This is a genomic window from Kurthia sp. YJT4 (assembly GCF_030219945.1).
Classification (GTDB): Bacteria; Bacillota; Bacilli; order Bacillales_A; family Planococcaceae; genus Kurthia; species Kurthia gibsonii.
The window spans coordinates 962,572-1,885,317 of sequence record NZ_CP126689.1; the positions used below are offsets into that span (position 1 = coordinate 962,572).

Below are 922,746 nucleotides of genomic sequence, written 5' to 3' on the forward strand. Positions count from 1 at the left end.
GTGCGCAAGTTAAATCTGCAGTGTTATTAGCAGGTCTAAATGCAGAAGGAACAACAATTGTTCGCGAAAAAGAAGCAACACGTGACCATACGGAATTAATGCTACGTCAATTCGGTGTAAATATTGATACAACAGATGGTGTGATTTCGTTAGCAGGTGGACAAAAATTAACAGCGAGTCATGTCGCTGTACCGGGCGATATTTCTTCAGCTGCCTTTTTCCTTGTAGCAGGTGCCATTACAAAGGGTAGTGAAATTACTCTTGAAAATGTAGGTCTTAATAAGACACGTACAGGTATCATCGAAGTGTTAGAAGCAATGGGTGCAAATCTAGAAATTCAACCGTATGACCATGAGCATGCTGAGCCAGCAGGTCGTGTCATTATTCGTACATCAGAGTTAAAGGGTACGACCATTGGTGGGAATTTAATTCCGCGGCTAATTGATGAAATTCCAATTATTGCTTTACTTGCGACACAAGCTGAAGGAACAACGATTATTCGTGATGCAGAGGAATTAAAAGTGAAAGAGACGAATCGTTTAGATGCAGTTGTTGCGGAATTATCAAAGCTGGGTGCGAATATTACAGCAACAGAAGAAGGCATGATTATTGAAGGTCCTACACAGTTACATGGTGCGGCATTAAAGACATATGGCGATCACCGCATGGGTATGATGAATGCCATCGCATCACTCATTACAGAAGGTGCTGTGACATTAGATGACGCTGATTGTATTGCGGTATCTTACCCAACATTCTTTGAAGATTTAGACAGTCTAATGAAATAGTTCATAAAACAAGCTATCATGATGCAGTTTTTATCAGGATAGTTTGTTTTTATTTTAAACAGAGAAATAAGAAGGGAATCAGTCATATTTTACCTGTAATTTTCTTCGATATTTCAAGCGTTTTTCCTTGTATATCCTACTTTCCTCATGTAGCATAAAGATGAAAATAATTTAGAAATAGGTGGATGACAGATGACAATCCAACAACAAATGGTTGAAGCAATGGAGCAAGGTGACCTTAATCAAATTCATGCACTAATGGAAGAATTCAAGTTACATGTCGATCCAGATATGCAATATGAAGTTGCTGGTTACTTGATGAATTTAGGTTTTATTCATGAAGCAGCAAGTGTGTTAGAGCATCTACAATTTTTATTCCCAGAAGAAAATCAAATTAAGGTTGATCGTGCCTCGTTATTGATGGAAACTAATCAAGAAGATGAAGCATTGGACTTATTCTTATCGATTCCACAAGATGCAGAAGAATATCCACAAGTATTATTGGCGCTTGCTGATTATTATCAAATGCAAGGTTTATATGAAGTAGCAGAAAAACATATGAATGAAGCGCTTGAGTTATTACCAGATGAACCACTTCTTCAGTTTGCAAAAGCAGAGTTATTAATGGAGATGGGACGTCTAAGTGAAGCGGCTCGTTTATATGAGAATTTATATAAAAATCAAAAAGAAATTGCAGGCGTTCGTCTAGTTGAACGTATTGCAGAAGTTCATCGTACGGGTGCAGCTTTTGAAGATGCCTACCATTATTATTTAGAGGCATTAAAAGAGAGTACATCGCCTGATTTATTATTTGGTGCGGCTTATAGTGCTTTTCAATTAGAGATGTACGAAGCGGCAGCACGTTATGGTGAAGATTTACGTGCGTTAGATCCAGATTACTTTGCCGGTTATCTATTATTGGCGCAAAGTTATGCCATGATGGAAGACAATGTCAAAGCTTTAGAAGTAATTAAAGAGGGTATTAAACGAGATGAGTATGACAAGGAATTATTCTTGTTTGCTGGTAAAATGGCAATCAAAAATAAATTGCCAGAGGAAGCAGAAGCATTTCTTCGTCAAGCGATTGCACTTGACCCAGAATATATGGAAGCAGTGCATACACTCGTATCAATCCTATCATCGGAAGAGCGCGATGAAGAAGTTGTTGAACTCATTGAAGGTCTATCGAAAGACGACTTTGAATGGACAGCACTTTCAATTTTTGCGGCGCTTGCCTATGATCGTTTAGAAATGTATGAAGAAGCTTACACACATTACCGTCAAGCATTCGAAGATTATAAAGAAGATGTAGACTTCTTAGAGAAATATGTTTATTTCTTAATCGAGGACGGGAAAAGACAAGAAGCCTTACAGATTGTAGCACTTTTACGTGACTTACAACCTGAAGAGCCGCAATGGATTGATTTACAAGCAAGCTTTGACGCTTAAGTTACACCCGGTTCAGCAAGTGATTGGAAAGAATTACTTACTAAAGGAGGGGTATTTATGAAGGCATCTGTGACAAATGTAGAGAAAAAGGCATTTATTAAATGGTTCTTAAAGCGTTACGATATGAAACGAAGAGAATGTGTTTGGATTCTTAATTATATTGTAGGGCATGATGACTTATTAGAAAGAATTCATTTCGTAGAAGAAGCGCATTTTTGTCCAAGAGCAATGGTCATGTCGACAATCGATTCATCTGGAATCCCATTCCGTTTTTATAAAGGAAATTTAATGACGGCTGATGCAGAAAAGTCATTTCATGATTTAAGATTGAATTCGGAAGAAGATATGTACATTCAGCTAAACTTCCCTAAAATACCACCTAATCCGGCTTACTTAGCTGTTTTAGAAGAGAATCCGTATATTCCGAAGTATTTACAATCGAATTACGGTGATCGTGAAGTTGCTGAAAAATTACTCGATGTAAGCATGAAAAATTTCCAAAAGAAAATGTTATTACAACAAATTGATGAAGCAATTGATAATCGCGATAAAGAACGTTTTTTACAATTGTCGGATCAGTTGAACCAATTACAGTAAATAGAAAAAAGGGCTTTGATTTTCGCAAATCAAAGCCCTTTTTCTGAGAAAAAGAAACGATAGTAGACCATTTAAAAACTTCTACTATATAATGGATAGAGATAGAGGTGGGGGGATTTCATGCGCTACATATGGGCGAGATTATGGACGATTTTAATATCAAAAACATTTTTAATCATGTTATTAATCGTCAATCTATTAGGTTCTATTTATGGATACATTTGGTACGGAGATCAGTTGGCTGAAGCAAAGCTAATCTTTTTAATATTTATACCAGATAGTCCAACAGCTACATTATTCTTTTCAATTGCGATTATTGGTTGGTTGTTAAAAAAACATTGGCGTTTATTTGAAGCGTTAGCACTCGTGACGCTTGTAAAATACGGTGTATGGGCTGTGGTCATGAATTTAATGGTCTTAAACGAGTTAGGGTCACTCGGGTTTGCTGGTTGGATGCTTGTAGTTAGTCATGGTTTAATGGCTGTCCAAGGCTTGCTTTATATGCCGATGTATGACTTTAAAAGTGTTCATATCATCATCACAGCAATTTGGACATTACATGATGTCGTGATTGACTATGTCTTTAACCAAATGCCTTGGTACCATATGTTAAATCAATATATGACAGGAATTGGATACTTTACATTTTGGTTGTCAATTGTGTGTCTAATCATTGCAATCTTTGCAATGAAAAAGAGGTTTTCAGTTGCCCCAAATTTTGTTTGACCTTAAAATAAAACTATGAACGAACTAGGAGGATGGTTAGATTGTCAATTATGATGTATATCATCTACTTTGCTGTTTTGATGTTATTACCACTGTATGCACAACGTAAAGTAAAGAAAACATATACACGCTATTCACAAGAATATTCAACATCAGGAATGACGGGTGCCGAAGTTGCTCGTAAAATTTTAGACCAAAATGGATTAGGAAATGTAAAAGTTGAGCCAGTCGATGGTTTTTTGTCAGATCATTATGATCCATCTACAAAAGTAGTGCGTTTATCAACGCATAACTTCTATGAAACATCGATTGCAGGTACAGCAGTTGCAGCCCATGAATGTGGCCACGCTATTCAAGATGCGGAAGCATATTCATTCTTAACATGGCGCTCAAAATTAGTTCCAGCAGCGAATATTTCATCAAACGCTTCATGGATTTTCATTATGATTGGTATGATTGCAACATTTAAACCATTAATGTTAGTAGGTATTATCTTATTAGCAATTGGTGTACTTTTCCAAGTAGTAACATTACCAGTTGAGTTTGATGCTTCTAAGCGTGCGATGCGCCAAATTGATCAATTGGGCATCATTAACAATGAAGAATATCCAAAAGCGAAAAAAGTATTAACAGCAGCAGCATTAACATATGTTGCAGCAGCAGCGACAGCGGTCATGGAACTTGCACGACTTGTATTAATTTATACAGGTATGGGGAATCGCGAAGATTAGTAACACAAAAACACCTTGTATTGTTACATTGACGTAACATACGAGGTGTTTTTTTATGTCATTTTTTTAAAAAAAAGAAGAAAAATAAGAGAATGAAATTATTTTACAAGAAAGAAGCGTTAAGAAATAAATGCTGAATCGTTGATTTAATAAGATTCTGCTAAATATAAGTCAAGCTCGTAATAATTTGTAATATATCTGTAACTTAGTTGACGCTAGACTGTAAGCTAACTCGTGTAAAGTTAGTCTCAGTTAAAAAAGTTCGTACATAATAACAAATGACATATAACAAACGACATATAAATCAATCAAATTAAAAAACGTGGGAGTGTTCATAAATTCATGAAGAAACATAAATTACTGACATCAATCTTAACAGGTGCATTAGCTTTAACAGTAGGTTTTACAGGGGTAGCTACTGAACAACAAGCATCTGCAGCTTCATCAAAAACAACAAAAGTTTCTAAAAATTACTATACAAAAGCCGCATTAAACATGCGTACAGGCCCTACTACAAAAGCAAAACGCGTTCTAACTATTCCAAAAGGTAAAAAAGTATATGCATACCAACGTAAAACTGTTTCAGGTACTTGGTATAAAGTAAAATACAATGGTAAAGTAGGCTGGGTGTCAGGTAAATATCTTTCTTCAAAAAAAGCAAAGAAAACGGTGAAAAAAGCATCTGCAGCTTCTGGTAATGCGATTATTAATGCAGGTCGTAAATATGTAGGTACACCATATGTATGGGGTGGATCACGTCCAGGTGGATTTGACTGCTCTGGTTTCACATCTTATGTATATAAACAAGCAGGTATGAAATCATTACCACGTACAAGTAGAGCACAAAAAGCTTCTGTTAAACGTGTAAGTTCACCAAAAGTAGGGGATTTAATCTTCTTCTCAGCAACTCCAGGTGGTTCATATGTATCACATGTAGGAATTTACGCAGGTAACAATCAAGTATTACACGCAGCTGGTAATAGTGTGAAGTTCCAATCATTAAGCGGTTACTGGAATCAACGTGTAGTAAGCTATGGTACAACACGTTAATTTAAATTAAATAGATGAATTACATATGTGAGAAACTATTTTCATATAAGTAAGGAGTTTCAATAAAAAAGGCTTGATTCGCTTTCATGTGAATCAAGTCTTTTTGTATGGTATATAAAAAGGCTGTAGTGTCTAAAATAGCACTACAGTCTCTTAATTTAATGATTATACAAAGCGTACTACATCTTCAACAGATAAACGAGAAGTACCACGTGCTGGGCCTGTTCCTTTACCAATTGCGATTAGAACGATTGGGAATTCATTTTCTGGTAAGTTATATGATTTTGCAAATTCATCTTTATTGAATCCACCCATTACAACTGTATCTAGTCCACGATCTTTTGCAGCTAATAAAAGTTGCATTGACACTAATCCAGCATCGTACATAGCTACTGAATGACGCGCAGCTACAGGAATACCGCTGTAAAGTGTTTCAGCATTTTCTGTTAGTTTTTCAGCCACTTCTGGATCCATAACGCCAGCATCTACACTTAGTTGGTGAATTTTACGTGCATTTTTATGGAAGTCAGTATCACCTAAAACCGCGATGATTGCTGGAGCTGTTTCAACTTGTTCTTGATTGAATGCCATTGTACGTAATTCTTTTTTCTTTTGTTCATCTGTAATAACGATGAAGCGCCAAGGTTGTTGGTTTGAAGAAGAAGGTGCAGTCATTGCATCTGTTAATAGCTCTGAAATTTCTTCTTTTGTTAATTTATATTCAGAATCGTATTTACGAATCGATTTACGTGCATACATGTTTTCAATTACAGCTGATTTTGTTGTTGTTGACATAATAAAAATTCCTTCTATATTTAACTAACTTAAAGTAAGTTAATGGGTATATAAAACATCTTACTTTAAGTTAGTTTTTATGTCAATCATTATTTCATTTGTGGTACAATAATAAATGTAAAGGAGCGATTCGATATGACACAGCCTATCTATTCAGAGCAAGTTTGTCAAAATTATCATCAAGCAATTGAATTTATCGGTAAGAAATGGATTGGGGCAATTTTATATAGTTTAGTTGATGGTCCATTACGCTACAATGAAATTCATGCGCGAATCGAAGGCATTTCGGATCGTTTATTAACACAACGTTTAAACGAATTAATCGATGCCGATATGATTGAAAAAGAATATATTAATGATTCTGTTAAAAAAACAAAATACCGTTTAACCGAAAATGGTCAAGCTTTTAAAGAAGTGATTCACTCGATTCAGAAGTGGGTTCATACATGCCAAAAAACAAATCAGTGTAAAGAACCGACATCACCTAACATATAGTCTCATTCATTACACACAAAAAAAGAGAACTCCGCTATAGTAGCAAGAGTTCTCTTTTTGTTTTTAATGATGAAGTGGATTGCGCTCGTCATCTAATGTGAAGCCCATTCCAGACACTTCATGCACTTCGGATATGGAGACAAATGCATAGGGATCAACCGAATTGACGAGACTTTTTAATTTGAATAATTCGTTTTTAGATACGACACAATATACAATTTTACGTTGCTCTTTCGTATAAAAACCTTCACCTTCTAAATACGTTACGCCACGTTCCATCTGTGTTGTAATTTTTGAAGCCACTTCTTCATAATGGTCTGAGATAATAAGCGCACCACGTGCTGCATACATCCCCTCTTGTACAAAGTCAATTACGCGTGCCGCAATGAAAACAGCTACTAATGTGTACATGGTTGTACGAATATCTAAGAATGTTAATGCAGAAATCGCAATAACGAGTGCATCAAGTAAGAACATCGTCTTACCCATCGGCCAACCGAAATATTTATCCGCAAGACGTGCAATGATATCAGAACCACCTGTTGTACCTCCGAAGCGGAAGATAATGCCAAGCCCTCCACCTAAAAATACACCAGCAAATAGAGCAGCAAGTAATAAATCGTCGTTTAGTGGGATATGAACATTGACGATTTGGAATACTTTAATGAAAACAGATACACTCACTGTACCAATAATCGTATAAGCGAATGCACGTTTACCAAGAATTTTCCAGCCGATAAAGAACATGGGAATGTTCAATACTAAGTTCATTAGTGCAGGGTCCCATTTAAAGAGGAAATAAAGAATCAATGTAATCCCTGTAAAACCACCTTCACCTAGCTTATTTTCTAATGTGAAATTCACAAGACCAAAACTGAAAATCGCTGCACCAAGTAAAATAAACAGCGTATTTTTCACTTTAACTAAACCCAAAAAAAGACCTCCAATCGAATGAAATATGCGAAAATGAAGTTTTCTGTCTTACTATTTTTTTCGCATATTGTATAATGTGTAATAGTGATGAAATCAATTCAAACAATAAATGGATGGATAGATTTACATTATCATGTATTTTAACTGTTTTTACAATAAAAAGATAATGTAGGGGTTACAAAATAGGGAGGAATGACACACATGATTACAGTAGCAATAGCAGGACCAAGAGGACGTATGGGACAAGAAGCGGTACATACCGTTATAAGCAGAGAAGATTTTCAATTAGTAGGAGTACTCGATCATAAAGAAATTGCAGAAAATCTACAACAATATCCACAATTTCCAGATACATATGATGTACCCGTATTTATGGATTTACAGACATTATTTAATGAAGTAAAACCAGATGTAATAATTGATTTAACAACACCAGAAGCTGTTTATGAACATACAAAATTAGCTTTAAAGCATGGTGTACGACCTGTAATTGGTACGACTGGATTTACAGATGAGCAATTACAAGAGTTAACGGATTATGCAAAACAGCATGGAATTGGAGCTATTATTGCACCAAACTTCGCAGTAGGTGCTGTATTGATGATGAAATTTGCAGCGATGGCAGCTCAGTATATGCCAGATGTTGAGATTATTGAATTACACCATGATCAAAAATTAGATGCACCATCAGGTACAGCGATTAAAACAGCGCAACTGATTCAAGAGAATCGTCCTTCACATAAGCAAGGACATCTAGACGAAAAAGAGACGATTCCAGGAGCTCGTGGTGCAGATTTTGATGGTATGCGTATTCATAGTGTTCGTTTACCGGGTCTTGTAGCGCATCAAGAAGTATTATTTGGTGGCGAGGGTCAAATGCTAACAATTCGTCATGATTCATATAATCGCGCATCATTTATGTCAGGTGTAAAGTTATGTGTTGAAAAAGTGATGACATTAGATCATCTTGTATATGGTTTAGAAAATATTTTGTAAGGAGAGATTGACATGAAAATCGCATTAATTGCACACGATCAAAAGAAAGAAGATATGGTAGAGTTTGCAATCGCATATAAGCCCATTTTAGAACAGCATGAATTATTCGCAACGGGTACAACAGGGCAACGTATTATCGATGCTACTTCCTTATCTGTTACGCGTTTTCGTTCGGGGCCACTCGGCGGAGATCAACAAATCGGCGCAATGATTGCGAATAATGATATGGATATGGTCATTTTTTTCCGCGATCCACTTACAGCTCAACCACATGAACCAGATATTTCAGCTTTGATGCGTTTAAGTGATGTATATCATGTACCACTTGCGACAAACATGGGGACAGCAGAAGTGCTATTAAAAGGATTAGAACATGGTTTTATTGATTTCCGATTATTAGCGGAAAGACGTTCTAAATAAAGAAAGTGATGTGCTCATTATGAAAAAGTTGAAAATCGGGATTACATGCTATCCAACAGTAGGTGGATCAGGCGTTATGGCCACGGAGTTAGGGAAGATGCTTGCAGAACGTGGTCATGAAATTCATTTTATTACGTCAAGCATGCCTTTTCGTTTAAATAAAGTGTATCCGAATATTTTTTTCCATGAAGTAGAAGTTAATAATTACTCTGTTTTTCAATATCCACCCTATGACATTGCACTAGCAAGTCGTATGGCAGATGTTATTCGTGAAGAGCAGTTAGATGTATTACATGTACATTATGCGATTCCACATGCTGTTTGTGCAGTTCTTGGACGCGATATGGCGGGACAAGCAGGGAAGCGTGTAGGAATTGTGACCACACTTCATGGAACGGATATTACAGTTCTAGGTGACGATGCACTACTAACAACGGCAATTCGTTATGGTATTGAAAAATCGGATGTTGTGACAGCTGTATCGACATCTTTAAAAGATCAAACAATGGAATTAATTCAGCCGAATCAAACGATTGAAACGGTTTATAATTTTGTGGATGAACGAGAATATTATCAACGAGACGGACGTGAATTACGTGAAGCATTTGGTATTGAGCCAGATGAAAAAGTGATGGTGCATGTATCGAATTTCCGTAAGGTGAAGCACGTGCCAGATGTGATTGAGACATTCATCAAAACACGTAAATATGTAAAATCTAAATTATTATTAATTGGTGATGGTCCTGAAAAACATGAAGCGATGCAACTTGCAAAACAAACACCATATAGTGAAGATATTTTATTTTTAGGGAAGCAAGAGAATTTAGCAGAGCTATATGCAATGGCTGACTTAAAACTACTTATGTCTGAAAAAGAAGCGTTTGGACTAGTGTTATTAGAAGCAATGGCTTGTGGTGTTCCAGGAATCGGTACACGCATTGGTGGAATTCCAGAAGTCATCTGTCATGAAAAAAATGGCTATATTGTTGAATTAGGTGATACAGATCAAGCTGCTCACCATGCGATTAGTTTATTATTAAATGATGAAAAATTACAGTTGTTTAGAAAACGAGCAATTCAAAGTGTACAAGATCGATTCCACTCGGAAAAAATTGTTGAGCAGTATGAAGCGCTATATGAAAAGGTGGTTCAAAAGTGATGAAGCATCTTGCATGGCAGTCGGCACATGACGTCATGGAAACATTAGAACAGCATGGTCATGAAGCGGTTATTGTAGGCGGTGCTGTAAGGGATTATTTATTAGATAAACCAGCGAATGATGTAGATGTAGCAACGAGTGCAATGCCGCTTGAAGTAAAGGCATTATTTGAAAAAACAGTAGATGTAGGAATTGCCCATGGTACGATTCTTGTGTTAGATTTTGAAGAACCTATTGAGGTAACGACGTTTCGTACAGAAGGAACTTATACAGACCGTCGTCGACCAGATGAAGTAACATTCGTTCGTTCATTAGCAGAAGATTTAAAAAGACGTGATTTTACGATTAATGCAATGGCACTTAGACGTTCTGGAGAGTTAGTAGACTTATACCGAGGTCAAGAAGATTTACAACAGCAAATTATTCGTGCAGTGGGTGAACCGTATGCACGTTTTTCAGAAGATGCATTACGCATTATTCGAGGTGTACGCTTTGTAGCTCAATTAGGATTTACATTGGAACAAGAGACACTTATCGCTATGCAAAAAACGTCGCATTATTTAGGTGAGATTGCTATTGAACGTGTGAAAGCTGAATGGGATAAGATTTTTGTGAGTCGTGCACCGGAAAAAGCGATGTATTATATGCAAGAATATAATCTTGGCGAAGCGATTCCGGGTGCTTTTGAAGCATATACTAAATGGCAGAACTATGCTGCGAAAGATGCAAAATGGGGCTGGACATATTGGTGTATTTTAACGAATGACTTGACTTTACTTCAACAGTATCGTTGCTCAAATGATGAAAAGTCATTTGTGAAGCAAGCGAAAGCTTGCTACGATATTTTGCTTCAGCATCAACCAACTAAGTTTGAGCTTTTTCAATATGATTTGAAGTATTGGAAATGTGCATATGAGCTTCTTGCGTTGCAAAATGTAACAAAAGTTATAAGTTATCCAGAATTAGTAAAAGAAAAGCAAGATTTACCGATTCAACATGTACAGGAGATTGCTGTTACAGGAAAACATCTCATGACCTGGACGAATCAAAAAGGCGGCCCATGGTTACGTGAAGTATTAGATGAGATTGTGAAGCGGGTTGTGAACGGTCAGTTAGAAAATAATGAACAAACAATAAAGGAATGGTTGCAAAATGAATGGTTCGTATAAATATAAAATTCTAAAAAAATTACAACAGTCCACTCCATCTCCTGTTTCAGGTCAACAACTTGCAGATGATTTCGGTTTATCGCGTACAGCCATTTGGAAGTACATTAAACAATTAGAAGAAGAGGGTTATACGTTTGAGACCATTCGAAAAAAAGGTTATATTTTGACGTCGCAACCGAATAGCATCGATCCAGCAAAAATTAAAGCGGCACTTGAAACAACTACGTTTGGTGAAACGATTATTTTTGAAGAAACACTTCCTTCTACACAGCCAGTAGCACATCAGTTGGCACAGGAAGGCGCTAAAGCAGGAACCGTTGTCATCTGTGAGGAACAAACACTCGGTCGTGGACGTATGCAAAGACCGTGGCAATCTCAAAAAGGAAAAGGAATTTGGATGAGTGTCATTTTACGTCCAGATGTGCCACCTTATGAGGCACCACAATTTACATTAGTAGCTGCTGTAGCAATCGCAAAAGGGATTGAAGATGTAGCAGGTATTCGTCCTCAAATTAAGTGGCCGAATGATTTATTAATCGATGGTTTTAAAATTACAGGGATTTTAACGGAGTTACAGGCAGACCCTGACCGTGTGAATGCATTAATCATGGGTATTGGTATTAATGTCAACCACACAATGGATGATTTCCCAGAAGAAATTCATGGTATTGCGACTTCTTTAAAATTACAAACAGGACGAGAAATCGACCGTGCTGTATTAATTGCACGTATTTTATATTATTTAGAGTATTATTCGAATCAATACGTTAAAGAAGGGTTCCTACCAATTAAAAAAGAATGGGAAAGCTATTCTTGTACCATTGGTCAAACGATTAAAGTAACAACATTGACAGAAGTCTTCTATGGTAAGGCTGTTGCAATTACGAATGATGGTGTATTAAAAGTACAATTACCAGACGGTGAAACGAAAAGTGTGTATTCAGCTGATATTGAATTAAAAAAAGATTAATGTAAGTTACAGTGTCATCGTTCAACACATTTAGGAGGGTAACAATGAAAAGCGTTGCAGATTTTCCAAAAATGAAAGAAAAACAGGATAAGATTGTGATGATTACAGCCTACGTATCCATCGGCTAAATTAGCCGAAGAGCAAGAAGTCGATATGATTTTAGTAGGTGATTCTTTAGGAATGGTTGTTTTAGGATATGACTCGACTGTTCAAGTGACAGTAGAAGATATGATTCATCATGGTAAAGCAGTTCGCCGAGGTGCTAAAGATACATTTATGGTTGTTGATTTACCATTTGGTAGCTATCATGGCGATCCGTACGAGGCATTAAAAGTAGCTGTACGTGTTTTCCAAGAAACAGGTGCGAACGCATTAAAAGTCGAGGGTGCAGGGAATCTACTGCCAACGATTCAGTTAATGATTGAAGCAGGGATTCCAGTTGTAGGACATTTAGGGCTGCAACCACAACAAGCAGCTGTATTGGGTGGTTATAAAGTACAGGGGAAAACACAAGAAGATGCAGAAAAAATTTTGCGTGATGCAAAAGCGCTCGAAGAAATAGGTGTCTGTGCGATTGTGTTTGAATGTATTCCGAAGCAAATGATGTTTGAAATTAATCAGCAGCTACATGTACCGACGATTGGAATCGGTGCAGGAAATGAAGCGGATGGTCAAGTGCTCGTATTCCATGATGCACTACATTATGGGCACCATCATATTCCTAAATTTGTACAACAATTTGCAGATGTCGGTGCTGAAATTGAGCTAGGTATTGCCAAGTATAAAAAAGCAGTAAAAACAGGTGTTTTTCCAAGTGATGAGCAAAGTTTTCATTTGAAAGAAAACCAATCGATTTCATTATATGGAGGCAAAAAAGGATGAAAATTATTGAAACCGTAGCGGAACTAAAAGAAGTACTTCAACCTTTTGCAATTCATTCCATTGGATTAGTACCAACGATGGGGGCTTTGCATGAAGGGCATGCTACGTTGATTCAACAAGCGCGACAAGAAAATGATGTCGTAGTCGTAAGTATTTTTGTAAACCCTACGCAATTTGGTCCAAATGAAGATTTCGATCGCTATCCACGTGATTTAGATGGAGACGCTAAGAAGTGTGAAGATTGGCAAGTAGATTTTATCTTTGCGCCTTCCGTCGAAGAAATTTATGGAAGTCATGGCGGCATTACATATGATGCAGGTCCTGCTTCACGTATTTTATGTGGTGCAAGTCGACCAGGTCACTTTAATGGTGTTCTACAAATTGTTTCAAAATTATTCATGCTCGTTCAACCGACACGTGCCTATTTTGGTCAAAAAGATGCGCAACAACTCGCATTGATTGAAACGCTCGTACGTGATTATTACTTCCCGCTCGAAATTGTACCTGTTCCAATTGTACGTGAAGAAGATGGGCTAGCTAAAAGCTCACGTAATGTTTTTTTAACGCCAGAAGAACGTCAAGAAGCGGTTGTCTTATCGCAAGCACTAACACTTGCAAAGGCACGCTTACAAGACGGTGAAGAAGCAGCGATTGTCTTAGAGCAAGCACGTAAAAAAATCGAAGAAACTTCTGCAAAAGTAGAGTATCTTGAATATCTTGCCTACCCAGATTTGCAACGAGCTCCTAAAGCTGATGAACGAAAAATTTTAATGGCAGCGATTCGCTTTTCAAATGTCCGTTTGATTGATAATGAATTATTTGACTAACAGAATAGACAAAGGGTTCTCGCAAATGAATGTGAGAGCCTTTTTCTATGAAGTTCGCAATAGAAAATAAAGGTTCTACTTACCCACAGCTATCTTAAGTATGATAAAATCGTCTGTATGAAATAAAGGACGTACTATTGAAAGATGTCTATAATAAAATGATTTGAAAGACGTGAAGAACATGGAGAGTCAAATGTATGCAGTTGTTGATTTAGAAACGACTGGGCATTCATCAAAGCAAGGCGATCGTATTATCCAAATCGCTATTGTATTTATGAGAGATTGGCAAATTGAAAAGACCTATACCTCTTTCGTCAATCCTAAACGAAAAATACCGCATTTCATTCAAGATTTAACGCATATAAAAGAAGAAGATGTTAAGCATGCACAACCTTTTGAAGCGATTGCCCATGAAGTATATGACATGCTCCAGGATTGTGTGTTTGTCGCACACAATATCGACTTTGATTTACCATTTTTACAAGAAGAATTTAAGCGCTGTGGTTTACCAAAATGGTTTGGTAAAAGTATGGATACAGTAGAGTTGGCAAAAATACTCTATCCAACGGCTTATAGTTATAAACTTTCAGAAATTGCTCTTGAATTAAATATTGGTTTAGAGAACGCGCATCGCGCAGATGATGATGCGATGGCAACAGCGCGATTATTGAAGAAGTGTTTTGAACAGTTAATGTCTTTGCCGCTTGAAACGATTCAGCATCTACATACGCGTTCGTTTAAATTGAAATCAGGTTTAGCACATTTATTTTTTGAGGCACTCCAAATAAAAAGAACGAAATCTTCTCAATTACAGCACCATTTTTTATATCGTGGGGTTCCGATTTTACAACCTCAACAACAAAAAATTGATGCGGAGCCTGTAATTTATCCAGCAAGTACAGAAGCAAAGACACAACTTTTCTCAAAAGTGATGACACACTTTGAGGTAAGAGAAGGTCAATTTAATATGATGGATACGGTGTGGAATAGCCTACAACATCGTACCGAAATTTTAACAGAAGCATCTACGGGTATTGGTAAGACATTAGCATATTTGATTCCAAGTATTGTTTTTGCAAAGCAGCAAAAACAACCAGTTGTTATTAGTACGTATACATCTCATTTACTCGACCAACTCATTCAAGAGGAACTACCAAAAGCGAAAGAATTATTGGGTTGTGATGTTGGAATTGCTGTTTTAAAAGGTATGGAACATTATATTGATCTCGACCGTTTTATTGAATCGCTTGTGATTACAGAAGATAGTTATGATGAGAATTTTGTGAAAATGCAAGTACTCGTTTGGCTCGCTATCTCTTCAACAGGTGATTTGAATGAAGTGAATGTTTCGGGTGGAGGACGTACTGTACTCGACCGAATTCGTCGTACAAGTACAACTGCAGAAACAAAGCAACAAAATGCATTTGATTTTTATTTGGAAGCGATGAAATCATGTGAAGAAGCTGAACTAATTATTACAAATCATGCGATGTTATTGGCTGATTTAGAACGTGAAACACCAATTGTGCAGCAAGTCGGCGGATTTATTTTGGATGAAGGACATCAGATGATTCAAGCAGCGACAATGCGAGAAGAAAAAGTATTTGCATATCGTCGTTTTAAATATTGCTTTGGTCAGATTGGTCATTTTGAAGATCGTGCGCTACACCATGCATTTTATCGTTTATTACAACAAGCAGATCGTGTGCCACTTCGCTATTTATCCAAGCTTGAAAATCAATTCTTTGACATGATTGATGTTTTCGAGCATGCGATGAATCATCTCGTAAGTCGTATGAATTTATCTGCGTCTCATGGTGGATCACAAAAAAAGACAATTCTTTTAAATACACTCACATTGAAGCAACCTTTATTAGAAGAAGTCGGTCATATGATGGAACAGTGGTTACAGTTAGCGCATGAGGTTACGCGTATTTTTAAAAGTTACCAAGATGATTTAGAACCTTCTAAACGTGTATGGCTGACAGATTGGGAATATTGGTTACGTGATTTACAACAATTACTTGAACAATGGCGCGCGATTTTCAATGTACATGAGCAAAATCGAACGTCTTGGATTGAAGCAGATCGTAGAAGTTTGCCAAATAGCATTCAAATTTACGACCGTCCGATTCAAATTGCCGACCATATTACGCAAGCATTTGATCAATTTAGAGGAAGAGACGGAATTATTTGGGCATCCGGTACACTAACTGTACCAGGAAATCCACGCTTTATTGCGGATCAGCTAGGATTATCAAGAGAAGTAGCTCTTTATCAATTCCAAGCACCAGCACATTATTATAAAGGTGCTAACATGTATATTGTGGACGATATGCCAGATATTCAACAAGTGCCACAATCTGCTTATATTGAGGCAGTAGCAGAAGCAGTGACACAAGCTGTACTTGCTACGGAAGGACGTTGTTTCGTTCTTTTCACATCGCAAGATATGCTACGTAAAACCGTCGATTTAATTCAAGAAATTGGTGCATTAGAGGATTACATGATTTTTGCACAGGGTATCTCAACAGGGAGTCGTATGCGTTTATTAAAGATGTTCCAGCGTTTTGAGCGCTCGGTTTTATTTGGAACAAATAGCTTTTGGGAAGGTGTCGACGTACCAGGAGACGCATTATCAGCTGTCATTGTCGTTCGTTTACCATTCTCAGCGCCAGAAGAACCACTCTTTAAAGCAAAAGCAGATAAAATGCAACAGCAAGGTTTAAATGCCTTTTATAAACTATCCCTACCCGAAGCAATCCTACGTTTTAAGCAAGGTTTCGGACGATTAATTCGATCCTCTCAAGATAAAGGTGCATTCATCGTATTAGATCGTCGAATCGAAACGAAATCATATGGACCCGATTTTTTACGTGCATTACCAAATGTGGAAGTTCGCCATGTATCACTAAGTGAACTAGTCTTCGATTTAGAAGATTGGTATAATAAATAAGCAAAAACAATTAAAGGTTTAGGTGATGGAATGAAAAGTTGGATTAAATTCTTCGCCATCTTCTTCGTCATGTTAGCAGTTGTATTAACAGTACTTGTAACAATTAAAGCGTATGCCCCTTACCATAGTGCTACACAAGAAGCGAAAGATGTTGTGTTGAAGGAACGATTATTAAAAACAGTTGATAAATCTTATGTATATAACAGTACAAACCACTATGTTACGGTTATTGGTAAAAATGATAAGAACCAATCAACAGCCGTGGTTTTGAATCAAGATCAATCAAAAGCTAAAAAAGAAGTCATTGAATTGTCAAAAGGTGTTACAGAAAAAGAAGCGATTAAGATAGCTACTGAAGGACAAAAAGTAAAAAAAGTGCTTCATGTCCATTTAGGTATTGAAAAGCCAGGTCCCGTTTGGGAAGTAGCATTCGAAAATAACCGAGATGAGCTCAATTATGTTTATGTGGTATTTGAAACAGGTCAATGGTGGAAAAAAATCACGAATTTATAATATTTCGAAAATAGAAATGCTCTCGTTTTTTGTATATAATAAAAGAGAATAAATCAAGAAGTAGATAGGCAACTATTTACTTAATCACAGATGTGATGGAGGATTCCCATGAAAAAAATTACAATTCAAGAAATGCCAAAATATGTTGGCGAAACAGTAAAAATTGGCGCTTGGCTTGCAAATAAGCGTTCAAGCGGTAAGATTGCTTTCTTACAATTACGTGATGGTACAGGATTTGTACAAGGCGTTGTTGTAAAAGCAGAAGTTTCTGAAGAAATGTTTGCAACAGCAAAAGGTCTTCATCAAGAAACTTCATTATATGTAATCGGTGAAGTAACAGAAGATACACGTTCATCATTCGGTTATGAATTACAAGTGAAGGACATCGAAGTGATTTCAGAATCACACGACTATCCAATCACACCAAAAGAGCATGGTACAGAGTTCTTAATGGACAACCGTCACTTATGGTTACGTTCAAAAAAACAACATGCAAAAATGAAAGTGCGTAACGAATTAATTCGTGCAACATACGAATTCTTTAATGACAATGGCTTCGTTAAAATGGATCCACCAATTTTAACAGCTTCAGCACCTGAAGGTACGTCAGAACTATTCCATACAAAATACTTTGATGAAGATGCATTCTTATCACAATCAGGTCAATTATATGCAGAAGCAGCAGCAATGGCATTAGGGAAAGTATTCTCATTCGGTCCAACATTCCGTGCTGAGAAATCAAAAACACGTCGTCACCTAATCGAGTTCTGGATGATTGAACCAGAAATGGCTTTTGTGGAACATGATGAGAGCTTAGAAGTACAAGAACAATTTGTATCGTATATCGTGCAATCTGTATTGAAAAACTGCAAACTAGAATTAGAAATTTTAGGTCGCGACCTTTCCAAATTAGAAAAAGTAAAAGCGCCATTCCCACGTATTTCATATGATGAAGCCATTGAATTCCTTCATAAAGAAGGTTTTGATGATATTAAATGGGGCGATGATTTCGGAGCGCCACATGAAACAGCGATTGCAAATCACTTTGATTTACCTGTGTTCATTACATGCTATCCAAAAGACATTAAACCATTCTACATGCAACCACATCCAGACCGCGATGATGTCGTGCTATGTGCAGACTTAATCGCGCCAGAAGGTTACGGTGAAATTATCGGTGGTTCTGAGCGTATTTGGGACTATGATTTATTAAAACAACGTATCCAAGAACATGGTTTAGATGAAGAAGCATACAACTGGTATTTAGAACTTCGTAAATACGGTTCTGTACCACACTCAGGTTTCGGTCTAGGTCTAGAACGTACAGTATCTTGGGTAACAGGTGCTGAACACGTGCGTGAAACCATTCCATTCCCACGTTTATTAAACCGTATTTACCCATAATAGAAGACGAAAGTTCATGTGATGTTAAGTCATATGAGCTTTTTCTTTTGAGAATTAAAGTATGCTATAAAAATAAAAAACAATTTAGTTGGAACACTGTACATTGTGCGTTAAAATAGAACAAAGATGAGTGAGCGTAATGAATACGCTTTAGAGTAGATGAGGAGGATTTTGTATTATGGAATTAAATGATTGGTTAAATACAAAGGTACCTGAAATTTCAAATGACTTGATTGAAATCAATCAAGACTATTTTGATTTAGAAAATTCAATTGGTTTTAAAGGACGCGACCGCATTTATCGTGTCATTGAAAGTTTCCGCATTGCGTTATTCCCAGGAATCTATGATCAAAAACCGATTGATGAAGTGCGTCTGAATGTCGCAATTAGTAATAATTTACGAAAAGCAGCGCTTGATTTACGTGATATTTTAGAAAAAGCGCTATTTTATAATAAAGAAGATGAAGATGTATGTGAAAACGTTGCACGTGAACGAGCAGATCAAATTGTTATTCAGTTGATGAACAAGTTTCCGGAAATTCGTCGTACATTACAGACAGATATTCAAGCAGCTTATAATGGCGACCCTGCTGCAACATCAACAGAAGAAATTCTACTGAGTTACCCATCTATTCAAGCGATTTGCATTCATCGTATTGCGCATGAACTATATAAATTAGATGTGAAAATTATTCCACGTATTATGTCAGAGTATGCACATGAATTAACAGGAATCGATATTCATCCAGGCGCATCCATTGGCGATTCATTCTTCATCGATCATGGTACAGGTGTTGTAATTGGTGAAACATGTACAATAGGTAACAATGTTAAAATCTATCAAGGTGTAACATTAGGTGCGCTTAGCTTCCCACTAGACGATGAAGGCAATCCAATTAAAGGAATTAAACGTCATCCTGACATCGAAGATAATGTCGTGATTTATGCGGGTGCAACGATTTTAGGTGGCAAAACAAAAATTGGTCATGATACCGTACTAGGTAGTAACATTTGGTTAACACATTCTGTTGTGCCACATTCGCGCGTATACCATTCACAACCTTCACCAAGTATTAACCAATCTGTAAATATTGAATATGAAATTTAAAAAAAGTAAGGAGGGGTAGTTCAGCTACCATACCTCCTTCTTTTTTATGAAAGGAAGTCAACGAATGAATTGGCAAGAAAAGCTATTACAATACCAACCTGTGAATGAACAAGAGGAGCGAGACTTAGCATCATTTCGCTATGCATTCACACATTTTCCAGATGTTTTAACGCGTCAAAACCCAATTGCACATATGACAGTTTCAGCTTTTGTCGTGAATCAAGCACGTACACATGTATTAATGGTCTATCATAATATTTATCAGTCATGGGCATGGACAGGAGGACATGCGGATGGTGAATCAGATTTTTTAGCTGTTGCATTAAGAGAAGTGCAAGAAGAAACAGGGGTAGAAGCAAAACCTGTTCAACAAGAGCCTATTTCGATTGAGCAACTAACGGTTTTAGGGCATGTGAAAAAAGGGCAATATGTATCAGAGCATTTACATATGAACGTCACGTATCTAGTTGAAGCAGATGACCAAGCGGCACTTGTTGTGTGTGAAGAGGAAAATAGTGATGTGGCGTGGATTCCATTTGATGAATTGAGTACATATTGTAAAGAAGAACATATGCTACCGATTTATAATAAAATCATTGCACAAATGAAGTAAAATAAGAAACAGACTAGGCATAAAAAAACTGGAACCGTGTTGTGGTGCGGTTCCAGTTTTTTCGTTGCGATAAAAAGGGAAGTGAAATGTTTGTCCCAGCCTGTTAAAAAAATTATTCAGCTGTAATGCGCATTTCTGTTGTTGCGTCAAAGAAGTGTGCTTTTTGTAATTGAATCGCAAGTGATAATGTTTGTCCGGATGACACCTGTTCATTTGCGTCAATACGTGCGATAAAGTTTTGTTCTTCTAGTTGCGCATAAATCATAAATTCCGCACCCATTAATTCAGCTACATCAATCTTCACTTGAACAGTATGTTCTGGTAGTTGTTCTAGCATATTTTCTTCGTTATGAAAATCTTCTGGACGAATTCCTAAAATAATTTCTTGCTCGTTATAACCTTTGTCGTGTAGCAAAGTACGCTGTTCTGCAGTCAATGGTAGCTGTAATATGCCCACTTGTACAAAATCACCTTGAATACGCGCTTTGAAAAAGTTCATAGCTGGTGAGCCAATAAAGCCAGCAACAAAGACATTCACAGGTTTTTCATATACTTCTTTTGGTGAACCTACTTGTTGAATGAGACCGTCTTTCATTACAACAAGACGTGTCGCCATCGTCATCGCTTCTGTTTGATCATGCGTTACATAAATTGTAGTGGTTTGTAAACGCTGATGTAACTTAATAATTTCTGCACGCATTTGTACACGTAATTTAGCATCTAAGTTCGATAAGGGTTCATCCATTAAAAATACTTTTGCATCGCGTACAATCGCACGACCAAGTGCCACACGTTGACGCTGACCTCCTGATAATGCTTTTGGTTTTCGTTCTAAATATTCTTCTAACCCTAAAATCTTCGCTGCTTCAGATACGCGACGTTTAATTTCTTCTTTTGGTAGTTTGCGCAGTTTTAAGCCAAATGCCATATTTTCATAAACCGTCATATGTGGATAGAGCGCATAGTTTTGGAACACCATCGCAATATCGCGATCTTTTGGTGGTAAATCATTTACACGTTCCCCATCAATGTAAAAGTCACCTTTTGAAATTTCTTCTAATCCTGCAATCATCCGAAGTGTTGTCGATTTTCCACAGCCAGATGGCCCAACAAAAACAATAAACTCCTTATCTTGAATTGCTAAATTGAAGTCCGTTACAGCCGTTACCTTCTTATCGTAAATTTTATAAATATTTTGTAATGTTAATTCAGCCATCATAGATCTCCTCTATGTTTAAATTCTATACATTTCGTATTCTATTATAGTCAAAGTACCTTTGAAATAGCAGTAATTTTAATTACGACATTTTTTTATTCTCAATTAAACGAGTAAAAGCTTTTAATTGAGATGGAAGTGGGCAAAAGTACATAAAATAGAGGTTACATTGGTTAGTGAATGAGAATGTGTAAAATACGTCTAAAATATGACAATTTATAAGGATATAGAAGATGTATATAAAACTTTGGAAAATGCGTAAAATCAAGTATGTTCACTATTTCACTAGTAGCTTACGTGAAAAGTCTCACAAAGTTGTTCAGAGTGGGAAATGACTGTAAACACTTGGTTTTACTATATTCTTGGACAATGAATGAATAAATTTGTTAAGATATATGTATAAGGGTTGACATTGAAAGCCTTTTGTATGATAATTTTAATGTAAACAATAATAATTCTAATTAAGGATTTATTATTAATAATTGATTATATATCTAGGAGGAATTGAATATGTCATTAGTAAATAAAGAAATCGCACCATTCACTGCACAAGCATTCCAAAACGGTGAATTCAAAACAGTATCAGAAGAAACTTTAAAAGGTAAATGGGCTGTAGTATGCTTCTACCCAGCTGACTTTACATTCGTTTGCCCAACTGAACTAGAAGATTTACAAGCTGTATACGGCGAATTAAAATCTCTAGGTGCTGAAGTATATTCTGTATCAACTGATACACACTTCACACATAAAGCTTGGCACGATCATTCAGAAGCGATTTCTAAAATCGAGTACACAATGATTGGTGACCCAACACACACAATTTCTCGCAACTTCGACGTATTAGACGAAGAAGCAGGTCTTGCACAACGCGCTACTTTCTTAATCGATCCAGACGGTGTAGTACAAACTATGGAAATCAACAATGATGGTATCGGTCGTAACGCTTCTCAATTAATCGACAAGATTAAAGCAGCTAACTACGTACGTAACCACCCAGGTGAAGTATGCCCAGCGAAATGGAAAGAAGGCGAAGAAACATTAACGCCTAGCCTAGACCTAGTAGGTAAAATCTAATTTAACGCCACTGTAGTCATATAGGGCACTAGACAAGCGACAAACATCAGTCTACAGATTGGTATTTGTCGCTCTGTTTTTAGCAAAATTGCATAAATGTACGGAAAAATGAATCGTTTTATGGTTTGGCATCACTCTCTTACCTACCTGAAACGAAATGAAGAGGTGAAAATACTGCTGTCAAAGAGGGCATTCAACGTATATAGTTCCATCACTTTTGTGCAAAAAAATGATGGAAACATATAATTAGAAGTGAAAAAAGCAGCAGTTTCAATTATGTTATTAGACGATCAAATTAAAACACAACTAAAGCAATACCTTGCCATGTTAGAAGGAGACTTAGTTTTAAAAGTACATGTGGGCGAAGATGAAACATCAAAAAATATGTTAGAACTTGTTCAAACATTAGATGATATGTCACCACGTATTACAATTGAACATGTAGAATTAGAACGTACACCGAGTTTCAGCGTTAATCGTGTAGGTGAAGATACAGGTGTTATTTTTGCAGGTTTACCACTTGGTCATGAGTTCACGTCGCTTGTACTGGCGTTATTACAAGTAAGTGGCCGTGCACCAAAAATTGATGAATCAACAGTAAAACGTATTCAAGCGATTAAAGAGCCAATGAACTTTGAAACATATGTTAGTTTAACATGTCATAACTGTCCAGACGTTGTTCAAGCGTTAAATATTATGTCTGTATTAAATCCAAATATTACACATACAATGATTGAAGGCGGCGCTTTCAAATCAGAAGTAGAAGAAAAAGAAATCATGGCTGTACCAGCAGTTTACCGTGATAAGGATTTCTTTGAAGGTGGTCGTATGACATTAGATGATATTCTAGATAAATTAGGTTCTACAGTTGATGCTGCCGAATTCAATGATAAAGAACCATTTGACGTGTTAGTAGTAGGTGGAGGTCCAGCAGGTGCAAGTGCAGCAGTTTATGCAGCACGTAAAGGTGTGCGTACGGGAATTGTTGCAGAACGCTTCGGTGGACAAGTAAATGATACAATGTCGATTGAAAATATTATCGGTATAAAAGCAACAGAAGGTCCAAAATTTGTTGCAAGTCTTGAAGCACATGTATTAGATTATCCAGTTGATGTGATGAAAGCACAACGTGTGAAAAATATTGAGAAGAAACAATTAATCGAAGTTGAATTAGAAAATGGTGCAGTTTTAAAAAGTAAAACTGTTATTCTATCAACAGGTGCTCGCTACCGTCAATTAGGCGTAAAGGGTGAGCAAGAATTTAAAAATAAAGGTGTAGCATATTGTCCACACTGTGATGGCCCATTATTCAAAGGTAAAGATGTAGCAGTAGTAGGCGGCGGTAACTCAGGCGTTGAAGCAGCAATCGATTTAGCTGGAATTGTGAACCATGTAACACTTCTACAAAACACAGGTGAGTTAATTGCAGATACAGTTCTACAAGAACGTTTACGTAGTTTACCAAATGTAACAATTATCACGAATGCTTTAACATCTGAAATTACAGGTGATCGTACAGTGAATGGTATTGAATATATCGATGCTGTAACGAAAGAAAAACATCATGTAGCACTTGATGGTGTATTCATTCAAATTGGTTTATTACCAAATACAGAATTCCTAGAAGGTTCTGTTCAATTGAATGAACGTGGAGAGATTGTTACAGATCGTAATGGAGCAACAGATATCGATGGTGTGTTTGCAGCAGGTGACTGTGCAAATAGTGCCTATAAACAAATCGTTATCTCAATTGGTGCAGGTGCAACAGCGGCATTGAGCGCATTTGATTACCTAATTCGTCATACAGAAGAGTTAGTAGAAGTATAATACTTTTCCATAGTTAAGCATTAGAAAATAGGCTGGACATAAGTGTAAAAAATACTATCCTATATGAGCATAAAAAAACTGGAATCGTGCTGTGGCGCGATTCCAGTTTTTTGGGCTCTACAATAAATAACGTTGGTGAAGAAAAAAGCACCGAGCTCACATGAGATCGGTGCTGGAACTTCACTAGCGTTATTTTTTATATAAAACCATAGAAAACAAGTGAGTTTCCCGATAGAATAAAAGTCGACTAAAACCCATACTAAAGGAGAGACTCACTTGCATACTACTCATGATATTAAAAATTTACTAGATATACAAGACCCAAACATCACTTTTTCCGATGCATGCGTGGAAATAAAGCAATATAGAGGAAAGGTATGTAAATTTATTTCCGCTACACTTACCTATACACCGACCCATTGCGCGGTTTGTGGTATGAAAAATGAACACTTTTCCGTGATTAAAAACGGGACACAAACCTCTCGCATCACGCTGCCACTCACGGGGGTGCATCGTACCTTCCTTTTACTGAAAAAGCAGCGTTTCTTTTGTAAAAGCTGGTCCTGTACTTTCGTGGCGCATTCGTCTATTGTCGATCGCCATTGTTTTATTTCCAATCAAACGAAAGCACGCGTTACGATGAAAGCGACCGAAGCGCAATCCATCACGTTGATTGCCCAAGATGCGATGATTTCGGTGTCTTCTGTACAACGCTTTATTCAAGCGTATGCGAACGAATGCTTGAAACCAACGAATCGACTCCCGGAAAACCTGTCGTTCGATGAATTTAAATACGCCAGAGGGCGCATGGCTTTTCAATACATTGATGCCCAAACCGGCACGATTTTGGATATTTTACCGAGTCGCTTCAGTTTTCATATTAAGAACCATTTCTACACGCGTTACAGCTATCGTGAACGCTGTTCGGTCAAAACCATTACGATTGATATGAATGCCGGATATGAAAAACGCATACAAGAACTGTTTCCAAAAGCGAAGTGAACTGCACCCCATTTGTTAGACACATACTAACAAGGAGGTGCGGTTTTTCTATGGGAAAAATGAGCCCTGAAGATAAATTAGCAGCGGTTGAACGCTATCTAAATGGCAAGGAAAGCTCTAGAACGGTCGCTGCGGATTTTGGTATTTCACATCGTTATTTATTAGGCTTAGTGAAACAATATCAGCACAATGGTGTAGAGGTTTTTGTCAGACGATATACAAACTATACAAAAGCGTTTAAACTAGACGTACTTAACTATATGACTGAAAATGGTACGTCCTTTAATGAAACAGCTGCGATCTTTAATATTGCAGGTGCTTCATCGATACAGAATTGGAAAAAACAATTCGAAACTTTAGGAGAGGATGCCCTTCAGCCAAAGAAAAAGGGGCGTCAATCCATGAAAAAAGAATCGACTAAACAACCTAAAAACGTACTAGCAGAAGGCTCTACTAAAGCTCTTCAAGCGCGTATTCAGCAGCTTGAAATGGAAAACGAGTATTTAAAAAAGTTGAATGCCTTAGTTCAAGCCAAGGAAAAATCACCAAAGAAGACAAAGTAAAGGTCATCTATGAATTAAGGCATAAATACTCGGTGAAGGCGCTTGTGGCATTCGCCAAAATCAAACGCAGTACGTACTACGCTATCGTGAAGAAGATGGATCAACCAGACCCAGACGCTGATTTAAAAGCTGACATTCAAGCCATTTACGATGAACATGAAGGTCGTTACGGTTACCGTCGCATTCGTGATGAGCTGGCGAATCGTGGGCAAAAAGTGAATCATAAAAAGGTTCAGCGCATCATGAAAGAGCTTGGCTTAAAGTGTATTGTCCGCATGAAAAAATATAAATCATATAAAGGCACAGTGGGCGAAATTGCCCCAAATATTTTAGACCGCCAATTTACAGCAGAAGCTCCAAATGAGAAGTGGGTAACGGATATTACAGAGTTTAAATTATTTGGCGAAAAGCTTTATTTATCGCCTGTTTTAGACCTATTTAACGGAGAAATCATCACGTACACGATTGGCTCTAGACCAACCTTTTCACTTGTTTCAGACATGTTAGATAAGGCTTTAGAACGTTTACCAGAAGACCACCAGCTATTAATGCATTCGGATCAAGGATGGCATTATCAAATGAAACAATATCGCCACACGCTTCAATCGAGAGGGATTGTGCAAAGTATGTCTCGAAAGGGTAACTGTTACGATAATTCAGTGATGGAGAATTTCTTTGGGATTATGAAGTCCGAATTCCTTTACCTAAAAGAATTTGAAAGTGTAGAGCAGTTTAAATTGGAACTTGAAAAATATATAAATTATTACAACACGAAACGCATGAAGGCAAAATTAAAGATGAGTCCAGTGCAATACCGAACTCAATTTACCCAAGCTGCCTAAAATAACCGTGTCTAACTTTTAGGGGTCACTTCAAAGATCATCATCGACCGATTCCATCTCGTTCAATTGATCAGTCGTTCGATGAATCAACTGCGAATCCAAGTCATGAATGGTTTTAGACGTGGGCACAACGAAGATCAGAAGAAATATCGTCGGCTGAAAAGATATTGGAAACTACTTTTAAAAAACGAAAAAGACCTGACCTATACCCTTTATAAACCGTTTGGGTTATTTGGGCAAACGACGGATAGGACCGTTGTCGATACATTATTGAACTATGATGAACGTTTACAAGTCAATTATACACTGTATCAATCCCTATTAAATGCCATGAAAGACAAAGATATAAACGTCTTACAAACGCTCTTAAAACAGCCTTTACACGAAGAAATTTCACTCGATTTTAGAAGAAGTATGCGCACATTAAAGCATCACTTAAGTTCCATTGAAAATAGTTTTATGTATCCATTCAATAACGGAAGAATTGAAGGCATCCACAATAAAATCAAAGTCTTAAATCGTGTTGCCTATGGGTATCGTAATTTCACGAACTACCGTCAGCGAATCTTCATTCATTTCAAATTGAAAAGAGCGAGTTGCGTTTCATAAATGAAACACAACTCGCTCGAAAAAACCGACTCTTTTATTCTATTAAATAATCTCACCAACGTCATTTGACAAAGAGCCAATAAAATGATTTTTTAGTTAAAAAAACACAAAAAAAGAACTTTCCTCTAATTAATGAGTCAAAGTTCTGTAAGTGAAAAATTAATATTTTAAGATAGTTGATTAGATATTTCAAAAAAGTTTTTATAAATCGCTGTATAAATTTTTTGAGAGAGTACTGGGTTATGAATAATTGCAATAATACCCTTGTATAGAATATCTTGGTTAGGTTTTTCTATATGAATCAATTCGGATAGAATTTCTTTTTCTGTAGTATTCATCCGTCCTCTTAAATTCATGCTATTTAACCATGTAGAGAGTGATAAAATCATATATGGATTAGCTAATTTAGCGATTTTTTGATGTTGTTCTTCTTTTAATAGTACTCGTCTAATATATGGGTTTAAATCTTTTTCGTTTTCTAAGAAAGAATGAATATCCATAGATAATAACATAGATTGTTTTGATAGTTGACCAAGGTTTGTTGGCTCCATACCATATAAATTTACAGGTTTTTTCTGTTGTTCGTCGAGTTGTGTTAATAAGATGTTTAGCTGTTTGGATAACTTGCCCAATTCATCTTCACTTTCCTTTAAACGAACAGAATAATCCCCTTTGTTCAAACGAGCGATTTTCTTTTGCATAATCGTAATCGGTCTAAATAGTCGATTCATAAAGATAAGCTGTATTAAACAAACAACAAGTAAAAGAACAACTAAAATAATAATCGTTGTTTTAATTTTATTATATTCGCCTAAAAGATATGCATTAGCATCAAAGTCTATTCCGTAATAGGCGAACATTTCACCATCTTTATTAAATAAAGGCTTTAAGACCGTAATCCATGTACCAAAACGATCGGTATAAATTTTAGAGTATGTTTGTTTTTTCGTTATTTTCATCTCAGCAATGGCATCGGCAATGACTTGTGGTTGTGTATAAAAGTCACCAATTAATAAGTCTGATTTTTCAAAGGCTTCCATGAGGAATGTTGGGCCTGAGATGACACTTGTTTGACTCCCATTACGCAACTCGACACCAAATAAATAGCCTTGAGCAACTTGCGGTTGGTAATTGGCTAATTTATCAAATTTTGCAATCATTTTTTTTTGTAGTTCTTCATCTTGTGTTGCAACAAGCTTTTCGACATCCGATGTTAATACTTCTTTTGACCATGCTTTCATCGTACGTTCTGAATCTGTAGAGAGACGACTCACTGTTGCATTCATATTCATGTAGTAGTTAATGGAAGTAATGATTAAAGAGACTAAAATCGTAATAATCGATGCAAATAAAATACTTTTAGATTTTAATGACAAATATTTCATTGAATCTCCCTTGTCTCGTGGAATAATAATATACATAACCATACCACTTTATACTAAAGAAGTTAATACTTTCGGTTCAATTTTCACTAATTAAAATAAAACAAAAAGTGTACAAATAAAATGATTAGCATGGTACATATTACTTTACGAAATTGATAGAATTTGATGCATACAAAAGATTTATAAGCATAAAAAGTAAAAACCCTTAGAATAATACATAATTCAATCATTCTAAGGGTTCTTTAGTTTTAAATTATTTTATATTAAAAAATTGAGGTGAGTTAAAATGAAATAGGTTGTTTTTTAATCTGGCTTCTTAATTGCTTTGCAGCACTTACCATATTTTTTAGTGCGTCAACGGTTTCTTTTTCGCGACGTGTTTTAAGTCCGCAGTCTGGATTAATCCAAAATCTTTCTTTTGGAATGATATTCAAACTATCTTCTAAAATCGTATACATTTCTTCTATACTCGGTACCCGTGGACTATGAATATCATATACACCTAAACCAATACCATATGGATAAGGTGTATGTTGCAATGAGTGAATTAATTCACCGTGACTACGTGAAGTTTCTAGTGAAATAACATCTGCATCTAGTGCAACAATCGGTTCAATAAAATCATTAAATTCACAATAGCACATGTGTGTATGAATTTGCGTACTTGGTTGAACGGCAGCTGTAGCTAATTTAAATGCATTAATTGACCAATCTAGGTAATCTTGTTGACGCGACTGTCGTAATGGTAAACCTTCTCGTAAGGCAGGTTCATCGACTTGAATGATTTGGATACCACTTTTTTCGAGTGCAAGAATCTCTTTTTTAAGTGCAAGTGCAATTTGGATAGCGACTTTACTACGTTCGATGTCATCACGTACAAATGACCAATTTAAAATGGTGACCGGTCCTGTTAACATTCCTTTGACTAAACGATCTGTTTGTTCTTGAGCATCTGTTGTTTCTTTAACAGTCATCGGTTCAAGCCATTCAATATCGCCATAAATAATAGGGGGTTTTACACAACGTGAACCGTAAGATACAACCCAAGCTTTTTTAGTAAATGCAAAACCAGCTAGTTTTTCTCCGAAATATTCCACCATATCTGTTCGTTCAAATTCACCATGAACTAATACATCTAAATCTAAATCTTCTTGAATTTTAATCCAGCGATTTGTTTCTGCACGTAATTGAGTTTCATAAAGCTCTGTTGAAATTTCTTTTTTACGCCATTGCGAACGTATTTTTTTGATTTTTTCTGATTGTGGAAAGCTTCCAATAGTTGTTGTTGGAAAATCAGGTAAGTGTAATCTGTTTTTTTGTGTAATAATACGTTCTTCGAAAAGCTGTGAACGATTAAAATCTTTCTTGTTAAGTTGTTTGATTTCTTGTGCAACAGTCGAGTTATTCCGAGATACATCGGTAGCAAGTTTTTCAATAACCATTAAATTTTCTTTTATTATAGATGGGGTTTCAAAAGATTGATTACGAATATAATAAGTGATATGACGCAATTCATCTAATTTTTCATCTGCAAATGCAAGTGCATTATATAAGACAGTTGGCAATGCTTTTTCAGCAGCGGTTGTGACAGGTGAATGTTGCAAATTACAAGAAGGTTGTAGCCACAATGCTTTTGGCGAAACTAATTGTAAGATAGCTTCAACTTTTTGTGTGACCTCTTTTAAAGGGCTGACCCAAATATCACGACCATTAATAATACCAGCAGCTAATACTTTATTTCCTGGGAAACTGTATTGCTTGATTGCTTGTAAATTATCTTTGTATCCATGAACAAAATCCAATCCAATACCTGCTACAGGTAGTTGTACAATTCTTTCGTATTGTGGAATTGCTTCAAAATAAGTGGAAATCATTAAATTCGCACCTGGTACATGATCAGCTAATTGTTGATAGATCACATCAATTAATTGTAGTTGTTCTTCGTCTAACTCTTGCGTGAACATTGGTTCTTCAAGTTGAATCCATTCAGCTCCTGCATCTACAAGTTGTTGAATTACTTGTTCGTAAAGTGGTAATAGTTGCAAAATAAAAGATGCGACTGTTTTTTCACAATAGCCTTTTGTTAGCTGAATAAAAGAGTATGGACCAATAAATGTTGGTTTTGGAGTTGTTGATAATACAGATTTTGCTTCATTGAATAAATCAAGTAAGTAGTTGTGTCCTAATGATAGTTTTTGTTGTTCGTATTCTGGAACGATGTAATGATAGTTCGTATTAAACCATTTCGTCATTTCGCACGCAATTGTTGTGTCTGAGCCACGTGCCATCGCATAATATGTTTTCAATGAAGGTTCTGATTCTAATGTATGATATCTCTCGGGAATTAGACGGAACATAAAAGCTAAATCTAACATACGATCATAATAAGTAAAGTCACCGACTGTTATTTGTTCAATTCCTTTATCTTGTTGTTTTAGTAAATTTGCTATGCGTTGATTTTTTAATTCTTTTTCAAATTGACTTTCTGAAAGTTGTTGATTCCAAAATTGTTCTACTGTTCTTTTCCATTCGCGGTTTTCACCAATATATGGATATCCAATCGTTGTACTTGATACAGTTGTCATTATAAAAAACCTCCTTTTGAATTTACATAAACCAAAATAAAAAGACTATTTCTTAAAGGAAATAGTCTGAAGCGTTATCTATGCATACTGAAAAAGAGGAATAATTTCCCCGTCTATGCGCACAGAACACCACCTATCTCCACGTAGGTATTTGGTGTGTACTAGAAGATGGCTGGTCTCCTGACTTATGCTCAACATTTTTCAAGCCTTCCCATTAAAGAACAGTGGCGTTGTTTGAAAAACTCCCAATTACAGTTGCGGGACAGTGGCGAATTTACATCGCTCTTCCCATTTAAACTTATTTTCATAAGTACCATTTCTTACACGTTATGTAATTAGAGATTACTATAACATAAAACTATTAGAATAAAAAGAAAAAGAGAAATATTCAGAAAAATATACAACTATTTCATCTGAGAGATTTAATTATTAGAAAGAAGTTAGGAAATAAAAAAGTAATGTATTTTAAACACGAAGAAGTGAACCAATAGGAACGTGTAGAAAACCACCTTCAGCAAAAATAGCTTGAGCTGAAAATTTTATAGGAAAGTAGTGATTAGAAGTTTGAATTTATATCCACATGCTACTGACTTAATGTAACGGAGAAAAAGAAGAATTCTGTACGGTTTTCAGGTAGTACTTCAGTTTGAAGAGGATGGATATAACTGTGAAAATATCATCTTATATGAGCATGAAAAATCGGAATCGCGCTATGGCGAGGTTCCGGTTTTTCGTTGCGAACTCTAAAAGAGAAAAATGAAATGTTTTTTCTCATCCTCTTTTCTTCTGATGAATATTTAGTCATTTAAAAACTACATCCCAATTTTTAGACATATCTAAAAATTGGAGATGTAGTTCAATCATACTTTTATAAGACTTCAGCTTCTTGAAACACCTTGCTTTGCAAATAGGTTAGTTTTTTTGCCATGACTTCCGGTTTCTCTTTGAAATCTTGATTCATCCAATAAATAAAAAAGCCAAGACTTGCATATGTTGAGTAGTAACTAAGAGCAGGTACCTCAATCGGTAAGTCATCTTTTAGTGCAATCTCTTTACCGGTTAGTTGTACGAGGCTGTCACAAAAACGATTTTGAGAACCAGGCAGCATCTCTCCTTTAATAATGAGAGAGAAAATGAATTGATTTTGATAAATATATTCAAAAATAGCTAAGTGGAGTCGCTCATCTGTAGATGAAATTTTCCCCAGTGCTTGGTAACTCTCTCTAAAGTAGGTTAGTAGTTCTGTAAGATAATCATCAAAGATTGTGCAAAGAAGGTCATCTAAATCTTTATAGTGAGAGTAGAATGTAACACGATTACATGTAGCTTGCTGTGCAACTTCCGTTACTGAAAGTGAACGTAAATCATGTCCTTCTTTTAAAAGATGGATGAGTGCAGCTTTTAATTTTTTCTGTGTGCGTAAAATTCTACGATCTTGTGAAGAAGACATCAAATCATTCCTTTCATAATGTCATTATGCCATTATTTCCATTTAACAGAAAGTTTATAATTACCTAAATTAAGCTATGTGTGAACAAGTTGTGTTATAATTAATTTAAAATTAAATAGTTTATTATTAAAATATTTAGCGCTTTTCTATTGACAGTATGCATGAAAGTTTGTTAATTTACAAGTGTAGTTTATTTCTGAAAGATTTTAAGGAGGAGTTTTATAATGGCTCGTTTAGAAGGTAAAGTAGCAATTATTACAGGTTCAGCTCAAGGTATGGGAGCTGCACACGCAAAAAAATTCATCGAAGAGGGCGCTAAAGTCGTTCTTACGGACTTAAATGAAGAAAAAGGTAACGCATTTGCTGCAGAACTTGGCGAAAACGCTATTTTCGTAAAACAAAACGTTGCAAACGAAGAAGATTGGAAAAACGTTGTAGCGAAAGCTGAAGAAGCATTCGGTCCAGTAAACGTACTAGTAAACAATGCTGGTATCACTATGGCTAAATCAATCACTGATACTTCAGTAGAAGATTACCGTAAAATCGTTGAAATCAACCAAGTTTCTGTATTCTTAGGTATCAAATCAGTTGTTTCTTCAATGGAAAAAGCTGGTCAAGGTACAATCGTAAACATTTCTTCACTTAACGGTTTAGTTGGTGGCGCTGTAGGTTACACTGATACTAAATTTGCTGTACGTGGTATTACAAAAGCAGCAGCTCTTGAGTTAGCTCCTAAAAACATCCGCGTAAACTCTGTACACCCAGGTGTAATTGCTACACCAATGGTTGTTCAAGAAGATACTAAAGCAGCAGTTGAAGCATTCTCTAAAATGATTCCTATGGGTCGCGTAGCTGAGCCAGAAGAAGTTTCTAACTTAGTTCTTTACTTAGCTTCTGAAGAATCAAGCTACTCAACTGGTTCAGAATTCATCGTTGATGGCGGTATGTCAGCACGTTAATTCGTTTTACCAAACATTTATAGCTTCTATTGATTTTCTCCTATTGTATCTTGGGGTATTAGCAGGTAGAGAATCTTTAAAAGGAAGGATTGCGCATTGGCGTAGTCCTTCTTTTTATATAAAAATAGGTGTTTGACATGAGGATAAGAAGTCGTTATATTTATGTGGAACCGGTACCATATGAGTTTCAGAGGAGATGAAAAGATGCCGACAATTCGAGATGTAGCAAAGGAAGCGGGTGTATCTTCATCTACTGTTTCACGTTATCTAAATAAAAACGGGTATGTGAGTGAAGAGGCAAAAAAGTCGATTCACGCAGCAATCGAATTACTGCGTTATCGACCTAATGAAATGGCACGTTCACTTGCGACGAAGAAAAGCCAAATGGTGGCTTTGCTTGTGCCAGATATTACGAATCCTTTTTTTACAGAGTTAGCAAAAGAAATTGAAGAACAAGCCTATCAATACGGCTTTACAATGATTCTTTGTAATATTGGAAATGAACATGAAAAAGAAAAACAAATCATTGAACAATTGCAACAGCAGTATATTGCAGGATTATTTATTGCGACAAAGCAAATAGAAGCGAGTTACTATGAAAAGTTGCAAATTCCCATGGTCGCTGTAGACCGCGTTTTATCAGAGAAGATTCCGACAATCAAAACGGATCACTTCCTCGGAGGTCAAATAGCTTGCCAACACTTGATGGCTTGTGGCGTAGAGAATGTACTATGTATTCGAGCATCGAGTGAAGAGGATGTTGCAAATGAACGAATAGCAGGCTTTTATTCTTGCGCACAAACATTACAAATTGAAGAAGTAATTAGTGCATATGAAGTGGAAGCGACAAAAATTTTGGTGCTTGAAAAACTACAAAATCGAACATATGAAGCAATCTTTGCAAGTAGCGATGCGATGGCAATTGGCACGTTAAAAGCGATTCAACAAATGAATTTACGTATTCCAGAAGATATTCAGTTGATTGGTTATGATGGTATTCGCATGACAGAATGGACGACACCTACGATTACAACGGTTGCACAACAAATTACGCAAATTGGACAAAGAGCTGTTCGCTGTTTATGGAAGCAAATGCAAAATGAAGATATTCTAGAACGTCACCAACTTGTAGCACCTATTTTAATAAAAAGAAATTCAACTAAAGGAGAATAAATATGATAACAGTCATTGGTAGTATTAATATGGATATTGTTGTAGAAACAAATCTATTTCCGAAACAAGGAGAAACCGTTTTAGGGGAGAGTTTTCACACTGTTCCAGGAGGTAAAGGAGCAAATCAAGCGGTTGCAGCGGCTCGATTAGGTGCGCATGTACATATGGTAGGTGCACTAGGTAATGATGCATTTGGACAAGTGTTACGAAACTTATTAAAAGTAGAAAGCGTACAAGATCAGTTTGTAGAGACGACATCCACTGCTACAGGAATTGCCAATATTATTTTATTCGAACAAGATAATCGAATTATTGTAGTACCTGGTGCAAATCACGATGTTACAAAGGAGTCAATTGATGCAGCGCGTGAGCAAATTGCCAAGAGTGAGCTAGTCATTATGCAATTAGAAATACCACAAGAAACGGTAGAATACGCACTTGATGTGTGCCAAGAATTAGGTGTAAAAGTACTGTTAAATCCAGCGCCAGCAGAGAATTTTAAAGAAGAGTGGATGGACCGTGTCGCATACTTCACGCCAAATGAAACAGAATGTGCAGATATTTTTAAAGACGATGTAGAAAATGCGCTTGAACGTTATCCAAATCGTCTAATTGTGACACTAGGAGCGGATGGTGCACGTTACTATGATGGTGAAAAACATGTGATTGTGAAAGGTTTTAAAACAGTACCAAAGGATACAACAGGTGCGGGGGATACATTTAATGGTGCTTTTGCTTATGCTCTAACTACAGGTGTAGGAATCACAGAAGCGGTTAAATTTGCGAATATCGCTGCTTCTTTATCTGTTGAAAAGTTTGGCGCACAAGGCGGTATGCCAAAGGTGGAAGCAGTGCAAGCCCGCTTAAAAGAAGCAAGATAGATGAGAAGTGATGAGGATTAAACCTCGTCACTTTTTTATATTAAAAAATAAAATCTATATTCTTATGATAATAAAGTTATAATATTTTGTTGAATCTTTTGTTATATAATAATTGTCAGAGGTGATTATAAATGGAATCCAAAAAAGTTTGTCTAAGTAAGAAAATTGTCCCATCTTTAATGTTAGGAGTATTAACGTTGTCAGCCTTCGCTACAACAGCAAGTGCAGAATTAAATGATGATTCAGCACATAACGCAAAATATAAGTGTACGTTAGTCATTGATAAGCAAACAAACGATACAACATATGCTAAATGGGGCGTGAATTATAAAAAAGGCAAAACATTTAAATATGCTCTTGGTAAAGGTGAGGCTTGTGTTCAAGGGAAACAAGGTGCTGTAAAGGGATATTATTATAAAGATAAATATGAACATTATGGAAATGTTGTAGCAATTTATAATAATTTTGTTAAGTATTCAGGTGAAAAAACGTACTTACCATCTTTGGGTTTAAAAATTAACGGGAAAAAAGTAGATGGTTTTATCTTAACCGCATACATTACGGATTCAGCTGCTAAGATCACAGGCAAGAAAATGCATGTAGTTTATACGCAAAGTTTGCGCTCTAAACCAGCAGTTTCAAGTAAGAAATTGAAAAAGGTTTATCAAGATAAAAGTGTTGTGAAGGTGAAGAAAGTAAGTGGTTCATGGGCTTATGTTTACTCTTACTCCACAAAATCATACGGTTGGATGCCACGTAAGTATTTAATCAGCAGTTTTACAGCTAATCGCATTGTTGAAAAAACAGTAAAGCCAAAAATTGATTATATTGAATCTGGCGAATTACCTATTGGTACAAAAAAGTTAATTAGTAAAGGAACACCAAGTAAATATACGTATATTTATAAAGATAAATATTCAAGTGGTAAGTTAATCAGTTCAAAGTTATATAAAAAATATTTAGACAAAAAAGGAAAAGATACTCTTTATGAATTGGGGGCTTAAAATGAATAAACTACTAACTACACTCGTATTATTCGGGTGTAGTTTTTTTCTGTGGTCACAAAGTGTTCTAGCTGTAATTCCAAAAGAAGAACGCGAAACACATTATGATATACAATGTAATATTACAATTGACGCAAATCGACATGATTATGCTCAAAAAAATAATTTGAGATGATTTATCGTTTGAGCTTATTAATACGAAAAAAACACAAACCATGCAATTTCATGTTCATGCCTTTTACTTCAGTGTTATAATGTACGTTGAAACTTTTGAAAAAGAGAGGAGTCAATAATCAAATGCAAAATGAACAAATGAGGCTCCAAGCGTGGGTTGAAAGTGGGCAAGTTGCTGTACCACAGTTATTTTTTAAGCATTATAAAAATCTTTCATTAACAGATGAAGAAGCATTGTTGTTACTACAACTTCATTCCTTTATAGAGCAAGGTGTTGATTTCCCGTCACATACTGATTTAGCACAACGAATGAATGTAAAAGAACAACAAATTATGTTTTGTCTACAAGGGCTTTTACAAAAAGGTTTGATTCAAATCGAACAAAAGACAAACCAGGATCATATTTTATATGAAAAAATAAATTTATTTCCACTTTGGATGCGTCTATTAGATTGCGAACAAAATACGCAACAGCAAATCGAAGTGAGTCAGGAACAAATGGAGGAAGGGCAGTTATTCCAAATGTTTGAGCAGGAGCTAGGTCGTCTATTATCACCGATTGAGATTGAAACGATTTCGATGTGGATTGATCAAGATGGACATACACCTGATTTAATTCGTCAAGCTTTAAAAGAAGCCGTACTAAGTGATAAAGTAAGTTTGAAATATATGGATCGTATTCTTTTTGAATGGAAAAAGAAAAATATTACAACGACGAAAGCGGCTTTGCGACACGCAAAAGAGTATCGTGAACATACAATTAAAACACCGACTAGAATCGATGAAGATGTACAGCCAGTCGTGAAAAAAGCGCCGTTTTATAATTGGTTAGAGGAGAGAGAATAGCGATGTTAACAAAAAAACAATGGCTTGAATGTTTGGATAAAATGGACGACATGTATCCAGATGCACATTGTGAATTAGTGCATGATAATCCATTTGAATTAACAATTGCGACGTTATTATCTGCACAATGTACGGATGTTTTAGTGAATAAAGTGACGAAAACATTATTTCAAAAATATAAAAAACCAGAAGATTATTTAGCTGTGCCTCTAGAAGAACTAGAACAAGATATTCGTTCTATTGGTTTATATCGTGCAAAAGCTAAAAATATTCAAAAGTTATGTCAGCGATTACTAGAGGTATATAATGGAGAAATTCCAGATCAGAGAGAAGAACTGGTGACATTGCCAGGTGTTGGACGAAAAACAGCGAATGTTGTATTGTCTGTTGCGTTTGGAGTTCCAGCAATGGCTGTAGATACACATGTAGAGCGTGTAACCAAACGACTTGGTTTATGTCGTTGGAAAGATAGTGTGTTACAAGTCGAAGAAACGATTATGAAAAAAACACCGATTGAACGTTGGAATAAAGCGCATCATCAACTTATATTCTTTGGACGTTATCATTGTAAATCGCAACGTCCAGGTTGTCATGCATGTCCATTATTTGATGTGTGTCGAGAAGGTCAAAAACGTTTTAAAAAGGGGTTAGTGGAACAATGATTCAATGCAATCAAGAAAAAATTCAAAAAGAACAAGTGGATGCATGGTTCAATGAATGGAAGTCACTAGCCGAAAAGATTCATGAGGCACATGATCGACGTGATCACTCAGCAGGAGATTATATGGAACAAGGCATTAACCTATATGAAATGTTCATTTTACAAGCTTCGAATCAAACACATTTTGATGAAAAAGAAGAATATGAAATTTTGCCAATTAATGCAGGAGAGCGATTAGCTTTTATTAAAAGGAGACCTGGACAATACGCATGTTATCGTCAATTAGATGAATTATTTCAGGAAACGAAAAAGCGCTGTGCACGTTTACGCTTAAAGAAATAGATGAGCGATTAAAACTTCGACAAATCATAATTTGTCGAAGTTTTTGTATATACAAAAAGAGAATGAGACAAAACATTTCATTTTCTTTTTTAGCGTTCGCAACGAAAAACCGGAACCGCGCCACAGCGCAATTCCGGTTTTTATTATGCTCATATGAGACGGTGTTTTTACACATATGTCTCATCCTTTTTTGTTTAGATATTAATTTCCGTTACCTTGATCATTTTCAGTGGCTGGTTCATCTGTTTCGGGTTGGTCAGGTTCAGTAGGTTTTTCAGGTTTAGTTGTATTTCCGTTATTGTTATCATTCTGATTTCCATTGCTGTTATTCCCATTGTTTCCATTATTATTCCCGTTATTATTGTCATTCTCATTGTCACCTTGGTTATCACCAGGTTGATTTGTTTCAGGCTGATCGGTTTCAGGTGTTTCACCAGGTTGGTCTGTTTCAGGTTGATCTGGCTCATCTACTGCTGGTTCTTCAGGCTCTTCAGCAATTTTTACAGTAGCAGAAGCACTAGCACTTTCTTTGCCATCCACAACTGCTACAACACTAAAGGTTAGAGAAGTAGCGCCTCCAGGAACACGATAAGAAGCTTTTGTATCGCCTGTTGTTGTAATGGTTTTGCCATCTACAGACACACGATATTTAGCACCATCTGTATCACTTTTATTCCAAGATAAAGATACCGTTTTTGAATCTGCATCATACGTTGCACTTAAACCTGTTGGAGCAGAAACTTTCTCATCTTTTTCTTCTTCTTTTTCCACAGGTGCTTGTGTGCCACGAACATATAACTCAGAACCTGAAGAGATCACAGAGCTTGGTTGTTTAAAGTTCGGTGTATTTTTACCTGCAGAAATTTGGCTCATAATGATACGGAATAAATTTTGAGCTAGTTGTCGTTCTTGAGGGGATACAATCCCTTGTTTACGACTAGAATAGCCTGTCCATACAGACATCGAGTAGCGCGTTGTGTAGCCAGAGAACCATGAATCTGGTACAGCATTACTTGGTAATCCGTATTCTTGTAACTGTTCACTTGTGTAGTTAGTTGTCCCTGTTTTACCCGCGATATCTAGTCCCGGTACAGCTGCAGCACCACCAGATGCACCAGATTTTGAACTTACAACGTCACGCATCATATCTGTTAGCATATAAGCTGTATAGTCACTCATTGCAGCTTGTGGTTCAGGTGTATATGTTTTCGCTGTGTTACCATCGCGGTAAACAATTTTTTTAATTGAATAGGCTTTTGTGTAAATTCCGTTATTTCCAAATGAAGCATAGATTGCTGACATATCGATTGGTGAAAGGTTTACTGAACCACCACCGATTGCATCAGATTCATATAAATCATCAGGTTTTAAGCCAAAACCACTAATGAATTCTTTTACTTTAGAAGTACCCACTTCTTTAAAGGCTTTAATCGCTGGGATATTCCGTGAGTTGTATAGTGCTTCACGCATCGTTAATGCACCTTTAAACTGGTTATCGTAGTTGTTGATTGCTTGTGATGTTCCAGAGTAGTTCATTGGTTCATCGACAAGTGTATGGCCTGTACTCCATTTTAAATATTCAATCGCTGGACCGTAATCCATGATTGGTTTCATTGTTGAACCAGGTTGACGTGTTTTCAGAGCTTGTGCATAGTTGAAGCCACGTTCTGGACCGTAATCACGAGAACCGCCAACTGCAGCGATAGCTCCTGTTTCCGTATCAACAACCGAAATCCCTGTTTGAATATCTTTTGTTGGGAAGTTTGCATCATTGTTAATTGTTTTCTCAACAACTTTTTGTGCCTCAGGATCAAGTGTTGTATAAATACTAATACCATCTTCTAGCGCTTTTTCATCGCCGTTTTCAGCTAATTCTTTTAATACGACATCGATGAAGGCATCATATTTTGAACTATTGTTCGCAATACGTTTGCTCTCTGGAAGTAGCCCTTGTTTTACACTAACTTTCATTGCAGCTTCCATTTCATCTTTTGTAATTTTTTTATTGTTATACATTAATTTTAAAACGGTATTACGACGTTTTTCAGCTAAGTCTGGATTTTTAAATGCATTATAGTTATTTGGTGATTGTGGCATACCAGCTAATAAAGCCATCTGTGGTAATGTTAATTGATCAATATCTTTACCGTAGAAATACTTAGCTGCTGTACCAAAACCATAAATACGTCCACTCATTAATACTTTATTAAAGTACATTTCAAAAATTTCATCTTTTGTATACTCACGTTCTAATTGAAGTGATAAATACGCTTCTTGTGCTTTACGTTTAATCGTTTTTCCGTTATTAAAGAATGAGTTTTTAATAACCTGTTGTGTAATTGTACTCGCACCTTGTGAACCAAAACCATCGCGGAAATTGGCTAGTACAGCTCCACCTAAACGGTAAAAGTCAATACCATGATGGTCGTAAAAACGCGCATCTTCTGTAGAAAGAATCGCATCTTGCATTTGTTTCGGGATATCTTCAAACTTTACATGTTCTCGTTCTTCCGTTCCCATTGTATAGAATTCTTTTCCGTTCTTATCGTAGAACTTCGAAGATACAGGATCTTTTAATGTTTCTTCATCTAATTTAGGTGCTGTTGCTGCATAATAAGCAAACAAGCCCCCGCCTAGTAGTAATCCAATTACACCTAAAGCCACAACAGCTAATACAATTCGTTTTAGCCATGACTTTTTAGGCTTTGCTGATTTCACTTTTTTAGAAGATGAACGACCTCTACTTTTTCTTTGTTCATTTTCTAATCGTTTTCGTTCTTCTCGTGAATTATATCGTCTATTATCCACAAAAATCTCCTCTCTTTCTCACTTCCTATTATAAAGGAAGTAAAACTGTTACAGCCTTTAAATAATCAAGCTGTGGACTGTAACTTTCTTTTATTTCAATTGCATCTTGTTCGAAAACATCGAATGGAATCGATTTACGCCCACCTTTTTCCATCTCTGCCCATGCAGCGTTCAAAATAGAAAATGGCAATACAAAAGATCGATTTAAAATGGAAAAGCGAATGAGTAAAAAACAAATCCCACCTTGAGCTGTTGCTGCACGCATATGTGTCACTTGGTGTAGATGCACATTTTTCAGCGGGAAAGATGTTTTATTTTTTGTTTCTTTCGCATCAAAATCGATATAATGACCTTTATATACACCATTATAATCCGTTGTAGAAGGGGTTCTGAAATAAGCTTCACGTATTACAGCAGCACTTCTCGACGGATATTCTACATTGACGATTTGAATAGGAACAGGTTTCTTATGGATGACTGCTTCTTTAACGGTTAAATAATAAGCATTTGCTTCATCAATCATATCTTCTAATGTTTTCCCACGATTACTAAAAGTTAGGTCTTTTTTGACTTGTTTTTTAGAAGATGCTTTCTTTTCTGTCGCAGGTACATATTTTTTGCCATTAGGATATCGAATCGCCAAAAGATTCACCTCGTTCTTTACAAACATTGAGAAGTTCACAATGCGTAAATTTAAAACACTACCCAAAGATAGTAGCAATAACAAGCATATTTTGCAAATGGTAAAGTGAGATAAATGAACGAAAAAGGAATGTTCGTTCGCCTACGTTAGTAGTGTAAAGCGTATGAATTTGTTAAAATAGAAAGAAGATGCGAGAAGGAGATAAAACAAATGCTAAAAGAATTAACAACAACACTTTATTTAGAGTGTGATCGAAGCTATGAACGTTTTATGAATATACGCGAACAACAGCAAGATGCTGATTTTTATACAGAAGTAAAGCCTTATGCAGATGAAGTTCATGCAAAGCTAAAAAAGTGGAAGGAGTTATCTAAACAATTTATAGAAACAAATCATCCAAAGTATTTACATATGTCGCAAGTTGAACATGCGAGTGATGCAATGGAACAATTTGTCGTTCAATCTTTTTATGTGAAAACGAGTAAAAAAAGATTCATTCAATCGATTCAATCGACGAAATTTACATTTGAAACGTATTTGCGCACATTGGAGGAGGTGCAACATGATTCGAGAAAGAAAGACAGTTAAAGAACTAATTGAACAATGGCAGTCTGATCCGAAGATGCAAAATCGTGTACAACATGTGCGTGTCTTACCAGAACGACCAGCAAGCTATGCGACATTTCCTAAACAATTACATCCATCTATAAAAAAAGCGCTGCAATCAAGAGGGATTGAACAGCTCTATACCCATCAACGTGAGGCTTTCGATTATGCAAAGGAAGGAAAGTCTTTTACAGCTGTCACACCAACAGCTTCAGGAAAGTCGCTTTGTTATCATTTACCTGTGTTACAACGAATCTTGGAAGACTCAAAAACACGCGCGCTTTACTTGTTTCCAACGAAAGCATTAGCACAAGACCAAAAGTCTGAAATGAATGCGATGATTGAAGCGATGGACGAGGAGATTTTGAGTTACACATATGATGGGGATACATCACCAGGTATTCGTCAAAAGGTGAGAAAAGCAGGGCAAATCGTCATGACGAATCCAGACATGTTGCATTCGGGGATTTTACCGCATCATACAAAATGGGTTTCGCTTTTTGAAAACCTTCAATTTATTGTCATTGATGAACTACACACGTATAAAGGGGTATTCGGTTCGCACGTTGCGCATGTACTAAGGCGATTAAAGCGAATTTGTGATTATTATGGAAGTAACCCAATCTTTATTTGCACTTCCGCAACAATTCAAAATCCAAAAGAATTAGCAGAGAATCTCACGAATACAAAACATCAGCTGATTGCGAATAATGGTGCACCAGCTGGAAAGAAAACATTCCTATTTTATAACCCACCAATTGTTAACGAGACATTCGGTGTTAGACGAAGTGCGATTTTAGAAGTAAAGGATTTAGCACGTAAATTATATGAATCTGAAATTCAAACAATTATTTTTGCAAAAAGTCGTGTACGTGTGGAGATGCTTGTAACGTATTTAAAATCATTAACAGCACAAAATATTCAAGATGAATCCGTGCGGGGTTATCGAGGTGGCTACTTACCTTCTGAGAGACGGAAGATTGAAAAAGGACTGCGAGACGGGACAATCCAAACGGTTATCTCGACGAATGCACTGGAACTAGGTGTTGATATTGGTCAATTACAGGCATGTATTATGACCGGGTATCCAGGGAATATTGCAAGTGCTTGGCAACAGGCAGGACGAGCTGGACGTAGGCAAGATGATGCACTCATTATTTATGTGGCACAGTCGACAGCGCTCGACCAATATATTATTCAACACCCAGATTATTTACTCGGTAATAAACCAGAAGAAGCGCGTGTGTATCCAGAGAATATGCTGATTTTAATGGATCATTTAAAATGTGCGGCATTTGAATTACCTTTTAAACAAGGGGAAAACTATGCAGAATTTGATGTAGATGATTTATTGGAATATTTAGCTGAGGAGAAAATTTTACTAAAGACAACCGATACATGGCACTGGATGACAGACAGATTCCCAGCGCATGATATTAGTTTACGCTCGGCATCACAAGAAAATGTTGTGATTATTGATCAAACGATAAAAGGGAATACAACAGTAATTGGTGAGATGGACCGCTATAGTGCGATGACATTATTACATGAAGAAGCCATCTATATACACCAAGGTACACAATATCAAGTTGAAAAGCTTGATTGGGAAGAAAAGAAAGCCTATGTAACAGAAGTGGATGTAAATTATTTTACAGATGCGAATTTAGCAGTAGAATTAAAAGTGATTTCAGAAGATCGCGTGCGTCAGCTAGGAAAAGCAAATGTAGCATTTGGTGATTTAATGACATTAGCGAATGCAACCATCTTTAAGAAAATTCGATTTAATACACATGATAATATTGGTTCAGGTCCAATTCATCTACCGCCAGAAGAACTGCATACATCAGGCACATGGCTGCACTTTAAACAGCCAGATGATTGGACAGACGATGATTTAAATAGTGCGATGCTAGGTGTTGCCTACGCAATGAACAGCTTTATTCCACTGTATATTCAGTCAGACCGTTCGGACGTACATGTTGTACCGCAAGTGAAAGCTATTCATAATGGTGAACCAACTTTCTTCATTTATGATCGTTATCCAGGCGGTATTGGACTGAGTGAGCGTATTTATGATTTATGGGAACAATTAATACGACATGTGTATGAACATGTCGAGGGATGTTCATGTCAAATTGGCTGTCCAGCATGTATTGGTGCTCAAGATCAAACGGGAAATACAAAAGATCAAGTACTTCATTTTTTACAATCATTTTTATTAGAGGAATTGATGGACGATGTCTTACGAGAAGAAGATTTTGCAAATGAAGCAAATGTTAAAAAAGGGTACGAAAACAGCGAAGACTGAAAAAACACCTTATCAAAAACCTCTTCCGCCTTTTTATACAGAAAAGTGGGAGAAAGCTGGTTTAAGTCGGATTGAAAATGATTTTGGAACGGTTTTTTTACGAGAAACACATTATGCGTTTAATCACCAGCATGGTAAGTATCGGCTTGGCCAATTTTATGAAGCACTTGAAGCGTGGGGAGTCTATGAACAAGAACATCCTTTAAAAATGACATCAGATGAAAAAATCATATTTTATGACACAGAAACAACCGGTTTGAAAGGTGTTGGAACACATATCTTTTTAAATGGGTTACTTGAAGAAACTTCTGATGGGTTTGTGCTGAAACAATATATACTTGCAGACCCAGCAAATGAAGTGGCTTTTTTATTCGAATCGAAGTTTTGGCAAGCAAATCAAACGATTGTGACATATAATGGAAAGAGTTTCGACTGGCCACAATTACAAACGCGTTGGACATTAAATCGAGAACATTTGCCACCATTACGTGAGCATCAGCAAATTGATTTGTTTCACAGTTCAAAACGTATTTGGAAAAACGATTTAAGTCGAATGAAATTGACAACGGTTGAACAACAAAAACTTGGTTTTCAGCGCATTGACGATTTACCAGGTCATTTAGCGCCAATGGTCTATTTAGATGCAGTTCGAAGTGGTGACCATGACATGCTTTTTCAAGTGTTACGTCATAACGAATACGATTTACTATCATTAATTACACTATTTATTCAAGCGACAGAACTCGTATTCTCAGAAGCAAATCAAGAGCACGCAATTGTGCATACGAATATTGGAAAATGGTATTATGACTTAAAACAACTTGATTCAAGTCAGAGCTTATTGGAAAATGTTACAGAAAATTATGCAACAAATGAAGCGGCAGAAGCGTACTATTTATTAGCCATTCAGCAAAAAAAGCAAAAAAAATACGCCGAAGCGGCTGAAAGTTATGAAAAAGCTTTGCCATATTTAGAAGAGCGTCAGTGGATTGAAGCGTCCCTTGGACTCGCAAAATTATATGAACACCAACTACATGATTTAGAAGAAGCCGAAAAACATACGCTCAACGCATTATTTCGAGTAAGACAGTCTTTATTATTTAAAAAAGATGTGCAACAACGAAAAAAAGAAGCGATTGAAAAGCGATTTTTGCGTATTCGAAAAAAACAAGGTATGAAATAGAGAAACCCCCTTATTTATCCATGACTTCAAAGAAGTATATGCTATAATGGAATTACTTATTACAAGTTGAAAGGATTATGATGATGGACATTAAATTATCAGCTAAAAAGATTTTAGATAAAGATTTTAAAACAGGTATTCGAGGATATAGTCAAGATGAGGTCGATCAATTTTTAGATGAAATCATTATGGACTATGAAAACTTTGAAAAAGTATTATTGAAAAAACAAGAAGAAATTAATTTATTAAAACAAGAGCTTGAACAAGCCGAAAGTACAAGAAGAAATTCACCTACAACAGTTGCACCATCTGGTATGGGCGCAACAAATTATGATATCTTAAAGCGCATTGCGAATCTTGAAAAACATGTATTCGGGGATAAATTATATGATTAATGCGTGATTTCCTTAAAAACATAGTTTAAATATTGAATTATGCTGTTTTTGCGCATATAATGTAAATAGCATCAATAAGCGAATGAGTAATCGCTGCAACGCTTTGACGTTGTTGAGGAAAGTCCATGCTCACACGATTCTGAGATGAACGTAGTGTTCGTGCTTCGCGAAATCATAAGCGGAGGTAGCAGCAATGCTAACGGCGAAAGGAAAACCTAAGTTTTCGGATATGGTTGAAACTTTCTGAAAGTGCCACAGTGACGAAGTCGTATAGGAAACTTTACGAGTGGAACGAGGTAAACCCCACGAGTGAGCAACCCAAATTATGGTAGGGGCGTTCTCCTGAAAGAAATGAATGGATGGAGAGATAGGTATGCTTGCATATCTATAGATAGATGATTACTACCCGAGTAGTACGAGGCTTTTAGCTGTTTGAGTACGAAGGGCACAAAACATGGCTTACAGTTCCTTATGATGTTCTTATAACATGATTAGTCAGGCTCTCCGATTTTATAGTTGGAGAGCCTTTCTTACTAAAATACATAGATAGATTTCATATATGGATGCGGGGATCAGGATGAAAAAAAAAGACTGTTTATATAGCGAAAAATTAGATGGGAATAGCCCAATCTGCCCTGAAACAATGTGGGCATTATTTGACCATTTATCAGAAGGTGTCATGATTACCGATGCAGATAAAGTGATACTTGCCATTAATCCAGCTTTTGAATTTGTAACAGGCTATAGTGCAGGGGAAGCATTAGGGAGCAAACCGCACTTGCTGCAGTCGGGAATACATGCAAAAAGTTTTTACGATAAGATGTGGAAAGAGATTTATGCAACAGGTAAATGGTCAGGAGAAATTTGGAATCGTCGCAAAACAGGTGATGTCTATCCCGAATGGTTGACAATTATTGCAATTAAAAATGATGATGGGGATACAACACATTATTGTGGTATTTTTGAAGACCTTTCGGAAAAGAAAATTGCAGAGCGTGAAATTCAAATTCAAATGAATACAGATACATTAACGGGTTCTGAAAATAGCTATTCATTTATGAACCGCATGAATGTGCTTTTAGAAGCTTCTGAGAAGAAAAATTTTGAACATGCATTGCTATTTTTAGACATGGACCGTTTTAGTCATATTAATGAGTTAGGTCATTCGATTGGTGATAAATTATTAACGGAAGTTGTACAGAGGTTGACGCCGTTTATTCGCAATAAGGATATGCTAGCGCGTTATGGCGGTGATGAATTTGTTATTACTTTGGCACACATTCACCATCCGAAAGAAGCAGTTCAACTAGCAAGTAAGATTATTGAAACATTTGAAGAACCGTTTTTAATTGATGAACATATACTCTACACAACGGCCACAATCGGGATTAGTTTGTATCCAGAAGATGGACATAATACTGAAATTCTGATTAACAAAGCAGTGAAGGCAATGGAATATGCGAAGAAGAATGGGCGTAATCAATTTGCTTTTTATTTTGACGAACTGAATATTGGAACGAATCGCGGTTTATTAATTGATCATGAATTACGTAGAGCAATTAAAAATAAAGAGTTTGTTTTACATTATCAACCGAAAATTGATTTAACGACAAATACAATCATTGGTTTTGAAGCATTGGTTCGCTGGTATAACGAGACCCTTGGCTTTGTACCGCCAAATGATTTTATTCCGTATGCAGAAGAAGTGGGACTTATTATTCCTTTAAGTGAGGTCATCATTGAAAAAGCGTGCCTAGATTGGTTAACCTTAGAACGTGCAGGTTACGGTCATATTCCAATCGCTATTAATATTTCAAGTATTCACTTCCATCAACCAAACTTTATTGAATCGATTCAAGAAATTTTACAACGCAATAATTGCTCTCCAAGAAATTTTGAAATTGAATTAACGGAAAGAACGGTGATGAATAATGAAAAAGAAACGATTCGTCGACTAATTCAGTTGAAGCAATTAGGTTTTAAATTGTCGATTGATGACTTCGGCACAGGGTATTCATCATTGTCATATTTAGTACAGTTCCCATTAAACCATTTGAAAATTGATCGTAGCTTTATTCAATTAATTGGTTCTGTTAATGAGAAGCAGGCAGTTGTTGATGCCATTATTCAAATGGCACATCGTTTGCATATGAAAGTCATTGCAGAAGGTGTGGAACAAAAAGAACAAGTGGAATTGCTAAGAAATATGGGCTGTGATATGATTCAAGGATATTATTATTCTAAACCGTTGCCATTAGAAGAGGCGATTGATTACGTAGAATTTTGGAAATTGGAGATAGAAGGGAAATAAGCATGACAAAATTTAATTTAGTAGCTACAGCAGCTATGGGACTTGAAGCCATTGTAGCAGATGAACTAAAAGCCTTAGGATATGAAACACGTACAGAAAACGGAAAAGTGTACTTTGAAGGAGAAGAGCGTGATATTGCACGTACTAATTTGTGGTTACGCGTAGCAGATCGTGTAAAAATCGTTGTAGGTTCTTTCCCAGCAAGAACATTTGATCAATTATTTGAAGGTGTTAAAGCATTACCTTGGGAAAAAATTATGCCAGTTGATGCAGAGTTCCCTGTAACAGGTAAGTCTGTAAAATCAAAATTATATAGTGTGCCAGATTGCCAATCAATTACGAAAAAAGCAATTGTTGAGCGCATGAAAAAAGTACATGGCCGTTTAGGTATGCTAGAAGAAACAGGACCGAAATTCAAAATTGAAGTATCAATCTTAAAAGATGTGGCGACACTAACAATTGATACATCAGGTGCTGGGCTTCATAAACGTGGGTACAGAACAGAACAAGGTGAAGCACCACTAAAAGAAACATTGGCTGCAGCACTTGTATATATTTCAAAATGGACACCAAATCGTCCGTTTGTAGATCCTTTCTGCGGTTCAGGTACTATTGCACTGGAAGCAGCGATGATTGGACAAAACATTGCACCAGGTTATAATCGTGAATTTATTAGCGAAGAATGGCCATTTATGAAACAAGAGATTTGGGATGAAGTACGTGATGAGGCAGACCAAGCTGCAAATTACGACCAACCACTTCAAATTTCAGGTTCAGATATTGATCACCGCATGGTTGAAATTGCAAAACGTAATGCACTTGAAGCAGGTTTTGGAGAATTGATTGACTTTAAACAAATGCAAGTGTTAGACTTTACAACATACGCTGAAGATGGAGTTATGATTGGAAATCCACCTTATGGTGAACGTATTGGTGAAGTGGAAGCAATCGAACAAATGATTAGTGATATTGGTCATATGATGAAAGCTTATCCCACATGGTCTGTTTATATGCTATCTTCGATGGAGAATTTTGAAGAGCTATATGGTCGACGTGCAACAAAAAAACGTAAATTGTTCAATGGTTTCATTCGAACAGATTATTATCAATTCTGGGGACGCAAATCACAGAAGAAATAAAAACAAGAGAGGTTGTCTATTTAGACAGCCTCCCTTTGTGTTGAAACATAGTAGATGAGAGGGGTAGATAGTATGCGACAATCACTACCATTTGAATTATCAAAAGAACAATCATTCTTTGATTCTTTAGGCGACTGGATGGGTGACGTATTATACGATGAACTTCCGGAAAAAGGATTGGAATGTCGTGATGAGCAGATTTTTATGGCTTATCAAATAGAAAAAGTATTACGTGAAAAGTCTATTTTATTCGCGGAAGCAGGTGTAGGTACAGGGAAAACCATTGCGTACTTATTACCAGCTATTACGTATGCTCGTTATACAGGTAAACCTGCATTAATTGCATGCGCAGATGAGACGCTAATTGACCAATTGGTTAAAGAAGGCGGAGATATTTATAAACTGCAAAAATTATTAGATTTAAATATTGATGTACGCTTGGCAAAATCGCGTGACCAATATTTATGTCTAAAACGTTATGAAGAAGCAGAGCAATTCATGGACGGGGAATATCTAGATGAGATTGCTGTGTCGATTCCAGAAGGCGTGTATGGTGCTGGTGGATTAGGACTTTATGGCGCACGCAGTGATTACCCGAATATTTCAGATGAAGAATGGCAGCATGTGAATTATAACTATATCCAACAATGTCAGGTTTGTGATGTCCGTAATCGTTGTGGTCAAACATTACATCGTGCACATTACCGTGAAGCGACGGATTTAATTATTTGCTCACAAGATTTCTTAATGGAACATACGGCAACGAAAGAGTCGCGTGAACGTGAAGGGCAATTACCGTTACTACCAGAAGTATCGATGATTGTATTAGATGAAGGACATCTTCTTGAATATGCCGCGCAAAAGGCAATGACGAACAAAATTCAAGATTACACAATCGTGAAATTATTAGATCGTTTAATGGTTGATGGACTACGTGAAAAAACATTATTACTGATGGAAAAATTACAAGATGGTCATGAACTATTCTTTGACCAATTACGTGATGATGTGATTGATACGGATGATGAGCGTAAACGAATTCAAAAAAGTCCAACGCTAATGAAATTAGGTCAAAAAGTGATTGAAACAATTGGCGAGTTAATGGAAGAATTCGTCTTTGAATCAGAAATGTATGTTATTCCGGAATATGAGCTACGCATGGCAGAAGAGTTCTTAGACCAATACGAAGCAGCAATGCGCATCTTTGTGTCGCAAAGTAATGCGATTGACTGGTTAGAAGAAACGGATGGCGAAGAAACATTAGTCATCATGCCACATTTAATTACAGAAGTATTAGAGAAAAAACTATTCTCTAAAAAAATTCCATATGTCTTTTCTTCAGCTACTCTATCCATTAATAAAGACTTTAGTTATATTGCGTATAGCTTAGGAATTAAAAAATACAACTCATTCTCTGTAGAATCACCATTTGATTATGAAGAAGTAATGAAGATTCATGTTCATGAACTTGAACAAGCTGAAAAAGCGACGCGCGTTGCCTCTTTATTAGAAGAATCAACAGAGCAAACTTTATTATTATTCAAATCAAAACAAGCGATGCAAGCATTTAAAGATGTTTTAACAGATGAACAAAAAGCAACAATTGGTTTTGAAGGTGATCGCGAGCTATCTTCATTAGTACGTGATTTCCAAGCAGGTAAATTACACACGCTAAGTTCATACCATTTATGGGAGGGACTCGACTTACCAGAAGAAGCATTAACACGTGTGATAATTGTGGACTTACCATTCCCACCAAGTGATCCATTATTTGATGCGAAGCGTTCATTCGCAGATGATCCATATGTTGAAGTGGAGTTACCATTCATGCTTCTTCGCTTACAACAAGGTATGGGCCGTTTAATTCGTACAACAAATGATCATGGTACAATTCATATTTTAATGAATGAAGAGGAATTGAAAAACCTACCTGAGATTGAACCGATTTTTGCAGTAAAACCGACTTTTGAAAAATAGAAAAAAGGCTTTGACATGTACTAACTTGTCAAAGCCTTTTTCTATGTGACAACATGTGTGAATGAATATGCATTTTAAAAGTGAAAAATATTTATTTTTAAATTTGTGTGATTTCTGTTTGCTTTTTAAGGTTTTATTACTTTATAATAGAAAACCCAAGTAGTTAAGAAAAGAGTGATGGGTATGGGAAATCGAAAAGTACGTCTTTTTATTGCGTCAAGTTTAGATGGCTATATCGCAACAAAAGAAGAGTCACTTGATTGGCTAGAACAGGTGGAAGGCAAAGGAGATAATGGGTACTCACAATTTTATGAAACAGTCGATACCGTTATTTTAGGCAAAAAGACATTTGACTGGTTAATCAGTCAACGATTATCTGAATGGCCTTATGCCGAAAAACAGTGTTATGTTTATACGCATCAACAGCTTCAAGATATGCAAGATATTCACTTTACAAAAGAGCCTGTAGCATCACTTATTCATACATTACGACAACAGCCAGGTCAAGATATTTGGGTTGTCGGTGGGGGAGAACTCATCTATTCTTTTTTAGAGCAACACTTAATCGATGAGGTTATTGTTACAATGGCGCCAATTTTATTAGGAGAAGGAATTCCTCTTTTTAAACCAGGTTTCTCACCCGTAGAATTAACATTGCAGCAAACAAAAACATATGGTCAGTTTGTAGAATTACATTACATTGTAAAAAAGTATAAAAAAAGAGCGCTATAAAGTGCGCTCAAACAAAGTAGAATAACTAAGTTACATATAGACTTCTTTATACGAATTAAGATCTTCCAATAAATTTGTTTCTTGGAAAACTTCAAGTGAGTATTGTGTCTTTTCTGTAATTGGTAATTCTACGAAAATATTCATATCAAAATAAATTGGTAGTTCTTTAGAAGAATGTAAAATCGATTGTGCAGCACATTCTAGGCAATTCCCCACTTCTAAATGGTCGTCAATAAATGTAGCCAAATCGATTGTTTCACGATTATTTTTTGCGTCAAATAGAATTTCTAAATCGCCATCAATCATAACGGATACCATTTCTGTTAATAAAAGAGCGTTCATAAAAGAGCTGCCCTTCTCAACACGATTGATATCGTGAATAATGTGGAAAGTTGGATGTTCGTAAATAGCTTTTAAAATTTCTGCAAGTACTTCATTTGAAAAATCTACCTTCTCGCTAAACTGAACGACTTCGTAAGGCTGTTCAATCATAAACCAGATATCTCTATATAAGGTAGGGTAGTATGCACTTGTTTCGGTCTTCTTTTTTAAAATTTCTTCTAATAATGGAACCTCAACAATATTCATATAAAAGAGTTCTTGATAATAATCGCTTACATAAAGAGAGCTATTATTCATCTTCTTATATTCATGGATCGTTGTTTGCATGTAAATCTCCCCTTTTAAAAAAATTGGTTAATACTCTGATGGTGATTCTCAAAAGATGATATTTTGAGGTGCAAAGTATTTCAACTTCACATTGTCCAAAAAAATAATGGACTCGTTTGGCTGGGCTATTTCGAAAAGTTTCTCACATGACAAAAGATGACGACAAAATAAATAAGTTATCTATATTTTGAGTTCCCTGTGAAATACATGCTATGTATGAGTTTGCTGTGCGTTTTCTGATGAAGAATCTGTGCCTATAAGTACATACTAGAAAAAAGCAATGCAATCAATAGAGAACTGCCATTATACAAATAACGTTAATATTTAGTGAATTATCTCTTTAAAATTTTACTAAAAAATTACCAAAAAATAGATATTATACCTATTTGAATTAGCATTTTTTGTCATAAAAACAGCGGAAATACAACAAATTCGCGCTTTTATATTCACTAAATCGTAACATAAGTCTAAAGGTAAATCATGAAAAAATCAAACTTATATTAGAATATCATTCGAACGAGCTAGAAAATTACCACAATTTATATCCCTTTGAACCAAGTGGTGCATTTGAAATAATATCGTAAATTGGGTATGAATAAGCAATTAATAATAGCGCAATTAAAATGATAATCCATAGTTTAAAGTTCTCTAAAATAGCCGGTGTTTTTTGTGCATGATCAGCAACTTCTGCTACTGGGAATGGCTCAAAACCTTTCGGTGCAAAGAAAAGCATTTGAACAAGTATATACATAAATAATAAAATGGCAATAAATAGAATAGTTCCACCAACAGCTTGTGCGATTTGGTAGCCAATCCATGTTTGTGCAATTTCAGCACCTCCATATTCTGAGAATGCAGAGCGTCTTGGTGCGCCAAGCAAACCAACAATATGCATCGAACCTGACATAATCAACATACCAATTGCCCATAAAACCGTTTGGATTAGACCAAGTCGGTTTATTTTTTTTGTTAATTGTCGACCTGTTAAATGTGGAATTAAGAAATAAGAGGCACCAAAGAATGTCAGTGTGACCGTTGTAGCAATTGTTAAATGAAAATGCCCTGTCACCCAAATGGTATTATGAATTAATTGGTTCATTTGATAAGATGCATTAACAATTCCTCCAGCACCGCCCGGAATAAAGGCAAGCATACCGATAAAAGGTGCTAAGAAACGAGCGTCCGACCAAGGTAACTTTTTTAACCATCCAAAGAGTCCTTTACTCCCTAACTCACGACCACGCAGTTCAAATGTAGCGAATAGTGAAAAAGCAGTAAGTAAAGAGGGAATGACAACCATCATCGTTAAAATAACTTGTAAAAACTTCCATGAACCACCGATACCAGGTTCAGTTAATTGATGGTGTAAGCCAACCGGTACAGAAAACAATACGAATAAGATGAACGAAAGTCTGGCAAGTGCATCCGAAAAAATCTTTCCACCGATGATTTTTGGCACGGCGATATACCAAACCATGTAGGCAGGTAAGAGCCAAAAATATACAAGTGCATGACCAAATGACCAGAAAAGTGTACGTGATAATAACACATCTACACGTTCCACCCAACCAAGTGACCATGGAAGTAATTGAACCAATAATTCAGTTGTGACACCAATTGTAGCAATAAACCACATTAAATTGTTACATACGACCATAAAGCTGAGTAGCGGTGTAATCTGTTTTGGATTTTCTTTTTTCCATTGTATGTAACGACGGGCTTGTGCAAATGCTGTAATCCAAGAGCCAATCATGACAAGTGAAAGTCCAGCATAAAAAATCCAATGTGCTTGTAGTGGCGCATAAAATGTATAAAGTACAGATGCCTCATTTAATAAAACCATTGTAGCAGCCATAACTGTCCCAGTAGACATTACCCCGAAACCAATCCAGCCTAAACATCTTTCTTTAAAAGAAAATGTTCCTGTTACACGACTCATAGCGGCTGTTTGAAAACCAAAAATGAAGAAGGTTGTAAAGACAAGTGCTAGAAGAACGCCATGTACAGTTAATACTTGATAATAGCCAATAGAGTAGGGAAGTTCGAGTGCGCCACTTCTCACGAATACTTGTATTAAACCGGCAATCCCACCAATTAATAAAGCAGTAAAAGCGAAAAGAAGGTAGGCGAGTGCTAGCTTACGATCGCGTAAATCGATTTTTAAAGATTTCATTTGGAATCCACCACCTTTAATGTTGCGTGCATTTCAGCATGTCCCATTCCACAGTATTCATTACAAACAACTAAAAATTCGCCCTTTTTATTGACGGTAGTTGTATATTCAGAAATATGTCCGGGCTCTAACATCATATTAATATTTGTTTTAGCAATTTCAAATCCATGCACAACATCTTTAGAGGTCGCAATAAACTTCACTTTAGAATTCACAGGAATTTTGATTTCCGATGGTTCATATAAAAAGGCAGATGCTACCACCACTACTTCATAATCCCAATCCTTTCCTGCTACTTTATGGACACCTGGCTTATTAAATGGTGCGATTTCACTCACTTTTTCAGGATTAATTGTTTTTTGTGAATTAGGTGTTTCATGACTATTATTTAATGCCATTAGACCAGTAATTAATAGAAAAACAATTAATGAGCCAATACCAAACACGAGCCAATATTTTTCATACTTATGCAAATGCATGGGTGTAAACCTCCTCTAGTTAGAAACGATTCATAAAAATAGCGAAGCATACAAACCAAATGATGATTATGATGATACCGACTGTCATAGAGAGATAAAAAGTTCCTTTTAATTTTGAATCGGATGTGTTTTTTTCTTTATGCATAAAAATCTCCTTTCTATGTATGCTTATCCATAGTTTAGTCAAAACGACATAATATAGATGTGATTTTTATCACATCAAAATAAGAGAATGTGAAGTAAATGTGAAATTGTTTTGAAAAACGTAATAATTCAGTATGTAAAAAATAGAGATATTTATTATAATTAATATTAAAATGTTAATTCGTTTATCGAAATAAAAGAATAGACCTACAAAATAAGACAAAAGGACTTGTACAAAATATGTACAAGCCCTTTTAAGGAAATGAAATTTCATTGCTCTCATGTATGTAGACTTAAGAAGCTTCAATAGATAAAAGCATTGTTACATGACCAATCTCTTCCATTGAGATTGGCAAAGTGAATGTTTGTGTAGATATTGGTAAATGTGTCTCACTTACCATGACAGTTGGGGTAGTAATGTCTAACTGAATATTATGTTCAGCACTATAAATACATAATTTACCAGCAACCATATTTCCAAATTCTCCAACGAACGATTCTAAAAGTTCGCCATCAATCTGAAACCCATATAATGACTCACATAGTTTTTGAAATGAATTGTGATTGCTGTCAATAATCATACGTGCTTTTACATCACCAATTACATTGATCAAAACACTATATTCTAGATGCATATTAGGTGCAGTAAATGAAGAGGGAGACTGAATTGTAACTTGCTTTGGTGAAATTTCTTTGAAAGCGTGAATGATGCCGTTAAATAGTACTTGGTATTGAGCCGAAATACTCATACATACTCCCCTTTCTTCATGACTTTTAATCTATGATACACCGTTAGTTTAAAGAATACAATAAGAGAATTAATTGAGAAACTATTTCAATTAGATTGACAAAATAAAAAAAACTCGTTATGATAATGATAATCAATGACAATTAGAATTTAAAAATAAAAAATTATATTATCAAAAAGGGAGCGGTCATCATGCTTTTCGCACTTGTTGGAATGACAATCGTCGCTTGTGGTGTCACAGTTAAATACGTTTTATCAGAAACAACCGCACATTTGAAATAAATAAAATGATACTTTTGTTGCCGAATAGCTCACTTAGAGTTATTCGGTTTTTATATTTTTAAATAAATTTAATTTTTTCACGTAAAAAAATAACATAGAAGAAACGTAAAAATAAATAACTAAAATCTTCTGATTTGGAGCAATTTTTGTTTTTCCTTTTACAGACACATGATAGAATGGGATGAGTAACTACATATAGAAAAAGGAGATCGAGCCTTTCATGACTGTTTTTGAAGAAAAAATCCAATTATTATTGAAGAAAACTGCGTTACAGTACATGGTCTATAAAAAAAACGAAGACCATGAACGACTAGCAAAAACACAACTTTTTGCTGAGAAGTTAATTAAGAAAGAATATGCAATTGGTTTTGCAGGTCATTTTTCTGCTGGTAAGTCGAGTATGATTAATGCGCTTACAGGTGACCAACTACTACCGTCTAGCCCAATTCCGACAAGTGCTAATGTAGTTAAAGTGCATAAGTCAGAAGAAGATTATGCAATTGCTTATTTAGTAGGAGAAGATCCTGTTCGCTTTAACTCAGATTATGATATTAAAACTGTAAAAGAATTTGCAAAGAATGGTGCGTTAGTATCACAAATCGAGATTGGACATAGCCAGTCTGTATTACCGATGGGTGTTACAGTGATGGATACACCTGGAGTCGATTCAACAGATGATGCACACCGTATGTCAACAGAATCAGCACTTCACTTAGCGGATATTGTTTTTTACGTGATGGATTATAATCATGTGCAATCAGAATTGAACTTCCAATTTACGAAAACATTAATGAAGCATAATCCGAATGTGTATTTAATCGTGAACCAAGTAGATAAACATAAAGAACAAGAATTATCATTTGAAGAATTCAAACAATCGGTTGCAGATTCATTTGCAAACTGGGGTGTTTATCCAAAAGGTATTTTCTTTACATCATTAAAAGCGAAAGATTTAGCTTATAACGATTTTGACCATGTAAAAGAAATTGTTATGAACAGTATGGATGGTTGGCAAGAGCAATTAATAGAAAATGCCGAAAATACATTAGCACAAATGCATGATGAACATGGACAATTCTTAGAACAAAATAAACAAAGTATTATGGAAAGCAATGAAGATTTACTATCTCAAAATGATTGGGCACGTAAGTTAGATATTTTAGATGAGTACCAATCTGTAGAACGTCAACTTGAGTTATATTCAGTTGAGAAATGGGAAATGTCTTTCAATAATCAACGTGATGAATTACTTGAAAACGCTGTCTTAATGCCATTTGAATTACGTGATCGTTTAGCAAGCTATGCGGAATGTATGCAAAAAGACTTTAAAGTAGGTATGTTCTTTGCGGCGAAAAAGACGGAAGCAGAGCGCGCTCGTAGACGTGAAGATCTATATGATCGCTATAAATCAGTTGTTCAAAACCAAATTACAGGTCATATGTTGAACTTAATGAAGAGCTCTTTAAGAGAAGTTGGTGCTTTAACAGATGAATTATCACTTGAAATTGATGAATTCAAATTAGATATCCCATTCTCTGTTATTGAAGATGAGATGCGCATTGATGCAGTAGCAGGAGATGCCTTATTGAACTTTGCAAATCGTGTTGTTTCGGCTACACGTATGTGGTTCAAACGTGCAACAGATGACTGGAAGCGCGAGAAAATGGCGTATATTCAAGAATTATCTCTTGTAAAAGTAGAACCTCTGAAAAAGAAAAAAGCAGCGATGACTGAAAAAGTAGCAATCATCAATGATGTACTTCATATTGAAGAACAACAAAAATACTTTGAAGTTCAGAAAAATGTCGATGTACGTACACTGAATAAAGAAGCAGATGGCTATATGGAGCGCTGGATTAAAGGGGAAAAAGAAGCGCGTGAACATATGCGTGTATTCGATCCATCTATGATTGCTGTGGAAGAAAAACAAGAAGAAGAACAAGTGGATGACGATATATCACAATCTACGTATAATGTTCAATTGGATCAAGCAATTCAAAAAGCATTAAAAACAGCACATGCAGTAGAACCGATTGCTGGTTTCCAAGAAGTATCAAACTACTTGAAAAATAAAGTCGCGCGTTTAGAAGAAAAAGACTTTACGATTGCTTTATTTGGTGCATTTAGTGCAGGGAAATCTTCTTTCTCAAATGCTTTAATGGGTCAAAAAGTGTTACCTGTATCACCGAACCCAACAACAGCAGCGATTAATAAGATTCGTCCAGTATCACCAGACCACCCACATGAAACAGCAGATGTAAAATTAAAAACAGTCGAACAAATGACTGAAGATATTGTCGCTTCTTACGGTGCAATTGGTGTTCATGTTACATCTTTAGATGATGCCTATGCAAAAGCACAAAAAGCGCTTGATGTGGAATTAACAGATGAGCGTTTGCATGTTCATAAATCATTTGTACGTGCATTTGCACAAAGTTATGAAGAATTTAAAGATGCATTAGGCACAACGATTCGTACAGAGCGTGAAGAATTTGAACGCTTCGTTGCACAAGAAAACCGTAGTTGTTTCGTAGATTCAATTGATTTCTACTTCGACTGTGAATTAACACGTCTAGGCGTTACATTAGTTGATACACCAGGAGCAGACTCAATTAACGCGCGTCATACAGGTGTTGCATTTGAATACATTCGTAATGCAGATGCGATTCTATTCATTACGTACTATAACCATGCTTTTGCAAAAGCAGACCGTGAATTCTTAATTCAATTAGGTCGTGTAAAAGATGCCTTCGAACTAGATAAGATGTTCTTCGTCGTAAATGCGATTGATTTAGCAGCAGATGAAGAAGAAGCAGAAGATGTAAAAGCGTATGTACGCAACGAATTATTACGTTTTGGTATCCGTAAACCACGTCTATTTGGTGTGAGTAGTCTACTTGCTTTACAAGAAAAAGTGGAACAGACAGAACTTGCTTCTGGTATGCCTGCTTTTGAGGAAAGTTTCCATCACTTCTTATCAGAAGAATTAATGGCTCTTGCAGTTCAAGCTTTAGTAGAGGAAACAGATAAGACGACAGAGCGTTTATCATCACTGATTCGTCAAACAGAGGAAAACTTATCACGTAAAGATGAGCGTCTAAAAGAATTAGACCAAATTGAACAATTTGTTCGCTCGTCTATGGAAAAAACGGCAGCTGCTGTAATTGAACGTGATGTGGCACAAGAGCAAAAAGAGTTACTATACTATGTATTACAACGTGTATATTTCCGTTATACAGATTTCTTTAAAGAATCGTATAACCCAACGGTATTTAATACAAAATCAACATCAGATGCACTTGAGTTTGCACTCACTGAATTAATGCAAAGCCTAGGATTCGACTTTGAACAAGAGATGCGTGTAACAAACTTCCGAATTTCAAAAATGATTGTGACAAAAATTTCAGAACGTTATACAGCAGATGTTCGTCGTTTACGTGATGTCAACGAAAGCTTCAGCTTTACACCATTCGAAGTGGAAGATCCTGCAATTTTAGATTATACAGGTCCATTTAAAGACCCATTCAAATATAAAGCGGTCAATAAATATTATAAAAATCAAAAAGCCTTCTTTGAGAATAATGATCGTATTTTATTACGTGATGCACTTGAAGAAATGTCAAAACCAGATGCACAAGCTTATTTAGATGAGCAGTCTGCACGTATGACTACTTGGGCAGAAGAACAAATTCAAGCAATTGCGGAGCAATTGAAACAACATATTGAAAATCAAGCACTTGAACAGCTTGATACAGAACGTTCGCTGCTTCAAGAAGATAGTAAACTAGCGGAATGGAAATCAATCTTTGAAGAGCTTGTAGAAGCAACAGTATAAATAAAAGAAGAACGCATGCGACTATAAAGCATCCATTGATTCCACAATTTCGTCTAATGATAATAGATTGAGGTGATCAAATGAGAAAATTATTCGCATGGGTTCTCTTTTTTGTCTTAATTTTAGGTTCCTATCAAGCCATTCAATATGCGCTTGATCGACCTGAATTGTCGAGAATGTTTTCAGAAGTAAAAGAAACAGTAGATCAATCTATTGATACTTTCTCAGATAAAAAAGAGGAAAAAGCGAAAGATATTGTGTTGAAGGATACAACAGGTAAACAAAAAGGAACATTTACCAATGAATACGGTGAACAATGGCAAATGACGCATAATGGCTATGAGCAATTCACACTTGAATCGTCGAATGGAAAGGGTGGTTATATTGCAGGGAAAGGGCGTACCTTGTTTAACACAACGATTGGCGAGACGACATATGGAGAAGTGCAAAAACAGTACGGTGCACCTTTAGAAGAAATTCGTAAAGGTAATAAGATCTTTAAAATGAATGATGATAATAAAAAAGAGATGTTATTGTATGAAATAGATGGATACTATGTGACGTTTTTCTTTGATGTTCATAACGCAAATCGCTTACGCGCCATTCAATATATTCCATATAATGTGGAACAGAAAAAAGAAGGATTCTATGGTCCTTCATCGAATGCTTTACGTACGGGGTTTGAACAGTTGATGATTGAACTGATGAACCAAGCACGTGTAGAACATGGATTAAAGCCACTTATTTATGACAAGGGATTAACAGCTCAAGCACGCGCACATAGTCAAGATATGATTGACCAAAACTATTTTTCACACACAGGAAGTAATGGAAGCACACCTGAATCACGTATGAAAAATGCGGGTTATTTGAACGAGCATTTCTATGCAGAGAATTTAGCTTATGGGCAGTACAGTAGTATTTTTGCTCATGAAGGTTTGATGAATAGTTTAGGGCATCGTAAAAATATCTTAAACAAAGATTTGACACATGCAGGTGTGGGTGTTGCATTTGATGCTGAAAATGTTCCGTACTACACGATTAATTTTTATACACCATTTTAAGGGGGACTCTGTATGGGACACGTATTTATTCAAGCAAAGGATATACCAACAAATGAACAAGCTGTATGGATTGACGTACGCTATGACTTAGCAGATAGCGCATATGGTCGCGCACAATATGATATAGCGCACATTGTTGGTGCAATACACTGGGATTTAACGAAAGATTTATCCGACATGACAAAAGAAAAAAGCGGACGTCATCCGATGCCAACTAAAGAACAATTACACGACCTATTTGAACGAACTGGTATCACATATGAAACACCTGTCTACATCTATGATGGTGGCGGTGAACCGTTTGCTACGAGAGCGTATTGGTTATTACAATATGGTGGTTTTACAAATGCGCGCGTCATTGCAGATGGTCTAGAAGGCTTAAAGCAAGTAGGTTTTGAGACAACAACCGTTGAACCGAATCCAGTGCGTTCTAATTTGAATATTGATTGGCAAGATCAAATTTATGTAGATCGTGCCTATGTTAAAGAAGTAACAGAAGGTAAGCACGATAAAGTATTAATTGATGCACGTGCTCATCGTCGCTATATTGGTGAAATCGAACCACTTGACCCTATTGCAGGACACATTCCAACTGCACGAAATTTTGATTGGGAACAGCTAAAAAAGGGGAATACGTTATTTATAAATGACGAAATAAAAAAAGTTGCTTCCAAAGATGAAAACATTATTGTGTATTGTGGTAGTGGTGTATCTGCGTCGCCGCTTTACGCGGTATTAAAAGAATTAGGATACGAACATGTTCAACTTTATACAGGAAGTTATAGTGATTGGGTGATGCATTATCCAATTGCGACAGGAGAGGAATAGTCGATTTTTTCCTTTTTAAAACGCTAAAATAGGCGTACAATAAAGGAAGTAACTGTAGAAAGAAGGAACAACATGGATATCGAATTTCTATCCAAAATTTTATCCATCATCTTACTTGATTTAGTATTAAGTGGGGATAATGCGGTTGTTATTGCGCTTGCAACACGAAAGTTGAAGCCTGAACAACGGAAAAAAGCAATATTGATTGGTACAGGTGGAGCAATTGCTTTACGTGTTATTTTAACAGTCATTGCTGTTCAATTATTAGCGATTCCATTTGTTAAAGTGGTCGGTGGTTTATTACTATTCTATATTGCATGGGATTTACTGAAGTCAAACGGAGAAGATGCAGATGTAGAAAGTGGAAGTACGTTATTCGCAGCTGTACGCACAATTATCGTAGCTGACTTCGTTATGAGTTTAGATAATGTTCTTGCAATTGCAGGTGTAGCAGATGGGCATGTTGGTTTAGCAGCACTTGGACTATTAATTAGTATTCCGATTATCATTTTTGGTAGCCAATTAATCATTAAGCTGATGAATAAATTCCCGCTACTTATTTGGCTAGGGGCGCTCTTAATTGCCTATACAGCAGGAAGCATGATTGTGAGCGACCGTTATGGTAAGTATCTAGTTGACTGGACATTCCCAGCGATGGCACAATTAATCCCAATTATTTTCTGTATTTTATTAGTGTTCATTGGGGTTTGGACAAAACGTGTACAAACAAGAAAATACCGTTCATAAAAAAACTTGAGTCACTTATACGTGGCTCAAGTTTTTTTGTGTAATTACTTATAAATGGTGAACTATCAACGAACGAATTCCGCGCATAGTTAATCATTTAACTGCAATTGATAAATTTTGCGTGGTCGTCCTGTTTGACGTGGACTTTCCTCTGCAACTACTTTAGCAAGCCCCGTCATTTCGAGTTCATTTAATATACGACGCGCACTACGCGGTGTCATTTGTAAATATTGAGCGAGTTCATTAGCAGAAAATTGTTCTGTACCACGTTTATGAATAATCGATGATAATTTTTGCAAAGTAACGGCACTCAATGAAGTTTTTTGACGGATTGCTTCAATTTGTTGTGATGAATAAGAATAGGTGAGTTGCTGAGCTTCTCCGAGAGGTCCTGTCATACTTCGATCATCAAAGCACACCATCCAAGAACCTTTTCCATTCGTTCGACTTTGCATGAGTGCATGCCACGCATTCACTTCTGCCTCCTGTGCAGAACGCCCGATACCAATACCGCATGTTAAATCTTCTAATTGTTGTACAGGTAGTGAGGACACTTCAGCTTTTTGTGAAAAGTTTTCTGTAGCATCTTGTAAAAAGCCACGTGTAGAAAAAATAGCATAACGTCCGAAACCAATCGTCAAAATCGATCCTTGTACTTGTTTGACGTAGGGCATTAATTGTTGCATAAATTGACGTTCAACATCATGTAAATGCTGTGTTGTAAGAGCGGTTGTATCTTGTTCGTGCATCACAACATCGTACTCGATAATTTGTACCGCAATTTGTGATTTTTTAAATTGTAATGTTTCATATACACGACGCATTTCAGAAACAGCTGATTCCATCGAGATTTCTGTAGGGAAAATACGATAAGCCGGAATGCCTTCTTCACGCAAAATTGCATCGATTGGATGACCTGTAATGGCTACTTTTGATAATCCTTGTTCAAAACAAGTACGATGGAATTGGATTAATGGTTCAAAATCGAATGTATCAGATTTTACACGTGGCGCATGTTCGGTCATACCTACTTGTTGAAGAGCGATGAGTACATCTTCCTTTGTAATCGCATCAAAACTAATTTGGTCAGCTGTAACACCATGGGTATACGCAATTTTTAAAAGTAAGCTGTAGAGCGCTGTTCCATGAATTTGAATATGTAAAATGGGTACTTCCAGTTTGCCCCATTCTTGAACGATTTTATATGTAATGGGTCCCGTACAAAGCCAAAGATCCATCTGTGATTTTTGTGGTAAGACGTATTTTTCTAAATCTTGTTCGTCAATACATGTGAATGTGGAACAGGTGAAGTCATTTATTTTGTGTAAATATTCACGAACAATTTGTAATGAATCGTGTGGACCGATTAATCCTACTTTTATAGACAAAATCGACACATCCTTTCTTTCTATTAGTATAACAAGTAAATGAATGGATATACAAAAAATAATTTATGATAGAATATTTATACACTTTTATGTACTTTTATGATATATTATGGACTAGACCTAAATAAGACCGTTTTAACTAAAAATTAAAAATGCTATGAAAACAGAAAAATAAGATTTAACAGAATATTTCTACACATACGAGAAGTTTTATGCTATATTATGGACGAGTCCTAAAGTTATCCGAAACTGATGGACAATTATTTGGGGAGAGAAATGCAACAAGAACAACATTGGGGGCTAGAGTATGAGCAACAGCAAAAGACATTTTATTTTTTCACTTTTATTTTTAGGATGGATTATTGACTCCTTAACACTGTTTGGAATGAACATTGCCATTATTCCAATTAGTAAAGAACTCGGTCTAACCGAAACACAGAGCGGTATGATTATTAGTAGTTTTTGGTTAAGTAGTGCCTGTATGACTTTAATTGCAGGTTGGGTATCTGACAAATTCGGCTCAAGAAAAGTCATTGTGATAGCATTAACGATTATTTCATTATTTTCACTATTAACAGGTATGGTTGGTTCATTCGCAAGTATTTTAATCATTCGTCTTGTACTTGGTTTAGGTGATGGTGGTTTACCAACAGGTAGTGGTGTAGCCATTGCAGAAATTTATAAAAAAGGCGTACGTGCGCGTGCAAAGTCATTTTTACTTGCAGCACAACTAGGCGGAAGTGTATTAGCACTTTACTTAACAGCACTCATCTCAGATGTGTATGGTTGGCGTGTGATGTTCTATATCATTGGTGGTGGAGGATTACTCGTTACGATTCTATTAGCGATTTTCTATCATCCGCCACAAATTCAAAGAGAATTAGCTCAAAAAGCAGCGACACCTAAATTGCCACTTCGTGAATTGTATAAACAAAAGATGCTATGGATTATTGTCGTGATGTATTTTGGTTCAAGTATCGCACAGTGGGGCTTTTCTTCTTGGATGCCATCTTATTTAGAAAGTGCGCGTCATCTGAATTTACAAGAAGTAGGTTCGATCTCAATGATTCCACAAGCGTTCGGTTTAGCTTCAGCGATGATTACAGGTTATTTAATTGATAAACAGTTAGCAGGAAAAGAGAAGTTTATTATTTTATTCGGTGCGATTATGGCAAGTGCTTGCTTAATTTTCATGTATAACGCACAAAGTATTCAAGCAGCTGTCGCATTCCAGTGTTTATATTCATTAGGCGGTTCAGCAATTAGTATGACGGTTTTATCGATTCCACTAAAATACGTATCGGAACGAATTGTCGGTTCGTTCATGGGGACGATGTATTTTGTAGGGGGATTAGCAGGCTTTATTGCACCAACAGTAATGGGTGCTTTAGTGGATGCTTTCCATACATTTGAGTATGCATTCTTCTTCTTAATTGGTGCATTACTTGTCACTGCATGTTGCTCATTATTCTTTACACTTCGTTCAAGTAATGAAGTATTTGAAGTTCAATCTAAAACAAAAGTTCAACAATCATAGAAAGAAGGTTTTTTCATGGGAATTCATGAATTTGTATCCGAAATTATTGAACAAAATAAAGATACACTTGTAGATGTCAGTAACCAAGTATGGCGTTTTGCTGAAACAGGCTTTCAAGAGAAAAAATCAGCACAACTACTTGTTCAAACATTAAAGAATGAAGGTTTTACAGTAGAAGAAGGCGTAGCAGAAATTGATACAGCTTTCATCGGAAGTTACGGTAGCGGTAAGCCGGTCATTGCATTTTTAGGAGAGTTTGATGCATTATCAGGGCTTAGTCAAGAAGGTGGTCAAGTGAATTATGCGCCTGTTGAAAAGAACGGGAATGGACATGGTTGTGGACATAACCTTCTTGGAACAGGTTCACTTGCAGCAGCTCTTGCAGTTCGTGATTATTTAAAAGAAAATGAGTTGTCAGGCACAGTACGTTACTATGGTTGCCCAGGTGAAGAAATTGGTGGCGGTAAGACATTTATGGTACGTGAGGGATTGTTTGATGATGTTGATTTTGCCCTAACATGGCATCCAGGATCACGTAACGAAATTATGTCGATGGCTTCGCTTGCTTGTTATGAAGTGTACTTCAAATTTAAAGGTGCGAGTGCTCACGCAGCAGGAAGTCCACATTTAGGACGTAGTGCGCTTGATGCAGTGGAACTGATGAATGTCGGCGTCAACTATTTACGTGAACATATTATTCCTGAAGCACGTGTTCATTATGCGATTACAAACACAGGTGGCTTTGCACCGAATGTTGTGCAATCGGAAGCAGAGGTATTATATTTTGTACGTGCACCGCGTGTATCTCAAACAGAGTCCATTTACCAACGTGTCTGTGATGTGGCGAGAGGTGCTGCATTAATGACAGGTACGGAAGTGGAGATTGATTTAGCTTCAGCATTATCAAATGTCATTCCGAATACGGTTTTAGAAGAAACGATGTATGCGCAGTTCGAACAACTAGGCGTGCCAACACATACAGAAGAAGAACAACAATTCGCACAGGCGATTCGTCAAACTTTAGCAGAAGCAGATAAAAAAGTAGAAGAAGAAGTAGACCGTCGTTTAGCAGGTAAAGATTTAGCAGATGTTATTAGTCCATACACACCAGCGAGTAATGTATTCCCAGGTTCAACAGATGTCGGTGATGTGAGCTGGATTGTTCCAACAGCGCAGTGTATGACAGCATGTGAAGTGTTAGGTACAACACTTCATACATGGCAAATTGTTGCGACAGGTACAACATCGATTGCACATAAAGGAATGATGCATGCGGGTAAAGTGATGGCAGCAACAGCACTCCAATTACTGCATAATCCAGAACTTGTGGAGCAAGCAAAAGCTGAGTTAGTGGAACGTAAAAATGGCGAGGAATATATGTGTCCATTACCAAAAGATGTGAAGCAGTATCAAGTAAGAGATTATATGTAAATTGAGAGAAGGGGATTGCTACTATGCAGTCCTCTTTATTTTGATATAAAATGAGACATTTTTAATCGTATGTCTCACTACGCGACATTAGAGAAAAATTACTTCTTTTCGCATGATTTGATTGTTGTTATAGTTTTTTCTTGCAACAAGTTCAGAAGAGAAGGAGTATACATATGAAAGGGATACAACATCTTTTTTAATGAATTAAGAAAGAGGTATAAAATGGCTGTTTATCATGATTTTGAATTTGTTGATGAAAGAAATGATTGTGTGATTGCCAAAATTAATATAGAAGATATTTTTTTAGATTATGTAATGGAACAACAAGCATATGAGGTTGATTGTCTTTATAATTTGATTCCATCAATTAATCCTGGCTATGTTAAAGAACCTTATAAGAGTAAAGTCCCGAGTGATAAGGGGCTCAATTATTGTGGGATATCTGTTATTAATCATTATAGTTTTGATTACTTGAAAAAAATATTTCTAGAATGGATAGATATATTAGAAAAACTAGATGATGAATATTATTATCCTTATTTAGTTGATTTGAATGAAGATCAATTAGCTGAGATTTCTTTTGAAGAAATGAAGGGATTAAAAGAAACGTTTTTTGTTAAGTCTGAAGTTCTGAAAAAACTAAATATATGTATGCATTATCTAGAAACAATGAATTCTCCTGATATTGTAATTTATTATTATGGGATTTAATGTGAATGTACTTTTGATTTAAAATTATTATCCAAAGAAGATTTTATTGAAGCGTTGATTGAAACAATTTAATAATCTAAAAAAATCGTGCTGCATTTTACCGCAGCGCGATTTTTTTATTCATGCATATGTAAGACACCAAAAACTTCTGAAACATAGGCTTTTTTAGTAGCTACGCATTTTTTCTGATGAAAGACGTAGGTATAGACCTCATCAAAAAAGTTTTTATCACTTTCTTGTGAATACGTTCTAAAAATCAACATCGCTTGCGGGACATTACACATCTTTTTGACATGTTGAAGTAATTCTTCGATGCGTTCGTAGTTTGGGACGTTTAAAATGCCGATTGCATGCATGGGTGAAAGTTCACGTTTACAAAATAATTTTTCCAATGTTTCCATATCTTTTTTAAAATAGTTTTCACGTTCTAAATGTAAAATAAAATCGTGCCAATATGTACCGTCAAAACCATCCCACCAAGTTAAATCCATCGGGCGATTTAAACCATTGCACGTATCTTCCGTATAGGCATGGTATCCGAGCATCGAACCAAGTCGTGAAAAATATTCTATTTCTGTCATTGTAAAAGAGTGTTTACCGTGGTCGACTGTTAAATGGAATGTATGATAATTTCTCACATACCCATCAAATAATTTCATTAAATCAAATTGCATTCATGTTCCTCATTTCATAAGAAAAAAATCGTGCGATGATTGCACGATTTTTTCTGTCTATTAATCACCAATTTGTTCAGTTAGTTCTTCTAATTGTGTAATTAAGTCACCAATAAAGGCGATTGTATCTTGTAGTGGTTGGTCTGTTGTTAAGTCAATACCAGCCATTTTTGCTAAATCAACAGGTGATTTTGTACCCCCTGCTTCTAATGTGCGAATCCAATCTTGCACCGCAGTATCGCCTTCTTTTAGAATACGTTGTGATACTTGTGTTGAGATTGTTAAGCCAGCGCTATATGTGTAAGGGTATAAGCCCATGTAATAGTGTGGTTGACGCATCCATGTAAGTTCGGCACCGTCATTAATATCAACCGCATCACCCCAGAATTCTTCTAAAACCGAGCGTTTTAAGTCATTTAAAATCGAAGCAGATAGCGATTGACCTGCATCAATTTTTTCATATACTTTACGCTGGAATGCAGCTTCTAGTAAATGCGTTACAAAATTATGATAGTATGTGCGTGCAACAATTGTTGAGATTACCCAGCGTTTGAAACGTGGATCTTCTGAGTTTTGTAGCAGGTGATTCGCCATTAACATTTCGTTCATAGTTGATGGTGCTTCGACAAAGTAAGTCGATGATTCACTATTTAATAGTGATTGTTCACGCTGTGCATATCGGAAGTGTCCAGCATGACCTAATTCATGTGCTAGAACGAATACTTCATTCATACGACTTGTCCAAGAGATTAAAATGTATGAATGTGAACCATATGGACTTGCACAGAATGCACCTGTTGATTTTCCTTCATTTTGCGCAAAGTCAATCCAGCGCTGCTCGAAAGAATCGTCAATCATTTGAAGATAATCTTCACCCATTACACCAAGTGCCTTCTTCAAGTATTCTTTTGATTCTGGAATCGTAATACTTGGTTCATAAGATGGATCTAATGAAATTTTCAGGTCAGCGAAGGTCATCTGATCTAAGCCATGTACTTTTTGAAGTAACTTGGCATAACGACGCATATGCGGTGCAAGCTCTTTCATCGTTACATCAATTTGACGGTTATAAAGCGTGCGGTCAACTTCTTGCTCATCAAGTAAATAATCAATAACTGAATCATAGCCACGTAAATCAGCCATTGTTTTTTCAGTTTGTACATGTGTTTGATATGTCTTGGCAGTTGTGTGTAAGTAGTGACGCAGTTGTTTTGAAAAAGCGTCAAATGCTGCACGACGAACAGCTGTATTACTTTCTAACTCCCAATCACCTTCAAATAAATTATAATTTAGCGGATAATTTTCACCCTCTACTGTGAAGTCAGGGAATTTTAAATCGACTAATTTCGTTGTGTTGTATAGACCATAAGCTGCTTGAAATGTACCTGACAGAGAAGCTAGAACACGTTCTGTTTCAGGGCTTAGTTGATGTGCTTTTTGGTCGATTAAACGTTTAATATAATGCGCATAAGTAGGCGCAAGTTGTTTTGCTTCTTCTAAAACTTCATTTGATAATGCGAGTAAATCACTCATTACAAATGATAATTTTGCATCGATTTTTGCCGCAATTGTTGAAAAGTCACTTGCACGAATTGCAGCTGCTTCATTTGTTTGATCTGTTTCAACATCTAGCTCGGCATAAGAGCCGATAATATATAAGTCAGTTAAAACTTTTTCATAATCAACAAATAATGTCGGTAAATCTTCTGCTTTTTGAATATGGTTTGTCCATTTTGCTACAAAAGCATCAACATCTTGTTGGATTTTTGTAATGGCAGCATCGTATGCAGCGTCATCTTGGATTAAATAACGTAAGTCCCATTTTTCTTGTTCTGGAACATCTTGACGAAGTGGAAAACTTTCGTACATAAAAAAACCCCCTTGATTCTTCGGTATTCGAAGTAATGACTTTAGTATATAATACTTCGAATAATTCGACAATTATTGTTCGAAAAAAAAAGACCCTATCTCTGAGGTGAGACAGGGCAATACGTATTATTCAGGAGCTAACATGATCTTTTCAAGTTCAAGAGGCTCGATATATTCAGTTCCGCGGAACGCACGCATGTTACCACCTGAAATTTCATCAATTAATAAAATTTCATTTGTTTTCGCATCGCGACCAAATTCAAGTTTAATATCATATAACTCAAGATCTTTTTTCGCTAGTTCGTCTTTAACGAAAGAAGCAATTTTTTGTGTTGCTTCTTTTAGCGTTGCATACTCATCATTTGTTAAGATACCAAGTTGTGCAAGTGCATCTTCTGAAATGGGTGGATCTAAACGGTCATCATCTTTAATCGTTACTTCTACGAAAGCATCAAGAGGTTGTCCTTCTTCCACATATGCACCGTAACGCTTTAAGAAACTGCCAACTGCACGGAAACGACAAATCACTTCAAGACCTTTACCAAAAACAGTTGCAGGTTTTACCGTCATTGTTGCCTCATCCATATTTGAAGAAACGAAGTGTGTTGGTACACCCATCTCATTTAATTTTTCATAGAAAAATGTTGTTAAACGTAACCCAGCAAGACCTGCACCATCAATTGTTAAACCAACTGTGTTAGCACCTGGATCGAATACACCGTTTTCACCTGTAACATCATCTTTGAATTTTAATAAAAAGTGACCATCTTCTAATTCGAAAACATTCTTTGTTTTACCTTCGTACTTCAAAATCATGATAAATCCTCCTAATGTTCGTTTATTATCTCTAAAAATCTTTTTAAAACGTATTAAGTTCGTTTTTAACGCTTTTAAAACGATTATTTATAGTTATATTATAATTTATAATTCGTATTTTGTGAAGAGTACATACCCATTTATTTCCGAATGTCTCGATTGGATGAGCGAGTGACCCAAATAGATGGGTGAATGACCCGATTGGTAGAGCGAATGCCCCAATCACTTCGACGAGTGACCCATTTCGCCACCCGAATGTTCGATTTCACCCAATCATAGTGAAATGAAGTCCTCTTGAATTACTCAAAAGCCTTGAAGAAAGTGCAGAAAGTGAGTAATTAAGGTTTTTTAGGCGAGTGACCCGTTTTCGCCCTCAAATGTCCCGTTTGAACGGGTGAATGACCCGAACCGAGGAACGAATGCCCCATTTGGAAATACGAATGCCCCGTTTTGCTACTCGAATGTTCGATTTCACCCTAGACAAGGTAACTTAAGACACCCAAAATCATAAAAAAAAACAGAAATCGTTCATGCCGATTTCTGTTTTTTTCTTTATAATTAGATAACACCTTGTGCGATCATCGCGTCAGCTACTTTTAAGAAACCAGCGATATTTGCGCCGATTAAAAGGTTGTTTTCGTGACCAAATTCTTTTGCAGCTTCACGACTATTTTTATAAATGTTACGCATAATTTCATGTAATTTTGCATCAACTTCTTCAAATGTCCAGAACATGCGCATGCTGTTTTGTGCCATTTCAAGAGCAGATACCGCTACACCACCAGCATTTGCAGCTTTTGCAGGAGCAAATAATATATTGTTTTCAAAATATAAATCAATTGCTTCCAATGTTGAAGGCATATTGGCACCTTCGCCGACAGCTTTAACACCGTTTGCGATTAATGTTTTCGCAGCATCTGCATCAATTTCATTTTGTGTTGCGCATGGAAGAGCGATATCACAAGGAATTGACCAAATGTTTTCGCATCCTTCTACATAAGTTGCTTCTGGATGTGCGTCGATATATTCTTTAATACGACCACCGCGAACTTCTTTAATATCTTTCACTGTATCTAACTTGATGCCAGAAGGGTCATGAATATAACCATCTGAATCTGAGCAGGCTACCACAAGTGCGCCGAGTTGTTGCGCTTTTTCAATTGCGTATGTTGATACATTACCTGAACCAGATACGACAACTGTTTGGTTTTCAAATGTTGCATTGATTTCTTTTAACATTTCTTGTACGAAGTAGACTGTACCATAACCTGTTGCTTCTTTGCGTGCAAGAGAACCGCCAAAACGAGGTAATTTGCCTGTAATTACGCCTGGTAAATAAGAAGCTTTAATACGATTGTATTGTCCGAATAAGAAACCAATTTCGCGTGCGCCAACACCAATATCGCCTGCAGGAACATCTTCGTGTGGTCCGATATATTTGTGTAATTCTGTCATAAACGCTTGGCAGAAGCGCATGATTTCTGAATCAGATTTTCCTTTTGGATCGAAGTCCGATCCACCTTTAGCACCGCCAATCGGTTGGCCTGTTAAAGAGTTTTTGAAAATTTGTTCGAAACCTAGGAATTTAATGATGCTTTCGTTTACAGAAGGATGGAAACGTAATCCACCTTTGTAAGGTCCAATCGCTGAACTGTATTGTACACGGAAACCACGATTTACTTGTACTTTACCATTATCATCTTCCCAAGCAACACGGAATTTTACAACACGTTCTGGCTCGATAATACGCTCAAGTAAACTTGCTTCCATATATTCTGGACGTTTTGCAAAAACAGGTGCTAAAGAATAGATGATTTCTTTCACTGCTTGTAAAAATTCTGGTTCATGTGCATGTGTTGCTTCTAAGTTTTTATAAACTTCATCGATATAATGCATTGCTACTTGTTCTGGATTCATTGTTACCATAAATTTAAAACCCCCATGTGTTATTCTTGTATTGGCATAACTATAACGAAATTTTTAAAATTTTTCAATTGTCCGATTTTTATAATTATGCAATATTAATGTATTTTTATTCATGTAAGCGTTACCGAATGAATATGCCAAAAAGAGATTGATTTCATCTCTTTTTGTAATTTAAAAGGAAAGGAAGGATTTTTTTGTTAAAAGTGCATATCGACGCAGATGGTTGTCCAGTTGTTTTATCGACGATCAACATCGCTCAAAATTCTCAAATAACCCCCATCATTTACTGTGATACATCGCATGAAATTCGTGTGGAAGGAGTGGAAACAAAAATCGTGTCAAAAGGCATGGATGCTGTAGATTTCGCTATTTTAAATGTCGTGTTAAAAGGCGATATTGTCGTGACGCAAGACTATGGACTAGCGGCAATGATACTGGCTAAAGGAGCTTATTGTATCGACCAAAACGGACGTGAATTCACGAACGAAAACATCGACCAACTATTATTTACACGTCATGTTGGACAAAAGATTCGACAAGCGGGAGGGCGCACGAAAGGACCGAAAAAACGTCAAAAGGATGCAAATGAAATATACGAAAAAAAATTTAAACAACTTTGTGAACGAGCAAAAATAGATGCTGAAAAAGCATAATTGATATCAAAAAGAGATAAGACTAATCGAAAGGGAATATATATTTATGCATTTTCACTTCTGAAAAATATATTCGGTCAAAAGACTAAGAGGTGTTGAATAGGAATCGCTGCCTTTGAAAGGGACAAAACCGCGCGTGAAAGGGAATTACTGCCGTTGAAAGGGACAAAACCGCGCGCGAAAGGGAATCGCTGCCTTTGAAAGGGACAAAACCGCGCGTGAAAGGGAATTACTGCCGTTGAAAGGGACAAAACCGTGCGTGAAAGGGAATCGCTGCCTTTGAAAGGGACAAAACGACGCGCGAAAGGGAATCGCTGCCGTTGAAAGGGACAAATCCACGCGCGAAAGGGAATCATCACCGTTGAAAGGGACAAAACCGTGCGTGAAAGGGAATCGCTGCCTTTGAAAGGGACAAATCCACGCGCGAAAGGGAATCTTCACAGTTGAAAGGAACAAATGGTCGCGCGAAAGGGAATCGCTGCCGTTGAAAGGGACAAATGGTCGCGCGAAAGGGAATCATCACCGTTGGAAGAGACAAAACCGTGCGTGAAAGGGAATCGCTGCCTTTGAAAGGGACAAATCCACGCGCGAAAGGGAATCATCACCGTTGAAAGGGACAAAACCGTGCGTGAAAGGGAATCGATGCCTTTGAAAGGGACAAATCCATGCGCGCGAAAGGGAATCATCACCATTAAAAGGGAGTCAAATCACACAAAAGCCCGATGCAAATATTTCGCATCAGGCTTTTAATTTTCTTTATTTAGTTGATTCATCAAGTGCGGCAACAGTTTGTTCTACTTCTTGACGGGACATTTTTACGTGTCCTTTTTTCATTGCATCGAGTGTTTTATGTGCAAGTGCTAATGGAATTTTACAGAACATGAGGATACTGCGTTTTTTGATTGAGCGATTGTATGCGTCACCTTTCGCTAAGTTTTCTTCTGCGTAAGCGAATAGGTCATCACGCGTCCAACCTTCTGGCATGAAGCTTACACCGCGCTCAGCATCTTCATCTTGATTGCGTAGAATGTTCACTGCTTGTAAGCCGCGACCATAGCCAATTGCTAAATCACGATCTGTTTCGATACCTGCTCCCCATAACCAAATGTCCGAAAGCATTGTGCCAACAAGACCAGCTACATAGTACGTGTAATCGTCTAAATCTTCTTTTGTTTTACAAATCCAGTTTTTACGAGCCCATTTCGCCATGCCAGAAGCCATCTCACTTGTTGAAGCAGCAACTTGTGGACGAATGCCTTCTGGTGTTAAAGCTAACCAGTCATTTAAACGTAATGATACTTCGGGTAATAGATGACGGTAATCTTGAATAACTGCTTCATATGCTTGTTCGTCGAAAGAAGGTTGTAGTAAAAGTGCCGCTGTTGCATCAAGCATTTGTGCTTTTGCTTCGTTCTCGATTTCTTCGTGATCTTCAATTTCATCAATTGCGCGCATACATAGGTAAGCCATCGCTACCGTTGTTTTTAAATCTTTCTCTAAAAAAGTAATTGGAATAAAAAAAGTACGGCTTGTTGCTTTTAAAATGGCCATTGCTTCTTTATACATTTTCTTTGTGTCAGTCAAAGTATAGACCTCCATTTAATATAAGTAGATAGTTTCTATTCTATCGTACTTCAAGTAGAAGGAAAATAAAAATTAAAAGTACATGGGAAAGCTTCTCAATTTTTTGTTTGTAATGTGTTTTTTTGTTGTGTATTCTATATGAGAACGGATTCATACTTTAAAATGAATCAAACTAGTTAAAAGATGTACATAATTTACGTACGCTAAGGAGATTATTATGGTAAGAGCAATCGGTATTGATGCGGGTGGTACATTAACAAAAATCGCCTACATAAACGAGGAACAACAATTAATCTTAAAACACGAACCATCGACAAATTTACAAGAAGTTGCGGCATTTATCAATGCACATCCAGAAGTTGAAAAAGTAGGTTTAACAGGTGGACGTGCAGAGCAGTTACGACAGCTCGTCACAGCAGAAAAAGAATTTGCTTATGTTGTGGAATTTGAAGCGACACTAAAAGGAGTTCGATTCTTATTAGAGCGTGAAAATATCGATTTAAAGCGAGCGATTATTACAAATATCGGTTCAGGAACGTCGGTTCATTATATGAACGATGATACGTATAAGCGAGTAAGCGGTACAGGAATTGGTGGTGGTACACTAATTGGCTTGAGTGCTTTATTAACAGGTATTTTTAACTATAATGAAATGAGTGAGTTGGCTCAGCAAGGGAGTCGAAAGTCGATTGATTTAATGGTAGCAGATATTTTTAAAGGACAAGAAATTCCAGCACCTCTTCATCCAGATTTAACTGCGAGTAACTTTGGGAAAGTTGGGATTGATTTACGTTCAGATTATAAACAAGAAGATGTGCTCGCAACTGTTGCCCGTTTAGTGGGAGAAGTGATTACAACATTAAGTATTCAATTAGCACAACAATATGAAGTAGACGATATTATTTATATCGGTACGACGCTAAAAGATCATCCGGTTTTACGCGAAGTAATTGCAGATTATACTGTAATTAAACAAAAGAATCCGATTTTCTTAGACGATCAAGGTTATAGTGGTGCAATTGGTGCTTTAAATAAAATGCGTACGTTAGAGCAGCAGTAACATACTGCTGTTTTTTTAAAACAATCAAACAATTATTTACATAGGTAAATAAATACCGTACAATAAAGTGGATGTTTACCTAAGTAAATTTATCTTTGGAGGTCAAAATGAATTTATTATTCCATGAACTATTACAAAAAACACGCGAATTTACAAATGGGATGAATGGTGTCTTAAAGCAACATGGTATCTACAGCAGTCAATGGACAGTACTTTTCATCGTAGAACAACGCGGTGAGATGTCACTCACATCGATTTGGAAATACTTAAATGTAGAAGCACCAACCATTACAAGAACAGTTGCACGTTTGGAACAACTAGGGCTTCTTCAACGAAAAAAAGGAGACGATTTACGTGAAAAAATCGTTTCACTAACAGAAGAAGGAAAGAAAAAATTCGAAGAAGTAAAAGTAACAGTTTCAGCATACGAAGATCAATTTGCGAAAGGTCTAACAGAAGAAGAGCAAGAACAATTGAAGGGATTGCTCAGAAAGATGAAAGGATGACCTTTTTTGAGCCAGAATCAGAAAATCTGGACTAAGCAATTTCTTAGTTTATTTTTTACAAATATGAGTGTATTTTTTGTTTTTTATGGGTTAGTCAATGTGCTACCGATTTATGTAACAAGTGAATTAAAGCGTGGGAGTGAAGATGCGGGGTTACTATTAACCATCTTTTTACTCTCTGCCATTGTTGCAAGACCGTTCATCGGTAAGATTTTAGATGTGGTCGGAAAACGAAAAATGCTCGTCATGAGCATGGTCGGTTACTTTGTAACGACGATTTTATACGTTTTTATTAAACCTTTTTTACTTTTATTAGTATTACGATTCATTCAAGGGATTTTCTTTAGTGTGTTAACCACTGCAAATAATGCGATTGCAGCTGACACAGTTCCGATGGAAAAACGAGGTCGAGGTCTAGGGTATTTTGCAATGTCACAAAATTTAGCCATTGTTTTAGGACCTTTTGTAGCGCTTCTACTCATTCAATATGTATCGTTTGATGCTTTATTTTGGGTGATGTCAGCTATTTTACTTATTGGAAGTACGCTTGTTCTTACACTTCGTATAACAGAGCATGAATTCCCAGAAGGAAAGCCAAAATTAACATTTAAAATGAGCGACTTAATTGAAAAAGGTGCTGTTCCATTTGCATTAATCGGTTTATTCGTGGCTTTTTCTTATTCAGGTGTTCTATCGTTTTTAGCTGTTTATGCTCAAGAAAAAGGTGTACTAGCAGTTGCAAGTTTCTTCTATGTCGTCTTTGCAGCAGCAATGCTCTTATCAAGACCATTTACAGGTAGAATGTTTGATACAAAAGGGCCGAACAGTATTATCATGCCTGGTTTTATCTTATTTGCAATCGGTCTACTATTCATGGCTTGGATGCCAAATGCGTTCGTCTTTTTACTAGCAGGCGCATTAATCGGATTAGGATACGGAGCGCTTGTCCCAAGTTTTCAAACACTTAGTGTCCAAAAGTCACCAGCTAGAAGAACGAGCTATGCAACAGCTACATTCTTTACATTTTTTGATATTGGGATTGCACTAGGTTCCTTTATTTTAGGTTCTGTAGCAGCACATAAAGGCTATGCGATGATTTATCTTGTAGCAGGTGTAGTGATTCTGATTGTAGGTATTTTCTATATTTTAAACACATTACGTAAAGGTAGAATAGCGACTAAACAGCAGCATGTATAACTGAAAAAAGAGAGGCTAGTATAGATGCTAGTCTCTCTTTTCGTTTGTGTTCATTAGTATAGCTTCACGCGCTAATCGGTCAGCTGCTTTGTTTTGATCGTCAGGAATCCATTTAATGAAAAATAAATCGAAGCTATCAATTAATGGGAGTGCTTCATCTATAAAGTGCGCATAATGTTTTGCATATCGCTTTTCAATAGAAGAAACGACGATTTTCGAATCAGAGCGAACAGATACGAGAGAAGAACCTAATTTTTGTGCTTCCTTCAATCCACGAATGAGTGCATGAAATTCAGCAGTATGATTATCCATCATACCGACTGGTTCACTAATTCGTATTTGATGTCCTTCTCCTTTAATGAAAATACCGATGCCACTCGAACCTGGATTACCAGCGCTTGCACCGTCAATATAGACTTCTAACATAGACGATTGCCTCCTCAATTTCTTTACTTGCAAGAAAGGTTCTATTAATAGTAGAATAGACGAATGCCTAAAAAAAAGCTAGATGGATGAGAAAAAGAGGTGACGTATTACATGATCGATTTCACAACCATTGTACAAGATATTGATGCGTTAAACGAAAAATATTGTGAAGGCTGTTTTGTAAAACAACAACTTCGTAAAGATCGTGGAAAAGCTGCAGCACATCGTTTTTGTATTGAATCATGTACAATTGGTGAGCAACTTCAGTTTTTGGGACAGGAATTATTAAAAACATCTAAGCGTGCTTAGAATAGTAACTCATATAAATAAAAAGTTCGGTTTGGAAAGAGAAATTGTGTTCATACGCAGTTTCTCTTTTTATATTTGTCTATTTTCTTTAAAAAATTTAGAATATTCTTCTATTTTTAAAAATTTCGTGATAAAGTACGTAATAATATTGACTTGAAAACAAATAATTTGTACACTGTGAAGAAACATTTGTTTTTCTTGTAAGTACAAAACAACTAAAATAGATTGGGATGGATAAAGATGAAAGTATGTAAATTTGGCGGCACATCTGTAGCAAGTGCAGAACAAATCAAAAAAGTAGCAAATATTATTCAAGCAGATCCAACACGTCGTATTGTGGTCGTTTCTGCACCAGGTAAACGTACATCGGAAGATATTAAAGTAACCGACTTATTAATCGATTTAGCGCATACGGTCATCGCTAAAAAGCCTTATGAAGAAAAAATTGCAGCAGTTGTATCACGTTATGAAGATAATGCGATTGGTTTAGGTTTGGATCACGAAATTTGTGACATTATTGAACTGGATTTAAAAGCACGCTGTGAACAAGCTATACATTTAACAGATGAAATGTTAATGGACTCCTTAAAAGCAAGTGGAGAAGATAATAATGCCAAAATGGTCGCTGCTTATTTTAACAGCATTGGCATCCCAACACGCTATGTAAGTCCAAAAGAAGGGCTAGTAGTGAATGATGTGCCAGAACGTACAATGGCAATTGCAGAAGCTTATGAACAATTAGCTTCATTAAAAGATAGTGATGAAATTATTCTATTCCCTGGTTTCTTCGGTTATACAAAGTCAGGTTTATTACGCACATTCGATCGTGGAGGCTCAGATATTACAGGTGCGATTCTTGCGGCAGCAGTTGGCGCTGATTTATACGAGAACTTTACAGATGTAGATTGTGTATTCAGTGCGAATCCGAAAGTAGTCAACAATCCAGCGGAAATTACAGAAATTACGTATCGCGAAATGCGTGAATTATCGTATGCTGGTTTCTCTGTATTCCATGACGAAGCATTGATGCCTGTCGTAAAACAAGGGATTCCTGTAAATATTAAAAATACAAATAATCCAAGTGCTCCTGGGACACGTATTGTAGCAAAGCGTGAAGAAAGTAAACGTCCTGTTACGGGTATTTCAGCTGATTCAGGCTTCTCGATTTTATATGTATCAAAATATTTAATGAACCGTGAAATTGGTTTCGGACGTAAATTACTGCAAATTTTAGAAGAAGAAGATATTTCATACGAACATACACCATCTGGCTTAGATGATATCTCTGTTATTATTCGCAGCTATCAATTAGACGATGAAAAAGAAGCGCGTATTTTAGATCGTGTTACGAATGAATTACATGCAGATGATGTGAATTTCCGTCATGGCTTCTCAATGATTGTGGTTGTAGGTGAAGGTATGAAGTATAAAACAGGTTTAGCTGCTAGTGCAGCAACAGCAATTGCACGTACAGGAGCGAATATCGAAATGATTAACCAGGGTTCTTCAGAAGTATCATTATCATTTGGTGTATTACGTCAATATGAAGATGTGATTTTAAAAGAGTTATACAATGAATTTTTCACAGCTGTAACTGCTTGAAAGAATCCACATATTCGCAATTAGTGATTAATTCCATAAAAGGATTTTAAAAAAATGAATGTAAAATTTATAAAATTCATACTTATAAATTGCTTTTTGGAGTAAAAATCGTATAAATTTAAAGTATATTAAATTTGGGAGGTGAATTCTTTACAATACCCGAAAGTACGAACCGTATTGTAAAGGACATATTTGGACGTCGAGATAGCCATAAAACTTGTGTTATTTATTTTATTAATCGCATTTACCGCATTCTTTGTAGCAACAGAGTTTGCGATTGTAAAAGTGCGTACAACACGAATTGATCAGTTAATAAGTGAAGGAAATCAAAAAGCGGTGCGCGCGAAAACAGTTATTACTCATTTAGATGAGTATCTGTCTGCGTGTCAGCTTGGGATTACAATTACAGCGCTTGGACTTGGTTGGGTAGGGGAGTCAACAGTGGCAACATTGTTACATCCACTATTTGAATTAGTAGGACTTGAAGGAAAAGCTATTACTGTTGTTTCTTTCGTGATTGCATTCTCTGTTGTGACATTTTTACACGTTGTTGTCGGTGAATTAGCACCGAAAACACTCGCTATTCAAAAAGCAGAAATGGTAACATTACGTTTTTCAGGACCGTTAATTCTGTTCTATAAAATCATGTATTTACCAATTCGATTATTAAATGGTTCAGCAAGATTACTTGCACGTTTATTTGGATTAAAAATGATGTCAGAAAATGAAGAAGTGCATAGCGAAGAAGAGTTACGTATGATTATGTCAGATAGTTTAAAGGGTGGCGAAATCAATACTTCAGAGTATCACTACATGAATCGTATCTTTGAGTTTGATGATCGAATCGCAAAAGAAGTCATGGTTCCGCGTACAGAGCTAAGTAGCTTTGAAAAATCAACGAAAATCCATGAAATTTTTGAGCGTATGAATATTGAACAATATACACGTTATCCAGTATATGATGGCGATAAAGACCATATTATTGGTGTAGTAAACATGAAACAGATTTTAACTGAGATGGTGAGAGACGAATCTGTTCGTGACGAAGAAGTAAGTAAATTCGTACAACCTGTTATTCAAGTCATTGAAACATTCCCAATTAGTAAGCTACTTATTAAGTTTCAGATGGAAAGAATTCATATGGCCATCTTATTAGATGAATATGGGGGCACTTCTGGCCTCGTCACAATTGAAGATATTATAGAAGAAATTGTTGGCGAAATTCGTGATGAATTTGATGCGGATGAATTACCGGAGCATCATAAATTAGGCGAAGGACACTACAATGTTAGCGGGAAACTTTTATTAGATGAAGTGAATCAATTGCTTGATTTAGACATGGAAGATGAAGATGTTGATACAATCGGTGGTTGGTTCATGGCGAATAACGATGATATTGAAGTTGGTTCACAAGTACGCTATGAGAATTGTGTATTTACAGCAACAGAAATTAATAATCATCAAATCGTTCGTTTAGATATTTTAAAAGAAGAACCGAAAGAAGAAACTTCTATGGATGAAAAAGAAATAGAATAATGAGAATGAGAGAAGTAGGGCGACCCTGCTTCTCTTTTTTATAACCAAAAATAAAAATCCAAACTCGTATCATATACAGAGCGTGGATTTTTATTTACATGATGCATCATCTATTTATGGGTGAATTACAACCACATGTGAGGCTTGTGGTCCTCGGTTGCCTTCTACAATTTCAAATTCAACGAGCTGATTGTCTTCTAAATTTTTAAATCCGTCTCCGACAATCCCTGTAAAATGAACAAAGACATCATCGCCATTTTCCGATTCGATAAAACCATATCCTTTTACCGTATCAAACCACTTAACTTTGCCTCTATGCATGAGAATCCCTCCAAGTATCATCTACCTATAAATGAAGCAATTTGTCTTTACAGGTGAATAAACTATAGCATGAATTTTAAAAAAATGTCAATTATTCAGATATTCTGAACTAAAAGTCACATATTTTGTAAAAAACTTCAAATGTTTTTAAAAAAAGTACTTTTTAGAATTGAAAGAGTATTTCATTTTGTAGTAATGTAAAGATAATCATCTGATAGATAGGAGACGGAATCATGTCACATACAACGAAGCCGAAAACCGATTTAGAAATTGCACTTGAATCACCAATGCAACATATTACAGCAATTGCTGAAAAAGCAGGCATTCCAGAAGATGCACTTGAGCTATACGGGAAGTACAAAGCAAAAATTGATACAACACAGTTGAATCATTTAACAGCTGATGCAAAGGTCGTACTTGTTACAGCGATTAATCCAACAGCAGCAGGAGAGGGAAAATCAACTGTAACAGTAGGTCTCTCTGACGCTCTAAACCAATTGAATGAGCGCGTAATGGTTGCATTACGTGAACCATCTTTAGGGCCTGTTATGGGTGTTAAGGGCGGTGCTACAGGTGGTGGCTATGCACAAGTATTACCGATGGACGATATTAACTTGCATTTTACAGGTGATTTACACGCAATCACAACAGCAAATAATGCACTAGCAGCTTTTATTGATAATCATATCCACCGAGGAAATGAATTAAACATTGATCCACGTCGTATTATTTGGAAACGTGTTCTTGATATGAATGACCGTTCGTTGCGTCATGTCATGATTGGTTTAGGCGGGCCAGCACAAGGTGTTCCACGTGAGGATGGTTTTGATATTACGGTCGCTTCGGAGATTATGGCCATTTTCTGTTTAGCAAAAGACTATCAAGATTTGAAAAAACGTCTATCTGAAATTGTGATTGGTTACACATATGATAAAGAACCAGTCTTCGTCAAAGATTTAGCAGTGGAAGGCGCGTTAACACTATTATTAAAAGATGCATTCAAGCCGAACCTTGTACAAACGATTGAAGGTACACCAACGATTATTCATGGTGGTCCATTCGCAAACATTGCACATGGTTGTAATTCGATTCAAGCGACACATACAGCGCGTAAATTAGCTGATATTGTTGTGACAGAAGCAGGTTTTGGTGCGGACTTGGGTGCCGAAAAATTCATGGATATTAAATCTGTACAAGGTGACCTTCATCCAGATGCGGTTGTTATTGTCGCAACGGTTCGTGCATTAAAAATGCATGGTGGTATGGATAAAAAATCACTTCAACAAGAGAATGTAGGAGCCTTAACAATAGGTATTCAAAACCTTGAAAAGCATATTCAAACAGTGCGCGAATTCGGAATTGAGCCTGTTGTGGCACTCAATCGTTTTATTACCGATACAGAAGCAGAACTTCAAACAGTCATTGCATGGTGTGAGGCACAAGGAGTCGAAGTAGCCTTAACGAATGTATGGGAACAGGGCGGTGCAGGTGGTTTAGAGCTTGCGAAAAAAGTATTAGAAGTATTAAACCGTCCAAACCAGTTCAGCCCATTATATGATGTAAAAGATTCGATTGAACAAAAAGTAACGACAATTGTTCAACGTGTATATGGTGGTAAAGGCGTTCAATTTACAGATCAAGCGAAAAAACAAATGAAAGAAATTGAAAAATATGGTTGGGATCAATTAGGGATTTGTATGGCAAAAACACAATATTCTTTAACAGATCAACCGAACCAATTAGGTCGTCCAACAGACTTTACCGTGACAATTCGTGAGATTATTCCGAAGTTAGGTGCGAAATTCTTAGTATGTTTAACAGGTGATGTTATGACGATGCCTGGACTACCAAAAGAACCAGCAGCCCTTCGTATGGATATTGATGAACAGGGTCGTCCTGTAGGATTATTTTAATTAAGTAAACTGCACTACTATTGCTAGTGATATTTAGCAACTGTGGTGCATTTTTTTGTTTATAGCTATTTCTACACCATTAAATTCCTTTTTTATAGGGGAATGACTTAAAATATATTAAGATAGAATAGTAAGGGCGTATATTAGAAGAAAAGAGGTTATATAGATGGGGGAAATATTAGGACAAAAAGTAGTCGAAATGCGAAAGCTAAGACACATCACACAACAAGATTTATGCAAAGGTATTTGCTCACAAGGGACAATCAGTTTGATTGAAAAAGGAAAGATGCTTCCAGGTATCGATATTTTAATTGCGCTTTCATTACGTTTAAATGTACCGATTACATATTTTGTAGAAGCAGTATACTTAGAAAACACGGCTATTGAGATGGAATTACTTGAAAAAGTAGAGGTTTTACTAAGAGAGAGCTTTTGAAGAAATTTATCAAATTGCGGAAAATGAATCAAATGCAGTATCTCAAAATGGTTGGTATCGTTATTATTTTAGATGGTTATTCCATTTGAGTAGTTATTTTACAAAAAGAATTTCTGTAGAAGAAGCAATTATGTATATTACAGAATTGGAAAGAGAAGCACCAAAACAAGAGTTAAATAAAAATTATTTATCAACGCGTATTCAAAATTCACTTGCAGTATTATACGCAGAAAAAAAGGACTATACGAAATCGATTTTTTATTATAAAAAGATTGACTTAGACCTTATTCAAACACAAGTATCTTTTGATTTTCATTCTTTTAAATTGAAGATTATTGTAAATAAGATGAAAACTTTTTATGATATGGAAGATTATGATGAAGCGTTGCGTCAGGCTAAATTAGGCATTGAAGAATCGATTAGAGTAGATCGTATGGTATATATGGGGAATTTTTATTATTATTTAGGGCAATGTTACGAAAAGTTAGGTTATGAAGATGTAGAGATTTCCAAACAGTATCATAAAGCGCAGTTCTTTTTTGAATTGTTGGGAAAAGAGTATTTATTATCTATTTTAAAAGAATTAAAAGGAAAATGGTGTTATTAATATATCAAAAAACGTCATCAGGTGAGAGGTTGATGACGTTTTTTGATAATGTCCTAAATGCTTTCTTATTGGTATGTATAAAAGCACTAAGTTCTAAAATTCGTATGGTAAATCAAGTGGTATTACTGAGAAGTCTACTGTGAATGTGAATACAGCTGCTAAGAAAAGTACAGAAACAATTGTACGTTTTACATTTTTCATATGTAATTCCTCCCTTGCTATTTTTTAATAGTATAGCGAATAAAAAGAAAAAAATGTGCGAATATTAAGATGCTAATATTTTTCGAGTTTATTAGCATCTTAATATTCATTTGTTGTCTTTAGCTTTATTATTTCCTGTATTTTGTTCATACTAATAAAGTAGTTAAGTAGAAAAAATAGTTAAATAAGTTAATATTCAGTTAATTAATATTCTTATTGTAGCAATATAAAATGATTTTTAGTATTCTATGAACCATATAAATATTTAAAAATCACATGGGGGTATTTCATGCAAATTCGAAAGATGGTGGAAACAGATATTGACATGGTTTGTCAAATCGCACAAAAAAACAATCAAATTGTAAATCAACATGTTATACCAGTAGCGATGCAGCAAGATTTTTTACAGCTGGTGTATCAGCCTACAAGAATTAAACAACGCATGAAAAATTCATTATTCTTTGTGTTGGAAGTGAATGGGCAAATAACAGGATTTGCTCATTTTTCATATGTGAATAAACAAGGGAATAGTGAACTACTTGCGATGTATGTTGAAAAAGAATATCAAAGACGAAGGTTGGGCACACAATTATTACAAATTGCTAAAGAAGAGTTACATGGAATCGAAAGCATGACGGTTCATGTAGAAGCTTCTCAAGTAGGTGCTATTTCTTTTTTACAAGCTAATAGCTTTCGATGTGAGGCCACTGTACTCGAACAGGTGGAAGGTATTTTACTTCGAACGAAAAGATTGAAGTGGTGTATAAATTAATGGAGGTATGTATGCGGCATCAGCGAATTTTGATTATCGGTTGTAGTGGTTCAGGCAAGTCCTATTTTAGTAGAGAATTACACAAAGTCACTCAGCTTCCACTTGTTCATTTAGATCAATTATATTGGAAAAAAGGTTGGGAAAAAAGAGGGAAAGCACTATTTTTAAAAGACTTACAATCTCATTTACAGCAGTCAAGTTGGATTATTGATGGGAATTTTGATTCGACATTGCCGCTTCGCATGCAATATGCAGACTTAGTAATTTGTTTAGATGTTCCAAGAATACAAAGTTTACAAGGAGTTACGACACGTTGGTTCAAACACTTTGGCCGAACGCGTGTAGACATGGCAGTAGGATGTCCCGAAAAAATTGATATGGAATTTTTACAGTTTGTATGGACGTATCAAGAGAAAATACGACCACATATTTTACAACAGTTACGCGAAAGTTCAGTGGATACGATCATCTTCAAAAGTCGTAAAAGTGCAAAGGCTTGGCTGAAAAATTTGACATAAAAAGGTTATCTTTTGCTTTTTAGGTGTATACTAATCATACGGATTGAAAAAGGAAGTGTGACGAATGAACGAGATACGCCCAACAGATGTTAGTTTACTTTTAGAAGGTGGTACATTTCGTACGATTTATACAGGCGGTATTTTAGATTATTTAATCGACCAAAATATTCAGATGCCTTATATTTTAGGAATTTCAGCAGGTGCGATTAATGCAGCTTCGTATGTTTCAAAACAAAAAGAAAGAACATTACGTATTTTTACGAATTATCGCCATGATAAACGATATATGGGTGTTCGTAATTTTTTTAAGGAGAAAAGTTTATTTGGTTTAGATTTTGCCTATAATATTTTACCGAATCAACTAGATTTATTTGATTGGGATACATTTTATGATTTTAATGGCACGATTAAATTTGGTGTAACAAATGCTTATACAGGTGAAGTAGAGTATATGAATGCACTTGATATGGATCGTGAGTGTACGATGTTACGTGCAACGTGTGCGATTCCCTTTATCTTTCCTGAAATTAAGATTAATGATGTACCTTATTTCGATGGTGGGCTTTCTGAACCTATTCCCATTCACCAAGCGATTGCGGATGGCTATGAGAGACATGTGATTATACTCACACGACCAAAAGGTTATCGGAAAACATTAGATCGAAAAACTAAATGGGCGATGCAATTTTTACGAAAAAAATATCCTAAGTTAGTGGATGCGATGGAACAACGTGTCAATCATTATAATGCAGATTTAGAGTTATGCGAACAATTAGAAGAAGAAGGAAAAGCTTTCATATTCCGACCCCCGTATCCATTGAATAGTTTTGAAAAGAATATTTCAACAATTAAAGATAGTTATCAAATGGGCTATGAATTAGCAGCAAAGCGCGCAATCGCACTAGAACATTTCTTAATACAAAATGGTACACCTTTTAACTAGTCATTAGGTGTACCATTTTATATATAAACGATTAATAGCGTCGGTCATTTCGTTACGTGTTAATTGTCCAAAACCTAAAATAAGAGTCGGAGTTTTGGGGTTTTGTCCTTCTAAGTAGTAGGGTGAAATAGGGTATACTTTTACGCCAATTTCTAAAGCACTTTGAATTAATTCTTCTTCAGACATGCCATTATTAGGTTGTAAAAGTAAGGATTGACCAGCTTCTTCACCAAAAATACGCGCTCTTTCTGGAAAAGTAGTTTGAATTTTTGCAGTGAGCACTTGCATCTTTTGATTATAGATTTGTTTCATATGTTCTACATGTTCTAAAAAGTATCCTTTATTAATAAAATGCTCTATAGCTGTTTGGAGAATAGGGGAGGAGTTTTGAGTGAGGTGTTTTGTGAACTGTGTATATTTCTCAACGAGTTTGTTAGGAAGAACCATATAAGCAACTTTAGCCGATGGTAAAAAAGAGTAAGCGAATGAGTTGATGTAAATAACATGTGTACTATCGACAGAAGCCATTGGATAAACATTGCGAACATCATACCGAAAGGCAGTTTCACGATCAGCCTCAATAAATAAACAATCATTTTTTTTAGCCCACTGATGTAGTTTTGCTCTTTTTTCAATAGGTAAATTATATCCTAGAGGTTGTTGATAAGAGAGTGTGACATAAAAAAGAGTGCGCTCATCTTTTAAACTATTCACATCATGACCATCTTCTAACGATACGGGACATGTAGAGAGATGATAATCTAATTCTTTAAAGATGGAAAAAGCTTCGTAATTTCCTGGATTTTCAATTTTAAAAGAGTTGTAATATCCACCTTTTTTTAAAAATGTTCCAAGTTGTAGCAAAAGAGCAGGCACATTACTACTAATAAAAATATTCGCTGGAGATGCCTCGATATTTCGATTCTTTTTTAAATGTGTACATATAGCTTCTCTTAAAAGATGTTCACCATCATGATGACTAAATTGAAATAAAGAAGATAGATTTGAGGATTCAAGTAAACATTCTTGCCAACGACTTAAAGGAAAGTACTGTTTATCAACAGTGGTAGGAGAAAAATCAAAAATGGCTACTTCTTCATTAATGACATAATCACTTTTATACCCACTACTATGCTCTTTATCTACACGTTCAAAATGAGGTACTATAAATATATCGTCCTGTTTTTTTAGATAACCTTCAACTTCTAATTGTCGATAGGCGCTCATTACATCGGAATAAGATTGTTTAATTTGAATAGCTAGATCTCGTGGTGTTGGGAAAATTTTTATGTCTTCAAATTCTTTGTTTCGAATAATATTTTTTAAGTGGATGTAGATTTGTTCATCAATTGGTGAAAAATTATTAATTGGAAATTTAAAAACATTCACGTAATCCCCCCTTTTTGCTTGAATCCATTATCTTCTACTCTATACCCATTTCACATGAAAACAATGAATGTTCGTTACGTTTTTTTATAAGTTCGTTATACTAGAGGTGAATTGAAAGTAGGTGGCAATAGATGAAAAAAATAATAGTGTTATTCTGTTTTTTGATGGCAACTTCTTTTGTATCCATTGCATGTGAGGCAAAAGAGGTCAAAACGATTTACGTAGCAACGAATGGACAAGATACATGGAGTGGTACGAAAGAGAAGCCTTTGAAAACATTAAAAAAAGCAGCTACAAAAGCGACAGCAGGAATGACGATTATCATTCGAAAAGGAACGTATAAAGAACCACTCATTATTCAACATAGTGGCACGAAACAAAAGCCAATTCGCTTCCAAGCAGCTCCACACGAAAAAGTAGTGATTAGTGGAGAAAATGTAAAGTCTGTGAACGGTGAAAAAGCTTTAATTCATATTAAAAGCAAACAATATATTACAGTTAAAGGATTAACCCTTCAAAATGTTACAACGAAAAAAACGAATGAAACACCAATGGGGATTTATGTGACAGGTTCAAGTAGAGCAATTCGTCTACAACAAAATCACATACACCATATTCAAACGAATGCTAAAAACGGCAATGCACATGGGATTGCTGTGTATGGTACAGGTGCGATGAAAGATATTCGAATCCAGCAAAATACAGTTGAAAATCTAAAATTAGGTGCAAGTGAAGCAGTTGTTTTGAACGGGAATATTGATGGTTTTGATATCTCGAAAAATATAGTACGTCGAAACGATAATATTGGAATTGATGTTATTGGATATGAAGATGTAGCGACGAATAAAAAATACGATTATGTTCGAAATGGTACGATTACAGCCAATACAGTCTCAAATATTTCATCTTATGGAAATCCAGCCTACGGTAAAAATTATGCGGCAGGTGGTATTTATATAGATGGTGCAAAAAATGTACGTATTGCAAACAACCGTGTTTATCAGAATGATTTAGGTATTGAGGCGACATCAGAACATCGCGGAAAATATGCAGAAAATATTACGATTGAGCATAACACGATATATTATAATCGTTATACAGGTATTTCGGTTGGTGGATATGATGTAAAAAGGGGCGGTACGAAAAATTCGATAATTCGTTTGAATACGCTTTATCAAAACGATACGAAAAACTTATATGGTGGTCAGTTGTTGCTACAACATTATGTAGAAAACAATCGAATCGAACGAAATGTTATGACGCCAAGTCGTTCACGCTTATTCATTGTGAATGATGCGAAGACAAATAAGAAAAATCTATTGAAACGAAATATTTATGACCAAACGGATCAAAAGAATGGATTATGGATGTGGAAAACAAAAGAGTATGATCGATTTTTAGATTTCCAAAAAGCAACGAAAAGTCAGGATTCACTTTATACGAAAGTGCAATATCGTAATGTGAAAAAGCAGGATTTTCAATTGGTAAAAGGCTCAAAAGCTGAAAAGTGGATTCAGTAAACAAAAGTAAAAGAGAGCTTTGGCATAGGTAAATGCCAAAGCTCTCTTTTTTAATTAACCTTGTTTTTCAACGTCTTTTACAGCGTCGTAAATTAAGTGGAACATTTCTTCGATATCTTCTTCTTCGATACAAGAGAAGGCAACGCGAAGATCTGTATCACTTAATGAGATTGTACCAACACCGTATTTTTCAAGTGCAACTTGTCGTACTTGTTCAGCGTTTGTTGTTTTTAATTTTAAGCACATGAAGTAACCAGAGTTGAATGGGTAGTAATCCCATGCATCTTCAAATTTAGATGAATCAAGCACTTCTTTTACTTTGTTCGCACGATTTTTCATAATGTCGAATTTTTCTTGTCGTTGAGTCACGAATTCAGGGCTCTTTAGTGCATCGAGTAAGAATGTTTGAGATGGGTGTGGACCTGAAGAAATTGTCGCACGAATGATGCCAATGGCTTTTTCTTCAAGTGCTTTTAATAACGCTTCTGATTTATTACCGAATGTAATGAAACCAACGCGGAATCCCCATACATATTCTTCTTTTGTTGCACCGTCTACTTTTACAGCAAGAACGCGCTCATGAATGTTTGATAACGCACCAAATAGTGACTCCGTTAAAGAATCTTCAAAGAATAGTGAGAAGTAAGCATCATCTGTAATCGCTACAACATTTACCCCTGCATTTGCACCATCAAGAATCGCTTGAACGATTGAAGCACCTTCTTGTGCATTTGGCGTATAACCTGTTGGGTTGTTCGGGAAGTTTAATAGTACGATTGCCTTACCATGACCTTTTTGTGCAAGAATCGCTTCACGTAAGCCGTCCGCATTGAAAAGACCGTTCTCATCGTATAGTGGATATGTTGTGATTGTTGTACCACGACGAATATTGAAGACCATATCGTAGTTTTCCCAGTTTTGATCTGGAATGATTAATGTATCGCCTTTGTCAGCAAATAAGTCAGCTGTGATACTTAAGCCATGCGTTAAGGCATTCGTAACGATTGGGTTACTGAATGTTTGACCTTCAAGCGCAGGGTTATCAACTAACATCTTCTTGCGCCATTCTTGACGAAGTTCAGGTTTACCAGCAGGTGGTGCATACGGATATAAATCAGACGGATTGTATGCAGAAAGCTTATCTTGAATAACTTTCAGATGCATCGGTTTACCTTTTTCAATCGCTGTACCAATGGTTGCGTTAAATTTGAACGCTTTATTTTTTGCCTCAGCTGATTGACTTAAAATCCCTTCAGTCGGGAAGTACATCTGTTTACCAAGATCCGATAACATCTCAAATACATGTGGGTTTTCGTTTTGAATGATCTGGTTTAATTCAGTTGCTAATTTGTGCATGTTTTTCGCCTCTTTTTATCATATTTTGAAGGAGAGTTGAACCCCTGTTAGAGAAAAAAATAACAATGAATGAAATCTCTAACTTCATTCTAGTAGATTATGAGAGTTTTGGAAATAGAGAATACAATGATTCTTTTCTATATTGTGTATTTATCGTTATAATAGATAGAGGTCAAGGAGGAATACAGATGAATCGTATTGAACAGTGTGAACAATTAGTCGAAAAAATTTACAATCAATTTGACGCAAGTCATGATTTTCAACATATCCAGCGCGTACAAATGAATGCGCGTGCCATTTTAGCAGAAGAACCAACTGCAAATCGTGATATTGTTGAATTAGCGGTATTACTACATGATGTAAGTGACCCAAAATATACAACAGATAAAGAAAATGAACGTGTCATTTTAGATGCGCTACAAGTAACAGAAGAAGAACGTCTACATATCCAAGATGTCATTGCTTCTGTATCGTTCCGTGGTGGGAATGAGCAACCGACGAAAACAATTGAAGCAAAAATTGTCCAAGATGCAGACCGTTTAGATGCATTAGGTGCGGTAGGAATTGCGCGTACATTCGCATTTGGCGGTGCAAAAGGACGCGCACTCTATGATGATGCAGAAGAAGTGCGCATGAATATGTCTGAAGAAACATATCGCTCGAAATCAACAGCCAGCGTCACACACTTTTATGAAAAATTATTCTTATTAAAAGATTTAATGAAAACAAACAAAGGGAAGGAACTAGCGCAAGCACGCCATGAATTTATGGAGCAGTTCATTCACCAATTACAGTTAGAAAGAGATGGGAAGTTATGAGTCATTTAATCGTTTCCAATTTAACGAAAACAGTCGGTGAAAAAACACTGTTTAAAAATATTGAATTTACGATTGTGGAGGGGGAGCGCGCTGGATTAATCGGTATTAATGGTACCGGGAAATCAACACTTCTTGCGATTTTAGCAGGTATTCAAGATGCCGATTCTATCCATTTAGATCATCCGAATAAATACCGAGTTGCCTATTTACCACAGGACCCTCAGTTTGAAAAAGGGCTAACCGTACTTGATGCAGTATTTGAGGGAGATTCACCAAGCATTACATTGAATCGTCAGTATGAAGAAGTCGTGCGCGCGCTATCAGCAGACCCAACTTCTGAAAGTCTACAACAGCAGATGTTCCAATTACAGCAACAGATGAATCAGATAGATGCTTGGGACGTCAATGCACTCGCTAAAACAGCTTTAACTAAACTAGGCATTGACCAATTTGATGCAGAAGTAGCTTCTCTTTCAGGTGGTCAGCAAAAGCGTGTAGCGCTAGCTCGCACATTAATTGAACCAGCCGACCTGTATTTACTTGATGAGCCAACGAACCATTTAGATGTCGAGTCGACAGAATGGTTAACTGACATGGTCAAACGTCTGAAAGGCTCTGTTATTGTGATTACCCATGATCGTTACTTCCTAGACGCTGTATCCACGCATATCTATGAAATTGCCGATCAAACTTTATATAAGCATAGTGGGAACTATGGTGATTTCTTAGAAGCAAAAGCGATGCGCCAAGAGATGCAACAAGCAACTGATGCGAAACAACAAAACCGTTACCGTTCGGAGTTGAAATGGATTCGACGTGGTGCAAAAGCACGTTCTACAAAACAAAAAGCACGTATTCAACGTTTTGAAGAATTATCAGATTCCCTTCAAAAAGATAATAGCCAAACATCACTTGAGATGGGACTAGCTACTTCACGACTAGGTAAAAAAGTTATCGAAGGTGAAGGCGTTTCGAAAGCATTCGACGAACGTGTTATTTTAGAAAACTTCTCCTTCTTATTACAACAAGGTGACCGTATCGGTATTATTGGACCGAATGGTGCTGGGAAGTCAACATTACTTAATTTATTAGCTGGTGTTTTACAACCAGATGCCGGACAGATTGAAGTCGGTTCAACAGTAAAAATCGCGCACTTTACACAGCACTTACCACAGATGAATACGAATGAACGTATGATTGAGTATGTACGTGAATCAGCAAATGATATTGTAGATGCAGCAGGTGAACATCATTCAGCAGCACAAATGTTAGAGCGCTTCTTATTCCCACTGCATACGCATGGTACACAGATCGGTAAACTTTCAGGCGGTGAGCGTAAGCGACTATACCTATTAAAGTTATTGATGGAGCAACCGAACGTTCTTTTACTAGATGAACCGACAAATGATTTAGATATTGATACATTGTCTGTACTTGAAGACTTTATCGAACATTTTGCAGGTGTCATCGTGACGATTTCCCATGACCGTTTCTTCTTAGATCGTATTGCGAAAAAGTTGTGGGTTTTAGATGGTGAGGGACATGTTGAGGAAAGTCTCGACATTTATACAGACTTTTTAGCAAAACAAGAAGAACAACAAAAGCTTGAAAAAGAAGTCAAAGTCGAAAAGCCAAAAGTCGAAAAAGTGCGTACAGAGAAAAAGAAACTATCTTTCAAAGAACAAAAAGAATGGGAAACGATTGAAGCAGATATTGAAAAAATTGAGCTGGCGATTATGGAACGAGAAGAAGGAATCGCAACAGCAGGTTCAGACTTTACGCGTCTACAGCAATTAACGAATGAATTAGACGAATTGAATGCACAATATGAGCATTTGATTGAACGTTTTGATTATCTAAGTGCTATTGTAGAAGGGAAAGCGTAACAAGGAGGAAATCGTATGCAAATTAAATCAATCGAACCAACACCGAGTCCAAATACGATGAAGGTGATTTTAGATCAAGAACTACCATTTGGTACGGCGCATAATTACCGACCAGATGCTGCTGAAGATGCACCAACAGAAATCCAACAAATTTTAGCGATTGAAGGTGTAAAAGGTGTATACCATGTTGCCGACTTTTTAGCAGTTGAACGAAATGCTAAATATGATTGGGTAACAATTCTGGGATCGGTTCGTCAAGTATTTGGTGAAGAAGCAGGAGAAGCAGCACAACAAGCGAAAGAACAAGATCATTACGGGGAAGCGTATGTACACATTCAAATGTTCAAAGGCATTCCACTTCAAGTGAAAGTATTTGATTCAACTGAGGAACAGCGCTTTGCACTTGATCAGCGCTATGTGAATGCGTTCCAAGAAGTTCTTGGTACTTCGGATGACGATGACTTTATTTTACAACGTAAATGGGTTGATTATGGTGTTCGCTATGGTCAACTTGATGAAATCGGTCAAAGTATTGTTGCGGAAATTGAAGCGACTTATCCAGCAGAGCGCTTGCAAGAACTTGTACAGGCAGCAACTGAACAGCGTGAACAAGTTCAATTAGATAAAAAACGCATTACAGTTGCCGATTTAGCACATGAAGATTGGGAAGTGCGTTTTAAATTACTCGATCAAATTCCTGACCCAACAGTAGAAGATCTACCGATGTTGGCGAAAGCATTAGATGATGAAAAGATGTCCATTCGCCGACTTGCGACAGTGTATCTTGGCATGATTGAAGATGTAGCGGTTGTACCCTACTTAAAACGTGCATTACAAGATAAAAGCGCCTCGGTTCGTCGAACTGCGGGAGATTGTATGAGCGATTTAAGCTTGATAGAATTCGAGCCTGCAATGATTGAATCATTATCGGATAAAAATAAATTAGTACGTTGGCGTGCAGCTATGTTCCTTTATGAAAGTGGGACGGAAAAAGCATTACCTGCATTAGAGGCAGCACAAGATGATTCAGAATTCGAAGTAAGTTTACAAGTGAAAATGGCAATCGAGCGTATTTCACAAGGAGAATCTGCTAAAGGTTCCATGTGGAGACAGATGACGGAAATGCGTAAGCAATCGAAAGATTAATTAGAAGGTCGAACACACTAAAAATTTACAGTGTTCGACTTTTATTTTTGGTGTATAGTGTTTAAATAAGTATTAAAAATGACGATAATAGTCATGATAGAGGTGATTAACGTGATTTGTGGAAAATGTCAGGCGAATAAAGAAGCGGTGCTTATTACACAACAATATCAACTACAACAGTCTCTTGTAACTATTCATTATATTCCAGCGACTCGTTGCAATTGCCAAACTTATATTTCAACTACAGTACAACAAGAAATTCAAGCGTATTTAACGGAAAATGCTAATTTAACTCAACCAAAAGTTTTAGCCTATTCTGAAGTGTAACAGTAATTTGAAACAATGAAGTTTGTTAAAAACGACAATAGCGTGTGTGAATAAGTTATATAGTTCATATGTACATCAAAAAAATTGGGACATACGTGTAAAAATACTATCCCACATGAGCATAAGAAAAACTGGAATCGCGTTGTTGTGCGGTTCCGGTTTTTCGTTGCGAACGCTAAAAAAGAAAGTGAAATGTTTTGTCCTAGACTATATTTCATATATTCCTTTAGTTTATTAAGAACGTTCCTTTAGTTTATTAAGAACGTTTTAAGGAAGAAGTAACAATTGCATGTTTTACTTGTGGTTTAATTGTATTTTGTTTTTCAGTAGCTTCACGATAAATCGTGAAAGCAGATTTTCTTTTTGTGCGCATTAAAAGTAAGATACCGCTAAATAATCCATAAGCGATATAAAGTCCACCAAGTGTATAAAGGGCGTAGGGGATGATTGCATTTGAAAATGGAGCGAAATAACTAACAACAATAATAGTTGCACCGACTAAGTAATAGAAGAGAATCGTATTTACATCTTTCATCATGTTTTTTCCCTCATTTCAATACGTGATTAGTATGTAGTATTCCTACTTTTAACATATTCAAAACATATCGAGTAAATAATGTTATTTTATTGGGAAAAGGGTATCATTCGAAGGTGTTTGTCTAAAATAGATGTCATCTTAAGTAAAGTATTTGCGTTCAGAATATAAAAAAGACTCTGTTGTAGATGACTTAACAATGAAAGTGATTTATATACAAACAAAAGTACAAACGAGATAAGGATACAACAAGATTTTTAGGACGTGACTAGAAGCGTGTGATTAGTTCAGTCGGTTCATTTATACACCAATCGGGGTGTTCTTGTAATAAAGCTTCTTTTGAATGGCTACCCCATGTAACAGCGCACGTATGAACCCCAGCAGCCTTCCCCATTTGTAAATCAAAAATAGCGTCACCAATCATAACCGTACTCTCCAATTGAATTGTATGCTCTTTTTGAATTTGAAAAATACCAGCGGGGTCTGGCTTGTAGTGCGTTACGCGGTCAGAACCAATTGCGTCTTCAAAAAAAGTATGGATTTTTAAAATTTCTAAGTTGCGCTTTAAAACAGCAGTTTTCTTACTCGATAAAACAAAACAGCGTTTCTTTTGCTCTTGTAATGTTTGCAGTACCTCTTCAATCTTCGGGAAAATACGTAATGTATCTTGTTCAATCTGTTGATAGATACTCCTAAATGTTGCTAATCATTCGTCTAAAGCAGTGGAATCAACTATTTTATCAATCATGAGTGGGAAAGACTTTTCAATCGGTACACCCATATAATATGTAATTTGTTCTGCAGTAGGCACCTTATACTTGTGATTTTGAAAAGCTTGTTGTGTGGCTATAATACTACATTGTTCTGAGTCAGCTAATGTTCCATCAAAATCGAAAATATAATTTTTCATTTCTAACATCTCCATTCCTATTTTTTCCATGTTAACAAAGTATATGAGTATAAAGTTTGAACATTTTGTGACAATTACGTATAATAGATATATCAAAGAAAAAAGGAGCTTGCAGATGAACAGAGATTTAGAAGACAGTATTTTACCATACAATTCCACGCAAGTTTTGAGGAGTGTATGGAGTATGTCATTCGAAAAGATAGATTCAATTAAAACGATGTAGTGTTTTACAAAAGAACGATTGAAAAAATTTTGTATAGAAAAATACATAAACATACCATTCGTGCATCTTTTGTAAATTCACATACCGCCAAATCATCAGCAAGCACATATTTTACGATTTGGAGGGATTAAGATGCAAAAAGTATACTTACAAAAATTAGACATTTTCTATGCAGAAAGAATGTCACAACTAATTAGCGAACCAGCAGTAAGAGAACCACTCGGCTTAACAGAAAATGAAACATCTGTTGCGTCAATGATGGATTTCATTCGTGAAATGCAGTTAGAAGAAATGATGGGAAATCATGTTGCACGTATGATTATGAATGAGGATTTTGAGTTGATTGGTGTCATTACATTACACAATATAGATGAAGAGATGCAAACAAGTCATATGAGTACTTGGATTGGTGAACCATACTGGGGAAAAGGGTACAATCGCTTAGCAAAAGAGAAGATGTTTTATCATGCTTTTATGGAACGTCATTTACGTACAGTATTTGCAGGTGCGCGTGTTGAGAATTTCCGATCACGTAAAGCACAGCGTAAACTACCTTATATGCGTTGTAATGTAGAGCGTATATATCCAGAAGAGTTACTGCGATTAGAACGTCGCGAACAAGCATATTGTATTCTTAATGCAGTTGAACGAACAGATTTTTTAAACTGGTACTATCAGCGTGTGGCAATCTAGTTGGAATGTCACACTTTTCAGATTCCCTTTACTTCAATGTAATTCCTATTATAAAATGGAGAGAGCGTTGCAATGAACAGGGAGGATTTTATGAAGATGAAAAAAATTGCAGCCATTATTGTAGGAAGTATTCTATTTCTATCAGTGGCTGTTTTTATAATGCTCAAGTTTATGAATCCAACAATTGGCAAAGAAACAAACGAAAAAGAATATGAAGGGCAACAATTTTTAAAAGAGCAAAAATTAGGATTTTATATTTCAAATGAAGCAAAATCATTAGAAGAGGATAAGACAAAGGGATATGTTTTATTCCTGGACAAAAATAATGATATAACAGAACATGAAATTCAACCAGTTGAATACGGTGGCATTACTTTTGCAAATAATCGTCTGATGATAGAAGAGTCGAATCAAATGACTTTGACCGAATATATTACGAAAAAGACAACATTTGAAAAGCCAGATTATCGCGGTATGCATAATGGTTATTTACCGAAAACAGAACAGTACTATAGTTTATGTAATAGTGGATTAAGTGAAAAGCATGATTATAAAATGACGGTTCGTTATGCAGGAGAAGATGGTCAATTTAAAAAGTTCATTATTCCCAAATTTGTATCGACAGCTGGTGAAGAGGGTGACCAAGTAATTGTCCTGACACAAGATTTAATCTCAGGTGCCTTTCAATTACAACAAACACCACTCGAAGAAAAAGCAAAACTACAAAAGATTACAGATTTAAATTTAAAAAGTCCAATGGATTTAGATGCGATTGCACCTATACTTGTTACAAAAAAAGCTTATTATCTTGTCATGTCTCGTTATGTTTCAGAATCATATGAGGACATTATAGTGTATGAAGTGAATCGCAAAACAAAGGATGTTAAAGCAACTGTCTTAGCGAAGTATCGCTCAGAAAAAGAGACAACATCAAGTCTACCACTTAGCTTTAATGATAGTGCGACCACGTACAAAGGTGGTTTATATTATTTAAATGGTATGGGACAAGTTTATCGCTATGATCTACAAACGAAACAAATAGAAAAAGTTCTAAAATTAAAAGATCAAGCAAAAGATGCAAATCATATGCAAGCTGTTTTCTATGAAGGTAAATTGCATATCGTATATGTGAAAAATGGTAACACGTATTATGATCAATATCATTTAAAAAAGAAAAAACGCGTGCAACATCAAGAAATTAAAAATATCGAACGCTACTTGAAAAATGGTACGATGATTTCAGATTTAACCATCATAAAATAGTGAGAATGAGAAATTGTAGAATAGGACAATTTCTCATTTTTCATATAGAAGGGTTTGAAGCAATTGTTTATTTGTATTCATGCACATCATTCAAATCAGAAGTGGATGGACGCCGCATTACCGGGAGAGTCATTACAACATATCGTGATTGAAAATTTACTAGCTTGCACAGAACGTCTGCAAGTAGAAAAAAAGGTATTTGAACAGTTAGAAAGTTTATGTGAGAATCAAAAACCAATTGCTATTTTTATTACATGTACGTATTTTGCTGCGCACCTACCAAAAGAATATAAAGTACCGCTCATTCCATTAGATGCTTTATTATTTGAACAATTAGCCACATTACCCGCTATTCAAATCGTCTTTACAAACCCTGCGACAGTTGAACCAACAATGGCTAGATACCAATTATGGCAACCAGAAAATCAGCAAGTAACTGTACATGTAATACCTAACGTATTTCAATATATTGAACAAGAAAAGTGGGAAGAATATACACGTGAAATTACGCAGTTTGTAGCTAATCTACCACAGGAAATTCCGACTGCTTTTGCACAGCTATCAATGGAATGTGCTATTCGTACAGGTGATTACAGTTGCTTGACAGCATTGCCTAAAACCGTTCAAAAATTGAAATCTTTTGCATAGAAACAGAACAAGGAATCATCTATACTAAGATGGATATAGAAGAATCATAAAGGAGGATGTTCTAATTGTCAGTAAACATCACGCTCTATGCATCATTAGAAAGTCCAACAACGATTTTTGAAAAAATAATGGAACAAAAACAAGATCGTTATATAGTAGAATTTGGGGAAGAAACACTCCAAATTTTTAAAAAAGGTCTATTTAAAAAGAAATTAATTGGACAATTTACACATCGAGTTCGCCAACAAGAAAATGCCAATCAATTTACACAAGGTTTAATCGGATATATTCATCAAGAAATACATGGTGATGAAGCAATTAAACAAAAGCTGCTTATTCAAGGCGAACATACGAATGTGATGCTCGGTTGCATGATTGAAGAAGATGAAGCAGAAGCATTTTTTCCTTCGTATTTTCAATTCATTCAACAGTTGAATGGCTTCATCTATGTACCATCAGGCGATATTATTTCGGTTGACGGACAAGAGATTGCAAATGGTGAAGGTCAAATAATTGCTGAAGATTTCACCGTACAAGTAGCAAAACGTGAATTGAAGTCATTATTTGACGTAACAGAAACAGTTGAAAATCAGGGAAGACGTGTAGCCTCGATTGCTAAAATGAAGGCACGACACATTCCTTATACGGAAAATCTCTCGCTATTACCAGACTCAAAACAGGTGTGCATGCGCTCAGTAGAAGAAATTGCGAGACGTGCTGCAGTCGTGTTAATTCTCATTCAATTTGTTCGTGAATTATTAGATGAAAAAGAAGAAACAAATTTAAAAACGTCAAAACGCATTGCAGAAGTCTTTTTAAATCGCTATGGTGTGAAGATGAATTTAACAGCTGAAGAAGAAGCTTTTTTAGCGCAAGAAGATTATACACAACAAGAATTAATTAATAAAATGTGGTTATATGAAGCAGTGTGGGTGATGTTATGGAGTATTCATTTAGTTGAAGAATTAGCTGAGCCAACACAGATCTGCGATGTAGAACACACATTAAATCTTTTAATGAATTACACAAATATTGGTGAGTTATTACAAGATGCCGAAGCACGTGACGTAACAGAAGTATTAAATCGTATGGATGAAAATTATCTATACCACTGGGCATGTACAGAAGCGCGTTTACAAGGTGAACCATCTCCAGCAGATTTAGATGATGGTGTTGTACTTGAACGTCAGCGTGCATTTAATTGGATGACACAATTACATGAAGAACAATGGGATGATGTAACTGTTCATTCTTAAGATAAAACAAGGTCTATTTTGTTAGCGAAATAGATCTTGTTTTTATTTTGTTTAAAAAGAAAATCAACAAAATAGATGACTTGTATTGTATAAGTAATCAAGGTTCATTAGTTTTCCTTTTATTTCAAAATAATGAATTTCACGATTTAAAGCGTTGAATTGAAGATAAAATAAAACATATATTGTATAAAAAGCTTTTTATACAATATATTTAAAAAGTTGTCTTTTTTTGTAAAGGTATTGTAAAATAAAAACAAGAATTTTCAGAAAATTAAATCGGGGGCTACTTACTATGAATAATGAACCGAATGAATTGCTTAGAGTCCACAATTTAGAAACGACTTTTTTCACAGATGATGGTGCAGTGCCAGCAGTAGACGGTATTTCATTTACATTGAGAGAAAGAGAGATTCTTGGGATTGTTGGAGAATCTGGCTCGGGAAAAAGTGTGACATCTCTTTCGATTATGGGATTAATTCCTTCACCACCTGGCAAAATTACAAATGGTGAAATTCAGTTTGGTGGTAGAGATTTAACAAAATTAAAAGAAAAAGAGATGCGCAAGATTCGAGGAAATGATATCGCGATGATTTTCCAAGAACCGATGACATCTCTCAACCCATTATTTACAATCGGTAAACAATTAAACGAAGCCATTTTATTACATAATAAAGGATGGTCAAAAAAACAAGCGACTGCACGTGCCATCGAAATGATGAAATTAGTTGGATTACCGCGTGCTGAACAATTAATCAAAGAATACCCACATCAACTTTCGGGTGGTATGCGTCAACGTGTCATGATTGCGATGGCGTTAGTTTGTGACCCGCAAATTTTGATTGCGGATGAACCGACAACCGCACTTGATGTAACGATTCAAGCGCAAATTCTCGCGTTAATGCGCGACTTAAATGAACGTCTAAACACAGCAGTTATGCTCATCACCCACGATTTAGGGGTTGTAGCAGAAACATGTGAGCGCGTCATTGTCATGTACGGGGGACAAATTGTTGAGGAAGGTCCTGTAAAAGAGATTTTTGAATCGCCACAGCATCCTTATACAAAAGGATTAATTCAATCTGTTCCGGATATGCGCTATAAAAAAGAGCGACTGTATTCGATACCAGGAAATGTACCAAAGCCAGGTTCAATTAAAAAGGGCTGTCGTTTTGCAGCACGTTGTGAATATGCATTTGACCGCTGTTTAAATGAAAATCCACAAATTTATCATACGAATGATCATCATATTTCAAGATGTTTCCTTGCAGAAGAAAAGGAGGTTGCACTGAATGACTGAACCATTATTAAAAGTTAAAGGATTAAAAAAATACTTTCCCATTAAAGCAGGTGTGATTGGTCGTCGTGTTGGAGATGTAAAAGCAGTCGATGATGTTTCTTTTGAAATTATGGAAGGTGAAACACTCGGTATTGTAGGAGAATCCGGGTGTGGAAAATCAACAACTGGTCGCTCCATTATGCGCCTCATTGAGCCAACTGCTGGTGAAGTTTATTTTGAAGGAAAAAATGTTTCGACAATGTCAAAAGAAGAATTACGAAAAGCAAGACGTGACATTCAGATGGTCTTTCAAGATCCGTATGCGTCGCTTAATCCTAGACATAATATTCAGAAAATTTTGGAAGAACCGCTTAAAGTGCATGGCATTGGTAACGACAAAGAGCGAAAAGAAAAGGTCGCAAAATTGCTCGAAATTGTTGGATTGAGTAGCTACCATGCAAGTCGTTATCCACACCAATTTAGTGGTGGACAGCGCCAACGTATTGGGATTGCACGCGCCTTAATGACAAATCCGAAATTGATTATTGCAGATGAACCTGTTTCAGCATTGGATGTATCGATTCAGGCACAAGTATTAAACCTAATGAAAGATTTACAACAAGAATTAAAGCTAACGTATATCTTCATTGCCCATGATTTAGGCGTCGTTCGCCACATAAGTGACCGAGTAGGTGTCATGTACTTGGGTAAAATGATTGAAATTTCTGAAAGTGAAGCGCTATATGAAAAGCCATTACACCCATATACACAAGCTTTACTAGCCGCAGTACCTGTACCTGATCCTGATTTTATGCGAGAAACGCAACTTTTAACAGGCGATATACCGAGCCCAGCGAATCCGCCAACAGGATGTGCGTTCCATACGCGGTGTCCTTTAAAAATGGAGCATTGTGACCAACGTGTTCCATTATTAATCGAAGTTGAACCTGGTCATTCTGTTGCATGCCATCTTTATACAGAGGCATTCAGCAATGATAATAAATAGAAAAGTTTTGGAGGGAATTGTATGAAGAAAAAGAGTTTTGTGTTCGTCCTACTCTTAATTCTCGTTTTATCAACTGCTTTAGCAGCATGTGGCGAGAAAAAAGATAGCGGTTCAGATGGCGACAAAAAAGAAAAAGAAAAAGTTCTTGTCTTTGGTCGTGGAGCTGACTCTGTAAAATTAGATCCAGCTGCTGTAACAGATGGTGAGTCACTGAATGTAACAAAAAATATTTTTGAAACATTAATCAATTTTGGTGAACAAAACACAGATTTAGTACCTGGACTTGCTTCAAAATGGGAAACATCAAAGAATGGCTTAGAATATACATTCGAGCTACAAAAAGGTGTTAAATTCCAAGATGGTACAGATTTTAATGCTGAAGCAGTTGTGAAAAACTTCGAGCGCTGGATGAATGGTAATGCTGAAAAGTTCCCATACTTCCAATCGATGTTCGGTGGTTTTAAAGGCGATAAAAATGCCGTTATTAAAGAAGTAAAAGCAGATGGTGAAGATAAAGTTATCATCACATTAAATTATCCGCAAGCACCATTTTTAAAGAACTTAGCGATGACGCCGTTTGCGATTGCATCGCCAACAGCACTTGAAAAAGAAGGTAAGAATTTCGAAAAGAAACCAGTTGGTACAGGTCCATTTACATTTGTTGAGTGGAAACGTAACGATTCCATTACATTGAAGAAGAATGAAGATTACTGGCAAAAAGGATTACCTAAACTAGATAAAGTCATCTTCCGTTCTATTCCAGATAACTCAGCACGTCTAAATGCTTTAACATCTGGTGAAATCGATTTAGCAGACGGTATTAACCCATCAGATGCAAAAATGATTGAAGATAATCCAAATTTACAATTATTCAAACGTCCATCTTTAAATGTTGGATACCTTGGTTTAACCGTAACACGTAAACCATTTGATGATAAAAAAGTACGTCAAGCTGTCAACTATGCAATTGATAAACAAGCGATTGTTGATACGTTCTATGAAGGACAAGCGGATGTAGCGAAAAATCCAATGCCACCAGTTATTAAAGGATTCAATGATTCGGTTGAAGACTATAAATATGATCCTGAAAAAGCGAAGAAATTATTAGCTGAATCAGATTATAAAGGTGAAACAATTGAACTTTGGGCAATGCCAGTGCCACGTCCATACATGCCAGACGGACAAAAAATTGCTGAAGCAATTCAAAAGAATTTAGAAGATGTTGGAATGAAATCTAAAATTGTCAACTACGAGTGGGGCACATATTTAGATAAAGCTTCAAAAGGTGAAGCAGATGCCTTCTTACTTGGTTGGACAGGTGATAATGGAGACGCTGATAACTTCCTATACACACTTTTAGATGAAGATAATATCGGTAGTAACAACTACACATTCTTCAAAAATGCTGAAACACACAAATTATTAAAAGAAGCACAAAAAGAAGTAGATGAAGAAAAACGTGCGAAATTATACGAAAAAGCACAAGAAATTATCCATGATGAAGCACCTTGGGTAGCGATTGCTTACTCAACACCTTTATTAGCAGGTAAAAAAGAAATTACTGGTTTCAAAGCTCATCCAACAGGCTCTGACCGCTTTGACACAATTGATTTTAAATAAGTAAACATGCGCTGTCATACAGAGTTGAACAGTGTGACAGCGCATATTATTTTAGGAGGTAACGTGTATGCTACGCTATACAGGAAAACGACTTTTACAATTAATCCCTGTCCTCTTTGGTATGACATTTATTGTGTTTATGATTGTACGAGCTATTCCCGGTGACCCAGCGAAAATCATCCTCGGTCAACAGGCAAGTAAAGAAGCTGTGGCTGCATTACGAGAAAGTTTAGGTCTCGATAATCCATGGTACATACAATACTTTAATTATCTAGGACAATTATTTACAGGTAACTTGGGAGAGTCGATTAAAACAGGTGAAGCTGTTAGTGCAGAAATCTACCCATATTTAGCCGCAACAATGGAATTAGGCTTTGTTGCAATGGTTATTGCTATTGTCATTGGCGTCAATGCAGGAATTGTGTCTGCATGGTTCCAAAATTCATGGTTTGATTATAGTGCGATGATTTTAGCACTAATTGGTGTATCGATTCCGATTTTTTGGTTAGGTTTATTAGGACAGTGGGCATTCAGTGTTGAACTTGGTTGGTTACCAACTTCCAATCGATTTGATCCACGAGATCCTGTTGAAGCCATTACGCATTTCTATTTAATTGATACATTATTTGAAGGGCGTTTTGATCAATTTTTAGATGTTGTGAAGCATTTAATTTTACCAGCGACTGCTTTGGCTACAATACCAATGGCAATAATTGCACGTATGACACGTTCAACAATGATTGAAGTGATGCGTTCGGACTTCATTCGTACAGCACGAGCGAAGGGACAAAAGATGTTTTGGGTTGTTTATAAACATAGTTTGAAAAATGCAGTCATTCCCGTATTAACAGTAATTGGTTTACAAACAGGGCTTTTACTTGGCGGGGCTATTCTAACGGAAACCATCTTTAGTTGGCCAGGTATTGGACGCTATATTTATGATGCGATTAGTTCCCGTGATTATCCAGTTATTCAATCAGGCATTCTAGTTGTAGCATTCTTATTCGTCATGATTAATTTACTCGTTGATTTACTTTATAGTGTGATTGATCCGCGTATTAAATACGATTAAGAGGAGGGAACAACATGACAGGTATTACACCCGAAATACAATTACCAGAAGAGAAAAGTAAGGCACGTAGTCCATTCCAAGATAGTCTACGAACTTTTCGGAAAAGTAAAGTAGCTGTAGTAGGCACAATCATTGTTGCTTTCTTCATCTTACTTGCTATTTTCGGTCCGTGGATTGCACCACAAGGGATTAATGAACAAAATTTAAAATTGCGACTCTTACCACCTTCTAGCGCACACTGGTTTGGGACGGACGTATTTGGACGCGATATTTTCTCACGTGTTATTTTAGGCGCAAGATTATCTTTACTAGTAGGTTTTGCGTCTGTTGCACTTTCCATTATCATTGGTAGTATATTAGGAATTTTAGCAGGTTATTACGGAAGATGGGTAGACACGATTATTTCACGTTTCTTTGATATCCTACTTGCCTTCCCAAGTATTCTACTAGCGATTGCAATTGTCACAGCACTCGGACCATCTTTATTCAATGCACTACTAGCGATTGCAATTGTCAATGTACCAAACTTTGGTCGCCTTATTCGTTCTAAAGTATTGAGTATTAAAGAAGAAGAATTTATTACAGCTGCTCGTGCGGTCGGAATGCGTGATACACGTATTTTATGGGGGCATGTATTACCTAATTCCATGACACCGATTATCGTACAAGGTACGCTGGCGATTGCTACAGCGATTATTGAAGCAGCCGCACTTGGTTTCTTAGGTCTTGGCGCACAAGCACCACAACCTGAATGGGGGAAAATGTTAGCAGATGCGCGTATTTATTTAATCAATGCACCTTGGACGATGATTTTCCCAGGTCTTGCGATTATGCTAACGGTACTCGGCTTCAATTTAATGGGTGATGGTTTACGCGATGCTTTTGATCCAAAAATGAAAAATTAATACGAAAAAAGGACTTCGGCATAATCCGAGTCCTTTTTATTTTTAGAAAAAGTATTTGAAATATAAAAAGATAATCGCTGCGTACACTGCTGTCGCAATAACCATATGTAATGGATCTTTTGAACGGAAGCCTACAATACGGTTATACCATTTACGGTCGACAACGATTAATTTTACTTTATCAGGTAATGCAGAGCGAAGTGTTGCAGAAGATACCCATGTTTTAACGATTAATTGTTCACCATTTGGACGTGTAAATGTGTAGCGTTGTGATAACGAAAACTGATCATATTTCACCGTCTCAAACTCGGAAAATTTATAAGATGCTAATTCTTCAATCGCTAAAATTTTATCCGTTGTCGGAGTGTCACGTGTTGGTTCGATTATGCGCACGAATAAAAAACGATCGACACCTGCTTTAAATAGTAAATGACTGGCACCCGGAACTTGTTTTGAATCCGTTTGTGCTACTTGATAACCTTTATATTGTTTATTTTTATTCATAAACTGTAAAATTTCATAGTTATTAATCATACATGCCGTCTCCTTTTCAATATACCTAGCGTAACATAGTTGAAAGCGAGTAAAAAACCCCTCTCCCTCAACTTTCTATAGCATTTTTGTGAAGGTTTGAATTTCCTCAAATAATGTAAGGACAGAACCTGGAAAACGACGATTTTTTAAATAGTATAAAAAGACAGGACGAGCTAAAATATTATCTTCAATCACACGATAGTCGAGTGTATCGGGAAAGGCATTTTTAATATAGTTTTCAGGCAAAATACTAATACCAAGTCCTTCATTCACAAGAAGTTTCGCCATTTCAAAGCGTTCAATTTGATAGTCAATTTTAGGTGTTAATTGTAATTTATCAAAAGCACTTAAAATCTGTTTACATGTTTCAAATTTCGGCATCCCTGTAATAAGAGAATCATCACATAAATCTTTCAATGTGATATGTTCTTTTTTAGCGAGTGGATGCTCCTTTTGGAAAATAACAACAAAGCGTTCTGTATAGAGCTGAATCCCTGTAATAGAAGGACTTTGAATGCGATGATTCGAAATCGCTGCGTGAATATGATATTTCTCAAGAGCTGTTACAACACGTGTGTTATACAGTGTATCAATCACTGAAAATTGAACAGCTGGATATTTCTTTGCGTAATCATACATAACCTTTGTAAACCAGCCATGTGCCGATTCAATCATGCCAAATACAATCTCGATTTCCTCTCCATGTACAATATCTTGAATTTCCTCATTCATAATTGAAAACTGTTCAAGTAAGGAAGTCGCACGTTCAAGTAGTAACTCACCTGTATCTGTTAATTTTAATTGTCTAGTCGTTCGTTCAAATAAAGAACTTCCAATCTCTTTTTCTAAATTCGCAATGGAATTACTAAGAGAAGGTTGTGAAATATGTAGCCCGAGCGCAGCTTTTGAGAAGCTAAGTGTTTTGGCTACTGTCACAAAATACGTTAATTGCTTTAAATCCAAGTGAACCATCCCTTTCATTTATAGTTTGAAACTATAAATATATACAAAATCAGTATTAGTAATTATATATAACAGAAATTATACTAAGAATACGCTTTCATGTAAAAGTTTTAAAGGGGGAGAGCCAATGTATGATTCGAAAGTATCAGCTTATTGGAATGGACGTGTTGATAGCGAAATAAATGAAGAGAGTTTTCGTTTACATCAAGTTGTCACACAGAAGAAAATCGATGAGCTTGAACATAATGCAGCAGACCTTGTTCTAATGGGTTTTGTTTGTGAAGAAGGAGTAAGACGTAATCAAGGAAGACTTGGCGCAGCAGAAGGGCCAAATGCTTTACGAAAAGGTCTTGCAAGCTTGCCGAAGAATGACCAACATATTCAGAATATTGTGGACGTTGGCAATATTGTGTGTGAAGGACAAAAACTTGAACAAGCACAACAACAATTAGGAGACGCTGTTCAGCAGGCACTAAAAACGAATGCGAAATGTATCGTTTTAGGCGGTGGACATGAAACATTATATGGACATTACTTAGGTGTACGTGCAGCATACGGTCAAGATGCTAAAATCGGTTTAGTGAATATTGATGCACACTTTGATTTAAGAAGTTACGATGAACAACCTTCATCTGGTACAATGTTCAAACAAATTTTAGATGAAGATGCAAATGCTTCTTACTTTGTTTGCGGTATTCAGCGCTATGGTAACACGAGAGAATTATTTAATCGTGCAGATAAGCTAGGCGTGACGTATTTATATGAAGATGAGATGACGTTAGCAGATGTTTCGGTAGAATTCGACCGTTTTGCAAATGAATGTGATATTGTATTACTTACGCTTTGTACAGATGTCATTGAATCGGCACATGCACCAGGGGTTAGCGCGCCGTCACCATTCGGGCTACATCCGAAAATGGTTCGCTCCATTATTCAACTCGTTACACAACACGAAAAAACAACAAGCTTCAACATTTGTGAGGTGAATCCAGCACTTGACTCAGAGGGGATTACAGTTAAGTTGGGAGCCTATTTAACAAATGAAGCGATGATCGGAATCACAAGGGGGAAATAATATGTTAGAAGTCAATCAAATTACAACATTATTCATTGCAGTAGCGATGTTTTTATTAGGTACATTTTTAGTTCGTAAAGTCGGCTTTTTAAGTCGCTTCTGTATTCCAGCACCGGTTGTTGGTGGTTTAATTTTCGCAATCATTGCGACAACTTTAAAAGCAACAGGCGTTGTCGAAATTGCATTAGATACATCGTTACAAAGTATCTTTATGATTACCTTCTTCACAACGATTGGTTTAGGCGCAAGTTTTAGACTGGTACGCTTAGGTGGCAAATTATTAATTATTTATTGGATTGCTTGTGGTTTCTTAGCACTTATGCAAAATGTCATCGGCGTTAGTTTCGCTAAATTATTCGGTTTAGAGCCATTATTAGGTGTAATGGCAGGCGCTGTGTCAATGGAAGGCGGACACGGAGCAGCTGCAGCTTACGGTGAAACATTACAAGGATTAGGCGTTGACTCAGCGATTTCAATCGGTTTAGCAGCCGCAACACTTGGTTTAGTTGCTGGTGGTTTAATCGGTGGTCCAGTTGTTCAATATTTAGTGAAAAAATTTGATTTAAAACCGGTAGAAGTACCAGAAGAAAAATATGTTGAGCAATACGAACATCCTGTAACTGAAAAGTCATTTATGAATCAAGTATTCTTAATTACATTCAGTATGGCAGTCGGTACGTATTTAGGTGAATTATTCTCAAATGCGACGGGCTTTGTGTTACCAGGTTATGTTGGTGCGATGTTTACAGCTGTCATCTTACGTAATGTAATGGACCGCGTAAAACCAGGCTTCATTAATATGAAAGAGATTAATTTGATTGGCGATATTTCATTAGGTATTTTCTTATCAATGGCTTTAATGAGTATCAAACTTTGGGAAGTAGCAGGTGTAGCACTTCCAATCGTCGGTATTGTATTCATTCAAGTCGTATTCATCACTGTTTTTGCGATTTTTGTGCTATTCAGAGCGCTTGGCAAAAACTACGATGCAGCTGTAATGGTTGCTGGTTTCTTAGGACATGGACTTGGTGCAACACCAAATGCGATGGCAAACATGTCAGCAGTTGTAAAGAAATTCGGCCCATCTCAAAAAGCATTTTTAATCGTTCCAATTGTAGGAGCATTCTTGATTGATGTATTTGGTATGCCAATCATCATTGCAACGATTAACTTATTCAAATAAAATGAAAAGGAATCGCATCGTGGTGCGGTTCCTTTTTTGATTACTGAATGAAAGGGACAAATCTGCGCGTGAAAGGGAATCCTGTTCGTTGAAAGGGACAAAAGTCGGCGCGCAAAAGGGAAAGTGACTCGTTGAAAGGGAATCTTAACCATGCATAATACAATACACAAAAAGGAGAGACACTATGATTCGATTATTCCAAGAAAAAGATCGTCAGTCGCTTCAACAATTATTTTTAGAAGTACGAACAAAGCATTTCTTTTGGGAAGATGGAGCATCTTTTGAGCTACAAGATTTTGATTTGCAAACACAGGATGAAATTATACTTGTTGCAGAAGATGAAAAAGGTATACTTCAAGGATTTTTGGCAATTTATGAACCAGATCAATTCATACATCATCTTTTTATCGCAAATGATGCGCAAGGAAAAGGAATTGGTAAACAACTTATTGATGAAGCGGTTAAGCGTTTTGGAACACCACTCACATTAAAGTGTGTGAGCAAAAATACAGCCGCCTTACAATTTTACTTAAAAAATAACTTTTATACAGTGGAAGAAGTTGATGCGAATCCACCGTATCATTTAATGCGCTTAGAATAAAGGAATTGAGCTGCTTTATGTAGAATACGAACAGTAATACGAATAGCGGTTGGGGGAATGTGGTTATGCTTCGTAAATTATTCGGGATGGTGCTCATTGTATTACTCATTTATTTAATTGTAAATTATTTACAAACAGGCGTGTAATCAAAAAAGACTTTAGCACGCAAGCCAAAGTCTTTTACATAATTATTCTTTTACTTCAAATTCCCAGTAAATATCTTTGGCATCTAATGCATCCGCAGGTAGATACTTCACTGTATATTTGCCAGCACCTTCTACATCATACTGAATTGCACCGTTTACATCGGCTCCTTTTTCATAGTCGCCACCTAACCGTTTTGCTCCACCATAAAAAGCGTCTAGTTCTTTACCGTCTTTGTATAAACGGAATGACATAGATGAAATATAAACTTTACGATCAGAGTTGTTTTTCACGTTAAAATCAAGTGTTAAGATTTTCCCTTTTTTCGGTTTACCATAAGGGTCGCTATCAGACAATTTCGCTGATTTTAATGTGTAGTCCACATCTTCAAATGTCACTTTCTCACCAAGTTTGTGATAGGTCACATCTTTTGTTTCATCATCTTTTTTTACTTCCGTTTTTGTACCTTCATCTTTTTTATCTGATGAATCACTACAAGCACCTAAAAATAGAGCAGCTAAAATGGGTAATGGAATTAATAATTTTTTCATGTACATGACCTCCTTTTAATTTATCCCTCATTTTCTGAATCTATAAACATTTCTTTTATTTTCAAGTAATTTTTTACTAAATATGATAAATTAATAATAATTAAATGTTAGGAGGAAGCGTATGAAGAAGTTATTATTAACACTATTTTGTATGACGGTGGTTTTTTCAGTGTATGGAACAAAAGCATTTGCAACGTCTGTAAAGTCGAGTGATTATTTACCAAGTACACAAAAAAGTCATTACAAAGAAGGTACAGGTTACTATTTAGATAATTATCGTTTTAAATATAAAACGGTATTTAAAAAAGGATATTGGCATACATATGAATATGATTATAAAAAGAAAAAATATAATACATATGTGTCTTCAAAATTAAAATATGTTGTGAAAAAAGATGGTATTCACACGATTGATTATCAAAATAATTATGGTGAGATTGATCGTATGGAGAGTAAGGTCTTACCAGCGACATTGAAAAAAGGAATGAAGTTTACAACGTATGCTAAACTGAAAGGTTATCCAACAGCTAAGTATCATAATGTAGTTGCTTCAACAAACGTAAATATGACGATAAAAGGCAAGAAATATAAAAATGTCGTAAAAATTGTTCAAGCCAATAAAAAAGAAAAATTAGTGCAGTATTGGGCAAAAGGCAAAGGAATCATCAAACACACGTATACGAATGGTGAAAATGGTGCATCGAAAATGCGCTCAACGTCTTATTTAATCAAATAAAATGATAAAAGTTCATAGAGTTTCTTCTATATAAATAGCATGCTATAATCATAGTGGAAACGATGTAAATAAATTCGTTTGATTTACAATGTAGAAATGAGGAAATCAATATGTCAAATGCTTATGAAGAATATATGCGCGGAATCGTTGCGCCAATGCGTCAAGAATTAGTAGATGCAGGTTTTACACAATTATTAACTGCTGATGAAGTAGCAGAACATATGCAAGAATCAAAAGGTACATCATTAATTATGATTAACTCAGTATGTGGTTGTGCAGCAGGTCTTGCGCGTCCAGCTGTTATTGAAGCAGTACAGCAAGTAGAGAACAAACCAGACCACTTAGTAACGGTGTTTGCAGGTCAAGAAAAAGAAGCAACAGAACAAATGCGTGCATTCTTTGAAGAAGTGCCACCAAGCTCACCATCGATTGCTGTTTGGAAAGATGGTAACCTTGCTTACTTCATTCCACGTGAACAAATCGAAGGACATATGATGGAAGAAGTTCGTGACCATTTAGCAGGTGCATTAGAACAAGTATGTGCAAAATAAGAACTGTTGCCACTACAGGTGGTAGACCAGACGCGCTTTCTATTGAGAAGGCGCGTTTTGTTGGTCATACGTTACAAATCGATGTTGTGCCACGCGATAAAAAATCGGTTCAAAAAATAGCAGAACGATACGAAGCAAATGTGATTGTAGCAGGGAAAAATCGCTATGAGTATTATGCTTATGGCGCAAAAGAGCCTTTCTTTTTCCATCCGAGTTCGGCTGCTTTTCGTGTGAAAAGACTTGCAAAGGGACAAGCAGATCCACTATTAGAACTTGCAGAATTAAAGCAAGGTGATTCATTTTTAGATTGTACATTAGGACTTGGAACCGACAGTATGATGGCGGCAGTAGTTGTTGGAGAAGAAGGACGTGTAGTGGGGTGTGAAGCGAATCCTAATGTGGCTTTTATCGTGAAACAAGGTTTACAACACTATGATTTCGAATCAGAGGGTTTATCACTTCTTCAAAATATGCGTCGTATTGAAGTCGTTTCGCAAAATGCAGTAGACTACTTAAAAACCTTACGAGACAATACCTTTGATGTGGTCTATTTAGATCCAATGTTTGAAGAAACAATCGAAGAATCAGTTCATTTTCAGCCACTTCGACAAGCAGGTGTACATGATGTGGTAACAGAAGAGTGGATGACGGAAGCAAAACGAGTGGCAAAAAGAAGTGTGGTTTTAAAGGCACATTACCGTTCTACTTTATTTGAAGATTTCCATTTCCAAAGAATTGAACGCAAAAATACAAAATTCCACTTCGGTATTTATAAAATAGGATGAAAAAGCATTATATATAATATATAATTACTATGTATTTGTATGAAATTATTCATTTGTTTAAGTCCTCAAGATTATTTATACTAAATATAATCATATGTAAAGGAAGGAAGTTTTGGCTTGGAGTACGTACAGCACCAAGTTCTTCGTAAAGGTTGTAATGGACAGAATGATGTAACGGTAATTTTATGTTCAAGCGAATTATCAAAAGAAGAACGTGAACAGATTGTAAAAGAAAATAAACAGAAAGAGATTGCTTTTCTTTTTCCATCTGACACAGCAGACTTTCGCGCAATTTTTTACATGCATAAAAAAGAACAGGATTTATGCTTTTTAGGGTTAACGGCCACTTTGCAAACACTACTTCAACAACATTCCTCTTATAAAGATTATTCGAAAATTACAATCGAAACAAATGTAGGACCTTTCGAAATGGATCTTGTCACGAAAGAATTTTCGTTAAAAGATTATCAACTATATGAAAAAATTAAAACAGCCGTAAACTCAGAACAAACGCCATATTGGACGAACGATGTTCCACACTTAAATGAGTATCCTAAAGAATGCTTTTTGTTAGATGTTCCTGAACCTTCGCTTGTATTAAGTGAACCGAATACAGAACACTATTTTTTGAAGTCGACACTCGTACGTCGAGAAGATATAGATGAAAGTTTTGCTAATCTATTTTCGATTTTTGATCAATTAAAATATCGACTACAGGTGAAATGGCATACACATCAGATAGAAGCCATTTTTGTTACGCTCTATATTCAAAATTTAGCAACAGGAAGTATGCTTCGACTGAACTCATTAAGTTTAGAAGCTTAAATAGAAGTAAATGAAACTGTAAGCAAACCGAATGAATCAGTTTGTTTACAGTTTTTTTATCGTAAGGAGGAAGCGATGCAGCAAGCGGTTATTGAATTATTTCAAACAAATCCCCAAGTAGCGATTATGATTAGTCTACTTTTAAGTGTAGCTATTAGTATATTAGGTGTAGTGCCGAGTGTATTTTTAACAGCAGCCAATTTAATTGTATTTGGTTTTTGGGGTGGTCTCTTGTTATCCTTCACAGGAGAAGTATTAGGTGCGACCGTATCATTCTTCTTATACCGCAAAGGTTTTAAACGATTGAACGATACACGTGCTTTTCAATATCCCAAAGTTCAAAAATTATTACAGGCCAATCAAAAAGAGGCTTTTGCTCTCATTATTTCTTTACGTATTTTACCGTTCATTCCATCTGGGCTTGTGACATTTGTAGCGGCAGTTGGACAAACCACATTTTTCACATTTTTTATTGCGAATATGATTGGGAAGATTCCTGCCATTGTGATTGAAAGCTTATCTGTTTATCAACTGCTTCACCTATCATTTGAATGGAAAATTGGTGTCACGATTCTAGGTTTAGGTGTTCTCATCTATATAATGAAAAAAGTAGGTGTAGTTGGGCGAAGTTCATAAAGTTTGCTAGAAAAATCGTCAGTAAATTGCAACTTTTCTGTAGAAAAGTGCGTTCTAAAAAGTATTGAGGGTTTTTCTTATAAATATTTTTCAGTCTATTGTACAATAGAGACAAATCAGGTGAACGACTAATAAAAAAGAGGGTGATTTTATGAAGAAATGGATTCAAAAGTTCCTTGTTTCAGCGGTAGCAGTAGTAACATTAGGTGTTATTACACCAAGTCATACCATTTGGAATAATATTTTAAGTGATGAACAGGCAAGTGCTAAGTCACAAAATATTGGCGAGGATACACAACACTCCACCTACATAGAATCAACTTTTGAAGAACCAACACAACCAGAAGTTGATTTGATTGTGGAAGCCAAAGAACAGGCTTATCAAAAATTCGGTTCTCGTATCGGACCGAAAATTCAGGAAGACTTTGATACACATATTTTTCCGAAAATCCAAGAAGCTATTGATCAAACTGTAACGAACGCAGAAGTACAGCAGCTAGCAATTACCGAAAATCCAAGTGGCAACTATGCTGAAAAGATGTTCAATATTTACGATGAACAAACCGGCAAAGACTTAATTCGATTCCACGTGCGAACAGAAAATCGCCCAGGAGAAGGGTATTACTACAACTTCCACTACCATACAGCTGAAGATCAATTTGCAACACATCATAATCTTGGGGATGTTTATTGGAGTAAAAATACGCCACCTAAATGGTTATCTTAATAATAGAAGAAAATACTGAGCGATTCATCGCTTGGTATTTTTTTATTGCTAATTTTAAGTTATTAATATATAGTAAGTTACATAAAGTAAGTTAATGAGAGAGGGATTTATATGCCAACAACATTTCATCAAAAACCAAATTTATTTATTCAAAACGTTACATTAAAAGTTTCAAATCTTTCGCGTTCGATTGATTTTTATACAGAGATTATTGGTTTTCGTGTTTTACAACAAGAAGAAGGACGAGTTACGTTAACAGCAGATGGTCAGCACGCACTGATTACATTAGTAGAAGTACCGAATGCTCAGTTTGTAAGAGGCGCAACTGGTTTGTATCATTTTGCATTATTATTGCCAAGTAGAAAAGATTTAGGAAACTTAATTCAACATTTTATTCAGAAGAATGTTCAGATTGGTGCGGGAGACCATGATGTGAGTGAGGCACTTTATTTATCAGATCCAGACGGTAATGGCATTGAGATGTATATTGATCGACCAGCTGATACGTGGAAGTGGGATTCGAACGGACAAGTTTACATGACAACAGACCCTGTACAGTTCCAATCTGTGTTACGTGAGGCAGATGGTACATGGAGTGGTTTACCAATAGATACAGTAATGGGACATATTCATCTATCTGTGCGCAATCTACAAGAGTCGGAAGATTTTTATACATCGTTATTAGATTATGCCGTTGTTTCACGTTACGGTGGACAAGCGTTATTCATTTCTACAGGTGGTTATCATCATCATATTGGTTTGAATACATGGCATAGTGAAGGAGCAGAGGCTTTACCAAAAGATGCGGTAGGTATTCAATCTTATACAGTTCAATTACCGGATCAAGACTATGCGGTAAACTTAAAAAAACGTTTTGTTGAGCAAAATATGGAAATAAAAGAACAAGAAAACATTTTTTCAATCATTGAACCAAATGGAATTGAAGTGAAATTTACAATATAAGGATAAAATAAAGGCTCTTTGTAACAATTGGGCATTTATAAACAACATATTTTCATTTTAAACGTGTATTTCGATAGAAAATACACGTTTTTTATTTATTTATTTTGTTGAAAAATGTCGAAAAAACAAATATAGATACCAAAAAATGGAACACTTAAAATATTGATATAACGCGATTTATGAAAAAAATCCATTAAAATTGCGAAACTACATCCATTTTATACCATGGTATGTAACATTGCTGTAACATGCGTGAAAATGAACTGACATCTGATTGAAATTTATGCTTGGTATAGTAGTGACAGTTAGAAAAACCGAGGAGGACATTTCACATTATGAAAAAACAAATTATCGCACTGACAGGTGCCATCGCATTATCAACAGCAGCATTCGCAGGTACAGCGTCAGCGAAGACAATTACAATCCAATCAGGTGACACACTATCGAAATTAGCAGCAGAGCACAACACAACAGTGCGTACGCTTCAAAATATGAATCATATTAAATCAGCAAACTTAATCTATGCAGGCGCTCAACTAGAAGTTGGTGACGGCAATGGCAACGCAACTTACCAAGCTCCTGTAAAACAACAAACAACACAATCAACATATAAAGCACCAGCGCAACAACAAACACAAGCAAAATCAACATATAAAGCGCCAGTACAACAAAAACAACAAGCACAAACACAAACAAAGTCATATCAATCAACACAAAAAGCAAGTAATGCATCATCATACCAAGGTTCATCATCTTCAGCGAAATCATGGATTGCCCAAAAAGAATCAAGCAACTCATATGAAGCAAGAAGTGCAACAGGTAAATATATTGGTAAATACCAATTAGATAAATCATATTTAAATGGTGATTATTCAGCAGCTAACCAAGAACGTGTAGCGGATAACTATGTGAAACAACGCTACGGTTCATGGGAAAAAGCAAAACAATTCTGGGTTTCAAACGGCTGGTACTAAGATTTTTTAAAACAGTGAACTAAAGAGGGGCTGCTACGCGCAGTTTCTCTTTTTTATTAGGTAAAAATCAGATTGAGACATGAGTGTAAAAATACCCTCCTATATGAGCATAAGAAAAACTGGAATCGCGCTGTGACGCGGTTCCAGTTTTTCTTTGTGAACGCTAAAAAAGAAAGTGACATATTTTATCCCAGTCTGATTTTCTATTTTGGCAGAATGATTTGCCAATCAGCTGCTTTTTGAATTTTTTTAGATTTTTCATCAAGAACATCTGTTGTCTTCACTTGGATTGTTCCTGCTGACTTTTCATGTAAAATAACGCCTAAATTACCACGCTTTATTTCACCAGGAAGATAAGTACCATTCAAATTATCTAAATAGACTTCTTGCTCATGTGTCCACATCTGTTTTCCTAAAGAAGCAACAGCAAATGGCGCAAACTGAATTTTTTTCTTTCCGGTATTTTCGATTGTCACAAATACTTTCGCAATCGGAAAAGTAGTACGGTCTGTTAATCCATGAAAATAATCAATCATACTGTGAGAAGGTGTCAGTTGTAAAATTTTTGTTTCGTGAACGGTCAATTTTATATTACCTACATTATACGTATCTACTTTGAATGAAGCATTCTCTAATGTAGCAACACCCAGGCGAGAACGAACGGTATCTTCTTGTTCTTTTAAATTCGTATCATCGGGTACTTGAGGGTTGACCGTATAATCTGTCCGATAATCTTCTTGTTGTTTTTCTGGTTTTGTTTCAGCTTGTGACGTACAACCTGCGAGTAATAAGCACAAAAATAAACTACTATACATCCATTTTTTCATATAAGCCTCCTATGTAAAACAGAGGCAATTCAGATAGAATTGCCCCCATATTCTTTAGCGGTCTTTAATAACCGTTTGTTTTTTCGCACCTTTTTCAATAATTTTAAAGATCTTTTTCGCTTGGTCAGTATTATCAAGTAATCCGCGGAATTGGTCTGATCCTGGTCCATATGCATAAACGTTTACGTCTTCACCTGTATGTCCACCTGTTGTCCAACCGGTATTAGAGCGCTGATTGACAATTTTTTCGATAGCGTTATCAATCGTTGTTACATCTTTTTCTTTTACAGCGACAACAGATTGAATTTCTTCTTCACTCAGAGGGAATTGAATGTATTTTTTTAATACTTTTTCAGGTGCGACACCGTCTGTAATTTGTTCTGCCATAAAGTCAGGCGTTCTTGTAATGGAACGAATCACTTCAGGATTCCAATTATAGTCGCCACCTTGTGCTACCGAGAATCCACCCGTTGAATGGTCAGCTGTTGCCACAACTAATGTATGTTTATCTTTTTTAGCGAACTCTACAGCTGCTTCGAAAGCATCTTCAAAATCTGCCATCTCACTCATAGCACCGACAATATCATTATCATGTCCAGCCCAGTCAATTTGACTGCCTTCTACCATTAAGAAGAAACCTTTTTTGTTTTTAGATAATTGTTTTAATGCTGCATTCGTCATATTACCGAGAGAAGGAGTCGAACTATTGCGGTCGATTTTTTTATCTAATCCACCATCTGCAAATAATCCAAGTAGTTTTTCATTTGTATTTTTTTGAAGTTGATCTTTTGATGTGACATAACGATAACCTGCTTTTTTAAATTCCTTTGTTAAATCACGGTCTGTTCGTACAAAGTTCGCTTTACCACCACCAAGTAGAACGTCTATCTTATGTTTACCTTTAATTTTTTCATCAAAATAATCATCTGCAATCCCATTCATATTCTTACGCGTTTCATCATGCGCGCCAAAAGCAGCTGGTGTTGCATGTGTAATTTCAGATGTTGCAACAAGCCCAGTTGATTTACCTTGTTCTTTTGCGGCTTCTAAAACGGTTTTCACATTTGAACGGTCATTGTCAACAGCGATTGCTGCATTGTATGTTTTAACACCGGCAGACATGGCAGTAGCTGCACTTGCAGAATCTGTTACATTTTGCGTTGGATCTTCAGGATACGTCATCTGTTGCCCAACTAAATAGCGATCAAAGATACTTTTATCGACAAATTTAGTCGATGAGCTATTTTGTAAGTAACGATAAGCAGATGTATAGGATGTTCCCATACCGTCACCTATTAAAAAAATGACATTTTTAATTTCAGGTGTAGTTGGTTTTTTCTTTGTTGCAGCAGAGACATCAGACGTTTGTACAGCTGCAATGGTAGAGAATGCTATTGCAGATGCAGCAAAAGTAGAAAGTAATTTTTTTGATATGATTTTCAAAGGTAAATCCTCCTTTAGTTTGATAATTTTACTATACAGAATAATTGTAAAGAAGGATTGTTCTAAATGTAAAAGTATGTAAAAATAATAAAATGATTGTCTTTTCCATAAAAATACTTTTTTAATATTTTAGTAAAAACTAGCAACCATGTTTAAAGTATTTATTTTTAGGATAAGATAATAAAAGAGTCTTGCTGTAAGGAGGAAGCTATATGTCAAAAATATCGTTTATTCTACCGGCATACAATGAAGAAGAGAATGTGCCACGAATTTACGAAGCGATTGATCGGGAGGTTCGAGAGTCCAAATACGACTACGAATTTATTTATGTCGATGATGGGAGTAAAGATCGAACGCTAGAACGTATCAGAGAACTACAGCAAAAAGATAATCACGTGAACTACGTATCTTTTTCAAGGAATTTTGGTAAGGAAGCGGCTATCTATGCAGGTTTACAACATGCTACGGGAGATGCAGTCATCTTAATGGATAGTGATTTACAACATCCGCCAAGTTTAATAATGGACATGGTGAAAGGTTTCGAAGAAGGGTATCACCAAGTCATTGCTTGCCGCGATCGTCGTGGAGAGAGTATGGTTTATCGTGGTATTACAAACACTTTTTATCGAATGATGAATAAATTAAGTACAGTAGAATTGCAAAATGGCGCAGGAGATTTCCGTCTATTAAGTCGCCAAGCAGTTGATGCACTTTTATCTTTAAGTGAAAATAATCGCTTTTCAAAAGGGCTTTTCGAATGGATTGGATTATCAAAAAAGAATATCTACTATGAAAATGTCGAGCGTCAATTTGGCGAAACGAAATGGTCCGTTAGTATGTTATTCTCATACGCAGTAGATGGTATTTTATCCTTTAATACAAAACCGCTTCGCATCTGTCTATATTTAGGGTTATTGACGATGCTTTCAGGGATTGCTTATATCGCAATTATGCTTGGAGGAATCTTTTTCAAAGGAATTGACGTACCTGGCTACTTTACAACGATTTCTGCCATTCTTGTGCTAGGAGGTTTACAGTTGATGAGTTTGAGCGTAATTGGCGAATATATCGGACGCATCTATTGTGAGGTGAAAAGAAGACCGCACTATATCGTAGGCGAAACGAATGTGAATCGTGCATTACGTGTTGTAAGTATGGAGAAGAGTAAGGTCAATTCAAAATAGAAAATGAGTCGTGTGTATGAATACTAGAAAAGAATATATCAAATTTATCATTGTAGGTGTTCTGAATACGGGCCATTATTATTTATGGTATCTGCTACTCTATACAGTATGTGAATGGCCTTATCTCCTCAGTCATATTGTGGCGACATTTAACAGTATGATTGGTTCGTATTTTATGAATGTATACTTTACGTATGAGGAAAAACCATCATGGAAATCATTTTTACTCTTTCCATTAACACAAGTAACGAATATCGTCATTCAAACGATTGGTATGTTTGTATTTGTGGAATGGCTGTTTGTATCACCTTATTTTGCACCGATTGCAACAGTATTAATTAGTATTCCGATTACTTTTGTTGTGACAAGGAGGATTATCCGTGTTTCAAAAGAAGCGTAGAAGGGTCAACGGAGTTGTGCTAATAAGCATGCTCATCATCTCTTTATTGGCACATCTTTTTTACATAATTACCTGGCAACAAGGTACTGTAATGAAGGGGATTAATGACGGCTTGTCACAAATGCTGCCTTTTAAACAATTTATTTATAATCAATATGCAGAAGGACGTTTTTTCTATTCTGCTGATTTCGGACTAGGTGGCGATTTTTTTAGTTCGCTCGCTTATTATTTCACAACGAATCTCTTTTTCTTACCATGGGTTGCAATCACATGGGGATTTGCAACTCTTTTTCAATTTACGCCAGATTTTGATTACTGGATGATGCTCGTCTTACCAATGAGCATATTTAAACAAACGGTCATCATGTTTGTTGCGTATATATTTTTAAAGCAAATCTTACAATCCATTCGCGGGGCATATGTTGGTGCCGTTTTTTATGCACTAAGTCCATTTTTCTTCCGACATGAGATGTACTGGGATATTTTAACGGATGCGATGTTCTGGTTACCGCTTATTTTAATTGGTGTCGAGCGAATTATACGTAAACAATCATTATTTGTATTTACACTATCAGCAGCACTCATGATGATTAGTAACTTTTATTTATCCTATGTTGTATTATTAACCGCAGTAATCTACATGATTGTACGTCAATTTATGCATCTAACAGATAATGAAAGAAGTACTTTTGAGCAGTTAAAGCGATATATCGCAAGTGGCATCATCAGCTTTGCTCTTGCTTGTTTTGCGTTTATACCAGCTGCTTATGGATTTATAAATAATGTGAGACCGCCATTTCAAGACACAATCAAAGGTTTTGAAATCAATGACGCCATCATCATGAGTCCGCGTGTTTTATGGTTACCGATTTTTATCTTTATTTTATTCTTTATCAAACCGTTATATCGTCATCGTACATTCCGCTTCTTTGCAATTTTTGCAGGGGTAGGAATCATTGCGCACTTTATTCCATATATCGGCAGTATCTTTAATGGTTTTTCAGCACCACAACAACGCTGGGAATCGATTGTTATCTTAAGTTTTGCAGGGATGCTTGGTGTAGCGATTAAGTATTTTGAAGAATGGCGTCGAGATCGTACGATTGTTTATGGAGTCATTGGCTTCATAGCACTATGGAGTCTCTTTATATGGCTCATACCACAATATGAATCATCTGTGCCATTACTGATTACCACAGCTATATGGCTTGTTATTTTCGCTATTACACAGTGGTATCGTGCACCACTCATTTGGTTTTCAGCAAGTATTCTCGTGTTTAGTATAATCGAAGCCAATATTTTTTCAGAAGATTTAACAAAAACAGGTGTTGCAACGAAGTCTTTTATCACATCAGAAGCGTATCATTCGAATGAGCAACAACAAGCAGTCGAATGGATGCAACAACGTAAAGTTTCAAAAGATGCACGCATTGATTGGATGGTACCTTATCGCAATAATACACCGATGGTTCAAAACTTCCGAGGAACGAGTATTTATTCCAGTATTCTAAATGGAGATTTACTATTATGGTATTTACGTGACTTGCAAATTGATATGGCACGTGAAAGTGTTAGTCGTTATGGAACGCTTGGTAATCGCACAAACTTAATGGCGATGCAGCAAGTTCAATTCTATATGCGTGAAAAGTCGAATGAAGCATTACCATATAATTACCGTCTCGTAAAGGTAAATGAAAATACGCAAATTTACGAAAATGACCAATATTTACCTGTATTTCGTATTGCGACAAAAACGTATCGTCAGTCTGATTTAGACGATGCACCGGTTCTTGCGAAAGAACACGCAATGCTAGATGGCGTTATTATGACAGATGGTAAGGAAAAAGCACCGAAAGTCAAAAAACGTAAGATTCTAAGCAATACGGTACAAGGTGGGCATTGGGATGGTGAAGAACTAATTATTAATCAAGATAAAGGTCGTGTAGCATTCAGTCTTGCACCAATTATGGGTGCTAAAACAATGTACGTTCAAATGTATATTGAGGGCATTCGAAATTATACTGGTCTTACGATTGAAGCGAATGAGTATCGTACAACGAGGAAAAAGTCAAATTCAATTTACCGTACTAACTATAATCATATTACATTAGCGATTGATGCCTCAAACCAATTACTCATTGAATTACCAAAGGGAACGTATCGTTTAAAAGATGTAGCGATTTATGATGAGGATTATACAGCATTAAATGCAGCTTATAATAAAAAGAATGAAGCAGATGTCTCGTGGAACCACGGCGAGGCGAAAGGTGAAGTAAATGTGAAAAAAGACGATGTACTCGTATCGTCGATTCCTTACGAAAAGGGATGGCATGCTAAAGTAGACGGAAAAAAAGTAGCAGTCGAAAAAGTGAACTATGCTTTTGTTGGTGTACCGATGAAGGTAGAAGGGAAGCACGAAGTAGAACTATACTATCGTCCACCGTACTGGCCATATGCTTTATGGATTTCGGTTATTACATGGGTTATATTCCTCATCTATTCATGGCGACAACGACAAAAAATACCGAAATGGCAGCGTCGTTAAAAGAAAACAAATTAAATAACCCCTATCAAATGAACTGCACCCCAATTGTTAGACACATCTAACAATTGGAGGTGCAGTTTTTTATGGCTAAATATACGGCAGCGGAAAAATTACAAGCGGCTTTACGCTACTTAGAAGGCAAAGAAAGTTCACGTGAAATTGCTAAATCGATCGGGACAGATCATAAGGCCATTCTTAATTGGACGAAACAATATAAGTATAACGGTGTAGAAGCGTTTACAAAATCGTATACAAACTATACAGCACAGTTTAAACTAGACGTACTAAACTTCATGATTGAACAAGGTACGTCCTTACTTGAAACAGCGGCTATCTTCGGTATAGCCGCACCATCCACGATTCTTCAATGGAGAAAAATATTCGAAACCAAAGGATTTGATGCCCTTCAATCAAAGAAAAAGGGGCGTCCATCCATGAAAAAAGAAACAAATAAACAACCAAAACAAGCACCAGTAGAAGGCTCACCAGAAGCACTACAAGCAGAAATCGACCGTCTACGTATGGAAAACGAGTATTTAAAAAAGTTGAATGCCTTAGTTCAAGCCAAGGAAAAATCACCAAAGAAGACAAAGTAAAGATCATCTATGAATTAAGGCAAAAATACTCGGTGAAAGCACTTGTAACATTCGCACAAATTCCACGCAGCACGTATTACAATGTAGTAAAAAAGATGAATCGTCCAGACCGCGATGCCGAACTGAAGGCAGAAATCAAAGCGATTTATGAAGAACATGAGGGTCGTTATGGCTATCGCCGTATTCGCGATGAGCTAGCGAATCGTGGGCAAAAGGTGAATCATAAGAAGGTGCAGCGCATCATGAAAGAGCTGGGTTTAAAGTGCTTAGTGCGTATGAAAAAGTATAAATCCTATAAAGGTACCGTCGGTAAAATTGCGCCAAATATTTTAGATCGTAACTTTACAGCAGAGGCACCGAATGAGAAATGGGTAACAGATATTACGGAGTTTAAGCTATTTGGTGAAAAGCTCTATTTATCACCTGTTTTAGACTTATTTAACGGAGAAATCATCACGTATACCATTGGCTCTAGACCAACGTATTCTTTAGTATCTGAGATGTTAGAGAAGGCTTTAGAGAGATTGCCGGAAGAACATCAACTATTGATGCATTCTGATCAAGGCTGGCATTATCAAATGAAGCAATATCGCCATGCCCTTGAATCAAAAGGGATTGTACAAAGTATGTCCCGTAAAGGGAACTGTTACGACAACTCCGTCATGGAGAATTTCTTCGGCATATTGAAATCGGAATTCCTTTACTTGAAGGAATTTGAAAGTGTGGAGCATTTTAAATTGGAACTTGAAAAGTATATAACGTATTACAACACAAAACGTATGAAGGCAAAATACAAAATGAGTCCGGTAGCGTACCGAACCCATTTCACTCAAGCTGCCTAAATGAAATAACTGTGTCTAACTTTTAGGGGTCACTTCAAAATCGTATATAAATTTGATAGGGGTTATTTTTATTTATAATTCTTACTTAAAAAAGCTTTTGTTCGTTCGTGTTGCGGGTTGTCGAAAATTTCTTCAGGTGTTCCTGCTTCTACAATCTCACCATCTGCCATAAAGACAACACGATCGGCAACTTCACGCGCAAATGCCATCTCATGCGTTACGACAATCATCGTCATATCTTCACGCGCTAAATCTTTCATTACTTTTAACACTTCACCTGTTAATTCAGGGTCTAGTGCAGAAGTCGGTTCATCGAATAATAGTAGTTCAGGGTTCATCATTAATGCGCGCGCAATGGCGACACGCTGCTTTTGACCACCTGATAGACTATTTGGCATGGCCTCAGCCTTATCTGATAAACCTACTTTTTGTAATAGTTCGCTACTCTTTTGGCGAAGCGCTTGTTTCTCTTGTTTTTTCACAAGACGAGGTGCCATTTCTAAGTTTTCTTGAACCGTTAAGTGTGGGAAGAGGTTAAAATGTTGGAACACCATACCCGTCTTCGCTGTAATCGCACGAATATCCTTTGCTTTCGGATAGTGACCATCTTTTGCAAGATATTCGCCGCCAATGGCAATCGAACCACCATCAATTTTCTCTAAATGTACAAGACTACGGAGCATTGTACTTTTACCTGAACCAGAAGGGCCAATCACTGCTACAACTTCATTCTTTTCAACAGAGAACGTAATACTTTTTAATACTTCATTTTGACCAAATGATTTTTTTAAACGATTAATTTCAATAATAGCCATGAAAATCCCTCCTATTCAAATGAAAATTTCTTTTCGAGTAGTTTAAAGATGAATGTTAAGACTGCAGTTAATAATAGATAGATGACACCCGCAATAACGAATGGGAAGAAGTTTAAATCACGATTTACAGCTGTCTGTGCATAATGTAGTAATTCAGGAACTGCCACTGCGTATAGAAGTGCTGTATCTTTCATTAATGTAATCGACTCATTTGCAAGTGCTGGTAGGGCAATACGGAACATTTGTGGAATGACAATACGTGTTAATGTTTGGAATTTATTAAATCCAAGTACCTGTGCTGCTTCGTATTGACCTTTATCAATTGATAATACGCCACCTCTAAAGATTTCAGCAAAGTAAGCTGCATAGTTTAAAACGAATGCAATTCCTGCCGCTGTGAAACGATCCAATACTAAATATTCGCCAATACCTGGAATGACAGGAAGACCAAAACACACAACAATCAGTTGTAATAATAGCGGTGTACCACGCATAACATAAACGAATGTATGCGCTAACCATGCAAGTGGCTTAAATGCACTTTTTTGTGCCAACATGACTAAGAAGCCAAGTGGAATTGACAAAACAATCGTAATAAAGAATAACAGTAGTGTCATTTGAGCGCCTGTCAGCATGGGTTTTAGTACAGACATAAAATAATCAAAGCTCATAAATAAATTGTCCTCCTCATTTCTTGTAAAAAGCTCCTTTGTAAGTGTATCGTGTTCACAAAAAGTCGACAAGTGTCAATTTCTCACACTTGTCGACGTGTTACGACCTTTTTACTTTAATACTTTACTTTCACCGAACCATTCTTTTGAAATCTTTTCAGCTTCGCCATTTGTATTCATTGTATCAAGTGCTTTTTGTAACTTGTTTAATAATTCTTCATTACCTTTTTTCACACCAATACCGTATTGTTCAGGTGCTAAAGATTCTTCAAGTAATGTGTATGTGCCTTTTTCTTTTTTCATGTAGTAATCAATAACGACTTCATCAATAACGACTGCATCTGTACGACCTGATTTTAAATCGTTTAGTGCAAGTACGTTATCTTTATATTCGCTCACGTTTTTCACGTCTTTTTTAATTGGGTTTGCGTTCAATGCTTCAGAAGCTGAAGATTGTGCTTGTAAACCGATGTTTTTACCTTTTAAATCAGCTAATTTTTTAATTGGTGAATCAGCTTTTGTTACGATTACTTGTGCATTTTCTAAGTAAGGTTTAGAGAATAATACTTTTTGTTTACGTTCATCTGTAATTGTATAACCGTTCCAAATTAAATCAATACGTCCACTTTGTAATTCAGCTTCTTTTGTTGACCAGTCGATTGGTTGGAATTTCGCTGTGTAACCCATTTCTTTTGCTGCAGCTTTTGCATAGTCGATATCGAAACCAACTAGTTCATTTTTGTCATCTCGGAATCCCATTGGTGCAAATTGATCATCAACACCAATTACCAATTCTTTTTTATCTGAGTTATCTGCTTTTGATGTACCACAACCTGCTAAAACAACTGACAAAGCAAGTAGTAGCGTAAAAATAAGGCCCATCTTTTTCATATTTATTCGCTCCCTTTTTTAAGTAAACACTTTAGTGTGCTAATGTATTAGTAAGTGAATATAGTATAACATTAAAAGACGAAATTAGACAATAGCTTTTTACGAAAAATAATAAGAACTTTTGGATTTACATTTACAACCAACTACCATTTTGTTACTGTAAACGTACAGTCAAAAAAGAGGAGGATTGTATGAAAAAAATCGTTACAGCTAGTTTATTGTGCGGTACTTTACTATTAACTGGTTGTACAGAATCGGCAGACAACAAAGAGTATACACGTACAGAACAACAAGCCAAAAATTATACATTAGCAAAAGATTTTATGATGTATCAGGTTAAATACAAGAGTTTTACCATATATATAGAAGAAAGTCAGAAACAAATTGAAAAGACCATTGCAAGTTATGTGAAAAAAGAAGGCTTTAATGAAGAAGGGTATGACAAAGAAGGGTATGATCGACGTGGTTATAACCGGAATGGTTTTGATCGAGAAGGGTATGATCCAGATGGTTTTAACCGTTTAGGTATAAATAAAGAAGGTACTACACATGAAGGTAAACCATCGCATTTTAGAGCGCCATACGACCGTTATGGTTATGATGCAGCAGGATATGATGAAGATGGTTATGACCGCTATGGTTATAATCGACAAGGCTTTAATGAAGATGGTTTTAATAAAGAGGGAGACTATAAAGACACGAGTGAGGAATCAATTCAAGCCTATAATAAACGTGAGTGGGATGAAATTTCAAAAGAAGAACAGTTCCAGCATGCACTCTATTTTCCATTAGTTCAAAATTGGATGAAAAAACAGCCGAAGCTTCAAGAACAATACTATGAACAGGGTGTGCATCCTTTCAGTGAATCAGCCTATCACTTAAATTTACTTTATAATACGCAGCCAGCACTGTTTGATGATTTACTACCATTTATTCGTATAGAAGCAGTTGCGCAGTTTCAACCAAATCATTTAAATAAGCATGATCAAAAGATTCGACTAGAAGCAGAAGATGGAACGATGATAACGCTAATACAAGATGATGCACTATTACCGAAATATTTAGAGCGTAAATGGTCGACCCTTGAATCTGTGAAAGAGGGACAAACCATCACATTAGATACTGAAGAAGGAGTCAGTGTCACTTACGAAGTAGTACAAGTGACAGATTTAGCACCAACTGAACAAATCTATATCGATGTAGCTCGCCAAGCCATTCAACAGTCAAAAGGCAAGTGGGCAGAAGCGCAGTACCTTTTTGATGAAGCTTTCTATAAAGCAGTAGATGCAGAAGAAAAAGAGATTGCTTTGAATCAAGCTGTTTTAAATGAATTAAAAAAAGAGCGCGAAAAATCATGGCCTAAAAACTATCTACGTGATTCTAATGAAGAAATTGAAGTATTTAATGAAGAAGCAAGAGAACAGCTGATTACACAACTCATGCATGATGTAAGTGGCTATGATTTGATGAAAAAAGAATTGAAGTAAATAAAAAATCGGAACCGTACTGTGGTGTGGTTCCGATTTTTTGTTGCGAAATGACATGTTTTGATGGTTTCATTGTTATTATTCAAATACAGTTTTATATGTAAGAGTTGTGTACCCACCAAGAATGCCAATCCCTTCAATAAGAAAAAGCCTTTTTCATCTTCTGTATTCGATACACATGCTTTGTCTTGGCAATCGAATTGATGTTGAACGGCTAACCAATCAGTGAAAGAAGCATTAGATGGTTTTACAAATGGTAATATGAACAGAAATATAATAAAAAGTGACCAGATAATGAGACTACTACGTTCACGTTTAACAACTGCTATCGCACCTATTACGAATGTAGCTATTAATAGAACAATTCCCAAAAACATTATGATGAAAGATTGTTTGATACCAAGAAAAATAATTATAATACCTAAAAAACTAAACAATAATGATAAACGTGAGTAGCTTTTCTTCATCGTGATTCTCCAATTTCGCTTGAATTCTGATTTATTGAGGTTAGCGAAGACTTCTTTGCTCAACATAAGAATAACTTATTTTTTAATAAAGGTAAATTTTAGTAAAAATAATAGGAGGCCTTGATTTAAATAGAGCAAGTATATATTTTAGATAAACACCTTCTACCTTACAATCCATTAAATTCGGCATGCCACACACAAGTTGCTTGCTATTTTATAAAAAAGTCATACAAAAAAGAGACTGCATAGGCAATCTCCTTTTTGTATGACTGAGAACAGTTTATGTCCTCGTCTTTTTTTATAAAAAACAACATGAGTAAAATGTGTTTCTACCTATTTAAACGAATTAAGCGTTTTTTGGTTCTGCTGCAACAGCTGCTTCTTTTGGAGCTTCTGGTGTAACAGCCACTTCTTCCCAAGCACCTTGAGCAAGTAATTTTTTCTTGCCAACGAATGCCCAGATAATTAAGAAGATGTTAATTACTAATAAAGCAAGTACTACGAATAGTACAGAGTTATAAGAACCTGTTAATTGGAACATGAAACCGTATGCTGGTAATGCTACGATCCCTGCTACTGCAAGACCAATTGCAGCTAGAGAGTAGATTTGAGCATAATCCTTCATACCGAATAATGAAGAAGTTAATAGCGGTCCTAATGTACCTAATGAAGTTGTCATAAAGCCGAAGATTGTTACACCTACGATGAACATAGCAGGGCTTTGTGGAACTAATAAGAAAATAATGATTGGTACAATACCTAAAATCATTGCAAAAATAGCTGTGTTACGAGCGCCAATTTTGTCAGCTAAAATACCGAATGAAAGCGCACCAACTACAATCCCAAGTTGCATAATACCAAGAGCAGTACCAGCAAATTTGATTGAGTAATCATTTGCCATAGCAAATGGTGCTAAATGCTGACTGAATGAAGCGATTGACGTAATAATGAAGAAGAACAAGAATAACGCGATGAACGCAGTTGATTTTTTCGCTTTTGCGAAAGATACGCCACTGATTACTTGTGGTTCACTGTTTCCTTGTGCATCTGTTACTTCTTCAGCACCTAATGGTTGTAAACCTTTATCTTTTGGTGCAAAACGAATTGTTAATAAGATAATTGGAATAACGATTGCTGCAACTCCACCAGCTAAGATGAAGTAAGTGTTACGCCATCCAGCGTCTGCGATTAAGTTACCAGCAGCAGGTTGTAAGATTGAACCGATAATACCACCAGTTGCTACCATGATCCCTAAAGCTAAACCATTATGTTTTTTAAACCAGTTGTTTAATAGAACAGGACCTGCGATTTGAGTTAAGAATACAGAACCGATTGACATTGGGATACAGAAGATGTACCAACCCCATACAGAGTTCATTAAACCGAATGCTGCAAAACCACCAGCTTGTAATAGCATAGCTACTACTAATACAACGCGAACATTATATTTCGCAATAATTTTACCTGCTAAAGGTAAGAAGAACATCGTTACAATTGAAGCGATTGAGAAGTATAGCGTTAAGCTACCCATACCAATACCTAAATCAGTTGTAATCGGTGTTAGGAATAAACCACCAATTGTCGATAAACCAGCTTTAGTTAAACCGACCATTAGAGCTACACCAATTAAAATTACCCAAGCGTAATGAAGTTTTTTCTTTGTTTTCATTTGATGGACCTCTTTCTATAGTCTCTGCCTAAATTTGTGAAATGTTAAAAAAATGATATTTTGATTTTTAGTATGAAAGCTAAAATATGATGTATGAATGAATCATTTTTAAAACTGAGAGACCTTTTTTATTTTTTTAAGTGCCGCAACAGCTGTTTGCTGTACAAATATTAACGGAAGGTTAGAAATGTGTCAACACTGTGAATTGGCTGTAAATCGCTATTTATAAAGAAAAAAGTAGTTGGGAAATAGGTCAAAAAAGTATTGTCATAATTTAGAATAAAATATTTTAGTGCTAAAATATTCAACCTTAATACAATGGGTTTTTTAGAGATGTGTTAGTAGAGTGTCGAAAAAGCTCGATAAATAGATGAAAAAGAATTATTATTAATTAAAAAAAGAATGATTGAAAATGAATAAAAATTCTTTTTATTGAATAATAATAAAAGATTGATTTTTGAGACTTTCTGGGAAAGAAAATAATAACGTGTAAAACTTTTAAAAAATCAACCCCTAAATTCGTGAAAAATTTTTTTATTTTTAGCGTTTTTCGCTCGTTTTTTTCCAAAAATTACAAGGTTTTTTATAAAAAAAAGGATATTTTTTGAAAAATATGCACAAAAAATTCATCTTAAAATTACTCTAATTTGAGTATTTTTTAAATAAATTCTCAATTAAACACGTTTAATTTATAAAATATTCCATATCAAAAATGTTATAAAACAGAAAAAAGGAATGTAACAGCTGTTACATTCCTTTTTGTAGTAAAGTAAGTTGTTTTCTAGTTCTCGATTTGGATATGAGTATTATTCAACGCCAAGTGTAACGCCCGTTTTTTTCAAGTATTGGCGATATGCAATACTTAATCTGTCGAATTTTAGCGATAATTCAGCTTGTAAATCAAGTGGTAGTTCTTCAGGTTTTTGATTTTCAACAATTGGCTTATCTTGTGCGAAGATCATATCTTGGAAAGCAACAATCTCCTCATCTGTTTGTCCTGTTTCATAATTGAACGACAAAATACCGTAAGCAACCGACTTTAATTCCTCAACTGGTTTGATTGTTAGAAGGATTGTCATCTTCGTCCCGTTATTTGGTTCTTCTTTTGTGAAACGAACGGTTAAAGGACGTAATACTTCATATGTATAGTACACGTTCTTCGATTGTCCAGAACCATCTGGATCAGGTTGGAAGACATCAATTGGTGTTGTGTAAATACGTTCGTCTTCTGTAATTACGCGATAATCACCAATAACAGGTTTGTCTTGTACACCTAAGTAGCCTTCATGTACGAACGCTAAGTGACCAACATCTAAGAAGTTCTCTACAATACGTGGTGGTTTTGCTTCCACAGATTGCGGTCCCCATAATACATTACGGAACTCGCCGCCTGTCACTTCTTCATATGGGAAAAAATCAGGATGATTATTATTTAAATTCACCCATACAAAACCATACGCCACTTTACAGCCATATTTGAATGCCTGTGCTTTTTGTGAAATTTGTTTGCCCTCAGGTAATTGTGGAATCTTCGTGCAATGACCTTCATCATCATATTGCCAACCATGATATGGACAAACTAATTGGTCGTCTTTTACACAACCAAGCGATAGTGCTGCTCCGCGGTGAATACACAAATCTTTGAATGCGTGAATTCCTTTACGATTACAGAATAATACGATACGTTCCCCAAGTACGATTTGTTGTAATGGCTGTTCTTTTACATCTTCCTCTTTGCAAACGACAATCCAATCGTTACGCAAAACTTCATCTTTCATCAATGTACATCTACTCCTTAACTAGCTAAATGGTATAGCTTTATTCTATAGGATAGAGAAAGGAGTCGTCAATATAAAATACGAACATTTTAAGTTTGAAATTTTAATAATGTATGTATTTTGGTGTTTACAATTCAAAAAAACGTTTGTATAATGCAAATATAGTTTTGAAAGGGAACAATCGAATCCCTTTATTTTAAAAGATGTACATACAACTTGTTAAGACGTAAATTGAAATTAAAGGAGCAGTTCAAGTGGAGAATCCAAAGGAAAACACGAACAATTTTATTGGGGTGAATGAAAAGATTGGATGGGGGAGAGCTTTTTTACTTGGCACACAGCATGTATTAGCCATGGATTTATACATAGCACCGATCATCATCGCGAGCTTACTTGCATTAGGCAGTGATACATCTTTCTTCGTACAAATGTGCTTTTTAGCAGCAGGGATTGCAACACTGATTCAAACGGTTGGGGGACTAAAACTACCTGTTGTTCAAGGACCATCATATATTCCAGTTGGTGCCCTTGCAGCCATTGGTGGTAAATTAGGTTTAGGAGCTGTATTCGGTGCATTATTACCTGGTGCATTGTTAATTGCATTACTTGGTTATCCATTAAAAGTATTTGCGAAAACCGTTAAGAAAATCATTCCACCATTAGTGGGTGGGACAGTGATTGTTATTGTCGGTATCTCATTAATGCCGACAGCTTTTACAAGTCTTTATGACGGCGATGTAAAAACAAACTTAATCGTATCGGCAGTAACAGCAATTGTCTTAGTCGTTATGATGTTATTAGGTAGAAAAACGAGTGGTTCAGGTACATTCTTCCGTTTAACGTCTGTTGTTATTGCGATTATTGTCGGAACGATTGTTGCATCATTCTTCGGTTCAGTTAGTTTTGCGAAAGTAGCAGAGGCGAAATGGTTCTCTTTACCGACAGCATTCCCATTCGGTAAACCAGAGTTTAATTTACAAGCTGTTTTAACGATGGTATTCATTTATTTCATTATCTTAATTGAGACAACAGGTACATGGTTCGTTGTATCAACCGTAACAGGCGAAAAGTTGAATGAAAAACGCTTAAATAAAGGAGCAGTTGGTGAAGGTCTTGGCTGTTTCGTTGGTGGAATCGCTGGTGGTACACCAATGACAGGTTATTCATCAAATGCAGGGATTATCGCAATTACAAAAGTAGCGAGTAAACGCGCAATCATTGCAGCAGGGATTATTTTAGTCTTACTAGGCTTAATGCCAAAATTAGCGACAATTATTACATGTGTACCACTGACAGTTATTAATGCTATTTTCGGTATTGTTTGTGTGGCGATTATCATGAACGGTTTAAAAGTTATTCAAAAAGTAACAATTAATGACCGTAATATGATGGTCATCGGGATTCCAATCCTTTTAACAATTGGTACAATGGGGATTCCAGCAGAAGTGATGAGTAGTGTACCTGACTTCGTGAATTACATCTTATCATCAGGAACAGCTGTTGGTGCAATCGCAGTACTAATTTTAAACTTAATTATTCCAGCTTCAAAAGAAGATCAAGCAGAGGCAGCAAAACACGCTATTACAGAATAAAGTAACGGAAGGAATCGTATGAAGGATGGTACGGTTCCTTTCGTTTTGTTATAATGAAACACAAACAGTTTTAAGGAGAATGACAATGAAGAATCACGTAGATGAGGCGTATTTAACGCTTTGCCAACATATATTAGAAGAAGGTCATGCAAAAGGAGACCGTACAGGTACAGGTACATGGAGTACATTCGGTTATCAAATGCGCTTTGACTTACAAAAGGGTTTTCCACTTTTAACAACAAAACGTACTGCTTTTCGCTTAATTGCGACAGAGTTATTATGGTTTTTAAAGGGCGATACGAATGTTCGTACATTAATCGCACAAAATAATCATATTTGGGATGAGTGGGCATTTGAAAAATGGGTGACAAGCGAGGAATACACAGGACCTGATATGACAGATTTCGGACGTCGTGCTGTAACAGACGAAGATTTTGCGCCAGTTTATGAGGAACAGATGCGTATATTCCAAGAACGTATTGTAGAAGATGCGGCATTTGCTGAAAAATATGGTGATTTAGGACCTGTTTATGGTAAACAGTGGCGCTCATGGCCATCAGCAGATGGGGGAACGATTGACCAAATTAAACAAGTCATTACGTCAATTAAAGAAAATCCGAACTCTCGTCGCCATATTGTGAGTGCATGGAATCCAGCCGAAGTAGATGACATGGCATTGCCACCTTGTCATACATTATTCCAGTTCTATGTAGCAGACGGAAAATTATCGTGCCAATTATATCAACGCTCAGCAGATGTTTTTTTAGGAGTACCATTCAACATCGCTTCATATGCACTATTAACGCATTTAATCGCAAAAGAATGTGGTTTAGAAGTAGGCGAGTTCATTCATACCTTAGGTGATGCACACATCTATAAAAACCACCTAGCACAAGTGGAAGAACAGATGTCACGTGAACACCGCGAATTGCCAACACTTGTATTAAATGAAGAGAAGTCATCTATTTTTGATTATGAAATGGAAGATTTAAAAATCGAGGGGTATAATCCGCACCCAAGTATTAAAGCACCAATTGCGGTGTAATACAAAAAGTCAGCTAGATGTTCTGCATACTAGCTGACTTTTTAGTTATGATTTGAAAATGAAAGTCCAGGGCATGCTTGTATAAGGGGGAATAGTTAGTTTAGGAATCGTAAAGATCCCCTCTAAATCACCAAAGCGGACAAAACGTTCTTGGAATGTAATGGTGTAATCTGTTGTATTATGAACAAGTAATGTGACAAGTTGTTCATTCTTGTGGTTCATCGCTGTTCGAATATGTGTATAGCACACATCCTTATTACAATATTCGAAAATTTGTTCAATTAATGTGCGATCTTGATGTGAAATGGTTCTGTCCCAAGTTTGTTCAAATAGTAGTTTCATTTACTCACTCCCTTTTTTTAACAGTAGCAAAAAAAATCGAAAAACAAAAGTTAAGATTGTGTGAAAAGTTGCTATTTTTAGTATGTATTACTCATTATAGAGAAAAAGATTGAAATCCAATGTTTCTTCTATTAGAATAGAGAGGATAGAAAGAGAGGTGTAAAGAGATGATTTCTTTAATTGTAGCACATGATAATAATCGTGTAATTGGTCTGAATAATGAAATGCCGTGGCACTTACCAGGCGATTTAGCGTATTTCAAAGAAAAAACAATGGGAAAACCAATTATTATGGGACGCAATACATTTGAGTCAATTGGTCGTCCACTCCCGGGTCGTCGTAATATTATTATTACACGTAACAAGGCATATGAAGCAGCAGGAGCAGAAATTGTACATAGTTTAGAAGAAGCACTTGAGCTGACAAAAGATGCAGAGGAACAGATGGTGCTTGGCGGCGAGCAAATCTTTAAAGAGGCATTGCCATTAGCAGACCGTCTATACATTACAAAAATCGACCATTCATTTGAAGGCGATACATTTTTCCCATCATATGAAGGTTGGGTAGAAAAGACTACAACGGAAAACCATGAAGCGAATGGTTTTACTTTCCGTTACACAATTTATGAAAAAAGGTAAACACTTTACTACTATTGTAGTATAGTGTTTTTTTAGTAGGAGGAAATAGGATGCGAAACACATTTAAGCAAGTTCTATATGTTGTACTATTTGCGATGTTGATGACATGTACAATTGGTACAGCTGCACAAGCGGCAACAAAGCCAGCAATTAAAGGGGCAACAACAAAAACAATTACACTTGGAAGTACATTTGATCCAAAAAAAAGTGTAACAGCTGTTGATGCAAAAGGTAAGAGCCTTACAAAGAAAATTAAAATAACAGGCAAAGCCAACACAAATAAAGTTGGGACATACACATATATGTATCAAGTTACTATTTCAAAAAAACAAACTTTGAAAGTAAAAAGAAAAGTAATCGTTAAAGCCAAAAGTTATAAACTAAAAGAAGATACAAGACCTTTCACGGTAAAAGGTGGTTATGGTCGCCATGCCCTGAAAAAAGCGGGTACGACTCTATCGTTGATTGAAAAATCAACAGGTGGCTGGTATAAAACATCAGCAAATCATTGGATTAAAACAGGTCTTGTCGGGGACTATGTATTTATTCATGAAACAAAGCCAGTCTATGCAACATCTTCTACCAAAACATCGAGTGGTAAAGCTACATATGGTATTTCAAAAGTAGAAGGTACGTCGATTAAAAATAAGCGTATTAAAATTGCGAGCGGTTGGATTACAGCACCACCGTATATCGATCCTTTTGTATCAAAGGGAATTCAGGCACAGCAAGACGAAATTTTAAAGATTATGAATGCAGAACGTGCTAAAGTTGGCGCACAACCATTAGTGAAAGATGAAACATTATCAAAAATCGCCGTACTTCGTGCATATGATATGGTGACACATCGCTACTTCTCACATTATGCAACAAGCACATATGGTCCTTATTATACACTCGTAAATCAGTGGAATTACTGGTACTGGGCAAGCGGTGAAAATATTGCAGCAGGTGCGAGTTCAGCAGCGCAATATATGAATATGTGGATGAACTCACCAGGACATAAAGCGAATATCCTCAATAAAAATTACAATCGCGTAGGTGTGGGCGTAGTGAAGAGTCCGACAACTGGTTGGTATAGCTCTGTCGCAACGCAAGTCTTTGCACAGCAATAATATAAGTAGAAAAGAGAAATCTCATTTGTATGGGATTTCTCTTTTTGATATGGATAGGGGCAGTGACCCATTTTCGCCCTCGAATAACCTGTTTGGACGGGCGAATGTCCCGAACCAAGGGGCGAGTGCTCTAATCCCTTCTCCGAATGCCCCGTTTCGCAGGTCGAATGTCCGATTTCACACGATTGTAGACAATTCAAGTCCCTTTCTATTACTCAAAAGCCTTGAAGAAAGTGCGGAAAGGAAGCAATTAAGGTTGTTTAGGCGAGTGACCCATTTTCGCCCTCGAATAACCTGTTTGGACGGTCGAATGTCCCGAACCAAGGGGCGAGTGCTCTAATCCCTTCTCCGAATGCCCCGTTTCGCTGGTCGAATGTTCGATTTCACACGATTGTAGACAATTCAAGTCCCTTTCTATTACTCAAAAGCCTTGAAAAAAGTGCTGAGAGGGAGTAATGAAAGCTGTTCGGTCGAGTGACCCATTTTCGCCCTCGAATAACCTGTTTGGACGGGCGAATGTCCCGAACCAAGGGGCGAGTGCTCTAATCCCTTCTCCGAATGCCCCGTTTCGCTGGTCGAATGTTCGATTTCACACGATTGTAGACAATTCAAGTCCCTTTCTATTACTCAAAAGCCTTGAAGAAAGTGCGGAAAGGAAGCAATTAAGGTTGTTTAGGCGAGTGACCCATTTTCGCTCTCGAATGTCCCTCTACACCTCTCTATCCCCAAATAAAAAAGATTGGATATTACTCCAACCTTCTTAATTAAACATATCCAATTATACAAATGAACATCATCGCACTACCGCCTAAAACGAATAGATGCCAAATCGCATGGTTATAAGGGATTTTTCTATTCGCATAGAAATAAGCGCCAACAGTATATAAAATACCGCCTGTTAATAGAATCCAAAATCCGTTCATCGTAATATGTGAGATGACGGGGTTGAATGCGAAAATAATGACCCAGCCCATCGCAATGTAAAAGATGAGCGATAATGCTTCAAAGCGATGAATGAAGAATACTTTGAATAAAATGCCGATGATTGTTAAACCCCATTCTAATGCGAAAATCGCCCAACCTAATTTCCCGCCGATTGCAAGTAGCGCAAATGGCGTATAAGTTCCTGCGATTAAAATATAAATGGACGAGTGATCAATGATCGAACAGATTTTTTTATAGCGCTCTGGTACGCTATGCAATAAAGTGGAAGCTAAAAAGAGAATCATCATTGAAATCCCGAAAATCGTGAAGCTCATCATGTAGAGGGGAGATTCCATCTTTTCTGCTTGCAAAATAAGAAGAATACAGGCAGGAATCGCGAGAATGAATCCAATACCATGTGTAATAGCATTCCAAAATTCTTCTCTCTTTGTTTTGTAATCATCTAGTGCACCATTCATGATGCATCCCTCCTTAAATTTGAACAACTTGTGATAATTCCATTATGAAACAATTTAACTTTAAAAAGAATTGACATTTGTCACATGTATAACATGACAAAAGAAAGTAAAATAGAAAATAAGAAAGCTCATTGTGCAAAAACACAACAAGATGCACGAAGGCAAATTTTAAAGGATGTGCTAGAAATGGGACGTATTCATATCGTAACCGATTCAACAAGTGGAATTACAAAAGAAGATATAGCAAAGTATGACATTCATATTGTACCGTTATCAATTCAATTTAATGGACAAACATATATAGACGGTGTTGATATTACACCTGAACAGTTTTTAGAGCGTATGGGAGAGTCAAAAGAGTTACCAAAAAGCTCACAGCCAGCAGTAGGTGTATTCGAAGAATTATTTAATGAGCTTGGTAAAGATGGCGATGAAGTATTAGTCATTACGATGACAGGTGGTATGAGTGGTACTGTAAAATCGGCAGAGGCAGCCGCAGCTATTTCAGATGCGCATGTAACGGTTGTTGATTCACGCTTTACATCTGGAGCGCTAGGATTCCAAGTATTAGAAGCAGCGAAAATGGCGCAAGAAGGTCAACATTTAGATGACATCTTAGCTCGTATTGAACATGTAAGACAAAATACACACCTTTACGTAGTAATTGATACATTAGAAAACATGGTAAAAGGTGGACGAATCGGTAAAGCGACGAGTCTAATCGGTTCTTTACTCAACATTAAACCAATTGCGAACTTAGAAGGTGGCGAATATAATCTTGTAACAAAAGTACGTAGCTACAAAGCCGTTACAAAGTATTTGTTTAAGCAATTTGAAGAAGATACAGCAGGCAAAAAAGTACTTGGTGTGACAATCGAGCACGCAAATGGTATGAAGATGGCTGAACCTCTTGCTGAACAAATTCAAAAAAGTGGATTCAATGATTTAAAGTACAGTTTTACCTCGCCAATTATTAGTACACATACAGGTCCTGGTGCAATTGGTTTTTGTTACTATACTGAATAATATCCCTTTTAAATAAAAGAAAACATTGTTACAATAAAAGGAAGTTAAGACGTTTTGTATGTGTTTTCAATCGACGAATCGTTTATTGAGAAATGAAAGAGATGAGAATCGCACAACAGGGCGATTCTCTTTTTCGGTTCAGAAAGGTGGAACGTGTTTGAAAAAGTATCATATACTCCTACTCACCTTCATGTTACTCGCGTTGACAGGCTGTAGCGCAACGGAAGCAATTCGTGATACAGGGGTATTTAGTCGAGAAAAAGTATTACCTAAAAAAGAGATTGAACTAGTTGCATTAGGTGACTCCTTAACTGTAGGTGTTGGAGATGAAAAAGATGCAGGTGGTTATGTGGGGCGTCTTGCAAAAGAGATGCCAGAAAAAATGAATGGCGTTGAGAAAGTAAACATTACGCAAACTGCTAAAAAGGGTAGACGTTCAGATCAATTACTCACGCAGTTAAAGAGTGGTGAAATCAATGATGCATTAAAAAAAGCAGACATCATTACGATGACTATAGGTGGAAATGATTTGATGAAAATTTTAAGAGAAAATTTCACCACTTTAGAAAGACAGCATTTTGATACAGAACGCCCGAATTATGAAAAACGTTACATAGAAATTTTTAAATTAATTCGTGCGCAAAATCAAACAGCACCGATTATTGCGGTGGGCGTATATAATCCTTTAACTGTATATGCAGAAGATACATCTGAGTTTGAAAAAATTCTAGATGAATGGAATCAAGATATGAAAAATATCGTAGAAAAAGATGCATATGCCATTTTTGTACCAACTGTAGATTTATTTCATACAAATAAAGCAGAAGTTTATAGCGATGACTATTTTCATCCGAATGCAAAAGGGTATACAAACATGAAGAATCGTATTTTTGAGACATTGGATACAGTAAGTGTCTATAAAAAATCAAACGGTCGCATGAAGATGAAGGGAGAAACAGTAAATGAATAAATGGAAAGTGGCATTCCTTACACTTTTAACATTGATTATACTTGGGTTTGCTGCACTTATTATTTTAATGTTAAGTGGTAAAGAAGACATGCCAAAACCAGAAGCGATTAATCGAACAGGTAGTAGTGTTAATATTTCAACAACACCAAAAGAATTTGAGGATTTAGCGAATACACTCATTCAGAATTCAAATGATACAAAGAATATTCAATTATGGTTAGAAGTAGATAAGGAATTGATTTTAAAAAGTAATGTAGAAGTATTAGGTGTTACAGTACCTGTTACACTTGCTTTTGAACCAAAAGTAGACGATAAAGGGAATTTAGAGTTATATCAAACAAATGTAAAAGTCGGAATGCTTGATTTACCATCTCGAACAGCTTTACAATTGGTAAGAGATAGTGGTGGCTTACCCGAATGGTTGACAATTCAGCCGAGCGAGAAAACAGCTTATATTGACCTATCTTCATTCAATTTACCAATTGATGGTGTAGGAACAGCGCATTTACGTGCGAAAACCTTTAATCTAGAAAAAAAAGAAATTACGCTACAAATCGTTATTCCTAAAAAATAATGAAAAGGAGTGAAATCGATGGCTACTGAAAAAGCAATTTTTGCAGGTGGATGTTTTTGGTGTTTAGTAAAGCCTTTTGATAAAGAAGAAGGGATTATTCGAGTCCTATCAGGTTATTCTGGAGGACATACAGAAAATCCAACATACGAAGAGGTATGCCTCGATTTAACAGGTCATTATGAAGTGGTGGAGATTGAATATGACCCAACAGTGTATCCCTATGAGAAATTAGTGGAAACATTTTGGACATTAATCGACCCAACGGATGAAGGCGGGCAATTCTATGATCGTGGCTCATCTTATCGAACAGCTATCTTCTATACAACAGAAGAACAAAAACGCATTGCAGAGAAGTCAAAAGCAAAGTTACAAGCCTCTGGGAAGTTCGGACATGAGATTGTCACACCGATTTTACCAGCGAAAAAATTCTATTTAGCAGAAGAATACCATCAATATTATTATCGTAAAAATCCAGAGCATTATGAACGCTATCATGTCGGTTCAGGACGCGCTGCTTTTCAAGAGAAACATTGGGGGACTCAACATGAAAAATAAAGAAGAACGTTTAAAAGAATTAACACCATTACAATATCACGTGACACAAGAAGAAGGAACAGAGCCACCTTATCAAAATGAATATGATAATCATTTTGAAGAGGGAATCTACGTGGATATCGTATCGGGTGAACCATTATTTTCTTCAACAGATAAGTACAATTCAGGTTGTGGTTGGCCTGCTTTTGCCAAACCAATTGATGAAACAGAATTGACAGAATTAGAAGATCGTCGCTTACTTAGTGTTCGTACAGAAGTGCGTAGTAAGGAAGCAGATTCACATTTAGGACATGTCTTCCCAGACGGTCCGAAAGAATTAGGCGGCCTACGCTACTGTATCAATTCAGCGGCACTTCGCTTTATTCCAGTTGCTGACTTAGAAAAAGAAGGTTACGGTAGATATCTAGTACTATTTAATAAATAAAATAATGAAGAGGACCTCAGCTCACGCTGAAGTCCTCTTTTTCTATTTATACAGTTACTTTTGCTTTTTCAAGTGCTTGTGAAATATCTGCAATTAAATCGTCAACATGTTCAAGTCCAACAGATAGACGAAGTAAACCATCTGTAATACCACGTTTTTCACGTTCTTCTTGTGGAATGGCGGCGTGACTCATCGTAACAGGATACGAGAGAATCGACTCGACACCACCTAAACTAACAGCGAAGATTGGGATTTGCATGCTTTCTACAAATACTTTTGTGAAGTCACGAGTTGGTAGTTTAAATGATAGAACGGCACCTCCAGAAGTACTTTGACGCTTATGAATGTCATAACCAGGATGTGTCGGTAATCCTGGGTAGTAAACATCGACTACATCTTCATGTTGTTGTAAAAATTCTGCGATTTTTTGTGCATTACGTGACGACATCTCAAGTCGTGCATGTAATGATTTAATTCCTTGAATGACAGAGAAGCAGTCATGTGGTCCAAGAATACCGCCCATCCCGTTTTGAATCGCGTAAATCGCTTGACCGAGTTCTTCGTCTTTTGTGACAGCGAGCCCTGCAATGACTTCACTATGACCACCTAAAAACTTTGTCGCACTATGCAGTACAACGTCTGCTCCTAAGTCGAGTGGTTTTTGATAAAGAGGTGTCATAAATGTGTTATCAACGAATGTTTTTAATTGGTGCTTCTTCGCAATTTTAACGACACCTTCTAAATCCGTAATCCCAAGCAGTGGATTTGCAGGTGTTTCAGCATAGAGTACAACTGTATTCGGCTGAATCGCTGCTTCAATCGCTTCTAAATCCGTGAAGTCAGCGAAGGTATGCGTAATCCCGTACTTCGGTAAAAGCGTTGTTACAAAGCGATAAGTACCACCATATACTTCGTTCGTTACAACAATATGGTCACCAGCATTTAATGTAAGTAAAGCTGCTGAAATGGCACCGATTCCTGAAGCAAAAGCAAAGCCACGTGAACCATTTTCAAGCTGTGCAATTGTTCGCTCAAGTGCATCGCGCGTTGGGTTACCAGAACGACTATAATCATATGGGCCAAAAGCATCGAAATGCTCTTGGTCGAAGGTAGAAGAAGCGTAAATCGGTACATTAACAGCTCCCGATTTTGCCTCGTAATCATGTTTTGTAGCACCTGTAATTAACGTTGTTTCAATTTGCTCTTTAGTCATGTACAACAGCCTCGCTTTCTAATACGTTAAATACGTTTTGTAAATCCGCAATTAAATCTTCTGCTTCCTCAATGCCAACTGAGAAACGAAGAAGTGAATCATCCACGCCACGCGCATTGCGAATTTCTTCCGGAATGTCTGCATGTGTTTGCGTTGTTGGGTACGTAATAAATGATTCCACACCGCCTAAACTTTCAGCGAAAGCAATCAGTTTTAAATTACGTAAGAATGGATCAATCTGTTTTCCAGATTGTAGACGGAAGGATACCATGCCACCGCGTCCAGCATATAAAACGTCACGTATATGTGGCGACTTCTCTAAAAATGCCACAATCGCCTGAGCGTTTGCTGTATGTTGTTTCATACGAAGGTGTAATGTTTTTAAACCGCGAAGTAGTAACCAGCTATCAAAAGGTGAGAGTGTCATACCAATCGCATTATGTTGTAAGAAAAGACGTTCACTTAGTTCAGTACCTTTTGACACAACCAGTCCTGCTAATACATCATTATGTCCACCAATATATTTTGTGCCACTATGCATAACAATATCTGCACCTAACTCAATTGGGCGTTGATAGTACGGTGTTAAAAATGTATTGTCGACAATCAATAAAATGCCATATTTTTTCGCAATTTTCACACATTCTTCGATAGAAATTTCCTGCATTAAAGGATTCGTCGGCGTTTCTAAGAAAATCGCCTTAACAGGATGTTCAATAACAAGTTGTTCCACCTCTTCAAGAGATGAAAAGTCGTTAAAGATTGCTTGAATACCATATTGTGCTTCATATTGTGTTGCCAGTCGGTATGTGCCACCATATAAATCCTCCGGGTAAATCACTGCATCACCTGTTTTAAATAGCGAGAGGATTAAATGAATTGCAGCCATACCGCTACTACAGGCGAAACAAGCATCTCCGCCTTCTAAACGTGCAAATTCCTCCTCTAATACCAATCGCGTTGGATTTTTTGTACGCGTGTAATCAAAGCCTGTTGATTCTCCAAGACCTGCATGGCGGTAAGCAGTTGAAAGGTAGATTGGGGCGTTGATTGCACCTGTTTTTTCATCTGAATGTGTTCCCACCTGAGTTAAAAGTGTTTCGATTTTTGTCATTGTCCTCATCCTTTTTTGTGTAATAAAAAAAGTTTTCTTCTAATAGTAAGAAGAAAACTCTATGTAAGAGTGATTCTTCTTATCTTCAAGAACTGCGTCTTACTGGATTTAGCACCTGTCCCTTTAAAGAGGGGGTTGCTGAGATTTCATCGGGCCATGTCCCTCCATCTCTCTCGATAAGAAAACCTATTTAATTAATCGATTATTAGTCAATTAATGGAATCTTACCATGCAAACAGCGAAATTTCAAGCTAAATTAAATAATTATTCAGAATTTAGAGAAGATAAAAAAAGAACCGTAGTCTAAACTACGATTCCCATTTGATTATTTTTTTGTCATTGTTACAAAGTCTTTGTAGACGTAATTTTTTTGACCGTTGAAGTCGAACTCAACCCAACCAAATTTACTTGTAGAATTCACATGAATTTTCGTACCTTTTTTCAAAATACCAAGTGATTTTCCTTTTGTTGAAGCTGTTTTATAGTAATATACATTCGATTTAATTGTCGCATTTCCAGCTTTTTTTGAAGGAACTTTTGATACAAGTGTGTCAGTTGTTGGTTTTTTAGTTGTTGTTGGTTTCTTTGTTGTTGGTTTTTTCTTTGTATTCAACTTCACGTGATCTTTTGAAATATAAGCCAATTTATTATTGAACTTCACTTGGTACCAATATGTTGTTTCTTTATAAATCGTAACATTTGTTCCTTTTGTTAATGTACCAAGATTTTTTGATTTTGGTGTAGATGCCGCACGTACGATTACGTCTTTTGACACAACACCTTCTTTTTTTGTGGCAGCAAAAGCTTCCGTAGCAGGTAAAGTATAAGGTAGAGTAGCACCTGTTAACATCCCAAATGCTAATACGTATTTTGTTAATTTCATTTTGAATCACTCCTCGATTGCTTATACTAGCACTTTTTATCATAAAAGAATAGGGAATATCCGTTTATGTTGCGAGAAAAATGTTATTTTATGAAAAATAGGGCATTTGATATGGAAATAAAAAACAAAGACTAGGACAGAAGCAAAGTAAATACTTAGCTAGCCTAGTCTTTGGTCAGATTAAATTTTAAATTGTTGAACTAAATCACGTAATGAATCTGCTTGACGTGACAATTCTTCAGAAGATGCATAAATTTCTTGAATAGATGCAGAGCCTTGTTCAGCCGCCGCTGCCGATTGATCCGCTTGATGTGCTGTATGTTCTGCCATCGAGTTTACTGCGATGAACGACTGCATAACATCTTGACTGACATTCTTCGTCTCAGCGATTCGCGTTACCATGTTTTCAATAATACGAATCGTTTTCTCTGTCTCGCGTGTAATGGCATCGAATGTTTGAATCGTTTCATTCGTAATTTCGACCCCTTGAATGACTTTCGACACGCCAGCCTCATTTTGCTTGACCATGACCGAAATCTCGTCTTGAATCGTGTGTACAATCGTTGCTACTTCACTTGCAGCGCGTTGTGATTGTTCTGCAAGCTTTCGGACTTCATCTGCTACTACCGCGAAGCCTTTACCATGTTCACCTGCACGTGCCGCTTCAATCGCCGCATTTAAGGCAAGTAAGTTCGTCTGTTCAGCAATACTCGTAATCGTTCCGATAATCGATGTGATTTCCTCAGAACTTTCACCAAGACCTGTGACAGTTTGGTTCGTATTCGCAATAACTTCTTCAATCTCCATCATCGATTTTGCAGACTGTTGGATTTTATTTTGTCCTTCTTTTGCTGCTTCACGCATTGTCGCTGAAGTTTGACGTAAATCCTGTGCATCATCATTCAGTTGCAGTGTTGTTTCTTCTAGATGTGACATTTTGTTAGATGATTGCTCCATTGAACGAATCGTCTGTTCGCTGCTCTCTGCGATTTCCGCAGTTGAGTTCGCAATCTGTTGAATTGTTGTCGCGTTTTCCTGTGCAGAAGCAGTCAGTTGTTGGCCACTTGCAGATACATTCTCTGTTAAAGCACTGACTTTTCGCACTAAATTCGCAATCGACTCAATTAATGTGTTTGTACTAGCAGAGATTTGACCAAATTCATCGTCATTTTTAATTTCAAGACGTTTTGTTAAGTCACCACCTGCACTTGCCATATCCAATAGTGAACGATTAATTTTGTGCGTATTCACTTTAATTGTACGGAAGATCGCTGTACCTGACATAAATACGAGAATAATCGACAATAATGTTAAAACGAAGAAAATAATCATCGAAACTTCCGTGCTTTTTTCTACTTTTTTAATTTGTGCATCCGTATTTTTAGCTAATACCTTATTCATCATGTCTATGTGGATATCTACATAGGACATAGCTTTAGCACCTGTTCCAATCTGAACAATTCGTTGTGCCGCATCTAAACCACTCTCTTTACGAACATCAATGACGCGTTTAGAATAGGTTAAATAGTTATTATAAAATTGATCAATCGAATCAATTCGGTCACGCGCATCACCTTTTTTATTAAAGGCTTTATGTAGATCTTGAAGTGTTTTATCAATTGTTTCTTTTTGTTCTTCATATTGTCCAAGATATACATCGCTACCTGTTATAATAAAGCTCTGTTCTAAGTTGGATAGTTGTGCAATTTCACCAGCGAGTAAATTGACGCGCATTTGCTGATCTACATTTTTACCCGTCAGTGTTTTGAGTTCATCTTTCAAGCGTTCTGTATTATTGTAAGATACAATAAGCATCGCTGCTAAAATAATGGTGAGGACTGCGAAAACAAGTACTACACGCCCACGAATTAATTTAAGAACCTTGAACGATTTTAAAAATTTTGGGGGAGTGGCATTGTTTTTAGAACTTTTCTTACTTCGTTTCGTAGCTTTTTTAGAAGTGGGTATTTTCTTTTTTGTCATAACCATCGTGTCACCTACTTTACGTAATTTGAAATTTTCTATCTATTCTATATATTACGGAAACAGAAGTAAAAAAGCCATACAAAAATTTCGAAAAACCAATTCTAATTTACTAGTTAAGGAGAATATATATGCGACATAGTTTCTATCAATTTGCATTAACTTACAGAGGAGGAGGTAAAAATGACGTTTTTGCACGATTTGCAGAAGCGATGTTTTTAGATCATACCTTTCCAAAACAATCGGAGGACTTTGATGAACTTTCACGTTACATTGAGGAAGCCGCAGACCCTGATATGACAGCGATTACGTTCGATGATTTTTGGGTATTATACGTAGAGCGTGAAAAATAAGTTTTTAGATTGTCAGATGTCAGACATTAAGTTACAATAGCATAGAATGAAGACTTCCAAGCGAGTTAAAAAGAGCATTTGTTTTCAAAAATATACAGGAATGGTGAGGGAAAAACATGAGCATTCACATTAACGCTGCACAAGGCGAAATCGCAGAAATCGTATTATTACCAGGAGATCCACTACGCGCTAAATTTATCGCAGAGACATTTTTAGAAGACGTAAAACAATATAATGACGTACGTAACATGTTCGGTTACACAGGTACATATAAAGGTAAACGTGTATCTGTACAAGGAACAGGCATGGGCGTTCCATCTATCTCAATCTACGCAACAGAATTAATGAAAGATTACGGCTGTAAAAAATTAATTCGTGTAGGTACAGCAGGCGCATTAAAACGCGACGTAAAAGTACGTGACGTTGTCATCGCACAAGGTGCTACAACAGACTCAAAAATGAACGAAATCCAATTCGGTGGCTTAGACTTCGCACCAATCGCAGACTTCGATTTATTATTAAAAGCATACAACGCAGGTAAAGAAGCAGGCTTAAACCTACGCGTAGGTAACGTATACACAGCGGACCTATTCTACGGCGACAAAAATCCAAACGAACTATTAGCAGACTACGGTGTACTAGCAGTTGAGATGGAAACAGCAGCACTTTACACACTAGCAGCAAAATACGACGTACAAGCATTATCAATCCTAACAATCTCTGACCACCTAATCACAGGTGAAGCAACATCATCAGAAGAACGCCAAACAACGTTCAAAGACATGATGGTTGTTGCACTTGAAGCAGCGATTCAAGACTAATTAGATATATGAATGAACCACACACGACTGAGGGTTGTGTGTGGTTTTTTTTGTGTATACTAATCATTAGGCTCATGTTTCTTTAGTGAACTTGAGCTATTTTTAGTTAAATTTTAATAAAGGGGTTACAAAAATGAATCAAATTGAATCTTTTTGGCAGCGTTATTGTGAGTTGGAGGGGCTAGAGGGTGTTCGTTATACGGAAGCTTTTCAGTTCGGAGAAAAAGCAGACTGGCTTGCAAGTTTAGTTGTAAATGGAACGAAAACAGCAACTTGTTCGAGCTATCCACTATATGAAATTGAAGGAGATCCACTTCCGAAAGTGGGCGATCATCAAATTGTATTAGATAGTCAAAATCAGCCAGTTGCAATTATTAAATCATACGCTATTGATATTTATCCATTTAACGAAGTACCTGTAGATTTTGCATTAGCTGAAGGAGAGGGGACTTATGATGAGTGGAAGAAGGCACATATTGCTTTCTTTGGTCGTACGTTACCTCAGTATGGTTTAGTATTTACAGAAGATATGTTGACGGTTTGTGACCGTTTTGAGAAGGTATATCCTGAAAAAATATAGAGATACAAATGAATAACCCCTATGATTTTGAGAAATCATAGGGGCTTTTTTTTATTCCTCACACTAAATACGCTCTAAAAACTCTAGGCGATTTCCGCAAGGGTCATTCACATAAAAGCGAATCGCGTTTTCAAGTGGTTCATCTTCAACTGTCTCGATGTTGTGTGCGTGTAATGTTTCTTTGAGCATTGCTAAGTCTTTCACGATAAAGGCTGGATGTGCTTTGGTTGCGGGGGTAAAGGGTTCTTGAATACCGATATGTACTTCATGCTGTCCGCACTTGAACCATACGCCGCCGCGTTTTTTTAGATTGTCTGGTTTTTCGATTTCAGGCATACCTAAGATGTCATGAAAGAAATGTCTATAAGCAGCTTCACTATTTTTCGGAGCAGCTAATTGGATATGATCGATGTCGATGAACATGGTTGGTTCCTCCTTATATACGTTTTCCACGTAAATTAATGAACATTGCAAAGAAAATAAGGCTAAGAATTAAGAAAATAATAATGAAGAAATTCGATAAGAACGGGTTATGATCGGGTTCGGTTGGATAACTGCCTGTGAATACTTGGGCGAACCAATAAATCATCGAAGCAATATGCTCTAAACTGAAGACAATGCCACTCGCTATTAAAAAGCTTGCGCTTAATACGATACTACTTTTTTCTGTCATACCGTCACCACCTTCCTAAATATTATTATAAAGTAAAAAAATGGAATTAAAATAGTTTTTGTGTAAGTTTTCAAAACAAGTGGTAAAGAGAAGGGAGTTGAAGGGAGAGAATGATGTGAAAGGAACGGTCTTTGCAATTATTTATGTCATACTAGGAATTTTAATCATTTTAGCACCGTCGATTATTTCAGGACGTGGTTATGATGAGGCGAATACATTGTCGTCCTTTTTGACAGCCGATTATATCGTGCGAATTATCTCGTTTATTGTGGGAATCTTAATTATTGTATTTGCGGTGCGCGCGTTCCAAAAGAAATAATAGCGTAACAAACATTGAAATAGAGAAAACCCCTAAAGTTCTTATTCTACACGAACAAATGTGATTTATGAATATTGAATATGTTCTGACAAAAGAAATTCACCTTTTTGTCAAATACCATAAGAGGTATTGTGCCTATCTCGTGAACATTTAAGAAGTAGGATTGATTTTACATGTCCATATGATAGGATAAAAGCGTAATCAATATTCATTACAAATTAACTAGAACTTATTATTTAGGAGATGTTTTCATTATGTCATGGGCATTACTTATTACGCTTGTACTTGGGACAGTAGTCAAATTACTTACAGCACCACCAAATATCGTGGTTGTTTGGTTGACAGAACGTTATGCGATGCATCAAAAGTTGAAGTCAGAAGAAGTGACAATTACATTTGATCAAAAAGAGTTAACAGGACAAGAGAAAGAAGATTTCATCCAATCATTTAATGAAGCAGCATTTTTAGTACGTAATCCAATTTTTAAAGGTTTCGAAGATGAAGTATTAAATCCAGATACAGACATTGTACCGTACGTAATCGATGTGAATAAAAAAGGTAAACATTCAACACTATCTGTTTATTATGCAGAAGATCGTGTAAATGTAGTAAAACAACGCAATAAAAAAGTAATCTCTTACAGCTTAAACTCAGAAGAACTATCAAATACAACATTAAAAGGTCAAGCAGCTTGCAGTAAACATATGCAACTTGTTTAATGTGATCAAACGAATGATTGAGCGAATCAATCATTCGTTTTTTTTATTACTTTTCGTTACGCTAAGAACCTGTTAAAATAGAAGCAGTGTATGTACACGTGACGAGAGTGAAAGTGGTGAAAGATATTGGACGAACAGAAAAAGCAAGAGGAACAGCCAGAAGTAGAACCGAAAGCCTCGGAAGAAACGAAGCCTGCTGGTAAATACATTCGCCTGAAGCCCTTTACACTAATTATGATGATTATTGTATTAATTCTTGCGACATCAGGTATCACAATTTTTGCTTTAACGGTTGGGGAGAAGAAGGTAGTCGAAGTACGCACACCAAACCATGAAGAATTCCAAAAAGTATTTGATACATATGATGAACTAAACAAATCGTACTATGAAAAAATAGATGAAGATGCACTTGTGAATGGTGCGTTAAAAGGGATGATTGAGTCATTAGGTGATCCTTATTCAGACTATTTAGGCAAGGAAGAAGCAACACAATTTAATGATAGTATCTCATCTAGTTTTGATGGGATTGGTGCAGAGATTCAAGAAAAAGATGGTCAGATTATGATTGTCTCGCCAATTAAAAACTCACCTGCAGAAAAGGCTGGCTTACGTCCAAATGATATTATTAAATCAGTTGATGGTAAATCGGTTGTAGGAAAAACAGCAACAGAGACCGTACAAAAAATTCGTGGTAAAAAAGGTACGAAAGTGACGTTAGAATATCAGCGTGGAAAAGATTCGAAACTGCATAAAGTGACAATCACACGCGATGCAATTCCAATCGAAACGGTTTATGCAAAAATGACAAAAGATAAAATTGCACATATTCAAATCACAACATTTGCGGACCAAACGTATCAAGAATTACTGAAGAAGCTGGATGAGATGGAGAAGAAGGGTATGAAAGGTCTTGTACTCGATGTGCGTCAAAATCCAGGTGGCATTTTAACAACTGCGGTTAATATTGCGAGTCTATTCGTAGATGCGGGTGAACCGATTATGCAAATTGAGCCGAAAGATGGTCAAAAAGAGATTATTCGCGCGCAAAATGGTCGTAAAGTAGATGTGCCAACTGCGTTATTAATTGATGGTGGTAGTGCTTCTGCTTCTGAAATTCTAGCGGCAGCGATGAATGAAGATGCACATATTCCATTAGTTGGTGAAAAAACATTCGGTAAAGGTACGATGCAAACAGCGAAAAGTTTAGAAGATGGTTCTACGTTAAAATATACAACAGGTAAATGGTTAACACCTGAAGGTAAATGGATTCATAAAAAAGGAATTCAACCAACTGTTAAAGTAGATTATCCAAGTTATGCTTCGTTACCATATTTAGATCCTTCTAAAACAATGAAATTAGGGGATGTATCAGAACAAGTGAAGGCAGCAGAAAAAATGCTGAAGGCACTTGGTTATAATCCAGGCAAAATTGATGGATTATATGATGAGTACACATCTTATGCGGTCAGTCGTTTCCAAGCGAATAATAAACTAACAGTAGATGGTATATTAAAAGGCAAAACGACGAATAAATTAATGGATGAATTACGTGAGAAAATCCGTAAAGATGATCCACAATTATTAAAAGCACGCAAAATTGTTTTAAAAGAATTGAATCAATAAGGAAGAAGGGGCAGCTGATGAGTTGTCCCTTTTTTCATAAAGGAGTGTTATATATGAAAGATGTGTATTTATTAAGTGGATTTTTAGGTAGTGGGAAAACAACATTACTCGCGAATATGATTGAATCATTAAAAGAACAGGGGTTAAAGCCTGCAGTTATTATGAATGAATTAGGGGAACTAAATTTTGATTCACAAGCAGTTGAAGAAGGCATTCCATTAAAAGAAATGTTGAATGGTTGTATTTGCTGTACGGGTTCTGAAAATACAGAAGCGCAAATTCAAGGGTTACTAGCAGAGAATGATTTTGATGTCTTATTAATTGAAACAACGGGTGCTGCACATCCTGTGGAAGCATTAGATGCAGTATATTCACCGCTTTTTGCAGATCAATTGAATATTAAAGGCATCGTAACCGTAGCAGATAGTAAACGTTGGTTGATGCGTCATGAGATGACACCACAAACACGTTCTTTATTTTTAGAGCAAATTCGTCATGCGCATTTATTATTAGTAAATAAAGCAGATTTATTAACAGAACAAGAGTTAGGGCAAGTCACATACGAATTACAAGCACTAAATCCGAATGCTTTAATCGTTCAAACAACGAATGCAAAAGTACCATATTCATTTTTAAATAAAATTCAAGCGACAGCGCGTCCTACAGATATTGAAAAAGCCGATATTGGACATCATTTGCACCTTAGTTCTCGCTTAGTTGATTTTACAGACCAAGCATTTACGCAAGAGGAGATTGAGGATTGGGTGCGCTCATTACCAGAGACAGTGTATCGTATGAAAGGGTATTTGCCGATTAAAGGAAATAGTAAGCCGATGTTATTCCAATACGCATACGGTTTAACGCAGTGGATGCCTGAATTCATAAAAATGCCGCCGAAGTTAGTGATTATCGGCGACGGAGTAGATGCGATTCCTTTACCCACTACTACTTTGTGATTTAGCACGCTTAAATTGAATATAGTAGATGAGGAATGTTACGACTAGAATGACAACAAAAGCGACGAATTCCCATATACCTAGATGAATCGTAGTGATATCGAGTGCAAGAAGTACATTTTTCAACATGATCCATGTGAGGAAGAGTAAGAGTTCATTTTTTAAAAGGCTAGTCATACGAGAGAGAATCATATGCTGTTCTTCTGATGCGAGCCGTTGATCGGGTTTTGGAAGGTGCATGAATTGTGGTTTTTGTTCCATATAACGTAGGAAACTCCAAAGAGCGATACCGAGTGCTGGAATGAAGAAAACAAACCAACGATTTGCATAGCGATCAGGTTCTCCTAAAATATTATAGTGACTTGGAACTTCTGCAGGTAGGCGATTGAAGAAAATGATGAGTAGCATAGTTGTGGCGAACCAGAGAATAAGTGTGATCCAATCGAGTACACGATACATAAAAATCCCCTCCTTCGTGCTTTTATTATAGCATGAGGAGGGGATTTTTAATAATTCACAACATCCTTTTTATGGAATTTATGAACGGAATTTATTTTGTACAATGCGTAGTCGAATACTGAGTGAGATGGCCCCAATTGCAAGACCTGTAATGAGACCAACCCAATAACCGTAAGGACCTAAATCGAAAAATGTAGCGAGTACATAACCGAATGGTAGCGCGATTACCCAATACGAGATGACAGCCATGATTGAAGTAATCGTGACATCTTTATACCCACGTAGTGCGCCTTGAATCGGTGCTTGAATGGCATCTGATAATTGGAAGAATGCCGCATAGATTAAGAAACTCGCAGCAAGAGATAGAACATCGACATCATCACTATAAATCATCGCGATTTCATGGCGGAAACCAATAAGAATAGCGAGTGTGACCATACAGATGGATACAGCGAGCAAGATGGCTTTTTTCGTATAGTCCCGTGCATCTTTTGCGCGTCCAGCGCCAATTTCATAGCCAATTAAAATGGTTGCACCCATAGAAATACTAAGTGGGATCATATAAGAGAGACTAGCGAAGTTCATAGCGATTTGATGTGCACCGATGACTTCTGTTGAGTATTGGCTCATAACAATTGTCACTACAGCGAAAATACCTGTTTCAGCAAAGAGCGCAAGTCCGATGGGAACGCCAATAAGTAAAATTTCTTTTGACTTTTTCCAGTTGGGTTTTGAAAACTGCTTGAACAACTGAAAATTGGAGAATGGTTTTGCTTTGATCGTAATCCCAATCGCGATAAAGCAAATAATCCAATATGTAATAGCAGAAGCAATACCAGCACCTACACCACCAAGTGCAGGGAACCCCCAGTTACCAAAAATAAAAAGATAACAGAAGAAGATGTTTACAGGTGTCGAAATTAAGGTGATGAACATCGACATCCTTGTTTGTCCGAGTGCATCAATGAAGCAACGAAGTACAGTGTAGATGAATAAAGGAACGAGTCCGAAACACATCGCGAGTAAGTAGCCATGTGCGACATCTTGAACATGAGGTTCTAGTGGCATCCAAGAGAGAATCGTATTCATGCTGAAGAACATGAAGGCGAAAACAATCATTGCTAAAATAATTGATACGATGATTCCTTGTTGGACGGTAAATGTTGCCTCTTTCATTTTTTTTGCGCCGACTGATTGTGCTACAATAGGGGTAACAGATAGTAAAATACCAGAAATCCCTACATAGATTGGCATCCAGATGGACGAACCGATGGAGACACCGGCTAAATCAGTTGTGCCGTATTTGCTTGAGAATAATACATCAAAAAAGGTAACTAAATATAGTGCAATTTGTGTAACTAAGATGGGTGAAACAATGACTAAAAGCAACTTCCACTTTTGTCCGTTCGTAGTCGTTTCGTACACAGAATCGCCTCCTTTCATAAAATTAAGTCCATTGTGCCTTTTCATGGATGGGTTGGTATAGTACAATAAGATATTATTTTTATACATGTAAAAATCGTATAAATAGAATGGAGTTTATTATACAAATGAATCAGAAAACAGTTGTATTAACTGGTGGCGGAACAGCAGGGCACGTCTCGCTCAATCAAGCTATCATACCATCATTTTTAGATAAAGGCTATGACGTTCATTATATCGGTTCTAAGGACGGTATTGAACAAGAAATTATTTCAGAAGCGTTTCCCAATTTACCGTTTCATTCAATTTCAAGTGGGAAGTTACGTCGCTACTTTTCGGTGAAGAATTTTACAGATCCGTTCAAAGTGCTGGCAGGTGTATTCCAAGCAGTCGGTCTACTACGTAAATTAAAGCCAATGATTGTCTTTTCAAAAGGTGGATTCGTATCGGTACCGGTCGTTATTGCAGCGAAAGTTTTAGGTATTCCTGTTGTCTCACATGAATCTGATGTTACACCAGGTCTTGCGAATAAGATTTCATTACCATTCGCATCACATATTTTCACTATTTTTAAACAAACATTAAAATACTTACCATCTGAAAAATCAAGTTGTACAGGTTCAATTATTCGTCCAGAATTATTTGAAGGTGACCGAACAAGAGGATTAGCGATGTGTCAATTTACAAATGGTAAGCCGACCATCTTAATTATGGGTGGTTCACTTGGCTCGAAGTTCATTAACCAAGCAGTACGCAACAACTTAACGGAATTACTTGTACAATACAATATCATTCATCTGTGTGGTAAAGGTAATATAGATGAGGCATTAAATGAAATGCCAGGTTATCAGCAGTATGAATATGTGACGACTGAATTACCTGACTTACTTCATGCGAGTGATTACATCGTATCGCGTGCTGGTTCCAATTCGATTTTCGAATTTTTAGCGCTAGAAAAGCCCATGTTATTAATTCCATTATCAATGGCGCAGTCGCGTGGTGATCAAATCGTCAATGCGAAAATTTTCAAACAACAAGGTTTAGCAGAAGTGTTGCAAGAAGAAGAATTGACACCTGAAAGCTTCATGCAGGCACTGCGTACATTAAAAGAGAACGAAACGGCTCTACGTCAAAATATGATAGAAGCAGAATCACCAAAAACACCAGACGAGATGGTGGCACTGATTATGCAATATGCGAAAAAATAATTAGTTAATCGGGAGAGTCTTAGGATTCTCTCGATTTTTTTACACACAAAACCCCTCCATTTAAAATGAAGGGGTTGTTTTATTACATCGCTTGTTCTGTCTCCTGTGCTTGGCGAGCAGTGTACAAGTAGAAGTTATCTCGTTCGATTTTGAACAATTCGAATTTTTGTTCACCTGCATTGATTTCTTCGTATAGTGCTGGGTGACTTTCTTTCGCATCACACGCATACTCTAATTTCGCAGCAGCACGTTGAGATTTAATGTTCTCTTTTTTAATTTTCATAAATACAGTTTGAAAGTCTAGTTCAAAAAACAGTTCATTGAAGAAGTCTAGTTTTGCTTGTTGGTTATAACCCTTACCTTGATAAGGTAAACCGATCCAAGTGCCTAAAAAACCAGCCTTATCTTCAATATCGTATAGTGTAATCGTCCCGATTGGGTGGCCCCACTCGTCAAGTATTGTACGAGAAACAACAAGTCCTTGCTCTTCTTCCTCCATAAGCTGGCGAGTCATAAACCATAATTCATCTGCTGTCTTAGCCTTTTGACGGACAAAAGGGAAGACAGATGGGTGGCTTAACAATTCAAATAATTCATTACTTTCGTAAAGATCACGTTGTTTAAGCATACCTAACGCCTCCTTTTGGGTGGACCTTCAAACATACATACCATGTTCGCTCCACCTTCGAAATTTTTCATAAGTGTTGCATAAAAAATTTCGGGGTGGGAATCGAACCCACTAGAACCAGAAAACTGGTGACGCACCATTTGCCTTCCCTAAAATCTACTATTACGAATAGAGATTCATTTATGAAATTATTTTGCAATTTAAATATACAAGGAATTACATCATTTGAAAAGATAAAAATGCGAAATTTTTATCTTTTTTTTTAAAATCCCTTACCTAATGACAAAAAATCTTAAAAATTGTCTAAATCGTGTCTATTCGTCTTAGTAAATTTTAAATAAGGTTTTACTATATACCCTCTTTTAAATAAAAATATGCCGTTTTAAAGCAAAAAAATATTTCAAATAAGAAAAAAATATTAGAACAAATGTATAGTATTTGATATAATTTATACAATTTTTCATTAAAAAAGCATAAAATTCTCAAAAAAATAAATTATGACTTCAAGTGAACAGGGTTGTAACCATAAAAAATAAGAATTATGATAGAGTAGACAGGAAATGTAGGGGGATTTAACGATGAAATATGATGTATTAAAAGTTCAAGGTTCAGGCAATACATTCTTTTTAATAGAAGGTAAAAATGACGAGTTGAATTGGTCAGAAATCGGTAAATGGTTATGCGACCCAGCGCAGTATGGTGGAGCAGATGGCCTACTTGTTGTGTTACCATCAGTACATGCAGATGCAAAAATGCGTGTCATTAATGCGGACGGATCAGAAGCGTCAATGTGTGGAAATGGATTACGCTGTGTGGCACGTTATGTATTAAATAAACTCGGTAAAGATCAGGGGATTATCGAAACAATGAAGGCAGACTTACATGTTGCACGTCAAGGTGAGTTAGTAGAAGGTATTCATGCTTTTGCAGTAGAGATTGCACCTGTATCATTCGATTTAGCTTCTTTACCAATGGTCTATAATGCACAGCACACATTAATTGATGAACAGATTGCCGATTTTTCAACAGAATTACGTTATACAGCAGTATCTGTACCAAATCCACATTTAATCTCAATTGTACCTAAAGCATATATTGAAGATTTTAAACATCAGGAGCAATTAGCGAAGCGCTTAAATGACGAAAATAATTATACGCCAGATGGTGTAAACGTTAGCTATGTCTATCCAATCTCATCATCAGAAATTTTTGTCCGTACATATGAACGAGGTGTTGGCTTTACGAATGCATGTGGTACAGCGATGACAGCCTCATCGTTAGTTGCTTCACTTTTACACATTGTGGACGAAAATATGGTTACAGTCTATAATCCAGGTGGTTTCGTTAAGTGTCACGTGCAGCAAAGCGGAACAGAAACAAAATTATCCTTAATCGGAAATGCAACATATATCGCATTATATGAATTGAACATTGATGACGAAAATCATCTTTATATAAAGGAAGAGTTAACGGAGCAAAGTGAATATCTACAAAAAATAAAAGAAGTGTGTATTGCTTTTTGAAACGTGAGAAAAACAAACTCGGGGGAGTGGAAGAAATTTGAGAAACGAAATAGAAGCATCAGTGAACCAATTGCATACTTTATTTGAACATTGTGCGGATTTCGTTTTTTACATGGAAAACGTAGATGGACAATTCATTTATCGTTATGTTAATCCCGTGGCACTTGAAAAAGTATTTCAACAACAATCGCCAATCAATCAAACATTACAACAACATGTTCTAGTTTTAGAAACGCTACATGTCATTGAACGCCACTATAGACAAGCGCTTGAGACAAAAGAACAAGTTGTATTCCGAGATTTTTACTTGTTTTCAAATACACCCACAACGAGCGAAACAACTGTTATTCCATTCGGGAATGGAGAAGCGGTCTTAGCTATTACAAAAGAAGTTGATATCTTAAAAACAATAGAGGAAGAAAATCACTTTTTAAGAACATTGTTTCAAGAACAGATGAATCCTATTTTGGTGTTAAATACAGAATATGAAGTTATTAAAGCAAATAAGCGTTTTTATGAAACATTTGGTTTCCAACCCAATATTCTTAGTAGAAACTTTTTTGATATAGCAAATTTAGATGAAGAAAAAAGAGTAGTATTTTTTAATGCTCTGGCGAATGCACGCCGAGGTCGCCGTACAATGGTTCGGCAAAAATTGATTAAGGTGCGACAAGAGACAGCAGAATTTATTTTGAGTTTCACACCTATTTTACTGCATGAACGTGTTGTCGCAATTTGCATTCAGGCACAGGAATATACACGTAATATTGCGCTTCAGGAATCTTTAGATGAAGCAAGTACGATTTTGAAAGCGTATCAATTCGCTCTAAATGAAGCTGCTAATCTATGTATGACGGATGCAGAAGGTGTCATTGAATATGTTAGTCCAGGATATGAAAAGATATCACAATATAAAAAAGAAGATTTAATTGGACAGACGAATGGTTTACTTAATTCAAGACAGCACCCGAAAAGCTTTTATAAAGAGATGTGGGATACGATTAAAGCGGGTCAGCCTTGGCGTGGTGAGATTTGTAATCGAACACGTCTCGGAACGCATTTTTGGGTGGATACAACCATTGTGCCAATGTACGGATCAGATGGCGAAATCGAACACTTCTTGTCGATTTGTTTAGATATTACAGATAAGCGTGTGATGATGACGAATTTACGCAATATTGAACGTACTTTCCGCTTAATTACAGAAAATACAAATGATTTTATCGTTATTACGAATGAAGATGGTATTGTACTATATGTTTCGCCTAATCATGAATCTCGTTTAGGTTATGAGAAAGAGGAGTTACTTGGTCAATTTTATTTAAGTGTTTTAACAGAAGAGAGTAAGATGGTATTAAGTACAGAACTTGATGTGCTTTTAGAAAATGAAGGCGAATCACAGTTAGAATTACAATTATGTACGAAGTCAGGCGAACGTGTCTGGATTGAAGCACATATTACAGCTGTAGAAGATACAGAACGCTCTGAAGTGTATCAATTCGTTATTATTGCCAGGGAAATAACGAAGCGTAAACAAAAAGAAGATGAGCTTCGATTCCTTGCGTATCACGATAGTTTAACGCTCTTACCGAATCGTCGTTACGTGACACTAGAGTTTCCGAAGTTAGTGAAGCAAGCGATTACATCGGGGACTGCACTGACGCTACTCTATTTAGATGGCGATAATTTTAAACGTATTAATGACTTATACGGACATGATATGGGGGATGACTTCATTCGAAACTTTGGGCAAGCTTTACTAGAAAGTGTACGCGATCATGATATTGTTGCGCGTATTGGTGGTGATGAGTTTATCGTCATTTTATCGAATATGTCATTAGATGATGACAAGCGAAATCGTCAAACGCTACAAACAATTGAACGTATTCAAAATACACTACGTCGTGGTTGGATGATTGGAAGTACACACTTCTCACCAACATCTTCAATCGGTGTAGCGAGCTATCCAAAAAATGGAGAATCTATTAATGAATTAATGGGTCATGCGGATGAAGCGTTATATGTGGCAAAGCGTATTAACGGAAAAGACTCATATCATATTTCAGAAAAGTATTTTCAGGAGGATGTGTAATGAAAAAAATCTTATTGGTGGAAGATGAAAAAAGCATTGCACGTTTTGTTGAATTAGAGCTACGTCACGAACAGTTCGATGTAACCGTTGCATACGATGGTCGCAGTGGATTGGACTATGCTCTTAACGAGTCGTTTGATTTAATATTACTCGATGTCATGCTACCTGAACTGAACGGTATAGAGGTGTGTAGACGCATTCGAAAGGAATCAGATATACCCATTTTACTCATTACAGCTAGAGATGCTGTTATGGACCGTGTAGCGGGATTAGATGCAGGAGCGGATGACTACATTGTAAAGCCTTTTGCGATTGAAGAATTATTAGCACGTATTCGAGCAGCACTTCGACGTACAACGACAATGAAGGAGGAAGAAACGCCTATTCTTCGTTTCCGTGATTTATTCATTGATGAGCAAGCGTATATAGTCACAGTTGAAGGACAGGCGCTTCAATTAACAAAAACTGAATATGATTTACTCGTGTTACTCGTTCAAAATCAAAATCGTGTCTGTACAAGAGAACAGATTCTTGTAGCAGTATGGGGGTATGACAGCGAAGTAGAGACGAATGTAATTGATGTATACATTCGTCATTTACGTGCGAAGTTGCCACCAGACTACAGTCATGCAATTGAAACAGTAAGAGGAGTGGGATATGTGATGCGTACATGAAAATCAAACAACAAATAATGCAGAAGTGGATGCACCAATCGTTAAAAACGAAGTGGGCGTTCATATCTGCTTTTGTCATTTTTATTAGTTATTTATTTATTTGTGTTGTGATGTATGTATCATTACAATCATGGCTACTCTCAGATGAAAAACAGTCTGTCACACGTTCGATGAATGACCTCACATCCTTCTTTGAAAGTCGTGGTCCTTACTTAACGCTTGAAGAAGTCCAGCGCAACGAGAATTTAATTAATGGCATTGTCGATAAGAATCAAACAGCACGTATTTTAAATGCAGATGGCGTCGAAATTCTTCGCATTAATAATACGACAAAAGAGATTCCAGCCATACCATCTGATGTACCGAGCCGAGGCTATGCACTTGAAACATTAAAAGTGGACGGGGAAAAAAGTTTTGTAGCAACTGCAAAACTACGTCTAGGCGCGTTTGAAGGATATATTCAATTAACGCATCCTTTGAGTTCCTATGTATCACTCATGCGCTATTTATTAACAGCGATGATTTTAATGGGTGTGATAGCGCTTGTATTATCATCAGCTGTTGGTTACACGTTGGCAACGAGGCTGTTGCGACCACTTGACCGTTTACGCTTTGAGATGAATCGTGTATCGAAAGAAGGTTTTGAAGCAAAAATCGAATTGCACGAACAAAGGCATGATGAGATTGGTGACTTACTTGATGTGTACCGTAAGATGATGGTGGAACTTGAAAATTCTTTTTTACAACAACAACGATTTATTTCCGATGCCTCTCACGAGTTGCGTACACCGATTCAAATTTTAGAAGGTCATTTAAACTTAATCAAACGATGGGGAAAAGATGATCCAGAAGTATTGGCGGAATCACTCGATACGTCTTTACAAGAGATTCATAGAATGCGCTCTTTAATCGAAGAATTATTAGACCTTGCAAGACGTGAGAAAAAAGATATTCAAAATGGAGTAAATTTAATAGAAGAAACTAAAAAAGTAATAAATGAAACAAAACAATTACATCCAGAGGCTGAAATCATACTTGTGAGTAATGAAAATGATACCTTGAATGCAGCAATATCAAGGGATGCTTATAACCAAATTGTACGAAACCTATTACAAAATGCTATTCGTTATACCGAAAAAATTCCAAATATACGAATAAGCTTGACAAATGCGGCTGAGTGCCACAAAATCGAAGTCGAAGACAATGGTATCGGCATTCAATCAGATGCCATTCCACGTATATTTGATCGTTTCTTCCGAGTGGATGAAGCACGTTCGAGAGAGCATGGAGGAACCGGTTTAGGCCTGGCAATCGTCAAGATGCTTGTTGAAAAGTATGATGGACAAATTTCAGTAACAAGTAAGGTAGGAAAAGGCACGAAATTCACTGTTAAAATTCCTAATTTTAACAATAAAGATGGAATAAATTAAGTAATTACGTGTTTCAAGTCCAAATTTGCTGAATTTGATAAAAAATATTGTATTTTTTGTGAAGAGTAGTAAGATTGAAGGGGAAAAAATATTATATCTAATTGCTAAAAGAATTCGCTTACATGCAAGCAGATATGATTGGTAAAATATACAGTGGATTTTCATATTATTATTATAACTATTGGAAAGATGCCACTAGGCAAAAAACTTGGAGGTTATTCTCATGTCAAACAACGTTTCACCATGGGCTGCTTTTTCAGGACCTAACCTTGGCTATGTGATGGATATGTATGACCTATACTTAACATCACCAGAGGAAGTAGATGCAGAATTAGTAGCATTATTTGAACAATACGGTGCGCCAGTTGCTCCAGCAGCACAAGGCGGCTCAGAAGTAGCAGCAGTTGCTTCATCAGGTAATATTACAACAATTCTTACAGCGGTTAAATACGCTGATGCAATTCGTAACTTTGGTCACTTAGCAGCAGACATTTACCCACTTCACAATCAAGCAAGAGATACGAAGCGTATTGAAGCAGCAACTTACGGTCTTACAGATCAAGATCTAATCGAAGTTCCAGCTTCTGCACTTATCAAAGAAGTACCTGCAGGTGTACGCAACGGTTTAGATGCAATCAACTACTTAAAAGAAATTTACACAGGTAAAATTGCATTTGAATACAACCAAGTTGTTGGACAAGAAGAAAAAGAGTGGATCCAATCTAAGATTGAAAGCGGTTCACTAAATGGCGCATTAACTGCGGATGAGAAAAAAGCTGTATTAAACATGTTAAACAATGTTGAAGGCTTTGAACAATTCATGCACAAAACTTTTGTCGGCGTAAAACGCTTCTCAATCGAGGGTGTTGACTCTTTAGTTGTATTAATTGATGAATTAATCAAACGTTTTGAAACAAAAGGTACAAACGATGTTCAAATCGGTATGGCACACCGTGGTCGTCTAAATGTGTTAACACATAACGTTCACAAACCATACAAAATGATGTTGGCAGACTTTGCACACGTACCAAGCGATTTATTCGTACCAGAAGACGGTTCACTTGTTGTAACAAAAGGCTGGTCTGGCGATGCGAAATATCACTTAGGTGCAACATATAAAGCAGACAATGGTAGTCGCGTATCATTAGCTTACAACCCATCACACTTAGAAGTTGTATCACCTGTTGTAAACGGTGCAACACGCGCTGTTCAAGAAGACACATCAAAACCAGGTTTACCTGTACAAGACACTTCTAAATCAGTATCAATCTTAGTGCATGGTGACGCAGCATTCGCTGGTCAAGGCGTTGTAACAGAAGGCTTCAACTATGCAGGAACAAAAGGATTCACAACAGGCGGTTCTGTACACATCATCGCTAACAACATGATTGGTTTCACAACGGAACGCTATGATTCTCGTTCAACTGTTTACTCTTCAGACTCTGCAAAAGGTTACGAAATCCCAGTATTACACGTAAACGCTGATGCACCTGAAGCTGTAATTCAAGTTGCACGTTTCGCAGTTGAATACCGCGCGAAATTTGGTAAAGACATCGTTGTTGACTTAATCGGTTACCGCCGTTATGGTCATAATGAAATGGATGAACCAATGATTACAAACCCAGAAATGTACAACATTGTTCATAACCACGATACAGTGCGTGCGTTATACGGTAAACAATTAGTATCTGAAGGTGTTGTAACAGATTCAGATGTACAACAACTACAAGCAGATATTAAAGCAACATTACAAGCAGAATTAGACGTTGTAAAATCAGCTGGACAAGGTGCAGAACCTGATCACTCAGTACCACAAGTTGTACTTGATGGATTCCCAGAAGTTGATACATCCGTTGAAAAAGAGCGCTTAACAAAAATGAATGCTGAATTACTTCAATTCCCTGAAGACTTCAACGTATTCAAAAAATTAGGTAAAATCTTAAACCGTCGCCAAGATCCATTTGAAGGCAAAGGTAAAATTGATTGGGGCCATGCAGAAACACTTGCATTCGGTACAATCATCCAAGACGGTCACCCAGTACGTATTTCAGGTCAAGACGTACAACGTGGTACGTTCGCACACCGTCACTTAGTATTACACGATGAGAAGAATGGTAACGAGTTAACAATGTTACACCACATCTCAGGTGCAAAAGCTTCATTCGATGCAATTAATAGCCCATTATCAGAAGGGTCAATTCTTTCATACGAATTTGGTTATAACATTCAAAATCCAAACGCTTTAGCAATTTGGGAAGCACAATATGGTGACTTCGCAAACATGGCACAAGTTATTTTCGATAACTTCATTTCAGCTTCACGTTCGAAATGGGGCGTTAAATCAGGTTTAGTGATGTTATTACCACACGCAGCTGAAGGACAAGGTTCTGAGCATACATCTGCTCGTTTAGAACGTTTCTTACAATTAGCAGCAGAGAATAACTGGACAGTCGCAAACCTTTCAAGCGCAGCGAACTACTTCCACTTATTACGTCGCCAAGCAGCAATGTTAAATACAGAAGCAATTCGTCCACTTGTATTAGTATCACCAAAATCACTACTACGTAACCAAATCGTAGCAGCTGATGTAGATGAACTAGCGAATGGTAAATTCGAAACTGTCATTGAGCATCCTGTAACAGGTAAAGATGCGAAAAAAGTAGAGAAACTTGTCTTTGCATCTGGTAAAATGGCAATTGATATTGCAGAAAAAGTAGGAGAAGGAAAAGGATATGAGCACTTACACTTAGTACGTGTTGAACAGTTATACCCATTCCCATCTGAAAAAATTCAAGCAATCATTGAAAAATATCCAAATGTAAAAACACTTGCATGGGCACAAGAAGAACCGAAAAACATGGGTTCTTGGTCATTCGCTGATCCTTACTTACGCGAGTTAGAAGGCGATCACGAAATTCGCTATGTAGGTCGTGGGGAACATTCTTCACCAGCTGAGGGAGATCCAGATTCATTCAAAGTAGCACAAACAAAAGTGATTGAAGAAGCAGTATCTAAATAATCGTTCATCATATTGAAGGAGGAAATTTAAAATGGCTGACATTATCGTACCAGAATTAGCAGAATCTATTACAGAAGGTGAGATCGTACGCTGGGTAAAACAAGTGGGCGACTCTGTAGAAAAAGGCGAATTCATCGTTGAACTTGAAACAGATAAAGTAAACGCTGAAATCATCTCAGAAGAAGCAGGTGTTTTAACTGAGATCCTTGCACAAGAAGGCGATGTTGTAGAAGTAGGCGCTGTTATCGCACGCGTTGACGCAAATGCAACAGGCGCTGCTCCAGCACCAAAAGAAGAAGCACCAAAAGAAGAAGCGAAACCAGAAGCACCAAAAGAAGAAGCTCCTAAAGCTGCTCCAGCACCAGCTGCACCAGTAGTAGAAGAAACATCTTCAAACGAACGCATTATCGCTTCACCAGCTGCTCGTAAATTAGCACGTGAAAAAGGAATCGATCTTGCTGCTGTATCACCAGTAGATCCACAAGGTCGCGTACGCGTACAAGACGTAGCTGCACATGGTACAGCTCCTGCAGCACAAGCTACACCAGCAGCTCCAGCTCCTAAAGCTGTAGATGATTCTCGCGTAGAAGCAGTGAAAATGACTCGTCGTCAACAAACAGCTGCTCGTAAATTATTAGAAGTATCACAAAACACTGCGATGCTTACAACATTCAACGAAATCGACATGACAGCAGTTATGGCACTTCGTAGCCGCAAGAAAGATGCTTTCATGGAAAACCATGACGGTACAAAACTTGGCTTCATGTCATTCTTTACAAAAGCTGTAACAGCAGCACTTAAAAAGTACCCAGCTGTTAACGCTAAAATTGTTGGTGACGAAATCCACTACAACAAGTTCTATGATGTAGGTGTAGCGGTATCAACTCCAGACGGTCTTGTAGTACCAAACGTACGTGACACAGATCGCAAAAACTTTGCTGAAATCGAAGCAGACATTGCTGAGTTAGCAGTAAAAGCACGCAACAAAAAATTAGCATTATCTGACCTTGAAGGTGGTTCATTCACAATCACAAACGGTGGTATCTTCGGTTCATTAATGTCTACACCAATCATCAATGGTGACCAAGCTGCAATCCTTGGTATGCACAACATCGTAAAACGCCCAATCGCTGTAGGCGACGAAATCGAATTACGCCCAATGATGTACGTAGCATTATCTTACGATCACCGTATCATCAACGGTAAAGAGTCTGTTGGTTTCTTAAAAATGGTTAAAGATTTAATCGAAAACCCAGAAGATTTATTATTAGAAGGTTAATAACTGCCGACGGATGAAGGTTGGTCAAGCCTTGCAAACAGGACGTTTGCGCACTTGGCTTGACTACCATTCCAAGGCTTTGAAGCACTTTTGAAAATAGAGAAAAAGAGAAAGCCTCTGAGAAATCGGGGGCTTTTTTTGTGTTGTTTTATTGCTTTTTTGGGCTCGTGACTATATTTTGACTATATGAGCTAAGTTTCGTTGGCTCGTTTAAGTAATTAATGAGTAAATCTGTCGTTTTCTCAACTTGCTCGGTAGTCACGTGAGTATAGACGTTCATCGTTGTTTCGATATGAGCATGGCCAAGTAATTTTTGAACGACCTTCACATCGACACCAGCTGCAAATAGTAGGGAAGCACAAGAGTGTCGTAAACCATGTACAGTAATCCGAGGTAAACCATAACGCTTACAAAGTTTCGTTAAGACTTCGTTCGTATAAGAATTACGAAACGGATCGAATGAAGTTTCCTTGATGAAGATGAACTTCTCTTTTGGCTGAACATTATACTGTAGACGAAGTTTTTTATTTTGTCGTATGAGGTCCTTTAATGTGTGATAGGTTTCATCATCTAAATATAATTCACGAATGGAAGTTTTCGTTTTTGGTTTTAAGATTTCAAATGAATTATCAGCGTTATAATAAAGTGTTTTATTGACGGTTAGATTTTGTGTTTGATCATCAATATCTTTTTCTTGCAGAGCGAGTAACTCACCTTTACGCAACCCAGTAAGTAGTAATGTTCGAAACATTGCATAGTATTTAAGACTTTCGTTTTCTTTTAAGACTTTTAAAAAGTAGAGTGACTGTTCTTTGTTCCAAAACTTATCGATTTTTTCTTCTTCCTCGAAGAAAGTATTTTTTGGATAGACTGTATTGTCAAAAGGGGAAGCTTCAATATAGTTATTACGAACAGCAAAGTCGAATACATTTCTCGCTTGAATAACGATTGGCTTATACGATTTTAATTGTGTACTCATAAACTGAATATACTTTTGGCAATCTTGCTTAGTAATATCTTTTAAACGCTTATTACCGAAAGTGGGTAATATCCATTTTTTAAAATCAACAGACTTTCTATAAATAGTAGATGCCTTTAAATATGTCGAATACTCGTGTTCAAATTCGGTAAAGATTTGTTGGAAGGTATAATGTGATTTAATATTTGATCTAACTTTTGAATCTTCCATTTCTAATTTTTTTGCTACAAGCTTTGCGTCATTTAGTTTTTTAAAACCACGTCTAGTAGTTAATTTTTTTTCTAATGTAACTGGATCTGTAAGGTAAAGACGAATCATCCAAAACTCCCCTTTAGAAGTTTTATATTTTGAAAATGAAGCCATAGTAGTACCTCCTTATTTATAATCACTTACATCCTAACACCAATAGTCAGTAGTGGTTGGTAGTCTTTTATCAGCTATATATGTGTTTTGTGAGCCATTATGTACATAATTGTCTAAAAAGTGATTAAGGCGCTTACACGCAAACGTCAGGCTTACCTTAAATATCTTTTGTAAGAGGGCGACTGCCTGGTAATAATCATTCGGTAAATTCATGTTCAGTAACATAAAAGTAGGAATAGCAGCGTGAAGTGCAAAGTTATTCGCTTTGTATTCTTGATACTGTATAAATTCCGTTGGCAACTTCATCTGATCCCCAGCGTGATAAAGTATATGAGCCAATTCATGACAAAAATCTTCCCACTCTGTATTAAGAATAGAGCGTTGTAAGAAGATACAAGGGCGTTCGTTATGAATTAACGCAAGACTTGAATCATCCCACCAGAACAAGCGTATATGCAGTTTATGGGCTATATCCTCGATGTTTAGATGTTCAGGCTTTTCTACTTTTAATGTACTGTATAAATGTTTTATATTGTCTTCTAAATAGTTCATAATAATTACCCCTTTACCAAACGTATGTTCTATTTGATTATAAAGGAAAACCCTACTTTTTGGAAGTAGGGTTTAGATTATTTGTGAATGGCTTAGAAAATCATTACACTCTTGAAGTGTCAAAATTTCGACCCCTTGATCAGATAAAAATTGTTTGGCTTCTTGTTCAATTTGTTTCTCGAAAGAAGTATTGTTTATAACAACAATGAAATTATTTATATCTATTTGATTTTGATCTAAATAATTTTTTAAATCAAAAACAAATAATTTTATTTGGTTTATAAGGTGAGAATCCTGTTTGTAATCAAAAGTAAGGGATTTTAAATATTTTTGTTCAGAATTAACATTAACTATGAAGTCATAAGGCTTATTTGACCATGAATTCTTTTTTAGTTTATCTATAGAATAAGCATCCTTAGATATTTGATTCCTGATAATTTGTTTTGTTAATATTCTAATTCTATCTTTATCCATTTCACGCACAGATTTTGGACGGTCGTAATAAAGGTAAATATCTTTCAAATCTTCCAATATCTCATTTAGACTTCTTTCACCTAATTCTATTTGTTCATGCTCTGTGAATTGAATTTGATTTATATAATTCATTGTTTTCATTTTTAAAATTTTATTACTATTGGAACTTAAAAGCTCTTCAATATATTCTTTATTATCATATTCAAGACCTTCAAGAGAAAAATCAAAGTTGAGCGAAGAACGTAAGTATTTTAGTTCTTCTAAATCCAATTCATCATCAAATGCTAATATACGACTATTGTTAGTTGAAGCTAGAAAACCTATTTTCTTTTCATCTGGTGAAAAATAAGCAAGTCCAAAGTTTACTTGTTCATTTCTCACAATATCATTAACATACTTTGCAATTGAATAATAAACAACACTCATATTAATTAATTCCTCCTTTCCAGTTTAAACAAAATGGTTTGATAGCTTGAATAATGTCATCAACATGATCGTTCCGATAACAGAGGAATTCAATTAAAGCATCTTTTTTAGAATCCTCAAATTCCCATTCTGCAGGTACTGAATTGACAATTTCAATTATTCGATTATGCGTTAATTGATTAGCTAATCGTATCGTTTCATTAAACGGGCTATTCCCATCTACATATAACCTTAGCATGTTATAATACTTTTCGTCAAAATTGTCAACTAGCCACTTGTCTTTAACTTGATTTAAAGATGAGACATTCCATACTTCCCCCAAATCAAATACATGAGAATGATCAATTACAACTAATTTATTTTGTTTTGAGTCGAATAATAAATTTCCATCATTCAATGCACGGTCCTGATTTAATATAAGTTGATCAAAATAAAGTAACATAGGAATAATATTTATGTTAGTGCACCTTTCGAATGCTGGTTGTCTGACATTAGCATTGGCTTTCTTATTCCATTTTAACGCGAATCCTAGGTTAGATTTTATATCTCTTGATTGCAGTTCACTAGAATTAGTCAGTACTTCATCTGTAATGTTTACTAAAATAGCTTCCTCTAATGGCAATTTAAATTCTTTGGCCAGTAAATAACATATGTATTCATTTATTATAGGTAAATTTCCAATCTCATCTGTATAAAGCTTACAAATATATGGATTTAAATCTACTCCTGTAGCAATAAACGGGCTAGTGGAAGGTTTTATGTCTTCTTCAGAACCTTTACCTTTCCAAAGAATAATATCATTTTGAAACTTCGATAAGTCAATCTTTTTTAGCAAAGTGGCCCGTCCTCTCTTTCTAATTATTTAGTTACGCTATCTCGCCAATCATATAAATTCGCTACATTCGGAATGTTTTCAAAGTCAAAATTCTCCCACTGAATTTTCTTCAATGTTTCTTGATTCATATTAATAAACATGCCTCTTTCAAATGAGGTTTTTCCATACTGGTCTGACATAGGAACCAAGAAGGTTAGTTGAACAACTTTTACACCCTTTAACTTACTTACAGGCTCAATAAGTTTCGCTGCATGTTTTAATAACTCGCGTTCAGATCCAGCGTTAGCATTTGTATTAATTTTCATATATGCAATACCAGAATCAACTTTTATAGAATCAATCGTTTTTTTGCCATCTACCTCTTTACCCATTTCATTCGTAATTATTTTTTCGATTTGTTGATCGATAGGCAAGTTCTTATCTACCTCTTTTTCAGCTTTTGAGGTAAGCGTGCTGCCAATAATTAATAAGATGAAACTAGCTATACATGCTAAAAATATTTTTTTCTTAGGTTTCTTTTTAATCACACTGACAATCAGCATGATAGCGCTAATGAATAGTGCAACAATACCTAAAAGTAATAAGGGAATACTCATGTTTTTTAAACTCCTTTAAATATTAAAATTTTATCAAAATAAACAAATGGTTACTAATAGAAGAAAAGTAATTACATTTACCTATTTAGATATCAAAAAAAAGCACTTGAATGTGCTGTTTTTTTATTTTAGATTGAACCTTTTAGCAAAGAGACTTACAAGTTTTCATTCTCTTTTAAAATCTCCCACATCTTGCGTAACCGTCTCAGATCTTCTTCTTTAGATTCTGGCAATTCTTTGTACCATTTCTGAAGTTCTGGATCATTAGCAAAAGCTTCGAATTCTTTATCTTCAAACCTTGGAGTTGTATCTTCTATTCCTAGTAAATAGTCTGCAGAACAGCCGAGAGCTATAGCAAGTTTAGAAAGTTCTTCATCTTTTACCGGTCTTTCACCAGATTCAATTCTATTCATTACACTTTGATTTATATTAATTCGTCGTGCTAGTTCTTTTTGGCTCCAATTTTTCTTCTCACGTAAGGAAATAATTCTTTTGTTGATACTCATGAATTCACCATCCTAACTACTTATGTATTTTATCATGTTTCTGAAATGGAAATAAAATAATTGCTAAAATAGAAATAAAACTATTGCATTTCTATTTTAGCAATGTTATATTTTGATTAAGGAGTTGCTGAAACAGAAATTACGGAGGTGTTGAAGTGAAAAATTTCAGCTTAACTTATATTAAAAATAGAAGAATTAAACTAGGAATGACACAACAAGAGCTTGCTAAATCTTTAGGTTACAAAGGTTCTTCAACATATTTAAAGTATGAAAATGGAACATATTCATTTAAGGCAGATCAATTACCAATGTTAGCTAATGAGTTAAATTGTGATATTTCAGATTTTTTTATCTAAATAATTGCTAAAATAGAAATTTTGGAGGTAATAAAATGCAACAATTACAAACATTTATGTACAACGAGCAAGCAGTTAGAACTTTATTTGATTCAAAAGGAGAAGTATTTTTTGTTGGAAATGATGTTGCTAAGTTATTAGGATATTCCAACTATCGCAATGCAGTTATAAATCATGTTGATACCGAAGATAAGCAGCGTACTCAAATCGAGGACGCAGGTCAAAGTCGAGAAATGACTATCATTAACGAATCTGGGCTATATAGTTTGATTCTTTCGTCCAAATTACCAACAGCAAAACAATTCAAGCGCTGGGTCACTAGCGAGGTCCTACCGAATATCAGAAAGCATGGAACTCACATGACAAGCGAAACAATTGAAAAAGTATTGGCTGATCCCGATACGATTATTCAAATCGCAACACAGTTAAAAGAAGAACGAGCGAAACGTATGCAGGCAGAAGTTGTTATTGAACAGCAAAAACCGCAAGTGTTATTCGCGAAAGCTGTTGAAACAAGTGAGACATCTATCCTAGTCGGTCAACTAGCGAAATTACTCACTCAAAATGGCATCAGCATAGGTCAAAATCGTTTATTCGCTTGGTTACGTGATAATGGCTACCTCGGCAAGAAGGGGGCGCATTATAACGAACCTACTCAATATGCAGTTGAGCGTGGTTGGTTTGAAGTAGTTGAGCGAACTATGCAAAATCCAGATGGCAGCGTTCGGATTACTAGAACAACCAAAGTGACAGGCAAGGGTCAGGTTTACTTTATTAATAAGCTACTTACAAAGGCGGTGTAAACCATGACACCTGAATCTTTAATGCAGCAACTCGATGAAACATATTTTGTTCAAAAGTTAGAGTTATTGGTCAAACAAGCTTATGAACAAGGAGTGATCGCTGGGCAAAAGCGATTTAACTATCCTCCTGTTCTTAAGCGTGATGATTTAGCTGAAATTTTAAACATTGCTTTACCAACGGTAGATAAATTACTGAAAAATCCTTCATTTCCACGATTGCGAGAAGTTCGCGGACGTTATCCACGCGATGCAGTTTTTAAGTGGATTGAAGATAATACAGAAGTTTTAAATTCCTTCTATTAATTATTTTAAACGAAAATTTAATTGATGATGGTAGGAATTGACATGAAAATATATATATTTGTGAGAAAAAGGAGAGATTTATATGAGAAAAAATGAAAAATCCTTAGTCGCTGTAACAACTAAGGAAAATGAAGAGTTAACGAAATGTAATAAGTGCAACAATCCTTGTAAAACAGGTTGGGTGTATTGTTCAAATTGTGGTAGCAAACTTAAAACAAATGTTTTAAAAGTTGATTAAAAAGGGAGAAAAACATGAAAAAAGTGGGCGAAGTCATGAAAGAAATCAGAGCTAACAAAACACAACAAAAACAGGCGCTAGAAATGTCTGTATCACGCGAGACAATATCGCGTTATGAAACAGGTAAAGACAAAGTTAACGCTGGTGTAGCGCGTCAGTATAGTGCTAAATACGATAATCCAATGTTTGCGATGGCAATCCAAACAGAATACACAGGTACAGGTCCTGTTTTGCTCGATGGTCCAAATGCAGATTTACATCGTTCAGCAGTGAAAGAAAAAACATTAGAAGAGCTAGGGGAAGCATTCAATCGACTAAAATCGACAAGTCTTGTAAAGCCTTTGGCTGCAATGGAACTATATGAAAAACAAGATTTACACGATGCACTAGAGGAATTAGTAGAAGCTACAACAGCTATTAGTAATTTAGTCGCGGTTGTCTGCATGGAAGCAAAAATTAGCTATAAAGATTTATGGATGGATCACTATCGTTATTTAGTGTCACAAGGGTTGTTAAAGGAGGACCTAACATGTTAGACCGTTTTCGAGTTCAAGATGTAGAGAAGGCAAAAAGTCTACTAGATAGCGCAGAGCAATCAATTGAAGAAGTAAAAGCATTCTTGGCAGGTGGTCACTGGGCAGCTGCAGACATCGCTACAGAAACATTGCACAAGGCAACAACAGAACTATGCTTGTTGGCTCACGCAAAAAGAGAGCATGATCGTCTACAAAACTTGGCACGTAAGCTACAACAAAAAAATATAGCAGCGGAGGTAATCAAATGTTATTCGACACTTTCGATTTAGTATTAGCGACTGTCTCATCGTCAGTTATTACAGCAGTAGCTGTAGCGACAATGTTTACTTACAAAATTCAAAAACAAAAATAAGGAGGAACCAATATGTTTGAAATACTTATGTATCCGTTATGCATGATTTATGGCATGGCAGTGATGTACTTATCATTTGATGGAGATACAAAGAAGAAAGGATGAGTTTTAGATGAGCAAAGAAGTAGAGAATTTAGCGATTAAATCTAAAGGTATAAATGTAACTTGTGGTGTTATCAAAGTTTTACATGAAAATAAATTAACATTTCAGGAGTCTTACGAAGTGTTATTCGGACAAGTAAAAGCTCTTGAAGAATTTATTCAAAAGAACCCTGAAATGAAGGATAAATTATTCCAAGTTCAATAGTTTTCGTAGAGTACTATTAGCTATTTCAGAAAGAATAGACAAGGGTACGCTAGAAACCTTGGAAGTAACATTTTTGGTTAAGGTCCAAACATTTGAGTCGCGAATAGTATCTAAAAATGTATGACCCTCATAAGTAAGTGTACTTATGTAATAGTAATCAAAATCAAAGTTTGGTTGTCCTTTTATAAAACCAGCTTCAATAAGACGGTCTGATACATACATTAATTCATCTTCTGTATAAGACTTTTCTTTTAGCGCACTGTTCTGCACGTAGTGAGCTAAGCTGTACGTTTTATTTACAATCGAAACTTCTTCGATTGATAGTAATAGGTCTCTCACACATTCTTGATTCAGTTTCATAACATTCACCTCCTTTATAGGTGAATTATACCAAATGAAAGTTTTATAGGAGGATTTATCATGGCAGAAATAAATGGTGTTAAATACGAGGGCATACTCGCTAAAGGATTTGGATTGATTCCACGCATGCTAACACGTGATAAGGATTTGAGCATTGAAGCAAAAGCAATCTATGCATACCTTGCAGCATTTGCTGGTAATAATAACGAAGCTTTTCCAAGCGTAGAACTGATTTGTTCAGAATTGAATATTTCTGAAAATCGATACCATAAACATCGTAAGGCACTATTAGAAAAACAATATATTCGTATCAGGAGAGAGCGACTTGAAACAGGGTTTTCTAAAAATCATTATGAGTTGGTACAAATGATTCCTGATACCGTATCCCTTCAAAACGTAGGCATAGGAAATGTAGGCATAAGAAACGTAGGCATACAAAATGAAGGTACTAATAGTAACAGTCTTAATAAAAACAATATTAATAGTAACAGTAATAAAGAGAATATTACGTCTTGCAAGCAAGACAGCGCATATTCAGCTGTTGTCGATTACTTAAATTTAAAAGCAAATACGAAATACAAAAGCACAGCTGGAGCAACTAAAAAATTAATTAAGGCTCGGTTAGATGAAGGCTTTACGATTGATGATTTTAAAACAGTTATCGATAAAAAAGTAGCCACTTGGTTGCATGATCCACAGTTTAGCCAATATCTAAGACCAAGTACATTATTCCAAGCATCTAAGTTCGAGGGATATCTAAATGAAAGGGTGAAAGGATATGAAAGCAATCGCACAAGCCATGCCAAAGAGTATAGCGACGGTATTAACTTCTAACGAATGTCAGTTACATGCGAAACCAGTACAGCTAATGATGATTGATGGTCATGAAGTATGTCCTAAATGCCAATTGCAGAAAGAAAATGAAGCTTTTGAGCAATCTTTGCAAAATGAAATTTTAGAACGTGAAGCGAAGAAAAAGAAAAACACTTTGTATATGCGATCAGTATTCGCAGATGAAACAATTCGAGGTGCATCATTTGGTGGTTTTTATGCAGAGTGTGAAGAAGAAGCTAAGAATAAAGAGTTAGCAATTCAAGCTTTTAAACATTATAAGAGTGGCAAGATATTTACAACGCTCTTACAAGGCGACACTGGCGTCGGTAAGTCGCACCTAGCAATGTCGATTCTAAGAAATTTAAATGAAAAACTAGACGTAGAGTGCGTGTTTGTGAGTGTACGAGAGATGATGTCAAAGATTCGTGATTCATTTGACAACAAGGAGAGCAAGTACACACAACTTTATTTTGTAGATTTATTGTCACGAGTGGATTATCTGTGCCTAGATGATTTAGGCGCAGAAACAGGAGCTATCACAACAAATAAGACGGCAACAAACTTTACGTTAGAGGTCCTGACAGCCATTTTGGAAGCTCGACAAACTAAGTCAACAATTATTACTTCCAACTTATCTCGGAACCAGATGGAAGCGATGTATGATAAGAAATTGATTTCGCGAAGTCTTAAAAACATTGCAGTTATTAAGTTTGAACAAACGCGCGATAAACGAGTAGTCGCATTTGATTTGAACCAGGAGGTGTAAATCATGGCTAATACATCATCAACGACAACGCAATTTGCTAGTGGTAATGGTGTGGGGCTTTTAAAATGCCCACATCCAGAGTGCGGGCATTACAACACGATTATTACTAAAGTACACTGTCGCATGCATCATCAAATGGAACGTGAAGAATTATTTGCTTTGTATGGTCAGCCAACGCGAATCCATTTGAATTATGGAAATTTGAAATGAATACAACGAGATCTACATACGTTGCGAGAAGAAATTATTAAAACATTGGAGGTTATTGAAAATGACAGAAAAAATGAAACCGGTACTAATCGGATTTGATGGTCCAGAGCCTTATGCGATTGTAATTATAAACAGAATCGGTGGCAGTCGTTTTAAGCAAGTTTGCTACGACCTGCAAGAGCTAAACAACGTGTTTGAGAGATTTCCACACCAAGAAGGTTATGTGTTAGAAGTGCTAATGGCAGAACCGTTAGAGGAGGTGGTCTAAATGGAAAAGATTTTCGCTTTGTACAAAGGCGAAACATGGATTTGGGATGGTACGATTCGAGAATTGTCTGATTACACAGGGAAATCTTTTGAGTCTGTACGTTGGCTACAATATGAGTCTGCTAAAAAGCGAGCATTGTCTAAAAAGAATTATCAAGGTTTTTGGTTAGAACCTATTGAGGAGGAATCGATATGAACCTGAAACATCAAGGTATTAACTCACGTGGTCGTAGAGAATGGCTAGATACAGATTTAAATCAAGTAATGGAGGAATGGCAAAAAGAACATTACGAAACGTGCGTAACTGAATTGGAGAAAATGCTTGATCGAAAGCTTTCGAAAACGGAATTACAACATATTTTATGGTTGAGTGGATTTGATGAAAGTACGATTGATACGTTCAGAGGACTGTTTAGGGATTTAAAGGAGGTTCTGTGAATGAAATACACTCTATATCAAAGAGACAACTTCGTACTGGAAGGAACGATTGAAGAAGTGAAAGCATTTGTACTTGAACATGAAGCAAATTGTCAGCATAGGCATGTGACATATATTGAATTGAACGGTGTACGTGGGACAGTCTGTGATGATTGTGGGGAATTACTGTAAAGAGGTGAAGGTATGAAAAGCGAAAAAAATATTACGATTGAGATTGACCGATTATGTGAAAAGTTTGAAGAATTGGCAAAGTTATTAGCCATTAAAGAAACTTATTTTGATGGCTTTAAAAAGACGATTAAGCATGATTTTAGCTCAATTTCTTTTGAAGGTGAATTATATAGAAAGTTAGAAACAGAAATTTATCACCTAGAACGTGAACAAGCCGCAGTTCATACGCAAATAAAAACTTTAGTGTGGGTGATAGATCGCACCAAGTAAACAAAGATTTAATAAGTAACTGTGTGGAGGGGTGCTAATGAAATTTTTAGATATTTTAACACTAAAGCGGAGACGTTGCGATCATACTTACGTTTATCTTAACAAAGAATCGGTCGGAGCAAGTTACGGATGCGATGTGCTTTTCCATGACGAGTATTATGTGAAGTGTTTAGAGTGTGGGAGAGAGGTTAGATGTTTTAGTGCTGAACAGGTACTACGTTTAGTTACTAAATTGGACAAAAAAGTTATTACACAAACGAAACAAAATGCGAAGGAGTAGAGAGAATGGAGAAGTCATTAGGCACATCGCAATACAGATTGAATTATGCAACTGATTTTGCAGAAGCAATTAATGAAAATATGAAGCGATTAGAGTTGATTTGGCAGTTAGCAAGAGAAGGTGTAATAACAAAAGAGCAAGCTACTTTAGGAATTAAAAACCATATTCAAATGATTGATGATAACATCGAGTATTTCAAAACATACTATTCTTGGCGTGAGGATATGGAATAGTAAATACACATCACGACCAAAATGCGAAAGGGGATGAAAAGATGACCAAAACAGATTTCAAGAAGTACACGAAAGATGAATTAATTTATTACTTGGAAAGTATTCAAATATATATTCCTAAACGGGAGACAACTTCAATAAAATATTCAATTTTGAACAAAAGATATGAGGATATATCGAACGAGATAAACGTGACCTTGGAAGATACTACACGCGCAATTAAGCGATTTAATGAAAAGAAAACTATTGAACATATGATTGCAGTGAAAGAGTTAAACGATAAATACATTCGCTTATCTAATAAACAACGAAAAATAGAAAAAGAATTGCGGGGGGTGTTTTAAGAAATATAATTTTAAATAGAAAAAGGAGTGAATACATTGCCGCACAACTTCAACAATCCAGTTCATAATTGTTGTACTTGCGGACATTATAACCGTAATGCAGGTACCTTTTCATTTTGTCTAGTACAAAACGCTGATGTTTGGGAAGGAGATCATTGCGATAAACACGCAAGTTATGCGGAAGCAAAAAAGCGGGAACAAAAAGAGTTGCAGTTTACCGATACGGTTTTTGATCGTGGAGATGGACGAGCAAACTTCCCGAGTAAAAATACGAAGGAGTGAATAATGTGAAAGAATTAGATTTTTCCGATTATGATGCAATTTGTGCCGAAATGAAAAAATATATGATTAGTGGTGATTATGATAAAAGAAATGAGCTTTTGCCATTAGCGAAGAAAGCTTTTAGAGCAATTAAACATCCTTACAAGGTAGGGGATGAGGTAGATGTTTTTGGTGGATCACGTTGGCAAAGAACCGTTATCACAAAAGTTGTAAGTAACGGAGAAATTCATACACCAACCGTAGTTGTACCTATAACGCTTATCAGATATCCAAAAGAAAAACATGAACAAATGAGTTTATTTTAGGAGTGATTAATATGCAGCAACAAATGGACCTGTTCGGGGTATTGATGGAAATGAGTGCCATCGATAAAATACGCAATGAAATTGATAGTTTGAAAGAATTTGACTACATTCAGACGAGCTTATGTACGGTAGAAAAAGCAAAAGAGTTGTATGTTGTAAAAACCAATGATTTCGAGGAATGTTTCAGAAGCAAATCAAATTTATTAGATTTTGTGGAACGTGGATCGCGCGAAGGTTGGGATTTTGTATATGAGTTACAACAGTAAAAAGACAAAAAAATAAAGCACTAGAGTTTCCTCCAATGCTCGATTTAACTTGGTAATTAAATTATAGCATAGGAGGAATAACTTATGACAAACGAAAAACAAATTGATTTAACAAAAAATGCGGTGTACATAGTCAGAGGTGGCAAGTTAATTCAGATTGATAATCCTCCTTTGGGATTTGGGAAACAAGAAATTAGCTGGCAAGATGGCAAACCAACGCATGTTGATTATAAATACAGTAAAAAATTATGATTAATGTAATTTAAAGGGTATAATTGAAGGTGTATAATAAAGGGGAACAAAAATGATATCAAATAAACATAATTTTTTATATGAATTTAAATTTGCAGTAATGGATTTGGGGTATGATTTGGAACATCATGGGTCTACTGAATTTTGTAGACAATTAGACATACTTTCTAATAAAATATTTCTTACACTTGCTGATTTTTATAGTTTAAGTAAACAGACATCAGATGTAATAACGAATGACTATGAGAAGAAAATGTCCTTTTTTTCTGAATTAGGAAATAAGATAAAATCAAATCAAAAAAATAATGATGAAGAAACAAATGAAATTATTAGTTCGAATTATTTAACCCAACAAAATATGGCTTATGAGTTCTTATTTTTTCAGGAGACGGTATTAAATTTTGGTATAGCAATTAAAATATATTCATTTTTTGAGGATATTCTAGAATTGTTGTGTGGCTTATATGAGAAATATTGTAATATCAAAATTGACAATGAGAATGCCAAAAGTAAACTCAGCAAACATGTGGAATATTTAGAAACAAATTTTAAAGTAAAGTTAACTAAAACTAATGAATGGTATCTATTAACTTCTTGGAATAAAGTCCGCAACAGATTTATGCATGGCTATGGAATATTGAATCGACATGAAAGTGATTTAAAAAAACGTATAGAAATGATAGGTTTGGATATAGTTGAAAAACCGTACATATATAATGTTGAGCAATATATATGTATTAAACCTATAAACATAAAGGAACTGATAATGTTAATAGATGTTATATTATCCAAATGTATAGTAGATATTGAGGTATTAAAGAAATTGGGAATTTAATATTTAATAAGCTTATCGGAAAAACCGAGAGCAACAGATTTACGCAATTACTGCGTTTATTTGTTGCTCTTTTTTTCGTCTAAAGGGAGGAAAAGTATATGAACGAGTTGTTGCTAGAATACAAAGAAACATTAAAAAATACAAAGGCATTACTAAATAGATTAAAAGAAAATGGAGCTTGTGAAGATGATTTGAAAAATGTTCGTTCATGGATTAGTAATTTGGAATATACGATTAAATGGATTCGGACAGGCAGACAGCCAGGAGCAACTCGTGGTATAGAAAGACGCGCAGCATATGACCGAGAGATTCCTGTTGAACCTTATTGGATTCAATTAAATAAAGATTCGAATGTAGAGGTTTTTGAATCAGAAATTACAGAAGAAGAAGTAGAAAAGGACGAAATGAAACAAGATTTAATAAAAGAAATAATGAAAGTTTTAGATAAAAAAGAAAAAGAAGTTTTTGAAATGTGTTCAAATAAATTTTCGCAATATAAAATAGCTGAAATGTTAGGGATTTCAAGAGATGAAGTGAAAGTTATTATTGCACGATGTAAAAGAAAAATTCATAACGAAGGGTGGATTCTTGTTTAATGAGATATGTACAGCCAATTCGAGATATGGATCAGGTACAAGAATTTATGGAATATCTGGACGAGAAAAACAAAAGGAATTTTATTATGTTCATGTTAGGAATTAATTTAGGACTAAGAATATCGGATGTTTTGCAATTAAGAGTACGAGACGTAAGAAATAAAACATCTATTAAAATTTATGAGAAGAAAACAGGAAAGTATAAACAGATGATTATAAGTGATGAATTAAGACGCGCAGTCAAAGAATATACAAAAAATATGAAGCCATATGATTATTTACTTCAAAGTAGAAAAAGAACAAAAACAGGTGCTCAAAAGCCGATTAGTCGAGTACAAGCTTACCGAATTATGAAAGATACAGCAGACGCTATTGGATATAAAGGAGATGTAGGTACACATACAATGCGCAAAACTTTTGCATATCATTTTTACCAGCAAACGAATGATGTAGCGACATTACAAACGATATTCGGTCATGAGCATCAATCAGATACATTACGCTATATAGGTGTAGAACAAGAGCGTGTTGATAATGTCGTGAACAACTTATTTAGAAGAAGAAAAAACAAACAAGAATAAAGTGTGAGTGGTTGTTGTTATATCAACAACTGTTATTATTTTTAACTCTATGAATGTTACATAACTTATATTCTTGTACATTCAAAATAAAAAAAAATAAAGATGTTGATATATCAGTATTTTGTAGCATGTTTCTGAATGTAACACTCACTAAGATATGTTACATTGGCAATCAAAAAAATCCCAAAAGCACACTTATAGTGTAAGGGTAATAACTTACGCCATGTTAAATCCTCCTTTTTTAACATATTTGATTTGGTGATTGGCAGATAATAGAGCGAGTTAGCACGTTTTATTATCTGCATATTACTATTTATTGGTGCAGGCATACGACTAATTGTTTCACTCCCTTTGAATTGTTGTATGTCTGCATGAATAAATAGCAAAGGGGAGATTGTATTGAGTACAAGAACAATTCATTTTAAGAATGGCAAGGCTATCACAGTAGTTGGAGACGTAGTTCTTTATAGTCCAACAATGGATAAGGTTCGTAAAACAGATAGCAATATTCATTACGTCAATCAGGAAGAAGTATTACTCGTGACGAGTGATGATAAGAATGCTTAAACATACTGTAGAAGCTAAGCGACTTTATAAGAGTGCTGCATGGCGACGTTGTAGAGAGTCTTATATTGCTAAGATACATGGGCTTTGTGAGCGATGTGGCGAGCCTGGTAAGATAGTTCATCACAAGACACACATTGATAGTGAGAACATTAATGACCCAATGATCACGCTGAACCACAACAACTTAGAATACTTATGTCAGACTTGCCATAACCGAGAACATCACGAGAAATATAGTCCGGTTAGATACGGAATGGCATTCGATAATGACGGTAATTTAATTAATTTAGAAGGGTAATACCCCCCTTAAAATAAAAAATATTTGAATCAATCGGGGACCGAGAGGGGAGCTTCAAAAAATGCGCAAGTCGCGCGCGAGACCCCCCCTCCACCAAAAACAACAAAAGTAGGTGATTTTAGTGGCAGTTAAAAAAGAGTTGACGAAAGCTGAAAGAATTACAAAAGAGGAACGCCGATTAAAAAGAAATTACAAAGACATCCAAAAAGACAAGTCAGCGGTTGTCGAAGGTCTTATTCGTCGCGCCGCATTTATGCGAGCAACTTTGGAAGATATGGAACTAGATCTAGATGAACGCGGGTTTGTGGAAATGTTTGCACAAGGTGAACAAGAACCTTACGAACGTGAACGACCTGTTGCAAGGCAGTACCAACAAATGAATAAAAACTATCAGTCGATTATCAAACAACTTTCTGACTTGCTACCAAAGGAGCCGATTAAGCAAAAAGAAGATGATGGCTTTGAAAGCTTTGTGATGGCTCGTGATTAAATATCCGATTGCTTATAATCCAATCGTTGAATATTTTGAGAAAATTGAATCGGGTGAAATTGTAGTCGGCTTTAAAGTTCTACGGATCTATAAAAAGTTAGTCGACGATATATTCGACCAATCAAGCGAATACGAATATAGCGCAGAAAGAGCAAATCATGCGATTGAGTTCATCGAAAATTTTTGTAAACACTCGAAGGGTAAGTGGGGCGGAAAGCCAATTGAATTAGAGCTATGGCAAAAAGCTTTCATTGCAGCATCTTTTGGTTTCATACATAAGATTGATGGCACTAGAAAGCATCGTGAAGTTTTATTAGTAGTTGCTCGTAAAAATGGGAAGTCGACTGTAGCTTCTGGAATTGGTTTGTATATGCAAGTTGCTGATGGCGAGCCAGGGGCAGAGATTTATGCAGTAGCGACTAAAAAAGACCAAGCAAAATTAGTTTGGATTGATGCCAAAAGAATGGTGACGAAATCGCCAGCGCTAAGAAAAAGAATCAAGCCACTGGTTTCAGAATTACGCGCCGATTTTAATGATTCAACTTTTAAGCCACTTGGTTCAGATTCCGAAACCTTAGATGGATTAAATGTTCATGGGGCGATGATGGATGAAATCCACGCTTGGAAAGACAAAAACCTCTATGACGTAATTGTTGATGGTACATCTTCAAGGGAACAACCACTTATATTTATGATTACGACTGCAGGAACGATTCGCGAATCTGTTTATGACATGAAGTATAAAGAAGCGGAAATGCTTTTAAATGGATTGGATGATGAAGATGGTTATAAAGATGACCGATTCTTGCCAATCGTTTATGAGTTGGATCATCGTGAAGAATGGGCAGATGAAACAAAGTGGATGAAAGCTAATCCAGGGTTAGGAACCATTAAACAATTAGACCAATTAAAAACCAAAGTGAATAAGGCTAAAAATAATCCTTTGCTAGTAAAGAACTTACTGACGAAGGATTTTAATATTCGCGAAACATCGAATGAGTCTTGGCTGAATTTTGAACAGCTGAATAATCCAGAAACATTTGATTTATTAACATTAAAACCTAAATATGGAATTGGTGGAACGGACTTATCAAAGACAACCGATTTAACTGCAGCAAAAGTTCTGTTTAAAATTCCAAATGACGATACGATTTATGTAAATCAAATGTATTGGTTGCCAGAGGACCTACTCGAAGCGCGAGCAAAAGAGGATAAAATTCCTTATGACTTGTGGCATGACAAAGGTCTTTTACGAACAACGCCAGGTAATAAAGTACATCCAAAGTTTGTGACACAATGGTTTTTAGAACAACGAGAAGAACATGGAATTTATCTACCTTGGATTGGTTACGATTCGTGGTCCGCCGATTACTGGGTGGAAGAAATGAAAGGACATTTCGGAGCAGAAGCAATGATTCCTGTTATTCAAGGAAAGAAAACTCTTTCTGGTCCAATGCACGCTTTAGGAGCAGATTTAGAGAAAAAGAAAATTAATTACAACAACAATCCAATCGATAAGTGGTGTCTTTCTAATACTTCTGTCGATATCGATAAAAATGCAAATATCCAACCAGCAAAAACAAGTAATCAGCGCCGACGTATTGACGGTACTGCAGCATTATTAAATGCATATACAATCTTACAAGATAAGTTGAACGAATATGAAAATATGATATAGAAGGGAGGTATTTCATGGGACTATTTGAGAAAATGTTTGGACGGAAAACAGAAACGTCTCAATCAAATAATCGATTCAAATTGATTAATGATAGTGATGGTGGATTTTTTAGTTGGGATGGTAAATTGTACAAATCCGATATTATTCGTGCAGCTATTCGTCCTAAAGCGAAGGCAATCGGAAAACTTACTGCCAAACATATTCGTGAAGGTACTGAATTTAAAGTGAATCCAGATGTAAATATACGATTTCTTTTAGAAGAACCGAATCCAATTATGTCAGGACAAGTTTTCCAAGAAAAGATGGCAGTGCAATTAGAATTGAACAATAATGCATTTGCTTATATTAAGCGTGATGATTTTGGAATGGCTACAGAAATTTATCCAGTTCCTGCATCATCTGTAGAGCTAATTGAAGGAGAGCATGGGGAAATCTATTTGAAATTTCTATTTGTTAATGGACAAAAAATGACTGTTCCATATGTTGATATTATTCATTTACGATCTGATTTTAACGATGATGATTTTTTTGGTTCACATCCTGGTGAGGCTTTAAAAAACTCGATGGATATTATTAATACAGCAGATCAAGGGATTGTTAAAGCAATTAAGAACAGTGCATCAATTAAGTGGCTATTAAAGTTTAAGACGGTTTTACAGCCAGCTGACATGAGACGAGAAATTGACAAATTCACAGAAGATTATTTATCTATTGATAAAAATAATGGCGGCGCAGCTGGAACAGATAGTCGCTACGATTTAGAACAAGTCAAAAACGACGCCTATGTGCCAAATGAAAAGCAATTAGCGAATACTACGCAACGTGTGTATTCGTTTTTTAATACGAATGAAAAGATTGTCCAATCGAAATACACAGAGGACGAATGGAACGCCTATTATGAAGCGCAAATTGAGCCTGTAGCCATGCAATTAGCCAATGAGTACACTCGTAAGCTATTCACGCGAAAACAACGTGGATATGGCAATAAAATCATTTTTGAAGCATCTAGTTTGCAGTACGCTTCAATGGCTACCAAGATGAATCTTGTCCAAATGGTTGACCGCGGTGCATTAACACCGAATGAATGGCGTTCTATCCTTTCATTAGGTCCTATTGATGGCGGAGACAAGCCTGTAAGAAGATTAGACACAGCTTTAGTACAAGATGGAAACGTAGTGAAGGAAAAAGGAGGTGAAAATAATGGCGACAGTGGAGAAAAGGAATCTGACGACGAATAGTGTTGAGATTCGTGAGGATGAGGCAGGAAATCGCACCTTAACAGGCTATGCAATTAAGTGGGAAATGAAATCTGTAACGATGGGATGGCGGAGATTTCGTGAGCAATTTAAACGTGGAGCCTTCACTGAATCCTTAACAAATGAGGACCAATTAGCTTTGTGGTCGCACGATACGTCTAAAGTGCTTGGTCGAACAAAGAATGGAACATTAAGATTATTCGAAGATGAAATCGGCTTGCGTTTCGAGCTAGATTTACTTGATACAACGCTTGGCGATGATGCTTATAAAACCATTAAGCGCGGAGATGTTGATGGTGTTTCATTTGGTTTTAGTATGTTGAAACAAGAGTGGGATGAAGCAGATCCTGATAATGTAATTCGAACAATCACGAAAGCAAAACTACTAGAAATTTCTCCTGTAGCGTTCCCAGCCTATCCCGATTCAGAAGTTTCAGCGCGTTCGAGCGATCCATACGAACAGCATGTATTAGAAAAAAGAAATGAACAGCGTCGTAAAAGACTATATTTAAAAACATTAATTTAATTAATCGGAGGAATATTTATATGAAAACAAAAGAAGAATTACTCGCTCGTAAGAAAGAAATCGCTGAATTATTAGCAGATGAAAAACGTTCGATTGATAACTTAGACGCAATCGAAAATGAGCTACGAGAAATTAATGAAGATATTGCTACAATTGAAAAACGTGAATTTTTAAAAGCGGAAGCGGAATCTATTAACAATGGCACCAATCCTGAAGCACGTTCAATTACTACTTTTAATGGTAATTATAATCCAGAAACACGTTCAAACGAGGAAAAAGAAACGTCTTATCGTAATGCATTTATGGATTATGTATTGCGTGGTACAAAAATTCCAAGTGAACTACGTGAAACAACAGGTACAAGTGATGTAGGTTCTGTTATTCCACAAACTGTACTGAATCGTATTGTTGAAAAATTAGAAGCTTCAGGCATGATTTTACCTTTAGTTACAACAACAGCTTTTAAGGGTGGGTTAACAATCCCAATCTCAACTGTAAAGCCTAAAGCGACATGGGTGGCAGAAGGTGCTACATCTACAAAACAAAAGAAAGCAACAGGTTCAATTACTTTTAACTATCATAAATTACGTTGTGCAGTTGCAGTTACATTAGAAGTCGACACAATGTCTTTAGCAGTATTTGAACAAACATTAGTAAATAACATTGTTGAAGCGATGACAATTGCTTTAGAGCAGTCAATTATCGATGGTGATGGTATTGGTAAACCAAAAGGTGTTCTCGCTGAAACACCAAAAGAAGGACAATCACTAAGTGTCGCAAAAGTTGAATATCAAACATTAATTGATGCAGAGGCAGCACTTCCTTTGGAATATGAAACAAATGCTGTTTATGTAATGACAAAAAAGACGTTTATGAAATTAGCAGGTATCAAAGACGAAACGGGCCAACCAATTGGACGTATTAATTATGGACTTGCAGGAGCTATCGAACGCTCTATTTTAGGACGTTCTGTTGTGCTATGTAACTATTTAGATTCATTCGATACTGCAGCTACTGGAAAGCCATTTGCCTTCTTATTCAATTTTAAAGACTACGTTTTGAATACAAATTATCAAATGGGTGTAAAAAAATATGAAGATAATGAAACAGATGATATGGTAACAAAAGCAATTTTAGTAGCAGATGGTAAAGCGATTGATACAGGCTCTTTAGTTGTATTAAATAAAGCAGCAGCAGTTTAATTGGAGGGATATAGATGAAACATAAGGTATTAAAATCATTTATTGATAAAACATCGTTGGTTGGGTATAACGAGGGCAATACGTATGAATCAACAGATTCAGAGCGGGTTGCTTTTTTAGTGGATCAAGGCTATATTGCAGGCGAAATTGCTGTTGAAAATTTAGATTATATCCAGCTAAAAGCGCAGGCGAAAAATCTTGGCATCAAAGGCTACAACAAAATGAAACAAGAAGAATTATTAGCTGCAATTGAAGCGGCAAAGGTGGCTGACACAGATGGTGAATCAGGAACTACTGGTGAAGATACGCAAGTCACTACGGATTAGTCATACAAAGTTAGACGATGAGATTTCCGAATTGATTGAAGCAGCTAAGCTAGATTTAAAAATCAGTGGCGTTGCAAAAATTGATGAAGCAGATCCACTAATCATTCGAGCAATTTCTCTTTATGCAAAATCAGCTAGTGGCTATTTTGAACAAATGGCAGAGCGTTACGATCAATCGTATAAAATGCTTAAAATTAGTTTGGCATTGGCGGGTGATTACAATCAAGAATCAATTAATTAATTTAGTGTCTATTGAAAACATCAAGGACGACTTAATGCAAGATATTGAAGTAGAAACACCGAGAGAAGTATTTGCTGAAAAGCGAAGTATTTCACAGCAAGAATTTTTCAATGCTGGTCAAACAGATATCAAACCAACAAAGTGCTTCGTTATTTACTCACATGAGTACAATGACGAGCGCTTTTTAATTTACGAAAATAAAAAATATAGTATCTATCGGACTTACGAGAAGGACGAGGATATTGAATTGTATTGCGAGGTGCGGACAAGTGGGAATTAACGTCAATCAGTTAGCAAATGCAATTGTGCGTGAGGTAGTTGCGTACGATAAAAAAGTCGCAAAAGCAGTTCAGCGCGAAACGCGAAGAGTCGCAAATGAAACAGCCGAAGAATTACGTCAAAACTCGCCGCGCAAAACAGGTCGTTATGCAAGTGGTTGGGCGGTCCGAAAAGAGGGCGATGGATATCGAGTTTATAACAAAGAAAGTCCACAATTAACGCATTTACTTGAATTCGGTCATGCAAAAGTAAATGGTGGACGAGTTCCACCAGCTAAAATTCATATTCGTCCTGCAGAACAAAATGCAATTGACAATCTCGAAGCGAGACTTAGAGAAGTGGTGAGTGAATGACCTTACAAGATTTCGCAAAGCTAATTCAAAATCTCGCTATACCAATTGCATACTATCAATTTAAAAGCGCTCAAACGCTACCATTTGCTGTGTATTACAATCCAAGCGACAACGTGTTACGAGCAGATAACAAAGTGCTATATAAGACGCGTAACGTCACTTTCGAGGTATATACAAATTCGAAAGATATTGCGCTTGAAGGAAGAATTGAACAGCTCTTTAATGAGCATGAAATTTATTATGATAATCCAACAGATGTGTTTATTGAATCAGAAAATGTATGGCAACGAACATACAATATTATTTTGTAGAGGAGAATGAAAATGTCAGAAAACAAAGTAGCATTTGGTCTTAAAAATGTCCATTATGCAGTAATTACAAAAGGTGAAGATGGTGCCGAAACATATGGCGTACCAAAACGCTATACAGGAGCAGTTGAGCTTACTTTAGAGCCAAAGGGCGAGTTAAGTGAGTTTTATGCAGATGATACGGTTTATTATTCAGCAAGCACTAACCAGGGTTATGAAGGTACATTTAACGCAGCAGAAGCACCAGAAGATTTCCGAATTAGTGTCTTAGGTGAGAAGTTAGTCGGTGGTTTATTAGTCGAGGATGCCAATATTAAGCCAAAACCTGTAGCACTTTTATTTGAATTTGACGGTGATGTAAAAGCAACTCGTCACGTTTTATATAATGTCACATTCAATCGTCCAGGATTAGCTTCTAAGACAAAAGAAGATGCGACAGAAGTTTCAACAAATGAATTGAGCTTTATGGCTGCACCACGTGCCAAAGATGGTCGAGTGAAAATTAAAACATCATCTACAACAACTGATGAAATCTATAACAAGTGGTACACAGCAGTTCCAGAAGCTGTTGAACCACCAATTGTCTAATAAGGGGGAAATATAAATGGAAATTCAAATTGGTGACAAGAGTGTACGCTTTGAAGCGAACGCTCTTTTTCCTGTTAAATACAAACAACTAACAAAGCGTGACATTTTCAAGGATATGAAAGAAATCGAAAAGCTAGCAAATATTACAGCTGAAACAATGGATCAATTTAATATCGATGTTTTATTTGATATCGCTTATACACTGGCTTGGTTTGCAGATCGTAGCATCGGAGAACGTGACGAGTGGTTACTGTCGTTTGACGAGTTTAATATTTACGAAGTCTTACCGCAAATCACAGGCTTATTAGCCGATTCACTTGCAACTAAAAAAAACATTCCAGTAGCATCGCCACAAAAAAAGAAGAAAAAGAAACAGAAGAATTAACAACAGAGCTTTATTTAGTGCTATGTCGCACAAATAAGCTCACACATGATGATATGGCGATGATGACGATTGGTATGTGTCTTGAATATATAGAGACGTATAACGAGGTTCATCATTCAAAATCAACAAAGAAAAATAAAGTCGTACAGGCTAAGCAAAGTGATTTCGATGCTTTTTAGATTTTAGAGAGTGCTTATGCATTCTCTTTTTTATTTGCCTGAAAAGGTGGTGGATATATGGCAGGTAATATTAAAGGAATTACGATTGAGTTAAATGGTGATAGCACCAAATTAACGAGTGCAATTGATGGCGTTAAAAGGCAATCCATAGGACTTCAAAGTGAATTAAAAGAAATTGATAAGCTTTTAAAATTTAGTCCAGGGAATGCCGATTTAATTGCACAAAAGCAACAAAATTTAGGTCGACAAATTGAAGCTACAGCGCAAAAGTTAGACGTACTGAAACAAGCTCAACAGCAAGTGGAAGCGCAGTTTGCTGCAGGTACATTAAGCGAAGAAAAGTACAATGCCTTTCAGCGAGAAGTCATAAACACTGAAATGGCACTCAAAAATTATAAAGTACAGCTAGAAACAGTTAATACATCGCAACAAGAGCTACAAAGTAAAACAAAGCAACTAGAAACATTGTTTCAAGCGACTGGCACATCTGTAGATCAGTATGCAAATGCAATAGGTGTGAATCTCTTACAAGCTATTAAAAGTGGTACTGCATCATCTGCACAACTAGACCAAGCGATTGCAAAGATTGGTAAAGCTGCATTAGGTAGTGAAATTGACGTTGAAAAAATGAAGCAAGCATTAGCGACAGTCGACGATGGCGCATCATTAGATTCTATTCGACAAGATTTGAGCAGAGTGGCGCAGGAAGCGAACCAAGCTGAAACAGAAGTTAATAGCTTTGGTGACACAATTAAAGACGTGATTGCAGGGCTTGCTACAGGTGGTGGTATTGCTGCAGTTGTATCACAAGCGCTTGACGTATCGTCTTTAAATACAAAAATTGATATTACGCTCGAAGTACCAGAGGAATCAAAGGCAAGTGTTCGCGATGCTATTAAAGGTGTAGAAGCTTATGGCGTAGATGCGGAAGCAGCATTACAAGGTGTACAACGTCAATGGGCGCTAAATAAAGACGCATCGGACGCAACGAATAGCGCAATTATTGATCAAGCTGGAACAATCGCAAGTGCATATGCAGGCATTGATTTTAATGAACTAATCCAAGAATCTTATGAGATGGGTAAAAGCATGGGAATCAGTCAGGAAGAAGCATTGGGACTTACAAATGCTTTACTAAAGACAGGCTTTCCTGCAGAGCAATTAGATATCATTTCTGAATATGGGACCCAATTAAAAAATGCAGGCTATAATGCAGAAGAAATTCAAGCAATTATGTCAGCAGGCGTTGATACAGGTACTTGGAATATCGATAACCTTCTTGACGGTTTAAAAGAAGGTCGCATCAAAATGGCTGAATTTGGTCAAGAAGTTCCAAAGGCTACCAAAGAATTATTATCTGGTACAGATATTAGTGCAAAACAGTTACAAAAATGGGGACAAGATGTTGCTAAGGGCGGTAAAACAGGCTCGAAAGCAATGACGGAAGTCGCCAAAGCATTAGTTGGTGTTGAAGATGAAACACAACGTAATGCACTTGGCGTAGCTTTATTTGGCACAATGTACGAGGACCAGGGAAAAAACATTACAGATACATTAATCAATGCTTCAAAAGAAACAGTAAATCTTAAAGATAACCAAGAAGATTTAAATAGTTCTGTTGAAAAAATGAAAGCAGATCCAGCTGTACAGATGAAACAGGCAATGGCAGATATCCAAACAGCTATTGCGCCATTACTCGTATCGATTGCAGAAATTGTTGGAAGTATCGCTACTTGGATATCTCAAAACAGCGCATTAGCAGGAGTAATTGCTGCAGTTGTTGCAGGTGTCGGTTTAGTAGTGGGAATATTTATGGCATTAGCGCCAATTGTCATGACTATATCCACCATAATCGGTGGTGTGGGTGCTGCATTCGGGGCAATGATTTTACCAGTTCTTGCGATTGTTGCAGCAGTAGCCGCCTTTGTCGCACTGGGTATAGCAGTCTATAAAAATTGGGATGGTATTTCCGAGTTTTTTGTGAACTTGTGGGAAGGTATCAAAACAATTTTTACGACTTCAATCACTGCAATTGGAGAGTTTTTATCTACTGTTTGGGATGGTATGGTAACGATTATTAAAACTGTTTGGGACGGTATAAAGCTATACTTTACGACAGTCTTAAACATTTATAAATTAATTTTCACGACCATCTGGACAGGTATTAAGGCAGCAGTAACTGTCGTATGGAATGCAATTAAAACTACAGCCACGACGGTTTTTAACGGAATTAAATTGTACTTTACAACGGTTTTAAATATTTATAAAACCATCTTCACGACCGTTTGGAACGCTATTAAAACAGTGGTTACGACCGTCTGGAATGGAATAAAATCAACAGCAACCACCGTATTCAACGCAATAAAGACGACGATTACGACCATATTCAACGCAATTAAAACCGTTTCAACTAGTGTATGGAATGGCATTAAATCTGTTATTTCAACAGTTGTGAATGGTATTAAGTCAGTGATTACAACAGTATTCAATGCAGTTAAAGCAACTTCAAGCAGTGTTTGGAATAGTATTAAGTCGATTGTAAGTGTTGCTGTAAATGGAATTAAAGCAGTTGTCACAATGGTTTTTAATGCAGTACGTTCTATTGTAAGTTCTGTGATGTCTACCGTTAAATCAGTTATTTCAAGCGCATGGAATGGTGCAAAGTCCATTGTAAGTAGCGCTGTTAATAGTATTAAGTCAGTGGTTACAACTGTATTCAATGCTTTAAAAGGTGTCGTATCAAATGCGATGAATGGTGTTAAATCAGCAATCGAAAGCGGATGGAATAAAGCAAAAGGATTTTTAGAAGGTATTAATCTATTTTCCATTGGTAAAAACATTATCGAGGGACTTATCAAAGGTATCAAAAACATGGCAGGTGCAGTTGGTGGAGCAATTAAAAGCGTTGCTGATGGCGCAGTTAACTCGGCTAAAAAAGCGCTTGGTATTCATTCGCCCTCACGTGTCATGAGAGACCAGGTAGGTTACTGGGTGAGTGAAGGTTTGGCAAAAGGTATCACAGCCAATACAAATGCTGAAAAGGCTGCAAAACAAAAGGCACAAGCCATCGTTAAGACTTACAAAGATAAGCTAAAAGAGCTTGATATAAAGTACGGTGCTGGCATGATTGACACCAAAGCATATACATCGTCATTACAAAAGTTAAAAAGTGCATACGGTACTGTAAATGGTGCGTCTACTACAATTGATGCAAAGATTGCTAAAGCTAATACAAAGGCGGCATTAGCCGAGCAAAAGAAACGCCAAGAAGCACAAGCAAAACTAGCCAAGTCATTTAACAATAAAATGACCTTGTACACGAATCAATACAACGCTGGAATACTGTCTGATACACAATACAACAAGAAATTAGAAAGCATGAAAAAGACGTATTCAAAAGTTACAAATGCAGTTTCCAAAATTGATGCAACCGTAGCAAAGACAAGGAAATCATCTTATCAATCAGAATTGAAAGAGCTAGATAACAAGTTGAAAGCAAATAAAGTTTCTAGCGATGAATATATTAAGCAACTCGAAAAAATGAAGAAAAAATATTCAGAGGTAGAAGGGGCAAAATCTTCTATCGATGTGAAAATTGCAGATCAGAAGAAAAAGAATTTAGCACAGCAATTTAAAGACGATAAAGCGTATTACACATCTAAAAGCAAAGACGCTAACACTTCGATGCAAGAAGAAGTAAATATTTTGACTACACTTGCTAAAAAGTACAAGAAAAATAGTGATGAACGTTTGTATTTTGAAAACTTGGCAAAAGAGCAAAAGCAAAAAATCACAGCTGAAAAGCTAAAAATTGACGAGGATTATATCGAGAAAGCGAAAAAGCTCGATGAAGAATACCTCGCAAAGTATCAAGAACTGACAGAAAAATATACAAAAGCAGTTGATGATCGCACAGCGGCCATTACAAATTTCGCGGGAATTTTTGACGAAGTGAAGTTAAGTGAAGAAGTGAGCGGAGAACAATTACTTGCTAATCTACAACAGCAAAACAATGTTTTAGTAGATTGGATGGCTAATTTAGGTACACTGGCCAACCGAGGACTTGATGAAGGTTTACTAGCAGAACTGCAACAAATGGGTCCAAAGAGTGCAGCAGAAATTGCAGCACTTACAACTTTATCTGATGAGCAGTTGGCGCAGTACACAGATTTATGGAAAAACAAATCGAATTTAGCGCGAACACAGGCTATTAGTGAACTAGAAGGTATGCGACTTGATACAGCTAATCAAATTATTCTTTTACAAGAAGAAACTGCAGCAAAGCTCGAAAGTTATAAAACGGAATGGACTAATTCAATGACAAAGGTTACTGGCAGTGTTAAAAATATGGCTAGTAAAATGCCAAGTTTAGGTGCTAATGCAGTACAAGGGTTAATCGATGGTATCAACTCTAAAAAAGCTGAATTAGAAAGAGTAGCTGCAGAATTAGCAGCAATTGTCGCTGGGACAACTCAAACAGAATTAGATATTCATAGTCCTAGTCGAGTGATGAAAAAATTGGGTGGCTACACTACAGAAGGCTTTGTGATTGGTATGCAACAAGCAGCCAAAAAGCTTGCCAATGCATCATCAAATGTGTTTAGTAGTTTATCTAAAAATGCAGCAGTTACAAGTGGTCAAGCTAGTAATATCTCTACAAGTAAATCCATTGATAATTCAAAATCACAAAATAATCACATTAATGTATACACCCAGGAAAGTCCCGAAAAAGCCATCGAGCGCACGCTAAATCGTATGGCTTTTAAATTTGGCTAGGAGGTGGCGACATGATAATTAAATCGTTAAAAATCACAAACAAAAGTGGCGATTCAATCGAATTTGGTCGCCACTTTAAACTTTATGAAGAAATCGATTTGTCGGGTTTAAGTGCAAGTGTAAATTATGCTGATAGTAGTAATGATGGTGCTAACTATCAAACTACAAATTTAGATACAAGAGAAATTGAAATACCTTTTTTCATTGATCGCTTAGTCGAAGGTTATGAATGGTTTGAGGAAAAACGGCAGGAAGCATATCGAGTATTTAATGCCAAGAAAAATCCAATGCGAATCGATTTAGAAACACAATCTGGTGCTGAATATTATTTAATCGCAGAATTAGCAGCACAACCAACATTTGCGACAGGTTTTGAGGACAGTAACTATCAATGGCAAAAAGGACTATTACAGTTTTCTTGTGCTGATCCATATCTGTATGAAAAAAATCAGAGCGTTGTGCAAATCGCTACATGGGTTCCAGCATTTGAATTTGAATTAGATATAACAAGTCCAGATGGCATTGAAATGGGTTATCGAAGTCCATCTTTGATTGCAAATGTATTAAACAATGGTCAAGACAGCACAGGCATGATTATTAAGTTTAAAGCGCTTGGTTCTTTATCTAATCCTTCTTTAATAAATATCAACTCATATGAATCTTTTAAGTTAAATATGGACTTATTGCCAGGCGATGTAGTCGAAGTTAGTACGTACAGTGGACGCAAATATGCAAGGCTAACACGTAATAATGTTGTGACGAGTGTGTTTGGGCGAATTGATTTAACAAGCACGTTTCTGCAATTGCAAACAGGCGATAACTTATTTAGATATGATGCATTAACTGGTATCGATAACCTTGAAGTATCAATGTACTTTTCGAACAAATTTGTGGGGGTGTAGCGCATGGAACTCAATATTTTTCACTTAGATACATTTGAACGTGTAGGAATCGTAGATGAGTTTCAATTGCTTGAAATTACTACAAATTATAAAAAACATAGCGATCTTGAATTATTAGTGTCAGCAACAGCTGAAAATATTGATTATTTCATTACTAAAAATGATGATATTTTTTTGACTGCAGGAATCGGTAAAGTAAGAGGATATTTAATCGAGTCAGTTAAATACACAGACGAAAAAAAGACGACGCTTGAAGTATATTGTAAGTCTTTGAGTGCAATGTTAGGGTGGCGACAAATTGACGTTCAGCAGACTTTTCGTGGTAACGTCGAAGAAGTAATTCGAAGCTTTGTGAATACAAATGCGATTGCGCCAACAAATATAAACCGAAAAATCGACAATCTATTTCTTGGTAGTTTATTCGGCATTACAGATACAACAGAAGAATCCTATTCAAATAAAGATTTAGACGAAAGCCTATGGGAAATTTGCGTGAAGTTTGATATTGCTTATGAAATTTTTGCAGACATTACTAATAAAAGATTTGAATTTGTTGTTTGGAAAGGCACAGACCGCAGCACGAACCAAACAATTCGTGATGCCGTAATCTTTTCTAAAGAGTTTGATAATGTGCTATCACAGCATTATACAGACGATAAAAGCGAGTATCGTAATACGGTCATTATTGCTGGCGAAGGCGATGGAGTAGCACGTACTTACTTAGTAGTCGGAAATGAAAATAAAGGTCGAAAACGTAGAGAAATGTTTGTTGATGCACGTGATTTACAATCCTCCGAAGCAGATCAAACAAAGATGTCGCAAACAGCTTATGAAGCTCTTTTAATTGAGCGAGCCAAAAATAAGCAAGCAGAATATGAACGAGTACAATCGTTCGAAACAGATATTGTTTACGATTCGCAATTTACATTTGGAAGTGATTATTTCATGGGTGATTTGATAACAATTCGTAATGATGAAATTAGTGTGGCTTTGCATACACGCATTGTGACCACTAAAGAAAAATATTCTCCAAAAGGATATGAACTTAGCACAGAGTTTGGAAGTAATGTTCCAACTCTATTAAATAAAATTAAGAAAGCGGTGAAATAGATGGCAGTAAGAAGTAGTTTTTTTAACTCGGTGAATGGAGATCGTCGCTATAAATCAAATCACTTTGCAGAGTATTTTGCGAGCTTTATTGCAAACGGAATTTTTCCTAATCCTTCTAACACTCTCCAAGTTTACGAAAAAACAAATATGACCGTCACTGTAAAGCCTGGTAAGGGATGGATTAACGGCTATTTTGCAATTAATGAATACGATTATGATTTAACGCTGGATAATGCAGACGGTATTTTAAATCGTATTGATCGCATTGTATTACGATTAGATTTTAATGCACGTTCTATCGATTTAGCAGTAAAAAAAGGCGCGTTTGCAAGTGCACCAGTAGCGCCAATTTTACAACGTGATGCAGATGCACACGAGTTAGCTTTAGCAGATATTTATGTAACAAAGGGTACTACATTTATCAGACAATCGAATATAGCAGACCAACGACTAGATAAAGCATTGTGTGGCGTTGTACATGGAACTGTAAGTCAAGTTGATACAACAACCATCTTTAACCAGTATTCTGCGTGGTTTAGCGAAACTACAGGCAAAACAGAATCAGAAATCAATCAATGGCAGCTCACAGTAAAAGCGGAATTCGATGAATGGTTTGCATCCATTCAAAATATTTTGGAGGGTGACGTAGCTGCAAATCTAGCAGCACGCATTACAACACTAGAGCAAAATTTAGCGACACATCAGGCAGATGAATTGAAACATTTAACCAATGGATTATTAAAAATAAATAATGGATCAACAAATTTCCTATTAAAAATGGACGTAGATGGTCTTTATTTAGAGGAGGTTTAGTAGATGGCTGTTGGAGATAAATTTTATTTAGGTGGTCAAAAAGCCTTTCAAAATTATTTTTCTTATAATTCAAGCGTCGGCACAACAGAAGTTAATGTACAGTTAAATTTCACCACAAGCTGTATTAAATTTATTTCAAATGATGATGAAACGAACGATTTAATAATTAGTTTTGGGACAGTTTCTACAACAGCTAGTGCTGGTTTAAACGGGGTCATTACATTAAAGCCGGGCGAGGTTATTAACGAGCTGAACATTGCGATTTCTAGAATTAATTTCAAACGTACTACAGGCTCCGGTAAAGTCCGTTTCTTGGGGGTGTGATAATTGGGATTAAAAAAAACATTAGATAACACATTAAAAAATGCCGTTCTAAAAGCAGGAGAAACCTTACTTCTATTTAGTGATAGAACAACTTATAGCGTTTCTTGTCCTACATCGGGCGTTTACATTTCTTTTGGTAAAACAATAGAAATTAAAAAAACAGGTACAGTTCGGTTTAAAACAAAGACAGCAACTTCTACTTTAAATAGACAAATGAATACTAAAGTTGTTATTACGAGTAACGGTGCCACTAGACGAGTTAATATCGCTGGAACAAATTCACCAATTTCTTCAGCAACTTATTTCTCCAAAGATTTAACTGTAGTTTCTGGTGATATTATTTCTTTTGAAGCTGGTTATGATCAATATAGTAATATGACAGCAACAATAATGGCGATAGATATTTATGGAGATATATTGTTAGACGAAAAAGAAACTAAAAAAATTATAAAGGAGTATTAGAATGATAAAAATACAGTTTTATACACCCTCTGAAAAAGAAGAGCTTATTTTAGAATATCAAAATAAAGGTTTGATATTAATTGAAGAAGCATATACATTCGATGGTAATTTTATATATTTTGACAAAGAATCTGTAGATAATAGGTTGAAAATTCAAGAAAGACGTTTGCAAGAACAAGAACAAGCTATTATGGAATTAACAGCACTTCTTTCAGGAGGTGGTGTAAATGTTTAATCAAAATAGCGGTCTAGTTAAGATTTGGGTACGAAATGTCGAAAATGGTACTGTAACGCGTGAACAAGTGCCGAAGTTAAGTAATTTACAAGAAGTGGTCTATGCTGTTTTAGATACACCACCACAGGAACATAACGCGTCGTAACAATACACTTATATATTAAAAATAGCTTAAAGCTGTTATGTAGATACTTCTCATTTTCATGTATGATTATATTATATAGAAAGGGGGAAATTACATGGAAGATACAGGAATATTAGAAAATCAGCATTTTAGCGATATTCAAAAAGTTATTAGCGAATGGCAAGTGAAAATAGGAGAACAAGTTGTAAGGATTAGAATTACATTGGATAACAATGGGTATTATCAATTCTATACAAGCCACCATTATCAAAGCCCAGAACTAGCTGGAAGGGTTACTAGCACAAATGGGAATTTAGGAACTGAAACAGAAGCATTACTAGCAGCAGAAAGGCAGATAGCAGGTATGTACAACCCGGATGATAAAAAATCAACATGGATTGTTAATACTTCATTTTAGAAAGAAACATCCTCATTTTTTATGAGGATGTTTTTCTATGCAAAAAATAAAGGGCGGTGGTGAGTCATGGATATTAAAACAATAGAGGGGATTGTAGGTAGCCAATTTGTATGGGCTATCTTATTTGTCATTCTTTCCATTGCGGTGCTTAGCTATTTGAAAAATGAGAATGCGAAGCGAGAAGAAATGTTAGAAAATGCGCAGAGGGAACAAAAGCAAGAAGCTGAGAAACGATTCAAAGAGTTAAAAAAAGAATCGCGTGATCGCGAGGACAAACTCATGCTCAATCAAGAAAAGTTTGTTGATTCATTAAGCCAAATATCTAAGTCTGTTGAGGGACTTAACCAGGCGTTCAATGGCTTACAAAACGACCATTCGTCTTTAGCACGCGAAGTAAGTCATCTACGCAATCAAATTAAAAATTAATTAGGAGTGATAGTATGTTAGACGTATTGATCTTAGCAACCATTCTTTTACCGATTATTGTAGCAGTAGTAGAATTAGCTAAAAAGGCAGTAAATATTAAAAAGAATTATGTACCACTAATTGCAGTCGTTTTAGCAGTTATGATTGCAGCTGCAGCTTATCCATTTACGGAGTTAAATTTAGTCATGCGGCTTTGGGCAGGTTTACTGGCTGGACTAGCTTCAACTGGATTGTTTGAAATCACAAAATATCGTGAAGGTTTCACGAAGGGGGATAAATAATATGGGGAAAATTTTAGATATTAGTAAATGGCAACCAACGGTCAATTATAAAGCGTTAGCAACAGAATGTGACTTAGCAATTTTACGTGTGCAAGATGGTTCACGAGTAATTGACCAAATTTACACGAAGCATGCGACAGGTTGTGAAAATAACAATATCCCATACGGAGTATATGCTTTTTGTCGTTTCACTAGTGTAGAGGATGCAAAAGTAGAAGCGCGTGACTTTTATAAACGAGCACATGTAGATGGACATAAACCACTATTTTTCGTTGCAGATGTAGAAGTAAAAACAATGTCGAATATGCGAGCTGGTACGAATGCTTTTATCGCAGAGCTACGTCGTTTAGGTGCTGAAAAAGTTGGTATTTATGTAGCGCACCATTTACACGATAGTTTTAACTTAGACTATTCAAAGTCAGATTTTAAATGGATCCCACGCTATGCAGCAGACGGAAAATCAATTATTGAACCTAAGTTTACTTGTGACTTACATCAGTGGACGGAAAAAGGTAAAATTGCAGGCATTAATGGACCTGTTGATCTCAATCGTTTAACAGGTACGAAATCATTGAAATGGTTTATCCAGGGACACACGCCAACTGTATCAAAACCAAGTGCATCGAAAGTTAAACGATATACCGTAACAGCAGATTTATTAAATATTCGTAAGTCACCATCAAATGATGGGAAAGTGCTTGGGCAGCTTGAAAAAGGTCAGACGGTACAAGTAGTTTCAATTAATAAAGATGGCTGGGCAAAAATTAAAAGTAATGATACATTTGTATATGTATTTTCAAAATATTTATCTCTGTAAACACTTGATACTAAAGCATTCTACAATTTGACCGCCTGAAATAACTTGACCACATTTTTGAACACATAAACGTATATTGAGGTATAAAAACATATAAAATATTTTGCGTTATAATCATGATTAAATAGAGTTTCTTCCTATTATATAGACGAGTATTTTAGTATAAGTCTATACAACAATGAACGGTAAAGAGTCTGTTGGTTTCTTAAAAATGGTTAAAGATTTAATCGAAAACCCAGAAGATTTATTATTAGAAGGTTAATAACTGCCGACGGATGAAGGTTGGTCAAGCCTTGCAAACAGGACGTTTGCGCACTTGGCTTGACTACCATTCCAAGCGTTTGAAGCACTTTTGAAAATAGAGAAAAAGAGAAAGCCTCCGAGAAATCGGGGGCTTTTTTTGTGTTGTTTTTCTAATTTGATCACATTTTTGACCACAAGAGCTATAAATAAAATTTATATAATTAGTATGTTATAAAAGAGGAACTTGGTTTTTCAATCTAGTCTAATTGAGACACTTGATTCATATTCTAAGAATGATGAGTCTGTTTTTATATATTATTGAACAGTAAAAAAGAACTGATTTTCTTAATTTGCTTACAATTTGATAATTAATTGTTTAATATAGTAAAAAATACTATATAATAGATAATTAAATGATAACGAATTTTATGTAAATATATCATTCGTCAAGTATGTTATATGGAAAAGAGTGAAGTGTATGCGAATGAGATTCGAAATTGAACCTTATGAAGATATGTTAGATGAACCATTTGAAGTACGTAGTTATTTTTTGGACCGAATCAATATGTACATAGAAAAAAATAATCGTATGGAAGAGTTTTGCACATCGACATTTCATTCGTCTATTTTATTAGATCTAGCAGAGGGCTTGATTAACATGTATGAGCAGAATCAACAACCATTTGTGATTGAAATGTTTGAAAGTACATATGAATATACGTTTACCTATTTCCAAAAGCTTGTAACGATTACTCGTTACGAAGGATACAACGGAGAGACGATTGAGATGATGAAGTGTCGCTTTGATGATTTTGTGGCAGCTTTTGTGACGGAATATGAGAGATACCATAAGGCAATTTTGAAGCAGGATCGCCAAGCCTTTGAAAATGAGCATTACTGTATGATGCGTGACCAGATTAATATTTTGAAAAACCATGTGAATGGTGTGATTTAGGGGGAGTTTCATGCGAATGAAATTTGAAATCGAATTATATGAGGATATGATGGGTAAACCATTTTGTTTGGATACGTATTTTAATTGTCGAATGAATATATTGATTTCTCAAAATGGTGTAGAGAAAGAGTTTTGCACATCGACTTTTCATGCTGCAATCTTAGTCGGAATCGCAAAAGGTTTAATCGAAATATATGCCGATGAAAAATCGAAATTTACAGTTGAAATGTATGAAAGTACACTTGAATATACGTTTACTTATTTCCAAAAGCTTTTGACGATTACTCGATACGAAGGATATAACGGAGAGACGATTAAGATGATGAAGTGTCGCTTTGACGATTTTGTGGGAGCTTTTGTGAAGGAATATGAGAGATACCATAAGGCAATTTTGAAGCAGGATCGCCATGCCTTTGAAAATAAGCATTATTGTATGATGCGTGACCAGATTAATATTTTGAAAAACCATGTGAATGGTGTGATTTAGGGGAGTTTCATGCGAATGAAATTTGAAATCGAATTATATGAGGATATGATGGGTAAACCATTTTGTTTGGATACGTATTTTAATTGTCGAATGAATATATTGATTTCTCAAAATGGTGTAGAGAAAGAGTTTTGCACATCGACTTTTCATGCTGCAATCTTAGTCGGAATCGCAAAAGGTTTAATCGAAATATATGCCGATGAAAAATCGAAATTTACAGTTGAAATGTATGAAAGTACACTTGAATATACGTTTACTTATTTCCAAAAGCTTTTGACGATTACTCGATACGAAGGATATAACGGAGAGACGATTAAGATGATGAAGTGTCGCTTTGACGATTTTGTGGGAGCTTTTGTGAAGGAATATGAGAGATACCATAAGGCAATTTTGAAGCAGGATCGCCATGCCTTTGAAAATAAGCATTATTGTATGATGCGTGACCAGATTAATATTTTGAAAAATCATATGAGTGGTGTGATCTAGGGGGAAGAAAGATATGCGAATGAAATTTGAAATCGAATTATATGAGGATATGATGGGTAAACCATTTTGTTTGGATACGTATTTTAATTGTCGAATGAATATATTGATTTCTCAAAATGGTGTAGAAAAAGAATTTTGTACATCAACATTTCATTCGTCTATTTTATTAGATTTCGCTGAGGGTTTGATTAACATATATGAGCAGAATCAACAACTATTTGTGATTGAAATGTATGAAAGTACATATAAATATACGTTTACCTATTTCCAAAAGCTTGTAACGATTACTCGTTACGAAGGATACAACGGAGAGACGATTGAGATGATGAAGTGTCGCTTTGACGACTTTGCGGAAGCCTTTGTGAAGGAATATGAGAGATACCATAAGGCAATCTTGAAGCAAGATAGCTGTGCTTTTAAAAATGAAGATTACTGTATAAAACGAGATCAAATCAATATTTTAAAAAATCATGTGAACGGTGTGATTTAGAGGGCGATAAGCATTAAATCTTAAAAAAATTCATTTCCTTTTATATTTATACGTTTCTGTAGTACAATAGAAGTGGAGGGGATTAAATGCTTACTAAAATTAGAAAAGTGAAATTCGAACCCGCAACAAAAAAACCCGTTTACCAAGTCATTATGGAATGTCCAGAAGGGCAGCAGTTATATATCAAATTTGATTATACACAAGCAACAGGAAACTTTTGGCCGCTACAAGTGATCTACAACAAAAAAGGCTATGGCTCTAAGTTAGCATGGTACACGCAAAAAGTTGAAAAAATGCCTGTTCAAGAATTTTTAGGCAACATCTCGGCAAAGATTAATCGCAAGTACGATTTTACATTTAAAGAACCTTTAACAAAATAATGAATTACCTATTATTCTAGGAAGGCGGGGCTTCATTCATCACGAGGCGACTTCGCTTGCCTTTTTAGTTTAGAGGGATTTTGAAGCAGATGTAAACAATGGAGGAGACTTCGTTGTTTTTTTATTTTTAATTTTATTTGTGCGAACCTTAGGCGAACATGAAAACCCAGGGAGGTTCGCACCGAAAAAACGAGATTTATCGAACAAATAACACCATTAAAAATAATATATGGTAAAATAAAGAGGCGATTTGATAAAAAAAGATGAATTATATTCTTTTTTAACATAAAATCGCAGTCTCACTCTTTATGAGTGAGTGGATTGAAATTTTATAGGTTGTATATCTACTCTATTAGCGTTTGTCTCACTCTTTATGAGTGAGTGGATTGAAATAATATGTCGAGTAACCTTATCAATACTGTTACGTACGTCTCACTCTTTATGAGTGAGTGGATTGAAATTTTATTATTATGTGTGAATGTATCACTAACCCAAGTCTCACTCTTTATGAGTGAGTGGATTGAAATAACCTCCACACCTTCACTTAATAATAAGTTTTCGTCTCACTCTTTATGAGTGAGTGGATTGAAATTAATGTCTTTACCTTAATATTAAACATTCCGGTCTCACTCTTTATGAGTGAGTGGATTGAAATAATTGTAACCTTAAATCCTTGTGATACGAGTTGTTGTCTCACTCTTTATGAGTGAGTGGATTGAAATATTGGATGAACTTATGACCGTCGAAGAAGTCGCAGGTCTCACTCTTTATGAGTGAGTGGATTGAAATAAAACAAGAATATATTCAACCGCATATCGCCGCGTCTCACTCTTTATGAGTGAGTGGATTGAAATAGAAGTAAATGTATAGTATGTCGATTTTAAACCTGTCTCACTCTTTATGAGTGAGTGGATTGAAATTCCGCATTTAACACAAACATCAACGTCGTTTTTCGTCTCACTCTTTATGAGTGAGTGGATTGAAATCACTTCTAAGACCACTTTTGATAAAAGTCGTGCTTGTCTCACTCTTTATGAGTGAGTGGATTGAAATATCTACCGCTAACATTTCACCGAAATTTAATTCGCGTCTCACTCTTTATGAGTGAGTGGATTGAAATTTTTCCGAGCAGGCATGGACTTTGGTTTTGAAGGTCTCACTCTTTATGAGTGAGTGGATTGAAATTCGGAAAAGAATGTTGTGGTTGTTGATATTGATAGTCTCACTCTTTATGAGTGAGTGGATTGAAATTTTTATATACCCAAGTTATCCACACGTAAAACATCGTCTCACTCTTTATGAGTGAGTGGATTGAAATGATATGAACCGTTTCTTAAAAGAGTTAGAATGGTTGTCTCACTCTTTATGAGTGAGTGGATTGAAATTTGACTGTCTACTAATGCCATTTGATCCTCTGCTGTCTCACTCTTTATGAGTGAGTGGATTGAAATATAATATTCACCTTTTGTATCCAACTTTATGACGGTCTCACTCTTTATGAGTGAGTGGATTGAAATCGGCGATATTGCGAAAATGCGGTATTGGGGGCAAGTCTCACTCTTTATGAGTGAGTGGATTGAAATAACTGGTGGAATATCAATGGTTACATCAGAAAGTCGTCTCACTCTTTATGAGTGAGTGGATTGAAATGCTTCTGCTGCTGTTAAAACAAAATCTTCTAACCGTCTCACTCTTTATGAGTGAGTGGATTGAAATACGCTAAAAATAAATATCTTACAATCCCGACAAAGTCTCACTCTTTATGAGTGAGTGGATTGAAATGCCTTTTTCGATGATTCCTTGTTGACCCGCTGTGTCTCACTCTTTATGAGTGAGTGGATTGAAATAATTGCATCCCAAATCATTGCATAAAAAAACGCCAGTCTCACTCTTTATGAGTGAGTGGATTGAAATTTGACACCACGAATAAGAGCCGTTGCCAGAACTACGTCTCACTCTTTATGAGTGAGTGGATTGAAATACCGCTGATAAAACAGGCGTTAGCGGACAACTAGTCTCACTCTTTATGAGTGAGTGGATTGAAATTCTATTAGAAGAAATCGTAATCGATTTAGGATTGTCTCACTCTTTATGAGTGAGTGGATTGAAATTCGCAGAGATTGACAAGTTAAATCGCTATGCGCTGTCTCACTCTTTATGAGTGAGTGGATTGAAATTTCATGTGGCTACCGGTGATTATGGGTTTAGCCACGTCTCACTCTTTATGAGTGAGTGGATTGAAATAGAACGATGCTTGAATACAAAGCGAAATGGTACGGCGTCTCACTCTTTATGAGTGAGTGGATTGAAATAAGTGTGATGATAGATGCTACAGAAATGCGATGTTGTCTCACTCTTTATGAGTGAGTGGATTGAAATATATTGAAATACCTAATATTTTTGATAATTGTATGTCTCACTCTTTATGAGTGAGTGGATTGAAATTACTTTCGTTATAATCGTCAATTGTTTCTTTACGTCTCACTCTTTATGAGTGAGTGGATTGAAATGCGCACGAAAGAAACTATTGAGCTAACGGGTGGAGGTCTCACTCTTTATGAGTGAGTGGATTGAAATGACGACTAGCAAACGAAGCTGTGGTAAGAATCGGGTCTCACTCTTTATGAGTGAGTGGATTGAAATGAATAACTATCGTTGTTGGCATGCTGGGGCAGGAAGTCTCACTCTATATGAGTGAGTGGATTGAAATTTTTCGAGATCTGCTCCTAAAGCATGCATAGGACCTGTCTCACTCTTTATGAGTGAATAGGTCAATAATTTAATCATGTACGTTCAAAAAATCTATTTCTAGTTCAGAGATAGGTTTTTCTTTATATAGAAAAAATGTTTTAATATGGTATATTTGTATTAGGAGGGGATCATATGAATGGTGTAGTTAAAGATCTATTTAGTAATTATCAAAATGAAGAACGTTCTTTAGTAGAGCAATTATTTTTTAAGGCAAAACATCATGTAACAATTGGTACTTATCGTGAGCAATTATGGCAAGAAATGTTTGAAAATATAATTCCTAAAAAGTTTGTTATTGAGCAATCTGTATTTATTTTAGATTCTAATGGTAAAATTTCACACGAAGTAGACTTAGCTATTTTAGATGTTATGTATACGCCTGTTTATTGCAAAATAAAAGTGCAGACTAGTGCAAAGAATTTGTACAGAGTCCTGCACTATTTTTGTGCATAAAAAAAGACTTGCCAGCCACCCCAAGTCCCTCTACTGTTTTAGGTGTCGAAGCCGAAACAGGGAGGTAAGAAAGGATGCTAGCAATGTCTGAAGTTAATTGTATCAAAACATTACGAAATGAAAAAGGATTATCGATTACTGAAATCGCAAAAACCATGCAGGTTAATTGGCGTACCGCCAAGAAATACGGGGATGAGGATCAGCTCCCTCAAGAGAAAACCCATTTGAAAAAAGGCATGATGTACGATGAAAAATGGGGAGAAATCGTAATTGATTGGTTAGAAGAAGATTTAAAGCTCAAGAAAAAGTTGCGCCGTAAAAACAAAAAAATATTTGAGGACCTAGTAAAAGAAGGATTCAAAGGTTCTTACAGAACGGTGTGTAATTTTATACAAGAATGGAAAGTAGCCCAAGAAGATGAAGCAGATAAAGGACATGAACGTTTAGAACATCCAGAAGGAGAAGCGCAGGTAGACTTCGGTATAATGGAGGCTGTTCAAGATGGAGAAATACTGGATGTACATGCATTAGTCATGTCGTTTCCAGCAAGTAATACAGCATTTGCGGTACCAATGCCGAGTGAAAATTTAGAATGCTTTTTAGGTGGACTTCAACTTTTATTTAAACAGGCTGGTGGTGTTCCTTTGAGCATTCGAATTGATAACTTAACACCTGCGGTGAAGAAAGTAAGAAAAGGCGATTCAGAAGCAGAATTAACGGAAGCCTTTCGACATTTCCAGCAATATTACGGGTTTAAAGTGCAAGTATGTAATCCACGCAAAGGGAATGAAAAAGGTCATGTAGAAGGTAAAGTCGGTTATGTTCGTTATAACTTTTTTAGCCTACCGCCGGTCATAAAGGACCTTGAGGATTTAACAGCTCAATTAGAACAACAATTAATCAATGATCGCCAACGAATTCATTATAAAAAAGAAGTGCTGATTGATGAGTTATGGCAGCACGAGCAAAAGCAATTAATCAAATTACCTGAAGAATCTTATCCGGTATTTAAGCAATTCCTCATCAAATTTAATAAATATAACGAGTTCAAGCTTGATGGGCATTTGATTCATGTGCCAAGAGCAAGGAACTACGTCCAACTCTCTTGTGTGACCTATTGGGATTCGTTTAAAGTCATTACAAATGACGGTGAAATTTTATTATCTGACGCACGTCCTTATATGAGAAAACGTCGTTTTATTCCATGGAAGGAAATCTTAAAAGATTGGTTGAAAAAGCCACGTGTTGTAGGGCATTCGCGTTATGCGAATTATTTACCAACGCGCATTAAGGAATATTTAACCGTCCCTTCACTTGCGTTAAGAAAGCAACGGATCAATGAATTACTGACACTTTTACTTACACATGATATGAATGACATCGACCAAAATTTCTATGAATATATTGGCCGTGAGGCTGAGGAAGTAGAACACCCTTACGGTGTAAATTGGACAGAATATGACGCCTTATCGCCAAAAGGAACGGAGGCGTTGAATCATGAATGAAGCGATTTTAACACTCTGTAAGCAATTGAGATTGGCACATGTGGCAGAAGCGATTAAAGAAGTACCTTTTACGGAGCCGGAAGAATATATTTATCAAATTTTATTAAAAGAACAGTTAGGCAGAGAGCAAGCCAAAATAGCACGTAATTTGAAACAGGCACGTTTTATTGATACGAAGACGCTTGAAAGCTATCAGTGGCATAAAGACATTTGTCTACCGAACCATTTAACAAAGGAAGAATTAGAGCAGCTAGATTTCATTCGGAGAAAAGAGAATGTCATTTTAGTTGGCGCACCTGGCACAGGTAAAACACATTTAGCTTCAGCACTTGGTAGAAAGGCTTGCGAGCATGGATTTGAAGTCCGTTTTTATCGCGTTTCACATTTAGTTGAGGAATTAGAGCAAGCCCTGCATGCGGGGAAAATGAAGCAGTTTAGAAGTAAATTAGAAAAAGTTGATTTAATGATTTTAGATGAAATGGGTTATTTGCCTTTTGGCAAAGAAGGAGCAGAATTACTGTTTCAAATTATTTCAGAGTTCTATGAACAAAAGAGCTTGATTATCACATCAAATTTAGAATTTAGTCAGTGGAACCGCATTTTCTCGGATTCGCGTTTAACGGCAGCTCTGGTGGATCGTTTGATTCACCATGCCCATATTATTTCGTACACGGGCCAGAGCTTCCGTTTAACAAACGCATTGTCGAGAAAATAGGGGGAATATTGGGTGGCAACACTCTGTATTTTTCGTTGCAATTCTCTGCACTTTTCTCTTGCAAAACACATACGCCTTATATTTTTAAAAAAGGAAGTCTAAAATTTATTCCAATTGAAGCTGTCGCAGTCGCTATTCAGTGTAAAAGCGTATCAACTCCAAGTTCATCTAAAATTGAGGAATGGGTAACTTCTATTAAACAATTAAAAACTAAACAAAGTGGAATTGCTCGCATGGCGACAACTCTAGTGCAAGGTAAAGGGAGTGAAACACAAAAAGCAACACGTCCGATTTTAATTTATTGTAACTTAAAAGGAAGTGAACAAGGGACAAATGAAAAGTACTTCGATATTACGATTACAGCAAGTGAGAAAGAAAAGAAATTAGAAATGAGACTCCATGAAGAAAGTTTTAAAAGTATTCATTCTGTTTATAAACATTTAAATTTTTCTGAAGTTGGAACAGATGACTATCGTATTAATGGGGATGATCGTGAGATGGAGCAATATCGTGTTCCAGGTTCTACCTTACTATCTTTAAATTTTATTTTAAATCAAGCACTTATGTTACTGAATAATCCTATGCTGTTTCCACATATTGACTATGTTAATTTATTTAAGGAGAAAGAGGGGAACGTTGATGGAAAAAGCGACATATAAATGCTCCGTCTTAAGTACGCTCATGAGTTATGGTAATACAAAACAACCAGAAATTCGTGCTAGTGAAATTAAGGCACTCATGCGCTATGTATTTAGAATTAGTTCAGTCAATTTAGGGAGCAAATGCCTTTTCAAAAAAGAAAGCGAGTGGTTTGGAGATGCGAATACACATGCTTCACCAATCCGCTTACAAATTACTGAAGAAAAAAAGAGACCAATAGAAGAAAAAAAGTTATTACATAAAGAATATAATTCTGCAAAGTGTTTATCAGATAAAACAACATTCGAGTTAATCGTTCGGAAGAGATCATACAAAACAGCTGAGAACGTATCATTAAAAGACTATACAGATTTACTCCGTTTTGCGACGTATATAGGTGGAATCGGTCAGCGAAATCGCAGAGGACGTGGCTCTATTATGTTAGATGAATGTCTTTGTGAAAATAAAGAAAAACTACTTGAATTTTGCTTAGGTATGTTAAATAAACTATCTGGAAATTGTTTTGAAAAGAAGGGTTGTGAGATTACATGTAAAGGGCAGAATGTTGATAAAAGCCGTCCAACGATTGAAAAAATTATAGTGGGAAAAGTGATTAAAAAAGATGAAATGAAAGATTTTTTAACGATGGTAGATGACGCTTCTCATAAAGCTGTTAAAGGTATTTCATACGGTACAATAGCAGCTACTGGCTATGGAGCAAGACGTTTGGCATCGAGTCTATTAATTAGTGTGGTTGAGACAAAAGATGGCTGTATCTATCCGGTTTATGTTTTTGTTACGCCTATTACAGCGGAAATAGATAACCGACAAGATTTTTTAGATTGGATTAATACATTTAGAGATAATCGAGAAGTATTTTTAAAATGCTTAAAGGAGAAAGGATATGCATAATTCATTTATCTTATTTACGATTGGCTCAGTGCAACAGTTTATAGAACCTTCTAGAAAATTAAAAGATTTATATGTAGGGAGTTATTTATTATCTCACCTCGCTATAAAAGCGAAAAGTTTTTTTGAAAATAATAATGCGACCATTATCATTCCTACATCACCTACAGATGCACCGAATCGTTTAATGGTTAGTTGTGCGAGTGAAAAGGCTCTTGTACTAGCTAAAGAAGCAGAAAATGTGATTCAACAAGAATTGATTACAATAGGAAAAGCAGTTATTGAATATACGCAAGAAAACTTCACAGTGGGAATGGAAGAGCAACTAAAAAATTTTCTAGATATTCATTGGGTAATTGAGCAAGAACAAGGTGACTTCCAAACAACTTATAAAAATCTATTACAACAGATGCACCGTATTAAGCATACACGTACATTTGTACAAATTAATGAAAAAGCAGCTAGAAAATGTGATTTGTATGAGCAGTATAACGGTCTATTCAAACAGCATTCTTCTTTGAAAGAGAATGAGACGCTTTCTGCTATTGCGTTTATCAAAAGAAACTTTGATCGATGGTTTAAATCTGAAAACGAAGAGCCTCTTTTAAATGTGAGTTCCGTTGCTTATATGTTGTTGAAAAGTTATTTACCGCAAAAAGCGGAGAGCTCATTACTAGAATTAAAAGATGAACATTCAGAACTTTTGTTCAATTTGAAATATCAAAAAACGGCACTATCAGTGGATGAAAATATACGCCAGTTATATGAAGAATACGGTGAGTATATAGGCAGTCCATATTACGCAATCGTTAAATTGGATGGTGATGGAATAGGGACAAAATATCAAGAAGTTAAAACGATGCAACAGGCGAAAGGATTAAGTCGTGCAATTAGTGATTTTTCTAAAAAAGCAAAAAAGATGATTGAAGAACAGGAAGGAATTTGTATTTTTGCAGGTGGTGAAGATATTTTAGCCTTCTTACCAATTCATCAAATATTCCAAGTACTTCCTGCATTAATTAAGGAATTTGGTCAGATTAAAGAATTAAATTCTAAGGGTACTTTATCAGCAGGAATTATCGTTTCGCACTTCATGACACCATTAAAACCACTTTTAAAAGAAGTAGAGCGTTTAGAATCTTACGCAAAAGCAATTGACGATGAAAAAGCAGCTTTTTCTATGAGTACTATCAAAAGAAGTGGGTTAACAACACCAATTCGAATGAAGTTTGGAGAAGATTGTCAAAATTTAAAGTCATTAAAAAGTTTAGTTGATGCATTACAACAACAACAAAATTCTAACTCATTCGTTCATAAATTAATTGCGACATTATCAGAAATTAAAGATGTTATAACGGAAGATATGTTAACGCTTCTCATTAGAAAACAGTTAAAAAATAGCGTAGTCGAAGAACAATTAGTCGAACAACAAGTAAGTACATTTATAAGCATCTATCAACAAGTAAATAAAGAAATGGATGTTTTTTTACAACTGTTAGAGCAAAGTACATTTTTAGCTCGAACGATGTGGGAAGAAAAACAAGAGGTGAATGTGAATGTATAAATTAGAAGCAGTTGATACGGTGATTTTTAGAGAAGCAAATTCCTTCGATGCAGGTGTTCATTTTCATAGTTCGAGTAAATTTCCACCATATCCTGCAACATATGCAGGTGTTTTTAAAGAGGGGACGAGTTTAAAAGATCGTGATATTAAAATAGGGTTTAACGGAGTCATGTTGGATGATGAGTACGCTTTTCCACAGCCACTAGATACAGTTATAACACAGCAAAATACATTACAAAAGATGAAGTTAGTGAAATCGGGAGAAAGCAGTCATGAATTGCCATATACACTTTCTTCAATTTCTAATGAAAATAAAAAAATACACATTTCAGAAGGTGCGTATTTAAAGGCAAATGATTTTAATCGTTATTTATTAGGTGATGAAACATATTCTTTTACGGTATTAGGAGACTATATCACCCGAGAGCTACATACAGGAATTAAGATGGACTATGAAAAGCATACGACAGTAGAAGGTATGTGGTATACAGAAGAGTCTATTCGTTTAAAGTCAAAAACGCATACATGTGCATTAGTAGCACAAGTAGAAGGTGTTAATTTACAAGAAAATAGCATAAAGAAAATAGGTGCGAATACACGCTTGGTTAAAATAAATAAAGCGAAAGAATTAAACATTGTGAAACCGAAAGCATCGCGTTATTTTAAATTGTATTTTGCAACACCAGCGATTTTTAAGCATGGTTGGTTGCCAAGGTGGATTAATCCAGATACAAAAGAAGGAACGTTTCGTCATAAGAGAAGAAAAGTGAGAGTAAAGTTGATTGCTGCAGCTATTGGGAAAGCAGTTCCGATTGGTGGATATTCCAAAAATGGACCAAGAGAAATGCATTTAGCGATACCAGCGGGGAGTGTTTATTACTTTGAGCTTTTAGAGGGAGAAGTGCAAAATATTGAAAAAATATTCCATCAGAAGTGTATAAGTGATTTTCGACATAAATTGGGTTTTGATTATAAATGGTGGGATCGATTAATTTACTGTGATCGCGGTTTTGGCTATACATTTGTAGGTGAAGTAAAAGAGGAGGAATTAAGATGATTAAAGGACAAGGAAAGTTTATACATGTTTTAACACCAATGCACGTAGGAGGAAATTACGAATTTAGTGTGGTCGACCAACCTATTCAACGTGAAGGACATACAGGATTTCCGAAGATTGAAGCATCTAGCTTTAAAGGAAGTGTTCGTCATCATCTTGAAAGACAAAATAAAAATGTAGAAGAATTATTTGGAAGTACTGAACAAGCGGGGAAATTAACTTTCACAGATGCACACATTTTATTTTTTCCAATTCGATCTGCTAAAGGTCTATATGCATTAATTACATGCCCAAGTATTTTAGCTCGTTATACTAAAGGCGAACCAATTAAATTAGATGGAGAAGCAGCTACCTATTCAAACGATCTTATAATTGAAGGAAAACTGTTATTAGATGAGTATGTATATACAGATATCAAAAGAAATGATGATTTCAATCAAATTATAAAATCTATTGAAGAGAAAATGGGGTCAGCTATTTGTTTAAAGCAACATGCATTATTATTATCAGACGATGATTTTGCTTACTTTGTTAAACATCATACAGAAGTTATTACGCGTGTAGCAATTGATTCTACAACAGGTACTGTAAATGAAGGCTTATTTGATGAAGAATATGTTCCAGCAGAAGCTATTTTCTATACAACAATTTATGGAGAAGGTATTGAAAATTTAGGTTTAGACGTACTACAAATTGGCGGTAATATGACGATTGGGAAGGGATTCGTTAAAATCTATAATGCGGAGGCTCAATATGAGAAACATTCAAAATGAACGTGCAAAATATGCATATGATAAAGTATGTGATATAGATGGAATAAGTGAACAAAAAGAGTTTACTACATTGGCTCGCTCAACACCTGCAAAAATTCAAATGGCTGGACTCGGTGTAACAATTGCATTTCTATATTCTAAACAAGGTGGCGTACATAAAAGGCTCTATGACATAATAGAAAAATGGCTACAAAAGCAAAAGATTATTGGTGATAAGGATGAATTAATGAGAGCCATTACAGAATCTTCTACAGGAAAATATCAAACGATGACAGTAGAGGCTCAGCAATTACTAATGTGGGTGAAGCGTTTTGCTGAAGGGATGAAAAAAGATGAATAAACCAAAGAATACTCAGAAAACATTTTTCTCTCGCGCACAACTTCAGAAAGAAGAAAGTAATCATTTGTATTCTAATTTTTTTCGATATGCTTATATTGAGGTGGAAATAAATAAAAAAACATTAAAACCAATTATGTATGAAAATAATATAAAAGAAAAAATTCCAGACAATGTAGTGAAATATCGTGATATTTTAAAAAAGAGTGTAAACACTTGTTATACAATTCGCTATAGAGCAGAAAAGCTACTTATCGGTAGTGCATTATCTCCTTATACTGGCGATGCCATGACAACTTTACATCCTATTTACGGCGTACCCTATATTCCAGGCTCAGCGATTAAAGGTGTAGTTAAACAATATATAATTCATGAAATTCCAGATGTGGAGCAGGAACATTGGTTTAAAAAAGTCTTTGGCATAAGTAGTGATAATACAGAAGAAGATAAATATGGACAGGGATGTGCTATTTTCTTTGATAGTTTTCCTGAAAAAAATTTTGAATTAGCAAAAGACGTTCAAACACCACATTTTTCTAAATATTATGGTAGTGAAGGGAAGATATCACCAACAGATGATTTATTTCCTATACCATTTAACTTTTATGTAGCTAAAAATACAACTTTTATCATTCAAATTGGTTTTAATGATAATATACAAGAAATTCCAGATGATTTTAAACAATATATTATGGAAGCTCTTACGGAGTATGGTTTAGGTGGAAAAACATCTGTAGGATATGGACTAGCTATTGAAACGAAATTAATATGTGATTAGTTTTATATTTCTTAGAATACGATAATTTGAATATTTAGTGCGAACCCTAGGTGAACATGAAAACCTAGGGAGGTTCGCACCAAAAAGTACGAGCTTTTACAAGTAAATAAAGTTAAATAAATTATAATATGGTAAAATAAATGTGCGATTTAATAAAAAAAGATGAATTTTTCATTTTTTTATCACAAAATCGCAGTCTCACTCTTTATGAGTGAGTGGATTGAAATATTTGAAATTACACGATGAATAGTAAGTCCATATGTCTCACTCTTTATGAGTGAGTGGATTGAAATATTATTAATAACCTCTTTCTATTTCTTTACAACGTCTCACTCTTTATGAGTGAGTGGATTGAAATCTGTATCATTTGTTCAGTCCAACCTGTAGAAATTGTCTCACTCTTTATGAGTGAGTGGATTGAAATGTTGATAAAACCAACTGCTCCACCGACAATTTTTCGTCTCACTCTTTATGAGTGAGTGGATTGAAATATTGTTCTTGTAAAAATCGCCTTTCGAGAACGCTGTCTCACTCTTTATGAGTGAGTGGATTGAAATATTTACTAACTCAAATTCATCTCGATGCAAGTAAGTCTCACTCTTTATGAGTGAGTGGATTGAAATAGCTTGAATGATATAATTCGGCGTACCAACAAATGTCTCACTCTTTATGAGTGAGTGGATTGAAATGCCACGTCGCCGGATATTTTATAACCAAGATCTTTGTCTCACTCTTTATGAGTGAGTGGATTGAAATAAGCTGCCCGTAGTCAATGTCGAACACATCTTCGTCTCACTCTTTATGAGTGAGTGGATTGAAATCTACTTATCCTCGCCAAAAGATAAGAGTAGGTTTCGTCTCACTCTTTATGAGTGAGTGGATTGAAATAAGGTTGGTGTTGTCGCTGTGTTGGCATTAGCAGTCTCACTCTTTATGAGTGAGTGGATTGAAATTGGAAGTTCTTCAAGGTTAGGTATAAAAGCTAATGTCTCACTCTTTATGAGTGAGTGGATTGAAATCAAATACAAATACAAAGATGTTTTAGGTGTTGGTGTCTCACTCTTTATGAGTGAGTGGATTGAAATAAGAATTAGGCGAAGAAATCTCACAGCTCATTTTTGTCTCACTCTTTATGAGTGAGTGGATTGAAATCAATCGTCATTGAAATATTTTTGCATCCCTTTTGTCTCACTCTTTATGAGTGAGTGGATTGAAATATTATTACTATTAATAAAATCAGCACCGAATTTTGTCTCACTCTTTATGAGTGAGTGGATTGAAATTCTCATATTCCAAATAAGTTGACCGTTAACACCGTCTCACTCTTTATGAGTGAGTGGATTGAAATTAATGTCATCAGTGGAGGTCAAACATTTAATGTAACGTCTCACTCTTTATGAGTGAGTGGATTGAAATACCAATAAGAATTTTTGTGGCTGATCTATTTTCTGTCTCACTCTTTATGAGTGAGTGGATTGAAATACGTAAACCTTGTTTAATTATTAAGTGAATCACGTCTCACTCTTTATGAGTGAGTGGATTGAAATATCATCTGCAGCGTATGTATTCCAATTAGAAATGGTCTCACTCTTTATGAGTGAGTGGATTGAAATATCATCAAATCTAAAGTTTAAAATTAACCCTGGGTCTCACTCTTTATGAGTGAGTGGATTGAAATATTTGAAATTACACGATGAATAGTAAGTCCATAGTCTCACTCTTTATGAGTGAGTGGATTGAAATATTTGAAATTACACGATGAATAGTAAGTCCATAGTCTCACTCTTTATGAGTGAGTGGATTGAAATTAAGCGACATCAAAAAAGAGAGCGGTGTGTATGAGTCTCACTCTTTATGAGTGAGTGGATTGAAATCATACGGTAAACCTATTATGTATAGTGGACAAAAAGTCTCACTCTTTATGAGTGAGTGGATTGAAATGCGGTGTAGATGAAGCAACCGTATTACAAGATATTGTCTCACTCTTTATGAGTGAGTGGATTGAAATTTTGATGTCGTTTGCTAAGAATACTGGTTTCATGTCTCACTCTTTATGAGTGAGTGGATTGAAATAAATATGGCATCAACTATCAAGTCAAACATGAAAGTCTCACTCTTTATGAGTGAGTGGATTGAAATAAGTAAGATAGCTGGCTTAGTTGTGTTACGAAGGAAGTCTCACTCTTTATGAGTGAGTGGATTGAAATAAAAATTAAAAAGAACGCAAACGTAACCATCAACGCGTCTCACTCTTTATGAGTGAGTGGATTGAAATACCTGGTTAAGCGCTGGTGATAAACGAGTACGCCCAGTCTCACTCTTTATGAGTGAGTGGATTGAAATAACTGCTGTCATAGTCGCTTTCCCATTTGATTCGTCTCACTCTTTATGAGTGAGTGGATTGAAATAAAGTAAAATCGGATATTCCAGCAGGTGCAGAAACGTCTCACTCTTTATGAGTGAGTGGATTGAAATAGTCCAAACATCACGATTAAAATTGAAGCAAGCGTCTCACTCTTTATGAGTGAGTGGATTGAAATTATCAGAAGTTTATTTGCATTTTCATTAATGATGTCTCACTCTTTATGAGTGAGTGGATTGAAATACAGCATTTTCAAACGTTTCAGACGGCAATGTAAACGTCTCACTCTTTATGAGTGAGTGGATTGAAATATGCGACCAACGTATTTTACAACTTTACCTTTGTGTCTCACTCTTTATGAGTGAGTGGATTGAAATGCTATAGCTTATCGTGGGATAGTATTAACGCGAGTCTCACTCTTTATGAGTGAGTGGATTGAAATGATGATGGATTGTTTAAATAAATTATCATCTTTGTCTCACTCTTTATGAGTGAGTGGATTGAAATACAGAGAAATAGATATCGCGCTAACAGAAATAAGTCTCACTCTTTATGAGTGAGTGGATTGAAATAACGTTTGATGAAAATGAGGATAGCTGGAGTGAAGTCTCACTCTTTATGAGTGAGTGGATTGAAATATCCGCTCTTTAATCAGTAAAAATGATTATGTTTGTCTCACTCTTTATGAGTGAGTGGATTGAAATAGCAAAAGCTACAGAATTTTTCGCAGAGTCTTTGAGTCTCACTCTTTATGAGTGAGTGGATTGAAATAAGTTATCTGATCCGTTAACCGACAAAGTGAAATGTCTCACTCTTTATGAGTGAGTGGATTGAAATCGTCTGCCGGTGTTACCTTATAAATGCGTTTATGGTCTCACTCTTTATGAGTGAGTGGATTGAAATGCCACTAAAAAATGGTTTGGTCGTGTATCTCTAGTCTCACTCTTTATGAGTGAGTGGATTGAAATACCCCATTTTCTAATGTGATAAGTTGCGCAATCTGCGTCTCACTCTTTACGAGTGAGTGGATTGAAATAGCATTTGCCACGATTAAAAACTCTAGTCCTATGTCTCACTCTTTACGAGTGAGTGGATTGAAATTTTAAGACATACACACGCTACTATGCTTGTAGAGTCTCACTCTTTATGAGTGAGTGGATTGAAATACGTACAAAACTCAAAAACAAAAATAAGGAGGTCTGTCTCACTCTATATGAGTAAGCATATCGAATATTGTCGAAGATTTTAAAACAGTCACTGATAAAAAATTACTTATGTGGCTCTTTTATAGGTATACTATTGTGGTAAGTTTTTTTATTACTAGATTTTTAAATTCAAAACAATAAAATAAAAAGTTATCAATTAACTAATTCATTGACATAATCGTAACTATCGTTGTCCTTATAGTGTTTTTTTATAATTTATTTAACATTAATGTTTAAAAAAGTAACTAAATAGGTATTATTTAACTGTCATGTTTTACATGCGGATTGAAATTAATTTTTATATTTTAAGCTCTTGTTTGACTCCCTTCTTAATTTAGAAGGGAGTTTTTAGTGTGTTTCATTTTCGAGTGAAAAGGTACTTAATAAAATATAGTGTTCTAATTATTATATTTTTTGTGAGGTGAAAGTATGAAAAAAATCAAAAAGTCAAAACGCTATGAGCAATTGATGTTACAAAATCAATATCTATGCAGCGCTAACTATATGTTATGCCTAGCGCACTATACGTTGATCATCCATCTTATGGTACAGCACTAAAAATAGTCGAATAAAATAATATATATTAAAAATACATTATTTATCATATAAAAAGAGTGGAGTTTTTCAAAATAGATTGAAATATAGTCAAAAAAATCATAAAAATACTTTATTTCCTTTTAAAAAATAAAATCCTTAATTTGTATATTTTGAATGTAATGGTATTATATTCTTAAAAAGAGGAGGGATTTCTACTGTGATTGCACATATAAATAGTCTTAATGGCAGAGAACAAACAATCGTAGAACACTTAACTAATGTTCAAAAGATGGCGGAACAATTCGGCTCAAAAATAGGATTACGTCACGCGGCTGGTTTAGCAGGTATGTTACATGATGTGGGAAAGTATGGAGATGCTTTTCAAAAATATATGCAAAAAATTAAACTAAATCCCTCAACCGTAGAAGGAACAGGCGGCGATCATTCAACTGCGGGAGCTCAGTTATTACAAGAATTTGTATCCGAACAAGAATTAAACATGTTAATCCCTATCGTAAATGCGATTTTAACGCATCACGGCACATTACTTGATTATGCTGATCCTCAAGTAGAAGAAATTAAGTTAAAAGTGCGTTTACAAAAAGAAATTCCTGATTATACGAAAATAAAAGAATGTTTTTTTCATGAATATATTTCAGAAAGTGCATTTAAAGAATACATTCAAAAAGCAGTGGCAGAAATTCAAGCTTTTTCAAGAAAATATGCAAAAATTATTTTACAAGAAATTAATCGGGAAGAATATCGAAACATTGCTTTAAAAGTATCAAATCATGTGAGTGTTTTTTTAACAAAGTATATTTATTCGTGTTTATTAGATGCAGATAAATTGGATGCTAAAGCTTTTGACGAAGGGAAATCAGTTGAACCTGTAGAAGCTAAGTGGTCTTTATGGGCAGAACGATTAGAAGAAAAACTAGCTTCTTTTGAACAAAAAAATCATATTTCAGTATTGCGAAAAGAAATGTCCGATCAGTGTCTGGAAGCTGCTTTAGGTGAAGTAGGCATCTATTCGTTATCTATCCCTACGGGTGGCGGCAAAACATTAGCTAGTCTACGTTTTGCACTTAAACATCTTCAACTGCATCAACAACAGCGAATTATTTATGTAGTTCCTTACACAACTATTATCGAGCAAAATGTAAAAGAGATGCGAAAAATTTTACAGCATGATGGAGAAGAAGAAGTTATCTTAGAACATCATAGTAATGTATTTGAAGAATCACCTGTGGAAGGTAATAAGCAAGAGCTACAGCAAATTAAAGCGATGAAAGACAATTGGGATGCGCCTATTATTGTGACGACAATGGTCCAATTCTTAAATGTTTTTTATGACGCAAAAAACCGAAATACAAGACGTCTACACAATTTAACGAACGCTGTGATTATCTTTGATGAAGTGCAAGCAGTACCGATGAAATCGTTAGCATTATTTAATGAAGCGATTAATTTTTTATCGAAAATGCAGCATACAACTGTCGTACTATGTACAGCGACACAACCAGCACTAGCGCATTTAGATAATAAATCTTCTGACGTGACAGAAATTATTCAAAATATTCCTGATGTGACAAACGCTTTTAAACGTACGCAAATTAAGTATTTACCATCTAATCAAGGTTGGACAACAGAAGAATTAGCAGATTTCACAACTGAAAAATTACAACAAGAAGGTAATGTATTAGTTATTTTAAATACAAAAACTGTTGTTAGAAAGTTATTACAAAAAATAGATTCGGAAAATTTCGACGTTTTCCATCTAAGTACCTCGATGTGTCCTAAACATCGCGAAGAACAGCTTGAAAAAATGAAAAAGTCTTTAGAAAATCCAAATACAAGAACACTTTGTATTAGTACGCAATTAATTGAAGCAGGTGTAGATGTTAGTTTTGATTGTGTCATTCGCTCACTCGCTGGACTAGATTCGATTGCGCAAGCAGCAGGAAGATGTAATCGACATGGAGAAGCAGATGTAAAGAATGTCTATGTATTTAAGCATCGAGAGGAAAGTTTAAAACATTTAAAGACCATCGAAGAAGGTGGGAAGATTTCCAATTTAATCTTACGAGATTGTCAAAAAGAGGATATTTCCCCTCTTAGCACGAATCCTATGACACATTATTTCAAACAACTTTACACACAGTTTGCAAATGAGACGAAATTTCCAATTAAAGAATATAAAAGTATTTACCATTTATTTTTCAATGGCATGGATCGTGAAGGGATATATCAATATTCGAACTCTATTCAACTAGCTTCAACACGATATGAAGTAATCGAAAGTGCCGCGATTTCGATATTAGTACCATTTAAAGACGGAAATGAATTAATTAATCAACTAGAAGGTTATGAGCAAATTGAAGATTTTACACGATTTATGCAAAGCGTTCAAAAATATTCGATTAATATTTTTCCATATGAGCGTAAATTACTTGAAGATCATGGCTTGGTAAAAGTGATTGAACTAGGAAAACAACAAATTTTAACATTAAAAGACGGTGCATATAATGAACAATATGGACTTGATATTGAGGGGAATAGTTTGGAACTTTTAATGTATTGAAAGGAGGAAAATGATGAGTAAAGTAAGAAATCAAATTGAATATATCGTATATGGAGATAGCGCGCTTTTCACCGATCCGACAACTAAAATTGGTGGAGAAAAAATGACTTATCAAATTCCGACAATCTCAGCATTGATTGGGATTACAGAGTCGATTTATTGGAAGCCTTCTATTAATTGGGTAATTGATGAGGTGAAAATTGTTAATAAAATCTCGATGAAAATGAAAGCTATTCGTCCAATTGAATATGGCGGAGGGAATACGCTCGCGCAGTATACATATTTAGATGATGTTTGCTATGCGGTTCGAGCGCATTTTGAATTTAACGAAAATCGTCCAGATTTAAAATCAGATTTCAACGAGCATAAACACCATCAAATCGCTTTACGTTGTGTAAAAAAAGGAGGACGTCGTGATATTTTCTTAGGAACGCGAGAATGTCAGGGATATGTAGAGCCATGTCAATTTGATGAAGTAACTAGTTATTATGAAGGAATTGACTTAGATTTTTCTACGATGCTACACAGTTTAAGTTATCCAAGTCAGAGTGGGCGACATCAATTAGAGGCATTGTTATGGGAGCCTCAAATGAAGAATGGTGTTATCTCTTGTATTCCACAGTCTGCTTGTACAAAGCGAAAACATGTAGCAGACTATGCACTAAAAGAATTTATCATTGGTCAAAACATGGAGTCGGTAGAAGATACATTTACAAAATTAGGAGGTGATTAAGATGTCGATCTTTCAAAGTTTAATCGATACGTATAATGCAAATGAACAGATGGCTGGAAAAGTAATGACGAAGGTTTTTTATAATGAAAAATCAGTTGAATATATGCTTTTACCGATTGCACATACGACACAAACGGCACATATTGAAGTAATTGTTGATTTAAATGGTGAATTGATTGATGCCTATGCCATTGATAAAAAATCAACGGTACTACCATTCACCGAAGAATCTGGCTCACGTGCTGGTAAAGTATTTCGACCACATGTACTACACGACAAATTAGTGTATACAGCAGGTGACTATGAAAAATATACAGGTGAGAAAGAAAAGGGAGAGGCTTTTTCTAAGTATCGTGAACAACTAAAGGAGTGGGTGGACTCCCCATATTCAGATCCTAAAATCGAGGCAATTTACCGTTACGTTACAAAAGGTCGTCTCATTGAAGATTTAGTTAGTCGCGAAGTATTGTTTGTTGATGAACAAGGGCAACTACTAAAAAAATGGGAAGAACATCGCGGTGATAAGCCACTCATTTTTAAAACATTGACGAATGACCAATCGAGTGCATTTGTTCGTTTTAATGTGCATGTACCAAATGAAGTGATACAAGATGTTTGGCAAGACCAATCTTTATTTGAAAAATATACGACGTATTATCTATCAAAAGCTCGTACAGAAGAAGTATGTTTTATATCGGGAGAAGTGCGCCCTACTGCACAGTCACATCCGAATAAATTACGTAATTCTGGAGACAAAGCTAAAATCATCTCTGCGAATGATAAATCAGGTTTTACGTATCGAGGACGTTTTGCAACACCAGGTGAAGCACTAACGATTAGTTATGAAGCATCTCAAAAGATGCATAATGCTTTGAAGTGGTTGATTGAAAAACAAGGCTACCAAGTAGATGGTCGTGTATTTTTACTATGGGGGAGTCATATTGATGAACCGATTCCATCACCCAATTCCAATGATTGGTATTACAGCATGCTTGGAGAAGATTTTGAAATCGAACAGAATAAAAAAGTTGGCGATTTTACGGAAGAAGATTTAGCGCATAATTATCAAAAATTACTGACAGGTTGTTTTACACATAAAACAATACGTGACGCTGAAAAAGAACAGATTCATATTGCAGAAATTGATGCGGCAACACCTGGTCGACTCGCTATTATCAATTATCGAAATATGGAATTAGGCGATTATCTGAAAAAATTATTACAATGGCAAGAACGTACGATGTGGTATAAAACAATTCCTGTAAAAGATTCAAAAGAAAAGCGTACCGTACTTAGTGGATTTAGTTTGCGTGAAATTGCGAATGCAGCATATAGTCCAAGACCTGATGCAAAGATGGTTAAAGAAGCAACGACACGTCTATATGAATGTGTTTTAAACGGTAGTAAAGTGCCGCGAGATTTGGTTCGCTTGCTGTTTAATCGTTGTAACCTACCGCAAGCCTATGAGCCAGCAGAATATGAACGCTTGTTGCAAGTAAGTTGTGGTGTATTCAAAGATTATTTTAGGGAGGAGCAATATACAGTGAAATTACAAACGAAAAATCAAAATCGTAGCTATCTATTTGGTCGATTATTAGCGATTGCTGATGTATTTGAAAGTGGCATGTTAAAAGATAGCGGGGTCAACCGTCCAACGAATGCACGTCGCTACACAACAACTTTTGTAAATAAACCCGCTTCTACATGGATGACTATTTTAAAACAATTAGATCCATATTTCAGTAAAGCAGCAGTTAGTAATAACTTTTCAGCAATGACGAAAAACGATATTGTACAAAAGCAAATCGGCGAAATTATCGCGTTGTTTGAAGAAGGGGATTTTGTAAATAAACCGCTAGATGAACAATACGTATTAGGTTATTACACACAACGTAATTATATGTATACAAAAAAGGAGGAAAAAGAAAATGTCATTAGTGAATAAAATTGATTTTACTGTAATTTTTACTGTTAAAGGTGCGAACCCGAATGGTGACCCACTGAACGGTAATCGTCCGCGTCAAGATTTAGAAGGTTTTGGAGAGGTATCAGATGTCGCAATCAAACGTAAATTACGTAATCGTTTACAAGATTTAGGTCAGGCTATTTTTGTACAGTCCAATGATCGCACAAACGATGGATTTAAAAGCTTACGAGAACGTGCAGAAGGAAATAGCGAATTAAAAGCAATCAAAAAAGATAGTGAAGAATATGCACGCATTGCGAGTCAAGCTTGGTTTGACGTCCGTGCCTTTGGACAAGTATTTGCATTTAAAAGTGGATTATCAGTTGGTGTACGTGGACCTGTTTCTATTCAAATGGCCAAAACATTAGAACCCATCGCAATTAACAGTATTCAAATTACTAAAAGTGTAAATTCAGAGCCTGGTGATAAAAAAGGTTCAGATACGATGGGTATGAAGCATGTTGTAGACTTTGGTGTTTATAAATTCTCAGGCAGTATCAATACACAATTAGCAGAAAAAACAGGCTTTACGTATGAAGATGCGCAATTAATCAAACAAGCGTTAGAAACATTGTTTGAGAATGATGCATCATCTGCGCGTCCAGAAGGTACAATGGAAGTACGTGCTGTATATTGGTGGGAACATGATAGTCAATTAGGTCAATTCTCATCTGCTCAAGTTCATCGTGCTTTAAAAGTAATCCCAACAACAGATGAAGATCAACCTTATACAGTTGAAAAAGGTGAAATTTTAAGTCAATTAAAAGAAAGTGTATATGAAGTTTAATCAGGAAGCTGAATACTTGATGCTATCAGGTATTCAGCATTTTCAATTTTGCAGACGTCAATGGGCCTTAATTCATATTGAACAACAATGGGTTGAAAATGTGAAGACAATCGAAGGACAAATTATTCACCAAAAAGTAGACCAACCAGAATTACGAGAAAAAAGAAAAAATCATTTAATTGTGCGAGCGATGCCGATTCAATCGCATACATTAAAAACAACCGGTATTTGCGATGTTGTTGAATTCATTGAAGATGAACAGGGTGTATTTTTACCAAAAGAACAGAAAAAGTATCGTATTATTCCTGTTGAGTACAAACGAGGCAAAGTGAAAAAAGGGAAAGAAGATCTTGTTCAATTGGTCGCACAGGCGATTTGTTTAGAAGAAATGTTTTTAATTGATGTTCCAACAGGTGTCTTTTTTTACAACGAAACAAAGCAGCGTGTTCAGGTGGAAATTACAGAAGACATGAAAAATGAGGTGCGCGATTTATTTAAAGAAATGTATGGGTATTATCAAAAGCAATACACGCCAAAGGTAAAGATGGGAAAACATTGTAAAAGTTGTTCGCTTGAATCTATTTGTTTACCAAATACAATGGCGCAAGAATCTGTGAAAAAATACATGGAGAAATACTTATAATGAGAAAACTATTAAATACATTATATATTACACAAGACCAAGCATATTTAACATTGCAAGGAGAAACAGTAGTTATCCAAGTAGAACAACAAAAAATAGGACAGGTGCCACTACTAAATTTAGAAGGAATTTGTACATTCGGATACGCAGGCGTAAGTCCATCTTTAATGGGATATTGTGCAGAAAATGATATACCTATTACTTTTTTAAAAAGGAATGGTCGATTTTTAGCGCGTGTAATTGGTAAAAGTAGAGGCAATGTATTATTGAGGAAAAAGCAATATGCACTTTCAGAAGATGAAACAGAGAGTGCGAAGATTGCGCGAAATATGATTTTTGCCAAAATCGCAAATCAGCGATGGCAATTAGAACGTGTCATACGAGATCATCCAATGCGCGTGGAAGTTGAAAAAATTCAGCAATCTATTCAGCGCATGAAAAATACACTTCCTTCAATTTTAACGTGTGAGGATTTAGAAAGTTTACGCGGTTTGGAGGGACAAGCAGCGAATGAATATTTTAAATGCTTTAATGAATTAATCTTAACGAATGAAGAAGGCTTTGAATTTAAAGGGCGTTCAAGAAGACCGCCATTAGATCGAACAAATGCATTGTTATCCTTTGTGTACACACTATTATCCAATGACGTGGCAGCAGCTCTTGAATCTAGTGGTTTAGATGCGTATGTGGGATTTTTACATCGTGACCGACCAGGTAGAGCTTCATTAGCGCTAGATATGATGGAAGAACTTCGCCCTATTTTAGCAGATCGTTTTGTTATTTCATTGATTAACCGAAAAGAATTAAAAGCGGATGACTTTTTAATAAAAGAAAATGGAGCAGTTATTTTAACGGATGATGCGAGAAAATTGTTACTTCAAAAATGGCAACAACGTAAAACAGAACAAATCATGCACCCAAGACTAAAAGAAAAAATTTCATGGGGATTAGTTCCTCATACCCAAGCATTATTATTAGCACGTTTTTTAAGAGGAGATACGGAAGAATACCCACCATTTTTATGGAAGTGAGGGACAACTAATATGCTAGTAGTTGTGACGTATGATGTAAAAACATCAGAGGTTGGGGGCGCTAAGAGACTAAGACAAGTTGCTAAAAAGTGTGAAGCTAGAGGAATACGTGTACAAAATTCAGTCTTTGAATGTCAATTAGATGCGACCCAATTAGTTCAATTAAAACATGATCTAACAAAAATTATTAATTTGAAAACAGATAGTTTACGATTCTATAGCATTGGTAATCAATATAAAAATAAAGTAGAACATATCGGAGCGAAAGAAGCAATTGATGTTCAGGATCCACTGATTTTCTAAGTGCGAACCTTAGGCGAACATGAAAACCCAGGGAGGTTCGCACTGAAATTACTAACATTTTTTAAGAAAATAAATCTAAATAAATCATAATATGGTAAAATGAATGTGCGATTTAATAAAAAAAGGTGAATTTTATCTTTTTTTATCACAAAATCGCTGTCTCACTCTATATGAGTGAGTGGATTGAAATAAAGTATAGACAATGATGTATTTTATACACGCTGTCTCACTCTATATGAGTGAGTGGATTGAAATACGTAAACCTTGTTTAATTATTAAGTGAATCACGTCTCACTCTATATGAGTGAGTGGATTGAAATTTAACTCCCGTAAACACCAACAGCGCAGCTACTGTCTCACTCTATATGAGTGAGTGGATTGAAATGCCACCATTGATAAAGAGATTTTTCGGCGAATCGCGTCTCACTCTATATGAGTGAGTGGATTGAAATATATTCACCATAAATTGTATTAACGTATAGTGAATGTCTCACTCTATATGAGTGAGTGGATTGAAATCCATATTTAAGTCTGTAGCTACAATCATTTTAATGTCTCACTCTATATGAGTGAGTGGATTGAAATATAATACAATAATACTTTACATAACGTAATACCTTGTCTCACTCTATATGAGTGAGTGGATTGAAATAATGTGTCTATCGTAAATATGGAAGTTATCAATTGTCTCACTCTATATGAGTGAGTGGATTGAAATCTTATCGTCGAAATGATGGAGCGGTTAGTTATGGTCTCACTCTATATGAGTGAGTGGATTGAAATAATGATGGATTGTTTAAACAAATTATCATCTTTGTCTCACTCTATATGAGTGAGTGGATTGAAATGGTATCACGTCTGACGAGGACGACGATGGCAATAGTCTCACTCTATATGAGTGAGTGGATTGAAATTAAAGTTGATGTAAACGTTGAGCCAACCATTGAAGTCTCACTCTATATGAGTGAGTGGATTGAAATACAACTTAGATTTTGATTTAGCAAAATTAGCAAGGTCTCACTCTATATGAGTGAGTGGATTGAAATAAGGGCGTACCAAAAAGACAATTAGATGAAATGGTCTCACTCTATATGAGTGAGTGGATTGAAATTGGATCATCAGCTGGCGTGATGATATGCAATCCAGTCTCACTCTATATGAGTGAGTGGATTGAAATTGCTTTTAACTCTGTTGCTTCTGCCATTTTTCTAGTCTCACTCTATATGAGTGAGTGGATTGAAATACCCAATAAGATAAAATTTGTACCATTGTAGCGGTCTCACTCTATATGAGTGAGTGGATTGAAATATGCGCGCGTATGATGTAATATACGCGGCGATAGTCTCACTCTATATGAGTGAGTGGATTGAAATAACAATCAAAGCAACAGATCGTGCGAGTAAAGTAAAGTCTCACTCTATATGAGTGAGTGGATTGAAATGGACTGCTGGTGTAAACACGTCAGAAATCGCAGTCTCACTCTATATGAGTGAGTGGATTGAAATAAGTTATTAACTTCACCAAGCTACTTCAACGAGGTCTCACTCTATATGAGTGAGTGGATTGAAATCAGACGTGTCACGTGGCAGGTGGTGCGCGATGATGTCTCACTCTATATGAGTGAGTGGATTGAAATAAAAACTGATGACTATGTAGATGCCTTTTACGAGTCTCACTCTATATGAGTGAGTGGATTGAAATGATTGTGCAAAACATTGTACTGATACCAGCCGAGGTCTCACTCTATATGAGTGAGTGGATTGAAATACCAACACCTAAAACATCTTTGTATTTGTATTTGGTCTCACTCTATATGAGTGAGTGGATTGAAATGAATTTATATCGCACTTTCATCCCCTCCATTTTTGTCTCACTCTATATGAGTGAGTGGATTGAAATATTTATTTTAAAAGGGAGTGTTACTAATCTCGCGTCTCACTCTATATGAGTGAGTGGATTGAAATAAGACTATACAGCGGACACGTACACACCAAAAGGTCTCACTCTATATGAGTGAGTGGATTGAAATTATTCCGGCAGCATTTCCATTTTTATAGACTCTCGTCTCACTCTATATGAGTGAGTGGATTGAAATGATTATCTGGCTCGAAGAATGTTCAGAGATTAAGTCTCACTCTATATGAGTGAGTGGATTGAAATGTAGTTTGTTACGCTGAAATCGCCGACTTTGATGTCTCACTCTATATGAGTGAGTGGATTGAAATAAAAAACAAGACGCGGAAGTAGACGATAAACGTGTCTCACTCTATATGAGTGAGTGGATTGAAATAAACGTCATACCCGACTTATTTACGTCGGGCACGGTCTCACTCTATATGAGTGAGTGGATTGAAATCCAATTACGCAATGCGACGAGTCAGCTTCAGAGGAGTCTCACTCTATATGAGTGAGTGGATTGAAATATCTTTAAGATACACAATAAATCCCACACTCTCGTCTCACTCTATATGAGTGAGTGGATTGAAATTTTTGTCTTTTTAGCTGATGCGATAATCGCGTCATGTCTCACTCTATATGAGTGAGTGGATTGAAATCGAAAACTGATTTAGATGCAACTGTACAAGCATCGGTCTCACTCTATATGAGTGAGTGGATTGAAATCTTGAGTTATCGGACGAATACGACGAACGCCGAATGTCTCACTCTATATGAGTGAGTGGATTGAAATTAAAAGACATCGCTAAAAAGCTAGGTAAATCTGAGTCTCACTCTATATGAGTGAGTGGATTGAAATTTATGACTTTACAGGTAAATCAGATCGTGCCGTTAGTCTCACTCTATATGAGTGAGTGGATTGAAATTATCATGGTCAAGACTTTGTTAAATCGGATGCAGTCTCACTCTATATGAGTGAGTGGATTGAAATTGAAACTGTTGAAGGAAAAGCGAACAGCGCTCGTTGTCTCACTCTATATGAGTGAGTGGATTGAAATTTTTTTACAATTGAGCGTTTCTGCCATCGTGTCGGTCTCACTCTATATGAGTGAGTGGATTGAAATTTCGTGAACCGCTAGCATTAATCTGTTCCATTCCGTCTCACTCTATATGAGTGAGTGGATTGAAATATACACGTTGTAGTTGTAACCAGCAAATTTGCCTGTCTCACTCTATATGAGTGAGTGGATTGAAATTAATATTATTATAGAAAGTGACACCATTAACACCTGTCTCACTCTATATGAGTGAGTGGATTGAAATTTAGTTATGAAAAAGAAGAAGAAAAATGACAATGTCTCACTCTATATGAGTGAGTGGATTGAAATCATTTTAGAATCTTTTAAAGCATCCTCTGTTTGCGTCTCACTCTATATGAGTGAGTGGATTGAAATCATAGAGGTTTAGATTTTGGTAATCCAATGGGTACGTCTCACTCTATATGAGTGAGTGGATTGAAATTTTGAGTGGACGTTTATGATTCGCCCAATCTTCCAGTCTCACTCTATATGAGTGAGTGGATTGAAATACCAACACCGAGGACGTCTTTGTATTTGTATTTGGTCTCACTCTATATGAGTGAGTGGATTGAAATAGACAATCCGCTGATGGATACAGGAGAACTTCGCGTCTCACTCTATATGAGTGAGTGGATTGAAATACAAACGCGTCAGATGATGAGTGGCGGATTGAATGTCTCACTCTATATGAGTGAGTGGATTGAAATAACTTCCACACGCAACTCTTTGTCCTGCTCTGAAGTCTCACTCTATATGAGTGAGTGGATTGAAATGCAGTAGTTACATTCCATCATGATGTAATCCACGTCTCACTCTATATGAGTGAGTGGATTGAAATGTCCGACATTATAAGCCTGTTCAGCAGTTAAAAGTCTCACTCTATATGAGTGAGTGGATTGAAATTATGTCATTACAGCGTGTGCGTATTGCAACAACACGTCTCACTCTATATGAGTGAGTGGATTGAAATTTCCCTTTTATCTAATTCATAAATAATCGGAAGAGTCTCACTCTATATGAGTGAGTGGATTGAAATCCATAAAAGTTACCTTCGCGTACATATTGCCTTAAGTCTCACTCTATATGAGTGAGTGGATTGAAATTTCAAGAACCTTCTATATGCAGTTGGTATTGTTGTCTCACTCTATATGAGTGAGTGGATTGAAATGCTTTTATTGTTGACTATCACGTTATAACGTGATATGTCTCACTCTATATGAGTGAGTGGATTGAAATCAAACAACAAATTCAAATCTTTTACTCAGGATATCGTCTCACTCTATATGAGTGAGTGGATTGAAATAAAAGTTTATATGATTTTTTGTTGGAAATCGCGTAGTCTCACTCTATATGAGTGAGTGGATTGAAATATCGTCAAGCTTATTATGACTAATCCGTAGTGACGTCTCACTCTATATGAGTGAGTGGATTGAAATTGCATCGATTTTATTTGTCATATTGATGCATCTTGTCTCACTCTATATGAGTGAGTGGATTGAAATAACATTTGATTGATCTAATTGTTGACGTAACATTGTCTCACTCTATATGAGTGAGTGGATTGAAATACATACACGTAATCCAATACCTTCAATATTAATCGTCTCACTCTATATGAGTGAGTGGATTGAAATTTACTTGAATAGGGATTAATCGCTCTAATACACCGTCTCACTCTATATGAGTGAGTGGATTGAAATGGTCGATGGTCGACCAGCTACAAAAGAAGAAATCGTCTCACTCTATATGAGTGAGTGGATTGAAATTACTGCTGGTGTTACGGGTTTAAATCAACCACTACCGTCTCACTCTATATGAGTGAGTGGATTGAAATTGTTCATTGATGATTTATATAAGCCGGTTGACAGGTCTCACTCTATATGAGTGAGTGGATTGAAATTATAGCAGTATTGAGCTATTTAAAGAACGAAAATGCGTCTCACTCTATATGAGTGAGTGGATTGAAATCAGAAGAAAATATCAAACTCCCTATTGTAGATGAGTCTCACTCTATATGAGTGAGTGGATTGAAATAAAATCGGTTTAGCGAATGTTATCAATGCGATCTCGGTCTCACTCTATATGAGTGAGTGGATTGAAATTTTTAGATAGTTTGTTAAATCGTCCAATTGTTCGTCTCACTCTATATGAGTGAGTGGATTGAAATTCAAAAAATACTCTGTACCTCAACACACAGGGAAGTCTCACTCTATATGAGTGAGTGGATTGAAATCCGAGCCATATAAAACGGAAATCATCGCCGCAACGTCTCACTCTATATGAGTGAGTGGATTGAAATGACGGTGGTATCCACAAAGAAAATTACATTAAGGTCTCACTCTATATGAGTGAGTGGATTGAAATAAGGGAATTATGAATCACAGAAGTTTTTTGCAAGTCTCACTCTATATGAGTGAGTGGATTGAAATCTTTTACGCCATTTGATGCAATGGAATTAATGATGTCTCACTCTATATGAGTGAGTGGATTGAAATATTTTAATTGCATTTACTACCTATTTTATTTGGTCTCACTCTATATGAGTGAGTGGATTGAAATAGCTTTTGTATAAACTTTTTTAACTGCCACTAAAATCGTCTCACTCTATATGAGTGAGTGGATTGAAATTTCTAAACAATGATTGTAGAATTCTTCTTCGCTCGTCTCACTCTATATGAGTGAGTGGATTGAAATACCTCGTAAAACAGGTCGTTATGCAAGCGGTTGGTGTCTCATTCTTTACGAGTAAGTGGATTGAAATATATCATTCATTCATGCTAACGTAATTCTTTCCGCTTCACCAAAACAAGCCGGTAAATCAATACGATTTACCGGCTTGTTTATTAAATACTCATATAAAGTTTTTCACCTCCACTACATCTCGTCATATAGTGGTTTTTTTGAGTTGTTCGAGTTGTGTATGGAGATTGCTTGCGATGGCGCTGTGCGTGTGTGTATTTAGCCAGTCGCACCAAGCGATACCTGCTTCATATAACGCCTCCATCCATACATTCATTTCTGCTTCCACTGTTTGTTCGTCGATCGTGCAGCGAATCATACGTGCACGTTGTTGTTCCATCTTGATCATAACCGGTGTATTTGGAAAATATCTTTCTGCTGTGCCGCGTTCTATACATTCAGCAAAACCATCTACGATATATTGCCAGAGTGTATGTAATTCATCGGGTGCATGTTCGGTTGAGAGGTGTTTGGTAGCTGTTTGAATGGTGAGAAAGCCTTCAGCATTTGAAAAGCCACCCTGTAAACGGACATGATGCGCCTGATGAAGCAGTTGTGGTTGATTTTCTTCATCATAGACATATGTTTGGATCTGCATTCTCTGTACCTCCTACACGAGCATGGTTTGTCGTTTCATCTTCTCCCATAATTGTACACGACTACGCGGGTAGTCGGCGAGGTTCTGAATGCCTAGTTCTTTCGCTACTTCAAAGAGTAACGGGCGTTCTAAGTGTGCAGCTTGTAAAATCGCCTGTTCTTCAAAGAGGGCGACAGGATCCCCCATATACGTCATCTGTCCGTCTTGCATAACGAGTACGAGGTCAGCCCATTCATATGCGAAGTCTACGTCGTGCGTCGATAAAATAATCGTCCGTTCTTCCGTATGAAAGTCATTCAAATGTTTCATAATTTGATTGGCATAGTAGCGGTCGAGTCCAGCAGATGGTTCATCTAAAATTAAAATATGTGGTTCCATTGCGAGAACACCTGCAATCGCCACGCGTTTTTTCTGTCCCAAACTTAAAAAGTGAATGGGCTTTTTTCGTAATGATTCGAGTTCAAGTTGCGTAATTACGTGTTCAACCTGTGCATGTATTTTGTCAGAAGACCAGCCGAGGTTGGTTGGGCCAAATGCGATGTCTTGTTCAACCGTTCCAGAGAAGAGCTGTGCGTCTGGATCTTGGAAGACGATACCAACTTGTCCACGTAATGCTTGAAGTCCTTTTCGGTTGTATTGATACGGCGTATCTTCCATGAAAATCGTACCTGTCGTTGGTTGAAATAAGCCATTCAGATGTTTAAATAGTGTCGATTTTCCCGCACCATTATTGCCAAGTAGTGCAATTTTTTTTCCTTGCGGTAACGTGAATGATAGGTCGTGTAATGCGATTGTACCGTCAGGATATTGGTACGATACATGGTCAAATGTAATCATAAATAAAAACCTCCTAGATAAACTGCGCCGAGTAGGCATAAACTAACGCCAATACCAAGCCAGTTTCTGCGTTCGGTTTGGTACGTTACATAATGGCTTGAAATATCTTCGTTGTAGCAACGAGAAGCCATCGCCTCATGAAGTTGTTTTGAACGTCGAAAAACATCTTTAAACATGGCCGTCACTAAATAACCGACAGATTGAAACCAGCGGCGCTTTTTTTGATAGCCAAGACGGGATTGCTGGGCTTCATAAATGGCCTGCATACTTTGTAAAAAGACAAAAATAAAGCGATATGTGAGTTCACATAGTTCAATAAAAATAATCGGTATTTTTAATTGACGCATCGCATATGTGATAGCACTAATCGGCGTTGTCAGTGCAATAAAATAAAGACAACTAATACTTGCGAGCACCGAGAAAAAAAGGTGAAACGCTGTATCGACACTCGCTTTTCCGATAAAAAGTTGAACACTTCCAAATGACATACTCCAATAGTGAGGGGGAAGTGTGGCCGTTGTAAATGAAATAAGAATCGAAAAAATACTTGTTAGCAAAAAGAAACCCGGCAAAAGAAGTAATTTACAATAGAGTGATAATGGTATTTTAGCGGCAAATAAAATAAAAGTACTCATTACGAAAAACGTAATGAGTGAAATAAGTACATCCTTTGTGATGACAGCGAATAGCAAAAAACTCAGTGCCAATACCATCTTCTCTAAAGGATGTACGTTGCTTAAACGATTCGTATAAGCATATTGATCAATTGGAATCATGCGAAACCTTTTCTTTTTTCGTACGACCACGCATTAAACCGAAGAAGTAGCCGATAAAACCTGCACCAATTGCCGCTTGTAGTGCAAATAATAAACTTTCGATTTCGCCACTTGGTGGTTCCCAAATGCTCGAGAACCATGGTTCATAGCTTTTGTCGATTTCGGTAATGGCTGCCTCTGCTTCACCATCCGCACCGCCAAATTCAGCACCCTTTTGAATAAATAAAGGGAAGATGGCAAGGGCGATGACGATGAAAAGGAAGAATAGATTCTTTTTCATTATTCAGCTGCCTCCTTTTTCTTCGTGAAAATATTTAACATACGTAACTCTGCCACATTGTATTTTCGTAAGAAGTTCATAACAATGACCGTTAATAAACCTTCACTAATCGCAAGTGGAATTTGTGTGAATGAGAAAATACTTGCGAATTTTGCGAATGAAGCAAGCATGCCACCCGCTTCAGATGGGAAGGCAAGTGCTAATTGGAATGATGTAATAGTATATGTACCGAGATCACCAAGCATTGCGGCTAAAAAGACAGCAACGGAGAATGACCAACCTGCTTTTTGAGCGCCTTTGAATACATACCATGCGATAATTGGACCAGCGACTGCCATCGAAAAAGCATTCGCACCAAGTGTTGTAAGACCGCCATGTGCAAGTAGTAATGCTTGGAATAGTAACACAATTGAACCGACAACACTCATCGCCAGTGGTCCGAATAATACAGTACCTAAGCCGACACCTGTTGGATGTGAACAACTACCTGTAACCGATGGGATTTTTAACGCGGATAAGACGAAAGCGAAAGCCCCAGATAATCCAAGCATCATCTTCGTTTCAGGATGTTCTTTTACAGTTTTTCGAATCGAACGAATCCCCATAATGATAAACGGTAGGGAGATGGCCCACCAGAAAATCGCCCACTCAATCGGTAAAAAGCCTTCCATAATGTGCATCGCATTCGCACGATTTGGTACGATTAAGAGAAAGGGTAAAAAATAAACTAGCTTTAATAATTTCTTCAACACGTTCAAACGTCCTCCTTTTTCTTTGAGAATGTGCACAAAAAAACCTATTCTACAATATAGAATAGGTTAAAAAAGACATAGCAAAGAAAGCTGTCTTTCATACGCCTATCCTCGTAGGGTGAAATCAATCTTCGGTGGCAGGTCTCCTGGCTTCGCCTCATCATGTATCAACACCTTCCCGTTCATTGAACAGTGGCATATCGTTTATACACTCCGCTTCACAGTTGCGGGACAGCATCGGATTTACACCGATTTCCCTTTTAAGTAAGTGCGACAAGCAACTTACACCATCGAATCGTTAAAATTATTTGATATTTCTAAAAAAGCTTATCATAAAACGCTAAATTTTGACAATACGTATTTTTTTTAACAAAAATTTTTTATGTAAGAATACTGGATAAATGCAGAGATTTCAGTGTTTTTTCAAGGTAAATAAACTTTAATAATATTCTATCAAAATGAATTTTCAGAAAAGTGTCTTGAAAGTTAGACAAATTATGGTTATGATTATAACCAAGATTTTGAAATTACATATAACGATTGTATTTTAGGAGTGCCTATTATTTTTTAGGTTAAAAGGGAAAATGGTGAGATGCCATTACAGCCCCCGCTACTGTATAAGTGTCGAAACAGTCAGATCCATTGGCGAATTGCTGAGAAGGGACTGCGTTCGGATACACTTGAGTCAGGAAACCTGCTTCTAAAATCGGACAAACTTTTCGGTGGGAAGAGATTTGGACAAACTAGTAGTTGGGCTACGCTTATTTCGCTATGCCAATTTTTAGGATGTTCAACCTCTATTCGCCTAGAATAGAGGTTTTTTGTTTGCGCAAAAGCGGATCGTTCGGATACATACGAGGGGGATGTTAGACATGACAACTTGGAATTTGAATGGTGTGCAATCACACGTATTAATTTGTAATGGTAGTAGCTGCATGCGTAAAGAGGGAGAAGAAATTACACAAAAAATTCGCGCAGAAATTACAGCGCGTAACTTGGATGAGCAAATTCATACATCACGTACACGTTGTAATGGACGTTGTAAAGATGCATGTGTCGTTGTGCATTATCCAAAGGGCGATTGGTATAGCATTACGTCGGAAGAAGAAGCGACACGCTTTGTAGCGCAACTTGCAGGCGAGCAAAAAACGGTTGTACCGCGTATTACATTTGAAAATGGCGCGTTCGTTCGTAATGAAGATACACCAGCGATTAAGGGGATTTCAAAAGTGAAGGAGGAAGTTTAATGACACAACAAGGAAAATTGTATGTCGTTGGCTTCGGTCCTGGAGACTTTCAGCATATTACGAATCGTGCAGTAGAAGTATTAAAATCATGTGACGTTGTCATCGGTTATAAAACCTATGTCGATTTGATTCAAGATTTAATTACAGCGACAGCCGTAATTAGTACAGGGATGACAGAAGAAGTGTCGCGTGCGCAAGAAGCAGTAAAACAAGCAGAGGCAGGTAAGTCTGTTGCCGTTATTTCAAGTGGCGATGCAGGTGTGTATGGTATGGCAGGACTTGTGTACGAAGTGTTAATTGAACAAGGTTGGACGGAGAAAACAGGTGTACCGATTGAGATTGTGCCAGGAATTTCAGCTATTAATTCATGTGCATCATTACTAGGCGCACCCGTCATGCATGATGCTTGTACGATTAGTTTGAGTGACCATTTAACACCATGGGATCTAATTGCAAAACGAATTGAAGCAGCTGCGATGGCAGACTTCGTTATTGCTTTTTATAACCCGAAAAGTGGTCGTCGTACACGTCAAATTGCGGAAGCACAGCGCATTTTACTGATGTATCGTCATCCAGATACGCCTGTAGGTCTAGTGAAAAGTGCTTATCGTGAGACGCAGCAAATTCAGATGACGACATTACAGGATATGTTGGAACACGATATTGGGATGTTGACGACCGTTGTCATTGGGAATTCGTCGACATTCATGTATGACGGGAAGATGATTACACCGCGTGGTTATCAGCGTAAATATACACTTGGTGAAGAAAAACAACCGTTAAAGCCACATCAGCGTTTGAAAAAAGAAGCAGAACCATGGGCGATGGATCAGGAAACAGGAAAGTCATACGAGCCACAAGCAATTGCTACAGTGGAGCCGAAAAAGCTTGAAGTAGATACGTTAGCACTTGCAGAGGAAGTGCTTGGCTATCTTGGTGGAACCGTTGTTGAACCGAAACAATATGTTCACCAGAAGATGGAGGCAATTTTCGAGTTTGCGGTCAGCCCAGGCGTAGCGAATAAGAAGATTACACCACAGCAAATGCTTGTATTGGCTGAAGTAGTTGGTGAAAAAGGTTCGATGGAATATACGCCAGACCATGAATTTATTCTTCGTATTCCAACCACATCACCTGAACGTATTACCGATCGTTTGCGAGAAGTCGGTCTCATAATCGCACCGGTTGGCGATGTTGTGAAAATGAAGGCATGTGATTTCTGTGACGGTGAAAAAGCCGATGCGATTCCATATGCAGATGCACTGCAAGAGGCATTTGGTGGAATGAGCTTACCGAAAACATTAAATATTGGTTTTAATGGCTGCGGAATGGCTTGTTATAAAGCAGTGATGGATGATATCGGAATTGTTTACCGAAAAGGTGCATTCGATGTCTTTATCGGCGCAAAACCTGTCGGACGGACAGCGCACCCGGGTCAACCTGTAGTTGAGGGACTAGACAAAGAACAGTTAGTACCTCTTGTAGAATCGATTATTCAAGAATACAAAGCAAATGCGCATCCGAATGAGCGCTTATTCAAATATTTTAAACGTGTGAAGAAGATTGGAAACTTTATTTATCAAGATCTCACACCAAAAATCAAAATTGCCCCTGCACCTTGTGGGGATTAGGAGTGTTGAAGATGAAAACAGCAGTATTAATCGTAGGTCATGGTAGTCGTCTACCAGCAGGAAATGAAGAAGTACGTCAATTTGCAAAGCGTATTGAAGCGCAATTACCAGAACAATTATTAGTGGAAACATGTTTTTTAGAATTTGAAAGTCCAAATATTGCACAGGGAATGAAGGCGTGTGTCGAGCGCGGCGCACAAAAAATTATTACGATTCCAATTATGCTTTTACAAGCAGGGCATTCAAAAATTCATATTCCAATGGCGATTGATGAAGCGAAAGAATTGTATCCACATGTATCGATTACATATGGTCGTCCATTAGGCATTCACCCAAGTTTAATTGATATTTTAGAGTACCGTTTAGCAGAGAGTGGTTTTGTAAAAGACGAACAAGATGAAGATACGACGGTCTTATTAGTAGCACGCGGCGGTAGTGATTTAGATTCAAATAGTGATGTTTATAAAATCGCGCGCTTATTGTCAGAGCAAATTGGTGTGCGTAATGTAGAGCCTGCATTTATGGGTGTGACCTATCCAACAGTGGATGAGGGGATTGCGCGTTGTGAAAAATTAGGTGCGAAAAAAGTATATATGCTACCGTACTTCTTATTTACAGGTATCTTAATGGAGCGCATGACTGATTGGAAAGCGCGCTATGATACGGAATACGATATGGATATTACATTATGCGAATACTTTGGCTACCATTCATTACTTGAAAAAGTAGTAATTGAGCGTATTGAAGAGGCATTAGCTGGCGATGTGAAAATGAACTGCGATACGTGTACATATCGTATTAATGCATCTGAATTTGTCGACCATCATCACCATCACGACCACGACCATGATCATGGGCATCACCACCATCATCACGATCATGACCACAACCACAGTCATGACCATGCGCACGACCATAAGGAAGTGCATCAATAATGTTTTTTCTAGCAGGAACGAGTGATGCGCGTGCGCTAGCTGTTCGATTGAATAACCATCACGATGTTTTAGCAACAGTAGTGACGGATTCAGCGGCTGCGAGTTTACAAGCAGAGGGAATTGCGACACATGTCGGGCGCTTAACAGCAGAAGAGATGGCTGAAAAAGTGACAGCACGCGGTGATCAAATCATTGTCGATGCAAGTCATCCCTATGCAGAAGAAGCATCAAAAAACGCACAACAAGCGGCACAGTTAGCAGGTGTCCCGTATTGTCGCTACGAACGGATGTCTGAAGATTATGAAAATGACTTGATTACAGTTGTTGAAACATATGAAGAAGCAGCGCTTGAAGCGAAAAAGCGTAAAGGGAATGTGATGTTGCTGACAGGGAGTAAGACGCTACAGATTTTCACGAAGCATTTACTTGGTGAAGAAGAGATTACATTAATCGCACGCATGTTACCGCGCATTGACAATATGGAAAAATGCGAAGCACTTGGTTTACCGCAAAAGCAGATTATTGCGATGCAAGGACCGTTTACAGCAGAGCTAAATACGGCGTTATACAAACAATACGATACGACATTGATGATTACGAAAGAGAGCGGGAAGGTTGGTTCGGTTGATGAAAAAATCACGACAGCTTTAGCACTTGGAATTGAAGTGATTTTGATTGCACGTCCGAAAATGGATTATCCGAATATGTTCCGTAACTTTGATGATATTGAGCAATTTATAGGAGGCATTTGATCATGACAAATGAGCAACAAGAAAAAGAATTATTTATTAATACCGACAACTTTAATACGGATTTCACACCTTTAACAGTAGAGCCGAACCGTATTTATGAATATAGTTTTGAAACGATTTTAGAAGAATATGGTCCGCATGATTATTCAGAAGATGAGTGGTCAATTATTCGTCGTATCGTGCATGCATCAGCCGATTTTGAATTAGGAAAAAGTGTCATTATTCATCCAGATGCGATTCGTGCAGGTATTGAATCGATTCGTGCTGGACGACCTGTGATTGCAGATGTACAGATGATTCAAAGTGGTTCAGGTCGTAAACGATTCCAAAAACATGGTGGCGACCTATATTGTCACATTGCAGACGAAGATGTATCGAAAATGGCGAAGGAACATAATACGACGCGTGCGATTATTTCGATGCAAAAAGCAGCGCGCTTACATGAAGGTGGTATTTATGCGATTGGGAACGCACCAACTGCACTACTAGAACTGATTCGTCTCATTCGTGAAGGAATTGCAAAGCCCGATTTAATCATTGGTATGCCGGTTGGTTTCGTGTCAGCAGCTGAATCAAAAGAGGAATTATCGAAAGTGACAGAAGTGCCTTTCATTACGAATTTAGGTCGTAAAGGCGGTAGTACGGTAACCGTTGCGGCACTAAATGCGATCTCGATTTTAGCTGATCGCCAAGACTAATGGAAAAGAAGAAGAAAAAAGACCCGAAAGATATGCGCCATGGCTATACGACAGGCGCATGTGCCACTGCAACAACGAAAGCAGCTCTAATTGCTTTACTTTCGGGTGAAGAACAAGAATCGGTGACGATTTTTTTACCGGTTGGAAAATATGCCACATTTACGATGGAGCATACCGTACGAGAAGGAGAGGCTGTTCGTTGTGGCACGATTAAAGATGCAGGAGATGATCCTGATGTGACGCATTTAGCACTGATTGAATCGACTGTATCTTTTATTGAAGGTGATGCCATCGTTTTAGATGGTGGTGTCGGTGTGGGACGTGTAACAAAACCAGGGCTTCCTGTGCCTGTTGGAGAAGCAGCGATTAATCCTGTACCGCGTAAAATGTTAGAGGAAGTTGTGAAAGAGACACTCGAACATTTCGGCGTGAAGCGAGGTGTGAAAGTCGTCATCTCGGTTCCAGCTGGTGAGGAGTTGGCGAAAAAGACATTGAATGGTCGCTTGGGAATTGTCGGTGGTATTTCCATCTTAGGAACGAGAGGAACCGTTGTACCGTTTTCAAGTGCAGCTTATATGGCGAGTATTGCTGAAGCTGTTAGTGTTGCACATGCAGCAGGACAAAAACATTTGATTTTAACGACAGGTGGACGGAGTGAGCGCTATGCGATGGCGCTTTTTCCTGATTTAGCTGAAGAATGTTTTATTGAGATGGGTGATTTTGTCGGTCATGCATTGAAGCACTGTAAAATACATGACATTCCGCAAGTGACATTGGTCGGTATGATGGGGAAATTCTCAAAAGTGGCACAAGGGGTCATGATGGTTCACTCGAAAAGCGCGCCAATTAACTTTGAGTTTTTAGCAGACCTTGCAGCAGAGAGTGGTGTACCGCCCGCATTACAAGAAGAAGTGAGGCATGCGAATACGGCTTCGCAAGTAGGCGAGATTATGCTAGAACATGGCTATCAAGCCTTTTTTGATCGTCTTTGCATGGCGTGTTGCCATGCGTCGATTCAACATGTGAAAGGAAACATCAATGTGAGTACCTACATTTATTCAATGAAGGGCGAGCAATTAGGAAGGGCTGAACAAATTGACAGCATCGATTAAATTAATCGGGATTGGTGATGGGGGAAAAGCTACCTTAAACCAACAAACAACCGAATGGATTGAACAAAGTGATGTATTAGTCGCAGGTGAGCGTGTTCTTGCCTTTTTCGATACATATGAAGGACAAAAAATCGTCATTAAAGGCGGTTTAAAACAAGTTGTGGAACAGATTCAAGCAGCTACAGGTAACATTGTCGTACTAGCTTCAGGCGACCCTCTTTTTTACGGAATTGGACAATATCTTTCGAACAAAATGCCATTAGAGATTTATCCGCATGTGAGTTCTGTTCAACTTGCATTTGCACGTTGTCAAACGAGCTGGCAAGATGCAAAAGTGATTAGCTTGCATGGGCGTTCAATAAAAGGTCTTGCTCAAAAGATGAATGGTGAAAAGAAAGTGGCGCTTTTAACAGATGAAGTGAATTCACCGAATGCCATTGCACAGTATTTACTTGATTTTGGCTTCCATGAATATCGTGCTTTTGTCGCTGAAAATTTAGAAGGTGTGGAGGAACGCTGTCGTCATTTCACATTAGAAGAGATGAAAGAAGCAGCGTTTTCGCCACTGAATGTGGTCATTTTAATCGCACAGGAAACACCGCATGTATGGCCGCTTGGTATTGAAGATGAGGAATTTTCACAGCGCAAGCCAGATAAAGGGCTGATTACGAAAAAAGAGATTCGTGTGTTATCCATTCAACAATTAAATGTGAAGCCAGATTCGATTATTTGGGATATTGGCACATGCACAGGTTCGATGGCGATTGAAGCAGGACGTATTGCAAAAGAAGGAGCAGTCTATGCGATTGAGAAGAATGAGCCTGATTTAGCAAACTGTCTTGAAAATCAGAAGAAATTTCGTGTAGATGTGACGGCGATTCATGGGAAAGCACCTGAGCGTTTAGACGAATTTCCGAATCCAGATGCGGTCTTTTTAGGCGGTACAGGCGGAAATATTCGTGATTTATTGACGATTTGTTCAGAACGCTTAAATGAAGGTGGGCGCATCGTTTTAAATGCGACAACAATTGAAAATTTAGCGAAGGCCGTTGAGATTTTTAAAGAATTGGGTCTACACGTACATATTATCCAAGCGCAAATCGCACGTAGTAAGCCGATTTTGGATATGACACGTTTTGTTCCACTCAATCCAATCTTTATTATTACAGCGAGCAAGGGGGAAAATTAAGATGGCAACATTGTTCGGCTTAGGGGTAGGTCCAGGAGATCCCGAATTAATTACAGTGAAAGCTTTTCGTGTGATGAAAGAGTCACCGGTCATTGCCTATCCAAAGAAAATGAAGGGCAAAAAAAGTTACGCACAGCGCATTGTTGATGTCTATGTGAATGGCATGGATAAGGAGATGCTTGGGCTTGTGTTCCCAATGACAAAGCATCAGGAAACATTAGACCGCGAATGGAATAAAGCAGTTGATGAAGTATATGCGCGTATTGCGGAAGGAAAAGACGTAGCATTCGTAACAGAGGGCGACCCAATGCTCTTTAGTACGTTCATTCACTTGATGACATTGATGCAAGAACGTCATCCAGATGTCGACATTCAAATGGTTCCAGGGATTTCATCATTTAATGCCTCTGCTTCAAGATTAGGTATTCCACTTGGTGAAGGAGACGACCATATCGCGATGATTCCAGCAGTCGACGATTATGACGCGATGCGTCGCGCGATTGAAAATCATGATGCCATCGTCTTTATTAAAGTGGCAAAAGTAATTGATTTAATGCTTCAAGTGTTACGTGATTTAGACTTATTAGACCGCGCACATGTGGTCACAAAAGTAACGTCCGATGAAGAAATCATTTGGAAAACATCTGAACTTGATGGTGTCGAGCTTGAATATCTTACATTAATGGTGGTGCGTAAATAATGAAAAAAATTTATATTGTTGGTGCAGGTCCAGGAGATCCTGATTTAGTAACAGTAAAAGGATTACATATTATTCAAACAGCTGATGTTGTGATGTATACAGATTCTTTAGTGAATCAAGAATTAATTGCGAAGGCTAAGCCAGAAGCGGAAGTTGTGAAAACAGCAGGTATGCATTTAGATGAGATGGTACAAGCGATTGTCGATCGTGTAAATGAAGGGAAAGTGGTGGCACGTGTTCACACAGGAGATCCAGCGATGTACGGTGCAACGATGGAACAGATGGCGATTTTACAGCAACATGATATTACATGCGAAATTATTCCGGGTGTGAGTTCTGTATTTGCGTCTGCTGCAGCAGTAGGAGCCGAGTTAACAATTCCTGATTTAACACAGACACTGATTTTAACGCGTGCAGAAGGTCGTACTCCTGTACCTGAATTTGAAAAATTACGTGATTTAGCAAGTCATCATTGTACGATTGCACTATTTTTAAGTGCGACATTAACGAAGAAAATCGTGCGTGAATTACAAGATGCAGGTTGGTCGGATGATACGCCAATCGCAGTAGTACAACGTGCAACATGGCCAGACCAAAAGATTGTACGTACGACATTAGTGAATTTAGATGAAGCGATGCGTACGAACGGAATTCGTAAACAAGCAATGATTTTAGCTGGTTGGGCATTAGATCCACATATTCATGAAAAAGATTATCGTTCGAAATTATATGATAAAACATTTACGCATGGTTTCCGTAAAGCGGTGACAGAGTAATGGTCATCGAGTTACGTGACGATGTATTAGCGCCAATTGAAGTGAAGCATCCGTATGCGATTGTCGCAATTACTAAGCATGGTGTGGAAATTAGTCGTAAACTACACGCGGCATTGCCAAACACAGATGTCTATTATATGAGTAAGTTTGAACGTGGTGATGAGCGCGCGCATAATGTTCAATTATTTAGCGGCAGCGTGCGCATGTTATTCCCAGCATTATTTAAGCATTATCAAGGTATTATCACCATTATCTCACTCGGTGCAGTCGTACGAATGATTGCACCTGTGTTAGTCGATAAAAAGGTCGACCCAGCTGTCGTTGTCATCGATGACCGCGGTGAGAATGTCATCAGCATGTTATCAGGGCATCTTGGCGGTGCAAATGCTTTAACGCATACGGTAGCAGAAGCTCTACAAGCGAATGCGATTATTACAACAGCATCCGATGTTCAAAAGACCATTCCAGTTGATTTATTCGGTGCGAAATTTGGCTGGCAGTGGGACTCTGATACACATTTGACACCTGTATCAGCTTCAGTTGTCAATGAGGAACATGTGGCGATTGTACAAGAGACAGGTGAAAAAGATTGGTGGATGCATGATACACCGATGCCGACGAATCTAAAACAATATGACACGATTGCAGAAGCGATGGATGCAAAACCACAAGCAGCACTTGTAATTACACATCGCCTCTTACAACCAGATGAACTGATTGAAAATGCGGTCGTCTACCGTCCGAAATCATTAGTCATTGGTATGGGGTGCAATCGTGGTACATCAACAGAAGAAGTAGAGCAAGTCATTCAAGAAACATTACAAGAACTCGGTTTATCCATCAAAAGCGTGAAGGCACTTGTGACATTTGAATTGAAAAAAGATGAGCCTTGCTTCCATGAGGTTACGTCAAAATATGACTGGGAATTTAAGTGGTATTCAAAAGACGAGTTGAATGCAGAACAAGTGACAGCACCTTCGGATACGGTCTTTAAATATACAGGTGTTTACGGAGTAAGTGAACCAGCTGTACGTCGTTATAGTGGGAACAGTGAACTATTATTAGTGAAGAAAAAATCAGGAAATACAACCATTTCGGTTGCGGAAATTGTTTATGAGGATGTGAGAGAATGAATCGTTTTGTCATCGCAGGGACGAATAGTGGTGTAGGAAAAACAACACTTACGATTGGTTTAATGGCAGCATTACAAAAAAAGGGTTTGACGGTACAGGGATTTAAATGTGGCCCCGACTATATTGACCCATCATTCCACCAAGCTGTAACAGGTAGAACATCGCGTAATATTGATAGTTTCATGTTTGAAGAAGACGTTGTAAAAGACATCGTCATGCGTGCAACTGCATCAAGTGATGTCGCGATTATTGAAGGTGTTATGGGATTTTATGATGGGAAAAATCCATTGTCAGACGTGGGTTCAACAGCGGACATTGCAGCGATTACAGAATCGCCTGTTATACTCGTTGTGAACTGTGCTGCGATGGCAAGAAGTGCAGCTGCGATTGTGAAAGGGTTCCAACTTCTATCGAACCGACCGAAGATTGTTGCGGTCATTGCGAACCAAGTGGGAAGTGTAAGTCATTTTCAAATTGTGAAAACAGCAATCGAAGCAGAATGTCGTATTCCGGTCATTGGCTATATGAAGAAACAGCCTGATTTACATATGCCAAGTCGCCATCTAGGGCTAATTCCTGCTTTAGAACGCGGTGAGATGCAAGATTATTTTGATCAATTAGCTACGCTTGTAGAAGAAACGATTGATCTCGATCAATTATTAGATGTAACGAAGGCCGCGCCATTAGCTGTAACATCTTCTGTTTTTACAAAACAAACTGAACAGACTTGTACCATCGCAGTCGCAAAAGATGCAGCATTTAACTTTTACTATGAAGAAAATTTAGAGCTTTTACAGGCAAATGGGGCCAATCTCGTTTATTTTTCACCTTTAGCAGATGAGGAAGTGCCAGTAGAAGCAGATGGTCTATATATTGGCGGGGGCTTCCCAGAAGAATTTGCGGAGAAACTTTCAAAGAATGAACGCGCAAAACAATCCATTCAATCATTCATTGCTTTAAAACGCCCAACCTTTGCTGAATGTGGAGGCTTTATGTATTTAACAGAAGCGATTGAAACATTGGACGGAGAACATTTTGACATGGTCGGTGCCATTCCAGGATGTACGAAGATGCAAGGAAAACGTGTGGCGCTCGGTTACCGAGAAATCTATGGCAAAAAAGATAACTTTTTAATTAAAGAAGGTATGGTTGCAAAAGGACATGAATTCCACTATTCAACATATGAAGGGGAAAGTGAAAACCATGCATATGATACGAAGGGGAAATTCAAAGCAAAAGGCGAAGGTTATTTACGTGACAATATCGTTGCGGGCTATACACATTTTCACTTCGCGTCAAATCCAGCAGTAGCAGCACGCTTTGTTAGCGCATGCTCGGAAAGGAAGGTCTTATGTACGGAAAAGTCTATTTAGTAGGTGCGGGGCCTGGCGATTTAAAGTTAATTACAGTAAAAGGACTGGAATGTGTACAGGAAGCAGATGTCATTGCATATGACCGATTAGTGAATAAAGAGTTATTGAAATATGCTAAACCAGGTGCTGAATTGATTTATTGTGGTAAAGAACCCGGTCGTCATCATTTTATTCAAGAAGAAATTCATGCATTACTCGTTGAAAAGGCGAAAGAGGGAAAAGTAGTGACCCGTTTAAAAGGCGGTGATCCATTCGTATTCGGACGTGGTGCAGAGGAAGCGCTCGTACTACGACAAGAGCAAATTCCATATGAAGTCGTTCCAGGTATTACAGCGGGAATTGCAGCGCCAGCTTATGCAGGAATCTCAGTGACACATCGTGAAATGGCATCAAGTTTTGCGATTATAACAGGGCATGGGCGTGATTCAAAAGGACAAGATACGATTCAGTGGGAACATATCGCAACAGGTATTGATACACTTGCTTTTTATATGGGTGTTGGGAATTTACGTTATATTTCCGAACAGTTAATAAAACATGGTCGACCTGCTACAACACCGGTTGCCATTATCGAAAAAGGTACAACAGCTGAACAGCGTACGATTGTATCCACATTGGAATGTATTGCAGATGAAGCAGTCGAACAAAATATTAAAAATCCAGCGATGGTGCTCATTGGTGAAGTAGCAAGCTTACATGAAACACTCGCATGGGTAGAGGAGGAACAACAATATGTCAGTCATTCAGTCTATTAAAGAAAGACGTGCGATTCGAAATTATACAACACAACCTGTAGAACGTGAAAAAATCGAACAATTAATTGAAGTGGGAACATATGCACCAACGGATCGTTTGCGCGAACCATGGCATTTTTATGTTTTTGGTGAAGAAAAGAAACAAGCATATGAACAACTAGCAACAACATACTTAGAAGAACGTTTTCCAACGAAGCCACATTTAGTTGAAAGCTCACTAAAAGTCGTGCGTACAACACCGGTTGTCATCGTTGTAACATCGAAGGCTGTTGAAGGCGATGCAGATGCGACAATGGACGACCTTTGTGCAACAAGCTGTGCCATCCAAAATATGTGGTTAGCGGCATCTGAACTCGGTCTTGGGTTTGTATGGCGTACACGTGGTGTCGGTCTTGTACATGATGAACGTTTACATACATTTATTGAAGCTTCGTCTGATGAACGAATCATCGGGACGATTTTTATTGGTTATCCAGAAGGCGATACACCAGAACCGACAAAACGCACACCAGCTGTAGAAAAGACGACGTGGTTATAATGGCAAGACAGGGATTATTCTTACTCTATACAGGTGATGGCAAAGGGAAGACAACTGCCTCTTTAGGTGTGACATTACGTGCGATTGGTCGTGGATTAAGCGTTACGTATTTACAATTCATTAAAAATCCAGACCGTACATATGGCGAAAAGCTCGCTTTAGCGAAGCTGGGTGTTGAGATGAAGCAGATGGGCATTGGTTTTACATGGACGAAAACACCAGAAGAACATCGCGAAGCACTGAAAAAAGCATGGGCTTTAACAAAAGAGAAGCTACAAGATGATACAATTGATGTACTCGTATTAGATGAATTAAATAATGCACTCGCAATTGATCGTTTTCCGATTGATGACGTACTACCACTTGAAGAAGTCGTCGAAGCCATTCGAAATCGTCCGAAAACGATGCACCTTGTCGTAACAGGTCGCAGTGCAAAGCAACCATTAATTGATTTAGCTGATCTTGTATCCACAATTGAACCAACAAAACATTATTATGATGAAGGTATTCCAGCAGTGAAAGGACTTGAATTTTAAAGGGGGAATGACGATGCCAGCAAAAGCAGTCATGATTCAAGGAACGTCATCGGATGTGGGAAAAAGTATGTTGGCGACAGCTCTCTGTCGTCATTTTTCAAATGCAGGTTATCGCGTCGCACCATTCAAATCACAAAACATGGCACTGAATTCCTATGTAACTGTGAGTGGTGGCGAGATTGGTCGTGCGCAAGGGGTGCAAGCAGAAGCAGCGCGCGTCGAAGCGACAACGGATATGAACCCAATTCTGTTAAAGCCAAAGCAAGATATGATGTCTGAAATTATCGTACATGGAAAACATCATCTCAATATGACAGCTAAGTCGTACCGCAATGATTTTGTTGATGAGGCATTACCCATTGCAGTAGAAGCAGTGCAACGTCTAAAAGAATCCTATGATGTTATTGTTTTAGAGGGTGCTGGAAGTCCAGCCGAAATTAATTTAAAAGCACGTGACATTGCCAACATGAAGATGGCACATGCGGCAGATGCAGCTGTCATCTTAGTGGCTGATATCGACCGCGGTGGTGTATTCGCTTCAATCGTCGGAACACTCGCATTACTTGATGAAGACGAACGTGCGCGTGTAAAAGGCATCATCATTAATAAGTTTCGTGGCATGAAAGAATTACTAGATGATGGTTTAGAATGGCTAGAGCAGTATACAGGTATTCCCGTTCTCGGTGTCGTTCCATATATGGATGTACAGATTGAAGCAGAAGACTCACTCGCCCTGTCAGCACTACGTTTAAAACGCCCGAAAGACAATGAATTCGACTTAGATGTTGCAGTCATTCAATTACCACGCATTTCGAATTTCACAGACATCGACCCGCTCATGGACGAACCAGGTGTTGGCGTACGTTTTGTGAAAACAGTCGCAGAATTGAAAAATCCCGATGTCATTATTATACCGGGAACAAAAAATACGATTGACGACCTCGCATGGCTGCGTGCGCAAGGTTTTGAAGAAGAACTGACGACGCGTGATGTCGCCATTGTCGGGATTTGTGGTGGTTATCAAATGTTAGGGCAGTCTTTATATGACCCTGATTTTGTGGAGGGGAATGTAGACTATACAGAAGGTCTTCGTTTATTACCGATTGAGACGACTTTTGTCGGTGAGAAGAAGACTGTTCAAAATAGCGGCATTCGTTTTGGCACAAATGAACGTCTAACAGGCTATGAAATTCATCTCGGACGTACAAAACATACACATCTCTGTGAGCCATTTCTTCTATTAGATGATGGACGAACAGATGGAGCAGTTGTTGGACGTATTCTTGGCACATATTTCCACGGAATCTTCCACAATCGCACATTTACACGCCAAATGGTCAATGAATGGCGAATTTATAAAGGACTTGCGCCACTCGATGCAGCTGTAAAATCAGAAAAAGAATTACGTGAACACGCCTATAATGTAGCAGCCGAACAATTTGAACAAGCAGTCGATTTAGAAAAATTGTATGAAATAATGGGGTTAGAACGTGTTGCTACAATAAGTGAATAAAGATGTAACCAGAACAAAGTTTAATATGTTCTGGTTTATTTTTGTTAGTATTTTGATTTATTTACGTATATTTAAATGAAAAATGGTATGATGTATGAGGTTTTAAAAGGAGGAAGAAATAAATGATTAAAAAAATAGGTTTATCGATGGTTTTATTCATCATGGCTACACTTATTTTTACACCAAAAATATTTGCTAATGAACAAGACTATACATATATTATTGAAGATGATGCTATTACAATTACAGGATATATAGGAAAAGAAAAAAATATTCAAATTCCATCAAAAATCAATGGTATGCCTGTAAGGAAAATAGGGGAATTAGCTTTTGCACATAAAAATATAGAAGCAGTTTCTTTTCCAAGTACAGTAGAAGTTATTGAACGTGCGGCGTTTTTTTCGAATGAACTTCAGACATTAACGCTACCGAATACTATAAAAGAAATAGGCGAAAGTAGTTTTGATTATAATCATATAGCGGAAGTGAAATTATCAAATCAATTAAAAGAAATCCCAAAAAGCGCATTTAGTTCGAATCGTTTAATAAAAGTTGATATTCCTAATTCAGTAAAAATAATTGGTTCGTCTGCATTTGAGCGTAATCGATTGACAACAGTGAAATTGTCTAATCAGTTAGAGATAATTGGTGATCGAGCTTTTAAATCAAATTATATGAAGCAAGTACAACTACCAAAGACTCTGTATAAGATTGGGAATTTTGCATTTGAATATAATCAACTAAAAAGTCTGATTATACCTAGTAAAGTCACAACAATTGGTCGTAATGCATTTAAATTAAATCAATTAGAAACAATCTCACTTTCAAACAGCGTTCAACAAATTGGAGAGTCTGCTTTTGCAAGTAATCGATTAAAAGAAATAACGCTTCCTCAATCACTTCAAGTAATTGAGAAAAGTGTGTTTCATAAGAATCAACTTACAAAAGTAGTTATAAATGAACATATTAAGACAATTCAGAGTGGTGCTTTCAGTGACAATCACCTTACGACATTTGATTTATCGCATGTTCAAGAAATAGGTGCAGGTGCATTTAGTAGTAATAAATTAAAAACAGTTAATTTAGCGCATATGACGTCTGTTGGTTCACATGCTTTTGAAAAGAATCAAATTGTTAATTTCATCTTACCAACTAATATGACGAAAATACCGGACTCTTTATTTGAAAATAATAAATTAAAAACCCTTCAATTGTCTGAGAAAATCACAGAAATAGGTGCAAGTGCATTTGCAGCGAATTATTTATCGCAAATTCAGTTAAGTAACGAAATGCATACGATTGGTTCTCGAGCATTTAAAGATAATCAACTTACAAATATAGACTTACCATTAAAGCTTAAAAAATTAGGTGAAAGCTCATTTAAAAATAATCATTTGACTACAGTTGTGGTACCAGAAGGGCTTCAAAAAATTGGATCTAACGCTTTTGAAGAGAATCAGTTAAAACATGTTACATTACCCGATAGTTTAGAAGTCATCGATTATGCTGCTTTTCAAGAAAATTTAATAGAAACCATACAATTGCCAGAAGGAATTAAACAAATTGATTCGTATGCTTTCTCAAATAATCAATTGAAAAAGCTAAAAATCCCATCTGCAATGATTAAAATTTCTTCAGATTCCTTCTCGAAGAATCAGCTTAAGACTTTAACAATTCCTAAAAATATTCAAGTCATAGATTTAAGAGCTTTTAAACAGAATCAACTACAGAATGTGACGATTGAAGAAGGCATAAAAGTATGGGGAGAAGAAGCACTTTCACAAAACCCTATTGAAAAAATCACATTTTCAGCAGACGAAATGCCTACATTTGAAAAAGCAATGTCGCAACAGAATCAGATGACAAAAATGGATGGGAACATGTTAAAAGGTCATATTGCTTGGATGACGGATGAACAGTTAACAACGAAGTGGGATGGCAAAACTGCGAATACAACTATTTATCGCAAATGGGGTTATTTACCAGAAATCAAAGGATTAGAAGATGCCTATGTGACAATAGGAGAAGATTTTGATTTCCTAAAGGATGTTGAAGCTTTTGATGTAGAGGATGGCAATCTTACGCAAAAAATCACGTGGGACGTAAACAGCCTATATAAAAGTAAAATCGGCAATTATACCATTCAATATGTTGTTAAAGATTCAGATGGTCTCGTTCGCTTTTATAATCGTAAATTGAATGTTGATACGAACACAAAACCAGTGATTACAGGTAAATCAAAAGAGATTATTCCATACAATAAGTATTTTGATCCGTTCGAAAATGTACAAGTAACTGACCAAGAAGATGGGAATTTACAAGAAAAAACGACTGTGACAGGGTGGGACTTTGACACAACGAAGCCGGGTATTTATAAACTCACATATCGTGTGAAAGACGCACGTGGAAACGAAGCTGTGTTTTATAAAACGGTTCATGTTAAGCCGTATAAAGTGTATTGGAATAAACAAACATCAGCAACAGCGAGGACGATTCCTGTAGCTTGGGATCAAGTAGTCGGCGCAAGTGGATATGAGGTGTTGTTATATAATCGTAATGGAAAGTATTTACGAAAATATGATACCAAAAAAACAGTTTATACATTTAAAGAATTAGAGCCATTAACTTACTATTCCTTCCGCGTGCGTGCATATAAACAAGTAGGATCACAGCGCATCTTAGGTGATTTATTTATAAAAGAGCGTATTGTCACAGCGCCAAGTGCACCAAAGATTCAATGGAAGAAGTTAAAAAATGATTATCGAATTACATGGCCCCGTAATGCAAATGTTTCATTATATAAAATACAATGTAGTACATCGAAAACATTTAATAAGAAGTATACAAGAACGTTAAATTCAAATAAACCGCTTGTGTATGTAGGTGATCCAAAGAATAAAAAAACGTATTATGTACGTGTTCAAGCTATCAAATATTATAAAAATCGACAATATACTAGTGCGTGGAGTCAAGTAAAGGTATTAAAATAGAATAAGTTTTCAAAAATTATCATAATGAATAGAATCCCGTATAAATCTAATCGTTATACGGGATTTTTATATATAAAAATATGATGTTAAGAACTTTTAAAGTCATAAAAATACTATATAAAAATAGGTGTAAGTTGAAAATGACTAAAAAAAGAAAAAGTTGTCAAAAATGAAACAAATAAAGGTTTAAAAACGTTATATAACAGGTATAAAAAAACAAAATAGTAAAAATATTAACTATATGAGTATAACAAAAAGTTCGTTTTCCAATACATAGTTGTAAAGAGAATGTAATATAAATGTAAAAATGTTCTACAGATTTTCAATTTAATAATGATATAATATGATGGATTAATTATAATCTTATATAATTATTAATTTTATATGTATGGAAAAATGACGTTTTGTTTGAAAACTAGGAGAGATTAGATGTTTATATTAGAGCAAAATAAAAACACCTTTCATATTACATTAGAAGAATTATCACAAGGTGCTTATCAATATATACTTTTAAAAAATCGTGAGTGTGTCATCACGATTCCAATCACTTCTTTACAAGTGACGATTGAAGAAAGATATTTTGAACAATGGTTTGAACAATATGGCACAACAGATGCTATTTTAACAATTGCATATTTATACCCTTTAGAAGACGAGGAACAGGCTTTACGTAAAGATCGTGTGGTTGAAGTAGATGGCGAATTATTTGAACAACGCTATCGTTTATTTAAACCTCATCGCATGCAATTGGAGTTAAAAGACTTACATACATTTCAGTTGAATGGACATACAATCGATCCGCACTTTACAAAAGAAGGTTACTTGGTCTTTTCTTTTGATGCAAATAAGCGTGCAACAGATTATTATGCAGCGCGTAAACTAACAAAAATTCACCCAACAAAAGATTATTTACATTTACAAGCTCAGCTCTCTGTTCGTAACTTACCACTGACTTCGATTGAATTAGAATTACAGTCGCGTAACACAGGTGAGAGTAGTTTTGTAGGTGTGGAAGCAAAGCTTGTAAAAATGCAAAAGAAAAAAAGTGGTTATGTCTATCACTATGAATTAAATGTGAAGGCACAAGAGAGTATTCGAACTCTTTTAAAAATAGTTAATGCGCAGTTTGATGAAGATGTATGGGATTTATGGTGGGTGTTACGCCAAAAAGATGTTCAAGATGTAGCACGCGTACGTTGTGGTATGCCACGAATTATTGTAGAACAGTTGATGAAAGGGCAAATCAATATTGCAGATAGTCAATATGTACATAATTTCGTCCCATATCTAACAGTAAAGGGACGCAATCTATCGTTCTTTTATAATCAATATACAAAAGAAGAATTTGAGATGTATCAAAAAGTATTGAAAAAAGGTCGCGTAAAAAAAGCGAATGAGCGTCCAATTTGGATTGTTGGGGAGCGTCCGTACAAAGCACAGGATAATGGTTTACGCTTCTTCGAGTATTTGCGAACACAGCATCCAGAGATTGATGCGTATTATATCATTCGAGAAGATTCGCCAGAACGCGTGAATGTAGAACCATATGGTAATTTACTTGACTATCGTTCAAAAGAACATTTTGATTTACTTGTAAAAGCAGATTATATTTGTGGAACACATCATCCAGATTTCTTGTATCCAAATCGTTCAAAAGAGTTTATGAAGTGTATTCGTGCAAAGCAAATCTTTTTACAACATGGTGTATTAGGTGTGAAAAATATTTCAGGATTTTACAGTAAAAAGATGAAAGATTTCCAAACCGATCTATTTATTACATCATCTGAACGTGAAAAAGATATTGTAGTACGCGATTTGAACTATGAAGAATACGAAGTAGCTGTAACAGGCTTACCTCGCTTTTCCCGTCTTTTTACAGATGATATTGAAGTGAAAAAACAAGTACTAATCATTCCAACTTGGCGCGATTGGCTGACGACGAATGATAAATTTTTAAAATCTGAGTATTTAGAGCGCTATACAGAACTACTTCATAATGATCGACTACTTGCACTGAAAAATCAGGGAGTAGAATTACTATTCTGTTTACATCCAAATATGCAACAATTCGTTGATTACTTTGATATACCAGAAGAAATTACAGTTATTCGTCAAGGAGACCGCTTAGTACAAGATTTATTAAAAGAGAGTGCGCTATTAATTACCGACTATTCGAGTGTAGCATTCGACTTTAGTTTCCTTCATAAACCTGTTATTTATTATCAATTTGATCGTGATCATTTCCTCGGAAAGTATCCATCACATCTAGATATTGATGCGACATTACCAGGGTTTATTACAGATGATGGTGAAGAAGTAGTAAATGAAACATTGCGTTCATATGAAGCTAATTTCCAAATGTCAGATCATTATAAGGAATTAGCTAATCAGTTTATTGCGAATCGTGATGTGTACTCGAATGATCGAATTTTTGAAGCAATTCAAAATATGCCGAAGAAAAAGCCAATCTATGATACATTAAAACACCATCAAGTATATGATGCGAGTATGAGAAAGTTTAGAAAAAGTAAGAAGTATTTCTCAGCAATGCGTAAAATGTATAAAGTGATGTCGAAAACACTGAAAAAAGATTCGAAGCTCATTTTATTTGAGAGTGGCGTAGGAAAACAAATTTCAGATAGCCCTAAAAATATTTATGATGAGTTGGTAAAGCGTAACTCAGATTATCGTTATATTTGGGTGTACAATGGTAAAGATGAATTTAAAAAATCACATACGAAAGTGATTAAGCGTTTAAGTCCTGAGTATTTTTATTACTTAGCGAAAGCGAAGTTTTGGATTAATAACCAGAACTTCCCAAGTTATTTAAAGAAAAGCTCAAAACAGACCTATATTCAGACATGGCATGGTACGCCACTGAAAAAAATGCAAAATGATGTAGAGGACTTTAAAGGCAAAGACCCTGGTTACTTAGCACGTGTAAACCAAGCGGTGAAGCAGTGGGACTATTTAGTTTCGCCAAGTCCATATGCGACGAAAGCTTTCCGCAGTGCTTTCCAATTTAAAAAAGAAGTTTTAGAGGTGGGTTATCCACGTAATGATATTTTTTATCATCCAGAAGAACAGCAGCAGTATATTGAACAAGTGCGTTTAAAATACAACATTCCAAAAGATAAAAAAGTATTACTATATGCCCCGACATTTAGAGATGATGATTTAGATGAGAATGGTAAACATATATTTAATATGCAATTAGATTTGCAAAAACTGTATGAACAGTTTGGTGATGAGTATGTTATTTTAATGCGTACACATGTTATTGTAGGGAATCGTTTACCAATCCCACTTGAATATCGTCATTTTGTTATAAATGTATCACGCTATCATGATATTCAGCATTTGTATTTAATTGCAGATGTATGTATGACAGATTATTCTTCTGTTATGTTTGATTTTGCGCATACACGCCGTCCACTACTATTCTTTACGTATGACTTTGATCATTATAAAGAGAATTTACGTGGTTTCTATATGGACTTTGAAAAAGAAGCACCAGGTCCTTTACTACGTAATACAGATGATTTAGTAGATGCACTATCGAATATGGAAGAAATGACGAAAACGTATGCAGAAAAATATGCAGCTTTCCATGAAAAATATTGTGGTCTAGAAGATGGACATGCAGCAGAGAAAATTGTAGATCGTTTTTTCCCAGATGCACGTAAATAATAAAAACGGAGATGAGCTTAATCGCTCACTCCGTTTTTTTCTGCTTCTAATGCGAGTAAATATTTTTTACGCTCGATGCCACCACCATATCCACCGAGATCACCATTTTGTTGAATAACGCGATGACAGGGAATGATGATGGCAATTTGATTTGCACCGTTTGCATTACCAATCGCTCGAACACTTGTGGGTCGATTAATGTTATGTGCAATTCCTGTGTAAGAAGTCGTCTCCCCGTAAGGAATTTGTTCAAGTGCATGCCAGACCTCTTGCTGAAAAGGTGTACCACTATACATGAGTGGAACAGAAAATTGTGTACGCTGTTCATTAAAATATTGCTCTAATTCTGTTGTGGTTTGTTTATGAATAGACGTGTTTCCTACTAAAATTCGTGCATCATATCGTATACGAAGACGTTCAATTTCTTTTTCTAAACCACGTCGGTCGATAAATTCTAGTAAATAGAGTGCTTCTTCTGTAGAAATGGCAATCATACGCCCAATTGGTGTTGCAATCATATTCATATAGAGAATGATTGAATTTGCTTTTTTAGGTGGGTTCCCCATAATTTTTGAGAACGCATCGTGGAATGCGCTTGAGGATTCATAGCCTGTTGCGAGTTGTTGATTTATAACTGTTTCACCTTGTGTAATTTCTTTGAACGCAATGCCCATACGGCGTGCGCGTGCATATTGTACAAAAGTCATGCCATACACTTCTTTGAATTTTCGTCTTGCAGTTGCCGAGTGGACACCAAGTGCTTGAAAATCAGCTTCCTTCCAGCGACGTGCAGGATCAGCTTCTACTGCTTCAACAAGCTCGCGTACTTCTGCTGGAATCTCTTGTGGATAAAAGAGCGGATGACATCTTTTACAAGGACGATAGCCAGATAGAAGTGCTTCTTCAGCTGTATGAAAAAATGTACAGTTTTCAAATTTCGGTTTTTTCGCTGTACATGTCGCATGACAGAAAATACCTGTTGTACGAATGCCTGCAAAGAAAATACCGTCATATGCAGGATTTTTATTTAATAAAGCTTCATAATACTCTCGTTGTAAAGTAGGATCTGTAATCATTTAACACGCCTCTTTTCGATAGAAGATACATTCATTATAAAGAAAATGAATAGAAAAAACGTCCGAAAAATGAACAACTAATTTTAAAATTTATATGGAATGGATAATAGAAGTGGATTTTTAGGGAATAAGAAAAATAAATTCAAGAGAAGAAAGGAGAAATGGCAGATGAATAAATATGGTGTTTTCTCGGTCGTTCTTTTTATTATCGCAACGCTTGTTTATCTTACGTCAATTTTCGTTTCAGATAAACTTTTCCCTGATCCTGTGCTGATTCTATTAACAATTATTGTCCCTTTCATTGGAATTTTGTGCGCATTAAAAGATACGAACAAGACACGAGCATTTGGTGTCGTAGCAAATTCACTTGTCCTTATATTTTCAGGTATTATCCCTGCGCTTGTCACATTGTTTAAAACATTATTTTAAAATGGGAAGGGGAGTGGGCTTCGTCCCAACCTTCTTTTTTTCTGTATAATAGATGTGAGGTGAGGAAGATGTACATAAGACAAGTAGAAGAAAAAGATTTACCCATGTTAGTAGAGATTGAACAACAAGGCTTTACACCAGAAGAAGCTGCAACAAAAGAAGCATTTATTCAGCGCATTCAACAAATTCCAGATACATTTTTAGTAGCAGAAAGTGCTGGAGAAATTGTTGGCTATGTGAATGGACCCGTCATTTCGAAACGGTATATTACAGATGATTTATTTACAGAAACGATGCATAATCCACATGAAGGCGGTTATGCGAGTATTTTGGGTTTAGCTGTTTCAAAAAAAGCACGAAAACAAGGGATTGCAGCAAAGCTATTGAAGGTATTTGAAGAACAAGCAAAGAAACATAAGCGACAAGGTGTTACACTGACCTGTAAAGAAGAGTTAATTCCATTTTATGAGCATCTTGGTTACACAAATGAAGGTATTGCAGAATCAGTGCATGGTGGTGTTGTTTGGTATAACATGGTGAAAGAATTTGTATAGTATGAAAAATTAATTTGAGTATAAGAAAAGCAGAAATCTCCTTTGTTGGACGATTTCTGCTTTTTGTTGCAAACTTTAAAAAGAGTGAAACACGGCTCTATTCACATATTATTAAAAACGCTTATAACCTACAAAGTGTGATTGCCAGTAGCTATTTGTAATATCATCAATTTGAACATGTGTACCAGAAGCGCTAACCATTTTGCCATCGCCAATGTAGAAACCTACATGTGAAATACCTGATTTATATGTTCCTTCGAAGAATACTAAATCACCGTATTGTGGAGTTGTTACTTTTGTGCCAAGTGTATAATAACCAGCAGCAGAAGTACGACCATAATTGAATCCAGCTTGTTTAAATGCATAATCAATTAAACCAGAACAATCAAAACCTTGACTTGGAGAAGAACCGCCAAATACATATGGAACACCAACTTGTGTTAATGCCGCTTTAGTTGCAGCAACAAGTGTACTTGATTGGCTTGGTGCTTGTTGTGTTTGTTGATTGTTTTGCTGTGTATTTTGTGTTGAAGTTGTTGGATTACTTGTTTGTACCACTTGGTTAGATGGTGCTTGTGATGTTGAAGCACCACGTACTTGTAATGTTTGACCTACATAAATCATTGTAGAAGAAAGATTATTTGTTTCCATTAATTGTGTGTAAGTTGTATTGTGTGCTTGCGCAATTTTAGATAATGTATCACCTTTTACAACTGTGTATGTACCAGAAGCTGTGTTTGCTGGTTTTGAAGCAGTTGCTTGATTATTCGTTGTAGTTTGTTGTTTTGAACCACTGACTTTTAACGTTTGACCAGGATAGATCGTCGTAGAAGAAAGATTGTTTAACGACATAATTTGTTGATACGATGTACCGTATTTTTGTGCAATTTTAGATAATGTGTCACCTGATACAACTTTATATGTATCTTGCGTTGTTGTTTTTTGAGCCGTTGTTTGAGCTTGCTTCGATGGAAGCGTTTTAGAAAGTTCGTATTGTAAGGCTTGTTTTTGAACTTGTTGTTGCTGCTCTTGTTTCATTTCTTGACCGCTATTTGCCATCGCATTTGCATCAGTTTGACCTGTTAGTGAAGATATAAATAAAGTTGAGCCTAATGTTAAAGAGGCCACAATTGTTTGCTTTTTCATTGAAAATAAACACTCCTACTTATTCATTTTTTGGAACAACTCTATCTTAACAGGTAAATATAACAAATAGATGATGTAAACATGTTATTTTCATAACTATTATATTAAAATAAGACGAAAATATAAAAAATATAACAAAAATATATCTTTGTTGACAAATAATACATGAAAAAAGCAATATAAAGTTATTTAAATAAAATAAAAAATCATCTGCATAAAGAGCCAGATGATTTTTTTAGTTATACAAGTGTTTGTTGTGCATCTTCTTCATCAATTGTTGTTTCAAATAGTTCCATGTCATCGTGAGAAAGTGCCACAGGTTCGTCGTCTAAACTCGCTTCTTTTTCGGTTTTACCGCCTAAATAATTACGTCCATATGAAGCGTTGGTTTCGAGTAAGTCTTTAATGTCGATCCCTGTTGTTTCTTTTAATGATTTTTGTACCATCGACATAACACCAACTGTATTTCCAGCAACGCCTTGTACACCGCCACCTTCACCGCCAAAGTCCATTACTTGTACATTTTTAATAGAAGCAAGTGGTTCTGCAACTGCGCGAGCAAAATCAGGAAGGGCTTTAATGAACATTTCAGCAATTGCCGCTTCACCGTATTCTTTCATGGCTTCAGCTTTCTTTTTAATAGCTTCAGCTTCCGCAATACCTTTATCACGAATCGCATCAATTTCAATTTGATTTTTACGTGCAATGGCGTCGTTTTCTACTTTTAATTGTAACTCTTTTGAACGAGATTCGGCTTCCGCTTGACGCTCTGCAATACGTGCTTTTGCATCATTAGCGATGACTTCTTTTTCAGAAGCGATTTGTGCGTCAATAATTGCTTGTTGCTTTGCTAATTCTTTTAATTCTAGTTGTGCTTTTTCACGTTCACGCTTCGCCTGTGTTTCTTTTTCAATTAAGTCCAGTTCTAGTTCAGCTTGTTTTTTCTCATAGGCTTGTTTTGCAATCGCTCGCTGTTCATTTAGTTCACGTTCACGTTTTGTTTTTTCTAATTCTAAGTCGTTTTGTGATTTCGTCTGTTCTAATTGTAAATCGGTGTGTTGACGCGTGATTTCAATGTTTGATTCACTTTTTGCACGTTCTGTTAACTGGGCATTTGTCGCCTTGTTTTCTTCAATTTGACGTTCTGCATCTGAGCGTGCGTTTTGTGCTTGTTTAGAAGACTCCGCCAGTTTTGTAATCCCTAAATTCTTTAAAAAACCGAGTTCAGAATCGTATTCGTCTGCATCGAGTACGCGGTCAAGAGAGAAATTGACCACATTAAAGCCCATAGATTGTAAGTCGGATTCTGACTTTTCTTGTACAACTTGAATAAAGTTTTCGCGTGCATTGTTTACTTCAAGTGCGCCTTGTTCTGCTACTGTTGTGCGCAATTTACCTTCTAAAATAACACGTAATTCTTTAGAAATTTCGTCAGGTGCTTTTCCCATGAACTGCTCTGCAAACTTAATGACAGCTTCTAGTTCATCGGCTACTTTAATCGTAGAAGTTGCATGAACGGTAATAGGTACTTCATCTTTTGTGAGAATACCTTCTGCTTTTAATGGAATTTGGAATGAATTGAGAGAAATCGTATGTGCAGATTGAAAAGGAGTAACGAGAACAGTGCCACCACGTACAACACGCAAGCGACGTCCATCTCTTATGTAGACACCAGGGTCGCCTTCTTTTCCGACGTTTTTCCCTGAAATAATGAGTGCTTCATTTGGTGCAACTTTTTTATAGCCAAATTTAAAAACCATACAAGAACCTCCATAAAAAGTTTTTTAAGGAAAAAATATCCTTACTATAAGGTTAGTGTAAGAAGAGGGAGGCGTCAACATGAAAAAAGGCACCTTTTTACAGAGTGCCTTGTATTGTTATGATTGTGTTTGATGATAAGCTTCTAAATCTGCGATTGCTTGTTTGTAAAGCTCTTTTGTAATGGGGTATGGTGAGCAATCGATATCAACCGTTGTCAGTGCTTTATCTAAAATACGCTCAACTTCTTCTTCATTTTTCACACCAATTTGTTCAAGTGATACAGATAAATCAACACGACGCATAAAGTCATATAGACGATTACGTGCTTCAATTTGTCCATCCATTGTTAAAAGAAGTAATACACCGTAACATACGATTTCACCATGTAAGTGTGATTCACAGCCTTCGACCACAGTAGAACCATAGTAGAATGAATGGGCTGCATTTGAATTGTAGTCGTTGTCGACTAATACCGATGTTAGAGCAGTTGTCATTAAGATATCCAAAGCCACTTGTTCTAAAGCGAAAGATGTTTTGTTTTCTGTACAAGAATCAAGTGCATCTTTGCCATATGTCATTAAGCGATCCGCACTATTTTGTGCCACTTGAACGCCAAGTGCATCGGTATAAGCAAGTGTTTTACCGCGCGAAGAAAAAGCAGATTCAAATTCCTTTGAAATGGCATCTGCAATTCCAGCCCACAAATAAACGCTAGGTGCTTCTGCAATAATCTCTGTATCAATGAAGCAATGTTTTGGCGGGGCATTTAAAAAGAATAGTCCATCCATTTCACCAGTTGCTTTATACATCACTGATACAGCAGTATTTGGCGCGCAATTTGAAGCAATCGTTGGGAATGTGAAAACAGGTTTTGCCATACGTTCAGCAAGCGTTTTTACAGTATCTACTGCACGCCCCCCACCAACTGCGAAGATCAAGTCTGCTTCTTGTACAGTCGGGATTGCTTGTAACCGCTCGACATGTTCATAGGTTGCATCGTCACCATAAACTTGTACATCCGTTAAAATAAAGTCAGTTTTTGCTAATGAAGCTTTGATTTTATCGATACTTTTTTCTAAAGCCGTTTGACCACCAATAATGGCGACCTTTGTTCCAAATGTGTGACAGATTGCACCAATTGCATCATATGCATCTGTTCCAATCGTATAGTTTGGTAAAAATACGCTATTTGCCATCTGAGTTGCACTTCCTTTTTTATTAAGTTATATCATCATAACATAAAAGCAATTGAATTTTCAGTATTTTTAAAAAATAAGATCTATATTTCAACTCATGGGTATAGTTTATTTTAGCTTTAAAAGACCGATATGAATTTTGTAATACCAATATTACACGAAAGAAAGAGGAGAGCATATGAAGAAATTTTTAGCAGTTGGACTTGCAACAACGTTATTATTATCAGCAGGTGCACAAGTAGATGCCAAACCAAAATTTATTGATAAAAATAAAAATGGCATCGAAGATAAGTGGGAAAAGAAGTACAAATTAAAAGGTAAAAATGTCGCAAAATTAGATACAGATAAAGATGGTCTAAACAACTTTGTTGAGTATAAGTTAAGTTTAAATCCAACGAAAAAAGATACGAATAAAAACGGTGTAGCAGATGCATTAGAAGATACAGACCGCGATGGAATCAGTAATGCGACTGAACTTGATTTAGGTTTAAAACCATATACTGCATATAGTAAAAGTAAAAAAGTAAAAGATGGTAACTTAAAAGATACAGACGGTGTGAAATGGTCTGAAAAAGTACGTGAACTTGAAATCTCTGTTGAGTCAGGCAAAAAAGAATTTGAGCTAGAGTACGAAAAGAAAAAAGGCAAAGCGAAAATCAAATTAAAACAAAAAGGTTATAATTTAGATCAAGCGACAGTTCGTGCACTTGTAACAGATTTACAAAAAGCAATTGACGATAACTTAACAGAAGATCAAATTTTAGATTTAATCCAATCACGTTTTGAGTTAACAGACACATACGAAATTGAAGTAGAACTTGAGTACATGAATGGCGATGAATTCGAAATCGAACGCGAAGTTGAAGTGGATGATGAAGACGACGCAGATGATGAAGAAATGATTGATGAAGATGACCAAGACGATGAAGATCAAGACGAAGACCAAGATGTAGTGGTAGAAGTACCGGCTGTTTAATAGAAGATAAAACAGGGGTTGCATATATTGCAGTTCCTGTTTTTTAAATTTTCGCAATAATTTTATTTGAAACGATAAAAGAGTGGTACAGAGATAGTAAGCGCTTTAAAGTAGTTAATAGTACATATTTGATTTTTTAGATGGATATTTTGAGCAATAAAATGTTTTTTTACTCAAAAATCCGATATACTATAGATATTAAATAAGTACAGTTGGAAAGAAGTGTTATAACAGATGACAAAAGAAATTTTGAACTTTGTTGATGAAATTCAAAGTCAATTGATGTATGACTTAGTAGACGGTGAATCGAATTTAGAACAGATTGCACAGCGTTTAATGGAGTGTCACCAAACGAGCACACGCGATATTTGCCAAGCTTATGAAGTCGTAAAACATGAGTTAGTCGGTACATTATAAGTACGTCGAAAAAGCAATTTCAAATGAGATTGCTTTTTTATTATGCTATGATTATAGTACGAATTGAAAATATACAATGAAGGTGAATTAAATGCCAGCACTCACGATGGAACAAGTTTTAACATTGGATGCACATCAAGTGTACACAGTAGAACCCAAAAGAACACTTTTTACATTAGAAAGAATTCGTAAAGAGTTTTTCCAAGAGGAACTGGGTGAGTTGATGCAAGGAATTACAGAAGCCTCTTCAAAAGCAGCAGCGATTTCGCATCTATCTAAAAAATATGCACAGTTTATCGCGATGCAATTTTATATGCTGACAGCGTATGATGAGATTTGGGACGGAAATGAACGAGATTTACAATTTGATGTAACAGAGGTGAACGGGGTCTTCACTGTCTGCATGTTCGCAAATCCTAATGATTGGCGCTATGTACAAGAGGGCGACCGAGCATCCGTAATGAAATGGATTTTGTGGAAACAATGCTATGAAATTATTCAGGCGCTACGTAATACGACAAGCATTTCACCGAAAGTATTGTGGGACAATCTGTTTGTCCAATTAACCATTACATATGCAAAATTACTGGAAGACCCGATGCTAGCTGATCGTGCAATGGACGATTTAGAAATGCTAGAAAGCGCAGAAGTATGGTCCATTTTCACAGACCACTCACTTTATTTGGATTATACCAAAGGACGAGCACCACAAGATTTAGTCGGACAACCGATTCGCAAAAGTTGTTGTCTGTCAAAAGATATACCGGGTGTAGGAGAATGTGGCTATTGCCCACTTGCCAATTAAAAGGAGCGTAACTACATGATTCGTAAAGAGAAAAAACAAGATGCAGAACAAATTAGTGTCTTATTGCAACGAGCATTTCAAACAGATCCACATAGTAATCAGAAAGAGCATGAACTCGTTGAAAAGTTGCGTGTAACAGATGCCTATATCGATGATTTAGCACTCGTGTATGTTGAACAAGACAAAATTATTGGATTTATTATGTACACAGAATGTTTTATTGGTGATTTTCCAGTACTCGCTTTAGGACCGCTCGCTGTTTTACCAGAGAAACAAGGACAGGGCATTGGTACACAGTTAATGGAAGCATCTATTGAACGTGCGAAATGGAGTGGGTTTGCAGCAGTTGTTGTATTGGGACATGCTGATTATTATGCGCGCTTTGGTTTTGAACGCGCCGATCAATACGGCATTCAAGCACCATTTGACGTACCACTTGAAAATTACCGTGTGCTGCCACTATATAAAGGCGCATTAACGGATATATCAGGTGTTGTAAATTACGCGCAACCATTTTATGAAGAATGAAGAGTTGGGGAAACCCAGCTCTTTTGTTTTGGAAAAAATGAAAATTAATATTGCTGAAAGGGACAAACTCACGCGCGAAAGGGAATCGTGTCCGTTGAAAGGGACAAACTCACGCGCGAAAGGGAATCGCCGCTGCTGAAAGGGACAAACTCACGCGCGAAAGGGAATCACCGCTGTTGAAAGGAACAAATTCGCGCACGAAAGGGAATCGCCGCTGTTGAAAGGGACAAACTCGCGCACGAAAGGGAATCGCCGCTGTTGAAAGGGACAAACTCACGCGCGAAAGGGAATCGTGCCCGTTGAAAGGGACAAACTGTCGTGTGAAAGGGAATCGCCGCTGTTGAAAGGGACAAACTCACGCGCGAAAGGGAATCGTGTCCGTTGAAAGGGACAAACTCACGCGTGAAAGGGAATCGCCGCTGTTGAAAGGGACAAACTCACGCGCGAAAGGGAATCGCCGCTGTTGAAAGGGACAAACTCACGCGCGAAAGGGAATCGTGCCCATTGAAAGGGAATCCCACCTGTTAAATGGGGTATCTTGCTCTAGTACTCGACATAATAAACAAAGAAAATTAAATATTTTCTGAAAATTGGTTGACTTTGCTTTTTTAATGGTATATTATTCTAAACAATCAGATAATTCAAACAAGCAAAGATTGAAAGTAGTAGAGAAGTGTTCCATCTTTAGAGAGCTAACGGTTGGTGAAAGTTAGTGATGTACATTCTTGAACTCGTTCATGAGCACATAACCTGAACAATCGAGTAAGGTTATACGGATTCCTCCGTTATCAGGATTAAGATGAAAATCTTAAATAAGTGGGATTGTGTGATGCAATCCAAGTAGAGTGGTACCGCGAGTAATGTCTCGTCTCTAGTAGCTAGCGATAGCTATATAGAGGCGGGACTTTTTTTATTATACAGAAAAGAGGGAAAAATTATGTCGAAAAAAATCTGGCTATTTGATACAACATTACGTGATGGAGAACAAGTTCCGGGAGCGAAATTGAACTTATATGAAAAATTAGAAGTGGCACATCAATTAAAAAAATTACAAGTAGATATCATCGAAGCAGGGTTCCCCGCTTCATCAGAAGGTGACTTCAATGCAGTAAAGCAAATCGCACAAAAAGTTGGTAACACAGACGATATTATGATCACAGCTTTAGCGCGTGCAGTGAAAGCGGATATTGATTCAGTTTACAATGCTGTAAAATACGCAGAAAATCCAATGATTCACATGGTACTTGGTACATCGGATATTCACGTAGAGAAAAAATTCTCAAAATCAAAAGATCAAATTCTACAAATTGGTGTAGATGCAGTAAAATACGCAAAAACACTTTTACCACAAGTACAATATTCAACAGAAGATGCATCGCGTTCTGATTTTGAATATCTATGGAAAACAATTGAAGCGGTCATGAAAGCTGGCGCAACGATGATTAATGTACCAGATACAGTTGGATATGCAGTACCAGAAGAATTCGGTGAAATGATTGGTAAATTAAATGACCGTATGAAAAACTTAGATGATTCTGTATTACTAAGTGTTCACTGTCATAACGACTTAGGTATGGCGACAGCGAATACACTTGCGGCAATTAAAAATGGTGCGGATAAAGTAGAGTGTACAATTAATGGAATCGGTGAGCGTGCGGGTAACGCAGCACTTGAAGAAGTCGTGATGGCACTATCAACACGTTCAAATTATTTCAATGCACATACCCGAGTCAACAAGAAAGAGATTATGAACACATCGCGCATCGTTTCGAGCTTAATGGGACTTGATGTACAAGTAAATAAAGCAATCACAGGCGACAATGCCTTTGCGCATTCATCTGGTATTCACCAAGATGGTCTATTAAAATCACGTGATGCTTATGAAATCGTGAGCCCAACAGAGGTTGGTTTAGACGATATGGAATTAGTATTAACAGCTCGTTCTGGTCGTCATGCGGTGAAAAATGCACTTGAAAACTTAGCGTTAGGCAACTTAACACCAGATCAATTTGAAGAGGTTTTTGCGGATTTCTTAAAGTTGGCTGATACGAAAAAAGAAGTGTATAACCACGACCTATTCATTTTAGTAGAAAATTATTTCAAACGTACAAATGAAGATGCAAAAGTTGCGCTTCATAGTGATGCTTTCTACCACTTAGAAGACATTCAAGTGATTTCGAATCAAATCTTCCCGTCTGCAAGTGTGAAGGTACGTCGCGGTGAGGAAGTACTGAAAGCAGCGACAGTTGGCTCAGGTTCAATTGATGCATTGTATTCAGCGCTACAAGAAGTAACAGCATTCGAAGTAAAGCTACTTGAATACAAAATTTCAAGTGTGACACGCGGTAAAGAAGCTATCGGTAAAGTGAAGTTACAAGTTGAATATGAAGGCGAAACATATATTGCAAAAGCTTCTGATACAGATGTCATTAAAGCGAGTGCACTTGCTTATATTAATGCGATTAATACGATTGTTGTCGATCAGTTCATCTCGATTCCAGAACCTGTTTAAAAAATCGCTTGACTTTCCAATTGTTGTCATAGATGATAGGTGTGTACTAACAATTAAATACACAAACAATCACTACTAGGGGTGCCATATAAAATTGGCTGAGAGAGCAGTAGCTTAACCCTCTAACTTGATACAGTTCGCACTGTCGTAAGGAAGAAGTGACATTTTTAGCATATTATTTGCAGGTCATTCTCCGTCTTTTACGATTTTCGTAATGCGGTGAGTGGCCTTTTTGTTTCCTTCGTGTTTGTGAAAAGGGAGAGAAAAAAGATGAAGTTTTCAGAGCAATTAATTGAGGAAATTCGACCGATTTGGCGTGCAAATCACGCACATCCATTCGTACAAGGAATTGGTCACGGAACATTAGAACCAGAGAAATTCCGTCACTACATGATTCAAGATTATTTATATTTAATTCAATATGCAAAAGTATTTGCGATTGGGATTCAAAAAGCACGCGATTTAGATGTTATGACACGCTTGTCAGCTTCAGTCCATCATACGTTATCAATTGAGATGGCCTTACATCGTAAATATGCAGAGCGTTTTGGGATTTCAGAGCAAGAGATGCGTGAAGCAAAAGAAGCGCCGACAACGATAGCTTATACTCGTTATATGTTATCAGAAGCGCAGAATGGCTCACTTGCGCATGTGATCGCAGCTATCTTACCATGTGCTTGGAGCTATTTAGAGATTGGACGTGAACTCGCACAAATTCCTGGAGCTGTCGATCATCCACTTTACGGTGACTGGGTGCGTATGTATAGTGAACCGACATTTGAACATAGCGCACAAGATATGATTGATTTGATGGATGAGTTAGCAGCTGATTTAACAGGTGATGAACTGGCACATGTTAAAGAAATTTTCTTACAAACAACTCGCTTTGAATATTTGTTCTGGGAGATGGGGAACACAATTTCTCACTGGCCTCAGGAACTTCAAGCTGACAAAATCAGTTCTATATAATAGAATGAACACCCACTGAAATTTATTCGGTGGGTGTTTTTTTATGAATAAGTAGTAATTTTATAAGAAAAAGGGAATAACTAACGGATGTAAAGGAGGGGCGTAAATGAAAAAATGGTTTGTATCACTTTTATCATTCTGTATACTTTTTATGACGTACGCTCCGATGAGTTTTGCTACCACAATGACAACACATGATTTTCGTCATTCAAATTACGATACTTTTTATGAAAATTTAAATGGAAACTGGAACTTTATACGTGGTGAATTGTTTGATCCACAAGATATGAAAGAAGAAATTAAGCTTGGAAACAGCGATATTGTCAAAGTACCTTATATGCTAAATCAGCGTTTAAATATTGACTCTGATCGTGCGACTTATAGTACAACGATTAAAGTTCCTGAATCTTTTGTTGGCCGCTATTTAAAATTTTATATACCTTTTCAATATAGTAGCTATAATTTATATGTAAATAATGTACTTATCAAAGAGAATGGAAGCCTCCTAAAAAGTAATAAGACAGCTGTACAACAAATGAAACCACAAATACCTAGTTTTCGCGTAGATCAAACGACGTTGCAAATTACGTTTCAAATGATTAGTTTTGAGAATGTAAGTGGTGGTTTGAGGAAAAGTATATCTATCGGTAATGAACAAATTATCGTGAAAAAGCAACAGCAACATGAGTTTTGGCAAGTCTTTTTAATTGGCTGTATTACATTAACTGCATGTATTTCATTACTTTTTTATGCATTTAGAAGAAAGCAAAAGGAATTTTTAGCTTATGGCATGTTTTGTGCAGCAACAAGTCTATGGGGTTTTTTCACGGACTATTATTTATATACAGCCTTTTTAAACCAACTAGATTGGAGCGTGGCTCTACGTCTAACATTTATTATGCCTCAAATTGTTATGTTGTTCTATGTAGGCTATGTATATAAAATGTTTAGCGAAGCGGTCCCGAAAAAATTTATTACTTTTTATAACTATATAATGATTGTAATTATTTTCTTTACGGCCTTTTCTTCTACGGTCATGTATCAAAAATTATTTAATATTATTTTGATTTTTATGTATGTTTTTTATATCTTTTTACTTGTAAGTGTTATTAGAAAAATAAATTGGCATGATTTGACACAAGTGATTACACTTGTGGGGATACTATTAGTATTTGTAGGGGCCATACATGACATGATTCGCGTTTCGGCAGCTGGAAATTCAATTCATCTTACTTTTATCATGCTAGGCATTTTTATTAGTATCCAGTGTATACTATTTTGTCGGAAATTTGCTCTACAATGGTTACAAGTTGAACAACTGAATAAAGAATTGATTTCTCTCAATGGATCTTTAGATGAAAAAATTCGCATCCGAACGAAACAATTGGAAGAAAGTAATGAAAAATTACGTGAACTAGCTTTATTAGATAGTCTTACAGGAGTTTTTAATCGTCATTATTTAAGTAGTAGTTTAGAAAAGTTATATAAACACTATAAAGACACGAAAGTACCTTTTGCTATTTTAATTTTAGATGTCGATGAGTTTAAAAAATATAATGACTATTATGGTCATATTTTAGGTGACCAACTATTAAAAAAACTTGTAAAAATTTTAACAGATGCGTTACCTGCTCGTGCGGAATTAACGCGTTATGGTGGAGAAGAGTTTGTTGTGTTGTTAGATGCTACGACTTATAGCGAAGCTTTCGATATTGCAGAGTATATGAGAAATGCAGTTGAAAAAGCAGAACTAGAACATTTAGGGCGTGAATGTAAAGTTGTAACAATTAGTGTAGGAGGAGTTGCGTTGACAGAAGCGCAATTTACTAATACAACTGAATTTTTAAAAATAGCAGACCAACAATTATATGAAGCAAAAAATGCAGGGCGCAACTGTGTTCGAGTAAAAAATTTACATTAGCAAACACAACTTATAGTGTGAGAATTCATGCTGTAAGTTGTGTCTTTTTTAATTGACAGTATTTTTAATCCATGTTATCTTTAATTCAAGATATTTTAATTCAAGATAAAAGGAGTGGATAAAATGTCAAAAGAATTATCGCTAAAAGCATTGACGGTTCTACTTCGGGCATCTCAGACAGTTGAAGAAGTATTGCGAAAAGACATGCAACGCTATCAGCTGAATTTAACAGAATTTGCGGTATTAGAACTACTTTATCATAAAGGAGATCAACCGATTCAACGCATTGGTGAGAAGATTTTAATTACGAGTGGCAGTATCACATATGTTGTTGATAAATTACAACAAAAAGGCTATGTCGAGCGCGTAGCCTGTCCAACCGATCGACGCGTCACGTTTGCAGCACTTACAGAAGAAGGACGCTCATTTATTGAACGTATTTTTCCACAACATGAAGCATTAGTTGAAAAGCTATTTAATGTTGTAGATGAACATGAAAAACAGCAACTCATTACAGCTTTAAAAACAGTAGGATTACACGCCAAAAATATGTAATTAACGGAGGAAATAATCATGAATCAACAATTAAAAGGTATCCATCACGTCACAGCTATTACAAGTAGCGCAGAAAAAAACTATGAATTTTTTACGAATGTATTAGGTATGCGTTTAGTGAAAAAAACAGTCAATCAAGATGATATTCAAACATACCATACATTCTTTGCGGATGACCGTGGTTCAGCTGGAACAGATATGACATTCTTCGACTTCCCAGGAATTCCAAAAGGAACACATGGTACAAACGAAATTTCACGTACAGGTTTCCGTGTACCAGATGACGCAGCACTTGAATATTGGGCAAAACGCTTTACACGTTTAGGTGTAAAACACGACGGTATTCAAACACAATTCGGTGTAAAAGTATTACCATTTACTGATTTTGATGATCAACGATACCAACTTGTATCAGATGAACATAATGAAGGGATTAAAAGTGGTACACCATGGCAAAACGGTCCAATCCCACTTGAATATGCGATTACTGGCTTAGGACCAATCGAAATTACCATTGCTGATTTTAAATATTTTAAAATGATGCTAGAACAAGCACTATTATTTAAAGAAGTCGCACAAGAAGAAGACTTTCATCTATTTGAAGTAGGAACAGGCGGAAATGGTGCGCGTGTTATTGTGAAACACGATGAAACATCACCAAATGGTCGACAAGGTTTTGGAACTGTTCACCATGCGGCGTTCCGAGTAGAGGACCGTGAAGTGTTAGACTACTGGACAAAACGAATGGAAGAAATCGGATTTAATACATCGGGTTATGTGAATCGTCACTTCTTTGAATCACTTTATGCACGTGTAGCACAAGGCATTCTATTTGAGTTCGCAACGGACGGTCCAGGATTTATGGGAGATGAACCTTATGAAACATTGGGTGAAAAATTATCACTTCCACCATTCTTAGAACCAAAACGTGATTATATCGAAAGTGTTGTTCGTCATTTTGATACAGTGCGCTCAACAAAAACATTTGAAAAAGAATACGAATAATGAACAAGCGAGAATCATCTTTATAGGTGATTCTCTTTTTTTATATTAAATTTCTTCTGAAAGGGTAAAGGTATAGCAGTTATAACCAAATAGCGTTTTAATCCCGAATCCAATCGGGTAAAAGGTTATAGATTAGAGTATTAAAAAAGAGATGGAGGGGGGATTCGATGATTTATACTGTTACATTTGCACCGTCAATTGACTACATTCCATATGTAGATGATTTTCAAGCGAATACGTTAAACCGTGCAAAAGAAGTAAGTTATTACCCTGGTGGTAAAGGCATTAATATTTCACGTGTACTCAAACGAATGGAAGTAGACGCTACAGCACTTGGTTTTGTCGGTGGATTTACAGGTGATTATATTCAACAGTTTTTACAAAGAGAACAAGTACCTTCTGCATTCATTCAAGTAGATAGTGTAACGCGGATTAATGTCAAAATTAAATCACAGCAAGAGACGGAACTGAATGGCCCAGCACCCACACTGCAAAGTCAAGAAATAGAGCAACTACTACATTTTCTACAATTACACGCAAAAGAAGATGATTGGATTGTAGTCTCAGGAAGTATTCCAGAAACGGTGACGGATGAGTTCTTTGAACAACTTCAAAAAAGTTGTGCATTAACCGGTGCAAAGTGGGTACTCGATACGTCAGGACCACGCTTAAAACAACTTTTACAATATCAACCGTACTTTATTAAACCGAATCAGCACGAGTTAGGTGAATTAGTAGGAGATACAATCGACACATTGGAACAAGCTGTAGCACATGCAAAAAAATTAACAGAACAAGATGTATCACTTGTAATTGTATCGCTTGGTGGTGAAGGTGCAGTATGTGTGAGTAGTGACACACAATTTCTGGCAAAAGCTCCTAAAGGACAAGTTGTCAATACAGTAGGAGCTGGCGATTCACTTGTGGCAGGTATGGTTGCTCAATTAGCACAACAGCAAAGTTTACAAGATGCATTCCGTTACGGCGTTGCTTCAGGTAGTGCTACAGCTTTTAAAGAAGATTTATGCCATAAAGAAGAAGTAGAAAAACTCGTTCCACAAGTCGAAATTCAAACAATTTAAGAGGTGAAACGCATGAAAATTACAGAATTGATGCCTCTCGATACGATACAATTATCGCTGTCAGGTGGCACAAAAGGAGAGGTACTTGCAGAATTAGCAGATGTACTCGATCATGCAGGAAGGCTAAATAATCGAGATGACTTTTTAGCCGCAATTTTAAAGCGTGAAGAAGAAAGTACAACTGGTGTTGGTGATGGTATTGCGATTCCACATGCGAAAACAGCCGCTGTAAAAACTCCGACAATTGCTTTTGGGCGTAGTGAAAAAGGTGTGGATTATGCTTCGTTAGATGGTAAAAATGCGGACTTATTCTTTATGATTGCAGCGACAGACGGTGCAGGACAATTTCATTTAGAAGCATTATCTCGCTTAGCAGGGTTTTTAATGGATTCTAACTTTACAACTCGTCTACGTGAAGCGAAAACGAAGGAAGAAGTTTTATCGATTATTGAAGAAAAAGAAACAAATGAAGAAAAGCCCAAGCAAGCGACTACTACTTCAAGTGAACAACAAACAACAGGGAAGAAGGTTAAAATTCTTGCTGTAACAGCTTGTCCAACAGGTATTGCGCATACCTATATGGCAGCTGAAAAATTAGAAAATGTCGCAAAAGAAAAAGGAATCGACATTAAAGTTGAAACAAACGGTTCAAGTGGTGCACAAAATGTACTTACAAAAGCTGAAATTGAAGAAGCAGATGCGATTATTGTAGCAGCGGATACAAAAGTCGAGATGGCTCGTTTTGACGGTAAAAAAGTAATTCAAGTACCTGTTTCAAAAGCGATTTATGAAACAGATCAATTATTAGAGCGTGCAGTAGAAGGAAATGCTTCTATCTTCCATTCTGACTCAGGAAAATCAACAGATGAACAAGACGGCGATGAGAAAAAAGGAATTGGATCTCAAATTTATAAACACTTAATGAATGGTGTATCGAACATGTTGCCATTCGTTGTCGGTGGTGGTATTTTAATTGCTTTATCTTTCTTCTGGGGTGTTAATTCTGCAGATAAAGATAGCTCACAATTTAACCAATTCGCCTATATGCTAAAAACTATTGGTGGCGATAATGCCTTCTATTTAATCGTTCCCGTATTAGCAGGATTTATTGCAATGAGTATTGCAGACAGGCCAGGTTTTGCACCAGGTATGGTAGCAGGTTTACTTGCTATCACAGTTCAAAATAGCGAAGGAGCCAACTCAGGTTTCTTAGGTGGTTTGATCGCAGGTTTCTTAGCTGGTTATGTAGTAGAAGGCTTGAAAATTGTATTCAAAAAATTACCGAAATCTTTTGATGGATTAAAGCCAATTTTGCTATATCCAGTGTTTGGTATAGCGATATCCGGTATTGTTATGATGTTACTAAATCCACAATTAACGAAATTATATACCGCATTCTCGTCATTGCTTAATTCGTTGAATGGTTCAAACGCGATTATTTTAGGAATGGTTTTAGGTGCGATGATGGCATTTGACTTGGGTGGTCCACTTAATAAGGCAGCCTATACATTTGGTATTGCTATGCTTGAGGCAGGGAACTATGAAATTATGGCAGCTGTAATGGCTGGTGGTATGGTTCCGCCACTTGGCGTCGCTTTAGCAACAACAATCTTTAAAAATAAATTTACAAAAGCGGAACGTGAAACAGGTAAAACAAGTTATATTTTAGGTGCTTGTTTCATATCAGAAGGTGCGATTCCTTTCGCAGCGAGTGACCCACTACGTATGATTCCATCGTTCGTTGTCGGTGCAGCGATTACAGGTGGTTTATCGATGGCATTTAATATTGGATTACCTGTACCACATGGTGGGATTTTCGTTATTCCACTCGTTGAAAATGGTGTCGGCCAAATGTTGTTATATGTAACAAGTATCATTATTGGTGCAGTTGTATCTGCAATGATGATTGGACTATTAAAGAAAAAAGCAAAAACAGTTTAATAAAAAAGAGTGGAATCATTAGGGTTACCCCTATCTGATTTCACTCTTTTTTTATTCTTGTCGCCACAGTGTCCCTGTTACCAGTGGTTGAAAACAAGCGATATTCCTATGAAAATCTTCTTCATTTTTTTCATGTAAACAATGAGCAAGTGTCTCTAAATAAGGGGTCGGCTGATCGACTAAAGAAGCCACTTCTAATAATTCATCAATCAAATAAGCATCTTGATTAGATGGTATTTTTTGATAGGGAAGTAATAACTTTTCAATAATTGGCATCATTTCGGTTTTTTTGGTATCAGAATCAATCATTAATGCGGCATAATCCAGTTCGGATGTCTTTGCTAACGTAATGTTGTATTTTTTAGCTATCCGTACAATTTCATCTACTAAATGAATGGAGGATTGTAAAGCGATAGGATGATGTAAAATATCGCCATATAAACAATTTAAAGCACTGGCTAATCGGTCGATTGCTCCAGAGAAGATAGCTTGTGTCCATTTAATATCAAAAGCAGTACGTACAATTTGTGTACAGCCTATGGTATCTAATACACTTTTTACTTCTTCTGCGTAATAAAAGTAAGATGGATGACTATCATATAAGTCAAAAGCAACTTGGTTGAGAGAAGTGTGCGGTGAAGTGACGACAACTTGGTGATGCTGTTTGACATAAGTTTCAAATTTACAAACAGCTGAAAGGACTGGAAAGTTTTGAAACGATTGAATTAACTCCCAATCCGAAAGATTTTCTTGAAATGATACGATAAAGCACCTTTCCTGTAGCGTAGACTTTAGAATAGGTAAAATATTTTTATTATAAAAGGGATGAGCAAATAAAAATACGAAATCATAATCAGAGGCACATGCTTCAATTGGTTTCACAACGAAATTTGTAAGAAAAGTTGTACTTGAGTAAATCGTAACTCCACGTGACTGAATTTGCTCAAGCGGTTCCATCGGCACATCGAGAATTGTCACGTCTGGATAAATTTTTTGTAAATAGGCTGCAACAGTTAAACCTTTTCCTGTAGCGCCAATGATCGCAATTTTCATCTAAAATCTCCTTTATCGCTTCATTAATTAGAGAAAAGAAAAACTGCCTGAGCAATCAGTGCTGCAGGCAGTTTTTTAGAGCGGTGGGTTATCATTGAGTACATCTTCACTAACGCCTTCGTATTCCGCTTCTACATTATCTTCCGAATCGTCGTCACTTACGACGTCATCTAGCACTGTATCATATAGTTCCGTATCTTTATCATATACGCGTTGTGGATTTTCTTTTAAAATCGGTTCGTCTGGTAAAATATCTTTATCTTTTTTCATGATGAAAACTCCCTTCATATAGAGTAATTCCCCAAAAATTTAAAGATAAGCCCTGTATTTGTTGTTTTCCTTTGATATAATATAAGAACAAATATTCGGAAAGGTTGGCGTATATGCAAGTAGAAGGATTATTAAATGATTTAACGATGCGCGCGATGAATAATCAACAGCAGCGTGTCTCCATTAAATGCCGTACATTTATGAAAAAGCTCGGCTACCAAACACGTTCGAAAAAGCGAGTGGAAGAAGTAGAACAGGCAATTCGTTCTTCTAAGTTGACATTACGTTTACCAGAAGAAGTAGAGAGTTGGTTAGCCATTTCTCCAGATGATTCACTTCATTTTTACATAGAAAAACAAGTACAGATGATTCGAAAAGCGCAGCACACACCACCACTTCCATATGCTTTTCAGGCAGAAGCTATTCACCGTTTACATCAAATGCGAAAAAAGACTTCTTTTAAAGGACTTGTTGTACTACCAACAGGTGGAGGGAAAACGACGACTGCGGTTCGCTGGCTATGGGAAGCAGCATTAGTGAGAGGGAAAAAGGTATTGTGGCTTGCGCATCGCCATGAATTATTAAATCAAGCCTATGCGACATTTTGTCAATACGCACAGTGCGATATAACCTATCGAATAGTGTCGGGTGTACATGATTCAGCTCGTTTAATTCAAGATGAACAATTACTCATTGCGAGTAAAGATAGTTTAGTACATCATGAAGCAATTTTAAGTAGTTGGTTAGCCGACGAACAAGAGGTCTATGTCGTAGTCGATGAGGCACATCATGCGACCTCTACAACATATAAAACATTACTCTCACATATAGAACGTCAAGGTGCTCGCATGTATCTACTTGGGCTTACAGCGACACCATTTCGAACAGCCGAAAGTGAACAAGGTGCATTACGTGCTTTATTTACAGATGGTATTTTTTACAAAAAAGATTTGAAACATTTAATTGCCAATGGTATTTTAGCAGCACCTCATTTTCATTCATTGCAAACAGATGTGACAGTTCAAACAGTATTGAACGAAGAACAGTGGCGAACGCTTCAACAACTAGATCAACTACCTGAATCAATTATGCAGCAACTTGTAGCGAATCAACCACGAAATCACATGATTGTACAACAATATGTTCAACGTCAAAAACAATACGGTAAAACCATTCTATTTGCGATGAATCGATTGCATGCTTTAACCCTTGCACAAGTTTTTAAACAATATGGTATAGATGCACGTGTCGTCATTTCAAATCATGAAACATCCGTAGAAAACCAACAGACCATTCAAGCATTTAGAGAAAACGTATTTCCGGTTTTAATTAATGTGGCGATTTTAACAGAAGGAGCAGATTTTCCAGATGTTCAGACTGTCTTTTTAACACGTCCTACTGTATCTGCAATTCTGATGACACAGATGGTTGGAAGAGCGTTACGAGGTGTTGCAGCAGGTGGAACAAAAGAAGCGTATATTGTTAGTTTTATTGATGAATGGGCTGAGAAAATTGCATGGTCTAATCCGCGCGTATTACTGGCTGGCGAAAATTTAGAGCCGATTCCATCTGAGCAGCTACCACTTCAAATGACACAAATGATTTCAGCAAAAATGGTAGAACAAGTGGCGCAGAGACTACAAGATCAAGCGCCAATTGAAGAACGAACATTTGAGCAAAGTGTGCCAAAAGGTATTTATTCATTACGTTATATTCATGAAGAGCGCGCGATTTCAGAAGATATTTTAGTTTATGAAAGTGATGTAGAAGACTACGAAGCGATGTTTCGATTTTTACCTACGTACTGTGTGCAGCAGGGGCTACATGCAAATTTAGAGCGCCGCGCATTACGTGCATATGCTGAAGAATTAGAAATGCAATTTTTCATTCAAGACCAATTAAGTCCGATGTATGATATTTGGGACCTTGTCACGCTCATCCATTACTATTTAGTAACAGGTGAATGTCCGAAACTATTAGCATTTAAAGAGCGACAACAAATTAATGTGACAGATTTAGCTAAAAAAATTATGAAACAAAACATGAGCTACCGCGAACAGCAGCAGTATGTTCTTGAAAATTGGGAGCAGCATCCATTCTTGCGCATTTTTTTCGATGATCAATTTTTATACTATAAAAAATGTATTCAAACCGAGCTTATTCTATTAGAACATACCCAACAAAGCTTAGATGAAGAAGCCTTTCGAGACACACCACTCAACCAATTGAAACGACAGCATCATGCCATTTGGCGTAAAATCGTCTATCGCGTTTTTGAAGAAAATCAAAAACAATATGGTCAATATACATGTGTGAAAACAGGTTATACAAGCAATGAAAAAATCGATTTTCATATTGCGTATAAAGTCTCATTAAAAAGAGGCGGCACAACAACCGTTGATAATTTAACGCTCGTTTATAAAAAATATATACAAGAAAAAAGTTCGAGACGCACGTGAAAACGTTGCTCGAACTTTTTTTATTTGGCGAATGTCCCGTTTGAGTGGACGAGTGAACCGTTTTCGCGCTCGAATGTCCTCTTTTGACGAGTGAATGTCCCGAATCGAGTAGCGAGTGACCCGACAACTTCATCGAATGACCCGTTTCGCCAGTCGAATGTTCGATTTCACACAGGAATAGTCAAATGAAGTTCTTAATTTCTCAAAGCCATGTGAAAAATTCTTTTTCCGAGATAATCTGAATGGGGAATCCTTGTTGTTGTAAGTGAATGGCTTTTGTCCATTTGGAACTTTGTTTTTGTGTGGCGTCATACTGTTGTTGGCTTCGTTCACTCACAACGAGTACATCCACTTTTTTTGTCATCGTATTACTAAAGAATCCACCTGCTTGCATGACTTTTCTAGCAGCTTCTGATCTTGTCATTTGTTCTAAAGCGCCTGTGAAAACGACTGTTTTTTGAACAAGAGATTTGGTTGCAACTGTTTCAAGGTGCGTGAGAGCTTGTTTGTTTTCGAGAGCCTGCGCAATTTGTACAATGCGTTCTGCATCATTTAGTGCCTCTTTCGTCTGTACTTTTACATGAACATCATAGAGGGTATAGGAAGAAAGGGTAGGCCACTGCGCTTTCATATCGCTCAATAAATTTTTATGTGTAAAGAGCGGCATTAATTTTCCGCAAGCCTCAAAACTTTCTTGTAAGCAGAGGTGATCGTACGGTGCGAAATAAGAGATGACAGTTTGATGTTGAAGCCATCGTTCAAGTATGGGAATCAGTGATTCAAATGTAGGAGCTAATTGTACATCATTTGCTTCAATTCCATGGATACTTGTATAAAAAGGGTCAAACGTTTGTAGCGTTTGGACATATGTACTAAAAGAATCAACGATTGTATTTTCTTCTATTCTTATTAATTCAATTGCACAAATACTATCAGGCCATTGATTAGCTGCTTTCACTGATAGTGTCACATAATTCATGTGAATCAACTCCTTGTTCTTTCATTAGTGTAAGGGAATAGAGAGAAAAAGTACAAACGTATAAATGGGTAAAATAGTCGTTATATGGTAAAATAAACAAATCAACCATTAGGAGGGTTTTTTATGATTTCAGAAAAACTTCATGCAGCATTAAATGATCAATTAAACTTTGAATTTTATTCAGCACATGCGTATTTAGCAATGGCAGCTTATTGCACAGATCAAGATTATGATGGATTTGCAAATTTCTTTTTAGTACAAGCAGAAGAAGAGCGTTTCCATGCGATGAAATTTTATAATTTCCTAAGTGACCTAGGTCAACGCGTTACAATTAGCGAATTCCCAAGTGTTAAAAATGATTTCACATCGCTATTAGATGCTTTTGAAACAGCATTAAAACACGAAAAAGAAGTGACACGCCGTATCTACGAATTAGCAGATATCGCATTAGATGAACGTGAACATGCGACAATGGCATTCTTAAAATGGTTCATTGATGAACAAATTGAAGAAGAATCAACATTTGATACATTAATCACAAAGATTGCACGTATCCAAAACGATGCAAATGCTATTTTCATGTTAGATGCAGAGCTTGCGACACGCTCTTTCAAAGTACCAGCAGAATAGTAAAGTAGTGATGTAGGGGTTGTTTTATAAACAATTCCTGCATCTTATTTTTATTTTAAAAAATATTTTAAAAAAGTAGTTGACCGTATTCAATATTCTATGATAATATATTTTTTGTCAGTAAGAGATGCGGAAGTAGTTCAGTGGTAGAACACCACCTTGCCAAGGTGGGGGTCGCGAGTTCGAACCTCGTCTTCCGCTCCAAAATGGAGATATACCCAAGTCTGGCTGAAGGGATCGGTCTTGAAAACCGACAGGCGGGTCAAACCGCGCGGGGGTTCGAATCCCTCTATCTCCTCCATTTTCAATTTTATACGTTTTTGCGGAAGTAGTTCAGTGGTAGAACACCACCTTGCCAAGGTGGGGGTCGCGAGTTCGAACCTCGTCTTCCGCTCCAAAAACGGAGGTATACCCAAGTCTGGCTGAAGGGATCGGTCTTGAAAACCGACAGGCGGGTCAAACCGCGCGGGGGTTCGAATCCCTCTACCTCCTCCATTTTTAATTTTATATTTTGCGGAAGTAGTTCAGTGGTAGAACACCACCTTGCCAAGGTGGGGGTCGCGAGTTCGAACCTCGTCTTCCGCTCCAAAAACGGAGATATACCCAAGTCTGGCTGAAGGGATCGGTCTTGAAAACCGACAGGCGGGTCAAACCGCGCGGGGGTTCGAATCCCTCTATCTCCTCCATGAAGGGTCGGTAGCTCAGTTGGTAGAGCATTAGATTGAAGCTCTAAGTGTCGGCGGTTCGATTCCGTCCCGACCCATATTAAGCTCGTAAGTAGTATGACTACTTATGAGCTTTTTTCTATGCCTATAAACAGAAAAGAGACTGGATGTATTTCCAAGTCTCTTTCTTTTTACATAAAATATAAAGTTTCTTCGACTAACTTTCGTGTTTCGAGTAATTGTTTAGTCAGCCATTCAGTTCGTTCTTCTGTTAGTGAAAAAGCTAGAACACTTAAACTAATCACATGTAACAACTCTTGATTCTTCGTAACAATCGGTGTCGCAAAAGAGACGGTCTCTTTTTGTGCATCGTCCATTAAAACAAATCCATCTACAATGATTTTCTGTAAAAATGAAGTATCCACATTAAATACATTTTCTTTTTTCTCTAAAATAATACGATGCGCCAAAATGATATGGTTAGCAGCACCTTCTGGCATAGCAGTTCGTAAACCAAGTCGATCAACAATATGTATACGACTATTCGGACTATCCAAACGCTCAACAATCATTGATTCGTCTTCCATTGGTTTATGCATATACACACTTTCTTGTGTGAGCTCGGCTAAGTCATCTAAAATCGGACGAATTTTCGATACATAATCAAATTGATCATATACTTGTAATCCGTATTGCATCCATGCATCACCTAATGTGTAACGCTTCGTTGTTGCATCGAATTGAATAAGACGATGTTCCACAAGTGAGTGTAAAATGCGATGTAATGTAGCAAGTGCGAGTTCGGTATGTTCTGTTAATTGGCTGATGGTAACGCCTGTCTGGTTGTGTTCAGAGATGGCCTTTGTGATCATCATCATGCGATCAATGGCTTGCATATGAAACACTCCTTTTAAAAAATAATAAAATACATCTATTGACATTATAAAGTATGGCGATTATATTTGGAATATAAATTTTTCATATAACGGAATTGTTTTCCGTCTATTGAAAAAAATAAAAGGGGTGTAGCAGTTGTTTACAGACACAATGTACAAAAAACTTGAAAAAGTGATTGTAAAACATCCGAAAGATGCTTTTATTAGTCAAGAACATCTACGAGAGAATTGGATGAAATATTTTTATTTATCTGAACCAAGCTACGATGAGGCATTAAAAGAGTATGAGAATTTTTTAACGCTTTTAAAACAGCATGTAGGGGAAGTTTTGTTTTTAGAACAAGATGAACGTGTCGGTTTAGATTCGATTTATGCACATGATCCGGTGAAATTTACACCGCAAGGCGCAATTATTTTAAAATCAGGTAAAGCATTACGTCAGCCAGAAGCAACAGTGTATCGTGAATTTTTAGAAAAGTATGACATTCCGGTTATCGGTCAATTGCAGGGGGATGCAGTATGTGATGGCGGCGATATTGTCTGGTTAAATGAGAAAACGGTTGCAATTGGTCGCGGCTATCGTACAAATGATGAAGCGATTCGCCAGTTAACAGAGATGTTAGAACCGATGGTAGATGAAATCAAAGTTATTCAATTACCACATGATCTAGGGGAAGAAGCATGCCTACACCTGATGTCCTTCATTAGTATCGTCGACAAAGATTTAGCTGTCGTTCATTCGCGTTTAATGCCTGTCGCACTTAGACAGTGGTTATTAGCACAAGGTTTTACACTTGTGGAAGTACCAGATGATGAATACGATGCACTGGGTTGTAATGTATTAGCATTAGCACCAAGAGTTTGTATGATTCCTGCTGGAAATCCTGTAACAACAGCGCGATTAAAAGAAGCAGGTGCAACAGTTTACACATATAAAGGTGATGAAATTACTGTAAAAGGTACGGGTGGACCAACTTGCTTAACATGTCCAGTCGTTCGTATATAAAAGGGGGGAAATAAAATGTTCAATCATGTCATCGTTAAAAAACCAGGTAAAAGTTATGTAGAAGGTCTTACAACATCTGATTTAGGTGTTCCAAACTATGATGAGCTATTAGTACAACACGAAAATTATGTTGGTGCATTAAAACAATGCGGTGTGGAAGTAGTTTATTTGGAAGCAGATGAGCAATTCCCAGATTCGACATTCGTAGAAGATACAGCCGTTTTAACAAAAGAATTTGCGGTCATTACAAATCCAGGTGCAGACAGTCGTAATGGGGAAGTTGAAGCGATTCGTCCAGCTGTATCAACATTCTATGACAAAATTTATACAATCGAATCGCCAGGCTATTTAGATGGCGGTGATGTATTACAAGCAGACAACACATTCTATATTGGTATTTCGGAGAGAACGAATGAAGAAGGCGCGAAACAACTACAAGCCATTTTAGAAAAAGAAGGCTATACAGCGCATATCGTACCATTAAAAGAGTTCTTCCATTTAAAAACAGGCATTGCGTACTTAGGTGATAATACGATGGTATTAGCAGGTGAATTTTTAGAAAATTCATTATTCGATGAATATAAAAAAATCATTATTCCGAAAGAAGACGAGTATTCAGCGAACTGTATCTTAATGAATGATTATGTCATCATCCCAGATGGTTATCCAAATACAAAAGAAAAATTAGAGAAAAATGGTTACCAAGTGATTGCGTTACCGATGAGCGAGTTCCAAAAGCAAGACGGGGGATTAAGCTGTTTATCATTACGATTTTAAAAAGGTTGTCCACTGCGTGAGTGCGCGGTGGACAACCTCATTCGCATAGAACAAAGGGGAGCGGATTACAATGCATAAACAAGACACAACACCGCAATTAAATCGGACGATGAAAAGTCGTCACTTAATGATGCTATCACTTGGTGGCGTTATTGGAACAGGGCTCTTTTTAAATGTTGGTTACACGATTAATCAGGCAGGACCTGGTGGAGCGATTATCGGTTATTTAATAGGAGGCTTTATTTTATACATGGTTATGACTTGTTTAGGGGAGCTGGCAGTTCATATGCCAGTGACAGGTTCATTCCAAACATATGCGACCAAGTTTATTCATCCAACAGCAGGATTCTCATTAGGATGGATGTACTTCGTTGGGTCAGCTGCAACTGCAGGGGTGGAGTTTACAGCTGCTGGTATTTTGATGAAGCATTGGTTTCCAGATATGCCAACATGGATTTGGTGTGCGATTTTCATCGTATTATTATTCTCGCTAAATGCTCTTTCAACAAGAGGTTTCGCAGAAGCAGAGTTTTGGTTTGCAGGCATTAAAGTATTAGCTGTCGTATTCTTCATCATCGTTGGCGCAGCAGCTATTTTCGGTATTGTACCAATGGCGGATCGTGTTGCACCACATTTGACTAATTTAGAACCGACCTTACTGTTTCCAGCAGGCATCATTATTATCTTTGTGACGATGATGAATGTTATTTTCTCGTATCAAGGTTCTGAATTGGTTGGGATTGCAGCAGGTGAGACAGAAAATCCACAAAAGACGATTCCAAAAGCGATTCGCACGATCTTAGTTCGAATCATTGTCTTTTATATTGCATCAATCGTCATTTTATCAGCGATTTTCCCATCATCTGAGCTTGGATTGTTAGAAAGCCCATTCGTAACATTACTTGAGTTAGTTGGGATTCCATATGCTGCAGATATTATGAATTTTATTATTTTAACAGCGATTTTATCCGTTGGGAATTCATGTTTATATGCGTCAACACGTTTACTTTGGGCGATGTCACTTGAAGATATGGCACCGAAAATTTTCAGTAAAACAAGTAAACGTAACATTCCGCTTAATGCTCTATTATTCACGATGGTCTTTTCATTACTTTCTCTATTAACAAGTGTTATGAAGGCAGATGCGGTATTTGTACTTCTTATGTCGATTGCAGGTATTTCCGTTACAATCTCATGGATGGGGATTGCACTATCACAGTTTATGTTTAGACGAAAATATGTAAAATCTGGTGGACGTTTAGAAGACTTACAATATCATGTGAAATGGTATCCATTCATTCCGCTATTTTGTATTACATTCTGTAGTGCTATTCTCATCTTCTTACTATGGGATGAAACACAACGGGCAGGTGTATTGTATGGAATTGGTTTCTTACTATTATGTATCTTCTTTTATTCAATTAAATTAAAAAGACAAAAGAGAGAAGCAGTTCAAGTACCTGAAGTGAATGAAGATTTATAAAAACTTTCCATAAGGGGATGGTGGATTTTATGACAAATAAGCAATTGATGGAACCACAAAAACAGCAACCAGAGTCAGAAGAACCGAATGTGAACGACACGAAAGTAAAAGGCTTAAATGCTTTTGTATTGATGTTTTTAATTATTATTGTAATGACGATTTTGACGTATATTGTACCAGCTGGACAATATGAACGCGTTGAAAAAGATGGTAGAACGATTGTGAATCCAGAGAGCTTTCAATTTGTAGACAATACACCAGTCAGTTTTCTTTCAATGTTTACCAGTGTCCATCTTGGATTAGTTGAAGGGGCGCAAATTATCCTCTTCGTTTTCCTATTTGGTGGTGCACTCGGTATAATGCAAAAAACGGGTGCGATTGATTCGTTCATTCGTGTGATGGCAGCGAAGTTTGGAGAGAAGCAGTATATTTTAATTCCATTACTCGTTCTGATTTTTGCATCACTCGGTACACTAATTGGTTCAGCGGAAGATACGCTCGTTTATATTGCGATTATTATTCCACTAACAATGGCACTTGGTCTAGATGCCATTACAGGTTTTGCGATTGTTATGCTCGGTACACTTGCGACGGGCTTTGTGTCAGGCATTACGAATCCATTTAATGTAGGCGTGGCACAGTCAATTGCAGAGTTACCAATCTATTCGGGTATGTGGCTGCGAATTATTGCATTTATCGCTTTCTATGCACTTACGGTTTTCTATATTTTTAGACATGCGAAAAAAGTTCGAAAAGATCCGTCAAAAGGAATTTACGGGAAGTTCAATCCAAAAGAAGCGATTCAAATTGATTTGAATTTTAAAATGAGTACACGTCATTTAATCGCACTACTTATTTTATTACTCAATTTTGTGGCACTTGTTGTCGGTGTAATTAAATATCAATGGTACATTAGTGAAATCGGAGGCATCTTCTTATTAAGCGCAATTTTAATGAGTCTGGTGTGTCAAATGCCTGTGAATGATATCGGCGCAGGATTTGTATCTGGTGCACGTGATATGACAGAAGGCGCATTAATTATCGGTTTTGCACAAACGATTTTAGTTATTACACAGAGTGGTGGATTAATTGATACGATTTTATATTACATCTCTAATTTAGTGAGTATTTTACCAGCATCTATTAATGCAATTGGTATGTTTATTTTACAACTCTGTTTGAATTTCCTCGTGCCATCAGGGAGTGGTCAGGCAGCTTTAACGATGCCAATTATGGCACCACTTGCAGATTTAATCGGCGTATCAAGACAAACAGCCGTACTAGCTTTCCAATTTGGTGACGGAATTTCAAATATGATTATTCCAACAAGTGGTGTACTATTAGCAGGTCTTGCAATTGCAGGTATTCCATTTACGAAATGGTTTAAATGGGTTCTACCTTACTTTGCACTTCAAACAACGATTGCGATTGTTCTTTTAATTATTGCGCACTTCACAAATTATGGACCATTTTAGGAGATGATGTATATGAAAACAGTAACAGAATCAAAAGCTAAAGTAGAAGAAAAAGTGATCGCGTGGCGTCGTCATATTCATGAGCATCCTGAATTATCGCGTCATGAGTTTGAAACATCACGCTATATAGAAGAACAATTAAAAAATATGCAGCATATCGAACTGAAAAAATTAACTGAAACAAGTATTTGCGGCATTTTAAAAGGGAATTAAGAAGGTAAAACGATCTTATTACGCGCCGATATTGATGCACTACCAATCCAAGAGGAAGCAGATATATCGTTTAAATCAAAACATGATGGCGTCATGCATGCGTGTGGTCATGATGCCCATGCAGCGATGCTACTTGGTGCAGCACAAATACTAAGTGAACAAGGAATAGACTTTGCAGGTGAAGTCCGTTTTGTCTTCCAACATGCAGAAGAAGTAACACCTGGAGGAGCGCTTGAGCTTGTTGAAAAAGGTATTACAGAAAATGTGGACTATGCATTTGCACTTCACGTATATCCGCATTATCAAACAGGGGAAATTGCCATTCGTGCAGGCAAGATGAATGCTGCAGGAGATGATTTTGAAATTACAGTGATTGGTAAAGGAGGACATGCTTCGACACCTGAATTCACAGTGGATCCGATTATTGTTGGGACGCAAATTGTTAGTGCTTTGCAAACAATTGTGTCGCGTAAAGTACCCGCTATCCATGCACCTGTTGTAACGGTTACACAATTCCACTGCGGCGATGCATTAAATATTATTGCGAATGAAGCCTACTTAGGTGGAACCATTCGTTCGCATAATGAAGAAGTACGTGTTCAAGCACGAGAAGAACTAGAACGCATTGTTCAATATACAGCTGAAATGAATGGGGCAGAAGCAAAAATCAAGTGGGATATTGGCTGTGCAGCGGTGATCAATGATGAATACGCGACGAGTCTATCTATTGAAGCGGCGAAAAAAGTAGTAGGAGAAGAAAAGGTTGTCGCGATTCCAGAGCCCATGTTTGGAGCAGAAGATTTTGCAGCTTATAGTGAAGTTGTGCCAGCATCTATGCAATTTATTGGTGTTCATAACGAAGCCTTTGGTGAAGCTTACCCACTTCATCATCCTAAATTTAAAATTGATGAAGCAGCTTTAGTAAAGGGTTCTGAGTACTTTGTAGAACTTGTCACAATGATTTGTAAAAACGAACAATAGAGGAGGAATAAGATATGAATTGGCAAACACCTGAGAAATTGCGCGCGTTATTATGTGAGGTGGTAAGCTTTGGGAGTGAGACATTTACAGAAGGTGAGCGTTTATTTTCGCGTAAACTAAAAGAAAAATTAGAAACATTAGCTTATTTTCAAACGAATCCGTCGCAATTGCAACTTGTCGATGTCGATTACGGACGCCAAGTCGTATCTGCTTTTTACCATGCACCACATTGTCGAGATACGGTTGTACTCATCAGTCATTTTGATACGGTCCAAACAGAAGAATACGGTGAAATTCGTCACTTAGCGACACAACCAGAAGAGCTGACAGCACTTTTAGAAAAACAGCCACATTATGTCAATGAAGTGGCACAGAAAGATTTACAAAAGGGCGAGTATCTATTTGGACGTGGTGTTATGGATATGAAAATGGGGCTATGTTTACACATGCAGTTAATCGAAAAAGCAATTGAGGAGCAGTGGCCGATTAATTTACTACTTATTACAGTACCTGATGAAGAAGTAAACTCAGCAGGTATGCGAAAAGCAGTGGAACATATTGCAGCTTTACGTGATAAACATGATTTACACATCGAGTTATTTTTAAATAGTGAGCCATCTTTTTCACAAGGTCCAGAAGATGTCAAAGAATATATTTATTCAGGTACAATTGGAAAAATTATGCCCGCAGCTTTATTTTACGGAAAAGAAACGCATGTCGGTGAACCATTAAAAGGCATTACAGCACCGTTTATGAGTGCCTTCTTAACAGCTGAGATGGAATTTAATGATCGCTTCGAAGAGACGGTTTACGGCGAGACAACACCACTCCCTGTATCACTTCAGCTAAAAGACTTAAAAGAGCAGTATTCAACTCAAACACCGTACCGAGCAGCAGCGCTTTATAACGTCTTTTTAATGAAGCGCAGTGCAAGTGAGATTTTTGACATTTTTGAACAAGTAACAATAGAAGCGATGGACAAATGTAATGCACAATACGAAAAAATTTGTGCGAAAAAGAATGTAAAGCCTGTTGGCACGATTCGTACGATTCGCTTTAGTGAATTGAAAAAGTATGCCCTTGAAAAATTAGGTGAAGTGAAAGTGTCAGAGTTAGAAGAGGGAATTTATACGAATGATGTATGGGATGACCGAACAAAATCATTAAAGATTGCGGATGAACTGATGATTCATTGTAAAGAATTAGCACCAGCGACGGTTATTTTATTTGCGCCACCTTATTATCCACCAGCGAATTCGTCAGAGCATCCGTTTATGAAACAAGCTGTATCATACTTATTAGATGCAGCAAAACCATATGATATTCCACTCGAACAAATTCATTACTTTAATGGTATTTGTGACTTGAGTTATTGTCAGTATGTTTTAGATGATGGTTGGCAAAGCTATGAAGAAAATACACCAGTATGGGGCAAGACATATGAAATTCCTTTCGAACAAATTGCGACATTCGATGCACCTGTTTTAAATGTAGGGCCTTTTGGAAAAGATGCACATCAAATTTCAGAACGTCTGCATACGAAGAGTGCATTTGAAGAAATGCCTGAATTAATTCAAGGGTTGATTCAGCAAATGATTGTGTGGAAACAACAAAACGAAGCTGTATAAGTAATGTTGAAAGAGGCTGGATTGTCAGTCTCTTTTTCGTTTATATTAAACAAGTGGGGAGATTTAGATGAATCATCAAACTTGTGTTATTATATTACATGAAATTTATGGTGTGAACAATCATATGGCGTATTATCGTCAAGTATTTGAACAACAAATGAATGTCTACATACCAAACTTATTAAATAGAACAACAGTTTTTATGTACAATGAGGAAGAAAAAGCCTATGAATATTTTATGGAAGCAGTCGGTTTTGAAAAAGCAAAGAAGATGGTTGAGGAGTTAATAGATGCACTGGCAAAACAATATGACTTTATTCAATTAGTCGGTTTTAGTGTCGGTGCAACAGTCGCATGGTTATGTAGTGAACATCCTGCTGTACAGAAAGTATTATGCTTTTACGGTTCACGTATTCGCTCCTATACGAATGTCATACCAAAAGTACCTGTGCAGATGGTCTTTGGAAAGAATGAAAAAGCATTTAGCCCCGAGAATGTAAGAATAGAATTAAATGAGCATCCTCTAGTAACTTTTGAAATAGTAGAAGGTACACATGGCTTTGCGAATCCGTATGATCAAATGGATTGTGAACAGACTACGAAGCGAGTATTACAACAATGGTTTGATTTGAAATAAAGAGTAAGAAAAAATTTCAGATAATAGTTGTCAACGTGTAGTAGTTATGATAATATAATTATTGTCAGTAACAATAAATCACTTAATAATAGCGTGATTTATACATCCATGCCGGGGTGGCGGAACTGGCAGACGCACAGGACTTAAAATCCTGCGATGAGTGATCATCGTACCGGTTCGATTCCGGTCCTCGGCATCTTTTTTATGCTTAATTTGCGGAAGTAGTTCAGTGGTAGAACACCACCTTGCCAAGGTGGGGGTCGCGAGTTCGAACCTCGTCTTCCGCTCCAAAATGGAGATATACCCAAGTCTGGCTGAAGGGATCGGTCTTGAAAACCGACAGGCGGGTCAAACCGCGCGGGGGTTCGAATCCCTCTATCTCCTCCATGAAGGGTCGGTAGCTCAGTTGGTAGAGCATTAGATTGAAGCTCTAAGTGTCGGCGGTTCGATTCCGTCCCGACCCATACTAATCGCGCAAGTAGTTATACTACTTGCGCGATTTTTTATGTTGATTGAGTGGCCCGTTTTCGCCCTCGAATGACCCGTTTTGACGGGTGAATGTCCCGAATCAATGTGCGAGTGACCCAACCACTTCAACGAATGCCCCGTTTTGCCACACGAATGGTCGAATTCACACATTATAGGCAACTCAAGTCCTTTTAGATTACTCAAAAGCCTTGAAGAAAGTATGAAGAGGGAGTAATTTAGTCTTTCAAGCGAGTGGCCCGTTTTCGCCCTCGAATGCCCCGTTTTGCCACACGAATAGTCGAAATCCACCTCACCAAACTAACTTAAGTCCTGAAAGTCTGATTAAAGTACTTGCAAATGGTTTCCAACAGATGTACAATGAAGTCAAGTTAATAATTGGTTTGAGTGAATGAGAGACCTTTAAAGAACACATGCGATAGCTATGTGCTTTTTAAAGGTCTCTTTTTCGCGTCTAAAAATAGGAGGAATTTACGTATGAGAGCAGCATCAGCATTCAATCGTCAACAAACAATCGAGGAATTACAACAAACATCATATGATTTATTAGTAATTGGTGGAGGAATCACAGGTGTCGGTATCGCATTAGATGCTGTTACACGTGGTTTGTCTGTGGCATTAGTTGAAATGCAAGATTTTGCGGCAGGTACGTCTAGTCGCTCAACAAAATTAGTGCATGGTGGCTTACGCTATTTAAAACAATTCGAAATTAAAGAGGTTGCAGAGTTAGGTAAAGAACGTGCAATTGTATATGAGAATGGACCGCACGTAACAACACCAGTTTGGATGTTATTACCATTCCATAAAGGTGGTACATTCGGCAAATTCTCAACAAATATTGGTTTACGTCTATATGACTTTTTAGCAGGCGTTAAAAAATCAGAACGTCGTTATATGTTAAATGCATCGCAAACATTAGCAAAAGAACCACTGGTAAAGAAAGCTGATTTAAAAGGTGGCGGTGTCTATGTAGAGTACCGTACAGATGATGCACGTCTAACAATTGAAGTTGCAAAAACAGCAGTTGAAAAAGGTGCGACATTAATCAATTACACAAAAGCAACAGGCTTTTTATATAATGAGCAAGGCAAAATTAACGGGATTGAAGCACAAGATGTATTAAATAATCAATCTTTCAATATTCGTGCAACTAAAGTAATCAATGCAGCGGGTCCATGGGTGGATGACGTGCGTTCAATCGAAGGTAAAACAACAGGAAAACATCTAATTCTTTCAAAAGGTGTTCACTTAGTATTTGATGAGTCTGTATTCCCATTAAAACAAGCGATTTATTTTGATACACCAGATGGTCGTATGGTATTCGCGATTCCACGTAATGGAAAAACATATGTGGGAACAACAGATACATTCTATAAAGGTGATCCAAAAGATATGGAAATCACAAAAGAAGATCGTAAGTACATTTTAGATGCGATTCACTACATGTTCCCAGATGTGAATATTACAGAGCATCAAATTGAATCAAGTTGGGCAGGGGTTCGACCATTAATCCATGAAGAAGGAAAAGACCCATCTGAAATTTCACGTCATGATGAAGTATGGGAATCTGAAACAGGATTAATTACGATTGCGGGCGGTAAACTAACAGGTTATCGTAAAATGGCAGAAGGCGTGATTAATCGTATTGCGTCAAGCTATAACCGTACACTAGCACCTTGTCAAACGAAGCAATTGAAAATTTCAGGTGGTGATATTGGTGGTTCACAAAATCTTGAAAAATTCATCGATATGAAAGTGGCTGAAGGTGTAAAACATGGCTTAACAGAAAAAGAAGCGCGCCATCTTGCGCATCACTACGGAGCGAATGTGAATCGAGTATTTGCTTACTTAGCAGAAGCACCAAGTAATTTACCAGCAGGATTGTATGCACAATTACAATATGGTTTAGCTTATGAGTTTGTACAACATCCAAATGACTTCTTCATTCGTCGTACAAGTGATTTATTCTTTAATATTCAAGAAGTAATTGAATACAAAGAAGTCATTTTACAATTGATGTCTCAACAATTACAGTGGACAGATAACCAAAAAGCGTTATATACTGAACAATTGGAGTTAGAGATTACACGCGCAACAACAGCCAAATAATTTGCTTGAGAGGAGAGAACGACATGAGTTTTCAAAATCAGCGCATTATTCCAGCTGCCAAAACAATTAGTCAAGTCGATCGTGCTTTTTCAAGTCCATTTGAATATGTTGTATTACTGGAAACGCATATTAGCCAATTACGTCCATTAAAAAGAGAAGCAGAACGTGTAGGAAAGAAGTTAATTATACATGCTGATTTAATTAATGGTTTAAAGACGGATAATTTTGCAGCTGACTTTTTATGTAATGAAATTCAGCCAGATGGTATCATTTCGACACGTTCGAATATGATTATGAAAGCGAAAGAGCGAGGAATTTTAGCAATTCAACGTGTCTTTTTAATTGATACCATTGCACTTGAGAAAAGTTATTCTTTAATTGAGAAGAATGCACCAGATTATATTGAGTTATTACCGGGTATAATTCCAGAGATGATCCAAGAAGTGTATGAACGAACAAAAATTCCTGTTATTACGGGTGGATTGATTCGTCATGCGGAAGAAATCGAACGCGCTTTGGATGCTGGAGCAGTAGCCGTGACAACATCAGATAAAAAACTTTGGCGAAAATTCCAAAATAATATTGACGATTCACGTGATCCTATCTAAAATGAAAAATAAGATAATATTACGTGGTTGAGATTAGGAGTCCGCATCTATAGCTATTTTTAGTAGCTTATTTAGATGTGGACTTTTTCTGTTTGCCATACAAAAAAAACCAAAGGAGTGAGTTTATGTCTACTTTTACAGCAGAATTAGTTGGTACAATGTTATTGATTTTATTCGGGGGTGGTGTAGTAGCAGGTGTCGTATTACACAAATCAAAAGCTTTCGGTGGTGGCTGGATTGTCATTACATTTGCATGGGGGCTTGCAGTAGCGATGGCTGCATATGCAGTAGGAGGAATTAGTGGTGCACACTTGAACCCGGCTCTAACGTTATCGCTTGCAACAATTGGTGATTTTCCGTGGAAAAATGTACCCGCTTACATTTTAGCGCAAATGATTGGTGCATTCATCGGTGCAGTGTTAGTCTATTTCATGTACTTACCACATTGGAAAGGAACAGAAGACAAAGAAGCAAAATTAGCTGTTTTCTCAACAATTCCTGCAATCAAGCATCCATTTTCAAACTTAATTGCGGAAATGATTGGTACATTTGCATTAGTACTTGGTATTCTAGCTTTAGGAACAAATACGATTACAGATGGTATGAGTCCATTCTTAGTGGGTATGTTAATTGTAGTAATTGGTATGGCTTTAGGTGGACCAACAGGTTACGCAATTAACCCAGCTCGTGATTTAGGGCCACGTATTGCACATGCATTACTACCGATTCCAGGAAAGGGTTCATCGAATTGGTCATATGCATGGATTCCAGTTGTTGGACCGATTATCGGCGGTGTATTCGGTGCATTATTCTTCCAAAAAGTATTTGAGGGAGAAAATAATCCGTTATTTTGGGTATTTGCAGTGATTATTATCCTTATTTTTGTAGCTGCTCAAATGACTGTAAAGCATGTAAAAGAAGATTAGGAGGAAATTGATATGACAGAAAAGTATATTTTAGCATTAGACCAAGGTACGACAAGTTCACGTGCCATCTTATTCGATCATGAGGGAGAAATTTTTTATTCACATCAAAAAGAGTTTCCACAGTATTTCCCAGAAGCAGGTTGGGTAGAGCATGATCCAGAGCAAATCTGGTCTTCTATTCTATCGTGTATTGCAACTGTTTTAGCAGATAAACATATAGAGGCTTCACAAATTGCAGGGATTGGTATTACAAACCAACGTGAAACAACTGTTGTTTGGGACCGTCACACAGGTGAACCAATCTATAACGCGATTGTTTGGCAATCACGACAAACAGCAGGTATTTGTGAAGAACTAAAAGGTGAAGGATACGATCAACTTTTCCGTGATAAAACAGGTCTTCTAATTGACGCTTACTTCTCAGGTACAAAAGTAAAATGGATTTTAGATCATGTAGAAGGCGCACGTGAAAAAGCTGAAAACGGTGATTTATTATTCGGTACAATTGATACATGGTTAATTTGGAAATTAACAGACGGCAAAGTACATGTAACAGATTACTCAAATGCTTCACGTACGTTAATGTATAATATTCATGAATTAAAATGGGATGAGGAGTTACTCGATATTTTAGGTGTCCCAGCATCTATGCTACCAGAAGTTAAACCATCGTCTGAAGTGTATGGTGTAACAGATGCAGCGAAATTCTTCGGTAGTGAAGTGCCAATCGCTGGTGCAGCTGGTGACCAGCAATCTGCTCTATTCGGTCAAACTTGTTTTGAACAAGGTATGGTAAAAAACACATACGGAACAGGTTGTTTCATGTTGATGAATACAGGTGAAAAAGCAGTCAAGTCAAATAATGGTTTATTAACAACGATTGCATGGGGCATTGATGGTAAAATTCACTATGCCCTTGAAGGAAGTATTTTCGTAGCAGGTTCTGCGATTCAATGGTTGCGCGATGGTTTACGTATGTTCCGTAATTCATCTGATTCAGAACAGTATGCAAAGCGTGTTGACTCAACAGAAGGCGTTTATGTTGTTCCAGCATTCGTTGGTTTAGGAACGCCTTATTGGGATTCAGATGTACGTGGTTCAGTATTTGGCTTAACGCGTGGTACGACAAAAGAACATTTCATTCGTGCAACGCTTGAATCGCTTTGCTATCAAACAAATGACGTATTAAGTGCAATGGAAGAAGATTCAGGTATTCCATTTAAAACATTACGTGTAGACGGTGGTGCGGTGGCGAATGACTTCTTAATGCAATTCCAAGCAGATCTATTAGATGTTCCAGTAGACCGTCCAGTTGTAAAAGAAACAACAGCATTAGGTGCAGCATATTTAGCTGGTTTAGCAGTTGGTTTCTGGTCTTCAATGGATGAAGTAGCGGCACATTGGAAGTTAGAGCATAAATTTACACCAGAGATGGAACAATCACGTCGTGAAGAATTATATACAGGATGGAAAAAAGCAGTAAAAGCAGCACAAGCTTTTAAATAATTTAAAAATCGGAATCGCGCGATGGTGTGGTTCCGATTTTTTGTTGCGTACGCTTTTTAAAATATAAAAAGTATATTTGCAGAGAGAAATTAAGTCTGAAAACAGAATAAGTAGTAAGGTTCTTTATCATTAAAATAAAAAATGTATAATTTTCTACTTATTGTTTGCTTTTCTCTCTTTCATTCGATTATGATAGTTTCAAGATTTGATTAAGGGAGGCTATTTAGATGACGAAAATTGAGACAAATGCAGTTCGAGAACTTTTTAATGCACAAGAAGAAAACCAGTGGAAGGTGCGTCAGACAACTGCAAAAGAGCGAATTGCACAGTTGAATGCGCTAAAAGATGCATTGATTGCGCGTACACCAGAAATTATTGAAGCGGCACAAAAAGATTTCGCACGTCCAGAAGCAGAAGAGAACAGTCAAATTCAAGCCGTTGTAGAAGTTATTCAATATACAACAGCGCACTTAGAAGAATGGATGAAACCAGAAGTTGTACCGAGTGGCGAAGATGCAGAAGTACGTATTGTATATGAACCAAAAGGTGTTATATGTATTATGGGGACGTGGAATTCACCGTTATCAACTTGTATTCACCCATTAGTGGAAGCGCTTGCATCTGGGAACTGTGTTGTGCTCAAACCATCTGAATTGTCTCCACATTATGCAGATATTATTCGCGTTATCATCGAAGATGTATTCAAGGCAAATTATGTAGCTGTTGTGACGGGTGATGCGACAGTAGCGAATGAATTATTACAAATTCCATTTAACCACTTTTTCTTCACAGGAAGTCCGCGCGTCGGTAAGCTTGTAATGGAAGGCGCTGCCAAGCATTTAGCAAGTGTTACACTTGAGCTAGGAGGCAAGTCACCAGTCATTTTAGATCGCGGATATGATATGCAGCGAGCAGCGCAACAACTCGTATTCGGTAAAATTCTAATGGGCGGTCAACTCTGCATTTCACCTGATTATATTTTTGTTCATGAAGATGACGTGACGAATTTTGTCGTAAATTATGAAGGAGTCACAAAATATATGCTCTATGATGAATCAGGAAAGATTCGTTATGATGAACGCACAACCATCGTCAATGAATCCCATTATAAGCGTCTAAAATCATTATTTACAGATGCGATTGAAAAGGGAGCTACTGTATTAGCTGGTGGAGATTTTAATGATGAAAAGCGTTTAATTGAACCAACTGTTTTAGGCAATGTAACAGAAGATATGCGCATTTCAGAAGAAGAGGTTTTCGGTCCGATTACATTTATAAAGCCTTATAAAACAGTAGATGAAGTCATTTATTATATTCAAAAACATCCAAAACCACTTGCTATGTATCCATTCAGTAAAAATCGTAACTTCCAAGAAGCTTTATTACAAGGCACATCATCTGGTGGTGTAACAATTAATGGAATCATTATGCATAATGTTCATCCAGGTTTACCATTCGGTGGTGTTAATAATTCAGGAATTGGCAGTTTCCATGGTATTCATGGTTTCAAAGGGTTATCACATGCACGCGCTGTATATCATATTTTATAAATAAAATTTTATCATAAAAATAAAGCGAGAGTATGAACATTACATATGTCATACTCTTTTTTAATGTTGAAAGGGTTTACGCATGAAAAAGCGAATAGTTTATATACATGAATATTTTTTGATTATATAAATAATGGGTTATGGATAAATAAGAGAGGGGTATAAGATTATAAAATAAATATAAAGGGGTGGCAGTGTGAGAAAAGCGTATGTCGGAATCATACTTCTTATAGGCACGCTTCTACTAGGTGCATGTAATGAAACAACAACGTCACACTCTATTCAATACGGAAAAATCATTCAAAATGACGAAGTAGAATTAACACATACATTACGCAACGAGCAAGTATACGAAAAAATTCACGAAATTTTAAAAGAAGCTACAAATGTTGGGATGTCTGAAGATGAGCTCAGTCATTTTTCATCACAATACATTCAATTTAAAAATACACGACAAAATATGCTGATTGCGAATTATTATCTCTGGGAAGACCGAAAAAATCAGCGTTATATTTGTCGCCCTTTTTATGAATCCAAGTATTTATTTTATGAAGTAACGGCTCACAATTATCGAGAACTAAAAAAACAAATAGAGAAAGTGAAAAAGAGTAAAGAGAAATTAGATAAAGATGAAACGGTCACTAAAAAACAACCTGAGCAAACACCTAATTTATTAGGAGATTGAAATAATAAAATGAACTCTCCATTACGTTAAATCGTATGGAAAGTTCGTTTTTTTATTATTTGTGTTTAAAATATAGTCTTTTAGGGGTATATAAAAAACATACCACCTTAGATGTAATAGGTGTAGTAATTTTTAAAGCCAACTCCTCTTGCTTTAAAAATGCTACAGTCTCTTATTACCTCATAACTTATTTTGACCCTTGCTCGTAGGGTCCTTTTTTATGATTTAGACTGCGGATAGAGTGCATCGACTAACACATAGATAATGGCTGTTATAATACTCACGATTAAAATAGGTGAACCGATAAAAGGTAGTGTGCCTGCAATTAAATAAAGTAGCACACGGATCAGAATTTTCACGACTTGATAATCGAAAATAGCAGCGATTCGTTCGATGATATACGATGCAAGCAAGCCATACGTCATTAATAAAATCATAATGAGACAAAAAATAAACCACACACGACTCGGCTCCATTGAATTCCAATAATAAATCTTCGTTGCAATGGTTGATAAAATACTAGTAATAATCGTAATGATTATTCGCTCACGTAAAGAATGCAAGAGCATCAACCTCCCATCTTCTATTATACGATAGAATCCCTTCAGAATCATCACAACTTTATCTTCCATATTGTACTTCGAATCGTAAAAGTGTAAACTTATTTATTGTATCAGTTTACATAAAAGGGGGATGCTTTTCATGATTCATTTAAGAGGACATCATTTACTTTGCTTAGTCGGCTACAGAGGAATGGGTTATTCAGAAGAATATGTAGAAAATATGACACGTATTCATCGACAACTGCGTGCAAGACCGACGACACTTGTTCGATTAGTAAAAGGTATTGATCATCTATGCGAAAAATATCCAAATAGCGGTGAATATCATTGTTTAAACGAAGAGATTTTCAATCAAGACGCTTACATTGCAGAAAAGTTGGGCATTCAAATTGGACAACTCGTACCATGGTTCGAAGTTGAAAGAAGATTGAAAAAGTATATTCAACCGACAGACATTGCAACAATTTGTGAAAATTGTTCTTGGCGTTCCTACGGGGTTTGTGAAGAAGGAATGGAGAGGATTCATAAGGGAATTTCATTATTTGATGTATAAATCATAAGGGAATTAGCACTTGAATTATGGATAAATATTGTAAAACAATAGATTTCGAACTAGTCAAAAGTACTCTATAGAATAAAGTGAGAATATGCGATAATAGAATGCGAACATACGTTCATTTTCATATTATATTGGAGGTTTAGTATGACAACTTTCCTTTTCAAACGCTTAAATCAATTATTTGGACTGAAAAAATATATTGTTGTTGCAGTAGAAAAAGCCAGTGGACAATCAAAACAATTCGTTGTGGTATCACGTAAGCAACACGCAGCAGTTTCAGAAGTGAGTAAACAACTTGATTTACAACAGTACGACGTAACAACTTATACAAAAGTGCAATATGCACATATGTTAAAGTTAAAATATTAAGAAAAAGAGAGATTCAGTTAAGTTGAATCTCTTTTTTTGTTACATATAAAAAAAGAAACAATAATAGATGGTTTTTAGTGAATAGTGTTATGATACAGTGGGGTGAGAGTTATGAAGTGGGTGAAACGCTTTTTAAAATGGTACATAGGTTTAAATATTATACTCATTGTAGGACTAATTGTCGCGACAGAAGTATCACCAAAACCGGGTACGGCGATGATTCGCTATGTTTTTAATCGAGAAGTACCGATTAAAGACGTCGGAAATTTTAAGAAAAGTGAAGAGGTAGTAAACGTACAAAAAAATATGCATTATGATTCGAAGTATCCGCGTAATACATTTGATTTATATACACCGAAAGATATGAAAAAGGGCGAGAAGTTACCTGTTTTAATTTGGTTACATGGTGGTGGTTACTTAGCAGGGGATAAGTCACTTGCAAAAGAGTTTGCGACATATGTTGTGACGAAAGAGCGAGTAGCTGTCATTTCAATGAACTATGAGTTAGCGCCTGAATTGCGTTATCCAGGGCAAGTGGAACAAGTGAATGATTTGTACAAAACACTGATTGCTTCACCTGAAAAATGGGCAAATTTAGATTTAACAAAACTTGCATTTGGTGGCGATTCTGCAGGTGCGCAGATTGTAGGGCAGTATGTTGCGATTCAAACGAATCCAACGTATGCAAAAGAGATGAACATGAAACAACTTGTACCGAAAGAACATTTAAAAGCTTTCATTTCTTATTGTGGTCCACTCGATTTGCAGCAAATGAAGGATTTACCGAAAAAAGAGGTACTAATGAAATTCTTTGCACGAACCGTTGCATGGGATTTAATTGGCGATAAAAATTGGAAAGATAGCCCGGTTGTGACACAAGCTTCATTGACTGAGCATGTGACATCTGACTTCCCACCAAGTTATGTAACCGATGTAAACGGTTTTTCTTTCTTACCGCAAGGGCAAGCGTTTGTAAAAGAGTTAGTGGAGCAAGATGTCCCTGTTCAGTCGTTATTTTATGCGAATGAAGAACAGCCGATTTATCATGAATATCAATTTAGCTATGATACAAAAGAGGCGCAGCGCTGTTTAGCAGAAACACTTGCATTTTTAAAAGTAACTTTAAAAGATTAAGAAAGAATAGAGACATAAGTGTATGAACACAAAAAACGGAATCACGCTATCGAGCGGTTCCGTTTTTTTTGAACTCTAAAAAGAGAAGTGAATAGCCTCTTTCATTTTATAATTCATCTGCATAGCCGAGTAAGACGATACCGACTAAGATAATGCTGATGACAAAATATTGACGCGTTGATAATTTTTCTTTTAAGAAAATGCGCGATAAGATAATAGAGAAAATACAGAATGACGAAATCAGTGGAGCAGCACCAATTGCATAAGCAGCAATAGCATAGACATAGAAGAATTGGCCAGCTGTTTCGAGTAATGCCGCAATTGTTCGATCTCCTTGTTTGAAGATGTTGACAACTTCATTTTTTACAGCTGCTAAGTAAGCCCAGTAAATAACTGCTACGATGAAGAATGTATATTCATAGGCGATTAACGCTGCATCTTCTGATAATAGTTTCGTCTTGTCTAAGACAACACCATCTGCAAATGTTCCTAAGCCATCTAGTACAGCATAAAGAAGTGGGAATAGTAAGGCAAAGAAACCAAACTTATATTTCTTCTCGATGACAACGCCAGATTGATGGCGAATTAAATCATCTTGTTGTTTTTCAAGTACAGCAATCCAAATAACACCGATACAAATAATCGAAATACTTACATAGTGTAACCAGTTATTATCACTTGGATAGAAAATAGATAGTAAAATGACGGTAATTGCACCTGAAGAATTTTGAAGTGGTGCGACAATTGATAATTCCAAATAACGTAAACCAACATATCCAAACACCATCGAAGAAATATAAAGTGCAGAAACAGGTAAATACGTAATCATATCATCAAGATTCAATGATAAACCTTTAACGAGCATATAGATGGTTGCATGCGCACCCATGACAAGACCAACCATGATTGTAATTTTAGCATGGCTATTGCGGTCGGCAGGATCTGACCCTTTTTTGTAGAACAAGTTGGCTGCGCCCCAACAAGCCCATGTTAACATTGCATATAAAAACCACATAAATAAAAAAGACTCCTCTATCTTAATAAAATAAACGAATGCATGAGGAAAGTTACGACATGAATTGTTTTTTTAGTTCGACTGTTAATTCATCAATTGTTGTACAAACACAGCCATTTTGCTTAATTAAGCCAACAACGAATAAGTTGCGATAGACGAATTGATTTTCAACAGCGTCTGTTCGTAGTGCTTCAATTTTCTTCATGTTGTCGCGCCCTTGTTGTCTTGAATCTGTAAATACAGCGAAAATAGGACGATTTAACATCGAAAAAGCACCGATTTCTGCTGCAACACCACTGTCGATTTCAACACCGTCGATGACTGCTATTAAAAAGTCACTCATTTTTAATGCTTCAATATCTGCGTATGCAATCTGCTCACTATTTGCAAATGCTGTTTTATCATTAATTGCATCATTTTCTTGTGGTACGTATAAGTCGACGTTTGGTAACGTGTGACGAACTGCTTTTGCAATCATTTCGTTCACTAAACGATCACCTAAACTAAATAATCCATTCGCTAAATAACCTTTCAACATCTTGCATAACCTCCGTTCTGTTCTATTGTATGTTATTGTGTAATAAAAAAACAAGCATCTATGCAAATTTTGAATTGAAAGAAAAAGAGAGACGCCAAAAAAGAAGTCTCTCTGTTTTACTATTTGCAATTTAATAAAATCAAACCTTTATCTTGTGTGTGTAATTGGGCGTGAATCGTCGCTGTTTTTAATTTGCTCATCACTTCAGGCGATACGCCAATTTCATAACCTTCTACTTCGATAATATGATCCGTATCAATTAGCGTATCAATATCTGCTCCAATCGTAAAATCACCCGACTGATAAATACCATAAAAACGTAATTTTAAGGTTTCTTCATTTGCGATGGCTTTTTGAATAAATGCTTTTCCTGCCTCTGTCAATTTCAACGATAAGTCACATTCCTTTCAAAGAAAAATTATTTTACACTCTTTTTCCACTGAAAAGATAGTAATAAACCTTATTTGCGTGTCAGCCATTCTGAAAAAATGAAAAATAGAATGATGAATGAAAAAGCGATAATGAAGAACCAAGTTGGAACACTACCGAACATTAATAACATATTGAACCTCCAAAACCATTGTTTTATCTAGCATAGCATGAAATGAAAAGGGCGTAAAAAAATTAACACATTTCTCTAAAAATGAGTTAGAATAAGAGAGTAAATGCGAGTAGAGAGGTTGTTTGAACATGATACATTTAAATTGGAAAGATGCACCAACAATTAAAACGGTCAAATGCGAACATACAAATGCAAAAAAATATTTAGTATCGAATATGCTAACAGTAGGTAAAGAGTATGAAGTGAAAAATGAAACAGACGAGTTTTATTTTGTAGTTGATAACTCAGGCCACGTCGGTGGTTACTACAAAGAATATTTCGCATAATTGAGCGATTTACAGAAAACAGCTCCTCCGTCTCATCGGGGGAGTTTTTCTTTTTTAGAATAGGGGGAAGCGACGATGCACGAACTGATTGAACAAGAAATTGTAAAGCGTACGAAAGACCATGAAAATAATGAGTGGCAATCACTTATTCCAGAAGGTGGTTATAAATCACCGGATGCTTATTTATACGAAGATATTCTATTAAGTGTCGTACTGAAAAAAGCGATTTTACTAAAGGGTCCTTCTGGTTCAGGGAAGACGAAATTAGCAGAATCGATTGCGGCATTATTTGAACAACCGATGCATAGTATTAACTGTTCGGTTGATTTAGATGCGGAAAGTTTACTTGGTTTTAAAACAGTTGTACAAAAGGAAGGACAGACATGGATTGATTTTGTGGAAGGTCCTGTTGTAAAAGCGATGAAAGAAGGACATTTCCTTTATATTGATGAAATTAATATGGCAAAACCTGAAACATTACCGATTTTGCATAGTGTATTGGATTATCGCCGTATGTTGACGAATCCATTTACAGGTGAGGTTATTCAAGCGCATCCAAACTTTGGCGTCATTGCCGCAATTAATGAAGGATACATCGGGACAACACCGATGAATGAAGCGCTAAAAAACCGTTTTGTTTCTTTTGCGATTCCATATATTACAGGTGAACAATTAGCGGGATTAGTGGATGAATACTTCCCGACGATTCAAGCAACTTTAAAAAATAGTATGCTGTCACTTGCAACAGATTTGAGAAAACAAGCAGAGAATGGTTTAGTGAGTGAGGAAGCAGCGTCGATTCGAAGTTTATTAGATGCGATTGAGTTAGCGCAATACATGTCACCCATTCGTGCAGTGCGATATGCCATTGCAGAAAAATTAGATGATGCATCAGAAAAGCAGTTAGTTATTGAATTAGCAAAAACATGGATGGAGTAGGTGATTCGATATGGCAGAGATGAGTAGATTTATTCAATTTAATAATGAACAAATCGATGCAAGACAGATGATTACCTATGAGAATTTAGCACAGGCACTTTCGGGAAATCCACATATTCATCTAACAGAACGACAATTAATGGAATTCAATCCGAAAGAACAAACGATATCCATGTCTGTATTTTGGCGTCATCGAACAGCTGAACAAACGCATTTAGGCCGTTTATCTGATATTTATTTACTAGCAGAGGGATTTTGGCGTCATTTTTCACAAAGAGCTTGGCATGAATTTCAAGAAGAAATAACAGAGCTGAACTATCCGAAGTTTTTCGAACAACAGCTTATTATGGCAGAAGAATTTCGTTTGATGGAGTCTGTCGCCAAAAAACGTCCAGGTACAAAAAAAGCTTTTCGATTGCGTGCACAAGCCTATTTAGCGACATACCAACATCAAATTCATGTGCATCATCAAAAAGGCTTTCTAGCAGAAGCATTATTAAATTATTTTTATATCGCTCTACATGAAGGTAGTTTGCGCTTACCGACAGGTGGAATATTCGACACATTTGGCGATTTACTATATAAATGGCAGCACGTATTCGATAGCCAATCGACAGAGGAAACGATTCGTATCATTTGGGCACTTGTACCGCAGATTGAAGAAATTCTAAAAAAAGATATTCAGTTGGATGTCTACGCTTTACTAGATCAGTTGGAAGCAGTACCTTTTATTCCAGATCATGAACATGATGGTGTTTGCGGGATGGAAGAAGGCAGTGATGAAGCTAAAGAAACAATCGAAGAAACTTTTAGAAGTTGGCATCGTGAATCACAAGATGATACAGGGACCCATTTACGCTTTGAGTTAGAGCGGGGAAACGAAGGGAAATCTTTATCAGATGAAGCAGTGGAAGGACAGGATGGTCAACCACCGACAGAAGTTGGAACGGGTGGCGACGTCGATGCGACTGCTAAACCACAAAAAGAAGAAAGCTTAGCAACAAAATCACTAAAAAAGAAATATACCAAGTCTGGTGAAGTATTTGGACGTGAACATGAACAAGTAATCTATCAAGAGAAGATGATTACTACACATGGAGAGGACATCACACCAAAATCGGTCATGGAAAAATGGCGATTACAACAAGAGCCGATGGTACGCGCACTTGTTCAAGAATTACGAAAACGCATGGCACAAAAGAAGATGAGTCGACGAACGCATCTTAGTTATGGTCGTTTAGATTCAAAACAACTTTTATCATTTGTTACAGAGAATCACCCACGTCCTTTTTATAAAAAAGATGCACCTTCTAAACCTCTAGATGCTGTATTTGGTTTATTAATTGATGGCTCGGCTTCTATGATGGATAAAATGGATGAAACAAAACAGGCCGTTCTATTATTCCATGATGTACTGCGTTCACTTGAGATTGCGCATGAGATGACTTTATTTTATGAAGATGCTTATGAAGCGACAAAAGAAGTGCAGCCGAATACATTTGAATGGATTCATCGTTTAGAGGACGGGGCAGTAGATGCTAGTGAAAAAATTGCAGCGATGACATCGCATGAAGATAATCGAGATGGCTTTGCGATTCGCTGGATGACAGAGCGTTTAAAGAAGCGACCTGAAAAACATCGCTTTTTACTTGTTTTTTCCGATGGGGAACCTTCTGCTTTTGAATATGCACAGAATGGTATATTAGATACTGCTGAAGCTGTTATTGAAGCAGAGAAGCAAGGGATTACCGTATTACATCTATTTTTAAATACATCAGAACCGAGTGAAGAGCAACTTCAATTATTTTCAACCATCTATGGTAGACAGTCTATTGTCGCAAGTGATGTAGCGCAATTTTCAGATATGACACTTCGCATGTTACGAAAAGTTTTATCACTCGTTGTACAAAGTATGTAAAAAAAAGGAGTCATTCCTCTATGACGGGGAATGACTCCTTTTCATTTTAATAGCCTTGTTGTTTCGTTTGAATCGAAAGTAAACGCTGTTTTAAATCTTCTTCCATACGACCAATTTCAATTTCAGCTTCACGACGTTTTTGACGTCCTTCTGCTTGAATTTGTAAAGTTTCTTCAATCGTCGAAATTAAGTTCTCTTGTGTTGCTTTTAATGTTTCGATTTCTACGATACCACGCTCATTTTCACGCGCTGTTTCAATCGTGTTCATCTTCAGCATTTCAGAGTTCTTTAATAATAAATCATTTGTTGTCGCAGTTACTTGTTTTTGCGCTTCAACTGCTTTACGTTGATTATTCAATGTAAGAGCGATGGCAATCTGATTGCGCCAAAGCGGAATTGCTGTCATAATCGAAGATTGAATTTTTTCAGCTAATGTTTGGTTCGTTTGCTGAATCATACGGATTTGCGGAGCAGATTGAATCGTAATCTGGCGCGATAGCTGTAGGTCGTAAATACGTTTTTCTAAACGATCGACGAACTGTGCTAAATCATTTACTTCTTGAATCGCCATTTGATCATTCGATTTTTCAGCTTCTGCACGTAATTTTGGCAAAATATCGTTCGTGATTTCATCGCGCTTTAATTCAGCTGCAGCGATATAGACATTTAATGCTTCAAAGTACGTTTTGTTTTGTTCATATAATTGGTCGAGCATTTGAACATCATCTACAAGACCGCGTTTTGAATGTTCAAGTTGCACACCAATACGGTCAATCTGTGTACTCAGTTTTTGATACTTCGACATCATTTCTTGAATCGATTTTTGCATTTTACCAAAAAGTTTACGTAAGCCTTTTGGTTTGTCTTGATGTAATTCTTCAGGATCAAGTTCATTTAATTTTGTCATTAAATCTTTCAAAATATCGCCGACAGGCCCAATATCTTTCGCCTGTACATGGTCGAGCATTTTATTTGAGAAGCTCGATAAAGCATTTTGTGCATTTGCACCATACGTTAAAATTGCTTCATAACTACCTGTTGGAATTTGAGAAGCTAATTGACGTGCTTTTTCTTGATCTTCAGGTGTTAAACGATCTAATTGGCGAACCGGTGCATCTTTTTGAATTTCTGGTTGAATCGTTTGTTGCTGTGGCAGAGGATTCATCGTAAATGGATCTGCCAGTAAATCATCGACTGATTTATTTGACTGATTTTCTTGCATAGATTAAGACTCCTCCTTCGAGCTGCGCTCACTTCGTCGCGTCACAAAATCAAGCTCGACTTTTAATTCTTCGATATCAGCTGCTAAAATTTGACGAAGATCTTTTTCTAATGACACAAAAAGATCTTCAAGTGCATCACGTGTGCGTTGGAGTGCAAGATGCATCTCCGTATCTTTAATCGGCTGTTTCGATAAATAAGCATATTTCTCCGTTAATTCAGCAGCAGAAGGTAGGTGAGAATAGAAAAAGATTTCTGCTTGATAGAATTTCGGAGGGTTTGCACGCACAATTGAAATAATGCGTTTTGATAAACGACTCATCTCAAATAAATGTTTAAAACCTGAAATTGAACGAACGCGTGTCGCCATTCGGTTAAAGTTGTAAAGTGATTCTCGCGCCTCTTGAATCTGCGCTTCGATGTGATTATATTCTGATTTGGTAAGACCAAATTGCTTTCTTTTCTTGTATCGTTGATAGACTTTTATAATAAAGTTGCTCGCCATGTAAACGAGCGCGGCGATTACAAGACTAATCCAAAAGCCCAAATGGAATCCTGACATCGCAATCATAAATGTAACAGGTATCGTTACAAATGAAATGAAGTAGCGTAATGCTGTATGTCCAGCGTGTAACATGTAATTCCCTCCTTACACTCTTTTGTTAATATACGTTTTAAAATGTAGAAGGTTTCAATTCAAAATATTTTCTTTTGAAATAATTTGTCGAATTATTGACCACGTTGTAGTTCAATCTTGTGAATGAGTTCGTCAATTAATTCTATCACATATGATGATGCTTCTTCTAGTTTAGACAAGCACTGTTCAGCTGTACGTAAGTCGTTGTGTGAATAAGCAGTTGCAGCTTGTTTTGCTAGTTCATGTACTTGTGCATGATACGTATCTAATTGTTGATATGCGGGCTCATTCGCAAAACAAGCACGTGCTTTTTCTGAGTTGTACCATTTACCTAAACGACAATCCATGTGCGAAGACACATCTTCAGGACGGATATGTTCTAAACCTAAGAACATATTATATACTCTCCATTTCCATAAAATATGATCGGCTTTTGATAATTGCAACAGCGCATAGCTTGAAAGCTGTACATTTGCATTATTGACAACACTTAGACGGAACGCATCAATTTCTTTGCTTAATTGATGTACACCAATAGAAGTCGATTGTCCAAGTTCACGAATATCTTGTTGTAAATCGGTAATCTGTACCATACGGTTAGAAACATCATCAATCGCAATAGACTGTTCTTCAGAAATCGAGGCAGTAGTTTTAACTGCATCGTTGATATCTGAAATCTCATCGACAATTCGATTTAGAAGTGGAAGTGACTCTTTTGCTTCAGTAGTAGCTTCTTTAATAATTTTTGTTGTACTTGTAATCGATTCTTGAACCGTATTTGAATATGATTTTAAATGCTTCACATTCGTAGATACTTCTGTTAAAGCAGATACCGTATTTTCTGCAAGCTTACGAACTTCTTGTGCAACAACTGCAAATCCTTTACCATGTTCACCTGCGCGCGCTGCTTCGATTGATGCGTTTAGTGCTAGTAAATTCGTTTGATCAGCGATTTCATTAATCAAAGTGACAACATGTTCAATGTCACCGACACGTTTTTGTAATTCGCTAAATGACTCAACAATTGTAGAGAATGTTTCACCTGTTTTCATAATTTCATTTAAAGCACCACCAATTTCATTTTGTGAATGAAGTGCATATTCAACTGATTGGTTTGTTTTTTCTGAAATTCGGGTAGAAGTACGTGCAATCTCTGCAATCGAAGCAGTAATCTCTTCAGTTGCAGCAGTAGAAGATTGAATCTCGTCTGTTTGGCGATCTAGACTATAAATTAAGTCTTTCATATACATGATTTTAGAGTTTGTCTCAATTAAACGGACAATTTCAGATATGGATCTTTCAAGTGTGCTCTCTGTAAAAGATTCAAATAATAATTGTTGATCGACATTCACTGCAGATTGAAATGAGCGCATTAAGTCGAATGCTTTGGAAGGTTTAAACCCAAAGTTGTATAATACGTGTGTTGTCACATAGAATGCGAATTGATTGAAAATCACAATCGTTTTTCCAGGTTCAAATTGATGTTTTCGGAACTGATCAAAGAATTGTAACGTCTCATTTACATAGTGTCCATCGCGATTAGCTGTAAAAAAGTTTACAAGATAATGTTCAATCGTCTCTTCAGCAATTTTATGGTGGTTATCAGGAGATAATTCTGTTAAATATTGTGTGAAAATTTCTTTCATAGATGGAGTTGAACTAGCTAATGTTTCATATAAATAACGTAAATTTTTTTCGTCGTTTGATGTAAAATGATTGAATGCGAGCGTTTTTTGAAAACGTTCAATTGTTTGAATATCAGTACCACGTTCTAATAATTGATTCATTTTAAGTTTTGGGCGAAGTGAAGAAAACATGTATAAACCTCCATTTTTTGGTTAAAGTTTTTTTAGTTATTTTAGCATATTTTAAGAGGATAGTATAGTAAAAAAGATATATTGTCACATAAGTAATTTTTTTAGAAAGTAGGTATACTATGTATAAAGTAATTTACATGAAAGCAGACTATGAGCCATGGTGGCAGTTTGAAGGTTGGGAAGAACATATCGTGACAGAAGTCACATATGATAATGAACAAGAAGCAAGTCAATATTTACAACAATTAATTGAAGAGTTTTCAAAAAAATATATGAATATGATGCATAAAAAAGAGCGTTTTTGGGCTTTTTGGTCCGATGATGAAAGAGAATACTGTGAAAACTGTGCAGATTGTTTACCTGTTTACCATGGGGTAATATGGGAAGTAGTAGAAGAAAATGTCAAAAAATGAAAGAAATTATTGTCAAATATATTCAAATTTATTGACAACATAAAGTGGTATGTTATAATAAATTTAACAAATGAAACTTGTATTACCGGTACTTCTATTCACATATTACAAAAAGTGATCGGGTTTATGTCGGTACTTATTGTAATATGTGAATTTTTGCAAAGGTATAATTAGATTCATATGTTCACTTTTTATTTTGGAGGTTTTTACACATGAAACAAGGTACAGTAAAATGGTTTAACGCAGAAAAAGGTTTTGGCTTTATCGAAGTTGAAGGAGAAAACGATGTATTCGTACACTTCTCTGCAATCCAAGGCGAAGGATTCAAAACTTTAGATGAAGGTCAAGCAGTTGAGTTCGAAGTTACTGAAGGTAACCGTGGACCACAAGCAGAAAACGTTGTAAAACTTTAATTTACAATTACAGAGGCTAGCTTCGGCTAGCCTCTTTTCTATTTCATTTTTTATTTTCTGAATTATTTGTTATTATGGATATAATGAATAGTATGGAGGTTAGATAAATGGAACAAGGTATAGTAAAATGGTTTAACGCGGAAAAAGGTTTTGGTTTTATTGAATCAGAAGAAGGAGCAGATATTTTTGTTCATTTTTCAGCGATTCAAGGTGATGGGTTTAAAACATTGGATGAGGGACAAGCTGTAGAATTTCAAATTATCGAAGGTGAGCGTGGACCACAAGCAGCAAATGTCATGAAAAAATAGTGTACAAGAGAAAATCTTTAAATTAAAAAGAAAACACATAAAAGCAATGTTGTTTTCTTTTTTTAATGTAAAAAAGAGAATTGAATATTATATCATCATAGTGATTAAAGGTATATTTTTATGACAATTAATAGTAGTTTATGATACAATTGGTTTTAGGATAGAAGTTATATGGGGGAATATACATGGGTGCAAAAACAAGAACGTCCAAACGACGTCGAAAGAGGCTGCTGCATGGTTCTTTATGGTTGTTAGTCCTTTGTTTAGCTGTTGTTAGTAGCTACCTGATTTATTCAGTGATATCTGTTAAAGGGGCATTGAACGATTCCAAAGTATCACTACAACGTGAAGCAAATAAGTCAGATTTGAGAGAAAAGGAAGTTTCATATAGTGATGATCCCTTCTCCATTCTATTGCTAGGCATTGAAGATTATGCGAAAAATACAGAAACTGCACGTGCAGATACACAATTAGTCGCAACATTCAATCCAAAAGAAAGTAAAGTGATTTTAACGACTGTACCACGTGATACACGTGTTCAAATTGACAATGCGGGCGAATATACGGGTGTACATAAAATTAACGCAGCAATGACATATGGACAGATTAATTCGTATGGTGGAGAGAAATTACAGTTGGAAACAACCGAAAAATTATTGAATATTCCGATTGATGCTTTTGTAACAGTTAATTTTGATGGATTTCGTGATGTAGTGGATGCACTAGGTGGTATTAATATAGACATCAAATATCCTTTCTGGGAAACAAATGTCTATAATAAACAGCGCATTGATTTCAAAGCTGGCGAGACTCGTTTAACAGGAGAGGAAGCACTTGCCTTTGTGCGTATGCGTAAGCGTGATGTCAATGATGTTTATTCACGTGAACAGCGCCAACAACAGTTTATTCAAGCAACTGTTGAACAGTTAAAATCTGCGAATACATTATTAAAAGTAGGGGAATTAACAAAAATCTTCGGCAAAAATGTGAAAACAAGTTTATCGATTTCAGATTTATTTGCTATCCAAAATCAATATTTAAAGATGGAGAATCTAAAAATCGAATCAAAAGAAATTGAAGGTTATGAAACGCGAATTAATGGCGTTTCGTATTTTGTAGCAGATCAACAGAAGTTACAAAACTTAAGCAAAGAATTGCGTACAGAGTTAAACTTGAATCCAAATGAACCATTCAAGACAAATGCGTCATTTGGTGCTTATTAAATCAAATTTTAGAGTGCATACTTTCGGGTATGTGCTTTTTTTGTATAAAAAAGAAGAAACCACATCATTGTGATTTCTTCTGTATTTTAAATTAATCTAATTTATTTGTTGCTTTCCACTCTAGGAATTCATCATATGTTAATTGCTTATCTAAAATTGAACCGTCTTCGCGGATTTCAATTACACGATTTGCGATTGTTTGGATGAACTGATGGTCATGAGATGTGAAAATCATCGCGCCTTTAAAGCTTGTTAAGCCTTCATTTAATGCTTGAATTGATTCAAGATCTAAGTGGTTTGTTGGTTCATCTAAAAGTAATACGTTTGAATGTGATAACATCATACGAGATAACATACAACGTACTTTTTCGCCACCTGATAAAACAGCAGGTGATTTTTTCACTTCTTCACCAGAGAATAGCATACGACCTAAGAAACCACGTAAGAATGTTTCTGTTTCGTCTTCTGGAGAGAACTGGCGTAACCAATCAACTAATGTTTTTTCAGAACCTTGGAAGAATTCTTCGTTATCTAATGGGAAGTAACTTTGAGAAGTTGTAACGCCCCATTTGTAAGAACCTTCAAAATCTTCATCTTCACCAGCGATGATTTTTAATAAAGCTGTTTTAGCGATTGGATTACCAAGTAAAACAATTTTATCTTCACGATTCATTGAGAAGCGCATATCTTTAAATTGTTGTTCGCCATCTACAGTTTTACCTAAACCTTCAACTGTTAATACGTCATTACCGATTTCGCGTTCCATCGTAAAGTTGATGAATGGATATTTACGGCTAGATGGACGAATGTCATCTAACTCGATTTTTTCTAACATCTTTTTACGAGAAGTCGCTTGTTTTGATTTTGAAGCGTTCGCAGAGAAACGAGCAACGAATGCTTGTAATTCTTTGATTTTCTCTTCTTTTTTCTTGTTTTGATCTGATAACATACGTTGTGCTAATTTACTTGATTCATACCAGAAGTCGTAGTTACCTACATAAACTTGGATTTTAGAGAAGTCAAGGTCAGCGATATGTGTACATACTTTATTTAAGAAGTGACGGTCATGCGATACAACGATGACAGTGTTCTCGAAGTTGATTAAGAATTCTTCTAACCATTGGATTGCTTTTAAGTCTAAGTGGTTGGTAGGCTCATCTAGTAATAGAACGTCTGGCTTACCGAATAAAGCTTGCGCTAATAATACTTTGACTTTTTCAGAACCTGTTAGTTCAGACATTGTCATATAGTGCATTGAATCAGGAATTCCTAAACCTTGTAGAAGGATTGCTGCATCTGATTCAGCTTCCCAACCATTCATATCTGCGAATTCACCTTCTAATTCAGCAGCACGAATACCGTCTTCATCTGTAAATGGATCTTTTGCATAGATGGCATTTTTCTCTTGCATAACTTCATACAATTTTTTATGACCCATCATAACTGTTTCAAGCACTTGGAATTCTTCATATTCGAAGTGATTTTGTTTTAAGACAGCTAAACGTTCATCTGTCCCCATGCTTACATGGCCTTCTTGTGGCTCGATTTCACCAGAAAGAATTTTTAAAAATGTTGATTTACCAGCACCGTTTGCACCGATTAGGCCATAACAGTTACCAGGTGTAAATTTAATATTAACGTCTTCAAATAGCTTACGATCGCCGAAACGAAGAGCTACATTACTTACTTGAATCATGTAAGTACCTCCTTTTTCACAATACCTCCATTATAACACGTCTACATAGGTACGACTATAGGCTAGATGGAACTAAACAGGAAACTGACATAGTTTCTTAGAAAATATCGAAAGAAACGCGAAAATAAAACAAAAGGGGGAGGGCATAAAAAATACGAGCATCCAAAAGGATACTCGTATTTGAAGTGACTCTTATTCTACAGGTTGATTTTGTTTTTTCATTGAACCTGTTTTTTCAAGATTGTCGTACATTTCGAATGCACGGTTTAATAAGTGTGGAGTTTGTACATTGCCGTGTTTTTCAACTGCAGCATTGTAGTATTCCCATAATTGTTCACGGAAATCAGGGTGTGCACAGTTTTCGATGATTAATGGAACACGTTCTTTTGGTGCAAGACCACGTAAATCAGCAACACCTTGTTCTGTAACGATTACATCTACATCATGCTCTGTATGGTCAACATGTGTAACCATAGGTACGATTGAAGATACAGCCCCACCTTTAGCATATGATTTTGTAACGAAGATGCCAAGACGTGCGTTACGTGCGAAGTCACCTGAACCACCAATACCGTTCATCATTTTTGAACCTGAAACGTGCGTTGAGTTTACGTTGCCGTAAATATCTGCTTCAAGTGCAGTGTTGATTGAGATTAATCCTAAACGACGAATTAATTCTGGGTGGTTAGAGATTTCTTGTGGACGTAATGTAATCTTGTCTGCATATTTCTCTAAGTTACCATATACCTTTTGTTGTAATTCTTCAGTTAATGTAATTGAAGTAGCAGCTGCGAAGCGTACTTTACCTGCATCAATTAGATTGAATACAGCATCTTGTAATACTTCTGAAGCAACAACTAAGTTTTCAAATTCTGCGTCTGCGAAACCATCTAATACAGCATTTGCTACTGAACCAACACCTGATTGTAGAGGCATTAATTCATTTGTTAAGCGACCTTCTTTAATTTCGTTACGGAAGAAGTCAAGTAGGTAGTTCGCCATTGTTTGTGTTTCTTCATCAGGAGGCACGATTAATGAAGGTGCATCAGGTTCTTCAGAAACAACGATTGCTTTAATTTTTGCTGGATCAACTTTAATTCCTTTTTCACCGATGCGTTGTGTTGCATCTGTCATAGGGATTGCTTCACGCTTACCTTGCTCACCAGGAATATAAATATCATGAATACCGATTAAAGTTTCAGGATGTGTAATATTTAATTCAATGATAATGTTTTCAGCTACTTCACAAATGATTGGTGAGTTACCAACTGAAGTTGTTGGAATGATATAACCATCTTCTGTAACTGCTACGGCTTCAATAATCGCATAGTTTACTTTACCGAAGATATTTTGACGGTATTGTTCAGCGTTGTGCGATAAGTGCATATCTGCATATAATACATCGCCCGAGTTGATTAGTGTACGGATTCCGCGGTCACCAATGAATGGTCCACGTTTACGAATACCACCAGCAGTTGCTAAGTAGTTATCAACTTCAGGACCTAATGAAGCACCTGTGTAAACATCAATTTTGAATGTTTCGTTTTTCGCGCGTTCTACAAGAGCCATTGGTACAACTTTTGCATCTCCAGCACGTGTAAAGCCTGACATACCCACTACGTCGCCATTTGAAATTAATTTTGCAGCCTCTTCAGCAGATACAACTTTACTTGCTAGTTCTTTTAACCCTAAACGTTTTTCGATTGTTGATTCCATTCATAATTCCCCCTAAAAATAATAATCATGTAAATAATTGTTTTGTAAGCGTTTAACAAAATAGGCACATGACGAGTGAAAAAATCGGTCGGTCATATAATTATACTAAATCACATTTCGCTGTACTATTACAGGGAAATGACAGCGCTTTATTATATTCCCATTTGAAATAGAATTTGGTTTCGATTTCTAACTATATTTTTACACGAAGTAGATAAATTAATCTAGTCTTTTCTCTTAAATTTTTTATTTTTTTTATTCTATGGAAATTTAAGGCTTGGAAAATGATAATTTTTTGATTGTAACTTATGCATAGTTTAAACTGAAAAATGAATGAAATCAAATGTTATGTGTTAATGAGGGTAAAAATACACATCAAAAAAGTATTTAATAAAAAAATAAAGACATAACTCGCTTATTCGCGAATTATGTCCAATATGTTCAAGTTATGCTTTTTTTTTGTGCCTCGAAAATAACCGAGATGAAGTCCATACCAAGTGCAGATAAGTCACATCCAGATGCATTTGGATGACCACCACCATTATATTCTTTCGCAATTTTTGATAAATCAAGTTTTTGCCCAATTGAACGTAGTGAGACTTTGTCTTTTACTAAAGAGATAATGAAGACACAGTCGATTTCTTCTTCAAACTTCTCAGCTAAATGATTGCCAAGTTCGCTAAAGAATGAATCTGTTTCAACAACACCAATATTAATCGGTTCATCATGTCCTTTTAATGTGTAATTTTCAACGATAATCATTTGTTTTGATTTTTTCTTTAAAATTTTACGTAATTCATCTTTTGAAAAATCAAGATACTGTTGGTCAGCCTCTGTAAATAATGACCCATTTAAAATATAATTCATACGATCTTTTGCGAATTCGTGGCGACGACGTGCGTAGAAAATCGTATTCAAATCGGCAGCTTCCTGAATCGAAAGGGCGTGCCAATCCCATGTATCATATAGACGAACATTTTCAACAAAATGCGTAACACGTGTTAACATCGTGTCTTTTTCTTTTTGTGTATATTCAGGGATGGCGATCGATTCTTCACCATCTTCTTGTTCGATTCGTTGAAGAGGTGTCACTTCAAAACCAGCATCGAATAAATTTTTGAACATTAAAGTAGTCGCACTCATTTTAATGCCATTTTTTTCTGGAATAACTTCTGCCCAACCATAATCATTTAAATAGAGTGCAGAAGCATGGTGGTCAATTAAAATAATATGACGGCCATTCGGTTCTTTATTAACAGCAGAAATCGCTTCAGCTGTTTCTTCGTTTACAGATAAGTCTGTAATGATTAATAGTTCTTGATCTTGCAGCTCAGCGATTTTTTCAATCACAGCCTCATCAATTTTACGCGTCTCTACATAATAAGGAATATGCGGGATACCAAAAGCATCTAATACAATTGAAGGACCGATTCCGTCCAAGTCTGTATGTGTAATTAAATGAATTTGAGCATATTGCGTTAGTTTTTTCGGTAATTTTTTAAAATTCATATCGTCAACGCCTTTCTAAAACATCGAACCTCATTATAGCACTGAGTGGTTTCATAAAAGAAGGGGAAAGCACGAATTTCTACATTTTACTTGGCTGAAAGGGAATCATATTGTGTTGAAAGGGACAAACTCACGCGCAAAAGGGAATTGGTGTCGTTGAAAGGGACAAACTCGCGCGCGAAAGGGAAACGTCGCCATTGAAAGGGACAAACCCACGCGCGAAAGGGAATCATCGCCATTGAAAGGGACAAACTCACGCGCAAAAGGGAATCATCGCCATTGAAAGGGACAAACCCACGCGCGAAAGGGAATTGGTGTCGTTGAAAGGGACAAACTCGCGCGCGAAAGGGAAACGTCGCCATTGAAAGGGACAAACCCATGCGCGAAAGGAAAACGTCGCCGTTGAAAGGGACAAACTCACGCGCAAAAGGGAATCATCGCCATTGAAAGGGACAAACCCACGCGCGAAAGGGAATCATCGCTATTGAAAGGGACAAACCCACGCGCAAAAGGGAATCATCGCTATTGAAAGGGACAAACTCACGCGCAAAAGGGAATCATCGCCATTGAAAGGGACAAACCCACGCGCGAAAGGGAATCATCGCTATTGAAAGGGACAAACCCACGCGCAAAAGGGAATCATCGCTATTGAAAGGGACAAATCCACGCGCGAAAGGGAATCATCGCCATTGAAAGGGACAAATCCACCTGATAAAAAAACAAGGAAGCCTTAAAGGGCTTCCTTGTTTTGCTTTTATTTTGTTAATTGAATAAACGTTTTACCTCGGTCTTTTGTTTGGATTAGTCCTTTATTCGGTGCGTAGTAGTACGTCATTTTGCCATTTTGTGTCACAATGACATTTTTAAATGTGCCAGCTTTTGTTTTAACAGTTGCTTTTGTTTGCGTAATTTTTGTTTTTTGACCAAATTCGCCAGACCAGATTAAATTCTTTTTAATTGGGTATTTGATAGAAAGGGATAAATATCCATCTTCTATATCACCTGTATAAAGTCCTTTGCTTGTATCGTATTCTGTAATACCGAATTGTGTTGGTGAAGATTTATAGAACCAGAAGTTTGTAACTGCTGGACTCGGTTTGTACGTTTTTAAGAAAGAAGCGGTAAATGTACGCGCATAAATCGAACCTGCATTCATTGGTACGTCGTAGCGATATTTTTTAGAAATATCTCGCGCGTAATGTGTGCCTGTTTTAGCAGAAACTTTTTTCAACGCAGATGTTTTTACATAGGCATATTGGAATTGATAACGAATTTTTGAGAATCCGTTCTTCGTTTGTCCTGTAACAACGACACCACTATTCTTCGGTAGTTTCACATATTTCTTTGAATTAGCAGAAGGTTTACTGAAAATATGAACGGTTTTATTCGGTTGAACTTCTCTGAATTGTTCAACGGAAGCCGTTTTATAGGTGCTTTTGGCTTGAGAAAAGGTAGGTGTTAACGTCAAAATACTAAATGCGACAGCAGTAATTGTGATGAATGTACCTGTTTTTTTGAATGAATAAGACATGATGAAGACCTCCTCTTTTCCACCTACAAGGATGAAACATTATGTATAGGTTGGATATTAAGCTACGTATTCCCTAAAAAATCAGAAATAAACGGTTTTTTAATAAAAAAACCTCACGTATCTATTAGACGAAGCGTGAGGGTAAAAAGTTTTAAACTCCTAAGAAAAATAACACAATCGGAATACTGATGATACTCAGTAATGTTGTCACTAATGTTGTGAACGAAACGAGATCAGGCTTTGTATTAAATTGTAGTGCAAGCATTGTCGTATTTGCGGCAGCTGGCATCGCAGCTTGTAAAATTAAAACCGATTTTACAAGTGGAGGTAAAGGCATAAAATAAAGAATAGCTGCTGCAATAAGTGGTGAAGCGATAATACGAATGATCGTTGTTGCACCCATTGCTACATAATTGACACGTTTTCTTGAAATCACAGCTAACTGCATCCCTAAAATAAGCATGACCACAGGAATGGAAGCATCTGCGATTAAGTCAACAGCATTCATGACAGATTGATGTACTGGTACATGAATTAGTTGTAAAACTAAACCGATGACAGCACCCCATAAAACGGGCATTTTCAACGCTTTTTTAAAGGATGCGCTTAAGCTTGGGGAGTCGTCACTACCCACAGAAGCAATAAAGATACCAAGTGTATTCATAAAGAGGGAGTGAATAACCATAATAATGACAGCAATATGAAAGCCTTCGTCACCAAATGCAAATAATGCAACAGGCGCTCCGTAGTTACCACTATTCATGAAGACAGCACCAAGCATGACAGCAGATGTTTCTGAACGGTCACTATGTAAGAGGCGCGTAACAAGGAATGTTACGATAAACAGTAGAACACACAATAAAATCGCAAACGAAAAAATATACATGTAATCGATATTAACTGGTGTCATATAAAATGTTCGGAACGCTAATACGGGTGACATGACGTAAAGTGTTAAAGTGGAGATGTTTTTAATATTAAAATGGAGAATACGTTGACCAATAAAACCTGTCAAAAATACGAGTAGTACAGGTAATATAACAAGAAATAAATCCATAAAGTCACTTCTTTCTACCAAAAAAACAATGAAATAAAATGAGAACTTTTTTTATACAATAACGTCACATAGACGTATCTTCATCCCAATGTGATGAAATGAATTCATCGCGCCCAGATTGCGCACGGTCTTCTTTATATTCTTTTGGATTCTTTTTATAAAAGTCTTGGTGATAATCCTCTGCGATGTAAAATGTCTCAGCTGGTACAATTGGTGTAACAATCGGCTTTTTAAATTTACCAGACTTAGCCAATACTTCTTTTGATTGTTCAGCAAGTACACGCTGTTCTTCATTATGATAAAAAATCATTGCACGATAATTTGAACCGCGGTCTTGGAATTGACCTTCGTCGTCAGTTGGATCAATTTGTTGCCAAAACAATTCCAAAAGTTGTTCATAGCGGAATTGTGTAGGGTCATAAATGATTTCAACCACTTCTGTATGACCTGTTTCACCTGTTTTAACTTGTTCATATGTTGGATTTTCAATAGTTCCACCCATATAACCAGATATAACAGATTCGATTCCATCCCATTCGATGAATGGTTTAACCATACACCAGAAACAGCCACCGGCGAATGTTGCTTTTTGTAATGATTGATTGGACATAAAAGACCTCCTAAAAGAAAGATGTAAAATATTTTTTTAATATAATAACTACTCAAAAAACTGTAGAGAGCATGTTACTATTATAAAGAAGAAAACGATGAGACGAAAGGAGAATTTAAACGATATGGCACAAACACGAAAAAGAAGAAAAAAAGGTAAGTTACGTAAAGGAAGAATCTTTTTTACAGCATTATTTTTACTCGCAATCATCGGTGGCGTTTATTTTTACCTACAATATAAATCTGGAGAACAATTAGCTGTTGGAGAAGAAGCTCCTGAAAAAGCAACGTTGGAATTTAATGGTGACCCACAAAGTAATAAGGATATTGAGAATATTCTATTAGTCGGTGTTGATTCGCGTGGTGAAAAACAATCACGTTCGGATACAATGATGTTAGCTTCATGGAATAAAGCAACAAATGACGTCAAATTAGTTTCATTCATGCGCGATATTTATGCGGATATTCCAGGTTATAAAAGTTATAAATTAAATACAGCTTATTATTTAGATGGAGCTGATTTATTGAAAGCGACATTGAAACAAATGTTTGATGTAGAAATTAATCACGTAGCGGTGGTCGATTTTAAAAACTTTGAAAAAGTAGTAGATGTTGCTGCTCCGAATGGGGTAGAAGTAACTGTACCACATGACATGTCAAAAAATATTGGTGTCAAATTGAAAAAAGGAACACAACGTCTAAATGGTAAAGAACTACTTGGATTCGCACGTTTCCGTTATGATGCACAAGGCGACTTTGGACGTGTTGAACGTCAACAACAAGCAATTGAAGCATTGAAAAAAGAAGTTCTTCAAGTTGAAAATGTGAAAAATTATCCAAAATTACTTGGTGTTGTGCAAGGATCTATCCAGTCAGATTTAACGAAGGGTGATCAGTTGAAGATGCTATTAGGTGCTGTAAAAGGCGGCGATGTAAAAATCGAGAAATTAACGATTCCTGTTGAAAATAGTTATACATTTGCGAATGTACCCGGTTCAGGATCAGTCATCCAAATTAATTTAGAACAAAATATCCAAGCACTGGATAAATTCTTACGCTTTAACCAATAAAAGGTGTATACTGAGAACAATAGAGAAATAGAAAGAGTTGGAGGTGTGCTATGGAACCGAATAAAAGAGATTTTTTTAACACACGGTTTATTCAGTTTTTAGGCGGTAAAAATTTGCTTTTTGGATTAGTCACATTAATTTTAATGGGAATTGCTTTGTATCTTTACACAAAGGTCTCATTCATTTTTGAACCAATCATCGTATTCGTCCATACAGTACTGCTACCTGTTGTATTAGCAGTGATTGCCTTCTATTTATTACGACCAGTCTTAAAATTATTAATGAAGTGGCGTATTCATCGCGTATGGGCAATTCTCATCATTTATGTTGCACTCGCAGGGTTGATTACATTGCTTGTGACGCTTGTTGTACCATTTTTACGCGAGCAATTTATGAATCTAATTACAGAATTCCCGCAATATTTTGTTCAGTTCTTAGATACCATTCAAAAATTTGTTGAAAGTTCGAAAGTTGCAGCGATACTTGATAAGTATGACTTGCGACTTGACCAAGCGATTAATAATACAACAAAAGAAATTAGTGATTATGTAAAAGATGGGGCTGGTCAGTTAGGTAAAGGACTTGCGACAAGTATCACAGGTTTTCTAACAACATTAACAGGCATTGTATTAGCGCTTGTAACGGTTCCATTCATTTTATTCTACTTATTAAAAGACGGTGAAAAATTACCACGTGCTTTTATGAAATTATTACCACCATCTTTACGCGGCGGTACAGAGCATGTATTAAAAAATGCGGATCACCAAATTAGTAGCTACATTCAAGGACAAATTATCGTGTCCTTCTGTATAGGTACGATGGTGACAATTGGTTTTTTGATTATCGGACTTGATTATGCTGTACCACTTGGTTTTTTAGCTATGATTACATCTGTTGTACCTTATCTAGGGCCAATCATTGCGATTACGCCAGCAGCAATTATTGCAATTGTAACCGCACCTGTCATGCTATTAAAATTAGCAGTAGTTTGGACGATAGTGCAGTTAATTGAAGGGAAGTTCATCTCACCACAAGTAATGGGTAAATCATTACATGTGCATCCGATTACAATCATTTTCGTTCTGTTAACAGCTGGTTCATTATATGGTGTAGCAGGAGTTGTACTCGGTATTCCAGGATATGCAGTCTTAAAAGTAATTGTATCGCATTTATGGAATCTGTTTAAAAAACGCTTTAATAAATTTCATGATGATCACGAACAATATGAAGTGATGGAATGGAAAGAGGAGCAAGACGAACAACCAAAATCATAAATAGAAACATTGAGCGAATAAAGATACATGAAAATGTATATTTTAAATCGCTCAATGTTTTTTTTATACATAAATAAAAGAAGTATAAGAATAAGGAGGATGTGATATATAAAAGAACATAAGATATGAATTGCGTGAGAATCTCTTTTATAAAAATAAATCGCTTGTTTAAAACGGAATTTTCTAAAATTTTCAAAATAAATAAAAATACATTTGACATTATAAATATACATTTATATAATATGAATATCATATGAAAGAGGTGATTCGATGAAAGTGGGCATCATTGGTGCAACAGGTTATGGAGGGTTAGAACTGGTTCGGCTACTAAGCAGCCATCCAGCAGTCCAAGAGATTCAATTATTTACTTCTTCAGAAGAAGGAATATCATTCTCAGCAAAATACCCGCACTTAACAACATTATATGACCAACCGCTTGAAGCGATTACGAAAGAAGCCATAGCACAATTAGATGTAGTCTTTCTCGGAACACCTTCTGGCATATCGGGTCAATTAATTCCGGAAATCTATAATGAGCAAACAGTTTTTATTGATTTATCAGGAGATTTACGATTAAAGAATATTGAAAATTATGAAAATTGGTATGGCAAAAAAGCTGCCCCACAAGGTTTAGTCAATCGAAGTGTGTATGGTTTATGTGGTTGGAATGATGCAGCTATTAAAGAAGCGCAAGTGATTGCGAACCCGGGTTGTTATCCGACAGCGACATTACTTTCTATTCTACCTTTATTACAAAAGGGATTAGTAAAGCATCACAATATTATTATTGATGCAAAAAGTGGTGTATCTGGTTCAGGAAATAAGCCATCGCAAATGACGCACTTTACAGAAACAACCGAAGCTACAACCATTTATAAAATTAATCAGCATCAACATATTCCAGAAATTGAGCAAGCGATTGAATTATTTACAGGAAAAGTTGAGCCGATTACATTTTCAACGCATCTTGTTCCGATGATTCGAGGCATTATTACGACGAGCTATTTACAAGTTGAATCAGGGGTAACGGAAGAACAGTTATATAGGGCGTATGAAGATGTATATGCAGATGATCCATTCATTCGAATCGTACCAGGTGTACAAAAGTTAAGTACGAATCAAGTACGTGGAACGAATTACTGCGATATTACGATTAATTTAGATGCACGAACGAATCGCTTAACCGTTGTTGCGATGATTGATAATTTAGTGAAGGGCGCAGCAGGACAAGCAATTCAAAACATGAACAAAATAATGGGATATGAAGAACAGGCAGGACTAAAACAAGTACCGCTGTTCATCTAAAAGGAGAGCAAAGTATGGCACAAATCGTTGAATCAGTAAAAAAGTTAACAAGTGAAAGTATTATTGCGCCAAAGGGATTTAGTGCAGCAGGTATTCATTGTGGACTAAAGCATAAGAAGAAAGATTTAGGCATGATTGTAAGTGAAGTACCAGCGAGTGTAGCAGGTGTATTCACAACGAATGCGATTAAAGCAGCACCGCTTGTATTAACGAAAGAGACAGTCTATACGAATGAAAAGATGCAAGCAATCATCATTAATTCAGGTAATGCTAATGCATGTACAGGTACACAGGGGATGGCAGATGCATTACAGATGCAGCAACTGACAGCAGAGAAGTTGGGGATTTCACCGCAACTTGTAGGTGTAGCTTCAACAGGTGTTATCGGTGAAATTATGAAGATGGACAAAGTAGTAACAGGCATTGATATGATTCAGCCAGGACATACACTTGAAAATGCGATTGACTTTGCACAATCGATTTTAACAACAGATACGGTGATGAAAAATACAGCGTATGCAGTCGAGATTGACGGACAAGAAGTCATCATTGCAGGTGTTGCAAAAGGTTCAGGTATGATTGAACCGAATATGGCGACAATGCTTGGTTTTATTACGACAGATGCCAATATCGAACAAAAAGAGTTGCAAGCATTATTAAAGAAAACAACGGATACAACCTTTAATGCGATTACAGTCGACGGTGACACATCAACGAATGATACGGTTCTTGTATTAGCTAACGGTTTAGCTCAAAATAACCCATTAACACCAGAACATCCACAATGGTCGGTTTTTGAAGATGTTTTTGTCAAAGTAGCAGAAGATTTATCAAAAATGATTGCACAGGATGGAGAAGGTGCGACGAAGCTAATCGAGGTAACGGTTGAAGGCGCGATTACGGACGAAGAAGCACGTAAAATTGCGAAAACAGTTGTTGGATCACCACTTGTAAAAACAGCCGTATTCGGTTGTGATGCGAACTGGGGACGTGTCATTTGTGCTATTGGCTATAGCGGCTGCACAATTGATCCGACAAATATTCTAATCAAAATTGGTGATACAACGGTTGTTGAAAAGGGAGAACCGATTCCTTTCTCTGAAACAGAATTAACAGCGTACTTAAAAAATCATGAAGTGAAAATTTATGCGAACTTACATCAAGGAGATGGTGTAGGAAAAGCGTGGGGATGTGACTTAACCTATGACTATGTCCAAATCAATGCCACATACAGATCGTAAAAAAAGAATGGTTATCAAATTAGGTGGAAGTATGTTAGAAGGTTTGAATGAAACATTCTTTCACCACTTAAAAGAAGTGCAACAAACATATGATGTTATTATCGTTCATGGCGGTGGTCCAGCGATTAATGAGGCACTTGCGCAGGCAAATATAGCCACACATAAAATTGACGGTATTCGTGTAACAGATGAACAAGCCATTCATCTCGTAGCAAATACACTCATTGGTGAAGTGAATCCAATGTTAGTTGGTCAACTCAATCAAGCAGGTATAAAAGCGATGGGCTTAAATGGTCAAGATGCGAAGTTATTACAGTGCCATTATTTAAATAAAGAAGTATTTGGCTATGTAGGGGAGATTGATACAGTCAATATGGCGATATTAGAGCAGTTACAAGCACTGAATATTCTACCTGTCGTTGCATGTATTGGCGCGACAAATACAGGGCAACTTCTTAATATTAATGGAGATACTGTAGCTTGTGATGTAGCACTTGCCAATCAAGCAGATGAACTGTTATTCGTGACAGATGTAGATGGCATTCGTATTGAAGATGTATCGATTCAGCAAACGACAACTACAGCCATTCAACAATGGATTGCATCAGGTGCAATCTACGGTGGCATGATTCCAAAAGTAGAAGCGGCGATGACATGTGTCGATGCAGGAATTCCAGCAGTGAAAATTGTCGGTGCAACGCTACAAGGAACGACTATTTTAAAAGAGAAGGTGACACAATGAGTGCTTTATTTCAAAACTATAATCGAAGACCTGTTCATCTTGTGGAAGGTAAAGGGACGTACGTATGGGATGACCAACAAAAACGTTACGTAGATTTCACAAGCGGTATTGCCGTCTTAACGTTAGGGCATTGTCCTGAGGAATTAGTTCAAGCGATGAAAGCGCAAAGTGAAAAGTTGTGGCATACATCGAATTTATATACAAGTCATGCACAAGAAAAGTTAGCGCATGATCTTGTGAAAGATACACACCTCGCTCACGCTTTCTTCTGTAACTCAGGAACAGAAGCGAATGAAGCCGCAATCAAATTAGTACGTAAACATACGAAAAAACATAAGATGATTACATTTGAACAATCTTTCCATGGTCGTACATTTGCGGCGATGAGCGCAACAGGACAAGCAAAGGTGCATAGTGATTTTGGACCGATTTTAGATACATTTGAATATGTACCATTTAATGATGTGGCAGCACTTGAAGCAGCAGTAGACGATGAAACCGCCGCAATCATGTTAGAAGTCGTACAAGGAGAAGGCGGTGTACACGTTGTCACGCCTGAATTTGCCGAAGCGATTCAACATATTTGCGATGAAAAAGGGATCTTACTCGTAGTCGATGAAGTACAGACGGGTATCGCGCGTTCGGGTACACGCTATGCTTTTGAACAGACAGCTTTAAAACCACATATTGTCACACTCGCAAAAGGACTTGGTGGTGGTTTCCCAATCGGTGCTATGCTTGGGACAGCGGAATTATTCGATACATTCAATGCGGGTACACATGGTTCGACATTCGGTGGAAATCCGATGGCGATGGCAATTGCACAGACCATTGTAGATGTAACATTCAATGATTCATTCTTAGAAAAAGTGAAAGCATCTTCTAACTATTTTAAAGAACAACTCGCGATTCACTTACCAGAAGTAGAAGTACGTGGTATGGGATTACTACTTGGAATTGAATTAACACAACCGATTCCAGAAGTTGTTGCGGCATGTGAAGAAAAAGGTTTACTCGTTGTCGGAGCAGGTGCGACTACACTAAGGCTCTTACCACCACTAAATGTAAGCCAACAAGAAATTGATGAAGCAGTGCAGATTTTAAAACAAGTAATGCTTGTAAATGTCTAATTAATATACGTGAATTAATGTGTTCAGAGAATCACCATTCACGCTGTATACCTCTTAAATATCTGTGGTTTGTCATAGACGGTGCGGAACAGGGACCAAACCGTCTGTGAAAATCACACCTAATTCACTTCCTAATAAAACTAGGGAGATTTTTTTATGTATATATTTACCTTTTTATATGTTAAAATGGAAGAAAGTGGGGGTGTTAGAGTGACGGTACATACAATCGAGGGGAAAATAGAACAACTTCAGATGGAAAAAACATATATTTACCTACAAACGAAGGATTTTATTATGCATCTACCAATCACAACAGAAGTCATAGACTGGGAAACAGGTGACACTATTTCGCTACATAAAATACCTGCTCAAAGTTATTTTCGCCTCTATCGTTTATATGGACAATATGTATTATTCATTTCTGAAAAATCGACTTTTTATGGACTATATGAAGGAATCTATGATGAGGTGACATCGTGTATTAGCGACGTTTGTATGATTCGTCATAGCGCACAGACGAAAAAATACGGCGCACGTCTAACGGACGGAGCGTATGTCATTGCACTTTGTAAGATTACAACACGCAGTATCCCGCCGCAGTCGACACCAACTGCCTTATTCGTATTCCGAAAAAACACATAGGAGCGTGAACAACATGAAAGCAAATCGTACGGTTTTAACGATTGTCGGTATCATTGTATTAGCTGTAATAGGTTGGGGCGTTTATATGATGAATGAAGTCGTTGTTGCTGAAGAACGTATTGAACTATCAGACAAGAACATCATTAAAAAAGATAACCATCAATACATTCAAATCGAGAGAAAAGACTATGAACTTACAGACTCACTCGCGAAAAATATCGATTCTACAACAGAACGCGAATACGTAGTAAGCTACCGCTACAACAAGCTATTCAAAAATAGCGGCGAAATGACATCAATTCGTAAATATGGTCTACAGAATTAGAAGGTTAATTTTAGATAGTAGTAAAACATTTTATCTCAATGTACAAGACGACGATTATACAGTCGTCTTTTTTTAATTGTCAAGATATCTATAGAGGAAGCATTCATCCTTGATATGTTACACTATCTAAATGAAGTGAACTTCTAAAACTAAATGAAAAGAGTAAGGTACTGATGAAACTAAAAGGTTTAATAAATGTCATTATTGTGATGTGGGTTGTCCTCAATTTAAAAGATATGCAGTGGGATAATCCACATATTTTTACAAAGATTGTTGTGATGGTAGCCGTTTTATGGCTATTAGGTCGTGATTTTTTACAATTTGAACAACAGCAAAAACATGAGAAAATCGGGCGTACGGTCTTCCTAGGTGTTCTGATTGGTTACCTTCTCTATGAGCTAGAAGGTTATATATTTACATACTTTCTTTGAACACTTTACACTTTGTCTAATTCTCGCTTTTGAATCATTACGCATCGTGCAATTTTCCTGTATCTGTTATATGGTAAATTATGTGTAAGTAAAAGATTACTAGCAGATGAAGGGGTGTTTTAGATGACAGTAGAACAAAAAGTACAGCAGTTACATCATTATGTGAACGGTGAAAAAGTTGCAGGAAAGAGTGGGAGTTATGCATCGGTTTACAATCCGTCTAAAGGCGAAGAAATTGCACGTGTACCGCTAGCGACACGTGAAGAAGTAAGTGAGGCTATTGCGACAGCGAAAGCAGCGTTCAAAGGATGGCGTAATACGTCAGTTGGTAAGCGTGTTGAAATTCTCCATCGTTTCCGTCAATTACTTGTAGAACATGAACAGGAATTAACAGAATTGATTTGTACGGAAAGTGGGAAAACACGTGAAGATGCAAAGGGTGAAATTACGCGTGGTTTAGAGTCAGTAGATATGGCAATTGCTGCGCCGCAAATGTTAAAAGGGGAATACTCGGTTAATGTGGGCGGTCAGATTAATGCCTTCTCTCGTAAAGATGCACTCGGTGTTGTTGGAACGATTGCACCTTTCAACTTTCCAGTTATGGTGCCGCTTGCGATTACAAGTATGGCTGTCGCGGTAGGAAATGCGGTTATTTTAAAGCCATCTGAAAAAGTGCCAATGTCGGCATTATTCCTATGTGAATTATGGGAAAAAGCTGGTCTACCAAAAGGTGTATGGACGGTAATTAATGGTGGTAAAGAAGCAGTAGATGAACTACTTGAGAATAAAGACGTACAGGCAATCTCATTCGTTGGCTCAACACCAATCGCAGAGTATATTTATGCGACAGGTACAAAATATTGTAAACGTGTGGCAGCATTCGGTGGCGGTAAAAACTTTATGGTCATCATGCCAGATGCGGATTTAGAACAAACAGCGAATGCGTTCTTAGGTGCTGCATATGGTGCTGCTTCACAGCGTTGTATGGCGATTTCAGGTGCTATTCCAGTCGGAGAAGACACTGCCAATCGCTTCGTCGCAATTTTAAAAGAAAAAATCTCACAACTAAAAGTCGGTGATTACCAAGAAGCAGGCGTTGATTTTGGTCCAGTTATTACACAACAATCAAAAGATATTGTCATCGAATCAATCGAGCGTGCCATTTCAGAAGGCGCAGAAGTTGTCGTTGATGGACGCGATTGGGATATTGTAAAAGAATCAAAAGAGTTTTTCGTAGGTCCAACATTACTTGATCATGTACAGCCGGGTATGCATGCATACGAACAAGAAGTCTTCGGTCCTGTTCGAATCGTGACACGCGTCTCAACGTTACAAGAGGCAATCGACTTAATTAATGCGCATGAACTAGGAAATGGTGTAACGATCTTCACGAATAATGGCGGCGCAGCTCGTCACTTTGAAGACGAGATTGATGTAGGTATGGTTGGTGTCAACGTGCCGATTCCAATTCCTGTTGGCTATCATAACTTTGGTGGCTTTAAACGCTCGAAATTCGGTGAAGGGCATATGTTTGGTCCAGATCAAGCGCGCTTCTTTACGAAAACAAAAACCATTTCTGAAAAATGGCTAACAGCGGATGAGCATGCGACAACAGCGTTCTCATTCCCAAGTAACCAAGATGCGTAAATAAATGATTGAGAGAAGTAGGTGTTCTTACCTGCTTCTCTTTTTTTCGAACAGAATTACTTTCTTTTTAATCGTTAAAAAGAGATAATAGAGAGAATAAATGGAAAAAGGGGTGGCGTGTACGTGAAAAAAGTTTGGATCAACGGCACAATTTACACAATGGAATCAGAAGGCGATACGGTAGAGGCGGTTTTAACGGAAGATGGGCGCATTATAGCATGCGGTTCTACCGAAGATTTAAAAAAAGAAGCGGATGAAATCATTGATTTACAAGGGGCAGTGATGTATCCCGGCTTCGTTGATAGTCATTTACATATGATTGGCGTAGGACTACAGTTAATGCGACTCGACTTATCGTCTGTCCAATCAAAAGAAGAAATGTTATATTTACTCACGATTGCAAGCCAAAATATACCTGAAGATAGTTGGCTCATTGCGGAAGGTTTCAACGAAAATCAATTTTTAGACCCAACGATTCCGACATTACAAGAACTCGATGCGATTCGTCAAGGACCGATTGCGATTAGTCGTGTATGTCGTCATGTCTATTTAGGAAATACAGCTGCATTACGCGCCGCTAACCTAGAAAATTATATAGATTCAGATAAGGGGTCTGTCGGACGCGATGAACAAGGGAATTTAACAGGCCTTGTCTATGAAGCAGCAGCAGAACAATTGCGTGATGCTCAAATTCAAGAGGGCGAGCAATATGTGAACGAATTGAAAAAAGCTTTGAATGTCGCAATGGATACAATGTTATCAAAAGGATTAACAGCAGGTCATACCGAAGATTTCGCTTATTATGGACCTTACCAAGAACCGTATCGTGCATACCGCGAAGTTTTAGCTGAACGACAAGATTTTCGCTGTCATCTACTCATGCACTACTATGTATTTGAAGAAATGATGGAGGCGAATCTTACGTTTGATGAACCATTTATGGAATGCGGTGCAATGAAAATTTTTGCGGACGGTTCATTTGGCGGTTCAACAGCGGCATTAATTGAAGATTACGCAGATCAATCTGGTTGGAAAGGAACACTCATTCAAACAGATGAGGAGATGGCGAAATTATTCCAACTCGCACGAAAATATGATGCGCCGATTGCGGTTCATGTCATTGGTGACGCCGCAGCAGAGCAAGTTGTGACGATGATGGAGCGCTATCCAGCGGCTGAAGGTGTGTGCGATCGACTGATTCATGCGTGTTTAGTAAATGAAGGTTTATTAAAACGTATCGCAAAACTCCCTGTTGCAGTCGACGTTCAACCGACGTTTGTGACATCAGATTTTCCTTGGGTAGCCGAGCGACTTGGTGAAGCACGTCTACCATATGCCTATGCATGGAAGTCATTACTTGAACATGGAATCCCATGTGCAGGAAGCAGTGATGGACCGGTAGAGAGAATCGACCCACTACTTGGAATTGAAGCGGCTGTCACACGTAAAAAAGACGGTGTTGTATATGGTGTAGAACAATGTATCAGTCGTTTTGAAGCGATTCAAATGTATACACGTGGCGGCGCAGAGATTATTGGGAAGTCACATGAACGTGGAATGATTAAAGAAGGATTTGTAGCTGATTTTAGTGTGTTTGACCGAGATTTATTTAAAGGAACGATTTCAGAAGCGCAAGCAGTCATGACGGTTGTCGATGGACGCATTGCTCATCAACAAGATTGATTATACAAAAAGTTTAGGTGCATGCGTGCCTAAACTTTTTTATTTGAAAAATCTAAATTTTAAGAAATAAATCAAAAAAGTTATAGAATTTCGATAAAACTACATTATAATAGATAGCATAAAAGAGGTGAAAATGTGCAAAATTTACAATTACAATTAGCAGATATTTTACAATATGATCAATTTCAATCGGCAGAATGTGTGACGGGAAATACCAATCGACTTGTGAAGTGGGTACATATTATTGAAAATTCAGCTGTAGGTCATCTCATGAAAGAACATGAACTCATTTTAACAACAGGAATGGGGATTCATAAAGATGTCGATACATTTGAACGTTTTTTAGATGAACTCATCGCCAAAAACTGTGCAGGGTTATGTATTGAATATGGTCGTTACATTCAGTCAATTCCAACAACCATTCTACAAAAAGCGAAAAAACATCAATTTCCGATTGTTGTTTTTCATGAAGAAGTATCTTTTAGTGATATTACACAAGAAGTACATCGCCAAATTATCAGTCATCAGTATCAATTAATTGAGCGACTGGAAGCCTATACACATACACTGAGTAAGGCATCGCTCACATCGAATCGACCAGAAGCATTGCTCGAAGTATTAGTCGAGGCAATTGGTGGACAGTGTATTTTACAACTAACAGATGAAAAAGCGGTCTATTATCCAAAATGTGACGCAACGAAAAAAGCGCGTCTTGAAAAAGAATCGCCTTTAGTAAAAGAGATTTTATTATTATCTCAACAATACGGTCAATTGAAATGGTATGGATTACATAGTGGAATCGAGTCTTTGTTTTTAGAGAGAACCGCACTATTTATCGCACAAATTATTTTAAGGAAGCTATATTCAATTGAGAAAGAAACGGTAGCGCAGCAACTTTGGAAACAGGACTGGCTTGAGGGACGACTATCGAAGCCGGAAATTTTGCAGCATCTTGAAAAAGAGCATGATCGTATTCGTATAAAGCAGATGACCGTTTTATATGTGAATGTAGCAAATGGTCAGTTGGAAGGACAAGAAGGCTTTGATGATGTGTACTTTACATTATATGCCCGCAATGTTTTTGAAAAACGCGGCTTTACAATTTGTACAACGAATCATCAGGATCATTATTATATGATTATTTTTAATCAGCGCGATGAAGCTTCGATGAGGACGCGGCTACGGGAGGCTGTGTTAAAAATTAAAAAGGTTTTTAAAACAGACACTGTTACACGCATTGCGACAGGTAAAACAGTTGAATCAGTGGAAGATGTACCGACTGCATATGAAACTGCCAGAACGACGATGTATATTCGAAAAGTATTGCAGACGACAGATTGTTTTTATGAAGATGTGTTATTAGGACATATGATTTTAAATTTACAACAAACAATGGATGTAAAGCAGATGATTACGCAATATCTCGGACCATTAATTGCCTATGATGAAAAACATTCATCAGAATTAATTCCAACATTGCGCACTTATTTAGCAACGAATTGCTCCAAACAGGAAACAGCTCAAAAATTATATATTGTGCGTCAAACATTATATCATCGTTTGAAAAAAATAGAAGAATTAATTGGAATGGATTCGAGTGAACCGCATCATCGTATGATGCTTGAGATGATGCTATACGCAAAAGAATTCATAGGGAAATCTTCGAAAATTCACGAATAAGCTAACTTATGTAAAAATATTCTGTTAATCGTTTTACATTATGTAACATACATTTCTTCCTTTCATGTCAGATAATACAAGTAAGAAAGACAACATGAATGAGAAGGAGTGGTTGATGTGTCTAAAACACAAACAGAAATGAACGCACAAGCAGTAGATGAGCAATATCTTTGGCATGGGATGAAACCGTATAATCCACAAGCAACAATGATTGTAGAAAAAGCACATGGTGCACGTATTCAAGACTCAGATGGTCATGAATATATCGATGCGATGGCGGGATTATGGTGTGTAAATGTTGGTTATGGGCGTGAAGAAATCGCAAAAGCTGCTTACGATCAGATGGTGAAAAATGCTTATGCGCCATTATCGCAATCACATCCACCGGCGATTCAACTCGCAGAGAAAGTAAATGAATTATTAGGTGGTGGCTATGTAGTATTCTTCTCAAATAGTGGTTCGGAAGCAAATGAAGTCGCTTTCAAAATTGCACGCCAATATTATGCGCAACAAGGAAAAGCATCTAAGTATAAAATTGTGTCGCGCTATCGTGCATATCATGGAAATTCGATGGGCTCTTTAGCAGCAACAGGTCAAGCAGAACGCAAATACAAATACGAACCGCTTGCGCCGGGTTTTTTACATGTTGCACCGCCTGATGAGTACCGTCAACCAGAAAAAGCATCTGAACCGACTGCACTTCCTTCTGTTCAAGCAGTCGATCATGTCATGACATGGGAGATGGGTCAGACGATTGCAGCTATGATTATGGAGCCAATTATTACAGGTGGCGGAGTCATTGTACCGAATGAACAGTACATGCGCGGTATAAAAGAAGTATGTGAAAAACATGATGCACTACTCATTGTTGATGAAGTAATTTGTGGTTTTGGACGTACAGGAAAGCCATTCGGTCATCAGCATTACGGTGTAAAACCAGATATTGTAACAATGGCAAAAGGGATTACAAGTGGGTACTTACCGCTATCTGCAACTGCTGTGAAGCGAGAAATCTATGAAGCATTCAATGGTAGTGAGATGTATGATTATTTACGACATGTCAATACATTTGGCGGTGCAACAGCGAGTTGTGCAGCAGCGCTTAAAAACATTGAGCTAATGGAGCAAGAACAACTATTTGAACGCTCAGCTATTAAGGGAGCAGAAATCTTACAAACACTTCAAGAACAGCTTGAAAATCATGCACTTGTTGGCAGTGTACGTGGAAAAGGTTTATTAATTGGTATTGAGTTAGTAGAAAATAAAGAGACAAAACAACCTGTAGCCGTTCAGGTTGTGAATGACATCATCGCAGCGTGTAAACAACAAGGCGTCATCATTGGAAAGAACGGTGCAACTGTTGCAGGATATAATAATGTCCTGACATTATCACCACCACTTAATACAAGTGATGAAGATTTACAAACGATTGTCGATACCGTTGTGAAAGCCATTTGGGATAAATAGCAAAGCATAAAGGGGTGTTGTAGATGAATGAAGGTCAATCGTTACAAAAGGGGTTAAAAAAGAGACATATGACGATGATTGCCATCGCTGGTGTTATTGGTGCGGGACTCTTTATGGGGAGTGGTTCAGTTATTCACTTAGCTGGACCCGGCGCCATCTTATCGTATGTGATTGCAGGTACCATTGTTGTCCTCGTGATGCGTATGTTAGGGGAGATGGCAGCTAAAAACCCATCCAGTGGCTCATTTGCGATTTATGCAAGTCAGGCGCTTGGAAAATGGGCAGGATTTTTAGTCGGTTGGCTTTATTGGTTCTTCTGGGTAATTGCGATTGCGCTAGAAGCAACTGCAGCCGCCGCCATCATTCAATATTGGTATGATGGGGTTCCGCTTTGGTTATTAAGTTTAATCTTAACTTTAACATTAACTGTTACAAATTTAGTATCGGTTAAGGCTTTTGGTGAATTCGAGTACTGGTTCTCATTAATTAAAGTAGTTAGTATTATTGCATTCTTAGCAATCGGTGCATTTATTATTTTTGGCATCGTACCAGGCTTTTCATCAGTTGGCTTTACGAACTTAGTAGGACAGGGTGGGTTCTTACCGAATGGTTTTGGCGCAGTCATGATGGGTGTTGTCATTGTCATCTTCTCATTCATGGGTACTGAAATTGTGGCGATTGCAGCAGGAGAATCTGCTGAACCGGTGAATGCCGTACAAAAAGCGACGAATTCAATCATCTGGCGTGTTCTTGTCTTCTTCGTCGGTTCGATTACCGTCGTTGTGACATTGCTTCCATGGGATTCATCGAGTATTTTAACAAGTCCTTACGTTGCAGTACTAGACTATGTCGGTATTCCAGCAGCAGCGCAAATTATGAACTTTGTCGTTTTAACTGCTGTATTATCTTGTCTGAATTCAGCACTGTATGCAACATCTCGTATGTCTTTTGCTTTAGCAGAAGAAGGACAAGCACCGAAAATTTTCTTAAAGTTGAATAAGCGCGGCGCACCTGTTTATGCCATTTTAGCGAGTACATTCTTCTCGTATATTGCCGTAATTATGAATTATGTATCACCAGAAGCAGTCTTCATGTTCTTAGTCAATTCATGTTCAGCGATTACATTAATTATGTATTTCATCATTGCAGCTTCTCAACTTGTTATGCGTCGTCGTGCGATTAAAGAGGGGACAGAACATGAACTTGTATTACGCATGTGGTTATTCCCGTATTTAACGATTGGCACGATGATTATGGTAGGAGGACTTGCTGTAGCGATGTTCTTCATTCCAAGTATGCGCTCTCAAATTCTCTTTACAGCAGTCATTGTAGCGGCAGTCATGCTTATGTATTACTTTACACAACGTAAAAAAGCACCTGTTGACCTGTTACAACCAGAACCTGAAACACCTCTTGAATAATAAAAAGTCTGAATCCTTATTGATGATGGGATTCAGACTTTTTCTGTTTATAAAGTTGCGAGTCTTGAAACAGCTTCTTGTAATAGTTTTTCATCTTGAACGAGTGCGATGCGTACATGGTTTCTGCCCGATGCACCGAAGATCGAACCGGGTACAAGTACAACGCCTGTTTGTTCAATAACATGATAGACAAATTCTTTGTCATCCATCTGTTGTTGCGGATACTTCGCATAAACGAACATACCACCAGCAGATGGTGCGAGTTCCCAACCAATTGCTTCAAGACCTTCTGATAGTACACGATGTCTTGTCGAAAAAATGGTACGCAATTCATCTGTAATTGATTCCGCATTGTCGAGTGCAACACATGCCGCATCTTGAATTGGACGGAATGTACCATAATCAAGGTGTGATTTGAGTTCGCCCAATGTTTCAATGACGGAAGCGTTTCCAACGATATACGCAATACGAGCGCCTGCAAGACTAAAGCTCTTAGAAAGTGAATTAATCTCGACACCCACTTCTTTTGCACCTGGTACTTCCAAAAAGCTAAGCGGCTTTGTACCTTCAAAATAGAATTCTGAGTAGGCGGCATCGTGAATGACGATTAAGTTATGTTTTTTCGCAAAAGCAATCGCCTTTTCAAAGAATGCGACAGAAGGCATTGCTGGAACGGGATTCCCTGGAAGATTTAAAATGAGCATTTTCGCACGTGCACAAATATCTTCTGGAATGGCATCAAAATCAGGTAAAAACTGATGTTCAGCTGTTAATGGCATCGCATACGCTTCACATTTTGCGAGATGAATGCCTGCTGCATAAGCTACATAGGCAGGGTCCGTTGTTAAGACGATATCTCCTGGATCACAAAATGCGAGCGGTAAGTGCACAAGTCCTTCCTGAGAACCCATCGTTTGAATGATCTCTGTTTGTGGATCTAATTCCACGCCACTACGACGTTGATAATAGTTGGCAACTGCTTCATGAAATCGCTCCGTTCCACCGAGCGTATAGCCATAACTATCAGCCTTTTCAGCTTGTTTTGCTAATTCTTCTCGCACAATTTGAGCAGGTGGTAAGTCAGGACTTCCCAAACTTAAATCAATAATTTTTGTGCCTGTTGCCGCTTTCTTTTTTGCAGCAGCTTTTAAACTACCGAAAATGGCTTTCGGAAATTGATTCATTAATGTTGAACGATGCATCGTCATCATGTTGTGTCACTCCTTTAATTCGCTTATTTCTTCTTTATTTTACCATATTGTATTTGGCTAAAAACACTATTTACGTTTTTTAACGAGAGATTTTATTGAATTATCAGAAATGTTTGCTATTAAAGTATGGTTCTGCTATGATAGTTAATAATTCAATATTGTCTTATCAAGAGAAGCCGAGGGAATGGCCCGATGACGCTTCAGCAACCTCTGTTTAAAACAGAAAGGTGCTAATTCCTACAGAAGCTCCATTATGCTTCTGATAGATAAGAGTCGGATACATATGTGTAACCTCATTCTTATCAAAGAGTGAGGTTTTTTTATATTTAAAGGGGGAGTTTCATCATGCCAATCAATATACCAAGTGGGCTACCAGCAACTGAAATTTTAAAAGAGGAAAAGATTTTCATTATGGACGAAGTGCGTTCGACAAGCCAGAACATTCGTCCGTTAAATATTTTAATTTTTAACTTAATGCCTGAAAAAGAAAAGACCGAGTTACAATTACTTCGTCTTTTAGGAAATACACCACTTCAAGTAAATGTTACGTTTTTAAATACGGCGACACATGAATCAAAAAATGTTAGTAAAAATCATTTAGAGTCATTTTATACGACGTTTGAACATGTAAAACACCGTAAATTTGACGGTATGATTATTACAGGAGCGCCAATTGAATTATTTGAATTCCATGAAGTTGATTTTTGGGATGAGATGGTCGAGATTATGGAATGGACGAAAACAAATGTCACGTCTGTTTTGAATATTTGTTGGGGCGCACAAGCGGCACTCTACTATCATTATGGTATTGGAAAATATACATTACCGTCAAAATGTTCGGGTGTGTTCGATCACATCGTGCATGATAGTACCGTTAAGTTAATTCGCGGATTTAATGATGTATATACAGCACCACATTCACGTAATACCTCTGTTTCAAGAGAGGCTATTTTAAACCATCCTGATTTAGAACTCGTGTCTGAATCAGACGAAGCAGGGGCATTTATTATCGTATCGCGTGATGAAAAACAAATTATGATTACAGGTCATTTAGAATATGATGCAGATACATTAAAGCAAGAATATGACCGTGATGTTGCAAAGGGCATCGAACCGCAAGTACCAAAACACTATTTCCCGAACGACGATCCAACGAAAAAACCGTTGAATCGTTGGCGTTCACACACGCATCTATTATTCTCCAATTGGTTGAATTACTATGTGTACCAAGAAACACCGTATGAATGGGAATAAACAGCAAACCATCTTTTTTCGTGTATATTCGAAAGAAGATGGTTTTATTATTGGACATGATATAATTCATAGTAGAGACGCTTTGATAAGAAATGAGGAAAGATAATGAAGAAAACAATTGGCATTTTAGCGCATGTAGATGCAGGGAAGACCACCTTTTCAGAGCAATTACTTTTTCATACGAAAAGTATTCGCACCATTGGGCGTGTCGATCATCAAAATGCACATTTAGATTTGCATGAGATTGAACAACAGCGTGGCATTACCGTTTTTGCGGAACAGGCCACTTTTACATATCGAGAAAATGATTATACGGTGATTGATACACCAGGACATGTCGACTTCGCGGCAGAGATGGAGCGTTCGATTATGGCACTGGATGGGGCAATTCTTCTATTAAATGGAACAGACGGTGTACAGGGACATACAGAAACAGTTTATCGTTTACTAAGAAAATATCGTATTCCTACACTGTTTTTCGTTAATAAAATGGATTTAATTAGTGCCAATGCAGCAACAGTGACAGAAGAAATTCAACAAGAATTAATGGAATATGCACTACCATTTCATGACTGGGCAACAGGAATAGAAGAATTTGCAGGACGAGATGAGCAATATTTAGAAGACTATTTAGAAGAAAGTTTATCCGAAAGCGAATGGCAAAAAAGGCTTTCAAAAGCTTTCATGGCACAAGAGCTTTCACCGATTTTATATGGCTCAGCATTAAAAGATGAAGGCATCGATTTTGCATTAGAAGTGCTAGATACATTGCTCCAGCCACAGCATAAATCGGGAGAGTTACAAGGAATGATTTATAAAATTCGTCACATTGAACAAAATCAACGTATGGCTTTTATAAAAATTCATCAAGGTTCGTTGAAAGTAAGAGACGATGTACGCTGTGGTGGGAATTGGTTTAAAATCACACAAATTCGTAAATATCACGGTAAAAAATTTGAGGAATTACAGCGAGCGGAAGCAGGTGATACGGTAGCGATAATTGGTTTGAAAGAAGCAAAAGTTGGTATGGGAGTAGGTGAATTTACGCCTTCTTATGAAATAGATTTGCGTCCAACGATGCGCACACAAATTGTTTATGAAGGCGCCTTACATCCAAAAGAGTTACTAGCATATTGTCGTTTGTTAGAAGCAGAAGATCCAGCACTTAGTGTGACGTGGCAAGAAGAAATACAGAAAATAACACTTCATATTATGGGTGAGATTCAATTAGAAGTGCTACAGCAAATTTTTGAAGAACGCTTTAGCGAGCAAATTGCATTTACAGAACCGACAATTATCTATAAAGAGACGATTCAACAGACGGTACGAGGATACGGCCATTTTGAACCGTTAAAGCATTATGCAGAGGTGCATTTACAAATCGAACCAAATGAACGTGGAGCTGGAATTGAAGTAACGAGCAAGTGCCACCCGAATGATTTAGCAATCGGACTGCAAAATATGATTCAGCAATCACTCATTGAAAAAAAGCATCGTGGTATTTTAACAGGTTCTGAAATAACGGATTTACGTGTAACGATTTTAACAGGACGCTCGCATCCGAAACATACAGAGGGTGGCGATTTTAGAGAAGCGACATTACGCGCTTTGCGACAAGGATTAGAACAAGCGGAAAATCAATTGCTTGAACCATATTATTCATTTTCATTGAAGGTACACCATGAACTATTTGGACGTATTGTCACAGATGTAACGAATCGCCATGCACAAGTAGATGAACCACAATTTATGGGTGAACAGGTATATATGACAGGTCGTGCACCAGTTGCAACGATGCGTGACTATCCAATTCAGTTTGCTGCTTCAACGAATGGTCGAGGTAGTCTGCAACTCCGTGTTGATGGTTATGATGTGTGTCATAATGCAGAGGAAGTAATAGAGCAAATGGCGTATCAAAAAGATGCTGACCCTGAGTACAGTTCAAATTCAGTATTTTGTGCAAAAGGAAAAGGCTATTCCGTTCATTGGACAGAAGCCAAAGAAGCGATGCACTGTCCAATGAATGACTAAAAGAAGAGTATATTTGGAAAATTAAGCTAAATTCCGAATATACTCTTTCTTGTTGTTTAAGCTTAATCATGTATATTTTAAGAAATCACTAGATAAATGTTTTATATCTCAAAAAAATAAATTTTACCTTCAATCAAAATGCAGATGGAAAGCCGATTAAATATACAGTAAAAGAAGATACAGAACTGAAAGATTATGAAGTATCCGTCGACGTAGAGAATAAAGGGAATATTGTCATCAACAATCTGTTATTGAACGTATTGAAATCCCCGCTTATATCAGTAATTTACAACAGATTATAGAGCGAGAAATTGTCCCAAAAGAAAGAATGCTTAAAATGTATAAAACAGAAACAGTAGAAGAAATAAAGACAATTGTTATAACCTATTCGACGAAAATAGATGCAATGAAAGATATTCTTTACTTTTCAAATGGACACGAATGAACAGAATCATATCACCTAGAACGTCGTGTAATTTACCATGTCTGTTTAGCAGAATGCAGTCGTTTAATCCAAATGGATGCGTGGACATCCATTTAACTATAAATAAAATGTAGAGAAATCTATGAATAAATGATTAAATTTGTATAAAAATCAAGTTATTTTTTTAAAACATTCAGTAAGAAGAACTTCATTTTTATTATAAACAACTAAAAGGAATTTTCTTTATTTTCAAAAAGAAGTATGTGTATTTCAAAAAAAAGGTATAATGGAAAGAAGTACATGGAGGTGTTTTTTTGCGACAACAAAAAGCCATTTTCATTTCTTTTTTTCGTTCAGGTGTACTAGGTTTTGGTGGAGGCCCTTCGGTTATACCTTTAATTGAAAGAGAAATAGTGAAAAATTTTAAATTGATGGATTCAGATGAGTTTGCGAACACATTAGCGATTGCGAATACGTTACCAGGTCCAATTGCAACAAAAATGGCAGGGTATGTCGGTTACCGTGTAGCAGGTATTACAGGCATGCTCAATGCACTTGTAGCAGCGGTTATACCGACTGTAGTAGCTGTTATTCTGTTATTAGGTAGTTTACAAAAGTTTCAAGAAGTACCATTTGTTCAAGGTATGACAAAAGGTGTTATACTTGTCGTATCTGCGATGATGTTTAGCTTGATGGTTGATTTTTTGAAAAAATCTTACTATAAGCTAGGAATTCTAACGGGTTTAGTTTTATTAGCGATCAGTATCATTTTAATGGTTATTCTCAATCTACATCCAGGGATTGTTATTGTATCATTCCTTGTATTAGCGTTTGTTCTTCCAGTTCGTAAGGGAGGCAAAAGTACATGATTTATTGGCAATTATTCGTTGTATTCCTCTATACGAATTTGATTGGTTATGGAGGAGGTCCTGCAACGATTCCATTAATGGAAGAAGAAGTGGTGCAGCAACATCATTGGATGACGACAGAGGAGTTTAGTAATACAGTTGGTCTGGCGAATGCTCTACCAGGTCCGATTGCAACAAAGATGGCAGGGTACATTGGATATGAACAGGCAGGTATTATTGGAGCCATTATTTGCCTTTTTGCAACAATTATGCCATCATTAATTTTAATGATAGCTCTTTTAGGGCTACTAAATAAATTTAAAAAGTCACAACGTGTACAGCGACTTTCCACATATGTCTTACCAGCAATCGCTATTTTGATGGGGCAACTCGCATATAGTTTCTTAAAAACATCGATGGATTCCTCGGGTATTTGGTTATCCATCATATTAGTCGCAATTTGTTATATTTTGATTGATATCGTAAAAATAAATGTTATTTTTTTAATCGTTTTGAGTCTTATATTAGGTGGTTTTTTCTTATAAAAGGAGGTATAAGACAGTGGATAAATTACGTAAGCATTCTTCACACTAAATTACATTTAGGAGGAGAATAAAATATGAAAGTAACTTTTTCAAAACAAAAACAATTTTCAAAAGAACAATTAGCAGAACTATATAACGATGTCGGTTGGTTTAGTTCGTGTTGTCGGTGATGGTTTAACAATCATCTATGTCCAAGATATTTTGGTAAAGGAAGCTGAACAAAATCAAGGAATTGCCTCGCACTTATTAGAGGATGTATTACACACATTTGCTTCTGTACGACAAAAAGTATTGTTAACGGAAGAAGCACCAGACGTTCGTCACTTCTATGAAAAGCACGGTTTTACATCTTGTAATCAAGGCGAAACAGTCGCTTTTGCAAAATTCACATAAACGAAAAAACACTTTGGAATCATTTCCAAGGTGTTTTTTTAGTTCAAATAGAAGGAATTCGATTATGAAACAGTGAAAAGGGAATAAGAAGAAAAAGTGTAAAGTAGGTGAAGAGATGGGAGATTTAAAAGCATTTATTTGGAAAGTGAAAAAATCGATTTATGCAGAGAATGCAGATCACTATGTACAAGGTGGATTACGCCATACAACATTCAAAGATGGTTTCTATCACTTTGAAAATCAAGAAATTGGCCATCGCTACTATTCTGGGCATGAGGTCATTTATAAAAAAGATGAACCTATTTGGACAATGGTTTATTCGGGTGGCATTTTAAATGATGATATAGGTGAGAAGCGACTATTATCTTTTTTACGCCGTGCCCTTGTAGAAGAGGAAAGGACCAATATATTACGTGGTCCGAGCTTCTACCAAGAGGAACATCTACTTTATTTGAATGAATTTTACGGTGGTATTGATCGATTTTCCGGACGTGAATATATCCGTTTTGGCACACATATTATTTATGAACTTCACTATAGCGGTGGTTTACTCGACTAAGTCAAGTAAACTCACATCAAGATGGTGCGTGACAGTCGCCATCTTTTGTAATGCAGTCACATCTTCAATGATATAAGTGCGACCTTGTTTCGATAACTTTTTCTGTTTAATGAAATGTGCAAAAACATGGAGTAAATGGCGATAAGAGACACCGAGATATTCACATACTTCGGTGTGCTTTTCTTTGTAAATACCTTCATGAGAAGAGATTAAAATAAATTCCGCAAGTCGATTTTCAAGTGGGAAGGAGAGCCCCTGTGCAAAGCGAGATGAGTGCATCGTAGCTTTTCGACTTAAATAGGCGCAAAGAAGGCGCAAGAAATGTGCATCTTGTAGTAAGAGAGATTTCACTTGTTGAATGGAAATCGCAAAACACTGTAAATCCGTTAATGCTTGTACTCCTTTTGAATAAGTGGCATCTTGTAACAATTCGAGTTCACCGATAAAAGCACCTGTTGTAATAAAGTTGAGTAATGCGACTTTACCATTCGGCTGCGTTGTGAAAATTTTTGCGCGCCCTTCTAATACATAATAAAGATAATCAGGGGTATCGCCTTCATGAATAATCATGTCACCACGCTGAAATGTTTGAACAGATAAAAAAGGTTCGATTGGAAAAGAAAATAGTGTATGGATAGGATGTATCTGTAATACCTGTTTTATGTCGTCTGTTTGTAAATTTTGCATCATTTACCACCTTAAATATGAGATATCTCACATTATTGTAGAGAAATACGTGCTAAACTGCAATAAGAAATGGAGTGAAAACATGAGAGAACAAAAGTGGATGGCACAACATTATTTTATCTTCTTCTTATCATGGGGGATTTTTCTACCGTATTGGACAGGGTATCTCGTACATGAAAAAGATGTAGCGATTGAATTAGCAAGTATGATGATGAGTGCAGGGTTAATATTGCGCGGGATTTCGACGATGTTCATCTTTCCGGCGATGGCAAACCGCTTTAGTCAAAGTACAGTACTGACAATTTTTATTTACGGCTCATTTTTAACGAGCGTATTATTTATTTTTACAAGTGATACAACGCTATTATTTATTTTAACGTGTTTACTAAGCTTCTTCTTACCAGCGATTATGCCAGGTTTGGATAGTACGGCAGGTATTTTAGTGCAAAAATATAATATTCATTATGGACGTAGTCGTTCATATGGTTCACTCGGTTTTATTGTATCGGTTATTATCGTGAGCCTTGTGTCTGCTCTTTACGGCGATCAATCGATGTTATGGCTTATGATAGCCTATACACTACTACTCGTGGCAGTCAATCTACAACGTGTACCAGAAGCATTAAAAGAAAAGCCAAATAAAAAAGTGAATAATGTTAGTTTTAAAACGATTTTTAAAACACGCCATTTCGTTTTTATTTTAATTTTAGTTACATTAATCCAAGGTTCACATGCAGCCTATTATAATTATGGCTATTTATACTTAGAGCATTTAGAAGTACCCAAGTATTTGATTGGTATCGTGATTAATGTCGGTGTTGGATTTGAAATCTTCTTATTTGCGATTGCCGACCGCGTATTTTCAAAGTGGAGTCCTGCTAAATTACTCGTCTTAGCATCTATTGGTGCCTCACTGCGCTGGTTACTTGCCTTTGCTGTACCAAATGCATGGATATTTACTGCGTCACAAAGTTTACACGCTTTATCGTTTGCAGTCTCACATTTTGCCTTTATAATGTATTTAGCAAAAGAACTGGAATATACACAGATTACAAAAGCACAAGGAATCTATTCCGCTTTTGCATTAAGTTGGGGAACAGCGATTCTAACAGTTATTAGCGGTTATTTCTATAATACCCAACCGAATTTTGCATTCGCTGCTATGTTTGTTTTCACATTACCAGCACTCGTTGGTTCACTTTATTTATATAAGAAGACGAAAGCAACCGAAAACATTTAAAGGAGTAAGAATTTGAAGAAATATATCACATTATTTTTTGCTGTGTTATTGCTTGCAGGATGTAATATACAAGGGCAAACTGCGAAAGAACCACCGACTGTTAAAATAGAAGCAGACGGTAAAAGTTATGATACTGTTCTTGGGACGTTTTGTTGGAATGGTAAGTGTGAGGATCATGCAGGGCCTGTTGAATTAATGAAAGACAAAGTGACATTACAAGTGAAGGCAGGCGAAAAGCTTCAATTGAAGCAGAGTACGACGAATCTTCCTACAACTTCTTTTTTAACAGAACTTAATTCCATTGAACAAGGAAAAGATTTACCGTTAACAGAAGATGGGACGTTTACAGCGCCGACACAACCAGGAACATATTACTATGGTTATACGGCTTCTTGGCGTGATGAAAAGAAAGATGTATCAATTGGCGATGCACAGTATGCCTTCGCTTTAAAAGTATTACCATAAGAAAAAATCTCGAAATCAATTTGATTTCGGGATTTTTTTACTTTATTTAAAAATAAAGGTTGAAATATTCAGAAAAATAGATTATATTAATCCTACAGGAATACTAGGTTAAAGAAGGAGTGAGAAAATGATTCAAATGGTAGGAACAGGGTTACTATGTGGCGCACTACTTGGTTTCGTCTTACAAAGAGGACGCTTTTGTTTAACAGGTGGTTTTCGAGATTTATATTTAACGAAAAACACACGTATGTTTAATGCTTTATTACTTGCGATTGCGATTCAAGCAGTCGGTGTCTATGCACTCATTCATTTTGATTTATTAGTATATGAAGCAGGAACGTATTCATTCGTAGCTGTAGCACTTGGCTCATTTATTTTTGGGATTGGTATTATTCTAGCAGGAGGTTGTGCAACAGGTACATGGTATCGCGCAGCGGAAGGATTAGTCGGTAGTTGGATTGCACTGATTTTTTATATGCTGACAAGTGCCATGATGAAGACAGGGGCATTCAAACCAATTCATGACGCTCTTCAAAGTATGCAAGTACGTGATAATTCGATTGCACGTACATTCGGTGTCAATGTGTGGGTACTTATTATCTTTTTCATCGGTGTTGTGGCACTCATTCTTGTAAAAGAAGCACGAAAACCAAAAATCTTCATTCCACAACTAAAGCCGAAAAAAACAGGCATTGCGCATATTTTATTTGAGAAGCGCTGGTCAACTTATGTGACAGCTTCTCTAATTGGTGTAATTGCGATTTTAGCATGGGTATTCAGTGAAGCAAGTGGTCGCATGTCGGGTTTAGGTATTACAACGCCATCTGCCAATATCGTGCAATATGCTGTAACAGGTGATGTACAGTATATTAACTGGGGTGTTTTCTTAGTACTTGGTTTATTGATTGGTTCATATATCGCCGCAAAAGGAAGTGGCGAGTTCCGTCTACGTGTACCCGATCCTAAAACCATCGTTTCTAGTCTATGTGGTGGTGTATTAATGGGGTTCGGTGCAAGCTTAGCAGGCGGTTGTACAATCGGAAACGGTCTTGTACAAACAGCGATGTTCTCATGGCAAGGTTGGATTTCACTTGGTTTCATTATTCTAGGAGTTTGGACAGCGACTTATTTCGTATTCGTTCGTCCAACAATTAAAAAAACAGCGCAACAACCAACTGTTGCACAAACAAATTAGGGGGAATTTTACATGGTAAAAGTATTAGAAACAGCAGGGCAAGTTTGTCCATTTCCATTAGTAGAAGCGAAGGCGGCACTTGAAACATTAACATCTGGTGAGGAGTTAGAAATTCGCTTCGATTGTACACAAGGAACGGATTCGATTCCACGCTGGGCAGCAGAAGAAGGGCATACTGTGACGAATTTTGAACAAGTGGGCGATGCGGCTTGGACGATTACCGTACAAAAGAAATAGCCACTTGTTTACAGAATACATTTCCTATGGCATCATACTAATGACTCTATAAATAAAAAGGTTGATGACAATGGAACAAAAATTCAAAGTGAATCAAATGCTGACGAATCGTCAAACAGGTCACGTCGAAAAAATTTATGCGACAACACCAGACGGTCAACCATTTGACTTACTCGAAATTAGTATTTTAACGCATTATGAAGTGATTACATTAGAAGCGTTAGAAGAAAAGTTACAACAAGCAGGGATCACATATGAATTAGTGCCTGTTGGTCGCACATATCTTCTAACTGTCGCAACAAAAGAAGATGCAAAACGCTTCATTGAACAAATCGCACCGCTTTATAATGAAGTACTACAATAAAAAAAGAGGAATTTCGTCAAATACATGATGAAATTCCTCTTTTTTACTTTTTAAAATACTATGTGTGTGCATGCAATATGAGAATTTCATATGCTGTTACTTTAACATTTTAAAGCATTGTCAATCATTTAAAAATCTTCATTTCTTCATCTCCTATGTACGCCAATTTTTACATACGTCCACCCATTTAATACTTTGTGCATAGCGTTCTAATTCTGGAATCGTTAATTCGATGGCGGAATTACTACTACCGCAAGCTGGGAATACCGTCGTGAATCGCTTAAGTGATTCATCTAAATAGACCTGTACACCCTCATTAATACCGAATGGACAAACCCCACCAATCGCATGACCAATTGTTTCTTCTACTTCTTCTGGTTTTAGCATGCGAGGCTTTAGTTGAAAAGTCGCTTTAAATTTCGCGTTATCAATTTTCGTATCACCAGCCGCTACAATTAGAATTGGTTGTTCTACCCCGTTAAATGATAAAGTTTTCGCAATGCGTTCAGGTTCACAACCAAGTGCTTGCGCTGCTTCCTGTACAGTAGCCGTACTTGCATCAAATGTTTGAATCTGCTCTACTAAATCAAATTGTTCAAAGTATTGTTGTGCTCGTTCGAGTGACATCTCTTGCTCCTCCTTTGTTATTTGCATGATATAATGATAACGTAATCAATTGAGAAAACCAACGCAATTGTTTGAATATTTCATTTATTAAGGGGAGATTAGAATGGACGGACGTAAGAGAAATACGATTCATAAAGGACTGGCAGTGGCGATTGTCTTAAAACAAGATCAGCGCACAGGAAAAGAAACAGTTGGGGTTGTCAAAGATATTTTGACGAATAGCCCATCACATCCGCACGGTATTAAAGTGCGCTTAGAAGATGGTCAAGTAGGCAGAGTGTGTAGAATTCTTGACAATGCATAGATTTTTAGACATCATTCTCCATTTATGAATTGCCCAAACAAATCTTGGTTGGTACTATAGAATAGTATGAATATTTGTATAGAGATGAATAGGTAGGGAAATGCACATGAGAATTTTAAATTTCATCATTATTTATGTCGTTGTATTAGCACTTGGTATGGGTGCAATCGCACTAGGTGTACCACAAACGGCAGCACTTTGGTTCTTCACCATTGCCGCAATCGTGTTGGTAATCGGCTATATGTATGCGATGACATCAACGAAGAACACAAAGTTAACATTATTTGCGATTAAGTTTCAAAAACGTTCGCCGATGTTTGCGTATGTCTTTGCGGTTAAAGACGGTACATTAGAAGACGAACTAGAAGCGATTGAGTTAGTGAAAAAGAAAGTGAAAAATCCTGAAACCGTTTATGACTATGAATTTTTAGGTTATATTCGCCAAAAGGATTTAGTCAATGCGTACGAAATCATTAAAAAGATGAAATCGAGTCCACGTAAACGTTTAAATATCGCAATTTACGAAGCAGAAGCTGGTAAATACGGTGTGGCGCGTAGCCATGATTTAGACTTCATCTGGATGGAAGATTATATCGAAGCATATGTCGCAAACCTTCAAGGTAATAAAGAACGTTATGAAGAATATATGCAAAAAACAATCGAAGGCACAAAAGGTTTACAACGCCTAACAAATGAAGCCATCTACGCACGTGATCTACGTGAATGGGATGCGGCACACCAAAAGAAGAAAAAGAAAAAATAACGAAGGAGCTGCGTACGCAGCTCCTTTTTGTATACGATGAAAAATCTCTTATTTATGGATAAAATTTCAATTTTTTTCTAGAATTATTACCTTAGCGAACTAATTTATGCAAAACTGATTGTATGCAGATGTGTCTAAAAAGACTACAATATAGATAAGAATTTAAATATTTAGGGGATGGAAGAAAAAACTTAAGTATTTAAAGGCTATTTATGATAGGAGTGAGATAATATGCAACTATTCGAAGTACCTGTAGGAGCGAGAGAAAAGTTTTTGAATTTATTAATCCTTGCAGATGAGGATGAAGCAGTCGTTAGAGAATATTTGAATGAAGGTAGACTATTCGAAATCACAGAAAAGATGGAGAGAGTCGGGGTTATTCAAACAATTGAATGCGACGGTTATTCCGAAGTGAAGAATATTGCCATAACTCCAGAGCGTCAAGGTCAGGGGATTGGGAAAAAAGCTTTACGCTTCGTTGAAAAGATTTTATACGACGATGGAGCTCAGATCATGAAAGTTGGGACAGCAAATTCATCTATTAGCAATATCGCTTTTTATCAAAAGGCAGGTTATCGCCTAGATTCAATTCAGCATGATTTCTTTTCAAATTATAAAGAACCGATTTTTGAAAATGGAATTCAAGCGATTGATTTATTATACTTCTCAAAAGAATTATAAGAATTTACAAAATAGTATGATGTAGCTTGATGAACGAAAACACCTTCTTGTGAAGACACAAGGGTGTTTTTTTTATATGGTCAAAAGAACTACGATTATATTGTAAGCCGATAGAAAAGCGTGTATGTGTCTGGAAATATCAAAAAAATAGCATAAAAAATATACAATTCCTTTATTGTACTATAACAAAAATGATTGTATCAATACAATAAAACGCAAATTTTCTCTTTTAAATTATTATTTTCTGTTTTGAGCACCTTTTTTGCTTATTAAATCAATTCTTTTACTTATTTATGAAAATATTGGTTCTTTTTTGATGTAAACGGTTATATTTTACTTGTAACAGAAAATAACGTACATAAAGTAGGGGGAATGAACATGAAACAGGTTCAAGATATTCGAGTAACAGCAGCAGATCCATCTGGTATCGGTCTATTTGGTTTAGCGATTGTCACATTGGTGGCATCAACGCAGAAGCTGGAATGGACAGAGGGATTAGGCTTTGTTCTCCCATGGGCAATCTTTTTAGGGGGTTTTGCACAATTATATGCTTCAATGATTGATGCAAAATTAGGAAATACATTTGGCGCAACAGCATTCGGTGCATATGGCTTCTTCTGGTTAGCTGTAGGCGGTGGCTGGTTAATTCAAGCAGGCGTGTTAGGCGAAACACTTGCTTCACAATTAGATGTACACCAACTCGGTGTTGTATATTTAGGCTATTTAGCATTTACAATTTTCATGACAATTGGTGCATTAGAAACAAACAAGGTATTATTCTTAATCTTCTTCTTAATCAATTTCTTATTCTTAGGTTTAGGATTAAGTTCACTAGGTATCTTAGAAACTTCAATGCACAATATGGCTGCAATTTCTGAATTATTAATCGGATTATTAAGTGTCTACGGTGCAGGCGTAAATGTTCTAAACCGTCACTTCGGTTTTGAATTCTTACCACTAGGCAAACCATTCAACATCATTGGTCGCCGTCGTGAAAAAGCAAAAGCTTCAGACATGGCAACACACTCATAATAGTAAAAGGGAGTCGATTCGTGAATCGGCTTCTTTTTTTATCTTTCAAATCTAGCATAAGTATTCTTTTATGGTATATACTAACAATAGGGTCAGCTTCAAAAGGAGCAAATTAACATGACAACACAAACACAAAAAGTATACTATCCAACAACAGCGATTAGTGACGGACAACATGGTGAAGGGTTCGTTGCGGGTGGGATTCGCCCAATTCGTGAAGATTTCACGTTATTCGGTAAAGCGATTACAGTGAAGTTACCTGTTGGAGAAAACGGGGCAGTATTAGAAGCGATTGCACAGGCAGAGCGCGGCGATGTACTCGTTGTCGATGCGAGAGGCGATTTGAATCGTGCAATTGCAGGTGATTTCGTGATGAGTATGATGAAAGCAGTAGGCATTGCGGGACTGGTTGTTGATGGTGTCATTCGTGATGTTGAAGCAGCGCGTGCATTAGACTTTCCGGTGTTTTGCAAGGGAACAACAGCTGTTGCGGGTGTGAAAAATGGTGGCGGACGTGTACAAGTACCTGTCGCAATTGGAGAGGTAGCAGTACAGCCAGGCGATTATATTTTTGGAGATGCGGACGGTGTGATTGTCGTGCCGCAGTCAAACATTGATGAAGTGTTAGAGCGTACGCAAGCGAAAATTCAAAGTGATACAGAACGCGAAGAATCTGTATTGCAAATGGAAGAGACTGTACGTGCGTACTTAGCGAAAGTTACAAGTAAATAGCAGTTGAGGAGAAGAATCGTGTAAACGATTCTTTTCTTTTATATAGATCTAGAGATAGGATTAACTTGATTAGAAATATATTGTAAATCTATGCTTTGAACTTCATTTAGTTATGTTCGTAATATGTATCGTACAGTGGTTTAAATGATTTTTTTAACATTTGTATATTTTCTGTATTATTTGAAATGATATCGATTACATCAGAGTTTACATACAACAAAAAATCATCAGAATAGAATACTATATATGATTCAGGATTTCCTTTTTTAATAGAGGAACAGTAATGATATACATCTGTACAATTTAGTTTTTTTAGTTTCGTTAAAATAACTCGACCATCTGGAGTGTGGTATAGATTTTCGGTGATTTCTTGCCAATTTTTTAATTGAATGACTTTTCCAATCCCTGTTTTAACATATATATTTTTATTTTGAAAAATATAACCAGAAATAAAAATTGTTTGTATAGATTTAGTTTTGAATATTTTTTCTAAAATGGATTTCAAGTTTTTTAATGTGAGTTTATCTAAAATGAATCTTATTCTTTTATGATGATTCGTTTGAAAATAAGGCGTTTCTTTATTGGGTGTAAAGTCAATGTTCAAGTTTTTTAGTTCAACCATTAATAGAGTCTCCAATCTTTTTATAATCTTAATTATGAAATTCTTTTGTAAAATAATCAATAAAATAAAGGATTTTCCTTTTGTAGCTCGAATATGAAAAGTGTACGACTAATCAAAGGAGTGGATTTAGATGTCGAAAAAAGTGTTAATCATTGCAGGAGATGCAGTAGAGGCTTTAGAAGTATACTATCCATATTATCGTTGTTTAGAGCAAGGGTATGATGTGACGATTGCAGCGCCAAGCGTGAAAAAGATGCAAACTGTGATTCATGATTTTATTGATGGCATGGACACATATGTTGAGAAAACAGGCTATGGTTTAGAAGCAAATGCAGCTTTCGAAGATGTAAATCCAGATGAATTTGATGGTTTAATCATTCCTGGCGGGAGAGCGCCTGAATATTTACGTTTGAATGACCATGTAGCGAAGATTGTCCGTCATTTCTTTGAAGCAGACAAACCAGTTGCGGCTGTCTGTCACGCGGCACAAATTTTTGCGGTGATTCCAGATGTTATTAAGGGACGTGAGCTAACAGCTTATATCGCTTGTAAACCAGAAGTACAGGCAGCAGGTGCAACATATGTTGAAGAACATCTGCATACAGAAGGAAATCTTGTATCAGGACATGCATGGCCTGATTTACCAGGATTAATGAAAGGCTTTATTCAATTACTTGAAAAATAAATAATTCTAATGAGAAACGGCAACAAATGCTGTTTCTCATTTTTTGTAGAGCTAGTGTGATAACGCTACACTTCAGAACTATGTGGAGAGATACACTTCGCTGTATATAAAAACAGGTTGGGACATAAATGCAAAAAAACACATCCCACATGAGCATAAGAAAAACTGGACTCGCGCTATAGCGCGAGTCCAGTTTTTCGTTGCGAACGCTAAAAATGGGAAGTGACTTGTTTTGTCCCAGCCTGTCTTTTAAATTCCTTTTCGATTAAAGAGAACAATAGCAAGCAGGTGGCAGGCGATTATACAAATACTTGTTGTAATCAGAACACCTGTATAGTCGGACCAGACGTATTCACCTTGGAGTACTAAATTATTTTCAGAGATGAGACGAATGAATGATAGATCTTTTAATTTCTCGAATAGTGAAATAATAAAAAGAACGATGAGAATGCCAACCGCAAATAATAATGTGCCAAAGAATGAGCGGAATAAGACATTACCTAAAATTAAGACGGAAGCGACGAAAATACCGAACAGCCAGAGTAAAAAGACAGATAAGAATAAATGCTGAACGTCTTCTTTCGGCCAGTAGTAGATTGTATAAGCATAAACGACAAGTACGGATAACACGTAAACAATCGTCCACATGATCATAGAGAATAATGATTTGACGAGTATGACAGATGTACGTGACAATCCTTTCGTTAATGGAATCACGAGTGTACCATGTTGGCGCTCATTTGCTAAGCTCGCACCGAAGATTAGGACGAAAACGAATAAGCCGATTTGTGAAAAGTTTTTAAAGAATTGTTGCCACGAATCGAGTGCTGTCGGTATCGGGAACGAGTCTGCTACATCTTTTGGTAAGAAGTTCCCTAAAATTTCAGGCATGAATTTTGCAGTGAGAGGACTAGAAAATGCAAGAATGAAAAAGACGGTTGCTAGAATGAGCAGTCTATAGTTGCGGAGGAAGTCTATCCATTCTTTCTTAAAAAGTGCCGATACTTGATTCATGATTGAATCACCTCCAAAAAGACATCTTCGAGTGTCGATTGTTCAATCTCAATGGATTGAATGGCAATCTGTTGCTGAATACATTGTTCGAAAATCTGTTGTTGTGTTGCAAGTAAATTCGTCGATGGAATCGTGAATGTTGTACCGCTCTGTGTCGCATTCGTTAAAAGCGGCTTTAGTTTTTCAGCGTCAGCCATTTGCTGTACGACAACGCGTAAAATCGGTTTTTGATGTTGTTTTAAAATATCCGATACTTTACCGCTCAATTGGAACGTACCATTGTGTAAAAAGGCGACGCGGTCACAAATTTTCTCGGCATCACTTAAAATATGCGTTGAGAAAATAACGGTGGTTTCATGTTTAATTTTTTGCAAAATCTCAATCATTTCGCGGCGACCTACAGGATCGAGTGCGGAAGTCGGTTCATCACAGATCAATACTTTCGGTTGGTGAATGAGTGCCTGTGCAATGCCAAGACGTTGCTTCATACCGCGTGAAAATCCACCAATACGCTTACGGTTGAAGGGAAGACCCACTAAAGCTAAATATCTTTTTGCTCGTTCTACGCGTACTTTTTTATCTAATCCTGTAACTTCACCACAAAATAGTAAATATTCATAGGCTGTCATATACGGATAGAATGAAGGAACGTCGGGTAAGTAACCGACATGTTGATTCGTCGGTGTGTTACCAAAGCGTACAGATTCGCCTAGAATTCGCACATCTCCCTGATCGGCCTTTAATAACCCCAGCATAATCTTCATTAAGGTTGTTTTACCTGCACCATTTTGTCCAAGTAATCCAAAAATTTGACCTTCTTCTATTTTAATTGAGATATCATTTAAAACAGTATGTGTACCAAACTTTTTATGAATATGATCAATATGAATCATCACGTTCACCTCGTCCGAATAAGAAATAAACAATTGGTCCAATAATCTGGATGAATAATACGATGAGAATCCACATGATGCGGTTACCAAAGCGATAGTGTGGGTGGCGAATAACATGAACGAGTGCAACAATCGCGAGCGTCCATTCTAAAATAATAAGTGGAATTAGAATCGGTAATAGCTCTCTGACTTGATCCATTATGCATTCACTCCTAACATATGTGTTAAATTACTTACTAGCACTTGATAACGTGCATCTTGTTTTAATGGCTCAAACATCGGGTTTTTTTCAACAATATCTAGCAGACTTTGACGTAGAGAGGCTTCATCGCGTGGCATTGTCTGACCTAAATCAAGTTCGCGTAATAGCCATTCATCTACTTTATTAAAGTAATCGTCTCCATGTAATGTAATCGGGAACGGTGTTTGTTCAATTACATGTAAGTAGCGCTGTAAAGCTTCAAAAGCAGCATCTAACTTTCCTTGAATGGTATAACCTTGAGCTGCACCAATATACATAGAAATACATGAATTGATATGAAGCGTATCAAGCTGGAATAAACGAATTAAGCCAAAGCCGCGTTCAACCGTCTCTTGAAAACGTTCTTCATCTTGTAATTGCATTTGTAAATAATTTGCGAGAATAAAGACATTACTCACGATTTTTTGAAATAATGAAATTTGATACGTTTCTTCTGCCTTGTCACTTTGTTGTAATTGTAAATAGGCACTTGCAAGCACTAAATCATTCCCCGCATAGGCTTCTACCTCCTCGCCAAAGAGTGCAATGACTTGTTGTGGTTCGTTTTTAATGAGTGCAATTTGCGCTTGTAATGAACGACAAAGTTGTAACAGACGTAGGTCGCTTGATTGTTGTTGAATGCGAATACAGAGCGATTCAGCTAATGATAAAATTTCTTTCGTGCGTTCCCCTGCTAATTGGGTATAATTAAGTAGTAAGACAGAAATTTGCATTAATAAAGGGAAACAAGCATAGTATTCTTTAATAATGTTTTGAATTTCAGCATATACCTCATCAAATGGTTTTTGTTGAAAATCATTGGCTAGGCGCATATATAATTGTTGGATGTGTTCTTTTGACATTTGCGGTTCATAACCGAGTAAGTCATCAATCGAACAATTAAAATACGTAGCGAGTTTTGGGAGTACCGACAAATCGGGATAACTCTGATTCGTTTCCCACTTTGAAACAGCTGCAGTTGATACACCCACATAATGTGCGACATCTTGTTGGGTTTTGCGTTCTTTTTTTCGTAGCGTTACTAAGCGATTTGATAAATCAAACATATGATCAGCTCCTTTACATAAAGTATAAAACTAAAAAAGGGGAAAATCGAACGACTTATATTTATATTTGATTAAAAAAATCAACTATTGGTTGAATAATAGAGAAGGAGTGACGAATTACGTGTCACTGACGGAACAACTAAGAGAAGCTGGGCATCCAGAATTAGCTCAGTATTATGAAGAAAAAAATAAACAAGCGATGATTGCATATATGCGTCAATTTAATGTGGTCGCATATCATACATTGTCACTATTACTTGCGCAATTAGAAGCTGTAACAGAGACAACGAATGAGACAGAAAAGATTTTTTGGCAAGACCTAGACATTGCCATTGAAGAATTTTTAATGGCGGAAAAGGAGACAGATTTCCCATATGTCATAGAAGAATCGCTCGTTACTATCTATGCGCAGGCGATTGCTGGAAATTCAGAAGCGATGATGCAGTTGGCTAAGTACTATCAAGACCAAGAATTATATGAAGCTGCGTATGATTGGTATGCGATTGGTATGCAATTAGAAGTAGGAGAAGCTTACTATTGGCATGGGAATTATGCCTTTTTAGGTCGCGTTATTGAACATGATTTAAAAGTAACGTACGAAGCATATTTACACGCTTCGCAGCTTGGTTACCCAGATGCTGTAAATAATTTAGCAGACATGTATTTACGTGGTGAATATGTGGAACAAGACGACGCAAAAGCGGCAGAAATTTTTAAAGAAGCTGCCAAATTAGGTGTGAAGGAGTCCATGTACACACTTGGCTATTTATACCATCACGGGCGAGGTGTTCTAAAAGATGAAGAACATTCGGCTTATTGGTATCATCAATCGGCGCTACATGGTGATGTTTTTGCGATTAATAAACTAGGACACGAGGCATTCGCAGAAGATGATGGGGAACGTGCACTTAGTTGGTATCAAAAAGCAGCAGATTTGCAAGATCCTTATGGCGAGTATAACGTCGGTTTTTGCTATGAATCGGGTATAGGTACACCAATTGATTTAAAAAAAGCGAAAATATGGTATCAAAGAGCCGCATTACATGGTGATGAAGAAGCGAAAAAGCGTTTAAAAGAACTCGCGAAAGGATGAAGAATGTGCTAGAAGTGATTGTGACAACCGTAGAAGATGCAATTATTGCAGAAGCAGGAGGGGCTGACCGTCTAGAGCTGTGTATTTCCATGGAAGAAGGGGGCATTACACCCAGTCTAGGCAAGATTAAAAATGTGATTAGTGCAGTAAGTATTCCTGTACATGTGATGTTACGACCACATAGTAATAGCTATCATTATACCGTCGAAGATTTTTCAGTTATGTTAGACGATTTACGTGTCATTCAATTATTTGGTGCGCGCGGTGTCGTACTAGGTGGATTAACGAAAGAAAACTTCATCGATAACATTCTATTACAAGATTTACTGCCCCACTGTGAAGGACTCAATGTGACGTTTCACCGTGCATTTGATGAAGTGGAAGATCAAATTGAGGCGTTACGCCAATTAAAAAAATACCCACAAATTAAGCAGGTTCTAACTTCAGGTGGTCCAGGGACAGCGCTTGATAATCTAATACAAATAGAGGCATTACTTTATGAAACATCGCATGAACGAATGCATATTTTAGCAGCTTCAGGAATTGACCCAACGAATGTAGCACAATTACTTGAAATTGGTGTAACGAATATTCATGTAGGCTCGGGCGTACGTTTTGGGAAAAGTTTTCATCAGCCAATTAATATCGAAATGATTCGTAAAATAAAACAATTAATGGAGAGCTATTTAACATGACTGCATTTGTATTTGATTTAGATGGTACGATTTGTTTTAAAGGACAACCTCTACAAACGGATATTTTGGCTGCATTTGAACAGTTGGAAGAAGATGATCATGAGGTTGTTTTTGCTTCTGCACGCCCGATTCGTGATATGTACCCAGTCTTACCGAAGTATTATTGGCATCATTGGATGATTGGTGGGAACGGGGCATTTATTTTTAATGGTGAAAAAGTAGAAGTGCATGCTTTTTCGAAAGAAGTGCGTGAAAAAATAGACGAACTTATTGAAGAGCATCGTCTCATGTATTTAATGGATAGTGCATAGGATTATAGTTTTACAGGTTCAAACACACATCCAATCTATACACAGCTTGATTCACTCAAGCTTGCTGAGAATAAAGAGAGACAGCAATTGAGTGATTGGGTAAAGTGTGTGCTATTTACAGAAGATGAGATGATTTTTCAATCATTAGAAGCAATGGATTGTGTCATCCATCGACATCAAAAAGAAGGTATTTTAGATATTAGTCCTTGTGGTATCACAAAAGAAGCAGGACTAAAGCAGCTCGGTATTCTGCCAGGTACATATATTGCATTTGGTAATGATCAAAATGATTGTCGTATGTTAGAAGAGGCAAAAATATCTGTTTGTGTAGGTGGAAATGAAGAAGTAAGGAAGTATGCGACGTATGGATGTAACGAACAACAAGTGGCGCATATGATGAGACAATTATCGAATGAATGGAAAGAAATTAACATATAGATTATATAATAAAGCATAAATTTCTTTAAGTTTATGCTTTTTTTATGAAAAAATGTCAAAAAAGTGAATTTATTTTATATATACCCTGAATAATTCATAGTTTTACTAATAGTCTTTCCTAACATTGATTTAATAGTCTTTAAAGTATTCTGCTTCATCACCCATTAGGTGATGAAAAAAGAACCCCTTTCTGATTTAGCGGACAAATACTTTGACCTAATCTCAGAAGATATAAAAGAAAAAATAATAAAATATCCGATTTATACTTTGTATAAAGAACTAAAGTAGTTAGCAAATCATTTACAGCAAATCACTATGTTCCACATACCATTTTACATACTTACCTTATCCACGACACATGTTGAGATAGTATCGAAGATAAAGAAAGTTGCTCCATGTTGTTTTTGCGAGATGGGGAAATCAAAGCCACATTGACAACCATGATGAATAAGCTTGCTTTCAGTCATAAGCTAATCCTAGAACCACTTTTCAAGTCAGTTAGCCAAATCGATGAAGAAAGCGACCGTGAAAGAATGGACGCTATTGATAAGCTAATGGAGCAACTATTGGAAGAACGCAATACCCTTATTGCACTGATGTCCAAAGGTTTCCTAGAACCTGCTCTTTTTAATCAGGAACGAAATGTTTTAGATAGTGAGATTAAAAATCTTACTACCGAAAAAACAAACCTGGTAACGAACTCTGCGAGTGGGGTTTTGCGAGCAAACGAGATAAAGGACCTCATTAATTATGTGTCAGCAGATAATTTTAATGGTGACTACACGGAAGAACTATTTGAAGAATTTGTAGTGAACATCATTGTAAATTCCAGGGATGAGCTGACATTCAATTTGAAATGCGGTCTTTCCCTGAAAGAAAAGGTGATGAGATAAATGGCATATATTCCATATGGATACAAAATTCAAGATGGAGTGGTTACTGTCGATGAAAAGGCAGCAGGTCAAGTAAAGGTATTCTTTGAGAAATACATATCAGGACTATCCCTTACAGTGGCTGGCGAACAGGCAGGTATTGAAAAGACACATTCTGTGATGGGGCGCATTTTGAAAAACGTCAACTACCTTGGAAATGATACGTATCCAGCAATTATTGATAAAGAGATATTTGATAAAGCTGAAGAAGTTAGAGATAAACGTGCAAAGGATTTAGGACGAGTGGTAGAGCTTGCCGCTTTCTCCCCCTCCCAAAGAACGATTCAAAATGAAAAAGGCAGATAATAAGATGCCAGTGGATCCTTTTGAACGAGCAGAATACTTATACAGTCTGATAGAAAGCGAGGAATAAAGTGACAGAGAAAAATATAATGGTTATTCCTGCTCGTAAAAGAGTAGGAAGTACAGCCGCAAAAGAAAAGATAAAGAAACTTCGTGTTGCTGCCTATTGCCGTGTTTCTACAGAAACAGAAGAACAAAATTCTAGCTATGAGGTTCAGGTCTCACACTATACAGAGTTTATAAAGAAAAATAATGAATGGGAGTTTGCTGGCATCTTTGCAGATGATGGTATCTCTGGTACGAACACTAAAAAGCGTGACGAATTTAATCGCATGATTGCAGAGTGTATGGACGGTAACATCGACATGGTTATTACAAAATCCATCAGCCGATTTGCGCGTAACACCCTAGACTGCCTTCAATACATTAGACAGCTCAAGGATAAGAACATATCAGTTTATTTTGAGAAAGAGAACATCAACACCACGGATGCCAAAGGTGAGGTTTTGCTGACTATTATGGCATCTTTGGCACAGCAGGAAAGCCAGAGCCTTTCACAAAACGTTAAGCTTGGGCTACAAGTACCGATACCAACAAGGAAAGGTGCAGGTCAACCATAAGCGATTTATGGGCTACACGAAAGATGAAGATGGAAATTTAACTATTGTCCCCGAAGAAGCTGAGATTATCAAACGCATCTACCGAGAATACCTTGAGGGTCAGAGTCTAGTGGGCATTGGTCGAGCCCTTGAAAAGGATGGTATTTTAACAGCAGCGGGAAAACCAAGATGGCGACCAGAATCAGTTAAGAAGATACTTCAAAACGAAAAATACATCGGAGATGCCCTTCTGCAAAAGACTGTCACAGTAGATTTTCTGACCAAGAAACGAGTGAAAAATGAAGGGCATGTTCCCCAATATTATGTTGAAAATAGCCATGAAGCGATTATTCCTAAAGAGTTATTTTTGCAGGCGCAAGAAGAAATTCATCGGAGAAGCAATATCTACACAGGAGAAGGCAAGAACAAAAGAATTTACAGTAGCAAGTACGCTTTAAGTGCCATCACCTTCTGTGGAGATTGTGGCGATATTTATAGACGGGTCTATTGGAATATCCACGGAAGAAAAGAATTTGTCTGGCGATGCGTGACTAGAATCGAGCAAGGTCCTGAAGTTTGTAAGAACCGAACCGTAAAAGAAGATGAACTTTATGGTGCAGTAATGACTGCGATTAATAAGCTACTTGCAGGTGGGAACAATATGATAAAGACACTGGAAGAGAATATTCATGCTGTGATTGGCGAAACGACAGAATACCAAATTTCAGAGATTAACAACTCACTAGAGGAAAAACAAAAAGAACTAATCAAGCTGGCTAATAAGGGTCAAGATTATGAACATCTAGCAGATGAGATTGATGAGCTGAGAGACAAGCGACAGATCCTTTTAGTAGAAGATGCCTCCCTCAGTGGCGAGAACGAGCGAATCAATGAGCTGATTGAATTTATCCGCAAGAACAAATTCCGCACCTTAGAATATGATGATAAGCTTGTAAGGAAGATAATCCAGAGCGTTACAGTCTATGAAGACCACTTCGTCATAGCCTTCAAATCTGGCTTCGAAATGGAAATATGAAAACCAGAAGTAAATAGCCCATGACTCTACAGTAGAGTTGTGGGTTTTCTTTTGCTTGCTGATTATAATAATATTTTAATAACTATTGTGTTTATCAACTAAATGGTTTATAATATTCTTAGCGTAAACTTGGAGGTGCTGTATGACTACGGCAGAAATGATTAAAGAACTGTGTGAGCAAATGAATATAAGTGTTTCCGAACTTGCTAGACGTATTGGCCAGACTCCACAGAATTTCAATAAAAAATTAAAACGGGAAACGGTAACCTTGGATGAGTTGAAAGCCATCGCAGATGTACTGGGCGTCAGGTTTGAGCAGGCATTTATATTGCCTGATGGAAATGAAATTAAGATAGGTAATTGAGTAAAGGAGGATGTTTATATGGTAGGTAATGTTATTCAAATAGTAACAGAGAAATTATCATCTTTGCCTTTTATAGAAGGCATCGTATTAGGGGGCTCACGTGCAAGAGGCACCCATACAGAAAATTCTGATATAGATATCGGAATTTATTACAATCAAGAATCATTTGACCTGACAGCGATTAACCAAATTGCTACAGAGTTGGATGATGAGAATAGAAACAACCTTGTTGTACCTCCCGGAGCGTGGGGTGATTGGATCAATGGCGGCGGATGGTTAGTTATGAACGGGTATCATGTTGATCTGATTTTACGTGATATAAAACGGGTGGAACAAATAATCAAAGATACGGAGCAAGGAATTGTTACTGCAAATTATCAGACCGGGCATCCCCATGGTTATATAAGTGCTATGTATCGTGGAGAATTGGCTATCAGCAAGATACAATATGCTAAAAATGAAAGCTTATGCGAATTAAAAAATCAGGCGGAAATTTACCCTGGTGCTCTAAAGAAGAGCTTGATAAACTTTTTTTTATTTGAAGCAGAGTTCTCTTTAATGTTTGTAAAAGCAAATGCGGGAGCAGAGGATAAATATTATATTGCAGGCCATGTTTTTCGTATTATTTCATGCTTAAATCAAGTACTATTTGCATGTAATAATGCTTATTGCATTAACGAAAAGAAAGCTATAAAACTGCTTGAAACTTTTGAATATAAACCTAAAAAATATGCCGAAAGGGTAAATCATATTTTTGAAGTACTCGGTCTTTCACTTTTTGAATGCTACGATATGACCGAGAAGCTTTATAAAGAAGTGAAAAAAATTGCAACGGAGATAAATAACTTTTTAAACGAGGGGGAATTCAGATGAAAGAAAACAAATATGATGATAATATATTTTTTCAAAAATACAGTCAAATGAGTCGCTCACAGCAGGGACTAGCCGGTGCAGGAGAATGGGAGACTTTGAAAAAGATGCTACCTGATTTTAAGGGTAAGCGTGTGCTTGATTTAGGATGCGGCTATGGATGGCACTGTATATATGCGATGGAAAACGGTGCTTCCTCTGTAGTAGGTGTTGATATTTCTCATAAAATGCTCGAAGTAGCAAAAGGAAAAACCCATTTTCCACAGATTGAATATGAATGCTGTGCCATAGAAGATGTGGATTTCCCAGAGGAGAGCTTTGATGTAATACTAAGTTCGCTTGCGTTTCATTATGTAGCAGACTATGAGAATTTAATAAAAAAGATATATAGGATGCTGAAGGCTGGTGGTAAGCTAGTTTTTACGGTTGAACATCCTGTTTTTACTGCCTATGGAACACAAGACTGGTATTATAACGAAAAAGGAGAAATACTGCATTTCCCGGTGGACAATTATTATTATGAGGGCAAACGGACAGCTATGTTTTTGGAAGAAAAGGTTACAAAATATCATAGAACACTGACCACATATCTAAATACACTGCTTTCAAATAGTTTTATAATAAATCAGATTGTGGAGCCACAGCCGCCAGAGAACATGATGGATATTCCGGGGATGGCGGATGAAATGCGACGCCCAATGATGCTGATTGTATCGGCAAAAAAGAAGATGTAATAATATAGAAAAAATAAACGAGGAGTATGTAAATGAGATCAGAAAAAGAAATGATGGATTTAGTACTTTCTTTAGCAGAACAGGATGAACGTATTCGAATTGTGACCCTTGAGGGGTCACGCGCAAATATTAATATACCTAAAGATGAATTTCAGGATTATGATATTACATATTTTGTAAGTGATATAGAACCGTTTATATCTAATGATGACTGGCTTAATCAATTTGGGAATATAATAATGATGCAAAAGCCGGAGGATATGGAATTATTCCCACCTGAAGAAAAGGGATTTTCCTATCTTATGCTATTTGATGATTACAATAAAATTGATCTTACCTTATTGCCCTTGGAAGAGTTAGATAATTACCTAAAGGGCGATAAATTAATAAAGGTTCTAATTGATAAAGATTGTAGAATTAAAAGGGACATAGTTCCGACTGATATAGATTATCATGTAAGAAAGCCAAGCGCAAGGGAGTATGATGATTGCTGCAATGAATTTTGGAATGTAACACCTTATGTTATTAAAGGATTGTGCCGTAAGGAAATTTTATTTGCTATTGATCATTTTAATCAGATTGTTCGCCATGAGCTGCTGAGAATGATATCATGGAAGGTCGGCATCGAAACAGGCTTTAAATTAAGTGTAGGCAAGAACTATAAGTTTATTGAAAGGTATATATCCGAGGATTTGTGGGAGAAACTTTTGTCCACCTACCGGATGGATTCCTATGAAAACATATGGGAAGCATTATTTCTATGCCATCAATTGTTCAGGGCGGTATCCGGTGAGGTGGCGGAAAGGCTTCATTATGCCTATCCGGAGTATGATAGGAATATAACAAAATATACCAGGGACATGTATAAAAAATACACTGGTAAAACCGGCTGCCTGGATAGCACATATGCCGCTGATATAGAAGAGAGGCGGGAACAGTGATTACAGAAATGAAAGCAGGGCACCTGAAAGATATCGATAAACCCAGCGAACCATTTGAGGTGATAGGTAAGATTATACCGAGGTATGAAAACGAGAATTGGACCTTTACAGAATTACTCTATGAAGCGCCATATTTAAAAAGCTACCAAGACGAAGAGGATGAAGAGGATGAGGAGGCAGATTGCCTTGAATATATTGACAATACTGATAAGATAATATATCTTTACTACCAAGACGATAAATGCGTCGGAAAAGTTAAACTGCGAAAAAATTGGAACCGGTACGCTTATATAGAAGATATCGCCGTATGTAAGGATTTCAGGGGGCAAGGCATAGGCAGCGCGCTTATCAATATATCTATAGAATGGGCAAAGCATAAAAACTTGCATGGACTAATGCTTGAAACCCAGGACAATAACCTTATAGCTTGTAAATTCTATCATAATTGTGGTTTCAAAATCGGCTCCGTCGATACTATGTTATACGCCAACTTTGAAAACAACTTTGAAAAAGCTGTTTTCTGGTATTTAAGGTTTTAGAATGCAAGGAACAGTGAATTGGAGTTCGTCTTGTTATAATTAGCTTCTTGGGGTATCTTTAAATACTGTAGAAAAGAGGAAGGAAATAATAAATGGCTAAAATGAGAATATCACCGGAATTGAAAAAACTGATCGAAAAATACCGCTGCGTAAAAGATACGGAAGGAATGTCTCCTGCTAAGGTATATAAGCTGGTGGGAGAAAATGAAAACCTATATTTAAAAATGACGGACAGCCGGTATAAAGGGACCACCTATGATGTGGAACGGGAAAAGGACATGATGCTATGGCTGGAAGGAAAGCTGCCTGTTCCAAAGGTCCTGCACTTTGAACGGCATGATGGCTGGAGCAATCTGCTCATGAGTGAGGCCGATGGCGTCCTTTGCTCGGAAGAGTATGAAGATGAACAAAGCCCTGAAAAGATTATCGAGCTGTATGCGGAGTGCATCAGGCTCTTTCACTCCATCGACATATCGGATTGTCCCTATACGAATAGCTTAGACAGCCGCTTAGCCGAATTGGATTACTTACTGAATAACGATCTGGCCGATGTGGATTGCGAAAACTGGGAAGAAGACACTCCATTTAAAGATCCGCGCGAGCTGTATGATTTTTTAAAGACGGAAAAGCCCGAAGAGGAACTTGTCTTTTCCCACGGCGACCTGGGAGACAGCAACATCTTTGTGAAAGATGGCAAAGTAAGTGGCTTTATTGATCTTGGGAGAAGCGGCAGGGCGGACAAGTGGTATGACATTGCCTTCTGCGTCCGGTCGATCAGGGAGGATATCGGGGAAGAACAGTATGTCGAGCTATTTTTTGACTTACTGGGGATCAAGCCTGATTGGGAGAAAATAAAATATTATATTTTACTGGATGAATTGTTTTAGTACCTAGATTTAGATGTCTAAAAAGCTTTAACTACAAGCTTTTTAGACATCTAATCTTTTCTGAAGTACATCCGCAACTGTCCATACTCTGATGTTTTATATCTTTTCTAAAAGTTCGCTAGATAGGGGTCCCGAGCGCCTACGAGGAATTTGTATCGATAAGAAATAGATTTAAAAATTTCGCTGTTATTTTGTACATTTAACTTGACGGTGACATCTCTCTATTGTGAGTTATTAGTGGTACAGTTTTCAACCGTTTTAATTATAAAAAAGTGGTGCATTTTTAAATTGGCACAAACAGGTAACGGTTATTGCAGGTGTATTTCTTATCTATGGGTTTAACATGGATTTTATCATTAAAATCATGAGTATTGTCCGAGAGTGATTGGTCTTGCGTATGGTTAACCCTAAAGTTATGGAAATAAGACTTAGAAGCAAACTTAAGAGTGTGTTGATAGTGCATTATCTTAAAATTTTGTATAATAGGAATTGAAGTTAAATTAGATGCTAAAAATTTGTAATTAAGAAGGAGGGATTCGTCATGTTGGTATTCCAAATGCGTAATGTAGATAAAACATCTACTGTTTTGAAACAGACTAAAAACAGTGATTACGCAGATAAATAAATACGTTAGATTAATTCCTACCAGTGACTAATCTTATGACTTTTTAAACAGATAACTAAAATTACAAACAAATCGTTTAACTTCTGTATTTATTTATAGATGTAATCACTTCAGGAGTGATTACATGAACAAAAATATAAAATATTCTCAAAACTTTTTAACGAGTGAAAAAGTACTCAACCAAATAATAAAACAATTGAATTTAAAAGAAACCGATACCGTTTACGAAATTGGAACAGGTAAAGGGCATTTAACGACGAAACTGGCTAAAATAAGTAAACAGGTAACGTCTATTGAATTAGACAGTCATCTATTCAACTTATCGTCAGAAAAATTAAAACTGAACATTCGTGTCACTTTAATTCACCAAGATATTCTACAGTTTCAATTCCCTAACAAACAGAGGTATAAAATTGTTGGGAATATTCCTTACCATTTAAGCACACAAATTATTAAAAAAGTGGTTTTTGAAAGCCATGCGTCTGACATCTATCTGATTGTTGAAGAAGGATTCTACAAGCGTACCTTGGATATTCACCGAACACTAGGGTTGCTCTTGCACACTCAAGTCTCGATTCAGCAATTGCTTAAGCTGCCAGCGGAATGCTTTCATCCTAAACCAAAAGTAAACAGTGTCTTAATAAAACTTACCCGCCATACCACAGATGTTCCAGATAAATATTGGAAGCTATATACGTACTTTGTTTCAAAATGGGTCAATCGAGAATATCGTCAACTGTTTACTAAAAATCAGTTTCATCAAGCAATGAAACACGCCAAAGTAAACAATTTAAGTACCGTTACTTATGAGCAAGTATTGTCTATTTTTAATAGTTATCTATTATTTAACGGGAGGAAATAATTCTATGAGTCGCTTTTGTAAATTTGGAAAGTTACACGTTACTAAAGGGAATGTAGATAAATTATTAGGTATACTACTGACAGCTTCCAAGGAGCTAAAGAGGTCCCTAGCGCCTACGGGGAATTTGTATCGATAAGGAATAGATTTAAAAATTTCGCTGTTATTTTGTACAATAAGGATAAATTTGAATGGTACCATAAACGACCGTTTATGGTACCATTTCATTTTCCTGCTTTTTCTAAATGTTTTTTAAGTAAATCAAGTACCAAAATCCGTTCCTTTTTCATAGTTCCTATATAGTTATACTTAATGAGTTATGGTACATTTAAATTATAAAATTAAGGAGGTTTTTTTATGATTTTTGGCTATGCTCGAGTGAGTACGGATGATCAAAATCTTAGTTTACAAATTGATGCACTTACTCATTATGGAATTGATAAATTATTTCAAGAAAAAGTAACTGGTGCGAAAAAAGACCGACCGCAATTAGAAGAAATGATCAACCTACTACGTGAAGGAGATTCTGTTGTCATTTACAAGTTAGATCGAATTTCACGATCAACTAAACATTTGATTGAACTTTCTGAATTATTTGAAGAACTTAGTGTCAATTTTATATCTATTCAAGATAACGTAGATACTTCAACGTCTATGGGAAGATTCTTTTTCCGAGTTATGGCTAGTTTAGCAGAACTGGAACGGGATATTATTATTGAACGAACTAACTCTGGTCTTAAGGCAGCCAGAGTCCGAGGAAAAAAAGGGGGCCGTCCAAGTAAAGGTAAGCTATCAATTGATTTAGCTTTAAAAATGTATGACAGCAAAGAGTATTCTATTCGTCAAATTCTTGATGCCTCTAAATTAAGCAAAACAACCTTTTACCGTTACCTCAATAAAAGGAATGCTTAAGATATGGCTATGAAAAGAATTTTAACTACTTCACAGCGTGAACAACTTCTTTCTGTAGACCACTTATCAGAAGAGGATTTTAAAGCGTATTTTAGTTTTTCTGATTATGATCTGGAGGTTATTAATCAACACCGTGGAAAGGTCAATAAACTAGGATTTGCGATACAACTTTGTTTGGCCCGGTATCCTGGGTGTTCTTTAAGTAATTGGCCGATTAAATCAACCAGACTAACTTCTTATGTGAGTCGACAGCTCCATCTTGATGCAATTGATTTAAATTCATATGATCATAGAAATACACGTGCAAATCACTTCAACGAGATCTTAGAAGTATTCAACTATCATCGATTCGGTAGTGCTAATACACAAAAACAGTTAATAGAATATTTAATTGAACTAGCTTTAGAAAATGATGACTCTATCTATCTAATGAAAAAAACAATTGATTTCTTAACTCGAAAAAGAATTATTTTTCCATCTATAGCTACACTTGAAGACATTATAAGCCGCTGTCGAGATAAAGCAGAAAACAACTTATTTTCAATATTGCTCTGTTCATTAACAGATATACAAATTGAAAAACTAGAGAGTTTGTTTCAAATTTATGAAGAGACGAAAATAACTAAACTCGCTTGGCTAAAAGACATTCCAGGTAAGGCAAATCCAGAAAGCTTTATGAGTATTTGTAAAAAAGTGGAAGTGATTGCTTCCATGGGACTCGGGACAATTAATGTCTCCCATATTAATCGGAACAGGTTTCTTCAGCTAGCTAGACTAGGGGAAAATTATGATGCATATGACTTCTCCCGTTTTGAGCTTGAAAAAAGATACTCTTTACTTATTGCTTTTTTAGTCAATCATCATCAATATCTGATCGATCAACTGATTGAGATTAATGACCGCATTTTAGCAAGTATTAAACGCAAAGGGACACGTGATTCACAAGAACAGTTAAAAGAAAAAGGAAAATTGGCTACTAAAAAATTGGAACATTATGCTTCTTTAATTGATGCTCTTCACTTTGCAAAAGATAATGATAGTAATCCTTTTGACGAAATTGAACGAATCATGCCTTGGGAAGATTTAGTACAAGATGGAGAAGAAGCTAAAAAAATTACAGGTAATAAAAATCATGGCTATTTAGAAATGGTTCGAAATAAAGCTAATTACCTCCGAAGATACACGCCAATGTTATTGAGGACCCTTTCGTTCAAAGCAACTCCGGCAGCAAATCCAGTCCTCATGGCCCTAACTCAACTAACTGATTTACACAATAGTGGTAAAAGAAAAATACCGGCAGATACTTCTACTGATTTTGTGAGTAAAAAATGGAAAAGCCTTGTTCGGCCAGAAGAGGGGAAAATAGATCGGTCTTACTATGAGTTAGTAGCTTTCACCGAGCTAAAGAACAATATTCGATCAGGAGATATTTCAGTTGAAGGAAGTATGATCCATCGAAATATTGATGATTACTTAGTTGATTTATCTGCTTGTATTGATTCAGAAACTATTCCAGACACGTTTGAGGACTATTTAAAGGATCGGGAAATAATTTTAGATTTACAGCTTCAATTTTATTCGACAGTTGATAAGAGAATTTCAAGAGCAAACCTTAAAAAGTTGGAAAAAGTTACACCTAGCGAAGCAGAAATATATAGAAAAAAACTTTATTCAATAATTCCTAAGATAAGGCTTAGTGATCTTTTAATTGAGGTGGACAGTTGGACCAACTTTTCACAAGAATTTAGTCATGATTCTACAGGGAAACCGCCGAGTGAACAAGAAAGAAAAATTATTTTTGCTGCTTTGCTGGGTTTAGGGATGAATATTGGTCTTGAAAAAATGGCCCAATCAACTCCTGGAATTTCTTATTCTCAGTTAGCCAATGCCAAACAATGGCGCTTTTATAAAGAAGCTCTGACTCGTGCTCAATCTGTTTTGGTTAATTATCAGTTAAAGCTTCCTGTTGCAGACTTTTGGGGTGAAGGAAAAACCACTGCTTCAGACGGAATGCGCGTCCCAGTGGGCGTCTCAGCTCTAAAATCCGATGTTAATCCACATTACAAAAGTATGGAAAAAGGAGCTACAATGATTCGATCAATAAATGATAGGCATACGACTCATCATATCGAGGTTGCTTCAACTAATACAAGGGAAGCTACTCATACCCTTGATGGCCTACTTTATCATGAAACAGATCTAGATATTGAGGAACATTTTACTGATACAAATGGGTATTCTGATCAGGTGTTTGGAATGACCGCATTACTAGGCTTTGATTTTGAACCTCGCATCAGAAATATAAAAAAATCACAATTATTTTCTATCAAATCACCTTCCTACTACCCTAACTTATCAGAAGATATAAGCGGAAAAATCAATGTAAAAATTATTGAAGAAAACTATGATGAAATTAAACGAATCGCCTATTCGATTCAAACAGGAAAAGTATCTAGTTCTTTACTATTAGGAAAGCTAGGCTCATACGCACGTAAGAATAGAGTAGCTCTTGCACTGAGAGAACTAGGTCGCATTGAAAAGAGCATTTTTATGATAGATTATATTACAGATAGTGAGCTACGGCGAAGGATCACTCATGGACTAAATAAGACAGAAGCGATTAATGCTTTAGCTAGAGAACTATTTTTTGGGCGACGCGGAAAATTTATGGAGCGCGATATTCGCCGACAACTTCAAAGTGCTAGTGCGCTTAATGTGTTAATAAATGCAATAAGTATATGGAACGCCGTCTACTTACAAGCAGCTTATAATTATCTCGTCAAAATAGATCCCGAAGTAACTAAGTATATGAAGCATGTATCTCCTATTAATTGGGAGCATATCACTTTTCTTGGAGAGTATAAATTTGACTTGTTATCTATTCCTAAACACTTAAGAGAATTGAATATAAAAAATAAATAGGCCTTGAAACATTGGTTTAGTGGGAATTTGTACCCCTTATCGATACAAATTCCCACTAAGCGCTCGGGACCCCATTATCAAACCTACGGCTATCACCCATTAGTTGCCTTTGATGGACTGACCGGAGATTTCTTAAAAGCTGAACTGCGTTCAGGCAATCAGTACACATCTAAAGGGGTAAAAGCCTTTATCAACCCGCTTTTACACCACTACAAGAGCACGTTACCTCATACCGAGATATTGGTTCGGGGTGACAGCGGCTTCGCCACACCAGAGGTGTATGAGTCTTGTGAAGCAACTGAAAGCCAGTACGTTATCCGATTAAAGAGCAATCGGAGGTTAAGTCAGTTAGCTGAACATTCTGTTCTTTACGGGGACAATCAAGAATGGGAAGAGCGAGAAGTGCAGTATTTTTCACTACCTTATCAAGCACAATCCTGGTCGAAACCTCGTCGTGTCTGTATACGCTCCGTCCGTGAAGGAGGAGAATTGCTATTTCATCATGCGTTTATTGTGACTAATCTATCCGACAATGTCTCGCCTGAAGTCATATTTTCTCTTTACGGCAAGCGAGGAACAATGGAAAATTTCATCAAAGAAGCGAAAGGTGGCTTTTACTTCGATAAAACAGATAGCCCGCGTTTCTTAGAAAATCATGTCAGAATGATGATCAGTGTCCTTGCATACAACCTCGTTAATTTTTTAAAAAGCATTGGTTTTGATAAAGTGAACCAGGGCATGACGATTCATTCCATCCGGCTGATATTGCTTAAAGTAGCCGGTAAACTTGTTCAGACTGGGAGACAGGTCTATCTCAAACTGTCAAGTTATCATGTGTATCAAACTGAATTTTATAAGGTTTTTGAACGCCTGCGGCGATCCAAACAATGGATTTAGACTAGTTATCACACAAATTTTTTAACCGATTCTTTTTCAAGTGATTCGTCTGCCCTTAAATAGACAAATAATTTTTATTATGATCTTCTTCCGTAGGCATCCTGTTCGAAAACACATTATTTTGGAAGAAAGTATCTGCCTAATTTAAAAATTGGCAATTTGTTCAAAAAAACAGGTTAAATTTAGAGCTATGAATTATTCAGGATATACTATTCTGGGATTAAATGCATAAAAATAGCATGAAATACTAATGAAAATAAGTATTTATACTCATTGCGAAAGGTATAAAAAACTAAAAATTTTGAAAATTAAACAATTTACTATAAAGATTTGAATTTTCAATAATCAATTCAAATGACCATAAAATGCTAAGTATTGTACAAAAATAGCTCGTTCATGTTAGTATACAATTACTAGTGATAGAACAACTAGAATTTTTCTAATGGGAAGTGATTATATGTTAACTGTTAAAATTTCAAGAGAAGATGTAAGTTACGTAGTTGAAGTTATGACACAAGCAACATTAGATGTAAAAAGTATGACTGTAAAATCTCTGCATGATATGGTATATACATTAGGCCGTCTTGCACATATTAATGACGTTCATTTTTTTATTCCAAGTGATTTAGAAACCTCTCTAGTCAAGTCATTACAAGTCGAGTATCCAGGAGAAGTGTATGAACATCGAATTACAGTCCAATAATGCAATGAGTATTTACATGAAAAAGGAGGCGACATCCAATTAGTCGCTCCTTTATTTTTAACTGAAGACGCATTGAAAAGCAGGGCTATCTTCCTCTTTTTAATGTGTTAAAATTTTTTCATAGGCATAACATGGAATATTTTCCCCATAAGAAACATTACCAACATACTGGTAATGATTTTTTTTTGCCACGCGTTGCATTGGTATATTCTCTGTATGTGTATCAAGCCGGATTTGTTTAAACCCTTTGGCGAGAACAACTTCCTCAATCGCTTGTAAAAACTGTGTACCAATGCCTTTTGCCGCTGTTTCTTTTGCCACAGCCATACGGTGAATCGCAATATAAGGATCATTTGAAGACCATTTGCCATTTAATGCATCGTAAGCAAGCTCACCGTCTTCGTCCAAGCAAACTGTTCCAATAATTTTCTGTCCATCCATCAATACATAACTTTTCTGTTGTTCCACATCTTTTTTCATCTGTTCTAGGTCAGGGTAGCCATTTTGCCACTGAGGTAGACCAAGCTGTTTTAAATTCGCGCGTCCATCTTCAATAATCTCCATAGTGCGTGTAATTTGTTCTTTTTTTGCTTGTACTAATCGCATCGTATCACCGTTGCCAAAAACCTATAAAAATCTATAAGCAATGTTTATTTCCTGTTTCTTTGTATCTGCTTTTACCGAAGCTACTCACATTTGATATGATACTCCACAGGCGTTAATTCGGGTACAACGAACCCTACACATTAGTAGTGTCTTGTAAGTGACTAAGCTACTAATTCTCCAAATTTAGCTAAATTTAACGCAGCATTCATATCTCTGTCTATCTCTAATCCACAGTCACACTTGTAAACTCTATCAGATAATTTTAAATCTGATTTAATTTGTCCACAGCACGAACATGTTTTAGAAGATGGGAAGAAACGTCCAACTTGTATAAATTCAATTCCGTATTTTTCACATTTATATTTCATTTGACGGAGAAATTCATACATCTTTTGTTTGGCTACTGCTTTAGCTAAATGACGATTTTTCATCATTCCAACTACATTCAAATCTTCCATCACAACTTTACAAGGTTTGGTTTTCACTATTGTATTTGTTGCTTGATGAATGTGGTTGTTTCTAATGTTAGCTAACCGTCTGTGTAGATTTCGTATTTGCTTTTCGATTTTTATAATGTTACATGTTTTGACAAATCGGTTTCCCTCCTTATTCATCTCGTATTTTCGAGAAACACTTCGCTGTAACCTACGTAAACGTCTCTCAATCTTTTTCACTTCTTTTGTTTTGTTAATGTTTTTGAACACCATTTCATTCGAGCAAATTGCTAATTCTTTAACTCCTAAATCTACGCCAATTACTTCATTCGTTAATTCTTGTTTTACTTGTTCTTGCTCTACTCCAACAGAGATATACCAATACTTTCCGTCAAAAGACACTCTAGGATTAGTATATTTCACCCCCATTGGGACTTGTTCAGAAGTTGCAACCCATCCTACTTTCTCAATTAACACCGTGTTCTTTTTTACTTTAAGTTTCACATTATCATTATAGAAAGAAGGTTTAGATTTCTTTTTAGATTTGAATCTTGGACGTTTCGCCAAACCTTTAAAGAATCTCTTATACGCATTACAAGCATCTTTAACAGCTTGTTTAGCCACATTATTTGATACTTCACTCAACCATTGGAAGTCCTCTTGCTTTTTAATTTGTGTGATTTCTTTTCTTAAAACATTGTCAGATAAGAATTTCAACCCTCGTTGATAATTTTCTTGTTGTCTAGCTAATGTCCAATTGTATACCCATCTTGCCACACCAGTAGATTTCCATAATTGAATTTCTTGTTCTTTAGTTGGTTTAATTCGTATCTTCTTTGTTAGTATCATTCTCTTTCAACTCCTTAATTAATTTCTTAGCCTTATTCGCCCGTCTCCCTTGTAATTTGCAACTAAATACAGTAACAATTTGAATTAAATCTTCGACCAACTCTTGATCATCTGTCTTTGGAGTATTGTCGATAACCTCAATCTTTGTTCCGTATTTAGCAAATAAATTTTCCAAGAGTTCAAATCCGAATTGTAATAACCTATCTTTGTATAAAACTACAACTCGATCTACTTTGTAATTTAGGACTAAATCAATAACATCATTTAACCCTTTTTTGTTGTAGTTTATACCACTACCTATATCTTTCACAATCTTAAATGGATTACCTTGAGACAGTAAGTATGATTCCATGTTTTCCACTTGTCTCTGCAAATCATCCTTTTGCTTATGAGAAGATACTCGACAGTAGCCGATAGTTATTCTCGATTCTGATTCAGGAGAATGTAAACCAAGAAAATATTCAAGTTGTTGTTGAGAGTAATAACGGTGTCCAGAAGGTGCTGTATATTGGGGATTTAATTTATTTGTCTTATCCCAGTTTCTTAAAGTCTGAACTGTTACTCCGATTTCTTTAGCGAATTGACCAATACTATATTTTTTCATACATTACATTCTCCTTTGAATTAGTGGATAATTCTATTATGTTATGAAATGTATGAAAAATCAATAGTTTTTTATATATATTTATAGTTTTATTCTAACTGTTAATCACCTCTTTTGGAGTATAACGTAAAAATGTTATTCTACAAATATTTAGAATATTTAGGGAAATGCTTGACTATAACAGATAAATTATTTATATTGTGTTATATAACAAATTAAATTGAACAGGGGTTGACGATATGAGAAATAAAGAATTACTATTAATTCCAGGCCCGACACCAGTGAGAGACGACATTTATGATGCACTTAGCCAAGAGACAATGGGACATACAGATCCACGATTTGCACGCATTTATAAAAATTCAATCGAAATGACAAAGGAATTATTTAATCATCCTGCAGAAGCATATGTTATTTCAGGTTCAGGAACACTGGCGATGGAGATGGCAATCGTCAACACTGTTTCAAAAGGTGAACGTTTATTAGTAATTAGTCATGGCTTCTTTGGGGACCGTTTTGTACCACTTGCAAAAGCTTTCGGCATTGAAGTCGATGTGATTCAAGCAGAATGGGGCAAACAGATTTCAAAAAAAGCTGTTATAGAACAATTAAAACAACATGAATATAAAGCGGTTACAGTAACGCATGTCGATACATCTACAGGCGTTGTTGCAAATATTCAAGAATTAATTCCTGTTGTTAAAAGAGCAGGTGCATTATTCATTTTGGACGGTGTATGTGCAACGACAGCACTAGAAGAAGATATGTCAAAAGAGTATGGGCAAGAAGGCGCAAAAATTGATGTAGTCTTAACTGGCTCACAAAAAGCGATTGGTGCACCTCCAGGGCTTGCGATTATTGCATTTTCAGAAGAGGCGGTTGCCGCACGTGAAGCATTAGAGAATGTTCCAGCTTATTACGCAGATATTCATAACTGGCGTAAAGTAATGGACGACCCAACAGCTTATTTTGCAACACCACCTGTTAATTTGATTTATGCATATGAATGTGCGATGAAAATTGTACTTGAAGAAGGGATGGAGGCGCGCGTGGAAAGACATGAAAATTACGGTGCAGCGATTCGTCGTGCACTAATTGCATACGGTATGAAGCCATTGGCAAAAGAAGAAGCAGCTGCTCCAACATTAAGCTGTATTTTATATCCTGAAGGTGTAGAAGATCATGTATTCAGAGCGAAACTAGCTGATCGTGGTATTATCGTAGCAGGTGCGTTAGCGCATTTATCTGGCAAAGCATTCCGAATCGGTCATATGGGTAACACAACACCGCAAATGCTTGAACAGGCGATTTGCCAAATCGGTGAAGCATTAGAAGAGATGGGACATAGCGTAACAATTGGTGCCGCTCTAAAAGCATTTAGAGAAGTATTAGGTAGTAAAGCAACGATTTCATAATTATAGAATAATCCGACTTGTTTTCGAACAAGTCTTTTTTTATATGAAAATAGTCATACATATTGCTTAAGCATATTAAAAAGATGTATTCTGTTAAGTAGGTTTATGAAAACATAAAAAGGAGCGTTCACATGAAAAAACAGCATCATCTGTCTCTATTTATTGTATTTAGTATGATTATGGTCTTTTTAGTACTAAATACACAGATGGAGGCAAAAGCTAAAACACCTACTTACATAATTACACCGAGCAGTAAGCCATACAATGTAACGTATAGTAAATATAGTACATATAACCAACATACAAAACATTATTATGTATTACGTTCCTATTTAGAACGTTTTGAAAAAACAAAAGGTGGAAAACTCATCTTAAAGAAGGGAACATACACAATTTCTAATACACTCTATGTTCCTTCTAATGTGACCATTCAACTTGAAAATGGAGCAAAGTTAGTAAAAGGAACTAAGACAGGTACAAGCCAGTTTAAGGCGGCTAGTTCCATGTTCCAATTAATTGCACCTTCAAAATCAGGTAAAAAAGGTGTTTACGGTAAATATAATGGAGAGAAAAATATTCAATTCATAGGTAAAGGTACCGCAACAATTGATCTAAATTATGTTGAAAAAGGTATTGGTATTATTATGGGGCATAATCAGAATGTTTTAGTAGACCGCATTCAATTTCGTCATATGAATTATGCGCATTTTATTGAAATGGATGCTTCCAAAAATGTAACAGTAAAAAATTCAACATTTAAATATGCAAAAGACCCACTTTATTCTGTAAAAGAAGCAATTAATCTGGATACACCAGATCGTTCAACAAAAGGATGGAGTCAGGAGTGGAGTAAATTTGATGCACAACCAAATAGTCATGTATTGATTGAAAATAATACATTTGAGGATATTCCACGTGCTGTAGGTACACATAAATATTCGTATAAAAAATTACATGACCGTATAACAATTCGTCAAAATAAAATGGTGAATTTGCGTAGTGACTATATTCGTGCGCTCAACTGGTCGAATGCTGTCATTGAGAAAAATACATTTACAATGAGTTCGAAAAATAAGCGTAATGAAGTAGTAAAAGGTATTGCGGCGAGTGGAACAAAAAACCCAACGATTCGCAACAATACATTTAATTATATGGCCATCTCGATGATGTTCTTCACATTCTCAAATACTGGTGGAGGCACAACGAAAAAAGTGTTTGCAGATTTATCGAAAGCCAATAAAGAAGCATTGATGACGAATACGTTTAAAAACTTAAAAACACCATATATCCAGATTCGTGACAATATTCAATCAAATGGTTCACGTAAAACAGAAACCATTCGATTAGACGATTCAGTTTTACGTTAATAAAAGATTTCTAAAAGGAGCTTCCGCATAGATTGTGCTAAAGCTCTTTTTTAGATAATGAAAAACTAGCTGTTTATAAAAATTCAAAAAATGTATAATATATACAAAAGGAGGATGAAGTATGTTAGAAGTAATGATTCATGGGATGTTACTGGCATTCGGGTTAATTTTACCACTGGGTGCGCAGAACATCTTTTTATTTAATCAAGGGGCTATGCAACCGAAATTTATTTATGCATTTCCTGCTTGGATTACCGCCGCACTATGCGATACACTCTTAATTTTACTCGCAGTTTTCGGAGTATCCGCAATCGTTCTTCAATTTGAATGGCTACGTATTACGATGATGAGCGTCGGTGTTTTATTTTTAAGTTATATGGCATGGAGCATTTGGCGCAGTGAGCCGCCACAAGATGTACAAGGTTACTCGATGCCAATGAAAAAGCAAATGCTATTTGCGGCATCTGTATCCTTATTAAACCCACATGCCATTTTAGATACAATCGGGGTGATTGGTAGTAGTGCATTAGCTTATACAGGCGCAGCGCAGTGGTATTTTGCGATCTCTTGTATTGTTGTTTCATGGGGTTTCTTCTTAGCGTTAGTCATTCTCGGTGCTATTTTTAAAAAGCTTCAATTGCCGCGTTATGTGTTTGTCATTATGAATAAACTATCTGCTATTTTTATCGCTTTCACCGCAATTTACTTAGTTACTACATTATTTGCTTAGTCATTCGTTGTCATTTTCTTTTTGAATTGTTAGAATATACATATATTGAATGAGTATTCAGTTGATGGAAGGGGATGGAATGATGTTAATGAAAGATGTATTAAAGCAACATGCTGAGGAGTTAGGCGATTATCAAGCAATTGTATATCACGATGTTGAATGGACGTATCGCACTTTTTATAATGAAGTCACTTGTTTAGCAGGCTATTTACAAAGCTTACCACTTCAAAAAGGCGACTTCGTCGGTTTATTAATGGAGAACACGGATCAATTTCCAATCGCTTATTTTGCGATTCAATTTGCAGGATATGTCGTCATGCCAATCAATACAAAATTAGCACCACCTGAAATTGCCTATATTTTGAATCATTCAGAAGTGAAAGTATTGATTATGGATGAAGTTTTCCAAGAAACATATGAGAAAACGGAATACATCTGCCAACAAGTTATTATGACAAGTGATTTACACAATTTAGCATTGATGGCTCCGCAGTATCGTGATGTGCCGATGAACCCATCTGATGTGGCGGTGATCCTTTATACATCTGGCACAACAGGGCATCCAAAAGGTGTCATGTTAACGCATCAAAACATCTATATGACAGCGGAACTCTGGTCTGAACCGATGGAATTGACGTCAGAAGATCGTTTATTTATTTGTACACCGCTATTCCACTCGGCTGGCGCGCATGTCTTTATGGTTCCATGTTTTTATGTGGGTGCCACATTAATCATTGAAAAAGCATTCTCACCAAAACAAATTATGCAACAATTAAGTGATACAAAAGCGACATTCTTCTTTGGTGTTCCAGCAATGTACACACTTATTTTAAATCATGATTTAGACGAATCACACGATGTTTCATCCCTTCGTCTATTCGGTTATGGTGCAGCGCCGATGCCTTACGAACTCATTCGACGTTTAAAAGAAGCTTTCCCAAATGTTAAAGTACAAAATTTCTATGGACAGACGGAGAATTCACCAGCTGCCACAACATTATTAGATGATGATGCACTAACAAAAGTGGGTTCTGTTGGTCGTCCACTCGCACACACAGAAATTCGGATTGATGACGGTGCTGGTGGCGCGCTGCCAAATGGCTATGTCGGTGAAATTGTGGTCAAAGGTCCTCAGTTAATGAAAGGCTATTTAAAAAATCCTGATGAAACGATGATGGCACTTCGCGATGGCTGGTTATATACGGGCGATTTAGGGCGATTAGATGAAGATGGCTATTTATATATTGTTGATCGTAAAAAGGACATGATTATTCGAAGCGGCGAAAATATTTATCCAATTGAGATTGAAGAAGTATTATATCAAATGCCAGCTTTATTTGAAGCAGCCGTTGTCGGTGTCCCGCATCCTGTTTACGGAGAAGTTCCGAAGGCATATGTTCGCGTAAAAGAGGGGAATACTGTATCGGAAGAAGAAATTCTAGCCTACTGTGCGACACAGCTCGCAACGTATAAATTACCGTATGAAATTGAATTCATTGAGGAATTGCCGCGTAACGCTTCAGGAAAAGTATTGAAGCATGTATTGCGTCACTAAGGGGGAACAAGTATGGAAGATGTGTATCTAATTGAAGGTGCGCGAACAGCCTTTACTGCGTTTACAGGCTCTTTTGCGACCGTATCAGCCATTCAACTCGGAACGGTAACAGCTGTTGAAGCATTGAATCGCTCGAAAGTTGCACCAGAAGATGTTGATGCTGTATTTTACGGGAATGTCATTGCGACAGGTAAAGATGCAGCTTATACAGCGCGTCATATTGCGTTACTTGCAGGATTACCAGAAGAAATACCTGCTCTCACATTGAATCGATTATGTGGTTCAGGATTACAATCTGTTATTTCAGGCGCACAGGAGATTCAACTCGGTGAATCACAAATCGTTTTAGCAGGTGGCACAGAAAATATGTCACAAGCTCCATTTTCAAATTTTGAACAGCGCAGTCAATCATCAAAAATGGGGAATATTCAATTTGAAGATATGCTACAGGCTACTTTAACCGATCAATACACAGGCATGGGTATGGGCATGACAGCTGAAAATTTAGCTGAAAAATATGCGATTACGCGAGAACAACAAGATGCCTATGCGGTATTATCACATGAACGTGCAGCAGCCTCACAACAAGCAGATGTATTCGCACGTGAGATTGTGCCTGTTCAAGTGCCAACACGTAAAGGAACACGCGTAATTGAGCAAGATGAACAAATTCGTCCAGATACAACCGTTGAACAGATGGCACAGCTCCAACCTGTTTTCAAACGCCAAGGTACTGTTACAGCAGCAAACGCCTCAAGTATTAATGACGGTGCAGCTTCAATCGTACTTGCAAGTGGGCAAGCTGTAGAAGAAAAAGGATTACAACCACTCGCAAAAATCATTTCGTATGCTGCTGTTGGCGTGGATCCGAACTACATGGGAATTGGTCCTGTACCCGCGATTAAACGCGCTTTAGTACGTGCAAATTTAACAATAGATGATATTGACTTATTTGAGATTAATGAAGCTTTTGCAGCACAATATTTAGCAGTTGAACAAGAGCTACAACTAGACCGTAATCGTGTGAATGTACATGGAGGAGCAATTGCACTTGGGCATCCTGTTGGTGCAAGTGGTACACGTGTATTATTGAGTGCAGCACATACATTGCATGAAAGACAGGAACGCTATGCAGTTGTAAGCCTTTGCATTGGCGGAGGTCAAGGAATTGCGATGATTATTGAGCGCGTATAGGTATAAAGAATCAAATATCTTAAAAGTATGGTTAGAGGTAAAACACCTCTTCCATGCTTTTTTAATTTAGGATATGATAGTACTTGCTGATTTAAAAAAGAATGGAGAATTGATTTTGTTTATACGCGTCTACATGCAAGCTTCTACTGAAGTGGAAGCGACAACTTATTTGCAGAAACTATTGAATTTAGGTGAGCGAGTAAAATTATCGCTAAAAAAAGAGAAGTGTGAGCCATTCTTAGATACGTTTGCAGTTGAATTAGAGGCAAAAACAGCTTCTGAAAAGCAAGTGAACGAATTACTAGAGAGTATCGCACCAAAATGGAATCAACTACCAAACAGCTTTATCGCTACAGAAAAAGAGACAGAATTACATATTCATCACATAGAAATGATTGAAGTGTATCCTGAATTTTAATCTTTGAAGTTCGCTTACGAGAGCGAGCTTATTTTTTTTTCTTAAAATGGAACTTTTCTCCCGAAAAATCGTATAAAAAAGTATATATAAAGACGGAGGTTGGTTAGATGGGTTTATTAAAAGCTGGAATCGGTGCCATGAAAGGCGTTTTAGAAGATCAATGGCGTGAATATATTTATTGCGAAGGACTTTCAAAAGATGTGTTAGTCGTAAAGGGGCGTAAACGCTCAACGAAGCGTGGTTCGAATAAAGGGAATGACAATATCATTTCAAACGGTTCGATTATTGCAGTAAATGAAGGACAATGTATGATGATTGTCGAGCAAGGAAAAGTAGTCGAAGTCTGTGCAGAACAGGGTGAATACGTCTATGACATGTCGACAGAACCAAGTGTCTTCTATGACGGTGATTTCATGGAAAACTTAAAAGAAACATTTAAAGAAGTCGGCAAACGCTTTACATTTGGTGGGGAGCCTGCAAAAGACCAACGCGTATATTTCTTTAATACAAAAGAAATCGTCGGGAATAAATACGGAACACCATCACCTGTACCATTCCGCGTAGTAGATCGTAATATCGGATTAGATGTCGACATCTCGATTCGTTGTCACGGGGAATATTCATATCGCATTGTCGATCCATTATTGTTCTATGTCAATGTTGTAGGAAATGTAGAGAATGAATATACACGTGATGAAATTGATAGCCAATTAAAAACAGAATTGATGACTGCGTTACAACCTGCCTTTGCAAAAATTTCAGCGCTGGGCGTTCGTTACAGTGAAGTACCCGCACATACGATGGAATTAGCAGATGCGCTCAATCAAGTATTATCTGAAAAGTGGACAGCTTCTCGTGGTCTCGCGATTGGTACGATTGGTATTAGCTCGATGAAAGCCTCTGAAGAAGATGAACAAATGATTAAGACGCTTCAAAAGAATGCGGTTATGCGTGATGCTCCAATGGCAGCGGCACAGTTAACAGGTGCGCAAGCAGAAGCGATGGTCAAAGCAGCTGAAAATGAAAATGGTGCGATGAATGGCTTCATGGGTATGAATATGGCACAAAATACAGGCGGTATGAATGCAAATCAACTGTATCAAATGGCACATGAACAGCGTATGCAACAACCAGCAGCACCCGAATCGAATGAAGCAACATGGACATGTTCGAATGGTCATACAAATACAGGGAAGTTTTGTTCGGAATGTGGCGAAAAAAAGCCAGAAGTTGAGACGTGGACATGTTCTTGTGGGGCTGAAAATACGGGTAAATTCTGTTCCGAATGTGGTCAGAAAAAACCTGTCGCTACAACATTCCATTGTTCCGAATGTGGACATGAAATGTCAGCTACATCTGCTCCAAAATTCTGTCCAGAGTGTGGTACACCTACGGGGCGCTAAGGAGGAAGTAGCATGACGAGTGATGTGAAAGAAGTAAAGCTCGATTTTGATGCGGAATGTCCTTCCTGTGGTGCTTCTGTTGAATTTAATCCGAAAACTGGAAAGCTCTCTTGTCCATATTGCGGCTATGAAGTAGATATTGCGAAACCCGAACAAGAGGAACAACGAAGCGCGCAAGAACTTGATTTTTACGACGCAAAAAATCGTGGAAGATTTGACTGGGGTGTCGAAAAAAAGACTGTTATTTGCTCGGAATGTGCGGCAGAAACGATTTATGATGCGCTCCAAGTAGCAGATACCTGTCCGTATTGTGGTTCACATCAAGTGATGGAAGCAAGTACAGAAGAAACACTTGCGCCGAACGGGGTTTGTACGTTTGAAGTAACCGATAAGGAAGCAGGCGAATCTTTTCATAAATGGATTCGTAGCCGTATTTTCACACCGAGACAGGCGAAGTTAAGTGCGAAACCAGATGCTTTTACAGGTGTCTACTTACCGTATTGGACATTTGATTCACGAACGATTTCGTATTACTCTGCGCAGTATGGGATTAATCGAACGGTACGTGATGCAGAAGGAGAAACACGAATCGTAACAGATTGGTACTCAACATCCGGTGTTTATCAAGAGTTTTTTGATGATGAATTGGTGAGTGCAACGAGAAGATATGATCGCGATATGATGCGCAAAATTGAACCGTTTCGTTTAACAGATAATAAAGGGTACCGACCTGAATATGTCAGTGGTTTTTTAGCAGAACGCTATAGTATCGGCTTAGATGAAGGTTTTGAAGAAGCGAAATCGAGTATTCATAACAAAATCGAACAAGCGATTAAATCAAAAGTTCGCTTTGAACATGGCGCAGATATTGTTGGTCATGTATCGTTTTCGACAACACATGATGACATTACGTATAAATATTTGATGCTACCGATTTGGTTATCTTCTTTTAAATATAAAGATAAGCTCTATCGTTTTATGGTGAATGGTCAAACAGGTCGTGTGGGTGGCAGTGCGCCAATCTCACCTGTTCGAGTGGGAATCGCGGTATTATTATCAATTGCCGTGATTTATATGATTTATCTATTCTCACAATCTTAAATTGAATTGGAGGAATTGCCTAAACGGTGATTCCTCTTTTTGTTATAATAAAGTGACTTTAAAAGAAACAAATGAGAGAGGAAGAGCTCGTTGAATGAATTTTATATGGTTGCAGATACCGCGCGGTTAAAAAATATAAAACCAGAGGAATTAATCCAGCAACCTTTCTATATCGTACCTAAACAAATACCTTGTATACAGCTGCAGTTAGATGCACAAACTATTCAGCACATGTTGACGCATTTACCACGTCAATTAGAGGAGATGAAGCAGTCACTAGAGCAAAAAGTGACACGTTTTCAATCAGCTAGTAGCGTCAGACAGCAATATCAAGCGATTGAAAAAGAGCTAGTAAAACTAGTGCAAAATGAAGCAGTGATTGGACAACCCATTTCAGCAGAAAGCGCACGTGTTTTATATGACCAAGTAGCCTATTACTTAGAATGGCTAATGAAAGAAGTCGTATATGTTCAACAAGAAACACTCCTCTCATTCACTGAAAAAAATTGGAATGAAAAAAAGAATATAGACGATTTTTTAACAGCATGTCATACATGGTTTGAGACAATTTTCCATGTAACGCCCACATTGAAAAAAGTAGATTTACAACAAGACTGGCTTGGGGTTTCAGATGATGGTATCACGTATAACTACCACCTATTTGCGGGATATGACGTACTATACGATTTTAAAACGATGTTTAAAACAGCTGACGTACCAGGATTCATATTAAATCTTTCGAAATTTTTAGTGCGTGATACAACGCGAGGCAAGACGAAAACCGCTCTAACAGAATTTGCTTACAGTCGCGTGATCAAAGGGCTTGGGATTTACCCAGATGAAGACCATCTATTTTGTTATCGCTATAATCCTTTATTTCAGTTAAGCTGTTCTGATTTTGCACTGCCTTATTTAACAGAGCGTAAACGATATATGATTTATGCGATATACGATTTACGTCAAAATCCTACATCTCCATTTGTACAATATGATGAGCGTAAATACGGTGCAACGATTCATGCCGAGAATAACGAGTTAAAAGAAGCCTATGCAAATATCACACCGCGTTTTTTAGCCTGTAGTTATACAGAAAAGGAACAAGGACAACTTGATTTTGACCGTATTCCTATTCAAGCGATGTGGTTAGAGGATGAAGTGGCACTTCGAGATTTTATACAACAAGATTCGCAGTACCCTGCTTTTACACATGTCCTAATCGAACAATTTTTAAAACGAATAGAAGGTGGCAAATAGAATGAAGCCTGAAGTACAAAAATTACAGCAAATTGAACAACAACTAAATGCACACTTTATAGAACGACAACATGAAATTCATGCCATCTTACTCGGTATCTGTGCGCAAAAAAATGTCCTATTGATTGGTGCGCCCGGTGTTGCGAAATCAAATATTGTCGACCAATTCATGTATGTATTACCAACAACTTATGGTACATTCAAGCGACTAATTTCACCGACCACACAACCAGAAGAATTATTCGGTTCCGTCCGCTTTGACCGTTTAAAAGAAGGGATTATGGAACGAAATATTGAAGGACAGCTCCCAACAGCACATGTGGCTTTTTTAGATGAAGTGTTTAAAGCAACATCTGATTTACTTAATAGTTTATTAAAAATTATGAATGAACATCGCTTTGAAAATGGTACCGAAGAATTGACGACACCACTGTTCACATTAATCGGTGCAAGTAATGAATTTCCAGAAGAAGACCGTTTGAATGCCTTATATGATCGCTTTTTAATTCGCCGTGAAGTAGAAGCGATTCAAACGCCTGCGCACTTCATGCAGATGTTACAGGGGAATACAGAGGAGATTACACTACCTCGTCTAACGGCAGAGGAGATACAGGTTATCCACGCTGAAACAAAAGCAGTTCATATTCCGCAGACGATAATCGAAATGTTAACAGAAATTCATTTTAAAATGAAAGATGCAGGGATTGTTGTGTCTGATCGTCGCACGAAGCAATGTTTATCGATCTTACAGGCTGAAGCATATTTACAAGGACGCAATGAAGTGAAGCAGTCGGATTTTCGTGTGTTAGTAGATTGTTTATGGATTGAGTCGGAAGATCGTGAGACGGTACAAGATTTACTCGCACCTTATACAAAAACAGTCATCGACCAATTGTTTGTTCAATTGAATCGTTTGCGTATGGAAGTTGATGCGAAACATGCCGTACTCAAACAAGCAGAGATGATTCAATATGAGGAATATGCACAGTTTGCTTCAGCAATTTTAATGAAATGGCAGCAAATCGAACAAGAAATGATGATAGAGTCACCAACAGAAGAAGAACTGCAAAAGTTAAATGAATGGAAAGCACAACTACATGAAAAAATAGCGGAGGAAGTGATGTAGTTGCATAATGAGTTAAATAGTCAACTGATGGATATCGACCGATTTACGATGCAAGCATATAACGACTTACTCACGCATCATGAAGGACTGCAACAATTAGTTGAAAAACAGGAACAACTACCACAGTTAGTGCGTGATGTATGGTGTATGCTCTACACTGGAAAGACCGAATTTAAAACGACTTCTCCTTTACAAATACTAAGCGAACTACAAGAGTTCCCGCTTTTTTTACAACAAGCGATGGGTGATAAACTGATTACGACGCTTGCGACACTACGATTTGGCTATTTATTTTTACGTCAACTGGAACAACCGGAAGATGAGTCTGAGTCATTAGAAGAGGCATTTAAAAAAGAGATACAGCATGTTTTAGAACAAGTAGAATATGTAGAAGATTTACTCAGTAGTTTGCAACAACGAAAACAAGAGAGACAGCAAACACCGATTTATGATCAGTTGGCTTTAGCAGATGCACTAGAAAAGCAATCAGAACTACAACAAATGGCTGAATGGGCGAAAAAATTTAAAATTTCAGCGAAACAAAAGCGCGTTCAAACGAAAACTGCTTCCATACTAAAAGGGACTGTAACAACAGGACAAAAAGCAGAGCGTTTATTACCTATTGAGTATTTAAAATCTGAAACACATGAAGCAGAACTTGATTTTCTTGTGCGTTTTTCAGAAGGAAGAACCCGCATGTATGATTATAAAGAGCGCACGAAAAAAGAAAAGGGCGCACTCATTATTTGTTATGACGAGAGTAGTAGTATGCAAGATTTAGACGTACAAGGAAAAGGTTTTTTAATGGCTTTACTTAGTATGGCGAAACAAGATCGTCGAGATTTTGTTTTTATTCCATTTAGTGGTGATGTGGATTATCAGCAAATTCAGCATTTTAAAAAAGGGAAATATAAAATCCCTCAATTTCTTCAATTTGCACAGTCGTATATTGGCGGCGGAACCAATTTTGAAAAACCACTTCAGCAAGCCGTTCAATTTATGAAGCATTCGACAAAAGGGGAAGTATTATTTATTACGGATGGTGTCTGTCATATTCCGGAAACAGTAATCGAACAGGTGAATGCAGAAAAGACAAAAAAACAGTTTTATTTGATGTCATTATTGATTGGACATAACAAACATCCTGGACAATTAGCGGAAATTTCAGATGAAGTGCTTCATTTAATTCATTTTCAAGATATTCATCATACAAGGGTTTTTGAATTATAAAGTAAAATACATGCCCTAAAATGTTTTAAAAAAAGAAAATGTGGAAAAGTGCTATTGAAAGGACGTGTACTATTAATGAATAAAAAATTAGCTCTTTATGCAGTTCCATTATTAGCGTTATCATTGGCAGCTTGTAGTACAGACAAGGATGAGAAGAAAGAGGAAACAAAAGTAGAGGAGCCGGCATCGGATACAACAAATGATTCGTCGTCATCTGATTCATCTTCAACTGATTCTTCGAAAGACGATAGCTCAACAAATGAAAAAGTAACAGAGCAACCGTACAAAAAGATGGATCTTGATGTTGAGTATGACAAAGGTGATTACACATTTGAATATGAGAAGAAAAGCGATGGTGACATTGCAGAGATAGAAGATGAGCGTGACAATACGAAAAAGACTGGTGATGAAGCTCTAGGTGAAATGCAACCAATCGTTGAGAAGTTCACATTTGACCAAAACTCATCAGATGAAGAAGTGAAGAAACAAATCATGGACAATATCAAAATCGATGATAACTACAAGTCTATCAAACTAGAAGTGAAGTTTGATGATGGTAAGGAAAAAGAATATAAATTTGTTAAATAATTGAACTTAAAAAGCTAGCATCACCTTCTAAAGTGATGCTGGTTTTTTTGTACTCTAAAAAGGTCTTTCGTATTAAATGAGAATTTTTATCAATTAAACTTGAAATTGATAATCATTATCATTTATAATGAAGTTATTAGTTATGGAGGTTATGTCGATGGATTTAACAATGATGGATGTAACAGCATACTTTGCAAAAGCAGCTGTTTCTTTAACGAATGTCTTTCAAGAACATATTTTAGCTGAACATAAATTAACACATATTCATACACAATCGAGTGCATTTATCTTCCCAGTAAGCGGAAAAGCCTGGGTGCACAGTGGTCGTGAGAAATTCTTTATTACACCAGGTCGTATTTTACATATTCACGAACGTGAAACACTTCATATTGAAAATTGTGGTGAACAAGATGTACAATTTATCGTTGCACAGTATCAAGTAGCAATTCGATCCGATGATGATTTATATGATGATGCTTTCGTGCTGCGCGTATCAGATACCACAATTTATTTAGAAGATGCCGTTCGATTATTGGATATGCAGGCGCTACCAGGAGCGATGGCAGCACTTCAACGTCGCACGCTCTTTTTCCAACTCATCGAACGCTGTATGGAAGGTGTACGTGATCAACAGCTTCAATCGACGGTAGATGTGATGGAGTCCATCGTTGCTTATATTCAACAATACTATCGCGAGAAAATCAATGTCACAAAAATTGCAGAGAAATTTCAAATTGAGCGTCGTCGCCTCGCTTATTTATTTGAAAAACATACAGGGTTATCACCGAACGCGTATATTACAGCGTATCGCATTTCAAAAGCGAAAGAATTACTAGAACGTGTGGATTTATCCATTGCAGAAGTAGCAGAGCGTGTAGGATATGATGATTGTTTCTATTTTAGTCGTGTATTTAAAAAACAAACAGGCTATGCACCTTCAACTTACAGAAGAAAACAAATCGTCGCATGGACAACAATGTAAAGGAGCAGATGAACATGACAGAGATATATGATGTAACGATTATTGGCGGAGGACCAGCAGGTTTATATGCCGCATTTTATGCCGGACTACGTAATATGAAAACAAAAATAATTGAGTTCCAATCTGAATTAGGTGGTAAAGTGCGTCTATTCCCTGAAAAGAAGATTTGGGATATCGGTGGTCAGCCCCCAATAACAGGTGATGCTTTCATTAAGCAACTCATTGAACAAGGTCTAACGTTTCATCCAACAGTCCATGTGGAAACGAAGGTAGAACGTATTGTAGATCAACTAGATGGAACATTCCATATTGAAACAAATAAAGGAACACATATGAGTCGCTCGGTCATTGTCGCAGTAGGTGGTGGAATTATTCAACCACAGAAGTTACAAGTAGCAGGTGTTCCAAAAGAAGATGTGCAAAATATGCATTATGTTGTACGTGAGTTTGAACAGTTCCGCGATCAAGTAGTACTCATTTCAGGTGGCGGTAACACAGCTGTTGACTGGGCAAATGAATTACATGGTATTGCCAAAGAAATTCATGTTGTCTACCGCGGTGAAAACTTATCTGCTCATGAAGCACAAGTGGAGCAAGTGATGAAGCATGCTACAGTTCATACGCAAACACAGATTACACAAGTCCATGCTAATGAAAATACGAATTGTATAGAAAATGTAACGATTGAACAAGCAGCAGGTGAAAAAATTATCTCCGTTGATCATATGATTGTCAGTCATGGCTTTGATTTAGATCAAACATTACAATATGACGTATCGATTCCGCTTGAACGAATCGACCATGCCATTGCTTCGACTGCTACAGGTAAAACGGATATGCCAGGTATTTTTGTGGCAGGGGATATCGCTAAGTACGAAGGGAAAGTAAATCTATTAGTCGGCTGTTTCCAAGATGCTGTTAATGCAGTGAATGGTGCGAAACTACACATCGAACCAACTGCTAGTCATGTAGCAATGGTTAGCTCACACAATGACCGCGTACAAAAACGCATGGCAGTAGAAGCAAGAAAAAATGAGAAGTCGCTCGTTTAGGCGACCTCTCATTTTTATTTTGGTATTGGATTTGCTTTTGGTACCCACTTCATACAGATTAATAAAATGATACAGGTTAATCCTTCAGCAATCGGGAAGGCAAGCCAGATTGTAATGCTTGGTAATGCCATTGGTAGTAAAATAAGTAATGGCATAAAGAGTAGAATACTTCTACTTAGTACAATTAATACAGAAAGGCGAATACGCTTAATCGCTTGGAAATATTCTGCAATTACTAAGTTGAAGCCTAAGAAAATATAACCTGTGAAGTAAAGAAGAATCCCTTTCTCCGTAAAGGCGACAACAGTCGGATCATCAACACCAAATAGTTTGATGAGTAAGGACTTTCCGAAAATCCCAATGATGAGTAAGAGTACACCAATAATGGTCGCAGTTAAAATCCCAAGTAATAAAAACGATTTTAAACGACCATAAAGGCGCGCACCGTAATGATAACTTACGAGTGGTTGAATCGAAGCACCTACTGCAATGAAAATCATTAAAAAGACCGCATGTAAATAATTGATGATCGCAAATGCTGTGACACCCACTTCTCCTGTATAATGAAGGAAAGTAAGATTATACATCACAACGATGATAGCAAAACTCATCTCGACGACATAACTTGGTAAACCGATTTTTAAAATATCGAGCATACCACGTAGTGAACGAGTAGGCTTTACAAAGTGTAGATGATTTGCAGGTGTACGGAAATGAAGTAATAGAATACATAGACCGATTAGTGTGGCAATACCAGTCGCATATGCGGCACCAGAGACACCCCATTGCCAAACGAAAATAAAGAAATAATTAAGTACGACATTTAAAACAGCTGTGACACCTAAACCCGTCATAGCTAATTTCGGATTCCCGTCATTTCGAATGAAAATACTTAAAATATTTTCAAGTACAAAGACAAAACCGAAAATGAGAATGACCCATAGATAATCACGTACATACGGATAGGTCACTTCACTTGCACCGAAAAGGTAAGCGACTGCTTTAAGTTTCCATAACCCAATCACGATTAGAATGCCTACAATTACTAACGTTAAAATAATTGAGCGTGTAAAGATAGCATGTGCTTTTTGAATTTTATTTTCTCCAAGTGCGATGGAGAATAAGGTCGCACCGCCCATCCCAATCCAGAGCGATACAGCTAATAAAATAGAGAAAATCGGTGTGGCAATATTCACACCGGCAAGTGCCTGTTCACCAACGCCATGACTGACGAAGATGCCATCGACGAGAATATTACTTGCCATGAGTAACATGCCGAGAAGCGATGGGAATAAATAAGATAAAAATAGTTTTTTAGGTGGGCTTGTTTGAAGTTTAAGCGCCATTGGATCTTGCTGTGTTGCGGTTGTCACGATATCAATTCCTTTCGTAGTTATAATGCTAAAGTATATGGTTACCGTATAGTCAAGGGGGAAATGTAGATGGAAAGAGAAAAATTAAAAGGTTTTTTTACAACAGGCGAATTTGCCCGTTTATGTAATGTGAGAAAACAAACATTATTTCACTATGATGAAATTGGGTTATTAAAACCAGAAGTGAAGCTCGATAATGGTTATCGTTACTATTCCTATCAACAATTCGATGTCTTTAGTGTCATCGAATTATTAAAAGAATTGAATATGCCATTGAAGGAGATTAAACAGTTTTTAGCAACGAAATCTCCAGAGAAGTTTGTGACATTATTTGAAGAAAAAAAGCGTGAGCTACAACAAAAAATGAAGCATTTGAAGCAGTTGGAGCGTATTGTTGATACAAAATTGGCGATTACAAAAGAAGGAATGGCAACAGATTTTACAACAATTCGCATTCAACCTGAGGAAGAAGAGCGCTTTTTCATTAGTGCAGATGTTAAAAATACGGATGATAAAGCCTTCTTACATGCGATTTCTGACTTGATTGAGTTTGTTTATAATGAAGAATTAGATATTGGCTATCCAATTGGAGCGATTTTGCAAAGAGAAGAAATTGAAAACGAAGACTACGAGAACTATGTCAATTTATACACAAAAATCGCGCCGACCAAACGTCAAGTGCCGATTCATGTGAAGGAAAAGGGGTTCTACGTAGTTGCCTATCATATTGGGGAAGAATCAAAAAAACATACAACCTATGAGCGTATCCAGCAATATGTACGAGATCAACAAATGCGATTAGCGAGCGATGCGTATGAGGAGTATGTGTTTGAAGAAACAGCTGTTTCAGAATTAGAAAATTACGTAACAGAAATTAAAATACGTGTTGAGTAGAAAAAGCAGGAAGAAGCGAGATGAAATATGCTAAAATGAGGACAAGAGGTGGGGTTAATGGGAATTAAGATCGTACAACGTAAAAAAATCTACGAAGAAGTTGCGGAACAATTAATGGCATTAATTAAATCTGGGGAACTATTGCCAGGAGACCGTCTAGATTCGGTAGAAGAATTAAGTCGTCAGTTTGATGTAGGGCGTTCAACGATTCGCGAAGCATTAACAGCATTGCGTGCGATGGGCTTAATCGAGATGAAACAAGGTGAGGGGACCTTCGTTAAAAATTTTGATGGACGTACACTAGGAATACCGCTTGCATCTGCATTACTCATGACGAAAAAAGATATTGCAGAACTGCTAGAAGTCCGTCGTGTATTAGAAGTCGGTATGGTGAAAAGTGCCGCAGAAAATCGAACGATGGAAGATTTAGCTGCATTAAAAGGGCATTTACAAGAGATGTATGATCATACAGATCAACCGAAAATTGCAGAACAAGCTGATTTAGCGTTCCACTATGCAATTGCGAAAGCAACACATAATGAGATTTTACAGTCACTTTTTAAAACAGTGAATGATGTCATGAGCGAAGTCATTCATGATACACGTCTCATCTGTCTATATGATGAGCAAGCGACATTTGAAGCATTGAATGCGCAACATTTACATATCTTTAATGCGATTGAATCACAAAATATTGACCAAGCAAACGAAGCGATGACAACACATCTTCAGTTTGTGGAAGACGTATTGAATAGCTATGTGGCAGAGCAAAAAGAAGGATAAATAAAAATAAGAAAGCTTCAGTATTTTATATGCTGAGGCTTTTTAAGTTGTATTAGGGTGTTCGTTTTGGGCGATGCTTTTCGCGGGCACGGCTTCATCTCATATTGGCGATGAATCGCCAATATGGATATTCCGCTCGTGCTGTTCCCGCAGAAGTCACGCCCACATGTCCATCTAATGTGAAAAATAGCTATGTGAACTTAAGTTGTTATTATCGTTTCTTTTTGCTATAGAATGTTTTCGCTAGATAGAAAGGTTGGATTGTTTAAAGTTATTTTCTTAACAGAGGGTAAAGGTATAGGAGATAAAACACTTTCAAAAAGCTTGCTGAACTAGATTAAAAAGTATAGAAGTTACTTGTTATAGTATTTATAAATAAAATGTAAATATTAAATTGAATCAAATATTAATTAGAGATACAATAATAAAAGAATAATAAAAAAGTAATAAATTTATCTGAAATCAATGACAATTTTATTAGTAACGCAAGGTTATAAAGTCATTATAAAAAAAGATTAAAGAGTTGGAAATCAAGCTTTAATTATTTTTAAATATTATTAAAGTATAAAAAACGAGGGATGTGAAAGTATGGAATTAGAATATTCTTCGGCGTTAACAGGTGCGGGCTTTATGCTTTATGAAGTGAAGCAAATTGCTAAACTTAAAGAAGCTGGATTTTCAGATAAAGATATCCGTTATAAAGTATTAGATGAAAATATCTTTCAGTACGATAAGCTATCTAGTGTCAAGAGAGCTCTGCCTTATATTTTAAAACGTGTCGATGTATTAGATGGAACATTAAGAAAGTTATTAATAGAAGAAAGTTTTGAAGTAGGGAAAGTTATTAATCTTTACGCCATTATGAAAGCAGATCGTCTCTTCTATGAATTTATGCAAGAAGTAGTTGCTGAAAAGTTGAAGAAAGATAATTATTATATTGATAAAATGGATGTGAACTTTTTCTTTGCAACAAAAATAGAACAAAATACTACGATATCTAATTGGTCGGATTCAACTATTGCTAAGTTGAAACAAGTATTTAAAAAAATATTGTTAGAAGTTGGAATATTAGAGAGTTTAAAAACAGGCGAATTAAATCGTTTGATTGTAGATAGCCAAGTAAGTGAACATCTCCAAAGCATAGGTGAAAAGAATTATGTGAAAGTGATGGGGGAGTGATAGAATGGTGACTTTAAAAGAGCAATTAAGACAAATTAGCGAGCGTATTAAAGAAGATAAATTCATTGAAGGGCGAGGGCTAGGAAATGAAATTAGCTTCTATATTTTTGATTACAATCCTAAAGACGAGTTATTAGTCCGCGAACATGTGATGAATTTGCATAAAGAATTTAAGGATGGTTTATATAATAGAAAAATAATTGAATTCGATTTGTACAAAATGCTAATAGATATCACAAAAGAGAAACGAATTTTTGATCGTATTCCAGAAATGGAGTCAAAGCAGGGTAAAGATGCACTGTTTAAAGCGATGACTACGTTTGCCAAACCAGAAATATTTTTAAATAAAATCGAAGAGCAAATCGAAGATCACAATGTTGTATTACTTACAGGCGTAGGAAAAGTATATCCTTTTGTACGTTCACATAATATTTTAAACAATTTACAAGAAGTATTAGATAAAATACCGGTAATTATGTTTTTTCCAGGGCAGTATGATGGTCAGTCACTACAGTTATTTAATAAATTTAAAGACGATAATTATTATCGTGCATTTCGTTTAGTTGATTAACTAAAATATAGCAAAATTTTGATGAGGCGAAATTGATAAAATGGAGGGACACACATGCAATTAAAACAAATGTTTGTAAAAGATATTGAACGTGATATTCGTGGCGTTATTAAAGTTGGACAAAAAAATGAAGAAGACATTTACCAAGAGCTAGATGAGTATGTTGTAACGAAAGAGTTACATACACACTTTTCAAAGTTTTATGATAACTACATAAAAGGCATTCAAGGCAATACAGATAAAATGGGTGTTTGGATTTCTGGCTTCTTCGGTTCAGGTAAATCACACTTCTTAAAAATTCTTGCCTATCTTTTAGAAAATAGTACGGTTCAAGGGAAAAAACCTGTCGATTTCTTTGAAGATAAAATTAAAGATGCGCTTGTTTACGCGAACATGAAACGAACAGCAGATGTTGATACAGAAGTTATTTTGTTCAATATTGATTCAAAAAGTTCTCTAGATAATAAATCAAAAGAAGATGCAATTTTACGTGTGTTTATGAAAGTATTTTATGAGCATCGCGGCTATTATGGCGACATCCCAGGCGTTGCAGAGATGGAGAAATATTTAGATGAACAGGGCGTTTATGATGTGTTTAAAAAAGAATTTAAAGTGCTTGCAGGAGAGTCGTGGGAAGACCGACGCAATAGTTTTTACTTTGACCGTGATTATGTCATTGGTGCGTTAGTAAAAGCAAATAACATGACAGAGGAATCAGCTGGTAACTGGTTTGATAACGGGGTTAATAACTTTGAAATCAGCATTGAAAAGTTTGCGAAAGATGTAAAATCGTACATCGATAGTAAAGGACCAAACTTCCACTTGGTCTTCTTGGTGGATGAGATTGGACAGTATATAGGTGATAGCCGTAACTTAATGCTCAATTTACAAACACTTACAGAAGATTTAGGAACATATGCACATGGAAAAGTATGGGTAATGGTGACTTCACAGGAAAGCATTGACTCAATTATTAAAGTAAAAGGTGATGACTTTTCACGTATTCAAGGACGTTTTGATACACGTTTATCATTATCATCCATTTCCGTAGATGAAGTTATTAAGAAACGTATTTTAGAAAAGCAACCACATATTTATGACCGACTTCGTGCAGATTTCCCAAATAAAAGTGCTGTGCTTAAAAATTTAATTAGCTTTAAGGAAAATACAGCAGATTTACGTGGTTATGCGGATGATATAGAGTTTGCAGAAGTATATCCGTTTGTACCATATCAATTTAAATTACTGCAAAACGTATTCGAACAAGTTCGTAAACATGGTTCATCTGGTAAACACTTATCAGAAGGTGAGCGTTCAATGCTTTCAGCGTTTAAAGAGGCTGGACTGCAATTTAAGGATGCTGAAGAGGGTGCTTTAATACCGTTCTATGCATTTTATGACACGATTAAAGAATTTTTAAATCCATCGATTACACGTGTTATTGAAGGAGCAAAAATGAACCCAGCGCTTTCCGATGATGAGTTTAATACGGATCTTTTAAAAGTTCTTTTTATGCTTAAATATATTAAAGAACTACCAGCAAATATCGACAATATCGCAACTTTAATGGTCACACATATTGATGAAGATAAACTTGAATTAAAAGAAAAAATTCAACGTGCATTACGAAAACTAATTGGACAAACATTGATTGCTCAAAATGGAGATCATTTTATTTTCTTAACAGATGATGAACAAGATATTAACCGTGAAATTAAACAAATTAATATTGATGAAGAGATTATTAAACGTGAACTAGCACAATATATTTTCAATGATTTATATGAAGAAAAGCGTTACACCTATTCGAAACAATATACATTCTCTTACAACCAAGTGATGGATGAAAAGACATATGGTACACAGTCTGCTTCGATTAGTCTACAAATTTTATCACCTCTTTCAGATCATTATCAAAAAAGTGAACAGGAATTAATGATGTTATCTTCACGTCATGATGAATTGGTCATAAAACTTGGTGGTAATGAAGGATATATGGATGAGATTGAGGAAGCACTTCGTATTGAAGAATATCGCAAAAAGAAGAATATCACACAGCTACCGGAAAACATTCAGAATATCTTAAATAACAAACAAGCAGAAGTACGCGAAAGACGTCGCAGAGTACGCGAACTATTAGAGTACGCAATTAAAGAAGGAACTTTTTATGTCAATGGTGAAAAGTTAGAAGTGAAAGGTTCTTCTGTAAAAGAAAAAATTAATACAGCCTTTAAACATCTAGTGGATAATGTATATACAAAATTAGCTTATATTAAAGAATTTGTGGAACAAGAGCGTGAGCTTGTTTCGCTATTAGCTAAAGACGATCAACAAGTAACATTCGATGAACAAATGAATAACGGACCAAATAATTTAGCGAAAAAAGAAATAATGGAATATATTAGTTTTCAAGAAGACTTACAGAAACAAATTCGTGTCAAACTTATTTATGACCGTTTTACAGATAAACCTTATGGATGGAAGCAACTTGATATTGCAAGCTTAATTGCACAGCTATTAAAAGAACAACGCATTCGTCTCCGATATAACTCTGAGTATTTAGAACCAGGTCAAGATACAAATAAAATAATCACAGTATTTGGTAAATCAAGTGAAGCAGATAAAGGAATTATCACAAAACGTGTACAGGTAGATGAAGCATTGCTACGAAGAGCAAAAAGTATTTGCCGTGAGATATTCCCACCGATGGACTTTGCAGATGATGAAGATGGTTTTGTTCAAGGTATTCGCGAAGCAATTCGTGAACAAGTATCGGAAATTAACCAATATAAAGCGAACTATGCAACGAAAGTAAAATATCCTGGACTTAGCTTGTTGGATAAAGGTTTAGAATATTTCGGACAGTTTACACAGCAATTGGATAATGTTTCGTTCCTAACAAAATTTAAAAATATGGAAGACGATTTAGCTGATTGGAAAGACGATGTCAACCTTGTGAAAAGTTTCTTTAGCACGAATCAAAAAGACTTGTTTGAACAAGGCGTAGCAGCACTTGAAAAATACGAAGAAAATAAACCATATTTAGCAAGTACTGAAGTAGAAGAAGCGATGAACACACTTCGTGACATCTTACATGATCCGATTCCATATAAAAAAATTAAAGACATTTCAACCTATGTGTATGTGCTGAACAATGAAATGTCGGGTGTATTAGCAGAGAAAAAAGCGCTAGTACAACAGAAGTTAAAGACAGCCTACGATGAATGCATGGTTTATGCAAATCAATATGGTGTATCTACAGAGACAAAGCAACAAATTGAAGCATACTACACAGGATTAAATACGAGCCTAGATCAATTTGAAGACATCTTTAAAGTAGATGCAATGACTTCACAAAGTGATGATTTTAAAGAAAAGACATTAAAGTCGATTCAGCTAGAAATTGCAGAATGGAAACGAAAAAAAGCGTTGGATCAAGTAGTTGCAGGTGATACAGGGGTAGAACCGCCAATATTTGTTGAAGATAAAATTCAAAAAGAAGTAGTAAATGTGAAACGTCTAGTGGATATAAAAACGTTATCAAGTGAAAAAGAAGTGGATCAGTATATTAATACATTATCTACGAAGCTAAAACAAATTATTAAAGCGAATAAGCAAATCGAGTTTGAAGATTAGGAGTGACAGAAGTGAATAAAAGCGCACTGAAAAAGTTCGCAACAGAAGCACGTAAAGAGTTATTAGAACGTGTAGAACTACAAGCAAGAAAAATTGGGATAACTGCTGAATCTATTCAAAAAGCAACAGTTGAAAGTTCGGATGCCGTCTTCATTGACGGCAGACAGCTTTCAGATGTTGAAAGACGCCAACGTAACAAATTAATTAAACGAATTGAAGAAATTGGCTTTGATCGTGTAATGGAGGAAACAGCGTATACGTGGTTCAACCGTTTTATTGCACTACGTTTCATGGAAGTTAATGATTACTTGCCAACAAAAGTACGGGTTTTATCATCGTATAATACCGATAGCGCAGAACCAGATATGATGAAAGAAGCGTTATCTCTAGATTTAGATTTGGATAAAGAGTATGTATATGAGCTGAAAATGGCAAATAAAACGGATGAATTATTCAAGTATTTAATTAAAGTGCATTGTAATGACTTAAACCGTTATATGCCGTTTATGTTTGAAACAATCGAGGATTATAAAGAAATCCTATTCCCAGAAGGACTACTTGGAACAGACTCATTTGTACGTCAAATGACAAATCCAGATGTGATGGCAGAGAGCGATTGGGAAAGTGTTGAGATTATTGGCTGGTTATATCAGTATTATATTTCTGATGAAAAAGATAGAGTAATACAAGCTAAAATAAAATATAAGACTGAAGAGATTCCATTTGCTACCCAACTGTTTACACCTGATTGGATTGTGCGTTATATGGTGCAAAACGCTTTAGGACGTTATTGGGTTGAGTCGCACCCAGAACATCGAGATTTGATCTCTAATTGGGAATATTATTTAGAAAATCCAAATCCAGAGCCTGATTTTGAAGAAAAAATAGCTCCTTATATTAATAAAGAATTGAATGTAGAAGACATAAAATGTTTTGACCCAGCCATGGGAAGTGGGCATATTTTAGTATACATGTTTGATGTATTATTTGAAATTTATAGCCGATGTGGTTATGTGGAGAGAGAAATTCCACGACTAATCATTGAGAAAAACTTATATGGCTTAGATATTGATGACCGAGCATATCAACTTGCCAGCTTCTCTTTAATAATGAAAGCGTTGGAATATAATAGACGTTTCTTTAAAAGTATTGAAAAAGACTCTCTAATACTGAATTTAAGTTCAATAAAAGAAACTAATTTATGTGATGAAAATTTGATGGCATATATTGCAGAAGAAGATAGTGGTGAGAGGTTTGAATATGTTAAAGACCTCATTATGCGGTTTAATAATGCTAAAACTTATGGATCTTTAATTGATGTACCCGATATGAATTTATCATTTCTTGAAAAAAGATTGGAAGAGATGAAAGAAAACCAAGCAAAAGATTTATTTGAAGAAGAGTATAGAAGAAATGCATTAGACATTTTACCTTCTTTAATAAAGCAGTCAGAAATTATGAAAAATAGTTATGACATTACAGTTACTAATCCGCCATATATGGGGAGCGGTAAGATGAACAATACGCTTAGTACGTTCCTGGTAGATAACTATAATGAGGTAAAGGCTGATATTTTTTCAGCTTTTATAAGCTACTGCTTGAAAAAGACTAAGCATAATGGGCATCTTGGATTCTTAACACCTTTCGTTTGGATGTATTTATCATCTTATGAGGAGTTAAGAAAAAAAATAGTTAATGAAAAAAATATTAGTTCTTTAATTGAGTTAGAATATAATTCTTTCCCCGAAGCAACGATTCCTGTGTGTACGTTTACATTAAGAAACTATAATGTTTTATTAAAAGGTGAATACATTAGATTAACGGATTTTCCAGGAACAGAAGTGCAATCTATAAAAACCTTAGAAGCAATTAATAACAAAGTAGATTATCGTTATTCAAATTGTTCGAATGATTTTGCACTAATTAAAGAATTTCCAATATCTTATTGGGTATCAGAAAGTGCATTGAATGTTTTTTCAAAAGCAAGACCACTATCTTACTATGCAGAAGCGAAAAAAGGTATGAATACTTCAAATAATGAATATTTTTTAAGACTTTGGTTTGAAGTAGATAATAATCGTTTAGGGATAGGATATAAGAGTTCTAAGGAAGCAGAAGAAAGTAGACTTAAATGGTTCCCTTATAATAAAGGGGGAGGTTATAGAAAATGGTATGGTTCGAATGAATGGGTAATTAATTATGAAAATGATGGATATGAAGTAAAAAACTTTATACAGTCTGATATTAGAAGTCCCCATTTGTTTTTTAAAGATTCTTTAACATGGTCAGCTATAGGTACAACAAAACCATTTTCAATAAGATATTCAGATATAGGAGCGATATTTGATTCAGCAGGTTCGTCTGTTTTCACGGATTCATATGAAAATAGCTTATATTTGTTAGGATTGCTTCAATCAAAAGTAACTTATTATTTTTTGAAATTATTAAACCCATCTATTAATTATGGTGCGGGTACAATAAGTAAGGTACCAGTAATAATTGACAAAGAGTTTTATCAACAAATATGTTTGTTAGTAAGAGAAAATATTATTATTGCTAAAGCGAATTGGGATAGTTTTGAGAATTCTTGGAATTTCAAAAAACATTTTTCATTAAATTATAAAACTAATTTAATTTGCGATGCATTAGATTTATGGGAAAATGAGATGGAGGAACAAATTGAAAAGTTAAGATTTAATGAAGAGGAATTAAATAAAATTTTCATGAAAATTTATGGCTTAAGTTACGAAATTAATCCTAAAGTGTCAAAAGACGAAGTAACATTTATTAAATTAAGCCGAATAAAACAAATAAAAAGTTTAATATCTTATTTTGTAGGTTGTATGTTTGGGCGTTATTCCTTAGATGAGGAAGGAATATTATACTCTGGGGGTAAATTTGATACTTCGAAATACCATAATTTTGGAGTAAACAAAGAAAATATACTATCTATTTTAGGTAATTCCTATTTCGAAGATGATATTGTTAACAAATTTTATGAATTTATTTTCATTGTATTCGGAAACGAGAATTTTAATGAAAATATTGATTATATTGCACAAATTCTGGGACGAAAGAAAGGAGAGAGTGCAAAAGAGGCATTAAGACGTTATTTTATTAATGATTTTTATCAAGATCATATTGATATATTTAGTGCAAGGGGAAGAAAGGCTCCAATTTATTGGTTGTTTACTTCTGGTAAAGAGAAAGCATTTAACTGCTTAATATACATGCATCGTTATGATGAAACAACACTTTCTCGTATTCGCACTGATTATTTACACGAAGTGCAAATTCGTATGGATGCAGAGAAGAAAGATTTATTGTCAATTATTGAAGGCGATTATACAAAAAAAGAAATTAGTGATGCGAAAAAAGCATTGAAGTCGCTTGATAAGAAAATTGATGAATTAAAAGCGTATGATGAATTACTTCATCACATGGCGGATAAGAAAATTCCAATCGATTTAGACGACGGTGTGAAGCATAATTATGAATTATTTAAAGGGTTAGTGGCGAAGATATAGTTTTTCTCTCAAGTATAGATTACTCTTTTTGTTTTATGGAATTTCTGCGATAATTTATTGCCAATGGAGAGTTGAGCATAATGAACATCAAACAAGATCAAGTCGCTTTATTATTGAAAGAAGCACATATTGCCTCTTCATCAATACGGTATGGGTTAAATGCACTTTGTAGAGCAAATATTTATGCAAAAGGTGACTATTATCAAGCTTTTTTCAGCTTTCTATAGGTTTAGAACGACTAATGAGGCTTATAATCATCGAGAATTATAGAGGTACGAATAACTCGTTTCCAAACAATAAAGTGTTAAAAGATTATGGGCATGATTTAATTGAAATGTTTGAAAAAATCAATGAAATAGAGCTGTTTTGTCACTCGGACGCGGATATGAATGACATTTCATTTAGTATTTTGAAATGCTTATCACAATTTGCGAAAACAACAAGATATTATAATTTAGACGTTTTAACTGGAAAACAACAAAATATTGATCCACTTATTCAATGGGCAATTATTCAAGAAGAGATTTTACGGCATAACCCAAAGCGCAAAACCTCAAGGGATAATGGAATCCAAGAATTGAAAAGCTATATTAATGAAAACAGCGTGGCTATGATCTTTAACGAAAAAAATAATATTATTGATAATACTGCTGAATTATTTGAGAGGGTCCAATTGGATGCGTATGTTCAAGAATATGCGGTTTATTATACTTATTTGTTAATTAGCGAACTTGTAAATAAGCTTCTTAAAATAGAATCTAATTTCGAATTATATCCTTATTTGAGTGAATTTTTCAGGGGCTTTTATGGAGGATATACGAAGTATGAAATAAGGAAAAGAAGAAACTGGACGAACTATTAAATCTAAGACTTAAGTGGCAGGAGAGGTTATTGTTTGATTACAAATGATATTATTTATGACTTTCTTATGGATGGGATTAGAGGAGAGTTAAGTCTTTTTTATAGCAAAAAATATAAACATATCCCGAATCGATTATTTCGATTTGAAAAATTTTCAAATGCAAGACTGGACACCTTGAAACAAAATCAAATCCGCATGACTGAGGCAGAAAGATTTAATGATCCATTTGATTGTTTAGGCATTTTCTGGGATAGCGCAACACTTACTGAATTTTCAAAAACTCAAGGTTTAAGTTATATTGGTGAATCTTTAGATAAAGAAATAGACAAAATGTTTAGAGAAGCTTTAACACCATTAAAAGTAACGTGCTTTAGTAGCGAACTATATAATTTGCCGTTATGGGGGAATTATGCTGAAAGCGGTTCGGGGTTTGCTGTGGAATATGACTTTAAACAGTTAGGCGTGAATTCGGATTTTACTAAACTCCTTTATCCAGTCATTTATAGAGAGGAAAGAGAGGATATTACGGGTGTATTGAAAAAGTTAATTGAAGTTGCATCGAATGGTCAATTTCACCCGTTGCTCCGTTTGTTGTTTTACAAGAATTTAATTAAACATATTAGTTGGGCTTATGAAAAAGAATGGAGATTAATTTTCATAGAAAAAGAAAGTTTTATAAAAATGCCAATTAAGCCAACTGCTATTTATATTACTGATCGATGTGATGGTGAAAATGAAAAGCTTTTGAAGGAAATTGCATTAAGTTTGGAATGTGATTTTTATAAATTGGTTCCTACTAAAAATAATAGAAACTTTATTTTTGAAGAGAGCTTGGCAAAATAATTTTATTGCTAAAGAAATTTGAGGTAGAAAGTATAGCAATCTCAGCTATAACTTCTACCTTCTCGTTATTTAAGCAAAATAAAAAAACCCCAGCCCTGCAAAATGGTAGCGGGGAAAGGGTTTTAAAAGAGCTATTCCAGCCCTGCAAATGATAGCGGGGAAAGAAGTCGCTCATAAATTATTATATGATGTCACCATTATATTATGCATGATGTTGAAATGTCAACATTCGCTAATCGGAAATGGAGGGGAAATGAATGAACTACAAAATATTTTTTGACGAATCGAACAAATTAGATCAACCTAATGGGCTATATTCCTATTATGGTGCATTAGGAATCACAATGGCTACAATGTATAATATTAATAATGCAGTAGATGAAATCAATACACAATTGAAGACAAAAAGTGAAATTCATTTTGTTGATTATACAAGCGATACGCATTTTGGTAAATATTTCAAAGCGTTAGATTATGTCTTAAATCAAGATATTAAAGTAAATTTAATGATTGTGAATAAGAAAGATGCTGAAAAGATTGCGAAGGAAATGGATCTAACAATGACGCAGTTACGCGAATTATTTTATGTGAAGCTTCCAGAAAGACTATTTTATGGCCTGACTCGTGATATAGAGGTAGGCAAGCGAGTTCAAATTATTATTGATGAAAATAGTGAGTATGAGAAAATTGATTTAGAACGTAAATTAGAGGAACAAATGAATGCGCATTCTGCTTATCGAAACAAAGGCTACAAAGTAAGTGATGTAGTTCAAGCATCTTCTGAAAAAAGTACATTGTTACAAATAATTGATGTTTTCATGGGAATCATTATTTTTCTTTTTGAATCTCAATATCAGAGTGAAGCTGTTGATGATGATAGCATTTCAAAGTTAGTTAAAAGTGATTTAATTTATCGTACGCTTATTCATAATGATAATTTGGAAAAGTTCCATCAAAAAATAAGCTTGTATAAATGGGATGGCGAAGACGATAAAATTAAGAAAATCCATATAAGCGATTATACGGGGGCATTTTTAATTTACAAAACTGGTTATGACATACAGGAAATGAGTAAGCTTGAAAAAATAAGATTACAAAATCCAGAACAAGACACGAGATTTTATAGAGAACAGATGGGTTATAAAACACGTCAGTTGAAAACATTGCAGGGCTATATAGACGAACTGAATGGTCTTGGTAGAAATCATTTTTTCAGTAGTTAGATAAGGAAAGTAGTGATATGTATTGAATATCGAGCAAATAGCATCGGCTTTACAAGACATTTTCAATGAGCCGTTACAAGACGGCGAACAGCGAAAAATTGTCTTTTGGGTAGATAAGGATGAAGAGTTTATTGAGGAAATTGAGCAATTTGTTTTGGATGGAGTTAAGGTCCAAACATTATTGGATAATAATCAATTTTATATGAAGTATTTATTGGAAGAAGAGGATACAACATCTAACTATTTAATTTACACAAATATTGAATTAGGTTTAGAAAATAATTGGTTAGCGGATACAGTGTTTTATTCGACAACATTCTACGCAGATCGGCTATCACTTATTTTAAATGACCTCCAAATTGATTCAGCATTACGTGGTGTTGTAAAGAAATACGAGCGTTTCTTCCAGAATAAGGAGCGTTACCGTAAGTTTCAAGCAGTTGATATGGAAGCATACAGCGAGGAGTCCATTGAGCTCGCGATTATGAGCGTATTATGCAACGTGAAGGTTCTTGACTTCGAAGAAATTTTAAAAACGGTATTAACGGATACGCTGGAAGATGAAAATAATAAATACTTACAGCAAATGGGCAAGTTTTTTGATGTTGCTGTATTTTGGCGTTATGTAGCCAATATGTATGGTTATGAACGTGAAAGTCCAACATTAAAAACTCTATTTATTCATTTAGCAGTGACTGCATTTAGTCATAGTGTATCAGAAGAATATTTAACGTCTATAAAGAACTTTATTGCGACTCGTAATAAAACAAATGCATTGGTCTTTATGGATCACTGGATGCATCATAAAGCAGACTATGTATTATACAATCAGTACGTAGAGATGGTAGAGCAGGAAATTCAACTTCCGAAACTGTTACAGTCAATCCCTATCGATGAATTTAAGCAAGCAGATACATTCCCATATGTAGATAAAGCAATCATTATCTATATTGCGAACAGCCTTTTAGAAGGGCGAGAAGACTTTGAAGAGTACATTAAACTAATTAAGTTACGAAGAGCGAAACATTTCTACGAAAACTATGCATCAATTTACGAAGCGTTATATTATAGCGTGAAAATGCAGGAGTTTTATACGGAGCACCGACAAGGTATCCCTTCTGGTCAAGCTTCTGAAATCTATAAAGCGTATGAAAGTAAGTATTATGTAATGGATACATATTACCGAAAGTTTTATGTAGCGTATGATGCAGAAAGTAACAATGAGATTTTGAAAAAGCTAAAAGATTTAGTAGAGCATCTATATACACATTGGTTCATAGGTGAGTTAAGTACTAATTGGTCACAAGCTGTGAAGTCTGAAATGACAGAAGAGTGGTCATTGCCTGGTGTGATGAATCAGCAAGATTTTTATTCATCCGTCGTATCGTCTCATATACGTCAAGGTGAACGTGCATTTGTAATTATTTCAGATGCCTTTCGCTATGAAGTTGGTGTCGAATTAGCGAATCGTTTAAATTCAGAAACACTTGGTTCTTGTACAGTTCAAACGATGTTAAGTGGAGTTCCATCTGTTACAAAACTCGGTATGGCCTCGTTATTACCGCATAAAACATTGGATTTTAATGAATCTATGAAAGTATTAGTGGATGGTAAAAGTACTGCTGGAATCGAAAATCGTCGAGCAATTATTGAAAATGCAGTTGCCGATAGTATGGCTGTTTATTATCAGGATATGATGGATATGAATAAAGCTGGTAGACGTGAAACATTCAAAGGTAAAAAATTGATTTATATTTATCATGATACAATCGATGCGATGGGGGATAAGGCGTCCACAGAAATTTATACATTTGATGCAGTTGAAAAAGCACTCAATCAATTATCGGATATTGTTAAGATGATTCGGGATGATTTAAGCGGAACTAATATCTATATTACAGCAGATCATGGCTTTTTATATCAGCGTGAACCTTTAGATGAAAGTGACAAAATTGAAAAGGTGAAAATCGATGCAGTTGAATTATCAAGACGCTACGCTTTATCAAAAGAAAATGCAGAAATCGATGGACAAATTAAAGTTGATTTAACATCAATTGTGCAAAATGAACATCAGCTTTATGCGTATGTACCAATGGGAACAATTCGAAATCGCATTCAAGGAGCGGGAGTGAATTTTGTGCATGGCGGTACAAGTTTGCAGGAAATTATGGTACCCCTACTATCATTTAAAAATAAACGAGCAGGTCAAAAAGGCGTCCAACAAATTTCTAAAGTCGATATTAAGCTAACAAGTACGATGCGTAAAATAACAAATCGTATATTTAATTTGAATTTCTTCCAAACGGAGAAGGTTGGCGAGAAGTTAAAACCTCGTATCATAATTATGTATATGGTAGATGACGAGAACCAAAGTTTATCAAATGAAGAAAGAGTCATTGGCGACCGTACTTCTTCTAATCCTGCAGAGCGTGAATTCAGATTAAGATTTGCATTGAAAAACATTTCATATGATCGTAGTAAATCGTATTACTTAATGATGAAGGATGAGGAAACAGGGGTAGAAATTGAACGTATTCCATTTGAAATTAATTTGAGTATTGTAAGTGACTTTGATTTTTAGTTGTAAGGAGGGATGATATTGGATAACGTACATGAAGTGAATACAATAGAATTAGATCGGAAACTAAATGAAGTTTTTGCAGGGCGCGTCGTGCGTAAAGATTTAACAAAACTCATTAAAGAGGGTGCCAATGTTCCAGTATATGTGTTGGAATATTTACTAGGGATGTATTGTGCTACAGATGATGAAGAGAGTATTCAAGAAGGGATTCATCGTGTCAAAAGTATTCTTTCTGATAATTTTGTTCGTCCTGATGAAGCAGAAAAAATCAAAAGTAAAATTCGAGAGCTTGGTCAATATTCAATTATTGATAAGGTAACAGTACGACTTAACCCAAAACGTGATTTATATGAAGCAGAGTTTTCGAATTTAGGTTTAAAAGAAGTGCCTGTACCAGCATCTTATGTCAAAGAATTTGATAAATTATTAGCTGGTGGTATTTGGTGTATGCTAAAAATTGATTATTTTTTTGATGAAGAACAACGGAATTTAAGTCCATTTAGTATAGCAAATTTAAAACCTATTCAAATGCCGAATATGGATTTGAATGAAATTATCGATGGTCGTAAAGCATTTACAAAAGTGGAATGGATGGATATACTCATTCGTTCAACAGGGATGGAACCAACACAATTAGATGATCGTGCGAAATGGCATCTATTATTACGTTTAGTACCACTTGTAGAAAATAACTATAATATGTGTGAATTAGGACCACGTGGCACAGGTAAATCACATGTGTATAAAGAGATTTCTCCAAATTCTATTTTAGTATCGGGTGGTCAGACGACGGTGGCCAATTTATTTTACAATATGTCTTCTAGAACTGTAGGTTTGGTCGGTATGTGGGATGTTGTAGCATTTGACGAGGTTGCAGGTATAAAGTTTAAAGATAAAGATGGGATTCAAATTATGAAGGATTACATGGCAAGTGGCTCATTTGCACGTGGTAAAGAAGAGAAAACAGCTTCTGCATCTATGGTCTTTGTAGGGAATATTAATCAAAGCGTGGATTCACTCATTAAAACTTCTCATTTATTTGCGCCGTTCCCAGAAGGGATGAATAATGATTCTGCTTTCTTTGATCGTATGCATTACTACCTACCTGGTTGGGAAATCCCTAAAATGCGTCCAGATTTCTTTACGGATCGTTATGGTTTTATTGTAGATTATTTAGCAGAATACTTTAGAGAGATGCGTAAACGTTCTTTTAGTGATGCAATCGATACTTACTTTAAATTAGGAAATAATTTAAACCAACGTGATGTAATTGGTGTAAGAAAGACTGTATCTGGTTTGATGAAGCTACTTTATCCACACAATGAATTCTCGAAAGAAGATGTAGAAGAAGTACTTCAATATGCACTTGAAGGGCGTCGTCGTGTAAAAGAACAATTGAAAAAAATTGGTGGTATGGAGTTTTACGATGTCATGTTCTCATATATTGATAAAGAATCTTTAGAGGAGTTGTATGTATCTATACCAGAACAAGGTGGCGGTAAATTAATTCCCGAAGGTTTAAGTAAGGCGGGGCATGTTTATACGGCTGGTGCTAATGAATCTGGAATGATTGGTATATTTAAGCTAGAAAATCAAGTAGTCTCAGGTTCAGGGAAATTTGAAAAGTCTGGTGTAGGTTCAAATCGTGCTGTTAAAGAGAGTTTAGATACAGCATATCGTTATTTCACAGCTAATAGTAAAAGTATAAGTGTATCCATTGCGATTAAAACCAAAGACTATTTAATGCATATAGCAGACTTACAGGGGATTGGATTAGCACCTCAAGTGTCTGTTGCAGAATTAGTAGGATTATGTTCAGGTGCATTAGAGAGACCTATACAAGAAAGTACAATTATATTAGGGAATATGACAGTTGGCGGAACTATTGAAAAAATCGAAGAATTGCCTAATATACTTCAAGTTTGTGTAGATGCAGGTGCAAAAAAAGTGTTGATACCTGCTTCGTCAGTAGTAGATTTTCAAACAGTACCTTCTGATTTATTAATTAAAGTTCAACCTATTTTCTATGCTGATCCGATTGATGCTGTAATGAAATCATTGGGTGCAATTTAGAGATAGTCATTAAAATAAATAATACACATAATAAAAAGGACTTTAGCACAAATTAATCTGCTAAAGTCCTTTTCTTATTCCGCTGCTAATTCAATCGAGCGTTTTGTAGCTTCATCAATACAAGCTTCAATGGCTTGTTTGAAGTGATGATTTTCAAGTGCTTGAATACCAGCTGCTGTTGTACCACCTGGGCTTGTCACTTTACGACGTAGTTCCGTAGGTTCTTCGTTTGATTGTTTCAGCATCTCAGCAGCACCTGCAATCGTTTGAACAGCGAGTGATCGAATTGTGCCTTGCTCTAGACCGTATTTCATTCCTGCTTGTTCAAATGCCTCGACTAAATAATATAAATAAGCAGGGCCGCTACCTGATAGTGCTGTAATCGCATGAAGTTCTTCCTCTTTCACCTCAATTACGAGTCCAATCGCTTCTAACATCTTTTTAAACGTAGCTTTCAACTCATCCGATACTTCTTCACTAAAAGCCATACCGCTCGCACTCATACCGATTGTTGCCGATGTATTTGGCATGACGCGTACAACAGGGCGGTTACCTAAAACACTTTGAATCGTCTCAATACTCGTACCTGCAACAACGGATAATACGGCTGTATCTTCTCGTAAATACGGGGCTAAATCGTTCATCCCTGCCATCACATCTTTTGGTTTCATCGCTAAAATAACACAATCTGCTTTGGTTAAAATCGCGCGACGGTCTGAAACAACTTGTACACCATAGCTGTTCGCGAGCTTCGCGAGTTTTTCTTCATTCGACTTGTTCATTACATGAATGGCTGGCGGGACTACAACCCCCTCTTTAACCCATCCTTGAATAATTGCTTCTGCCATTGAACCTGCGCCTGCGAATACAATTGTTTGCATACATGTCGCCTCCTCTAAAATAATAAAAATAAAAAAGCATTCTCAATCCTTCTATGAAAAAAGGACGAAAATGCTTGGATTCCGCGGTACCACCTTGTTTTACTCTAAAAATAGAGTACGCTCAGACTCTTTATCGCAGAGTATACGGTTCTGTTTTCAGAACTGCTCAGAAGTAGGTTCTAGCTCATTTTGCCATGTGACTCTCAGCCGGTGATCACACTCTCTTTTCGCAAGGGATGACTGCTATACTATTCTTCATCAATGCATTAGTATATAAAAGTGATTATAGTTTCTTTACAAGAGGTTGTCAACTGTCATTGGTAGATGACAATCATTCAAGATTTCAGTATAATCATATGAATAACCATTCAGTATGAAGTGAGAGGGGATTGTCACATGATAAAAAGAATTGAAACACCAACACCCTTCGCCGTTGGAAGTGTGAATTGCCATTTATTAAAGGGTGATGCATTATCCATTATAGACGTAGGTACAAAAACAGACGAAGCACTTGAGGCGATTCGAGCAGGACTAAAGCAAGAGGGCTATCGTTTAGAAGATATTGAACAAGTAATTTTAACGCATCATCATCCTGATCATATCGGATGGACGGATGCTTTTCCAAATGCTGAAATCATGGGGCATATTTATAATGATGCCTGGTTACGTCGTGATCCTGTATTTATCGATTCGCACTATGATTTTTATATGCATCAACTACAAATTGAAGGTGTGCCTGAAAAATTTTTTGAGTGGCCAAAGCGTATGACGAGACGACCGCATATGATGGGGACAAGACCGCTAACTCGTATTTTAAAAGAAGGCGATGAAGTACCTGGTCATAAAGGGGTGTATGCGATTGAAACATTGGGACATGCGCAGTCACATCTAGCTTATTGGCATGAAGATACAAAACAATTATTAGGTGGCGACTTGTTGATTTCGCATACGGTATCGAATCCACTCATTGAACCACCATTAATGCCGAATAATCCACGTGCGAAATCGCTTCTTCAATATAATGCATCACTGAAAAAAGTATTGGATTTACCTGTAGAAATTGTACACAGTGGGCATGGTGCGCCGATTTTAGATGCACATGCACTGATTGAAGAACGATTGGAACGTCAACATCGACGTGCATTAAAAGTATTACAAATCATTGAGGAATTAGGTCCGATTACAGTTTATGAATTGTCTGCGAAAATTTTCCCAACAAAATATGAAACGGAACTCGGTCTAACATTGTCGCATACAGTTGGACAGGTCGATTATTTACAATCACTCGGTCATATTGTAGAAACGAGTGACGAACGAGGGGTATTACATTATGTCCGCGCCTAAACGAATTTTTATTACAGGTGCAACATCGGGTGTAGGTTATGAAATCGCAAAACAATTAATCCATACATCGCATGAATTATGGCTGACAGGGCGAAACGAAGCGATTTTAAATGAATGGCAACAACAAGGAGCGCATATTATTCCGGCAGATTTAACAGATGACCACCAACGTAAGCACCTCATTCAAAATGTACCAGAAGTGGATGTAGCGATTTTAAATGCAGGTGTTGGCACATTCTCATATGCACAGGAAATGGCCGATGAAGACATAGATGCGATGATTGCACTCAATGTCACAGCACCGATGAAGTTAACAAAAGAGTTACTACCGATTGTAAAAGAGCAGTTCATCTTTATCGGTTCGCAAGCAGGGAAGGTTGCAACACCGAAAGCTTCTGTCTATGCAGCGACAAAATTTGCACTCATTGGTTATACGAATGCATTACGACTGGAACAACCGAATAAAGTGATTACGGTTATTCACCCAGGTCCGATTGATAGTCCGTTTTTAGACCATGCAGATGCGACGAATACATACCGACAAAAGATGGGGAACGTGCTATTATCAGCTGAAGAAGTCGCAAAAAAGACGATTCAAACGATTGGTACGAAAAAAAGAGAATGTAATATCCCGTGGTATATGGGGATCTCGAGTAAACTCTATGCACTTGCACCATCTATTGTCGAAACGATTGGCAAACCTTTTTTTAATAAAAAATAAGTAACATTGCTTTTTATACTCTTTTTGGTAAAATTAAACAAAAGAGGTGTGTACATGAAAAAGTATATGATGCTATGTGTGGCCATTTTATTACTTGTTGCTTGTTCGAACAATACAGAGCTCGGCAGTAATCCACCGAAAGTGACAGTAGAAGTAGACGGAGAAAACTATGAAACAGAACTTGGTTCATATTGCTGGCCAGGTGGTGCAACAGGTAGTGGCAAATGTGCAGATAAAGTAGGTCCTGAAGAACTATTGAACGGAAAACAGCCGATTGTTGTGCAACCAGAAGCCGAACTAGCGATTCAAATAGACTTAAAACGCCAACCAGATGAAGTAGCACTTGAACAAGTGAAAAAAGATCAACCAACACCCGTTTCAAACTTTAAAGATTTACGCTTTACGGCTCCCAAAGAAAAGGGCACGTACTTCTATATTCTTCAAGCAGATTGGGCGAATCAAAAAGAAAAAAACACATCAGATGGCGACGCTTGGTATGCGTTTCATATACGTGTAGAGTGATTGTTTTTTTCGAAGCGGAACCAACATAAACAACCCTCGTATGATTTTGATATCATACGGGGGTTTCTATGTTTTAAATGACTATATTTAATTCTTCCACTTGAACCAGCGCGCGTGGCTCTCCGCTTGGTCGATACGACGAATTTCTTCGATTTGGTGTTCGTGTAAGAAATCTTGGTGTAGTTGTTCATCATATAAATTATTGTAAATATGATAAACAGGGCGTGTTTTACTAATCGCAATAAGTGACTGCATCAAATTCATCTTCGCTTCAGGTGAGAATTGATTCGCTACATATGTGTGGAAGATGACAAGCATCTCTTGTTCAGGTACTTGTGCTGCAATGCGTTGTAATTTCTTCGTTGCATCACCATCCACTAATTGAATTGGTAATTCACGTGTAATATGCACAGCTTGATTGAGTAATTGTAGACGGTCAGTATGTTCAGGCCAAATAAGTGCTTTCAACCAATCTAAATCTTCTTCCTCGTTTACATTCATTGTACGTAAGTCGATACCAATTCGTGTCGCCACTTCAAAAGGTTTGGCAATACTTTTTGGTAAAGATTCTCCGCGATTATCACTTTGTAATGTCAGTGAACTCGTTTGATCGCCAACTGTTGTATCGCCATAACGGAATTGATAATGGTCGATACCGAGCTGTAAACCAGCGCTTGTGCCAACTTCGATGAGTGCGAGCGGTTTTTTATGTTGTTCGAAAATATCACAAAGCATTGGATACAAGTAAGCACAACGTCTTACTTCATTTGTTTGAACTCGTTTTGTTGCAAAAAGATAAGCAAGTTCTTGTGTATGTGTTAAGACAAAATCTTTAAAATGTGGGAACGCTTCCATCGGTGATTGTACAAAATCCGTAAAACGTGGATAAAATGCACGCAGTGGATGTTCTTGTGTCATCAATAAATATTGAACAGAGGCAAAGAGCAAATTCGGAATGGGTTGTTCTTTTGGAATTTGGGCAGCAATGCGCAAAATCGCTTCATCTTGTGCAATCGCATAAGACAATTGTTCATATAATGGACTCGAATTGTGACACTCTTGCTGGGCAAATTGTTCAAAAATCCCTTTCAAATTTCTTGTCATAAGCTTCCCTCCGATTATTTTTACTACTTTTATAGTAAAATAAAAGAATGATTAATAAAATTAAATATATTTAAATATTTTAATTAAAAATAGTAAAGAGGTGTGTGAAGTGGAATATCGTTGGATTGAAACATTTCTCGTTGCAGCCAAGTATAAAAATTTCCGAATGGCATCGGAGCAATTAAACTTATCGCAACCGAGTATTACGGTGCATATTAAACAGTTAGAAGATGCTTTGAATACGACATTATTCAAGCGTGAAAATAATCGCGTAACATTAACAGAGTCGGGGAAATTATTTTTAGTGCAGGCGAAAAAGATGAAGCAGCAGTGGGATGAGAGTTTGCAAACATTTGCTCTGCAACAAAAGGGTGTCATTGAGAAGTGTCAGATTGCCATTACACCGATGATGGTGGAAACGATTTTGCCAAATATTTTATATGAATTTATTAGTACACATCCTGAGTATGAAATTTCGATTACGATTGAAGAGTCGGAGAAGATGGAACAGTTAATAGAAGCAGGAGATATTCAACTAGCGATTGGTTTAGTACAGCCTGGATCAAAACGTGTGCGTAGTCATCTATTTGTGGAGAGCCCATTACAACTCGCCTATCCACTCGATCAATATGACGATGAGACGGGCGTATTTATTGAAGAACATGAATTGTTTCAACAATATCCTCTTTTCACAGGGCATGATCCAACGAACTTTGCTTACATTCAAAAAGAAGTGGCGCGCCATTATCCATCGTGTAAACAAATTCAGTTATCGCATTCATATGCGGTGAAGAAGTTTATTCGTGATGGGTTAGGAATCTCTTTTTTACCAAAACTCATCTTACGAAAAGATATGATGGAGGGAAGGTTGAATATTTACGATTTTCAAAGCTTTCCACTACCGAATGTATCGCTATACTTTCTATATAAAGAATTACGCTCGCTTGAAAAAAGTTTAATAGAAGTGATTGAATCACGTCATTTTGCATAGAAAAATGCAAATATGCATGAATAAACACAAAATATGCATAAAAAGAATAGAGATAAAAAAGTTTGAAAGTCAATGTTTAAAAGGCTTTTAAACCTTTTTTTAAAACAAATACAAAATACATGAAAATACACTTGCATTCATAAAAATACCATGATATGATAAGTGCATAAATATAAAATAAAAACGTATAAACATACACAACGCGAATCGGAGGAAATAAAAATGAAAAAAGTCGTACTCGCTTATTCAGGCGGTTTAGATACATCTGTTGCAATTACATGGTTACAAGAACAAGGTTATGAAGTAGTTGCTTGTTGCTTAGACGTAGGTGAAGGAAAAGATTTAAAACATATTCAAGAAAAAGCATTAAAAGTTGGTGCAGTTGAATCATACGTAATCGATGCAAAAGACGAATTTGCAGAAGATTTTGCATTAATGTCTTTACAAGCACATACATGGTATGAGCAAAAATATCCATTAGTATCAGCACTATCGCGTCCGTTAATCGCGAAAAAATTAGTTGAAATCGCAGAACAAACAGGCGCAACAGCAGTGGCACATGGTTGTACTGGTAAAGGGAATGACCAAGTTCGTTTTGAAGTTGCATTCAACGCTTTAAACCCAGATTTAGAAGTATTAGCACCTGTTCGTGAGTGGGGCTGGAGTCGTGAAGAGGAAATCGAATATGCAAAAGACCGCAATATTCCAATTCCAATCAACTTAGACTCACCATTCTCAATCGACCAAAACTTATGGGGTCGCGCAAATGAATGTGGTATTTTAGAAGATCCATGGGCAAAACCACCAAAAGATGCATATGATTTAACAGTTGAAATTGAAGATGCACCAGACGTAGCAGACGTAATCGAAATCGAGTTTGAACAAGGTGTACCAACAAAATTAGACGGCGTATCATACAAATTAGCAGATATGATTTTAAAATTAAATGAATTAGCTGGTAAACATGGTGTTGGACGTATCGACCACATTGAAAACCGTCTTGTAGGGATTAAATCACGTGAAGTTTATGAAATTCCTGGTGCGCACACACTACTTGTTGCACATAAAGAATTAGAAGATTTAACACTTGTAAAAGAATTAGCGCATTTCAAACCAGTTGTTGAAAAACAATTAACAGAGCTAATCTATAATGGTTTATGGTTCTCACCATTACGTAACTCAATCCAAGCGTTCATTAAAGATACACAACAATATGTAAACGGTACAGTTCGTGTACGTTTATTCAAAGGTCATGCAGTAGTTGAAGGACGTAAATCACCGAACTCACTATATGATGAAAAACTTGCAACTTATACAAAAGACGATGAGTTCAACCACAATTCAGCAGTTGGTTTCATCGAATTATGGGGCCTTCCAACAAAAGTTAATGCAATCGTTAACGGTAAAAAAGTAGGTAAAGCATAATGAGTAGCAAAGCATGGGGCGGTCGTTTTCAAAAATCGGCTGAAGCATGGGTAGACGAATTTGGGGCATCGATTGGTTTCGACCAACAACTAGTTACAGAGGATCTTGAAGGCAGTATCGCTCACGTAACGATGCTTGGTAAATGCGGTATTTTACAAGCAGATGAAGTAGATGCCATCTTAAAAGGTCTACACACATTACAAGAAAAAGCAGAAAATCAAGAGCTTGAATTCAAAGTGGAACACGAAGATATTCATTTAAATCTTGAAAAAATGCTCATCGACTTAATCGGTCCTGTTGGAGGTAAACTCCATACAGGTCGTAGTCGAAATGACCAAGTTGCAACAGATATGCATCTATTCTTAAAGAAGCGTGTCACAGAAGTGATTGCACTGATTAAGAAATTGCAACAAGCGATTGTAGAACAAGCAGAAGCGCATATTGATACAATTGCGCCAGGTTACACGCATTTACAACGTGCACAACCGATCTCATTCGCACATCACTTGATGACGTATTTCTGGATGCTAGAGCGCGATCAACAACGTTTTACGGAATCAATGAAACGTATTGACGTATCGCCACTTGGTGCGGGTGCATTAGCAGGTACAACTTTCCCGATTGATCGTGAATTAAGTGCCGAATTAATGGGTTTCTCAGCTGTATATCAAAATTCAATTGATGCAGTAAGTGATCGTGATTTCATCGTAGAATTCTTATCAAATAGTTCACTGCTAATGGCGCACTTATCACGTTTTGCAGAAGAAATCATCATCTGGTCGACAGATGAGTTTAAATTTATTGAATTAGATGATGCATTCTCAACTGGTTCAAGTATTATGCCACAAAAGAAGAATCCAGATATGGCAGAATTGATTCGTGGTAAAGCAGGACGTACATACGGTAATCTAATGGGGTTATTAACCGTATTAAAAGGTATTCCACTTGCATATAACAAAGATATGCAAGAAGATAAAGAAGGTATGTTTGATACACTTCATACAGTCGTTGGCTCGTTAAAAATCTTTGAAGGCATGGTTCGCACGATGGTTGTCAATGAAGAAGTGTTGCACAAAGCAGTTCATAATGACTTCTCGAACGCGACAGAATTAGCAGATTATCTAGCAACGAAGGGGATGCCATTCCGTGAAGCACATGAAGTAACAGGAAAGTTAGTGTTTACATGTATTCAAAAAGGCATTTATCTACTGGATCTGCCATTAGAGGAGATGCAAAAAGAAAGTACATTGCTTGAAGCAGATGTCTATGATGTATTAGCACCTGTTGCCGCAGTAAAACGTCGTCATTCATTAGGCGGCACAGGCTTTGAACAAGTAACAAAACAAATTCAACACGCCAAAACATTGTTATAAGTAAGACATGGAGCGTCTGTTCACAGAGGGGAACGCGATTCATGGGAAATGTCGCACCATTTCACCAAAAGGGATGCCAGAGGGAGAAACTTTTGCTAGCTCCATCGTGTACAATGTTTTGAAATAGATTGGAAGGTAATTCACAGAGGGGAATGAATTCCAAACGGGACATACATATGTTCCAGAAAAGGCAACTTCCAGAGGGGAGTTGTTTTTTATTATGGTAAAATATGTGTAATGAAAAGGAGTGGTTATATGAGAGGGTATATTTTCGATATGGATGGTACATTGTTTCAAACGAACTTAATTTTAGCACCCGCACTAGAAGAAACTTTTCAAATGTTACGTGACAAAGGGTTATGGGAAGGAGAGACGCCATTAGAACGTTATGAAGCGATTATGGGTGTACCTTTACCAGAAGTATGGAGAACGCTCTGTCCATTACATACGGAATCTCAACACCAAGTAAGTAATGATTTTTTTCAGCATGCATTAATTCGTTGTATTCAGAATCGACAAGGAGCTTTATATGACGGTGTAGAAGATGTGTTGAGTAAATTATCAAAAGTAGATCCGCTATTTATTGCAAGTAACGGTCAAACAGCTTATTTACAAGCCATTGTTGATACGTATCAGTTACAAAGATATTTTCAAGCCGTATACAGTATTGATGTCGAGTCATCAGGGAATAAAGCAGATTTAGTAGCGCGTATTATTCGAGAACAGCAATTGGAAGAAGGAGCTGTTATTGGGGATCGACTTTCAGATTTTGAAGCAGCACACAAAAATCACTTTAAAGCAATTGGTGTAGCATTTGACTTTGCACAGCAGCAGGAATTACATATGGCAGACGAAGTTGTGACAAACTTTAAAGCGTTACCACTTTTATTAAAGTAATATTATTTCAAAAGATTGATTCTGTACATATGTTCGGGGTATGATGAATTTATATAGGAGGACACAGCTATGTTTATCATCTTACTTACCCTCTGCATTTTTAGTAGTCTTATCATACTGTACCATCGACAAAAGCCTTTAGAATCCATCTTTCAAGAAGATGAAGCAGAGGTTGTAACAGCTGAGCAAAGAGGCGAAGAGCTAGAGAATGAAATCGTCGACTTTCTTTCACAGTTACCTGGACAATTTGTTTTATACAAAAACTTTTACATTCCACTTCCACAAAATAAATGGACAGAAATTGATGTATTAATGGTTCATGAAAAAGGTATTTTTGTATTTGAATCAAAAAATTATACAGGGGACATATATGGAACAATTCACGATTCCCATTGGACAAAATCTTTTAGCGAAACGTTCGATCAGCGCTTTTATAGTCCTGTACGTCAAAATGCGACGCATATTCGAGCGTTAACTGCATTAATCGGTTCGGTTAAACCCATTTATTCTGTCATTGTCTTTGGACGTGACGCAGCTGTGCATGTTGATCCAATGCCAGCAGATGACACATATATTTGTAAAATAACGCAATTAGTATTTTTATATGATGTTTTACAAGCACTTCCAAGTCAGATTTTAGTACATGCACTTCAAACTCAACTTGATCCATGGCAACTGACAACAGAGGAAACTAAGCTAGAACATGTGAAAAATATAAAAAGAACCTATGGGAATAAAGCGATTTCCTAGCCAAACTGTGTATAACTCTTTATTATTGAGGTATATGCAGTTTTTAATTGTAAAGTATCAAGAAAATACAATAATTTTTTTAGAATTTGTTTTATAATTGAAGGGAGAGGAATATGAATACAGATTTGAATTTGCTCATTGCGTTTGGAGCAGGGTTTTTAAGTTTCATTTCACCTTGCACATTACCATTGTATCCTGCGTTTCTTTCGTACATAACAGGGGTATCGTTTGGTGATATTAAAAAAGGAAAAGGCTTAATGCAAAAAAAAGCCATTTTACATACATTATTCTTTTTATTTGGTTTTTCATTGATTTTTATTGCGTTAGGCTTTAGTACAACATTTGTTTCCTCTTTATTTAGAGAGTATGACGAAATTATTCGTCAATTCGGTGGTATTTTACTGGTCATTGTTGGTTTAGTCACAGCAGGCATTTTCACACCACAATTTTTAATGAAGGAACGAAAGTTTGAATTAAAGAGTCGACCAGCAGGTTATATTGGTTCAGCGCTTATTGGACTTGTGTTCGCAGCGGGTTGGACACCATGTACAGGACCGATTTTAGCAGGAATCTTTGCGCTTGGCGTATCGAATCCAGATGCAGCCATTTGGTATATGCTGGCATATGTAATTGGTTTCGCACTACCATTTTTCTTCTTATCATTCTTTGTCACACGACTAGGTTGGATTCAGCGAAATGGTCAAAAATTAGTCAAAGTTGGCGGGTACATAATGATTGTACTTGGAATCATTATTTTCTTTAATGCGATGACGATTTTTAATCGCTTATTGTCACCGATTTTTGGCGATTTTATTGGTTTTTAACTAGCTAAAAATAGTGAAAAGTAGTATATTATAAAACGATAAAAGGGGTGGACAGATTGACAACTTTATTAGTAGTAGACGATACCGTTTTTATGCGTGAAACTGTTAAATCACTAGCGGTTGAATGTGGTTTACAAGTTGTCGGAGAGGCTGAGAATGGTCAACAAGCAATTGAACTGTATCGTACATTACAGCCAGATCTTGTTACGATGGACGTAACGATGCCCGTATTATCAGGATTGGATGCTACAAAAGAAATCGTAAATGAATTTCCAAGTGCTAAAATTATTGTCGTAACAGCTCTAGGGCAACAAAAAGTCGTCATTAAAGCACTTGAAAACGGTGCAAAAGATTTTTTGACGAAGCCATTTGATCATGAACAATTTAAACGTATTATTCGTCAAATGATTGTAATTTAGTGTAAAGATAAGGAGAGGGTTATATGTTTAATTCGATTCCTTCTCAATATGTACTAATTGGTTCAACAGTTTTAGTCGTATTCATGGGAACGATGATGATGCTCATTCGAGTAAAATCAGCCAAAAAACCTGCAACAGTCAAAAAAATAATTATTCCGCCGCTTGGTATGGCAACAGGAGCTTTGATGTTTATCTTCCCGTATTTCCGTGTTTCATGGGATCATACTATCACATCTGTTATAGTCGGTATGCTTTGTTCCATTCTATTAATTAAGACGTCTCGTTTTCATATTTTAGATGAGCAAATCTTTTTAAAACCGTCAAAAGCATTTTTCTTTGTATTAATGGGTTTACTTGCTTTCCGTACAATTGCGAAAATCTATTTAGGTGGCGAATTCCACTTAGGTGAATTAGGTGGTCTGTTCTGGATTCTAGCCTTTTCAATGATTCTACCATGGCGCTTAGCGATGCTATGGCAATACAAGCGTTTAGAAAAGAAAATACCGCTACATACATTTGAAAAAGTAGAACAATAAAATAATCGAGTTTTTTCGAGCGAGTTATGTTTCCTTATAGGAAATGTAGCTCGTTTTTTTAATTAAAGGGAATCTGTGCCGTTGAAAGGGACAAATAGCCGCGCGAAAGGGAATCCATCGGTTTGAAAGGGACAAATAGCCGCGCGAAAGGGAATCTATCGGTTTGAAAGGGACAAATAGCCGCGCGAAAGGGAATCTATCGGTTTGAAAGGGACAAATAGCCGCGCGAAAGGGAATCTATCGGTTTGAAAGGGACAAATAGTCGCGCGAAAGGGAATCTATCGGTTTGAAAGGGACAAATAGCCGCGCGAAAGGGAAACGTCGCTGTTGAAAGGGACAAATGCACGCTCGAAAGGGAAACGTCGCTGTTGAAAGGGACAAAATGCCGCGCGAAAGGGAATCCATCGGTTTGAAAGGGACAAATAGTCGCGCGAAAGGGAATCTATCGGTTTGAAAGGGACAAATAGCCGCGCGAAAGGGAAACGTCGCTGTTGAAAGGGACAAAATGCCGCGCGAAAGGGAATCCATCGGTTTGAAAGGGACAAATGCACGCGCGAAAGGGAATCCATCGATTTGAAAGGGACAAAATGCCGCGCGAAAGGGAATCCATCGGTTTGAAAGGGACAAATGCACGCGCGAAAGGGAATCCATCGGTTTGAAAGGGACAAATGCACGCGCGAAAGGGAATCTATCGGTTTGAAAGGGACAAAACTAACCATATAATACATAAAAAATATATTTTATGTATTACATTAGCTATTTATGGTATTTTTATTCTCTTTTATGTAAAATAAAAGAAATGAATGATGAATCACTATGTTAATAAGTTAGGAGGAGCGGTATGGCAGTAAGCGTAACGGAACAAATGGAAGTGGCTGAACGTATTGAAGATTTTTATATTTTATGTGTGTATGAACAATATTCAATGAAGAAACATGTTCAATTTTTACAAAAAGAATTCAATCAATCGAAAATTATTGAATTGCCAGAGGTGTATCATACATTTCATGCAAAATCATTTGTCGTATGGGCAAAAACATATGAACAGAATGAAGCGCTTTTTTATAATATTCGAATGCAGGCTAGAAAAGAGACGGTCATGGAAATTGCAAAGGCGCTTGTGGCATACCATTTCGAAGAACATCCTACACTTGAAAAGAAATTAAAAAATCCAGCTATATTGGATGAAACGATGCATGAATTACAACAATTAATTCAGCAAACAACGTTTTTATCAGATGAGCGTTGGTTAACTTTTTATTATGATTTTAAAAATCAGGTGAAAGATTGGGTCATCGTTAAATTACTCGACCATGTTTCGATTGAGGAATTACGTCAAATGAATGATACCGACCTTAACTATCTATTTTTCGACTTCTTTTCGCAACAACTCGCTGAAAAAGGAGAGTTCATGCAAGTGATGACGGATGCGACGAATGCCTACTTAGAAAAGTGGCTCGAAGAAATTTTATGTGAATTGAAAAAAACAAATCAATTACCTAAAATTCTGCATCATCTACAAGATGAAAAGACAAAAATGGGTGAATTTACAGCACAGTTTACAGTTGAAAATCATTTGTTTGTGATGAACAATCTACCTTATCAACTAGTACGAGAAGCGATTTATAAGAAGAATTTTGAACATCATATTGGTTCACCTTACCCAACGGCTATTGTTTTGAAGGGTAATACAGAAGGGCGTTTTGAAATTAATCCATTCGTACGAGATCATGCTTTGCAATATGCGTGGGAGCAGGTGGGGAAAATTTCAGATATTGATGTTGATGTATTTGATGCGCTATGTAATGTCTTTTTATCGCGTAAACGTCAACCGAATGAGTTAATCAAAGTGACGATTACGGACTTACTTCATTATAGAGGACTAAAACCGAAACGAAGTGGTGACGGTAGACGAGGTGGCTACGACCATAAACAAAAAATCCAAATTATGCAGTCATTATGTAATATTCAAAGCATTCATATGTCATTGACAAAATTACTTAGTTTTGAAAAGGGGACACCCCAATATACAACACTAAAGGGGCGCACCTTCTTATTCAAAGATGCATTAGGACAAGATTTTGCATTATCGCCGCATGAACCTGTAAAAGAAATTTATTTTTCATTGGATGAAGCGTTTGCGCATTATTTAACGGGGGCGGGGCGACAAGTAGCTTTACAACATATGAAGGCGCTACATTACCATCCAACACAACAGTTGCATGAAAAGCGACTCAGTCGTTATTTGAGTTGGCGCTGGCGTACACAGGCACGAAAAGCAGATTATTTAGCGCCGAATGCGATTCGTACATTATTAGATTCGATTGGCATTCCGATGAACGAGCGTTTACCATCGCGTACACGAGAGCGATTAGAAAAAGCACTCGATCAATTGGAAGCAGATGGTGTGATTCAATCTTGGCAATATGAAAAATGGGATGAATCGATTGCAGAATTTAAAGGATGGGCGAAAATATGGTTGGAAACAGGTATTATTATTGAACCACCAGTAGCTATTTTAAAACAGTATGCAACAATTGAACGAAAGACTACTAAAAAAGTAGAAAAGAAAAAAACATTGAAAGAAGTACGGCAACAACGTAATTACTCGTTACTACAGTTGGCAGAAGAACTCCAGTTGTCGATTAGTGAACTAGGTGAGATGGAACGTGGTTTACGCCCATTAACAAAAAAAGTACAAAGTTGGTTAGAGTAAAAGGATTAGCGTTCAATCGCTAATCCTTTTTATTTCTACTTTATGTTATTTTAATTCTCGAAAAGACTTAAATTTTTAGTTCAAGCTAATCCTCTATTCATTTGTTTTCGATGTTTACACATCACGTACGTCGTGATTCACATGTACGAAAAGCGTGGTTGGCTTGTACAACAAAAAAATAATAAAAAATGTAAAACGAGATGGTTCAAGGGTTTGAAGGCTCAATTATAATAAGCCATTTGTATATAAGTATATGAACTTAGTGTGTACGGTACAATCGCGTCAACTTAAGCCTTCGCTACAATAGGTGTAACAGAAATGTCTGTTAATACACATATAGAGGTGATGGAACATGCTCGAAAATCGTCATTACGAAACATTGGCTCCACTGTTTAACCCGAAAGGCATTGCAGTTGTAGGTGCTTCAGAAAGTAAGTACAAAATTGGTTATTTACAAGTACAGGCATTAATTGATGGGAAATTCACAGGTGAGATTTATCCAATTCATCGAACAGCCACTGAAATTGCAGGTTTACGTTGTTATCCATCTGTATCAGAAGTCGAAGGAGAAGTCGATTTAGCGATTCTTTGTACGAGTGCGAATCAAATCGAAGAAGGTATCATCGATTGTGCGAAAAAAGGGGTAAAAGCAGTCATTATTTTCGCAGCTGGATTCTCTGAAACAGGAGAAGAAGGAATTGCACAACAACAACGCTTAGCGATGCTTGCAAGACAGCATGGTATTCGAATTGTTGGACCAAACTGTGTAGGGCTTGTGAACACATCGAATGGTTTAATTGGCACATTCTCACCTGCCATCTTAATGGTTCCAACAGACGGTAAAAAAGGTGTTGGCTATGTATCGCAAAGTGGTGCCTTCGGTGTATTAACGTATATGGCAGCAGCACAGAACGGTATTTTATTTAATTACTTTGTTAGTACAGGAAATGAGATGGAATCTGAATTTGCAGATTTCATTGAATATATGATTCACGATGAACAAACACAAATTATTACAGGCTATATGGAAGGTGCACGTGATCCAAAACGTCTACTTGCTTTAGCAAAAGAAGCGTTAAAACGTAAAAAGCCGATTGTGCTGATGAAAACAGGACGTAGTGAGGCGGGCAGCCAAGCAGCCGCTTCTCATACAGGTTCACTTGCAGGTGCAGATAATATTTATGATGCATTCTTTAGACAGGCGGCAATCGTTCGTGCAGATGATTATGATGATATCATTTCATTCTCTAAATTATTTTTAGCGAATAAATTACCAAAAGGGCGTAATACAGTTATCGTCACAAGTTCGGGTGGTCGTGGAATTAACGAAGCGGATCGTTGTGAAAGTTTAGGGTTACATGTTGTGCCGCTTTCTGAAGAAACAAAAGCGAAAATTCGAGAAGATATTCCGAGTTATGCTAGTGCAACGAACCCGATTGATTTAACAGCAGCAGCTTCCGTAACGAATCCAGAATTATTTTTAGCTCCAATGAAAGCGCTAACAGAGGACCCAGATGTACACAATATTATTTTTACAGAATTTCCACATAATTGGACGAAAGAGATGCCGATTTTACAAGAGTTCATCTCGCTTTGTGAGAAGTCCGATAAATTTGTCTGTGTCACAACATTTGAGATTGAAGGGATGACATATCCACCAGCTACAAAAACATTAGTAGAACATGGTATTCCTGTTATTTCAGGTAGCTTAAATCCGATTCGTGCGCTTTCTAAATTAGTAACATATGCAGAACAATACCGAGGGCAGTTTGATGAAGTAGCAGAGCAAGAAATCTTCTTAAAGCAAGAGATTGATGCACTGATTGCAGGTCAAGAGATGTTGAGCGAGGCGCAAGCGGCAACGGTTCTTCAAGCATACGGTATTCCAACAACGAATCGTGTCATTGCGATGGATGTTGAAGCAGCAAAAGCCGTTTCAGAGCAAATGGGTTATCCGGTAGTAATGAAAGTGGATTCTGCACAAATTCCACATAAGACGGAAGCAGATGCGATTCGCTTAAATCTACAAAATGAAGCAGAAGTACAGCAAGCATTCCATGAAATTATGCAAAATGCGAAAAATTACTGTCCAGAAGCCATCATCAACGGTATTTCAGTTCAAGAGATGCTCGGCGAAGGTGTCGAAATGATTATTGGAGCACAGCGCGACCCGTTATTTGGACCAGTCATCATGGTAGGGCTAGGCGGTATCTTCGTTGAAATCTTCAAAGATGTATCATTCCGCGTAGCACCATTATCACGAAAAGATGCAGTGGATATGTTAGAAGAACTCAAAGGAAAAGCACTATTACATGGCGCTAGAGGTAAGGTGAAAGTAGATACAGAAGCGATTATTGATGTGCTATTACGCGTATCTTCACTTATGATGGATCACGATCAAATTGAAGAATTAGATATTAACCCACTGATTGTTTATGAAAAAGGCGTCAAAGCAGCAGATGCCATGATGGCACTGAAAAAAGTAGAAGAAAATGTAGTGGTAGGAGGGTTAACAGATGTCCAATAAACATTTAATTGGTTTAAAGGGAGAGTCATTTACATTCCATGTCACGCTTGAACATATACAAGCATTTGCACGTGCAATTGGTGATGCGTCACCACTTTATTTCGATGAAAAATATGCTAAAACGACAGCGTATGGTCGCATTACTGCTCCGCCAACCTACCCGATTGCGATTGGGGCAGCAGGTGGCGCCATCGACTTACAACTCGACCAACGACGTATGCTACATGGTGAGCAGGCTTTTATCTATGAACGTCCAATCGTTCCAGGAGATGTTTTAACATGTGATGCAGTCGTTTCAGACGTTTATGAAAAACAAGGTAAAAACGGGACGATGGAATTCATTGTACTTGATACCTATATGTACGATACGACAGACAGATTAGTTGTGACAAGCAGAACGAATATCGTATATCGTGCTGCACAGCAACATGTATAGGAGGAGAAGAAGATGTTGGTATTAGAACAATTACAAGTTGAACAGACAATCGAACCAATCACGAATAAACCGATTACCAATGATCAGTTAGTTGCATATGCACAAGCATCAGGTGACTTAAATCCAATTCATACAGATGAACAAGTGGCTAAAAGTGTCGGATTACCAACGAACATTGCGCATGGTATGTTCGTGATGGGACAGCTCGGTCAGTATGTGAATCAATTAGCAGGTAAAGAGGCGCGCGTGGAAGAATTTCGTATGCGATTTGGTGCGATGACATTCCCACAAGAACAAGTAACTTGTTCAGCCATCGTTGAAAAAATAGAAGGTAAACGCGTCCGCTTGAATGTTTATGCTTCAAAAGGACCGCAAGAAGTTGTTGGAAATGGTACAGCTATTCTCGTATTTGAAGGAGTGCATACACATGAATGAAATGAGAAGTAAGTACGCAATTGTCGGTGTTGGAGAAAGTGAACGTTCAAAAAATTCAGGTACAACGCCGTTACATTTAGCATTGGATGCAGCAAGAGCAGCAATTCAAGATGCAGGAATTGACCCACAAGAAATTGATGGTTTCATGAGTTACTCAGAAGGCGACTCATGTACAGCACACCAAGTAGCAACGTATTTAGGTGTTCGTCCACGCTATGTAAAAGATATTTCAGGCGGTGGTTCGAGTACAGAGCTACTCATCGCAGATGCAGTCAGTCTAATTGAGACAGGACAAGCGAATACCGTTCTTATTTACCGCGCGATGAATGGACGTTCTGGCGTACGTATGGGCGGTGGCGGTTGGAGTACGGATTTATTACAAACAGCTATTGATGGTGGTTCATTCATCATTCCATACGGTGCAGGCAGTCCATCGCAATGGTTCGGGCTTTTCGCACAACGTCATATGCATTTAAACGGAATTCAAAAAGAACATTTAGGACATGTTTGCTTATCGGCTTATGAATATGCACAGCAAAATCCAAAAGCTTTCTTCTATGGTAAACCGCTAACAATGGAAGAATATTTAGCAACACCTGACTTAAGTGATCCATTCAATAAACATGATTTTTGCTTAGAATCAGATGAGGCAAATGCCATCATTGTGACATCAGCAAAACGTGCAAAACAGCTGCAACAAAAACCAGCCTATATTTTGGGGATTGCTGCTAGACAATGTGTATCACACGCACATTACTGGCAAAACGTTGAAGAAGTAGCGGCCGATTATGTCGCAAAAGATTTATACGAAAAAGCAGGCATTACACCAGCTGAAATTCAAGTGGCGAGTATTTATGACTGCTACAGTTGGGTTGTATTACGTCAATTAGAAGCATATGGACTTGCACCGAAAGGACAAATTGGTGAGTTTGTAGCAGCAGGGAATTTAAAAATTGATGGTGCCTTACCAACAAATCTTGCAGGTGGGATGTTAGCAGAAGGTTATACACATGGCATGAACAATGTCCTTGAAATCGTGCGACAAGTTCGCGGTGAATATACAGGAACGAATCGCCAAGCGAAAAATCATGATGTCGGTATTTGTACAGGATGGGCAGGACCAGATATTGCAGGAGCGATGATTTTACACAATTAAGGAGGCGCTTTAGATGACAGAACAAATCAAAGAAACAACCTATACAAAACCAATTCCATTTAAAACAATCGACAATGCACCGTACTGGGATGCAGCAGATGCACATCATCTTGTACTTCAAAAATGTACGGATTGTGGTCAATATGCACATCCACCAGGCCCAGCATGTAGCCATTGTGGTAGTCAAAACGTCATTTGGGAAGATCAAGGGACGGAAATCTTCGGTGAAATTTACTCATATGTTATTTCATATCGTCCATTCTTACCGGGTTACACAATGGAAGATTGTCCACTTGTTATTGCCGTTGTGAAGTTAAAAGAACAAGACATTACCATTATCGGTAATGTACTAAATTGTGAACCAACGGATATCGCAATTGGTAAGCCAGTACAAATGATTTGGGAAACCATTAACGAAGAACGTGCCATTCCACAATGGCAGCTCGTATAAGGAGGGAATTACATGGATTTTTCATTCACACCACAAGAAGAAGCTTTTCGCCAAGAGTTGAGAAGTTGGTTAGAAGCGAATTTACCAGAAGGGTGGCTTGACGGTACATTTGCGATTAATAAAGAAACAAAAGAATATGAACTATTTTTACGCGATTGGCAGCGCAAATTATATGAAGGTGGTTGGGCTGCCATTGCATGGCCTGAAAAGTACGGTGGTCGTAATGCGACGTTAATGGAAGAAATCGTCTACCATCAAGAGATGGTACGCGTCGATGCACCACCACTTGTCAACTATGTAGGAATTCATATGGTTGGACCGACATTAATGCATATTGGTACAGAGGAACAGCGTGAGCGCTATATGAAGAAGATGCTAACAGGTGAGGAAGTATGGTGTCAAGGCTACTCAGAACCGAATGCAGGATCGGACGTTGCCGCAATTCAAACAACGGCTGTCAAAGAAGGCGACAAATGGATTATTAACGGTCAAAAAGTATGGACGAGTTTCGGACATATGGCAGACCAATGTTTCCTTGTAGCACGTACCAATAAATTCGATAAAAAGCATAAAGGGATTACATGTTTCTTACTTGATATGCATCAACCAGGTGTCGAAACTGTGCCGATTATTCAAATGGACGGTCAACATGACTTTAATGAAGTGTATTTAAACAATGCAGTCGCAACAGACGCTCAAATTATCGGTGAAGTAGATGAAGGATGGCGCGTGATTATCGCCCTTCTGATGCACGAACGTACAGGTATTGGCGCACAAGTTTTCACTGTAGAAAAACAATACAATGAATTAGTAGAAGTTGCGAAATCATTACGAGAAGATGGAGAATTCGTCATCGAACAACCACTTGTACAAAAGAACCTTGTCGATTTATATATGAAAACAAAAGGCTCTCTTTTAAACTATTACCGCAATTTAACAAAATCATTAAAAACAGGGCAACCAGGTGCAGAAGGCTCAATGGATAAACTACAAGTGAGTGAATTAACAAAAGAACTACTTGCACAAGCTGTATCACTGCAAGGTCATCCAGGCGTGTTATGGAAAGAAGATGCAGTAGTGGGCAATTCATATTGGCAAGATAATTACTTGTATTCATTCGGTCAAACAATTGGCGGTGGAACGAGTGAAATTCAGAAAAATACCATTGCTGAACGTATTTTAGGCTTACCAAAAGATATGGGACGATAGGAGGGCGACAACATGGACTTTTCATTAAGTGAAGAACAAGAAATGTTTCGAAATTACGCAAAAAAATCATTAGCTGATTTAGAAGGTACACAAATTGCAAGACGCTATGCAGCAGGTGATTGTATCGCCATCCAACAAAGTCATGATTCTTTAGTAGAACTGGGCTGTACAGGATTAAATATCGAAGAAGCGTATGATGGAATGGGACTAGGCGCGCTTGATTTAGTACCCATTTTTGAAGAAGCTGGTGCAGTCTTATTACCTGGACTATTACTTGAAACACAGTCATTCGTTGTGCCGCTCTTACAAAAATTCGGTTCGCAACATCAAAAAGAAACATACTTGCCACGTATTGCTTCAGGTGAAGTGAAGGTATCGATTGCTTGGTTAGAGCCTGAAAGCTCGTACCGTCCAGCAGGTATTCAACTGAGCGCACAACATGGTCAATTAAACGGTACAAAAATAATGGTACCAGATGCAGAATTAGCAGATTATCTAGTTGTCATTGCACGCGTTCAAGAAGGGCGCGATGAAGCAGGCGTTCGCGCAATGATCGTTCCAACAGCGGATGTTGCGATTCAACCACAAGCAAGTATGGATGAAACGCGTCACGTGGCAAATGTTTTCTTCCAAAATGTTGCTTACACAGAAGAACAAGTAATAGGCGATTGGCATGCGATTCAAGAGAGCTTATTATCATTCAATGCCGCACTTTCAGCAATGATTGTAGGAAGTCTTGACAGAATCGTTCATACCGTAACAGAGTATGCAAATATTCGCGAACAATTCGGTCAACCGATTGGACGATTCCAAGCGATTAAACACCGTATTGTCGATATGAAGATGGATTTAGAAACAGCTCGTTCACTTGCACATTATGCAAACTGGGCATACGAAACGAATGCTGAAGATCGTGTACAAGCAGTAGCAGCAGCACGTATTTTCGCGACAGAGGCATTCAATCGTGTAGCTGGGCATAGCGTACAGATTCATGGTGGTATTGGTTTTACAGAAGAATTAGATTGCCATTTATATGTGAAGCGCGCTCGCTTTTATGAACATTATTTAGGTAGTACAGCAGACTATTACGCACAAGCTGCTAAAGCACTTGGTTTAACAGCAGTAGAACAACAAGTAATTGTTTAAGTAAAGGCTTATTCATTGTTTGGATAGAAGCAATGAACGGACGACATATTCGTTTACAAATTTGACAGGTTTGTATTCCTTTCCGAATATGTAAATACACATGGAAACAGGCTGTAACATGAGCATAAGAAAAACTGGAATCACGCTGTGGCGCGGTTCCAGTTTTTCGTTGCGAACGCTAAAAAAGGGGAGTGACATGTTTTGTCCCAATCTATATTTTTAGTTCGTTTTGAATTTGTACTTGTGGCGCACGTTTTTCAAGTTCTTGTAAAAAGATAGTTTGCTGTTCAGGTGAAATTTTAATACTGCCAAGAATCGTTTGACTGTTTAAAATTTCAATCGCTTCTTTCGATGAAAGAATACGGTAGCCCGTCCAGATATTTTTAGTTGCATAAACAGACGTAATCGCGTGATAAGGAATTTTACTGCGAAATGGGCCACCTTTTATGTAGAGTATATCTTCTAAAAATGTATATTGAATTGAAAAAGTAGACCACCATAATAAACCGATTACACTAAATAAAACAATAGCTAAAATCATTAAATCCTGAAGTTGTAATGTAGGATCAAAGAGAATTGGTAAAAGGAATGAAAGCAATAAAATAAGGGATGTAATACTAATAAAACCGATAAAAAATCGGTCTCTTTTTGCGTGGAAAACCAAGTGATACACCTCCTTTTTAAAATATTATACCAAATATTGTCTCCTTTATGAAACCGAGTTCTATGTAGTGGTTGAAAGGAGGTGATTCACATGGCCGCAACATTCAAAAGTGCAAGCTTAAAAATCCAGTATGCAGTAGGAATGGACGGGGATAAGCAATTAAAACAAACCCGTACATTCGGCAACATTCATGAAAATGCGACGACTACAGAAATTGAAGCTGTAAAAAATGCGATTACATCATTATCAGCGTATGCAGTAGTCCAAGCAGAAATCGTCACAACTAAAACAATCTAATTAAAAGGAGGAAAACACAATGAGTAAAGTATTGAAAATGACGTTTAATTTACTACCCAAAGGAACATTCATTGTTGCGGTAGATGGCGTAAAAGCAGACGTAACAGAGACAGAAGTCCGCACAGTGATGGAGTCGATTAAAGCAAGCGGTGTATTTAAGCCAAAAGCAGGTGAAATTGATTCCATTGCAACTGCAGAGATTGTGGAACAAACAACTACACCAGTGATCGCATAAAACAAAAAGGGGCTGTGTCTTTTGGACATGGCTCTTTTTTTATAGAAAGAGGTGAAAAATATGCAAGAATGGATGACATTTATACAGAGTATCGGTTTTCCAGCAGTTGTTGCTTTTTATCTCTTACACCGAGTAGAAGCACGTCTACAAGCGATTCATGATGCTCTTGTTGAATTAATCAAACATTCCTCCTAAGATGATTGCCAGTTGTTGTATGAAATTGTAAGATAGTGAGGGATAAGGGAGTGACATGATGCAAAAATGGAAGATATTAATCGGAATTAGTTGTTTGTGTATATTGCTTGCAGCTTGTGGTAAAACAACAAACTTTAAAGCAGAAAAAGATATTGAAATACAGAATTTCCAGTACACAAATCATGAAAATAAGACGGTTACATTAGATGATTTACAAGGGAAACCATGGCTGGCACTATTCATTTTTACAAGCTGTACAACAGTTTGTCAGCCGATGATGGCGAATATGGCAGATATTCAAGACTCCTTAAAAGAAAAAGGGATTGAAGATTATCGTATCGTCGGATTTAGTGTTGATCCAGAAGTTGATACACCGAAAAAACTAGCAAATTATTTAAAAAATTATGAAGTAGCAGATGAATCGAAGTGGGATTTACTGACAGGCTATACACAGCAAGATATCGAAAAGTTAGCAGTGAAGTCATTTCAAACACTTGTGAAAAAAACAGAGGGTGAAGATCAAGTGACACATGGTACAAGTTTTGCCCTTGTGAATCAACAAGGGCATGTCGTTAAAACATATAGCGGCTTTACAGACGTACCAAAAGATGAAATTGTAGTGGATGTCGAAAGTATCATTCAAGATAGTAAATAGTATCTAAAAAAAGAATAAATAAAGTCAAAAATACCATTTTGTTTTTATTAAATGGTATTTTTTGTCTTTTAAAACATTATTTTTGATTCTATATAGACAGTAGAACCGTATTTCTATATAATGACAAATTAATTAAAGGAGGGAGTTTTTATGATTAATTTAAAGCCACATCACGTGAATTACGCTGTTAGAATTCATGAACTTGCATCCGATCCACTTGTAGCAGATGCGCTTGGTTTAGTAAATCAAACATTAGAAAATCATTTAGAATTTATCCAAAAGATGCAACAAGGTGAAAAAGAAGGTACGACCTGTTCACGACTTGTATTTCATAATCATCAAATGATTGGGGTTACAACGTTAATGTACATCGACCAACAGAAAAAATCATGTCATTTAGGAAGTTGGTTAGGTGTACCTTATTGGGGAAGGGGCTATAATGAACGTGCCAAATGTGAGATTTTAAAAATTGCTTTTGATACATATGGTTTAGAACGTGTATTTTTAGGGGCACGTACACAAAATCTTCGTTCACAAGCAGCACAGCAAAAACTCCCGTACCTTCGTCAACACATTATGCATGACTATCCAGAAGAACACCAATTTTTAGAAGAAAAAGAACAACAACCATGTATTCTAAATGTTGTAGAAAAAGATGACTTTTATGCATTTTTAAATATAGCTCGCTAGTCTATAAGAATAAAAACATATATAAAGCATATCTAAATAGAAAAAATCCGAAATCGTTTAACCTTACGATTTCGGATTTTTATTGTGAATGTTAAAAAAGATAGATTGAATATTTTACAATTTACATCCTCACTTATTTAAATGAGAACCAAGATCGAACATTAATCGAAATAATTGTTAAGACAATTCCCTGAATTAAGAAATAAGCTCCTGTTAAAATTGTAAAGCTCATTGCCGAGTAGAACGGACGGATAAACATTAATACACTTAAAGCAAGCGCAATAATTGTAAAGGCTAAAATGATATAAAAAGCTGGGCTGCTTTTTACGCGGAAATATTTTAACGTAATTAATGTCATAATTGATTCAATTGCAAACCAAAGTGCAAATAAGAAACCAGTAAATAGAATACCAAAATCGGCATTAAAGAATAGCAAGATACCTAAAGCTAAAATAAATAAACCAGAAATTAGACTAGATGTTTCAGGTTTATTTGATTTTTTACGTGAGAATAGATAATTGAAAATATCAAAAATCCCTTTGATAACTGCAAGTGCAGCAGCGATTAGGACCATAGACTTCAATGCGATTTCAGGTTTTACTAAAAAGAAAACCCCAAATGCAATAAAAATAATTCCTGTAATTAAAGTAAATGTTGTGATTTTTTTCATTTCATAAACCTCCCTTAAAATAGATTACTAATAATAGCGAATAATAGAAGAAACGACACAATTAAGATATTCGTTCTTTTCTTCAATACTATATACCCTATAAACTCACGAATAAAAGCAGTAGGGATATAGTAAAGTTTTGTTTTACCGCCAATACCAAAAGCTCGAATTCCGAGTTGTTGTGCTAATTTTCCAGCACGTAAAAGGTGGTACGTACTTGTGGCAATAGCAACATTTGCCTTTTTTAAATCTCGCTGATCTTGTTCTTGTACGACTTTTTCAGCGAATTGAATATTTTCTTCAGTCGTTGTAGACTGATTTTCTAAATAAATAGGTAGATCTGATTCATAATTCTCCACAATGTATTTTTTCATCGCTTCGGCTTCCGAGATGTTTTCGTCTGCACCTTTTCCCCCACAAACAATAATCGTAGGTTTTACTTTTTGCTTTTTAAAAAATTGCATGCCTGCATCAATACGTCCTGCAAGTAGAGGCGTTACCTGATCTTTAATTAAACCTGAACCTAATATGAGAATATAGTCGATTTTTTTAAAAGTAGGCATCCATTTATAATAAACAGCTGTAAATGTATAAAGAGAAAAAAGCAAAATAATATAACTAATCGTTGAATGAATAAAAACAAGCATCATTTTTACAACTCGAACATCACCGTAATAATGTTGTAACAAGAATAAAATAAGTTCTAATACAACAAAGCCAATGAGTGAAAATAAAGGAAGTAGATTGCCGATTGAAAAACGTTCTCTTTTTAAAACAGAACGTGTATTCACAAATACCATAATAACTAAAATAAAAAGCCAAAATACAGCTAGTATAAGAAAGAAAATAGCGATAGGAACAATCAGCCAAAAAGTAAAACGTTCAAAATGGTTTAATAGAGTAGCGAAGAAAATTAGTCCAACTGATAAAATGAATAGTAAAATAGCTAAACCTGTAAAAAGACTAGTTGGATTTACGTGGTGAAGAACAAAGCTACAAAAAAATAGCACAAGGGATATGGCTATTAAAAACAGATAAACATCCATAAACAAACATCCTTTCCAAAACAACTTATCCTATATTATGTATAGAGATATTATTCACGCAAAATGAATTTACTAAACAATGAAGGGATAGGTTAGAGTAAATTATAGAATAAAAAGGGGAAGTTGTATATTTATGTTTAATGATAAATATTTCTCGGGACGAAGATATACTAAAAAAGCACCTTCAAGAAGAAGTGTGCTTTTGATAACGCGGGTTGTGTAAAGCGAACATGAGCCAAATAAGAAAGAGGACTAAAATGAGTGAATCACTCTTTTCAAACCGATGATGGAATAGCAGTGTTGCTAAGTCATGACCAACTAACGCGAGGAAGTTCATTAGAACAAGTACAAGAAATGAGTGAATCAAAAGTTTGGGGAAACGAATGGTTGTATATAACATCGTGAATCATTCCTTTTTTATTTTTCTAAAATAACTTTAGAGTGCTTTGTATCTGCCCATGTAAAGACTTTCACTTCATTTGGTGCATCTGTTGTTTCAACATAGACGATATAGTCGTATGGTTCGGGTGCTTTCCCTTTTAGTAAAAAATCATCATGTTCAGTTGTAATGGACTGAATTTCTTTTTCATCGTAACCTAGTCGCTGCAATTCAAAGACTGTGGCAGTGAGGATTTCTTCGCGGGCTGCAAGGTCGCCTAAACGCTTTTGATCATACAGTAATGTCGCATTTAATCCGATTGAGAGGATGAATAGAATGAGTCCAATCCATAAAAATGTTTTTTTCAAAGTGAGAACACCTCCAAGTATGTAGTATACCATTTTATCCATTTACTAGAATAGAAAGGAAAAAGGCCTGTTTCTTTTAAAATGAAGTGTATTTTACGCCCAAAAAGAAGAAATAAAACATTCTATAAACAGACGACAATCGACTTAATGGTATAATGAATGCATACATAGTAGATTAAAGGAGTTGAGCCTCGAACGTGGGACAAGTTGTTATTTTTTTATATGGATAATATTGTTCAAAGTAGGTTCTTGACTTGAAAAAACATTCTAACACCTTGTTTGCCAAGAAGGAATAGGACATATAAATGTTCGACTATATGAAAGGAAAAGTCGAATAAAAAAGGAATAATAGGTATAAAGTTAAAGATTTTTCTTGGGTTTGTGAAAAAATGTACTTAAGCTAAACGGGCAGGATAGTTTAAGTGTATTTCTTCACAACAACTTGTACTTTGAACTATGAAGTGTTAATATACTATTAATCGAAAGGAGAGATGGGTGGACAATGAAGAACTAATCTAATTTTTAACAATTGAAATAGTATATTTCAGTTTAAAAACTTAGGATTAGTTTGCCCATTTTTTCATATACTAAATAAATGTAAGACTGAATAGCTAAAAAGGCTACTTAGTTTTATTTGAGTATCGTAAAGAGTGACATGACTAATCCTTCCAACATTATATGGGAGGATTTTTTATTATTCTCCCAGAATCAAAATAAAGAAAGAAGGAATCGAATTGTTAAAACAAAAAGAACTAATGGCAAGGGTTAAGGAACTTGTCCAGTCAGATGAACGAATATCTGCTTGTATGATGTATGGGTCTTTTACAAAAGGAGAGGGAGATCAATACTCTGATATAGAATATTATGTTTTTCTGAAAGATGATACAATTTCCACCTTTGATTCAGCAAAATGGCTAAATGAAGTCGCTTCCTACCATTTACTCTATCAAAATGAGTACGGTACGGAAGTAGTAATTTTTGAAAATCTAATACGTGGTGAATTTCATTTCCTTTCCGAAAGCGAAATGAATATTATTCCTTCATTCAAAGAATCAGGCTACATTCCTGACACAAAAGCAATGTTTATTTATGATGAAACAGGACAATTAGAATTGTATTTATCAGGGTTGGAAGGTTCGGGACCAAATAGACTTACAGAAGAAAACGTAAATTTTTTATTGAATAATTTTTCCAACCTATGGTTAATGGGGATTAATGTTCTTAAAAGAGGGGAATATGCACGTTCACTGGAAATTTTATCTCAATTACAAAAAAATATACTGCAACTCATTCGAATTGCGGAAGAAAATGCCGATAATTGGTTTAATATGACAAAGAATCTTGAAAAAGAAATTAGTCCTGAAAACTATGAAAAGTTTAAAAAGACTACTGCCCGATTAAATGAATTAGAACTATATGAAGCCTATAAGAACTCTTTGCTTCTCGTTATGGAATTTCGAAATCTTGTTGAAAAACAGTATCAGTTAACCGTTAGCAATGATTTTTTCGAAAAACTGTTACATTATATGAATGAATAGAAAAAAACTTATTGTGCTATCGGGTGCTTAATACAAAAAGGAAGGTGAGTGAGAGAATAAAATTCAACTCTTTAATTCCAGAGTTTTCAGTTAAGTACATTGAGAAGTCGAAATGGTTTTATATAGATATACTTGGATTCCAATTAGAATATAAGAGCATAGTAGTAAAGGGGTTAGTCGTAAGGCAGGGATTTTGTTAAGCAAGTTCTTTTAGTGTTTCATATTCTTTACCTTGATGAATACTATGGAATTTACATATGGTAAACTTTAAATAAAAACGACTTTTATGTAACGCTATTTTAATTATGATATACTTTTGAAAAGGTACATAAATTCTAAAGAATATAAATGGATACAGTTATAAAGTGGCATGCTATAATTTAAAGCACTGATGGGTGATTTCATGTATAAAATTATGATGGTAGAAGATGATGAAAAAATTAGAAGAATCGTTTCCGATGTACTTCACAAATGGAAGTATGATGTGATTGAGGTTACAAATTTTGACCAAGTGTTAACGGAGTTTGAACAGGTCCAGCCACACTTAGTATTATTGGATATCAATTTACCGACATTGGATGGTTTTTATTGGTGTCAGCAGATTCGTTCAGTTTCCAAAGTCCCTATTATATTTCTTTCTTCTAGAAACGAAAACATGGATATTATTATGGCTATTAATATGGGCGGGGATGACTTTGTGCAAAAACCGTTTGATTTAGATATACTTGTTGCCAAAGTAAAAGCACTTTTACGTAGAAATTATTCCTATCGAGATGAAGAATCTGTACAACTTATCCATCGGGGTTTGAAATTAAATATAAGCAATTCGGTGGCTGAATATAAGGGACAGAGCGCAGAGCTATCTCGCAATGAATTTATTATTTTACAATTAATGATGCGCAAGATTGGGAAAATCGTATCACGAGATGACTTAATGCAGGCATTGTGGAATGAAGAGCAATTTGTTGATGATAACACACTGACAGTAAATGTGAATCGTTTACGTCGAAAGGTTGCTAGTCTTGGGTTGAATGATTTTATAGTTACCCGTAAAGGAATGGGGTATATTATCGAATGACTTTTTTTCGGTTTTTACGGTATGAAAAGTCTTATATATGCGTCTATTTAATAGGTTTCATGCTCATGGCTACTGTGTTTTTCCTTGATGTTAATATAAATTTCACTTGGGGAACCTTTTTATATGCCTTTGCTTTATGCACGATTGTATTGATTGGATTTTTAGTATTTCGCTATCAACAAAATGTACGAGCAATCCACAATATTGATCATGAGGCATTTGACAGATTATCTCTAGAAGCTGAGCAGATGCAACAATTAATGGATGAGATGAGAAAAGAGCATATACGAGAAATGAATGCTGTTCAAGAGAAACAAAAAGAACATTATGATTTTATTGTTTCTTGGTTTCATGAAATCAAAACGCCAATTGCTGTCCTCCATTTAATCCAACAAACGGATATAGATGCGAATAGTTTAAGGGAAGAAATCGAGAAAATTGAAAATTATGTTGATCAAGCTCTTTATTATGCTAAATTAGATAGTTTTAATCAAGATTATAGTATAGGGAGTTGCGATATGATTGGCATTGTGAAAGATACGGTGAGAGACCATTCCAAAACTTTTATTTCTAAAAAAGTTCGAATCCTCTTGCCCTCTGAATCGATGAGCGTACAAAGTGATTCTAAATGGTTGAAATTTATAGTAAATCAACTTTTAACCAATAGCTTGAAGTATACGGACAACAGTGGAGAAATTTTGATTGGTACCAATGAAACCCCACAAGAAAAACAACTCATCATCCGAGATAATGGGATCGGAATTACACCACAAGAGCTACCAAGAATATTTAACCGAGGATTTACAGGTGAAACGGGGCGAACATACTCTAAATCAACAGGGATGGGCCTATATTTAGCACAACAATTATCCAATAAACTTGGTCACTATATTACTTGTACATCTGAAGTTAGTTCCTACACAGAATATATTATCCATTTTCCAAAAGATGATGATCCTTTTTTGTTTATGAATAAGGAAAAGAGGCTGGGACAAAACCCTAGTTAAAAGCAAGAGAGCTTCGGCACATGAAAATGCCGAAGCTCTTTTTGGTCTGTCTGCGGATGTTCGTTTTGGGCGATGCTTTTCGCGGGCACGGCTTCATCTCATGTTGGCGATGAATCGCCAACATGGATATTCAGCTCGTGCTGTTCCCGCAGAAGTCACGCCCTCACGCCCATCTAAAACAAAAAAAACGGATACAAAAAAAGAGCCTTTCCTGTTAAAATTTAAGTATCTCACCACAAAAATAATAAAAGGAAGTGCTCTTTATGTATAAAAACTATAACATGAATCAAGTGATTTTACCATTAGATTTTGAAATGAAACTAGCTGAAAAAGATATTGCTTTCTCAATCCATCATTTAGTTGAAAGTATTCCAGAAGAAGCTTTCGCTCCTTTCTACAAAGCGACAGGTTGTCCTTCTTATCACCCTAAAATGATGTTAAAAATTATTTTATGTGGTTATACACAATCTATTTTTTCAGGTCGCCGGATGGAAGATTTAACAAAAGATAGTGTACGTATGATGTGGTTAGCACAAGGTTACGAACCAAGTTACCGTACGATTAATCGTTTTCGCGTTCATCCACAGATGCAAGAACTTCTAAAACAATGCTTTATCCAATTCCGTTGTCGATTAATTGAAGAAAAATGCATTGACCAACAAGCAATCTTCATTGATGGTACAAAAATTGAAGCGAATGCCAATAAGTTCACTTTTGTATGGAAGAAGTCGGTTGAAAACTATCAAGCTAGTATGATTGAAAAGTCCAATGCCTTATACGAGCAACTCGTAGAAGAACGTATTTTGCCTGCCATTCAAAAAGAACAAGACGATGCTTTGTCTAGTGAAGAGCTAGAACAAGTCGCTTCGACATTAGAAGAAGTGATTGATGATTATACAGAAAAGCTGGAAGCTTCCTCTGATTCAAGTGAACGAAAACAATTACGCGCTGCACGTAAAACACCGAAACAATATTTGAAACAAGTGAAAGATTGGATTGTCCGAAAAAGACAATATCGTCTTCATTTACAACAGATGGGTACACGAAATAGTTATTCAAAAACCGATGTCGACGCGACATTTATGCGTATGAAAGACGATTATATGAAGAATGGACAACTGAAACCCGGTTACAATGTTCAAATCGCAACAGAAAATCAATATGTCCTTGCTTATGAGGTGTATCCGAATCCGACAGATACAAAAACGCTCGTGCCCTTTTTACAAGATATTCAAGCCCATTATTTTGAACTACCTGAACATATTGTCGCCGATGCAGGTTATGGTAGTGAACCGAACTATCAATACGTGGTAGAAACACTCCAACGTAAAGCATTAATTACATATGGTATGTATCGCAAAGAACAGCAACGAAAATATCTTAAAGATCCTTTTAAAACAAGCAATTGGGCATATAACGCAACAACCGATTGTTATACTTGCCCGAATGGACAATTCGTAACGTACCAATACGATTCAACACGTACGGATAAGACAGGATTTACACGTCATTTTAAAATCTATACATGTGAAGACTGTTCAGGATGTCCTTTTCGTTCATCTTGTACAAAAGCACGTGAAGGAAACAATCGAAGATTGGCCATCAATACGCATTGGGAAGAACAGAAGAAAATGATTCAAGCGACGCTTTCAGAAGCAAAAACAGGCGCCATTTATCGAAAACGAAAAATCGATGTGGAACCAGTTTTTGGATTTTTGAAGGCAAATTTAGGTTTCACTCGATTTTCACTTCGCGGAAAATCGAAGGTCCGAAATGAAATCGGACTTGCCTTAATGGCGACCAACCTAAGAAAGTATGCGATGAGAGGGTAAAACCCTCCCATCACTGATGAAAAAAATCACACAAAAAGGAGATTGCCTGCGCAATCTCCTTTTTTGTGTGACTGAGAGCTATTTATGTCCCAGCCTCTTTATTTTTATCACTTTTGTTGATTAACAATCTTATAGTAAAGATTGGTTGACGACACGTAAAACAAGAAATAGATAACAAAATAAATAATTAGTATTGCCCACATGATAGAAGTGAGCTGTGGGAAGTCTCTCACTTCCTCGAATATAGAGTAATTCATAATAAACAAGCTATGCAGCATTCCCAGTATAAGTGGAGGCAAGAAGACAAAAAGCAGTTTCTTACGGATGACTTTTTTCATTTCAGTGTTACTAACACCAATTTTACGCAGGATAGCATATTGTTTTTGTTCGTCTGTTGCTTCACGTAATTGTTTGAAATATATAATGCTTCCTAAAGCAAATACAGCGATGACGGCAAGAAAAGCTGCTGTAAACAGTAATAATGCTGAAGATTCAGCTTGAATAGCATAGCCGTCCGCAAAAGCTGAATAATAGATATCAGGTGATTGCGAAACAATCGCTTGTATTTGTGCTGATAAAGCTGACGCATCTTTAGCATTTTCAATTTGGTATAGTTCATACATTTGGGTATTCTGACTATTTTGTATAGTGGCATACGCTTCATCCGAGATAATGAATATAGCAAGATGAAGAAAAACATTGGTGTTACTCAAATTACTGGCAGGGCCAAGTAGTGCATAGTCTTTTCTTTCTATAAGGTGAAAAGTAGACTCATCTCCTACTTTTACTGTGAATTCTGATTGATCATCCTGTGTGAACTGTTTGGGTGTATCTATTTTTGAAAGAACAATAGCCTCTTGGCCATGCAGGTTAACTTCCTGGTCATCACCGCGTAAGGCAACTATATCGTTAAATTGGGTCTCTGAAAATAAAAGGATATCTTCTGTGAGATAATCCGATTGTTCAAAGGCAACATCTCTGTTTGTAACGGGATTTACTAAGATCCCTTCAATCGTTTCATGAGTGATAACTGGGTGGTTTGATTCATGAATCAATGTTTCAATTTGATGCTGAATATGTTCATCCTGAGATTCGAAAGCAATATCATTTGGGAAATTTTTAGTACTCCCATCGAGTTGAACAGCGTAATCAAATTCCTTTTTACGTTGGTTCATAAAAAATGTATTAGCGTAGAGTATGAAAAAAATAATAAATAAAAACACCACAATGGATGCTGCTATAAGCCCTACCTGAAAATTTTCTTCATTTTCTAATGCAGCTAAAACATCCTCATTAAAGATTAAAGATGAAAAAGTATATTGAATAACTACTCCAATAATCATCGAAATAAGATAGATGGAGTAAATTCTAAAATTCCGTCTGACATTGCGCCACGATAAATCCAATAATTTCATCTGCGATTTCCCCCTAGAGTGCTCTGAAAGGTGAGGATGCGATCAAAAAATTCCTTTTGGGTTTGTTCTCCTTTGAACAGCTCATTTACAATCTTACCGTCTCGTAGAAAAATGACACGTTGGCAGTAACTTGCAGCATAGGGGTCATGTGTAATCATCATTATCGTTGTTTTAAATGTTTGATTAAGTGATTCAATTTGTTCCAGTAGCTGTGTTGCAGAGCGAGAGTCAAGTGCACCTGTAGGTTCATCAGCAAAGACAATCGCTGGGTTAGTAATAATAGCACGTGCCGAAGCAGTACGCTGTTTCTGCCTGCCAGATATTTCAGATGGATAATGATTTAAGATCGATTCAATGTTTAGCGGTTGAATGATATTGGATAGTCGTTTCTCCATTTCCTCAACATGTGTCTTTTGTAATGAGAGTGGCAAAAGAATATTTTCCTTTACTGTCAACGTATCTAGTAGGTTATAGTCTTGAAAAATAAACCCCATCCGCTTTTGACGAAATTCACGTAATGATTTCTTTTTTACTTCCAATAGCGAGGTCCCTTCAATCCAAATGTTCCCGCCATTAAATGTGTCAATCGTGGATAATGTATTCATTAATGTTGTTTTTCCTGATCCAGATGGACCCATAATTGCGGTAAACTCACCTTCTTCAACAGCTAAATCTATATTTTTTAAGACCTGAGTCTTTCCGTATGATTTAGATAAGTTTTTCGTTTGAATAATTGTATTCATTTGCTTAGTCCCCTTTCAATGTCAATACTATACCTCTGAATAGGATTACCAACCATCGATGTAATATAATGCAACATGACAAATCTGTCACAAATAAAAAATTGCATAGTAGAACTCTCGGTTGGAAGATTAGAATTACTAAAATAATCGTTATCTTATTAAAATATGTTATAACCATCATGAGAGGACTGTGGATATGATTTTATTTTTACAACCATGATTTATATTATTATCTTTTATTGGTCACGACTGACTTTTTGGAGTTAATATAAATAACGAAGGGGGGTTATTGAAGTAACAGGTGCTTATCTTGAATAAAGGAGAGCACCATTTCGCTATAGGGGCAGTTTAGTTGATGAAGCTTACTGAAAATATTATTCCATTACTTTACTGTATGAGAATAATCAAATTAAGTATGCCTTGATTTCTTAATGCACATTATGCTAACATAAAAACAAATGAAAAACTTGTTTTTATGTTTTTATAAGAGAAGGTTTAGGACTATGGCTAAATTCACACAATTAGAAAAAGAAAGGATTAAAAAAGAATTATTTGAAGTGGCATATCGTTTTTTCGTTGAAAAGGGTTTTAAGAGTACTTCCCTTGAGGATATAACTTCGTCTGTTGGCATTGCGAAGAGTACTTTTTATGTATTTTTCCAATCAAAAGAAATGCTATATATGGAGTTGTTATCACATGAGGGAGAGCAAATTGAAAATCAGGTTTGGCCAAAGGTTTTAGCTGCTGAGGATATACGTTCAGCTATAAAAATATACTTAGATGAGATGGCTTTGGAGCTAGAAAATAAGATTTTAACTCAAAGGCTGATTTACGATCTCGAGGAGTACAAGCTTGTATCAAGAAAGCTAAATCCAGAGTATGTTGGATCAGAGAATCTTAGAAGTATCACCCCTCTTATGGACTTTATCAGGTCACGTCAAGATTCTAAGGAGATTATCGACGAAGAACCAAGCGTAATTGCTGGCGTTTTAAGAGCAGCTTTATTAATAGGCTCACAAAAGGGAGATTTACTGGAATACAATTATGAAATGATTAGGGAGTTATTATTCGAAGCTGTTGCTGATCGAATTACTCGGTCTTATTTGGTCTAGGTAAGTATTAATCAGATGAAAGTACTAAAAAAGGTGATAATTCATGACAGAAAAAATAATTCGTTTTAATGATGTTCATATCTGTACTGAGAGTTTTGGAGATATTAATAATCCAACTATCTTGTTAATTATGGGAGCTACTACATCAATGATTTGGTGGGAGGAAGAGTTTTGTAAGAGATTAAGCGATCAAGGGTTTCATGTTATACGCTATGACAATAGGGATGTAGGTAAATCAATTACTTACGAGTATGGCCATCCAGAGTATACTTTTGAGGACTTGGCTGATGATGCAATTCAGGTACTAGATGCGTATAAGGTTGATAAGGCTCATATAGTCGGTATGTCTATGGGAGGGATTATTACGCAGATAGTAGCTCTTAAACACCCAAGCAGGGTGCTTACTATTTCATTGGTTATGACATCAAATTTTGACCCTAGCCTTCCTAAAAAGGATAGTAAAGTAACAGAAGCTTTAGGTGAGCTTAAAATCAAAAATTGGCAAAACAAAGATGAAGTGATAGAGTGCTTTATTAAAAAAAGCAAAGTTCTTATAGGCTCTAAACATATATTTGATGAAGAAAAAATAAGAAGACTGAATGAAGAAGAATTTGATAGGGCTAGTAATTTACAGAGTAGGGATAATCACGGAATTATAAGGGGATGGGGTTCATATTTATCAAGAACTGCTGAAATAAACGCTCCTACATTGGTAATTCACGGAATAGAAGACCCTATTATTCCATACGAGCATGGAGTTCATCTCTCTAAGATTATACCAAATGCTGTATTAGTTACCTTAGATGGTTCTGGACATGAGCTTAACTATAATGATTGGGATGAAATTATTAATTCTATATCAAAGCATGCAGCAAATTTATTACCGAAATTTTTAAAAATTAGATAGGAGTGATTTGAATGGGTAAAGAAATGAAACAAGTTATGGAAATAGCTAAAAAACATAATCTAATTTTAAAGGAAGAAACAATACAGTTTAATGAATCCGGACTGGATTTTCAAGTTGTATTTGCCCAAGATGAAAGTGGTACGGAGTGGGTTCTTAGATTGCCTAGGCGGGAAGATGTTATGCCTAGAACAAAGGTAGAAAAACAAGCATTAGATTTGGTTAATAAGTATGGAAAATCTTTTCAGGCGCCAAATTGGATTATTTACTCAGATGAGCTAATAGCTTACAAGAAGCTAGATGGCGTACCAGCAGGAACTATAGATCATAATATAGGGAACTATGTTTGGGAAATAGATATTAACAATGTTCCAGAATCTTTTCACAAGTCTCTTGGAAGAGTGTTAGCAGAGATTCATAGCATACCGAGTGATAAAGCCGTGGAACTTGACTTAGTAGTACACACACCAGAAGAAGCAAGAATGTCAATGAAGCAGCGTATGGATGCGGTAAGAGCAAAGTTTGGTGTAGGTGAGAATCTATGGAACAGATGGCAAACATGGGTGAATGATGACGATATGTGGCCTAAGAAAACTGGTCTGATTCATGGAGATATACATGCCGGACATACCATGATTGATAAAGATGCTAATGTGACCGGATTAATCGACTGGACTGAAGCTAAAGTTACAGACATTTCGAATGACTTTATTTTCAACTTTAAAGCTTTTGGTGAAGAAGGGTTAGATGCCCTAATTCTTGCTTATAAAGAAGCTGGTGGGTATTACTGGCCTAAGATGAAAGAGCATATTATTGAACTTGACGCAGCATACCCAGTTTCAATTGCTGAGTTTGCATTAGTGTCAGGCATCGAGGAATATGAACATATGGCAAAGGAAGCATTGGGAGTGATAAGTTCGTAGATGGTTGATGCCTTCGTTGACACGTTCCCACATAATTCGGTTTCCACATAAGTAAAAATCGCTTGTATAGCAGTAAGAGAGATTGTGAAGGATTACTCTTTAACTAAAGGGTGCATTAGTTCAATTAGATGTTAGAATTAATCATTATCTAATCTTAGGCGGAAGAAATGATTAATCGCTTTATAAAAATCCTATAGCATTTGGTGAAGAGAGAACCTGTTTTAAATTAGCCTTTTTTAAAACAGGTTCTTTGTGTTTAAATTAAAAAGTGAGTTCTCTTTGAATAAATATTATTTTAAACCCGAATTTGATTGACTTTTAAACAGAAATCGTCCAAACTAAAAACAAGAATAAACGTTCGGTTTAAAGGTTTGGAGGAGGGGATAAAATGTATAATGCAAAATATCGATTCGTCTGGAAGGCGATAAAATACAATAGAAAACAAGGTGGAGAAATTGTAAGTACACCTTCATTTATTATTGGTCTAGAGGATAGAGAAACAAAAGAAGTTTTCCCTCATCCCATAAGCCATTTTTTGTATAAGAAATACCATAGAAACTCGGGTTCAGTAAATACTGAATTAACTGTGGCGCAAATTATTGTTCCCTTCTTGAACTTTGTATTAGATAAAGTGAATCAAGAAGCGTTAAATTATACTGCAATCAAAGGATTGGTTGACTTACAAGAGTGTCATGCTAATGCTTATTTACAATATTGTGTAGATGAAAAATCAAATAAGAATAGCACTTTAGAAATGAAAGAGAACTTTTTATCCAAGTTTTATAAGTACTTATGGGATGAAAAAGTATTAAAGCATAAGCCCAGATTCAAGTTAGTTTCAGTAAGAACAGGAAAAGAAATCAGAAAAGTCTATAAAATAGACTTTACCTACAAGAAGACAGATGAAACTCTTTTACGTGAGAAGATTAAAAGAAAAGATTTAGTTCCTCAAAATCATGAATCTAACGAGAACAGAATCTTTATTCGTTTGCAATATATTCGAGAGATACTTTACGTAGCAAAGCATGAAGTACCTGATATAGCATTTGGAGTGGCTTTACAAATTTTTGGAGGGTTACGTAAAGGTGAAGTCGTAAACCTGACTAGAACAGCTTTAAAGTCGCAAAATGGGCAAGATTATGGTGTTGAAGGATTAGTGATACTTGTCAGGGATCGTCAACTTGATTTATTTAATAGGTTTGAGGATGTTTCAACAATGCAGGTGAAAAATCCAAGAGACCAATCATGTCTTATTGATCCAATTTTAAATTATCTATATAAAAATCATATGGAAGTGGTACTTAAAAAGGTGAAAGGACCTAAACAGCCTAATGCATTGTTTTATAATACGGAAGGAAATTCAATGTCTGCCGACACGTATGATAAGCGCTTTTTAAAATTAAAGAATGCTTATTTAGGGATGTTATTAGGTACAGAAGGTAGATATCAGGATTATTTAGACTTCTCTCAAACAAAGTGGCGCTCTCATATAGGGAGAGGAGTATTTACAAACATGTGTTTAGATGCTGGATTTAATGAAAAACAGACGGCCGTATTACGAGGTGATAGATCTACTCAATCAATGGAGTCATATTTTGATATTATAACTGCCACTTATAATATTCGAAAGGCTTTAGGCTTACTCTCTCCAGATCAATCTAGTAATATAGCAAACTTAAATATGCCAATAAATAATAAAATGTGGAAGGAGGTTCAAGAATTTGGGTCAGGACTTAGAAATTAACTTTAACGATTACATGACAATCTACGAGATAGCCGAAGAGAAGTTTAATAAGAAGCCCAATAATTACTATTTTATTTACAAATTAGAAGAATCCATATCAAAATTACCAGCTGAATGTAAGATTTCAAAGGTCGAATTCAGAGAAAAATATTACGTTGAAAAATATGATAAAAATATTAAAAACTTATATTTGAAAGAAGATGTAAAACGTTTTTTTAGAAATTATGTACCAAAGGCATCTCTCAAGGCAAAACTAAAAAAAGTTGTTAGCGACGCTACAATTCACAAATATTATAAAAAACTAAACCCAACTGAAATTATACTTGGTGGAAATTTAGATGTTTTTGTTTCAATAGAAATAGCACAAGAACTAACTGAGATAATAAACACAGTGGCAGGCAAGGGACAATGGGGGTGGAGAACTCATACTTTCGAAAAATATAAAAATCAACACAACTATTTGTCACTTGATGAGGTTATGAAAAAATTAAATTGTTCTTATGCGACTACTCAAAGGTTAATTAAAGAAAAGTTGTTATTCGTGTCAGATAAATATGGAGACAGAATGCTTTTTGAAAAAGAGCACGTATTCGAATTGTTTTCTGAACAAGCAAGGCTTATTGAAAAATATAGCAACAATTATTACACAGCGAAGCAAATTCAAGCGAAATATAGTAATGCTTTTGCGCAATATATAAAAGGCGGAGAAGATAAGGTTCGAATAAAGGTAACAAAAGTTGATCCCCCACTGCTATTAATCTCACACTTTGGTGTTCAAATGAAACTCTATGAAAAAAACGAAATTGATAATCTATGGGCGGATTATAAGCTTTATTTGGATATGAATTCTATGTCGATAGAAGATCCTTTTGAAGATTTTCTTTTCAAAGTTGAGCAAGTGTTAAATATTAAATTTACAAAAACTCAGCAAAACACAAAATTATTATGGTATCAGTATGTTGAAAAATACCTTCTTAGGACTAGGATGTCTGATAAGAATAGAATTACATTTCTAACTAATCAATTTGCCAGATGTACGGAAATAATATTCACTACTTTTAATAAAGAAATATACTCCTATTCTGGAAAAGAAATCAATAGTAAATTTCTTAACGATACACCTAATATTAGAAGAAGTTATCAAGGGGATTTCTATTATTTCTTAAAACAAATGCTTGAAACTTTTACTATGGAAGGATTACCTTTACCGTATAGCGTAGATGAATTAAATGACCCAAGAACCTTTAAAAGAATTAAGGAAGTAGCCACGGATATTTATTCTTTAGAGGAATATCATGAGCTATACAAATATACCAATCGTGTAGGATTTCATAAAGAGAAAGCAATACAAGATGTTACTGAGTTAATCCAAAGCATGAATTATACAAAGTATAAACGATACGACAGTTGCTGGTTATATATTCTAGTTCAATTAACAAATAATTGGAGACATAGTACCGTACTATCACAAATTCCAAGAATTGATCTATCAACTACCTCAATTGAAAACTTGGAGTGGTTAAAGAGAAATGATCCTTCGGTGGAGGATGCAAACAATATCATTTATCAAATTAGCAGGTATGTAACAAAAATAAATAAAACAGATGTAAGTGCTGAAGGAATATTTACTATTGGTGAGCCACTCAAAGTTGCTTTTGCAACTGCGATAAGTATTTGTGAGTTTCGTAGAAGAGCAACATTGGATAGTAGTTCTACCTTAATAGATTTATCAGGTCATTTAGTGAAAAAATATAATCCACATAAAGATTTCTTTTCAGAGTTTACTAATGGATTTAAATTTGAAAACAGAAAGATGAATAGAACTCTTAACACTCTAATCTGGTCAGTGCTTAGACATATGGGGAAAGGGTTAAAAGAATCACAAGTATCAAGAAGCCACTTGCAAGATCAAACAACCATTAACCATTATATTAAGCTATCTAACGAACAAGTGAAGAATCTTGTGGATGAATTGTTTGAAAGAAATCAATTTGGATTTGTAACACAAACCTTAACGAATATACTTTTTGGCACTGAAACAAACAAAAGTATCGAAACGGAAAGAATGTTAGAGGTAAATAAGCAATTCGGTGATGTTTTTAAAATTGAAGCGACCGCAGGATTAATTAACAGAATCACAACAGAAAGGGAGCATGTATTAAAATACCTCGCAGAGTTTGATATGGAAGGACTTCGTGCCCTTTTTTACCAATCCCTAACAGGATCGCTTCCTTCAAAACAGAGATACCATCAATGTATCTATGCTGAATGTAAATATGAGAATGAATACGGTGAAAGACCATCGTGTGATACTTGTGCAGCATCAATGATTAATGTGTATGCGCTAGAAAATATAATGGACAATTATATCTTTATGATGGAAAAAATAGCAAAAGAGTTTGATAGTGCAACCATCGGAGAAAAACAGAAGCTTGCAAACCAGTTTTTTCTACTGCATAACGTTGTTGATCAAGCAAGAAGTAGATTTGGCAGAGAGGTTGTAGATGGATTTGTAGAAGGAAATACCGAGCGAATAAAGAACTTAGGTCTAGATTTATCAACAAAAGGACTAAAGAGTTTTAGAACTTCAGGAATACTAGGGGGGTGACGTGTGTGGCAAGCAAAAGGAATGTAGGATCATTAATGCTTGATTTCAGCAGTATTAATCCAGGGGATATAAGAGGTGCTGGGTTTGATATTAGCAAGAATGTAGAAGAGGCAAAGAAGTCTTTAGAAAGCTTTCATGATTATAGAGTTAAAAAAGTTAGTGTAAATTTTGAAGATAGTAAATGGATTTTTAATGAAGAGTTCACGCGAAGTAACGTGGTTTTTGATTACACGATGATTTCCCACTCTTTAAAATTTGGTACAACTGAAAATAAAGAGGAATTATTTATCGCAGTGAAATGTTGGATGGCCAAAAAACTTAATGAAAGCTCTATAACGGTTACAAAGGCTAGGCTTTTAAACCTTGTTACTGCTTTTCTATCTACAAAGGGTCTTAGGGAACATAGTGAATTATTGGAAATGATTCAGGAAAGCAATCTTATCCGTAGAGGTTCAAAAAATCAATATAACGTCAAAAAAGTGTCTAACAATGTTATGTATAGATTTATATCGGATCTTGTCAATTTTTTAGAATTTTATAATCGAGATGAATTTGTATATTTCATAAATGATTTAAACGAACATAAAGCGAAAATCAAATTGGAAAAAAACTACAGAAAGTTGCCGTCTTTCAAAGATATTTTAACCATAAAACAATGTCTAGACAGTTGGTACGAAGAAGCGGTAAAAAACGATAGTGAAAAATTACTTAAATATTTTCCTCTTGTTTTATGGTGGAATCTAACAACTATTATCCCTATGAGGGTAATTGAGTTTTGTCACATTAAAAGAAATTGTTTTTCATTAAAGGATGGAAATTATTTCATCACCTTTCCAAGAATGAAGTACGATCGAATTAGTACACATCGAACAGACATTGAATACGACACGTTACCTATCCCTCAAGAATTGTACGACCTTTTTCAAAACTATTTAATACGCTCGGAACAGTATGGACTATCGAATTATTTAATTTCACATAAGGTTTATCGTCATTATTTCAGCGATGATAAAAAAACATATGATGATAATTCTTTGTTTAACTATCATAATTTCAATAATACAATAGCAAGTTTTTTCAAAGAAATAGTACACGAGAAATATAAAATCAATATTATTTCTATAAATAAGCATTACCGGAGAAATTACTCAACAAGATCAAAAGAGGCATTTATATCTGATTCAGCAATCGGTAGTATAGATACAATGATTAACCTTGGCGATTTAAGACACATCGCAATTATTAATATGATGATGCAGGGATATGACAAGGTTGAGATTCAGCGATTGGCAGGACATATTACAGAGGATATACAATATAGCTATTTCAATCATATGGAAAACTGGATGGACATTGAAATACAGAAAATGGAGAAGGAATTCAATCAGTATAGACCAATAAATTCAACTTTTAATGACAATGAAATTTCACTTTTACATCCAAAATCCCAAGATATTTTTGAGAATCAAAGCAAAAAAAATTACATAAACAAGAATGTGGAGGAAAAGGAATATTTAAAATTAGATTTAGGCTCTTGTATGGACAAAACTATGCCCTGTCCTAGTTTCAATTGGAAACATAGAGGTTGTTATTTTTGTAAACATTGGTCTATTTCCAATCAAGAACTAGAAGAAAAAAGAAATCAAATTGCTTTTGACTTGAATTTACTTTATGAAGAAACAAGAGGGAAAATCAAGTTTATACAGTCGCTATTTGATCTGCAATTCGATAACACAGAAAACGTCAATAATAATACAAAACGAGACTTATCTTCAACGTCAAAGGAAATTCAATTAGATATTAAACGGATTGCAAAATTACGGTCTATGTTAGGGGTTTCAGATAATGAATAAAATCGGTACTAAAGGCATTTTGGATGATATAGAAAAAGAGACTTCATTGAGGAAACTGATTGTTGAATATGATGAAAACCATAATATCAAATCTAAAATCACATATAAAGACATCTATGATTTCGTTAAATCGCAGTATGATAATGGCCAAGTTGATTTTTATCCTGGATATACGTGGTGGAAAACAAAAGGAAAACATTTAGTAGACGAATACAATTTAGTAAAAAAAAGAACCATACCCTTATCCGAAACAGAGGACTTAGACGTTTTTGACATCCTTGATGTGATAGAAAAGAATTATGGAGATAAAGAATCGTTAATTAAATATCTCCTTCCTTATAATGATTTGTTAGATAGGCTTGTCAATAAAATTAATAAGCTTCAAAGTAATTCCCGAAGCCTATCAGAACAGATTGTAAAAAAGGATGAACGAATTCAAATATTAGAACAAAAAAACAGCAATCAACAGTCTTTATTGGACGGGCTATTCTACAATATTATAGGATCTGAAAAAGAATTAAATAAAGTAATGAAAAGGGGTAGTACGAAATCAGATATAGTGAATTATGCATTGTCTGAAACTTTCGGAAATCCTGCTGCATACATTGACGAGTTCAGCAAACGTTTAGAGATAGGTAATTTTACTATAGACGATCAGACAAATAATGTCGTTAAGTTCCAACCCAAAAGTGATGTTTTGGAGGAAGATGATTATGATTATTAAAAACCATAAGTCTTGTTCGACTTTATGAAAAAGTCGAACAAGACTTATACCAATGAAAACGTGTAGAAAAGGAGATTGACCTAAAATTGGGATACGTATTAATTCTTGCTGAAAAACCATCGCAAGCGAAAGCGTATGCGGAGGCTTTTCCGGTGGCAAGAAAGACGAAACATTTTATTGAATTACAACCATGTGAGACGTTTCCAAATGGTGCGACGATTACATGGGGTGTTGGGCATCTTGTCGAACTGAAGCAGCCTGCTGAATACCATGCAGAATGGAAGCGTTGGAGTTTAAAAGTATTACCGATGATTCCTGAAAACTACGAGTTCAAAGTAGCGAAGGGGAAGTGGGATCAATTCCAAGCAGTGAAGGCGTTATTTAAAGAGGCAAGTATGTTAATTAATGCTTGTGATGTGGACAGAGAAGGATCGAATATTTTCTATTCAATTTTAAAACAAACCAAAGTGAAGTCAAAACCAATTCAAAGACTTTGGATTAATTCACTTGAAGTCGAAGAAATTCGAAAAGGGTTTCAAACATTGCGTGACAATCAGCAAGATTATCAAATGTATATCGAAGCACAGACGCGTCAAATTAGTGACTGGCTTGTCGGGATGAATGCAAGTCGTCTATATACAATGCTGTTAAAAGAAAAAGGTTTGAATGAGACGATTTCAGTTGGTCGTGTACAATCCCCAACAGTCTACATGATTTACGAACGTCATGTTGAAATTGAGCAGTTTCAACCAGAAAATTTTTATGAATTAAAAGGTGAATTTCATTCGCGCATGGGTTCTTATACGGGGAAGGCAGATTTTAAGTCGAAGAAATATGAAGAAGCTTTAGCTGCATTAGAAAAAGCGCATATTCAAGAGAAAAAACGTCTCCCTGCGACAATTCAAAGTGTTGAAAAAAAGCCGAAAAAGGTATTACCTCCAAAGCTACATTCACTCTCAACATTGCAGCAAAAAGCGAATCGTATATGGAAGTATAGCCCTGCAAAAGTATTGGAAGTAGCACAATCTCTATATGAGAAAAAGCTCATTTCATACCCAAGAAGTGATTGTCAGTTTATTACGGACGCTGAGTTTGCTTACTTAAAAAAGAAACTACCACAGTACCAAGAAATGATGAAAAAACCATTTGAACCAGCGCGCTTATCTGCTTCAAAAAGATATGTAGACGGCTCAAAAGTGGAAGAACACTATGCGATTATCCCAACAAAATCGATTCCATCTGCCGATAAACTAGCAGGTCTTTCGCTCATGGAAAAAAATATTTATGCGGAAATCGTACGTTCAGCGCTAGCAATGTTCCACCGAGACTATATGTACGAAGAAACAAAAATTGTGACAGATGTTCAAGGACTGTTATTCAAAACAGTTGGAAAAGTGGAATTAGATCGCGGTTTCCAAGAGTTATGGCCTGCACCAAAAGAACAAAAAAAAGAAGCACCTCCACTACCGCTTGTTGAAAAGGGAGAAGATGTAGATGCGATGGTGCAAATTCATCAAGGTACGACGCAACCGCCTAAACCTTTTACAGAAGGACAACTTGTACAGATGATGAAAACATGTGGAAAGCTCATTGAAGACGATGCAGAGAGCGATATTTTGAAGGAAGTTGAAGGAATTGGTACAGAAGCGACGCGCGCAAGTATTATCGAAACAATTAAGCGTCATGGATATATTGATGTGCAAAAAAATATCGTTTCCATTACTGAAAAAGGAAAGGTATTATGCCAAGCGATTGCAGGATCACTATTGGCTAGTCCAATTATGACAGCGAAGTGGGAAAGTTATTTAAGAAAAATATCTGCAGGCACAGGCACACAACAAGCTTTCCTGCAAAATATTGAAAAGTTTTTGCGTCACTTAATTGAGACAGCACCGCAAATCGTTCAAACAACAGATATTACAGCTGCCGCAGAACTAGCAGAACCAGCAGTGAAAGGTCCGATTGCGAAGTGTCCGTCTTGTCATCAAGGAGAGTTATTAGAGAAAAAAAGCTTTTATGGTTGTTCGCGCTATCAAGAAGGTTGTAAATTTACGATTTCTAAACGTATTGCGAGTAAAAAGATTACAGCAAGCCAAGTACGTGATTTGTGTGAAAAAGGATTAACGAAACCAATTAAAGGTTTTAAATCAAAAAAAGGTTCGAGTTTTTCAGCACGACTAAAATTAACACAAGAAAAAATTGAATTTGATTTTTCAATTTAGAGATTGGCATGATTGCCAGTCTCTTTTTTTATTGAATTAAATTACTCTGTTTGTAGTAAAAAAACGACATATAAGATCGAAAAAAGAAGTGAAATTATATTCTGAATTTTAGAACTTTTTAAATGTTCGATGAAAAATGCGCTGTTTTTTCATGTGAAAGACATCAGAAAACGAGTAAAAAAGATACAAAAAAAGTGAAAAAAATACAGTGTTTTTTCTAATATAAATATAAAAAAGATAGAGTTGTATAAAAAATGTTTAAAATGAATATTTATACATATGATGGACGAAAGGAATGCATACATGCGAAAAAGCATATCAAAAAACTTTTTGGATTTTTTATTGACTTGTAAAAATAATTCTTTTAGTATTGAACTCAGCATAAAGAATATAGCTCTTATTAATAACCGTTGAGACGAGGGGTCAAAGATACGGTGGCCAAACAATTTTATTCATGCAGGGTAAAATCCTGTGGGCCGAACCTGAGCACAAATGGACATTTGTGAACAATAAGAGGAACAGCAGATGATACTTTTCGAAGCTTTCCTTAACATTGGGTGAGCTTTTTTTGTGCCTAAATTTGCAAAAGTTAGGAGAATTAACAAGAAATTGGAAAAAGTATTATTTACATCAGAGTCCGTTTCAGAGGGACATCCAGACAAGATTGCCGATCAAATTTCAGACGCTGTACTTGATGCAGCACTAAGAGAGGATCCGTTTGCACGTGTAGCATGTGAAGTTTTCACTACGACGAATACGGTCATTGTTGGCGGAGAAATTACGACAACAGCTGTACTTGATTATGAAAAAATTGCGCGTGATACATTGGTGAACATTGGTTACACAGATGATGCATGGGGCATTGATGGACATACATGTGATGTTCAAGTGCTAGTGCACACACAATCACCTGATATTGCGATGGGCGTAGATGCCTCAAGCGATACACAAGATGTTGGAGCAGGAGACCAAGGTATTATGTTTGGTTATGCGACTTCTGAAACAGAGAACTATATGCCACTTGCCATTGAAATGGCACATGAATTAGTAAAACGTGCTTCGATGTTACGTAAAAATGGCGACTTCAAATGGGCTCGTCCTGATATGAAGTCACAAGTAACAATTGATTATTCAAACCGCGAGCATCCTCAAGTGGATACCGTATTAATGTCAATTCAACACGACGAAGAATATGATGAACAAGCGTTTAAAAACTATGTTAAAGAGCAAATCATTGGTTGTGTAGCAGCAAAATTCAATATGAACATGAACTTCCGTATTTTAATTAATCCAACAGGTCGCTTTGTTGTAGGTGGACCACATGGAGATGCTGGACTGACAGGTCGTAAAATTATCGTCGATACATATGGCGGTGCAGCGCGTCACGGTGGCGGTGCTTTTTCAGGAAAAGACTGTACAAAAGTAGACCGCTCAGCAGCATATGCAGCACGTTATGTCGCTAAAAATATCGTAGCAGCTGAATTAGCAGAACGCTGTGAAATTCAGTTATCGTATGCAATTGGTGTAAGTGAACCGATCAGTATTGCAGTCGAGACATTTGGAACAGAACGTGTAGCACAACAAGAGATCATTCACGCGATTCGTCAAACATTCGACTTAACACCGAATGGCATTATCGACATGCTTGATTTACGCAAACCACAATACAATCAAGTTGCAGCTTATGGACATTTTGGTCGTCAAGAACTTGATTTACCATGGGAGCGATTAAATAAAGTTGATGCCTTACAGCAACTTTTAGCAGTTGCTGCGGAGCAATAATGGTCATTGTAGCAAGTGCGGAACAAACACGTTTCGCACAGGCTCAAGCCCAAACACCACTGTATGATGCGCTTGTCAATTATGCGAAAAGTGATGTCACGCCATTTGATGTGCCAGGTCATAAACGAGGTGTATTACACCCGATGACAGCGACATTAGGTGAGATGACACTGAAGATGGATGCAAACTCGATGCAAGAACTCGATTTATTAAGCCATCCTGTCTCAGTGATTAAAGAGGCGCAACAACTAGCAGCTGAAGCTTTTCATGCAGATGCAGCATACTTTTTAGTAAATGGCACAACTGTCGGGATTTTAGCGATGATTTTAGCTACTTGTAAACCGAATGATGCGATACTTGTACCGCGTAATTGCCATAAATCTGTGATGAATGGCATTATGCTAAGCGGGGCAATGCCCGTCTTTATACAGCCAACTGTCGATCAACATTTTGGTATCGCACATAATATTACATTGGAACAAGTAAAAAAAGCGCTGGATGAACATCCAGAAGCAAAAGTCTTACTGATTACGTATCCAACATATTTCGGTGCGATGAATGAACTCGAAGCAATTTGCACATGGGCGCATGAAAGAGGCATGCTCGTTCTTGTTGACAGTGCACACGGGGCGCATCTTTCAGCAATTCAACAAGTTGATGCGATGCAAGCTGGTGCAGATTTAGCCACAATTAGCATGCATAAAACAGGTGGGAGTTTGACACAAAGTTCAATTTTATTACAAAATACAACACGCCTTTCACAGGGAAATGTGCAAAAAGTATTGAATATGCTACAAACAACAAGTGCAAGTTATTTATTAATGAGCTCACTTGATGTAGCAAGACGTGATTTTGCGCTTTACGGAGCGGAGCAGCTTGAAAAATTGAAGCCACTCTTCATGACAGCAATCCAACGAATTGATGCTATGACTCATTATGAAGTTTTAAAGGAGTCTTATATGCACAAGCAGTTTGGACAAGCATATGATTGGACGAAATTAGTTGTTCGTGTAAATGATTTAGGATTAACAGGTTTTGAAGTGTATAGCCTACTGAAAAAAGAATATGGTATTCAAGCGGAATTAGCAGAAGGATATGTCGTGATGTTCGTCATCACGTACGCTGATACGGCGGAGTCGCTTAATCGCCTAGTTTATGCCTTACAAGATTTGGAGATGCGCTATGCAAAAACGCAGTCGCTTCAACTCGAAATGGTTGTGAATGATGAGATTAATCCCATCATTATGACACCGCAACAGGCAAATTATGCAGCACAGGAAATTATACCAATTGAGCAATCAATTGGTCGCACGAGTGCAGAGACGATTATGATTTATCCACCAGGTATCCCTTTAATTATTCCAGGAGAAAAAATTACACAAAAAGTCGTGACATTATATAACTATTATAATCGGAAAATTGGCAATATTCTGTCAGAAAATGAATTTCCGGAAAAAATAACGGTCGTAAAGGATGAGGATCAATGAGTATTGAATTATCAACATTAGGTAGACATGTATTAATCGAATTTTATGGTTGTCCATCAGAAATTATCGAGCAAAACAAATTAATTGAGCAATTTATGAATGAAGCAGCCGACTACTCAGGCGCTACAATCGTAGAATCTTGTTTCCACCACTTTAATCCATATGGTGTATCAGGTGCTGTAATCATTGCAGAATCGCACTTAACAATCCATACATGGCCAGAATATGGTTTTGCATCAGTGGATGTTTACACATGTGGTGACTCTGTTAGCCCTTGGAAAGCAGCAGAATATTTAGAGCAAAAGCTGCAAGCGAAAAAGACAGAATCATTCGAAGTACCACGTGGTATGGCGGATAAAATTCGTCAGTTCGCCCAACAAGAGATTGCAGAGATTACAGTGAAACAAGAGCAGTATGTGGAGGCGACAGTATAATGAAGAAGTACTATACAGAACAATGGAGCGAAGATTGCCAATTTTCAATCGCTTACGAAGAAAAGCTGCATAGTGAAGCCTCTCCATTCCAACAAATTGATTTTTATAAAGGCGAAGAATTTGGTACATTCTTTACACTTGATGGCTTAATGATGGTCAACGAAAAAGACGAATTTGTCTATCACGATATGATTACACATCCCGCTTTTGCGACAAATCCGAATATCAAAAAAGTATTAATTATTGGTGGAGGCGATGGCGGTACAGCACGTGAAGTACTACGCTATAAATCAGTTGAAAAAGTCGTAATGGTAGAAATTGATGAGCTTGTTTTCCGACTAAGCCAAAAATATTTACCGATTACAGCAGCTGGTGTAGAAGAAGATTCACGTATGGAAATGATTTTTGACGATGGTTTAGCATATGTTCAAAACGCACCTGACGCATCTTTTGATTTAATTTTAGTGGACTCAACAGACCCGATTTCAGTAGGGGAAGGGCTATTCACAACTGCTTTCTACCAAGAATGTCACCGCGTTCTTTCAGCAGAAGGGATTTTAATTAATCAACATGAGTCACCATATTTTGCGGAATACGCAGAAAATATGCGCAAAGCACATACGAAAATCAAGAAGATTTTTGACATTGCGAAAGTATATCAATTCCATATGCCAACGTATCCATCAGGACATTGGTTATTCGGATTCGCTTCAAAAAAATTCGATCCAATTCAAAATGTACAAGCAGAAGCATGGTCAAATTTCGGTTTACACACAAAATATTACAATACAGATTTACATGTAGGAGCATTCATGCTGCCAACATTTGTGAAGGAGAAGTTAGCACGTGAAGAATAAAAATATTAGTACTTTTATTGCATGTGAAGCTGCATACGATGAAGCCGATATCGTGTTATTCGGTATTCCTTTTGATGGTACAACCAGCTTCCGTCCGGGTACACGATTTGCGATGCAAGCGATTCGTCCCGATTCATATGGTTTAGAAACATATTCTCCTTATTTACAGCGTGATTTAGAAGATACGCGTGTATTTGATGGTGGTGAAGTAGAACTTCCATTTGGTAATACAGAAAAAGCGATGCAAGAGATTTTAGACTATACGCGTCAAGTAGTAGCAGATGGTAAAAAGTTTATGATGGTTGGTGGCGAACATTTAGTTAGTTTACCAACGATTCAAGCAGCCTATGAAAAATATCCGAATTTACATGTGATTCATTTGGATGCACATACAGATTTACGCCAAGAATTTTTGGGTGAAGAATTATCACATGCGACAGTGATTCGTCGCTGTCATGATTTTTTAGGTGATGGACGAATCTTCCAATTTGGCATTCGTTCTGGTACAAAAGAGGAGTTTGACTGGGCGAAAGAACATACACATTTAGAACCTTTCACAGCTACAACACTACAAAAAACAATTGAAAAGTTACGTGATGTACCCGTTTATATTACAATTGATTTAGATGTATTAGATCCAAGTATCTTTCCTGGAACAGGTACACCAGAACCGGGTGGCTGGACATATCGTGAATTAATGGAAGCGATTCAATCATTCCAATCACTCAATCACATTGTGGCAGCAGATGTCGTGGAGTTATCACCACAATATGACGTTTCGGGTGGTTCAACAGCAGTCGCATGTAAAACAATTCGAGAAATGCTTTTAACATTAGCGAAATAGTTCCAATATATAATAGAAGAAAAAAACAGGCTAGGGTTTACGTATAAAAAACGTCAAACTCTAGCCTGTTTATTTTATTCAGTCTTATCTTTTTCAGCTTGTGCGCGTAGTAAGTCGCGAATTTCCTTTAATACATCATCTGTTGTTTCTTTTGGAGCTTCTTCGACTTCTTCTTCCTTCTTTTTAGCAAATTGTAGTTTATTTAACGTACGCACAAAGAAGAAGATTGCAGCAGCGATAATAAAGAAGTCAAATACACTTTGTATAAATGCACCGTATTGAATGCCAAAAGCAGTTAAGTCTTCAAATTGTTTTTCTGAACCCAAAATCTTAGCGAGTAAGGGCATAATAATATTGTTTACAAGCGAACTAACAATTTTACCGAAAGCACCCCCAATGACAACCCCGATTGCTAAATCGATTACGTTACCTTTGAAGGCAAACTGTTTAAATTCGTTCCACATAGGATAAAACCACCTTTTATAAAATAATCTTCTTAACGATACCGTAACTGTACGATTGTATTCAAGAAAAAATTAAAAATAAAATAGATAACCTAACAAAAATAGGGATTTTTGAACGGAATTTGTATTAAAAATAGAAAATATCGTGCTATAATATATATTTGTATATAAGCTGGAACATGAAAGGATTTAAAAAATGAATAAAGTATTTTTAGCAGTATTACTCGCTACAGCACTCGCAGCGATTGAAGGAACGATTGTTGCAACTGCAATCCCGAGTATCACAGCAGATTTATCAGGTGTTGAGCTGATTAGTTGGATTTATTCAGCTTACTTATTAGCATCTGCCATTGCCACGATTCTATTCGGTAAATTAGCCGATATTTTTGGACGTAAAAAGATGATTATTATCGGGATTGGTATCTTCGTTACAGGTTCCTTACTAGCAGGAGTATCACAATCGATGGTACAACTCATTATTTTCCGAGCAATTCAAGGGATTGGTGCAGGTTCAATTCTTCCGATTACATTAACAATTGTTGGTGAACTATTCCCAACAGAAAAAGCACGAGCAAAAGGTCAAGGATATATTTCGATGATTTGGGGTGTCGCAGGTGTTATAGGTCCATTATTAGGTGGCTATTTAGTTGATCAACTATCTTGGCACTATATCTTCCTATTAAATGTACCATTCGGTTTAAGTGCATTATTCTTAATTGCACGTTACTATGATGAAAAAGTGCATAAAAAGAAACACCATATTGACTACTTAGGAGCAGTTATCTTTTCAATTACTGTTGTCACCTTCTTACTATCCATTATTAAAGGAAGTAACACAGGTATTTGGGGTTCAAACGAACAAATTGCGTATTATGCTATTTCACTGATTGGACTATTCCTATTCATTCGTGTCGAGTTACGCGCAAAAGAACCGATTATTCCATTAACACTTTTTAAAAACCGTCGTTTAATGACTGTAAATGGGCTAACATTTATGATGATGTCGATTGTCATTAGTGTTTCTGTCTACATTCCAATCTATGGTCAATCCATTTTAGGCAATAGCGCTACACAAGCAGGTTTACTTATTGCGCCGCTTACCGTCATGTGGACAGTTAGCTCTGTATTAGTTGGTACATTAGTCGGACGTTTCCCAAATAAAGTGATTATTCAAGCCGGTACACTGTTACTTGTCATAGGTACAACAATGTTAGCCTTTTTAACAACTGATTCATCGTACGTATATGTGGGTATAAGTACAGCAGTACTCGGTGCAGGAATGGGGTTAATTGCGCCACTCATTATTTTAACGGTTCAAGCAGCAGCAAAACCAGATGAAGTAGGCATTTCAATTGGTTTAAATTCATTTACGAATACCTTTAGTCAATCGCTTGGCGCAGCCTTTTTCGGTGTGTTATTTAACATCATGACAAGCCAACCTTTACGCGATTTAGATAAAGGTGAGATTCAATTGAATGGCTCGTTCGATCATCAATTATTTACAAAAGCTGAAATGAATGACTTACTTCATATTATTACGAGCGGTGTACAAGTGGTTTATATCGGTGCAGCTGTCTTTGCGGTAATCGCTTTTCTACTAGCGACAATGTTACAAAAAAATAAAGTTCGCCATTAATGGTTTTTATTTAGTAGAACGGTGTTTTTTGGTATAATAAGATTAATCACAGGCGGAAGGGTGAAGGTTCTTGAGAATAGTAGAATTTCACGACTTTGATATATTCAATATTAAATTCGATTTATTAGAAGAAAAAGAATTACTTGAGTTATTAGAAGCAAAACAAGTGGATGTTGACGATGATGATGAGTATCATCTTGTAAAAGACGTTAAAGTGGGTTTCTCAGAAGACTTAGAAGGCGCACAAATTATTGGTCAAATTGATTTAATCGATTTACAATTCCGTCGTCATATCGAAGCAACGATTAGTGGTTATTTCACAATTGACATGGAAGGTCAAATTGATATGGAAGCTGCTTCACAAAAGATGTATGAAGACGGTTGGTATGTATTAAAACAACAATTACGCCCAATCGTAAACTTTTTAACAACGATGGATTCGCGTAAAGCGGTTCATCTACCGTTAGACTTCTAAGAATCAACAAGTATAGAATCAAAAAAAGGAGCTACATTTCGTTGTTCCTTTTTTTGTTGCGACAAAGTAGATATGGAGAGAGATGGAAAGTATGAGCTTCAAACATAGCGTGCATCGAATTTCATGGGTACCGATTATAGCCTGTATAGCTGCTGGTTTATTCATGATAGCACTCTTTTTTATTGTTGGATTTCATGTGTTTTTTGAAAAGATGCCCCTTTTCTTAATTGAATGTGGGTTAGCTGGGTTGTTTATTTATTTTGGATTGTTTTTATGGTATCAGCGATTGAAAAAGCAACCAATTCATTATAATGATGAATGGATTACAGTGGATGGTGATGGTCATCGTATTTACTGGAACGAAATTGAATCCGTTCAATTTTCAAATGTCGGCGGTATGAAAACAACAACCATTGTCCCTAAAAAGCAATGTTATAAAATATTGAAACAACGAATGGGACGACATAATCTTCAAAAAGTATATGCATTTTATTGGTTTTATTTAGAGAGACCAAAACAACTGCACGACCAAATTATTCAACAGTGGTATCATGCACACAACAATAATACAAATCATCAATTAAAATAAATACAGGAGACGACATAAGTTTTCATGTCATCTTCTGTATTTTTTATTTTAAAATTAATCGTTTTTAATCGTAAAACCAAGACTCGATTTAAAATGTTGCAATGCCCATTCATGTCCTGTCTTATTAAAACTTGCGACACCATCTGTATAAATAGTGCAATCGTAGCCGAGATTATAAGCATCGACTGCCGTATGCAAAATGCAAATATCCGTGCAAACTCCAACAAGCGTTAGTTCGCGAATACCTCTTTCATTTAATAAAAGAGCAAGTGGAGTACCTGCAAAAGCACTATAACGCGTTTTATCAATCGAAAAAACATTCGGTTGACTTTTTATTTTTTCGTAAATTGTTTGAATGGAGCCATACAAGAGTCGTCCATCTGTTCCTTCTATATTATGTGGTGGGAATAGAGAAGATTCTGGATGATGTGGATCCTGTTTTTGATGTAAATCATTCAAGAAAAAAATACATTCTCCTTGCGTATGGAAAGTTTGAATCAGGCTCGAAATACGTTGTTCAATCAATTGACCAGGAATACCACACGTTAAGGCGCCATCTGTCGCGACAAAGTCACGTGTGTAATCAATAACAAGTAATGCTTTTTTCATAAAATTAATCCACTCCTTTTTAACCATTATAAGGGAGCAGACGAACGAAGACAAAAGATTGAAAAAAAGTTGTCACAAAATAGACAAAATGTTTTACTTTTTATTTTTCAGCATTTATAATAAAAACAATTCAAAAACAAGGGAGGTTTTTACAATGGAATTTTTAGAAACAAAAAAATTAAATCGTCAGGCTTTACTTTTCTTAGCAATCAATACATTAGTGATTCTCAACTTTGCGATTGATTTCTATGAATTTCATTGATGTATAATATGAACATACACATAACTTACTCCTTTATTTGAAATCTGAACGAATTCGTTTGATTCTCAAATAAAGGAGTATTTTTTTGTCTTAAATGGGTATTTAATGAAATGGAGGTGTTTTTTACATTGAAGAAATATAAAAGAGCTTTTGAAACACTTGAGCGCCCATTTGCGTGGCTTGATTTAGACGCACTTGATGCAAATATTGCAACCCTCTCTCTCCAAACAAAAGACAAGCGCGTCCGTATTGCGACTAAAAGTGTACGGTCAGTGGAAGTACTTCGTTATTTAGAAGAACATGTACCGTATATGTGTGGTTATATGACATATTCAGCAGCAGAAACAGACTATTTAGCACAACAGGGACTCAATCATTTTTTAATTGGCTATCCTGTTTATGAAACAGAATCTGTTCGAAATTTATGTAAATGGATTAAAAAAGGGAAGGATATCACCTTTATGATTGACGCACTTGCGCAAGCAGGCTGGCTCCACCAAATTGCAAAAGAGCAAGAAGTCAAAGTGAATGTGTGTATTGATTTAAATCTATCGATTAAAACACCTATTGTTTATTTTGGCACGCGTCGTTCATCGATTACGACAATTGATGATGCTTCGTTATTAATCGATCAACTTCAAGCGATGTCCTCACTTGAAATTGTTGGGGTTATGGGGTACGAAGCGCAATTAGCTGGTGTTCAAAATCAGCCGAAAAATAAAGCGAAAGGCTTAATGATCCAACAATTACAGCAACAAACAAAAGAGAAGGTAACGAAGTTAAGGCAACAAATGGTAGCGCTCGTAAAGCAAAAAGTAGGAGATTTACAATTTGTGAATGGTGGTGGCACAGGCAGTTTGGCGTTCACAGCGAATAGTAAAGAAGTAACGGAAGTAACAATTGGTTCTGGATTCTATGCACCGTCTATTTTTGATTTTCATAAATCAGTAAAGCTGGAATCGGCTGCTGGCTTCGCATTACGTGTTACGCGAAAGCCAACATCAGATACGATTGTTTGTCATGGTGGGGGTTATATCGCTTCAGGTATTTCAGAACAAAGAGCGCCGACAATTTTAAGTGCAGGTCTCACTTATTATCCAACTGAAGGGGCTGGGGAAGTACAAACACCTTTAAAAGTGAGTACGAAAGAGCATTATGAAATTGGAGATACAGTTTATTTTCGACATGTAAAGGCTGGTGAACTATGCGAACATTTTAAAGCACTTCATCTCGTACGCAGTGAAAAATATAAAGGAGCGTTTAACACATACAGGGGGGATGGACAATGCTTTCTATAAAAAAGATGCGACAAGGACGTTTTGAAAACTGGGCAGGGAATGTAAAAAAAGAAGGCTGCACACCACATGAACCACAGACGATTGAAGAAATATGTACATTCGTTTCACAGGTGTATGAAAAAGGGGGGATGATTCGCTCGGTTGGCGCGGCACATTCATTCAGTCCGGTAGCAAAACCAGAGCAGCATCTAGTATCACTTCATCATATGCGTGGTTTATTAGATGTAGATGCGGTAACACAACAAGCAACTTTTTGGGGTGGCACTTACTTACATGAAGTAGGACCGATTTTAGCACGTTATAATTTGGCACTTGAGAATATGGGCGACATTGCAGAGCAAACGATTGCCGGAGCCATCTCAACAGGTACACATGGTACAGGTTTAAAGCTCACCTCGCTTTCTAATCAAGTAGTGAAATGGGGATTTATAGATGGACAGGGGAAGCTACAGGAAGTGACGCGCAGTTCAGATGCACTCTCACAATCCCTCCATCTTTCGCTCGGTCTACTTGGCGTGATTGTCTACGTGACATTCCAAGCTGTTCCACTCTATGAACTGCAATATGTTTCACGTCATGTCGATGTAGCCGATACTTTAAAAAACGCCCATTTAATTACGCAGGCACATCGTCATGCGGAATGGTTCTACTTTCCTGGACAAAAGAAAATGCAGTTGAAGACGATGCGACAAGTCGAGCCATCCAATCAAAGCGAACCCTATATTCAGCACCAAATCGATCAATTTATCGAAAATACATTATTTCAAGCGCTCTCTACGACTTGTAAGTGGTATCCGAAAGCGACAAAATGGGTTAGTGAACTGGCAGCGAATGCTGTTCCAAATGGTCGGAAAAGAGGAATTAGTTATGAAATTTTTCCGTCTAAACGTCAAGTACGATTCGTCGAGATTGAATATGCGTTTGCCATTGAACAAATGACAGCTGTTTTAGAAGAAATACATTTTGTACTCAAATCGCATCCGTTTGCTGTTCATTTTCCGATTGAGATTCGTGTTGCCAAAGGAGAAAGTGGCTTTCTTAGTCCAACGCAAGAACAAGATACAGCCTATTTTGCATTTCATATGTATCAAGGTATGGACGAAGAACCTTACTTTAAGTGGGTGCATACACTTATGAAAAAATATAAAGGGCGCCCGCATTTTGGTAAGATGAATGAACTAGATTATGAACAGTTACAACAAGCCTATCCACAACTTCCACTCTTTTTAGAAGAACGTCAAAAAGTAGATCCACAAGGTGTTTTTTTAACGCCATATTTCAAAGAATTATTCCAGCTTACGTAGTAGATGCGTCTTATTTGTCTTTTGATTTAGAATTATTAAAGTTTTCTAAAAATATTGTTTTTTAAGGAATAATGACAATTTCGAGCAGATATAAGGATGAAAGCGTATTCAATAAAGATTCATTTTTTAGAATTGTTTAACAATTTAAAAAATAGCATTGACGTAACTGGAAAAACGCACTATGATAATAACAATTTAAAAAACGTATTTGAAACGACCAAATAAAATTTTCAAAGGGAAAGCGATGTGAACGAAATGACAGAACAAAAGATATTTTTAGATGGAGAGTTTGTTGCAAAAGAAGATGCAAAAATTTCAGTCTATGATCATGGTCTTCTATATGGAGATGGTATTTTTGAAGGCATTCGCGTTTACAACGGAAATATCTTTCGTTTAAAACAGCATTTAGTTCGTTTATATGAATCAGCAAAGTCGATTCTGCTCACAATCCCTTACACAATTGAAGAAATGACAGAGATTGTTGTTGAATCTGTTCGCGTAAATGAATTGAAAAGTGCGTATATCCGTTTAGTTGTTACGAGAGGCGTTGGCAACTTAGGGATTGATCCATCAAATTGTAAAAAAGCGAGTGTCATTGTTATTGTAGAACCACTCGCTCTATTTAAAGAAGAATTATATGAGACGGGCATTAAAATCGTGTCGGCATCAAGTCGTCGCAATCGTTCAGATGTATTGAGTCCAAAAACAAAGTCACTCAACTACTTAAATAATGTACTCGTCAAGATTGAAGCGAATTTAGCAGGCGTTCCAGAAGCGCTCATGATGAATTCAGAAGGATATGTAGCAGAAGGCTCAGCAGATAATATTTTCATTGTGCGAGGCAAAGAGCTGATTACGCCTCCTGGCTATGTTGGTGCCTTAGAGGGAATTACACGTAATGCGATTCTCGAAATTGCACATGAACAAGGCTATGAGGCGAAGGAAGAAGTCTTTACTCGACATGATGTATACGTGGCTGACGAAGTATTTTTAACAGGAACAGCAGCAGAAGTTATCGCTGTTATTGAAGTGGACGGACGTGTCATTGGTACAGGGAAGCCTGGAAAAGTCACAAACGACCTACTCAAGACGTTCCGAAAAATCGTCGAGCAAGACGGTACAAAAGTATAAACTAACAACTTAAGAAAAATAGGCGGTGTCAGCATGCGTAGTGATATGATTAAATTAGGTGTGGACAGAGCGCCACACCGTAGCTTACTTTATGCTACAGGTATTAAGACAAAAGATTTAGAAAAGCCATTTATCGGTGTATGTAACTCATATATCGACATCATTCCAGGGCACAAGCACTTACAAGAGTTCGGTGCGATGGTGAAAAAGGCGATTATTGAAGCTGGTGGTGTACCATTCGAATTCAATACAATCGGTGTAGATGATGGAATTGCGATGGGACATATCGGAATGCGTTATTCATTACCAAGTCGTGAGTTAATTGCAGATTCAGCAGAAACCGTAATTAATGCACACTGGTTTGACGGTGTATTCTACATTCCAAACTGCGATAAAATCACGCCAGGTATGCTTATGGCAGCTGTTCGTACGAATGTACCGTCGATTTTTGTTACAGGCGGTCCAATGGAAGCGGGCGTATCAGCTGATGGTGAAGCACTGTCACTTACATCTGTATTTGAGGGTGTTGGCGCATACAAATCAGGAAAAATGTCAGCAGAACAATTACTAGATATTGAGGAAAATGCTTGTCCAACATGTGGTTCGTGTTCGGGTATGTTTACTGCAAACTCGATGAACTCATTAATGGAGATGCTAGGAATGACGGTTCCAGGAAATGCAACGATTGTCGCAACTTCTGAAGAACGTTATGAGCTAATTAAGCAAGCCGCAATTCATTTAGTCGAGATGGTTAAAAAAGACATTAAACCACGCGACATTGTGACAAAAGAAGCGATTGATGATGCGTTTGCATTAGATATGGCAATGGGCGGTTCAACGAATACCGTTTTACATACGCTTGCGATTGCGCATGAAGCAGGAATTGACTACAACATTGAAGATATTAATGAAGTAGCGAAGCGAATTCCTTATTTAGCTAAAATTATGCCAGCTTCAGACGTATCCATGCACGATGTCCATTTAGCAGGTGGTATTTCTGCTATTATTAACGAATTAGTATCGATTCCAGGAGCGATTACAGCCGACCGTATAACGGTTACAGGAAAAACATTGCGCGACAATGTAAAAGATGCTAACATTACAAACACTCAAGTGATTCGCACAAAAGACGATCCGTACAGTAAAGTTGGTGGCTTATCGATTTTATTCGGTAACATTGCACCGAATGGAGCTGTAATCAAAGTAGGAGCTGTTGATCCATCGATTACAACATTCCGCGGAGAAGCGATTGTGTTCAACTCACAAGAAGAAGCACAAGAAAAAATTGATGATGGTACAGTTCAAAAAGGACATGTTGTCGTCATTCGATATGAAGGTCCAAAAGGCGGTCCAGGTATGCCGGAAATGCTAGCTCCAACATCTGCGATTCAAGGTCGTGGACTTGGAAAAGACGTCGCACTTATTACAGACGGACGTTTTTCAGGCGCATCACGCGGTATCTCAATCGGACATATTTCGCCAGAAGCTGCTGAAGGTGGTCCACTAGCACTTGTACAAAACGGTGATATCATCTCAATTGATTTACCAAACCGTACGATGAATGTGGAATTATCAGAAGAAGAAATGGAAGAGCGTCGTCAAAACTTACCTACATTTGAACCAAAGATTAAAAAAGGTTGGTTAGCACGTTATTCACATCTTGTCACATCTGCTTCTACAGGTGGAGTTATGAAATTCTAAAAATTCAAAATAATTAAATAATATAAATCGTTGATGAGGTTAAAGGTTTTGACCATCTATATTTTCAGAGAGCCGGGTTGCTGTGAGCCGGTAGTATAGCCAAAACTGACATCCCCTCGGAGTGGGTTATTAAACGCTACATTAGTTATTAGATAACCTCGGGCGCATACTTTTGTGCTTGTTAAATAAAGAAACTACTCTATTCGCTAGGTGAATAGGGAGCATAGTTTCATGAGGTAGTATTTTACTACGAATAAAGGGTGGTACCATGAAAAGCTTTTTTCATCCCTACGTGAAGGTTTTCTTTTGCGTGGATGAAAAAGCTTTTTTCTTTATACATGTGATAATAACAAGGGAGGATCCATAAATGAATGCTCAAACTCAAGTTGAAACAACAAATCAAATCGATGCGGGTGTTTCGAAAGAAGTCACACCTCGAACCAAAATGACAGGTGCAGATGTATTTATTGATGCGCTGCATAAGCAACAAGTTGAAATTATCTTCGGTTATCCAGGTGGTGCAGTATTACCGCTTTACGACGCATTATATCGTAACCCATTAAAACATATTTTAGCACGACATGAACAAGGTGCGATTCACGCGGCTGAAGGTTATGCACGTGTAACAGGTAAACCGGGCGTTGTTATTGCGACATCTGGACCAGGTGCGACGAATCTTGTCACAGGTATTACGGATGCCATGATGGACTCGATTCCACTAGTCGTATTTACAGGTCAAGTAGCGACGACGGTTGTAGGGACAGATGCTTTCCAAGAAGCGGACATTGTTGGAATTACACAACCAATTACAAAACATAATTATCAAGTGAAGGATGTTCAAGACTTACCGCGTGTAATTAAAGAAGCGTTTCACATTGCGTCAACAGGACGTAAAGGACCGGTATTAGTGGATATTCCAAAAGATATCGCGAATACAGTATTCGATGCAGAACAATTTGATGACGATGCACCGATTCATTTACCAGGTTATCAGCCGACCACACAACCGAACTTCTTACAAATTAAAAAGGCGATTGCTCTATTAGAAGAAGCAGAACAGCCTTTAGTATTAGCAGGTGCAGGTGTTTTAGCAGCAAATGCATCAGCTGAATTGACTGAATTTATTGAAAAATATAATTTACCAATTGTGAATACATTGCTTGGATTAGGTTGTATTGATGGAGAGCATAATCAGTTCTTAGGAATGGCGGGTATGCATGGTACATTCGCAGCGAATATGGCGATTAGTGAATGTGATGTACTTCTAAACATTGGTGCACGTTTTGATGACCGTTTAACAGGTGACTTAACGAAATTCGCACCAAATGCCAAAATCATTCATATCGATATTGATCCAGCTGAGATTGGGAAAAATGTTGAGACATTAGTACCGATTGTGGCGGATGCAAAATTAGCGCTACACGCACTATTATCAAAAGATTTTACAACACCAAACTTATCAAAATGGCATGAATATTTAACCGAGTGCAAGACTGAATATCCATTATGGTATGACGAAGAAGCAGCACAAGGTGAAATTTTACCACAACAAGCGATGGAAATTGTGAATCGCATCACAAAAGGCTCAGCAATTGTGACAACAGACGTTGGTCAACATCAAATGTGGGCTGCACAATACTATAAGTTCAAACAAGAGCATCAATGGGTAACATCCGGTGGACTTGGTACGATGGGATTCGGTTTCCCAGCTGCCATCGGAGCACAATTCGCTTTCCCTAACAAGAAAGTTATTTCAATTGTAGGTGATGCAGGTTTCCAAATGACGCTTCAAGAGCTTGCATTATTAAAAGAATTCAATTTACCTGTCAAGGTCGTTATTTTAAATAACGCATGTCTTGGTATGGTACGTCAGTGGCAAGAAACATTCTATGACGAACGCTATTCATCTTCTATGATTCCAGTTCAACCGGATTTCGTGAAGCTAGCAGAAGCGTATGGTGTAAAAGGTTATCAAATCGATGACTTGAATCGCCTTGAAGAACAATTATCAGAAGCGATTCTTTCAGATGAAGCAGCTGTAATTGATGTACGCGTAAAGCAACTAGAACTTGTAACACCAATGGTTGCACCTGGTAAGGGCTTAGCTGAAATGATTGGAGTGAAAAAAGGATGAGACGAGTAATTACAGTAACTGTTATTAATCAAAGTGGCGTATTGAATCGTGTGACAGGTCTACTGATGAAGCGCCAATTCAACATCGAAAGCATTACAGTAGGTCACACGGAGCAAGAAGGTATTTCAAAAATGACGTTCATCGTACATGTGGAAGATGAACGCAAAATTGAACAACTTGTCAAACAAGTTTCAAAACAAATTGATGTATTAAAAGTGAATGACATTACAGATAAATCCATCGTAATGCGTGAGCTGGCATTAGTTAAAGTTGTTGCTCCACCGAATTTGCGTGCGGAGATTAATTCAATTGTAGATCCATTCAGAGGATCAATCATCGACATTGGTAAAAATGTAGTAACGTATCAAATTGTCGGTGATCCAGAAAAGATTGACGCATTTATTGAACTCATTAAACCATATGGTATTAAAGAGCTAACAAGAACGGGTGTTACAGCATTTGTTCGAGATGCTCAAATCAAACCAGCACCGCAAATTTCGATTTTAAAATAAACCAAACAATATTAGGGGGAATTTACAATGGTAAAAATGTATTATAACCAAGATATCAACGAGGCAATCTTAAAGGACAAAAAAATCGCAGTAATCGGATACGGTTCACAAGGCCATGCACATGCATTAAACCTTAAAGAATCAGGTTTCGACGTACGCGTAGGTATTCGCCCAGGTGGATCAGCAGAGCGCGCTAAAAATGATGGTTTAGTTGTAAAAACAGTTGCAGAAGCAGCGAAAGAAGCAGACGTAATCATGATCTTACTTCCAGATGAGCGTCAAAAAGAAGTATATGAAGCAGAAATCAAAGACGGTTTAGAAGCAGGTAACGCACTTGTATTCGCACATGGTTTCAACGTTCATTATCAACAAATCGTACCACCAGCAGACGTAGATGTATTCTTAATCGCACCAAAAGGTCCAGGACACTTAGTTCGTCGTACGTACCAAAACGGTGCAGGTGTACCAGCATTAATCGGTATTTACCAAGATGCAACAGGTACAGCGAAAGATTTAGCTCTAGCTTGGGCTAAAGGAATTGGTTCAGCTCGCGCAGGTGTTCTTGAAACAACATTCAAAGAAGAAACAGAAACAGACTTATTCGGTGAGCAAGCTGTACTTTGCGGTGGCGCAGTTGAATTAGTAAAAGCTGGTTTCGAAACATTAGTTGAAGCAGGTTACCAACCAGAAATCGCTTACTTCGAATGTTTCCACGAATTAAAATTAATCGTTGATTTAATGTACGAAGGTGGAATCGACAACATGAACTACTCAATCTCTGATACAGCAGAGTGGGGCGAGTATGTTTCAGGTCCACGCGTTGTAACAGCAGCTTCTAAAGCAGCAATGAAAGACGTATTAACAGATATCCAAACAGGTAAATTTGCGAAAGAATGGATTGCTGAAAACGAAAATGATCGTCCACAGTACTCAGTGAAAAAACAAGCAGTACGCGATCACCAAATCGAAGAAGTAGGCGCTAAATTACGTGAAATGATGCCATTCGTTGGACAAAAAGCAAACAAAGAAGTTGTAACAAAATAATAAAATATGGGGTGTGGGAAGTATATGCTTCCCGCATATCACTCCATACTTGTTATTTTCGCACGATTTGATTTAAGGGGGAAATTATAATGGAAAAGAAAATTACAGTGTTACCAGGAGACGGTATTGGCCCAGAAGTAGTAACTGCGGCTGTTGAAGTATTAGGTGCAATCGCACAAAAGTATGATCATCAATTTCATTTTGCATATGGTGCAATTGGCGGTGTAGCCATTGACCAATATCAAGATCCACTACCACAAAATACGATTTCACTATGTGAAGAAAGCGACGCTATTTTATTAGGCGCAGTTGGTGGACCGAAATGGGATCATAACCCAGCAGATTTACGCCCAGAAAAAGGACTACTCCGCATCCGTAAACACTTCGACTTATTTTCTAATTTACGACCTGTGCAAGCGATTCCGTCGATGCTCAAATCATCTCCTTTAAAAGAAGATATTGTGAAAGATGTTGATCTTCTAATCGTTCGAGAATTAACAGGCGGTTTATATTTTGGAGAACGTCATCGTACAGAGAACGAAGCACTTGATTCATTAACTTATACACGTGAAGAAATCGAACGAATCGTCGATAATGCCTTCACACTAGCACGCTTACGTCGTAAAAAACTAACATCGGTTGATAAAGCCAATGTACTTGATACATCACGTTTATGGCGTGATATCGTAGATGAGAAAAAAGCACAATATCCAGATGTAGAGGTAGAGCATAGTTTAGTTGATTCAACAGCAATGAAGCTAATTACAGCACCTGCAGAATATGATGTCATTGTGACAGAGAATATGTTTGGTGACATCCTAAGTGACGAAGCATCAGTTATTACAGGTTCATTAGGTGTATTACCTTCTGCAAGTATGCGTGCAGATAACTTCGGTTTATACGAGCCCGTACATGGTTCAGCACCTGAAATTGCTGGTAAAGGGATTGCAAACCCAGCAGCAACAATTCTTTCGGCAGCGATGATGTTACAATATTCATTTGGTTTATTAGAAGAAGCAAAAGCAATTGAAGACGCAGTAGCAGCTGTTTACGAAAAAGGATTCTTTACAGGTGATATGGCGCCAAAAGGTGTAGAAGCACTCTCTACAAATGACTGGACAGAAAAAGTATTACATGAAATCGAACCAGCTTATGTAAAAGAACAAACATTTATTTAATGACGAAGAGGTGAAGAACATGGGAAAAAATATTATCGAAAAAGTATGGGATCAACATATTGTCTATCAGGAAGAAGGAAAGCCAGATTTACTATACATTGATTTACATTTAGTACATGAGGTAACGTCACCACAAGCATTTGAAGGACTGCGTTTAAATAATCGTGTATTACGTCGTCCAGATTTAACATTTGCGACAATGGATCACAACGTACCAACGAAGAATTTACCAACAATCAATGACCCAATTGCAAAAAAGCAAATTACAACACTTGCGGATAACTGTAAAGAATTCGGTGTTGAATTAGCTGATATGGGACATCCGGATCAAGGGATTGTTCACGTTATTGGACCACAACTTGGTTTAACACAACCAGGTAAAACAATCGTTTGTGGTGATTCACATACATCAACACATGGTGCATTCGGTGCGATTGCATTCGGAATTGGTACATCAGAAGTAGAACACGTTATGTCCACACAAACACTTTGGCAAGCAAAGCCAAAAACATTAGAAATTCGTGTAACAGGCGAGCTTGGTTTTGGCGTAACAGCAAAAGACGTCATTTTAGCGATTATTGCAAAATTCGGCATTGATGTTGGTACAGGGTACATTGCAGAATTCACAGGTGATGCAATCCATCAATTATCAATGGAAGAACGTATGACGATTTGTAATATGTCGATTGAAGCAGGTGCAAAAGCAGGTTTAATTAGTCCAGATGAAACAACGGTTGAATATTTACGCGGACGTAAATACGCACCACAGGGCGAAGCATTTGAACAAGCTGCAAAAGAATGGTTAGCACTTGCAACAGACGCAGATGCAACGTATGATCGTACAGTCGTTATTGATGGTTCTGAAATTGAGCCATTCGTTACATGGGGAACAAATCCTTCAATGGGTACAGGGATTTCAAAAACAGTTCCATTTGCAAAAGATTTAGCAGATGAATCAGACCGTCAAGCGCTTGAAAAAGCACTAACATATATGGATTTAGAGCAAGGAACACCAATCGAAGACATCGCAATTCAACATGTATTCATCGGTTCTTGTACAAACTCTCGTCTACATGATTTACGTGCCGCTGCAGAAGTCATTCAAGGTAAGAAAGTAGCAGACGGTGTACGTGCCATTGTCGTACCAGGTTCTTATTCTGTGAAGCAATTAGCAGAAGCAGAAGGTTTAGACAAAATCTTCTTAGATGCAGGATTTGAATGGCGTGAATCAGGTTGTTCGATGTGTTTAGCAATGAATGAAGATGTTGTACCTGCAGGTGAGCGTTGTGCTTCTACATCGAATCGTAACTTCGAAGGTCGTCAAGGTGCAGGATCACGTACACACCTTGTAAGTCCGCCAATGGCAGCCGCAGCCGCAATCGCAGGCCATTTTGTTGATGTACGAAAAGTAATGAACGTACCTGTATAGGAGGGGAATTGTATGGAACCAATTAATATCGTAAAAAGTATTGTGACACCATTAAATCGTAAAAATGTCGATACAGACCAGATTATTTCAAAAGAGTTTTTAAAACGTATTGAACGTACAGGTTTCGGCCAATATGTATTCTATCATTGGCGCTTTGATGCAAATGATCAGCCAATCCAAGACTTCGTATTAAATCAGCCAAAATATGATGGTTCATCTATTTTAGTAGCACATGATAACTTCGGGTGTGGTTCATCGCGTGAACACGCACCATGGGCGATTTTAGACTACGGTTTCCGCGTTGTTATCGCACCAAGTTTTGCAGATATTTTCCATAATAACTGCTTCAAGAATGGAATTTTGCCGATTGAATTACCTGTTGAACAAGTAGAGGCGATTTTAGCAAAAGCAGAGGCAGAAGATTTACAAGCCGTTGTAAATTTAGAGGAGCAAACCGTAACAGCTGGCGAAGATGTTTATCGTTTTGACATCGATCCTTACTATAAAAAAATGTTAATCAACGGTTGGGATGAAATTTCGTTGACGTTCCAATACGAAGAGTACATTTCAAAATTCGAACAACGTAAAGCACAAACTGTATAAATTAAGATAAGCTATCTATGGATGTTGGGGATTCCCAATCATTCAATAGATAGCTTTTTTATTTTTTTTTAATATTTTCAAAAAAAATGAAACCTTTTATAAAAAGTATGCGACGATAGAGGTGAAGGGGTGAAAATATGACGATGGAAGAACTGATTGAGGCATATGCAGATTATTGTTATCGTGTCGCTTTTATTTATGTAAAAGACCACGGGGCAGCAGAAGAAATTGTACAAGATGTTCTACTCGCACATTATCGAAATGAACATGCTTTTGAACAACGTGCCTCTTTAAGAACGTATTTAGCCAAAATAACCGTACATAAAAGTCAAGATTATTTGCGAAAGAAGAAAGGGAAGTGGCGCTTCTTTTTTACAAAAGAGAAGGAAGTCGACATAGGCGATTCGACGATTAACCCAGCGAATCTTTATGGAAGAAAAGAAAGAAATGGAGAAGTAGTAGATGCTGTTTTACAACTGGATGAAAAGTATCGTGCCATTATTTTATTTCATTATTTTGAGGAATATACGCTTGCAGAAATTAGTGAGATTTTATCGATTCCACTGAACACTGTAAAAACGCGTCACCAGCGTGCGAAACAACAACTCAAACAATCGTTAAAGGAGGTTTATTTTGATGAAGAATTTTAAACAATCATTTCAACGAGAGATGAATCAATATAAAATGTCAGAACAGGCAAAAGAGCGAATGATTCAAAAAGGAAAAAAAGAGAGAAGAAAAGTCATCTATAAACCCCTCCTATTAACTGCTTGTATGATGGTCGTATTCGCTGGCATTCTTCTTATGATTTTCCAACAACAAACGACACGCGTTGGACAAGCAGAAGATGGGATTCAGTCGATTCGAATTGATACAGAAGCGCGTTATGAAGAAGACGGAACAACATTAACGAATCAATGGTTTTCAAGCGAGCGAGAACTATCTTCTTCTAAATTTGAAGCATTTCAAAAAAAATTAAATGCGAGTCCTGTTATAAAAAAAGAAATAGAACCACCTTCTTTATACTATGTTGTCGAAGTAACGAAAGAGAACAACGAAGTCGAAACCTTTTTACTATTTTCGAATGACGAAGATACACAGTATTATGTAAAAGAACTTGATACAGATAAGATTTATAAATGGGCTGACAGTGTAGAGGAAACGGAACTCTTTTTCAAATTAAAACCAAGTGTTATGGAGATAGCACTCATCGCATTTATTTTATGTATACCCACTTTATTTTCAACATTATTCATTGAAAAAGAGAAAAAAGAACCCTATGAATATCAAAATAAAGTGAAAAATATTTTCGGGAAAATAGCATTCGTTACGACTATGCTTTTTGCATGGTACGTCATTTGGAAAACCAGAAATATTTTTTATGGTTTATTAATCTTTACATTTGCATCAATTATCGGTTCATTCAATAAAAACCATATTCGAATGAGCCGTCCAAATGCGATGAAGTTATTAGAAGGAACGAAGGATATACTGAGTTACACATATGCCTTTACAATATTTATTTTTATACTGTACCGTAATCAAAACGCTCTATACGTGGGAATTGCCTTTATTGTTTTAAGCTTTATTTTATGGCTTGTTATGAAAAATCGTGAAGAAGTAACGTGTCCACATTGCGACGAAGTGCTCGACTATCGGACGGCGTGGAAACTTCAGTGGGGTATGAAGAAATATCAAACATGTGAACATTGTGCACAACCGATTTATTTAAACAAAAGACGTATTGATCTACAAAGCTTCCTGCTAAGTCTTGTGTTAGGCGCATTATCAATCGGAGCGCATCTGTACGGAATTCATACAGCGTATATTATCGGTGTTATCATCGTTTATATGATTTACTTTATGTTATTTTCACCGCTCTTTATTCGTGTCGACAAAGAGGACAAACCACTTTGGTGATGAAAATAAAACCAACTATTGCATAAATTACTAGGGAGTGCTATACTCACCTTAACAAAATCATAGTGTGCTAGGAGTGCTGGTGTTGCCAGCTGAGATGGAGCCGTAAGCTCTGGATTCTTTCAACCTGATCTAGTTCATACTAGCGTAGGGAAGCCGTTTCGACCGAAAAAACAATTTCAGGTCCCTGTTTCGATACGTGTATGGAGACAGGGGCTTTTTCTAATTTCATAATGCTTCACCACTAGGGGTGCCGTTTTTACGTGCTGAGAGAGGTTTCGACACCTTAACCCTTATTACCTGATCTAGTTCGGACTAGCGTAGGGAAGTGGCATGCGATGATTCTGTCATTTGCAGCCATTTCGATTCTTTGTCGAGATGGCTTTTTTTATAGAGGAGGAAGATCATTGGAGAGTTTAGCTTTACAAGATGTCTGTTTTCGTTACGAAGAACAACCCATTTTAGACCATGTTCATTTTTCCATTCAAGAAGGTGAATTCGTTTCGTTAATTGGTCCGAGTGGTTGCGGAAAAAGTACGATTTTCCGTCTCATTACAGGTCTATCTCAGGCACAGTCGGGACAAGTGACCGTAGCGAAACAACCTGTAGGCTATATGCCACAGCAAGATTTACTGCTCCCTTGGCGAACTGTATTACAAAATACATTGTTGCCATTAGAATGTCAGCGAATACCGAAAAAGAGAGCAGAAGAACAGAGTAAGGCGTTACTCGAGGAATTTGGTCTAGGAGCTTACATGCATAAAAAACCAAAAGACTTATCGGGTGGCATGCGCCAACGTGTTGCCTTCATTCGTGCATTGAATGCTTCACAAGATGTACTGTTACTCGATGAACCATTTAGTGCACTTGATGCACTGACGAAGATGGAGTTACAAGATTGGTTATACATACAAGCGAAAAAATGGCGTAAAACCATTTTATTTATTACGCATGATGTGGATGAAGCGCTCTATTTATCAGATCGTATTCTAACTGTACAGCAGACACCAATTCATACGCTACACGAAACGATTGTCCCAATGGAACATAAAAGACAGCGTTCAGATTTAGCAAGTAAGGAGGTGCAAGACGTGAAGCAACAACTGATTTACATGTTGCAACAAGGACGTCAGCAATTATGAGAAAAAATGCACCTGCGATTTACGTGAGTGTGGGACTGCTACTCATTTGGGAAGTATTTGCGCGCTGGCTAAATGAGATGTACATCTTACCGTCTCCAACAGCCATCTTACAAAAGATGTGGGATTTTAGAGAAGCTCTATTTACCGTCCATTTACCTGCAACACTACAAGTACTTTGGATTGGTTTACTAATTTCAATTATTTTAGGCATTGGCCTCGCGATTATGATGCACCTCAGTCATTGGTCGGAGCGCGCATTCTATCCGCTACTCGTCGCGTCACAGACGATTCCCATTACAGCACTCGCGCCCATTTTTGTTTTATGGTTCGGTTACACGATTTGGAGTAAAGTGCTTGTGACTGTCCTCATTGCGTTTTTCCCGATTGCGATGAGTATGTTTGATGGACTGCGTAGTACAAAGCGTGAACTAGAAGAACTCATGCGAACGTACGGGGCGACAAAATGGCAAATTTTTTGGAAGCTACAACTTCCGTCAGCGCTACCACAGCTATTCTCTGCTTTTAAAATCGCTGTACCGCTCAGTATTATCGGCGCAGCTGTTGGGGAGTGGCTCGGAGCACAGGCAGGTCTCGGTTACTTCAGTAAACGAATGATGACACAGTTAGACGGAGCAGGTGTATTTGCGCCTATCGTTCTATTATCTACGATGGCGATCATTGCTGTCTTCATCATTCGAATCATTGAAAAAAAATATATCGTTTGGAGGAAAGATTAATGCGTTTGATGAAATTTTTTGTACTATGTAGTTTGTTAGTTGTCGTATTAGCAGGTTGTTCAAGTAAAGCAAAAGATGGTAAAGAATTAAAAGAAGTGACAGTTATGCTCGATTGGTATCCGAATGCGATTCATAGCTTTCTCTATGTAGCGATGGAAAAAGGTTATTTTAAAGAAAAAGGACTTGATGTCAAACTACAATATCCATCGAATCCAACAGACCCACTGACTTTAACAGCTGCTGGAAAATCAACCATTGGTATTTACTATCAGCAAGATGTCATTATGGCACGTGCGAATGAAGGAGTTCCAATTCAGTCGATTGGTACGATTGTCCAATCACCACTTAGTCAATTGATGTCACTAAAAGAATCGAATATTCAACGACCACGCGATTTAGAAGGAAAAACAGTTGGTTATGGCGGTACACCATTAAGTGAAGCGACAATTAAAGCGATGGTAAAAGAAGATGGGGGCGACCCGAATCAAGTGAAGTTAGTCGACGTAGGCTTTGAATTAGTATCCGCACTCATTACGAAAAAAGTGGATGTTTTAGCAGGTGGTCTAATTAACCATGAGCTACCTGTCATGGAGGAAAAGGGCTATCCGATTTCAACAATGGACCCATCGGAATTCGGTGTACCAAAGAGTCATGAAATTGTCTTCGTAGCAAGTGACCGTACGATTGCGAAAGACGAAGCAACATTAAAAGCATTTTTAGAAGCAGCGAAACAAGGGTTTGATTATACGAAGAAGAATCCAGATGAATCGCTTGCTATTCTATTAGATCATCAAGAGAAAGACCAATTCCCACTGACGAAAAGTATCGAGGAAAAAAGCTTGAAGATTGTAACAGATAAGATGGAGACGAAGGAAGAGCCGTTCTTATCGGATAATCCAGCCAGCTGGGAAAAGCAAAATGAGTGGCTCGTTCAACAAAAAATTGCCGACAAAATGGTGCCAACAGACGAGCTATATAAAGAACTGGTGAAGTAGATGAAGATTCATGTTCTTTCAGATGGCAAGCAGACGAATGAACAGTTTGTAAAACGTGTTATGCATGCAGAAACCGAAATAGACGCACTACATTTTCGTGAATATGAACGCACAGCAAAGGAGTTATATCAGCTTATAGATCAGTGTCTACAAGCTGGTTTTCCTCTTCATAAAATGGTCGTCCATGATCGGTTAGATGTTGCCCATGCACATCAAATTCAAACCGTTCAAGTTGGTTACAGAAGTCTACCTATTCCCGTAATTCGCGTGCGCTTTTCAGAATTTTCAATTATCGAATCAGTTCATTCTATTGAAGAATTACATAAGAGTGAGGCGGATCAATGTATGTTATCACCGATTTTTCATACAAGTTGTAAAAAAGATGCGATTCCTTTAGCAGCAGATATTCTCCAAACAGCGAAGCGTCCGTATATTGCATTAGGAGGGATTACGCCCCACAACGTACATCTTGTGAAAAGTGAAAGAATAGCGATTCGCTCGGGTTTTTGGGAGGCAGAAAATGGTTGTGACATATTAAAAATCTATCGTGAAATGAGGGAGAACTATGAAGAATTATGATGTCATCATCATTGGCGGCGGTGCAATCGGCAGTTCAATCGCCTATTCGCTTTCTAAACGAAAAAAGCGAGTAGCCATCATCGAAAAACAGATGATTGGCAGTGGTGCTTCATCTGCGGCTGCTGGTTTACTCGGTGTACAAGCAGAGTGGGATGCGGAAGATCCACTCTTTCACCTAGCACAGCAAAGTCGTCGATTATTTCCAAAACTTCAAGAGGAAATTCGTACACTCTCAGGCATTGATATTGGTTATGAACAAAAAGGAATCTTGCGCATCGCTCATACAGAACAAGAACTCGCACGTATTCATGACATTATGAACTGGCAAAGTGCGTGTGGTGAAGTGTGTGAAGCGATGACGATGGCACAAGTACAGCAGATAGAACCAGCAGTGTCATCTAAATTATATGGTGGTGTATTTTGCCGAGATGATGGGCATGTACTTGCAAAGGACTTAACAAAAGGCTATGCCGCGAGTGCCGCAGCGCTTGGTTGTGCCATTTACGAACATACGGAAGTGACCCAGATTATAGAACAGCAAGGAGAAGTATGTGGTGTGCAAACAACAGCAGGCATGTTGGAAACGAAACAAATCATACTAGCAACGGGCGCATCAAATCAGCCGCTGCAACAACATTTTGAAATTGAAGCGATTCCTGTGAAGGGGGAAGTCGTTTGCTTGCATAGTTATGAACCGATTTTACAAGTGCCACTATTTCGAGAACGATTTTATATTGCACCAAAACGAGGCGGTCATTACGTCATTGGAGCAACGATGAAGCGAGGTGACGTAACAAAGCACGTGGAAGCAGCAAGTGTGCAACATCTATTAAATCAAGCTTTTGAACTTGTACCAGCACTTCAACAGGCGACCTTTAAAACGAGCTGGGCAGGTTTGCGTCCAGACTGTTCTTTAGAACGACCACTTATGGCACAACATGCGACAACAAAAGGATTATGGTGTGCGGTTGGACATTACAGGAATGGTATTTTACTCAGTGCCATTACAGGTGAATATATGGCAAATCAATTAGAGGAGGTGACAAATACGTGCAATTACGTGTAAACGGTCATTTTATCGATGTACCAGAGGAAGTACAGACAGTCGCAGCACTTGTCGATTTTTTAGCACTTCAATCGAAAGTCATCATCGTGGAACAAAACGGTGCCATTTTACAGGCAGATGAGCATGAACGAGCAATTCAACCAAGCGATTCATTCGAAATCGTAACATTCGTAGGAGGCGGTTAATATGTTAACTATTGGAGAAAAACAATTCACATCACGTTTATTATTAGGAACAGGGAAATTTACAGATTTTGATGTACAACAACAGGCGATTGCAGCGTCGGAAACAGAAATCCTTACATTCGCAGTTCGTCGTATGAATATTTTTGAACCGACACAACCGAATTTATTAGAAAAAATTGATGTATCAAAATATACACTATTACCGAATACAGCAGGTGCAAAAACGGCAGAAGAAGCTGTTCGCATTGCACAACTCGCAAAAGCATCGGGGCTATGTGACATGATTAAAGTCGAAGTGATTGGTTGTGACCGTAGTTTATTACCAGATCCAATTGAAACATTGAAGGCGACAGAGAAATTATTAGAACTTGGCTTTGTCGTATTACCCTATACGTCAGATGACGTGGTACTCGCACGCCATTTACAAGAGCTTGGTGCACATGCCATCATGCCAGGTGCTTCACCAATCGGTTCAGGTCAAGGTGTTATTAATCCGCTGAACTTACAATTCATTATGGAACAATCAACAGTGCCTGTCATTGTCGATGCAGGGATTGGCACACCAGCAGATGCAGCTTATGCAATGCAGTTAGGTGCAGACGGTGTCTTATTAAATACAGCAGTAAGTGGCGCACAAAATCCAATTCAAATGGCACGCGCAATGAAGTATGCGATTGAAGCAGGGCGCATGGGGTATGAAGCAGGAGCCATTCCGAAAAAAGAATATGGTATTGCGAGTAGTCCGCAAAAAGGAATGAGTCCGATTGGATAGTGTACGTTATTCACGTCAAATTCTGTTTGAACCGATTGGCACAACAGGGCAGCAAGCATTACAAGATGCACATATCCTTGTGATAGGTCTTGGTGCATTAGGCAGCCAAATAACAGAACAATGTGTGCGAGCAGGTGTTGGACATCTGTCGATTGTTGACCGAGATTATGTCGACTACTCTAATTTACAACGTCAAACACTCTATCATGAACAAGATGCTGAACAAGGTTTGCCAAAGGCGGTTGCCGCACATCAACATCTACGCGCCATCAATCAATCCGTTCAAATTGATGCGTACATAGAAGATGTCAGTCCTGCTTTTTTAACACAATTTAAACAAGTCGACGTCATCATCGATGCGACAGATAATTTTGATATTCGTTTTATAGTCAACGACTTCGCCTATCAGCAACAGATTCCATGGATTTACGGTGCATGTGTCGGTTCATACGGTCTTTCCTATACTTTTTTACCGAATGAGACACCCTGCTTGCATTGTTTAATGCAAAAGATTCCACTTGGCGGTGCGACGTGTGACACAGCGGGAATTATCGCACCTGCTGTATCACAAGTTGTCGTCTGGCAAATGACGGAACTATTAAAAATTCTAACAAAACAATATGATGCACTACGCGGTACACTTATTTCAACAGATTTATGGAAGAATGAAATAGCCGAAGTGCGTGTACAAAGCTTAAAAGATCTAGCTTGTCCTTGTTGCTCATCTCATGCAACACATCCCTATTTACAAGCAGACAATCAACTGAAAACAGCGATATTGTGTGGACGTGATACAGTTCAACTGCGTATGAATCAACGAGAAAATTGGTCTTTAGATCAGTTTGCAGAAACATTACAAGGGCAAAATTATACACAAAACGACTATCTCATTCGCATTGAGGCAAAGCCTTATAAACTCGTCGTATTTCAAGACGGACGTGTGTTTGTTCATGGCACAAAAGATGTTCTTACTGCAAAAAAATTATATTATCAATATTTTTAACCAGAATACTTTAGCTTGGGTATAATAAGTATGAGGTGAAGAACATGGTTGAATATATAAAACCAACAGTAGAAGATGCGGCAGAGATTGTTGCATTTTATAATCGTGTCGGTGGTGAAACATCATATTTAAGTTTTGAACAAGATGAATATCCATTAACAGTGGAAGAACAGCGTGAAGCGATTGAACATGACGCACAAGATGATAGTCAGTACATGTTGCTCGTAAAAGATGAAGGACGTATTATTGCGATTGGTACGATGACAACATCCCACAAAATAAAAGCACGTCATGTAACAGAACTTGGTATTGTCGTTGAAAAAGCACAACACAGTAAGGGAATTGGTACAATTCTTATGAAGAAGTTGATTCAATGGGCGAGAGAGCAGCCATTCATTACGAAGATTCGTTTAGATACGCGTGCAGATAATTTAAAGGCTGTAGCACTTTACATTAAGCTTGGCTTTGTTATTGAAGGTACATTGAAGAATGAAACGTATTGGAATGACCAATACTTTGATCTGTATGTGATGGGAAAAGACGTCTAGTCCAAAAGAATTATTTTTTCTGTAACAGGAAAAGATGAAAATGAAAAGAGTATTTCCTTAGGGAAATAATAAGTAAGCTAAACGCTTTTATACGAAGTGTTTAGCTTGCTTTTTTTATAAAAGCTTATTTTTTTCTTATAAGAAACTTTTTTTCTTTATTTAAAAAACACGTAATAACGGAAAAAATCTTTGTATAGACTAAGAGCGATTTTGTTTGATATGATACGAAAGCACTTTCGACATCAGATGTCATTATTTGGAGGGTTTCTTTTGGACAAACAACAATCATTATTCGCCGCTTGGGTGAGTGTTATTAGTAATATTTGTTTAACGATTTTAAAAATCATTTCAGGCGTCGTATTCAAAAGCCAAGTTCTCCTCGCTGATGGAATACATAACGCAGCAGACGTTGTTGCTTCTGCGGTATCATTAGGCTCCATGAAAATCTCGAATCAACCAGCAGATGAAGACCATCCTTATGGACATGGGAAAGCAGAAGTTGTATCTTCCGCCTTTGTGTCCATTATTTTAATGTTGGCAGCAGTTTATATTGGGTATGAATCGATTCTTGCTTTATTTGAACCAGCGACAGAAGCACATATTTTAGCCTTTGTTGCAGCAGTTATTTCGCTTTTATGGAAAGCATGGCTCTATGTCTATACGATTCGCATTGGACGAAAAGAACGTAGTAAGGGATTAATTGCGACAGCATATGACCATTTAGCCGATGTCTATGCCTCATTAGCAGCTGTTGTCGGTATCGGCATCGCGCTCATTAATCAATACATTATCGCAATTCCCTACGCTGCATATGGTGATCCTGTTGCAGGTATCATTGTCGCACTACTGATTTTAAAATTAGCGATTGGTATGATGAAAGAATCGATTGATATTTTAATGGAAGCAAGTATTCCGTTAGAGAGAAGTCATCAATATTTTGAAACAATAAAGCAAATTACGTATGTCAAACGAATTGATAGTATTCGTGCGCGTAATCATGGACATTATGTACTAGTCGATGTACGTGTGGGCATTCAAGCAGACTTAACGATTCAACAAGGACATGATGTCTGTCGTGAAATTAAAAAACAAATTATGGAGCGCGATGAAGAGGTAACAGAAGTGTTAGTCCACCTTAATCCGTGGTACGCTGAAACAGAAGTAGTACAGACACCAGCGGAATTATAATGAAAAACCAGAATCGTATTACAATGCGATTTTGGTTTTTTGTTTTATTTTATTAAGTATGTATTATTCGCTTAATTAAAATCTGCAGTGAAGATTTAATTTTAAGTGGTATAATAAGGTTTAAATGTATTTTTTTAAAGTTAAAGTGATAAAACAAAAATATTAGGTGAGCTAACAACAGGTAGTAAGATAACTTATTTATTCAAAAAGAACAAATGGAGAGATTACTACACGGAAACAGGCGATAAAACATTAAGTACTAAGTGGAAAAGAATTAACGATACAGTGATTTTTGAAATGGATAAGTCTAATTCTACTAAACCATTTATTACTTTAATTGAAGATATTATGAAACCATTTGAATTTAGAAATAAGGTTGATTTGTGGAATGACTCTTTAAAAAATATTAATGAGATAATCGTTTTTTGTGGATTAGAGTTACTCTCAAATGGAAAAGTTATTACAGTGAAACCTGTGAACACTTTAGAAGAGGCCGCTAATAGAACTAATAACTTATATGAAAAATTAAATGAATATAATGTTCATTTAGAAGTAATAAAATATTGTAAACAGGAGTTGCTGCAAGAAAATTATTTCCATGCGATATTAGAAGCAAGTAAAGGTATATTACAGCGTATTAGAGATTTAAATTTATCTAGTAAGGATGGAAATACATTAATTAACGATTCATTTAATTTGAAAAACCCTTCAATTCTTATTAAAGGCAATTTAATATCTAATGATACAGAAAAGAGTCAATATCAAGGTCTAAAATCTTTATTAAACACTATTTGTTATTTATATAGAAATCCAACTGCTCATTCACCAAAGATGTACGATGATAGAAGTGAAGGAGATGCTATTCAAGCTTTATTATTAATTTCAATGGCTCATTCCCATTTAGATAACTGTGAATGTATTAGATTTTTAGAAGTTTAAAATAATTATTTTAAGTATTATAAAAAATTATATGTATTTTTCAAGAGCAAGATACATAAGTTTACTAGTTTTTAATCTATTTGTTCTACACTATATCTTAAATATAAATAATCTAATCAATTAAACGCGTAGAAAACGACTCCTGCGGGAATAGCATGAGCTGAAAACCCCACAGGAACGGAGTGACGAGGAGTTTGAAGCCATGCCCGCGGAAAGCGTTTTTCGAAGCGGAATTTGATTGAGTTAAAGAACCTGTATGATTTTTCGAAATCATACAGGTTCTTTTCTGTTGAAAATATTTTTATTTCAGACACTTTTCTAATCATCCGAAAGTTCAGGTGTTTTTGTACCGAGTGCCAGCAGTAAAATCATGAATAGAATACAAGCTGTTCCAATCCATTGCCAAAAACCGAAATGTTCTTGTAGCCAGAAGACCGTTGTTAAAACAGCAGCAAGCGGTTCTAAGCTACTTAATAAACTCGTCTCTTTCGGTGATAAACTTTGTAAGCTCTCGATATAAAACCAAAATGCTAACATTGTACCGAAAATGATGACGAAAATAAGATAGATATAACCATCTACATCGAATTGGGATAAATCGACTGCCCATGGTGGATGGATGAAACTAAGCATGAAGCCACCGATAACCATTGCCCAACCAACAACGACGAGTGAATCGAAATGAGCGAGTAGACGAACAGCATACAATGTATAAAAAGCGAGTGCGACGCCCGATAAAATCCCCCAAATAATAGCAGGTGTTGGGACGGATAAATTCGAAATGGAACCGTTCGTTAAGAGGAAGAAGCAACCGAGCAGAGCAAGCGTTACGGTAATTACGTCTTTTTTTGTTAAGACGGATTGTCGACGTAAGACAAGATAGAGAATAATCATGACAGGCGCTAAATATTGTAATAATGTCGCAACTGCCGCATTCCCATAATTGATGGACATCATATACGTGTACTGTACAGCAAGCATACCAATGATGCCGAAAATAATGAGTTGTAATGCTGTATGTTTATGTTGCCATATTTGAAAGATTTGTTTTCGGTCTTTTAAGAAAAATTGTACAGTTAACAATAAAATACCAGCGATGAGCAATCTTGTTGTAACAAGCCAGTTGACGTCAACTGCATAGTTTTGAAATAGTTTTTGTGCAACTGTTCCCCCGACACCCCAAAAGAGAGCGCCCACTGTTACGAGGATGAGGCCGATTTTTCGAGTAGGTCGTTTCATCTCGATTCTCCTTTTTTATACGTTCTCCATGTTATAATAAAGGATAATCTACTTAGAAAATACTGAATTTAATGAAAAAAGTATAACAAGATTGAGGTGAGACAGTGCAAATTACCGATTTTCAACTCAATGCACAATTACAAGAACTAACCAAGCATCATACGGTAACATTACCTGTTGCTTGTTATGAAACAACGATTCAAGCGAATGTACATGGTTATATACCACTTCACTGGCATGAAGAATTGCAATGGATTGTCGTGCTACAAGGAGAAGCTCAATTTCAAGTGAATGAAGAATATATGACGGTTTCAAAAGGAGAAGGACTTTTTATTAATCAAGCGCAACTACATGGTGCAAAAGATGATGCAAAAAATCCATGTATTTACCGCTGTTTGAATGTTTCGCCGCTATTTATAATGTCAAATGAATTGTACGCAGCATATGTTCAACCTTATTTGCAAGCCAATAGTTACATGCGATTAACGAAGTCAACAAGTTGGTCGAATCAAGTGTTGGCGCATTTACAAGCAATCTATACATTACTTGAAACGAAACATCCGTTATTTGAATTTGATTTAACCATTCATCTAACACAGCTTTGGAAAGAGATGATTATAGGATTTCAACAAGGTATTGCACTTAGACAGCCTATTCAAAATGAGCGTATGAAGCAGATGCTCCAATGGATTCACACACATTATGCTGAAACGATTATTTTAGAAAATATTGCACAAGCAGGGCAGCTAAGCCGCTCGGAATGTTGTCGTTATTTCAAACGAATTTTACATACAACACCATTACAATATGTGACGGACTATAGAATTCGAAAAAGCCTTACTTATTTGCAACATTATAATGTTACAGAAGTAGCTTATGAAGTGGGATTTAATAGTACAAGTTATTATATTGAGAAGTTTAAAGAACGTATGGGACAAACCCCACTTGCTTATAAAAAGAGTATAGCGAGTAAAGATGAGATGGAAGCTTGACTTTGCTCCCATTTACTTATAATATGTATATATGATTATATGTTCATATAAAGGGGTGTTAAAAATGGAAGAACAAAATAATAATCGGAAAATACTTTGGTATTCACTCATTATTATTACAGTGTACATGATTATTGAGATGGTTGGTGGTTTTTTAACCAATAGTTTAGCATTACTATCCGACGCAGGGCATATGTTAAGTGATTCGATATCATTAGCCATAGCGCTTATCGCTTTTACACTTGCACAAAAAGCTTCGAATAACGGTAAAACATATGGCTATAAACGTTTTGAAATTTTAGCGGCTGTTGTGAATGGTGTTACACTTATGTTAGTGGCTTTATATATTTTTTATGAAGCATTCGATCGCTTTAAAAATCCGCCTGAAGTTTCAACAACAGGTATGTTAATTATCAGTACGATTGGATTACTTGTAAACATCTTAGTTGCCTATATTATGATGCGCGGCGCCGATACGAAAGAGAACTTAAATATGCGTGGTGCGTATTTACATGTTATTTCAGATATGCTTGGTTCAATTGGTGCAATTGTTGCAGGTCTTTGTATTTTATTCTTTGACTGGCGAATAGCTGATCCAATCGCAAGTATTATTGTCGCAATATTAATTTTACGAAGTGGCTTTAAAGTGACGATGGATTCAGTTCATGTGTTAATGGAAGGAACACCAAAAGATATCGAGATTGACCACTTAGTAGATATTCTAAAGTCTAAAAAAGAAGTACAAGGTGTTCACGATTTACATGTATGGACAATTACATCTCGTTTAAATGCGTTAACATGTCACTTAGTAGTTCCAGATAATTTAACCGTAATTGAAAGTTCACAATTACTCGCAGATTTAGAACATCAACTAGCCCATGAGAATATTCAACATGTAACAATTCAATTAGAAGCAGCCTCACTTGCACATCAACCTGATTTATTCTGTACGATGAAAGTAGAGCTAGATCCACATGCAGGGCATAATCATTAGGAGTGATATGTATGAAACATATATGTGAACGACAATTAGATGAAGAAACATTATTCGTTGTATCGCAAACATTTAAAGCGTTGAGTGATCCAACTCGTATTCGTATTTTAAATTATTTATGTGGTACAGAACGTTCAGTGAATGATATCGCAGAAGCACTCAATCTTGGACAATCTACGGTATCACACCAACTTCGTTTTTTAAAAAATTTACGTCTCGTGAAATTTCGAAGAGAAGGTACAACAATGTATTATGCACATGACGACGAACATGTCATTGATTTACTACACCAAGCGATTGATCATGCGATGCATGAGTAAGAGGAGAAATGACGTGAAATATCCGTCGTTCCTCCTTTTCTTTCTTACTTTGAAAAAAGTAAGGTTAGACTGTATGGAAATGAGGAAAAAACATGGATAATAGGCATTATACGATTGGACAAATGGCAAAGCTAACGAATTTACCAAGCCAAACATTACGATATTACGATCAAATTGATTTATTTAAGCCGATTTATACAGATCCAGCCACAAATTACCGCTACTATGCGGAATCACAACTATATTTAATCGATTTGATTAAAAGCTTGCGATTTGTCGGTACACCTCTTGAGAAAATTAAAGAAATTCAGCATTTCTCAATTGAAGAAATGATTAATTACTTAAATAAACAAGAAGAAACATTGGCTAATAAATTAGCACAGCTACAAGAAACACAATATACACTTCGAAAAACACGTAAACAAATGGAAGAACAACTTGCGATTCCCGTTTTAAATGAAGTGTTTACAAAGCACGAAGAATCCGCTCGCCTTCTTTGTTTAACAGCACCAAATGCAACTCCCGAACATGTCTCAAATGATGAAATGCGTAAGTTAACAGAGACAATTGAAAATGAGGGAAGCGTACAGACCATTCGTTATGGTAGTTATTATCCACTCAAACGATACAAACAAATAGAAGATATTCAATACACCCAAATTTTCATTCCGATTTTGACATCAAAATTATTCCATGTGCAAAATGAGGCGATGAATATTGTGACGATGCCAGAAGGCAAATATATTGAAATGGCCTTTATTTATACGTCGGCACAATACATTCAAATGTATGAAAAACTATGGCAATATATTCAAATAAATGACTTGCACGTAGAAGAGGTCGTTTGGGAATCTATTATGCCGATGAGTTTTTCAACAAATGTAGAAGAAAAAATTTTAGTAGAGTTAAAAGTACGTTTGCTAGATTAATCGCTTGACATTATAGTTACTGTAAGGTTTAAGTTTAGTAATAGAAATTGAACAGAATCGAGGTTATTCAACATGAAAAATAAGTTAACATTATTTATTTTACTTGGAAATCTGTTCATTGCTTTCTTAGGCATCGGTTTAGTTATTCCGATTTTGCCAACGATTATGAATGAGTTTGGTATTAGTGGAACAACGGTCGGTTATTTAACCGCCGCGTTTGCTTTATCGCAGTTAATCGTGTCACCTTTTGCGGGGAAAGCAGCGGACCGATTTGGTAGAAAAATTATGATTGTCCTTGGACTTTTCATTTTTGCCTTTTCTGAATTATTATTTGGACTAGGGAAAAGTGTGGAAGTTCTATTTATTTCGCGTATTTTAGGCGGTGTCAGTGGTGCATTCATCATGCCTGCTGTAACAGCTTTTATTGCCGATATCACATCAAATGAAGAACGACCTAAAGCACTTGGTTTTATGTCGGCAGCTATTAATTTAGGATTTATTATTGGACCTGGGGTAGGTGGGTTCTTAGCAGAAATCGGTACACGCGTGCCTTTCTTTGCGGCAGCCATACTCGGCACAGTCGCGGCGATTTTATCACAAATTTTATTAAAAGAGCCTGAAAAGAAAGCAGCCATCGCAGATGCTGGAGAGCATGCGACACCGAAGAAGAAGGCAGGACTTGGTCGTCTATTGACACCACTCTACTTGTTACCATTCGTCTTGATTTTCACATCGTCATTTGGTTTAGCAGCCGTCGAATCATTCTTCAGCCTGTTCGTTGACCATAAATTTAATTTCACACCAAAAGATGTCGCGATTGCGATTATGGGTGGTGGAATTTTAGGAGCAATCTTCCAGTTACTGATTTTTGATCGTATGGTGAAGCAACTAGGGGAAATTAATGTCATTCGTCTTAGTTTAATCTATTCGGTCGTGTTCGTTTTAGCGATTGCACTAGCACCGAATTATTGGACAGTTATGATTGTCTGCTTCCTTGTATTTGTTGGTTTTGATTTAATTCGTCCAGCATTAACGACGTATTTATCAAAGATTGCAGGAGATGAACAAGGATTTGTTGGTGGTATGAACTCGATGTTCACATCATTAGCGAATGTGATGGGTCCGATTATTGGTGGTATGCTATTCGATCAAAATATGAACTATCCATATTATTTTGCAGCGATTCTACTATTAATTAGTTTTATCCTTGCACTATTTTGGAAACAGAAAAAAGCATTGTCATAAGTAGGAGGTGTCACTTTATAAAGTGATGCCTTTTTCTTTATTCTTTAAAAGGTTGAAACATATAATCTTTATTCCATTTAGTTATAGTGATTATTCCGTCTAGAAGGGTAGTATAATAAATAAAATAAGTTTTTAAATTTTCTAATTTCTTTGGATTCAATTGAGGGGGATGACCAATGAAAGTATCATTGTTCGCGACATGTCTTGTCGATACATTTCAAACCAATGTAGGGAAGGCAACTGTCGAATTATTAGAAAGACTCGGGTGTGAGATTGAGTTTCCGCGTTCGCAAGTGTGTTGCGGTCAACCAGCTTATAACTCAGGTTATGTTGAAAAAGCAAAAGAACCGATGCGTAAAATGATTGATACATTTTTAGATGCAGAAGTGATTGTTACACCATCTGGTTCATGTGCCACGATGTTTAAAGAATATCCACATGTTTTTAAAGACGATCCAGCTTATGCTGAAAAAGCACAAATTGTAGCGGATAAAACATATGAATTAACCGATTTTATTGTGAATGTTTTAAAAGTAGAAGATGTTGGCGCAACATTCAACCACAAAATCACATACCATCCATCATGTCATATGACACGTCTACTCGGTGTGAAAGATGCACCGTTTACATTATTAAATAATGTGAAGGGGTTAGAATTCATTCCACTACCATATAGCTATAATTGCTGTGGATTTGGCGGAACATTCTCAGTGAAAATGGGGAATATTTCAGAGCAAATGGTAGATGAAAAAGTCGACTCAGCGATTGAAACAGAAGCAGAATATTTAGTTGGCGCAGATGGCGGTTGTTTAATGAATATTGGCGGACGTATGCATCGCCGCGGCGAAAAAATTAAGACGATTCACATTGCTGAAATCTTAAATCAACAAGCATAAGGGGGGATTTTCATGGCGATTAAATATAATGATAACGCATTCAAAGATAATGTGAATACAAATTTAGAACGTGACTTCATGCGCGGTGCAGTTACATCGGCACAAAACCGTCTACATGGTGGACGTTTAAAAGCAGTAGACGAGCTAGGCGATTGGGAAGAGTGGCGTAAACATGGCGAAGAAATACGTCAACACGTTCTCGATAATCTTGACTACTACTTATATGAACTCTCTGAAAATGTTGAAAAAGCAGGAGGTCATGTCTTCTTTGCACAAACACCAGAAGAAGCGAATGCTTACATCCAATCGGTTGTTCAAAAACAACAAGCAACACGCGTTTTAAAATCAAAGTCGATGGTAACAGAAGAGATTAGCTTAAATGAAGCGTTAGAAGAAATCGGATGTACCGTACTCGAAACAGATTTAGGGGAATATATCTTACAATTAGACGATCACGACAAGCCATCTCATATTGTCGCGCCATCTGTTCATAAAAATCGTTTCCAAATCAAAGAAGTATTCGTTAAAAAGCTCGGTTATCCAGAAGACGGTTCAGCTGATGCCAAAGATTTAGCGCGATTTGTACGTACGATTTTACGTGATGATTATATGCAAGCAGAAGTCGGTATTACAGGCTGTAACTTTGCGATTGCTGATTCTGGTTCTATCTCACTCGTTACAAATGAAGGGAATGCGGGACTTGTGACAACCATTCCAAAAACGCAAATTGCTGTGATGGGTATGGAGCGTATTGTACCGAGTTTAGAGGAGATGGAAGTACTCGTTAATATGCTGACACGTAGCGCAGTAGGACAAAAATTAACATCCTATGTGAATGTTATTACAGGTCCAAAACGTACAGAAGATGTTGATGGTCCAGAAGAATTCCATTTAGTCATTTTAGATAATGGGCGTTCAGATATTTTAGCTGGCGAATTCAAGTCGGTTTTACAATGTATTCGCTGTGCAGCATGTGTTAATGTTTGTCCTGTGTATCGCCATATTGGAGGGCACTCGTATAACTCGATTTATTCAGGTCCTATTGGAGCTGTGTTAACGCCACTTCTTGCGGGATATGATGACTTCAAAGAGCTACCATATGCCTCATCTCTATGCGGTGCATGTACAGATGCTTGTCCTGTTAAAATTCCACTACATGAATTATTACTAAAACATCGTCAAGTCATCGTCGAAAAAGAAGGACGCGCACCTGTTTCAGAAGGTCTTATGATGAAAGGCTTTAGTGTCGGTGCTTCAAATAGCACATTATTTAATGTAGGTACGAAAATCGCAGCAGCAGTGATGAAACCACTATCAAAAGATCAAATGATTTCAAAAGGTGTCGGTCCACTGAAAGATTGGACGGATATTCGAGATTTCCCTGTTGTGGAACGTGAAAAGTTACGTGATTGGTTTGACAAGCGCGAAAAGAAAGGCGGAAAATAAATGATTCAAAATCGTGAGAAATTTTTAGAGAAGATTGCTACATCCTTAAACCGACCTTTTTCGCCTACACAAAAGCCTGTGCGTAATTGGCAACATAAGCCAGAAGAAAAAAAACTATCGCATTTATCCATTGATGAGCTGATGCCGGCATTTGTGGAACAATGTGGTCGTTTAAATAATACAAATGTTGTAGAAGTGTCATCAGGTGACGTGAAGAAGGCAGTCGATGAAGCGGTTAAACAACATGGCGGCGAATCCGTTGCTCTATGGAATGATGAACGCTTCCAAAAGCTCGGTTTAGACGAATTATATGAAAAACAGTGGGTAGAAGAAGGATTACGCGTACATGTATGGGATTCAGGTCTTAGTCGTACAGAAAACTTCGAGCGCACGAACGATTCGAATATTGGGATTGTGTTCGCTGAATATGCACTTGCTGAATCAGGAACGGTTGTTTTATATTCAGCAGAAGGACAGGGGAAGGCAGTTGGGTTATTACCGAACGCTTTCATTGCGATTGTTAAAAAGAGTACACTTCGTCCTCGTATCACACAGGCTGTACAAGAAATGGAACGTGAATTCGTGGAAGCGGGCAAAACATTACCTGCAGCTGTTGATTTCGTATCAGGTCCAAGTAACTCAGCTGATATCGAAATGGACTTAGTCGTAGGTGTACATGGTCCGATTTACGCAACTTATATTGTCGTATCAGATCAGTAAAAATTAAAAAATCTCTCTATTTATAATGGAGGGATTTTTCTTTTTGCGTTACGATAATAAAGACGAAAAGGAGGTGCTTGTTAGATGATTTCTTCATCGATTATTTCAAAAACTCATGCAAAGCCTTTCTTAAAAGTGCGATTCTTTGCATGGGGTGAATAATTCCACATCGCAAGCTTTGTGTTTTTAATGAATGGTTTTGCCCTTAGAGATGACAATATAAGGAGCAAAAAGCATGAGTTATCAAAACGCAAAAGAAATTTTACCAGAGAAATTAATGAAAGAAATTCAACAATATGTACAAGGGCAAACACTCTATATTCCGAGAAAAGATGAGCCGAAGCGCTGGGGAGAAAAGAGTGGTAGCCGAAAAGCGTTATATGAACGAAATGAAGCTATTTGTAAAGCGTATGCGCAAGGTGCCACAAAGGAACAATTGGCGCAACAGTACTATCTATCGGTTGAAACGATTCGAAAAATTATTTATCAAAAAGGGAAAAAATCATTCAAATGATTTTACCCACTCGTCATTAGGTCGGTTACGTTTTATACTTTGACTATAGAAATGAGGGAGTCAAAATGGAACCATTTATTCGACATGATCAAGTGATCTTCATTGAAAAACAGATGAAACAGATTATAGACGGTCAGCAAAAACATTTACCGAAAAGTGTAATGCGTGCATTGACGGAAGAAGCCCACTTTAAAATTGAAGCACAATTTATACAATTAACAGAAGAACAGCGCCAACTAATTGATTTTACACGTTATGAAAATAACGAGATGTACCTCGAACAAATCAAAGCGTGTGAACTTGATTTTCCGGTTGTGACACTTGCTGAACTAAAAAAATTACTACCGAAGTATAAGAAGTTAAAAGTGCCAGAAGAATTAGCTGCGAATACAAAGCGTAGTTATTTAGGTTTTGATGATGTACGTTCACATCAAAAAGTTATTGTGGCAGAAATAGCGGGTGAACTATGTGCGATTGCAGGACATTTTATCGATAAGCATCAAAAGAATATTTGTGCGTTTTGTGGATGTACGAATGAGGTGGTCTATTTCACAGCGAAGACGCACGCACGCGATCCGAAAAACCCCGACTATTATAAAACGATTAGTCATTTAATCTGTAAAGATAGTGAAGTATGTAATGCACATCTAACAGATTTGACGAAATTGCATGATTATATGGAAGAAGTTTTAAAAAAATAAGCCACTTTTAATTTCCAAACGGTGTATAATATAGTGTGATTCGTAAGTTAATGGAGGATGTAATAGAAGATGTTGAAAATTACTTTTGGCAAAACACGCTATAATGCGGATAAGTTAATATTAAATGAAGCGGATAATATACTTGAGCTTGGAAATGGTTATCGCATGAAAAATTTAGCTCCGAATGTTAAATTGGCTGACTTTTTAGATTATATTAACCACCAATACATGCTAGGTGATAATATTATCAATGCAGAAATTTGGTTTTTACGTAATGGTGGTAGTGAAACACAACCGAATTATATGGTGGAAAAAATCGTAGCAGATGACCAAGAAGAGGAAGAAGCCTTTCGTCGTAGCATTTTAGTTGATGGCGATGGCATGCATCACTATGGGTTTAAAATCATTCATGTTCATGGAGATACGATTTTATTTGAAACACCGCGCGCCTTAATTCAAGTCTATGTACAAGGACAACTGATTCCATTTACAGCGACAGCATTAGAAGAGAGTTTAGCAGCTTTTGAAAAGATTACACTGCATACGATTGCTACATGCGTAAATCATTCAACAGCAAACATATCGAGCGAGACATTCTTGCGCTCATAATACTTAAAATAGAAGAAAATGAAATCTCAGCGATGAGGTTTCTTTTTTATATGGATAAAAATTGACAACAGCATATAAAGAATTCCATAATAAGAATAGTGAGGCAAATCTGTCTCCAACCAGAAAAGAGGCTTTGATATAATGAATCAACCCATTCTTTTTTACGACGGAACCTGTGGTTTTTGTCAGTGGTCGGTACAGCTCGTTTTAGAACATGAAAAACTACCTACCTTTTATTTTGCTTCCTTGCAAAGCAATTTCGCTAAAAAACATTTGCCAGAAGCGCTGACAAAAGATTTAAATTCAGTGGTTGTTTTAGACAATCAACGCATTTTTACACAATCAGATGCTGTGATTAAAGTAGCGTCAACACTTTCTTTTCCTTATTCTTTGGCGAAAATAGGGCAATTTATACCGAAAAGTGTCCGCGATACACTTTATCAACTTGTTGCACAAAATAGACAAAAATTATCACCAGTAAGCAAAAAATGTCGAATCCTAACAAAAGAGGAACGAATGCGCTTTATCGAATGATAAGGTCATAACTTTTGCTTATCATAAAGTATAATTTTAATGTTATTTACTTATGTGCAGGCATCTTATATCATTGGTGTTGGAGAAAAGTGGCTCATGAAAAAGCCTTTTTATATTAGTTAAATTAGAGGGGGAACCGAACAAATGGCAAACACTAACTTGCATAACAGTCGCTCTTCATTCGAAGTAAACGGCAAGACTTACAACTTCTACCGTTTAGGTGCAATTGAAGAAGCTGGCGTAGCAAACATCAAACGCCTTCCTTATTCAATCAGAATTTTATTAGAATCAGTTTTACGTCAATATGACGGATACGTAATCAAAGAAGATCACGTAGATAACTTAGCAAAATGGGGTAAAGGATCAGATGCAAACGCTGAAGTACCTTTCAAACCATCTCGCGTAGTATTACAAGATTTCACTGGTGTACCAGTAGTAGTTGACTTAACTTCTCTACGTACAGCAATGAACGACATGGGTGGCGACGGTAACGAAATCAACCCAGCAATCCCAGTTGACCTTGTAATTGACCACTCAGTACAAGTAGACAAATACGGTAATGCTCAAGCATTACAAGCGAACATGGATCTAGAATTCGAACGTAACGCAGAACGTTACAACTTCCTAAAATGGGCTCAAACTGCATACGATAACTTCCGTGCTGTACCACCAGCAACAGGTATCGTACACCAAGTTAACTTAGAGTACTTAGCACCAGTTGTACACGTGAACAAGAACGAAGACGGTTCATTCGAAGCATTCCCAGATTCAGTAGTAGGTACTGACTCTCATACTACAATGATCAACGGTATCGGCGTACTTGGATGGGGCGTTGGTGGTATCGAAGCAGAAGCAGGTATGCTTGGACAACCTTCTTACTTCCCAATTCCTGAAGTTATCGGTGTAAAACTTACTGGTACACTTCCATCAGGTACAACAGCTACAGACTTAGCGCTTAAAGTAACGCAAGAGTTACGTAAAAAAGGCGTTGTTGGTAAATTCGTTGAGTTCTTCGGACCTGGCGTACCAGCACTTCCATTAGCTGACCGTGCTACAATTTCAAACATGGCTCCTGAATACGGTGCTACTTGTGGTTTCTTCGCAATTGATGAAGAATCTCTTAACTACATGCGCTTAACAGGCCGTGAAGAAGAGCACATTTCAGTAGTTGAAGCTTACTTAAAAGCGAACGATATGTTCTTCGATGCAAACTTAGAGCCAGATTACACTGACGTAGTGGAAATCGATCTTGCACAAATTGAACCAAACCTTTCTGGTCCAAAACGTCCACAAGATTTAATTCCATTAACTGAAATGAAATCTCGTTACCATGAAGCAGTAGTTGCTCCATCTGGCGTACAAGGCTTCGGTTTAACTGAAGATGAGTTCTCTAAAACAGCAACAGCTAAATTTGCTGAAGGCGATGTAGAAATTCCAGCAGGCGCTGTAGGAATCGCTGCAATCACTTCATGTACAAATACATCTAACCCATACGTTTTAATCGCTGCAGGTCTTGTTGCGAAAAAAGCGGTTGAAAAAGGCTTAACTGTTCCTAAATGGGTTAAAACTTCTTTAGCACCAGGTTCAAAAGTTGTAACTGGTTACTTAGAAGATTCAGGTTTACAATCATACCTTGACCAAATCGGTTTCAACACTGTAGGTTACGGTTGTACAACATGTATCGGTAACTCAGGTCCTTTACTTCCAGAAATCGAAGAAGCGATCCAATCAAACGATTTATTCGTAACTTCTGTACTTTCTGGTAACCGTAACTTCGAAGGCCGTGTTCACCCACTTGTAAAAGCGAACTACTTAGCATCACCACCACTTGTTGTTGCTTACGCATTAGCAGGTACTGTAGATGTTGACCTTCGTAAAGATTCATTCGGTAAAGATAAAGATGGCAACGACGTATTCTTCGATGACATCTGGCCATCAACTGATGAAATCAACGATGTATTATCTAAAGTTGTTACACGTGAATTATTCCAAAAAGAATATGAAACTGTATTCAATGCAAATGAAACTTGGAATGCAATTGAAACTTCTACATCAACTCTTTACACATTTGATGAGAAATCAACTTACATCCAAAACCCACCATTCTTCCAAAACTTATCAGCTTCTCCAGAGGATATCTCTGCTCTTGAAGGTTTACGCGTTTTAGCTAAGTTTGGTGACTCAATCACAACTGACCACATTTCACCAGCAGGTGCAATTGGTAAAGAAACACCAGCAGGTCAATACTTACGTGCAAACGGTGTAGAACCTCGTAACTTCAACTCTTACGGTTCTCGTCGTGGTAACCACGAAGTAATGATGCGTGGTACATTCGCTAACATCCGTATCCGTAACCAAATCGCTCCAGGTACAGAAGGTGGTTTCACTACTTACTGGCCAACAGGTGAAGTTGAGTACATTTACGATGCAGCAATGAAATACGCTGAAAACAACACTGGCTTAGTAGTATTAGCTGGTAAAGACTACGGTATGGGTTCTTCACGTGACTGGGCAGCTAAAGGTACAAACCTTTTAGGTGTTAAAACAGTTATCGCTGAATCATACGAACGTATTCACCGTTCTAACCTAGTTATGATGGGTGTTCTTCCGCTTCAATTCGCTCCAGGCGAATCAGCTGAAACACTTGGCTTAACTGGTGAAGAAATCTTCTCAGTAAATATCGCTGAAGGTGTAAAACCAAAAGATATGTTAACTGTAACTGCTACTGCAGCTGACGGTACTGTGAAAGAATTCCAAGCTCTAGCTCGCTTCGATTCAGAAGTTGAAGTAGATTACTACCGTAACGGTGGTATCCTACAAATGGTATTACGTAACAAACTTGCAAAATAATGTTGCGTAACCGAGAAAAGACCTACCTTAACGGGTAGGTCTTTTTTTATGCCGACAACGTAACCATTTTTTTGATATACTATTACATGAGGTGAAGAAAGCATGTATATAAGTGAAAAAGAGATTGAAATTCGTTACGCAGAAACGGATCAAATGGGTGTTGTCTACCACGCAAACTATGTCATCTGGCTAGAGATGGGCAGAACACAGCTAATTAAGGACCTAGGCTTCTCTGTAACAGAGTTAGAGGACGCAGGCTATGTTTCACCTGTTATGAACGTAAACATTTCCTACAAGGCTGCACTGCGCTATGGTAAGCCTGCTAAAATTCGCACATGGGTAAAAACACAGGACCGTTTACGTACAGTCTACGGTTACGAGATACTCCATGAAGACGGAACAGTTGCTGCAACAGCAACAACAGAACATATCATTGTTAAAAAAGACTCTTTCCGCCCAATTTCTATGATGAAAATTGACCCAGTATGGTACGAACGCTACTTAGAAATCGCAGAAGAAAAACCAGAATGAACGCATTCTGGTTTTTTTATATGAAGTAGTAGGGTGAGTGACCCGTTTTCGCCCTCGAATGTCCCGAATCAAGCTGAGAGTGACCCAAACACTTCATCGAATGTCCCAAAATGCGGGTCGAATGTTCGAATTCACACTATCCTAGTCAATTGAAGTCCTTTTGATTACTCAAAAGCCTTGAAGAAAGTACAAAAAGGGAGCAACTTAGGTTGTTCGGGCGAGTGACCCGTTTTCGCCCTCGAATGTCCCGTTTGGACGAGTGAATGTCCCGAACCAAGTAGCGAATGTCCCAATCCCAAACAAAAAAGAATGGGTATGCACCCATTCTTCTAGTCAACATATTCGTATAATAGTTCGTCTAAGTCATTGTCGACTTTTACTTTAAAATCATGTCCGTCAAAGAACCAGAGATCATCTGTTTCGATGAAGAAGCGGTAACCGCCTTGTTCAGTGACAACAGCAGCGTCAATCGGTGTATCTGTATTCATGCCGATGGAATAACCTTCATGGAAGGGATTTGAGCCACCATAGCGAGCAAAGAAGCGAATATGTGCGCCTGGCTCTAAGTCCATCTCTTTTTGAAACCACTTGATTGCTTCATCTGTAATCAAAATTTCCATATACATGCACACTCCTTTTGATTTTAAATCCACGTTACTTTAGGTTCTGTACCCTCTTTGATACGTTTTATGTTTGCGCGATGACGATAAATAACGAATGTTGCAAGAGCTGTGACAACAGCGAATAGTAAATATTCTTGGTCGAGTACAGCATACGTTAATCCATAAATGAATGCAACGACTGCGGCGAACATCGAAGCAAGACTCACCATTTTAAATGCTTTTAAACAAAGTAAGAAAGCAATTAATAAAATAACGAAGATGGGCCAGTGATAACCAAGTAGCACACCCGCAGATGTTGCGACAGCTTTACCTCCGCGGAATTTCGCGAAGATTGGGAACATATGACCGACAACAGCGATGACACCAGCTACAAGCGGATGAACATGACTGTTTGAAAGAATCGCAAACGTGGGTAATAACGTAGCGAGCGTTCCTTTTAAGATATCCATGACTGTGACAACAGCACCGGCTTTTTTACCGAGTACGCGAAATGTGTTTGTAGCACCTAGATTCCCACTACCATGTTGTCGAATGTCCGTTTTATAGAACAGTTGACCAATCCATAGACCAGATGGGATGGAGCCAATTAAATAGGCTAGAATAATGACGATTGCGGTATTCATATCTGAATGCTCCTTCTTTTTCTCTTAGTTACAGGTACTAATATATTGTCATAATATTTTATCATGCTTACGCTTTTGGAACAATAAGACAATGTAGGTGTTTTCAGTTTATGCTGAAATCGTTTATTTCGCAATAAAAATACAGTAACTGTTTGCCACAAAGCAAAATTTACTCTTATAATAAGAAGGCTATGTAAAAAAACGTTGAACAGTAGCTAGCTATATTTGTAAATTCAATGATTTAGTGTATAATCAAGCCTGATATATAGCCTGTATGCTGTTGACAGAAACGCTAAGTTCATACTAGACTTAAATAAAGCGAAACAGATGTTCGTGTTAGGAGAGGATTTTTTTTGACGAAAAATAATACACTATCGTCTTATAATGAAGATGATATTCAAGTACTTGAAGGTCTTGAAGCAGTAAGAAAAAGACCAGGGATGTACATAGGGTCGACGGATAGTAGAGGTTTACATCATCTCGTTTACGAAATCGTCGATAACGCAGTTGATGAAGCGCTAGCAGGCTTCGGTAACCACATTATCGTCACACTACATGAAGATCAATCCATCAGCGTACGCGACTTCGGTCGAGGTATGCCTACAGGTATGCACAAAACAGGGAAGCCTACACCAGAGGTTATCTTTACTGTACTTCATGCAGGTGGTAAATTCGGTCAAGGTGGCTACAAAACTTCAGGAGGACTACATGGTGTAGGTTCATCCGTTGTAAACGCGCTGTCGTCGTTTTTAGAAGTAACAATTTACCGAGAAGGTACTAAGTATCAAATGCGTTTTGAAAACGGTGGAACGCCTGTCACGACGCTAGAACAGCTAGGCAAAACGAAAGAGACAGGAACACTGGTTCATTTTAAGCCGGATCCAACGATTTTCTCCGTTACAAAATATAATTTCGATACATTAGCAGAACGATTACGTGAATCGGCTTTCTTATTAAAAGGGTTAAAAATCGAATTAATTGATGAAAATACAGAAAAACATGAAGTGTATCATTATGAGAACGGGATTGAAGCATTCGTAGCCTATTTAAATGATGAAAAAGATGTGCTACACCCAGTCAAATATGTAGAAGGTACACAAGACCAAATTGAAGTGGAGTTTGCGTTCCAATACAATGACGGTTATTCAGAAACCATTCTATCTTTCGTAAATAATGTGCGTACACGTGATGGTGGTACACACGAAACAGGTGCGAAAGCTGCTTTAACGCGCGCTTTTAACGAATATGCACGTAAAGTAGGCTTATTAAAAGAAAAAGATAAGAACCTAGAAGGCTCGGATATTCGTGAAGGACTAGCTGCGATTGTTTCCGTTCGAATCCCAGAAGGCTTACTACAGTTTGAAGGACAAACAAAAGGAAAACTAGGTACAAGCGAAGCGCGTAGTGCAGTTGATCAAGTCGTCTCGACACAATTAATGTACATGCTAGAAGAAAATGCAGAGCTTAGTACATCGCTTGTGCGTAAAGCGATTCGCGCACAACAAGTACGTGAAGCAGCACGTAAGGCGAGAGAAGATGCACGTAATGGCAAAAAGAATAAAAAGCAATCGACCCTATTATCAGGTAAGTTAACGCCAGCACAATCAAAAAATGCGGCGAAAAATGAACTGTATTTAGTCGAAGGAGATTCAGCGGGTGGCTCAGCAAAACAAGGGCGCGACCGCTCATTCCAAGCGATTTTGCCACTTCGCGGTAAAGTCATTAATACTGAAAAAGCAAAATTACAAGACATTATGAAGAACGAAGAAATTGCGACGATCATTCATGCAGTTGGTGCGGGTGTTGGTGCAGACTTTAATGTAGAAGATGCAGCGTATGATAAAGTCATCATTATGACCGATGCCGATACAGATGGTGCGCACATCCAAGTATTATTATTAACATTCTTCTTCCGTTACATGCGACCACTTGTGGAAGCAGGGAAGGTCTATATCGCTCTACCACCGCTTTATAAAGTATCTAAAGGTACAGGACGTAAAGAAGTCATTGAATATGCATGGACAGAACGTGAATTAAATCAAGCAATTCAAAAAGTCGGAAAAGGCTATGTTTTACAACGCTATAAAGGTCTTGGTGAGATGAATGCTGACCAGTTATGGGATACGACGATGAATCCTGAAACACGTACATTAATTCGTGTGAAAATTAACGATTTAGAACGTGCAGAGCGCGGTGTTGCGACGTTAATGGGCGATAAAGTAGAGCCACGTCGTAATTGGATTGAAACACATGTTGACTTCGGATTAGAAGAAGATGACAACATTTTAGAAAGTGAATTTATCGAGAAAAATGAAGAGCAGGGGGATCTGTAAATGACAGAGAAAGAGCAATTTCAAGATCTGCCTTTAGAAGAGGTTATTGGTGACCGATTTGGTCGTTATAGTAAATATATTATTCAAGATCGTGCATTACCAGATGCTCGTGACGGATTGAAGCCTGTACAACGTCGTATTTTATATGCGATGTTTATGGATCATAACACGCATGATAAGCCATTCCGTAAATCTGCTAAAACAGTAGGGAATGTAATTGCAAATTATCACCCACATGGCGATATTTCAGTGTATGAAGCGATGGTTCGTCTATCACAAGATTGGAAATCACGTCATCCACTCGTTGAGATGCACGGGAATAACGGTTCGTTAGACGGGGACTCACCTGCTGCGATGCGTTATACAGAAGCACGTTTATCAAGTATTGCAGGTGAAATGTTACGCGATCTTCAAAAAGAGACGGTTGATTTCATTCCAAACTTTGATGACCAAGATATGGAGCCAACTGTATTACCTGCGCGCTTCCCAAACTTATTAGTGAACGGTTCGACAGGGATTTCGGCAGGTTATGCGACAGATATTCCACCGCATGCACTGCATGAAGTGATCGATGCAGTACTCATGCGATTGAAAAATCAAAATGCCACAGTAGATGAACTAATGAAAGTTATTTCAGGTCCTGACTTCCCAACAGGTGGGATTATTCAAGGTGTGGCAGGGATTAAAAAAGCGTATGAAACAGGTCGCGGTAAAATTGTTGTACGCGCCAAAACACGCATTGAAACATTAAAAGGTTCAAAAGAGCAAATTGTCGTTGATGAAATTCCATACGACGTAAATAAAGCCAATCTTGTGAAAAAAATAGATGAGTTACGTGTCGATAAGCGCTTAGAAGGTATTGCAGAAGTACGTGATGAATCGGATCGTCAAGGTTTGCGAATCGTTATCGAGATGCGTCGTGACATTCCAGCAGAACCGATTTTACAATATCTTTTTAAAAATACGGATTTACAAGTAGCCTATAACTTTAACATGATTGCGATTCATGACCGTCGTCCAACGATGATGACATTACCGATGATGTTAGATGCGTATATCAAGCACCAAAAAGAGATTATTACGAAACGTAGCCAATTTGATTTACGAAAAGCACATGCGCGTCTACATATTGTAGAAGGTCTGATGAAGGCACTATCGATTTTAGACGAAGTTATTCAAGCGATTCGTGCATCAAAAGATAAAAAAGATGCAAAAAACAATTTAGAGACGAAATTCGACTTTACAGAAGTACAAGCAGAAGCAATTGTATCGCTGCAACTGTATCGTTTAACGAATACCGATATTACGGAATTACGTGAAGAAGAAGCGACATTGAATGCGACCATTGCGGAATTAGAAGGCATTTTACAAGATGAAAAAACACTTGTGGCTGTCTTGAAAAAAGAATTACTTGATATTCGTAAACGTTTTAAAGAAGATCGTCGTTCACTTATTCAAGAAGAAATTGCAGAGATTAAACTGAACATGGATGTATTAATTCCATCAGAAGATGTCATCGTTTCGGTGACGAAAGATGGCTATGTGAAGCGTACGAGTCTACGTTCATATAAATCTTCAAACGGCGAAGGTTTTGCAATGAAGGAATCGGATGAAATTGTCTTTAAACAACAATTGAATACGCAACAACATGTGCTTCTTTTCACAAACAAAGGACATTATATTTTCCAACCGATTCACGAGTTACCAGATATTCGTTGGAAAGACTTAGGGCAACATATTTCAAGCTTGGTCAATGTGACAGATGCAGAAGAACGCATTATCCGAGTAGTGGGTGTCGAAGATTTCGAAGCACCATTATATGTTGTGACGGTTTCAAAATATGGTCAAATTAAGCGAACACTTTTAAAAGAGTACTTTGTCACACGTTATAATAAGCCATTCAAAGCAGTAAATCTGAAAAAAGATGATGAATTACAATTTGCAGATGTCGTAGCAGAGGACCAAGATGTCATCTTAACAACGTATATGAGTTTTGCTGTACGCTTCCCACTAGAGGAAGTGCCACCAACAAGTGTACGAACAGCAGGTATTAAAGCAATTAATCTAAAAGACGATGATTATATTGCCGCAACAACGATTGTATCGCCAGAAGATGCAGGCGATGTTCTCATCATTACAACACGCGGTTCAGTGAAGAAGATGTCGATTAAGGAATACGAACCGACAGGACGTGCAAAACGCGGTCTTCAAACACTACGAGAACTAAAAACAAATCCACATCGTATTGAAGCCGTGCTACGTGTCGCACGTGGTACAACGGTAGAAATTGCGACGGAAAAAGAGATTGTCGAAGTCATCTCAACCGATCAATATCGCCATGCGGATCGTCTATCAAACGGTTCACCCGCAGTGAATACCGCAACAGACGGTGCGATTGTACGCATTACAGTACAACCACCTGAAGAAACAGAATAGAAATCAAAAGGAACCGTAGAATAAATTACGGTTCCTTTTTTGTCGATTATGTGAAGAAGTATGTCGTTCATTTAAAAGCGTAGTATACTGAACAAATAGAGGAGTGGAGTTTATGAATAGAATAGAGCAAGCGATGCAAGCGAAAAAGAAAAAGCAATTTGATGAGGCATTACAGTATTATCAACTCCATCAGCGAGAACAGGGCATTAGTGCAGGGCTATTACATTCGATTGCGAAAATTTATTATTTAAAAGGTGACGGAGAGATTGCACTTCGTTTTCATTTGGCAGCGACACACTTAACGCTACATATGGATCAAATCTTATTACAAAATGAAGATGAACAAGCGCTACAAGCATTAAAACGTTTACCAAGTGAAGTTCGTAAAACATTGCCACATGATGTTGCAGGTATGCTTTATGTACATCTAAATGCAATCAATCATATCGCACATAGTTTACTAGATCGTCCTGCTACATGGCAGGAGAAGCCAGAGCTACAGCCGATTGCCAAGTTATATGCTGCGCATGTATTAGGCGATGGTTCAGAGCATGCACTATATGAACAATACAATCAAACACCTGAAAGTATGCAACAAGTCGAACAGAAGTATTACTTGCCTGCTGGCTTCCAATATGCCTTCCAACAAATTAAGTGGCAGTCACTTGGAAATACAGATGTGAGAGCGTTATATTTCACATAAATAAAGATTTTTTGTAAAAGTCATTATATTTTCAGAAAATAAAGACTTATCGTATAATAAGCTATGGGTATTACCTTCAAATTTGTTTATTTTTAGTTGTATCGTATTCATTATTCGTTATGCTTTTCAAAATGACGACCAAAAAGGAGATTGAACGATGTTTAACGAAAAGTACAAATTATTAAATGGTGTACACATGCCAAAAGTGGGTTTGGGTACATGGCTTATTAAAAACGATGCGGTCACACCAATCGTTGCAGACGCATTAGAGGTGGGGTATCGACATATTGATACAGCACCAGCATATATGAACGAAGGTGGTGTGGCAGAAGCAATCCATGCAAGTGGTATTTCGCGAGAAGAACTATTTATCGCCACAAAAGTGGGAGCAGAGTCGAAAAAATATGACGGTGTTGTCCGTTCGATTGACCGCTCGCTGAAAAAGATGAATCTCGATTATATCGATTTACTACTGATTCATAGCCCACAACCATGGAAAGAGTTCCGCGAAGAAAATCGCTATTTTGAAGAAAATAAAGAAGTATGGCGTGCGATGGAAGATGCTTATAAAGAAGGAAAAGTGAAAGCGATTGGCTTATGTAACTTCCTGCAAGATGATATTGAAAACTTGCTAGAGAGTTGTGAAATTAAGCCGATGGTCAATCAAATTTTAGCGCATATTTCCAATACACCATTCGAATTAATCGAGTTTTGTCAAAAACACGATATTCTGGTGGAGGCATATTCGCCAATAGGACATGGGGAAGTGTTACAACACCCTCGTCTTCAAGCGATGGCAGAACATTACGGTGTATCTGTAGCACAGCTTTGCTTACGCTATGATTTACAACTAGGTCTATCGGTTATTCCAAAATCAACTGATCGTACACATATGGAAGAAAATACAGCACTTGATTTTGAAATCAATGAAGCAGATATGGAAGCTTTAAAACAAGTCGAAAAAATCGAAAGCTACGGAAAAGATAGTATCTATCCTGTTTTCGGTGGCAAAATTAAATAAAGTAAAAGTGAGGATGGGACAGAATATCTCATTTTCCTTTTTTAGAGTTCACAACGAAAAACTGGAACCGCACAATAGCGCGATTCCAGTTTTTCTTATGCTCATGTAGGATGGTGTTTTTACACTTATGTCCCATCCCCTTTTCTCTTTACATCCCACTTAAACATCCGTATAATTCCATAAAATGAATAGAAAGGAATGATGATGTTGAATTGTACATTACGCTATATTATTTTATACGTCTCTGATTTTGACCAAGCCTATACGTTTTACAAAGATGCAATTATCCGTTAAGATGCAGCAAGGTACATATGTGGAGTTTGATACAGGACAGACGACATTCGCGATCAATACACGAGACGCTGTAAGAGAAGAAATCGGCTTAATCGTTCCATACAAAACGGAAAAAACAGCAACATTTGAAGTTGCATTTACAGTGGAAGAGGTTGCACAGACAATCGATATCTTGCGTGCAAAAGGCGCACAGATTATAAAAGAACCTGTAACAAAACCATGGGGACAAACAGTTGCCTATATAGCAGACCCAGACGGACATTATATTGAAATTTGTAGTGAAGTAGGGGCGTAAACAATGTATAGTATTCGAAATATGACAGAACAAGATGTTTTAGCTGTGCAACAAGTGGCGACGGAGACATGGCACACAACCTATGAGGGCATCATTCCACGTTCTATTCAAGATGCTTTTTTACAACAAGCCTATGAAGAATCTCGCTTATTACAACGTTTACAACATGGCTTTTTTTATGTAGTTGAAACAGAAGGAACAGTAGAAGGCTTTGCCCATTTCTCACCTGTAGTAAATGGTATGGTTACGCTATATGCAATTTACATTCATCCGGCGCTACAAGGAAAAGGAGTTGGCACAGCTTTTTTACAAAAGCTTCATGAAGATGTAGAAACAATCGAGGTAGAAGTAGAGCAAGATAATCAAATTGGCATACGTTTTTACGAAGCGAAGGGTTTTCAAGTACGTGAAATATATGAAGAAGACTTTGATGGTCACTTACTGAAAACAGTGAAAATGTATAAGGTTGTGTAAGATGATGCGATATGGACTTATTTTGATGATTGGTTTTTCGTTGACTTTTTTATTGCAAGATTCATTTTTTACACAATCCCATGTCATAGTTAATCTTTTTTTGAGAACACTATTTGCTTGCTTTTTCTTATGTATGATTTGGTTAGTACAAAATATAGGCTTTTCAAATAAACAATCTAAATAATTTAAAAAGAGCTTCAGCGGAAATACGCTGAAGCTCTCTTACATATTATGCATTTTTTCGCATGATTCGTAAAAAATAAATGGTAGGTAAGATGAGTAGTGCAGATGCGAATAGTCCACCTTCAATGGACGTATAAAGTGCGATAAGTCCAACAAGTGGTCCACCTGCTACTTGACCAAAAGCATCAACTTGTCCATAGAAGGAAAGTGTTGTCGCGCGCCCTTTTGATTCTACTTGTTTATTCATCATAATATTCATGAGAGGGTGGTTCACATTTCGTAGTGAAGCAACACATAAATAAAGTACGACAGCTACTATAAAATGTGTTGTAAAAGCGAAATAAATCATGAATAGTATGAGCACAGTATTCAACCACATGAGTAGACGCGCAAAATGCGAAGTAGCTATTTGCTCCATCCACTTGAGTAAACCAATATTGAGCAAGAATGTGAGCGCATAGAACAAGCCGAACCAATAGACGGTGTAATGCTCATTCAATTGGAAGTTTTCAATGAAGTGAGCGCCCCATAAACGATCAAATCCTTCACTAGCGAGACCCATAAATAATGTAATGCTTGCTAAAGAGAGAAGCGTTCGGTCAGATCGAATCACATTCCAACTCGATTGTAGTGCTATTTTCATGTGATGTAGGTGTGATTGCTTTCCTTGTGTGATGGGTACAAACTTTGTTTCAGGAATCCAAAAAATAGAGAACAAAGCGATGAGTAATAATGCAGCACCAGCGAATAGGATGGCGATTTGTACTGTAAATAGACTACCAATCGCTACGCTTGTTAGAATACCGATAAAACTACCAATCGAACTAAATTTTGCGCCATTTAAAAGTGTGTGATCCAGCTGTTCTGGTGTGATTTCATCTGCAATCCATGCAGTTTCAGCACCGCTAATAAATGTCCAACCCATTCCCCATAATGCAGCCGCAATCGCAATCGCTGTAAAAGAGGGGATGCTTCCTTCTAAAAGATGTGCACAGCCAATGATGATTGTCCCGATAATAATCGATTTTTTACGACCAAACAAATCAGCGACTAATCCCGTAGGAATCTCACACAGTAAAACGGCTAATTCCATAATTGTCCCGATTAAAACAAGCTCTAATGGATTCAGTTGTGCATCTGAAACGTAGTAAATGATATTTAAAGTGAAAACAATTTGTAAACAAAATGCGCGTGAACTTGTAAAAGCATAATAAATAGATGGTGTTGTCATGTGTAACCTCCGAATGAAATTCATTTCAATACGGAGAATACGTCATTCCTTAAATGTGCATACCCTCCGTTTTAGGTGATGTAATGCAAGTAATGACTGTCATATTCATTCGCTCCTTTTTCATAGATTGCTTCGATTATAACATAATTTGTAAAATAAAAAACTTCCACATCATCTGTAGAAGTTTTTCATAATTAAAAAGAAATATTCATTTGATTGAGTAATTGTTGCATGATTTCAGCGCTACCATCTTGGAACATAAAAATTGAAAAAGCAATCATACAGACACCTGTTAAAGAAGCAAACCACTTCTTTGAAGGCATCCATTGTTTTCGAAAAGCCGTAATCAGTAATACAATACCCATCAATAAAATCAGAAAATACCAAAAACCCATATGTTCTCACTCCTTTCTATTTTAATTAAGAACGAAAATAGAAGGAAGAAGTTCCAAATAATGTTTTAGGCTTTGCGTATTTTGTGTAACAAAGACATAGTCGCGTAGATTAAAAGGATACAGCCAATTCCACCAATACAAGCTGCACTAAGAATGCGTAGTGGTTGCGATTCAAAAAGAAATAGTGTTATGACAGCTAACAATACAATCAGGTATGGCATCCATTTAGAAAAAGTAACCAACGAATTTTTTTGCTCGACTTTCCACTTATTACTTGTGGCAGCTAATGTCGTCCAAGCAAGTGGAATCGTCAAGACAGTTAGTAAAATAGAGAGGATCAGTAAAAATAGTTGTAAAACCTGTGTTGTCTGGTCATATAAATACCAACTAAGAAGTGTAATAGGAATGAATGAAATAGTCGTAATTTGAAGCGGTTTTAAAGAGCTTTTATATTTTTCAACATGTGTTGCATCATCGGTATAAAGTGACTTTGTTTCGGGGGCAGCTTTGAATAAATGAATATTTGCTTGTGAATCAACATGTGACCAGCCCGCCTGATTGAAAAGTTCAAAGTATTCGTCATCACCATCCTCTAATATACGATAGTCAATTTCATAAATCCAATCTTTCTCAGTCCCTTTTTCAAGTGTATAACCTAAAAAGGAAAACTTTTTGACATGCCATCCTTGTTTGGATAACTCATGTAAACGTGTCATATCTTTTTGTTCCGAAAAAGCCAATCCATTGGACATAATATATTTCTTTTTCACTATCATCTTTCCTCCATTTCTTGTTCAGCTAATTGAATCATCTGTTTTCGTAATTGAATTTCTTCCTTTAGAATGGTGCGTCCTTGCTCCGTCAGTGTATATACTTTTCTACGTGAATCGGAATCATCAAATAAATAAATCCATTGATTATTTAATAATTTTTTTATAATGGTGTACATGGAAGCAGGGCCAATTGTGATCAAACCGTTTGATGTTTCTTCGATTAAATTCATCATCGCGTAACCATGTCGTGGCTTTGCTAAGGCAGACATAATATAAAACATTGAATCAGTTAGTTGTTCATTTTTTTTCAATATATCACCTCCTGATATATCACTTTATGATATATAATATATCGCTTTGTGATATAAAAGTAAAGAGATAAATAAAAAATACGCTAGGTAATCGATTGATTACCTAGCGTACTTGAAGTTTATTCGCCTACAAGTCCGTCACCGTCGCGGTCATCCATATAAGGATATAACCAGTGATCTTTTGTAATTGGCATTTTGAATCCAGCTGCTTTTGCTTCTTTAATGGTGACTTGTCCGTTACCATCTGTATCTACAGCTGATACGTCACCTTTTGTTTGTGGTTTTGAAGAAGTTGTCGGTTGTTTTTTAGTTAAACCGAGTTCTTCATTTCGCTGATCTGGATTACCGTTTGCATATTCATCTACAACGCGATTACCTTTAATTGTGTATGTGTATTTATAACGGGAAGGAATTTGTGTTTTCGTATTTGGATACGTGATAATCGCTTCAAAATCTGTTGCGCCACCGGCTTTACGAATCGCATCTTCCATATAGGCTTGGTCACCATGACGGTTTAGTGTACTATCTTGTGGTGTAATGTTATAAGCATTTGATACACCACCAAGTGAATCGGCAATGACATGTCCTTCGTCTAAATCTTTACGTTCGACACCTGGAACTTTCGCTTCGTCTCTACAGTATCTTCCTGATGATGTAACTTGTTCAGTACGATCATTTTGTAAGGTAATCTTTTTAGCAGTGACGCGAATTAATTGGCCATATTCGTTTGTAAATGCCCAATACTCACGATTTCCAAAGCCGATGTCTACTACAACATTTGCTTCACGACTCCCAGATAAATTACAAGCATTCGCTTTGATTAATTTGTAGCCTTTGAATTCATCTTTTGAAGATGTTGTGTTTTCTTCTTTTTGAGTAGATTGTTTTTCTTGTGTGTTACTTTGATTGTCATTTGCTTGTTGTGTTGACTCGGTTGTTTGTTGTTCAACCGGTGCAGTTTTTTCTTCCGAGCATCCAACAAGTGCAAAACTAATGGATGCTAGTAAACCTAATTTAATCAGTGTTTTCATAGATGTCTTACTTCCTTTATTCATTAGCGTTCACACGCCCAGTTATCGTGGTCGCGGTCCATCTTTGCTTGGTAAGCAGGGTGACTTTTCGGTACACCATTTGGATAGACTTTGCGTAATTCAGTGCAGTTTTTAAATGTTTTTGATGTGTTGACCGTCACAGTAGAAGAAGGTTTTTTAGAAGCGAAACCGCTGTTCGTTACATAACCTTTCTTAGACCAAATACGTAACTTTTCTTTTTTTGCTTTAGACTGTGCAACGAAATATTTCGTTTTATATTTCGTGTTCGGTGCGTAAACATATGCAACGCGAGCATAGCCTTTACGTACAAGCTCTAAATTCAAGTCTTTACCGTCAACATACACATACGCTAATTTACGTCCGTATTTATCACCTTTATAGCCTGTACGGTCAAAATCCAGTTGAATTTTTTTTGCTTTTTTTAAGCGATTCTTCGTATAGTTACTAGCTTCTTTACCATAAGGTTGAACTCCCTTAGAAGGGTGGACCGTTTCAGGTGTATCAACAAGTAGGAAGCGCACTTTCATATTCTTTCCCTTATACTTAAATGTTGCTGTATCACCATCTGTCGCACGCACAAGTGATACGGTTTTAAGAGAAGCCGCTGTAACGGTTTTCGGTGTTGTGTCGATTGGGTTTAACATCGATCCGCCAACTAACGAGATGCCAAGTACACTCGCCAAAACTGTCTTTTTTAATAAAGCCCAATTCATGTTCAATTCACTCCAAGTCATTTACTTTGTTGGAATCGTTTAGATATTCCAACATGAATAAACTAACGATAGAAGAAAAGCATGTACTTGTCAATTAAAGTGAAAAAAGCATCTTTTTTGTGAATTCATGTTATTTTTAAAGTATAAAATATTCTGAAAATCGTTTATCATAGTAAATAGTATATAAAGAAAGAAGGCAATCATCATGAAGACAATTGAAGTACATGCAGCACCAAGTGAATATATTTTAAAAGAAGGTGCTTTTGAATTATTAGAAGAAAAATTACAACAACGTGGCATTCAAAGTATCCTTGTTGTGACAGGGACGAAATCATATGAAGCTGCAAAAGCGTATTGGCCAGAGATGCCGAGTATGACAGAAACTTTTTATACATATCAAGGTGAATGTTCTTTCGCTGAGATTGATAAAGTGGTAACAAAAGCGAAAGAAGTCGATGCGATTGTTGCTTTAGGCGGGGGAAAGGTAATTGATTTAGCGAAAGCAGCAGCGAATGAATTACATAAACAAGTAATTGTTTTACCGACACTAGCATCTAACTGCGCACCGTGGACACCGCTAAGTGTTATTTATGATAATGAAGGGGCATTTCATCATTATGATATCTATCCAATTGCGACGAGTTTATTATTAGTTGAGCCGAAGTTACTACTTCATGCGCCGCGTGATTTATTTGTTGCAGGTATTGGTGATACATTAGCGAAGTGGTATGAAGCCGATGTACAATTACGTACGATTGAGCATTTACCTGTACCGCTCATGATTTCGTATGAAGCAGCGAAACAGTGTAAAGAGTTACTACTACGCGATTCAAAAGAGGCTTTACGTGCGATGGATGAAGGAGTACTAAATGATGCCTTTATTCAAGTGGTAGAAGTGATGTTCATGTATGCAGGCATGGTGGGAGGTTATGGCGATCATTATGGGCGTACAGCAGGTGCACATGCAGTTCATAATGGATTAACGGCTTTAGAGGAGAGTCATGCGTTGTTACATGGTGTAAAAGTGGCTTACGGAATTTGTGTACAGTTAATGCTTGAAAATCGTCCAGAAGAAGTACAAGCGTTGCGCACATTTTATGAGGAATTACATCTTCCTCAAACATTAAAAGAGCTAGGTTTAATAGAAGTAACAGCTCAACAATTACAAGAAGTAGCTGAAAAAACAACGATTCCAACAGAGTCCATTCATTTAATGCCAATTGGTGAAATAACGAGTGAACGTGTACTAGAAGCGATGCAAGCACTTGAACAACTCGTATAATTAAAAATAACTTGTAGGTCGTAAAAGACCTGCAAGTTATTTTTTAAATAAACCTCGCTAGTCTATATATGAAAATAAAAAAACAGGTTCATAAAAGTAAAAGAGGCTTAAACAAATAATGTCAGCCTCACTTTTCTGTAACGAGTTGGTGAACAGAACCATGGATGAGTGTATAGTTTTTATCATAGGCAGAGAGAAAGCCATCTTTTGAAACCCAAATGACGGTCGTTGTCTCAGGACGTTCTTCATCAATTAATGCCATTTTATAATGATGCTGAATGGGTGTTTCATTTTGAAACCATTGTTTTTTTACATGCCATTGTTGAAGTGTTTTACGCGTTTTTTCATAGAGCGGTTCACCCTTTGTTGCAGTGAAGATTTGCTGACGCGGCTCACCCTGTGAGACATCTCACAAAGTAATACGATCTACAACGATTTCAAAGCGATCTGAATCGGTGACGAGTGTATCGACAACATCTTTTGGTTTAATCGCAATATAAAAAGTAGCACTAATGATAATGAATGCAACAATCCCAATTAATAAAAATAGTTTTGAACGATTTTCCATATACTTCGCCTCCTAGTCACTTCATTCATATAACCGTTCCCGTATTTTTAAATAGTAGACCATCCCATTAAAAAAACAGGGGAAACGGTATTCGTTTCCTCCTGTTTTAATTGTTATTTTTGTAATGTTAGACGTAATTTATAAGGGTCTGCAAACGCATTTCCTTGACGGTCTTTTACTTTAATCGCATAAGTTGTATTTTTCTTGAATGTGTAAGAGCCGATTTCTTCATCACTTACACCATATGCATCGAATGTTTTAAGTTTTTTACCATTTGCATATAACGTGATGACAGGGTCAAAATCTGCCGCGCCGCTTAATGCTAAACGGACTTTTTTCGTTGTTTTATTTTTGAATGCATACCAGTCTTCGTCACCTTGTAGCTGACCAGGATTTAGATAGCCTGTTTTTTCATAAACCGAGGCGCTTTTCTTCGTTAATGAAATCGGGTGAGAAGGGCGATTATTTTTTACTTTATTTTTTGCATCTTCATCTTTTGTTACAACTTGTTGAATTTTTAACTCATAAGGATAAATCGAGAATAGATCTGTTGTTAAAAAAGCAGTGGGTTGAGCTAATACGAAGAATGTATCGCCTTTTTTCGCTTCAATTGAACCGCTGATTGGCTCACCATTTAAGTCATTTCCAACAGGCTTAAATGCAGATAAATCATTCCCATCCATCTTGTGATTATGATTCTTATCTTCATAAACCGTAATCGACTTCGTGTACAGATTATGCCATTCTTGTGAATACTTCGTATCATCAAATGGACTTAAATCCATCTTCATTTGATAGATACCGTCTTTCGGTGCTTTAAAGTAATAGAAGTCTACATCGTTTGGACGTGCAAAATTCGCTGTTACTTTTTGATTTACACGAATCGTTTTTGCTTGTTCAGGTACATTGTTTTGCTCGTATTTGTCTACTATATTTGATTGTAACTTTTTCGCTGTGACACGATAGCCATTTTTCGGAATCGAGCCAACTGAGCCAACACCAACTTCTACTAGATACGTCGTATTTGCTTGTAAACTCGCAATGGCTTTTTTCTTCATAATGCCGTCTTCTGTACTATTGGAAGCTAAAAATTCTTCTGAACGCATACCTGTTTGTGGATCATTTTGTACTTCATAAATTGTGACAGAAGGTTGTTCAGCAGCGTGTGCGACAGCAGTATTAAATTCATAAAAACCAGAAGTAGTGGTTTTGAAGTAATAACCATCTAAGTCAGTTGAACCTTGTAAAAAGCCTTCTACACCATTCACTACATCAAATGGTCGGCCTTTTTTCTTAAATAATTGTTCGAGTGTATACACTTTAGTCGGGTTTGTACGATCTATTTTTTGACTTGTTTCTGGATTGAATATGATTGAATCTTCATCGGCTGGCATCGTACGACTTGATAATGTCAGTTGATAAGGCAGTAAAGATGCTTTTGGTGAGACAACACCTTCTTTTAATTGATTAAGGACATCTTCTTCAGGCATTGCTTCACTATTGCTACTGTTCGATACGATAACTTCATATTCTTCACCTGTTGTGGCAGGGAACGAAGCATATTCAGCTTTTCCAATACCATTTTTATTAATCGAAACAAGTGGTGCACTGCTTTCTTCATTTAATAAATCTTGTTTTTTGTAGACTTCAATCGAAAGGTCGACACCAGGTAGAGCAGATGTTTGAACTTGAACTAATTCATCTTTGGTTGCTTTTATATGAAAGGCGTCTTGGTCAACCCCATCAGCTGTTTCGTTCATATATAGTCCATATACTTTTGTATTTGTACTTTTTAATGCCATCGGTTTTTCAATCGAAGCTTCATCTTTTGGTTTACTAGACTGTTTTAAAATATCTAGTGCATAAGGTGTATTAGCGTGTCCATATACATTTTTAACACCGATTGCGACTGTACCATCTTCTTTTGCCTGTACAAATCCCGCTTCTTTTTCACCAGCGCCCGTATCTTGAATCGTTTTTGTTTGAACTTTTGTACCGAAAGTTTTTAAAACAAGTTTTAAATCCGTTACGTTGTTAGATGAGGCAGTAGCTTGGATTAGTTCACCTTTTTTCACAGGTACTTGATACCACTTTGTTTCATTCGGTTGTTTAAGTGTCCCTTTTTTCGTCTGTGTTCCTTTTATAACCGTAGCATCTTTTAAAATGGTTGCGTTCGTCCATTTTTTTGATGTAAATGTCGGGATTTTCCCTTTAAAATTTTGAGCTGCCAGTGGTTGAATGAAACCATAACCGTATTTTAAGTCATAACCTTTTGTGCCAAGATCTTTTGCTGTTTTTTCAAGTACATAGGCAAGTTGCTCTGGTGAATAAGCGTGATTGATAAGTAGAGAAGAAGCAATCCCCGCAGCAGCAGGTGAAGCCATCGATGTGCCACTCATCGTTTCAAAAGTTGAGCCACGTGTCGCATCATAAGAAGTGGAATAAATATCCTCACCAGGAGCCATTAAATCGAGTGATGCTCCATAATTCGAAAAGTCACTACGCTTTTTCTTCGCATTCACTGAGCCAACACTGATGACATTCTCTAATGAAGCAGGGTAGTCTGGGCGATCTGTATCATCATTACCAGAAGCTGCGAATACCGCCACTCCTTTTGCATGTGCTTTTTGCACAGCTTGGTCGACAAGAGGTGAATATAATTCATTACCTAAACTCAAATTAATCACTTTTGCGCCATCTTTGATCGCTTGGAGAATCGCTTTTGCGACATCATAGTCAGCAGCATATTCAGAGCCATTGAAAACATCGTAAGATAGAATTTCAGCATTTGGATTAACACCATATCCACCAATACCATTATTCATTTTCGCTGCTAGTATTCCTGCAACATGCGTACCATGTGATTTTTTAACTTGTGCTTTCATGGGATTCGCGATATTTACTGCCTTTTTGACTTGACCTTTTAATTCAACATGATTCGCATCGACACCAGTATCAATGACAGCGACTTTGATTTTTTTCTTTTTCGTTTGTTGCATTAGCTTTTTTGTTTGAAATAATTGATGCGTATATTGTAAAGATGCTTTTTCGTCCACTTGTCCGGAAGTTTCGTATAATGGACTTAAAGAGAGACGTTCAAATCGAGCATCTTGTGAAAACCAATCAATCGCTTTTTTCATCGCTTCATCTGTTTTAAACTGAACAACCATTGTGTGCAGGTCTGGAATTTGTTGTATAATCGTACCTTTCAGTTGCTGAATCTCTTGATATGTATAGTCATTTGAAGACTGAATAACAAGTGTACGTTTTGCATAGGATTTTTTTGTAAGATTTTTTTGAATTGAAGAATTAGTTGCCTGTGCAACGGATGTTGGTAGTGCAGCTGTTAATAGTAGGGCAGAAGCTGCTACTGTCGATATCCATTTATAAATTGTTGGTTTCAAAGAATCACTCCCGTAAATAAATTGCTTTTGTATCATAACACAAAGCTTTTGTCGATGCAGTGATTTATATGACGTGAATTTGTATTAAAAAGATGCCTAAAATAGCAAATTTTCATAGAATGTTATGATATAAAGGATGCTTGAAAGGTGAAAGAATTAAAAATTAGGGAGGAATAAAATATGTGTGTGCGATATACATGTCCCGTTTGTGGGTACGAGGGGTTAGAAAATGCAGTTTTTGTTAATGGAGAATATCTAAATACTTTTGAAATATGTACTTGTTGTGGATTTGAATTTGGTTTTAGTGAAGATCATGATGTGGTGCATGGTTTCATTACAATACCGGAACCATTTTTAGAGGTCGCTTTTCAACTATACCGAAAAAAATGGATAGAAGAAGGAATTCGGTTATTTGATTCGAAATCGATTCCAGAAAATAAAAAGAATAAAGATAGCCTGAAGTTTGATGTCTTAGTAGATCAACTAAAAGCTTTAAAGTTAGATGTATCAAATTTCGATATAAAAGGTTTTGAGAAATTTTAAAAGGGGTTTGATTGTGTGAAGAAATATACATGTCCCGTTTGTGGGTACGAGGGATTAGAAGAACCGACGTATTATGAGAATTTCGCTGGAAGTAATGAAATATGTGCCTGTTGTGGATTTGAATTTGGAGTAGACGACTTTGATTGTGATGCATTTGAACATGAGGGTTTAACAGAACGAGAAATTGTAGAGGAGTCACATCGCATTTGGCGAGGAAAATGGATAAATCGTCATTTTGAGTTATTTGATGCAAGCGCCTTTCCTAAAGAGAAGAGACATGGACGATTTTTAAAAGAAGCAGGAGCAATCAAACAATTGAATCATATAAAAAAGAGGGGCTTTGACAATATGAATTGTCTAAGTCCCTCTTTTACTTCTTATTTTTTAACCGTTAGTGTATAAGGTTGAATCGACGCGCGTTTTAAACGGTCTGTTACTTTGAAATAGTACGTTCCTTTTGATGCATTCAATGTCAGTTTTTCGGCATCGCCGTCACCGTAAAGATCCGTTTTAGATAGGCGTTTACCATCTTTATAGACTTCTAGTACACCGTCTAGGCTTGTTGGCACATCAAGCGTTACCGTTAATTTGCCTTTTTTCGTTGCTTTATAGACGAACCAATCGGCATCACCGTTTGTAAAGCCCGCATTCATGTAAGCAGAACCTGAAACAGTAGAAGTTGATTTTTTCTTGAAAGCAATTGGTTTCGAAGGTTTGTTATTTTTAACGATACTTTTTGCATCTTCATCGACTGAAGGAGTTGCTTGAATCGCTAATTCATATGGACGAGCAGAGAACATAAATGCTTCAAATGCCGTTGGTTGAACTGCGACAAAGTAATGTTCACCTTTTTGCATTTCGACACCAGAATGTAAAGATAAATCATTTTGCATATCTTCTAAATAAATAGAAGATTCCATTTCATTGGCATCTAAACGTTTATTATGATTTTTGTCGAGTACTAATCGAACTGTTGAAATATAACGATTGTGCAATAATGTAGGCAATGTTTGTAAATCATTCTTTGTTAAATTTTTTAACTGATAATCTACACTATAAATACCTGTTTTCGGTGCTTCATAGTAGTAGAAATCTACATCATTAAATGTTGAAACATTGGCAATTAATTTCCCTGTTTTCGGGAATGATGCAGCTTGTTCAGGTTGATTATTCACTTCAAATGAATCAGCTACATTCGTTTTAATCTTTTCCGCTTTTAATGTATAGCCATCAAAAGGAATGGTTTGGTCAGAGTTTGCGATAACACGTAGTACATAATCCGTATTCGCTTTTAAGCCCATCATCATCGAAGAACCGTCCGCAGCATAGTCACTCGTATTATCATAAATGTCTTCTAAATACACCATTTCTTGACCATCTACTGTTTCCGTCATCGCTTCAGCTAATACTACGTTCGGTAAATTACGCATATTTTTCGTTTGAATGTGTAGTTTATAAATACCGTCCGCATTCGTTTTAAAATGATACGCATCGTAGTCGCTCGAACCTTGTAAATGACCCGTTACCTCTTTTGATAAATCAAACGGACGACCTAATGCCTTGATCTGTTCTACTTCATTTTCAAAATTCAGTTCTTCTTCTCCAACATACGGAAGTTGATCTTCATCTGCTGGCATCGCTTTTGTCGCAAATGTTACTTCGTAAGGGAATAGAGCACTCTCTGGCTTCATTTCAAAATTTGGTTCTTGACCAGACATCATCATTTGAAGCAATTGTTCAAAAGTAATCTCAGCATCAGCTGTATTTTTAAGAACAATATAGTAATCCTCTCCAGCTTTTGTCGCAAATGATAGTGTATTCTCCGTATTTGCTTTTAAACTATTGCCTTGTACAATCGGTGATACTTCTTCTGTTGCATCCTCAGGAGGATTAAAGCCTTGTTTGTCATATACAATCACGCTCGTCGTTACATTTGGAATATTTGACAGTGTAAGCGATACAAGTTCATCTTTTGTAGCTTTAAAATGGAAGACATCTTCATCTACCTCGCCAAGTGGTTGGAAATATTGATTATCAATTGTTGTGTTTAAGTCTGTTAATTCAGCCACTTGCTCGCGACTTGATTCATCTTCAGGGAACATGCCTGTTTGTATATCAAGTGTATATGGTGATTGACTAATGCGACCATTCACATCGCTCGCACCTACAGTCATAACCCCGTCAAATGGTGCTTCGATATATTTAGATTCTACTTCGTTTTCACGAGCGCTGTTATAAACTGCTTTTTGAGAAGATTCATCACCATAAAAACGAACGTCTAGTTGTAAATCAGCTAACTTATCACCTTTTACTGTTAGTTGAATAGGTTGGCCTTTCGTAACGTTGACACGAACCCATTGCTGCTCGTAGCGTTGTTTTAGTGATTTTGTAACGGGTTTGTTAAATGTTGCATCTTCCGCACTATGTTTAATTTCCTCATCATTCCACTGTTTTGTTGTTTGAACAGGAATATTTTTCGGATTGAACTGCATCGCTTTTACGGGATTTACAAGCCCAAATCCATACTTTGCATCAAAACCCTTTTCACCTAAGTCAGTCGCTGTATGTTCTAAAATATATTCTACTTGATCAGGTGTTAAGTTTGGATTTTTCGATAAAATCAGTGATGCAATGCCTGCTACAACAGGAGAAGCCATCGACGTACCGCTCATTTTTTCAAATGAAGCACCACGTTTTTGATAACTTGTCGAATAAATATCTTCACCAGGTGCTACAATATCTGTCGATACACCGTAAGAAGAGAAGTCACTTAACTTTTTCGTATTACCAACAGAGCCAACACTAATGACATTTTTATAACTAGCAGGGTATTGCTTTTGATCTGTGCCTGTATTACCTGCTGCTGCGATGACTGTAACTCCTTTTTCGTGTGCATACGCAATCGCTTCATCCATTACAGGAGAAGGGGAAGCAGAACCAAGACTCATATTGATAACTTTTGCACCATCTTTTGTCGCTTGAATTATCGCTTTTGAGATGATGTAATCGTACGCACCGTCTGAACCATTGAACACATCATATCCTAAAATTTGTGCGTTCGGATTCATACCATATCCGCCAATACCATTATCTTTTACTGCGCCAATAATGCCCGCGACATGTGTACCGTGTGAACCTTTTTCTGCTACATGTAAAGGATTAACTGTATTCTTTGTTGCCACAATATTTTTTTGTAAATCAGGATGTGTAGCATCGACACCTTCATCAATGACTGCAACCTTGATTTTGCTCTTACCTTGTAGTTTTTGAGCTGCAGGAGATTGCAGTAGCTTATGTAAAGCTTGTTTTGTTGCTTTTGGATCGACATTACCTAATTTTTTATAAATTGGACTTAGTGATATACGTTCAACTTGTTTCATTTTTGCTAATTTTGGGATTGCAGCTTTCCATGCTTTTTCAGACTTGAACGACAGTACCGTATACTGAATTGCTGAAATACGTTCTTGTTTCGTTGCATTTAACTGTTTTAATTCGCGTGCTGTAAATTCTTTTGTCGAGCGAATAATCAATTTATTTTTTTCGTATGCTGAATCATCAGATGTTGTTTGAACCATGTGTGTTAGATTCTGTTGTTTTTGTACAGCTTGTGTAGAGCTAAGAGGTGTTGCGAATAGTAGCGCACCTAAACTTAGTGCGGCAATCGGACGTAAATGCTTTTTCAAATAACCACTCCTTTATAATAAAATACATGGACATCATACCATATTTTGAAATAATCTTGTAATATTTGTAATAAAAAAATTCGATAATCATTTTAAATTAATTATAAATATACCTCTCTAGTCTATATATAAAATAATAAAAACCGTTTATAAAAATAAATGCACATTTAAAGAATAAATAATCCTGTATAATTCTCGAATCATACAGGATTTTATATATTTAAAATACTAGCATCTCAGGTTTCATCAGTTTAGCTTGTAACTGCTTTCCAAGCTTTCTTGTATAGGGATCATGGAAGGCCTGTAACAAGTTGATTGCTTCTTGAAGTGAAGTTAAAGGCCAGCGCTCATGTGGATGAAGTTTTATTTGTTGAAGAAGGCCAGCACCAATATACCATGCAAGCTGTGTATCTTGCTTTCTCTTTAATGTATAAATAGCCAATTGACTATACCATTCAAAGTCATTTGCTTCATAGGAGAATTGTTCGAAACAAGCGGCAATATGTGTTGTTGATTTTCCTTTTTTTACATAGCGTTCAAATTGACGAGATGTATAAATGAAATCATTTATCTCTTCCATGTACGCTGTATCTAACTTCTTTATAAATGATCTAAAGTGGCGTGCGACTTTTATGACTTCTTTCGTATGACGGTGAATGAAAACAATAGGTGGGTTACCTTTTCTATGCACTGTATAATCAAAAGCAATAAAAATATGATGACTACATGCAAATACGATATAGCGTTCATCGATGTCTAGCTGTGTGGTAATCTGTTTTGATTCAATAACTCCTTCGTGTATAGAAAGAGGCAGAAATACATCGATCTCAATCGAATCTTCACGTAATTTACGAGAAGAAAAGGTAGAATAGGCTAATGAGCCCCCGTTGTGCATCATCATCAGTTTTTTATAACTATTTGGTAATTCAATTGAGAAAAACGATTCAATAAATTCAGTCGTTTGAGAAGTTACAGATTCAAAAGTTTGTTCTTCATCAAAAATATAGGCATACATAATCTAGCCTCCTTTTTATATTTTGATTGTATCGAATGATTTTGAAGTTAATATGAAAAAAATGTAAAATTTATGTTTGATTTGCGTTGTAAATGTTAATACAATAGAGTAAGGAGGTTGTTCATGAGTTTTTTAAAAATCAATACAATTGTCGGTTCATCTGTAGACCATGTTGCATCACTTACAGATAATGAAGAAACAACTTCATCTTTTTTGAATTTACTTCAAATCAAGCAACAAGATATATGGCTTTTTTCAGTAGCTGCTATGGGACTTATTGTATTAGCAATTGTAATCTTAGTCGTGATGAAGCGTACAAATAAAAATCAATAACATTCGCTTATACATAGACTACGAATGTCAATCGGGCATGAATCTTTTAAAGGTTCGTGCTTTTTTTATAAAAAGGAGATAAAAAAACGAGTACATAAAGGAAAGGATGGATGTTTTATGTGTCACAATACGACATCATTTTATATACAGCCAAATGGAAAACCAGCATTTTTACTATGCGCAAAGTGTAATGAGAGTATGCCAATTGAAATATTGCAACTTACACCTGAATTACAACAAAAATGGCTCTTTTGGAAAAGAGATCATGAAAATTGGCTTGATTCTAAAACAGGAACCATGATACATGGAGCAGAACATCTCGAAAAACAGTATCATCAGAGAGGACAAGAATTGACAAAAGAGTTGAATCAAGCAGCGAATGGCCGCTATACATTAGAATTTAAGCAATCTTATAAATACATGGATTAATTTAGACCCTTACCAAGACTTAATTTATGTGATTTTCAGAAAAAACTATTAAATAATAAAACGAGTTTTGTTGTTTATAATAGATGGAAAGGGAATCAACATAAAGGGATGTAAGGGGAAAAGAAACATGAAAAATATGAAAAACATATGTATGATTATCATTGGTTCATCACTTGTCGGTTTTGCGTACAACTGGCTACTTATTCCACATCATATTTTAAGTAGTGGTCTAAGTGGTATCGCCATTATGCTTGGATTATTATATCCAATTGATACAGGGGTATTGAACTTAATTTTAAATTTACCATTACTCGTACTTGGTGTATGGAAATTAGGTAAACGATTTATTGGTTATACGATTCTTTCGGTGGTCGTTGTATCCGCTAGTCTATATATTATTCCACAAATGGAATTAACACATGAACCATTACTCGCTGCTTTATTCGGCGGGATTATAACAGGTGTCGGAATCGGCATTGTGTTCCGCGCATCAGGTTCATCTGGTGGTTTCGATATTTTAGCGATGTTGCTTGCGAAAAAGACAGATTTTCCAATCGGCGCTTTACTATCGGCTATGAATGCTGTGATTGTCATTGCTTCAGGCTTTATTTTCGGCTGGGACGCAGCCTTAATGACATTAGTAACGATTTATGCAACAGGTAAAGTCATCGACACAATTCATACGAACCATGTAAAATTAACATTAACGATTATTACAGCAAAAGGCGAAGAGATGAAGCAAATGTTGCTTCAAAACTTATATCGCGGCGTAACTATTTCAGATGGTGTAGGCGCATATTCGGGCGAACACCGTAAAGTTTTAATGACGGTTATTACAAAATATCAATTAGCCGAGTTAAAAGATTTAATCCAACAAACGGATCAACATGCATTTGTAAATATTACAGAAACAACAGAAGTTGTCGGGATGTTCCATAAAGGTTCTTAACTTCAAAGAAAAAATCGTGCAATTGCGCGGTTTTTTTCTTTTTCTCAAATTATGTAATGCAACTACAACGAATTCTATAGTAAAAATTGTTTTCTATTTATTTCTTATGACTTTCAGTACAATAAGAATATTCCGAATGTAGTCGAATCGTTCTACTTTTCATTTTTATCGAAAAAATTGTAAAATGAAGAAAGAAATACAAAAAAAGATTTTCGTTGTATTGTTTTTCTACTAGATAATTAGAGAGGCTTAGAATTCAATCGGAAGGAAGTATATCATGGTAGATATGAGTCAAGCTATTTTAGATTCACTAACGGATCAAGTAGCACTTATTGATCATCAAGGAACTATACTTTTTGTGAATAAAGCATGGATTCGTTTTTCAGATGAGAACTTTCAAGATGTATGCAGTAATTATATAGGACTGAATTATTTACACGTGTGTCAAGAGAACGTAAAAGCAGGTATTGTGAGCGTACTCGAAGGTAAATGTTCTATTTATACGTTTGAGTATCCATGTCATAGTCAGAAACATTTGAGGTGGTTTTTATTAAGAGTAACACCACTCGTAGTAGAGGGAGGAGAATTATGTGGTGCGGTAATCTCGCATATTAATATAACGGATCGTAAATTAGCGGAATTATCACTTACACGTAAAGAAGAACATTATCGACTCATAACAGAACATTCAACTGATTTTATTTCGCTACATACACGTGATGGATGTTTTACATTTGCATCACCAATCTGTAAGAATATATTGGGGTATGAAATAGAAGAACTACTAGATCATTCAATTTATATTTTTTTGCATCCAGAAGACCAAGCAGAATTACAAGGATTTTTAAAAGTAGCACAGTTTCAAACTGAGATCCAAACAATCACATACCGTATTTATCGTAAGGATGGTTCATATGTTTGGTTTGAAACAAAGTTAAAGTGTCTATTCACAACAGAATATCAACGAGATGAATTTATCTTTATTTCACGTGATATTACAGAACAAAAAAATAAGATGTTGGAACTCCAAGCTGAAACAAAAGCACTTAAACAAAAAATATATACGGATGAATTAACAGGTGTCTATAATCGTCGCTTGCTTAATTTAATTGTTGAAAAATATATACAAGAATTTCAGTTACATCACCAACCATTTTCACTTCTTATGCTGGATATCGACTATTTTAAACAGTTTAATGATACATATGGGCATGTTGCAGGTGATCGCTGTTTAAGACGTGTAGCAATGAGTATCAAAAATGATTTAGGTCATCAAGATTTTATTTTTCGAGTTGGTGGTGAGGAATTTTGTGTGTTACTACCAAATACAACAGAGCAAGAAGCAGCAGTGATTGCTAATCGCATTCGCCAAACAGTTGAAAGTCTAAATATTCCACATACCTTATCACAAGTATCACCCTATATCACAGTTAGTTTAGGTATTTATACACTCATGCAACACGAACAACAACTAACGATTGGGGCATTACTTGAACGAGCGGATCGTGCGTTATATAAAGCAAAGGAAAACGGTCGTAATCAAACAAGAATTTATTCGTAAAATAAAAGGAAAAAGGGGAATATGATATGCCTTGCAGAAGTTGTTTAGTTTTAGAGTTAGAATTTGAAATTCAATTGATGAGTAAAGAAAACCAAACAGTCATACCATCCATTCAACAGTTTTTTAAACGTCGTCAATTAGAACTAACAGTAGAAAAAAATAGTCTCTATATGAATGAGCAAGGAGCAAAAGAGTTTTTAGACTTTAGTACAGGACATATGGATTTAGCAGAGATGCAATTCCGAGTAGAAAATCAAGATTGGAAACCGATGACGGAGTTAGAAAGTATTTTAGAAACAAAATGGTTGGATGAAGTGATTCGTGAAAAACGTATAATCAGTTATTCCCAACCGATTGTTACGCGCGATAAAGAAATTTATGCATATGAGGTGTTATCACGTTTTACACGTGAAGATGGCTCGATGATTTATCCGAATGAAATCTTTTCAGCTGCACGTGCACGAGGTCGTCTTTATGCATTAGATCGTCTATGTCGTATGACAGCAGTTAGTTATTCAGCAATTCTTCAAAAGAAAACGTTTATCAACTTTATTCCAACATCTATTTATTCACCTGAATTTTGTTTAAAATCAACGATTCATCGAGCAAATCAACTAAACATTAATCCAAGTCAATTCGTTTTTGAAGTAGTTGAAACAGAACAAATGGACGATGTGGAACATTTGAAGAATATTTTAAATTATTATAATGAGCGTGGTTTTAAATACGCACTAGATGATGTAGGGGAAGGATTTAGTACGATGGAGATGCTTGATCAAATTCAACCACATTATATGAAACTAGACATTAAATATGTACAAGGCGTTAGCGAAAATGAAGAGAAACAACAAATCGCGCGTGCCTTTTTAGAAAAAGCCATGGAGATTGGTGCTACCCCACTCGCTGAAGGAATAGAGAGTGAAGAAGATTTTGAATGGTTAAAAGCATGTGGTTATGAATTGTTTCAAGGCTACCTATTTGGAAAACCTAGCGTAGAACCATTACGAAAAGTAAGTTAAACAGCCAAAAGGCTTCGACATGATAAATGATGTCGAAGCCTTTTGTTTAGTATTTTTATACTGCTTTAATTTCAACATCAATATTGCCAGCTGTTGCTTTTGAGTAAGGGCATACTTGATGTGTCATATGCAGTAGTTCAAGTGCTTCCTCACGTGATACGTCATCAATATGACCAACAATCTCCACGGCTAAAATAAAATCAGCAGCTGCTTTTTCAAATAGACGAACCGTTACGCTAATCGTTGATTTACCTTTAATGCCTTTTTGACGCTTCACTAAGTCAAGTGCGCTATTGAAGCAAGCGCTATAGCCTGCCGCAAATAACTGCTCTGGATTTGTTGCGTCTGCTACATTAGAACCTGGAGGCGCGATTTTCACTTGGAATGAACGGTCATCTGCTACAGATTCTCCATTACGTCCGCCTGTATTCACCATTTTTGTTGTGTAAATTTCTTTCATTATAAAACACACCTTTCAATTAAGTTTTGAACAATTTAATTGTACACAATTAAATTGCGTTTGACAAGTATAATGATTCTTTTTAAAATAGAGAAGATATGAACGGAGGATTGACCATGACGACATTAGATGATCAATTGTGTTTTCTACTCTATGTTTCTTCAAAAGAAGTCATTAAAGAATATACATCACGATTAAAAGCATACGACCTAACCTATACAGGTTACATCACATTACTTGCTATACCCCTAGATGAGTCTATCTCAATCAAAGATTTAGGAAAAAAGTTATTTTTAGATTCAGGCACATTAACGCCACTAATGAAAAAATTAGAAGCACAAGGATATGTGAGTCGTGAGCGCTCACAAGAAGACGAGCGTGTACTATGCGTGACACTTACTGCTGCAGGACTTCAATTAAGAGAGCAACTACAATGCGTATCTGAAGATGTATTTGCTGCTTCTGGTATGGATGTGACACAAGCTCAATCACTTCATACAATCTTACAACAATTTGTACATGCGCTTGAACAACGTCCGAAATAGAGGAAAAGAGGTATTTCATTACGGTGAGATATCTCTTTTTTATGAAAGTATTAAAAAATGGTTTGACATGTAAAAAGAAGCAGTGTAATATTTTAAATCGTAATCATTACTATTTGTGATGAAAAAATTTTACGGTTTTATAAAGCGTAATCATTACGTTTTAAGAAAAGGAGCTATTAAGATGAAAAAGATTCCCGTTACAGTATTAAGTGGCTATTTAGGGGCTGGCAAAACAACATTATTAAATCATGTATTACAAAATGAACAAGGTATGCGTATTGCAGTCATTGTGAATGATATGAGTGAGATTAATATCGATGCATCACTTGTATCGCATGAGAGTGGTTTATCTCGAACAGATGAAAAGTTTGTTGAGTTATCGAATGGTTGTATTTGCTGCACATTAAGAGAGGACTTGTTAATTGAGGTAGAGCGACTTGTTCAAAAAGGCAATATTGATTATATATTGATTGAATCAACAGGAATTAGCGAGCCAATACCTGTAGCACAAACTTTTACATATATTGATGAGGAATTGGGGATTGATTTAGCCAAATATTGTACATTAGATACGATGGTGACTGTTGTCGATGTCTATCGTTTTTGGACCGATTTTCAATCAGGTGAAACATTACGTGAACGTCATGAAGGAAATGATGAGCAAGATGACCGCGATGTAGCTGACTTACTGATTGATCAAATTGAGTTTTGTGATGTGCTCATTTTAAACAAAACGGACTTAATTACAGCTGAGCAATTAGAACAACTAGAGCGTGTATTACGTGTCATTCAACCCGAAGCTAAAATCATTCATAGTTCATATGGGCGCGTTGCACCAGCTGATATTTTGCATACAGAACGATTTGACTTTGAAAAAGCAGCGGCTTCGGCAGGTTGGCTACAGGAGTTGAATACGCCACATCATACACCTGAAACAGAGGAATACGGTATAGGCTCCTTCGTCTATCGACGTAAAAGACCGTTTCACCCTGTTCGTTTCCAGCAATTTGTAGAAGATATGCCGTTATCTATTGTACGTGCCAAAGGTTTTGTATGGTGTGCTAAACCGAACCATATCGCCTTACTATTTTCACAAGCAGGTGCATCTGTTCAACTATCGCCACTTAGTTATTGGATTGGTTCTTTATCTAAGGAAGAACAAGAAGCTTATTTACAAGAAGAACCTGAGCTGCGTGAAGAATGGGATGACCAATATGGAGATCGCCAAACACAACTCGTACTCATCGGTATCCAATTAGAAAAAGAGGAGATTATACAAGCGCTGGATACATGCTTATTAACTGAAGACGAAATGACAAGTGACTGGGAGAGAATCGAACAACCAGAAGGCTGGCTACAGTTAGAAGTCTAATTGGTCATAAAAAATAGAAACCACACAGCAACGTGGTTTCTATTTCTATTTATTGAATCAATTTTTGTAATGTCGCAATCAGCTTTTCTGCTTCATCTGCTTCTAATTTATTAAGGAAGTGGTGATTCATCTTCTGAATAACTTGTTCTACATCCGGTTGTAATGCTTTTGCTTTCTCTGTAGCTGTCACTAAAATCGTTCGACGGTTACTAGGGTCAACCTGTCTTTCAATTAACTGTTGCTTTTGCATTTTATCTAAAACTGTTGAGATAGAGGAAGCTTTTAAATGAAGAAAACTTCCAATTTCTTTTGGTGTTAGCTCACCATGTGTCCATAACGTATTTAAAATACCATACTGTGTCGGTGTTAATTCATAAGGTGTTAATTCGTCTGCTAAATGTTGATGGACTTGATGTTGTGAGACACTTAATAAAAAATTTAAACATTGATGTAATTCCAATTGGAAAACCTCATTTCTTCTATGTATTCGGAATTATTGAACAAATAACTAAAATATGTTACCTTTCTATTATAGAACATTTCTATAATAGAACTATTTGAAAATAGGAAGGTGTGTGTGAAGATGGAACAATTTCAAGCGATGGTTGTACGTGAAGTCGATGGAGAAGTGAACTATGCAATTGAACACGTTACAAAAGACATGTTATCAGACGGTGAAGTACTAATTCAAGTTGCGTACTCATCTATTAATTATAAAGATAGTTTGGCTGTAAAAACAAGAGGTGGGGTCATTCGAAATTACCCGATGATTCCTGGGATTGATTTGAGTGGGGTTATTGTTGAAACAACCGTACCACATCTTCAAGTAGGACAAGAAGTTCTCGTAACAGGTTATACAATGGGTATGTCGCATACAGGTGGCTTTGCAGAATATGCGCAAGTGCCAGCTGAATGGATTGTACCACTCCCACAAAACGTATCTTTACGTGATGCTATGGTGATTGGTACAGCAGGTTTCACAGCTGGATTATCAGTAGATGCACTTGAAAAAGACGGCATGAAAGCAGAACATCAACCGTCGATTCTCGTAACAGGTGCTTCAGGTGGTGTAGGTAGTATTGCCATTCAATTATTAAAAGCAACAGGTTATGAAAATGTCTCTGCACTGATTCGTAAAGACTACCAACGTGATGTTGTAACAGCACTTGGTGCAGATCATGTTGTGACACTAGAAGAATTCGAAGCAACAAAAGGAAAAGTTCTCGAAAAAGAAACATATGATTATGTGATTGATACAGTAGGTGGCGAAATTGCTGCACAGTGCATCGCAAAACTACGCTACGGTGGCAGTATGACGATGTGTGGCAATGCAGGCGGTATCGGACTGACAACAACGGTTCTACCATTCATCTTACGCGGTGTTCGTTTACTCGGCATTGATTCTGTACAAATGCCACATGATGCGCGTTTACCTATTTGGCATCGCTTTTCAAATGAATGGTCAATTATGTCACAAGCGCATGTAGAAGAAATTACGCTACATGAAGCGAAGGAAACTTTACAAGCACTGCAAGAAGGACGACATCTTGGACGCACCATTATTCGCATGTAAAAATTTACAAAGCATTCATAGTAGCTTAAAGCTTCTTTTCTATACTTAGTTTAGAAAAGAAGGAGGCTACTCGTGTGAATAATCTACAATCCATTACATTAGATCACATCACATTTTTCCCGCCCGTTGTTCAGCGCCAAGCAGAACAACTCTTATTGAAAATGAATGCATCGGTTGAAGCTGCGATTTGGCATGAAGTATCGCTTGGTTATGCAACGATTCATGTACCAGAAATCATTTATAATGAACGATTACCACAAAAGTATATAGAAATGTGTGGGCATATTGAAAAACAGCAATACTATTGTCTGTTTAGTCGTCATTTTCAATGGAAAGTGCGAATTGATGCGCTAAGACAGTTACAAAAAATGGATGCACTATATGATTGGACCATTCCTTTTTTAATGTTAGGAACAGCAGACTACAGTATGGAAGTGCGACAATTGAGTCGACAATTATTATCGACATTTGATGCGAGAGAAATCGAGCGAATCAGTTATCACAATGTCTCTTTCTTACATGCTATCAAGACATTAGCGATGCAAAAACCTTATTAAAAAAAGGTTTGAAAGAGAAAAAAGAAGTGATATAGAGAAAAAATAATGTATTTTATGTAAAAATACGTTTTCATATGTTATACTTTTCCAAGAGGGATGTGGAAAAGGGGTTTTCTATATGAGTAATGATTCCATGTATTTAGTGATGATTGTGGTATTGGTATTATCTTTACTGGCATTAATTGCGAAGCGTAAACAAAAGGGGTTAAGTGGATTAAAGTCGATGATTACACCGATTTTTAGTTATTTAATCGGGATTGTCATTTTAATTTCATTTTATACGCATACATTTGGTCCGTGGACGTTCTATGCAAGTGTCGTATTATTTTTAGGCGCACTATTCGGGCTAAAGTATATGAAAGAAGCAATGGTTGAAGCTGCAGAGAAAAATACAGTATCAAAATAATAAAAAATCCGTAGCGCATGATGGGCGTTACGGGTTTTTTATGTGTGGTCATGTAGAGATGTCACAGCAAAACCTCCTTTTAAATATCTGAAAATTCAATCGTAGTAACATCTAATTCCCTATACCCTGAATAGTCCCTTTTAATAAAAGGAAAAAAAGTTGAACGAAATACGAACATGAACAGTCTAATAGAAAAGGAGGGGTGAAATGGACGTTAAACTCATTCAACAAGCAATCAAAGGAAATCAAGATGCTTGTGTTTTATTATTACAACACCATCAGGATGTACTTTATCGTATTGCCTATAGTTATTTACGAAATGAACCCGATACACTCGATGCCATACAAGAAGTGACGATTCGTTGTTTAACCCGCATACATACATTGAAAGAACCGACCTATTTTAAAACGTGGCTTATTCGAATCTTGCTCAATGTGTGTGCTGATTTAAACAGAAAAAAACAGAGAACATTGCCTGTTTTACAAGAAAAAGGCTATGAGGAAGAAGTGCATATTGATTTATATCGTGCATTAGATGAATTAGAAGTGGAGCAGCGTGAGCTGATTTATTTAAAATATTTCGAGGACTATCAAAATAAACAAATTGCAGAACAACTGCAATTACCAGAAGGTACAGTTAAATCGAGGTTACATACAATTTTAAAAAAGATGCGCAAGCGATTAGGAGGTGTCTAGAAATTGAAAAAACGATATGTCTTTAAAAAATTAGATGAGATTGCTGTCCCAAAAGACCAAGTGAATAAACAGATTGAACAAGGAAAAAAACAATATCAAAAACAGCAAAAACGAAGAAAGCGAATGAAGTGGAGTGGCGGCGTAGCCGTTGTAGTCCTCCTTTTTCTAGCCCTCATTCGTTTTAATCCCAGTGTGGCAGATGCACTATCGAAAATCCCTGTATTCGCAGGTTTTGTTGAATTGATTAAACACGATGAAAGCTTGCGTACAGCACTCGAACATGAATATGTCGAAAAGATTGATCATACCATCACTAAAAAAGATGTAAAGGTGACGATTCAGCAAATTAGTTTTGATGGTGCGAAAATGGTCATTAGCTATCGACTGACAAACCCTAACAAACATCTCATTAATCAGTGGGTCGATACTGCAATTGACGAAGAAGAATATACAAGTGAATCTTCTATGTCACCAACAGTAGAAAAACCATCTCCTGTCAAAAAGTTAGATGGTGTCATTCAACTATACGGTGCAGAATTGAAACGAGATTTTACACTTGATTTAACAGTGGCGATTGACGGAAAAGACGAAAAGTTCCGTTTCCCTATTCATCTAACAAAAAAGCTATTGGAGCCGAAAATACTCGCAAAACAACAAATGATTGAACTGGATGGACAGAAGATGGAGTTGCTTCAAGTGAGTCGTTATCCACTCACAACACTCGTAACTATAAGAGCAGCTGCTTCCAATACGAAAAACATTCTAATGATTGAAGAAATGTTGCTATATGACGGGAAGAAAAAAGTCGCAACATTACATGAAGGATTGCGCTCGACGGGCAGTTTACAAGACAAAGAAGGCAGCACGTACTATTTACAAGGTGATTACTTCAAATCGTTGAAAGAACCGCGATTGGTCCTTTCATCTATTCAAGCACTTGAAAAGGGCGAAGAAAAACTCATCGTGAATTTAAAGAAAAAACAAGTCATTAAAAAGCCAAATAATACACTTGTTACGTATGTATTGAAAGAAGATGAGTTACGCATCATTCCCAAAAACGAGCAACATACAACGCAAATTCAGTTATATGATGCAAACGGAAAAGAAGTAGATGATACTTCTTACCGAGAAAATGGGGTGAATATTATTCCTGTGAATCCAAAAGAATATAAACAACCACTAACAGGAGATTTTGTCATGTACCCTGCTTATTTAAAAGGAGAAGTACAAGTACCGCTAAAAGAATAGTTCATTTATGCAAATAAAAGAAGTCATCGCTTCATTGTGATGACTTCTTTTTTTTTAGGTAGCACGATGTAAAGAAACTCCTGCATCTACATATGTTTCATAAGTAGCGTCTTCTAATTGCTCGTCTGTAATAATCGTATCAAAAGCACTAAGCGGTGCGATATGAACGAATACATCACGCTCAAATTTGGAATGATCAACCATTAAATACGTGTGCGTCGCAATCTCAATCATCTTTTTACGTGTAGTCGCTTCTTCTAAACTATAATCGGAAACACCTTTTTCTAGTGAGACACCACTCGCACAGATGAACGCTTTATGAATCGTTAATTGGTCGAAGTTAAATAGAAAATCATAGGTCGTAATGGACTGTTCAGATCGTCTTAACTTACCACCAATTAAAAGCACCTCAATTTCTGTATGCATGAGTGCCATAACAATCGGCAGTGAATTCGTGACAACCGTCAGTCGCTGAACATCTTGTAATAGATGTGCTAATTGTAGTGTTGTCGAACCACTATCTAAGTAGATGCAATCACCTTCTTGAATGAGACTACGACAATAGGTCGCAATTTGCTTTTTCTCTGGTAGTGCATGATGGAGGCGCTGCTCAATCAATGACTCACCAAGTGGTTCTTCTTTTAATTTAATCCCACCATATACTTTTTCGATAGCACCTTCTTCTACTAATACCGCAATATCTCGACGTAGTGTCTCCATTGAAACACCAAGACGCTCCGCAAGAATCGGTAACTTCATCATCTTCTCTTGTTGTAGCATATCTAAAATCGTTGCCCGTCTTTTCATTGGGAACATGGTCAACTTCACCTCATTTCTATCTTTATTATAAACAATATAGTCAACACTTTGTAATTAGTTATTCAACATTTACTCAACATTTACAAAAATCTTCTTTTTCATTTACATTTACTCCCTATAATAAAAGTAAGAAACGGGAGGTGGACGATTTGCTACAGTTACAACATGTCAGCAAACGCTATAAAAATCAAACGATACTGGAAGAAATTAATGTAACGATTCAAAAAGGGGAGATCGTTTCCTTATTAGGACCTAGTGGAAGCGGCAAAACCACCATTTTAAATATGATTCTTGGATTAACAGATGTATCTTCAGGTCAAATCTTTTTTGACGGGGAAGATGTAACACATACACCAATGAAAAAACGCGGCTTTAATATTGTATTCCAAGACTATGCACTTTTTCCGCATTTGAATGCCTATGACAATATCGTCTACGGATTGAAAAATAAAAAAGACAAAATTTCAAAAGAAGAAATTCAGCGCTATATCGAGTTTTTAGACTTAACACCACATTTAAAAAAGAAAGTCCATGAATTATCAGGTGGTCAAAAACAACGTGTATCCATCGCACGCACACTCATCATGCAGCCGAAAATTCTCTTAATGGATGAGCCACTTAGTGCGCTTGACGGTGTTATGAAAGAGTCGATTAAAGAACGCATTCAACAAATCGCAAAAGAATTCAATTTAACGACAATCATTGTCACACATGATCCAGAAGAAGCACTGACGATGTCGGACCAAGTCATTATTGTCAATGACGGCAAGATTGCACAGTGCGGGACACCAGAAGATATTATTCAGCGCCCAAGTAACCCTTTTGTGAAAGACTTCATTTTGAAGCAGCTACATGTAAAACGCCAAAATATTTATCGCTTATTCGGTGAAGCCTATGTTTAATACGACGAAGTGGTTGAATGTTACGTCGATTCCGCTCATTGCTTTTTTCTTCGTCTTTCTCTGTCTACCTGTTGGCTTCATCGGTTTTCAATCGTTGCAAACAGATGCAGGTTTCTCGATTTCGGGTTATGTAGAAGCACTGCAAAATACAGCACTCATGACCGCACTATGGAACAGTACAAAAGTTTCGACACTCGTTGCGCTGAGTACGACGATTTTAGCTTTCATTCTTAGTTATACCGTAGCGATGACGCGGATTCAAGGTTCCATGAAGCAGTTCATTCAGTATAGCGTGATTTTCCCGATGTTTTTACCAACAATCACATATGGTTTTGTACTCATCTATGCATTCGGTAATCAAGGAATTTTCTCGAAGTTATTCGGTGGTGAGCCACTGTTTACGATTTATGGATTTAACGGTCTACTTCTTGGCGGTATCTTATATACGTTACCACCCGCCTTTATTATTATGCAAAATGGTTTTCAGTATGTGGACCGAAAATATTTACTCGTTGCAGACCTTATGGGTGACCGTCCAATGCGAAAAGCCTATCATACGATTTTGCGTCCGATGTCGGGTTCCATTGCAGGTGCTTTCGTTTTAAGTTTTATTTTAAGTTTTACGGACTTTGGAATTCCTGCTTCAATTGGCGGTTCATATGAAGTGATTGCGACGACACTCTATCAAACGATGCTCGGAGCGATTCCAAACTTCCAACAAGGTGCGATTGTTTCGGTCTTTATGTTACTACCAGCAGTGTTCGGTGTGCTCTTATTACAAGCAGTCGATAAACTGAATTTTCATCAGACGAATCCTTCTGGAACGGAACTTGCACCGCATCGCATGCGCGATACAACATTTGGCATGATGGCACTAAGCATCTCAATCATCATTCTTGCGATTTTCATCGTGATGTTTATTGTGCCTTTTTCAAAAGCCTATCCTTTTGATCTAACATTTACACTTGATTTCGTTCGTCAGTTTTTATCGATGAGTGAATTAATCCAAGTATATGGTAACTCAGTATTCGTCGCACTCTGTACAGCAGCAATTGGTGTCATCTTTACTTTTGTGACAGCCTTAGTACGAGCGAGAACCGATTTGAAAGGGCGAAAGTCATTCGATTTCTTTGCGATGATGACAAATACCGTACCTGGCATGGTACTTGGGCTAGGTTATTTACTTCTATTTAATGATAGCACGTTAAAAGGGACATTTTTGATTATCATTCTTTGCAACTTTGTCCATTTTTATACAACACCTTATTTAATGGCAAAAAATGCACTACAACGCATGGATGCCAATTGGGAGGTGATTGCGTCCCTTTTACAAGACTCTTGGCTCAAAACGGTATTCCGTATTATTTTGCCTAATATGAAATCAACGATCATTGAAATGTTTAGTTACTTCTTTATTCAAGCGATGGTAACGGTGAGTGGTGTCATCTTCCTTGTCTCTACAGAAACACTCATTGTATCTGCAAAAATTAAGGAATTACAGCATTTTAATCAGTTCAACGAAATTTTCTTATTATCTATTTTTATTTTCTTAACGAATATTATCGTAAAAATTGCGTGTGAATGGTACTTAAAAAAAGAAAAGAAGGTGCAATGATGAAAAAGATGAAATGGTTTTTAGTCGTATGTATGGTCGTAGTATTCATGGTGGGATGTAGTGGCAAGGCAGCACAATCAGATCAAGTGATTGTCTATTCGAATGCAGATGAAGAAGCAATTGCAGAGATGAAAAAAGCATTGGATGCGAATGGTTTAAAAGGACAATACATCATTCAAGCCATCGGTACATCGGAACTTGGTGGCAAGATGATTGCAGAAGGTAACAAGATGGAAGCAGATGTTGTGACGATGGCTTCGTACTTTATTGATACAGCACAACAAAAGCATGATTTATTCGTACCAATTGAAGCAAAGCAAGAAATACTAATTGAAAAACCAGCGTATGCGAATCCAATCTTAGGGAATATGGGCGCAATCTTCGTTAATACAGAATTATTAAAGTCGAAAAACTTACCAATGCCAACATCGATTAAAGACTTAACAAAACCGATGTATAAAAATCTTGTAGCCATTCCAAATATCATGGATTCTTCAACAGGTTGGTTACTTGTGCAAGCAATCTTAGGTGCATATGGTGAAAAAGAAGGACAACAAGTGTTAAAAGATCTAATTACGAATGTAGGTCCACATCTTGAGAGTTCAGGCTCAGGTCCCATTAAGAAAGTGTTAACAGGTGAAGTGGCTGTAGGATTTGGTTTACGTGCTCAAGCTGTAAAAGCAAAGGCAGAAGGAAAACCAATTCAATATATTGATCCAACAGAAGGTAACTACGCATTAACAGAATCAGTAGCAGTTGTCCGTAAAGGTGGTGAGAAAGAGAAGAAAGCCGAAAAGGTAGCAAATGTTATTACAGAACATGCACGTGCAGGACTTTTAACATTATATCCTGTGGCGTTATATAAAGGCGAAACAGTGGATGCGACACATGAAGCGAAATATGCAAAACAGTGGGATGCGCCATTAACAGTGGAACTACTTGAACAACATCAACAATTCTTTAAAAATGCACAATAACGGAGGAATCGAATAACGATGAAATTACTAACACCAGGTCCATTAACAACGACACGTACAGTACGTGAACAAATGCTAGAAGATCGTTGCACATGGGATACAGACTATAAAGAAACAACGCAGTGGATTCGTAAAGAATTACTTGCACTTGCGTATGCATCTGAAGAAAACTATACAGCGATTTTAATGCAAGGAAGTGGAAGTTTTGTTGTTGAGTCAGTTTTAACATCAACAATTCGTCCAGAAGATCGACTACTAATTATAACGAATGGCGCATACGGTGAACGCATTGTCCAAATGGCAAAAACGATTGGTTTACAATACGATGTCTATGCAGTTCCTTACGATGAACAGCCACAAATTGCGTTATTAGAAGATTACTTGATGAAAGGAAGCTATACGCATGTAGCAGTCGTACACTGTGAAACGACGACAGGTATTCTAAATCCTGTTGAAGCGATTGGAGAAGTTGTACATCAATACGGTGCGACATTCATTGTAGATGCGATGAGTAGTTTCGGCGGTGTCCCTTTAAACATACAAGAAGCACAGATTGATTACTTAATTAGTAGTGCCAACAAGTGTATTCAAGGTGTACCAGGGTTTGGCTTTGTCCTAGCGAAAAAGGCACATTTTTTAACGACAAAAGGTATTTCACGTAGTGTATCGCTAGATTTATATGATCAGTGGGCAACGATGGATGTTGACGGGAAGTGGCGCTTTACTTCGCCAACACATGTTGTCGCAGCGTTTGCACAAGCGATTCACGAATTACATGAAGAAGGTGGCGTGACAGCACGTTACGAACGTTACCGCTTAAATAATCAGATGATTCGTACTCAGCTACAAGAAGTGGGCATTCATGCATATATTGATGAAGCCATTCAATCACCGATTATTACAACATATCTTTTCCCGAATGAAGCATTCTCTTTTGAAGATTTTTACGAGGCGATGAAAGAAGCTGGATTTATCTTATATCCAGGTAAATTAACGGAAGTAGATACATTCCGAATTGGCAATATTGGCGATGTACATGCACAGGATTTCCGCGTGCTATGTGAAGCAATTAAAACATATATGGGGGTACAAGTAGGATGAATAAACAAATAGAAGCTGTTATTTTTGACTGGGCTGGCACAACGGTTGATTTCGGGTGCTTTGCGCCTGTACAAGTATTCGTGCAAATCTTTGAACAAGCAGGTGTACCTGTAACGATTGAAGAAGCGCGTAAGCCGATGGGGATGTTGAAGATTGACCATATTCGTACCATGTTAGAAATGCCAAGAATCTCGGCAACTTTCGAAGAAGTACATGGTCGTCCTTTTACAGAAGAAGACGTTCAAACACTTTACGGACAGTTTGAAGAAGCATTAATGAAAACACTCGCAAAATATACAGATCCCATCGCAGGTGTATGCGAAACTGTTCAGACTTTACGTGAACAAGGAATCAAGATTGGTTCTACCACAGGTTACACACGCGAGATGATGGAAGTCGTGACACGTGAAGCGAAGAAAAAAGGCTATGCACCGGACTTTCTTGCTACAGCAGACGACACGAACCAATTCGGACGACCTTATCCATACATGCTGTTTCGAAATATAGAAGCACTCCAAATTCAATCAACAAAATCTGTTGTAAAAGTGGGCGATACGACTTCTGATATGCAAGAAGCGAAAAATGCAGGTGTTCTTGCGATTGGTGTCATTGTCGGCAGTTCGGAAATGGGTTATACAGAAGCAGAATACGCTGCTTTACCAGAAGATGAAAAACGCAAATTAATTGAAGCAACACGCAAAAAGTTTGAAGCGAGTGGCGCAGATTATACAATTGAAACGATGCCAGACTTATTACCTTTACTAGAGCAGATTACACAACCTGTAATGATGTAAACAAAAAACAACCGCGCTTTCTGCTCGGTTGTTTTTTGTTGATAATTCCCATTTTTCTGATTATTTAAAGTATAATGATAGTAAAAATATTATCTGAAGGAGTATTTGAATTGTCATATGTAAAAATGTTTTTTGTTTATGTAATGGTTTCAGTTATTTTATTTTATTTCGTCTTTAATAATCCGCTTGTATATTCTATTATCTATTCATTTTTAGGGTTTATTATCTTCATAATCATCTTCATGATATTCCAAAAAATGAATAAAAGAGTGATTAAATAAAAATCGATGTATCTCGCAGAATTAGTGCATAATATAAGATGTATAGGATATTTTATTGACTGCATGTGCAGCTGTAATAAAATCATTTGAAAGATACTATGGGCTAGCATATGCAGCTTATAGTATCTTTTTTGTTTGCATAATAAAATCGTGCTATTAACATGTAGGATTATGTGATAATGTAAAAAAGGTTATTCTAATAAAAAAATGATTTATTTAATGTAGAATCACGTTATTTCATGAATTAAAGGCGAATTTTGAAGAAATAGAAAATACACTAGCTTTTAATGAGTTAAAAGAAAAAGTAGCGAATGATAGATAGAACTTTGGTTTGTCAGGACTGATTTTATCCTTTTTTAAAGATATGAATCATTTTAAAAAAGATACTACCATCTTTTCTCCAATATACACATTATGACTTTGATCTATAAGACATTAAACAGTGTATAGAGCTCTCAACAACTATAAAATAATAAAATCTAGTAGGCGCGCAAATGAAACCAGAAGTATTCATACAAAATGGAAAGGATTTAATACGAAAGAGCTGCGATTACAAAGAGAAGGAGGAGAAAGGGATGATAGAAGGAAAATACATTCAAATTATAGCGAATCATCAAAAGTTTGATGAACGATATGGTCAGTTCAGTAAATTAGAAGATAAGGGAATGGAAGAGCTAACGCTTTTTTTGAAAAACCTATAATTGAATTAGAACATGCACAGAAGTTTTTAGTTTCTCTGCTAAACTTCCCAATCTATATACATTTAGAAGTATTTAACTTTGATTTAGAAAGCATAGAAAGCTTATTTATTTCTCATGATGGTAAATATGTGATTCAAAAGTTGAAAAGTGACACATATCATTTTGAGGCTAAGATAGAGTGTCCAGAACTTTTCCTAGAAATGCTAGAATATATGACTGCTTATGCTGGCTATGGACGATTGAACTTTTATACAAACTGTAATACATGTTTTAATAGTGAGATTGTAAACAAAGAGATTCAATTTAATTTACTAGACTCTAGTAACTTTGTATTAGTTATGATCAAATATGATGGGAATGTGTTGCGCATAGTAAGCAGAAAAAGTAAATTGGAAGAAATTAAAAAACAACTCAAACAGCTACATAATGATGAATAGTCTATACGTTACTAGCTCAACATAACATTTAAGAGTTACAAATTAAGTGGAAGGTGATGATGAGATGAATTATTATTTGAATGATTACTTAACTGGAATAAATGAAGAGTATTTTATAAAAAATAATTTTAATATTGAGTTAGAACAATTTTGCTGCGAGCCTAATTTTGAAGGATTTTACAATCCAACAATATTAGAAACGAGTTTATCTTTTTTGACGAAACTAGAGTTATTTCCTATCTACATTCATGAAATAACATTTGGGTTACCAGCTAATCTTTCAAGTACTTTAAAAGATACGAAAGAAATAAATACTAACTTTTTTTATACAATCAAAAAAATTCAAGATTCTAGGCAATTGAAAGAAGTTTACTCTAAAGTGACTTTAGATGCGTATAATGGAGAAACGATTGTTATAACTTCTGAAAAGACACTAAATTTAGTTGAGCCAAAAGAAAATAACGATCTGTTTAAATATGAATTAAATTTTGGCTTAACAAATCGAAAAACTTACTTTTTGATTATACAATTAGATGGTCAGTGCTGGGATTTTATTTCAAATTTTAAAAACCATCCATTCCAAGAATTTCACATCGAAGTTTAAGAAGGAAAGAGAGCATAAGATGAAGAGTGAAGTAATTTATACGTTTTTATTTTTAATAGCGAGCCCTATTTTTTTAATATTGTGTTTGGAAACCAAAAGAAGATTCTATTTATTTCTTAGTATTGGTTCAATCGCTGTATATCCAATATATGTGATTTATCTAATGAACAAACAAGAAATAACATTCATTTTTTTACTTCATTATATGATTGTTTTCTTAGCAATGATTACACCATATTTCTATAGGAGAGAAACTGAGAACGAAAAAGATAAAAGAAATAAATATTTGAATAGAATTGTACTTATCCTTTGCCTTCTAATTATATTTACAATACCTAAAAGCTAATTAAAAAAGAGAGAAATAAAAACGATGCACGAGCTTATACATATGAATATAGATGGTCGTTTAAGAAAGGGAACTATTGTAAAAGGGATCGGACATTTTTGATTCCTAGAAATTTGGTATTGATTCTATGGTTGCACATTGAAGGAGAATGGAATAAAGAACACTTTAGATTTTAAGAAAGGCGTATATAATAGAATATTTTACGCTTTAATGACTGGCATAGCATATGTTGTTTCCGCAGTTGTTGGAGATTTAAAAGACGTAGCATTTATTGTACAAACTTTATGGGTTATGATTAAAGATTATTTTGATGTATAAAAAGCAAAATCACAATGTACAACAGAAGCAGCAAGAAAGGTCGTTAGAAACTCTCGAGCTTTTAGTAGAGTAATAGAGAAAAGAGCAAAAAAAGCAGCTAGGATTGCTGGAGTTGCCGCTTTAAGAAAAAGTTTTGGCGGATGGTATTTGTTAGGTAGATTTTCAATTGGGATTTATCAAGGAGGTCGTAATAAGTATTTCCAATATGCTCCATGTTACAGATCTGCATATACTTATGGCTCCTACGTTGCCAAAAAAAAAGGTTAGGTTAACATAAAAGGAGTCATATATAATGAAATATTTAAAACTTTTTATTTTTATTTTTATTTTTATTTTTTCTGCCCACTACTTGCAGGCTACTTGGGATAAAAATAATATAAGCATTAGCACAATCATTTTATCTATTGTTTGTATTTTTTACTCTATGGTAATGTCAAGTAGATTAATGGAAACAACAAAAATCTATGTTTTACCTATTTTCTTAGGGGTTTGTTATTATCTTTCGAATTGGATTTTAAACATTGACCATCTTATCAAATAAAACTTGTTTCTAAAGCTAAGAATGCAAGGTATGTAGTAGGAGTTGAAAGGATATATTACAATGATATGATTTCAAATAATAGATTAAGTGCCAGTCACCAAAACAATTCTGATAATAGGCTATAATTTAAGTCGCAGGCTCTCCAATATTTTTACGTGTTGGGGGTCTTCTCTATTTATAGAATTCGTAGAAAACCAAAATACCTTAACACTCAATACTGATTTATGGAAACAAGTGACGCAAAGGAACGATGCGAATTTACTCGGTTCACTAACGTATACAACAAAAGCACAACAGCCATTTAAAATCGCCTATGACTATATGAAAAATGGAAATATCGTACAAGCCGATGTAAATGGTCAAGTGAGCAGCTTTGTATATGATGCCAATGATCAATTAACAAAAGAAGCCTTACCAGATGGTACGGTCAACACGTATGATTATGACGCAGTAGGGAATCGTACAGCATCCGAAGTGAATGGTGAGAAAGCGACTTTCACGTATAATGATGCGAACCAATTGCGACGAAAAAGGAGGATTTATGGAAAAAATTACTTTTTTAGAATTATTAGATATACTTAAACATTATGATTTTTATGATTGGGAAGATGAGGGGAAAAAGCAGTATCAATTTAATTTAGCTATGCCTGAAAAATTATTAGAAAAACTAAGTTTTCCGGAATTTTATGAAAGTTTTGGTATTGAAGCTGTTCAAAATAGAAATGCCGAACGAAATTTAAAGGTAGCTGAGTGGTTAGAAATAGAAAATACATTTTTTAATTGGTTAAAAAATGTTGAAAATAGTGTATTTACTAAAAAAATATGATTGTTACGCCTTATTTTGAGAAAAATTGGTATTTGTATTCAGTTAAAAAATGGATGCAAAAAGATTATAAAAAGTATATAAATTATTTGGAAAACCAAGGGGTTATTGCTACTCCAATGGAATTCCATGAAGATTATCGCGGTGCAAAAATTGAAAATTTTCAGGAGTTGATTATGCTTTTCAAAATGGCAATTAGAGGTGTCCCATTATTATTTTTAGTAGATTATGAGTGGGCATTTATTGTGACAGATTCTTTAACGATTCGCATGGTTTTTAAAAACGAATCAATTTTGAAAGAAAAAAGGAATGTATTAAAGAGTCAGTTAGATTTTCAACTATTAGAATGATCAAATTATCTCATCGTATATATACGATGAGAACGGCTTACGTTTAACGAAAACAGTGGGCGATGCTGTAGTAGCAGGAATTAAAAAAGTTTTTAAAAATAGAATCTATAAAAAGAAAGGTAAAACATTTTACTTTTTTGGGAAAAAACAAACTCATGATTATCTGAGACTTTATTAGGAGGTGGTAGTATTTTTTCTTTACTATGGAATATAAGTATATTGGTAACTTGTTTAAGCACAATTACTCTTTTTTTCAATACTAAAAAAAGATGGTTGGATATATTTAAGAGAATTATATATACATTAATTACAGTTTTAATAATAGGGTTAGTCATGGTTAATTTTTTGGCTGAAAGTGATTTATTATTCTCCATAAAAATATTTAATTTATTATTGCTAGGTGTATTAATTTTAAATATGTACAATGTTGAGAAAAATAATAAAACTTTAGTGTCTTGGGTTGTTTTATATATATTAGTATTCGTTACTGGATTAATATTTATTAATCTAGGTTAAGTCAGAATAGCAATGAAATTGTAAAGGAAAGCGAGCCAGTACACAACGACCTGTTGTTGGCTCGCCCAACTTGTGACCTGCAAGCAGCAATTCATTAAGAATCATCATGGAAACGTATTAATTAAGGAACATCGACTAAGTTCCGCACGTGCTGTTCGAACGTCGATGGCACTCACATCGCGTGAGACCCACATTCAGGTGATGACGATGAACCATTATCACAAAATGGTTATAGTTGTGCAAATGACAATACCGATAACTACTGCAAGATATTCTATTGGTGTATATTTATATGGGAATTAAGGTGAGCAAATGATTACTATTATAGGATATGGATTCATCGGATTTTTTATAGCTAATGTAGTGTGGTTGATTGTGAATATCTATAAAGAGTATAAAAAAGATAAAAAGAGTCTTTTACAATCTCTTATAGCAGTCTCTTTAAATCTAATATTGGGTACATTTGGATTTTATGTAGGATTAGTTTTAATAGGACTCATTTTCGGAATAATATTTATATTTATTTAGTGAAATATTCCAGCAATCTATTTGGTTGGAATTACATATCTTTTAGCTAATATTGATGTTCTGAAAAAAATCAGTGTAAAAAGCTGCAGAAATATAAGTATAAAAGGTGAAACATTAATATGAACGACATTATTTGGTCATTAATTACATATTTGTGTGGAAAAATTTGTATTTTAAGTATTGTTAAAGGGTCGCGTAGGAATCATTAGTAGGATGATTGTGCATTTTCAAAATGAGTTTAAAAATGAATTAGCTAGGAACTACACGATAAGTGGCAAAGTACAAATAGGTACTTCACTTTGGAATGCAGATGCAAATGTATTCTCCGCTGAAAAGAAAAAACTCTCTTTAATAATAGAAGCATATAAACGTGGTGGGAAAACAAGAGCTTTGAAAATAGCAAGGAGATAAAATAAAAAGGAACGTATACTTTGGGGTGAAGGCCCTTTTTTGTCAGCTATTGATTTATTACCTAAAAAATATCAAAAAATCATTTTATTAATACTATTAAGTCTTATACTTTTGATTTTAATTATTTGGTATATAGCTGTATTGATAGCGGTTTAAATGAAATTTAAGTGGGATTTAGCAGATACGATTAGAGTAGTAATGGCAATATTTTTTTATTGAGCGCTCTATTTGGAACATTAATTTCAAGAATAGGAATATTAATTTTCATAGCTGTTTGGGGAACAAGGACCGTAATTATAGTTAAAGATGTTAATGGAATAAAGCTTATTGGAAAGGGTACAAATTCTATCACAAAAGTAATTATAGATGGGTTTGGGTATAATAAATTAAAATAAGGAGTTACATTTTAATGTTAATAACAGTACAAAAAATCACAGAAAAAGAGGTAGAAAGTACGATTCCATTCAAATATAAAGAAAAACTTCCATATTCTTATTATATTGTTTTTTCTAACGGTTCGGAAAAAGTTAATTTAGAAATACTATCTGCAATTTTTGATAAATTACCTCATGAAAATTTATATTTTTATATGCAAATTGATTTGTGTATGCAAGAAAATATATTTAAATATTGTAATAAGAATAGCCTACAACTTAATCTTTTATTTAAAACCGATTTTTATTTATTTGTCAGAGTAGATATAAATAACGTTGAGGATTTGATTAAAACATTTCCATTGGTTGATACGATAACATCGAAAATGGGGGATATTACCTTTTTTACATCGCTAAAAAATATAGAAATTAATAGCATTGAAATTTCAAAAAACTGGTTGTTTAAAAATCTGAATCATTTTTCAACAGTTCTTTTCGTTCCAGATGATACAAATTGCTCCTTCACCATTTATTCAAATGATGAATTTTATCGTTTAGATTCATTGGAAAATAGTTTTTCAGAGATAATAAGCGAGATAATTAAATAATATTTAATCTTTCTTTTTTAGTAAGAATGTCAATGGCCAAGTAAGCAGCTTTAGTTATGATGCCAATGACCAATTAACAAAAGAAACACTGCCAGATGGTACAATGAATACGTATAAATATGACGAAGTGGGGAATCGTACAGCATCTGAAGTGAATGGTGAGAAAGTGACTTTCACGTATAATGATGCCAATCAAATTGCGACGAAAAATGAGACGGCTTATACGTATGATGCAGATGGTAACTTATTGCAAGATGAAAACTATAAAAGGAAGGTGAGCCAAAATCGCAAGTGGAAGATAAGTCAAGATCGCAACGTCCTGTTGCTGACTTATCCAACCTACATCATGTAGGCAGTGTTGCAAGGCTCACCCAACTTGCGTCCAGCAAGCAGCAGCAACAACGTTTAACAAAGGTAACGACGCTAGACGACCAAACCATCGCATCTTACACATACGATGAAAATGGCTTACGTCTAACGAAAACAGTTGGCGACACAACACATGAATACTTCTATAACGACGAAGTATTGGATATGGAAGTTGTGAAAGTAAATAACACTGTAACAGAATACCGTTCATATGAATGGAATGGCTATACACCGCTTGGTATGATGGTAAAAGCGAAAAATGGATCCGGTACATTTGAAACGAATACGTATCAATTTATTACGAATCATCGTGGAGATGTATTAAGTATTCGTGACAAAGACGACCAAGAAGTAGCAACATACACATATGATGCGTACGGAAATAAGTTAAATGCAACAGGTACTTTAGCCAAAGCGAACCCAATTCGTTATGCAGGTTATTACTATGACGAAGAAACGAAGAACTACTATTTACAAGCACGTTACTACAACCCAGCAAATGGAGCATTCTTAGCATTAGACCCACATCCGGGTGATGATGACGAACCGTTATCACAGAATGGTTATAGCTATGCGAATGGGAATCCAGTGATGAAGGTGGATCCGAATGGGGAAGTGGCTAGATTTGTTGCCATGGGTGTGAAAAAGTTTATAAAAACTTTCAAGGTAAAAAAAGGAAGAAAAACAGTTACTAAAAAGAAGACAATAACGAGTTATGTGTATGTAAAATTAGATATTAATACAATTGCAAAAAAAATACCTAATCTCAAAAGAAATAAACATGTATTGAGTCAAAGCGATTCTTTTCATGTGTTTTGCAAGAGAAAAGTGCAGAGAATTGCAACGAAAAATACAGAGTGTTGCCACCCAATATTCCCCCTATTTTCTCGACAATGCGTTTGTTAAACGGAAGCTCTGGCCCGTGTACGAAATAATATGGGCATGGTGAATCAAACGATCCACCAGAGCTGCCGTTAAACGCGAATCCGAGAAAATGCGGTTCCACTGACTAAATTCTAAATTTGATGTGATAATCAAGCTCTTTTGTTCATAGAACTCTGAAATAATTTGAAACAGTAATTCTGCTCCTTCTTTGCCAAAAGGCAAATAACCCATTTCATCTAAAATCATTAAATCAACTTTTTCTAATTTACTTCTAAACTGCTTCATTTTCCCCGCATGCAGGGCTTGCTCTAATTCCTCAACTAAATGTGAAACGCGATAAAAACGGACTTCAAATCCATGCTCGCAAGCCTTTCTACCAAGTGCTGAAGCTAAATGTGTTTTACCTGTGCCAGGTGCGCCAACTAAAATGACATTCTCTTTTCTCCGAATGAAATCTAGCTGCTCTAATTCTTCCTTTGTTAAATGGTTCGGTAGACAAATGTCTTTATGCCACTGATAGCTTTCAAGCGTCTTCGTATCAATAAAACGTGCCTGTTTCAAATTACGTGCTATTTTGGCTTGCTCTCTGCCTAACTGTTCTTTTAATAAAATTTGATAAATATATTCTTCCGGCTCCGTAAAAGGTACTTCTTTAATCGCTTCTGCCACATGTGCCAATCTCAATTGCTTACAGAGTGTTAAAATCGCTTCATTCATGATTCAACGCCTCCGTTCCTTTTGGCGATAAGGCGTCATATTCTGTCCAATTTACACCGTAAGGGTGTTCTACTTCCTCAGCCTCACGGCCAATATATTCATAGAAATTTTGGTCGATGTCATTCATATCATGTGTAAGTAAAAGTGTCAGTAATTCATTGATCCGTTGCTTTCTTAACGCAAGTGAAGGGACGGTTAAATATTCCTTAATGCGCGTTGGTAAATAATTCGCATAACGCGAATGCCCTACAACACGTGGCTTTTTCAACCAATCTTTTAAGATTTCCTTCCATGGAATAAAACGACGTTTTCTCATATAAGGACGTGCGTCAGATAATAAAATTTCACCGTCATTTGTAATGACTTTAAACGAATCCCAATAGGTCACACAAGAGAGTTGGACGTAGTTCCTTGCTCTTGGCACATGAATCAAATGCCCATCAAGCTTGAACTCGTTATATTTATTAAATTTGATGAGGAATTGCTTAAATACCGGATAAGATTCTTCAGGTAATTTGATTAATTGCTTTTGCTCGTGCTGCCATAACTCATCAATCAGCACTTCTTTTTTATAATGAATTCGTTGGCGATCATTGATTAATTGTTGTTCTAATTGAGCTGTTAAATCCTCAAGGTCCTTTATGACCGGCGGTAGGCTAAAAAAGTTATAACGAACATAACCGACTTTACCTTCTACATGACCTTTTTCATTCCCTTTGCGTGGATTACATACTTGCACTTTAAACCCGTAATATTGCTGGAAATGTCGAAAGGCTTCCGTTAATTCTGCTTCTGAATCGCCTTTTCTTACTTTCTTCACCGCAGGTGTTAAGTTATCAATTCGAATGCTCAAAGGAACACCACCAGCCTGTTTAAATAAAAGTTGAAGTCCACCTAAAAAGCATTCTAAATTTTCACTCGGCATTGGTACCGCAAATGCTGTATTACTTGCTGGAAACGACATGACTAATGCATGTACATCCAGTATTTCTCCATCTTGAACAGCCTCCATTATACCGAAGTCTACCTGCGCTTCTCCTTCTGGATGTTCTAAACGTTCATGTCCTTTATCTGCTTCATCTTCTTGGGCTACTTTCCATTCTTGTATAAAATTACACACCGTTCTGTAAGAACCTTTGAATCCTTCTTTTACTAGGTCCTCAAATATTTTTTTGTTTTTACGGCGCAACTTTTTCTTGAGCTTTAAATCTTCTTCTAACCAATCAATTACGATTTCTCCCCATTTTTCATCGTACATCATGCCTTTTTTCAAATGGGTTTTCTCTTGAGGGAGCTGATCCTCATCCCCGTATTTCTTGGCGGTACGCCAATTAACCTGCATGGTTTTTGCGATTTCAGTAATCGATAATCCTTTTTCATTTCGTAATGTTTTGATACAATTAACTTCAGACATTGCTAGCATCCTTTCTTACCTCCCTGTTTCGGCTTCGACACCTAAAACAGTAGAGGGACTTGGGGTGGCTGGCAAGTCTTTTTTTATGCACAAAAATAGTGCAGGACTCTGTACAAATTCTTTGCACTAGTCTGCACTTTTATTTTGCAATAAACATTTCATCGAGCCGGCTCATATTTAACTTATAAACAATTACGAAAAGGAAGAGTTTATTCTCTACGTGGAAAGGATGGATCCATGTATACCCATTTAAAAGTTACAGGTATTGTAAGTGGAAGAGAGGGCGTGTTTCATTATATTATCGACAGAACAGGTGTGATTACTCATCAAGAGTTTAGAGTAGGTACAAATTTTTATTTAATTAATACTAAACTATAAAGAAAGAGGTGAGGGGATTGGATAAAATAGATTTTGATGAACTATATCAAGAACCGGAAAATAAACTGAAAATAAGTCTACCTTCTACCTTTATTATAAAAAATAAAAAAGTTTCATTTAGTTGGACTGAACTATATTGGGGATGGAAAAGTCAATTCATTTCAGATAAAACACTTATTGAAATAGCAGAGACAGAGGTAACGAATACGATTTATTCAGAGCCCGTACTTGAACTAGCATCTATTATGGACTCTGAAATTTATACAGAGCAAATAAAGATACAAGAATTAATTGAACAAATTATTGATTCGAAATTATTAATAGATCGACAGTATATATTGAATTGTAAAAATAAATATTTGTATGCGATAGTATCATATATTGATCAATATCCTACTGAAAGTAAAGTGATAGAAAGTTACAACAAGTTAACAAAAGACTATACAGAGGATTCTATAGCACCTATAACGGGCTATGAATATGTTTTAGATGTTATTCTTAATGACTTTCATAATCCTTCTAAACCCGCGAAAGAATTTTACGATGAACTTCTTATGTGGACGGCGTATGGAATAACTGCGAAGAATGAGGAGTTACTCAAATTATGGAGATTATTTTTAGAAAAGCAACGTACATATTTTTTAAATCAATGGTCTACAAAGTAATTTAATAGCATAACTCAGTGACTAAACACTACTTGGTATGATAGTGAAGGCGAAAAATGAATCAGGTAAATTTGAAACTATAAGGAAGGCGAGCTAAAAGCGCAAGTGGAAGATAAGTCAAGATCGCAGCGTCCTGTTGCTGACTGATCCAACCTATGTCGTGTAGAAAGGCTCACCCAATTCGCTTTCTGATGATAGTGTATTATTCTAAAGATGAACCTTTAATCACAGAATGGATGATATACGACGTATAAGAGCGATAATCCAGGACCAATAGTATGGCAGCTATTCTATTATCAGGGATAAGGTAAGTTATTAAAGAATTTTAATATTAAAGGAGATTACAATATAATGATTAAATTAAATAACGTGAAAAGCTATTTTAATAGTACGATTGACCTTAACAATGATTCAGTTTTGGAGATTTGGAATAAATTCAAATCTTTTTGTTTAGTTGATGTTGAAAATGAAGATGATCGAGAAATTTTGTTTGAAACAGGAGTTGAAAAAATCGAAGGGATTAAATATTTCTATGTTAATTTCGTTCGACAATTTACAATTTATGATGGAGATGAATATGATGGAATGGAACAACTTATTTGTGCATTTCATTTTGAACATACAAAAGAGTTTAGATTTTTAAAGAAAAGCGAATGGTCAATGGATTATGAAGACTTAGAAACATATTTTAAAGAGGTAGAAAAAACAAAGGCATTTCAAAAAATGATTGATAAGAACCCTGTTAAAAGAACACTCATGCAAGAAGAAATCTAAAGTAGGTATAAACTATAAAATCTCAAAAAATCGTCTTGTTGTTGCCTCTCCGAACTTACTTCCAGCAAGCAGCAAAAGTAAAGACGCTAGATGATCAAACCGTCGCATCGCATCGTACGCATACGATGCGATGCGACGGTTTACGTTTAACGAATACTTCCAAAACAATGAAATATTTGATAAAAGGGTGTTTATTATTCTAAATATAGGTTTAGTATATCGAAATGAAAAAAATATAGAGAAAGAGTTTCAACATATTGTAGATTTTTTAAAGAAAAGGGAACTAATAATAGTTGAATGGAGAGTCTCTTTAGATAAAAATGGAGACAAATGGGTTGAAAAGAAAGATCAAGATGTAGATGTTGCGTTATTAACAAAATATTATTATGGAGAAATAATCGGATATATTACAAATTTTGTTGGTTTTCAAGAAATTTCGATGAGGATTAGTGTTCAACAAGAAGATGGTTTTTATGGCTATGTGCTACATTTAGATGGAGAAAGACTAAATGGTTTAGTGATAGACACAATAGAGCAAAAAATAATTACATGGGTTACTAATTTGAGCAATTTTACGAGTTTTGATTATGCCTTTTGTGATTATGATAGTGAAATAGAATATGATCCTCAAAAACAAAGGATAATAAACAAAAGTTATTCAGTTTTATTTTGGCCAGAGAGGGGTAGCGTCAGGAAAATGCGGATTTACAACGCTAAGGAAATTCCCATACTAAAAAGCCAAATTTCTCAACATCAATTGAAAAATTTGGCTTTTTTCGTTGCTCAGTTAAAGCGTCCTTTAGTTGTATATTTCCTGTTAATATCCCTTTTGAAGCATAACATTGTTTTCAATGATCGCACCCGATAGTTGACGCCCATTTTAGAACCTATTCTTTGATTTTCAATAAGCGTAAACTGTTTAATGTTACAAGTAAAGTTGCTCCCATATCAGCAAATATCGCTATCCAAAGCGTTAACCAACCGGGCATGACCAAAAGTAATGCCACTAATTTAATCACCAAAGAGAAGGTAATATTTTGTTTAATTATGATTAGAGCCTTACGACTTAATTTAATCGTGTAAGGTAACTTACTTAAATCATCTGACATTAAGGCGATGTCAGCCGTTTCTAAAGCTGTATCAGTTCCAGCACCACCCATTGCTACACCAACGGTAGATGCCGCAAGGGCTGGAGCATCATTCACGCCATCTCCGACCATCCCCACACTTTGATGTTTTTCTCGAAGTTCTTTAATAAAATTAAGCTTATCTTCTGGAAGTAAGTCAGCTTTAATATCCGAAACACCAACTTGTTTTCCGATGGCTGTTGCCGTTCTTTGGTTATCGCCTGTTAGCATCACTGTTTCGATTCCCATATTGTTCAACTTGCCGATAACTTCTTTAGACGATTCCCTCATTTCATCGGCTACGGCAATAAACGAAAGAATTTCTTTTTCTGTTCCTAACACCATCACCGTTTTACCTTGAGTTTGCATATCGGCAATTTTTTCTTTTTTATCGCTTGAAATGCTTCCGTGTAATTCCTCAAAAAGATTTGGACTTCCCACATAATACATTTCATTATTTATTTTGGCTTTAACGCCTTTACCTGTAATGGATTGAAAATCCTCTACTGTTACTTCGTTGAATTTTAATCCATTTTCTTCTGCTTTTCGCATAATCGCTGAAGCAAGAGGGTGCTGTGATCCTTTTTCAATGGCTGCTGTTATGGTCATTAATTCATTTTCATTTCTACCATATGTCACAATGTCTGTTACAGCAGGAATCCCTTTGGTTAATGTTCCTGTTTTATCAAAGGCTATCGCTTTTAAGTGTCCTGCTTCTTCTAAATGGATACCACCTTTAATTAAAACACCATTTTTTGCTGCATTTCCTATTGCTGTAACCACAGCAACTGGAGTTGAGACTACTAAGGCACAAGGACAACCAACCACTAATACAGCTAAGCCTTGATAAATCCATTGGCTCCAGTCTCCGCCAAATAATGGTGGAACTACCGCAATTAAAAGAGCTAGTATGACAATAGCTGGTGTATAGTATTTTGCAAATTTATCGACAAACGCTTGAGAAGGGGCCCGTTCTGCTTGGGCTTCTTCTACCAAGTGAATGATTTTTGAAAGAGTAGTATCTTCAACTCGTTTTGTTACTTTAACCTCAAGTAACCCTTCTTCATTCAAGGTTCCTGCAAATACTTCATCATTTGTGGTTTTCGTTACTGGAACACTTTCACCTGTAATCGCAGCCTGATTTAATGTCGATGTACCTTTAACCACTATTCCATCCATTGCTAACTTTTGACCGGGCTTAACAATCATGATGTCTCCAACTTGAATATCATCAACATGAATCATCATTTCTTCATTGCCTCGTCGAATTAACGCTTCTTTTGGGGCAATATCCATTAAAGATTCAATAGATTGACGTGCTTTATCCATTGAATAACGCTCTAATGCTTCACTAATCGCAAATAGGATAACAACGGTTGCCCCTTCACCCCATTCACCAATGATTGCAGCTCCTATAATTGCAATAGTCATAAGCGTATTCATATCGAAATTTAATCTGCTTAGATTTTTGAGACCTTTAATGAATAACGAATATCCACCGATTAAAATGGACGCTGCATAACCAATTGTCGGTAGAACATGCTCTTCACCATACTGCTCTCCTAAGAACCAGCTAACTACAAGTAAAAGAGCTGATATATATACCTTAATGTTTTCTTTCTGCTTCCAAAAAGGTTCTCGTTCTACCCTTTGTTCTTTTTCATCTCGAATTTTTAAATTTTCAAATGCTCCTGCTTTTTCTAATTCTTCAATGGTTGTCGTCCCTTTAACATAAACTTTAGATGCTCCGAAATTTACTTTCGCATCCTGAACACCGGGAAGTTCTTTAACATTATTTTCAAAAATGGCTGCACAGTTAGTACAAGTAAATCCTTGAACACGATAGGCTTTCATTTCTTCTTCAGACAGTTTTGCTTTCCCACTAGACATTGATCTTCACCTCTTTCTTATGTGCCAATGCAATCATCATAATTTGTCTGATATGCTCATCATCTAATGAATAAAATGCAAGTTTTCCCTCTTTTCGAAACTTAACAATCCCTTGCTTATGGAGCGTTCGCAGGTGATGAGAGGCATTTGCAACCGTAACACCTATAATATTTGCTATATCACACACACACAGTTCGTCATCTTGACATAAAGCATAGGTAATTTTTGCTCTATTTTCATCTGCAATAGCTTTTAACATTTGGGCAACACTAGAAATATCTACTGTCTGTAAATTACCTTGTATTCGATTGACCTTTTCTTCGTCATAACAATAAATTTCACAAGTATCTTTCTTAATCACATTCTCACCCCAATATCATTCAAGTGTTTATTTGAATATAGTATAACCATTTTTAATAATTCATTCAAGTGTTTTTTTGAATGAGTAAAAAAATTCATAAAAAAAGAATTGGAGTACCCAATTCTAATAACAAAATAACCAAACTGCATAAGACTTTAAGTACATAACATTATCTGGCCAATTAATGGAATAGGACTGAACTATTTGTTCTCTTCCGATAGCTTTCTATATAATGAAGCCCTAGACACATTTGTAATTTCACAAATTTGATTTACAGTCATATTTCCTTCTTTATATAGCTTTACTGCATAATTCATTCTCGCATGATTTTTATGATATTTCTTTATCCGACCTTTAAACTTTCCTTCTTTCTTAGCCAGCTCAATCCCTTCACGTTGACGCATACGGATAAGATCTCGTTCTAATTGGTTCACACCAGCCATTACTGTAATTAAGAATTGGCTGTATGGATTATCCTCTGATAAATCTAGCCATGTATCCTTGAGTGATTTTAAGCTTGCCTTTTTCCTGCGTATTAAATCAATCAATTCAAATAAGTTCTGCGTACTCCGAGTGATCCGAGTTAAGTCTGTAACATAAATAATGTCTCCTTCCTGTAAATCCTCTAACATTTTTTGAAGTTGCTCGCGATCCTTTGCTGCCCTGCCCCAGAAACTTTTTCTTCAAAAATAATATCCATACCGATTTCGTTTAATTGCTGAAATTGTCTTGAAGGATTTTGGCTAGTCGAACTGACACGTACAAAACGGTAAAAAGCTAAATGAGAAGGTTATACACTTTACGAACATCGGACAGGCTTTAATCAAAGCAAAACAGGAAAAGTTAGACGTTTTTGAAGTTCTAGAATCGATTATTGAATGGAATTCTTTTGTTTCTTCGATGGAAGAAGCTCAAGAGCTTGCACGTCCTGCTGATTATGATTATTTAGACTTACTGCAAAAACGATTTTATTCACTTAGAAAATATACGCCAACGCTATTAAGGGTACTGGAATTTCATTCTACAAAGGCAAATGAGCCACTTTTACAAGCTGTAGAGATTATCCGAGGAATGAACGAATCTGGGAAGCGAAAAGTACCTGAAAACTCACCGGTGGATTTTATTTCAAAACGATGGAAAAAGTATTTATACGAGGATGATGGTACAACAATCAACCGTCATTACTATGAAATGGCTGTTTTAACAGAACTTCGGGAGCATGTTCGTGTAGGAGATGTTTCCATTGTTGGCAGTAGACAATATAGGGATTTTGAGGAATATTTGTTTTCGGAAGATACATGGAATCAATCGAAGGGGAATACGAGATTATCAGTTAGTTTATCATTCGAAGATTATATAACGGAGAGAACCAGCAGCCTTAATGAAAGGTTAAAATGGTTAGCTGCCAATTCCAACAAGTTAGACGGGGTTTCTCTTGAAAAAGGAAAACTGTCACTTGCACGCTTAGAAAAAGATGTTCCAGAAGAAGCAAAAAAGTTTAGTGCAAGCCTTTATCAGATGCTACCAAGAATAAAATTAACCGATTTACTCATGGATGTTGCTCATATAACAGGGTTTCATGAGCAATTCACTCATGCTTCCAATAATCGAAAACCAGATAAAGAGGAAACAATCATTATCATGGCTGCCCTTTTAGGAATGGGAATGAATATTGGTTTAAGCAAAATGGCTGAAGCCACACCTGGACATACATATAAGCAATTAGCCAATGTATCTCAATGGCGCATGTATGAAGATGCAATGAATAAGGCCCAAGCCGTATTAGTAAATTTTCATCACAAATTACAATTACTTTCCTATTGGGGAGACGGTACAACATCCTCGTCAGATGGTATGAGGATGCAGCTAGGTGTTTCATCACTACATGCAGGTTCAAACCCACATTACGAAACAGGAAAGAGAACCACCATCTATCGATTTACAAGTGATCAATTTTCTTCTTATTACACAAAAATTATTCATACTAATTTAAGGGATGCCATTCATGTTTTGGATGGATTGTTGCACCACGAGACGGATCTAAATATAGAAGAGCATTATACAGACACAGCTGGTTACACAGACCAAATATTCGGACTGACTCATTTATTAGGATTTAAATTTGCTCCTAGAATAAGAGATTTATCAGACTCAAAATTATTTACAATAGATAAAGCAAGTGAGTATCCCAAATTAGAAGCCATTTTACGTGGACAAATAAATAAAAAGGTCATTAAAGAAAATTATGAGGATGTTTTGCGATTAGCTCATTCTATAAGGGAGGGAATAGTCTCAGCATCCCTTATTATGGGGAAACTAGGTTCCTATTCAAGACAAAACAGCTTAGCTACAGCCTTACGTGAGATGGGCCGAATAGAAAAAACGATCTTTATTTTGAATTACATTTCAGATGAATCATTAAGAAGAAAAATACAAAGAGGATTGAATCAAGGAGAAGCCATGAATGGATTAGCAAGAGCTATTTTCTTTGGAAAGCAAGGTGAGCTTAGGGAACGAACCATACAGCATCAATTGCAAAGGGCCAGTGCTCTAAACATAATCATCAATGCCATCAGTATTTGGAATACTTTACATCTAACAAAAGCAGTTGAATATCAAAAACGGTCTGGTCGTTTTAATGAAGAATTATTGCACCATATGTCGCCTCTAGGTTGGGAACATATTAATTTACTAGGGGAATATCATTTTAATTTGGAGAAAGTGGTCTCGTTAGATTCTTTAAGACCATTGAAACTTTCTTAACGTTGTAAAAAATGGGGGAATCGTCCCGAAAATGTGCTTAGCGTTGTAAATCCGCATTTTCCTGACGGGACCCCTAAAAAAGCTTTTTTAGAAGGAAGTAAAAATGTAATGGATATTGCGAAGGAAATACACAAAAAACATGGGCTGAAAAAAATAGTTCATACGGTTGGTTATATGAGCCCTTTTACAGATGATTCTACTACATGGGAAAATATCGATGTGTTCACAGAAATTCCAACAAGCTTAAAAGATGCGCATCCATATGAACAAATGAAGTTTTTATCGGATATTTATATTCGACAAGAAGCTAGAAAGAATGAAATACCCTTAGCTGTAATTAATCTTCCTACAGCTATTGGCGATGAACAGATTGGAAGTACAGCTCAACTAGGTGGTTTTGGTTTATTTATAGATATCATTAGAAAAGGCTCGTTACCAGTTATACCTGGTGGAGAAGATTATCGCTTACCTCTAATTAATAAAAATATTGTAGCTGAATTTATCGTCACTACACTATTTAATGATTCAAAAAATGAAATGACTTACTCGCTCGTTTCTGATAAAGAACATGATCATAATATTTCAGAACTTATGTCAATTATTTCAGAAAGTATGAATATGAACAAACCCTTTGTCACAGCACCTTTTGGATTATTAAAATTTATAATGAAGTTTGGTGGAAGTAAAATAACAGGTATTCCAAAAAGCAGTCTTAGCTTTTTAACAAACCAAGTATTTGATAATCATTTGACCAAAAGGGACTTTGATGCGGAATTAATAAAGAAGATGGCTGCATCTAACATCCCGTTCTCAATTGCTGATATTGACTTTCGTCTAACGTATGGTCATGAGAAAATAAGCCCTTTTACGAGAAAAAATATAAAGGGACTATTAATGTATCAATTAGAAGGAACTCAAAAGCCGATTGTTCTAGTTCATGGTTTATTTAGTGACGGAACGGATTTATTTGAACTAGGCTTAGAATTAAATAAACAAACTGGTAGAGAGATACTAATTCTCGACTTACCTGGCTTCGGTAGAACACCTTTTATTAAAAATGAGGATATTTTAGCGCCATATCTGCATGTGATTCAATCAATTAAAAAGATAGTGCCAAATGAATCTGTCTTTGTTGGTCATTCTTTTGGAGCAGCATTACTAATGAAAGCTTTTAAAGAAGGTGTATTCACGAATCAAGATAAGATCATTCTGTTACAACCACCAATTCATAAGCTGAAATCTGAGCCTACTAAATTAATAAGTAAGTATTTATTAAAACACACATCGTATAATCGTTTATCAGCGTACTTTTTAAAAAGAGGTTTTCTTATAAAACAAGAGGGTGCCTCTTATAAGTATTTAAAAAGAGTAAAAAATAGCATAAGTTCTCCTAGAATTTTAAATACGACACTTCAATTAAATACTGCTTTGAAAAAAATGAATTTAGATCAAAAATTAAATAGCCAATTTTCTATTGTGTGGGGTACTAAGGATAAACAATATCAATCACCAATAGATAACGGTAAAATGAAATTCATTTCTTCTGGTCATTATTTTCCTATAAGTAACCCAGTTGAGACAGCTGAAATAGTATTAAAAATTATAGAAGATTAAATTCATTATTAAAGGGTTTTAAGAACTTTTAGGAGCAATCTAGATTACGTTATTGTATATGAGCTGTATGGAATTAAAAGGAGGAATTTGGAATATTATGTTGAATATTTGTAGTAAGGGAATTACATAACTGTTATTAGAGGAGAGATAATTTGAAAAGCATAACAACTGTTATAACGATTATTCTAGGTATCGTGATTATATTTGTGCCAACGATTATTACTGGGCATGGCTATAACGATGAAAAAATGATGGGCGCATTACTTGTTGCTGATTATACATTGAGAGTGGTTTCGTTAATAATTGGACTACTTGTGATTAGCTTTGCTATTAGAGGTTTAGCTAAAAATTAGCTAAAAGAAATTACCAAAAGCACCTTCTCGTTGTAAAAGAGGGTACTTTTTATATTGTCTTTGTAGTTCCTTTTCACGTATTAGTGGAATCGCTTTCCTCGATATTTAAAGCAAGAAAGGATGAATGTATTGAAAAATGTATTATTATTAGTTGCATCTTTTTTCATGTCTCTCATTGTGTGGTTAAGTACATATCGTTCTTTACCAGAAAAAGTAATCATGCATGCTAATTCAAGCGGAACAACGGATTATGCGCATAAAAGTTTCATGTTTCTCATGTTTATGATTATTTCATTTTGTGTACTCGCTATTTTTTACGCTTTACTACTTATAGATAGAAAAAATGAAAATAAACAAAAAATGAATACAGCGTTCGCTATGATTGGTGGTTTATTCGTTATTGGATTGAATATTGTCTATATACTCAATGTCCGTAATGAAGCGTTAAACACAGAACGTCTATTTTTAATTTTTGTAGGCTGTATTTTCATTATCATCGGCAGTTTCTTACCTACAGTCAATTACAATTCTAAAGTGGGTGTTCGAAATACCGCTAGCTTTCAAAATAAAAAATCATGGACTCAAATTCAAAGATTCAGTGGATGTGCGTTTATCATCTGTGGTATATTCATAGGGTTTGCAGCTTTAATTCCATCATTCTTATATGCGATTCTTGTCATTTCACTACTGATTGCTGCTATGTTATATAGTATTCAGTTATACTCGAATAAATTGCTTAAAAATGAGTAGACGTTTAGCTCTCAAACACAGGTAAGTATAATAAAGTGAAGGTGATCCATTGGAAGTTATAATCGGATATGGATTAATACTCTTTTTCCTTGTCAATTTTTGCGTGATGATGTACCGGGCTTATAAGGAAGTGAAAGAGAACCCTAAGAGCTTTTTTAGAGTGCTGATTTTCATACCTCTTGAATTATTATTAGGTACATATGGTTTCTATGTAGCAATTGTCTTGGGAGCACTGTTAATAGGTATCCTACTTGTTTTCTATCCATAATGAATCTAAAAAGCGAGTAACACGTTCAGCGTGCTACTCGTTTTTGTTTTGAGTTTATATACTTCTTTTTACACGAGGATTCGATTATGCCATACACAATCACCGATAGAATCAATCCACCGAAATACACGATAATAATATAAGAAGGAATTTTCTCTAGAGGCTGAATTTGTATAGAGGCATAGAGCAATATAAAAAAGAAAAACAGTGTCAAAGCGGATACGAGTGAAGTCCAAGAGCAATAGAGTTTGTACAGTTTCATACTTAGTTGTTTATCAAACTTTGCTAAATAGCGATTGAATTTAATAAATCGAAAGCTTTTCAACCCTGCGAACAGTAAAATTGAGACAATCGGCAATATCCATAAAACATATTTTGAACCGTAACCATCTGGACTACCTAGTAAATTAAAATGAATCGGAACCCGCCCATCTAACCCTTTCCAATACAACAGCAATATGACGATTTGAGCTAACATGAAAAAATATGAAATCGCATCGAGGTAATATGTATGTTTGGGTAGTATATACTTCATTAGATCTCCTCCTACTTAAAATTTTGTAATTAAAGATTCACTATCAGCTAATGAAAAAGTAGTTTTCAACAAAAGCTTATACATCACATTTGAAGGCAATACTACATATATTTTAATCTAGCACCAAAAGGTCGTTTTCGTGCTACAATAAAATGGCAGCATTTTCAGCTGACTCCTTTTTCGGAAGGAGGTGTACTACATGCCTAAATACTCGCGACAAGAGAAAGTAAAGGCTGAGCGAAAGAAAAAGCGTGAAGAAGGACTGACCATCTTTCGATATGCAGCGGATCTATTTCGATTCGTGGATACAATTTATCGTTTCTTCCGTATGATGCTGTAAGAAAAAACGCCTGGTGACCAAACCAGGCGCTGTACTACATGTGATTCTCGCGACAAGAATCTTACTAACTTCATTGTATGATGATTATAGATAGAAGTCAATTAAATAAGATAGAAATAAAATAGGTTAATTAAGTGATATTATTATCGAAAGCATCTATGATTTCGTATTTATACTCAATTATCGATTATTTGTATAAATAAATAATAATCGATTATAATCGATACGATTTTAAAGTTGCCGTTTTAAAAATCGGTTTTATATTGAAAAGTGCAGCAGCAATTATTAAATATAAAAAGATGAGCTCATCTATATTCGATGAACCCACTTCTTTTTATGATTTCGAACGTTTTTGAATCTCTTGTTTACTTTGCAAAATTTTATAAGCGAGATGTACGACAATTCCAAATAGCAGAAGTGCGAAAATAGAGGCAAGACCGATAAAGATCGGTTCACCAAAGCGCCAAAAAGACTCCGGTTCTTTTGCGGCAAATGAACGTGAAATCTGTAGCAAGACAACAAAGAACAATGTCACAATCGATACAAGCCCCACTTGTTTGACCTTCTTTTGCAAGAAGATCGCTTGCTCTTTACGCGATGTTAATTTCATTATGTAAAACTCCTTTAAAACATACTACCTTCTATAGTAATGGTTGAACTAAAAAGACGCAATTCTTTCCTATTAAATAGATATTCAGATGAAAAGAGTAGGCTAAGTAATTAAAAAACGAAACCGCACATATAGCGCGATTTCGTTTTTCTTATGCATGTTCTTCTTTAATTTCTTTCACGAGTGCTTCGTGTTGCTCTGGGTTGTATTCATTTTCTAGTTTTGATACAACAACTGTTGCTACTGAGTTACCAATTATGTTTGTGATGGCACGCGCTTCTGACATGAAGCGGTCTACACCGATTAGTAGGGCAATACCTGCTACTGGAATCATTGGGAACGCAGCTAATGTTGCAGCTAATGTAACAAAACCTGAACCTGTAACACCTGCAGCACCTTTTGATGTAACCATTAATACTAATAATAATGTTAGTTGTTGCCAGATAGATAGGTCAACATTGTAAACTTGTGCGATAAACATAGCAGCCATTGATAAGTAGATGGCTGTACCATCTAAGTTGAATGAGTAACCTGTTGGAATAACTAAACCAACGACTTGTTTTGAACAACCGAATTTTTCTAATTTCTTCATGATGCCTGGTAAAGCTGTTTCTGAAGAAGATGTACCTAATACAAGTAATAATTCTTCTTTGATATAAGCAAGGAATTTGAAGATGTTGAAGCCGAAGCCCTTCATAATACCGCCAAGAATTAAGAAGATGAATAGCGCCATTGTAATGTAGATACAAATCATTAATAATGCTAAGCTTTTTAAAGAACCGAAGCCGAATGAGCCGATTGTGTAAGCCATTGCACCGAATGCTGCTAATGGTGAAATAACCATGACCATACCGATGACTTTGAAGAAGATTTCAGAAGCAGATGTCATAACCTTCATAACAGGTTGTGCTGCTTCACCAATTGAAGCAGATGCTAGACCGAATAGCGCCGCACATACTAAGATTGGTAATAAATCACCGTTCGCGATTGCGCCAACGAAATGCTCTGGAATAATGTTCATAATGAATGGTACGAAGCCAGACTCTTGGGCTGCTGCTTGATCTGTAAAGTTTTGAACGGCTGATGTATCAATTTTTGATACGTCAATACCTGTGCCTTTACCTGGTTGGATAATATGTACCACGATAAAACCAATTGCAAGTGCAACTGTTGAAACAATCTCGAAGTAAATTAATGCTTTACCCCCAATTTTACCAACTTTTTTCATATCCCCCATGTTACCAATACCAATCACAACCGTTAAGAAAATAATTGGTGCGATTAACATCTTGATTAATTTGATGAAAATATCTGCTAGGATTTTTAAGTCTTGACCGAATGTTGGGAAGACGCCACCAACGATGATCCCTAAGATAATCCCGATGACTACTTGAACCGTTAAGTTCTTATACCACTTTTTCTTTTTCATGTTCATCCCTCTTTGTTATTCAATTTTGTGATCGCTTACATGTATCATAAGCGCTGTTTTAGTACAAAGGAATAATTCGGTTATAAAGTTCTTTTTGGTCATAAAGTTCTTTTTGCCGAAAAAGGATGAAAACATTGATTTAACAGCATTTTAAAAGACTGAACAAAGATGTCCAGTCTTGTATGAAAACGCTTTATGGTCATTTTTCTATTGTTGTAATACAGTTTAGGTATCTGTTTTTTTCTGAATCAATTGCTGAATTTCATGTAGATAATGTGCATCACTACGATTTTCAAATGAACGATAGAGTGGCATAAACGCTTTTTTCCACGCTGTTTGTTGCTGTGGTGTTAAAGTGTGTATCTCAACGGAGAGATTCTTCAGTTGTTGTAAGTCATGATTGTTCATCTGCATAGCATTCTCCATATTCCATTCTGTTGCATCTTTTAACGCCTGCTCAATCAATTGCTGATCGGCTGGTTCGAGTTGTTGCCAAAACTGTTTATTAATAATGACCGCATAGGCAAGAATGCCATGATTTGAAATTGTTAAATGATTTTCTTTTTTATACAGGCTTTTTGAGTAGATATTTGAAATCGTATTTTCAAGTGCATCCATCTTTTGTTTATTGAGTTCTGTAAACAATTCGTCAAATGAAGAGGTTACAGGCGTTGCTTTCACTTGCTCGAATTGTTGTTTAAGCATATCACTCTCCATCGCACGCACGCGAAGCCCTTTAAAATCTTGTACGTCTTGAATGATCTCTTTTTCATTAATCATCTGTTTAAAGCCATTTTGCCAAAAGCCAAGTGCTTTCATATTTTCATGCTGGAGTTCGTTTAAAAGACGTTCACCGACATCACTTGTGAATACTTTTTGAACTTCAGCAGTGGATGAAAACAAATAAGGTAAATCTAGAACTTCCCAACTCGGTACTTCTTTTGTTACTTTAGAAAGAGTCGGGGCAATCATCTGAACGTCATTATCTTTTAGCGCTTGTAATTCATTCACATCATTGTAAAGCATACCATTCGGTGAAATTTCAACTTGAATACGATGATGCGAGCGCTTTTGAACGAGTTCAGCAAATTTCAACACAGCTTGTCCCTTCGGTGTGTCTTCTGCGACAACATGTGAAAAACGAATCGTAATTTGATCTTTTAATCCCTCTTGTTCTTCGTCATACGGTAATGTTTCGCTTTTGAAAAAGCCTTGTTCATAGCTCATATAACCGAGTAAAGCGATGACGACGAATAGAGCGGATAGCATATATGTACGCAACGTCGACCCTCCATTTTGATTTAATTTTTATTAGTTTAACATAATTGAAGTGGTACAATGTTAAAAAGTATAAGAGAGGTGGCTTGTTTGTTCAAACAAAAAATGACCTTAAATAAAGGGATGATTGCACTTACGTTTTTCATCATTGCCTTCTCATTATTGATTGCGGGCGTCTTTATTTTAGGGAGTATTGTCAATTCAAAAGAAAAAGAATTACAGGAGCAGTCGATGCTTGTAGCGAGAACGGTAGCGACATTACCTGAAATCGAAGATACTTTACATAACGAGAATAATTTATCTATTGAAGCACAAGCACGTCGAATTAATCAAACCGTTGAGCAGCTGCGAACGGTCAATTCTGCAGACTATATTGTGATTATGAATATGGATCATGTGCGACTGTCGCATCCTTTAACGAGTAAGCTTGGCACAGTTTCGACAACACCAGATGAAGAAGCAGCGTATTCAGAGCATTATTATACGTCGAAAGCAAAAGGTGAAGTGGGTGTAATGGTACGCGCCTTTGTACCGATCATGAATACTAAACATCAGCAAATCGGTGTTGCAGTCGTTGGCTATCGCTTACCGAGTGTTCTTGAAGTGTTAGGTGGAATGAAGTGGGAGATTGCACTTGCACTGACACTGTCAACTGCCTTTGGTTTATGGGGAGCGCTGATTCTAAGTCGTCGCGTGAAGAAGCAGATGCTGGATTATGAACCGCATGAGATTGCTAAATTATATACAGAGCGTATTGAGACATTCAATGCGATGCATGAAGGAATTATCGCTATTGATAAAGAGTTTACAGTGACCATCTTCAATCCGAAAGCGCGACAAATTTTAGGGATTGGCGAGCAGAATTTGCTTGGAAAGAAGATTTATGATATTTTACCTGATACACGCTTACCAGAGATTTTAGATTTTAATCAGCCCATTTACAATAAAGAGTTACATATTAATCAACATACGATTTTAAGTAATCGTGTGCCGATTGAAGTAGACGGTGAGACGGTCGGGGCGATTGCTATTTTCCAAGATCGTACAGAAGTGAAAAAGCTAGCGGAAGAATTAACGGGCGTAAAAGAGTTCGTACAAGCACTTCGTATTCAAAATCATGAGCATAAAAATAAGTTGCATACGATTTCAGGACTTCTACAACTAGGTCATCATCAAGAAGCGATGGATTACATTGTAGAAGTGCAAACGACGCAGGAAGAAACAACGAATTTCTTAAATCAGCGCATTCAAAATCAAAATATTGCAGGTCTGGTACTGAGTAAGATCAATCGTGGTAAGGAGCTTGGCATTAATGTCATGATGGATGAGCATAGCACACTCGAACGCTTACCAGAAAAGCTTGATTTCCACGATTTTGTTGTGGTGTTTGGAAATCTTGTAGAAAATGCTTTTGATGCGCTGCAACTGACGAGTAGTTCATCAAAAGAAATCTTTATTAGTATTGACCAAAACGATGAAACATTATCCATTTTAGTGGAGGATAATGGTGTCGGTATGACCGATGAACAAATTCAAAAGATTTTCGATAATGGTTTTACAACGAAGAATTCTGCCAATCATGGCATTGGTTTATATTTAATTTCAGATATTTTAAACAAAACGAACGGTAGTATTGATATTACAAGTTCGTTGAATGAAGGAACGAGTATTTTAGTTACGTTTACAATGGAGTAGGGGGAACATCGCGTGATAGATGTTGTATTAATTGAAGACGATCCAATGGTACGTCAAGTCAATCGCCAATTTTTAGAGCAAATCGAAGGCATTCGTATTGTAGGAGTGGCGAAAGATGGAATTGAAGGGGTAGAACAGCTGAAAACATTAGCGCCAGATGTAGCACTTATGGATATTTTCATGCCAGAACAAGATGGCATTAAAACATTGCAACAAATTCGAGATCAAGGTTTACCTGTCGATGTTATTGCTGTAACTGCAGCGAATGATATGAAAACAATTGAAAAAATGCTGCAATTAGGTGTTTATGATTATATTATGAAGCCTTTTACGTTTGATCGTATGAAGCAGACCATTCAGCAATATTTAGCGTATAAAGCGTATATTACGAAGAAGGAAGCACTCAATCAGGATGAACTGGATCAATTACTGCATCCAACAAGAGAGACCGACCATTACCATGATGCTTTACCAAAGGGATTAAATGGTGCAACTTTACAAAAGATTATTCAATTTATTGGGGAGCAAAAAGGTGCTGTTACAGCTATTGAAGTGGCGCAGGGGGTTGGTTTAGCACGTGTAACTGCAAGACGTTATTTAGATTATTTAGAGAAGCAGCGTCAAGTTGTCATTGATATTCAATATGGCGGGGTAGGACGACCAGTGAATCAATACCGTCTCGTACAAAAATAAAGGTTTTAACTAAAGTTAATAGGGAATATATGGATTAGAATATTTAGTCGGAGGGTGTGAAAAAACTTGCTAATATTACTAATTCTCTCTATTATTGCACTAATAGGTATTCCTTTACTACTTGTGATATCATCGCTTAAATTTGAAGAACGTCAATTGGACGCGATGATTCATCAATACTATGTAGAGCATCGTACAGTTCGAAAAACGCAAAAGATGTCTGTAAAACCAGTTGTTGAAAAACAGACACAACAAAAAAGACCGTCTGCTGCTAAAGACGAATCAAAACGTGCGTTTACACATACAATTCGTAAAAAGTTACCTGGTTATATTTATCCGTCACGTGAAGCAATGATTCGTGATCGTGCCAATAAAAACTAATTAATAGCTTTATTTGAGGGGGCTTTCACCCTCCTACATAACAAAGGGGTTCAAAAAATGCAGTCTTTAGTAAAACAGTTACATTTTATTGAAAAAACAATTGTGCAACTATTTGATGAAGTGAATGAGCAAACATGGAAAGAACCAGAAGCAAAGGGGCTTCGTTCTGTTTTCGAATTGTGTCATCATATGACCTACTTACCAAAAGCAGATTTAATGTTAGCAAGTTCTGCGAGTCATCAGGAAATGGATGCATTTTATCAGCGCAATCGTTTGGAGACGATTTGTGAAATGAAACAGATGTTTATTTATCATATGAAGCAGCTTTACGCACATATTGAATGTATGTCAGAATGTGAAAAGCAGCGTGAATCAACCAGTTATTGGGGCGCTACATACACGCAACAAGAATGGATACTAGAAATTCTAATGCACCTCATTCATCATCGTGCCCAACTATACCAACTCTTAATGCAACATCGAGAAAAACCTATCTCAATTTGTCTATTTCAATAATTTTCAGACTGTTTCCAAAAGGGAGACAGTTTTTTCTTTTATTTTGAAAAAGGTACGCTATAATAATAAAAACGAAAGAAGGCGAATGGGATGGAATTTAGTCAATTAGAAGATGATGTTGTTTATTTACGTCCACTTGTAATGGAAGATGCAGAAGCTTTATTTGAAGCAGGAAATCATGCGGAGATTTGGACATATACAGCACATACGATTCAATCATTAAAAGATGCAGAGGCTTATATTGAAGATGCCTTACATAAATCGAAAACGGAGCAAACTTATGCAATTGTAGATCGCCAGTCGAATCGCGTAATTGGTTCAACACGTTTTTATCAAATAGATACTAAAAATCGTGCTGCAACACTCGGTTACACGTGGCTAACCCCCGCATATTTTGGCACTTCGGTGAATAAGCGTTGTAAGTATCTATTATTTCAATATGCTTTTGAAAAAGAAGGTCTTGAACGGATTCAAATCGTAGCAGATGAGCGAAATACACGCTCTTGTCGTGCTATTGAAGGGCTTTTAGCAACAAAAGAAGGGGTACTGCGTAAACATATTATTTGTAAAGATGGTTATATTCGAAATAGTGTTGTCTATTCGGTTATACGTGAAGATTGGCTGCGTGTAAAAGCGCATTTGGAGCAGGCGATTGGTTATAAAACAGTTTAAAGGAGAAAGAGACAGCATGAGTACACTAACATTCCGTATAGCAAAATTAGATGATTTAGAGCGCATTGTCGCGATTTATAATTCAACGATTGAAGGGCGTATGGTGACAGCTGATTTAGAAGCAGTCACTGTTGAAGAACGTACACCTTGGTTTCATGCACATACAGCAGATCACCGACCACTATGGGTGATGGAATTAGACAACGATATTTGTGGTTGGATTAGCTTACAAGATTTTTATGGTCGAAAAGCCTATGATGCGACAGCAGAAGTGAGCATTTATTTGGATGCGGACTTCAGAGGACATGGCTTAGGCAAAAAGGCGATTCAATTCGTTTTAGATGCAGCGCCTTCTTTATCCATTCAAACCATACTCGGCTTTATTTTTGCTCAAAATGAACCGAGTATGAAACTATTTAAACATTTCGGTTTTGAACAATGGGCGTTCTTACCGGAAGTTGCTGAACTAGACGGTATGAAAAGAGATCTCGTTATTCTAGGTAAAAAAGTAAATAAATAATGTAATCATAAGAAAAAAACAAAATTGCGCTTCGGCACAGTTTTGGTTTTTTTCTGTTTATTTTTTAAGTGGTAACGCTAGAGGCTCATCTTGATAAATGGAATAGCTTTCTCCGCTTACTTCTACCTTTTCACAAGTCTTATCTGCACAATCAAACATATAATTGTTGTCTTTTGTTTTCACAAAAACAGACATGTAGTAAGGGAAAACGCCACCTTTATAGCGATCTACGCCATAGTTAATAGATAAAATTTGTTCTTTTTCTGCAATTTTCTTGTAATCATCACTTTCCATCGTCTTAACGACCATTTCACCTAAGATTTTATATTCTTTCTCTGTTTCTTCATAGCCTCGTTCAAAAAAATACCATTTCCCAAGTAGGAAGAAGTTGAGAGCAATGCTGATTGTTAAAATCCCAATAAGTAATTTCTTTTTCATGTATGTCAATCCTTTCCAAAAAATATTATATCATAGATAGTTGAAAAGAAATTGACATCTTTTTCATATAAGAATATAATTATATAAGTAAGTTATTATATTTTGAGGTGATTTAAAAAATGAACAAAATTCTTTATTTTTTATGTACAGGTAATTCATGTCGAAGTCAAATAGCAGAAGGTTTTGCGAAGAAGTTGCTACCAACTGATTGGACTGTAAAAAGCGCAGGAATTGAAGCGCATGGTTTGAATCCGAAAGCTGTAAAAGCCATGCAAGAGGTACAAATCGATATTACAACGCAAACTTCAGATGTGATTGACCCACAAATTCTTAATCAGGCAACATTAGTTGTAACGTTATGCGGTGATGCAGCAGATAAATGTCCTGTAACGCCACCTCATGTAAAACGTGAACATTGGGGTTTTACAGACCCTGCAAAAGCGACAGGAACAGAAGAAGAAAAGTGGGCTGTTTTTCAAGAAGTTCGCGATGCAATCCAAAAAAGAATTCAAGATTTTGTTGAAAAGGAGCTAGATGATTATGAAAGCCATTCAAATGTATGAACCAGCAATGTGTTGTCCAACAGGTCTATGTGGACCATCGATTGACACAGATTTACTGCGAATTTCATTTATTATGCATCATGTACAAAATCAACCAACAATTACAGCAGAGCGCTTTAATGTAACGAATCATCCAGATGTTTTTGTTGAAAATCAACAAGTGAATCAATTGGTTATGGAAGAAGGTATGGATTGTTTACCTATTACGCTTGTAGATGGTTTACTAGCAGTGAAAGGGCGCTATCCTACTACGGAGGAATTTTCTGAATGGACGGGAATACCTACTGAAGAATTAGCGAAAAAACCAAAAATTCGTCTAAACATTAAGGGAGATGTTTCAAAGTGAAACGTTTAACAAAAGCTGATTTTCCTACAACCCCTTTCGTCTTTTTAACAGGTAAAGGTGGCGTCGGTAAAACATCTGTTTCATGTGCATTAGCTATTTCAATGGCGCGTGAAGGGAAAAAAGTGCTGTTAATTAGTACCGACCCAGCTTCTAATCTGCAAGATGTGTTTCAACAAACGATTTATGGAGAGCCGACCCATATTTCAGATACACTCTATGCGTTAAATATTAATCCAGAAGAGGCAGCAGCTCATTATAAAGAACAAATGATTCAACCATATCGCGGAAAGCTCCCACCTGTTTTAATTCAAAATATGGAGGAACAATTATCAGGTGCTTGTACAGTTGAGATTGCTGCATTTAATGAGTTTGCTCAATTATTGACGGATCAAACCTTACTTCAAGATTTCGATCATATTATTTTTGATACAGCACCGACAGGGCACACACTACGTTTACTGCAATTACCATCGGCTTGGACACATTTTTTAGATGAAAATACGACAGGCACTTCTTGTCTAGGTCCTTTAAAGGGTTTGAATGAACATAGAGACATGTATCGTTTAGCTGTAGAGCGTTTAATGGATAAAAATCAAACGACGTTATGGCTTGTAACTCGTCCAGATGGGAACCCTTTAAAAGAAGCTGCACGTGCATCTCAAGAATTAGATGCGTTAGGTATGCAGCATCAGCAATTAATCATCAATGGCTGTTTTGAAGAAGTGAGTGATGATGTGATGGAACATGCTTTCGCAAATCGTCAACGAGCAGCCCTTCAGCATATGCTGCATGCTCTACGTCATTTAAAAACATACACACTTCCATATGTACCATATACGTTGTCATCTCAAGCGAATTTAGAGTGTTGGTTACGTGATGAGTCAATTCCATTTGCTCATACAGAAACTTCATCGTTTGATGCGTATATAAACTTAGAAGAATTGGTTCAAACGTATACGAGAGAAAAGCCACATATTATTTTTACAATGGGAAAAGGTGGTGTTGGTAAAACAACCGTTGCTTCTTATATTGCTATGCGTCTTGCAGAAGAAGGGCAATCGGTTCATTTAACAACTACAGATCCAGCAGCACATCTTTCTTGGACACTAGATGAAACACTTCCTAATCTAACAATGAGTCGAATTGATCCAAAAGCAGAGTTGGTGAAATATGAAGCAGCTGTTTTGGAAAAAGCTGAAGAAACTATGACAGAAGATGGTTTAGCACTTGTGAAAGAAGATTTAGCATCTCCTTGTACAGAAGAAATTGCTGTATTTCGTGCATTTGCTGAAGTTGTGAAAGCACATGAGCATGAAACAATCATTATTGATACAGCGCCTACAGGTCATACATTATTACTTTTAGATGCGACTGAAGCGTATCATCAAGAAGTGAATCGTACCCAAGGAGAGATTCCACCTGCTGTTTCTGAGTTGTTACCAAAACTACGTGATTCAGACTATACGCGTGTGTTAATTGTAAGTTTGCCTGAAGCAACACCTGTACTTGAAGCAGCACGTCTACAAACTGATTTAGAACGCGCTGGATTATCAGTTGATTATTGGGTTATGAATCAATGCTTTACTGCAGTGGCTACAGAAAGCCCTATTTTTAAAGAAAAACAGCAAATGGAGCAGCAATGGCTTGAAGCAGTTCAAAAAGAAAGTAAACGAATGGTGGTTGTTCCTTGGTTGATGGAGGAGCCTATCGGTCAAACAGGTTTAAAGAAACTAGAAGGAGAGGTTAAATAATGAATTTAACAATAGAAGGAAAAAATTATCTAATGCAAGTTATGGAAGGACAAGCGCCTAAATTGCTTCGTTTTTATGGTACAGAAGGTTGTTGTGGTGTAAATGTTCAAGTGGAAATTGCCGAACCAACTATGCAAGATACGGTTCAACTTGTAGATGGTTTAGAGATTGCTATACAAGATCAAGTGATTCCTATATTAAAAGATGTGACAATTCATGCAGAGGAAGAAGATGGACAGATGGGGCTTGTATTACAAGGTTATAGTCCGACGTCTTGTTAAGGAGGAAAAGAAATGAAAAAATCAGATGAACTTCGTACAGCAGTTCGCTTGAATTACGCAAAAGTAGCGACTCAAAATAATGACTGTTGTACAACGAATACAGTAAGTTGCTGTAATCCAGAAGAAAACTTGCAGCAATCACCTGAAGAGTTAGCTCAAAAAATGGGTTATTCTATCGAGGAATTAAATCAAATTCCAAAAGAAGCAAATATGGGATTAAGTTGTGGGAATCCACATGCTATTGCACAATTTAAAGAAGGCGAAACCGTTGTCGACTTGGGTTCAGGCGGTGGTTTTGATTGCTTCTTAGCTGCTAAAAAGGTAGGGGAGACAGGTCATGTCATCGGTGTCGATATGACACATGAAATGATCGCAAAAGCTCGCGCACAAGCTCAAAAAGCAAATTTAGCACATGTTGAGTTTCGTTTAGGTGAAATTGAGCATTTACCGATTGCCAATGAAACAGCAGATCATATTATTTCAAATTGTGTTATTAATTTATCACCAGAGAAAGAACAAGTATTTAAAGAGGCTTATCGTGTATTGAAACCAGGTGGTTATTTAGCCATTTCAGATGTGATTTTAACAGCTGAATTACCAGAAAGTTACCATGAAGATTTACAATTATATTCAGGATGCATATCAGGAGCCATATCGATTGAGACATATGAAGAATTGTTGCGAAATGCAGGGTTTAAAGAGATTAGAATTGAACCAAAAGATGAATCGAAGGAATTCATACGTGACTGGGAACCGAATTATGATTTAGAAAATTATATTGTATCGGCATTGATTCAAGCACGTAAATAAATCAAACGAAGGAATATGGTTGAAAAATTCATTCAACCATATTGTTTTTTTTAAATATCTCAATATTATAAGTATTCTTATTAATGATACAAAACTTCCTATAATTTATATTATGTAAACTAAAAAGAAAAGAAATAAAAAAGTACGATTTTCTACTCTATTAAATAATATATTTGTCTTTATAAAAACTTATACCTACTTCTACATAGATATAAGTTTTTATAAATTATTTATTATTAATCTTTATTATTTTTCTTTTTATTGAATTGATAAAAAAGATTCTTAACATCACTCTCTTTAAAATGTTCATCTACATATTGTTGTACGTTCAATGTTTTATTTTTTACTTTTGCCTTATTAATACGATAACATATTTCAGAAGCTGTATATCCTACAGCCAATGTACTAGCTGTTGAAATACTGCCCTTAATTAAAATCTCTATACCTGCTTTTTTTAACTTTGATACCAAATCTTCTGGATCTTTCTCGTTTTCTTTCTTTTTCTCGTTTTCTTTCTCTTTCTCTTTTTCTTCTAAATAGCTTTGCACTAATTTATTTAAAAAAGGCATGAAAGTTATGCTTTGATTTTCTAAATTATATTGTTTGAAAATAGTATATAACATCTCGCCTTGTACGTTCATAATATCATCGATGCTACTATTTTTTACAGTATGACCAAAAGCCTGTAATACATACTTTCTAATAATTTTATTCACTTCTGAACGAATTAACTTTAAATTTATCGTTTGAGAGCGTAGAAATGCAAAACGCACCGAATAATCCATATGTTCATATGACCATTCGACTAAAGCAGAAAGTTGGATATAGTCCATATCTGGTAGAACTGTGGATACATAGAAATAATTAATACGATGTGTGAGTAGCACCTGAGACAAGTCTTGAAGTGTAGATTCTGAAACTAAATCACATTTTGTGAAAATAACACAAATAGGCTTTCCGGTTTCTCTAAACTTTTCAATCATTTCTAGGTCTAGATCAGTAATACGATGGTTACTAGCTGAAATTACATACCAAACCATGTGAATTTGTTCTTGTACAGGCTTGTTCTGATCTTCCATATAGGTATGCATTTCCTCTAAAAAACGTGTATGTTCTTCAGAACCTAGTTCATATCCTTTCGTATCAAATAAATTAATAGGCATATTTTCAATCGTATATTTCGTTGTAGTTTGTGTAATTGGTTTTCCTGTACCTGTTTGAGCGAAATCTACGTTAAATATTGTGTTTACAAGAGAACTTTTCCCTGCGCCTGTTGCACCAACAACTAGTATATTTGGATGATGACCTTGCTGCTCAAATTCATTTGCTGCGGTGTGTATAGTAGAATCAAATAAGGATTGATCGACATTAACCATTATGCATGTCCTCCATTCATCGTAGTTGATTGATTAAACTGTTTTTCTGTTTTTTCAATCATTTGAAAAATAACTTGATCTAAATTACGTTGATTTTTTAATAATTCGCTATACATCATTTCTAAAAATTCCTCGGCAATATCAGCAGAAGAACCTGAAATTGATTTGTATAATGTTGCTGCTGTTGCAATTGTTAATACAGGTAAATTCACTTTATTTTTCAAAATGGATAGAATATTTAAAATCATACTTTTATTGTTATCGTCTGCGGAGTCTTTTTTGATTTGTGTTAAACGATTAATAATTGTTTTATAGTTAAAAGCTTCTCGTTCATATTCTTTCCCGCTAATTGTAATAGCATGAACTTGTACGTAAGATGTTAGTGCATCATATAGTTCAGATTGAATCGTTTGTTCAATATCCTCTTGCCAAAATGACTTACTATATTGTGTCGCGAGTTCAATCGCATCATTTGTCTTTTTACATTCTTTAATTTTTTCAGCATATGTTTGGATTTTATTTTTTAATAATATATCCATACGCTCAGGTAAGCGTAAGCGTAGCATATTTAAATAATTGCCTCGCATAGCTTTTGATATTTCATCTCGACCAAATTGTTGGATTTCCATACCACCAAATAAAGTCTCTTTTTTACTATTTACTGGTACAACCGTCAATTCACCGTTTGTTTCTTTTTGAAGTGCATTTTTCATCTCAGCTAATGTATCTGGAGAGCAAAGTGCAGATTTTGTAAGTGCTACAACAACTTCCATTTTCTTGGATAAGAAATCATTAATAATATTAATTTCAAAATCTTGAATGCGGTTGCTTGAGGCGTTAATACAAAATAGAACGACATGAACCCAGTCTTCTACTTTCTGCTCAGTAGAATGGTTTTTCATAAAGTCATTTAATAAAGACTGCCACTCCTCATCCTTTCCTTGTTCAAGTCCCCATGAATCAATTAATGTTACAGGGATATCGTTAATTTTTTTAAACTCACCTTCAAAAACTTTTGGTGTTACTGGCTTCCCTGTTCCTGTTTCACGAATATCTTCATCGAATATATAGTTGATAAGTGAAGATTTTCCAACACCTGTTTGGCCCATAATTAAAACATTTAAATTACCTATTGTTTTTTCCTCTAAAACTTCTTTTTCTACTTCGATGTCTATTGTTTCCAAAGTCATTAAACACTCCTTTTTCTTAAAATGGTGACTTATGAACTTATTATACACGTGTATTTAGACATAATATGACCATTTGTAAAATGATTCTTTATATATATTATAATACCATTTATGTATATAAAATTGTTTTAAAATAAAAAATGCAGTTCAGACAATTGCTTCGTCCAAACTGCATAAATGCTATATTTAGTATGCTCCGCCTTTAGCTGATCGGTTGCGTTGCATAAAGCGTGCTTCGATTTGTGCGTGGTTACGTTGTTTCATCATGCGTTGTTTTCTTTTCATATGAACAAAATAGATACTGCTCACTAATAACAAACAGCTTATCAAAGTAATCCATACAAACATCTTATTTCCCTCCATCTTTCGTATCACTTACATAAAATGTACCTGACGTGAATTTTGTTGTTAATTGTTTTTGACCTGCTCCAACGATTGACGCACCTTTTGAGTTTTCACCATTCGTTAAATCAACTACGACATCACCTGACGTTTCTTCATGCGTATAACGTAGGTCGCGAACAAGTTCTGTATAATGAATGCGTACATCACTACTCGTTCCATTTATAAGCATCTTTTGTAGAGGTGTAGCCATTGTAAAATCAGCTGTACCCGATGTTAGCTTTAATGTAGCTTCTTCTCCTAAAAGTTGCTTCACTTGGATATCACCAGATGTTAATTCAGCTGTCATTTTTTTCGCTTGAACATCGACGAGACGTTGTGTACCAGACGTTGCCTTCATGCGTAAATCATCCGTTTCAATTTGTTCGAGTGATACATCCCCTGATGTAAGGCGAACAGACTGTTGATCTGAAATGATATTTTGTGCTTGTATAACACCTGAGGTTGTAGAAACCTCTACATTTTGTGCCTGTAAATCTTGCACTTTCATATTGCCTGATGTCTGTTTGAATTGTAGATGATTTCCGTACATTCCTTCGACAATCATTTGATTCGCTGTGTTTTCAACATAGAGTTCTTTCCATTCCTTTTCAGGAACAGCAATCGTTAGCTTCAGTTTGCTATGTAGGATATTGAAAAAAGCATAACGAAGCGCCTCTTTATGTGTAACTTCTACTTTTAGAGTATCGCCCTGCTTCTCTACTGTGTACGCTAGCTTTTTAGCTAAAGAACTATTCATCTTACCCTCTAACTTCGCGCGTAATTTTAAATCACTCGTCGGTACCACTTCTATATCTGCAATATCGGAATAAACATGAAGATTTTGAATATCTTCTATGGAAATTTTTTGAATATCATGAATTTCTTCCTGATTAACGCTATTCGCAACAAAATAAAAAATGGAAAATAAGAACAGTGAACCTACAATAATCAATAAGAATTTTTGCATAAGCGCTCCTTTAAATTTATTTTTGAAAATTTTGGAATATCATGTTTCATTATAAAGTATATAGCATAAAAAAGGAAGTTTTTCACAGATAGCGTCATATAGTGGTTTCATACGATGTTAAGAAGTCACTTTTTTTATGCTTTATTTTAATAAAATAGTATGAAAAATAGATTATAATGCACTTCAATGATATTTTTTTAGTAAATATGCCTTTTTTATAAAATAAGAACACTTGTTCCATATGCCGTATGTGTTGTATATTCGATATACTAATAAAAAGGAGATGGTACACATGACAACTGTTGAGAAATATACAGAGCAAGCAGAAACATTAAAAAAACAAGGGGCATATGCGGAAGCATTAGAAACATACGTCAAAGCAATCCAATTAGATAGCTCAAATAGCCGCCTATATCGCGCTTTTGGTAAAGTAGCATATCTTATGCAAGATCAGAAATTAGCAGTCGCAGCTTATCTTTCAGCCTTACATATCGAAATTGCAAAAATTGAGTATTATGGTTTAACTGAAGAAACAGAGAAAATGTTAGTTGCTCTGCCAGATGAAATGAAAGAAGCACTCCCTAAAGTAGGTGGCTTCATTATTTATTATGATACCAATACACTACGTCACTTAGCGCATGCAGTCGCAGACTTTGATGAAGAAGCAATTCGTAAACAACCAAAGATGCTCGCTTATAAAGAGATTTACGCAGCAGAATTAACAGAAGACGATGCGCTTTATGAAGAAACGTTGAAACAATTCAATCGTACAGAAGACGAAGTGACAGATGAAGCAAAAGCTTTCTACATTCCTGTTGGAAAAGAACTCGCTTTTTCTTGGATTAAGTGGAACGAACTGAATAGTTTAGATGTAGGTAAATTATATTTTCCATAATAAAAAAACAGGGCTGCTACTACTAGCATTTGCCCTGTTTTTTATTATACGGTTTGTGTAATTGTATTTAAAAAAGCTTGAATCATCTGATTCCCTTCATCTGTGTGATAAGATTCTGGGTGGAATTGAAGCCCGTAAATCGGTAATGAGCGGTGGTGACAAGCCATAATCTCCCCGTCCTCTGTGACCGCATCTACATGAAGTAATATATGCGGGAAGTTTTCACCATTTGCGACTAATGAATGATAACGCATCACTTCGGTTTCAAAAGAACAGTTAATTAATAGTCCTTCCTTTTTATGCATGAGTGGAGACATACGTCCATGCATGATTTCTTTTGCTTGTATAATTTCCCCACCAAAAGCCTGCACAATCGTTTGATGCCCTAAGCAAATACCGAGTATGGGAAACTCTTTTTGAAGTTGTGTAACGACCTCAAGGCAAATCCCTGCTTCATCTGGTGTACCAGGACCGGGTGAAAGGACAATTGCTTGTGGTTGAAGCGCTCGAATCCCTTCGATTGTTATGGCATCATTTCGTACAACTTCTACTTCCGTACCGAGTGAGGCGATTTGTTGGTATAAGTTATATGTGAATGAATCGTAATTATCAATAAGTAGAATCATGAGATCACCTCCAATAAAGCTTTTGCCTTATTTAATGTTTCCTCATATTCACTGATTGGATTTGAATGATGTACAACACCTGCTCCAGCTTGAACATGAGCTTTCCCGTCTTTTACGACCATCGTACGAATGGCAAGTGCTAAATCTAAATCACCTGAAATCGAAAGATAACCAATCGCTCCTGCATACACGCCTCTTTTTACATGTTCGAAATCATTAATCAGTTGCATGGCGCGAATTTTCGGTGCACCTGATACCGTACCAGCTGGTAAACAGCTCGCCACAACATCTAGTGGATGAATAGCTGGTCTTAAGGTTCCTGTCACTTCTGATACAAGGTGCATGACATATTTATAACGCTCAATTACCATGTACTTTGGCACACTGACAGAACCAATCTCACATAGTCTCCCTACATCATTACGACCTAAATCAACGAGCATACGATGTTCAGCTAATTCTTTCTCATCTTGAAGTAGACCTTCTGCAATGACATCATCCTGCTTAGCATCCTTTCCACGCGGTCTTGTGCCAGCGATTGGGTTTGTCGTCACCTGACGCTTTGAAACCTTTACAAGGCTTTCTGGAGACGTTCCAAGCACTGTATAACCATCAAAGTCAATATAATACATATACGGAGATGGATTCGCTGTACGCAGTTGACGATAAAGTGCCATCGGGTTCCCATCATACTGTGCTGAAAAACGCTGAGATAGTACAATTTGAAAAATATCTCCTGCTTCAATATGACGTTTCCCTTCCTCTACCATCTGGCAATAAGCATCTTGTGTCATACTCGGTATAAATTGAAGCGCATCCACTTGTGCTAAAAAAGGTTGAAGTGGTTTCGTTAATTGCTTTTGGATTCGTTCAATTCGTTCATCTAAAATCGCTTCTGTTAAACCTTCTTGAAATAAATCAATGGTCGCAATCGTTAATGTCTGCTTAACATGATCCATCACGACAAATGTATCAAAAAAGAGTAAATGCATATCGGGCATATCGATTGGATCAACTAATACATCACCAATCTGTTCATGATAAAAAGCAGTTTCATACCCGATGTAGCCAATCGCTCCACCATAAAAAGAAAACGGATAGTCCCCTTTTACATAGGGAAGAAATTTTTTTAATTCTTCAAAAGGGTGCAGTGAATTCAATTCAATACATTTATCGCCCTTTTTATACGTAAGAATCTGATTTTTCGCAACTAGTGTTGCAACAGGTGAAGCAGCAATAAAAGAGTAACGACCACTCTCTTCGTGTTTTGCAGAAGATTCAAATAGAATTTTTTGCTTCCCCTCTAATGCGTGATAAATCGAAATAGGTGTCAGCATATCTGCTTCTAACTCTAACTGCTTGTATAATACGGTCTGTTCTGTCATGTGAAAAACTCCTCTCAACTCAGCTCATTTTTCCTCAACATATAAAAAGTCCCCCACGAAGAAAAAATCTTCATGGAGGACGAAATCAATCCGCGGTACCACCTCAGTTGTGACCTATGTCACCTCTCGCAAGTAACGGTTGCCGCCGGATGTCTCTACTTTCATGTTCAAGGCACCACTCAAAGGTCCATTCGATTCATGCACTTTACTAACTTCCACCAACCGTTAGCTCTCTTGAAAAGTAACATTGAATGTACTACTCCTTCTCAACGTGTTGCACTCATTATATGATGAATCGTCATATAATTCAATTTATTATTCTTTCTTTTTTTGGAAAAACTGTAGCATGTAATGTAAAAAACGGCGATTCGTTCGAATTTGATCTGTTAAATCACGTGCAATAACTTCAAAAAATTCATTCGACTCATCCGTACCGCGCAAGACACGTCGGGTTCTTTTTTCATCTGGCCATGAACCGATTAAATAGCCTTTTTCTTCTAATTCCCACGAAACGGTATAAAGATAGCTATTGGAAGGACCCCAACCGAAAAGGTCTTCAATCTGCTTCGCAACATCTGCCATTGAAAAACTGCTTCTCGTTTGTGCAAGTTTAAAGGTAACATAGCGCACAATGTCTTTCACCGAAATCAGTTTTGAAAAATAAGCTCGAAATTCTTCCGGTAATGGATGATCTGGCTTCGGTGGCTTCTCTCCATTTTTCGTCAATTCATAATAAAAGCGATCTAATATTAAAACAATCTCATGGAATCGTTCATAGTAAATTTGCTGATAACGTAAAAGACGCTCTTTTCCAAGTGTCGTCACTTCATAGTACACCTTTCTACCTTTGGTGAACGAAGAAAGAGCACCCTCGCTTTCTAATTGCTTTGCGACACGTGCCACATATTCATAACCTACTTTGCGACCTGGGAACTGATCGACGAACTGTTCATATAATTCCGCTGCATAGAATGGTTGTGTTGAGGTTTCATGTAGCCAGAATAATGCAATCGTATCTTTTACACTAAACCCTACTGCATCTTGAAATGTTTTCTCTTTCACAGTTTAGAAACCTCCTTTTTTCTTTTAGTTTACCATGTTTTAACGATAACGTATGACTCTGACAGTAGTCGATTTAGAGACATTTCCAGCCTGATCGACTGCCTTCACTTCAAATACATAGACTTTTTTCTTTTTAAGTTTCGGTATAATAACCTGCGCTTCACGCGTTTCTTTGATGCGTTTTCCGTTCATATAAAGAATATTTTTTAAAAAATCCTTACTACGCGACTGCTTCCACGTTAATTTTACTTGTCCTGTTGGTAGTAAATCAGCCGTTAGCTGTTTTGGAGCTTGTGGTTTTGTGATATCTTTCTTTGTTCGAATCGTTGTCGTGACCACTTCCGAAAAATCTCCGTCAGCATTTACAAAACGGAATGAAAAAGTTAGCTTTTTATTTGCAGGAAGGTTTTTTAAGGTTAATTTATTAGCTTTACTGCGCTGAATCACGCGTTCATTTTGTAATACGATAACGTCTTCTTTTTTACGATTTGTTAGTGAAAAAGAAGCTTCATGATCCGTCACTTTTCTTGTTGAGATGACGGGCTTTCTATCTAGTGGTACAGGTGCTTTTATCGCTAAAATCGGATAGGGCTTCTCTTTTTGCATCTGTTTTAACTTTTGAACAAGTTGCGTACTTGAACTGTACGGATAACGTTCTTTTAATAAAGCAAGTAATCCTGTAATATGCGGTGCTGCAAAAGACGTACCCGTTACATAACTCACTGTACCAGAACGGTTAATCGCTGGTACATCTTCACCAGGTGCTAAAAAATCAACCCGTCCTTGATGATTTGAAAAACTACTAATATCTTGATAACGATTAATCGCCCCAACACTGACCACTTCTTTATAACTTGCTGGATAACGAACCTTTTCATAGTAACCATCATTGCCTGTAGAAGCGATCATTAAGATATCTGCCTTATTTGCCTTTTGGATGACTTGATGTAGTGCTGTTAAATCATTAGGCAGGCCAGAAGATAAGTTAATGAAATCGATTTGATGATCAATTGACCACTGAATCGCACGTACAATATCAAAAGCAGAGCCTCTTTTTGTGCCATCTGCATATTTTAAAGCATATATTTGAACATCGGGTGCAATCCCTTGCGAAAATCCATTAAGTAGATACGGCTTAGCAGCAATAATCGACGTAACGAGTGTGCCATGTCCTAAACCGTTATGACCGCGGTCAATCGAATCTGCTTCATTCACAGTTGTATTCGGATCGTCTGGTGCAAATACGAGGCGTTGCTTGATGGCGTGTTGCAAACTCGGTATTGTCGCTACACCGGTATCAATAACAGCTACTTTCACATTTTTCCCTGTATAAAGTGATGCAGGTGTGACAGGAATACGTAGAAGTGATAAATTCCACGTTGGTTTCGTCGGTTCATTTAATAATGTGACAGCTGTATTTTTTTCAATCGTACTATCTGGGAAAGCTTGGTGAAAAGTACGCTGTTCAGCTGTTGTAAGGTCCGTTAAGATGAGTTGTAAATCTGGCAATATTTCAGCGTTTTTCGGTAACTGTTTCTTCATATCAACTACGTCTTGATGTGGTGTAGAGATGATGACTTCTTCTGCAGCAGCGCTTATGGAAGATGTCATAACGAGACCTAGACAACAACTTGCCGCCAATAATAACCTTTTCATACCAAAACCTCCTTTAAAGTGTTGTTACTCCATTATATGAAAAATGAAGTCCTGTATTCAATAGTTGTCCTGAAAATTGAAAAAGAGCAGCGATTACTACGCTACTCTTTTAATTTAGGTCGTCTGCATGACCCCGTATTTAATTTTTAACCGTTCTAGCTTGTCACCAATCGGTTTTGTAAGTAACCACAGGAAAATGACATTTGAAATCATATACGTAATAGTGAATGGAATCGCTGTGATGATTTTAGAACCATACACAATCCAACTAAAGCCGTTACCAAGCGATAAAACCGTCCAAATATCCATGAGCATCGAATACATGATACCTGAGAAAATCCCGTAAAACAGTAATGAGATTTTTGATTCCATCCAGTTCGTTTTACCGAGTAATCCAGCAATGTAGCCGAGAATACCAAGCGTGAACATTTGAAAAGGTGTCCACGGACCTTGACCGAATAAGATATTCGACGTAACAGCAGATACAGCACCCGTTAGAAAACCTGCTTCTGGACCAAGTTTAAAGCCTGTAATCGCAACAAGCGCTGTCATCGGTTTAAATGCTGGGATAAAGGCGAATGCTGCACGTCCTGCCACCGTAATTGCCGACATCACTGCGATAATTAATACTTCTCTCGCATCGGGTTTTCGTCTTTCAAATGATAAAAAGAAAGGAATACAAGCAAATACCATGACAAACATGGAGATTAAATTGTATTTTCCATCTTCTAATAAAGTCGCTCCAATTAAAATCCCAATAGGAATAATCACAAAAAAGATAATGAGTGAAATGACCTTTTTAGACATGTGTCATCACCTCTTGTAGAGATTGACAACGTGCAATTAACTGCTCTGTCGTTACAACATCTTCAAATAATTGACGACACATACGATTCGTCGCAGTCGTATAGAAGTGATTACCACTGTAAAAGGCAGCTGGTGTTCCTTTTGCGACGATTTCACCGTCAAAGAACATCGCACAAGACGTTGCATGTTCAGCCGAGAATTCGACATCATGCGTCACCATTAAAATTGATGTCCCTTGACTTTGTAAGTCATGTAGAATACGAGCTAATACTTGTTTAGATTCACCGTCTAGCCCCTTCGTTGGCTCATCTAGTACTAAGATTTTTGGATTTTTAAGTAGTACTTTTCCAAGTGCGACTTTTTGCTGCTCACCACCGCTTAAATCATATGGATGTTGAGCAAGTAGATGGCGAATTTGAAGTAAGTCAATTACGCGATCAATAGCTGCTTGATCTTTTGACATCATGGCGAGTTCAAGTTGCACTTCTTTTTCGACAAGCAATGTTGTTGGATCTTGTGGTAGCATCGAAATCATACCTTGATACAATTCTTTTTTTGCATATTTTTTAAGTGGCTTGTTAAAGATTGTTACTTTTCCGCGATGCGGTTTTAATAGCCCCGTTATTAAGCCGAGTGTTGTGGATTTACCCGTCCCGTTTCCACCAACAATACTTAGAAATTCACCTTGATGGAGCTGAAAATTCAATCCTCGAATTAAATCTTCTGCATGACGGTCATAGCGAAACCATACATCTTGTACATCTAGTACGACTTCACCAGAAGACTCTGCTTCTTGAATTTGTTTATGGTCTTTTTCGTAATGCTTTTCAAGCCATGTGCGTCCGTCACGAATCGTTAAAGGTGTTTCATCTGATTGCTTGAGTGCATGATGTACACGAAGCGGTGTTGGCAAACCAAGCAACATTGGATGATGTGCATCAACATGACGTAAACGTGTAGCCGCTTTAATGGGTGTATCATTTGCAATAATTTCACCTGCATCTAAAATAATGACCCGATCTGCAATCGGATATACTTCCTCTAATCGGTGTTCAACAAGCACAATCGTTAAACCGAGTTCTTTATTGAGCTTTTGAAGTGTTGCGATAAATTCACTCGCTGCAATCGGATCGAGTTGTGATGTAGGTTCATCTAGAACCAGTAGTTGTGGTTGCATCACCATAATACTCGCTAAATTGAGCAGCTGTTTTTGACCACCTGATAAGTCTGTTGTATTTTTTCGGAACCATGTTTGAATACCGAAGAAGCTTGCCATTTCAGCAACGCGACGACGGATTGTCATAGAATCGTAACCCAGATTTTCAAGACCAAAGCTCAATTCATGCCATACTTTATCCGTTACAATTTGTAGTTCAGGTTTTTGAAGTACATAACCGATTTGACTGGCTGCTTCACGCTGAGGCAAGTCTTGTAAAGCGACACCATTGAAATGAATCGTTCCAGACATTTGACCATGTGGCGTTAATTCACGTTTTAAATGCTTTAATAATGTACTCTTACCACATCCTGATGTTCCGCATAATACGACGAATTCACCTGCTTCAATTTCAAGAGAGATGTTTTTTAAAGTTGGTTTTGTTGCAAGTGGGTAACTAAACGTTAATTGATTGATTTCAATGAGCGCCATTTGAATGCCTCCAGTACTTCAATAAAAATAGGTAGTGACACGAGTATACCATAACTAATCGTCATGAAAATCATCGAACCGTCCCATACGATTGGTGAGAACGTTGGATAGTAGTAGAATTCGTTCCAACCGAAATAGCTACATAGCAGTTGCATGATAAATAAAATGAAAATACCGCTGAGTGCAATCCCATCTAATCGATCAAAGCGAAATAATGAAAAAGTTGAGCGCCCCTTTAATCCGTAGCCGCGCGCTTTCATCGAATCAGCTGTTTCAATTGCATTTTCTAAAGCCCACGAGATAAGGATGGATAAAATACGAGTTCCAGCTTTAATACGATGCCAAACCGAACCTGAACTAGGGTCCATGCCAATCGCACGTTGCGCATACATAATCTTCTTAATTTGATGACCGAATAGAGGTACAAGGCGCATCGTTAATGAGATTAGTAATGCCACAGCAGGGGATACTTTCGTAAATAAATATAAAAATTTATCAGATGTCATGACCGCATTAAATGCACTAAACCAAAAGATAATGGCGATTAACATGATAGAAGCAGCAAATCCATAAACAATAGCTTCGACTGTAATCGGTTGTTCGTTGATATAGAGAATCGCTGTTTCGCCTTCATGAATGAGTAAAGGGTTTAAAATAGCTGCTACCAACATGAATGGAAGCAGCCATTTAATCGATTTCAAAAAACTTTTCTTTAATAAAAGAAAGCTTGTGACAGTTGCACCCGTAAAACTAATCATAAGAAGAATAGGATGCATGTAAAACATCGTTAAACCAATAACAGCGAAAAAGTAACTGAAAATAACGAGTGGGTGAAAATCATGAAGTGATTTCATCTAACTACCACCCTAAGTCCGTTCCACCATTAGTTGTATATTGCAACTCAATGCGGTCACCATCTTCAAGTTCATAATTACCTACGCCAACAGGTGCCTTTACACCGTTAACTGTATACATCCAGCCACTTAATGAACCTGCTTGTTTTTCGTTTATATGATTAATCCCGATAATATAAATACCGTACATTGGATTTTTTTCGTAATTAATATAAATACCGTATTTTGAACGTAGTTTTGAAATGGCATCCCAAGCTGTATCGCCTTCTTTAATTTCAATTTTTGCGTTATTTAATAGTACACCACTTGCTGGTACATATTTTTCACTTTGTAGGTTTTTCGGTAATAGCTCATAATGATCAGGATTTAGTAATGTGCGCATGCCAATTGTAATCGTTGCATATTCTTTTTTCGCTGGTTTTTCTACAGGTTTTTCAGGTGTTGACGGTTTTGGTGTCGATGGCTTCGGTGTAGAAGTCGTTGTCTCTGGTTTTTTCGTTACCGTCGTTTCTTTTTTCGTTACCGTCGTTTCTTTTTTCGGTTCGTCTTTTTTGACTGGTTTTTCTGTTTTTGTTGGTTGTTCTTTAGAGGTATTATTAGATGTTGTTGTTTCCTTTTTTGCTTCTGGTTTTTGTGTTTGAGATGGTGTCGATGTTGATTTCTCCACTGTAGAAACGGACGAATTCGTTGACGTTGTCGTGTCGTTTTCAGATGTAGCAGCCACTTCTTTCGTTACAGAACCTTTATCATCTTGCGCCGTTTCTTTTGTTTCTTCTTTTTCTTTTGCTTTTTTCTGTTCTTCGTCATTTAGAACAACGACTTTTTTTGCTTCTTCCTCTTGCTCATTTTCATATTGCTGTGCGGTTTGCACTTTACAGCCTGTTAAAAGTAAGGTTGCAGATAGCGCAAATAGTATAATTTTACTTTTCATGTTGTCCCTCCTTTTAAGATAGCAATAGGGCTGTTCCAAGATTTACATCTTAGAGCAACCCTTATTCGCTATGTGTAAATCTTATTTACTTTTTACTGTAACTGTAACGGATTTACTTGTGTAATTTGATTTTTTCGCATACACTTTTACTTTTGTTTTTTCTTTTAATGTTGGTACTTTAATTGAGAAAGAACCTGTTTTTGTGCTGGCAGTTGCTTTATATGTTTTGTTTCCAATTTTCGCATATACTGTTGCACCTTTTGTTGTTGATCCGGTTACTTTTTTAGCGCCTTTTACAAGCTTACTTACTTTTGGTGTTGCGGGTGTTAAACGATCAGCCACTTTTTGTGTAATGGCTTTGCTCTTATTACCAGCTAAGTCAGTTACATAGAATTTCACTGTCGCATTGGCTTTGAACGCAGTTTTTACTGGATATGAGAATTTACCTTTTGCATCTGCTTGAACTGCTGCTAATTTTTTCGAACCATTATAGATTGTAACCGTTGCATATGGTTCTGTCGTACCTGAAATTGTTTTTGTTGTGTTCGCCACTTTTGTAACACTTAATGATTTTGGTGCAGTTGTATCATACTTTAAAGAAGAAGCTTTTGCATCTGCTAAATCAAAGAATGTATTTTTATCTGATGCATAACGATCATACGCAACAAGACCTAACATTGCACTTGTTGTTGCAAAGAGTTGTGGACTTTTTTGATCTGGTGTTGTTTTAAAACCACCTGTTGTTGCATCAAAGTTTAATAACATATTTGACACAGCCCAGTGACCATTTTTAATAAATGCACGTGCTGTTTTTGGATTAATGCCATTCTCTGTTAGAGCGATGACCACTTGAGCTTGTGAATCGACACTATTACCGCCCCATGGATTATAACCTGCAACATCCGTTAATTGGCTTGACATATAATCTAAACCTTTACGAATTGACGCTTTGACAGCTGGATCTGAATCATAGTTCGCAAGTGCGCTTAACACCATCGCAGCCATGTCGACACTCACGCCATTTTCAACATCTTCAGCCCAAGAGAAGCCACCATTTTCAAATTGTGTGCTTACTAAATAATCCACCATTGATTTACGTGAGAAATCAGCGTATTTTGCACCTGCTGGGAAGCTATAATCTTTCGCTTCTAAAGCACGTAATACATATAAATAATCTGTGATGTATAAACTTTTCGCTGCTTTACCTGCTACTAATTTATCACCTAATAAGTTAATTAAGTTATAACCCGCAACATTTTTCGGATCTTTACCGATTGCAGTAATCGCTAAAATTATTTTTGATAATGCGCCTGGCGAACCACTAAATTGACCTTTTTGCTTCTTTAACTCACGTTCAACATCTTTATAGAATGTTGTGTAGTAATCTTTACTTACAGCGTAATTTGAACGCGCAAAATTAAGTACTGCATCTGAACTTTGGTAAGTTGGTGTTGATACATCTGGTAATGAATAATAATAGTTCGATGTTGCTTTTAATGTATTCGCTACATCAACTTTTTTAACTGTAGGTACTTTTGCTTCTGCTTGTAAAGCCGTTGCTGGTACAGCTGAAACGACTAAAGCTGCTGATAATGTTGCTGGAATCACCCATTTTGATTTAAACATAAAAATAACCCCCAAATTGTTTTGATTTGGAGGATTAGCTAACACGAAAAGCTCACGTTCTAAAGACATGAAGAATTATGTAACAATATTTATACTTACGTGCGTCTAATCCACCCCTCGAAGATTGAAACGAATGATGAAAGCAGGTCTCCTGGCTCTATGATCACATTACTTTGACAACTTCCCGTATAAACACAGTGTTTATATGTCATTTCATCCCATATTACAGTAGCGGGGCTGCATCGGATTTTCACCAATTTCCCTATTATCTAGCCTAAAACTAGCACTCTCATCTGAAAGAATATTCAATTATCTTAATAGAAAGTATTCCATACTCTATAAAAAAAGTAAATAACTTTTCATAAAAGAAGGTCTTAGGACATACAAAAACCTCTACTTTACACATTAAGTGGAAAATAGAGGTTTAATACCTAGCTAATCTCTTGAATTGTGGCGTCTCTCTTATACTCATTAAATGCATACAATTGCTCCTCTGTTAATTGTTTGACATATAAATGGTAATTCATCGACTCCAACCCATAATTTTCGCAAGCCTGACAATATATTTGATAACCTTCCATAAAGTGTTCCATTGAACATCTCTCCTTTTGTTATATAACAGTTTCATTTGTTGTACTTAATATATAACAGATGAAAAAAGATGTCAACTCATTTTCTGAAAATTCAACGAAAATATTTGGTTTACATAATAATATTATTTTTGAAACAAAAAACACCTTGAGATGACAAGGTGTTTCCACGACAAATGAGTCTGTATAGTTTAAGACAAATGAGCCTTTATTGATTCGGTGTAATCGCAAATGAGCGTACGGGAAAACCAGATGCTTTTTCAGGTTTAGCCACGATATTAAAGATAACTGCCCCTTTTGCCGGAAGTTGATCTAAATTCGTTAAAAGTTCGACTTGATACGTATCTTGTTCTAAAACGAAATACTCTGCGGCTAATGAGCCATGTTTTCGATATTCTTCACTCGAATCTGTATCAAATGTTTCATGACCAATCGCTTTAATGCCTCGTTCTTTGAATAAAAAAGATAATACTTCGACAGACCAACCTGGCACATGAGCCACGCCTGCTTCATCAATATTATTAAAGATATCATGGTCGGGCCAGCGCTTCGACCAGTCTGTGCGTAATGCGACAAATGAGTCGGCTTCAATGATGCCATTTTGATCCTCAAATGAGAGGATGTCTTCAATCGTTACCGTGTGACCTGGATTCTTTTGTACTTGAGCTGTAATATCTACAACAATAAGTGGCAGTACTAACTCCTGAAGATGAAGTTCCTCGATATAGCGTGTATCTCGTACAAAGTGTATCGGTGCATCAAGATGTGTTCCATACTGACCTGCAAAAGAAAATTGTTGTGCAAAAAAGCCATCATCATGTGTAAAAAGTGTATCGAATTTTGCTGGATTGAATGCATGGAAGTGAGGTGACTGGCTATTAAAGGTATGTGTCAAGTCCACCCATTTCTGCTTTTTCAATGTTTGTAATGCTTGTAAAACATCTTGCTGTAAAACCGATTCGCTCATAACATCACTCCTTTTTAATCTACAAAAAAACCTCTCCTGATAAGAAGAGGTTTTGAATAGTCAAAGGAACTCTTCTTATCTTTTAGCTTACGCTACAGGATTTAGCACAGTTCAATTTAACATTGTCTGTTGCTGAAGGGTCAACGGGCCAGTCCCTCGCCTTCTCTTGATAAGAGATACGATTTTTTTGTTAACTTCATATTACAGTAAGCAAATCGGAATTGCAACTGTTTTCTGAATATTATTTTATTTTTAGATTTAATTGCGTTCTTGCTTCTTCAATTTGCTTCTCAAATTGCTCAAATAAAGTTGCAACAGTTGGAATGGAATGAATGAAACCAATACTTTGACCTGCATATCCAAAACCATCTTGCTGCTCTTCGTAAATATAACGACGGTTTGCTGCACCGCTAATATACTCTTTTAATGCCTCGTATGTAGGCGTCTTTTGTTCAATTTCTAAAATTTCATCTGTGAATGGTGTGTGTAATACACGCGCTGGACCACCAATGGAACGTTTAATAACGACCGTATCCATTTCATCATGTTCAATCAATGCTTGTTTGTACAGTGGTGCTGCATCTACACATTCTTCTGTCGCAATAAAACGTGTCCCAATCTCAACTCCGTCTGCTCCTAGTGCAAAAGCAGATAAGATACCACGACCATCTGCAATGCCTCCTGAAGCGATTACAGGGATGTTGACAGCATCGACAACGCGCGGAACGAGTACATGTGTCCCTAAATCATTTAAACCGAGGTGACCACCGCCTTCTTGTCCAACAACGACAACAATATCTGCCCCTTTTTCTTCGGCCTTTAAAGCCAATTTAACAGAAGAAACGAGTACAAGCTTCTTCATATCGGTGTCTTTCACCATTTCTAATACAGGACTTGGATTTCCTCCTGTAATCGAAATGATTTGAATACCTTCTTCTATTGCTACTTGTACAAAAGGTTCGTAATGTTCACGGTGTCGTCCAATCGCAAAGTTCACACCAAAAGGACAATCTGTTAATGTGCGTGTTTTATGAATTTCTTTTCGTAAATCTTCTGGAGAATCTAAACTGAGTGCTGTCACTTGGCCCAGTCCTCCAGCATTCGAAACTGCTGCTGCTAAATCTGCATAACCAAGATAGGCGAGACCTCCTTGAATAATTGGTTTTTCAATTCCTAATAATTCCGTTACACTTGTTTGCCACTTCATCTCAAAATCCCCCTTATGCTACTCTAAATAGAAATCTTGAATCTCTTTTCTCGTTTGTTCATCAATATGATATTCTTCTTTTAAATACATCTCAATCGTACCGTATTTTCTTAAAATCTCATCATGTACATGGTCGAGCAATGTTTGATTGACTCCTACTAATACCTGCAAAATTTCTGGATCCTTAACAGCTAATTCAAGAGGTTTTTGCCAATATGGTGGATGTTTCTCCATATATTGATTAGTTTCTAAAAAGTCTTGGACAATCGTCGTATAAGGAACACCAAGTATCAAGTACGTAATCATTGAGCCAATTCCTGTGCGGTCTTTTCCTGCTGTACAGTGTTGAATCATCGGTCCTTCATGTGCTTTTAAAATAGAGACGAGTGTTTGATATGCAGGATTTTCAAATGCTAAACTGGCATAAAACTCTTTAAATAAATCCATATTCAATTGCTTCAATAAATCACTACTCGCTAAATCTTCAATCGAAGCAAGATTAAATTGCGATCGACTAGCAGGCGCATGGACGTCATGCACACCTTGTATCCTTGGTGTCGGATGAGCTTCAATCTCACTTTCATCTCGGTAATCAATGATTGTTCGAATATGAAGCGCTTGCAGTTGTTGCAAATCTTTCGGTGTACTCTTACTTAATTCTCCACAACGATAAAGTAATCCTTTTTTCACATGTTTACCTTCAATCGTTGTTACACCACCTAAATCACGAAAATTAGGGATTCCTTCGAATGGTAAAAACATTTAAACGCCTCCATTATTCTAAATAAAAATCTTGAATTGCTTTTCTCTCTGTTTTGTCTATTTGAAACTGTTTTAAAAAGAAATTTTCAATTGTATCAAATTCATTTAAAATTTCATCATATGCAACTAATAGGAAGTCACCATTTACATAATTCATATCCGTTTCTAATTTTTGGCCCTGTAGATTTCGAATCATTACTTTTAACCATTCAGGCATTTGTTCGATAGCATTCTTCTGGCGCTCCAAAAAAGTTTGGACAATTGTTTTCAATGGTACATCCAATAGTAGATAGAGCAGAAATACACCTATTCCTGTACGATCTCTACCTAACATACAATGTTGAAGTAAAGGAACTTGTTTCAGTCGGATTACTTCAATTAAAGGCCGGTATGAATTATTTTTTGCAAGATGTTCACGATAAATACGCATACGATTTTGTGCTTCAAAATAATGGGTACTCGCTTCATAATCTTGTAAAAGTTCTGTAAGCGTGAGTGTAGGCATGGATACATGTGAATGAATTGTATGAACTCCTTGGATTTTTAAAGAAGGTTTTTCATTTTGTTCATACTCATTACGATAATCAATAATGGTTTTGATGCCTAATACTTCTTTTAAGTAATAAATATCTTGAACCGTTGCGTTACTAATATCGCCACTTTGAAATAGAAGCCCCTTTTTCACGTTACGACCATCCGAACTTTTTAGTCCACCTAAATCATGAAAATTATAAATCCCCTCAAATTGATATGTCATATTATCACCTACTTTTATAGTTCAATCCATGTATAAACACTAATTTTATATACCCCAAAATCATTATTGTAAATAAAAAAAACTTGCAATCTCTTAATGATTTTAGGTCTTTGTAAAAGACGTGCATCATATCTCTTATTATTGATTGAAAAATTGACACAAATGGACTGTATAGCCTTTTAGTTTACATAATAAATTTATTTTATTTATATATTACAAAAATACTTTTCTTTTTTTCATACCAAAATCTCTCATAAAAGACTTAAATATCTATTTCATTCTATAAATATAGAATTTTCTGATATTTCAGTATTGACTGAAATATATAGACAATATAAACTAAATTTACTTTAAAAGAACAGTTTGCTTCGAAAGGGTTTGAGCGTATGAAAGATTTTTTTAATAAGTTACTAACAGGAATGAGCTTAGGTATTGTCGTTTGTTTAATTCCTAATGCGTTGGTGGGGGAGATTCTGAAACTGATGATTCAACACTTCCCTACGATTGCACCGTTTTTACAAACCATTTTAAATGTCACATTAATTGCGATGAGTTTACTACCGGTCGTTATTGGTGTCATGATCGGGATCCAATTTAAACTCACACCGATTCAAATGACGAGTATTGGACTAGCAACAATGGTAGGTTCAGGTGTCATCACATTTAGCGAAACAGGTATGACGATGGCTGGTATTGGTGTTGTCATTAACATCGGAATTACAGCTGGTTTAGCCGTTGTATTTGTGCAATTTTTAGGGAATAAATTAAAAGATTATACATTATTACTAATGCCTGCTCTATCATTGTTTATTCCAGGTCTAATCGGTTTATTTATCTTACCTTATGTAAAGTCTGGAGCAGATGTTGTCGGACTTGGTATTGCGACATTAACAAATCTTCAACCTGTTTTAATGGGCATGTTAATTGCGATGATTTTCTCTATTTTAATCATCTCACCTATTTCAACAATTGGCGTGGCTACAGTCATTATGTTAAGCGGCGTAAGTGCTGGAGCAGCTAATCTAGGTGTCTGTGCATCCGGTGTAGGTATGGCGATTGCTTCTTATCGTGCTAATAATTTTGGTACAGCATTAGCACACGTTGCATCTGCCAAAATTCAAATGCGTAACTTCTTTATGAAACCTAAAATTGCTTCACCGACTATACTAACAGCAGCCATTCTTGGTGCGTTAGCGGGTGTTTTCAATATTACAGGTGATCCCTATTCTGCTGGTTTTGGATTAGCTGGCTTCGTTGGTCCCCTTAAATATTTATCCATTGAACAATGGAGTACGACGAGTATGTTTTTAGCAGCTACACTGTTCATTATTTTACCGATTGTATTAAACCTTCTATTCATTCGTTTGTTTGAACGAAAAGTGAAGTGGATTGTGCCAGAAGATTATAAAGTAACTTATGAATAAAATAAAACAAAGAAAAAGTCGTCCAATGGTGCGACTTTTCTTTATTTTCATTCAAACAGTTTACATAATATAATTATTTATTAATATAAAAAGAATTACAAAACTGCAATTCTTTTCACATCTGATTTAATCAAAGTGATGATGTATAATTTGCTTAGTTTGATGTAACATATCCGCATGTGTTTCATAATTATCGATAAAATAATGATAATACAATAAATTTACAATATACTGTTGAGCAATAATTGATGTAATCGCAGCAGTACGAATAATATCGATACCTTCTATTTGACTATGGACTAAAACAACCGTCGATTTGGAAGCTAAACGACTTGAAGGGTTGGATACAATACTAATTAGTGGAATGCCTAATTCATTACACACTGTAGCCAATGTATTTGTTTCTTTTCTTTCTCCTGAATTCGAAATGAAAATTCCTACCTTTTTCTTCGGCTTAGCAGTTAGTGCTGTCGCAATCAAATGTGCATCCTCTGTGTGAAGTACGGATTTTCCAAGTCGAATAAATTTTTGAGCTATATCTTGTGCGATAAGATTAGAAGAACCTACGCCATAGACGACAAGTTCATCAGCATTCTTTAATAACTTCGTACAAGATTCAATGATATGATCATCCATTAATTGTTCTGTTTCATTTAGCGCTGCAGTCATACGAAGATTCAATTGGTGTTTAATTTGCTTAAGTGAATCGGTCGCTTTAATCTCTTGTTGTACTTGATTCCCATGTGAATTTTCTGCAGATAACATAATTTTTAAATCAGGAAACCCTTTTGCCCCAACTGATTTACAAAATCGTGTAATCGTCGCATTACTTACTCCTGCTCGTTTTGCTAATTCTTGCGTTGATAAATAAATGACTTCTTGTGAATGAGCTATTACATAGTGCGCAACAGCTTGTTCTGCTTCGGATAGTGTAGATAATTTAAATTGTATTTGAAAAATTAAGTTATTTGACATCTCAAAAGTCCCCCTTACAAAACTGCTCGTTTTACATGATTTTTAACTTTTCTGCATAAATCAGTAAATGTAAATCTCCAGTAATATGTATACATAATCCTATTATATAGGACAAAGTATGTCCTTGTGTAATGAAATTAATTTTACTCTAATGTGAAAAAAGAAACTCTTACGTAAAAGAGATTCCTTTTCTTATAGGCGTATTCATTTCTTCTAGCTTAATTTTCTGATTACATGGGCAAATTGACAATAAAGGCTGGTCCTCTTTTCGAATTTTTCCGATTGTAAAGATATGCTCATTCTTTGGTAAATCTACTTTAACTAGATGTACTTCCCCAGCATACGAACCCATACCTAGCATATTCATCGTAATATCTCCCACTTTTCTCCCTCTAGATCTACCAAACAGAACATTTTCGGAAAAATAAGAGCGACTCTCTTGTAAACGAATAACGTCTCTTGGAAGATCAGGACGTGTATGAAAGGTGAATTGATGAATCGGGTTATGCAATACATAAGAAGTCATGTACAGCGTGATATAATTCGAATGAATCCAATCTGTAAACTGTCTAGTTGCTTCTTCTGATACATCATCATCACTAATGATAATCGTTTGAATCCCTTGTTGTATTAACTCGATTGCATGCGCGAATACAGAGCTTGTACGATGTTTTTCGAGCGTTGGCGCATTGTTTAAGGTTGTAGAGATGTCGCTCATTAGAAACGCGCCTAGAGGGATATTTTCACGCTGTATCAACTGATTCTGTTGTTGAAAGAATGTATCATCTAATCCCGTAAATGGTTGTTCATATCGATCATGCCAAGCTTCTATATTCAAACCTTTAAAATTTTGAAAACAATCTATATTTAGCGTACTCGCATTTAAAATAATCCGATAATTCAAAGCGAGTTCTTTCACTTCATCTTTTGAAAAACTTTCATCTACGATAAGTGCTTGAATCGATAACTTCGCCAGTTCCGGTAACAATGATTTTGTTTGTTTTATTATCTGTACAACGAGTTGTAAGTCATGTTGTTTTGAAAAACGTGCAAGTTGTTGAAGATGTGTCATTGCTACAGGGAGCGTATCTGATGGAACTACAAGCGATGTATAAATCAGTTGAAAACCCACTTTTTGCATTTTTTGAATTTTAGATAGAGAGGGTTGCTGTGTTAAAGATACTGAGAAACCAAACATGTATCGAACCTCCTTTTTTTCATACATACCAAGAAAGACTTCTTCATAAACATAAAAAGCAATTCATCGCTACTAAAAGGATGAATTGCTTTTTTATTAAATAAGTAGTGCTTCAATTTCTTTGGCTGGAAGTGGTTTTGAGAATAAATAACCTTGTAGATAATCACAATTTGATTTTTCAATAATGCTTTGTTCCATAACCGTTTCAATACCTTCAGCTACCACCTTCATATTAAAGATTTTGGCTAATCCTATAATGGCACGAATCATATTTTCCTCATTCGTATTTTCATGGATACCACGTATAAAGTCACGATCAATCTTCAATGTATCAATCGGAAATGTTTTTAAATAACTTAATGAAGAATAGCCCTTTCCAAAATCATCTAGCGCAATTGTTACCCCAAGTTTTTTTAATTCACTAAATGTTTTTGTTAAAATGTCGCTACTATGCATTAAAGAATTTTCCGTAATTTCAATTTCGATTAATGTAGGATTACAGTTATTTTTCTTTAGAATATACTCTAATGTATCGACGAATTTTTTCTCTTTTAAGTGTAATGGCGAAATATTAATGGCGATTTTTATTGGTTCTGGCAAGGTCTTTTGCCATAATACAGCCTGTCTACAAGCTGTCTCAATTACAAATTCATCAATTGCTGTTGAAAGTCCTAATTGCTCAGCGAAATGAATAAATAATTCGGGAGAAACCCAACCAAAATCTTCATCATACCATCTAATCAATGCTTCTACATCTACAATCTTTTTTGTATGTACATGGTACTTTGGTTGGTAGTAAAGTAAGAAGTCTTGATTACGAATGGCATTACGTAATTTTTTTTCAAATAAAATATGATCCTGAAACTTTGTATTCATGGCTGTTTGATATTCTACATAGTAATTCCCCTTACGCTCTTTTGCATTCATGAGTGCAATGTCCGCTGTACGAATCACTTCATCAAATGATGCAACTTCAAGGACAGAATAACGAACGCCAATACTAACCGAACTATAAAATTCAAAGCGGTCTACTTCAAATAAATCATTAAAGCGGAATAGAATCGCATTAATTAAACGAAGTGCGTCTTTATTTTTACACATCACGACAAATTGATCGCTACCATAATGATAAACTTGTCCATATATATTCACAATTTCTGTAAGAATCGAAGCGACATTTACTAAGAATAAATCGCCAATATGATGACCAAAGCTTTCGTTAATAATCTTAAAACGATTAATACCGATTAGTAAGAAGGCATAACCTTCTTTACGCTTTGAATTTTTCATCATTTGTTCGTAAGTCATACGTAATTTCCGGCGATTTTGTAGTCCTGTTAGTTCATCATGGTAAGCTAAATGCTCATAATGTTGTGCATTCTTTTGTTCTGTAATATTTGTGCGAATCGAGATATATTGATAAGGTTTACCCTTTTCATTTAAAAAAGGGACAATGGTCGTCTGTACCCAATAAAGCGCCCCATCTTTTGCGCGATTACAAATCTCACCTTTCCATACCTTACCGTTACCGATTGTTCGCCACATTTCTTTAAAGAATGTTTTAGAATGATAGCCGGAGTTGACAATTTTATGGTCTTGTCCAATCAATTCAGAAGCTGAATACTTCGAAATTTCGCAAAAGGGTTTGTTGACAGAAATAATTTTCCCTTGCGCATTTGTAATCGCAACAATGACGGATTGATCAATGGCTGCTATGATATCAGCCATTACTGACTGATCAAATTGTGCATTGTCTAATAGTTCTAAAGTAGCGTTCATTGAAACATCCATCTGCAACCCTCCCCTAAGTGACGTATAATCGAACCTATTTTACCATAAAATTACGTATAAGTGCTCATTTCACATTTAATTTTTAGGAAATAAAATATTTATTTATATTTATTAAATAAATAGACCCGCAACTTTTTACTTATTTTTTACAAATAGTGGTTTTTAATTTTTATTTCTTATTCAAAGGATGTTCAGTCATGACACGCTGAATTTCTTTATTTTCAACATGTGTGTAAATCTGGGTTGTTGAAATATTCGAATGACCTAAAATTTGTTGTAAACTTCGAATGTCTGCTCCTGATTTATAAAGGAGTGTGGCCGATGTATGGCGCAATTTATGCGGCGTGAGTTTCTTTTTTTCAAGACCAGAATCTTGATTAATCTTTCGAACGAGGTTTGAAATGGCTTGTCTTGTTAAACGCGTCCCTTTTTGTGATAAAAATAACGCCTGTTGTTCTCCTCTTACTTGTAAATAGCGTGAGCGAATCTTCATATAAGAAGAAAGAGCTTCTAAACATTGCTCATTCAAATATAAGTTACGTTCTTTATCCCCTTTCCCTCGTACTGTTAGAATATCATCGTGTACGGAATCCACATCTAAAGCGCATAACTCGCTCACACGTATTCCTAAATTCAAAAAGAAAGTCATCATGCAATAATCACGTTCAGGGTGTCTCGAGTGTTCTACGCCCTCTAAAAACTGATGTGATTCTGTAATATTCATATAAACAGGTTGTTTTTTGCTCAACTTAGGTGCTTCTAATTCATCTGCTGGGTTTTGCGTAATTAAACGTTTTTTCGATTTTAAATAGTTGAAGAATGATTTAAGTGTTGCTACTTTGCGCGAACGCGAAGCAGCTCCGTTCCCCCGTTTCACTTCACAATACTCTAAAAACAGATAGAGATCTTCTAAGGTTAATTGTTGCAAATCTTCTATTGTAAAAAGATTCAAATCTACTTCATTCATTTTATCTAAATCTAAATCATGTGAGATTGCAATTTGAAATCGTAAAAATAATCGCAAATCATATTCATATTCTTTTCTTGTTCTTTGAGACTTTCCTTTAATTGCTGTTAAATATACTAAAAAGTCGCGTACATATTTCGGAAGCATTCTTCCACCTCTTTTACTAAATTCTAGTCTATTATATCATTAAAAAACTTTCCCAAATATACATTTGGGAAAGTTTTTGTGTTTTAAAGCTCTTTCAACCTGTTTTTTCCATAAAATGGTGCGTTAAATACAGTAAATCTATCGAATCTAATTGAACCCTGTTTTACTTATATGTGATGTTTTTCACATAGTGATTTACTTTTTCTAAGACTACTATTTAATTTAGCAAGTAGTATTTACCTTTCATTTAACGAATGATTAGTAATTCGTTAAATGAATCATACTCCTAAAAAGTATACATAAAGAGTAACTCTATTATATAAAGTTACGTTTAAAAGTAATTCACGTAACTTCATTTGAATATTCAGATAAATTATTTCAGAAGATAATGATTTCAAAATTAACATATATGGTAATAAATGTTTTATAAAAAATAGATAAAGGGTATGTAAAAAGAAAACAATTTTTCTGTTTACATCTATCGATTTAAAAAGTTACTTTTCCTTTAATTAGTAAATAAATCAAAAAAGTATCATTTATTGTTTTCATTCTTTTATGCATTTTATAATAAATAAAATGCGTTCATTCGATTTTTTTATGCTTAGAACTATAAAAATCTCGTTAAAAACAATTTTTTCTCTGATTTTTTTCGTTTTTGATACAAAACAGGGTGTGATTGAAAAACTGTCATAAAACAGCTAAAATTCGCTTTTTCGACTAACAGACATCATAAAAACATCATATATTTTGAGATATTTTACTCTTTAAATAGAATTTTGAGTACCTATTAAAGAAAATTTTTAATTTTTTAAAGAAAAAAGTGTTGCATTTTAAAGCGCTTTCAAATAATATTAACTCAGAGCTAGGAAATAATTACCTTGCTCGCCAAAAAAAACTATATAAAAAGGAGGCATACTTTTATGGATCAAAACTTAAACGGTTCTGATGTTCTAAATGCAAAAGCAACATCAACTGAAGTTGATAAAGCAGTTGAGTTAACAGAGCAAGAGTATGTGAAAATTTCAGAAAGCTCAGAATATCATGCGCTTGTGAAAAAGAAAAACAAATTCCTTGTTCCAATGACGATTTTCTTCTTAGCATTTTACTTCACGTTACCATTACTAACTTCGTTCACAAAAGTATTACACGCAAAAGCAATTGGAGATATCACTTGGGTATGGATTTTTGCTTTAGCACAGTTCATAATGGTTTGGGCATTTGCCATGATTTATGTGAAAAAAGCAAACGCATTCGATAAAGACGCAGCAGTTATTATCGAAAAGGCTAAGGATGGTGGATACAAATGACAGGTGGCATGAGTGGAATTGGTATCGCGTTTTTCGTCGGTATCGTAGGGATTACATTACTTGTAACATACTTTGCTTCTAAAAATACAAATTCAGCACAAGATTTCTATACAGCTGGTGGTGGATTAACAGGTTGGCAAAACGGGATCGCAATCGCTGGTGACTACCTATCAGCTGCTTCATTCTTAGGTATCGCCGGTGCAATCGCTTTAACAGGTTTCGACGGTTTCTTCTATTCATTAGGTTACTTAGTAGCTTATCTAGTTGTACTTTATATCGTAGCTGAACCTTTACGTAACTTAGGTAAATATACTTTAGCGGATATGATTACAGCTCGTTTCAACCAAAAGAAGATTCGCGGAACTGCAGCAGTAAGTTCAATCGTTATCGTTTTATTCTACATGATTGCACAATTAGTAGGTGCAGGCGCTCTTATCCAATTATTATTAGGTATCGATTACAAATTTGCTGTATTAATCGTAGGTGTAATGATGACAATCTACGTATTATGGGGCGGTATGGGTGCCACTTCTTGGGTACAAATTATTAAAGCCGTTCTATTAATGTTAGGTACTGTTATTATCTCGGTATTAGTTCTGATGAAGTTCAACTTCAATATCTTAGAAATGTTCTCTTATGTAAAAACACATCAACCACATGGTGAAGCATACTTAAATGCAGGTGTAAAATATACAAATGGTATTGACACAATGTCAATGATGATCGCACTTGTACTTGGTACAGCAGGTCTTCCACATATTTTAATGCGTTTCTTCACTGTAAAAGATGCAAAAACTGCACGTAGCTCAGTTGTTACAGCAACTTGGATTGTAGGTATCTTCTATATCTTAACAATCTTCTTAGGTTTCGGTGCTGCAGCATTCGTAGGTACTGATGCAATCTTAGCTGCTAACCCAGCTGGTAACATGGCCGCACCACTGTTAGCTGAAGTATTAGGTGGCGACATTCTCATGTCCTTCATCTGTGCGGTAGCGTTCGCAACAATCTTAGCCGTAGTAGCAGGTCTTGTATTATCAGGGGCTTCTGCATTCGGACATGATATTTATGGTCAGATCATTAAAAAAGGTAAAGTAACTGAAAGACAACAAATGTTAGCTGCTCGTTGGGCTTCATTAGGCGTATCAGCATTCTCAATCCTTTTAGCACTTGGTGCACAATCATTAAACGTAGCATTCTTAGTATCACTTGCATTCTGTATCGCCGCTTCTGCGAACTTACCAGTAATTATTTACACAATTTACTACAAAAAGTTCAACACAACAGGTGCGATGGCAGCAATGTTAACAGGTTTAATCACTGCATTAGTTCTTGTAGCAGTAAGTCCGAATATCTGGAGTCCTGAAGGTACTGCAATTCTTACAGGAACACCTTTATTCCCTCTTACTAACCCAGCAATCGTATCAGTTCCACTTGGTTTCTTAGCAGGTTGGATTGGTTCATTAGTTGGCGCGAAAGCAGACGCGAAGAAATATGCTGAAGTTGAAGTACGTGCAAACACTGGTATCGGTTCTTCTGGTTCAGTTGATCACTAATTCAACACAAAAAGGAATCTCCTCGGGGGTTCCTTTTTTAATATATGAAAATGATTTATCTACCATACACAGGATTACTAATTGGTTACATCAATGAAACGTATAATAATGCCCTACCGAACATGACCTTTACTCCTATTACAAGCAAGAAACAAAACCCTCTTTATCTTACTTCAACTACTAAAATGAGCTGGTGAATATACAACCGTACTTCACTTAAAGGTCTATAATGATTATGTTTGATTATTGTGTAGCATTTTAATAAAAGAAAACACAAAAAAAGGAAACTGCCGAGGCAATTTCCTTTTTGATCGTAACTCGTTAAAATTAAAGTTTTACGATGTTTACTGCTTGTGGTCCGCGTTGGCCGTCTTCGATTTCGAATTCAACTTTTTGACCTTCGTCTAAAGATTTAAAACCTTCGCCTTGGATTGCTGAGAAGTGAGCGAATACGTCAGAACCGCCTTCAACTTCGATGAAACCGAAACCTTTTTCTGCGTTAAACCATTTTACTGTACCTTGTGTCATTTAAATGACCTCCAATTAAGTTATTAATACATAAGCTTTTAAAAAACAAAAAATTCACATATTACAAAAAGTACCGAACAAACACGATTACTCTTTGTAATATGCGAATTCATCTCTAATAAGAACTATTTGATTAACCTTAGTATATAACACTTATTACGGTTTGTAAAGCATTTACTGAAAGTTATTTAGTTCAAGGATTTTTCTAATAACCATTCATCTTGAATTGCAATTTGATCAGTAGAAAATAATGGAATAGTCGGTTTGATCAAACGTGCACGCTTAACCACATCTAATCGAATCTCTGTCACACGATACCCTCTCTTTTGATAAAAGCGAATGGCATGTAAATTATCATTTGTTGTAATGAGCGAAATCTTTTGAAGCTGATGTGTTTTAGCTACTTCTTCTACTCGATTTAATAGAGCACTTCCAATCCCCTTACCTTCATAAATACAGTCTAATGAAATTATTTCTACCTCCTGTTGCTTTATTCTATAAGTTACAAGCCCAATGATTTCTTCTTCATCCATCACATAGAATCCTTCTAATTGATCACAGTGATAGACACCAGTTGAAACAACCATCTCACTACTTCCCCAGTGCGTAATGAAAAACTGTTTAACTGTTTGACGAATTTCATCATGTATTATTCTTATTTGCATATTTCTAAGCTCCTTTAGATAGAAAAAGAACCGCATGACTGCGATTCTCTCCTTTTATCTATAAATTTGTTTCGACTGGTTCTTTTTGAAAGAATTGCTCAATTGTATCATAATCTTTACGGTGCAGTGCGTCAACAATCGCACTTCCTACAATCACACCATCAATTCCTTCACTCATTTTCTCTGCTGTTTGTCGATTCGAAATGCCGAACCCTGCAAGGACAGGTAAAGATACCGACGATTTGATCTCTTTTAGGTGTTGCATAACATGATCTTGGAAATCTCTTTGTTCCCCTGTCGTTCCATTGACAGTTACCGCATAAATAAATCCTTCTGCTGCTTCTGCAATTTCTTGAATACGCATTTTAGAACTTGTTAATGATACAAGCTGTACAAGTGCGATATCCGTTCCGTCTAAGAATGGCTGAATTAAGTCGCGTTCTTCCAGTGGCATATCAGGAATGATTAATCCTTTTACATTCGCTTTTGTAGCTGCCTTCACAAAATCTTGTAAACCGAAATGAACAAGCGGATTTAAATAAGTCATCAAAATAAGTGGTGTTTGCACATCTTCTTTTATTTCTTCTAGCATCGCTAAAATAGCATGTAAATTCGTTCCTTCTGCTAAAGCACGCAATCCTGCTTTTTCGATAACAGGCCCATCTGCAACAGGGTCCGAAAAAGGAATCCCTACTTCAATAGCAGTTGCACCCAGTTGTTGTAGATAGCGAATCGTTTCTTTCGTGTGCGTTAGTCCCCCGTCTCCTGCCATAATGTAAGGAATGAATGCTTTTTCACCTTGTTCATTTTTTTGTTCAATTACTTGCTGTAATGTTTTAGTCATGTACTCGTCCTCCTAATGCATCACGTACTTGTGCAACATCTTTATCGCCACGGCCTGATAAGCAAATCACCATGATTTCATCTTTTGTCATCTCTTTCGCTAACTTACTTGCGAAGGAGATCGCATGCGATGTTTCTAAAGCAGGAATAATCCCTTCGATTTTTGATAATAGTTTAAAACCTTCTAATGCGTCTTCATCTGTAGCAGATTTATACTCAACGCGTCCAATATCGTGTAAATAACAATGCTCTGGTCCAACACCTGGATAATCTAAACCAGCTGAAATTGAGATTGCTTCTTGTACCATCCCGTGATCATCTTGTAGTAAATACATATAAGAGCCGTGTAAGACACCTTCTTTTAAATCGGCAAATGCAGCTGCGTGTTCCCCAGTTGGAATACCATGACCTGCAGCTTCTACACCATATAAGCGAACACCTTCATCTTCTACAAAAGGTGTGAACATACCAATCGCATTACTTCCCCCGCCAACACATGCGACAACTGCGTCTGGTAGGCGTTGTTCTTTTTCTAAAATTTGACGGCGTGTTTCGTCACCAATAATACGCTGAAAATCGCGTACAATTGTTGGGAAAGGATGTGGTCCTAGTGCCGAGCCTAAAATATAATGTGTGTCTTCCACATTTGTCACCCAGTAGCGCATCGCCTCGTTACATGCATCTTTTAATGTAGCAGAACCTGAATCAACTGGTTGAACGGTCGCACCAAGTAACTCCATACGGAATACATTTAGTTCTTGTCTTTTGACATCTTCTCGTCCCATGAAGATCACACATTCCATATCGAACAATGCACAAACCGTAGCAGTCGCCACACCATGTTGTCCAGCACCTGTTTCGGCTACAACTTTTTTCTTCCCCATACGTTTTGCGAGTAAGACTTGCCCTAGTGCATTATTAATTTTATGTGCGCCGGTATGATTTAAGTCTTCGCGCTTAAAGTAGATTTTTGGTCCACCTAGATGTTCTGATAATCGCTTTGCAAAATAAAGTGGATTTTCACGACCTACATAGTTGTGTAAGTAATCTTGTAGTTCTTCTTGGAAGCTTGGGTCTTGTTTTGCTTCTTCATATGCTTGTTCTAATTCATTTAAAGCTGTCATTAATGTTTCGGGTACAAATTGACCACCGAATTTACCAAAACGCCCTTTTTTCTCTGTTGTTGTTACCATTTATACCACTCCGTTTCTTGTTTGATTCATAAATGCGCGCATACGCATTTCATCTTTTTGTCCGTCTATTTCAACACCACTTGATACATCAATTCCGTAAGGTTCTACTTGTTCAATCGCACGCCCTACATTCTCAGGGGTTAATCCACCTGCTAGGATGATGTTTTGTCGATTGATTTTCGTATTTTCTAATAATGTCCAATCAAACGTATTACCACTACCACCTTCATATTCAATGCCAGGTGCATCGAATAGATAGTAATCGACGTTATATTGTGCTGCTTTTTGTACATCTTCTTTTGTTCGAACTGAAATGGCTTTAATAGTCGTATATGGTTTTAAAGCCTCAACGACTTGCTGGGATTCTTGACCATGTAATTGAATCACGTCTAGTGGCACTTCTTTTGCAATGTGTAACATATTCTCCACTGTTTCATTGACGAATACCCCTACTTTTTGAATGGGTTCAGGAATCGACTGCGCTAAAACTTTTGCTTGTTCAACGGTTACTTGTCGTTTACTCTTCGCGAATACAAATCCGATATAATCCACTTGTTCTTCAACAGCTACTTGAATATGCTCTTTTTTCGTTAATCCACAAATTTTTACGCGTACCATTAGTAGACACCTTCTTTTTGAACTTGAAAACTTCGAAGTGTGGCTTCAACATCTTCTGCGCGCATCAATGTTTCACCAACTAGGATGGCATCTGCACCGTCGTTTGACACAAGTTCTGCATCAGCAATAGTTTGAATACCACTTTCGCTAATAAATACATGTTGATCCATTTCATTACGTGCTGCGGCAATCGTTTTTGTATGTGCTAAGTCCACTTCAAATGTTTTTAAATTTCGATTATTAACTCCGATTATTTTCGCACCAATTCTTTTAGCAATCGTATATTCTTCTAAATCATGCACTTCGACCAGAACTTCTAATTGTAGTGATGTTGCATAATCATATAGTTCTTTTAATCGCTTTTCAGGAAGAGCAGCCACAATAAGTAGAATAACCGATGCACCTGCTGTTCTTGCATCTTCAATTTGTACCTCATGTAAGATGAAGTCTTTTCGTAGAACAGGTATCGTCACTTCATTTGCGACAGCTTCTAAATCAGCTAATGAACCTTTGAAAAAATGCTCATCTGTTAGTACCGAGATACATGCTGCTCCCGCACGCTCATACTTTTTCGCTTGCTCAACCGGATTGATATTCGATTGAATCATTCCTTTAGAAGGTGATGCTCGTTTAATTTCCGCAATAACTTGTAAATGAGGTGTTTGAAGCAGTTGATTATATAAAGAATAGACCGGTTTGTCTGTTTCTACTTTCTTTTCTGTGTGTAATCGTTTTTGAATTTCGATTTCTTTTTGTTGTAAGATTTTATCTAAAATCGTCATTTCGTCATCTCCAGTCGTTGATGGTACTGTCGAACTGCTTGTAATTTTTCATATGCTTTTCCTTGTTCAATCGCTTGGTTTGCACGATGAATTCCTTCTTGAATCGTCTGTACTTTACCAGCTGCATATAAACCAAGTCCCGCATTAAAAAGTACTGCATCATAATAAGCATCCTTTTTACCAAGTAACAATTGTTCTAATATTCTGGCATTTTCAACTGGCGTACCACCTTTAATTGCTTCGAGTGGATACTCGGGTAAGCCAATTTCTTGTGCGGTAATGGTAAACGAAATAATTTCGCCATCATCGAGTAAGGCGCATGTCGTTTCGCCGCAAAGTGAGGCTTCATCCATTCCTTGTTCACCACTAACGACTAATGCACGTTTTCTTCCTAACTTCTTTAAAACTTCTGCATAGGGAATGACAAAATCAGGACGATTAATGCCTGTTAGTTGATACGTTAAATCAACAGGATTCACAAGAGGACCCACTAGATTAAAAATTGTAGGTGTTCCTAATTGACTTCGAATTTGTCCAATTCGCTTTAATTTTGGGTGCGCAGCAGGTGCGAAAATAAAAGCTAATTTCTCTTGTTTTAATAAAGGACTTACTTTTGACAAGTCCATCGTAGCTGGAATCCCTAGTTCTTCTAATAAGTCTGTACTGCCAGAAGCACTCGATACTTTTCGATTACCATGTTTTGCGACTGGAACATCACAAGCAGCTAAGACAAAAGCGGCTGTTGTACTGATATTAAAACTTTTTAAACCATCGCCACCCGTTCCACAGTTATCTAAATAAGCTAGTAATTGTACACCTTGAACTTCATTTGCATGTTCTTTCATCGTTTTAGCGAGAGCAGCGAGTTCTTGTGCTGTCTCTCCTTTTTTAGCTAGTGCTACTAAAAACGACATAATCTCTTGTTCGGGTGTTTGTTCATCTAACATCTTATGTGCTGCAATCGTCATTTCTTGATTTGTTAAGTGTTCTCTCTGTTCCACTTTTTCAATGAATGCTTTCATACACTTCTCCACTCTCCTCAACTCAACTTTACTTTTGAAAGAAATAAAAAAAGTCCCCATGAAGGAAAAAACCTTCATGAGGACGATATTATTCGCGGTGCCACCTCAATTTCAGATTGCTAAACAATCTGATCTCGACATCCGTAACGAGGATGATTCGTTATCTACTACTACAAATTGGTTCATAGATACTCTCATAAGTCCATTCATATAGCGACTAGATCAGTTTTCACCAACCACTGATTCTCTATAACTAGCTTAACTATACTACTACTCTTACTCTTCAATTTCTCGGCTCTGCTATTTTGATGAGACTGACACTGCTCTCAGTGCCTTCTGCTCATATACGTTCAAAAGTATTGCTTACATCTTATTCCATAGAAAACGGAATGTCAAGTGATTCATTTATTAAGATATATGTTGTTTTAAGAAACGAATAATTTCACGTTGTACTTCAGGTGTAACACCGTGACCGTCTTCAAATGCCATAAATGTTACATTAGCTTGTTGATCTTTATAGAAGTCGCGTGCTTCTTCACCCCATTGATATGGTAGTACATAGTCCATCTTACCATGTGAAATAAAGACTGGTAGCGATGCAACGCTACGTTTACTATATTCTTCTTTGACATGTCCTGGTAAATAACCACTTAATGCGATGGCTCCAGCTAAGCGTTCTGTTCCTAAAACAAATGGTAACGTTTCAGCTAGTGCTGCACCTTGGCTAAAGCCGAGTACGAAAACTTTTGTTGCATCAATTGAATACGTTTGAATGGCTTCTTCAATAAATGCTTGAATATGTAAGACGATTTTATCGAAAATTTGACGATCTGGTTTGCCGAAATCTTCATCAATGAAGAACGCATAACCAGGTGCTTGTGTAATTGGTCCACGCAAGCTGAAAATATGGTATTCATCTTGAAGTTCTGTTAATAAGCCTGGTAAATCCTTCTCGTTACTTCCCATACCATGTAACAAGAAAACGGCTGGATATAACTTTCCTGCTTCTTGTTCTTTTGGTGCAGTGTGTTCAAATGTAAATGGCGATTTCATCTATAAATCTTCCTTTCAAAACGAATTACTTGTATCATAGCATATCGCTCGATTCCACGTAAATCCATTATGCACCAGACACAAAATACCGTATTAAGTGCAAACTTTTTACTTGGTTCATGCGTCTAATGTATAAAGGAGGGACTCTTGTGGTGAAAAGATGGTTTTCAAAGCGAAAAAAACAGCAGCGTATGGTGGAACAGATATTACAAAATAATCGTCACATGCTATATAAAATTCTCTATTTGTATGTAGGTGATGAGCAGACAGCACTTTCTATTTTAGAGCAGGGCAAGACAGATTGTTTGAATGCGCACTGGTCAATTGAACAACCCGACTTGTTGTTTAGAAAGATTGTGCAAAAGCATATCGAGTATGCGATGAAAGCTGCACCACTTCCAGCAACCCAAGAGCCATATCGTGCAATTGCTTATTTATATTTTGGCGCACAGTTACATGACGAATTGTTAAGTCGCTTACTGCATTGCGATGAAGATGCACTACAACAAATGATTTTACAAGTGATGGTCAATGCAGAGGGTAAACCACAAAAAATACAACAAGCTTATGAACATATTCAAGTACCAGCAAATCTTACATAGGAAAAACAAGCAAACACCATCCACATCATATAAGCATAAGAAAAACTGGAATCGCGCTTTGATGCGGTTCCAGTTTTTCGTTGTGAACTCTTAGTGAGATATTTTGTCTCAGCTTGTTTTATTTTTCTTTCGCATTAAATGCATCTACTAAACGCTGAATCGCTTCATGTTGTGAGAACATCATTGGATAGCCTTGCCACTTCACAAGTAAATGTTCATTCATTAAAAAGTCATTCAACCGATCATTCGGTAACTTCTTTTTCAATTGTAGCAGTTCTACTGCGTAAAGTGTTTTACCCTTTACTTTATAACTCACAATAAAGCGTGGCTCTTTTTCAAAATAATTACGGTCTGTTCGTTCATACTTTTCAATATGAACAAGTGGTGTAGACTCAATAAAAGGTGTTGCTTCTTTCCCTTTAAAAGTCATGCTTTTTTCTCCATTTGAAATCGTTACCTCATCTACTTGTTGTACATGATTCAGAATATCTTCTGTAGCTTTTTGTTGTTTTTGATTCTGATTGTACATATTCCACGCAGCAATTCCAATAACAATAAGTATCGAGATAAAGATCATCCATCTTTTTTTCATTCTATCTACTCCTATATGTAACACATCTTTTACGATTGTATCACATCTAGTCGTTATTCAACATGCACACGTTTTACAAAGAATGTGGAAATGAATCCGACTAACGCAATCCCAGCAATATAATAGAATACATGGTTTGTTCCCGCTGCAATCATCTCTGTTGGTAGTGATTGTGGATTTTCAGACATGAAGATTTTTTGACCTTGTACCATTAAAGTAATCGCAACTGCTGTTCCCGCTGCACCTGCGATTTGCTGTAATGTGTTCATCACGGCTGAACCATCTGAATAAAGCTGTCTCGGTAATTGATTTAAACCGTTTGTTTGAGCAGGCATAATAATAAATGAAATACCTGCAAAGAAAACAATATGCGAACCAATTACTTGCCATAATGCTGCATCTGCTTTTAGTGAGAAGATGAATAAGATACTGCCGATAAAGGCAAGTGCAAAACCAATTGTTAGTAGCGTTTTTGCACCGATTTTCTCAAAGTTTTTTCCAATGAATGGAGCTAAAATGGCATTAATTGAACTACCTGGTAATAAGATAACTCCTGCTAGAGCAGCACTGTATAGAAGTGCTCCTTTTACATAAAGAGGTAGTAAAATCGCTGTTGATAAAATAAGTAACATCCCAATGAATAATTGTAATGTACCCAGTGTAAACATCGGTTGCTTAAAGACAGCTAAATTTAACATTGGAATCTTCATTGTAAATTGTCGAACGACAAATAACATGATTGCGATGACACCTGCTACAAGTGTTACCCATACTTCAGGTGCTGAAATTGATTTTTCAGCAATTGTGCTTAGACTAAAAATAAGTCCTCCAAAACCGATAGTTGATAAAATAATTGATAAGACATCAATCTTCGGTTTTGTAATCGTTGCGACATTGTCAATTTGCTTTACACCGAATACCCCTAAAGCAATAAATAAAATAACGCTTAGCCAGAAAATGTAAGCCCATCCAAGTGAATCGACAATTAAACCGGCGATTGTAGGACCTACAGCTGGTGCTGTTGTAATAACAAGTCCCATTAACCCCATCACAATGCCGCGTTTATAAATCGGAAAAATTAATAAAATAACGTTCATTAAAAGCGGTAAAAGAATACCCGTTCCTAACGCTTGTATAATACGTCCGATTAATAAAATCGCAAAGCTCGGTGCTAACGCTGCGATAATTGAGCCAATAATTGAGAAAGTAAATGATGCGATTACGAGTTGGCGTGTCGTAAACCATCTTAAAATAAGTGCGGATACAGGAACAAGAATTCCAAGTGTTAATAAATATCCTGTTGTAAGCCACTGTGCGGCAGATGCATTAATCGAGAAATCTGCCATAATATTTGTTAATGCCATGTTTAATGCTGTTTCGCTGAATAGTCCAATGAAAGCACCTAGCATGAGAACAAATGCCATTCCTTTTGGACTTCTTACTTGTACTACTTGTGGTTGTGTCAATTGTATAACCTCTTTCATAAAATTAGACCGGTCTATATAATTTGAGGTAAAAATGTTACCTTTACTATTTTTGTAATAATAAAGGTAACATTTTTACGATATCTTGAAGTGGTTGATTGGATTTTTTAGTGAGACTAAGTGTCACTGCTCCCTCAATCAACGCATTTAATGTACTACTAATTAAACGAGCTTGTTCTTTTGAATAATCAGATGCTACTAGTTTTTCAATATAAATTTCTTCAAAACGTTCAAAAACAGCTTCACATTTTAAACGAAGACGTTCATTCACTAATGCTGTTTCAGCAGCCATCAATCCAATTGGCAATGAATCTGCACAAAGCGGTATATTTTCAACCACTGCAAATTTATCTGCAATTTTTAAAATATGTGCTTGAAAAGCTTTTAATGGATCTACTTCGTTTTGTGTGTCTTCTAAAATATTTGCGGCAATCATTGCACCGAATCGTTCGATTGCTTCGCTCGCTAACTGTTCTTTACCATCTGGGAAGTGGTAATAGAGCGAACCTTTTGGCGCACCGCTCTCTTTAATAATCTGATTTAACCCTGTTGCATGATAACCATTCATATGAAAAAGACGCGTAGCTGTTTGTAAAATTCGTTCACGTGATTGATTTTTACTTGTCATCGTAAGACACCTCGAAATTATAGTGATTGGTCTAATTAATGATATTAAATACTTTTCAAATGATTGTCAATGTGTTTTTCTTTAGTACGTTTTTTTATTTTTTATATATAGACTAGAGAGGTTTATTATATTTAAAATAAAGGTGTAATATTAAAAAACCTATCACTTCTTAAAACAAGTGATAGGTTTTCGTTTGAATTTATCGAATATATTGGTTTGATACAAGTAATGATTGAATAACTTTTGTTGGAATAACAAATTTCACTGGTCCCATACTACCTGGAGCTACTTCATATTCGTTGAATGAAATAACTAATTCATGTTTCTTGTTAATATAGAATGATTGGTTTGCTTGGATTTGATCAAAACCATCTGTTATTTCTGCATCCATACCTTTGATAAAGTAGACTTGTTCGCCTTTGCTATCAGTCATTTGTTTTTTCATTTGTTGCTTAATTTCATCTGAAATCACTTGAACATAGTCTTTATTTTTAAATAGTGACGGTAATGTAATCACTTGTTTTAATGTAGGATCTACTACATCATACTGTAATGTTGTTGCACTACTTGCTTCTGTCTCCGTTGTTTCACGTTCAATTACAAGTAATTGTTTTGTATCTTGTAATACACGATAATCACTTGTTACACTCGCATGTCCTTCACCTTTTAATGCTTTCATACGTTGTTCAAACTTTGTATATTGCTCTTTTGCTTCTTTTTCATATTTTTCATTCAATGTTTGTTCAACGTCTTTATTTTCTAAGTCTCGTACTTTTGGTGTTTTAATGTCTGCTGCATACTGTTCATCTTCATATTGGAACGTCATCGCTTGGAACACATGACCAACGATAGGCATTCCTCCCATCGCACGTGCAACCGATGCATTGGTATTTAATGTAACGAATAAAGCAATAATAGCTGCTGCAATTGCTGCACTCATCCAATACGGACGATAGTTTTTCTTCTTTGTCCCTAATTCTTTTCTCACCATTTGTTGTAGTTCTGGTGGAATCGGTGTATTTTTATAAGCTGTTCGCTCTTTTTTTAATTTTGGATTCATATTAGAATTCCTCCTCCGTTTTTAAATCAGCACGTAATAGGCGTAATGCCTTATATAAACGTGTTTTAATCGTATTTGTATTTTCTTCTAAAATAAAAGCAATGTCTTCAATTTTTAAGTCTTCAAAGAATCGTAAAATTACAACTTCACGATAAATCGTCGGTAAGTCGTCAAGCGCGTGCTCTAAATCAACATTTTCATAAGCATCATGAAAATTTCTTTGATTCGCTTGTAATTGTTCATCTTCCATCACTTGAACTCGTTTATGTTTTCTTAAAAAATCGAGTGATGTATGTACAACAATTTTATAAAACCAACTTTTTAATTTTTCTTTTTCGATTAATTTATCATAAGACTGCATTGCTTTTTGGATACTATCTTGTACGACGTCTAATGCATCTTGCTCATTTTTTGTATAACTATAAGCAAGGCGATAAAAATCGTTTTGATAGCGTTCGATTAATTGGATCAGCTGATCATCGTAGTGTAGCTTTTTACGCGTAAATTTCATGCTAAGGGCTCCTTCTATGTTTGTATACGTGTAATAGACGTATGTCCTTCTATAAAAAGTTTGCATTTAATATAAAAAAATGAGGTACGCTTTTCTGCGCCCCTCATTTCTTTATATTTCCTGATACACAATAACAAAAGGTACAATGATTGTAACCGTTGTTCCTTTGTTTTGTTCAAACTTCACTGTACCATTGACGAATTGAATCCGTTCTTGGATGCCTTTAATTCCATTCCCCTGCTCGCCTTGCTCTTGATTATAACCAATACCATCATCTGAAATCGTCATACGAATTTCTTTATCTGTCTGTTCAATACGAATCGTACATTTTTTTGCTTGACTATGATGCACGATATTATTAACGACTTCTTTTAAACACATACTTAATGTATTTTCTAAAATGAGTGGTACTTCTTCAAGTTTTAATTGCCCTTTAACTTTTAAATCGATATTAGCAATTTCTAAAATCTGTTGGACATGCAATAATTCATCTTCAATTTTTATTTTTTTCATATCGGACACCATTTCACGCACTTCTTTTAATGCCATACTTGCTGTTTTACGAATATCCGATAGCTCATTTTTCGCTTGTTCTTGATTTTTATCAACTAAACGAATCGCTAAATCGAGTTTAAGACCAATCATTGATAATTTCTGTCCAAGTGTATCATGTAAGTCACGTGCAATTCGTTGTCTTTCTTCTACAACACTTAATTCAGAAATACGATTCTCTGCTGATTTCAACTTATTTTCTAAGTGGTCACTCTGTGTACGGCTGAATAAATAGAATGGTGCTAAAATCGTACCGAACACGATGACAACCATGAATGGAATTTGCTGAATATAAATAGCCGTTTCAATGAAAAAGCCACCAATAATCGCACCAACTGTTGCCGCAATGTGTAAGCCATACATAATATAAAAGCCGACTTTACTACGAATACGTCCAATTAAAAATGACGTAAAAATAGAGAAATAAAAATAGCCATATAAAACGGACATAACGGCATTTATAATCATCTCAAATGATAGCCACATATACGTCAAACCACTTGGCAGTTTGAAATCTAAATACACACAAATAAGATATGTAATCAGAATGGCTGCTGCAATACTTTGCGTCGTATGATCTTGATTTTTAAATACTGAATAAAATGGAATAAAGCAAATAAATACCCATGCTAAAATACTTTGAATGGGATGTTTCGGTATAATAGAATACCATTTTGACACACGCGTTCAACTCCTTAATTCTCTGTCTATCATATAACAAAATACTGTTTCAAGCTAGAAACATCTTGTTTTCTGTAGTTTCCTTTTACAATATCGTGTACTATTAGAATGACGACGTAAATTTCATTTATTGGAGGCATCAAGTGATGTTAATTCAACTTTTTATTTTAGGGATTTTATCTGAAAATAATTACCATCCCTACTTTATCAAAAAGCTCTTCACAAATATTGTTGATATTGATCCAAGTTTTAAATTAAGTGATGGAAAACTTTATTATCATTTCGACTCGTTAGAAAAAAAAGGATATATTAAAAAAATCGAAGTCATTCATACAGAAAATCGTCCTGAAAAATCCGTTTATGCCATTACAGATGCTGGACGTGCGTATATGGTAGAACTCATTTATAAAACATTCGACTCGATTAATTTAGCAGATGTACAAAGTCTCTATATTCCTATTTTATTTTTAAAGTATGTTGATTTAAAACGTGTAATTGGTCTATTAGATCAGGCAATCGAGCGTGAGAGTAAGCGAATCGATTCGATTATTGAAGCTGGTTCACATCCTTCTGTAAAAGATGTTGATCATATTCAATTAATTATCCGACATGCAGATCGACAATTTAACGAAAACTTAAAATGGCTACAAGATATTCGTGACGCAATTGCAGAACATATTTAAGCATACAAAAAAGACTTAGGCACTGAGCCCAAGTCTTTTTGTTATTTAATCTGTCACTTTACTCCGGAATAAACTTCCTAACGAAAAAGCAATTGTATGAATGATTAAAAAGACAGATTCATTAAAATACCAATCATTTGTATAACTATTAAACGGTGAACGACCGTAAATAATCGATTTCGAATCATTCCATGTTCCGCCAAAAACTTCAATTTGACTTGTTACATATTGATATTCTGTACCGCCTGCTAAAATAAAAATCACGACAATAATAAGAATTGCTGATGCTAGCTTTCCTTTTGTTGCTGTTTCAAAAAAAGATACGCCAACGCTCCACGTAATAAACAGACTGACACACAGGAAAGGCACTAATAAAACAATTAAAAAGAAAGCAGGGTTTAAGTTTCCAACTTTTTCAGTAGGGTCCAACGTAAAATAATAATTGATGACCATGAAACCTAAAAAACTAATCCCTAAAGAAATATACCACGATAGATTTTTCACACAATTTCCCTCCATACTTGTTCTCATTATACAAGACAACCTATTTTTACTAAAGCGGAACCTTGCAAAATGGTCTAAATATGGTATGCTCTAACCATACTAGATTTGCGGGGGGACTCTTAGGAGTTGAGAAGGTAAAACCTGACCCTTTGAACCTGTCAGTTAATACTGGCGTAGGGAGCAGCTGTTTTTCGCATGTAATGCTGTTCTACGATTAATTCGTTGAGCAGCTTTTTTATTTTTATAGTGAAAAAGCAGAAACCCGTCCTCTAATTTAGTGAAACTGAGTATGAGAAGCTTCATGAATTTGCTTTTCATTCATCAATGGAGGTAACTAAAAATGAGTATCCAATCAATTCATTCAACGAAACCAATTGTTCACTGTATTACGAATTATGTCGTAACAAACTTTACTGCAAATGGACTTTTAGCAGTAGGTGCATCGCCCATCATGGCGGATGAAATACAAGAAATGCATGATATTGTTCAAATCGCAAATGGATTATTAATTAATATCGGTACGTTAAATACACGCACAGTCGATGCGATGATATTAGCTGGACAAGCTGCAAATAAAAAAGGGATTCCAGTCGTTTTAGATCCTGTAGGCATCGGTGCTTCTAAATATCGTAAACAAACAGTCGAACAACTATTACAACATGTGCAATTTACAGCCATTCGCTGTAATGCTGGTGAGTTAGCGGCTCTTGCGGAAATTAAAGTCACCTCTCGTGGTGTCGATGCAGGTGAGGTGTCTTTTGAAATTGAAGAAGCAGCTAAACAAGTCGCAACACGCTACAAAACGATTGTTGCTGTAAGTGGTGTAGAAGATTTAATCACAGATGGCACGACGGTTCACATAATAAACGGCGGACATGCATGGATGGAACAAATTACAGGAGCTGGTTGCTTATTATCTGCCCTAACAGCTGCTTCAATCGCATCACATACAGACGCACTACAAAGTGTTATCACAATTCACAAAGACTATAAACAAGTCGCAGAAACTGCACATCATCACAGCAATGGTATTGGCGATTTTCAAATGCACATCCTAAACCAACTACAACAAATGAGTTTTGGAGGGATTAAATAATGTTACCGATTACACTGACGATTGCCGGATCTGATTCAGGTGGCGGTGCCGGTATTCAAGCTGATTTAAAAACATTTCAAGAATTGAAAACATTCGGTACATCTGTTTTAACAGCTGTTACTGCACAAAATACGTATGGCGTACAAGCTGTTTATGCGTTACCCGAAGATTTCATTGTGGAACAATTACAGTCGATTCAAAGCGATTTTAATGTGAATGCACTAAAAACGGGGATGCTTTTTTCAGCATCTATTATTGAAGCTGTTTCAAAACAACTAGAGAATGTACAAGCACCTATTATTGTTGACCCTGTCATGATTGCAAAAGGTGGTGCCACACTACTGCAACAAGAAGCAGTTGATGCGATGATTACTCACCTATTCCCACTAGCGACTGTTCTCACACCGAATATTCCAGAAGCAGAGGCACTGACAGGCATGAAAATTCAAACTTATGATGATGTTGAACAGGTAGCTAAAAAATTACTCGCTATGGGACCTGAAGTCATCGTGATGAAAGGTGGACATTTTGCACCTGAACAACAAGCTGCGATTGACCATATTTTCTTTAAAAACGGTGATAAATTAACCATTTCTGCCCCGCGTGTTCAAACGAAGGATACTCATGGTACAGGCTGTACGTATTCAGCAGCACTAACTGCCTTCTTAGCAAAAGGTCTACCAATGAAAGAAGCACTTATTGAAGCGAAGCGATTTATCCATGCGGCTATTTCACATGGTTTAGGTATTGGGCATGGCCATGGTCCGACGAATCATTTCGCTTATAACACAAAAGCAAAAGTGGAGGTCGAGATAATTGAATAAACAATTACTTGAAACGTATTTTATTATGGGAAGTCAAGACGTTGTAGGTGATCCACTCTTTGTATTAGAAGCTGCATTACAAAATGGGATTACTTTATTTCAGTGTCGAGAAAAAGGTGAACAGTGTTTAACAGGTGACGCTTATGTTCAATTTGCAAAAGACTGCCAAACTCTTTGTAAACGTTATGATGTTCCTTTTATCGTAAATGATGATGTTGAATTGGCAATCAGACTCCATGCAGACGGGATTCATGTTGGACAAGATGATGTCGATGCAAAGAAAGTACGTGAACAACTACCGCATAAAATACTCGGTGTGTCCGTTCATACACAAGACGAATTACAACGAGCAAGTCAAGACGGTGCTGACTATATTGGAATCGGCCCTATTTTTTCAACACAATCCAAAAAAGATGCAAAAAAGCCTGCTGGTACAACATTTTTAACAGAAGCCGCACAATCTATTCCTACCCTGCCGATTGTCGCAATCGGTGGTATTCAACCCGAGCATGTTTACGATTTACGTCAAGCTGGCGCTGATGGTGTATCGATTATTTCTGCCATTTCAAAAGCAGAAAATCCTGGTGAAGCGACACAGGCTTTTCGTAAAGAAAATGAACGCTTTTTACAACAACTTTAATACTTAGTAAACAGAATAGACAAAACATTTCAGCCCCTTCTCAGCGTTTACAATAAAAAACTGGAACCACGCCACAGTGTGATTCCAGTTTTTCTTATGCTCATGTAGGATGGTGTTTTTTACACTTATGTCTCAGTCTGTTTCTTTTTCATACAAAAGGCTTAAATAAAATATTTTTACAGAAGATTTAGAGCATTTCATTATTTTTTCTATACAAAATGTTACAATAAATGTATTCTAATGCATTTGGAGGCTTACATATGGACGTTAGACAATTAATTTATTTTACAGAAGTAGCAAGACAACAAAGCTTTACAAAAGCTGCTGCTTCCCTACATGTAACACAACCAACTCTCAGTAAAGTTGTGAAGCTACTTGAAACAGAATTGAATACGACTTTAATTGATCGTTCCCAACGAAAAAGCGTACTAACAGATGCAGGCGAATTAGTTTACGAGCGAGCACTCAAAATTATTCAAATGGTCAATGAAGTACATCTCGTATTAGAGGACTTAGAAGATTTAAAAAAAGGACATATTAAACTCGGTATGCCACCGCTTATTGGCATTTTATTTTTCCCAGAAATGATGAAAGCTTTTCAAAAAATCTATCCTGAAATTACGATTACACTAGATGAAGTAGGGGCAAATGTCGTCAAAGAACGCGTATTTGATGGGGACTTAGATGGCGGATTTGTCATGTTACCTGCACATGAAGAAGATTATGACTTACTTCCCTTCACTACAGAACAAGTACAGCTTATTGTTCATCAGGATCATCCTCTCGCTGCAAAAGAGAATGTATCAATGCTCGATTTAAAAAATGAAAAAATGCTGTTATTTAGTGACGACTTCACCATTCATGACCGTATTATCGAAGAATGTGAAAAAGCAGGATTCATTCCCGATGTTGCATTTATTAGTTCGCAGTGGGATTTCATTAGCCAAATGGTCGAACATAATCTAGGTGTAGCTCTTTTCCCAGAATCCATCGCCGCAAAAGCGAATGCTGATATCATTAAAACGATTCCCGTATATCCTGTCATTCCTTGGGAAATTTCATTCATTACGAAAAAAGGTCGCTATTGTTCACACGCTATGAAAAAGTTTATCGAATTTATTAAAGATAATTATTCCAAAATGGAATAGAAAATATAAAAATATTTAATTTTACGAATGGTTAAAACAGGTGTACAATTTGATATAGACTTATTAGATAGAAGGAAACTATATGAAAATTATACAAATTTGTGTGCAAATTTTAATCATCACAACTTTTTTACTCATAGGGAATGCAATACATTCGTATGCACACTTACCAATTCCGGGAAGCGTCATCGGTCTTGTACTTCTCTTTTTGGCACTGTACCTCCGTATTATTCCATTAAAATTGGTAGATGTTGGAGCGAAATTATTAACTGCCGAACTACTTTTATTTTTTATCCCTTCAGCAGTGGGAATCATGAATTACCCTGACTTATTCGGTATAGTGGGTATAAAACTTATTATTATTATTTTTATAAGTACAGTTTTTGTCATGATGGGTACAGGCGTGACAGCTCACTTTCTTTCAAGAAAGAAGGTGCAAACTGATGATTTCAAGTCTTAGTCTTGGTATCGTTTTAACTTTATTCATTTATATGCTCAGTAAAATACTCGCAAAGCGTTATCCATATCTTTGGCTTTCGCCTCTTATTATCTGTCCTGTTACGCTCGTACTATTTTTAAGTGTGTTTCATGTTAACTATGCGACCTACGCGCGCGGAGCACATTATATTAGTTTATTATTGGGTCCTGCAACAGTGGCTTTTGCAGTTCCTATTTATAAAAATCGCGCGTTAATTAAACAATATGCTACGGCTATTCTTGGTAGCCTCATTATTGGGGTAATCATCGCTTTCACATCATCTTATTTTTTAGCAAAATCATTAAATTTTTCAAGTCAGATGGTTCATAGTATGATGCCGCGCTCTATTACAACACCGATTGCCATGGATCTTTCTACCATGCTAGGTGGACAACCCAATCTAACAGCGATTTTCGTTATTGTCACTGGATTAGCTGGTAGCATTGTTGGGCCGCTAGTTATTCGATTCATGCGAATTCGCAGTGCTTCTGCTCGAGGTTTACTACTCGGTATGGGTGCACATGGTTGTGGCACATCAACTGCTTTTTCCATCGGTGAATTGGAAGGATCTTTCGCTTCTGTTGCGATGATTTTAGCAGCGCTTGTTAGTATTATTTTATCCATCTTTTTCTTTTAAAACTAATATCCTATAAGAAAGAAGTCGCTCTAATATCCAAGGCGACTTCTTTCTTTTTAATATATATTAATTTTCCAACAAGATTCTCAGTTTATTCTTCTTGAATGATTTTTCAAGTAAATTATGTTGATTTTCGAAGTATCAACAAAAAGTCGCACGATTAATCCTCACTTTTTTGTTATTTGGTCAAACTCAACTTCTTCTAACATTTGTAGATACTTTCATTCTTTATACGTCTCTATTTCTATTTTCTTCAGACTAATGATGTAAATTGTAGCTTATATAACACATCTGAAGTTTTGTTACTAGGTTATTTAATCAATTCAAACTATAATAAATTAAACAATGGCTATTCAAATAAAAAGTAGAAATAGCACTACTTTATATAGAAAGAAGGAATTTCATGACACAAACATCACGCTTCATACGAGAAATAAAAGACTTTTGGTATCCTACTTATAATCAAAATGGTTACCCGCATGTACAACAAGCTTTTCTTTTACCACCTGAAAGACAACAAGAATTTGATCCCTTTATTTTATTAGCTGAAGATTGGTTTAAACGCGGCGTATTCGGTGATCATCCACATCGTGGTTTTCAAACTGTAACGTATGTAGTAGATGGACGTTTAGAGCATATCGATAATGCTGGCGGATACAGTATATTAGATGCTGGTGACATACAGTACATGAATGCGGGATGGGCAGCACGTCACGCTGAAGAGGCTTATGAAGATGATTTAATTCACACTTTACAGCTTTGGTTGAATTTACCCAAGGCTTTAAAAAACACCGAAACAAGCTATCAAAATATTCGTTTAGAAGATGCACCTGTTGTTGCCATCGAAAAAGGCTTCATTCGCATTTATTCTGGTGAGTTTTTAGGTGTAAAAGGTCCAATGAATAGTTTAGTTCCGATTACAATGACCGAAATTACGCTATATGAAGGAGCTGAATATACGCATATTCTTCCAGAAAACCATAATGCTTTTCTTTATATGTTAGCTGGTGAAATGACTTTTGGTGAGTCATCTACTTCTCTTAACAAAACAGGTGTTGCAACGATTTCTTATAATGAAGATATAAATGCTTCAAAAGAAAGTGAATTAAAAATAACAGCGAAAACACGTGCAAAGGTACTGATTTATTCAGGTGTACCTATTCGTGAACAAGTGGCATTAGGTGGTCCTTTTGTGATGAATACACGCGAAGAGATTATGGAAGCTTTTCAAGACTTACAGCGTGGCGTATTTGGTCCACCTGCTATTAAGAAATAATCGTTTGAATCAGAAAAAGAGCAGAAAGGCATATGCCCTTCTGCTCTAAATTTTCGTTCGGTATTTATTATTTCTCTACTTATTCTTTTTGCGTTGATCGGCATGTGTTTCTTGTTTACGATTTCGATCATTTTTATGCTCAATTGCAGTAGCTCGTAACTCAATATAGAGTGAGATGACGACAATGGCAATAACCGAAATGATGACAATGATTTGGAACCAAAACGGCCAATCAAAATCTAGAATATACAATGTTGCTGAAATAATAAAGAAAAAGTAAGCGATAATTCGTGCTTTTTGTCCCCACCAAATCTGTAGTACAACAAATACTAGAAATAATATGAGCGCAATCACTTTTACATATTCCATATCAACACCTCGTATTCATCATACCATGTTTTAATACAGGAAGCTAAAGTTTTAAAATTGATACACACTATGCAAAATATGAATTGGCTTTTAAATATGAAAATGACTCAGCAAATGACTTTCTCAGTTCATCTCGCATAGAACCGTTTGTTGTTTTAACAATTTGTCCAAAAATTTTATACTGTGTTAATTCTGGATCTTTTAACTTTACGATATCTGTAGACATTACATGAATTAGTGCTTTTTCATTTTTTTCACGGATTTCTTTAATTAATTCAATTGCTGGCATTGTTTCAACTAAATCTAAACTGATGTAATATAACTCTGCTTGATCTGACTCTAAAAAGCGTATAATGCTTGACGGCTTTCTTGTTGTCAAATTAAATTCTGCATTGATACCTTTTACTTTAGCAAATTTAAATAATGTACTATGTACCAATTCAATATATGAGTAATCTTCTTCACAAATTATTACTTTCATATTACTTTCCCCCAAAGCGATGTTAAATCGTGCTTTCTCTATATACAATCTATATCATAATATCGTTAATATTATCATTAAGTTGGTATTTCTTTCAACAAAATTCGACAAATTAATCTTTTATTTTTTATTTTTTTACATTATATAATACTTTTTTTAACAATAAAGGTTATAAAAAGTTATTTTATAATTATTTATGTTTATAAAGAAAGAAAATCTAACCATTTATTTTATAAGATAAAAGTTCAAAAACAATTGTTTTTATAGGTATTCTTTTCTATTTTTTAATAATTTTTAATTACCCTAATTCGACTTTATATTAAAAATACATTTTTCGACAATTCCATTTCGTTAATAGCTCTCTTTTTTGGGGTATAATAATGAAAAGAGGAGGGATTATTCGTATGACTGAATCAACAAAAATTCATGCACAACCTTTTGAAAAGACTGGGAAAGATGTAGGCATCTTTTTAATTCATGATTTTGGTGGCTCCCCTGCACATTTATATCCAATCGCCACTGCTTTTGCAGATGCGGGTTATTCTGTTAAACTTCCTCGCTTACTTGGACATGATACGTCCCCGGAGGAATTAAATCAAGTAAATTATACGGAAATTTTAAAATCTCTTGAACTAGAATTTGAACCATTCTTTGAAGAAATGGAATACATTATTTTACTCGGCTTCGCAACAGGTGGCGCACTTGCTCAACAACTTGCTACAAAATATGAAGTTGAAGGACTTATTTTAATCAACTCTCTCTTCCAACCACCTTTAAAATTAATGGAGGAGGCTGAAACAGCTTTAAAACGAGATGTTGACTATGTTCCACGTGGTACAGTAGATGTTAAAAATAAACGTGCTGAGCATGCACTTTATGCTAAATATCCAACACGACTCATTTTAGAATTAAAAGAAGTAAGTGAAAAAATTCAAGAACAAGCTAATCTCATTACAACCCCCGTCTTAGTATTACAGTCTATTGAAGATCATGTATATCCACCTTCGAATGCAGATCACCTTGTGAACGCTTTTAACTCACGTGAGAAGCATTTAATCATGTTATATGATAGTTATCACTATGCTGTGATTGATTATGATCAACAACGCATTTTTAAACAATGTTTATATTTCGTAAAAGGATTGGACCCTACACGCGAAGATTAAATAGTATGTAACACAAAATGAGAAGTGGCTAAAAGCCATTTCTCATTTTTTCTATGTGATTTGAATTAGTACCAGCCGTTTGAAACCCAGAATTGTTTTGCTTTTTCCCATGAACCATAACGTTGTTTCACATAGTTATCCGCTACACGTTCTTGGTTAGCTGCTGAATAGTCACCATTTAGATAAGATTTATCTAATTGGTATTTACCAATATATTTACCTGTTGCACTTCTTGCTTCATATGAGTTGCTTGATTCTTTTTGGGCAATCCATGATTTCGCTGAAGATGATGAACCTTGGTATGATGATGCATTACTTGCTTTTTGTGTTGATTGATATGACTTTGTTTGTGCTTGTTGTTTTTGTTGTACTGGCGCTTTATATGTTGATTTTGCTTGTGTTTGTTGTTGCGCTGGTGCTTTATATGTTGATTGTGTTGTTTGTTGTTTTACAGGAGCTTGGTAAGTTGCGTTGCCATTGCCGTCACCAACTTCTAGTTGAGCGCCTGCATAGATTAAGTTTGCTGATTTAATATGATTCATATTTTGAAGCGTACGCACTGTTGTGTTGTGCTCTGCTGCTAATTTCGATAGTGTGTCACCTGATTGGATCGTAATTGTCTTCGCTGACGCTGTACCTGCGAATGCTGCTGTTGATAATGCGATGGCACCTGTCAGTGCGATAATTTGTTTTTTCATAATGTGAAATGTCCTCCTCGGTTTTTCTAACTGTCATTACTATACCAAGCATAAATTTCAATCAGATGTCAGTTCATTCTCACACATGTTACAACAATATTACACATAGTGGTATAATTTGGATGTAAAAGCCTTAGATTGCTGTATTTTCACTAAAAACCGTATAGAATCAACATTTTAAACATCCATTTTTTTACTTCAACATTCTTTTCATTCAAAAATAAAACTACTTTTTTTATTTATTTTTTTATAAAATAATCGAGATTTCATAAAATTTTATCGTATTTTTTATACATAACGGACTCTTATATGACAAAAACAGCTTCTATTTCAGTACATATAAAAAAAGATGAAAGGAAAATCCCTTCATCTTTTTTCTACATTATTTGAGTTTCTACTATTATATGTTGGTTAAAACGGACCGTAATTCATCGCATGTGCCACAATTAAAATAATAATGCTGACAATCACTTGTGCGATAAAGAATGGAATATACCATCTTACCCACTTATTCCACTGGATTCCCGCAACTGCAAGTGCAGCGATTAATGCACCATTTGTCGGGAACAATAAGGCTGCAATCCCATCGCCTAATTGGAAAGCGAGAACTGCCGTTTGACGCGTAACATTCACTAAATCAGCAAGCGGCGCCATAATTGGCATTGTTAAAGCTGCTTGTCCACTTTGTGATGGAATTAAGAAATTAATCACCATTTGAATAAACATCATCGCAACTGCTGTTAAAGCAGATGGGACACCTGATAACATATTGCTCATATAATGAAGCATTGTGTCTAATAAACCGCCTGATTGGAAGATAACAAGGACTGCCTGTGCTAAACCGATAATCAATGCACCACCAAGTAGTTCACTGGCACCTTTTACAAAGCTGTTCGCGATTTCTGATGGAATTAAACCACCAACAATCCCCATAATAATACCTGTCAATAAGAATAGACCTGCTAATTCAGGAATAAACCACTCATACAGTTTGACACCTAAAATAAGTACAACAAAGTTTAGCATGAATACGGTTAATACTAATTTATGACGTAATGTCATTTTTAACGTCTTGTCTTTATCTTTTGGACTAAACTGACCGAACTTACCGTAAATACCGAGTTCTGGATTTTTTTGGACTTTTGAAGCATGACGATAAATGAAAAAGCTCGCCATTAATACAAAAATAATAAATACGACAATACGAAGTCCCATACCTGAGAAGGTTGGAAGTTCTGCAATGCCTTGTGCAACTGCGGTTGAGAATGGATTTAAAAACCCGGCTGTGAAGCCCATCCATGCACCCATTACAACAATTGCAAAACCAGTCACTGCATCAAAACCAAGTGCAATGGTCAAAGGAACGATGAGTGCTACATAAACGGCAACTTCATCACTCATCCCCATTGTTGCACCACAAATCGCAAAGAATAGTACGAATACAGGGATCATCAATTTTTCTTTACGCTTCATTTTTTCAGCAAATGTCACAACAAATGTATCAAGCGCACCTGTTGCGTTCATAATACCGAAAACACCACCGATAATTAGTACGAAGAAGATTGTTCCTGCACCATTTACCATACCTGCATGAATACTTGTGAAAATATCTAGAAATCCAACAGGTGTATTGTCCACAAATTGAAAGGAATCGGCTACTAATATTTCACGTCCATCCTTCTCTACCTTATCAAACTGACCAGCAGGCACAAAATAAGTTAAAATAGCTGAAATCACAATTAAACTAAAAATTAATACATATGCATTAATCCCTTGTGCTGCTCCTTTTTTTGCTTTATCTCTCTTAAACATCTTGATGTATAACTCCTAACGATTAATTGAATATTTATGATATAAATTGTTTTTAAATGCAGTCATAATTATACATTCAAAAAATTTTTTATACAATACTATTTCAACTTTTTTCGACAAAAAAACAAAAAAGAATACGTTTATACACTAATATTATCCACTTAAATGAATAATTGGTATAAACGTATTCATGTACATACATTATTTTAAGGATTGTAAATAGATGATTTGCCCTTCATATACAAAAGAAGAGTCTAACTGATTCAAAATTAACAAGTTTTGTTCTGTTGTTTGGTACTTTGCCGCGATACTCGATAACGAATCACCTTGCTGAATCACATAACGTAATGGTGTATTCTTTTGTGCTAGATTTTTCTTATTCCCTCTTACATCAACAACTAATTTTTGTTTAATTTGAATGGTCGCATGCGTTAAACCATTCCATTTCTTTAATTGTGCTGTCGTAATACCATGTCGTGCGGCAATACTTGTTAATGAATCACCTTTTTTCACACGATAGTATTTAGTCGGTGTATAGATGATTCTTTGAGTAGGTACAACTTGTTGACCATTTTGTTCTTTTACTTCTGCGCTATCTAAAATACTTTCTGGTTTCGCATTCGCTGTAGTTTCTGTTTCACCAGCTACAGTAGTCGATTTTAGACGATCAAACCTTGTTAAATCATAGCGTTCGATAATTTGATTCAGCTTTTTACTATAGCTTAAGTCACTCGCATATCTTCCTGCTAAAATAGCTGTCGCATCTCTGTAACTTTTTGTATTCTCCTTCCATGCCCCTGCATAATAGTTTGGACTATATGTTAGCCCATTCCGAATAAGTTTTGCATAATCTTCTAAAGACTCTGTATACGATGTATATTTTTTAAATGTAGAGCGTATTTGATATGTGCCGCTATCTTTATACTCTTTCGTTTGGAAGGTTGCACCTTGGCCATTGGATTTCCCTTTCATACCAAAAAGATTATAAATCGGTGCTTGGCTTAGCCCACTATTGCCATAATTACTTTCTAAAATAGTTTGTGCCAACATAACAGAGGCATAAATACCATATTGATTACTTAATCTGACAACCTCAGGTGAGATTTGATTGATGAATGGATGACTTGTAGATATTGATGGGAGGCTTTTCTTTGGGGTAGCTTGCGCGTATAAAGATGAAGTCGTTAATGGTACAGCTAAAATACTCACAGATAATATTAAGCTATACAATCTTTTTTTTCTATTCAATTAAAATACCACCTTTTTTTACAAATAATGTATCATTCCACTTATTTACATACCCGATATTTTTTTATCTTAACCTTTTTTACAAGAATGGAACCTTTCTCAAATTTTATAGTCTATGTAAAGAGATTGGCTAAACTATGCTACAATAGCTATTGAAATTTAAAGGAAAAGAGTGACATCATTGAATTATGAATTACTAAAAGCCATTAATGATTTGGCTGGAAAATCTTCTGTTGTAGATGCAATCATGATTTTCGCAACAAACTACGCAGTTCCCGTTTTTGCAATCGTCTTACTAATGATGTGGTTCTTTGGAAAAGAGTATATGAAAAAAACCGTTGTTTACTCCGCTCTTTCAGGTGTTCTTGGTATTTTAATAAATGTACTGATTAGTAAAATTTATTTTGAGCCACGCCCATTTGTGACACATGATGACTTAAATGTATTAGTAGATCACGCAAGAGACGCTTCATTCCCAAGTGACCATACGACAGGTGCAATTGCACTTGCTTTTGCGATTGCACTACGCAACAAACGAATCGGTATTGTCATGATGGTATTTGCACTTATAACAGGTTTTTCTCGCATGTATGTTGGAAACCATTATCCTGGTGATGTAGTAGTAGGTATCGTAATCGGTTTATTAGTCGCCTACACTGTAAATAAACTGGCATTTTTAGTTGAACCGCTTGCTAACTTTATTGTTGCAGTTTATCGTGCATTACCATTTGTACCAAAGAAAACAATATAATTGTTTTATACTACACATAAAGGGTAAACAATTTTCATACCGAAAGTTGTTTACCCTTTTCTATATGTTTTGTCAAATGAAAAAACTAAATTAATTGACAATTCTAACGATTAGATGTATGATTAGTTCACAAAGTTGACACAGTTTACGGAATGCTTCATACAAAAGGAGGAAATCATCATGAACATCTACGACATTATTTTAATTGCTGCAGGTTTGATTTCAATTCCCGTCGTTTGTGCAATCTGGTTAGACTTCTCTTATAGTAAAGGTAAAAAAGTTTCATTTTCTCTACCACGTATGTTAGGTTGGTACGCTGCAATCTTCGTTATTTCTTATGTACCAGCTGCATTTATGATTTACAACATGAAAAACTAAAAACGGTGATATATTTCAAACATACCTACCATGACTAAAAAACCAAGTAGTCACTTGACGGACAAGTGACTACTTGGTTTTTTTGGCTCTTCTAACAAAAAAAGAAGCTACTTTATCGTAGCCTCTTTCATTTTATTGTTAACTTTTCTTCCTTTGCGCTATGATTTTAAACACCAAGTGCTGTAGATAGCATAAAGATAAAGAAAATACCCCCAAGAATACCTAGAATATTTACAACAACTAATACATTTCTTTCTCCTTTATACACACTAACTGCTGTTAAAATGGCACCAATCATATATAAGAAGAAACCTAGAAAAATAAATACATTACTTGATAAAAAATCAATTGCCTGATCTGTAAATGGTGGTACTAATAGAAATAAACCAACAAATACAAAAAAGAACGATGCTCGTGAAAATGCGCGTGACATAGTAACACTCCTTTTTTAAATCGTACAAAATCCCACTAGATAGCATACCATGAAACACATAGTAACTCCTAGTGGGATTTCAGAGATGACAAGAAATCGTGCAATTTTTGTTAATTTTCACCAGCTGTTTGTTTTAACGTACGAATGAAGACTTCTTCTGGTTCCGCACCGATAATACCAAAGCGATTATCAAACACAAAAAATGGTGCACGGTCTACACCAATTTGTTGTGCATCATATGCATCTTGGTCAAGTTCTTGTTGGTAGTCTTGCTCCTCTAAAATTCGTTTTGCTTCTTCTTTTGAATAACCGAGTTCTTCAATTAAGGCAAATAAATATTCTCGATCTGCAAGATTTTCCCCTTCAACAAAGTGCCCTTGCATTAATCTTTCTGTCCATTCATGCTCTTTTTGCTCTTTTGCCATCCATTTTGCAAGGCGATGTGCATCTGCTGTATTCGCTGGAATCATTGTATCAAAATGATACGTTAATCCGACTTCGTTCGCATGTTGTTGTAATTCTGCTAAAAATGTATCCACTTTTTCAGCTCGTCCATCCATACTTTCAAGCAAATAGTCTTTATAAGGTTGTTGAACGGCGCCTTGAATTTCTGGATGTACTTCGTAATTTTTATATTGAATTTCGATTGGCTCTTGTAGATTCGCTTTTTCAATTGCTTGCATGAGTTTTTGCTTGCCTATATAACAAAAAGGACACGTATAATCTGTAAAAACTTCAATTTTCATGATGTACCCCTATCTCCAGGCACTCATACCACCTCGTACATTTGTGATGTCTGAAAAGCCTAGTTTTTTTAATTGTTTACATGCCTGCATACTGCGCATACCGCTCTGACAAATTACAACGACTTTTTTCGATGAATCGAGTGTACTGTAATTTGATCCCAGTGGCATATTTTTAAATTCTTTAATATGACGACTCTTATATTCTGCTGGTGTTCGAACATCTAAATAGATTGTATTTGCAGGTTTCTTTTTTAGTTGTTCTTTTAAATCGGCTGTTGTCATTTGATTTACGCCCTTTGCCCCTTTCATACGTAGGACAAAAAATAATACAACGACAGCAGCTATAATGATCCAAACCATATTGTTCCCCTCCTTACATTAAAATATCAAACCAAATTTTTGCGGCTGTTGCTAAAATCAGAATAGCTAGGAAAATTTGTAATGCTTTAATATTCATTTTTTTACTTACTTTTGTTCCAATAGGTGCTGCAATTAGACTTGCTACAATCATAATAATCGCGGGAATCCAGTCCACTTGCCCTGTTGTAATCTTGCCGATTGAGCCACCAATAGACGCGATAAACGTAATGGCAAGACTAGATGCAATCGTAATACGTGTTGGAATTCCTAGTACGACTAACATAATCGGTACAAGGATGAACCCTCCACCTGCTCCAACGATTCCTGATGCGACACCAACTAGAATAGCTAAAAAGAAAGCTAATCCCTTATTAAAAACAATGTCACCTTGTTGTTCAACTTTTTTCTTTGGTATAAACATCATAACAGCAGCTAATATCGCGAGTATACCATATACCATGTTGACACTTTCTTCATTAAAGTAACTTGAACCGAAGCTACCGACAAAACTACCGAGTACAATTCCTGTACCCATCGTTAAAATGAGTGGTTTATGCAGTAAATTACTACCACGATAAGCAAGTACGCCCGCAATGGAAGCAAACATGACTTCCACTGCGCTAATACCTGATACTTGATGTGATGTAAATGCTGCAAAACCAAATAGTGGCGGTACATACAGTAATAATGGGAACTTAATAATCGCCCCGCCAATACCGAGCATACCTGAAATGAAGCTCCCAATTAATCCAATCCCAAATATGGTTAAGATCCATGTAATATCCACGGGAGTCCCTTCTTTCTAGATGAAGGTATTTATGCTTTTTGTAAGATAAATACGTATTCATCTCCATTTTCTTGTTGTTCTACAATCTTGTTGCCACTTGCATTTGCCCATGCTGGAATATCTGCTAATGCACCTTTATCTGTTACAGTTACTTCTAACACTTGACCTGATTCTAATTGGTCCATTGCTTTCTTCGTACGTACGATTGGCATTGGACAAGATAAACCTTTTGCATCTAGTTGTAAATCAATTTTCATTTTTATATCCTCTTTTCATTTTAATTATATAGAAATAGTTATTAATCCTCAAATACTTATCTTACTGCACAGCGGTTCGGTCCGATTTCCATCTCTGTTTGTTCATCAGCTGATGGCGTTAAACGTCCCATATTCACATGGCGAATTTGCGTATAAGCATTTGGTTGTGGTGGTAAGTTGTCTGTTACTGTTTTACGGAATTCTTCTTCATTTTCAATATTTAAGCCATGGTTTTCTGCTAATAAGTCACCAAAACGTTTACCTACTGTACCATCTTCATTTAATTCTTCAATAATCATAAAGTGCGCTGGTAACACGTATAAATCCTCACTTAATTGGCGATAACGATTGTAAAGTGTTTCACGTAAATCACCCACCCAATCTTCTGCTAAACCAGCTAAGTCTGGGCGACCAATTGAATCGATGAATAAAATATCACCTGTTAAGAAATATTTTTCGTCAATAATGAATGATGTAGAACCAATTGTATGTCCTGGTGAATAGATCGCTTGAATATCAATTTTAGTTTGACCGATTTGTACAGTTGTTGCATCTTCAAGTGGTGCATAATCAAACACGACTTCTTCTGCATCTTTTGGCGGTAAATAGTATGTTGCACCCGTTTTTTCTGCTAGTAAACGACCTCCTGAAATATGGTCTGCATGTAAATGTGTATCGAATACGTGACGAATAACGGCATTTTTTTCTTTTGCAAAGTTTTCAAATACATCTGCAAAACGTACAGCATCGATTACTGCTGCTTCCCCTTCTGAAATTACCATATAAGACAGACAGCCTTTACCTAGACGAACAAATTGATATAATTCGCCACCATTTTCTAAATCAGCTACTTTTAAAGGCTCTAAATAGCTACTCCAAGCTTTCATACCGCCTTCTAAATAACCTACTTTTACACCAGCTTCATCTAACATTTCAGCTACCATGACAGATGAACCTTCTTTAGCACATACAACTAAAATTTCTTTGTCTTTTGGTAATTGAGGTACTAATTCTTCTACACCGTCTAGTAAATCGAAGTAAGGAATATTCATATATTCGAAGTTTTCACCGTCAATTTTCCAATCTTCAAATGCATCTTGATTACGTACATCTAAAATAAATAATTGTTTTTTATGAATGACATAGTTTGCTACTTTTTGAGCTGTCCATTTTTCCATTTTAAATTACCCCCATAGGTATTATTTTTTCGTAAATAAAAGGGATGTCTATCTAGGATAGACAAAACCCTGTTTGTCTTGTAATTAGAAGCTTAATGATGGTGCGGCATCTTTTGCAAATTCTAAGAATGTTACAGCGCCACCTACATCGATTCCGTCAATTAAATCTTCTTTTTGAATATTCATAACGTCCATTGTCATTTGACAAGCGATGAATGTTACACCTAGATCTTGTGCCATTTCTACTAATTCAGGAATTGATGGTACGTTTGCATTCGTAAAACCTGCTGCTACTTGCTCACTACCTGCTGGTGCTGCTAAGTGGTGCATACCTTGTTTATGGATTAAATTTAAACCTTCGAATGTGAAGAAAATAGCTACTTCTTTTTCTGTTGCTGCTGCTGCAGTTGCGATATTGAATACTTTATAAGCGTCGAAAAGACCACCGTTACTTGCGATAATTGCTACTTTGTTTGACATAATTGTTTTCCTCCAATAATTAAATAGTTTTTTCTAATTCACCTGTGTATGCTGTCATACCAGGTAAAACATTATATACATGTTTAAATCCATGTTCTGCTAATTGTTGGCACGCTAAATCACTTCTTGTACCTGTTCTGCAGATTACATAGTATATTTTTGTTTTGTCTAATTTCCCTATATTATCCAATAATTCTCCAAAAGGAATTGATGTTGCACCTTTTATATGTCCAAAGGCATATTCAACTTCTTCACGAACATCTAATACGATTGAATCATTCGAAATATTCTGCACTTCTTCAAGTGAAGCAGTTTGTTCAAATGTTTTTTCACGTTCTTCTGCTTCATTACATTTACGTAGGTAATGTTTTAACACAGAACCTTCTTCAACTAAACCAATGTACTGATGTCCTGTTGAAGCTGCCCAAGCTTGTAAGTCCGCTTTGGAGCCCGCATCCGTAGCAATTACTTCTACTGTTTCGCCAACCTCCATTGTATTCATCGTTTTTTTTGTTTTAACGATAGGCATTGGACAAGCTAAACCTTGTACATCGAGTTGATGATCTGTTCTCATTTCTCTGCCTCCCTATACCACTATGGGTATTTTTCTTTCTAAAAAAATAGGTTTGCGATAATGCATAACCGATTTCCTAGTTACACTATAGTATACCCCGACAGGTATTGTCAACAATTTAATTCAAAAGAAAATAGTCACACTTTCAATAAAGCTATGTTGAAACTTTATTCATATTATCAAAAAAACAATAGAATTACTTTTATGATTCCTTTATACTATTTTTATAAACAGTCAGGAGGAACCACAATGAAAAAGCTATTAAATTTTAAAACAATCAAAATGCGCATTTTATTTAGTTTTGCGATTGTTTTAGTTCTATTTTTAGGCTATGGGTATTATAGCCTAACTGTAATTAAGAATGTCCAAGATGGTATGAATGTTATGGTATCAAAAGATTTAAAACTACAAATTGCAAATCAACGCGTTGCATCAAATTTCTCTGTGCAAATTGCAGCTGCACGCGGCTATATTTTGTCTGATGATCCGAAATATAAAGATATTTTCGAAGAATACAATAAGTCGCGAATGGAGAATGAACACACAATCAATCAAATTAGCGATAAAGAAATTGCAAAGGACTTAGTAGACAAAACAGACAGTTGGTATACATATATTCAAGATGAAGTATTTGCTGTATATGAAAAAGGTGATGTCAAAACTGCTGCAAAAAATTTAACTTCTGTTGATGAAGCAGGTACAGAAATCCGAAAAGGTTTTGAAGAATTAGCTGATTTACGTTCAGATGCTATGGCAAAAAATGGTGAGGAACTTTATAAAATCGCTAAAAAAGGTGAAGTATATACATTTATTCTAGCAGTTATTATTATTCTCTTAACCATTGTTATCTCTATGCTTTCTGCTCGTGTTATTTCACAACCAATCATTACGATTACTGCTCGTCTGAAAAAGATTGCTTCTGGAGATTTAACGGAAAAGACAGTATCTGTTACACGCCGTGATGAAATTGGTCAATTAGGTTATGCTTCAAACGACTTAACAGAAAAATTACAACATACCATTGCTTCTATGCAAGATGTGGCACAAAATGTGGCAGGTCATAGTGATTCATTAGCACAGTCAGCAGATGAAATTAAACAAGGTTCAAATCAAATCTCTATAACGATGCAAGAATTAGCTGAAGGTACAGAAGAACAAGCATCGCACGCAGGAGAACTCTCTTCTTCTACAGATGCTTTCGTACAAGTGATTCGTACTGCAAGTGACAAAGGAAACGAAATTTATAATCACTCTACACAAGTACTTGATTTCACATCAAATGGTGCTGAACTAATGGAAAAATCAACAGACCAAATGAAAACAATTGATCAAATTATGAATCATGCAGTTGAAAATATGCAAGAATTAAATCGTGAATCAGAACAAATCTCCATGCTTGTGAAAGTGATTAATGGGGTTGCAGATCAAACAAACTTACTTGCACTCAATGCTGCAATTGAAGCGGCACGTGCAGGTGAAGCTGGTAAAGGATTTGCCGTTGTGGCAGATGAAGTGAGAAAATTAGCAGAGCAAGTATCAAGTTCAGTAACGGATATTTCAAATATCGTTGAAAAAATTCAAGCAAATACAACATTAGTGTCCACTTCTTTAGAACATGGTTATGGCGAAGTTGTACGTGGCACAGAACAGATTCAAACAACGAGTGAAACATTCGAAACAATCCATAAAGCTGTGACTTCAATGGCTACAGGAGTTAAAAGCATCTCGAACGATTTACAAGACATTGAACAATCTTCACGTACAATTCAAGTAGCAGTCGATGAAATTTCATCTGTCTCAGAAGAATCTGCTGCAGGGGTAGAAGAAACAACAGCTACGATTCAACAAACAACAAGTTCAATGGAACAAATCTCTTCAAATGCTGATGAACTGGCAACAATGGCACAACAATTAAATCAAGTAGTACGTCAATTTAAGTTATAAAATACACTCAGGCTGGGACATAAGTGCAAAAAACACATCCCACATGAGCGTAAGAAAAACTGAGACTGAGACAAAAGTATTTTCAACATAGCAAATCCCGTATGATTCGAAAAATCATACGGGATTTGTTCATTCACATCAATTTCCGCTTCGAAAAATGAATAAAGGTAGGCAAGAAAAGAACGCAACGTCCTGTTGCAAATCTTTCCCCACTACATCACGTAGCGTTCGGGCATGGCTTCAAACTCCTCGTCACTACGTTCCTGTGAGGTTTTTAGCTCATGCTATTCCCACAAGAGTCGTTTTCTACGCGTTCAATTGATTTGATCATTCGCATTTGAGACATATTATTTTGTTCTGTCCCAGGCTCGTTCTTCGTTGCGAACGCTAAAAAAGGAGATGACATGTTTTGTCCCCGACTCTTTTTATATGCATTTATTTGTTACAATGTTATTAAAAAGATGAAAGGAGCGAGTAAAGAGATGAAACGCATTTTTTTAATTGAAGACGATAAAGCCATCGCCAGACAAATTCAACAGCATTTTCAGCATTGGGGTTTACAGACCACTATCGCAAACGATTTTCAACAAATTATGAAGGAGGTGCGTAGTGTAGATCCAGCTCTCGTTATTATTGATATTCAATTACCCGCATACGATGGCTTTCATTGGTGTCGAGAAATACGCGCAGAGTCGAAAATTCCAATTATCTTTTTATCTTCGCGCGACCAACCAATGGATTCCATTATGGCGATGCAATTAGGAGCAGATGATTATGTACAAAAACCTTTTCACATGGATGTATTACTCTTTAAAATCCAAGCACTTTTAAGAAGAACTTATGAGTATACACAAGTTGAAAAAGAAACGGTACATCAATGGAATGGCATTCAAATTGATTATGCAAGAAGCGTTCTCCTACGCAATCACCGACAAGTCGAACTGACGAAAAATGAGCAATTTATTTTAAAAGTATTACTAGAAAAACCGGATGAAATTGTTTCAAGAGACGATTTAATGCGTCGATTGTGGGATGATGAGCGCTTCGTCAATGACAATACATTAACCGTAAACGTGAACCGTTTACGCCATAAATTAAGTGACATCGGTTTAGATGATGTCATTGAAACGAAAAAGGGGTTAGGTTATGTAGCAGTGACGAAAGGAAACCTGGCAACATGATGAAACTATTTTTCAAAGATCATCTCATCTGGTTTTTATTATTATTTGTTTTATTTCTTTGGATGAATCTTTTATTTATATTAGATACAGGCTTACAGACTGTTTCTGTTATTTATTTGAATGGAACATCATTATTTATTGTAGTAGTGGTTGTAAGTATTTATGCCCTATGGTGGCGAAAACAATTAAAAAAACAGGCCTTTTCTTCTTATCATGCTTCTTCTGTTATGGGGCTTTATGAAAAAGAATATGAGCGGTTACGTGTAGAATTAAAACAAGCTGAAAATCAATTATTCACGAAGTTTCAAGAACAGGCTGATGAACAAATACGTTGGATTCATGAGATGAAAACACCGTTAACTGCGCAAAAGCTCATGATTGATGCACTCCCCCCGTCCCCTGCAAAACAGCAAATTGATTTAGAGTGGCATCGCTTGCATTTTTTATTAGATCAAACATTACATACATTACGCATGGAAAGCCTAGAACAAGATTTAATTTTACAAGAGGTCTCTCTCCGTCCACTTGTAATAGAAGAAATCAAACAGCTACGAAGCTGGTTTTTAGAAAAAGAGCTTGAAATTAATTTAGACGACTTCTCTACTTCCATCTACAGTGATGCAAAATGGTTACGTTTTATTTTGCGTCAAATTTTATCGAATGCGATTAAATATAGTCACGTTGGTCAATCTATCCATATTTACAGCGGGACATCACAAGATGGGCATACATTTTTAGCCGTTCAAGATACAGGTGTCGGGATTGAACAACATGATCTACCACGTGTTTTTCAACGTGGCTTCACAGGAGGTTACGGACGTAAACAGCAGGCGGCTACAGGGATGGGTCTTTATTTAGCACAGAATATCGCGCGTAAACTAAAAATCCAACTACAAGTAGATTCAACTGTCAAACAAGGGACAACCGTTCGCTTATATTTCCCTCACCCGAATACATTTGTCGACCTTCAAGCAATATGACAAAAATGTCACGTAAAACGAACGATTGTCACATCGATTCGCTTTAAGATGAATATAAGACTTGAAGGAGGCAATATACAATGGATCTTGTAAAAGCACGTAAACTAACAAAAAGTTATGGTAAAAAACAAAACGTACAACAAGTATTAAAAGGGATTGATTTAGATGTACAAGCTGGTGAGTTTGTGGGGATTATGGGCGCGTCGGGTTCTGGCAAAACGACATTATTGAATGTTTTATGCTCGATTGATACACCGACTAGCGGCATTGTCGAAATTAATGGACATGCGTTACATGAGCAATCGTCGAAAAAATTAGCACAATTGCGTCGAACAGAGATGGGGTTTATCTTTCAAGATTACAACCTCTTAGACACATTGACGGTTAAAGAAAATATTCTACTACCGCTCGCTGTGAATAAAATTAAAAAAGACGAAGCAGAGTCTCGCTGTGTGACACTGATGAAACAACTTGGGATTGAAGAGTTAAAAAATAAATACCCAAATGAAATTTCAGGTGGTCAAAAACAAAGAACAGCTGCTGCACGTGCATTAATTATGAAACCATCGATTATTTTTGGAGATGAACCAACAGGCGCACTTGATTCAAAATCTGCAACCTCTCTACTTGAAAGTTTAGAAGCATTAAACAAAGCTTATCGTGTAACAATTATGATGGTCACACATGACCCTGTAGCCGCAAGCTATTGTAATCGCGTACTCTTTTTAAAAGATGGTTCAATCTATACGGAATTATATAAAGGGGATCAAACACATAAACAGTTTTTTGCACAGATTATGAATACACAAGCTGTATTAGGCGGTGATTTACGTGAGCTTTAATACGCTTGTCTTTCGAAGTATGCGAAAAAATATTCGTCACTATTATCTTTATTTCTTCGCTTTAATTTTTAGTGCTACACTCTACTTTTCATTCACAACGATTTCGTCAAATGATGATGTCACACATATGCGAAACGCCGATTTAAAAGTGGGAGCTGCTTTCCAAGTAGGTTCGATTATTTTAATCATCATTGTGGCTGTCTTTGTTTTTTATGCCAACCACCTATTTATGAAGCGTCGCAGTCGTGAAATTGGCTTATATCAACTCATTGGTATGCCAAAATCAAAAATTAATAGCATGATTTGTATTGAAAACTTTATTCTTTTCACATCCGCAGTTAGTCTTGGCGTGTTAATTGGCTATTTCTTCTCACGTTTTTTCACAATGGCCTTTTTAAAAGTCATCGGTAGCGATGATTTTGTGGAGATGTACTTTTCGACAGATGCACTAGTACAAACACTTATTGTTTTTGCGATTATTTTTGGTTTTATCTTATTACAAACAATGTGGCTGATCGCCCGTTCAAAGCTATTAGATCTTTTCCAAGCTGAAAGTAAGTCCGAACAACAAATCAAAAAAATCGCGCCTTATCAGCTCGTTCTTGGACTACTTGGCATTGTATTGATTGCTTTCGGCTATTACCGTTCGAGCATTTTATTTGAAGTAAAAAATACGATTACATTGAATGACTTATTTATTGCGATGGCAATTATTTTATTCTCTGTTATCATTGGAACATTTTTATTTTTCCGTTACTCTGTTTCTTTTTTATTCAACGTCATCCGCTCGAGTAAAAAAGGACATCTTAATATCACAGATGTTGTAGCAGTAACACCAATTATTCACCGTATTCGTTCAAGTTCACTTTCGCTATCACTTATTACGATTTTAACCGCACTTGCACTTGGCATTTTGTCACTCGGCTCAATCGCTTATTATGGCATACATGCTACAGCGAATCAAAATTCATCGTATGACTTTGTTACATTCAACAATCAAGGTTCTTTTGAACAACAATTAAAAAAGGAACAGATTGATTTTAAAAAGCAAACGTTTCAGATTGTAAGTGCCGATATCGACACACAAAATTTATTGAAGGAAAAACCAACAGATGATGCACTTGAAAACATTTCAAACAAAACACAAGTTGTCGCATTCTCTGACGCCAAAAGAGTATTCCCTTCCATTAACATAACAGATGATGAAGCTTATTTAACAGGCTATAGTCAAATGATGGCGAGTATTATTCCACTTGAAAGTGGGCGTACCATTCAAGTGTTACTACCTGGTCTTACAAAAAATTTGCGCGTCAAAACAATTGAAAAGCAGGCGATTGTCCCTTCGTATTTAACATCGGGCGTTCCAGCAGTCGTTGTTTCAGATGCATTATTTAAGCAGCTACAAGAAAATAAAAAAGTTCAAAAAATGACAGCTTGGCATTCATTCACAGGCTATACAGTTCCAGAACAGGACATCAAACAGGCTACAGAGCTTTACTTTAAAACTACAAATGATGGCACATTCAAATCGAAAAAACAAGAACTGCATCCAAAACCAAAAGCCATCTTAATTAAGGCATTACAAGAACAGATGGGACTTGTTATTTTTATTGTTGGTTTTATCGGTCTTGCTTTCTTATTTACATCTGGTAGTATTTTATACTTTAAACAAATGTCAGAAGCAGATGAAGAACGAACTTCGTTTACAACGATGCGAAAAATCGGCTTCTCTGAACAAGAGATTATGCGTGGCATCTATATGAAGCAACTATTTAATTTTGGTATTCCACTCGTAATTGGTCTATTGCACAGTTACTTTGCGGTCAAATCCGGATGGATGTTCTTTGGTACAGAACTTTATACACCCCTCTTTATGACGATGGGAATTTATATTTTACTCTATTCCATTTTCGCCCTTTTAACGACACAGTATTATAAAAATGTTGTGCGACAAGCACTTTAAATAGTACACTGTAGAGGATTATGTTTAAAGGAGTCGGCATAGATGGCACAAATGAATGAACTAGATCGCATGATGCTTATGCGTAAATTAGCAGAGTTAGCAAAAATGCTAGAAGACAAAACTGTTACAGAAGAACAATATTTAAAAGAAAAAGAAAAATTAATGGAGATGTTACGTAAGTTTAATATGGACATCTAGCCTATAAAAAGAGTCTTTTCAGGCTCTTTTTTCTATTCAGGGTCCATTATATCGACTTTTCCCTTTTGCTTTTGTAAATGCGTAAAAGCCTGTTCAAACGCTTTTATTTCTTCATCTGATTTAAACGTAACGACAGAATTTTTTTGAACTTGATCAAAACTCTCCATTTTATACACATCGACTTGTTTTACTTCACCTAGCTTATTACTACAAGCACTTAATATTATGAAAACACTCAAAATAGAAAGTAACAAAAGAATCTTTGAACACGATTTTTTACCATATGTACCCTTCATGGATGGCAATCCCCTTTCAAAAAGAACGCGTATTTTAATACCTCACTATAATACCATTAATAGGTATTATTGTTATTAATATACCATTTTTTTATAGAGGCAAATTTTCTACGTGTTCAGTATCCTTGTAGGAAAAATGCTGCGCGCTGTTCTTTCACCCAATCTTCTAGTGTATCTTGACTACGGTGTACTAAACGGTTTACGAGGACATCATGCCATATATAATCTTCTAATAAACGAATGTGTATAGGGTCATCTGTATAAAAGGCAAGTGGTCGTTCTTTTAGTGAAGGGCCATAAATCATATGTGTACTATCAACCGACACGATAAACCAGCGACTCGCTGTTGGCTTCTCTGTAAAATAGGTTGCGCGGTGACGGTCAACTGTCGGTAAACCATTCTCTACATGTAGTGTAATGCCATGCACCGTTACTTTTTTCGCTGTTTCTTCTAATACAGGACGTAATAACTCGTAAACATCATCCCACATCGAAATTAAAATTTTCTCCTTTGCTTGTCCAATTAACGTACGACAGTAACTGAGAATCGCTTCTTCTTCTTGTAAATGAAGAACGGTCGGTTTTTCTTGTTGCTTTTTTTCTTCCAATTCTTTTAGTGTATCCGATAGTTGTGTAAATTCATGTTGCCAACTTGTTGCTGTCTTTTGTAAAAATACCTCGACAGGCAATGCTTGATAACGGACTTTATCCGTTGCTTCTTGTTTTGATACGATTCCTTTTTCAACAAGACTATTCAACACATCATAGATACGCGCGCGTGGAATTCCTGAATCTTTACTAATTTGATACGCCGTCACATCGCCATTTTGAATGAGCGCTAAATACGCTTTCGATTCGTATTCTGTATAACCTCTTTGCTTTAAAATCTCAATAATTCTCTGCATATTGCCACTCCTCTCTTTTTTCTGAATTCTTTATTTACAAGTATACCATAATTAGTTACTATTGTGATAGTAACTAACGAAAGGACTTATTCTTATGCCATTTGATTTAGATCCACAACTACTACTTATGCTACTCATCGCAGGTTTCGCCGCTGCCTTTATCGACTCAGTTGTTGGCGGTGGTGGTTTAATCGGTTTACCTGCTCTCATGTATTTAGGATTAAGTCCTGCTACTTCTGTCGCGACGAATAAACTCGCTGGCATGGTCGGTTCTCTAACTTCTACCATTACATTCTATCGTTCCGGGAAGCTCGACATTAAAGCCGGATTACAATACTTCCCTCTTACATTCTTTGGTGGACTACTCGGTGCTTTCTCCGTCCACTTAATGAATCCTGAACTTTTAAAACCTTTAATGCTTATCATGTTGGCGCTCGTTCTTGTTTACACCATTTTCAAAAAAGATTGGGGCACGATGGAAAAAATCGCGCAACATTCCAAACAAAAAATGTTTACATTCGTCATCATCTTATTTTTAATTGGTTATTATGATGGGTTTTTAGGTCCTGGGACTGGTTCTTTCTTAATCTTCGCCTTTTTAACGATGGGGCATGACTTCTTAAAAGCTGCTGGCAATGCAAAACTGATGAACTTCGGGAGTAACCTTGCTGCACTGTTCATGTTCGCTTTTCTCGGTCAAATTAATTATGCTTACGGTATTCCAATGGCGATTGCTCAAGTATTCGGTGCGATTGTTGGTTCTCGATTTGCTATTCGTCAAGGCTCTGGCTATGTTCGTGTTCTTTTCATTATTGTAACCGTCGTATTATTAGCTAAAAATACATATGATTACTTTTTCAAATAAACGGAAGTTTTGTTATACTGACATCATAAGGAGCTGGTCAACATGAGTATTTTTTTAAAAGCAATATTACAAGAAATGGATAAAATTAAAAAACAAGGTGACGGTACACTTGTGCAATTAACAGAAGAACAATTGTATTTCGCACCTGATTCAGAGTCAAACAGTATCGCTGTACTCGTTCAACATATCGCTGGTAATATGCGTTCACGTAGTACTGATTTCCTCACAACAGACGGTGAAAAACCGTCGCGTGATCGGGATGCAGAATTCACTCATCACAGACTTTCAAAAGAAGAACTTATGCAAGAATGGGATGACGCATGGGCGATTTTTTACGAAACTGTTCATGCACTTTCACAAGAAGACTTACTCCAAATGGTTTCGGTAAAAGGGAAAGAAACACCCGCGATGGCTGCTTTAATGACACAACTTGTGCATTATGCTGGGCATATCGCGCAAATGATGTATGTTGCAAAAATGCAATTACAGGAAGATTGGCAAACACAATCGATTCCAAAGAAAAAATAAACAATTATGAAAATGAGGTTCTTGTAGCCTCATTTTCTTCTATTTTCACAAAAGGGGATGACAGAATTGAAGACATGTTTTGTAATGAGTGATATTCATGGGATGGATGATGCTTTTGAAACACTACTTAAAAAATGGGATCACAAAATGCCACTCATTCTTTTAGGGGATTTAATGGACCGTGGTATGGGTTCACGTCATGTATTAGAAAAAGCATATGAACTTTCAACACAATATAATGTACGTCTTATTCGAGGAAATCATGATCAGATGTTTTTAGATTATATTGATTTAAAAGAAAAGCCCGAACGCTTTTTACGTAATGGCGGCGACGTGACATTACAATCACTTATTTCAGTCGATTTTACGAATTGGTCGCGTGCGCAGGTTGCCGATTACTTAAAAGAACATTATGCAAAAGAGATTACATTTTTACGAAATAGTCGTTACTTTCTTATATTTGGAAAAGTGTTATTCACGCATGCAGGCTTTAATAGTGACTTTGCAGATTTACAACATACAACAGAAGATGAATTCATCTGGATTCGAGAACATTTTAAAAAGCAAAATCAAACGCCCTATGTGAATGTATTTGGCCATACACCAACGCATTACATACATGAGGCTGAAAAGCATTCTATTTGGATGAATGAACAAAAAAGCTACATAGGGATTGACGGTGGCGCTGTATTCGGTGGACAGTTGAATGGTTTGTTACTCGATGAACATGGACAAATTCAACAAGTATTTGAAGTCAAAACACCAAAATTTTCATAATAAAAAGCAAGTGTCATGAAAATTAACGACACTTGCTTTTCTTTTATGCTTCTGACTGTGAATCATCTTTATGCTTTTTATTTTTCTTTAAATGTTCAAATTGACTCTTAATTTTTTCTTTATACGCAGCTACCTTTGCTTTACGCTCTTCTGAACGCTCTGCTGATAATTTTTGACGTGTTTGCTTTTCCATATCTTTTTGTAATTGTTGTGCATGTTCAACTTCTTCAGTTATTAAAGCTGCATCATATCGAACAATACGTGTTTCATGCTCATTTAGTAGTTCATCTAAGAACTTTTCATCTGTTTCTTGTACGAGCGCGATAATGGCTACATCTCCATCTTCTAAACGTGATGTCATCGCCCCAATTAATGATGAGTCCGTTTCCATCTCATCCATTTCTGAAATCGAGCCAACAATTGCACCTACTCCTAAACCGAGCAACATGCCAATTGGACCTCCTAAAATACCAATCAAAGTACCAATTAAGCTACCTTTTAATGCATTTTCATTCGATGTCATATAATCATCTAATGTTTGAAGCTGTACACCATTGCGCTTAATTAAAATTGCATTGGAAATCGTTGTACTCCCAATAACACCTTCACGTTGCTTTAATTGTGTAAATGTTTGATATGCTTCACTCTCTACCTTATTATAACTAACAACAATATTTTCCACTCTACTCTCTCCTCGCTTTTTATATTAACCGAGTTTTCTTACAACTCTCTCCTTTTATACCCTTTCATACCAAAAATACACGTCACTTTCGATATATATATTGACTTTTACGTTACGTTAGACTTTATAGTGGTTTTAGAAAGGAGATGATGATAATTTATAAAATCAAACAATTAGCTGACTTAGTCAGTGTATCTGTTCGTACTCTTCATCACTACGACGCAATTGGTTTATTGCCACCTACAACTGAAAATGATGCAGGTTATCGACTTTATAACGATGAAGCTGTTGATCGATTACAACAAATTTTATTTTTTCGAACACTTGGATTTTCACTCAAACAAATTCAACAGATGATGACACAAGACGCGTACAATCAGCTCGAAGCTTTATATTTTCAAAAACAATTAGTAGATGAAAAAATAAAACAGTTTGAACGTATGGCGCAAACCATTCAGCAAACGATTGAAGCAAAAGAAGGAGGTATTCACATGACAAATGAAGAAAAATTTAATGGATTAGATTTTAAAAAGAATACATATGAACAAGAAGCACGTGAAAAATGGGGAGACGAAGCAGTCAATCAATCCAAAGAACAGATTGCACAATTCAATGATGAAGCCTTACAAGAAAAGTGGCAACAACAATGGACGCGCCTAGCAGCGATTCGCCATGAAGCTGTTGACTCTCCGACTGTTCAACAAGCGATGAAAGAGTTCTATTACTTTTTAAATCAATATTTTGGGAACTATTCAAAAGAGGCCTTTCGCGGTTTAGGTCAGCTGTATGTACAAGACCCTCGTTTTAAGTCACAGATTGATGTGTATGGTGAAGGGTTAACACAATTTATGAGTGAAGCGATGCAACAATTTAAATAAACAAACTTTTTTAGCGTTCGCAACGAAAAAACTGGAACCACGCCACAGCGCGATTCCAGTTTTTCTTCTGCTATATTTTTACACTTACAGTCTCTTTCTCATGAAAATTCAATCTTCTTTTAAACCAAGTAGTTCTGTTTTTGATGGTGATTTTTGTAAATCTTGTTGTAACTCTAAACGTAAACGCTCTGTTTCAAGTTTAAAGTTTTCATTCTTTACATGCTCCAGCTTTAACTGTTTATCAAGCATTTGCTGCTCTATTTTCATTGTGCGTTCTTTAAATTTTAAACGCTTGACATAGACATCACTACCGATTGCTACACAAGCCACGATAATAATCATTACCCACATCATATTGAATCACACCCTTTTTCTATTTTATACGAACGACTCGCAATTAAGTTTCACTATGATTCAGAACACGTTATAATAAAACTAACTCTATTATACAAAAGGATGTTAGATTATGGAAGGTTCAAAGAACGATATTCAATTAACAGAACAAGAAAAAAGTGTCTATACGTATGCATTTCGAGATGAGTTTAAAGGAATGGGCATCGATCCTGCGAAACAAGATTACTACATCGATAAGATTTTAAATGCAAGTGATGAAGCGATTCTTCATTTACGTAAAAATGGCGCGATTGCCATTGCACGTGAAGTAGTACAACCAAACAATATATTTGATGCTTAATATAAAAGAATCGCCCACTCATTGAGCGATTCTTTTTGTATACAGTATATTAAATGGCTATTTTATATTCCACGTTGTATGACTGTATCCTTCTTTTGTCTTACGAACTTCAAGTGTGGCTGGAACCGTTTCTTTTAATTCTGCAACGTGCGAAATAATCCCAATCATACGCCCCGTTTTTTGTAAATCGACTAATGTATCAATTGCTTTTGAAAGTGCTTCTTCATCTAATGTACCAAAGCCTTCATCTACAAACATCGTATCCATTTGGACATTCCCTCGGAAACTTTGAATGATATCACTCATACCTAGTGCTAAACAAAGAGATGCATTAAATTGTTCGCCACCTGATAATGTTTTAACATCACGTTCTTGACCTGTATAAGCATCATATACATCTAAACTCAAACCAGATTGCTTACCATTCGAATCGACGCGCTCACTACGAAGCAGGCGATACTGTCCATTGGTTAATGGCACTAATCGTTCATTCGCCGCTTGTATAATTTGCTCTAAATATTCAATTTGCAAATAACGCTCAAACGAAATTTTTTGTGCATTTTTCCCCGCCATTAAGTCATATAGTTGAATAATTTGACTTGCTCGTTCTTCTAATTGCGCTGACTTCTCTTGCGCCTGTTCTAAATAACGAATAAAGCGAGTAATAGATTGGCGATAGCTTTCAATTTGATGAAGTTGCTTCACGTATAAATCGACTTGTTCTTTTATAGTAAGTAGTTCTTCTTTTAGCACCTCAACATTCTTCTTCTCTGCCTGTGCTAAATGTTGTTGTTTTTCTAAATATTCTTCCGTCGCATAGCGTTCTTTTTCATACTGTGTAATTCGTTCTTGAAGTGCATTCATTTGAGCTGTTTCTAAACGTGCGGCTGTATATTCTTTTCCGTCTTGGAAGCCTGCTGCTAATACTTTTTCTTGTAGTTGTTGTTGCAATTGTGATAGCTGCTCCTGTGCTTCTACATGCTGTTGCTTCATATTTTGCACATTTGCTTCTTGCGTTGTATGTTGTTGCATCGCTACTTCATATGCTTCATTAACTTGTTTTGTTTGTTGCTCATATAGCGCTACTTGCTGTGTAATTTCATGAATCGCTTCATCAACTTGTTGTTTCGTCGCAAATGCCACGGGTAATTGTTGCTTTTTGTCCTGTAATTGTAGCTCTGTTGTATGAACGGTCATTTGGAATTGATTTACTTGTTGTAAACATACTTGCTGTTGTTCACGTAATTGCTCCACTTGTTTGCGGAATTGCGTGAACTGTTGTTGTAATTCCTGCGCCTGTATTTTTTGTTGGTTATTCTTATTAAGAGTTTGTTCAAGTTTTTGAATTGTTTCAACATTTGTTGCTTCATCATATGCAACCGTTACTTGTTGTAATGCCTCCGCCGTTTTTTGCATATCGCTATTTAAAATATCTACTTGTGTTTGAATCTGACGTGCTTTTTGCTCTGCTTGTTGTTGTGTTATTTTAGCTTGTTCAACGATTTCTTTCGTGATTTTCCCTGTTTGTGTTTGTTGTATCTTTTCTTTCACTGTATTTCCACATACGGGACAAATTTCGCCTACAACTAGTTGTTCTGCTAAGACATACGCTTGATTAGCAAGCCATTGTTCTTCTACTTGATGTAGTTTTGTATTTTGCTCTTGTAACTGCGTACTGGCCATGTCATGTTGTGTTGTTAACTCTTTTAGTTTATGGCGCTGCTCTCGCTGTGCAGATAATAGTTGTTCTACTTGCTTTAGCTGTGTTAACTGTTCGTAGTAAGCTGTTTCGTCAATCAACTGCTTCATCAATACATCATACTGTTCCTCTGCTTGCTTTACTCGCGTGATTGCTTGTTGTAATTGGATATCATATTGTTCTTTGTTTGTTGTTGCTTTCGCTAATTGATGTTGCTGTTCTTTATACTGCTGTTCTAATTGATTAACCGCTTCGTAAAATGGTAAAATACGTTGCCATTCACGTAATTGTTCTTTTTGTTTTTCATAAAGAGGCAATTGCTGTTCTATATTCGCCTGTGCTTCTTTTGCTACATTTCTTTTTTCAATCGCTTGTTGTAATTGTTGTTTTGCAAACGCAACACGCTCTGTTAATTGTTCCGTTCGTTTTCGTTGTTCACGAAAAGCTTGCTCATACGGAATAATATGCTCTGCTCGCTCCGCTTGTTTCAACTGCTGTTGAATCGACTCTATTTCCGCTTCGCGTTGTAAAAGCTCTTTATACTTCGCTGCTACTTTTTGATATTCCTCTAATGTTAGGTTAAACTGCTCTGCCGCATGTACCATCTGTTGTTTCTCTGTAAATAGCTGTTGTTTCTCTGCATGAACGGTTTGTACTTTCTTTTCTTCTGCCTCATAGTACACTTGTTCATGTTGTAACCCTTCAATGATTTGTACAGATGATTGATACTCTTTTGCAAATACATGAAATAGTGGGCGATCCGCTTCTGGTAATGTTTCTTTTATTTGACGAATAAATGTTGCACGCTCTGTTTCTAACGCAAGTAATTGCTTTTCAGCTTCTGTTTTTTTATCTTTTAAGCGTTTTGTCATTTCTTCAAAATGTTCTGTTTTAAAGATTTTACGCAGGATTTGCTCCTTATTGCGTGAATCGGACGTTAATAGTTTACGAAATTCCCCTTGCGGTAACATAACAATCTGTTTAAATTGTTCTTTTGTTAAGCCAATAATCTCCTCTAAACGATCGTTCAAATCACGTACACGATGCGAATCAAGTACAGGAATCTCACCCTCATCTGTTATCTCAACAAATTCCGTTTTCTCACCTGTAGCTGTCTTATTTCCTGCTTTTACATGGGCTAATTGGCGTAAAATACGATAAGTCTTCCCCTTCATTTCAAACACTAATTCAATCGCTGTATGCGTATCATCTGCCGCAAAATTACTACGATGTGTTTTCGCATTTTCACGCTCTTCACCACTTACACTTCCATAGAGTGCAAAACAAATCCCATCAAAAATCGTTGTTTTCCCTGCGCCTGTCGCACCTGAAATGACGAAAATTTGATTACCTTGTAGTTTCGTAAAATCAATAGTTTCTTTCTCTTTATATGGACCAAATGCAGTCATACTTAAACGAATTGGCTTCATTATTCTGCCTCTCTTTCTTTACGCAGTTCTTCTTCTACTAATTCTTGAAATAACTGAGTCATCGCTTCATTCGGCTCTGAACCTGTAATTTCAGTGTAGAAGGAATGGAATAAGGTTTCCGTATCCATCGCTCGCTTATTTTCAACAGGTGCTACTTCTAATGCCCCTTTTATAATAGGGCGTTCAATATGCATCGCATTCGGAAAGACCGTACGAATTTTCTCCATTGGTGAAAGAATTGGTGCTTCATCTAGTAATGTCACATACACATAATCTTCACTTGCAGCTAACTTTAATAAATCTTCCATAAATCCTTCGATTCGTCGTAAGTCACGAATCGGTTCTAAAGGAATCTTTTCAATCGCTACATTCCCTTTAGCGTCTAACTCCAGCATGAGAACACCTTTTTGATGGGTTGCTTCAGATACACTATATTTAAGCGGTGAACCACTATAGCGTATTTTTTCATGGGCAACAAAATGCGCTTGATGTAAGTGACCCAGTGCCGTATAGTTGAATTTTTCAAATAAACTCGCATCAATACATTCTGAACCACCAATTGATAATGGGCGCTCTCCTTCATCTGGATTCTCCTGTTGTTCACCATTCTTTGTAACGAAAGCATGGGCGATGCAAACTGAACGATTTGTTGTAGGCTGAATTGCTTCCATAATTGTTTCCATTGCTTGCTGATTCGTATGTACATCCTCTTTTTCAAATACATAGCGAACTTCTTGTGGGTCAGCAAATGGAATCAGATAAAAATCAACAGTTCCATGTTCATCTTCTAAACGAATGGGTGTCATTTCTTTTGCTAGTTTTCCTTTTACATATAAGCCACTTTCTTTAAATAAAGTCGAGCCAAAATCAACACGACTCGTACTATCGTGGTTCCCTGCGATTGCTAAAAGAGGAATTTCACGATTCTTTACAATCTCCTCAAAGACATCATCTAATAGTTGAACTGCTATTACAGGCGGTACGGAACGGTCATATAAATCTCCTGCGATTATAATCGCATCGGGTTGTTGTTCATCAACTACTCGAAGGAATTGTTGTAATATATATTTTTGATCTTCTAACATGGATGTTCCTTGCACAGTTTTACCTAAATGCCAATCAGCTGTGTGTAAAATTTTCAAAGAAAACACTCCTTTTTTTATTTTTATTTAGTTTATCATGTAGTTTGTGCATTTTTTTGTACATCTCTTTCTCTTTTTATTATATACTAAGTAAAAGATTACGAATAATGGAGGTTTTTTCTATGTACATATTCATTTTTGCTCTTTCGGCTTTAATTTTGCTTATTTTGCTTGTGTTCTTCATTATTAAACGTGCAGACCAAACAGCAAAACCTGTATCAAATATTAAGTTGGCTTTCTATCATCAAAATGGAAACCTTGATTTTTACGTTACAACAGATAATGAATTTATTAGTCGCATTCACAATCATCAGTTCAACTTACAAGACGTAGAACGCATTGAAGCAACAGCAGATGAAACCATCGTATTTGAAAAAACACGCGATCATGTACAACTCGATGCAGAAAAAATCGAAAAATTATTCAAAAATCACGTAGGCTATGTGACGTACCAAATCTATTTAAAAAATAACGAAAAAATTGAAGCAGTTGTCGATGTTGCAACGAATAAGCGACCAAAACAACGCGAAGAATTAAAGCAAAGTTTAAATAAATTAACGAATCTATTAAATCAATTAGAGATGAATTAATACAAATAGAATGGGATATACGCGTAAGAACAACCTTTCGTATGAGCATAAAAACTGGAATCGCACTGTAGTGCGGCTTCAGTTTTTTGTTGTAAATGTTATCCAACCTTTTTTCTAAGAAAAAAGGTTGATCTTATTGTACGAATTAACAGCACGCACGCTTCTCTAAACGGAAAGCTAATAATGCCCTGTTTCCCTTTAAACGGCGATGATTCCCTTTCGCGCGCAGTTTTGTCCCTTTCATCGGCGACGATTCCCTTTCGCGCGCGATTTTGTCCCTTTCATCGGCGACGATTCCCTTTCGCGCGCGATTTTGTCCCTTTCATCGGCGGCGATTCCCTTTCACGCGCGGTTTTGTCCCTTTCATCGGCGACGATTCCCTTTCACGCGCAATTTTGTCCCTTTCAAATAATCTAATTCCTTAATGAGCATAAAAAAACTGGAATCGCGCTGTGGCACGATTCCAGTTTTTCGTTGCAAATGTTAAAAAGGGAATTAAAATGTTTTGTCCAACCTGTTTCATTATGATTTGATTAAGAAAAACATGACGATGATAATCACAATTGGTACAACTGTATACATCAGTGTGCGCCATAATGTATACCAACCTGTCGATAGTTGACTACTTGCTAAAAATTCACGTTTTGTAAAGTTCTTGTCTACTTTATACATGATAAATAGTGCGATACAGAGATTTCCTAATGGTAATAATACATTACTCACTAAAAAGTCAGTGGCATCAAAGACTGTTTTACCGAAAACATGAAAATCAGCTAATTTGCTTGATGATAAAGCAGCTGGAATTGCCGCTACAATTACAATAACACCTAAAAACCATGTAATTTTCTTGCGTGCATTCGGATACTTTTCTTGCAGAGCTGCAACAATAATTTCATATAAACTAAACGATGATGTTAATGTCGCAAACAAGAATAATAATAAAAATAGTGCAAAGAATAGCTCACCAAATGGTAACTGTTGAAAAACAGTTGGTAATACAACAAATAATAGCCCTGGGCCTTCAGATGCTTTTAATCCAAAAGAAAACACAACTGGGAAAATTGCAAGACCTGCTAATAAAGATACGAAAATATTCATTAATACAACTGAACCTGCTGCATAAGGTAGACTTTCATTCTTTTTTAAATACGAACTATATGTCACCATACATGAAAATCCAACTGCTAATGCAAAGAAAGCTTGTCCTAATGCATATAAAACTGACTGGAATGTAATCGCTGAAAAATCAGGCTTTAAGAAGAAGGATACCCCTTCCACCGCACCTGGTAATGTCAGTGCACGTACGACTAAAATAACAAAGAAAATAAATAGTAATGGCATCATTACTTTATTTGCTTTTTCAATACCATTTTGAATCCCTAATCCTACTACAAGTACATTAAACAATGTAAAAATAATTAATCCGATAATTGTCATCATCGGTGAACCCGTTACTTCTCCAAATAAAGCACTTGCATCTAAAGATGGCGTGATGATTTGACCGACTAATGCTTTTCCTGTATAAACGGCAATCCAACCACCAATGACGCTATAGAAGGATAAAAGCAAGAAACAACCAACAACGCCTAGTCTTCCAATCCATGTCCATGCTGTTCGCGGTGCCAGCTTTTTATATGCTGATACTGCTTCTTTCTGTGTACCACGTCCAATAATAAATTCCGCAATTAACATCGGTAAACCAATCGCCAGTGTAAACAAGACAAACAGTAAGAAGAATGCTCCTCCTCCACTCGTCCCTGTTACATAAGGTAGTTTCCAAATTGCGCCTAAACCAATCGCAGCTCCTGCTGATGACAGTATAAAGCCTAACTTTGTTGACCACTGTCCTTTTCTCTCATTCATTCAAATGCCTCCATTACTCTACTCAGCTCAGCAATACAAAGGATTGCGAGTTTAAAACTTCTCCTTATTATTTTATCATGTTAAAAAAATAAATTCATTACCGTTTCAACACAAAGAAAAAAGAGGCTAGTTCATTCCCTAACCTCTCTACAATTCCTTATTATGTTCGCTCGTAGCGATTACCTGTATTCATATAAATTAATCCAATGATTGTCGCTAAAATAATGCCAGCTGTTCCTAAAATAAAGTAGATCTCTTGATTCCATAATGCGCCCGGAAGAAAGAGGACAAGGGATAGTGTAATCGCACCTGTCATTTTCGAAAAGTCTTTGCACATGCGTACAGTATTCACTTTTTCCTTTTCTTCTTTTGAAGCTGTATTATAGCCTGCAATGAGCATCTCACCTTTTCCAAGAGCAAAAACAATCGTTAATCCTAGAAATAAAAGAATAACAAGGAAAAGTACAATCATATTTTTTTCACATATTCAGACTTAATATAAAGTGTACCAATACCATCAAATTTACTTTCTAAGTTATGACCATTTGGACCATCAACTAAACGAATTTTCGCTTTTGTGCCAACTTTTAAAGGTCCTGAACCACCTTTAACTTTTAAATCTTTTATAATTGTTACCATGTCACCGTCTTGTAGTTCATTTCCGTTGACATCGCGTGTTTTCGCAGACTCTTCTGCTTCTTTTTGTGATTCAGCTGTCCATTCATACGCACACTCTGGGCAGACGAAAAGATTTCCATCTTCATATGCATACTCTGACTGACATTGTGGACAATTTGGGATATTTGCCAAATTCCTCACCCTTTCTTTTTTCTTCTCTTTTATTATAAAGGATTTTTTAGTTAATTAGGTCAATTATGCTATTTTCGTCAGAAATTCGCCCTATTTTACATAAAAAAAGCGAGACATACAATATGTCTCACTTTTATATTACAAATATAATTCAGCTTATTCTCTCAACAAATCTTCTGATGACTGACTATGTACTATAGTGCTTGTACAGATGAGTTTGTTGCTTCTGCTGATGCTTGCCAATCTAATTGATCTAAGAATTCTAATGTATCTTGATATACTTGTTCGCGTTCTTGACCAAGAGTGATAATGTGACCTGAGTTTGGATACCAAATGATTTCTTTTTCTGTTGTATCTACTGTATCAAAAATGAATGGTGCTGATTCTTGGTATAGTGCATCATCTAGTTTACCTTGTAATACAAGTGTTGGAGTGTCGATTTCACCGATTTCATCGCTTGTATGTTCAATCATTTTTTGAATTTCCATAATTGCGTGGCGATCCATGTTTTCTAACTCTTTTAATTCTTTTGCAATTGTTTCTTCGTCTTTGCCTTCGAATTTTTTATACACTTCAGCGTATTTGTATAAACGCTCGAATAAACCGTCACTTGAACGACGTTTAATTGGTGCACACATTGATACAACACCTTTAACAGGGAATTCCGCGCCCACTTTTAATGTAAACACGCCACCTAATGAAATGCCGACTACTGCGATTTCTTCATAGCCTAAGCTTTTTAAATGATGGTAGCCGCTTGTTACGTCTTCCCACCAATATTTTGCGCCGTAACGAAGAATTTCTTCAGGGCTAACTCCGTGACCACGATACATTGGTGCGTGACATGTATATCCCTTTTTATTTAAAAATTGTCCTAATTTTTTTACATCCTTCGTACTACCAGTAAACCCGTGAAGTAGGAGGACTGCTCTTTTTCCGCCTTCAATTGTAAATGGCTTTGGTGCAAGTAATTTCATTTTATGTGGCTCCTTTTTTCTTAATTTGAACAAATCACTTTTTTGAAAAATTTATTAATTTTATTGTTCGCTCAAATTTTGTTCACATTTTTAACTTACATACACTCTAACACCACATTTTCATAATGTACAGTATATTAGCTTATTATTTTCTATGCATTTTTGTAATAGGTATGATGTCTTGAAATCTCGAGAAATCCTGTTATATCAACGTTCGTGAATATTTTCACACACTTTAAATTTTGTCTACTATTTTCACTTACTTTTCTTTGTTTTTTTAAAATAAAACCTCTAACACATTGATAAGTTGTTACTTTTAAACGTTGATTTTACGTATATAAGACGTATAAATCACTCTTTTTTTAGTATTTTTCTATCATAACACCTATTTTTATTCTAAAAAACAAATCTTCTCGAAAAAGGTAAATGTGTATGAGATTCCTTTGCTTCCCTAAATGATACACGAACATTTTTTATAGCCCCTATTAAGATTTATCATAGATCTTTTCATGCATCGTTTTTATAGATCAGTTCTCTAAAAGTAAAATCTGTACTATAATAGTTATATTGGATACACAAAGGGGGAGTACAACATGAAAGTTTCAACAACAAGATTAGAAAAAGAAGATGCAAAAATTGTTTATCAAGAAACTGCTGGACTTGCGATTATTACAATCCATCGACCACAAGCTAAAAATGCATTAACCGCAAATATGTGGAATGAGCTACGTTTAATTGCGCTACAAGTACTTAAAAATCCAAAGAATAAAGTATTATTAATTCGTGGATCAGGGAATCAATTTACAGCTGGATCGGATATTAAAGAGTTCAATTCCATCTCTTTAGAAGAAGCTGAACAAGCTTTTGTTCACATGGAAAAAACGATTTCAACAATCGAGCGATTAGCCATTCCGACAATTGCCGTTATCAATGGACCCGCAATGGGTGCTGGACTGGAATTAGCACTTGCATGTGATTTACGTATCGGTAGCGATCAAGCTAAGTTAGGTATTCCTGTTGGGAAGTTAGGTATTACATTGAATAATCAGTTTGCCCAACGACTTGTTCAATTAATTGGACCATCTATGACGAAAGATTTAGTGTATACAGGGCGTATGCTTAAAGCAGAAGAAGCCGATCGACTTGGTTTACTTAATTATTTAGTAGCGGAAAAAGATTTAGACCGTTATGCGATTCGAATTGGGAAGCTCGTTGCTTCTATGTCTCCAGCTTCTCTACTTGCAGTCAAACAATCGGTACAAGAGTGTGTGGATTCTGCTCCAAGTCTATGGACAGGCTCAACACCATTTGTTGATTCACATGACTTCCCAGAGGGTGTACGTGCTTTTGTCGAAAAACGTCCTGCTAGATTTACACGTAAAATAGAAGAACAATAAAAAACAAGCTGCTCTAGTGTTCAACTACTGCAGCTTGTTTTTTTATTTTTAATGGCTTTTTTTGCGAAGCTAAATGCTCGACTTGAAGATCAATCGTGTCAAACTCAATTTCAAATTGTTCGTCAAAAGCTTGATTAATTTGCTGTTGTAACATGTATAATTTTTCATCCATACGCTCTGTCTCATCACTTGAATAAACAAGTACTAATTTCGCAATTGGTAGTGGATATAGCGTGAATTGTAATTTTGTTACATCCATAATATATGGAGAATCTTCACATACTTGACGTATGCATTGTGTAAAGTCTTTTGTTTTATAAACCAGTAAATCTTCATGAAAATCAGGCTGAACAATCGTTGTTTCACCGATTTTTTCTTTTTTCGTTGAGAAAATTTCAAACCCTTTCATCACTAACCGTTTAAAGAAATTTTGTTGCACTTCAACGAACGGAACAGGCATAATATGCTTTCCTTCTGTTTTTCGTATAAACTTCGCCATTTTCATTTGTTTCGATGTACGGTATTCGTCGATATGATAGAAGTGTTCAATCTCCCCTACGCCTAAACGCTCTGCAATTCTGATTGTCATACGATCCGATGTGCCAATAATCATGAGTTTTTCTGGTTGTACTTCCTGTAAAGCTACTCGCACTTCTTCTACATGTGCATCATCGGAAAAAATCGCACGTTTCACTGCTTTAAATGCACTTTTTTCAAACTTCGCTGAGGTTCCCGCTTTTCGACAACCATTCATAATGAATAAACCATCATCAATAATTGCATCTACCCCTAATTGATGTGCTAACTCAAGTGCAAAAGAACTTTTTCCTGTACCACTCGGTCCACTAAAAGAATAAACGTTCATTTTTTTCCCCTTTAATAATATACTTCTCTATTGCAGCGGCTACACCATCTTCAATATTTGTTAGTGTTTCAACTACGGCAACACGCTTCACCTCATCTACTGCATTCCCCATCGCAATCGGATAGTTTGCATAGTCAAACATCGATAAATCATTGATTTGATCACCAATTGCTGCAATATACTGCTGGTGAATACCAAGTATTTCCGCAAGTGTTTGTAGTGCGCGCCCCTTACTTGCACACATCGCATTCACTTCTACATTATGCGCAAAAGAAGTTGTCACTTGATATCCTGCTTCAATACATTGTTGAATTGCTGTATAACGTTCATGTTCATGTTTAAAAAATAAATTAAATTTTTCAACAGGTTCACATAATTCTTCTACGTATTGCACAACATTTTCTTTCGGTGTACGTGTCTTTTTTAAAAAGTCTGTATGCTGACTACCACCATATGCTTCAAAATGTTCGTAATAATAAGGTTCTACTAAGATTCTTCCTAGCATAAAAACTTCCATACGTACGTCAAATTGTTGAAAACCTTTCATTAAGGTAATAGCTTCTGTTGATGTAAGCGCACATTCAGATAGCTTTTCTTTTGTTTGACGGTTCCAAACTGCTGCACCATTCGATGTAATGATATAACGTATATTCGGTATATATTGTAGTTCTTCTGGTAATTCTGCAATCGTCCTTCCTGTACAAATAACCACTTCCACATTGGACGGTACGCGGTTTAATACGTCAATTGTGTGATGTGTAATTTGCAATTCAGAATTTAATAATGTTCCATCTAAGTCAATGGCAATTAAGCGAATATCCATTGAATTCACCTCATACTCTATTTTATCATATCTATTTAAACTTCTAATTGAAAAGAAGGAATTGCCCTCTAAGCAACCCCTTCTCCTTCTTTACTAATCGTTATTTCTATACTTTAAACGATTGTGTTAATTCATGCAATTCAATCGCTTGTGAAGAAATTTCTGCTACAACGCTATTAATTTCTTGTAGTGTAGCAGTTTGTTCTTCTGCTGCTGCTGTAATACTTGCTGTTGCTGTTACCGCACCACTTGCATGTGAAGCAATTTCAGATACAGAAGCTGTTACTTCTTCTGTTCCAGCAGATAATTCCTCTGACGTTGCTGTCACATCTTCTAATTGCGTCGTCATTTGACCTACGCTTTGTTCAATACTGCCAAATGCTGTACTTGCATTCTCAATAATGTAAACACCTTCTTTTACATTCTTTAATCCTGTTTGTACAGACTCTGCTACTACTTCTGTATCTTCTTGGATTGTCGCAGTTAATTGAACAATCTGACTTGCCGATCTTTTCGATTCTTCTGCTAGTTTACGCACTTCTTCTGCCACTACTGCAAACCCTTTGCCATGTTCACCAGCACGAGCTGCTTCAATCGCGGCATTGAGTGCAAGTAAATTCGTTTGTTCTGTAATATCTGTAATAACTTTTGACATGCTTTGGATTTGACTTGTTTGTTCTGCTAAACGATGAATTAATTCATTCGTTTGATTTGTAGAACTTGCAATTGTATCCATCTGGTTTTTAGCTACTTTTAAAATATCTGCTCCGTTAATCGCTAAAGCATTTGCTTCTTTTGCATGGTCAAATAATTGTTGAGATGACTGCGCAATACGCTGTACACCAACTGCTGTCTCGTGCATCGCTTCTGCACTATCTTGCGCATTCGCTGCTGAGTCTGTTGCTGCAGATGCTGTTAGTTCTACTTGTGAACTTACTTCTTCTGCTGCTTTTGATACTTCATGTGTACTTGCAGATAATTCTTCAATTGAAGCACTTAATTGCGCGGCACTATCCGAAATACCTTGCACTAAACTTTTCGTATTATGTTTCATTTCATTAATTGAATCTGCTAATTCTTGGATTTCATCTTTTGTATTTACTTTTAAATCCACCTCTGTGTAATTTCCAGTAGCTAATACTTTTACATTTTTAACTGTTCTTAGAATTGGATTTACGACTGAACGTTTAATATAAAGAATGAAGAAAACAGCTACAATGGCACTTAAAATCCCAACAATAATCGATAATATTTTTGAAATCATCGCCGTACGTTGTAAATCTGATTTTGCATGTTCTAATGTCGCACGCTCTTTTTTCTCAATTTGTTTAACTGATTCCATAACACTAATATTAATTGATTTTGCTTTATTCAACTCAGTAAAAATAGCTGATTCATTTGAATTATCATCTACTGCTTTAATTAAACTAACACTGACATCATTAAATTCTTGATCATGCGCTGTAATCGACTCCACGCTTTTCTTAATATCTGAATCATCTTTTGTGATTTTTTGTAATTTTTGTACTTGAGCTGTCGTTTCGTCACGGACGCTTTCTAAAGAAATTTTCGCTGTATCTGACTTTGTCAGAACATAATCACGAAGTTGAATCCCTTGCATCGCAATCAAATATTTTACATCAGTTACTAAGTTAATATTATCAAAACTTCCTTCTACTTCATCTTCAAAACTTTTTTCAATTGCATCTAATCGATTGGTACTGTCAATAATTTTGTGTAAATGACCATTCACCCATTCAAGGTAGCTCATCACCTGTGTATTCAATTGTACTTGTTCGAAGTGTTGATTTGAGTGTGTAGGAAAGGGCTAGCCCTTTCCTACACACTCAAATTTCGCGCTGGCGCGTTCCGGTTTAGTTTGCCGGTTCGTGCAGCTGCTCAAACATCTCTTCTAGCTCCGCACGGGCCTGATTGAAGCCAATGTGGCAGCGTGTGGCGAAACGTTGATTATAGTCCTCGAACTGCGTCACTAAAAAGCGTTCCAACGATTCTTCACTCGGGAACTGTTCCTTGCGCTTCGTGTATTTCTTGATTTGTTTATTAAACGACTCGATTAAATTCGTCGAGTAGATACTTCGCCAAATCGCCTTTGGAAAGCTGTAAAACGTCAGTAAATACGGGTTTTCTCGTACGCCTTGTGCGACCTTTATATACGATTTGCCCCATTTTTCGCAGAACGTCTCGAGCGCTTCTTTCGCTGCTTCGGCGTCCTTTGCTTGGTGAATCGTTTTAAAATCCTCGCATACTTCCTTGCGATCTTCTACGCGTACTTTATGCATGATATTGCGCGCCACATGGACAAGGCACACCTGATATTTTGCCTTTGGAAACACGTTGAACACAGCGTCTGCCATGCCTTTTAAGCCGTCTGATACGAATAACAGCACGTCTTTTACACCACGGTCCGTCAGCTCTTCTAATAGCTCCTGCCAGTTGTAAGCAGATTCCGTTGGGGCAATCGTATAACCAAGCACTTCTTTCGAGCCGTCTTCACGAATGCCGACCGCAATATAGACCGCCTCTTTTGACACCGTATCACGACGCACGGCAATATAGGTCGCGTCTAAATACACGACTACGTAACGATTGTGCAACGGACGGTTATTAAAGGCTTCTACCGTTTCTGAAACAGCCTTTGTCATATTCGAAATCGTTTGAGGCGTATAGTGATGCCCATACATTTTCTCGATTAATTGCGCAATTTCCGCCATCGTAATTCCTTTTTTGAACAGGTGAATCACGGTTTCTTCCAGCGTATCGTTCGAGCGCTTATACGGTGCCACTGTCTGTTGCTTGAACTCACCGTTGCGATCACGCGGGATTTGAAGCGTTAAATCGCCGTACTCCGTGTGAAGTGTACGCGAATAAGACCCATTGCGAGAATTGCCTGAGTTGAACCCGATACGATCGTATTTTTCATAATCCAAAAATTCCGTCAGCTCTGTCGCCAGTAGCGAGTTGATCGCCATTTCCAAGTGCGAACGAAAAACCTCGGTAATATCTTGTTTTTTGACTAGTGCATCGACAATTTCTGTTGTAAACTGATTCATAGGGAAGACCTCTTTTCTAGGATTGGTTGTGGTGACTTAATTCTACCAAGAAAGGGTCTTCCTTTTTACATGGAATTTTCTATTTACACAAAATATTTTATACTCTCAATCGATTATATGTAAATACCATCATAATAATCATTAAAACCAACAATGTAATATAGCCTAAACTTAATTTTTTTTGTATAGACAATTTTTTTCCCCCATCTGCATATAAAATATTTGTTGATAAAACTTATATTACATGGCAACGAGACTTTTCGCATGGTTATTTATACCTATTTTAGAGATTTAAAAATAAAAAAGCAGGAAATAAATTCCTGCTTTTTTTAAGATTAAAATTTTTTCGCTGAAATTTGCTCGCTTACATAATTTTTTATGTATGTAATCGCTTCTTTTGATAAAGTACTTTTCGTAGGGTGGACTAAATCCCCATAAATGATTCCATCTACAACACGAACCATTCCTTCAAATTTTCGGTTATAATCTGTGCCTTTTAGTTCGATAAAGAGTGTTTGATTACCATGCCAAGCAAAATCGACTACATATACATGCATTATTTACGCTTCCCCTTCAACTTTTCTTGTTGCTTTTTTAATTCTTCTTCCTTTGCTTTTTCTTGTTGTACACGTTTCCATTGCATACGAAGTTGAAGTGCACTTAAAGCTAAAATAATAATAAAGAACGGCTGCGTTACGGATAAACCAAGCTCTGAATGTCCTCCAAATAATGGTAGGACAAAAATTAAAATAAGAATGGCTGCAATAACCCGTACTTGTAACCAAAAGTTTTGTTCTAAATTTAATTTCTTTGTCGGTGTGAAACAGATGATAATTCCAATAATAAACACAATAATCATCACTGTTTTTGGAACAACCGTCCAAATATGCCAATTACTAAAGAAATCCATACATAGTAATACAAGGACTAAAATATAGGCAATTAATTCTCTCATTATTTTCAATTCATTTCCCCCCTTAAAACCATTCATAGCATAGCATAGAACAGCTTTTACATGCTACCCTTACTCTATTTTCCTTCTATTAAACATGAAAGCTACTTTCCAACTTTTTCTTATAAATACTAAAAAGAGTCTCAGCATTTTATGTGCTGAAACTCTTTTATCGTTAAAGTTTATTGTACACCTGTAATTTCTTTTAGCTTTTTCAATACATCTGGATGCGCTTCAACTGTACGTTGTGGTGTATCTAGACTATTGATTGCATTATGTGTGTAGTAAATGTAGCCTTTTTCTGTAATAAAGAAGCTATAAGGGAATGGTTTACGTGGATCACGTTCTTTTTTGTTTTCAAAGTAGAAGAAATACGAATCAACGTCTTTGATTTCTTTTTCTGTATTCGTAATTGTACTTTGTTTTGTTTTTAGACCGTCTACTGCACGTAAAATCTCATCCATTTTTTCTTTGTCTGTTAATGTAACTGTTTTTGACTTCACTTCTTTATTGTTTTCAATGGTTTGAACCTGTACAGAAATGAATTCTTTACCGCTTGGTACTTCCATTGTTTTTTCTGATTTCCCAGAGAAAATCACATATAGAACGCTTAATACGAGTAAAATAATAATAGCGAATGGGATTAACTTTTTAATGACCAACACTTCCTAACCCTTAATTTCAGAATACCCCTTCATTATAGACTAGCTTACAGAATCTTGCATGATAGAAAACCACTTTTTTCGTTAGAAACATGAAAAATTCATGTTTTTGCCATAATTAAGCGCCAATAAAAAGAGCGGCTTGTGCAATTGATAGAAAGAGAGCTGGATTTTGAAATGGACTGTCCTCTAACATCTCAAATGTAATTCGGAATGTATCTTTTTCTTCTATATAATCTGCACGCCAACGAGCAATTGTTTTTTCATTATAAAGAAATGGCGACCAACCTTCTCGATTCATCTCCAATGTCATCTGTTCTTTTTTATTTGAAATCATCAAATCTGGAATCAACTCTTTCCAACCGATATAAGCAATTCGATAAAGTGGTTGCCCTTCCTCGATGGCATCGTAATAAATTTTACCTTTACGTTGAATTTTTTTACATGTTACAGGTGCAAAACCTTCAATTTTTGTGTCAATTTGAACAAAATATTTTTGATCAAACATGCGATCAATTACTTTTTTTAAACCATTTGAATAAACACGTTGAATCGTTCCGACTTGTTGTTCGTCACAAATAATTGCTTCTTTTTCTGTATGTTGTAAATGTGCTGGAATTTCACAATAGTATGCTTGCATAAATCTGCTCCTTATTTCACTGTTCATTCCTTTACCATACGGGAATTAAATAGAGAAATCAAACTAAAAACTGCACCCGTCATTAAAAGGTGCAGTTCTCAATTTATGGTGTATGAATTATTTTGCTTCAGATTGAATTTTATTAGCTACGCGTTCTGTTAGCATTGATGTTGCTTTTGGTAATACAGCTGAAAAAATTGGATTTAACACAGGTGCTGCAATACCACCTGCTTTAATTTCTAAAAATCCTGACATCTCTGTATTTTGTGCATCGATTTCTTTTGCTGTAAAGTAGCCTGAACCTGTAAATTTATCTGTTAGACCTGTTAAATCAAATGAAATTTTAGATGGTTCTTCCCAGTTTGTAATATCTATTTGCACTTCAACTGATTTTTTTAACACGCCTACATTCCCAGCGAAAATCCATTTCGACTGCTTTTCATTGATCATTTCGTGATTGCGGTAGCCAGGCACTAACTTTGCCCACTTCTCCATATCACTTACAAATGCCCATACTTGTTGTTGTCCTGCTTTTACAGTTGTTGTGTGTGTTGCTGTTGCCATCTAAATCCCTACTTTCCTATCTTTACGAATAAATCTAGCTATGCTAGTGTTCACTTTATTATAACAAGCTTGCTTAAAATTACAAACGATGGGCATATTTGTTTGAATTATTGACGAATTTGCCCTGCTCCATCTATATAATATTTCTCAGAAGTTAGAGCTGGTAGCCCCATAGGTCCTCTTGCGTGTAACTTTTGTGTACTAATACCAATTTCAGCCCCGTAGCCAAACTCAAAACCATCTGTAAAACGTGTCGAGGCATTATGATAAACAGCTGCAGCATCCACTAACTGTTGAAATCTCTTTGCATTATCTTGTAATTCCGTAACAATAGCTTCTGAATGCTTTGTTCCATACTTTTGAATGTGCTGAATAGCCTCATCTACCGAGTCTACTGTTTTTATACTTAGTGACATCGCTAAATATTCAGTGGCATAATCTTCATCTGTGGCAGAATAAATACGTGAATCCATGTTACAAATTGCTTCATCACCGTATAATGTAACATCTGCATCCAGCAATGCCTGAATTAATTCTTCACCATGTATTTCTACATATTTTCGGTGAATTAATAAACTTTCTGCCGCATTACATACCGATGTACGCTGTGTTTTTGCGTTAAGTACAATCTGTGTAGCCATCTGTGGATTTGCAACTTCATCAATATAAATATGGCAGTTCCCTGCGCCTGTTTCTAATACAGGAACAGTTGAATTCGCTACAACTATATCAATTAACGCTTTACTACCACGTGGAATTAAAACATCTAAGTATTCTTTCATTGTAAAAAGTTCACTCGCTGTTTGACGACTTGTATCTTCTATTAATAAGACTGCATCTTGTGGAATCGTTGTTTTTTCTAAAGCGCGGTGAATACTTTCTACTAATACTTGATTTGAATATTTTGCGCTTGAACTTCCTCTTAAGATAACTGCATTTCCTGTTTTCAATGTTAAGGCTGCGGCATCCACTGTTACATTAGGACGCGCTTCATAAATCATACCGACAACCCCTAAAGGTACACGACGTTTTTCGATATGTAATCCATTTTCTTTATCAATCACCTCAAGTATTTCACCAATCGGATCTTGTAATTCTACTACTTGTAATAAAGCATCATGAATAGCAACGAGACGGTCGTGATTTAACATAATACGATCTAGGACAGCCGAATCAATCCCTTTTTCTTTTCCTTCTATTAGATCGCGCTCGTTTTCTTGTAAAATATGTGCCTCATCTTGTAATAATTGTGCTGCAATCGCACATAATGCAGCGTTTTTTTCTTCTGTTGTACGCTCCATCATCGTAAAGCTCGCTACTTTTGCACGTTTTCCTTTTTCAATTACCTCTGACATCTTAAATTTCCTCCTTTACTACTGCTACAAAGCGATCACGATGAATCACTACATGATCGTGTGCTAATTCGTCTGTTCTTTTTCCCATAGCTTGCATCAACTCTTCCGCGCTATATAAAACTTCACCCTTACCAATTAAATCACGTTCTCTGAAGACATCGACTACATCACCTGCTTCAAAGTTGCCTGTAACCAGATATACACCTGCTGGTAATAAACTCTTCCCATTTTCTAAAATCGCTTTTTCTGCACCTTCATCAATATAAATCGCTCCCTGTGTTTGAGAAAAAAGTGAAATCCATTGCTTTTTAGAAGATAATGATTGCGGAACTTGTCGCTCAATATACGTACCGTCTCCACGCTTTTCTATAATTTCGATGAGCTTTTCTGAACCTTCCCCTTTACCGATGAACACATTGACACCTAAGTCGTAAGCGGTTTTAGCTGCTTGTAATTTAGATTGCATGCCACCTGTGCCTACATTTGAACCTTCTGATGTTGCATATCCAAGTAACTCATCTGTAATTTCTGTTAAATAATCAAAACGTTTTGCTGTAGCATCCTTCTTAGGATTTGCTGTATATAATCCATTAATATCCGTTAAAATAATGAGCTGCTCCGCATGAACTAAACCACTTACAAGTGCTGATAATAAATCATTGTCACCAAACGTTAATTCTTGTAATGATACGGTGTCATTTTCATTGATAATTGGCAAAACATTTCGTTCTAATAGTTCCTCGATTGTTTCATGCGCATTTTGATAACGATGTTTCGACTGAAAGTCAGCGCGTGTCAATAAGATTTGTGCCCCTACATAACCGTACTGTGCAAGTGCTTTTGTATAGGCTTGAATCAGTAAACTTTGACCAACTGCAGCAGCTGCTTGCTTTCCTTTTACAGTAATTGGTCGTTGTGTGTAACCTAGTTGACGGAATCCACAAGCGACGGCCCCTGATGAAACGAGTACAACATCATAGTGTTTTTGTTTTAAAGCGGCAATCGCTGCTACATGTTCTTGTAGCTTTTTGTAATCTACTTCACCTTTACTATTCGTCAAACTACTACTTCCGATTTTTACAACAATTCGATTTTGGTACATATTTGTATTCCTCCATATAAAAAAGCCCTTATCATCCAATATTTTAAGGACGAAAAGGGCTCATTCGCGGTACCACCTTAATTGAACAAAGTCATACTTTGTTCCGCTCGATTCCGTTAACGCTGGAGTATGCGCCTATGTTTTCATAGGAGCTAGGAAGTAGGTTCCGCATGCCTTATTTGAATTTCCCTTTCAGCCGGTGAGGAAATCTCTCTTTCAAACAGTCACACACATACTATTCTTCCGTACGCTAATATATTAAATTCATTATTCCCGATAAGAACTTTTTTGTCAATATATTCTGTATTATATGTTGAAAACAGAAAAATATTGTCTTTTACATCAAAAACCCTGTTTTGTTATACAACAATTTTTTGAAAATTTTTATACAATTTAATTATCTTAAAATAATAATAGAGATTTCTTTTTCGTTCGATTTTTTTCTCTTTTAAATTATTATTTTGTTTTTAAAGTGATTTTTTTAGTTATTTACGCTTAATTTCTTTTGAATTCGGTTTTTTGCTACTTTTTAATTTAAAAGGAATTTTTTTCATGTAAGTCAGAATATATTTATTTTTACAAATTTTAAAAATTCCTTTTAGAATTTTCTGAAAAAATGTTGTTGATTTTCTCTCTCTGCCTTAATACAATAGTTTCATGCCTTGTGAACGAACGAGAATTTTTCTGAATAAGGTAGAAATTTGCAACATCGGAGGTGGTTTGGCATGACGACAAAAATCGATCTGCCAACAAAGGGGAGTTCTGTTTCCAATAAAATTATCGAGCAAAAAACAGAACAAGAAATGACACAAAAGAAAGTTTTGAAAGGAATTGGGCAAAATCAAGAATTTAAAGCACTCGTTAAAAAAAGAAGAACATTTCTATTTTCAACAACTTTTATTTTCCTAGCATTATATATTTCCTTACCAATTCTAACTTCATTCACAACTGTACTACATCAGAAAATGTATGGAGAGATTACATGGGTTTGGGTATATGCTCTATCGTTATTTGTTATGACGATTGTTTTATGTAGCTTTTACATTAAAGGGGCAACACGATTTGATCGTGAAATGAAGGTATTAGTTGAAAAGTTGAAAGACGGGGGTTTTTAAATGAATATTGTAACGATTAGTTTCTTTTTAGGAATTGTAGGTCTAACTTTATTAGTTACATATATTGCCGCTAAAAAGACATCAAATGCAAAAGATTTCTATACAGCTGGTGGTGGCTTAACAGGTTGGCAAAATGGTTTGGCGATTTCAGGTGACTACTTATCAGCCGCTGCATTTTTAGGTGTATCGGGTGCAATCGCATTATCAGGTTTTGATGGTTTCTTCTTCTCAGTTGGTTATGTAGTAGCAAACTTAGTTGTACTTTACATGATTGCAGAGCCACTTAGAAATTTAGGTAAATATACATTAGCTGATATGATTACAGCTCGTTTTAATGAAAAGAAAGTACGCGCAATGGCTGCAATTAGTACGATTACAATTGTTATTCTTTATATGATTGCACAGTTAGTTGGCGCAGGTGCACTTATTCAATTATTATTCGGTATTGATTATTGGATTGCTGTTTTAATCGTTGGTACGATGATGACGGTTTATGTATTATTCGGTGGTATGACAGCGACTTCATGGGTACAAATTATTAAAGCTTGTTTACTATTATTCGGTACAGCTTTAATGTCGTTTTTAGTATTACGTCAATTCGACTTCAGCATTGTCACGATGTTTGACAAGATGGCAACAGCTACAAGCTATGGCGACAGTTTCTTAGTACCTGGCTTAAAATATACAAATGGTTTTGATTCAATTTCTGTGTTAATCGCGCTTGTTTTAGGTACAGGTGGTCTTCCACATATCTTAATGCGTTTCTTCACTGTAAAAGACGCACAAACAGCACGTACATCGATTTCATGGGCTACATGGATTACAGCAATCTTCTTTACTCTAACAATCTTCTTAGGTTTCGGTGCTGCAGCATTCGTTGGAATCAAAGAAATTATTGCAGCAAACGCAGCAGGTAATACAGCCGCTCCATTATTAGCTGAATTCTTAGGTGGTAATGTTTTACTATCATTTATTTGTGCAGTAGCATTCGCAACGATTTTAGCAGTTGTTTCTGGTCTTGTATTAACAGGTGCTTCGGCTATTTCTCACGATATCTATGGTGAAATCATTAAAAAAGGCGTTTTAACTGAAAAACAACAAGTATTAGCTGCTCGTATTGGTTCAATCTCAATTGCAGTATTATCAATTCTTCTTGCATTAGGTGCACAATCATTAAACGTTTCATTCTTAGTATCATTTGCGTTCTGTATCGCAGCATCCGCAAACCTTCCAGTTATTTTATATACAATCTATTGGAAGAACTTCACATCAACAGGTGCAATCGCAGCAACAGCTACAGGCTTAATTTCTTGTATCATTTTAGGTGCAATTGGTCCGAATATCTGGAGTCCTACAGGAAATGCTATTTTTGTTGGAACACCTTTATTCCCATTGACAAACCCTGCAATTGTCACGGTTCCACTTGGTTTCTTAGCAGGCTATCTCGGCTCGAAATTATCAAGTCGTAAAGTAGACTTAGAAATATATGAAGAAATTCAAGTAAAATCAAGCACAGGCATTAATGTTTCAGATGTTTCCCATTAAATTGGACGAGGGGTATAACCATAGTTGGTTATACCCCTCTTTTTTCATGATATTGCTAATTGTATGTTATCTCAACCCGATCTTCCGGGGAATGTACTACTCTCTTTATTTACTTGCCGCGGTAAAAATTACACTGTTATTCTCTAACCTAAGCAACGTAAACCCTACCTTCTTTTACGTCCTTGTGACCCCATAGTCACGCCAGTGTGAATAAGTATCTTCAAAAACAATTGTGAACTGCCAATTTCTTCAACTAGCTTTTTATCAAGATTTATATCTTCTCATGTTTTCAGCCTCTTGTCAACTTTTTTTATTTTATTTATATATAGACTAGAGAGGTTTATTTTAAATAGAATTTAATATATAAGCACTTTGCATACAAAAAATCTCGCATGATTTTCAGAAATCATACGAGATCATTCAATTTAATCTACATCGACTAATTCAAATGTTGTGTGACCATTTTCAACTGCTTTGATCACACCTGCATTCGGAGCATAATAGACGATTTTTGTATTGGTTCCTTTTGAGTTATAGAACTTTTGAACAACTACTTGTTTAAATGTGCCTGCTTTTACGGTCATTGTATAACTAACTGATGTAATCTTACTATAACCTTTTGTCAGGCTACCAGATGTTGCACCTTTAAAGATTGGTGTGTTGATTGCAAATCCGTATCCTGTATGATAATTAAAGAATGTATAACTTTTAGAAGTCGCTGTTTCGGTATGTGTAAAACCTCGATTCACATTTCCCCACTTAACAATTCCTTTTTCCTGCTTTTGATAAATCGTTTCAATCGTTCCGTTTTCTTCCACATCATATACTTCATATGAACGATTTTGATTACGTAAAAAGTTCGTTTTTACTTCTTTTGATACATAATCTTTACTCACATAAGCTGTCTTACCATTATAATTAATTTTCACCCAAGCATCTGACTGCGCTAAAACATGTAGTTTCGTATTTTGCTTGATTTCACCTATTTTTTTTGCAGTTGTGGATGGTGCTGTACGAACGTTCAAATTTGTTGTTAAACCTGGGTTCGCATAGTACGTTCCTGTCATTTGTTGAAATGATTCGCTCACAGGCTTTTGCTTTGTTAAATACGAACTTGCTACGTAGCCATAACCTGACTGATAACGAATTTTTGACCATTCTTTTCCGTAACTTACGACATCAACTTTTGTTTGGTCTTTTAAAGAACCTAATTTTGTCGATGTACTAGAGGCACTTTTTCGAACATTTAATGCAACACCATTTGTCTTCACATAATAGACCGTTGTTGTGGACGGTTGAAGTGCTGGCTTATTTTTCGTTAAATACATGGTTGCCACATAAGCATACCCTGTTTTATAACGAATTTTCGACCATTCTTTTCCATAGCTTACGACATCTATTTTACTTTTATTTTTAATTGTACCAAGCTTTTGTGATTGACTTGATGGACTTTTTCGAACATTCAAATCAATACCTGGTGTACTGACATAATACGTTACAGTTGAAGATGGTTTTAAAGTAGGCTTTTTACTTGTTAAGTAACTACTTGCTACATAACCATAACCTTTTTTATACTTAATTTTTGACCAGCCATTTTTGGTTGAAATGACGGTTACTTTCGTATTGTTTTGCAATTTCCCCAATGTTGTTGCTTTTGTTGACGCACTTTTTCGAACATTTAGATTGCTACCATTTGTTATACTCACATACTTTATTTGTGTAGCTGCTGATGCTTCAATCGTTGGCGTTTGACCTATTCCAATTGCTAACATAAGCGTTGCGCCAATCATTATTGTTCTTCTCACCCTATAGTCCCTCCTATATTGAAAACATGGATACTCTTTCCAAATGAGTATTATAACTGTCATTCAATAGGCTGACTATACAAAACAACGACTTTCGAACTAAAGATATAGGTTTATTATATGAGTATAGGTTTCAAGTCATTTTATACGATTTGAAACTAGCAATCTATTGGCATAAAACATACTAGGTCATCTACACTAGTCTATTTTTCTAATAGACGATGAAGGTTTGCCATCTCGATTGCTGCTACAGCCGAATCATAACCTTTGTTCCCTGCTTTTGTTCCTGCACGTTCTATAGCTTGTTCAATTGACTCCGTTGTGACAACGCCAAAAATAATTGGCACATTCGTTTCAAGTGATACTGAAGCAATTCCTTTTGCCGCTTCATTACACACATAATCATAATGAGTTGTTGCACCACGAATAACCGTTCCAAGCCCAATAATTGCGTCATATTTTTTATAACCTGTTAATTGTTTTGCCATATATGGAATTTCAAAAGCACCTGGTACTTTTACGACGTCAATATTTTCTTCTGCTACACCATGTCTTTTTAAACCATCTACTGCTCCTTCTAATAAACGATTTGTGATGAATTCGTTGAATCTTCCTAATACAATCCCAACTTTTAAGTCTTTTCCGATTAATGTTGTTTCGATCATGTTCATTTTGAATACGCTCCTTTTGTTTGTTCAATATATTGTTTTAATGCTTCGATTGAAATGATAGGTAATACGTGTTTTTTAGCAAATGCGGTCAACTTTTCACCTGTCAGCATATGTCCATCATCACCCATAATTTCACAAATTACTGCTACTTCTTTTTTATCGCATAACTTTGCCAAATCCACTCCTGCTTCCGTATGCCCATCACGTTCTAATACACCACCAGCTTTTGCAATAAGCGGAAACACATGTCCTGGACGACGAAAATCTTGTGCTACGGTTTGTTCACTTGTTAAAGCTTGAATGGTTAATGCACGATCATAAGCACTGATACCTGTTGTCGTATCGATATGGTCAATCGAAATTGTAAAGGCTGTTCCATGATTATCCGTATTATCTTCTGTCATCGGCGCTAATGCTAAGCGTGTCGCCATTTCTTCAGAAATAGGTGTACAAATTAATCCACGCCCCTCAATTGCCATAAATGTTACTTGTTCAGGTGTAATCGTTTCTGCTAATGCAACGAGATCCCCTTCATTTTCACGTGTTTCAGAATCAGTCACGATAATCATGCCACCAGCTCGTAAAACACGAAGTGCTTCTTCTATTTCTTGCATGTTCTTTCACCTCAAAATCCATTTTTTCGTAAAAAATCTTCTGTTAAAATTGTCGCCATTTGGCTTTGTACATATTTTCCGATGTAATCCGTTTCGATATTGACGACATCACGTACTTTTTTCATATGCAAAATCGTTGTTTCATATGTGTGCGGAATAAGCGAAACTTCAAATGTCCGCGCGTTTAACGCAAAAATCGTTAAGCTAATCCCGTCCACTGTCACAGAACCTCTTGGCACCATCTGTTTGATGAATTTCGGTTCTGTTTCAATCGTTAAGCGAATTTCGTTCGATGTTTTTAAGATTCTCTGAATTTTCCCGACTGTTTCAACATGTCCTGTCACAATATGTCCACCTAATCGTCCTTGCAACTGTAAAGCTCTTTCAACATTCACTTTTTCACGTAGCTGTAGACGATGTAGTGTTGTTGTATGAAAGGTTTCTTTCATAACTGTCGCATGAAAAGCGTACTGCTCTAATTTTTCAATTGTTAAGCAAACACCATTTACTGCAATCGAATCACCCAGTTTCGCATCTTGTAAAATTTTTTCTGCTTGAATTTGCAACACCATATTTTCATTCGCTTGTCGAATCGATTGAATTGTCGCAACTTCTTCTACAATCCCTGTAAATATACGAACCACTCCTTTCCCAAAATAAAAAACTACCCTCGATTGATGAAACAATTCAGGGTAGTTTTATGGAAGAATGATTAAAATTCATGTCTAAATAAACCTGTTGACATACGTCTTTTTAACAAGTTTTGTTCACACATCCTTCTCCCATCCAGACTGTACTGTCGGTTCTGGATTCTCACCAGCTCCTGCTCCGAAAAGCTCACGGACTTATCGCTCTAACACGCATCACCGTCGATTGGGAATTTCACCCGACCCCGAAGGATTATTCAGTTTGATACAACAAAAAAGACCTTCATTTACATGAGGTCGATGAAAAAAGGTATGTTCAAATAAGCCTATGATTTTTCGGATCATAAACAAATTTTTACATGTCTTCTCCCATCCAGACTATACTGTCGGCACTGGATTCTCACCAGTTCCTGCTTCAAAAAGCTCACGGACTTATCGCTCTAACGCGCATCACCGTCGATTGGGAATTTCACCCGACCCCGAAGACGATTCTGTTGTCACAATAAAAAAGACCTTCATTTACATGAGGTCGATGAAAAAGGTATGTTCAAATAAGCCTATGATTTTTTCGCATCATAAACAAATTTTTAGCATCTTCTCTCATCCAGACTATACTGTCGGTCCTGGATTCTCACCAGCTCCTGCTCCGAAAAGCTCACGGACTTATCGCTCTAACGCGCATCACCGTCGATTGGGAATTTCACCCGACCCCGAAGATTTTTTTAATTGTAGCTATACCATACCACTAATTTATTCAGAAAACTAGATTTTTTACAAAAAAACTCAAAAGACCACGAATGATTACGTGGCTTTTGAGTGATTCGAGAGGGGCTTAAATTGACTGGGATCGTGTGAATTCGAACATTCGACTGGCGAAACGGGTCACTCGTTGAAGTTGTTGGCTCACTCGTTAATCGATTCGGGACATTCGCTCGTTCAAACGGGACATTCGAGTGCGAAACGGGTCATTCGAGGGCAAAAATGGGTCACTCGACCAAAAGACTTGAGTTGCTCCCTTTCCTTACTTTCTTCAAGGCTTTTGAGCAATTCGAGAGGGACTTAAATTGACTGGGATCGTGTGAATTCGAACATTCGACCGGCGAAACGAGTCATTCGTTAAAGTTGTTGGGTCACTCGCTGATTGATTTGGGACATTCGACCGGCGAAACGGGTCATTCGTTCGTCCAAACGGGTCATTCGCCCGTTTATTTCGATTCTAAAATTGTAACGACGATTTCTGGGCGGTTGAAGACACGTAATGGGAAGAGACTATTTCCTAGACCACGGCTAATTACGTGTTGCAACTGTTCCACTTGTTCAATTCCTTCTGTATGTTTCGGTAATAGTGAGGCATCATGATCGACTAACCCACCTAAAAATGGTAAGCGAATTTGTCCGCCATGTGCATGTCCTGTGTATGCAAGGTCGATTCCAGCTTGTGCGTATTTTTCGCCAAATTCTGAACGGTGTGCTAATAAGATTTTGAATTGATCTTGTGGAACATTCACCAGCGCTTTTGCTAGCATATCTTCTGTTGTTTCGCCGGATAAAGGGTCACTAATACCGATAAGTTGAATACGCGCACCATTATAATAGAATGTTTCTGCTTCATTATTTAAAACATGCACGCCCCTTTTTTGGAGTGCTGTATGAATCTCTTTAACTCGATTAATTGAAATTTCATGATTACCATCGACAAAATAAGTCGGGGCAATTTTTGTAAAACCATCAACTGCTTCTAGACTTCTTCCCAGTTTATAATTATTGCGATCAATTAAATCGCCTGTTAAAAAAATTAAATCGGGTTTTTGCTTTTTTACTTGTTCAATTAGTCGTTGTTGGTGACGACCAAATTTTGCATCGTGCAAATCTGAAATTTGAACAATTGTTAAACCATTCATTTCTTTTGGTAATGTTTTTACTTGTAACGTATGTTTTGATAATTGTAGCCATTGATTATTAGCTATATAAAAAACAAAAAGTACAACAAGTGCACCAATTATTTTAATTAGTTTCTTCATATTGAATTCATCCTTTATTTCAACAATAAATTAAGGATAACGAACGATGTAACATTATGCAATGCATATCAATTTATCGAATAAATTATTAAAATAATTAGAATTATCAGAATTATTAAATCGTTTATTTGTCCTTTTTTTCTACTTTAAGTATTATTTTAGCTATTTTTTTAAATTTATTTGTTTACAAAACAGACTTATATCTTGTGATTCAATCATTAGAGTGCTATACTTTTAAAAAAAGTCAGAAAAAGGGAGAGAATCGCACATGCAATATTCTAACCGCGTATTAAATACGCCCTCATCATTTATCCGAAATATTTTAAAAGTTACGGACGCGCCAGACGTCATTTCTTTCGCAGGTGGCTTACCAAATCCGATTTCTTTTCCACTTGAAAATTTACAAGAAGCAATCAATCGTGCAATCGATGAGAATGGAAGCAAAATTTTCCAATATGCTTCAACGAATGGTTACTTACCACTACGTCAATATATTGCAGATAAATATAATCGTAAGCATGACTTAGGTATTACAGCAGATGATATCCTATTAACAACAGGTTCACAACAAGCACTATCATTATTATCTCAAGTGTTAATTAATCCTGGGGATGGCATTATTATTGAAGAACCTGGTTATTTAGGTGCGATTCAGGCCTTCACAATGAGTGAACCGTCATTCTCCCCTGTTACATTAGAAGAAGATGGGTTAAACCTTGAAGAATTAAAAGTTGCGCTCGATCAGCCGAATGTAAAATTCATCTATACCGTGCCGAACTTCCAAAACCCAACAGGTCTTACGTACACAGCAGAGCGTCGTAAAGAAGTATATGAATTAATTAAAGACCGCGATATTATTTTAGTAGAAGATGATCCATACGGTGAGCTACGTTTCAAAGGTGATTCATTACCTTATATTGCGGCTGGTAAATCAGAAAATAGTGTGTTACTTGGTAGTTTCTCAAAAACCGTTACACCAGGTATGCGTTTAGGCTTTATTATTTCAAAAAATAAAGAATTGATGCGTCATATTGAAACAGCAAAACAAGCATCTGACTTACACACCAACATCTTCTCACAATATGCAATTTATGAATATTTAACGCATAATGAATACGATACACATGTTCAAAAAATCATCGAACTATACGATGCACAGTCAAAAGTGATGTTGGAAGCTTTAGAAGAACACTTCCCTGAGAATGTATCATTCACACGTCCTGAAGGTGGCATGTTCGTCTGGGCTACATTAAATAATGGTATGACAGCGATGGAATTCTTCGAAAGAGCGATGGATGTCGGCGTAGCATTCGTACCAGGCGATCCATTCTATACATCGAAAAAAGATGTGAATACACTGCGTCTAAACTACACAAACTCAGCACCCGAAGTAATTCGCGACGGTATTAAACGTCTCGCTACGATTTTAAAAGATGCTGAAATCGTTCAAAAATCATAAATTCATAATGAAAAAAGGAATCGCTTTACACGCGATTCCTCTTTTTATATACAGTTATTACTTCGCCTGACGAAGTGTTTGCTCGTCTAGTTTAATCGTTTCTGTTTTACGCGTACCATCACTTTGTAAATTATCACGAATTTGAATATACGGTGTATTCAAATTCAGATATGTATTTGATAATAAATCTATTTTATTTTGTTCTGTTAAATCAGCATAGACAGGGTTTGTTGAACCGCCACCCGAGTTAGCGAATGTGAAAAACATCATCGCAATTGCCATATGGTCAAATGTATTATTTTTAATACGTATATTTTTTACACCACTCGCTGAAATACCTTTTACAACTTCATTGCGTGGATCCGTTGATTCGAGTGTGAATGTGTTGTTTTCAATGATGGCGTTTTCCCAATTAAGCGCGCGTATAAAATCGTTTCGTAGGTTTTTCATTGTATTGTTTCGAATCGTAATGTTTTTATGAATTTTCTTTTCTGAGTATTTATGCGTACCAACAGCACGTGGAATATTTTCGAATGTATTATGTTCAATTAATACATTGGTATTTGGTTGTGCATCAAACTTGCTCCAGCGTTGACTCCACCCTTTTGTTTCGCGGTCGGGTGTATCGATATTAATTGCTTCTTTCACCGACATTAGAGGGTCATTAGCCGATTTAAACGTTGAATTGCGAATCGTTACGTTTTTCGATGCGTCCAGTTCGATGAAGTGCGCATAATTGAAGTTTCGGAATTGGATATTGTCAACAAGAACGTTTTGATTATGCCCCATAATAATCGTAATGCCTTTTGGAACATATTTCATGTCAAACGTGACCGTTCCTTTACCGATAAACTTAATATTTTTCTCACCGTTGTATTTACCATATGCACCGTCAATTAATGCTTTTGAAGGTGATACGAGTTGGAACATCGAAGCAGATGGCGTGATGATGTTTGTTCCTGTTTTTGTCGTTTTGACCATTTTGACACCGTCTTGAAATTCTAATGTTACGTTAGATGGAACATAAATCGCATTTGTAATGTTATACGTTCCTTTTTTAATAATGAGTTTGCCACCTTTTTTCTTTTCAAATTCGTTCATATAAGAACGGAATAAATAGTAGTGTTTCGTATATTGATTATACGTACCGTATCGTTGAAACATAGGGTCGAGTGGTTTACTATTCGGTGTGATTGTGTAGGTCTTTGCATTTGCTTCTTCTGGTTGAATGGTTATTACACTTATAATTCCTACTATCAATAAAAGAAACGAAATAATCCTAATTTTATTCATTGTTATTAACTCCTTTAGATATTTATCACAGCGAGAATTATAGCACATAAAAATTTGAAAATGGGTATTTTTTCAATTTAAAAATTCTTTTTTACATGAAAAAGAGATTAGGACATATTGTGTTTTAAACACATACGCCCTAATCTCTTTTTTGTTATTCATTTATAAAATAAGCGACAAAATAAAGGTCCAAATACAGACGAATACGAGGAAGCCTAAACTATATTTTAAGGTCATCTTCGTTAATGTCGATTCTTTTCCTTGCTGTCCTACGGCTGCTGTTGCAATGGCGATTGATTGTGGTGATACGAGTTTGGCAATTACACCACCTACCGTATTCGCTGCAACGAGTAACGTCGAATTAGTTGATAAGGCTGCTCCTGCTGTGGCTTGAATCGGCGCAAATAGCGTATTATTATTTACTACTGAACCCGTCATGAATACGCCAATCCATCCTAATATTGGTGAGATGAATGGAAAAGCACTTCCCGTTTTTGCTGCAGCTTCACCGAGTGCCATTGTCATACCACCATATGTCATGAGTTTGGCAATACCGATAATCGCGCAAATCATAATAATGGGTACCCAGAATTCTTTAACCGTCTCTTTTAATAAACGACCACTTGTTTGGAATGTCATGTTTTTGGTTGTGAGAATCGTGACAATGACTGCAACTAAGAGCGCACTGCCCGTTGCCCCAATAATGTCGAGTGACATATTAATTTCAGAACCCGGAATGGTAAAATTAGCAACAAGTGAAGATAAGGCGCCACCTTCAGCAAATAGACCTTTAAAGGCTGGTAAGCTCCAAATTAAAATGAAAAGTGTAAGGAGATAGAATGGTGACCATGCTTTGATGATGTCTTTTGCTGTATGTTTTTCATATTCTAAGTCATGTCCACTGAGGAAGAATGTGTTTTTCGGTGACCATTTTTTACAAAGTAACGCAAGTGCGCCCATTGCTAAAATTGGCGGTACGATATCCGCAATTTCTGGTCCTAAAAAGATGGTAAATAGTGCTTGTGATACAGCATATGTGATACCTGTTGTTAAAATGGCTGGCATGGTTTCTTTAATACCTTTAAATCCATCAACAAGCCAGACCATTAAAAATGGGATGGAGAGATTGATCAGAGGTAGTGTTAAAGCTGTCATACGTGATACATCTAAAGATGAGATTCCTTCTTGTAAATCAAATGTATCGATAATCCCGACTGGAATACCAATTGCACCAAAAGCGCCTGAAGCACCGTTTGCAATCAAACAAAGCATAGCTGCTTGTAGTGGTTTAAAACCGAGTGACATGAGAAGTACTGCACAGATTGCAACTGGAACACCAAAGCCTGCTGCACCTTCTAAAAAGGCATTAAAACAAAAGCCAATGAGTAGTAATTGAATACGTTGGTCATGTGAAATTCCAGCAATCGAACTACGGAGAACATCAAATTTTCCTGAATTCACAGAAATTTTATACAGCCAAACAGCCATAACGATAATATAACCGATTGGTACAAGCCCTTGAATGATACCTTGAATAATACTTCCGACGCCATTTCCAAAAGATAAATGAAAGAAACCATATACTAACACAAAGGTCACAACTAGATTAATTAAAGCTGTTGTAATGCCTTTCATTTTTAAAACGGTTAGACAGATTAAAAATAAAAGGATAGGAATAATCGATACGAGAACGGTTATGCCAATTTGACCAAAAGGGTTATATTGTTCGACTAACATACGATGCGTTCACCTACCCTATTTTTATGAAGACCAAATAGATGCTTGAATATCTTTTAGTGCTTTAACGGATGCATCAAATTTTTCACGTTCATCTGCATCTAAGTCTAATGTAAATACTTTCTCAACACCTTGACGATTAATGAGGCATGGTACACCTGTAAATACATCTTCATGTCCATTTTCCCCACTTTGTAACGCGCCTACAGGTAGAACGACTTGTTCATTGCGTAAAATGGCTTTTGTAATACGCGCAAGCCCCATCGCAATACCGTAGAAGGTTGCACCTTTTGAGTCAATAATTTTATAAGCCGCATCACGTACTTCAATACCTATCGCTTCTTTTCGTTCATCTGATAACTTTAATGCGATTTTTTGACCGTATAACGTAGCTGCACTCCAATAAGGTAATTGTGTATCACCATGTTCACCGATAATATATGCATGAATACTAGTCGGTGCTGTTTGAAATTCTCTACCTAATATATTGCGAAGTCGAGCGGAATCTAAGATAGTACCTGAACTTAAAATACGTTCTTTTGGTAATTTAGAAAATTTCCATGTCGCATATGCCAAGATATCTACTGGGTTAGTTGCGACAATAATAATGCCATTAAATCCTGTATCCATAATTTTTGAGACAATTTCTTCAAATACTGCTATATTTCTGTGTACCAAATCAATACGTGTCTCACCTGACTTTTGGGCTACTCCTGCACAAATAACAACAATCGCCGCTTCTGCACATTCATCAAAATCTCCAAAACGAATTTTCATAGAGGATGGTGCATAAACGATACCGTCTTGTAAATCTAATACATCACCTGTCGCTTTTTTTTCATTTGCATCCACAATAACTAGTTCATCACTAATTCCTTGATTGACTACTGCATAAGCATAACTTGAGCCAACTGCTCCAGCACCAATTAAAACAATTTTATTGCCTTGTGTTAAGTTCACAGATGTTTCCTCCCTTTTCATCAACTACTTACACATTCCACTGACAAGACAAATTGAAACTCCCAACACATTCCATAAAAATCTCTTTAAACTATAAAAAGTAGAAACTACATTTTATTGTAATTTCTACTTTGTTTATATTTATTCACTTACTTAAAAATCTATTTCTTTTTGCTACGTTTGAACACGAGATATAAAATGACACCAATCACTGCAAGTAAACCAATAAACATTAAAACAGAAGACCATTTTAATGCACTTTGAGATTGCTTAGGTGCTGCTTCTTTTTGTTTTTCTATGCTATATTGCGCGCGATTCGTGAATGTTTGTTGTTCTTTATTTTGCACAGCAACTGATGCATCAGCTGATAAATTTTGAATTTGTCGTAAGAATTTTGGCGTAATTTGATTTTGACTGCTTCCCTCTCGATTAAACTGTAATGCGATATAAGCATCATCCCATGGATTCTTTTGAATCGTCGCATAGCGCATAATTGTCTCTTTTATAAAACCATCTTCTGCGAAATCCGGTTTATCATCTTTCATTACTAATGGACTTTTCTTGTTCAAATCTTTTTGTAACGTACCCGCTTCACCAACAAAAATAAGATGACGTCCTTTTAACTTCTCTTTTTGAATTGCGTCAACCGTTTTTAATTCATAATTTGGTGCAGAAGCACTTAATGCCGAAGACGTGTACAGTGCATTTAAGTCTTCTAATGCTACTTTTTCTGTACTTTCAATGATGATATATGTTCCTTGACGTGTATTCGTAAAGATTCCTGGATAACTTGTTAAACTAGCGACAGCTTGTCGATCATGATCTGTTGTTGAAAAATTTAATGTACTTTCCTTAGAAATAAATAACCATTTTTCTTGATCGTTTGTTGTACATGGATTATTCGTATTTGAACCATTTAACTTAAATTGAATATCTAGTAGATGGTTATTTTTAAGCGCATTCTTTTCAATTGGAACATTGATTTCAAAAAAACCTTCATCTTGTTTAATTTCTTTAAGCGTAATCGCATGTGGAACACCATTTACTTCCATTACAAGTTCTGCTTGTTTCGCATCTAAAATAGATGATTTTTTTAGTTTTAATGTTGCTGTAATTGCTTTTTCTTCATCAAAATCTTGTGGTAAATAGTAATAATAGTGTCCAGATTCGTACGCTACATTGGAAATTTCAAGATTTTGAATTCCCATTTGTTCAAATGTAACCATTCCTGATTCACGCACAGGTTGTTTCGGCTGTTCTCCAATCGCCAGTGCTTTTCCACTTAATTGCGAAACGAACTCTTGATTCGATACCACTTCAATTTTAGCGTCTAAATCGTCTGTATTTACTGCTGTTACGACTAAGATATTACGATTTGCTTTTTTAATTTTTTCCTGTGCTGTTTGAAGCTGAATGGTATTGTCTGTCGTTTTGACATTCATACGTTTTAAAATATTTTGAACTGGTTCTGTTTTAAAATCTTTCATAACACCGACAATGATTTTATTCGTTTGACGATTTTCAAAATCTTTCTCTTTTACTAATGCAATTTGATTTTGATTTGCCGCTTGCTTTTTTAAATAACTAACTATTTTTAAGGCTGCATCCATCGTGTTAACATCTGCATCGTCTGGAATGACAACATCTGTTTTTGATTGGAATGATGTAAATTTAGATGGGTAGTCTTGTAACATTAATTCACCTGCTGTGACATCTCCCTGAATTTGAAGGTATGATGCTGGGTTAATACGTAACCAGTTTCCTGATGTATTATTTTCAACACAGACACCTTGCTTAATAATGCCATAAAAGACGATTGTTATTTCATGCGCCCCTTTTTTTAGTGCTTTTCCTTTTAAATCTAATTGAACAGTGGTTTTCACTTTATTTCCATCTAATTTTACTGTTTTTTGATTTTCTCCATCTACTCGAATCGTTAAAGATGACGGTGATATGAGCAGTGAACTATGCTCTACATCCAAAACAAGTTGATTGTTCCCCTTTTGCGCATCTTCTGCTAAATAGTAATTATACGTAAATGAATCAGAAACACCTTGTAAATTAATCGCTGTATTTGTAATCGGCTCTTTTTTAACTTCCTTTGCTGAAACGGTTATATTAAAAAACATAAACGATAGGAAGGCGAGTGTTACAAACCCGAAGAATTGTTTAATCATCTTTTTTACCTCCTTGGTCTTTCTGGCTAAAACGTTCTGTTTTATACCATTTGACTTCTTCTTTAAATATGGCGCGTTTTATTTCTTGGTATAGTGAATACACAACAAGTGCAATCCACATTTGTGAGTACGTAAAATACATCAGGATTACGTAGAAAAAGTTTTTTCGATTCATCTCATTTCGTTCGATACTTAGTGTAATCATTACTTCACCTAAGAATAATAAGAAAGCAAGAATCCAAAGGGCGATCGCAACATTTCCAATAGCTAAATTCAAATCGAAAAATAGATTAACGATAAATAGACCATTTGAAAGAATGACACCGAAGAAAAAAAGGAAGTATGTGAAAAAGAAATAAAATAAATCAAAAATAATCCGTTTTCTTTTTAATGTTGCGAATTGCCGTAAAAACTTTAAGACAACGTATTGATTTCCCCTTGCCCAGCGCGTTCGCTGTTTCCACCATACACCGAGTGTTTCAGGTTCTTGTTCCCATGTAATGGCTTTAGGGAAAAATCGAATATGATAGCCAAGATTGTAAACACGAATCGTTAATTCCGTATCTTCAGCTAACGCCTTTACATCCCAACCGCCAAGTTCTTCAATAACCGAGCGACGAATCGCAAAGTTAGTGCCTGGAATCGTTGCGACACCAAACCATTTCCAGCGTCCACCTTGTGCCATCCATTGAAAACAAATCGTTTCAATATTAATAAATCGGGTTAACCATGTTTTTGCGGCATTGATTACACGAAACTTCCCTACCATTGCAGCGGCTTTTGGGTCATTTATGAGACCCATTACTAAATACCAAACAGCCTTTTTTTCTGGTGTATTATCTGCATCATATACGCAAATAATTTCACCTTTTGAATTCGCTAAGGCTTCATTCAATGCAGAAGACTTTCCCTTCCCTTTATTCGGTGGTTTTGTTTCTAATACGCGAATGAATGGATAGCGATCCGCAAATTCTTGTGCGATTTCACCTGTACGATCTGATGAATTATCATTAATGACGATAATATCCAGCTTATCTTTTGGATAATATAGTCGCGACATGGCAGTAAGCGTTTGTGCCATGACTACTTCCTCATTATGTGAAGGAATAAATACACTGACAGTTGGTAAATCCGTCATATTTTTTTCCCACTTAGGAATAACGCGCTCATAGGTACGGTAGTGACGATATCCCCCCTGCATTAAAAACATATGGTAGAGGAGCATAACCCAAATTAAAATCAACGCGGTAAAAAAGAGTGTGTTAGCCATTTGGTTTCCTCTCCTCGAATAAACGTTTTTTTAATGTAAATCGTAGTCGTAGAACATTTAAGAAAAAGAGTGCTACGAATAGTAAAACAATTCCAAATAAAACCCAAAGTGAGAATTCGAATGGACTCGTCTCCCATTTATACTTGATTAAATCGATATAACGGTTTTCTTGTTTCACGGTCAACTTCCCCGTATCCGATTGTGTAATCGTCAAATCTGTTACTTGAACTTTTGTCTTAATTTTACGTAAATCAAGCCATTCAAATTGTGGAAAAGTATTTAAAATAGCTAAAGTTCGAGCAATTTCTTCCGGTTTTTGTTGTACATTAATTTTCATTCCTGCCATTGAGCCTTGAATTTTCGTTAAATTTTTTAATTGCTGTATTAAAATCGGTTCGCTTTCCAAGTTACTTGTGATGGGTGCGATGTTCGTCGAATAGACTTCTAAATGATGCATATAAGACGGTTTCGTTATAAGTGGCTGCACACCTGTGAATTCACTCGATTCATCACTATACTGTAATGTTCCGAAATACGTAGTAAAGTGGTGCGCAATTTCTTCATATACATAGGAACTTGCTTGACCATTTTCAATCGTAAAAGCAATTGGATACAGTTTGGCTCTTGCTAAAGCACTCACTGCTTCTTGAATGCGCTGTTTTGTATATTGCTTCTCAATCTGTCCATTTTTTTGTCTCGCCTCTTGAAAAGCATCGTTCGATGAAAACTCCTCTACAGTATAGAACGGCTTAGCTTGTGTGCTATTTAATGCTGTAATTGGTTGATTCAATTCGTCATCCCAAAACTCATGTTGCTTTTTATCTTCTGGACGATAGGATAGCCCATAACCATTCGCAATAATTGCAACACCTTTTGCCTGTTCTTCCTGTAATACATCGCGAAGTTCTTTTGCATCACTTAGTTGATTCACACTTTTTCGGTCTGCTGTATACTCAACTGCTGCTACTGCTAATGCATACGGCACGTTTTCTTTTTCCAGCTGATTTGTCACTGCTTTTAATTGCTTCGGTGATGTCGATGGACGAATCCCGTCAATAATCATCCAAACACGATGTTTAGGTGGTTGATACCATGTTGTCTTATTCGCGATAAATGGTTGTAAATATAGCTGAAATTCATCTGACCATTTATTCAATGATAAATAGTAATCTTTTCCATTCCTCAAAAGAACGGGATACTTCTGTTGAATTGTTTTTCCTTCAATGACCTCTTTATAGTTTGAAGTTGTTTTTAAAAACGGGATTTTGGTTGTTAACGTTTTTGAGTCAATTTGCACAAAATCATCGCTTCCTTCTATACGTAAATCTCGAAAAGCTTCAAACTGATTAGCATTATAACCAATGAACAGCTTTTGACGTGGGAATTTTTGTATCCATTGACGATGTTCTTTTGAAATTTCAGCTTCATTCATTCCAATATAAATAATCGTAGCTGCTTCATTCACTTGCTGTTTTGTCATCGCGCTGATTGGCTCAACAACTGTGTCACTATACGATGAAAAAAGTGCATCTACACGATGAACCGTCTTTTCTTCCATAGGTGTCGTAGCGTTATATACAATTAAAATAGTGGGCTTATTTTGGCTTTGTGCTTGTGTAATCTCGGGAACACAACTAACGACAAGCAACAAAACTAAACTTGTAAAAAAGTATTTAAATTTCATTAATGAGTGACTCACTTTGAGCGACTTCAACCATATCGTTAAAGCTCACTTCTGTTTTAGGTGTATACGTATAATGCCCTGCTTTAAATTGAAGGGTCACTAAATTTCCCGATAGTAATTGATGTTCTTTTAAATGTTCGGAGAGTTTTTCGTAGATAACTTGAATGTAGGTACTCGGTGTTTCTGGTAAAATAAGCGCAAAATGATTTTCATCGTAACGATATTTCCTGTCGGTTAAACGCATAATGCCATTAATTTTTTCAGCTAATTGTGAAATGAGATACTGTGTTTCTTTTTCACCGTATAAACTTTTAAAATTTTTAAAGTGTTGGATTTCAATTAATAAAAAAACAAAAGGATCTCCATTTCGATCAGAACGTCTCGCTTCTTCAGCGATGGCTTTTTCAAGACGAATACGATTATCAAAACCACTATCCGTATCTGTTGCGACATATTTTTCAACGCGTCCCTGTAACATATGAATTTGTTTCGTGCTCTCCATAGTCAACTCATGAATCCTACCAGCAATCAACACTAAAATTAAAATCGCAATACCATAAATGAAAAATTCAGTTAGTTGTAAATCGAATGGCATGAAGACCATTGTTTTCTCTGTTAATTGTAAATAGAAAATGACTGTTCCAATTAAAAAGAGGTAAATCAAACTAAGTAATAATCCAAGTACAGCACCGTAATAAAGAGAGACTGCCACTAATAATAGTAAAAATAAAGCAAGTAAAATACCTTGACTGCCTTTCAAATACACCATATACAGTGGTAGTTGCACTACTAGAAGTAAAATAATGGTGAGAAGGCTAGCTGTTTTTTGATTTTTCGTCATCGTATCCATCCTCCTTTAGTTAATAGAGGTAGTAAATTATCAAAAATATGTGTTTCACCATTTTTCGCAATATAAGAGCCATAATATCGCGTATTTTTATGATGATTTTTTAACTGATTCATACGTTTATTGAGTGCTTTTTCAAGTGTTTTGTCTTTGACAGCTTGACTATAAAAGATTGCATAACTATAAACTGCGGGGGATTCATACCGTACAACAGGTTGTAATGTTTTTCGATCATATTGACCATATAATTTACCGTCTTTTTTCATCTTCTGTTTTAATAACTGATGAAATTTAGATGTAGCTTTCATTTCTTGCATATTTCGCGCTGTTAATAATTGGTCAATCATATGCACTGTATCATCAAATTGATACGTTTTCGTTGAGATATCGAATTTTTTAGCATAAAGCCCATTGGCATCTTGCGGTGTATTTCGAATAACCTCAACATTTTTTTCTAAAACTTCAGGTGTTAATTGCATTCGCTTATAGTAACTAGGTGCTGCATAGCTTAATGTAATCTCTTTTGCGCGATTTTCAGGCTGCTCACTACCAAAATCAACAAAATAATCTTCATACATGGTGTACGCCTTATTCGCTTGAATCGTTTCTGAAAGTAATTGCTTTACTTCTTTGTTTCCCCATTTTTTAGCCCCTAAATCTAATGCTTTAATTATACGTAAATCATCGATTAATGCATTTGTATCAGAACGTTGACCCTTTTTAATTTCCCATGAGATAAGGTGATTTGGAAGAATTAACGATTGTTTCACTGCTTGAAAACTTTTCATATAGTTTGTTTTGTCATTCGTTTGAATAAAATACAGCATTAGTAACCCCATCGATTCAGCTAGGTACTCATTTTTACGATTCGTTAAATTCGTAGAAAGCAAACCATTTTTAGCTGTAAATTCTTTAAAAATAACGGTTGCTAAACGCGATTGTTGCTTTTCAGTATAACGAATGGTTTCTGTCTTTGGTGGATTTTGTGTGGATTGACATCCCAGCAAACAGATGATTAAACTTAAAAATAATACGATTCGCCAAAACTTCATATTGGATTCACCTTCTTTACATGCTCTTTTCACTTTCTGCTTTATTAAATAATACACTTTTTAACAGTAAAAAGCACAAAAATATAATATAGACAAATGAGAATTTTTAAAATCTCATTCACAGACTCTTCCATTTCAAGCGCTCTGTGCATTATAATGAGGAGGATGTCAGGAGGCACTTATTATGAACATTCAAATTGAAAAATCAACAAATGCAAAAGTCATCCATAAAATTATGATGAAAGCTTATGAAGAGTATGCAAATGACGCTGCTCCTTCTAGCGCTTTATCTGAGACGGTTTCGTCTATAAAAGAAGCTCTATTAAATGGACAAGAGGCACTCGTCGGTACAATTGCAGGTCAACCGATTGCGTGTGTTCGATATAAAATCCATGATAACGGACTTCAATTTTTCCGTATGTCTGTTCTTCCAACCATGCAAGGATTAGGAATTGCTAAACAATTAATTAATGAATTAGAACAAATTGCACGTGCAGCTGATTTAAATACCATTTATTGTCGCGTGCGTGTGAGTGTGTTACGTAACTTACAACTTTATCAATCTAAAGGTTATTCAATTTATGATCAAGAAACGGTTATGACAGATGAAGGTGTACCAATTGAAGTTGTTTCGATGAAAAAGATTATTGCACCGCTCACATAGTAAAAAAAATCGCGTAACTTCACGCGATTTTTTTTATGCTTCTATTAATTTTTCCGTTTCTTCATATTGTTGTTCCTGTTCCATTTGTTTTAAAACAGATGGACGTAATAAGTAGAGTGTAATGGTAAAAACAATGACACCTGTTACGATTAAAACGATGGGTGCACCAAAATAATCGTATAAAAAACCATAAATTAAAATTCCAAAAGGCATCATCCCCATAGCCAGTGTTTCAAATAAGGCAAATACACGCCCTCTATAAGATTCTTCAATATTTTTTTGTAAAATCACACCAATCGGTACATTCGTACATACTTCTGCCATCGTCATGAGGAAAGCTGTAACACCATAATAGATGAATAGTTGCAAGTAAGTTAATTCTAAAATCACAAGTGGTAACGCAAAGATGAAAAAGATGCTACTTAGTGCAAATAATGCACGCTTTGAAAAACGAATTGGATTTTTTAAATTTTTACGTGCTGTTAAATAGATGGAAGCGAGTAACATTCCTACGGCACCAATTGATTCAATCCACCCGACATGAAGTGACTTAAACTGCACGACTTCCACTAAAACATACGAAATACCAACTGAAAATGCGGAGAAAAAAAGATTTAAGCAAAGCGCAAGTATAATAATCGTTTTAAGTGTCTTTCGATTTTTAATATAGTGATAAGCAGATTTCATACTTTTAAGGAAAGGCTCTGACTTTTCCGTATGAATTTTTTCTGTTTTATAAAGATTAAAATTCATCGTTGCATCCAATAATGTACTTATACTAAACGCGATGATTTGAATGATTAAAAATACTTCAATCGATACAAAACCATACAAAATACCACCAATCATCGGTGCGCCAATTGCAGCAAGTGACATAGATAATTGATTCAAGCTCATGACCTTTTGGATGCGGTCTTGGTCGACTAATTGTCCAATTGAAGCGGTTAATGTAATTCCACTACACGATGTGAAAATAGTATAAAACACCATCATGATATATATCGCCATGATGGACATTCCTTGCCAATTCGCGTAAAGCAACAGTATCGCAACCGTTACAACGGTTAAAATTTGCGAACTAATAACTAATACCTTTTTATTATAACGGTCTGCCATATAGCCGATAAGTGGCGAAAAGAGAACACGTGGCACAATCGAACAAAGAATATTAATTGAAAAACTAGTTGCTGAACCGGTTAATTTTAAAATATATAACGAAATCCCGAACGCGACGATATTTGCTCCCATAACCGAAACAAATTTACTAACTGCAAAAATACCTATGTGATAACTTGCTTTTCGTAAAGACTGTTCAGAAGTCATCTCTAGCCCTCCTATAAAGTTTAATTTAATTAAACTTATTATAACGGATGATTTACTTGCCCACAAGTTAAAAGTTTAATATAATTAAACAAGAGGTGTTGAAATGAAAACTTTAGGACAGCGAATACGCTCTTTACGTAAATCAAAAAAGATGACACTCGTTGATATTGCAGGTGAACAAATGACCAAAGGGATGCTTAGTTTAATTGAAAACGATAAAGCGAAGCCATCTATTGAAAACTTACAATACATTGCAAATCAGTTACACGTAGAAGTGAGTGTACTGACTGACCCATTCCCACTTACTGAACTAAGAAGAATCATTGATGACCTTCATCAAATTGTTCAAAATAAAAAATGGCTCGATGTATCTCAAGCCATTCAAGTAAAAAATTTAGTTGAACCGATTATTCCTGAGCTACCAGCAAATTATGAAGCAGCTCAAATTTACTTATATTATTTAAAAGTATTTCCGCCACTAGAGGCGTTTGAACAAGGGATTGAAGAAGCTAAAAAAGCGGTTGTCTTTTTCAAAGAACTCGCCCTATATAAAGAACTCGCTACGACCTATACATTACAAGCGATTTTCTATTTTAATCAGTTACAATTTGAACAGGCGTATGAAACAATTCAAGTTGCTTATAAATTAGTTCAATCACCTTACTATACGATTGATCCGATTACACGAATTGACGTATCGTACCATATGGCATCATTTTGTTATGCAACGAATCGTTTGGATGAAGCCGATCAAGTTTTACAACACTTGCTTAAAACATGTCACGAAGAGAAAATATTTCACTTTTATGCGCATATTATTCGGATGGCAGCTTATGCAGCCATGATTTTACAGCAACCCGAGAAAGTGGAAATGTATCGTGAACGATTAGAAAAATATACGGCATTTGATACACATCCAAATACACAGTACTATTTACATGTATTTTACTTATTTTATTACAACACATATGACAGTAAGCCTTTAAAAGTATTGGAACATGCACGTATAATGAAAGAATTCGATGAAGCTTTTGAAACTTTACCATATATTGAAGTGGAAACAGGGAAAGCACTTTATAAATTAGGGCGTTTTCAAGAAGCCTGTGAAGCTTTTCATTTTTTTGAGACGGAACGCAATTGGAATGGTGTTCATCCATTTAATACGGCTCGTTTTCAAGAAGGGCTCGCCTATTATGCATGTACACTATTTGAACTTGGTCAAATGGAAGCAGCAAAAAAATGGATTCAGCGTGCATATGAAGAACAAAAAATCATGCTACCCCTTGCTGAAAAACAGTGGATTTGTGATACGTATAATTGGTTGATGGAACAGATGATAAAAAATAATGAGTAATGAAAAAAGCTCATCCGACTTTTGTAAAATCGGATGAGTTTTTTTATTTTACGCTTTAAAACGAATCAAATAGCGTTCTTCTGTATGCACTTCTGGTAAATCATCTTCTTGTAAAGAGAGCGTTACTTCTCCTAGCGCATCTTCTTCCTCATCACCAAACCAACAAATATAGACTTCAGCTATATCACCTGTTGGAATGACTTTTTTCAAAGCTGTATGAAGTTGCTGTAAGGCGATTCTTGCCTGCTCATAATGAACAGGTGTCTCGATTTTTGATTGTGGATTTAAATCATCTAATTGACCATTTAATTCAATTTCGTATACATAGTGCGTTTGCAAATGATGATGTTGGACAGTTGTTCGCGCTAAACGGTCAGATGTCTGTTCTGTAAAATGAATTGCTCCTTGCGTCATTTTTTGTAGTTCCTCTAACGGTAAATTACTTCCCAAATATGTCACTAGTCCCATCCTTCATCCTCCTATTGAATCTTACGACTTTGTACGACGCCAATTGCGAGCGGTAAAATAACAAAAATACTGAGTAGAGTGGCATATGTTGTAATACCTTGTGATGCCATTATACCAAGTGATACAAACACCATCTCAGCTAATACGAAAGCAAAAAATAGACTGCCTCCATTTCGTAACACAACGATTAGTTTACGATTATGTGTATAAAAAGCTTCTGCATTCTGTTCATTTAATCGTGCAGGATAATTCCCCCACTCTGGATGTTTCATCATAAAATTCATTAACGACCAGAAGCAGTATGTAATAATCGGTATCGTCAACATCGTCCATTTAGAACCTGTCGAATCGAGTTCACCTAGCGCATTATAATGTAGTGGAATCTCGATTGGAATCTTTTGCCAAACCATCGCAATATAGATGACTAAAACACCCCAAATAAGCAAGGTTAAACGTGTATATAATCGTTCCATCGGTGTAAAAGGAACATCAAATTGCTTCATCTTTTTCACATCATACATCAGATTCCCTCCTTTTTCTATATTATAACGTAATTCCCTCTTTCCGTCAGATGTATAAAAAAGAAGCATCACGATTGTGATACTCCTTTTCATGTTAGACAGATGTATTTTCTACAATATAATCAAATACTAAATCGGCAATATGTGTCGCTGTTTGATCACCGTGATGTGAACAAGTCGACTGAATTCCTTTTTGCATTTGCATTAAGCAACCTGGGTTCGCTGTAACAACAATATCTGGATTGATATCTTGTACATGTTGCATCTTCGTTTCTAAAATCGCATCGGCCATCTCTGGTTGTAAGATATTATAAATACCTGCTGAGCCACAACATGTATTTGCACCAACTAGTTCTTCATATTCAAACCCAGTCATACTCTTTAAAATCTGACGTGGTTCTTCACTTACACCATTTACATTGCGTAAGTGACATGAATCTTGATACGTAATCTTTTTACGTGCTGCTGGCTGAAGTGTTTGTAAGAATTCAGGTAGTCCTAATTTTACAAGTAAACTGGATAAATCAATTTGCTTCTCTGTAAAGATTTTTGCACGTTCTTCATATAAGGGATCATGTGCTAAATGATGGTCATATTCTGCTAAGAATGCGCCACAGCCACCTGCATTATTCACGATATAATCAACGGAATCATCTGTAAAAACATCTAAATTGGCACGTGCATTACGCTTTGCTTTATCCATCTCACCACTATGTCCATGTAGCGCACCACAGCATTGTTGTTGTTTTGGAATTGTTACCTTTGCACCGAGCATCTCAAGTAAGGCAATCGTTTTACGATTCGTCTCTAAAAATAAAGTATCCATCAAACACCCCGAAAAGAATGACACATGCATTTGCTTCTTCGGTAACTGTGGAAGTGCTGGCAACGACTTCTTCGCTGGTTCTGGTAACACGCCTTCCATCTCTTTCATAAACGGTGGGAATAAATTTAGGAAGCCGATTTTTCGCGTTACTTTTTGCAAACCTGACTTTTGATAAAAGCGGACTAAATTAACCGCTCCTGTCATCGCTTTTTGGTTCGCAAATAACCCGTCGAATGTTGCACCACGTACAGCTTTTTCAAGTGGCTTACGTGTTTTACCAAGCTGTATCGCATGACGAGTTTGTTCAATGAGTGGACCATATTGTACGCCTGCTGGACAAGCTGGTTCACATGCTCGACATCCTAGACACATATTGAACGATTCTTCAATACTTGCATCCCATACCACTTTTCCATCACGCACTGCTTTCATTAAGGCAATACGTCCTCTCGGTGAATGTGCTTCTTCTGCATTCGTGTGTATATAAGTCGGACAAGCTGGTAAACAAAAACCACAGCGCATACAATCGAGCAATAAATCCTCATCTACTGTTTTTTCAAATGCTTTTTGCATTAACTCGGCATTATTCACCATGATGAATCACCACTCTTAATTTTTGTGATTTCGCAAAGATTTTATTCGGGTTCATAATATTCTTTGGATCAATAGACTGTTTGATGGCACGCATAACAAACATGCCTTCCTCTCCTAGTCGCCAAGCTAAGTAAGGTGATTTCATCTCGCCTACACCATGCTCACCTGTTAGTGTACCGCCTAATTTAAGAGATGCATCGAAAATGGCTTCAAAAGCTTGTTCCACGCGTTCCATTTCTTCCGCGTTACGTACATCTGTTAAACAAGTTGGGTGTAAATTACCATCACCCGCATGACCAAATGTTGAAATTTGAACGCGATAATCACGTGCGATTTGTTCAATTGCACGAACCATTGTCGCAAGCTCTGAACGCGGGACGGTCGCATCTTCTAAAATCGTTGTCGGACGTTTTCTTGCAAGTGCTGATAATGCCACGCGTCGTCCTGTTTTTAACTTCATCGCCTCTGCTTCACTTTCCGCAACTGCTGTAAAGATTGCACCATTCTCTTTTGCAATCTCAATCATCTGTGCTACATCACGTTCCACTTGTGCTTCTTCACCGTCTTGTTCCATTAGTAAAAAAGCTTGTAAATCAAGTGGTAGACCTAAATGCATAAACTCCTCTACCGCTTGAATCGTACCATTATCTAAAAATTCGAGTGTTGCTGGAATAATTTTCGCAGCAATAATCTGTGATACCGTTTCGGCTGCTGCATCTAATGAATCAAAATGCGCAATCGCTGTTTTTTGTGCGACTGGTTTTGGAATCAATTTTAAAACAATTTCTGTAATAATCCCGAGCGTACCTTCTGAACCAACAAGCATCGCTTTTAAATCATAACCTGCCACATCTTTCGCTAACTTTCCACCACATGTTAAAACTTCGCCACTTGGTAAAACAACGGTCAAGCCAAGCACATAATCTTTTGTCACACCATATTTTAAACCACGTAAACCACCTGAGTTTTCATTCACATTCCCACCGATTGTAGAAATCTTCATCGAGCTTGGATCTGGTGGATAGAATAATCCCTTTGATTCCACATATTCATGAATGGTTTGTGTAATCACACCTGGTTGAACGGTTAGTGTTAAATTATCCGCATCTAGCTCTAAAATTTGATTCATATGATTAAATAACATCACAAGACCACCCTGTGTCGGGCAAGTACCCGCTGCTAAATTCGTCCCTGACCCTCTTGGTACAATCGGCATTTCATAACGGTCACATAACTTCACGATTGCCACAACATCCTCTGTATGTCGCGGGCTAACTACCACGTCTGGTAAAGCCTGAAAGTTCGCTGTCGCATCATACGAATACGCAAGTAATTGTGCCTGTGTTGTTTTCACATTCTCTTTGCCTAATAATTCTGTCAATTCATTTAAAAACTGTGCATTCATTCCGAATCCCCCCTTCTTCTTATTATAGAGTTTTGCGCAGTTTTCGTGTATCGTTCTGTTATCCAAATCTTTTTATGTTTATTTGTGCATTTGCACAAAATCATATAATTGGAACTTTTCAATGAGTAAGCAACTCATATATAAATTTGCTCTTCCTTTTACATCTGTTAATTTATACCCTAATTTTTCTTCAATTTTCATTAAGCGGTAATTTAATGTATTGCGATGAATATGAAGGTAACTTGCTAGTTCATTCAATGTCCAATCCGTCATAATTCTCAAATACATATGTTCAAATAACATTGAATCTTTTACAAGCGAACCACATACACGCGATACAAACTTCATCGCACGCTCTCTCGTAATGTCTGCAACAATCAATTCCATCGTTAATTCTTTTTCTTGCACAACAGGTCGTTCTTTTGAGCAATAGAGTAACGCTGTTTTTGCTTCTTCGTAAGATGTTTTGATTTGTTCTAATAAATACGAACCACCAATCCCTACTTTTTGCTGCCAATCATATAAAAATGTTAGTTCTTGGTCAGCTGGCAATAATATTGCATACTGCCCTTGATGAATAGCTGTAAATAATTCTTTTTTAACGTGTTCATGCATCCACTCACGTAATACATCCTCTACTATGACAATGCGATACAGTTGCGCTGCTTCCATTTTCAACTCTTTTGCACCACGTCGCACCTCTTTCTCGCTCATCCCTTGTAATAATTGAGCTAAAAACTGTTCTTTTTGAACATGATCGCGTTGATGAATAAAATCAGAAATCAGCATTTCAGCTAAACGTTTTACGAGCATTCCATATTGCGAGATATGCTTTGGATCGCCCGTTACCCCAATAACGCCAATTGGCTCATTTTGAATAATAATTGGAAACACCATGCCTGGGCGAACCCCTTGTAGTTTCTCTACTTCAGATTGCTTCATATGCAAAATTTGTTTTTTACGCATCGCAAGAAGTGAACCTTCGTGAAAGGAACCAACTCTCTCTGGCTCTGTGCTCGCTTTAATCATCCCTTGTTGATTCGTTACGATAATCTGCTCTTGAATGAGTTGTCCAAGTTCTCGTACAATTTGATCACCTATAATATGTAAATCATACATTATCTATTTGCTCCTTTTCCGCTAATCGGTCGATTATTTTCTATAAAACTTGGGTAGTATGTTAATAGTCTGAAATGAGGTGTTACGAAAATGAATGCATTCAAATTAGCCTTTTTTATGTACATGGGCGGATTGTGTATTGCCCTCTTTCTACCAACTTCTAGTATGTACCATAACTTCTCCTCAAAATTAATCATTGCACAAATTTATGTCATTCCGATTGTTTTACTGACATTATTAGTATATATCGTTTGTCGTAAACAATCACCTACCGAAGAAAGTCAGGAGTGAACGATATGCTCGGCTCAATTATTCAAACGAAAAACCCACGTATGAATCCCTATCTCAAGACGGCTATGCTTATTTTTATAACAGCTGCTTTTATCGAACTTTTTAGTTTTAGTCGTTCGCATAGTTCATCACAATTAGCACTATCCCTTCTCTTTGCCTCATGTGCTTGTATATGCTACTTAGAGCGTTCAGCTCAACGCCCTATAAAACGACAGCATAGTAAAAAACAACAAACATCACCCAATTTACACATTCTATTCCCTCTATTCACTGGTTTTTTATGGTTGATTGGTGGTGTCTACATGCTGTGGTTCATGCTACAAGAACCTACATTACCACTTAATCCTAATGCAGTATATACATTAACTACTATGAGCGCTCTCTTTGTTTTATATGCTTTTATTCAACTGCAAAAACGTGCAACGCACATACAAACGAGAAAACAATTTATCAAACGCGCGTTACTATTCTTTTTACCAATTCTAGCTGTATTTACAGCCAATATCGTCTATGATGTGACCACTACTTTATTAATTGACCAGTTAGCTACTTGTATCATCGCTATTTACCTTTTCAAAAATGGCTGGTCATTAATTAAAACAGGCAGCACCTATCTCTCTTATGGTGCGTCAAACAGTCTAGACCTCGTTCAGTTAAGTCAAGATTTATACTCTTTTGAATCTGTCAAACAGGTGGAAAAGTTACAAGCTTGGGCAATTACACCACAACTTTTCGGTGTAAAATGCGAATTAGTAATTCAAGGGAATGAACATCATCTGAATCAAATTATTGATGACATTACGAATTTCGTCTTAAATCATTATCAAATTGAGCATATTCATTTTGATATTATTCCAATCTTTATTAGTCGACCCGATCTCTCATAAATTTAAAATCATATAAAAAGACTTTAGAAAGCCTAAACTTTCCAAAGTCTTTTTGATTGTGTTTAAAAATTTTAATGTAAATTGAAGTATAAACCGACTAACGAATAAATAATAACTGTCGAGAATAATACAGTCATATGGATTAATGAGTAGACAAATAATAATGTCGCCCATTTTTTCGGATCTTTTTTATGGTAACCATAAACATTCATAATGAGCCAAGCAATACTTAGTAAAATGGCAACTGACATTAATCCATAGCTCAATGTACCAAGTGGAATACAGCTAATGATTAGTAGAACGAGGTAAACATTTGTTGTGATGTATGTACGACGCATACCTTTCGCTGCTGGTAACATCGGAACATTCGCTGCCTTGTAGTCGTCCATTTTACGAATTGCGATTGCATAGAAGTGTGGCATCTGCCAAATCAGTGTAATGACAAATAAACTTAAAATAGCTGGGTTTAAAATATTTGGATTGATGGCTGCCCATCCAATCAACGGTGGCATCGCACCTGATAAACTTCCAACTTCCGTATTATAAACTGTATGGCGCTTCGTCCACATTGTGTAAGGAACTGTGTATAGGAATAGACCTGCGAATCCAAGTAATGCTGCCATTGGCGTAGCAACATACAACATACCTACACCAAAAATAGCTAATACAGTTGCTAAAATAAGCGTCGTTTTCACAGAAATTTCACCTGTAACAGTCGGACGCTTCTTCGTACGTTCCATTAAGCGGTCAATATCACGATCATATGCATTATTAAATGCACCTGCTGACGCGATAACGGCTGCTGAACCAACTGTTGCCGCAACAATATTCATAATTAAATCAACTGGATTTAATTCATACTTGTATAGCGCTAATGTCAAACCAGCGAACATCGGAATTAAGTTCGACTTAATAATACCTGTTTTAACGGTTTGAGCTAATAACTGTGACTTGCTTCCCTGAAAGATTTCGACAGTTGTTTCTTGCTCTAGATTTTTTTCACTTTGCATTGGTTGATTTTTCATTCCTTTACATAGCAATAAGCTAGAAAATAAGTACGAATCGTATAATGTTATACAAATTGCAATAATTCTATCATACCAAACTTCTAACTATTTACATACCATTTCTATTGAAATTCACATAATATACAACATTCATATTTATGTAGCACAATCCTTTTCTTTCCGTACGATACACCCTATAATTAACTTCTAGTTTGAAAGGAGTTTTATACATGATGTATGGATGGATTGGATTAGGAAATATGGCGCAAGCGATTATTAAAGGGATGCTTGCCGCTGAAAATTATGATGCAAAAACAATTTTAGCATATAATCGCTCACAGGAAAAAGTAACACGTTTTGAAAAAGAGTATGGCATTGTAGGATGTCATTCTGTAGAGGAATTGCTTGATGCAGATGTGATTGTTTTAGGTGTACAACCGCAGCAGTTAGAAGCTGTTTATGCACAGATTGCTGGACAATTAAAGCCACATCAAATTGTTATATCGATGGCTGCTGGTAAAACCATCGCACAATTACAACAAGGATTAAATCACCAACTTGTCTGTCGTATCATGCCGAACATTAATGCGATTGTCGGCGCTTCTACAACAGGATTTGCGAGTGCACCCGAATTAACAAACGACATGAAACAAGCTGTTCGAGCGATGTTTGAAGCAGTTGGCTCTGTTATCGAAATTCCAGAAGAACAGTTCGATGTGTTCTCTGCAATTGCTGGCGCTTCTCCAGCGTTCACGTATTTATATATCGATTCATTAGCACGTGCTGCTGTGATGGAAGGTATGGATAAAGGAACTGCTCTCCAAATTGCTGCAAGTGCTGTACTCGGTAGTGCTGAAATGGTTCTTCAGTCGAATGAACACCCATGGGCGCTTGTCGATCAAGTTTGCTCACCAGGTGGTACAACGATTCAAGGTGTGACATCACTTCAAAACAATCATTTCGCTAGTACAATCTACGAAGCGGTACAAGCGGTCATTGCACGAGATCGTGTATTAAAATAAGCGATTTATAAGAAAGGAGTGTTCTGCTACGTTGCATGTAGAGCACTCTTTTTATACATTTATTTATTACATTAACATATTAATTCATTGGTATTGATTCACTCGTATTTTCTTTTTTTCGCTTCATTTCGTTGACATTCTTTTCGTTTAATAGTATATTAAATCCACTAAATGAAACCGTTTTCAACTACTACGATTGGAGTGATGACTCATGATTATGCAACAAGTTCGTTCTTCAAAAATTCAGGCGATTGGCTATAACGCGAGCGCTATGATTTTACGTGTTGAGTTTTTAAAAGACGGTGTTTTCGAATACTATGGTGTCCCTGAACGAATTGTGAAGGAATTTTTAGATGCAGAGTCATTGGGCATTTATTTTAAGCGCTTCATTAAAGATCGGTATCGTTTTGTTCGTTTAGGTTAAACACAAATAAAGGTAGTGATTTATGTTTGGATTGCATAAATCACTACCTTATTTGTTTGATTGTTCAAACATGTCTGTACCTCTATTCTGGGTATTTTAATTTTAAAAATCGGTGATCGTGCTGACTTTGTTTTTTGAGCATCTTTGCAATATGCGGTAATTCTTCTCGATTAGATGATTCATATGCGTCTAAAATATGCTGATATTCTTTACGGTATGCTAAATATTCTGGTTCCTTTTTAAAAACTTCTTCAAAATGCGCTACAGCTTGCTTTGACTGCTTATGATATTTTTGTTGGATCATGCCAACTAAATAATGCACATTATTTTCTTCGTCTACTGTTAAATCCAGCTCGCGTAATCCCCTCTCATAAACATCAACTGCTCGATTCTCCATGAATAGTAGTTCCATCACAAGTCCTTTTCTCAGTAATTGTTCATACGTCATAGGATGTTCGTGATAAAGACGAATACATTTCATCGTAATTAAAGAGATGAGTAATATCATGATAAATAAAATCATCGCGTATCCTCCTTCTAAATCTCTGTCCATAACTGAGACTTGTGCTTGTTACTTACTTCTATTATATAGGTCTTTTATATGACATTCAATTAAGATGATATGAATTGTTTGTAAATTCTGCCCATTAACATAGAGTTAAAAGAGTGTTATAGTTAAAGAGAAAAATTTTGACGTGAATAGGGGAAAAAAATGATTGAAGTAAAAGTATCTCCCATCAGTGATGGAGAATTTAACCGTGGTGTTTTCGCAAGTGTCGACATAAAAAAAGGAACACTTTTTCATCAAGCACCTGTAATTGCTTATCCGAATGAAGAACATGAACACATTGAAAAAACATTGTTAGCAGACTATGCATTCGAATATGGCATTGGACGTTCAGCAATCCTACTTGGATATGGCATGTTATTCAATCATAGTTATACTCCGAATGCAGACTACGAAATTAATTTTGATAATCATACATTCGATTTCTTTGCTTATAAAGATATTAAACAGGGTGAAGAAGTATTTATTAATTATAATGGTGATATTGATGACCAAGACGCTCTTTGGTTCCAAGAAGAAAAATCAGAATAATTCGGTCATCCTATATAAAAAGGACTTCAAGCCATAAAATCGGTTGAAGTCCTTTTTGTTTATTATTTTACTTTTTTGTATGTTACAGATTTTGTCGAACTTGTATAAAGTACATTATTCTTAGCTGTCACATATACTTTACCACCGCGATCTGACAACTTTGTTGTTTTAAAAGTTACCGTTGAAGAAGTTGCTTTCTTCTTCGCGATTACTTTTTTCTTTTTAGCATCTGCATAAACGATGACTGTATCACCCTTTTTCACACCTGTCACTTTTATGCGGTCGTTTTTCGTACCCTTTTTATTCACGACACTTGCTTTTGGTGTTGCTGTTTTCACATATGCTTTTAATTGATAATGTAATAAAAATTCATCATAAGCATCTCCGCTAACACGTACATAATACGTACCTTTTTTAACAGATGCTGTTGTCACATAATGATTACCTGACTTCGTTGTTGTCTTTTTTAATTTCTTTTTCTTCGCATCGTAAATATTCATTGAAAAGTCTGCACGTTTTTTTGTTGATGCTTTCAATACCAATTTACCTGTTGTTGGCACTTGCACTTTATAATAATCGACATCGTCAAATAAGAATGCAAGTGACCCTTCGTACACTTTGCTACGCTGCATTGCTGTTGCTTTTGCACGTGTATCATTTGATTCATATTCAACGTATTTTTTTGTTGATTTTGCTAAAGATACGCTATATGCATTACCATATTTTTTCACTTCCGCAGCTTCACCAATTGCCATAACGAAATATGTACCTTTTTGTAAACCTACATATGCTGTGTGTTGACCGATTGAGTCTTCGCCCTTCATATTGTCAATTAAAGCGACCACTTTTACTTTATCTAATAATTTTTCAAATTCTGCATCTGAAATCGTTTCTTGCTCTAACTGTTCAATTTGTTTTGCTGTTAATCCTTTCACTACAGCTAAACCAATTGCTTTTTTACCTGCATCTTTAAAAGACATTTTCATTGTTTGCTTTTTTGTAGATGTGAATTGGAAATAATCCATTCCATCTGCATCTAGCGTTCTTTTAACAACCGTTCCTAGTTTAACAGAGTCTCCTTGTGCTGCTTGTGCTGAATAATTATTCACACTTAAGGCTCCGCTAACTATCAATAAGAAAGCGATGAAAGCAATACTTATTTTTTGATAATTTAATTTCATTTATACACCTCTTTAATCATTTGTTTATTATTTTAACAAATATTACATAATAAAAATATGCTTTTTCATAAATTTTTTTGATATTTTGCCTTTTGATTATTCTGAAAAAATAAATTATATTTCTAAATAAAATATTGTGAATTTTACAAATTAAGATTAGACTGTATAGAAACTGTATTTTTTAGAAGGAGCTGTTTTGTATGACAATTAAAATTGGTATTGTTGGATATGGAAATTTAGGACGGGGTGTAGAAGGTGCCATTGCACAAAATGAAGACATGGAATTAGTGGCGGTATTCACACGTCGCGATCCTGAAACGGTAAAAATCCAATCGAACGCAGCGATTCATCACGTAGATGACGCAGAAAAATTCATCGGCAAAATTGATACGATGATTATTTGTGGCGGTTCTGCTACAGATCTTCCCGAGCAAGTTCCTCACTTTGCGCAGTGGTTTAATACGATTGATAGTTTTGACACACATGCAAAAATTCCTGAATTCTTTGAAACAGTAGATGCTATAAATCAAAAATCAAATACGACTTCTATTATCTCAGTAGGTTGGGACCCAGGTTTATTCTCGCTAAATCGTGTACTCGGAGAAGCTGTTTTACCGAAGGGGGATACATATACATTTTGGGGTGATGGCTTAAGTCAAGGTCACTCAGATGCGGTACGTCGTATTGTTGGAGTAAAAAATGCTGTTCAATACACACTACCTGTTCCAGAAGCAGTAGAAAAGGTACGTAACGGTGATGCACCTGCACTATCAACACGTGAAAAGCATACACGCGTATGTTATATCGTCTTAGAAGAAGGTGCTGATGCGGCGAAGATTACTGAAGAAATTGTAACGATGCCAAACTATTTTGCAGACTACGATACAACAGTTCATATTATCTCAGAAGATGAATTTAATACGAATCATACGGGCATGCCACATGGTGGTTTTGTTATTCGCTCTGGTCAATCGGATGCTGGTCATAAACAAATTCTTGAGTTTTCACTTAAGTTGGAGAGTAACCCTTACTTTACATCAAGCGTATTAGTTGCATATGCTCGTGCAGCCTATCGCCTATCTCAAAAAGGTCATGTTGGTGCGCTTTCTGTATTTGATGTACCGTTCAGTGCTATCTCACCTAAAACACCTGAACAATTGCGTGCCGAATTATTATAATTCATGCGAAAGGAGTTAGGATATGCTTAAAACAGATAGGATTGGTGAACAAGAAGAAGACCACTTTATAAAAGGTGTAAAAGATAGTCTACCTACTTTATTCGGTTATATAAGTATTGGGATCGCATTCGGTGTTGTAGGAATCGCTTCAAATTTAAGTACACTTGAAATTACATTGCTGTCGATTCTTGTTTATGCAGGTGCAGCCCAGTTTATTTTTTGTGGACTATATCTTGCCGGAACGCCTGCTTCAATTATTATTTTAACGACATTCATTGTAAATTTACGCCATCTACTAATGTCGCTAACAATCGCTCCTAGCTTTACGAGCCAAAGCCTACTACGCAATATAGGCTTTGGTTCTCTTTTAACTGATGAAACATTTGGTGTAGCTGTTACAAAAAGAGCGCAAACAGGAACACTTGGACCAAGATGGATGGATGGACAAAACATAACGGCCTATCTTGCATGGATTGCAGCTTCCATTATCGGTGCCTTAATTGGAAAATGGATTCCAAATCCTGAAAGACTTGGCTTAGATTTTGCACTCACTGCTATGTTTGTTGCTTTACTTGTACTATCTATCACCGCTGCAAACCGTACAAAAATCATGCATTATTTACAATTGATTGGCTATATGGCGGTAATTATTTATTTCCTTTTATATTTCACATCCACACATATTGCAGTACTTGTCGGTACAGTGGTTGTCGCAACAATTGGGGTGGTGACGGAGAAAAAATGATAACGTCTTCTATGATGTGGTTATTACTTGGGTGTGCGATTGTTACGTGGTTGCCACGTATACTACCTTTTGTATTCGTAAAAAATATGATATTACCACCTATTATTTTGAGATGGTTAGCTTATATCCCTGTTTGTATTTTGAGTGCACTCGTTATGACGAACCTCTTTGATGCAAGTGGCTCTTACGTGACATTCAATTGGCCGATTTTAGTTGCTTTTATACCAACCGTACTCATTGCCATTTGGACGAAAAGTTTATCAACTACGGTCATTGTTGGTGTCATATGTATGGCTACGATTCGATTTATATTTTAAAGTAAGACAAAAGAGAGCCTAAGCGTATGCTGAAGCTCTTTTTTTATGATATTTTATAATAAATCATAAGAAAAAAGGCAAGGGATTTCCCCCGAGCCTTCACCAAAATGAACCCATTTTTTGATTAATTTTCCTATTTAATTATTCGCACTATATGCACGTGATTTGATTAAATTTTCTCTTCTTGCACTTCAAATTGGTCAAGTTGTTGAAATGCATGTTTAAAAATTTGCCCAAATCGTTCACGATCTGCTAAAGCGTTTGTGACACGTTTTGTATACATAGCGACTTCATCTAAAAAATCACGATTCTCCCATAAATATGCGTTTCGATGAAGTAAAAAATACGGTTGATTTGGATCATTGAATAATGTAAGCGACTTTAGAGATCCCACCTTCTCGTAGAGCCAGACATTCAACTGATTCGCTAAACAACTCGCAACTTGGCATTGGCGAATTTGATCATCTACAAGAGTATTTTTTATTTGTTGAAAAAATTTATTTTTTCGTATTGCATCAAAAATTAAAAAATCTCCTGTATAATACATTGTTTTTTCCATTGATTCCATAACGTCTTTTGATAAACGCCGCATCATTAACCAAAGATTTAGGCAATTATGTATGACGTCTTTTTCATTCAGCAAACCTTTTTCAAATTCTAAGTCGTGACAATGCTCATGAAATAAGTTTGTAAATTCTTGTACTTGACTGTCATCAATGAAAAACAGCGATGCATCTTTAGTTAATGTATATTGCACAAATTTCACCTCAATAAGATAATGTTAATAAATTTTAAAATTAGGACAATATCTCCAATGTTTATTTTGTTCATTATACATACCTAGTCAAATTATAACCTTTATTTCCTATTTTTAAACATACTATTTCATCATAAAATTACCTTAAAATCCAATTTTAGGTATTTAATACTCTTTTTTGTTACAAAATAGTTAAATTTTACTTCTAAAGACTTATTATTTTTTATAAACATCTTCTTTTTAAAACAATACTTTTTCACTATAAACATAGTAAAAACGAATTATATTTTAAAAAGAAAATCAATAAAAATAAAGAACATCAGAAAAAATATGCTCAACATAGAAAATCCCGTATGATTTTTCAAATCATACGGGATTTGTTCGTTCAAATCAATTTCTACTTCGAAAAACGAATAAAGGTAGGCAAGAAAAGAACGCAACGTCCTGTTTCAAATCTTGCTCCACTACACCAAGTGCATAGGGGCATGGTTTCAAACGCATCTTCACTACGTTCATGTAGGGTTCTAGCTCATGCTATTCCCGCAGAGTGTTTTTCTACGCATACAATTGATTTAACTATTCATATTTGAGACATATTGATTTTATTGTGTCTAGTCTCTTTCATACAAAACTAACTAAATTTTATACCATTTTTGAATAAATATCGAAATTGTAGACTGCAATTTTTTGTAATTATTTTTGAATTTCAATGTGAAATAGAAAGCACGCATAAATTGTAATACTTCTGTACGTCCTTTTAAGAAATGCGCGCTAAATCCTTCATATTGAGAAATCATCTCTAAGCGATCAAAGATTTGTTCAATCCATTCTACAAGTAAATCTTCTTCTATACCGTTCGCCAGTAATAGATCAATTAATGATAAAAAACGTTCTTCTTCATCATCTGTAAAAACATACTCTTTCCAAAAATTCGATTGAATCGCCATCAATACGGGTGCTGCATACGTTGTATATTCCTGACGTTCTTGTAAGAGGACATAGATGAGTAAAGCAGCATTTCCAACAGAATAAGCAAAACCATCTTCTGTGTACGCACGCAAGTCACGTTCACGCTCCATTAATAAAAGTGCATCTTCTAAAATTTTCTTTCCTAATTCACTTTTCATTTGATCTTCTGTTAGAAGTAAGCGTAACCATTCAGTTGAAAGCGCACGCTGAAATACAGTAGTTTCATGTTTACTTCCTACTGTACCTAATAGTAGATTTTGTGATACAATCTCGTCGATTAATTGTTGTTTTTGCTCATCTGATAAAATATGATACTGTACTAAATCAATTAATAAACGATAATTTAATTCGTCACGTACTTGAGGATCGGCATCACCTAGATGCTGAATCATGTCATTTAAAAATTCAGTTTGAGGTTCTAAAAAAAACTGACGTTGAATTGTAGGGCCACCATTTAAAAGTGTTGTTGCCTGTTCAATAAAGTTCATATGTATAGCCTCCAAAAAAATAGTTTTCAACTCATCATAACTATTTTTTCAAAAAATGGCTACTACTTAAAATCGACGTTCAAAATAGGAACAACTTGCGGCTAATTGTTGGAAACTTTCTTGTAATGCCACACGCGGATTTTCTCTTCGTATAAACTGTAAATAATGTTTAGTTGCTTCATAGTATGCTTCATGGAAAATTGCATAATCTTCATCCACAAAACGTTCACCATTTAATTCAATGCAAATATGATTGTCCACACGCTCAAATAAGTAGAAGTTCTTCTTACCATACTGTTTTACTTTTTTTACAGTGTTTTGAGATTCAAACTCAATTAGTACATCCCAAATTAATTGCAGAAACTTACCTTGAAAATCAGAAGTTAATAATACTCGATCATTTTCTAAATCTCTTACTTCTACATCTTGAAAAAAGAAATCTTCATAATAAGCTGTTTTCAAATGTTCAAATGCATTGGAGATAAATTCAATTTTCATGCCCTTCCCCTTTTCTACATTGTGTATTATTTTGCGTATAATATGTATCATTTTTTCTTTTATATACATAATATTTCACTTCTAACATAAATACAACCTTCGATTCATAAATTTTTAGAAAAAACAAATAAATGTGTACATTAACGGTTTTTTTTTAGAAGAAAACACAAATTTTTATGTGGAACATTGTTTTTTTATGCATTTTTGCTCATAAAAAGATGCAGCCTTCTTCTTGTTAAAGACTACATCCTATTCGCTATATTCTCTATTTTTTTAGCACATAGCACTCAATTGCTTTTGCAACACCTTCTTCGTCATTCGATGTGGTCATTGCTTTTGCAATTTCTTTTAAATCTGAAATGGCATTTTGCATTGCGACAGGAAAACCTGCTACTTGGAAAAGTGCCAAATCATTTGCACTATCACCTAGACACATCACTTCATCTAAAGAAATGTGTAAATGACGACACAATTTTTCAATTCCATATGCTTTTGAAATACCTAGTTGATTTATTTCATAATTCGTTGAAGCAGAACTTGTTAGTTCGATATCTTGCCACCCTTTTACTTGTTCATAAAAAGCTTGTAACTGCTTGGGATCTTCAGATTGTACGCCAATTTTTAAACAGCGCGCAATCTCTTGTTCATTTGGTATTCCATCAATAAACTCTTCTGCATCTGTAAAACCCCAAAAAGGTATGTCAATGTCTTCAATCGTTTTAAAAATATGCTGTGCTGTTTTGAGATCGATATAAGCTTTCTCTCCTACATGCCCTGCCTCATAATACACATCCGCACCATTCGCCGCTACAATAGGTTGCTTTAATTCCATCAATGCTTCATATGGACGAATACGTGAAATGCCTCTTCCTGTACACACGACAACGTGAATTCCTTCTTCTACAGCTTGTTGTAAAACTGAAATCGTATGTGGACGAATTGCATGTTGTGAATCAAGTAATGTTCCATCTAAATCAATCGCAATTAATTTGATATTCGTCAAAAAATCACCTCATTATTATTTTACAGGGACTTGTGCAAGTAGCTGGTGCAATTCTTTTTGATTATGCACCACGTATGTTGCTTGATGAGCTGTCTCCTTATTCGCGCCATTATACCAACAACTATCAATTCCTATATTTTGCGCACCTTGAATATCAGAAGATAAAGAATCACCAATCATCAATGCTTCTGTAGGTATAATCTCTGTCGAATGTGCAAAAACATAATCAAAAAATGCTGTTTGTGGCTTTTGTGAGCCTGTTTGTTCTGAAATATAAATCGCATCAAAATACGAACGAATACCCGAACCATCTAAACGGCTATTTTGCGTTTTTTCTAAACCATTTGTTAGAGCATACATGCGATAACCGAGTGATTTGCAAAGTTTCAATGTTTCAAGCGCACCGTCAAGTAGCTGTGTTCCCTCACCTAAATATTGTTGGTAGTGTTTTGCTGCTCTCTCCCCATCAATCTCTTTCCCGAATTCTTTAAACGTTAAGGCAAAACGTGTATGAATAATTGTATTTTTTGAAATTTCACCGCATTCATATTGTGCCCAAAGACGCTGATTAATTTTTCTATAAGTTTGAATCAATTGTTGCTGATTATCTTCTGGTGCTAATTCACGCATAATACGTGTTAGCGCTTCTTTCTCTGCTAATTGAAAATCAAATAATGTGTCATCTAAATCGAATAATAAATAATGATATGTTTTCATATTACAACCTCCGTTATCCATTATATGCTAAAAAGTACTTGTCGTATAGGATGTTCTAGTGTAATATGTTACTAGTACACTAGAACAAATTGAGGTGATTTCCTTTTATGTTTGCTCGCTTTTTTGGATTACTCCAACGCGAATGGCGTCGGGATACAAAAGAATTTTACCTTTTAACATTAAGTACGATATTGATCATTTGGTTTTTACCGCTCTTAACACGAAAGGTGTTTATCTTTTCATTTTATGAACTCGTACTTGGATTGCTCGTTTTTACGGCGATGTTTTATGTATTTCTCATTCCTTTTCTGTTTGCCAATAGCATTCGAAAAGAGACCCAACAATTAGATTTATGGCTACATACGGAAGCACCATTTTGGCAACTTCTTTTTGTTAAATCTATCTATTATCTACTTGTAACTCTTGTTCAAGTTGTACTAATGGTCATTAGCACATTCATCTGTCTTGCACAATTGAATGTCACGTCACTTACATCCTTTGTTCCCATCATTTTCTTTTTAAGTTATAAAATGTTTGAGTCAGTTATTTTCAATCTACCATTTTTTGCGCTATTACTTGGCATTTTACTCTTTTTCAAACGCTACATTGGTCGATTTAGTTACCTTATAACAATTATTCTCTTCATCTTATTTATGCGATTTAACGTATTGCTTTATGAATTCACATGGTATAAAAACTTGATGTATACAGGTGACAACCTTGCTTCTTGGATTCCTATGCCTAGCAATTTCGTAGATGGTTTATATGATGTGATACATGAATTTTTGTATGTACGTGAAATTTATTTTGGGATTATTTTATTCGTTTTACTATTATTCATCAGTACATATTCGTTAGAGAAGGTGTTAAAAAGATGAATAATGATTTTAATCGTGAAAAACCCATCTATGCACAATTAGTCGAACGAATTTGCAGCGACATCATTAAAAATCGTTTGGCGCCTGGTATGAAAATGTTGTCTGTACGTGAATATGCACTTGAAGTGGGTGTTAATGTCAATACAGTTCAGCGTGTTTATAAGGAGTTAGAACAGATGAGACTAACGGAAACAAAAAGAGGACAAGGTACATTCATTACAACGGATGAAGCACGTATTCAATTACTTCGACAAGAAACACGTAGACGCATTGTCGAGCAATTTTTTCACAATATGAACGAATTTGGTTTTACAAAGGAAGAAGTACTGGCAGAAATTAAACGGTTAGGAGCTGATACACATGATTAACGTAAAGAAAGTGTGTTATAAACATCGCAACCGTCCCGTTCTAAACGATGTCTCTTTTCAAATTCCGATTGGTAAGGTTATTGGTATTGCTGGAGAAAATGGTGCAGGTAAATCTACACTTCTGCGTCTACTTGCTGGTATTAAAAATCCTGATGACGGCACGATTACATTAGATCATCAACCATTGACACATCGAACATGTAGTCGCTTCGCCTATTTACCTGATACGGATGATTTTTATAGTTATTTAACAGGTGTACAACTATTTCAATTTTATGAAACGCAATTTGAAGATTTTAATTTCCTAAAAGCACTCGAAGTAGCTGATTTTTTAGACATTAATATTGAACAAAAAATTAAAACACTTTCAAAAGGACAGCGTGGACGCTTAAAAATGGCCGCGACTCTCGGGCGTGAAACCACGTATTATTTTATGGATGAACCGTTCTCTGGGCTAGATCCTATGGTACGTGATTCACTCATTAAAGGATTAATTCGCTTCACAGATGCTGAAACACAAACGATTGTGTTATCGACACATGAATTATATGAAGTTGAACCGATTTTAGATGCACTTCTTCTACTAAAGAATGGTGAAGTCATCTCCTATCACTCGCTTGAAACAATTCGAGAGGAATGGCAGCAAGATGCTGTTTCTTGGATGAAAAAACAATATCGAAAGGAATGAAGACATTGAAAGCAGTTGTCGAATTGCAACAACTATCGAAAACGATTAAAGGCAAAGAAATTATTAAAAATGTCAACTTATCTCTTTACGCTGGACAGATTACAGGATTTTTAGGACCGAATGGTGCTGGTAAAACAACCACAATTCGTATGATGACAGGGTTAATGAAACCTACATCTGGTGACGTACTAATTGAAGGGAAATCAATTACAAAAGAATTTGAAGAAGCGATTTCAAATGTTGGTGTAATTGTTGAAAACCCTGAAATGTATAAATTTATGTCAGGTTATAAAAACTTACAACACTTCGCGAATATGCATCCAAATATTACAAAAGAGCGTATTAATGAAGTGATTCATCAAGTAGGACTTGAAAAACGTATTCATGAAAAGGTAAAAACGTATTCACTTGGTATGCGTCAACGCCTTGGCTTAGCACAGGCATTACTACATCGTCCTAAGTTTTTAATTTTAGATGAGCCAACGAATGGATTAGATCCAGCTGGTATTCGTGATTTACGTCAGCATTTACGTAAAATTGCGGAACAAGAACAAGTGGCAATTATTGTATCAAGTCACTTACTATCAGAAATCGAATTGATGTGTGATAGAATCGCGATTATTCAAAATGGTGTACTAACAAATATTCGTGAAATGAATGAAACAGAAACATCTTACTATCAACTTGAATTAGAAGGTGACGCAGTAGGTTGTCTGCAAACACATGGTTATACATTCACACAAAATGAACAGCTATTCAAAGTAGAAATTGATCGTCAAAACGTTCCGACTCTACTACAACAATTAATGGATGCCAATGTACAAGTATATCAAGTTGCACCATTCCACGAATCACTTGAAGATCAATTCTTAGCGATGACAGGAGGCGGACAAATTGCTCAAACTAATTAAAAATGAATGGGTTAAATTATGGTCAAAAAAATCTTCATGGGTCATGTTAATTCTAACATTAGCAGTTATTGTTGCAATGCTAGTAGGTTTAAAAACATTCGATAAGTTAGTGAATGGAGATGAGGAACCAACTTCTTGGAAAGAACAACAACAAATGACGATTGAAGGCAATAAAACCTTCCTCACTGAAGAAAATCTAACAACAAAAGAAAAAGAACGTCTAGAAAATGAAATAAAGATTGCTGAATATCGTTTAAAGAATAATGTAGAACCACCTGCTTCTGATTCAACAGCGAGCTTCCTTGAAAGTAGTGTAAGCGCCCTATCTCTTATCTCATTATTCGGTGTCATCGTTGCAGCAGGAATTGTATCGTTCGAATTCGGCACAGGTACGATTAAAATGTTATTAACACGTCCGATTGCTCGTTGGAAAATTCTTCTATCAAAACTAATTACAACTTTCTTATTTACAATCTTATTAACTACAGTTGGTTTTGCATTAAGTGCTCTTTTAGGCTATGTATTCTTTGATTCTGCTGGTACATCACTTACAATACAAGATGGAAAAGTAACAGAAGTCAACCTTATTGGACAAACACTATATAGTTACTTATTAAGTTATGGTGATATTTCGATGAGTATCTTCTTCGCCTTCATGCTTGGTACATTATTCAGTTCAAGTTCACTAGCGATTGGTCTAACACTATTCATTACATTTACTTCTGCTACACTTGTTGCACTACTTCAAAAATACGAGTTCATCAAGTATTTCTGGTTTAGCGTAACAGATTTGAATGGAATCGAAAAAGGCTACACGATTCTACCTGACTTAACAATCGGGTTTGCCTTATCAGTCATGGCTGTATATGCGATTATTTTCTTAGTGATTAGCTTCTCTGTCTTTACAAAAAAAGATATTACAGCTTAAACAAAAAACAGATGTCATGTAGTGGCATCTGTTTTTCTTCGTCTTGGACGGGTATGGTTACATACATAGTTTTGACTGTACTTTTTAAAAAAGCTATTGAATAATAAATTGACGGTTTTTTTCCGTAATTTAAGAAAGAAAGAGGAGATTATATGATGCACTTTACATTGAATAACGGCGTAAAAATGCCAGGTCTTGGTTATGGTACATTCCGTTCGGAAGAAGGTAGCGATTTAGCAAAAAACGTCAAACACGCGATCAAAGTTGGCTATCGTAGTATTGATACAGCTTTTATTTATCAAAATGAAACATCTGTCGGTCAAGGCATTAAAGAGGCAATTGAAGAAGGTCTTGTGACACGCGAGGAATTATTTATTACAACAAAAGTGTGGAATGATGGCTTAACATTTGAGGAAACAATTCAAGCGTATGAGGACTCATTAAAACGCCTTGGACTTGATTATATTGATTTATACTTAATTCACTGGCCAGGCTTAGATGAAAACTATGTAACCGTTTGGAAGGCACTTGAACAGTTGTATAAAGAAGAGCGTGTTCGCGCAATCGGTGTATGTAATTTTGAAGTGCCTCATTTAAAACACTTACTTGCACATACAGATATTGTTCCTGTCATTAATCAAATTGAATTATCACCAAAATTAACACAAGAAGAGGTTCGTGCATTCTGTAAAGAACATCATATTGTTGTAGAAGCTTGGTCTCCTCTTATGAATGGTGAACTTCTCACAAACGAAACAATCATCGAATTGGCTGAAAAGTACGAACGTACACCTGCACAAATTATTTTACGATGGGATTTACAATCTGATGTTGTTACGATTCCTAAATCAATGACACCAAAACGCATTGAAGAGAATTTTGATTTATTCAACTTTACGATTTCAGAAGATGATATGAAAAAAATCGACGCTTTAAATGAAGATTTCCACTACGGTCCAAAACCATCTGTATTTGATTTCGGACGTTAATGTTTAATCAGCATCCCTTTTAAGGGGTGCTTCATTTTACTGTGAAAGGGAGTGGTCATATGCCGTTAGATCAATCATTTGAACAACAAGCAAAGCAGTTAAAAGTTGAATTAACACGTTTTATGATGGCTTATCGTTTTGCTTTAGACGAAGTTGAAACAAAGGTAAAAATTTTAAAAGAAGAATTTCATCTCATTCACGAGTATAATCCAATTGAACATATTAACACACGTTTAAAATCACCTGAAAGTATTATTGCTAAAATTCAAAAACGACAAATACCACTTGATTTAGTTTCTATAAAAGAAAATATTCAAGATATTGCTGGTATTCGCATTACTTGTTCTTTTGAATCCGATATTTACCGTATACAAGAGATGATTTGTAAACAAGAAGATTTAAAGGTTGTTAAAATTAAAGATTATATCCAACAGCCAAAAGAATCAGGTTATCGTAGCCTGCATTTGATTTTACAAGTACCTGTCTTTTTGTCTGATCGTACGGAGAATGTGTATGTTGAAATGCAAATTCGTACGATTGCGATGGATTTTTGGGCAAGTTTAGAACATAAAATTTACTATAAATATAATAAAGACATCCCCGCTTATTTATCTAATCAACTCGTAGAAGCTGCACATACAGCCGCCCTTCTCGATAAGAAAATGGAGAAATTAAATGAGGAAGTTAATATTCTGAAAAATCAACAAGAGGATGCTGCCTACGACTATCGCTCCTTACAAACAACAAAATTATTTGCGGCACTCCAACAGATAGCAATTCCTTCTTCAAAGGAGGAATAATAAAAAAGCACAGTCCCCCAAACGACTGTGCTTTTTTCATGATTTATTCTGCTTCTACTGATTTAAATTCATAACCCTTTTCTTCCATCGCTTTTGATAAAGCAGCGAAAGCTTTTGGGCCAATACCATGTAGACGTTTTAGACTCTCTACGTCAATCTCACGCAAGTCCTCTAACGTATACAATTCCGCAGTGTGTAATGCACGAATCGCAGGTCGAGCTACTCCCTCTGGCCAATGATTCATTCAAAATACCCTCCTTGTTTTTGCTTAGTTCTTTTATAGTTAATTCTAAAAAATCAAACTATGTATTTAAATTGTATAAAATCTATTTCTTACAAGTTCAATATTTTATCATACTATTTTGTTAAAAGGTCTTTTCCATTAAAATAATTATCATCATATGACAATTTTATGAATTGCATCTGGATTGTCTTTACACCTACATACATTATACCGATGATTAAATATCCTTTCAAAATTCTATCATGAAACTACTAAAATAATTGTGACAATTGTGAACAGAAACAAAGGTCGATTATTATTGAAAAGTATGGTATATTGTAGTGTATATGAATAAAGGACGTGAATTTTTTTGATTAAAATTGAAATGCCAAAACCAGACGTAGTCATTCGTCAACGTGAACAAAAACTAAAAGATGGTGAAGTACCGATTCCATCAATTTATGGTTTCATCGACTTCCATAAAGTACCTCGTGATAAAGGCGGCTTAATTCTATTCTTCAACGAAGATAATGAATTATTATTTGTCGGAAAAGCGCGTAAATTACGCCCTCGTTTGAAAAAACATTTCCAAGACCAAGTATCACCATTAAAAAATCATCGTGAAGAAGTTGCGAAGATTGAAGTATTCGTAGTAGAAGATCCAATGGAACGTGAAATCTACGAAACATATATGATTAACACATTACGTGCAAAACATAACATTGATAAAGTGTTTTATAAAGACTAATTAAAAGACAGAGGACTGGATACTATCCATCCCTCTGTCTTTTTTATTATGCATCATATGTTTCTAATAAACGATGTGTTTCGTAAATTGCATACTGCTTCAAATCTTGGTCATGTTTAATCAAGTAAGGGTCTAAGTATGCTTGCCACGCTTCCGATTCATCATATGTTAATTGTTCTTCTTTTTCTTTCATATTCCAACACGTAATGTGCAGTTCCTCTGCGAATTGTTTACCATCTGGGCAAAGTGTTGTGGGTGTCATTAAAATCGCACGTTCACAATCGTAATATGCACGCCCTGTTGCAAAATGATTCATCATTTCAGGTGTGAGCTTTTCAGGTTCTTTACATACCATCATCGCAGTTCTTACACCATGTTGTTGTGCAATAATGGCCACCCCAAAACTTTCAGAAGGTACAATGATTTGTACATCTTTATAAGCCATATGTTGAATTAATTTTGCATAATATAAAATTAATTCATATTCTGTCATTAATTCGACAGGTTTAATCGTTGTTTTTTCTTCAATAAATCGCTTATGTAATTTTTTAATATAGATTTGTGCTTTTTTTAGCCTACTTGATTGCTGAAAACGTTTGACGGCATGCACTTGATCTTTCTTCTTATGATACGTTCGTTTTGAATGTAATGGCGGTAATTTTTTTATTTTTCGGATTGCATCTTGTATATAATAAATACCTAATCCGAGTAAAATAGATGAAATGAGAACCATCCATGCTTCCGTCCACATCCAACGATACGTGTAACCTACAGCTTGTACATATTGTTGAATCGTTTGCGTATCATAGAAAAAAGGTGCAAAAATCCACGGTGTTAACTGTAAATAGAACGCAACAAGACAACTTAGTAGCAGTTGATGAATTAAACGTTGCCTATTTTTTTCAATCTTTTCATGATGATGTTGTGCATACTTTTCTTTTAAACGATCTTCCGTTTGAATAATCGATAAAATATGCTCTTTTGCACAATCTGGGCAATATAAAACAATCTTATGTTCTTGTAATACTTTACTTTGTTCTTTCTTGTGAAATTCGCAAGTATAACGCACGATGTCCATTTCCTTTCACTTCTTTTACGGTACTGTTCTATTATAGTAATAACTATATAATCCCGCATGAGTGATAACACTCACATTCCACAAAAAAAATTGGCACTAATCGTATAGAAAGAATCAATTCAAAAGAAGGAAATATACTTCTTTTGAATTAAATCTTTAATAGGTCATTTCTAACAGTAATTCATCCAATATATCTTGGTAAACTGCTTGTTTTTGTTGGACATCTTCTACCGCAAGTTGTTTTTTCTTTTCTTCAAAGTACGTAATAACAGGTGCGTAATCCATATTTATCTCTTTGATTCGCTTTAACAAATGTGGTACATCTTCATACATCGTTTTTTGCTCTAATATTGATGTAATTTCTGTTTTTGCTTGTACAATCGGGTCAAAAGCTTGAAGTCGCTTGGCTGCTTTTTCTAAACGTACGACACGATATTCTGATTGATTTTCAATTTCTAAAATTTGTTTTTCAATTTCAATAAATAATTGTTGAATTTCATGTAAAAGAGCCGATTTTTGTTCTTTAAAATATGTTATAAATTGTTGCTCATATCGAACTACTTCTTCTCTTTTTGGTTCTGGGTCTGTAAAGAGTTGTTTTGAAACGCCTCTTTTATATTGCTGAACAAAACTTGCATATTCTGTATATAACTGAATTAACTTTTTACTCTTAGGTAATTCAGCTGTATGTGCTTTTAAAAATTCAACCAATTGATAAGACGTTTCTAATTGATGATATTCTTTTTTTAGTTGTTCAAATGTCTTTTCTAATTCATGAATTTTATGCTCTTGTTCTTTCGACTGATAAACAGCATCATCACTCTCATCCATAAATTCACGCAACATACTATAAGCTTCTAAATATGGATCGCGCTGTACCAATGAACGAATTTCTAAAATAAATCGATCCACCCATTCAAAGAACCGTTGGTGAATCAGATTTGAAAAAGCTTCATTATCTAAACGACACATCTGAATATACGCAAACAATTGATCAAAATTTGAGGACTGATATAATGCATGTTCGTCTTTTTCAACTGCTTCTTGCAATGCTTGAAAAGAAACCGATAATTGTTTGAAAGCACCGAAAAAATCTTGTTTTTCTAAAATTTCAGATGATAAATTATATGGATCTTCATTTAGTAAAAACAGCATTTCTTTCTGTTCTTGACCAATTCGTGCTAGTAATGCACGTTCTGAAGGTAATCCTTTAAACTGATGATTTGCGAGCCATACAACTGCTTGGCTTCGCTTTAAAAAACTCTCTTTAACAAAAACAGACTTTTGATACGAAGGTGTATCAAAAATTGTCACCGCTTTTAATAAGTCATGTTTTAAAACAATATCAACATAATCTAAACCACTTCGCATCATTTGAGAACTAAATGTATCCGATATGGCAAATAGCTCCACTTGACCAAGAGAAAACTGTGCAACTTGTCCATCTAAAAAGTGAGCTGTTACACTTTCTTCCTCACCATAATGAATGATTGTGTGTACATACGACACACCATGGTATTCACTTGGCATAACATGGCGATTCAATAGCGTATTAATAAACGTTGCTTTGTCTGCATATACATCACCAATAACGAGCAGTTTTAAATCGTCTTTTGAATCGGCAATCAGCTCACGTAATTTCCGAGCTGTAATACGCGTACTCATATGTTTACTAAGTAAAAATTGAATCCTCTGTAACTGTTGCTTCTCACCAATTAGTACAGGTTGTTCGCTACATTCGATTTGTTGGATTCGTTTTTCATATTGTGTATGATTATTCTTTTCCATATATGTCACAAACCCCTTTTCTACATATCTTTAGTATACATGATATGTGAAAAAACACTACAAACAATTACTATTTACTTATTATTTTTTTCAAAAAAATCATCGCTTTTCGACTTGTTTTTTCATTTCTCCTATTACTTTTATACCTATTTCAATTCAATAATTTCAATTTACTATGCTTTTATGTCTTTTTTCATACTTTATTTTTGAACCGGCTCATATAAACTTCGATAAAAACCACTTTCTTTTATTAAATCGGCATGTCTTCCTTGTTGAATAAGTTGCCCTTCTTTTAAAACAAAAATCCAATCCACAGCATGTAATACATCTATATTATGCGTTGTGAAGATTAATGTTTTTGTTCTCGTTGCTTCTTGAAGTGCTTTTAGAATGTGTAAGTTAATTGACATGTTAAACTCAGCTATTATTTGATCTAAAATAAGAACATCTGGATTCGCTAAAACAGCTCGTGCAATAGTAATTAATTGTCGCTCTCCTTGACTTAAATTATCACCATTCGAATAAAGCATCGTTTCATATTTTTCAGGTAAACGATTAATAAATTTATGTGCTTGTACTTTTTTAGATGCTTGTATAACTTCTTCATCTGTGGCTGATGGATTACTTAATCGAATATTCTCTAGAATACTTCCTGTAAATAGATACATGTGTTCCGGAACACTATTAATGCATTTACGCAGTTGGCTTTTTTTATAATTAGATATTAGTTCATTGTTTATTAAGATGCGTCCACTTTTTAAATCATAAAATGTATTTAAATAATTTAATAATGCTGTTTTCCCCGAACCAGCTGGACCAATGATTGCCACTCGCTTTCCTAGCGGTATTTGCATCGAAATCTCTTTTAATACCATCTCACCTTTTGAATTTTCAATAGACATTTTTTCAATAATGATGTCTTCATTAATTTCGTTTAAAGATATTTTTTCTTGATCTTTAGTAAATTCATTGGGTGCATCTAACACTTCGAAAACACGTTTCACACCAGCATATGCAGCTTGTAATGAATTCAATGCATTTGATAACTGTTCAGTCGGTTTAAAAAATTGACGTGAGTAAGCACTAAATGAAGCAATCATTCCAATTGTTGCCATACCATATACCGTCATAATTGCACCTACTCCCACCATCAGTGTAAGTGCCATATTATTAAAAAAACGATTTAATGGTGCTAAAGAACTTGAAACAACTTCTGCTTGGAAATCTGCCTTTTTATAACATCGATTTCTTGTATTGAATGTATGCCACTGTTCCTTCTCTTGATTAAACAATGTCACTACCTCCGCACCTAATATATGTTCATTAATATGTGCATTCATATTTCCAAGCGCATGTTGCCTTGCTACATAATCTGTACTAGAGCGCATGACAATTTTTCGTGAAACATATAATAAAAACGGTAAAATAATAAAACTAATAAGTGCTAACTGCCATGACAGAAGCAGCATAGCAATAATGGTACCTGAGATTGTTAATATGGATGAAATCAGTGGAACTGCATTTTGACTCAATGCAGTGCTTAAATTATCTAAATCATTCGTTAGCCTACTCATTAAGTCTCCTGGCGAATGTTCTTTATGGTAACTGGGGGGTAAAACTTGAAATTTTTCAAACATCTCTAACCGTAACGCTCTCACAACTCCTACTGAAACTTGAATCATCATATACGTCTCAACCCATGCTAATGCGCTTACAACTAAATAAATAAGCGCTAAATAAAGTAAATGCTCAAAAGTACCTGAAATATCTCTCTTTAAAATGTATCGATCTACAATATGTCCTAAGAGCGTCGGCGCGTAAACTGTTAATATTGTTGACAGGAGAATGGAGATTGAAACAATACAAATTTTAAGACGATCTCGTAATATATACCTAGTTAATCGCAATAAAACTGCTTTAGATGCTTGATGTTTTGTTTGTATTGATTCTTTCATCATCTATTTCCCCTCCTGTTGCGCATAGTACATCTGTTTATAATATGCTGATTGCTGTAATAACTCTTCGTGTGTACCCTTCGCTATTACTTCTCCCTCTTTTAATAAAATGAGTTGATCTACTTTTTGAACAGTCGATAAATTTGATGTTGCAATAATGAGTGTTTGTTGTTGTGCATGTTTTTGGATATATGATTGAATATGATTTACTTTTAAAAAGTCACGTGTAGGTATTAAATCATCGATTACAATCATTTTTGCTTCTCGAATCAAGGCACGTGCTATCGATATACGTTGCTTTTGCTCATAAGATAATGTATCTATATCACTTTCTAATAAAGATTCTATATGTTGCTTTCCTGACCAAATGTGAAATTGTTTGAGTACATCTTTTAAACTCTCTTTGTTTGCTGTTATATTTCCATATTTCAAGTTGCTTTCAACACTACCTGAGAATAAAAATGCTTGCTGTGGTACAAATGCAATTTGTTGCCGAAGTTCTTCACCTTCAAAATGTTGAATAGATTGTCCATTTATTAAAATATCACCTTCTTGAAAAGCATGTAGTCGTGCAATGAGGCGCAGTAAAGTCGTTTTCCCTGAGCCGATATCGCCAATTATTGCTACACTTTGACCAAAAGGAATGTGAAAATTAAGATTTTTTAATTGAGGTTTCATTTGCTGTTTATAATAAAATGTAACATTTTGAAAAGTAATGTCCCCTATTTCAGAATGATTTTTAGGTTCAATTAGAGAAATATCTTTTGGAAGAGTGAAAATAAAAGAAAGGCGTTGAATGGAGGGAAGAGATCGCACCAATTGCATAAGTGCCATGATACTAAGTGTTATTGTGCTGAAAATTAAATTCAAATAGTTGATAAAGGCTAAAACAGCCCCTACTTGAATCTGATTTATATCAATTTTTAAAAGACCAATCCATAGCGTACTAACAATTCCTAAATTAATAATGAGCATGACAAGTGGGTTAAGGGAACCAATGACTTGTGCTGTCTTTTTATTTTGTTGCGTATAATTTCCATTAATTTTTTTAAAGCGCTGAATTTGTTCTTTTAGGCGATGGTAAGCTTTAATAATATACATGCCAAATAATGAATCAAATAATAATGTATTTACTGCATCTAATGCACGTTGAACATGACCATATAAAAAATAGGCATAAATTGAAAATAGTAAGACGATACATACTAATAAAATTAACATGCAGATGAGAATTATAAACAAATGATTCGCTGTAAACCAAACAACAAAAATTACTCCTATAAATATAAATGGCCCTCTAATTAAGACCATTAATAATTGTGTAAATGCTTGCTGAATAACGTTTACATCATTTGTTAGATTCGTGATTAGTCTTCCTACGCCTACTTCTTCTCGTTGCTTTTTTGTAAAATAACTAATTTTAATATAAAGTGCTGAACGTAAATCATTTGCCGCGTACACACTTGATTTTGTACCGAAATAAATACATGCAACCCCTGCAGCCAAAGCAATTAACGTACAGATTATCATATAAAAAATATACAATATTACGGTTTTCGGTTCATTCTGCTTAATTCCATGATCAATTACATACTGTACGCATAATAATTGGAAAAGTGTAGCACCTACTTCGATTAACATAAAAAAAGGCGCAAGTGTAGTAATAAACCAATATGGCTTAATAAAACGAAATAAACTTAAAAATTTTTTCACTTTATCACCTCTTTTTGAAAAATTTAAAAGTAATTGAATAAAAAAAGCCACTTCTTCGTTCTTGTTCGAACAAGAGGAAGAAGTAGCCTTCCCAACAAATATTAGAAATAATCGATGAAGCTTGGAATATGATTTGGAATTAAATCTTCAAGTAGTTCAACCATTTCTTCAGTTGGTGTTGTAATTCGTTCAATACTATATAAATAACGCGGGCGCAAATAGCCGAGTAACATCGTGGTTAATGTTTGGATGGTCACGTGCACTGCATCATCTACTAAATCATCACTTAACTTTGTCACCGTTACGCGACCAGAAGCAGATGTCACTTCGAATGTTCCTTCATTCCACTTTGCAAGACGATCTTCCACCGCAATGCGTAATGTGAAGTCAGGTAGTTCAAACGGGAACTGTTCCATGAATGATTGCACATCGACAATACGTGCCATAAAGTACGGCGATAAACTTTGCTTAATTTCGCTATCTTGCATTAAAAAGGCAATGGATTCTGTTCCACTCGTTTTTCCAAATACATGATAAACCATGGATTTATGTGCATGAATGAAGTTCCATAGTCCTTTACGTGCCTCATTCGTTAAGTAGATTAATTCATCCACATAGAAGTTTTCTTCCATAATACGATAGAAAAGATAGCCGACTGGTTCGTCTGTTTCTGCTTCATAGTAAACAGCTGTTTGAAGTTGTGTATCACTTCCTTCAAATTTTTCTTCCCAGTAACTTTCTTGGAATTTTTCATTCCATGCGATTGGATTACGCACCATCATCCCGTGCTTTTCAAGTGCGTATTCATGATAAATCTGTTTAATATGTTCATGTTCAAGTGGCACACGGCGCACCTGTCCTTCGATTTGGTCATAGTAAGGAATCTGTGTATCCTTCATTTGATATTCAACAATATCACTCATAATTTCAAAACCTTTATTACGATAATAAGGAATTGAGTATGGGAATAAGTATGAAATTGAACGGCCTTCGTCACGCATATTTTCTAAACTTTTTAAAATGAGTTTATGCATTAAACCGTGGCTTGAGTACTCTGGGTACGTGCCAACTGCTGTAATTCCCCCCATTTCATAAATTTTACCGTGGATGTTCACTTGAAACGGTAAATTTAATATTTGAGAAATCAAATGGTCTTTGTCGAACCAGCCCATTGCAGTCCCCTCACGGAATTGCTTTGATTTCGCATTAATGAATACACGATCTTTGTGCATCGATACATTAATTTGAAATACATAATTTAAAAGTTTAATAAATTGATCCATTTCTTCAATTTGGATCTCACGCAACTCTAACTGTTGCTTTGTCATAATTCCACTCCTCTTATTTGGTCCATCAAATACATCTATACCACCATTTTGACAATTATTAACACACTGTCTTATGTTTTTTTATGTATGGCAAGTCTTTCTACTATATAAAGAAAGCATATTTTCCTTGAACCTTATATACTATCTTAATATTCTTTTATAGAACTGTCCAATAAAGTACTAAAGTGATTGAGTTTGGAGACGAGTGGCCCTTTTTGAGGCGCGAATGTTCGTTTTCAATCCAAAACTAAAAACTCTCGTTTGATCGTCACATCATACGAGAGTTGAATTTATTCGATATACTATTCGCCACGCATGTAATCTTTTGGGAGTGAGAAGCCACGTCCCATAATATCCGAGGCATTTAAGAAAATAACGAAGGAATCGGTTCCTTGTGTTTGGAGTAATTCTTTTAAATAGACGGCTTCTGACTGCTCAACAACGCTAAACAATAGTGCTTTTTGTTGTTTTGAATAGCCACCTTCAGACCAAATTTTTGTGAAGCCTCGGTTAATTTCCTGATGAATTAAACGGCGTACTTCTTCTTCTTGGTCGGTAATAATTAATACAAGTTTAGATGACGATGTACGAAGCTGTACCAAGTCAATGACTTTACTCGTAATAAAGATGGCAATCATCGCATACAGTGCTAACTCTAAATTGAATACAAACATCGCTGCAATAACGACTGCTGCATCAATTAATAATTGAGCGAACCCACTGGAGAAATGGAAATATTTTTTTAATAATTGCCCGATAATCGTTGTACCACCTGTTGAACCATTTCCACGAAAGACAAGACCTAACCCAACACCTGTTAAAATACCACCGTAAATGGATGCAAGCATGGGATCATGTACTTTGAATGGAATATGTGCAGTTGCTGCGATAAATAATGGTAGCATCACTGTCCCCACTAATGTCTTCACACTGAAATTTTTCCCAAGTAAAGCATACCCTACAAAAAATAATGGAATGTTAATGGATAGCTGAACAATCGTTGGATTCCATTGGTAAAGCTCATATAAAATCGTACTAATACCGACAACGCCACCTGCTGCAAGTTTTGCAGGTAATAAGAAGGCATTAAAGGAAATCCCTAAAATAAATGTACCGATTAACATTAAAACATATGAACGTGCTTCTTTTGCCATGTGAAACGCCCTCTCTTTACGAACTTCTCTTTCATTTTAACGAGCGGAGGTTTCAGTTGGCAACTACTGGAGAATAAGTTTGTTTATTTCGTGTTTTTATGTCCGCTAAAAGGCTTGTAATAAGCCCACCATGACAATATTCGTTAAGTGCGCTGCTAATTTTTCTGTTCGGTGGTCTTGGTCATGTACAGGATTTACTTCACATACGCTAAAACTAACGACATTCGGTTGACGCGTTGCGACTTGTAAAATTTCACGTACTTGTTTTGGTTCTAATCCACAAACAGCTGGGATACTTACACCTGGTGCATAGGCAACGTCTAAAACGTCCATACATAAAGATATCATCATGACATCACATGTTTGCGTAAATTCGTCCATCATCATTTGAAGTTCACCACGTGCTAACTCATCTTCGCATAAATACGCAACACCATAGGCTTCTGCTCGTTGAAATAATTCATTCGTATTCGTATAACGCCCAATCCCACAGGCAAAACATGTAACGTGATCATCTTCATCTAAAATCTGCTTCATAACAGACATTGAGGTTGTATGTTGATCATACGAATGAAGCGAAAAGCGCGACGCAATACTTAAAATACCTATTTTCACATCCGCTCCGTACATTTTGCGTACACCGAGGTAATGTCCATATAATGTTTCATGACCACCACCTAAAATAATGGCACGCTCTTTATGTTGTAAAATATGATAGACCTTCTCACCTAATTTTTTTTGAGAAGTTTCGAGTGATTCTTCACATAAAATATTACCGTAATCTTTTAATTTAGAAGGTTGTGGTGCGCGCCAAGGAATATTAGAGAGCGCACGTCGAATGGCGGCTGGTGCTTCAGCTGCACCTACTCTACCTTGATATCTTTTGACACCTTCATCACATGAAAATCCAATGAGTCCAATCGTTGGAACAAAAGCTAATTCACTTACTTCTTCATGGCATGCAACGACTTGATGATAGCGTAAATTGTCGAATGTCGTAGGGAGGTCTATTCGACCATACCAATTTTCTTTTGATTGATTCGCCACTTTCCATCAACCTCCTATATGTCTTTTCACTAGTATAACGTGTTCAAACTCTTTATAATTTGTAAAAATTTTGAATTTTTAAAATAAATAATCACCTCAAAAGCATACGGCTCTATACTTTTGAGGTGATTTTTTCACTTATGGTATTCTTCTTCAAATTCTTCTTGAACAAATTTAGGGAAGGTTAAGACAGGTATATGTGACTTCGTTTGAATTGTTCGACTGACGCTTGATACGAGTTCACGTAACCCTCTTGTTCCTCTATTACCTATGACAATTAAATCTGCATGATGATCATGTGCATGACTTAAAATTGCTGCTGCTGGGCCTGTATCATAGACAAAACCCTCTACATGATTTGGTAAGTCAACGAAGCGATTTTTTGCTTTTTGAATAATCTGCTCTGCATAGGCAAGCATCTCTGGCGCACCGTCATCATAGTTTCGTTGAAATGGTGATGGATTTTCAAGTGGGTGTTCGTAAGCATACACAATATTTAACTCAATTTCTGCATGCATTTCTAAAATCTCATGAACATAATCAAGTACATCATTGGATAAGTCTGTATCATTATAAGCAACTACGACTTTTTTTGTGAACATCGTACATCTACCCCTTTTCTATCGAGCCATTGCTCAACTTCTTTCCCTTCCACTATACCCTGTTTCCGCTTATAAGATACCTATTTTACCCAATTATTTTTGTCAATTATCGTAACACAGATGATTTCGTATGGAAGTTTGTACCGTCCGTTGTTGCCTCTACATAGTTTGCACGAATAACAAAGTCGCCAAAGTGTTCTCCTTCAAGGCGTTCTTTTGCATATTGCGGAATAATCGTACGTAACTCTTGCAGAATCGTCGCTTCATCGACATTCTCTTTATAAATTTTATTTAAGCGTGAACCGTTAAATGCTGCACCTAAATACATATTGTATTTACCAGGTCCTTTTCCAATAAAACCAATCTCACCAATTGCCGCACGTGAACAACCGTTTGGACAACCCGACATACGAATGTTAATCTCTTGTTCATGTAAGCCAGATTCATCTAAAATTTCTTCAATTTTTGTAATTAAACTTGGTAAATAACGCTCCGCTTCTGCCATCGCTAAACCACATGTCGGAAGTGATACACAGGCGATTGAATTACGACGAAGCGCTGAATAATGCTTGCCATCAGTTAACTTATACTTTGTAATCAGCGATTGAATTTTTCGCTTTTTAGTCGGCGTAATATCTGAAATGACTAAGTTTTGATTCGGTGTCATGAAAAATCGACCTTCATGCACTTTCGCAATTTCACGTAGACCTGTCATAAGTGGATAATCTTCAAAGTCTTTCACACGCCCACCTTGAACAAATAATGTAAAGTGCCAATTACCATTTTCACCTTTTACCCAGCCATATTCGTCACCTGTACGTTCAAAATGGAATTGACGTGCTTCTTCTAATTCAAAACCGAGACGTTTGTGTAACTCCTCTTTAAACCACTCGATTCCATAGCGATCAATTGTATATTTGAATCGTGCGTTTTTACGCTCAATTCGATTACCGAAATCACGTTGAATTGTCACAATTTTTTCAGTTGTTACGAGTAATTGTTCTGGTGTCACAAAGCCAATTAAATGACCAAGTTGTGGGTATGTCTCATCATCACCATGTGTCATTCCCATACCGCCACCAACTGTAATATTAAATCCTTTTAATTCATTGTCTTCTACAATCGCAATAATACCGATATCTTGTGAATAAACATCTGTATCATTACTTGGCGGAATCGCAATCCCAATTTTGAATTTACGCGGTAAATATAACTCACCATAAATCGGCTCCACTTCTTCCACTTGTGGTGTATCATGTACTTTTTCACCATCTAACCAAATCTCATGGTAAGCTTGTGTTTTCGGCAGTAAATGTTCACTGACTTTCACAGACCATTGATACACTTCTTCATGAATTTTTGATGTCGTAGGAATGACATTACACATCACGTTTCGGTTTACATCACCACATGCAGCGAGCGAATCAAGTAAGACACGATTCATCTCTTGCATATAGGCTTTTACATTCCATTTTAAAATGCCATGTAACTGAAAGGCTTGGCGTGTTGTAATTTTCAAAGTACCGTTCCCGTACGTACGTGCCATTTCATCCATCATGAGCCACTGTTCACTTGTCGCTGCTCCGCCTGGTGTACGTACACGAATCATGAATTGGTAAGATGGTTCTAGTTTTTTACGTTGACGCTCGTCACGCTCATCACGATTATCCTGCATGTAACTACCATGGAATTTAATTAAATTTTGATCGGCTGCACCAATTGAACCTGTTAATGGGTCCTTCATTGATTCTTTTAGTGTACCTCTTAAATAGTTACTCTCTTTTTTAATGCCTTCGTTAACTGCTGGTGTACCTTCTTGTGGTGGTAGCACAATTTTCTTTGTCATGTTGTTTCCCCCTTAATAGACATCACGTAAATAGCGTTTTTCTTGTGTTAAACGCTCTAAATAGGCGCGCGCCTCATGTTCCGTTGTATTTTGCTGTTCTTGAATGACTTGTAAAATCGCTGCTTCTACATCTTTTGCCATTTGCTTTTCATCACCACAAATGAAGATAGTTGCACCTTTTTCTAGCCATTCATAGAATGTCTTTGCTTCTTCTAAAATACGATGTTGTACATAGATTTTTTCAGCTTGATCGCGTGAGAACGCCACAGACATCTTTGTTAATGTGCCTTCTTTTAAATAACGTTGCCATTCCACTTGATAGAGGAAGTCTGTCACAAAGTGCTGTTCACCGAAGAATAACCAACTTTCGCCTGTTGCACCTGTTTCATCACGTTGTTCAATAAAGGCTCTAAATGGTGCAATTCCTGTACCAGCACCAATCATAATAATTGGCTCGTCGTCTTTTGGTAAACGGAAGTGATCGTTTTCTTGAATGAAAATAGGGATTTGATCGCCAATCTCCAGTTCACTAGCAATCCATCCACTCGTTACACCTTCATAATGGCGTTCTTCGATGTCATATCGTACAAGTCCGACTGTAATATGCACCTCATCTGGGTTTGCATCATAACTACTCGCAATCGAATAAAGACGTGGCGGTAATTTACGTAATGTATCAGCTAATGTTTGTGCATCTAACTTTACATCATAGCTTTTTACAAGATCGATTAAATCACGACCTTCACGCCATGCTGCTTCTGGAAGTGGTGATACGCCTAATTTTTCAAGTAGCGGCTTTGTTAAAACACTGATTTCTAAACGATGTGTTAGCGCCTCTTGAATTGTTAATTCTTCTTGTTGAATTGTGACATGGTCATTTGCATCAATCGCTAACGCTTCTAGTAACGCTTGGACGCGCGCTGTATTATTTTTCGGATAAATACCGATGCTATCTCCCGGTGTAAATGAGATTCCCGAGCCTTCAAGTGATAATTCCACGTGATATGTTTCTTTATTTGAACCTGTCATATTCAAGTTAATCTTTTCTAGTACTTCTGCGTAGTATGGATTTTGTCTTGAATAAGTGGTTACTTCCTGTGTAGAGCTTACTTTCTTCTGTGCAATTGTGGCACCGACACCCGACTGTTGCAATAGTGCTTGTTGTACAGCTGTAAACCAATTGCTTGCATCTTCTTGGAAATCTAAATCACAGTCCACTCGTGGTACTAGTGCTACCCCGCCAAGCTTATGTAATTGTGTATCAAAGTCAATCGCTGTTTGACAGAATAAATCGTATGATGTATCACCAAGACCAAGAACGCTATACTGTAGATTCTCTAGTTTTAGCGCACGCGCACCGTGTAAAAATTCATAGAATGTTTTGGCGTTATCTGGCGCTTCACCTTCCCCTTGTGTACTCGTTACAATCAGTAAATTATCGACTTTTTTTAATTTTTTCACAGGGAAATCAGCCATCGAATAAACTTCTACTTGCACATCATTTTGCTTTAATTCTTCAGCAAATTGCGTCGCTAAATTTTTCGCATTCCCTGTTTGTGAGCCGTAAAGAATACTTGCTGTAATGGTTTTGATTGGCGCCTGTACTTCTTCGACAATTACAGCTGGTTGGTTCGTTTGTCCATGTTGTGTAGTCGCAGCTAAATATCCTGCTAACCATGTTTTTTGTTCTGCTGATAAGTTGGGTACTAATTCATTTAATAATTGGATTTGTTGTTCTGTGAAAGGACTATTCACAACTTGTAATACCATGTATGCCACCTCGACTATTTTGTATGATATAAAGCTTCTACTTTTTCAATTTGAATCACGCGAGCGTCTTGTACAATGATGCGAATCGAACCATTTTGAATTGCTGGTAGATATTCATGTAACTTCTCACGCAATTGCTGTAAATGGTCTTGTTTCTTCATATACTCACCCCATTTAATTCGATACTTTGCATTTTTTTCTCTACAGCTTCTTTAAAAGCACGAGCCGTACTCGGAACTTCTCCTAATCGCTTTGTCAAAATCACCTCTCTTTTTTCAGTTTGTTGAAGTCTTTCCAGTCGTTTCATGAGTAAACCCGAGAATAATAGATAGGGTATGAGAACGACTGGTTCTTTTCTCTCTTGATGCAGCGCTAAAACATCTTCAATTTTTGGTCCTGAACCATATAAAAAGGCGATATCAATCGAACGAATCGCAGTGCGTAATTTTAGCCGACTGGCGATTTCCGCAAATTCTTGCTGAATGGCAGGTTCTGAACTACCGCGTCCTACAATGATCAGTTGTGCATTCTTTGGAATGGGTTGTGTACTTAGTTGCTCAATGACTGCGTCAATCATCGTACGCGTTACACCAATTGGCTGACCGAGTGTAAACGTCACAGTTGGATATTTCGGTCCTACCTCTGCTAAAATCTCTGGTAAATCCGTCGTCGCATGCTGCGCTGTCAATAACAGTAATGGCATGACGATAATCTCTGTTGCACCTTTTGCTACACATGTGGCAACACCTTCTTCAATAGAAGGTGAAGAAATCTCTAAAAAGGCAATCTCTTGAATTGGTTCGTCCATCTGACTTTTAACGCGTTCAATAAATTCAATCGCCTGTCTCTCGCCTTCTCTCACTCGCGTTCCATGTCCTACATATAAAATCGCTCGCATTCGAATCCCTCCTAATAAGCTAGTGCTGCCTCTTGTACCCAAGCAATTTTTTCACGTAATTTAACCACTTCACCAACTAAAATAATGCTTGGATTGGCAATTCGTTCTTCCTCGACAATGCGTTCAATATTTTCAAGTGTTCCCGTTACAGTGCGTTGTTTGTCATATGTTCCCCAATGAATGAGTGCAACCGGTGTATCAACTGCACGTCCATGTGTCGTCAATTGTTTGACAATATACGGTAAATTTTGAACCCCCATATAAATCGCGACTGTATCAATACCTGTCGCAAGACTCTCCCACTTAATCGAATCATCTTTACCTTCCTTCATATGTCCTGTTACAATCGCAAAACTAGAACCATAATCACGATGTGTCACAGGAATGCCCGCATAAGCTGCTGCTGCGATACCTGATGTAATACCGGGGATAATTTCAAATGGAATATTAGCAGCCGCAACGACTTCAGCTTCTTCTGCGCCGCGTCCGAATACGAATGGATCACCACCTTTTAAACGAACGACCACTTTTCCTCTTAGCGCATATTCTACAAGTTGTGCATGGATATGCTCTTGAATCATGGCATGCTTTCCGGGAAGCTTTCCGCAAAAGACAAGCTCTGCATCTGCTCTCGCTTCGTTTAAAATATCTTCATTAATTAAACGATCATACAAGATCACATCTGCTTCTCGTATGACACGTAGCGCCTTTACCGTTAACAATTCCACATCTCCTGGTCCCGCACCGACAATATATACTTTTGACATATGTCATTCCTCCTTCTGAATAGAAAAAGAGACTCCTATTCATACGGAAGAACCGTAAAAATAAGAGCCTCTAGTTGTCTAGTCAGCTTCTTTTATATTTACTTAATTGTTAGTTTCGATGGTTTATTTGTTTTTGTTTGTGTAAAACGATGTTTTTCCAAGCGATTGATTTGAATAATCTTACCGTCTTGAATCGTTATTTGTACTTCACCAAATTGAATTTCTTGAATCGCTTTTTCAATAACCGATAAGTGCTGTTCTTCAATTAAATTCGTCATACAATATCATCCCTCTCAATCCTAAGTAACTCTATAGGAATTGTTTTATTGGACTTATTTTAGTATTGTAACGCAGAGAAGTCAACAGTATTTTCCATTTTCTTTTTAGATTGTTGTAGATTTTTGCAGAAAGACATAAAATACGATACGATGAAATGGAAGAAAATTGATACTTAATGAAAAGAAAAGAGGTCTTATTCGATGAATTTAGAACAAACTGCAGTTGTATTAATCGATGTACAGGGTCGCCTTGCTACATTGATGAACCGTCATGAAGAAACACTTCGTAAATTAGAACAACTCTTAAAAGGCGCAAAAACACTTGAACTACCGATTTTATGGTTAGAGCAATACCCAAGAGGTTTAGGTCCTACAGTCGATTCACTTGCAGAGATTTTATCACCAATTACAAAGCCAATTGAAAAAATAACATTTAGTGCATGGGGAACGGATGAATTTAAAGAGGCACTAATTGCTTCGGGTAAAAAACAAATCTTATTATGTGGTATTGAAACGCATATTTGCGTCTATCAAACTGCAAAAGATTTAAAAGCAGCTGGGTTCCATGTAGAAGTGGTTGCAGATGCTGTTGATTCTCGCTTCGAACTTGATCGCGAAATCGCATTACGCCGTTTTGAACAAGAAAATATTCCTTTAACAACAGTCGAGATGGCTTTATTTGAACTGCTGGAAGTAGCTAAAGGCGACGCGTTCAAACAAGTAAGTAACATTATTAAATAGAAAAAAGGGAGTAGTTGAATGATTACTGCTCCCTTTTTTGATGAAAATAAGCATCTATTTTTCGGAAAGTCCACAGCAGTATGGATAAGCTAAAAACAAAGCGACACACTTGGATTACTACATAGAGTAACCAAGAATTTGGCGATTGCTCTACTAATATGGAATAAATCGCTACAATTGCACAGATGTATACTATTATTTTTTTCATTTATATTCTCCTTAAAACCAACTAATACTATCGGAATAGTAATTTCTATGTTATACTTCGAATAATAGACGACAGGAAAGGGGTTTTTATATGACATCCATTCAATTAAAGCCTGAAGCAAAACGTTACATTCAAAATCATGGAAGCTACAATCCATTTACAGAAAATGAACAAGGAATTCAAATTGAACGAACACCCTTCTTACAACGACATATTCAATTAGCTGACATAAAATCCATAGAAAACACATATTTTATAGCTAAAGACGGCACTAAAATTCCGATTCGTATTTATACACCTCATACAGATGAGGCGATTCTACCTGTCATTTTATACTTTCATGGTGGTGGTTGGGCAATCGGTGATTTAGATTATATGGATGGTGGGTGTCAGTATCTCGCTAAACATAGTCAGGCGATCATTGTGAATGTGGATTATCGTTTAGCGCCTGAACATCCCTACCCTATCCCGCAACAAGATGCGTATGATGCACTAAACTGGATTTACCAAAATCCATTACAACTACCGATTGATTTAAAACGTCTCGCTGTAGCTGGTGACAGCGCGGGTGGTAACCTCGCTGCTTCGATTGCCGTACGAGCGATTGAAGAACAAGGACCGCCCATTCAAGCTTTGCTACTTACGTATCCTGCACTGGATGCCACTGCTACTGTAGCAAACGAGGATCTTCAATTCGCCAAACAATATGGTTTAGATGACGATGAATTAGACCTTTATTACCGCTATTATGTACAAGGGAATGAACGTCTTACACATCCTTATGTCTCACCTGCTCTTTATGAGAAGAAGGCATTACTTCCACCTACGATTATTGTGAGTGCTGCTTACGATGTATTAAATCATGAAGGCGAAAAGTTTATTGAGGAACTACAACAAGCAGGTGTTCAAGCAGAACGTGTGATTCTCGATGGCTTAATTCATAGTTTTTTCAGTAAGATGGACTATTTCGAACAAGAAACAGAAGAAGCAACGATTCACCTATCCAACTTCTTCCATTCTATCATACAAGATGGATTAAATTTTAAACACAGAAAAGAGACCGAGACAAAACTATTTTCAATAGAGCAAATCCCATATGATTTTTGAAATCATATGGGATTATTCATTTTCAATCAATTTTCACTATAAAGAATAATATATTCAAAAAAATCTTATTAAATGTGATTCTATCTTAATGTATATATTTATAGGCTACATACCCTACATACTTCTTACCTTTTTTTACATACTGTACTTTTACCCAACCTGTTTTTTTACTATCATCAATATTTATGAAAGGTCCTTCATTTCCATTCATATCATAATAATATTCTAGTCGAGTCCCCAATGGAATCTTTTGAATTACTTTTGAACTACTTGTTGCTTTAGAACGCAAATTTACATCTTTAGCATTAACGATAACGTAATCAAGACTATACAAATTTACTTTTAAATATTTAACTTTTATATACCCTACTTTATTTCGCACTAATTTTTTTTGATATTCTGGTGCTTTTGAAGCATATTTAACTTTTACCCATTTTTCATTTACAAATTGAATAATTTTAACACGATTTGGAACATAGTCTGTTCCTTCTGGATAATCAACTGAAAATCCACTTTTTATTTTACCTATTTTTTTACCATTGGGTTTGTTATAAACTGTTGTCGATGATACAAAACTATTATACCCACTTCTAGGACTATCTTTTAATTTAGCGCTTGACTCTGTTACAAAAACTGATGAGAATCCTAACATTAAAGCTATACATAAAATAACTTTCTTCATATCTTACTCCTCCTTTTCTTTCACAACTATACAGAATTTTATAATTTAATTATACCTATTTTTTGTTAAAATATGCAAAAATTTGATTCTAATTAAATTTATTTTTCCATTTATAACATATACATCGAAAAGAGCCTCAGCATAAAAAAATGCCGAGGCTCTTGTTGTTATGATTGCTTTTTAAATTCTACATCGAGCGCTTGGTACGCTTGTTGGAATTTTCCGCCGTCTTTTATAGCTGCATGATATAACGCTTTTAGCGCGTAATCATTTTCTAAAGACATGGATTGTTTAATCTCATTCAATTCTTTTTTCAATTGAGGAGTCGTATTGACTAATTTTTGCATTTGATTTTGATGGTAACGCATTGACTTCACTTCCTTTATCTTTACAGTATAACACGATTGAAAATAAATAGTATTGGTAATCACTTCCACTTTTCTGTATAGTTGAATTAGGTTTCTTTTTTCATGCTTTTTTCTACAAAAGGGGGTGTTTTCCGTTGAATAGGAAACATTTTAGTATTATGATTGGCGCTATTTTATTTTTAACAATCGCAATGGGGATTGGTCGCTTCTCTTTCACATCTGTTCTTCCTTTTTTACGGGAATCGGAGAATTTATCCGTTCAAACAGGTAGTGTAATTGCTGCTGGGAACTATATTGGCTACTTAGTCGGTGCTTTTGCGGCTGGTTGGATTGTGAAATATCAAAAGAGTATTTTAGGATTAAATGTCTTTTTATGCATTTTATCGGTGTTTTTCATGGGGGTAACCGATCATGTGAGCATGTGGTTCTCGTTGCGTATTGTTAGTGGTATTACAGGTGGTATTATTTTCGTACTTACGTCGAGCATGCTAATGGATTATTTAGCCAAATACCAGCTTGGCAAATGGTCTGGCTATACATTTAGCGGAATCGGACTTGGTATTGCGATTTCTGGATTAGTTGTACCGCTTTTCGTTTCATACGGGAATTGGCGGATTGCTTATTTCGGTTTAACAGCCATCGCAGCTTTCTGTATGGTCATTACATTCATTTTATGGCGTAATCTACGTGCAGAGCCACATATCAAAAGTCCAAAATCAGATAAAGTACTGCGTGGTTTTATGGTTTGGCTGACGATTGCCTATGGTTTAGAAGGACTTGGATACATCATTACAGGTACATTTTTAGTTGACTTGGTACATAGTATTCCGAGCATTCAACAATATGCTGGCTTTAGTTGGGTCATTGTCGGTTTAGGCGCCATTCCGTCTGCACCGCTCTGGATTTGGCTCATGACAACCTATAAACCAACGACGATTTTATCCATTGCATATATCATTCAAATTGTGGCGGTCATTCTACCTGTTCTTACGACGAATATTTGGACGGTACTTCTATCAGCGCTACTATTTGGCTCTACGTTTGTCGGACTTGTTGCGATGTCAACAAGCTACGGAAGACAACTTTTCCCGAAAAAGAGTGCCAGTGTCGTATCGATTTTAACGACTTCCTATGCAATTGGACAAATCATCGGACCCATTGCAGCTGGAATTCTAGTGAAGCAATATGGAAGTTACAATGCTGCGCTTGTATTTGCATCCATCATCATTTTGTTCGCACTCATTCTCTTGCGTGTCGGCTTACTTTTTCAAAAGAGTCCCACAACACAAGCTGTTGAATCAACAAGTTTAGAATAAGACAAAAAAGCGTCATTGCAATTGGGGGTTGCAATGACGCTTCATCTCATTTTGGGGAGAGATGTATGATTTTATTTTTGATAAACGCATTGACCTGCGACATATGTTTCTTTCACTGTTGTTTCGCTGATTTTTTCAGGTGAAACGGTGAAAAGATCTTGTTCTAGTACGACAAAGTCTGCGTGATATCCTTCTTTTAATTGACCAACTAATGGAATATTGGCACACTTCTGTGCTGCACGTGTATAACCATCAATCGCTGTTTCGACACTAATTCGAGATTGTTGACCATGGTCTGTCCCGTCATAAGAAGTGCGTGTAACAGCTGCTTGAATACCCACGAATGGATTAACAGGATCGGCCCATGCAGTTGCTGGTGCATCAGAAGATAAAGCTGTTAAAACACCCGCCTCTAAAAACTTCTCTACAGGATATGTTTTTTTCGTGCGTTCTTCACCTAAGTTATTCAAATATGTTTCAATCTCAGCATATAAGAAGATGGGTTGCGTATTAAAAGCAATCTGCTTCTCTGCTGCTTTTTGAATATCTTCTTCTCTTGGCATCGCTACATGCTCAATACGGAAAGTCGGTGCATCTTGCATCCAATTTTCTTCCTGCTCATATGCTTCAATCACTTGATGGATTGCCTGTTCACCCATTGCATGAACCGCCATCTGTACACCACATTCTTTTGCTTTTTTCGCAGCTTGTTGCAGTGTATCAATTGAAATTGTTGAGATACCGTAGTTTGAATCATCACCTAAGAATGGTGTATCTACCCAAGCAGTTTGTCCTGACACACTACCGTCTGTGAACGCTTTAATGCCCGCGACAAATACTTGATCTTCTGGATTTGAATTTTCTTTTGTAATAAATTCTTCGTTTTCAATTTCACTCCATAAATAATAAATGGCTGTACGTTGTGAGAACCCTTTACGAACTGCTTCTTTAAAAATACTGTAGTAATCGATTGGTTCACGTAATGCCATCATTTCCGTAATCCCTGTAATACCATATTGATGAAGTGTGTGGTCTAATTCCACTAATAAATCTGAACCACGTTCTAATGTTAATTCTGGCATAACTTTTTCAACAAGTACACGTGCACTTTCACGTAATGTTCCTGTTGGTTCACCATTCTCATCACGGTCAATCTTACCGCCTGCTGGATCTTCCGTATCTTTTGTAATACCTGCAAGCGCTAAAGCACGACTATTTGCTGTCACAATATGTCCGCAAGAACGATGTAGAACGACTGGATGTTCTTTTGATACAGCATCTAAGTCGTATCGATTCGGCGCACGTCCTTCTGCTAACTTCCCTTCATCATAGCCCCAGCCTTCAATCCAGCTATGCGCGTCTTCTGCTTGTTCCACTTGTTCTGTAATACCTGCTGTAATATCCGCAATCGAATACGCTTTTGGCGGTGAGCATTGCACTTGTTTAACAGAATCTGCAAACATAATGGGATGCATATGTGATTCAATGATTCCCGGAATGACACGTTTTCCTTGTAAATCAATTACTTCTGAAGCTTGTTCTGGTAAGCCTGCTTCATCACCTACATAGATAATCTTGCCATGCTCTACAGCCATTGCTGTCGCATGACGTTGTTCAGGATTTGCTGTATAAATCAAACCATTTTTAAATATTTTCACGTGTCTTCCTCCTACCTTAAATTTGAATCGTTTTGTCCGATGTCGCTTTTGATGTTTTGGATTTAAATAAGAATGTTCCGACAATAAAGCCTACAATCGCTGGAATCACCCACGAAAAACCATCTGCTGCTAATGGTAGCTGTTGAATACCATCAAATAAGAATGGTACTTTCAGCCCTAAATTACCAATCGTTTCGAAAACGCTTACAACTGCTGTAAATAAAATAGCTCCGCGATACGAACCACCATTTGGAATCCATTTAGCAAATGTTCCAAGTAATACAAGAACGATGGCTACTGGATAAAGTGCTGTAAAGATTGGCATTGCATACGTTACAATACTCGTTACACCTAGAGAACCAATTAAAATACCGACAATACATACCACCGCTGCCCATACTTTATAGCCGATTTTGTTATGAGTTAGGTCTGTTAAAAATTGTGCAATGACAACAATAACGCCAATCGCAGATGTTAAACATGCCAGTGCAATCGCTACTGCTAATAAAGCGCTACCTGCATTTCCTAAAATACGTTCAATGAGTTCAGATACAAGTGCTGTATCACCAATATCCTGTGCAAAAGAACCGCTACCTGAAGCACCTAAATACAGTAAACCACCGTAAATTACAAACAAACCAATACCTGCAATGGCAACACCACTAAACGCTACTTTTTTCGCTGCACGTCCTTTGTAACCATATGCTGTAATTGCTGCTAAGAAAATCGGTGCACAGAAGATTCCTGTTACCACATCTCCTGTTTGATAAGCACTTAGAAAGGCATTTGAGAAAACACCATCTATACGTGCTGCAATTGGATTACCAACAGGTGTAATTAAACCCTTTATCACAATGAATAAAAGTACAATGACTAATACAGGTGTTAAATATTTCCCTAATTTATCAATTACATTTGATTGATCCATCGCAAAGAAATAACTAACCGCAAAGAAAATAATAATTGTGACAATAGCTGGTGTTCCTGGAATTAACTTTGATACGCCAAGTTCATGTGTTGTTGCTGACATACGTGGAATCGTCACAAGCATACCAATTCCAACCATTAATAGTAAGTTGAATAGTTTATGGAACCATGGACTAATGGGTGCTGTTAAATCTTCAAAGCGTCCACCTACATTTAAAATCGCTACCACCGCTAATAACGGTAAAACAATTCCTGTAATCGTAAAGCCTGTTAAACCGAGAATCCAATTATCTCCTGATAGATTTCCGATTGTAGGCGGAAAAATTAAGTTGCCCGCACCGAAGTAAATCGCAAATAATGCGAGTCCCACAACGACTGTGTGTTGAATTGTTTTCAATAGATTGTCCCCCTTTGTTTCACTAGCCTTTTCTCCCCTTTGAGAAAATGGTATTGATTAGCTAGTAATCAACATATTATAGGAATTTTGCGTAAATAAAAAGAAGGGAAAAGTTTCCCTCCTACCGTAAAAAATTTTTTACCTTAATTCATATTTTGCTAATTTGTACTTTAACAATTGTTTTGAGATACCCAGTCTACGTGCAGATTCTGCTAATTTACCCCCTGTTTGTTCAAAGGTCTTTTTCACTAACATCCGCTCAAATTGATCGACCTCATCTTTTAAATGGTAGGTCTCATGCATATCTACTGAATGATGCGCTTGTAAACGATCTGGCAAATCATCTATCGTGATTTCATGCCCTTCTGCTTGGTGAAAAGCAGATTCCATCGCATTTTTCAGCTCACGTACATTCCCAGGCCAATCGTATTGTTGGCATGCTTTAATCGCATCTTCTTGAATCTGTGTAATGCTTACATCCATATGCGCATTAAAAAAATGAATAAAATGATACATGAGTGGTTCGATATCTTCTTTTCGCTCTTTTAAAGATGGAATTGTTAGTTCTAAAATATGTAGACGATAAAATAATTCTTCTCGAATGACTCCATTCGTCAATAATTCCATAGGCGGTATATTCGTTGCGGCCATTATTCGTAAATCAATATGTACGAAACTATCCGTTTGTTGATTGTAAATTTTTTGTTGTTCAATAATGCGTAAAAGTGGATATTGTGCTTCTAGAGGCAATGCTTGTAAGTTATCTAGAAACAATGTGCCACCATTTATTTTTTCTAATACCCCTTCTTCAATGAGTTGTTTTTGGATTTTTTCTTCTGTTAGTTCACTACAATTGATAGATAAATATGGAGATAATGAACGATTACTCATATTATGAATCGCTTGAGCCACCAATTCTTTTCCCGTTCCTGTGCGTCCAAAAATCATCAATGTGGAATCGGTTTTAGCGAATTTTTTCATTTTTTCTTGTACGCGAATGGATTGATCACTTACAGCTACAACATCTTCGATTGTGTGAATTGTATTATTTTTCCGATAATTTTTATGTTGCGGATAGTCTTTTAAAACATGTATATCCTGCTTTTCATAATAATGCTTTGAGAATTCAATCGCACCTTTCACAACCCCTTGTGTATCTAAAATTGGGTACGTTGAATTTTTCGAAATATACGTAAAGCCATTTTTCGCACGTAACTGTTGGGTTACGTGCTCCATTGGCTTCCCTGTTTTTAAAACGGTAATTAATGTGCTATCTTCTAACGTTAAATTATCATATACCGCTGTAATATTTCGACCGACAAATTGATCCATTGTATAACCTAAGTTCGTCAAAATTTGTAAATCCGCCATATCAAAAAATAGAGTTTGACCATGTTGGTCGACAATGAGCGTATTGTCATAATCCTTTAAATGTTTTACATCTTGTAACGTGTTCATTTTCCCACCTCTAGTTGCTTATTACTTGAATTGAAGGGTGACAGACCAAAGTTCTGCTTGTGTACCAATTCGCATTGGTGGACCCCAGAAACCATATCCTGATGTCACGAGATAATCCGTACCATTTCGTTTTTCATGTCCATAATTTAACTCATAAATAAATTCTGTCATCCATTTTCCCGGCCAAATCTGACCTGCATGTGTATGACCAGACATCATAAATGACACACCTGAATCATTCATTGTTTTACTTGGTTGATGGTCAATCACAATCCATGGTTGCCCTGATTTTATGTCTTTTTGTAACGTTTTTAAAGAGGCACGTTTTTTATTTGTCGCATCATCACGCCCTGTTAACGCGATATCCCCTGCAATTGTGACGGTTTGATCTTGTAATAACGTCACATTCGCGTTTTTCATGGCTTGTTTTACAGCTGGAAGCTCATCTCCAATGTACTCATGGTTACCGAGAACTGCATAAACACCATATGTTGCTTGTAGTTTCTTCAATTCATCTTCCATCTGCTGTTCATTAAACCACTTTGGTGAGTCATCTACAAGGTCTCCTGCTAAAATAACAACATCTGGCTTCTCTTTATTTGCAAGCTCTACAAAACGTGAAAGGTGCTTTTTATTCGAGAGTAGTCCCAAATGTGTATCACTTGCGACAACTACTTTTAATTGTTGACCATTCGCTTTTTCAGGTCGTTCAATGGTTTGATGATGAACGATTGGTGTATAAGCATAATATGTACCTACACCGGCAGAAATTAGTAATATTACAATGGCGCTACTTCCAATAATTCGTGTATAACGTCGTCTTAAAATAAGCGATAAAATATTACAAACGATACATAAAATAAGTCCATATGAAAAAGCAAATAACCAATAATCACTTAGTATTTTCAAAAAATCGAGCGGGATGAATCGCGTCAACATAATTGAATACGCAATGAAGGCATAAATAATCCAAAACGCTACTTTCCCTCGCTTCAAACCGAAACTTTTCATCAGTACACGTATATTCCAGCCAACATAAAAAACAAGTGCGGAATAAATGAGAAGCGCAATAATAATCACTAATATAACTTTAAACGTCATGTCATTCCTCCTTTTCTATAAGTTGGCACGTATGATTATGCCACGCATACTGTTCAAAATCATTCACAATATAACTTTCTGCAAACGTCTCTCTTGCATGCTGTACAAGGCGTTGTAAGTCATGTGATAAAAAACGAGCACTAATATGATTCATGAATAACTGCTTTGCGCCCGCTTCTCGTGCCACACGCGCCGCTTCTTCATTCGTCGCATGACCATAAATAGCAGCAAGCTCCGACGTTCCTTCATCAAAAGTCGCTTCATGAATGACTACATCTGCATCTTTTGCTAAATCGATAGCTGCCTCGCAGTAACGTGTGTCACCTAAAATCGTCACAGTAAAGCCTTTGATTGGTTCAGATACAACTTGTTCACTTGAAATAACTTCCCCGTTCTCTAATTGTACATCAAAACCATTCTTTAAGCGTCCTAGTAGCGGTCCATTTGGTACACCAAGTTGGCGCGCTTTTTCTACATCTAACTTACCTGGCAAATCTTTTTGGACGATTCGATAACCATAACAAGGAATGACATGCTCTAATTGACGTACATATACTTGAAATTGATCATCTTCAAATAACAAACCTTCTGTTACTTCTACAAAATGCAGCTCATATGTTAGATGCGTCTTCGTGACATTCAGTGTCATGCGAACCCATTCTTCTAATCCTTTGGGTCCATAAATTGTTAGTGGATCATTCCCACCTAAAAAGGAGCGTGAACTTAAAAAACCTGGCAAGCCAAAAATATGATCCCCATGTAAATGTGTAATAAAGAGTTTATTAATCTTACCTGGTTTAATCGTCGTATGTAAAATTTGATGTTGTGTTGCTTCACCACAATCGAACAACCAAATTTTACCGCATTCTTCTAATAACTTTAGCGCAATTGAAGATGTATTGCGTAATTTAGATGGCATGCCTGCCCCTGTCCCTAAAAACTGAATCTGCATTTCATTTCCTCCTAATGATCGTCTAAAAAATCTTTACTAAAACTCGTCTGCGCTGTGTAATCAGGATTTTTAGCTATAGAGATACCTTTTTGAAGACTGTTTTTCCCGTATTTTTGTTGTAGCTGTTCTACCAACTTTAAAACCGGTTCTTCTTTTGCATGTTCCGCATAATTGAAAATCGAAAGTTGTTCAGCCGCTTCCCTCCGATTATATACATGACTAACCGTAACGCCCATTAAGCGTAACGGTTCAAAATTCCAATGTTTGCGTACTAATTTAAGCGCCTCGCGTTCAATATCTTGCTGCTCATAGATGCCATTTTTAAATGTTATAGAACGCGTTTTATTCTGCCAATCTGATGTTCGCATTTGAATTTGCAAAGTCGTACCAGCTAAATTTTTTGCACGTAATCGTTTTGCTACTTTTTCACTTAATTTTTGAACCATCTCTACTACGTCACGCATCTCTACTAAGTCTACAGCGGAAGTCATCGAATTACCAACCGATTTTATATCGTAAATAGCTTCTGGGTCTACTTGTCTACGATCTATACCATGTGCCTTTTCCCATAGACGAACCCCATTCTTCCCCATCCATTGATGCATTTCTTTTTCCGTTTTCTGCGCTAGATCACCAATCGTTTCAATGCCATACGTGGCTAACTTTTTCGCCGTACTCGCGCCTACTCCATGCATTTCAATCGTTTTTAAAGGCCATAATATGTGTGGCACTTGTCTTTTTCGCAGCACAGTGATGCCCATTGGTTTTTTCATATCGGAAGCCGTTTTCGCTAAAAACTTATTCGGTGCAATCCCGATGGAACAAGGTAAATCGAGTTCTTCTTTTAACTGCATTTGAATTTTTTCAGCTAATTGAATCGCTTCACTTCCTTGTACAATCTCTGTCACATCCATATAGCCCTCATCAATGGATACAGGTTCAACAAGATGTGTATAGCTTCTTAATAGATCAAACATCGCTTTTGAAGCCCGTCTATATGCATCAAAATTAGGGGGGAGGAGAATGATTTCAGGACACTTTTGTTTTGCTTCCCACACAGGCATCGTCGTATATACGCCTTTTGCCCTCGCTTCATAGGAACAGGTAACTAAGATTCCACGACGTTCCTTCGGGTTACCAGCTACCGCAATCGCTTTTCCTTTTAGCGTCGGATTCAATGCTTGTTCTACCGAAGCATAAAAACAATTCATATCTAAATGAAAAATAATACGCGCTTGTGTCATCTCCTCACCTCTTCCCAATCATATGTTCTTATTATAATATGTTTAGAACTTGCATACCATCTATGTTACTTAAACAATCTAAAAAAATAAGGTTTGAACATAGCGCAATTTTCTACGCATGTTCAAACCCACTTTTATTTATTCAGCTTCTGCTTCTTTATTTTTTAAATCAACCATATATTGTTTAATTTCTTTAATGCCTTCTAATGAATCGACTAATACAGATGGTGATACGAGTGTAATCATTCGTTCATCTAAGTTAGCGACAGCTGTGAAATAACGTGTACGTGCATAATTCACAAGCCCTACTTGATTCAATTGTTCTGTTGGAATATCTAAAATTTCTTTTGCTTCTAATACCTTTAATGCAAATGTGAAATCATCGACATGTAGTACGAGTAAACGACTTAAATCGCCCCCGCCACTACGACCATATAAAATGCGTTCGAAATCTAAAATTGGTACTAATTCACCGCGATTTTTCGTTAATCCATCGACATAGTCTGGTAAATGTGGAATACGATTTGTCATTTCAATTTTTTCAATTGAAATCACATGATCGACTGATACCGCATATTCTTCCTGACCGCATCGAAATACGACTACTTTAGAATTTGTCATATTGAATTTACCTCCATTATCTATCTTGATGTTTACTATGTATGACATGGTGCTATTCATTATATAGTAAAAAGGGCATGAAATCAAAATGATTATTAAACCGAAAGGACTAATGATACTTATGGCATATTCCCTGTTTTATACAAAACAAAAATACCTATTTCTATCGTACTTTCGTATTTTTCTTATAAATACTTCTTTTTTTAACATTTTTTACATATAAAAAGCCGAAATATCGCTAAGCAGCGACATTTCGACCTTTCTTATACTTGGATTGAGAATTTTTTAGAATACATCACATTCTCTTTATATAAAATGATTATTTTGATGAAATAGTTGCAGATACTTTCACAACTTCTACAAGTAAATCTGCTAATTTTTCTAATTCTTCAACGGGCATACGCTCTTTTGTCGTATGGATATTTTCGTAACCAACTGCTAAGTTAGCTGTTGGAATACCAAATCCTGCGATGACATTCGCATCACTACCGCCACCTGATTGCATGATTTTCGGCTCACGACCTACTTGTTCAACTGCTTTTTTCGCAACTTGTACAACTAAATCTTCTTCTGTGAAGCTGAATCCAGGATACATGCGTGTAATTTCCACTTCTGCACTACCACCCATGTCTTTCGCAGCTTGTTCAAACGCTTCTTTCATATGTTGCTCTTGTACTTCTAATTTTACTTCATTTAATGAGCGACATTCTGCTAAAATATGCACTTCATCGCATACGATATTCGTTGCTTTACCGCCTTCAAAACGACCAATATTCGCTGTAGTTTCTGAATCAATACGACCTAATTTCATATTTGCAATCGCTTTTGAAGCGATTGTAATCGCTGAAATTCCTTTTTCAGGTTCTACACCTGCATGTGCTGTTTTACCTGTTAATGTCGCGACAACTTTTGTTTGGAATGGTGCTGCTGTAACAATGCCACCTACTTTGCCATCTGAATCAACAGCAAAACCATATTTCGCTGTAATTTTCGCTGGATCTAATTCTTTTGCACCTGCTAAACCTGATTCTTCACCTGCTGTAATAACGAATTCGATATTACCATGGTCAACTTTTTCTTCTTGAATACGTTTCGCCATTTCAAGTAATGCAGCGATTCCCGCTTTGTCATCTGCACCTAGAATGGTCGTACCGTCTGAATAAATATAACCATCTTCTTTAATTGTTGGTTTAATACCTACACCTGGTACAACGGTATCCATATGTGTTGTAAAGTAAATTGTGTCCGCTTCTACATTTCCTTTTAATGTCGCAATAATGTTACCTGATGCATGCCCGTTACGTGTATGTGCATCATCTACATATACATCAAAACCTAGTGATTTTAATTTCTCTTGTAGAACAGGTGAAATCTTTTCTTCATGATATGTTTCTGAATCAATTTGAACTAATTCTAAAAATTCTTCTACTACACGACTTGTCATGGTAAAAAACTCCTTTTTATATAAATCTATTATTATTTTAACATAATCAACAAAGCGTTTCTAATCACCAGCTAGTAATTGATGATCGTAATAAGCTTTTTTGATGAGAATATCTAACTCACCTGTGAATTCTTCATTGGCTTTTGCTTGATTTACGTGTTCTAATAGCTGCTTTAAACAGTGTCTTACTTTCGGACTGTCTTCATCTTCTAACATTCCTTTTTCAAAATAATAATGATCAAAAAATAAATTTAAAAAACGCTGATTTGTAAAATAAAGTGATTCATTTTGCGAATACATCGCATCATTGGCTGCACCTAAATAGTATTCCAACATGCGAACTGTCTTAATGGATTGAATTTGCGTTGATAATTCATAATGAAGCACTTGTAACCAAAGTTGTTGTAAATAATCAAAACGAATTAATTGAAGCACACGCATAATTTCTACATGCTTGATAGGATAATAATAAAATGCACGCACCTCTAATAAATCGGGTGTTTCAAATAAAGCATCATTATAAGAGAACCAGCGATACATCGTATCATAGTCATAAAAGTCTTGATGCTCCATCGTATAAATTACTTCGCGAAGATCCCGATAAATCTCATTCGCTAATGTAACAAACTCTCCTTCAATCGGTATATAAAAAGCTGTTACTTCTAATTCAGGGACTTGGGTCACCATACGACGAATAAAGCGATTGGCTGTTCGTTCAATTTGATCTTCATGTAAATAGAACGCTTTCGGATTTCCTTCGATTATGTCAAACACTTGCCCATATGATTGGTGCACATCTTGTTGTAAATTTTCCAAAATGACATGTGCTACTTTTGAAAAAACAAACTCTAACTGGCTCCCTTTAAAAGGATAGGCTGTATGATGCCAATTTTTATAATAGAATAGAACAATTGTCTGGTAAAAATCATAAGGTGTTCCTACATAAACACCCGTTAATGTTCTAAAATAATCAATCGCTTCTTCATTTTTTTGTAGTAATGTTTTAGGTAATGTAGAAGGTAACTCATTAAAGAAATGAAGCATCTCAATGACATCAACTGCTAGACTTTCTTTTTGAATGTCGATGTACTCGCGGTCCACATGAATGGCACGTTGCATATCTTCAAGTGGTGCTTCTACTTCTATTTCTAAAGGGTGTTCCTCGACTTCTACTTCTTCTACTGGTTCCATTACTTCTGTATTACTTCTCTTTCTGCGTTTGAACATCCACATTCTCTCCGTTCTCGTAAAACTTCTGCCATTCGGATTGTGGCACCATACCACCGCCCGTTAACCATGCTACATGATAGGCTGCTGGTGCTTGAATTAAACCAATTGCAACAAGTCCTGCTGCTGCTGACGGTTCAATTTGTAATCCTTCTGTCTCTTTTAACTCATATACCATACGATATAGTTGATTGTCTGTCACTGTGACAATGCCATGTAAAATCGGCATCATCAACTGCCCTACAAACTTAGAAGCACGACCTACTGCTAAACCATCGGCTGCTGTTTGATTCGATAAACCGATATCTTGTACCGAAATATCATGATGCTGTTCAGTCGCCATACCAAGTAACATACAAGGTGATTCGACAGGTTCTACAAAATAACAATGTACAGCATCACCAAAAATTGTTTTTAGACCATACGCAACACCGCCAGGACCGCCACCAACACCACAAGGCAAGTAAACAGCCAGTGGATTTTCAATTGATATATGAATGTTTGCTTCTTCTAGCTGCTTTTTTAAACGACGTGCGGCAACTGCATAACCACTAAATAAAGCTTGCGAATTTTCATCATCGATAAAGAAGGCGAATGAATCTGCTTCTGCCTCTTTTCGTCCTTGTTCTACTGCTTTACTGTAGTCACCCGTATGCTCTACAACTGTGACACCTTTTTCACGTAATAAATCTTTTTTCCATTGTTTCGCATCATGCGACATATGCACGACAACACGAAATCCTAATTTAGCACTCATAATCCCGATACTTAATCCTAGATTCCCTGTTGAACCAACGACAATCGTATATTTTGAAAATAGCGCATGAAATGCTGGTTCTGTAAACTGCGCATAGTCTTTTGTTGGCTCAATGAGTCCATTTGAAGTTGCTAACTGTTCTGCAATGGTTAATACTTCATGAATACCACCTCGTGCTTTAATTGAACCTGCTATTGGTAAAATATCGTCTCGCTTTAACCATAACTGTTCATTTTCATGCACGTATCTTTTTTGTAATAGAGTCGCCTGTTGAATGGGCGATTCAATCAATCCATTCGCTTCCTTCATTGTTGGTTCGATCGCCATAAAATACGGTGCAAAACGCTGTAGACGTGCTTCAGCATCATCAATTAATGTCGGCTGAATCGATAACTGCTTTTCTGCTTCTTCCCATCGTAAGCGGTGCGGGTTTTCCCAATAATACGGTTGTTTTTTCTGAAGCTGTTCAATAATCGACATACATCGAACCTCCTAAAATCTTTATTTTATTTCATATTACTACAAATGATTCAATTTTTCGTGTAAAACTCGTTCAAAGCAATAAAAAAAAGCGCGTCACGTCTTGTAAAAAGACGTGACACACTTCTACATTGTTAAAAGAAAATTATAATGGAATGTTACCATGTTTTTTCTTCGGACGATCTTCTTGTTTATTACGTAACATTTCTAATGATTGGATTAGTTTTAAACGTGTTTCACGTGGATCGATGATATCATCAACTAAGCCATGAGAAGCTGCCACATATGGATTTGCGAATTTTTCTTTATATTCTTCGATTTTTTGTGCGCGTGTTGCTTCAGGATCATCTGATTTTGCAATCTCGCCTGCATGAATAATATTCGCTGCACCAGCTGCACCCATTACTGCGATTTCAGCGTTTGGCCAAGCGTATACCATATCTGCTCCAATTGATTTTGAGTTTAGCGCTACATATGCACCGCCGTATGCTTTACGTAGAATAACTGTAATTTTCGGTACAGTTGCTTCTGAATAAGCAAATAAGATTTTTGCACCATGACGAATGATTCCACCATGTTCTTGTTTAACGCCTGGGAAGAAACCTGTTACATCTTCAAATGTAATAACTGGAACATTAAATGCATCACAAGTACGTACAAAACGTGCTAATTTATCTGATGAATCGATATCTAAGCCACCTGCAAGTACTTTTGGTTGGTTACATACGAAACCAACTGATTCACCTTTAATACGCGCAAAACCAACAACAATATTTTTAGCGAAGTCTTTTTGAACTTCCATGAATGTACCAGGGTCCGCAACTTGTTCGACTACTTTACGTACATCATATGATTTTGTTTGGTCGATTGGCACGATGTCTAATAATTCTGAACGGTACTCGTCTTCTTCGTTAAATTCAACCATCGGTGCTTTTTCTGTATTATTTTGTGGTAAGTAGCTTAATAATTGTTTGATTTGCTCAATTGCTTCTTCTTCACTTGGTGCACGGAAATGTGCGTTCCCTGCGATTGCGTTATGTACTTTTGCACCGCCAAGACCTTCTGAAGAAATCTTTTCACCTGTTACAGTCTCAATTACTTTTGGTCCTGTAATGAACATTTGTGATGTTTTTTCAACCATTAAGATAAAGTCTGTAATAGCTGGTGAGTAAACTGCACCACCTGCACAAGGTCCCATAATTACAGAGATTTGGGGAATGACACCCGAATAAATTGAGTTACGGTAGAAGATTTCACCATAACCATCTAATGAAAGTACACCCTCTTGAATACGTGCGCCACCTGAATCATTAATACCGATGAATGGTGCACCTGTTTTTGCTGCTAAATCCATTACATTCGCAATTTTCATCGCATGCATTTCACCTAATGCACCGCCGAATACTGTGAAGTCTTGTGAGAATAAGTATACAGGACGACCATTTACTTTACCGTAACCTGTTACAACACCATCTCCAGGACCTTCTTTACCAGCCATACCAAAGTCAACAGTACGGTGTTTTACGAATGGATTTACTTCAACGAATGTACCTTCGTCTAATAATAAATCAATACGTTCACGTGCTGTTAATTTACCTTTTTCATGTTGTTTTTCGATACGAGCGTCACCACCGCCCAATTCGATTTCACGCTTTTTGTCAAATAATTCGTTTATTTTATCATACATATCCATTGTTTACGATTCCCCTTTGTATTAGCTTCGATCAACTAGCTCGTAAAGTACACCAAAAGATGATTTCGGATGAATGAAGGCAACTTTTGCACCGCCAGCACCAATTTTTGGTTGCTCAGACAATAGACGGGCTCCTTCATTTTTCATACGTTCCATCTCCGCTTCAATTCCAACGACTTGTAATGCGATATGGTGAATTCCTTCACCGCGCTTTTCTAAGTGCTTGTGAATGGCACTTTCTTCACTAAGTGGTTCTAATAATTCGATATGTGTATTACCTGCATCAATGAATGCTACACGTACTTGTTCTGAAGCAACTTCTTCGACATTTAGAAGTTTCATACCGAGTACATCTGTATAATATGTAATACGTTCATCGAGATTATTGACAGCGATGCCAATGTGATCAACATTTTCCACGAGTCCCCAACTCCTTTTTGTTGTATAACACAATTGTAACTGATTTTTTCGTAAAACTCTACCTATATAATAATTTTTTCCAATGATAGCGATTACTTTTCTGAACAATCAGCCTATTCTAATAGTAAATGAAGGAAACAAAAAATCAAGGAAATACGTTTTTACGAGAAAATAAACGTAAAAACGTTCAAAATTTTGATTTTACGGAATAAAAATAAGGATTCATTGTTCAGTGAGTTTTCAAAACATTCAAATGGTTGTGTTTTATTTTCTCATTAAATACTCTGTGTTATATAGTAGTTTCGAAAAGAAAATTCGCTCTTTTATGATTTTCCCTTTGCTCGAATACAAGGGATTTGTTAAAATGAAGTAACGATGCAAACAAGGAGAGAATCAACGTGAGCAATAAGAAATTTCAAAAAGCTGTTGTCATGACTATGATTGGAATTATGTTAATTTCAACGGTTATGTTTGGTTTATCTATTATATTATCGTAATATTGAAACTTTTTTTCCACTCGAACGTACTATATTCATATCGTAATTTGAAGGAGAAATGATTTCTTAATGAATTGAATGAAACTATTATTGATGATGAGTTATGTTGTAACGATTGCGGACGCCTATTATGCAAGTTTTTTCACTGAGCATAAAACGCCGCCACAATTACAGCTTGCACAAACCTCAAGTTTTGCAATTGAATATGCGCGGTAGCAAGCCTATTCGAAAAAAACGTCCAATGTATTGGAACAAATTATGGCGTGTAAATAAGCCGCAAATTGCACAATACTTACATCAATTATCTGTATATGGATGGATTCCTATACAAAAAGCTTTAATGCCTTTGCGTGAACCACCGCGTGCAAAACAATCGCGCTATACGCAGTTGTGTTAAAGTAAATTTTTCAACGAAGCATAATAAACCCGTAGCTAAAACAATAGCTACGGGTTATTTTATGTTCATCTCTTTGTTGTATATTTAGAAAGAAATTAAAAGTGTATTAATTTTTAAATCGATACACTTTTTTTAGATTTCAACTTACCTTTTTTCACGTTAATGCCTTCAAAGTTTTGTTTGATGGCTAAATATTCATCCATTTCTTCGATGAAAACATAGAGTGCTGACATAGCTAAAAATTCTTCGTGATTTTTAGGCATTGGCATTTCTTCAAAACGTTCTCGTACACGTTGTAACTTTCTTCTACTCTCTGTTACAGTATTACCTGAATGTACGTTCTCAGATAGTTCTCCTACAAAATCAGCCACAATCTTTGAATGTGCAACGGATGCAGGTAGACTTGTGATTTTAGGTAGGACGCGCTCGATAATTTCAAGCTGTTTTTCACGAATATCAAAGTAACGATAATATACATCTTCTTTACGTGCTAAGTGATTTTCGACGTCCATGTAGGCAAGTGACTTCCCTTTCGCTACGCTTTTTTCAGCAATTAGTAGTTCTTTACCATCCCAAGATGTATCACCTGTTCGTAAATACTTTTCAATTTCATGAAAAATAGCACTGTATGCTTCTTCAATCGCAATACGATGCTTATTCAAACCTTTACTAATATCTGGCATATAAAAGTTGATTAAAAATCCTACACCAAATCCAACAAGCATCAATAATAATTCATTATATAAGAGAGGTAATGTAAATTCCCCTGAATTAAAGATTTGTAGGACGATGACGACACTTGATACGAAGGCCGCTGTAATATGGAACATGACGAGGAGTGGTAAAAATAAGAGAATTAAAACCCCCAACGTAATGACATTATATCCGCCAATTGAAAATAAAATATAGGAAAGTAATAAGGATAATAATCCTGCGGCTACACGCGTATAAATCGCATGAACAGACTTTCTTTTTGTCGTCTGAATGGACAGGATGGTTAAAATCCCTGCGGATGTATAGTATTCGAGATCGAGAAATGATGCAATACCAATTGCTACCGCAATCCCGACAGCTGTTTTTAATGTACGATAGCCAATTGAAAAGCGCTTGATTTTTTTAAGTTTCATACATGGCCTCCTCTTCTTATAGGTTACCACAGATTTTAATTAGAAAACGCTCTTTACGAAATTCTTACATAATTGAAAAGAACAAGTTGGGACAAATCATGTTATCTATCTTTCTTTTTTAGCATTCGCAACGAAAAGCGGGCTCTACAATAAATAACGTTGGTGAAGAAAAAAGCACCGAACTCACATGAGATCGGTGCTGGAACTTCGCTAGCGTTATTTTTTATGTAAAACCATAGAAAACAAGTGAGTTTCCCGTTAGAATAAAAGTCGACCAAAACCCATACTAAAGGAGAGACTCACTTGCATACTACTCATGATATTAAAAATTTACTAGATATACAAGACACAAACCTCTCGCATTACGCTGCCACTTACGGGGATGCATCGCACCTTCCTTTTACTCAAAAAAACAGCGCTTCTTTTGGAAAAGCTGTTCATGTACTTTCGTGGCACGTTCGTCTATTGTCGATCGCCATTGTGTTATTTCCAATCAAACGAAAGCACGCGTTACGATGAAAGCGACCGAAGCGCAATCCATCACGTTGATTGCCCAAGATACGCTGATTTCGGTGTCTTCGCTTTATTCAAACGTATACGAACGAATGCCTGAAACCAACGAATCGACTACCGGAAAATCTTTCTTTTGATGAATTTAAATACGATCGATATGAATGCAGGATATGAAAAACTCATACAAGAACTATTTCTAAAAGCGAAAATCATCATCGACCGATTCCACCTCGTTCAATTGATCAACCGTTCGATGAATCAACTCCGGATCCAGGTGATGAATGATTTTAGACGCGGTCACAATGAAGATCAGAAGAAATATCGTCGACTGAAAAAATATTGGAAACTGCTTTTAAAAAACGAAAAAGACCTGACTCACACCACTTATAAACCGTTTGGGTTATTTGAGCAAACGACTGACAGAATTGTTGTCGATACTTTATTTAACTATGATGAACGTTTAAAAATAAATTATACACTCTATCAATCCCTACTAAACGCCATGAAAGGCAAAGAAATCCATACCTTAAAAAGATTTTTACATCAACCTGTATACGAAGCGATTTCAATGGACTTTAGAAGAAGTATGCGCACGCTAAAGCATCATCTACGCTCCATTGAAAACAGTTTTATGTATCATTCAATAACGGAAGAATTGAAGGCATCCACAATACAATCAAAGTCTTAAATCATGTTGCCTATGGGTATCGTAATTTCACGAACTACCGTCAGCGGATCTTCATTCATTTCAAATTGAAAAGAGCGAGCTGCGTTTCATAAATGAAACACAACTCGCCCGAAAAAACCGACTCTTTTATTCTGTTAAATAGTCTTACCAACATCATTTGACAAAGAGCCTAATCTCTAAGAGGCTAAAACTAATTTAGTAAATATACATTCGGTAAATCAAATTTTATCTCATATGGAGAATAATAATGGATATTACTAGTTTGAATTTTCTTTTCAATATTATTTTTTAATCCGATTAAGTTTCCATTCTTTAATTCTACAAAGACACCTTTGTTTGTCTCAACTATATTTGCATAACCTTGACCATGATGTAAGACAAATGTAGCTACAACTGGTTTTAAAAATTCTTTTTGCTGCTCATTTGTGTAGATACTAAACTCATTCTTAACTAAAAAAGTTAATAATTCTAAACCTAGTTGTCTATTCAATCGTTCATGCTTCATTTGGTTTTGATAATTTCTTAAACACTTATAACAAGATGAATCACATTTATTCTCGCAATCTGATAAGACTGTAAATGTTTCATCTATAATTTCATCTATTCGTTGACCTGCAACATACGAATAGCCTGCACCACCAGATAAAGTATCAAATAAATATAAATCTACGAAACTATCCTGATTATCATCATGAATTATACGATATCCAACATTTAATTCTTGAGCATCTATGTCTAAAACTCTACTTGCAGCAAGTACTAATCCTTCTCCTAAAGTTAGGATTGCATCATGAAGCCATGCCTTACTAGCATTAAAATCTAATTGTTGAGTCATTTTTAAACGAATTAAAAATAAATCTGTTGTAAATTTATTCCCTAAATAAACTTGATGTAAAGTACCTGAACATCTTTTTTCAACCATTCCATTACGTTGGAAAGGTTTAGCATGTCCTGCTGATACATCTTCGTTAATTAGAACCGGTTTAATATAACCACAATCTTCACACATGTAGAAACCGCTCTCATTATCGATTCCTCGATTCATTACGATAAGTTCTTCATTTTCTCGATAATTAAATTGAATCAATCCTAAATTATTAAATGTTTCAAATTCGATTTTTGGATCCTCATTAGGGACTGGTAATTGCGGCATACTCGCAAAACTATATTCTTGATTTAAATCACCTTTATTTAAAGCCTTACCTTTTTCAGGAGAAAAGCCGGTTGGACGAATATAAGGCATCGTTTTTAATTTTGTATGACAGTTTGGGCATTCTTTTATTGTTTCGTTTGATAGTTTGGTAAAATTGCACTTCACACATAACGATACATATTTTTCATGAATATTTATATCTTTTGCTGGTGCATTAGGATTTTTAGAATAAGGATTATAAATACCGCCAATTCGATACGTTTTTTTATTGACAACAATTTGTTTTCCAGGAGCATACTCACCTAATGCCCTATTAAGTTCTAATTGAGGTCTTTGTTCAATTATCACCTTATTTTTTGAATCTTTTCCTTGTATATAAAGACTTGTTAAATCTGTTGGGAATGCATATGTCGGCAAGAATCCATGATTAAATAAAAAATTTAAAAACATTTCATCTGGGTGCTTTTCATTAGGCGCCTCTCCGTCATTTTCAAGTGCTTGATATTTTAACAACTCAGCCTCTACTTCGCAAAACGCATCATATAAATCTTGTTCTAAGTTTTCAGCTACTTCTTTAATTAATAACCATTTTGATACATCATTTAGCATCGCTTCATCAGGAATGATATTAAATATTTCCGGATAAGCTTTAAACTTAGATTTTATTTGTTTGTTTAGCCAATCTGCAAATTCATCTAATACAAATGCTGAATTTCCTTTAAAGAAATCCACCGTGACTCCTAATGAATCAGAAATATTACTCGATACCTTTTCTGTATCTAATACAATATCATGAAAATAAGTCTGAATTAGTAACGCATTAAGGTGTCGTTTAATAATTTTTGTATTTGATATATATATTAAAGCTTCTCGTGTATCTCCACTAATAATCTTATCTGGATTTTTAAAATAATAATTATCGTGTGGTCCATCTTGAGCATAAGTTATTACTGTAGATAAAGAAGAACCACGACGGCCAGCACGCCCCGCTCTTTGCTGATAATTTTCTCTCTGTGGTGGGATATTGCGCATACCAACAGCAGTTAGCGATCCAATATCAATTCCTACTTCCATTGTTGTTGTACAGCTTAAAATATCAACTATCCCTAGCTTTTCTTCTAAAACGATATCTTGGAAAGCCATCTCATATTGTTCCGTAGTAGCTAATGCAATGGTAGGATCTTTTTGTGATAACTGTGCCGTATGTTCCTCAACAGAAATATTAGAAATTTTTTCACCATTTAAGACCTTTTCAATTGGTGTTCTCCAATATCCTTTTTCAGCTTTTAATATTTCACTAGATGGTTCTAATTCTATAATTGTTTTTGCATTACAGTTAGGACATAAATCATGTGGAATCACAGCATGTATTTGTTTACAAGATGTACATTTATACCATTTGTAATTAATACCATCTTTTATTTTTAATTTTTGTAAGTTTAAAAAGTACTTTCCATCTTTAGTTTTGCACAATTTTTTAAACATCACTTGTAAAATATTGTCAATATTTTCTTCTCCAACAAATCGAGAAATTATTAATCTTAATTGTTTAGATACCTTATCTAAAGTACGTCCCCATTCAGAATCGTCCCGATATCTTCCAAATAATTCTCGACGATCATAAGGATTTAGTTCTTCTTCAACAGCAATATTATCAAGCATTTCTTTAATAAATAAAATTGATATTTGTTCCATCTCAGATTTTTTTAGTAATTCTTTAACTTTTTCATCCTTTATTAACTGTCTTAAATTAACCGGAATAACAATACCTGTCGTTGTATCGTAAATTGAATATCCTGGAGAAGCTATTATTTCTAGTAATTTTAATTTTAATTCTTCTCGCATACTTGATTCTTGCTCAAACTCCACTTCTGTTAAATCTTCATCGTATATTTCTTGATACTGTTCTAAATCATTTAACAAATCTTCTCGTTGTGTTTGAGAGAATAACAGCATTTTATTTTCTAATACATAATGTAAAATTGTTTGATAGAAAAGGCCGCCTAACGCACATGGAATTCCATTTTCCTCACGTTCATACGCTGCTTTCAAAATTAGTTGGCGAACCGCATCTTTTTCAACTTCATTTGGTATATCCCTAGCTAAACGAGCTGCTTTTTGACGACCATCAGAAAAAATTAATACTTTTCTTCCTTCATTTATATTTTTACTCTTACCTTCAACTGGCGGTTGAATAATAAACTGTTCACGAATTAAATTTGCAAAGGGTTGCTCCCCTTTAATTCGCAAGTCTCTTATATTTGATTTTGCACTTTTTAAGCAACAAGGACATTTATCGAAAGAATTAATATTCGAATTAAACTTACGTTTTTTAGATTTAGATTCCTTTTTAACAGATTCGTATATTTCTACAAAATCACTAAAGTCTGTTGGAGGGATATCTGTAATATAACCTGTTTTAATATGTAACCATAATTTCGCAATTTCATTTTTCTTCAATACCTCTTCATGTGGTGGCTCAATTAAATAATGTACCTCTTTTAATTTTTCACTAATAACTCCATGACCGCTTTCATTCCATAAATACGTCGGATATGTAGTATCTTCTTGAATATATCCTTTTATAAAGGCTGAGCCGCAATATCGATGCGTTAAAATCTCATATACTCTAGAACCACATTCACACGTTATACGATAATCATCGTATATTTTACCTAATAAACCTTGTTGCTCACATTTTGTACACCTAGAATTCATGCATGCAAAAATACCCGATAATCCACGGAAAAATATATGTACGCGTGCTGGTAATAAAACTCTGCCATTTTTATTTGCAGCATTTGCAAGCAATAATAAGTTACTAATTGCTTTTTCACCAATATTCAAATCCGATATAGGGCTAACAGAAGCAACGATATCATTTACAGCTGTAGCTTTCCCGCTAACTTCAGAAATGATTTTTTCAAGCGGACCAAATCCTTCTAATTGATCATATAAGTAATTTGGAAATTCCTCACCTTCACTAGGTGGATCTGACCAACCCATATTTTGAAAAAACACAGCTAGCTTTTCAATACATTTTCTATAATCCGTTTTATATAACATAATTACTTCACTATCTATTGAAAATAACAGATTTATTTCTTGCTCAGTCGCAACTCGTGCAGGTTTACGAATTTCTTTTGTTCCTTTGATAAGTTTAAATTCACGTGTAGTTGGTTTCCCTGTTAACTGTTCTGCAAAAGTTATAGGTGCTTGCAAATCATCATCTTTACCTAAACTCGCAGATGTTAATATACATTTCATTCGATCACGTTCAATACCTAGTCTTGATTGTAATCTTCGAATTAACAGAGCTACTTCAGCTCCTCCAGTTCCACGATACATATGTGCTTCATCTAGTATAAGCACAAATTGATTGTCTTCAGATTCTGAAAGCCAATTTCTAGTATCTTCCCAAATTGAACGTTCAATTGGACGCATTAACATATATTCAAGCATTGAATAATTGGTAACTAATATATCCGGAGGGGTTTCTTGCATTTCATGTCTAGTAAATAACTCCGCATCATCACTTTTCCCACGATAGCGGTCACGGTTCGTCTTCTTAGAATTTTTGAAGGCTTGTAAATCTTTTGCAGGCCATTTCCCGCGCTCTTTCATTTTTTCTACTTTATCAGGCTGTGTTTCCTCTAATTTAGTGTAGTAGTTTAAGATATCATTTAATTGATATCGATCCTTAGAGGCAGACTGTTCTCCCGCATAAGGTGTCCGAGAAGTATACATTCCGAATTGTACATTGCGTCCAGATTTCTCTTGGAACATTTTTTTAACACGGTCATCACCAAATAACCTTCTTAATCGTGTCATTTGGTCACTTACAAGTGCATTCATTGGATAAAGGATCAAGGCACGAACAGCTCGTTTTTTAAATTGATTTGGTTTATTTACAGCCTCGTCAAATAATGTATTTAACACCGGATGTAAGAATGATTCAGTCTTACCTGATCCTGTACCTGTTGAAATTATTAGATCTTTCCCTTCCTTAAGAAAAGCCTCCATAGCTTGTTGTTGGTGCAAATAAGGTCTAGGAAACACACCTACAGAAGGAGATAAATTTGACAGTTCAATCATGAAATTTTTTGCTGTTTGCGGAATATTCATTTCTGAATATATATTTCCGGGTTCATACACTGGTGTTGCCTCTATGTATGGTTCTGTCGATAATATACCTGCCTTATATAACATTTCCGTACGTTTTTGTTGTAAAGAAAGTTCACTAATTGGATATTGCGTTTCAATATATTCAGCAAGCTTTCTATGTAATCTATCTGCTACGTATCTAATTGTATACTCCAAATTTACCCTTCCTCTCGTTTTGTAAATTACAATATTTCAAAATGTCTTCTATTATTAATTGATCACTTTTATTAAAATAAAATGATTTACACTTAATATTACTTGTGGGTGTAGCAATTAACGTTAATAACGCTAATTCTTCTTTTGGTAGGCTGGTTGTAAGGTTCAAATGACAAATATCATTTTTAAAATTTGAAATAGAATAATAATCAATAAAACCCTTTCTTGTTTTCAACGCTAAAAAAAGTCTCAAATAATCTTCTTTTTTAATCTGAACTACATACCATTTATTATTTTTCCATTGTGCAAAGTACTTTTCTGGCTTTATTTTAGTTCCTAACTTACGGTCAAAATTTAGTATATAAAACTCATTCTCTGAAACATTATTTTTCGATTCGCTTTTATAGACTTTATTTTCAGTGAAGTATATTATCGAATCTGGCTCTACATCATGCTCAGCTAGTAAACACGATTGATATACATCAAATAAGTTATCTAAAGTTGGGCGATACAAAAATTCGTCTAGGGTAAGGTTTATTTTTGATGATTCATTTACTCTAATTGCTAATCCAAATTTTGATGCATTCATTTTTTGTATATTAGAAACAGATAAATGCCTATTATTCGAAAAATTAACTGTTCTTTCTGGTGGCAATATATAATACCCATCTCCTACGTGCATAATCTCTCCGACTCTAACAAGATAATCTAAAAATTGAGCCACTTTTGACCTCTTATCATTTATAAAAAAATCTGTAAAATAACTTTGCTCGTTTACAAATAATCTTTCTAATATCACCGTTAATCTACGTACATGAATTTTAGAAACATCAGATTCGTCTATATAACTAAGAATAAGTTGTTTTATATACATACAATAATGATTTAGTTTTTTTTGAACATTAATAACTTTATCTACTATATACAAATCCTCTACTCCTCCTCTAAAGTAATGACACTTTTAAAAATCTCATAAGTCCATTCGAATAAATTTTCTCCAGTGACTAACATATTCATATAGTTTAACCATAAAATTATTGCATTTACTTTATTATTATTTACTTCTACTTCTTCATTTTCGTTTAACCAACTAATAAATTTATTTTTTAGAGCTATTGTATTTAAATCTGTACTGCCTTTAAAACTATTAATTTTCATTTGACCTGGCAATATTTGCTGCACTTCCTCTAAACTCAAATATCGATTGAAATAATTATCTGCATTAATTAGTGGTGACTTAGGCATTTTTTCAGTAAATGTCTTTGCCTCTTCTATATCTTCAATCGAAATAATAATTAAGTTAGGCAATAACGTCGTTTTTGACCATCTTATTTGCTTTAAATATGTAGGTAAACTGTATACTGCCGTTGTCAAATGTGGATCATGTATAATAAAAGCTTTCGTATTTTCACCAGAATTATATTCAATGAATTTTTCATGTAAATTTTGTAAGTTGAATGTTTCTATTTCAGGTATAAACGTGATTATTTCTTCACTTGCCACACTCTTCGCTAACATCTGTGCAAAATCAAAAGCATTAGTACCGTGCACAATAATAGGCTCATTAATAATTGATGCTGTAATTAATGTAGCGGCTAATCTTCCATCCTTATCTTTACCTTTCACAAACTCTAAATTTCTACTAATCATACTTTTCACATCATTAAAATCAGATAAAGGGGTATCGCTCAAATCAGATTTTTTGCTTGAAAAAACGATTCCTGCGGCTGTTGTTACAGTTGTCATTTCAGATTTACTTTTTATCGGCAAGCCAGCATCTAAAACTTGTTCTATATATACTGAATAAAGATTAGAAGTTATTTGTTCTATTTTTTGCTCAACAGTTTTTTCAAACTCCTTTAGTTGAGCTATACGCTTTTCTAATTTATTTTCATTTACTTTTAATTCACTTCTGATTTCAGATACTTCTTTCTTTAACAGATTGTTTTCTGATATAAGCTCACGATTATTTTTCACAAAAAAGGCGTACTCATTTTCGAAGGCATTTTTAGTTTGTTCTACTATAATTTCATTCACAATAGGTAACTGTATTAGCTGTTGTGTAAACTCATTAATTAGTTCATCATCAAATTCACGATTCTCCATTATTTTTAAAATTCTTTTAAAACGTAGTTTCAAATGTTCTTCTTTAATAAATTGTTCATTTGAATAGAGTTCCTTAACCTTACTAATTATTTTTCTTGATAATCCTGAAAATTCTATGTGGTCTTTTATCTGATTAATGGTTTCATTTATAATTCTTTGATTAGTTGCAACATCAATCCAACCTTTTAAATTTTCTTCATTTATTTTATCAATGCTAAACAAACGCTCAAATGAACGTTTATAATTAGGAATTTTAAATATATCTAATTCCTGTTTATAATAAGAAATAAAATTCAAATCTTTTTCCTTCAAGTAATAACTGCCTTCGAAAAATTCTAATTGTAGTGGTCCTACTAGCATATCATCAGCAGTTCGTAGTAAGACTATATTAGATACATGATATGGAATTGATATACCTTTTCGTAATAATTCAATAATAGATCTTCCATTATCTTCAATTGATTCGTCAATATCAATTATTTCATTTAACGTGTAGTTGGTTGCCTCTTTTTTTATTGTATACTTTATCGACCCAGGGAAATCAATATTATAACTATGTGATTCTTGCAATTTAAAAATTCTAAAAGCTTCTTTCCCCTGTAGAGAAACAAATTCTGGAACATAAACTTTTCCGTTATTAGGAAAATTATTCAAAATTTCATCTTCATTTATATTAATCAATCGTTCATTTTCTATGATTGCATAAGGTTGTGCACCTACTAAATTTCTTTCAGACCCATCTTGTCCAGCACTCGCTCTTTTATATAATTTTACTAACGCTATCATTTAAAATACTCCTTTATGTATCTATTAACATTACTCGGTACTTTAATACCAAATTTTCGTATATAAGTTAACAGTTTTACTCTATTAACGAAATCACTAGACTTAACTAGCTTCTCTAACTTTTGAATTTGCTGAATCCCACATACTACCTTAGGAAATAAATGAGCATTATTATATAATCCAAACAAATATTCTAAATCTGACACTTGATTTATTTGCAAAATTTTAGTGTCAGTTATTTTAACACTCCACAGGGTAGGTATATCTATTCGAGCTGGTGCATGAATAGATTCTTTCATGCAATTGTTTAAACCATAACTTCTTAAATTCGGTCTTTGAACTTCAACTTTTAGTATTGATGATAGATTTATTTCTTTACCTTCAACTATATTTTCTTCAAACAAAACATTTTTTTCATTTACCTCTAATCCATATTCAAATTTATAGTTGTTTTTTATTTCAGTTGTATAGCGAATATTTATCATTTCACTAACTTCTTGATCTATGTAGATTAAATAATCTCCGTATTTTTGAAAAGTTAACTCAACAAAGTTATTAGAAGAAATCGAAAAAACATTCCTTGTATTATCCGGGTTAACTACAATCAATCTTTGGTTCTCATACCTGCTTTTTAATCTTGTAATTACCCAAGTCGTTTTATTCTCAGTTATCTCTATGGTAGATCCTTGCTTTTTAAAAATAGCTGGTTCATAAATATCAATCATACAAGTAGCTAGTTGTAATGTATAATTTAAATAATCCTTAAACCAACGAATCATTTCATCAGTTAAATCTAAAGGCATATAAAATTCATATATATAGAAATTACCCTTTTTTTGAGTATTAGCACAAAATATATCTTTGTTAAGACTAAGTAACGGTCCATAGGAAACCACATAAAACTTGCCGGTTATATGAAGTTTACGATATGGAATACTAATATATTCTCCTTGTATTTCCTTAAAAATAAGAGGCCCATCTTTAAATGGTTCAAACCTACCACTCACTAATAACCCTAATTTTCTTTCCAATATTTCGTCAGAACAGTTAATACTGTATCGCCCTTTTAACGGTACAGAATAATACAACTTTTTACGACTAGGATGTAAATGTACAGAGTGTAACACGAAATCTTTTATTTCTTCAATTGAATACGTAATATATTGATTAGCACTCAACATTTGATTTAAAACAGGAAATTTTAATTCAAATTGAAACTCCTTATCATTTTTCAAAAGTACTAGCCTTACATTTTTTCGTACTCTGAATTCATTATCATAAATAGAATTTTCTCCCAATCCTTGAGTATATAACTCGCAAGCCGCTTTAACTCGCTCTGGGACTCCCTTACTATGTCTAAAATGTGGTGCATTTAGTTTACCTGGATAGAAATGTAGTGTCCCATTACAGGCAGGACAAAAATATTTTCTTCCTTTGCTAGCTTCATTAGCAAAAATCAATTTATATTCAGATGTATATGCACGGTCCATGGCTATAAAAAAACACCTCATTTATTTATATTTTAAGATTACTTTAATCATACTATATTATTACATTAAATAAAAAAAATCCCACCCTTCTCTACTATATTCGTTAAAATGAAAAGATAGACGTAATCAAGATTCTGAAATAATTACTATTTATTTTACCATTTAAAAAAGCTTTCATAATATATAAACACTAAATAAATATGCTCATTCAACTACCTTAATCCATAGCACTTGACGCAAATTCGGATTATATGACTTATTGTACAAGTAAGGATTATATGACTTATTGTACAAGTAAGGATTATTTTCGTTGTAATATAATGAATCTCAGAAGTCATAAACGTGTTCATGCTCTAACGCACTCATAGAGATGTGCCTCGCCTTCAAATACTTTATCTACTACTTCTTCTCGTTGATTCACGTATAAACCTATACCCATACCTTTTTCTGAACATTCCTCATTCCCATTGCAAAAATAAAATAAGATGCCCTTTGTTTTTACAATCTCTATTATCGTTTTATCATCACACTAAATGCTATTTTTACTCCACATTTGTAAATAACATTTGGATCGTCAAAACCTAGTTTTACACCTTTGACAATAAAATCTTTACAATAACTAGCAGAACAAAATCCATCAAAATAATCTTTATAATAAATTTCACTTACTAGATATACCTTTTCGCATTTAGTACATTCGTATTCTTTCAAAATATTATTCTCTTTAATTAAATACTTACTAATTCATTAACTTTTCATAACCTTCATCTTAAATAATTTTTTCACATCAAAAATAAAGTGTATATTTCATTACTAAACCCGACCTGGCTTAGCCTTTTTCAAAATGTCCTTTACAAAGGATACACTTCAATATCTACCTTGCCCTTTTAAAAGATATTCTTGTCTCTATGAACCCTAATTCTTCTAACATGTTAATTTAGACACTAAGGATTTAATCGCCTTTACATCTCCTCTTTTAATTTTATGGTAAAATTTAGTTTATGTATTTTGAAAATCAGCACTTTATTAATTTTCGACCTATTATTATATGATTATTTAATGTGTTTTATTTTTCACTCAATGATTCATTAATCGTGTAAATCTTTCGAGAAATTTGTTTAAAATGCTTTAAAGGTAAATATGTATGTAATCCATCACTTTTATTTTTGCAATAACACATGATTAAAAAGGATTTTATTAAATTGTATATAATAAACCTTGGGAGGAGAATTATGAATACAGATGGAATTATCATCACTACGATAGTTGGATTAATTTGTATTTTTTTAGGATATTTGATTTGGTTTAAAAAGATGCTTTTTTTAATAGCTGGTTATAATGATGCTACTTTTGAAGGAGATAAAGAAAAATTAGCAAAGGGAACTGGAATTGTTCTTATCCTAGCAGGCATCATGACGATATCCCTACCCTATTTCCTATACTTGTTTGGAAACACTATGGGGGTAGTCTATTGCTTACTGATTGTGATAGGAATATTAGTGATTTTTTGGTAAAGAGCAAATGATGAAATGGGTCTAAACACAATAATTTTTAATATATTTCTTGTGCATAGGATACACTAAGTTAGACAGAATAAATGAGAGTTTGGAAACTTAGACTAACAATTAAAGGGCGTGTGCTACTCTGTCACGTCAACGTTGAACTTTTACACTTGAATTTAAGCTGCAAATAGAAAAGCTTTATAAAAATGGGAAGTCACATGCCAACATCGCTTGTGAGTATGATTTAACCTCTTCTAGATTAGGTAAATGGATTAAGAATCATCAAGCTACAAGTTCATTTGCTGCTAAAGATAATCGAACAGACGGAGAAATCGAATTGGAGAAGCTACGTAAAGAAAATCAACATTTATTAATGAAAAATGGTATTTTAAAGCAAGCAGCATTGAATATTAGAAGAAAATAAATGTGATTCGTAATAATGCTCACAAATATTCGGTATCAGCAATGTTTTCTAGCTCGAGTAATCGCAGAGCTCACATGTGTGCTGTCCTCTAAATTAAAAGAAACACTTATTATTACCAAATAATTTAGACGCCACTTCACAGCGAAAAACAGATTAAGACAAAACACATCACCTTTCTTTTTTTAGCGTTCGCAACGCAAAACTGGAACCGCGCCACAGCGCGATCCCAGTTTTTCTTATGCTCATGTGGAATGGTGTTTTTTCCACGTATGTCCAGCCTATCCCTGAGAGGACGTATTAAACTTCTTCACAGAAATCTTCAAATTGTGATTGAAGATGTGTAATAACAGCCATTGGTTCATGACCTTCGATTTCGTGGCGTGGAACTTCTGCCACTACTTGACCATCTTTCATTAAAACAAATGATGGTGATGATGGAATGTGATCTTCCCCGAAGAAAGCACGTGCCATTGCTGTTGCTTCTTTATCTTGTCCTGCAAATACAGTTACAAGGTGATCTGGACGTTTTGGATAGTTAATCGAGTGAACTGCTGCTGGACGTGCAATACCGCCTGCACAACCACATACAGAGTTCACCATGAATAATGTTGTTCCTTGACGTTTTACAGCGTCTTCTACTGCTTCCACTGTTTTTAATTCTTCATAACCATTGCCCGATAATTCACCACGCGCTTGGTTTAACATATCTTGATAAAATAAATCATAGTCATTCATATTCAAATAACTCCCTTCACAATTAGCTCCTTACTATCATACATTAGATTCTTTTGAATTCAAAGCGTCCGAATCGGTTTTAACTAAATTAATTTATTTACAAGAATAATTATGAGAATATTCCTAAATCTCAAATAAAATGTTTGGCTATTTTGAAATACGTGTATATAATAGAGTTAGTTACACCCTACTATTTGAATATGAGGAGGTTCCAGCCAATGCAAACACGTGTACAAGAAGTAAAGGATTTTGTGATTTCGGGTTTAAAGATTCATGAATGTAAAACGGACGATATTTCTGAACAATGGGAAGAACTTGCAGAAGTGCTGGAAGATTACGACGTACAACATGACGTATTATACGGTGTTTTTGTCGATTTAACGGACGATGGTATTCGTTATTTAGCAGGTATTAAAGAAGATTATATGCCTGAGGACGTACCAACTGAAAGTGTATCCATCGCATCCGGTAAATACCTCGTTGGGGAGCTCAGTTCAATCAATGACCTTGAAAAAGCATTCAGAGAATTAAGCAGCCACCAAGACTACATCCATCGTCCAGGTATTAGTTTCGAAAAGTATAAAGGGAAAGCGCTAGACCAAATTGAGGTTTGGGTTCCAATTGAATAATTTATAACAATATGCCATACAACTACATTTGTTGTGTGGCATTTTTTAAATCAAAAAAAGCAGTGATGCACTGTGACATCACTGCTTTTTACTATGGTTTAAAAAGTGTTTCAATTCCTTGCGAAACGGTTAATTCACCTTTTAAAATCTCTTTTTCTAAGGCTTGTACGATTTCTTTTTTGCCTTGCGTACCGTAAAAATCATCTACAAGACGGTCTAAAATCATGGAGCGGAACCAATCGGTTGTTTGATGATTTCTGCGATTCAACCAAACACCATTTTCAAGTGCTTGCTCTTTGAATGCTTCAATCGTCTCCCATACTTTGTCGAGCCCTTTATTTTCATAAGAGGAAGCTGACATCGCTTTTGTCGTCCAATGCGGCGTAGCTGGTTGTAGTAAATGTAAGATTTGCTTATACTCTGCAACGGTCTTACGCGCATTTCGTACATTATCACCATCCGCTTTATGCACGACAATCGTATCTGCTAATTCCATGATTCCTTTTTTCATACCTTGTAGTTCGTCTCCTGCCCCTGTTAATACAAGAAGCAAGAAGAAATCCACCATACCACGTACAATAGTCTCGCTCTGACCAACACCAACGGTCTCAATTAAAATCACATCATACCCTGCTGCTTCACAAAGTAACATTGTTTCACGTGTTTTTTTATGCACACCGCCAAGCGTTCCAGCAGAAGGAGATGGTCGAATATAAGCACGTGAGTCACGCGACAATTCTTCCATACGTGTTTTATCGCCTAAAATACTCCCGCCTGTAATCGAAGAACTCGGATCAATCGCAAGTACTGCTACGCGATGCCCTTGTTCAATTAACATCTTGCCGAAAGTTTCGATGAACGTACTTTTTCCTGCTCCCGGCACACCCGTGATGCCGATACGAATCGACTTCCCTGTATGTGGCAGCAATTCCTTTAATAATGCTTGTCCTTCTGCTTTATCATCGATATTTGCACTCTCAAGTAGTGTAATGGCCTTAGCAAGATGTAATTTCGAACCACTTCGTACGTCTGTAGCTAATTCGTCAATCGCAATCGGTTTACGTTTTTTAACAAATTTACGTCGTTTGGATTTTTGCATCCCGTCATGACTCGCTTTTACACCTGGTTGTACAAAAAGCGCTGATTCTTTTTCAGACATTATGCTTCTTCGTAACCTAAACGTTCATAGATGATTTCAATCATTTTTTGAGAAGCAATAGGCAATACCGTACCAGGTCCGAAAATTGCTGCTGCTCCTGCTTCATATAAGAAATCATAGTCTTGTGCTGGAATAACACCGCCAACGATGACAACGATATCTTCACGACCTAATTTTTTAAGCTCTGCAATTAATTCAGGTACAAGCGTTTTATGTCCCGCTGCTAATGACGATACGCCAACACAGTGAACATCATTTTCTACAGCCATAATTGCTGCTTCTTCTGGTGTCATAAATAGTGGTGAAATATCCACGTCAAAACCAAAGTCAGCATACGCTGTTGCAACAACTTTTGCACCGCGGTCATGTCCATCTTGTCCCATTTTTGCTACAAGAATACGTGGACGACGACCTTCATTTTCTAAGAATTCATCTGTCATTTCTTTAATTTCTTTGATGGCATCTGCATCTGAATAGTTTGAAGCATATACACCGCTAATTGAGCGAATAACTGCTTTGTGACGGTCTGATACTTCTTCGATCGCATCTGATATTTCACCTAATGTCGCACGCGCACGCGCTGCATCTACTGCTACAGCTAATAAGTTTTCGCTACCATCTGCTGCTGCTTTTGTTAAACGTGCTAAATGACGTTTCACTTCTGCTTCGTCACGCTCTGCTTTCATTTTATTAATACGGTCAATTTGTGATTGACGTACTAATGTGTTATCAATATCTAAAATTTCAATTGGTTCTTCTTCATCTAAACGGTAACGATTTACGCCGATAATCGTTTCTGCTTTTGAATCGATTTTTGCTTGGCGTTTCGCTGCAGCTTCTTCAACCTTCATCTTCGGTAAGCCTGTTTCAATCGCTTTCGCCATACCACTAAGTTCTTCAACTTCATTGATTAGTTTCCATGCTGATTGTGTTAGTTCATCTGTTAACTTCTCAACATAGTATGAACCACCCCATGGATCAATCACTTTTGTCATCGTTGTTTCTTCTTGTAAGAATAGCTGTGTATTACGTGCAATACGCGCTGAGAAGTCCGTTGGTAATGCAATCGCTTCATCTAATGCATTCGTATGAAGTGATTGTGTATGTCCCATTGTTGCCGCATTCGCTTCAATTAACGTACGTGTCACGTTATTGAATGGATCTTGTTCTGTTAATGACCATCCAGATGTTTGTGAGTGTGTACGAAGCGCCAATGTTTTTGGATTTTTCGGGTTAAATGTTGACATCATTTGTGCCCAAATACGACGTGCTGCACGCATTTTAGCGATTTCCATATAATAGTTCATACCGATTGCCCAGAAGAATGATAGACGCGGAGCAAACTTATCAATATCGATTCCTGCTTTTAAACCTGTACGCACGTATTCTAAACCGTCAGCTAATGTATAAGCTAACTCAATATCATTCGTCGCACCAGCTTCTTGAATATGGTAGCCCGAAATTGAAATCGAGTTGAACTTCGGCATGAATTTTGACGTATATTCAAAAATATCTGCAATGATTTTCATCGACATTTCAGGTGGGTAGATGTACGTATTACGCACCATGTACTCTTTTAAAATATCGTTTTGAATCGTACCTGCTAATTTGTCTGGTGTAACGCCCTGTTCTTCTGCTGTTACAATGTAAAACGCAAGAATTGGAAGTACAGCACCATTCATTGTCATCGATACAGACATTTGATCGAGTGGAATGCCATCAAATAAGATTTTTGTATCTTCAACCGAGTCAATTGCAACACCCGCTTTACCAACATCACCTGTTACACGCGGATGATCTGAATCATAACCACGGTGTGTCGCTAAGTCAAAGGCAACTGAAAGACCTTTTTGTCCCATCGCAAGATTTCGGCGGTAGAAAGCATTTGATTCTTCCGCTGTTGAGAAACCTGCATATTGACGAATCGTCCATGGACGACCTACATACATCGTTGGATATGGTCCACGTGTATTGGGTGCAATCCCTGCTACATCATTTAGATGTTGTAAACCTTCATTATCTACAGCTGTATAAACAGGTTTTACAGGAATTTCTTCATTCGTCATAAATCTTTCTTGCGTCGTTTCAAATGGTTCTTTCGTTAATACTTCATCGATGTCAATTTTGTGGAATGTTGGATTGCTCATCGTTGAACCTCCTTCATGCTTGCGTGAACAGTTGTTAGTTTTTCATAAATATTCAACCCTGCAAAGATATAGCCATTTAAGCCTTTTTCCGTCCAGTTCGCATCAAACTTACCCGCCACATCAAAGATGACATGTTCAGGTTTTGCAGCAAGTAATGCTTCCATAACTGCTTTTGTATCTTCATCTGTTGCTGAAAGGACAACATAGTCTGCTGTTGTTGTCGTTAACATATGCACGATTTCTGTTAAATCGACTGTTGGTTCTGTTACTTCTGGTACGATACCAGCAGTTGCTAACACACCTTTTACAAAGTCTGTACGTGGTTTTGTCGTTTTTAGCTCACCGTATGTTAAGATTTGTGCCTTCATCGGATGTTCTTTGAATGTCACACGTAACTCTTCAAATGGTTGTGCTAAACGATTTACTTCTACAAACGTTTCAGCAGGTACTTCTTCTGTTGCATCTGCATAATTATTTGTACCAACTAATACCGTTTTACGCTTTTTCACTTTTTCAATGCGTTCAGACCATGAAGCTTGAAGATCCGCTTCAATCATCTCGCTTGCTGCCTCGTAGCCACCTGCTTCTTCAATTTTCAAGAAGTAAGCCCATGCTTCTTTTACAAGGTCATGCGTTAATGTTTCGATAAAGTATGAACCACCTGAAGGATCGATTACTTTCGTTACTTGTGATTCTTCTTTAATTACAAGTGCAACATTTCGTGCAATACGAACCGATTGATTCGTTGGTGCAGTTAAAATGTTATGTGGATGAACTGTTAGTAAGTCTGCTCCACCGATTACTGCTGAAAACGCTTCATTTCCAGCGCGCAGTAAATTCACGTAAACGTCTAACTTCGAGAATGAACGAAGTGATGTTTCCGTAGCGATATGAACTGGTTGTGGTGTCTCAACACCGTACGCTTTTGCAAACGCTTTCCATAATACTCTGAAAGCACGGATTTTAGCAATTGCCATAAAGAAGTGTGTATCTAAAGCAAATGAAGCGAAGAACTTTTTCTCTACTTCTTCAAAAGATGCACCTTTCATAAATTCCGCTGCTTGTGCAAGTGCAATCGCTAATTCTTGTATAGATGTTGCACCTTCATAATGTGCTGATAATATATTTGCATTGAATGTACGAACATTCGGAAAATCAGGTAGGTCAATTGGTTGTGTTGATTGTACATAACCTACTTGTTCTTTATTTGTGATGAATTCGAACACACCAAGTACGGCTTCATCTTCTATATTTAAACGGAATGGGTGAGCTGATAGTAATGCACCTAATTGCTTTAATGCATCTTCTGTCCACTCAAATGCTACCTTTCCAACTGTTACATATTGATTTCCACGTTGAAGCGCATCTTTTGCTTGTGCGATGAATGCCTCAATATTCTCACCATAGGCTGCCTGTGCTACCCCAAAAGCACCTTCAGCTTTCATTGTGCGAATCGTCGAAATTTGTTCCTCCAGTTTACCATCAATCTTTTCAAACAAACTCTCTTTTGTGTAGAGTGGCTCGAGTGTAATCCCCTCGATTGTTTTAGTCAACAAAGATTCAAATGGTTTACCTTTTAATGCTCCTTCTGCTGCCGTTTTCCAGTCAGCATAAGTTGCTTGTTCAAATGTTACTTCTCTCATGTTTGTCATATGGACGCGTTGACGCTTCCCCCCTTCAATGATTCTATCTTCCATTTTACACAAGAAAAGGTGAACGGAAAAGTAAAAAAAAATCAGAAAACCGCAACAATTCGGTTTTCTGACTTTTCCTAATAAACAGAAGTGCTTGAAATTGTCATATTTTCTAGCAATTCTTTAACACGAGCTAGAAACTTCCCACAAATCATTCCATCTAAAATTCGATGATCTAAAGATAGACATAAATTCACCATATCGCGTGCAGCGAACATACCATCGTCCACAATGACAGGTCTCTTAACAATTGATTCTACTTGTAAAATAGCTGCTTGTGGTGCATTAATAATTCCTGCTGAATGGACAGAGCCAAATGAACCCGTATTATTTACCGTAAATGTTCCACCTGACATATCTTTTACATTCAACTGTTTTTTACGTCCTTTTTCAGCTAAAATTGCAATTTGACTTGCGATGCCTGCAATGGACAATTGATCACAGTTTTGGATAACTGGAACGAATAACTCATCATCTGAAGCAACTGCAATTGACATATTAATTGCTTTCTTCTGAACGATTGTATCGCCTTTCCAAACAGAATTAAGCATTGGATATTCTTTCAACGCTTGTGCAACTGCTTTTACGAAAAAAGCAAAATACGTTAAATTGTATCCTTCTTGCTCTTTGAATTGCTTCTTATGTGCATTACGTAATTTAACTAATTCTGTTACATCAACTTCAATGGTCATCCAAGCATGTGGAATTTGCGTCACGCTATCTACCATACGTTTTGCAATTGTCTTACGAATCGAAGATACCGGAATAATCACGTCACCATTTTCTTCTGGGATTGCCTCTTTCACTTGTGTATCACGTGTTGTTGGCTTTTCTTCATGCGTTAATTGTGACGAAATAATGCCCGATTCAATCTCACGTAACACGTCTTTACGTGTCACACGTCCACCTGCACCTGTTCCTTCAATTAAATCAATATTTAAATGGTATTCGTCAATCAAACGACCTACAACAGGTGACACACGCTTCTTCTGGTCAGCTGAACGCTTTGGCGCAGCTTGCGGTGCTGCTGCCACAGGCTTAGCTGTTTCTGATGAAGACGAAGATGATGGTGCTTCAGAAGGTGCTGCTGCCTCTCCATGCGCTACAACAATGGAACATACGATTTCGCCAACTGCTACTGTCTCACCTTCAGGAACGATAATCTCTTGAATCGTTCCTGATAATTGAGATGGAAGGTCTGCTGTTACTTTATCTGTCGTTAACTCCGCAATGGAGTCGTACTGTTCAACTGTATCGCCCGGCTTTACTAACCAGCGGTCGATTGTTCCTTCTGTAACACTTTCACCGAGTTGGGGCATTTTAATATACTCTAACATGTATTCTTCCTCCTTAGAATGCAGCTAATTCTACAATTGCTGCTTCGATTTGGTCTGGTGTTACCATGAAATCTTTTTCTAAAGACTGTGCATACGGCATCGATGGGGCATCAGGTGCTGCCAGTCGCTTAATTGGAGCGTCTAAATCAAATAGACAATGTTCTGCAACAATCGCTGCGACTTCTCCAATAATACTTCCTTCTTTGTTATCTTCTGTAATTAATAAGACCTTACCTGTTTTACGTGCTGCTTCAATAATCGCTTCTTGATCAAGCGGATAAATTGTACGTAAATCGAGAACATGTACAGAAATGTCTTGTTCCTCTTGTAACTGTTCTGCCACCTTTAATGTTTGGTCGACCATTAAACCATATGTGATAACTGTTAAATCATCACCACTACGTTTTACGTCAGCTTTACCGATTGGCACAACATAATCTTCATTTGGCACTTCACCTTTAAGTAGGCGATATGCTTTTTTATGTTCGAAATAAAGAACTGGGTCTGGGTCGCGAATCGCGGCTTTTAAAAGTCCTTTTGCATCTGCTGGGTTTGAAGGAACAACAATTTTTAAACCTGGTTGATTAGCAAAAATCGCCTCTACTGATTGCGAGTGATATAAACCACCATGTACCCCGCCGCCAAATGGTGCACGAACAACTAATGGACAACTCCAATCATTATTTGAACGATAACGCATTTTTGCTGCTTCTGAAATAATTTGGTTAACTGCTGGTAAGATGAAATCCGCAAACTGCATTTCTGCAATTGGCTTCATACCATACATTGCCGCACCCACTGCTACACCTGCAATAGCTGACTCGGCTAATGGTGTATCTAAAACGCGGTCTTCACCGAATTCATCGTAAAGACCATCTGTTGCACGGAACACACCGCCCTTTTTCCCAACATCTTCACCTAGTACAAATACATTTTCATCTCGCTGCATTTCTTCGCGCATCGCTTCATTAATTGCTTCAATATAGGAAATCGTTCTCATTATAGCTTCTCCCCTTCCGCATAGACATAACGTAGATTATCTTCTACTGAACCGTATGGTGCTTGTTCTGCATACGTAGTCGCTTCATTAATCTCACGTTTTAATGTCGCTTCCATTTCTGCTTTTAATTCTTCTGTTAACAGGCCTTGTTCCACTAGATACTGCTCATAATGATGTAAACCATCTTTTTGTTTATCATCTTCTAATTCTTCTGTCGTACGATAAATACGGTGATCATCATCTGATGAATGAGGCGTCAATCGTTGGCAAAGCGCTTCAATCAATGCTGGCTTACCTGATTCACGTGCTTTTTTCACAGCAATATACGTAGCGATTGGATCTGTACCGTCTACTACCTCACCTGGCATATTATAACTTGTTGCTCGTTGTGCGACTGTTGCACTCGCTACTTGACGATCGTATGGTGTTGAAATCGCATACTGATTATTTTCTACAAATGTAATAACAGGCAATTGATGCACACCAATGAAGTTTAGACCTTCATGGAAATCACCTTGATTGGATGAACCTTCACCCAGTGAAACAAATGTGTAAAAGTCATCTTTCTTCATGCGTCCTGCTAGTGCGACACCTGCTGCATGTACAACTTGTGTTGTAACAGGCGAAGAACCTGATAAAATACGATTTTTGCGTTGTCCCCAGTGTGCCTGCATTTGACGACCACCTGAGTTTGGATCCTCTGCTTTCGCAAAAGCATTTAACATGACATCTTGAATTGTCATTCCCGCTTCTAATACCACACCTAAATCACGGTAATACGGCGCTAAATAATCCTTCGTTAAATCAAGTGCATATGCAGCACCGATTTGTGCAGCTTCTTGTCCTTGACACGAAATAACAAATGGGATTTTACCTGAACGGTTTAATAGCCATAAACGTTCATCGACACGTCTTGCACGTAACATACTGAAATAAATATCTAATGCTTGTTGATCTGTTAAATTTGCTTCTTTATGTGAAACTGTCATAATCAAAACCTCCTAATAATGAATTGCTTCGTTTTTAATTGCCAGTGCGACTTCTTGCATCACTTCACTCACGCTTGGATGCGGGTGTACAGTATGTCCGATTTCAAATGATGAAGCATCTAGATTAAAGGCTAAACTTGACTCAGCGATTAATTCTGTCACATGGTCACCAATTAGATGGACGCCTAGTACATCATCTGTTTCTTCATCTACAATCATCTTCGCAAAACCGAAATCATCACCATTAACCAGTGCTTTTGCATTTGCTTTTAATGGGAATTTTTTGACGACAACTTTATTAAATTGTTCTTTTGCTTGTTTTTCATTTAATCCAATATGTGCAATCTCTGGATAGCTATAGACACAACTTGGCATATGCACGACACGTGTATCTGGTTTTAAACCTACCATATGTTCAACTGCATGAATGGCTTCATGAGATGCTACATGTGCTAATTGAATACCACCAATTACGTCGCCTGCTGCATAGATGTGTGCTTCTTTTGTTTGCATATGTTTATTTACCTTAATAAACTGCTGTTCTAACTGGATATCTGTATTTTCTAATCCAATTTGTTCTGTAATCGCTTGTCTTCCAATTGCGACTAGCACTTTTTCGAATGTTTTTACTTCTTCATTCACATGGAATGTCACTTGTTCATCTGTTGCTTCCACATTTGAAATTTTCGCATTCGTCACAACTTGAATACCACGTTTTTCAAAATTTTTCACAAGTTCTTTCGCTACTTCTTCATCTTCTGAAGGTAGAATACGTTCAAATGCTTCATAGATTGTAATCTCTACACCTAAATCATGTAACATAGATGCCCATTCAATTCCGATTACACCGCCACCAACAATCGCCATATTCTTTGGCAATGTATCAAGTAGAACTAAATCATCTGAACTTAAAATCGTCGTATGATTAAATGGCATAGACGGTAGTGTGCGTGGTTTCGAGCCTGTACAAATCAATAAATTTTTCGGTACGAGCATATCATTTTCAAGATCTTCACCATATTCCACCGATACAGTTCCAGGAAGTGGTGAAAAAATAGAAGGACCTAATATACGACCTGTACCTGTATATACATCAATCTTCCCTTTTTTCATTAACGCTTGAATACCTGCTTCTAATTGTGCGACTACAGCATTTTTTCTTTCATGTGCGATATGATAATTGAATCCATACGATGTTAATTCGATTCCGAAATCGTGCGCTTTTTTAAGAGAACGTAATTGTTCGGCACTCTTTAATAGCGCTTTTGTCGGGATACAACCTTTATGTAAACAGGTTCCACCTAGTTTTTCTTTTTCGACAATCGCCACTTTTAACTTTAATTGCGCTGCACGAATGGCTGCCACATATCCCGCAGGTCCGCCGCCCAAAATGACTAAATCGTATTCATTTGCCATATGTCATACCTCCATAAAATCATTATTTTCACTTCTTGTCACAACTGCTTTTTTATCATTTTAGGTCAAATACCTTCACTATCTGTTATATCATAATAATACTTATTCTTCCTATCATAAATGTCATATGACATGATATGACATTTATAATATACCTGATAAAAAAACATTCTTACTTGTATTTGCGTTTAATTTTTTATCATTATCCGCTCTTAAATTGTCAGAAAATTGTGTTTAAATACTTATTTTTTCTATTTTACACACATATTTTCTTCCTTGTTCTAATTCTAACTAAAAACTGTGTTCTTGACAATTATTAACTTTATTTTGTGACATATTTTGTTGAAAAAGAAGTTTTTCTGTCACTTTACATTATAAGGAAAATTCTTTATTCATCCTAATCTAAAGCTTTATATAAACAAAAAATGAGAAACTCTGTAAACATACCGTTTCTCATTTATTCTATGTATATTCGATTTAGTTATCTCTACACAAAAATAGTTGATTCATTCTTCTACATATGAATCAACATATCTTTGTGCATCTGCGACTCGATTCGGTTCATCTGTAATCCATCCAACAATACTTGGATGCTGTGGTTTTTGAAGCCACTTTTCTTTTCCTGTAATACTATAAAAACGTAAAACTTTATTTAAATCCTGTGCCATATTCCAATATTTTTCTTTATAGAAAAAATGCTTATTCACATGTAATGCATCAATCCAAGGTAAATCATTTAAGCGCGTCCAATCAAATTTGCGCTTCGGAATAAACGCTACTTCTGCTGCTGGTTTCATTACCTTTACTTGTTGTAACACTTCTAAATGAAAAGAGGAGTAATGTACATTTGGTAAATGTTGCGTCTTTTTTACAACAATCTCAAGATCAGCAGTTCGTCCAATAAACGATTCTTTGAGTTCAATATTCATTGGTACTTTATTCGGGATAGCCCATGCTAATAATTCTGAAAATGTATTAATACAATGACGACTTCCCTTAATCTTCTGACTTCTTATTTCGTTGAGTGTACAATCATTTACGCATTTAGAGATACCTAACATTCGTTTTAAATTAAGATCATGTGTAACAATTGCAATGCGATCTTTCGTCAGCTGCAAATCAAACTCAATTCCATCTGCTGCGGTTTGTATCATGGCCTCCTTCATCGCTTCTAATGTGTTTTCTGGTTCATGTTTTGTCCAGCCACGATGTGCATAAATAGGCAATCTATACATTCAACTCTCCATTCTCCATTTTAAATACACCATTTGTACGTGTTTTTAACATAGATGACCGTTTACCAATCTTAATAATCGTTCCTTCAAATGCCATTTTTGTTACTTCCACACATTCTTTTTCAATCTCACTTAATTGTTTTAAAATGGTTTGAATTTCATAATTCAACTGGATTACAACTGATTTTTTTAATTCATATTTATATTTTGTATCTTCAAATACTTCTAGTTGTTGTGCGTTCATCTGTTTCGTTAATGGTTGTAATTGAATGACACGACTTTCAAGCACACCCATCTCTTGTTCAATTTCTTTTATTTTCCCTGCTTTATAGCGTACTTCACCCATTTTTTCTTTCTGGTCAATGGTATGAATAATTAACTCTGTACGTCTTTCGTGTTGATTTCCAGCGATTGCTGTATGGATATACGATGTTGCTTCTGTCACACCGCCGATAATTTTCCCATTCACACCGTCTAAACGTACAATTCTCCCTGATAAATTCGAACCGATTGCATACATTTCGATACAAATTTCATTTTCAGCATAAATCGTTGCTTCATTCGCATGTTTTAAAAAGACACTTCCACCTGCTCGAATGATCGTTTTTGAATGACCAAATACACCACCACGAATATAAATATCGCCACCTGTTGATTCAATCGAGTCAGCACCAGATACGCCCTCTTTTGCTTCAATCGAAATATCACCTGTTGCTTTTACCGAATAGCCTGGTAAAACGGTTCCCTTAATTGCGATAGAACCATCAAACTCAATATTACCTGTTTCTACCCCAATATCTGTTTTAATTTCGAGATGTTGCAAAATGCTAATTAAACCATTTGAATCATCTAATACACCTGCTGTTTTAGAACGGATAATAATCTTTCCGTTTTCTTCACTTTCATAAACAGATTCTGGATTATATTTTAAAATAAGGTCTTTCCCTGCTTTTGCGGGAATCTCTTTTCCCAATACATTCATACCCGGTATTCCTTCAGATGCCGGTATTTTCTCACCTAGCCAAGCGTCTTTTTCAATTTCAAAAATAAAGTTCATATCGGAAAAATCTGCTCGACCATCTAAACCAATTTTTGGTCTGCGCGTTGGGTTTTGAAAATACGTGATTTTTGCATCCACACCATCTTCAGGCTCTTTCCCTTCCGCAATCACATGTTTTTTCTTCTCAAGTTCTTCCCATAAGATTCGTTTCAGACCGTACTCAATCCCAATAGATGCAGCAATTTCTTTAATTTTAAGATTCAATTCATCTTCAGAGTTACTAATTTTTTTCGGATCCTCGTAAAATAAAATATTAGCAGTCATTGCATCTTTTGAGATTTGAATATCCATTTCAGGTAATAAAACACCTATTTCTACAAAATCACCATTCTGTTGATTGAAGAGGTTTTTTAATTCCATAAAGTTTGTCAGTTTAATTCTTGGAAATTCTTTTAATAAAGTCTCGAAATCCTTCATTGTATAATCTTCTCGATGTTTTTTCACAAAAACTTTATTGTCTCTTGAGATGATTTCCATATGCTGATCTTTATAAAGTTCCATATTGTTCACCCTCTCCTTGTGTAAAAGTCCGTATGCTTAATATCGTGCATTTATCTAACTTCTAAAGACCTTTACACTAGAATGTTTCCATATGCTTATCTGTTTTTTTATTTTTTTCAAATTTAGTTTCATTTGACTAAATAGTCCTATTTTTTTACTATTCTTATTGGTTGTTATTATCCAAATGTAGTCTGTAAGTATTTTCCGTATATAATAACATAGAAAAACCTAACTATCTTTATCATACCCACCTCGCAAAAAACTAATACATTTTTCATTACTATCCCTGAAAAAAATATGCTTTTAGACCTATATTCAGTGTGTTGTGTTTTTCTTATCTTGTATTTTCTCTATAGCCTCTTTACTAATCATTGAAAGAACAGGTATAGCTAATAAAAAAACATTTGCACCCCAAACCCATAGAAAAAGTGTTGTAAGTACTATAACAAAGCCAAGATATATCCCTAAAGAATGATGCTTCCATATACTATACAAAAGTACCATTAAACCTACTAGCGAACTAATATAAAACATATCTCTCCTCTTTCCTTACTTATATTCACAAAAAAAAAGCAAACAGTTCTAATTGAACGAGCTGCTGCTTTTTCATAAGATGACTTATACTTCTACTAATTCTTCGCGTAACTTTTCTGCGACCATGGCGATGAACTCTGAATTCGTTGGTTTTTGTTTCATATGGTGTGATGTGTAACCGAATAGCTTGGATACGGCGTCATGATTTCCACGTCCCCACGCAATCTCAATACTATTTCGGATGGCACGCTCTACACGTGTTGGTTTCGTTTCAAATATTTCTGCAATAGCTGGATACAACGCTTTTGTAATTGAACTTAATAAATCTGGATTATTATAGACTAATTGAATAGCTTCACGAATATAGCCATATCCTTTTACATGAGCTGGTACACCTATTTCCTTAATGATAGATGTAATACGTGCATCTAATGTATGCTTATCTGATGTCTCAGGTAAATCAATTTCAATAATTTCCCGTGCTTTTGTTTGTTTCATTTTTGCACGTTCTGCACATTGAATAATCTTCGACTCTAAACGATCCATCTCAAAAGGTTTTAACATAAAGTAAGCCGCACCAAAGTCACTCGCTTGTTTCATAACATCTTCTTGTCCAAAAGCTGTTAACATAATCACTTCAATCGTTTTCCATTGCTCATTTTTATGTATCTCTTCTAAAACAGCTAAACCATCTAAGTGAGGCATAATAATATCTAAAATTAGCACATCAGGGATTTCTTCCTCCAGCATTTTTAAGCACTGTTTACCATTTGAAGCAGTATGAATTACTTGTATTCCTTCATTTTTTTGCAAGTATTTTTCTAATGTGGCTACAAGTTCGCGGTTGTCATCTGCAATGGCTACCTTAATCTGCGTCATCTTTTTTCCTCCTTAGGTTTTCACTCAACATTTCACAATGCATTTATTGTATCAAAATTCATTTCAAAACAAAATGTCATTACCCATTTTCTTATAAAACAATTGTTTTATTTTCATGTAATTTATATGTATTATAACACTTTTTTTGCGTGTTGAATGAAACTTTTGTTTATTTTTCAGATAAAAAAGACATTATAAACAATTCATTCGTACTTGTTTACAATGTCTTAATAGTAGTTATATGATACGGCGTTGTTTATGTTCTTCTGCAATTTCAACCAGTTCTTTTGCATGTTGGAATGTTTTTTCCGTCACGACTTCACCTGACATCATGCGACTAATCTCGTCAATTCGATCATCTTCTACTAATTCACATAACGATGTGAACGTACGATTATCTTCTTCTTGCTTTTGAATATAATAATGATGGTCAGCCATCGCCGCTACTTGTGGTAAATGCGAAATACAAAGCACTTGTGAATTCACAGAGATTAGTGAAATTTTATCCGCAATAGCTTGCGCTACACGGCCACTTACGCCTGTATCAACCTCATCAAAAATGATGGACGTAATTCCCATTGTAGATGAAAAGATGGTTTTAAGAGCAATCATAATACGCGATAGCTCACCACCAGACGCAATTTTCGTCAGTGGCTTTGGTGGCTCCCCTACATTCGTTGAAATATAGAAGACAACTTCATCGCTACCCATCGCATCAAATGTATGTGACGGTGTAATTTGTACAATCAGTGTTGCACGTTCCATGTACAACTCTTGTAATTGCGTCATAATCTTCTCAGCTAATTGAACACCATATTCTTTACGGATAACTGTTAGCTTTTCTGCTTGTTCAGCTAGTTGCTTTTCTAAGTCTTTTAAGCGTTTTTCATTCTTTTGAATATTCTCGTCGCTATTTTCAAGCGTCTCTAATTCTTTACCAATTTGATCGCGATACGCTAAAATATCCGCTAAACTATGACCATATTTTCGCTTCATATTTTGAATGAGTGCGAGGCGTTGCTCTACTTCATTTAATCTTTCTGGGTCAAACTCCATCTCATCTAAAATATTCTTTAATGAAAAAGCAGCTTCCTGCAAAACATAGAACGCGTCTGATACGGCCATAGATTGTTCTTTGAACTGTTCATCTACATTCGCAACATCTTCTAAATCAGACATCGCTTGACCAATCCAATCAAGCCCTTTAGATTCACCAAGAATCGCTTCATGTGCGTGAGAACTACCTTCAAAGATTTTATGGAAGTTATTTAAACGACGACGTTCTTCCATCAATTCATTTTCTTCATTCTCTTTAAACTTACATGCATCAATCTCTTTAATTTGGAATGAGTATAAATCAATTTTTTGAGCGATTTGCTGTTCACCAAGTGATAGTGCTGCTAATTCACTTTTCAATGTACGATATTGTTCATAGAGCGATGTATATTGTTCTTTATCTTCTGTAATCGCTTCGCCCGCAAACTGATCGAGTAAATAGATATGCTGTTTATCGTCCATTAATTCTTGTGATTCATGCTGCCCATGAATATCAATCAATGTCGAGCCCACTTCACGTAACATATTCAGTGGCATCATTTTACCGTTAACACGACAAACACTTTTTCCAGTATCATTCAGGTCACGACGCAAAATAATCACACCTTCATCGACTTCGATTCCTAACTCTTTACACTTATCATAAGCAGGATGCGGTTCTTCAGGCAACGTAAAAAGGCCCTCAAGTTCTGCCTTTTTAGCACCATGGCGAATAAACTCTTGAGAACCTCTACCTCCTGCTAAAAGTTGTACCGCATCAATGATGATTGACTTACCCGCACCTGTTTCGCCTGTTAATACAGTTAATCCTTCTTGAAATTCGACGGTTAATGCATCAATAATGGCAAAATTCTTTATGGATAATTCTTTTAACACGATGTGTCACACCCCTCAATACTTCTCTCTAGCAGTTCTTATAACATTTCTAGTAAACGATTTTTCACTACTTCACGCATTGATTCTTCACGACATAAAATCATGATGGTATCATCTCCACAGATTGTTCCTAAAATCTCTGTCCAATCTAAGTGATCTAATAATGAACCAATCGCATGTGCGTTGCCTGGTAATGTCTTCATAACGAGGAAATGACTTGCCCCATCAATCGATACAAAAGCATCTGCTAGCGCACGATGTAGTTTTTGTACAGGATTAAAACGTTGATCTGCTGGTAAGCTATATTTATAACGTCCATCTTGTAATGGTACTTTGATTAGATGTAATTCTTTAATGTCACGTGAGATTGTTGCTTGTGTCACGTTATAGCCTGCTTCTTTTAATAAGTCGACTAATTCATCTTGTGTCTCAATTTCTCGATTCGCAATCATATCACGAATACGAATATGTCTTTGACTTTTATTCATATCATTCACCTCTATGCATATTTATGCCTGTCAACCTAAAGTTATCATCTATTCAATGAAATAACAAGAAAAAACGAATCTTTTATCGATTTTCTTCTTCCTTTATTTAGGCATTTATTCATGGAAAAACACCTTCAAAGAACCTTCTGATTCTCTGAAAGTGTTTTTCGATTTTTAGCTACTTTATTTTAATTGTGCATGTGCTTCTTTTACAACTGCTTGTAAATCACACGAACGTTCTAATTCTTCAGTAGTATGCGGATTGTAAAGATGGAATAAGAATTCGATATTTCCTTCTCCACCTGTAATTGGTGAATAAGAAGCATCTTTTAAAACAAACCCTAATTCCTCTGCGAAATCCGCTACTTTTTCAAGTACTTCTAAATGAATTTTCGCATCGCGTACGACACCTTTTTTACCGACATTTTCTTTACCTGCTTCGAATTGTGGTTTAACAAGAGCCATCACATCGCCACCAGGCATCAATAATGTTTTTAATACAGGTAAAATTAGTTCGAGTGAAATGAATGATACATCGATTGTTGCCACTTCTGGTAAACCCTCGACTAAATCAGGTGCAGTTACGTAACGGAAATTGGTTTTCTCCATTACCGTAACGCGTTCATCTGAACGAATCTTCCAAGCGAGTTGATTTGAACCAACATCTAAAGCGTAACAATGACGCGCGCCGTTCTGTAACGCACAATCTGTAAAACCACCTGTTGAAGAACCGATATCTAGCATCAGTTTTCCTTCCACCGTAAAGTCGAAAATCTCAAGTGCTTTTTCTAACTTTAGACCACCACGACTGACATATTTCAGTTGTTGACCTTTAATTGTTAAATCTTGGTCTGCTGGTATTTTCTCTCCTGCTTTATCGACGCGAACTTCTTTAGAGAAAACTTGTCCCGCCATAATTAAACGTTTTGCTTTTTCACGTGTTTCACACATACCGCGTTGAACGAGTAAAATATCTACGCGCTCTTTTTGTACTTTGTCTGCCATTATGATTTTAGACCTTCTTGTTCTCTTTTTTGATGTACGAGCTTTGTAATGCGTTTTTCAGCTTCTTCTGCTGTTAAATGAATGTCGCGCATTAATAAATCAACGCTTCCATGTTCGATGAATTCATCTGGAATACCCATACGTTCTGTTTGATTTGTGTCATAGCCATGATCATTCGCAAACTCTAATACAGCACTACCAAATCCACCTTGTAGCATCGATTCCTCAATTGTTAAAATAGGGCGACCTGTTTGATAAATGCGATGTAGCATTTCCTCGTCCATTGGTTTAATGAAGCGAGCATTGACAATTTCAACTGAAATACCTTGTTCGGCTAATTTTTCTGCTGCTTCTTCTGCCATCGGAATCGTCGTACCAAATGTTAGAATCGTTGCATCCGTTCCTACTTTTAATACTTCCCAGCTACCGATTGGTAATGTTTTTAATTCTTCATCCATTGGAACGCCTAAACCATTACCACGTGGATAGCGTAAGCAAATTGGCCCCTCATCATATGCTAAAGCTGTTTGCACCATATGTTGGCCTTCATTTTCATCTTTCGGCATCATAATGACTATGTTTGGCATTGAGCGAAGGAAATTAATGTCGAATACACCTTGATGTGTTTCGCCATCTGCTCCTACTAAGCCTGAACGGTCAATTCCAACGAATACATTTAAGTTTTGACGACAAATATCATGTAACATTTGATCGTATGCACGTTGTAAAAATGTCGAGTAAATTGATAAGAACGGTTTTGAACCTTCTGCTGCCATCCCTGCTGCCATCGTTGTTGCATGTTGCTCTGCAATACCAACATCAAAGAAGCGTTTCGGGAATTCCTTAGCAAATCCTTCTAATTTCGAACCAACTGGCATCGCAGGTGTAATTGTTACAACACGATCATCTTCGCGCGCAATACGTGTTACAGTATCTGCAATTAGTTTTGACCAACCTGGTGCTGTAACAGACGATTTAACAAAATCTCCTGTTTCCATTTTATAAGGACCCGTACCATGCCAATCTCCAATTTTATCATTTTCCGCTGGTGAATAGCCCTTACCTTTTTTCGTAATCACATGAACGATTACAGGACCTTCAGTACGTTTCGCATTTAATAATGTTGACTCAAGTGCTTCAAAATCGTGACCGTCAATTGGTCCTAAGTAAGTAAAACCTAATTCTTCAAAGAACATGCCTGGTACAACTAAATATTTCAAACCATCTTTTACACGCTCTGCTGTTGAAGCTAAACGTCCACCCACTGCTGGAATACGCTTTAATAAACCTTCAAAATCATCTTTTGCACGATTATAAGGTGTCGCTGTACGCATACGAGACAACATATTGTGTAAAGCGCCTACATTCGGTGCAATTGACATTTCATTATCATTTAAAATAACGGTCATATTTGTTTTTTCATGTCCGATATGATTCAGTGCTTCAAGTGCCATTCCACCTGTTAATGCACCATCTCCAATAATCGGAACGACATGATTATGTTTTCCTTGAACATCACGTGCAGCTGCCATGCCCATCGCCGCTGATAGAGAAGTTGAACTATGACCAGTCTCCCATACATCATGCTCACTCTCATTGCGTTTTGGGAAACCACATAAACCTTTATATTGACGTAACGTATCGAATTGATCCGCACGACCTGTTAAAATTTTGTGCACATATGCTTGATGCCCAACATCAAATAAGAACTTATCTTGCGGGCTATTAAATACTCGATGTAGTGCAATTGTTAATTCAACTACACCTAGATTTGGTCCAATATGTCCACCTGTTACAGAACACTTTTCAACTAAAAATTTGCGAATATCAACTGCTAAATCTTGCAATTGTTTTTTATTCAAATTTTTCAGAAAGGATGGACTAGATATTGTGTTTAAATCCACCACCATCACACACCTTTACTTTTATCATTGATTTTACTCACACGACTTTTTTCACTATTATAACAGTCATTAAGTCGAACAGAAAGTATTTAAACTGATTACTTGTTACGATTTATAATATAGTCCGTTAAATCTGCTAAATATTTACTATTCGATGGTATTTTCTCTAAACATGCATGTGCTTTTGTCGCATGTTCTGCTAATTTTTCTTTAGCTCCGTCTAATGTTAAGAGTGCCGGATACGTACTTTTTTCACTCGCTACATCTTTCCCAGCTGTTTTTCCTAATTCTTCTGTTGTGCCCTCGATATCTAAAATATCATCTTTAATTTGGAATGCGAGTCCAATATGGTACGCATATTCGACAAATAAGTTGCGTTGTTCTTGTGTTGCACCTGCTAAAATCGCACCTGCTTCAATACTAAAACGTAAAATGGCGCCTGTTTTATTTTCATGAACACGTACTAATTCATCTAAAGTAAGTTGGCGTTTTTCACCTTCGATATCGAGTACTTGTCCGCCAACCATCCCCTCTGCTCCAGCCGTCTCACTTAGAAGGCGAATTAATTCTACTTTTTGTTCAGCTGACACATTTTCTAAGCGCGCTAAAATGCCAAATGGTAGTGTATTCAGTGCATCACCTGCTAAAATCGCTGCTGCTTCACCAAATACTTTGTGATTCGTCGGTTTACCACGTCTGAAGTCATCATTATCCATACTTGGTAAATCATCATGGATTAGCGAGTATGTATGAATCATTTCTACCGCTGCCCCTACTGTATACCCTGCTTTTGTTGGATTATTTAAATACTCCATTACTGCAATCACAAAAAGTGGTCTTACACGCTTCCCACCAGCTTTTAAAGAATATAACATCGCTTCTTTTAATGAAGTGGGTGCTGTTAAATCTTCTACAAATTCGTACATATGCGATTCAATGATTGGTAATTGTTCTTCCATAAATGTTTTTAGTGTACTTGTCATTATTTATTCCGCCTCTTTCTGTAAATTTAACTCCGTTTCATTTCCGTTTTGATCCATCATTTTCACCAATTGCTGTTCTGCTTTTTCAAGTTGTGTATGACAGCTTTGTGACAATTTCATCCCTTCTTGGTATAAAGAGATGGCATCTTCTAATGGAACATCGCCTTTTTCAAGTGAGCGAACAATTTCTTCTAATTGTTCAATCGATTCAGCGAATGATTGTTGTTTTTTTGTCATGTGGACTCCTCCTCTTTTTGAATGGACTGCACAATCGTTTGAACACGACCGTCTGTAAATTGAAGGTCTATTTTTTGTCCTTCCTCTAATGAATCTACCGATTTTACAACTTTTTGATCATCATAAGCAATTGCATATCCGCGTGTCATAATGGATAAAGGATTTAACATCTCAAGTGTATGAACAGCTGCCGTAAAATGTTGTCGTTCTTGCTGTAATTTTTGAGCGATTGCTCTCGTTAATATTTGTTGCATCGACTCAATACGCTTCTTTTCATATACAATCTCTTTTAAAGGATTATAAATTTGAAGTTTTTGTTCAAGATGTTGCCACTTATAACGTTGCTGCTCCATTGCTTGCACGGCTGTACGCTGCATACGATCATCTAATTGCGCCAATTGTTCAACAAAAGGACGATATAAGCGCTCAGGATATAGCATAGGGTATGCGGACTGCACACGTGTCAAACGAGCACGTTCATGCTTTAATTGTGCTTGTGTCTGTTGAATAAGACGTGTACGGAGTGATTCAACATGCTGTAGTAATTCGAAACGATCTGGTACTGCCATCTTTGCTGCGCCTGTTGGTGTCGGCGCACGTAAATCCGCTACATAATCGGCAATCGTTGTATCCGTTTCATGCCCAACTGCACTAATAATAGGAATACGACTTTCAAAAATAGCTTGTGCGACCACTTCCTCATTAAATGCCCATAAATCTTCAATCGAACCGCCACCTCGTCCAACAATGAGTGTGTCGATATTCCCTTGCTGATTCGCTAAAGCGATAGCTTGTGCAATATCATTCGCAGCTACTTTTCCCTGAACAGCAGTTGGAATAACCACTACCTCAGCAATTGGATAGTGTCTTTTTAGTGTGGACAAAATATCTCGAATTGCTGCACCCGTCTTCGCTGTAATAACCCCTATTCTTTTAGGGAATTTAGGAATCGGCTGTTTAAATTCTGGTTTAAAATAACCACGTGCTGCCAACTCTTTTTTTAATTGTTCATATGCTACATGTAGACTCCCAACACCGTCTGGTTGCATCTCTTTCGCGTACATTTGATAGCGCCCTGCTACTTCATAGACATTCACATCTCCACGAATCAGCACATTCATACCGTTTTCAGGTTTGAAAGCAAGTTGTTTCGCCTGCATCTTATACATGACACTTTGAATTTGTGCGTGTTCATCTTTTAACGTGAAATAAATATGCCCTGAATTATGTAGTTTCACATTGGACAGTTCACCTTTTACATATACTTCACGTAAATGAGGATCTGCTTCAAATTTCCGCTTAATATATTTGGTCAATGCTTGCACAGATAAATAATGAATGACCATTAATTCATCTCCTCTAAGGATGTGTTTCCTCTACACATTTTTTGACGTTATGATTCGCCCATAAAAAAAACTGTTTTTCCGCAGAAAAACAGCTTTCTGTCTATTCTATTTTACCTTAATCAGCGTCATTTGTCTTATGCTAGCTTTGTTTTTGCTGATTGAACTGTGTTATACATCAACATTGTGATTGTCATTGGACCAACGCCGCCTGGAACAGGGGTAATTGCAGATGTTTTTTCAACAACTGAATCAAAATCAACATCTCCGCATAGGTGATTATTTTCATCGCGATTCATACCGACATCAATAACCACTGCACCTTCTTTAATGTAATCGGCTGTAATCATTTTCGCACGTCCGATTGCTACAACTAAAATATCTGCTTGATTTGTCATTTCTTGAAGATTTTTTGTTTTCGAGTGACAATATGTCACTGTTGCATCATGTTGTAATAGTAGTTGCCCCATTGGTACGCCAACAATATGACTACGCCCAATAACTACTGCATGTTTACCAGCAACTTCAATATTTGAATGTTCGAGTAACTTCATAATACCATGTGGTGTACATGGTAAAAATGTTTCTTGTCCTAGAAGCATTTTCCCAACACTATTTGGGTGGAAACCATCTACATCTTTTAATGGAGAAATGGTTTCAATTACTTTTTGTTCATTGATTTGTTTTGGTAATGGTAGCTGGACTAGAATACCATCAATCTCAGATGCTTCATTTAATTGTTTGATTTGCGCTAGTAAATCTTCTTCTGTTGTATCTTCTGGTAATTTAATAAGCTTGGAATAAATTCCTAATTCTTTACAAGCCTTTTCTTTATTTGCTACATATGTATGTGACGCAGGATCCTCACCTACTAGAATCACTGCTAATCCTGGTGTAATTCCTTTTGCAATTAAATCTTGTACTTCTTTTTGAATACCTGTACGAATTATGTTACTGATTTCTTTTCCGTTAATTAGTTGACTTGACATTTTCTACACTCCCGAATTCAGCTTTGATGCGTCAACAGGGTGTTAGGAAGAGAAAATCCCTTCCGTCTGTCCTATTAACGATCTAGTATTTTGATAATACGCCGTTTACGAATTTACCTGACTTCTCATCACCAAAGACTTTTGAAATCTCAACTGCTTCATTGATGACAACATTGTTCGGTGTTTCTGGCATATACATTAATTCAAAAGCTGCTAGACGTAAAATTGTTCGTTCAATTTTCGCTAAGCGGCTTAATGACCAATTTTCTAATTTACTTTCTAATGATGCATCAATTTCTTCTAAGTGATTCTGTGTACCGTATACTAATTCTTCAAAGAATGCCGATGATTTTTCTTCTGCAAGTGTATGCTCAATTGCATCCTCTACAGTTAATTCAGTATTCTCTAGTTGAAAAAGTGTTTGTAACGCTTTTTCACGCGCTTCACGTCGCTTCATTCTTAATAACTCCTTTTAAATAGCTGTCTTATTTCACTTGTTAGCTATAACAATTATTTTCATATGAAGTTTATTTTATCACACTTTCCCTTGTCATCATACGCTTTACGACAAGTTTTAAAAAATCTGTCTTTTTCGTGCGAACAAAAATATAAGAGAACGTTTACAATATACAGTATATAAAACGTTCGCTTTTATGTCAAACGAAAAAATAAAGCGTTTTGAGGAAACAACCTCAAAACGCTTATTTACAGGGCTTTATTCAACTTTTGAATTTGTAGCCTGATCAAACTGAATCCCCGTAACATGAACATTCACTTCTTTTGTTTGAAGCTCCGTCATGTTTTCAATCGATTCACGAATTTGACGCTGTACTTCTCTGGCAACATGCGCAACGGATGCACCATATTGCACAAAACAATATACATCGACGATTAAACCGTCTTCTGTCCATTCTGTTTTGATCCCTTTGCCATGAACTTTTTTGCCGAATTTTTCTACAACGCCCGATGCAAAAGAACCTCTCGTTCCCGAAACGCCTTCCACTTCATTCGTCGCAATTCCTGCAATCACTTCAATTACTTCAGGTGCTACTTCAATCTTTCCAAGCGCCTCTTTTCCTTGCGGTGTCGGTTGTTGTAAAGATTGAATGTTTTGTTCTGTCATTGAATTTGCCCCTCTCATTTATTAAGAATTAATAACGTCGTTTTCTTCTAGGAATTTCGTATTGAATTTACCTGATTTGAAAACTTCATTACTCATTAATTTTTCATGGAAAGGAATTGTCGTATGGATACCAGGACCCTCAACAACAAACTCACCTAATGCACGCTTCATTTTTGCAATCGCTTCTTCACGCGTATCTGCATGAACAATCAATTTTGCAACCATTGAATCGTAATATGGTGGAATTGAATAGCCTGGGTACATAGCAGAATCAATACGAACACCAATACCACCTGGCGCTACATACGTGTCTACTTTACCTGCTGAAGGCATGAAGTTTTTGTAAGGGTTCTCTGCGTTAATACGACATTCAATTGCCCATCCATTTAATTTCACGTCTTCTTGTTTATAAGCTAATTCTTCACCAGATGCAACTTTTAACTGTTGCGCAACTAGGTCGATTCCTGTAATTGCTTCTGTTACAGGATGTTCTACTTGGATACGTGTATTCATCTCCATGAAGTAGAATTTATCTTCACGGTAGTCATAAATAAATTCACAAGTACCCGCACCACGATATGAACATGCTTGCGCTGCTTTAACTGCTGCTGCACCCATTTCCGCACGACGTTCTTCCGAAAGTGCTGGAGATGGCGCTTCTTCAACTAGTTTTTGCATACGACGTTGTACTGTACAATCACGCTCACCTAAATGGATTACGTTACCGTAGTTATCAGCTAATACTTGAATTTCACAGTGACGGAAGTATTCAATGAACTTCTCAAGGTATACACCTGGATTACCAAATGCAGCTGCTGCTTCATTTTGTGTAATCTCGATTCCTTTTACAAGATCTTCTTCCGTACGTGCAACACGAATCCCTTTACCGCCACCACCGGCAGTAGCTTTAATAATAACAGGGTATCCAATTTTAGCAGCCCATTCTTTACCTGTTTCGATATCAGGAACAATTCCTGTACCTGGAACAAGTGGCACCCCTGCTGCTTCCATTGTATCACGCGCTACATCTTTAATACCCATTACTTTAATCGCATCTGAAGTTGGCCCAATAAATGTAATACCTGCATCTTCACAAGCTTCTGCGAAGGCAGCATTTTCAGCTAAGAAACCATATCCAGGGTGAATTCCATCACAACCTGTTTTTTCTGCTACCGCTAAAATACGGTCAATTTTTAAGTAACTATCTGCAGAAAACTTCGGTCCGATACAATATGCTTCGTCTGCTAATTGAACATGTAATGCTTCAGCATCTGCTTCTGAGTAAACAGCCACAGATTGAATATCTAATTCTTTACAAGCACGAATGATACGTACTGCAATCTCACCACGGTTTGCAATTAGTACTTTTTTCATTAGTAGGACCCCCCTTACGCTTCTTTAACTAGGAATAGAGGTTGGCCGTATTCCACTAATTCACCATTCTCAACAAGAATCTCAACGATTTCACCAGTTACTTCTGCTTCGATTTCGTTGAATAATTTCATTGCTTCAACGATACAAACGATTGACTCTTCGCCCACTTGATCGCCTACTTTTACGAACGCAGGTGATTCTGGGTTTGGAGCAGAGTAGAATGTACCAACCATTGGAGAAGTGATTTTATGTAGATTTGTATCTGCCACAACTTCTTTTTTCTCAGCTTTTGGTGCTTCTGGAGCTTTTGGTGCTTCTACTGCTGGTGCAGGAGCTGCTGCTTTTGGTGCTTCTACTACTGGTGCAGCTTGAACTGCTACAGGAGCTTGCGCTACAACTGTTTGACCGTTGTGCTTTTTAAGTTTTAATTTTGTGTCATCTTGCTCGAATACAAATTCATCCACTGAAGATGAATCCACCAATTTAATAATCTCACGAATTTCTTGAATTTTTAACATACTTTAACTCCCCTTACTTGTGTGTATTATAATACACATATTATTTTATCGCTTTTTTCAAACTTTTGAAACATTTTATTGAAAAATAGCAATTTCTATATTTATAGTAGATAAATTCCGTTTGAAATACAATCTTTTTTTTACGAATTAAGTAAAAGTTTGAAGCGTTAACCATAAATGAAATGCTGTAAACGATTACACTATTTAGACATTTAGACCGAACATCTTCTGTACTAGCACAGTTCAAGCACTTAGTAATTACGACTCATGTTATTAGTAGGTACTAAATTATTTTAAAAGAAAAACCTCTCTCGAAAAGAGAGGTTAATCCTTATGATTATGCACGTGAAACGTATGAACCATCTTCTGTATTGATAATTAATTTATCGCCTTCGTTTACAAAGAATGGTACGTTTACAACAAGACCTGTTTGCATTGTTGCTGGTTTTGAACCGCCTGTTGCTGTATCACCTTTGATTCCTGGTTCAGTAGCAGTTACTTCAAGTACAACAGTGTTCGGTAAAGATACACCTAATACTTCGCCTTCGAATGATACAATTTGTACTTCCATGTTTTCAAGGATGTACTTTAATTCATACTCTAATTGAGATTCTGGTAGTTCGATTTGTTCATATGTTTCCATATCCATGAATGCGTGTTGATCACCAGATGCATATAAATATTGCATTTTACGGTTATCGATTTGTGCTTTTTCTACTTTTTCACCTGCACGGAATGTTTTTTCAGTTACGTTACCATTACGTAAGTTACGTAATTTTGAACGCACGAATGCAGCACCCTTACCTGGTTTTACGTGTTGGAACTCGATTACGCGGTAAAGGTTACCGTCTACTTGGATTGTTAATCCTGTTTTAAAATCGTTTACTGAAATCATGTTTCTTTTCCTCCAAATACTAATTTATAAAATAATTAACTCTTTAGGCGCATGCGTCAATACGTCATTCCCATCTGCTGTAATCAGCAAATCATCTTCAATGCGTACGCCGCCAATACCTGGTAAATAGATTCCTGGTTCACAAGTTACAGTCATCCCAGCCTCTAATCGATGATTGGAGCGATGAGATAAACCTGGTCCTTCATGTACCTCTAAACCTATTCCATGACCTGTAGAGTGACCAAATGCTTCTCCATAGCCATGCGAACGAATCACATCGCGTACAACCGCATCTGCTTCCACACCCGTCATTCCCGGCTTAAAGGTTTTGACACCCACCAACTGGGCTTCTAAAACAATTTCGTAAATCTCTTTTAATTGTTGCGATGGCTGGCCGACTGCTACTGTACGTGTTGTATCCGACACATACCCATTATATAACGCACCATAGTCTAAAGTGACAAAGTCGCCCTTCTCAATTATTTTATCAGTTGCTACGCCATGTGGCAATGCCGAGCGAACACCTGATGCAACAATCGTATCGAATGAAGAAGAGGTTGCTCCTGATTTACGCATAAAGAACTCCAATTCATTCGCGATTTCAAGCTCAGTTACGCCCGGACGAATTTGCGGTAGAATATGCTCAAATGCTGCATCTACAATGTCACAAGCGACTTTTATTATTCTAATTTCTTCAGGCGTCTTAATCAAGCGGATTTTTTCGATTACATCTGCAAGACCTACTAAATTCTTCGTAATAAATTTCTCGTATAATAAAAACTGTGCATACGTAATATGTTCTTTTTCAAAACCAAGTGTTTGAATGTTTAAATTACGTACATATGATGCTATTTCTTCTACTAAAGTTGCTTTATGTTGGACAGCATGAAAATCGGTGACTTCTCTTTCTGCTTGCTCAATGTACCGAAAATCCGTAATAAACAGCGCCTCACTCTTTGTTACGAGCGCAATACCTGTCGAACCTGTAAAGCCTGTCATATAGCGTACATTATATGGATTCGTAATTAAAAAGCCATCTACTTTTTGTGAAGCGATTAATGCGCGCAACTTTTCTAAACGATTCATTTATTTTTGCCCCTTTTGTTTCGATAAGAACATGCGTAGTGCCGCTTCATATCCGTATAAGCCTAGACCACTAATTTGCCCTACACAAACAGGCGCTAAATAGGAGTGATGACGAAACGATTCTCTCTGATGAATATTTGAAATATGCACTTCAATCACAGGTACTTCTACACCTGCAATGGCGTCACGAAGCGCAACACTTGTATGTGTATAAGCACCTGGATTAAAAATAATACCGTCTACTTCGCCGTCCTCTGCTTCATAAATCCAATCAATTAACTCACCTTCATGATTCGATTGCTTTAATTCAATTGTCGCTCCTTTAGCTACTGCTACTTCTGATAAACTTAACTCAAGATCCGCAAGTGTCTCATATCCGTAAATTGCTGGTTCACGTTTACCAAGACGATTTAGATTTGGACCATTTAAACATAGGTAATGCATGAAAAATCTCCCCTTTTTTCCTAATTGATTGTATTCATTCTATCATATATTTCGTAAGTCGTAGGTTTTTCAACGATGTAAAGGATTTTTCTAGAGTTTATCATCATTTTTTAGTACAATTGAAGAAGTTTTAATCTTATACATAGAGAGCGGTGTGAAATTGAATCAAGAAAAAAATACAACTGTATATGGTGGTCAAGCGCTCGTTGAAGGTGTCATGATGGGTGGTGGACAACATACGGTTTCTGCAATTCGTCGTAACGATGGTTCGATTGATTACTATTACGCTAAGCGCGTAAAAAATCCAACGTATCAAAAAATGAAGAAAATCCCTTTTGTTAGAGGCATTGTTGCACTGATTGAATCAGCTGCAAACGGATCGAAACATTTACAGTTTGCGAGCGATCGATATGATGTGACACCAGGGGAAGAATTGTCAAAAGAAGAAAAAGAAAAGAACATGTCGAAGTTACAGCTTTGGCTCGGTGTAGCAGCGATTGGTATTCTTTCTTTCTTATTCGGAAAATTTATTTTCACACTTATTCCAATTTTTCTAGCAAATAGTTTAAAAAGTATTTTTCCTAGTGACACAGCACAAATTCTAGTAGAGAGTGGCTTTAAACTCATTCTACTTGTATCCTATATTTATCTCGTATCACTAACACCGATTATTAAGCGGGTTTTCCAATATCATGGCTCTGAACATAAGGTCATTAATTGTTATGAAAACGGCCTAGAACTAACCGTTGAAAATGTACAAAAGCAATCTCGCTTACATTATCGCTGTGGCTCAAGTTTTATGCTGTTTACTGTATTTGTCGCGATGGTTCTTTATTTCTTTGTACCAACGGATCCACTTTGGTTACGATTAGTAGACCGCATTTTATTAATACCTGTCGTACTTGGTATCTCTTTTGAAGTATTACAAGCGACAAATGCTTGCCGTGATATTCCTATACTACGCTTTTTAGGATATCCAGGTTTATGGTTACAACTTTTAACAACAAAAGAACCACAAGATGATCAAGTAGAAGTAGCAATTGCTTCATTTAAAAAATTAAAAGAAGTAGAGCAAAATCCTGAAATCATCCAAACAATGAATCAAGATTCGAATTAATTAAAATGAGGTGTTTATTATGAGGAAACTCGGCTTTAATATGCTCTTTTTCTGCGTTATTGCTCTTGTGCTTTATATGATGGATGTCGTAAGTGGAAAAATCATTTTATACGTGCTAGTACCTATTCTACTTCTGTTCATGTTAGTGACCGCACTCCAAACATATAAAGTCTATAAAAGATTACTTGAAGAACAAAAGCAATCACGCTAAATCAATTAAACACCTTAGACGAATCAACAAAAAAGGTCGTAACGTACGTGTATCAAACACGCCATGTTACGACCTTTGTAGTTAGCTCTATTTTTTCATGCGACGTAGCATATATGTAATCCCATACCCTGCACCGAATAAAGCAAAGTAATACACACCATAAATCGTATTATTTCCACCAATGACAACGAAGAAAATAATAATGAATGCAATCAATGAAATCCCGATTGCTGGAATCACTGAATAGTGATGAATCGCACAAGATACACCTTGTATAATAAATGTAATCGGATACACAATAATCAATGATAAACTAAAAATCGCTAGGTTTTCTTTATCTGTACCGAATGCACCAAACATCGTTAAGGCACTAATTGAAAACATCGCAAAGGCAGGCAAGAAATAAGCTGCCAACTTGTTCAAATTCAACTTTATTCACTCCTTTATTTCTACGTTTTTTATCATACCATAATCTATTTCATGAGAAGAATAATTGCTGTAAAAAAAGCGTGTGATTTATAGAAAAAAATCGCGCTATACAGCACGATTTTCTCCTTCTATATTAATATTTATCGTTCCATTCAGTTGAACGGTATTTTGTTTCGGCTAATTGTTCTACAAATTGCTGCTGTTCGGCTGTTAATTCGTATGGTACTAACTCAATATCAAGCGCTTCTTGGAATCCATTATAGAATGCTTCGATACACTCTTGAACTGTTACAGTTCGATTGGCTAAACTATTAATACTTACGGCTTTTTCAGGTAATTTATGACGCATACGTTCACGCGCTTCATCACTTTTAAATTTAAAAACAGATAGTAATTTTTCTGCATCTAAATCGATTAAAATGGCACCATGTTGTAAAATAACACCTTCTTGACGTGTTTGCGCGCTACCTGCTACTTTTTTTCCTTCTACGACTAACTCATACCAACTCGGTGCATCAAAACATACGGCACTTTTCGGTTTTGCGAGCGCTTCTTTTTGCTCATTGGTTTCAGGTATTGAGAAATAAGCATCTAAACCGAGATTTTGGAAGCCCTTTAGTAAGCCTTCACTCAGTACACGATATGCTTCCGTTACCGTCTTTGGCATATTTGGATAGTTTTCAGATACGATGATACTATATGTAAGCTCATGTTCATGTAAAACGGCACGCCCCCCTGTTGGTCGACGAACAAATCCTAAATTCAACTTCTCTAATTGTTCGAAGTCAATATCTCTCTTTGCTTTTTGGAAATATCCAACAGATAATGTCGCTGGGTTCCATTCATAAAAACGAATCATCGGCGGTAACTTTTCTTCAGCATGCCAATGTAATAACGCCTCGTCTAAAGCCATATTATATGCAGGATCACATGGTCCTGAATTGATGAAATACCATTGTTTTGTCACTTATATCTCTCCCTTCCAATCTTAGCCTACTCATTTTATCAAACAATTAAGGTAATTACTATACAATTCCTCTTTTACCACGGAACATCATAGACGAATTTGATTCATTCTCTTATAATAGTATTGTAGAAAGAAAGGGGAATTTACTCGTGAGCTGGTTATACAGTATTATCATTATTTTAGTCGTGCTTGTTGCGTTCATTTTGATTAATGGTTTCCGTTCAAAAAGAGCTGTAACAACACTATCTGAAGAAGATTTCAAGGCGGGATACCGCAAAGCGCAACTAATTGATGTGCGTGAGAAAAAAGAATTTGAAGATGGTCATATTTTAGGTGCGCGTAATCTACCATCTACACAACTTCGTACACGCTACAAAGAATTGCGTCAAGACATTCCAATTTACTTGTACTGTGACAATGCAGGTCGTAGTGCACGTGCAGCACTTTTCTTAAAAGGTAAAGGATACAAAAACCTTTATCAACTTGAAGGCGGCTTCAAAAAATGGTCTGGTAAAGTAAAATATTCACGTAAATAATGTATAAAGAGATTTTGGCAAAATTGTCAAAGTCTCTTTTTTGATTTACTTTTAACTTTTATGTTAAAATATTGATGTATTTCTTTTATTAGGAGGAGTTTGTGATTTATTCTTATTTATATCCATTTACTGAAGATGTTTCAAAAGAGTTACCGAACTATGCAGAATATGCTTCGTTCTTTAAACGTATTACACATATTTTAAATGAGCGCATTGAAACAACATGGCGACCATTAAAATTAGTTTTAAATAATTCTCAGTTCGATCAACATATTATCGAATTAATGCATAAAGACTTACTAAAATTCGAAGTTCTTACCTATTTATATGAAGCAGAACCAACCTATAATTTAGAACCATTATCGTGGTTACAACAAGATGATGCACTGCATGAATTTATTACATTTGATAATAAACTCATTTATTATCCTAATTATGAAGTAGCCATTGCACCAGCAACACTATTTTGTGAGGACTCATGGCGAGAAGAAGAAATCTGTTACTTCGCTCCGTCTTCTGAACATATGAAGAAGTTCATTGATGGCGTGAATAAACAATTGCGTAATGTGCTTATGTCTCAAGTATCATATTTAGTCGATACAGACGATGGTTTACGCCGTAGTAATTTAGGCGAATATGGTGATATTTCACGCGAAGATGTATTTTTAGATGAGCAATTAAAGCGTAATATTTTCCGTTCAATTGATGAATTCTTTAAAGATGACGGACAGTTTTATAAGCACTACAACATTCCATATAAGCGTGGTATTTTATTATATGGTTCACCAGGTAATGGGAAAACAACACTTGTAAAGTCAATTACTGGTTCTGTCGATGCACCTGTTGTTTATTGGCAGATTACGGAGCATACAGACAGTGAATCGATTCAAGAAGTTTTCCGTTTAGTTAGCTCACTGTCTCCTGCAATTCTTGTCATTGAAGATATTGAATCAATGCCTGAATATGCACGCTCTGTCTTTTTAAATGCACTAGATGGAGCACAGTCGCGTCATGGTGTATTCGTCATTGGGACAACAAATTATCCTGAACGCATTGATCCAGCTCTCATCAATCGTGCTGGACGTTTTGACCGAGCTTACGAAATTAAAAACCCAAATAAAGAGATGCGCCTGCATTATTTACAAAAACTTGATCAACAGCACATCTTCACAGAGGAGCAACTTGAACATGCTGCAAAATTATCGAAAAAATTATCGATGTCTCAATTGAATGAATTCTATATTTCTGTAGCACTTAACTGGCACTATGACCAAGAGTTGAACTACGAAGAAGTCATTACAGACCTTCAAAAACAACGTAAAAATACGGAACGAAATGAATGGGAAGAAGACGAACATACAATCGGGTTTTAATCTATACAAAAACTGCTGAATGATGCATTAAGTCATTCAGCAGTTTTTTTAAATTAGTGGATTTTCACGTGCTTCTTCAATAATACTCGTAGCAAGATGAATGCCATTTTTTAATGCTTCTGTTGAACCTGCGGGATGACTTGTGTCCACTAATGTAAAGTATAACCCTTTAATTTCATCACTTTTAACAGGTGGACGAATGTAGGCAGCCGCGAACGTTTTCGAAATAGCTCCATGTATGCCACCTTTCGTTGAATTGAATCGATTTTTTAAATCTTTGGATGTCCAGACTTTTTCTTCTACAATCGATTCTTCTAAGTCAAAACCATATTTTTTCAATTCGCTCACTAAATGATGTCGATAAGAAGCGACGCTCGCTCGGTAAGATGTAGAACGTAAATCAACTGATGGAATCGACACCATTAGTACTAAGCAATCACCCGATTTAAAACGTTTAGGTTCTTGAAAAGCAGGATTATAAATATAAATGGTCGGATTTTCTGCAAATTCTCCATTTAAAATTTGTTCTACTTCTCTTTCCACATCACTTGAAAATAAAACAGTATGTGTTTTTAAGTTCGTATAGCGATCTAATCCAAGTAGTAAAACAAATTGAGATAAATTATTTTCCCCTGTTACAATGAATTTTTCTCTTTCATTCACAACTGTAAAATCGGATAAGAGCGTATCGCTATTTAATAGTTGCGCACTACTAATTAATACATAGTCTGATTCAATACTCAGATTTTCGTTAATTTGGATACCTTCTACTTGGTTATTTTTCAAATGTATTTTTGTAATTTCTTTTTCGGTATAAATTTTAACTCCTAATTCGATAGCTAGCTTTTTTAATGCACAAGGTATCTCCCTTGTTCCACCCTTCACATAAAAGACATCTGCCGTTAGTATGGGGTATAGAAAAGCAGCAAAAAATGCAGGTGTAGACCTCGCTAACATTTCACCACGATTTGCGTATTTCGCAAGTAATTGAATAATTTGTTCATTCTCAAAATATTTACGTAAAAAGTGGTCCAAACTTTGAAAAGGACGTAATTTTAAAATCAAATTACGAATAGGAATCTTTACTAATTTTGACCAATTTGTAATTTGTAAATTCATTGATAATTCATTCACTTCAAAATATAGTCGTTTTATTTCTGCTAAAAAATCGTGATAATTTTCAGCACCTGTAGCATCTACTTTTTTTAATTGTTCAATCATTTCTTCCACATTTGTAGAAAGGCAAAAATTATCGCCATTTTCAAAATAGACATGTGTATGATGTGTTAAAATTTCCAAATCAAGATAATTTTCTATATTTTTTCCTGCCATTAGAAAGATACTTTCAAGTAATTCTGGAATCGTAAAAAAAGTTGGGCCAAACTCAAAAAGATGATCTTCAAACTGTAATGCTGTAAAATTCCCACCTACTTTTTTACTTTTTTCATAGATGGTAACCTCGAAACCTTCTTTCGCAAGTAGAATGGACGCTGTTAGTCCACTTAACCCCGCACCAATAATCGATACTTTTTTCATATCAGCTGCCCTCCTCTACTTTTGTTTTTGAAACGACGATAATGCTCATCATGATAAAAAAAGCAACAACACCGGTTTCCCAAAGACCTACGCGTAAAGCGATGATGATTGGTATACTCATAATCGAAACAAAAACTCCAATCATATAATTCTGCAATGTGATCGAATACTTAACAAGCCAAATCATTTCTAAAAATAATAAGATGATATAATAAATAATTGAAAACCCAATAATAATAAAGTACCCACTTAATTGAATTTCAAAATGATAGTATGAAAAATCACCTATATAATAGCGATTAAACAATGCAAAAATTGGAATGATAAAAAAATGTATAACAATAATGATAAAAAAGCTAAAAACCGTGCGCATAGCGAGAGGCATTTGATATGTAAAAGCTTGTATGATTGCAATACTCACAAGCCATAAACTAGCAATTGCCATGTATAATAAGTGTTCATATGCACCACCACTTTTGATGAAAGGAAGAAGGCTTCCGTAAGACATAATACTATATACTGAAATCCATACAAATAAAGCATATAACAGTCCCTTTTTAACACCAAATAATGTACTAAAGTAAAGTGTTGCGATGATGGCTGCATATAATAACATTAATAATAACATCCACCAGTCTCTTTTAGAAAGAATTGGAAGCATAATGAGCAGTAGAACGATTAAATTTACAATATAAAAAATAATAAATACATTCTTTTTCATTATGCTTCTCTCCTTTTAAGTTAAACGAACAAACTGACTCGCTAGTGGATTCCAAATAGAATACGTTTCAGTCCCTTGATCACGACTTAATAAACAGACTTCTTGAACAGATAATACTTTATTCGTTGTATTCATTTCGTAAACAACATCTTCAATTTGAATCGCTTCATACTGACTGCTTAATGATTCTCCTGTTACTTTTGTATAAAATGATTGAATACATCCTTTTTCCAAAAACGAATGAGAGAAATCCATTTTTTGTTGTTTACTTACAGCTGGATGAATCAAGTGCTCACGAGATAAGAATTGATTGACTTCTTCAATCCATTGATCTGTCACAGGTTCCCAATAACAAGTAAAGGTTTTGATATGGTGTTGTAAGGAAGCACAGCCATCAATTGCACTTTCTTTACCTAAATCTGTTAATTCATACTGTTCTTGATTTACGATGATTGCCCCGTCTGCTAGTAACAACGCAATATTTTCTCGTAAATCCTCCTCTTGAAAACCAAGCATATCTTGTAACAAATCTTCATTTAATGATGATAGCGCTAAAAAACGAAGAATTTGTTCGGCGAAAATCGAATACTTTTTTTTCGCTTGAAAATGAATTGTCACTTGATATGCATTAATCGGCAGTTCGTATGGTGTAATTTTTTGAATACTATATAAATCTGCCATTTGTTTTTCAGTTAATAATTCATACATCATATCTAGTGTATATTTCATCTAGTTACCTCCTTACACAGATAATTGGTCTTGTTCACAGTCGATTACATAAGGTTTTTCTACTTGTTCATAAATCGCTACATAATCTTTAAGAGGGTTCATCTGTAAATGTTCATAAATCTCTTGTCTTTCTATATAACTAAAACCTTGTAAACGTAGATTTTGTTCAAACATCTCTAAATCTATTAAAGAGCGCTCACTTAAATCTGTCGTAACAAAAGCTATATTTCTATGTTGTTGACATAGTAATAACATATCCAACCAAGTATATTGAACATCTTCAAACAAGAAGAGATCGCTTGATTGTTTCGAATGAAGTTCTGCTGTAAAACGCAAACGACTTTTTTGTGTAATCAATTGATACCAACGTCCTTCATATTCTTCTAAAGTCAATTGATTTCGCCATACTTGCATTGCATGTTGCTGTTCTAGATGACGTGTTTTATTCATTGCTTTTCTTTCAATATCTACTTGGATTTTTTGTGCTTCTTTAAATAATACTTGGTGATGTGCTTTGAAAATTTTCAATTGTTGTTGTAATTCTTCTTGTTGCATATGAATAACGTGATTTGCTTGATTGAATTGTTCAATTACCGCTTTCGAATTTACAATATCATGCTGTAACAAATCCATCTGTATGTTCATTTCTTCTTTGTTTTTAATCACAACTGCTGTTTTTTCTTCATATTGAGACGCTAAAGATAAAACATACGTTTCCGCTTCTTCTACCATGCGCTCATGTTCTTCAAGTACATCATACTTTGATAACAATTCCGTTTTATATTGTTTCCGAGCATTTTCTAAATCCTCTAACGTATCATATTGCTGACTACGACCAGAAGTTGTTTGTTTACTTAGCTTCACGGTTTTACGCATGGCTGAAATATCTTGATTCGCTGTTTCGATGACGCCTTCATATTCTTTTTTCGCTTGTTCTAAACGATTAATAAAATCATCCATTTTTGTTTGCAGCATGCGCACATCTTGGTCAAAACGAAATTCAATACGTTCCGCATAATCTAGTTGTATCATTAATTTCTGTTCTAGTTTTTCTTTTTCTTGTTTCATACCTGCTAAAGCATATGTTAATTTACGGACACTTTCCACAACATGTTCTTTCCAACGATTTTTTGCTTTGTAGTTAATCCCTAATGATAGTGGTTTATTATCGAGTAAACCCAATAATTGTGTTAATTGATCTTCTGCATAATGACGATCATAATGTGCGTTCGGCTCATCTGGAATCACGAACGAAATTCCAACCTTTTTCAATTCATCTTCTACATATGGGAACTGGTCATTTAAACGCTCTTCAACTGCTTCAATACCATTAAATTTTTCTAAATAAATTTGGGTTAATTCTGCATAAGAACTTGCAAATTGTAAATCCATTGGGATATCTAAAAATTCAGCAGTTTTTTTAACTTTTTGAATTAATGCTTGAACATGCTCTACTTGTTGATTTGTCAAAAATAATTGGTGTTCTGTTATCATGTCTTCCATATATTTTTTTCCAGTATGCTGATCTGTTTGAATACGTTCAATTTTAAGTTCACAATCTCGGATAATTATTTGTGAACTTTCGATTTTTTTCACTGCTTCAATATTATCTGTATAAGAAGGAATTTCTTGATTAAAAATTAACCATTCTTGCTCTAAATCTTGATAATACTGAATTTTTTCTTCTTTTTCGCGTTGTAAATCTTTTACACGCTGCTGTTGCTCATGCCATGCATCTTCTAATTCAAAACGTTCTTGCATTAATTGATCATTTTTAAAAGCTAATCGTTCTTGTTCTTGTTCATATTGTGTGATGGCTTCTTGCATTTGGGTGATTTTTTGAAGATTTTTTTCTTCTTCTTCTTTTAAATACTGCTGTGTTTGTTCAACTCTACTTACATATTGCATATTTTGTTGTAACTTTTCATTATAGTGAATCAACGCTTTTTGCTGTATTTTTTCTTCACGTTCACTTAATGCATTCGATACTGTCGTGATTTCTACTGTATTTTTTTCAATCAATGGTGTTTTTACATATTGAATTGCCTCATCTGCTCGACCATCTGCATGAATTGGTAGTAAATGAACATATTTTTCAGATAATTTTTGTGCCAAATCATATTGATGAATCGATAAAGTCAATTGTTCATGACTATCAACAAGTTGATTCACTATATGTTGAATACCTTGTTCTAGATCATCTTTCATCATCGTAAGACCTGAAAAGTTGGTTTGGGTATGGTATGGATTTAATAGTGGATGGTGAATTTGGGGGCAATGCATATGTGCATCGTGTATAGCTCGCAAACGTCCTCGTAGAATGAGTAATTCATTATATTCTTTTTCTTTGTATAAATAAACTGTATCAATTGAATCACCAAAAACAACTGTTGCATCTTGTAAAAATAGACGATTTTCTTCTACATTCATCTCATCACATCGAGCAATTTTTTCGAATTGATCTCCAATACGCTTCCACACTTCTTGACCTTTTTGTTGCTTCGAAGTGAGAGGTGTTTCATATAACGTAACCGTTAAAGCTTCTTGCACTTTTTCAATTGAAGCGACACTATACGGATAATGAGCTTGTTCCATTAAATAATCAATATATGTTGACCAGCTATCTAACTTCTTTAAAATACGTTGCTCGCTTTCACTAGAAGGTAATGTATAAAAAGCTGTCCAAAATTCTGAAGATAGCGTACTTTTTGGTTCATTCAAATGAAGTTCGATTAATAGATAGGCATCATCTATAGGCAGTTCACACTGGATTGTTGCATCTATAATTTCAAAAGCTGATACACTTGCTTTTACAAGTAATTGTATCGGATGTTGTGATGCGTGATGTTGTATAAATACACCTAAAAAATGAGCATCTTGTGTTACTTGTGGGTAGCGTATAACTTTTGCTTCTCCTTCAAAATCTTTCAATAACATGTCGACTGTTCGTCCATCTTCTAGCAATTGTGATGAATTATTTTGATCCAATTGCCATTCTGCTTTTACTTTTTCCATCATCAGCACATCGCTCCTTTATTTCAATTCTCTGTTCAATCTATACCCTCTCTGTTCTAAATTTAACAATATTATCAAAATTTGAACACTTTTATACAAAATAAAAGAAGCTAAGGATGTCTCCCTAGCTTCTTTTGTACTTATGCTTTTTGATAGCGTAATACAGGATTACGTGCAGCACGTGTTTCATCTAGACGGTTAATGACCGTTGTATGCGGTGCTTCCTGTACGATTTCTGGATTTTCTTCTGTTTCTTTTGCAATTTGAATCATTGCATCACAGAATTCATCTAATGTTTCTTTTGATTCTGTTTCAGTTGGCTCAATCATCAATGCTTCTTCCACATTTAATGGGAAGTAAGTTGTTGGTGGGTGGTAGCCAAAGTCTAACAGACGTTTTGCGATATCAAGTGTACGTACACCTAATTTCTTTTGACGACTCGCACTTAATACAAACTCATGTTTACAGTGTTGTTTGTATGGAAGTTCGAAGTATGGTTCTAAACGACGCATCATATAGTTTGCGTTTACCACTGCTTGTTCAGTTACAGCTTTTAAGCCGTCTGGACCCATTGTACGAATGTAAGTGTAAGCTCGTACATTAATACCGAAGTTACCATAGTAAGGTTTTACGCGACCAATTGTTTGTGGACGATTGTAATCAAACGCAAATCCTTCTTCTGTTTTAACTAATACAGGTGTTGGTAAGAATGGAATTAAGTCTGCTTTTACGCCTACAGGACCTGAACCAGGACCACCGCCACCATGTGGACCAGTGAATGTTTTGTGTAAGTTTAAATGTACACAGTCAAAGCCCATATCTCCCGGACGTGCTTTAGACATTACAGCATTTAAGTTAGCACCATCATAGTAAACTTTACCACCTACTGAGTGAATGATATCTGCAATTTCAAGGATATCTTCTTCAAATAGACCAAGTGTGTTAGGATTTGTTAACATAAGTGCTGCTGTATCGTCGCCCACTTTTGTTTTTAAATCTTCTAAATCGACAAGACCATTTTCAGCTGTTTTAACTGTAACTGTATCAAAACCTGCAACTGCAGCAGAAGCTGGGTTTGTACCATGCGCTGAGTCTGGAACAAGTACTTTTGTACGTTGTACATCACCATTTGCTTCGTGGAATGCACGGATCATCATTAATGCTGTCCACTCACCATGTGCTCCAGCTGCTGGTTGAAGCGTTACTTCATCCATACCTGTAATCTCTACAAGATGTTCTTGTAAATCATACATTAACTCCATTGCACCTTGAACAGTTGACTCATCTTGTAGTGGATGGATGTTTGCAAACCCTGAGAAACGCGCAACAGCTTCATTAATTTTCGGATTGTACTTCATCGTACAAGAACCAAGTGGATAGAACCCTGAGTCTACACCATGGTTACGATTTGATAATGCTGTATAGTGACGCATAATATCTAATTCTGATAGCTCTGGTAATTCAGCTGCTTCTTCACGAATTAATGAAGAAGGAAGGATCTCTGATAAATCTACTTCTGGTACATCTAGTTCTGTTAAGCTATATCCTGTACGACCTTCTTTTGAAAGTTCGAATACTAATGGTTGATTATCCTTATGCATGTTGAGCCTCCATTTCTGCAACAACTGCGCTCGTTTCAGCGACTAATTCGTCGATTTCTTCTTTTGAGCGTTGTTCTGTTATACAAATTAATGAATGATTTGCTAAGTTTTCATTTACGCGTTTCAAATCAAAACCACCGATGATGTGTTTTTCAAATAATGCTTTATTCAATTCTGTTACATCTACTTTTGTATTTACAACGATTTCGTTGAAATGAGCACCTTTAAATGTTACATCGAAGCCTGCTTTTTCAAACGCTTCTTTTGCATAGTGTGTTTTCAAAATATTTTGTTTCGCCATTTCTTGCATACCTTTTTTGCCAAGAGCTGTCATCGCTACAGAAGCAGCTAATGCATTTAAGGCTTGGTTCGAACAAATATTTGAAGTCGCTTTTTCACGACGAATGTGCTGCTCACGTGCTTGTAATGTTAATACATAACCACGACGACCTTCTAAATCAACTGTTTCCCCTACTAAACGACCTGGTACTTTACGCATTAACTTTGTTGTTGTTGCAAAGAAACCACAGTGTGGGCCACCAAATGCTTCAGAGATACCGAATGGCTGTGCATCACCAACTGTAATATCTGCACCTAATTTACCTGGAGGTGTTAGGATTGCAAGTGATAATGGATTAGATGATACAACTGATAAACCTTTTACTGCATGAATTAGTTCTGATACTTTACCTAAATCTTCTACTTGACCATAGAAGTTTGGATATTGAACTAATACAGCAGCTGTTTGATCATCGATTAATGATTCAAGAGCTTCCATATCTGTTACACCATCTTTAGCAGGAACAGTTACTACCTCAATCGATTGACCGTATGCATATGTTGTAACAACGTCTTTTGAAATTGGGTTTACTGTATCAGAAACTAAGATTTTTTTACGGCGTGTATGTGCAGCAGCTAACATACCAGCTTCTGCTAATGCTGTTCCGCCGTCATACATTGACGAGTTTGCTAAATCCATACCTGTTAATTCAGCAATCATTGTTTGGAATTCAAAAATAGCTTGTAATTCACCTTGTGAAATTTCTGGTTGGTAAGGTGTATAAGCTGTATAGAATTCTGAACGTGAAATCACATGGTCCACAATAACTGGTTTGTAGTGGTCATAAACACCTGCACCTAAGAATGACGTATATTCGTCATGGCTCGCATTTTTCTTTGCTAACGCTGATAATTCTTTTAATAAAGCTGTTTCAGATTTAGCTGGTTTAATATTATACTCACCTTTAAAACGAACTTTTTCCGGAATATCGGCAAATAATTCATCTACAGATGAAACGCCAATAACGTCTAACATTTCTTTTTGATCTTGTTCCGTCATTGGTAAATAACGATGCTTCATAGGTAAAAACCTCTCTTTATTGTTTTATTTTGAACGCTTATAGAATGGTGTTGCGACAACAGATACTTTACTACGACGATTACGCACTTCAATTTCTAGTTCTGTCCCTAATTCAGCAAATTTTGCGTCAATTAAAGCTAAACCAACATTACGTTTTGTCATTGGTAATTGTGTACCAGTTGTTACCTCACCGATTTCTTGATCACCTGCGAATACTTTGTACCCATGGCGTGGAATCCCTTTATCAATCATTTCAATCCCAACACTTTTACGTGATACGCCTTGCTCTTTTTGAGCTGCTAATGCTGCTTTCCCAACAAAATCTTCTTCTTTGTTTAATTTCACAACGAAGTTAATTCCTGCTTCAAGCGGTGAAATTGAATCAGATAATTCTTGACCATAAAGTGGTAGACAAGCCTCGAAACGTAATGTATCACGACTACCTAGACCACATGGGATGACACCTTTGTCTTTTCCAGCTTCTAAAATGGCATTCCATTGTTCTACAACGGCATCATTTGAAGCGTAGATTTCAAAACCATCTTCACCTGTATAACCTGTTCTTGAGATAATTGACTTATGTCCTGCTACTTCTACATCTGATTGTAAATGGAAAGGCTTGATTGCACTTAAATCAGCTGTTGTTAGCGTTTGAAGCACTTCTTCTGCAAGTGGCCCTTGCAGAGCGATTAATGCAAAATCATCTGAAGCGTTTGTAATTTCAACACCATCGATTTTATGTTCTAACATCCATGCGAAGTCTTTTTCAATATTTGCGGCATTGACAACTAATAGGTATTCTTCTTCATCCAAACGATAGATTAGTAAATCATCCACAACACCACCGTTTTCATAGCACATTGTTGTGTATTGTGTTTGGTTTACTTTTAGCTTCGATACATCATTTGTTACAAGTTGTTGTAAATAAGCTAAACTTTCTGAACCTTTTACGAAAATCTCACCCATGTGTGATACATCGAAAAGACCCGCCTTTGTTCTTACAGCTTCATGTTCTTCTTTGATTGATGAAAATTGTACCGGTAGATCCCATCCACCGAAATCAATTGTTTTGCCACCATATTGAGTATATGTATCAAATAATGGTGTTCTTTTTAATGCGTTTGCCATTGTGTAACCCCCTTTATTTCATAAAAAAAGACAGAGAAATCCTGTTTATTTAGGATTTCTCTGTCCTTGCACCTGAAAGTTTGACCAATAATGGCTTTCCCCTTTGGTGGCTGCACGAAGCAGCGCTCTCCAGAGTTGCGTCCTGTACGAGTCTTTTTGCCTGAGAGATTCATAGTGATTTTTCACTACTTGCTCCTTCGGCGACGTAACTTTACGTTCTCTCCCCGTACATTCACCCGCGCGAGTTTTATCTCGATCGATTCGTTTGTAAGTATTGTCAATGTATTATAACAGGCTTTCTTGCATATATCCTAACATTAAAACCTCATACTCCGCAATATTTTTATTGAAAAACTTTAAAAACCGAACATTATTTTACAATAAACACCAAATCATTCGCCTTTTAAACGATTCACTTGGAATCCCGCGTACTCCACAATCTGTCTCAGTGTTCTGTTTTCTGTTTTGATTGTAATGTGAGCTGCTTGCTTATATGCTTTTCTTCTTTCATGGTATAACTGCTCTAATTCTTCTTTTGTCGAGCGCTGTACAATAGGGCGATTTTTGTCACGATGTATTCGTTTCCAAATATCCGGAAATGTAGCATCTAAAAATAGGACGAGTCCTGTTTCACGCATAATTTTACGATTTTCTGGATTAACCGCTACACCGCCACCTGTTGAAATAATACAATATTCATCGCGAAATGTACGTAAGAAATCGGTTTCGATTTGTCGAAAATAATCTTCACCATGTGTTTCAAAAATTTCTGGAATCGTCATCTTTTCTCGTCGAACAATTTCGTGGTCCATATCATAGTAAGGTAATTTCAAATAAAAGCTTAGGCGACGACCGATTGCGCTTTTACCGCTACCCATATAACCCACTAAGTAAATCTTTCGCATCTTTTCACCTTCTCCAGTTACGACTCACACAACCTTTTAACCGTTAACTCATTTTTTATATAGTAGCATGAACGTGGCGTGATTCCAATAACTGTCGACCAATCCGCTTAGATTTTTATAGAAAAATAAGTTAATCTTGCTTTTTTGTGTACATTTGTTGAATTTCACTGATGGTTTGCTGCTCTAACTCTTCATACAAAAGCATATTCGTCTCGTATGATTGAAATAACGTTAATACATAACTCGAAATAAATAAAAGTAAAATAAAGAGTATAGGTAACATAAAGCCTTGCTCATTATTTAAGCGATAAAACAAAAGTTCTCCTCCTTATCGTGTCGTTTCCCATTTTACATTGAATTGTGAAAAGCTCTTTTTCTAAAGAAAAATGAACTTTTGTAACAGCGACTAATTTAATATCTGTTCCATCCCCTAATCCATATGTTTTGATAATACGATTTTTAGAAAAACGATATGTGGATAAATACTTTTTCTCTGGATTCGTTTCGTTTGCTTGCTCTAATTGAATCTCTTGATCATTCACTACATAAATTGCTTCGGATTTTTGTAAATCCGCTCTAAACTCACTCAAAAATACTTCAAACTCTGCTGTATTTGTTCCAATCATAAATTCTTTAGTCTTCTCATACCATGGAATGATGAGTGGTATGGTTGCTGCAACCATACAGAGGCACAGTAGTTGTAGTAGTGCTTCTAACAATGTGTAGCCAGATTGATCTACTTGTACTTTACACATGAAGATTTTCGCTCCTCTTTGTATAAGTAGGTTGTACATACTTGTTGCGCAGCAATTGTCCATTGATAAAAACTACGGTCTACTTGTATTTCCCCTTGTACTTGATGAGGATTTTTCAAATGTATTTTTGTTGCTTCATAGTTTACATGCATAGCATGCAAGCTCATTCGCCGCTTTTGCATTTGATCATATAAATCATTCGTCATTGGAATGAGCGTTAAAAAAATACAACTAAAAAAGAATAATGCTAACATCGCTTCCATCATCGAAAATCCATTTTGATTATTTGACCGTGATACGACCTGACCCCAGATAAACATAAACATCTTGTTCGCCTCCAAAATACAGAAAAGTAAGCCTCCCTACATACGATGCATTGCCATTTTCGTTAAAGCCGATTTTATAGAGTGTTGATCCTCTCTTAATTTTCATACTACTCGGCATCGTTCGAACAAAAATCTTTTTATTGGTTTCTCTTTTTTTAGCTGAATACAAATGTGTCTTTTCATCAAAAATTAAATCCATTTTTACACGATGATTTTTAGCATATTGCTGAATATAAACTGCGTCACTGACAAGTTGCTCAAAGAAAAAACGTGTTTCTTTTTCTTGAATGCCTTTCGTACCATAAATAAGTGCAATGCTAGCTACGATTAGTGTCATCATAAGAACGAGCAACATCTCAACAAATGTAAAACCTTGCTCACTGCGGTGCATTCGACTTAACTTCACCTTGTTCAATCGTCACTTCATATGCCTTACAGCTTTTTTCTTTTGAGCCTTCCTTTAAATAATGTTCTGCTTCAAGCACTTCAATCGTTGTTGGATATATGCCTTTATCAATTTTATATGCTTCTACTTGCCCTTGAACCATCTTCACGTAAGCATTGCACCCTTTGTCATCGACAGTTTGGAAATGTTTCGTAATATTAGGGATCGCAATCAAAATGAGTACTGTGATGATAAATAGTACAATCAACATCTCAATCAGAGTAAAACCATTTTTCTTTTCTTTTTCTTCTATTTTCACTGTTGTTCCTCCTATACATAATCAATCATTTTATACATAGGGAGCATAATCGAAATGTATGCACCCAAAATACAAATCGCGATAATCCCAAAAAGAATGGGTTGCATAAACTTTAAGACTTGTTCTATTCGCTCGCCCATTCGCTCATTCATGAACTCATTCAATATTTGAAGCTCTTTACCAAGGTTCCCACCTTGTTCTCCATGTACGACAAAAGCATAAAACTCTTTATGTACATATGGATTCAATGAGATCGCCACGGATAAAGATTCCCCTTGTGCAATCTCATTTAGTAAATCCTGTGCAATATATGCAATCATTTTTTGATGTGATTGATTGGCTAATAGATGTAAAGAAGCTTGTAATGTAAAACCAGCCTCTAGTAGAGAACCTAATTCAAAAGCAATCTGCTTTGTTAATTGCAAACGCAACACTTGATTCACAATTGGAATTTTAAAATATAAAAGTAACTTTTCGCCTGTTTTCTTTTGCTTGGTATAACGTAAAAACAAAAGAATTGTTATCACAATGACAATGACAAAACCAATTAAATAGTCTGGTAAATGCAATAGAATTTTAGAGATGGTTAACTGAATTTGATTCGTTTGCTGCTTTTGTAACATCATCGCTTCCATATTTGGCAAGAAAAAAGTACGAAAGCAGATGAATAGAACGACTAGAAAAACAAATAAGAATAATGGATAGGATACTAGTTTTAAAACTTGTTCTTTATTCCCTGCTTCTTTATTCATCATTTGTGCAATCATTTGTAAGGCATTCACTGTCGTACCACTTTGTTCTGCCACATATAATGAGATAATATATTGTTCTGAAATCCCTATCATGCGTAAAATATCGCAAAGACCCTTCCCTTCAAGTAAACTCATATGAATGCGTTCTTCAATTTGATTTATATGCGCTAAATGATGTGGAATTAACATGCGTAATGAATCGTTCAATGAATAACCTTCTTGTAAGAGCGTGCTTAATTTAGCTAAAAATTTCGGCTGATCTCTTCGTAATAAAATTGCTTTTTTACGTTGTAAGAACATTGGGTAGGATTCCCCCATCCTCGATACCGCGCATCATTTTATATCGAATGGTCTCTTGAAGAGGCAATTGATAATTTTGTTGTTGTTTTAGTGCGTCAAACGCGTCTTGTAAATGTGCTGCATCCAAAAATTCATACAAAGCCTTTAGCGGTTGCTGTTCTGTATTTTCCACAACTAATTGTTGTGTTGTAATAGATAAAATTGTTTGCTCTAATTCATCTTTTGAAATACCTAGATCGAGTAAACGATGTAAGCAACCAAAACTATTTTTTGCATGAATTGTAGAGATAACGAGATGACCTGTTAGAGCTGCTTCAATCGCAATTTTCGCTGTTTCTTGATCACGAATCTCACCAATCATAATAACGTCAGGAGAATGCCTTAAAATCGCTTTTAAACCTGCTGAATACGTTACACCTGAGCGTTCATTCACTTGAATTTGTAGCATATTTTGCTGCTGACTTTCTACAGGGTCCTCTAATGAAATAACATGTTTTGATAATTGTTTTGAGCAGTATTGTAAAAGTGCATACATCGTTGTCGATTTACCACAACCTGTTGGACCACAAAATAAGACAATTCCCTGTTTCGCTTGTACAATCTGTTCTAAATGTTTCGCTGCTTCTATCTGAAGTACGATGTCTTGTAATGGCTTTGCTACATTTTGAATCATTAAACGTACAACCATGCTTTCTTTCATCGTGGAAGAAGGTAATGTTGATACACGACAAGCAATTTGCTTTTGTTCTGTAATGTATTCAAATGATCCACTTTGCGGGCGTCTTTTCTCTGAGATATCTAATACAGATTGATATTTAAAATGCGAAATCATTTTCTCACCGAGCGTTAGTGGGATTTCACCTGCTGCCATCAAACGATTATATTTTCTAAAAAACAGCTGATAATGTTCTCTTGTCGGTAACATGTGTAAATCAGAGGCTTCTAGTTCTAGCGCCTGATTCAATAACTGCATACACTTTTTTTCAATCAAACTCTCTAGTTCCATCCATTCCACTCCCTTCATTTTTTCTTAGTATGCTCTTTTGTTCTCATAGATTTCAAAAGTCGATTTTTTAAAAAGATAGGTAAAAAAAACGATGTTTTAACAAAATAACTGTTCTTTTTGAATATTTTAATAAAATAGCTTTTTGCTTGATTGTGTTTCCAAAAAACTTGATATTATACAAATAAATATAAAAGGTTGCTTATTTTACTGATTGTTCACCGTTTTTCCTTTATAATGGAAGTATTATGTATCGGAGGTGCGTGACAACTATGCAAAACTCTTTAAAAATCACGAGTACACTTGCGGATGAAACACGTTTTTCAATTTATCAATATATGTTACAAGAGAAAGAGAACTTCACTGTACAAAATATTGCTGACAAATTTAATATTCATCCGAATGTAGCTCGTTTGCATTTAACTAAACTAAGCGAAATTAACGTAATTTCTGCTGAATATGAAAAAACAGGTAAAGGCGGTCGTCCAGGACGTATTTACCGCGCAGTTGAAAATGGTATTTCACTATCTTTCCCAAAACGTAATTATGAAGAATTACTCGATTGGGTACTTGAAATTCTAGACGAATTAGGTCCAGAAGCTTTAGAAGTTGGGACGCGTATTTGTTATCAAAAAGGACAAACTGAAATTCGTCATATGCTACAAGAACAAAAAACAGAGGCATCACTTTTAACATTTGACGAAAAAGTAGATTGTATTACAAAAGCAGCTTCTTTAATCGGTTATATCCCTCTTGTTAAACAAGAAGAAGGTCAAGAAGAGCGTTCAATTCGTTTCGCTGTTTATAATTGCCCTTATCATAACGAGATTGATCAACATTCAGAAACAGTTTGTGCGCTGCATGAGTCATTCTTAAAAGGACAATTTGATTATCTATTTGAAGTAGATGAATTTGTTAAACTTGAAAATATGACAGATGGTTGCAAATACTGTTCATATCGTATTCAAACGAATGGTTAACAAAAAGAGGAAGAAGCTAAAATGCTTCTTCCTCTTTTTATAGAAAAATGTTGAATGATTTTTAATATTTAAAATCCATTTAAAAATGGGTTTTGATCAATTTCCTCACCGACAGTTGTTGGCTCATCATGCCCCGGATAAATTACTGTTTCTTCATCTAATGATAATAGATGATCATGAATACTCTTTAATAATAATTTAGAATCGCCACCAATTAAATCCGTGCGTCCTACGCTACGCTTAAATAGTGTGTCTCCTACTACAGCAAAACCATCCTGTTCAAAAATCAAACTTATACTACCTGGTGAATGTCCTGGCGTATGTACCACGTCAAATTGGAAGCTCCCAATTGTCGTTGCTTTTTCTGCTTCTAAAAAGGCATCTGCTGGACGAATAGAATAATCTGGTAATTGCGCATATTTTCCTGAACCATTTAATTCAGGATTACCTAGCCATTCTTTTTCTTTCTTGTGCATATAAACCGGAATATGAAAAGCATCACGTAAATCATCTACTGCACCGATATGATCGAAATGTGCATGTGTTAATACGATTGCTTGCGGTTTTAAATTCGCTTTACGAATTTCACGAATCAAAAATTCTCCTTCTTCACCTGGATCGATAATCAGGCATTCACGCGCTGCATTCGCGATTATATAACAATTTGTTTGAACAGGTCCTAATGCATATTTTCTAATATTTAACATCATCTTCACCTCTCTGCTATTATAACGTAGTTTTAGAAGTTCTCGCATGAAAAAAGCAAAACAGAGCAAATCTACTCTGTAATTTGCCCTGTCTGTTTATCATAAAATCGAAGTAAGTCTCCATTAATAACTTGGTCGGATACTTCTAATTTACGATTTGCTTGTTTAATATATTTTTCATATGGTTGCGTATTTTGAATTGGTTTACCTGTCTGTGCATCATAAAATGTTTCTGCTGCATAGACAACGCGGTCTGTCACAAAACGTCCATCTCGAAAGACAGTAAAGTTTTGATGTTCTTTCGATAATAAATCTTGTCCAAATTGTACATCTTGTGTGGTATTCAATCCAAGTAAATGCAGAATCGTTGGGCGAATATCTAATTCTCCAGCTACTTCATGCATTACTTTTCCTTTATTTGAACCTGGAATATGGATGAAAAACGGAACGCGCTGTAATTTTGCTGCATCATACGGTGTAATCGCATCTTTACCTAAATACTTCGCCATCGCTTTATTATGATTATCTGAAATACCATAATGATCGCCATACATCACAATAATAGAATTATCGTATAAGCCACTCTGTTTGAGGCGCTGGAACAACACTTTTACTGCTTCATCTGTGTAACGTGCTGTCTGGAAATAGCGATCTACCGTTTCATCACCAGAATCATATGGTTTAATATACTGATCTTCCTCATCTGATGTGAACGGGAAATGATTCGATAACGTCAACATTCTTGTATAGAATGGTTGTGGTAAATCTTCCATCAACTTAACAGACTGCTCCATAAAGGGAATATCTTTTAAGCCCCAGTTTGCTGAGTTCTTCTCTGTCACATTATATGACGCTACATCAAAAAACTTTTTAATATGCAGCGACTCATACATTAAATCACGATTCCAAAAGCTTTTATTATTTGCATGCATAACAGATGTATAATAACCCGTGTCATTCAAACGACTCGCCATTGATTCAAATGTATTACCTGCATTCGTAAAGAATACTGCACCTCGCCCTGTCCCGTACATTGAATTTTCTACAATAAATTCTGCATCAGATGTTTTACCTAAACCAGTTTGATGATAAAATTCATCAAAATAAAATGTATCAGGGTCTTTTGTTAACTCATTTAAAAAAGGTGTAATGGTCTGTCCTTTCACTTGATTGTTAATGACAAAGTTTTGCATGGATTCAAGTGAAATAATAATGACATTTCGATCTTTCGCTAATCCAAAGTATGAGGGATTCGGTTCTGCTTGATTCGATTTTACATAGTTCGATACTTCTGTTAACTCACTACCATCTGCTAAGACACGCTGCGCATGTGATTTTGATTGGACGAAGGCATCATATAAATGATAGTCAAATGTACCAATACTTTTCACGAGAATTTCGCGATCAAAACTGCGCGTTAATAATTGCGGTCGTTCAATTTCAGCTAATCCTAAGTTGAAACATAAAACCGCCACACTGAAAATAAAATACGTACGGCGTTCTTCTTTTTTAATCAATTGGAACTCTTTTACGCTATGTATTTTTTTCAATGTAATATAGATGATGAGAAAACCAGTTGCGTACCAAATATCTTTCAGACTAATCAATGTCGTGATTGAATTACCTAAATCACCAAAATTACTCGTTTGAAAGAGAACAGGTAATGTAATAAAGTCGCTATAAAATCGATAAAATACAACATTTCCATAGAGAACAAATGTTAAAATCCCACTTACAATAAGGTAATAGCGATTTCGCTTTTTAGCTGTTTTAAAAAATAATGCCACACCAAAAATTAATAGTAAAAACGGTAATGGATTAATGAATAAAATAATTTCTTGAAGCAGATTTTCGACTTTTAAATCAAAACTCGTTTTATATGTAAGATATGTTTGAATCCACATGGTGCAAACTACAACAAGTAACGCTGTGTATTTTCCACTTTTCTGAATCATGTTCCCACCTTCTTTCACTTTATATTCTTTACCTTTTTTTAAAAAAATAAAACAATCCTACAAATGCACGATTGATTTGTAGGATTGCATACATTACTTAAAAATCACCGCGTTGTCGTTTAATACGTGTTTCTTCCATTCGAAGTATATGACGTGCTACTTGGTAATCTCGAATTGGTAGAATTCCCGCCTTATATAATTCTTGTAAGTCATCTGCCATTAAATGCAAATCACCGATTGGATCCTTTGTATAAATAATGGTGCCAAACTTTTTTAAATATTGTCGAATATCATATACATTTTCCATAATGTTCTATTGTTCTTCCCTTCGAGCCTCTTTACAGGAGATGATGTGTTCTTCCGTAATTATTTTCCCTACAGGTAAATCATACGCATCTGTCGGCACTTTTTCAACTATCTGCATGTCAAATGCCATCGCAATAACAGTGCGATTAAATTGCGCTAAGTAGCGATCATAATAACCCCCACCATAACCAATGCGATATCCACTTCGATCAAATACAATACCTGGGGCGATAATGACATCAATTTCCTCAGCATGTACTTGTTTTGTCTTAGAAGGAATTGGTTCTTTTAAATCCATATAAACGGTTTCTAGCTGTTCTTCATTGTCAAAGATGTAAAATGTCATGGTGCGTGTTTTCGGGTCACAGCGAGGCACTGCAACCTTTTTATCCATCTTCCATAAAGCTTCAATTAAATGCATGGTATCCACTTCTGGAAAGTTTGAAATCGTGACGGCAATTGTTTGTGCATTTTTTATTTCGTCTAAATTAATCACTTTATTATGTATCATCCACGATTTTCTTTTATGTTCCTCTTGAGATAGTGCTACAAGCTTTGTTCTGACATCAGTTCTAAACTTCTTTTTATCCAATGAAATCACCCTACCTTATTAAAATGGAAAAGCCAAAACCTACAATAGGTTTTGGCAATGAGCATTACTTCGTTTCGCGATGAAGTGTCATCTTTTGTTCACGAGAGCAATATTTGTTCAATTCAAGACGTTCTGGATTGTTACGTTTGTTTTTCTTTGAAATGTAGTTACGATCGCCACATTCAGTGCAAGCTAATGTAATATTAACGCGCATGGTTACCCCTCCCACTCTATATACAGAATAAAATGTCTTAGTGAGCATGATTTATACGACTAAACCATTATAACACAAATGTCTAAAAAATCTACTATCATTTCTATATAGAAATACATATGTTACAATAAGTTAAAAATAACTACATTTTATGGGGGAAGATTGATGGATTTATCCGTTATTTTAATGGGAGTAGGTATTCTCATTGTCATCATTTCATTTTTTACAGGTAACTCAAAAAAACGAACTGAAAAAGAATTAGAAGAATTATCGATGTCTTTTTATCAAGAAAACAATCAATTAAAACGTCGTTTAAAAATAATTGAAGAAGAATTAATGTTATCTCAAAAAAATATACCACCAATAGCTAAAAAAATGGCTCCTTCTGCTTCTCATGTGAATCAAATTTTAGTGAGCCAAGTTCTTGCATTACATAACCAAGGCTTTAATCTTCAAGAAATTGCAAAACGCTCTTCGCTTGATTATGATCAAATCGCTACCATCTTACAAAACGAGGTGACGAAGCGATGAGTGTAAAGTCTGTTATTCGTACAATTGGAATCAGTATTTTTGTAGCAGGCGCAACGATGAGTTTAACACAGATGAAGCAAGAAGCAGACGGAAAAACAACACCCGCTAAAGATGAAGTCGTCGTTAAAAAAAGTGATATTAAACAGTATCAACAACAAATTACGAAACTCCAAGAAGAAAACGCTGTACTGGCTAAAAAGAAAGATACTACTCCTTCTAAAGCAAAAAAAGAAGTGAAAACCTATACGCTAGATGTTCGTTCAGGCATGGGTACTTCTGAAGTAAGTGAGGCACTTGAAAAAGCAGGTATGATTAAGAGCGCAAGTGACTTCGAAAGCTATATCATTAATGAAGGCAAAGCTTCTTCTATTCAACTTGGAAAGAACAAACTAAATTCAGAGATGTCACAAAAAGAGATTCTAACTGCAATTACAACACCAAAATAAAAAACGGAGACAAATGTATCGAAATACTTTTGTCTCCGTTTTTTTGTCGTATATTTTCATGCTCTTACTTTCTTAGCTATTCAGTTCGCGATGTGTCCCTTTTAATAAGAAGAAAAGTCCTTCAGCTAGATTCGTTGTGTAGTCACCAATTCGTTCAATCGACTTACAAATAAAGCTCAGTTGAATAATTTGTTCTAGTTTTGCACCACTTTCTTTCGCTGATTCCACTAGTTCTACAATCGCTTCACCGTAGAGTTGATCGATTTCGTCATCTCTTTTAGAGATAGCTTTCGCTAGTGGTAAATCTTCTGTTGCAAGAGCCGCTAACATATCTTCCAACATCGTTTTTGTTAATAAACGTAACTTCTCCACTTTCTCTACTGAATAATGCAGATTCGCATCTCCTAAACGAATGGTTTCTTTTGCAATATTCACCGCATGATCACCTATTCGTTCCATATCAGAAGCTGCGCTAACAATCATCATAATACGGCGTAAATCAGTTGCTACAGGTTGTTGCTTTGTAATTAAGAGAATCGCTTCATCTTGGATATGTTGCTCTAGACGATTCATAAATTGATCTTGTTCTAAAATCATCATTGCTTGATTAATATCTTTTTCTAAAAAAGTATCGACTGATTTATCAAATGCACGAATCGCCATTTCACATAAATCAATTAATAGTTGATTTAAATCTACTAGATGTTGCTCATACTTTTCACGTACTACCATCTTCTTCTCCTCCTTATCCAAAACGGCCCGATACATAATCCTCTGTACGCTGATCTGCTGGATTCGAGAAGATTTTATCTGTTTCGTCGTACTCGATTACTTCCCCGTTTAAGAAGAATGCAGTTTTATCAGAAATACGCGCTGCTTGTTGCATGTTATGTGTTACGATAATAATCGAATAATCTTTTTTCAATTCCTGTACTAATTCTTCTACTTTCAAAGTAGAAATTGGATCGAGTGCAGATGTTGGTTCATCCATTAAAATAACGTCTGGTTCAATCGCTAAACAGCGTGCGATACAAATACGTTGTTGCTGACCACCTGATAGACCATACGCATTTTCATGTAGTCTGTCTTTTACCTCATCCCAAATCGCTGCACCACGTAAACTTCTCTCAACAATTTCATCTAAGATTTTACGATTTTTAATCCCATGAATACGTGGACCGTATGCAATATTATCGTAGATTGATTTTGGGAATGGATTTGGCTTTTGGAATACCATGCCTACTTTTGTACGTAGTTCTTCCACTTGATACGATTTATCTAAAATATTACGATTGCGATAATGAATTTCTCCTGTTGTACGAACAGAAGGTACTAACTCAACCATACGATTTAATGTTTTCAAATACGTTGACTTCCCACAACCAGAAGGACCAATAATCGCTGTTACTTCATTCTGTTTAATGTCTAATTGAATGTCTTTCAATGCATGTTTATCGCCATACCAAAGGTTTAAATTTTCAGTCTTATAAATACTTGCCTTCTCAGACGGTGTAATCACTTTTAAATCTTTTTTCTTTTCTTGCATTGCTTGTTCAACGATTGGTTTTTTGACCATGTTCATTGCCTCCATTTTAATAACGTTTTGAGAATTTATTTCGAATAATTACTGCGATTGAGTTCATAAATACGAGAACTGCCATCAATACGAGAATCCCTGCCGCTGCAACATACTGGAACTCCTCTTGTGGACGTTTTGCCCAGTCAAAGATTTGCATTGGAAGTGCTGTGAATTCACTAAAGATACTTTCAGGTAAAAAGTGAATGATTACTGGAATACCGATGACAACAAGTGGTGCTGTTTCACCGATTGCACGAGAGAGCGCTAATATCCCACCTGTTAAAATTCCTGGAATGGCTGATGGTAAGACTACTTTTAAAATTGTTTGCCATTTTGTTGCACCAATTCCATAAGAAGCTTCACGTAATTCATTCGGAACAGCTCGAATGGCTTCCTGTGCTGCAACGATAATAACGGGTAAGATCAGAAGACTCATCGTTAATCCAGCAGCAAGTACACTTTTACCCATGCCAAGCATACGAACGAAAATGGTTAATCCAAGTAAACCGAATACGATTGATGGAACACCTGCTAAGTTTGAAATATTCATTTGAATGAACGTTGTAATACGATTCTTTTTTGCATATTCTTCTAAATAAACGGCTGCACCAACACCTAAAATCAGCGAAACAGGTGCGACAACAGCTAGTAACCAAATTGAACCGACAAGAGCTGCTTTAATCCCTGCGTTTTGTGGGAAGCGAGATGAGAAGTTATTTAAAAAATCCCAGTTGAGATAACCTGCACCTTGTGTAATCATGCGGTAGCCAAGAACAGCTAGAACGAGCAAAGCTAGTAATGTCGCACTTAAAAACAACATTTTATAAATTTTATTTTTAAGTAGACGTTTTGACATACGTTTGACTACCGTATCGTGATGGATGTAATTCATTAGTATTCCTCCCTAAACTTTTTAGAGATATAGCCAGCTAGAAGGTTCATGAGTAATGTAAAGATGAATAATGTGAAACCAACTGCATAAATTGAGTAGTAAATCGTTGTACCGTAACCCGCATCGCCTGTTGATACTTGTACGATATACGCTGTCATTGTTTGAATAGAGTCTGTAATTTCCCCGTCAAACTTTGGTGTTGAACCACCTGCAAGAGATACAATCATCGTCTCACCAATCGCACGAGAGATTCCAAGAACAACAGATGCTAAAATTCCTGATAATGCTGCTGGTAAAACAACTTTTAAAGCTACTTCTAATTTCGTCGAACCAAGTGCTAATGCACCTTCACGCATCGATCTTGGCACACTTGACATCGCATCTTCTGATAAAGAAGCAATGGTTGGAAGAATCATGATCCCGACAACAATCCCTGGGCTAATCGCATTGAAGATTTTTAAACCTGGAATCACTTCTTGTAAAAGAGGTGTTACAAATGTTAATGCGAAGAAGCCGTAAACAATCGTTGGAACGCCTGCTAAAACCTCTAAAATCGGTTTGACAACACGACGTACATTATCTGATGCATATTCACTTAAATAAATGGCAGCTGCTAAGCCAAGAGGTACTGCTACAACTATCGCGATGCCTGTTACTTTTAATGTACCGATAATAAGTGGTAATACACCATAACTCGGAGATGTCCCTGAGAATGGTAGCCACTCTGTTCCGAGTATGTAATCGAAGAATGGGACTCTTCTAAAGAATTCAAATGTCTCAAAAATGAGCGTAAAAACAATACCAATCGTTGCTAATACAGACACAAGCGCTGTAATAAACAATAATTTAGGCATTAATTTTTCAACGAACTTTTTCATACCTTTATTTTTATGTTGTTCAATCATACTTTGAACATTCAATTTGTCTCCTGCCTTGTTTGTAGACAACGTCTTTCACTCCTTTAAGAAAAGAGGACTGCCCTATGCAACTGCTAATGGCAGGTGACTGGTAGGTCAGTCCTTCAATTGTGACACCTTATTTTTTTAATTTTTCTACTTTTGCTAGATCTTCTTTATAAACATCTTCTGGTGCTTTTACATAACCAACTGCTTCAGCCATCGGTCCTGCATTTTTCACCATGTATTCTGTGAAGTTGTACATTACAGGATTATTTTTCACTGCTTCATTTTTCACGTAAACGAATAGTGGACGTGAAAGCGGTGTGTATTCGCCTGATTCAATTGTGTCATGCGTTGGCTCTACACCATCGACTTTTACCACTTGTAACTTATCTTTATTCGCTACATAGTAAGCAAATCCGAAGTAGCCAATTGCGTTTTTATCTGATTCAACGCCTTTTACAAGAACATTATCATCTTCTGATAAAGTAGCTGATTTCACGATGTCTTTGCCTTCTAAAATATCATTTACGAAGTAATCATATGTGCCTGATTCCGTTCCTGGTGAATAATAAACAATTTTCTCGTTTGGCCATTTTGGGTTGATATCTGACCATTTTTTCTCTTTACCATCTTCTAGCCAGATCTTTTTGATTTCGTCAACAGTCGCATCTTTCAACCATGTGTTTTCTTTGTTTACAACGATTGATAAGCCGTCAAATGCGATTTTTAATTCTGTGTAGTCGATGTTCTTCTCTTTTAACTTCGCTGCTTCTTCCTCTTTGATTGGACGAGAAGCATCTGAGAAGTCTGTTTCGCCGTTAATGAATTTTTCAAATCCACCGCCAGTACCTGACACACCCACTGATACTTGCACTTTCGGTTGTACTGCTGAATATTCTTCTACGATTGCTTCCATGATTGGTGCAACAGTTGAAGACCCATCTCCTGAAATTTTACCTTCTAGCTTCTCATTTTCACCTGCTTGTGCATCTGTTTGAGAAGTTGTTGAAGATCCTTTTGATGATTCGTTATTGCTATTGCCGCACGCTCCTAAGATTAATGCCGAGCCTACGATTGATGTCATCATAAAGTACTTCCAGTTTTTCATTGTTTTTCCCCCTAAGCGTTCTGTTTATTATTTCTTACAACACTTACTATAAAGAATGATTATTGAGGACATATAAATGAATTGTAAGAAGGTATGTTCATTTTGTTAATGATTTGTAAACGTATGTAAAGACTGTATATGAAAACAAAAAAAGCTGTACCTCTTGTTATAAAGAGATACAGCTTATAAGAACTATTGAATTTTTGTACCGATTGTTTGTTTATCTTTTTTCGTTTCTTTCTTTTTCAGCTCAAAGTACTTATCAACTGACTTACGCGCGATAATATTGTTAATTGGCGTATATTGTTCTGATGTTGTAATCCAAGGTACAACAACCGCATAAGCTATTTGAGGATTGTCTTTCGGTGCAAAACCAACGTGTGTAACCGTTAATGTTTCTGTACCATATCGACTTTTTTGCGGTCCAAAGTATACTACCTGTGCAGTACCTGTTTTACCAGCACCATTAAATTTCGAATCTTTAAATTGACTTGCACCTGAACCTTGTGAACCGTAGTACACTTTACTCATTGCATCTTTCACATGATTAATCTCTTGCTCAGAGTTATCAATCGTATTCAATACTTTTGGTTGAATTTCTTGCTCTAAAGCACCAATTTTCTCACCATCTTGTGACGGTTCATGAATTTCTTTTAAAAGACGAGGTGCAATACGCTTACCACCATTCGCAATTGTTGAGACATACTGTGCTAATTGTAACGGTGTAAATGTATCGTACTGTCCGATTACTAAGTCGAGATACTTACCACCGATTGTTTCAGACCCTTTAACCCCTGTAAATTCTCCAGGTAAATCAATACCTGTTTCTACCCCTAAACCGAACTGTGCGTAGTAACGACGTATACGGTTAAAGTCTTCAGTTGTTGTTGGAAGTGGTCCATTATAAATATATGGTAATTTAGCAATTTTCATCGCTGTTTTAAACATATAAACGTTAGATGAACGTTCAATTGCTGTCGTATCATTTAGAGAAATTGAACCACCACGGTTGAAGATAGAAGATTTCGGTCTTGTACCGGCTAATTTAACAGGTGAATCAACAAAGTATTCTCCTACATTGATCGCATTATAATGATAACCTGTTAATAACGTAGCTGGTTTAATAACTGAACCTACTTCATATGAACTTGTAAAGTTACCAATTGAGTAGTCCGTAATTTGCTGCTTGCCATTATCGTCTGTTTCAATCTTCTTACCTACCATTGATAGAATTTCACCTGTATTTGGATCCATCATTACAAGGAAAGTACGATCTAATAAACTCGAAGCACCTGTACGCTTCGCCATCATTAATTGCTCTGTTACAATCTTATCTGTTTCTTTTTGTAGCTTACTATCAATTGTTAAAACAAGGTCTTTACCTGCTTTCCCTTCTTTCACAACTTTCGTATCAACTACTTTACCACTACTATCCGTATCTGATTTAACAACGGACTTTTCCCCTTGTAAGATAGGTTCGTATTCTTGTTCTAAATACGACTTACCGACACGATCATTTCGTGAATAGTCACGCGCTAAGAAGTAACTTAATTTATCTTTCGGAATCCCTTCTTTTGGCGTTGTTGTGGCACCAAGAATACTTAAATCCGATTTCTTTTCACGTTGCCAATCCGTTGTTGTGTTCACACCCGGTAATTCACTTAGATGTTCAGATACCACCGCAAATTCTTCATCTGATACTTTATCACTCTTAATAATTTGAGGTGATAAATTATACCCTGCGACCATTTTCGAGTAAATCGCTACAATTTGTAAATCTTTTTTTGTTAAAGAATTTAATTCTTCTTTTGTAATACGTTCACGAATGATTTGATCAATCTCATTTTGTTGGTCGCCTGCTTTTTTACCATTCTCTAAGATTTTTTTCTCTTCTTCTTTCGTGATTTTTGCTTTCGCTTCTTTCGGATGCTTAATCATCCAATAATCCAATTTATCACGCTCTGCAATACGATCTGTTTCCATCGTAATCAGTTTTGATAACTTTTTCGCCATCTTTAACATTTCTTCCGAAGTAGTCGTTGAATACTTTGTGTACGTAATGGCATTTTTCGGCTTATTATCTACTAAAACCTTCCCATTACGGTCAAAAATGCGCCCACGCGGCACACTTGTATTCACTGTTGCTTCTTCTGTTTTTTGAAGTTGCTGAGCATATTCTTCTCCCTTTACAATTTGAACATATCCTAACCGCATAACTAACACTGTAAATAAGATAAAAATTGTAAAAAACAAAATATTCATTCGTAGGGAAAGATTGGCTCTCTGCTTTGCATTGCCGTTGGAGGAGCGCTTAGTTTTACCTTTATTCTTTCGCTTCATCAGTGGGCCTCCCTCTGTCCTTTTCATAAATAGTAGTATAACATTTTTTTATGTAAAAAACAGTCTCATGCTACTCTTTATGGGTTCGTTTCCTCTCTTTCATGTACCCAATATCTTACATAAAAAGTCCTGTTTTCTAGAGAACCCATTCTTCTTTTTTTACATAGAAAAAACACGTCAACTTCATGACGTGAAGTTGGCGTGTTTTGTTCCGAAATTACAAAATTATTTTGCTGCTATTAAGTTCTTCTCTATTTATACTCTTTCTCTTTCAAATTTTTTATATAAAAACAAAAATTTGTCAAACACAATAAATTGTACGAGTGTAATCAATTTTAACTTCTTATAATTACGTTAGATAACAATTTTATAAAATAGAAACATATAGTATTTAAAGAGCAAATTAAATTAAAATTATCATTTATTTGTGCTAAAAAACTAGTTTTAGATTCCCGACTTCTGATACATTTCTAAATTTCTCACAAGTTAAAAGTCGTTTTTTTTTGCCAGTAATACTATAACTATCTTTATTTATACATAGCTTTTTCAATGTCTCTTATCCACTCTTTTCCTCTGTAGACAACAAATTTTAATTTTTTCTTAGGCGTTATAATGATGATATGTTGTGAAATCAACAAATTTTTTGTTAATTGCACATTTTGTATGTCTTTTAGATTTGTTTCCCAATAGAAATTAGGATTCAAGTTCAAACCATGTGTGACAAATATCAAGCGTCGATTAGTTAACAACAATTGACCACCATCTGAATTAAAGAAACTATTATATATGTTCGCAAGCCCCGAACGTATTGGATATTCTCCCGAATCCAACATAACACTATTAAAGTATATTTTTTCCTCATTCTTAATTTGGTAAGTGCCACTTTTCTTATTTGTGACAATAATATAACTTCCACAGTATGCACAATTTTCTGTCTTTGGATTATAAACAGCACTACAATTCGGACAATTCAGTGCTTTTATCATAAGCAAACTCCTTCTTTGTTTTATTTATTCTTTCAGTGATATCTAGACAATATAATTATCATAACATCGATATTTAAATTGATTATTCTAATATAAGTGTGGAGCAACAAACAATTCTTCTTTCACTCATTTATTACTTTAAGACATTATATAAATACTTTATCTTTATCATTATTTTTATTTTGTAATTATTAATTTATATAAACTTACTTTAATTCACGATTCTGTCCCCAAAAACTTCGAATTTTTATACCTTCTTATAAAAAGAAAACAAAGAAAAGTAATTATACTAATTACATTTAATTTCACGAGTGTACTCCTCTATAATCTTCAACTATAACCCTTTACTTCAGATACCAACTTAAGAAAATGGAGAAGAAAAAAATAACTACGACACGCGCAAAAATTGTACAAATGTAATTCCTTATCGCCTTCATTTCTAATTCATTTTAAAAGTTTTAATATCTTTTAGTTTTTAAAATACTTATCTAAATTTATTGTTTTGCTCTCTTTCATGATCATAGGAATTAAAGATGGGTTTTGTGCTAAATTTGGCTCAATAACCAACAGAAGTTTTTCATACAAATCAATTAATGCATTACCGTAATCAATTAGCTCTTGATGAATATCATTCAGCCTATAGCGTGAGTTTTCTTTTAAATAATCTTTTGCATAAAACTTATCCCCATTTGTATATAACACATCTACATATAAATCATCTTTCATTTCTACTTTCACTGTGCCCAGTGTAACAGATGGATTACTTTCTGTATAAAACGGCAAATCCATTTTCAGGTACAACTGATTATCCTTTAAGTTGCTCTTTACGCCGTTGATTTCAACATTAAAATCATACGGGGCATGGAATTCTTCTAACTTTAAGCTGTGGTTGTGTTTCATTTGGTTTGCGATCGTGCGCACAGTAAACGGTTTTACTTGATTAAATATGTAGTCTGCGCGGAATTGCTTTAACTCTGCCACAAAGGCTACGGTATCTGGATCTGTCCGTTGCTTTAAATATGTTACCATTTTTAAATAAGAGCAATTTTCTTCTGCTTCTTTTACCCAATTTGTTGCATTACGAGTAATGTTGTTATGCGTTCTGCGATCGTTCGTGCGTAGGGGACCACCAGGATTGTACTGTTCCCAAATGCGGAAGTGGAACCACGGCACCTGCAGAAGCAAATCAAAACAATTATTTAAGTCGAGCAGGGCATGGCGTGTATGAATGCGCCGAACAAGCTTTTTCTCCATTTCTTCTGCATCAGGATACTCCGCTTCATCTGCATACGTCACAGAAATCGAGGCATCATACAAGGTTTCAAGCATGTCATTTGCTTTTAAAACCGATAAACGAACATCGTGATCTTGAATCTCCATATAATACTCTGGCTCCTGGAGCTTCGGTACAAATTTCTTAAATCCCATTTTTACACCATCTTTCATTTTTGATTTGGACATTAATCAGAATACAAAAACAAATTAATTGTGATTCTAAAATGAATATATAACTTTTCTTATCATTTGATACTTACTTTTGTCGTGTTAACACAATTTGATTATATCAGTTGTTTACCGTCAATAACCTTGAAATGCTAAGAGTTTCTACCCAAAAATAATATATAATATTTATATTCGACTATTTAAGGAGGAAACACAAATGAATATTAAACAATTTAGATTATATCTTTCACAAAATTACACTAATACGCGTGTAATTTCAGATATCACATCTAGATGCAAAAGGGTAGAGAAATATGAAGGTGACCTTGATGAACATTTTGTATACGATAATGGAAAAACTTTGTTAACTAAGATGAATTATAGTAAAGAGGACGCAAACCGACAAATTGAACCTCACCACTCAATTCCTATTAAAGGAAAAAAGGGATACCAATCCATTTATGAAGGGACACTTTCACTCTATCATGCACTAGAGTTATATTTTGACTTCAAAAACAAAATGTAGCATTTTATTATGTGAGAAATCTGAGACAGAACAAAATGAACATGGTTTAAACACGAATAATTAAATCAATTGAACGCGTAGAAAACGACTCCTGCGGGAATAGCATGAGCTGAAAACCCCACAGGAACGCAGTGACGAGGAGTTTGAAGCCATGCCCGCGGAAAGCGTTTTTCGAAGCGGAAATGGATATGAACGAAGAATCTCGTATAATCGAAGTGGCACCTAAAAATCATACAAGATTTACTCTGTTAAAAATACTTTTGTCCCCAGCTATTTTTTTATTTGACTAAAATGAGAATAAGATTGCTTTAACAATTTAGAATTAATTATACTAGGTTTTCACAAAACTAATTTTTTGCTTTAATTTAGAATTGAGTTAACATTATATAAAAAAAGAACCACACCATGTACAAAGTTTGTACAAGTGTAGCTCTTTATTTTCTTCTTTCTTTTCCTTTTTGAATACTATCTTTTTAAAAAGGAAAAGAATTCGTTATAGAAGTTCAAAATTATTTTGCTGCTGCGTATAATTCTGCAACTTTGTCCCAGTTTACTACGTTCCAGAATGCTGCAATGTAGTCAGGACGTACGTTTTGATAGTTTAGGTAGTAAGCGTGCTCCCAAACATCTAGTCCAAGGATTGGTGTTTTACCTTCCATGATTGGTGAATCTTGGTTTGGTGTAGAAGAAATTTCTAATTCACCGTTTACTACTGATAACCAAGCCCAGCCTGAACCGAAACGAGTTTTTGCAGCGTTAGCAAACTCTTCTTTGAACGCGTCGAATGAACCGAATTTTGCATCGATTGCAGCCGCTAATTCGCCTTCTGGAGCGCCTTTACCGTTTGGAGTTAATAAAAGCCAGAATAGAGAGTGGTTTGCGTGGCCACCACCGTTGTTGCGTACAGCTGTACGTACATCAGCAGGAACAGCATCTAAGTTTGCGATGATTTCTTCTACAGTTTTACCTGCAAATTCTTCTTTGCCTTCTAAAGCAGTGTTTAAACCTGTTACATATGTTTGGTGATGACGATCATGGTGGATTTCCATTGTTCTTGCATCGATATGTGGTTCTAGTGCGTCGTTAGCATAAGGTAATTTTGGTAATTCAAAAGCCATAATTCAAATTCCTCCTTGGAATAACTATTATTTACTACACGTTTAGATTAACAAAAAATGATTCGTTATTCAAATGAAAATGCCTATTCCATACGTTTTTCAGTCTTTAGACGGAATTTTTATATTGCAAAAATAAATAGGAGAATCATAATAACTTGAATAATTCCCTTTGTCACAATGGACGTTAAGAAGCCAACTAATGAACCAACTCCTGATAGTACAGCATTCTTAATCGAACTACGCGTCACAATCAACTCTGCAATGACCGCACCTAAGAATGGTCCTAAAATGATGCCAGCAAAAGGTATAACGAACGGTCCAATCAATAAACCGATTGTACTCCCCCACATTCCTGCTTTGGAGCCACCAAATTTTTTCACACCGACAATATTCGATAGCGTATCTGCACTAAATAATAAAACGGTTAAAAGTATTTCAATAACCCAGAACCACCAAGCAAGGTCACCAAATTCATAAAAAATCCCATAGAATATGAAGCCTAAAAATATAAATAGAACGGAAGGAATAATCGGATAGACTAAACCAATAAATGCGATAACGAAACTGAGAATAATTAAAATCCATGCAAGTATACTCATCCAAATCACTCCTTATTTTTGTAATGTACTCTCTGTTAGATTGACGGCGTGATCACCAATTCGTTCCAAATTACTCATTATATCTGTAAAAATAATACCTGAGTAAGCTGTGCATAATCCTTTATTCAAACGATGAATATGCTTTTTACGTAATACGCGCTCTAATTGGTCAATTTGTTCTTCTCGCTTTTCAATTTGCTCTATATCCTTGTAATCATTCGTATTCAATACATAGAGCGCAGCTTCAACATTTTGTAAGACGAGTTCATACATTTCAGCTAATTCTTGTTTTGCGATTGCACTAAATTGTACACGATTGGCGACAATATCATCAATTAATTCAACGATGTTTTCAAAATGATCACCAATTCGTTCAATATCTCGAATATTTTCAAGTAGGACATGATGACGTGCGGAGTCTGTATCTGACAACGATTGACTGGATACTCGAATTAAGTAGTCTGTAATTTTACGATCCATACTATTAATAACTTCTTCTATCTTTAAAGCTTCATTCCCTACTTGACGATCGAATGTTTCAAAATAAGCCCAAGTCTTTTTCAATCCTTCGATACTATAATCACCCATGCGAACAACCTCTTCTTTTGCCTGTCCAATCGCAATCGAGGGTGAGGCACTAATAAATTGCTCGTCCAATTGACTAGCGCGAATTTGTACAGTACTATCTTCGCCTGGTACAACCTTTGTGACAAGCCATACCATTACACCGATAAATGGTAATTGTAACATGACATTGCCAATATTAAATGAACCATGTGCAAATGCAATCACCATACGTGGCTGTAAATTGAAGATATTCATCAACCATTCCAAATAGAGCGTAAAAAAATTAACGAACGTTAAAAATACGACTGTTCCAATTAAATTGAAAAGTAGGTGCGTGACTGCTGTTCTTCTTGCCATAACCGTTGTACCAATGGATGCTAAAATAACGGTTAGAGTCGTCCCGATATTTTCACCAAATAAAATAGGTAGAGCTGTATGAATTGGTAGTATTCCTTCATCAAACATCCCTTGTAAAATACCGACTGTCACACTCGAGCTTTGAACAATGAATGTCGACATAATACCAATTAGTACACCAAATAGAGGGAACTCGCTAATTTTCATCGACCACTCAACGAAAGAATTCAAGTTGGCAAGGGGCGCCATACCATTTGACATGAGATCCAGTCCGATAAACATGCCACCTAAACCAAATAATAATTGTCCTATATTTTGAAATAGGGGCGTTCTTACAAAATAAATAGATAATGCACCAACTGCTACTAATATGTATGCGTAGTTCCCTAAATTAAAGCCAATTAAAAATGCAGTTAACGTCGTTCCTACATTTGCGCCCATAATGACACCAATTGATTGTCTTAACGTAAGAAAGCCTGCTGAAACTAAACCAACTGTAATAATCGCAGTTGCGGCACTTGAATGAAGGAGAATGGTTACGATAATTCCTACAAGTACACCTGAAAGTGGATTGGTCGTGTAGCGATCTAAGACGTCCCGCAAACGATCTCCCGCCCACTTTTGTAAACCATCTCCCATATATTTAATTGAAAATAAAAACAGACCTAAGCCGCCTGCAAATTGTACCATCATCTCTTGCCAATTCATGTCCACATTAACATACCCTTCTTGAGTTAATACCTCTATTATGAACATGAAAAAAGAGAATTGTAAACACCCTACATTGTCTTAAAATGGTTTTTTTGATACCTCTTCCCTTTCTGTGCAACTTGTTTTTTCTTATTTCGTTCCTTTTTACGTATTTTTCAACACGAAAATAGGTAGAACCTATCTTATACAATGTTTCTCCCTTGTAAATTAGTTTCAAAGACTGATAGAATAGGGATAGTGAGGCTACTAGATCAGCCAATGAAGGAGAGAGTTTGATGAGCGAAATAACACACCGCTCCAAAACACGTAAAGTACGTGTTGGAGACTTAACAATTGGTGGCAGTAATGAAGTAATTATTCAAAGTATGACAACAACTAAGACACATGATGTAGAAGCAACAGTGGCAGAAATCCATCGTTTAGAAGAAGCAGGTTGTCAAATTGTGCGTGTTGCATGTCCAGATGAACGTGCAGCCGATGCGTTAGCGGATATTAAAAAGCAAATTAATATTCCGTTAGTAGCAGATATTCACTTCGACTATAAATTAGCTTTAAAAGCAATTGAAGCAGGCGTTGATAAAATTCGTATTAACCCTGGTAATATTGGACGCAAAGAAAAAGTAGAAGCTGTTGTTAATGCAGCTAAAGCAAAAGGCGTTCCAATTCGAATTGGTGTAAATGCTGGTTCATTAGAACGTAAAATTCTTGAAAAATATGGCTACCCAACTGCAGATGGTATGGTTGAGTCTGCATTACACCATATTAAAATTTTAGAAGACTTAGATTTCCATGATATTATCGTGTCAATGAAAGCTTCTGATGTAAACTTAGCGATTGAAGCATATGAAAAAGCAGCAAAAGCTTTTGATTATCCACTTCACTTAGGTATTACAGAGTCAGGTACTTTATTCTCAGGTACGATTAAATCATCTGCTGGTCTTGGTGCAATCCTTTCAAAAGGGATTGGTAATACACTTCGTATTTCACTTTCAGCAGATCCAGTAGAAGAAATTAAAGTAGCACGCGAATTATTAAAATCATTCGGTCTTGCTTCAAATATTCCAACATTAATTTCGTGCCCTACTTGCGGACGTATTGAAATTGACTTAATTTCAATCGCAAATGAGGTAGAAGAATATTTACAAACAATTAAAGCACCAATTAAAGTATCTGTACTTGGTTGTGCGGTAAATGGTCCTGGTGAAGCACGTGAAGCTGATATCGGTATTGCCGGTGCACGTGGGGAAGGTTTATTATTCCGTCACGGTAAAACAGTTCGTAAAGTACCAGAGGAAACAATGGTAGAAGAATTGAAAAAAGAGATTAATATTCTTGCTGAAGAATATTATGCAAAACAAGAGGCTGAAAAAGAAGCTCTTAAAAAACAATAAGTTACAATGGAGACAAGACAATTGAAGGAATATAGTTTTGGAATTGATATTGACGGTACAATTACAGCACAAGAGTTCTTGCTTCCGTTTATTAATAAACAGTATCAAACAAATTTAATGCTTGAGGATATTTTGGAATATGATTTATCAAAAGCTTTACCTGTTGACCCAAAAGATTTTTACAAGTGGTTTAAAGAAACAGAGCTTGAGATGTATCGTAACCCACCGCTTCAACAAGATGTTGTACGCATTTTAAATAATTGGCATCCACATACGAAGCTAAACTTTATTACAGCGCGTGAAACGAATGCCACAGATGTCACAAAAACGTGGTTACAATCTTCAAATATTCCGTTTGATGCACTTGAGATTGTTGGCAATGCAAGTAAAGTCATCGCAGCCAAAAAACAAGGTGTCGAATTATTTTTTGAAGATAAACATTCGAATGCTGTCATGTTAGCTGAGGAATTAGATATACCTGTTATTTTATTCGATGCACCGTATAATCGTGAAGCAGTTCCTCGTAATGTCTTACGTGTTGATACTTGGCGCGAGGCAGAAAACTGGGTTAAAAAAGAATTTGGTATTTAATTACAAAAGGAGAGATTTCGCTATGACGAAATCTCTCCTTTTTTGTTTATTTTGTAAAGTCAATTACCATACGTCCTGTAATCTTACCTTCTTCCATCTCTTCAAAGATATCGTTAATATCTTCAATTGGACGAAGTGCTACTTTCGGTACTACTTTACCCTCAGCAGCAAATTGGAAGGCTTCTTCTAAATCTTGACGTGTTCCAACTAGAGAACCTACTACTTGGATTCCGTCTAGTACAAGACGCGGAATATCTAAGTCCATTTTATCTACAGGTAAACCTACTGCTACAACACGTGCTCCTGCTTTTACAACATCGACAGCTTGGTTGAATGGTGTTTTGGCAACAGCTGTAATAACTGTAGCATCTAACCCTTTACCACCTGTTAGTTCCTTTGCTTTTTCAACTGGATCTTCATTTAGTGAGTTCACTGTTGCATCTGCACCTAGCTCCTTTGCGAATGCTAGTTTTTCATCGCTAATATCGAATGCGACTACTTTAGCACCGAATACATTTTTCGCGTATTGAACTGCTAAATTACCTAAACCACCAATTCCGAACACACCAATCCATTGTCCAGGACGAATATGAGATTCTTTTACTGCTTTATATGTTGTAACACCTGCACATGTAACAGATGAAGCTGCTGCTGGATCTAAACCATCTGGAACTTTTACTGCATAATCTGCTTTTACAATTACTTCTTCAGCCATCGCACCATCTACTGTATAACCAGCATTTTTCACGTCACGGCATAATGTTTCGCGACCTGTTGTACAATATTCGCAATGTCCGCAACTTTCATACATCCAAGCAATTGATACACGATCTCCAACTTTTAAAGTTGTCACATCTTCTCCCACTTCAATTACTTTTCCGACACCCTCATGACCTAATACAACACCTGTTACATCGCCAAAGTCAGCATTCTTTACGTGTAAATCTGTATGGCATACACCACAATATTCCGTTTTAACTAAAGCTTCATCATGCTTTAACGGACGTAATTCACGATCCTCAATTTTAACTGTTTTATCACTTGCGACTACTGCTGCTTTCATTTAAACATTTCTCCTTCCATAGTGGGCAATTTTTTGGTGAAACATAAAATGATAAATCGCATCATTTATAATTATGATTATACCTATTATGGAATATAATGGTCAAATTAAAACATGTATTATCTAATTTTTTCCTTAAAATATTTTTTTAGATGATTCACTATATTTTGGGGTTGTTTTCTTAAAAAACCAAAATTCAACATTTATAAATAAAGAAAAAGTGAAAACTCCTGTATCGTACTTGTTGTCGAGACAATAACGAAAGGGTTGTTCACTTTGTGTTCTAAGTTTATCAAAACGATACTTCCGTTACCATTCTTTTTTAAGGTTGGATTTCCAAAAAATGAGGAACCAAATGGATTTCCTCTCACAATCACTTCGCAAAAGATCCACTGTCCCATTTGCGAAGGAATTACAACGCGTCACGACCGCACACTTCGCCTTTTTCGCCATAGTTATGTATGGGAAATTGGTGGTTTGTGGATTAAATTTTTTGACGTTGTAAGCAATGTGCGTGCACTTTTACATATGATTATGGATTAGGTTTAATCCATCAATCGCCGGCTTTTTTCGTCAAAAACCACAAAATGTTGTATCGAGCAGTCCATTTCAACCGTTGCGAAACAATATAAAATTCCTTATACAACAGTTGAGTGTTGGTTTTATTCCTACGCTGCCGAGTTGGTTGCGGATGAGAAACAACGTATATTTGTGTCGATGAATTCGCTCTTCGTAAAGAACATAACTATGCGACAAGTGTATTAAATGCACAAAACGGGCGTATTTTAGCGATTGAAGATGTATTGAAACAAATGACAGGTAAAATCCGTGCCGTTATTAGTGATTTCGCCCCAACGATGGTAGGCGCAATTCAAAGTGTTTTTCTTGCAGCTACCCATATGCTAGACCATTTTCATTTAATCCAATTTTTCACGACCGCCCAACAACGAAGAAGACGTTTAAAAGAATGGTTTTCACGCTACCAATTCCATTTATCTAGTGCCTTTTCAATAATTGCCAAAACAGTTCGCTTATGAGAAAACGCCATGCTTAAGACGATTTATTCCCCTTTTTCGAATGGCATAATGGAAGGTATGAATAATAAAATCAAACTCATTAAAAGATGTGGATTTGGTTATCGAAACGAAGCTCATTTGTTTCTTCGTTTGCGTCTTGAAACAGGACATGCGTGAATGTGCAAGACAGCGATTCCTGCCGAAAACAAGCATGGAGCAATCCATTTTCGCGTGTCGCGAAAATTAGTGCGCTGCTTGTCGGCGAAAAGCGTTTGCCTGAAACATCTATTGTTCTATTTCAGTCAACTCCGTCTTTTGGTGAAGAACCATTATTTATCAAAAAAATGTTATAGCTTCTATTTTTTTATAAACTAAAGACTCTATTCTGAATTTATATTTTCGATATTTTTCGCAAAATAAAACCATAATGCTTATGAAATGATTGTTTTATCTAATAAAAAGTCTTTTGAATCATTTTATTTATAGTGCGTTCACAATGAAACATATTCGAAAAATTCCATGAAAATAAAAAGCACTTTGGCATATAAATATATACCAGAGTGCTTTTCTTTTTAGCGTTTAATCGGTACAACACGTTGATCCTTTTCATTCGTCCCACGCAGTGTTACCTCTTTTAATTCTCTTGCATGATTTTCATGGATTTTAAAATCATATCCGCCCTTTTTACCTGTAAATTTAGCGGCTTTAATGGATAAATACATTTTACCGTCTACAATTGTATAATTGTATCCTGCATAACGATCTGAAGCATTTTTAAAATCACCTGTTACATGTAAATAGCCATCTTTTTCAGATAGTTGTAGATTCGTTAAATCTTCTACAGGTACATTTTTTGCAACATAACCATAAATCGCTACCCAACCAATTACAATAATTACTACTGTTGGAACTATCCATTTCATATGCTTCACATTCGTCACCTTCATCTATCTATTTTGATATCAGTATAGCATAGTTTCGGTAGTCAAAATATTAGCATGCTGTGAACAATATAGAACTAGATTTTTTCTGTCGCAATTCGTACACCTAAACCAACTAAAACAAGTGCTGTGACTTTATTGAATGTACTTTGAATCTTCGGCTGTAAGAACCACTGACGAATCATATTAATGATGAATACAACAATTCCTAACCAAAAAATAGCGATAATCATTAGTACACTTGCTAATATAATTAACTGTATATTCGCTGCTTGATTTGGTTGAATAAATTGAGGCATCAATGTGACATATAACAATAAGGTTTTAGGATTTAATAAGTCTGTTGTCAAACCTTGCATCATACAATTTAACATCGTATTTTTAAACGGCTGTTTTTCAGGAATAGCTGCTTCTTGTAATGTCACACTTTGAGCGCGTGCACGCCATGATTGAATGCCTAAATATACTAAATAAAGCGCCCCTGCGTATTTGATGAATAGAAAAACATATAATGATTTCGATATGACTGCAGCGAGTCCTAGTACTGCTAGAGTCGTCCAGACGATGAGTGCTAAAATAATGCCTACCATCGTTAAAATACCCGCTTTTCTGCCATGTAAAATCGTATTTTTTAATACGAGTAATGAATCTACTCCTGGCACCATGACAATTAATAGCGCAACTACCGCAAACATCCATACTTCTTGCATCTAACCCACTCCTTCTTTGATTGATTATAAACAATTTTCAGATATTTTTGTAGAAGCATTTCATATTTATCTAATATGTAAAACATATTTGACTAAAAAAGTAAAACATGTTTTACTTTTAATTGTAATTACTTTACATATGAAAGGATGTTTCCATGTCTTTACTTTTAATTATCGGCTTCATTGTCTTGCTATTACTAATTACGACACTCATTGTTTACTTATTTAAAAAAGGTGATGAGCGAAAACAATTTATTAAAATGAAAGCTGCTTCTGCTACATTTATTGTAGTCCTTGTATATCTTATTTTAGAAATTTTCTCAATTATCTACCATACGATAATCACCCATCAAAAATATGAAATGATGAATCCACTCGTTACACTTGTTACATTTTGTATCTTATACTTTATTGCTCTATTCTTCTTCAAAAGAAAGTACGGTTATTAAATATGAAAAATCGCATTCATGAACTTCGTAAATCATTAAAATTATCGCAGCAAGAAGTTGCCGAGCTATGTCATGTATCACGTCAAACAATTAACGCGATTGAAAATAATAAATACGATCCTTCTCTATCACTGGCATTTGATTTAGCAAAAGCATTACATACTACAGTAGATACTTTATTTATCTCTGATGAAACACTTTAGTATCTATGTAAAAGAAGCCTGCAAAATGTATTGCTACATTCTACAGGTTTCTTTATTTTTTATAGTCATTAAGCGTGCGTAACACATTCAGGACATTTTCCATAAATCTCAAATTTATGTTGATCGACTTCATAACCAGGTAATTGTTCCGTTAGCATCTCCATCGGACAATGATGAATTTCTTTAATCTTGCCACAATCCATGCAGATAAAATGATGATGGTGATGTGCTGTTTCACATTGCATACGGAAATGACGTTCTCCTGATAATTCAGTAGACTCTAAAATGCCTAAATCTACAAAGGTCGATAGATTGCGATAAATCGTATCGTAGCTCATACCAGGATAATCTTTTTTCATAACATCCAATAAGTCACGTGCTGTTAAGTATTTTTCACTTTCACTAAAAAGCGCTAAAATCTGTTCGCGTTTATCTGTTTTCTTAAAACCTTTATCTTTTAAAATTTCCCAAGCTCGATGGACGTTCATCTCAAACCACGACTCCTCTCTTAGTTTACACTTGCCGCACGTTTATTCATGATTTTTTTTACGATTAAAACAATTAATAAAATAAGTATTGATGTTATCACAATTGTACCACCTGGTGCTAGATTTAGATAGAAGGCAGTTACCAATCCGACAATCACTGCTAATTCACCAAATACAATCGCATACACAATCGTCTGTTTAAAACTTTTCGCAATACGAATACTCGCCGCAACTGGTAATGTAATCAGTGATGACACTAATAAAATCCCTACAATACGCATTGAAGCAGCAATGACAAGCGCTGTAATAATCATAAAGATGGTATGAATCACTTTAACAGGTAAGCCACTCGCTTTTGCATATTCGTCGTCAAATGATAGAACGAATAACTCTTTATATAGTAAAAAGATGAAAACAAGTACAATCACTGCAATCCCGATGACAATCCATAAATCTTGTCGACTTACAGCTGAAACAGAACCGAATAAATAACTGAATAAGTCCGTACTAAACCCTTGTGCCAGTGAGATAAAAATAGCACTTAAACCAAGACCTGCTGACATAATAATCGGAATCGATAATTCTTCAAAATGCTTATACAGTCGACGTAATTTTTCAATTAACATCGACCCACCAACCGCTGCAACAATACCTAAGTAAAGTGGATTCAATGTAGCCAACCCAACAACACTCTGACTTAAATAAAGACTTCCTGCAATCCCTGCTAGTGTCACATGTGATAAAGCATCTGCAATTAATGATAGACGACGTACAACAATGAAGACACCGAGTAATGGTGCAATTAATCCAATAATCATCCCTGCTAAAAAGGCATTTTGTAAAAATTCATAATGCAAGATGGATGTTAACATGTCTCATCCTCCTTGTGATGATGAATTTTTCGAACGGAATAGCCATACCATTCATTCAACTGTTCTTTTGACAAGTTCATATAGTCATTTTTAAAACCATGGAAATGAATCGTTTTATTCAGACATGCAACATGACTGATTTTACTTGAGACAATATCCACATCATGCGTTACTAATAATAATGTCATATCATGACGACGATTCAAATGTGCCATTAAATCATAAAAACTTTGCACATTTTCATAGTCAATCCCTACTGTTGGCTCATCTAAAATTAAAAGCTTTGGATCGGCGACTAATGCGCGCGCGATAAAGACACGTTGTTGCTGACCACCCGAAAGCTCTCCGATATTACGATGAATGAACGCTTCCATTCCTACCGACTGTAGTGCTTCTAAAACGAGTTTTTCTTCATTTTTAGACTTACGCTTAAATAGACCTAGCTTCTTCGTTAAACCACTTGCTACGACTTCACAGACCGTTGCTGGGAAGCCTGAGTTAAATGAATTCGACTTTTGCGATACATAGCCAATCCATTCTCGATGATTAAACTTAGCTGCATCTTGTCCAAATAACTTCACCTGTCCACTTGTTGGCTTTAACAACCCAAGAATCAACTTTAACATTGTTGATTTACCTGAACCATTTGGCCCTAATAATGCTAAAAAATCACCTTCATTTACTGTCAGTGATATATCATTTAATACATTGGTATATTCATATTGAAATGAAACATTTTGCAACTCAATGAGGGGTTGCTTCTCCATATACTTCGCTTCTTTCTAATTCAGAATCATTACGATTTACAAATTAAAATTATAATAGAAGAATGTATGAATGTAAAGGATTTTTGCCTACTACGCATATTTAAAAATCTCTCGCACAATATGTACGAGAGATTTTTTTATTGTTCTTTCATTTCAGCGATTGGTGATGTTGAAAATACACCTGAACGCAACATGTCAATTTCATAACTATATGGTGCTTTTGACTTCTTCTTATCAAGTCCTACCCATGGTGTTTCTAAAATTTTCGGTACGTCTACAAATGCTTCATGATGAACAATTTGATGTAATGGCTCAAAACCAATATGACCAAAACCAATATTTTCATGACGATCTTTATGAGCGCCCATTGGGTTTTTACTATCATTAATGTGTAATACTTTAATGTTTTTCAAGCCAATATGATGGTCAAATTCAGCAAGTACACCGTCTAAATTATGAACGATATCATAACCCGCATCATGCGTATGGCATGTATCAAAACAAACAGATAGACGTTCATTATTGACAACACCATCAAAAATACGAGCCAATTCTTCAAATGTACGACCACATTCAGAACCTTTACCTGCCATCGTTTCTAAAGCAATTTGCACAGGTGAATCGACTTGTAACACTTCATTTAAGCCTTCAATAATTTTAGCAATTCCTACATCAGCACCTGCTCCAACATGTGCACCTGGATGCAAGACAATCTGTTTTGCGCCTAGTGCTTCTGTTCGTTCAATTTCTTTTTGTAAAAATTCAACACCCAGTTGGAATACTTCAGGTTTTGTTGTATTGGCAATGTTAATGATATACGGTGCATGTACAACGATATTTGAAATACCGTTTGCTTCCATATGCGCGCGTCCTGCTGCAATGTTTAATTCTTCAATTGCTTTACGACGTGTATTTTGTGGCGCACCTGTATAAATCATCATCGTTGTGGCACCGTATGAAGCTGCTTCCTCACTTGAGCCAAGTAGCATTTTCTTTCCACTCATTGAAACATGTGAACCTAATAGCATCTTCTCAATCCCACCTATTTTTTATTTCGAGAACGTGCGCGTTTACGACGCTCTTTCTTTTTAATTTTGTCCATTTCCCAGCGCATATTACGTTTATAACCTGGTTTTACTTTTTTCGGTTTACGAACACGCGATTTCGCAATACGATCAATCTCGTCCTCTTTTTTCGCACCATCACGTTTTTGACGTGAGTGACGCTCTTTCATATCTACTAGCTCATCATTTTTAATGTCTTTCATTTCAAATGAGATGTTCATTTTTTCAATACGAGCTAATGCATCTTCTTCAGACGGTTCAAAGATTGTAATCGCCTGTCCTTTGTTCCCTGCACGTGCTGTACGACCCACACGGTGAATGAAGAACTCTAAATCCTGTGGTAATTCATAGTTAATAACATGCGAAATACCTGGAATATCAATACCACGTGCTGCTAAATCAGTCGCTACGATATATTGGAATTCTAAATCACGAATTTGCTTCATCATACGTTTACGGTCACGTGGTGTTAAATCCCCATGAATACGACCCGTTTTGATACCATTATTCGCTAAGAAATCAGCTACATAATCTGCTTGCTTACGTGTATTTACAAAGATAATGGATAAATACGGGTTAATCGCTTGAATCACTTCAAGTAATTTTTCATTTTTTGATTGACTACGTGTTGGTACTAAATAGAAATCTAAGTTTTCTGCGACCGGACGCTTATCATTCATTTGTACATGCACTGGAGAAGCCATGTACTTGCGTAAAAATGGTTGTAAGCTTTCAGGTACTGTTGCTGAGAAAACGTACATCTCTAAATTCTCACCCATTTGAGAAGCAAATTGATCGATATCTTCAATGAATCCCATATCGAATGCTAAATCTGCTTCATCGACTACAAGCATTTGTGCTGTGTGAACAAGTAATGCTTGTTCATTTACTAAATCGCGAATACGTCCAGGCGTACCTACAACGATTTGTGGTTGTGATTTTAATTTATCAATTGAACGTTGTTTATCTGTTCCACCAATAAATAATTTGGCTTGAATCTCTGTTCCTTCAATTAACTTACCAAGTTCAATGAAGATTTGTTGTGCTAACTCACGAGTTGGCGCAGCAATTACTGCTTGTACTTCTTCTTTTTTTGCGTTCATACGCTCCACAATTGGAATTAAGAAACTATGTGTTTTTCCTGTTCCTGTATGTGATTGGCCAATGGCACTTTTTCCTTTTAAAATTAAAGGAATCATTTCTTTTTGAATTTGTGTTGGTTCTGTAAAACCTAACTTTCCAATCGCTTCACGAAGGAAAGGTTGGAAATTATAATCTGTATATTTTGACATTTTGTCACTCCTCACATGCTTTCTACATTGTAACATGATTCCCGTTCAAGTAGCACATTTCGTTATCATATCGAATGAATTTATACTCTGTCAATTGATTTTTGTAACAATTTCTTCATTCCTATACGCGTGAATTGTATAACAGCTGGGACTTCGTTATAATAGAAGTACTGGTATTGAAAGGAGTTTGAACGAATGAAAGTTGTAAAGATTACCCCTCGTGGTTATTGCTATGGTGTTGTTGATGCTATGGTTATCGCACGAAATGCGGCATTAGATAAGACTTTACCTCGTCCAATCTATATTTTAGGGATGATTGTTCATAATAAGCATGTAACGGATGCATTTGAATCTGAGGGAATTATTACATTAGATGGTGCAAATCGTTTAGATATTTTAGAAAAAGTAGAATCTGGAACTGTTATTTTCACTGCTCATGGTGTCTCACCAGAAGTACGTGAATTGGCACGTCGTAAAGGGCTTGTGTCGATTGATGCAACATGTCCAGATGTGACGGTGACACATGACTTAATCGAAGAAAAAACAAGAGAAGGTTACGATATTATTTATATCGGTAAAAAGGGACATCCAGAGCCTGAGGGTGCGATTGGTGTTGCACCAGACCATGTACATCTTGTACAACATATTCCTGATATCGAGGCACTCGACTTACAAAACGACAAGTTGCTTGTAACGAATCAAACAACGATGTCACAGTGGGATGTTCATTCTTTAATGGAAGCGCTAAAACTGAAATATCCACATATTGAAGTACATGAAGAAATTTGCTTAGCTACACAAGTGCGACAAGAAGCTGTTGCAAAACAAGCAAATCAAGCTGAGCTTCTAATCGTTGTTGGTGATCCGAAAAGTAACAACTCGAACCGTTTAACACAAGTATCTGAAGAAATTGCGAATATAAAATCATATCGTATTTCAGATGTATCTGAATTAAAAACAGAATGGCTTGAAGGTATTGATGTTGTCGGCATAACAGCAGGCGCTTCTACACCAACACCGATTGTAAAAGAAGTCATTAAGTTTTTAGAGCAGTATGAACACGACAATCCTGAAACACATAAAATCGTCCGCACGGTTACACTTGATAAAATCTTACCAAAGATTAAAGAACCTAAACCGGTTGTACGTATTGAACCATACGAAGCACAATAACAAAAATGAGGTGTCGCGATAATTGCGATACCTCATTTTTATTAAATAAATTGGAAAGGCTCTGTTGATGGTTCACTTACAATAAATTCACATGGAATGTTTTGTTCTGCACATAAGGCTGTCATCTTTTTAGCGACGCCCTCTTTCATCACACTCTCAACATGATGCCCTGGGTCGACAACCGATAAACCGAGCGCTTCAGCATCTTGTGCAACGTGGAAGTATAGATCGCCTGTTACAAAAACATCAGCTCCTGCATATTTTGCAGCACTTACATATTTATTACCGTCTCCACCGAGTACAGCAATTTTTTGAACAGTTGAGGTAATGTCACCTACTACACGAACAGCTGGTACATGTAATGTGCGTTTAACATGTTCTGCGAATTCTTTTAGGGTCATTGGATTTTCTAATAAACCTAAACGTCCTAGTCCCATCTCTTTTGAAACTGTTTCTAAACGATATAAGTCATGAGCTACTTCTTCATACGGATGATTTTGCTTCATTGTTTTAATGGCTTTCTTCTGTAAGGATTCTGGAATCACAACTTCCACTTTCACTTCAGCCTCTAAATGTACTTCACCTTTTTCACCAACAAAAGGTGTCGCACCGTCCAATGCTCTAAAACGCCCTTCACCTGCTGTTTGGAAACTACAGCTATCGTAATCACCAATATGACCTGCACCGATTTGTGCAAGTGCTGTACGCAATTGTTTTGCATGACTTTCAGGAATATAGACAGCTAGTTTAAAGTAGTGTTCTTTATACGTTGGCACTAATACTTTTGTTTCGTGTAATTCAAGTGCCTCAGCTAATAAATCGTTCACGCCACCTTCAGCTACATCTAAATTCGTATGCGCTGCATAAACTGCAATATCATGTTTAATGAGTTTTTCAAATAACTGACCTTGAGGAGAGTCCGTACGTAAATGCGCTAATTTACGGAAAATTGGTGGATGGTGCGCAATAATCAATTCGCAACCTTTTTCAATTGCTTCATCTACCACTGCATGATTCACATCTAATGTAACCAACACTTTTGTAATATTCTTATTTAGTGTTCCAACTGCTAAACCGATAGGATCATTTTCCATTGCTGCATATTTTTTTGGTGACCATGATTCAAATAATTGAATAATTGTTTGACCACTTACTGCTTTCATGCCAACACATCCTTTACAATCGCTATTTTTGCGTGTAACTCTTTCTGCTTTTCTTGAATAGCTTCTGTTTGCTCAACTTCTGCAATCGAAGCTAAAATTTGTTGCCACTGTTTGACTTCACCTGTCCATTTTTCAACGAATACATCATTTTTTTCACGCATAAGGTAAGGTCCAACTAATAATTCTGCTTCTGTTAAATTTTCTGTCCCACGTTCTAATACGAGTACTTCATAAATTTTACGATCTTCTTTTAAAATCGCTTCATCTATCACTTTCCAACCATTTTGCTTTGCCCACACACGAATAGCCATTGCATGAATATTCGGCTGTAAAATAAGACGCTCAACAGTGTGTAAACGTGTTAAATCCTTATTTAAAATAGAGGCAATTAGCGGGCCGCCCATTCCAGCAATCGTTACAGCAGTTACACCATCTTCATGCTCTACTGCTTCCATACCGTCTGCTAAACGAACCGTAATTTTGTCTTGTAATTGTTCTGTTCTTACTTCTTTACATGCAGATTCATAAGGTCCCTTAACAACCTCACCTGCAATTGCTTTTTGGACGATTCCTTGATGTACAAGATAACATGGTAAATACGCATGATCTGACCCGATGTCAGCTACTACTGCGTTTTGAGGCACATACGCCGCAACTGTTTGTAGTCTTTTTGATAATTTCTGGGCATTCATAAATCACGTGCCCTCCCTTCCACCCTATTGTAGCGAATTCACTGAATAAAGAAAAGAGGCTTAAGTTAAATCCCTCGCCTCTCTATCCCTTATAAAAAAATAAAATAATAGCCCAACATTAAAACAATACCTAAAATACCAGAAATCATGAAATAAATGAGCTTTTTCTGAACTCCTACAATAATCCAAAGTATGCAGTTTATTAAGAGTACACCAAGCGTAATGAGCGAATGTCCTGGCGCTAATAAAGTGGATACTTTAATGGAGATTGCAAACAGTAACAGTGCTGCTGTTGCATAAACGAGCGTATTTGTTAAAGTCCGATTATTCGCTGTTTTCAGTAAATAGTACACAAGTGCAATGAAAATAATACAGCTTAATGCGATGGGAATGATTGCATATTTTTGTGCAAATAAAAACATGAGTACAATCATCGCTAATGTCGTTAATGCTAACATGAGCATCTGTACTACTTTAATAATCGGTGCAGAGTCTTTCTTCAATACAGCTTGTTTCGATAATTCTTCTTCTTGTTCTTCAAGAAGCGCTTCCCCTTCTGTATATAATTGCATTAAAAAATCGCAATAATGTTCAGGTAATAAATGATTCTTCTTCCAAAAAGAAATCTCTCGTATAATCAGCTTCTTCTTTATTTGTTCATTGTCCATAAACGCCGCTCCTCCAACTACCAGATCTATACATATTATCGGACTAAAACCAATTATGTAAAGTCTAATTTAGCAAGGACAAAAAAACGGTATATAGCTCTTGTTAAAAGCCATATACCGTAATTATAATCCTATTCTAAGAAGTCTTTCAAACGTTTACTACGTGATGGATGACGTAATTTGCGAAGTGCTTTTGCTTCAATTTGACGAATACGTTCACGTGTTACACCGAATACTTTACCTACTTCTTCTAGTGTGCGTGTACGGCCATCATCTAAACCGAAACGTAAACGTAGTACATTCTCTTCACGGTCTGTTAATGTATCAAGTACATCTTCTAATTGTTCTTTTAATAATTCATAAGCTGCGTGATCAGAAGGTGATTGTGCTTCTGAATCTTCAATGAAGTCACCTAAGTGCGAATCGTCTTCCTCACCGATTGGTGTTTCTAATGATACGGGTTCTTGTGCAATCTTTAAGATTTCACGTACTTTTTCAGGTGTTAAATCCATTTCTTCACCAATTTCTTCTGGAGATGGTTCGCGACCTAAATCTTGTAATAATGAACGCTGTACGCGAATTAATTTATTAATTGTTTCGACCATGTGTACTGGGATACGAATTGTACGTGCTTGGTCAGCAATCGCACGTGTAATCGCTTGACGAATCCACCATGTAGCATAAGTTGAGAATTTGAAGCCTTTACGGTAATCGAATTTTTCAACTGCTTTGATTAGACCCATGTTACCTTCTTGAATTAAATCAAGGAATAGCATCCCACGACCGACATAACGTTTCGCAATACTTACTACAAGTCGTAAGTTCGCTTCAGCAAGACGTTTACGCGCTTCATCATCGCCTGCTTCAATACGTTCAGCTAATGAAATCTCTTGTTCAGCTGTTAATAAGTCTACGCGACCGATTTCTTTTAAATACATACGTACAGGGTCATTAATCTTAACGCCCGGTGGTACACTTAAATCGTTTAGGTCGAATACTTCTGCTGAGTTATCGCCTGCTTTTAAAAGACGCTCTAAATTCTCTTCATCGCCTGCTTTACCGCCTAATTCGATACCATTCGTTTCTAATTTATCGATAAATTCTTCGACTTGGTCTGCTTCCATTTCGTAAGAACTTAATTTATCTGCTAGCTCTTTATACGTTAATTCACCTGATTTTTTACCTGCTTCAAGTAAACTTTTTTTCATTTCCTCTAATGTGTGCTCGTGTTCTACTTTTGTTACTTGTACAGCTTTTTTACTTTTTTTCGGTTTTTCTGCCATAGTTGTCTTCCTCCTCCTAACAGCCATATTCTCTAAAGAACTGCTAGTGATTTTTTTAAATCAATTATTTCTTGAGAAAGCGCAATTGCACTTTTTAAGTCATGCAGTTGCTCTGCTTCTTGCAATGCATGTGTTTTGTCTGCGATTTGTTGCTGGATTTTAAACTTTTTAACCTGTTTCAGACAATCGGCAATTTCCTCATCTTTATGGTCTGGATCTCGATCAACTAGTGCAGCTTCCATTACAATTTTACGCAATTCTCTATCTTCGACAATTTCAGCAAAACGCTGATAATCTGCTTTTTCATGCGATTCATAAAAGCCCATGAGATGGACGTAAATAGCCAAATAGTCTTCTCTTACAAAAGGTGCTCCTTCTTGATGTTCGCGGAAGTCATCTGCCACATCAATACTATGCAGTAAATGAGCTAATAACAACCTTTCTGCTCGATCAATTGCTGTATAAACACGCTTTGGCTGAACCGCTTGTTGCATCGGTTGTTCTTGTTCATGTCGCGTATTTAGATTTGTCTGTGAGCGTTCTTGTTTTTGTGCTTCTTTAAGACGCAATTGACTTTGTAAGGTTTCGACTGAAACTTGTGTTTCTTCCGAAATACGTTTGACATACAGTTCTCTTTCAATTGGTGAAACACCGCTTGTAAGATAGGATAAAGCTTCATCCGCATACTGCTGGACATCATTTGGGTATTGAAAGTTTTTGTTACGCTTCGCATACATCATCATAAAACTAATATAAGATAATGGCTCAGCAATGACTTGATTCTGGAACGCTTCCGCTCCGTTATTGCGTATATATTCATCCGGGTCCATACCTGCTGGTAAAGTTGCAACCTCAACGGTTAAATTTTCTGCATGTAACATTTCTGCAGCTCTTTTTGCAGCTTCAAAACCGGCATGGTCACCATCGTAACAAACGATAATATGATTCGTGATGCGCTTTATTTTTTGAATATGTTGCGGTGTCAATGATGTTCCCATTGTGGCAACACCATGATGAACCCCGACATTCTTAGCAGCAAGTACATCCATAAATCCTTCGAAAATAATGAGCTTTCTTTCTTTCCGAACGATGGGTCTCGCTTGATCTAGGTTATATAATACTTCACTCTTTCGGAATATAAGCGACTCAGGGCTGTTCATGTATTTCGCCTGTTCTTTATCTGCTTCTAAAATTCTACCTGAAAAGGCGATAATTTTCCCCGTATCATCACGAATTGGAAACATAATTCGGCTTCTGAAACGATCGAAGTAGCCTGAGCCATCTTCACGTCGAATTGATAAGCCACTTTGTTCTAACTCTTCATACGTAAATCCTTTTTGATGTAATAAAGTAGTAAGCGATTCCCAGTGTGGCATACTAAATCCGATGCCATAGGTCTTAATCATTTCTTGCGTAAAGCCACGTCCTTCTAAATAACGTAAGCCTTCTTCACCTTCTTCTGTATTCAACAATAAATGTTGAAAATACTGTGCTGCAAGTATATGCGCTTCCTTCATTCTTTCTTCTTCTGGAGAAGTTTCGGTTGTTAATCTATGCTGCGCTTCAGAAGATGATACTTCAACATGTACACCAACTTGTTCACCTAATTTACGAACCGCTTCTTGAAAACTCAAATTCTCAATGTCCATAAGGAATGTAATCGCATTACCGCCAGCACCACATCCAAAGCAATGAAAAATTTGTTTTTCTGTAGAAACAGAGAAAGACGGTGTCTGCTCACCGTGGAAAGGACATAATCCAAAATAGTTGCGTCCACGCTTCGTTAGCTGCATATAACTGCTAATTACGTCTACGATATCTGCCTGAGAACGAATTTCTTCAATTAACTCCTCAGCGATTCTTTGAGCCATTTCATCACCATCTTTTATACTTGCTATAGGTTACATTCTATATCCATCAATTAATATCCTTCTAATACGAGACATTTTATTTTAAAATATCTAAAATAATTAAAAGTTATTACTCTAATTTTTACCTCAATTTTTTATTTTAAAACATTTGTAACTTTAAATCTAGTATATTTGACGAATTCAACCAAAAAAAGTTTCGTCTTTTATTTTCCATTTAGTACAACGTGGTAAAGACTTCTTTTTCTAAGAAAATAATTTATTAACTTAAAAGGAAAATAAAGTCCGTCTATCCTCGCAATCATGTAAGAGGAATTAGACGGACTTTTATTGATTTTTTTGCAGTCGATGAATAATATCATTTGCAGTTTCTTCTACTGCTTTATTCGTCACATCAATAACCGGACAACCGATTCGATCAACGATGCGTTTAAAATGTTCAATTTCTTCGTCAATACGCTCGAACTTTGCATAATTCGCACCATCATTTAATCCAAGTGCGATTAAACGTTCTCTTCGAATACCATTCAGTTTCTCAGGCGAAATAATCAAACCAAAGCATTTTTCCGGTGGTACTAAAAATAATTCTTCCGGCGGCTCTACTTCGGGCACAAGTGGTACATTGGCTACTTTATAACGCTTATGTGCTAAAAACTGTGATAATGGTGTTTTCGATGTACGTGACACACCAATTAGAACAATATCTGCCTTTAATAGACCACGTGGATCTCGTCCATCATCATATTTCACCGCAAATTCGATTGCTTCAATCTTTTGGAAGTAATCATCATCTAACTTCCTTACAAGACCTGGTTCCTCAATCGGCTCTAAATGTAAAGAATCACTTAACATTTCCATTAAAGGACCCATTAAATCATTGTGTGGAATACGATACATTTCACACTCTGCGTGCAAGAAGTAGCGAAGCGATTCTTGGACAATCGTATAAACAATCATCGCTTGTTGACTTACCGCAATTTGAACAATCTCACTTAATTGTTCCTTACTATCGATATGTGGAAAGCGTTGAAATGTTACATCTTGTAAACCTGGTCTAAATTGGCTAACAGCTGCTTTCGCTACTAACTCCCCCGTCTCTCCGACAGAATCTGAGACTACATATACTAAAATTTTATCCATTTAACGCACCACCTTACAAATCATGATTTTCAGCGAGCGATAAAAACGCACGCGTAATATTTGTTTTTGTAATTCTTCCAATAACCTCATAACCATCTGGGTGCTCTACCACCACAGGTAATGCGTCAATTTGTCTTTCAATTAACTTATTTGCAGCTTGAATCAGTCCATCTGTTTTAAAACAAAAAGCAATGTTCGGCATTCTTGTCATAATAATATGTACGGGAATATGATTCAAATCTTGGCTCCCTATACTTGTACGTAGTAAATCTTTTCGAGATAAAACTCCTGTTAAATACGCATTTTTATCAACGACAAAAAGTGTTCCAACATCCTCTAAGAACATTTGACAGATGGCATCATAAACTGACATATCCTCTGCTACAACAATCGGTATTGACTGGAAGTCTTTTACCTTCATATTGGTCATGCTTTCAACAACTGCTTGTCCTGTTTTCTTACCAGAATAGAAATACCCAACACGTGGACGTGCATCTAAAAAGCCCGCCATCGTTAAAATAGCGAGATCTGGTCGTAACGTCGCACGTGTTAAGGACAGGCGCTCTGCGATTTGCTCTCCTGTAATTGGTCCATTATTCTTGACAATTTCCAATATTTCTTCCTGACGTTTGTTGAGTTCGATATCACTCACCGCCCCAAAAGTGTTATACTTAATTCTTAATTATTATATACTATTTTTCTAAAGATTGCTAAGAAAAGTATTGCGTGATACAATATCTTCAAACAATATAGGCGATGAACGAAATATAAGTATGTGGTCATTTAAAAGCGAGTAGGGGTTGGTGAAAGCCTACACGAACACAGAAAAGGCATTCGGGAGCCATTTTATGTTAAAGAGGGCTATGTGTATAGCCAATCGGGGTGGAACCGCGGGTTAAGTACTCGTCCCCGGGCAGAAAGTTTGCCCGGAGACGGGTACTTTTTTCATTTTTATTTTTTAGAGGAGGTCATTTTTATGACAAAATCAATGGAGAGTATTGTAAGTTTAGCAAAACACAGAGGTTTCGTATTTCCTGGTTCGGAAATTTACGGCGGCTTAGCAAACACATGGGATTACGGTCCATTAGGTGTTGAATTAAAAAACAATGTAAAAAAAGCATGGTGGGATAAATTCGTTCAAGAATCTGAATACAATGTTGGTTTAGACGCAGCGATTTTAATGAACCCAAAAACGTGGATTGCTTCAGGCCATGTAGGTAACTTCAACGATCCAATGATCGACTGTAAATCATGTAAAGCACGTCATCGTGCAGATAAATTAATCGAAGATGCTTCACTTGAAAAAACAGGCAAAGAAATTATCGTAGACGGTATGAGCTTTGATCAAATGAAAGAAAAAATGGTAGAACTTGATGTAACTTGCCCGAACTGTGGTGCAAATGACTTCACAGATATTCGCCAATTCAACTTAATGTTCAAAACATTCCAAGGTGTAACAGAAGATTCTACAAATGAAATTTTCTTACGCCCTGAAACAGCACAAGGTATTTTCGTTAACTTTAAAAATGTACAACGTTCAATGCGTAAACGTACACCATTCGGTATTGCACAAGTAGGTAAATCATTCCGTAACGAAATCACACCTGGTAACTTTACATTCCGTACACGTGAATTCGAACAAATGGAATTAGAATTCTTCTGCAAACCAGGTGAAGAATTAGAATGGCATGCTTATTGGAAAGAATTCTGTAAAAACTGGTTATTAAACCTTTCAATGAAAGAAGATTCAATGCGTTTACGTGACCATGAAGAAGATGAATTATCTCACTACTCAAACGCAACAACAGACATCGAATTCCGCTTCCCATTCGGTTGGGGTGAACTATGGGGTGTTGCATCTCGTACAGACTTCGACTTAAAACGCCATATGGAACATTCAGGTGAAGACTTCACATATATCGACCCTGTAACAAACGAACGTTATGTACCATACTGTATCGAACCATCATTAGGTGCTGACCGTGTAACACTTGCATTCCTATGTGACGCTTACGAAGAAGAAGAATTAGAAGGCGGCGACACACGTACAGTTTTACGCTTCCACCCTGCTTTAGCACCATTCAAAGCAGCTGTATTACCATTATCTAAAAAATTATCTGACGGTGCACATGACGTATGGGCTGAATTACGCAAGCACTTCCCAGTTGATTATGATGAATCACAATCAATCGGTAAACGCTACCGCCGCCAAGACGAAATCGGTACACCATTCTGTATCACATACGACTTCGACTCAGCTGAAGACGGCATGGTAACAGTACGCCACCGCGACACAATGGAACAAGAACGCATGCCAATTGCAGACGTAAAAGCATTCATTGAAAAAACACTAGAATTTTAATATAGAAAGATGAAATCGCTCGTCACATCTGGCAACACTGCAGGGCACGAATGGAAAGTAGCTCTTCACTTTCCACCGAGTGACCGAAGTGGTGTGAAGATGTAGCGATTGAATCTGGACTCCCTAGGAAGATGAAGCTTCTGGTCACATCATAGGACATTGGAAGGCACGACGTGAAAGTTGCACTTTACTTTCACCCAAGTGACTGAAATGGACCGATGATGTAGAAGCTGAATCTGGACTATCTAGAAAGATGAAATCGCTCGTCACATCTGGCAACACTACAGGGCACGAATGGAAAGTAGCTCTTTACTTTCCACCGAGTGACCGAAGTGGTGTGAAGATGTAGCGATTGAATCTGGACTCCCTAGGAAGATGAGGCTTCTGATCACATCATAGGACATTGGAAGGCACGACGTGAAAGTTGCACTTTACTTTCACCCAAGTGACTGAAATGGACCGATGATGTAGAAGCTGAATCTGGACTATCTAGAAAGATGAAATCGCTCGTCACATCTGGCAACACTGCAGGGCACGAATGGAAAGTAGCTCTTCACTTTCCACCGAGTGACCGAAGTGGTGTGAAGATGTAGCGATTGAATCTAAATGACTGTATGAAAAAAATAAGCCAACGAATCGAGGTAACAATCGGTTCGTTGGCTATTTTTATAACCTTATTCGATAACAGCAAAAGTCATAATCAAATAGGAAGATACAGGCATATGGATGATTGTTCTAGAAAGTTGTTCACCATTTTCTAAATTAAATTCATTTATTTCACCACGTATATTTTCATCATCTTTACTGTTACGAAGATCGTACATCGTAAAAATATAGGCTTTATTTCCTTTAACCGTTATTTGTTCAGTGAGTGTACTTTTTTGATCGAGGGCTGAACGTTGATTCTTCGGTATTTTGAACGTACGTTTTTGAATTTGTTCTTGTTCATTCATCACATACGTTTCTAAATACCCACTTAAAATTACAAGTTGATGATTGACAACTGCAAGCGAGTCCGGGTTGAAATTTTCATCACCAATCGGTATTTTTTTAACGATTTCCAATGTTTTCGGATCAATTTTAACCAGCTTTCCTGCGTTTATAACTGTATGATCATCCGCACCCGTTCTCACTTGATTGACTGCATAATACAAATAACCTTTATAAAAGACTAATGCTGGATTACCTGGTAAGCCAGATTTTGAGTATTCTTCATCATCCAACTCTAATTTCTTTGAAGAAACAACTTCCTCGCTTTTTAAATCAATGTGATGGATATAGGCGATTGCATCAGGGTCAGCTGTCGTAATGTATGCATCATCTTTTTCAATATGTATGGAATGTGTAAAACCATGTGGGATTGTAAGAGATTTCTTATTACTTGGTTGATTCCGTTGCCAATATACAAGTTTTTGACCATTTTTTAAATCTCCTGCAATATCATAGATCACATAATCATCATTCGATTGAATTGAAAATGAATGACTTGCATTTTTATTTAAATTAATAGACTCAATCTTACCGGTTTTTAAATCGATTGAAGAACGTTGGGAAGATCGATTATTTACGACATACGCTTGATTGTTCGTTGATGTCATACTAATGGGTTCCGCTAAATCTTGTTTAGTGCTTTGCGATAAAAAGTGCCCTGCTTCGTCAATGACATAAAATGCGCCTGTATTCGCTTCATTCATACTTCTTAACTCTGAAAAGGCTAATACATATTTGCCATTTTTCATGTTTAATGTGTTCGTTGCTTTAGGGATATTTTCTATAAGCTGCACTTCTTTTTCTTCTAAATGAGGAGAATACGCCATATAAACAATAAGACGTGGTAAAAAGTAAGATGATGTCGCAATGACAATTAAAATACTTCCGATGATATAAAACCATTTATATTTTTTCATTAATAGCTCCTTCTTCATATGTTTATGTAGAATTTATATTAAATCCATAAAACACTACGAACCCACTTAATTATGACATATATAACCAAAAAAACAATATTTTTCATTTCTTTCTTCTATGTATAAAAGTGTTTTTATTTTTTAAAGTAGCTTATAATGAAAGATATAGTACAAGCTTGAAAGGACTTGATGTTTTGAAACAAAAACTACATCGCATCTTTTCATATGGCACGCTCGCAATTAAATTCGATGAAGCTTTAACCGTTGGACTTGCTTTAGATGATGAACTCGTAGTCTCAAATGGACAATTTGATATACCACTTAAAGTAATTAGTGCGAACATCTCACCAACATATCCTGATATTCTCAACGTTGAAGTATCAAAAGTGTTTTCTTATGTAGCTGATCGCAAATATACACCGCGACAAATACATGATATGAACACGCACATATTAAATCAACAAAACATGCAAATCGATGCAGCACAGTTACCATATGAACAAAATATCGTTATGAGTCAAATTTTCTGGGATACTTCGATGTATCATGAAATGAATGACTTAGACGGCGAAGAATTTTTATATGAATAAAAAACAGCCACCTGATTATTCCTCAGGTGGCTGTTTTTCTGTTTGATTGAATAACAGTGGCGTGCGCTCTAGCTGCGTTATAAAACTTTTCGACTTAAAACGCATGCCGGATTGTTCTTCATAAATCGTACTCACAATATTTTTAATAAAGCGTTTCGTTTCTTTTTTTAATGTCAAATTCCCCACTTGGTCAATGGGCATATTATAAAAAATACGAATTAACTTTAATTGTGTTGGCGTTAAACGAATAATATAAGGATCCATATGAAAACAACGATGGCATAAAAAGCCACCTTGACCAAATGAAAAGGCAAACTCCCCTTCTACACTGCCACAACCTGCACAATGCGATAATGTCGGCTGTACACCTGTAAAGGGCAGCATCTTCCATTCAACAAATAAAGAAATCGCTTCTGGATCATAACCTTCTTCAATTGCATGAAGTGCTTGTCTTAACATATGAAATACACCAGGTTCTGGGCGATCATTTTCAACTAATCGGTCGACCATCTCCATAACATAGCTTGCATAGGCTGTTGCTTCAATATCTTGCTGGATATGACGCATCGTCGAAATGGCTTCACCTTGTTGGAGCGTTCCCATACCTTTTCCCTTAGCCACTAAGAAGTTTCCATGTGTAAAAGGCTGTGTCACACCAGAAAGACGGCTAGAGGGCTTTTTAGCACCTCTAGCCATTACTGCAATCTTCCCTGCTTCTTCCGTCATTAAAATAACGACTTTATTCGTTTCACCGTATGCACGAGTTTTCAAGACAATGCCTTCTAGTTTACTGAGCAATGCCTTTCACTTCCTTCTAGTATTCGTCGTCACGATAACCGAAATCACGTAATTGAGATGAACGGTCACGCCAATCTTTTTGTACTTTTACCCATAGTTCTAAATAGACTTTTGAGCCAAGTAAGTTTTCGATATCTTTACGTGCGCGTATTCCGATATCTTTTAACATCGCACCGCGTTTACCGATAATGATTCCTTTTTGTGAATCACGTTCAACGATAATCGATGCCGTAACACGTACTTTTTCATTTTCGTCACGTCGAATTTTTTCAATTTCAACTGCGATTGAATGTGGTACTTCATCGCGTGTTAAGTGAAGTACTTTTTCACGAATCATTTCAGCGATGATAAAACGTTCAGGGTGATCCGTTACTTGATCTGCTGGATAGTATTGTGGACCTTCAGGTAAATATTTTTTAATCGTTTCTAATAGACGATCGACGTTATTTCCTTGAAGTGCTGAAATCGGAATAATCTCTGCAAAATCAAATGCAGTACGGTATTCTTCAATTTTCGCTAATACTTCATCAGGATGAATGGCATCAATTTTGTTTACGACTAAAAATACAGGTGTTTTTGTACCTTTTAACATCTCCATTACATACTCGTCGCCAGGTCCTAATTTTTGTTCTGCGTTAACCATAAACATAATGACTTCCACTTCACGTAAAGCATTTTTTGATACTTTTAACATGAATTCGCCTAGTTTATGTTTTGGCTTATGAATACCTGGTGTATCGATAAAGATCATTTGTGCATCATCTGTTGTTAATACACCTTGTACTTTATTACGTGTTGTTTGTGGCTTATCACTCATAATCGCAATTTTTTGACCGATGACACGATTTAAAAATGTTGATTTTCCGACGTTCGGACGTCCAATAATTGAGATAAAACCTGATTTAAATTGTTTATTCTGTTGCATGTAATACATCCTCCGGGGTAAAGGCTCCTGGTAGTAATTCTGCTACCGTTGTTTCTTGTACATCGCCTTTTAAATTTGTTAAATATACGGGCATATCAGGGGCACAGAATTCTGAAATCACCTGTCTGCATGCGCCACATGGAGCTACAGGACCTTCTGTATCTGCTACAACCGCAAGTGCTGTAAATTGTTTTGTACCTTGTGATACAGCTTTAAAAATCGCTGTTCGTTCAGCACAGTTTGTTAAACTATAACCCGAGTTTTCAATATTACAACCATGAAATACTTCGCCGTCTTTTGATAATAATGCGGCTCCGACAGGGAATTTTGAATACGGTACATAGGCGAATGAACGCCCTTTTTTTGCTTCTTCCATCAGTTGTGTTGGATTCATATACTCTCTCCATTCTATTTACTAGAATTCAAACCATTTTGGCAAAAAGATAATTAAGCCAATGATCACACTAAAAATTGCTGCGATTAATACAGCTCCTGCTGCTAAATCTTTCGCTCGTTTGGCAAGGGGATGAAATTCATCCGTCACTAAATCTACTACGCGCTCGATAGCGGAATTCGTCATCTCTAATGATAACACAGCTGCGATTGCAAGGAGTAGAATTGTCCACTCATTTGCTGAAATTCCTGTTAAAAACCCAGCTATTATAACGACAACCATCGCAAATAAGTGAAATCGAAAATTCCGTTCACTACATACTGCCCGAACCCCTGCAAAAGCATACATAAATGATTTAAAAAACTTTTTAATCACGTTCATTTTTGTCACGTGACAAACCAAATGACTCTAAAATTTCATCTTGCTTTCCAAACATAACTTTTTCATCTTCTGGTGTCATATGGTCATAACCTAGTAGATGTAAGAAGCCATGAACCGCGAGAAAACCAAGTTCACGTTCAAATGAATGACCGAACTCCTCTGCCTGTTCACGCGTACGATCAATTGAGATAATAATATCTCCTAATACACGCGGCATTCCTTCAGCAATAATCGCTGTCTCACCTTCGCCTAATTCTTCTAAAGCGAATGAGATGACATCTGTTGGTGCATCTTTATCACGATACTGTTTATTAATCTCATGAATCGCTTCATTCGTCACAAACGTAACAGATAATTCTGTGCCTTCTTCAATATTTTCTACTTTTGCAGCATGTTGTAGTAAAGAGGAAACAAGTGCTATATCACTTTGTTGAACCTCTCCTGTTTCATCTAAAAAATCAATTTCTAATAGCATATAATGCCCTCCTAAGCTTTGTCTTGCTTCGGATACTCAATGCGTGAATGGAATGTTCCATTTAGTGTCTCACAAAAAACTTTTTCAATAATTTTAAGTTCTTTAATTGAAAGGTCACATTCATCCAGCTGACCATCCATTAATTTATCTTGTGCGATGGCGTGAACGAGATCACGAATTTTTTCTGCACTTGGCTCTTTCATCGAACGTACTGCTGCTTCTACGCTATCCGCAATACAAATAATCGCATTCTCTTTTGACTGCGGTTTCGGACCACTATAGCGGAATTGTTCTTCTTCCACTTTTTCATCCAATTCTTTTGCCTTGTAATAGAAAAATTTCACCAATGTCGTACCATGATGTTGCTGTGCAACGTCAATAATTTCTCTCGGCATTTTATGCTTCTCTAAAATTTTCACACCATCTTCAACGTGGGCAATAATTATATCGCTAGATGCGTCTGGTGGCAACTGATCATGCGGATTAAATCCGTTCATTTGATTTTCAACGAAGAATCCAGGTCTTCTTGTTTTCCCGATGTCATGATAATAACAACCAACACGCGCCAATAAACCATTCGCACCAATCGCTTCGCAAGCCGCTTCTGCTAAATTTGCGACCATCAAACTATGATGATACGTTCCCGGAGCTTCCATTAAAATTTTCTTTAATAACGGGTGATTTGGATTCGATAATTCAATCAAACGGAAACTTGAAATAATCCCAAAACCTGATTCAATAAACGGTAACGAACCAATCGCAAGCGCTCCCGATAGAATCGCTGAAAATAATGCTGCAATTAAATAGAATGAGAGTTCATTCCACGTATAATTAGATTGCGTTAACAATAAATAGAATGCAATAAACAAAACATTAATTCCTGCTACTTGAAAACTCGCTGTTAAAATCTTCGAGCGATTTTCAATTCTTCTCGTAAATACAACACTTGCTAAACCACTAATAATCATATAAAGCGCCAATTCCATCTGAATAACAGTCGAATATCCCTCCTGAAAGATGACACCTGCTGATAACCCTAGCATGATTGTCGCTAAAATAGCGGCTCGTTCACTCACTAATATTCGGAGTAATAGCGGTGCGACAGCAGCTGGGAATAAGAATCCGACAATCACATCAAACTCACCATCAATTAAATTTAAAATTTGCATTAAAATAATTGATAGTAAATAAATAAGAGATGTAATCAGAACGTCACGTGTTTTTTCTGTATCAGCTTTTCGCTTATTCGCTGCAAAGCTTGCATAGAAGAATAGCATCTGTAGCAAAATTAAAATACCTAGACCAAGCTTTGGCTTAATGGACGCATCATCACTTAACAAACCAGTCAATTGAAGTTGACGGTAAATGTTCCGATCAATAACTTGTCCTTCTTGTACGATAATTTGTCCTTGTAAAATCTTTGTTGGATCTACACTCGCTCGTGCTAAGTCCATTCGCTCTTTTGTCGCTTTTTCATCTTTTGTCTCATTCACGACTAAAGCAGCTCGTCCAATACGGATACCCACACCTTGAAGTTTACTTGGGAATGTTGAGCTATAACGAATTGTACGCTCTACGCTTGCTCGCGCCTCCATCAGACGATCTTCACGAATAGGTGAAGACATTTGACGTTCTACTGCCTTTACAAGATCTTGTTGCGCTGTTTTTAATTCGGATTCGCTACTTGTTAATAGTAACTTTAAATCCGCTTCATTTAGCTCAATCTTATTTTCGTTGTCTGTAATTTTAGCTAAATCTGACTGCATACTTTTGATTTGTTCATTTAATGCTTTTGAGCGTTCTTTTCCTTTCGTATCAGCTACCTTTTTTTGTCGGTCAATTAAATCATCAAACAATGTATTCAACATTGAAATTGTATTTTTCCCTTTTTCTTCTGAATACGTATAAACAGGTTCTACTTCAGAAGCTGCTTCTTCTCGTTCTTTTTCGGTTTTTTCTGTATCTTCAACTGTTTTAACAGAACGAATCGTATCTGGGGACACTTGGAACAACTTTAAATCGTAATGTTCACCTCGTACATCTTTCATCATTAATAAATATTGAAAAAAGCCTGTTAGAATTAATATACCAGCTAGTAGCAGGGGGAAACGTACAATTTTCGTTATTTTTTCTATAAACTTTGACATCTTCACCCTACCTTTCTTTTATGTAGATTCATAGGAAAATTCGAGAACCCTTTTTGCATTCTCGAATTTCCTGTTCTATGCTTCACTTTTTTCATCATCATATGCCGTTATAATTTTCGCTACGAGTGGGTGTCGAACAATATCTCCCGCTTCTAAAATTTGGAAAGACACATCTTTCACTGAACGCAAGATATATTCAGCATGTGTAAGGCCTGAAGCTACACCCCTCGGTAAATCGATTTGTGTTTTATCTCCTGTTATAACCATTTTAGAACCAAAACCAAGACGTGTTAAAAACATCTTCATTTGCGCTTTTGTTGTATTCTGCGCTTCATCTAAAATAACAAAGGCATCATCTAATGTACGTCCGCGCATATAGGCTAGTGGCGCAATCTCAATCGTGCCACGCTCAATCATACGTGTTGTTTGCTCTAACCCTAATACGTCATGCAAAGCATCATATAGAGGGCGTAAGTATGGATCTACTTTTTCTTTTAAATCCCCTGGTAAAAAGCCTAGACTTTCTCCCGCTTCAACAGCAGGTCGTGTTAAGATAATACGCTTCACCGCATTATTTTTTAAAGCTGTAACAGCCATAACAACCGCTAAGTATGTTTTACCCGTTCCAGCTGGTCCAATTCCAAATACAAGGTCTTTATTGCGAATCGCTTTAATATAATTGCGTTGCCCAATTGTTTTTGCACGAATAATTTTCCCTTTTGTATTTCGCGCAATCACTTCATCATATAATTCTGCGAAATATTCAACCGTCCCCGCTTTTGACATCTCGATTGCGGAAACTACATCACGTTGATTGATGTTAATGTCTTTGCGAATCACTTTTAATAACTGTTCGATCAGCGCAGCCGCTTCAGCCTTTTGTTCGTCATTGCCGACGATGACAATCGAGTCGCCTCTTGTAATCATTTGAATATCGTATGTCTCTTCGATTAGCTTCAAATTTGCATCTGAAATACCAAGTAACATAACGGCTTCATTTGGATCTTTTAACGTTAGCTGAATAGGTTGTTGTTCTGTCATTTGAGCTCTCCTTAACGTACATCATATTTTTTATTTTTTTACTTTCATTACAAGTCTAAACATACTAGTACCTGTCTACACTTGTACTTTTTTCTAGCTTATCACTCTCTTTGTTTGCGTGCAAAAGTTTTATTGTTTTTCCGTAAAAGTTCTCGAAAAAAGAGTGAAGAGTTCGTGACATATAAAAAGAGACTTTGAAGTCTTTTTGATTTCAAAATCTCTTTTTGATTTATTTTCTTTTTGAAACAGGTGGCGCCAAAATTTCTGATACGATAATCGATTGAGCTAACTCACGTTGTGTACGTGGTAAGACCGACTGACTAGATGCAACTTTTCTTTTCGCAACCATTTTATTTGTTGCAGCAACCACTTTCGGACGTTCTGCTGCATTTTTAAATGGGCGAGAAGATTCGATAGTGTCGGTCGTAACATTTCGAGGTGTCGTAACACGCTTTTCTCTCTTAACCTGCTTCTTTTTTGGGTTTTCTGTTAATTGGCGATCTAATTCTTGTGAAACTTTCTTTGCGTAATCACCAAGTGCTTTAGATGTAGATGTCTTTTTTTGTGTTGGTCCTTGTCCCATAGAGGGCATTTGTTTCTTTGCAGATTTCTCTTCCTCTTTTGAACCTAAACGACCAATGACAGCACTGATTACTGATATAATGAGAAATATAATCAGACCTTCCATATGCCATCCTCCTTTAGCAAATCAGATGCCTATTCCTCACCTTTTGCGTGATTTTGATCCATCTTACTAATTGATTGACGCATACTTGTATCTGCTTGTACGTTTTGATAATTCATATAATCCATGACACCTAAATTACCCGATTTGAACGCTTCTGCTAGTGCAAGTGGTACTTCTGCTTCCGCTTCCACAACTTTTGCTTTCATTTCTTGTACTTTAGCAACCATCTCTTGCTCGTTAGCAACAGCCATCGCACGGCGTTCTTCTGCTTTTGCCTGTGCAATATTTTTATCTGCCTCTGCTTGTTCAATTTGTAATTCTGCACCAATGTTTTTGCCGACATCAACATCCGCAATATCAATCGATAGAATTTCGAATGCTGTACCAGAATCTAAACCTTTGGCTAGAACGGTTTGTGAAATCATATCTGGATTTTCTAATACTTCTGTATGACTTTTCGCGCTACCAATTGTGGATACAATCCCCTCACCTACACGAGCGATGATTGTTTCTTCACCAGCACCACCAACTAGACGGTCGATGTTCGCACGAACGGTAATACGCGCTTTTGCTTTTACTTCAATCCCGTTCATTGCCACACCAGCGATAAATGGCGTTTCAATTACTTTCGGGTTAACAGACATCTGTACAGCTTCTAATACATCACGACCTGCAAGATCGATTGCCGCACAGCGTTCAAATGTTAATTCAATGTTTGCACGATGCGCTGCAATTAATGCATTGACAACACGATCTACATTACCACCGGCTAAATAGTGACTCTCTAACTGGTTAATCGACACTTGTAATCCTGCTTTATGTGCTTTAATTAAAGGATTAACGATGCGTGACGGAATAACACGTCTTAAACGCATACCGATTAATGTGAAAATACTAACTCTTACACCTGCTGCTAAAGCTGAAATCCATAGTGCTACGGGTACAAATGTAAATAAAATTGCTAATAAAATTACCGCTACAACAATGACAATAATCATGCTAATGGCACTACCTGTTAACGCTGCTGTTCCCATAATTTAAAACCCCCTGTTTAATCTTTTTTCTCACGCACAACAATCCGTGAACCTTCTACTTTGACAAAGATGACCTCTTTGTCTGCATCGATAAAATTACCTTCTGATACAACGTCAATTCGTTCCCCGTTATACATCACAACACCAGACGGTCTTAATGCTGTAACCGTTCTAGCAGTTTGTTGCAATAACTCTGTACGGTTGATATTTGACACGTATCCACTTTCTGTATCTGTTGAATCGAATAATACCATTCGATTTAGAACAGATAGCTTCTTTCCAAAGAATTTCATCATAACCACCATCCCTATAATCGCGAGGATTAGTGCGATTGCAACAGCATATGCCATGAACGTAAAATTCGCGCCAGCATATAAAAAACTAATAACAATCAACACAAGACCTGTAATACCTATAATCATACCAGGAACCACTAACTCGACAAGCATACAAATAAACCCTGCAACAAATAATAGTAATAAACCGAATGTCGCATACCCTGCTATTATATGTGCGATAAAGAAAATCAGCACGAGTGTTACACCAATTATACCACTTGTATTCACTCCAGATGAAAATAAAGCACCGACAAATAACAAACTAATGATGGGCAACATGACGAGTACAACATATGGATTCGTTAGAAATTGTATTATTTCTCCCATAATGCAGGCACCTCCAATCTTATAGGGTTCGTGTCTTTATAATGGTATTTACGAATGAATATGAAAATGGTTTCATAAAATTTATTTTTCAAATATTTCTTTTAGAATCTCGAATAACTTGAAGTGCTAGTCTCACGAGTAGAAGCAGACTTAAAAAAAGACCTAAATAAGCTGCTGTATTCAAATAAACGACATAACTATTTTGAATAATTTGTGCTACTGCTAAAATACCAACTGATAAAACACCGAATGTAATCGCGACAAGTAGTAACAAAAATTGTGACAACCATTTCACTAAAAAAGCTTTGTTTGTTTCACTTGAGGTGAAGTCCATCTTCACCTTCACTTCACCTTTTTCAATTGTTCGTGCAATCTGATCGACACGATATGGTATTTCTTTAATAACTGGCCATGCAAGGAAGATCTCTTCTTGTGCTAGTTGTTTGAGCGACTTTACTTTTTCAATTGGCTCATGTATTTTAGCTGTATCTTTTGCAAAATCGCTTGCTTCTTTAAAGGCATCGAAGTCTTTTGAAACACTCTGAATCGTTCCTTCTAACGTTACAAGTGCTCTTAGTGCAATACCTACCATTGGAAAAAGTCTCATGTGATGTTTTTGAACAATTTTGAAGAGAGATTGTACGACTTGACTCGTCGAAATGTGATCTAAATAAGCCATTTCAACAAGTAACTGACTTACAGATTGTTCAAAACCTGGATCTTTCGCATGTTCGTCATTTTCCACAAGATGTTTCAATGAATCGACAACAATTCTTGCATTACCACGATGATAACCTAAAAATAATGTTTTGATTCCTTGCTGTTGCCCTTTACTAATACGTCCAACAGCCCCAAAATCTAAAAGCGCAACTTGTCCTGTATTTTTTACGATATGGACATTTCCAGGATGAGGATCCCCATGAAAAATCCCTGCCTTCATAACTTGAGATAAAAAACTTCCGAATAATTGCGTAAGCGCCTCTTCTTTCGTTACGCCATTACGATATAATGTTTCGTCTGCTTCTGTAATTTTCACACCATCAATATATTCCATTACTAGCACTGATGAATTACTCATATGGCTATACACCTTAGGAATGACAACAGGATACTTACTATCTAAAGTAGAATTCGTAATTTGCTCCATATTTTTAAGCTCTATACAAAAATCAATTTCTTCTCGCATTCCTTTTGCAAAATTTTGTGCAAGTTCTGCAAAATTTAAATTCTCAGCCCACTGCGATTCCTCTGTAAGCCAGTGCGCAAAACTAATTAATAAATCTAAATCTCTTTGTAGTAAGTCTGCAATATCTGGACGTAATATCTTAACAACTACTTTTTCATACGTTCCGCTCAGCGTAGCTTGATGAACCTGACCAATTGAACCTGAAGCGAGCGGCTCAAAATCAAATCGATCGAAAGTTTTCTCCCAATCTTCACCTAATACAGATTGCATACGCATGGATATAGCTTCTTTCGGAATTGGTTTAATATTTTGTTGTAGCTCTGCTAACTCCGTTGTAAATGCCTCTGGTAATAAATCTTTTCTAGTAGATAGCATCTGACCAAATTTAATAAAGATTCCATCACATTCTTCTAACATCATACGAAACGAATGTGCATTTTTTCTCTCGGCTTCTGATGTACGCCAAATACCAAACGCGCGACCGATTCCATATTTAAACGCAATTCGAAGTACTGAAGTCAAACGTCTTTGCAAGCGCCATCTTGTCATAATTCTAGCAAAGATATTTTGTTTCGCTTGCTCAGCACTACTAATATGAACTGGCTCAAATAATTCTAAAACAAGATGCAACAACATCGTAATCAATAATAGACTCGCAAACCATATGAGTGTACTAAAAAACATCGACTCATCTTCAATTGGAGTATAGTAATCTTTACGGTGTTGGATAAACATATACCAATAAATAACCGACGTAATCGTTACACTTAAACCAACTGCAAATAAACGCTTGAAAATACTTAAACGCGTCCCGATTAATCTGCCTGTAAAGAAATAAATTAAAACTCCCACAAGCGTAAATTGGATAAACCAACTCAAAAATTGGATCATTTGGCTTCACCTCCCACTACTTTATATTGAAACATATTTCACAAAATTTTTCCTTTAAAACTATTTTCCTTTATAACGAATGTTACAATTATGTTATTTTAATCATAATGATTGGCAAAGTAAGTTTATGGGTGTAAAATAAATATATCAATTTTATAAAGGTGGCGTATTATATGAGAAAAAATTGGATCTTTTTCCTCGGTATTGGGATTTGGATTACTTCCATCGCTGCATTTTTTGAAATTACCAGTGTACCAGCTTTCAAGAGCTTTATAGATAAAATATTCGTTCAGCCGAATCCTGTTACATCAGTTTTAGCCTTTATTATGTTGGGTATTATTATCTGGTACATCTTAAAAGGAATCGAGCTTGGTAAAAAACAATCTATGGATTGATTGTGAAACTTCTTACATACAACTGTAAGAAGTTTTTTTATTTTTCGGATTATTTCTATCATTTGGTTTTATTCCCTTTATTTTCTTTGTGCTAACGAATTTAGACAACAAAAAACTCGCATGATTTGTTTGACAATTCATACGAGTTTTTTCTTATTTAATGCGTATTATTTTTCTTCTACTGTTTCACTTAATCGCGCCTCACGCTTATCCACTATTTTTTTCTGAATATGATACCAGAAATAACATGCAATCATCGCTGGGACACCAAAGTATAAAACAGAACGTTATTCAGGATCTAATAATAGACCAAGTGTTGCACCTAAACAAAGTAAAAATGCTAGAATTGGTACAAGTGGATATAATTTTACACGGAATTTTAAATCCTCTAATTTCCCGCCTTCTTTCAAGTATTGTCTTCTGAACATAAATTGTGAAACCACAATTCCCATCCAACCAACCACTACACCGAATCCTGCTACAGCAACTAACATCACATAAACTGTTGTCGGCGCAATAATACTTGATAATAGTGATAAACAAGAGATTAACATACAAACAATGAGCGCGTTCATTGGAACACCACGTTTATTAATTGTACCAAGTGCTTTTGGCACCATTTTTTCTTTTGATAATGACCAAAGCATACGTGTCGAAGTATATAAACCTGAATTTGCTACAGATAATAATGCTGTAATAATGACGAAGTTCATAATATCTGCTGCGTACGGAATACCTAACATGTCAAATACTGTAACGAAAGGACTTTGCGATACACTCGAATCTTCCCAAGGTAATAATGCACCTAAAACAATCATTGCACCAATGAAGAAGAATAATGTACGCCATACGATGTTTTTAATCGAACGTGGAATATCACGAGATGGGTTTTCACTTTCCCCTGCTGTAATCCCGATAAGCTCTGTTCCTGAAAACGCAAAACTAATTGATACCATCGCAATTAAGATAGGTGCAAAACTATTCGGCAGTAATCCACCTTCACCTGTGAAATTCGATAATAATGGTGCATGCTCATGTCCAGTAACTGGTACAATGCCAAAAATTGCTGCAGCACCTAAAAAGATAAATATAATAACAATAATTATTTTTAATCCAGCAAACCAAAATTCTGACTCAGCAAAAAACTTTACTGATAAAGCATTAAAGACAAATATTGTTACCCCAAAAATAACGCTCCATACCCACACAGGCGATTCTGGGAACCATCTTTGCATCAATAATCCAACAGCTGTAAATTCAGATCCAACTGTTACTACCCAGTTTAACCAATAAATAATACCAACTGAAAAACCAACTCCTGGGCTAATATAACGCGTCGCATACTCATGGAATGATCCAGAAGTCGGATTATATACTGCTAACTCTCCTAAACATAGCATTACTAAAAACATTGTTAAACCACCAACAGCATATGCTAAAAGCGTACCAAAAGGGCCCGCGTTATGCATAATATTCCCCGTACTTAAGAAAAAGCCTGTTCCGATTACACCACCAAGTGAAATCATGAACATGTGTCGACTTTTAATCGAACGTTGTAACTCATTTTGTTTCCCCATTCTGTCTCCCCCTAGTTGAAAAAAACTAAATTTACTGTTTGTAAACGATCTCTTATAAGTATAAAAATTTTTCTGAAATTTCTTTTTATACATTTTCTATATTTTTAAAATGTTCACAAAAAGTTCGTTAAGACTAAATTATCTTATACAAAATGGCAATACGGAAAATTTCTTTGCACTGCAAATTTTTTTTGCTATTCACTGTTGTTTTTTTATTTTAAATGCTAGTTTTCTATGCATAAAACCTCATTCTTTCAGCTTTTCTCAAAAAAAGATAATTTGCTTTTCATTTTACGAAAAAAATATTTTTATAAAAATAATTCAAATGTACTACCACTTTTTTTATTTGATACGCATTAAAAAAGCCTGAAAATCTCAAGGATTTTCAGGCTTTCATTCATTTGCAAGTTAAATAAATCATGATAGTGCGTGTTTTGAACGTAGGGATTGTCTAGGAATTAAATTACCACTTACGTTTTCGTGCAGCTTCTGATTTCTTTTTGCGTTTTACGCTAGGTTTTTCATAAAATTCGCGTTTTCTTACCTCTTGAATTGTACCACTTTTAGAAACAGTACGTTTGAAGCGGCGAAGAGCATCTTCAAGCGATTCGTTTTTTCTAACGACAGTTTTTGACATCTCTCTTTCCCTCCCTCCGACACACGTCAAAGCACAACCAATATGAATAACATATCGTTGTTTACTACAAGATTATATCCTATATACGTATAATGGTCAAGCATTGTGTTACATTAATATTCAGAATCTGATGATAAACCATTCATAATCTTTACACCTGAGCTTGCACCGATGCGATTTGCACCTGCTGCTACCATTTTTTCAACGTCTTCTAAGCTACGAACGCCTCCTGAAGCTTTTACGCCTAATTCAGCGCCTACAATACGTCGCATAAGTGCAACATCTTCAGCTGTTGCACCGCTTGTTGAAAAGCCTGTAGACGTCTTTACAAAGTCTAATTTTGCTTCTACTGCTAATTCACATGCTTTTTCTTTTTCTTCGTCTGTTAATAAACATGTTTCTAAAATAACTTTTACAAGTTTTTCACCCGCTGCTTCACGTACAGCTTTCATGTCTTCTAACACAACATCATATTGTCCCGCTTTTAATGCACCGATATTTAAAACCATATCAATTTCATCTGCACCATTCGCAATAGCATCTTTTGTTTCAAAAGCTTTTGTCTTAGCTGTTGATGCACCCAATGGGAAACCAATTACTGTACATACTTTTGATTTTGCTCCTTGTAATTCTTCAGCTGCTAATTTTACAAAATATGGATTAACACACACAGATGCAAAGTCATAGGTTCTCGCTTCTTTGCATAACTCTTTTACTTGTGCCGCTGTCGCCTCTGGTTTTAATAATGTGTGATCAATAAGTGATGCGATATTTGTTGTCATAAAATAGCTCCTTTTTTAAGTTGTACGTACCTCTTTATTAGCATAGCATGAATTCAATGAAAAGCCCAGTTTTACACAAAAAAATAGTAGAACGCATGCGCACGTTCTACTTCTCTACCGCTTTTTCAATTCCTCTAGCTAAAGCTTCTGCTATACGATTTTGATAAGCTGTTTTTGCTAGTCTTTCGTCATCTTGACGATCATTTAAATAGCCTAACTCTACGATTACAGATGGCATATTGGGCCAATTAAGTGCTGTCATTTGATCAGCATATAATAAACCTTTTTTATGAGTATCCAGTTTTGCCGATTTTATTTCATGTAATAGCACTTGACTAACTTTTCGATTCGCTTCCGTCAACTTTTTCGTATAACGATTGTTTTCATGCGCCATAATAATGTACATACCACGCCCATTTGCATCCTTTGCACCATCTGCATGTAGTTGAATATAAAGGTCTGCATTTTGTTTATTCGCAAATTCTGCACGCTCTTTTGTCGACTTGGCAATGACATGTTCTGTACGTGTTAATTTGACCTCATATTTTGAAGCATCTAATCGCTCTTTGATACGGTTTGCTACTTGTAGCGTCAATGCATACTCTGCTTGTCCTGTAGATACGCCATATGCACTTGCAGGCATTTTAGGCTTCCATGTATGTGAATCTGGTCCAATTGGCTCTAAACGCTGATCTCGATAACGTTGATGCCCTGGATCAATAACAATTATTTTTTTCTCTTTTTCTTTTACTTGTACGGGCTGTTCCATTGGTTTTTTCACAACTACTTGTTTTTTCGGTTGCATTTTTTGCACAACTTCTTTTTCTTCCACAATTGTTGGTTTAGGCGGTATGTATTGTAAAGCTTCCATATGCTTCTTTAAATACGTTTGTCCAAAAAACAAAAAAATGAGCGGTATAACGAGTGCAATTGCCACAATGAACATCCTTAAATATCTCAATACAACACATCCTTTTTGTTGAGATATTCTTAGTATAGCCTTTTTAGACTAAAATTTCATGTACAGTTTATATTTTCGCATGAAAAAAGCACTCCTAGATGTTTTAATCTAGAAGTGCTTTTTACAATACTGCATATTATTTAGTGAATTTTGCTAAATCTGCAGTTGTTGGGTTCGCTTGGTAGTGTCCACCCTCGATTTCTAATGTTTGACCTGTCATGAATTTAGATTCATCTGACGCCAGGTACACAACACCATAACCGATATCATTTGCTTCACCATTGTAAGGTAATGCATTGTATTTTGTGAAAATATCAAGCATTTCTTGTGGTAAGCTATTTTTCGCTGCTGGAGTTAAAATTAGTCCTGGAGCGATTGCGTTACAACGGATATTATCTTTACCGTATTGTTTTGCAATATATTTTGTTAAGTGAACAACTCCAGCTTTTGAAGTTCCGTATGCTGAACGGATTGCATCTGAAGCGAACGCAGCCATTGAAGCTGTGTTAATAATTGAGCCGCCGCCAACTTTTTGCATGTGTGGAATAGCGAAACGAGAACCTAAAAGCACTGATTTTAAGTTTAAGTCCATTAAACGATCCCACTCAGCAAGATCTAAGTTTACAACATCTAAGTCTTTGTGTAAGTTTGTGCCACCTACGTTATTGTAAAGAATATCTAATTTACCGTAAGTGTCTACTGTATATTCAACAGCATCTTTAATTGATTGTTCTTCAAGTGCATTTAAAAATACACCTTCTGCTTCAAAACCTTGTGCTTTTAATTCTGCTGCTGCTTCTTTTGCACCTTCAACGTTGAAGTCTGCTAAAACTACTTTAGCGCCTTCTTTTGCTAATAATTGAGCAGAAGCTAGACCAATACCTGATGCTGCTCCTGTTACTAATGCTACTTTATTTTCTACGCGACCCATAATTAATTCCTCCTAATATTACAATCATCGAATATTTTAACACTATAAGATTAATAGGTAAAGTAAAAAAACTATTCTTTTTCTTTCGTCTTTTCCCAACATTCAATTTCATCTAAGTCAGGCATATCTGATGCATAAAATACAGGATCTTTGCCTTTTTTTCGTTGAGCAGTATAGTGACTTAATAGTCGGAAAGCTACTTTATAAAGTAATAAAATCGCAGTCAAGTTAATAAGTGCCATAATCGCCATGAATAGGTCTGCTAAATTCCAAACAAGCGCAACTTTTGCATATGCTCCGAAAATTAAGAAACCAATTACTGCAATTCGGTAAATGAAAATCATTTTTTTAGAGTTTTTAATAAATTCTAAATTCGTTTCACCGTAATAGTAATTTCCAATTACAGAACTAAATGCAAAGAAGAAGATTGCAATCGTTAAGAAAATACCTACCCAATCACCAAGCTGATTTACAAGAGATTGTTGTGTAATATCAATTCGAGAATCTTCACCAGCTGTTTTGTAAACATCGCTTAATAGTACGATAACCGCTGTTGCTGTACATACTAAAATCGTATCAACAAATACACCTAATGTTTGAATTAAACCTTGTTTAACTGGATGCGATACACTCGCTGTTGCAGCTGCGTTCGGTGCAGAACCAAGACCTGCTTCATTCGAGAATAAACCACGCTTGAATCCTTGCATGATTGCTCCACCAATTAAACCACCAATACCTGATTGTAATGAGAATGCATCACTTACAATTAACGTAATTAAACTCGGAATTTCTGTAATATTTAACACGACAACCACAAGTGCAACTAAAATATAAGCAATGGCCATAATTGGCACAATCACTTGTGTTACATTCGCAATACGTTGTACGCCACCAAAAATGATGATTGCTGTTAGAACGGCTACGAATACACCCACCCATACTTTATCAATTCCAAAACTTGTTGAGAAAGAAGCAGCAATTGTATTCGTTTGCACTGCATTAAATACAAAGCCATAACAAAACGTAATCGCAATCGCAAACATAATTCCTAACCAACGTTTCTTTAGACCTTTTTCAATGTAATAGGCTGGACCACCACGAAACGTATGACCATCTTTTACTTTGTATAATTGCGCAAGTGTACTTTCTACGAATGATGAGCCGGCGCCGATTAATGCCATTACCCACATCCAAAATACTGCACCAGGACCACCGATTGCAATCGCTGTCGCAACACCCGCAATATTCCCCGTACCAATACGAGATGCAGCTGAAATCGTGAATGCTTGGAATGAAGAAATACCTTTTTTACCACCACTGATTGTTGCTTTATCTGTTAATACTCGAAACATTTCAGGGAATAATCTAAATTGAACCCCTTTTGATTTAACTGTGAAGAAAATCCCTGTAAATAATAGTAGAACGATGAGTATATATGAATACAAATATCCATTTAACTGATCAATCCAATTGCTCAAAATATCCAACTGTAAACTCCTCCTTTTAAAAGTACATCTTCTATTTTATACCTCAATTACGTAAAAAAAACCATCTCTTTTAAAAGAGACAGTTTTTTCGTTAAATTTCGACTTCTTCTAAAATGCGCACAAATTGTGCTTCTGTCTTTGGATATCCTGGTTTTGTAACTTTTACACGAACCATTTTACCAATCATATCTGGCGTACCTTCAAATACAACTTTTAAATAGTTCGCTGTATGCCCAACAAGCATCCCTGCATGCTCACCTTCTGATGTGATATCTTCTGGAATCACTTCTAGTAACTCTCCATCAAAACGAGAAGCATATTCTTTTGCTAGTTGATCATTTAATGTTAATAAGCGATGAACGCGTTCATTTTTCACTTCTTCATCCACTTGGTCTTCCATACGTGCTGCAGGTGTTCCTGTACGTTTTGAGAACGGGAATACGTGTAACTCCGCAAATTGATGTTTAGCGATAAAATTATATGTTTCCATAAATTCTTCTTCTGTTTCACCTGGGAAACCTACGATTACATCTGAAGTAATTGCTAAATCAGGTAATACCTCTTTCAAACGATCTAAGCGTTCACCGAAAAATTCCATCGTATATTTACGACGCATTCTTTTTAGAACCGTATCTGAACCAGATTGAATTGGAATGTGTAAGTGATTCACAATGACTTTTGATTCTTTTAATACTTGTAATACTTCATCTGTTAATTGAGACGCTTCAATTGATGAAATACGCAAGCGACGTAAGCCTTTTACCTGTGCTTCTAAATCACGTAATAACTGCGCTAAGTTATAATCTTTTAAATCTTGACCATAACCCCCTGTATGAATACCTGTTAACACAATCTCTAAATACCCTGCATCGACTAATTGTTGCGCTTGATTGATGACTTCTTTCGGATCACGTGAACGCATCAACCCACGCGCCCATGGAATAATACAAAACGTACAGAAGTTATTACAACCCTCTTGAATTTTTAAAGAAGCACGTGTACGGTCTGTAAAATAAGGCACATCTAATTCCTCATATACACGATTTTTCATAATATTACGTACTGCATTAATTGGTTTACGCTCTGCACGATATTGCTCAATATAACCAAGCATTTTCGAACGATCCTGTGTACCTACGACAATATCAACACCTGGAATTGCCATAATTTCTGCTGGTGATGTTTGTGCATAACAACCTGTTACACAAATCACTGCATCTGGATTTTGACGTACCGCACGACGAATTACTTGACGTGACTTTTTATCGCCTGTATTCGTTACGGTACATGTATTAATAACATATACATCTGCTTGATGGTCGAAATCTTTTCTTTCATAACCTTCGTCTTTAAATAATTGCCAAATAGCTTCTGTTTCATAGTGATTGACTTTGCATCCTAATGTATGGAAAGCTACGGATTTTGAAAGACTATTGCTCATTTTATTTCATCCTTTCATTACATCCACTAAAAAATACCGATAGGCATTATGATACCATACTCTCGCTATTCAATCTACTAACGTGACTGATTCACGCCACTCATTCTTTGTTCAATTATTTCTTGTAATTGTCTTGCATCATCAGAACGAATCGCTATTTTTGTATATTGTTTTTTCTTCCCTAAAAATAAAGTAGCACACATAATCATTATATATGTCAAATTTTTGTATTTTCGCACAAAAAAAGAGTCACACTTCATTGTGCGACCCTTTCGTCATTATTCAAATTCATATGAAATAGCAGATAAAATATAAAAAGGTGCTGTCTCTGCTCGTAAAATACGTGGACCTAGCGCAATGGTATGAGCACCTGCTTCTAGAAGCGCTGCTGCTTCTTCACGCGCAATACCACCTTCTGGACCAAATACTACACAAACATTTTGAAGCCCCTGTAAACCCTTTAAACGCTCTTTTAAAGAAGTTCTTTGTTCACTCTTTGCATGTTCTTCATCTGCTAAAAGAACCGCATCATACGTAGATGCAAGTGCAAGTAACTGTTTAAAAGAAAGAGGTGCTTCAATTGTCGGTACAACAGAGCGATGCGATTGTTCTGCTGCTTCTTTGGCAATTTTTTGTAAGCGTTGTTGCTTTTTCTCGCCTTTTTTATGATCCCACTTCACAATCGAACGTGCAGCTTCAAAAGGAATAAGCTTTGTCATGCCTAGTTCCGTTGCTTTTTGAACGATTAAATCAAGTTTGTCTCCTTTAGGTAGACCACAAGCGATTGTCACGTGAATCGGTAATTCTTTTGATGGAATTTGATGTCCGATTTTTTCAACAGTTACGGTTTGATCGCCAAGTTCTACAATTTTACATTGGTCGGCTACACGCGAATGGACGACGATAATCTCGTCGCCCACCTGCATACGCATGACCTTTGCGATATGTTTCGCATCCTCACCTGATAACGTGATTTGATTTTCTTCGAATACATCTTCTACAAAGTATCTTTGCATATTTACACCTCTTAGACTGGCTTTCTTGAAACGATGGTTACCCAATCTTCCATCATCATCACTTCATCAATTTCAAATCCGGCTTCAATTAGAGCTTGCTTCACATCTTCTTTACGTCCTTCAATAATACCCGATGTAATGTAAATTCCACCTGGTTTTACAATTGTGTAGGCATCTTCTACGAACGTTAAGATGATTTCAGCTAAAATATTCGCTACAACGACTTCAGCTGGTTCTTTCACTGTATCAAGTAAATCACCTTGCACAACATCAATTTGATTTGATACATGGTTTAGTTCTACATTTTCAATTGCAGAACGTACAGCTACTTCATCTAAATCTAGTGCATGTACATGTTTTGCGCCTAATAAAGCTGCACCAATCGCTAAAACACCTGAGCCTGTACCAACATCAATAACATTCACCGCATCATTTACATGCTTCTCAAGCGCTTGTAAACTCATAACTGTCGTTGGATGTGTACCTGTTCCAAATGCCATACCTGGATCTAATTCAATAATTAATTCATCACTTTCAACAGGTTGATAATCTTCCCATGTTGGAACAATCGTAAAGCGATTTGAAATTTTGACAGGATGATAATATTCTTTCCAAGAAGTAGACCAGTCTTGTTCATCTACTTCACATGTTGAGACTTTATTTTCACCTAAATCAATATCAAACGAAGCGAGGTTGTTGATTGCAAGTTTAATTTCTTCAACCGTTTCTCCTAAGAAACTGTTAAGTGGTAAATACGCTTTAATAATAACCCCTTTTGTTGGAAAATCTACAGGATCTAGCGCATAAATTTCGCCAAATTCTTGTTCTCTTACTTTTTCTAATTCTAATGAATCTTCAATTACTACACCACTTGCACCTGCTTCATGCAAGATGTTTGAAATTGCATCCACCGCTTCGTTTGATGTATGAATCGAGAATTCTGACCATTTCACTTACAATCAACTCCAATATTAGTCTCTAAATTTTTTCTTAATTTTATCAAATAATGAACTGCCTTGTTCCTCTGGAATATCGCCTGAGATACTTGCAAATTCACGTAGTAATTCTTTTTGTTTTTCGGTCATTTTTGATGGTGTTACAACTTTAACAATGACATGTTGATCCCCTGTACCATAACCTTGAACATTTTTAATCCCTTTACCTTTCAGACGGAAACGCTCACCTGATTGTGTACCTGCTGGGATTTTCATTTTTACTTTACCTTGTACAGTTGGTACTTCGATTTCGTCACCTAATGCAGCTTGTGCAAATGTGATTTTAAGTTCGTAGTAAATATCATCGCCATCACGTTCGAACTTGTCTGATTGGCGTACGCTAAATACGATGTAAAGATCGCCTGCTGGGCCACCATTCACACCCGCTTCACCTTGTCCACTTACGCGAATTTGTTGACCGTGATCGATACCTGCTGGGATTGTTACTTTAATTTTTTTACGACGTTTTACTGTACCTTTACCATGACATGTTGAACATTTTTCTTTAATGATTGAACCTTCACCATGACATACATTACATGTACGACGATTTACCATTTGACCAAATGGTGTATTCACTACTTCTTCAATCTGTCCTGAACCATGACAGTTTGTACATGTTTCTTTTGAAGAACCTGGTTTCGCACCTGAACCTGAACATGTTTCACATGTTTCGTCATGTGTAATTTCAACTTCTTTTTCCGCACCAAACACAGCTTCTTCAAAGCTGATTGTCATACGATATTGTAAATCATCGCCCTTACGTGGTGCATTTGGATCGCGTCTACGACCGCCTCCGCCACCACCAAAGAATGAACTAAAGATATCTTCGAAACCACCGAAACCGCCGCCTCCGAATCCACCGCCGCCAAAGCCTTGGTTTGGATCTTGATGTCCAAATTGATCATAGCGTGCTTTTGCTTGTGGATCGCTTAGCACTTCATAAGCTTCTGAGATCTCTTTAAATTTTTGATCTGCATCTGCCTCTTTATTAATATCTGGATGGTACTTCTTTGATAATTTACGGTACGCTTTTTTTATTTCATCTGCTGTTGCAGATTTTTCAATTCCTAAAACTTCATAATAGTCGCGTTTTTCCACTTTTTTTCAACTCCGCTCTTTTCACATAAATACAATTGTATCATCTTATTTCCTAGAATGTAACTGAAATTCTCTTTTGAAAAAGAAAAGCCAAAGCCCTATAACGGTCTTTAGCTACCACTGTGAACGGACGTAATGTACATGTTATGTTCACGTTACTAAGGAACGATTGGTCTTTGACTTTTCATCATTCATAAAAACGATTATTTTTTATCGTCGTCTACTTCAGTGAAATCAGCATCTACAACACCATCATCTTTAGCGCCGCCAGCTTCTCCACCTTGTGCAGCTTGTTGAGCCGCTGCTGCTTGTTCGTAAACTTTCATTACAAGTGGTTGTAATAAACCTTCTAGTTTTTCTTTTGCAGCTTTAATGCCTTCAATTTCGCCAGCTTCGATAGCTTTTGCTAATTCTTCTTTTGCTTCTTCTACTGGTTTTTTCTCGTCTTCTGTTACTTGTTCGCCAAGGTCTGCTAATGTTTTATCAGTTTGGAATACAAGTTGATCTGCTTCGTTACGTAAATCAGCTTCTTCTTTGCGTGCTTTATCCGCTTCTGCATTTTCTTCAGCTTCTTTTACCATACGCTCGATATCTGCTTCAGATAGACCAGAATCTGATTGAATCACAATATTTTGTTCTTTATTTGTACCTAAGTCTTTCGCTTTAACAGTTACAATACCATTTTTATCGATATCGAATGTTACTTCGATTTGTGGAATACCACGTGGTGCTGCTGGAATATCTGTTAATTGGAAGCGACCTAATGTTTTGTTATCAGCAGCCATTGGACGCTCACCTTGTAATACGTGAATGTCTACAGCAGGTTGGTTATCTGCAGCTGTTGAGAATGTTTGTGATTTAGATGTTGGAATTGTTGTGTTGCGCTCGATTAATTTCGTGAATACGCCACCCATTGTTTCAATACCTAATGATAATGGTGTTACGTCTAGTAATACAACGTCTTCTACATCACCTGTTAATACGCCACCTTGTACAGCTGCACCCATTGCTACTACTTCATCTGGGTTTACGCCTTTATGTGGCTCTTTGCCTGTTGCTTTTTGTACGGCTTCTTGTACTGCTGGAATACGAGTTGAACCACCAACTAAGATAACTTGATCAATTTCAGAAGCTGAAAGGCCTGCATCTTTTAACGCTTGGCGAGTTGGAATCATTGTGCGTTCTACTAAATCAGCAGTGATTTCGTTGAATTTTGCACGTGAGATTGACATTTCTAAGTGTAATGGACCTGCTTCACCTGCAGTGATGAATGGCAGTGAAACTTGTGCTGTTGTTACACCTGAAAGTTCTTTTTTCGCTTTTTCAGCAGCATCTTTTAAACGTTGCATTGCCATTTTATCTTTTGATAAGTCAATGCCGTTTTCTTTTTTGAATTCTGCTACTAAGTAGTCGATGATTGCTTCGTCGAAGTCATCTCCACCTAGTTTGTTATCACCAGCTGTTGCTAGTACTTCAAATACGCCATCACCTAATTCAAGGATTGATACGTCGAATGTACCACCACCAAGGTCAAATACTAATACTTTTTGGTCTACATCCATTTTCTCTAAACCGTAAGCTAATGCTGCAGCTGTTGGTTCGTTAATGATACGTTCTACTTCTAAACCAGCGATTTTACCAGCGTCTTTTGTTGCTTGACGTTGTGCATCATTGAAGTAAGCAGGAACTGTAATAACAGCTTTTGTTACTTTTTCACCAAGATAGTCTTCAGCATACTCTTTTAAGTGTGTTAAAATCATTGCTGAAATTTCTTGTGGTGTATATGTTTTATCTTCTACAGTCACTTTGTAATCTTCACCCATGTGACGTTTGATTGAGATAATTGTATTTGGATTTGTAATTGATTGACGTTTTGCTACTTCCCCAACTTGACGTTCGCCGTTTTTAAATGCGACTACTGAAGGAGTTGTACGCGCGCCTTCTTTGTTTGCGATTACTACTGGTTCTCCACCTTCAAGAACCGATACGCAAGAGTTTGTTGTACCTAAGTCAATACCAATAATTTTACTCATAATAAAATTCCTCCTAAGATATATAAACGCTAAATGCGCTTAATACGATTTGTAATAAAATGAATTACTCGTTCACTTTTACCATGGCTGGACGTAATACGCGGTCTTTCAACTTATACCCGCGTTGTAGTTCTTGTAATACAACACCAGCTTCTTTTGAATCGTCTTGTTCTTGCATCACAGCTTGATGGACGTTTGGATCAAATGGATGATCTACTGTTTCAATAACTTCTAACCCCTCTTTTGCAGTCGCTTCTACTAAAGAGCGATAAACCATCTCGATTCCTTTTTTAATCGATTGACCATCTTCTGTTGTCGCTTCTACTTGTAGCGCACGTTCAAAGTTATCTAACACAGGTAGTAAATCAGTTAGTAGACTTTGTGAACGATACTTCGCTGCAGACTCACGCTCTGTTTGCGTACGACGTTTGAAATTATCAAAATCAGCACGCAATCGTAAATAGCGATTTTCTTCATCTTGCAACTTCTTCTCTAATTCTTCTACTTCATTTACTTCTGCAATTTCTGTTGCTTCCGCTTCAGCTTCAACTGTTTCTACTTCTTCAGTTGTTTGCTCAGCTGTTTCTTCCACAACTTCTTCTGTCACTTGTTCTTTTTGTTCTTTTTCTTGTGACACAGTAAATCCTCCTTTATACACATCACATTACCATTCTCTACGCATGAGTTTTGATAAGTCTCCGCTCATATGATCTAATAACGTAATGACACGTTGGTAATCCATTCTTTTCGGACCGATAATAGCAATCGATCCAACTTGTTCTTCGTTTGTCGAGTAGGTCGCTGTAATAATACTACAATCTTCTACTGCATTCAGTTCATTTTCTGAACCAATTCGAATTTGAATTCCTGGTGAATCACGATGTAACAATGCTTGAATCTGACTTTGGGTTTCCATCATTTCCATAAGCATACGAATCTTATCTAAATCATGAAACTCAGGTTGATTTAGCATATTCGTCTTACCACCGTAATAGATTTTGCTATCACTCTGTTGTTCTATTCCCGTAAAAATCGACTTTAAAAGCCCATTATATGCCCCAACGTGTTGTCGAATAATGTTTGACACTTCACGTTCTAGGTAATATGGAATTTGAACAATTGGAATACCGACTAAACGTTCATTCAAAATATTAACCATTTTTTCAAAATCACTTGGATGTAGGCCCTCAGGTAAATCGACAACTCGATTTTCCACATGACCGTTATCCGTCACAATAATCGCTACTGCATTTTTTGCACTAAGCGGAACAATTGAGAATCGCTTCACTTTGTGCAACTGTACATCTGGTCCTAAAATAATCGAAGTATAATTTGTTAGGTCAGATAGAATAGTGGCTGATTTACGAATCACTTGTTCCGTTTCATAGGCATTCTCTGAAAAAACAGAGCGCAACACCTTCATATCATGGTTCGTAATAACCTGAGGTTTTAACAAATGATCCACGTAAAATCTATAACCTTTTTCCGATGGAATACGACCTGATGAAGTATGGGTCTTTTCTAAATACCCTAACTCCTCCAAATCAGCCATCTCGTTTCGAATTGTAGAAGAACTAAATGATATTTCTTCACGTTTCGAAATTTGACGTGAACCAATCGGCTGACCAGACGAAATGAAATCATCGACGATTACTTTAAGAATTTGCAACTGTCGATCGGTTAGCATGATCATCACCTCATTTTTAGCACTCACTCATATCGAGTGCTAACACTATACTTAATTTATCAAAACTCTTTTTTTATGTCAACGGAAAAGCACTTAATCTATTAAAAATTCTTGAAACACTTCATTCCCTACGAATTTCCCTTGATGTGACAAGTAAATCGCTTGTTCATCTTCTATTAAAAGACCTGCTTCAGTTAAAGAATTGATTTGCTTTTCAAATACATCATGCACTTGTTTTCCGTATCGTTCATAAAAATGTTGTTTATTGATTCCTGCTGTTTTACGAAGACCTAAAAATAATTCTTCTTCTATTTTTTCTTTTTCAGTCACATCATGTTCATGGTGAATAGGTAATTCGCCCGCTTCGATACAGTCCATATATTTTTTTAAAGGACCATGATTCGTATAGCGGGTACTACTTACATAGCCACTTGCTCCTGCACCAAAACCTGCATACTCATCGTTATCCCAGTAAATCAAGTTATGTTTCGACTCAAAATTTGTACGTCCAAAGTTACTAATTTCATATTGATGAAGACCTCTCTTCTCCATTTCTTTCATTAATAAGGCATACATTGCTGCTTCAGAATCTTCTCCCGGTAACGGTAATTTACCTTTGTTCATTAAATTGAAGAAAATCGTTTTTGGCTCCACAATTAATGAATAGGCTGAATAATGTGGTAAGTCGAGCGCAAAAGCTTGATTCAATGTATTTTGCCATTGTTCCATCGTTTGCCCTGGAAGACCATACATTAAATCAATACTAATATTCGTAAATCCAACTTCTTTTGCTTGTCGAATAGTTTCAATAACTTGCTCAGGTGCATGCGTACGACCCAATTTTTTCAGAAGTTCTGTATCAAATGACTGCACACCTAAACTTAAACGATTAATACCGAATGCTTTTAATACACGTGATTTTTCAATAGTTAACTCATCTGGATTTGCTTCTGTTGAAAACTCGATTACGTGTTTCATTGGAATATGCGTCTGAATTAAAGTTAATAAACGTTCTAGCTGCTCAGCGGATAACGCTGTCGGTGTGCCACCACCTAAAAAAATCGTTTGAATTTTTTCATAAGCAGCTGGATTTTTTGAAACAGCTAATGCCATCTCCTTTCCTAGACTTTCAATATATTCATCAACTGGCTGATTTTTAAAGAATACTTTATTAAAATCGCAATAATTACAAATTTGATGACAAAATGGAATGTGTATATATACACCTGTCGTCATAGTTCAACTTCCTCTCTACATGTAACACTTTTTTTAGTTTAGCTGATTTACACAAAAACATACAGTAAACACCTGCTTTTATATGAAAGAACAAACAAAAAAAGAGAGATCATGTACTGACACGACCTCTCCTCTGTTTACAGGTAGTTCTTTATTTGAATTTTTCTACTTATCACCTGTAGCTCATTGACGAATCTGTTTAAAATGGAGCTAAACCGCTTGGTGATATCTTTCATATACCATTCCAGTTAAATCCTCTTGCATTTCACTTAATTCGGCAAGTTTACTTTTCATATGCGATACATTGGTTTCTAATGCAGACAGACGCTTTTCTACACGTGCAACTAACAATTCCAATTGATCTTCATGTGTTTTCATTGTAAACCACCTCTCTTTAATTACCTTTACATTATGTATATAGTGTAAATATATTTTAACAGATTTTATCTTATCTGTATATATGCCGATGAATAATTCGACAATTTTTGTCGAATTTCGCGTATTTTTGTCGACATTTCGTTAAGAATATACAAATTTTATATCATTAGTGTAAAATACTTTAAATAAATAATAACATTTTATGTCTTAATTTGTAAAATTTTTTTACTATAAGCGTCGTCTTTTACCGCATAAAATATTTACCCTAGCTACATTTTTTCAAACCATTTTCTTCAAAAAAAATGATTTTGTTTTTTTAGTTCTAGTACTATCTTATTTTCATACTATTATTTATGCAACATCCATCTTTTTTTATTAAGATAATTGGTAAAAAAGATATTGCTTTATTTTTCCATCTAAAGACATCTTAACTAGCTCTATTTTCACTTTCTGTAAAAATACATTTTCATCTATATCTATAGTCTGATTTCCAATTCGACAATAATAGATGAATTCAATTATTATTTATTTGGAAATTCACCTGCTTACTAGACGAAATAGACAGTGAAAAAGTTTAAAAAAATCAAAAAATACATCTAACAATTAGTAGCTCTCTCTAATTATTAGATGCACATTCAATCTTTTAATGTATGATATGGTTTTTTAAAAACGGTATGCGCCTCTTTTTCATCATCTAAGCGTTCATAGAACTCTGAACTATAAGGTAATTCCAAATCATTCATTTCCGCGTCTTCCACACAAGCAATTAATACGTCATATCCTTCTAAATCTTTCGGCCAAAAATTATTTTTAGTATTCCCCTTCTCTAATGTTAGCGTAAGTGCATCTCTCAACTTTTCTAATCCTTGTCGGTTCCCTATAATATACGCTTCATCATGCCAACTATTTTGGGCATAAGTATGGCATTTCGGATACTTATTTTTATTCATTAGCTCCTCACCTTTCTTCTTTTTTTAAAAAATAGCGAACACCATTTTATATGAAATGGTGTTCGCTGTTTTAGCTTATTTCTTCGGTTGGTCGTCGTCCATTTTCAATACAGCCATGAATGCTTCTTTTAGATTTTTAATATTTTATAGTATTTTGCGTTATCTTTTAATACCCTGTTAATCCTTATTTTTAAAAGGTTACAGGGTATTTTTGTATTCAATTATATTCATGGTTATTTTCCTATTATATAAGCGTATTTTTTGAAGTAGGTGGCACTAGGGTGGTTAGTTATATTTAAATTTTATTAAAAACATCATTTATTTATCGATTACAATATATTGTTTTAATGATAGAATTAGTAATTGTAAAATAATAGAAAGAGGTTGTATGCATGAAGAAATCATTATTGTTAAGTCTGCCGATTGCAGCTGCACTGCTACTAGGTGCGTGTGGAGAAACAACGGTAGAGAAAGTAGATGGAAAAGAAAAACAATCTACTGAAAAGAAAAAAGAAGAAAAGAAAGATGTTGTCTATAAAGTTGGCGACACTGTAAAAGTAAATGGTGTAGAAATTACGATTACAAAAGCTGCTTTCACTGCTCCTGCTGAATATAGCGAAGCTGAAAACGGTAAAGTTTTAACTTTAGATGTTAAAGTGAAAAATTCTAGCGATAGCCAAGCATTTGTTGACAGTACAGAATTCGGTCTTTCTTATGGAGATACTCAAGCTGAAGATTATTATGGTTATAATGATTTAGCGATTTCACAAGAATTAAATAAAGGTAAACAAGCAACAGGGAAATTGTACTTTGATGTAAAATCTGCGAAATCGTATGAGTTAATTTACTCACCTACATTCGCATTTGATAGCAAAGAAATTAAATGGAAAATTTCAGTTAAATAGGAGTGTTTTAAATGAAGATTTGGGTTGCGGTATTAGCTATTTTAGGTGGACTAGCTGGTTTAGCTAGTGGTTTTTTAGTAACAGCTTTCGGTGTTGGCTTTAGTGAAAATGAAATGGCGGATAGTGGAGCTGCTGTATTTTGGGTTTCATTCTTCTCTATTTTCTTCGGTTTCTTATCTTGGAAATTCCCTAAAATTTCAGGAATTCTACTATTAGTATGTGCAGTATATGGTTTCTTTGAGAACGGATTATTCTTTACAGTTGCATTTATTTTCTTATTTATCGCTGGCATTCTTTCTTTCTTAATCAAAAAGAAAGAAAACGTAACAGCTACAGCTTAATAGAAAGAAAAAAAGCCCCTATCTCTCCACAATTGTGGAAGGACAGGGGTTTATTTTTCATATACAAAATATCCATCTAGTTCTATTTTCTTTTTCTTTCTTCTACTGATTTTTAAGAAGTTAGTTCTTGGGTTTGTGTATTGAAAGTAAAGATAGTCACTACATTCTGAATCATCATTTTCATAGAAAGATAGGATCTTCAAAATTTTCGCTTCTCCAGGTTGCAATGTAATGTAGTTTAAATATTCATCTTCTTGCTTTTTTATTTTTTTCTCTACTTCAATGCCTTTCTCGTAACTTTTTATAGAGTAAATAGGTAAAGTTGTATTATCATAAAAAACTTCTGTTTCGATAATAATTTTAGGTTTAGATGATGTATTAAAAATTAGCAATTCTAAATTTAGCACATCGTAATTAATAGAATGATGATAATAGTCTATCGCGAATTCTCTTTTAAAATTTCTTTCTACCACCAAATCATAAGAATCTTCTTTTCTTGCTAAGAAAGCTGTCATTGGCTTTATTTTTATTCCACCACTTTGTGATAAAACGTAGTTAAATAAAAAAGCTAATGTCGCACCGATTACTGCTGAACCAACAGGAATGAAGATAGAAAAATCCATCACTACTCACTCTCTTTCTAATATATTGAATAAGTACCAATAAATTATTCTATCATATCCTTGATATTTAGTTCATTTTCTTTTTTTACTTAGCTGTGAACTTCACATACTTACTCGATGCTGTGATGTAATTACCAATAATCGTTTTGTATTGATATGCTCCATCAACTTTTACTTTTCCCACAATTGTTAGTACAGTATTTTTGTCTACTGTGCCAGTCGGTTTAGACCAACGTGGACCATTGTAATAGTTTAGATCATCAACTAAAACTTTGATTGTCCCAATAACTTTTGGTTGAGTAGGTTTACTTGGCTTATTTGGCTTAGAAACTTGTGTAACAGATGATTTGTTTAATTCTTTTTTCACTTCTGCTACGAATTTCTTCCACGTCCAGCCACCTTTACCCTCTCTAATATCGCGTGGGCAGTTCTTTCCTGTGAAGTAATTGTGCTGAACCATTTTGCTAATTGGAATCTTTTCATCTTTTAAAATCTTAGCTGCTAATTGTACAGCGTTACGCATTGTTTTATTCCAATCACTACCTTTATCTACGCAAATTTCGATAGCGATTGATTTATTATTACCTGATCCAGCATGCCAGCAACGATGGTTATTTGAGAACGATTGATATGCTTTAATATCATCAACTTGGTAATGCCATGAAGCTTGACGGCTATTACCGTTTTTTTGTAGTAAGGCGTGATTTAAAGCTTTCGCTCCTTCTTTGTAATTATCAGTCGTGTGGATACATAGAAACTCTTTTGTATTACCTGTTCCGTAAGTCACTTTTTTCGCTTCTTCTGCTGTTAACATATATGTTTTATCGATTGTTACCATATCACTTATCCCCTTTCGTGAAACCTTCTCTATATTTCGCAATCTCAAATAACCCAGTTGAAGCTAGACCAGCAAATGCACCTGCCCACAATCGTAGCGTTAGATTTAAATCTGTAAATGGATAAGCTAACGAGGCGATGACCATCGCTAAAGCAACGGACATCAGTGGAATATAATTCTTTTTAACTTTGACTGCGCGTTTAACTAACTCAATAACTGCTGTGATAATCGGTAATAAAATTGTTGCTAAAATTAATACGTTTAACATACAATCACTCCTAATTTTTAATTTGATTTCGTAAATTACTTACTTCTTGCGCTAAAGATGAATGATCATTTTGCAGACCGTTAAAAGCTTGGTTAAGCCCCTCTACAGACTTAGAAATTTGACTTAATGAATCAACAAACTTTTCTTGGTTTGCCATTAATTTATCTTCTCGATCACGCGATTCTTCTTTCAATTCGTTAAATCGCTTTTCAGCTTCAACTTTTTGTTCCTTTTGTGCATTTTCGAGCATTTCTTCACGTTTAGCATTTTCGTTTTTTAAATAACTCAATACTGCAACAGCTAGAATGACAAATAAGATAGCCCACACAAATTGGCTACCTACAATCCCTTCTATTGTTTTAATGTCCATAACCCCACCTACTCTTTATTTTTCTGCATAATAAAAAGCACCCCGTTAAGAGTGCTTACATCACTATATTTTTATACTATTTACAAATTGCTCATTTATTTCTTGTTGAACCTTTTGCATATTTCTTTCGTACACAACTTCGTATTCTTCTTTCGTTAGAATGCCCTTTTCAGTAAGTATTTCAACTAAAGCATTGATACGAATACCCTTTTCAAAACTGCCACCAATCAGTGCATTAAGCATTTCTTTCTCATCCATATTATCATCCCCTTTTTCTGATTTTACATTAAATGTAAATAAAAAGGAATCGTAAATTTATGCTTTTACAAGTGGATTAAGGTTTTTGAACTCACGTTTGATTTTGTCGATTAACGTCGGCTTGTCTTTATCAAATACGACTTCGATTTCATAAGCGTTGCCTGCTTCATTCGATTCTTTCACTTCGGTTATTCGAGTATCTAATGTGATACCCCAATCCTCATGCTGCAACGTAACAATATCGCCAATATCCCAATCTTCTTCATATTTAAAAGGTGACTTCGTAAGCACTTGCCCACTCATAAAAATTTCAGCTGCTAATTCTGCTAGCTTTTCATTCCCACGATCAACTAAATCTTTTTCTATTTCTAATGGTGGACGTGGTGTTTCATTTCCTTCGTCATCTACATTTGTATCTGCTATATCACGAGCATCTACATACAACTCATGACGTTCATAGCCTGTTGTGGAATCGTTTATCATCACAATCTTACGTGCTGTACCTTCGCCTTGTCCTGCGACAACAGCCGTGTTTTTATAGTCGAGATACGATTCTGTAAACTCCAACGACTTCAGCGAATTGAATTTAGGCGAAAAAATAACAGGATTATTAACACGTTGATACGCTGTTAAGTCCTGTCCTTCTGATACGTCAAATACAAATTTTTTATTTACGATATCAATTGTAATGTTCCAACCAAGTCCAGATAGTTCACTGATCGTCTGTAACTCATCTGATAGCGTGTCAAAACGTGCTGACCGACTGATTGTATCACCTCTAGTTAAATCGGGTGCTATGACTAGATTTGGAATGGTACGCTTGCTGTCCACAGGATTGACTGCTGATACATTAACATAATGCTTCATGACCGTTTCAGCTTTACCACTTTTATTATCGTGTGATGTATGACTTGGTGGCATGATAATACGTTGTGATAGCCATGTTTTGAGTGATAATGCTTTGATAAGCCAATTCTCTGTTTCTTTCCCATTTTCGTCTAGTTCAATTTCACGATGGAGGATAACATGACCCTTCTGCAATTGATTTGTGGGAAAAACAATGCGGTCTTTTATCAATTCATTTGCACCATGCTGGTAACGATTGATTTTAAGTTCGAGCATACCGATACCGTGCCATTTACGTGTGATTTGTAATGATTCGTAAAGCGAGATTTCGTCGATAAGATTAAACTCTCTGTCGATTATTCGTAGCATATTTCACCTTCTTTCCACAATAGAAAAACACCCCCGAAGGAGTGTTTAAAATCAATCTGTAACTTTAGCTTTTAAAGTAAAGTAACACCCATCAACTTTTATTTTCGAGATAACAATCTGACCTTCTTCCTCTAACGTTTTAGCTTGTTGATATTTTTGATTAGCTTCGTATTCAGAACTGCAAGCTGTTATAAAAGTAGCGTTGTTATCTTCTTTAATTTTCGCTAATAAATCCATACCCATCAATATCACCACCTTTCTATACTTTAATCATATCGAAAGATGGCAAATATTAACATGATAGCTTTACGCTATTTTTGACACAAAAATAACGCTAGTCTGCTGACTGCACTATAAGGAATTCCGCATTTTAATAGCCACCTTTATTGTATAATTCGTCAGCCACATAAAAACATATTCCTCCAACTGTATTCATATCCACGAAATCCTTATCTTGAAATCCTTTTTCTTCCTTCGCTTTATCAATATACAATTTCAAATCTTTTCTAGAACAATGATTTTTTAAAATGTCTCGCAAAGTATATCCTTGAGTGTGTATCATTTCATCGATACACTCATCCATTTCTGATAGACTCATATTTGAATTGAACATTTAACTCACCTCACTTTCTCTATACTTGATAATAGAATATAAAAAACTATTGAATATAGCTACCATATTTTTACGCTTTATATATCAAAAAAATGTTAATTGACTGATTTATCTAACGGAATTTGAGGTGTCGCCATAATTGCTAATTTGTCTGCTTCATCTAAAAAACCTTTTGCGATTGCTAAGTCTAATTCGACTTCTGTTGCTACTCGGTTCTGCCAATTTCGTAAAAATAAATTGTAAACCGCGTGTGATTTCGCCATTACACTGCACCTCCTAGTATTAATTCCATGATTAACGTGTCTTGTTCAAGTTGCGATGCTTTCAACGCTTCATTTTCTGCTTTCAATTCGTCAATTTCATTTTTTTCTTGAACTTGTGGAGACATCGAATTAATAATGTCACGTTGTTCGTTATACTCAGCTTCTGTTAATTCAATAATATCTGCATGTGGTGTATAGTTATCCTCTGATGTTTTGACTAAGCACACACCGTTTTCTAAATCATATACTTGTGTACCTGCTACAAATTGATTGATATCTAACGTTTTATAATCAATCATGCCTTTTGGATTGATATTAATAATTTTTAAATATTTCATTGTTTCCACCCTTCCTGTACGCTAATTGATGATAAGTTTTTGGTTGCAGCTGAACTTATAGCTTTGAAATTAGCTAGTGTTGTATCTGTTATTTTACTAGCGGTAGCAATTGTCAAAAGTATATCACGAAAATATTCAAGGTCATTAACTGTAGTATTTAGAACGAAATGTAGCTCACCTGATTGTTTTTTTACTACTGTCAATGGAACGCTATTGATAATCGATGACGAAGTAACATTTAATTGATAAAGTTCCCCTACATACGTTTGCGAAGCATTAAAACGCGATATTCCAATTGAAATACTATTTCCGTTGTAATATGCTGTGGAATAAAAACCGTAATTTGCTATATAAAAATGCACACCGCCATACGCTGAGGATGGTAAAGAATATAATAATGTCGATAATTCATCATAAACATAGAGTGTATAACCGGAATTTCCTAGCACAAATCCATCTGGTGTATAACTTCTTAATGTCCAACTTGAAGTTTGTAAAGAAGATGTATCTATTGTTTTTAATAGAGTTCCAGTTGTTTTACTTACTTTATAACAAATCCTACTGTTTATATAACACAAGACATCGTTATCTACATAAGTTAATCTGCCAAAAGTAGTATTAAATGTTTGGTTATATAATAAAGTTTTTATAGCTTTTTCATCTCCCCCTTCACCCTGTAACATAAAAGCCGTCCCGTTATAACGAATTGAATACACTGCACCTGCTTTCAAATCACTAACTGGCGCACCATTGGCTTTTAAAATAGGTTTAGCTCCTAATGCATTCACATTAATCGTTGTTGCACCTGTGCTTGCTGTATTGATTTTTATAACTAATCCCATACCATCTTTGTAACTTGTGGGTGCTGGATTTAACGTAACTGCGTAAGCGTTAGTGCCTGTAGCTGTAGCGTATCCTGGTGAACGTACATAATCTTCTTTTAATTCATTTACAGCTCCTACAATTGTCGTTTTATCTGTCGTTTTTAAATTTTGCTTAAAACCTGTGTCAGCGTATGGTGCAAACCCTTCATTCTTCACACTTTCAAACCACGTGTCCCACTGTTCCTGAAATTGCGTTGTCGGCACACTAATGATAGACGAAACTAATCCACACAAACTTTCAATCATACGTTCATCTTTTAAATCTGTTTCAATAAGCTGCGTTGTATTTTCCCTTACCAAGACTTGTGCTAATGATAATTCATGAATGTATTGATCGCGTTGCAAAGTTGGTGCGATTGGCGAAGTTGCTGAAGCACCTTTTTTTACAAACAATTTTACATAGCGACTTGAATTAGATAAATCTAATCGCAAAACAATACGATCAATACGTTTTAATGTCGGTTCTGGGATATCGTGTTTCAAAATTAACTCCGTCGTATTTTCATACGCATATCCTTTAATAATCGCTTTTCCTGCAGCTACTTTAGTTGTAAGAGTATTTGGTACAACTCTTACTCTTAAACCTAAATCGGTTTGTTTATCTGTATGCAAAATGCCATCTGATAAAACACCACCGAAGTAGTCTGCGAAATCTGACGCATAATGCCAACGCTCATCTCCTGGAGCGCTATTGAAAAACTTGAATATTTCTGCCATGTTACCACCCTTCCTTATACTGCGTTATATAACTTGTTGTAACTGATATTTACGATCGCACCTTGAATATCGTTATCTGCTGTGTACTCGATTTCATTCTCACCAATACATAGGTTGAAAAGAGTTGAATCGAGCGTAATCCAATGAAAGACGTTACGTGATGTTCCATCTTCTGATACAAAGCAAACTGTTTTATTATCTGCTGATGTGTCGATAATCATACGTTCACCTTCGAGTAAATTTTGCTTCACATGAATGAATTCGCCTGTTGTATTATTGATAATTTTCGGGTTGGTCGCTGGACCATGAAACTCAATAAAAATTGGTGTCGGTGCGTTTCCGTCGTTATTGATAATGCGTTTATCCTGTTGTAATCCCATTTGAAACGGTCCACTGAATGGAAATTGGAACAATGGTTTGAATGCTGGTTCTTCTTCGATTTTAGTTGAGCGCCAATACGGATTTGGAGCAACGAAATTCACCGAACCATTCTGAATCATTTCCGTTCTGTCCCCACCATCATTAAACTGTGGAACACTATCGGCTATGCACGTTATCAGACGTACAATGCGTTCGTTTTCGTACTTTAAAACACCTTGACCTAGTTTCGGATTAAGGACTGTTGCAACGTGTTCTCGCATACGTGATACATCTCCGTATGTTTCTCTTGCCTCTGCATTAGCCACGATTAAAAAATCTAATCCGATTTCCCTTTCGTCTAACAATGCATCGATAAAAGATGAACCGTCATTATATGCCGACTTTTGAAGTTGTATATTTGCTGATACATCACCAAGACCTGTAACCGATTGTATAAAAAATGGAGCGTCAGCAAACTTCACTGACTGCCCCAAACTATTGGTAAATTCGACTGTTTCCATCTACTGACCTCCTAAAATTTCAGACCTAATGACTGCATTTGACGTTTCTGTTGTCGTGCTAATTCAGCTTCGGAAAGGTGTCTAGTATCGTATTGATTATTGATTACGACACTGCTACCACTGCCTGTTCCGTTACCGTCTAATTCAACCTTCACTTTTACTTGAAGTTCTTTACTGATTGACGATTTCATTTCGCTTACTGTACCTAATCCTGTCGCTACACTCAATCCACTTGCCATTTCAGATTTAACCGATTCGGCTAGGTCTAAAGCTGTCGCAACTGCTTGATTTTTCATACGATCAATACCGTTAATCATACCCAGCACTAGATTACGTCCAATAAATTTGTCGCCCCATCTACTTGGACTGTGGATATCCAACGCACTTTGAATTGTCGATTTGATGGCATCTGCGATTGCTTTCGCTTGCGCCAGTAATGCTGGTGTCATAGAAGTTAAACCGTTTTGCATACCTTTGATTACATTTCGCCCAATCGCTGGCATACTCGCTGTTAAAGCATTAAATTTATTAGTCGTTTGACCTGTTAAATTTTTAATTTCTGCTTGCCACTCGGCATTGTATTGAGCCAATTGCTTAGCTGTTTCAGCGCGTAATGCTGTGATTTGCGTGTCTGTATCTTTACGCAATCCGACTAATTCTTGTGTTGCTACATCTGTTGCAAATTTCGACTTTTCTTCCCACAATGCAATATACTCTTTTAACTCTGCTTCAGACATTGTATTTAATGCGGCGATTTCAGACGAAGCGTTCGGGCCAAGTTGTTGTAATTCTTCAAGTAATGAACCAGCGACACCCTTTGAAGCTAACGAGTTGATATTACTCGCCCATTCTTTAAGTGTTGTGACTTGGTCTTGCAAATTGCTCTTAAGTTGAGTAGAAGTAACGTCTGCTGTCTTTTGTACTTCACTAAATAGCGATGTAAAACTACTCAATGTTTTAGCACGATCTGCTACTGCTTTTTCATATTCAGCATTTAATGCTTTTTCACCGTCTATTAATTTTTGGTTAGCTTCTTGAATAGCATTTGTGTACTTCTCGTTTAATGCGATTAGACCATCATAGATTTCTTTTTTCTTCTTACTAGCCTGTTCATCGAAATATGCACGTTCTGCTGAACCTTTTTTGTAAGCTTTACCAATTTCAATGATTTTAGCGATTTGTTGTGCTGCGCTTAATTTTTCGTTAGCAAGAATATTTTCTACTTTGGTTTTGTTTGCTTCATACTGCAATTTTGCATTTTGCTTAACTGCTTTAGTGTACTGATTTTCAAAGTAGATACGTTCTTTCGAGTTTTTCGGGTACTCTTTCGCAAGTTTGCTAATCGACTGTAACTGCTTATCTGTAAGTATCTTATTGCTAGATAATAGCTTACTTACGGTGTTTTTTCGTGTGGATAAAAGATTCGCCGCTACGTTCTTTTCTGCACTAATAATTTTTGCGTTCGCTTTGTTTTGAATCGCTTCATTTTGCTTGTATTGCTTAGCTAACGCACTCACTTTAGCAACATATTTATTTGTATCGTTCGTTGTCTTTTTACTCGCATTGTACTGATTATCGTATTTAGCAAGTTTTAAGTTAAACGCTTTTTGGTCTGCAATTACTTTAGCGTTACGTGCTCTTTGTGTTGCTAGTGCTTTTTTAGTTGTAGCTTTAGCAATTTTAGCGTTGACGGTATTTTGTGCATTTGTAACCGACTTGTATTTTTGTCCGAGTGCTTTTGCCTGCTTTACATAAGATGCTGTACTAATTGTCCCAGCGCTTAATTTTAAATCCAAACCTTTCATGCCATCAGAGAAAGATTTTTTAGCCGCGGCTGCTACTGCTTTCGCTGATTTTTCCACAGTTGATGTTTTAGACTTGATACCATTCGCAAAACCCTGTCCTGTGTGTTCACCTAAAGTTTTTGTTACACGCGAAGGAGAATGAATATCCATCGCTGATTTAATTGTATTTTTAACTCTATCAGCAATTGCTTTAGCTGCGCTCACAACTGCACTAATTTTTGATTTAATCCCATTGATTAAACCTTGAATGATATGTTGTCCAATGCTCGTTAGATTAATACTTTTCAAGAAGTTCACTGCATTATTCCAACCGTTTTTAATCGCACTCACAACATTGCTCATCGCGCTCGTAACCACTGATTTTAAAGCGTTGAAACCACTTGATACGACACTACGGACGGAACTCACAGCACTTGATACAACACTACGAATACCATTCCATGCACTTGAAACAACTGAACGAATGCTACTCATAATAGAAGAAATAACCGAGCGCATCGCATTAAATCCACTTGAAACTACACTACGAATTGCGCTTGTAATTGAAGCGACTGACGAACGCATAGCACTGAACGTACTTGTTACTTTTGATTTAATGCTCGTTACAATACTGCTGATCACTGAACGAATTGCATTCCAAATACTACTCGCAACGGTACGAATTGCACTAAAAATAGAAGATACACTCGAACGTAAAGCGCTGAATGTGCTTGTGACACGTGATTTAATCGCATTGACTACTGATGTAATCACACTTCTGATTGCGTTCCACACACTTGTTGAAACACTTCTAATCGCATTCCATACGCTCGATACAACGGTACGAATCGCATTAATACCACTTGTGATGCCAGCGCGTAATACTGTAATAACTGCGATGATGACTGCTTTGATACTATTCCATGCACTGCTCGCATTCGCTTTAATGTTGTTCCACACAGTTAAAATAGAAGCTTTTAAATTATTAAAAATAGAAGTGGCTGCTGATTTAATAGCATTCCAAATAGTTGTAACTGTATTTTTGATAGCTTCCCAAGCTCTACTCCAATCGCCTGTTAATACGGATAAAAAGACTGTTATTATACCCTTTATCAAAGCTACACCTATCGTTACAACACCCTTGATAACTTCCCAAGCATTTTTAATTATCATTGAAATCAAAGGCCATACTGTAGAGAAAATTGTTGTAATCACACTCATTGCATTTGTGATTACAGTTGAAATTATTGTCATAGCTGTTGTAACAATTGTCTGTATTACTGTCCACACTGATGAACCGATAGTTTGTATTTGCGCGCTATTGCTCGTCCAAATACTTTTAATAGATTCCCATGTGGTTAAAATGAAGTCTTTTACTGCACCGAATGCTGTAACAATAACTTCTTTTACAGCATTGAAAGCTGTTGAAAGTTGTTCTCGGAAAACAGCTGATGTTTGATAAACTCTTATCAAAGCCGCTACAACTGTCGCTATTACTCCTACAGCTATCCCAATCGGACCTGTGAGTAATGCGAATCCTCTTAAAAGCCACGGCAACGCTAAGCGAGCGACGTTTAGTATGCTAGAACCTAAACTTGTTATTTTAGGCATGATACCGGATACGCTAGTAGCAAATCTCGTGATTGTGGGAATAATGCGCACAAACATTGTCCCGAATGTTAATATCCATGGTAATACTGCCATGACTGCACCTGTAAGAGATACCAATACAGCAATGATTTGTCCGATGACAGGATTACTTTTCATCATATTGTTAGTCCACTGCAAAAACTTATTAGCCAACTCTAAGATTTTTGCTCCAAGTGGTGCCAGACCGATACCGAGATTGACTAAAAATGTTGTTAGATTGCCGATTAGCGACATAACTGATGGTGCTGTAGCTTTAACATAGTTTAAAAAGTTTTGGAATGCTTGATTTTCCCCAAGTGCGGCACTCCACGCTCTCCATCGTTGCATTAAAGATTGTAAACTCGTCATCATACCACTTGCTGATCCACTAAATGCACTGAAGAAATTTACAACACCAACAATTGCATTACCAAAAATACTACTAATCTTCGGCATATTAGCTTGTACATACGAAATAAATGATTTAAACTTCTCACTCTTTTGTAATCCTTGGGCCCATTTTGCAAACGATTGTGTCATTTCTAAAAAACCTTGCGACACTGTTTTTGTCAAAGGGGCAAATGCGACAAACATTGAACCTAAGCCTTTAAAAATATTACCGACTGCTTTACCGAACGTCACCATCATTGGTGCGCCCTCTTTATTTAAGTATTGAATGAATTGTTGAACAGGTGGTGTACCAAGTGATTGTTTCAGTGTGGACATAAGTTGCTTGAAAGCATTAGCCGATGAAACAAAAAGTGGTTGTAATTGCTTTAATAAAGACGACGCTGTTTGCGCACCTGTTTTGACACCTTCAAGGATTGGCTTTTGCGTTAATTTAACTAATCCATCAAAAGTTGTTTTAATACCGTCGATAGCCGATTTCGTTTCTTTTTGAAGCGCATTTAACTTCGCATTTTCATCGTATAGTTGCTTAACATTACCAATGACAAGCGCTAATGAAGCACCAAATCCAGCAAATGCTGTAGCTGCTCCAAATACAAATGCTGTCGCTTGCCCAGCCATAACCCCAATCATGACACCGAGATTACCAATTAATGCTCCGACATTGGCAAGTATCGGACTAATAGCTGGCAACACTGACATAAACGCACCTTGTAAAGATGTGCCCACAAGTTCAGCGAAGTTACGCATAGATGTTGCGATTTTCCCCATCATAGCTTGACCTGCTTGATAGCCTTGGCGCAACTCACCAAAGAATTTTTTCACATTGTTGTAATCTGCTTTAATTGCAATAACAACTTTACTAGCTGATAAAGCTAACATCTTAGCCTTTAACATCGCAACAGTGCGATTAAAACGACTTGTATCAGCCTGTATATTAATTTCTGCATTACTTGCTTTAAGTAAATTCGTTTGCGCACGTACTTGAATCATCTTTCGCATAAATTCGCGAACATTCGCACCGATATTTACATTTGCGCCACTAGCTGTTTTGCGTATATTCGCATCAACTTGTTGTATTTTACGAGTAAACTCACGAATATTTGCGCCGACCATTGCTGTAAAACGTTCAAATGCCATATGTGTCCCTCCTTTTAACTACTTTTAATCACAAAGTTTTGCATTGCTTTTTGAGCTTTATCAAAACGAGTGAAATCTTTCTTCGGTTCTTCTTGTTTTAAAATTTGCCTTTTAGCTTTATCTGCATTGAATAGCTTTTTAACGTCCACACGCTTTTCATTAGATGCTCTAGCTGTGAATATAGCTTGTACTGCCATATCTTCATATGCTTTAATATCACGCAACATAGCACCTTTCAGCATGTTTCCCCACTCACGCAAATCAAGCGAGTACAGATAATCAAAATCGGTGATATTGAGATACTGTACTGCATCGATTTCGAGTTGATTAAAGTCGACTACGCTTCGATTTCTGCTTTCAGTTTCATCATGTATTCGACCATCGATTTGTTCTGCTCTTTTTCCTCGTCCGTCTGACCCAGCGTTTCCGCCATCTCGAACATTTCCCAGAACGTCTTGACTTTCTTCGCGAAAAAACCACTGTTACGCATGAAGTTATAAGCTGATTTAAATAATTCATCTAAACCATTTTCTTCGATATGTTCTTCTAATGCTGATTCGATTTCACTTCGTGATGGAATTTCTTTTTTCGTATTGTGGGCAGTAGCTGCAACCCAAAAGTCGACTAATGATGTTGGTTCGTTTTGTACTAAACCTTGTAAAAGTGTTTCTAATCCACCTTCTTCTTTATTTGTTTTCTCGCTATATGTTCCGAGTTTTTCTACCTCTTTTAAAAATGCAAATGAAGCCTTTGCTGTATATTCTTTTTTGCCTACTGTTAATGTTAATGTCATATAAATGACCTCCAATTGATTATTTTTTAAGTATTAGAAATGAAAAAGAGGAGCGTTATGCCCCTCTCGTTTTTTATTTACTAAGGTCCTGGTGGTGCTTCCACACGACTATCAGCTTCACCTTTAAATTGACCTGGTTTCTCGAATCCGTATTGACCGAACTCGATAACCTCTAACGGTAATTTATCGATTTGTCCATGTTGCGCTTTCCCATAAACCTGTAATGTAGCTGAAATTTCTTCATAACCGTCTTGAGCATTCGAGCGTTCTGCAGATTCTACGATTACATAAGCAAACATCGCGTCATGTTTATCTAAAGGATCTAAATTCACGTCAACTTCCCACACTTTTAGCTGTTTTTTGTCCTCAATCGCCTTTAGAACTGCCATTTGTCCCGGGTCCTTTTTAGCGCCATATGCCGATACTTCGAACGATTCAGAGTTGTTACCGTAACCAACGATACGCCCAAACTTCGTTTGCTCATCCTTGATATCATTTTCAATCGAGTATGATGATTCCGTTTGATTAGCAATAACAAGCGCTGCTGTTCCATGCTCTGCATCGACGGGCTGTACTAACATAATTGTATCTTTACCATTTTTTAAACTCATTTTCATTTCTCCTTCTGTAGTGAAATTTTCAAAGTAAAAACACCATGTCGGTGAATACCGTCGATGTCTGTAAAGACACGCGTATCACTGCATGATGTTTTGACTGTGTTATATCCACTTATTTTTAATTTGTATTTGAGTGATTCATAAATCGCTGACAAAATCTTATACGCTTCACTGTTGCCTTTGTAATTACTCCAAATGTGTAATGTGATGGTATAGTCTTTGACATCTTCTGATTTAACAGAAAAGGCATCTACGCGTGGTTCACCGATGACAATGTATGGATATACAGTGCTTTCAGTGACGTAATCGTAAATGCCTTTTGTATTAAGTTCTTTGTTGAGTAAACTTGTGACTGCTACATCACTCCGTAGCCTGTCTAAAATTGCTTTTTGTAATGCTCCAAAAACAAGTGACATATCATCACCTACCTAACCTACGCATTTCTCTACGGAAATATTGTCGCCCGACCTCAATAGCCGGGAACCAAAAAGGCTGTGCTTCCATACCTCTAGTGAACACAAACTCACCGTATTTTTCGGAGTAAAAAACCCAACCATCTTTGTTGCCGTTACCGTTTTTAGCGTAAATACCTGTGCCATATTCGATATAAATGGCGTAATCTGCGTCCACAGTAACGATTGCTGTTAAACCACCTTGAAGCACTTCAACTTCAATAGATTGTCTAAGATACCCACTGTCAACAGGCGCTCTCGCTCGTGCTTCCGTTTGAATAACTGCTGCTGTTTCCACAACAATACGTTTAATTTCATCTTCTATTTGATTTCCCCAGCGTCTTAACGCTGAAGATAATGCACGACTACCAAAACGAGTGACACTCATTTCTTCACCTCACGTAACTTCACACGATAGATTTCACCTTGCCCACCTTGATCTAGTGGTTTACCGACTTGTTCGTATTCAATGCCTTCATAACGTACAAAATGCTCGTTTAAGAGTTTATAATCGTTCGGATAGTAAATGTATCTATCAAACGAGTTTTGCAACTGCATGGCATTGTATTGTTCTTGTGAGGACGGTGTGTCCACAAAGCAATGCATGGTAAACAAATCGACTGGCCCACCTTCGACAAAACCACCCGAATCATCTTCATACGCTTCACCCATCTTGTATATTGTCGCTAAGTGTGGAAATTCATCGCACATACTACCACCTCAACTTTTTATAAGGTTTTAGTAGTAGTAGCACTGATGTGGGTAAATCAGTCGTGTACGCATAGCTGACCGTTCCCATTGAACGACTAACTAAACCTGCTTTGTTACTGTAAAATTGGATTGCTTTAGCAATAAATACTAATGCGTTATCAATCGTAATCGCTGGGTTATTACAGTATTCAACAGCCACATCAAAATAAATCGGCGCCAACATTTTGTAATGCTCTGTTTTTTCTGTGGTGATTACTTCGTTATTGATCATCATTAATTTAGTCACTTGTTCATCAGTTAGTAGCATTTGCTTCACCGACTAACAATCCGATTAAATCAGCTTTTTTCATTTCAGATGTATATGCGATTTCTCGCTCATCTAATAGCTGTTTCAGTTCATCGACCTTCAATGATTCGTAATCGACTGCTTCAACTTCATTCGATTCTTTTCGTTCATGGTATCTTCGTAACATCATTTGTGTTCAACCCCTTTCAGTAAAAAAAGAAGGCTTATAAAAGCCCTCTAAATACCTGTAAATTTCACTACACCGTTGTCATTGTATAAATTCGTAGTGTAGTAAGTATTAGCTGCTAATACAATTGTGCGTGCTAAAATGTCCTGATCTGTTTTTAATTCAATTTCTTTTTTCTTCACAATTTCGACTGCTCCGAAAAGTTGTAAATAACCTTTACCTTCCGTAACACGTTTTGTTTTGACGATATCTTTAATACCAAGTAACTCTGCCACTTGTGCTTTTGTGATTGCTGTTTGTTGAGTAGTTCCGCCGACATTGAATAGCGACTTAACTAATTTCGTATAATCTTTGGTGTTAACGAATAAAACCATATCCATTTCATCTTCTAAATCGAATACATCAATTGCAGCTAAGATTGAATCAATAGAAGTTGGTGAACCAGGTGCTGTTAGTAAAGATTTTTCTAACGTTGCTAAATAATCAATTTCCACTTTATCTGCCACTGCCATACCGATTTGTTTAGTAGCTTCATTAACTGTACCTTCTACGTTTGTGATGATAGCTTTTTCGGTGATTTCCACAGCTTTACCCGCCTCTTTGACAGTCACTGTAGTAGTAGTCATTGATAGCTTATCAGTATTCATTGGCACACCTTCTGTTAAGTCTGCCGCTGCTCCGATGTATGCGTATTTTGGACGTGTAATTGTATCGCCCGATGTACCTTTTAACGTATTATCAAGCGTTGCATAAGGTGTGAAACGAATCGCTTTATCCAACTGCGCTGAAATAGCTGGCGCTAAAACTTGTGGGTTGATTAAGTCCGCCGCTTTCGTTTGTGCAAAGAATTGAATATCTAATTTTAATGGTTTAAATACTTGTTTCATGTGTATCTCTCCTATTCCGATAATTTATTGAACAACTCTACATCTTCGTTATACAAATCAACTTTTTCCATGTATGACATTGAAGCAAATTGTTCTTTTGTAATTGCTGGTGGTGTACCGCCTTGTGGTGGAGTGCCACCTTTTAGTTTGTCTGATGTGAATAAATAATCATCAGACTGTTTCAGCGCGTCTAATTGCTCCGATAGTCCAATCAACTTGTCACCTTCAAGCTTAATACCTTCAATGTTTAACAGACCCTTAACAGCTTTCGGATTTTTTGCTTTTGCGTCACGTAGCGCTTCCGTAAGTGCAAAGTCAAAGTCTTTCTTGTCTAGTTTTTGTTGGTATTCAGCTTTTGCTTGTTCATTTTGCTGCTGTAACGCTTGAATCTGCGCTTGTAGTTCTTCGTTGCCATTCGCTTTGCTTTGTAAATCAGCAAGCTGTGTATCACGATCAGCAAGTTGTTGTTTATAGTCGTTTACTTCTGCGATTTTTTCATCTAATCGCGATTTCGGAATCATCTTGCCAAAACCTTCAACGACCTTGTCAGCTTGCTCCTTGCTTAATCCTAATGCGACTAATTGTTCTTTATTCATTTATATATGCTCCTCTCATTTTTAACGTGTCTGACACGATTTTTGGCATAAAAAATAGCCTTGTTTAACGTCTGTGACTAAAGACGAGGTGTTAATCCAAAAGGATGTTTTCTACTTCTTTTTCTAGTGTTTCAATAGCTTCATTGATTCCCTTACAATACAACATTCTGAAATAATCAGCATGTTCATAATCTAGTTTACCTTTCATATCTTCGAATTTATCGATATAACAAGACATTGATGATGATCGTATTTTACTTAAATCTATTTCCCCAGGAAAAGCCATTTTTAAGTACAGTGAATTTTCCATAATATTTCCCCAAATCTTTTTCACCTCATCACTGCTTTTCTTACGCAATTCCTCAAATTCTTCTTTCGTATATAAACTACATTTAAATTTTTCAAAATCATTTAAAGTCTTGATTATTTCACTCTTTATTCTTTCAAAATCCTTAACTGCTGGAATAAAAATTTCTAATTTTAAATCCATTTTCTTCATACTATCTTGCTTATCTATTTGTTTTTTAGCAACATAATAAGCTGTTGTCGCACCTATAACACCACCGAACAAACCCATTATGCCGCTTACTAAAACTATTACATTATTTTTATCGAGCATGGAAATAGCTGCAACTTGCATAACTCCAAAAAAAATAATGAAAATAACTCCTGCAAAAAATATAAACTTTTTGTTCATATAACCCCTCCTAAAAGGAATTATATAGAAATAATGTAACTAAGTGAATGACATTGTTATGATATGCTTGTCAACTATATCTCTTTCTCCACTCATCAAAGGTCACATAAGGCATTGTTGTGCTTGGTGGAAGTATTTCTTTATCTGCCATCTTGTACGCTTGTGCATACGTGTAACCATCTTCCATGTATAAGTCGATACGATCAGCAAGCTTTTGTTGATACTTATCGTCTTTGTAGTCACGTCCACGTCGCACGCTAGGTAATTGACCGTTTACGAGTTTTAACTTCACGCAACGACAATTAATATCCATTTTCGCTACGTTCCATAAATGTGGCCCTTTGGCTTTCCACAGTTTGTAGTGGAAGTAGCCTTCTTCGTCTGCAACCTGTCCGTCTAACTTTCTGTGCGCTGTTCGTACTTTATGATCTAGTGACGATAACCAAACATCATCAATGTCAGCATATTGCTTCATTTCTTCGGTTACTGCCTGGTCGGATAGACTTCTAGCACGTCCACCCTCTGTACGAGCGACCGCTCTCGCTTTGTATTGACTAAATCCAACAGCCTTTTCAATGCGTTCAGCCATCTTCCAATAACCTTCTCCAGCAAGTAGAGATGATGATATTTCAATGTGAAGCTTACGAATGATTTCATTCCGATGTTCCTTCAAAACTGCTGGTAATCTCAAAAACTCAATTGGATTAACGAGTGCTGCTGCTACTGTATCTTCTGTGGGTAAACTAAAGCCATCTTCCGTTGATTGATACACTTCGAACAAATAAGCCATCATCAAGTATTGCTCGACATAAATTCTTTCTGTTGAATGTTCAATCATCTTAACAATCGCTTTATAATCCTCATTCAGTTGATTAGCGATTCGCTCCAATTCTTTAGACAGTCGATTGTACTTATTTAAATCTGTGTAACTTGTTTTATCATCTACGACAAACTTGTTATACATCGCACTTAAACTGTTCAGAATCTCTCGTAATCGCTTGGAAAGGAGTTCTTCTACTTCTGATTCAGATTGTTCAATCATTCTGTCCACACGCTCAATGATGTCGAGTTGATTATGAATCTGTTTCGCCATTGTCCTCACCACCTAAGTCGCCATATCGACTATCGTATGCACTTAATTCAGACTCTTTCTGTTTAGCTAATCGTTCCTGTTCCTGCCCAATATCACTCACCCATGGATGATTTTCTAAGATTGTTGTATCAGAAATAACGCCGACACTATCTCGTGCCATTTGAATGATTTCTGCTTCATTCGTCAAAATCATTTTGTTGAAAGTAAATGTGACATCGCGATAATTAAATTCACCACGATTAGCTAATTCACAATATACTTCAATAAACTTCATAAACATTCGTAAAGCTAATGTAAACTTACGCTCAAGCATTGAAGCTTTCATGTCGAGTAGTGCATATAAGTTTTGCAGTGCAACTCCAGAAGGTGCATCGCCGATGATTTCTGGTGATGGATCTACACCTTGTCCGCTAGTAATGATGTTTTTTCGTAGCATTTCAGCTTGTAATTGATACGCTTGTGTCGGAATATCAGCTTTCAGTGTATCGATACCACCTTCTTCTGATACTTTGATTGCCTTATAACGTCGTAAATTCGCATTGAATTCAGCTAAAGATTCGCCTTCATAACCTTTCAAGACGTTGATTAATTCTTGAATATCGATAATAGTATCTTGTGATTTACTTACTAGAGATTCATACGCATCAATTGCACGTTTGTTGAAATGTAAATCACTCAATTCTTCTTTATTATTCGCAAATTTAATAAAAGGCACCATCCCCCACGACTTCCACTCTGTACCCTCTGCGTTTGTGAAATGCGGCGCTGGATTCACTTCGTATGTCACATCTAAATAAATTTTATTATCAATGACTTCGTAATATGTGACATCATCTGCGGTCCAGAACTCTAACTTTACATGATTTTCACTGACGCTATAGAAACGAATAGCCGCTACTAATTGATTACGTTTAGAACGGTCGTAAATTGGTATAACTTGTTCCGCTTCAGCAATCATATAATCGAAGTCGCCTTCTTCATTAACAAAAGGATGAAGCCATTCTAAACCTTTATTAGATGCATTCTTAATCAATTCAGCAAGCGTATCTTCCCACTGCTCTCCGATTAATTCTTCTAACGTTACGAGAATATCTCTGTTATCTGAACGACTACCAAACGACATCGGCTCACCACTTAAGTAAGCAACCTTTTGGTCTACTAAAATTTTATGCAGACCACTTGGAACTTTTTCGTTTGTTGCGTCATGATCAACTACTTTTTGTTCATCTATATATGTGAATATTTGTTTCATTAATACATCCGTTTCGTTTGCATAGTACCTTGCACCAGCTAACATTTGACTATTATCAAAATCGTCATACATTTTTTTAATATCATCAATTTGTTTCGGTGCATTCGACTTAATTTGCGCAATCAAAGCGTCTGTATATGTTCCATTGAAATTATAAATGTTCATCCTGTACCTCCTTATTTCAAGAATGTGAATCCTGTTTTATTCTTCATATCTGCTTCAAATGCGTAACGCGTGGCATCAATCGTGTGGTTATCTTTGTCCTCTAGTCGTGCTTTAGGATTACCATCTTTATCTGTTTGATAATCGATGTTTTCAAATTCTCTAGCGATATTTGGTGTACGTAATGGATCAATGCAAATGAAATCTAAATCATCTAACCATTCCTCGCCGTATTCCACACTATCAGGACCTTTTATAACTTTTTTAATTCTTTTAATACCATGTTCATTTTTCAATTCATCGTTCGACTTAGGTTCAGCGCTTTCTGCTGCAACCACATCAGATTGATAATTCTTTTTATGAAGCCACTTCGCAAGTTCTCTATTACTTATTTTTTGTCCATAAAGTTCATCGATTGCATAAATACCATTCTTTTTCTTGTCGTAATGCCAGCGCACAAATGCTAACGGATCTGTAGCATAACCGTAGTCGATACCGTTACGAATATTATCAAACGATGCAACCATTTCGTCAGTGATACAACCTTTTTCAATTTTTAAATTGTCGAATGGTACAACACCACTTCCAATAGGCTCACCAAGATACTCCCAGCGATACTTCATAGGTTTATTCTTTTTTACATTTTCAGCTTCTTCAATGAATTTCTTTGATAAGAATGGATTACCCAAATAAGTTGAATGATCCACGTATGTGTTTTCATCCACAAATGCACTCTCAAACTTCTTATTCACCCAGCTTTGTTTGCGCTTTGGCGGATTATAAGAATAATAAAAAGAGTAGTCAAAAGGGTACGCTTTTTTGCGTTCTGATTCAGAATGAATCCTCCCTTCCAACTCCTCTCGAAGAATGGAATTTTCAATTGTTGATACATCATCTTCATTTTTAAATTCTGCTAATTCTTCAAACCATACGATTGCAAGTGGGAAATCGGCATCTTTAATTGATTTGATTTTCTCTGGATCATCGGCGCCTGCGAAGTAAATTTTGTTCCCTCTCGGAAGATAAGTAATTTCTAATCGTGAATCTACGAATCGAAAAGAATCACGAACTCCCATGATATTTGCAGCTGCTTTGAAGTTAGCGTAAATAGATTTCAGAATTGTATTTTGTACTTTACGTATGCCGAGCGCTGACACCGGATATTCCATAACATCGGTCAAGATACGCATAGGAATGTGAAAAGACTTTCCTGAACCACGACCACCTTTTAATACATACCGTAGATGTTTCTTAGACCTAGAAGCTCTCCAAAACGGTTTAAATTGCTCTGTAATGATTTCAGAAAGTTTGACCTTCTTCACGTTAGATGTCATCCACAATCACCACTTGTGTAGAAGTAGAAGCTTCAAGTTTATCAGTGAATAGTTTGTATCGCTTACCGAGCAATTCAGCTGCTTTATTCGCATCCGATAGTTTTGCTGGTATTTCCACAATCTTCACTTCTTCAATTTTAGAAGTCTGTTTCTTCCCGTTCACCCATTTCGAATTTTCTTTCATAATCGTCACAGGAACGTATTCTTTATGTTCACGACGCATTACCTTCGTTAAGTATTCCATGACCTCTGTGGCGCTTGCAATTCGTTCTGATGACATCTCGGAAAGCTTTTCTTCGATGTAAGATTTAACTGTAGTGTTTTGTAGTAGCTTGCTTGCATTTGTGTTTGCGTATTTTTTACTATAACCAGCCTTCACAGCTGATTCTGTTGCGTTACCCGTTTCGATGTAATGTTCTGCGAATGTTTGTTGTTTGAGTGTTAATTTTTTATCAATCAATGGCTATCACCTCACATATGCTAATTGCTTTTTTAGTATTGAGTAAATAAAAAGGTCGCAACTGCATATCAGTTACCACCTTCACTATTGAGATTTAAAGCTGCTTTAATAACCGGAAGGTAAACCCTTCTGCTTTCCTCTTGTTTTTGTTCTAAATTATTTATTCTAGAGTTTTTAAAAAAAGACATAGAAATGGTTATCATTGCAAAAAACTTCGCTATCATGACAGTAAAAAATAAAAAACCTTCATCTTCGTCAACTATAAACGTATCCATAATCAGCGCGATTATAGCTATTGTTAATGCTATAGTCCCTATTGATTTAGTTAAAATCACAGAATCTCTTTTCTCCTCTTTTTCGAGTGTTTTATACATTAAAGTTAATTCTTCTGTAGAATACATTTCAGTTAAATCTACCTTCCATTTATCTAAAAGGATTAATTTATCAGTTCTTTTTACGTCGATTCTTCTACTAAAAACAGAAATTTTTATTACTTTTTCTAACTCTTTTCTTACAACTGCAGGATCATTCAATTCTATTTCTCTATATAAATCCATCCAATCTCACCTCCCACTACAATTGTACGGAAGGTGTCTATTACTTATATGATTAAAATATTATTTATTTTATATAGAAAAAGCACCCCGAAGGATGCTACTCGTTAATAATGAATTTATCTTGATTTGGATAATATGCAGCATCTGTTTCAAGGAGTTCACCATTTTCTAATACAACTTTCATTTCGACAGGAATTAGTGTATCTCCTGTTTCGTATGATTCTTTATGTGATGTTACAGGAATGCCTGCGATATTTAAGTTTATAGAGTTTGTGTTATAGATGGATTGTTTCATTATTTCACTCCTCTTATTTTTAATCATTTAATTTTACGGAGTCGCTCAGTATGAAATGCAGCGATTTTAAACTCTGTTTGATTGTAAATACCTTCTGCTTCTTCAATTGCTATATTGTATTTTTCAGAAGCGTACTTGTTTACAATTTTAGCGTGTTCATCTAAATATTCTTCTCCAAAGTTAGTAACTTCTTCGAATTTAGTTCTCATATCTTTGTAAATTTCATGATTTTCTAAAGTTAAAATAAATTCTTCTGTTTCTTGATCACGTTTAATATTCATTTCCCTTCACCTCCTAAGTTCATCCTAACCTTAATGGTAAATTATGTGAATAACACAAAATTGATTAACTTAATAAAAAGCTACCAACCGCGTGATTGGCAGCTTATATAAAGGAGGTTGTAATACGTATGCAAAGTATTACTCTCTCATAATATCGTGGATATTCAAGATATAACATAGTTTCATTCTAACTTAACATTTTGTTAAGCTATATCGCCATTAACTCAACGAAGCGAATTGTCTTTTTTAATTGGGCGTGTTTGTTATAAATGTATTGTGTGCTGTACCTGTGTTCTTCTGCGATTTCTTCCAGTGTTTTACCCTCAATATACTTTCCAATAATAATTTTATTCTCCAGCGTATCAAACTTGGAAATCATGTCGAGTATTTTTCGTTGATCATTCATTTTACACGCGAGTTCGTAGCGAATGACTTCGATTTTTTCTTCCAAATTACTTGCTATAGATTCTTCTGTGAGTTTGTATTTCGCTAAATCGCCTTGAACCCAACGACGTAACTCACGTTCTGAACGTTCTAAATTTAGTTCGAGTGAAGCGATATCTCTTTCTAATTCTTTATAATCTTTCAGCCATTGTAACTTCATGCTGTTCCCCTCGCTTTATAAATCTTCTGATTTTACAAACACACCATTCACCATGCGCCCTGTTCGTCCACAGATGACGTTGTAGGCTTGTTCTAAACACTCCTCGACTTCCATTTCATGTTGTTGGGCTAAGATGATTAGTGTAACAATTGTGTCGCCGATAGCGTCTTGTAATTCTTCCATATCATTGCGAGCGATAGCTGCGGCAATCTCACCTGTTTCTTCTACAACTTTTAAAAATTGTTTTGAAGGTTCTGCATGGTCTAATCCTTTTTCAATTGACCACTGCTTTACTTTCTCGATTAGTTGGTTCATTGTTTTTTCTCCTCTTTTTTAAATTTATTAATGCGCGTTATGGTCGTCATACACTTCATAAACACTTGAAATCATATCTTGCGTAATTCCAATGTTTTGTAGGTGTTTTTCTTTTTTCTTGCTGTGATTTGTAAGTTTATAAAGTGTTTGATGATAATTTAATTTATCTTTCAATAAAGAAATTGTTAAAGAAATTGCTTT

General features: G+C 36.2%; 919 protein-coding genes, 11 tRNA genes, 1 other RNA gene, 13 pseudogenes, 3 CRISPR repeat arrays, 15 riboswitches and 5 other annotated features (2 of these 967 cut by a window edge). Of the genes and pseudogenes, 547 read left to right on the forward strand and 397 right to left on the reverse strand.

The genetic code is table 11. The annotated features are described in order from the left end of the window. The 6 genes from aroA to QN089_RS04640 all read left to right on the forward strand — a co-directional run. Nucleotides 1-788, forward strand: the 3' portion of a protein-coding gene (gene aroA, locus QN089_RS04615; protein ID WP_481810424.1) for a 3-phosphoshikimate 1-carboxyvinyltransferase. It extends 499 nt beyond the left edge of the window; 788 of the gene's 1,287 nt are visible here — the last part of the coding sequence; its start codon lies beyond the left edge, outside the window; it ends in the stop codon at nt 786-788. A 192-nt stretch (nt 789-980) separates the two neighbouring features. Further along, the gene (locus QN089_RS04620; RefSeq protein WP_068454391.1) at nt 981-2,237 is read left to right on the forward strand and encodes a tetratricopeptide repeat protein; all 1,257 of its coding nucleotides are present in this window, start codon (nt 981-983) and stop codon (nt 2,235-2,237) included. Nucleotides 2,238-2,294: 57 nt separating this feature from the next. Further along, nucleotides 2,295-2,834: a ReoY family proteolytic degradation factor gene (locus QN089_RS04625; protein WP_068454388.1), complete on the forward strand. Its 540-nt coding sequence runs from the start codon at nt 2,295-2,297 to the stop codon at nt 2,832-2,834. Nucleotides 2,835-2,954: 120 nt separating this feature from the next. Continuing rightward, a complete protein-coding gene (gene lhaT, locus QN089_RS04630; protein WP_068454386.1) occupies nt 2,955-3,560 on the forward strand; it encodes a lipoprotein heptaprenylglyceryl N-acetyltransferase LhaT in 606 nt (201 codons plus the stop codon). Between the two features lie 50 nt (nt 3,561-3,610). Further along, nucleotides 3,611-4,291, forward strand: a complete 681-nt coding sequence (locus tag QN089_RS04635) for a zinc metallopeptidase (protein ID WP_087680177.1) — start codon at nt 3,611-3,613, stop codon at nt 4,289-4,291. A gap of 342 nt (nt 4,292-4,633) precedes the next feature. Next, nucleotides 4,634-5,341 carry a C40 family peptidase gene (locus QN089_RS04640; RefSeq protein WP_087680099.1) on the forward strand — a complete coding sequence of 236 codons (708 nt, stop codon included), beginning with the start codon at nt 4,634-4,636 and terminating at the stop codon, nt 5,339-5,341. A gap of 165 nt (nt 5,342-5,506) precedes the next feature. On the opposite strand, the gene QN089_RS04645 is transcribed toward QN089_RS04640, so the two are convergent. Beyond that, nucleotides 5,507-6,136 (reverse strand): nitroreductase family protein, encoded by a 630-nt coding sequence (locus QN089_RS04645; RefSeq protein WP_068454381.1) that lies wholly within the window; start codon nt 6,134-6,136, stop codon nt 5,507-5,509. A gap of 135 nt (nt 6,137-6,271) precedes the next feature. On the opposite strand from QN089_RS04645, the gene QN089_RS04650 reads away from it, so the two are divergent. After that, nucleotides 6,272-6,631, forward strand: a complete 360-nt coding sequence (locus QN089_RS04650) for a winged helix-turn-helix transcriptional regulator (RefSeq protein WP_068454378.1) — start codon at nt 6,272-6,274, stop codon at nt 6,629-6,631. 63 nt (nt 6,632-6,694) lie between these two features. Here QN089_RS04650 and QN089_RS04655 read toward each other — a convergent pair whose 3' ends face one another. After that, nucleotides 6,695-7,564 (reverse strand): YitT family protein, encoded by an 870-nt coding sequence (locus tag QN089_RS04655; protein WP_068454375.1) that lies wholly within the window; start codon nt 7,562-7,564, stop codon nt 6,695-6,697. Between the two features lie 201 nt (nt 7,565-7,765). On the opposite strand from QN089_RS04655, the gene dapB reads away from it, so the two are divergent. The 12 genes and pseudogenes from dapB (at nt 7,766) to QN089_RS04715 (ending at nt 20,581) form a co-directional block, all read left to right on the forward strand. Then, nucleotides 7,766-8,560: a 4-hydroxy-tetrahydrodipicolinate reductase gene (gene dapB / locus QN089_RS04660; RefSeq protein ID WP_409135919.1), complete on the forward strand. Its 795-nt coding sequence runs from the start codon at nt 7,766-7,768 to the stop codon at nt 8,558-8,560. A 12-nt stretch (nt 8,561-8,572) separates the two neighbouring features. Continuing rightward, nucleotides 8,573-8,980, forward strand: coding sequence for a methylglyoxal synthase (mgsA, locus tag QN089_RS04665; RefSeq protein ID WP_068454369.1), 408 nt, complete (start codon nt 8,573-8,575; stop codon nt 8,978-8,980). Nucleotides 8,981-8,999: 19 nt separating this feature from the next. Next, nucleotides 9,000-10,139, forward strand: a complete 1,140-nt coding sequence (gene bshA, locus QN089_RS04670) for an N-acetyl-alpha-D-glucosaminyl L-malate synthase BshA (protein WP_285216052.1) — start codon at nt 9,000-9,002, stop codon at nt 10,137-10,139. Then, nucleotides 10,139-11,308 (forward strand): CCA tRNA nucleotidyltransferase, encoded by a 1,170-nt coding sequence (locus QN089_RS04675; RefSeq protein ID WP_068454363.1) that lies wholly within the window; start codon nt 10,139-10,141, stop codon nt 11,306-11,308. Before bshA ends, QN089_RS04675 begins: the two co-directional genes overlap by 1 nt. Beyond that, nucleotides 11,292-12,278, forward strand: a complete 987-nt coding sequence (locus QN089_RS04680) for a biotin--[acetyl-CoA-carboxylase] ligase (protein WP_068454361.1) — start codon at nt 11,292-11,294, stop codon at nt 12,276-12,278. Before QN089_RS04675 ends, QN089_RS04680 begins: the two co-directional genes overlap by 17 nt. Nucleotides 12,279-12,322: 44 nt before the next feature. After that, nucleotides 12,323-13,160 (forward strand): annotated as a pseudogene (gene panB / locus QN089_RS04685) (3-methyl-2-oxobutanoate hydroxymethyltransferase). Further along, a complete protein-coding gene (gene panC, locus QN089_RS04690; RefSeq protein ID WP_141272611.1) occupies nt 13,157-13,987 on the forward strand; it encodes a pantoate--beta-alanine ligase in 831 nt (276 codons plus the stop codon). Before panB ends, panC begins: the two are co-directional and overlap by 4 nt. 181 nt (nt 13,988-14,168) lie before the next feature. After that, nucleotides 14,169-16,943 (forward strand): ATP-dependent DNA helicase DinG, encoded by a 2,775-nt coding sequence (gene dinG / locus QN089_RS04695; RefSeq protein WP_285216053.1) that lies wholly within the window; start codon nt 14,169-14,171, stop codon nt 16,941-16,943. Between the two features lie 30 nt (nt 16,944-16,973). After that, nucleotides 16,974-17,456: a cell wall elongation regulator TseB-like domain-containing protein gene (locus QN089_RS04700; protein ID WP_285216054.1), complete on the forward strand. Its 483-nt coding sequence runs from the start codon at nt 16,974-16,976 to the stop codon at nt 17,454-17,456. Nucleotides 17,457-17,564: 108 nt separating this feature from the next. Continuing rightward, a complete protein-coding gene (asnS, locus tag QN089_RS04705) occupies nt 17,565-18,860 on the forward strand; it encodes an asparagine--tRNA ligase (RefSeq protein ID WP_285216055.1) in 1,296 nt (431 codons plus the stop codon). 178 nt (nt 18,861-19,038) lie between these two features. Further along, the gene (gene epsC, locus QN089_RS04710; protein WP_068454346.1) at nt 19,039-19,968 is read left to right on the forward strand and encodes a serine O-acetyltransferase EpsC; all 930 of its coding nucleotides are present in this window, start codon (nt 19,039-19,041) and stop codon (nt 19,966-19,968) included. A 64-nt stretch (nt 19,969-20,032) separates the two neighbouring features. Then, nucleotides 20,033-20,581, forward strand: a complete 549-nt coding sequence (locus QN089_RS04715; protein WP_087680176.1) for an NUDIX hydrolase — start codon at nt 20,033-20,035, stop codon at nt 20,579-20,581. A 112-nt stretch (nt 20,582-20,693) separates the two neighbouring features. On the opposite strand, the gene QN089_RS04720 is transcribed toward QN089_RS04715, so the two are convergent. After that, nucleotides 20,694-21,797: an ABC transporter ATP-binding protein gene (locus tag QN089_RS04720; RefSeq protein ID WP_285216056.1), complete on the reverse strand. Its 1,104-nt coding sequence runs from the start codon at nt 21,795-21,797 to the stop codon at nt 20,694-20,696. Nucleotides 21,798-22,307: 510 nt separating this feature from the next. On the opposite strand from QN089_RS04720, the gene ahpC reads away from it, so the two are divergent. The 5 genes from ahpC to QN089_RS04745 all read left to right on the forward strand — a co-directional run bounded on the left by ahpC (nt 22,308) and on the right by QN089_RS04745 (nt 27,714). After that, nucleotides 22,308-22,871 carry an alkyl hydroperoxide reductase subunit C gene (ahpC, locus tag QN089_RS04725; RefSeq protein WP_068454340.1) on the forward strand — a complete coding sequence of 188 codons (564 nt, stop codon included), beginning with the start codon at nt 22,308-22,310 and terminating at the stop codon, nt 22,869-22,871. Between the two features lie 276 nt (nt 22,872-23,147). After that, a complete protein-coding gene (ahpF, locus tag QN089_RS04730) occupies nt 23,148-24,698 on the forward strand; it encodes an alkyl hydroperoxide reductase subunit F (RefSeq protein WP_285216413.1) in 1,551 nt (516 codons plus the stop codon). Nucleotides 24,699-24,974: 276 nt separating this feature from the next. Further along, nucleotides 24,975-25,700, forward strand: a complete 726-nt coding sequence (locus QN089_RS04735) for a transposase (protein WP_285216057.1) — start codon at nt 24,975-24,977, stop codon at nt 25,698-25,700. 50 nt (nt 25,701-25,750) lie between these two features. Beyond that, nucleotides 25,751-27,105, forward strand: a protein-coding gene (locus QN089_RS04740; RefSeq protein ID WP_285216058.1) for an IS3 family transposase whose coding sequence is annotated in 2 segments (ribosomal slippage) — nt 25,751-26,204 and nt 26,204-27,105 — 1,356 coding nt in all. Because the reading frame shifts where the segments join, the coding sequence is not laid out codon by codon here. A gap of 42 nt (nt 27,106-27,147) precedes the next feature. Next, complete coding sequence (locus tag QN089_RS04745) at nt 27,148-27,714, forward strand: transposase (protein WP_285216414.1); 567 nt, start codon at nt 27,148-27,150, stop codon at nt 27,712-27,714. A gap of 167 nt (nt 27,715-27,881) precedes the next feature. On the opposite strand, the gene QN089_RS04750 is transcribed toward QN089_RS04745, so the two are convergent. The 3 genes from QN089_RS04750 to QN089_RS04760 form a co-directional block, all read right to left on the reverse strand. Next, on the reverse strand, nt 27,882-29,099 hold the full coding sequence (locus QN089_RS04750; protein WP_285216059.1) for a HAMP domain-containing protein: 1,218 nt from the start codon (nt 29,097-29,099) through the stop codon (nt 27,882-27,884). A 281-nt stretch (nt 29,100-29,380) separates the two neighbouring features. Next, nucleotides 29,381-31,684 carry a 5-methyltetrahydropteroyltriglutamate--homocysteine S-methyltransferase gene (metE, locus tag QN089_RS04755; RefSeq protein WP_285216060.1) on the reverse strand — a complete coding sequence of 768 codons (2,304 nt, stop codon included), beginning with the start codon at nt 31,682-31,684 and terminating at the stop codon, nt 29,381-29,383. Between the two features lie 153 nt (nt 31,685-31,837). Continuing rightward, a riboswitch (cobalamin riboswitch) is annotated at nt 31,838-32,017 on the reverse strand. Between the two features lie 535 nt (nt 32,018-32,552). After that, the gene (locus QN089_RS04760; RefSeq protein WP_068454321.1) at nt 32,553-33,134 is read right to left on the reverse strand and encodes a TetR/AcrR family transcriptional regulator; all 582 of its coding nucleotides are present in this window, start codon (nt 33,132-33,134) and stop codon (nt 32,553-32,555) included. 224 nt (nt 33,135-33,358) lie between these two features. Here QN089_RS04760 and QN089_RS04765 point away from each other — a divergent pair, with 224 nt between their 5' ends. The 8 genes from QN089_RS04765 to QN089_RS04800 all read left to right on the forward strand — a co-directional run bounded on the left by QN089_RS04765 (nt 33,359) and on the right by QN089_RS04800 (nt 39,174). Then, nucleotides 33,359-34,093 (forward strand): glucose 1-dehydrogenase, encoded by a 735-nt coding sequence (locus tag QN089_RS04765; protein WP_068454318.1) that lies wholly within the window; start codon nt 33,359-33,361, stop codon nt 34,091-34,093. A 204-nt stretch (nt 34,094-34,297) separates the two neighbouring features. After that, entirely contained in the window at nt 34,298-35,266 is a 969-nt protein-coding gene (locus QN089_RS04770; RefSeq protein WP_165442680.1) for a LacI family DNA-binding transcriptional regulator, read from the forward strand. Nucleotides 35,267-35,268: 2 nt separating this feature from the next. Next, complete coding sequence (gene rbsK, locus QN089_RS04775) at nt 35,269-36,147, forward strand: ribokinase (protein ID WP_285216061.1); 879 nt, start codon at nt 35,269-35,271, stop codon at nt 36,145-36,147. Nucleotides 36,148-36,344: 197 nt separating this feature from the next. Then, nucleotides 36,345-37,151, forward strand: a complete 807-nt coding sequence (locus QN089_RS04780) for a hypothetical protein (protein WP_285216062.1) — start codon at nt 36,345-36,347, stop codon at nt 37,149-37,151. 1 nt (nt 37,152) lies between these two features. Next, nucleotides 37,153-37,326: a hypothetical protein gene (locus tag QN089_RS04785; protein WP_285216063.1), complete on the forward strand. Its 174-nt coding sequence runs from the start codon at nt 37,153-37,155 to the stop codon at nt 37,324-37,326. A 122-nt stretch (nt 37,327-37,448) separates the two neighbouring features. After that, complete coding sequence (locus QN089_RS04790) at nt 37,449-38,171, forward strand: DnaD domain-containing protein (protein ID WP_082701443.1); 723 nt, start codon at nt 37,449-37,451, stop codon at nt 38,169-38,171. A gap of 2 nt (nt 38,172-38,173) precedes the next feature. Then, nucleotides 38,174-38,833 (forward strand): endonuclease III, encoded by a 660-nt coding sequence (gene nth / locus QN089_RS04795; RefSeq protein ID WP_087680074.1) that lies wholly within the window; start codon nt 38,174-38,176, stop codon nt 38,831-38,833. Further along, a complete protein-coding gene (locus QN089_RS04800; RefSeq protein ID WP_285216064.1) occupies nt 38,830-39,174 on the forward strand; it encodes a YpoC family protein in 345 nt (114 codons plus the stop codon). Before nth ends, QN089_RS04800 begins: the two co-directional genes overlap by 4 nt. 201 nt (nt 39,175-39,375) lie before the next feature. Here QN089_RS04800 and QN089_RS04805 read toward each other — a convergent pair whose 3' ends face one another. Together QN089_RS04805 and recU are read right to left on the reverse strand one after the other, a co-directional pair. Beyond that, a complete protein-coding gene (locus QN089_RS04805; protein WP_285216065.1) occupies nt 39,376-41,982 on the reverse strand; it encodes a transglycosylase domain-containing protein in 2,607 nt (868 codons plus the stop codon). A 28-nt stretch (nt 41,983-42,010) separates the two neighbouring features. Further along, on the reverse strand, nt 42,011-42,625 hold the full coding sequence (recU, locus tag QN089_RS04810) for a Holliday junction resolvase RecU (RefSeq protein ID WP_068454296.1): 615 nt from the start codon (nt 42,623-42,625) through the stop codon (nt 42,011-42,013). A gap of 210 nt (nt 42,626-42,835) precedes the next feature. Here recU and QN089_RS04815 point away from each other — a divergent pair, with 210 nt between their 5' ends. The 9 genes from QN089_RS04815 to QN089_RS04855 all read left to right on the forward strand — a co-directional run bounded on the left by QN089_RS04815 (nt 42,836) and on the right by QN089_RS04855 (nt 53,276). After that, on the forward strand, nt 42,836-43,213 hold the full coding sequence (locus QN089_RS04815; protein WP_068454292.1) for a YppE family protein: 378 nt from the start codon (nt 42,836-42,838) through the stop codon (nt 43,211-43,213). Continuing rightward, the gene (locus QN089_RS04820) at nt 43,188-45,539 is read left to right on the forward strand and encodes a DEAD/DEAH box helicase (RefSeq protein ID WP_285216066.1); all 2,352 of its coding nucleotides are present in this window, start codon (nt 43,188-43,190) and stop codon (nt 45,537-45,539) included. The genes QN089_RS04815 and QN089_RS04820 overlap by 26 nt, the downstream gene beginning before the upstream one ends. Beyond that, nucleotides 45,496-46,722: a ribonuclease H-like domain-containing protein gene (locus tag QN089_RS04825; protein ID WP_285216067.1), complete on the forward strand. Its 1,227-nt coding sequence runs from the start codon at nt 45,496-45,498 to the stop codon at nt 46,720-46,722. Before QN089_RS04820 ends, QN089_RS04825 begins: the two co-directional genes overlap by 44 nt. Nucleotides 46,723-46,799: 77 nt before the next feature. Then, a complete protein-coding gene (gene gpsB, locus QN089_RS04830) occupies nt 46,800-47,117 on the forward strand; it encodes a cell division regulator GpsB (RefSeq protein WP_068454286.1) in 318 nt (105 codons plus the stop codon). Nucleotides 47,118-47,195: 78 nt separating this feature from the next. Beyond that, nucleotides 47,196-47,584: RNase P RNA component class B (rnpB, locus tag QN089_RS04835), an RNA gene on the forward strand. Between the two features lie 110 nt (nt 47,585-47,694). After that, nucleotides 47,695-49,428: a putative bifunctional diguanylate cyclase/phosphodiesterase gene (locus QN089_RS04840; RefSeq protein ID WP_285216070.1), complete on the forward strand. Its 1,734-nt coding sequence runs from the start codon at nt 47,695-47,697 to the stop codon at nt 49,426-49,428. Nucleotides 49,429-49,430: 2 nt separating this feature from the next. Beyond that, nucleotides 49,431-50,567, forward strand: a complete 1,137-nt coding sequence (locus QN089_RS04845; protein ID WP_285216071.1) for a THUMP domain-containing class I SAM-dependent RNA methyltransferase — start codon at nt 49,431-49,433, stop codon at nt 50,565-50,567. A gap of 72 nt (nt 50,568-50,639) precedes the next feature. Next, nucleotides 50,640-52,544: an ATP-dependent DNA helicase gene (locus tag QN089_RS04850; RefSeq protein WP_068454277.1), complete on the forward strand. Its 1,905-nt coding sequence runs from the start codon at nt 50,640-50,642 to the stop codon at nt 52,542-52,544. Nucleotides 52,545-52,727: 183 nt separating this feature from the next. Further along, the gene (locus tag QN089_RS04855; protein ID WP_285216072.1) at nt 52,728-53,276 is read left to right on the forward strand and encodes a dihydrofolate reductase family protein; all 549 of its coding nucleotides are present in this window, start codon (nt 52,728-52,730) and stop codon (nt 53,274-53,276) included. A gap of 30 nt (nt 53,277-53,306) precedes the next feature. Here the strand turns inward: QN089_RS04855 and QN089_RS04860 are convergent, their stop codons facing one another. From QN089_RS04860 to QN089_RS04875, 4 genes are all read right to left on the reverse strand, one after another. Continuing rightward, nucleotides 53,307-53,945, reverse strand: a complete 639-nt coding sequence (locus QN089_RS04860) for a hypothetical protein (RefSeq protein ID WP_285216073.1) — start codon at nt 53,943-53,945, stop codon at nt 53,307-53,309. Between the two features lie 529 nt (nt 53,946-54,474). Next, the gene (locus tag QN089_RS04865) at nt 54,475-56,118 is read right to left on the reverse strand and encodes a b(o/a)3-type cytochrome-c oxidase subunit 1 (RefSeq protein ID WP_285216074.1); all 1,644 of its coding nucleotides are present in this window, start codon (nt 56,116-56,118) and stop codon (nt 54,475-54,477) included. Then, on the reverse strand, nt 56,115-56,597 hold the full coding sequence (locus QN089_RS04870; protein WP_285216075.1) for a cytochrome c oxidase subunit II: 483 nt from the start codon (nt 56,595-56,597) through the stop codon (nt 56,115-56,117). Before QN089_RS04870 ends, QN089_RS04865 begins: the two co-directional genes overlap by 4 nt. Nucleotides 56,598-57,034: 437 nt before the next feature. Further along, nucleotides 57,035-57,490, reverse strand: a complete 456-nt coding sequence (locus tag QN089_RS04875; RefSeq protein WP_068454262.1) for a chemotaxis protein CheX — start codon at nt 57,488-57,490, stop codon at nt 57,035-57,037. Nucleotides 57,491-57,991: 501 nt separating this feature from the next. On the opposite strand from QN089_RS04875, the gene QN089_RS04880 reads away from it, so the two are divergent. From QN089_RS04880 to QN089_RS04895, 4 genes are all read left to right on the forward strand, one after another. Then, entirely contained in the window at nt 57,992-61,606 is a 3,615-nt protein-coding gene (locus QN089_RS04880) for a dynamin family protein (protein WP_285216076.1), read from the forward strand. A gap of 80 nt (nt 61,607-61,686) precedes the next feature. After that, nucleotides 61,687-62,670, forward strand: a complete 984-nt coding sequence (locus QN089_RS04885; RefSeq protein ID WP_087680068.1) for a CAP domain-containing protein — start codon at nt 61,687-61,689, stop codon at nt 62,668-62,670. A 12-nt stretch (nt 62,671-62,682) separates the two neighbouring features. Continuing rightward, nucleotides 62,683-63,498, forward strand: a complete 816-nt coding sequence (locus tag QN089_RS04890; RefSeq protein WP_285216077.1) for a sulfurtransferase — start codon at nt 62,683-62,685, stop codon at nt 63,496-63,498. Nucleotides 63,499-63,570: 72 nt separating this feature from the next. Beyond that, nucleotides 63,571-64,245, forward strand: coding sequence for a TerC family protein (locus QN089_RS04895; RefSeq protein WP_285216078.1), 675 nt, complete (start codon nt 63,571-63,573; stop codon nt 64,243-64,245). 89 nt (nt 64,246-64,334) lie between these two features. On the opposite strand, the gene QN089_RS04900 is transcribed toward QN089_RS04895, so the two are convergent. Further along, nucleotides 64,335-65,633: a helix-turn-helix domain-containing protein gene (locus QN089_RS04900; RefSeq protein ID WP_285216079.1), complete on the reverse strand. Its 1,299-nt coding sequence runs from the start codon at nt 65,631-65,633 to the stop codon at nt 64,335-64,337. A 307-nt stretch (nt 65,634-65,940) separates the two neighbouring features. On the opposite strand from QN089_RS04900, the gene QN089_RS04905 reads away from it, so the two are divergent. The 3 genes from QN089_RS04905 (at nt 65,941) to QN089_RS04915 (ending at nt 69,312) form a co-directional block, all read left to right on the forward strand. Continuing rightward, nucleotides 65,941-67,170, forward strand: coding sequence for an MFS transporter (locus QN089_RS04905; RefSeq protein WP_285216080.1), 1,230 nt, complete (start codon nt 65,941-65,943; stop codon nt 67,168-67,170). Between the two features lie 15 nt (nt 67,171-67,185). Further along, the gene (locus tag QN089_RS04910) at nt 67,186-68,601 is read left to right on the forward strand and encodes a M20 family metallopeptidase (RefSeq protein WP_285216081.1); all 1,416 of its coding nucleotides are present in this window, start codon (nt 67,186-67,188) and stop codon (nt 68,599-68,601) included. 222 nt (nt 68,602-68,823) lie between these two features. After that, complete coding sequence (locus tag QN089_RS04915; protein WP_285216082.1) at nt 68,824-69,312, forward strand: hypothetical protein; 489 nt, start codon at nt 68,824-68,826, stop codon at nt 69,310-69,312. 116 nt (nt 69,313-69,428) lie between these two features. Here the strand turns inward: QN089_RS04915 and QN089_RS04920 are convergent, their stop codons facing one another. From QN089_RS04920 to gdhA, 4 genes are all read right to left on the reverse strand, one after another. Continuing rightward, nucleotides 69,429-69,986 (reverse strand): hypothetical protein, encoded by a 558-nt coding sequence (locus tag QN089_RS04920; RefSeq protein WP_285216083.1) that lies wholly within the window; start codon nt 69,984-69,986, stop codon nt 69,429-69,431. A 60-nt stretch (nt 69,987-70,046) separates the two neighbouring features. Beyond that, on the reverse strand, nt 70,047-71,855 hold the full coding sequence (gene pepF / locus QN089_RS04925; protein WP_285216084.1) for an oligoendopeptidase F: 1,809 nt from the start codon (nt 71,853-71,855) through the stop codon (nt 70,047-70,049). Between the two features lie 126 nt (nt 71,856-71,981). Further along, nucleotides 71,982-72,671: a phosphoribosylaminoimidazolesuccinocarboxamide synthase gene (locus QN089_RS04930; RefSeq protein ID WP_285216085.1), complete on the reverse strand. Its 690-nt coding sequence runs from the start codon at nt 72,669-72,671 to the stop codon at nt 71,982-71,984. 558 nt (nt 72,672-73,229) lie between these two features. After that, the gene (gdhA, locus tag QN089_RS04935; protein WP_121177446.1) at nt 73,230-74,597 is read right to left on the reverse strand and encodes an NADP-specific glutamate dehydrogenase; all 1,368 of its coding nucleotides are present in this window, start codon (nt 74,595-74,597) and stop codon (nt 73,230-73,232) included. A gap of 194 nt (nt 74,598-74,791) precedes the next feature. Here gdhA and QN089_RS04940 point away from each other — a divergent pair, with 194 nt between their 5' ends. Beyond that, nucleotides 74,792-75,250 (forward strand): YaiI/YqxD family protein, encoded by a 459-nt coding sequence (locus tag QN089_RS04940; RefSeq protein WP_285216087.1) that lies wholly within the window; start codon nt 74,792-74,794, stop codon nt 75,248-75,250. Between the two features lie 756 nt (nt 75,251-76,006). Here QN089_RS04940 and QN089_RS04945 read toward each other — a convergent pair. Next, a complete protein-coding gene (locus QN089_RS04945; RefSeq protein ID WP_206060413.1) occupies nt 76,007-76,834 on the reverse strand; it encodes a squalene/phytoene synthase family protein in 828 nt (275 codons plus the stop codon). 217 nt (nt 76,835-77,051) lie between these two features. On the opposite strand from QN089_RS04945, the gene coaW reads away from it, so the two are divergent. The 3 genes from coaW to QN089_RS04960 all read left to right on the forward strand — a co-directional run bounded on the left by coaW (nt 77,052) and on the right by QN089_RS04960 (nt 79,597). Then, nucleotides 77,052-77,894, forward strand: a complete 843-nt coding sequence (coaW, locus tag QN089_RS04950; RefSeq protein WP_285216088.1) for a type II pantothenate kinase — start codon at nt 77,052-77,054, stop codon at nt 77,892-77,894. 107 nt (nt 77,895-78,001) lie between these two features. After that, nucleotides 78,002-78,400, forward strand: coding sequence for a MarR family winged helix-turn-helix transcriptional regulator (locus QN089_RS04955; RefSeq protein WP_068454217.1), 399 nt, complete (start codon nt 78,002-78,004; stop codon nt 78,398-78,400). A gap of 6 nt (nt 78,401-78,406) precedes the next feature. After that, the gene (locus QN089_RS04960) at nt 78,407-79,597 is read left to right on the forward strand and encodes an MFS transporter (RefSeq protein ID WP_285216089.1); all 1,191 of its coding nucleotides are present in this window, start codon (nt 78,407-78,409) and stop codon (nt 79,595-79,597) included. 27 nt (nt 79,598-79,624) lie between these two features. Here the strand turns inward: QN089_RS04960 and QN089_RS04965 are convergent, their stop codons facing one another. Next, nucleotides 79,625-80,023 carry a reverse transcriptase-like protein gene (locus tag QN089_RS04965; RefSeq protein ID WP_087682621.1) on the reverse strand — a complete coding sequence of 133 codons (399 nt, stop codon included), beginning with the start codon at nt 80,021-80,023 and terminating at the stop codon, nt 79,625-79,627. Between the two features lie 114 nt (nt 80,024-80,137). Here QN089_RS04965 and QN089_RS04970 point away from each other — a divergent pair, with 114 nt between their 5' ends. From QN089_RS04970 to QN089_RS04980, 3 genes are all read left to right on the forward strand, one after another. Then, a complete protein-coding gene (locus tag QN089_RS04970; protein ID WP_068457441.1) occupies nt 80,138-80,332 on the forward strand; it encodes a zinc-finger domain-containing protein in 195 nt (64 codons plus the stop codon). Between the two features lie 240 nt (nt 80,333-80,572). Next, on the forward strand, nt 80,573-81,934 hold the full coding sequence (locus QN089_RS04975) for an aspartate kinase (protein WP_068454211.1): 1,362 nt from the start codon (nt 80,573-80,575) through the stop codon (nt 81,932-81,934). 192 nt (nt 81,935-82,126) lie between these two features. Then, nucleotides 82,127-83,470, forward strand: coding sequence for a hemolysin family protein (locus QN089_RS04980; RefSeq protein WP_068454208.1), 1,344 nt, complete (start codon nt 82,127-82,129; stop codon nt 83,468-83,470). A gap of 114 nt (nt 83,471-83,584) precedes the next feature. On the opposite strand, the gene QN089_RS04985 is transcribed toward QN089_RS04980, so the two are convergent. Beyond that, nucleotides 83,585-83,791 (reverse strand): cold-shock protein, encoded by a 207-nt coding sequence (locus QN089_RS04985; RefSeq protein WP_068454205.1) that lies wholly within the window; start codon nt 83,789-83,791, stop codon nt 83,585-83,587. 233 nt (nt 83,792-84,024) lie between these two features. Here QN089_RS04985 and QN089_RS04990 point away from each other — a divergent pair, with 233 nt between their 5' ends. The 6 genes from QN089_RS04990 to QN089_RS05015 all read left to right on the forward strand — a co-directional run bounded on the left by QN089_RS04990 (nt 84,025) and on the right by QN089_RS05015 (nt 89,181). Next, complete coding sequence (locus QN089_RS04990) at nt 84,025-85,704, forward strand: formate--tetrahydrofolate ligase (RefSeq protein ID WP_285216090.1); 1,680 nt, start codon at nt 84,025-84,027, stop codon at nt 85,702-85,704. A gap of 166 nt (nt 85,705-85,870) precedes the next feature. Further along, a complete protein-coding gene (locus QN089_RS04995; protein WP_285216091.1) occupies nt 85,871-86,140 on the forward strand; it encodes a helix-turn-helix domain-containing protein in 270 nt (89 codons plus the stop codon). Between the two features lie 13 nt (nt 86,141-86,153). Beyond that, a complete protein-coding gene (locus QN089_RS05000) occupies nt 86,154-86,747 on the forward strand; it encodes a hypothetical protein (protein WP_285216415.1) in 594 nt (197 codons plus the stop codon). Between the two features lie 490 nt (nt 86,748-87,237). Then, nucleotides 87,238-87,720 (forward strand): GNAT family N-acetyltransferase, encoded by a 483-nt coding sequence (locus tag QN089_RS05005; protein ID WP_068454196.1) that lies wholly within the window; start codon nt 87,238-87,240, stop codon nt 87,718-87,720. Nucleotides 87,721-87,731: 11 nt separating this feature from the next. Next, nucleotides 87,732-88,238 (forward strand): P-loop NTPase family protein, encoded by a 507-nt coding sequence (locus QN089_RS05010; RefSeq protein ID WP_087682612.1) that lies wholly within the window; start codon nt 87,732-87,734, stop codon nt 88,236-88,238. 64 nt (nt 88,239-88,302) lie between these two features. Further along, the gene (locus QN089_RS05015) at nt 88,303-89,181 is read left to right on the forward strand and encodes a patatin-like phospholipase family protein (protein ID WP_285216092.1); all 879 of its coding nucleotides are present in this window, start codon (nt 88,303-88,305) and stop codon (nt 89,179-89,181) included. 3 nt (nt 89,182-89,184) lie between these two features. Here the strand turns inward: QN089_RS05015 and QN089_RS05020 are convergent, their stop codons facing one another. Continuing rightward, nucleotides 89,185-90,570 (reverse strand): aminotransferase-like domain-containing protein, encoded by a 1,386-nt coding sequence (locus tag QN089_RS05020; protein WP_285216093.1) that lies wholly within the window; start codon nt 90,568-90,570, stop codon nt 89,185-89,187. A gap of 131 nt (nt 90,571-90,701) precedes the next feature. Between QN089_RS05020 and QN089_RS05025 the strand changes: the two genes are divergently transcribed. Further along, the gene (locus tag QN089_RS05025) at nt 90,702-92,090 is read left to right on the forward strand and encodes a right-handed parallel beta-helix repeat-containing protein (protein ID WP_285216094.1); all 1,389 of its coding nucleotides are present in this window, start codon (nt 90,702-90,704) and stop codon (nt 92,088-92,090) included. 54 nt (nt 92,091-92,144) lie between these two features. Here the strand turns inward: QN089_RS05025 and QN089_RS05030 are convergent, their stop codons facing one another. Beyond that, complete coding sequence (locus tag QN089_RS05030; RefSeq protein WP_285216095.1) at nt 92,145-93,446, reverse strand: aminotransferase class I/II-fold pyridoxal phosphate-dependent enzyme; 1,302 nt, start codon at nt 93,444-93,446, stop codon at nt 92,145-92,147. Nucleotides 93,447-93,634: 188 nt separating this feature from the next. Between QN089_RS05030 and QN089_RS05035 the strand changes: the two genes are divergently transcribed. The 4 genes from QN089_RS05035 (at nt 93,635) to QN089_RS05050 (ending at nt 97,623) form a co-directional block, all read left to right on the forward strand. Beyond that, nucleotides 93,635-94,264: an HD domain-containing protein gene (locus tag QN089_RS05035; RefSeq protein ID WP_068454168.1), complete on the forward strand. Its 630-nt coding sequence runs from the start codon at nt 93,635-93,637 to the stop codon at nt 94,262-94,264. After that, nucleotides 94,261-96,150 carry an ABC-F family ATP-binding cassette domain-containing protein gene (locus QN089_RS05040; RefSeq protein ID WP_285216096.1) on the forward strand — a complete coding sequence of 630 codons (1,890 nt, stop codon included), beginning with the start codon at nt 94,261-94,263 and terminating at the stop codon, nt 96,148-96,150. The genes QN089_RS05035 and QN089_RS05040 overlap by 4 nt, the downstream gene beginning before the upstream one ends. A 15-nt stretch (nt 96,151-96,165) precedes the next feature. Further along, the gene (locus tag QN089_RS05045; RefSeq protein ID WP_285216097.1) at nt 96,166-97,296 is read left to right on the forward strand and encodes a conserved virulence factor C family protein; all 1,131 of its coding nucleotides are present in this window, start codon (nt 96,166-96,168) and stop codon (nt 97,294-97,296) included. 111 nt (nt 97,297-97,407) lie between these two features. Further along, nucleotides 97,408-97,623: a hypothetical protein gene (locus QN089_RS05050; protein WP_131004899.1), complete on the forward strand. Its 216-nt coding sequence runs from the start codon at nt 97,408-97,410 to the stop codon at nt 97,621-97,623. Nucleotides 97,624-97,879: 256 nt separating this feature from the next. Here the strand turns inward: QN089_RS05050 and QN089_RS05055 are convergent, their stop codons facing one another. Both QN089_RS05055 and QN089_RS05060 read right to left on the reverse strand, forming a co-directional pair. Then, on the reverse strand, nt 97,880-98,161 hold the full coding sequence (locus QN089_RS05055) for a hypothetical protein (protein WP_285216098.1): 282 nt from the start codon (nt 98,159-98,161) through the stop codon (nt 97,880-97,882). Nucleotides 98,162-98,426: 265 nt separating this feature from the next. Next, nucleotides 98,427-99,344 (reverse strand): annotated as a pseudogene (locus tag QN089_RS05060) (HAD family hydrolase). A gap of 79 nt (nt 99,345-99,423) precedes the next feature. Here QN089_RS05060 and QN089_RS05065 point away from each other — a divergent pair. The 9 genes from QN089_RS05065 to QN089_RS05105 all read left to right on the forward strand — a co-directional run bounded on the left by QN089_RS05065 (nt 99,424) and on the right by QN089_RS05105 (nt 109,030). Continuing rightward, nucleotides 99,424-99,984: a GNAT family N-acetyltransferase gene (locus QN089_RS05065; RefSeq protein WP_087682604.1), complete on the forward strand. Its 561-nt coding sequence runs from the start codon at nt 99,424-99,426 to the stop codon at nt 99,982-99,984. 90 nt (nt 99,985-100,074) lie between these two features. Continuing rightward, nucleotides 100,075-101,247, forward strand: coding sequence for a hypothetical protein (locus QN089_RS05070; RefSeq protein WP_285216099.1), 1,173 nt, complete (start codon nt 100,075-100,077; stop codon nt 101,245-101,247). A 63-nt stretch (nt 101,248-101,310) separates the two neighbouring features. Beyond that, nucleotides 101,311-101,895 (forward strand): hypothetical protein, encoded by a 585-nt coding sequence (locus QN089_RS05075; protein WP_121176605.1) that lies wholly within the window; start codon nt 101,311-101,313, stop codon nt 101,893-101,895. 65 nt (nt 101,896-101,960) lie between these two features. After that, complete coding sequence (locus QN089_RS05080) at nt 101,961-103,151, forward strand: DUF4272 domain-containing protein (RefSeq protein WP_285216100.1); 1,191 nt, start codon at nt 101,961-101,963, stop codon at nt 103,149-103,151. Nucleotides 103,152-103,443: 292 nt separating this feature from the next. Next, nucleotides 103,444-104,448: an ABC transporter ATP-binding protein gene (locus QN089_RS05085; RefSeq protein WP_285216101.1), complete on the forward strand. Its 1,005-nt coding sequence runs from the start codon at nt 103,444-103,446 to the stop codon at nt 104,446-104,448. After that, nucleotides 104,441-105,433 carry an ABC transporter ATP-binding protein gene (locus tag QN089_RS05090; RefSeq protein WP_087682599.1) on the forward strand — a complete coding sequence of 331 codons (993 nt, stop codon included), beginning with the start codon at nt 104,441-104,443 and terminating at the stop codon, nt 105,431-105,433. The genes QN089_RS05085 and QN089_RS05090 overlap by 8 nt, the downstream gene beginning before the upstream one ends. Before the next feature lie 21 nt (nt 105,434-105,454). Next, nucleotides 105,455-107,053, forward strand: coding sequence for an ABC transporter substrate-binding protein (locus QN089_RS05095; RefSeq protein ID WP_285216102.1), 1,599 nt, complete (start codon nt 105,455-105,457; stop codon nt 107,051-107,053). 67 nt (nt 107,054-107,120) lie between these two features. Then, entirely contained in the window at nt 107,121-108,125 is a 1,005-nt protein-coding gene (locus tag QN089_RS05100; RefSeq protein WP_285216103.1) for an ABC transporter permease, read from the forward strand. Between the two features lie 14 nt (nt 108,126-108,139). Further along, nucleotides 108,140-109,030: an ABC transporter permease gene (locus tag QN089_RS05105; protein WP_068454129.1), complete on the forward strand. Its 891-nt coding sequence runs from the start codon at nt 108,140-108,142 to the stop codon at nt 109,028-109,030. Between the two features lie 42 nt (nt 109,031-109,072). On the opposite strand, the gene QN089_RS05110 is transcribed toward QN089_RS05105, so the two are convergent. Together QN089_RS05110 and QN089_RS05115 are read right to left on the reverse strand one after the other, a co-directional pair. Next, a complete protein-coding gene (locus tag QN089_RS05110) occupies nt 109,073-109,564 on the reverse strand; it encodes a hypothetical protein (protein WP_068454126.1) in 492 nt (163 codons plus the stop codon). A 75-nt stretch (nt 109,565-109,639) separates the two neighbouring features. After that, on the reverse strand, nt 109,640-110,527 hold the full coding sequence (locus QN089_RS05115) for a LysR family transcriptional regulator (protein WP_068454123.1): 888 nt from the start codon (nt 110,525-110,527) through the stop codon (nt 109,640-109,642). A gap of 127 nt (nt 110,528-110,654) precedes the next feature. Between QN089_RS05115 and hutG the strand changes: the two genes are divergently transcribed. The 3 genes from hutG (at nt 110,655) to QN089_RS05130 (ending at nt 113,386) form a co-directional block, all read left to right on the forward strand. Continuing rightward, on the forward strand, nt 110,655-111,602 hold the full coding sequence (hutG, locus tag QN089_RS05120; protein WP_285216104.1) for a formimidoylglutamase: 948 nt from the start codon (nt 110,655-110,657) through the stop codon (nt 111,600-111,602). A 1-nt stretch (nt 111,603) separates the two neighbouring features. Then, the gene (gene gltS, locus QN089_RS05125; protein WP_068454117.1) at nt 111,604-112,785 is read left to right on the forward strand and encodes a sodium/glutamate symporter; all 1,182 of its coding nucleotides are present in this window, start codon (nt 111,604-111,606) and stop codon (nt 112,783-112,785) included. Nucleotides 112,786-112,969: 184 nt separating this feature from the next. Beyond that, nucleotides 112,970-113,386 (forward strand): GNAT family N-acetyltransferase, encoded by a 417-nt coding sequence (locus tag QN089_RS05130; RefSeq protein WP_068454114.1) that lies wholly within the window; start codon nt 112,970-112,972, stop codon nt 113,384-113,386. 188 nt (nt 113,387-113,574) lie between these two features. Here QN089_RS05130 and QN089_RS05135 read toward each other — a convergent pair whose 3' ends face one another. Then, nucleotides 113,575-114,081, reverse strand: coding sequence for a DUF4352 domain-containing protein (locus QN089_RS05135; RefSeq protein WP_285216105.1), 507 nt, complete (start codon nt 114,079-114,081; stop codon nt 113,575-113,577). Between the two features lie 121 nt (nt 114,082-114,202). Between QN089_RS05135 and QN089_RS05140 the strand changes: the two genes are divergently transcribed. From QN089_RS05140 to apf (QN089_RS05175), 8 genes are all read left to right on the forward strand, one after another. Further along, nucleotides 114,203-114,817: a hypothetical protein gene (locus tag QN089_RS05140; RefSeq protein WP_068454107.1), complete on the forward strand. Its 615-nt coding sequence runs from the start codon at nt 114,203-114,205 to the stop codon at nt 114,815-114,817. A gap of 110 nt (nt 114,818-114,927) precedes the next feature. Then, the gene (locus QN089_RS05145) at nt 114,928-115,368 is read left to right on the forward strand and encodes a BrxA/BrxB family bacilliredoxin (protein WP_068454104.1); all 441 of its coding nucleotides are present in this window, start codon (nt 114,928-114,930) and stop codon (nt 115,366-115,368) included. Continuing rightward, nucleotides 115,356-116,153, forward strand: coding sequence for a class I SAM-dependent methyltransferase (locus tag QN089_RS05150; RefSeq protein ID WP_068454102.1), 798 nt, complete (start codon nt 115,356-115,358; stop codon nt 116,151-116,153). Before QN089_RS05145 ends, QN089_RS05150 begins: the two co-directional genes overlap by 13 nt. A 117-nt stretch (nt 116,154-116,270) precedes the next feature. Then, entirely contained in the window at nt 116,271-116,978 is a 708-nt protein-coding gene (locus QN089_RS05155; RefSeq protein ID WP_285216106.1) for a hypothetical protein, read from the forward strand. 75 nt (nt 116,979-117,053) lie between these two features. Next, nucleotides 117,054-117,614, forward strand: coding sequence for a TVP38/TMEM64 family protein (locus QN089_RS05160; protein ID WP_285216107.1), 561 nt, complete (start codon nt 117,054-117,056; stop codon nt 117,612-117,614). 151 nt (nt 117,615-117,765) lie between these two features. Next, nucleotides 117,766-118,341 (forward strand): YpjP family protein, encoded by a 576-nt coding sequence (locus QN089_RS05165; RefSeq protein WP_068454093.1) that lies wholly within the window; start codon nt 117,766-117,768, stop codon nt 118,339-118,341. 111 nt (nt 118,342-118,452) lie between these two features. Next, a complete protein-coding gene (locus QN089_RS05170; RefSeq protein ID WP_068454090.1) occupies nt 118,453-119,304 on the forward strand; it encodes a VOC family protein in 852 nt (283 codons plus the stop codon). A gap of 335 nt (nt 119,305-119,639) precedes the next feature. Continuing rightward, entirely contained in the window at nt 119,640-120,278 is a 639-nt protein-coding gene (gene apf, locus QN089_RS05175) for an aggregation-promoting factor (protein ID WP_285216108.1), read from the forward strand. 203 nt (nt 120,279-120,481) lie between these two features. Here the strand turns inward: apf (QN089_RS05175) and QN089_RS05180 are convergent, their stop codons facing one another. Both QN089_RS05180 and QN089_RS05185 read right to left on the reverse strand, forming a co-directional pair. Beyond that, nucleotides 120,482-121,105: a hypothetical protein gene (locus QN089_RS05180; protein ID WP_285216109.1), complete on the reverse strand. Its 624-nt coding sequence runs from the start codon at nt 121,103-121,105 to the stop codon at nt 120,482-120,484. Nucleotides 121,106-121,159: 54 nt separating this feature from the next. Then, nucleotides 121,160-122,548 (reverse strand): alkaline phosphatase, encoded by a 1,389-nt coding sequence (locus QN089_RS05185; protein ID WP_068454081.1) that lies wholly within the window; start codon nt 122,546-122,548, stop codon nt 121,160-121,162. Nucleotides 122,549-122,760: 212 nt separating this feature from the next. Here QN089_RS05185 and QN089_RS05190 point away from each other — a divergent pair, with 212 nt between their 5' ends. The 4 genes from QN089_RS05190 to QN089_RS05205 all read left to right on the forward strand — a co-directional run bounded on the left by QN089_RS05190 (nt 122,761) and on the right by QN089_RS05205 (nt 128,115). Next, nucleotides 122,761-123,732, forward strand: a complete 972-nt coding sequence (locus QN089_RS05190; protein WP_285216111.1) for a glycosyltransferase family 2 protein — start codon at nt 122,761-122,763, stop codon at nt 123,730-123,732. A 16-nt stretch (nt 123,733-123,748) separates the two neighbouring features. Next, nucleotides 123,749-124,132, forward strand: coding sequence for a GtrA family protein (locus QN089_RS05195; RefSeq protein ID WP_068454075.1), 384 nt, complete (start codon nt 123,749-123,751; stop codon nt 124,130-124,132). Further along, entirely contained in the window at nt 124,113-126,677 is a 2,565-nt protein-coding gene (locus QN089_RS05200; protein WP_285216114.1) for a YfhO family protein, read from the forward strand. The genes QN089_RS05195 and QN089_RS05200 overlap by 20 nt, the downstream gene beginning before the upstream one ends. 83 nt (nt 126,678-126,760) lie before the next feature. Then, nucleotides 126,761-128,115, forward strand: a protein-coding gene (locus QN089_RS05205) for an IS3 family transposase (protein WP_285215258.1) whose coding sequence is annotated in 2 segments (ribosomal slippage) — nt 126,761-127,214 and nt 127,214-128,115 — 1,356 coding nt in all. Because the reading frame shifts where the segments join, the coding sequence is not laid out codon by codon here. 68 nt (nt 128,116-128,183) lie between these two features. Here QN089_RS05205 and QN089_RS05210 read toward each other — a convergent pair. From QN089_RS05210 to QN089_RS05220, 3 genes are all read right to left on the reverse strand, one after another. Beyond that, entirely contained in the window at nt 128,184-128,930 is a 747-nt protein-coding gene (locus QN089_RS05210; protein WP_285216115.1) for an amino acid ABC transporter ATP-binding protein, read from the reverse strand. 11 nt (nt 128,931-128,941) lie between these two features. After that, nucleotides 128,942-129,601, reverse strand: coding sequence for an amino acid ABC transporter permease (locus QN089_RS05215; RefSeq protein ID WP_087680570.1), 660 nt, complete (start codon nt 129,599-129,601; stop codon nt 128,942-128,944). Nucleotides 129,602-129,712: 111 nt separating this feature from the next. After that, nucleotides 129,713-130,492, reverse strand: a complete 780-nt coding sequence (locus QN089_RS05220) for an amino acid ABC transporter substrate-binding protein (protein WP_285216116.1) — start codon at nt 130,490-130,492, stop codon at nt 129,713-129,715. 191 nt (nt 130,493-130,683) lie between these two features. On the opposite strand from QN089_RS05220, the gene QN089_RS05225 reads away from it, so the two are divergent. Continuing rightward, the gene (locus QN089_RS05225) at nt 130,684-131,979 is read left to right on the forward strand and encodes a hypothetical protein (RefSeq protein WP_285216117.1); all 1,296 of its coding nucleotides are present in this window, start codon (nt 130,684-130,686) and stop codon (nt 131,977-131,979) included. Nucleotides 131,980-132,792: 813 nt separating this feature from the next. Here QN089_RS05225 and QN089_RS05230 read toward each other — a convergent pair. Further along, nucleotides 132,793-134,115 (reverse strand): MFS transporter, encoded by a 1,323-nt coding sequence (locus tag QN089_RS05230; protein WP_285216118.1) that lies wholly within the window; start codon nt 134,113-134,115, stop codon nt 132,793-132,795. An 806-nt stretch (nt 134,116-134,921) separates the two neighbouring features. Then, nucleotides 134,922-135,893 carry an aromatic ring-hydroxylating oxygenase subunit alpha gene (locus tag QN089_RS05235; RefSeq protein ID WP_285216119.1) on the reverse strand — a complete coding sequence of 324 codons (972 nt, stop codon included), beginning with the start codon at nt 135,891-135,893 and terminating at the stop codon, nt 134,922-134,924. Between the two features lie 254 nt (nt 135,894-136,147). Here QN089_RS05235 and QN089_RS05240 point away from each other — a divergent pair, with 254 nt between their 5' ends. Together QN089_RS05240 and QN089_RS05245 are read left to right on the forward strand one after the other, a co-directional pair. Beyond that, nucleotides 136,148-137,485, forward strand: coding sequence for a uracil-xanthine permease family protein (locus QN089_RS05240; RefSeq protein WP_068454054.1), 1,338 nt, complete (start codon nt 136,148-136,150; stop codon nt 137,483-137,485). A gap of 85 nt (nt 137,486-137,570) precedes the next feature. Beyond that, entirely contained in the window at nt 137,571-138,530 is a 960-nt protein-coding gene (locus QN089_RS05245; protein WP_087680566.1) for a thymidylate synthase, read from the forward strand. 45 nt (nt 138,531-138,575) lie between these two features. Here the strand turns inward: QN089_RS05245 and QN089_RS05250 are convergent, their stop codons facing one another. After that, entirely contained in the window at nt 138,576-138,872 is a 297-nt protein-coding gene (locus QN089_RS05250; RefSeq protein WP_068454048.1) for an SLAP domain-containing protein, read from the reverse strand. Nucleotides 138,873-139,039: 167 nt separating this feature from the next. Here QN089_RS05250 and QN089_RS05255 point away from each other — a divergent pair, with 167 nt between their 5' ends. After that, complete coding sequence (locus QN089_RS05255; RefSeq protein WP_285216120.1) at nt 139,040-139,510, forward strand: dihydrofolate reductase; 471 nt, start codon at nt 139,040-139,042, stop codon at nt 139,508-139,510. A gap of 50 nt (nt 139,511-139,560) precedes the next feature. Beyond that, complete coding sequence (locus QN089_RS05260; RefSeq protein ID WP_285216121.1) at nt 139,561-140,625, forward strand: CAP domain-containing protein; 1,065 nt, start codon at nt 139,561-139,563, stop codon at nt 140,623-140,625. A gap of 764 nt (nt 140,626-141,389) precedes the next feature. Here QN089_RS05260 and trhA read toward each other — a convergent pair. Further along, nucleotides 141,390-142,028 (reverse strand): PAQR family membrane homeostasis protein TrhA, encoded by a 639-nt coding sequence (gene trhA, locus QN089_RS05265; protein ID WP_068454041.1) that lies wholly within the window; start codon nt 142,026-142,028, stop codon nt 141,390-141,392. Between the two features lie 186 nt (nt 142,029-142,214). Here trhA and QN089_RS05270 point away from each other — a divergent pair, with 186 nt between their 5' ends. The 5 genes from QN089_RS05270 to msrB all read left to right on the forward strand — a co-directional run bounded on the left by QN089_RS05270 (nt 142,215) and on the right by msrB (nt 145,577). After that, nucleotides 142,215-143,054, forward strand: a complete 840-nt coding sequence (locus tag QN089_RS05270; protein ID WP_285216123.1) for a DegV family protein — start codon at nt 142,215-142,217, stop codon at nt 143,052-143,054. 157 nt (nt 143,055-143,211) lie between these two features. Continuing rightward, nucleotides 143,212-144,024, forward strand: coding sequence for a GDSL-type esterase/lipase family protein (locus tag QN089_RS05275; RefSeq protein WP_285216124.1), 813 nt, complete (start codon nt 143,212-143,214; stop codon nt 144,022-144,024). Beyond that, nucleotides 144,017-144,598 (forward strand): YpmS family protein, encoded by a 582-nt coding sequence (locus QN089_RS05280; RefSeq protein ID WP_068454039.1) that lies wholly within the window; start codon nt 144,017-144,019, stop codon nt 144,596-144,598. Before QN089_RS05275 ends, QN089_RS05280 begins: the two co-directional genes overlap by 8 nt. Nucleotides 144,599-144,616: 18 nt before the next feature. Next, nucleotides 144,617-145,153 carry a peptide-methionine (S)-S-oxide reductase MsrA gene (msrA, locus tag QN089_RS05285; RefSeq protein ID WP_121176645.1) on the forward strand — a complete coding sequence of 179 codons (537 nt, stop codon included), beginning with the start codon at nt 144,617-144,619 and terminating at the stop codon, nt 145,151-145,153. Then, the gene (gene msrB, locus QN089_RS05290; protein WP_068454036.1) at nt 145,143-145,577 is read left to right on the forward strand and encodes a peptide-methionine (R)-S-oxide reductase MsrB; all 435 of its coding nucleotides are present in this window, start codon (nt 145,143-145,145) and stop codon (nt 145,575-145,577) included. Before msrA (QN089_RS05285) ends, msrB begins: the two co-directional genes overlap by 11 nt. A gap of 46 nt (nt 145,578-145,623) precedes the next feature. Here the strand turns inward: msrB and QN089_RS05295 are convergent, their stop codons facing one another. The 4 genes from QN089_RS05295 to QN089_RS05310 all read right to left on the reverse strand — a co-directional run bounded on the left by QN089_RS05295 (nt 145,624) and on the right by QN089_RS05310 (nt 150,776). Further along, nucleotides 145,624-146,790 carry an aminotransferase class I/II-fold pyridoxal phosphate-dependent enzyme gene (locus tag QN089_RS05295; protein ID WP_285216125.1) on the reverse strand — a complete coding sequence of 389 codons (1,167 nt, stop codon included), beginning with the start codon at nt 146,788-146,790 and terminating at the stop codon, nt 145,624-145,626. Further along, a complete protein-coding gene (locus QN089_RS05300) occupies nt 146,783-147,904 on the reverse strand; it encodes an aminotransferase class I/II-fold pyridoxal phosphate-dependent enzyme (protein WP_285216127.1) in 1,122 nt (373 codons plus the stop codon). The genes QN089_RS05295 and QN089_RS05300 overlap by 8 nt, the downstream gene beginning before the upstream one ends. A gap of 76 nt (nt 147,905-147,980) precedes the next feature. Next, a riboswitch (SAM riboswitch) is annotated at nt 147,981-148,087 on the reverse strand. A 142-nt stretch (nt 148,088-148,229) separates the two neighbouring features. Next, a complete protein-coding gene (locus tag QN089_RS05305) occupies nt 148,230-148,787 on the reverse strand; it encodes an SH3 domain-containing protein (RefSeq protein WP_285216128.1) in 558 nt (185 codons plus the stop codon). Nucleotides 148,788-148,967: 180 nt separating this feature from the next. Continuing rightward, the gene (locus tag QN089_RS05310) at nt 148,968-150,776 is read right to left on the reverse strand and encodes a methyl-accepting chemotaxis protein (protein ID WP_285216129.1); all 1,809 of its coding nucleotides are present in this window, start codon (nt 150,774-150,776) and stop codon (nt 148,968-148,970) included. 125 nt (nt 150,777-150,901) lie between these two features. Here QN089_RS05310 and QN089_RS05315 point away from each other — a divergent pair, with 125 nt between their 5' ends. From QN089_RS05315 to QN089_RS05325, 3 genes are all read left to right on the forward strand, one after another. Further along, complete coding sequence (locus QN089_RS05315) at nt 150,902-151,123, forward strand: YozE family protein (protein ID WP_068454025.1); 222 nt, start codon at nt 150,902-150,904, stop codon at nt 151,121-151,123. A 116-nt stretch (nt 151,124-151,239) separates the two neighbouring features. Further along, on the forward strand, nt 151,240-151,944 hold the full coding sequence (gene deoD / locus QN089_RS05320; RefSeq protein ID WP_087680561.1) for a purine-nucleoside phosphorylase: 705 nt from the start codon (nt 151,240-151,242) through the stop codon (nt 151,942-151,944). Nucleotides 151,945-152,077: 133 nt separating this feature from the next. Further along, nucleotides 152,078-152,524 (forward strand): ASCH domain-containing protein, encoded by a 447-nt coding sequence (locus QN089_RS05325; RefSeq protein ID WP_285216131.1) that lies wholly within the window; start codon nt 152,078-152,080, stop codon nt 152,522-152,524. Nucleotides 152,525-152,587: 63 nt separating this feature from the next. On the opposite strand, the gene QN089_RS05330 is transcribed toward QN089_RS05325, so the two are convergent. Together QN089_RS05330 and QN089_RS05335 are read right to left on the reverse strand one after the other, a co-directional pair. Next, nucleotides 152,588-152,947: a VOC family protein gene (locus QN089_RS05330; protein ID WP_285216132.1), complete on the reverse strand. Its 360-nt coding sequence runs from the start codon at nt 152,945-152,947 to the stop codon at nt 152,588-152,590. Nucleotides 152,948-152,960: 13 nt separating this feature from the next. Beyond that, entirely contained in the window at nt 152,961-153,197 is a 237-nt protein-coding gene (locus QN089_RS05335; RefSeq protein ID WP_285216133.1) for a hypothetical protein, read from the reverse strand. A 115-nt stretch (nt 153,198-153,312) separates the two neighbouring features. Here QN089_RS05335 and QN089_RS05340 point away from each other — a divergent pair, with 115 nt between their 5' ends. From QN089_RS05340 to QN089_RS05355, 4 genes are all read left to right on the forward strand, one after another. Beyond that, nucleotides 153,313-153,516, forward strand: a complete 204-nt coding sequence (locus tag QN089_RS05340; RefSeq protein ID WP_068454005.1) for a hypothetical protein — start codon at nt 153,313-153,315, stop codon at nt 153,514-153,516. Between the two features lie 254 nt (nt 153,517-153,770). Next, on the forward strand, nt 153,771-154,235 hold the full coding sequence (locus QN089_RS05345) for a YfmQ family protein (RefSeq protein ID WP_068454004.1): 465 nt from the start codon (nt 153,771-153,773) through the stop codon (nt 154,233-154,235). Between the two features lie 126 nt (nt 154,236-154,361). Beyond that, nucleotides 154,362-155,858, forward strand: coding sequence for a lmo1851 family serine protease (locus tag QN089_RS05350; RefSeq protein ID WP_087680556.1), 1,497 nt, complete (start codon nt 154,362-154,364; stop codon nt 155,856-155,858). Between the two features lie 53 nt (nt 155,859-155,911). Further along, nucleotides 155,912-156,814: a CobW family GTP-binding protein gene (locus QN089_RS05355; RefSeq protein WP_087680555.1), complete on the forward strand. Its 903-nt coding sequence runs from the start codon at nt 155,912-155,914 to the stop codon at nt 156,812-156,814. Here the strand turns inward: QN089_RS05355 and QN089_RS05360 are convergent. Both QN089_RS05360 and QN089_RS05365 read right to left on the reverse strand, forming a co-directional pair. Further along, a complete protein-coding gene (locus QN089_RS05360; RefSeq protein ID WP_087680554.1) occupies nt 156,794-157,273 on the reverse strand; it encodes a DUF1648 domain-containing protein in 480 nt (159 codons plus the stop codon). The genes QN089_RS05355 and QN089_RS05360 overlap by 21 nt on opposite strands. 78 nt (nt 157,274-157,351) lie before the next feature. Next, nucleotides 157,352-158,698, reverse strand: coding sequence for an MATE family efflux transporter (locus QN089_RS05365; protein WP_285216154.1), 1,347 nt, complete (start codon nt 158,696-158,698; stop codon nt 157,352-157,354). 125 nt (nt 158,699-158,823) lie between these two features. Between QN089_RS05365 and QN089_RS05370 the strand changes: the two genes are divergently transcribed. Next, the gene (locus QN089_RS05370; protein ID WP_068453995.1) at nt 158,824-159,903 is read left to right on the forward strand and encodes an undecaprenyldiphospho-muramoylpentapeptide beta-N-acetylglucosaminyltransferase; all 1,080 of its coding nucleotides are present in this window, start codon (nt 158,824-158,826) and stop codon (nt 159,901-159,903) included. Between the two features lie 82 nt (nt 159,904-159,985). Here QN089_RS05370 and QN089_RS05375 read toward each other — a convergent pair whose 3' ends face one another. Further along, nucleotides 159,986-160,531 (reverse strand): GNAT family N-acetyltransferase, encoded by a 546-nt coding sequence (locus tag QN089_RS05375; protein ID WP_068453994.1) that lies wholly within the window; start codon nt 160,529-160,531, stop codon nt 159,986-159,988. Nucleotides 160,532-161,109: 578 nt separating this feature from the next. Between QN089_RS05375 and dapF the strand changes: the two genes are divergently transcribed. The 6 genes from dapF to odhB all read left to right on the forward strand — a co-directional run bounded on the left by dapF (nt 161,110) and on the right by odhB (nt 170,548). Continuing rightward, a complete protein-coding gene (gene dapF / locus QN089_RS05380) occupies nt 161,110-162,054 on the forward strand; it encodes a diaminopimelate epimerase (RefSeq protein ID WP_068453992.1) in 945 nt (314 codons plus the stop codon). Nucleotides 162,055-162,091: 37 nt separating this feature from the next. Next, the gene (locus QN089_RS05385) at nt 162,092-164,146 is read left to right on the forward strand and encodes a sensor domain-containing diguanylate cyclase (RefSeq protein WP_082701435.1); all 2,055 of its coding nucleotides are present in this window, start codon (nt 162,092-162,094) and stop codon (nt 164,144-164,146) included. Beyond that, complete coding sequence (locus tag QN089_RS05390; RefSeq protein WP_285216155.1) at nt 164,146-164,820, forward strand: response regulator transcription factor; 675 nt, start codon at nt 164,146-164,148, stop codon at nt 164,818-164,820. Before QN089_RS05385 ends, QN089_RS05390 begins: the two co-directional genes overlap by 1 nt. After that, nucleotides 164,817-166,250, forward strand: coding sequence for a HAMP domain-containing sensor histidine kinase (locus QN089_RS05395; RefSeq protein ID WP_231726945.1), 1,434 nt, complete (start codon nt 164,817-164,819; stop codon nt 166,248-166,250). The genes QN089_RS05390 and QN089_RS05395 overlap by 4 nt, the downstream gene beginning before the upstream one ends. 223 nt (nt 166,251-166,473) lie before the next feature. Further along, a complete protein-coding gene (locus QN089_RS05400; protein WP_068453988.1) occupies nt 166,474-169,269 on the forward strand; it encodes a 2-oxoglutarate dehydrogenase E1 component in 2,796 nt (931 codons plus the stop codon). 31 nt (nt 169,270-169,300) lie between these two features. Beyond that, a complete protein-coding gene (gene odhB / locus QN089_RS05405) occupies nt 169,301-170,548 on the forward strand; it encodes a 2-oxoglutarate dehydrogenase complex dihydrolipoyllysine-residue succinyltransferase (protein ID WP_285216156.1) in 1,248 nt (415 codons plus the stop codon). A 148-nt stretch (nt 170,549-170,696) separates the two neighbouring features. On the opposite strand, the gene QN089_RS05410 is transcribed toward odhB, so the two are convergent. From QN089_RS05410 to QN089_RS05435, 6 genes are all read right to left on the reverse strand, one after another. Next, nucleotides 170,697-171,890 (reverse strand): tyrosine-type recombinase/integrase, encoded by a 1,194-nt coding sequence (locus tag QN089_RS05410; RefSeq protein WP_285216157.1) that lies wholly within the window; start codon nt 171,888-171,890, stop codon nt 170,697-170,699. A gap of 33 nt (nt 171,891-171,923) precedes the next feature. Continuing rightward, nucleotides 171,924-172,442 (reverse strand): ImmA/IrrE family metallo-endopeptidase, encoded by a 519-nt coding sequence (locus tag QN089_RS05415; protein ID WP_285216158.1) that lies wholly within the window; start codon nt 172,440-172,442, stop codon nt 171,924-171,926. Between the two features lie 72 nt (nt 172,443-172,514). Beyond that, a complete protein-coding gene (locus QN089_RS05420) occupies nt 172,515-173,342 on the reverse strand; it encodes a DUF3037 domain-containing protein (protein WP_285216159.1) in 828 nt (275 codons plus the stop codon). 1 nt (nt 173,343) lies between these two features. After that, nucleotides 173,344-174,177, reverse strand: coding sequence for a HipA family kinase (locus QN089_RS05425; protein ID WP_285216160.1), 834 nt, complete (start codon nt 174,175-174,177; stop codon nt 173,344-173,346). 23 nt (nt 174,178-174,200) lie between these two features. Continuing rightward, entirely contained in the window at nt 174,201-174,773 is a 573-nt protein-coding gene (locus QN089_RS05430; protein WP_285216161.1) for a hypothetical protein, read from the reverse strand. A gap of 155 nt (nt 174,774-174,928) precedes the next feature. Then, nucleotides 174,929-175,279, reverse strand: a complete 351-nt coding sequence (locus tag QN089_RS05435) for a helix-turn-helix domain-containing protein (RefSeq protein ID WP_285216162.1) — start codon at nt 175,277-175,279, stop codon at nt 174,929-174,931. A gap of 155 nt (nt 175,280-175,434) precedes the next feature. Here QN089_RS05435 and QN089_RS05440 point away from each other — a divergent pair, with 155 nt between their 5' ends. From QN089_RS05440 to QN089_RS05470, 7 genes are all read left to right on the forward strand, one after another. Next, nucleotides 175,435-175,635, forward strand: coding sequence for a helix-turn-helix domain-containing protein (locus QN089_RS05440; RefSeq protein ID WP_285216163.1), 201 nt, complete (start codon nt 175,435-175,437; stop codon nt 175,633-175,635). 35 nt (nt 175,636-175,670) lie between these two features. After that, nucleotides 175,671-176,438, forward strand: a complete 768-nt coding sequence (locus tag QN089_RS05445; RefSeq protein WP_285216164.1) for a phage antirepressor — start codon at nt 175,671-175,673, stop codon at nt 176,436-176,438. Between the two features lie 3 nt (nt 176,439-176,441). Continuing rightward, nucleotides 176,442-176,741: a hypothetical protein gene (locus QN089_RS05450; protein ID WP_285216165.1), complete on the forward strand. Its 300-nt coding sequence runs from the start codon at nt 176,442-176,444 to the stop codon at nt 176,739-176,741. Nucleotides 176,742-176,823: 82 nt separating this feature from the next. Beyond that, entirely contained in the window at nt 176,824-176,979 is a 156-nt protein-coding gene (locus QN089_RS05455; protein WP_285216166.1) for a hypothetical protein, read from the forward strand. Nucleotides 176,980-176,993: 14 nt separating this feature from the next. Continuing rightward, nucleotides 176,994-177,515 carry a helix-turn-helix domain-containing protein gene (locus tag QN089_RS05460; RefSeq protein ID WP_285216167.1) on the forward strand — a complete coding sequence of 174 codons (522 nt, stop codon included), beginning with the start codon at nt 176,994-176,996 and terminating at the stop codon, nt 177,513-177,515. Beyond that, nucleotides 177,509-177,784 (forward strand): hypothetical protein, encoded by a 276-nt coding sequence (locus QN089_RS05465; RefSeq protein ID WP_121176705.1) that lies wholly within the window; start codon nt 177,509-177,511, stop codon nt 177,782-177,784. Before QN089_RS05460 ends, QN089_RS05465 begins: the two co-directional genes overlap by 7 nt. A gap of 195 nt (nt 177,785-177,979) precedes the next feature. After that, the gene (locus QN089_RS05470; protein WP_285216168.1) at nt 177,980-178,174 is read left to right on the forward strand and encodes a hypothetical protein; all 195 of its coding nucleotides are present in this window, start codon (nt 177,980-177,982) and stop codon (nt 178,172-178,174) included. Here QN089_RS05470 and QN089_RS05475 read toward each other — a convergent pair. Then, a complete protein-coding gene (locus QN089_RS05475; RefSeq protein ID WP_285216169.1) occupies nt 178,157-178,534 on the reverse strand; it encodes a DUF2513 domain-containing protein in 378 nt (125 codons plus the stop codon). The genes QN089_RS05470 and QN089_RS05475 overlap by 18 nt on opposite strands. Before the next feature lie 60 nt (nt 178,535-178,594). Between QN089_RS05475 and QN089_RS05480 the strand changes: the two genes are divergently transcribed. From QN089_RS05480 to cas2, 66 genes are all read left to right on the forward strand, one after another. Next, nucleotides 178,595-179,368 (forward strand): conserved phage C-terminal domain-containing protein, encoded by a 774-nt coding sequence (locus tag QN089_RS05480; RefSeq protein WP_285216170.1) that lies wholly within the window; start codon nt 178,595-178,597, stop codon nt 179,366-179,368. Next, the gene (locus QN089_RS05485; protein WP_285216171.1) at nt 179,313-180,134 is read left to right on the forward strand and encodes an ATP-binding protein; all 822 of its coding nucleotides are present in this window, start codon (nt 179,313-179,315) and stop codon (nt 180,132-180,134) included. Before QN089_RS05480 ends, QN089_RS05485 begins: the two co-directional genes overlap by 56 nt. 3 nt (nt 180,135-180,137) lie before the next feature. Further along, nucleotides 180,138-180,344 carry a hypothetical protein gene (locus tag QN089_RS05490; protein WP_285216172.1) on the forward strand — a complete coding sequence of 69 codons (207 nt, stop codon included), beginning with the start codon at nt 180,138-180,140 and terminating at the stop codon, nt 180,342-180,344. Between the two features lie 61 nt (nt 180,345-180,405). After that, on the forward strand, nt 180,406-180,612 hold the full coding sequence (locus tag QN089_RS05495; RefSeq protein ID WP_285216173.1) for a hypothetical protein: 207 nt from the start codon (nt 180,406-180,408) through the stop codon (nt 180,610-180,612). Further along, complete coding sequence (locus QN089_RS05500) at nt 180,613-180,807, forward strand: hypothetical protein (RefSeq protein ID WP_121176718.1); 195 nt, start codon at nt 180,613-180,615, stop codon at nt 180,805-180,807. After that, nucleotides 180,804-181,049, forward strand: coding sequence for a hypothetical protein (locus tag QN089_RS05505; RefSeq protein WP_285216174.1), 246 nt, complete (start codon nt 180,804-180,806; stop codon nt 181,047-181,049). The genes QN089_RS05500 and QN089_RS05505 overlap by 4 nt, the downstream gene beginning before the upstream one ends. Next, nucleotides 181,050-181,220 (forward strand): hypothetical protein, encoded by a 171-nt coding sequence (locus QN089_RS05510; RefSeq protein ID WP_285216175.1) that lies wholly within the window; start codon nt 181,050-181,052, stop codon nt 181,218-181,220. A gap of 12 nt (nt 181,221-181,232) precedes the next feature. After that, on the forward strand, nt 181,233-181,490 hold the full coding sequence (locus QN089_RS05515; RefSeq protein ID WP_285216176.1) for a hypothetical protein: 258 nt from the start codon (nt 181,233-181,235) through the stop codon (nt 181,488-181,490). Nucleotides 181,491-181,775: 285 nt separating this feature from the next. Next, the gene (locus tag QN089_RS05520; protein ID WP_285216177.1) at nt 181,776-182,003 is read left to right on the forward strand and encodes a hypothetical protein; all 228 of its coding nucleotides are present in this window, start codon (nt 181,776-181,778) and stop codon (nt 182,001-182,003) included. A gap of 41 nt (nt 182,004-182,044) precedes the next feature. Further along, on the forward strand, nt 182,045-182,347 hold the full coding sequence (locus QN089_RS05525) for a hypothetical protein (protein WP_285216178.1): 303 nt from the start codon (nt 182,045-182,047) through the stop codon (nt 182,345-182,347). Between the two features lie 36 nt (nt 182,348-182,383). Next, nucleotides 182,384-182,629, forward strand: a complete 246-nt coding sequence (locus QN089_RS05530; RefSeq protein WP_285216179.1) for a hypothetical protein — start codon at nt 182,384-182,386, stop codon at nt 182,627-182,629. 5 nt (nt 182,630-182,634) lie between these two features. Further along, the gene (locus tag QN089_RS05535) at nt 182,635-182,934 is read left to right on the forward strand and encodes a hypothetical protein (protein WP_285216180.1); all 300 of its coding nucleotides are present in this window, start codon (nt 182,635-182,637) and stop codon (nt 182,932-182,934) included. 11 nt (nt 182,935-182,945) lie between these two features. Continuing rightward, nucleotides 182,946-183,200 carry a hypothetical protein gene (locus QN089_RS05540; RefSeq protein ID WP_285216181.1) on the forward strand — a complete coding sequence of 85 codons (255 nt, stop codon included), beginning with the start codon at nt 182,946-182,948 and terminating at the stop codon, nt 183,198-183,200. Nucleotides 183,201-183,284: 84 nt separating this feature from the next. Then, nucleotides 183,285-183,452, forward strand: coding sequence for a DUF3954 domain-containing protein (locus tag QN089_RS05545; protein ID WP_285216182.1), 168 nt, complete (start codon nt 183,285-183,287; stop codon nt 183,450-183,452). Between the two features lie 52 nt (nt 183,453-183,504). Continuing rightward, complete coding sequence (locus QN089_RS05550; protein ID WP_285216183.1) at nt 183,505-184,287, forward strand: hypothetical protein; 783 nt, start codon at nt 183,505-183,507, stop codon at nt 184,285-184,287. Nucleotides 184,288-184,385: 98 nt separating this feature from the next. Further along, complete coding sequence (locus QN089_RS05555; protein ID WP_285216184.1) at nt 184,386-184,883, forward strand: sigma-70 family RNA polymerase sigma factor; 498 nt, start codon at nt 184,386-184,388, stop codon at nt 184,881-184,883. Further along, complete coding sequence (locus QN089_RS05560) at nt 184,883-185,464, forward strand: site-specific integrase (protein WP_285216185.1); 582 nt, start codon at nt 184,883-184,885, stop codon at nt 185,462-185,464. Before QN089_RS05555 ends, QN089_RS05560 begins: the two co-directional genes overlap by 1 nt. 399 nt (nt 185,465-185,863) lie before the next feature. After that, nucleotides 185,864-186,031, forward strand: coding sequence for a hypothetical protein (locus QN089_RS05565; RefSeq protein WP_285216186.1), 168 nt, complete (start codon nt 185,864-185,866; stop codon nt 186,029-186,031). After that, complete coding sequence (locus QN089_RS05570) at nt 186,024-186,329, forward strand: HNH endonuclease (protein WP_285216187.1); 306 nt, start codon at nt 186,024-186,026, stop codon at nt 186,327-186,329. The genes QN089_RS05565 and QN089_RS05570 overlap by 8 nt, the downstream gene beginning before the upstream one ends. Nucleotides 186,330-186,450: 121 nt before the next feature. Next, complete coding sequence (locus QN089_RS05575; RefSeq protein WP_285216188.1) at nt 186,451-186,819, forward strand: hypothetical protein; 369 nt, start codon at nt 186,451-186,453, stop codon at nt 186,817-186,819. After that, nucleotides 186,812-188,497 (forward strand): terminase large subunit, encoded by a 1,686-nt coding sequence (locus QN089_RS05580; protein WP_285216189.1) that lies wholly within the window; start codon nt 186,812-186,814, stop codon nt 188,495-188,497. Before QN089_RS05575 ends, QN089_RS05580 begins: the two co-directional genes overlap by 8 nt. Before the next feature lie 14 nt (nt 188,498-188,511). Then, nucleotides 188,512-189,735, forward strand: a complete 1,224-nt coding sequence (locus QN089_RS05585; protein WP_285216190.1) for a phage portal protein — start codon at nt 188,512-188,514, stop codon at nt 189,733-189,735. Continuing rightward, complete coding sequence (locus QN089_RS05590) at nt 189,698-190,279, forward strand: HK97 family phage prohead protease (protein ID WP_285216191.1); 582 nt, start codon at nt 189,698-189,700, stop codon at nt 190,277-190,279. Before QN089_RS05585 ends, QN089_RS05590 begins: the two co-directional genes overlap by 38 nt. 20 nt (nt 190,280-190,299) lie before the next feature. Continuing rightward, a complete protein-coding gene (locus QN089_RS05595; RefSeq protein ID WP_285216192.1) occupies nt 190,300-191,481 on the forward strand; it encodes a phage major capsid protein in 1,182 nt (393 codons plus the stop codon). 14 nt (nt 191,482-191,495) lie between these two features. Further along, on the forward strand, nt 191,496-191,807 hold the full coding sequence (locus QN089_RS05600) for a Rho termination factor N-terminal domain-containing protein (RefSeq protein ID WP_285216193.1): 312 nt from the start codon (nt 191,496-191,498) through the stop codon (nt 191,805-191,807). After that, entirely contained in the window at nt 191,758-192,048 is a 291-nt protein-coding gene (locus QN089_RS05605; protein WP_285216194.1) for a phage head-tail connector protein, read from the forward strand. Before QN089_RS05600 ends, QN089_RS05605 begins: the two co-directional genes overlap by 50 nt. Next, on the forward strand, nt 192,020-192,328 hold the full coding sequence (locus tag QN089_RS05610) for a phage head closure protein (RefSeq protein WP_285216195.1): 309 nt from the start codon (nt 192,020-192,022) through the stop codon (nt 192,326-192,328). Before QN089_RS05605 ends, QN089_RS05610 begins: the two co-directional genes overlap by 29 nt. Next, nucleotides 192,318-192,680 (forward strand): HK97 gp10 family phage protein, encoded by a 363-nt coding sequence (locus QN089_RS05615; protein ID WP_285216196.1) that lies wholly within the window; start codon nt 192,318-192,320, stop codon nt 192,678-192,680. Before QN089_RS05610 ends, QN089_RS05615 begins: the two co-directional genes overlap by 11 nt. Continuing rightward, entirely contained in the window at nt 192,677-192,991 is a 315-nt protein-coding gene (locus tag QN089_RS05620) for a hypothetical protein (protein ID WP_285216197.1), read from the forward strand. Before QN089_RS05615 ends, QN089_RS05620 begins: the two co-directional genes overlap by 4 nt. Before the next feature lie 12 nt (nt 192,992-193,003). After that, nucleotides 193,004-193,576, forward strand: coding sequence for a major tail protein (locus QN089_RS05625; protein WP_285216198.1), 573 nt, complete (start codon nt 193,004-193,006; stop codon nt 193,574-193,576). Nucleotides 193,577-193,592: 16 nt separating this feature from the next. Further along, complete coding sequence (locus tag QN089_RS05630) at nt 193,593-193,961, forward strand: hypothetical protein (RefSeq protein ID WP_285216199.1); 369 nt, start codon at nt 193,593-193,595, stop codon at nt 193,959-193,961. A 17-nt stretch (nt 193,962-193,978) separates the two neighbouring features. Continuing rightward, a complete protein-coding gene (locus QN089_RS05635; RefSeq protein ID WP_285216200.1) occupies nt 193,979-194,140 on the forward strand; it encodes a hypothetical protein in 162 nt (53 codons plus the stop codon). Between the two features lie 57 nt (nt 194,141-194,197). Next, entirely contained in the window at nt 194,198-198,916 is a 4,719-nt protein-coding gene (locus tag QN089_RS05640) for a phage tail protein (RefSeq protein WP_285216201.1), read from the forward strand. An 11-nt stretch (nt 198,917-198,927) separates the two neighbouring features. Then, nucleotides 198,928-199,818, forward strand: a complete 891-nt coding sequence (locus QN089_RS05645) for a phage distal tail protein (protein WP_285216202.1) — start codon at nt 198,928-198,930, stop codon at nt 199,816-199,818. Between the two features lie 3 nt (nt 199,819-199,821). Then, nucleotides 199,822-200,928: a siphovirus ReqiPepy6 Gp37-like family protein gene (locus QN089_RS05650; protein WP_285216203.1), complete on the forward strand. Its 1,107-nt coding sequence runs from the start codon at nt 199,822-199,824 to the stop codon at nt 200,926-200,928. After that, nucleotides 200,929-201,741: a hypothetical protein gene (locus QN089_RS05655; protein ID WP_285216204.1), complete on the forward strand. Its 813-nt coding sequence runs from the start codon at nt 200,929-200,931 to the stop codon at nt 201,739-201,741. 3 nt (nt 201,742-201,744) lie between these two features. Continuing rightward, nucleotides 201,745-202,065: a hypothetical protein gene (locus QN089_RS05660; RefSeq protein ID WP_285216205.1), complete on the forward strand. Its 321-nt coding sequence runs from the start codon at nt 201,745-201,747 to the stop codon at nt 202,063-202,065. A 3-nt stretch (nt 202,066-202,068) separates the two neighbouring features. Then, on the forward strand, nt 202,069-202,527 hold the full coding sequence (locus QN089_RS05665) for a hypothetical protein (RefSeq protein WP_285216206.1): 459 nt from the start codon (nt 202,069-202,071) through the stop codon (nt 202,525-202,527). Nucleotide 202,528: 1 nt separating this feature from the next. After that, the gene (locus QN089_RS05670) at nt 202,529-202,762 is read left to right on the forward strand and encodes a hypothetical protein (protein WP_285216207.1); all 234 of its coding nucleotides are present in this window, start codon (nt 202,529-202,531) and stop codon (nt 202,760-202,762) included. After that, nucleotides 202,755-202,907, forward strand: coding sequence for a hypothetical protein (locus tag QN089_RS05675; RefSeq protein ID WP_285216208.1), 153 nt, complete (start codon nt 202,755-202,757; stop codon nt 202,905-202,907). The genes QN089_RS05670 and QN089_RS05675 overlap by 8 nt, the downstream gene beginning before the upstream one ends. Before the next feature lie 94 nt (nt 202,908-203,001). After that, on the forward strand, nt 203,002-203,304 hold the full coding sequence (locus QN089_RS05680) for a hypothetical protein (protein ID WP_285216209.1): 303 nt from the start codon (nt 203,002-203,004) through the stop codon (nt 203,302-203,304). A gap of 66 nt (nt 203,305-203,370) precedes the next feature. Further along, nucleotides 203,371-203,730 carry a hypothetical protein gene (locus tag QN089_RS05685; protein WP_285216210.1) on the forward strand — a complete coding sequence of 120 codons (360 nt, stop codon included), beginning with the start codon at nt 203,371-203,373 and terminating at the stop codon, nt 203,728-203,730. Nucleotides 203,731-203,744: 14 nt separating this feature from the next. Beyond that, the gene (locus QN089_RS05690; RefSeq protein WP_121176796.1) at nt 203,745-204,011 is read left to right on the forward strand and encodes a holin; all 267 of its coding nucleotides are present in this window, start codon (nt 203,745-203,747) and stop codon (nt 204,009-204,011) included. A gap of 1 nt (nt 204,012) precedes the next feature. Further along, nucleotides 204,013-204,828 carry a GH25 family lysozyme gene (locus QN089_RS05695; protein WP_285216211.1) on the forward strand — a complete coding sequence of 272 codons (816 nt, stop codon included), beginning with the start codon at nt 204,013-204,015 and terminating at the stop codon, nt 204,826-204,828. Nucleotides 204,829-205,549: 721 nt separating this feature from the next. Continuing rightward, on the forward strand, nt 205,550-206,026 hold the full coding sequence (locus QN089_RS05700; RefSeq protein WP_285216212.1) for a hypothetical protein: 477 nt from the start codon (nt 205,550-205,552) through the stop codon (nt 206,024-206,026). A gap of 10 nt (nt 206,027-206,036) precedes the next feature. Further along, nucleotides 206,037-206,513 carry a hypothetical protein gene (locus tag QN089_RS05705; protein ID WP_285216213.1) on the forward strand — a complete coding sequence of 159 codons (477 nt, stop codon included), beginning with the start codon at nt 206,037-206,039 and terminating at the stop codon, nt 206,511-206,513. 15 nt (nt 206,514-206,528) lie between these two features. Continuing rightward, nucleotides 206,529-206,999, forward strand: a complete 471-nt coding sequence (locus QN089_RS05710; RefSeq protein WP_285216214.1) for a hypothetical protein — start codon at nt 206,529-206,531, stop codon at nt 206,997-206,999. A 13-nt stretch (nt 207,000-207,012) separates the two neighbouring features. Then, complete coding sequence (locus QN089_RS05715; protein WP_285216215.1) at nt 207,013-207,489, forward strand: hypothetical protein; 477 nt, start codon at nt 207,013-207,015, stop codon at nt 207,487-207,489. A gap of 86 nt (nt 207,490-207,575) precedes the next feature. Continuing rightward, nucleotides 207,576-207,869 carry a hypothetical protein gene (locus QN089_RS05720; RefSeq protein WP_087680547.1) on the forward strand — a complete coding sequence of 98 codons (294 nt, stop codon included), beginning with the start codon at nt 207,576-207,578 and terminating at the stop codon, nt 207,867-207,869. A 296-nt stretch (nt 207,870-208,165) separates the two neighbouring features. Next, nucleotides 208,166-210,579: a CRISPR direct-repeat array (repeat unit 32 nt; unit sequence GTCTCACTCTTTATGAGTGAGTGGATTGAAAT). Nucleotides 210,580-210,752: 173 nt separating this feature from the next. Continuing rightward, nucleotides 210,753-211,073 (forward strand): DUF6602 domain-containing protein, encoded by a 321-nt coding sequence (locus QN089_RS05725; protein WP_285216216.1) that lies wholly within the window; start codon nt 210,753-210,755, stop codon nt 211,071-211,073. A gap of 74 nt (nt 211,074-211,147) precedes the next feature. Next, nucleotides 211,148-212,578: an IS21 family transposase gene (istA, locus tag QN089_RS05730; protein WP_285215372.1), complete on the forward strand. Its 1,431-nt coding sequence runs from the start codon at nt 211,148-211,150 to the stop codon at nt 212,576-212,578. Beyond that, entirely contained in the window at nt 212,571-213,293 is a 723-nt protein-coding gene (istB, locus tag QN089_RS05735; RefSeq protein WP_285215373.1) for an IS21-like element helper ATPase IstB, read from the forward strand. Before istA (QN089_RS05730) ends, istB (QN089_RS05735) begins: the two co-directional genes overlap by 8 nt. A gap of 8 nt (nt 213,294-213,301) precedes the next feature. Continuing rightward, entirely contained in the window at nt 213,302-213,952 is a 651-nt protein-coding gene (locus tag QN089_RS05740; protein ID WP_285216217.1) for a hypothetical protein, read from the forward strand. Continuing rightward, complete coding sequence (cmr1, locus tag QN089_RS05745; protein ID WP_285216218.1) at nt 213,933-214,844, forward strand: type III-B CRISPR module RAMP protein Cmr1; 912 nt, start codon at nt 213,933-213,935, stop codon at nt 214,842-214,844. The genes QN089_RS05740 and cmr1 overlap by 20 nt, the downstream gene beginning before the upstream one ends. Then, on the forward strand, nt 214,837-216,405 hold the full coding sequence (gene cas10 / locus QN089_RS05750) for a type III-B CRISPR-associated protein Cas10/Cmr2 (protein ID WP_285216219.1): 1,569 nt from the start codon (nt 214,837-214,839) through the stop codon (nt 216,403-216,405). Before cmr1 ends, cas10 begins: the two co-directional genes overlap by 8 nt. After that, nucleotides 216,398-217,462, forward strand: coding sequence for a type III-B CRISPR module-associated Cmr3 family protein (locus QN089_RS05755; RefSeq protein WP_285216220.1), 1,065 nt, complete (start codon nt 216,398-216,400; stop codon nt 217,460-217,462). Before cas10 ends, QN089_RS05755 begins: the two co-directional genes overlap by 8 nt. Beyond that, on the forward strand, nt 217,459-218,235 hold the full coding sequence (gene cmr4, locus QN089_RS05760) for a type III-B CRISPR module RAMP protein Cmr4 (RefSeq protein WP_285216221.1): 777 nt from the start codon (nt 217,459-217,461) through the stop codon (nt 218,233-218,235). The genes QN089_RS05755 and cmr4 overlap by 4 nt, the downstream gene beginning before the upstream one ends. Continuing rightward, the gene (gene cmr5, locus QN089_RS05765; RefSeq protein ID WP_285216222.1) at nt 218,216-218,575 is read left to right on the forward strand and encodes a type III-B CRISPR module-associated protein Cmr5; all 360 of its coding nucleotides are present in this window, start codon (nt 218,216-218,218) and stop codon (nt 218,573-218,575) included. The genes cmr4 and cmr5 overlap by 20 nt, the downstream gene beginning before the upstream one ends. After that, entirely contained in the window at nt 218,568-219,350 is a 783-nt protein-coding gene (cmr6, locus tag QN089_RS05770) for a type III-B CRISPR module RAMP protein Cmr6 (RefSeq protein ID WP_285216223.1), read from the forward strand. The genes cmr5 and cmr6 overlap by 8 nt, the downstream gene beginning before the upstream one ends. A gap of 195 nt (nt 219,351-219,545) precedes the next feature. Further along, nucleotides 219,546-222,878: a CRISPR direct-repeat array (repeat unit 32 nt; unit sequence GTCTCACTCTTTATGAGTGAGTGGATTGAAAT). Between the two features lie 793 nt (nt 222,879-223,671). Next, on the forward strand, nt 223,672-226,035 hold the full coding sequence (gene cas3 / locus QN089_RS05775; RefSeq protein WP_285216224.1) for a CRISPR-associated helicase Cas3': 2,364 nt from the start codon (nt 223,672-223,674) through the stop codon (nt 226,033-226,035). Between the two features lie 13 nt (nt 226,036-226,048). After that, nucleotides 226,049-226,768, forward strand: a complete 720-nt coding sequence (gene cas5c, locus QN089_RS05780) for a type I-C CRISPR-associated protein Cas5c (protein WP_285216225.1) — start codon at nt 226,049-226,051, stop codon at nt 226,766-226,768. A 1-nt stretch (nt 226,769) separates the two neighbouring features. Then, nucleotides 226,770-228,713, forward strand: coding sequence for a type I-C CRISPR-associated protein Cas8c/Csd1 (gene cas8c, locus QN089_RS05785; protein ID WP_285216226.1), 1,944 nt, complete (start codon nt 226,770-226,772; stop codon nt 228,711-228,713). Then, nucleotides 228,697-229,521, forward strand: coding sequence for a type I-C CRISPR-associated protein Cas7/Csd2 (cas7c, locus tag QN089_RS05790; RefSeq protein WP_285216227.1), 825 nt, complete (start codon nt 228,697-228,699; stop codon nt 229,519-229,521). Before cas8c ends, cas7c begins: the two co-directional genes overlap by 17 nt. Next, nucleotides 229,511-230,164 (forward strand): CRISPR-associated protein Cas4, encoded by a 654-nt coding sequence (cas4, locus tag QN089_RS05795; protein ID WP_285216228.1) that lies wholly within the window; start codon nt 229,511-229,513, stop codon nt 230,162-230,164. Before cas7c ends, cas4 begins: the two co-directional genes overlap by 11 nt. Further along, nucleotides 230,164-231,195: a type I-C CRISPR-associated endonuclease Cas1c gene (cas1c, locus tag QN089_RS05800; protein WP_285216229.1), complete on the forward strand. Its 1,032-nt coding sequence runs from the start codon at nt 230,164-230,166 to the stop codon at nt 231,193-231,195. The genes cas4 and cas1c overlap by 1 nt, the downstream gene beginning before the upstream one ends. Nucleotides 231,196-231,207: 12 nt before the next feature. Then, nucleotides 231,208-231,498: a CRISPR-associated endonuclease Cas2 gene (gene cas2, locus QN089_RS05805; protein ID WP_141274404.1), complete on the forward strand. Its 291-nt coding sequence runs from the start codon at nt 231,208-231,210 to the stop codon at nt 231,496-231,498. Nucleotides 231,499-231,656: 158 nt separating this feature from the next. Further along, a CRISPR array of direct repeats spans nt 231,657-237,234; the repeat unit is 32 nt; unit sequence GTCTCACTCTATATGAGTGAGTGGATTGAAAT. A gap of 123 nt (nt 237,235-237,357) precedes the next feature. Here the strand turns inward: cas2 and QN089_RS05810 are convergent. The 5 genes from QN089_RS05810 to QN089_RS05830 are packed head-to-tail and all read right to left on the reverse strand — an operon-like array spanning nt 237,358 to nt 240,383. Next, entirely contained in the window at nt 237,358-237,810 is a 453-nt protein-coding gene (locus QN089_RS05810) for a hypothetical protein (protein ID WP_285216230.1), read from the reverse strand. Between the two features lie 12 nt (nt 237,811-237,822). After that, nucleotides 237,823-238,647: an energy-coupling factor ABC transporter ATP-binding protein gene (locus tag QN089_RS05815; RefSeq protein ID WP_285216231.1), complete on the reverse strand. Its 825-nt coding sequence runs from the start codon at nt 238,645-238,647 to the stop codon at nt 237,823-237,825. Beyond that, nucleotides 238,644-239,423 carry a cobalt ECF transporter T component CbiQ gene (gene cbiQ / locus QN089_RS05820; RefSeq protein ID WP_285216232.1) on the reverse strand — a complete coding sequence of 260 codons (780 nt, stop codon included), beginning with the start codon at nt 239,421-239,423 and terminating at the stop codon, nt 238,644-238,646. The genes QN089_RS05815 and cbiQ overlap by 4 nt, the downstream gene beginning before the upstream one ends. Further along, on the reverse strand, nt 239,410-239,703 hold the full coding sequence (locus tag QN089_RS05825; protein WP_068453946.1) for an energy-coupling factor ABC transporter substrate-binding protein: 294 nt from the start codon (nt 239,701-239,703) through the stop codon (nt 239,410-239,412). The genes cbiQ and QN089_RS05825 overlap by 14 nt, the downstream gene beginning before the upstream one ends. Continuing rightward, nucleotides 239,703-240,383: an energy-coupling factor ABC transporter permease gene (locus QN089_RS05830; protein WP_087682538.1), complete on the reverse strand. Its 681-nt coding sequence runs from the start codon at nt 240,381-240,383 to the stop codon at nt 239,703-239,705. The genes QN089_RS05825 and QN089_RS05830 overlap by 1 nt, the downstream gene beginning before the upstream one ends. Nucleotides 240,384-240,574: 191 nt before the next feature. Continuing rightward, nucleotides 240,575-240,762: riboswitch (cobalamin riboswitch) on the reverse strand. Between the two features lie 227 nt (nt 240,763-240,989). Then, nucleotides 240,990-241,171, forward strand: a riboswitch (cobalamin riboswitch). A 156-nt stretch (nt 241,172-241,327) separates the two neighbouring features. Here QN089_RS05830 and QN089_RS05835 point away from each other — a divergent pair. From QN089_RS05835 to QN089_RS05915, 17 genes are all read left to right on the forward strand, one after another. Beyond that, nucleotides 241,328-241,702 carry a (2Fe-2S) ferredoxin domain-containing protein gene (locus QN089_RS05835; protein ID WP_068453943.1) on the forward strand — a complete coding sequence of 125 codons (375 nt, stop codon included), beginning with the start codon at nt 241,328-241,330 and terminating at the stop codon, nt 241,700-241,702. Then, nucleotides 241,702-243,333, forward strand: coding sequence for a precorrin-3B C(17)-methyltransferase (gene cobJ / locus QN089_RS05840; protein WP_285216233.1), 1,632 nt, complete (start codon nt 241,702-241,704; stop codon nt 243,331-243,333). The genes QN089_RS05835 and cobJ overlap by 1 nt, the downstream gene beginning before the upstream one ends. 11 nt (nt 243,334-243,344) lie before the next feature. Continuing rightward, complete coding sequence (locus QN089_RS05845; protein ID WP_285216234.1) at nt 243,345-244,268, forward strand: sirohydrochlorin chelatase; 924 nt, start codon at nt 243,345-243,347, stop codon at nt 244,266-244,268. Beyond that, entirely contained in the window at nt 244,265-245,020 is a 756-nt protein-coding gene (cobK, locus tag QN089_RS05850; RefSeq protein ID WP_285216417.1) for a precorrin-6A reductase, read from the forward strand. The genes QN089_RS05845 and cobK overlap by 4 nt, the downstream gene beginning before the upstream one ends. 2 nt (nt 245,021-245,022) lie before the next feature. Continuing rightward, nucleotides 245,023-245,718, forward strand: a complete 696-nt coding sequence (locus QN089_RS05855; RefSeq protein ID WP_068453937.1) for a precorrin-8X methylmutase — start codon at nt 245,023-245,025, stop codon at nt 245,716-245,718. Beyond that, nucleotides 245,718-246,830 (forward strand): cobalt-precorrin-5B (C(1))-methyltransferase, encoded by a 1,113-nt coding sequence (locus QN089_RS05860; protein ID WP_121176835.1) that lies wholly within the window; start codon nt 245,718-245,720, stop codon nt 246,828-246,830. The genes QN089_RS05855 and QN089_RS05860 overlap by 1 nt, the downstream gene beginning before the upstream one ends. After that, the gene (gene cbiE, locus QN089_RS05865) at nt 246,814-248,019 is read left to right on the forward strand and encodes a precorrin-6y C5,15-methyltransferase (decarboxylating) subunit CbiE (RefSeq protein ID WP_285216235.1); all 1,206 of its coding nucleotides are present in this window, start codon (nt 246,814-246,816) and stop codon (nt 248,017-248,019) included. Before QN089_RS05860 ends, cbiE begins: the two co-directional genes overlap by 17 nt. Before the next feature lies 1 nt (nt 248,020). Next, entirely contained in the window at nt 248,021-248,719 is a 699-nt protein-coding gene (cobI, locus tag QN089_RS05870) for a precorrin-2 C(20)-methyltransferase (protein WP_082701434.1), read from the forward strand. Next, complete coding sequence (gene cobM / locus QN089_RS05875; RefSeq protein ID WP_068453932.1) at nt 248,719-249,495, forward strand: precorrin-4 C(11)-methyltransferase; 777 nt, start codon at nt 248,719-248,721, stop codon at nt 249,493-249,495. Before cobI ends, cobM begins: the two co-directional genes overlap by 1 nt. Continuing rightward, entirely contained in the window at nt 249,495-250,628 is a 1,134-nt protein-coding gene (locus tag QN089_RS05880) for a cobalt-precorrin 5A hydrolase (protein WP_068453931.1), read from the forward strand. The genes cobM and QN089_RS05880 overlap by 1 nt, the downstream gene beginning before the upstream one ends. Beyond that, the gene (locus QN089_RS05885; protein ID WP_285216236.1) at nt 250,625-252,001 is read left to right on the forward strand and encodes a cobyrinic acid a,c-diamide synthase CobB; all 1,377 of its coding nucleotides are present in this window, start codon (nt 250,625-250,627) and stop codon (nt 251,999-252,001) included. Before QN089_RS05880 ends, QN089_RS05885 begins: the two co-directional genes overlap by 4 nt. Further along, on the forward strand, nt 251,980-252,756 hold the full coding sequence (cobA, locus tag QN089_RS05890; RefSeq protein ID WP_087682528.1) for a uroporphyrinogen-III C-methyltransferase: 777 nt from the start codon (nt 251,980-251,982) through the stop codon (nt 252,754-252,756). Before QN089_RS05885 ends, cobA (QN089_RS05890) begins: the two co-directional genes overlap by 22 nt. Beyond that, entirely contained in the window at nt 252,734-253,294 is a 561-nt protein-coding gene (locus QN089_RS05895) for a nitroreductase family protein (RefSeq protein ID WP_068453927.1), read from the forward strand. The genes cobA (QN089_RS05890) and QN089_RS05895 overlap by 23 nt, the downstream gene beginning before the upstream one ends. Further along, nucleotides 253,294-253,830 (forward strand): cob(I)yrinic acid a,c-diamide adenosyltransferase, encoded by a 537-nt coding sequence (locus QN089_RS05900; protein WP_068453926.1) that lies wholly within the window; start codon nt 253,294-253,296, stop codon nt 253,828-253,830. The genes QN089_RS05895 and QN089_RS05900 overlap by 1 nt, the downstream gene beginning before the upstream one ends. A gap of 13 nt (nt 253,831-253,843) precedes the next feature. After that, the gene (locus tag QN089_RS05905) at nt 253,844-255,343 is read left to right on the forward strand and encodes a cobyric acid synthase (RefSeq protein WP_285216237.1); all 1,500 of its coding nucleotides are present in this window, start codon (nt 253,844-253,846) and stop codon (nt 255,341-255,343) included. A gap of 122 nt (nt 255,344-255,465) precedes the next feature. Further along, a complete protein-coding gene (locus QN089_RS05910) occupies nt 255,466-258,333 on the forward strand; it encodes a leucine-rich repeat protein (RefSeq protein WP_285216238.1) in 2,868 nt (955 codons plus the stop codon). Between the two features lie 429 nt (nt 258,334-258,762). Further along, nucleotides 258,763-262,023: a CDP-glycerol glycerophosphotransferase family protein gene (locus tag QN089_RS05915; protein WP_285216239.1), complete on the forward strand. Its 3,261-nt coding sequence runs from the start codon at nt 258,763-258,765 to the stop codon at nt 262,021-262,023. Between the two features lie 17 nt (nt 262,024-262,040). Here QN089_RS05915 and QN089_RS05920 read toward each other — a convergent pair whose 3' ends face one another. Then, entirely contained in the window at nt 262,041-263,099 is a 1,059-nt protein-coding gene (locus QN089_RS05920) for a bifunctional transcriptional activator/DNA repair enzyme AdaA (protein WP_285216240.1), read from the reverse strand. Between the two features lie 168 nt (nt 263,100-263,267). Here QN089_RS05920 and QN089_RS05925 point away from each other — a divergent pair, with 168 nt between their 5' ends. Both QN089_RS05925 and QN089_RS05930 read left to right on the forward strand, forming a co-directional pair. After that, the gene (locus QN089_RS05925) at nt 263,268-263,528 is read left to right on the forward strand and encodes a hypothetical protein (protein WP_068453917.1); all 261 of its coding nucleotides are present in this window, start codon (nt 263,268-263,270) and stop codon (nt 263,526-263,528) included. Nucleotides 263,529-263,596: 68 nt separating this feature from the next. Further along, nucleotides 263,597-264,082: a GNAT family N-acetyltransferase gene (locus tag QN089_RS05930; protein ID WP_285216241.1), complete on the forward strand. Its 486-nt coding sequence runs from the start codon at nt 263,597-263,599 to the stop codon at nt 264,080-264,082. A 111-nt stretch (nt 264,083-264,193) separates the two neighbouring features. Here the strand turns inward: QN089_RS05930 and QN089_RS05935 are convergent, their stop codons facing one another. From QN089_RS05935 to QN089_RS05945, 3 genes are all read right to left on the reverse strand, one after another. Then, nucleotides 264,194-265,228, reverse strand: coding sequence for a C40 family peptidase (locus QN089_RS05935; protein ID WP_285216242.1), 1,035 nt, complete (start codon nt 265,226-265,228; stop codon nt 264,194-264,196). 239 nt (nt 265,229-265,467) lie between these two features. Next, the gene (locus tag QN089_RS05940; protein WP_068453912.1) at nt 265,468-266,988 is read right to left on the reverse strand and encodes a flotillin family protein; all 1,521 of its coding nucleotides are present in this window, start codon (nt 266,986-266,988) and stop codon (nt 265,468-265,470) included. Between the two features lie 117 nt (nt 266,989-267,105). Continuing rightward, nucleotides 267,106-268,185 (reverse strand): iron-containing alcohol dehydrogenase family protein, encoded by a 1,080-nt coding sequence (locus QN089_RS05945; RefSeq protein ID WP_285216243.1) that lies wholly within the window; start codon nt 268,183-268,185, stop codon nt 267,106-267,108. 178 nt (nt 268,186-268,363) lie between these two features. Between QN089_RS05945 and QN089_RS05950 the strand changes: the two genes are divergently transcribed. The 11 genes from QN089_RS05950 to QN089_RS06000 all read left to right on the forward strand — a co-directional run bounded on the left by QN089_RS05950 (nt 268,364) and on the right by QN089_RS06000 (nt 280,896). Continuing rightward, a complete protein-coding gene (locus QN089_RS05950; protein ID WP_068453905.1) occupies nt 268,364-269,161 on the forward strand; it encodes a hypothetical protein in 798 nt (265 codons plus the stop codon). Between the two features lie 234 nt (nt 269,162-269,395). Continuing rightward, nucleotides 269,396-269,578, forward strand: coding sequence for a hypothetical protein (locus tag QN089_RS05955; RefSeq protein WP_068453904.1), 183 nt, complete (start codon nt 269,396-269,398; stop codon nt 269,576-269,578). 91 nt (nt 269,579-269,669) lie between these two features. After that, nucleotides 269,670-270,383: a Fe-S oxidoreductase gene (locus QN089_RS05960; RefSeq protein ID WP_285216244.1), complete on the forward strand. Its 714-nt coding sequence runs from the start codon at nt 269,670-269,672 to the stop codon at nt 270,381-270,383. Nucleotides 270,384-270,398: 15 nt separating this feature from the next. Beyond that, nucleotides 270,399-270,911: a GNAT family N-acetyltransferase gene (locus QN089_RS05965; protein WP_087682537.1), complete on the forward strand. Its 513-nt coding sequence runs from the start codon at nt 270,399-270,401 to the stop codon at nt 270,909-270,911. 643 nt (nt 270,912-271,554) lie between these two features. Beyond that, nucleotides 271,555-271,787, forward strand: a binding site (T-box leader). A 61-nt stretch (nt 271,788-271,848) separates the two neighbouring features. Beyond that, a complete protein-coding gene (locus QN089_RS05970; RefSeq protein ID WP_068453900.1) occupies nt 271,849-273,423 on the forward strand; it encodes a 2-isopropylmalate synthase in 1,575 nt (524 codons plus the stop codon). A 67-nt stretch (nt 273,424-273,490) separates the two neighbouring features. Further along, nucleotides 273,491-273,594, forward strand: a riboswitch (TPP riboswitch). Between the two features lie 99 nt (nt 273,595-273,693). Beyond that, nucleotides 273,694-274,392, forward strand: a complete 699-nt coding sequence (tenA, locus tag QN089_RS05975) for a thiaminase II (RefSeq protein ID WP_285216245.1) — start codon at nt 273,694-273,696, stop codon at nt 274,390-274,392. A gap of 106 nt (nt 274,393-274,498) precedes the next feature. After that, on the forward strand, nt 274,499-276,313 hold the full coding sequence (locus QN089_RS05980) for a sensor domain-containing diguanylate cyclase (RefSeq protein ID WP_285216246.1): 1,815 nt from the start codon (nt 274,499-274,501) through the stop codon (nt 276,311-276,313). 123 nt (nt 276,314-276,436) lie between these two features. Next, on the forward strand, nt 276,437-276,868 hold the full coding sequence (locus tag QN089_RS05985) for a MarR family winged helix-turn-helix transcriptional regulator (protein WP_087680538.1): 432 nt from the start codon (nt 276,437-276,439) through the stop codon (nt 276,866-276,868). A gap of 18 nt (nt 276,869-276,886) precedes the next feature. Beyond that, the gene (locus QN089_RS05990; RefSeq protein WP_285216247.1) at nt 276,887-277,873 is read left to right on the forward strand and encodes a ring-cleaving dioxygenase; all 987 of its coding nucleotides are present in this window, start codon (nt 276,887-276,889) and stop codon (nt 277,871-277,873) included. Between the two features lie 167 nt (nt 277,874-278,040). After that, nucleotides 278,041-278,955 carry a 1-phosphofructokinase gene (gene pfkB / locus QN089_RS05995; RefSeq protein WP_068453890.1) on the forward strand — a complete coding sequence of 305 codons (915 nt, stop codon included), beginning with the start codon at nt 278,041-278,043 and terminating at the stop codon, nt 278,953-278,955. Between the two features lie 12 nt (nt 278,956-278,967). Next, nucleotides 278,968-280,896 carry a PTS fructose transporter subunit IIABC gene (locus QN089_RS06000; protein WP_087680536.1) on the forward strand — a complete coding sequence of 643 codons (1,929 nt, stop codon included), beginning with the start codon at nt 278,968-278,970 and terminating at the stop codon, nt 280,894-280,896. 51 nt (nt 280,897-280,947) lie between these two features. Here QN089_RS06000 and QN089_RS06005 read toward each other — a convergent pair whose 3' ends face one another. Together QN089_RS06005 and QN089_RS06010 are read right to left on the reverse strand one after the other, a co-directional pair. Continuing rightward, nucleotides 280,948-281,949, reverse strand: a complete 1,002-nt coding sequence (locus QN089_RS06005) for a ketopantoate reductase family protein (protein WP_087680535.1) — start codon at nt 281,947-281,949, stop codon at nt 280,948-280,950. A gap of 75 nt (nt 281,950-282,024) precedes the next feature. Beyond that, nucleotides 282,025-282,219 carry a hypothetical protein gene (locus tag QN089_RS06010; protein ID WP_068453883.1) on the reverse strand — a complete coding sequence of 65 codons (195 nt, stop codon included), beginning with the start codon at nt 282,217-282,219 and terminating at the stop codon, nt 282,025-282,027. A gap of 113 nt (nt 282,220-282,332) precedes the next feature. On the opposite strand from QN089_RS06010, the gene QN089_RS06015 reads away from it, so the two are divergent. Next, entirely contained in the window at nt 282,333-284,678 is a 2,346-nt protein-coding gene (locus QN089_RS06015) for a DEAD/DEAH box helicase (protein WP_285216248.1), read from the forward strand. A gap of 202 nt (nt 284,679-284,880) precedes the next feature. Here the strand turns inward: QN089_RS06015 and QN089_RS06020 are convergent, their stop codons facing one another. Next, nucleotides 284,881-285,657 (reverse strand): exonuclease domain-containing protein, encoded by a 777-nt coding sequence (locus QN089_RS06020; protein WP_285216249.1) that lies wholly within the window; start codon nt 285,655-285,657, stop codon nt 284,881-284,883. Nucleotides 285,658-285,780: 123 nt separating this feature from the next. On the opposite strand from QN089_RS06020, the gene QN089_RS06025 reads away from it, so the two are divergent. The 8 genes from QN089_RS06025 (at nt 285,781) to QN089_RS06060 (ending at nt 287,050) form a co-directional block, all read left to right on the forward strand. Then, nucleotides 285,781-286,287, forward strand: a complete 507-nt coding sequence (locus QN089_RS06025) for a ferritin (protein WP_285216250.1) — start codon at nt 285,781-285,783, stop codon at nt 286,285-286,287. A 129-nt stretch (nt 286,288-286,416) separates the two neighbouring features. After that, nucleotides 286,417-286,491 (forward strand) — tRNA-Gly (locus QN089_RS06030). Between the two features lie 4 nt (nt 286,492-286,495). Further along, nucleotides 286,496-286,588, forward strand: a tRNA-Ser gene (locus QN089_RS06035). Nucleotides 286,589-286,609: 21 nt separating this feature from the next. Then, nucleotides 286,610-286,684: transfer RNA gene (locus QN089_RS06040), tRNA-Gly, on the forward strand. Between the two features lie 5 nt (nt 286,685-286,689). Beyond that, nucleotides 286,690-286,782 (forward strand) — tRNA-Ser (locus QN089_RS06045). Nucleotides 286,783-286,800: 18 nt separating this feature from the next. Further along, nucleotides 286,801-286,875: transfer RNA gene (locus tag QN089_RS06050), tRNA-Gly, on the forward strand. A 5-nt stretch (nt 286,876-286,880) separates the two neighbouring features. Then, nucleotides 286,881-286,973 (forward strand) — tRNA-Ser (locus QN089_RS06055). A 4-nt stretch (nt 286,974-286,977) separates the two neighbouring features. After that, nucleotides 286,978-287,050: transfer RNA gene (locus tag QN089_RS06060), tRNA-Phe, on the forward strand. A 93-nt stretch (nt 287,051-287,143) separates the two neighbouring features. Here the strand turns inward: QN089_RS06060 and QN089_RS06065 are convergent. Further along, nucleotides 287,144-287,848 carry an IclR family transcriptional regulator gene (locus QN089_RS06065; protein WP_068453875.1) on the reverse strand — a complete coding sequence of 235 codons (705 nt, stop codon included), beginning with the start codon at nt 287,846-287,848 and terminating at the stop codon, nt 287,144-287,146. A gap of 151 nt (nt 287,849-287,999) precedes the next feature. Here QN089_RS06065 and QN089_RS06070 point away from each other — a divergent pair, with 151 nt between their 5' ends. The 18 genes from QN089_RS06070 to QN089_RS06150 all read left to right on the forward strand — a co-directional run bounded on the left by QN089_RS06070 (nt 288,000) and on the right by QN089_RS06150 (nt 303,918). Beyond that, nucleotides 288,000-288,854, forward strand: a complete 855-nt coding sequence (locus tag QN089_RS06070; RefSeq protein ID WP_285216418.1) for a dimethylarginine dimethylaminohydrolase family protein — start codon at nt 288,000-288,002, stop codon at nt 288,852-288,854. Between the two features lie 15 nt (nt 288,855-288,869). Continuing rightward, nucleotides 288,870-289,631 carry a dimethylarginine dimethylaminohydrolase family protein gene (locus tag QN089_RS06075; protein WP_068453871.1) on the forward strand — a complete coding sequence of 254 codons (762 nt, stop codon included), beginning with the start codon at nt 288,870-288,872 and terminating at the stop codon, nt 289,629-289,631. Between the two features lie 70 nt (nt 289,632-289,701). Continuing rightward, the gene (locus QN089_RS06080; RefSeq protein WP_285216251.1) at nt 289,702-291,114 is read left to right on the forward strand and encodes an amino acid permease; all 1,413 of its coding nucleotides are present in this window, start codon (nt 289,702-289,704) and stop codon (nt 291,112-291,114) included. A gap of 47 nt (nt 291,115-291,161) precedes the next feature. Then, on the forward strand, nt 291,162-292,589 hold the full coding sequence (locus QN089_RS06085; protein WP_422393543.1) for a YfcC family protein: 1,428 nt from the start codon (nt 291,162-291,164) through the stop codon (nt 292,587-292,589). Nucleotides 292,590-292,601: 12 nt separating this feature from the next. Next, a complete protein-coding gene (locus tag QN089_RS16025; RefSeq protein ID WP_350310907.1) occupies nt 292,602-292,802 on the forward strand; it encodes a hypothetical protein in 201 nt (66 codons plus the stop codon). Nucleotides 292,803-292,814: 12 nt separating this feature from the next. Continuing rightward, nucleotides 292,815-293,783 (forward strand): M20 metallopeptidase family protein, encoded by a 969-nt coding sequence (locus QN089_RS06090; protein ID WP_350310921.1) that lies wholly within the window; start codon nt 292,815-292,817, stop codon nt 293,781-293,783. 14 nt (nt 293,784-293,797) lie between these two features. Then, complete coding sequence (locus QN089_RS06095) at nt 293,798-295,411, forward strand: M20/M25/M40 family metallo-hydrolase (protein ID WP_285216252.1); 1,614 nt, start codon at nt 293,798-293,800, stop codon at nt 295,409-295,411. Nucleotides 295,412-295,478: 67 nt separating this feature from the next. After that, nucleotides 295,479-296,048 carry a dienelactone hydrolase family protein gene (locus tag QN089_RS06100; RefSeq protein ID WP_285216253.1) on the forward strand — a complete coding sequence of 190 codons (570 nt, stop codon included), beginning with the start codon at nt 295,479-295,481 and terminating at the stop codon, nt 296,046-296,048. A gap of 110 nt (nt 296,049-296,158) precedes the next feature. Continuing rightward, nucleotides 296,159-296,244, forward strand: a tRNA-Leu gene (locus QN089_RS06105). Between the two features lie 19 nt (nt 296,245-296,263). Continuing rightward, nucleotides 296,264-296,338 (forward strand) — tRNA-Gly (locus QN089_RS06110). Nucleotides 296,339-296,342: 4 nt separating this feature from the next. Beyond that, nucleotides 296,343-296,435: transfer RNA gene (locus QN089_RS06115), tRNA-Ser, on the forward strand. Nucleotides 296,436-296,439: 4 nt separating this feature from the next. Further along, nucleotides 296,440-296,512, forward strand: a tRNA-Phe gene (locus QN089_RS06120). A gap of 499 nt (nt 296,513-297,011) precedes the next feature. After that, a complete protein-coding gene (locus QN089_RS06125) occupies nt 297,012-298,643 on the forward strand; it encodes a glycerol-3-phosphate dehydrogenase/oxidase (protein ID WP_285216254.1) in 1,632 nt (543 codons plus the stop codon). Nucleotides 298,644-298,666: 23 nt separating this feature from the next. Then, a complete protein-coding gene (locus QN089_RS06130; protein ID WP_068453863.1) occupies nt 298,667-299,251 on the forward strand; it encodes a glycerol-3-phosphate responsive antiterminator in 585 nt (194 codons plus the stop codon). A 92-nt stretch (nt 299,252-299,343) separates the two neighbouring features. After that, the gene (locus tag QN089_RS06135; protein ID WP_285216255.1) at nt 299,344-300,177 is read left to right on the forward strand and encodes an MIP/aquaporin family protein; all 834 of its coding nucleotides are present in this window, start codon (nt 299,344-299,346) and stop codon (nt 300,175-300,177) included. A 12-nt stretch (nt 300,178-300,189) separates the two neighbouring features. After that, nucleotides 300,190-301,683: a glycerol kinase GlpK gene (glpK, locus tag QN089_RS06140; RefSeq protein WP_068453861.1), complete on the forward strand. Its 1,494-nt coding sequence runs from the start codon at nt 300,190-300,192 to the stop codon at nt 301,681-301,683. 227 nt (nt 301,684-301,910) lie between these two features. Continuing rightward, nucleotides 301,911-303,233: an aldehyde dehydrogenase family protein gene (locus QN089_RS06145; protein WP_285216256.1), complete on the forward strand. Its 1,323-nt coding sequence runs from the start codon at nt 301,911-301,913 to the stop codon at nt 303,231-303,233. 196 nt (nt 303,234-303,429) lie between these two features. Then, the gene (locus QN089_RS06150; RefSeq protein WP_068453858.1) at nt 303,430-303,918 is read left to right on the forward strand and encodes a hypothetical protein; all 489 of its coding nucleotides are present in this window, start codon (nt 303,430-303,432) and stop codon (nt 303,916-303,918) included. A gap of 218 nt (nt 303,919-304,136) precedes the next feature. On the opposite strand, the gene QN089_RS06155 is transcribed toward QN089_RS06150, so the two are convergent. Beyond that, on the reverse strand, nt 304,137-304,481 hold the full coding sequence (locus QN089_RS06155; protein WP_068453856.1) for a hypothetical protein: 345 nt from the start codon (nt 304,479-304,481) through the stop codon (nt 304,137-304,139). A 139-nt stretch (nt 304,482-304,620) separates the two neighbouring features. Here QN089_RS06155 and QN089_RS06160 point away from each other — a divergent pair, with 139 nt between their 5' ends. The 3 genes from QN089_RS06160 to QN089_RS06170 all read left to right on the forward strand — a co-directional run bounded on the left by QN089_RS06160 (nt 304,621) and on the right by QN089_RS06170 (nt 306,543). Then, nucleotides 304,621-305,034, forward strand: a complete 414-nt coding sequence (locus QN089_RS06160) for a DUF1284 domain-containing protein (protein WP_285216257.1) — start codon at nt 304,621-304,623, stop codon at nt 305,032-305,034. A 150-nt stretch (nt 305,035-305,184) separates the two neighbouring features. Continuing rightward, nucleotides 305,185-305,409 (forward strand): hypothetical protein, encoded by a 225-nt coding sequence (locus QN089_RS06165; RefSeq protein WP_285216258.1) that lies wholly within the window; start codon nt 305,185-305,187, stop codon nt 305,407-305,409. Between the two features lie 111 nt (nt 305,410-305,520). Beyond that, nucleotides 305,521-306,543: an alpha/beta hydrolase gene (locus QN089_RS06170; RefSeq protein WP_285216259.1), complete on the forward strand. Its 1,023-nt coding sequence runs from the start codon at nt 305,521-305,523 to the stop codon at nt 306,541-306,543. A 106-nt stretch (nt 306,544-306,649) separates the two neighbouring features. Here QN089_RS06170 and QN089_RS06175 read toward each other — a convergent pair whose 3' ends face one another. The 3 genes from QN089_RS06175 to QN089_RS06185 form a co-directional block, all read right to left on the reverse strand. Beyond that, nucleotides 306,650-307,558, reverse strand: coding sequence for an EamA family transporter (locus tag QN089_RS06175; RefSeq protein WP_285216260.1), 909 nt, complete (start codon nt 307,556-307,558; stop codon nt 306,650-306,652). A 52-nt stretch (nt 307,559-307,610) separates the two neighbouring features. Then, nucleotides 307,611-308,096, reverse strand: a complete 486-nt coding sequence (locus QN089_RS06180; RefSeq protein ID WP_285216261.1) for a nucleoside 2-deoxyribosyltransferase — start codon at nt 308,094-308,096, stop codon at nt 307,611-307,613. A gap of 119 nt (nt 308,097-308,215) precedes the next feature. Continuing rightward, nucleotides 308,216-308,485 (reverse strand): hypothetical protein, encoded by a 270-nt coding sequence (locus QN089_RS06185; RefSeq protein ID WP_285216262.1) that lies wholly within the window; start codon nt 308,483-308,485, stop codon nt 308,216-308,218. 301 nt (nt 308,486-308,786) lie between these two features. Here QN089_RS06185 and QN089_RS06190 point away from each other — a divergent pair, with 301 nt between their 5' ends. From QN089_RS06190 to QN089_RS06200, 3 genes are all read left to right on the forward strand, one after another. After that, the gene (locus QN089_RS06190; protein WP_068453836.1) at nt 308,787-308,984 is read left to right on the forward strand and encodes a DUF6501 family protein; all 198 of its coding nucleotides are present in this window, start codon (nt 308,787-308,789) and stop codon (nt 308,982-308,984) included. A 75-nt stretch (nt 308,985-309,059) separates the two neighbouring features. Continuing rightward, nucleotides 309,060-309,923, forward strand: coding sequence for an AAA family ATPase (locus QN089_RS06195; RefSeq protein WP_068453835.1), 864 nt, complete (start codon nt 309,060-309,062; stop codon nt 309,921-309,923). 10 nt (nt 309,924-309,933) lie between these two features. After that, nucleotides 309,934-311,841: a vWA domain-containing protein gene (locus QN089_RS06200; RefSeq protein WP_285216263.1), complete on the forward strand. Its 1,908-nt coding sequence runs from the start codon at nt 309,934-309,936 to the stop codon at nt 311,839-311,841. A gap of 46 nt (nt 311,842-311,887) precedes the next feature. Here QN089_RS06200 and QN089_RS06205 read toward each other — a convergent pair whose 3' ends face one another. From QN089_RS06205 to QN089_RS06215, 3 genes are all read right to left on the reverse strand, one after another. After that, a complete protein-coding gene (locus QN089_RS06205) occupies nt 311,888-313,063 on the reverse strand; it encodes a toxic anion resistance protein (protein ID WP_068453833.1) in 1,176 nt (391 codons plus the stop codon). Between the two features lie 3 nt (nt 313,064-313,066). Continuing rightward, the gene (locus QN089_RS06210; protein ID WP_068453832.1) at nt 313,067-313,699 is read right to left on the reverse strand and encodes a 5-bromo-4-chloroindolyl phosphate hydrolysis family protein; all 633 of its coding nucleotides are present in this window, start codon (nt 313,697-313,699) and stop codon (nt 313,067-313,069) included. A 92-nt stretch (nt 313,700-313,791) separates the two neighbouring features. Next, complete coding sequence (locus QN089_RS06215) at nt 313,792-315,516, reverse strand: globin-coupled sensor protein (RefSeq protein ID WP_285216264.1); 1,725 nt, start codon at nt 315,514-315,516, stop codon at nt 313,792-313,794. 119 nt (nt 315,517-315,635) lie between these two features. On the opposite strand from QN089_RS06215, the gene QN089_RS06220 reads away from it, so the two are divergent. The 4 genes from QN089_RS06220 to QN089_RS06235 all read left to right on the forward strand — a co-directional run bounded on the left by QN089_RS06220 (nt 315,636) and on the right by QN089_RS06235 (nt 317,873). Then, on the forward strand, nt 315,636-315,929 hold the full coding sequence (locus tag QN089_RS06220) for a DUF1033 family protein (protein ID WP_285216265.1): 294 nt from the start codon (nt 315,636-315,638) through the stop codon (nt 315,927-315,929). Between the two features lie 212 nt (nt 315,930-316,141). Next, nucleotides 316,142-316,342 carry a cold-shock protein gene (locus QN089_RS06225; RefSeq protein ID WP_068453826.1) on the forward strand — a complete coding sequence of 67 codons (201 nt, stop codon included), beginning with the start codon at nt 316,142-316,144 and terminating at the stop codon, nt 316,340-316,342. A 107-nt stretch (nt 316,343-316,449) separates the two neighbouring features. Further along, nucleotides 316,450-316,650: a cold-shock protein gene (locus tag QN089_RS06230; protein WP_068453824.1), complete on the forward strand. Its 201-nt coding sequence runs from the start codon at nt 316,450-316,452 to the stop codon at nt 316,648-316,650. Nucleotides 316,651-316,835: 185 nt separating this feature from the next. Next, entirely contained in the window at nt 316,836-317,873 is a 1,038-nt protein-coding gene (locus QN089_RS06235) for an LCP family protein (protein ID WP_068453822.1), read from the forward strand. A gap of 91 nt (nt 317,874-317,964) precedes the next feature. On the opposite strand, the gene QN089_RS06240 is transcribed toward QN089_RS06235, so the two are convergent. The 6 genes from QN089_RS06240 to msrA (QN089_RS06265) form a co-directional block, all read right to left on the reverse strand. Then, on the reverse strand, nt 317,965-319,569 hold the full coding sequence (locus tag QN089_RS06240; protein ID WP_285216266.1) for an ABC-F family ATP-binding cassette domain-containing protein: 1,605 nt from the start codon (nt 319,567-319,569) through the stop codon (nt 317,965-317,967). A 192-nt stretch (nt 319,570-319,761) separates the two neighbouring features. Then, entirely contained in the window at nt 319,762-321,285 is a 1,524-nt protein-coding gene (locus tag QN089_RS06245) for a succinyl-CoA:acetate CoA-transferase ScpC (protein ID WP_068453820.1), read from the reverse strand. A gap of 441 nt (nt 321,286-321,726) precedes the next feature. Continuing rightward, nucleotides 321,727-322,794 (reverse strand): DHH family phosphoesterase, encoded by a 1,068-nt coding sequence (locus QN089_RS06250; RefSeq protein WP_285216267.1) that lies wholly within the window; start codon nt 322,792-322,794, stop codon nt 321,727-321,729. Between the two features lie 754 nt (nt 322,795-323,548). Then, on the reverse strand, nt 323,549-324,325 hold the full coding sequence (locus QN089_RS06255) for an SH3 domain-containing protein (protein WP_285216268.1): 777 nt from the start codon (nt 324,323-324,325) through the stop codon (nt 323,549-323,551). A gap of 151 nt (nt 324,326-324,476) precedes the next feature. After that, complete coding sequence (locus tag QN089_RS06260) at nt 324,477-325,382, reverse strand: AEC family transporter (RefSeq protein WP_285216269.1); 906 nt, start codon at nt 325,380-325,382, stop codon at nt 324,477-324,479. 64 nt (nt 325,383-325,446) lie between these two features. Further along, nucleotides 325,447-325,992 carry a peptide-methionine (S)-S-oxide reductase MsrA gene (msrA, locus tag QN089_RS06265; protein WP_285216270.1) on the reverse strand — a complete coding sequence of 182 codons (546 nt, stop codon included), beginning with the start codon at nt 325,990-325,992 and terminating at the stop codon, nt 325,447-325,449. Nucleotides 325,993-326,116: 124 nt separating this feature from the next. On the opposite strand from msrA (QN089_RS06265), the gene QN089_RS06270 reads away from it, so the two are divergent. The 14 genes from QN089_RS06270 to QN089_RS06335 all read left to right on the forward strand — a co-directional run bounded on the left by QN089_RS06270 (nt 326,117) and on the right by QN089_RS06335 (nt 342,049). Continuing rightward, a complete protein-coding gene (locus tag QN089_RS06270) occupies nt 326,117-327,061 on the forward strand; it encodes an LCP family protein (protein WP_068453808.1) in 945 nt (314 codons plus the stop codon). 50 nt (nt 327,062-327,111) lie between these two features. After that, complete coding sequence (locus tag QN089_RS06275) at nt 327,112-328,335, forward strand: AI-2E family transporter (protein WP_068453806.1); 1,224 nt, start codon at nt 327,112-327,114, stop codon at nt 328,333-328,335. A gap of 270 nt (nt 328,336-328,605) precedes the next feature. Beyond that, nucleotides 328,606-329,640, forward strand: a complete 1,035-nt coding sequence (gene argC, locus QN089_RS06280; protein ID WP_285216271.1) for an N-acetyl-gamma-glutamyl-phosphate reductase — start codon at nt 328,606-328,608, stop codon at nt 329,638-329,640. A 14-nt stretch (nt 329,641-329,654) separates the two neighbouring features. Beyond that, nucleotides 329,655-330,881: a bifunctional ornithine acetyltransferase/N-acetylglutamate synthase gene (argJ, locus tag QN089_RS06285; protein WP_068453799.1), complete on the forward strand. Its 1,227-nt coding sequence runs from the start codon at nt 329,655-329,657 to the stop codon at nt 330,879-330,881. Next, nucleotides 330,844-331,623, forward strand: a complete 780-nt coding sequence (gene argB, locus QN089_RS06290) for an acetylglutamate kinase (protein WP_285216272.1) — start codon at nt 330,844-330,846, stop codon at nt 331,621-331,623. Before argJ ends, argB begins: the two co-directional genes overlap by 38 nt. Then, nucleotides 331,620-332,753 (forward strand): acetylornithine transaminase, encoded by a 1,134-nt coding sequence (locus QN089_RS06295; RefSeq protein WP_285216273.1) that lies wholly within the window; start codon nt 331,620-331,622, stop codon nt 332,751-332,753. The genes argB and QN089_RS06295 overlap by 4 nt, the downstream gene beginning before the upstream one ends. Nucleotides 332,754-332,963: 210 nt before the next feature. After that, nucleotides 332,964-333,395 carry a hypothetical protein gene (locus QN089_RS06300; protein WP_131004909.1) on the forward strand — a complete coding sequence of 144 codons (432 nt, stop codon included), beginning with the start codon at nt 332,964-332,966 and terminating at the stop codon, nt 333,393-333,395. Nucleotides 333,396-333,408: 13 nt separating this feature from the next. Continuing rightward, a complete protein-coding gene (locus tag QN089_RS06305; protein ID WP_068453792.1) occupies nt 333,409-333,720 on the forward strand; it encodes a hypothetical protein in 312 nt (103 codons plus the stop codon). 173 nt (nt 333,721-333,893) lie between these two features. Next, complete coding sequence (locus QN089_RS06310) at nt 333,894-334,151, forward strand: hypothetical protein (RefSeq protein WP_068453789.1); 258 nt, start codon at nt 333,894-333,896, stop codon at nt 334,149-334,151. A 123-nt stretch (nt 334,152-334,274) separates the two neighbouring features. Next, nucleotides 334,275-335,798: a CoA-acylating methylmalonate-semialdehyde dehydrogenase gene (locus tag QN089_RS06315; protein ID WP_285216274.1), complete on the forward strand. Its 1,524-nt coding sequence runs from the start codon at nt 334,275-334,277 to the stop codon at nt 335,796-335,798. A gap of 123 nt (nt 335,799-335,921) precedes the next feature. After that, complete coding sequence (locus QN089_RS06320) at nt 335,922-337,481, forward strand: amidohydrolase (protein ID WP_285216275.1); 1,560 nt, start codon at nt 335,922-335,924, stop codon at nt 337,479-337,481. 135 nt (nt 337,482-337,616) lie between these two features. Then, nucleotides 337,617-339,161, forward strand: a complete 1,545-nt coding sequence (locus QN089_RS06325) for a PucR family transcriptional regulator (RefSeq protein WP_285216276.1) — start codon at nt 337,617-337,619, stop codon at nt 339,159-339,161. Nucleotides 339,162-339,278: 117 nt separating this feature from the next. Then, complete coding sequence (locus QN089_RS06330) at nt 339,279-340,628, forward strand: aspartate aminotransferase family protein (RefSeq protein WP_285216277.1); 1,350 nt, start codon at nt 339,279-339,281, stop codon at nt 340,626-340,628. 23 nt (nt 340,629-340,651) lie between these two features. After that, a complete protein-coding gene (locus QN089_RS06335) occupies nt 340,652-342,049 on the forward strand; it encodes an amino acid permease (RefSeq protein WP_285216278.1) in 1,398 nt (465 codons plus the stop codon). Between the two features lie 47 nt (nt 342,050-342,096). Here the strand turns inward: QN089_RS06335 and QN089_RS06340 are convergent, their stop codons facing one another. Further along, nucleotides 342,097-343,257, reverse strand: a complete 1,161-nt coding sequence (locus QN089_RS06340) for an aminotransferase class I/II-fold pyridoxal phosphate-dependent enzyme (protein WP_285216419.1) — start codon at nt 343,255-343,257, stop codon at nt 342,097-342,099. Between the two features lie 163 nt (nt 343,258-343,420). Continuing rightward, nucleotides 343,421-343,533, forward strand: a riboswitch (SAM riboswitch). A 72-nt stretch (nt 343,534-343,605) separates the two neighbouring features. Here QN089_RS06340 and metA point away from each other — a divergent pair. From metA to QN089_RS06370, 6 genes are all read left to right on the forward strand, one after another. Further along, entirely contained in the window at nt 343,606-344,514 is a 909-nt protein-coding gene (metA, locus tag QN089_RS06345; protein ID WP_068453781.1) for a homoserine O-acetyltransferase MetA, read from the forward strand. A 105-nt stretch (nt 344,515-344,619) separates the two neighbouring features. Continuing rightward, nucleotides 344,620-346,545, forward strand: coding sequence for an elongation factor G (locus QN089_RS06350; RefSeq protein ID WP_285216279.1), 1,926 nt, complete (start codon nt 344,620-344,622; stop codon nt 346,543-346,545). A 738-nt stretch (nt 346,546-347,283) separates the two neighbouring features. After that, on the forward strand, nt 347,284-347,838 hold the full coding sequence (locus QN089_RS06355) for a chromate transporter (RefSeq protein WP_285216280.1): 555 nt from the start codon (nt 347,284-347,286) through the stop codon (nt 347,836-347,838). Beyond that, nucleotides 347,835-348,362, forward strand: coding sequence for a chromate transporter (locus QN089_RS06360; protein ID WP_087680503.1), 528 nt, complete (start codon nt 347,835-347,837; stop codon nt 348,360-348,362). Before QN089_RS06355 ends, QN089_RS06360 begins: the two co-directional genes overlap by 4 nt. Nucleotides 348,363-348,500: 138 nt before the next feature. Further along, entirely contained in the window at nt 348,501-348,755 is a 255-nt protein-coding gene (locus QN089_RS06365) for a GNAT family N-acetyltransferase (RefSeq protein ID WP_285216281.1), read from the forward strand. Nucleotides 348,756-348,870: 115 nt separating this feature from the next. After that, nucleotides 348,871-349,314, forward strand: coding sequence for a DUF5680 domain-containing protein (locus QN089_RS06370; protein ID WP_068453759.1), 444 nt, complete (start codon nt 348,871-348,873; stop codon nt 349,312-349,314). On the opposite strand, the gene yeiL is transcribed toward QN089_RS06370, so the two are convergent. Further along, the gene (yeiL, locus tag QN089_RS06375; protein ID WP_068453758.1) at nt 349,303-350,001 is read right to left on the reverse strand and encodes a transcriptional regulator YeiL; all 699 of its coding nucleotides are present in this window, start codon (nt 349,999-350,001) and stop codon (nt 349,303-349,305) included. The genes QN089_RS06370 and yeiL overlap by 12 nt on opposite strands. 82 nt (nt 350,002-350,083) lie before the next feature. Between yeiL and QN089_RS06380 the strand changes: the two genes are divergently transcribed. The 5 genes from QN089_RS06380 (at nt 350,084) to QN089_RS06400 (ending at nt 353,502) form a co-directional block, all read left to right on the forward strand. Next, complete coding sequence (locus QN089_RS06380) at nt 350,084-351,241, forward strand: MFS transporter (RefSeq protein WP_087680501.1); 1,158 nt, start codon at nt 350,084-350,086, stop codon at nt 351,239-351,241. Between the two features lie 12 nt (nt 351,242-351,253). Further along, nucleotides 351,254-351,706 carry a membrane lipoprotein lipid attachment site-containing protein gene (locus QN089_RS06385; RefSeq protein WP_068453753.1) on the forward strand — a complete coding sequence of 151 codons (453 nt, stop codon included), beginning with the start codon at nt 351,254-351,256 and terminating at the stop codon, nt 351,704-351,706. A 127-nt stretch (nt 351,707-351,833) separates the two neighbouring features. After that, complete coding sequence (locus QN089_RS06390) at nt 351,834-352,901, forward strand: YeeE/YedE family protein (RefSeq protein WP_121177927.1); 1,068 nt, start codon at nt 351,834-351,836, stop codon at nt 352,899-352,901. A gap of 12 nt (nt 352,902-352,913) precedes the next feature. After that, nucleotides 352,914-353,138 carry a sulfurtransferase TusA family protein gene (locus tag QN089_RS06395; RefSeq protein ID WP_068453749.1) on the forward strand — a complete coding sequence of 75 codons (225 nt, stop codon included), beginning with the start codon at nt 352,914-352,916 and terminating at the stop codon, nt 353,136-353,138. A gap of 70 nt (nt 353,139-353,208) precedes the next feature. Beyond that, complete coding sequence (locus QN089_RS06400) at nt 353,209-353,502, forward strand: hypothetical protein (RefSeq protein ID WP_141273899.1); 294 nt, start codon at nt 353,209-353,211, stop codon at nt 353,500-353,502. A gap of 153 nt (nt 353,503-353,655) precedes the next feature. On the opposite strand, the gene QN089_RS06405 is transcribed toward QN089_RS06400, so the two are convergent. After that, on the reverse strand, nt 353,656-354,129 hold the full coding sequence (locus QN089_RS06405) for a YbaK/EbsC family protein (protein WP_285216282.1): 474 nt from the start codon (nt 354,127-354,129) through the stop codon (nt 353,656-353,658). A gap of 103 nt (nt 354,130-354,232) precedes the next feature. Here QN089_RS06405 and QN089_RS06410 point away from each other — a divergent pair, with 103 nt between their 5' ends. The 5 genes from QN089_RS06410 to QN089_RS06430 all read left to right on the forward strand — a co-directional run bounded on the left by QN089_RS06410 (nt 354,233) and on the right by QN089_RS06430 (nt 357,641). After that, entirely contained in the window at nt 354,233-354,433 is a 201-nt protein-coding gene (locus QN089_RS06410) for a YwbE family protein (protein WP_285216283.1), read from the forward strand. A gap of 106 nt (nt 354,434-354,539) precedes the next feature. Beyond that, a complete protein-coding gene (locus QN089_RS06415; RefSeq protein WP_068453738.1) occupies nt 354,540-355,196 on the forward strand; it encodes a hypothetical protein in 657 nt (218 codons plus the stop codon). A 231-nt stretch (nt 355,197-355,427) separates the two neighbouring features. Beyond that, entirely contained in the window at nt 355,428-355,877 is a 450-nt protein-coding gene (locus tag QN089_RS06420) for a GNAT family N-acetyltransferase (RefSeq protein WP_285216284.1), read from the forward strand. Between the two features lie 378 nt (nt 355,878-356,255). Further along, on the forward strand, nt 356,256-356,909 hold the full coding sequence (locus QN089_RS06425; protein ID WP_068453731.1) for an acetate uptake transporter: 654 nt from the start codon (nt 356,256-356,258) through the stop codon (nt 356,907-356,909). A 117-nt stretch (nt 356,910-357,026) separates the two neighbouring features. After that, a complete protein-coding gene (locus QN089_RS06430; RefSeq protein ID WP_285216285.1) occupies nt 357,027-357,641 on the forward strand; it encodes an RraA family protein in 615 nt (204 codons plus the stop codon). Nucleotides 357,642-357,747: 106 nt separating this feature from the next. Here the strand turns inward: QN089_RS06430 and QN089_RS06435 are convergent, their stop codons facing one another. After that, nucleotides 357,748-358,263 carry a hypothetical protein gene (locus QN089_RS06435; RefSeq protein ID WP_285216286.1) on the reverse strand — a complete coding sequence of 172 codons (516 nt, stop codon included), beginning with the start codon at nt 358,261-358,263 and terminating at the stop codon, nt 357,748-357,750. A gap of 130 nt (nt 358,264-358,393) precedes the next feature. On the opposite strand from QN089_RS06435, the gene QN089_RS06440 reads away from it, so the two are divergent. After that, complete coding sequence (locus QN089_RS06440) at nt 358,394-358,948, forward strand: DJ-1/PfpI family protein (RefSeq protein ID WP_087680495.1); 555 nt, start codon at nt 358,394-358,396, stop codon at nt 358,946-358,948. A 249-nt stretch (nt 358,949-359,197) separates the two neighbouring features. Here QN089_RS06440 and QN089_RS06445 read toward each other — a convergent pair whose 3' ends face one another. The 4 genes from QN089_RS06445 to QN089_RS06460 are packed head-to-tail and all read right to left on the reverse strand — an operon-like array spanning nt 359,198 to nt 362,163. Next, nucleotides 359,198-359,962, reverse strand: a complete 765-nt coding sequence (locus QN089_RS06445; protein WP_285216287.1) for an ABC transporter permease — start codon at nt 359,960-359,962, stop codon at nt 359,198-359,200. Continuing rightward, nucleotides 359,959-360,855, reverse strand: coding sequence for an ABC transporter ATP-binding protein (locus QN089_RS06450; protein ID WP_087680493.1), 897 nt, complete (start codon nt 360,853-360,855; stop codon nt 359,959-359,961). Before QN089_RS06450 ends, QN089_RS06445 begins: the two co-directional genes overlap by 4 nt. Continuing rightward, on the reverse strand, nt 360,842-361,054 hold the full coding sequence (locus QN089_RS06455; protein WP_068453720.1) for a PLD nuclease N-terminal domain-containing protein: 213 nt from the start codon (nt 361,052-361,054) through the stop codon (nt 360,842-360,844). Before QN089_RS06455 ends, QN089_RS06450 begins: the two co-directional genes overlap by 14 nt. Next, the gene (locus QN089_RS06460) at nt 361,054-362,163 is read right to left on the reverse strand and encodes a helix-turn-helix domain-containing protein (RefSeq protein WP_285216288.1); all 1,110 of its coding nucleotides are present in this window, start codon (nt 362,161-362,163) and stop codon (nt 361,054-361,056) included. The genes QN089_RS06455 and QN089_RS06460 overlap by 1 nt, the downstream gene beginning before the upstream one ends. 121 nt (nt 362,164-362,284) lie before the next feature. Between QN089_RS06460 and QN089_RS06465 the strand changes: the two genes are divergently transcribed. The 20 genes and pseudogenes from QN089_RS06465 (at nt 362,285) to QN089_RS06555 (ending at nt 378,823) form a co-directional block, all read left to right on the forward strand. Further along, nucleotides 362,285-363,256 carry a tetratricopeptide repeat protein gene (locus QN089_RS06465; RefSeq protein WP_285216289.1) on the forward strand — a complete coding sequence of 324 codons (972 nt, stop codon included), beginning with the start codon at nt 362,285-362,287 and terminating at the stop codon, nt 363,254-363,256. 5 nt (nt 363,257-363,261) lie between these two features. Then, nucleotides 363,262-363,951 (forward strand): copper homeostasis protein CutC, encoded by a 690-nt coding sequence (locus QN089_RS06470; protein ID WP_285216290.1) that lies wholly within the window; start codon nt 363,262-363,264, stop codon nt 363,949-363,951. Beyond that, nucleotides 363,948-364,700 (forward strand): annotated as a pseudogene (locus QN089_RS06475) (HAD-IIB family hydrolase). The gene QN089_RS06470 and the pseudogene QN089_RS06475 overlap by 4 nt, the downstream one beginning before the upstream one ends. A 395-nt stretch (nt 364,701-365,095) precedes the next feature. Then, nucleotides 365,096-365,593, forward strand: a complete 498-nt coding sequence (locus QN089_RS06480; RefSeq protein ID WP_285216291.1) for a DNA recombinase — start codon at nt 365,096-365,098, stop codon at nt 365,591-365,593. Continuing rightward, a complete protein-coding gene (locus tag QN089_RS06485) occupies nt 365,594-365,938 on the forward strand; it encodes a recombinase (protein WP_481810426.1) in 345 nt (114 codons plus the stop codon). It abuts the gene before it with no gap. 68 nt (nt 365,939-366,006) lie between these two features. Then, nucleotides 366,007-366,555, forward strand: a complete 549-nt coding sequence (locus QN089_RS16060; RefSeq protein ID WP_481810427.1) for a recombinase family protein — start codon at nt 366,007-366,009, stop codon at nt 366,553-366,555. A 7-nt stretch (nt 366,556-366,562) separates the two neighbouring features. Then, nucleotides 366,563-367,570: a recombinase family protein gene (locus tag QN089_RS06490; protein WP_481810428.1), complete on the forward strand. Its 1,008-nt coding sequence runs from the start codon at nt 366,563-366,565 to the stop codon at nt 367,568-367,570. A gap of 142 nt (nt 367,571-367,712) precedes the next feature. Beyond that, nucleotides 367,713-367,934, forward strand: a complete 222-nt coding sequence (locus tag QN089_RS06495; RefSeq protein ID WP_105137353.1) for a helix-turn-helix domain-containing protein — start codon at nt 367,713-367,715, stop codon at nt 367,932-367,934. A gap of 18 nt (nt 367,935-367,952) precedes the next feature. Then, complete coding sequence (locus tag QN089_RS06500) at nt 367,953-368,807, forward strand: nucleotidyltransferase domain-containing protein (protein ID WP_481810429.1); 855 nt, start codon at nt 367,953-367,955, stop codon at nt 368,805-368,807. Then, nucleotides 368,804-369,538, forward strand: a complete 735-nt coding sequence (locus QN089_RS06505; RefSeq protein WP_285216292.1) for a class I SAM-dependent methyltransferase — start codon at nt 368,804-368,806, stop codon at nt 369,536-369,538. Before QN089_RS06500 ends, QN089_RS06505 begins: the two co-directional genes overlap by 4 nt. A gap of 32 nt (nt 369,539-369,570) precedes the next feature. Then, nucleotides 369,571-370,479, forward strand: coding sequence for an aminoglycoside nucleotidyltransferase ANT(6)-Ia (locus QN089_RS06510; RefSeq protein WP_001255866.1), 909 nt, complete (start codon nt 369,571-369,573; stop codon nt 370,477-370,479). Then, the gene (gene sat4 / locus QN089_RS06515; protein WP_000627290.1) at nt 370,476-371,018 is read left to right on the forward strand and encodes a streptothricin N-acetyltransferase Sat4; all 543 of its coding nucleotides are present in this window, start codon (nt 370,476-370,478) and stop codon (nt 371,016-371,018) included. The genes QN089_RS06510 and sat4 overlap by 4 nt, the downstream gene beginning before the upstream one ends. 92 nt (nt 371,019-371,110) lie before the next feature. Then, the gene (gene aph(3')-IIIa / locus QN089_RS06520; protein WP_001096887.1) at nt 371,111-371,905 is read left to right on the forward strand and encodes an aminoglycoside O-phosphotransferase APH(3')-IIIa; all 795 of its coding nucleotides are present in this window, start codon (nt 371,111-371,113) and stop codon (nt 371,903-371,905) included. A 409-nt stretch (nt 371,906-372,314) separates the two neighbouring features. Continuing rightward, nucleotides 372,315-372,398: pseudogene (locus QN089_RS06525) on the forward strand (MLS leader peptide); the annotation flags it as partial. A 48-nt stretch (nt 372,399-372,446) separates the two neighbouring features. Continuing rightward, complete coding sequence (locus QN089_RS06530) at nt 372,447-372,530, forward strand: 23S rRNA methyltransferase attenuation leader peptide (protein ID WP_001814874.1); 84 nt, start codon at nt 372,447-372,449, stop codon at nt 372,528-372,530. A gap of 124 nt (nt 372,531-372,654) precedes the next feature. After that, nucleotides 372,655-373,392: a 23S rRNA (adenine(2058)-N(6))-methyltransferase Erm(B) gene (erm(B), locus tag QN089_RS06535; protein ID WP_001038790.1), complete on the forward strand. Its 738-nt coding sequence runs from the start codon at nt 372,655-372,657 to the stop codon at nt 373,390-373,392. Between the two features lie 354 nt (nt 373,393-373,746). After that, nucleotides 373,747-374,301, forward strand: coding sequence for a recombinase family protein (locus QN089_RS06540; RefSeq protein WP_000576156.1), 555 nt, complete (start codon nt 373,747-373,749; stop codon nt 374,299-374,301). 3 nt (nt 374,302-374,304) lie between these two features. After that, nucleotides 374,305-377,223: a Tn3 family transposase gene (locus QN089_RS06545; RefSeq protein WP_001240982.1), complete on the forward strand. Its 2,919-nt coding sequence runs from the start codon at nt 374,305-374,307 to the stop codon at nt 377,221-377,223. A 72-nt stretch (nt 377,224-377,295) separates the two neighbouring features. Then, a pseudogene (locus tag QN089_RS06550) lies at nt 377,296-378,120 on the forward strand (IS1380-like element ISSsu5 family transposase); the annotation flags it as partial. 457 nt (nt 378,121-378,577) lie between these two features. After that, nucleotides 378,578-378,823, forward strand: coding sequence for a hypothetical protein (locus QN089_RS06555; RefSeq protein ID WP_068453711.1), 246 nt, complete (start codon nt 378,578-378,580; stop codon nt 378,821-378,823). Between the two features lie 99 nt (nt 378,824-378,922). Here the strand turns inward: QN089_RS06555 and QN089_RS06560 are convergent, their stop codons facing one another. The 3 genes from QN089_RS06560 to QN089_RS06570 form a co-directional block, all read right to left on the reverse strand. Then, nucleotides 378,923-379,429 carry a GNAT family N-acetyltransferase gene (locus QN089_RS06560; RefSeq protein WP_285216293.1) on the reverse strand — a complete coding sequence of 169 codons (507 nt, stop codon included), beginning with the start codon at nt 379,427-379,429 and terminating at the stop codon, nt 378,923-378,925. A 161-nt stretch (nt 379,430-379,590) separates the two neighbouring features. Continuing rightward, nucleotides 379,591-380,712, reverse strand: a complete 1,122-nt coding sequence (locus tag QN089_RS06565; protein WP_285216294.1) for an RNA-guided endonuclease InsQ/TnpB family protein — start codon at nt 380,710-380,712, stop codon at nt 379,591-379,593. Then, nucleotides 380,684-381,316 carry an IS607 family transposase gene (locus QN089_RS06570; RefSeq protein ID WP_285216295.1) on the reverse strand — a complete coding sequence of 211 codons (633 nt, stop codon included), beginning with the start codon at nt 381,314-381,316 and terminating at the stop codon, nt 380,684-380,686. Before QN089_RS06570 ends, QN089_RS06565 begins: the two co-directional genes overlap by 29 nt. A gap of 239 nt (nt 381,317-381,555) precedes the next feature. On the opposite strand from QN089_RS06570, the gene QN089_RS06575 reads away from it, so the two are divergent. The 14 genes from QN089_RS06575 (at nt 381,556) to QN089_RS06640 (ending at nt 396,731) form a co-directional block, all read left to right on the forward strand. Beyond that, nucleotides 381,556-382,731, forward strand: coding sequence for a pyridoxal-phosphate-dependent aminotransferase family protein (locus QN089_RS06575; RefSeq protein WP_285216296.1), 1,176 nt, complete (start codon nt 381,556-381,558; stop codon nt 382,729-382,731). A gap of 131 nt (nt 382,732-382,862) precedes the next feature. Then, on the forward strand, nt 382,863-384,098 hold the full coding sequence (locus QN089_RS06580; RefSeq protein WP_285216297.1) for a right-handed parallel beta-helix repeat-containing protein: 1,236 nt from the start codon (nt 382,863-382,865) through the stop codon (nt 384,096-384,098). A gap of 121 nt (nt 384,099-384,219) precedes the next feature. After that, nucleotides 384,220-384,828: a LysE/ArgO family amino acid transporter gene (locus QN089_RS06585; RefSeq protein ID WP_285216298.1), complete on the forward strand. Its 609-nt coding sequence runs from the start codon at nt 384,220-384,222 to the stop codon at nt 384,826-384,828. An 82-nt stretch (nt 384,829-384,910) separates the two neighbouring features. Beyond that, nucleotides 384,911-386,383, forward strand: a complete 1,473-nt coding sequence (locus QN089_RS06590; protein WP_481810435.1) for a class I adenylate-forming enzyme family protein — start codon at nt 384,911-384,913, stop codon at nt 386,381-386,383. A gap of 12 nt (nt 386,384-386,395) precedes the next feature. Then, nucleotides 386,396-387,577, forward strand: a complete 1,182-nt coding sequence (locus QN089_RS06595) for a thiolase family protein (RefSeq protein ID WP_068453704.1) — start codon at nt 386,396-386,398, stop codon at nt 387,575-387,577. 115 nt (nt 387,578-387,692) lie between these two features. After that, nucleotides 387,693-387,995 carry a hypothetical protein gene (locus tag QN089_RS06600; RefSeq protein WP_068453703.1) on the forward strand — a complete coding sequence of 101 codons (303 nt, stop codon included), beginning with the start codon at nt 387,693-387,695 and terminating at the stop codon, nt 387,993-387,995. Between the two features lie 107 nt (nt 387,996-388,102). Then, nucleotides 388,103-389,398 (forward strand): SPFH domain-containing protein, encoded by a 1,296-nt coding sequence (locus tag QN089_RS06605; protein WP_087680484.1) that lies wholly within the window; start codon nt 388,103-388,105, stop codon nt 389,396-389,398. A gap of 12 nt (nt 389,399-389,410) precedes the next feature. Continuing rightward, nucleotides 389,411-390,499: a TFIIB-type zinc ribbon-containing protein gene (locus tag QN089_RS06610; protein ID WP_087680483.1), complete on the forward strand. Its 1,089-nt coding sequence runs from the start codon at nt 389,411-389,413 to the stop codon at nt 390,497-390,499. A gap of 90 nt (nt 390,500-390,589) precedes the next feature. After that, nucleotides 390,590-391,753 carry a hypothetical protein gene (locus tag QN089_RS06615; protein WP_285216300.1) on the forward strand — a complete coding sequence of 388 codons (1,164 nt, stop codon included), beginning with the start codon at nt 390,590-390,592 and terminating at the stop codon, nt 391,751-391,753. A gap of 1 nt (nt 391,754) precedes the next feature. Beyond that, nucleotides 391,755-392,879 (forward strand): AAA family ATPase, encoded by a 1,125-nt coding sequence (locus tag QN089_RS06620; RefSeq protein WP_285216301.1) that lies wholly within the window; start codon nt 391,755-391,757, stop codon nt 392,877-392,879. Continuing rightward, nucleotides 392,880-394,109 (forward strand): VWA domain-containing protein, encoded by a 1,230-nt coding sequence (locus QN089_RS06625; protein ID WP_285216302.1) that lies wholly within the window; start codon nt 392,880-392,882, stop codon nt 394,107-394,109. It begins immediately after the preceding gene. A gap of 75 nt (nt 394,110-394,184) precedes the next feature. After that, nucleotides 394,185-394,697, forward strand: coding sequence for a YusW family protein (locus QN089_RS06630; protein ID WP_087680479.1), 513 nt, complete (start codon nt 394,185-394,187; stop codon nt 394,695-394,697). 157 nt (nt 394,698-394,854) lie between these two features. Then, nucleotides 394,855-395,679, forward strand: coding sequence for a helix-turn-helix transcriptional regulator (locus QN089_RS06635; protein ID WP_285216303.1), 825 nt, complete (start codon nt 394,855-394,857; stop codon nt 395,677-395,679). Nucleotides 395,680-395,693: 14 nt separating this feature from the next. Continuing rightward, entirely contained in the window at nt 395,694-396,731 is a 1,038-nt protein-coding gene (locus QN089_RS06640; protein ID WP_350310909.1) for an NAD(P)/FAD-dependent oxidoreductase, read from the forward strand. Nucleotides 396,732-396,745: 14 nt separating this feature from the next. Here the strand turns inward: QN089_RS06640 and QN089_RS06645 are convergent, their stop codons facing one another. Next, nucleotides 396,746-398,104: an MATE family efflux transporter gene (locus QN089_RS06645; protein ID WP_285216304.1), complete on the reverse strand. Its 1,359-nt coding sequence runs from the start codon at nt 398,102-398,104 to the stop codon at nt 396,746-396,748. A gap of 69 nt (nt 398,105-398,173) precedes the next feature. Between QN089_RS06645 and QN089_RS06650 the strand changes: the two genes are divergently transcribed. From QN089_RS06650 to brxL, 12 genes are all read left to right on the forward strand, one after another. After that, entirely contained in the window at nt 398,174-398,998 is an 825-nt protein-coding gene (locus QN089_RS06650) for a MerR family transcriptional regulator (protein WP_285216305.1), read from the forward strand. Between the two features lie 57 nt (nt 398,999-399,055). Then, a complete protein-coding gene (locus QN089_RS06655; RefSeq protein ID WP_285216306.1) occupies nt 399,056-399,781 on the forward strand; it encodes a FadR/GntR family transcriptional regulator in 726 nt (241 codons plus the stop codon). A 588-nt stretch (nt 399,782-400,369) separates the two neighbouring features. Next, nucleotides 400,370-400,960, forward strand: a complete 591-nt coding sequence (locus QN089_RS06660) for a DUF1819 family protein (protein ID WP_285216307.1) — start codon at nt 400,370-400,372, stop codon at nt 400,958-400,960. Nucleotides 400,961-400,964: 4 nt separating this feature from the next. Next, a complete protein-coding gene (locus QN089_RS06665) occupies nt 400,965-401,531 on the forward strand; it encodes a DUF1788 domain-containing protein (protein WP_285216308.1) in 567 nt (188 codons plus the stop codon). 54 nt (nt 401,532-401,585) lie between these two features. Then, nucleotides 401,586-405,167 (forward strand): BREX system P-loop protein BrxC, encoded by a 3,582-nt coding sequence (gene brxC, locus QN089_RS06670; protein WP_285216309.1) that lies wholly within the window; start codon nt 401,586-401,588, stop codon nt 405,165-405,167. Between the two features lie 11 nt (nt 405,168-405,178). Further along, nucleotides 405,179-408,694 (forward strand): BREX-1 system adenine-specific DNA-methyltransferase PglX, encoded by a 3,516-nt coding sequence (gene pglX / locus QN089_RS06675; protein ID WP_285216310.1) that lies wholly within the window; start codon nt 405,179-405,181, stop codon nt 408,692-408,694. A gap of 80 nt (nt 408,695-408,774) precedes the next feature. Further along, entirely contained in the window at nt 408,775-408,921 is a 147-nt protein-coding gene (locus QN089_RS06680) for a hypothetical protein (protein ID WP_285216311.1), read from the forward strand. Nucleotides 408,922-409,028: 107 nt separating this feature from the next. Beyond that, nucleotides 409,029-409,556, forward strand: coding sequence for a hypothetical protein (locus tag QN089_RS06685; RefSeq protein ID WP_285216312.1), 528 nt, complete (start codon nt 409,029-409,031; stop codon nt 409,554-409,556). 33 nt (nt 409,557-409,589) lie between these two features. After that, on the forward strand, nt 409,590-410,399 hold the full coding sequence (locus tag QN089_RS06690) for a DUF2971 domain-containing protein (RefSeq protein WP_285216313.1): 810 nt from the start codon (nt 409,590-409,592) through the stop codon (nt 410,397-410,399). A gap of 257 nt (nt 410,400-410,656) precedes the next feature. After that, nucleotides 410,657-411,622, forward strand: coding sequence for a DUF3800 domain-containing protein (locus tag QN089_RS06695; RefSeq protein WP_285216314.1), 966 nt, complete (start codon nt 410,657-410,659; stop codon nt 411,620-411,622). A gap of 22 nt (nt 411,623-411,644) precedes the next feature. Beyond that, nucleotides 411,645-414,203, forward strand: coding sequence for a BREX-1 system phosphatase PglZ type A (gene pglZ, locus QN089_RS06700; protein ID WP_285216315.1), 2,559 nt, complete (start codon nt 411,645-411,647; stop codon nt 414,201-414,203). An 18-nt stretch (nt 414,204-414,221) separates the two neighbouring features. Beyond that, entirely contained in the window at nt 414,222-416,276 is a 2,055-nt protein-coding gene (brxL, locus tag QN089_RS06705) for a protease Lon-related BREX system protein BrxL (RefSeq protein WP_481810430.1), read from the forward strand. A 74-nt stretch (nt 416,277-416,350) separates the two neighbouring features. On the opposite strand, the gene proC (QN089_RS06710) is transcribed toward brxL, so the two are convergent. After that, nucleotides 416,351-417,157, reverse strand: coding sequence for a pyrroline-5-carboxylate reductase (gene proC / locus QN089_RS06710; protein WP_121177975.1), 807 nt, complete (start codon nt 417,155-417,157; stop codon nt 416,351-416,353). A gap of 57 nt (nt 417,158-417,214) precedes the next feature. After that, nucleotides 417,215-417,428: a binding site (T-box leader), on the reverse strand. Nucleotides 417,429-417,553: 125 nt separating this feature from the next. Between proC (QN089_RS06710) and QN089_RS06715 the strand changes: the two genes are divergently transcribed. The 3 genes from QN089_RS06715 to QN089_RS06725 are packed head-to-tail and all read left to right on the forward strand — an operon-like array spanning nt 417,554 to nt 419,744. Next, complete coding sequence (locus QN089_RS06715; protein ID WP_285216317.1) at nt 417,554-418,501, forward strand: MBL fold metallo-hydrolase; 948 nt, start codon at nt 417,554-417,556, stop codon at nt 418,499-418,501. Next, complete coding sequence (locus QN089_RS06720; protein ID WP_285216318.1) at nt 418,488-419,222, forward strand: SDR family NAD(P)-dependent oxidoreductase; 735 nt, start codon at nt 418,488-418,490, stop codon at nt 419,220-419,222. Before QN089_RS06715 ends, QN089_RS06720 begins: the two co-directional genes overlap by 14 nt. A 54-nt stretch (nt 419,223-419,276) precedes the next feature. Further along, on the forward strand, nt 419,277-419,744 hold the full coding sequence (locus QN089_RS06725) for a putative periplasmic lipoprotein (RefSeq protein ID WP_285216319.1): 468 nt from the start codon (nt 419,277-419,279) through the stop codon (nt 419,742-419,744). A gap of 87 nt (nt 419,745-419,831) precedes the next feature. Here the strand turns inward: QN089_RS06725 and QN089_RS06730 are convergent, their stop codons facing one another. After that, on the reverse strand, nt 419,832-420,848 hold the full coding sequence (locus QN089_RS06730) for a DUF2332 domain-containing protein (RefSeq protein ID WP_285216320.1): 1,017 nt from the start codon (nt 420,846-420,848) through the stop codon (nt 419,832-419,834). Between the two features lie 109 nt (nt 420,849-420,957). Between QN089_RS06730 and QN089_RS06735 the strand changes: the two genes are divergently transcribed. From QN089_RS06735 to QN089_RS06810, 16 genes are all read left to right on the forward strand, one after another. Next, nucleotides 420,958-421,839 (forward strand): LysR family transcriptional regulator, encoded by an 882-nt coding sequence (locus QN089_RS06735; RefSeq protein WP_068453673.1) that lies wholly within the window; start codon nt 420,958-420,960, stop codon nt 421,837-421,839. A gap of 222 nt (nt 421,840-422,061) precedes the next feature. Next, on the forward strand, nt 422,062-423,264 hold the full coding sequence (locus QN089_RS06740; RefSeq protein WP_068453671.1) for an argininosuccinate synthase: 1,203 nt from the start codon (nt 422,062-422,064) through the stop codon (nt 423,262-423,264). Beyond that, nucleotides 423,264-424,637: an argininosuccinate lyase gene (gene argH, locus QN089_RS06745; protein WP_285216321.1), complete on the forward strand. Its 1,374-nt coding sequence runs from the start codon at nt 423,264-423,266 to the stop codon at nt 424,635-424,637. Before QN089_RS06740 ends, argH begins: the two co-directional genes overlap by 1 nt. Before the next feature lie 255 nt (nt 424,638-424,892). Continuing rightward, complete coding sequence (locus QN089_RS06750; protein WP_068453668.1) at nt 424,893-425,534, forward strand: HAD hydrolase-like protein; 642 nt, start codon at nt 424,893-424,895, stop codon at nt 425,532-425,534. Nucleotides 425,535-425,603: 69 nt separating this feature from the next. Beyond that, the gene (locus QN089_RS06755) at nt 425,604-426,284 is read left to right on the forward strand and encodes a nuclease-related domain-containing protein (RefSeq protein ID WP_285216322.1); all 681 of its coding nucleotides are present in this window, start codon (nt 425,604-425,606) and stop codon (nt 426,282-426,284) included. Nucleotides 426,285-426,397: 113 nt separating this feature from the next. After that, entirely contained in the window at nt 426,398-427,108 is a 711-nt protein-coding gene (locus QN089_RS06760; protein WP_068453666.1) for a cytochrome c biogenesis CcdA family protein, read from the forward strand. A 56-nt stretch (nt 427,109-427,164) separates the two neighbouring features. Next, complete coding sequence (locus tag QN089_RS06765; protein ID WP_087680471.1) at nt 427,165-427,527, forward strand: response regulator; 363 nt, start codon at nt 427,165-427,167, stop codon at nt 427,525-427,527. 23 nt (nt 427,528-427,550) lie between these two features. Beyond that, on the forward strand, nt 427,551-428,063 hold the full coding sequence (locus tag QN089_RS06770) for a CcdC family protein (protein ID WP_068453664.1): 513 nt from the start codon (nt 427,551-427,553) through the stop codon (nt 428,061-428,063). 841 nt (nt 428,064-428,904) lie between these two features. After that, a complete protein-coding gene (locus QN089_RS06775) occupies nt 428,905-430,779 on the forward strand; it encodes a helix-turn-helix domain-containing protein (protein ID WP_285216323.1) in 1,875 nt (624 codons plus the stop codon). Between the two features lie 352 nt (nt 430,780-431,131). Then, nucleotides 431,132-433,306: an acetate--CoA ligase family protein gene (locus tag QN089_RS06780; protein ID WP_121177434.1), complete on the forward strand. Its 2,175-nt coding sequence runs from the start codon at nt 431,132-431,134 to the stop codon at nt 433,304-433,306. Then, on the forward strand, nt 433,296-433,742 hold the full coding sequence (locus tag QN089_RS06785) for a MaoC family dehydratase N-terminal domain-containing protein (protein ID WP_285216324.1): 447 nt from the start codon (nt 433,296-433,298) through the stop codon (nt 433,740-433,742). Before QN089_RS06780 ends, QN089_RS06785 begins: the two co-directional genes overlap by 11 nt. A 12-nt stretch (nt 433,743-433,754) precedes the next feature. Next, entirely contained in the window at nt 433,755-434,177 is a 423-nt protein-coding gene (locus QN089_RS06790) for a MaoC/PaaZ C-terminal domain-containing protein (protein ID WP_087680617.1), read from the forward strand. Beyond that, complete coding sequence (locus tag QN089_RS06795) at nt 434,170-435,333, forward strand: thiolase C-terminal domain-containing protein (protein WP_068453651.1); 1,164 nt, start codon at nt 434,170-434,172, stop codon at nt 435,331-435,333. Before QN089_RS06790 ends, QN089_RS06795 begins: the two co-directional genes overlap by 8 nt. A gap of 13 nt (nt 435,334-435,346) precedes the next feature. Further along, nucleotides 435,347-435,784 carry a Zn-ribbon domain-containing OB-fold protein gene (locus QN089_RS06800; protein WP_068453649.1) on the forward strand — a complete coding sequence of 146 codons (438 nt, stop codon included), beginning with the start codon at nt 435,347-435,349 and terminating at the stop codon, nt 435,782-435,784. Between the two features lie 12 nt (nt 435,785-435,796). Next, complete coding sequence (locus tag QN089_RS06805) at nt 435,797-436,993, forward strand: acyl-CoA dehydrogenase family protein (RefSeq protein ID WP_068453647.1); 1,197 nt, start codon at nt 435,797-435,799, stop codon at nt 436,991-436,993. Between the two features lie 12 nt (nt 436,994-437,005). Next, on the forward strand, nt 437,006-438,139 hold the full coding sequence (locus QN089_RS06810; protein WP_068453645.1) for an acyl-CoA dehydrogenase family protein: 1,134 nt from the start codon (nt 437,006-437,008) through the stop codon (nt 438,137-438,139). Nucleotides 438,140-438,350: 211 nt separating this feature from the next. Here the strand turns inward: QN089_RS06810 and QN089_RS06815 are convergent, their stop codons facing one another. Further along, entirely contained in the window at nt 438,351-438,803 is a 453-nt protein-coding gene (locus QN089_RS06815; RefSeq protein WP_285216325.1) for a PH domain-containing protein, read from the reverse strand. Between the two features lie 90 nt (nt 438,804-438,893). On the opposite strand from QN089_RS06815, the gene QN089_RS06820 reads away from it, so the two are divergent. From QN089_RS06820 to QN089_RS06840, 5 genes are all read left to right on the forward strand, one after another. Continuing rightward, nucleotides 438,894-439,100: a DUF1659 domain-containing protein gene (locus QN089_RS06820; RefSeq protein WP_068453643.1), complete on the forward strand. Its 207-nt coding sequence runs from the start codon at nt 438,894-438,896 to the stop codon at nt 439,098-439,100. A gap of 19 nt (nt 439,101-439,119) precedes the next feature. Next, the gene (locus QN089_RS06825) at nt 439,120-439,335 is read left to right on the forward strand and encodes a DUF2922 domain-containing protein (protein WP_087680622.1); all 216 of its coding nucleotides are present in this window, start codon (nt 439,120-439,122) and stop codon (nt 439,333-439,335) included. Between the two features lie 60 nt (nt 439,336-439,395). After that, a complete protein-coding gene (locus tag QN089_RS06830) occupies nt 439,396-439,530 on the forward strand; it encodes a YvrJ family protein (protein ID WP_087680623.1) in 135 nt (44 codons plus the stop codon). A gap of 58 nt (nt 439,531-439,588) precedes the next feature. Next, the gene (locus tag QN089_RS06835) at nt 439,589-440,185 is read left to right on the forward strand and encodes an SCO family protein (protein WP_335339050.1); all 597 of its coding nucleotides are present in this window, start codon (nt 439,589-439,591) and stop codon (nt 440,183-440,185) included. Between the two features lie 150 nt (nt 440,186-440,335). Next, nucleotides 440,336-440,875 carry a GNAT family N-acetyltransferase gene (locus QN089_RS06840; protein WP_285216326.1) on the forward strand — a complete coding sequence of 180 codons (540 nt, stop codon included), beginning with the start codon at nt 440,336-440,338 and terminating at the stop codon, nt 440,873-440,875. A 133-nt stretch (nt 440,876-441,008) separates the two neighbouring features. On the opposite strand, the gene QN089_RS06845 is transcribed toward QN089_RS06840, so the two are convergent. The 3 genes from QN089_RS06845 to QN089_RS06855 all read right to left on the reverse strand — a co-directional run bounded on the left by QN089_RS06845 (nt 441,009) and on the right by QN089_RS06855 (nt 443,338). Next, on the reverse strand, nt 441,009-441,545 hold the full coding sequence (locus tag QN089_RS06845; RefSeq protein ID WP_087680626.1) for an HdeD family acid-resistance protein: 537 nt from the start codon (nt 441,543-441,545) through the stop codon (nt 441,009-441,011). Nucleotides 441,546-441,559: 14 nt separating this feature from the next. Next, a complete protein-coding gene (locus QN089_RS06850; protein ID WP_068453631.1) occupies nt 441,560-442,591 on the reverse strand; it encodes a YdcF family protein in 1,032 nt (343 codons plus the stop codon). Between the two features lie 417 nt (nt 442,592-443,008). Then, complete coding sequence (locus QN089_RS06855) at nt 443,009-443,338, reverse strand: hypothetical protein (RefSeq protein WP_068453630.1); 330 nt, start codon at nt 443,336-443,338, stop codon at nt 443,009-443,011. 734 nt (nt 443,339-444,072) lie between these two features. On the opposite strand from QN089_RS06855, the gene lnu(G) reads away from it, so the two are divergent. The 4 genes from lnu(G) to QN089_RS06875 all read left to right on the forward strand — a co-directional run bounded on the left by lnu(G) (nt 444,073) and on the right by QN089_RS06875 (nt 448,793). After that, nucleotides 444,073-444,876, forward strand: a complete 804-nt coding sequence (gene lnu(G), locus QN089_RS06860; protein WP_025785293.1) for a lincosamide nucleotidyltransferase Lnu(G) — start codon at nt 444,073-444,075, stop codon at nt 444,874-444,876. A gap of 403 nt (nt 444,877-445,279) precedes the next feature. After that, on the forward strand, nt 445,280-445,954 hold the full coding sequence (locus tag QN089_RS06865; protein ID WP_101152101.1) for a response regulator transcription factor: 675 nt from the start codon (nt 445,280-445,282) through the stop codon (nt 445,952-445,954). 65 nt (nt 445,955-446,019) lie between these two features. Further along, complete coding sequence (locus QN089_RS06870; RefSeq protein ID WP_285216327.1) at nt 446,020-446,961, forward strand: sensor histidine kinase; 942 nt, start codon at nt 446,020-446,022, stop codon at nt 446,959-446,961. Nucleotides 446,962-447,224: 263 nt separating this feature from the next. Next, nucleotides 447,225-448,793 carry an IS1182 family transposase gene (locus QN089_RS06875; protein WP_285216328.1) on the forward strand — a complete coding sequence of 523 codons (1,569 nt, stop codon included), beginning with the start codon at nt 447,225-447,227 and terminating at the stop codon, nt 448,791-448,793. Between the two features lie 107 nt (nt 448,794-448,900). Here the strand turns inward: QN089_RS06875 and QN089_RS06880 are convergent, their stop codons facing one another. After that, complete coding sequence (locus tag QN089_RS06880) at nt 448,901-450,208, reverse strand: ABC transporter permease (protein ID WP_025785295.1); 1,308 nt, start codon at nt 450,206-450,208, stop codon at nt 448,901-448,903. Next, nucleotides 450,205-450,951, reverse strand: a complete 747-nt coding sequence (locus QN089_RS06885; protein WP_025785296.1) for an ABC transporter ATP-binding protein — start codon at nt 450,949-450,951, stop codon at nt 450,205-450,207. The genes QN089_RS06880 and QN089_RS06885 overlap by 4 nt, the downstream gene beginning before the upstream one ends. Before the next feature lie 503 nt (nt 450,952-451,454). Here QN089_RS06885 and QN089_RS06890 point away from each other — a divergent pair. The 13 genes from QN089_RS06890 to speB all read left to right on the forward strand — a co-directional run bounded on the left by QN089_RS06890 (nt 451,455) and on the right by speB (nt 468,445). Then, nucleotides 451,455-452,063 carry a TetR/AcrR family transcriptional regulator gene (locus QN089_RS06890; protein WP_025785297.1) on the forward strand — a complete coding sequence of 203 codons (609 nt, stop codon included), beginning with the start codon at nt 451,455-451,457 and terminating at the stop codon, nt 452,061-452,063. A 43-nt stretch (nt 452,064-452,106) separates the two neighbouring features. Next, complete coding sequence (gene mle / locus QN089_RS06895) at nt 452,107-452,970, forward strand: alpha/beta fold macrolide esterase (protein ID WP_025785298.1); 864 nt, start codon at nt 452,107-452,109, stop codon at nt 452,968-452,970. Nucleotides 452,971-452,981: 11 nt separating this feature from the next. Next, nucleotides 452,982-453,890 (forward strand): Mph(B) family macrolide 2'-phosphotransferase, encoded by a 909-nt coding sequence (locus QN089_RS06900; RefSeq protein ID WP_025785299.1) that lies wholly within the window; start codon nt 452,982-452,984, stop codon nt 453,888-453,890. 388 nt (nt 453,891-454,278) lie between these two features. Next, nucleotides 454,279-455,634, forward strand: coding sequence for a hypothetical protein (locus tag QN089_RS06905; protein ID WP_025785300.1), 1,356 nt, complete (start codon nt 454,279-454,281; stop codon nt 455,632-455,634). Beyond that, nucleotides 455,612-458,242, forward strand: coding sequence for a helix-turn-helix domain-containing protein (locus QN089_RS06910; protein ID WP_025785301.1), 2,631 nt, complete (start codon nt 455,612-455,614; stop codon nt 458,240-458,242). The genes QN089_RS06905 and QN089_RS06910 overlap by 23 nt, the downstream gene beginning before the upstream one ends. A 5-nt stretch (nt 458,243-458,247) precedes the next feature. Beyond that, nucleotides 458,248-460,095, forward strand: coding sequence for a site-specific integrase (locus QN089_RS06915; protein ID WP_025785302.1), 1,848 nt, complete (start codon nt 458,248-458,250; stop codon nt 460,093-460,095). Continuing rightward, nucleotides 460,088-460,819 (forward strand): hypothetical protein, encoded by a 732-nt coding sequence (locus QN089_RS06920; RefSeq protein WP_025785303.1) that lies wholly within the window; start codon nt 460,088-460,090, stop codon nt 460,817-460,819. The genes QN089_RS06915 and QN089_RS06920 overlap by 8 nt, the downstream gene beginning before the upstream one ends. Nucleotides 460,820-460,905: 86 nt before the next feature. After that, nucleotides 460,906-463,041, forward strand: a complete 2,136-nt coding sequence (locus QN089_RS06925; RefSeq protein WP_285216329.1) for a type IA DNA topoisomerase — start codon at nt 460,906-460,908, stop codon at nt 463,039-463,041. Between the two features lie 609 nt (nt 463,042-463,650). Then, on the forward strand, nt 463,651-464,823 hold the full coding sequence (gene metK / locus QN089_RS06930; protein ID WP_231726941.1) for a methionine adenosyltransferase: 1,173 nt from the start codon (nt 463,651-463,653) through the stop codon (nt 464,821-464,823). Continuing rightward, complete coding sequence (locus QN089_RS06935) at nt 464,823-466,310, forward strand: aminotransferase class I/II-fold pyridoxal phosphate-dependent enzyme (RefSeq protein ID WP_068453626.1); 1,488 nt, start codon at nt 464,823-464,825, stop codon at nt 466,308-466,310. The genes metK and QN089_RS06935 overlap by 1 nt, the downstream gene beginning before the upstream one ends. Beyond that, the gene (gene speD / locus QN089_RS06940; RefSeq protein ID WP_121177416.1) at nt 466,307-466,744 is read left to right on the forward strand and encodes an adenosylmethionine decarboxylase; all 438 of its coding nucleotides are present in this window, start codon (nt 466,307-466,309) and stop codon (nt 466,742-466,744) included. The genes QN089_RS06935 and speD overlap by 4 nt, the downstream gene beginning before the upstream one ends. Beyond that, nucleotides 466,744-467,601 (forward strand): polyamine aminopropyltransferase, encoded by an 858-nt coding sequence (gene speE, locus QN089_RS06945; protein WP_068453624.1) that lies wholly within the window; start codon nt 466,744-466,746, stop codon nt 467,599-467,601. Before speD ends, speE begins: the two co-directional genes overlap by 1 nt. Then, nucleotides 467,591-468,445, forward strand: a complete 855-nt coding sequence (speB, locus tag QN089_RS06950) for an agmatinase (RefSeq protein ID WP_068453622.1) — start codon at nt 467,591-467,593, stop codon at nt 468,443-468,445. The genes speE and speB overlap by 11 nt, the downstream gene beginning before the upstream one ends. A gap of 74 nt (nt 468,446-468,519) precedes the next feature. On the opposite strand, the gene mscL is transcribed toward speB, so the two are convergent. Beyond that, nucleotides 468,520-468,909 carry a large conductance mechanosensitive channel protein MscL gene (gene mscL / locus QN089_RS06955; RefSeq protein ID WP_068453620.1) on the reverse strand — a complete coding sequence of 130 codons (390 nt, stop codon included), beginning with the start codon at nt 468,907-468,909 and terminating at the stop codon, nt 468,520-468,522. A gap of 196 nt (nt 468,910-469,105) precedes the next feature. Between mscL and QN089_RS06960 the strand changes: the two genes are divergently transcribed. The 3 genes from QN089_RS06960 (at nt 469,106) to QN089_RS06970 (ending at nt 471,609) form a co-directional block, all read left to right on the forward strand. Beyond that, the gene (locus tag QN089_RS06960) at nt 469,106-470,545 is read left to right on the forward strand and encodes a DHA2 family efflux MFS transporter permease subunit (RefSeq protein ID WP_068453619.1); all 1,440 of its coding nucleotides are present in this window, start codon (nt 469,106-469,108) and stop codon (nt 470,543-470,545) included. Nucleotides 470,546-470,615: 70 nt separating this feature from the next. Beyond that, nucleotides 470,616-471,020, forward strand: coding sequence for a hypothetical protein (locus QN089_RS06965; protein ID WP_068453618.1), 405 nt, complete (start codon nt 470,616-470,618; stop codon nt 471,018-471,020). Nucleotides 471,021-471,111: 91 nt separating this feature from the next. Further along, a complete protein-coding gene (locus tag QN089_RS06970; protein WP_087680637.1) occupies nt 471,112-471,609 on the forward strand; it encodes a hypothetical protein in 498 nt (165 codons plus the stop codon). Between the two features lie 54 nt (nt 471,610-471,663). Here the strand turns inward: QN089_RS06970 and QN089_RS06975 are convergent, their stop codons facing one another. After that, a complete protein-coding gene (locus tag QN089_RS06975) occupies nt 471,664-472,218 on the reverse strand; it encodes a cysteine hydrolase family protein (RefSeq protein WP_068453615.1) in 555 nt (184 codons plus the stop codon). Between the two features lie 390 nt (nt 472,219-472,608). On the opposite strand from QN089_RS06975, the gene QN089_RS06980 reads away from it, so the two are divergent. The 23 genes from QN089_RS06980 to QN089_RS07090 all read left to right on the forward strand — a co-directional run bounded on the left by QN089_RS06980 (nt 472,609) and on the right by QN089_RS07090 (nt 495,888). Continuing rightward, nucleotides 472,609-473,778 (forward strand): alanine racemase, encoded by a 1,170-nt coding sequence (locus QN089_RS06980; RefSeq protein WP_285216330.1) that lies wholly within the window; start codon nt 472,609-472,611, stop codon nt 473,776-473,778. Continuing rightward, nucleotides 473,766-475,082, forward strand: coding sequence for a D-arabinono-1,4-lactone oxidase (locus QN089_RS06985; protein ID WP_285216331.1), 1,317 nt, complete (start codon nt 473,766-473,768; stop codon nt 475,080-475,082). The genes QN089_RS06980 and QN089_RS06985 overlap by 13 nt, the downstream gene beginning before the upstream one ends. A gap of 255 nt (nt 475,083-475,337) precedes the next feature. After that, nucleotides 475,338-476,213: a branched-chain-amino-acid transaminase gene (gene ilvE, locus QN089_RS06990; RefSeq protein ID WP_285216421.1), complete on the forward strand. Its 876-nt coding sequence runs from the start codon at nt 475,338-475,340 to the stop codon at nt 476,211-476,213. A gap of 33 nt (nt 476,214-476,246) precedes the next feature. Next, on the forward strand, nt 476,247-477,914 hold the full coding sequence (gene ilvD, locus QN089_RS06995; RefSeq protein WP_068453609.1) for a dihydroxy-acid dehydratase: 1,668 nt from the start codon (nt 476,247-476,249) through the stop codon (nt 477,912-477,914). 445 nt (nt 477,915-478,359) lie between these two features. Then, entirely contained in the window at nt 478,360-480,048 is a 1,689-nt protein-coding gene (gene ilvB / locus QN089_RS07000) for a biosynthetic-type acetolactate synthase large subunit (protein WP_240626061.1), read from the forward strand. Next, entirely contained in the window at nt 480,045-480,560 is a 516-nt protein-coding gene (gene ilvN / locus QN089_RS07005; protein WP_068453605.1) for an acetolactate synthase small subunit, read from the forward strand. Before ilvB ends, ilvN begins: the two co-directional genes overlap by 4 nt. A gap of 27 nt (nt 480,561-480,587) precedes the next feature. Beyond that, nucleotides 480,588-481,604 carry a ketol-acid reductoisomerase gene (gene ilvC, locus QN089_RS07010; RefSeq protein WP_068453603.1) on the forward strand — a complete coding sequence of 339 codons (1,017 nt, stop codon included), beginning with the start codon at nt 480,588-480,590 and terminating at the stop codon, nt 481,602-481,604. Between the two features lie 89 nt (nt 481,605-481,693). Then, nucleotides 481,694-482,782: a 3-isopropylmalate dehydrogenase gene (leuB, locus tag QN089_RS07015; RefSeq protein WP_087680646.1), complete on the forward strand. Its 1,089-nt coding sequence runs from the start codon at nt 481,694-481,696 to the stop codon at nt 482,780-482,782. A 19-nt stretch (nt 482,783-482,801) separates the two neighbouring features. Continuing rightward, the gene (gene leuC, locus QN089_RS07020; protein ID WP_068453599.1) at nt 482,802-484,211 is read left to right on the forward strand and encodes a 3-isopropylmalate dehydratase large subunit; all 1,410 of its coding nucleotides are present in this window, start codon (nt 482,802-482,804) and stop codon (nt 484,209-484,211) included. Nucleotides 484,212-484,223: 12 nt separating this feature from the next. Beyond that, on the forward strand, nt 484,224-484,814 hold the full coding sequence (gene leuD / locus QN089_RS07025) for a 3-isopropylmalate dehydratase small subunit (protein WP_068453598.1): 591 nt from the start codon (nt 484,224-484,226) through the stop codon (nt 484,812-484,814). A 137-nt stretch (nt 484,815-484,951) separates the two neighbouring features. After that, nucleotides 484,952-485,464: an RNA polymerase sigma factor gene (locus QN089_RS07030; protein WP_068453596.1), complete on the forward strand. Its 513-nt coding sequence runs from the start codon at nt 484,952-484,954 to the stop codon at nt 485,462-485,464. After that, the gene (locus QN089_RS07035) at nt 485,451-486,734 is read left to right on the forward strand and encodes a TIGR04104 family putative zinc finger protein (protein WP_285216332.1); all 1,284 of its coding nucleotides are present in this window, start codon (nt 485,451-485,453) and stop codon (nt 486,732-486,734) included. The genes QN089_RS07030 and QN089_RS07035 overlap by 14 nt, the downstream gene beginning before the upstream one ends. 62 nt (nt 486,735-486,796) lie before the next feature. Then, nucleotides 486,797-486,905, forward strand: a riboswitch (TPP riboswitch). 65 nt (nt 486,906-486,970) lie between these two features. Then, nucleotides 486,971-487,078, forward strand: a riboswitch (TPP riboswitch). Nucleotides 487,079-487,099: 21 nt separating this feature from the next. Continuing rightward, entirely contained in the window at nt 487,100-487,876 is a 777-nt protein-coding gene (locus QN089_RS07040; RefSeq protein WP_409136208.1) for an ABC transporter ATP-binding protein, read from the forward strand. Next, nucleotides 487,873-488,613, forward strand: coding sequence for an ABC transporter permease (locus tag QN089_RS07045; protein ID WP_068453590.1), 741 nt, complete (start codon nt 487,873-487,875; stop codon nt 488,611-488,613). Before QN089_RS07040 ends, QN089_RS07045 begins: the two co-directional genes overlap by 4 nt. Then, nucleotides 488,613-489,608 (forward strand): ABC transporter substrate-binding protein, encoded by a 996-nt coding sequence (locus QN089_RS07050; protein WP_068453588.1) that lies wholly within the window; start codon nt 488,613-488,615, stop codon nt 489,606-489,608. Before QN089_RS07045 ends, QN089_RS07050 begins: the two co-directional genes overlap by 1 nt. Then, nucleotides 489,609-490,187, forward strand: coding sequence for a thiamine phosphate synthase (locus QN089_RS07055; RefSeq protein ID WP_087680654.1), 579 nt, complete (start codon nt 489,609-489,611; stop codon nt 490,185-490,187). Next, a complete protein-coding gene (gene thiO / locus QN089_RS07060) occupies nt 490,174-491,253 on the forward strand; it encodes a glycine oxidase ThiO (protein ID WP_087680655.1) in 1,080 nt (359 codons plus the stop codon). Before QN089_RS07055 ends, thiO begins: the two co-directional genes overlap by 14 nt. Then, nucleotides 491,238-491,438, forward strand: coding sequence for a sulfur carrier protein ThiS (gene thiS, locus QN089_RS07065; RefSeq protein ID WP_068453583.1), 201 nt, complete (start codon nt 491,238-491,240; stop codon nt 491,436-491,438). The genes thiO and thiS overlap by 16 nt, the downstream gene beginning before the upstream one ends. 1 nt (nt 491,439) lies before the next feature. Next, nucleotides 491,440-492,210: a thiazole synthase gene (locus tag QN089_RS07070; RefSeq protein WP_285216333.1), complete on the forward strand. Its 771-nt coding sequence runs from the start codon at nt 491,440-491,442 to the stop codon at nt 492,208-492,210. Beyond that, a complete protein-coding gene (locus QN089_RS07075; protein ID WP_285216334.1) occupies nt 492,203-493,213 on the forward strand; it encodes a ThiF family adenylyltransferase in 1,011 nt (336 codons plus the stop codon). Before QN089_RS07070 ends, QN089_RS07075 begins: the two co-directional genes overlap by 8 nt. Before the next feature lie 44 nt (nt 493,214-493,257). Beyond that, the gene (locus QN089_RS07080) at nt 493,258-493,761 is read left to right on the forward strand and encodes a GNAT family N-acetyltransferase (protein ID WP_285216335.1); all 504 of its coding nucleotides are present in this window, start codon (nt 493,258-493,260) and stop codon (nt 493,759-493,761) included. 270 nt (nt 493,762-494,031) lie between these two features. Beyond that, nucleotides 494,032-494,949: a cation diffusion facilitator family transporter gene (locus tag QN089_RS07085; protein WP_240626052.1), complete on the forward strand. Its 918-nt coding sequence runs from the start codon at nt 494,032-494,034 to the stop codon at nt 494,947-494,949. Nucleotides 494,950-495,234: 285 nt separating this feature from the next. Continuing rightward, nucleotides 495,235-495,888, forward strand: a complete 654-nt coding sequence (locus QN089_RS07090) for a TIGR02391 family protein (RefSeq protein WP_197409916.1) — start codon at nt 495,235-495,237, stop codon at nt 495,886-495,888. 318 nt (nt 495,889-496,206) lie between these two features. On the opposite strand, the gene QN089_RS07095 is transcribed toward QN089_RS07090, so the two are convergent. Further along, the gene (locus QN089_RS07095) at nt 496,207-497,127 is read right to left on the reverse strand and encodes an EamA family transporter (protein ID WP_121177390.1); all 921 of its coding nucleotides are present in this window, start codon (nt 497,125-497,127) and stop codon (nt 496,207-496,209) included. Between the two features lie 110 nt (nt 497,128-497,237). On the opposite strand from QN089_RS07095, the gene QN089_RS07100 reads away from it, so the two are divergent. The 14 genes from QN089_RS07100 to QN089_RS07165 all read left to right on the forward strand — a co-directional run bounded on the left by QN089_RS07100 (nt 497,238) and on the right by QN089_RS07165 (nt 510,408). Next, nucleotides 497,238-498,119 carry a helix-turn-helix transcriptional regulator gene (locus QN089_RS07100; protein WP_285216422.1) on the forward strand — a complete coding sequence of 294 codons (882 nt, stop codon included), beginning with the start codon at nt 497,238-497,240 and terminating at the stop codon, nt 498,117-498,119. 64 nt (nt 498,120-498,183) lie between these two features. Continuing rightward, nucleotides 498,184-499,113, forward strand: coding sequence for a cation diffusion facilitator family transporter (locus QN089_RS07105; protein WP_068453570.1), 930 nt, complete (start codon nt 498,184-498,186; stop codon nt 499,111-499,113). A gap of 11 nt (nt 499,114-499,124) precedes the next feature. Then, a complete protein-coding gene (locus QN089_RS07110; protein ID WP_087680664.1) occupies nt 499,125-499,433 on the forward strand; it encodes an ArsR/SmtB family transcription factor in 309 nt (102 codons plus the stop codon). 92 nt (nt 499,434-499,525) lie between these two features. Further along, the gene (locus tag QN089_RS07115; RefSeq protein WP_068453568.1) at nt 499,526-500,362 is read left to right on the forward strand and encodes a MerR family transcriptional regulator; all 837 of its coding nucleotides are present in this window, start codon (nt 499,526-499,528) and stop codon (nt 500,360-500,362) included. 72 nt (nt 500,363-500,434) lie between these two features. After that, complete coding sequence (gene norA, locus QN089_RS07120) at nt 500,435-501,607, forward strand: multidrug efflux MFS transporter NorA (RefSeq protein ID WP_087680666.1); 1,173 nt, start codon at nt 500,435-500,437, stop codon at nt 501,605-501,607. A gap of 176 nt (nt 501,608-501,783) precedes the next feature. Then, on the forward strand, nt 501,784-502,503 hold the full coding sequence (locus QN089_RS07125) for a (Fe-S)-binding protein (protein WP_087680668.1): 720 nt from the start codon (nt 501,784-501,786) through the stop codon (nt 502,501-502,503). A 12-nt stretch (nt 502,504-502,515) separates the two neighbouring features. After that, complete coding sequence (locus tag QN089_RS07130; RefSeq protein WP_285216336.1) at nt 502,516-503,949, forward strand: LutB/LldF family L-lactate oxidation iron-sulfur protein; 1,434 nt, start codon at nt 502,516-502,518, stop codon at nt 503,947-503,949. Then, on the forward strand, nt 503,950-504,669 hold the full coding sequence (locus tag QN089_RS07135; RefSeq protein ID WP_068453560.1) for a LutC/YkgG family protein: 720 nt from the start codon (nt 503,950-503,952) through the stop codon (nt 504,667-504,669). A 235-nt stretch (nt 504,670-504,904) separates the two neighbouring features. Continuing rightward, a complete protein-coding gene (locus QN089_RS07140; protein ID WP_068453558.1) occupies nt 504,905-505,183 on the forward strand; it encodes a CD3324 family protein in 279 nt (92 codons plus the stop codon). 65 nt (nt 505,184-505,248) lie between these two features. Next, on the forward strand, nt 505,249-505,884 hold the full coding sequence (locus QN089_RS07145) for a FusB/FusC family EF-G-binding protein (protein WP_068453556.1): 636 nt from the start codon (nt 505,249-505,251) through the stop codon (nt 505,882-505,884). A gap of 69 nt (nt 505,885-505,953) precedes the next feature. Next, on the forward strand, nt 505,954-506,493 hold the full coding sequence (locus tag QN089_RS07150) for a hypothetical protein (protein ID WP_285216337.1): 540 nt from the start codon (nt 505,954-505,956) through the stop codon (nt 506,491-506,493). 141 nt (nt 506,494-506,634) lie between these two features. Beyond that, nucleotides 506,635-507,027: a thiol-disulfide oxidoreductase DCC family protein gene (locus tag QN089_RS07155; protein WP_285216338.1), complete on the forward strand. Its 393-nt coding sequence runs from the start codon at nt 506,635-506,637 to the stop codon at nt 507,025-507,027. A 144-nt stretch (nt 507,028-507,171) separates the two neighbouring features. Then, nucleotides 507,172-509,877: an aconitate hydratase AcnA gene (gene acnA / locus QN089_RS07160; protein WP_068453551.1), complete on the forward strand. Its 2,706-nt coding sequence runs from the start codon at nt 507,172-507,174 to the stop codon at nt 509,875-509,877. Between the two features lie 102 nt (nt 509,878-509,979). Beyond that, complete coding sequence (locus QN089_RS07165) at nt 509,980-510,408, forward strand: acyl-CoA thioesterase (RefSeq protein WP_087680676.1); 429 nt, start codon at nt 509,980-509,982, stop codon at nt 510,406-510,408. Nucleotides 510,409-510,737: 329 nt separating this feature from the next. Here QN089_RS07165 and QN089_RS07170 read toward each other — a convergent pair whose 3' ends face one another. Then, nucleotides 510,738-511,028 (reverse strand): HesB/YadR/YfhF family protein, encoded by a 291-nt coding sequence (locus QN089_RS07170; protein WP_068453547.1) that lies wholly within the window; start codon nt 511,026-511,028, stop codon nt 510,738-510,740. A 23-nt stretch (nt 511,029-511,051) separates the two neighbouring features. Continuing rightward, entirely contained in the window at nt 511,052-511,654 is a 603-nt protein-coding gene (gene plsY / locus QN089_RS07175) for a glycerol-3-phosphate 1-O-acyltransferase PlsY (RefSeq protein ID WP_068453545.1), read from the reverse strand. Nucleotides 511,655-512,007: 353 nt separating this feature from the next. Here plsY and parE point away from each other — a divergent pair, with 353 nt between their 5' ends. From parE to QN089_RS07205, 6 genes are all read left to right on the forward strand, one after another. After that, nucleotides 512,008-513,987 (forward strand): DNA topoisomerase IV subunit B, encoded by a 1,980-nt coding sequence (gene parE / locus QN089_RS07180; RefSeq protein WP_068453543.1) that lies wholly within the window; start codon nt 512,008-512,010, stop codon nt 513,985-513,987. Further along, nucleotides 513,988-516,423 (forward strand): DNA topoisomerase IV subunit A, encoded by a 2,436-nt coding sequence (gene parC / locus QN089_RS07185; RefSeq protein WP_285216339.1) that lies wholly within the window; start codon nt 513,988-513,990, stop codon nt 516,421-516,423. It begins immediately after the preceding gene. Between the two features lie 112 nt (nt 516,424-516,535). Next, nucleotides 516,536-517,126, forward strand: coding sequence for a hypothetical protein (locus QN089_RS07190; protein WP_285216340.1), 591 nt, complete (start codon nt 516,536-516,538; stop codon nt 517,124-517,126). Nucleotides 517,127-517,283: 157 nt separating this feature from the next. Next, nucleotides 517,284-518,147: an aldo/keto reductase gene (locus tag QN089_RS07195; protein WP_285216341.1), complete on the forward strand. Its 864-nt coding sequence runs from the start codon at nt 517,284-517,286 to the stop codon at nt 518,145-518,147. A 250-nt stretch (nt 518,148-518,397) separates the two neighbouring features. Further along, complete coding sequence (locus QN089_RS07200; RefSeq protein ID WP_350310912.1) at nt 518,398-518,736, forward strand: VOC family protein; 339 nt, start codon at nt 518,398-518,400, stop codon at nt 518,734-518,736. Nucleotides 518,737-518,739: 3 nt separating this feature from the next. Further along, the gene (locus QN089_RS07205) at nt 518,740-519,210 is read left to right on the forward strand and encodes a GNAT family N-acetyltransferase (RefSeq protein ID WP_285216342.1); all 471 of its coding nucleotides are present in this window, start codon (nt 518,740-518,742) and stop codon (nt 519,208-519,210) included. 229 nt (nt 519,211-519,439) lie between these two features. On the opposite strand, the gene QN089_RS07210 is transcribed toward QN089_RS07205, so the two are convergent. The 6 genes from QN089_RS07210 to QN089_RS07235 all read right to left on the reverse strand — a co-directional run bounded on the left by QN089_RS07210 (nt 519,440) and on the right by QN089_RS07235 (nt 523,868). Beyond that, nucleotides 519,440-520,624, reverse strand: a complete 1,185-nt coding sequence (locus tag QN089_RS07210; RefSeq protein ID WP_285216343.1) for an MFS transporter — start codon at nt 520,622-520,624, stop codon at nt 519,440-519,442. A 194-nt stretch (nt 520,625-520,818) separates the two neighbouring features. Then, entirely contained in the window at nt 520,819-521,019 is a 201-nt protein-coding gene (locus QN089_RS07215; RefSeq protein WP_068453528.1) for a hypothetical protein, read from the reverse strand. 65 nt (nt 521,020-521,084) lie between these two features. Continuing rightward, nucleotides 521,085-521,795, reverse strand: a complete 711-nt coding sequence (locus QN089_RS07220) for a DUF2812 domain-containing protein (RefSeq protein ID WP_434784148.1) — start codon at nt 521,793-521,795, stop codon at nt 521,085-521,087. Next, nucleotides 521,792-522,103 carry a PadR family transcriptional regulator gene (locus tag QN089_RS07225; protein WP_087680691.1) on the reverse strand — a complete coding sequence of 104 codons (312 nt, stop codon included), beginning with the start codon at nt 522,101-522,103 and terminating at the stop codon, nt 521,792-521,794. The genes QN089_RS07220 and QN089_RS07225 overlap by 4 nt, the downstream gene beginning before the upstream one ends. A gap of 119 nt (nt 522,104-522,222) precedes the next feature. Continuing rightward, nucleotides 522,223-523,134, reverse strand: a complete 912-nt coding sequence (locus QN089_RS07230) for a DNA/RNA non-specific endonuclease (RefSeq protein ID WP_285216345.1) — start codon at nt 523,132-523,134, stop codon at nt 522,223-522,225. Nucleotides 523,135-523,157: 23 nt separating this feature from the next. Continuing rightward, entirely contained in the window at nt 523,158-523,868 is a 711-nt protein-coding gene (locus QN089_RS07235) for a thermonuclease family protein (protein WP_285216346.1), read from the reverse strand. Between the two features lie 205 nt (nt 523,869-524,073). Between QN089_RS07235 and QN089_RS07240 the strand changes: the two genes are divergently transcribed. Beyond that, entirely contained in the window at nt 524,074-525,150 is a 1,077-nt protein-coding gene (locus QN089_RS07240) for an iron-containing alcohol dehydrogenase family protein (RefSeq protein WP_285216347.1), read from the forward strand. A 127-nt stretch (nt 525,151-525,277) separates the two neighbouring features. On the opposite strand, the gene QN089_RS07245 is transcribed toward QN089_RS07240, so the two are convergent. The 3 genes from QN089_RS07245 to QN089_RS07255 form a co-directional block, all read right to left on the reverse strand. Then, a complete protein-coding gene (locus tag QN089_RS07245; RefSeq protein WP_285216348.1) occupies nt 525,278-525,412 on the reverse strand; it encodes a hypothetical protein in 135 nt (44 codons plus the stop codon). A gap of 147 nt (nt 525,413-525,559) precedes the next feature. Beyond that, the gene (locus QN089_RS07250; RefSeq protein WP_285216349.1) at nt 525,560-525,718 is read right to left on the reverse strand and encodes a hypothetical protein; all 159 of its coding nucleotides are present in this window, start codon (nt 525,716-525,718) and stop codon (nt 525,560-525,562) included. 113 nt (nt 525,719-525,831) lie between these two features. After that, the gene (locus QN089_RS07255; protein ID WP_285216350.1) at nt 525,832-529,122 is read right to left on the reverse strand and encodes a S8 family peptidase; all 3,291 of its coding nucleotides are present in this window, start codon (nt 529,120-529,122) and stop codon (nt 525,832-525,834) included. Nucleotides 529,123-529,302: 180 nt separating this feature from the next. Here QN089_RS07255 and QN089_RS07260 point away from each other — a divergent pair, with 180 nt between their 5' ends. Both QN089_RS07260 and QN089_RS07265 read left to right on the forward strand, forming a co-directional pair. Then, nucleotides 529,303-529,665, forward strand: coding sequence for a hypothetical protein (locus tag QN089_RS07260; protein ID WP_285216351.1), 363 nt, complete (start codon nt 529,303-529,305; stop codon nt 529,663-529,665). Nucleotides 529,666-529,680: 15 nt separating this feature from the next. Further along, nucleotides 529,681-530,067, forward strand: coding sequence for a hypothetical protein (locus tag QN089_RS07265; RefSeq protein ID WP_285216352.1), 387 nt, complete (start codon nt 529,681-529,683; stop codon nt 530,065-530,067). On the opposite strand, the gene QN089_RS07270 is transcribed toward QN089_RS07265, so the two are convergent. Together QN089_RS07270 and QN089_RS07275 are read right to left on the reverse strand one after the other, a co-directional pair. Next, nucleotides 530,043-533,348 carry a S8 family peptidase gene (locus QN089_RS07270; RefSeq protein WP_285216353.1) on the reverse strand — a complete coding sequence of 1,102 codons (3,306 nt, stop codon included), beginning with the start codon at nt 533,346-533,348 and terminating at the stop codon, nt 530,043-530,045. The genes QN089_RS07265 and QN089_RS07270 overlap by 25 nt on opposite strands. Nucleotides 533,349-533,568: 220 nt before the next feature. Further along, on the reverse strand, nt 533,569-534,363 hold the full coding sequence (locus QN089_RS07275; protein WP_285216354.1) for an SMI1/KNR4 family protein: 795 nt from the start codon (nt 534,361-534,363) through the stop codon (nt 533,569-533,571). 123 nt (nt 534,364-534,486) lie between these two features. Here QN089_RS07275 and QN089_RS07280 point away from each other — a divergent pair, with 123 nt between their 5' ends. The 5 genes from QN089_RS07280 (at nt 534,487) to QN089_RS07300 (ending at nt 538,654) form a co-directional block, all read left to right on the forward strand. Further along, nucleotides 534,487-534,696: a hypothetical protein gene (locus QN089_RS07280; RefSeq protein ID WP_068453508.1), complete on the forward strand. Its 210-nt coding sequence runs from the start codon at nt 534,487-534,489 to the stop codon at nt 534,694-534,696. 117 nt (nt 534,697-534,813) lie between these two features. Next, entirely contained in the window at nt 534,814-535,125 is a 312-nt protein-coding gene (locus QN089_RS07285; protein ID WP_285216355.1) for a hypothetical protein, read from the forward strand. 136 nt (nt 535,126-535,261) lie between these two features. Then, nucleotides 535,262-536,074 (forward strand): YitT family protein, encoded by an 813-nt coding sequence (locus tag QN089_RS07290; protein WP_068457380.1) that lies wholly within the window; start codon nt 535,262-535,264, stop codon nt 536,072-536,074. Nucleotides 536,075-536,351: 277 nt separating this feature from the next. Continuing rightward, entirely contained in the window at nt 536,352-537,635 is a 1,284-nt protein-coding gene (locus QN089_RS07295) for a sensor domain-containing diguanylate cyclase (RefSeq protein WP_285216356.1), read from the forward strand. Between the two features lie 26 nt (nt 537,636-537,661). After that, a complete protein-coding gene (locus QN089_RS07300; protein ID WP_285216357.1) occupies nt 537,662-538,654 on the forward strand; it encodes an EAL domain-containing protein in 993 nt (330 codons plus the stop codon). 55 nt (nt 538,655-538,709) lie between these two features. On the opposite strand, the gene QN089_RS07305 is transcribed toward QN089_RS07300, so the two are convergent. Then, nucleotides 538,710-539,114 (reverse strand): organic hydroperoxide resistance protein, encoded by a 405-nt coding sequence (locus QN089_RS07305; RefSeq protein ID WP_068453500.1) that lies wholly within the window; start codon nt 539,112-539,114, stop codon nt 538,710-538,712. A 116-nt stretch (nt 539,115-539,230) separates the two neighbouring features. On the opposite strand from QN089_RS07305, the gene QN089_RS07310 reads away from it, so the two are divergent. Further along, nucleotides 539,231-539,659, forward strand: a complete 429-nt coding sequence (locus QN089_RS07310) for a MarR family winged helix-turn-helix transcriptional regulator (RefSeq protein WP_068453498.1) — start codon at nt 539,231-539,233, stop codon at nt 539,657-539,659. Between the two features lie 181 nt (nt 539,660-539,840). Beyond that, complete coding sequence (locus tag QN089_RS07315) at nt 539,841-541,031, forward strand: GTP-binding protein (protein WP_068453496.1); 1,191 nt, start codon at nt 539,841-539,843, stop codon at nt 541,029-541,031. 49 nt (nt 541,032-541,080) lie between these two features. On the opposite strand, the gene QN089_RS07320 is transcribed toward QN089_RS07315, so the two are convergent. After that, nucleotides 541,081-541,491, reverse strand: coding sequence for a MarR family winged helix-turn-helix transcriptional regulator (locus QN089_RS07320; protein WP_068453494.1), 411 nt, complete (start codon nt 541,489-541,491; stop codon nt 541,081-541,083). A gap of 123 nt (nt 541,492-541,614) precedes the next feature. Between QN089_RS07320 and QN089_RS07325 the strand changes: the two genes are divergently transcribed. The 5 genes from QN089_RS07325 (at nt 541,615) to QN089_RS07345 (ending at nt 545,511) form a co-directional block, all read left to right on the forward strand. After that, nucleotides 541,615-542,604: a YhdH/YhfP family quinone oxidoreductase gene (locus QN089_RS07325; protein ID WP_285216358.1), complete on the forward strand. Its 990-nt coding sequence runs from the start codon at nt 541,615-541,617 to the stop codon at nt 542,602-542,604. A 74-nt stretch (nt 542,605-542,678) separates the two neighbouring features. Further along, on the forward strand, nt 542,679-543,161 hold the full coding sequence (locus tag QN089_RS07330; protein WP_285216359.1) for a hypothetical protein: 483 nt from the start codon (nt 542,679-542,681) through the stop codon (nt 543,159-543,161). A gap of 118 nt (nt 543,162-543,279) precedes the next feature. Beyond that, a complete protein-coding gene (locus QN089_RS07335) occupies nt 543,280-543,567 on the forward strand; it encodes a hypothetical protein (RefSeq protein WP_087680717.1) in 288 nt (95 codons plus the stop codon). A 207-nt stretch (nt 543,568-543,774) separates the two neighbouring features. Then, nucleotides 543,775-544,263 (forward strand): sigma-70 family RNA polymerase sigma factor, encoded by a 489-nt coding sequence (locus tag QN089_RS07340; RefSeq protein ID WP_068453486.1) that lies wholly within the window; start codon nt 543,775-543,777, stop codon nt 544,261-544,263. A gap of 3 nt (nt 544,264-544,266) precedes the next feature. Then, nucleotides 544,267-545,511 (forward strand): DUF4179 domain-containing protein, encoded by a 1,245-nt coding sequence (locus QN089_RS07345; RefSeq protein ID WP_285216360.1) that lies wholly within the window; start codon nt 544,267-544,269, stop codon nt 545,509-545,511. 54 nt (nt 545,512-545,565) lie between these two features. Here QN089_RS07345 and QN089_RS07350 read toward each other — a convergent pair whose 3' ends face one another. Beyond that, the gene (locus QN089_RS07350) at nt 545,566-546,327 is read right to left on the reverse strand and encodes a DeoR/GlpR family DNA-binding transcription regulator (protein WP_121177314.1); all 762 of its coding nucleotides are present in this window, start codon (nt 546,325-546,327) and stop codon (nt 545,566-545,568) included. 152 nt (nt 546,328-546,479) lie between these two features. Here QN089_RS07350 and QN089_RS07355 point away from each other — a divergent pair, with 152 nt between their 5' ends. The 16 genes and pseudogenes from QN089_RS07355 (at nt 546,480) to QN089_RS07430 (ending at nt 559,832) form a co-directional block, all read left to right on the forward strand. Continuing rightward, a complete protein-coding gene (locus tag QN089_RS07355; RefSeq protein ID WP_121177312.1) occupies nt 546,480-547,232 on the forward strand; it encodes an ABC transporter ATP-binding protein in 753 nt (250 codons plus the stop codon). After that, the gene (locus tag QN089_RS07360) at nt 547,225-548,847 is read left to right on the forward strand and encodes an ABC transporter permease subunit (RefSeq protein ID WP_285216361.1); all 1,623 of its coding nucleotides are present in this window, start codon (nt 547,225-547,227) and stop codon (nt 548,845-548,847) included. The genes QN089_RS07355 and QN089_RS07360 overlap by 8 nt, the downstream gene beginning before the upstream one ends. After that, the gene (locus tag QN089_RS07365; RefSeq protein WP_481810432.1) at nt 548,847-549,824 is read left to right on the forward strand and encodes an extracellular solute-binding protein; all 978 of its coding nucleotides are present in this window, start codon (nt 548,847-548,849) and stop codon (nt 549,822-549,824) included. The genes QN089_RS07360 and QN089_RS07365 overlap by 1 nt, the downstream gene beginning before the upstream one ends. A gap of 18 nt (nt 549,825-549,842) precedes the next feature. Next, nucleotides 549,843-550,925 (forward strand): 2-aminoethylphosphonate--pyruvate transaminase, encoded by a 1,083-nt coding sequence (gene phnW / locus QN089_RS07370; protein WP_285216362.1) that lies wholly within the window; start codon nt 549,843-549,845, stop codon nt 550,923-550,925. Beyond that, entirely contained in the window at nt 550,922-551,719 is a 798-nt protein-coding gene (phnX, locus tag QN089_RS07375) for a phosphonoacetaldehyde hydrolase (protein ID WP_285216363.1), read from the forward strand. Before phnW ends, phnX begins: the two co-directional genes overlap by 4 nt. Nucleotides 551,720-552,494: 775 nt before the next feature. Beyond that, on the forward strand, nt 552,495-552,701 hold the full coding sequence (locus QN089_RS07380) for a hypothetical protein (RefSeq protein WP_156422354.1): 207 nt from the start codon (nt 552,495-552,497) through the stop codon (nt 552,699-552,701). Between the two features lie 128 nt (nt 552,702-552,829). Continuing rightward, entirely contained in the window at nt 552,830-553,138 is a 309-nt protein-coding gene (locus tag QN089_RS07385; protein ID WP_285216364.1) for a hypothetical protein, read from the forward strand. A 46-nt stretch (nt 553,139-553,184) separates the two neighbouring features. Further along, the gene (locus tag QN089_RS07390; RefSeq protein WP_285216365.1) at nt 553,185-553,742 is read left to right on the forward strand and encodes a hypothetical protein; all 558 of its coding nucleotides are present in this window, start codon (nt 553,185-553,187) and stop codon (nt 553,740-553,742) included. A gap of 956 nt (nt 553,743-554,698) precedes the next feature. Further along, on the forward strand, nt 554,699-554,947 hold the full coding sequence (locus QN089_RS07395; protein WP_285216366.1) for a hypothetical protein: 249 nt from the start codon (nt 554,699-554,701) through the stop codon (nt 554,945-554,947). 234 nt (nt 554,948-555,181) lie between these two features. Next, nucleotides 555,182-555,529, forward strand: a complete 348-nt coding sequence (locus QN089_RS07400) for an RHS repeat domain-containing protein (protein ID WP_285216367.1) — start codon at nt 555,182-555,184, stop codon at nt 555,527-555,529. Then, nucleotides 555,489-555,773 (forward strand): hypothetical protein, encoded by a 285-nt coding sequence (locus QN089_RS07405; protein ID WP_285216368.1) that lies wholly within the window; start codon nt 555,489-555,491, stop codon nt 555,771-555,773. The genes QN089_RS07400 and QN089_RS07405 overlap by 41 nt, the downstream gene beginning before the upstream one ends. A gap of 32 nt (nt 555,774-555,805) precedes the next feature. Then, nucleotides 555,806-556,120, forward strand: coding sequence for a hypothetical protein (locus QN089_RS07410; protein WP_285216369.1), 315 nt, complete (start codon nt 555,806-555,808; stop codon nt 556,118-556,120). Nucleotides 556,121-557,383: 1,263 nt separating this feature from the next. Continuing rightward, nucleotides 557,384-557,575: a hypothetical protein gene (locus QN089_RS07415; RefSeq protein ID WP_285216370.1), complete on the forward strand. Its 192-nt coding sequence runs from the start codon at nt 557,384-557,386 to the stop codon at nt 557,573-557,575. Nucleotides 557,576-557,984: 409 nt separating this feature from the next. Further along, on the forward strand, nt 557,985-558,557 hold the full coding sequence (locus tag QN089_RS07420) for a hypothetical protein (RefSeq protein ID WP_285216371.1): 573 nt from the start codon (nt 557,985-557,987) through the stop codon (nt 558,555-558,557). 55 nt (nt 558,558-558,612) lie between these two features. Continuing rightward, nucleotides 558,613-558,909 (forward strand): annotated as a pseudogene (locus QN089_RS07425) (RHS repeat domain-containing protein); the annotation flags it as partial. Next, on the forward strand, nt 558,849-559,832 hold the full coding sequence (locus QN089_RS07430; RefSeq protein WP_285216372.1) for an RHS repeat domain-containing protein: 984 nt from the start codon (nt 558,849-558,851) through the stop codon (nt 559,830-559,832). The pseudogene QN089_RS07425 and the gene QN089_RS07430, both read left to right, overlap by 61 nt. On the opposite strand, the gene istB (QN089_RS07435) is transcribed toward QN089_RS07430, so the two are convergent. Together istB (QN089_RS07435) and istA (QN089_RS07440) are read right to left on the reverse strand one after the other, a co-directional pair. Further along, nucleotides 559,806-560,528: an IS21-like element helper ATPase IstB gene (gene istB / locus QN089_RS07435; RefSeq protein WP_285215373.1), complete on the reverse strand. Its 723-nt coding sequence runs from the start codon at nt 560,526-560,528 to the stop codon at nt 559,806-559,808. The two genes, QN089_RS07430 and istB (QN089_RS07435), sit on opposite strands and share 27 nt — an antisense overlap. Beyond that, the gene (istA, locus tag QN089_RS07440) at nt 560,521-561,951 is read right to left on the reverse strand and encodes an IS21 family transposase (protein WP_285215372.1); all 1,431 of its coding nucleotides are present in this window, start codon (nt 561,949-561,951) and stop codon (nt 560,521-560,523) included. The genes istB (QN089_RS07435) and istA (QN089_RS07440) overlap by 8 nt, the downstream gene beginning before the upstream one ends. A 386-nt stretch (nt 561,952-562,337) precedes the next feature. Between istA (QN089_RS07440) and QN089_RS07445 the strand changes: the two genes are divergently transcribed. The 3 genes from QN089_RS07445 to QN089_RS07455 all read left to right on the forward strand — a co-directional run bounded on the left by QN089_RS07445 (nt 562,338) and on the right by QN089_RS07455 (nt 564,627). Next, nucleotides 562,338-562,985, forward strand: coding sequence for a DUF2247 family protein (locus tag QN089_RS07445; protein WP_285216373.1), 648 nt, complete (start codon nt 562,338-562,340; stop codon nt 562,983-562,985). Nucleotides 562,986-563,336: 351 nt separating this feature from the next. Further along, nucleotides 563,337-563,759, forward strand: coding sequence for a hypothetical protein (locus QN089_RS07450; protein ID WP_068453449.1), 423 nt, complete (start codon nt 563,337-563,339; stop codon nt 563,757-563,759). 187 nt (nt 563,760-563,946) lie between these two features. Further along, nucleotides 563,947-564,627: an Imm64 family immunity protein gene (locus QN089_RS07455; RefSeq protein ID WP_285216374.1), complete on the forward strand. Its 681-nt coding sequence runs from the start codon at nt 563,947-563,949 to the stop codon at nt 564,625-564,627. Between the two features lie 19 nt (nt 564,628-564,646). Here QN089_RS07455 and QN089_RS07460 read toward each other — a convergent pair whose 3' ends face one another. From QN089_RS07460 to QN089_RS07470, 3 genes and pseudogenes are all read right to left on the reverse strand, one after another. After that, nucleotides 564,647-566,776, reverse strand: a complete 2,130-nt coding sequence (locus QN089_RS07460; protein ID WP_285216375.1) for a heavy metal translocating P-type ATPase — start codon at nt 566,774-566,776, stop codon at nt 564,647-564,649. Continuing rightward, nucleotides 566,769-567,137 (reverse strand): ArsR/SmtB family transcription factor, encoded by a 369-nt coding sequence (locus QN089_RS07465; RefSeq protein WP_017474136.1) that lies wholly within the window; start codon nt 567,135-567,137, stop codon nt 566,769-566,771. Before QN089_RS07465 ends, QN089_RS07460 begins: the two co-directional genes overlap by 8 nt. A gap of 200 nt (nt 567,138-567,337) precedes the next feature. Next, nucleotides 567,338-567,903 (reverse strand): annotated as a pseudogene (locus QN089_RS07470) (recombinase family protein); the annotation flags it as partial. Here QN089_RS07470 and QN089_RS07475 point away from each other — a divergent pair. The 4 genes and pseudogenes from QN089_RS07475 to QN089_RS07490 all read left to right on the forward strand — a co-directional run. Further along, nucleotides 567,900-569,900, forward strand: a pseudogene (locus QN089_RS07475) (Tn3 family transposase); the annotation flags it as partial. The pseudogenes QN089_RS07470 and QN089_RS07475 sit on opposite strands and share 4 nt — an antisense overlap. 33 nt (nt 569,901-569,933) lie before the next feature. After that, the gene (locus QN089_RS07480; protein ID WP_285216376.1) at nt 569,934-571,514 is read left to right on the forward strand and encodes an alpha/beta fold hydrolase; all 1,581 of its coding nucleotides are present in this window, start codon (nt 569,934-569,936) and stop codon (nt 571,512-571,514) included. 152 nt (nt 571,515-571,666) lie between these two features. Continuing rightward, complete coding sequence (locus QN089_RS07485) at nt 571,667-571,867, forward strand: hypothetical protein (RefSeq protein WP_068453441.1); 201 nt, start codon at nt 571,667-571,669, stop codon at nt 571,865-571,867. Nucleotides 571,868-571,996: 129 nt separating this feature from the next. Beyond that, nucleotides 571,997-572,617 carry an SdpI family protein gene (locus tag QN089_RS07490; RefSeq protein ID WP_285216377.1) on the forward strand — a complete coding sequence of 207 codons (621 nt, stop codon included), beginning with the start codon at nt 571,997-571,999 and terminating at the stop codon, nt 572,615-572,617. A gap of 293 nt (nt 572,618-572,910) precedes the next feature. On the opposite strand, the gene QN089_RS07495 is transcribed toward QN089_RS07490, so the two are convergent. Next, a complete protein-coding gene (locus tag QN089_RS07495; protein WP_068453435.1) occupies nt 572,911-573,420 on the reverse strand; it encodes a DUF1648 domain-containing protein in 510 nt (169 codons plus the stop codon). A gap of 199 nt (nt 573,421-573,619) precedes the next feature. On the opposite strand from QN089_RS07495, the gene QN089_RS07500 reads away from it, so the two are divergent. Further along, nucleotides 573,620-573,760 (forward strand): hypothetical protein, encoded by a 141-nt coding sequence (locus QN089_RS07500; protein ID WP_156422352.1) that lies wholly within the window; start codon nt 573,620-573,622, stop codon nt 573,758-573,760. Nucleotides 573,761-574,094: 334 nt separating this feature from the next. Here the strand turns inward: QN089_RS07500 and QN089_RS07505 are convergent, their stop codons facing one another. The 3 genes from QN089_RS07505 to QN089_RS07515 all read right to left on the reverse strand — a co-directional run bounded on the left by QN089_RS07505 (nt 574,095) and on the right by QN089_RS07515 (nt 577,080). Beyond that, on the reverse strand, nt 574,095-574,370 hold the full coding sequence (locus tag QN089_RS07505; RefSeq protein WP_068453433.1) for a hypothetical protein: 276 nt from the start codon (nt 574,368-574,370) through the stop codon (nt 574,095-574,097). 151 nt (nt 574,371-574,521) lie between these two features. Next, nucleotides 574,522-575,799: a C4-dicarboxylate transporter DctA gene (gene dctA, locus QN089_RS07510; RefSeq protein WP_068453430.1), complete on the reverse strand. Its 1,278-nt coding sequence runs from the start codon at nt 575,797-575,799 to the stop codon at nt 574,522-574,524. Between the two features lie 225 nt (nt 575,800-576,024). Beyond that, nucleotides 576,025-577,080 carry a DctP family TRAP transporter solute-binding subunit gene (locus tag QN089_RS07515; RefSeq protein WP_285216378.1) on the reverse strand — a complete coding sequence of 352 codons (1,056 nt, stop codon included), beginning with the start codon at nt 577,078-577,080 and terminating at the stop codon, nt 576,025-576,027. A gap of 102 nt (nt 577,081-577,182) precedes the next feature. Here QN089_RS07515 and QN089_RS07520 point away from each other — a divergent pair, with 102 nt between their 5' ends. The 6 genes from QN089_RS07520 to QN089_RS07545 all read left to right on the forward strand — a co-directional run bounded on the left by QN089_RS07520 (nt 577,183) and on the right by QN089_RS07545 (nt 581,554). Further along, complete coding sequence (locus QN089_RS07520; protein WP_285216424.1) at nt 577,183-578,772, forward strand: ATP-binding protein; 1,590 nt, start codon at nt 577,183-577,185, stop codon at nt 578,770-578,772. A gap of 12 nt (nt 578,773-578,784) precedes the next feature. Beyond that, a complete protein-coding gene (locus tag QN089_RS07525; RefSeq protein ID WP_121177242.1) occupies nt 578,785-579,465 on the forward strand; it encodes a response regulator in 681 nt (226 codons plus the stop codon). A gap of 66 nt (nt 579,466-579,531) precedes the next feature. Then, the gene (locus QN089_RS07530; RefSeq protein WP_068453425.1) at nt 579,532-579,846 is read left to right on the forward strand and encodes a hypothetical protein; all 315 of its coding nucleotides are present in this window, start codon (nt 579,532-579,534) and stop codon (nt 579,844-579,846) included. A 57-nt stretch (nt 579,847-579,903) separates the two neighbouring features. Next, a complete protein-coding gene (locus QN089_RS07535) occupies nt 579,904-580,362 on the forward strand; it encodes a hypothetical protein (protein WP_068453423.1) in 459 nt (152 codons plus the stop codon). Nucleotides 580,363-580,452: 90 nt separating this feature from the next. Further along, on the forward strand, nt 580,453-581,034 hold the full coding sequence (locus tag QN089_RS07540; RefSeq protein ID WP_285216379.1) for a GNAT family N-acetyltransferase: 582 nt from the start codon (nt 580,453-580,455) through the stop codon (nt 581,032-581,034). 16 nt (nt 581,035-581,050) lie between these two features. Next, complete coding sequence (locus tag QN089_RS07545; protein ID WP_087680768.1) at nt 581,051-581,554, forward strand: GNAT family N-acetyltransferase; 504 nt, start codon at nt 581,051-581,053, stop codon at nt 581,552-581,554. A gap of 57 nt (nt 581,555-581,611) precedes the next feature. On the opposite strand, the gene QN089_RS07550 is transcribed toward QN089_RS07545, so the two are convergent. Next, complete coding sequence (locus tag QN089_RS07550) at nt 581,612-581,992, reverse strand: hypothetical protein (protein WP_285216380.1); 381 nt, start codon at nt 581,990-581,992, stop codon at nt 581,612-581,614. 119 nt (nt 581,993-582,111) lie between these two features. Between QN089_RS07550 and arsC the strand changes: the two genes are divergently transcribed. Genes arsC through QN089_RS07575 form a run of 5 tightly spaced genes read left to right on the forward strand, consistent with a single transcriptional unit; the run spans nt 582,112 to nt 585,743 of the window. Beyond that, nucleotides 582,112-582,555 carry an arsenate reductase (thioredoxin) gene (gene arsC / locus QN089_RS07555; RefSeq protein ID WP_068453414.1) on the forward strand — a complete coding sequence of 148 codons (444 nt, stop codon included), beginning with the start codon at nt 582,112-582,114 and terminating at the stop codon, nt 582,553-582,555. Then, a complete protein-coding gene (arsD, locus tag QN089_RS07560) occupies nt 582,533-582,901 on the forward strand; it encodes an arsenite efflux transporter metallochaperone ArsD (protein ID WP_068453412.1) in 369 nt (122 codons plus the stop codon). The genes arsC and arsD overlap by 23 nt, the downstream gene beginning before the upstream one ends. Next, nucleotides 582,898-584,652 (forward strand): arsenical pump-driving ATPase, encoded by a 1,755-nt coding sequence (arsA, locus tag QN089_RS07565; RefSeq protein ID WP_285216381.1) that lies wholly within the window; start codon nt 582,898-582,900, stop codon nt 584,650-584,652. Before arsD ends, arsA begins: the two co-directional genes overlap by 4 nt. Then, nucleotides 584,652-584,933 carry a Fe-S cluster assembly protein HesB gene (locus tag QN089_RS07570; protein WP_068453408.1) on the forward strand — a complete coding sequence of 94 codons (282 nt, stop codon included), beginning with the start codon at nt 584,652-584,654 and terminating at the stop codon, nt 584,931-584,933. The genes arsA and QN089_RS07570 overlap by 1 nt, the downstream gene beginning before the upstream one ends. Nucleotides 584,934-584,945: 12 nt before the next feature. Beyond that, entirely contained in the window at nt 584,946-585,743 is a 798-nt protein-coding gene (locus tag QN089_RS07575) for an arsenite methyltransferase (RefSeq protein ID WP_285216382.1), read from the forward strand. A gap of 236 nt (nt 585,744-585,979) precedes the next feature. Here the strand turns inward: QN089_RS07575 and QN089_RS07580 are convergent, their stop codons facing one another. From QN089_RS07580 to QN089_RS07595, 4 genes are all read right to left on the reverse strand, one after another. Beyond that, nucleotides 585,980-587,119, reverse strand: a complete 1,140-nt coding sequence (locus QN089_RS07580; protein ID WP_285216383.1) for a GTPase family protein — start codon at nt 587,117-587,119, stop codon at nt 585,980-585,982. Next, nucleotides 587,119-588,303, reverse strand: coding sequence for a GTPase domain-containing protein (locus QN089_RS07585; protein ID WP_285216384.1), 1,185 nt, complete (start codon nt 588,301-588,303; stop codon nt 587,119-587,121). The genes QN089_RS07580 and QN089_RS07585 overlap by 1 nt, the downstream gene beginning before the upstream one ends. Nucleotides 588,304-588,495: 192 nt before the next feature. Beyond that, complete coding sequence (locus tag QN089_RS07590) at nt 588,496-588,657, reverse strand: hypothetical protein (RefSeq protein WP_285216385.1); 162 nt, start codon at nt 588,655-588,657, stop codon at nt 588,496-588,498. 1 nt (nt 588,658) lies between these two features. After that, nucleotides 588,659-589,660: a DUF4097 family beta strand repeat-containing protein gene (locus tag QN089_RS07595; protein WP_285216386.1), complete on the reverse strand. Its 1,002-nt coding sequence runs from the start codon at nt 589,658-589,660 to the stop codon at nt 588,659-588,661. Nucleotides 589,661-589,952: 292 nt separating this feature from the next. Between QN089_RS07595 and QN089_RS07600 the strand changes: the two genes are divergently transcribed. Continuing rightward, nucleotides 589,953-590,555, forward strand: coding sequence for a tetratricopeptide repeat protein (locus QN089_RS07600; RefSeq protein WP_285216387.1), 603 nt, complete (start codon nt 589,953-589,955; stop codon nt 590,553-590,555). A 44-nt stretch (nt 590,556-590,599) separates the two neighbouring features. Here the strand turns inward: QN089_RS07600 and QN089_RS07605 are convergent, their stop codons facing one another. From QN089_RS07605 to QN089_RS07670, 14 genes are all read right to left on the reverse strand, one after another. Next, nucleotides 590,600-591,181 (reverse strand): anthranilate synthase component II, encoded by a 582-nt coding sequence (locus QN089_RS07605; protein WP_087680779.1) that lies wholly within the window; start codon nt 591,179-591,181, stop codon nt 590,600-590,602. Continuing rightward, entirely contained in the window at nt 591,178-592,566 is a 1,389-nt protein-coding gene (gene trpE / locus QN089_RS07610; protein ID WP_285216388.1) for an anthranilate synthase component I, read from the reverse strand. Before trpE ends, QN089_RS07605 begins: the two co-directional genes overlap by 4 nt. 72 nt (nt 592,567-592,638) lie before the next feature. Beyond that, nucleotides 592,639-592,845: a binding site (T-box leader), on the reverse strand. 36 nt (nt 592,846-592,881) lie between these two features. Next, on the reverse strand, nt 592,882-593,628 hold the full coding sequence (locus QN089_RS07615) for a hypothetical protein (RefSeq protein ID WP_285216389.1): 747 nt from the start codon (nt 593,626-593,628) through the stop codon (nt 592,882-592,884). Between the two features lie 39 nt (nt 593,629-593,667). Further along, a complete protein-coding gene (locus QN089_RS07620) occupies nt 593,668-595,284 on the reverse strand; it encodes a S8 family serine peptidase (protein WP_285216390.1) in 1,617 nt (538 codons plus the stop codon). A gap of 114 nt (nt 595,285-595,398) precedes the next feature. Then, nucleotides 595,399-596,091, reverse strand: coding sequence for an ECF transporter S component (locus QN089_RS07625; protein ID WP_285216391.1), 693 nt, complete (start codon nt 596,089-596,091; stop codon nt 595,399-595,401). Next, complete coding sequence (locus QN089_RS07630) at nt 596,084-597,739, reverse strand: ABC transporter ATP-binding protein (protein ID WP_285216392.1); 1,656 nt, start codon at nt 597,737-597,739, stop codon at nt 596,084-596,086. The genes QN089_RS07625 and QN089_RS07630 overlap by 8 nt, the downstream gene beginning before the upstream one ends. Further along, nucleotides 597,712-598,593, reverse strand: a complete 882-nt coding sequence (locus QN089_RS07635) for an energy-coupling factor transporter transmembrane component T (RefSeq protein WP_285216393.1) — start codon at nt 598,591-598,593, stop codon at nt 597,712-597,714. The genes QN089_RS07630 and QN089_RS07635 overlap by 28 nt, the downstream gene beginning before the upstream one ends. 4 nt (nt 598,594-598,597) lie before the next feature. Continuing rightward, complete coding sequence (locus tag QN089_RS07640) at nt 598,598-599,524, reverse strand: DUF4430 domain-containing protein (RefSeq protein ID WP_285216394.1); 927 nt, start codon at nt 599,522-599,524, stop codon at nt 598,598-598,600. An 81-nt stretch (nt 599,525-599,605) separates the two neighbouring features. Then, nucleotides 599,606-601,150, reverse strand: a complete 1,545-nt coding sequence (locus QN089_RS07645) for an Ig-like domain-containing protein (RefSeq protein WP_285215002.1) — start codon at nt 601,148-601,150, stop codon at nt 599,606-599,608. Nucleotides 601,151-601,274: 124 nt separating this feature from the next. After that, nucleotides 601,275-601,456, reverse strand: a riboswitch (cobalamin riboswitch). 125 nt (nt 601,457-601,581) lie between these two features. After that, complete coding sequence (locus QN089_RS07650; RefSeq protein WP_068453384.1) at nt 601,582-601,743, reverse strand: transcriptional regulator; 162 nt, start codon at nt 601,741-601,743, stop codon at nt 601,582-601,584. A 205-nt stretch (nt 601,744-601,948) separates the two neighbouring features. Beyond that, entirely contained in the window at nt 601,949-602,707 is a 759-nt protein-coding gene (locus tag QN089_RS07655) for a cyclase family protein (protein ID WP_068453382.1), read from the reverse strand. A gap of 72 nt (nt 602,708-602,779) precedes the next feature. Continuing rightward, nucleotides 602,780-602,883, reverse strand: a riboswitch (SAM riboswitch). Nucleotides 602,884-602,948: 65 nt separating this feature from the next. Beyond that, nucleotides 602,949-603,914, reverse strand: a complete 966-nt coding sequence (locus QN089_RS07660; protein WP_068453380.1) for an NAD(P)H-dependent flavin oxidoreductase — start codon at nt 603,912-603,914, stop codon at nt 602,949-602,951. An 18-nt stretch (nt 603,915-603,932) separates the two neighbouring features. Next, nucleotides 603,933-604,676, reverse strand: a complete 744-nt coding sequence (locus QN089_RS07665; RefSeq protein WP_087680786.1) for a tyrosine-protein phosphatase — start codon at nt 604,674-604,676, stop codon at nt 603,933-603,935. 13 nt (nt 604,677-604,689) lie between these two features. Next, on the reverse strand, nt 604,690-605,433 hold the full coding sequence (locus QN089_RS07670; protein WP_285215003.1) for a tyrosine-protein phosphatase: 744 nt from the start codon (nt 605,431-605,433) through the stop codon (nt 604,690-604,692). A gap of 386 nt (nt 605,434-605,819) precedes the next feature. Here QN089_RS07670 and QN089_RS07675 point away from each other — a divergent pair, with 386 nt between their 5' ends. Then, complete coding sequence (locus QN089_RS07675) at nt 605,820-606,857, forward strand: PTS sugar transporter subunit IIC (protein ID WP_285215004.1); 1,038 nt, start codon at nt 605,820-605,822, stop codon at nt 606,855-606,857. A 126-nt stretch (nt 606,858-606,983) separates the two neighbouring features. Here the strand turns inward: QN089_RS07675 and QN089_RS07680 are convergent, their stop codons facing one another. The 4 genes from QN089_RS07680 to QN089_RS07695 all read right to left on the reverse strand — a co-directional run bounded on the left by QN089_RS07680 (nt 606,984) and on the right by QN089_RS07695 (nt 611,935). Continuing rightward, on the reverse strand, nt 606,984-607,832 hold the full coding sequence (locus QN089_RS07680) for a MurR/RpiR family transcriptional regulator (protein WP_068453372.1): 849 nt from the start codon (nt 607,830-607,832) through the stop codon (nt 606,984-606,986). A 169-nt stretch (nt 607,833-608,001) separates the two neighbouring features. Continuing rightward, nucleotides 608,002-609,030, reverse strand: coding sequence for a MupG family TIM beta-alpha barrel fold protein (locus tag QN089_RS07685; RefSeq protein ID WP_068453370.1), 1,029 nt, complete (start codon nt 609,028-609,030; stop codon nt 608,002-608,004). 96 nt (nt 609,031-609,126) lie between these two features. Next, nucleotides 609,127-610,821, reverse strand: a complete 1,695-nt coding sequence (locus QN089_RS07690; protein WP_285215005.1) for a sensor domain-containing protein — start codon at nt 610,819-610,821, stop codon at nt 609,127-609,129. Nucleotides 610,822-610,990: 169 nt separating this feature from the next. After that, a complete protein-coding gene (locus QN089_RS07695; RefSeq protein WP_068453368.1) occupies nt 610,991-611,935 on the reverse strand; it encodes a tyrosine recombinase XerC in 945 nt (314 codons plus the stop codon). A 920-nt stretch (nt 611,936-612,855) separates the two neighbouring features. Between QN089_RS07695 and QN089_RS07700 the strand changes: the two genes are divergently transcribed. Together QN089_RS07700 and QN089_RS07705 are read left to right on the forward strand one after the other, a co-directional pair. Then, nucleotides 612,856-613,242, forward strand: coding sequence for a DUF485 domain-containing protein (locus QN089_RS07700; protein ID WP_082701412.1), 387 nt, complete (start codon nt 612,856-612,858; stop codon nt 613,240-613,242). 8 nt (nt 613,243-613,250) lie between these two features. Then, nucleotides 613,251-614,795, forward strand: a complete 1,545-nt coding sequence (locus QN089_RS07705; protein ID WP_285216425.1) for a solute symporter family protein — start codon at nt 613,251-613,253, stop codon at nt 614,793-614,795. A gap of 327 nt (nt 614,796-615,122) precedes the next feature. Here the strand turns inward: QN089_RS07705 and QN089_RS07710 are convergent, their stop codons facing one another. From QN089_RS07710 to QN089_RS07745, 8 genes are all read right to left on the reverse strand, one after another. Further along, nucleotides 615,123-615,323, reverse strand: coding sequence for a cold-shock protein (locus QN089_RS07710; protein WP_068453366.1), 201 nt, complete (start codon nt 615,321-615,323; stop codon nt 615,123-615,125). Nucleotides 615,324-615,511: 188 nt separating this feature from the next. After that, entirely contained in the window at nt 615,512-615,988 is a 477-nt protein-coding gene (locus tag QN089_RS07715) for a GNAT family N-acetyltransferase (RefSeq protein WP_285215006.1), read from the reverse strand. A 58-nt stretch (nt 615,989-616,046) separates the two neighbouring features. Then, nucleotides 616,047-616,832, reverse strand: coding sequence for a tryptophan synthase subunit alpha (trpA, locus tag QN089_RS07720; RefSeq protein ID WP_285215007.1), 786 nt, complete (start codon nt 616,830-616,832; stop codon nt 616,047-616,049). Further along, on the reverse strand, nt 616,825-618,024 hold the full coding sequence (gene trpB, locus QN089_RS07725) for a tryptophan synthase subunit beta (protein ID WP_285215008.1): 1,200 nt from the start codon (nt 618,022-618,024) through the stop codon (nt 616,825-616,827). The genes trpA and trpB overlap by 8 nt, the downstream gene beginning before the upstream one ends. Then, entirely contained in the window at nt 618,025-618,642 is a 618-nt protein-coding gene (locus QN089_RS07730) for a phosphoribosylanthranilate isomerase (RefSeq protein ID WP_087680797.1), read from the reverse strand. It abuts the gene before it with no gap. After that, a complete protein-coding gene (gene trpC / locus QN089_RS07735) occupies nt 618,642-619,424 on the reverse strand; it encodes an indole-3-glycerol phosphate synthase TrpC (protein ID WP_285215009.1) in 783 nt (260 codons plus the stop codon). The genes QN089_RS07730 and trpC overlap by 1 nt, the downstream gene beginning before the upstream one ends. After that, nucleotides 619,421-620,446 carry an anthranilate phosphoribosyltransferase gene (gene trpD, locus QN089_RS07740; RefSeq protein ID WP_285215010.1) on the reverse strand — a complete coding sequence of 342 codons (1,026 nt, stop codon included), beginning with the start codon at nt 620,444-620,446 and terminating at the stop codon, nt 619,421-619,423. Before trpD ends, trpC begins: the two co-directional genes overlap by 4 nt. Before the next feature lie 75 nt (nt 620,447-620,521). After that, nucleotides 620,522-620,739, reverse strand: a binding site (T-box leader). Between the two features lie 115 nt (nt 620,740-620,854). Beyond that, a complete protein-coding gene (locus QN089_RS07745; protein WP_087680800.1) occupies nt 620,855-621,499 on the reverse strand; it encodes an alpha/beta hydrolase in 645 nt (214 codons plus the stop codon). 149 nt (nt 621,500-621,648) lie between these two features. Between QN089_RS07745 and QN089_RS07750 the strand changes: the two genes are divergently transcribed. Next, on the forward strand, nt 621,649-622,101 hold the full coding sequence (locus tag QN089_RS07750) for a hypothetical protein (RefSeq protein WP_068453350.1): 453 nt from the start codon (nt 621,649-621,651) through the stop codon (nt 622,099-622,101). 118 nt (nt 622,102-622,219) lie between these two features. Here the strand turns inward: QN089_RS07750 and QN089_RS07755 are convergent, their stop codons facing one another. From QN089_RS07755 to QN089_RS07780, 6 genes are all read right to left on the reverse strand, one after another. Further along, nucleotides 622,220-622,693, reverse strand: coding sequence for a hypothetical protein (locus QN089_RS07755; RefSeq protein WP_285215011.1), 474 nt, complete (start codon nt 622,691-622,693; stop codon nt 622,220-622,222). 53 nt (nt 622,694-622,746) lie between these two features. Continuing rightward, complete coding sequence (locus QN089_RS07760; RefSeq protein ID WP_422393527.1) at nt 622,747-624,177, reverse strand: DHA2 family efflux MFS transporter permease subunit; 1,431 nt, start codon at nt 624,175-624,177, stop codon at nt 622,747-622,749. Nucleotides 624,178-624,223: 46 nt separating this feature from the next. Next, entirely contained in the window at nt 624,224-624,805 is a 582-nt protein-coding gene (locus QN089_RS07765; RefSeq protein WP_285215012.1) for a TetR/AcrR family transcriptional regulator, read from the reverse strand. A 199-nt stretch (nt 624,806-625,004) separates the two neighbouring features. After that, entirely contained in the window at nt 625,005-625,865 is an 861-nt protein-coding gene (gene rsiV / locus QN089_RS07770; RefSeq protein ID WP_068453344.1) for an anti-sigma-V factor RsiV, read from the reverse strand. Between the two features lies 1 nt (nt 625,866). Continuing rightward, a complete protein-coding gene (locus QN089_RS07775; protein WP_068453342.1) occupies nt 625,867-626,376 on the reverse strand; it encodes an RNA polymerase sigma factor SigV in 510 nt (169 codons plus the stop codon). Between the two features lie 111 nt (nt 626,377-626,487). After that, nucleotides 626,488-627,609 carry a sensor histidine kinase gene (locus QN089_RS07780; protein WP_285215013.1) on the reverse strand — a complete coding sequence of 374 codons (1,122 nt, stop codon included), beginning with the start codon at nt 627,607-627,609 and terminating at the stop codon, nt 626,488-626,490. A 146-nt stretch (nt 627,610-627,755) separates the two neighbouring features. Here QN089_RS07780 and QN089_RS07785 point away from each other — a divergent pair, with 146 nt between their 5' ends. Then, complete coding sequence (locus QN089_RS07785) at nt 627,756-628,292, forward strand: PadR family transcriptional regulator (protein WP_285215014.1); 537 nt, start codon at nt 627,756-627,758, stop codon at nt 628,290-628,292. A gap of 45 nt (nt 628,293-628,337) precedes the next feature. Here the strand turns inward: QN089_RS07785 and QN089_RS07790 are convergent, their stop codons facing one another. Further along, nucleotides 628,338-628,796, reverse strand: coding sequence for a hypothetical protein (locus QN089_RS07790; RefSeq protein ID WP_068453336.1), 459 nt, complete (start codon nt 628,794-628,796; stop codon nt 628,338-628,340). Between the two features lie 99 nt (nt 628,797-628,895). Beyond that, a riboswitch (TPP riboswitch) is annotated at nt 628,896-628,993 on the forward strand. A gap of 143 nt (nt 628,994-629,136) precedes the next feature. On the opposite strand from QN089_RS07790, the gene thiM reads away from it, so the two are divergent. The 7 genes from thiM to QN089_RS07825 all read left to right on the forward strand — a co-directional run bounded on the left by thiM (nt 629,137) and on the right by QN089_RS07825 (nt 634,895). Further along, complete coding sequence (gene thiM, locus QN089_RS07795; protein WP_068453334.1) at nt 629,137-629,892, forward strand: hydroxyethylthiazole kinase; 756 nt, start codon at nt 629,137-629,139, stop codon at nt 629,890-629,892. Continuing rightward, a complete protein-coding gene (thiD, locus tag QN089_RS07800; protein WP_285215015.1) occupies nt 629,892-630,716 on the forward strand; it encodes a bifunctional hydroxymethylpyrimidine kinase/phosphomethylpyrimidine kinase in 825 nt (274 codons plus the stop codon). Before thiM ends, thiD begins: the two co-directional genes overlap by 1 nt. Then, the gene (gene thiE / locus QN089_RS07805; RefSeq protein ID WP_285215016.1) at nt 630,709-631,356 is read left to right on the forward strand and encodes a thiamine phosphate synthase; all 648 of its coding nucleotides are present in this window, start codon (nt 630,709-630,711) and stop codon (nt 631,354-631,356) included. Before thiD ends, thiE begins: the two co-directional genes overlap by 8 nt. Before the next feature lie 260 nt (nt 631,357-631,616). Then, complete coding sequence (locus QN089_RS07810) at nt 631,617-632,504, forward strand: LysR family transcriptional regulator (RefSeq protein WP_285215017.1); 888 nt, start codon at nt 631,617-631,619, stop codon at nt 632,502-632,504. An 82-nt stretch (nt 632,505-632,586) separates the two neighbouring features. Next, nucleotides 632,587-632,964, forward strand: coding sequence for a CidA/LrgA family protein (locus QN089_RS07815; RefSeq protein WP_068453328.1), 378 nt, complete (start codon nt 632,587-632,589; stop codon nt 632,962-632,964). Further along, nucleotides 632,948-633,619 (forward strand): LrgB family protein, encoded by a 672-nt coding sequence (locus QN089_RS07820; RefSeq protein WP_068453326.1) that lies wholly within the window; start codon nt 632,948-632,950, stop codon nt 633,617-633,619. The genes QN089_RS07815 and QN089_RS07820 overlap by 17 nt, the downstream gene beginning before the upstream one ends. Before the next feature lie 403 nt (nt 633,620-634,022). Then, nucleotides 634,023-634,895, forward strand: a complete 873-nt coding sequence (locus tag QN089_RS07825) for a pirin family protein (protein WP_285215018.1) — start codon at nt 634,023-634,025, stop codon at nt 634,893-634,895. Nucleotides 634,896-634,970: 75 nt separating this feature from the next. On the opposite strand, the gene QN089_RS07830 is transcribed toward QN089_RS07825, so the two are convergent. Next, nucleotides 634,971-635,264, reverse strand: coding sequence for a hypothetical protein (locus QN089_RS07830; RefSeq protein ID WP_068453322.1), 294 nt, complete (start codon nt 635,262-635,264; stop codon nt 634,971-634,973). Nucleotides 635,265-635,331: 67 nt separating this feature from the next. After that, nucleotides 635,332-635,745 (reverse strand): hypothetical protein, encoded by a 414-nt coding sequence (locus QN089_RS07835; RefSeq protein ID WP_068453321.1) that lies wholly within the window; start codon nt 635,743-635,745, stop codon nt 635,332-635,334. Nucleotides 635,746-636,149: 404 nt separating this feature from the next. On the opposite strand from QN089_RS07835, the gene QN089_RS07840 reads away from it, so the two are divergent. Further along, a complete protein-coding gene (locus QN089_RS07840) occupies nt 636,150-636,911 on the forward strand; it encodes an alpha/beta hydrolase (RefSeq protein WP_285215019.1) in 762 nt (253 codons plus the stop codon). Between the two features lie 65 nt (nt 636,912-636,976). On the opposite strand, the gene apf (QN089_RS07845) is transcribed toward QN089_RS07840, so the two are convergent. The 3 genes from apf (QN089_RS07845) to QN089_RS07855 form a co-directional block, all read right to left on the reverse strand. Further along, entirely contained in the window at nt 636,977-637,609 is a 633-nt protein-coding gene (apf, locus tag QN089_RS07845) for an aggregation-promoting factor (RefSeq protein ID WP_285215020.1), read from the reverse strand. 411 nt (nt 637,610-638,020) lie between these two features. Further along, entirely contained in the window at nt 638,021-639,421 is a 1,401-nt protein-coding gene (locus QN089_RS07850; protein ID WP_087680839.1) for a YfcC family protein, read from the reverse strand. A gap of 201 nt (nt 639,422-639,622) precedes the next feature. Continuing rightward, nucleotides 639,623-640,669, reverse strand: a complete 1,047-nt coding sequence (locus QN089_RS07855) for a glucosaminidase domain-containing protein (protein WP_285215021.1) — start codon at nt 640,667-640,669, stop codon at nt 639,623-639,625. Between the two features lie 181 nt (nt 640,670-640,850). On the opposite strand from QN089_RS07855, the gene QN089_RS07860 reads away from it, so the two are divergent. Together QN089_RS07860 and QN089_RS07865 are read left to right on the forward strand one after the other, a co-directional pair. Then, a complete protein-coding gene (locus tag QN089_RS07860) occupies nt 640,851-641,420 on the forward strand; it encodes an undecaprenyl-diphosphatase (RefSeq protein WP_285215022.1) in 570 nt (189 codons plus the stop codon). Between the two features lie 180 nt (nt 641,421-641,600). Next, nucleotides 641,601-641,798, forward strand: coding sequence for a hypothetical protein (locus QN089_RS07865; protein WP_068453309.1), 198 nt, complete (start codon nt 641,601-641,603; stop codon nt 641,796-641,798). Nucleotides 641,799-641,964: 166 nt separating this feature from the next. On the opposite strand, the gene QN089_RS07870 is transcribed toward QN089_RS07865, so the two are convergent. From QN089_RS07870 to QN089_RS07905, 8 genes are all read right to left on the reverse strand, one after another. Further along, nucleotides 641,965-642,231, reverse strand: a complete 267-nt coding sequence (locus QN089_RS07870) for a hypothetical protein (protein WP_068453307.1) — start codon at nt 642,229-642,231, stop codon at nt 641,965-641,967. A gap of 110 nt (nt 642,232-642,341) precedes the next feature. Continuing rightward, a complete protein-coding gene (locus tag QN089_RS07875; protein ID WP_285215023.1) occupies nt 642,342-642,977 on the reverse strand; it encodes a DsbA family oxidoreductase in 636 nt (211 codons plus the stop codon). Between the two features lie 9 nt (nt 642,978-642,986). Then, entirely contained in the window at nt 642,987-643,337 is a 351-nt protein-coding gene (locus QN089_RS07880) for a rhodanese-like domain-containing protein (RefSeq protein WP_068453303.1), read from the reverse strand. A gap of 13 nt (nt 643,338-643,350) precedes the next feature. Next, a complete protein-coding gene (locus tag QN089_RS07885) occupies nt 643,351-644,124 on the reverse strand; it encodes a sulfite exporter TauE/SafE family protein (RefSeq protein WP_068453301.1) in 774 nt (257 codons plus the stop codon). Between the two features lie 29 nt (nt 644,125-644,153). Continuing rightward, on the reverse strand, nt 644,154-644,381 hold the full coding sequence (locus QN089_RS07890; RefSeq protein WP_068453299.1) for a sulfurtransferase TusA family protein: 228 nt from the start codon (nt 644,379-644,381) through the stop codon (nt 644,154-644,156). Between the two features lie 56 nt (nt 644,382-644,437). Beyond that, nucleotides 644,438-645,559, reverse strand: coding sequence for an MBL fold metallo-hydrolase (locus QN089_RS07895; protein WP_285215024.1), 1,122 nt, complete (start codon nt 645,557-645,559; stop codon nt 644,438-644,440). Nucleotides 645,560-645,643: 84 nt separating this feature from the next. Next, nucleotides 645,644-646,039: a DsrE/DsrF/DrsH-like family protein gene (locus QN089_RS07900; RefSeq protein ID WP_141274379.1), complete on the reverse strand. Its 396-nt coding sequence runs from the start codon at nt 646,037-646,039 to the stop codon at nt 645,644-645,646. A gap of 19 nt (nt 646,040-646,058) precedes the next feature. Then, a complete protein-coding gene (locus QN089_RS07905) occupies nt 646,059-646,613 on the reverse strand; it encodes a sulfurtransferase TusA family protein (protein ID WP_068453292.1) in 555 nt (184 codons plus the stop codon). A gap of 249 nt (nt 646,614-646,862) precedes the next feature. Between QN089_RS07905 and QN089_RS07910 the strand changes: the two genes are divergently transcribed. From QN089_RS07910 to QN089_RS07935, 6 genes are all read left to right on the forward strand, one after another. After that, a complete protein-coding gene (locus QN089_RS07910) occupies nt 646,863-648,557 on the forward strand; it encodes a methyl-accepting chemotaxis protein (RefSeq protein WP_165442705.1) in 1,695 nt (564 codons plus the stop codon). Nucleotides 648,558-649,039: 482 nt separating this feature from the next. Then, complete coding sequence (locus tag QN089_RS07915; RefSeq protein ID WP_285215025.1) at nt 649,040-649,738, forward strand: response regulator transcription factor; 699 nt, start codon at nt 649,040-649,042, stop codon at nt 649,736-649,738. Next, a complete protein-coding gene (locus QN089_RS07920) occupies nt 649,735-650,718 on the forward strand; it encodes a sensor histidine kinase (RefSeq protein WP_068453278.1) in 984 nt (327 codons plus the stop codon). Before QN089_RS07915 ends, QN089_RS07920 begins: the two co-directional genes overlap by 4 nt. An 80-nt stretch (nt 650,719-650,798) precedes the next feature. Next, complete coding sequence (locus QN089_RS07925) at nt 650,799-651,560, forward strand: ABC transporter ATP-binding protein (protein WP_087680822.1); 762 nt, start codon at nt 650,799-650,801, stop codon at nt 651,558-651,560. Next, complete coding sequence (locus tag QN089_RS07930; RefSeq protein WP_285215026.1) at nt 651,550-653,523, forward strand: FtsX-like permease family protein; 1,974 nt, start codon at nt 651,550-651,552, stop codon at nt 653,521-653,523. Before QN089_RS07925 ends, QN089_RS07930 begins: the two co-directional genes overlap by 11 nt. A 42-nt stretch (nt 653,524-653,565) precedes the next feature. Further along, nucleotides 653,566-653,721, forward strand: coding sequence for a hypothetical protein (locus QN089_RS07935; protein WP_156422350.1), 156 nt, complete (start codon nt 653,566-653,568; stop codon nt 653,719-653,721). 32 nt (nt 653,722-653,753) lie between these two features. On the opposite strand, the gene QN089_RS07940 is transcribed toward QN089_RS07935, so the two are convergent. Both QN089_RS07940 and QN089_RS07945 read right to left on the reverse strand, forming a co-directional pair. After that, nucleotides 653,754-654,017: a hypothetical protein gene (locus QN089_RS07940; RefSeq protein ID WP_285215027.1), complete on the reverse strand. Its 264-nt coding sequence runs from the start codon at nt 654,015-654,017 to the stop codon at nt 653,754-653,756. A 116-nt stretch (nt 654,018-654,133) separates the two neighbouring features. Continuing rightward, nucleotides 654,134-654,922: a TrmB family transcriptional regulator gene (locus QN089_RS07945; RefSeq protein ID WP_285215028.1), complete on the reverse strand. Its 789-nt coding sequence runs from the start codon at nt 654,920-654,922 to the stop codon at nt 654,134-654,136. A gap of 94 nt (nt 654,923-655,016) precedes the next feature. On the opposite strand from QN089_RS07945, the gene QN089_RS07950 reads away from it, so the two are divergent. The 3 genes from QN089_RS07950 to QN089_RS07960 are packed head-to-tail and all read left to right on the forward strand — an operon-like array spanning nt 655,017 to nt 657,092. Further along, nucleotides 655,017-655,787, forward strand: coding sequence for a sulfite exporter TauE/SafE family protein (locus QN089_RS07950; RefSeq protein WP_285215029.1), 771 nt, complete (start codon nt 655,017-655,019; stop codon nt 655,785-655,787). 42 nt (nt 655,788-655,829) lie between these two features. Beyond that, entirely contained in the window at nt 655,830-656,315 is a 486-nt protein-coding gene (locus QN089_RS07955; RefSeq protein WP_285215030.1) for a DUF1572 family protein, read from the forward strand. Nucleotides 656,316-656,372: 57 nt separating this feature from the next. Further along, nucleotides 656,373-657,092, forward strand: coding sequence for a metallophosphoesterase (locus tag QN089_RS07960; RefSeq protein ID WP_285215031.1), 720 nt, complete (start codon nt 656,373-656,375; stop codon nt 657,090-657,092). 43 nt (nt 657,093-657,135) lie between these two features. Here the strand turns inward: QN089_RS07960 and QN089_RS07965 are convergent, their stop codons facing one another. Continuing rightward, a complete protein-coding gene (locus QN089_RS07965) occupies nt 657,136-657,774 on the reverse strand; it encodes a DUF1269 domain-containing protein (RefSeq protein ID WP_068453265.1) in 639 nt (212 codons plus the stop codon). A 149-nt stretch (nt 657,775-657,923) separates the two neighbouring features. On the opposite strand from QN089_RS07965, the gene QN089_RS07970 reads away from it, so the two are divergent. Further along, nucleotides 657,924-658,652, forward strand: a complete 729-nt coding sequence (locus tag QN089_RS07970) for a MerR family transcriptional regulator (protein ID WP_285215032.1) — start codon at nt 657,924-657,926, stop codon at nt 658,650-658,652. Nucleotides 658,653-658,760: 108 nt separating this feature from the next. Here QN089_RS07970 and QN089_RS07975 read toward each other — a convergent pair whose 3' ends face one another. Continuing rightward, nucleotides 658,761-659,006: a hypothetical protein gene (locus QN089_RS07975; RefSeq protein ID WP_082701406.1), complete on the reverse strand. Its 246-nt coding sequence runs from the start codon at nt 659,004-659,006 to the stop codon at nt 658,761-658,763. 112 nt (nt 659,007-659,118) lie between these two features. Between QN089_RS07975 and QN089_RS07980 the strand changes: the two genes are divergently transcribed. Next, nucleotides 659,119-659,346 carry a hypothetical protein gene (locus QN089_RS07980; protein WP_068453261.1) on the forward strand — a complete coding sequence of 76 codons (228 nt, stop codon included), beginning with the start codon at nt 659,119-659,121 and terminating at the stop codon, nt 659,344-659,346. Nucleotides 659,347-659,403: 57 nt separating this feature from the next. Here QN089_RS07980 and QN089_RS07985 read toward each other — a convergent pair whose 3' ends face one another. Continuing rightward, on the reverse strand, nt 659,404-662,475 hold the full coding sequence (locus QN089_RS07985) for an AAA family ATPase (RefSeq protein ID WP_285215033.1): 3,072 nt from the start codon (nt 662,473-662,475) through the stop codon (nt 659,404-659,406). Further along, nucleotides 662,475-663,617 carry an exonuclease SbcCD subunit D gene (locus QN089_RS07990; protein WP_285215034.1) on the reverse strand — a complete coding sequence of 381 codons (1,143 nt, stop codon included), beginning with the start codon at nt 663,615-663,617 and terminating at the stop codon, nt 662,475-662,477. Before QN089_RS07990 ends, QN089_RS07985 begins: the two co-directional genes overlap by 1 nt. Nucleotides 663,618-663,739: 122 nt before the next feature. On the opposite strand from QN089_RS07990, the gene QN089_RS07995 reads away from it, so the two are divergent. Continuing rightward, nucleotides 663,740-664,207, forward strand: a complete 468-nt coding sequence (locus QN089_RS07995; protein ID WP_068453255.1) for a hypothetical protein — start codon at nt 663,740-663,742, stop codon at nt 664,205-664,207. A 522-nt stretch (nt 664,208-664,729) separates the two neighbouring features. Here QN089_RS07995 and QN089_RS08000 read toward each other — a convergent pair. The 4 genes from QN089_RS08000 to QN089_RS08015 all read right to left on the reverse strand — a co-directional run bounded on the left by QN089_RS08000 (nt 664,730) and on the right by QN089_RS08015 (nt 667,857). Further along, nucleotides 664,730-666,070 (reverse strand): sodium-dependent transporter, encoded by a 1,341-nt coding sequence (locus QN089_RS08000; protein ID WP_068453253.1) that lies wholly within the window; start codon nt 666,068-666,070, stop codon nt 664,730-664,732. A 160-nt stretch (nt 666,071-666,230) separates the two neighbouring features. Further along, nucleotides 666,231-666,542 (reverse strand): DUF3784 domain-containing protein, encoded by a 312-nt coding sequence (locus tag QN089_RS08005; RefSeq protein WP_068453251.1) that lies wholly within the window; start codon nt 666,540-666,542, stop codon nt 666,231-666,233. Beyond that, nucleotides 666,539-666,880, reverse strand: a complete 342-nt coding sequence (locus QN089_RS08010) for a zinc ribbon domain-containing protein YjdM (RefSeq protein WP_285215035.1) — start codon at nt 666,878-666,880, stop codon at nt 666,539-666,541. Before QN089_RS08010 ends, QN089_RS08005 begins: the two co-directional genes overlap by 4 nt. 194 nt (nt 666,881-667,074) lie before the next feature. After that, nucleotides 667,075-667,857: an alpha/beta hydrolase gene (locus tag QN089_RS08015; RefSeq protein ID WP_068453247.1), complete on the reverse strand. Its 783-nt coding sequence runs from the start codon at nt 667,855-667,857 to the stop codon at nt 667,075-667,077. Nucleotides 667,858-668,450: 593 nt separating this feature from the next. Here QN089_RS08015 and QN089_RS08020 point away from each other — a divergent pair. Next, nucleotides 668,451-669,254 (forward strand): enoyl-CoA hydratase/isomerase family protein, encoded by an 804-nt coding sequence (locus tag QN089_RS08020; protein ID WP_068453246.1) that lies wholly within the window; start codon nt 668,451-668,453, stop codon nt 669,252-669,254. A gap of 13 nt (nt 669,255-669,267) precedes the next feature. Here QN089_RS08020 and QN089_RS08025 read toward each other — a convergent pair whose 3' ends face one another. The 11 genes from QN089_RS08025 to proB form a co-directional block, all read right to left on the reverse strand. Continuing rightward, nucleotides 669,268-670,119, reverse strand: a complete 852-nt coding sequence (locus QN089_RS08025; protein ID WP_285215036.1) for a hypothetical protein — start codon at nt 670,117-670,119, stop codon at nt 669,268-669,270. Continuing rightward, on the reverse strand, nt 670,100-670,942 hold the full coding sequence (locus QN089_RS08030; RefSeq protein ID WP_285215037.1) for a Cof-type HAD-IIB family hydrolase: 843 nt from the start codon (nt 670,940-670,942) through the stop codon (nt 670,100-670,102). Before QN089_RS08030 ends, QN089_RS08025 begins: the two co-directional genes overlap by 20 nt. Before the next feature lie 106 nt (nt 670,943-671,048). Next, nucleotides 671,049-672,713, reverse strand: a complete 1,665-nt coding sequence (locus QN089_RS08035) for a methyl-accepting chemotaxis protein (protein ID WP_285215038.1) — start codon at nt 672,711-672,713, stop codon at nt 671,049-671,051. Nucleotides 672,714-672,816: 103 nt separating this feature from the next. Further along, nucleotides 672,817-674,013: an IS256 family transposase gene (locus QN089_RS08040; protein WP_285215039.1), complete on the reverse strand. Its 1,197-nt coding sequence runs from the start codon at nt 674,011-674,013 to the stop codon at nt 672,817-672,819. A gap of 335 nt (nt 674,014-674,348) precedes the next feature. Then, a complete protein-coding gene (locus QN089_RS08045) occupies nt 674,349-674,570 on the reverse strand; it encodes a hypothetical protein (protein WP_068453238.1) in 222 nt (73 codons plus the stop codon). Continuing rightward, nucleotides 674,570-674,977, reverse strand: a complete 408-nt coding sequence (locus QN089_RS08050) for a hypothetical protein (RefSeq protein WP_409136110.1) — start codon at nt 674,975-674,977, stop codon at nt 674,570-674,572. The genes QN089_RS08045 and QN089_RS08050 overlap by 1 nt, the downstream gene beginning before the upstream one ends. A 170-nt stretch (nt 674,978-675,147) precedes the next feature. Then, the gene (locus QN089_RS08055; RefSeq protein WP_131004894.1) at nt 675,148-675,630 is read right to left on the reverse strand and encodes a hypothetical protein; all 483 of its coding nucleotides are present in this window, start codon (nt 675,628-675,630) and stop codon (nt 675,148-675,150) included. Between the two features lie 115 nt (nt 675,631-675,745). Continuing rightward, nucleotides 675,746-676,267, reverse strand: coding sequence for a tubby C-terminal domain-like protein (locus QN089_RS08060; protein ID WP_285215040.1), 522 nt, complete (start codon nt 676,265-676,267; stop codon nt 675,746-675,748). Nucleotides 676,268-676,384: 117 nt separating this feature from the next. Next, on the reverse strand, nt 676,385-676,831 hold the full coding sequence (locus tag QN089_RS08065; RefSeq protein WP_087680190.1) for an SRPBCC family protein: 447 nt from the start codon (nt 676,829-676,831) through the stop codon (nt 676,385-676,387). 107 nt (nt 676,832-676,938) lie between these two features. Continuing rightward, nucleotides 676,939-678,186 carry a glutamate-5-semialdehyde dehydrogenase gene (locus QN089_RS08070; RefSeq protein WP_285215041.1) on the reverse strand — a complete coding sequence of 416 codons (1,248 nt, stop codon included), beginning with the start codon at nt 678,184-678,186 and terminating at the stop codon, nt 676,939-676,941. A gap of 1 nt (nt 678,187) precedes the next feature. Further along, entirely contained in the window at nt 678,188-679,288 is a 1,101-nt protein-coding gene (gene proB, locus QN089_RS08075) for a glutamate 5-kinase (RefSeq protein WP_285215042.1), read from the reverse strand. 42 nt (nt 679,289-679,330) lie between these two features. Beyond that, nucleotides 679,331-679,545: a binding site (T-box leader), on the reverse strand. 468 nt (nt 679,546-680,013) lie between these two features. Here proB and QN089_RS08080 point away from each other — a divergent pair. After that, nucleotides 680,014-680,403 (forward strand): DUF485 domain-containing protein, encoded by a 390-nt coding sequence (locus tag QN089_RS08080; protein WP_285215043.1) that lies wholly within the window; start codon nt 680,014-680,016, stop codon nt 680,401-680,403. After that, a complete protein-coding gene (locus tag QN089_RS08085; RefSeq protein ID WP_068453226.1) occupies nt 680,404-681,948 on the forward strand; it encodes a solute symporter family protein in 1,545 nt (514 codons plus the stop codon). It begins immediately after the preceding gene. A gap of 425 nt (nt 681,949-682,373) precedes the next feature. Here QN089_RS08085 and QN089_RS08090 read toward each other — a convergent pair whose 3' ends face one another. The 5 genes and pseudogenes from QN089_RS08090 to QN089_RS08110 all read right to left on the reverse strand — a co-directional run bounded on the left by QN089_RS08090 (nt 682,374) and on the right by QN089_RS08110 (nt 687,706). Next, entirely contained in the window at nt 682,374-683,753 is a 1,380-nt protein-coding gene (locus tag QN089_RS08090; protein WP_285215044.1) for an SH3 domain-containing protein, read from the reverse strand. 203 nt (nt 683,754-683,956) lie between these two features. Next, nucleotides 683,957-684,424 carry a 6,7-dimethyl-8-ribityllumazine synthase gene (gene ribH, locus QN089_RS08095; protein ID WP_285215045.1) on the reverse strand — a complete coding sequence of 156 codons (468 nt, stop codon included), beginning with the start codon at nt 684,422-684,424 and terminating at the stop codon, nt 683,957-683,959. 29 nt (nt 684,425-684,453) lie between these two features. Beyond that, nucleotides 684,454-685,038 (reverse strand): annotated as a pseudogene (gene ribB, locus QN089_RS08100) (3,4-dihydroxy-2-butanone-4-phosphate synthase); the annotation flags it as partial. Nucleotides 685,039-685,049: 11 nt separating this feature from the next. Then, the gene (gene ribE / locus QN089_RS08105; protein ID WP_285215047.1) at nt 685,050-685,682 is read right to left on the reverse strand and encodes a riboflavin synthase; all 633 of its coding nucleotides are present in this window, start codon (nt 685,680-685,682) and stop codon (nt 685,050-685,052) included. 126 nt (nt 685,683-685,808) lie between these two features. After that, a riboswitch (FMN riboswitch) is annotated at nt 685,809-685,942 on the reverse strand. A gap of 100 nt (nt 685,943-686,042) precedes the next feature. Continuing rightward, nucleotides 686,043-686,176: riboswitch (FMN riboswitch) on the reverse strand. Nucleotides 686,177-686,273: 97 nt separating this feature from the next. Continuing rightward, nucleotides 686,274-686,407, reverse strand: a riboswitch (FMN riboswitch). A 483-nt stretch (nt 686,408-686,890) separates the two neighbouring features. Continuing rightward, a complete protein-coding gene (locus QN089_RS08110) occupies nt 686,891-687,706 on the reverse strand; it encodes a metallophosphoesterase (RefSeq protein WP_285215048.1) in 816 nt (271 codons plus the stop codon). A gap of 268 nt (nt 687,707-687,974) precedes the next feature. Between QN089_RS08110 and QN089_RS08115 the strand changes: the two genes are divergently transcribed. After that, nucleotides 687,975-689,165 carry an aminotransferase-like domain-containing protein gene (locus QN089_RS08115; RefSeq protein WP_285215049.1) on the forward strand — a complete coding sequence of 397 codons (1,191 nt, stop codon included), beginning with the start codon at nt 687,975-687,977 and terminating at the stop codon, nt 689,163-689,165. 57 nt (nt 689,166-689,222) lie between these two features. Here QN089_RS08115 and QN089_RS08120 read toward each other — a convergent pair whose 3' ends face one another. The 8 genes from QN089_RS08120 to QN089_RS08155 all read right to left on the reverse strand — a co-directional run bounded on the left by QN089_RS08120 (nt 689,223) and on the right by QN089_RS08155 (nt 700,185). Beyond that, nucleotides 689,223-690,458, reverse strand: coding sequence for a right-handed parallel beta-helix repeat-containing protein (locus tag QN089_RS08120; protein ID WP_068453212.1), 1,236 nt, complete (start codon nt 690,456-690,458; stop codon nt 689,223-689,225). Between the two features lie 162 nt (nt 690,459-690,620). Further along, nucleotides 690,621-692,195 (reverse strand): L-lactate permease, encoded by a 1,575-nt coding sequence (locus QN089_RS08125; RefSeq protein ID WP_285215050.1) that lies wholly within the window; start codon nt 692,193-692,195, stop codon nt 690,621-690,623. A 24-nt stretch (nt 692,196-692,219) separates the two neighbouring features. Then, nucleotides 692,220-693,155: an L-lactate dehydrogenase gene (locus tag QN089_RS08130; protein WP_068453208.1), complete on the reverse strand. Its 936-nt coding sequence runs from the start codon at nt 693,153-693,155 to the stop codon at nt 692,220-692,222. Between the two features lie 161 nt (nt 693,156-693,316). Further along, nucleotides 693,317-695,332, reverse strand: coding sequence for a cellulose biosynthesis cyclic di-GMP-binding regulatory protein BcsB (locus tag QN089_RS08135; RefSeq protein WP_285215051.1), 2,016 nt, complete (start codon nt 695,330-695,332; stop codon nt 693,317-693,319). Next, nucleotides 695,325-696,602: a glycosyltransferase family 2 protein gene (locus QN089_RS08140; protein WP_285215052.1), complete on the reverse strand. Its 1,278-nt coding sequence runs from the start codon at nt 696,600-696,602 to the stop codon at nt 695,325-695,327. The genes QN089_RS08135 and QN089_RS08140 overlap by 8 nt, the downstream gene beginning before the upstream one ends. Continuing rightward, nucleotides 696,595-698,286 (reverse strand): DUF2334 domain-containing protein, encoded by a 1,692-nt coding sequence (locus QN089_RS08145; RefSeq protein WP_285215053.1) that lies wholly within the window; start codon nt 698,284-698,286, stop codon nt 696,595-696,597. The genes QN089_RS08140 and QN089_RS08145 overlap by 8 nt, the downstream gene beginning before the upstream one ends. Next, nucleotides 698,276-699,127, reverse strand: a complete 852-nt coding sequence (locus tag QN089_RS08150; protein ID WP_285215054.1) for a diguanylate cyclase domain-containing protein — start codon at nt 699,125-699,127, stop codon at nt 698,276-698,278. The genes QN089_RS08145 and QN089_RS08150 overlap by 11 nt, the downstream gene beginning before the upstream one ends. Beyond that, on the reverse strand, nt 699,124-700,185 hold the full coding sequence (locus tag QN089_RS08155) for a hypothetical protein (protein WP_285215055.1): 1,062 nt from the start codon (nt 700,183-700,185) through the stop codon (nt 699,124-699,126). Before QN089_RS08155 ends, QN089_RS08150 begins: the two co-directional genes overlap by 4 nt. A gap of 184 nt (nt 700,186-700,369) precedes the next feature. Here QN089_RS08155 and QN089_RS08160 point away from each other — a divergent pair, with 184 nt between their 5' ends. After that, complete coding sequence (locus QN089_RS08160) at nt 700,370-700,849, forward strand: GNAT family N-acetyltransferase (RefSeq protein WP_285215056.1); 480 nt, start codon at nt 700,370-700,372, stop codon at nt 700,847-700,849. 33 nt (nt 700,850-700,882) lie between these two features. Here QN089_RS08160 and QN089_RS08165 read toward each other — a convergent pair whose 3' ends face one another. Next, nucleotides 700,883-702,172, reverse strand: a complete 1,290-nt coding sequence (locus QN089_RS08165; RefSeq protein ID WP_285215057.1) for an MFS transporter — start codon at nt 702,170-702,172, stop codon at nt 700,883-700,885. A gap of 103 nt (nt 702,173-702,275) precedes the next feature. Between QN089_RS08165 and QN089_RS08170 the strand changes: the two genes are divergently transcribed. Further along, nucleotides 702,276-703,526: a helix-turn-helix domain-containing protein gene (locus QN089_RS08170; protein WP_285215058.1), complete on the forward strand. Its 1,251-nt coding sequence runs from the start codon at nt 702,276-702,278 to the stop codon at nt 703,524-703,526. A gap of 48 nt (nt 703,527-703,574) precedes the next feature. On the opposite strand, the gene QN089_RS08175 is transcribed toward QN089_RS08170, so the two are convergent. The 5 genes from QN089_RS08175 to QN089_RS08195 all read right to left on the reverse strand — a co-directional run bounded on the left by QN089_RS08175 (nt 703,575) and on the right by QN089_RS08195 (nt 708,459). Next, nucleotides 703,575-703,994 (reverse strand): hypothetical protein, encoded by a 420-nt coding sequence (locus QN089_RS08175; protein ID WP_285215059.1) that lies wholly within the window; start codon nt 703,992-703,994, stop codon nt 703,575-703,577. 11 nt (nt 703,995-704,005) lie between these two features. Continuing rightward, nucleotides 704,006-704,515 carry a DUF1648 domain-containing protein gene (locus QN089_RS08180; protein ID WP_285215060.1) on the reverse strand — a complete coding sequence of 170 codons (510 nt, stop codon included), beginning with the start codon at nt 704,513-704,515 and terminating at the stop codon, nt 704,006-704,008. Between the two features lie 94 nt (nt 704,516-704,609). Then, nucleotides 704,610-705,935 carry a (Fe-S)-binding protein gene (locus QN089_RS08185; RefSeq protein WP_285215061.1) on the reverse strand — a complete coding sequence of 442 codons (1,326 nt, stop codon included), beginning with the start codon at nt 705,933-705,935 and terminating at the stop codon, nt 704,610-704,612. Then, nucleotides 705,925-707,340, reverse strand: coding sequence for an FAD-binding oxidoreductase (locus QN089_RS08190; RefSeq protein WP_285215062.1), 1,416 nt, complete (start codon nt 707,338-707,340; stop codon nt 705,925-705,927). The genes QN089_RS08185 and QN089_RS08190 overlap by 11 nt, the downstream gene beginning before the upstream one ends. Nucleotides 707,341-707,418: 78 nt before the next feature. Beyond that, nucleotides 707,419-708,459: a CdaR family transcriptional regulator gene (locus QN089_RS08195; protein WP_285215063.1), complete on the reverse strand. Its 1,041-nt coding sequence runs from the start codon at nt 708,457-708,459 to the stop codon at nt 707,419-707,421. Nucleotides 708,460-708,549: 90 nt separating this feature from the next. Here QN089_RS08195 and QN089_RS08200 point away from each other — a divergent pair, with 90 nt between their 5' ends. Both QN089_RS08200 and QN089_RS08205 read left to right on the forward strand, forming a co-directional pair. Next, nucleotides 708,550-708,750, forward strand: coding sequence for a DUF4017 family protein (locus tag QN089_RS08200; protein ID WP_068453180.1), 201 nt, complete (start codon nt 708,550-708,552; stop codon nt 708,748-708,750). Between the two features lie 5 nt (nt 708,751-708,755). Beyond that, complete coding sequence (locus QN089_RS08205; RefSeq protein ID WP_068453178.1) at nt 708,756-709,637, forward strand: cation diffusion facilitator family transporter; 882 nt, start codon at nt 708,756-708,758, stop codon at nt 709,635-709,637. A gap of 71 nt (nt 709,638-709,708) precedes the next feature. On the opposite strand, the gene cyoE is transcribed toward QN089_RS08205, so the two are convergent. Next, a complete protein-coding gene (cyoE, locus tag QN089_RS08210; RefSeq protein ID WP_068453176.1) occupies nt 709,709-710,647 on the reverse strand; it encodes a heme o synthase in 939 nt (312 codons plus the stop codon). 227 nt (nt 710,648-710,874) lie between these two features. Between cyoE and proC (QN089_RS08215) the strand changes: the two genes are divergently transcribed. Further along, nucleotides 710,875-711,666: a pyrroline-5-carboxylate reductase gene (gene proC, locus QN089_RS08215; protein WP_285215064.1), complete on the forward strand. Its 792-nt coding sequence runs from the start codon at nt 710,875-710,877 to the stop codon at nt 711,664-711,666. A gap of 211 nt (nt 711,667-711,877) precedes the next feature. Beyond that, nucleotides 711,878-712,090, forward strand: a complete 213-nt coding sequence (locus QN089_RS08220) for a KTSC domain-containing protein (RefSeq protein ID WP_087680204.1) — start codon at nt 711,878-711,880, stop codon at nt 712,088-712,090. An 82-nt stretch (nt 712,091-712,172) separates the two neighbouring features. Here the strand turns inward: QN089_RS08220 and QN089_RS08225 are convergent, their stop codons facing one another. Beyond that, a complete protein-coding gene (locus QN089_RS08225; RefSeq protein ID WP_068453171.1) occupies nt 712,173-712,613 on the reverse strand; it encodes a hypothetical protein in 441 nt (146 codons plus the stop codon). Between the two features lie 189 nt (nt 712,614-712,802). On the opposite strand from QN089_RS08225, the gene QN089_RS08230 reads away from it, so the two are divergent. Continuing rightward, on the forward strand, nt 712,803-713,189 hold the full coding sequence (locus QN089_RS08230; RefSeq protein ID WP_068453169.1) for an SET domain-containing protein: 387 nt from the start codon (nt 712,803-712,805) through the stop codon (nt 713,187-713,189). 62 nt (nt 713,190-713,251) lie between these two features. On the opposite strand, the gene QN089_RS08235 is transcribed toward QN089_RS08230, so the two are convergent. Continuing rightward, entirely contained in the window at nt 713,252-714,370 is a 1,119-nt protein-coding gene (locus tag QN089_RS08235; RefSeq protein ID WP_285215065.1) for a pre-peptidase C-terminal domain-containing protein, read from the reverse strand. A gap of 200 nt (nt 714,371-714,570) precedes the next feature. On the opposite strand from QN089_RS08235, the gene QN089_RS08240 reads away from it, so the two are divergent. From QN089_RS08240 to QN089_RS08250, 3 genes are read left to right on the forward strand one after another with little or no spacing between them, the layout of a single operon-like run. Continuing rightward, nucleotides 714,571-715,548 carry a diaminopimelate dehydrogenase gene (locus tag QN089_RS08240; RefSeq protein WP_121175991.1) on the forward strand — a complete coding sequence of 326 codons (978 nt, stop codon included), beginning with the start codon at nt 714,571-714,573 and terminating at the stop codon, nt 715,546-715,548. Between the two features lie 22 nt (nt 715,549-715,570). Continuing rightward, nucleotides 715,571-716,293, forward strand: coding sequence for an AzlC family ABC transporter permease (locus QN089_RS08245; RefSeq protein ID WP_087680206.1), 723 nt, complete (start codon nt 715,571-715,573; stop codon nt 716,291-716,293). Continuing rightward, a complete protein-coding gene (locus tag QN089_RS08250) occupies nt 716,290-716,610 on the forward strand; it encodes an AzlD domain-containing protein (protein ID WP_285215066.1) in 321 nt (106 codons plus the stop codon). Before QN089_RS08245 ends, QN089_RS08250 begins: the two co-directional genes overlap by 4 nt. 169 nt (nt 716,611-716,779) lie before the next feature. On the opposite strand, the gene QN089_RS08255 is transcribed toward QN089_RS08250, so the two are convergent. From QN089_RS08255 to QN089_RS08275, 5 genes are all read right to left on the reverse strand, one after another. After that, entirely contained in the window at nt 716,780-717,367 is a 588-nt protein-coding gene (locus tag QN089_RS08255) for a hypothetical protein (protein WP_285215067.1), read from the reverse strand. Nucleotides 717,368-718,002: 635 nt separating this feature from the next. Continuing rightward, nucleotides 718,003-718,824, reverse strand: a complete 822-nt coding sequence (locus QN089_RS08260) for a DUF2785 domain-containing protein (RefSeq protein WP_285215068.1) — start codon at nt 718,822-718,824, stop codon at nt 718,003-718,005. Nucleotides 718,825-718,890: 66 nt separating this feature from the next. Continuing rightward, a complete protein-coding gene (locus tag QN089_RS08265) occupies nt 718,891-719,322 on the reverse strand; it encodes a hypothetical protein (protein WP_068453155.1) in 432 nt (143 codons plus the stop codon). 265 nt (nt 719,323-719,587) lie between these two features. Beyond that, the gene (locus QN089_RS08270) at nt 719,588-720,325 is read right to left on the reverse strand and encodes a Cof-type HAD-IIB family hydrolase (protein WP_285215069.1); all 738 of its coding nucleotides are present in this window, start codon (nt 720,323-720,325) and stop codon (nt 719,588-719,590) included. A 15-nt stretch (nt 720,326-720,340) separates the two neighbouring features. Next, nucleotides 720,341-721,042 carry a YjjG family noncanonical pyrimidine nucleotidase gene (locus tag QN089_RS08275; RefSeq protein ID WP_068453151.1) on the reverse strand — a complete coding sequence of 234 codons (702 nt, stop codon included), beginning with the start codon at nt 721,040-721,042 and terminating at the stop codon, nt 720,341-720,343. A gap of 107 nt (nt 721,043-721,149) precedes the next feature. Between QN089_RS08275 and QN089_RS08280 the strand changes: the two genes are divergently transcribed. The 7 genes from QN089_RS08280 to QN089_RS08310 all read left to right on the forward strand — a co-directional run bounded on the left by QN089_RS08280 (nt 721,150) and on the right by QN089_RS08310 (nt 726,604). Beyond that, nucleotides 721,150-721,920, forward strand: coding sequence for a hypothetical protein (locus QN089_RS08280; protein ID WP_068453149.1), 771 nt, complete (start codon nt 721,150-721,152; stop codon nt 721,918-721,920). Beyond that, nucleotides 721,917-722,288 carry a GntR family transcriptional regulator gene (locus QN089_RS08285; RefSeq protein WP_068453147.1) on the forward strand — a complete coding sequence of 124 codons (372 nt, stop codon included), beginning with the start codon at nt 721,917-721,919 and terminating at the stop codon, nt 722,286-722,288. Before QN089_RS08280 ends, QN089_RS08285 begins: the two co-directional genes overlap by 4 nt. Further along, the gene (locus QN089_RS08290) at nt 722,281-722,976 is read left to right on the forward strand and encodes an ATP-binding cassette domain-containing protein (protein WP_068453146.1); all 696 of its coding nucleotides are present in this window, start codon (nt 722,281-722,283) and stop codon (nt 722,974-722,976) included. Before QN089_RS08285 ends, QN089_RS08290 begins: the two co-directional genes overlap by 8 nt. After that, nucleotides 722,973-723,887 carry an ABC transporter ATP-binding protein gene (locus QN089_RS08295; protein ID WP_068457319.1) on the forward strand — a complete coding sequence of 305 codons (915 nt, stop codon included), beginning with the start codon at nt 722,973-722,975 and terminating at the stop codon, nt 723,885-723,887. Before QN089_RS08290 ends, QN089_RS08295 begins: the two co-directional genes overlap by 4 nt. Then, the gene (locus QN089_RS08300; protein WP_068453144.1) at nt 723,871-724,815 is read left to right on the forward strand and encodes an ABC transporter permease; all 945 of its coding nucleotides are present in this window, start codon (nt 723,871-723,873) and stop codon (nt 724,813-724,815) included. The genes QN089_RS08295 and QN089_RS08300 overlap by 17 nt, the downstream gene beginning before the upstream one ends. A 152-nt stretch (nt 724,816-724,967) precedes the next feature. Continuing rightward, nucleotides 724,968-725,804, forward strand: a complete 837-nt coding sequence (locus QN089_RS08305) for an aldo/keto reductase (RefSeq protein ID WP_285215070.1) — start codon at nt 724,968-724,970, stop codon at nt 725,802-725,804. A 59-nt stretch (nt 725,805-725,863) separates the two neighbouring features. After that, on the forward strand, nt 725,864-726,604 hold the full coding sequence (locus tag QN089_RS08310; protein ID WP_141274311.1) for a GTP pyrophosphokinase: 741 nt from the start codon (nt 725,864-725,866) through the stop codon (nt 726,602-726,604). Between the two features lie 43 nt (nt 726,605-726,647). On the opposite strand, the gene QN089_RS08315 is transcribed toward QN089_RS08310, so the two are convergent. Next, the gene (locus QN089_RS08315) at nt 726,648-726,848 is read right to left on the reverse strand and encodes a helix-hairpin-helix domain-containing protein (protein WP_068453137.1); all 201 of its coding nucleotides are present in this window, start codon (nt 726,846-726,848) and stop codon (nt 726,648-726,650) included. A gap of 349 nt (nt 726,849-727,197) precedes the next feature. Here QN089_RS08315 and QN089_RS08320 point away from each other — a divergent pair, with 349 nt between their 5' ends. Further along, nucleotides 727,198-727,575 carry a nucleotide excision repair endonuclease gene (locus tag QN089_RS08320; protein WP_068453134.1) on the forward strand — a complete coding sequence of 126 codons (378 nt, stop codon included), beginning with the start codon at nt 727,198-727,200 and terminating at the stop codon, nt 727,573-727,575. A 46-nt stretch (nt 727,576-727,621) separates the two neighbouring features. Here the strand turns inward: QN089_RS08320 and QN089_RS08325 are convergent, their stop codons facing one another. From QN089_RS08325 to QN089_RS08390, 14 genes are all read right to left on the reverse strand, one after another. Beyond that, nucleotides 727,622-728,653 carry a restriction endonuclease gene (locus QN089_RS08325; RefSeq protein WP_068453131.1) on the reverse strand — a complete coding sequence of 344 codons (1,032 nt, stop codon included), beginning with the start codon at nt 728,651-728,653 and terminating at the stop codon, nt 727,622-727,624. Between the two features lie 156 nt (nt 728,654-728,809). Continuing rightward, the gene (locus QN089_RS08330; RefSeq protein ID WP_285215071.1) at nt 728,810-730,441 is read right to left on the reverse strand and encodes a dynamin family protein; all 1,632 of its coding nucleotides are present in this window, start codon (nt 730,439-730,441) and stop codon (nt 728,810-728,812) included. A gap of 200 nt (nt 730,442-730,641) precedes the next feature. Continuing rightward, nucleotides 730,642-732,399, reverse strand: coding sequence for an ABC transporter ATP-binding protein (locus tag QN089_RS08335; protein WP_068453125.1), 1,758 nt, complete (start codon nt 732,397-732,399; stop codon nt 730,642-730,644). Beyond that, nucleotides 732,400-734,109, reverse strand: coding sequence for an ABC transporter ATP-binding protein (locus QN089_RS08340; protein WP_285215072.1), 1,710 nt, complete (start codon nt 734,107-734,109; stop codon nt 732,400-732,402). A gap of 101 nt (nt 734,110-734,210) precedes the next feature. Further along, a complete protein-coding gene (locus tag QN089_RS08345; protein WP_373863143.1) occupies nt 734,211-735,440 on the reverse strand; it encodes a GNAT family N-acetyltransferase in 1,230 nt (409 codons plus the stop codon). 299 nt (nt 735,441-735,739) lie between these two features. Next, on the reverse strand, nt 735,740-736,591 hold the full coding sequence (locus tag QN089_RS08350) for a YitT family protein (RefSeq protein WP_068453116.1): 852 nt from the start codon (nt 736,589-736,591) through the stop codon (nt 735,740-735,742). 105 nt (nt 736,592-736,696) lie between these two features. Continuing rightward, nucleotides 736,697-737,638 (reverse strand): formimidoylglutamase, encoded by a 942-nt coding sequence (locus QN089_RS08355; protein WP_285215073.1) that lies wholly within the window; start codon nt 737,636-737,638, stop codon nt 736,697-736,699. Nucleotides 737,639-737,772: 134 nt separating this feature from the next. Beyond that, entirely contained in the window at nt 737,773-738,240 is a 468-nt protein-coding gene (locus QN089_RS08360) for a universal stress protein (RefSeq protein WP_068453110.1), read from the reverse strand. Between the two features lie 106 nt (nt 738,241-738,346). After that, on the reverse strand, nt 738,347-740,086 hold the full coding sequence (gene cysI, locus QN089_RS08365) for an assimilatory sulfite reductase (NADPH) hemoprotein subunit (protein WP_068453107.1): 1,740 nt from the start codon (nt 740,084-740,086) through the stop codon (nt 738,347-738,349). Between the two features lie 12 nt (nt 740,087-740,098). After that, nucleotides 740,099-741,856, reverse strand: a complete 1,758-nt coding sequence (locus QN089_RS08370) for an assimilatory sulfite reductase (NADPH) flavoprotein subunit (RefSeq protein ID WP_285215074.1) — start codon at nt 741,854-741,856, stop codon at nt 740,099-740,101. 14 nt (nt 741,857-741,870) lie between these two features. After that, nucleotides 741,871-742,017 (reverse strand): DUF2292 domain-containing protein, encoded by a 147-nt coding sequence (locus tag QN089_RS08375; protein ID WP_082701401.1) that lies wholly within the window; start codon nt 742,015-742,017, stop codon nt 741,871-741,873. After that, on the reverse strand, nt 742,014-742,754 hold the full coding sequence (locus QN089_RS08380; RefSeq protein ID WP_068453102.1) for a sirohydrochlorin chelatase: 741 nt from the start codon (nt 742,752-742,754) through the stop codon (nt 742,014-742,016). Before QN089_RS08380 ends, QN089_RS08375 begins: the two co-directional genes overlap by 4 nt. Before the next feature lie 11 nt (nt 742,755-742,765). Continuing rightward, entirely contained in the window at nt 742,766-743,521 is a 756-nt protein-coding gene (cobA, locus tag QN089_RS08385) for a uroporphyrinogen-III C-methyltransferase (protein WP_068453099.1), read from the reverse strand. Between the two features lie 98 nt (nt 743,522-743,619). Beyond that, nucleotides 743,620-743,799 (reverse strand): YezD family protein, encoded by a 180-nt coding sequence (locus tag QN089_RS08390; protein ID WP_068453096.1) that lies wholly within the window; start codon nt 743,797-743,799, stop codon nt 743,620-743,622. Between the two features lie 201 nt (nt 743,800-744,000). Between QN089_RS08390 and QN089_RS08395 the strand changes: the two genes are divergently transcribed. Both QN089_RS08395 and QN089_RS08400 read left to right on the forward strand, forming a co-directional pair. Then, nucleotides 744,001-744,540 (forward strand): hydrolase, encoded by a 540-nt coding sequence (locus tag QN089_RS08395; protein ID WP_285215075.1) that lies wholly within the window; start codon nt 744,001-744,003, stop codon nt 744,538-744,540. A gap of 298 nt (nt 744,541-744,838) precedes the next feature. Continuing rightward, nucleotides 744,839-745,855, forward strand: coding sequence for an alpha/beta hydrolase (locus QN089_RS08400; protein WP_285215076.1), 1,017 nt, complete (start codon nt 744,839-744,841; stop codon nt 745,853-745,855). 85 nt (nt 745,856-745,940) lie between these two features. On the opposite strand, the gene QN089_RS08405 is transcribed toward QN089_RS08400, so the two are convergent. Together QN089_RS08405 and QN089_RS08410 are read right to left on the reverse strand one after the other, a co-directional pair. Continuing rightward, nucleotides 745,941-746,537, reverse strand: a complete 597-nt coding sequence (locus QN089_RS08405; RefSeq protein WP_285215077.1) for an SH3 domain-containing protein — start codon at nt 746,535-746,537, stop codon at nt 745,941-745,943. A 167-nt stretch (nt 746,538-746,704) separates the two neighbouring features. Next, on the reverse strand, nt 746,705-746,905 hold the full coding sequence (locus tag QN089_RS08410) for a hypothetical protein (protein ID WP_068453085.1): 201 nt from the start codon (nt 746,903-746,905) through the stop codon (nt 746,705-746,707). 134 nt (nt 746,906-747,039) lie between these two features. Between QN089_RS08410 and QN089_RS08415 the strand changes: the two genes are divergently transcribed. Then, the gene (locus QN089_RS08415) at nt 747,040-748,221 is read left to right on the forward strand and encodes a YbfB/YjiJ family MFS transporter (protein ID WP_068453081.1); all 1,182 of its coding nucleotides are present in this window, start codon (nt 747,040-747,042) and stop codon (nt 748,219-748,221) included. 71 nt (nt 748,222-748,292) lie between these two features. Here the strand turns inward: QN089_RS08415 and QN089_RS08420 are convergent, their stop codons facing one another. The 12 genes from QN089_RS08420 to mce all read right to left on the reverse strand — a co-directional run bounded on the left by QN089_RS08420 (nt 748,293) and on the right by mce (nt 762,600). Then, complete coding sequence (locus QN089_RS08420; protein ID WP_285215078.1) at nt 748,293-749,879, reverse strand: amidohydrolase; 1,587 nt, start codon at nt 749,877-749,879, stop codon at nt 748,293-748,295. A 16-nt stretch (nt 749,880-749,895) separates the two neighbouring features. Next, nucleotides 749,896-751,203, reverse strand: a complete 1,308-nt coding sequence (gene brnQ, locus QN089_RS08425; protein WP_231726986.1) for a branched-chain amino acid transport system II carrier protein — start codon at nt 751,201-751,203, stop codon at nt 749,896-749,898. Between the two features lie 138 nt (nt 751,204-751,341). After that, nucleotides 751,342-752,661, reverse strand: coding sequence for a sigma 54-interacting transcriptional regulator (locus tag QN089_RS08430; RefSeq protein WP_285215079.1), 1,320 nt, complete (start codon nt 752,659-752,661; stop codon nt 751,342-751,344). 21 nt (nt 752,662-752,682) lie between these two features. Further along, nucleotides 752,683-753,762, reverse strand: coding sequence for a metallophosphoesterase (locus QN089_RS08435; protein WP_285215080.1), 1,080 nt, complete (start codon nt 753,760-753,762; stop codon nt 752,683-752,685). A gap of 1 nt (nt 753,763) precedes the next feature. Continuing rightward, nucleotides 753,764-754,714, reverse strand: a complete 951-nt coding sequence (rnz, locus tag QN089_RS08440; protein ID WP_285215081.1) for a ribonuclease Z — start codon at nt 754,712-754,714, stop codon at nt 753,764-753,766. 11 nt (nt 754,715-754,725) lie between these two features. Beyond that, entirely contained in the window at nt 754,726-755,958 is a 1,233-nt protein-coding gene (locus tag QN089_RS08445) for a DNA polymerase IV (RefSeq protein ID WP_285215082.1), read from the reverse strand. 138 nt (nt 755,959-756,096) lie between these two features. After that, nucleotides 756,097-756,579 carry a chemotaxis protein CheW gene (locus tag QN089_RS08450; protein ID WP_141273395.1) on the reverse strand — a complete coding sequence of 161 codons (483 nt, stop codon included), beginning with the start codon at nt 756,577-756,579 and terminating at the stop codon, nt 756,097-756,099. Between the two features lie 319 nt (nt 756,580-756,898). Next, nucleotides 756,899-758,023 carry a M20/M25/M40 family metallo-hydrolase gene (locus QN089_RS08455; RefSeq protein WP_285215083.1) on the reverse strand — a complete coding sequence of 375 codons (1,125 nt, stop codon included), beginning with the start codon at nt 758,021-758,023 and terminating at the stop codon, nt 756,899-756,901. Nucleotides 758,024-758,083: 60 nt separating this feature from the next. Next, nucleotides 758,084-759,250, reverse strand: coding sequence for a hypothetical protein (locus QN089_RS08460; protein ID WP_285215084.1), 1,167 nt, complete (start codon nt 759,248-759,250; stop codon nt 758,084-758,086). Next, on the reverse strand, nt 759,225-760,487 hold the full coding sequence (locus tag QN089_RS08465; protein WP_285215085.1) for a D-serine ammonia-lyase: 1,263 nt from the start codon (nt 760,485-760,487) through the stop codon (nt 759,225-759,227). Before QN089_RS08465 ends, QN089_RS08460 begins: the two co-directional genes overlap by 26 nt. A 145-nt stretch (nt 760,488-760,632) precedes the next feature. Further along, the gene (locus QN089_RS08470) at nt 760,633-762,180 is read right to left on the reverse strand and encodes an acyl-CoA carboxylase subunit beta (RefSeq protein WP_068453048.1); all 1,548 of its coding nucleotides are present in this window, start codon (nt 762,178-762,180) and stop codon (nt 760,633-760,635) included. A gap of 21 nt (nt 762,181-762,201) precedes the next feature. After that, on the reverse strand, nt 762,202-762,600 hold the full coding sequence (gene mce, locus QN089_RS08475) for a methylmalonyl-CoA epimerase (RefSeq protein WP_087680231.1): 399 nt from the start codon (nt 762,598-762,600) through the stop codon (nt 762,202-762,204). Between the two features lie 398 nt (nt 762,601-762,998). On the opposite strand from mce, the gene prli42 reads away from it, so the two are divergent. Both prli42 and QN089_RS08485 read left to right on the forward strand, forming a co-directional pair. Next, nucleotides 762,999-763,097 carry a stressosome-associated protein Prli42 gene (gene prli42 / locus QN089_RS08480; protein ID WP_156422349.1) on the forward strand — a complete coding sequence of 33 codons (99 nt, stop codon included), beginning with the start codon at nt 762,999-763,001 and terminating at the stop codon, nt 763,095-763,097. Nucleotides 763,098-763,338: 241 nt separating this feature from the next. Next, nucleotides 763,339-763,494 (forward strand): hypothetical protein, encoded by a 156-nt coding sequence (locus QN089_RS08485; protein ID WP_285215086.1) that lies wholly within the window; start codon nt 763,339-763,341, stop codon nt 763,492-763,494. A gap of 113 nt (nt 763,495-763,607) precedes the next feature. On the opposite strand, the gene QN089_RS08490 is transcribed toward QN089_RS08485, so the two are convergent. Continuing rightward, nucleotides 763,608-764,621 (reverse strand): aromatic acid exporter family protein, encoded by a 1,014-nt coding sequence (locus QN089_RS08490; protein ID WP_285215087.1) that lies wholly within the window; start codon nt 764,619-764,621, stop codon nt 763,608-763,610. 670 nt (nt 764,622-765,291) lie between these two features. Here QN089_RS08490 and QN089_RS08495 point away from each other — a divergent pair. After that, a pseudogene (locus QN089_RS08495) lies at nt 765,292-765,914 on the forward strand (ISL3 family transposase). A gap of 98 nt (nt 765,915-766,012) precedes the next feature. Here the strand turns inward: QN089_RS08495 and QN089_RS08500 are convergent. From QN089_RS08500 to QN089_RS08520, 5 genes are all read right to left on the reverse strand, one after another. After that, complete coding sequence (locus QN089_RS08500) at nt 766,013-771,295, reverse strand: DEAD/DEAH box helicase (protein WP_285215089.1); 5,283 nt, start codon at nt 771,293-771,295, stop codon at nt 766,013-766,015. Continuing rightward, nucleotides 771,279-772,223, reverse strand: a complete 945-nt coding sequence (locus tag QN089_RS08505; protein WP_285215090.1) for a hypothetical protein — start codon at nt 772,221-772,223, stop codon at nt 771,279-771,281. The genes QN089_RS08500 and QN089_RS08505 overlap by 17 nt, the downstream gene beginning before the upstream one ends. A gap of 5 nt (nt 772,224-772,228) precedes the next feature. Then, nucleotides 772,229-774,187 (reverse strand): hypothetical protein, encoded by a 1,959-nt coding sequence (locus tag QN089_RS08510; RefSeq protein ID WP_285215091.1) that lies wholly within the window; start codon nt 774,185-774,187, stop codon nt 772,229-772,231. Next, on the reverse strand, nt 774,184-775,677 hold the full coding sequence (locus QN089_RS08515; RefSeq protein WP_285215092.1) for a competence protein CoiA family protein: 1,494 nt from the start codon (nt 775,675-775,677) through the stop codon (nt 774,184-774,186). Before QN089_RS08515 ends, QN089_RS08510 begins: the two co-directional genes overlap by 4 nt. 510 nt (nt 775,678-776,187) lie before the next feature. Further along, the gene (locus tag QN089_RS08520) at nt 776,188-776,388 is read right to left on the reverse strand and encodes a hypothetical protein (protein WP_285215093.1); all 201 of its coding nucleotides are present in this window, start codon (nt 776,386-776,388) and stop codon (nt 776,188-776,190) included. Nucleotides 776,389-776,909: 521 nt separating this feature from the next. On the opposite strand from QN089_RS08520, the gene QN089_RS08525 reads away from it, so the two are divergent. After that, the gene (locus tag QN089_RS08525; protein ID WP_285215094.1) at nt 776,910-777,191 is read left to right on the forward strand and encodes a DUF3784 domain-containing protein; all 282 of its coding nucleotides are present in this window, start codon (nt 776,910-776,912) and stop codon (nt 777,189-777,191) included. Nucleotides 777,192-777,354: 163 nt separating this feature from the next. Beyond that, nucleotides 777,355-777,603: pseudogene (locus QN089_RS16035) on the forward strand (transposase); the annotation flags it as partial. Nucleotides 777,604-777,900: 297 nt separating this feature from the next. On the opposite strand, the gene QN089_RS08530 reads toward QN089_RS16035, so the two are convergent. Continuing rightward, complete coding sequence (locus QN089_RS08530; protein WP_068453025.1) at nt 777,901-778,344, reverse strand: BrxA/BrxB family bacilliredoxin; 444 nt, start codon at nt 778,342-778,344, stop codon at nt 777,901-777,903. Between the two features lie 212 nt (nt 778,345-778,556). On the opposite strand from QN089_RS08530, the gene QN089_RS08535 reads away from it, so the two are divergent. Then, nucleotides 778,557-778,967 (forward strand): GyrI-like domain-containing protein, encoded by a 411-nt coding sequence (locus tag QN089_RS08535; protein WP_068453022.1) that lies wholly within the window; start codon nt 778,557-778,559, stop codon nt 778,965-778,967. Between the two features lie 91 nt (nt 778,968-779,058). Here the strand turns inward: QN089_RS08535 and meaB are convergent, their stop codons facing one another. From meaB to aroQ, 26 genes are all read right to left on the reverse strand, one after another. Beyond that, nucleotides 779,059-780,126, reverse strand: a complete 1,068-nt coding sequence (gene meaB / locus QN089_RS08540) for a methylmalonyl Co-A mutase-associated GTPase MeaB (RefSeq protein WP_068453019.1) — start codon at nt 780,124-780,126, stop codon at nt 779,059-779,061. Then, nucleotides 780,126-782,273: a methylmalonyl-CoA mutase gene (scpA, locus tag QN089_RS08545; protein WP_285215095.1), complete on the reverse strand. Its 2,148-nt coding sequence runs from the start codon at nt 782,271-782,273 to the stop codon at nt 780,126-780,128. The genes meaB and scpA overlap by 1 nt, the downstream gene beginning before the upstream one ends. Further along, a complete protein-coding gene (locus tag QN089_RS08550) occupies nt 782,270-783,925 on the reverse strand; it encodes a methylmalonyl-CoA mutase family protein (RefSeq protein ID WP_285215096.1) in 1,656 nt (551 codons plus the stop codon). The genes scpA and QN089_RS08550 overlap by 4 nt, the downstream gene beginning before the upstream one ends. Nucleotides 783,926-784,044: 119 nt before the next feature. Then, the gene (locus QN089_RS08555) at nt 784,045-785,304 is read right to left on the reverse strand and encodes a dihydrolipoamide acetyltransferase family protein (protein WP_285215097.1); all 1,260 of its coding nucleotides are present in this window, start codon (nt 785,302-785,304) and stop codon (nt 784,045-784,047) included. Between the two features lie 13 nt (nt 785,305-785,317). Beyond that, complete coding sequence (locus QN089_RS08560) at nt 785,318-786,304, reverse strand: alpha-ketoacid dehydrogenase subunit beta (RefSeq protein WP_068453007.1); 987 nt, start codon at nt 786,302-786,304, stop codon at nt 785,318-785,320. After that, nucleotides 786,304-787,293 carry a thiamine pyrophosphate-dependent dehydrogenase E1 component subunit alpha gene (locus tag QN089_RS08565; RefSeq protein ID WP_068453004.1) on the reverse strand — a complete coding sequence of 330 codons (990 nt, stop codon included), beginning with the start codon at nt 787,291-787,293 and terminating at the stop codon, nt 786,304-786,306. The genes QN089_RS08560 and QN089_RS08565 overlap by 1 nt, the downstream gene beginning before the upstream one ends. Before the next feature lie 12 nt (nt 787,294-787,305). Further along, entirely contained in the window at nt 787,306-788,709 is a 1,404-nt protein-coding gene (gene lpdA / locus QN089_RS08570) for a dihydrolipoyl dehydrogenase (RefSeq protein ID WP_068453002.1), read from the reverse strand. Nucleotides 788,710-789,215: 506 nt separating this feature from the next. Then, a complete protein-coding gene (locus tag QN089_RS08575) occupies nt 789,216-789,944 on the reverse strand; it encodes a glycerophosphodiester phosphodiesterase (RefSeq protein ID WP_285215098.1) in 729 nt (242 codons plus the stop codon). Then, the gene (locus tag QN089_RS08580) at nt 789,937-791,505 is read right to left on the reverse strand and encodes a flagellar assembly protein A (RefSeq protein WP_068452998.1); all 1,569 of its coding nucleotides are present in this window, start codon (nt 791,503-791,505) and stop codon (nt 789,937-789,939) included. The genes QN089_RS08575 and QN089_RS08580 overlap by 8 nt, the downstream gene beginning before the upstream one ends. A gap of 315 nt (nt 791,506-791,820) precedes the next feature. Then, entirely contained in the window at nt 791,821-792,039 is a 219-nt protein-coding gene (locus tag QN089_RS08585; protein WP_087680240.1) for a hypothetical protein, read from the reverse strand. Between the two features lie 84 nt (nt 792,040-792,123). Then, the gene (gene spo0A, locus QN089_RS08590) at nt 792,124-792,918 is read right to left on the reverse strand and encodes a sporulation transcription factor Spo0A (RefSeq protein WP_087680241.1); all 795 of its coding nucleotides are present in this window, start codon (nt 792,916-792,918) and stop codon (nt 792,124-792,126) included. Between the two features lie 237 nt (nt 792,919-793,155). Continuing rightward, a complete protein-coding gene (gene recN, locus QN089_RS08595; protein ID WP_285215099.1) occupies nt 793,156-794,850 on the reverse strand; it encodes a DNA repair protein RecN in 1,695 nt (564 codons plus the stop codon). 38 nt (nt 794,851-794,888) lie between these two features. Further along, nucleotides 794,889-795,338 (reverse strand): transcriptional regulator AhrC/ArgR, encoded by a 450-nt coding sequence (gene ahrC, locus QN089_RS08600; protein WP_068452987.1) that lies wholly within the window; start codon nt 795,336-795,338, stop codon nt 794,889-794,891. 183 nt (nt 795,339-795,521) lie between these two features. After that, on the reverse strand, nt 795,522-796,343 hold the full coding sequence (locus QN089_RS08605; RefSeq protein WP_068452984.1) for a TlyA family RNA methyltransferase: 822 nt from the start codon (nt 796,341-796,343) through the stop codon (nt 795,522-795,524). Beyond that, the gene (gene dxs, locus QN089_RS08610) at nt 796,343-798,247 is read right to left on the reverse strand and encodes a 1-deoxy-D-xylulose-5-phosphate synthase (RefSeq protein WP_285215100.1); all 1,905 of its coding nucleotides are present in this window, start codon (nt 798,245-798,247) and stop codon (nt 796,343-796,345) included. Before dxs ends, QN089_RS08605 begins: the two co-directional genes overlap by 1 nt. Before the next feature lie 98 nt (nt 798,248-798,345). Continuing rightward, nucleotides 798,346-799,230: a polyprenyl synthetase family protein gene (locus QN089_RS08615; protein WP_068452982.1), complete on the reverse strand. Its 885-nt coding sequence runs from the start codon at nt 799,228-799,230 to the stop codon at nt 798,346-798,348. A gap of 3 nt (nt 799,231-799,233) precedes the next feature. Beyond that, nucleotides 799,234-799,467, reverse strand: coding sequence for an exodeoxyribonuclease VII small subunit (locus QN089_RS08620; RefSeq protein WP_068452980.1), 234 nt, complete (start codon nt 799,465-799,467; stop codon nt 799,234-799,236). Then, a complete protein-coding gene (xseA, locus tag QN089_RS08625) occupies nt 799,464-800,813 on the reverse strand; it encodes an exodeoxyribonuclease VII large subunit (RefSeq protein ID WP_285215101.1) in 1,350 nt (449 codons plus the stop codon). The genes QN089_RS08620 and xseA overlap by 4 nt, the downstream gene beginning before the upstream one ends. Before the next feature lie 134 nt (nt 800,814-800,947). Further along, a complete protein-coding gene (gene folD / locus QN089_RS08630; protein WP_285215102.1) occupies nt 800,948-801,799 on the reverse strand; it encodes a bifunctional methylenetetrahydrofolate dehydrogenase/methenyltetrahydrofolate cyclohydrolase FolD in 852 nt (283 codons plus the stop codon). Nucleotides 801,800-801,881: 82 nt separating this feature from the next. Next, the gene (gene nusB, locus QN089_RS08635; RefSeq protein WP_068452972.1) at nt 801,882-802,256 is read right to left on the reverse strand and encodes a transcription antitermination factor NusB; all 375 of its coding nucleotides are present in this window, start codon (nt 802,254-802,256) and stop codon (nt 801,882-801,884) included. Between the two features lie 258 nt (nt 802,257-802,514). Beyond that, nucleotides 802,515-802,922 carry an Asp23/Gls24 family envelope stress response protein gene (locus QN089_RS08640; RefSeq protein ID WP_087680245.1) on the reverse strand — a complete coding sequence of 136 codons (408 nt, stop codon included), beginning with the start codon at nt 802,920-802,922 and terminating at the stop codon, nt 802,515-802,517. A 21-nt stretch (nt 802,923-802,943) separates the two neighbouring features. Beyond that, nucleotides 802,944-804,296 (reverse strand): acetyl-CoA carboxylase biotin carboxylase subunit, encoded by a 1,353-nt coding sequence (gene accC, locus QN089_RS08645; protein ID WP_087680246.1) that lies wholly within the window; start codon nt 804,294-804,296, stop codon nt 802,944-802,946. A 14-nt stretch (nt 804,297-804,310) separates the two neighbouring features. Beyond that, entirely contained in the window at nt 804,311-804,814 is a 504-nt protein-coding gene (accB, locus tag QN089_RS08650; RefSeq protein ID WP_285215103.1) for an acetyl-CoA carboxylase biotin carboxyl carrier protein, read from the reverse strand. A 337-nt stretch (nt 804,815-805,151) separates the two neighbouring features. Then, the gene (gene efp, locus QN089_RS08655) at nt 805,152-805,709 is read right to left on the reverse strand and encodes an elongation factor P (protein WP_068452963.1); all 558 of its coding nucleotides are present in this window, start codon (nt 805,707-805,709) and stop codon (nt 805,152-805,154) included. A gap of 24 nt (nt 805,710-805,733) precedes the next feature. Beyond that, entirely contained in the window at nt 805,734-806,795 is a 1,062-nt protein-coding gene (locus tag QN089_RS08660; RefSeq protein WP_068452958.1) for a M24 family metallopeptidase, read from the reverse strand. After that, nucleotides 806,796-807,239 carry a type II 3-dehydroquinate dehydratase gene (gene aroQ, locus QN089_RS08665; RefSeq protein WP_285215104.1) on the reverse strand — a complete coding sequence of 148 codons (444 nt, stop codon included), beginning with the start codon at nt 807,237-807,239 and terminating at the stop codon, nt 806,796-806,798. It abuts the gene before it with no gap. Nucleotides 807,240-807,456: 217 nt separating this feature from the next. Here aroQ and QN089_RS08670 point away from each other — a divergent pair, with 217 nt between their 5' ends. Then, on the forward strand, nt 807,457-808,356 hold the full coding sequence (locus tag QN089_RS08670) for a DUF1385 domain-containing protein (RefSeq protein ID WP_087680458.1): 900 nt from the start codon (nt 807,457-807,459) through the stop codon (nt 808,354-808,356). 19 nt (nt 808,357-808,375) lie between these two features. Further along, nucleotides 808,376-808,567: a hypothetical protein gene (locus tag QN089_RS08675; protein WP_087680248.1), complete on the forward strand. Its 192-nt coding sequence runs from the start codon at nt 808,376-808,378 to the stop codon at nt 808,565-808,567. Nucleotides 808,568-808,654: 87 nt separating this feature from the next. Here the strand turns inward: QN089_RS08675 and QN089_RS08680 are convergent, their stop codons facing one another. Beyond that, on the reverse strand, nt 808,655-808,996 hold the full coding sequence (locus QN089_RS08680; protein ID WP_068452952.1) for a hypothetical protein: 342 nt from the start codon (nt 808,994-808,996) through the stop codon (nt 808,655-808,657). 133 nt (nt 808,997-809,129) lie between these two features. Next, nucleotides 809,130-809,963: a lipoate--protein ligase family protein gene (locus QN089_RS08685; protein WP_285215105.1), complete on the reverse strand. Its 834-nt coding sequence runs from the start codon at nt 809,961-809,963 to the stop codon at nt 809,130-809,132. 149 nt (nt 809,964-810,112) lie between these two features. Here QN089_RS08685 and QN089_RS08690 point away from each other — a divergent pair, with 149 nt between their 5' ends. Beyond that, complete coding sequence (locus tag QN089_RS08690; protein ID WP_068452948.1) at nt 810,113-810,499, forward strand: rhodanese-like domain-containing protein; 387 nt, start codon at nt 810,113-810,115, stop codon at nt 810,497-810,499. A 101-nt stretch (nt 810,500-810,600) separates the two neighbouring features. Then, on the forward strand, nt 810,601-811,872 hold the full coding sequence (locus QN089_RS08695; RefSeq protein WP_068452945.1) for an AAA family ATPase: 1,272 nt from the start codon (nt 810,601-810,603) through the stop codon (nt 811,870-811,872). 48 nt (nt 811,873-811,920) lie between these two features. On the opposite strand, the gene QN089_RS08700 is transcribed toward QN089_RS08695, so the two are convergent. The 15 genes from QN089_RS08700 to comGA all read right to left on the reverse strand — a co-directional run bounded on the left by QN089_RS08700 (nt 811,921) and on the right by comGA (nt 826,710). Further along, nucleotides 811,921-813,408 carry a phytoene desaturase family protein gene (locus QN089_RS08700; RefSeq protein WP_285215106.1) on the reverse strand — a complete coding sequence of 496 codons (1,488 nt, stop codon included), beginning with the start codon at nt 813,406-813,408 and terminating at the stop codon, nt 811,921-811,923. Between the two features lies 1 nt (nt 813,409). Further along, nucleotides 813,410-814,129 (reverse strand): hypothetical protein, encoded by a 720-nt coding sequence (locus QN089_RS08705; protein ID WP_068452939.1) that lies wholly within the window; start codon nt 814,127-814,129, stop codon nt 813,410-813,412. Nucleotides 814,130-814,144: 15 nt separating this feature from the next. Then, nucleotides 814,145-814,858, reverse strand: a complete 714-nt coding sequence (locus QN089_RS08710; protein ID WP_285215107.1) for a hypothetical protein — start codon at nt 814,856-814,858, stop codon at nt 814,145-814,147. Nucleotides 814,859-814,870: 12 nt separating this feature from the next. Continuing rightward, nucleotides 814,871-817,876 (reverse strand): coiled-coil domain-containing protein, encoded by a 3,006-nt coding sequence (locus tag QN089_RS08715; RefSeq protein WP_285215108.1) that lies wholly within the window; start codon nt 817,874-817,876, stop codon nt 814,871-814,873. Between the two features lie 137 nt (nt 817,877-818,013). Next, on the reverse strand, nt 818,014-819,474 hold the full coding sequence (gcvPB, locus tag QN089_RS08720; protein WP_068452930.1) for an aminomethyl-transferring glycine dehydrogenase subunit GcvPB: 1,461 nt from the start codon (nt 819,472-819,474) through the stop codon (nt 818,014-818,016). Continuing rightward, nucleotides 819,467-820,834, reverse strand: coding sequence for an aminomethyl-transferring glycine dehydrogenase subunit GcvPA (gene gcvPA, locus QN089_RS08725; RefSeq protein ID WP_285215109.1), 1,368 nt, complete (start codon nt 820,832-820,834; stop codon nt 819,467-819,469). The genes gcvPB and gcvPA overlap by 8 nt, the downstream gene beginning before the upstream one ends. A gap of 24 nt (nt 820,835-820,858) precedes the next feature. Beyond that, nucleotides 820,859-821,962: a glycine cleavage system aminomethyltransferase GcvT gene (gcvT, locus tag QN089_RS08730; RefSeq protein ID WP_068452923.1), complete on the reverse strand. Its 1,104-nt coding sequence runs from the start codon at nt 821,960-821,962 to the stop codon at nt 820,859-820,861. Between the two features lie 138 nt (nt 821,963-822,100). Next, a riboswitch (glycine riboswitch) is annotated at nt 822,101-822,198 on the reverse strand. Between the two features lie 156 nt (nt 822,199-822,354). Continuing rightward, nucleotides 822,355-822,867 carry a shikimate kinase gene (locus QN089_RS08735; RefSeq protein ID WP_068452920.1) on the reverse strand — a complete coding sequence of 171 codons (513 nt, stop codon included), beginning with the start codon at nt 822,865-822,867 and terminating at the stop codon, nt 822,355-822,357. 130 nt (nt 822,868-822,997) lie between these two features. Next, nucleotides 822,998-823,183: a hypothetical protein gene (locus tag QN089_RS08740; protein ID WP_068452917.1), complete on the reverse strand. Its 186-nt coding sequence runs from the start codon at nt 823,181-823,183 to the stop codon at nt 822,998-823,000. After that, nucleotides 823,164-823,622: a competence type IV pilus minor pilin ComGF gene (locus QN089_RS08745; RefSeq protein WP_285215110.1), complete on the reverse strand. Its 459-nt coding sequence runs from the start codon at nt 823,620-823,622 to the stop codon at nt 823,164-823,166. The genes QN089_RS08740 and QN089_RS08745 overlap by 20 nt, the downstream gene beginning before the upstream one ends. Then, on the reverse strand, nt 823,604-823,948 hold the full coding sequence (locus QN089_RS08750) for a PilV family protein (RefSeq protein ID WP_285215111.1): 345 nt from the start codon (nt 823,946-823,948) through the stop codon (nt 823,604-823,606). Before QN089_RS08750 ends, QN089_RS08745 begins: the two co-directional genes overlap by 19 nt. Then, entirely contained in the window at nt 823,905-824,339 is a 435-nt protein-coding gene (gene comGD / locus QN089_RS08755; RefSeq protein ID WP_068452913.1) for a competence type IV pilus minor pilin ComGD, read from the reverse strand. The genes QN089_RS08750 and comGD overlap by 44 nt, the downstream gene beginning before the upstream one ends. After that, the gene (gene comGC / locus QN089_RS08760; RefSeq protein WP_087680460.1) at nt 824,326-824,646 is read right to left on the reverse strand and encodes a competence type IV pilus major pilin ComGC; all 321 of its coding nucleotides are present in this window, start codon (nt 824,644-824,646) and stop codon (nt 824,326-824,328) included. The genes comGD and comGC overlap by 14 nt, the downstream gene beginning before the upstream one ends. A gap of 17 nt (nt 824,647-824,663) precedes the next feature. After that, nucleotides 824,664-825,704 (reverse strand): competence type IV pilus assembly protein ComGB, encoded by a 1,041-nt coding sequence (gene comGB, locus QN089_RS08765; RefSeq protein WP_285215112.1) that lies wholly within the window; start codon nt 825,702-825,704, stop codon nt 824,664-824,666. After that, on the reverse strand, nt 825,688-826,710 hold the full coding sequence (gene comGA / locus QN089_RS08770; protein ID WP_087680256.1) for a competence type IV pilus ATPase ComGA: 1,023 nt from the start codon (nt 826,708-826,710) through the stop codon (nt 825,688-825,690). Before comGA ends, comGB begins: the two co-directional genes overlap by 17 nt. A gap of 269 nt (nt 826,711-826,979) precedes the next feature. On the opposite strand from comGA, the gene QN089_RS08775 reads away from it, so the two are divergent. After that, nucleotides 826,980-827,687, forward strand: coding sequence for a helix-turn-helix transcriptional regulator (locus tag QN089_RS08775; protein ID WP_068452750.1), 708 nt, complete (start codon nt 826,980-826,982; stop codon nt 827,685-827,687). Nucleotides 827,688-827,755: 68 nt separating this feature from the next. On the opposite strand, the gene QN089_RS08780 is transcribed toward QN089_RS08775, so the two are convergent. The 5 genes from QN089_RS08780 to rpmG all read right to left on the reverse strand — a co-directional run bounded on the left by QN089_RS08780 (nt 827,756) and on the right by rpmG (nt 831,461). Next, on the reverse strand, nt 827,756-828,394 hold the full coding sequence (locus QN089_RS08780) for an MBL fold metallo-hydrolase (protein WP_121175922.1): 639 nt from the start codon (nt 828,392-828,394) through the stop codon (nt 827,756-827,758). Nucleotides 828,395-828,465: 71 nt separating this feature from the next. Then, nucleotides 828,466-830,349 carry an LTA synthase family protein gene (locus QN089_RS08785; protein ID WP_087680257.1) on the reverse strand — a complete coding sequence of 628 codons (1,884 nt, stop codon included), beginning with the start codon at nt 830,347-830,349 and terminating at the stop codon, nt 828,466-828,468. A 97-nt stretch (nt 830,350-830,446) separates the two neighbouring features. Beyond that, nucleotides 830,447-830,656 (reverse strand): YqgQ family protein, encoded by a 210-nt coding sequence (locus QN089_RS08790; RefSeq protein WP_087680258.1) that lies wholly within the window; start codon nt 830,654-830,656, stop codon nt 830,447-830,449. A gap of 6 nt (nt 830,657-830,662) precedes the next feature. After that, on the reverse strand, nt 830,663-831,256 hold the full coding sequence (locus tag QN089_RS08795) for a 5-formyltetrahydrofolate cyclo-ligase (RefSeq protein WP_325943923.1): 594 nt from the start codon (nt 831,254-831,256) through the stop codon (nt 830,663-830,665). Nucleotides 831,257-831,311: 55 nt separating this feature from the next. After that, on the reverse strand, nt 831,312-831,461 hold the full coding sequence (gene rpmG / locus QN089_RS08800) for a 50S ribosomal protein L33 (protein WP_068452731.1): 150 nt from the start codon (nt 831,459-831,461) through the stop codon (nt 831,312-831,314). Between the two features lie 165 nt (nt 831,462-831,626). Here rpmG and QN089_RS08805 point away from each other — a divergent pair, with 165 nt between their 5' ends. Both QN089_RS08805 and QN089_RS08810 read left to right on the forward strand, forming a co-directional pair. After that, complete coding sequence (locus tag QN089_RS08805; protein WP_285215113.1) at nt 831,627-831,992, forward strand: hypothetical protein; 366 nt, start codon at nt 831,627-831,629, stop codon at nt 831,990-831,992. After that, complete coding sequence (locus QN089_RS08810; protein ID WP_285215114.1) at nt 831,989-832,438, forward strand: hypothetical protein; 450 nt, start codon at nt 831,989-831,991, stop codon at nt 832,436-832,438. Before QN089_RS08805 ends, QN089_RS08810 begins: the two co-directional genes overlap by 4 nt. Before the next feature lie 72 nt (nt 832,439-832,510). Here QN089_RS08810 and phoU read toward each other — a convergent pair whose 3' ends face one another. The 8 genes from phoU to QN089_RS08850 form a co-directional block, all read right to left on the reverse strand. Then, a complete protein-coding gene (gene phoU, locus QN089_RS08815) occupies nt 832,511-833,170 on the reverse strand; it encodes a phosphate signaling complex protein PhoU (RefSeq protein WP_068452719.1) in 660 nt (219 codons plus the stop codon). 13 nt (nt 833,171-833,183) lie between these two features. Continuing rightward, nucleotides 833,184-833,984, reverse strand: a complete 801-nt coding sequence (gene pstB / locus QN089_RS08820) for a phosphate ABC transporter ATP-binding protein PstB (RefSeq protein WP_087680461.1) — start codon at nt 833,982-833,984, stop codon at nt 833,184-833,186. A gap of 46 nt (nt 833,985-834,030) precedes the next feature. After that, the gene (pstA, locus tag QN089_RS08825; RefSeq protein WP_087680264.1) at nt 834,031-834,909 is read right to left on the reverse strand and encodes a phosphate ABC transporter permease PstA; all 879 of its coding nucleotides are present in this window, start codon (nt 834,907-834,909) and stop codon (nt 834,031-834,033) included. Next, nucleotides 834,909-835,814, reverse strand: a complete 906-nt coding sequence (pstC, locus tag QN089_RS08830; RefSeq protein WP_068457305.1) for a phosphate ABC transporter permease subunit PstC — start codon at nt 835,812-835,814, stop codon at nt 834,909-834,911. The genes pstA and pstC overlap by 1 nt, the downstream gene beginning before the upstream one ends. 130 nt (nt 835,815-835,944) lie before the next feature. Beyond that, nucleotides 835,945-836,919 carry a PstS family phosphate ABC transporter substrate-binding protein gene (locus tag QN089_RS08835; RefSeq protein WP_285215115.1) on the reverse strand — a complete coding sequence of 325 codons (975 nt, stop codon included), beginning with the start codon at nt 836,917-836,919 and terminating at the stop codon, nt 835,945-835,947. 192 nt (nt 836,920-837,111) lie between these two features. After that, nucleotides 837,112-839,259, reverse strand: coding sequence for a peptidoglycan D,D-transpeptidase FtsI family protein (locus tag QN089_RS08840; protein ID WP_285215116.1), 2,148 nt, complete (start codon nt 839,257-839,259; stop codon nt 837,112-837,114). 527 nt (nt 839,260-839,786) lie between these two features. Continuing rightward, entirely contained in the window at nt 839,787-840,245 is a 459-nt protein-coding gene (locus QN089_RS08845) for a PH domain-containing protein (RefSeq protein ID WP_285215117.1), read from the reverse strand. A 468-nt stretch (nt 840,246-840,713) separates the two neighbouring features. Then, on the reverse strand, nt 840,714-841,625 hold the full coding sequence (locus tag QN089_RS08850) for a hypothetical protein (protein WP_285215118.1): 912 nt from the start codon (nt 841,623-841,625) through the stop codon (nt 840,714-840,716). Between the two features lie 280 nt (nt 841,626-841,905). On the opposite strand from QN089_RS08850, the gene QN089_RS08855 reads away from it, so the two are divergent. Continuing rightward, on the forward strand, nt 841,906-842,214 hold the full coding sequence (locus QN089_RS08855; protein ID WP_285215119.1) for a hypothetical protein: 309 nt from the start codon (nt 841,906-841,908) through the stop codon (nt 842,212-842,214). A gap of 509 nt (nt 842,215-842,723) precedes the next feature. Here the strand turns inward: QN089_RS08855 and QN089_RS08860 are convergent. The 3 genes from QN089_RS08860 to QN089_RS08870 all read right to left on the reverse strand — a co-directional run bounded on the left by QN089_RS08860 (nt 842,724) and on the right by QN089_RS08870 (nt 845,563). Continuing rightward, on the reverse strand, nt 842,724-843,332 hold the full coding sequence (locus tag QN089_RS08860; RefSeq protein WP_068452708.1) for a superoxide dismutase: 609 nt from the start codon (nt 843,330-843,332) through the stop codon (nt 842,724-842,726). A gap of 119 nt (nt 843,333-843,451) precedes the next feature. Continuing rightward, nucleotides 843,452-843,931, reverse strand: coding sequence for a DUF456 domain-containing protein (locus tag QN089_RS08865; protein ID WP_068452705.1), 480 nt, complete (start codon nt 843,929-843,931; stop codon nt 843,452-843,454). Between the two features lie 12 nt (nt 843,932-843,943). After that, nucleotides 843,944-845,563: a Na/Pi cotransporter family protein gene (locus QN089_RS08870; protein ID WP_240626024.1), complete on the reverse strand. Its 1,620-nt coding sequence runs from the start codon at nt 845,561-845,563 to the stop codon at nt 843,944-843,946. Nucleotides 845,564-845,841: 278 nt separating this feature from the next. Here QN089_RS08870 and ispG point away from each other — a divergent pair, with 278 nt between their 5' ends. Together ispG and QN089_RS08880 are read left to right on the forward strand one after the other, a co-directional pair. Further along, the gene (ispG, locus tag QN089_RS08875; RefSeq protein WP_068452699.1) at nt 845,842-846,957 is read left to right on the forward strand and encodes a flavodoxin-dependent (E)-4-hydroxy-3-methylbut-2-enyl-diphosphate synthase; all 1,116 of its coding nucleotides are present in this window, start codon (nt 845,842-845,844) and stop codon (nt 846,955-846,957) included. Between the two features lie 21 nt (nt 846,958-846,978). Further along, nucleotides 846,979-847,548: a 5' nucleotidase, NT5C type gene (locus QN089_RS08880; protein WP_285215120.1), complete on the forward strand. Its 570-nt coding sequence runs from the start codon at nt 846,979-846,981 to the stop codon at nt 847,546-847,548. Between the two features lie 46 nt (nt 847,549-847,594). On the opposite strand, the gene adhP is transcribed toward QN089_RS08880, so the two are convergent. After that, nucleotides 847,595-848,611 carry an alcohol dehydrogenase AdhP gene (gene adhP, locus QN089_RS08885; protein ID WP_068452693.1) on the reverse strand — a complete coding sequence of 339 codons (1,017 nt, stop codon included), beginning with the start codon at nt 848,609-848,611 and terminating at the stop codon, nt 847,595-847,597. A 707-nt stretch (nt 848,612-849,318) separates the two neighbouring features. Here adhP and QN089_RS08890 point away from each other — a divergent pair. Further along, the gene (locus QN089_RS08890; protein ID WP_285216426.1) at nt 849,319-849,648 is read left to right on the forward strand and encodes a transposase; all 330 of its coding nucleotides are present in this window, start codon (nt 849,319-849,321) and stop codon (nt 849,646-849,648) included. Beyond that, a pseudogene (locus tag QN089_RS08895) lies at nt 849,649-849,780 on the forward strand (transposase); the annotation flags it as partial. A 419-nt stretch (nt 849,781-850,199) separates the two neighbouring features. Here the strand turns inward: QN089_RS08895 and QN089_RS08900 are convergent. Then, nucleotides 850,200-850,559, reverse strand: coding sequence for a hypothetical protein (locus QN089_RS08900; RefSeq protein ID WP_068452681.1), 360 nt, complete (start codon nt 850,557-850,559; stop codon nt 850,200-850,202). 86 nt (nt 850,560-850,645) lie between these two features. After that, nucleotides 850,646-851,278 carry a LysE family translocator gene (locus tag QN089_RS08905; RefSeq protein WP_285215121.1) on the reverse strand — a complete coding sequence of 211 codons (633 nt, stop codon included), beginning with the start codon at nt 851,276-851,278 and terminating at the stop codon, nt 850,646-850,648. Nucleotides 851,279-851,433: 155 nt separating this feature from the next. On the opposite strand from QN089_RS08905, the gene QN089_RS08910 reads away from it, so the two are divergent. Next, complete coding sequence (locus tag QN089_RS08910) at nt 851,434-851,727, forward strand: hypothetical protein (protein WP_285215122.1); 294 nt, start codon at nt 851,434-851,436, stop codon at nt 851,725-851,727. Between the two features lie 2 nt (nt 851,728-851,729). Next, nucleotides 851,730-851,930 carry a helix-turn-helix transcriptional regulator gene (locus tag QN089_RS08915; protein WP_285215123.1) on the forward strand — a complete coding sequence of 67 codons (201 nt, stop codon included), beginning with the start codon at nt 851,730-851,732 and terminating at the stop codon, nt 851,928-851,930. A gap of 68 nt (nt 851,931-851,998) precedes the next feature. Here QN089_RS08915 and QN089_RS08920 read toward each other — a convergent pair whose 3' ends face one another. The 5 genes from QN089_RS08920 to QN089_RS08940 all read right to left on the reverse strand — a co-directional run bounded on the left by QN089_RS08920 (nt 851,999) and on the right by QN089_RS08940 (nt 856,413). After that, nucleotides 851,999-852,418, reverse strand: a complete 420-nt coding sequence (locus QN089_RS08920; RefSeq protein ID WP_068452675.1) for a Fur family transcriptional regulator — start codon at nt 852,416-852,418, stop codon at nt 851,999-852,001. Nucleotides 852,419-852,438: 20 nt separating this feature from the next. Further along, complete coding sequence (locus QN089_RS08925) at nt 852,439-853,290, reverse strand: metal ABC transporter permease (RefSeq protein ID WP_068452671.1); 852 nt, start codon at nt 853,288-853,290, stop codon at nt 852,439-852,441. Further along, nucleotides 853,284-854,057: a metal ABC transporter ATP-binding protein gene (locus tag QN089_RS08930; protein WP_087680274.1), complete on the reverse strand. Its 774-nt coding sequence runs from the start codon at nt 854,055-854,057 to the stop codon at nt 853,284-853,286. Before QN089_RS08930 ends, QN089_RS08925 begins: the two co-directional genes overlap by 7 nt. A 137-nt stretch (nt 854,058-854,194) precedes the next feature. Next, nucleotides 854,195-855,085 carry a deoxyribonuclease IV gene (locus QN089_RS08935; protein WP_068452666.1) on the reverse strand — a complete coding sequence of 297 codons (891 nt, stop codon included), beginning with the start codon at nt 855,083-855,085 and terminating at the stop codon, nt 854,195-854,197. 14 nt (nt 855,086-855,099) lie between these two features. Continuing rightward, complete coding sequence (locus QN089_RS08940) at nt 855,100-856,413, reverse strand: DEAD/DEAH box helicase (RefSeq protein WP_087680276.1); 1,314 nt, start codon at nt 856,411-856,413, stop codon at nt 855,100-855,102. Between the two features lie 195 nt (nt 856,414-856,608). Between QN089_RS08940 and QN089_RS08945 the strand changes: the two genes are divergently transcribed. Further along, entirely contained in the window at nt 856,609-857,586 is a 978-nt protein-coding gene (locus QN089_RS08945; protein ID WP_068452661.1) for a 4-hydroxy-3-methylbut-2-enyl diphosphate reductase, read from the forward strand. A gap of 41 nt (nt 857,587-857,627) precedes the next feature. Here the strand turns inward: QN089_RS08945 and QN089_RS08950 are convergent, their stop codons facing one another. The 7 genes from QN089_RS08950 to ccpN all read right to left on the reverse strand — a co-directional run bounded on the left by QN089_RS08950 (nt 857,628) and on the right by ccpN (nt 865,052). Further along, the gene (locus QN089_RS08950; RefSeq protein WP_068452660.1) at nt 857,628-858,749 is read right to left on the reverse strand and encodes a Nif3-like dinuclear metal center hexameric protein; all 1,122 of its coding nucleotides are present in this window, start codon (nt 858,747-858,749) and stop codon (nt 857,628-857,630) included. Then, on the reverse strand, nt 858,746-859,441 hold the full coding sequence (locus tag QN089_RS08955; protein ID WP_068452658.1) for a tRNA (adenine(22)-N(1))-methyltransferase: 696 nt from the start codon (nt 859,439-859,441) through the stop codon (nt 858,746-858,748). Before QN089_RS08955 ends, QN089_RS08950 begins: the two co-directional genes overlap by 4 nt. Before the next feature lie 89 nt (nt 859,442-859,530). Further along, nucleotides 859,531-860,109 (reverse strand): hypothetical protein, encoded by a 579-nt coding sequence (locus QN089_RS08960; protein WP_087680277.1) that lies wholly within the window; start codon nt 860,107-860,109, stop codon nt 859,531-859,533. A 131-nt stretch (nt 860,110-860,240) separates the two neighbouring features. Further along, nucleotides 860,241-861,392, reverse strand: coding sequence for an RNA polymerase sigma factor RpoD (gene rpoD / locus QN089_RS08965; protein WP_068452653.1), 1,152 nt, complete (start codon nt 861,390-861,392; stop codon nt 860,241-860,243). Nucleotides 861,393-861,424: 32 nt separating this feature from the next. After that, a complete protein-coding gene (gene dnaG / locus QN089_RS08970) occupies nt 861,425-863,263 on the reverse strand; it encodes a DNA primase (RefSeq protein ID WP_141274733.1) in 1,839 nt (612 codons plus the stop codon). A 324-nt stretch (nt 863,264-863,587) separates the two neighbouring features. Then, on the reverse strand, nt 863,588-864,400 hold the full coding sequence (locus tag QN089_RS08975) for a pyruvate, water dikinase regulatory protein (protein WP_285215124.1): 813 nt from the start codon (nt 864,398-864,400) through the stop codon (nt 863,588-863,590). A 13-nt stretch (nt 864,401-864,413) separates the two neighbouring features. Further along, nucleotides 864,414-865,052, reverse strand: coding sequence for a transcriptional regulator CcpN (ccpN, locus tag QN089_RS08980; RefSeq protein WP_068452645.1), 639 nt, complete (start codon nt 865,050-865,052; stop codon nt 864,414-864,416). A gap of 324 nt (nt 865,053-865,376) precedes the next feature. Between ccpN and QN089_RS08985 the strand changes: the two genes are divergently transcribed. Beyond that, the gene (locus QN089_RS08985; RefSeq protein WP_068452642.1) at nt 865,377-866,762 is read left to right on the forward strand and encodes a glycine--tRNA ligase; all 1,386 of its coding nucleotides are present in this window, start codon (nt 865,377-865,379) and stop codon (nt 866,760-866,762) included. Nucleotides 866,763-867,436: 674 nt separating this feature from the next. Here QN089_RS08985 and QN089_RS08990 read toward each other — a convergent pair. Further along, nucleotides 867,437-868,669, reverse strand: a complete 1,233-nt coding sequence (locus tag QN089_RS08990) for a hypothetical protein (RefSeq protein WP_285215125.1) — start codon at nt 868,667-868,669, stop codon at nt 867,437-867,439. Nucleotides 868,670-868,863: 194 nt separating this feature from the next. Between QN089_RS08990 and QN089_RS08995 the strand changes: the two genes are divergently transcribed. Further along, a complete protein-coding gene (locus QN089_RS08995) occupies nt 868,864-869,259 on the forward strand; it encodes a hypothetical protein (protein WP_068452634.1) in 396 nt (131 codons plus the stop codon). Nucleotides 869,260-869,274: 15 nt separating this feature from the next. Here QN089_RS08995 and recO read toward each other — a convergent pair whose 3' ends face one another. The 11 genes from recO to QN089_RS09050 form a co-directional block, all read right to left on the reverse strand. Further along, on the reverse strand, nt 869,275-870,057 hold the full coding sequence (gene recO, locus QN089_RS09000) for a DNA repair protein RecO (RefSeq protein ID WP_068452631.1): 783 nt from the start codon (nt 870,055-870,057) through the stop codon (nt 869,275-869,277). A 16-nt stretch (nt 870,058-870,073) separates the two neighbouring features. After that, nucleotides 870,074-870,982, reverse strand: a complete 909-nt coding sequence (gene era, locus QN089_RS09005; protein ID WP_285215126.1) for a GTPase Era — start codon at nt 870,980-870,982, stop codon at nt 870,074-870,076. Continuing rightward, nucleotides 870,969-871,376 carry a cytidine deaminase gene (locus tag QN089_RS09010; RefSeq protein ID WP_068452624.1) on the reverse strand — a complete coding sequence of 136 codons (408 nt, stop codon included), beginning with the start codon at nt 871,374-871,376 and terminating at the stop codon, nt 870,969-870,971. Before QN089_RS09010 ends, era begins: the two co-directional genes overlap by 14 nt. Before the next feature lie 21 nt (nt 871,377-871,397). Then, nucleotides 871,398-871,757 carry a diacylglycerol kinase family protein gene (locus QN089_RS09015; protein ID WP_068452621.1) on the reverse strand — a complete coding sequence of 120 codons (360 nt, stop codon included), beginning with the start codon at nt 871,755-871,757 and terminating at the stop codon, nt 871,398-871,400. Beyond that, entirely contained in the window at nt 871,744-872,232 is a 489-nt protein-coding gene (ybeY, locus tag QN089_RS09020) for an rRNA maturation RNase YbeY (protein WP_285215127.1), read from the reverse strand. Before ybeY ends, QN089_RS09015 begins: the two co-directional genes overlap by 14 nt. Before the next feature lie 11 nt (nt 872,233-872,243). Then, entirely contained in the window at nt 872,244-874,379 is a 2,136-nt protein-coding gene (locus tag QN089_RS09025; protein ID WP_285215128.1) for an HD family phosphohydrolase, read from the reverse strand. Nucleotides 874,380-874,454: 75 nt separating this feature from the next. Then, nucleotides 874,455-875,420: a PhoH family protein gene (locus QN089_RS09030; protein ID WP_068452612.1), complete on the reverse strand. Its 966-nt coding sequence runs from the start codon at nt 875,418-875,420 to the stop codon at nt 874,455-874,457. 229 nt (nt 875,421-875,649) lie between these two features. Continuing rightward, nucleotides 875,650-876,108 carry a hypothetical protein gene (locus tag QN089_RS09035; protein ID WP_068452609.1) on the reverse strand — a complete coding sequence of 153 codons (459 nt, stop codon included), beginning with the start codon at nt 876,106-876,108 and terminating at the stop codon, nt 875,650-875,652. Between the two features lie 29 nt (nt 876,109-876,137). Continuing rightward, complete coding sequence (gene floA, locus QN089_RS09040; RefSeq protein ID WP_068452606.1) at nt 876,138-877,142, reverse strand: flotillin-like protein FloA; 1,005 nt, start codon at nt 877,140-877,142, stop codon at nt 876,138-876,140. Nucleotides 877,143-877,159: 17 nt separating this feature from the next. After that, nucleotides 877,160-877,807, reverse strand: a complete 648-nt coding sequence (locus tag QN089_RS09045; protein WP_068452603.1) for an NfeD family protein — start codon at nt 877,805-877,807, stop codon at nt 877,160-877,162. Nucleotides 877,808-877,895: 88 nt separating this feature from the next. After that, nucleotides 877,896-879,884, reverse strand: a complete 1,989-nt coding sequence (locus QN089_RS09050; RefSeq protein ID WP_068452600.1) for an ABC1 kinase family protein — start codon at nt 879,882-879,884, stop codon at nt 877,896-877,898. A 173-nt stretch (nt 879,885-880,057) separates the two neighbouring features. Between QN089_RS09050 and QN089_RS09055 the strand changes: the two genes are divergently transcribed. Continuing rightward, nucleotides 880,058-880,279, forward strand: a complete 222-nt coding sequence (locus tag QN089_RS09055) for a hypothetical protein (RefSeq protein WP_068452598.1) — start codon at nt 880,058-880,060, stop codon at nt 880,277-880,279. 167 nt (nt 880,280-880,446) lie between these two features. Here QN089_RS09055 and QN089_RS09060 read toward each other — a convergent pair. The 16 genes and pseudogenes from QN089_RS09060 to QN089_RS09135 all read right to left on the reverse strand — a co-directional run bounded on the left by QN089_RS09060 (nt 880,447) and on the right by QN089_RS09135 (nt 897,491). Next, nucleotides 880,447-881,856: pseudogene (locus tag QN089_RS09060) on the reverse strand (amino acid permease). 463 nt (nt 881,857-882,319) lie between these two features. Beyond that, nucleotides 882,320-882,493 carry a 30S ribosomal protein S21 gene (gene rpsU, locus QN089_RS09065; protein ID WP_004227078.1) on the reverse strand — a complete coding sequence of 58 codons (174 nt, stop codon included), beginning with the start codon at nt 882,491-882,493 and terminating at the stop codon, nt 882,320-882,322. A 113-nt stretch (nt 882,494-882,606) separates the two neighbouring features. After that, entirely contained in the window at nt 882,607-883,275 is a 669-nt protein-coding gene (gene deoC, locus QN089_RS09070) for a deoxyribose-phosphate aldolase (RefSeq protein WP_068452592.1), read from the reverse strand. Nucleotides 883,276-883,381: 106 nt separating this feature from the next. Next, on the reverse strand, nt 883,382-884,236 hold the full coding sequence (locus QN089_RS09075; protein WP_285215129.1) for an N-acetylmuramoyl-L-alanine amidase family protein: 855 nt from the start codon (nt 884,234-884,236) through the stop codon (nt 883,382-883,384). A 136-nt stretch (nt 884,237-884,372) separates the two neighbouring features. Continuing rightward, the gene (locus QN089_RS09080; RefSeq protein WP_068452586.1) at nt 884,373-885,167 is read right to left on the reverse strand and encodes an SDR family NAD(P)-dependent oxidoreductase; all 795 of its coding nucleotides are present in this window, start codon (nt 885,165-885,167) and stop codon (nt 884,373-884,375) included. 71 nt (nt 885,168-885,238) lie between these two features. Beyond that, on the reverse strand, nt 885,239-886,654 hold the full coding sequence (locus QN089_RS09085; RefSeq protein ID WP_068452580.1) for an alanine/glycine:cation symporter family protein: 1,416 nt from the start codon (nt 886,652-886,654) through the stop codon (nt 885,239-885,241). Between the two features lie 91 nt (nt 886,655-886,745). Next, the gene (gene mtaB / locus QN089_RS09090; protein ID WP_068452578.1) at nt 886,746-888,095 is read right to left on the reverse strand and encodes a tRNA (N(6)-L-threonylcarbamoyladenosine(37)-C(2))-methylthiotransferase MtaB; all 1,350 of its coding nucleotides are present in this window, start codon (nt 888,093-888,095) and stop codon (nt 886,746-886,748) included. Nucleotides 888,096-888,373: 278 nt separating this feature from the next. Continuing rightward, complete coding sequence (locus QN089_RS09095) at nt 888,374-889,111, reverse strand: 16S rRNA (uracil(1498)-N(3))-methyltransferase (RefSeq protein ID WP_087680290.1); 738 nt, start codon at nt 889,109-889,111, stop codon at nt 888,374-888,376. Nucleotides 889,112-889,122: 11 nt separating this feature from the next. Beyond that, nucleotides 889,123-890,064 carry a 50S ribosomal protein L11 methyltransferase gene (gene prmA, locus QN089_RS09100; protein ID WP_121178013.1) on the reverse strand — a complete coding sequence of 314 codons (942 nt, stop codon included), beginning with the start codon at nt 890,062-890,064 and terminating at the stop codon, nt 889,123-889,125. A gap of 18 nt (nt 890,065-890,082) precedes the next feature. Next, nucleotides 890,083-891,207, reverse strand: a complete 1,125-nt coding sequence (gene dnaJ / locus QN089_RS09105) for a molecular chaperone DnaJ (RefSeq protein WP_068452566.1) — start codon at nt 891,205-891,207, stop codon at nt 890,083-890,085. 203 nt (nt 891,208-891,410) lie between these two features. Continuing rightward, complete coding sequence (gene dnaK / locus QN089_RS09110; RefSeq protein ID WP_068452563.1) at nt 891,411-893,240, reverse strand: molecular chaperone DnaK; 1,830 nt, start codon at nt 893,238-893,240, stop codon at nt 891,411-891,413. A gap of 64 nt (nt 893,241-893,304) precedes the next feature. After that, nucleotides 893,305-893,877 carry a nucleotide exchange factor GrpE gene (gene grpE, locus QN089_RS09115; protein WP_068452561.1) on the reverse strand — a complete coding sequence of 191 codons (573 nt, stop codon included), beginning with the start codon at nt 893,875-893,877 and terminating at the stop codon, nt 893,305-893,307. A 27-nt stretch (nt 893,878-893,904) separates the two neighbouring features. Beyond that, a complete protein-coding gene (hrcA, locus tag QN089_RS09120) occupies nt 893,905-894,927 on the reverse strand; it encodes a heat-inducible transcriptional repressor HrcA (RefSeq protein ID WP_068452559.1) in 1,023 nt (340 codons plus the stop codon). A gap of 93 nt (nt 894,928-895,020) precedes the next feature. After that, nucleotides 895,021-896,163: a radical SAM family heme chaperone HemW gene (gene hemW, locus QN089_RS09125; RefSeq protein ID WP_285215130.1), complete on the reverse strand. Its 1,143-nt coding sequence runs from the start codon at nt 896,161-896,163 to the stop codon at nt 895,021-895,023. 210 nt (nt 896,164-896,373) lie between these two features. After that, nucleotides 896,374-896,541, reverse strand: coding sequence for a hypothetical protein (locus tag QN089_RS09130; protein WP_156422335.1), 168 nt, complete (start codon nt 896,539-896,541; stop codon nt 896,374-896,376). 635 nt (nt 896,542-897,176) lie between these two features. Continuing rightward, complete coding sequence (locus QN089_RS09135; RefSeq protein ID WP_285215131.1) at nt 897,177-897,491, reverse strand: hypothetical protein; 315 nt, start codon at nt 897,489-897,491, stop codon at nt 897,177-897,179. A gap of 392 nt (nt 897,492-897,883) precedes the next feature. Here QN089_RS09135 and QN089_RS09140 point away from each other — a divergent pair, with 392 nt between their 5' ends. Further along, complete coding sequence (locus QN089_RS09140) at nt 897,884-898,396, forward strand: DUF4352 domain-containing protein (protein ID WP_285215132.1); 513 nt, start codon at nt 897,884-897,886, stop codon at nt 898,394-898,396. Between the two features lie 11 nt (nt 898,397-898,407). Beyond that, nucleotides 898,408-898,737, forward strand: a complete 330-nt coding sequence (locus QN089_RS09145; protein WP_285215133.1) for a hypothetical protein — start codon at nt 898,408-898,410, stop codon at nt 898,735-898,737. Nucleotides 898,738-898,787: 50 nt separating this feature from the next. On the opposite strand, the gene QN089_RS09150 is transcribed toward QN089_RS09145, so the two are convergent. The 34 genes from QN089_RS09150 to QN089_RS09315 form a co-directional block, all read right to left on the reverse strand. Next, a complete protein-coding gene (locus tag QN089_RS09150) occupies nt 898,788-899,360 on the reverse strand; it encodes a hypothetical protein (protein ID WP_285215134.1) in 573 nt (190 codons plus the stop codon). Between the two features lie 85 nt (nt 899,361-899,445). Further along, nucleotides 899,446-900,198 (reverse strand): N-acetylmuramoyl-L-alanine amidase, encoded by a 753-nt coding sequence (locus QN089_RS09155; RefSeq protein ID WP_285215135.1) that lies wholly within the window; start codon nt 900,196-900,198, stop codon nt 899,446-899,448. A 1-nt stretch (nt 900,199) separates the two neighbouring features. Further along, nucleotides 900,200-900,466 (reverse strand): holin, encoded by a 267-nt coding sequence (locus QN089_RS09160; protein WP_285215136.1) that lies wholly within the window; start codon nt 900,464-900,466, stop codon nt 900,200-900,202. 10 nt (nt 900,467-900,476) lie between these two features. Further along, nucleotides 900,477-900,836, reverse strand: coding sequence for a hypothetical protein (locus QN089_RS09165; protein WP_285215137.1), 360 nt, complete (start codon nt 900,834-900,836; stop codon nt 900,477-900,479). A 63-nt stretch (nt 900,837-900,899) separates the two neighbouring features. Further along, complete coding sequence (locus QN089_RS09170; protein ID WP_285215138.1) at nt 900,900-901,094, reverse strand: hypothetical protein; 195 nt, start codon at nt 901,092-901,094, stop codon at nt 900,900-900,902. Between the two features lie 57 nt (nt 901,095-901,151). Next, on the reverse strand, nt 901,152-902,309 hold the full coding sequence (locus QN089_RS09175) for a siphovirus ReqiPepy6 Gp37-like family protein (RefSeq protein ID WP_285215139.1): 1,158 nt from the start codon (nt 902,307-902,309) through the stop codon (nt 901,152-901,154). 51 nt (nt 902,310-902,360) lie between these two features. After that, a complete protein-coding gene (locus QN089_RS09180) occupies nt 902,361-902,552 on the reverse strand; it encodes a hypothetical protein (protein WP_285215140.1) in 192 nt (63 codons plus the stop codon). 127 nt (nt 902,553-902,679) lie between these two features. Further along, nucleotides 902,680-902,922, reverse strand: a complete 243-nt coding sequence (locus QN089_RS09185; RefSeq protein ID WP_285215141.1) for a hypothetical protein — start codon at nt 902,920-902,922, stop codon at nt 902,680-902,682. A gap of 95 nt (nt 902,923-903,017) precedes the next feature. Next, complete coding sequence (locus QN089_RS09190) at nt 903,018-903,185, reverse strand: hypothetical protein (protein WP_285215142.1); 168 nt, start codon at nt 903,183-903,185, stop codon at nt 903,018-903,020. Further along, on the reverse strand, nt 903,185-903,523 hold the full coding sequence (locus tag QN089_RS09195) for a hypothetical protein (RefSeq protein WP_285215143.1): 339 nt from the start codon (nt 903,521-903,523) through the stop codon (nt 903,185-903,187). Before QN089_RS09195 ends, QN089_RS09190 begins: the two co-directional genes overlap by 1 nt. Next, entirely contained in the window at nt 903,520-905,124 is a 1,605-nt protein-coding gene (locus tag QN089_RS09200; protein ID WP_285215144.1) for a hypothetical protein, read from the reverse strand. The genes QN089_RS09195 and QN089_RS09200 overlap by 4 nt, the downstream gene beginning before the upstream one ends. Before the next feature lie 14 nt (nt 905,125-905,138). Next, on the reverse strand, nt 905,139-906,005 hold the full coding sequence (locus QN089_RS09205) for a phage tail family protein (protein ID WP_285215145.1): 867 nt from the start codon (nt 906,003-906,005) through the stop codon (nt 905,139-905,141). An 11-nt stretch (nt 906,006-906,016) separates the two neighbouring features. Next, a complete protein-coding gene (locus QN089_RS09210) occupies nt 906,017-910,966 on the reverse strand; it encodes a hypothetical protein (protein ID WP_285215146.1) in 4,950 nt (1,649 codons plus the stop codon). Nucleotides 910,967-910,980: 14 nt separating this feature from the next. Further along, nucleotides 910,981-911,208 (reverse strand): hypothetical protein, encoded by a 228-nt coding sequence (locus QN089_RS09215; RefSeq protein WP_285215147.1) that lies wholly within the window; start codon nt 911,206-911,208, stop codon nt 910,981-910,983. A 95-nt stretch (nt 911,209-911,303) separates the two neighbouring features. Beyond that, on the reverse strand, nt 911,304-911,759 hold the full coding sequence (locus QN089_RS09220; RefSeq protein WP_285215148.1) for a tail assembly chaperone: 456 nt from the start codon (nt 911,757-911,759) through the stop codon (nt 911,304-911,306). Nucleotides 911,760-911,839: 80 nt separating this feature from the next. Then, entirely contained in the window at nt 911,840-912,370 is a 531-nt protein-coding gene (locus QN089_RS09225) for a phage major tail protein, TP901-1 family (protein WP_285215149.1), read from the reverse strand. Nucleotides 912,371-912,372: 2 nt separating this feature from the next. Continuing rightward, nucleotides 912,373-912,792: a DUF3168 domain-containing protein gene (locus QN089_RS09230; protein ID WP_285215150.1), complete on the reverse strand. Its 420-nt coding sequence runs from the start codon at nt 912,790-912,792 to the stop codon at nt 912,373-912,375. Between the two features lie 4 nt (nt 912,793-912,796). After that, nucleotides 912,797-913,216 (reverse strand): HK97-gp10 family putative phage morphogenesis protein, encoded by a 420-nt coding sequence (locus tag QN089_RS09235; RefSeq protein WP_285215151.1) that lies wholly within the window; start codon nt 913,214-913,216, stop codon nt 912,797-912,799. Beyond that, on the reverse strand, nt 913,213-913,539 hold the full coding sequence (locus QN089_RS09240; RefSeq protein WP_285215152.1) for a phage head closure protein: 327 nt from the start codon (nt 913,537-913,539) through the stop codon (nt 913,213-913,215). The genes QN089_RS09235 and QN089_RS09240 overlap by 4 nt, the downstream gene beginning before the upstream one ends. A gap of 1 nt (nt 913,540) precedes the next feature. Beyond that, complete coding sequence (locus tag QN089_RS09245; protein WP_481810417.1) at nt 913,541-913,855, reverse strand: head-tail connector protein; 315 nt, start codon at nt 913,853-913,855, stop codon at nt 913,541-913,543. Next, entirely contained in the window at nt 913,833-914,015 is a 183-nt protein-coding gene (locus tag QN089_RS09250) for a HeH/LEM domain-containing protein (RefSeq protein WP_285215153.1), read from the reverse strand. Before QN089_RS09250 ends, QN089_RS09245 begins: the two co-directional genes overlap by 23 nt. A gap of 47 nt (nt 914,016-914,062) precedes the next feature. Beyond that, nucleotides 914,063-914,899 (reverse strand): N4-gp56 family major capsid protein, encoded by an 837-nt coding sequence (locus QN089_RS09255; protein WP_285215154.1) that lies wholly within the window; start codon nt 914,897-914,899, stop codon nt 914,063-914,065. 11 nt (nt 914,900-914,910) lie between these two features. Continuing rightward, nucleotides 914,911-915,495 (reverse strand): phage scaffolding protein, encoded by a 585-nt coding sequence (locus QN089_RS09260; RefSeq protein ID WP_285215155.1) that lies wholly within the window; start codon nt 915,493-915,495, stop codon nt 914,911-914,913. Between the two features lie 91 nt (nt 915,496-915,586). Next, the gene (locus QN089_RS09265; RefSeq protein ID WP_285215156.1) at nt 915,587-916,192 is read right to left on the reverse strand and encodes a hypothetical protein; all 606 of its coding nucleotides are present in this window, start codon (nt 916,190-916,192) and stop codon (nt 915,587-915,589) included. A 70-nt stretch (nt 916,193-916,262) separates the two neighbouring features. Further along, complete coding sequence (locus QN089_RS09270; protein WP_285215157.1) at nt 916,263-917,285, reverse strand: phage minor head protein; 1,023 nt, start codon at nt 917,283-917,285, stop codon at nt 916,263-916,265. After that, nucleotides 917,266-918,702: a phage portal protein gene (locus QN089_RS09275; protein ID WP_285215158.1), complete on the reverse strand. Its 1,437-nt coding sequence runs from the start codon at nt 918,700-918,702 to the stop codon at nt 917,266-917,268. Before QN089_RS09275 ends, QN089_RS09270 begins: the two co-directional genes overlap by 20 nt. 11 nt (nt 918,703-918,713) lie before the next feature. After that, nucleotides 918,714-920,033, reverse strand: a complete 1,320-nt coding sequence (locus QN089_RS09280) for a PBSX family phage terminase large subunit (protein ID WP_285215159.1) — start codon at nt 920,031-920,033, stop codon at nt 918,714-918,716. Then, complete coding sequence (locus QN089_RS09285; RefSeq protein ID WP_285215160.1) at nt 920,023-920,493, reverse strand: terminase small subunit; 471 nt, start codon at nt 920,491-920,493, stop codon at nt 920,023-920,025. Before QN089_RS09285 ends, QN089_RS09280 begins: the two co-directional genes overlap by 11 nt. Nucleotides 920,494-920,561: 68 nt before the next feature. Further along, nucleotides 920,562-921,050, reverse strand: a complete 489-nt coding sequence (locus QN089_RS09290; RefSeq protein WP_285215161.1) for a hypothetical protein — start codon at nt 921,048-921,050, stop codon at nt 920,562-920,564. Nucleotides 921,051-921,147: 97 nt separating this feature from the next. After that, entirely contained in the window at nt 921,148-921,345 is a 198-nt protein-coding gene (locus QN089_RS09295) for a hypothetical protein (protein ID WP_285215162.1), read from the reverse strand. A 23-nt stretch (nt 921,346-921,368) separates the two neighbouring features. Further along, entirely contained in the window at nt 921,369-921,626 is a 258-nt protein-coding gene (locus QN089_RS09300; RefSeq protein WP_285215163.1) for a hypothetical protein, read from the reverse strand. A gap of 208 nt (nt 921,627-921,834) precedes the next feature. Beyond that, nucleotides 921,835-922,230, reverse strand: a complete 396-nt coding sequence (locus tag QN089_RS09305) for a hypothetical protein (RefSeq protein ID WP_285215164.1) — start codon at nt 922,228-922,230, stop codon at nt 921,835-921,837. 15 nt (nt 922,231-922,245) lie between these two features. Beyond that, nucleotides 922,246-922,545: a MazG-like family protein gene (locus QN089_RS09310; protein WP_285215165.1), complete on the reverse strand. Its 300-nt coding sequence runs from the start codon at nt 922,543-922,545 to the stop codon at nt 922,246-922,248. A gap of 27 nt (nt 922,546-922,572) precedes the next feature. Continuing rightward, a protein-coding gene (locus QN089_RS09315; protein WP_285215166.1) for a hypothetical protein crosses the window boundary here: on the reverse strand, nt 922,573-922,746 show its 3' portion. The gene runs 33 nt beyond the window's last position; only the last 174 of its 207 coding nucleotides appear in the window; its start codon lies off the right edge, out of view; the stop codon is at nt 922,573-922,575.

Coding starts and splice junctions, on each gene's coding strand:
- QN089_RS04620 (WP_068454391.1), top strand. CDS start 981: ATGACAATCCAACAACAAATGGTTGAAGCAATGGAGCAAGGTGACCTT.
- QN089_RS04625 (WP_068454388.1), top strand. CDS start 2,295: ATGAAGGCATCTGTGACAAATGTAGAGAAAAAGGCATTTATTAAATGG.
- lhaT (WP_068454386.1), top strand. CDS start 2,955: ATGCGCTACATATGGGCGAGATTATGGACGATTTTAATATCAAAAACA.
- QN089_RS04635 (WP_087680177.1), top strand. CDS start 3,611: ATGATGTATATCATCTACTTTGCTGTTTTGATGTTATTACCACTGTAT.
- QN089_RS04640 (WP_087680099.1), top strand. CDS start 4,634: ATGAAGAAACATAAATTACTGACATCAATCTTAACAGGTGCATTAGCT.
- QN089_RS04645 (WP_068454381.1), bottom strand. CDS start 6,136: ATGTCAACAACAACAAAATCAGCTGTAATTGAAAACATGTATGCACGT.
- QN089_RS04650 (WP_068454378.1), top strand. CDS start 6,272: ATGACACAGCCTATCTATTCAGAGCAAGTTTGTCAAAATTATCATCAA.
- dapB (WP_409135919.1), top strand. CDS start 7,766: ATGATTACAGTAGCAATAGCAGGACCAAGAGGACGTATGGGACAAGAA.
- mgsA (WP_068454369.1), top strand. CDS start 8,573: ATGAAAATCGCATTAATTGCACACGATCAAAAGAAAGAAGATATGGTA.
- bshA (WP_285216052.1), top strand. CDS start 9,000: ATGAAAAAGTTGAAAATCGGGATTACATGCTATCCAACAGTAGGTGGA.
- QN089_RS04675 (WP_068454363.1), top strand. CDS start 10,139: ATGAAGCATCTTGCATGGCAGTCGGCACATGACGTCATGGAAACATTA.
- QN089_RS04680 (WP_068454361.1), top strand. CDS start 11,292: ATGAATGGTTCGTATAAATATAAAATTCTAAAAAAATTACAACAGTCC.
- panC (WP_141272611.1), top strand. CDS start 13,157: ATGAAAATTATTGAAACCGTAGCGGAACTAAAAGAAGTACTTCAACCT.
- dinG (WP_285216053.1), top strand. CDS start 14,169: ATGGAGAGTCAAATGTATGCAGTTGTTGATTTAGAAACGACTGGGCAT.
- QN089_RS04700 (WP_285216054.1), top strand. CDS start 16,974: ATGAAAAGTTGGATTAAATTCTTCGCCATCTTCTTCGTCATGTTAGCA.
- asnS (WP_285216055.1), top strand. CDS start 17,565: ATGAAAAAAATTACAATTCAAGAAATGCCAAAATATGTTGGCGAAACA.
- epsC (WP_068454346.1), top strand. CDS start 19,039: ATGGAATTAAATGATTGGTTAAATACAAAGGTACCTGAAATTTCAAAT.
- QN089_RS04715 (WP_087680176.1), top strand. CDS start 20,033: ATGAATTGGCAAGAAAAGCTATTACAATACCAACCTGTGAATGAACAA.
- QN089_RS04720 (WP_285216056.1), bottom strand. CDS start 21,797: ATGGCTGAATTAACATTACAAAATATTTATAAAATTTACGATAAGAAG.
- ahpC (WP_068454340.1), top strand. CDS start 22,308: ATGTCATTAGTAAATAAAGAAATCGCACCATTCACTGCACAAGCATTC.
- ahpF (WP_285216413.1), top strand. CDS start 23,148: ATGTTATTAGACGATCAAATTAAAACACAACTAAAGCAATACCTTGCC.
- QN089_RS04750 (WP_285216059.1), bottom strand. CDS start 29,099: ATGAAATATTTGTCATTAAAATCTAAAAGTATTTTATTTGCATCGATT.
- metE (WP_285216060.1), bottom strand. CDS start 31,684: ATGACAACTGTATCAAGTACAACGATTGGATATCCATATATTGGTGAA.
- QN089_RS04760 (WP_068454321.1), bottom strand. CDS start 33,134: ATGTCTTCTTCACAAGATCGTAGAATTTTACGCACACAGAAAAAATTA.
- QN089_RS04765 (WP_068454318.1), top strand. CDS start 33,359: ATGGCTCGTTTAGAAGGTAAAGTAGCAATTATTACAGGTTCAGCTCAA.
- QN089_RS04770 (WP_165442680.1), top strand. CDS start 34,298: ATGCCGACAATTCGAGATGTAGCAAAGGAAGCGGGTGTATCTTCATCT.
- rbsK (WP_285216061.1), top strand. CDS start 35,269: ATGATAACAGTCATTGGTAGTATTAATATGGATATTGTTGTAGAAACA.
- QN089_RS04785 (WP_285216063.1), top strand. CDS start 37,153: ATGAATAAACTACTAACTACACTCGTATTATTCGGGTGTAGTTTTTTT.
- QN089_RS04790 (WP_082701443.1), top strand. CDS start 37,449: ATGCAAAATGAACAAATGAGGCTCCAAGCGTGGGTTGAAAGTGGGCAA.
- nth (WP_087680074.1), top strand. CDS start 38,174: ATGTTAACAAAAAAACAATGGCTTGAATGTTTGGATAAAATGGACGAC.
- QN089_RS04800 (WP_285216064.1), top strand. CDS start 38,830: ATGATTCAATGCAATCAAGAAAAAATTCAAAAAGAACAAGTGGATGCA.
- QN089_RS04815 (WP_068454292.1), top strand. CDS start 42,836: ATGCTAAAAGAATTAACAACAACACTTTATTTAGAGTGTGATCGAAGC.
- QN089_RS04820 (WP_285216066.1), top strand. CDS start 43,188: ATGATTCGAGAAAGAAAGACAGTTAAAGAACTAATTGAACAATGGCAG.
- QN089_RS04825 (WP_285216067.1), top strand. CDS start 45,496: ATGAAGCAAATGTTAAAAAAGGGTACGAAAACAGCGAAGACTGAAAAA.
- gpsB (WP_068454286.1), top strand. CDS start 46,800: ATGATGATGGACATTAAATTATCAGCTAAAAAGATTTTAGATAAAGAT.
- QN089_RS04840 (WP_285216070.1), top strand. CDS start 47,695: ATGAAAAAAAAAGACTGTTTATATAGCGAAAAATTAGATGGGAATAGC.
- QN089_RS04845 (WP_285216071.1), top strand. CDS start 49,431: ATGACAAAATTTAATTTAGTAGCTACAGCAGCTATGGGACTTGAAGCC.
- QN089_RS04850 (WP_068454277.1), top strand. CDS start 50,640: ATGCGACAATCACTACCATTTGAATTATCAAAAGAACAATCATTCTTT.
- QN089_RS04855 (WP_285216072.1), top strand. CDS start 52,728: ATGGGAAATCGAAAAGTACGTCTTTTTATTGCGTCAAGTTTAGATGGC.
- QN089_RS04860 (WP_285216073.1), bottom strand. CDS start 53,945: ATGCAAACAACGATCCATGAATATAAGAAGATGAATAATAGCTCTCTT.
- QN089_RS04865 (WP_285216074.1), bottom strand. CDS start 56,118: ATGAAATCTTTAAAAATCGATTTACGCGATCGTAAGCTAGCACTCGCC.
- QN089_RS04870 (WP_285216075.1), bottom strand. CDS start 56,597: ATGCATTTGCATAAGTATGAAAAATATTGGCTCGTGTTTGGTATTGGC.
- QN089_RS04875 (WP_068454262.1), bottom strand. CDS start 57,490: ATGAGTATTTCGGCTCAATACCAAGTACTATTTAACGGCATCATTCAC.
- QN089_RS04880 (WP_285216076.1), top strand. CDS start 57,992: ATGACTGTTTTTGAAGAAAAAATCCAATTATTATTGAAGAAAACTGCG.
- QN089_RS04885 (WP_087680068.1), top strand. CDS start 61,687: ATGAGAAAATTATTCGCATGGGTTCTCTTTTTTGTCTTAATTTTAGGT.
- QN089_RS04890 (WP_285216077.1), top strand. CDS start 62,683: ATGGGACACGTATTTATTCAAGCAAAGGATATACCAACAAATGAACAA.
- QN089_RS04895 (WP_285216078.1), top strand. CDS start 63,571: ATGGATATCGAATTTCTATCCAAAATTTTATCCATCATCTTACTTGAT.
- QN089_RS04905 (WP_285216080.1), top strand. CDS start 65,941: ATGAGCAACAGCAAAAGACATTTTATTTTTTCACTTTTATTTTTAGGA.
- QN089_RS04910 (WP_285216081.1), top strand. CDS start 67,186: ATGGGAATTCATGAATTTGTATCCGAAATTATTGAACAAAATAAAGAT.
- QN089_RS04915 (WP_285216082.1), top strand. CDS start 68,824: ATGGCTGTTTATCATGATTTTGAATTTGTTGATGAAAGAAATGATTGT.
- QN089_RS04920 (WP_285216083.1), bottom strand. CDS start 69,986: ATGCAATTTGATTTAATGAAATTATTTGATGGGTATGTGAGAAATTAT.
- pepF (WP_285216084.1), bottom strand. CDS start 71,855: ATGTACGAAAGTTTTCCACTTCGTCAAGATGTTCCAGAACAAGAAAAA.
- QN089_RS04930 (WP_285216085.1), bottom strand. CDS start 72,671: ATGATTTTGAAGTACGAAGGTAAAACAAAGAATGTTTTCGAATTAGAA.
- gdhA (WP_121177446.1), bottom strand. CDS start 74,597: ATGGTAACAATGAATCCAGAACAAGTAGCAATGCATTATATCGATGAA.
- coaW (WP_285216088.1), top strand. CDS start 77,052: ATGGTAAGAGCAATCGGTATTGATGCGGGTGGTACATTAACAAAAATC.
- QN089_RS04955 (WP_068454217.1), top strand. CDS start 78,002: ATGAATTTATTATTCCATGAACTATTACAAAAAACACGCGAATTTACA.
- QN089_RS04965 (WP_087682621.1), bottom strand. CDS start 80,023: ATGTTAGAAGTCTATATTGACGGTGCAAGCGCTGGTAATCCAGGTTCG.
- QN089_RS04975 (WP_068454211.1), top strand. CDS start 80,573: ATGAAAGTATGTAAATTTGGCGGCACATCTGTAGCAAGTGCAGAACAA.
- QN089_RS04985 (WP_068454205.1), bottom strand. CDS start 83,791: ATGCATAGAGGCAAAGTTAAGTGGTTTGATACGGTAAAAGGATATGGT.
- QN089_RS04990 (WP_285216090.1), top strand. CDS start 84,025: ATGTCACATACAACGAAGCCGAAAACCGATTTAGAAATTGCACTTGAA.
- QN089_RS04995 (WP_285216091.1), top strand. CDS start 85,871: ATGGGGGAAATATTAGGACAAAAAGTAGTCGAAATGCGAAAGCTAAGA.
- QN089_RS05005 (WP_068454196.1), top strand. CDS start 87,238: ATGCAAATTCGAAAGATGGTGGAAACAGATATTGACATGGTTTGTCAA.
- QN089_RS05010 (WP_087682612.1), top strand. CDS start 87,732: ATGCGGCATCAGCGAATTTTGATTATCGGTTGTAGTGGTTCAGGCAAG.
- QN089_RS05015 (WP_285216092.1), top strand. CDS start 88,303: ATGAACGAGATACGCCCAACAGATGTTAGTTTACTTTTAGAAGGTGGT.
- QN089_RS05025 (WP_285216094.1), top strand. CDS start 90,702: ATGAAAAAAATAATAGTGTTATTCTGTTTTTTGATGGCAACTTCTTTT.
- QN089_RS05030 (WP_285216095.1), bottom strand. CDS start 93,446: ATGCACAAATTAGCAACTGAATTAAACCAGATCATTCAAAACGAAAAC.
- QN089_RS05035 (WP_068454168.1), top strand. CDS start 93,635: ATGAATCGTATTGAACAGTGTGAACAATTAGTCGAAAAAATTTACAAT.
- QN089_RS05040 (WP_285216096.1), top strand. CDS start 94,261: ATGAGTCATTTAATCGTTTCCAATTTAACGAAAACAGTCGGTGAAAAA.
- QN089_RS05045 (WP_285216097.1), top strand. CDS start 96,166: ATGCAAATTAAATCAATCGAACCAACACCGAGTCCAAATACGATGAAG.
- QN089_RS05055 (WP_285216098.1), bottom strand. CDS start 98,161: ATGATGAAAGATGTAAATACGATTCTCTTCTATTACTTAGTCGGTGCA.
- QN089_RS05065 (WP_087682604.1), top strand. CDS start 99,424: ATGCAAAAAGTATACTTACAAAAATTAGACATTTTCTATGCAGAAAGA.
- QN089_RS05070 (WP_285216099.1), top strand. CDS start 100,075: ATGAAGATGAAAAAAATTGCAGCCATTATTGTAGGAAGTATTCTATTT.
- QN089_RS05085 (WP_285216101.1), top strand. CDS start 103,444: ATGAATAATGAACCGAATGAATTGCTTAGAGTCCACAATTTAGAAACG.
- QN089_RS05090 (WP_087682599.1), top strand. CDS start 104,441: ATGACTGAACCATTATTAAAAGTTAAAGGATTAAAAAAATACTTTCCC.
- QN089_RS05095 (WP_285216102.1), top strand. CDS start 105,455: ATGAAGAAAAAGAGTTTTGTGTTCGTCCTACTCTTAATTCTCGTTTTA.
- QN089_RS05100 (WP_285216103.1), top strand. CDS start 107,121: ATGCTACGCTATACAGGAAAACGACTTTTACAATTAATCCCTGTCCTC.
- QN089_RS05105 (WP_068454129.1), top strand. CDS start 108,140: ATGACAGGTATTACACCCGAAATACAATTACCAGAAGAGAAAAGTAAG.
- QN089_RS05110 (WP_068454126.1), bottom strand. CDS start 109,564: ATGATTAATAACTATGAAATTTTACAGTTTATGAATAAAAATAAACAA.
- hutG (WP_285216104.1), top strand. CDS start 110,655: ATGTATGATTCGAAAGTATCAGCTTATTGGAATGGACGTGTTGATAGC.
- gltS (WP_068454117.1), top strand. CDS start 111,604: ATGTTAGAAGTCAATCAAATTACAACATTATTCATTGCAGTAGCGATG.
- QN089_RS05130 (WP_068454114.1), top strand. CDS start 112,970: ATGATTCGATTATTCCAAGAAAAAGATCGTCAGTCGCTTCAACAATTA.
- QN089_RS05135 (WP_285216105.1), bottom strand. CDS start 114,081: ATGAAAAAATTATTAATTCCATTACCCATTTTAGCTGCTCTATTTTTA.
- QN089_RS05140 (WP_068454107.1), top strand. CDS start 114,203: ATGAAGAAGTTATTATTAACACTATTTTGTATGACGGTGGTTTTTTCA.
- QN089_RS05145 (WP_068454104.1), top strand. CDS start 114,928: ATGTCAAATGCTTATGAAGAATATATGCGCGGAATCGTTGCGCCAATG.
- QN089_RS05150 (WP_068454102.1), top strand. CDS start 115,356: ATGTGCAAAATAAGAACTGTTGCCACTACAGGTGGTAGACCAGACGCG.
- QN089_RS05160 (WP_285216107.1), top strand. CDS start 117,054: ATGCAGCAAGCGGTTATTGAATTATTTCAAACAAATCCCCAAGTAGCG.
- QN089_RS05165 (WP_068454093.1), top strand. CDS start 117,766: ATGAAGAAATGGATTCAAAAGTTCCTTGTTTCAGCGGTAGCAGTAGTA.
- QN089_RS05170 (WP_068454090.1), top strand. CDS start 118,453: ATGCCAACAACATTTCATCAAAAACCAAATTTATTTATTCAAAACGTT.
- apf (WP_285216108.1), top strand. CDS start 119,640: ATGAAAAAACAAATTATCGCACTGACAGGTGCCATCGCATTATCAACA.
- QN089_RS05180 (WP_285216109.1), bottom strand. CDS start 121,105: ATGAAAAAATGGATGTATAGTAGTTTATTTTTGTGCTTATTACTCGCA.
- QN089_RS05190 (WP_285216111.1), top strand. CDS start 122,761: ATGTCAAAAATATCGTTTATTCTACCGGCATACAATGAAGAAGAGAAT.
- QN089_RS05195 (WP_068454075.1), top strand. CDS start 123,749: ATGAATACTAGAAAAGAATATATCAAATTTATCATTGTAGGTGTTCTG.
- QN089_RS05210 (WP_285216115.1), bottom strand. CDS start 128,930: ATGGCTATTATTGAAATTAATCGTTTAAAAAAATCATTTGGTCAAAAT.
- QN089_RS05215 (WP_087680570.1), bottom strand. CDS start 129,601: ATGAGCTTTGATTATTTTATGTCTGTACTAAAACCCATGCTGACAGGC.
- QN089_RS05220 (WP_285216116.1), bottom strand. CDS start 130,492: ATGAAAAAGATGGGCCTTATTTTTACGCTACTACTTGCTTTGTCAGTT.
- QN089_RS05225 (WP_285216117.1), top strand. CDS start 130,684: ATGAAAAAAATCGTTACAGCTAGTTTATTGTGCGGTACTTTACTATTA.
- QN089_RS05230 (WP_285216118.1), bottom strand. CDS start 134,115: ATGAAAACAAAGAAAAAACTTCATTACGCTTGGGTAATTTTAATTGGT.
- QN089_RS05235 (WP_285216119.1), bottom strand. CDS start 135,893: ATGAAAGATGAAGTTTTGCGTAACGATTGGATTGTCGTTTGCAAAGAG.
- QN089_RS05245 (WP_087680566.1), top strand. CDS start 137,571: ATGAAGAATCACGTAGATGAGGCGTATTTAACGCTTTGCCAACATATA.
- QN089_RS05250 (WP_068454048.1), bottom strand. CDS start 138,872: ATGAAACTACTATTTGAACAAACTTGGGACAGAACCATTTCACATCAA.
- QN089_RS05255 (WP_285216120.1), top strand. CDS start 139,040: ATGATTTCTTTAATTGTAGCACATGATAATAATCGTGTAATTGGTCTG.
- QN089_RS05260 (WP_285216121.1), top strand. CDS start 139,561: ATGCGAAACACATTTAAGCAAGTTCTATATGTTGTACTATTTGCGATG.
- trhA (WP_068454041.1), bottom strand. CDS start 142,028: ATGAATGGTGCACTAGATGATTACAAAACAAAGAGAGAAGAATTTTGG.
- QN089_RS05270 (WP_285216123.1), top strand. CDS start 142,215: ATGGGACGTATTCATATCGTAACCGATTCAACAAGTGGAATTACAAAA.
- QN089_RS05280 (WP_068454039.1), top strand. CDS start 144,017: ATGAATAAATGGAAAGTGGCATTCCTTACACTTTTAACATTGATTATA.
- msrA (WP_121176645.1), top strand. CDS start 144,617: ATGGCTACTGAAAAAGCAATTTTTGCAGGTGGATGTTTTTGGTGTTTA.
- msrB (WP_068454036.1), top strand. CDS start 145,143: ATGAAAAATAAAGAAGAACGTTTAAAAGAATTAACACCATTACAATAT.
- QN089_RS05295 (WP_285216125.1), bottom strand. CDS start 146,790: ATGACTAAAGAGCAAATTGAAACAACGTTAATTACAGGTGCTACAAAA.
- QN089_RS05300 (WP_285216127.1), bottom strand. CDS start 147,904: ATGACAAAAATCGAAACACTTTTAACTCAGGTGGGAACACATTCAGAT.
- QN089_RS05305 (WP_285216128.1), bottom strand. CDS start 148,787: ATGAAATTAACAAAATACGTATTAGCATTTGGGATGTTAACAGGTGCT.
- QN089_RS05310 (WP_285216129.1), bottom strand. CDS start 150,776: ATGGTTATGACAAAAAAGAAAATACCCACTTCTAAAAAAGCTACGAAA.
- QN089_RS05315 (WP_068454025.1), top strand. CDS start 150,902: ATGCGACATAGTTTCTATCAATTTGCATTAACTTACAGAGGAGGAGGT.
- deoD (WP_087680561.1), top strand. CDS start 151,240: ATGAGCATTCACATTAACGCTGCACAAGGCGAAATCGCAGAAATCGTA.
- QN089_RS05325 (WP_285216131.1), top strand. CDS start 152,078: ATGAATCAAATTGAATCTTTTTGGCAGCGTTATTGTGAGTTGGAGGGG.
- QN089_RS05330 (WP_285216132.1), bottom strand. CDS start 152,947: ATGTTCATCGACATCGATCATATCCAATTAGCTGCTCCGAAAAATAGT.
- QN089_RS05335 (WP_285216133.1), bottom strand. CDS start 153,197: ATGACAGAAAAAAGTAGTATCGTATTAAGCGCAAGCTTTTTAATAGCG.
- QN089_RS05345 (WP_068454004.1), top strand. CDS start 153,771: ATGTCATGGGCATTACTTATTACGCTTGTACTTGGGACAGTAGTCAAA.
- QN089_RS05355 (WP_087680555.1), top strand. CDS start 155,912: ATGAAAGATGTGTATTTATTAAGTGGATTTTTAGGTAGTGGGAAAACA.
- QN089_RS05360 (WP_087680554.1), bottom strand. CDS start 157,273: ATGTATCGTGTACTCGATTGGATCACACTTATTCTCTGGTTCGCCACA.
- QN089_RS05370 (WP_068453995.1), top strand. CDS start 158,824: ATGAATCAGAAAACAGTTGTATTAACTGGTGGCGGAACAGCAGGGCAC.
- QN089_RS05375 (WP_068453994.1), bottom strand. CDS start 160,531: ATGCTTAAACAACGTGATCTTTACGAAAGTAATGAATTATTTGAATTG.
- dapF (WP_068453992.1), top strand. CDS start 161,110: ATGAAATATGATGTATTAAAAGTTCAAGGTTCAGGCAATACATTCTTT.
- QN089_RS05390 (WP_285216155.1), top strand. CDS start 164,146: ATGAAAAAAATCTTATTGGTGGAAGATGAAAAAAGCATTGCACGTTTT.
- QN089_RS05395 (WP_231726945.1), top strand. CDS start 164,817: ATGAAAATCAAACAACAAATAATGCAGAAGTGGATGCACCAATCGTTA.
- QN089_RS05400 (WP_068453988.1), top strand. CDS start 166,474: ATGTCAAACAACGTTTCACCATGGGCTGCTTTTTCAGGACCTAACCTT.
- odhB (WP_285216156.1), top strand. CDS start 169,301: ATGGCTGACATTATCGTACCAGAATTAGCAGAATCTATTACAGAAGGT.
- QN089_RS05410 (WP_285216157.1), bottom strand. CDS start 171,890: ATGGCTTCATTTTCAAAATATAAAACTTCTAAAGGGGAGTTTTGGATG.
- QN089_RS05415 (WP_285216158.1), bottom strand. CDS start 172,442: ATGAACTATTTAGAAGACAATATAAAACATTTATACAGTACATTAAAA.
- QN089_RS05420 (WP_285216159.1), bottom strand. CDS start 173,342: ATGAGTGTTGTTTATTATTCAATTGCAAAGTATGTTAATGATATTGTG.
- QN089_RS05430 (WP_285216161.1), bottom strand. CDS start 174,773: ATGAGTATTCCCTTATTACTTTTAGGTATTGTTGCACTATTCATTAGC.
- QN089_RS05435 (WP_285216162.1), bottom strand. CDS start 175,279: ATGAGTATCAACAAAAGAATTATTTCCTTACGTGAGAAGAAAAATTGG.
- QN089_RS05445 (WP_285216164.1), top strand. CDS start 175,671: ATGCAACAATTACAAACATTTATGTACAACGAGCAAGCAGTTAGAACT.
- QN089_RS05450 (WP_285216165.1), top strand. CDS start 176,442: ATGACACCTGAATCTTTAATGCAGCAACTCGATGAAACATATTTTGTT.
- QN089_RS05455 (WP_285216166.1), top strand. CDS start 176,824: ATGAGAAAAAATGAAAAATCCTTAGTCGCTGTAACAACTAAGGAAAAT.
- QN089_RS05460 (WP_285216167.1), top strand. CDS start 176,994: ATGAAAAAAGTGGGCGAAGTCATGAAAGAAATCAGAGCTAACAAAACA.
- QN089_RS05465 (WP_121176705.1), top strand. CDS start 177,509: ATGTTAGACCGTTTTCGAGTTCAAGATGTAGAGAAGGCAAAAAGTCTA.
- QN089_RS05470 (WP_285216168.1), top strand. CDS start 177,980: ATGAGCAAAGAAGTAGAGAATTTAGCGATTAAATCTAAAGGTATAAAT.
- QN089_RS05475 (WP_285216169.1), bottom strand. CDS start 178,534: ATGAAACTGAATCAAGAATGTGTGAGAGACCTATTACTATCAATCGAA.
- QN089_RS05480 (WP_285216170.1), top strand. CDS start 178,595: ATGGCAGAAATAAATGGTGTTAAATACGAGGGCATACTCGCTAAAGGA.
- QN089_RS05485 (WP_285216171.1), top strand. CDS start 179,313: ATGAAAGCAATCGCACAAGCCATGCCAAAGAGTATAGCGACGGTATTA.
- QN089_RS05490 (WP_285216172.1), top strand. CDS start 180,138: ATGGCTAATACATCATCAACGACAACGCAATTTGCTAGTGGTAATGGT.
- QN089_RS05495 (WP_285216173.1), top strand. CDS start 180,406: ATGACAGAAAAAATGAAACCGGTACTAATCGGATTTGATGGTCCAGAG.
- QN089_RS05500 (WP_121176718.1), top strand. CDS start 180,613: ATGGAAAAGATTTTCGCTTTGTACAAAGGCGAAACATGGATTTGGGAT.
- QN089_RS05505 (WP_285216174.1), top strand. CDS start 180,804: ATGAACCTGAAACATCAAGGTATTAACTCACGTGGTCGTAGAGAATGG.
- QN089_RS05510 (WP_285216175.1), top strand. CDS start 181,050: ATGAAATACACTCTATATCAAAGAGACAACTTCGTACTGGAAGGAACG.
- QN089_RS05515 (WP_285216176.1), top strand. CDS start 181,233: ATGAAAAGCGAAAAAAATATTACGATTGAGATTGACCGATTATGTGAA.
- QN089_RS05520 (WP_285216177.1), top strand. CDS start 181,776: ATGGAGAAGTCATTAGGCACATCGCAATACAGATTGAATTATGCAACT.
- QN089_RS05525 (WP_285216178.1), top strand. CDS start 182,045: ATGACCAAAACAGATTTCAAGAAGTACACGAAAGATGAATTAATTTAT.
- QN089_RS05540 (WP_285216181.1), top strand. CDS start 182,946: ATGCAGCAACAAATGGACCTGTTCGGGGTATTGATGGAAATGAGTGCC.
- QN089_RS05545 (WP_285216182.1), top strand. CDS start 183,285: ATGACAAACGAAAAACAAATTGATTTAACAAAAAATGCGGTGTACATA.
- QN089_RS05550 (WP_285216183.1), top strand. CDS start 183,505: ATGATATCAAATAAACATAATTTTTTATATGAATTTAAATTTGCAGTA.
- QN089_RS05555 (WP_285216184.1), top strand. CDS start 184,386: ATGAACGAGTTGTTGCTAGAATACAAAGAAACATTAAAAAATACAAAG.
- QN089_RS05560 (WP_285216185.1), top strand. CDS start 184,883: ATGAGATATGTACAGCCAATTCGAGATATGGATCAGGTACAAGAATTT.
- QN089_RS05570 (WP_285216187.1), top strand. CDS start 186,024: ATGCTTAAACATACTGTAGAAGCTAAGCGACTTTATAAGAGTGCTGCA.
- QN089_RS05585 (WP_285216190.1), top strand. CDS start 188,512: ATGGGACTATTTGAGAAAATGTTTGGACGGAAAACAGAAACGTCTCAA.
- QN089_RS05590 (WP_285216191.1), top strand. CDS start 189,698: ATGGCGACAGTGGAGAAAAGGAATCTGACGACGAATAGTGTTGAGATT.
- QN089_RS05595 (WP_285216192.1), top strand. CDS start 190,300: ATGAAAACAAAAGAAGAATTACTCGCTCGTAAGAAAGAAATCGCTGAA.
- QN089_RS05600 (WP_285216193.1), top strand. CDS start 191,496: ATGAAACATAAGGTATTAAAATCATTTATTGATAAAACATCGTTGGTT.
- QN089_RS05605 (WP_285216194.1), top strand. CDS start 191,758: ATGGTGAATCAGGAACTACTGGTGAAGATACGCAAGTCACTACGGATT.
- QN089_RS05620 (WP_285216197.1), top strand. CDS start 192,677: ATGACCTTACAAGATTTCGCAAAGCTAATTCAAAATCTCGCTATACCA.
- QN089_RS05625 (WP_285216198.1), top strand. CDS start 193,004: ATGTCAGAAAACAAAGTAGCATTTGGTCTTAAAAATGTCCATTATGCA.
- QN089_RS05630 (WP_285216199.1), top strand. CDS start 193,593: ATGGAAATTCAAATTGGTGACAAGAGTGTACGCTTTGAAGCGAACGCT.
- QN089_RS05640 (WP_285216201.1), top strand. CDS start 194,198: ATGGCAGGTAATATTAAAGGAATTACGATTGAGTTAAATGGTGATAGC.
- QN089_RS05645 (WP_285216202.1), top strand. CDS start 198,928: ATGATAATTAAATCGTTAAAAATCACAAACAAAAGTGGCGATTCAATC.
- QN089_RS05650 (WP_285216203.1), top strand. CDS start 199,822: ATGGAACTCAATATTTTTCACTTAGATACATTTGAACGTGTAGGAATC.
- QN089_RS05655 (WP_285216204.1), top strand. CDS start 200,929: ATGGCAGTAAGAAGTAGTTTTTTTAACTCGGTGAATGGAGATCGTCGC.
- QN089_RS05660 (WP_285216205.1), top strand. CDS start 201,745: ATGGCTGTTGGAGATAAATTTTATTTAGGTGGTCAAAAAGCCTTTCAA.
- QN089_RS05670 (WP_285216207.1), top strand. CDS start 202,529: ATGATAAAAATACAGTTTTATACACCCTCTGAAAAAGAAGAGCTTATT.
- QN089_RS05675 (WP_285216208.1), top strand. CDS start 202,755: ATGTTTAATCAAAATAGCGGTCTAGTTAAGATTTGGGTACGAAATGTC.
- QN089_RS05680 (WP_285216209.1), top strand. CDS start 203,002: ATGGAAGATACAGGAATATTAGAAAATCAGCATTTTAGCGATATTCAA.
- QN089_RS05685 (WP_285216210.1), top strand. CDS start 203,371: ATGGATATTAAAACAATAGAGGGGATTGTAGGTAGCCAATTTGTATGG.
- QN089_RS05690 (WP_121176796.1), top strand. CDS start 203,745: ATGTTAGACGTATTGATCTTAGCAACCATTCTTTTACCGATTATTGTA.
- QN089_RS05695 (WP_285216211.1), top strand. CDS start 204,013: ATGGGGAAAATTTTAGATATTAGTAAATGGCAACCAACGGTCAATTAT.
- QN089_RS05700 (WP_285216212.1), top strand. CDS start 205,550: ATGCGAATGAGATTCGAAATTGAACCTTATGAAGATATGTTAGATGAA.
- QN089_RS05705 (WP_285216213.1), top strand. CDS start 206,037: ATGCGAATGAAATTTGAAATCGAATTATATGAGGATATGATGGGTAAA.
- QN089_RS05710 (WP_285216214.1), top strand. CDS start 206,529: ATGAAATTTGAAATCGAATTATATGAGGATATGATGGGTAAACCATTT.
- QN089_RS05715 (WP_285216215.1), top strand. CDS start 207,013: ATGCGAATGAAATTTGAAATCGAATTATATGAGGATATGATGGGTAAA.
- QN089_RS05720 (WP_087680547.1), top strand. CDS start 207,576: ATGCTTACTAAAATTAGAAAAGTGAAATTCGAACCCGCAACAAAAAAA.
- QN089_RS05725 (WP_285216216.1), top strand. CDS start 210,753: ATGAATGGTGTAGTTAAAGATCTATTTAGTAATTATCAAAATGAAGAA.
- istA (WP_285215372.1), top strand. CDS start 211,148: ATGCTAGCAATGTCTGAAGTTAATTGTATCAAAACATTACGAAATGAA.
- istB (WP_285215373.1), top strand. CDS start 212,571: ATGAATGAAGCGATTTTAACACTCTGTAAGCAATTGAGATTGGCACAT.
- cmr1 (WP_285216218.1), top strand. CDS start 213,933: ATGGAAAAAGCGACATATAAATGCTCCGTCTTAAGTACGCTCATGAGT.
- cas10 (WP_285216219.1), top strand. CDS start 214,837: ATGCATAATTCATTTATCTTATTTACGATTGGCTCAGTGCAACAGTTT.
- QN089_RS05755 (WP_285216220.1), top strand. CDS start 216,398: ATGTATAAATTAGAAGCAGTTGATACGGTGATTTTTAGAGAAGCAAAT.
- cmr4 (WP_285216221.1), top strand. CDS start 217,459: ATGATTAAAGGACAAGGAAAGTTTATACATGTTTTAACACCAATGCAC.
- cmr5 (WP_285216222.1), top strand. CDS start 218,216: ATGAGAAACATTCAAAATGAACGTGCAAAATATGCATATGATAAAGTA.
- cmr6 (WP_285216223.1), top strand. CDS start 218,568: ATGAATAAACCAAAGAATACTCAGAAAACATTTTTCTCTCGCGCACAA.
- cas5c (WP_285216225.1), top strand. CDS start 226,049: ATGAGTAAAGTAAGAAATCAAATTGAATATATCGTATATGGAGATAGC.
- cas8c (WP_285216226.1), top strand. CDS start 226,770: ATGTCGATCTTTCAAAGTTTAATCGATACGTATAATGCAAATGAACAG.
- cas7c (WP_285216227.1), top strand. CDS start 228,697: ATGTCATTAGTGAATAAAATTGATTTTACTGTAATTTTTACTGTTAAA.
- cas4 (WP_285216228.1), top strand. CDS start 229,511: ATGAAGTTTAATCAGGAAGCTGAATACTTGATGCTATCAGGTATTCAG.
- cas1c (WP_285216229.1), top strand. CDS start 230,164: ATGAGAAAACTATTAAATACATTATATATTACACAAGACCAAGCATAT.
- cas2 (WP_141274404.1), top strand. CDS start 231,208: ATGCTAGTAGTTGTGACGTATGATGTAAAAACATCAGAGGTTGGGGGC.
- QN089_RS05810 (WP_285216230.1), bottom strand. CDS start 237,810: ATGCAGATCCAAACATATGTCTATGATGAAGAAAATCAACCACAACTG.
- QN089_RS05815 (WP_285216231.1), bottom strand. CDS start 238,647: ATGATTACATTTGACCATGTATCGTACCAATATCCTGACGGTACAATC.
- cbiQ (WP_285216232.1), bottom strand. CDS start 239,423: ATGATTCCAATTGATCAATATGCTTATACGAATCGTTTAAGCAACGTA.
- QN089_RS05825 (WP_068453946.1), bottom strand. CDS start 239,703: ATGAAAAAGAATCTATTCTTCCTTTTCATCGTCATCGCCCTTGCCATC.
- QN089_RS05830 (WP_087682538.1), bottom strand. CDS start 240,383: ATGCACATTATGGAAGGCTTTTTACCGATTGAGTGGGCGATTTTCTGG.
- QN089_RS05835 (WP_068453943.1), top strand. CDS start 241,328: ATGACAACTTGGAATTTGAATGGTGTGCAATCACACGTATTAATTTGT.
- cobJ (WP_285216233.1), top strand. CDS start 241,702: ATGACACAACAAGGAAAATTGTATGTCGTTGGCTTCGGTCCTGGAGAC.
- QN089_RS05845 (WP_285216234.1), top strand. CDS start 243,345: ATGAAAACAGCAGTATTAATCGTAGGTCATGGTAGTCGTCTACCAGCA.
- QN089_RS05855 (WP_068453937.1), top strand. CDS start 245,023: ATGACAAATGAGCAACAAGAAAAAGAATTATTTATTAATACCGACAAC.
- QN089_RS05860 (WP_121176835.1), top strand. CDS start 245,718: ATGGAAAAGAAGAAGAAAAAAGACCCGAAAGATATGCGCCATGGCTAT.
- cobI (WP_082701434.1), top strand. CDS start 248,021: ATGGCAACATTGTTCGGCTTAGGGGTAGGTCCAGGAGATCCCGAATTA.
- cobM (WP_068453932.1), top strand. CDS start 248,719: ATGAAAAAAATTTATATTGTTGGTGCAGGTCCAGGAGATCCTGATTTA.
- QN089_RS05880 (WP_068453931.1), top strand. CDS start 249,495: ATGGTCATCGAGTTACGTGACGATGTATTAGCGCCAATTGAAGTGAAG.
- QN089_RS05885 (WP_285216236.1), top strand. CDS start 250,625: ATGAATCGTTTTGTCATCGCAGGGACGAATAGTGGTGTAGGAAAAACA.
- cobA (WP_087682528.1), top strand. CDS start 251,980: ATGTACGGAAAAGTCTATTTAGTAGGTGCGGGGCCTGGCGATTTAAAG.
- QN089_RS05895 (WP_068453927.1), top strand. CDS start 252,734: ATGTCAGTCATTCAGTCTATTAAAGAAAGACGTGCGATTCGAAATTAT.
- QN089_RS05900 (WP_068453926.1), top strand. CDS start 253,294: ATGGCAAGACAGGGATTATTCTTACTCTATACAGGTGATGGCAAAGGG.
- QN089_RS05905 (WP_285216237.1), top strand. CDS start 253,844: ATGCCAGCAAAAGCAGTCATGATTCAAGGAACGTCATCGGATGTGGGA.
- QN089_RS05910 (WP_285216238.1), top strand. CDS start 255,466: ATGATTAAAAAAATAGGTTTATCGATGGTTTTATTCATCATGGCTACA.
- QN089_RS05915 (WP_285216239.1), top strand. CDS start 258,763: ATGTTTATATTAGAGCAAAATAAAAACACCTTTCATATTACATTAGAA.
- QN089_RS05920 (WP_285216240.1), bottom strand. CDS start 263,099: ATGATTACAGATCCTACTTTACAACGAGAGTATTATGAAGCTTTATTA.
- QN089_RS05925 (WP_068453917.1), top strand. CDS start 263,268: ATGAATAAATATGGTGTTTTCTCGGTCGTTCTTTTTATTATCGCAACG.
- QN089_RS05930 (WP_285216241.1), top strand. CDS start 263,597: ATGTACATAAGACAAGTAGAAGAAAAAGATTTACCCATGTTAGTAGAG.
- QN089_RS05935 (WP_285216242.1), bottom strand. CDS start 265,228: ATGAAAAAGCAAACAATTGTGGCCTCTTTAACATTAGGCTCAACTTTA.
- QN089_RS05940 (WP_068453912.1), bottom strand. CDS start 266,988: ATGGTTTTTAAATTTGGCTATAAAAAAGTTGCACCAAATGAAGCACTC.
- QN089_RS05945 (WP_285216243.1), bottom strand. CDS start 268,185: ATGGCAAATAGCGTATTTTTACCAAACTATACGATTGGAACAGATGCA.
- QN089_RS05950 (WP_068453905.1), top strand. CDS start 268,364: ATGAAGAAATTTTTAGCAGTTGGACTTGCAACAACGTTATTATTATCA.
- QN089_RS05955 (WP_068453904.1), top strand. CDS start 269,396: ATGACAAAAGAAATTTTGAACTTTGTTGATGAAATTCAAAGTCAATTG.
- QN089_RS05960 (WP_285216244.1), top strand. CDS start 269,670: ATGCCAGCACTCACGATGGAACAAGTTTTAACATTGGATGCACATCAA.
- QN089_RS05965 (WP_087682537.1), top strand. CDS start 270,399: ATGATTCGTAAAGAGAAAAAACAAGATGCAGAACAAATTAGTGTCTTA.
- QN089_RS05970 (WP_068453900.1), top strand. CDS start 271,849: ATGTCGAAAAAAATCTGGCTATTTGATACAACATTACGTGATGGAGAA.
- tenA (WP_285216245.1), top strand. CDS start 273,694: ATGAAGTTTTCAGAGCAATTAATTGAGGAAATTCGACCGATTTGGCGT.
- QN089_RS05980 (WP_285216246.1), top strand. CDS start 274,499: ATGAAAAAATGGTTTGTATCACTTTTATCATTCTGTATACTTTTTATG.
- QN089_RS05985 (WP_087680538.1), top strand. CDS start 276,437: ATGTCAAAAGAATTATCGCTAAAAGCATTGACGGTTCTACTTCGGGCA.
- QN089_RS05990 (WP_285216247.1), top strand. CDS start 276,887: ATGAATCAACAATTAAAAGGTATCCATCACGTCACAGCTATTACAAGT.
- pfkB (WP_068453890.1), top strand. CDS start 278,041: ATGATTTATACTGTTACATTTGCACCGTCAATTGACTACATTCCATAT.
- QN089_RS06000 (WP_087680536.1), top strand. CDS start 278,968: ATGAAAATTACAGAATTGATGCCTCTCGATACGATACAATTATCGCTG.
- QN089_RS06005 (WP_087680535.1), bottom strand. CDS start 281,949: ATGAAAATTGCGATCATTGGCGCTACAGGAAAAGGTTTAACTGTTGCA.
- QN089_RS06010 (WP_068453883.1), bottom strand. CDS start 282,219: ATGAAAAAAGATAAAGATATTTTACCAGACGAACCGATTTTAAAAGAA.
- QN089_RS06015 (WP_285216248.1), top strand. CDS start 282,333: ATGCAAGTAGAAGGATTATTAAATGATTTAACGATGCGCGCGATGAAT.
- QN089_RS06020 (WP_285216249.1), bottom strand. CDS start 285,657: ATGAATTATGTGACACTATCAGTGAAAGCAGCTAATCAATGGCCTGAT.
- QN089_RS06025 (WP_285216250.1), top strand. CDS start 285,781: ATGATTTCAGAAAAACTTCATGCAGCATTAAATGATCAATTAAACTTT.
- QN089_RS06065 (WP_068453875.1), bottom strand. CDS start 287,848: ATGCAAGCCATTGATCGCATGATGATGATCACAAAGGCCATCTCTGAA.
- QN089_RS06070 (WP_285216418.1), top strand. CDS start 288,000: ATGTACAAAAAACTTGAAAAAGTGATTGTAAAACATCCGAAAGATGCT.
- QN089_RS06075 (WP_068453871.1), top strand. CDS start 288,870: ATGTTCAATCATGTCATCGTTAAAAAACCAGGTAAAAGTTATGTAGAA.
- QN089_RS06080 (WP_285216251.1), top strand. CDS start 289,702: ATGCATAAACAAGACACAACACCGCAATTAAATCGGACGATGAAAAGT.
- QN089_RS06085 (WP_422393543.1), top strand. CDS start 291,162: ATGGAACCACAAAAACAGCAACCAGAGTCAGAAGAACCGAATGTGAAC.
- QN089_RS16025 (WP_350310907.1), top strand. CDS start 292,602: ATGAAAACAGTAACAGAATCAAAAGCTAAAGTAGAAGAAAAAGTGATC.
- QN089_RS06095 (WP_285216252.1), top strand. CDS start 293,798: ATGAATTGGCAAACACCTGAGAAATTGCGCGCGTTATTATGTGAGGTG.
- QN089_RS06100 (WP_285216253.1), top strand. CDS start 295,479: ATGAATCATCAAACTTGTGTTATTATATTACATGAAATTTATGGTGTG.
- QN089_RS06125 (WP_285216254.1), top strand. CDS start 297,012: ATGAGAGCAGCATCAGCATTCAATCGTCAACAAACAATCGAGGAATTA.
- QN089_RS06130 (WP_068453863.1), top strand. CDS start 298,667: ATGAGTTTTCAAAATCAGCGCATTATTCCAGCTGCCAAAACAATTAGT.
- glpK (WP_068453861.1), top strand. CDS start 300,190: ATGACAGAAAAGTATATTTTAGCATTAGACCAAGGTACGACAAGTTCA.
- QN089_RS06145 (WP_285216256.1), top strand. CDS start 301,911: ATGACGAAAATTGAGACAAATGCAGTTCGAGAACTTTTTAATGCACAA.
- QN089_RS06160 (WP_285216257.1), top strand. CDS start 304,621: ATGATTCATTTAAGAGGACATCATTTACTTTGCTTAGTCGGCTACAGA.
- QN089_RS06165 (WP_285216258.1), top strand. CDS start 305,185: ATGACAACTTTCCTTTTCAAACGCTTAAATCAATTATTTGGACTGAAA.
- QN089_RS06170 (WP_285216259.1), top strand. CDS start 305,521: ATGAAGTGGGTGAAACGCTTTTTAAAATGGTACATAGGTTTAAATATT.
- QN089_RS06175 (WP_285216260.1), bottom strand. CDS start 307,558: ATGTGGTTTTTATATGCAATGTTAACATGGGCTTGTTGGGGCGCAGCC.
- QN089_RS06180 (WP_285216261.1), bottom strand. CDS start 308,096: ATGTTGAAAGGTTATTTAGCGAATGGATTATTTAGTTTAGGTGATCGT.
- QN089_RS06190 (WP_068453836.1), top strand. CDS start 308,787: ATGATACATTTAAATTGGAAAGATGCACCAACAATTAAAACGGTCAAA.
- QN089_RS06195 (WP_068453835.1), top strand. CDS start 309,060: ATGCACGAACTGATTGAACAAGAAATTGTAAAGCGTACGAAAGACCAT.
- QN089_RS06200 (WP_285216263.1), top strand. CDS start 309,934: ATGGCAGAGATGAGTAGATTTATTCAATTTAATAATGAACAAATCGAT.
- QN089_RS06205 (WP_068453833.1), bottom strand. CDS start 313,063: ATGCAAGAAAATCAGTCAAATAAATCAGTCGATGATTTACTGGCAGAT.
- QN089_RS06210 (WP_068453832.1), bottom strand. CDS start 313,699: ATGTTACACGCTGGACATACAGCATTACGCTACTTCATTTCATTTGTA.
- QN089_RS06215 (WP_285216264.1), bottom strand. CDS start 315,516: ATGTTTTCTTCACTTCGCCCAAAACTTAAAATGAATCAATTATTAGAA.
- QN089_RS06220 (WP_285216265.1), top strand. CDS start 315,636: ATGTATAAAGTAATTTACATGAAAGCAGACTATGAGCCATGGTGGCAG.
- QN089_RS06225 (WP_068453826.1), top strand. CDS start 316,142: ATGAAACAAGGTACAGTAAAATGGTTTAACGCAGAAAAAGGTTTTGGC.
- QN089_RS06230 (WP_068453824.1), top strand. CDS start 316,450: ATGGAACAAGGTATAGTAAAATGGTTTAACGCGGAAAAAGGTTTTGGT.
- QN089_RS06235 (WP_068453822.1), top strand. CDS start 316,836: ATGGGTGCAAAAACAAGAACGTCCAAACGACGTCGAAAGAGGCTGCTG.
- QN089_RS06240 (WP_285216266.1), bottom strand. CDS start 319,569: ATGATTCAAGTAAGTAATGTAGCTCTTCGTTTCGGCGATCGTAAGCTA.
- QN089_RS06245 (WP_068453820.1), bottom strand. CDS start 321,285: ATGGAATCAACAATCGAAAAACGTTTAGGGTTAAAAGAACTAGCAAGT.
- QN089_RS06250 (WP_285216267.1), bottom strand. CDS start 322,794: ATGAATTTTAAAAAATTACCGAAAAAACTAACGCAATATGCTCAAATT.
- QN089_RS06255 (WP_285216268.1), bottom strand. CDS start 324,325: ATGTCTTATTCATTCAAAAAAACAGGTACATTCATCACAATTACTGCT.
- QN089_RS06260 (WP_285216269.1), bottom strand. CDS start 325,382: ATGGATTTATTTCTTGTTATATTACCTGTACTACTCGTATTTTTGACA.
- msrA (WP_285216270.1), bottom strand. CDS start 325,992: ATGTCCAATCAATCATTACAAAAAGCAACATTCGCCGGTGGCTGTTTC.
- QN089_RS06270 (WP_068453808.1), top strand. CDS start 326,117: ATGGCACAAACACGAAAAAGAAGAAAAAAAGGTAAGTTACGTAAAGGA.
- QN089_RS06275 (WP_068453806.1), top strand. CDS start 327,112: ATGGAACCGAATAAAAGAGATTTTTTTAACACACGGTTTATTCAGTTT.
- argC (WP_285216271.1), top strand. CDS start 328,606: ATGAAAGTGGGCATCATTGGTGCAACAGGTTATGGAGGGTTAGAACTG.
- argJ (WP_068453799.1), top strand. CDS start 329,655: ATGGCACAAATCGTTGAATCAGTAAAAAAGTTAACAAGTGAAAGTATT.
- argB (WP_285216272.1), top strand. CDS start 330,844: ATGACTATGTCCAAATCAATGCCACATACAGATCGTAAAAAAAGAATG.
- QN089_RS06295 (WP_285216273.1), top strand. CDS start 331,620: ATGAGTGCTTTATTTCAAAACTATAATCGAAGACCTGTTCATCTTGTG.
- QN089_RS06305 (WP_068453792.1), top strand. CDS start 333,409: ATGAAAGCAAATCGTACGGTTTTAACGATTGTCGGTATCATTGTATTA.
- QN089_RS06310 (WP_068453789.1), top strand. CDS start 333,894: ATGAAACTAAAAGGTTTAATAAATGTCATTATTGTGATGTGGGTTGTC.
- QN089_RS06315 (WP_285216274.1), top strand. CDS start 334,275: ATGACAGTAGAACAAAAAGTACAGCAGTTACATCATTATGTGAACGGT.
- QN089_RS06335 (WP_285216278.1), top strand. CDS start 340,652: ATGAATGAAGGTCAATCGTTACAAAAGGGGTTAAAAAAGAGACATATG.
- QN089_RS06340 (WP_285216419.1), bottom strand. CDS start 343,257: ATGACGATGCATCGTTCAACATTAATGAATCAATTTCCGAAAGCCATT.
- metA (WP_068453781.1), top strand. CDS start 343,606: ATGCCAATCAATATACCAAGTGGGCTACCAGCAACTGAAATTTTAAAA.
- QN089_RS06350 (WP_285216279.1), top strand. CDS start 344,620: ATGAAGAAAACAATTGGCATTTTAGCGCATGTAGATGCAGGGAAGACC.
- QN089_RS06360 (WP_087680503.1), top strand. CDS start 347,835: ATGATTTATTGGCAATTATTCGTTGTATTCCTCTATACGAATTTGATT.
- QN089_RS06365 (WP_285216281.1), top strand. CDS start 348,501: ATGTCGGTTGGTTTAGTTCGTGTTGTCGGTGATGGTTTAACAATCATC.
- QN089_RS06370 (WP_068453759.1), top strand. CDS start 348,871: ATGGGAGATTTAAAAGCATTTATTTGGAAAGTGAAAAAATCGATTTAT.
- yeiL (WP_068453758.1), bottom strand. CDS start 350,001: ATGCAAAATTTACAAACAGACGACATAAAACAGGTATTACAGATACAT.
- QN089_RS06380 (WP_087680501.1), top strand. CDS start 350,084: ATGAGAGAACAAAAGTGGATGGCACAACATTATTTTATCTTCTTCTTA.
- QN089_RS06390 (WP_121177927.1), top strand. CDS start 351,834: ATGATTCAAATGGTAGGAACAGGGTTACTATGTGGCGCACTACTTGGT.
- QN089_RS06395 (WP_068453749.1), top strand. CDS start 352,914: ATGGTAAAAGTATTAGAAACAGCAGGGCAAGTTTGTCCATTTCCATTA.
- QN089_RS06400 (WP_141273899.1), top strand. CDS start 353,209: ATGGAACAAAAATTCAAAGTGAATCAAATGCTGACGAATCGTCAAACA.
- QN089_RS06405 (WP_285216282.1), bottom strand. CDS start 354,129: ATGTCACTCGAACGAGCACAACAATACTTTGAACAATTTGATTTAGTA.
- QN089_RS06410 (WP_285216283.1), top strand. CDS start 354,233: ATGGACGGACGTAAGAGAAATACGATTCATAAAGGACTGGCAGTGGCG.
- QN089_RS06415 (WP_068453738.1), top strand. CDS start 354,540: ATGAGAATTTTAAATTTCATCATTATTTATGTCGTTGTATTAGCACTT.
- QN089_RS06420 (WP_285216284.1), top strand. CDS start 355,428: ATGCAACTATTCGAAGTACCTGTAGGAGCGAGAGAAAAGTTTTTGAAT.
- QN089_RS06425 (WP_068453731.1), top strand. CDS start 356,256: ATGAAACAGGTTCAAGATATTCGAGTAACAGCAGCAGATCCATCTGGT.
- QN089_RS06430 (WP_285216285.1), top strand. CDS start 357,027: ATGACAACACAAACACAAAAAGTATACTATCCAACAACAGCGATTAGT.
- QN089_RS06435 (WP_285216286.1), bottom strand. CDS start 358,263: ATGGTTGAACTAAAAAACTTGAACATTGACTTTACACCCAATAAAGAA.
- QN089_RS06440 (WP_087680495.1), top strand. CDS start 358,394: ATGTCGAAAAAAGTGTTAATCATTGCAGGAGATGCAGTAGAGGCTTTA.
- QN089_RS06445 (WP_285216287.1), bottom strand. CDS start 359,962: ATGAATCAAGTATCGGCACTTTTTAAGAAAGAATGGATAGACTTCCTC.
- QN089_RS06450 (WP_087680493.1), bottom strand. CDS start 360,855: ATGATTCATATTGATCATATTCATAAAAAGTTTGGTACACATACTGTT.
- QN089_RS06455 (WP_068453720.1), bottom strand. CDS start 361,054: ATGGATCAAGTCAGAGAGCTATTACCGATTCTAATTCCACTTATTATT.
- QN089_RS06460 (WP_285216288.1), bottom strand. CDS start 362,163: ATGTTTGATTTATCAAATCGCTTAGTAACGCTACGAAAAAAAGAACGC.
- QN089_RS06480 (WP_285216291.1), top strand. CDS start 365,096: ATGTTGTTTTTGCGAGATGGGGAAATCAAAGCCACATTGACAACCATG.
- QN089_RS06485 (WP_481810426.1), top strand. CDS start 365,594: ATGGCATATATTCCATATGGATACAAAATTCAAGATGGAGTGGTTACT.
- QN089_RS06490 (WP_481810428.1), top strand. CDS start 366,563: ATGGGCTACACGAAAGATGAAGATGGAAATTTAACTATTGTCCCCGAA.
- QN089_RS06495 (WP_105137353.1), top strand. CDS start 367,713: ATGACTACGGCAGAAATGATTAAAGAACTGTGTGAGCAAATGAATATA.
- QN089_RS06500 (WP_481810429.1), top strand. CDS start 367,953: ATGGTAGGTAATGTTATTCAAATAGTAACAGAGAAATTATCATCTTTG.
- QN089_RS06505 (WP_285216292.1), top strand. CDS start 368,804: ATGAAAGAAAACAAATATGATGATAATATATTTTTTCAAAAATACAGT.
- QN089_RS06510 (WP_001255866.1), top strand. CDS start 369,571: ATGAGATCAGAAAAAGAAATGATGGATTTAGTACTTTCTTTAGCAGAA.
- QN089_RS06530 (WP_001814874.1), top strand. CDS start 372,447: ATGTTGGTATTCCAAATGCGTAATGTAGATAAAACATCTACTGTTTTG.
- QN089_RS06540 (WP_000576156.1), top strand. CDS start 373,747: ATGATTTTTGGCTATGCTCGAGTGAGTACGGATGATCAAAATCTTAGT.
- QN089_RS06545 (WP_001240982.1), top strand. CDS start 374,305: ATGGCTATGAAAAGAATTTTAACTACTTCACAGCGTGAACAACTTCTT.
- QN089_RS06555 (WP_068453711.1), top strand. CDS start 378,578: ATGTTAACTGTTAAAATTTCAAGAGAAGATGTAAGTTACGTAGTTGAA.
- QN089_RS06560 (WP_285216293.1), bottom strand. CDS start 379,429: ATGCGATTAGTACAAGCAAAAAAAGAACAAATTACACGCACTATGGAG.
- QN089_RS06565 (WP_285216294.1), bottom strand. CDS start 380,712: ATGATACTAACAAAGAAGATACGAATTAAACCAACTAAAGAACAAGAA.
- QN089_RS06570 (WP_285216295.1), bottom strand. CDS start 381,316: ATGAAAAAATATAGTATTGGTCAATTCGCTAAAGAAATCGGAGTAACA.
- QN089_RS06575 (WP_285216296.1), top strand. CDS start 381,556: ATGAGAAATAAAGAATTACTATTAATTCCAGGCCCGACACCAGTGAGA.
- QN089_RS06580 (WP_285216297.1), top strand. CDS start 382,863: ATGAAAAAACAGCATCATCTGTCTCTATTTATTGTATTTAGTATGATT.
- QN089_RS06585 (WP_285216298.1), top strand. CDS start 384,220: ATGTTAGAAGTAATGATTCATGGGATGTTACTGGCATTCGGGTTAATT.
- QN089_RS06590 (WP_481810435.1), top strand. CDS start 384,911: ATGTTAATGAAAGATGTATTAAAGCAACATGCTGAGGAGTTAGGCGAT.
- QN089_RS06595 (WP_068453704.1), top strand. CDS start 386,396: ATGGAAGATGTGTATCTAATTGAAGGTGCGCGAACAGCCTTTACTGCG.
- QN089_RS06605 (WP_087680484.1), top strand. CDS start 388,103: ATGGGTTTATTAAAAGCTGGAATCGGTGCCATGAAAGGCGTTTTAGAA.
- QN089_RS06610 (WP_087680483.1), top strand. CDS start 389,411: ATGACGAGTGATGTGAAAGAAGTAAAGCTCGATTTTGATGCGGAATGT.
- QN089_RS06620 (WP_285216301.1), top strand. CDS start 391,755: ATGAAGCCTGAAGTACAAAAATTACAGCAAATTGAACAACAACTAAAT.
- QN089_RS06630 (WP_087680479.1), top strand. CDS start 394,185: ATGAATAAAAAATTAGCTCTTTATGCAGTTCCATTATTAGCGTTATCA.
- QN089_RS06635 (WP_285216303.1), top strand. CDS start 394,855: ATGGATTTAACAATGATGGATGTAACAGCATACTTTGCAAAAGCAGCT.
- QN089_RS06640 (WP_350310909.1), top strand. CDS start 395,694: ATGACAGAGATATATGATGTAACGATTATTGGCGGAGGACCAGCAGGT.
- QN089_RS06650 (WP_285216305.1), top strand. CDS start 398,174: ATGGAAAGAGAAAAATTAAAAGGTTTTTTTACAACAGGCGAATTTGCC.
- QN089_RS06655 (WP_285216306.1), top strand. CDS start 399,056: ATGGGAATTAAGATCGTACAACGTAAAAAAATCTACGAAGAAGTTGCG.
- QN089_RS06660 (WP_285216307.1), top strand. CDS start 400,370: ATGGAATTAGAATATTCTTCGGCGTTAACAGGTGCGGGCTTTATGCTT.
- QN089_RS06665 (WP_285216308.1), top strand. CDS start 400,965: ATGGTGACTTTAAAAGAGCAATTAAGACAAATTAGCGAGCGTATTAAA.
- brxC (WP_285216309.1), top strand. CDS start 401,586: ATGCAATTAAAACAAATGTTTGTAAAAGATATTGAACGTGATATTCGT.
- QN089_RS06680 (WP_285216311.1), top strand. CDS start 408,775: ATGAACATCAAACAAGATCAAGTCGCTTTATTATTGAAAGAAGCACAT.
- QN089_RS06685 (WP_285216312.1), top strand. CDS start 409,029: ATGTTTGAAAAAATCAATGAAATAGAGCTGTTTTGTCACTCGGACGCG.
- QN089_RS06695 (WP_285216314.1), top strand. CDS start 410,657: ATGAACTACAAAATATTTTTTGACGAATCGAACAAATTAGATCAACCT.
- proC (WP_121177975.1), bottom strand. CDS start 417,157: ATGCAAACAATTGTATTCGCAGGCGCAGGTTCAATGGCAGAAGCAATT.
- QN089_RS06715 (WP_285216317.1), top strand. CDS start 417,554: ATGATAAAAAGAATTGAAACACCAACACCCTTCGCCGTTGGAAGTGTG.
- QN089_RS06720 (WP_285216318.1), top strand. CDS start 418,488: ATGTCCGCGCCTAAACGAATTTTTATTACAGGTGCAACATCGGGTGTA.
- QN089_RS06725 (WP_285216319.1), top strand. CDS start 419,277: ATGAAAAAGTATATGATGCTATGTGTGGCCATTTTATTACTTGTTGCT.
- QN089_RS06730 (WP_285216320.1), bottom strand. CDS start 420,848: ATGACAAGAAATTTGAAAGGGATTTTTGAACAATTTGCCCAGCAAGAG.
- QN089_RS06740 (WP_068453671.1), top strand. CDS start 422,062: ATGAAAAAAGTCGTACTCGCTTATTCAGGCGGTTTAGATACATCTGTT.
- argH (WP_285216321.1), top strand. CDS start 423,264: ATGAGTAGCAAAGCATGGGGCGGTCGTTTTCAAAAATCGGCTGAAGCA.
- QN089_RS06750 (WP_068453668.1), top strand. CDS start 424,893: ATGAGAGGGTATATTTTCGATATGGATGGTACATTGTTTCAAACGAAC.
- QN089_RS06755 (WP_285216322.1), top strand. CDS start 425,604: ATGTTTATCATCTTACTTACCCTCTGCATTTTTAGTAGTCTTATCATA.
- QN089_RS06760 (WP_068453666.1), top strand. CDS start 426,398: ATGAATACAGATTTGAATTTGCTCATTGCGTTTGGAGCAGGGTTTTTA.
- QN089_RS06770 (WP_068453664.1), top strand. CDS start 427,551: ATGTTTAATTCGATTCCTTCTCAATATGTACTAATTGGTTCAACAGTT.
- QN089_RS06775 (WP_285216323.1), top strand. CDS start 428,905: ATGGCAGTAAGCGTAACGGAACAAATGGAAGTGGCTGAACGTATTGAA.
- QN089_RS06780 (WP_121177434.1), top strand. CDS start 431,132: ATGCTCGAAAATCGTCATTACGAAACATTGGCTCCACTGTTTAACCCG.
- QN089_RS06785 (WP_285216324.1), top strand. CDS start 433,296: ATGTCCAATAAACATTTAATTGGTTTAAAGGGAGAGTCATTTACATTC.
- QN089_RS06790 (WP_087680617.1), top strand. CDS start 433,755: ATGTTGGTATTAGAACAATTACAAGTTGAACAGACAATCGAACCAATC.
- QN089_RS06795 (WP_068453651.1), top strand. CDS start 434,170: ATGAATGAAATGAGAAGTAAGTACGCAATTGTCGGTGTTGGAGAAAGT.
- QN089_RS06800 (WP_068453649.1), top strand. CDS start 435,347: ATGACAGAACAAATCAAAGAAACAACCTATACAAAACCAATTCCATTT.
- QN089_RS06805 (WP_068453647.1), top strand. CDS start 435,797: ATGGATTTTTCATTCACACCACAAGAAGAAGCTTTTCGCCAAGAGTTG.
- QN089_RS06810 (WP_068453645.1), top strand. CDS start 437,006: ATGGACTTTTCATTAAGTGAAGAACAAGAAATGTTTCGAAATTACGCA.
- QN089_RS06820 (WP_068453643.1), top strand. CDS start 438,894: ATGGCCGCAACATTCAAAAGTGCAAGCTTAAAAATCCAGTATGCAGTA.
- QN089_RS06825 (WP_087680622.1), top strand. CDS start 439,120: ATGAGTAAAGTATTGAAAATGACGTTTAATTTACTACCCAAAGGAACA.
- QN089_RS06830 (WP_087680623.1), top strand. CDS start 439,396: ATGCAAGAATGGATGACATTTATACAGAGTATCGGTTTTCCAGCAGTT.
- QN089_RS06835 (WP_335339050.1), top strand. CDS start 439,589: ATGCAAAAATGGAAGATATTAATCGGAATTAGTTGTTTGTGTATATTG.
- QN089_RS06840 (WP_285216326.1), top strand. CDS start 440,336: ATGATTAATTTAAAGCCACATCACGTGAATTACGCTGTTAGAATTCAT.
- QN089_RS06845 (WP_087680626.1), bottom strand. CDS start 441,545: ATGAAAAAAATCACAACATTTACTTTAATTACAGGAATTATTTTTATT.
- QN089_RS06850 (WP_068453631.1), bottom strand. CDS start 442,591: ATGGATGTTTATCTGTTTTTAATAGCCATATCCCTTGTGCTATTTTTT.
- QN089_RS06865 (WP_101152101.1), top strand. CDS start 445,280: ATGTATAAAATTATGATGGTAGAAGATGATGAAAAAATTAGAAGAATC.
- QN089_RS06870 (WP_285216327.1), top strand. CDS start 446,020: ATGGCTACTGTGTTTTTCCTTGATGTTAATATAAATTTCACTTGGGGA.
- QN089_RS06875 (WP_285216328.1), top strand. CDS start 447,225: ATGTATAAAAACTATAACATGAATCAAGTGATTTTACCATTAGATTTT.
- QN089_RS06880 (WP_025785295.1), bottom strand. CDS start 450,208: ATGAAATTATTGGATTTATCGTGGCGCAATGTCAGACGGAATTTTAGA.
- QN089_RS06885 (WP_025785296.1), bottom strand. CDS start 450,951: ATGAATACAATTATTCAAACGAAAAACTTATCTAAATCATACGGAAAG.
- QN089_RS06890 (WP_025785297.1), top strand. CDS start 451,455: ATGGCTAAATTCACACAATTAGAAAAAGAAAGGATTAAAAAAGAATTA.
- mle (WP_025785298.1), top strand. CDS start 452,107: ATGACAGAAAAAATAATTCGTTTTAATGATGTTCATATCTGTACTGAG.
- QN089_RS06900 (WP_025785299.1), top strand. CDS start 452,982: ATGGGTAAAGAAATGAAACAAGTTATGGAAATAGCTAAAAAACATAAT.
- QN089_RS06905 (WP_025785300.1), top strand. CDS start 454,279: ATGTATAATGCAAAATATCGATTCGTCTGGAAGGCGATAAAATACAAT.
- QN089_RS06920 (WP_025785303.1), top strand. CDS start 460,088: ATGAATAAAATCGGTACTAAAGGCATTTTGGATGATATAGAAAAAGAG.
- QN089_RS06935 (WP_068453626.1), top strand. CDS start 464,823: ATGGTCATTGTAGCAAGTGCGGAACAAACACGTTTCGCACAGGCTCAA.
- speD (WP_121177416.1), top strand. CDS start 466,307: ATGAGTATTGAATTATCAACATTAGGTAGACATGTATTAATCGAATTT.
- speE (WP_068453624.1), top strand. CDS start 466,744: ATGAAGAAGTACTATACAGAACAATGGAGCGAAGATTGCCAATTTTCA.
- mscL (WP_068453620.1), bottom strand. CDS start 468,909: ATGTGGAACGAATTTAAACAGTTTGCCTTCAAAGGTAACGTAATCGAT.
- QN089_RS06960 (WP_068453619.1), top strand. CDS start 469,106: ATGAATAAAGTATTTTTAGCAGTATTACTCGCTACAGCACTCGCAGCG.
- QN089_RS06970 (WP_087680637.1), top strand. CDS start 471,112: ATGAGCTTCAAACATAGCGTGCATCGAATTTCATGGGTACCGATTATA.
- QN089_RS06975 (WP_068453615.1), bottom strand. CDS start 472,218: ATGAAAAAAGCATTACTTGTTATTGATTACACACGTGACTTTGTCGCG.
- QN089_RS06985 (WP_285216331.1), top strand. CDS start 473,766: ATGCTTTCTATAAAAAAGATGCGACAAGGACGTTTTGAAAACTGGGCA.
- ilvE (WP_285216421.1), top strand. CDS start 475,338: ATGACAGAACAAAAGATATTTTTAGATGGAGAGTTTGTTGCAAAAGAA.
- ilvD (WP_068453609.1), top strand. CDS start 476,247: ATGCGTAGTGATATGATTAAATTAGGTGTGGACAGAGCGCCACACCGT.
- ilvB (WP_240626061.1), top strand. CDS start 478,360: ATGACAGGTGCAGATGTATTTATTGATGCGCTGCATAAGCAACAAGTT.
- ilvN (WP_068453605.1), top strand. CDS start 480,045: ATGAGACGAGTAATTACAGTAACTGTTATTAATCAAAGTGGCGTATTG.
- ilvC (WP_068453603.1), top strand. CDS start 480,588: ATGGTAAAAATGTATTATAACCAAGATATCAACGAGGCAATCTTAAAG.
- leuB (WP_087680646.1), top strand. CDS start 481,694: ATGGAAAAGAAAATTACAGTGTTACCAGGAGACGGTATTGGCCCAGAA.
- leuC (WP_068453599.1), top strand. CDS start 482,802: ATGGGAAAAAATATTATCGAAAAAGTATGGGATCAACATATTGTCTAT.
- leuD (WP_068453598.1), top strand. CDS start 484,224: ATGGAACCAATTAATATCGTAAAAAGTATTGTGACACCATTAAATCGT.
- QN089_RS07030 (WP_068453596.1), top strand. CDS start 484,952: ATGACGATGGAAGAACTGATTGAGGCATATGCAGATTATTGTTATCGT.
- QN089_RS07035 (WP_285216332.1), top strand. CDS start 485,451: ATGAAGAATTTTAAACAATCATTTCAACGAGAGATGAATCAATATAAA.
- QN089_RS07045 (WP_068453590.1), top strand. CDS start 487,873: ATGAGAAAAAATGCACCTGCGATTTACGTGAGTGTGGGACTGCTACTC.
- QN089_RS07050 (WP_068453588.1), top strand. CDS start 488,613: ATGCGTTTGATGAAATTTTTTGTACTATGTAGTTTGTTAGTTGTCGTA.
- QN089_RS07055 (WP_087680654.1), top strand. CDS start 489,609: ATGAAGATTCATGTTCTTTCAGATGGCAAGCAGACGAATGAACAGTTT.
- thiO (WP_087680655.1), top strand. CDS start 490,174: ATGAAGAATTATGATGTCATCATCATTGGCGGCGGTGCAATCGGCAGT.
- QN089_RS07070 (WP_285216333.1), top strand. CDS start 491,440: ATGTTAACTATTGGAGAAAAACAATTCACATCACGTTTATTATTAGGA.
- QN089_RS07080 (WP_285216335.1), top strand. CDS start 493,258: ATGGTTGAATATATAAAACCAACAGTAGAAGATGCGGCAGAGATTGTT.
- QN089_RS07095 (WP_121177390.1), bottom strand. CDS start 497,127: ATGAAACGACCTACTCGAAAAATCGGCCTCATCCTCGTAACAGTGGGC.
- QN089_RS07105 (WP_068453570.1), top strand. CDS start 498,184: ATGGAAGAACAAAATAATAATCGGAAAATACTTTGGTATTCACTCATT.
- QN089_RS07110 (WP_087680664.1), top strand. CDS start 499,125: ATGAAACATATATGTGAACGACAATTAGATGAAGAAACATTATTCGTT.
- QN089_RS07115 (WP_068453568.1), top strand. CDS start 499,526: ATGGATAATAGGCATTATACGATTGGACAAATGGCAAAGCTAACGAAT.
- norA (WP_087680666.1), top strand. CDS start 500,435: ATGAAAAATAAGTTAACATTATTTATTTTACTTGGAAATCTGTTCATT.
- QN089_RS07125 (WP_087680668.1), top strand. CDS start 501,784: ATGAAAGTATCATTGTTCGCGACATGTCTTGTCGATACATTTCAAACC.
- QN089_RS07130 (WP_285216336.1), top strand. CDS start 502,516: ATGGCGATTAAATATAATGATAACGCATTCAAAGATAATGTGAATACA.
- QN089_RS07135 (WP_068453560.1), top strand. CDS start 503,950: ATGATTCAAAATCGTGAGAAATTTTTAGAGAAGATTGCTACATCCTTA.
- QN089_RS07140 (WP_068453558.1), top strand. CDS start 504,905: ATGAGTTATCAAAACGCAAAAGAAATTTTACCAGAGAAATTAATGAAA.
- QN089_RS07145 (WP_068453556.1), top strand. CDS start 505,249: ATGGAACCATTTATTCGACATGATCAAGTGATCTTCATTGAAAAACAG.
- QN089_RS07150 (WP_285216337.1), top strand. CDS start 505,954: ATGTTGAAAATTACTTTTGGCAAAACACGCTATAATGCGGATAAGTTA.
- QN089_RS07155 (WP_285216338.1), top strand. CDS start 506,635: ATGAATCAACCCATTCTTTTTTACGACGGAACCTGTGGTTTTTGTCAG.
- acnA (WP_068453551.1), top strand. CDS start 507,172: ATGGCAAACACTAACTTGCATAACAGTCGCTCTTCATTCGAAGTAAAC.
- QN089_RS07165 (WP_087680676.1), top strand. CDS start 509,980: ATGTATATAAGTGAAAAAGAGATTGAAATTCGTTACGCAGAAACGGAT.
- QN089_RS07170 (WP_068453547.1), bottom strand. CDS start 511,028: ATGGAAATTTTGATTACAGATGAAGCAATCAAGTGGTTTCAAAAAGAG.
- plsY (WP_068453545.1), bottom strand. CDS start 511,654: ATGAATACCGCAATCGTCATTATTCTAGCCTATTTAATTGGCTCCATC.
- parC (WP_285216339.1), top strand. CDS start 513,988: ATGACAGAGAAAGAGCAATTTCAAGATCTGCCTTTAGAAGAGGTTATT.
- QN089_RS07190 (WP_285216340.1), top strand. CDS start 516,536: ATGAATAGAATAGAGCAAGCGATGCAAGCGAAAAAGAAAAAGCAATTT.
- QN089_RS07195 (WP_285216341.1), top strand. CDS start 517,284: ATGTTTAACGAAAAGTACAAATTATTAAATGGTGTACACATGCCAAAA.
- QN089_RS07205 (WP_285216342.1), top strand. CDS start 518,740: ATGTATAGTATTCGAAATATGACAGAACAAGATGTTTTAGCTGTGCAA.
- QN089_RS07210 (WP_285216343.1), bottom strand. CDS start 520,624: ATGACAACACCATCTATTTATTATGCTTTTACAAGTTCACGCGCATTT.
- QN089_RS07215 (WP_068453528.1), bottom strand. CDS start 521,019: ATGGGTTTTTGGTATTTTCTGATTTTATTGATGGGTATTGTATTACTG.
- QN089_RS07220 (WP_434784148.1), bottom strand. CDS start 521,795: ATGATAGTGAAAAAGAAATATATTATGTCCAATGGATTGGCTTTTTCG.
- QN089_RS07230 (WP_285216345.1), bottom strand. CDS start 523,134: ATGAAAACACTGATTAAATTAGGTTTACTAGCATCCATTAGTTTTGCA.
- QN089_RS07235 (WP_285216346.1), bottom strand. CDS start 523,868: ATGAATTGGGCTTTATTAAAAAAGACAGTTTTGGCGAGTGTACTTGGC.
- QN089_RS07240 (WP_285216347.1), top strand. CDS start 524,074: ATGAAGACAATTGAAGTACATGCAGCACCAAGTGAATATATTTTAAAA.
- QN089_RS07245 (WP_285216348.1), bottom strand. CDS start 525,412: ATGGCATTAATTGATGAAGAACGTCCTGAGACAACGACCGTCATTTGG.
- QN089_RS07250 (WP_285216349.1), bottom strand. CDS start 525,718: ATGGAAAATCGTTCAAAACTATTTTTATTAATTGGGATTGTTGCATTC.
- QN089_RS07260 (WP_285216351.1), top strand. CDS start 529,303: ATGTGTGTGCGATATACATGTCCCGTTTGTGGGTACGAGGGGTTAGAA.
- QN089_RS07275 (WP_285216354.1), bottom strand. CDS start 534,363: ATGTATGCCTATATTTTTGATGAAGAACAAACTTTTGAATCTGTAACT.
- QN089_RS07280 (WP_068453508.1), top strand. CDS start 534,487: ATGAGTTTTTTAAAAATCAATACAATTGTCGGTTCATCTGTAGACCAT.
- QN089_RS07285 (WP_285216355.1), top strand. CDS start 534,814: ATGTGTCACAATACGACATCATTTTATATACAGCCAAATGGAAAACCA.
- QN089_RS07290 (WP_068457380.1), top strand. CDS start 535,262: ATGAAAAACATATGTATGATTATCATTGGTTCATCACTTGTCGGTTTT.
- QN089_RS07295 (WP_285216356.1), top strand. CDS start 536,352: ATGGTAGATATGAGTCAAGCTATTTTAGATTCACTAACGGATCAAGTA.
- QN089_RS07300 (WP_285216357.1), top strand. CDS start 537,662: ATGCCTTGCAGAAGTTGTTTAGTTTTAGAGTTAGAATTTGAAATTCAA.
- QN089_RS07305 (WP_068453500.1), bottom strand. CDS start 539,114: ATGAAAGAAATTTACACAACAAAAATGGTGAATACAGGCGGACGTAAT.
- QN089_RS07310 (WP_068453498.1), top strand. CDS start 539,231: ATGACGACATTAGATGATCAATTGTGTTTTCTACTCTATGTTTCTTCA.
- QN089_RS07315 (WP_068453496.1), top strand. CDS start 539,841: ATGAAAAAGATTCCCGTTACAGTATTAAGTGGCTATTTAGGGGCTGGC.
- QN089_RS07325 (WP_285216358.1), top strand. CDS start 541,615: ATGGAACAATTTCAAGCGATGGTTGTACGTGAAGTCGATGGAGAAGTG.
- QN089_RS07335 (WP_087680717.1), top strand. CDS start 543,280: ATGAGTAATGATTCCATGTATTTAGTGATGATTGTGGTATTGGTATTA.
- QN089_RS07340 (WP_068453486.1), top strand. CDS start 543,775: ATGGACGTTAAACTCATTCAACAAGCAATCAAAGGAAATCAAGATGCT.
- QN089_RS07350 (WP_121177314.1), bottom strand. CDS start 546,327: ATGTTCCCAATGAAAAGACGGGCAACGATTTTAGATATGCTACAACAA.
- QN089_RS07360 (WP_285216361.1), top strand. CDS start 547,225: ATGTTTAATACGACGAAGTGGTTGAATGTTACGTCGATTCCGCTCATT.
- QN089_RS07365 (WP_481810432.1), top strand. CDS start 548,847: ATGAAAAAGATGAAATGGTTTTTAGTCGTATGTATGGTCGTAGTATTC.
- phnW (WP_285216362.1), top strand. CDS start 549,843: ATGAAATTACTAACACCAGGTCCATTAACAACGACACGTACAGTACGT.
- phnX (WP_285216363.1), top strand. CDS start 550,922: ATGAATAAACAAATAGAAGCTGTTATTTTTGACTGGGCTGGCACAACG.
- QN089_RS07380 (WP_156422354.1), top strand. CDS start 552,495: ATGAAACCAGAAGTATTCATACAAAATGGAAAGGATTTAATACGAAAG.
- QN089_RS07395 (WP_285216366.1), top strand. CDS start 554,699: ATGAAATATTTAAAACTTTTTATTTTTATTTTTATTTTTATTTTTTCT.
- QN089_RS07405 (WP_285216368.1), top strand. CDS start 555,489: ATGGAAAAAATTACTTTTTTAGAATTATTAGATATACTTAAACATTAT.
- QN089_RS07420 (WP_285216371.1), top strand. CDS start 557,985: ATGTTAATAACAGTACAAAAAATCACAGAAAAAGAGGTAGAAAGTACG.
- istB (WP_285215373.1), bottom strand. CDS start 560,528: ATGAATGAAGCGATTTTAACACTCTGTAAGCAATTGAGATTGGCACAT.
- istA (WP_285215372.1), bottom strand. CDS start 561,951: ATGCTAGCAATGTCTGAAGTTAATTGTATCAAAACATTACGAAATGAA.
- QN089_RS07450 (WP_068453449.1), top strand. CDS start 563,337: ATGATTAAATTAAATAACGTGAAAAGCTATTTTAATAGTACGATTGAC.
- QN089_RS07460 (WP_285216375.1), bottom strand. CDS start 566,776: ATGTCTAGTGGGAAAGCAAAACTGTCTGAAGAAGAAATGAAAGCCTAT.
- QN089_RS07495 (WP_068453435.1), bottom strand. CDS start 573,420: ATGAAGTATATACTACCCAAACATACATATTACCTCGATGCGATTTCA.
- QN089_RS07500 (WP_156422352.1), top strand. CDS start 573,620: ATGCCTAAATACTCGCGACAAGAGAAAGTAAAGGCTGAGCGAAAGAAA.
- QN089_RS07505 (WP_068453433.1), bottom strand. CDS start 574,370: ATGAAATTAACATCGCGTAAAGAGCAAGCGATCTTCTTGCAAAAGAAG.
- dctA (WP_068453430.1), bottom strand. CDS start 575,799: ATGAAAAAGAAAAAGTGGTATAAGAACTTAACGGTTCAAGTAGTCATC.
- QN089_RS07520 (WP_285216424.1), top strand. CDS start 577,183: ATGACCTTAAATAAAGGGATGATTGCACTTACGTTTTTCATCATTGCC.
- QN089_RS07535 (WP_068453423.1), top strand. CDS start 579,904: ATGCAGTCTTTAGTAAAACAGTTACATTTTATTGAAAAAACAATTGTG.
- QN089_RS07540 (WP_285216379.1), top strand. CDS start 580,453: ATGGAATTTAGTCAATTAGAAGATGATGTTGTTTATTTACGTCCACTT.
- QN089_RS07545 (WP_087680768.1), top strand. CDS start 581,051: ATGAGTACACTAACATTCCGTATAGCAAAATTAGATGATTTAGAGCGC.
- QN089_RS07550 (WP_285216380.1), bottom strand. CDS start 581,992: ATGAAAAAGAAATTACTTATTGGGATTTTAACAATCAGCATTGCTCTC.
- arsC (WP_068453414.1), top strand. CDS start 582,112: ATGAACAAAATTCTTTATTTTTTATGTACAGGTAATTCATGTCGAAGT.
- arsD (WP_068453412.1), top strand. CDS start 582,533: ATGAAAGCCATTCAAATGTATGAACCAGCAATGTGTTGTCCAACAGGT.
- QN089_RS07570 (WP_068453408.1), top strand. CDS start 584,652: ATGAATTTAACAATAGAAGGAAAAAATTATCTAATGCAAGTTATGGAA.
- QN089_RS07575 (WP_285216382.1), top strand. CDS start 584,946: ATGAAAAAATCAGATGAACTTCGTACAGCAGTTCGCTTGAATTACGCA.
- QN089_RS07580 (WP_285216383.1), bottom strand. CDS start 587,119: ATGGTTAATGTCGATCAATCCTTATTTGATTCTACTATACACACCGCA.
- QN089_RS07590 (WP_285216385.1), bottom strand. CDS start 588,657: ATGTTTGTATGGATTACTTTGATAAGCTGTTTGTTATTAGTGAGCAGT.
- QN089_RS07595 (WP_285216386.1), bottom strand. CDS start 589,660: ATGCAAAAATTCTTATTGATTATTGTAGGTTCACTGTTCTTATTTTCC.
- QN089_RS07600 (WP_285216387.1), top strand. CDS start 589,953: ATGACAACTGTTGAGAAATATACAGAGCAAGCAGAAACATTAAAAAAA.
- QN089_RS07605 (WP_087680779.1), bottom strand. CDS start 591,181: ATGATTCTACTTATTGATAATTACGATTCATTCACATATAACTTATAC.
- trpE (WP_285216388.1), bottom strand. CDS start 592,566: ATGACAGAACAGACCGTATTATACAAGCAGTTAGAGTTAGAAGCAGAT.
- QN089_RS07620 (WP_285216390.1), bottom strand. CDS start 595,284: ATGAAAAGGTTATTATTGGCGGCAAGTTGTTGTCTAGGTCTCGTTATG.
- QN089_RS07625 (WP_285216391.1), bottom strand. CDS start 596,091: ATGTCTAAAAAGGTCATTTCACTCATTATCTTTTTTGTGATTATTCCT.
- QN089_RS07630 (WP_285216392.1), bottom strand. CDS start 597,739: ATGGCGCTCATTGAAATCAATCAATTAACGTTTAGTTACCCACTTGCA.
- QN089_RS07635 (WP_285216393.1), bottom strand. CDS start 598,593: ATGAAATCACTTCATGATTTTCACCCACTCGTTATTTTCAGTTACTTT.
- QN089_RS07640 (WP_285216394.1), bottom strand. CDS start 599,524: ATGAAAAGTAAAATTATACTATTTGCGCTATCTGCAACCTTACTTTTA.
- QN089_RS07645 (WP_285215002.1), bottom strand. CDS start 601,150: ATGTTTAAATCAAAATGGGTGATTCCAGCAACATTATCAGCAGCTTTA.
- QN089_RS07650 (WP_068453384.1), bottom strand. CDS start 601,743: ATGGAACACTTTATGGAAGGTTATCAAATATATTGTCAGGCTTGCGAA.
- QN089_RS07655 (WP_068453382.1), bottom strand. CDS start 602,707: ATGAGCGAATCGGTTTTACAGCAAGATGTTTTACAAGCATTACAAACA.
- QN089_RS07660 (WP_068453380.1), bottom strand. CDS start 603,914: ATGAAGTGGCAAACAAGTGTAACGGAATTATTAGGAATTGAAAAACCA.
- QN089_RS07665 (WP_087680786.1), bottom strand. CDS start 604,676: ATGTTTTTACCATTCGAAGGAATCCCTAATTTTCGTGATTTAGGTGGT.
- QN089_RS07670 (WP_285215003.1), bottom strand. CDS start 605,433: ATGACATATCAATTTGAGGGGATTTATAATTTTCATGATTTAGGTGGA.
- QN089_RS07675 (WP_285215004.1), top strand. CDS start 605,820: ATGAAAGATTTTTTTAATAAGTTACTAACAGGAATGAGCTTAGGTATT.
- QN089_RS07680 (WP_068453372.1), bottom strand. CDS start 607,832: ATGTCAAATAACTTAATTTTTCAAATACAATTTAAATTATCTACACTA.
- QN089_RS07685 (WP_068453370.1), bottom strand. CDS start 609,030: ATGTTTGGTTTCTCAGTATCTTTAACACAGCAACCCTCTCTATCTAAA.
- QN089_RS07690 (WP_285215005.1), bottom strand. CDS start 610,821: ATGGATGTTTCAATGAACGCTACTTTAGAACTATTAGACAATGCACAA.
- QN089_RS07695 (WP_068453368.1), bottom strand. CDS start 611,935: ATGCTTCCGAAATATGTACGCGACTTTTTAGTATATTTAACAGCAATT.
- QN089_RS07700 (WP_082701412.1), top strand. CDS start 612,856: ATGGATCAAAACTTAAACGGTTCTGATGTTCTAAATGCAAAAGCAACA.
- QN089_RS07705 (WP_285216425.1), top strand. CDS start 613,251: ATGAGTGGAATTGGTATCGCGTTTTTCGTCGGTATCGTAGGGATTACA.
- QN089_RS07710 (WP_068453366.1), bottom strand. CDS start 615,323: ATGACACAAGGTACAGTAAAATGGTTTAACGCAGAAAAAGGTTTCGGT.
- QN089_RS07715 (WP_285215006.1), bottom strand. CDS start 615,988: ATGCAAATAAGAATAATACATGATGAAATTCGTCAAACAGTTAAACAG.
- trpA (WP_285215007.1), bottom strand. CDS start 616,832: ATGACTAAAACATTACAGCAAGTAATTGAACAAAAAAATGAACAAGGT.
- trpB (WP_285215008.1), bottom strand. CDS start 618,024: ATGGTAACAACAACAGAGAAAAAAGGGCGTTTTGGTAAATTCGGTGGT.
- QN089_RS07730 (WP_087680797.1), bottom strand. CDS start 618,642: ATGGTACGCGTAAAAATTTGTGGATTAACGAAAAAAGAGCATATTCAA.
- trpC (WP_285215009.1), bottom strand. CDS start 619,424: ATGACGATTTTAGATAAAATCTTACAACAAAAAGAAATCGAAATTCAA.
- trpD (WP_285215010.1), bottom strand. CDS start 620,446: ATGAAAGCATTCATTGAAAAAGTGGAACAGAGAGAACACTTAACAAAT.
- QN089_RS07745 (WP_087680800.1), bottom strand. CDS start 621,499: ATGAAATCGCCATTTACATTTGAACACACTGCACCAAAAGAACAAGAA.
- QN089_RS07755 (WP_285215011.1), bottom strand. CDS start 622,693: ATGAAAAAAAGATGGATGATCTTTATCTCGATACTTATTGTTATTGGA.
- QN089_RS07760 (WP_422393527.1), bottom strand. CDS start 624,177: ATGAAAGAGGTTATACAATTGACACAACCACAAGTAGTACAAGTAAGA.
- QN089_RS07765 (WP_285215012.1), bottom strand. CDS start 624,805: ATGACAAGTAAAAATCAATCACGTGAACGAATTTTACAAACAGCTACG.
- rsiV (WP_068453344.1), bottom strand. CDS start 625,865: ATGAATCCAAAATTAAAAAAAGAGCGAACAGCTTATAAAAATACACCG.
- QN089_RS07775 (WP_068453342.1), bottom strand. CDS start 626,376: ATGAAATTTACGCGTAAAAAGCTACACTACGATGATCAGCTGATCCAA.
- QN089_RS07785 (WP_285215014.1), top strand. CDS start 627,756: ATGTTAATTCAACTTTTTATTTTAGGGATTTTATCTGAAAATAATTAC.
- thiM (WP_068453334.1), top strand. CDS start 629,137: ATGAGTATCCAATCAATTCATTCAACGAAACCAATTGTTCACTGTATT.
- thiD (WP_285215015.1), top strand. CDS start 629,892: ATGTTACCGATTACACTGACGATTGCCGGATCTGATTCAGGTGGCGGT.
- QN089_RS07810 (WP_285215017.1), top strand. CDS start 631,617: ATGGACGTTAGACAATTAATTTATTTTACAGAAGTAGCAAGACAACAA.
- QN089_RS07815 (WP_068453328.1), top strand. CDS start 632,587: ATGAAAATTATACAAATTTGTGTGCAAATTTTAATCATCACAACTTTT.
- QN089_RS07820 (WP_068453326.1), top strand. CDS start 632,948: ATGATTTCAAGTCTTAGTCTTGGTATCGTTTTAACTTTATTCATTTAT.
- QN089_RS07825 (WP_285215018.1), top strand. CDS start 634,023: ATGACACAAACATCACGCTTCATACGAGAAATAAAAGACTTTTGGTAT.
- QN089_RS07830 (WP_068453322.1), bottom strand. CDS start 635,264: ATGGAATATGTAAAAGTGATTGCGCTCATATTATTTCTAGTATTTGTT.
- QN089_RS07835 (WP_068453321.1), bottom strand. CDS start 635,745: ATGAAAGTAATAATTTGTGAAGAAGATTACTCATATATTGAATTGGTA.
- QN089_RS07840 (WP_285215019.1), top strand. CDS start 636,150: ATGACTGAATCAACAAAAATTCATGCACAACCTTTTGAAAAGACTGGG.
- apf (WP_285215020.1), bottom strand. CDS start 637,609: ATGAAAAAACAAATTATCGCACTGACAGGTGCCATCGCATTATCAACA.
- QN089_RS07850 (WP_087680839.1), bottom strand. CDS start 639,421: ATGTTTAAGAGAGATAAAGCAAAAAAAGGAGCAGCACAAGGGATTAAT.
- QN089_RS07865 (WP_068453309.1), top strand. CDS start 641,601: ATGAACATCTACGACATTATTTTAATTGCTGCAGGTTTGATTTCAATT.
- QN089_RS07870 (WP_068453307.1), bottom strand. CDS start 642,231: ATGTCACGCGCATTTTCACGAGCATCGTTCTTTTTTGTATTTGTTGGT.
- QN089_RS07875 (WP_285215023.1), bottom strand. CDS start 642,977: ATGAAAATTGAAGTTTTTACAGATTATACGTGTCCTTTTTGTTATATA.
- QN089_RS07880 (WP_068453303.1), bottom strand. CDS start 643,337: ATGGTTTGGATCATTATAGCTGCTGTCGTTGTATTATTTTTTGTCCTA.
- QN089_RS07890 (WP_068453299.1), bottom strand. CDS start 644,381: ATGAAAATTGATTTACAACTAGATGCAAAAGGTTTATCTTGTCCAATG.
- QN089_RS07895 (WP_285215024.1), bottom strand. CDS start 645,559: ATGGAAAAATGGACAGCTCAAAAAGTAGCAAACTATGTCATTCATAAA.
- QN089_RS07900 (WP_141274379.1), bottom strand. CDS start 646,039: ATGTCAAACAAAGTAGCAATTATCGCAAGTAACGGTGGTCTTTTCGAC.
- QN089_RS07905 (WP_068453292.1), bottom strand. CDS start 646,613: ATGAGAACAGATCATCAACTCGATGTACAAGGTTTAGCTTGTCCAATG.
- QN089_RS07910 (WP_165442705.1), top strand. CDS start 646,863: ATGAAAAAGCTATTAAATTTTAAAACAATCAAAATGCGCATTTTATTT.
- QN089_RS07915 (WP_285215025.1), top strand. CDS start 649,040: ATGAAACGCATTTTTTTAATTGAAGACGATAAAGCCATCGCCAGACAA.
- QN089_RS07920 (WP_068453278.1), top strand. CDS start 649,735: ATGATGAAACTATTTTTCAAAGATCATCTCATCTGGTTTTTATTATTA.
- QN089_RS07925 (WP_087680822.1), top strand. CDS start 650,799: ATGGATCTTGTAAAAGCACGTAAACTAACAAAAAGTTATGGTAAAAAA.
- QN089_RS07935 (WP_156422350.1), top strand. CDS start 653,566: ATGGCACAAATGAATGAACTAGATCGCATGATGCTTATGCGTAAATTA.
- QN089_RS07940 (WP_285215027.1), bottom strand. CDS start 654,017: ATGAAGGGTACATATGGTAAAAAATCGTGTTCAAAGATTCTTTTGTTA.
- QN089_RS07945 (WP_285215028.1), bottom strand. CDS start 654,922: ATGCAGAGAATTATTGAGATTTTAAAGCAAAGAGGTTATACAGAATAC.
- QN089_RS07950 (WP_285215029.1), top strand. CDS start 655,017: ATGCCATTTGATTTAGATCCACAACTACTACTTATGCTACTCATCGCA.
- QN089_RS07955 (WP_285215030.1), top strand. CDS start 655,830: ATGAGTATTTTTTTAAAAGCAATATTACAAGAAATGGATAAAATTAAA.
- QN089_RS07960 (WP_285215031.1), top strand. CDS start 656,373: ATGACAGAATTGAAGACATGTTTTGTAATGAGTGATATTCATGGGATG.
- QN089_RS07970 (WP_285215032.1), top strand. CDS start 657,924: ATGATAATTTATAAAATCAAACAATTAGCTGACTTAGTCAGTGTATCT.
- QN089_RS07975 (WP_082701406.1), bottom strand. CDS start 659,006: ATGATGTGGGTAATGATTATTATCGTGGCTTGTGTAGCAATCGGTAGT.
- QN089_RS07980 (WP_068453261.1), top strand. CDS start 659,119: ATGGAAGGTTCAAAGAACGATATTCAATTAACAGAACAAGAAAAAAGT.
- QN089_RS07985 (WP_285215033.1), bottom strand. CDS start 662,475: ATGAAGCCAATTCGTTTAAGTATGACTGCATTTGGTCCATATAAAGAG.
- QN089_RS07995 (WP_068453255.1), top strand. CDS start 663,740: ATGTACATATTCATTTTTGCTCTTTCGGCTTTAATTTTGCTTATTTTG.
- QN089_RS08000 (WP_068453253.1), bottom strand. CDS start 666,070: ATGAATGAGAGAAAAGGACAGTGGTCAACAAAGTTAGGCTTTATACTG.
- QN089_RS08005 (WP_068453251.1), bottom strand. CDS start 666,542: ATGATTGTACTTTTCCTTGTTATTCTTTTATTTCTAGGATTAACGATT.
- QN089_RS08015 (WP_068453247.1), bottom strand. CDS start 667,857: ATGAAATTACTTGCACCAAAGCCATTTACAATTGAAGGCGGAAAAAGA.
- QN089_RS08020 (WP_068453246.1), top strand. CDS start 668,451: ATGAAAGTTTCAACAACAAGATTAGAAAAAGAAGATGCAAAAATTGTT.
- QN089_RS08025 (WP_285215036.1), bottom strand. CDS start 670,119: ATGAACGTTTATTCTTTTAGTGGACCGAGTGGTACAGGAAAAAGTTCT.
- QN089_RS08030 (WP_285215037.1), bottom strand. CDS start 670,942: ATGGATATTCGCTTAATTGCCATTGACTTAGATGGAACATTATTAAAT.
- QN089_RS08035 (WP_285215038.1), bottom strand. CDS start 672,713: ATGAGCTACCTTGAATGGGTGAATGGTCATTTACACAAAATTATTGAC.
- QN089_RS08040 (WP_285215039.1), bottom strand. CDS start 674,013: ATGAATCAGTTTACAACAGAAATTGTCGATGCACTAGTCAAAAAACAA.
- QN089_RS08045 (WP_068453238.1), bottom strand. CDS start 674,570: ATGCATGTATATGTAGTCGATTTTGCTTGGCATGGTAATCAAACACTC.
- QN089_RS08060 (WP_285215040.1), bottom strand. CDS start 676,267: ATGCAAGCATACTATTGTGAAATTCCAGCACATTTACAACATACAGAA.
- QN089_RS08065 (WP_087680190.1), bottom strand. CDS start 676,831: ATGGCAACAGCAACACACACAACAACTGTAAAAGCAGGACAACAACAA.
- QN089_RS08070 (WP_285215041.1), bottom strand. CDS start 678,186: ATGTCAGAGGTAATTGAAAAAGGAAAACGTGCAAAAGTAGCGAGCTTT.
- proB (WP_285215042.1), bottom strand. CDS start 679,288: ATGTACCAAAATCGAATTGTTGTAAAAATCGGAAGTAGTAGTTTGACG.
- QN089_RS08080 (WP_285215043.1), top strand. CDS start 680,014: ATGACGACAAAAATCGATCTGCCAACAAAGGGGAGTTCTGTTTCCAAT.
- QN089_RS08085 (WP_068453226.1), top strand. CDS start 680,404: ATGAATATTGTAACGATTAGTTTCTTTTTAGGAATTGTAGGTCTAACT.
- ribH (WP_285215045.1), bottom strand. CDS start 684,424: ATGAACATGATCGAAACAACATTAATCGGAAAAGACTTAAAAGTTGGG.
- QN089_RS08110 (WP_285215048.1), bottom strand. CDS start 687,706: ATGAAGAAACTAATTAAAATAATTGGTGCACTTGTTGTACTTTTTGTT.
- QN089_RS08115 (WP_285215049.1), top strand. CDS start 687,975: ATGCAATATTCTAACCGCGTATTAAATACGCCCTCATCATTTATCCGA.
- QN089_RS08120 (WP_068453212.1), bottom strand. CDS start 690,458: ATGAATAAAATTAGGATTATTTCGTTTCTTTTATTGATAGTAGGAATT.
- QN089_RS08125 (WP_285215050.1), bottom strand. CDS start 692,195: ATGTTAGTCGAACAATATAACCCTTTTGGTCAAATTGGCATAACCGTT.
- QN089_RS08135 (WP_285215051.1), bottom strand. CDS start 695,332: ATGATTAAACAATTCTTCGGGTTTGTAACACTCGCCTTCCTATCGTTT.
- QN089_RS08140 (WP_285215052.1), bottom strand. CDS start 696,602: ATGGCTAACACACTCTTTTTTACCGCGTTGATTTTAATTTGGGTTATG.
- QN089_RS08145 (WP_285215053.1), bottom strand. CDS start 698,286: ATGAAATTTAAATACTTTTTTACAAGTTTAGTTTTGTTGCTTGTCGTT.
- QN089_RS08150 (WP_285215054.1), bottom strand. CDS start 699,127: ATGACGAAAAATCAAAAAACAGCTAGCCTTCTCACCATTATTTTACTT.
- QN089_RS08155 (WP_285215055.1), bottom strand. CDS start 700,185: ATGAAGTTTTGGCGAATCGTATTATTTTTAAGTTTAATCATCTGTTTG.
- QN089_RS08160 (WP_285215056.1), top strand. CDS start 700,370: ATGAACATTCAAATTGAAAAATCAACAAATGCAAAAGTCATCCATAAA.
- QN089_RS08165 (WP_285215057.1), bottom strand. CDS start 702,172: ATGACTTCTGAACAGTCTTTACGAAAAGCAAGTTATCACATAGGTATT.
- QN089_RS08170 (WP_285215058.1), top strand. CDS start 702,276: ATGAAAACTTTAGGACAGCGAATACGCTCTTTACGTAAATCAAAAAAG.
- QN089_RS08175 (WP_285215059.1), bottom strand. CDS start 703,994: ATGGGACTAGTGACATATTTGGGAAGTAATTTACCGTTAGAGGAACTA.
- QN089_RS08180 (WP_285215060.1), bottom strand. CDS start 704,515: ATGTATGATGTGAAAAAGATGAAGCAATTTGATGTTCCTTTTACACCG.
- QN089_RS08185 (WP_285215061.1), bottom strand. CDS start 705,935: ATGGTGAATAATGCCGAGTTAATGCAAAAAGCATTTGAAAAAACAGTA.
- QN089_RS08190 (WP_285215062.1), bottom strand. CDS start 707,340: ATGAATGCACAGTTTTTAAATGAATTGACAGAATTATTAGGCAAAGAG.
- QN089_RS08195 (WP_285215063.1), bottom strand. CDS start 708,459: ATGTATGATTTACATATTATAGGTGATCAAATTGTACGAGAACTTGGA.
- QN089_RS08200 (WP_068453180.1), top strand. CDS start 708,550: ATGAATGCATTCAAATTAGCCTTTTTTATGTACATGGGCGGATTGTGT.
- QN089_RS08205 (WP_068453178.1), top strand. CDS start 708,756: ATGCTCGGCTCAATTATTCAAACGAAAAACCCACGTATGAATCCCTAT.
- cyoE (WP_068453176.1), bottom strand. CDS start 710,647: ATGCAAAGTGAAAAAAATCTAGAGCAAGAAACAACTGTCGAAATCTTT.
- proC (WP_285215064.1), top strand. CDS start 710,875: ATGATGTATGGATGGATTGGATTAGGAAATATGGCGCAAGCGATTATT.
- QN089_RS08220 (WP_087680204.1), top strand. CDS start 711,878: ATGATTATGCAACAAGTTCGTTCTTCAAAAATTCAGGCGATTGGCTAT.
- QN089_RS08225 (WP_068453171.1), bottom strand. CDS start 712,613: ATGATTTTATTTATCATGATATTACTCATCTCTTTAATTACGATGAAA.
- QN089_RS08230 (WP_068453169.1), top strand. CDS start 712,803: ATGATTGAAGTAAAAGTATCTCCCATCAGTGATGGAGAATTTAACCGT.
- QN089_RS08235 (WP_285215065.1), bottom strand. CDS start 714,370: ATGAAATTAAATTATCAAAAAATAAGTATTGCTTTCATCGCTTTCTTA.
- QN089_RS08240 (WP_121175991.1), top strand. CDS start 714,571: ATGACAATTAAAATTGGTATTGTTGGATATGGAAATTTAGGACGGGGT.
- QN089_RS08245 (WP_087680206.1), top strand. CDS start 715,571: ATGCTTAAAACAGATAGGATTGGTGAACAAGAAGAAGACCACTTTATA.
- QN089_RS08250 (WP_285215066.1), top strand. CDS start 716,290: ATGATAACGTCTTCTATGATGTGGTTATTACTTGGGTGTGCGATTGTT.
- QN089_RS08260 (WP_285215068.1), bottom strand. CDS start 718,824: ATGAACTTTATTGAACAGGCAACAACACTTTTAAATGGTGGCCCTACA.
- QN089_RS08265 (WP_068453155.1), bottom strand. CDS start 719,322: ATGAAAATTGAATTTATCTCCAATGCATTTGAACATTTGAAAACAGCT.
- QN089_RS08275 (WP_068453151.1), bottom strand. CDS start 721,042: ATGAAAACATATCATTATTTATTATTCGATTTAGATGACACATTATTT.
- QN089_RS08280 (WP_068453149.1), top strand. CDS start 721,150: ATGTTTGCTCGCTTTTTTGGATTACTCCAACGCGAATGGCGTCGGGAT.
- QN089_RS08285 (WP_068453147.1), top strand. CDS start 721,917: ATGAATAATGATTTTAATCGTGAAAAACCCATCTATGCACAATTAGTC.
- QN089_RS08290 (WP_068453146.1), top strand. CDS start 722,281: ATGATTAACGTAAAGAAAGTGTGTTATAAACATCGCAACCGTCCCGTT.
- QN089_RS08295 (WP_068457319.1), top strand. CDS start 722,973: ATGAAGACATTGAAAGCAGTTGTCGAATTGCAACAACTATCGAAAACG.
- QN089_RS08305 (WP_285215070.1), top strand. CDS start 724,968: ATGATGCACTTTACATTGAATAACGGCGTAAAAATGCCAGGTCTTGGT.
- QN089_RS08310 (WP_141274311.1), top strand. CDS start 725,864: ATGCCGTTAGATCAATCATTTGAACAACAAGCAAAGCAGTTAAAAGTT.
- QN089_RS08315 (WP_068453137.1), bottom strand. CDS start 726,848: ATGAATCATTGGCCAGAGGGAGTAGCTCGACCTGCGATTCGTGCATTA.
- QN089_RS08325 (WP_068453131.1), bottom strand. CDS start 728,653: ATGGACATCGTGCGTTATACTTGCGAATTTCACAAGAAAGAACAAAGT.
- QN089_RS08330 (WP_285215071.1), bottom strand. CDS start 730,441: ATGGAAAAGAATAATCATACACAATATGAAAAACGAATCCAACAAATC.
- QN089_RS08335 (WP_068453125.1), bottom strand. CDS start 732,399: ATGATGAAAGAATCAATACAAACAAAACATCAAGCATCTAAAGCAGTT.
- QN089_RS08350 (WP_068453116.1), bottom strand. CDS start 736,591: ATGGCAAAAGAAGCACGTTCATATGTTTTAATGTTAATCGGTACATTT.
- QN089_RS08360 (WP_068453110.1), bottom strand. CDS start 738,240: ATGTTCACAAAAAAAGTCGTAGTTGCTTATAATGATACAGACTTATCC.
- cysI (WP_068453107.1), bottom strand. CDS start 740,086: ATGACAAAGAAAATTGTGCTACCACCACAAGAAGGTACACCAGCAGTT.
- QN089_RS08370 (WP_285215074.1), bottom strand. CDS start 741,856: ATGGTATTACAAGTTGTGAATAGTCCTTTCACAGAACAACAAATCCAA.
- QN089_RS08375 (WP_082701401.1), bottom strand. CDS start 742,017: ATGAAGAAACAAGACCATTTACAGCAATTGCGTGAGAAGTTACATGAA.
- QN089_RS08380 (WP_068453102.1), bottom strand. CDS start 742,754: ATGCGAGCGATTTTATATGTAGGACATGGAACGCGAGTGAGAGAAGGC.
- cobA (WP_068453099.1), bottom strand. CDS start 743,521: ATGTCAAAAGTATATATTGTCGGTGCGGGACCAGGAGATGTGGAATTG.
- QN089_RS08390 (WP_068453096.1), bottom strand. CDS start 743,799: ATGACGAATTTAATTGAAGAACAGCACTTATCGGTTATTGAAAAAGCG.
- QN089_RS08395 (WP_285215075.1), top strand. CDS start 744,001: ATGAATTTAGAACAAACTGCAGTTGTATTAATCGATGTACAGGGTCGC.
- QN089_RS08400 (WP_285215076.1), top strand. CDS start 744,839: ATGACATCCATTCAATTAAAGCCTGAAGCAAAACGTTACATTCAAAAT.
- QN089_RS08405 (WP_285215077.1), bottom strand. CDS start 746,537: ATGAAGAAAGTTATTTTATGTATAGCTTTAATGTTAGGATTCTCATCA.
- QN089_RS08410 (WP_068453085.1), bottom strand. CDS start 746,905: ATGCGTTACCATCAAAATCAAATGCAAAAATTAGTCAATACGACTCCT.
- QN089_RS08430 (WP_285215079.1), bottom strand. CDS start 752,661: ATGAACACGTTACAAGATGTAAAACATTTAAAGGATTATGACAATACG.
- QN089_RS08435 (WP_285215080.1), bottom strand. CDS start 753,762: ATGACGTTTAAAGTTATATTAGTGATTATTATTGCGCTTCTCATTTAT.
- rnz (WP_285215081.1), bottom strand. CDS start 754,714: ATGCAGATTCAGTTTTTAGGGACAGGGGCAGGCATGCCATCTAAATTA.
- QN089_RS08445 (WP_285215082.1), bottom strand. CDS start 755,958: ATGACACAAGCGCGTATTATTTTTCATTTAGATATGAATTGTTTTTAT.
- QN089_RS08450 (WP_141273395.1), bottom strand. CDS start 756,579: ATGACAAATTCTAAAGTAGTCGTATTTCGATGCGGTCAGGAAGAATAT.
- QN089_RS08455 (WP_285215083.1), bottom strand. CDS start 758,023: ATGACAAGTCGTGTAGTAGAAGAATTTTTAGAATTAGTTCAAATTGAT.
- QN089_RS08460 (WP_285215084.1), bottom strand. CDS start 759,250: ATGTTCAAACGCAGAAAGAGAAGTAATACAGAAGTAATGGAACCAGTA.
- QN089_RS08465 (WP_285215085.1), bottom strand. CDS start 760,487: ATGTCGATTATTGAACAGCTTCAGAAAAAACAACCGTATTATTGGGAA.
- QN089_RS08470 (WP_068453048.1), bottom strand. CDS start 762,180: ATGGATATGTATGATAAAATAAACGAATTATTTGACAAAAAGCGTGAA.
- QN089_RS08485 (WP_285215086.1), top strand. CDS start 763,339: ATGTATTGGAACAAATTATGGCGTGTAAATAAGCCGCAAATTGCACAA.
- QN089_RS08490 (WP_285215087.1), bottom strand. CDS start 764,621: ATGAAACTTAAAAAAATCAAGCGCTTTTCAATTGGCTATCGTACATTA.
- QN089_RS08510 (WP_285215091.1), bottom strand. CDS start 774,187: ATGATAGCGTTAGTAAAATTATATAAAAGAGCGAGTGCTGGACAAGAT.
- QN089_RS08515 (WP_285215092.1), bottom strand. CDS start 775,677: ATGGACCGTGCATATACATCTGAATATAAATTGATTTTTGCTAATGAA.
- QN089_RS08525 (WP_285215094.1), top strand. CDS start 776,910: ATGAATACAGATGGAATTATCATCACTACGATAGTTGGATTAATTTGT.
- QN089_RS08535 (WP_068453022.1), top strand. CDS start 778,557: ATGCAAACACGTGTACAAGAAGTAAAGGATTTTGTGATTTCGGGTTTA.
- meaB (WP_068453019.1), bottom strand. CDS start 780,126: ATGTCTGAAAAAGAATCAGCGCTTTTTGTACAACCAGGTGTAAAAGCG.
- scpA (WP_285215095.1), bottom strand. CDS start 782,273: ATGAGCAATCCAACATTCCACAAAATTGACATCGATGAAGTATTAACG.
- QN089_RS08550 (WP_285215096.1), bottom strand. CDS start 783,925: ATGACAAACATGAGAGAAGTAACATTTGAACAAGCAACTTATGCTGAC.
- QN089_RS08555 (WP_285215097.1), bottom strand. CDS start 785,304: ATGTTAGAGTATATTAAAATGCCCCAACTCGGTGAAAGTGTTACAGAA.
- QN089_RS08560 (WP_068453007.1), bottom strand. CDS start 786,304: ATGAGAACGATTTCCTATATTGAAGCAATTAATGAAGCGATGCGCGAA.
- QN089_RS08565 (WP_068453004.1), bottom strand. CDS start 787,293: ATGACAGTTTCACATAAAGAAGCAAATTTAACAGATCAACAAGCATTA.
- lpdA (WP_068453002.1), bottom strand. CDS start 788,709: ATGGCAAATGAATACGATTTAGTCATTTTGGGCGGCGGACCTGCGGGA.
- QN089_RS08575 (WP_285215098.1), bottom strand. CDS start 789,944: ATGTATAGATTGCCTATTTATGCACATCGTGGCTGGACAAAACATGAA.
- QN089_RS08580 (WP_068452998.1), bottom strand. CDS start 791,505: ATGGAACTTTATAAAGATCAGCATATGGAAATCATCTCAAGAGACAAT.
- QN089_RS08585 (WP_087680240.1), bottom strand. CDS start 792,039: ATGTTTTATATTAGTTCGCTAGTAGGTTTAATGGTACTTTTGTATAGT.
- spo0A (WP_087680241.1), bottom strand. CDS start 792,918: ATGACGCAGATTAAGGTAGCCATTGCAGATGACAACCGCGAACTTGTA.
- ahrC (WP_068452987.1), bottom strand. CDS start 795,338: ATGAATAAAAGTCAAAGACATATTCGTATTCGTGATATGATTGCGAAT.
- QN089_RS08605 (WP_068452984.1), bottom strand. CDS start 796,343: ATGGCAGACAAAGTACAAAAAGAGCGCGTAGATATTTTACTCGTTCAA.
- QN089_RS08615 (WP_068452982.1), bottom strand. CDS start 799,230: ATGACAAGTACACTAAAAACATTTATGGAAGAACAATTACCAATCATT.
- QN089_RS08620 (WP_068452980.1), bottom strand. CDS start 799,467: ATGACAAAAAAACAACAATCATTCGCTGAATCGATTGAACAATTAGAA.
- xseA (WP_285215101.1), bottom strand. CDS start 800,813: ATGGTCATTCATTATTTATCTGTGCAAGCATTGACCAAATATATTAAG.
- folD (WP_285215102.1), bottom strand. CDS start 801,799: ATGTCAAGTCAACTAATTAACGGAAAAGAAATCAGTAACATAATTCGT.
- nusB (WP_068452972.1), bottom strand. CDS start 802,256: ATGAAGCGACGTGAAGCGCGTGAAAAAGCGTTACAAACACTTTTTCAA.
- QN089_RS08640 (WP_087680245.1), bottom strand. CDS start 802,922: ATGACAGAACAAAACATTCAATCTTTACAACAACCGACACCGCAAGGA.
- accC (WP_087680246.1), bottom strand. CDS start 804,296: ATGAAAAAAGTACTAATTGCAAACCGTGGTGAGATTGCAGTACGTATC.
- accB (WP_285215103.1), bottom strand. CDS start 804,814: ATGTTAAAAATTCAAGAAATTCGTGAGATTATTAAATTGGTGGATTCA.
- efp (WP_068452963.1), bottom strand. CDS start 805,709: ATGATTTCAGTAAACGATTTTAAAACAGGATTAACAATCCAAGTAGAC.
- QN089_RS08660 (WP_068452958.1), bottom strand. CDS start 806,795: ATGAATCGTTTAGAAAAGTTGCGCGCATTAATCGCTTCACAAAAAGTA.
- aroQ (WP_285215104.1), bottom strand. CDS start 807,239: ATGCATTACCTATGTTTAAATGGTCCAAATCTAAATCGTCTTGGTAAA.
- QN089_RS08670 (WP_087680458.1), top strand. CDS start 807,457: ATGATGGGTGGTGGACAACATACGGTTTCTGCAATTCGTCGTAACGAT.
- QN089_RS08675 (WP_087680248.1), top strand. CDS start 808,376: ATGAGGAAACTCGGCTTTAATATGCTCTTTTTCTGCGTTATTGCTCTT.
- QN089_RS08700 (WP_285215106.1), bottom strand. CDS start 813,408: ATGAAAAAAGTATCGATTATTGGTGCGGGGTTAAGTGGACTAACAGCG.
- QN089_RS08705 (WP_068452939.1), bottom strand. CDS start 814,129: ATGAAAAAGAATGTATTTATTATTTTTTATATTGTAAATTTAATCGTT.
- QN089_RS08710 (WP_285215107.1), bottom strand. CDS start 814,858: ATGAAATATACACTAGATATGATGTATGAATTATTAACTGAAAAACAA.
- QN089_RS08715 (WP_285215108.1), bottom strand. CDS start 817,876: ATGATGGAAAAAGTAAAAGCAGAATGGCAATTGGATCAAAATAATTCA.
- gcvPB (WP_068452930.1), bottom strand. CDS start 819,474: ATGCATAAGGATAATCAACCATTAGTATTCGAACTTTCAAAAGAAGGT.
- gcvPA (WP_285215109.1), bottom strand. CDS start 820,834: ATGAAGCATCGTTATTTACCAATGACGGAACAAGATCAAAAAGAAATG.
- gcvT (WP_068452923.1), bottom strand. CDS start 821,962: ATGGCAAACGCATTAAAAAGAACACCATTATTTGATACATATACTCAA.
- QN089_RS08735 (WP_068452920.1), bottom strand. CDS start 822,867: ATGCGAAAGATTTACTTAGTGGGTTATATGGGTAGCGGTAAAAGCGCA.
- QN089_RS08745 (WP_285215110.1), bottom strand. CDS start 823,622: ATGTGTAAAGTACAAGTAGATCAATCTGGCTACACATTGTTAGAAGCA.
- QN089_RS08750 (WP_285215111.1), bottom strand. CDS start 823,948: ATGTTTATGTTTATCTGGGGTCAGGTCGTATCACGGTCAAATAATCAA.
- comGD (WP_068452913.1), bottom strand. CDS start 824,339: ATGCACCGCAGTGAGCAAGGTTTTACATTTGTTGAGATGTTGCTCGTT.
- comGB (WP_285215112.1), bottom strand. CDS start 825,704: ATGTTCTTACAACGTAAAAAAGCAATTTTATTACGAAGAGATCAGCCG.
- comGA (WP_087680256.1), bottom strand. CDS start 826,710: ATGGAACTAGAGAGTTTGATTGAAAAAAAGTGTATGCAGTTATTGAAT.
- QN089_RS08775 (WP_068452750.1), top strand. CDS start 826,980: ATGCAAAACTCTTTAAAAATCACGAGTACACTTGCGGATGAAACACGT.
- QN089_RS08780 (WP_121175922.1), bottom strand. CDS start 828,394: ATGTTAAATATTAGAAAATATGCATTAGGACCTGTTCAAACAAATTGT.
- QN089_RS08785 (WP_087680257.1), bottom strand. CDS start 830,349: ATGATTCAGAAAAGTGGAAAATACACAGCGTTACTTGTTGTAGTTTGC.
- QN089_RS08790 (WP_087680258.1), bottom strand. CDS start 830,656: ATGGAAAATGTATATGATATTCGACAATATTTAAAAAAGTTTGGCACC.
- rpmG (WP_068452731.1), bottom strand. CDS start 831,461: ATGCGCGTTAATATTACATTAGCTTGCACTGAATGTGGCGATCGTAAC.
- QN089_RS08805 (WP_285215113.1), top strand. CDS start 831,627: ATGGATTTATCCGTTATTTTAATGGGAGTAGGTATTCTCATTGTCATC.
- QN089_RS08810 (WP_285215114.1), top strand. CDS start 831,989: ATGAGTGTAAAGTCTGTTATTCGTACAATTGGAATCAGTATTTTTGTA.
- phoU (WP_068452719.1), bottom strand. CDS start 833,170: ATGGTAGTACGTGAAAAGTATGAGCAACATCTAGTAGATTTAAATCAA.
- pstB (WP_087680461.1), bottom strand. CDS start 833,984: ATGCAAGAAAAGAAAAAAGATTTAAAAGTGATTACACCGTCTGAGAAG.
- pstA (WP_087680264.1), bottom strand. CDS start 834,909: ATGAATTACATCCATCACGATACGGTAGTCAAACGTATGTCAAAACGT.
- pstC (WP_068457305.1), bottom strand. CDS start 835,814: ATGATTGAACAACATAAAAATAAAGGTATGAAAAAGTTCGTTGAAAAA.
- QN089_RS08835 (WP_285215115.1), bottom strand. CDS start 836,919: ATGAAAAACTGGAAGTACTTTATGATGACATCAATCGTAGGCTCGGCA.
- QN089_RS08840 (WP_285215116.1), bottom strand. CDS start 839,259: ATGAAGCGAAAGAATAAAGGTAAAACTAAGCGCTCCTCCAACGGCAAT.
- QN089_RS08845 (WP_285215117.1), bottom strand. CDS start 840,245: ATGATAAAAGCACTGAATTGTCCGAATTGTAGTGCTGTTTATAATCCA.
- QN089_RS08850 (WP_285215118.1), bottom strand. CDS start 841,625: ATGGAGATTCAAGATCACGATGTTCGTTTATCGGTTTTAAAAGCAAAT.
- QN089_RS08855 (WP_285215119.1), top strand. CDS start 841,906: ATGAATATTAAACAATTTAGATTATATCTTTCACAAAATTACACTAAT.
- QN089_RS08860 (WP_068452708.1), bottom strand. CDS start 843,332: ATGGCTTTTGAATTACCAAAATTACCTTATGCTAACGACGCACTAGAA.
- QN089_RS08865 (WP_068452705.1), bottom strand. CDS start 843,931: ATGAGTATACTTGCATGGATTTTAATTATTCTCAGTTTCGTTATCGCA.
- QN089_RS08870 (WP_240626024.1), bottom strand. CDS start 845,563: ATGAATTGGCAAGAGATGATGGTACAATTTGCAGGCGGCTTAGGTCTG.
- ispG (WP_068452699.1), top strand. CDS start 845,842: ATGAGCGAAATAACACACCGCTCCAAAACACGTAAAGTACGTGTTGGA.
- adhP (WP_068452693.1), bottom strand. CDS start 848,611: ATGAAAGCAGCAGTAGTCGCAAGTGATAAAACAGTTAAAATTGAGGAT.
- QN089_RS08905 (WP_285215121.1), bottom strand. CDS start 851,278: ATGCAAGAAGTATGGATGTTTGCGGTAGTTGCGCTATTAATTGTCATG.
- QN089_RS08910 (WP_285215122.1), top strand. CDS start 851,434: ATGTCTTTACTTTTAATTATCGGCTTCATTGTCTTGCTATTACTAATT.
- QN089_RS08915 (WP_285215123.1), top strand. CDS start 851,730: ATGAAAAATCGCATTCATGAACTTCGTAAATCATTAAAATTATCGCAG.
- QN089_RS08920 (WP_068452675.1), bottom strand. CDS start 852,418: ATGAACGTCCATCGAGCTTGGGAAATTTTAAAAGATAAAGGTTTTAAG.
- QN089_RS08925 (WP_068452671.1), bottom strand. CDS start 853,290: ATGTTAACATCCATCTTGCATTATGAATTTTTACAAAATGCCTTTTTA.
- QN089_RS08930 (WP_087680274.1), bottom strand. CDS start 854,057: ATGGAGAAGCAACCCCTCATTGAGTTGCAAAATGTTTCATTTCAATAT.
- QN089_RS08935 (WP_068452666.1), bottom strand. CDS start 855,085: ATGCTATTAGGTTCACATGTTTCAATGAGTGGAAAGAAAATGCTACTT.
- QN089_RS08940 (WP_087680276.1), bottom strand. CDS start 856,413: ATGTCAAAATATACAGATTATAATTTCCAACCTTTCCTTCGTGAAGCG.
- QN089_RS08945 (WP_068452661.1), top strand. CDS start 856,609: ATGAAAGTTGTAAAGATTACCCCTCGTGGTTATTGCTATGGTGTTGTT.
- QN089_RS08950 (WP_068452660.1), bottom strand. CDS start 858,749: ATGAAAGCAGTAAGTGGTCAAACAATTATTCAATTATTTGAATCATGG.
- QN089_RS08955 (WP_068452658.1), bottom strand. CDS start 859,441: ATGAATGCCCAGAAATTATCAAAAAGACTACAAACAGTTGCGGCGTAT.
- QN089_RS08960 (WP_087680277.1), bottom strand. CDS start 860,109: ATGGACAATGAACAAATAAAGAAGAAGCTGATTATACGAGAGATTTCT.
- rpoD (WP_068452653.1), bottom strand. CDS start 861,392: ATGGCAGAAAAACCGAAAAAAAGTAAAAAAGCTGTACAAGTAACAAAA.
- dnaG (WP_141274733.1), bottom strand. CDS start 863,263: ATGGCTCAAAGAATCGCTGAGGAGTTAATTGAAGAAATTCGTTCTCAG.
- QN089_RS08975 (WP_285215124.1), bottom strand. CDS start 864,400: ATGGATAAAATTTTAGTATATGTAGTCTCAGATTCTGTCGGAGAGACG.
- QN089_RS08985 (WP_068452642.1), top strand. CDS start 865,377: ATGACAAAATCAATGGAGAGTATTGTAAGTTTAGCAAAACACAGAGGT.
- QN089_RS08990 (WP_285215125.1), bottom strand. CDS start 868,669: ATGAAAAAATATAAATGGTTTTATATCATCGGAAGTATTTTAATTGTC.
- era (WP_285215126.1), bottom strand. CDS start 870,982: ATGCAACAGAATAAACAATTTAAATCAGGTTTTATCTCAATTATTGGA.
- QN089_RS09010 (WP_068452624.1), bottom strand. CDS start 871,376: ATGAATCCAACACAACTGATGGAAGAAGCAAAAAAAGGGCGTTCATTC.
- QN089_RS09015 (WP_068452621.1), bottom strand. CDS start 871,757: ATGAACGTGATTAAAAAGTTTTTTAAATCATTTATGTATGCTTTTGCA.
- ybeY (WP_285215127.1), bottom strand. CDS start 872,232: ATGCTATTAGAAATTGATTTTTTAGATGAAACAGGAGAGGTTCAACAA.
- QN089_RS09025 (WP_285215128.1), bottom strand. CDS start 874,379: ATGTCAAAGTTTATAGAAAAAATAACGAAAATTGTACGTTTCCCCCTG.
- QN089_RS09030 (WP_068452612.1), bottom strand. CDS start 875,420: ATGACAGAACAACAACCTATTCAGCTAACGTTAAAAGATCCAAATGAA.
- QN089_RS09035 (WP_068452609.1), bottom strand. CDS start 876,108: ATGGAAGGTCTGATTATATTTCTCATTATATCAGTAATCAGTGCTGTC.
- floA (WP_068452606.1), bottom strand. CDS start 877,142: ATGGGAACAGCAGCGTTAACAGGTAGTGCCATTAGCATGATTATTGTC.
- QN089_RS09045 (WP_068452603.1), bottom strand. CDS start 877,807: ATGGGAGAAATAATACAATTTCTAACGAATCCATATGTTGTACTCGTC.
- QN089_RS09050 (WP_068452600.1), bottom strand. CDS start 879,884: ATGATCCAATTTTTGAGTTGGTTTATCCAATTTACGCTTGTGGGAGTT.
- QN089_RS09055 (WP_068452598.1), top strand. CDS start 880,058: ATGAGAAAAAATTGGATCTTTTTCCTCGGTATTGGGATTTGGATTACT.
- rpsU (WP_004227078.1), bottom strand. CDS start 882,493: ATGTCAAAAACTGTCGTTAGAAAAAACGAATCGCTTGAAGATGCTCTT.
- deoC (WP_068452592.1), bottom strand. CDS start 883,275: ATGACAACAAATATCGCATCACTTATTGATCACACATTATTAAAACCA.
- QN089_RS09080 (WP_068452586.1), bottom strand. CDS start 885,167: ATGGGTCGCGTAGAAAATAAAGTAGCATTAGTAACAGGAGCAGCATCA.
- mtaB (WP_068452578.1), bottom strand. CDS start 888,095: ATGAGCAATAGTCTTTCAAAATCCGTAGCTTTCCATACATTAGGATGC.
- QN089_RS09095 (WP_087680290.1), bottom strand. CDS start 889,111: ATGCAAAGATACTTTGTAGAAGATGTATTCGAAGAAAATCAAATCACG.
- dnaK (WP_068452563.1), bottom strand. CDS start 893,240: ATGAGTAAAATTATTGGTATTGACTTAGGTACAACAAACTCTTGCGTA.
- hrcA (WP_068452559.1), bottom strand. CDS start 894,927: ATGCTAACCGATCGACAGTTGCAAATTCTTAAAGTAATCGTCGATGAT.
- hemW (WP_285215130.1), bottom strand. CDS start 896,163: ATGACGACAGGTGTATATATACACATTCCATTTTGTCATCAAATTTGT.
- QN089_RS09130 (WP_156422335.1), bottom strand. CDS start 896,541: ATGAAAACACATGAAGATCAATTGGAATTGTTAGTTGCACGTGTAGAA.
- QN089_RS09135 (WP_285215131.1), bottom strand. CDS start 897,491: ATGAATAAAAATAAGTATCCGAAATGCCATACTTATGCCCAAAATAGT.
- QN089_RS09140 (WP_285215132.1), top strand. CDS start 897,884: ATGAAGAAATCATTATTGTTAAGTCTGCCGATTGCAGCTGCACTGCTA.
- QN089_RS09145 (WP_285215133.1), top strand. CDS start 898,408: ATGAAGATTTGGGTTGCGGTATTAGCTATTTTAGGTGGACTAGCTGGT.
- QN089_RS09150 (WP_285215134.1), bottom strand. CDS start 899,360: ATGGATTTTTCTATCTTCATTCCTGTTGGTTCAGCAGTAATCGGTGCG.
- QN089_RS09155 (WP_285215135.1), bottom strand. CDS start 900,198: ATGGTAACAATCGATAAAACATATATGTTAACAGCAGAAGAAGCGAAA.
- QN089_RS09160 (WP_285215136.1), bottom strand. CDS start 900,466: ATGTTAAACGTATTAATTTTAGCAACAATTTTATTACCGATTATCACA.
- QN089_RS09165 (WP_285215137.1), bottom strand. CDS start 900,836: ATGGACATTAAAACAATAGAAGGGATTGTAGGTAGCCAATTTGTGTGG.
- QN089_RS09170 (WP_285215138.1), bottom strand. CDS start 901,094: ATGGATGAGAAAGAAATGCTTAATGCACTGATTGGTGGCAGTTTTGAA.
- QN089_RS09175 (WP_285215139.1), bottom strand. CDS start 902,309: ATGCTACGAATAATCGACAGAGAGTTTAATCTTATCGACGAAATCTCG.
- QN089_RS09180 (WP_285215140.1), bottom strand. CDS start 902,552: ATGGGTATGGATTTATTAGCGAAAATTAAAGAAGATAACAACGCTACT.
- QN089_RS09185 (WP_285215141.1), bottom strand. CDS start 902,922: ATGTTCAATTCAAATATGAGTCTATCAGAAATGGATGAGTGTATCGAT.
- QN089_RS09190 (WP_285215142.1), bottom strand. CDS start 903,185: ATGGCGAAATCACACGCGGTTTACAATTTATTTTTACGAAATTGGCAG.
- QN089_RS09195 (WP_285215143.1), bottom strand. CDS start 903,523: ATGAAATATTTAAAAATTATTAATATCAATCCAAAAGGCATGATTGAT.
- QN089_RS09200 (WP_285215144.1), bottom strand. CDS start 905,124: ATGGCAGAAATATTCAAGTTTTTCAATAGCGCTCCAGGAGATGAGCGT.
- QN089_RS09205 (WP_285215145.1), bottom strand. CDS start 906,005: ATGGAAACAGTCGAATTTACCAATAGTTTGGGGCAGTCAGTGAAGTTT.
- QN089_RS09210 (WP_285215146.1), bottom strand. CDS start 910,966: ATGGCATTTGAACGTTTTACAGCAATGGTCGGCGCAAATATTCGTGAG.
- QN089_RS09215 (WP_285215147.1), bottom strand. CDS start 911,208: ATGCTGAAAGGTGCTATGTTGCGTGATATTAAAGCATATGAAGATATG.
- QN089_RS09220 (WP_285215148.1), bottom strand. CDS start 911,759: ATGACATTAACATTAACAGTAGGCAAAAAAGAATATACAGCAAAGGCT.
- QN089_RS09225 (WP_285215149.1), bottom strand. CDS start 912,370: ATGAGTTTAAAAAATGGTAAAGATACAATTATGTTAGTACAGCCCGTC.
- QN089_RS09230 (WP_285215150.1), bottom strand. CDS start 912,792: ATGTCACTTGTTTTTGGAGCATTACAAAAAGCAATTTTAGACAGGCTA.
- QN089_RS09235 (WP_285215151.1), bottom strand. CDS start 913,216: ATGAGTGTCACTCGTTTTGGTAGTCGTGCATTATCTTCAGCGTTAAGA.
- QN089_RS09240 (WP_285215152.1), bottom strand. CDS start 913,539: ATGTGCGATGAATTTCCACACTTAGCGACAATATACAAGATGGGTGAA.
- QN089_RS09250 (WP_285215153.1), bottom strand. CDS start 914,015: ATGATGTTACGAAGATACCATGAACGAAAAGAATCGAATGAAGTTGAA.
- QN089_RS09255 (WP_285215154.1), bottom strand. CDS start 914,899: ATGAAACAAGTATTTAAACCATTAAAATTAGATATTCAATTCTTTGCA.
- QN089_RS09260 (WP_285215155.1), bottom strand. CDS start 915,495: ATGAATAAAGAACAATTAGTCGCATTAGGATTAAGCAAGGAGCAAGCT.
- QN089_RS09265 (WP_285215156.1), bottom strand. CDS start 916,192: ATGAACAAAAAGTTTATATTTTTTGCAGGAGTTATTTTCATTATTTTT.
- QN089_RS09270 (WP_285215157.1), bottom strand. CDS start 917,285: ATGGCGAAACAGATTCATAATCAACTCGACATCATTGAGCGTGTGGAC.
- QN089_RS09275 (WP_285215158.1), bottom strand. CDS start 918,702: ATGAACATTTATAATTTCAATGGAACATATACAGACGCTTTGATTGCG.
- QN089_RS09280 (WP_285215159.1), bottom strand. CDS start 920,033: ATGACATCTAACGTGAAGAAGGTCAAACTTTCTGAAATCATTACAGAG.
- QN089_RS09290 (WP_285215161.1), bottom strand. CDS start 921,050: ATGGATTTATATAGAGAAATAGAATTGAATGATCCTGCAGTTGTAAGA.
- QN089_RS09295 (WP_285215162.1), bottom strand. CDS start 921,345: ATGAAACAATCCATCTATAACACAAACTCTATAAACTTAAATATCGCA.
- QN089_RS09300 (WP_285215163.1), bottom strand. CDS start 921,626: ATGAATATTAAACGTGATCAAGAAACAGAAGAATTTATTTTAACTTTA.
- QN089_RS09305 (WP_285215164.1), bottom strand. CDS start 922,230: ATGAAGTTACAATGGCTGAAAGATTATAAAGAATTAGAAAGAGATATC.
- QN089_RS09310 (WP_285215165.1), bottom strand. CDS start 922,545: ATGAACCAACTAATCGAGAAAGTAAAGCAGTGGTCAATTGAAAAAGGA.